Origin of the sequence: Rhodococcus sp. WAY2 (assembly GCF_009859915.1) — a bacterium.
Lineage (GTDB): Bacteria > Actinomycetota > Actinomycetes > Mycobacteriales > Mycobacteriaceae > Rhodococcus_F > Rhodococcus_F oxybenzonivorans.
Map to the genome: position 1 here is coordinate 915,657 of NZ_CP046572.1, position 922,746 is coordinate 1,838,402.

The window sequence follows — 922,746 nt, forward strand, 5'->3', positions numbered from 1 at the left end:
ACGGATGCGCGAAGTACTCGACACCGGGAATACCCATACGTACGACCGGATCGGAGAAGAACGCGTCTTCGGACGCCACGATCAAGTCACACACCCACGCCAGCATCAGACCGCCCGCGATGCAGGCCCCCTGCACCATCGCGATGGTGGGTTTCGGGATCTCGCGCCACCGGCGGCACATCCCGAGATAGACCTCCATCTCCCGGGCGAACCGCTGGTCGCCACCCGGCTTGTCGACGTGGTCCCACCACATCACGGCCTTGTTGTCGTAGTGGACGTGATGGTCGCGACCCGGTGTGCCGATGTCGTGTCCGGCGCTGAAGTGTTTTCCGTTGCCGGCGAGGACGATCACCTTCACCTCGTCGTCCTCGACTGCCCGCTCGAACGCGGCATCGAGTGCGTACGTCATCACCGAGTTCTGGGCGTTCCGATAGTCGGGACGGTTGAGCGTCACGAATGCCACACCGCCGCGCACGTCGTAGGTGACGACGTCACCCTCGTCGGGGACCGTCATGATGATTTCTCCTCACGCAAGATGTTCTTCATTACTTTCCCGGACGGGTTCCGGGGCAGAGAGTCGACGAATCGCACGGTGCGGGGGACCTTGAATCCCGCGAGGTGCTTCTTGCCGAAGGCGATCACGTCGTCCTCGGTCAGGGAGGTGCCCGGTTTCGCCACGACGTACGCCCGGCCGACCTCGCCCATGCGCTCGTCCGGTACACCGATGACGGCGGATTCGGCAACGCCGTCCAGGCGCGCAAGAACGTTCTCCACCTCGGCCGGGTACACGTTGAAGCCACCCGAGATGTACATGTCCTTCAGGCGGTCGGTGATGTCCAGGTACCCGCGGTCGTCGAGAACCCCGACGTCACCGGTGTGCAACCAGCCGTCCGGCTCGATGGTGCGGGCCGTTGCCTCCGGGTCGTCGAGATAGCCGAGCATGACGTTCTCCCCGCGCACCAGAATCTCGCCCCGCTCGCCGATCCGCACCTCCATACCGGGGATGGCCCGACCGGACGTGGTCGAGACGGTCACGGGATCGTCGTCGGTGCGGCACATGGTGATCACCACCGCCTCGGTCTGGCCGTACGCAGTGAGGACTGCTTCGAAGCTCAACTCGGACTGCATGCGTTCGACGAGCGCCACCGGGACCGCTGCCGCGCCCGTCACCGCGATGCGCAGACTCGACAGGTCGTAGCGGGAGCGGTCGGGGTGGTCGAGGATCGACTGGAAGATCGTGGGGGCACCGGGCAACACGGTGATGTGTTCGTCGTGCACGGTGGCCATCACCTTGGGCACGTCGAACACGGCCATCGGCACGACGGTCGCCCCGGTGAGGAGGCAGACGAGAATGCCCGCCTTGTATCCGAACGTGTGGAAGAACGGGTTGATGACGAGGTAGTTGTCGTCGGCAGTCACCTCGGCACAGTCGGCCCAGGCCCGCGCGATCCCCACCACCTGCCGGTGTGCGCTCAGCACACCTTTGCTCCGTCCCGTGGTCCCGGACGTGAACATCACATCCGCGATGTCCTCGGCGTCGACGGCCCGGGCCCGCCTGTCTGCCGCCGCCCGGGTGTCGTCCGTGGCGAGGGCGAGGAAGTCGTCGAAGTCGAGGACTCCGGGTCTTTCGACGTCGCCCCCGTCGACGGGGACGCGGACCACGGTCGGCAGGTCGAGGGTGCTCGACTCGTCTCGCAGGGTCGCATACCGGTCGGTGCCGAGGAACATGCCTGCGACCACCAGCGCGGCGGACTTCGTGCGCTCCACGATGTCGAGGGCCTCGGTCGCGGTGTAGCGGGTGTTGATCGGGACCAGCGTCGCCCCCGCGTAGTGCACCCCCAGTGCCGCGATCACCCAGTGAAACGTATTGGGAGACCAGATCGCGACGTGCTCACCTGGCTGTACGCCGCGGGCGCAGAGCGCTGCGGCGAAATCGCGGACACGGTCGTGGAGCTGTGTGAAGGTCAGACGGACGTCGCCGTCCGCCACGGCTTCGCGTTCGCCGAAGTCGTGTGCGGCCGCGATCACGGCGGCCGGAGTGGTTGTCGGTTGTGCGGTCACTTCGCTCCCTACCTACCTAGCAAGTGCTTGGTAGGTTATCTTACAGACGTGGACCAGAGCGAGAGCCCGGACGGGCTGATCACCGACGACGACTTTGCCCAGACCGTGAGAACCTGGCTGGCGGAGAACCTGACCGGCGACTTCGCACGCCTTGAAGGCAAGGGTGGACCCGGCAGCGAGCACGAGTTCTTCGAAGAACGACTCGCCTGGGACCGCCACCTCGCGGCCGCGGGGTGGACCTGCCTCGGCTGGCCTGCGGAGTACGGGGGCCGCGGCGCCACCCTTGCCCAGCAGGTGACGTTCCACCAGGAGTACGCGAAGTCGGGGGCACCGGCGAGGGTCAGTCATGTGGGCGAGGAACTGCTCGGGCCGACTCTGATCGCGTTCGGCACCGAGGAGCAGAAGCGTCGTTTCCTCCCCGGGATCAAGACTGTCACCGAACTGTGGGCGCAGGGATACTCCGAGCCGGGCGCCGGATCAGACCTCGCCAACGTCGCGACGACGGCCCGGCTCGAGGGCGACAGGTGGGTAATCAACGGGCAGAAGGTGTGGACCTCGCTCGCTCACGTGGCGCAGTGGGCGTTCGTGCTGTGCCGCACCGAGCCGGGGTCGAAGCGTCACCACGGACTCAGCTTCCTCCTCGTCCCCCTCGATCAGCCAGGCGTCACCGTGCGCCCGATTCAGCAACTCACCGGCACGTCCGAGTTCAACGAGGTGTTCTTCGACGACGCCGTGACCGACGCGGACCTCGTGGTGGGCGAACCGGGTGACGGCTGGCGGGTCGCGATGGGCCTGCTCACCTTCGAACGCGGGGTCTCCACCCTCGGCCAGCAGATCGGCTTTGCCCGCGAACTGCAGGGAATCGTCGACCTCGCGCATGCCAACGGCGCGGCCTCCGATCCGAGTATCCGGGAGAAGATTGCGCGGGCGTGGGTCGGGCTTCGAGTGATGCGGGCGCACGCGATGCGCACCCTCGACGCGGTGGACGCCGGCACGTCCGGTCCCGAAGCGTCGGTCGCAAAGTTGTTGTGGGCCAATTGGCATCGCGACCTCGGCCAGTTGGCGATGGACGTGCAGGGTGCGGCATCACTGCTGGCGCCCACGGGACCGTCGTCGGACATCACCGACCCCGAACATCTCGAACTGGACGAATGGCAGCGGCTGTTCCTGTTCACCCGCGCCGACACGATCTACGGAGGATCCAACGAGATCCAGCGCAACATCATCTCCGAGCGCGTGCTCGGACTTCCCCGAGAGGCACGACCGTGACTACTGCTCCACTCGCCACCGCGCCCGTCGAGACGCCGGGACACGACCTGCTGAAGGGCAAGAAGGTCGTCGTGACCGCCGCGGCCGGCACCGGCATCGGGTTCGCATCCGCCCGTCGCGCCCTCCTCGAGGGTGCCGACGTGCTGGTGTCCGACTGGCACGAACGCCGCCTGGGCGAGACGCAGGAGAAGCTTGCCGCCGAATTTCCCGAACGCACGGTGAAGGCGCTCGCCTGTGACGTGTCGAGCACGGAACAGGTGGACGCGCTGATCTCCGGGGCCGCCGACGCTCTGGGCCGGATCGATGTCCTCGTCAACAACGCCGGGCTCGGCGGTGAGACGCCTCTCGTCGACATGACGGACGAGGAGTGGGACCGCGTCCTCGACATCACCCTGAACGGAACATTTCGGGCCACCCGCGCGGCGCTGCGCTACTTCAAGGCGGTCGAGCACAACGGAGTGCTCGTCAACAATGCGTCCGTCCTCGGTTGGCGAGCGCAGCACTCGCAGGCGCACTATGCGGCCGCGAAGGCAGGGGTCATGGCCCTGACCCGGTGCAGCGCCATCGAGGCCGCCGAGTACGGAGTGCGGATCAACGCTGTCGCGCCGTCCATCGCTCGTCATGCCTTCCTCGCCAAGGTCACCAGCGAGGAACTTCTCGACCGGCTGGCGTCGGGGGAGGCGTTCGGACGCGCCGCCGAGGTGTGGGAGATCGCCGCGACCATCGCGATGCTCGCCAGCGACTACACCACATATCTCACCGGTGAGGTCGTGTCGGTGTCGTCGCAGCGGGCGTAGGCGGCTCCGCCGCCCGTGCGCCTTTTTGGTAGCTGGAGCAACCAGAAAGGCGCACAGGGCCGAAGGCCCTAGCAAGCGCTTGGTTGATAGGATGGAATGATGACTGCACCCCGAATCGACGAGACGTCCAAGACCGGACGCCGGGCCGAGCTGCTCGAGATCGCGGCCCAGCTGTTCGCGGAGCGTGGCCTGCGGGCCACCACCGTCCGTGACATCGCCGACGCAGCCGGCATCTTGTCGGGCAGCCTCTACCACCACTTCGACTCCAAGGAGTCGATGGTCGACGAAATACTACGAGACTTCCTGGACGACCTGTTCGGCAAGTACCGCGAGATCGTGGCGTCCGGGCGCAATAGCCGCGCGACCCTAGAAGCCTTGGTCACCACCTCGTACGAGGCGATCGACACGTCGCATTCCGCGGTGGCAATCTACCAGGACGAGGTCAAGCACCTCGTCGCCAACGAACGCTTCGCCTACCTGGCGGAACTGAACACCGAATTCCGCGAGCTGTGGGTCGGTGTGCTCGAGGCCGGTGTGCGGGACGGAAGCTTCCGCCCCGACATCGACGTCGAGCTCGCCTTCCGCTTCATGCGCGACACCGCCTGGGTTGCCGTGCGCTGGTACCGGCCCGGCGGCTCCCTGACCGTCGACACGGTCGCCAAGCAGTACCTCTCGATAGTCCTCGACGGACTCGCGAGCCCCAGAACCATCTGACTAGGAGTTCTCCATGACCGAGGCATACATCGTCGACGCCGTCCGGACCCCGATCGGCAAGAAGAATGGTGGCCTGTCCGGCGTGCACCCCGCAGACCTGGGTGCGCACGTCATCAAGTCGATCGTCAACCGCACCGGCATCGACCCTGCCGGCGTCGACGACGTCGTCTTCGGGTGCGTCGACGCGATCGGCGGCCAGGCGGGCAACATCGCACGGACGGCGTGGCTGGCGGCCGGATATCCGGAGGAGGTTCCGGGTGTGACCGTCGACCGTCAGTGCGGGTCGAGTCAGCAGGCCGTGCACTTCGGCGCGCAGGCGATCCTCAGCGGCACCGCCGACCTCATTCTCGCCGGCGGCGTGCAGAACATGAGCCAGATCCCGATCGCGTCGGCGATGATGGTGGGGCAGCAGTACGGATTCGACACCCCGTTCGGCGGGTCGACGGGGTGGGTGGAGCGCTACGGCGACCAGGAGGTGTCGCAGTTCCGCGGCGCGGAGTTGATCGCGGACAAGTGGGACATCAGCCGGGAGGAACTCGAGCGCTGGGCGTTGCAGAGCCACGAGCGCGCGCGGACGGCGATCGCGGAGGGCCGCTTCGACCGCGAGATCGTGCCGTTCGGGGAGGTGACGACGGACGAGGGTCCGCGTGAGACGAGCCTCGAGAAGATGGCGTCGTTGAAGACGCTCACGGAGGGTGGCAGATTGACGGCCGCAGTCGCGAGCCAGATCTCCGACGGCGCGAGCGCGGTGCTTCTCGCGTCCGCTGAGGCCGTCGAGCGATACGGATTGACCCCACGTGCCCGCATCCATCACCTCAGTGCCCGCGGCGCGGACCCGATCTTCATGTTGAGTGCACCGATTCCGGCTACGCGCTACGCGTTGGAGAAGACCGGCCTGAGCATCGACGACATCGATCTCGTCGAAATCAACGAGGCCTTCGCCCCGGTGGTGCTCGCGTGGATCAAGGAAATTGGTGCCGACCCGGCGAAGGTCAACGTGAACGGCGGCGCGATCGCCCTGGGACATCCGCTGGGCGCGACCGGCACCAAACTGATGGCCACGCTGCTCAACGAACTCGAGCGCACCGGCGGCCGTTACGGTCTGCAGACCATCTGCGAGGGAGGCGGCACCGCCAACGCCACCATCATCGAACGACTGTGAGTACTTACTAACCTTCCATGGTTAATAAGTACTCACGGGCGCGAAGCGCTACGCTCGAGGGAGAGGTGACGAGTCCGTAAGCGGGGTCGTGATGCACGAACTGGCAATCACCCAGAGCGTCGTCGATGCCGTCTGCGAGAAAGCCGCCGGACGGACCGTTCACAGTGTGCGGGTTCAGGTGGGCGCCCTGACCGCGGTGGTCGCTGATTCGATGCAGTTCTGTTTCGAGTTGGTCACGGAAGGGACTGTGGCGCATGGTGCCCGACTCGACATCGACCACTCCCCGGGCAGCGCGCAGTGCCGCGAGTGCGGCACCACGTTCTCGCTCACCGACCTGGTGTTGCTGTGTCCGTGTGGAAGCGCCGATGTCGAGGTCACCTCGGGCCGGGAATTACGAATCCTCTCGATGGAAGTGAGCTGAGGCGTATGTGTGCCACCTGCGGATGCGGCGACGACACCGGTACCAGGGTCAGCCGCCCCCAGACCCATCAGCACCCGCACGACCACGAGCACCCGCACGACCACGAGCACCCGCACGACCACGAGCATGAGCACCAGACGGTCACCCTCGAGCAGAAGGTGCTGGCCAAGAACGATCTGACGGCCGAGCGCAACCGGGCCTGGCTGGCCGAACGTGGCGTGCTCGCGCTGAACATGATGAGTTCCCCCGGGTCCGGGAAGACCACCTTGCTCGAGCGGACCATCGCCGACATCGGCGGACACCGTCCGGTCTCTGTGATCGAGGGAGATCAGGAGACGATGCTCGACGCCAACCGGATCGAGGCAACGGGTTGCGCTGTCGTGCAGGTGAACACGGGGGCGGGGTGTCACCTGGACGCGGAGATGATGCGCGATGCGCTGACGACGCTCGATCCCGGCCCGAACTCGTTGTTGTTCATCGAGAACGTGGGAAACCTGGTGTGCCCGGCGCTGTTCGACCTCGGGGAGCGGTCCCGGGTGGTGGTGATCTCCGTGACGGAGGGCACCGACAAGCCGCTGAAATATCCGCATATGTTCGCTGCGGCGAATCTGGTGGTGGTCAACAAGTCGGACCTGTTGCCGTACGTCGACTTCGACGTGGAGCTCTGCACGAAGTATGCCCGGTCGGTGAACCCCCATCTCGAGGCGATCACCTTGTCCGCGACCACGGGACAGGGCATGCAGCAGTGGTACGACTGGATCGCGGCGCAGTAACGGTCACGGCTGAACTGGCCCGATGTACCTGAGGGCCGTTGACACGCGAATGCCGTAAGGAGCTAAATAGGGAATAGCGTCACACAGGTGGGCCGACGGTCGACCCCGGTGGCGACAGGAGCCGTGTTCGGTTCCGGAAAGCGACCTGCTATGCCGACACAGGAAGCAATCAAAGCCGAGGAAACCCTGATCCACGTCCTGTGGATCAACGCGGGACTCAGCTGCGACGGGGATTCGGTGGCCTTGACCGCTGCCACTCAGCCCAGTGTCGAGGAAATCGCTCTCGGCGCTCTGCCGGGCCTGCCGAAGGTGGCCGTGCACTGGCCGCTGATCGACTTCGAATGTGGGCCCGAGGGTGGCGCCGACGACTTCATCGAGTGGTTCTGGAAGGCCGACCGCGGCGAGCTGGAACCTTTCGTACTGGTCGTCGAGGGGTCGATCCCCAATGAGCAACTTCACGACGAGGGGTACTGGTGCGGTTTCGGCAACAACCCGGAGACCGGTCAGCCCGTCACGACGAGTGAGTGGCTCGACAAGCTGGCTCCCAAAGCGACGGCGATCGTGGCTGCCGGTACGTGCGCGACGTACGGCGGTATCCACGCGATGGCCGGCAACCCGACGGGAGCGATGGGCGTCCCCGATTACCTCGGCTGGGATTGGAAATCGAAGGCGGGCATTCCGATCGTGTGTGTACCGGGTTGCCCGATCCAGCCGGACAATCTGTCCGAGACGTTGACCTATCTGCTGTACATGGCCACCGATCAGGCGCCGATGATTCCGCTCGACGACGCGCTGCGTCCGCAGTGGCTGTTCGGAAGCACGGTTCACGAGGGCTGTGATCGGGCCGGGTACTACGAGCAGGGTGACTTCGCCACCGAGTACGGCTCACCCAAGTGCATCGTCAAGCTCGGCTGCTGGGGCCCCGTCGTCAAATGCAACGTCCCCAAGCGTGGGTGGATCAACGGTGTGGGCGGTTGCCCGAACGTGGGCGGAATCTGCATCGGTTGCACGATGCCGGGATTCCCGGACAAGTTCATGCCTTTCATGGACGAGCCGCCCGGCGGAAGACTGTCCACGACCGCATCCGGTCTGTACGGCTCCGCGATCCGCAGTCTGCGCAGAATCACCAAGAACACCTTGGACAAAGAGCCGCAGTGGCGTAGCCGCGGCACGAAACTGACCACAGGCGCCACTCGCACCTGGTAGCCCAGCTCGGGCCTCTGAGAGGTACGTCGATGACAACGATCATTCCGGATCCTTCGCACAAGACGGAAACCGATGGCTTGGTGGAGATGGCGTGGGATCCGATCACACGCATCGTCGGCAGCCTGGGTATCTATACGAAGATCGACTTCAAGCAGAAGGAAGTCGTGGAGTGCCACAGCACGTCCTCGATTTTCCGCGGCTATTCGATCTTCATGAAAGGAAAGGATCCGCGCGACGCCCATTTCATCACCAGCCGCATCTGCGGTATCTGCGGTGACAACCACGCCACCTGTTCGTGTTATTGCCAGAACATGGCGTACGGCGTGCAGCCACCGCATATCGGCGAATGGATCGTCAATCTCGGTGAAGCCGCGGAATACATGTTCGACCACAACATCTTCCAGGAAAATCTGGTCGGTGTGGACTTCTGCGAGAAGATGGTCTCGGAGACGAACCCCGGGGTGCTCGCGCAGGCGGAGAACACTCCGGCGCCGCACGCCGGCGACCACGGCTACCGGACCATCGCCGACATCATGCGATCGCTCAACCCCTTCACCGGCGAGTTCTACCGCGAGGCGCTGCAGGTCAGCCGCTGGACGCGGGAAATGTTCTGCCTCATGGAAGGACGGCACGTCCACCCGTCGACGCTGTATCCGGGAGGTGTGGGCACCTCGGCGACCGTCCAGTTGATGACCGACTACATGTCCCGCCTGATGCGTTACGTCGAATTCATGAAGAAGGTCGTGCCCATGCACGACGACCTGTTCGACTTCTTCTACGAGGCCATTCCGGGATACGAGAACGTCGGACTCCGTCGCACTCTGCTCGGCTGCTGGGGCTCGTTCCAGGATCCGGCGGTGTGCAACTTCGAGTACAAGGACATGGAGAACTGGGGCCGGTCCATGTTCGTCACTCCGGGTATCGTCGTGGACGGCAAACTGGTGACGACCTCCCTCGTGGACATCAACCTCGGTATCCGCATCCTTCTGGGCAGCTCGTACTACGACGACTGGACCGACCAGGAAATGTTCGTCGAGAAGGACCCGCTGGGTAACACGGTCGATCGCCGGCATCCCTGGAACCAGCACACCAACCCGCATCCGCAGAAGCGGGACATGGACGAGAAGTACAGCTGGGTGATGTCGCCGCGGTGGTACGACGGCAAGGACTATCTCGCCCTCGACACCGGTGGTGGTCCGCTCGCCCGACTCTGGAGTACGGCTCTCGCGCAGTTGGTGGATATCGGTTACGTGCAGTCGACGGGCCACAGCGTGAAGATCAATCTGCCGAAGACGGCGCTGAAGGGTCCGGTCGAGCTGGAGTGGAACATTCCGCGGCACGGCAGTAACACCCTCGAACGCAATCGTGCGAGGACCTACTTCCAGGCGTACGCGGCGGCATGTGCCCTGCATTTCGCCGAGAAGGCACTAGCCGAAATTCGGGCCGGGCACACCAAGACGTGGGAGAAGTTCGACGTCCCCGACGAGGGAATCGGATGCGGCTTCACGGAGGCTGTGCGCGGAGTTCTGTCGCACCACATGGTAATTCGGGACGGTAAGATCGCGAACTACCATCCGTACCCCCCGACACCGTGGAACGCGAATCCTCGGGACAGTTACGGAACACCGGGCCCCTACGAGGATGCGGTGCAGAAGTCGCCCATCTTCGAGGAGAACGACCGGGACCACTTCAAAGGCATCGACATCATGCGGACCGTCCGCAGTTTCGATCCGTGCCTGCCCTGTGGTGTCCACATGTATCTGGGAGAGGGAAAGACACTGGAGAAGCTGCATTCGCCCACCCAGTCCGTGACCGGCGAGTGACGAGGCAGGCATGGAGGAGGCTGGAGTAGACGGCCCCGATCGTTGGCGGACCGCCGGCGAAAGGATCGACGCCCTCCTGGACGCCAGTTCGGCGGGCGGCGCGGTTGCCCGCGAACGCGCCGAGCAGCTTGTCCGGGAGGTCGTCGAACTGTACGGCGCGGGCCTGGAGCGGATGCTCGAGATCGTCGGTGAGCAGGACGGCGCATTGGTCGACCGGCTCGCCGCCGACGAACTCGTCGCCAGTTTGCTGTTGGTCAACGGTCTGCATCCCCACGACGTCGAGACGAGGGTGGCCGCCGCGCTGGACAGTGTGCGTCCGTATCTGGGTTCACATGGCGGTGACGTCGAATTGCTCGGTGTCACAGACGGAGTGGTGCAACTGCGCCTCACGGGCAGTTGTCAGAGCTGCCCGTCTTCGGCGGTGACCTTGGAATTCGCTGTCAAGGACGCCGTGTATTCCGCCGCACCCGAGACGGTCGACATCGAAGTGGTCGGCGCGAAACCGGAGGCCGGGTCCGGGTTGATCGCCACGGAGTCGTTGTTCTCGCACGTTCATGCTCACGAGTCGGGAACCGGAACGTGGGTATCGGCGCCCGACATCGCGGACCTCGCGTCGGGGGAGGTCGGCGGTTTCTCGCTCGCGGGGTTGCCGGTGCTGGTGTGCCGGATCGGGGAGCAGCTGTTCGCGTTCCGTGACCGCTGCGCGGCGTGCACCAATTCACTGGCCGGGGCCACCCTGCAGCGGCGAGCAGGCGGCAAGGTCGGCGACGCGGTGCTCCGGTGTCCCACGTGCCGCGCGCATTTCGATCCCCGGGGCGCAGGAAAGCGGCTCGACGGTGACCCCGAGGCCGAACCACTGGCTCCACTGCCGGTTCTGGTCCGTGACGGCGTGATCTCCGTGGCGGTACCGGCCGCGGAGGTGGCGTGATGGGCGCGTCCGGAAAAGGATTGAGGATTCTGCAGCGAATCGCCTCCCAACGTCCGCAAACCGTGGAAGGCGAACGGTGCGACATGTGTGCCGTCCCGATCGCCGACGCCCACCAGCACGTAGTGAACGTGTCGGAGAGACACCTGATGTGCGTGTGCCGCGGATGTTATCTGCTGTTCACCGACGACACGGCGGAGCTGCGTTTCCGCGCGGTACCCGACCGCTACCTGTCGTTCCCGAACTTTGCGCTGGCACCGGGGCGCTGGGACGAACTCGAGATTCCCGTAGGGCTCGCGTTCGTGTTCCGGAACTCCGCCCTGGGCAGGACGATCGCGTTCTATCCCGGGCCGGCCGGCGCCACCGAGTCGGAACTTCCACTCGCCGCCTGGGACGACGTGCTCGCCGCCAACCCGGCGCTCACCCAGCTGTCGGCCGATACCGAAGCGCTGCTGTTGCGAGTGCCCGAGCACGGCGGCGAGGCCGAGTGTTTTCTCGTCCCGATCGACGCCTGCTACCAATTGGTGGGTGAACTTCGCCGGTTGTGGCGAGGATTCGACGGCGGCCAGGATGCCCGCCGCGCCATCGATACTTTCTTCGACACGGTACGGTCCCGGAGCCGCGTCGCGAAGGAGCCGTCGTGACGGAGCTGTCGTTCGACGTCGTGGAGGTGTTTCCCGAACCGTATGCCGTCGTCCCCAATCTCACTGCCCGCCTTCGGGTGGCGGAGACGACGGGTGCCGTGGTGCATGCGATGGCCCTCCGGTGTCAAGTGCGGCTCGATCCGCAGCGCCGTCGGTACACCGACCGGGAGGCCGAAGGGCTGCTCGACCTGTTCGGCCCGCGTGCGCGGTGGACAGCAACGTTGAAGCCTTTCCAGTGGATGGAAACCAGCACTGTCGCCCAGGGGTTCACCGGGTCGACCGTGGTGGACCTTCCGCTTCCGTGTACCTACGACTTCGAGGTGACGGCGTCGAAGTACCTGCACGCACTCGAAGCCGCAGATTCACCGATCCCGTTGATGTTCCTGTTCAGCGGCACCGTCTTCACCCGGGGCGTTGCCGGGTTCGGTGTCGAGCGAATTCCCTGGGACCGGGAGGCCACCTACGAACTTCCGGTGACCGTCTGGCGGGACCTCGTACAGGCGCATTATCCGAACACGGGCTGGCTGCGCCTCGACCAGGACACGCTGGCGGCACTCGCGCGGTACAAATCGTCGCACGGCCTGATCGGGTTGGATGTTGCCGTCTCGGATCTGCTGCAGGGAGCCGGGGAGGTGATCGCATGATCTCCCCGGCGTCCCTGCAGCGCGTGCGCGCCGTTGCCGACGCGGTGCTCTACGAGGGTTACCTGCTCTATCCGTATCGTGCGAGTTCGTCGAAGAACCAGTCACGATGGCAGTTCGGTGTCGTGGGGCCACCGGGCGCAGCGGATGCAGGTGTCGGCGAGGAATCGACGATGTCCTGTTCGACGTTGTTGCGGGCGGACGACGACGCGGCGGTCGGCATCACCCTCCGATTCCTGCAGCTGCAGGTGCGGTGCGTCGAACGGGCAACCGATGAGGTGGGCACCGAATTCGCCCGCGTCGACGAATTGACCGTCGACGGGACCAGCTGGCTCAGCTGGGACGAGGCGGTGGAACGTGAGTTCGACTTAGGGGCAGTGAGTCTCGCCGAATGCGGTGGTGGCCGACGTCTCGACGTCCACATCGACGGGGGCTCCGAGGTGGAGGAGCTGCGGAGAGCGGATGGGTCTCTCGCCGGTCGAGTGGTGCGTACCCGGTGGCCTGCAGACGCCGTCGTGACGGTGGACTGCGAGAACAGTGACGGGTTCACCCGGCTTCGGCTCGAGGTAGAGAACGTCACTACCGGCGACATCGGCCTGGACCGGGACGGCGCCATCCGCCACTCGTTGATCGGCGCGCATATGATCCTCGCGGCAGAGGGCACGGACTTCGTGTCGCTACTCGAACCCCCGGCCGAGGCCGAACACCTGGCGTCCGCGTGTACACAGCACCGGTGCTATCCCGTCCTCGCCGGGTTGCCGGGGGAAACCGACCTCGTGCTGGCGTCACCGATCATCTTGTACGACCACCCGGAGATTGCGGAGCAGAGCGACGGCGCCCTGTTCGATGCCACCGAGATCGACGAAATCCTTACTCTCCGCGTCATGACTCTCACCGAGGACGAGAAGCGTCAGGCCCGGGCCACCGACCCGCTCGCGGCGCGGATCATCGACCGCTGCGACGAGATGTCGCCGTCGACGCTCGCGCAGATGCACGGCATCCTGCGGGATCCGCACCTTCCGGACATGGGACTCGTCCCGGAACTGACCGACGACGTGCCGTGGTGGGACCCGGAGGCGGATACCGCGGTCCGGCCCGACGTCGACGGGGTGCTCGTCGACGGCGTGCGGGTAGCCAACGGCAGCGTGGTGCGGCTTCACCCGTCGCGCCGCGCCGACGCCCAGGATTTGTTCTTCGCCGGGCAACTCGCCCGGGTCGTCACCGTCCACGCCGACGTGGACGGTGACACGCACATCGGCGTCGTGCTGCAGGACGACCCGGCGTCGGACATGCACGAGTGGTACGGACGGTATCTGTACTTCGCCCCCGATGAGGTGGAGCCCATATCGACGGACACCGGAAAGGATGAACAGTCATGAAGATTCTCGGAGAGGTCACCACGGCGGCGTTGGCGATCCTGGCGGTCGCCGGAGTGGTGGCAGCAGTCGTCTCGCTACCCGACATCAAGCGGTATATGCGTATCCGGCAGATGTGAGACCATGACGGTGGACAGGCGAGTTCTTGTTGCCGGGGTAGGCAATATCTTTTTCGGAGACGACGGGTTCGGCCCCGAAGTGCTGCGTGCAGTCGCGTCCAGGCCGTTGCCGGCGGGTGTCCGCGCTGTCGATTTCGGCATCCGGGGAACCCATCTGGCCTACGAACTGCTCGACGGGTGGGGCGCGCTCCTCCTTGTCGACGCGGTTCCGAACCGAGGTGCCCCCGGCGCGCTCAGTGCCGTCGAAGTGCAGCCCGACTCTATTCCGGACGCCCCTCTCGACGCACACAGCATGGACCCCGCTGCCGTCTTCGCCAGCCTGCAGGCGTTGGGCGGCACCCTGCCGCGGACCGTGGTGCTCGGGTGTCAGGTGGAAAACACGGAGGAGGGCATCGGACTGTCGGTACCTGTCCAGGCCGCCGTGGAGCCGGCCGTCGAGGCGGTGCTGGACGTGGTGCAGCAGCTGCTCGACGCCGGTGCCGCTCTGCAAGCGGAGGGAAAGGAGAGCTGACTCATGTGTCTCGGTATTCCCGGCCGCGTGGTGCGCATGCTCGAGGGTTACGGCAACCAGTTGGCCCTCGTCGATGTGGTCGGTGAGGAGCGGCGCGTCAACATCGGCATGCTCGACGACGACGTGCACCTGGAGCCCGGTGACTGGATCGTGATCCACATGGGGTTCGCCATGGAGAAGGTCGACGAAGCCGGTGCCGAGAGGGCGATGGCCGGACTGGAGATGATGGGGCGATCGCGGTCGGCAGACGACGACCAGGCATGAACAGGGTCCTCTGGTCCGGTCACGGGATCAGTGTCTCATCGCTGCGCGGGCCCTTCAGGATGACGGGGACGCCCTCGTACGCGTGCAGTGTGACCGGGAAGCTGTGGAGTTCGTCGACGGTCCCGACGAGTTCGTCGGTGAAGAGGTTGTACGCGGACGCACCGGCGGGGAGATGCTGCGATTGGACCGTTGCGGTGATCTCCTCGGAGGTGAAGTTCAAGACCGTCACCTGGGTGCTCATGTCAGCGAGTTGGTGCACCATGACCAGCAATCCCTTGTGAGAGACCGTCGGGACATCGATCTGCACGGCTGTCGCAATCCCGAAGCGATTTCGAACCTCGATGATCCGGGACAGCTTGCAGGCGAACGACTCCGGATTCCGTAACTGCTCGGGCAGGGTGCCGTAGAGGCTGGTGGCCCGCGGAATACCGGACTCCGATCGGGTGGCCTCCGGATTGACGCCCATGAGGTCGTGGGCGCCGCGGTTGATCCACCTCGTGTCGCCCTCGCGTACGAGGTCGGCTACGTCGTCGACGGGTACCGGCAGCAGCCCGCACAGATCCCAGCCGGACAACGCGAACACCCCGGGCTGAAGGGCGTTGTACATCGCGAGGAGGAGATGCGCGCGTTCGACCATCGCGACGTCGTCGGCCGTCATCCGGTCGAGGTCCCGGATTCCGAGCGTGGCCGTGATGACACTGGCTGTGGTGCAGGCAATTCCGTTGGTGGTGAAGGTGCGGTTGTACGGCGCCCATCGCCCGGTGAGACGTTCGCACAAGTCTTTACGGATGCGGTCACCGAGCTGGGACCCCTTGATCGGCTCGCCGCCGTAGACGAATTCGTCGTCCTTGTGGAGGGTGGCGAAGTGCACCAGCTCGAACGTCAACTCGTCGTGGTTCTGCAGAGCATGGACGAGGGATGCGGTATCGACGCCGTGATCGCGCGCCAGATTCATGGTCAAGCGAAGAAATTCGGTGTTGCCCATCACCAGGGCATGGTGATAGGCAGGGCGGTTGATGAAGTCGTACGACAGGTCCGCGCCGCTGGTGCCCATCTCCTTGATGTCGTCGATGGTGAGGTTCAACTCCTGGAAGGTGAAGCCGCCCATCTTGCGGACGATGCTCGCGATCAGATGGTTGGCAGCTTCCGACAATGGATGTCCTTCCGACCACCCCGGTCCTTCCGTTCGCCGTTCGACACCGAGGAAGCCGTTGGCGTCGAGTCGCAGGGCCCCCGCCCCGAGGTCGGCCAGTGAATGGCACGCATCTCCGATGACCAGGCGCATACCCGCGAAGGATGGATCGAGCCAGTTGATGGACGGTTGACCCGCCTTGAAATAGTGCAGATAGACCCAGCGCCGGTCGACGCCGTCTACTCCCGTGACGACGGGGGTGACGCTCCAGTTGGTTTCCTTGACACCGAGTTCGTAGAAGATCACGCGCTGGAGTTGGCCGATGATGTAGCCGGCACGCGCCAACTGGGCCTCGGTCTCGGCGTCGATGTTGATCGAGTCCCGGCCCTCCGGCACACGGGGGAGTAGGTGCCAGTCCGGGGGTTCGATCTCGACCATGTGGTAGATCCCCGGATAGTCCGCATACGCCATCTCCGCCAAACGGAAATCCGCGCCCTTGCCGGTGTGGCCTGGGACGATGTCGTCGATGACGGTGCCGTCATACGCTGCGGCGACGACGCAGAGGCGACGGAACTCTTCCTCGGTGCCGAAGGCGGCATCGATCTGCATACTGATTCTGTCGAAGTGACCGTCCACCGACGGGGTGGACTGCCAGCCGTTGATGCCGCCGGCCTGCTTGACGGGCCCGGTATGGACTGCGGTCACGCCGATCTGTGAGAAGGCCTGCCACAGGGCCTCGTCGCCGAGTGAGGCCAGGAAACTGGCGCCCGGAGCTGTGATGATCGATATGGGGTATGCGGTGAACCAGACGGGCGCACGCTCGACAGCCGCTCGCGGGTTCGGGTCCGCGTACGGGTTCTGCCACATGCTGCCCTTACCGGACAGTTGCTCGGCGATCTGAGTTGCGTCATGAAGGATGGACTGCTTGATGAGCCAATCCACGTAGGCGGGATTCGACGGGTGCGCGTCACCGGACTGGGTGTCCACCCGCGGGCTACGCCGGACGGACGGACGTAGAGGTCGTGGTCGTGCTGGGTAGAACTGCTCGTCGTAACTGACTTCACTGGGCTCGTGATGGACCTCAGGGTTCATGTTCCTCCGTCTGTTTCTCGGTAACCGGGTACCCGTCGATAGTGACGCACAATCGACGTTCTCGGTCCGAGTCGCATTCGAGGACGGAAGCCCTGACCCGGTATTGCCTCGATATCAGTGGGCGTGTCCGAAGGGATCAGTGGGCGTGTCCGGAGGGGAAGTGGACCGACCCGTCACTACCTACGCAACCTCCCTGGACCGGGCCGCTGCCGAAGAAGACACTGTTGGACTGGCCGATGCTGTTCGGGGGAGCCGTTCCCACTCCACCGCCGGTGACCCCGATGGTCCCGCAGGAGTAACTGTGCTGATCGTGCGAGCGGACATTCAGTTGCGTGCCGGGAGTGGCGGGGTCTCCGTGAAGGGTAGGTCCCGCCGATGCGACGCCGGTGCCGAGCGCGACCGTGATCGCAGCCGCCGCAATAACCGTGCGCAGTACAAAACCGTTCATCTCTAGCTTCACCTCTGGTCCGATTGTGGCCGGCTTCCCCTGACCGGTTCGACGATGCCGGGCTCCCCCGCTCTGTGTTCCGTTTCCGATAGAACAATCATCATCCGAAACGCGCCCGGAATCATCCGCCCACCAGCACGAAAGCTGAGGCTGGATTCGAACTCGTCTGTGCAAGCGGCACGGTCAGCGGTGGCACGATTCGGTTACTTGGTGCCGAAGATCCGGTCGCCCGCGTCTCCGATGCCGGGCAGGATGTAGCCGTGCTCGTCGAGCTGCCGGTCGACAGCGGCGGTGTAGATCGGGACGTCGGGATGAGCATTCTGCAGGACGGCAATGCCTTCGGGACAGGTGACCAGGCAGACGAACTTGATGGTCTTGGGGCTGCATTCCTTCAGCCGCTCCACCGCCGCCACGGCGGAGTTGCCGGTGGCCAGCAACGGGTCGACGATCACCACGTCGCGCTCGTGCAGATCGCCGGGCATTTTGAAGTAGTACTCCACTGCGACGAGTGTCTTGGGATCGCGGTACAGACCGATATGGCCGACGCGCGCGCCCGGCACAATCGTCAGCATCCCGTCGAGGATTCCGGTGCCTGCGCGCAGGATGGAGACGAACACCAGCTTCTTGCCGTCGATCACCTTGCCGGTGGTGACTTCCATCGGCGTCTCGATGTCGATGTCCTGCATCGGAATGTCGCGCAGGACCTCGTAGGTCATCAACGCGGAGATCTCGTTGGTTAGTCGTCGAAAACTGTTGGTGGAGGCATCCTTACGGCGCATCATCGTGAGCTTGTGCTGTACCAGAGGGTGATCGATCACGTGCACTGTTCCCATGTATCCGTCCCCGTTTCGCTCTAGAAGACCGTGCCGTCGCTGACGATGGACAGCGGTGGCAGCCCACCTCTCGCCCGCTGGGACAGGGCGCGGCCTGCGGCCCAGGTGCCGCCCTCCAGGACGCAGGCCAGCGGAAGCTGCGTGGCGTCCACGCCGAGCCGTCCGCGCACCAGCGGCGCCAGTTCGTCGAGGAGCGCGACCGTCAGCGCACGCCACTCGACCACCACTTCGTCGCCGGCCGTCCAGCGGCGTGCGGCCCAGGTCGGGTCGTGCAGGCGTAGTACCCCGGTGTCCAGCAGGAGACCGCCGTTGCGGTACTCGGGCAGGCCGGTCAAGGTGTCCAGCCCGACCACCGGCACGCCTGCCCACTCGAAGGGCTCCAGCAGCGAGTAGGTCAGCCACTGCGACAGCTTGTGGAACGGAATCCAGCCTCGGGTCAGGCCCGGCCCGACCACCGCCTCGTGGCGCCAGCAGTCGCCCAGGGGCTGACCGCCGATGACGTTGTCTGCAGGCCAGATGCCCGACAGCGACGTCAGAACGTGGGAAAGAATGTCGTGGGCCGCCACTGACGACGTGGCCGAGCCGTGCGGCTCTGTCAGCAGGTCGAACAGGCCACCCGGCCGCCCGTGCGGGCCGAACACCGCGGGTTGTGCGGCGAGTGCGTCGCCCAGCCGGCGCAGCAGGAGCACCCGGCCTTCGAGTCCTACCAACGGATTGGACGGGCCGACCTGAAAGAACTCGGCCAGCCGGTGGGTGTCCAGGCTCCGTAGCGCGGCCGCATCGACCTGCAGCGGGTGTTCCACGTCGCTCGAGAACAGGCCGCCGACGAACGCATGCCAGCTGGCGACACCCAGTCCCTCGGAACGGGCGAACCGCTGCCCGCCGGGCTCCTCGTCGTAATGCCAGTCGGGACCCGCCCCGGCATCGAGCAGCACGCTGACCACGGCCAGATCGATCATCGCGCGGGCGCGGGCCTGCACGTCCAACCCGGCCAGCCGGGCATCGAGGTCGGCCTTGCGGTCGACGCCGCCGGCCTCGAAATGCCGCCAGCGACTGTGGTAGGGAATCGCGAGGTCCGGATAGCGCGCACGGGTCACGTCGACCACCTCGGCCGCGGCAGTCTGCAAGGCGTCGTCGTGAACGCTGAACCAGTGCGAGCCGCCCTCGCGCGCGCGGCGCAGCAGTTGCCCTGAGCGTTCCCGCACAGCGGTCGTGGTGCGCAGCGCCGCGGCCGCGCCCTCGGCCCGCCCGGTGTCGACGTCGGGGCCGACGCCGAGCATGCTCATTCGTCCAGCTCCCGGCCCTTGACCTTCGTCAGTTCGTCGGCGCTCGGCACCACGCCCGGCGTGAAGTAACCGGCCGCCATCTTGGCGTCGATTTCTACCCGCGCGTCGGCCGGGATCAGCTCGTCGGGCAGGTCCACCCGTTCCCCGACCTCGATGCCCGAGCCCGTGATGGCGTCGTACTTCATGTTGCTCATCGAAACCAGGCGGTGAATCTTGCGCACCCCCAGCCAGTGCAGCACGTCGGGCATCATCTCCTGGAAGCGCATGTCCTGCACGCCGGCGACACATTCCGTGCGGGCGAAGTACTGGTCCGCGGTGTCGCCGCCCACCTGACGCTTGCGGGCGTTGTAAACCAGGAACTTGGTCACCTCACCCAGCGCGCGGCCCTCCTTGCGGGAGTAGGACACCAAGCCGACCCCGCCGTGTTGCGCACCTTGGATGCATTCCTCGATCGCATGCGTCAGGTACGGGCGGCAGGTACAGATGTCGGAGCCGAAGACGTCGGAGCCGTTGCATTCGTCGTGCACGCGCGCCGTCAGTTCCACGGCAGGATCGGCCAGATCGCGTGGGTCGCCGAAGATGTACACGGTCTGCCCACCGATGGGCGGCAGGAACACCTCGAGATCCGAGCGGGTCACGAGTTCGGGATACATGCCCCCGGTCTCCTCGAACAGCACGCGGCGCAGATCCGACTCGCTGCAGTGGAAGCGCTCCGCCACACCCGGCAGGTGCCAGACAGGTTCGATCGCCACCTTGCTGACCAGCGCAGCACCGTTGGAGAACAGGAAACGGCCGTCCGGGCGGAGGCGGCCTTTCTGTATGGCATCCATGATCTCCGGCAGCATGACGTGTGCCTTGGTCACGGCGATGCTGGGGCGGATGTCGTGGCCGGCGGCCAACTCGGCCGCGAATACCTCCGCCACCATGGCGCCCCACGGGTCGAGGCTCACGATTTTGCCGGGCTCGCTCCACTGCGGGTACGGGCCGATGATGTTGGTAGGCGCGGTGTTCGTGAGGTCGGCCTTGTGGTGGCGCGACAGCGCGCCGGCCGCGACCGCCAGCGCCCGGTAGATGCTGTAGGAGCCGCTGTGCGTGCCGACCACGTTGCGGTGGGCGCGATTGGTGGTGGTGCCGACCACCGGTCCGCGCTCGGCAGCCGTGGGAGCGCCCCATCGAATCGGCAGGGACCCGACGCCGCCGCTGTGCGACGTCAATCGGATGTGCCCGCTGGCGGTTTCGGGCGTGGCAGGCGACGGTGTGGTGGGGACGACTTCAGCGGACATGGCGTTCCTCCGTAACGACGGCCCGGCGACGAGGCACGCCTCCGGAACGTTTCTCCCGCGCCCGGACGCTGCCGGCCACCGGAGACGCAAGCATAGCTATTTGCAGCGACTATCGCGTGGCGTGCACGTCCGCCGGGTCTGCCGTTCCGGCTGGATTGGTGGGCACTGGGCAACTGCGGTGCGGCGTGGCACGATCGAGCAGGTGACCAGCAGACCCGCCTCAGCGCAGCACCTGCAGGACCTTGCACGTCTGCGCCGCGTTCGCGACCGGATCGACAGGGAGTACGCGCAGCCGCTGGACGTCGAGGCGCTCGCCCGCGGTGTGAACATGTCGGCGGGGCACCTCAGCCGCCAGTTCCGGCTGGCCTATGGCGAGTCGCCGTATTCCTATCTGATGACGCGGCGTATCGAACGCGCGATGGCGCTGCTGCGTCGTGGCGACCTCAGTGTCACCGAGGTGTGTTTCGCGGTCGGCTGTTCTTCGCTGGGTACCTTCAGCACCCGCTTCACCGAGCTGGTCGGTGTTCCGCCGAGCGTCTATCGCCGCGAGGCGGAGCACGCGACGGCGGGGATGCCGTCCTGCGTGGTGAAACAGGTGACCAGACCGATCAGGAATCGAGAAGCGTCGGCACCCGAGCCACAGCTAACGTGACTGCGGCATCGAGTAGATGCGCGCGCACGACGCTGACGGAGACCGCGAGGGGCGGCCCGCGGAACCGAGGGGAGACACGATGAGCACGGCGACGAGGACGGACAGGGCGGGGCGAGCGCAGCGAGGGGACAACTCGGAGTCGCCGGCGCAGCATCGTGCCGACAGCCACGATCTGATCCGCGTGCAGGGTGCGCGGGTGAACAACCTTCAGAACATCAGCGTCGAAATCCCGAAACGCAGGCTGACGGTGTTCACCGGTGTGTCCGGCTCCGGCAAGAGTTCCCTGGTGTTCAGTACGATCGCCGCGGAGTCGCAGCGGATGATCAACGAGACCTACAGCGCCTTCGTTCAGGGCTTCATGCCGACGCTTGCCCGGCCCGACGTCGACGTACTCGACGGGCTGACGACGGCGATCATCGTCGACCAGCAGCGGATGGGCGTCGACCCCCGCTCCACCGTCGGCACCGCCACCGACGCCAATGCGATGCTCCGAATCCTGTTCAGCCGGCTCGGAAAGCCGCACATCGGCTCGCCCCAGGCGTACTCGTTCAACGTCGCCTCGATCTCGGGTGCGGGCGCGGTCACCATCGAGCGCGGTGGCCAGCAGACGAAGGAACGGCGCAGTTTCAGCATCACCGGCGGCATGTGTCCGCGCTGCGAGGGCAGGGGCTCGGTCACCGACTTCGACCTGTCCGCTCTCTACGACGACAGCAAGTCGCTCAACGAGGGTGCGCTCACGATCCCCGGCTACAGCATGGAGGGCTGGTACGGCCGCATCTACCGCGGCTGCGGGTATTTCGACCCCGACAAGCCGATCCGTAAGTACACCAAGAAGGAACTGCACGACCTGCTCCACCGGGAGCCGACCAAAATCAAGGTCGAGGGCATCAACCTGACGTACACGGGGCTGATCCCGCAGATACAGAAGTCGTTCCTGTCCAAGGACGTCGACGCGATGCAGCCGCACATCCGCGCGTTCGTCGAGCGGGCGATCACGTTCACCACCTGCCCCGACTGCGACGGCACCCGCCTCAGTGCGGCCGCGCGATCGTCGAAGATCAAGGGCATCAACATCGCCGACGCGTGCGCGATGCAGATCAGCGACCTCGCGGTGTGGGTGCGCGGTGTGAAGGAACCGTCGATGGCGCCCCTGTTGGAGAAGTTGGGCGCAACCCTCGACTCGTTCGTCGAGATCGGGCTGGGCTACCTGAGCCTCGACCGGCCGTCCGGCACGTTGTCGGGCGGTGAAGCGCAGCGCACCAAGATGATTCGCCATCTCGGGTCCTCGCTGACCGACGTCACCTACGTCTTCGACGAGCCCACCACAGGCCTGCACCCGCACGACATCGACCGAATGAACGACCTGCTGCTGCGTCTGCGGGACAAGGGCAACACGGTGCTCGTCGTGGAGCACAAGCCGGAGACGATCGTGATCGCCGATCACATCGTCGACCTCGGCCCTGGCGCCGGTACCGCCGGTGGGCACGTCTGCTTCGAGGGCACCGTCGAGGGCCTGCGAGCCAGCGACACCATCACCGGCCGTCATTTCGATGACCGGGCCGTGCTGAAGCAATCGGTGCGCACCTCCACCGACTCGCTCGAAATTCGTGGTGCGAACGCCCACAATCTGAAGAACGTCGACGTCGACGTACCGCTCGGCGTGCTGGTCGTGGTGACCGGTGTCGCCGGGTCGGGGAAGAGCTCACTGATCCACGGCTCGTTGGCCAAGCGGGACGGCGTGGTGTCGGTGGACCAGGGCGCCATCCGCGGCTCGAGGCGCAGCAACCCGGCGACGTACACCGGATTGCTCGATCCGATCCGCAAGGCCTTCGCGAAGGCCAACGGAGTCAAGCCTGCATTGTTCAGCGCCAACTCCGAGGGCGCCTGCCCCACCTGCAACGGCGCCGGTGTCATCTTCACCGACCTGGCGATGATGGCCGGTGTCGCCACCACCTGCGAGGAGTGCGAGGGGAAGCGGTTCCAGGCTGCGGTGCTCGACTACCACCTCGGTGGCCGCGACATCAGTGAAGTGCTCGCAATGTCCGTGGCCGAGGCCGAGGAATTCTTCGGCGACGGGGAGGCGAAGAACCCGGCGGCGCACAAGATCCTCGTCCGGCTCGCCGACGTCGGGCTCGGTTACCTGGCGCTCGGCCAGCCGCTCACGACGCTGTCGGGCGGCGAGCGGCAACGACTCAAGTTGGCTACCCACCTGGCGGAGAAGGGTGGTGTGTACGTCCTCGACGAGCCGACTGCCGGCCTCCACCTCGCGGACGTCGAGCAGTTGCTCGGCCTGCTCGACCGGCTGGTCGACTCCGGCAAGTCGGTCATCGTCATCGAGCACCACCAAGCAGTGATGGCGCACGCCGACTGGATCATCGACCTCGGCCCCGGCGCCGGTCACGATGGCGGCACGATCGTTTTCGAAGGCACGCCGACCGATCTGGTCGCCGCCCGCTCCACACTGACCGGCGAGCACCTCGCGGCCTACGTCGGCGCCTGACCGAGTTACGCGGAACACCGACGGCGGGGATGTCTCGTTCCCGCCTGTCGGAGCCGTATCCGACGTCGATCCTGTGACCTAACTGTGAGGTCAGTCACCGCTTCTGCGTGACAGTTGGTATCGATTGGTGCCTACGGGACTGGTGTTCCAATAAAATTTCATGAATCGGCGTTGGCTAGGACAGGCTTGTCAAATCGACGCGCCGTAACCTGTCGAACGCGTAGTAGCCTGTGACGAAACCGTGATCAATTCGTTACCGGTTACCCCGCTCGACAGAGGAATCTGGTTTGTCTCGACACCGGAAAATCGACCCAGCACCGCGCGCCCTACGGCGCCGCCACCTGAAGACCGTTCGCGGCCGACTGATAGCAGTCCCGCTTGCCGCCAGTGCATTGCTCGTGGCCGGGAGCACGATCGCGTCCGCGACCACCGGCGATGTGGCCGTCGGCATCGCGCCTACCGCTGCGGAGGCGGGCGTGTCGCTCTCGATGGCACCCCAGGTCTTGCAGTTCCCGCGTACGGAACTCACCGACTTCACCGACGAGCTGCAGCAGGCAACCCAGCGTGAGGTCGAGCGGATCGAGCGGGCGAGGGCCGAGGCCGAGCGGCTTGCCCGCGAGGCCGCCGAACGAGCTGCCGCTGAGGAAGCCGCGCGTCGACCGGGTGTCGTCTTCCCGACCGACGGTACTTTCACGTCGGGCTTCGGCCCGCGGTGGGGCACGAACCACAACGGCATCGATATCGCCAACTCCATCGGCACCCCGATCAACGCCGTCACCAACGGCACGGTGATCGAGTCGGGTCCGGCGTCAGGATTCGGGCAGTGGGTCCGTCTGAAGCAGGACGACGGCACCATCGGCGTGTACGGCCACATCGACAGGTCCCTCGTATCGGTCGGGCAGCAGGTCCGCGCGGGCGATCACATCGCCACCATGGGCAACCGCGGTCAGTCGACGGGACCTCACCTGCACTACGAGGTGTGGACGGCCAACGGCGCCAAGATCGATCCCGTCGGCTGGTTCAGCTCGCGCGGAGTGTCCGTTCCCGGACACGGCGGCTGAGACACGCGTATACAGACGTAGTCGCGCATCCTACGATGCGCAGATGAGACTGCCGAAGAGCGCGCACACATCTCGGCCCTGGCGAATCCACGAATTCACCCGTGACTTCCGGCTCGAGGATGTGTGGGCTCTACCGACACCCGGTGGTCCGGACGACTTTCCCCGGCTGGTGCAGGTGATTACAGCCTTCGACCCGATGCGGCGCGGGCCGTGGCCGATGCGCCTGTTGTTCGCGATTCGGTTCGAGCTCGGCAAGGTGTTCGGGATTGACGATCAGGACGCCGGTTCACGTGTGCCCGCTCCCACACTCGCCGATCGGTTGCCGGACGACCTGCGTGCGAGCTCGGGCGGCCCCGGCCCCGGCCCCACCACTGACACGCTGCCGTTCACCTCGCTGTACCAACTCGACGACGAGTGGGCGCTCGAAGCTGTAAACCGGACCGTGCACGGAATTCTCCATGTCGGCTGGGTGCCCGACGAGGCGGGCGGTTACCGCGGCCAAATGGCCATACTCGTGAAACGGAACGGGAAGCTCGGGGCCGCCTACATGGCAGCGATCAAGCCTTTCCGGCATCTGATCATCTACCCACTCATGATGCGGGAGTTCGGGCGGGCATGGCGGGCAAGCGCTGAGCGCCGAAAAACGCGATGAGACCGGATCCGACGAACAACAGCACTCCGGCGGCGCGCTGAGCCCCGCGTCGAAGCTGTGGAACCCGCAGTCCCACAACAGGTAGTAGATGTTGGTCATCGGTTTCGAGCGCTGTGAATTCGCTGGGAATCGCCACGGTGCTGGTCTGGTCCCCACTCTGCGCGAACACTGCGAAGCAGGCGTGAACGTGGGTCATTTCGTGTCGCGCCCAGTAGCGGATGCCTGCCGTGCGAGCTTGACGACATCGGCTGTGTCGCCGTCGAGGAGGGCCTGCCTAGGAGTGCGGTCGTCGAGTTCTGGTTGTTGGCTCGACATCCACGATGCGATGGTCCAGGCCTGGACGTCGGCGGACGCCCAAGCCTTCAGGACGTCTTTGATCCCTCGGATCGGGACGTGGGGCGCGGTGTCGGTCAATCCGCCTGACCAGTAGCCGATCGTCCCGTCGGCGGCGGTCAGACGTAGTACGCGAGATTCCTTGACTGCTTGGCTGAGGGCCTGCTTCGTCCAGCCGGTGGCGTCGACTGCCTGCTTGTGGGTCAAGATCGCGCCGATGTGGTTCTCCCATGCGCGACGTGCCTTGAGGTTCGAGAGCACGTTCTTCACGCCGGCGGCGACGTAGCTGGCGTCGACCTCGTCGAGCTGCTCCGAGGCCATCCCGCTGGCGTTGAGCTGATCGTCGACGACCTTCTTGAGTGGTGTACTCATGTCACCATGCTCCTCGGTCAAGCAGGTCAAGTCAAGAGGTCAAGCAAAGCGCTTTCCCAGCAATCGTTCGGCCTTGTGTCGTTGAACGCGCGACCGGAATCGGCGGCGACCGACAGAACTCGTGAGTTCATGGTGAGAAAACGTGCTGCATGTCGCGGCGGTCATGTCCTCGAGGCCGAGCCCATCGGCGGTGATCCGTCGTTCGGTCGAGTACATCTGTGCCAGCGCAGCAAGAACCGATCGTGACCATTGCAGCCGGTCGTGCGGGGCGACCGACATGACTGCGATGGCAGCATGGGATAGAAGGGATATCTCCGCGGCATGGCGCGACGGCCACCCCGAAACCCTGTACCCAGTTCAGGGATGGTGCAGTGGACACCGTCGGCCATCTGCAACGATGTCCGGTCTGGATGATTCGCGGGCCGCGGCCACCGTTCGAGCTGAATCCCCCCGCGGCGCCGCAGTCAGCATACTCCCGGTGCACCGTCGAGAATGATGAAATCAGTGGGCGATTGGCGGGCGGCGCGCAACATTCGGAACGTAATCCTCTGCGGTCCAGAAGAACTAGCCAATCCGAAACATCGGCGGCACCCAATACCACTGGTGCGGAGTAAGTCTCCACGGAGAACGTGTGAGTGCGTCGAATTACCTCACCTCCGCGTCTTGGAATGTTGTCAGTTGCGAGATCCGCGCGGGAGTGGGGCAGTTCATCCGCCGAGGGGGAGCGATGTGGGATGACAACTGCTTGCAGTGGAACGAACGCTCAACGGGTGGGCCACCCCCGATGACCGCCATCCTTCGCCGAAACGCAAACCCTCACAGGTCCGTCATGTCGAAGAGCTGAGTGCGGACGCCCGACACCGCCTCAATGTGACGCCCGTCTCACACTGAGACGCTCGTGAGCTGGATTACGCGGTTGAATCAATCGCACAACGTCCCCACCGCCGGCACTCGGCCGGCACCCGATTCAGGAGGCGCACATTGAGTAGGCAAAGCCTGACAAAGGCCCACGCGAAGATCACCGAACTGTCATGGGATCCGACCTTCGCGACCCCGGCCACCCGGTTCGGCACCGACTACACCTTCGAGAAGGCTCCGAAGAAGGACCCTCTCAAGCAGATCATGCGGTCCTACTTCCCGATGGAGGAAGAGAAGGACAACCGCGTGTACGGTGCCATGGACGGCGCCATCCGCGGCAACATGTTCCGCCAGGTTCAGCAGCGCTGGCTCGAATGGCAGAAGCTGTTCCTGTCGATCATTCCGTTCCCGGAAATCTCGGCCGCCCGTGCGATGCCGATGGCCATCGACGCCGTGCCGAACCCGGAGATTCACAACGGGCTCGCGGTGCAGATGATCGACGAGGTTCGGCACTCGACGATCCAGATGAACCTCAAGAAGCTGTACATGAACAACTACATCGATCCCGCCGGGTTCGATATGACGGAGAAGGCGTTCGCGAACAACTACGCCGGCACCATCGGCCGTCAGTTCGGCGAAGGCTTCATTACCGGCGACGCGATCACCTCGGCGAACATCTACCTGACCGTGGTTGCCGAAACCGCGTTCACGAACACCCTGTTCGTGGCCATGCCCGACGAGGCCGCCGCCAATGGTGATTACCTGCTGCCCACCGTGTTTCACTCGGTGCAGTCCGACGAATCGCGGCACATCTCCAACGGTTACTCGATCCTGTTGATGGCCCTTGCCGACGAACGCAACCGTCCCCTGCTCGAACGCGACCTGCGGTACGCGTGGTGGAACAACCATTGCGTCGTCGACGCCGCGATCGGCACCTTCATCGAGTACGGCACCAAGGACCGTCGCAAGGACCGGGAGAGCTACGCCGAGATGTGGCGGCGGTGGATCTACGACGATTACTACCGCAGCTACCTCATCCCGCTCGAAAAGTACGGCCTGACGATCCCGCACGACCTGGTCGAAGAGGCGTGGAAGCGGATCACAGAGAAGGGTTACGTCCACGAGGTAGCGCGTTTCTTCGCCACCGGGTGGCCGGTCAACTACTGGCGGATCGATGCGATGACCGACAAGGACTTCGAGTGGTTCGAGCACAAGTACCCGGGCTGGTACTCGAAGTACGGCAAGTGGTGGGAGGAGTACAACCGCCTCGCCTACCCCGGACGCAACAAGCCGATCGCGTTCGAGGAGGTCGGGTACCAGTACCCGCACCGCTGCTGGACGTGCATGGTGCCCGCGCTCATCCGTGAGGACATGGTCGTGGAGAAGGTCGACGAGCAGTGGCGGACCTACTGCTCGGAGACCTGCTACTGGACCGACGCCGTCGCGTTCCGCAGCGAGTACCAGGGCAAGCCGACTCCGAACATGGGGCGGCTCACCGGCTTCCGTGAATGGGAGACCCTGCATCACGGTAAGGACCTCGCTGACATCGTGCAGGACCTGGGCTACGTCCGCGACGACGGCAAGACCCTCGTCGGTCAGCCGCACCTGCACCTGGACGATCCGAAGAAGTTGTGGACTCTCGACGACGTCCGTGGCAACACGTTCCAGAGCCCGAACGTGCTCTTGAACGAGATGTCCGACGCCGAACGCAACGCGCACATTGCCGCGTACCGCGCCGGCGGCGCAGTTCCGGCCTGATTCAGGCCCGGTGGGTGGCGCCGCGGCCACTTCCGGCGCCACCCGCCGCCTCACCATTCACTTCACAAGCACAGGAGAGACCCCGTGGCCGACAAGCACGTAATCAACTTCGAGCCCGTCGATATCGAGATGGAAGTCGGCGAGGACGAGTACATCCTCGATGCCGCATTCCGGCAGGGCATTCACCTGATGCACGGGTGCCGTGAGGGGCGGTGCTCGGCCTGCAAGTCGTTTGTTCTCGACGGCGATATCCAGATGGAGAATTACTCGACGTTTGCGTGCAACGACGCCGAGGTCGACGACGGACACGTCCTGCTGTGCCGTTCCACCGCATACAGCGACTGCACCATCGAACTGCTCAACTTCGACGAGGACGAACTCCTCGGCGGTGTCCCCATCCAGGATGTGCGCACCCAGGTGACCGCGATCGATTCGATGACCAAGGACATCGTGTCGCTGCGGCTGGCGCCCATCGAACCCGCGGCGTACGAATTCAGACCCGGCCAGTACTCCGACTTGCACATCCCGGGCACCGACGAGCATCGTTCCTTCTCCATGGCGACAACGCAATCGACGCCGGGGCACGTCGAGTTCCTGATCAAGAAGTATCCCGGCGGCAAGTTCGCCGGCCTGCTCGACGACGGGATCTCGGTGGGTGACGAGATCGCCCTGACCGGCCCGTACGGGTCGTTCACCATCAAGGACGGCCATGTCCTGCCGATGGTCTTCATCGGCGGTGGCGCAGGGATGGCTCCGCTGCTGTCGCTGCTGCGGCACATGAGCGAGACGGGCAACACCCGCCCCGTGCATTTCTACTACGGTGCCCGCACCCCGCAGGACCTGTTCTATCTCGACGAAATTATCGAACTCGGACAAGGGTTGACGGACTTCACGTTCGTGGCCTGCCTGTCGGAATCGATGGACCCTGCGCCGGTGGGTGCGATCGCCGTCGAGGACGGCAATGTCACCGATGTCGTCAGCCGCCGCGAACCTGAGCTCGGTCGGGCAGAGGTGTACCTGTGCGGGCCGCCGCCGATGGTCGACGCGGCCCTGGAACTGCTCGAGGCGGAGGGCACCCCGCACGACCAGATCTTCTACGACAAGTTCACCAGCCCCGCATTCGATTAGGCGCCCCGAGGAAACCACCATCCTTTTCACCGACAGAACTGAGAAACGAGATGACCGCAACTTCTGAGCCCAAGCAGCGGAGCTTTCCGAAGATCGAGTTCACCGACTCCGAAGCCGGTGCACTGGAATTCCCCAGCTCCCGCAGCCGCACCTTCACCTACTACACGCCCGCCAAGAAGCGGTCGACGATGTACGAGGACGTCACGGTCGACGTCCAGCCCGACCCCGATCGGCACCTCTCCCAGGGCTGGATTTACGGATTCGGTGACGGCCCCGGCGGCTACCCGCAGGAGTGGACGGCCGCGAAGTCGTCGAACTGGCACGCCTTCCTCGACCCGAACGAGGAGTGGGACCAGACGATCTTCCGTAACAACTCCAAGGTCGTCCACCAGGTCGAACTGTGCCTGTCCAACGCCAAACGCGCCCGGGTCTACGACGGCTGGAACACACCGTGGCTGACGTTCATCTCCCGCAACCTGGGGGCGTGGATGCACGCCGAGAACGGGCTGGCGCTGCACGTGTTCACCTCCATCCAGCGGTCCTGCCCGACCAACATGATCAACACCGCCGTCGCGGTGAACGCCGCCCACAAGATGCGTTTCGCCCAGGACCTGGCACTGTTCAACCTGGACCTGTCCGAGGCCACCGAGAACTTCGACGGCGCCGCGCACAAGGAGGTGTGGCAGTCCGCTCCCGAGTGGCAACCCACCCGGGAGGTCGTCGAACGGCTCACCGCGGTTCCGGACTGGTGTGAGCTGCTGTTCGCCTCGAACATCGTCTTCGAGCAGCTGGTGGGATCACTGTTCCGCACCGAACTGGTCATGCAGATCGCCGCCGGCAACGGCGACTACATCACCCCCACCATCGTCGGCACCGGCGAGCACGACTACGACCGCGACCTCAACTACAGCCGCAACCTGTTCCGGTTGCTCACCCGCGACCCCGAACACGGGGAGACGAACAAGGAGCTGTTCGGCACCTGGCTCGCCACCTGGGTGCCCCGGTGCCTTGCCGCCGCCCGGGCACTGCAGCCGATCTGGTCGCAGCCGGCCGACAAGGCGGTCACCTTCGCCACCAGTCTGGACGCAGCAACCGCGAAGTTCCGTTCTCTGCTCGAGGACCTCGGGCTCGACATCCCCAAGGAGTTGGACCAGTGACCATGCAATTCGGATCGACCACCGAGTTCTCCAACATGTGTGGCGTCACCTTGATGAACACCCCCATCGGCCGCGTCGTCGCGGAGGTGATGGGCGCCAAGGACGGTGTCGAGCTGACCGAGTACCCGTCGATGATCCGCGTCGACGGCCAGAAGCTGCTGAATTTCGACTACGAGGAACTCACCGACGCTCTCGGTGAGGAGTTCGACGGCTCCATCTTCGAGGAGATCAGCTCCACCCATTACGGGCGCATGGTTCACCTCGACGACAAGACCCTGCTGTTCGCCAGCCCCGAAGACGCCGCCGAGTACATCGGATTCGACCTCACCGAGCACTGACCGCAGCTGTCCGGGGCCACGCAGGGTGGCCCCGGACACCCCCAGCCCACCCGAAAACCAGGACCAAGCGAGGACGCGATGTATCAGAAGGACGGTCGGAAATACTTCATCGTGGACGGCCACGTACACATCTGGGACGGTCGCAAGTCGAACCAGAAGAACGTGCACGGCAAGCAGTTCATCGACTGCTTCTACGACTATCACAAGAACCTCAGCCCCGAAGAGGTCGTGTGGGACTACGACACCTACACGTACTACGGCAGCGACCGCTTCGAACGTGACATCTTTGTGGACGGATACGTCGACCACGCGATCTTTCAGGCCACCCTGCTCAGCGACTTCTACCACAACGGATTCGGGCAAACCGACGAAGCTCTCGCCCTGGTCGCCAAACACCCCGGCAAGCTCACCTACAACCACGCCTACGACCCACGGCACGAGGAGGCCGGGCTCGAACAACTCCGCAAGGACGCCGACCGGATGAACCTCCAGGGCGTCAAGCTCTACACCGCCGAATGGCACGGCGACTCCCGCGGCTACAAACTCGACGACCCGTGGTCGCGGCGCTACCTCGAAGAATGCATCAAGCTGGGGATCAAGAACATTCACGTCCACAAGGGCCCGACGATCCGTCCCCTCGACCGCGACGCCTTCGACGTCTCCGACGTCGACAAGGTCGCCACCGATTACCTGGACCTGCGCTTCGTCGTCGAACATGTGGGTCTGCCACGGCTCGAGGACTTCTGCTGGATCGCCACCCAGGAGTCGAACGTCTACGGCGGATTGGCAGTGGCTCTGCCGTTCATCCACACCCGGCCCCGCTACTTCGCCCAGATAATCGGCGAGTTGCTCTACTGGATCGGTGAGGACAAGATCCTGTTCGGCAGCGACTACGCACTGTGGACCCCGAAATGGCTGATCGAGAAGTTCGTCGACTTCCAGATCCCCGAGGACATGCAGGGCGAGTACGCCCCGATCACCGCCCGGCAGAAGCAGAAGATTCTCGGCCTCAACGCCGCAGCGCTGTACGACATCGACGTTCCCGCGGACCTGCAACTGGCCGAGCCGGCCGGGCAGGAAGGTGTGGAGGTCGCTGCCGGGGCGCGGGAAACCGTGCCGTCATGACCACTGCCGCCGCCGTCTTCACCGAAGAGGACGTTCTGATGGCCCTGTCGACGGTCACCGACCCGGAACTGGACGAGCCGATCACCGATCTCGGTTTCGTCCGATCGGTCACCCTCGACGACGACGGGGTCACCGTGCACCTGCGGCTGCCCACCGCGTTCTGCTCGCCGAACTTCGCCTACCTCATGGCATCCGACGCCCTCGACGCCCTGCGCCTGATCGAAGACATCGGCGAGGTGCGGGTGATGCTCGACGACCACCACGACAGCGACAAGATCAATACCGGCCTCGCAGCCGACGCCGGATACGTCGGAACGTTCGGCTCCGAGGCGGAAGAGAGTCTGCACGAACTGCGCCGAACGTTCCGGTCCAAGGCACATGCCGCGGCGATGGAACGCTGTGTGGAGGCGCACCTGAAGACCACCGACATGGGTGTGAACGAGATCTACCGACTCGTTCTCAGCGACCTCGCCGACGGAAAAGCGAAGGCCGCGTTGCTGCGACGCAGAATCGGCATCGGGTTGAGCATCTGCCCGGCCAGCCCGGTGTTCGTCGACGACGCCGGCAAACGCATCCCCGCGGAGTCGGTGCCGATGCGGCTGCGGTTCGCCAAATCGGTGCGCATTTCGATGGAAGGCAACGCCCACTTCTGCCGCGGCCTGCTCGCCACCCGCTACGCCGACAGCGAATCCGTCGGCAGCACTCCGCGAATCACCAATCTCAGAACCAGGAGCCCGCGATGAAGGCCGTGCAAGTGGTGGGATACCACACCAAGCTGCAGCTCACCGATATTCCCGAACCCATAATCGAGGGTCCCCTCGATGTCATCGTGCGGATCGGCGGCGCGGGTGTGTGCCGCACCGACCTGCATGTTCTCGAGGGGCAGTGGGAGGAGAAGTCCGGTGTCGCACTGCCGTACACGATTGGTCACGAGAACGCCGGTTGGGTCCACGCGGTGGGTGACGCCGTCACCAACGTGGTGGTCGGCGACAAGGTGATCCTGCACCCGCTGATCACGTGCGGGCTGTGCCGGGCGTGCCGTTTCGGTGACGACGTCCACTGCCAGAACAGCAAGTTCCCCGGCATCGACACCAACGGCGGATATGCCGAGTATCTGCGCACCACCGCCCGCAGCGTGGTCCGGATCGACGACTCGCTCGAACCCGCCGACGTCGCCGCCCTCGCCGACGCGGGCCTGACGGCGTACCACGCCGTCGCCAAGGTCGCCAGGACCACTCGCCCCGGAGACGTGTGCGTGGTGATCGGGGCCGGCGGACTCGGCCACATCGGCATCCAAGTCCTGAAGGCGATTTCCGGGGTCACCGTGGTCGTGCTCGACCGTAACCCCGCGGCCGTCGACCTCGCCGTGAAGATCGGCGCCGACCACGGCATCGTCGCCGACGGCACCCACATCCAGCAGGTGCTCGACCTGACCGGCGGGCACGGCGCCGAAGCCGTCGTCGACTTCGTCGGTGAAGGCGGTGCCACCGCCGAAGGGATCGCGATGCTGCGCCGCGCCGGGAACTACTACGTCGTCGGCTACGGCGAGAACCTCGACGTTCCGACCATCGATGTGATCTCCACCGAGATCAACTTCATCGGAAATCTCGTCGGCTCCTACAACGACCTGCAGGAGCTCATGACCCTCGCCGCCCAGGGCAAGGTCACACTGCACACCACCCGGTACCGGCTCGAGGATTTCCAGCAAGCCCTCGACGATCTCGATGCCGGTCGGGTCCGCGGCCGGGCGATCCTCGTCCCTTAACCGCATCTCTCCGCGAAAGAAAGCACGAAAGGAAACATCAGCCATGGCGAAAGAGCTGCGGTACAACACGGACGCCCGAGCCCGCCTCGAGCAGGGCGTCAACGCCCTCGCCGACGCGGTCAAGGTGACCCTCGGCCCCAAGGGGCGCAACGCGGTGCTCGAAAAGCTCACCGGGCCACCGACGATCACCAACGACGGCGTGACCATTGCCCGCGAGATCCAGCTCCGCGAACCCTTCGCCAACATGGGTGCCCAGTTGGTCAAGGAGGTGGCGATGAAGACCAATGGTGTGGTCGGCGACGGCACCACCACCGCCACCGTGCTCGCTCAGGCCATGGTCCGCGAGGGTCTGCGCTCGGTCGATGCCGGCGCCAACCCCATGCGGGTGCGGCGCGGCATCGAGCGGGCCGTGTCCGTGGTCGTCGATTCTCTCCGCGAGCAGGCCTCCCAGATCGGGGGGCAGAGTGAACTGCACCGGATCGCAACCCTCGCCGCCAGCGACGACGAAGTGATCGGGCACGCCATCTCGACGGCGGTTGATTACGTCGGCAAGTCCGGGGTCGTCACCACCGAGGAGAGCGACACCCTCGGGCTGTCGGTCAACATCGTCGACGGCATCGAGTTCGATCACGGCTACATCTCCGGCTACATGGTCACCGACCCGGAGCGGATGGAAGCGGTGCACACCAATCCGCTAATCCTGCTGACGAACAAGAAGATCACCCAGGTCCAGGACATCATGCCGAGCATCGAGGTGGCCAAACGCGCCGACCGACCGCTGGTGGTACTGGCCGAGGACGTCGACGGTCCGGCCCTGCAGCTGCTCGTCGGCGGAAACATGCACAAGACCATGCAGTCGGTGGTCGTGCGCGCCCCCGGTTTCGGCCACCGCCGCGTCGCCGAGCTCGAAGACCTCGCCGTGGCACTCGGTGGGCACGTGATCGCCAAGGACACCGGCATCGAACTGTCCGAAATCAGCGTCGAGCATCTCGGATCGTGTGACCGCATCACCGTGACCGAGAACGAGACCACGATCGTCGGCGGACACGGGGACCAGCGCCTCCTCGATGCCCGCATCGCCCAGCTCGAGGCCCAGCTCGAGCGCGCCAGGATCGAGGCGGATCAGGAAAGCCTCGAACTGCGTATCGCCCGGCTCACCGGGCGGGTTGCCGTCATCCGCGTCGGTGGCGCGACCAGTGTCGAGCTCAAGGAACGGATGCTGCGCGTCGACGACGCGCTGGCCGCCACCCGCGCCGCGGTCGAGGCCGGAATCGTCTCCGGAGGTGGCACCGCGCTGGCGCAGTCGCATCGGGCATTGGCCGATCTCGACCTAGCCGGTGACGAGGCCATCGGATGCGACGTCGTGCGTCGCGCTCTTCCGGAACCGCTGCGCTGGATCGCAATCAACGCCGGGTTCGACGGCGACGAGGTCGTCGAGGTGGTCGCCGGCCTGCCGCTCGGGCACGGATTCAACGCGCTCACTGGCGAATACGGGGACATGTTCGACGACGGAGTGATCGACCCGTTCAAGGTAACCCGCGCCGCACTCGAAAGCGCAGCCTCGATCGCGGCACTGCTGATCACCACCGAAACCGCTGTCGTGGAGGAGGTTATCGGCAATCCCGGTGCCATCATGGCACCCGGTTTCGGTGATCTCGCCGAAGGCATGGTCCGCCCGTCGAATATCTACTAGAAACCAGTGGGTCACCGCCTCGGGGTCCTGCGAGGCGGTGACCCACTCGCCCGAAAGAAAGTGAAGCATAGTGATTTTCATTGTGGTGAAGTTCAACGTCCTCGACGAACACCAGAACGACTGGTTGCTCATCACCAAGGAGTTCACCGACGCGACTCGATCAGAACCGGGCAATCTCTGGTTCGAATGGCACCGCAGCGCCGACAATCCCGCCGAGTTCGTGCTGATCGAGGCATTCGCCGACGGGCAGGCCGGTTCCGACCATGTCACTGCGGACCACTTCCGGAAGGGATTGGACGCGATGCGTCCGGCACTGAGCGAGACACCGCGCATCCTCCACACCGAGCTTCCCGGCGACGACTGGTCCCGCATGGGCGAGTTGGACATCGCTTCGTAATGCGCCACGCACCACACCGGCCCAGGCAAACCGCGGTGTGGTGCACCCGTGACGGACACACAACAGTGCGGAAGGACAAGGCATGACCGTGGTGACGACCGGCCCCGTAGCGGATCTGATTGCGGGTCTCGGCGATGCTGTGGTGACCGACGGAGACACCATGATCGCCTACACCCGCGATCAGGCGCTGCTCTCGCCATCCGGTCGACCGATAGCAGTGGTTCGTGCCCGGACGGTCGACGACGTCGTGACGACGCTGCAGACTGCCTACCGGTACACGATTCCGGTTGTCACGAGAGGAGCGGGGACCGGCCTGGCAGGCGGTGCCAATGCGCTCGAGGGGTGCATTGTCCTGAGTACCGAGAAGATGAACCGCATTCTCGAGATCGACGAGCAGTGCCGTACCGCGACGGTCGAACCCGGGGTCATCAACGGCGATCTCGCTACTGCAGTAGCAGAGCGAGGACTCTGGTACGTGCCCGACCCGGGCAGTCGCGCCATCTCCACGATCGGTGGGAACCTCGCGACAAACGCCGGTGGGCCCTGTTGCGCCAAGTACGGGGTGACCGGCGATCACGTTGCCCGGATCAAAGCCGTGCTCGCCGACGGCCGCATCATCCACACCGGTGCAGCCACCCGCAAGAACGTCGCCGGCCTGAACCTCACGCAACTGCTGGTCGGGTCCGAGGGCACCCTTGCCGTCATCGTCGAGGCGACCATGCGGTTGCGCAGAAAACCGGCGCACGCATCCACTGTGGTGGCGGCGTTCGCTGACCCCGTCAAGGCCGTCGACGCGGTGATGGCGATTCAGAACGTGGCCGAACCGAGCCTGGTCGAACTCATGGACCACAACACGATCACCGCGGTCAACGACATGACCCAGATGGGCCTCGACGAGAGCGCCGGTGCCCTGCTACTCATCCAGTGCGACGGCGAGGCCGCGGAGGCGGAAACCGATCGCATCGCCGAAGCATGCCGCAGTTGTGCGGCGACCGAACTCTTCGTGACCACCGACCCGGTCGAAAGCGACGGGCTCATGCAGGCTCGGCGTGTCGCGTTGACCGCCCTCGAACGCTGCGGCAGTACGCTGCTCGACGACCTGGCAGTGCCGGTGCCCCGGCTACCGCACATGCTCGACGCCATCAGCCGTATCGCCGACCGACACCACCTTTTCGTCGGCACCTTCGGGCACGCCGCGGACGGAAACCTCCACCCCACGATCGTGTTCGACGCGGCTGACCCCGACGCCACCGAACGGGCACATCAGGCCTTCGACGAGATGGTCACCCGGTGCTTGGCGCTGGGCGGATCGATCACGGGGGAGCACGGCGTCGGTAATCTCAAACGCAACTACCTCGAGACGATGGTAGGCACACACGAGCGAGTGCTGATGGGTCAGATCAAGGCGGTGTTCGACCCTCCCGGGATTCTCAATCCGGGACGCGCGATCTGACCGCGACCCCCGCAAATATCGATCCCGTAGTCCTCGCGGCGGCCCGGTCCGACGCCAACGACCTGAGTCTGCCAGTGCTCCCCACCACCGGGTAGCTCGGCGTGTGTCTCATACTGAGACCCGTATCACATTGAGACGCCGTACGCTCATGCATGTGACTGGCGGAAGAACGGGGCGTGTAGGAATCATGACCGCTAAAAACCTACGGGTAGCACGTGAGCGTTTTCTCTCCGAGCATCATCTCGACAGCTCCATTCGGCAGGACATCTACTCCTCCTGGCAGCGGTCGAAGTCACTGAAAGTGGTACCTGATCAGCTCGATCTCCCGTATGTCCGGGAGCCGAACCTGGACTGTCCCCTCGTCACGGCAGCCGGACCGGTCCTGAGGCAGCTCGCGGACGGGCTGGTGGACGAGCCGGTCAGTGTGATTCTGACATCCGCCGACGGAGTGATCCTGACCAGGATCGCCGCCAGCCAGCGGCTCAATCGCACGCTCGACGCTGTCAGCCTGGCCCCAGGTTTCAGCTACTCGGAAGAATTCGCAGGTACCAACGGTATCGGCACTGCTCTGGAGACCCGGCAACCAACCCTGGTCACCGGCGCCGAACACTACGTCGAATGTCTCGGGCAACTGGCCTGTGCCGGTGTCCCGATCACCCACCCGATTTCCGGAGCTCTCGTCGGCGCGCTCGACCTGACCGGCTGGGTGGAGGACGGGGGACCACTGCTGGCCACCCTGGCCAAATCCGCAACCGCCCAGATCGAAGGCCGGCTCCTTGCACAGGCCAGTGCCGAGCAGACAGCGCTCCTGAATGCCTATCTGAAGGCCGGTCGGCGGGCACCGCAAGCAGGGGTTCTCGCTCTGGGTGACGATCTGGTGCTGCTCAACCGTCGCCTGCGCCTGGCACTGGATGCCCAGGACCAAGCTGCGTTGCTCGAGCACGCTGTCGACCTGACAGGAATGCCTGCCACGCATCGACATATCGTCGCCCTACCCAGCGGACTGTCGGCGCGTCTGTCGTCCACCGAGGATTTCGGATTCGGATCGCGACGGCAGATGGCTTTGTTCTACGTACACCTCCTCGACACCCCCAACTCCGCGGTCCCGGCAGCAGAGAAACATGATTTCCTGCCCGGTATCACCGGCAGCAGCGCTTCCTGGCGCCGTAGTTGCCAGCAGATCGCCCGCTGCGCTCGCGACCAACAGTGGGTCACGGTTTCCGGAGAGCCGGGAAGCGGTCGCACTGCAGCGCTCAAAGCGGCTGCTATGGCCCATATTCCGGTTCGAACGCGGATTTTCTGTGGGCGGGAGCTGTCGGGGGACAGTGGTGCCATGCAGGCGCTTCGGCAAGAACTCGAACAGGACCGCTTCAGTATCATCCTTCGCGACATCGATCTGCTCGACGAGGAGCATCAGAGGTCTGTCGCCGACCTCATTTCCGGACGTGAGCACGCCGGCTGGATCGGTGTAACCATCGGCGCTGCAGCGCACAACACCGATCTGGACACGCTGATCCTGCCCTATTTCAGCCATACCGTGTCCGTGCCCGCGCTGCGCCACCGCATCGAGGATCTCCACGACCTGGTGCCGCTCTTACTCCGTCAGCTGGGCCACGGGGCAGAGCTATCGCTCGACCCTGCGGCAATGCGTCAACTGTGCAAATACAGCTGGCCCCGAAACGTGAGCGAGCTCCGGCAGGTCCTCCAGGAGGTGGTGCAGCGGCAACGCTCCGGCATCGCCGGAGTCGATCAGTTGCCACCGGTGTGCCGGGCACTGAGCCGACACACGCTCACGCAGATCGAGGCCCTGGAGCGAGACGCCATCGTCCGCAGCCTCGAAGAAAACCACGGGAACAAGAAGGCGGCAGCAACCGCGCTCGGCATCTCACGCGCGACGATCTACCGGAAAATCAAGGAGTTCGGAATCGGCTTGTAAGTCGTCTCCCAAGCATGGACTGGCCGCCCCGCGGTCACGCGGAGCTACTCGGCTATCGCTGATCGCGAACACCCCCGCGTCGTGGCTTCCTGCCTCGGGTTCGGATTGCTCAGTGCCCGAACCCGGTACGGACCGGGAAGCCACGCGAATCGCGGCCGATTGGGTACCGATGGTCCTCTGCGGTCGTCTCCAGTTCGCCGAGTGACCATCCTTTCCGTGTCCGGAAATGAGACTGCCATCACATCAGTTCCGCCGGATTATGGGGGATACCGAGATAGTGCACTCGGTACGAAACCCGAAGTCTTGCGCGGCAACCGAGAAGGCGATTCTGATGACGACAAACCCGCATACTCTGCACACAACGACTGGGCGAGAGCACTCCGGTAGTGGTCGGGTCTGGCTGGTGGCCCCACTGTGCACGACGGCCGCCCCCACCGACCGCCCTCCCGTGCGTGATGACCTGATGCGGACCTGGCTGCCGGACGGCGACGCTACCTACCGCAGCTCCGACGGCCGCCGCAAGACCACCTGGGCACAACTGCATGCGCAGTTCGATCTGGTGGAGGTGACGTCATGACGACCCTCCCGAAAATCGATCGTCATCTGGATTGCGTTACCTACGAGATGCATTCGACGAGCGGCTCGCGAGTGAGGACGCTGCCGAGGATGATCTGCGCTTGCCTCCCGACGACCGCGTCACGTGCCCGCTACACCGTCGGTGGATCTACCGCTGCGTCGCGTCGCCGGCCCAGTCTCGCCACCTCGAAACAGCGAGCACGCAAGCCGGCGTGAACCCGGCTGTGCAATGCGCTACCGGGTTCCGCAGCGTCTCAATATGACTCATTATCTTGATCAGTTACAGAAAGCCGGGGCATAGTCTGCCCGTGTCTTCGACAACGGATTTCGCACGACAGTTGCGGCTCGCCGATCTGCGTGTGACCCAGCCGCGGCTTGCGGTATTGGAGGCGGTGCAGGCGAACCCCCACGCCGACACTGAGGGGATCCTCGCGGCGGTGCGCGGTGTTCTACCCCGAGTGTCTCAGCAAGCGGTGTACGACGTGCTTCACGCAATGACCGCGGCAGGGTTGGTGCGGCGGATCCAACCGTCAGGCTCCCTGGCCCGCTACGAGTCTCGGGTCGGTGACAATCACCACCACGTGGTCTGCCGATCCTGTGGAGCCATCGCTGACGTCGACTGCGCCGTCGGTGACACGCCGTGCCTGAGCGCTCCGCACGACAACGGGTTTCGTGTCGACGAGGCGGAGGTCATCTTCTGGGGCACGTGCCCCGACTGTTCCCCATCACACCGTTGACAACCCGATCCACCCAACACAGCCCGGATTACTCCCTTTTTGGAAGGAAAGAAGTGACTGACACCCAGACCATCGCAGAAGGACACCCTCCGATCGCCGAGGCCCAAACGGAGCCCGCGCAGAGCGGCGGCTGCCCCGTTGCCCACGGTCGTCAGAAGCACCCCACTGAAGGCGGGGGAAACCGTGACTGGTGGCCGAACCAGCTCAACCTGAAAATCCTGCAGAAGAACCCCGCCGTGCGCAATCCCATGGACGAGGACTTCGACTACGCCAAGGAATTTGCGACCGTCGACCTCGTCGCTCTGAAGCGTGACATCGAGGAGGTCATGACCTCCTCACACGAGTTGTGGCCCGCCGACTTCGGGCACTACGGCCCCCTCTTCGTCCGCATGGCATGGCACGCGGCGGGCACCTACCGCATCACCGACGGTCGCGGCGGCGCCGGCGCCGGGATGCAGCGGTTCGCGCCCCTGAACAGCTGGCCCGACAACGCGAACCTCGACAAGGCGCGCCGGCTCCTGTGGCCGGTGAAGAAGAAGTACGGCAAGACGATGTCGTGGGCCGACCTCATGGTCTTCGCCGGCAACGTTGCACTGGAGTCGATGGGCTTCGCAACCTTCGGATTCGGCGGAGGCCGGGTGGACCGGTGGGAACCGGAAGAGGACGTGTATTGGGGCCCTGAGCTCACCTGGCTCGGCGACGACCGCTACACCGGTGAGCGGGACCTCGAAAAGCCCCTCGGGGCAGTCCAGATGGGTCTTATCTACGTCAACCCCGAAGGCCCGAACGGCAACCCGGACCCGCTCGCCGCGGCCACGGACATCCGGGAGACGTTTGCCCGGATGGCGATGAACGATGTAGAAACGGCCGCCCTGATCGTCGGTGGCCACACCTTCGGCAAGACCCACGGGGCCGGCCCCGCCGACCACGTCGGCCCGGAGCCCGAGGCCGCACCGCTCGGAGAGCAGGGCCTGGGCTGGAAAAGTTCCTTCGGCACAGGTAAGGGCAAGGACGCCATCACCAGTGGCCTCGAGGTGACCTGGACACCCACCCCGACCACGTGGGACAACAGTTTCCTGGAAACCCTGTACGGCTACGAATGGGAGCTAAGCACCAGCCCCGCCGGCGCCAACCAGTGGATCGCGAAAAACGGCGCCGGTACCGGCACCGTTCCCGACGCCTTCGACTCCTCGGTGCGGCACGCCCCCACCATGCTGACCACCGATCTCTCCCTGCGGATCGACCCTGCCTACGAGAAGATCACCCGTCGCTGGCTCGACCACCCCGAGGAGCTCGCGGACGAGTTCGCCAAGGCCTGGTACAAGCTGACCCACCGCGACATGGGCCCGGTCGCCCGCTACCTCGGACCGCTGGTCCCGCAGGAGACGCTGCTATGGCAGGACCCCATCCCCGCCGTGACCCACGACCTCATCGGCGCCGATGACATCGCCACCCTCGAGGGGCAGATCCTGTCGTCGGGCTTGACTGTTCCACAGTTGATTTCGACTGCGTGGGCGGCGGCGTCGTCGTTCCGCGGAAGCGACATGCGCGGCGGCGCCAACGGCGGCCGTATCCGTCTCGAGCCGCAGGCGAGCTGGGAAGTCAACAACCCCGACGAGCTCGCGCACGTGGTACGCACTCTCGAGGGCATCGCGGAGTCGTTCAACTCCGCCCAGACCGGGAACACCCGGGTGTCGTTCGCCGATCTGGTCGTATTGGGCGGAACTGTGGCTGTCGAGCAGGCCGCCAAGAACGCCGGACACGACATCGAGGTGCCCTTCACTCCGGGACGAGCCGACGCCACACAGGAACAGACCGACGTGGAATCCTTCTCGGCGCTCGAGCCGAGCGCGGACGGGTTCCGCAACTACCTCGGGACGGCACACCGGCTGCCCGCCGAGTATTTGCTGATCGACAAGGCGAATCTGCTGAACCTCAGCGCTCCCGAGTTGACGGTGCTGATCGGTGGCCTGCGGGTGCTGGGCGCGAACCACAACCAGTCGTCGCTAGGCGTGTTCACCGCACACCCCGGGTCGTTGAGCAACGACTTCTTCGTGAACCTGCTCGATCTGGAAACGGTGTGGGCGCCCACATCTGCGAACTCAGGTATCTACGAGGGCCGCGACCTCACCACCGGCGAGGTGAAGTGGACCGGCAGCCGTGTCGACCTGCTGTTCGGGTCGAACTCGGAGCTTCGCGCGCTGGCCGAGGTCTACGCCGCCGACGACGCCGAGGCGAAGTTTGTGCACGACTTCGTCTCCGCATGGGACAAGGTGATGAACCTCGATCGGGCCGACCTCCGCTGACCCGTGCACCCGGGTGTGCCACCCCGCGAGCTCACCGCTCCGGGGTGGCACACCAGGCACGCGGTTGTGCCACCGTCGAACTTCGTTGACTGACGCTTCTCGGTCAGAGCACAGATTCGAGCCAGGCGGCGGTCTCGAAGAGTCGTTGCTCGGCACCGGGACGCCCGATCAACTGCAATCCGAGGGGAAGACCCGCGCTGTCACGCTTCCCGGGGATGGTGACCACCGGCAGACCCATCGCCTGCCACGGTCGGCTCATGATGGGCGTCCCTGTCGCGTCGTGGCCGTGCGGCGCGGCGCCGAGAGCCGCGGGCCCGAGGATTGCCTCGTCCTCGTCCAAGGCCGAGAGCAGCAGCTGTCGGGCCTCGCGGATTCCGGCGAGGGCGGCACGGTAATCGGCTTCTGCGGTTGCGGCCCCCGCGGTGAACAGTTCGGCGAGGGGTGTGCTGATCTTGTCGGTCTGCGCGGCCTCGGCGGCGCGTTCGCGGGCTGCTTCGTACGCCATCACCGTGTGGTGGTGTTCCGCCAGTGCCACAACCATTGCAGCGGAGTCCAACTCACGGCAATGGATCCCCGTCGACGCGGCGGAATCAGCGGTCGTCCTGAGCGCCGCCGTCATCTCTCGGGACACCTCGCCGAGCTCGAACCCACTCCATAGCCGCAGCCGGTGCGGAGCGGAAGGCTCGAGAGCGGGCGCTCGCGTGCCGTCGCGCAGTGCTGTCCACGCGAAGTGGAGATCGGGCACGGTTCGTGCCAGCAGCCCCACCGTGTCGAGACTGGGACTCAGCCCGGTGATGCCCGCGGTCGGGATTTCGCCGTGAGCGGTGACGAAACCTGCGACTCCGCAGAACGACGCCGGCCTCGTCAGCGACCCGGCCGTCTGTGTACCAAATGCGAGCGGCACCATGCCCGCGGCCACCGCTGCCGCCGAGCCGCTCGACGACCCGCCGGGGGTGTGACCCAGGGCGCGGGGATTGCGGGTCGGGCCGGGCTGGAAGTACCCGAACTCGGTGGTCACCGTCTTACCGAACGGGAGTGCGCCGAGGGCACGCGCACGCGCCACACAGTCGGCGTCCGTCGTCGCGGAGTCCGCGCCCCGCAGCTCACTGCCGCAGCGCGTCGGCATACCCGCGACGTCGATGAGATCCTTGACGCCGACGGGCAGGCCCCAGAGCGCGCCGTCCGGGCCGCCGTCCTGGATTCGGGCGGCCGCGGACCGCACCGCATCGGCATCGAGGTGGGCCCAGGCGTGGATTTCCGGCTCGAGGTCCGCGATTCGTGCGAGTGCCGCCTCCGCCACATCGATGGGCGTTGTCGCGCCCGTCGCCAGCTGCTCAGCCAGCTCCCGGAGTGGGCTCGGTGACCGTAGTTCCGTCTTCATCGCATCGCCACCATCGTGTCGTCGCTCGTCGTCTCGGTCTGCCCGGTGAGCGCTCGGGTGCGCATCACCGAGAAGAGGCGATCGGCTCGTGCTTTCGTCTCCCCGGACGGCGCCGACAACAGCGCGACGATGATGGACACCGCCAGCGAGAGGGGTGCCACGGCGAGTGCCGGGTTCGAGAATCCGAGGATGGAGTCCGGTCCCTGCACGACCGGGCTGAGCAGGATGACGGTCACCGACAGGACGAGCCCGACCACGATGCCGGAGATGACGGCACGCGCCGTCATGCGCTTCCAGTACATGGTCAGCAGCAGTGCCGGCAGGTTCGCACATGCTGCGATCGACATCCCCAGTGAGGCGAGGAACGCGACGTTCTGCTTCTGCGCCGCGAAGGCGATGGCGACACCGATGACGCAGGTTGCCACCGTCGCGACCCGGGCCGCGCGATGCTGGGCCTTCGCCGACACCGATCCGTTCCTGATCACCTGCCCGTACAGGTCGTGTGCGATCGCACCGGAGGTGGCGATCACCAGGCCGGACAGTGCGGCCAGAATGGTCACGAACGCCACGGCCGCGACGAACGCCAGCAGGACGCCGCCGCCGACCGTCTCGGCGAGCTGCGCGACCGCAAGGTTGCCGCCCCGATTCTCGGACTTGATCACCTCGACACCGACCAGCTTGGCGGCGCCGTAGCCTAGCACGGGAACCAGCAGGTAGAAGGCGAAGAAGATCCAGATCGCCGTGTAGGCGGACGTTCTCGCCTGCTTCGCATCCGGAACGGTGAGGAAGCGGATCATCACGTGCGGCAGGCCGAGCACGCCGAGGACGAGCCCGACGGTCTGCGACAACTGGTCGAACGACGCGGCACCGGACGTACGCTGCGGCGCGACGAACGATTGCCCGAACTCGGCGAGCGCGGTGCTGAACGGGCCGAAGGGATTGAAATCGAACCGCACCAGCACGAGAACGAACAGCACGACGGCGCAGACCATGAGGAGACCGGTCTTGATGATCTGGATCCAGCTGGTGGCGAGCATGCCACCCACCAACGTGTACGCCGTGGTGAGTGTTCCGATGATCAACACGGCCACGGCGTAGTCGAGGTCGAACAGCAACGACACCAGAAGCGCGGCACCGACCAGCTGCGACACGAGATAGACCACGCTGATCACCACCGTACTGATCGCCATCATCGACCGCACGTCCTTACCGGGGAACCGGGTGGCGAGAACATCCGCCAACGTGAAGCGGCCGAGGTTGCGCAGGGGTTCCGCGATCAGCAGCATCGCGAGGACGAACGCGACGGGCACGAAGACCGCGAGGTAGAACCCGTTGAAACCGGTCAGCGCGATCGCGCCGGTGACTCCGAGAAACGAGGCGGCAGAGATGAAGTCGCCGGCGATGGCGACACCGTTCTGCCTGCCGGTCAGGCTGCCGCCTGCGACGTAGTGATCGGCGGCGGACTTGTTCCTCTTGGAAGCCCACGCGGTGATCATCAGGGTGACAACGACGAGGGCCGCGAAAAGTGCAGCGGAGACGAGGTTCATGGCGCGTTATCCTTTCGCCGGCGAGGCGGTCCGGGAGTCGAGTTCGGCTGCCCGTGCCATGTAGTACCGGGCCACGACGATGGCGACGACGAATTGCGCGACCGCATAGAGCCACGCCACGGTGACGCCGCTGAAGACGACGCCGTCCAGCAGCGAGGTGAACCCGCCGAGGATCGGCAGGGGCAGGAACAGTGCGAGGACCAAGGCGCTGAGACGAAACGTCAGGGCGGCACGCGTGTCGGCGAGCGCCTGCAAATCGGATTTGTGTGGGACTTGTTCGGGCGGTGACGAGGTGACCATGGCTATTTTCCTCCGGCTGCGGCGGGAACGAGGGCGGGTGTCACGGTGATCGGATCGGACCATTCGTCGTAGAACAGCCAGTCGGGGGACTCGACCGGAACCGACAAACGGTGGAATTTGCGTTGGAAGTAGACGAGGCTGTCGCCGTGTTCGCGCGTCTGCACGCGGTCCAGTTCGATGAACATCACCGAATGCGATCCCACGGTCTTGCTGTCCGCGATCCGGCCGGCGAGCACCACGTGGGCGGCGCGCAGGATCGGGACACCGTCGTCGGTGTCGTCTTCCCAGATGTCCCACTGGAACCGGTCGGCCATCGCGACTTGTGTTGCGCCCGCGAAATGCATGGCCAGTTCTTCGTCGTCGCCGGAGAGCACGTTGATACCGACTCTGCCGTTGTTCTGGAATACGTTGTGCATGGCGCTGTTCTGATTTACGCATACGAGTGCGGTGGGCGGGGAGTCGGTTACCGAGCAGACGGCGGTCACCGTCATTCCGCATCGCCCGGCAGGGCCGTCGGTCGTCACGATGTTGACCGCGGCCGGCAGATTCGCCATGGCGGTGCGGAAGATCGATTGCATGGTTGTGAGTTCGGGCATTTCGTCTCCATGAGTTGGAACAAGAAAGTCGTGTCACCACGTTGCGCCGGCGTTCCTGAAAGAAGGATATGACGCGCGTCATGCAGTGGAACATTGGCGGCGACGCTACTTTCTTGCAGTAAGTCGCCTACCCGGGTAGGGGATTCCTTCAGTTGCCTACCGCTTCCGTTACGGTCGGTGTTCACTGGACGAGGAAGCAAGCCATCTGTACGAGGCAGGATTCGATGGATCAGCAAGAAACACGGGTTTACATCGTCGACGACGATCAAGAGTTGTGCGCATCGCTTGCGTGGTTACTCGATTCGGTCAACATCACGTCGGAGTACTACTTCTCGGTGCAGTCGTTCCTGGACGAGTACCGCCGCGACATCCCGGCCTGCCTCGTCCTGGACGTCCGGATGCCGGAAGTCGGGGGATTCCAGCTCCAGGAGGCACTCCTCGCCGACGAATCCCCGATTCCGATCATCTTCGTGTCGGCACACGGTGACATCAAGATGTCGGTGCGGGCCCTCCAGCGGGGTGCGCTGACGTTCATCGAGAAGCCCTACGATCCGCAGCACATGCTCGACGTCATTCAGGACGCGCTCCGAGTCGCGCGTCAACGATTCGGCGAGCGACGCAACAGAACGGAACTGCAGGGCCGGATAGACACGCTGACGGTGCGCGAAAAAGAAATCCTCGCACTCGTCCTCGACGGATTGCCCAGCAAGAACATTGCGAAAGAATTGGGAATCAGCGTGAAGACGGTCGACGTGCATCGCACCCGTATCAAGGAAAAGACCGGAGCAGAAAGCATCGCAGTTCTCGTACGCGATATTCTGCAGGCCGGAATTGCCGTGACCTGAAATATTTCGGCACTTTTCAGGGGAGTTCGACAACGAGCCGCCCGGATTTCGCGCGCGACACACACGCGGCAATTCTGTCTCCCGCCTTTCTCTCACTCTTGGTGAGGCAATTGTCGCGGTGGTCGGGCTCGCCTTCCAGCACGTCCAGGACGCACGTGCCGCAGATGCCTTCCCTGCAGGACGTGTCGATCTCGATGTCGTTCTCTTCGAGTACGTCGGCGATGGACTTCCCGGCAGGCACTTCGAACACCTCGCCCGTGTCGAGTTCCAACTCGAACGCCGTGTCCGATTCGGTCGCTGTGGGCGTCACCGCCTCGAAGTGTTCGAAGTGGACCGCGTCCTCACCGACAGCGGGTTCCGCCAACCCGCGCACCCGATCCATGAAACCTTCGGGGCCACAGGTGTAGACGTGCGTTGCGGCGGACGCATCCGCCAGGATCTTCTCGAGGGCGGAGAGCTGGTCGTCCCTCGTCAGGCCGAAATGCAGGTGCACGTCCCGGCGGAAATCCGCACTCTCCAGCAGGTCGACGAACGCGGCCTGAGCCCTCGTCCGCGCGAAGTAGTGAAGGTCGAACTGTTGTCCCCGCCGGTGCAACGCGAACGCCAGACTCAACATCGGGGTCAGCCCGATCCCCGCCGCGACGAGGATGTGCCGATCGGCGCACTCGGCGAGCGTGAGCAGTGTGCGCGGCCGGCTGATCTGCAACTCACTGCCGATCGTCACGTGATCGTGCAGTGCGGCCGAGGCGCCGCGGGGACCGGTCTCGCGTTTGACGGCGACCACGTAGGATTCGGACTCGTGCGGCGGGCTGCACAGCGAGTACTGGGTGAGGACCTCGGTGGGGCCGAGGATGTCGATGTGGGCGCCGGCAGGGTACGGGTCGAACGGTGAACCGTCCGTCCGAACAAGCCGGAACGATTTGATGTCCGGCGTTTCGTCGACAATGTCCGCAACAGTGACAGTGAACATGCTCATGGTGATTCTTCCTCCGGTGCTGCGACCCGTCGCCCGCGGGCGGGGTCAGCGCATGTACAGGCCGCCGTTGACGTCCCAGCAGGCTCCCGTCACCGACGCGGCCGTCGGCGACGCGAGCAGAGCAACGGTCTCGGCAATGAAGTCGGGCGAGCCCAGGGTGCCCACTGGAATCGTGGTGAGGATGGCGGCCAGCTTGTCCGCGGGCACCGTCTCACGCACCACCGGCAGATCCAGCGGCCCCGGGGAGACCGCGTTCACCGTGACACCCGATGGGGCGAGTTCGCGGGCGAAGACCTTGGTCAGTGTGCCGACGCCGCCCTTGGCCGCGGCGTAGTGCGCGCCAGTCGCCGTGCCACCGTTCTGTCCCGCCAGCGACGTGATGTTGATGATTCTGCCGTATCGCTTCTCGGCGAAGTAGCTGCCGAACACCTGGCAGCCGAGAAAGGCCCCGTTCAAGTTGATCTCGACGATGTCGGAGAATTCTTCCGGCGCAATGTCCATCAGCGAGCCTGTCTGCGACCGGCCGGCGTTGTTGACGAGGACGTCGATGCCGCCCCACTCCTGGATCACCCGGTCACGGACGGCTTCGAAACTCTCCCGTTTCCGGACGTCCAACTCCACGCCGATGGCCGTGTCACCGCCCGGATCCAGCTCCGCCGCAGTCTCTTTCGCGGCATCGCTGTCGATGTCCGCGACCGCGACGCGGTATCCGCGGTCGTGCAATTGGTGTGCGATCGCGGCACCGAGGCCGCGTCCGCCGCCGGTGACTACTGCGACAGAATCCACGTCGAGCTCCTGTTCGATCGATGAGGTTCGGAAAATGCTGGTCAGAGCAGGTAGCCGGAGGCGTTGACCGCTGCCTGCGAGTTCACCAGCCGGATGACCTTGAGATCCAACCGCGGTCCGCTCTCGGTGTACCGGATGCGGTGCGTGACGTCGGCGGCGAGGGTCTGCTGATCGTCGCGCTTGAAACCCACGAGTATCTGCGCGGACCTCACGGTGACCGAGTCCTCTGTCCTTTCCTCGACCGTGAACCGCGAGACGGTGCGGACCGTCCGCGCGGCGGCGAGCGCGGACATCGAGTAACCGGAGGTCAGACGTTCGATACGCATGCGGCGCATGCGAGTGTCGTCGTTGACCATGTTCAGCGATCCGTCGAAGTCGTCGGTGTCCGGGTCGATGGGAATGACGTACCGGCCTTCGTCGGTCCAGAGGGCGTCCCATGCCTGGTAGTCCTTGGCGTCGAGGAGGGCCGCTTCGTGCCAGATGAGTTCGATCGCCTGTAGTACGCGGGTGTCGGCGAACTGGGTGGTCATCAGATCAGTGCTCATCGGTCATCATCCTCTTCCACATTGCGTAGGCCTCGCGCATTCCGGTTTCGTCGGTGACGTGCGAGGTGCGGTGTCCGTTGCTGTCGAGCGCTTCCCGATTGAGGCCGCGGTTCACCATGATCGGCATTCCGGGTGCGCCGCGGGATCCGCGTTGTACCCGATCCCAGGCCTCGGAATCGTCGGGACTGCCGAACCCGAACGGGCCCTGGAAATGTTCGTGGATGCGGAGGCGTTCGCGGTTGACGATCTCCGGGCCGCCGTCCATGCCGAGGGCGATGTGCCGGATCTCGGTCTCGTCGACCGAGATCGGGCGCAGGACCCGGAAGAACGACATCGACATCGCGACGTTGGGGAAGATGTTGAGGTTGAATCCGGCACCGTGCATCGAGCGGACGATGCGGCGGACCTTGTCGGCGGGCATCGTCTTCGACAGTTCCTCGACGATGTGGTCGAAACGGGACTGAATCTTCTCGGTGCCGTCGTCGTGGTCCAGGTCGACGTGCTCCGGGACCATGATCGCGACACTGTGGCCGTTTCCGAGTGCGTGGGTCACGGCGTTGTCGTCGGTCATGAAGGAAAGCATGTCGGCGGTCTCGGCGTCGACGGAGGACATCCAGGACCGGTGCACGATCGGGAAGTGGTATCCGTCGGTGGTGTTCTCCAACTGGATCTTCCAGTTTCCGCGGAAGCGGAAGCAATGTTCGCCCTGCGTCTTGATGGGGTATCCGGCGCCCTGCTTCATGAACAGGTCCATCCACACCTTGGCGTCGCCGAGGAAGTCGTCGAGAGGTTCGACGTCGGGGTTGAAGCTGGCGAAGATCATCCCGGCGTAGGACTCCACCCGCAGGCTCTGGAGGGGGAGGTCCTTCTTGTCGAGGTTCTCGTCGTATCCGTCGGGGTATGGAATTCCGCGCAGACGACCGTCGAGGGCGTACGACCAGCTGTGATAGGGGCAGGTAAATCCGTTCGCTTTGCCCTTGGGGACCTCACAGACGCTGGCCCCGCGGTGGCGACACCGGTTCAGCAGGACATTGAAGTTCCCCTTGCGGTCGCGGTTGACGATCACCGGCTGCCGGCCGATGGTCGCCATCTTGTAGCTTCCGGCCTCGGGGATCTCGCTCTCGTGGGCAACCCATACCCAGGTGCGGTAGAAGATCCTTTCGAGCTCCGCCTCGAACATGTCGGGGTCGGTGTACAGCGATCCGTCCACGCGGTCGCCCGTGGCGAGGTCCGCGAAGTTGGTGTCGGTGGTGGTGGGATCCAGGGAAGTGGTCATCAGTTTCTTTTTCCATTCGATTCGAGCAGTCGTGTCGCCTCGTCGAGGCGAGTGACGAACAGCTTCTCGGTCGTGAAGTGCGTGATCCGGGCGATACCGCCCTGCACTTCACACTCGGCGGTGATGCGTGCGACGAGCAGTTCGGCCGATTCGTCCTCGTATCGCGACAGTTGCTGCATGATCCACCGCCCCCGCGCCGCAGGGCCGTCCACCTCGATCTGCTCACTCCCGAGCAGGTGTACATTTCCGCGGAAATGGGAGTTCGGTGGAAGATACGCGGTGAGCATTCCGACGATCTCCGGCCGGCCCCGACGCGTGCCGAACTTGTGCGCGTACTCGGTGCCGATGCCTTCCCACACCGCGTCGGGCGTGAACAGCGAGGCGAGTTCTTCGATCGAAAACTCCACGGAGGGAACATCGCACAGTTCCAGGTAGCGGCACATCACGCGGTGCACGGCCTCACGACTTTCGATGCGCTCGGCCGCGGTCGCAGAGTGCATTCCGCTCACACGCCGAGGTCGACGTCTTCGCGGACGGTGAGCGCACGGCCGATGCGGGCCTCGATCTTCGCGTATCGCCACAACGTGTACTCGCCGACCGGGGTGGTGCGGAAGAGGTTGCAGACGGCCTTGACGGTCTCCTGGGTGTCGACGTCGGCGAGGATGTAGCAGGTCCAGGGCCAGCCGTCCGACGGTCCGACCAGATGGCTGTCGTCGTCGATGTCGCCGATCACCCGGACACCCGGTGTCTCGGCCACCGCGTCCATCATCCCGGAGAACGCCTTCCACACCAGCCCGCCCTGGCCGGTGGGGAGGTCGAAGAAGTTCTGATTGATGCCGATGCAGAACAGGACTCGCAGCGGTGCGGTCTTGGTGTCACTCACGATGATCTCCTCGATTCAAACGGGGTGGTCAGATGAAGCCGGGGAACGGCGGGATGTCCATGAGCACCGCACCGGCGCTGTCGTAGATGCCGTCGCCGAGGAAGGCGTGCTGCGGCGGGACCAGGGCCTCGCGCATGTACCGCTGCATCGCGTTGCCGTCGTAGATCGCGCCGGTGCCCGACAACTGGAAGGCGGTGTGCACGGCGGAAGCGCCCGCCTTCGCCACGTGCGTCGAGGACAGACGGAGAAGTGCCGCAAGCTTGTCCGGGACCGGATCGCCGGCGACTACGGTGGCGTACGCCTCGTCGGTGACCTCGTAGAAGAAGGCACGAGCGGACCTCAGGGTCGCCTCCGCCTTGGCCAGGTCGATGCGATAGTAGGCCCGATCGGCGAGCTTCGGCGCTCCGGTGATTCCCGTGCGTCCCGCACCGACTTTGATCGCGTAGTCGAGCGCGGCGCGGCCCACTCCGAGATTGACGACGGCCAGGACCTGGGCGGCGTACGCGATGGAGGGATAGCGGTAGAGGGGTTCGTCGACGGTCGGGGTTCCGCCCCGGATGAACGTCCAATCCTCGGGGACGACGACGCCGTCGACCTTCAGTTCGTGGCTTCCGGTACCCGACAGGCCTACCACGTCCCAGTTCTCGACGATCTCGACGTCCTTCGGCCACAGCAGTGCGGTGCGGGGTTTTCCGGCTGTGGAGTCGCCGCCGCGAATTCCGACACCGAGAATGTCGGCGCCCTTGCATCCGCTGGCGAACTTCCACTGCCCGGTGATCTTCAGACCACCCGGCACCTGCTGCGCGGGTTGGACCGGGAATAATCCGCCGGCGAAGACCAGGTCCGGGCTGTCCTTGTACAGCTCCGCCTGAGTCGTGAGCGGCAGTGCCGCCAGGTAGACGAGCGCGGAGCCGAAGCTCGCAACCCAGCCCGCCGACGCATCCACCGCGGAGATACGTTCGATCATCCGCAGAAACTCGCTCGGGGGCAGTGCGTCACCGCCGAATCGGCGGGGGGTCGCCGCGCGGTAGATGCCGATCTGCTTGAACTCGTCGATCATGTCGCGAGGCACGAACTTCTGGCGAGCGAACTCTTCCCGCCGCAGTGCGACGTGCTCGAGGACGTCCTCGAACGACAGCGTCCCGTTCGCGGCGGCGTCCGTCGTGTCGAGGGTCGGTGCGTTGGTCATCAAATACTCCGATCGACGCGAAGTAGAAGGGGTGTGGCGTGTTTCGTGTCGAATTCACGCTATTGCGGTGGTGGGCATCACTCAATCGGTGCTTCCTCCCGCCGACGTGCAGAGATGTCGCCTCGGAGTAAAGGATTTCCCTATCGTGTCCGCTGTCTGCCCGCTCAGTAGACTCGACGTGAGCCGAAGGAGGCCGCATTGTCCGATCTCGCGCCGTCCGACTACGAACAACTCGTCGAGTCCCTCCGCTACTGCGTCCTGGTCCATGATGCGGCCACCAAGGACATCCTCTGGGCGAACAGGGCTGCATCGGAACTGCTGGGATTCACGGTCGAGGAACTCAAACCGCTCAAGGCGCCCGATATGAGTTCCCGGGCGAAGCGTTACCGCCGGTCGGTGGGACGGCGGTGGCTGCAGGACGCGGTCGACAACGGGGCGGCGGTCATCGAATGGGCGTATCGCGCGAAGAGCGGGAGGGAAGTCCTCACGGAGGCGATAGCGGTCCGGGTCGAGTTGAGCGCCCGGACCGTGGTGATGGTGCAGTTCCGCGACATCGAGCAGGAGACGTCGATGCGTCGCGATCTGACCCGCACCGAGGCCGACCTCACCCGCACCGAGGCCCGCCTGGCCGCCTTCCTGCGGAACATGGCCGAGGGAATCCTCGTCCTGGACGACGACAGCCGTATCACGTACGCAAGTGAGGCGGCGTCGCAGCTCCTGAAGGTTCCGGTGGCATCGCTTGTCGGCGAACGTTTCACGGAGTTCTGCCGGGCGGGGCAGTCACGGGAGAGCGTGCGGCGCGCCCTGGAACTGACAACCGCCGACGGAGGCTCCCAGAGCCTGCGCTACGAGGTGGAACTGACAGCCGGAGAGCGCCGGTGGCATGCGGGGAGCTGCCAGAACATCGGTATCGAGAACGATCTGAGCGGCCACCTCCTGCTCTTCCACGACGTCACCGAACACGTCCGCACCGAGCAGGAGCACGAACGGGACTCGCAGTATCTCAATTACCTGGCCCGGTACAACGCGATGGGCGATATGGCCATGGCCATCGCTCACGAGCTGGCCCAGCCGCTGGCGGCCGCCACCAATTTCATCGCCGGAACGCAGAGCCGCCTCGACGACGGCCAGAGCAGTCACGACGAGGTGAGCTGGGGCCTGGGGGAGGCGCGCAAACAGATCGACCGGGCCAATCAGATCGTCCGGAGTCTTCGTGAGTACGTGACTCAACTCGAGGAGTCACAGCAGATCGTCGATCTCAACGACATCGTCGACGAATGCGCGTATTTCATCAACATCCGGGCGCGGCAGAAGGAAGTTCGGGTCGAGTACGTCCGTGCCCCCGACGCCGTTGCCGTCGTGTGCGAACGTGTGCTCACCGGGCAGGTCATCCTGAATCTGTGTTTCAACGCCATCGACGAGATGGCAGAATGGCCGGCGGCCGATCGCATCGTGACGGTACGCACCGACGTCACCGAGACGGAGGGCGTCGTGAGCGTCGAGGACCACGGCAAGGGGCTCTCGCACATCCCGGACGGCCGAATCTTCGACGGCGTGTTCACCTCGAAATCCACGGGTCACGGAATCGGGCTCGCACTGAGCCACCGCATCATCACCCGCCAGGGTGGGACACTCACCGCGCGCGAGAACGATCCGCACGGGGCCGTCTTCACGTTCACATTGCCCGCCGATCCGAACCACTGAGCGGCCGACCCCACGCGGGTAAAGGTTTCTTGGATTCCGTTGGGCGCGATCCGGTTCTAGCGTGGTGGAAAACACCACCGCGGCCCGGAGGTACCTCGTGGACTATTCGCATCATCACCGGACATTCCTGACCTGTTACGCCGACACCCACCGCTACGGCTGGCACCACGTCGACCTCTTCGTGCACGACGAGGACGGCAACGAAGTGAACTGGGTCCACTGGCAGACCCGGGAGGACGGACCGGACGGCGCCGACGCGGCCACGGCGCGCGTCGAACCGAGCCTGCGACGGACCACCGACTGGCAACACGGAATCAGCGCCGACGGCAGCGAGTACTGGATCGCCGAGGCGGCATGGGCTCAGTGAACCGGAGGATCGGGAGGCGGGCTCGACGTGGGCCTGGGCCGTCCCGTTCGGTGGAGTAAAAGGTTCCGGTTACGGACTCGAGCACGGGGTCGAGGGTCTGAAGGCCGTCACAGCGCCCCGCGTGGTCAACCATCCACCGAAAGGGCAGTGATTGGGACGGGCAGCCTCATCGGTCAGTCCGACTTCGCTGATTCGTCGATGAGACGCTCCAGATAGTCGAGATCTTGGCGGAGTAACGCAATGGCGCGGGCGGGACCTTCGGGTGTGACGGGATGTGGGTTCTCCTGAACCAGGGAACGTACTGCCATGTCGGCGAGTTGGCCGGCGATAGCCCGGTCGTTCTCGGCATTCCCGGGTTGGTGCCACCACGCGATCCAGTTGATCATGCCGATCACACCGAGTGCGGCAGTTCGGGGATCGACGGGACGCATCTCGCCGAGTCGGATTCCGTCTTCGATGACTCGAATAAACTCTTTGAGCACGTGCCGGCGGCTTTGCTGGTACGTGGATGCGATCTCCTCCGGAAGTTCGGCTTCGGATCGGATGATCAGCCGGAATCTGTCCGGACCTTCCGCCTGGTGCAGGGCGATGGCGGTGGCCATTTGCCGGAGCTTCTCGGTCGGACCGACTTCGGGACGCTCGTTGATCTCGTGCAAGAGAGCGGCGGGCGTCTCGGTGCTCTCACTGACCAGGCGCGAAAGGAGCTCGTCCTTGTTGGCCACGTAGTGGTAGAGAGCGGGCCGGGTGAGGCCGGTCGCATCAGCGATGTCCTGGAGCGTGGTGCTGGCGAAGCCTTTCTCGGCGAACAGCCGAGTAGCCTGCTCCATCATTTGCTTCTCCACGAGCTCACGACGAGGGTTGCTGCGGCTCGCTGCGCTCTCGACCGTGGCCTGATCTGCGGTGGTCGACTTACCCCGCCCACGGGGTCGGCGCCCGGGTGCAGCTTCCTCGCGTGTCATGCCCGAAGGATAACGGGAGCCCGACACGGGCCGGGTGCTCATCCCGAGGCCCCGAACCTGGCCAACACGGGATCGGCCGGTGTCGATGCGGGCTCGTCGAAGAATGCAAGGTCAATGCGTGCGCTGGCCAGACCGGCGGCGATATCTTCGCGGCATGAGGTGGGGGCTTCGACGACGACCAGGGCATCGGTGTGGTGGCGGAGTCGTTCGGCGAGATCGAGCCGGGTGAGCACGGCAGCCCGGGTAGGGGGGCCGGCGAGCCACAGAAGACGCGCGTTCCTTGTGGACTCGACGAGGTCGGTGGCTTCGGCGTCTCGAGCTGAGTCGAGATCGACATCGAGTACGACGGTGGTCGCCGACTCACGCAGCTCTGGCGGTGCGATCCGGTGCTCGAACCGGTCGTTGTCGTGGTCGAGCGGTTGCTCGAAAATCCAGTCCGCGATGGCCGTGCTGGGGACAGAGTCGACGGGTGCGTTCGCGTAGCTGGCCAGCCCCTTACGAACCAGGTCGGGTGCGGACTCGTGGAATCTGCTGACGCTGACCTTTCCGGCGCGGGTCATGTAGGCGATCATCAGCTGTTCGACGGGAAGGTTCATGCGTCGCGGGAAGGATTCCCACCAGAGTTCGCTGCGGTGCGCGATCTGCTGAAGGTATTCGACGGCGGGACGCCGTACCCGCTCGTACTCCGCAAGGGCGTCTTCGAGGGTCGGGGCCGTGGTGAGTGCGCGGTCGAGGGCGATGGCGTCCTCCATCGCCAGCTTGGTTCCCGAGCCGATGGAGTAATGCGCGGTGTGGGCGGCGTCGCCGAGAAGGGCAACGTTGCCGCTGTGCCAGCGCCCGCACGAGACGGTCCGAAAGCGCATCCAGCGGGTGCGGTTGCCGATGAGCGGGTGATGTTGCAGCGTGTCGACGAACGCATCCTGCAGGTACTGCAGCGCGAAGTCGTCACTGTCCTGCGGTGCGGTCTTGTCGGTGGAGACGTCGAACCCTGCCCGCCGCCACGTTTCCTCGTCGGTCTCGATGAGGAAGGTGCTGCGGTCGGGGGCGTAGGGATAGGCATGCGCGACGAAGGTTCCGTGTTCGGTGGTCACGGGGATGAAGATGGCGCTGGGAAGCGCGAAATTTGTTCCGCACCAGAGATACAGGCCGGCGCCGGTGTCGATGCGGGGCCGGAGTGTGTCGGCCATCTGGGTGCGAGTGGCGCTGTTGATCCCGTCGGCAGCGACGATCAGGTCCGCGTCGAGTTCTGTTGCGTCGCGTCGTTCGCCGAAATGCAGTCGCACGCCGGCGTTCTCCGCTTGCTGCTGGAGGACGTGGAGCAGGGTGGTGCGCGCGATGGCGAGAAGGTCTCCGTGTGCCAGCCGTGCGATCTGATCGCCGACCTGCATCGACATTTCGTGGGGGTGGGCCGCTGCCACGATCGCCTCGAGTGACGCCGGGTCGGCGGCCCGGAGGTTGCGCTGAGTGCGCGAGGCGAGACCGACGCCGAAGCCGAATGTCTGATCCGGGGGGCTCTGTTCGTAGACCGTCACCTCGGCGTCCGGGTGGCTGCGTTTGAGCAGTCTCGCGGTGTAGAGGCCACCAGGCCCGCCGCCGAGTACTGCGACTCGCTCGAGATTCATGACAACTCCAGTCTGTGACGTTTAGGTAGATTATTCTACGCAGCTGTCGAATGGTCAATTCGACATGTGGCGATCTCGGAGTAGCTCCGGTGTTGCGGTTTTGCGACGCCCCGGCCCCGGCATGGGTTTCGGGGCATGCCTCGCTGAGGCATGCCCCGAAAGGTGGTGAACCGTTGGTTCAGACGACCGTGTGACTCACTTCTGCCTCGGCGGCCACTTTCGCTGCGATCTCGGCACGCAATCGCTTCTTGTCGATCTTGTTCACGTTCGTGTGCGGCAACGACGAGGCCCATTCGAGCCGTTCGGGCCATTTGAACTTGGCCACACCGAGTTTCGCCAGATGTGCCTGAATATCGCTGAGTGGCAGCGGTTCTCCGTCGGTGGCCACCAGGTACGCGCAGGTTCTTTCCCCGAGTCGCGGGTCGGGCATGGCGACGACCGCCGCGTTTGCGACTCCGGGGTGTGCGAGCAAAAGCAGTTCGAGTTCTTCGGCGTTGATCTTCTCCCCGCCACGGTTGATGAGATCTTTGATGCGGCCTTCGATCGACAGGTACCGCTCACCGTCGATGATCGTGATCGCGGCGAGGTCCCCTGTGCGGTAGAAGCCGTCGGAGGTGAAGGCTTCCCGGTTGTGGTCCGGGGCGTCGAAGTAGCCGGGGATCGTGTACGGGCCTCGGCAACACAGTTCTCCCACCTCTCCGTCGCCGAGTTCGTTCTCGGTGCCGGGCTCGAGGATGCGGATTTCATCGTCCGCGGCGACCGGGGTGCCCACTGTCGTCAGTCGCGCCAGGGTGGGGGCACCGGGCGGAGTCACCGTGAACAGGCCTTCGGACATGCCGAACAGCTGCCCGGCCCAGTGGCCGGCACCGTCGTCGACACGCTCGAACAGTTCGAGTGGAACCTTGGCACCGGACAGTACGACGCGGGACAGTGATGCGCGGGCCTTGTCGAAGTCCGGGCTCAGCACGGCCTGGTAGTGACCGTGCCCGATCAGGACCTCGGTTGCCCGGGCCCGTGCCATCAGTTCGAACGCCGAGGAGGCGTCGGCAGTGGCCAGGATCAGGCAGGCACCGACCGAGTGCGCTGCGTGCAAACCACAGGTGATCCCGGCGTTGTGGATGATCGGAATCAGATGTGCGACACGACTGTGTTCGTCCCAACCGAGTCGCTTCGCGTAGAGCAGGGCGTTGTTCCAGTATTCGGCGTGAATGCGTGGAATGACCTTCGGGACCCCGGTGGTGCCGCCGGAAAGTTGGAAAGCCGCGACGTCGAGTGGGTCGGTCTGTGCCTCGGTCTGCTCGACGATCGCTCGCGCCGACGCGACCGGGATGTCCAGCCCCAGTTCCTCGAGTCTCGGTTCGGCGCCGTCGGCGCCGCCGGCGACGGTGAGGATATGGCGAATAGTGGGATGGTCGGCGGCATGTTCGCGGGCGAACCCGACGAGATCGAAAGTCGGCAGACTCGCCTCGACGATGTGCGCAACGGCGCCGACCTTGCGACTGATGTTCCCGATTTCGTGCATGCGGTGCGCGGCCAGCGTCGCCACCGGAATAAGCCCGGCTTTGACGCAGCCGTACCAGGCGAGGACGGTTTCCAGTCGGTTGGTCAGTTGGAAGATGACCGGGTCGAGTCGCCGGAGACCGAGCCGGATCAGCCCGGCCGCGATCTGGTCGGTGCGCCGGTCGAGTTCGATGAAGCTCATTTCCCGTTCCGCGGTGATCACGGCCGACCGGTCCGGGAAGCGGGTGGCGATCTCGTGCAGTCGCTGCCCGGTGGGATCACTACTCCACGCACCGCTTGCGCGGTAGTGATCGGCCCGATCCTCCGGGAACGGGACAAGGCGCCTACCCCAGTCCGAGAATGTCACGGTCGATCTCCTCTGCTGGTCCTGATTGTGCCGGCGGGAAACATCATCGCTCCGTGACGGCAGGCAGAAGCCGTGCCAGCTCGAGGGCGTGGTCCGGGTGATCGGCAGGCACGATGCCGGAGTAGATGGCGGTCCAGCAGCCCGGGCAGCACAGCTGCCGGAATACGACGGGGGTGTCGACGTACTCGGCCGGGTCGGACGTGACCTGTGGTCCGGCGGTCGACGACGGACCTTCGAACCGTGCCAGATCGAGCGACGTGTTGTTCTTGTCGTCTCCGAGAAGTCGTCCGCACTGGGCGCAGGCGATGGCGCGGGTGTCTCCGATGGTGACCTCGGCGAGGTTGTCGTCGAGTCGGCGAGCGCCGGTCAGATCGAGTGTGGGGGCGTCGATCGGTGTGGCACCGGAGCGCTCTCGCCTCTCGGTGCGCATCGCGTCTCGACGATCCGAGGTTCGATTCTCGTCGACGGCGCCGTCATCGAGGATGACGCCGTACACGGTCTCGGCACCGGATGCGGTGACCTTGCCCTCGCGGAAGTCGGCGGCCACCGCGGCCGGGTCGCGCAGCAAGGGGTCGCCGTATCCGCCGCCGCCCTGCCAGTGCATGTACAGCACCTCGCCGGGGGCGACATAGCTCTCGGCGTAGCAGGCTCCGAGTTCACGACCGCCGCCGAGGTCGTCGAGCGACCCCGGAATGCGGCCAGCCGCGAATTGCTCGACGATGTCGGTGCTGCGGGCAAGCACCTCGACCCCGGTATTCCCGGGGTATCCGCCGGCGAGTCCGTTGTTCTGGGCGACGGCCTTGCCTGCGGATGCCAAGACAAGGCCCATAGGCAGGCTGGTGCCGTAGGGGGTGATGGCGATGGAGGCGCTGACACCGCCGCGGTGACGTCCCGGTCCGCCGGAATCGGGTTCCTCGCGACGCCACAGGGTGAGTAGCGGATAGAGGAACTCGGTCATCTCGGTGTCCGGAATGCGGCCCATCGGGATGCAGAACAGGCCACCGGTGTCCATGCCGTCGGCGGTTGGGCGCGCACCGTATCCGCCCGCCATGGGTTCCATCATGATGTTGAGGAACGGTACCGATTGTTCGGGGCGCTCGTCGAGACCGGCGATCACCGCGGTGTCCCAGGTGCCGCAGCAGGCGGCCTGCACACTCGTGCCGAGATCGACGGAGCGGTCGAGCATCTGGGACAGGCATTCGGCGATCAGGGTGCCGGTGAGCCACGCCGGTCCGATCGGGCCGCGACTGACGGCGGCGGGGAAGGTGGCGTTGTTGATCGTCCCTTCCTCGGCGACGAGGTCGAAGCAGCGCATCAGCCCGCCCGCGGACCACGGAATGTCGCCGGCGAGGATCGGCAGCAGAGCCAGCATGACGCCGCCGCGCATGCCGGCGTAGGTGCAGTTGATGACGCCGGTCTGGGGGTCGGTGCCGGTGAAGTCGAAAGTGAGGTGATCGGCGGTCTTGGTCATCGCGACTGTGATCTTGTGGACGCCGCGGTCCCCGGTGTGTGACTGGTCCTGGTAGCCGGTGGCCTTCCAGGTTCCGTCGGGCAGTGAGGTGAGCTTGCCCCGCAGCCGACTCTCGGCGTCGGCCATCATGCGCTTCATCACGGCCTTGACGGTGTCGGCACCGTACTGCTCGATCACGGCGAGAAGCCGATTGCGGCCGACCGTGTTGGCGCCGATCTTCGCCCGCAAGTCGAGTCCGACGAGCATCGGGACCCGCGAGCGCCGTACCCAGGCATCGGCGACGTCGCGCTGCAGTTCGTAGTCGCGGACCACCTTGATCGGCGGGGTGGGCAGCGACTCGGAGAACACATCCTTGGCTGCGGGGTCGAAGGACCCGAGGCCGGATCCGCCGAGATCGGGCTCGTGGCAGATCGCACTGGTCCACCCGAACAGCTTGCCTTCGTGGAAGATCGGCTGATAGACGATCACGTCACTCTGGTGCAGGCCGCCCCCGACCCAGGGGTCGTTGCACAAGAACATGTCACCTTCGGTGATGCCCGGATTGGTGGCGCGGTGCTGCAGGGTCCAGTAGATCGCGAGGTCGACGGCACCGACGAGCATGGTGTTGTAGAGGCCGACCTGAACTTCCTGGCCGAGCTCGTCACTGATGGCGAAGTCGAAGTCGTTTGCATCGGTGACGATGGGGGAGCCGGACATTCGCTTGAGTGCCTCACCCATCTCGTCGGTGACCGACCACAGACGGTGCCGGATGACCTCATAGGTAAGCGGGTCGAGGTTGTCGATCTGTTCGTCGGTGACGGTGTGGACTTCCAGCGTCGGCGGAAGGGATCGGGAGAGCGCGTCGGGGTCGACGGGTCGGCTCGAGAAAACTTCGGCGCCGGGAATTTGCATGGTCATCTTCGGTGCTCCTAGTGGGCGACGATGTTGAGGTTGCCGAGACGGTCGACGGTGCCGGTGGTGCCGTGGGGGACGACGACGGTGGTCGTCGGGACCTCGACGATCGCCGGGCCGGACAGTACGTGTCCGCCGAGCAGCTTGCTGTAGTCGTAGACGTCGGTGTCCACGTATCCGATCCGGCCGTTCAGGCAGACCTTGCGGGTGCCGATCCTGGCGGCGGATGCATCGGCGGAGTCCGCGGACTTCAGTTCCGGCAGCGTGGGGGAGAAGGGCAGAATGCCGGTCGCGCGCACCCGGTAGGTAATCGCCTGGATGCCGGCTTCCCGGAATCCGCTGTCCTCTCCGTAGAGTTCGGCGTACCGCTGCTCGAACAGATCCGACGCCTGCGCGATCCCGACTGCGTCGAGGTCTCCGGCCGGGATCGGGGTGGCGACCTCGGCGAGCTGCATGGTGTAGCGCATGTCGATCTCACGCTCGATCTCGACGCTGGTGAACGTCAAGCCCTGTCGGTTGATCTGTTCGAGCACCTGGTTTTCCAGCTGCGTGAAGTTGCGCTCGGCGCGGGCGGGGTCGAGGGGCATGGCAGCCGGGTCGGACAGTTCGGCGGCGAGGACGATGTTGGACGACGCGAGACCGTACGCCGAGAAGGCCGACGCGACCTGGCCGAGCGGAACGATGACCTCCCGGACACCGACCTCGGCGGCGTAGGCAGCGCAGTGGGCTGGGCCGGACCCGCCGAAGGCGTAGAGGACGAAGTTCCGGGGATCGTGGCCGGCCTCGACCACGGTCTTGCGAAGCAGGTCGCCGGTCTGGGCGTTCTGGACCGCGTAGATGGCCGCGGCGGCGTCCTCGATCGACAGACCCAGCGGCTCGGCAATTCTGGTGCGGATCGCTTCGCGCGCAAGGTTTTTGTCGAGCGGTTTACGCCCGCCGAGGAGGCCGCGTTCGGGCAGGATTCCCAGCACCAGATTGGCGTCGGCGTTGGTCGGTTCGGTGCCGCCCTGGCCGTAACAGGCCGGGCCCGGGACGGCCTGCGCGCTGTGCGGGCCGATTTGCAGGTTGCCACCGGCGTCGATCCAGGCGATGGCGCCACCGCCGGAGCCGATGGCGTGGACCTCGAGGGTCGGCACGTTGATCGGATGGTGGTTGATGATCGTGCTGGAGGAGCGGACGGGCTCCCCGTCGACGACGAGTCCGACGAGGAAGGTGGTTCCGCCGACGTCGGTGGCGATGATGTTGCGGTGGTCGAGTTGCTTGCCGAGGGAGACGGCGCCCACCACACCGCCGGTCAGCACTGATCCGACTGTGCTGATCGCGTTCTTCGGTGCCTCCGCGGCGGCGACTGCGCCACCGTTGCTCTGCATCACCAGCAGAGGTCCCGCGAGTTGGAGCTTGCGCAGCTTGGACTCCAATTCGCCGAGGTAGTCCCGGAGCCCGGGCCCGATCTGGGTGCTCATGATGGTCGTCGCGTTGCGGGCGAACTCGCGGATGCGGGGACTCACCTCGCTCGACAGGGAAACGAACATCGTCGGGTCGATTTCGTGGACGAGTTCGCGAATGCGCTGTTCATGCACGGGGTTGCGGAACGACCACAACAGCGAGACCGCGATCCCCGACACCTTCTCGGCGAGGAGCTGGCGGATGGACTCGCGGGCGGAGTCCTCGTCGAGGGCGACGACGACATTGCCGTCCCGGTCGAGCCGCTCAGTCACCTCCAGGGCGTGCTTCTTCGGGACGAGACCGTGGGACTTGCTCTGTCCCATTACATTCTGGAGCTGCTCAGGCGAGCTGCCTAGATAACGTCCTTCGACGTTCATGATGTAGATCGAGTCGCGGTGGCCCTTGGTGGTGAGGAAGCCGACCGGGGGCACGTTGCCCATGACGAGGGCGTTCAGGGACGAGGTGGTGCCGTGAGCGATGTGGTGCGTGTTTGCCAGCATCTCCTCGATCGGGCATCCCAGCTGCTCGGCGAGCACCTCGAGAACGTCGATCACGCCGCGTGAGTAGTCGGGCGGGGTCGAGGGAGCCTTGGCGGCGAGAACAGTGCCGGCGTTGTCGTCCAACACCGCGTCGGTGAACGTGCCACCGACGTCCACTCCGATTACATATGCCATTGCCGCTGTGCTCCTTCGTGCCGGGGGTATGCGACGGGGTGTGAGGTCATCCTCGAACACCTCCTTACGTCAATGTCGATTATTCGACGTGACTGACGACCTGTCAAGTGCTGAATGTGAGGACGGACACGAACGTGACTCGAATCTGCATTGTTGCCCTGAGGCCCGCCAACCCTGAGGCTTGACGAATCGTCATTAGCGTCGAATAATCGTCGTGAACGTAAATATCCGGCAGGGCGGACCGAGCTCCCCGCTGCCATTCCAATCAGAAGGACTACGCCATGGGCATTCACCGCATCGGACTCGTCGTACCGAGCTCGAATGTGACCGTCGAAACGGAAATGCCGGCCCTGCTCGGCCGACATGCGAAGGCCCGGTTCTCATTCCACTCGAGCCGCATGCGGATGCAGGCGGTGTCTCCGGAACAACTGCGAGCGATGAACGCTCAGCGCGAGCGGTGCATCCTCGAACTCGGTGACGCAGGCGTCGACGCCATCCTCTACGCATGCCTGGTCGCCCTGATGTCGGTGGGACCCGGGGAGCACCAACGCGTGGAAAGCCTGGTCGCCGAGCAACTGGCGACCGGGGGTTCCGACGCAGTGGTCCGCTCCAGCGCGGGCGCCCTCGTCGAAGCGCTCCATGCCCTCGACGCGAAACGGATCATCCTCGTCACGCCCTACATGCTTCCGCTCGCCGAGCAGGTCGTCGCCTATATCGAGGCGGAAGGCATTGCGGTGTCCGACTGGCGCGCTCTCGAGGTCTCCGACAACGCCGAGGTCGGCTGCATACCCGGCGAACGGGTCATGGAAGCGGCACGATCGCTCGACCGCACCGGAGCCGATGCCATGGTGATCTCCGCCTGCGTGCAGATGCCCTCACTCGACCTCGTCGAAGGCGCGGAAGATGAGTTCGACCTGCCGGTGCTGTCGGCAGCTACCGCCGGTGCCTACAGCCTACTGCGCGCACTCGACCTCGACGTCGACATTCCCGGAGCCGGAAGTCTGCTGCGCGCCGACGCGCCGGCTGCCGCCCGTCATTGACCGAACCCTTTGGGAGAGTTCACATGTCCGAACTTCAGCACACCGTCAGAGGCGTTGACCACGTCGCCTATCCGACCTTCGATCCCGCCGCCACCGTGAAGTTCTATCGCGACGTTCTCGGGTTCCCGGTCGTACACTCCATCTGCGCCGCCGGCTGGGGACCGGAGAAACACCCCGACTTCATTCACTTCTTCTTCGACATCGGCAACGACGACCGGCTCGCCTTCTTCTACTACTTCGGCCTCGAACCCTTCGACGGCGGACCGCAGGGCGACTCGTACTCCCGCTTCGATGACGACGTGCCCATCTTCTTCATCCGCTCGCGTCATCTGGCCATTCATGTCGACAGCGAGGAAGACCTGACGGAATATCGGCGGCGACTGGACCACAGCGCATGGCCGGTGGAGATGCAGATCCAGCACGAGACGATCGAGTCGATCTACACCCATGACCCCAACGGGTACATGATCGAGATCACCCGGGCGCTGCGTCCGGTCACCCCGCAGGAAGATCTCGACGCGAACCTCACCATCGACGCCCTCGTCGACGTGGTGACCGGCCCCGATCCCAGCATGGCCGCCCTGCTGACTCGCAAGGCGGAACTGATCACCGAACGCGCGGCCGCCTGGCAGCAGGAACAAGAATCGAAGGAGGTGGTGACCCGATGACGACCTTGTTCGTCCTCGACGTCCCGGAGAACACCGCGGTCGCCGAAGTCGCCGGTCAGGATCCGGCGGTCACCGTCGACCACGTCGGTCCCTACTTCCGGATCGTCTCCGAGACGGCCATCGTCATCGACCGCCGCGCCACCGGCTGCCGCCACGCCGTCTGGTACAGCAGTGTCGCCGGGCTGGCGCAGTCTCGAATTACGCAGTGGGACAAGGACGTCATGCGGGTCGAGCCGCGATGAGTGAGGACTCACGGTTGGGCGCCGGCCGATATATCGACGCTGCTCGAGCTCCCGAGGCCACGGTGACGTCGACGCACGAGCTCGCCACCGCCGACGGTGCCACGGTCTCCGGCGTGCTGCGGGTCGTTCCTGGTGCGCGCACCGTCGTCACCTTGATGCACCCGCGTCAGGATCTGACTCATCATGTGCTCGTTCCCGAACTGCTCGCCCGTGGGTTCGCGGTGTGGACGCAGGGCACCCGGTCGGTCAACAACGACATCGCCCTGGTGCATGAGCAGGCGCTGCTGGATGCCGCGGCCGGACAGGTGTTCCTGCGGGAGAAAGGGTTCGAGTACGTCGTCAGTCTCGGGCACTCCGGAGGCGGGACCCTCTTCGCGTTCTATCACCAGCAGGCCGCACTACCGGCAGAGGAGCGATTGGCCCGTACCCCGGCGGGACGACCGATCGATCTCCCCGGCGCCGAGATGCCGCTGCCCGACGCGGCGATCTTCATGGCCCCGCACCCCGGACAGGGGGCACTGCTGTTGCGGTTGATCGACCCGTCGGTCACCGACGAGTCGGACCCCCTCGCCGCCGATCCCGACCTCAACCCCTTCGATCCTGCGAACGGTTTCGCCGAACCGCCGCACAGTTCCTCGTATCCACCCGATTTCGTCACCCGCTACCGGGTAGCGCAGCACGGCCGGATCGCCCGCCTCGACGCGATCGCCCGCGCACGAGTCGACGAAGCCGCCGATGCGCGTCGCCGATACAAGCGCACCGCGGACTCGGCGGATCGCCGCGCCGCGTTAGCGCCCCGCGTCCTGAGCGTGTACCGCACCGACGCGGACCTCAGGTTCACCGACCTGTCCCTGAGCCCGAACGAGCGTCCCTACGGGTCACTGTTCGGCCGGCGACCCGACCTGACCAACTACGGACTCGTGGGCTTCGGACGGTTCGCCACTCCGGACGCCTGGCTGTCTACCTGGTCGGGTCTCAGCAGCAATGCCGACTTCCTCCGCTGTGCTCCCGCCGTCACCGCCCCGACACTGTTTGTCGAACTCACCGGTGATCAGGCGTGCTTCCCCGAGGACGCCACAATGATGGTCGACGCCCTCGGATCGACCGACACAACGCACGTCCGCGTCGCCGGCACCCACTTCGGAGGGCCGATCCGCGACGGCGCCCCCACCGGCGCCAGCCTGGCCGCCGCCGAGATCGGCGCGTGGCTCGAAACCCGCTGCACGTAACGCGTCCCTAGCCACCGATGCATTCACTCTGACCTGCCTCCAGTGGGACAGCGTGGTCATGTCACTTCGAGCGGAGACACCGATGTCTGCCCGTATCGCCCCTGCCGCGCCCGTCGTCGGACTCTGCCTCATGGCACTGATCCTCGAGGGGTATGACCTCCTGATGTACGGAACAGTGGTCCCCTCACTGTTGAGCTACGACTCCTGGAACCTCGACGCCACCCAGGTGGGAATGCTCGGATCCCTCGCCGGAGTCGGCATGCTCGTCGGCGCCCTGCTCGCCGCGGCCGTCGCCGACCGTTGGGGCCGCCGCTGCACTCTCCTCACCGCCGTCCTCGTCTTCTCCACGGCGATGGGGGTGTGCGCGTTCGCACCCAGCCCCGAAGTGTTCGGGGTCGGGCGTGTTGCGGTGGGACTCGGGGCCGGTGTCCTGATGCCGACCGCAGCAGCAACTTTGATCGAGTTCGCCGAACCGGGTGCTCGGGCCCGGTCGGTGGCGCTCGGGTTCGTCGGCACCAGCATCGGCGGAATACTTGCCGGAGTGCTGTCGCTGTGGCTCGTGCCCGAGTACGGGTTCCGGGCGATGTTCCTGGCCGGGATGGTGCCGGCACTCGTCTTCCTTCCGGTGATGCTCCGATACCTGCCGGAGTCACCGGCCTATCTGAATGCTCGTGGCCGGCATGAGGCCGCGGCGGCGATCGCCGACCGCTATCACCTCCAGCACGCCGCGAGCTCCGCTCTGGCCGCGCCCAGCCCCCGACGCGGGCTGCGCGCACTGTTCGGCGCGGACCGCACTGTCGCGACGCTGCTGTTCTGGGGCATGACCCTGGTCTGCCTGCTCGTATTGTTCGGCGTCGCGACCTGGCTTCCCGCGCTCATGAAGTCGGCCGGCTACCCGCTGGGCGCCGCCTTGTCGTTCCTGCTCACCCTGAACGTCGGCGGCGCGGCGGGCGCACTCATCGGTGCCGTACTCGCCGACCGGTACGGCATAAAACCCGTCACCGCAACCTTCTTCGTCATTGCCGCAGTGTCTCTGCTGCTCGTCGCCACCGCCCCGCCGCTCGCGGTCATCTATCTACTGGTACTGCTCGCGGGTGTGGGCACCACGGGCACCCAAATCCTGCTCAACACCTTCGTCGGCACCTTCTACCCGGCATCCAGCCGGGCCACCGGGCTCGGCATGGCATTGGGAGTGGGCCGGATCGGTGCGATCATCGGCCCCACTTACGGGGGACTTTTCGTCGCACTCGGCGCCGGCACCACCTGGCAACTGCTCGCCTTCGCCGTCCCCGCCGTCGTCGGCGCCGTACTGACGCTGCTCGTACCGCGGCATACCGCGGCCGACGCGGCCATCCCTGTCGCTGAGAACGTTGAACAGAAAGCACTGTCATGACCATTGATTTCACGGGCCAGGTCGCCATCGTCACCGGGGCCGGCGGCGGACTCGGCCGCGCCCACGCCCGCGCCCTCGCAGCCCGCGGCGCTCACGTCGTTGTCAACGACATCGCTGGATCCGCTGACGAAAGCTCCGCCGACAACACTCCGAACACGCCCGCAGACCGGGTCGTCGCCGACATCACCACCCGCGGCGGCTCGGCAATCGCCGACTACGCCGACGTCACCGACTATCGGCAGGTCACCGCCATGGTCGACCGGGCCCTGTCCGCATGGGGCCGGGTCGACATCCTCATCAACAACGCCGGAATTCTGCGAGATGCCAGCTTCCGCAACGCGAGCATCGACGACTTCCGCACAGTCCTCGACGTCCATCTGATGGGTGGCGTGCACTGCAGTAAAGCCGTATGGCCGCACATGATCACCCAAAAGTATGGCCGAATTCTCATGACGACCTCCGCGTCCGGGATCTACGGCAACTTCGGGCAAGCGAACTACGCCGCAGCCAAATCGGCGCTCGTCGGCCTGATGAACGTGCTCGCGATCGAGGGGCAATCCAAGGGCATTCGAGTCAATGCGCTGGCGCCCCTCGCGACGACTTCCATGACCGAATCGATTTTCGACGTCACGGCCGCCGAACTTCTGACTCCGGAGTCGATTACGCCCGGTGCGCTGTTCTTGGTCTCCGAGGATGCACCGACCAAGACGATCCTCGGCGCCGGCGGTGGAACGTTCGCGGTCAGCCGCATGCTCGAAGCCCACGGCGTCTTCCTCCCCACGGATGCCAGAACCCCAGAAGACGTTGTCCGTCACTGGCCTCAGATCAACGACTCGACGGCGCAGTCGGGCACCGACAGCACTGCAGCCCAGATTCAGCACTTCGTCGAAACCGCAATCCGGGCCACACCCGACAGAGGAGACTGCTACCCGGAGTGACCAGCCGTATACAACCTCCGGTTGGTCTGCGCAAGTTGCCATTCCGTTTGCTGCGCGAGGCGGTCGAGCTGGGCGGCGTCGAGCCGGTCGCAGACGAAATTCCAGTGCACCGCGACACGATCGCCGACGGCGAGGTCGGGGACGAAGGCTCCCTCGGGCACTGTGTAGTCGGCGGGCACTTCCCGGTCGGGTCCGAGGAAGAGCTGTCCGTGCTCGAACATCAGCGGTCGTGAACGGACCACTGCCCGGTCGGCCGTGAACCCCACCACCTCGCCCCAGCTGATCCGGCACGAGTCGAGGACGTGCAGCGGTTGCGGCATCCCCGTGTCGAGTAGCCGCGACCACGGGTAGACGCCGAAGACATGGAAATTGTGTGTCGGAGCCGCTTCGACGAGGAGCTCCCCGGTCAGATGTTTCCAGTAATGTCCCGCTGTCGACGCCAGCCGCGCGAGGAGGGTTGCGCCGAACTGGGATCGGTCAATGCGGTCGATCAGGTCGTCGGCCGTCCAGTAGGCACGGACCACCCGCTCGTCCAGGGGGTCGGCGATGCCCGCGAGTTCCGCGATCACCTGTTGATACGGCCAGGCGCCGCTGAACTGCCGTGCCAGCGAGAGCACATCGACGTCGGTGGCCTGACCGCACGCGAGCGCCTGCAGTCGCTCGGAACCCGGAGGGCCACAATACCCGAGCGCATTCGGGGCGTGCGCGTATTGCGCGAACAGGCGGTGCCCCGGCAGCACCGAATGTTCGAGCGACACCATGGCAGTCAGGCTCGCTGCCCGAGCAGCTGCGCTGTCTCGCGGTGCAACCGGCCGAAGTTGTAGTAGGCGGCGCAGGCGCCCTCGGGAGAGACCATGCAGGTGCCGATGGGTGTCTCCGGTGTGCAGGCCGTCCCGAACACCTTGCACTCCCAGGGCTTGATGACACCCTTGAGTACCTCACCGCACTGGCATGCCTTCGGGTCGGCGACGCGGATGCCCGGCATCGAGAACTTCTCCTCGGCGTCGAATTCCGCGTAATTCCGGTGCACCTTCAGTGCGCTCTGCGAGATGAACCCGAGACCACGCCACTCGAAATGTGGTCGCAGCTCGAACGTTTCGGCCATCAACTTCAGGGCCTGCACGTTGCCCTCCGGGCGCACCACCCGCTTGTACTGATTCTCGATCTCGCAGCGTCCCTCCCGAATCTGCTGGAGCAGCATGTGCACCGAGGCAAGGATGTCGAGTGGCTCGAAGCCGGCGACGACCATCGGCTTGCCATACACCTCGGACACGAAGCGGTACGGACGCAGTCCGACCACCGTGGACACGTGCCCCGGGCCGAGGAACCCGGACAGCCGCAGGTCCGGCGACTCCAGGATCGCCTTGATGGGCGGAACGATCGTGACGTGGTTGCAGAACACGCTGAAGTTCGTCACCCCGAGCGCCCGCGCCCGCACCAGGGTCACGGCCGTGGACGGCGCCGTGGTTTCGAAGCCGACCGCGAAGAACACCACCTGCTTGTCCGGATTGTCGATGGCCACCTTCAGGGCGTCGAGCGGTGAGTACACGAACCGGACGTCCGCGCCCCGCGCCTTGGCCTCGATGAGATTGCCCTTCGAGCCGGGCACGCGCATCATGTCGCCGAAGGTCGTGAAGATGACACCGGGCTGTTCCGCGAGCCACATCGCGTCGTCGACGCGGCCCATGGGGATGACGCACACCGGGCATCCGGGCCCGTGCACCAACTCCACCGATTCGGGCAGCAGGTGCTCGATACCGTGACGATAGATCGTGTGGGTGTGGCCGCCACATACTTCCATGAACTTGAACTCGTCACCGCGGGCCAGCTCGGTGATGGACTTGACCAGGGCTCGCGCCGCTGCGGGGTCGCGGAATTCGTCGACGAACTTCATCACTTACCTCTGACTCTCAGGCGATCTCGGACGAGTTGAACGCGTCGATCTCGTTCACATAGTCGGCGCCCATCTTCTGCACCTGGTCCAGGGTGAGTTGCGCCTCGATTTCGTCGATCTTCGCCATCGCGAACCCGACGTGCACGAGCACCCAGTCACCGACCACCAGGTTGTCTTCGGCGAGCAGTCGAACACTGATCGTTCTCTGGACGCCGTTCACGTCCACCTTGGCCAGATGCTGTTGGGCGTCGACGATGTCGACCACCTGACCGGGTATTCCCAAGCACATCGGGTTTCTCCTCTCCGGGACGTTCTCAGCAGATCCGGGGGAGTGGGTCACCGACGAGCATGTCGACGATCCGGCTGCCGCCGAATGATGTTCTCAGCGCGACGATTCCTGGGGGTTCCCTCAGAATCTCGCCCACGATTGCGGCATTCGCTCCGCGGGGGTGCGCCCGCATCGCCGTCACGGCGGCCTCGGCTTCCTCCGCCGCGACGACGGCCACGAACTTGCCCTCATTCGCGACATACAGGGGGTCGATGCCGAGCATGTCGCAGGCACCGAGCACCTGCGGTTGGATCGGCAGGGTTTCCTCGTCGACGATGACGGCGACCTGGGAGGCCTTGGCGAGTTCGTTGCAGACGGTTCCGACACCGCCGCGCGTGGCGTCGCGCATCCACCGTGTCGACGGCGCCGCCGCGAGGAGCGCCTCCACCACTCCGTTCACCGGCGCGGTGTCCGAGGCGATGTCCGCTTCGATCGCGAGGTCACCCCGCGCCAGCATGACCGCCATTCCGTGTTCCCCGATGGTGCCGGACAGCACCACCTTGTCGCCGGGCCGGACGAGGTCCGGCGACAACCGCCGACCGTCGGGGATCACACCGACGCCCGCCGTGGAGATGTACACGCCGTCGGCGGCGCCCTTGCCCACCACCTTGGTGTCGCCGGTGACGATCTGCACTCCGGACAGAATCGCCGCCTCACTCATGTCGGCGACGATCTCCTTCAGCTCCGCGATGGGAAAGCCCTCCTCGATGACGAATGCCGCCGACAGCCACTGCGGCCGCGCACCCGACACCGCGAGGTCGTTGACCGTGCCATGGACGGCGAGGTGACCGATCGATCCACCCGGAAAGCGCCGCGGCTGCACCACGTAGGAGTCGGTGGAGAAGGCGAGCCGCTCACCGGAAGGCAGTGCCAGGGCCGCGGCGTCCCCGAGCTGTTCCAGTTCTTCGTTGCGGAACGCCTCCACGAAGACGGCATCGACGAGCGCGGCCGACGATTTGCCGCCTGCCCCGTGCGCGAGGGTCACCACCTCGTCCAGCAATCGCGGCCGACGCTGACGGAACTTGTCGATGCGTTCGAGGACGCGGTCTTCGCGCTGAGCCGAGGTGGCTGGTTCGGTGGTGCTCATGCATACGCTCCCGGTCTCGCGAGATGTTCCTGGGCGACGGACCACAACCGGTACCCGAGCATCGCGTGGCTCTCCTGAATGCGATGAATGCTCTGCGAGTGGATGGTGAAGCAATAGTCCAGGTAGTCGGCAACCGCCATCCGGCCGCCTTCGTGTCCCGCGAATCCGATGGTCAGAAGACCTCTGCTCTTCGCCTCGGTCAGCGCCGTCATCAGATCGTCGGAATTGCCGGAGGTCGACAACGCAATGGCCACGTCCCGATCCCGGGCGTGGGCGATGATCTGTCGCTTGAAGATCAGGTCGAACCCGACATCGTTGGCCAATGCGGTCACCACCGCCTGGTCGGCGGCGAGGGACCAGGCCGCGACGGGGCGTCCGCGCGCCGGACGACTGAACAGGGTCGCCAGGGTCGCGGCATCGGTGGAGCTGCCGCCGTTGCCGAACGTGTAGAGCCGGCCGCCGCGCCGAAACCTGTCGGCCATCTCGATGCCGGCCGCTGTCAGGCCTTCGCCGTACTCCTCGAGTGAGGACCGTTGCAGCCGTGCGCTTTCGGCTGCTTTACCACGCGCCGAGGCGGCCAAGTCGTCGAGGAGGCTCTTCGCGTCCGTCTCCTCGGAGTCGATGAAGGGGTAGAGAAAGTTGGTGCTCTCGGAGTCGTGCGTGGTCATCCTTCCCTCTCCTGCTCTGCTGGGCGGGGCTCTGTGCCGTCGAGTCGGGTGATCGCTGCGCCCGCATGGACGAGGACCAGATCGTTCGGCCGCACGTCGGGCAACACGCTGACGTCCACCCATTCCTCACCTGTGGCGGTGCGCACCAGGGCAGGGCCGAGGGCGTCGGCGGGCTCCAGCACCACTTCACCGAGACGGCCCTCGTCGCTGCAGGTGACGCAGCCGGTCTGGGTGCACTCTTCGGTGTCGGGCTTCAGCAGCCCCGAGTGCTCGAAGCAGACGTGCGTGAGCTCCCACAACAGGTGGTACATCAGGACGAATCGCCCGGTGGCCGGGACCATCGGGTCGTCGGAATCGACCCACAGGATGTGGTTCGCCGCTCCGGCGGGTGGGCGCGGTCCCGCCCCGATCCACAGGGTTTCGACGCCCCACGCGGGGGCGCGGCGCATCGCGTCCACGACGGCAGGTTCGTCGGCCGACGCGACCGCCAGCAGGACGTCCCCGGGCCGGCTCGCCACCCGGGATTGCGCCACGGGGTCGGGCTCGACGAGTGCGACCGACGGCAACGCGCGTTTTCCCATGATCACCGGGTGTACGAATTCGACCGCCACATGGTGGGCGTGCGGCTCCCATTGAGGTGAGATGACCCATAGCGTCGCGCCGTCGTGGAATCTGCGCGCAAGGGCAAGTGATGCGGCGGCAAGGTCTGCCGACAGGTCCGTGTCGACGAGGTGGCCGCCCGTTTCGATGATCGTCATTGACTTCGCTCCCGTCCCGGGCCGGTCGGTCGGGGCTACCGACGTCACGGTCCGCGCATGGTCGCCGCGGCACCGATCACCGCCTGGCCGAGGGAGAGTCCTCCGTCGTTGGGAGGCACCCGGTGGTGGGTGAGGACTCGATAACCGCTGCTCTTCCAGTGTGCTCTCAACAGACCGAGGAATAAACGGTTTTGAAAGACTCCACCGGTCAGTCCGATCGTGGTAATGCCGGTGGTGGTGACGGCGCGGTCGACGAGCGTGGCGGTGGCCTCGGCCAGGGCATGGTGGAAACCGAGGGCCAGTTCCGCGGGAGGCGTCCCCGCGTGGACACCCGCAATCAGGCCCGACAGGAGTGAATGGATCCCGATCTGGTCGCCGTCCACGTCCATGGTCAGCGGGGCGGGGTGAGTGGTGGTGCGAGCGAGTGCCTCGAGTTCGATGGCGGCCTGCCCCTCGTAGGTGACGCGGTGACGAACACCCAGTAGTGAGGAGACCCCGTCGAAAAGACGGCCCGCGCTGGTGGTCCTGACGCAGCCCCTGCCCGACACCAGTTGTGACGCGACCGCCGCGCGTTCCGCTGCCGGCAGCGCGTCCGTGCACCGGAGTCCGTCGAGGTTCCCGATCCCGGCCTCGTGCAGGAGGGCGAGTGCCACCCGGGCCGGGTTGCGGACGGCGGCATCACCGCCGGGAAGAGAAAAGGGCTGCAGGTGTCCCATACGCCGGGTGCTCAGCACGTCGGGGCCGACGAGGAGGAGTTCGCCGCCCCACACCGTGCCGTCGCAGCCGTATCCGGTGCCATCGAAGGCCACACCCAGCACCGTGGTGCCCAGCAATCCCTGTTCCGCCATCAGTGACGCGACGTGTGCGTGATGGTGCTGGACGGTGTGCAGAGGGGTGCCGGTCCGCTCGCTGTACCGCTGCGCCCAGTGATGGGTCGAGTATCCGGGATGCGCATCGGCGATCACTGCCTCGGGCGAGATGCCGTGGAGGTGCGTCAACTGCTGCACCGACGTCTCGAACGCCCGCAGACTTTCGAGACTGCCCATGTCGCCCAGATGCGCCGAACAGAAGGCGTAGTCCTGCCGGGTAATGCAGAAGGTGTTCTTGATCTCGGCACCGACCGCCAGCACCTCCGGACTGTGCTCCGGGAGTACGACCGGCAGTGGTGCGTAGCCGCGGGATCGCCGGATCGGCAGGACGGTGTCACCGTCGACCGACAGCACCGAGTCCTCGCACGGCACGGCGATGCGGCGGTCGTGCATCAGGAACACGTCCGCGATGCTCCGAAGCCGCGTGCGCGCATCGTCGTTGTCGAAGCACAGCGGTTCACCGCTGAGATTGCCGGAAGTCATCACCAACGTCCGCGGCGGTGTCACCCGGCCGCCCGGGGTGCGCGCGAATAGCAGATGGTGCAGCGGCGTGTAGGGGAGCATCACACCGAGGTCGTCGATGCCGGGAGCGATGCCCTCGGACACGGAAGTCGAGCCGTGCTTGCGCAGCAGGACGATCGGCCGGGCCGGATGCTGCAGCAGGGCAGTCTCGAACTCGGAGATCCGGCACAGTTCCCGCGCCACGGAGAGGTCGGCCGTCATCACCGCGAACGGCTTGTCCGGCCGATGCTTGCGCTTGCGGAGGGTCGCGACCGCCGCGCTGTCGGTGGCGTCGCAGACGAGATGGAACCCGCCGAGACCCTTGACCGCGACGATCCTCCCGTCCTGCAGCGCCCCCTGCACGGCGAGCAGTACGGTGTCATCGCCCGTGAGACGTTCAGCGTCCACTTCGGCGAACAGGTGCGGACCGCAGTCGGGGCAGCAGACCGGCTGCGCGTGGAACCGGCGATCATCGGGGTCGCGGTACTCGGCCGAGCACCGCTCACACAACGGGAACTCGGCCATCGTCGTGTTGGGCCGGTCGTAGGGCAGGTCGGTGATCACGGTGAAACGAGGTCCACAGTTCGTGCAGTTGATGAACGGGTGGCGGTACCGGCGGTCCTGCGGATCACCCAGCTCGCGGACGCAATCCGCGCACGTCGCCACGTCGGGTGAGACGAGCGTTCTCGCACCGGCGACGTGACGGCTGTCGATGATCCGGAACGAGTCGTCACCCCGCAGCGGTACAGCTTCGACGGCCACGTCCACGATGACCGCCATCGGCGGCGCGTCCGCGCGGAGCCTGCGGGTGAACTCCGACAACGACGCAGCGGGACCTTCCACCTCGATGAACACGCTGACGTCGTCGTTGCCGCAGTGGCCGCTGACACCGAGGTCGTCGGCGAGTCGGGCGACGAACGGGCGGAAGCCGACGCCCTGCACGACCCCGTGAACCGTGATGCGCGATCGTTCGACCGTCATCCTCGGATGATTCTCCGGTCGAGGTCCCGGGCGCAAGAGGCCTCCGTGGCGACGCCCGTGTGAAGCGGAAGGGCGCTGGTGATCAGCCCGGGCTACTTCTCTTCGGCGGCGCGGGTGCCGGTGACGGTGTCGATCAACCCGTAGTCCCGCGCCTCGTCCGCGGAGAGAATTCGGTGTGCGCGCATGTCGTCGATCACGGTGTCGACGGGACGTCCACAGGAGTCGGCGATACGACCCTGCAGTCTGCGTAGTTGCCGCGAATGATGTTCGGTGGCCGTGGCGATGTCCGATGCCGGACCGGCACACGTGGTCCGCGGTTCGCGGAGGTGGAAGGTGGCGTGGGGTGCTGCCGTCCGTTTCTCGGCGGGAGACAGGAGGGCGACCGCCACGCTCGCGACGACGCCCTGGCAGTGGACGTGCAGCGGCACGCTCATCAGATCCAAAGTGTCGAGCAGTGCGGCGGCCGCGTCGACATCGGCATCGACGCTGCGCAGCCACACCTGGACCGCCCCGTCGCCGGACGCGTCGAGCAGGGCGAGTGACACCGCCGCGCGGTTCGTGGCTTCGCTCTCGAGCCTGCCGGTCAACGTGACGATCCGTTGATCGAACAGGCGCTCGGCGAGCCAGTCGGAACTGGGAGCGGGGACCGACGTGACGTGCATCGGCGCGGGTGGCTGCCGCGGATCCGGTTGCCACGGTGTGTGGAACGGCGGGACGGGCGGCGGTGAGGGTGGTGGCCAAATCATGGTGATGACTCCTGTTGTGCAGAGATCGTCCAGTCGACAGTCCGGCCGACGGCCGCCGCATACCGTTCGAGCGTCGAGAGCCGAGGATCGATGTCACCGCGTTCGAGGCGTGCTATCGCGGACTGCGACGTGCCCATCTGTGCCGCGATATCGGTCTGGGTCAGTCCGTGCTCGAGCCGGGTTGCGACCAGTTCGTCCAGGAGCGCTCGACGCCGGCCGGACAGGTGTTCCAATCCGGGAAAGGCAGTGCGCCGAGGTTCGGTCGACATACCATCGATGATATCTCGAATTCGATATACGGAGGGGTGCTCATGGCGAAACTTCGTGCGGCCGTCGTCGGCGGCGGCATCATCGGTCTGGCGGTCGCCCGGGAACTCCTGCACCGGATCGACGGCCTCGAGTTGACGTTGTTCGAGAAGGAGACCCGTGTTGCGGCCCATCAGACCGGCCACAACAGCGGAGTCGTCCACGCCGGTCTCTACTACACCCCCGGCAGCCTCAAGGCCCGGCTGTGTCTGCGTGGTGTCACCCTGCTCCGGCAGTATGCACAGGACAAGGGTGTGCCCTACGAGGAATGCGGCAAAGTGGTGATCGCGCACGATTCCAGTGAAATAGCTCGTATGAACGCCATTTTCGAGCGTGCCGTTTCCAACGGGGTGCCGGACGTCCGGTTGCTCGACGGCGGCGCGATTCGGGACATCGAACCACACGCACGCGGCGTCGCCGCGATTCATTCCCCGAGAACTGCGATCATCGACTACGTCGCGGTGGCGGAGGCGCTCGCAGGAGACGTCGGCGCGGCCGGTGGACGGGTACGACTCGGGACCGAAGTGGTGGGGCTGGAAAGCCGGGCGCGGGAGGCTTTGGTTACCACCTCCCACGAGACCGAGTCGTTCGATCTGGTGGTCACCTGCGCCGGCTTACAGTCGGACCGCGTCGCAGTACTGTCCGGTGAGTCCCGATCACCGCGCGTGGTCCCGTTCTCCGGCGACTACTTCCTGTTGCAACCCGAACGTTCGTCGCTGGTGAAGGGACTGATCTATCCGGTGCCGGATCCTCGCTATCCGTTCCTCGGCGTCCATCTCACGAAACGGATCGACGGCCGGATCATGCTCGGCCCGAACGCTTTCCTCGCGCTCGGCCGCGAGGCATACACACGGCGGGACTGGTCGGTGCGCGATACCGCGTCGGCGATCGGATTTCCGGGGTTCTGGCGGTTCGCCCGCGGGAACGTAGCGGCAGCCGTGCGTGAAGCCCGCACCGTCCTGAGTACGGAGGCGTTCGTGCGGGAGGCACAGAAGTACGTGCCCGATGTGTGTCGCGCGGACGTCACCCGTGGTCCCCGGGGGATACGGGCCCAGGCCATGAACGCCGACGGAAGCCTCGAGGACGACTTCGTCATCACCGGGGCGCACCGCGTCATTCACGTCCGGAACGCGCCCTCCCCGGGTGCGACGTCCTCGCTTGCCATCGCCGAATACGTCGTCGACGAGACGCTCGCTCGCGCAACCGGGTGAGCTTGCCGTGACGTCCGACCACCGCAACGCTGCAGTCGGAGGGTCAGCGGCGTCGCAGCTGGAGCGTGAAGCCCTCGGGCATGAGGGTGAGCCGCTCGGCGATCTTCAACTGATAATCCGGATCACCCACGATGTCGTAGCGGCGCAGAATGGTACCCAGAACGAGCACGGCCTCGTGGACTGCGAATTGTCTTCCGATGCAGGCGCGTTCGCCGGTGCCGAAGGGCTTGTACACGTGCGCGGGACGCGACCGGATGCGTTCGGGCAAGAAGTTGTCGGGGTCGAAGGCCTCGGGATCGTCCCCCCAGACGGGGTCGCGGTGCAGCGCGGGGATGAGGACGAGGACCCAGTCGCCGACCTTCATCGGATACTTGCCGACGAGGGTGGTGTCGACGGTGGCCTCCCGGCCGTAGGCGGGCGCCGTGGGCCACAGCCGCAGCGACTCGTCGAGCACTCGTCGCACATACCGCAGTTTGGCGATCTGCTCGAACTCCGGTGTCTCCTCGCCCCACACCTCCTCGACCTCGGCGCGAGCCTTCGCAAGCACCTCGGGGTGACGAGAGAGGTAGTAGAGGGCGAAAGACAGCGCGCCGGAAGTCGTCTCGTGTCCCGCGACGAGGAAGGTGACCACCTGATGACGGATGTTCAACTCGTCGATCTTGTCGGGGTGATCTTCCCGGGCCGCCCGCAACATCAGTTCGAGCAGGTCCTCGGGGCCCGCGTTGCCGCTGCCTCGGCGGGCCCGGATCACCTCGTCGACCACTTCGGCCAGATACTCCAGATTTCTCGCATTGCGGCGATCCGCCCTGCGTGTCAGGAGTCGCCCGATCGCGGACGTCTTCACGAACGTCGTCCGCTGCGAATGGCTGAGTGCGCCCACCATTGCCTGCACGAATGGGTGCGGACGTGGACGCTCGAACGAGTCGAACGAATAGCTGAAGCCCGTGCGGCCGATCGTCTCGAGGGTCAGCTTGGTCATGTCCGAAGACACGTCCACGGGTGTGCCGTCGGTGCGGCGGTCCCAGTACTCGGTCAACTCGTCGGCGACGTCGAGCATCGTCCGGTGGTACGAGCGCATCGCCGGCTTCGTGAAGGCTGGCGCGAGCAGGTTGTGTGCCTTGCTCCAATTGGGCTCGTGGTTGTAGGCGGTGAACAGCCCGTCTCCGCCCAACTCCCGCAAGGAGGCGACGCCGGGAGCGAGGTGTTTGGCGAAACGGGACTCGTCCGACAGTTCCGCCACCATGTCGGCGCCCGAGGCGAACACGAAGCGGTTACCGAGGACATCGCGTTCGAAGATGGGCCCGAGCGTCTTCCCGATCTCCATCGAATTCTGCAATGGCGTGCGGATGTTGATGCCGAGCACGTCACCGAGTACCGGTAGTCGCCAGCGGGGATGAGGAATAGCCGCGGTGTCGCGCTCGCGAAGTGATTCGACGCTCATATTGCCCCCGGTGTGTCGCGCACTACTGAATTGATGTCTAGTACGCAAGGTACGCCTTACTGAATCGGTGTCAAGTAGTAGCGTGAGTCAGCATGACCAGTGCCCGCCGCCGCCTCGACCCCGAACAGCGGCGGACGCAGCTACTCGACATCGGCGCGCGTTTGTTCGCCGACCGGCCGTACGAGGACGTGTGGATCGAGGAGGTCGCCGAGCTCGCCGAGGTGTCGCGTGGGTTGATGTACCACTACTTCCCGACGAAACGAGACTTCTTCGCGGCCATCGTCGAGCGCGAGTCCGAACGGCTCCTCGCGGCCACTGCCCCCGACCCGTCGTTACCCGTCGAAGAGCAGGTGGCGGCGGGCCTCGACGCGTATCTCGAGCATGTCGCCAGCCATCGGCACGGCGTGCGGGCGGTCAACTTCGGTGCCCTGTCGGCGGATGCCGACATCCGGGCCATCGTCGAGCGCGAACTCGACGCGCAGCAACGCCGGATCGTCGACGCCCTCGACCCACCGGCGGACGACCGTGAGCTCATCGGTGTCGCGGTGCGCGGCTGGATCGCCTTTGTCCGAGCGGTGTGTATGGACTGGCTCGATCACCCGTCGATCCGCGAAAGCGAACTTCGGGACCTCTGTCTGCGGTCGCTGACCGGGATGCTCGGGGGGTGGCCGGATTGAACCCCGTGATCATCGAGCGAGAATCGACTGTCGATGCACCCATGGACTGGGTCTGGGACCGCGTCGTGAGCCCCGAGGGCATCAACGACGAGTTGCGGCCCTGGTTGACGATGAGTCTGCCCCGCGGCGCCGGGTCGATCACCATCGACACTGTTCCCGTGGGCGACCCCCTCGGCCGCGCCTGGCTCAAACTTTTCGGCATTCTGCCCTTCGACTACGACGCCCTGACCATCGCCGAGCTCGATCGGGGACGACGGTTCCACGAGAAGTCGACGATGCTCAGCATGCGTCGTTGGGAGCACGAACGCACTCTGACTCCGTGCGAGGACGGTCGTACTCGGATTTCTGACCGGATCACGTTCGAACTTCGTACTCCGATGGCGATAATGGCGCCCTTGATCGGTCGCGTGGTGCACGCCCTCTTCGGTCACCGGCACCGTCGCCTGCGGCGTCATTTCGACCGACCGATCACCAGTCGGTGAATCAACCGTGCCGCGGTGCGTGCGGTGCGCTGGTCGATGTCGTAGACAGGATTGAGTTCGGCCACATCGCAGACCGCGAGTTTTCCACTGGCGGAAACGGTGTCGCAGATGAACTGCACTGTCTCGACCGGAATGCCGAACGCGGCGGGCGCACTCACTCCCGGCGCGACTGCAGCGGGTAGAGCGTCGAGATCGATGGTCAGGTAGACGAGGTCCACGCCCGCCAGGAATTCGAGGACGAACGCGTGCACGGCAGCCCGGTCGAGCGAGTCGTCGTCCGACAGATAGCGCACACCGAGTCGCCGGGCGGTGTCGAACAGCGCTGTCGTGTTACTCGGCTGGGCGATGCCGATCACCGAGTACTGCACTCCGGTTCCGGCGGCACGTTCGCGCTCGAGAATTTGTCGGAACGGCGTTCCCGAAGACGCCACCGGATCGGGACGGAGATCGAAGTGCGCGTCCACGTTGAGGATTCCGATTCGCCGATCCGAGGTTCTCAGCGCGGACCGGGCCACACCGAGGTACGTCCCGTACGCCATTTCGTGCCCGCCGCCGAGGACGACCGGGAAGTGACCCGCGTCGACGACGGCGCCGACCGCGGCCGCGAGCGCCTCCTGCCCGGCCTCGACCCGATCATCGACGACTGCGATGGTGCCGGCGTCGTACGCCCGAATCGGGTGGGGCAGCGCCATGGAGGAAAGTGCGGACCGCAACGCGTCCGGTCCGCCCGCCGCCCCCCGCCGCCCCTTGTTTCGTGCCACCCCTTCGTCACTCGCGAAACCGAGAAGCACGGTCGCCCCCGGTTCGGCTGCGGGATCGAACGGTGTGACCACTTGATGCCAGCGCAGGTGCTCCGACGTGGAGCCGTCGACTCGCCCCGACCAGGTCGGCGGGGGAGTGGACACCGGAATCGGCACGTTCACGGCCGGCACCGGGCGGCCGAGTATGCAAGGACGCCGCGGCGCCACACGTCGGTGATCAGGGGGACGCCCGGGCGATAGGCGAGATGCAGATACGACGGTGCATCCAGCGCCAGGGCGTCGGCACGGGCGCCGGGACGCAACACCCCGACGTCGTCTCGTCGCAGTGCCCGCGCGCCCCCGGCTGTGGCAGCCCAGACGGCCTCGTCCGGTGTCATGTGCATGTCTCGCACGGCGAGGGCAATGCAGAACGGCAGGCTGGTGGTGTAGCTCGTCCCGGGATTGCAGTCCGCGCCAAGTGCCACCGTCACCCCGGCGTCGATCAGGGCGCGGGCGTCGGGGTACTTGTTCCGGGTCGAGAAGTCCGCTGCCGGAAGGAGAGTCGCCACTGTGGAACTTCCGGCCAGGGCGTCGCGGTCGGACTGCGTGGTGTAGCAGACATGGTCGACGGACGCGGCTCCCAGCTCCACTGCCAACTGGACGCCCGGTCCCTGGCCGAGCTGATTTCCGTGTACCCGCGGGGTCAGGCCTCTCGCCATCCCGGCAGTGAGGACCGCGCGTGCCTGGTCCCGGTCGAATGCCCCTCTCTCGCAGAAGACGTCGATCCACTTCGCCTCGCTTGCACACGCGTCGATCATCTCTGCGCACACCATGGTGACGTAGTCGTCGGTGCGCCCTTCGTATTCGGGCGGCGGCACGTGCGCGGCGAGCAACGTGACCTCGTCGGTGAGCGACGCCGCGATCCGGGTGCAGCGCAGTTCGTGTCCGACCGTCTGGCCGTACCCGGTTTTGCATTCGACGGTGGTGCTGCCCGACCGCAGCGCTTCGGCGAAAAGGCGACGCGAGTTCGCCTGTAGTTCTTCGTCTGTCGCGGATCGTGTCGCTTCGATCGTGGTGCGGATCCCGCCTGCGGCATAGGGGTGCCCGGCCATGCGCGCGGCGAACTCCTCGGCACGTTCGCCGCCGAAGACGAGGTGCGCGTGGCTCTCGACGAAACCCGGGAGGACGGCCCGGCCGCCGAGATCGTGTCCGGCATCGGCGCTCGGGGCGGTTCCCGAGGGCCCCACCCACGCCACCGTGCCACCGTCGAAGACGACGGCCGCGTCGCGGATCAGTCCGAGCGGACCGGCTCCGGCGACCGGGTCGTTGGTGACCAGCATGCCGATGTTGGTGAGCACCGTCGAGCGGGTGGGGTTCGTCGTCACGACGCACCCTCACCCTTCGGACATCGGTATGCGCACACCGCGCTCCCTGGCGATGTCGGCGGCGTGTTCGTACCCGGCGTCCACATGCCGGACGATTCCCGTTCCGGGGTCGTTGGTGAGCACCCTCGTCAGCTTCTGCGCCGCCAGTCCGGTGCCGTCCGCCACACACACCTGCCCGGCGTGGATGGACCGCCCCATCCCTACGCCGCCGCCCTGGTGGATCGACACCCACGACGCACCGGACGCGGTGTTGAGCAGTGCGTTGAGCAAAGGCCAGTCGGCGACGGCGTCGGAGCCGTCCGCCATCGCTTCGGTCTCGCGGTACGGCGAGGCGACCGACCCCGAATCGAGGTGGTCACGGCCGATCACGATGGGCGCCGACACCTCACCGGAGGCCACCATCTCGTTGAACCGCACACCCGCGAGGTGCCGCTCGCCGTACCCGAGCCAGCAGATGCGGGCGGGCAGGCCCTGAAAGGCCACTCGCTGCCCGGCCAGTGTGATCCACCGGCGCAGGTGCTCGTTGTCGGGGAAGAGATCGAGGATCGCGGAGTCGGTGGCGGCGATATCCGCGGGATCACCGGACAACGCGGCCCAGCGGAACGGTCCCCGCCCCTCCTCGAACAGCGGCCGGATATACGCGGGAACGAATCCGGGGAAGTCGAATGCGCGGTCGTAACCGGCCTTGCGCGCCTCGTCCCGGATCGAGTTGCCGTAGTCGAACACCACGGCGCCCCGATCGAGAAACCCCACCATCGCGGCCACATGTCGGGCCATCGACGCCCGGGCGTCCTCGGTGAACGTCACCGGGTCCTTCTCCGCCATCCTCTTCATGTCGCCGAAGTCCATTCCGAGCGGCAGGTACGACAGCGGGTCGTGCGCGGAGGTCTGGTCGGTGACGATGTCGATCGGTGCCTTTCTGGCCAGCAACTCGGGGAGCACCTCGGCAGCATTGCCCTCCAGGCCGATGGACAGCGGACGCCTCGCGTCGCGGGCTTCCGCCGCGAGAGCCAGCGCCTCCGAGATGTCTGCGGCTTTGACGTCGAGGTAATCGAGCGCGATCCGGCGATCGATGCGGGTGACGTCGCAATCGACGCAGATCGCCACGCCCTCGTTCATCGTGACCGCGAGCGGTTGCGCGCGGCCCATCCCGCCCAGGCCCGCAGTCAGGGTGATCGTTCCCGCGAGCGTGCCACCGAAGCGGGCGCGTGCCACCGCGCCGAAAGTCTCGTACGTGCCCTGCAGGATGCCCTGCGTGCCGATGTAGATCCAGGAACCCGCTGTCATCTGCCCGTACATCATCAGCCCGAGCGCCTCGAGCCGCCGGAACTCTTCCCAGTTGGCCCAGTCACCCACCAGGTTGGAGTTGGCCAGGAGCACACGAGGCGCCCACTCATGCGTGCGGAACACCCCGACCGGTTTCCCGGACTGCACCAGCATCGTCTCGTCCGACTTCAGGGTCCGGAGCGTCCTGACCATCGCCTCGAAGGCGTCCCAGCTGCGCGCGGCCTTGCCGGTCCCGCCGTAGACGACGAGGGAGTCGGGGTGCTCGGCAACCTCGGGATCGAGGTTGTTCATGAGCATCCGCAACGCGGCCTCCTGCGGCCAGCCGAGCGTGGTGAGTTCCGGCCCGCGGGGTGCCGACACCCGTCGTGGCCTGGCAGTCGAAGGCGTCGTCGTCACTGTCCACCCTCCAGCTTTCGATGGTCTCGAGTCAGTGTGGGTCTAGAAGCAGTGTGGGTCTAGAAGCAGTGTGCTCCCGCTGGGCCACGCAGGGGGCAGGTTTCTGCTGAGCGAGGCGGAACGCGCACGTGGCCGGAAGCGGGCATTTCGGGCGCCATCCCCCTGACTTTGTCACGATTGAGTCACGGACCGCTACGGTAGGACATTGACGACGACGCCGATCATGAGAGAACAGATCCTTGTTACGAAGTGACTCGAAGTTCAGGACATATGGCTTTCACGCCGTCGCGGTCCTTGCGGCCGTCTTCTCGCTCGCGTTGGTGGCCTACCGCGAGTACGAGGCGGCGACGGGCTACCTCATGGATCTCTCCGTGTTCCGGGACGCCGGCTACGCATTCCTCAACGGCCTTCCGCTCTACTCTGCTGATTTCCCGAGCAGCTCCGGATTCCGATTCATCTACGCGCCTTTCGCGGCCATCCTCTTCGCGCCGATGGCAGAACTCGACCCGGCGGTTCTGCAGGTGCTGTGGTGCGCCCTGAATATCGCGCTCGTGTGGTGGATGCTGCGGGTGGTGTTCGCCAAGCTCGACATGCGGCGTCCGGACCTTCTCGCACTGATGTCGCTGGGTCCGGTCCTGCTGCTCGAGCCGATGCGCTCGAACTTCGGCTTCGGGCAGGTCAACATCATCCTGATGGCGCTGGTGGTCGCCGACTGCACCGGCGTGATCCCACGCCGATTCCGTGGCATCGCGATCGGTCTGGCGGCGGCAGTCAAGATCACCCCTGCGGCGTTTCTCCTGGTGCTCCTGGTCCGCCGGGATTACCGCTCCATCGCGCGTGCATTCGCTGCAATCCTTGCGACCATCGGCCTAGGCTTCTGGCTCCTGCCCCAATCGTCGGTGTGGTTCTGGACCACCGAATTCTTCGCTACCGGCCGCGCCGGCCCGCCGGACTTCTTCCGCAACCAGGCCCTCACCGGTCTGATCGCCCGGCTGGGAGTCGAGGGCCGGCTCGCCAGTGCCGTGTGGATGGCGTGCGTCGTCGTGGTGGTCGCAGCTGTCGCGTGGTCGGCTCACCGGTTCACCCGGTCGGGGGAACATGTGATCGCGTTGTCCATCGTCGCGTTGGGGTCTCTGCTCGCGGCACCGTTCGCCGTCACGCATCACTGGGCGTACAGCATCCTTCTCATCCCGATTCTCGTCGCGCCTCGCTACCGCAGCTGGCGGCCGGTGGTCGGCGCGGCAACCCTCGTCTTCTTGATCGGCCCGAATTACGTACTCCAGTCCTCGTCGTCGGGCTGGGTGGAGTCGGCCGTGCGTGAGGTGGTCGGAAGCTCGCAATGTCTCGCCGGGGTGGTCCTCCTCTGCGCCGCAGTCGTGGCGGCGCGGTCGCGTACCGCGGTCAGCCCAGACGCCACGGTCGAGCCCGCGTCCGAGGACGCGTTGGAACCCGCTCGGCCCTGAAACGTCCTACCGACGGCGGGCGAATGTACCGTTCAGCGCCTCAGATGCGTCGAACGGTACATTCGCCCGGTGTCGAGGGGGCCGCGCTATCGTCGAAACATGTGCCGAAACATCACCGAACTGCGCGGACTCGAACCGGCAGCCACCGCGGAGGAGATAGAAGCGGCGGCGCGTCAATACGTACGCAAGGTCAGCGGGATTCAAAAAGTGTCGGACGCCAACCGCGAGCCCTTCGAGGAGGCGGTGGCGATCGTCACCGCGGCCACCACCACACTGCTGGCCGCGCTGCCACCTCGGAAGCAGCCGCCCCCCACCGTGCCGCCGCTGCGACGGCCGGAGGGCCGGGCGCGGATCGAGGCGAAGGCCGCGTCGGCCGGCTGATCCCTTCCCCTTCACCTGGACGAACGGGACGTACGTTGCGTTGGATCGAACGAACGTCCCGTTCGTACAGGAGCAGAGGCGGCCGCGTGCCGGCGTCAGTAGCGCAGTGCGCCCAGGGCGTCGATGCGTTTGACGGCGTCCGCGACGATGCCGTCGATGAGGTCCTTGCAGGTGGGCAGATCGTCCAGTAGCCCCACTACCTGACCCGACGCCAGGACACCGGCGGCGGTGTTGCCGTCGACGAGCCCGGCCTTGAGCAGCATCGGTGTGTTGGCGGCCATGATGATCTGCTGCCAGGTGCGGTCGCTGGACTTCTTCATGGCGAGGCCGTCCTTGACGAGCGTCGACCATTTCATGCCGGTCATCGCTTTGAATTTGGACGCGTTGCGGGCGGCGGCCACGAGTCCGCGCACATTCCCGGAGTGCTCGAGGCTGTTGACCAGTTCGGTGTTGAGGACCCGGTGCGGCATGCCGTCGACCTTCCGCGACACCGTGGTGTCCTGCAGTCCCTTGGCCAGGTACTCCTGCTTCACGGAGTCGGGCACGGTCGATTCCTGGGTGAGGAGGAAGCGGGTGCCCATCGCGACCCCGGCGGCGCCGTAGGCCAGCGCCGCAGCCAGCCCGCGGCCGTCGTAGAAGCCGCCCGCGGCGACGACGGGGATGTCGACGGCGTCGAGCACCGAGGGCAGCAGCAGGGTGGTGGCGACCGGTCCGGTGTGGCCGCCGCCTTCACCGCCCTGCACGATCACCGCGTCGGCGCCCCACGACGCCACCTTTTTCGCGTGCTTGGCCGCGCCGATCGACGGTATGACCACCACGCCGGCCGCTTTGAGCTTCGCGATCAGTTCCTGTTTGGGGGCGAGCGCGAACGACGCGACGCGCACCTTCTCCCGGATCAGCAGGTCGATGCGTTGCGGGGCGTCGGTGGCATCGGCACGGATGTTGACCCCGAAAGGCTTGTCCGTCAAGGTCTTGGTCTTGGCGATGGCCGCCTCGAGTTCCTCGTACGTCATGGTCGCCGACGCCAGAATCCCGAGTCCGCCGGCGTTCGCAGTACCGGCAACGAGCCGCGGTCCGGCCACCCAGCCCATCCCGGTCTGGACCACCGGATGTTCGACACCGACGAGTTCCGTCAACGCCGTTCGGAGCGCGCTCATGCCGACACCTCCCGGTCGCGAAGGCTGCGAGGATCGAGGACCTCGCGGATCAGGTGCAGTTCTTCTTCGGTCGGTTCGCGCGTCACCCCGGCCTCGTCCAACCCGGCCACCTCGAACGACGTGTTCTCCGCAACCTGGTCGGCGGTGACGCCCCGGTGGAGGCTCAGCGCGCGGAACGTGTGGCCGGGTCCGCCGAAATCGAACACGCCGAGATTGCTCACCACGCGGTGCAGGTGCAGGAAGCGGAACGCCGGGTTCTCGGGATCGACCTGGTCGTAGCCCACTCCGGACACGATGTCGACCTTGTCGCAGAACACCCGGGACGAATGCTTGCCCACCCAGTAGCTCGTGGGGTGGTTGATGGTGTTGCCGGGTGCACCGCGGACACCGAACATCTGGCGCGTGGGGTGTTGCAGCGGACCGAACGCCGACAGGTTCTGGTTGCCGTGCCGGTCGATCTGGTTGGCGCCCATGACGACGTGGCGTCGTCCGGATGCGACGACGTCGAACACCTTCCGGAACGGCATCCACCCCTCGATCGGGGCCTTGGCGCCGACAGCCGGGGTGTCGGCGAAGATCAGGGCTTCACCGTCGGTGATGAGCAGGTCGGGTTCGGTGGTGAGCCGGGCGAGCCGGGCCCCGATCAGTGGCAGCGTCGCCATGGGGCTGGCCATGATCTCTCCTGCACCGGAGAAGATTTCGGCGCAGGCGATGGCGCAGTATTCTGCGCGAGTCACCTCGGTGATCGTCTCGCTCATGCGTGTTCTCCAAACTTCTTCACGGCGGCCTGGTAGTCGTCTTCGCTGCCCGAGAGATAGGTGTCGACGAACTTCTGCCACGACTCCGGAGTTTTCGCCGATTCGGCGTAGTGCCGCTGGAACTTCTCGTCGCGCCCGTAGCTGTCGCCGGCGAGCGTGAAGTGTGCACCGTTGGGCGCCTCGACGACGCCGTCGACCATCATGCGGTTGAGGATGAGGTTCTGCAAGGGAACGGTTTTCACCAGTTCCTCGGTTTCCACCACTCGCTCGACGGAGACGAACCGCTTCTCCGCCGCGGCGCAGTACAGGTCGTCGAAGTAGGGATCGACACCGGTGTATGCGGCGTTGCCGTGCTTGTCGCCGAGATTCAGATGTACCAGCGCGGCATCGAGATTCAGTGCGGGCATCGCGATGAGTGTCTCGGACTTGCCCGAGGCGTCGGGGTAGGGGGAGGTGACGGTGCGTAATTCGTCGCCCCAGAAGGCGCGGACGTCGGAACCGAGACCCGCGCGGATCGGCAGAAACGGCAACCGCGCCGCCGCGGCTTCGAGGCCACACTTGACCATGCCCTCGTCCATTTCCCGGACCTCGATCTCGCCGCCCGTGCGGGCGTTCGCGAACCAGGGGTCGTAGAACGGTGCCGAGTCGAGTGAGACGAATCCGTAGTACGCCTTCTTCACCTTGCCCGCCGAGCACAGCAGGCCGAGGTCGGGGCCGCCGTAGGTGACGACCGTGAGGTCGGTGATATTCGAGCGAAGCAACGCGCGCACCAGAGCCATCGGCTTGCGCCGAGAACCCCAGCCACCGATGCCGATGGTCATTCCGCTGCGCAGTTCGCCGACGACGTCGTCCAGAGACATTCGCTTGTCACGCTTGGTGGCCATGTATCAGTCTTCCCTGTTGTTCGAGTTGGAGCGGGGCTTACCGGTCTCGACGAACTCGTCTCGATGTTCGTCGGAGACCCCCACCAGGTTGAGTTCGAAGGTGTAGCCCTGTTCGAGTCGGTAACTGGTCTTCACGTCGACGGGGTCGATCCCGTTGATCGCCTCCTTGGCGCACCGGATCACGCGGGTGTCCTTGGCGGCGATCTTGCCGGCGATGTCGCGGGCGGCGGCGTCGAGTTTCTCGCGCGGTACCACCTCGTAGACCGAGCCGAAGTGCTGCAGTTGTTGGGCCGTCACGTTCTGCGCCGTGTAGTAGAGGGTGCGCATCATGTGTTGCGGGACGAGACGCGCCAGGTGTGTCGCGGCGCCGAGTGCACCGCGGTCGACCTCCGGCAGTCCGAAGACGGCGTCGTCCGAGGCGACGATCACGTCGGCGTTGCCGACCAGGCCGACGCCCCCACCGACGCAGAACCCGTTGACGGCGACCACCACGGGGACGGCGCAGTCGTAGACGGCGGCGAACGCGGCAGCGCACCCGCGATTGGCGTCGACGAGGGCGTCGTAGCCGTCGGTGGCCTGCATCTCCTTGATGTCGACGCCGGCGTTGAATCCGCGGCCCTCGGCTCGCAGGATCACCACGTGTGTGTTCGGGTTGCGGCCCGCAGCCAGTACCGCGTCGGCCAGTTCGAACCAGCCTTGCGACGGGATGGCGTTTACGGGCGGGTAGTCGACCGTCACTGTCGTGATGCCCCCGGGCTCGTCGTCAGTCCGGATTCCCATGTGTTTCCTCCATTTGAGCGGCCTCGCTACTGCACCAAGCAATTGCTTGGTAGGGTAGCACGATGGAAACGCGTTTCACTATGGACAGAACGGTGGTGCTCGTGACCGGCGGCGTTCGCGGAGTAGGTGCAGGCATCAGCCGCACCTTCCTGCGCGCGGGCGCCACGGTCGTGACCTGTGCGCGGAGGCCGGCGGACGGCCCGGTCGAAGCGGACGGTCGCGTCGCGGAGTTCATCGCCTGCGACATCCGCGACCCGGAGCAGGTACAGGGCATGGTCGATCGGATCGTCGAACGGCACGGCCGCCTCGACGTTCTGGTCAACAATGCGGGAGGTGCGCCCTACGCACTCGCTGCGGAGGCCAGCCCGAAGTACCACTCCAAGATCGTCGAACTGAACCTGCTCGCGCCCTTGCTGGTGTCGCAGGTGGCCAACGCGGTGATGCAAAACCAGGATTCAGGCGGCGCGATCGTCAACATCTCGAGCGTCAGCGGTTCACGGCCCTCACCCGGTACGGCTGCCTATGGGGCGGCCAAGGCTGGTGTCGATCACCTCGGCCGCAGTCTGGCGGTGGAGTGGGCGCCGAAGGTGCGGGTCAATTCGATCGTCGTCGGGATGGTCCGCACCGAGCAGGCACATCTGCACTACGGCGGTGAGTCGGGGCTCGCGGCTGTCGCGGAGACGATCCCGCTCGGCCGCATGGCCTGCCCCGAGGATGTCGGCAACTGTGCGGTGTTCCTGGCCTCACCACTGGCTGCCTACGTCAGCGGATCGACCTTGACCGTGCACGGCGGCGGCGAGCGCCCGGCCTTCCTGTCAGCAGCAGACCCCGATCCAGCCGGAGTGGCGGCGAATATCAACCCCCCGCGAGCAGCGGCGAATATCAATGAGGAGAGAACATGAGTGGACTGGTCGACGGTCGCGTCGTCATCGTGACGGGCGCCGGCCGCGGTATCGGACGCGCGCACGCGCTGGCCTTCGCCGCGGAAGGTGCCAAGGTAGTGGTCAACGACATCGGCGCCGGACTCGACGGCTCGGCGACGGGAGAGAGTCCCGCCGAGCAGGTCGTCGCAGAGATTGTGGCCGCCGGCGGCGAGGCCGTCGTCAACGGTGACGATGTCGCGGACTGGGCCGGGGCGGAGAATCTGATCAAGGCTGCACTGGAGCACTTCGGCCGCCTCGACGTGCTGGTGAACAATGCCGGCTTCCTGCGCGACCGCATGCTCGTCGGGATGAGCGAGCAGGAATGGGACGCCGTGGTGCGGGTGCACCTCAAAGGTCATTTCGCCACCCTGCGGCACGCGGCCGCGTATTGGCGCGGTGAGGCGAAAGCGGGCCGTGCCGTGGACGCCCGGATCATCAACACCAGTTCCGGTGCCGGACTGCAGGGTTCGATCGGGCAGGGTAACTACGCGGCGGCGAAGGCGGGTATCGCGGAGTTGACCATTCAGGCGGCGGCGGAACTGAAGAACTACGGCGTCACCGTCAATGCCATCGCCCCGTCCGCCCGGACCCGGATGACCATCGGCGCCGGCGGGGCCATGGCCGAGGCGATGGCGGCGCCCGAGGACGGGTTCGATGCGATGGCCCCGGAGAATGTCTCCCCTCTGGTGGTGTGGCTGGGCAGCACCGAGTCCAAGGACGTCACCGGACGTGTCTTCGAGGTCGAGGGCGGCAAGATCACCGTCGCCGAGGGGTGGCGTCACGGTCCCACTCAGGACAAGGGCGCGCGGTGGGAGCCGAAGGAAATCGGCCCCGTCGTCGCGGACCTGCTCGCCAAGGCCGAAACCCCGGTCCCGGTCTACGGCGCCTGATCCGTGATGTGCGAACGGGACGCTCGTTGCGATAGACCCGACGAGCGTCCCGTTCGTTCCGATGCCGCTCGGATCGGAACACTGTTTGGACACCTTGCTAAACAGGTGTCCAAAAGTTACTCTCCAAGAAGGAAATGCCTCCCGGCTTAGGAGATTTCGTGAAGTTCGGTATTACGTTGTTCACCAGTGACCGCGGAATCGGACCGGCCTCAGCCGCGCGGGGGGCCGAGGCCAATGGATTCGACTCGTTCTACGTGCCCGAGCACACGCACATTCCGGTCAAACGTGATGCGGCACATCCGCAGACGGGCGACGCCTCGCTTCCGGACGATCGCTACATGCGCACGCTGGACCCCTGGGTCGCGCTCGCGTCGGCGGCCGCGGTGACCCAGCGTATCGAGCTCGGGACTTCGGTGGCTCTGCCTGTCGAGCACGACCCCATCACGCTTGCCAAGACGATCGCCTCGCTCGACCATCTGAGCGGCGGCCGCGTCGTCCTCGGTGTCGGATACGGCTGGAATCTGGATGAACTTTCCGATCATCATGTTCCGCCGGGCCGCCGTCGCACGATGCTGCGCGAGTACCTCGAGGCCATGCGCGCCCTGTGGACGCAGGAGGAAGCCTCCTACGACGGCGAGTTCGTCACCTTCGGGCCGAGCTGGGCGTGGCCCAAGCCGACGCGTGTGCCTCCGGTCGTCGTCGGTGCGGCCGGCAACGAGAAGAACTTCAAGTGGATCGTGCGTTCGGCCGACGGCTGGATGACCACACCGATCGAGCAGGACATCGACGATCGTGTCCGGTCGCTTCAGCGAATGTGGCGTGAGGCGGGCAGGGCGGGAGAACCGCGGATCGTGGTGCTCGACGGGAAGCCGGATGTCGACAAATTGCACCGGTGGCGAGACCTCGGCGTCAGTGAGGTCGTGTACGGAGTTCCGGATCGTAGCGAGGAGGAGGTGCTCGCGTACCTCGGGCGACTCGCCGGAAAGATCGAAGGTTTGCGCGAGTCGGCGGCGCTTCGCTGAGTAGTGCGGTTGGATAGGACGAGGACACTCAAGTGTGAGAACGTGTTCTAGTATTGCCGTCTGCTGCTCGAGGAGAGGTCGGAGTCCGTGCGCATCGCACTCCTGTCGTATCGAAGTAAGCCCCACTGCGGGGGGCAAGGTGTGTACGTCCGTCATCTCAGCCGTGAACTGGTCGAACTCGGGCACCAGGTAGAGGTGTTCTCGGGTCAGCCGTACCCGGATGTCGACCCCCGGGTCACCCTCACCAAGGTCCCGAGTCTGGATCTCTACCGCGAGCCCGATCCGTTCAGAACGCCGCACCCGCGGGAGTTCCGCGACAGCATCGATGTGCTGGAAGTGGCCACCATGTGGACGGCCGGCTTTCCCGAGCCGCTCACATTCAGCTTGCGTGCGGCGCGACTGCTGCGCGAGCGCGCCGACGAGTTCGACGTCGTGCACGACAATCAGTGCCTCGGCTACGGGTTGCTCCAGCTACAGAAGGCCGGCCTGCCCGTCGTCGCGACCATTCACCATCCGATCACCCGCGACCGCGCGCTCGACCTGGCGGCCGCTAAGTGGTGGCGCAAGGTCACAGTCCGGCGCTGGTACGGCTTCCTGAGCATGCAGAAGCGCGTGGCACGCCGGATTCCCGCGCTGGTGACGGTGTCGCAGTCTTCGGCCGACGACATCAGCGCGGAGTTCGACGTGCCCGCTGCTCATTTGCGGACCATTCCGCTCGGCGTGGACACCGAGGTGTTCCAGCCGCGCGTCGATGCACGGGTCGCGGGGCGGATCGTGTGTGTCGCGAGCGCCGACATGCCGCTCAAGGGTGTGTCGACCTTGCTCGAAGCCGTTGCGAAGGTGCACACCGAACGCACCGTCGAGCTGGTTCTCGTCGCCAAACTGGCGGCGGGCGGGGTCACCGAGAAACTGATCGACGAACTCGCCATCGGTGACGTGGTGCGCACGGTCTCGGGCATCGACGACTCCGAATTGGCGTCGCTGCTGGCCTCGGCAGACGTCGCCTGTGTCCCGTCCCTGTACGAGGGCTTTTCCCTACCCGCCGTCGAAGCGATGGCCTGCGGAACGCCGCTCGTCGCGAGCCGCGCCGGTGCCATCCCCGAGGTCGTGGGAACTCAGGAAGAAGCCGGTGTCCTGGTGACGCCCGGCGATCCGCAGGAACTGGCGGACGTGCTGGGCGCGCTGCTCGACGACCCGGAGCGGCGCGTCAGGCTGGGCGATGGCGGCCGCCGCCGCGCGCTCGAGCGCTACAGCTGGTCTGCGGTGGCGGCGAAGACCGCGGAGACTTATGCCGATGCCATCCAGCAGACCCGTGGAGGAGAACGACTGTGCTGACCGTGGACTTCGACCGGCTGGGCGTGAAGCCCGGCGACAAGGTGATCGACATCGGTGCGGGAGCCGGACGGCACTCGTTCGAACTGTATCGGCGCGGGGCCGACGTCATCGCGTTCGACCAGAACGCCGACGAGCTGGCCGACGTCGAGAAGATGTTCGTGGCCATGGCCGAAGTGGGGGAGGCGCCCGCGGGCGCCGACGCGCGTATTCAGGTGGGTGACGCGCTGAACCTGCCCTATGAGGACGGCACGTTCGACGCTGTCCTCATCTCCGAGGTTCTCGAGCACGTGCCCGAGGACGATCGGGCCATTGCCGAGTTGGTGCGCATCCTCAAGCCCGGTGGTGTTGCAGCAGTGACGGTTCCGCGGTGGTTGCCGGAGAAGGTCTGCTGGGCACTGTCCGACGCCTACCACGAAGTGGAAGGCGGGCACGTGCGGATCTATCGGGCCGACGAGTTGGCGGGCAAGCTCACTGCGGCCGGGTTGAAGGTGCAGGGCCGCGATCATGCCCACGCCCTGCATTCACCGTACTGGTGGCTCAAATGCGCGGTGGGGGTGGAGAACAACGACAATCCCCTCACCAAGGCCTACCACCAGGTACTGGTGTGGGACATGATGAAAGCGCCCTGGCTCACTCGCACCGCGGAGAAGGTACTCAACCCCGTGGTCGGCAAGAGCGTGGTGTTCTATCTGGAGAAGCCGAACCGGCCGAGCGCGGTGAGGGCGCCGCGGTGAGAGCGGCCGACGTTCCGTCGGTGCCGAACGTGTTGTCGGAGAGCCAGGTACTGCAGACGGCGAAGTCGATCGCCGCGGCCCAGGAATCGTCGGGCGCGTTGCCGTGGTTCACAGGTGGTCACACCGACCCGTGGGACCACGTCGAATCCGCCATGGCGCTGGGCGCTGCCGGGTTGCGCGAGGAGGCGGAGGCCGCGTACGAGTGGTCGCGCCGCACTCAGCGGCCCGACGGTTCGTGGCCGATGGAGTTCCGGGACGGTGTGGTCCATAATGCCGACTCCGACAGCAACTTCTGCGCGTATCTCGCGGTCGGAGTGTGGCATCACTACCTGATCACTGGTAACCGGGACTTCGCCGTGTCCATGTGGCCCTCGGTGCGGGCAGGACTCGACTTCGTCGTGGAGTTGCAGGAACCGAGTGGCGAAATTTGCTGGGCCCGAGGAATCGGCGGCGAAGCATGCCCCGAGGCGCTGCTGACCGGCAACTCCAGCATCCACCACAGCCTGCTGTGCGGGTTGTCGCTGGCGCGACTTGTCGACGACCCCCAACCGGAGTGGGAGTTCGCCAAATACACCCTCGGCCACGCGATCCGGCAGCATCCGGAGTCGTTTGCGCTCAAAGACGAATACTCGATGGACTGGTATTACCCCATCCTCGGGGGAGCCGTGCGGGGTGCGGCGGCGGCTGCGCGCATCGAGTCGCGGTGGGACGACTTCGTCGTCGAAGGTCTGGGCATCCGGTGTGTCGACCACCGGCCGTGGGTGACCGGAGCCGAGACGTGCGAGCTGGTGCTGGCCCTCGACGCGATGGGCGAGCGCACCCGCGCTCTCGAACAGTTCGCGGCCATGCAGCATCTGCGTGATCCCGACGGCTCGTACTGGACCGGGCTCGTCTACAGCGACGGCAAACGCTGGCCGGTCGAACAGACCACGTGGACGGGTGGAGCGATGATTCTCGCGGCGGACGCACTGTCCCGCACCACGCCCGGACACGGAATCTTCCGGGACGCGGCGGCGCCGGTGGGACTACCGATCGGTGCAGATCGGTGCGGCGACTACTGTCACGCCAGCGGTTCTCCGGTCTGACCGCCCACCCGTTCGAGAACGCGTAGTGAACCGGTGACGGACGTCTCCTTGAATTGACCTGTCGCCAGAGCACGTTCGTAGATCTCGAACGGTGGCCGTCCACCGTCCGCGGGGTCCGGGAACACGTCGTGGATGACGAGTGCGCCGCCGCCGACGACCCAGGGTGCCCACCCCTCGAGGTCGGCGTTCGCGGCCTCCGAGGTGTGTCCGCCGTCGATGAAGACGAAGTCGACGGGGGAGCGCCAGAATGTTGCCACCGTGGAGGAGCGGCCGAGCACCCCGACGACGTATTCCTCGAGCCCCGAGTCGGCCATGGTGTGGCGGAACCGGCCGACGGTGTCGAGCACACCGGTGTGGGGGTCGACGAAGGCCGGTTCGTGGTATTCCCAGCCCGGCTGGTGTTCCTCGGAGCCGTGATGGTGGTCGATGGTGACCACCCGAGCGCCTCGGGCCTTCGCGGCCGCCCCGAGGTAGATCGTGGAGCGACCGCAGTAGGTGCCGATCTCGACGCCGGTACCGCCCGGAGTCAGATAGTGCATCGCGGCCGCGTGGAGGGCGGTGCCCTCGTCCTCCGGCATGAACCCGGGCGTGGACTCGGCGAGTCGGAGAAGGTCTCGTGTCAGGTGTTCGGTGCTCATGTGGCCTCTGCATCCGGGGCGGCCGCTCTGGCTGCCTTCTTCCGCTTGTGTAGCACCCCACCGATCATGGAGTCGAGTTTCGTACCCAACGGCCACCCCACGTAGTGGCACAGGAACAGGGCGATCTCCCGCAACTGCTCCTCGTCGAGTTCTTCGTTGTGCAGGGCGGCGCCCACCTGGATCTCCGCGACATCGACCAGTCCTTGCGCAGTGAGCGCACCGAGGAGGAGGAGCCTGCGGTCGCGGATGCTGAGCCCGGGCCTCGCCCAGATGTCGGCGAAGAGGTGGTCGGCGGTAACGGCGAAGTGCGCGCCGGGACCGTCCTGCATCTCGAATCCATAGACCTTCTCCATCATGGCCAGGCCGCGGGTGCGGGTGTCGTCACGCATCGCTGCTCCTTCGTCGCAGTCGGCGGTCATCGCTGCTCCTTCGTCGCTGTGCTGTCCACGCCCAGCCCCGGCCCCAGTCCCGTCAGGGCGATCCGGGCGAGCGGCAGGGTGACGTCGAGGCGCTCGCCGAGGCCGATCGCCAGGAGAAGATCCTTCTCGCCGAGGTCCCGGACGTGGGACATGATCGGGTACCAGTTGTCGTTCTCGTCGAGGGCGGCGGTGGTGTCGCGGAGCATGATCGCGCCGGCGCCACCGGTGATCGCGTCGGTGTGCCGGACGACCTTCCCGAGTTCGGTGATGTCGAGACCGGCGGCCTCGGCGAGTCGCAGCGCCTCGGCCGCGGCCGTGAAGGACACGAAGTGCAGCAGGTTGCGGGCGAGCTTCAAGCGCGTACCCGCGCCCACGTCGCCCGCGTGCACGACGAGTTCCGCCCAGTGCCCGAACGGCTCCCGCACCTTCTCGAACGCCGTGTCACTCGCGCCGACCATCACGGCGAGCTTGCCCTTGTGTGCGCCCGGGGCGCCGCCGCTCACGGGGGCGTCCACCAGTTCGACGCCCTGCTCACCGCACAACTGCGCCAATTCGACGGCAGTGACGTCGCTGATCGTCGAATGCACCGCCACGACGGTGCCCGGCCGGGCCACCTCCAGCATCTGGACGACGACGTCCCGCACTTGTTCGTCGTTCAGCACGGTCACGGAGATAACGTCCGCGTTCTCGGCCACCTCCCGCGGACTCGACGTCACCTTCGCGCCCGCCTTGCCGAACGGTTCCAGCGCCTCGGGCCGGGTGTCGCACACGATGAGTCCGCCGGGGCGGTCCAGCAGCCGCTCTGCCATGGGCGCACCCATGTTGCCGAGGCCGATGTAGCCGACGGATACCTGCTCGGTCGTGGTCATGACCGAAAAATCTGTCCGCCGTCGACGTTGAAGATCTGCCCGGTGATCCAGCTCGCCTCGTCGGAGAGCAGGAACAAACACGCCCCGACGAGATCTTCAGGTGTTCCCATGCGCTTGAGGGGCAGGGTCTTGACCATGTCTGCCACCATATTTCCCGGGGTGACGGTGCGGGTGGCTTCGGTGTCGATCGGTCCGGGCGCGATGGCGTTGACCCGAATGTTCATGCCACCCACCTCATGGGCGAGCTGCTGGGTGAGGCCGTTGATCCCGACCTTCGCGAGCCCGTAGAAGCCGGAGTACAACCAAGCCGCCGTGGACGATTGGTTGACGATCGACCCGCCGCCGCCCTTGTTCATGTGCGGCCACACCGCGCGGGTCACGTTGAGGGCGCCGTCGAAGTTCACGCTCATGAACTTCTTGTAGTAGTCCCACGGCACGGTGATGAGGAGGTCGAGTTTCATGCCCCCGTAAATGGCGGCGTTGTTGACCAGATAGTCGATGCCGCCGAACTTCTCGACGGTGAACTCGGCGAGTTGTTTCGCCGACTCCTCGTCGGACACGTCGACATCCTTGAAAACTGCCGTCCCGCCGTCGGAGGTGATCTGTTTTGCCACGGTTTCGCCGAGTTCCGCGTTGAGATCCGCGACCACCACGTTGGCGCCCTCGGCTGCCAGCGCCCGGGCATAGCCTTCGCCGATGCCCTGAGCAGCGCCGGTGACGATGGATGTCTTTCCGTCGAACCGTCCCATATCGTCTTGTCTCCCTGAGTTGAGTGCGGTGAAAGTGTGGTGATGGACTACAGGGCCGGTTCCGCGACCAGCTTGGTCTCGAGGTACTCCTCGAAGCCCGCGACACCCATTTCCCGGCCGATCCCGGATTGCTTGTATCCGCCGAACGGCGCATCGGCCGCGTACCAGATTCCGCCGTTCACGCCGAGCGTGCCGGTGCGCACTGCCTCGACCACATGCTGCACGCGTGCGGGATCCGTACCCCAGATCGATCCGGACAGTCCATAGGGGGAGTCGTTGGCGATGCGAATGGCGTCGTCGTCACCGTCGTGGGGGATGATCACGAGCACGGGACCGAAGATCTCTTCCCGTGCCACCCGCGCGCTGTTGTCGAGTCCGGAGATGAGGGTGGGTTCGATGAAGAAGCCGCGTTCGTGGTTGCCGGGGCGTCTGCCGCCGACCACGATGGTCCCGCCTTCCTCGACCGCGAGACGCAGATACGCCTCGACTCGCTCGCGTTGGCGTGCGGAGATGATCGGACCGCAGATGGTGCCGGGTTCGTCGGGGTCACCGGCAGGAAGACCGCGGAGGGTGCGCGCGGTGGCCTCGACTGCCTCGTCGTACTTTTCGCGCGGAACGAGTAACCGGGTGGTGAGCGCGCAGCCCTGCCCGGCGTGGGTGCTCACGGTGAATGCCGCCATCGCGCAGGCGCCCGCCAAGTCGGCGTCGTCGAGCACGATGAAGGCCGACTTGCCGCCCAATTCGAGGAACACCTTTTTGAGTGTCTGGGCGGCGGCCGTCATGACGGCCTTACCCGTTTCGGTCGAGCCGGTGAAGGACACGAGGTCCACCCGGGGGTCGGTCGACAGCTGCGCACCGAGGGAGTGGTCGCTCGACGTCACGATGTTGACCACGCCGGGCGGGAAATCGGTTTCCTGCGCGATCAGTGTGCCGACGAGCGCCGCGCACCAGGGTGTGTCGGGAGCGGGCTTGAGCACCACGGTGTTTCCCGCGGCCAGTGCGGGGCCGAGTTTGGCGAAATTGATTTGATGAGGAAAGTTCCACGGCGTGATGGCGCCCACCACACCGACTGCCTCCTTCAGGACCCGCCTGTGCGACTTGATTCCCATCGTCGTCGACTCACCCAGGTCCTGTTCCCAGGAATAGCTGTCCGCCAGGCCCGCGAAGTATCCGAGATCGGCAACGGGCCCCTCGAGCTGCGGTCCGCTGGTGAAGAACCTCGGCGCGCCGACCTCGGCGATCGTGATCTCCCGGAATTCCTCGATGTGGGCGAGCAGGGCGTCGCGCAATTGCCGCAGGCACCGCGCCCGGAAGGCGTGGTCGCGGGACCAGGTCGTATCGTCGAATGCTCGGCGCGCAGCAGCGATCGCCACGTCCATGTCGGCGGGGGTGGCATCGGCCGCGGCACCCAGCACCTCTTCAGTGGCAGGGTTGATCACGTCGAAGGTGCCCCCGGAACCCGGGACGAGCTTGCCGTCGATCAGCAGGGGGGAACTGTCGGTGGGACGCAGAGTCATGGGGTCACTTCCCGATCGGATGGTGTGGGAGTTGTCGTCGTCACGAGTCGTAGGAGATTCGGACGGTGTGGGTAAGGGGCATCGCCTGACAGGCCGAAGAGTGGAGCCAGCAAAAAACTGGACATATGTCTGGACTATAGTTTGCACATCTGTTCGGCGCAATGACTGGATGCGCCCGATTCATGGCAATACACGCCTCGCGGGAAGTGGAAAACATGAACTCACACCGAGCAAAGCACCTGGCAGGACGCGGCGCGGTGGTGACCGGATCGAGTCGCGGAATCGGCCGATCGGTTGCCCATGCGCTGGCGGCCGAGGGTGCCGGCGTGGTGGTCAACGGTCGCGACCTGGAGGCCTCCGACGCGGTGGCACAGGAAATCGTCGATGCCGGCGGACGGGCAATCGCGGTTTCGGGCTCGGCCGCGGTGCCGGGTCTCGCGGAGGCGCTCGCGGATGCGGCGGTGAGCGCGTACGGGTCGGTCGACGTCTTGATCAACTGCGCGGGGATCGCGGAACCTCCGCAGTCGTCCATCCTGAACGTCACCGACGAGCAGTGGAGCGAACTGATCGACGCCCACCTGACCTCGACTTTTCGCACCTGCCGGGTGATCGCTCCGCTGATGGTTGCCCAGGGACGCGGCGCCATCGTGAACACGAGTTCGTTCGCGTTCCTCGGCGACTACGGCGGTACGGGGTATCCGGCGGCAAAAGGTGCGGTCAACAGTCTCACTCTGGCAATCGCAGCCGAACTCGCAGACTCGGGTGTGCGCGCAAACGTCGTCTGTCCGGGTGCGCGCACTCGACTGTCCGTCGGCGAAGAATACGAGCAACACATCGAAGAGCTGCATCGGCGCGGCATGCTCGACGACGCGGCGCGCTACGGTTCGCTTCATCCTGCGCCACCGGAGTACGTCGCCGCGCTCTATGCCTACCTGGCGAGCGATCGGGCCGCGGCGATCACTGGAGGCGTCTTCGTCGGATCAGGTTGTTTCGTAGGGCGATTCGAGCGGCAGACGCCGAAGTTCGTCGCCTACCGCGACCACGACACGGCGCCACCGTGGTCCCTGGACGAGCTGGCGGAACTGGTCTCCTCCACGCAGCCCACCCCGGACAGAGCCCCCCGCAGCACGGATTCGTAGATCGAGTCCAGGTCCAGCTCGTCGCCGAGGAAATCGGTATTCACCAGCATGACGAAGCCGTGCATGGCGGCGAAGATGCTGACAGCGGCATCGAGAGTGTCTTCGGGCGGCACGCCGCACGACGCCAGCATCGTACGCAGTGCCGTGTTGGCGTCAAGGGCCGCGGAGATGAAGGCGGCCCTGTCGACCGGGCTTGTAGTGAGTGTCCGGTATCGATGCGGGTGCTCGGTCGCCCAGGCGCGGTGCGCGTCGACGAGCGCCCGGAGGCCGTCCACACCGGTTCGACCCATCGCGGTCTCGCGTAGGTGCGCGCCGAGTTCCGCCATGGTGCGCACCTGAACAGCACCGCGGACGTCGTCGAGATTGCGGACGTGGTTGTAGAGCGACGCGGTGACGACCTCCAGTCGAGCGGAGAGACTCGTCATCGACAGGGGATCCCACCCGAGCTCGTCGATGATGTCGATCGCCGCATCCACGACCTTCTCGCGCGTCAGCGTGCGACGCCGGATCGGTTCTTTCTGCCCTCTCGCCATGGGTTCAGCATAAGGGCTTCCATAATAAATGAAAGTGTGTAGTTTGATGCACATCACATTCATTTAGTCGATCGAGGAGCAGTGATGACCGCGTCTCGGATTGATCTCAAATCCCCCGACCTCTACGCGGAGGGGGTGCCCTACGCATTCTTCGACCGCCTGCGTAACAGCGAGCCCGTCTACTGGCAGCCCGAGGAGGGTGGCACCGGTTATTGGGCCGTGACGAAACATGCTGATGTAGTTGCCGTCTCGCGGGACAGCGCCACGTTTTCCTCCGCGGTGGGCACTACGCAGATCGACGACTTCGACGAGGAGACCCGGGCGAAGCAAGCGGCCATGCTCGTCAATCTGGATCCACCGGACCACACTCGGTTGCGCCAGTTGGTCAGCCGAGGATTCACGCCGCGCATGGTCAAGTCGCTCGAGGCGCACATCCGGGACATCTGCTCGCAGATAGTCGACGACCTACTCGACGCGGGAGAGGTCGATTTCGTGCGCCGCGCCGCGGCCCCCTTGCCGCTCGAGGTGATCGCGGCTCTCCTCGGCGCGCCCTCGTCGGACGTCGACAGACTCTACGACTGGTCCAACCGGATGATCGGATTCGACGATCCCGAGTACGCCACCACTCAGGCGGACGGCGAGCTCGCGGCGATGGAGATCTTCCTGTATGCCAACGAATTAGCGGCCCAGCGCCGCATCGAACCGCGCGACGACATCGTCACCAAGCTGGTCCAGCCGGACGAGAATGGTGACACCCTCACCGAGATGGAATTCAACATGTTCTTCGTTCTCCTCGTGGTCGCGGGGAACGAGACGACACGCAACGCCACCGCGGGTGGCATGCAAGCTTTCATCGACCATCCCGAGCAGTGGCGCCGGTTGCAGGCCGAACCGGAACTTGCCGCGACCGCGGTCGAGGAGATCCTGCGGTGGGTCACGCCGGTGATGGACTTCCGGCGCACCGCCACCCGTGACGCGATGATCGGCGATCAACCGGTTGTCGCGGGCGACAAGGTGGTCATCTATTACCCGAGCGCCAATCGTGACGAGAACGTGTTCGACGCGCCGTACTGTTTCGACATTGCCCGGACGCCCAACCCGCACGTCGCCTTCGGAGGTAGCGGAATCCACTTCTGCCTCGGCGCGCACCTGGCACGGCTGGAATTGCGGATCCTGTTCGAGACGATGGCCGCCCGCATCGATCGCGTGGAGCCGACCGGTCCCATAACGCGGCTGCGGTCGAATTTCATCAGCGGCATCAAGAAGATGCCCGTGCGTATTCACCCGCGCGAGCAGTAAGTGCAGGGCTTTTCGTTGCCAGACCGACCAAACTGTAGTAGCGTCCAGACACGTGTCCAGTAAGATGAATTTCGAGTCCACCCGCCGCCGTTTGACCGAAAAGCAGGCAGACACTGTCGAGCGTCTGACCAAGGCTGCAGTCGAGGTATTGCGGGCAGAGGGATTCGCCGGTCTCACCGTTCGATCGGTGGCCGGACTCGCCGGCGTCGCCCCGGCAACGGCGTACACCTACTTCTCCTCCAAGGAGCACCTCGTCGCCGAGGTGTTCTGGCGCCGCCTCGCCGCTTCACCCGAGGAGGCGGACGCGGGTCTCGACCGGACCGGACGGGTGGTGGCCGTGCTGCGGCACATCGCACTGTTGGTTGCCGACGAACCCGAGTTGGCCGGCGCCGTCACCAGCGCATTGCTCGGCCGTGACCCCGATGTCGAGCACCTGCGCACGCGGATCGGCATCGAGATCCGGCAGCGACTCGCCGACGCGCTCGGCAGCAACCCGGATCCGGACGTACTCGAGGCGCTGGAGCTCCTGTACGCGGGTGGGTTGGTCCGCGCGGGCATGGGCTACGGGTCGTACACCGAATTCGCAGATCGACTGGAAACTTCCGCCAAGCTGATCCTGGAGTGAATGCACATGACCGCAGCGTCGATCCCCGGAGCGTCACTCGATCCGGTGACGTTCAATCCCTACGATTACGACTTTCACGAGGATCCCTACGTCACCTATCGCCGACTGAGGGAAGAGGCGCCGGTCTACTACAACCCGGAACTCGATTTCTGGGCTCTTTCGCGTCACGAGGACGTCGTTGCGGCGTTTCGGGACAACACGCGGCTGTCGAGTGCCAATGGCGTGTCGCTCGATCCGGCGGCCTACGGACCGAAGGCGTACAAGACGATGTCGTTCCTGGCGCTCGACGATCCGCGGCACATGCGGATGCGCCAGTTGGTCTCCCGGGGATTCACTCCGCGGCGAGTCAATGAATTACACGGGCGCATACAGGAATTGACAACGCAGTACCTCGACCCGGCCCTGGCATCGGGGGAATTCGACTGGATCTCGGAGTTCGCGGGCAGGCTTCCCATGGACGTCATCTCGGAACTGATGGGTGTCCCCGAAACGGACCGTTCCGAATTGCGGCGACTGGCCGACCTGGTGGTGCATCGGGAGGAAGGGGTCCTGGACGTTCCCCAGGCAGCCATGGAGGCGTCGCTGTATCTCGTGGGCTACTACGCGGACATGATCGCCGAGCGGCGCAAGAAGTCCGCGGACGACCTGACCTCGGCCTTGCTCGAGGCCGAGATCGATGGCGACCGGCTCACCGACGACGAGATCATCGCCTTCATGTTCCTCATGGTGGTTGCGGGCAACGAGACCACCACGAAACTGCTCGGCAATGCTCTGTACTGGGGCTCACGGTTTCCGGACGAGGCGCGCAAGGTCCTCGGCGACCCGAGCCGGGTGCCGGAATGGGTGGAGGAGACACTCCGCTACGACACCTCGAGTCAGATGGTGGCGCGCACGGCGGCCGTCGACGTCTCTTTCCGCGACACGACCATTGCCGCGGGTGACAAGGTGCTCATCCTCATCGGTTCCGCGAACCGCGACCCGGCGGTCTTCGAGGATGCCGACGAGTACCGAATCGGCCGGGACACCAGCAACAAACTTGCCAGCTTCGGCGGCGGCACACACTTCTGCCTGGGCGCGCACATGGCCCGCCTCGAAGCGAAGATCGCTCTGACACAACTGGTCGAGAAGGTCGAAGGCTTTGAGGTGGACGAAACCAATTGTGTGCGTGTTCATTCGACCAACGTTCGAGGTTTCGCCTCGCTTCCACTGAAAGTGCAGGTCCGTCATGCCTAGGTTCGAACCCCATCCGCCGCGGCGTCCTGCGATCATCAGCGGTGCCTCTTCGGGGATCGGTACCGCCACTGCCTATGCGCTTGCCGATCTCGGTCATCCCGTGGCACTCGGGGCGCGGCGAGTGGCGGAATGCGAGGCCATCGCCGACAAGATCCGAAGTAGCGGCGGTGAGGCTTTCGCGCACTTCCTCGACGTCACGGACACGGCGTCCGTGAACGACTTCGTGACAGCGGCCGAGAGCACCTTCGGTTCGACGGAGATCGTGCTGTCCGGCGCCGGGGACCTCGAGTTCTCCACAGCCCACGAGATGGATCCGGATCAGTTCCTGAAGCAGGTCGATGTACACCTCGTGGGTGCGCAGCGACTCGCGCATCGGATCCTCCCCGGGATGATCGAACGCAAGCGCGGTGATTTCGTGCTGATCGGATCGGATTGCGCAGACTCACCACGGCCGCGGATGGGCGCCTACAACGCCGCGAAAACTGGCGTCGAGGCGATGGGCAGGCAGATGCGGATGGAACTGGAGGGTACCGGTATCCGTGCGTCGATCGTGCGTCCCGGGCCCACCCAGACCGCCATGGGTATGAACACCACTGAGGAGGTCATCGGACCCGTCCTCGAAGACTGGGCGAGATGGGGTTTCGCCCGCCACTCCTACTTCTTGCGTGCGTCCGCGATCGCTGATGCCGTCGTCGCCACCGTGAGTGCGCCCCGTGGAGCGCATCTGGTGCTGATCGAGGTCCAGCCCGAGGCGCCACTGCGAAAGGATGCCTGATGAATCCGACTCAGCCGCCGAGGGTTTCCGGCGGAGAGCGCGAACACGGCCACCTCGAGGAACTGCGCACCGACCCCATCGCCCTGATGCGGCGGGTGCGCGAGGAGTGCGGCGACGTGGGCGCCTTCCAATTGGTGGACCGCAACGTCATCATGCTGTCCGGGGCGGAAGCAAACGAGTTCTTCTTCCGTTCGAGCGACGAGGACCTGGATCAGCAGGCGGCCTATCCGTTCATGAAGCCGATCTTCGGTGAAGGTGTCGTGTTCGACGCCAGCCCCGAACGACGCAAGGAGATGCTGCACAACCAGGCTCTGCGCGGCGAGCAGATGAAGGGGCACGCCGCCACCATCGCCCACGAGGTCGATCGCATGGTGTCGCGCTGGGACGACGAGGGCGAGATCGACCTCCTCGAGTTCTTCGCGGAGCTCACCATCTATACGTCCTCGGCCTGCCTCATCGGCAAGAAGTTCCGGGACCAACTCGACGGTCGCTTCGCGCAGCTCTACCACGAACTCGAGCAGGGAACGGACGCGATCGCGTTCGTCGACCCCTACGCAGATATCGACAGCTTCCGGCGACGGGACGAGGCCCGGGTGCAGCTGGTCGCCCTCGTCCAGGACATCATGACGGACCGGATCGCCCACCCTCCGCAGGGCAAGGAGGACCGGGACATGCTCGACGTCCTCGTCTCGATCAAGGACGAGAACGGCAACGAGCGGTTCAGTGCCGACGAGATCACGGGCATGTTCATCTCGATGATGTTTGCCGGCCACCACACGACCTCCGGCACAGCGGCGTGGACGCTGATCGAACTGCTTCGCCACCCCGACTACGCGAAGCAAGTTGTGGGCGAGCTCGACGATCTGTACGCCGACGGCTCCGATATCAGCTTCGGGGCGCTGCGGCAGATCCCGAAACTCGAGGCGGTGCTGAAGGAAACATTGCGACTGCATCCGCCGCTGATCATCCTGCTGCGGGTCGCGCAGGGCGACTTCGAGGTAGGCGGATACCAGATCGCGCAGGGCGACCTCGTGGCCGCGACACCAGCGATCTCCAACCGCTTGGCCGAGGATTTCCCGAACCCGGACGCGTTCGACCCCGAGCGCTACATCGATCCGAACCAGGAAGACATCGTCAACCGGTGGACGTGGATCCCGTTCGGTGCGGGCCGGCACCGCTGCGTCGGTGCGGCATTCGCGTTGATGCAGCTCAAAGCCATCTTCTCCATCCTCCTGCAGGACTGGGAATTCGAGATGGCCCAGGCGTCGGAGACGTATCGCAACGACCACAGCAAGATGGTGGTTCAGCTGCAGCAGCCTTGTGCGGTGAGGTACCGGAAGCGCAGCAAGTGATGAAAGTCGAAGCCGACCTCGATCTGTGCCAGGGCCACGCCATGTGTGAGCTCGAGGCACCTGAGGTGTTCACCGTGCCGAAGCACGGGCAGGTCGAGATTGTGGATACCGCCCCGCCCGAGGCGCTGCGCGCGAGTGTGGAGAGCGCCGTGCGCTTCTGTCCCACGCAGGCCTTGCGGATCGTCGAAGACAACGACACTTCTGAAGGAGATTCCTGATGTCACAGTTCGATCGAAGGATCGACCCGGCGGTACAGTTCGATCGAAGGATCGACCCCGCAGTGCAGTTCGATCGAAGGATCGACCCCGCAGTGCAGTTCGATCGCGCCGAGCTCGATGAGATGGTGCAGCGGTGGATAGACGAGAACAAGCGCTGCGAATCGCTCGGTGACTGGAAGCCGCTCGCCGAGATGTACACCGTGGACGCGACGTACGGATGGAACTACGGCCCCAAGGACGACTTCATGGCCGTCGGGCGCGACGAGATTCGAGACCTCGCACTCGGACAGGAGATGGAGGGTTTGGATGGCTGGGAGTACCCCTATCAGAAGGTCGTCATCGATGACCGCAGCGGCGACGTCATCGGGTTCTGGAAACAGGTCTCCGATCGCACCCGAGAGGACGGCACCCACTACCAGGTGTACGGGATCGGTGGCAGCTGGTTCCGCTACGGCGGCAACTTCCAATGGTCCTGGCAGCGTGACTTCTTCGACTTCGGCAACGTCTCCGCCCTGTTCCTCGAGATGATCACGAACAACGCGATGTCCGACGGTATGAACGCGCGGATCGCGCGCTCGACCTCCGGCCGGCTTCCGGGGTGGTATCCGGTGGGCCAGGCCCCGGTTCCGTTGTGGTGAGTGCCGTGCGGGTTCCCACCTCGTTCGCGGACCTGTCCCGTGAAGATCTCGCTGTGCTGGTGCCGGAACTGCTGCTGTGTGGTCATTTGATCGATCGCTCCGGCATGCCGCATCTGATCGGCGCGTTCGGACGTGGAGGGATGACGCAGGTCGCGATCGAGGAGTGGATGGCGGCGAGCCCGATCTACACCAAGCGGATGCAGCGCGCGCTGGCGTTCGAGGGTGACGGCGTCGTGACCATCTTCAAGGGTCTGCAACTGGACATCGGCGCGCCCCCACAGTTCATGGATTTCCGCTACCGCGTGATCGACCATGATCACGGCGAGTTCTGGCTGGACCATTGCGGGGCCCTCATGGACGTCGAACCGATGGGCGACGAGTACGTCACGTCCATGTGCCACGACATCGAGGACCCGACCTTCGACGCGACCGCGCTGGCCACCAACCCGCACGCGCAGGTGCGACCGGTCCACCGTCCGCCCCGGCGCCCGGCGGATCGCACTCCCCACTGCAAGTGGACCGTGACCATCGACGACGCACATACCCCACCGCCGGTGCCCGAGGGCCTGTTGACGCTGGGCAGGTCGAGGGCCGCGGCGGTCGAATTGTCGCCGATCGACACTCGTGGGCCAGGCCGCCACGACTACGCGGATGCGCTTCTGAGCGATCTGCGTTTCTCCGACTTCTCCCATTCGGCGCTCGTCCGGATGGCCGAGGAAGTGTGCCTGCAACAGCACCTGCTCACGCTCGGATTCCTGTTGGCAGTGCGGTCGCGTACCGACGAGGAGTCGGCGACGATCATTGCGCGCAGACAATTCACCGGTATCGCCGGGCTCACCTCCGAGCGAATCCGGAACGCGCTCGGTCTGCCTGGCGACCTCGAGGGACTCGCAGCGGTGCTCGCCGTCCATCCGGCGTTCAATCCTCGCCAGTACGTCGAGGTCACAACCACCCTCGTCGATCGCCTCTTCCTCACCATTCGGCGTGCAGGCGGTTCCGACGCGGACGGTGCCTGGCCCTCGATGATCGACGGCGCACATCTGGAACCGCTCGACGCACTGCTGCGCGGGGTATCGCCGCGCTTCTTCGCACGGGTGATCGAGGAGACGGACACGGCGCTCACCGTGGAAGTCGTCACCGGGGAGGCGCCCGCGAAGGAGGCGTCGGAGGTGGCGCTCACCCGGTTCAGCACGGGCGCCGACTTCGCCTTCACCGACCGCGGCATACCGCTACCCCTCACCGTCGTCTGAAAGAGGACAAGTCCATGGCGTACAACCTTGCAGACCTCTTCGAACACTCCGTCGACGCCATGCCGGACCGGGTTGCGCTGATTGCAGCTGGACGGCGAATCACCTACCGCGAACTCGAGGACCGGGCCAACCGCTTGGCGCACAACCTACTCGAAGCAGGCCTGACCGCCGGCTCCCATATTGGTGTGCACCTGCACAATTCGATCGAGACGGTGGAAACGCTGCTGGCCGCGTTCAAGATCCGGGCCGTTCCCATCAATATCAACTACCGATACACCAGCGACGAACTCGCCTACGTCTACGGCAACGCCGACTTGGAAGCCGTCGTCCATCATCGGATCTACTCGCCGCGGATCGCCGAAGTCCTGCCGTCGCTGCCGAAGATCCGGTACACCGTGGTCGTCGAGGACGACCTCGGCGGCGCCGGGGTGCACAGCGACTCGGTGCCGTACGAGGAAGCGCTGTCCGGCAGCAGCCGAAGGGACTTCGGCGAGCGCAGCAACGACGATGTGTTCACCATGTACACCGGCGGCACCACGGGACGTCCGAAAGGTGTCGTGTGGACGCACGCGTCCATCTGGCGAGTGCTCGCCGGCGGCCTCGACTTCTATACCGGTGAGGCCATCGAAGACGAATACCAGCAGTCCCGGGTGGGGTCCGAGGGCGAGCCGACGTTGTGGTTCGCGTTGCCGCCGCTCATTCACGCCGCGGCGATGATGCCCACCCTCACCGCGCTGTTCAGCGGCAACACCGTGCTTGTGGAGTCGAAATTCGATCCGCACCGGACCTGGGAACTGGTGGAGCGACACCGGGTGCAGATCCTCATCATCACCGGAGATGCGATGGGGCGTCCCCTGATCGAGGCTCGTCAGTCCTTGCGCACCGACACGTCGAGCCTTGCGGTGGTCGCGTCGGGTGCGGCGTTGTTCTCCCCGGTGATCAAGGATGCGTTTCTCGAGGAGTTCCCGAACCTCGTGGTGTCGGATTCCATCGGCGCCTCCGAAACCGGTTTCGGTGGAATCGGGTTCGCGACCAAGGGGCAGAAGCAAGTAGGCGGCCCGCGGGTACCCGCCGGACGGTATGCCATGGTGATCGGTGACGACGATCGCCCCATCGAGCCCGGATCCGGCAAGGATGGCTGGTTCGCCAAGGGCGGCTACGTCCCGCTCGGCTACTACAACGATCCCGAGAAGACGAGGGAGATATTCCGGGAGGTCGACGGCAAGCCCGTCGTGGTCACCGGTGACCGTGCGCGCATCGAGGAGGACGGTTCGATCACCCTCCTCGGGCGCGGCAACATGGTGATCAACACCGGCGGTGAGAAGGTGTTCGCCGAAGAGGTCGAGAGCGCGGTGAAGGCGTACCGAGACGTGTACGACGCCATCGTCGTCGGTGTGCCGGACGAACGCTGGGGGCATCGCGTCTCCGCAGTGGTGCAGCCGCGCGGTGGTGCCGGAATCGACTTCGACGGACTCGAGCAACACGTGCGGCAAAGTCTCGCCGGGTACAAGATTCCGCGGCTCCTGTGGGTGGAAGAGGCTGTGCAGCGAACGCCCAGCGGCAAGCCGGACTACCGCTGGGCGCAGGGCGTCACCAAGCAGCGGGAACCAGACCACCGCGTCATGTCCGGCTGACCAGGCGTTCGTACCGCTGCCGGGCTGCCTGAGTGCTGCCGAGTCCGAGACCGAATGCGATAGCCTGCCAGGTCATCCCGCGCTGACGAGCGACTCCGAGGAACAGGGCCTCGAGTTGGTCCATCTCCGCGCGGGCCTTGGGGATCAGGCTCAGCGCCGCGGTGATGTCGGCGTCGTCGACGTCGGGTTCACCGGGTTCTGGTGGCGTGGTACCGCCTGCAAGTGCGGCGACCACGCGGATGGCGCCGAGAGGTTCCAGCATCTCCGGATGAGATTGGCGGGCACGCTGTTCCGGAGTGGACCCGTGCCGTTCGGCGATGCGGAAAAGACCCGCATACTCGCGGTGCGCGCGATCACGACTGGGGTTGGGTGGGGTGAACGGGTCGGTGGGCATGCACTCGATGCTGCACCCTCGACCAGACGTCTGTCAACGATTTGTTGTAAACAAGATGTTCACGCCGAACGTGGTGGCGCAGCGCGCGGGTGCGCGCCGTGCCACCACGGTGCAGGGTCAGGCCGGTGCGCGAACGACCAGAACCGTGCCGGGGAACTCGGCGGCCAGTTCCTGCCTGCTGTGCTTCACGGCGGCGGTGCCGTACCCCTTCTTGCGGCACTCGGGTGCTACCCAGATGGCTACGTCGACTTCGCGTCCGGTGAGCTCACCGAAGACCAACCCGACGGAGGTGTTCTCGGCGGTGTCCTCGCAGACGAACCACGCTGCGGACTCGTCGTCGATTCGCTTCAAACCCTCCGCGCGTTCCTTCTCGATCCGCTCCTGCGACCACGGAGTGCCGTCTTCCTCCTGTTCGGCGCAGCGGCGGCGGAACAACTCGGCGTCCCCGTCGGTGGGCGTGAACGGGCGCAGACGGAAATTGCGCCCGGTGCTCGCCGGGCGGTCGGACGCCGTCCACTCCAACTTCGCGTCGAGGTCTTCGAGTTCCGACTGGATGCGGAGGCGTTCATCCTTGGTGAGGCGACGGAACGTCAGATTGAGGACGGCTTCCGCGTACGCCTCGGATGTGTCCAGGAGGCCGGCGACGGTGGTGAGCGCCTCGGCATGATCCTTGCTGTCGACGATGGCATCGAGGACTTCGTGTCGCCGTTCGAGCGCGCGCAGAAGTGCTGCCGTGAGCTCCCGACGGTCGTGTATCCGATCTTGAACCTGTGTCGTCATATCTGCTTTCCTCGCCTCGGCCGTCGTACATCTTCCGTACGGGGTCAATACTGCAAGAAGTCTCCGGACATGGCATCCGTTACCCGGCGGTACATACAGTTTTATCGTGGGGTGCAGATGACGACGGGGATCGTTCGCTCGGTCCAGGCCTGGTAGTTGTCGAAATCGGGATACATGTCGACGAGCCGCGGCCACAGCTGCGCGCGTTCCTCGGCGGTGGCCACGCGCGCCGTCATCGGCAGCACGCGGGACTTCACCTGAACGGTGACCGCCGGATCGCTCCGCAGATTCAAGTACCACATCGGGTGCTTCGGCAACCCGCCCTGCGAGGCGACGAGGACGATGTGCTCGCCGTCCTCGAGGAACAGCAGTGGGTTGACCCGGGGTTCGCCGCTCTTGCGGCCGGTGGTGGTGAGCAGGCAGACGGGCAGTCCGCGCGGGAAGGCACTGCCCACCCGCCACGTGCTGCCCAGCCGCCCGCCCGTCCGCTGATACAGGACGACATTGATCTTCGACATCCATTTGATGATGGAGACCGTCCACTTGGAGTCGAGGCCACGCGGTCGGGCGGGGGCGCGGGCAGGTGTGTTCACGGCTGATCCTAGATTCGCTCGATGATGGTGCCGGTGGCCAGCGCGCCGCCCGCGCACATCGTGATCAGTGCCGTCGACCCGTCGGTGCGCTCGAGTTCGTGCAGCGCGGTGGTGATGAGTCGGGAACCCGTGCTGCCCACGGGATGCCCGAGCGCGAGAGCGCCACCGTTGACGTTCACCTTGTCCATGTCGGGTCCGTGGACGGACGCCCACGACAGAAGCACGGAGGCGAATGCTTCGTTCACCTCGAACAAGTCGAGGTCGCCGATTTTCATTCCGCTGCGTTCGAGCACGCGTGCGGTGGCCTGGACCGGACCGTCGAGGTGGAACTCGGGTTCCGACCCGACAAGGGCCTGGGCGACGATACGGGCGCGTGATGTCAGTCCGAGCGCGCGCGCCCGGGACTCGTCCATCAACATCACCGCGGCCGCGCCGTCGGAAATTTGTGAGGACGTGCCGGCCGTGTGGATGCCGCCCTCGAGGACGGGCTTCAGCGTGGCCAGCGACTCCGCGGTCGTGTCCCGCAGGCCCTGGTCCCGGCTGACCACTCGGCTTTCGCCGGTGGCGTTGCCTTCCTTGTCGACGACGGGCGCCGTCATCGTCAGGACCTCGCGATCGAACCGGCCTTCGTCCCACGCCTGCTTGGCCCGTGCCTGCGAACGGACACCGAGTGCCTCGACGTCTGCGCGCGTGATCCCGCGGCGACGGGCGATGCGCTCGGCTGCTTCGAACTGATTGGGCATGTCGATGTCCCAGTCGGCGGGTCGGCGAGGTCCGGCGTTCTCGCCTACGTTCGCGCCGAGCGGGACCTGGCTCATCGCTTCTATCCCGCAGGCAATTCCGACGTCGATGGTGTCGGTCGCGATGAGTCCGGCAATCAGGTGATTGGCCTGCTGCGCCGATCCGCACTGGCAGTCGATCGTCGTTGCGCCGACCTGCCAGGGCAGCCCGGCATGCAGCCACGCCGTGCGGGTGATGTTGTTGGACTGCGCACCGGCCTGGGTGACGCAACCACCGATCACCTGCTCCACCAATTCCGGGTCGATGCCGGAGCGGTCGAGGATGCCCCGCTGGACGGCCCCGAGGATCTCGGCGGCATGCAAACCCGACAACCACCCACCACGTTTTCCGATGGGTGTACGCACTGCCTCGACGATTACTGGTGTGCCCACGGCGGGCTCCTTTCCTTGTTCTCAGAAAATAGAACAGGTTCTCCTATGGTGGCAAGGACCGGACCGGCTTTCCTTTGCTAGTCGCCTGGCTTGTGTTTCAATGTTAGTAGAACGTGTTCCACATCACGAAGTGGTGTATGGCCTAGGGCAGGAGACAGCAGTGGCGCAGCCCAATCTTCCAGAGGGTTTCGACTTCACCGACCCGGACATCTACGCAGAGCGCATCCCCTACCAGGAGTTCGCCGAGCTGCGTAAGACTGCGCCGATCTGGTGGAACCCGCAGCCGCCGGAGATCGGTGGCTTCCACGACGACGGCTACTGGGTGGTCAGCAAACTCGACGACGTCAAGGAGGTCTCGCGGCGCAGTGACGTGTTCTCCACGCACGAGAACACCGCGATCGTCCGCTTCGCCGACGACATCCCTCGCGAGAACATCGATATGCAGCGGTTCATCCTCATCAACAAGGACGCCCCCGAGCACACCAAGCTCCGCAAGCTGGTTGCCCGAGGATTCACGCCTCGCGCGATCAACAGCCTCCGCGACGAACTCACCGAGCGCGCCGAGAAGATCGTCAAGGAAGCCGCAGAAGCGGGAGCCGGTGACTTCGTCACTCAGATCGCCTGTGAACTTCCCCTGCAGGCCATTGCCGAGCTTCTCGGCGTGCCGCAGGAAGATCGGCTCAAGGTATTCGACTGGTCGAACCAGATGACCGGATACGACGATCCCGAACTGGACATCGATCCCCAGGCAGCGTCGATGGAAATCCTCGGCTACGCCTATCAGATGGCCGACGAGCGCAAGAAGTGCCCGGCCAATGACATCGTCACGACGCTGATCGAAGCGGACATCGACGGAAACGAACTCTCGCCCGAGGAATTCGGGTTCTTCGTCATTCTCCTGGCGGTGGCAGGCAACGAGACCACCCGCAACGCCATCACGCACGGCATGATCGCTTTCCTCGACCATCCCGATCAGTGGGAACTCTACAAGAAGGAACGCCCGAAGACGGCAGCCGACGAGATCGTTCGCTGGGCCACCCCGGTCAATTCCTTCCAGCGCACCGCGCTCGAAGACACCGAGCTGGGCGGCGTGCAGATCAAGAAAGGGCAGCGAGTCGTGATGCTCTACGGCTCAGCGAATTTCGACGAGGACGCCTTCGACCATCCCGAGAAGTTCGACATCCTGCGGGAGAACAATCCGCACGTCGGTTTCGGCGGAACGGGCGCACACTTCTGCCTGGGCGCGAACCTCGCCCGGCTCGAAATCGACCTGATCTTCAATGCCATCGCAGACCACTTGCCCGACATCAGTAGGCTTGGAGATCCGCGGCGACTGCGCTCGGGTTGGCTCAACGGAATCAAGGAGTTCCCAGTGGACTACAAGACGACGTCTGGCGGCTGCCCGGTCAAGCACTGACCCCCACGAATTCAGCGGCGTCGGAGGGCACCCTCATCCTCTCCGACGCCGCTGTTCTATGTCCTGCTGTTTCTTAATTCGAATCGACGCACGACGAAGGCCCCGGTCCGTAGGTGAACCGGGGCCTTACGCGCGGGAAGTTCGCGGCTTCAGAGTGTGCGCACAGTCTTCATCGCCCGCTCGACCTCCCAGAAGGCGCGGAGAGATGCGATCTTGCCTTCCTCGTTCACCCGGTAGATGATCACGCCCTCGGCGTCGATCTGTGCTCCTCCGACGACTGACCGTATCGTCCCGATGGTCACATTCTCGTTGCCGCACACGAGCGAGTCGGTGATGAGGAATTCGAGCGACTCGGTGGTCGCGATCGTCATGTCGTAGAACCGTGAGATCGCCTCGAGTCCACGATGCCCCTTGCCTTCGGGGTCGAAATGCGAGGGACCGACAGGGTCTTCCACACAGGCGTCGTCGGCGAACAAGGCGAGCCACTCGTCCTTGCGTCTCCCGCTGGCGGCCTCTCGTGACGCCTGCCCCGCAAGGCGTGCCGGGTGGTCGGTGGTGGTGGACATGTGCACCCCTAGTCGATGTACTGGTTGGCGAACTTACGCATGGAGTCCTGCTTGGCTTCGAGGGGTCCGTCGAACCCGATGCCGTCGAAGATCCACGGGACGACGATGGTGTCGGTCACTCCCGCCTCGGCCAGTTCCGCGTATCCCTCCTTGCCGAAGCGGTCGATGCAGACGGTCTGTATTTCGTACGGCAGCTCGGCCCTCCCGTACTCCTCGCGGAGTGCACGGAGGCGTGCAATCACCTGGACGAGATCGTCGAATTTGATCATTGCCGACGTCCAGCCATCGCCCACCCTGGCGGCCCGGCGAAGTGCCACGTCGGTGTGCCCGCCGACGTAGAACGGCACCGGTTTCGTCGGGGCCGGGCTCATCTGCAGGCGGTCGAAGTCGTAGAACGCACCGTGGTACTCGACCATTCCGCCACCGAGAATCAGTTTGATGACCTCGATCATCTCGTCGACGCGGGCGCCCCGTTTCGCGTACGGAACCCCGCACCATTCGAATTCCTCCGGAGCCCAGCCGATGCCGACCCCGAAGCCGAAGCGATTGCCGGTCAGATTCGCCACGGACCCAACTTGGCGGGCGAGGAGCACCGGGTTGCGCGATCCCAGTTTGAGTACCTGGGTGTAGAACTCGATCCTCGAGGTGACAGCGCCCATCGCCGCGGCGGCGATCAGTGGATCCACCCAGGGCGTTTCCTCGTTCCACATCCGCGAACCGTCCGGGGTGTACGGGTAGTCGGTGCTCTGCTTCTCCATGAAGAACAGCGAGTCGGGCAGCGCGATGGACGAGAAGCCGCACTCCTCGGCTGTTTTCGCGAGGGCAGGTAGTTGGTCGAGGGGATTCATGGCAATGCCGACGGTGAATTTCATGATGGTGACCCCGCTACTGGTTGTCCGGCCGGTCGGATCCGACCACCCACATCGAGAAGTATTGAGAGCCGCCACCGTAGGCGTGGCCCATGGCCTTGCGTGCGTCTTTCACCTGGTGATCACCGGCGCGGTGCATCACCTGCATGGCCGACTCGGCGAACCGGATCATTCCCGAGGCTCCGATCGGATTGGACGAGAGGACACCACCGGACGCGTTGAGCGGAAGGCGTCCACCGATGGCCGTCTCGCCCGCTTCGGTCAGCTTCCACCCCTCACCCTCGGACACGAATCCGAGGTTCTCGAGCCACATCGGTTCGAACCACGAGAAGGGGACATAGATTTCGGCGACGTCGATCTCGTCGAGGGGATCCTTGATTCCGGCGGCCTCCCACAGGGCGGCGGCAGCATCCCTGCCCGCCTGCGGGTTCACCTGATCCCGCCCGGAGAACGTGGTGGGTTCGGTACGCATGGCCGTGGCGTGAATCCAGGCGACCTCGCGACCTTCTGCCGTCACCCGCTCCGCCGCTTCCTCGTTGCCGATCACCATGGCGCAGGCGCCGTCCGAAGACGGGCAGGTCTCGTCGTATCGGATCGGATCCCACAACATCTGGGAAGCCTGTACGGACTCCAGGGTGATATCGGGTTGCTGCAGATGGGCGTACGGGTTGAGGCTTCCGTTGAGGCGGTCCTTCACCGCCACCATCGCGCCGATGTGCTCGGGCGCTCCCGACCGCCGAATGTAGGACCGGACGTGCGGCGCGAAATAGCCTCCCGCGCCGGCACCCACTGGCATGTTGAAAGGGATGGGGGTCGACAACGCCCACATGGCATTCGACTCGGACTGCTTCTCCCAGGCGACCGTCAGCACTCGCTTGTGTACGCCCGCCTTCACGAGGCTCGACGCCACGACAGCCGTGGATCCGCCGACCGACCCCGCGGTGTGCACGCGGAGAAGCGGCTTACCGTTGGCGCCCAATGCATCCGACATCGCAAGTTCAGGCATCATCGAACCCTCGAACAGGTCGGGTGCCTTGCCGATCACGACGGCGTCGATGTCGTCCCAACCCACGCGCGCGTCTTCCATGGCGCGGTCGATGGCCTCGCGGACCAGGCCGGCCATCGACACATCGTGCCGCTTCGCCACATAGTGGGTCTGGCCGGTGCCGAGTACAGCGGCTAGTTGATTCGCCATCAGTTGCGTCCCTCCAAGACTGCGACCAAATTCTGTTGCAGCACAGCACCACTCGTGGCGTGTGCCAGCGTGCGCCCGGCGTTGCCGTCCATGATGGCCCTGGCTGCGTAACCTATGCGCTCCAGGCCCGCCGCGAACATCGGGTTCCCGCTGAGCGGACCTCCCGAGGGGTTGATCGTCGTCGATTCGGGCAGTCCGATGGCCTCGCGCAGGATCAGCTCCTGGTGGGTGAAGGGACCGTGCAGTTCGGCCACGTCTATTCCGCCGACGTCACCGCCGGTGGCGGCCCGGGCCGCCGACGTTGTGGAAGGCGACACCGTCAGGTCGCGGGCACCGAAGTTCGGGGAGTCGATCCGGTGTTCGATCCCGGTGATCCACGCCGGACGTTCACACAGCTCACGGGCACGGTCGCCGGCTGCCAGTACCACCGCGGCAGCCCCGTCGGTGATCGGTGCGCAGTCGTGGGCGCGCAGAGGATCGGCGACGAACGGTGAGGCCAGCAACGTCTCGATGTCGACGTGGCCGGACAGCTGGGTGTTCGGGTTGCTCTCGGCTGCCGCTCGGCTGCGGGCCGCCACGGCTGCCATCTCCTCGGTCGTCCACTTTCCGGCATCGAGCCCGAGACGGGCCTGTAAGCCCGCGATCGACACCGAGTCGAGGGCGAGAGGCGTCACCAGATAGGGGTCGAGTTGCATCGACAGGACCTTGCGGAGATTGCCCGCCGACGACTTGCCGAAGCCGTACACGAGGGCGGTGTCGACCTCCCCGGTCATGATCTTGACCCAGGCTTCGTAGAAGGCCCACGCCGCATCCATCTCGACGTGGGATTCGTTGATCGGCGGAACGGCGCCGATCGAGTCGACCGCGGAGATGAACGAGAACGCCCGACCCGCCAGATAGTCGGACGAGCCGGAACACCAGAAGCCAATGTCCGACTTGGTGATCCCGAGTTGGTCGTACAGCTGCTGAAAGCAGGGGACCAGCATTTCGACGCCGTTGGTGGTGCCGGTGGTCTGACGCACGTGCGGTGCGTGCGCGAACCCGACGACTGCGATATCTGTCATTGTGCCGCGCCCTTACAGGTGGTGTTTGAAGGTGTCGTACTCGGCGTCGGGCTCACCCGTCGGCCTGAAGTACTCGATGTTCTCGAGGGTGTAACCCCACTCCTCGCGTGGTTTCCACTTGGCTTCCACGCGCATGCCCATCCGGACGTCGGCGGCGTCGCACTCGAGAATGAGGTGCAGGAATGCGATGTCGGCGCCGTCGAGCAGCACATACGCTGCGACGTACGGCGGCTTGATGCGCTGACCGAGGAACGGGACGTTGACGATGCAGAAGGTGGTGACGATGCCCCGGTCCGGCAGCTCCACCTGCTCCTTCGTCGGGATGCCGTCGGTGGGATTGGCGCTGCGAGGCGGGATGTAGACCTTGCCGTCCGCGCCGGTGCGGCCGCCGATGAGCTTGCCTTCCTTCAGCCCTCGAAGGTAGTAGCTCTCCTCGGCCGACGCCGAATGCATGTAGTCGAGGTCGACCGGCGTCGTCACCATCGTCACCGGCTCCGAGTTCTCGGGCGTCCCGGCGTCGCCGGCCGACTCACCCGGTTCGAAGCACACGATGTCCTGAATGCGTCCGACGCGCTGCTCCGCCCACCGCGCCCGCACACGCATTCCCGTGCTCATCGCGGCGACGGAAGGCACGTCCACCGCGTGCACCAAGGCGGTGTCGGCGCCGTCCAACTTGATCAACGCCCACGCGAACGGCTCGGTGAGCGGCTGTCCGGCAATAGGATCCGGCATCCATGTCCAACTCACTACGGTTCCGGCGTCGGATACGCCGACGAAGTCGGTGAGCGGTTCCGCCGTGTCGGGGTCGAATTCGGGCGGCGGAACGTAGACGCGTCCGTCCGATCCGCGCGCGCCGATGACCTTGCGGTCGCGCAGCGCAGTCACGAAGGCTCCGATGGTCGGGCCCACCGACCGGGTGTAGTCGAATTGAAGTTTCAGCGGGGCGCTCAATGGAGTGTTCGAGAACTTTTCGGCCACCGCGCTCTTTCCCATGGTCACAACTTCGAGTAGAACAGGTTCTAGTGTTTGTGGCAAGGGTCACTTCTGACGACGGTCGATGCGGAGGCACACGATGAAGCTCGGGTTGCAACTCGGATACTGGGGCGCGCAGCCGCCGGCGAATGTCCCGGAGCTGATCGCCGCCGCCGAAGCCGAAGGATTCGACGCCGTCTTCGCCGCCGAATCATGGGGATCCGACGCCTTCACCCCCCTCGCGTGGTGGGGGGCGAGCACCGAACGTGTCCGCCTCGGCACCTCGGTCGTGCAGATCTCGGCGCGCACCCCGACGAGCTGCGCGATGCACGCGCTCACCCTCGACCACCTCAGCGGTGGCCGGGCCATACTAGGGCTCGGGGTGTCGGGCCCGCAGGTGGTCGAGGGGTGGTACGGCCAGCCCTTCGAGAAACCCCTTGCGCGCACCCGTGAATACGTGTCGATCGTGCGCCAGGTGCTCGACCGTCGAGAGCCCGTCACCAGTGCCGGACCGCACTACCCGCTGCCGTACACCGGGCCGGGCAGCACCGGCCTGGGAAAGCCCCTCAAACCGATCACCCACCCCCTCCGGGCGGACATCCCGATCTGGCTTGGCGCCGAGGGTCCCAAGAACGTGGCGCTCACCGCCGAAATCGCCGACGGCTGGCTCGCGATCTACTACTCACCCCGCCTCGCCCCCATGTACAACGAATGGCTCGACGAGGGCTTCGCGCGGCAGGGTGCTCGTCGTACCCGGGAAGACTTCGAGGTCGCGGCCACCTGTCAGGTCATCATTACCGACGACCGTGCCGCAGCCATCGACGGGCTGAAACCGATGACAGCGCTCTACGTCGGCGGCATGGGTGCACCCGAACTGAACTTCCACGCCCAGGTGTACACCCGCATGGGATACGGCGAACAGGTCGAAGAAATCGGCCGCCTCTTTCGTGCAGGCCGCAAAGACGACGCCGCCGTCGTCGTCCCCGACGACATGGTCACCGAGACCATGATCATCGGCAACGTCGACGAAGTCCGAGCCGACGTCAAACGCTGGGCCGACGCCGGAGTCACCACACTCCTCGTCTCGTGCCGCGACGCCCCGCACGTGCGGCAGCTCGCCTCCGCTGTCCTGGGCTGACCTCCCCGTCCCCGCCCCTGCCTTCCCTCCGCCCCTGCCCCTGCCTCCCGCCGTCCCCCTCCGCCCTCCCTCCGTCCCCCCTTCCGCCGGGCGAATGTACCTTTCGGCGCCTCAGATGCGCCGAAAGGTACATTCATCCGGCGGCTGTGAGCATCCGGACCTCCGGTCGGGGGCGGGACGACGCCAACTGGTAGTGGCTGCGGAGGTCGTCGATCACGCGGTCGGGGTGGTCGCGGACGGCACTAGGGAGAGTCGGAAGCACGATGATGCCGTGGTTCTGCATCCGGGTTCGGCGCTCGACGGTCGATTTGTAGGCATTGGGCGCGAGATGCCAGTCGAGCGAGTCGATGTCCCAGGCGAACGCGACCTCGTCGATCCAACCGTCCGGCATAGCAATGAACTGTCCGTCGGCGTCGACGATCCTGCGGTTGAAGACCATTCGGGGTAGTCCGCTCCGCGTCCACAATCGGCGAGCTTCGGCTTCGGACACCGAGTGGACGTCGGCGCTCACCTCGCGCAGCACGGCACGGGGGAGCGCTGCGCCGCGGCCACTGCCCGCGTCCAACTCCGCGATGAGCTCGGGGACTCTTGCCCCGCCTCGCTGGATCACCTCGGCGATGAGGGATCGAGTGCTGTCCAGAGTGCGGCACCGTCGCGCCGCGTCGAGCAACGCGCGTGGAAGCGGGGCGCAGGGAAGCCCGTTGCGCATCACCGGCGCCGGCATTCGCGTCGTGCGTTCGACGAGGACGAAGCCCGTGGACTGGACACGCCGGTGCGTGGCGATCAGGACGTGGGCATCGCCGGAGTACGACGTTCCGTACCCGTATTCGTGTAACGCTGCGCGCCCGGTGAGGACCGCGTTGTCACCGCTGAGCACGATCGCGGCCACGGCACGCTGTCGTGCGGTCGGGTGGCCGTTGCCGAGCATCACGACGCCGGGAAGGATCCGTTGCCACGGCCCGCCCGGACGGCATCGAGCGTCGATCGCCGAGTTCGACACTCCCCAATGCCTCAGTTCGGCGGTGCGGATGATCCCTGACCGGCTCACTCCGTACAAGTCTTCGAGCCGATGCCCCCATTGTCCCCGTCGCATGGACTCGATGATGACGCACCCGCTACTGGCGGCAGGGTTGTTCACCAGGCGTTTTGGTGAGGCCTGTGGATAACTGGGGGTTGTGGATAAGCCTCACACCCTGGGCGAATGTACCTTTCGGCGCCTCAGATGCGCCGAAAGGTACATTCGCCCGGCTGGGGAGGGGGCGGGGGTGGCTGGGGGTGGGGGAGGTCAGCGGTGGGGCAGGGTCAGCGGCCCTGGAAGTTCGGCGCGCGCTTTTCGGCGAAGGCGCGGGGGCCCTCCTTCGCGTCGGCGCTGGTGAACACGGCGGTGCCGAGTGCGGCGTCGATCTGGAAGGCGTCTTCCTCGTGCATGCCTTCGGTGTCGCGGATGGTCTTCAGGATGGCCTGGACGGCGAGGGGGCCGTTGGCGGAGATGAGGTCGGCGAGTTCGAGGGCCTTGTCGAGGGCGCGGCCGTCGGGAACGACGTGTCCGATGAGGCCGATCTCCTTGGCTTCGGCGGCGGTGATGTGGCGTCCGGTCAGGAGAATGTCCGCAGCGATGGTGTACGGGATCTGCCGGACGAGGCGCACCGCCGAACCGCCGAGCGGGAAGAGTCCCCATTTCGCTTCGGACACACCGAATTTGGCGCTCTCGCCGGCGACGCGAATGTCGGTGCCCTGAAGGATCTCGGTTCCGCCTGCGATGGCCGGTCCCTCGACCGCTGCGATGAGGGGTTTGGTGAGGCGACGGCCCTTGAGGAGAGCCTCGATTTTCGACAGGTCCCACGCCGGCTGGTTTCCCTCACCCCCGCCCGAGAAGGAGTCGCCAGGGTGCTGCACCGTCATGGCCTTGAGGTCTGCTCCCGCGCAGAAGGCTCCGCCGGCACCGGTGAGGATGGCGACGCGGATGTCCGGGTCGGCGTCGACCTGATCCCACGCGTCGCGCATGATCGCCATCATTTCGCCGGACAGCGCGTTCTTCGCCTCGGGGCGGTTCATCGTGACGATCAGGACGTGCCCGCGCTTCTCGACGAGGCAGTGCGGCGACTGTGCTGAAACGTCGGTTTTCTCGGTGGTGGTAGAGGACACTGAAGTCTCCCGAAGGGTGTGTGAGCTGGCTCTCAAATTGGGTCTTGCCAGAAACGGTAACACGTTCTACTTTGTTGACGTGGCCCTTAATATCGCAGACCTCGTAGAGCACGCAATCGACCTCGTTCCGGACCGTGTCGCGTTGGTGTCCGACGACCGGGAAGTGACGTACGCGCAGATGGAGGAGAGGGCCAATCGACTAGGCCATTACCTGCGCGAACAGGGTGTCCGGCCGGGTGACAAGGTGGGCATCTACAGCCGCAACACCCTCGAGGCCATCGAGGCCATGGTGGCGGTGTTCAAGATCCGGGCCGTGATGGTCAACGTCAACTACCGGTACGTCGAGAACGAGTTGCAATACATCTTCGAAAATTCGGACATGGTCGCGCTCGTGCACGAGCGTCGGTACGCCGACAAGGTGGCCGCTGTGCTGCCCCGCACGCCTCTGGTGAAGACCGTCGTCGTCATCGAGGACGGGACCGATCTCGACTACTCGTCGTACGGCGGCGTCGAATACGAGACCGCGTTGGCGCAGGGTTCCCCGGAGCGCGACTTCGAGGAGCGCAGCAACGACGACATCTACATGCTCTACACCGGCGGCACGACCGGTAAGCCGAAGGGCGTCATGTGGCGTCAGGAGGATGTCTGGCGTGTGCTCGGTGGCGGTATCAATTTCATGACCGGTGAGTACGTCGAGGACGAGTGGGACCTTGCCAAGCAGGGTGCCGAGACCGGCGGCATGACCCGCTTCCCCATCCCGCCGATGATTCACGGCGGCAGCCAGTGGGCCACTTTCCAAAGCTTGTTCGGTGGCGGCAAGTGCGTGATGCACCCGGAGTTCGACGGCCACGACGTTTGGCGCATCGTCGACCAGCACAAGGTCAATCTCGTCTTCATCACGGGCGACGCGATGGCGCGACCCATGCTCGACGCCCTGATCGAGGGCAACCCGGCCACCGGTGAGCCGTACGACCTGTCGTCGCTGTTTCTGATGGCCAGTTCGGCGGCGCTGTTCTCGCCCAGTATCAAGGAGAAGTTCCTGGAACTGCTGCCCAATCGGATGATCACCGATTCGATCGGCTCGTCCGAAACCGGCTTCGGCGGACTGAGTGTGGTGGAGAAGGGCAAATCGCACGGCGGCGGGCCGACGGTGAAGATCGACGCCTCCACCTCGGTCATCGACGACGACGGGAACCCGGTGGAGCCCGGCTCGGGCAAGGTCGGCATTCTCGCGCGCAAAGGACATATCCCGATCGGCTATTACAAGGACGAAGAGAAGACCAAGGCGACGTTCCGGGAGTATCACGGTGTCCGCTACTCGATCCCCGGCGACTTCGCGCAGGTGGAGGCGGACGGCACCGTCACGATGCTCGGACGTGGTTCGGTCTGTATCAACAGCGGCGGCGAGAAGATTTTCCCCGAAGAGGTGGAGGGCGCGCTGAAGTCGCACCCCGACGTGTTCGACGCCCTGGTGGTCGGTGTGCCCGACGAGCGATTCGGGCAGCGCGTCGCTGCCGTCGTCCAGACGCGCGGCGGGGCGCGTCCCGGCCTACACGAGATCGCATCGGCCGCGCGTAAGGAAATCGCCGGATACAAGGTGCCGCGCAGCCTGTGGTTCGTGGACGAGATCAAACGTTCGCCTGCAGGTAAGCCCGACTACCGCTGGGCCAAAGAGCAAACGGAATCCCGACCCGCCGACGACCACAATGGCAACGGTTCGGCCCAGAGCGACACCGTGACGAGCAAAGGCGCGTAATGCACACAGCTTTGAGTGAGAAGTTCGGCATCGAGTACCCCATCTTCGGGTTCACGCCCTCCGAGCATGTGGCCGCGGCTATTTCGCGGGCCGGCGGCCTGGGCGTGCTCGGCTGTGTTCGGTTCAACGATCCGGAGGAACTCGAGGCCGTCCTGACGTGGATGGACGAGAACACCGACGGGAAACCGTACGGCGTCGACATCGTGATGCCGGCCAAGATCCCGACGGAGGGCACGTCGGTGGACCTGGAGTCGCTGATTCCGGCGGAACATCGTGCCTTCGTCAACCGCACCCTGGACGAGCTGGGTGTGCCGCCGTTGGAAACGGGCACCGAGCATGCGACGGGGGTGCTCGGCTGGCTTCACTCGGTTGCCCGCTCGCATGTCGATGTCGCGCTCAATCACCGTATCGCCCTGATCGCCAACGCACTGGGCTCGCCGCCCAAGGATGTCATCGATCAGGCCCACGCCAAGGGTGTTCCCGTGGCGGCGCTCGCCGGGGCGGTCGAGCATGCGCGCAGGCACGTTGCGAACGGCGTCGACATCGTCATCGCGCAGGGATATGAAGCGGGCGGGCACACCGGTGAGATCGCGTCGATGGTGCTGGTTCCGGAGATCGTCGACGCGGTAGGCGATTCCGCTGCAGTGCTGGCCGCCGGCGGCATCGGAAGCGGCCGTCAGGTGGCGGCCGCACTGTCGCTCGGGGCGTCCGGTGTCTGGATGGGGTCGTACTGGCTCACGACGTCGGAGTACAAGCTCGGCAGTGCGTCGGCCGACGGACCATCCGCCATCCAACGGGCCTTGCTCGGTGCGACCTCGGCCGACACGGTGCGGTCCCGCATCTACTCGGGTAAGCCCGCGCGCCTGCTGAAGACCAAGTGGACCGATGCGTGGTCGAAGCCGGAAGCGCCGGCGCCGCTGCCGATGCCGTTGCAGAATCTGTTGGTCAGCGACGCTCACCAGCGGATCGCCGCTTCGGAGAATCCGGACGTCGTCGCGATGCCGGTAGGACAGATTGTCGGCCGGATGAACGAAATCCGGCCGGTGTCCGAGGTGATGGACGAGCTCGTCTCCGGCTTCGAGGCGGCGGTGTCCCGGCTCGTTTCGTACAAGTAGCGGTACTGGGGTGGCGAAGTAGGCGGGAGCGTACTTCGCCGCCCGTCATTCACAGGATTCACAGGCGGGAGTAGCCGGTACCATCGCGGACCCACACAGGATCTGCGCAGTTCCATCGCTGCGCGCTGAGTGTGCGCGTGAGTACCTTGAACGTGGCCGTGCGGGGAAACTCGGAGCACACCCGCACCAAGGTCGGGCGCTGTTTCGGACCGAGATCGGTCTGGGCGTCGAGGAACTCCGCGAAGTCGACGGGGTCGAATTCGCGGGTGGGCACGACTGCGGCCATCACCCGGTCGCCGACCTCGGCGTCGGGTACCGCATACACCGACACCTCCGCGAACCCGTCGTAGCGCAGCAGGATTCGTTCGATGGGCGCGGAGCCGAGGTTTTCGCCGTCCACGCGCAACCATCCAGTGCTGCGGCCGGCGAAGTACACGAATCCGTCGGCATCGCGGTAGGCCAGGTCGCCACTCCAGTACTTTCCGTCCCGGATTCTCTCCGCGTCGGCCTCCGGATTGTTGTAGTAGCCGGCGAAGGCGCCGGGACCGTTGACGTTGACGAGTTCCCCGGTGGCGGCCTCGGCATTGACCAGGCGACCGGATGCATCGAATTCGGCAGGGGGACAGGGCAGACCCGACTCCGGGTCGAGGATCGCGATTCCGTCGGGGAGCCGCCCGAGTGCGCCCGGCGGTGAGCCGGGAGTAGCGGAAATGGCCACTCCGCCTTCGGTGGAACCGAATCCGTCGACGACCTGCGTGCCGAAACGCCGGGAGAATGCGGCAACCGCGGAAGCGGATCCCTCGTTGCCGTACATCACTCGCAGCGTGTTGTCGGCGTCGTCGGGCTCCTCCGGCGTTGCCAGCACGTACGACAGCGGCTTTCCCACATAGTTTGCGTAGGTGACCCCGTATCGCCGGACATCGGCGAGGAAGTGGGACGCGGAGAACCTGCGCCGCAACACGATCGAGCTACGGGCTGCGAGCGCCACAGACCAGGCGGCCATCATGGCGTTGGAGTGGAACATCGGCATAGACAGGTACACGACGTCGTCCGCGGACAGCGAGAACCGCTCGGCGAGCATCAGGCCGGGCCCGGTGATCTTCGCGTGCGTACAGCGCACGGCTTTGGGGTCGCCGCTCGTCCCGGAGGTGAAGATGAGCATGAAGAGATCGTCGGGCTCGGGCGTTACCTGCTCGAAAGATGGCCGCTGTACAGACAGCATGTCGGCCCACTCCGCGGAGTCCACGTTGATCACCGGGACCTCGAGCAGCAGTCCGTCGAGCAGATCCGAACGACTGTTCTCGGTAAAGATGACCTGGCAGTCGGCGAGCGCCGCATCGCGGGCCAGCGCGTCGCCGCGCCGGGTGGTGTTGAGGCCGACGAGGACTGCGCCGGAAAGCGCCGCCGCACCCGCGAGGAGCGAGAACTCGGGCACGTTGTCCATCAGCACACCGAAATGCCGCGGGCGTTCGAGATCGAGAAGATCATCGAGTACCGCGGCGCGCTGCAGGCTCGCCCGCAGGTGGTCTGACCAGGACAGGAAACGGTCCTCGAAGTACAGCCCCTCGGACTCGCTGTCGGCGACACCTCGAAGCAGGTCCGCCACCGTGCGTGCGAGTGTCGCCGTCATGCGGGGACGGTGGCCAGTTCGGCGCCGAGGGTCCGGAGCTGCCGGGTGGCGGAGCCGAGCCGGAACTCGAGGGCCTTTGCCGCGAGGAAGTACCGGTGCACGGGATGATCCTGGTCGAGCCCGACACCGCCGTGAATGTGAACCGCCGTGTGGGCCACCCGGTGACCGGCGTCGGACGCCCAGAACTTGGCGGTCTGCACGTCGCCCTCGCCGGGCAGTCCTTCGCTGAGCCGCCACGCTGCCTGCCACAGAGTGAGCCGGACGCCCTTGACGTCGATGTACGCGTCGGCGAGTCGCTGAGCCACGGCCTGGAAGCTGCCGATCGGCCTGCCGAACTGCACCCGTTCGCGGGCATAGGCGGCGGTCAGCGTCAGAGCCTGATCGAGCACGCCGTACTGGTACGCGCAGGCGCCGAGAGATCCTCGTTCGACGAGCCGATCGACGATCTCGCTGCCCTGCTCGACGGTGCCCAGGAGTCGATCGGAGCCGAGGACGACTCCGTGCAGCGCCACCTCGCCGGTGCTGGCGAAATCGACGGTCTGCTGCCTGGTGACGGTCACCCCTTCGTCGTCGGGGCGCACGAGGAACACCGCCACGCCGTCCGGGGTCGTCGCCGGCACCAGGAACAACTCTGCCGACGGCGCCGCGTCGACGACGATCTTCGTGCCGTCGAGGGTCCAGCCGCCCGGCGCGGGTTCGGCGTGGGTGACCGGAGCGCCCGGGTCGTCGTTGAGTTCTTCGTCGAGGGCGACGGTGAGGATTTTCGCACCGGCCGCTGCGGGAACTGCCCACTCCGCACGCTGTTGTTCGTTGCCGTATCGCGCGAGCGCATCCGCCGCCATGACGATGGATGAAAGGTAGGGGACCGGTGCGACGGCCCGGCCCAGTTCGACCAGGATGCTGCACTGCTCGAGAACGCCGAAACCATCGCCGCCCACCGACTCCGGTAGTGCGGCGCCCAGGACACCGGACGAGCCGAGTGTGGACCACAGTTCGCGATCGAGGCGGTCTTCGGCCACGTCGAGCTCCCGCAGGCGGTCGTTCGTGACGAGATCCGTGACGATGCTCCGGGTGAGACCGGCCAGATCCTGTTGCGCCTCGGTGAGGGTGAAATCCATGGTCGTGTCCTAACGCTTCGCAGGGGGCAGGCCGAGGGCGGTCATACCGATGATGTCGCGCTGCACCTCGTTGGTTCCGCCACCGAAAGTGAGGATGAGGGAAGAACGGTGCATCCGTTCGATGCGTCCGCGCAGCAGGACGCCGGGGGAGTTCTGCCGAAGCGTGGCCGACGGGCCGAGGACTTCCATGAGCAGTCGGTAGGCCTCGGTGGCGAACTCGGTTCCGTAGACCTTGTTGGCCGACGCCGCCTCTGGGCCCGGGGCATGCGCTGAATCATCCCCCGCTTCGCTTGCCCCGGTCGACGAGGCGATCTCCCAGTTCATCAACTTCAAATACTCGGCCTTGGCATGGACCCGGGCCAGATTGATCTGAACCCATTCCTGGTCGATGACGCGGCGGCCGTCCGGCAACTTGGTGTTCTGCGCCCACTCCCGCACTTCCCGCTGTGCGGTGAGGATCGGTCCGGCCGAGGTGAGCGCGACACGCTCATGGTTGAGCTGGTTGGTGATCAACGCCCAACCACCGTGTTCGGGACCGACGAGTGCGGAGGACGGTACGCGCACGTCCTGGTAATAGGTGGCGCTGGTGTCGGGACCGGCCATCGTGTGGACGGGTGTGTACGAGAATCCTTCGGCCGTGGTGGGCACGATCAGCATGCTGATGCCCTTGTGCTTCTTCGCCTCGGGGTCGGTCCGGCAGGCCAACCACACGTAGTCGGCGTATGCGATCAGGCTCGTCCACATCTTCTGGCCGTTGATCACATAGTCGTCACCGTCCTTGACGGCGGTGGTGCGCAGGCTTGCAAGGTCCGTCCCTGCCTCGGGCTCGGAGTATCCGATGGAGAAGTGCAGTTCGCCCGCGGATATCTTCGGCAAGAAGAACGACTTCTGCTCAGGTGTACCGAAGTGCATGATCGTGGGGGCCACGGAGTTGATCGTGAGGAATGGCACGGGGGCACCGGCGATGGCGGCCTCGTCGGTGAAGATCAGCTGCTCCATCGCCGAACGCTCCTGGCCGCCGTATTCCTTCGGCCAGCCGAGCGTCAACCAGCCGTCCTTGCCCATCTGCGCGACGACGTCGCGGTAGACGTTGCCCTCGCCGTACTCGCCGGTGGTGGCGGCGAGAGCCTCCCGCCGGTCCGGCGTCATCAACTGCGCGAAGTAGGCGCGCAGTTCTTCGCGCAGCGCCTGTTGCTGTGGCGTGTAGGTGATGTGCATCGAAATACCTCTCCAGTCCGAAGGCCCGGAACTCGTCGCATCTGGCACACGTTCCAGTCTCTACGGTGCGATGGCGGGGAGTCGGCCCAACCGGCTGGGGAGCGCGCTCGGTGGGCCTGCTCGCAGTCGTGAAACGAATCATTGCACACGACTGGAACAGGTTCTAGTGTTATCGCAGGAACGGTGTGCGCCGCAGCCCGGCGGCACCCGGGTCGACGAGCGACGTGACGAGGAGAAGTGAGGGTTGCCATGGAGGTCAGAGTCGATTTCGACCGGTGTGAGGCCAACGGTGTGTGCGTAGGGATTGCCCCCGACATCTTCGACCTCGACGACGACGACAATCTGCATATTTCGACCGCTCATCCACCCGCTGACCGGGAGGAAGACGTGCGGACTGCCATCGCGCAGTGTCCGAGGGCGGCGCTTACCGAACACCCCTGACCGTCGTTGCCCAAAACGAGAACACGTTCTACAGTGACGACGTCCACCGTGGCGCCGGGTGTGCAGCCCGGCGGCGATTGCAGACGACCAGGAGTGCCGCTTCATGAATGATGTTGCTGACCGCGATGTGAACTTGGACGGCAAGGTAGGCGTCGTCACCGGCGCCGGATCCGGGCTCGGGAAGTCCGAGGCGATCGGTCTGGCGCGAGCGGGTGCGTCCGTCGTGGTCAACGACCTGGTGGCCTCCGACGCCGTCGAAGAAACACTCGAAGAGATCCGAGGTTTGGGCGCCAAGGTCGAATTCGTCGCCGGCGACATCGGTGAACGGTCCACTGCCGACGCGATCATGGAAGCGGCGCAGGGCCAATTCGGCAGCCTCGACATTCTCGTCAACAATGCCGGGATCACGCGGGACCGCATGCTGTTCAACATGTCGGACGAAGACTGGGATCTGGTACTGAAGGTGCATCTGCGCGGGCACTTTCTGCTCTGCCGCTCCGCCGCCTCCTATTGGCGTGGAAAATCCAAGGAGGCGGGTGCGCCCGTGTACGGCCGCATCATCAACACGTCCTCGGAGGCAGGCCTGCTGGGGCCCGAGGGGCAGGCCAACTACGGTGCGGCCAAGGCAGGCATCACGGCTCTGACCCTCTCCGCCGCGCGCGGGCTGTCTCGCTACGGAGTACGGGCCAACGCGATCTGTCCCCGCGCGCGCACGTCGATGACGGAAAACGTCTTCGGTGAGGCGCCGGCCGAGGGGATCGACCCACTGTCGCCGGAGCATGTGGCGGCGTTGGTCACCTACCTCGCCTCGCCCGCGGCCGACACCGTCAACGGGCAGCTCTTCGTGGTCTATGGCCCGATGGTCGCGTTGATGGCGGCTCCGGTCGTCGAGCGCCGGTTCGACGCGACAGACTCTCGATGGACGCCGGCGAGTCTGGCCGAGAGCCTCGGCAGCTACTTCGGTGAACGCGATCCGGCCGCGACCTTCTCGGCGTCGGCTGCCCTGCGTGAGCTGGGCTGAACGAGCCGTCGCGGCGCGGTCGGCGACACATCCGGCGTTACCGCCCGTTTTCCCAGGTAATACCCGCGTGATGGGCGATACTGGGTAAAAATACACAGCGACCGGCTGGGGTCGAGACGGTGCGACGGGGGGAGGCAGCGATGTGCCTACACACGCTAGATCGTGTTCTAGTTTTACCGTCGATTCCGCGCGTCGACACCTCCATGGCGAGGGCTGAGTGACGTCCACGCAGCGGCGTGCAGGCGGCCCGGTCCGGGTTCGGTAGGCAGCCGACGTGTCCTAGTCAAACCTGCTGTGTGATAACGCTTTAGGCGTACCCGGTCGATGTTCGACGTGGACGCATCGCGGCTCTTCTTTTGGACGAAAACGCCCTCTTCGGAGTGCTCGATGTGGGACGATTCTTGCTGATGAATGACTCTTTTTGACAGGTGAACACGTTCTAGTTAATATGACCTGAGTCACAGGCCGTTGGGGGGCTGGGCTCAATCAACAGTCGGTGCTGGGTGCGATCAGGGACGAGGAGGACGAATGGTAGACCTCCTCGAGGTGCCATTGCGCGCTGTCGGCGGGTTTTTCACGATGTCGGCCGAGACGCTCAGGGCGGTGTTCTCGAGGCCCTTCCAGCGTCGCGAGTTCGTGGACCAGGCGTGGTTCGTTGCCCGGGTTTCGATGGTTCCCACGGTGCTGGTCGCCATCCCGTTCACCGTTCTGGTGAGCTTCACCATCAACATCCTCCTCCGGGAGATAGGTGCCGCGGATCTCAGTGGCGCGGGTGCGGCGCTGGGCACCGTGACCCAGGTCGGCCCTATCGTGACAGTGCTCATCGTGGCCGGGGCGGGCGCCACCGCGATCTGCGCAGACCTCTCGGCCCGCACGATCCGCGAAGAGATCGACGCGATGCGGGTGCTCGGTATCAACCCGATTCATCGGCTGGTCGTACCCCGCGTGCTCGCCTCGACCGTCGTGGCCCTGCTGTTGAACGGCCTGGTCTGCACTATCGGGATTCTCGGTGGGTTTGTCTTCTCGGTGTACATCCAGGATGTGAATCCGGGGGCCTTCGTCAACGGCATCACACTTCTCACGGGGTTCGGTGAGCTCGTGATCTCGGAGGTCAAAGCCGGTCTGTTCGGCATGATCGCGGGTCTTGTCGCGTCCTATCTCGGCCTCAACGTGAAAGGTGGCGCCAAGAGTGTCGGTGACGCCGTCAATCAGACCGTCGTCTTTTCGTTCATGGCGCTGTTCGTGGTCAATGTTCTCGTCACCGCCGTCGGCATCAAGCTGACGGCAGGGTGATCGACATGGTGGTGGAGTAGATGGCTCTCGCAGCGGCCGGGCGGTTTCCCCGCACACGCCGGCAATTCGCGTCGACGTCCCGTTCGATAGACCGGCTCGGCGAGCAGGCGCTGTTCTTTGCGCGCGCCATCGCCTGGGCCCCTCGTGCGGTGAGGCGGTACCCGAAGGAAACTCTGCGGCTCATCGCCGAGATCAGCATGGGCACGGGTGCGCTGGCGGTGATCGGTGGAACCGTGGTGATCGTCGGATTTCTGACGCTCTTCACCGGAGGCACCATCGCCGTGCAGGGATACAGCTCGCTCGGCAACATCGGTGTCGAGGCGCTCACCGGCTTCTTCGCCGCGTTCATCAACGTGCGCATCGCGGCCCCGGTCATCGCGGGTATCGGACTCGCGGCCACGATCGGGGCAGGCTCGACCGCCCAGCTCGGTGCCATGCGTGTGTCCGAGGAAATCGATGCCCTCGAGACGATGGCGATCCCCTCGATCCCGTACCTCGTCAGCACCCGGGTGATGGCCGGAATGATCGCGATCGTTCCGCTCTACGCCCTCGCGGTGATCGCATCCTTCATCGCCAGCCGATTCGCCACCGTGGTTCTCTACGACCAGTCCGCCGGCGTGTACGACCACTACTTCTCGACCTTCCTGATACCGACGGACATTCTGTGGTCGTTCGCGCAGGCCATCGTCATGGCGATCGCCATCATGCTCATCCACACCTACTACGGCTTCACCGCGTCGGGTGGTCCCGTCGGAGTCGGCGTGGCCGTGGGCAACGCGGTGCGGTCGTCGCTGATAGCGGTGGTCACGGTGACCCTCCTCATCTCCCTCGCCATATACGGCGGTTCCGGCAACTTCAACCTTTCGGGATAGGAGTGCCGGTAGATGACTGATTCGGGCGGAAAGAAGAAGCTCGCGGCTCTCGTCCTCGTCGCGGGTCTGCTGGCGATCATCGCCTTCTCGCTGGCCATGTTCAACGGCGCTTTCACGGAATCGACACCGGTCACGGTCACCTCCGACCGGGCGGGCCTGGTGATGGAACCGGACGCGAAGGTGAAGCTGCTCGGCGTCGAGGTCGGTCGCGTCGGCTCCGTCGAGCATGTCACCGACGGTGCCGAATTGAAGCTCGACATGTACCCCGACATGATGTCGCTGATCCCTTCCAACGCCGCGGTGGAGATCAAGTCGACTACCGTATTCGGCGCCAAATATGTCAACTTCGTCATGCCGGAAGATCCCGCCACCACGCATCTCGAACCGGGCGCCGTCATCGCCTCCGACAACGTCACCGTCGAGTTCAACTCGGTCTTCCAGCATCTGACGGATGTGCTCGATCAGATCGAACCCGAGAAGCTCAACGCGACGCTGGGGGCCATCGCCTCCGCGCTGCGCGGTCGCGGCGACGAACTCGGTGCCCTGCTCGAGCAGAGCGACCGCTATCTCGCCAAGGTGAACCCCAGTCTCCCTCAGTTGCAGGAGGATCTGGCGAAGGCCGCCGTGGTCACGAACGTCTACGCCGACACCGCCCCGGAACTGCTGCAAACCCTCGACAACGTGACCGCTACCAGCCGCATGGTGGTCGAGGAACAGGACAATCTCGACGCAGTGCTGTTGAACGCCACGGGATTGGCCGACACGGCGAATACGGTGCTGACCGACAACGAGCAGGGCCTGACGGACACCGTCGACCTCCTGCTCCCCACCACGGATCTACTGGCGGAATATTCGCCGGAGATCTCCTGCTTCCTCGTCGGCCTCAACAACGTCATTCCCCTTGCCGAACAACTCATCGGCGGCAATCAGCCGGGAATCGCGTTGAGTGCGAGCTTCATGTATGGCCAGGAGCCCTACAGTTACCCGGAGGATCTGCCGAAGGTGAACGCGTCCGGAGGACCCAACTGCGCCGGCCTCCCGAATCCTGATCCGAACGTGCACGCCAAGTTCCTCGTCGCTGACACGGGTACTGTGCCGTTCGTGCCGTCGACCGAAGTACAGGTACACATGCCGAAGGTCTTCCAGATTTTGTTCGCCGGTGTCTACCCGGAGCCGGGTGGGCAGTGACCGTGAGAAGCACAACCGTCAAGCTGGCGATCTTCGCGACCGTGATGACCCTGATCTTCGTGGGTCTCGCAGTGGTATTCAGCCAGTACCGTTTCAGCACGTCCAAGGACTACTCGGCGACGTTCGTCGATGTGTCCGGCCTCAAACCGGGTGACAAGGTACGCATTGCGGGTGTGCCGGTCGGCGCGGTCAAGAACGTGAAGATCGACGACGACAACCTTGCCGACGTGGAGTTCGACGTGGAGTCGAAGTACTCGTTGTTCGAGGGAACGAAAGCTACGGTCCGATACGAGAACCTCGTCGGTGACCGCTACATGGAACTCCTCGAGGGTGCGGGGTCGGTGGAGCCGCTTCCGGAGGGCGGGTCCATCCCGGTGGATCAGACATCGCCCGCACTCGACCTGGACCTCTTGCTCGGTGGGTTCAAGCCGCTCCTGCGTTCGCTGAATCCGCAGCAAGTCAACGATCTCTCGGCGGCGTTGGTGCAGGTCTTCCAGGGGCAGGGCGGCACACTCGTGTCACTGCTGGGCAGTACCAGTTCGTTCACCAACACACTCGCGGACCGCGACCAGTTGATCGGCGAGGTCATCACCAACCTCAACGAGGTTCTCGGAACCATCAACAACCGCGGTGATCAGTTCAGGTCCACTCTCGATCAACTGCAGCAATTGGTAAGCGGCCTCGCGCAGGACCGCGATCCGATCGGTGACGCCATCCCGAGGATCGCCGGCGGCACAGGAGACCTTGCGGAGTTGCTCGAAGGCGTCCGCCCGCCGCTGCAGAGCACCGTTGCGGAGGCGAATCGTACTGCGACACAGCTGCAGATGGGCGAAGAGACTCTCGATTGGGTGCTCCAGAACCTGCCGGACGCCTATCGCCGACTCATCCGAATCGGCACGTACGGCAGCTTCTTCCAGATGTACGTGTGCACGGTCAAGTTCAAGTTCACCGGACCGGAGGGCTCGGACCTGCTTCTCAACATGCCAGGCGGGCAGACAGCGGGGAGGTGTGCACCGTAACCATGAGACAAGAACGCAATCCCGTCCAGGTCGGGCTGATCGGTGTGGCAGTCTCCGCCATGATCGTGATCGCCACCCTCCAGTACGACCAGCTCCAGTTCCTCTCGGGCGGAACACATTACAATGCCATGTTCGAGGACGCCGGTGGCCTGATGGCAGGTGACACGGTCACCCTGGCGGGGGTCGACGTGGGCAAGGTCTCCGACGTCGAGCTGGACGGGCAGCACGTGCTCGTCACCTTCACTGTCGAGGACGGCATAGCACTCGGTGATGTGACCGAGGCGGATATCAAGACGAATACCATTCTCGGCCGCAAGTCGCTTGCGGTCACTCCGCGAGGAACGGAGACGCTGCCGGTGGGATCGACAATCCCGCTGGACCGCACCAATTCGCCCTACTCGCTCAACGATGCACTCGGTGACCTCACCACGACGGTCTCCGAGCTCGATACCGATCAGGTCAACGACGCGCTGAACGCGATGTCGGGTGCGCTCGAGAACACCCCTCCGGAGCTGCGCACCGCGCTCGACGGGCTGACCCGGTTGTCGGAAAGCATCAATTCACGCGACGAAACGCTGAAGCAGTTGCTCTCTCGCGCCGAGAACGTGACGGGCATACTCGCCGAGCGCAGCGGCCAGATCAACTCGCTGATCGTCGACGGCAACGAACTGCTGGGTGAACTCGACCGTCGCCGGGCCGCGATCAGCCAATTGATCGTGAACATCTCTGCGGTGTCGAGGCAACTGACGGGCCTGGTGCAGGACAACCAGGAGCAGATGAAGCCGACGCTCGACAAGCTGAACTCCGTGGTCGACATCCTCCAACGCAACAAGGACAACATTTCGCAGGCGCTCGACGGCCTCGCACCGTACGCGACGCAGCTGGGTGAATCTGTGGGGAGCGGACCCTTCTTCATGGCGTACGTCTACAACATCGGCATCGGCAACCTGCTGCAGGGGCTGAACGACGCGATCCTGTGGCCGGAGCATCTGCCGAACGACCTGCAGGCCTACCTGCAGACCGGGCCGTCCCTCGAGCTGAGGCCGCGATGACACACACAGAAGAAACCGGTGCGCGGAAGAAGTGGTGGATTCGCGGTGCGATCGCCGGCGTCGTGGTGGCCCTGATCGTCGGCGGCTTGGTCGTCATTCTGCCGCGACTGTTCGAGAACACCATCACCGCGTACTTTCCGACCACGACCGGCCTCTATTCCGGGGACGACGTGCGTGTGTTGGGCGTCAAGGTGGGCACTGTCGGCGAGATCGAGCCGGGTCCCGACTTCGCCAAGGTCACCATGAGCGTCGACAAGAGTGTGGACATCCCCGCCGACGCCAAGGCAATCATCGTTGCGCCGAGCCTGGTGTCCGGCCGGTTCGTCCAGCTGACGCCCGTCTATGCCGGGGGGCCGACCATGCAGGACGGTGCAGATATTCCGGTGGAGCGCACCGCGGTGCCGGTGGAGTGGGACGAGATCAAGTCGGAGCTGAACAAACTGTCCGAAGCGCTCGGACCGCAGGGCGCCGACCCGCAGGGATCGCTGGGAACGTTCATCGACACCGCAGCGAACAACCTCGACGGCAATGGTGAATCCCTGCGCAACACGCTGCGTGAACTGTCGGAGACCATGCGGACGCTGTCCGACGGACGGACCGATCTGTTCTCCACCATCCGGAACCTGCAAACATTCGTAGCAGCCCTGTCGTCGAGCAACGAGCAAATCGTGCAGTTCGAGGGACGGCTCGCCTCGGTGTCGAACTTGCTCGCCACCAATTCGGACGAACTCGGCACCGCCCTGGTCGACCTGGATCTCGCACTGGGCGACGTCAACCGGTTCGTCGTCGAGAACAGGGCCGCGCTCACCGAGCAGGTCGGCCGCCTGGCCGATGCCACCCAGGTGCTCGCCGACAAGCGACCGCAGCTGGAACAGACGCTGCACGTCGCCCCTACGGCATTGGCCAACTTCAGCAACATCTACAAGCCGGCGCAGGGGTCCTTGGTAGGAGCCGTGGCATTCGCGAACTTCGGCAACCCCGTCAACTTCATGTGTGGGGCGATCCAAAGTTTGCAAGCCAACGATTCCCAGCGCAGCGCCGATCTGTGCACGCAATACCTGTCGCCGGTGCTGAACTCGCTCACGATGAACTACCTGCCCATTCTCAGCAATCCCACGACGGGTGTGAACGCGTTCCCGGATCAGCTTCAGTACAGTCCGCCGAGCCTGGCCGGATCGGTACCCCCGCGGTCCGCACCGCCGGCGACGGGTGCGCTGGCCGGAATACCGACCGTCGCGGTGCCGAGGGACTTGAACGACCTGCTGCAGCCGGGAGGTGGACGATGACCGGGTTCGGGAGCAGACACGTGCGGGGTGGCGGGATCGCGGCCGGGGTGCTCGCCTTGTCGCTGACCATGACCGGCTGTGAGTGGGAGGGTCTCAATTCGCTTCCCCTTCCGGGAACGGAAGGCACCGGCGGTGACGCGTACACCGTCGAGATCGAGATGCCCAATGTCACCACTCTCTCGCAGAATTCACCGGTCCGCGTCAACGACGTCACCGTGGGTACCGTCACGGGAATCGACGTGAAGGACTGGCACGCGCAGGTGACCGTCTCGTTGAACAACGACGTCGAACTGCCCGCCAATGCGACCGCCAAGATCGGCCAGACCAGCCTCCTGGGCTCGCAGCATCTCGAGTTGGCGCCGCCCACCGACGCGGAGCCCGAGGGCCGGTTGGCGGAAGGGGACGTGATCCCGATCGAGCATGCAGGGGCATACCCGACGACGGAGCAGACGCTGTCGTCTTTGTCTGTGGTTCTGAACGGCGGAGGTATCGCCCAGATCAGGGACATCACCGAAGAATTGAACGCTGCACTCGGCGGGCGAGAGGCCGAGGTCCGTGACCTGCTTCCACAACTCGACCGGTTGGTCACGAGCCTGGACCGACAGCGCGGCGACATCATCGGTGCCATGGAGGGGCTCGATCGACTCTCCGTCACCGTCAACCAGCAGAAGCCCACACTCGAGGCAGCGCTCGACGACATCCCACCTGGCTTGGAAGTGCTTGTTGCGCAGCGTCAGGATCTGACGACGGCGTTGGTGGAGCTCGGCAAACTCAGCGACACCGCGACCCGTCTCGTCGAGAGCAGCGGGGAAGAGCTGGAACAGAACCTGCGTAACCTCACACCGGTGCTCGCGGAACTTGCCAATTCGGGCAGCGCACTCACCGACGTCCTGACCCTGATGCTCACCTACCCGTTCCCGATGAGGACGATGGACAAGGCCATTCGAGGCGACTACGCGAACCTGATGATGACCGTCGACCTGAGTGCGGCGAGGGTCGACAGCAACTTCCTGACCGGTACGGCCCTGGGTGGATCACTCGGTGGAGTGGAGGGAGCTGTCGGTTCGCTCGCGGGTGTGGCCGGACAGTCCGGCGACCCGCTGCAGATTCCGCTGCTGCCCGCCCCTCCGCCGGCACCGAAACCCCCGCAGGCACCCGCTCTCCCCGGCCTGCCGCAGATTCCCGGTCTCCCGCAGATTCCCGGCCTTCCGCCGCAACTGGGAGGGGCCCCGGCACCATGAGAAAATTCGTTCGTATCCAGTTGATCATCTTCTCGATCCTCACGGTGATCGGCCTCGTGGTGATGTCGATCCAGTATGTGAAGGTGCCGGTCATGTTCGGCATCGGGCGCTACGACGTCGTGGTGCAACTGCCGTCCACCGGAGGGCTGTACTCCCACGCCAACGTTGCTTACCGGGGAACCAATGTCGGTGTCGTCGATCGTGTCGTGCTCACCGACGACGGGGTCGAGGCCCAGCTGTCGCTCGACAGCAGCTACAAGATTCCCGCCGACGTCGACGCAGTGGTGAAGAGTGTGTCGGCCATCGGCGAGCAGTACGTCGACCTGATTCCGCGGACGTCGGAGGGCCCGGATCTTGCGGACGGTGACGTGATTCCACGGGATCGGTCCGCCGTACCGCAGGATGTCGGCGAGATGCTCGATCAGGCCGACGCGCTGTTGGCCAGTATCTCCGATACTCGGTTGCAAACGGTGATCGACGAGGCGTTCACCGCGTTCAACGGTTCCGGCCCCGACCTCCAGCGGCTCATCGACTCGGCTCGTCTCTTCGTCGAAGAGGCGGATGCCAACAGCGACGAGACGATAGACCTGATCGAACAGATCGGCCCACTGCTCGATACGCAGACCGTCAGCAGTGACGCCATCCGGTCCTGGACCCAGGACCTTGTCACCTTCACCGATCAGCTCCGGGCCAGCGACGCCGATATCAGGGGAGTGCTCGAGAAGGGTCCCGGGACGGCCGTCGAAGCCACCCAGCTTTTCCAGGAGTTGCAGCCCACCCTGCCGATCCTGCTGAGCAACCTGGTGAGCGTCGGGCAGGTCGGCGTCATCTACAACAAGAGCATCGAGCAAGTTCTCGTCATCTACCCACCGTTGACCGCCGCGCTCGTCACCGCCGCCAAGGGCGGACCGGTCGAGGACGGCGCGATCGTGGACTTCGCCCTGGAACTCCACGATCCGCCCGCGTGCACCACAGGTTTCCTGCCGGCGGATCAGCGGCGCACTGGCGATCAGACCGAACCTATCGCGACTCCGAACGATCTGTATTGCAAGGCGGCGCAGGATGATCCGTCGGTCGTCCGTGGTGCGCGCAACCTGCCCTGCATGGAATACCCCGGTCGCCGGGCGCCGACCGTGCAGGCGTGCCGGGACGGGTGGGAGGCCGCGGGTAACAACCCACCGTACGGGCCGATCATGCCGCCGGATGTACCCTCGTATACGGCCGTTCCTGTTATCCCCAGTTCCTACGAAGGATCACCGAGTGGGCCGGTCGCGGCCGTCCCGTACGACCCGGGAACGGGTAGCTTTGTCGGTTCGGATGGTAAGACGTACACCCAACCGGATCTGGCGTCAGGATCGCCGAGAAAGGACTCGACGTGGCAGACGATGATGACAGGTCAGCAGATTTGAGTTCATCGACACAAGAGCGTGCCGCTGACGCGGTGGGGGAGGACTCCCCGGCACGGAAGGAGCGCAGCAGGCGGCGAGCGGTACGTCACGCGGGTCCACCGGTCGGTGAGACCGGAACGCCGCAACCGGTCGTATTGGCGAAGTCCAGCGACGCGCACCCTGCTACAGCGCCCCAGCCCGAGCGTGAACCGGTGACAGAGACGATCTCGACGAAGAAGGCGGCCGCCGAGGGTGCCGTCAAGTCGAGCGGGGCATCGCCACCGCCCGAAGACGAGAAGAGAACGCGTCGTTCGCGGAAGTCGCTGATCGCCTACGGTGCGGTCGCGGTCGTCGTTCTCGCCTTGGTCGTGGCCGCCGTCGTCCTGCTGCTCGACCAACGGTCGGCGCGCGAACGAGACGACCGGCGCCAGGCCTTCATCGACACGGCGCGACAGACCGTACTGAACCTGACGACGATTCATCCGGAGACCGCGGAAGAAGATGTCGACCGAATCCTTGCGGGTGCGTCAGGAGCCTTCCTGGCCGAATTCCAAGGCAGGGAAGACCCGTTCGTCGGTGTGGTCCGCGACGCCAACGTCACCACCGAGGGCGAAGTCCTCGAAGCGGGAATCCAGAGCGAGACAGACATTTCGGCCGACGTGCTCGTCGCGGCCCGCACCATGGTCACCAGCACCGAACAGCCCGAGCCGTCGCCGCGTGACTTCCGGATGCGGGTGACCGTCAGTGACGACAACGGGAAGTTGACCGCATCGAAGGTGGAGTTCGTCCCATGACCGACAACGACGTCGACACGTCAACAGAACAACGGCGAAAGCTCCCGGCCGTCACCAAGGCGACAGCGTTGAAGATCGTGACGGCGCTGGTGATCGTCGCCCTCGCTGTCGCCGTGGGTTTCCTCTGGTACGGCCATCGCCAGGACCAATTGGCCGAACAGGCCCGCTCCGAGGCGGTCGACGCGGCGAGCAGGCAGGCCGTTGCGATGCTGGCGTACGACTTCGCCAATGTCGACAGCCAATTGGCTGCTGCGGCAGACGGAATCACCGGCTCGTTCCGCGACGAGTACACCGCCCTGGTGGAGGAAACCATCGCTCCCGGGGCCAAGGAGAAGCAACTGACGGTTCAGGTGACCGTGCAAGCCGCCGCACCGGTGTCGACCACTCCCACCGAGGCGGTGGTCCTGCTCTATCTGAACCAAACCACTACCAGTGCCGAAGCACCGGATGCTCGCACGTCGGGTAGCCGGGTGCGGGTCTCGCTGCAGAAGGTCGACGACCGCTGGCTCGTCGATCAACTCACCCCTGTGTAGCGATGTCGACTGTGTAGCGGTAATCCGCACCCGAGTCGCGCGGACCTTCACAAAGTGAAACATGTTCTAGTACTGTCGGGGCTTCCGGGCCGACTGCGACGCATCACGTTGTGTCGCAGGGCCACAACCGAACGGGGAGTCGTCGATGAAAGTTGCTGTAACCGGGGCCGCGGGATTCGTGGGCACCAATCTGCTCGATCTCCTGGTCCGATCGGGGCACGAGGTGACCGCCATCGACCGCATCCGTTCCGAGCACGCTCCCGAGGGAGTCACCTGGATGAACGGCGACGTGCTCGACGTGGAATCGATGAAGAGGGCCCTGGACGGTGTCGAGGTGGTCTATCACCTCGTCGCCATGATCACCCTCGCACAGAAGGACGATCTGGCGTGGACCGTCAACACCAAGGGTGTTCGCACCGTGGCCGAGGCTGCGCTTGCCGTGGGTGTGCGGCGGATGGTCCATTGCAGTTCCGTGCACTCGTTCGATCAGAGCAACTGCGGGGGAGTGCTCGACGAGCAGTCGCCGCGATCCGTGGACGCGTCGATCCCGGTGTACGACAGGTCGAAATGGGCCGGTGAGATCGAACTGCGTGCGGTGATCGAGACCGGTCTCGACGCGGTGATCTGCAACCCCACTGGGGTGTACGGCCCCGTGGACTATGGTCTCTCCCGCGTAAACAGTTTGCTACGCAACGCTGCTCGTGGCCGGGTGCCTGCCGCGGTGCACGGAGCGTTCGACTTCGTCGACGTTCGCGACGTGGCCGCCGGGTTGATCGCCGCGGGGGAGAAGGGGCGGACGGGGGAGAACTATCTGATCTCGGGGCACATGCTGGGCATGCACGACGCCGTGCGGAAGGCCGCCCGAGCGGCAGGTCGGCGTGGACCGATGTACTCGTTCCCCCTCAGCGTGATCGAACGAGTGCTGCCCCTCGCAGAACCCATCGGAGCCAGGTTCGGCTCCGACGTGCTGTCCCGGTCGGCGATGGCGGCGCTGCTCGCGGCACCGGTCATCGACGGTGCGAAGGCAGCGTCCGAACTGGGGTACGTCCCTCGTCCCGCCGACGAGACGATCCGCGACCTCGTCGCGTTCCTGGTCACGTCGGGTCAGCTGGGACGCCGCAGTCAGTTGTCCTCGGTCGTGTAACCGGCCTCGCCGGCCTCGGTGATGTGGTCCGCCTCGTCGGCCTCGGCGGCGTACTTGGCCTCATCGGCCTCGGCCGGCGCGATCAACGCCGGCCCGGCCGCACCGCTGTGCGACAGTGCGTCGAGGAATGCCTTCGCCCAGCGGTCGACGTCGTGCGCGAGCACCTGCCGACGCAGCGCACGCATGTGCCGGCGACCGCTTTCGTGCGGCTGGTTCAACGCCTGTTCCATCGCGTCTTTGACACCGTCGAGGTCGTGCGGATTGCAGAGGAAGGCCTGCCGGAGTTCGGCCGCCGCCCCGGTGAACTCGCTGAGCAGGAGGGCGCCGCCGAGATCGCTGCGGCAGGCCACATACTCCTTGGCGACGAGGTTCATGCCGTCGCGCAGTGGCGTCACGAGCATCACGTCGGCGGCCACGAAGAAGGCGATCAGTTCTTCGCGCGGGATCGGGCGATGGATGTAGTGCACCACCGGCCGGCCGACCTCGCTGTATTCGCCGTTGATGCGCGACACCTTCCGTTCGATGTCGTCGCGCATCTGGACGTAGCTGTCGACCCGCTCGCGGCTGGGCGTGGCCAGCTGGACCAGCACGGTGTTCGCCGGGTCGACCCGGTGTTCGTCGAGGAGTTCGTGCAGCGCAGCAAGGCGGACGTCGATGCCCTTGGTGTAGTCGAGTCGATCGACGCCCAGCATGATGTGCTTCGGGTTGCCCAGTTCCTTGCGGATCTGTCTCGCACGGTCGCGGATCGACTTGGAACGTGACTGTTCGTCCAGCTCGCCGGAGTCGATGGAGATGGGGAACGCCCCCACGCGGACCGTCCGCCAACCGACCTGCACGACACCGAGCTTGGAGCGGACACCGACAGTGCCGCGCGACGTCGGCTGGCCGGCGAGGCGTCGAGCGAGGAACAAGAAGTTCTGCGCACCACCCGGGAGGTGGAAGCCGATGAGATCTGCACCGAGAAGTCCCTCGACGATCTCGGTCCGCCACGGCATCTGCATGAACAGCTCGACCGGCGGGAACGGGATGTGCAGGAAGAAGCCGATCGTGAGGTCGGGGCGGAGCATGCGCAGCATTTTCGGCACGAGCTGCAGCTGGTAATCCTGGATCCAGACGGTGGCACCCTGCGCCGCCGCCTTGGACGTTGCCTCCGCGAACCGCCGGTTCACCTCGACGTAGGCGTTCCACCAGTCGCGGTTGTACTCCGGCTTCACGATCACATCGTGGTAGAGCGGCCACAGGGTGGCGTTGGAGAAGCCCTCGTAATAGTCGCGGATTTCGGCGCCGCTCAGCGGGACGGGATAGAGCTCGAGCCCGTCCTCGACGACCGGCTCCAGATCGGCGTCTGCGACACCCGCCCAGCCGACCCATGCACCCTTGTTGCGGCGAAGGATCGGCTCGAGCGCGGTGACGAGTCCGCCTGGGCTCCGCTTCCACTTGGTGGTGCCGTCCGGCAGCCGCTCGAGATCGACAGGGAGTCGATTCGCCACGACGACGAAGGTGGCTTGCCCGGAGACAGGGTCAGATGTCGAACTCGATGACGAAACTGACGATTCCGAGCTGAGTGCCACGGGCTTCCTTCGCGGTCGAAGTGGATGAAATTATCAGTCGAGCTTGGCGGTGGGCCCGATTCCGAGCATCGAGAGCAGCATCCTGCACTCGTCGGCGTCCTCGGCGTATGCAGCGACAACGCGCTGTGCCTGGCGGGCGGTCTCGTCGGCCAAGGGTTCGAGATCCTCGTCCGCGATGTCGGTCTCGGCGGTCGTGTTCGCGGCCATTCTTGTCCTCTCGGGGGCTTGCTGCTGCGTCAACGCAGTAGTTCGTATCGGCGACTCTATGAGAACCGGGCACGTCGACGCTAGTTGCCCTTCCGATAGTGTTCCTCTAGTTAGGGTCTGCTTACTTGCCGGGAACCGTCAGGGTGGGAGTTGTCTGCGTGAAGACTGGTGGCGCCGCAATTCTGCGTCGAGCTCTGGTGCGCAATCGTGTGCGCCTGGGTATCGGCACAGTTCTGGTCTGCCTGCATCAGGTGGCCGAAACGCTCGTGCCGATCGCAATCGGCGTCATCGTCGACCGCGCGGTCGCGACGGGCGATACGTCGGCGCTGGTGATCTGGCTGTGTGCTCTTGCCGTGCTGTTTGTCGTTCTCACCACAGCGTGGCGGTTCGGTGCCCGATTCCTCGTGCTGGTGATGCAGAACGAGGGACACCGGCTGAGGATGGAGGTGGCGCACCGAATACTCGACCCCCGCGGCGTGCGCACCGACCTGCGCGCCGGGGAGTTGCTCTCGGTGTCCTCGACCGACGCAGATCGGTCCGCCTTCATCGCGGACATCGTGCCGCGCGCGGCCTCGGCCCTCACGGCAGCCGTCGGCTCGGCGGTCGCCCTGCTACTCATCGACGTCCCCCTCGGACTTGCGGTCCTCGTCGGAACGCCCGTCATCCTCGGTCTCCTGCAACGTGCCGCCCCGCTCATCACCCGACGAGCCACCGACCAGCAAGCCGCCGTCGCGCGGGCCTCCGGCATGGCCACCGACCTGGTGAGTGGGCTTCGTCCCCTCCGCGGGATCGGCGCCGAGGACGCTGCGTCGCAGCGTTACCGCAGCGCGAGCCGGGACGCCCTCGACGCGACCCTCCACACCGCGCGAAGCTCGGCGGTGTTCACCGGGGTGTCGATGACCGTCAGCGCACTGCTCGCCGTCGGGATCGCGGGATTCGCGGGTTGGTTCGCCCTGGAAGGGCGGATCACGATCGGGGAACTGATCACCGTGGTCGGCCTCTCACAGTTCTTCATCGAACCGCTCGGCGTCCTGGCGGGTCTGCCGGGATCTCTCGCGCTCACCCGGGCATCGGCAGATCGGGTGGCGTTGGTCCTGGACGCCGAACCGCTGTTGCCTGCGGGTTCCGGACTCATCCCGGCCGGCAGCGAGCTGTCGTTGTCGGGCGTGAGCTACCGGTCTCTCACAGCGCTGGACCTTCGCGTCGGGTCCGGTGAGTTACTCGGCGTCGTCGCCTATCGGCCGCAGGACGCCGAGGCGTTGGCCGCGCTGCTGTCGGGGCAGGTTCCGCCCGAGCGCTACGAGGGCGAGGTGACCGTCGGCGGTGTTCGACTCTCGGATGCCGATTTGGGGCACGCGCGGCGGACTGTGCTGGTCGAACCCCACAACGGTGACCTGTTCTCCGGAACGGTGGCGTCGAACGTGACCGCAGGCCGGCCGGATGCGCCGGAATCCGAGGTCCAGGCGGCGCTGCGGGCGTCCGCAGCGGTCGATGTCATCGATGCACACCCGGACGGTCTCGACCACGAGGTGACCGATCGCGGGGCGTCGTTGTCCGGCGGGCAACGCCAGCGCGTTGCGCTCGCCCGGGCGCTGATGAGGAGGTCCCCGGTGCTGGTGCTGCACGACCCGACGACGGCGGTGGACGCGGTGACCGAACACATGATCGCCGGAGGAATCGCCGACTCGAGGCACCACGACTCCGCTGGCAGCGGCCAGACGACCATCCTCCTCACGAGCAGTCCTGCGTTGCTGTCGGTGACCGAACGCGTCGTCGTCCTCGACGAGGGAACGGTCGTCGCCGAGGGCACGCATGCACAGTTGGCCGCCGACGATGCGCACTACCGGCGGGCGGTGCTGCGATGAGTGAACTGCTCCCCATCGCGTCCGCACGCGACACCTGGGTATGGCTGAGAACCGAGCTGGGCCGGCGGCGCGGACGAAGCCTGCTCACCCTGCTCGTGGCGGCCTCTGCCGCCGGGATGGCACTGGTGCCCGTCTACGTGTTCGGTGTGCTCGTCGACCGAGTGCAGGACGGCGCCCCACCGTCGACGATCGGGTGGGTGGTCGCGGTGATCGCCTCGGCCGCTGTGATCGGCGGAGTCTGCGCCGGCTGTGCGTCGTTCCTCATCCGGAGTCTCGGCGAGGGCATCCTCGCGGACCTGCGGGAGCGGACCGTCGACCGGGCGCTACGGCTTCCGGTGCAGACGATCGAACGCGTCGGCAAGGGCGACTTGCTGTCCCGGGTGGGCGACGATGTGGCGGTGATCGGCAAGGCCGTGAGCGATGTGGTGCCCAACCTCGTGACGGCGATACTTCTGGTGCTGCTGAGCATCGTCACGATGCTGGGCATCGACTGGCGTCTCGGGCTCGCAGGCATGGTGGCCTTGCCGATGTATGCGCTCGCGATGCGCTGGTATCTCCCGCGGTCGGCTCCGGTCTACGCGAGCGAACGTGTGGCGATGGGCGAGCGCTCGCAAGCGCTGATCAGCAGCATGCAGGGTGCCCGCACGGTGCGGGCCTACGGTCTCGAAGACCTTCACCTCGGGCAGATCGACGACGCCTCGCGGAAAACCCGGAATCTGTCCGTCGGCGTGTTCGCGCTGTTCACCCGCTTCGCCGGTCGCGGCAACAGAGCCGAATTCGTCGGTCTGGCCACCATCCTCGCCGTGGGCTTCGCGCTGGTGCAACGCGACCTCGTGACAGTCGGGCAGACCACCACGGCCGCTCTGCTCTTCCACCGATTGTTCAATCCGATCGGCATGCTCATGTACACCTTCGACGAGGTGCAGTCGGCGGGCGCAAGCCTCGCGCGGCTCGTCGGGGTGGTGGCTCGGCGTGACGAGGCGGGTGGCGTCGCAGGCGTCCCGGCTGCTGCCGAATCGACCCTCGACCTGGTCGAAGTCCGGCACACCTACGACGGCGAGCACGAGGTGGTGCACGGCATCAGCCTGCGCGTCGAGCACGGCGAACGAGTCGCACTGGTCGGGTCGACAGGGGCCGGGAAGACCACTGTCGCAGCGATTGCCGCCGGGTCGATCGTCCCGACGTCGGGTTCGGTGCGCATCGGGGGCACCGCGCTGTCGGAGTTGTCGCCGCGCGAACTCCGCCGTCGGGTGGCCATCGTCAGCCAGGAGGTACACGTATTCGCTGGGCCTCTCATCGACGACCTGCGCCTGGCGGCCCCCGGCGCGTCCGAGGAGGACGCGGCGATGGCACTGAAGACGGTGGGTGCGGCCGACTGGGTGAACGCGCTCACCGATGGTGTCCGCACCGTCGTCGGCGAGGGTGGGCACGAACTGACTGCGGCGCAGGCACAGCAGTTGGCGCTGGCCCGCCTCGTCCTCGCCGATCCCGCGGTCGCCGTCCTCGACGAGGCAACTGCCGAGGCCGGCAGCGCCGGGGCGCGGGACCTCGAGGCATCCGCCGAGGCCGCGACCCGCGGTCGGACCACGCTGATCGTGGCGCACCGGCTCACCCAGGCCGCCACTGCCGACCGCGTCGTCGTGCTCGAACACGGCCGGATCGTGGAGGAAGGACCGCACTCTGCACTCGTCGACGCCGGCGGCCGCTACGCGCAGCTCTGGTCGGCGTGGGAGGGGCGGTAGGCGCTCCGCGCTCGTGCGCCTTTCTGGTTGTGGGAACTACCAGAAAGGCGCACGGGCGTCAGCCTAGGTAGCCGCCGCCGTGGGGGAAGAACTCGGTGCCGGCCAGCTCGGTGCCGTCGTCGAGGCGGACGCGCCGGATCTTGAGTCCCTTGTTCTTGCCGGTGCGGGCGTCGGGTCCGGCGACGATGACCATGCCGTCGCCTTCGTGGATGAAGACACGCCCGGGGGTTCCGCCGTAGTTACCCTCGGACACTGCGGCCTCGAGGATTCTGATGCGCTGGCCCTTGTAATGGGTGAACGCGTTGGGATATGGGTCGGACTGCGCGCGGACCAGCCGCTCGATGGCGTCGGCCGGCCAGGTCCAGTCGATGCGACTGTCCTCGGGCGCCCGCTTGTGGAAGAAGGTGGCCTGCGAGCGGTCCTGCGGTGTCCAGTCGGTGCGGCCGGACGCGATGAGGTCGAGGGCGTCGAGGGTGATCGGTCCGATCATGTCGACGGTGCGGTGGAACAGGTCGGTGACGGTGTCCGTGGGTCCGACCGGGGTGGACCGCTGCAGGACGATGTCGCCTGCGTCGAGTTCCTCGTCCATGAGGTGCGCGGTGAGCCCGACCTCGTCTTCACCGTTGATGAGCGCCCAGATGAGCGGTGAGAATCCCGTGTACTTGGGCAGGAGGGAGTCGTGAATGTTGAGGGTGCCGTAGCGGGGCGAGTCGAACACGTCCCGCGGCAGCCACGTGCGCCAGTTGTTGGCGACGATGATGTCGGGGTCCGCTTGTTTCAGGGCCGCCTTGAAGTCTTCGTCGGGCTTGTTCGCGATATGAACGGGGACGCCGTGCTCGGTGGCCAGATCTGCGACGGAGTCGGCCCACATCTGTTCGTAGACGTGCTCGCTCTTGGGATGCGTGATCGCAAGGACGACCTCGTGCTCCGACTCGAGCAGGGCCTTCAGGGTACGGTGACCCCAGGTTTGATATCCGAGTGTGGCGACTCTCAACGCGGTCCTCCTGGACGAGCTTGACGATCAGCGCCGCACAGAAGCGGCAGCAATGCGAGCTTAGGCTATCCAACCCAATTTGGTGAGACCGCCCTTGGAAGGAAGGCAGACATGACGATCGCCACGATCAACGGAATATCCTTGAACTACCAGGTCAAAGGGTCCGGCGATCTCGTGGTACTCATCATGGGCACCGGCAGTCCGGGACGTGTGTGGGATCTCCACCAGACCCCCGCGCTCGTTGATGCCGGCTATCGTGTCTGCACCTTCGACAACCGCGGCATCGCTCCTTCCGCCGAGAGCGTGGAGGGCATCACGATGGATGACCTCGTTGCGGACACCGCGGCACTGATCGAACACCTCGGCGGCGGGCCCGCACGAGTTGTCGGCACCTCGATGGGTGCCCGGGTCGCTCAGGAACTCGCGTTGTCGCGCCCGGACCTCGTCTACAAGGCCGCCTTCCTCGCCGGTCATGCCCGTATGGACTACTTCCAGCAGACGCTCACCGAGGGTGAGCGCGCGCTGCACGACAGCGGCGTCGAGCTTCCGGCCAAGTACCGGGCGGCGGTCACCGCGGTGATGAATCTGTCTCCGGCCTCGCTCGTCGACCCGCACACCGCAAGGGATTGGCTCGACCTCTTCGAGTTCAGTGGCGGCCGGACGTCCGCCGGTGTGCGCGCCCAGATGGAGATGGACCGCACGTTCGACCGCCGGCAGGCGTACCGGGCGATTACCACACCGTGTCTGTCGGTCGGGTTTGCCGACGACCGGATGATCCCGCCGTATCTCTCTCGTGAGGTCGCCGAGTCCATCCCGTCGGCTCGCTACTACGAGATCCCAGATGTCGGGCACTATGGTTACCTCGAGCAGCCCGAGGTCATCAACAAAGTTCTGCTGGAGTTCCTCGCGGACTGAGCGTTCCGGTCGACGTAGGGGTTGAGCCCCCGGCGTTACAGTGATATTTGGCACCTGTGGAGAAACCGGGAATCGGTTGTTGCTGGTGGGTAGCCTAACCTAAACTCCTTCGGGTGCTGGTCGTGCGACGAGCACTCTCGACGGACGATCGGATCACCATGTCACCGGACCACTCGGCGGCTGCCCAGGCTCAATTCCTCTCTGCAGAGAGCGCGCACACGTCTGCTTCTACGCCGACCGCGCTGCCCCTCACTGCCGCGCAGTCCGAGGTCTGGGTGGGGCAGGAGTTGCACCCGGGCAGCCCGGTGTACAACCTGTCGCTGGTCGTCGAGGTCGCTGGTCCGATCGATCTGAACCGCACGATCGCCGCTGTCCGGAAGACGGTCGAACGTGCCGAGGCGCTGCACGTGCGTTTCGAGCGGGGAGACGACGACGAACTCCTGCAGGTGCCCACGCCCCCCGACAACTGGTCCTTGGACGTCGTCGACCTGCGCGCCGACGAGGATCCGGAGTCCAGTGCGCATGCCTGGATGGACCGTGACATGCAGACCGTGGTCGCTGTCGGGGGCGAGGAGCCCTTGTTCCATCACGCCCTGCTGCGCACCGGCGACGAATCGTTGATCTGGTACCAGCGCTATCACCACAGCATCATCGACGGCTATGGCATCACCCTGCTGGTAGGTGACGTCGTCGAGCGTTACGACGACCCCGACCTCGAGACCGCCGCAGGCCCCTGGCCCCTCGACTCGCTGCTTGCCGCCGATCGCGAGTACCGCGGTTCTGCGCGCTTCGCAGCCGATCGCGAATTCTGGCTGCAGCAGGTGATCGACGCACCGGAACCCCCGCGGTTGCTCCCTCTTGTCGACGACCGGTCGGAAGCACCGATTTCGGCGGTAGTCGAGATCGACGGGGAGGACGCCGACGGCCTTTACGCCTTTGCAGCCGACGCCGGCATTCGCCGCACGCGACTGCCTCTCGCGATCGTGGTGGCCTATGTCCACCGGATCACCGGCAGGCGCGACCTCACGTTGTCGCTGCCGATGGCGGCGCGGGTCGGGCGCGACATGCGCCGGGTGCCCGGGATGGCCTCCACCATCCTGCCGTTGCGGATTCAGGTCGATTCCGGCATGACTGTGGGCGCGCTGGCCCGGCGGATCGACACGACACTCGTCTCGGTGCTGCGGCACGGCCGTTACCGCGGTGAAGATTTAGCCCGTGACCTGCGATCGCTCGACCCGGACCGGCAGATTTTCGGACCAGGTATCAATTCGATGATGTTCGAGCATTCGCTCACCTTCGGCGGGTTCCCGGCGTGGGTGCGGAGTTCGGCCACTGGACCGGTATCGGACCTCGACTTCTCCATTCGCGGAGGACAGGATTCGGAAGCCATCGAGATCGATCTACGGGCGCCCTACGGCCTGGATGCCGAACTCGAGGAACACCGTCGCCGGCTCGAACACTTCGTCGGCCAGTTCGTCGCCGAACCTTCCGCGACCATCGCCACTCTCGACCCGTTGACCGAGGCCGAACGTCACCAACTGCTGACGGACTTCAACGACTCTGGGCGCGCACAGGAGTCGGCGACGATCCCCGAACTGTTCCAGGAGCAGGTGCGACGCAGCCCGGACGCGGAGGCGCTGGTCGCCGGCGAGATCCGCCTCACCTACCGCGAGCTCGGTGAACGGGTGGCTCAGCTCGCCCAGCACCTGCGGCTTCGCGGCGTGGGATCCGAAGACGTTGTGGCCGTGGGTTTGCCGCGCTCGGCCGAGATGGTGGTCGGGCTCCTGGCCGTGGTGTGCGCGGGCGGCGCCTTCGTTCCCCTCGACCCGTCGTGGCCGCAGGAGCGTCGCGTTGCCGTACTCGAGGACGCGCGGGCGAGCCTCGTCCTCACCGGACCCGGCGGGGTGGCGGACGCCGGTGGCAGCGCTGTCCCGGTCGACCTGGCGGACTGGGCGTACGCGGGCTACTCCACCGACCTGCCCGCTCTCACCGTGCAGGGTGCCCGACTGGCGTACGTCATCTTCACCTCGGGATCGACAGGCAGGCCCAAAGGTGCGATGATTCGCCACGACGCGGTGTGCGCCCGCTTGCTGTGGCAGCGTGACGAAATTCTGCATTTCGGAACCGGGGACGCGTCGTTGTTCAAGGCCCCCTTGTCTTTCGACATCTCGGTCAACGAAATTCTGCTACCACTGGTGTCGGGTGGGCGGCTGGTGGTGGCCGAGCACGGCGGGGAGCGCGACCCCCAGTACCTGCTCGACCTCATCGCGTGGGAGTCGGTGACGTTCGTCTACCTCGTCTCCTCGATGCTCGACGTACTTCTCGACCTGTCGCGGGGCACGGACCGGTTGTCGGTACTGAAGCATGTGTGGTGTGGCGGTGAGGTTCTCACACCGGAACTGTTCGAACGTTTCCGCGCTCAGTTGTCGACGACGCTGTATCACGGTTACGGTCCGGCGGAAGCGACCATCGGTGTGTCACACGTCGTGTACCGGGAAGACGCCGCACGGATCGCGACGTCGATCGGCTGCCCCAACCCCGGCACCCAACTCTATGTCCTGGACGGCCACCTGAACCCGGTACCGCTCGGCGCGAGTGGTGAGCTCTACGCGGGCGGATTCCTGCTCGGACGCGGGTATGTCGGTGCGTCGGCGCTGACGGCGGCTCGTTTCGTCGCCAATCCCTTCGCCGCCGACGGTTCACGCGTCTATCGCACCGGTGACCTGGCCCGGTGGACCCCCGACGGTTCGCTCGACTTTCTCGGCCGCGCCGATAATCAGGTGAAGATCCGGGGGATGCGCCTCGAACTCGAGGATGTGGAGGCGGGACTCGTCGCGCATCCCGCGGTGCGGCACAGCGCCGTGGTGGTGCGGGAGACGCCGACCGGCGCCAAGTATCTCGCCGCCTACCTCGTGCCCGATTCCGGTTCGGCACTGGACGTTTCCGAACTGCGGACGTGGGCGTCGTCGAGACTGCCCGAGTACATGGTGCCGTCGGCTTTCGTGATTCTCGACCGGTTTCCGCTCACGGCCAACGGTAAACTGGATCGGCGGGCCCTGCCGGAACCCGATTTCGGCGCGGCGGGGAACAAGGTCGCCCCGCGTACCGCCGTCGAGGAAACGTTGTGCGCGTTGATGGCCGGAGTCCTCGGAGTGGAGTCGATCGGGGTCACCGATGACTTCTTCGCCCTCGGCGGCGACAGTATCGTCGCCATCTCGTTGGTGAACCATGCCCGCAGGGAAGGGTTGTCGATCAGTCCGCGCGAGGTGTTCCAGCTCCGCACCGCCGAAGCGCTCGCCCGGGCCGAGGTCGGGCGCGAGATGGCAGCGGTCGACACGGAGGACATCGCGTTCGGCGCTGTGGCCGGCACTCCGATTCTCGCCCGCATCAGTGAGGCGGGAGACCAGATCGCCCGGTTCCACCAGTCGGTGCTGGTGCAAACCCCGCCCGAATTCGGCGAACAGCGTGCGCGCGAAGCGCTCTCCGCCGTCCTCGAGCGGCACGACGCCCTGCGAGCACGGTTGGTTCGCGGGAAGCGGTGGACACTGTCGGTGCCGCACTGGGATCCCTCCTCGGCATCCGACGTGCTGCGCGTCGTCGAGGTCGAGGGCAGCATGGAAGAGCTCCTTTCCGAGCGGCTCGACGGCGAAACCGCGGCAGCGCTCGACCGGCTCGATCCTGACGGCGGCGCGATGCTGCAGGCCGTCCTCTTCCGGGTGGCCTCCGGTCCGGGCAGGCTGCTTCTGATCGGCCACCACCTGGTAGTGGACGGCGTCTCCTGGCGCATCATTCTCGAAGACTTGGCACAGGCGGGCGCTGCTCTCATCTCCGGTGCCGAGCCCGCCCTAGCGCCCGTCGGCACGTCGTTACGCAGGTGGTCTGCGCTGCTCGAAGAGCGCGCGCACACAGGATCTTTCGATGCCGAACTGCCGTTCTGGAAGGCAGTGACGTCGACTCCCGAACCGATGCTCGGATCCCGTGCACTCGACCCCGCGGTCGATCTGGCCGGTCAGGCCGAAACTCTCACGGTCACGCTGGCGCCCGAGTTCACGCGCCCACTGCTGTCGGCTGTTCCCGCAGCGTTCTCCGGATCCGTCAACGACGTGCTGCTCACCGCGTTCGCCGTGGCTGCCGCGAGGTGGCGGGCCGCTCGTCGAGCGGAGGCCGCGCCGGGTCCGGTCCTGCTCGATCTCGAAGGGCACGGACGCGAAGAAGACCTGGTGCGCGCGCCCGGCGGACCGGCGGTCGATCTGTCTCGGACCGTCGGCTGGTTCACCACGGTGTATCCCGTGGCGATCGACGCCGGAGCGGCAGACGGCGACGAGGCGCTGGCGTCGGCGCTGAAGGCCGTCAAGGAGCAGCTGCGCAGCATCCCGGGAGCCGGTTTCGGTTACGGCGCACTGCGTTACCTCGGTGACTCGGTGCCGGACGTCGAGCACGCGCCGACCCCTCAGGTGCTCTTCAACTACCTCGGCCGAGTCGCGGCCGGGGGAGACGTCGACTGGTTGCCTCAGGCGATGGGCGGCGCCGACGACCCACGCATGCCGCTCGGGCACGTCCTGACTTTGAACGTGATTGCCGAAGACGGCGGGGACGGGCCGGTGCTGAGCACCTCCTTCACCTGGGCGCCCGGAATTCTCGGGAGGGACGACGTCGAGGCGCTCGCCGAGGAGTGGACCACGGCGTTGTCGGCCGTAGCCGGCATCGAACGCCTGGGCGGGCCCACACCGTCGGACTTCCCGCTGGTCGGATTGACGCAGCAGGACGTCGACGCGTTGTCGGGGCCGTCCGATGTGCTCCCGCTGACGCCGTTGCAGGAGGGAATCTACTTCCAGTCTGCGTTCGAGGACACGAGTTCGGACCCCTACGTGGTGCAACAGGTCATCGAGCTGAGCGGCCCCGTCGACCCCGGCGCACTGCACCGGGCCTTGCAGACCGTGGTCGATCGGCACGCTGCACTGCGCACCGGAATCTCGTCCGTGTCGGACGGCCGGATCGTGCAGGTGATCCGCGACGGTGTCCGGGTACCGATGGACGTGCTGGACCTCACCGAAGTCGCGAACCCGTCCCAGCGGATCGAGGAGGTGCTGGCCGCGGATCGCACTCGCGGCTTCGCCTTCGACCGGCCGCCGCTGCTGCGCTACACCCTCGCCCGACTGGAGTCGGAGAAGTACCTTCTGCTGCAGTCGATCCACCACGTGATCGCCGACGGGTGGTCGGTGCCGGTGATGCTGCGGGAGATGCTGGCCCTCTACAGCACGTCGGGTACACCGCCGGTGCTGCCGGCACCCACCCCGTACCGCAGCTACCTCGAATGGCTGGATGCGCGGGACCGGAACGCGTCCCTCGAGGTGTGGCGAGAGGCGCTCAGGGACCTACCGGAGCCGGTGGAGTTGCCCCGCACCGCGTCTCCGATCGAGTCCGGCATTCGCAGCGTGCAGGTGGCGCTGCCGGCCGCGGATACCGACGCACTCGTGGCCGTCGGCCGGGCCCGCGGACTGACCCTGAGCACGCTCGTCCACGGCACCTGGGGACTTGTCGTTGGCCGGCTCACCGGCACGGACGACGTGGTGTTCGGATCCACGGTGTCCGGGCGCGGCGGCGACCTGCCCGGAATCGAATCCATGGTGGGGTTGTTCATCAACACCGTCCCGGCGCGACTACGGTATCGGCCCACCGAGACGGTGGCCGAGGCGCTCACGCGATGGCAGGACGAGCAATCGGCGTTGCTCGACCACCAGCATGTCGGACTGGCCGAACTGCGCCGCGATGCCGGCTTGCACACCATGTTCGAGACACTCGTCGTCTTCGAGAATTACCCGCTGGGTGACGGCGCTGCCACCGACCCGTCCGGCTCCGTACACCTGACGAACGTGCGTTTCGACGAGCACCCGCCGTACCCGATGACGCTGATCGTCGTGCCCGGTGACACGGTGGCCCTTGAGCTGAAATACGATGCCTCACGCATTGATTCGGCGACGGCTGAGCGTTTCGCCGAATCGATGGTGGCTTATCTTCGCGAGGTCACTCGCGACGCCGACCAAGCCGTGTCGAGTGTGGCTCTGGCTTCACGTCGACCGGTCCACTCGGCCGTGCCCGATGCGCGTCCGGCGTTCTCCGACACGACACTCACCGCTCTTCTCGCGGAGCAGGCGGCCCGAACACCCGACGCGGTGGCCGTCGTGTTCGAGGACGAACAACTTACCTATGCCGAATTGCATTTACGGGCCAACCGTCTCGCGCGGCTGCTGATCGAGCGTGGTGTCTACCCGGGGTCCAGGGTGGCCGTGGCGTTGCCACGTTCACTCGACCTGATGGTGTCGCTGCTGGCGATCGGCAAGGCGGGCGGAGCCTATCTGCCGCTCGACACCGGCTACCCCGCAGAGCGATTGGCGTACATGCTGGAGGACGCGTACCCGGTGTGCGTGGTCACCGACGGCGGATCCGCCGCTCTCGTCACCGACGCCGGCGTTCCCCAGGTGCGCGTCAGCGAAGCGGACGACTACTCGTCGGCACCGCTGCCCGAGACGGGCTCGCCGGGCCATCCCGCGTACGTGATCTACACGTCCGGTTCGACCGGTTGGCCCAAGGGCGTCGTCGTGCCGCACGCCGGCATCGTCAACCGACTGCTGTGGATGCAGTCGTTCCGGCCGATCACCCCGTCGGACAGGGTGCTTCAGAAGACTCCGGCCAGCTTCGACGTCTCGGTGCCCGAACTCTTCGGCCCTCTCCTCGCGGGCGCTACCGTCGTACTCGCGCGGCCGGACGGACACAAGGATCCGGGCTACCTCGCGGATGTCATCGTCGAAAAGTCGGTAACCAGAGCGCATTTCGTCCCCTCGATGCTCGAGGCGTTTCTCGCCGAGCCTGCCGCGGCCGGGTGCACCGGGCTGCGGATCATCGCCTGCAGCGGTGAGGCGTTGCCCGTGGCGTCGGCACGGCGGGTGGCCGAGGTGCTGCCGGGCGTGGAAGTCGACAACCTGTACGGGCCGACCGAGGCATCCGTGGAGGTGAGCTACGCGGCGTCGGTGCAGAACATCGACGCTGCAGCGCCGTCGGTGCCGATCGGCTTCCCGACGTCGAACACCGGCTTGTACGTCCTGGATCGGTACCTGCATACGGTGCCGCCGGGTGCCTCGGGAGAGCTTTATCTGTCGGGACCGCAGGTGGCCGACGGATACCTCGGCAGGGCAGCGCTGAGTGCGGAGCGGTTCGTCGCCGACCCGTTCTCACCCTCCGGTACTCGCATGTACCGCACCGGCGATATCGCACGGATCAATGCCGACGGAGCCGTCGAGTATGTCGGCCGAGTGGACGATCAGGTGAAGCTGCGGGGCTTCCGAATCGAGCTCGGCGAAATCGAGGCGCACCTGTCGGCCTGTCCCGGAGTGCGGCAGGCGGCCGCCGTCGTCCGTTCGGACCGGCCGGGCAGGCAGCAGTTGGTGGGCTACCTCGTGGGTGACATCGACCTCGACGACGTTCGTGCCCGGCTCAGTTCCGCTCTGCCCGAGTACATGGTTCCCGTCCTCTTCGTCATCCTCGACGCGTTCCCGCTCACCCCGAGCGGCAAACTGGATCGCACCTCTCTCCCCGCGCCCGCCCTCTCGGCTCCGGCCGCGTCGGCACACGCCGGCGGCAACGACACCGCAGAAATGCTCGCCGCCCGTTTCGCCGAAGTCCTCGGGCTCGACGTGGTCGGGGTGGACGACGACTTCTTCATGCTCGGTGGAGACAGCATCCTGGCCATCCGGCTCGTCAATCTCGCACGGCGGGAGGGGTTGACGATCACCCCACGCCAGATCTTCGAGCAGCGGACACCGGCTGCCCTCGCGAGGCTCGCCAGTGACACGCCGGCCGCCGTGGCCGAGGCCGCAGTGCCGATCGAGTCGGGGACGGGGGCACTGTTGCCGCTTCCCGTCGTTCACCGGCTGTCCGAGTGGAGCGGAGAGAAAGACCGCTTCAACCAGGCCGTTCTCCTGCTCACACCGGCCGGCACCAGCAGCGACGTGCTCACTTCCGCGCTGCGCTCGGTGATCGCCCATCACGACGGGCTTCGCCAGCACTTGACCCGGCATGCGCCCGGAGTCTGGTCACTCGAGATCGCGGAGACGGCGGAGGCGTCGATCCGCCGGGTCGACGCGACCGGACTCGACGACAAGGCACTGCGTCAGCTGGTGGCCGCGGAATCCGACGCCGCCACCGACCGGCTCGACCCGGACAGCGGGATCATGGTGTCGGCCGTCTGGTTCGACGCGGGACCGGACGAGCTCGGCAGGCTTCTGCTCGTCGCCCATCACCTGGTCGTCGACGGGGTGTCCTGGCGAATCCTCGTCGAAGACCTCGCCATGGCCTGGGTGGCCGCCGACAGCGGACAGGCCGCGGCACTCGATCCGGTGCCCACATCGCTGCGGACGTTCTCGCGCATCGTCACGGAACAGGCGCACGCGCCGACACGTCTCGCCGAACTCGACCACTGGCTCGAGGTCACCGAACCGGGCGCCGACCTCGTCCCCGGTGTCTCCGGTACCGCGGTCGTGAGCAGTGGCGCTCGTCGCACCGTGCGCCTGGACTCCGCGCTGACGAACGCGCTGCTGACCACCGTTCCCGCAGCGGTCGGCGCTGACGTCACGGACGTGCTGGTCGCCGCACTGCGGCTGGCCGTCGACCGGTGGCGCGCAGCGAGCGAACGCAGCCAGGACCTCTTGGTGGACCTCGAACGGCATGGCCGCGAGGAACTGGTTCCGGGACTCGACCTCTCGCGCACGGTCGGCTGGCTGACCAACGTCGCCCCGGTGCGGTTGCCCAGCGCGGTCGGCCCACTCGACACACTGAAGGCGGTCAAGGAACAGCTGCGTGCGGCGCCCGACGGCGGCATCGGATACGGCATGTTGCGGTATCTCAACGCACGGACCGCTCGACTCCTCGGGTCGCGGTCCGAGTCCCAGGTGTTGTTCAACTACCTGGGCCGGATGCCACACGCGGTGTCCGGGCCGTGGACCCCGGCGGCCGAATCCGATTCCCTCCGCACGGACCCCGATGCCGATTTCGGCGCGCCCTACCGATTGGTGATCAACTCGCTCTGCGAAGACGGCGAACAGGGTTCGCAGCTGCACGCCGTCTTCGCCTGGTCGGGAGAAGACCTGAGCGAGGACGACGCGATCGCGCTCAGCGAGGGCTGGGCGTCGGCTCTCGGCGAGTTAGCGGAGTCGGTATCCGAACATCGGGGGCCGGCGCTTCTGACCCCGTCGGATCTGCCGCTGGTGCGCCTGACCCAGGATGAGATCGACCGCATCGCGGCGACCTGCCCTACGGGCGTGGAGACGGTGCTCCCGTTGTCACCACTTCAGGAAGGGTTGTACTTCCAGGCAGGGTTCGCGGCAGGTTCGGACATCTACACGGCGCAGTTCTCGCTCGATTTCGCGCACCGACTGGACCCCGACCGCCTTGCCGCTGCGCTGCGCACCTTGCAACGACGCAATCCCACGCTCCGGGCGGGATTCGTCAGTGACGGGCTCTCGGCTCCGGTGCAATTCGTCAGCGCCGGGCTCGACGTGCCGATCACCGAATACGATCTTCGGGATCTGGGTGACGCCGAACGGGCCGACTACGCCGAGCAATTGGCCGCCCGCGACCGTCTGACGCCGTTCGATCTGACGGCTCCGCCGCTGTGGCGCGTGATGGTTCTCCATCTCACCGACGACCACGACCGATTGGTGGTCAACCGGCAGTTCCTGCTGTGGGACGGCTGGTCCAACGGCCTGGTGGTGAGTCAACTTCTCGCCCTCTACGATTCGGCGGGTGACGACTCGAGCTTCGGTTCCCCGGAGGGGACCTTCGAGGACTACCTGACCTGGCTGGCCGCACAGGACCCGGACGCAGCACAGGCGGCATGGACGGAAGCCCTCCGCGGACTCGAAGAACCCACCCTGGTGGCCGCGGCAGCCGTGGACGCCCCACAGCCGCCCCAACGCCGGGACGCCGTGCTCGATGCGGACCTCAGCGAGCGACTTCGTGCCGCCGCCCGCGGTGCCGGTGTCACCTTCAACGCCGTGCTCAATGCCGCTCTGGCCGTCGTACTCGGCATCGAAACGGGAAGAGCAGACCTGGTATTCGGCACCACGGTGGCCGGCCGGCCCCCCGAGGTGCCGGGCCTCGATGCCGTCGCCGGCATGTTCCTCAACACGGTCCCGGTCCGCATGACCTTGCGTCCCGGCGAGACCGCCACCGAGCTGCTGCGCCGGGCGCAGTCCGAGCGGCTGGCGCTGACCCCGTACGACTATCTCGGTCTTGCCTCCATTCAGCGGGTCTCGGACCACCGGCAGCTCTTCGACGTGCTGTATGTGCTGCAGAACTTCGTCGATGAGAAGCAGGTGTCGGCGCTCAACGCCGCCCACGACATCAGCGGCGGCGACAGCATCGACCACACCCACTACCCGCTGACCGTCGTCGTGACGCCGGGCGCCAGCGTGAAGGTGAAGTTCGAATTCCATCCCCATCGCGTGTCGCAGTCGCGGGTGGAAGCCATGCTGGCCCGCTTCGTGGACCTGCTCGCACAGTGGTCCACCGACATGTCCGGGATGGTGGGCGGTATTCCCGGTGCGGCCACGGTCACCCCGCCGGCGAGCAGAGCGTTGCCCGACGCGACCATCGCCGACCTGTTCGCGGACGCCGCCAGGCAGCGCCCGTACCACTCGGCTCTCGTCTTCGGGGACCGCACGGTGACGTATGCGGAACTCGACGCCGACATCAACCGCATGTCGCGGCTCCTGCTCGATCACGGCGCCGGCCCCGAGAAGATTGTCGCGCTGGCACTTCCGCGGTCGGTGGAGATGGTCGTGGCGTTGTTCGCCGTGCTGCGCACCGGATCCGCCTACCTGCCGCTCGAACTGGACCACCCCGCCGAACGCCTGGTGGGCATGCTCGACGATGCACGCCCGGTCACCCTGGTGACCACCGCCGAGGTCGCGGGCACGCTGGCCGGGGCCCACGTCGACGTCCTCTCGGTCGACACCGCACTTCTCGACACCGTGTCTTCGGAGCCGCTGTCCGATGACGAACTCGGAAGTTTCGTGCCGGGGACGCCAGGGCGGCTGGACCATCCGGCGTACGTCATCTACACGTCAGGGTCGACAGGCAAGCCGAAGGGTGTGGTCACCCCGTACCGCGGTCTGACCAACATGCAGTTCAACCACCGGGAGGCGATCTTCGAACCGGTGGTGAGCGCCGCGGGAGGCCGGCGTCTGCGCATCGCCCACACCGTGTCGTTCGCATTCGACATGTCGTGGGAGGAACTGCTGTGGCTCGTCGAAGGCCACGAGGTCCACATCTGCGACGAGAACCTCCGCCGCGATGCCGAAGCCCTGGTGTCCTACTGCGACACCCATCGGATCGACGTCGTCAACGTCACGCCCACGTACGCGCAACACCTGATCGAGGAGGGATTGCTCGACGACGGTGACGGACGCCATCGGCCACCTCTGGTGCTGCTCGGCGGCGAGGCCGTGTCGGATTCGGTCTGGAACCGTCTGCGGGACACCGAGGGAACGTGCGGTTACAACCTGTATGGCCCCACCGAGTACACGATCAACACCCTCGGGGCAGGCACCGGCGACAGCGTCACTCCGACAGTCGGAACTCCCATCTGGAACACCTCGGCGTATGTACTGGACGCCTGGCTGCGTCCCGTCCCGGACGGTGTTCCCGGTGAGCTGTACGTCTCCGGTGTCGGGCTGGCGCGCGGCTACCTCGACCGGTTCGCGTTGACGGCGGAGCGGTTCGTCGCCGATCCGTTCGGCACATCCGTACGTATGTATCGGACGGGTGATCTGGTCCGTCGCCGTGAGGACGGGAATCTCGACTTCCTCGGCCGCACGGACGATCAGGTGAAGATCCGCGGCCACCGGGTGGAACTCGGCGAAATCGCGTCGGCGCTCGAAGCGTTGGACGACGTGCGCCAGGCCGCCGTGGTCGTCGATACCGGCCCGGGTGGTTTCAAGCGGCTCGTGGGCTACACCGTCCCCGTGAGTACTTATCAACCGCGGGATGTTAATAAGTACTCACGGGCGCTGCGCGCAACCCTGCCGGACTACATGGTTCCGGCCGCGGTCATCGAGGTCGAGTCGTTGCCGATGACCGTCAACGGCAAACTCGACGTCAAGGCGCTCCCGTCTGCGGAGGAGGTGCTCGGCGTCCACGCCGGTGCACGCACCGAACCGCGGGACACCACCGAACGGGTGCTGTCCGACCTGTTCGGTGACATCCTCGGAGTTCCGGCTCCGGGTGTCGACGACAACTTCTTCGACCTCGGCGGGCACTCGCTGCTGGCCACTCGCCTGATCAGCCGGGCCCGGGCCGCCCTCGACACGGACCTCGTCATGCGTGACCTGTTCGAGGCGCCCACCGTCGCCGAACTGGCCGACCGCATCCGGGGCAACACGGGGTCGACGCGTCCCGTGCTGACCGTGAGACCGCGCCCCCGGAATCTCCCGCTTTCGGCTGCGCAACAACGTTTGTGGCTTCTGCAGCAGATGGACCCGGATTCGGCGGCCTACAACTTCCCGATCGTGCTGCGACTGCGGGACGGGCTCGAGCCCGAATTGCTGGCGCAGGCACTGGCCGACGTGGTGGCGAGGCACGAATCGCTCCGCACCGTGTTCGGGCAGCACGACGGCGAACCGGTGCAGGTGATCCTCGACGACGTGCGACCCGACGTCAGCGTGGTGGACGGCACGGATGCCGATCTCGTCCGACTGGTAGGTGACACGGTCGGTCGCCCGTTCGATCTGGCGACGGAGATCCCGATCCGAGCGGCCCTGATCCGGATCGGTGACGAGCAGGTGCTTGCGATCGTGTTGCACCACATCGCCACCGACGAATGGTCCGACCGGCCGTTCCTCCGGGACCTGATGACGGCCTATGCCTCCCGGGCGCAGAATTCGGCACCGGCATGGGAACCGCTCGACGTGCAATACGCCGATTACACCCTGTGGCAACGGGAAATGCTCGGCGATCCGCAGGACCCGTCGAGCCTGGTGAGCCGTCAACTCGACTACTGGGCGAAGACTCTCGACGGGGCACCCGAAGAATTGGTGCTCCCCGCCGACCGCACTCGCCCGGCGCGACCGAGCTTTTCGGGTGGTGCCGTCGAAACGGTGCTGGACGCCGCCACCACGCGCTCGCTCCGTACCTTGGCGCGCGCCACCGGCACGACCATGTTCATGGTGATGCACGCGGCATCCGCGGCGTTGCTGCACAGGCTCGGTGCGGGGGACGACCTGCCGATCGGGGCACCCGTCGCGGGAAGAAGCGAGCAGGGTCTCGACGACTTGATCGGGTTCTTCGTCAACACCGTCGTGTTGCGGACGGACGTGTCCGGCAATCCGACGTTCGACGAGTTGCTGAGTCGAGTCCGTGGCATCGACCTGGCTGCGTTCGCGCACTCGGACGTGCCGTTCGAGGCGGTCGTGGAGAAGGTCAATCCCGGCCGCACCCTCGCCCGGAATCCGCTGTTCCAGGTGATGGTCGGCTACCACAGCCGAACGGCGGATGCTGCTCTCGCACCCGGACTTTCGGTAACTCCGGTGCAGTTCGAGGAGCGCACCGCCAAGTTCGACCTGGTGTTCAACTACACCGAGTACCTCGACGAGGACCGGGTGGAACTGCGTCTCGAGTACGGCAGCGACCTGTTCGACCGCGACACCGCGGCGAAGATCGCACGTCGACTGATCTCCGTGTTCGATACAGTCGCAGTGCAGTCGGACCTTCCGGTCGGTGATCTCGACGTATTCCTCGACGACGAACGAGAACTGGTGGTGCGTGGGTTCAACGACACCGCGCTGCCCGTGCCGGAGGAAACGTTCTACGAGGCGTTCGCACGCCACGTGGATGCCGCTCCACACGCCGTCGCTGTAGTCGACGAGCACGGTCAGGCATCCTATGCGGAATTGAGTGCACGCGCCGACCGCATTGCAGCACTGCTGGATCGTCGCGGGGTGTCGGTCGAGGGCGTTGTCGGACTGGCTGTTCCGCGGTCGGTGGACATGGTGGCCGTGGTTCTCGCCGCACTGAAGCTGGGTGCCGCCTATCTGCCGCTGGACCTGAACCATCCGTCCGACCGCATCTCGTACATGCTTTCCGACTCCGGCGCGCAGGTACTCGTGACGACCATCTCGGAGAGCCCGCGCATCGCGGAGGTAGACGGACTGAGCCGCGTACTCCTCGACGACGCATCGATTCTTGCCGAACTCGTCACCGCGCACGGCGAAGAGCTGCCGGGTCCGCCGCGAGGTGTGGACCACGCCGCGTACGTCATCTACACGTCGGGTTCCACCGGAAAACCGAAGGGCGCGATCCTCACCCACGACGGCATCCCCAGCCTGGTGGCCACGGCGCAGGAGCGGATGCGACTGGTGCCCGGTTCGGTGGTCATGCAGTTCGCGTCGATCGGCTTCGACGTGGCGGTCTTCGAGCTGTCGATGGCCCTGTGCACGGGTTCACGTCTGGTCATCGTCCCGGACGACGCCAGGGTGGCAGGACCCGAACTCACCGACTTCATGGCCGAGCACGCGGTGACGCACGCGATCATCCCGCCGTCCCTGCTGGCGGCGCTTCCCGCAGGGTGCGTCGTCCCCGAGGGATGCACGGTGCTGGTGGGCACGGAGACGGTGCCGCCCGAGCTGATCGGCCGATGGGCGGAGAGGCTCAATCTCCTCGCCGCGTACGGGCTCACCGAGGCCACCGTCAACAACACTCTGTGGCAGGCCGAACCGGGCTGGACCTCGGCCGTGCCGATCGGCATCCCCGACCCCAATGAGCAGGCGTACGTGCTCGACGACCGCCTGCAGCCGGTCCCGCCCGGGGTGGCGGGGGAGTTGTACATCGCCGGGCGTGGGCTCGCACGTGGGTATCTGGGCCGGCCCGACCTCACCGCGGCACGCTTCGTGGTTTCGCCTTTCGGCGCCGCGGGTTCGCGGATGTACCGGACGGGTGACCGGGCTCGTTGGCGGGCAGACGGCAACATCGAGTTCCTCGGGCGTGTCGACGATCAGGTGAAGATTCGTGGATTCCGCATCGAACTCGGCGAGATCATCGCAGCGCTCGGGAGTCATCCGGGTGTCAAGCAGGCTGCTGTGGTGGCAGACAGGGAGGGCGACATCGTCCGGCTCGTCGGCTACGTGACCCCGTCGGAGGATCCCCTGTCCGACGCCGTGGACCCACGGGCCGTGCGCGAGCATGCGGCCACACGACTACCCGACTACATGGTGCCCACCCTCGTCGTGGTGCTCGACGGCGATCTGCCGTTGACGCCGAACGGAAAGCTCGACCGCAAGGCGCTTCCTCTGCCGGACTGGTCCGCGTTGACGGGGGACGGTACCCCCCAGACGCCGGAGCAGAAGGAGATCGCCGGGGCGTTCGCGGAGATACTGCACCTGCCGTCGGTGGGAATTCACGACAACTTCTTCGACCTCGGTGGAAACTCGATGGCGTCGATGCGGTTGGTGGGCAGGATTCGTCAGCGATTCGGCGTCGACATCGGCATCCGCGACATCTTCGACCGGTCCACCGTGGCCGAACTCTCGGCGATCGTGATCGCCGCCGGCGGAAGCGGGAGGCCGGTGCTCGCACCGGCGGACCCACGCCCGGACGTGGTGCCGTTGTCCGGTCCGCAACGCCGGTTCTGGAACCAGTTCCGCGCGGCCGGAAGCGACGCGACGGCCAGTCATGCACTGTCGCTGCAACTCCGCGGGACGGTCGATCCGGTGATCCTGGCGCAGGCGTTGGGCGATGTCGCGTCCCGTCACGAACCGTTGCGCACCGTGTATGTGGAGATCGACGGCACCGTGATTGCGCAGGAAGCGGTTCCGCCGACGCTCGACGTGGTCGACGTCGGCGACGGTGACGTGCATCGCACGGTCTTCGCCCTGGCCCAGAAGCCGATGGACCTCACCGAGGAGTCGCCGCTCCGTGCCCATCTCGTCGGCGGCGCGGACGGAACGCAGGCCCTGCTCCTCGCGATGCACTACATCGCGGTGGACGAGTGGTCGGTGGTGCCGCTGCTCGGGGATCTGCTGGGGGCGTACGCCTCGCGTTCGGACGGCAGTGCCCCGGAGTGGGAACCGCTGCCGGTGAGTTACCCCGACTACGTCGTGTGGTCGCGGTCGCTTCTGGGCGACCCGGCGGACCCGGGCAGCCGGCACGCCCGACAGCTCGCGTACTGGCGGGAGCGGCTGGCCGGACTACCGGCGCAGTTGGAGTTGCCTCGCCCGGTTTCGCAGTCCGCGCCGCGAGCGGAGGTCGTGCCCGTGGAGATCGATGCGGATCTGCACGCCGCGATCGATGCGCTGGCGAGCCGTACCGGAACCAGTCTCTTCATGGTGTTGCAGGCGGCGCTCGCGACCGTCCTGACGCGGCACGGTGCCGGTACGGACATTCCCATGGGTTCTCTGGTCGCGGGACGCCCGGAGGAGGCACTGGACCACCTGATCGGCTGCTTCTTCAACATCGTTGTGCTGCGGACGGACACGAGTGGAGAACCGGATTTCACGGAGCTGTTGCGGCGTATCCGTGCGAACAACCTCGATGCCCTGGACAATCAGGACATCGCCTTCGCCGAGGTCGTCGAGGCCCTCGGCGAAGGCGACGCGAGGGTGATGCGTCCGCAGATCATGCTGGTGCATCACGAGCAGGCACGCCTGTCGCATCTCGGTGCGTTGGACGGGTTGATGCCGGTGCCGGTCGGAGTGCCGGATGCGGACCTGACACTGAGCTTTTACGAGCCCGTCGGAGAGGGGGCGGTGCACGCCTACTTCTCCTTCTCCTCGGCAGTGCTGGAGTTCGACACCGTGGCGAGGTGGGCCGCGGAGTTGACCGCGCTCGTGGCGAACTGGAGCGGGGAGGTGGCATGACTTCACGTGATCCGGATCGCAGAGTCGGTGCCGAGATGGCTGTCCCGGAGGGGCTTTCTTCTTGGTACTGTGCTCGAAATAAGGATAGGCTTCACTACCTTCTAGGGCAGACGGCAGCTGGGTCGGGTGCGACGCGGCGTCGAGGACGGGACAGCGTGCTATGAACGAATCGCCGGAAATGGTCGATACGGATCTCCCAGTGCGAGATGTCGTGGGTGTCGGGTTCGGACCTGCGAATCTCGCACTGGCGATTGCCATCGAGGAACACAACGCGAACTGCGCGCCGGGGGAGCAGATCAGCGCGCAGTTCCTGGAGAAGCAGGACCGTTTCGGGTGGCATCCCGGAATGCTGCTCGACGGGGCGACGATGCAGATCGCTTTCCCCAAGGACCTCGTCACATTCCGCAACCCGCGCAGCGCGTACACCTTCTTCAACTACCTCTTCGAGCGCGGCCGTCTCGTCGATTTCGTCAACCACCAGACGTTCTTTCCCACCCGGCACGAATTTCATGACTACCTGCAGTGGGCTGCCGGGCGTGTCGGCGCGGACGTCCGGTACGGCACGGCGGTGGAATCGGTGCGAGGAATCCGCAACAGCGAGGGAATGATCGACCGTTTCGAGGTCCGGGCGTCGGACGGCACAGCGGTGATCGCCCGCAACGTCGTGATGGGTGCGGGTCTGCGCGAGCGTATTCCGGAGTGGGCCACGCCCTCCATGCGATGCTTCCACAATCATCAGTTCCTGTTCCGCATCGGTGAGTTGCCCACCCTCGCCCACCAGCGATTCGCCGTTCTGGGGGCCGGCCAGAGTGCTGCCGAAATTGTGCAGTACCTGCACGCCAACTACCCCGAAGCCGAAGTCCACAGCGTCTTCTCGCGGTACGGCTACAGCCCGGCGGACGACAGTCCTTACGCCAACCGAATCTTCGACCCGGAGGCCGTGGACGATTTGCACGGCGCACCCGAGGTCGAGCGCCTGCGGCTGCTCGATGTCCATCGCAGCACCAACTATTCGGTGGTGGACATCGAACTCATCAACGAGTTGTATGCCAAGGAGTACCAGGAGCGGGTTCGTGGTCGCCGCCGCCTCTTCATGCGCCGCGCCTCCGAGATCGTCTCCGTCGAGGAAGGTTCGGACGGCATCGATGTGGCGGTACGCAGCGCCGTCGACGGCCTCACGGACACACTCGCCTGTGATGCGTTGATTCTTGCCACCGGGTTCACTCCGGCGCCTCTCGAACCGCTCCTCGGCGAACTCGCACCGGCTGTGCACCCGCCGCGTGAGGTGGGGCGCGATTATCGGCTGGCGGTTTCGCCGGACGTCGCAGCGGGAATCTACCTTCAGGGCGGCACGGAGAAAACGCACGGAATCACGTCGTCGCTCCTGTCGAACGTTGCCGTGCGGGCGGGAGAGATCTTGACATCTGTCGTAACACGGCGTGGCCGGATCGGCACGCTTGCTAGTGTGAACGCACAGGACACGTATGCGACAAGCGAGGCGAGATGAGCACCAATCCATTCGATGACGAAGAAGGCCGCTTCTACGTGCTGGTGAACGACGAAGAGCAGCACTCTCTGTGGCCGACGTTCTCTGAGGTGCCGGCGGGCTGGCGTGTGGTTTTCGGCGAAGAGAGCCGCGCAGCATGCCTCGAGTACGTGGAGAAGAACTGGACGGACATGCGGCCGAAAAGCCTGCGTGAGGCCATGGAGGCCGACGAGAAGTCGGGTGGTCGTCACAGCGTCGACAAGAGCTGACCTGCTCGGAGCTGCACTGCGGTGACAGCTCACCGAGTCACAACCGTTCGATCCGCCCCGGTTGGGACGGATCGAACGGTTCCGTGTCTTTCAGGCCGCCCTGGGCGTTTCCACGGGCTTCCGCCGCCTCGTCTTGATGACGGGGCGGCGGATGTTCTCTGTGTACCGCAGGATGCGCGGCCGTCGGAGGGTCCTGGCCAGCCATTCGCCGAGTGTGACGCCCGCCGCGAGTGCGCAGCCGATACCGAAGGCGGCGAGCAGTGAGCTCAGTCCGATCACTACCTCGTTGTTGAGCAGTGCATACAGCCCTCGATACAGCGAGAGGCCCGGCAGCAGTGGGGTGATGCCGGCCACGGCGACCACCAGAGGCGGGGTGAGCGCTCGGCGAGCCATGAGACCACCGGCAAAACCGACCACTGTCGCCGCGAGTGCGGAGCCGATGATGGGCCCCACTCCGAACTGATGCGCCACCATGTAGACCAGCGACCCGGCCGCGCCGCCCATCCAGGCCGCCGTCAGCGCACGCTGCTCGGCGTAGCAGGCGAGTGCGTAGAACATCGATGCGAACGCGCCCGACATGACCAGCACGGGCAGCTGGGTGAGTTCGTCGATCTCCACGTTGACCGGCGGAAGCGTGGAACCGAACAACCCGGTGACCCGTAGGGAGATGGCCACACCGGCGATGATGCCGCCGGTCATCATGACTACTTCGAAGAATCGGGCCGCCGCGGTGATGGGTGCCCCCGTGATGGCGTCCTGGACGGAGCCGACCAGTGACAATCCGGACAACAGCACCACCACGCCGGCCGCAATGATCTGCGACGGTCGAACTTCGACCCCCAGCTGATCCTGGAACGTATAGAGCGTGGCGGCCGGGGTAGCGGCCACCAGACCGCCCGCCACCTGCTGGAAGAAGAACGGCAGCCCCACCCGGTTGAGGACGCGGTTGACCCGGTAGATCACCATCGTCGTGAGGAAGGCGACCGACGCCACCAGCACCCCACCACCCATCAACACGGAGATGGATGCTGCCATCGACGACCACGCCAACGTCGCGATCCACCGGTTGTAGGGGTGCGGCGCCGTGGTGACAGCGGTCAGTGCCTCGTGGGCCTCACTTGGAGTGACGGCCTCGCGGCGGATACGCCGAGTGAGGCGGTCGACCGCGGCGAGGCGGGTGAAGTCCATGGAGCGGTAGTGCACGATCCGCATCGTGCTCGCGGGGGGAAGTGTGGGCCCGCGGTAGGCGGAGAGGACGATCGAGTTGTAGGTGACGTCCACGTCACACTGCGCGAGGCCGTAGGTCGCCGCGATGAACTGCACCTGTTCGGCGGTGTCCATCGCGCCCGTCCCCGAAGCGAGCAGAACTTCACCGACCCGGACGGCGAGGTCGAGAACCTCGGCAACCACCGCGTCATCGGTGAGGTCGATCGGCTGGAGTGGTGTCGGCGCCGCCGTCACCGTGTCGACGGTGGCCCGGCGGTCGCCGGTCAAACGCTGGAGCGTGTCTGTGAGCTTTGCCATACCCTCTGTGAGCTTCGCCATACTACGTGTCTGAGACACGATCCTTCTCGGTCAAATCGGTTGCTTTCAACGCTGCATCGAGTGTCTCGTGGCGGAAAGTGGAGATGACCTGATCGTGGACTACTCGGAACGCGGACGCCACAATACTCGTCTCCTCGGGTGCGGTCGCCCACGTGGCCTGCTGTTCGACGACGATGACGCCGTCGTAGTAATACATTCGCTTCGGGATCAGCGTGATGTTCGCGGTCGACGCCCATTCCCGCAGCGGCGTCAGGCCCTGGGTCGCACCCTTCGGTCCACCCATCTCGATGTCGTCACTCGACAGCGACAGCAACGTGTCGATGTCGCCGGAGTTGAGGGCGTCGTGCCAAGCAAGGACAGTGGCGATCTCCGAGGTACTCATGGCATCAACGCTATCCAATATGGCCGGAGGACGACGGCGTTCTCCTTATGGATATGATGGGCGCGCGTGTCCGCCTCCTTAGCTCAGTGGTAGAGCACTCGCCTTGTAAGCGAGCGGTCGTCAGTTCAATCCTGACAGGAGGCTCAAATACCGATCCTCGTGCCGAGTGCGGCACGAGGATCGGGGCCTTTACGGAATGAACGTGTCCCTCAGCAGGGCGGCGGGGTCAGCGCTTTCCCCGGAGTCCGCCGTCGACCCACGGTCGGGGCGGCTCGCGGTGTCGGTGAGGTCCTCGCGCCGACCACGTGCCCGGGCCCGTCCCCTGACCTTGTCGAGAAAATTGACCATAGGCACTCCTTTCATGCTGACGACACTTGCATCATTCGAGCTTGGTTCGCAGATCCTTCAGTGTCTTGGCCAGCAGTCGCGAGATCTGCATCTGCGATACGCCCACCCGCGCGGCGATCTGTGACTGCGTCATGTTCCCGAAGAAGCGCAGCACGAGCACGGTGCGCTCGAGGTCGGGCAGCGCGTCCAGCAGCGGTTGGACGGTCACGTGATCTTCGACGCGGGACAACGCCGGATCGATATCACCGAGCGTCTCCGACAACGGCCTTTCGTCGTCGGTGAGCGGGTAGTCGACCGACAGGGTGCTGTAGGCGTTGGCTACGCGCAGTCCCTCCAAGACCTCGCTCTTGTCGATGTCGAGCGCCTTCGCCAGTTCGCTTGCGGTAGGCGCCCGACCGAGCGTGGTGGTCAGTTGTTTGGTGGCTCCCGTGAGGGCGAGGTGAAGCTCCTGCATGCTGCGCGGCACGCGCATGGCCCATCCGGTATCCCGGAAGTGGCGGCGCACCTCGCCGGTGATGGTCGGGACCGCGAAGGAAACGAAGTTCGCTCCGTAGCTTGCATCGAATCGGTCGACGGCCTTGACGAGACCGAGCCGCGCGACCTGGATCAGGTCGTCCAGCGGTTCTCCGCGTTCGTGGAATCGGCGGGCGATGTGTTCGGCCAGCGGGAGGCATCGTTCGATCAGCCTCTCGCGTAGCACTTCCCGGCGTGGATCAGAGGCGTCGAGCTGAGCGATGGCTTCGCATTGTGCGGGTACGTCACGGTACTGATCGCGGGCGCGGTGGGTGGTGTCCGGTGTACGCGCGGGGCGAGGATTCGGCGGGACATCGACGGAGAGCTGTGTCCGGGGCAACTTCCGGCACGTCGTAGAGGAGATCGGGGTGGTGCGGCGGAGCTCGCGGGGTGCTTCGGCGAGCGGGATGGACATGGTCATGTACTCAGCCCTTCTCTGACCGGCCGGTATCAGCGGGAGCGCTGATGGTGTCGGCAAAAAGTCTTCGTTGCGGTGGAGCGGCGGTGCGGCCCTAGTCGACGAGTGCCGGGGAGTGGTCGACGTCCCGGGCCGCAAACATGGCCTCGATGCGTGCCTTGATCTCCTCGGTGCTCATCGCGCTCGCGCTCCGCCCGGCGGCGAGTCGAGTGGGGGCGGAATACGACGAAGCAGTGGGCATGATCATGGCGTCCTGTCCTGTGGTCTGCATTGTTCTCATTCTCGAGCGGATTGGTGGGTAGCAGCGAAAAGGCCGGCGACCCCGAGGAGGGCTGTGCTGACCAACGCAGCAAGGGGAATCGAACCGGTCGCCGCGGCCGTGAACCCGGCAATGACCGACACTCCGATTACGCATTGGATGGCGACGGAGACGATCACGGACGGTCGCGTTATCACCCTGGTCTCTCTTTCGACGGGATGCGAGTTGCTTCGAGTCGGGTCAGGTCGGAAGCGAATCGAGGACGGCGAGGGTGCTGAGGGCGAGCGTCGCGAGGAGGCCACTGACGATCGCTCCTCCGCTGCCCGCTCGAAGGACCAGAACCTCTCCGTCGTCGGGGGTCGCGTTCGTATGTCGGCTGGCCATCGTTTTCTCCTTTCCTCGCGCCCGGCAGTCTGTCGTGCGATGCCCGCTCGATGTCTGACCGAGAACTAATCTGCGTTGGTGAAGATAGATTTTGTTGTACAGCGCTGAAACCAGAAGTTCAAGCGAGCCGATCAAGAATTTTGTTCGTCGAGCGCCTCGGTATCTGCCGGAGGAGGGCTCGTCGGAGCGAGGTGCGCACGGTCGAATAGCGCGCTTACCTGCGTTTTATCGGCGAGATTGGGCGGTGCGGAACGTGCGCCCAGTGCAGAGATGAGTCGAGCGAAAAGTGGGATTCGGAGTAGCGATTGCGGCGAGAGTGTGGGTCGTGAAGTTGTGTGGCATCGCGATCGTGACGAAGATTGTCGATGGGCTCCTCCACCGAGGGTCCATCTCGACCGAATTTGTACCCCCCGCGTCACATTGTGTCTGTCGATCCTTGATAGGATTGGTATTCCCTGAGAAGAAGGGAGATCCGGTGACGTCCTCTCAGATGCCACCTCGTTCGAAGCGAGGTGTCTACGGGATCTCGGTGACGTCGGAGCTGACGGGCATCGGGCCCCAGACTCTGCGGTTGTACGAACGGCGCGGATTGATCACGCCGACTCGGACCGGCGGCGGCACGCGGCGGTACAGCGAAGACGACATTGCGCGCCTCGACAAGATCACCGAACTCGTCGCCGACGGGGTCAATCTGATCGGTATCCGCCAGATCCTCGAACTGGAAGCGCAGAACGCGCTGTTGGCGGCGCGAAACGCCGAATTGGAACAGGCAGTCGAATCTCAGAACTCGCCCCACGCGGGGGTGTGAACACGCGTCACCCGCACGGCAGCTGCCGGCGGGTGACTTCTCGTCACGTCAGCTTGCGGTCTGATCGTCGTTCGTCGGGTTGAATTCGTCGAACGAGGCATCCGCAGCTTGCCATTTGCCGCTGGCACGAATGTCCGCGAACGCGATGTCGAAAGCGTCGACCAGCCATGAATGCTCCGCGACCGCCAGCACTTCGTCGGCGGTGCCGTCGGCCGTGCCCTGGTGGAGGCTCACCTTCCACAGAGCGGCGGCGTCGGTCTGGTCGACCAATCCGTCGGTGCCGTTCGATGCCAGCAGGTAGCGGTTGTACTCGAAATCGACGCGAATTGCGTAGCCTGCGCCGGTGTTGACGACGTTTGCCGGGCGCTGAGTTGCCGCAGCGAGCGCGGTGAGTGCGTCGCGGTAACGTTCGGCGTGTTCCTGAGTGCGGGGCACCGTTCTCTCGTCTCTGGCGCAGAGGCCGTGACACTCCCGGTCACGACACCTTCACGAACCTCTGCTTCCAGGCAAAGGTTCGTGTCGGTTCGCACCAAAGATTACGGCACTGGTTTCCCGGCCTGTCGCAGCCGGTCGGTCGATTGCCGACCCGTCGAGCGCGGCGAAGCTTCCTCGCAGGGTCCTGTCCCGTCAGTCGAGGAAGAGATCGAGCTGGGGAGCATCCCCGCCGCCGTAGCGGGACAGGTCCGAGACGCCCGACTCCGCGAGCACGTCCGCATCGATGTAGCAGTGTCCGCTGGTCTCCCTCGCAGGCCGGGACACAATCTCGACTGCTGCGTCGGCCATGATCTCCGGACTGCGCGACGAGGAGAGCATCGACGTGCCGTCTTCCATGTTCGCCACCGCGGAGGTGGCGATGTAGGTCTGTGGCCACAGGCAGTTCGCTGCGATCCCGGCGTCGGCATATTCGGCCGCCCAGCCGAGCGACAGCAAGCTCATCCCATACTTCGACAACGTGTACGACGGGTGGGCGCCGAGCCAGCGCGGGTTCAGGTTCACCGGAGGCGAGATGGTGAGCACATGCGGGTTGGGGGAGCTCCGAAGATAGGGAAGGCAGGCGCGGGTCAGCAGGAACGTCCCGCGGCAATTGATGTCCTGCATGAGGTCGTATTTCTTGGCTGACAGTTCCTCGGTTCCCTCGAGCGCGATGGCGCTGGCGTTGTTCACGCAGATGTCGATGCCACCGAACCGCTCCACCGCGGTGTCGGCGGCGCGCTGCACATCCTCCTCGCGGCGGACGTCACCGACCACGGCGACTGCTTTGCCGCCGACGGCCTCGATATCCGCGACGGCGGTGTGGACCGTCCCTTGAAGGCGCGGGTGCGGCTCCGCCGTCTTGGCCAGCACAACCACGTTTGCGCCCTGCTTGGCCGCGGCGATCGCGATCGCCAGGCCGATCCCGCGGCTACCGCCGGAAACGATCATGGTCCGGTCACTGAGTGCGTTCTGCTGGCTGGACATCGTTCTCCCTGTTCCGACACTGTCGATCATTGCGTTCTCGACGATGATATTGGCATTCTCATTTTCTGCAAGTACTGTATCCATCGTGAACGACTTCGCTGAAACCTCTTCGGGCATCCCGCTGGAGCCGGTCTACGGGCCGACCGACAGGCGCGCAGAGCCGCCCGCCCCGGGCACCTTTCCCTTCACCCGTGGCAACTTCGCCTCCGGCTACCGGGGCCGGTTGTGGACGTTCCGCCAGTACTCCGGATTCGGCACCGCGGAAGAGTCCAACCAGCGCTATCGGTACCTGCTCGAACAGGGCGGCACCGGATTGTCGGTGGCACTGGACCTGCCCACCCAATGCGGTTACGACTCCGACGACCCCGAGGTCACCGAGGAAGTCGGCCGGGTCGGGGTCGCGGTCGACACCCTCGCCGACGCCGAAGTCCTCTTCGCCGACATCCCGCTGGACAAGATCAGCACCAGCTTCACCATCAACGGGACGGCGGCGATACTGCTGGCGTTCTATGTGGCCGCGGCCGAGCGGGCCGGCGTGCCGCGGGCGAAGCTCACCGGGACGATCCAGAACGACATCCTCAAGGAGTACGCCTCCCGGGGCACGTGGATCTGGCCGCCGGAGCCGTCGCTACGGCTGATTGCCGACACCATCGAATTCTGCGCGGCCGAGGTGCCGAGGTTCAACGCTATTTCGGTCGCCGGCGCGCACTTTCGCGACGCCGGAGCCACCGCGGTGCAGGAAATGGCCTTCACGCTCGCAGACGGAGTCACCTACTGCGACACGGTGGTCGAACGTGGGCGAATGACGATCGACGAGTTCGCTCCTCAGATCTCGTTCTTCTTCTATACGCACGGGGACTTCTTCGAAGAGATCGCCAAGTACCGGGCAGGCCGTCGTCGATGGGCCACGATCGTGCGGGAGCGCTACGGTGCGGTGACGGACAAGGCGTCGATGTTCCGGTTCGGTTGTGTTGCCGGCGGCGCGTCCCTCTACGCACCCCAGGCACAGAACAATCTGGTGCGAGTGGCGTACGAATCGATGGCTTCGGTGCTCGGGGGAGTGCAGTCGATGTTCACCGCGGCGTGGGACGAACCGTTCGCCCTGCCCAGTGAGGAGTCGGCGACCCTGGCGCTGCGCACCCAGCAGGTTCTGGCCTACGAGACCGGAGTGACGCGTGTCGCGGATCCGCTCGGCGGCTCCTACTTCGTCGAAGCGCTGACCGATGCCACCGAGGCCCGCCTGATCGAGATCATGGACGATCTCGATCAGCACGGCGGCATGGTTCGCGCCATCGAGGACGGGTACCTGCAAGGCCTCATCGCCGACGAGGCGTACAAGCTGCACAAGGATGTCGAATCGGGGGAACGCCCGGTGGTCGGGGTCAACCGGTTCGTCTCGCCGGAGCCGCCCCCGGAGATCTCGACGTACGAGCTGAATGCCGAAGGGCGCGAGCTGCAGCTGAAACGGCTGGCGAAAGTGAAATCCGAACGTGATCCCGAGGCGGTCAATGCCTGCCTCACCGCTCTGTCCCGCGCCGCGGAAGGAACCGAGAACCTCATGCACCCGTTGATCGATTGCGCCAACGCCTACTGCACCGTCGGCGAGATGGTATCCGCGCTCAAAGCTGTCTGGGGCGAATTTCAGCAGCCGGTGGTGTTCTGATGAGCGCCCGCATACTCGTAGCGAAGCCCGGACTGGACGGCCACGATCGCGGCGCCAAGATCGTCGCCCGCGCACTCCGCGACGCCGGTTTCGAGGTGATCTACACCGGTATCCGCAAGCGGGTCGAGGACATCGTGTCGATCGCCCTCCAGGAGGATGTTGCCGTCGTCGGTCTGAGCATTCTCTCCGGCGCCCATGTGGCGCTGACCACGCGAACGGTCGATGCGCTGCGCGCTGCGGACGCCGGTGACATCGCTGTGGTGGTCGGCGGCACGATTCCCCAGGAGGACGTTCCGCGCCTGCTGTCCGCGGGAGCGGCTGCGGTCTTCCCCACCAGCACCCCTCTGGAGGATCTGGTCACCGGAGTGCGCGCACTCACCGGAACTCCCACTCCCTCTTGACCTTTCGTCATAGAAGGCGAAAGGCGATTACACCGCGTCGACCACCCGGTCACGCGTGCGAGAACAATTTTCGGACCTGGAGGAACAGTGCGTATCGGAGTGATGATCGGGCCCGAGCGAGGGGACTCCGCGCGGAAGGTCGCCAGAATGCTGGACGACGTGGAGTGGGCGGAGAGCGCAGGTTTGGACTCCGTCTGGGTTCCGCAGGTCCCCACGGACTTCGACGCGCTGATCGCCGTGGCGTTGATGGGAACGAGGACGTCCCGCATCGAAATCGGCACCGCGGTGGTCCCCCTGCAGGCGCAACACCCCGTCGCACTGGCGCGACAGGCGCTCTCGGCGCATGCCGCCACTGGAGGACGTTTGGCGCTGGGAGTCGGCCCCTCACACCACTGGATCGTTCAGGACATGCTCGGTCTCCCCTACGAGAAGCCGGCCGCGTTCACTCGCGATTACCTGGACGTACTGGACGCCGCGCTGCTCGCACCCGGCCCGGTCGACATCGAGAACAACACCTTCACCGTGCACAACCCGCTCGAGATCGGACCGGTGGCGCCGATGCCGGTCCTGGTAGCGGCCCTGGGCCCGGTGATGCTGACGATCGCAGGCGAGCGAACCGACGGGACCATCCTCTGGATGGCCGACGAGCGAGCGGTCGCCGACCATGTCGTCCCGCGAATTACCAAGGCTGCCGACAATGTGGGGCGTCCGGCTCCACGCATCATCGCGGGTGTCCCGGTCTGTCTCTGCCGGCCTTCGGAAGTCGACACTGCGCGTGAGCGCGCCAACCGGATCCTCGGGGAAGCGGAGATCTCCCCCAACTATCAGCGGCTGCTGGGATACGGCGACGCCCAGGACATCGGTGACCTGTGCGTCGCCGGAGACGAGGACGCCATCCTCGAGGGCTTCCGCCGATACGCCGACGCGGGGGTCACCGACCTGTCGATGCGGCTGCTGCCGATCGGCGACAACCGGGACGAGCTGATCGCCTCGAAGCGTCGTACCCGGGACGTCGTGGCGGAACTCGTCAAGGAGCTGCGGTGACTGCGGGGCCACTCGAGGGCATCCGGATCCTCGAGGTCGGCCATATCCTCGCGGGTCCGTACGCCACCATGATGCTCGCCGACCTCGGCGCAGAGGTCACCAAGATAGAACCACCGAGCGGTGACCTCTCGCGGCAGGTGAGCGACGCCTACTTCGCCAGCCTGAACCGGGGTAAGCGGAGTATCTGCGTAGACCTGACGACCACCGAGGGGCAGGCCCGTCTCGGAGAACTTGCGGCCGAATCCCATGCCCTGCTGGTCAACCTGAAGCCGTCCGCCATTCACCGGTACGGCCTGACCTACGACGCTCTGCGTCGATGGAACGACAAAATAGTCTGTGTCGCGCTCACCGGTTACGGCCTCGACGAGGGAGACGACCCAGCTTTCGACTACGTGATTCAGGCTGTCACGGGTGTCGCCGCACTCACCGGTGACCCGGCAGGGCCGCCGACGCTGCCCGGGTACTCCGCTGCCGACAACTCGACCGGACTGGCAGCCGCACTCGGATTGCTGGCCCAGATCATCTCCGGACGTGGCGGTCAAGTGGAGGTGTCGTTGCGCGACGTCATGCTGTCGCAACTCAACTACCGCGCGTCGGCGTATCTCAACGAAGGCACCGAGCCGCGGCGTATGCCGTTCGGTGCCCATCCGTATTACGTGCCGGCCCAACTGTTTCCGACTGCGGAGGGTCATCTCGCCCTGTTCATCACACATGACGGGTTCTGGCGGAAGTTCGCTGCGGAAGCGGGGATCGAAGGATTTCCGACGATGGCCGAGCGCGCGGAACGTCGTGACGAGGTCCTCGCGGTTGTGACCGCGGCTCTGGCGGCCGACTCCGCGACGGGCTGGGAGTTTCGGCTGCGACCATTGGGAGTGCCTGCGGCAGCGGTGCGTTCACTGCCCGACGCACTCGCAGCCACACCGGAGATGATCGCCAATGCCGGTGACTTCCGGTTGGTCGGAAGTCCCATCCGCGTGGCCGGCTTCGACCCGGATTACGGGCCGCCGCCGCGCCTCGGCGAGCACGGCGGCCTGCCGGTTCACTCGTAGCGGACCTTGATCGACCCGGTGTCGGGCACTGCTTGGCAGGTGAGGACGTAGCCTTCGGCCACCTCGTCGTCGCTCAGCGCATCGTTCACCCGCATGGTTGCGCTGCCCTCGGTGACGGTGGCGATGCAGGTGGCGCAGTTGCCCGATTCGCAGGAGAACGGTGGCGTGAGCCCGGCGCGCCGGGCGCTTTCCAGGAGGGTCTCGTTCGCTTTTCTGGGCACCGACACCTTTTTCCGTCCCAGAACGATCGAGACGGTTCCCTCGACCTCGGAATCGGGTGCGTCGGCCGATGGCGCCGTCGGGGCCGCGGCGCCGAACCGCTCACTGAAGATCCTGCCCGGCCCTGGCAATGCCGACTCCACCAGAGCCATGAAGGGCTCGGGCCCGCACAGGTAGGAGTCGGCATCTCCTTCGGCGCCGACGAAGTGGCGTACGGCTGCCGCGTCGAGGAATCCGCCCCGGTCGTCGAGGTGCCGTACGAACGAGAACCGGTCGGGATAGCGCTCGGTGAGTTCGTTCAGTACGGCGTCGAACATCACCGATGCGTGGTCTCGGTCGGCGCACAGCAGCCGGACATGCCGGTCCGTGGTCGCCAGCGCGCTCTTCGCCAGTGACAGGATCGGGGTGATCCCGCTGCCACCGCTGAACCCGAGCAACGGCGCCGAGGTCGGACGCAGGCAGAAGGTTCCCGCGGGCCGTGTCAGTTCGACGGCGTCACCCTCGGCGACGTTATCGTGCAGCCAGTTCGACACCTTGCCGCCAGGGACCCGTTTGACCGTCGTCATCAGCTCACCATCGGTCTCCGGTGCGCTCGACATGGAGTAGGAGCGGAACAGCTCGGTTCCGTCTACGTCGACCCGAAATGTGCAGAACTGCCCGGCCCGATAGGAGAACGGACCGTCGTGCGGTGCGAGCACGAACGTGCGTGCGTCCGAGCTCTCCTTGACGATTCGCGTCACGGTCGCGCGCTGGAACAAGGGTGGTCTCGACATGCCCGTCGCCTCCTGATATTGAGATTCTAACTGTGAGAGAATATCATTCTCTCTGACGAGATAGGACTTCTCAATGGTGAATTCCCACACGAGAGACGGGGCAGGCATCGGATACCGGGCCCCCGACGAGGAAGAAGAAACGACCGAGCCGACCGTGCTCGTGTTCGAGGAGCGCGAATACAGCCTCAGTGAACTCGACGCTCTGGCCGACGGGTTGGCTGCCGAGATGGCCGGTCGCGGCGTGAAGGCAGGTGACCGTGTCGCTCTGATGTCGTCGAACCGGCCGGAATTCGTCGTGGCCGTTCGAGCGATCTGGCGGCTCGGCGCTGCCGTCGTGCTGATCAGCCCGGCGTACAAGCATGACGAAGTCGCGCACGCGCTGGCGCTCACGAATCCGACGCTCGCGGTCGGGGACAGTCCGGTCCTGGCCGGACTTCTGCCGATGCTGAGCCTCGACGATCCGGTCGACCCCGCGCAATGCTCCTTTCCGCCACCCGATCCAGCCGCCGAGGCCGTACTCGTGTTCAGTTCGGGCACCACCGGGATGCCGAAAGCGGTGCGGCACACGCACGCGTCTTTCGGCGCCGCCGTGCGGCAGTGGTGTGACGCGCTGCAACTGTCGTCGGCGGACAGGATGCAGGTGCTTACTCCGCCCTCGCACATCCTGGGCGTCCTCAACATCATGACCGCCCTCGAGGTCGGCGCATGGGTGCGGCTGCACCGTCGGTTCGACGTGGACCGGATGCTGCGGCACATCGAGACCGATCGGATCACGGTGGAGATGGCCGTCGCGCCGATTGCGCTGGCCATCGCCCAGCATCCGGACCTCGAATCGTTCGACCTGTCGTCGCTGCGCTACATCATGTGGGGAGCCACTCCGGTCACGCCGAGCGTCGCCGAGACCGTCACCCGGCGCGCCGGGGTCGGGTGGGTACCCGCGTACGGCGCCAGCGAGTTGCCGGTGATCGCCTGCAACCCGATCGAAGGGGCCCGTCTGGACAGTGTCGGACGCCCCGTTGCGGGCGTCAGCATCCGGGTGGTGTCGCTCGAGACCGGTGAGCTGCTGGGCGTGGGAGAACCCGGCGAGATTCAGGCTCGAGCGAATTCGCTGATGGCAGGTTACCTGCCCGAGGAGACGAATGCCGAGGCGTTCGTGGACGGGTGGTACCGGACCGGGGACGTCGGTTACCTCGACGAGGACGGCTGGCTTCGGCTCACCGACCGGTCGAAAGAGATGATCAAGGTCAAGGGGTTTCAGGTTGCGCCCGCCGAGATCGAGGCGGTGCTGCACGGGCACCCCGGCGTGGTGGACTGTGCGGTGTTCGGGGTCCCCGACCCGGTCAGCGGGGAAGCAGTGATCGCCGCGGTCGCACGGACCGGCACGACCGAAGCCGAAGAACTCATCACCCTCGTGGGAGACCGGTTGGCGTCCTACAAGAGGCCCAGCCGGGTGGTCTTCGTATCCGACATCCCTCGCCTGCCTTCCGGCAAGGTGTTGCGCCGAGAACTCAAGGAGCGCTATGGACGTACGTCTGACAAGTGAACAGCAACAATTGCGCGATGCCGCAGCCAAATTGGCCGACGACCTGGGACCGGGGTCGGTCCAGGACCTGGCCGACGACACTCGGCTCGCGCGGTTGGAGAAGGCGGTGGCCACAACAGGGTGGCGATCGCTTCGATCCGACGGGGCGTCGGGTGTGGAAGTCGCCATCGTCGCCGAGGAATTCGGTCGGGGCCTGGTCGATATTCCCTTCCTCGGACCCGTCCTCGCCGATGATCTACACCGGCACGTCTCCGACGATCAGCAGACATGGGCGGTGGCCCTCGACGGGGAAGCGACCGACGCGCGAGGACTGGAGCGCGCGCTTGTTCTGAGCGGAAACCGGATCTCGGCCGGTCGAGTGGGAGCCGTCGTTCCGGGAGCGGACCTGACCAGAGGCTTCGCGGACATACTCGAGCCGTTCGAACCCCTCGGCGAACTGTCCACCGAGCACGTCGAGCGCTGGCATGCTCTCGCCGTCCTCGTCACCTCCGCCGACCTGGTCGGCACGTCCCGCGGAGCCCAGGCGCTCGCCGTCGATTACGCGAAGATGCGCGAACAGTACGGCAACACGATCGGGTCCTATCAAGCCGTGGCGCATCTGCTCGCGGAGAGCCAGGCGCTGATCGAGGGTTCGGTGAGCGTGCTCCGCCATGCAGCCTGGGCGCTCGACCAGCTGACTCCCGGCGAGGCGCAGCAGGCTGCGCGAGTCGCGAAGATCTACTGCGCGCGCGCTGCCCGAACCGTGTGCGAGACGGCGATTCAGGTACACGGCGGCATCGGCAACACCTGGGAATGCCTTGCACACGTCTACCTTCGGCGGGCACTGACGTCCACCGAATTGTTCCCCGTACGCCTGGAGGAGATGCACCGTGGACTTTCGTGACTCGCCGGAAGAAGCCGCCTTCCGGGACCGACTGCGGTCCTGGCTGGCGGACACGGCCAAGACGTTCCCGACTTCGGGTGACGAGTACTGGGAACGGCAGCCCGAATGGCACCGGGCGCTCTACGGCGCCGGGTTCTTCGGGTTGTCGTGGCCCGCAGAATATGGTGGTCAGGAGCTACCACCCGTCTACGACGTCATCCTGGACGAAGAACTGGCCATCGCGGGCGCACCCGCCCGGCCGAGCCTCGGGTACCTGGTGATCGGACTCGGCAGGCATGGCAGCGAGAAACTCCGCCGCACTTTCCTGCCCGGAATGATCGACGGAACCGAGCGATGGTGTCAGGGATTCAGTGAGCCGGGCGCCGGATCGGATCTCGCAGCACTCACTACCACTGCCACCCGCGACGGCGACAACTACGTCATTCACGGACACAAGATCTGGACGAGCTATTCGGACGTGGCCGACTGGTGTCTCCTGCTGGCCCGTACCGAACCCGACAAGCCCCGTCACCGCGGCTTGTCGGCGTTCATCGTCCCGATGAAGCAACCGGGAATCGAGCAGCGACCGCTGCAGATGATGAGCGGCGTCACCAAAGAGTTCGGTCAGGTTCTCTTCGACGGAGCTACGGTGCCTGCGGAGAACATGGTCGGTGCGCCGGGGGAAGGGTGGGCGCTGGCGATGACGGTGGTCGGGCACGAACGAGAACCCTCCACGCTCGGTTTCGCCGCCAGGTACGACAAGCTCGTACGCGATCTCGTCGCCCGGTCGGAAGGGAGCCCCTCTGCGGAACTGGCCTGGGCTGCAGTGCAGACGGAGATGCTGCGCCTGCATGTCCGTCGCAGGTTGTCCGAACAGCTCGACGGTGTGTCGCACGGTTCGGAGGGGTCGCTCGACAAGCTGCTCATGACCTGGGTCGAACAATCGGTCGGGCACGCTGCGTTGTCCGAGGCCGGCACTCGCGACACCGACATGCTGGGCGCCTACCTGTACAGCCGCGCACAGAGCGTCATGGGTGGAACGTCGCAGATTCAGAAGAACATCATCGCCTCGCGAATTCTTGGATTGGGAGTCTGACATGTACGACATGCCCGAGGAGATCGACGTCCGCGCGGACGGTGCCCTGCGCATCATCACGCTGAACCGGCCCGACGCGCTCAATGCCGTCAACGACGGCTTGCACACCGGACTGGCGCGGTTGTGGCCTCAGCTGAGCGAAGACCGGGATGCCCGCGCCGCGGTACTCACCGGAAGCGGCAAAGCCTTCTCTGCGGGTGGCGACTTCGCCTACCTCGCCGAGCTCGCGGCAGACCGCGAACTGCGCGCCCGGACTATCGCTCACGGCCGCGAACTCGTCCTCGGGATGGCACGCTGCCGTATTCCGGTGATTGCGGCGGTCAACGGACCGGCTGTGGGACTGGGCTGCAGCTTGGTTGCGCTCAGTGACATCGTCTACATGGCCGAGACGGCCTACCTCGCTGATCCTCATGTGCAGGTCGGGTTGGTCGCGGCCGACGGTGGACCGCTCACCTGGCCGCTGCAGATCAGTCTGCTGCAAGCCAAGGAGTACGCCCTCACCGGCGCACGCATACCCGCGGCGAAAGCATGCGAGCTCGGATTGGCCAACCACATGGTTGCCGATCCGCTGAGCGAGGCCCTCGCTTGTGCCAAACGCATTGCGGAACAGCCCCGGCAGGCTGTCGAGAGCACGAAGCGGTTGCTGAACATGCATATCGAGCGGGCCGTACTCGCCACGCTGGACTATGCGATGACCGCCGAGGAGCTGACGTTCCAATCCGACGACTTCCAAACCAACATCGCCAGGCTCACGGCGGGAAAGAGCTGAGAAGGTATGGGCGACGCCTTGGGGACGAGTGGTCTGCGGTTCGAGCGTGAGGGTTCGATCGGCTGGTGCGTCATCGATCGGCCGGCGGCGCGGAACGCGTTCACGCCCGCGATGTATTTCGGTCTGAAGCGGGCTGTCCGGCTGGTCAATTCCGATCCCGACCTTGCTGCGCTCATCATCACCGGTGTCGACGACGTGTTCGCGCCGGGCGGTGATCTCGGTGGCCGATCAGAGCCGGGCGACTCGCTCCCCGAGGGACTGGCGGGCAACGACGTGGTCCCGTTCCTCACGATCCGGGACAGTCGGGCACCGGTGATCGCGGCCGTCAACGGCATCTGTCAGGCGGGCGGTCTGCTGGTCGCGATGATGTCCGATATCGCGGTTGCCAGCGATCGGGCGACATTCCGGGTGCCCGAGCTGCTCCGCGGTATCCCCGATGCGACCTTTGCGGCGGCCCTTCCCGCGCACATCGGCATAGCCGCAGCGCGGGACCTCATGCTGTCCGCGCGCCGCTTCGATGCCGCCGAGGCGCAGCGCCTGGGGGTGATCTCCCGCGTGGTACCTCACGAGAATCTGCGGGCCGCCGCGCTGGAGGCTGCCCGCGAGGTGCTGCAGACGTCCCCCGAGGCCCGCGCCCAGGTGAAGCGAATGCTGAACGAGCGTTACGGATTCATCGACTACCAAACGATGTTCGGCGCACTCGAAAGTTCACCGGAGCCCCGCGAGGGTATGCGGGCATTCATGGAGAAGCGCAACCCGAACTGGATCCCGGCGGATCTTCCGACCTGACTCGAGAGGAGGTCGGGGACCAGGCCTCTGTCGTGTGAGGCGTAACCCGGGGATTACCCGTCGGTGGTCGCCAGTTCTCGAAGAAGGTCCTTGGTGCGACCGACCGACGCTTTCGCGTCGGCGCCGACGGGGAAGACCGCAGCCCAGATGTCGGTGGCACCCGCGTCGAGGAGACCTTGCAGCTGGGTGCGCACCGACGTCTCGTCGCCGACGATGGCAACGTCGGCGGGGCTCGATGCACCGCCGACCTCCAGAATGCGTTGGTAGTTCGGCATTCCCGCGTACATGGTGGCGGTTGCGGCAACGGCTTCGCGGGCTTCATCGGCGTCGTCGTGAACCGCCACGGGGAGCCCGGCGACTATCCGGGGAGTGGCACGGCCCACGCCTGTCGCGGCGGCATGAATCGCGGACGCGACGCGGGATTCGATCACCTTCGCGGAAGCCATCCACAGGATGGTGCCGTCGGCGTACTGCCCTGCCACCCGGAGCATGCGCGGTGACATGGCCGAAAGAAGGACAGGCACCTCGTGGGCCAGGGGCACCATGCGGCCGGCACTCCGTGTGGTCCACTCCTGACCGCGGATGTCGACCTCCTCACCGTGGAGCAGTGCGGCGACGATCCGTACGTATTCCTCGGTGTTCTGGCCGGGCCGGTCGTAGGAAAGTCCGTACACCTCACGGACCAGGGACTCGTGTGAAGGGCCCAGCCCCAGAGTGAATCCGCGACGGCCCATTGCTTCGGAAACGGCGGCGACCCGATTCGCCTGCAGCAAGGGGTGGCACGGATAGGTCTGCAGGACAGCGGTTCCGAGTTCGATCGATGTCGTGGCGCGACCGGCAACCGTCAGCGCCGCCAGTGGATCACCGGCGACGCTGCTGGCGTACCAGAGTGAGGTGAAGCCATCCGCCTCGGCCTGTACCGCTTGGTGCACGATCTTGTCGGTCGACGATGCGCCGCCGGTCAATCCGATACGCATGTGAATCTCCTTGCCGCACGGACATAGCCGTGCCTTATGCCTTGTCGATCAAGTACAGATCTCCGCATGAGAGAACTGTAGTGTCGAAATAAGAATGTTGATAGCTTGCTATGAGAATCATATTTCCAAGAAACTGGTGTCTGCCAATGTCACCCCGATCACCGACACCGTCGGTGTAGAAATCACGGGAATCGAGGGCAGCCGACTCGCCGACGCGCAGGCCGCCGCCCGGTGCCGAGCCCTGCTCGACATGCACGGTGTGGTGGTTTTTCGTGACGCCCACATCGCAGATGCCCACCTGGTAGCCGTGAGTCGCATGCTCGGCGACGTCGTCGTGGCGCCGGTAGGTGGTCAGGAGAAGCACCCGGAAATCTCGGCCATTAGTCTGGATCCAGCCACAACTGTCCTGGCTTCCTACAACAAGGGCACCCTCCGCTGGCACATCGACGGCGCCACTGACGCGGTCCCGCAGAAGTCGACGTTCCTCACCGCGCTCGAGGTGTCAGAAGAAGGCGGTGACACCGAGTTCGCCAACACCTACGCCAGTTACGACGCCCTTACCGAGGATGAAAAGGCGTCCCTCGCCGATCTGCGCGTGGTGCACAGCTTCGCAGCGGCGCAACTGCTGGCCAGCCCTGATCCGTCGGACAAGCAAAGGGCAGCGTGGGCGCGGGTGCCGACGCGCGAGCACCCCCTGATCTGGACGCGTCGCAACGGACGGAAGTCGCTTCTGCTCGGCGCGACCGCCGCGCACGTGGTCGGCTGGCCCGAGGAGCAGGGGCGGGCACTTCTCGACCGTCTGCTCGACTGGTCGACGCAACCTCGATTTTCTCTGCGACATCATTGGCGTCGCGGCGACCTGGTCTTATGGGACAACACCGGAATGCTGCACCGCGCCGTCCCCTATGCGCCCACCTCACCCCGGTTGCTGCACCGGACCACCCTGATCGGCGAGGAAGCCGTCGCTTGAGCGCATGCAGCCGGCATGCATCGGCCACCATCCACGCTCACAGGACCATCTTTGAAGGTGAGGCAGCTGACCACCGACGATGTCGCAAGGCTCCAGCGTGACGTGCGGTACTTGATGGACGCGGCGAAATCCTCGACTGCGTTGCCAGGCATTCTCGTGGCTGCGATCGCCACGATTCCGATCTCCTGTGTGGCACTTACCACGACGACGGAATCGACGAGCACGGCACCAGCACCAACAGAGGACCGGACTACGCGAACTGGGCGAATGCCGCACACGCGGCCACCTCGCTGGCGCATACACACAACATCACCACCCACACGTGCGAGATCGACGGCGATACCGCCCACTGCGAGAGCTACGTGTTGGTGGGAATACTCCTCAACGACGGGGTCACGGTGCAGCTACTCAACGGCCGCTATCTCGACCGATGCGAACGACGCGAACGACGCGACGGTGGGTGGCGGATCGTGGTGCGGCGCTCGACCGTCGAATGGCGCGCGAAGGCTGACGCGTCGATGTTGCAATCCCGCTTCTTTACCGAGAAGGCGTTCCTGAGAGGCACGCGAGCCAAAGACGACCTGTCCTACCAGCGCCCGCTGCGCATCGACACACCGGCACCAGCACGCTGGTGACCGACGTGCGGCCGGAATGAGTGCGGCGGAGGTCTCGGGAACGACGGTTCCCGAGACCTCCGCCGCACTCGCACTTATTTCGGCGGGAATCGCAGGCCACCGTCGAGCCGGATGACCTCGCCGTTGAGATAGTCGTTCTCGACGATCGATGCGGCGAGAGTCGCGTACTCGGATGGCCGGCCCATGCGCTTGGGATGGGGAACCTGGGGTCCCCAGTAGGCCTCGAGTTGATCTCCGGCCTTGCCATAGGCCGGAGTCAGGATGGTGCCCGGTGCAATCGTCACGACCCGGATACCGAGGGGGGAAAGGTCCCGGGCGGCCACGAGGGTCATGCCGACGATGCCGCCCTTCGCTGCGGAGTAGGGGAGTTGTCCGATCTGGCCTTCGTAGGCCGCGATGGACGCGGTATTGATGATCACGCCTCGGCCGCTGTCGTCGATCGGCTCCTGCTTGGCGATTGCGGCCGCGGCCAATCGCATGACGTTGAAGGACGAGATCAGGTAGGACTCGATGGTCGTCCGGAACGCAGCAAGATCCATGGGGCTTGCATCCTTACCGACGAGCCGCCCGCCCCCGGCTGGGCCGCCGTGTGTGTCCACCGAGATGCGCAGCGGCCCCAGCGACTCCGCCTCGGCGATCGCAGCCCCGACGGATTCCTCGTCCGAGGCGTCGGTTCGCACGTAGCGGACTCCCAGCTCCTCCTCCAGTTCCTTGCCCTTGTCGTCGGCGACGTCGGCGACGACCACCTTGGCTCCCGCCTCATGGAGACGGCGAACGGTGGCTTGACCCAACCCGCCCGTGCCTCCGACGACTATCGCGGAACAACCCATGATCTGCATCGCAATTTCCCTTCTTGCAAGTAACCCTCTTGTACTGAGAGAATCATGTTCTCATGAACATCAACATGATTCTAGAGATGGCCGCGACCGACAGCGACAAGGCGGTTGTGACCGTCGACGAGCGCTCGTTGACCGCCGCGCAGCTCCTCGACCTCGCCCACCGCGCCGCCGACCGGTTCCGGGATCACCCGGCCGTGCTCTATCTCGGTGCCAATCATCTCGGCTATCCGGTCGCCCTGTTCGGGGCCGCCCTGGCCGGCGTCCCGTTCGTGCCGCTCAACTACCGGCTCGGTGATCAGCAGTTGACTGCACTGCAGGAGCGCCATGCCGGCGCCGTGATCCTCCGCCCCGAAGATCTCGACGCCCTCGTCGATGTCGACGTGGTGCAGGACGAGCCCGCGGAGGTGCCCGCCCCGCAGTGGGACGGTGACAGCGTCGCCGTGATCATCTACACGAGCGGAACCACATCCGATCCCAAGCCTGCTGTGCTGCGGCATCGGCACCTGCTGGCCTACGTCCTGAACACGATGGAGTTCGCATCCGCCGCGGACACTGATGCCGCGTTGGTGGCAGTTCCGCCCTATCACATCGCCGGCCTGACGAACCTGCTCTCGAACCTCTACACCGGCCGTCGCGTGGTCTATCTGGCCGGGTTCGACCCGACCGTGTGGCTTGACACCGTCCGGCGCGAGGGCATCACGCACGCAATGCTCGTGCCCACGATGCTGGCCCGCGTCGTCGCCGAACTGGGCGACGCCGACGCGGAATCGCCTACGCTGCAGAGCCTTGCCTACGGCGGATCCCGTACTCCGAGGCCCGTTCTGGAGCACGCGCTGCGCGCATTTCCGGATACGGGTTTCGTCAACGCCTACGGTCTCACCGAAACGGCGTCGTCGGTGGCCGTTCTGTCCCCCGAAGATCACCGGGTGGCGTTTGCGTCGAGCGATTCGGCTGTACGGGACCGGCTCGGGTCGGTCGGGCGGCCGCTGCCCGGGATCGAGATCGAGGTCCGCACGGAAACCGGTGAGCCGGTCGCGGCAGGCGAGACCGGCCTGGTCTTCGTGCGGGGCGAGCAGATCTCCGGCGAATACGGCGGACGCAGTGTGCTCGACGCGGACGGCTGGTTCGCGACCCGGGACCTCGGTCACCTCGATGCGGACGGCTACCTGTTCGTCGAGGGCAGGGCTGACGACACGATCATCCGCGGCGGCGAGAACATCGCACCGGCAGAGATTGAAGACGTGCTGCTCCGCCACCCGGCGATTTCCGAGGCAGCAGTGATCGGAATACCCGACACCGAATGGGGACAGCGAATAGTCGCTGTTCTCGTCGGTGACGCAGACCCGGCCGAAATCAGGCAGTGGGTCAAAGGCAGGCTGCGTTCCTCGAAAACCCCGGACACCGTCGTGTTCCGAGATGAACTCCCGAAAACCGAGACCGGAAAACTACTGCGCCGCACCCTTGTGGCCGAACTGGAGAACTCCCATGCCTGAAGCCGTCATCGTCTCCGCGCTGCGCACTCCCATCGGCACTGCCGTGAAGGGAACGTTGCGCGACACCACCGCTCACGACCTTGCTCACCACGTCGTCGCCGCAGCAGCAGAAGATCTCGACCCGGGCCTGATCGACGATGTGATCCTCGGTGAAGGCCTGTACGGCGGCGGGGTGGTTGCCAGGCACGCCGCACTCACCGCAGGACTGACCGAGGTTCCCGGGCTGGCGCACAACCGGCATTGCGCCGCCGGCCAGGCCGCGGTGCAGAGCGCGGCCGCGAGCATCCGCGCGGGTATGGACGAGCTGGTCATAGCCGGCGGAGTCAACTCGGCGTCCACCTCGCCGAAATCACTGTTCAAGGTGGACGGCGAGTGGGTGCCGTGGTTCCCTCCCACACATCCCGAACAGGCCAATGCCCCCACCATGGATATGTCGATCACGGTCGGATGGAACGCGGCCGTCGAGGCGGGCGTGACCCGGCAGGAGATGGACGAGTGGGCATTTCGCTCACATCGCAACGCCGTGCAGGCCATCGATGAGGGCAGGTTCAAGGAGGAGATCGTTCCCATCGACACGCCCCACGGACTCTTCTCGGTCGACGAGCATCCGCGGCGCGAGACGAGCTTGGAGAAACTGGCGTCACTGAAGCCGCTGCATCCGGAGATCGAGGGGTTCAGCATCACAGCGGGAAACGCGTGCGGTGGCAACGACGGCGCTGCCGTCCTGACGATCGCGAGTGACCGTCTCGGATTACCCGCGCTGGCCACCGTTCGGTCGTGGGCGTCCGTCGGGATCGACCCCGCACTCACCGGTCTCGCGCCGGTCAGGGCCATCCCGAAAGCCCTTACCCGAGCCGGTATCTCTCTCGCCGATGTCGACCTGTTCGAAATCAACGAAGCTTTCGCCGCGATGTGCGTGGCCACCATCAAGCTGCTCGAGATCGACCCGGACAGGGTCAATGTGAGCGGAAGTGGTTGTTCGCTCGGACATCCGGTTGCAGCGACCGGTGCCCGGATGCTGGTGACGCTGGTGCACGAACTGCGCCGTCGCGGTGGCGGTATCGGTGTGGCGGCAATGTGTGCGGGCGGGGGAATGGGGTCGGCGACGGTGATCGAGGTTCCAGCGCCGTGACTGTGAGCCGACCCGTCAGTGATTCCCTTGTGTCATCCAGTGTTTCGGACCTCGTCGCGGCAGCGCGTGCAGGATCCGTGCGTGCGGCGGGACGGTTGCTCAGCCTGGTAGAGAGTAGCCGTCGTTCCGAAGTGCTCGACTCGCTGGCCTCGGTGGTCGACTCGCCGGCCGCGGCGCCCGCCCGGGTCGTCGGTGTGACGGGGCCGCCCGGTGCCGGAAAGTCGACGACCATCGGAGCCCTCGTCGCAGAGTATCGGCAGCGGGGCCTGCGGGTGGCGGTGCTGGCGGTCGACCCGTCCTCGCCGTACAGCGGCGGTGCGCTTCTCGGCGACCGAATCCGGATGGCCGCGCACATCAACGACCCTGGCGTCCTCATACGGTCGGTCGCAACGCGCGGCCACCTGGGCGGACTGGCCGCGGCGGTGCCCGCGGCCATCCGCCTGCTCGGGGCGCTGTCGTATGACCTCGTCCTGCTCGAAACGGTGGGGGTGGGGCAGTCCGAGATCGAGATCGCGGCCATCGCTGACCCCACGATCGTGATACTCAACCCCGGTGCGGGTGACGCTATTCAAGCCGCGAAGGCAGGTCTGTTGGAGGTCGCAGATATCCTCGTCGTCAACAAGGCCGATCGCGATGGCGCCGACCAGACCGTACGAGACCTACGAGCCGAGTTCCACGTGCCGATCCTCACCCTCGTCGCCGCACGAGCCGAGGGCGTGTCCACCTTGGTGGAGGTGATCGAGGCCCACCGTCGCGCCGACACACTCGCGCGCCGGACAGCACGGGCGCGGGCACAAGTCCTCTCCCTTGCGCACACTCGCCTGCGGACTCATCCCGGCCTGGCGCATCTCGCCGCCTCGGTCGCGGCCGGCCGCCACGACCCCTACACGGCGGCTGATCTGTTGCTCGCTCCCGCGTCCGACGCTGCCCACGACACACGGGTCTTCCGGTACGAGACGGAAGACCCGGCGTTCGGTGATGCGCGCGGATCAACCGAGTGAGGCAATGACCTGGGGAAGGTCGGTGGTCGAGCGAATTCCCGGGGCGGCAGCGCAGACGAAAGGGACCGCGTTCACAGCGCGGTTCGCCGTGTAACCGGGCGCCACCGCACCCATCCGTTCGAGCGGCACCGGCATTGTGATGTCGATGTCGAGGGGTGCGTCCCCATCGACAGTGACATGCCAGCCGGTGGCGCGGACGTCCCAGGCCGGATCGACGTCGGCTGTGCAGTACCAGGTAGCGCGGAAGCGCAACAGTGCCCGGCCGTCCCGCATCCCGGCGGCGGTAATTCGCTGGGCCGCCACCGTACCCGCCTCCAGGACCCCGGCAGCGATGTGGGTTCTGTGGCGGGCGGTGGCGATTTCACCACTGGCCTCCACGGAATCGAGCGGCTGCCCGAGGGCGTCGGCGACGAGTTGGAGCGAGGGCCCGAAACTCGTACGAGCATGCGACAACCGGGCTTCGCTGAAAGCGCCGGGAGCGCGTCCGAATCCCATGATCTCGAACAGGAGGTCTGGTGAATCCCTCTGCGACAGATCGGCATACTCGTCGATCGTCAGGTTGTCGAGCCGTCGTTGGATCGAGGTCAACACGAGCGGAATGGCTTCGGTAATGAACCCGGGACTGCTGCCGGTGCTGTGGATCGAGGTGTTGCCGAGCTCGCACGCGGCCTCGACCCGTGCGCGTACCTCGGGGTCCATGCCGGCCGGATAGTGGAACTCACCGCGGGTTGTCACGATATTGATCCCCGACGCCAGCAACCAGCACACTTCGTCGAAGTCGCACGCACGCGGCATGTACAGCACACAATCCGCTCCGGAGTCCACGACCTCCTCGATGCTCCGGGTGGCGGTGATGCCGGTAGCGGGCAGCCCGCACAGTTCGCCTGCATCGCGGCCGATCTTGTCGTCTGCGTGGACGTACACACCGGCCAAGGTCAGCGTCGGGTGTTCGATCACCGCCCGGAGTGCACGGGTGCCGATGTTTCCTGTCGCCCATTGCACGACCCGATACGGCCGGGTGGCAAGAGTCGATTCGACAGCGTTCTCGGACAAGGGATTTACACTCATGTCACACCTTTGATCGGTCGACGTGCCACCACGGAATGGGCGTCACGGGTGGATGCGGAGGAGGGCTTCTTGCGCATAGGACGCGACGAGGCTCCCGTCCTCGGTGAGAACATCGCCACGGCCGAAGCAGCGGCCGTGCGCCAGCAGTGGACTGTGCTGGCGAAGGAGGAGCCACCTGTCGGTGCGGAACGGCCGATGGAACCAGAGGCTGTGCGAGGTGACGGCAGAGGTGAATGCCGTGCCGTTACCGAGTTGACTGAGCCCGTGAAGTGGGCGCAGCGCCGTGCCGATAAGGTTCAGGTCGGTGGCGTACGCAGTGAGCGCCTGGGCCAACTCACCAGCGACTTCCGGTGTGCGCATCCAGAATTCGAAATCGGGGGTTGCGGCCGCCGTTGCGTTCAGGTCGGCGGCGGCGCGGGTTTCCCACGGGAGAAGGTCGAGGTGTACCCGGAATTGTTCCGGAAGGACGGCCGGAACCGCGGGAATGCTTTGATGTTCGGGTCCGTCCTCACCGCAATGCAGGGAGATCGCGGCAGTCGCAACCACCCGTTCCGACTGCCGGGCGACGACCGCCACGGCTGCGAACGATCGGCCTTCGTGTTGAGTCGTGACCTCGTACCGGACCGGCTCGTCGGCGCGTCCCTCCCGTGCAAACAGCGCATGCATCGATTTGACGCTCTTGCTCGGACAGGTGAGACGAGCCGCCTCCAGGAACTGGCCCAGGATTTGTCCACCGAACAGTCGGTGGTAGTCCAGTTTCTGGTTGCTTCCCTCGAACACCGCGACCGTGGGGTGATCGGGGTCGGGTGGGTAGGGGCGCAGATCGAGGCAGGCGAGAAGGTCGTTCCATAACTCGGGCACAGATCGACTGTAATCGATGTTTCTCTTGTTGAGAATACCGTTCTCGTCAGGAGTGCGCGAAACCCCGCGAGCAGAAAGCCCAGACCTCGTCGGCGGAAATGGGACGGACGGTTGTGTCGTCGTTGCCGCCGCTGGACTGAGCGATGAACATGACCGTCTGCATCGTCATGGCGGCCATTCGGCGCGGATTGATCTCGGCGCGCAATTCACCTGCGGCTTCGGCCTGCTCCATCAGCTCGGTAAACAGCGAGAGCAGCGCCGAGTGCGCGACCTTCACCTCGGCGGGATGGGAAATCAGCAACTGCGGGGCAAAGTCGGTGAACAGAGGACGATGCGCCACCGGGTCGGGGCGGCACGACTCGAACAGCAACTCGACGGCGACGCGGAGCTGGTCGAGTGGGTCGGTCTCGTTGGCCGCCGCGGCGCGGATCTGATCGGCAGACCGGGTCAGTGCTTCCTCGAACAGGGCGAGGAGAAGTTCGTGTTTGCCGTCGAACTGCAGGTAGAAGCTACGCAGCGACTGCTTGGACCGGTCGACGAGCTCCTGCACCGTGAAGTCGGTGCTGCCCTTTTCAGTAATGATCGCCTGCGCTGCATCGAGGAATTTCTGCACCCGCTGCTCGGCGCGAAGCTTGGCGGTTTTGATGGAGCGTTCGACCGCGCGCTGCTTCCAGGCCGGCTCTTCGCTGATTTCGGTCACCGCCGGACCCCCCCTCTGTGTGTAGCAAACATGTATCCACTGTACCGGAGAGGAGCATGGCGTTGGGTCGCCGGCCTGCCGGCTTCGGGCAAAAGTGGAACTCTTACTTTCGTCTAGCGAGAATGTTATTCTCGCTAGACCATTCGCAGCTCTGGCAAGGAGGCAAGCCGGGATGCTTTTCGAGTTCGACTCCGATCAGCGGTTGTGGCAGAAAACCGTCCGAGAAGTCACGGCCAAGGAGTGCCCGCCCACCCTGATCCGCGGGATCGTCGACGATGGTGGTGACCCCGGTCCTCTATGGAAGGTGTACGTCGACCTCGGGTGGACCGAGCTGGCGGAAGCCGACGTCGCCGTCGAATTGGCGATCGTCCTGGAAGAGCTGGGCCGAGCTACCGATCCCACGCCCTACCTCGCGACGATGACCCAGTTCGCTCCTCTGGCCGTAGGGTGTGCCAATCCTGCGCAGTCCGGCGCGGCGGTATTCGACGGTGTGAGCGCCCACCGCGACGGTCGTGGCTGGCTCCTGAACGGCACCGCCCACCGAGTCATGGACGGAGATCGCGCAGATCTGCTGGCTGTGGTGACGGGCGCTGGCGTCTTCGTGGTTCCCGCAGAACGGGTGACCGCAACGCGCAGTCTGATATTCGATCCCGTGCTGCACCTTGCCGAGGTGACCTTCAGTGGGGTTCGCGTGAGCGAAAGCGACCGCAGTGCCGCAGATCCGGAGCGCGCTCGTCAGCTGGCGCTGACCGGCATGGCGCTGACGATGGTCGGAGCCTGCCAGCGCATTCTCGACTCAGTGCTCGTTCATGTGAAGGGTCGCAATCAATTCGGTGCTCCGATCGGCTCCTTCCAGGCGGTCAAGCACAAAGCAGCGGACATGCACGTGGCCGTCGAACGTGCCCGCACACTCGCCTACTATGCCGCCCTCACGATCGCCGCCGACGATCCCCGCCGCCGTGTGGCTGCGGCAATGGCCAAGGCCGCGGCGGGGGAGTGCCAGTCGCTGGTCTTCCGCAACGGCCTGCAGCTGTTCGGAGCCATGGGATTCACCTGGGAAAACGACCTTCAGTTCGCGCTCAAGCGCGCCAAAGCCGGCGAGCTCCTGCTCGGCGGCGCGGCCGAACATCGGGCGCTCATCGCCGAGGAGTACCGTGCAACTCACCTTTGATGCCGACGTCGAAGAATTCCGGGCCGAGTTCCTGGCCTTCCTCGCCGAACATCTGCCCGACGAGGCCGAGGCGGGGGAACGACCCCGCTCCAGTGCGGATGTTCCGGAGTGGGCCCGCCGCTGGCAGCGGAAGCAGTTCGACAACGGCTGGCTGCTCCCTGGGAACCCTCCCGAGTTCGGCGGCCGCAATGCCAGTATCCTGCAGCAGTACGTTCATCTCGAGGAACTTTCCCGGCGCCGGATCTATCACAGCTTCAATCCCCAGGGCCTCGGCATCATCGCGGCCTCGTTGTTGTCGTTCGGTACGCCGGAACAGAAGGAACGTTGGGCTGCACCCATTCTGCGTGCCGAGATCACTGCTGCGCTCGGCATGAGTGAACCCGGTGCGGGCTCCGACCTCGCGTCGTTGCGTACACGCGCGGTGCGCGACGGTGACTCTTTCGTGGTGAACGGCCAGAAGGTGTGGACGTCCGGTGCCAACGAGGCCGACGTGTTGCTCACCTTCGTCCGCACCGATCCCGACGCTCCGAAGCACAAGGGAATCAGCGTGCTTCTGATTCCCACCGACACCCCGGGGGTCACGCGCCGTCCCTTCGCCTCCGTGTGTGCCGAGGACGACTTCGACTTCAACGAAGTGTTTTTCACGGACGTCAGGGTGCCCGTGGAGAACCTCGTCGGTGGGCTGAACCAGGGCTGGGGCGTTGCGAACGGTGCCCTTGGCCACGAACGCACCCTGTTATGGCTGGGTTTCGCCGATCGACTACAGGATCTCGTCGAGGATTTCCGGCCTGTCACGGCGCTCGACCGTGATCGCTATGCCACGCTCGCCATGGACAATCAGGCGCTGCGGCTGCTGGGCTCTGCGGCGCTGGCCCGTGCAGACCGGGGTGAGCAGGACGTAGCGGCCCTGTCGGTTCTGAAGATCCTGGGATCCGAGGCGGTGCAGACCGCTTCGGAGCACGCGCTGGACGGCGCCGGGTTCGACGGTCTGGTCCACCCCGCGCTGACGGCACCGTACACACCCTGGAACAACGACCATTTCGCGTCGAGTTGGTTCGAACGCTATGCGCGGAGCTTCGCCGGCACCATTGCCGGCGGCACGTCCGAGATTCAGCGCACGATCGTCGCCGAGCGCGTGCTCGGCCTACCCCGAAGCTGAGGAGCCCGACATGTATATCGACTACGAGGTCGCCGACAAGATCGCGACCATCACACTCAATCGCCCCGAGGCCGCCAATGCCCAGAACGGCGCCCTCCTCGACGAACTCGATGCAGCCTGGACCAAGGCGGCAGAGGACCCTGATGTGGCGGTGATCGTCTTGCGTGCCGAGGGGAAACACTTTTCGGCCGGTCACGACCTCAACGATCGGTGGCCGGCTCCCGCGGAGATCACCCTGGAATGGATTTACGGGGCGGAGACCCGTCGCTATCTGGAGTACTCGCTGCGTTGGCGCAATGTTCCGAAGCCGTCGATCGCGGCCGTCCAGGGGCGCTGCATCGCGGGCGGGCTGTTGTTGTGCTGGCCGTGCGACCTGATCGTCGCTGCCGAGGATGCCTCCTTCTCCGACCCGGTGGTGATGATGGGCATCGGAGGAGTCGAATATCATGGCCATACCTGGGAACTCGGCGCCCGCAAGGCGAAGGAAATTCTCTTCACCGGCCGTCCGGTGACGGCCGCGGAAGCCGAGCAGGTCGGCATGGTGAACAAGGTAGTGCCGCGCGATCAGCTCGACGCGGAGACTCGGGCCCTTGCCGAACATATCGCCACGATGCCCTCGTTCGGGCTGCGCCAGGCCAAGCGCGCGGTCAACCAGACGCTGGACGTGCAAGGTTTCTACGCTGCAATCCAGTCGGTGTTCGACATCCATCAGTCCGGACACGGCAACGCCTTGAGTGTCAGTGGCTACCCGATTCTGATGAAGCTGGACGAGATGAAGGCAAAAATCCAGTAATTGGATTCAGTAGAAGTGTCGACTCCGATGGTGGGTCCCGTAAGCGGGGCCCACCATCGGGGGTAAGTCGTCAGACCTTTTTGGTGACGCCGCCGTCGACCCGGATGATAGCGCCGGTAGTGAAACTCGATGCGTCACTGGCGAGATGGAGTGCGAGAGGTCCGAGTTCCTCGGGCTTCCCCATGCGACGCAGCGGCACGAACGACGCTTCCTCGCCTTCAGCCGGCGCCCACGACTTCGAGACATCCGTCAGGAAGGGGCCCGGCAGGATTGCGTTCACCCGGACCTTCGGCGCGAATGCATCGGCCAGGCCGACCGTGAGTGCATTCACCCCTGCTTTGGCACAGGCATAGGGCAACTGACGCGCGCTCGCCACCAGGGACCCCGCGGTACCGACATTGATGATGGAGCCACCGTCGTTTTCGGCCATGTGGGTGGCGGCTCGAACGGCAAGCCGAAACGGTCCCTTGAGGTTGACAGCGAACGTCTTGTCATACAGCTCTTCGGTGATGTCGTCGAGGTTCTCGTACAGCGGTGACATTCCGGCGTTGTTCACCAGTACGTCGAGCCTTCCGAAATGCGCCAGGGTCTGTTCGATCAACTGGTCGCACTCGTCCCAGCGTCCGACGTGACAGGCTACGGGAAACGCTCGACTGCCGGTGGACGTCTCTACCTCCTTGGCCGCGAGCTCGCATGCAGCGAGCTTGCGTGAGGCGATGACGACGTCGGCCCCCGCCTCGGCGAGAGCCTGCACGATGGCTCTTCCGATACCGCGGGATCCGCCGGTGACGACGGCAACCTTGCCGGTCAGGTCATGTAGGGAAGCACTAGTGGTCATCCATGAATTATGCCCGAGTCGAGTGCCCTTTGGAAAGGACATTCTGAAATTCGAGAATCACATTCTGCAGGCGGCGGAGTGCTTGTGTGGTGAGCTACCTGCGGGGGGTCGATTGTGCTTGTCGAGAGGTGAGGAACCACATGAATATCCGAGTGGTACAGGACAAGGCCGAGATCGCGGAGCTGATGTATCGGTACGCGCGAGCGGTCGACACCAAAGACTGGGCGCTGCTGACTTCAGTGTTCACGGAGGACGCTCACCTCGACTACAGCTCGGTCGGGTACCCGCCCGGGCCGCGAGACGAGGTGGTCGCCCTTCTCCGGGATGCGCTGACCCAGGTTCCGCTGACGCAGCATTTCGTCACGAATATCGAGATCGATCTCGATGGCGCCACCGCGAAGGTGCGGGCAATGTTCTTCAATCCCATGCAACTACCCGGCGTGAGCGGCATGACCTACTGCGGGGGCAACTACCACCACGAAGTGGTGCGTACTCCGGATGGCTGGAGAAGCGCCCGACTCCGGGAAGAGAGTCTTTGGTTCTCGAATCATCCCGGGCCGAGCGGCCTTGACGAGGCCGCTCGGTCATAGCCGGTGTCAGAGCTGGACGAGGCGCGGCGCCGATCCTTCGGCCCGGATCGTCGCGCCTGCTTCGCGGGTGAGCTCTCGCGCACTGCCGAGGAGGCCGTCCAGCACCAGCGCGCGCCGGATGTGCCGGTGTAGATCGTGTTCGGCGGTGAAACCTATCCCACCGAGCACCTGCTGGCAGTGACGAGCCGTAGTGAGCGCCGCCTGGCCGGCCGCAGCCTTGGCGAGCAGGGAGCCGAGGTCGTCGGTGGCGGCGGCCAGGGTTGCTTCGGCGCCCTCGATGGCGACGAGGGTCTCCGCGAGCCGATGCCGTACGGCCTGGAATGCGGCGACCGGCCTGCCGAACTGTGTACGACCCAGCGCGTGTGTTCGAGCAAGGGACAGCATGGCTCGGCTGGTACCGGTCAACCACCAACCGAGCGCTCGGCGGCCCGCAGCAAGCGGAACCGGACTTCCGGGGTCGACGATCGTCAGCGGTAGTTCACTGTCCAGTGTGCTGTACTGCGGTGTGGTCGCCCTGTCGATGCGGTCCCACAGAACCGAGGAGCCTCCGGTGTACGGCAGGGGGACGGCGCCACCGACGGGGAGTCCTGCCTCGTCCAGCACCACGTCATTGAGGAAGGGTCCGTGTGCGCCGGTCTCCCCGAGGAGCCGGAACACCATCGGCACTGCGAGGTCTGGCATTTCGGTGAGCATGTCGTGCCACCCGAGTTCGGTGAGGGCGGTATCGAGATCTGCGCCCGATCGGGTGGTCATCGTTTTGCGAAGTGTGTCCTCGAGGAGGGTGAGCTCCACGTCGTACACGGTCATTCCGCCCCCAGGTCGAGTAGCCGGCGCGCGATGATGTTGCGTTGTATTTCCGCGGTCCCGCCGTAGATGGTCGCGGCGCGGGAATACAGGAATTCCGTGCGCCACTCGTTCTCGCCGAGTTCGAGCACCCCGGGGAGCAGGTCTCGGGCGGTGTCGAACAGTCGCTGTTCGGCGGTGGCCAGCAATACCTTGTCGATGGAGGTCTCCGGGCCGAGCTGGGCTCCATCTGCCAGTCGCTGCTGGGTGGCGTGGGAGCGACACCGAGCGGTGTGGAGCGCGAGGTATGCCGCACCGAGATCGCCGTCGTCCGACGTCGCGGTATTCGATTCCGTCAGCAATCGATCGAGACGGGTGAACAGATAGGCGATTCGGTGCCAGAAGCAGGTGGACCGTTCGTGAGGGAGTAAGTCCATGGCCACCCGCCATCCGTCGCCCGGGCGGCCGAGCATGCGATCCTCGGGAACGACCACATCGTCGAAGTACACCTCGGCGAACTCGTCGACGCCGTGCATCGTGCGCAACGGCCTGACGGTGATGCCTGGTGTGTTCATGTCGACGAAGAAGGCGGTGATACCGCCATGACCCGGCGCGGTGCGGGTGAGTAGGACACAGCGGGTGGAGTATTGGGCGAGGCTCGTCCAGACCTTTTGCCCGTTGATCACCCATGTGCCGTCACCGCGGGGATCCGCGCGGGTGGTCAGCGACGCGAGGTCGCTTCCCGAACCGGGTTCGGAAAAGCCCTGGCACCACTGCTCGCGGCCGCTGAGCAGCAACGGCACCATCTCGGCCGCCAACTCCGGGCGGGCGTACGAGATCATGGTCGGAGCGAGCACTTCGATCATCGAATAGATTCCGGGCTCGGCCAGGTCGCGGGTCGCCACTTCCTCGCCGAGGACGGCGCGAAGCACCGCTGGCCCGCCTACACCGCCGACCTCGGTGGGCCAGCCGTAGCGCATCCAACCGGCGTCGTAGAGGGCGCCACGCACCCGGGCCAACTGCGCGACCTGTCCGTCGAGTGAATGATCGGGCCCGGCGGACAGGTCGTTGTCTTCGAGCCAGGCGCGCAGACCTGCCCGAAATTCCGTGACGTTCATGCGCCAGGACGTTCGAAGGCGTGCGGGCGCCCCGAATCATGCGCTCCGCTACGGCGAATGAACGTCATGGCTCGTGTCCGAAGCCGCCAGCCGTCGGTGGTCCGGGCATAGGTGTCGTTGTAGTACCCGATTCGCATGTCGTGCGTCGCCTCGTCGACGAAGCACAGTGGCTGGGTCCCGGTTGCCGTGTCGCCGGACAACTCGATGAGGGGCGTACCGGTCATGAACAGACCTTTGGGTGCGGCAGCGACCAGTTCGGGGAACTGATCGAGGGGAAATGCGTCACCGAAGGCGCTGTAGGTGCCGTCAGCAGTGAAGACACCGATCACCCCCTCGACGTCGCCCTTGGTCATGTTCACCGCATAGCGGGCGAGCAACTGCTGAATTTCCATCAGGTCGTCATTTGTTGACATAGACCTTGCCGCCTTTCATGACGAACCGCACGTTCTGGGTCACGGTGATGTCGCCCACCGGGTCACCGGGAACACCGATGATGTCGGCCAGCAGGCCCTCCGCGAGCCGTCCCCGGTCGGTCACGTCGATCAGATCGGCGGCCGTGGTGGTCGCTGCCTGCAGCACCGACAAGGGCGGCATACCTCGCTCCACGAGGGCGACGAGTTCGTCGGCGTTCTTGCCGTGGGGAATCGCGGGTGCATCGGTGCCAACGGCGATCTTCACGCCTGCCTTGTATGCCGCAAGCACCGAAGTGCGTGCGCGGGGGAACATCTCGGCGGCCTTGGCTTGCAGATCGGCAGGGGCATGCGAGACGTCCATGGCATCCGCGAGCCGGGTGGTGGGCACCAGGTAGGTACCGCGCTCGACCATGAGGTCGATGGCATCGTCGTCGATGAGAAAGCCGTGCTCGATGCAATCGATGCCTGCTTCCACCGCCGCACGTACCGCATCCGCGCCGTGTGTGTGCGACGCGACGCGCAACCCGCGCCGATGAGCCTCGTCGACGATGGCCCGTAGTTCCTCATCCGAATAGTGCTGCGCACCGGGAAGTCCGGTGTGCGACATGACCCCGCCCGAGACGCACACCTTGATCAGCTGTGCGCCGTGCTTGATCTGATAGCGGACGGCCTTGCGTACCTCGTCGATCCCGTTGGCGATCCCTTCCTCGATGGTGAGGTCCAGAACACCGGGGGCGAACGCCGCGAACATCGTGGGGTCGAGATGTCCACCGGTGGGGGTGATCGCGTGTCCGGCCGGCACGATCCGGGGACCGTCGACCCAGCCGGCGTCGATCGCCTTGCCGAGCGCGACGTCGAGTAGGTAGCCGCCCGTCTTGACGAAGAGTCCCAAATTGCGGACGGTGGTGAAACCGGCGTGCAGCGTGCGGCGGGCATTGCCCACCGCACGCAGCATGCGCAGCGGAGGATCGTCCTGCACGGTGGAGTACACGGGCTTCTCTCCCCGCCCACCCATCAGGAGGTTGACCTCCATGTCCATGAAGCCGGGAAGGAGGATCAGGTCACCGAGATCCAGCACCTCCCCTTCCGCGTGGTCGCCGGCATTGCCGGCGTCAGAGCCGACACCGACAATGCGATCGTCCTCGATGTGGAGGATGCCGGGTCGGATGATCTCGCCGGAATCGATGTCGAGTAGCCCGGCCGCCTTCAGTGTCAGCATGATGTCAGACCACCGGTTCCTTGATGAGATCGACCCACGCCGCGCCGCTGTCGGGCACCCGGGCCTGCTTCCACACCTCGATCGGGAACGACACCATGACGAGCGACTGCATCAGGTGCACGAGGGAGCGGGCGTCGTCGGGCAGGTCGTCGAAGTCGAACTTGTCGCAATACGTGATCGCGTCTTCGAGGCGGCCGAACGCGGCGTCGTAGAACTCCTGCATCTCGGGCATGGTGGAGGCGAGGCGTTTTGCGTAGCGCTCGGGTTCGGTCTGCAGGGCCCAGCCGGCGTACGGCTCGAGGTCGGCGAACTCAGTTGGCAGAGCCATCACGGTACTCCTTGACGTAATCTTTGACGGTCTTGTGAAGGTGGCGGAGAAGAACTTCCTGATCGCAGAGCGGGAAGTCGGTGACGGTGCCGGTGGCAAGCATCGACTGGGTTGCCTCGAGGGTGTTGGCATCCTGGAGTGCGTACTCCTTGAAAGTCACCGCAGCCAGCTCCTGCGCGAGGCGTTCGCGCGTGTTCTTCGGGGGAACGAAGTAGAGGTTCGCCTCGAAGGTGTGGCGACCGACCTCTGTCGGCCAGTACTGGTACGTGAGGTACCAGCCCGGTGCCCAGAACAGGAGCGAGAAGTTGGGGAAGATCTCGAATTCGTCGATGCCCCAGGGCTTTGCGCCGGCCGGGTTGATGCCGCGCGGCAACGGATCGAGGCCCTCGATGTCGGGACGATCCCACGGACCGAAGAGACCACTGCGCAGGACTCGCTCGATCGGCTTGACCATGTTGAGGTCCTTCGGCGGCGACATGCCACCCCAGGAGGAGATCATCGAGTGGGGAGTCTGCAGCTCGTAGTGCAGTGCCTCGAAGCCGTAGCCGATGAGTTTGTCGGCCTCGTCCTTGGTTGCCTGCTTCTGGTGGAGCACAGGCGCGTGGTAGAACTCGGCGAACGCGTCGATGAACAGCTTCCAGTTGCTCGCGATGTCGGAGCGGTAGCTGTAGACCTCGGTCATCTCGTGGAAGGGGTATCCCTTGAGGCTCTGGCCGTAGTCGCCGAGGTATTCCTCCAGCGATACTGCTTCGGGATCGAGGTTGACGAAGATGAAGCCTTCCCAGACCTCGCAGCGCACGTCCTTGAGGCCGTAGTTGCTCTTGTCCAGGTCGAAGAACTCGCCCTCTTGCTGCACGAACGTGAGCTCGCCTTCGAGGCTGTAGCGCCACGCGTGGTACTTGCAGGTGAACTGACGGCAGGTGCCGGAGGTTTCTTCCTGCGGGAAGTCGTTCCACACCAGCTTGTTACCGCGGTGGCGGCAGACGTTGTGGAAGGCGCGGATCGTACCGTCGGCCCCCTTGACGATGATCAGTGAGGTGTCGGCGGCCTTCAGTTCTCTGGTGAAGTAACCACCGGTCTTCGGCACCTGTTCGACGCGCCCGACCAGCAGCCAGGTGCGCTTGAAGATTGCGACCCGCTCGTCTTCGTAGAACTGGGGATCAGTGGAGTCGGTGTAATCGACCGGCTCGGTACCGAGTTGGGGGAAACTCTTTGTCCAGCTTCCCGCAGCTGGTTTCGCGAAGTGGGGCACGGGTCTACCTTTCCTGTTCGAGCTCTATGCCGAATGTGTTGAAAGCCATGGCCATCATGGTGTAGCCGCCGATCGTGAAGACCAGGTCCATTTGCTGCCGTTCATCGAGACGCTCACCGAGCGCGGCCCAGGTCCGGTCCGACAGGCGGGACGTCTCGTCGAGTTCGTCCACGGCCGCGAGCAACTTCTGCTCGAAGTCGTCGGCGGCTTCGCCACGCTGCGCGGAGGCGATCTCCTCCTCGGACAGTCCTACTTCTCTGCCGAGCTCTGTGTGGTGTGTCAGCTCGTACAAGCAGTCGCGGCGATACGCGACCCGCAGTATTGCCAGCTCGCGCAGGCGTGCGGGCAGGGTCGACCGGTACAGCAGGTGAACGCTGAGACCGAGAAATGCCTTTGTCAGGTCGGGATGGCGAGCGAGTGTCGCCAACGCTGTGCCCGCCCCTTCCGGATTCTGCCGTTCTCTCGGAAGCATCCCGGCGAAGGCGAATCGTGCTTTGTCGTCCCAGCGGTCTGCGGGCAGCGGGGGCAGTAAGGGCATTCGTAACCTCCTCTCGATGAGAATTGCATTCTCAAATATGAGCACTAGGTTTCCACGAGATGCTCCGATAGTCAATCTCTGCGGTAAATCCGCCCCCGGACCGCGGTCAACGGCATCCCTCGCCGAGCGTCGGGCGGGACCATCTCAACTGAGGTCACCGCCCGGTCGACAGTCTCCTCATCGCGTGTACACGACTCTGTACAGCTTGATTCTCTGTAAACGAGAGGATAGTTTCCAGGTAGTAAGAGAGCGACCATCGTGGGTGTCCGGGTCAGAAAGCGGAGACACCCGGTAATGCTTCTGCTCCACATCAGCGGTCCCCATGTCCTCGACCTGCCCGCTGACCGCTTCGTCGAAAGGGAGATTCATCGTGACCACATCAGCACCGCTGCGTCCCGGTGAGCAGCTCGCCAGTACCGTCTGCTCCACTCGAGTGATCGTCGTGCGTGCCCCGGCCGAGGGTGCGCCGCTCATCGCCTGCGGTGGCACACCGATGGTCCCCGCTACCGGCGGTCGGCCTTCCACAGCCGGAATGACCGATCCCCGCACACTCCTCGGCAAACGCTATGTCGATGCGAGCGAGACCCTGGAGGTGCTCTGCACGTCCCCCGGCGTGGGAGAGCTGAGCTGCGACGGCGTCCCCATGACCATCAAGGCCGCAAAAGCCCTTCCCGCCTCCGACTGAGCGGAAACGGTCTGGGCACGCAGAGACGTGTTCGACGGTTCCGTCGGCGGCAGGCTGAAATGAGAGAGAGCAGAGTAATGGCTGTGCCCGGTGGCATGAGTTTCGAGCTGACCGAGGATCAGAAATTGATCCGGAAATCGGTCGGCGAGTTGGTGAAACGGTTCGACGACCAGTACTGGATGGAGAAGGACCGCGCACACGAGTTCCCCACGGAGTTCTATGCCGCCATCGCGGACGGTGGATGGTTGGGAATGACGATGCCGCAGGAGTACGGCGGACACGGGCTCGGAATCACTGAGGCAACCTTGCTGCTCGAGGAAGTTGCCCGATCCGGCGGTGGTATGAACGCCGCGAGCTCCATTCATCTGTCGATCTTCGGAATGCACCCAGTTGTGGTGCACGGATCCGAAGAACTCAAGCAGCGGACGTTACCGCGCATCGCTTCGGGCGACCTCCACGTCTGTTTCGGGGTTACCGAGCCGGGTGCGGGGCTGGATACCTCGCGCATCTCGACCTTCGCGCGGCGGCAAGGCGACCACTACGTCGTGAACGGCCGCAAGGTGTGGATCTCGAAGGCGATGGAGTCGGAGAAAATTCTCCTGCTGACCCGCACCGAACGCTACGACGACGTATCCAAGAAGACCGATGGCATGACGCTGTTTCTCACCGATCTCGATCGCAGCCGCGTGGACATCCGTCCGATTGCAAAAATGGGGCGAAATGCGGTCACCTCCAACGAGTTGTTCATCGACGATCTCCGTATTCCCATCGAGGACCGCGTCGGTGAGGAAGGCATGGGCTTCAAGTATCTGCTCGACGGCCTGAACCCCGAGCGGATGCTCATCGCCTCCGAAGCGCTGGGGATCGGCCGGGTAGCGCTCGAGAAGGCAGTGAAGTACGGCAAGGAACGCGAAGTGTTCGGCAGGCCGATCGGAATGAACCAGGGCATCCAGTTTCCACTCGCCGATGCCTTGGCGCATCTGGATGCGGCCGAACTGGTTCTTCGAAAGGCCACCTGGCTCTACGACAACGGTCAGCCGTGCGGGCGTGAGGCGAACACCGCCAAGTATCTCTGCGCGGAGGCCGGGTTCGCGGCTGCGGACCGAGCGCTGCAAACCCATGGTGGAATGGGGTATTCGGAGGAATATCATGTCGCCCGCTACTTCCGCGAGGCCCGGCTGATGCGAATTGCACCGATCAGTCAGGAAATGATTTTGAACTATCTAGGATCACACACTTTGGGATTGCCGAGGAGCTACTGATGGCCGACAATATTGGGTTGTTCGATCTGACCGGACGGTCTGCGCTGGTAACCGGTGCCGCCGGGGGTATCGGTTCGGCAGTTGCGCAGGCACTCGCTGCCGCGGGCGCTGCCGTGCTCGTCACGGATGTCGATGCCACCGCCGCCGCGGCTGTGGCCGAGAAGATTTCGGCGCGCGGGGGTAAGGCCGACAGCATCGCCTTGGACGTCCGCGACAAGGACTCCGCCGACGCGGCGGTGGCCAGGGCGGCCGGTTTCACCGAGGGCGTCCTCCACGTACTCGTGAACAACGCCGGAGTGACTGCACCGGCCATGTTCGCCGATCTGCAGAAGGAGTCCTTCCAGCGGATGCTCGACATCCACCTGCTCGGAGCCTTCCACTGCGCCCAGGCAGCACTGCCCTTCCTTGCCACCGATGGGACCGGACGGATCATCAACGTGACGTCTTCGGCTGGCATCACCGGCACGCTCGGTCAGGTGAACTACTCCGCCGCCAAAGCCGGCATCATCGGCATGACAAAGTCGCTGGCGCGTGAACTGGCCCGCAAGAACATCCTCGTCAACGCGCTGGCACCACTCGCTGCCACCCCGATGACGGAAACCATACGTACGGACGAGAAGTTCGCCGCCCAGATGCTGAACCGCATCCCACTGCGACGCTGGGCCGAACCCGAAGAGATCGCCGGTGCCTTCGTCTTCCTCGCCTCCGATGCCGCCTCCTTCGTCACCGGGCAGGTGCTGCCGGTGGACGGCGGCATGGTGATGTGATGGCCGAACCTGCGGCGTCGGGCGGCCCACTCGAAGGCATCACGGTCGTCACGATCGAGCAGGCCGTCTCAGCCCCGATGTGCACCAAGACGCTCGCGGACTTCGGTGCCCGCGTGATCAAGGTGGAAAATCCGCGAGGTGGTGATTTCGCCCGCCACTACGACGACGTCGTCGACGGCATGGCAGCCCATTTCGTCTGGGCCAATCGCGGTAAGGAGTCCGTGACACTCGACCTGAAAACCGACGACGGGATCGAGATGCTGCACCGGTTACTCGGCAATGCCGACGTGCTGGTGTCCAACCTCGCGCCGGGGGCCACTTCCCGCCTCGGTATCGCGCCCGCAGATCTGGCAACGCGTTACCCGGAGCTCGTCGCGGTCGAGATCGACGGCTATGGGTCGGGCGGGCCACTGTCGCACAAGCGGGCGTACGACCTTCTCGTGCAGGCGGAGTCGGGCGCATGCGCGGTAACCGGATTTCCGGGTGAGCCGGCTAAACCGGGTCCCCCCGGTAGCCGATGTCAGTTCTGGACTGTATGCCGCGTTGTCGATCCTCGCTCTGCTGTGCGTGAAGGGGCGTCGTCCTGAACTGGGTGCTCGTTTCGGCGCGGTCACAGTCAGCATGTTCGACACCATGACGGAACTGATGGGCTACCCCCTCACCTACACACGGCATTCCGGGGTAGATCAGCAGCCGCTCGGAATGTCGTCGCCTGCGGTCGCGCCGTACGGCGCCTACCGGACCGCCGATGAACAAACCGTGGTACTCGGCACCACGAACGACGGGGAATGGCAGCGGTTGGCGCGGGACATACTGCAGCGCAGTGACCTTGCCGACGACGACCGATTCGGGACGAACTCCGGCCGGGTCATGCACCGTGCCGAGCTCGACGAGGCCATCGGTGCATGGTGTGCGCTCCACGACCTCGCCCACGTGCAGAAGACTGCCGACGCCGCGGGTATCGGCAACTCTCGGTACAACCTCCCGAGTGAGGTTCTGCGGCATCCGCAGCTCACGACGCGCGACCGCTGGCGGCAGATCGAGACACCGGCAGGGCCGATCCCCTCACTGCTGCCGCCGCCCATCATCGCCGGTTACGACCCTCCGATGGCGGCGGTGCCAGGTCTCGGGGAGCACACCGACTCCGTACTCACCGAGTTCGGGATCGCCGAAGCCGACCTCGCCCGGCTGCGGGAGCAGGGCGCCGTCGGGCCCATCTACCGCTGATGTGCCTGTGAAGGGGAAACACTGTGACTGACAGTTCCATCCTGTTGTGCCGGGACCGCGACGGCGTGCGAACTCTGACGCTCAACCGGCCGCAACGCAAGAACGCCATCAACGCGGAGTTGTGGACCGTATTGCGGGATGCGCTCGTCGCAGCCGGAACCGATCGTGCGGTACGTGCGGTGGTTGTCACCGGGGCCGGCGGGGCATTCAGCTCGGGCGCTGACATCGCTGCCCCGAGCGGCGACCACCCGACAGACAAGATGCGGCGCCTGACCGACGTAGCGATGCTGTTGCACGAGCTGCCGAAACCGACGATTGCCAAGGTGACCGGTGTGGCAGTCGGTGCCGGATGGAACCTGGCACTGGGATGCGATTTCGTGATTGCCACGCCGGAAGCGAAGTTCTCCCAGATCTTTACGCGGCGTGGGTTGTCCTTGGATCTGGGCGGCTCCTGGCTGCTGCCGAAACTGGTGGGACTACAGCAGGCGAAGCGACTTGCCTTGCTGGCCGAGATGATCGACGCCGAAGAAGCACACGCCCTCAATCTCGTGACCTGGGTGGTGCCGGCCGCGGACATCGATGGTTTCGTCACCCACCTCGCCGAGCGACTGGTGGCAGGCCCGCCGGTTGCACTCGCGCAAAGCAAGGCGCTGCTCAACGAGGGAGCCGACCGAACGATGCGCGATGCGCTGGCGAACGAGGCCCGCGCGCAGATGGTCAATTTCGCCACCGCGGATGCTCCGGAGGCATACGCCGCTTTCGCGGAGAAACGCGAACCACATTTCACGGGTCGTTGGGCGGTCGCCCGTGCGCGCGACGCCGCCGACCTTCGAACCATGGACAGACCGACAGTAGGAGAAGTCAATGCGTGAGGTAGTAATCGTCGAGGCGGTCCGTACCCCGGTGGGGAAGCGGAACGGCGGACTGTCCGGCGTGCACCCGGCAGACCTGTCGGCAATGGTTCTCACAGCGCTCGCCGAACGCACCCGGCTCGATCCCGGCATCGTCGACGATGTGATCTGGGGGTGCGTCTCCCAGGTCGGAGATCAGTCGAGCAACATCGGCCGCTACGCCGTACTCGCCGCGGGGTGGCCCGAAACCGTTCCCGGAACGACGATCAACCGAGCGTGCGGGTCGAGCCAGCAGGCGATCGATTTCGCGGTGCACGCGGTGATGTCGGGGCAGCAGGACGTCGTCGTAGCAGGCGGTGTCGAGGTCATGAGCAGGGTGCCGCTCGGAGCGGCGAAAGCTTCCGGCGCGCCGTACGGGCCCAAAGCGCTTGCCCGTTACGACAATTTCCAGTTCAACCAGGGTGTCGGCGCGGAAATGATCGCCCAGAAGTGGGGTCTGTCCCGGAGCCGGCTCGACGAGTTCGCCAGTCTTTCACACGACCGCGCGGCAACCGCTCTGGACAACGGTGCCTTCGACACCCAGATCGTTCCCGTATCCACTGAGGCGGGAGTGGTCGCCGTCGACGAGTGCGTGCGACGGGGCACCAACGTCGACAAGCTCGCTGCGCTGAAGCCGGTGTTCCAGGACGACGGTGTGATCCACGCAGGCAACTCCTCGCAGATCGCCGACGGGGCAGCCGCTCTGCTCGTCACGACACCGGACAGGGCGCGCGAACTGGGGTTGACGCCGATCGTGCGGTACTGCGCCGGTGCCGTCACAGGGGCAGATCCGGTCTTCATGCTGACCGGACCGATTCCGGCGACCGAGAAGGTGCTGAACAAGGCGGGCATCGACCTCCCGGAGGTCGGCGTTTTCGAGGTGAACGAAGCCTTCGCCTCGGTGCCGCTGGCCTGGCTCGCGGAGACCGGTGCCGATCCCGCTCTGGTCAACCCGTTGGGTGGCGCGATCGCGCTGGGGCACCCGCTCGGCGGATCGGGCGCCATTCTGATGACCCGCATGATCCATCACATGCGCTACAACGGGATCCGCTACGGCCTCCAGACGATGTGTGAGGGCGGCGGCACCGCCAATGCCACCCTGGTCGAGCTGTCGGCGTAAGGAAGGAATCGACATGCGCAGAGACGTTTTCACCGCAGACCACGAAGCTTTCCGAAAACTGGCCCGCGACTTCATCGAGAAGCGAGTGGTCCCCGACTATCCGATCTGGGAGAAGGCAGGGCGGATGCCACGTGCGGTCTTCGAGCAGCTCGGATCCCTGGGATTGCTTGGTACCGCCATCCCCGAGGAGTTCGGGGGAGCGGGGCTGCCCGACTACCGCTACAACGTCATCCTGCAGGAGGAGGCGGCCCGCGCACTGGTCACGTTGAGCACGGTCCGCACCCAACTCGACGTCATCCTTCCGTACTTTCTCGCCTATGCCGACGACGCGCAGAAGAGCCGCTGGTTTCCCGGTCTGGCGGCAGGCACGCTGCTGACGGCCATCGCGATGACCGAACCCGGTACGGGCTCCGACCTCGCGGGGGTTCGCACCACCGCAGTGCGGGACGGCGACGAGTATGTCGTCAACGGTGCCAAGACGTTCATCACGGGGGGATTGCTCGCAGACCTCGTGATCGTCGTCGCTCGGACGTCGACCGATCCGGACAATCGGCGCGCGGGACTGACCCTGCTGGTCGTGGAGGACGGCATGCCCGGGTTCACGCGCGGTCGAATTCTCGACAAGATGGGCTGCAAGGTGCAGGACACCGTCGAGCTGTCGTTCGATGACGTCCGCGTTCCGGTGGCCAACCGGCTGGGCGAGGAGGGTGCCGCCTTCGGTTACCTCGGCCGGAATCTGCCGCAGGAGCGAATGACAGTCGCGGTCGGGTCGGTCGCCCAGGCGCGGGCGGCAGTGATGACGACGATCGAGTACGTCAAGGAACGTAAGGCGTTCGGCACGCCCGTCGCGTCGTTCCAGAACACCAAGTTCGAGCTGGCAGCCATGTCCGCCGAGGTCGAGGCAGCACAGTCGATGATCGACCGGGCGGTGCTCGATCTCGTGGACGCGGAGTTGTCCGGTGCCGACGCTGCGAGGGTCAAGTTGTTCTGCACCGAGATGCAAGCGCGTGTCGTCGATCGGTGCCTGCAACTGTTCGGCGGCTACGGCTTCATGACCGAATACCCGATAGCCCGCCTCTACACGGATGCGCGCGTCGCCCGAATCTACGCGGGGACGAGCGAGGTGATGAAGGTAATCATCGCCAAGTCTCTAGGACTGTGACGACCGGATGTGACTGTAGCCGCGCGTAACAACAAAAGAGATCCTTGTCACACCGGACGAACTGACCTACTGTGTGTTCAGTAGGTTGGTCCAACGAAGGAGTCCGGTGTCGGAACCACGGCCGTATGACACGCTTCTGGCGAAGGGTGAGGATCGACGGCAATTGATCGTCACGGCCGCTCAGCGGCTGTTGGCGCGAAACGGCTGGCGCAACACGACGTTGGCTCAGATCGCGAAGGAGGTCGGGGTCAGCCCTGCTGGACTGCTGCATCACTTCGAGTCGAAGGAGCAGCTGTTGCACGCGGTGCTCGACGCCCGCGATGCCGACGACGACGCTCACGCAGACCGCTCGGGTGATCTCATCGAGCAGATCGAGCGGGTCGCTGAGCGATTCCAGCGCTCACCCGAGCTGCTCGGCATGTTCGCCGCCCTCCAGATCGAAAACCTCGATTCCAACGCGCCGCTGCACGACCGCCTCCTCGGCAGAGCCAGGGCCTCTGTCGAGGCCGTGGCAGAAGGCATCCGGCGTGGTCAACGCGCCGGCCGATACCGAACCGACGTAGACCCGGCACTCAAGGCCGTAGAGATTATGGCGTTTCTCAGAGGAATGGAGACCTCATGGCTACTCGACCCTTCGATCCCCGTGACCGACGTATTCAGGGAGTATGCACGATCGCTGACTCGACAGCTCGCGCCCGACAGCGAAGCCTGAGGTACCGGGTTGCCGTTGTCGCACCGAACGTGGTCGACGTAGTGCGACTCGCTGGAGGGTGGCTGTTCGACCAGACGATGGCAGGGTGGGACGTCTCGGTCATCGTCGCAGACCACTCGGACGCGCGGCCACTCCAGATTCTCGGAGCGATCACACTCGACCTGGAATCGGCGCTCGCGGGTCCTCACGGTCCCTGCCCACAGGTGATCGCAGTGTCGGCAGATCTGTACCAAACCGACTCCCGCGTGCGGCGGGGTGTGCTCGACAACTTGGACAAGGGCGAAACCGAGGTGATGCTGCTCGGCGATACGTTCCCAGACGATCTCGATGGGAGATTCGGCTCCGGCAGCCACCGGCTGAGTATGGCTGCCAGAGCTTTCAAGGCCCATGCCCTCGCGGCGGCTGCCGTTTCGGTCGATTCGATCGGTGCCACGGAGACCTTCCGCCACAACGAGCTACTCAACTGGCCGTCATGGTCGATATCCGACATAGCTTGACCGTCGGGGTTCGTGGTCATAAGTGTTACTCCTCCGGCTGCGTCGGAGGAGTAACACCGCACTACGATTCGCAGTCGATGAGTACCTTACCGATGGCGTTGCCGTCGGCGACGAGCCGGAGAGCGTCGGCCGTGTCCTCGAGCGGATACGACGCGCCGATGTGGGGGACTGCACGATTCTCGAGTAGCAGGTCGGTCAGTTCCTGTTCGTTACGATGAAATTCGTCGGCTGGGATGTCCTTGAACTGGAATCCGGAAATGTGAATGCCTTTGACCAGCACCAGATTGAGCGGGATGGACGGGATGACGCCGGAGGCGTAGCCGACCGTAACGAAGCGGCCGCCCGGGCGTAGCGCGCGGAGTGCAGGCTCGGAGAGGTCGCCTCCCACCGGGTCCACCACGACGTCTGCGCCCTGGGGAAGTGCCTCTTTCAGCCGGGTGCGCAGATCCCCGGATCGGTGATCGATGAGGTGGCCGGCTCCATATGAAGCGGCGACGACGAGCTTGTCGGTGTTCGACGCGACCGCGGTGACGGACGCACCGAGTGCGATACCGAGTTGAACAGCGGCGATGCCGACTCCGCCGCCCGCTCCGAGAACGATCAGCTCGTCCCCGGGCCGCACGCGGGCCACCGAGCGAAGTGTGTGATAGGCCGTGCGGTGTGCGACGCCGAAGGCAGCGGCGACGCGTGCATCGATGCCGTCCGGGATCCGCTTGAGGGTGAGTTTGTCGGAGGCCACGACGATCTCCTCGGCGAAGGCACCGACAAACCCGGTTCCGGTGACCCGGTCGCCCACTGAGACAGCGCTGACTCCTTCGGCCACTTCCTCGACGACGCCTGCGAACTCACTCCCGGGTGTGAACGGTGGTGGGACACTGACTTGGTACTTGCCGGCAATCAGTAGCACATCTGAGAAGTTGACGGCTGCGGCTCCGATCTTGATCCGCACCTGACCCGGTTCCAAGAGAGGTGAGGGAAGCGTTTCAACTGTGACAGCCTCGGGGGGCCCGTACGAGGAACAGACTGCGGCACGCACTGTCAGATCACCGTCCCTGCCAGATCGGTGCGCGCTTCTCGATGAACGCCGCGGCGCCCTCTTTGGCGTCTGCGCTGGTGAATACGATGGACTGCCAGTCGGTGAGTCGTTCCGCGGCCCTGTCCGCATCGGAGACCGAGAGGCGGACGAGTTCCTTGCAGGCAGCGAGTCCGAGGGGTGCATTAGCGGCGATTCGCTCGGCGAATCCCAGGGCGGTGTCCAACACAGCATCAGCTTCGACCACAGCATTGATCAAACCGAGCTGGTAGCCACGGTCTGCGGTGATGAAGTCGCCCGTGAGCGTCATCTCCAGCGCGGCGTGCAACGGGAGTCTCGTCCCGATGGTCGTTCCGCCGCCACCGGGGAACAAACCCCGTTTGACCTCCGGGAAGCCAAATTTAGCGGTCGACGAAGCGACGATGACATCGGCCCCGAGCAGCAGCTCGAGTCCGCCGCCGATGGCGGTGCCGTTTGCCGCACCGATAACCGGGAGGGTCAGTTGCCCCGAAGCCAATCGTGCGTAGCCCTCGGAGCTGAAGCCGCCCTCGCCTTCTTCCGCGAAGGAGCGCAGATCCATCCCTGAACAGAATGCGCGGTCGCCCGCACCGGTGAGGACGATGGCGCGAATGTCCGGATCCGCTTCGGCCTCCACGACGATGGTGCCGAGGTCACGCATCAGCGTGCCGGTGAGTGCGTTCCGTGCCTCCGGCCGGTTGAGGCGAAGTACCAAAATGGCGCCGTGGCGTTCCTGTACGAGTTCGGCGATGTCGGTCATAACTTGTACTCCGTCGTTTCGGCGAGCTCGGCGGCCGCAATCATGGACTGGACGACGATAGGCCCGAAGGCGAGGAGCTTCTCGTTGTCGCCCGCACGCTGGTATCCCTGTTCGAGGATGATCGCCAACTTCCATTTGGCAAGGATCCGGTAATAATCGAGATCGTCGACCTGGCGTCCCGAGATGTCGGAATAGTGTCCTGCCAGCTGATCCATTGACGGCATCCCCTGCAGGTTGACGTAGCTGCAGGTGGCAGCTTCCGTGGTGCTGGTATCCGCGGGCCAGCCCTCGAGCATCCAAGCCAGGTCGAGCTTGGGGTCTCCGACCGTGCCCATTTCCCAGTCGACGATCGCGGCCAGTTTCGCCGGTGCACCGTGATGGAACATGACGTTCGCGAACTGATAGTCGCCGTGCATGATGCCGGGGATGAAATCGAGCGGCTTGTGGTTGCGCAGCCAGTCGGTGGCCACTTCGAAACCGTCGAGCTCGCGCGCCTTGATCTTCGCGAAGAGGCCGGTCCAGCGGTCGACCTGACGTTCGTGGAAGCCTTCGGGCCTGCCCAGGTCTTGGAGACCCCTGGACTTCCAATCGACCGCCGACAGGAGGGCGATGCCTTCGGCCAATTGGTAGCCGAGTCCGGCGCGGGCCACGAGGTCGGTGTCGAAGGGGGTGGTCCAGTTCCTGTTCTCCATCGGTGACCAACCGTCGACGAATCCCATCAGGTAGAACGGCCGGCCGAGGACCGATGCGTCTTCGCATACCGCGATGGCCTCGGTGTGTGGCACGTCGGTGCCCTCGAGTGCCTGGATGATCTGCCACTCCCGCAAGATCCCCTTGTCGCGGTTCGCCGGCGCCTCGGGCGGTGGTATCCGGATCACGCAGCGGAGGTCTTCGCGGGTCAGTTCGTAGATGTCGTTCTGTGTTCCGCCGGAAAGGTATCGGTGTTCGAGCGGGGCCCCCTTGCCGAGTCCCTGACCGTCCATCCAGTCCGACAGGCGTTGAAAGTCGATCACAGATTCCCTACTTCCAGTTCGAGGTAGTCGGCGAACTTCGCCTTGGCGGCTTCTTGCTTCTTCGGGATCCATTCCGTGGGCCAGAGGTCGTCGTTGGGCTTGTAATCGCGAAGTACCTGTTTGGCCACTGTGGTCTTGTGCACCTCGGTGGGGCCGTCCGCGAGGCCCATGACAGCGGCGCCGTGAATCATCTGGAACAGCGGCAGCTCGTTGGTCACGCCCAGCGCACCGTGTACTTGCATTGCGCGCCAGGCAATGTCGTGCAGAACAGTCGGCATGATGACCTTGGCGGTGGCGATGTCTTTTCGAACCTTTTTGTAGTCGTTGTACTTGTCGATTTTCCAGGCCGTATGCAACACGAAGAGCCGGAACTGGGCCAGCTGGGCGTAGGAGTCGGCGATATAGCCCTGGACGAATTGCTTCTCGGCGAGGCGGCTACCTGAGGTCTCGCGGCTGAGGGCGCGCTCGCACATCATGTCGAGCGCCTTCTGTGCCAGACCGATCGTCCGCATGGCGTGGTGGATCCTGCCGCCACCGAGGCGGGCCTGAGCGACGGCGAAAGCCTGACCTTCTCCACCGAGCATTGCCTCTTCGGGAACGCGGACACCGTCGTAGTGAATGAGGGCGTGGGTACCGTCGTTCATGGCTTCCCCATACAGGCCGACGTTGCGGACGATGTCGATTCCGGGCGTATCCGCCGGGACCAGAAACATCGACATGCCCTTGTAGACGCTGACGTCGGGGTTCGTGACGGCCATGACGATCAGGAAGGATGCGGTTCTGGCGTTGGACGAAAAATACTTCCAGCCGTCGATGACCCAATGGTCACCATCCTTGACCGCTCGCGTGGTGAACTGGGCTGGGTCGGCGCCCGCCTGGGGCTCGGTCATCGAATACGTGGAGAACAACTCGCCGTTGAGTAGCGGCTGCAGGTAGCGCTCTTTCTGTGCTTCGGTGCCGTAATGGGCGATGATCTCGGCGTTGCCAGTGTCCGGCGCTTGGCACCCGAACACGATCGGTGCCCACGAAGATCGGCCGAGGATTTCGTTCAAGAGCGCCAACCGCAGCGCTCCGTATCCCTGGCCGCCGAGTTCGGGTCCGAGGTGGGTGGCCCAAAGGCCTTGTTTCCGAACCTGGTCTTTCAGCGGGTCGATCGCCTTGCGTCGGGCCCCGTCGAGGGGAACGAACTGTTGGTGTTCCCAGATGTGATCGAGTGGCTCGACCTCCTCGCGTACAAACGTATCCGCCCAGTCCAGTTTCGCTTGGTACTCAGCGTCCGTCTCGAAATCCCATGCCATTGCGCCTCCTTCGTCAGCATGAGAATATCGTTCTCGTGAACATAAATGCAATTCTTATTTTGCAGAGTTCTCTTCTTGAAGCCGTGCGGAGTTGGGCGAGGCGGGGCCGATGAAGGCTGAGGACCTCTTTCATCTCGGCATCGTCACCGACGACCCGGAAGCGACCCGGATGGAGCTCGGCGCCCTGTTCGGGTACGAGTGGGGCGACGAAGTAGGTGGTCCGATCGCGGTGACTGTGCCGGACGGTGACACCGTCGTCGATCTCAGCTGCGCATACTCCGTCACCACACCTCGCATCGAAGTGGTGCGAAGCGTCCCCGGAACTCTGTGGGAACAAGCGCCGGGCATTCACCACGCCGGCTACTGGTCCGACGACGTCGCGGCGGACGCTGGAAAACTTGTACGCTGCGGTTTCGTGACCGAGGCGACCCGGGTGGGTTCCGACGGGCAGCCGTTCTTCACTTTCCATCGCAGCGCGACGACGGGCCTTCGGATCGAATTGGTGAGTCGTGTGGCGCAGCCAGGGCTTCAGCGGTGCTGGGCCCGCCCCGAGCGGCTTTCGCGCGGTCCAGCCGAAGCGCACTGACGCGATGGAGGATCTTGCGAACCGTATTGCTCAGCGCGCGTTGGCCAAACGCGGCGCGATATATGCCATGGAAATCCGTGGGTTGCTCGACGCCGCGCTCGAGGTGATGCGGGCGTGCGGAACGACCTCCCGCCCGCGGGTCGCGGACATTGTCGCTGCGGCCGGCCTGTCGAACGAGGCGTTCTATCGTCATTTTCGGTCGAAGGATGCGCTGGTGGCAGCGCTGTTCGAGGACGGAACGGAGCGGTTGCGGAATTACGTTGCGCACCAGATGGGCAAGGAGTCCACGCCTGAGGTAAAGGTTCGCCGCTGGGTCGAGGGTGTGATCTCCCAGGCCGCCGGTGAGGTCGCGGAAACCACGCGCGCCGTCCTGTGGAACGCCGGCAGTCTCGGCGAGGACGCGGCGTCGGGCCTGCGGTCGGCCAGTGATCCGCTGGCCGGTTTGCTGCACGAACCGTTCAAGCAGTTGGGAAGCGAGGCGCCCGAATTCGATGCCTCCCTTGCAGCGCACGCGATGATCGGCACGTTGTCGGACTACCTCTGGCGGCGGGTTCAGCCGACCGCGACCGACATCGATCGCATCACCGTGTTCTGCCTGAGAGCCGGAGCAGCCGGGCGGTAATGCGCCGACCGGCCGTTGCTTTCCGGGTCACGTCCGTTCGTCGTCGACGCGCCGCAGGCTGCGAAGAAAGAGCTGCACCGCCGAACGGGTGTGGCGTGCCCGCTCCTCAGGGTCGTGCACGATGCCGAAGGACGCGAGGCGCGCCGGCGCGACCGAGGCCATCCCGAGGAAGTGTTCCGCGAGCAGGTCGGGGTCTTCGGCCACGATCGAGCCGTCTGCCGCGTGCCGGTTGAGTAGGTCCACCACGAGCTGCTTGCGCGGCCAGAATCCGGTCCCGAAAGTCCGGCGGGCGAGCTCTGGGTAGTGCGAAGCATGGGCAATAGCGATCTGTTCGAGCCTGATCATCGAGGGTTCGAGCGCCCGACTCAGCGCGGCGGACGCGATCGCGGTCAAGGCCTCCTCCAAGTCGTCGAGGCTCGGCGCGGGTGGTTCGGGAACCGGCCAGTCGGTGCGTTGTATCGCCCATTCGAGTACCGAGCGGAAGACTGCCTCCTTGGTGGGGAAGCGGGCGTACAGGGACGGTTTGGTGGTGCCGGCCGCCTCGGCGATCGCATTCATCGACGTGCCCTCGTAGCCGTACTGGAGGAAGAGCTCGAGCGCGCTTTCGCGGACGCTGCGATCGATCCGCATGGCTTGCTCCCGGGTGGGACGGCCGCCGCGGTGAGGCGTGGAGTCGTCTGTACGAGAGCGGGACTTCGGCGACGTCATGCCGGTAAGTCTGCCAGCCGAGTCCGGGACTGTTGTGGACAAAATAACTATACCGTGGGTAAAGTTAGCGAAACTTGACCGTGGGTAAAGTTATTTGCGCATACGAGGCCGGAGGCACAATGTCAGGAACGACGAAACAGCGGAATGTCATCGAGACACTGGATGCGCTTTTTCAGGAGCGGCGCCGGCAGGTGCCCTTTCTCGCGCAGCGGGCCGATGCGGAGGGAATCGAGAGAATCACGTCCCGTGAGGACATGATTCCCCTGCTCTTCCCGCATACCGCCTACAAGAGCTATCCCGAATCGTTGATCGCGAAGGGCAAGTGGAGACAGCTCACTCGCTGGCTCGATTCTCTCTCGACCCACCGGGTCACCGACGTCGACCTGTCCGGCGTCGCGGACGTCGACGGCCTGATCGACAGGTTGGAAGCTGCCGGACATCTGGTGTCGAGTTCGAGCGGCACCAGCGGGAAGAGTTCCTTCCTGAACAAGTCTCCGCGTGACCGGGAAGTGTCGCTGCAGAACATGCTCGACGGCCTGACCGATCTCGGTCTACCGCCGGAACGCACGTGGCATTTCATTCCTGTCGGTCCGGAGACCGGGCTCAGCGGACACAAAGCGATACGTGACCTGCTCGTCGGCTCCTACGGCCGGCCGGACGGCATCCCGCCCTTTCCGGCAGCGCCCCCCGCTGCCGGGCACCACGCCTACATGGCGCGCCTGTCCGCGGTGCGCAAGGCGATGGCCGACGGGACCGCCACACCGGACGAGCTCGCGGCGCACGAGGCAGAGGCCGCGAAGCGGCAGGCGGAGAACGAGCGGCGCCTGCACTACTGGGCAGAGCAGATACTCGAACATCGTTCGGAACGAATCTTCTTCAGCTCCCAGTTCGCAAGCCTGTTTCGGCTCACGGAGATACTGCGCGAACTCGGAGCGAAAGACGGAGACATCACCGGCGAGAATGCGCTGACGGTGGGCGGCGGATTGAAGGGCCACTCCTTGCCCGCCGACTATCAAGCGCAGATCTACCGGATGCTGAATATCGCACCGAGCAGGTTCTTCCACTACTACTCCATGCAGGAGCTGAATCTCCGTCTTCCCCGCTGTTCCGCCGAGCGCTACCACGTGCCCTCCGGGCTCGTACTCTTCGTACTCGACAAGAACGGCGAGGCGCCGGCACCGGAATCGGACGGACAGGTCGAGGGTCGTGCCGCATTCTTCGACACGACCGTCGACGGGCGCTGGGGCGGGACGATCACCGGCGACAAGATCAGCGTCGACCTCGGCGCGTGCGCCTGCGGCCGATCGGGGCCCTCGATCGCCCCCGACATCACTCGGTACACGGATCTCGTCGACGACGACAAGATCACCTGTGCCGGCACCACGGATGCTTACGTCCGTGGATTCATCGAGGACTGAGGACGAAACCATGACGACGACAACCACTCTCACCCCGAGTACGTCCAAGATCCGTGTACCCCACTTCGTGCGCGGCAAGCTGATCTGGGGTGACGACACCGAATATCTCTCCCGCGACTTCGGCGTGCCCTTTGCCACGCCGCGCCTGAAGCTCGACGAACTGTTCGTTCCGCGCACCCAGCAGGGCCCGGCATTCGACGTTCCAGTCTCGGAGATCATCGACTTTCTCGTCGAGACCGCGAAACATCTCACGCTCGAAACGAACGAATATCTGCAGGAGTCGCTCGAGATGACCCTGCAGGTCAGCGCGCTGCCGCGGCGAATCATCGAGAATACGTTCGCCAGGCCCGGGCAGTTCCTGACCAGGGAGGCGCTCGAGTACCGGCTCGACCGCACGTTCGGTGACCGGAATCTACTCGACGGATGGGTCGAGCGCACCGATCCGAACGGAAGGGTGAGCCGAATTCGCGCCTTCCCACCCCGGCTCGTCCACATGCTCGCAGGAAACTCGCCGAGCGCAGCCATGACCTCCATCGCCGACGCAGCACTTGTCAAGGCGGTGAACGTCTTCAAGATGCCCTCTGCTGATCCCTTCACCACGGTTGCCGTACTTCGAACCATGTCGGACATCGAGCCCGATCACCCGATACTCCGGTCGATGTCGGCCGTCTACTGGCGCGGCGGCGACGCGCAGGTCGAGAACGTCCTGTACCGATCCCAGTACTTCGACAAGCTGGTGGCCTGGGGTGGCGGCTCTGCGATCGAGAACGCCGCGAAGTACGCAGGGCCGGGATTCCAGTTGATCTCGTTCGACCCCAAGGTGTCGATGTCCATCGTCGGCAGGGAGGCGTTCGCATCGGAGGAGACCCTGCAGCAGGTGGCCGAACTCGCCGCAGCCGACGCCACGATCTTCAACCAGGACGCGTGCGTCGCCGCTCGGCACATCGCGGTCGAGGGTGACATCGGGCAGGTCGACCGGTTCTGTGCCGCGCTCACCGCACGACTCGGTGTCGACCGGGACTTCGCGGAGGCAACCGGGCCGAAGACTCCCAGCGACATTCGTGAGGAGGTGGAGGGAATGCGCTTCCTCGAACCCGACTATCGGGTCTGGGGAGGTTACGACGGTAGCGGCCTGGTTGTGCGCTCGCCCGAGCCGGTCGACTTCCACCCGACGAACAAGACGGTCAACGTCGTGCCGGTCGCGTCGATGGGCGACGCCGCCGCCTTCGCGACGGTGGCGACGCAGACGGTCGGCATCTACCCGACACACCGGAAGGCCGAGGTGCGCGATCATCTCGCCACGGCGGGCGTGCAGCGTGTCGTGAAACTGGGCAGCGCACTCACCGGCAGCATGGGCAGCCCTCACGACGGTATGTATCCCCTCCATCGATTTGTGAACTGGGTGGTGGACGACGATGCCTGACTCGGATCACAGGAGGGGAATGGGGATGCGTGTGCTGGGCTCGTCCGGCCTCCGTGTCAGCGAGCTCTGCCTGGGTGCAATGACATTCGGGACGGAGTGGGGGTTCGGCGCGGATGAGAAGACGTCGCGGCAAATCTACAGTGCCTTCCGCGACGCGGGCGGCAACGTGGTCGACACGGCCAACAACTACACCGAAGGCGCGAGCGAGTCGATTGTCGGGCGACTGGTAGCGGGCGAGCGCGATTCTGTCGTCCTGAGTACCAAATTCACGCTGCCGACCCACAAGGACGATCCGAACTCGGGCGGCAGCCACCGCAAGAGCCTGCGTCGCAGCGTCGAGACGAGCCTGCGACGGCTGGACACCGACTATGTGGACTTGTTGTGGGTACATGCGTGGGACCAGTGCACTCCCGTCGAAGAGACATTGCGTGCACTCGACGACCTGGTGCGATCCGGCAAGGTCCTCGCGATCGGCGTGAGCAACATGCCCGCCTGGGTCGTCTCCCGATCGGCCGCCATTGCCGAGTTGAGGGGCTGGTCCGCGTTTTGCGGCATGCAGGTCGAATACTCGCTCGCCGCAAGGACTCCGGACCGAGAGCTCCTGCCCATGGCAAGGGCACACGGCCTGGCTGTCTACGCGTGGAGTCCGCTCGCACGCGGGATACTGGCCGGGAAGCTTCCCGGTGGTATGGAACGGCTGTCTCCGTCTCACCAACGGGGTGTGAACGCTGCCGTCGAAATCGCCGAAGAACTCGGAACCACCTCCGCGCGCGTAGCGCTGGCCTGGGTGCTGCGCCAGGGGCTGATGCCGTCGATCGGCGCACGTACCGTGACCCAGATCCACGACAATCTCGGCGCACTGAGTGTCCATCTGGACGACTCACATATGGAGCGGCTCGACGCGGCCACACGTGTGCGGCTCGGCTATCCGCACGACTTCCTGCACGAGCGTCGGGCGATGTTCTCGTCGGATGCCGACGCCGCAACCTGATTGGGAAGGAACCACGATCATGGCGATCACACGGTCGTTCATCATTGGAGAATCTGTCGATTCCCCCGAGTGGTACGAGAACATCGACCCGTCCACGGGCCGTTCCCTGGGCACCGTCGCACGTGCCACGGCGCAGCAGGTCGATTCCGCGGTGTCCGCAGCCCACGCGGCGAACAGGTCGTGGCGGCGCACCAAGCCCGAGGATCGTGCAAACATCCTCACCCGTATCGCACACCTGATCCTGCGCGACAAGGAACACCTTGCACGGATGGAGAGCGAGGATTCGGGCAAACCTCTCAGCCAGGCGCGCAACGACGTCGACGTGTCGGCACGCTACTTCAGCTTCTACGGGCACGCGATCGACACCTACTACGGTCAGTCGATTCCGCTCTCGGCCGACCTGCATGTGTACACCCGGCGTGAGCCGTTCGGGGTCACCGCCCACATCGTGGCCTGGAACTACCCGATGCAGCTCCTCGCGCGCGCGGTGGCACCCGCCATTGCGACCGGCAACTGCTCGGTGGCCAAACCGGCGGACGAAACACCCCGCACCGCGGTGGCGTTCGCGCAGCTGGCTATCGAGGCGGGCTTACCGCCCGGTGTGTTCAACGTCGTCACCGGGATCGGCGCCGAAACCGGTGCGGCACTGTCCACGCATACCGGGGTAGACCACATCGGGTTCGTCGGGTCGACCCGGATCGGCGCGGTGATCGCGCGTGCGGCCGCCGACCGTGTCGTTCCCGTGGTACTCGAGCTCGGGGGTAAGTCCGCGCAGATCGTCTTCCCGGACGCCGACCTGGACGCAGCGTCCACGGCAGTGGCGAAGGCAATCCTGCAGAACGCCGGGCAAACCTGCTCCGCAGGTTCGCGTCTGCTCGTTCACGAGTCCGTCCATGCCGAAATGGTCGATCGGGTCGCCGAACACTTCTCCCACGTGACCATCGGAGCCGGTGTCGACGACAAAGAACTCGGTCCGCTGGTGTCGGCCAAGCAGCAGGGCCGGGTCAAATCCATGGTCGACGATCTCACCAAGGGTGAAATAGTGTGCGGGGGCATCGTCCCTGAGGACGAACCGCTCGCCGGCGGCGCCTACTTCGCGCCGACCCTCATCGACAACGTGGATCCGGCCTCACCGATCGCTCAGGAGGAAATCTTCGGGCCCGTTCTCGTGGTCAACTCTTTCGCCGGAGAAGAGGAGGCGGTCGCACTGGCGAACGGCACCGAGTATGCGCTGCTCGGCTCGGTGTGGACCGCCGACCTTTCTCGGGCGCACCGGATGGCCGCGGACATCGAGGCAGGTCAGGTGTACGTCAACACCTACGGCGCAGGTGGTGGTGTCGAACTTCCCTTCGGCGGCTTCAAGAAGTCCGGATACGGGCGTGAGAAAGGGTACGAGGCCCTCGATGCCTTCACCGCCACCAAGACGGTTGTCGTCAAACTCTGACGTGAAGCGGATCGACCCTCTACGCATGATGCCCGCCGACTCCGGTCGGCGGGCATCATGCGTGTAAAAAGCTCCTGTCCTACGAGTTCGCGAGTTCGTAGCGTCGGCGGTACTCCTCCTTGGACGTCTCACTCACGTCGACGTCCGTGGCGCGGGCACGCAGGGCTCCCACGGTGGCCTGCGTGCGAGGAGTGTGCTCGAACGGATCCCAATCGAAGAACCTGGCAACATTCTTCCAGGTGATTTTATCGATCTCCTCGTCGGTGCAGCGGGAGGCGGCGAGCTCCTCCATCAGCATCTCCGGCGAATTCGGCCAGGTGGAATCGGAGTGCGGGAAGTCGCACTCCCACGCGATGGTATCGATGCCCAGCCGCTCACGGTTGTTCAGACCGCTCGGCTCGGTGATGTAGCACGCCAGGAAGTTCTTTCGCCACACGTCCGTAGGGCCCATTCCCTTGGGGAGGAAGCTCATGCCCGTCCACGACTGGTTCTCGATATGCCGCTCCAGCCGGTCGAGCCACGGCGCCACCCAGCCCACACCGCCCTCGCTCATGGCGACCTTGAGGTCGGGGAACTTCTGGAAAGCGCCGCTGAGCATCATGTCGTTGGCGGCGATCGTCGAGATGAGCGGCGTCAAGACCATCATGTCGTCGATGTTGAAACCCTCGGGCCGCTTGACGAGGCTGAAGCCGCCGCCGATGTGCAGGCTGAGGACAATGTTGTGCTCCACGCACGCTTTGAAAACGGGGTCCCAGTGACCTGATTTGAAGTCGGGAAACCCGACACCGTAGGGGGTTTCGGGAATGCTGATGGATCGGCAGCCCATCGCCGCGAGCCGGTGGATCTCCTTGACCGACGCGTCCATGTCGAAGAACGGGATGATGCCGAGCGGGATGAAGCGGCCCGGGTAGGTGCTGGGGACCTCGCCGACGACCCAGTCGTTGAACGCCTGGCAGGCAGCGAGAGACAGCTTCTTGTCCGGCAGGCTGGCCAGATGGGTGCCGGCGAATCCCGGGAAGGTCGCGAAAAGCGTTGCGGCCAGGGTGCCGTTGGCATCCATGTCCCGCACCCGCATGCTCATGTCGTAAACACCGGGGCGCATCTCGGCGTAGCCCGTCGGATCCAATCCCCACTCGCTCTTGGGCCAGGAGACCACGGCGTTCAGTCCCGAGCTGCCGACCACGACGTCCTGGAACATCCAGGCCTGCACGTTGGGGTTGCGGGGGTGGGCTGTCAGCTTGGGAGCCTGGTCCATGAGACTCTTCGGGAAGTGCTTTTCGAAGATGTCGGCTGGTTCGACCACGTGGTCGTCGATGCTGACCATCACCATGTCGTCAATGTTCATTGGAAGTCCTCTCCTGCACTGCGCAGAAATATCCGGCAGTGGCGCCAGTCACTAATGAGAATAGTACTTTCATTTGTGAGAATCTAGATCCCGTGTTCGAATCGGCCATTTTGCGGTGGGCCGGTTCTGGGCGGGAACCGAGCGACACCGTTCAGCGCAGGACAGTGCCGCCATCGACGTTGACGACCTGGCCGTTGATCCACGACCCGTCGTCGGACATCAGGTAGGCGACCATTCCCGAGATGTCGCTCGGGCGGCCTGCCCGAGGGCTGCGGGATCGGCCGATCAAAGATTGCAGCAACTCCGGAGAGGCACCCTGCTCGATCTCAGGAGTGAGGATCAATCCGGGAGTAATGGCGTTGGCGCGGATGCCCTCCCGGCCCCAGCGAGAGGCGACGTGCCGCGCCATGGCATTGATACCCGCCTTGGTCGCGGAGTAGGCCGGGCGTTCGGGATCACCCGTGAAGGACGCAATGGACGAGGTGTACACGATGGTCCCACCGCCTCGGGCGAGAAGCTCCGGAATGCTGTGGCGGGTGACGAGCATGTGGCCGCGGAGATTGACGGCGATGGTGCGGTCCCATATCTCGAGGTCGATATCGACGATATTCGTGTCCTTGGACACCGCCGCCATGTCCCCGGCATTGATGTGGACTGCGTCCAGGTGTCCGTAGGTCCGGACGGAGAACGCGACCAGTTCCTTGACGGACTCGTCGTCGGAGATGTCGAACTGTGCGGCGACCGCCTGTCCGCCGGCCTCGCTGATGGCTGCAGCGGTCTTCTCGGCACCGGGAAAGTTCAGGTCGCCGACCACGACCCGTGCTCCGTACTGTGCCAACCGGTGCGCAGAGGCGGCGCCCAGGCCGGTGGCCGCACCGGCGACGAGAATTACCTTGTCAGTCAGACCCTCCATGAGGACCTCCTTGGTGACGTCGTTCCGTGGACCTCAGGGGAAATCCGCGGCGATGGGGGATGTGAGTTCGAGGCCTCGGCGTCGTTCATCGACAACGCCGCCTGCCCCGGCGACAGCACGGAAGTGCTCATCGGGGGTACCGCACCGGATGCCCAGCGCTGATGACTTTTTCGAGGATGCCCAGGTCACCGCCGAGTTCGGCGACGGTCGTCCGGGCTACGGCCACATCCTTGTCGAGGAACTCACCGACCGCGCTTCGGAAGGACCCCACCGAGCCTCTCGCCGCGACACTGCCCATGACCCGACTGGCGGAGCTTCCGTGGGGAAGGGCCTCGAGCAGCACGGACTCGTCTATTCCGAGCTGCCTGCCGAGGTCGGCGGCTTCGGCGAGGAGTCCGATCTGTGCCGCGAACAGTGCATTGTTCACCAGCTTCACGCGTTGACCGTTGCCGCTGGGGCCGACGTGGAGAATGGGATCGCCGTAGCTTTGCAGTATCGGGCGAGTGCGTGCCACAGCGCCCTCGGGTCCGCCGAGGAAAAGGGTCAAGCACCCGGCTGCGATGTCGGGTGGCCCGCCGCTGACCGCGGCGTCGATCACGTCGATGCCATGTGCCGCTGCACGTTCCGCGACGGTCTCGACCGTGCGGGGACTCACCGTGGTGTGGACCGCCAGGACGGCGCCGCTCGGCATGGCCGCCAGCAACGGGCTGTCGAGGCACACGTGCCGAACCTGGTCGTCGCTGAATACGCATACCGTCACGAGATCGGCTCCCTGGCCGATCTCGGAAAGATCGGAGAATGCCTCCGCCCCCGACGCGTAGATAGCGGCCCGGCTTTCGGACGAGCGGCCCAGCGCGCGCACTTCGTGACCGGCTTCGGCGAGCTTGCGCACCATGGGGAGTCCCATACGCCCGGCGCCGATGAATCCGACGCGACTCATCGCGGGTGGTCCATCAGGGTGAGCGTGGTGTCTGCGGCGGCCATCGCGATGCCCGTCGGGACCTCCGCCGCAGCCGCGAGTCCGGCCACCAGCCCGACATCCTTCTGGAGCAGCTCGCCGGCGTGCGCCGCGATGCGATCGAGAGTGCCGCCGGCAGAGACGATTCGGCTGAGTGCAAAGCTGTCGGCTGTCCCGTGTGTGATGACTTCACCGAGTCTGGCGGGATCGACACCCAGTGACTGCCCGAGGCTCAGGGTGCTGGCCGCCGTGGCGAGGTTGGCGGTGAAGAGTAGATTGTTGAGCAGTTTCGTGACCTGTCCGGCGCCCAGCGGACCTAGGTGGACGACGGGGTTCGCATACATCGAGAACACCGGCCGGCAGCGGTCGTAGTCGTCGACTGCTCCTCCCACCATCACCAGCAGACGCCCTTCGGTGGCCGCCGATCCGCCACCGCTCACCGGAGCGTCGACGACGGAGACCCCGCGCTCCCGCGCCTTGGCAGCCAGGTCGTGACATGTGTCCGGGTGCACCGTGCTGTGGATGGCGATCACGCCGCCGTCCTTCATCCCCTCGAGCACACCGTCCTCACCGGCGACCACTTCTTGGACGTCGTCGTCGTTGACCACGCAGATGCATACGAGATCGCTTGCTGCCCCGAGGTCGGCAGGGGAGTCGGCGAACGTCGCGGCGGTGTCGGCGAAGGGCACGAAAGCATCGGGACGGCGCGCCCATAGGGTGACGTCGTAGCCCGCGTGAATGATCCGGCGCGCCATGGGCGCGCCCTGGCTACCGAGTCCGATGAATCCGACGCGCATCAGTACTCCTCCGATTGGAGATTGGGCATCATGCGGCCACGACCTCTCGCGGTTGCGGTCGCCAGAACAGTGCGAGCAGTCCCGCCGTTGCTGCGACGCCCAGACCCAGTGCGGTGCCCCCACCGGCCCAGCCGGCGATGTCGATGCCTGCGACGGCGTCGATCGAGAACTCTCCCGGGCCGAGCATTGCCAACGCCAGAGCGGTCACCGACAGCACCAGGACGTACTCATAGCCTTCCTTGAAGACGAAGAACCCGTTGGGCCGGTGGGCGAGGATTCCCGCCACGAGCATCACCGAGATGACCGCCGCGCAGGCGAGCGGTGTAAGTAGGCCTATGACGAGAAGTACGCCCGCACCGATTTCGGTGACAACACTCAGCCACGCCTGCAGCTTGCCCTGCCGCAGACCCAGTCCGCTGAACCAGCGGGCAGTCCCTTCGATACGGCCACCGCCGCGCCAATGGTTCAGCCCGTGCGCGATCATGGTCACTCCGACAACCAGTCTGACAAGTAGCAGTGCAACATCGACGGCGTGCATCAGTCGTCCTTTCCCGTTGTGCTGTGTGTGCAGTCCTCGACGAAAGACAACACCTTCGCGTAGTAGTCCGGGGCTCCATGGCCGAGGCTGAGGTTGTGCCCGCTGCCGGCCTGTTCGTTGACAGTGACGCTGGGCGCAGCAGTGAACATGGCCGCGATGTCGTGCAGCGCGGCGGAGTCGATTCGCCACACCTTCTCGAACTCGGCGGCGGTGAAGTGGACGGGAACTCGTATCCGCGCCGCGAGCGCCGGAAAGTCGATTCGCGCCCAGGTCGCCAGGACACCTGACTCGTAACGGGGAGTCGATGAGGCGATAGGTGCGCCCCCGATCAGTTCGGTGGGGTACAGGTGGCTCGGTTGCCACAGCAACTCGCGCACTGCCTCCGGTGGTGCCGGCTGGTGAGGCGTGCCCAGGATTTCGGCCGCCACGGGCTGGTGTTCGCGACCGGTGCCGGCAAGCTCGATACCCAGTAAGTCGGTGCCTCGATCGTCGGCGGCCATGCGGACTGCGAGCTCCGAACCGGCCGAATGCGCCCACACGAAGACGCCGGCGCCGCGCGGGCGCGACCCGAGGTGGTGGTCGATGGCCGCATAGGTGAGGTCGACGCGTCGTTGGTGGGGGGCGATCTCGACCGCGAACGGTGCAGAAGTGCCATAGCCCGGCCGATCGAGCGCGAGCACGGTGTACCCGAGCGCAGACGCGAACCGCAACAATGACAGTTCAGGATGGCCCGGGCAGTCGTAGTAGGCCGAGTTCGTTGCTCCGCCGTGCAGCGCGACGATCACTGCGCGCGGATTCGGGGCCTCGGACAACAACGCCGACATCGGGATTCCGTCGATGTCGGCCACGCGCGCGCACGGCGTCGTGGTTTCAGGGCCGTCGAAGTCGGCGGGTAGCGACAGATCGGGATCTGTGGTGGTCATGCATCCGTCCTGAGGAGCAGGGCGCCGCCGGGGGAGAGGCCTCCGGTGGCGGTGACGGCGACGCGGGCGCCGGGAACCTGGCGTGCCCCGGCATCGCCGCGCAATTGGGTGACGGCTTCGTGGATCAGTCCCATGCCATGGGTACGGCCGTGTGAGAGCTGACCGCCGTGCGTGTTGAGGGGGAGCACGCCGTCCCGGGCAATGTTTTTGCCGCCGTCGAGGAAATCTTTCGCTTCACCGATGCCGCAGAAGCCCAGGGCTTCTATCCAGGACAGGCAGTTGAACGTGAACCCGTCGTAGAGCTCCGCCACGTCGACATCACTGGGGTTCATCGAAGTCCGCGACCACAGGTGGGCGGCGGGTCCGAGAACCTGAGGTTCGTGCGTCAGCGTGCTCTGATCCCATTCGATCCGCTCGACGATCTGGGTGCCGACGGCCTCGACGAGCACGGGCGGTTTCGCGAGATCGTGGGCGGCGTCCACCGCCGAGACGATGACGGCAACCGAGCCGTCGCAGGGAACATCGCAGTCGTAGAGACCGAACGGTGTGGTGATCGTTCGGGCAGACAGGTAATCGTCCATCGTCATCGGATCGCGGTACACAGCAGTGGGATTGAGCGCGGCGTTGGCCCGCTGGTTCAGTGCGATCCATCCGAGTGTTTCCCGGGTGGTTCCATATAGGTGGAAGTGCCGCTGTGCGTTCTGGGCCAGCGTATGTGCTGCCGAGGTGGCCCCGAACGGTACCATCCAACTGGGAGTGCGGCCGGTGGCCGGTGGGGGGATCTCGCCGCGACGCATCTGCTCGCTGTAGGTCGCTTCCCAGAGGGTCCGGTAACACAGCACATGACGTGCCAGGCCGCTAGCGACCGCGAGCATCGCGGCGATCACGGATCCGCCGGGACCGAAGGTTTCGATGCCCCCGTTGTGCCATGTCGGCCGGAGTCCGAGGGCTGCCTCGACTCCGGTCACACCGCCTTCGCCGAAACCGCCGACCTGGCCGGCGCCGGGATAGCTTGCGAGGCCGTCGATATCGTCCATCGTGAGGCCGGCATCGGCCACCGCACGCTCGCAGGCCTGCAGTGTCAGCGCCATCGGGGACACCATCAGCCGTCGACCGATTTCCGACATCCCGATGCCGGTCAGCGCCACCTTGTCCTCGAACTTTTCGCGCGTCACCATGGGGCGCACGGACTTCCTGATCTGGCTCGGATCCACTTCGTCCGTAGGCAGGGGAAGAGGCGCAGGCTGTTCGGCCGCAGGCCGGAACAGCGGGAGCCACACATCGCCGTCCTGCGTGAAGACGACCTCCATCCGCATACCGAGTTCGAGCTGTGCGGGGTCACATTCGACCACGTTGGTCGTCAAGCGAACCCGCTGATCCTCGTCGATCGCGACCTGGGCCACCACGTAGGGCGCCGGCAACCCCGGCAGGCTGAAGCGGTGGTTGACCGTGAATCCGATGAGAGTCGCGGAACCGGACACCATCCGGACACCCAACTGATGGCTGTGGCAGTACCGGCAAATCGGTTGTGGCGGGTGGATGAGAGCCGAGCACGACTCACACTCCTGCAGCCGCAGGCGGCCATCCGCGCCGGACGTCCAGAAGAAACGGTTCTGCGGGGTGATCTGGGGGAGGGGACGGCCGGACTCTTCGGCCGTCTTCCCCCCTACCACCGAATCGACTACCGTGGAATCAGCCACGTGCTTGCGCATCCTTACCTCGTGCCGTGATCGGTTCGGCGAGTCCCTGCTCGTCGCAGATCAGTTGGAGCTTGTCGAGCGTGTCATCCAGGCCGGCGCCCAAGCGGGGGCCGGGAGTGAATGTCGCTGGAAGATGACGCATGCCCTGAATGACACCGATGGAGTCGTAGTGCACGGTGCCTTCCGGGTCACAGCGGTAGTCGGGCATCCGGTCGAGCACGGCGACGAGCATCCGCTTGAACACGGTTCGGGCGACGTTGGATCCGATGCAACGGTGAATTCCCAGACCGAAACTGAAGTGGCGGTTTCCCTTGCGCTCGAGATCGATCTGGTTCGGCTCCGGAAACAGCGACGAGTCGCGGTTGGCCATCGCCCAGGACAGCCAGAGGCGGTCGCCCTCCTTCAACTGGATTCCGTCGTACTCGCAGTCGGCGGAGATCGTGCGCCCGTCACCCGGTGCAGGGGCGAAGTAGCGCAGGAATTCCTCGGTCGCGGAGTTCAGCAGGGTGTCGCGTTCGCGGCTGAGCGTGTCGCGCTCCTCGGGGTGCTGAGACAACCACTCGAGCGAGTGCGCCGTGAGTGCCGTCGTCGTGTCGAACCCGCCGCCGATGAGGAGACTGAGAATGCCGAGCAGTTCCATATCGTCCGGTGTCTCGCCGTCGACTGTGGCGCGTGCGAGCGCGTCCACCAGTCCTGGACGGGGATTCTCACGGATCTCCACGAGATTGGTGAGGAGGTCCAATCCCATGGCGCGGTGCAGTTCCCCGATTCGCGGGATGTCGGGGGAGTCCGGTGGTGTGTAGACCGCGGCGTGGACCGGCTCGTTGTAGATCGTCCATTTCTTGATGGGAATTCCGAGCATCGCCAGTGTGAGGACGGCGGGGACGATGTTCGCGAGCTCGTCGACGAAGTCGATTCTGCCCGTTTCGATCTTCTCGTCGATGGACGCGCGCACCACCTCATCGATCAACGGGATCCACCTATTGACTGCAGCCGGCGACAGGTACGGGTTGAGAAGGGAACGAAATTGGCGATGCTCGGGCTCGTCCATTTCGAGGATGCCGCCTCGGACGCCGCTCGCACGTTCCATGGTGGGGATCGCTATGCCCTTGTATCCACGCCGGGTGCCTTTCAGGTCGTGATCGTTCGACACGTCGGCGGACCGGGCGAAGGTGAACACCTCGCGGCTGCCCGCGGCGACCCAGTGGCCGCCATGGGTAGCGGACCAGGCCATCGGACACTTCGCGTGCATTTCCTCGGTGATCGGTAGGAAATTGTCACGGTACTCCGGTGCGTGCCGGTCGAAGTGGTAGATGGCCTTCTTCCGACTGTCGTCGTTTACGACGTCATCAACGCTCATCGCGTCGTCCTCTCGTGCGGTTCGAGGTGAATTGGCGAGTTCCGACCGGCAGCCGAGTCAGAAAAGGGAGATAGCCTGCTCTGGACAGGAATGGGCGGCTTCGCGCACCTGCTCTTCGTGCTCGGCGGACACCGATTCGCTGACGGCCGACGCGTGGCCGTCGATATCACTCAGTTCGAATACATCCGGCGCTGCCATCGCGCACAGTGTGTGCCCTTGGCAGCGTTCGGGGTCGACCTTCGCCTTCACGTTGTTCCTCCTGGTCGCAGGTGAATCCATCTCGAAGCGCATACTGTTTCGATCTCGTCGAGCCGTGGTCCGGCCGCAGGTCAGGTGTGGTAGTCGTACCACTTGAGGTAGCCGCCGCCGTCGACACGCATCTGCATGCCGGTGACATATCGGGCCTCGTCGGAGGCGAGGAACAGGACTGTGTTGCTGATGTCCTCGGGCTCGACGTAGGGAATCGGCATGGCCTGTTGAACCCCGAAAGCGGGCTCGGCGTCCGCCCGCGTCGGGTGTTCCAGATCTGGGCGGAACGATCGATACATCGGCTCGCTCTGCAGCATGTCGGTGTTGCAGTTCGTCGGGTGCACGACGTTGGCACGAATGCCGCGCGGAGCGAGATGTGTCGCGAGTTCGTGAATGTACTGGGAGAGTGCACGCTTCGAGAAGACGTAGGCGACTCCGCCGAGGTCCTTGCCGGGAACGTCCACCTTGCTCACGTCCATGAGTGCGGCGGTCGAACCGGTTGCGATGATCGACGCACCATCTCCCAAGTGGGGCAACGCAGCCTGAATGGCATTCATGGTCCCAATGAGGTTGGTGTCGACCACAGCGCACCAGGCATCGATCTGTGGTTCGCCCTTCATGCCCGCGACACCGGCTTGCGCGACCACGATGTCGAGAGAGCCGAGTTCGGCGATGCCACGCTCCACCGCGGCCCTCAACTGGTCGACCTGCCGAACGTCGGCCTGTATAGCGACGATGCGCCGGCCGTGCTTCTCGACCAGGCGGACGGTCTCCTCGAGATCCTCCAGGGTGGCCATCGGATAACCGATCGCCGCGATGTTGCTGCACAGATCGACAGCGATGATGTCGGCTCCCTCTTCGGCCAATCGCACAGCGTGGCTGCGACCCTGGCCTCGTGCCGCTCCGGTGACGAACGCGACCTTGCCTTCAACACGTCCCACTGAGAGTTCCTTTCCTTGATAGGCGGCAGATCGGCTCGCGCCGGAAGGGCAAGCGTCGTGCCTCAGGTGTTACGACCGCCGTTGACGCCGAGAATTTGGCCGGTGATGTATCCGGCTTCCTCGGAGATGAGGAAGGAGCAGGCGGCGGCGATGTCCTCCGGTTGGCCGACACGCCGGACCGGGGTCTTGTCTATGTGCTGGTCGATCGAGCCGCCGAGGAGGCCCTTCTCCTCGGACCGGCGCAGCATGGGTGTGTCGATGAAGCCGGGAGGCACCGCGTTGACAGTGATGCCGCTGGGCCCGTATTCCAGAGCCAGCGATTTGGTGAGTCCGTTGACCGCCGACTTTGCGGATACGTACGCCGACATGAACGGCTGGCCTGAGTGCGCACTGGACGAGGAGATGTTGACGATGCGACCCCAGCCCGCATCGACCATGTCCGGAAGCACCGCCTGGACGCAGTGGAAGACGCCGTTCAGATTGACGTCGATCACTCGCCGCCAGTTGTCGAATGTGATGTTGCCGAACCGCTTGTACAGCTCGAGTCCGGCCCCGTTGACCAGAATTGTGATCGGCCCCAGCTCGTTGCGAATCTCGGTCAGCGCGCCATCGATCTGTGCGCGGTCGGTCACGTCGACCTTGTACTCGAATGTGGAGTCGGTGGGTGCGAGATCGAGTACGGCGACCTGGTAGCCGTCCTTGCGCAGGCGTTCGACGATGGCCCGCCCGATGCCGGAGCTACCTCCGGTGACGACAGCTGTTCTCACGACCAGGCCTCATCGCCCGAGATCGTGGTGCGCCGCATCAGGCGTTCCGACGACGGGTCATACGGTAGTGCCCGGTGCAGCATCCCGGTGTTGTCCCAGATAACCACGTCACCGACCTTCCATTCATGGGTGTAGGAGAAACGTTCCTGCGTGGCCCAGCCCAGTAGTTCGTCCAGCAGTGCCCGGCTTTCCTCCGCCTGCATTCCGACGATGTGGTCGGCCGTGGCACCGATGACGAGTGACTTTCGGCCGTCGCGGCGCGTCCATACGAGCGAAGTCTCGTGTGTGGGAAGTTGTCGCCAGCGCGCCAGCATCTCGTCGGAAGGGTCGGGATTGGCCAGGCGCTGCGCTGCCTCGAAGCTGTGCACCACCCGAAGGCCCTCGTAGCGTTTGCGCTCGTTCTCGGGCAGATTCTCGTAGGCCGCGTAGGTACTGGCGAACTCGGTTCCGCCGCCGACCATGGCGACGTGCCGGGCGGTGAGCATGGTTGCCTTCGCCGGCACATCGCTGGTGGTGTCGTCGATGTGCCAGTAGAAGGTCCCCTTGAGGTACTCGGCGGACCGAGCCTTGGCCGGGTCGAGGGAGACCGTGAAGAGCTCCTCGCCTGGGGCCGCCATGCGCACCGTACCGAGCCTTCGGCTGAACGCCAACTGGGCATCGTCGTCGAGATGCAGGCCGCGAATGAGCAGCACACCCCGCCACTTCAGAGCCTCCAGGCATCGGGCGATAACACCCTCGTCCTCCAGGCTCTCGACGCCGGTGACTTCCACTCCGAGTGACGGACCGATTGCTGTAGTCTGGATCACAAGAATCTCCCTTCCGTTTTTGAGAACCATACTCTCAGCAAACACGGTGTGGCAACAGTCGATCATCCACCTGGTGAGGTGTGGCGCCGATCTCAATTGGGGGTATCCCCGCGGCTCACATGTTGTTACATTCTCTGCAGAGCCACTGCACAATTCTCAAATGCGAGAATTTGATTTTCACTTTGAGTGAGGAGAACGGATGTCATCTCAGGACACGGTGTCGGCCGCGAACGGCGGTCACGGAGGCCGTGAGGCCGCGACCGTGCTGGACGTCGACAAGCGCCTACTTATCGACGGGCAGCTTGTTGCGACCGAGCGGACGTTCGCATCGATCAATCCAGCTACGGGTGACATTGTCGGATATGCGCCTGATGCCGGGGTCGCGGAAGCGGAAGCGAGTATCGCTGCAGCGCGGAGGGCCTTCGACACGACGAGCTGGTCTACCGACGTGGAGTTCAGGATCAAGTGCCTCGACCAGTTTCACCAGGCGCTGCTCGACAATCTCGAGGAGCTCCGCGAACTGACGATCGCTGATGTGGGCGCCACCGTCCAGCTCACACGCGCCAACCAGCTGGAGGCACCTATCCGAATCGTGCGTTACTACGCAGACCTCCTGCGCGAGTACCCGCTGAGCGAAGACCTCGGCGAAATCGACATTTCCGGACAGCGCCACAAGCGGTGGGTGGAGAAGGAAGCGGCCGGCGTCGTCTCCGCGATCGTTGCGTACAACTACCCGACGCAGCTCGCGTTGGCCAAGATCATTCCCGCGCTTGCCGCGGGATGCACAGTGGTGCTCAAGGCTGCGCCCGACACGCCGCTCGTCACGCTGGCCCTCGGCGAGATAATCGCGCAACACACCGACATTCCAGCGGGCGTCGTGAACGTCATCAGTTCCTCCGAGATCGCCCCCGGTGAGCTGATGACGACGCACCCCGACGTCGACGTGGTCACCTTCACCGGGTCGACCCCGACCGGACGCCGCATCATGGCGGCGGCGGCAGACACGATGAAGAAAGTTTTCACGGAGCTCGGCGGAAAATCCGCGATGATCGTGCTGGAAGACGCCGATTTCGCGATGGCTGCGAAGTTCGCGGCCGGGACCGTCTGTGCGCACGCCGGTCAGGGGTGCGCTCTGACCACGCGGCTACTCGTGCCGAGAGCGCACCACGACGAGATCGCGAAGATGGTGGCGGCGATCATCCGCCGCATCCCGTTCGGCGATCCGACTGACCCACAGAACTATATGGGCCCTCTCGTGAGTGGTCGTCAGCGCGAAAAGGTCGACGCGATGGTGCAGCGCGCGATCGCTGACGGTGCCGAGTTGCTGGCGGGTGGCACGAAGGTCGATCCAGGTTTCTTCTATGAGCCCACGGTCTTGGCGGGCGTGGATCCCAAGAGCGAGATCGCACAAGATGAAGTGTTCGGACCGGTTCTCGCGATCATCCCGTTCGATGACGACGACGACGCTGTGCGGATCGCCAACGACTCGATCTATGGTCTGTCCGGCGCGGTGATGAGCGCGAGCGACGAACGTGCTATCGCGATAGCCCGGCGCATCCGTACCGGAACGATGGGTATCAACGGCGGGAATTACTTCGGTCCGGACGTCCCGTTCGGTGGTTACAAGCAGTCGGGTATCGGACGCGAATGCGGCCGAGAAGGACTGGAGGAGTTCCTCGAAACCAAGGCCTTCGCGGTCGTGGTGAAGCCGTGAAGCCGCTTGCGGGTATCCGCGTGCTCGAGGTCGCGATGTACGGCTTCGTGCCCTCAGCGGGTGCCGTACTCGCCGACTGGGGCGCGGAGGTCATCAAGGTCGAGCACGCCGTCACCGGGGACCCGCAGAGGGGGCTCCGCCAGATCGGGCCCCTCCGGGTCGAGGGTGATCCCAATCCCAATGTCGAACATGCCAATCGCGGCAAACGGAGTATCGGACTGGACATGGGCCGACCGGAGGGCAAGGCGGTCCTCGATGACCTGGTCCGTCGGTCGGACGTCTTCCTGACCAGTTTCCTTCCCCAGGCCCGCACCAAATTCGGGATCGACGTGGACGACGTCCGCGCAGTGAACCCGAACATCATCTATGCGCGAGGCAGTGCCCTCGGTCCGCGTGGTATCGAGGCCGACAAAGGCGGTTACGACATGACCGCTTTCTGGGCAAGGGGCGGCATCGCCGCCACTCTCACACCTCCGGGCGTGGAAGGCATGATCAGTCCGCCGGGACCTGCCTTCGGCGACACCATTTCCGGGACGAATCTTGCCGGGGGTGTCGCAGCGGCGCTCCTGGCCCGCGAGCGCACTGGCACACCGTCGATCGTCGACGTCTCGCTGCTGAGCAGTGGCGTGTGGGCCATGGGACACGGCATTGCGTTGTCAGCTCATCTCGGCAAGGCCATGGTGGCACCTGTCCCTGGCGCACACGGCGCGCCGACCAATCCGCTGTCGGGGATATACGCCACCGGCGACGGCCGTTACCTGGCATTCGTCATGCTGCAGCCCGCAAAGTATTGGGCAGATGTGTGTCGCCACATCGACCGCCCCGACCTCGCGGATGATCCACGCTTCGCCGATGCCGCCCAGATCGCCACCAACACCGACAAGGCCGTGGCGATTCTCGGGGAGGTGCTCGCCACCCGCACCCTCGCGGAGTGGACGGAGCGCTTCGCCACGCTGTCCGGTCCGTGGGGGCCGGTGCAGGATTCACTCCAGGTGTCCGTCGACGCACAGGTCCGCGCCAACGAATACCTGGTCGAGGCGGGCGAACTCGAACTTGCCGCCAACCCGGTGCAGTTCGACGTCGCTGCCCCCGAGCTTGGCCCGGGTCCCGAGTTCGCGGCCCACACCGACGAGATCCTGGCCGAGCTCGGCTTGGACTGGGATCGCATCATCGCGCTCAAAACGGCGGGCGCTGTTACCTAGATTGCTGGGAGTTCACATGTCATACATCACTTCGATAGGTACGTACCTGCCGTGCTGGGGGACACCCGGGCGCCGTGTGCCGGGTGACGACGAGGATGCGATCACCCTCGCTGTCGAAGCTGGTCGAGCCGCCCTCGACAGTGGTGGATCGGTCGAGTGTGTCGTGCTCGTCAGCCGTGACCTGCCGTTGATGGAAAGCAGCAACGCTGCTGTGCTGCTCGCCGGCCTCGGGCTCGACCCTGAGCTCGAGGTGACGGAGCGGCTCGGTGGTGCACCGGCGACGCTCGACGCCCTGGGCTCGGCCCGTCCGCGCACGCTGGTCATCGGTGTGGACATCGATGCAGCCGGAGCGGCAGCGGCGCTGACCGCGGAGCGTGGACTGCAGGTCCGCACCGCCGCGCGTATCGCCCGCAGCCTGCCGGTCCGCACCCGCACCGCAAACGGTCTGGTACACGACTACGGTGACCCGCGCCTACTGAAGGAGCGCGGCTTCCTGGCTTCACTGGCCGCGGCATGGGTGGACACTCCGGTCGCGGTGGCAGGTGTCGAGGAGAGGCAGGCCGCGGCTCTGTGCGCGGGCCCTCCACTGCCGTTACCGACAACCGGAGCGAGTTCCGGACTGTTCGCCCTCGCCGCGATGGTGGAGTCGGGGTCTACCGGCCCGCTCGTAGGGGTGGAGCAGGCCAGCCTCTCCGGCATCACGGTCGCCGACGGTGCGGCGCAGATCAACCGCAGGGAACCGCGAGCGCGTGCCAAGCCGGAGTGTGCGTACATTCCCAGTGCGGACATCCCGATCTCCCTCGCCGCCTACGAGAGGGCATTCGAGGCGAAAGTCCGCTGGGAGGCCGGAAAATACTCCGACAGCAACGAGCTGGACTTTCCGCCCCGATACCGCGTCGACCGTGATGGTACGCTCAGAACGGACTACTCTTTCGTGCCCCTGCCCCGCACCGGCACCGTCTATACCGAGGTGACCGTGCACGTACCGGTACCCGGCCTCCGGACCCCGTACTCGCTGGTGATCGTCGAACTCGACGACGTGGGCGTTCGCGCGTTGGCGAAGGTAACCGGTACCGAGCCCGGCACTGTCGACATCGGTGATCGCGGTCGCATGGTGCTGCGCCGAGTTGCAGTGCGGTCCGGCGTTCCGGACTACGGCTATGCATTCGAACCCGAAACCGAATCCGATCGCGCACTGGAGGCGGCAGCATGAGAAACGTTGCGATCGTCGGCGCCGGTATGACACCGTTCGCCGAACACTTCACTTTGGGAATCAAGGATCTGTTGCCGATGGCGTTCGCGGAATGCGCCGGCAGCATCGACAAAGGGCTGGACAAGTCCGATCTGCAGGCCGCGTGGTTCGGCTCGATGGGCACCACGGACGGATTCCCGTCCGGAATTCTCGCCGACACACTCGACATCTCCGACATTCCGGTGACACGGGTCGAGAACTCCTGTGCCACAGGTCATGACGCGATCCGGAACGCCTTGTTCGGGATCGCCTCTGGAGCGTTCGACGTGGCACTCGTCATGGGCGCAGACAAGCTCCGCGAAACCGCGTCGAAGGACATGCTCTGGGAGTGGGAGGCGATGACGCGAGACATGGCCTGGGATTACCCCCTGGGCCTCGTCGCACCGGCAGGCTTCGCGCTCCACGTTCGCCGGTATCTACACGAGTCACCGGCCACCCGTGAGCACATGGCGATGGTGGCCGTGAAGAACCACCACCATGCCATCAATAACCCCAAGGCCCGGCAGCGCTTCGAGATCACCGTCGAGGAGGCTCTGAACGCGCCGACGGTGGTGACACCTTTCGGGCTCTATGATTGCGCCCCGCAGAGCGATGGAGCTGCGGCGCTCGTACTCGTATCCGAAGACGTGGTCGACCGATTCACCGATCGCCCGGTATGGGTCCGCGGCGTCGGCTCCGGGCTCGATTCGGTGATGGCGCAACACAAACGGGACATGACGTCGTTTCCGTCGACGGTACGGGCCGCGAAGCAGGCTTTCGCGATGGCGGGACTGTCTCCATCAGACGTCGACGTCGCGGAGGTGCACGACTTCTTCACCGGCATCGAACTCATCAGCTACGAGGACCTCGGATTCGCGGACCGGTTCGAAGGCTTCAAACTCCTCGAGGCGGGCGTCACCAGCGTCGGCGGATCACTACCGGTGAACCCCAGTGGCGGACTGATCGCCAAGGGACATCCGCCGGGCGCAACCGGTGTCGCACAGTGTGTGGAGTTGTTCGAACAGCTGCGAGGCAGCTCGATCAACCAGGTCGACGGAGCACGGATCGGACTGGCACACACCGTCGGCGGTCCGACGGCGGTATCGGCCGTCACCATTCTCGAGGGTCCCGGAGGAACCAACCGATGACAGAAACGCTGTCAGATACCAGCTCGATAGAGGACGCCCACCGCGCCCTCTTCGACGCGGGCCTCGCCGTTCGCAGGGAGGTGCTCGGAGATGACTACGTCAACGCTGCGATCACCCGAAACGCGGGTTCCGACGGTGCACCACTACAGGAATATGTCAGCGAAACCGTGTGGGGCTCGGTGTGGACCCGTTCCGGTCTCGACCGTCGCAGCCGAAGTCTGATCACTCTCGGAATGCTGGTCGCCCTCAATCAACCGCGAGAGCTCGCCGTTCACGTGCGAGCCGGCATCCGTAACGGGTTGACACGCGAGGAGATCACGGAAGCCGTGATTCACGGAACCGCTTATGCCGGTGTACCTGCGGGAGTCGCAGCGATGCGCGTCGTCCAGGAAGCGTTGGACGCCCATCTCGGTCCCCTGAACGCCGAAGACCCCTTGAACGCCGAAGCCCAGGTGGACGCTCCGAAGATTCCGCTGCCACACAGCAAGGTGGGCTTCATCGGGCTCGGGGCCATGGGCAGTCCGATCGCACGCAATTTCGCCGGCGCCGGACAGCCGATCGTCGTGCACGATGCCGACCCGGAGGCCCGCCAACGATTCATCGACGACAATCCCACCGCTACCGGTGCAGAGGACACCGCCGAGCTGGCGGACTGCGACATAGTCGTCCTCGTCCTGCCCAACAGCGACATCGTCGATCAGGTCGTACTCGCTGACGGCGGCTTGCTTTCCTGCCTGAAGCCGGGGAGCATCCTCGTCGACATGGGATCGAGCGTTCCCGCTCGCACCCAGGCGATCGAGAAGGCCGCGGCAGTGCGAGGAATCGATGTCGTCGACGCCCCGGTCAGCGGTGGGGTAGCGCGCGCAAGAAACGCGGATCTCGCTGTGATGGTTGGAGGCGACCAGTCGGCGATCGACACCGTACTGCCGTTGCTCGAATCGACGGGTCGACAGATCATCCGTGTCGGGCCGGTCGGATCGGGGCACGCTGCGAAGGCGCTCAACAACCTCCTCGCCGCCAACGGTTTGGTGGCCGCCGGCGAGGCACTTCTCGTGGGACGGAAGTTCGGTATCGACCCCGCGACACTGCTGTCCGTGATCAACGCCGGCAGCGGTCGAAATCAGGCAACGGAGACCAAGTACGAGAACTTCGTCCTCTCCCGAACATTCGCGTCGGGGTTCAGCGCCCGGTTGATGCGCAAGGACATCGGAATTGCCCTCGATCTGGCGCGGCAGCTCGATGCCTCCACGGTCCTCGGTGACGCGCTGGGTCGCATGTGGGAGGAAGCGGTCGAGGATCTCGATCCGGCAGCCGACCAAACAGAAGTAGTGTGCTATCTCGAAAAGCTCAGCGCGGTAACGCTGGACGAGAACGCCGTCCCTTCCCTATCCGAAAGGTGAGTTCCATGGTTCTCACGGTTACGAAGCGGGTCGGCCGCAGCGTGTTGGTGGTGCTACTGGTAACCCTTGCGGTGGTGGCGCTGCTCGGTTTGGCGCCGGGGTCGGTGGCTCAGGTGATTCTGGGCGAGAATGCAACGCCGGACGCGGTGGCAGCGATGAATGCCGAGCTCGGTCTCGATGTCCCGCTGTGGTCACAGTATGTGTCGTGGCTTTCCGACGCGGTGCGGGGTGACCTGGGGACATCGCCGTTGACCGGACAGTCGGTCCGGGAGGCGATCGTGGAGCGGTTGCCGGTAACGTTGCAGCTCGCGGCGATGGGATTGACGATCGCGCTGGCGGTGGCTCTCATCATGGGGGTGGTGTCGGCCTCGCGGCCGGGCAGTGCGCTCGATCGGGGTACGAATGCAGTGTCGGCGGTGTTCTTGTCGGTGCCTGCATTTATCGCGGGCCCGGTGTTGATCTATTTTTTCGCGATTCAGTTCCAGTGGTTCCCGGTGATGGGGTGGTCGCAGATCAGTGAGGGGCTGGGGCCGAATCTGCGTAGTGCCATGTTGCCCGCAATCGCGATTGCGTTGACAGAGATCGCCTCCTTTCACCGGTTGCTCCGTACCGATCTAATCGGGACGTTACGGGAGGACTTCATCGCCTCGGCGCGGGCGAAGGGAATGCCGGCCGGATACGTGATGTTCCGGCATGCGCTGCGGCCCTCCTCCTTCTCTTTGATCACGGTGGCGGGGATCAATCTGGGACGGTTGATCGGAGGGACGGTCATCGTCGAGACATTGTTCGGGCTACCGGGTCTGGGGCAGTTGGTGGCGTCGTCGATCACCTCGCGTGACGTGATCATGGTGCAGGGCATCGTGGTGTTCATTGCGGTGGTCTATGTGGGGATCAACACGGTCGTCGATCTGAGTTACTCAGTGATCGACCCGCGGGTGCGAAAGGTAGCCGGAGCATGACCGATGTGGCGGTAGATAAGACAGTACATACGGATCCAGGTCCGGGGGTGGAGTTGCCGGCGGTTCCGGTAATTCGCAAGCGCCGGTCGTTGCTGGTGTATCTGTCGGTGCTGTGGCTGGTGGTGTTGATCGCGGCGGCGTTGCTGGCCGGCGTACTGCCGTTGGCTCCGTTCGCCACTCCGGTGGGGGCGCCGCGACTGAATCCGCAATTCGGCTCACTCGATCTGTTGCTGGGCACGGACACGTTGGGTCGGTCGATGTTGTCACGCATCATCTACGGCGCCCGGGTCTCGCTCGTGGTGGGTACGGTAGCCGGATTGGTGGGGTTTGGAATCGGGTCGTTGATCGGACTGTTCGCCGGCTACTTCGGTAAGCGTCTCGATGCCGGCGTGTCACTGGTGGCGGATGCGATGCTGGCGTTCCCACCCTTGATTCTCCTACTGGCGTTGGCGTCGATTCTCGAACCCAGCGTGCCGACGATATTGCTGGGGCTCACGTTGTTGGTGATCCCGGCGTTCATTCGGTTGTCGCGGGCCAACACGATGTCGTGGGCATCGCGCGAATTCGTTCGTGCTGCCCGCAATATCGGCGCGGGTAATTTTCGGATACTTTTTCGAGAGATCCTGCCGAACCTGTTGGCTCCGTTGGCGGCGTATCTGCCGATCGTGATGGCGGCGTTGATCGTGGCGGAGGGATCGTTGAGTTTTCTCGGGTTGGGAATTCCCCCGCCGCAACCGAGCTGGGGCGGCATGATCAACGACGGCAAGGACGCGATCGCCACGTCACCACACCTCGTGTTCGTGCCCGCACTGGTCATCTTCTTCACCGTTTTCGCCCTCAACCAGGTCGGCGATCATCTCCGCACCAAGTTCGACCGGACCATGCACGACTGAACCGGCGAGGTCCTTCGCCACCCATATCTGCATTACCAGCTTCCACCTTCCCGAGAGGTTCATGATGTTTCGATCCAGACGTATTCTGACCGCGGTGGCTGCGGCATGCGCCGCAGCACTGCTCTTCAGCGCCTGCGGTGGCACGGGTTCCGCGGGCGGCGGCCAGTCCGAGGGTGGTGAACCCGTCGCCGGTGGTGTGGCTCGCGTGCTGCAGACCGGTGAGCCGCGGAACCTCGATCCCGCCAGCCTGTCCAATACCTGGGCCCACCAGCCGGTGCTCGGCAACGCTCTATACGGAACGTTGATGATCAACAATCTCGAGACTTTCGATCTCGAATACAAGATGGCGACCGGATTCTCTACCACTGACGGCGGAGCCACGTTCACTCTTACGCTGCAGCCGGGCCTGAAGTTCACCGATGGCACCCCGCTCGACGCGGCCGCGGTCAAGTTCAACTGGGACCGGCTGCGCGACCCCGCCTTGGGATCGACGACCATTCGCCAGGCGGTCCAGGTGGCGTCGTCGGAGGTCATCGACCCCACCACACTGAAGGTGACTCTGGTGGCGCCGAATCCGCACTTCGGCCAGTCCGTGGTCGCCGGTGCGTTGAATTGGATTGCGTCGCCGACGGCGCTTCAGAAGGGGCAGGCGTCTTTCGACGAGAATCCGGTCGGCGCGGGACCGTTCACTCTGGTCGATTGGGTCCGGCAGGACAAGATCGAACTGCAGAAGAACCCCGGCTATTGGGATGCACCGAAGCCGTATCTCGACGGCCTGACAATCAAGACGGTGAGTGACAGCAATCAGCGGGTCAACACGATCATGACCGGTGGTGCGGATCTGGCGTCGGAGACGAGCTGGGCCAATTTAAACAAGGCGGAAGGTGCTGGACTCCAGACCGAGGTCGTACCCACCGGTGGCGGTCAGATCGTCGCCATGAACTTCCGTCGTGCTCCGTTCGATGACGAGCGGGCACGCCGGGCGGTCGCCCTCGCCGTGGACCTGGATGCACTGAACACGATCGTCTACAACGGCGAGGGCGTCGTTCCCAAGACGTTGTTCGAGGAATCCTCGCCGTACTACGCCGATATCCCACTGCCTACGCCGAACAGTGAGGAGGCGCAGAAATTGTTCGATGAACTGGCCGCCGAGGGCAAGCCGGTCTCGTTCACCTTCCTGTCCTACACGACGACGGAAAGCAAAGCCGTTGCCGAAGGTCTGCAAGCTCAGCTGAGTGCGTTCGATAACGTCGAGGCCAAGATTGAGGTCGTGGATTTCGCAGTGGCGACCGCACGCGCGGCCGCGCGGGACTTCGACATGATCATCTCCTCCGCAGTGGTACAGGATCCGGACTTCCCGTTATGGACTGCGTTCCACGGCGCCTCGCCTGGAAACTTCACGGGCATCAATGATCCTGAACTCAGCACAGCGCTCGACACCGGTCGCACTGCCGAGAGTGTCGAGGAGCGCAAGGTGGCATACGAGACGGTACAGAAGCGGCTTGTTCAGCTGAATCCGGGTCTCTGGTACGTCCGGGCGGTGCCCTCCGTCGTCGTAGGAAAAGACATGAACGGTGTCGACTTGTACACCTGGGGTTCGCCGTTGCCCGAAGAGCTGTGGACCACGAAGTAGTCGGCAGCTGAGGGACCCAGCCGCCAACGGAAGGATGGAGCCGGCTCACATGAATACTCGGTCATTGCTCGAAGTGAAAAATCTGCGTGCCTACATCGGCACTCCGCGTGGGACTGTGCGCGCCGTGGACGACGTGTCCTTCACGGTGGACGCGGGACAGGCACTGGGGATCGTCGGGGAGTCCGGCTCCGGCAAGTCCGTATTGGCCCGGGCGGTGATGGGGTTGATGCCGCCGCGCTCGGCCCGTTCCGGTGAGGTGACCTTCCAGGGCCGGGATCTGCTGTCTCTGAGCAAGAAGGAGAGTCTCGACATCTGGGGTAAGCAAATTGCCATGGTCTTCCAAGACCCCGGCCGATCTCTGAACCCGGTAGTGCGAGTGGAGCGGCAACTCACCGAAGGGATGCGCCGGCATCTGGGCATCACCCGATCCGAGGCACACGGCCGGGCCCTCGACCTCTTGCGGGAGGTCGGGGTGCCCGACCCGGAACGACGGCTCCGCAACTACCCGCACGAAATGTCCGGGGGCATGCGTCAGCGGGTGATGATCGCCATCGCCTTGGCGTGCGAACCGGACCTGCTGATTGCCGATGAGCCGACCACTGCGCTGGACGTTACGATCCAGCGGCAGATCCTCGATTTGCTCCGCCGGATTCAGCGCGAACGCGGTATGGCGATGATGCTCATCAGCCACGATCTCGCTGTGGTTGCGGGCCGCACCGACCGCGTCTCGGTCATGTATGCGGGTCGGCTCGCCGAGATCGGCTCTACCCGCGAGATATTCGAGGACCCGAGGCATCGCTACACGGAAGCGTTGCTGGCCGCCACCCCCACCATCGACCACGAACGCCATGCGCCGCTGCGCCTGATCGCGGGTTCACTTCCAGATCCCACCCAACCCCCGGAGGGGTGCCGATTCGCACCCCGTTGCCAATATGCCGATGAGGAATGTCGAAGCTCCGGTCCGGAGCGGCAGTCCGTGGGTGTGGACCATCACGTGTTCTGTGTGCACCCGGTTGCCACCGCGGCATCCGTACTTTCCGGAGGTGGAAATCATGGCTGGTAGCGGTAGCGCTCACCTCCGCGGCGAGCAGGCACTGCTCAGTGTGCAGGATCTCGTCGTGGAGTACCCGACAGGTGCGGGCACCGTGCAGGCAGTGTCGAAGATCAGTTTCGACGTGCTGCCCGGAGAAACCCTCGGCATCGTCGGAGAGTCGGGATGCGGCAAGTCCACTACGGGGCGGGCCGTGCTACGGCTCGACCGCCTCACTGCGGGACGCATCCGATTCGGTGACGATTGGATCGAAGAAGTGGACGAGAAACGCATGCGCGCGCTACGACGCGACATGCAGATGATCTTCCAAGATCCGGTGGGCTCGCTCAATCCGCGCCGATCCGTCAAGGACATCGTGGTCGAGGGATTGGCAGTGGCCGGTGCACCATCGTCCGAGCGTGCTACCACCTCCGCTGCCGTCCTCGAACAGGTCGGCCTGGCCGGGGACCGGTTCGCCGACATGCTGCCCCGTCAGCTGTCGGGTGGACAGGCACAGCGGGTTGCCATCGCCCGGGCGTTGGCGCTCGGCCCCCGGCTCCTGATCTGTGATGAACCGGTCTCCGCGCTCGACGTGTCGGTCCAAGCCCAGATTCTCAACCTGATCGAGGAACTGAAGGCCGAGTTCGATCTGACGGTCGTCTTCATCGCCCATGACCTGGGTGTCGTGCGGACCGTCAGCGACAATGTGATGGTCATGTACCTCGGGAAGGTCTGCGAGTTCGGTGACTCGATCGAAGTCTACGACGATCCCGCGCATCCCTACACCCGCGCTCTCCTCGACTCGGTGCCGCTGACCGACCCCGAGAAGGGGTTCGCCGGTCCGGCGTTGGAAGGTGACGTGCCCTCGCCCCTGGCGCCGCCGACGGGTTGCCGGTTCCGTACCCGTTGTCCACAAGCACAACAAAAGTGCGCCACAGACGAACCCGAGGTACGGGAAGTGCGACCCGGCCAATTCGTCGCCTGCCATTATCCGCTACCTCCGCAGGCACCGAAGAAGTAACTTCCGCATGACGTGCCGGCCCTCCGGCACCTGCCGTGATCACCGGGGCTGCGCGTGGCCAGCTGTAATGCGTGCAAGATCGACAATAGGACGCTGTCGGCCACCGTCGACGGCGTCCGATTGGGCCCACCCTGTGACAACACGAAGTCGTTGTTCCACCAGTCGACGCATGCTCCTCGGTTGTCGATGCTGGGCGACTCCGTGCGCGCATCCCAGGCCGGGTGGACCGACCGTATTCGGACCTGTGTGTCTCTTCGGATCACGTAGCGGTGGCGATATCATCGAAGGACCCCGGACGAGAGCTAGTGCGGTCTGCCCAGCGCCGGGGGTCGCGAACAGATGAGTTGGCCGAGCTATGAACGAAGACGATCCAGTCGACACGCAGCGGTGTGTTGTTCCCACGGTAGCCGCGGAGCTCGAAGCGGCGGGGTTCGTCGACGTCCAGGAAATCGGGCGCGGTGGCTTTGGTGTGGTGTATCGCTGTACCCAGCCGGAACTGGACCGCACCGTCGCGGTGAAGGTACTCACCACCGATCTCGACGAGGAAAATCGGGCCCGCTTCTTCCGGGAGCAGCGCGCGATGGGCCGGCTGAGCGGGCACCCGAACATCGTCAATGTCCTGCAGGTGGGCGCAACCGAGCGCAACAGTCCCTATCTCGTGATGCAGTACCACTCGCAGGGGTCGCTGGAGACGCGGATCCGGACGCACAGTCCTCTTTCGTTGTCGGATGTGCTGACCCTCGGGGTGAAGATGGCCGGGGCTGTGGCGGCGGTGCATCGGCTCGGCGTTCTGCATCGCGATGTCAAGCCCGCGAATATTCTTCTGACCGACTACGGTGAGCCAGCGCTTGCAGATTTCGGGATCGCGCACATCGCCGGCGGCTTCGAGACCCGCGCCGGCGTCGTGACCGGTTCACCGGCGTTCACTGCCCCGGAGGTACTGAAGGGTGAATCGCCCAGCCAAGCCTCGGACATCTACAGCCTCGGTGCCACTCTCTTCAGCGCTCTGACTGGTCACGCGGCGTTCGAGCGGCGAAGCGGTGAGCAGGTGGTCGCCCAGTTCGTGCGGATCACCAAGCAGCCGATGCCGGACCTGCGTGAGCGCGGCGTAGAGGACGACGTAGCCGCACTCATCGAACAAGCGATGTCACCGAATCCGCAGGCCCGGCCGTCAGCTACACGACTGGGTGGCGAACTTCGTGAGATGCAGCGCAAGCACGGCTTCGGGATTGACGAAATGGCGCTGTCCGCCACGCCGACCACACTGCTGCGAGAGGCCACCGTCCGCTCCGTCCTCGACTCCGTGGAGGAAGTTGACCTAGTGCACTACTCGTCCGCGAACGCCGTTCGGAGTATGAGGGGAAATCTTCCTCTCGAACTATCCAGTTTCGTCGGTCGCCGTACTGAAGCCGGCGACGTGAAGCACATGCTCTCGGTTTCACATCTCGTGACCTTGACCGGGATAGGCGGTGTCGGCAAGACCCGCTTGGCGCGGCGCGTGGGCGAGAGGGTCCAACGTGCGTACCGCGACGGTGTGTGGCTGGTGGAGTTAGGAGAACTTTCCGACGACTCACTGCTGACCGGGGTGGTGGCCGCCGCGCTGGGATTGAGCGATCACCCGGCACGGCCGTTGGGTGACGTGTTGGTCGAGTTCCTGGCGACGCGGGAGCTGCTGCTGATACTCGACAATTGTGAGCAAGTGCTGGACGCGACCGCGGAGCTGGCGGAGACGCTGTTGAAGACCTGTCCGGATTTACGAATTCTTGCGACAAGCCGCGAGCCTCTCGGGATCGGCGGGGAGGCCACATTGCGGGTACCGCCGCTGACGGTGCCGAAGCTGGATCAGGAGCCGTCGCTGCGGGGCCTGCCTCGCTACGACGCAGTCTCGCTATTCGCCGATCGCGCCACCACCGTGGTCCCCGGGTTCGAACTGACCGAGGAAAACAAGGCCGCTGTGGCGCAAATCTGCTACCGGCTGGATGGATTGCCATTGCCGATCGAGTTGGCGGCCGCCCGGTTGCGGGTGATGTCGCCGGAGCAGATCCTGCAGCGGCTCACCGACCGGTATGCGTTTTTGACCCGCGGCAGTCGAAGGGCGCCGCCACGCCAGCAGACGTTGCGGTTGTGTGTCGACTGGAGCTTCGAGCTGTGTACTCGGCAGGAACAACGGGTGTGGGGACGGGCGTCAGTGTTCGCGGGCAGCTTCTCGCTGGACGCCGCCGAGCAGGTGTGCGGCGTCGGCATGGCTTCGGAGGAGCTGCTCGAAGCCGTGACGTCGCTGGTAGACAAGTCAGTTTTGAATCGGGAGGAATCCGGGGCGGTGGTGCGCTTCCGCCTGCTCGAAACGTTGCGTGAGTACGGTCGGGAGAAGCTGCGGCAGAGTGGCGAGTATGTAGAACTGCGCCGACTGCATCGGGATTGGTGTGAGCGCCTGACGCTGGCTGCGAAGGCCGACTGGATCAGTTCACGGCAAACTGAATGGATTGCCAGGCTCACGCGGGAGCAGCCGAATCTGCGGGACGCACTGGATTTCTCTGTATCCGACAACTCCAGCACTGGTCTGCGGATCGCCGACGCCATGTTTCCGTTTTGGAACTCACGGGCGATGTTCAGTGAGGGTCGGCACTGGCTCGGTCGACTCCTTGCCGATCCGTCCGGCGAACCGACGGTTGAACGAGCAAGTGCGCTGTGCGCGGGCATTGTGCTGGCCGGGTTGCAGGGAGACCTCGAGGCGGGGAATGCCCTTATGGAAGAGGCGCGTGCCATAGCCGAACAGACGGCCGACCCGAGGATGCAGGCCATCATCGAACGCGCCGAAGGCAGCCTCGCGTTGTACAGCGGGAATTTGGCCCAGGCGTGTGCCCGTTTCGAGAGTGTCCTTGCGTCGTTCGGCAGTAAGGATGATGCCGCACGCATAGGCGTTCTGCAGTTACTCGGGAGGGCGTATGGACAGCTCGACGAGTTGCAGCGCGAGATCGAATGCTGTCAGCAAATACTCACGGTCACCGAAACCCGCGGCGAAGTGCTGTACCGGTCGTACGCTCTGAGGGCCATGGCTGTTGCCCTCTGGCGGAAGGGAAATTCCAGTCGGGCGGCAGAGCTACTCGAGAAGTCCTTACGGCTGACCCGGGAGGGAAGCGGATTTCTCACTGCCGCAGCCTGTCTCGAGGTACTGTCCTGGACCGCGGCAGCCGGACCGGACGTGAAGCGAGCCGCAGTACTGATGGGCGCGGCCGAGGAGTTGGCGCGGTCGATGGGCAGCTTCACGGCGTTGTTCCCCGAGTTGCAGATGCACCACGAGCAATGCAAGCGGACAGTTCGTCAGGAGCTCGGTGAACAGGCGTTCGAGCTGGCTCACAACGAAGGCCGGTGCCTCGATTTCGACGCCGCGATCGCGTACGCGCTCCGCGAACAAGCTGTGGATAACGATAAGGCGCAGCCTTCGGCCGCAAACTCATTTACACTGACGAAGCGAGAACGTGAGGTCGCTGCACTCGTCGCCGATGGGCTGACCAACAGGGCCATCGCTGCTCGCCTTGTGATTTCGCCACGCACCGCCCAGGGGCACGTCGAACACCTTCTGACCAAACTCGGGTTCACGTCCCGGACCCAAATTGCGGCGTGGGTCGCGGATCAGGCCACTCGTGACCGAGACTGACGTGGAATTGGCCGACCCCTTCTGGTACGTCAAGCCAGGTATCGCACAAGATTGTCGGCGACGCAGGCGGGGCGCTGCGCATCCTCGGTGGTGATCGTGACGGTTCGTTCGACCTGCACACCGCCGGGGACGTCGGTTACGGAGGTGAGCATAACGGTACCGCGAACTCGGCTACCGACGGGCACTGGAGTGATGAACCGTGTCTTACCGAGCCCGTAATTGAGGGCCATACGGGCGCCACTGACAGTCATGACCTGCTGGGTGATCGGTGCGAGTAGAGCGAGCGTCAGAAATCCGTGTGCGATCGTGCAGCCGTAAGGACCACTCGCGGCGCGCTCGGTGTCGACGTGGATCCATTGATCATCACCGGTGGCGGCCGCGAAGCGGTCGATACGTTCCTGGTCGACAGTGATCCAGTCACTGGTGCCGATCTCGGTCCCTGCGGCCGCGCGGAGCATGTCGAAGTTGGTGAAGTCTCTCATGTGTGTCCTTTTGCTTGCGTCGCCCACATCATCCCGCTCGGGTCTGCGGCACATGCAATCTGCTGTCACAGATATCAGTTAGTTGCGTGACGAGGTGGGGCGTCAGCTGATGCTGTCGGTGGGTGGACAGGAGCCGGCGCAGTCGGAAGAAGAACTGGTATGCGGGAATACCGAACTCGACGAAGATGTCCTCGTCGGGTCCGCCGTCCCAATGTCGCCATTTGATGGCGAATTCGATCATCGCGCTGTCGGTGTCCATTGCGGACCTCCTACGTCGAAGTGTGAGTTCTGTGCGTCTACGCCGGGTCCTGTCTTCGCGCGGCCGAGCGTGGTTCGGGAGGGTATTACCCCACCAGATCTTTCAAGTGCTCCTTCATGACCTTGCCGGTGGCGTTCAACGGGAGCGAGTCGACGAACCTTACGGTCCGCGGCACCTTGAACCCTGCCATTCGCTCACGGCTCCAGGCGATCAGCTCTTCAGCGGTGACTGGCTTTTTCGCTACCACGAACGCTTTCCCCACCTGTCCGAGCCGCTCGTCGGGAACGCCGATCACCGCTACTTGGTCGACTGCAGGGTGCTCGAGCAGGAATCCCTCTATCTCGGCCGGATAGGCATTGAAACCGCCGACGATGTACATGTCCTTCTTGCGGCCGATGATGCGCAACCGGCCCCCGTCGTCGAGGGTCCCCAGATCCCCGGTGTGCAACCAGCCGTCGGCATCGATGGCTTCCGCGGTCGCGGCCGGATCGTCGAGGTAACCCTGCATGACGGTGTAACCCCGGATCAACACTTCGTTGTCGGCTGCGATCCGCAATTCGACTCCCTCGCAGGGTGTGCCGACGGTCGTCGCAATTTCTTCGAAGGTGTCGCCGGGCCGCGAGGCGGTTGCCGTCCCACCCTCGCTGAGGCCGTACCCGGTCATGATGGTCTCGAACGGCAGTTCGTCGTGAATTCGCCGGATGAGTTCGACCGGGATATCCGCTGAACCGGTCACCGCTGCACGCAAGGACGACAGATCCCAGTTCCCCTGCGCTGCCAGAAGCGACTGATAGAGGGTCGGCGGACCGGGCAGCATGGTCACCCTCTCCTTCTCCACCAGTTCGAGTACCCGATCGACGTCGAGTACGGGCACCGGCAGGATGGTGGCGCCCCGAATGAGGGAGGCGATCACACCTGCCTTGTAACCGAACATGTGGAAGAACGGATTGACGATCAGATAGCGGTCACCTTCCCGCAGATCCGCCAGATCGCACCACTCCGAGAAGAGGCGGAGCGTCTGGCGGTGATTCATCATGACGCCCTTCGGGCGGCCGGTCGTACCGGACGTGTACATGATGTCGGCGATGTCTTCGCCGCTGACCTCACACTCGAAGGGCTGGCCGTCCGAGAGAAAGCCCGATTTGAGATCGATCACGGGCACACCATCGGGTCCCGAGTACCGGACACCGAGGAAACCCTGCTCGACCAGCAGAAGTTTCGCGCCGCTGCGCCGGATGATGTCTTCGGCCTCGTCCTGCTTGTACCGGGTGTTCACGGGAACGAGCACGCCGCCGGCGGTCAGCAGACCGAACGCGGCGACGATCCATTCGGCCGAGTTCGGTGCCCAGAGGGCCACCCGGTCACCCTTGTCGATGCCGGCCGAAGCGAATGCCCCTGCGGCTCGCCGAACTCGGCCGGCGAGTTCGGCGAAGGTGATCCGAAGCGGCCCGTCGACGACCGCTTCGGCAGTGCCGAAGCGGTCGCCCGCGCTCAGGACCATCTGGGGGATGGTCTCCCACGTCATAGATTCATCAACCTCGCGAGGTTGCCGCCCATGATCTTGGCCTGGTCCTTCTCTTCCAGGTGTCCGAGCATGTCGGCGAAGTGCCGCGGTTGTGCCAGACCTTCCGGGTGCGGGTAGTCGGACCCGAACAGCACCTGGTCGACACCGATCAAGTCGATCAGGTCGGTCACGCCCTCCTCATAGAAGGGGCTGACATGGATGCTGCGCTTGATCGCCTCCACCGGATCTTGCATACCGAAGCCCTCGGGGGCCTTCTTGTACGTGTCGGCCAGGACGTCGAGCAGGGGCTTCAGCCAACTCGAGCCGTTCTCAATGACAGCGAGCTTGATATCGGGGAAGCGGAACAGCGCGCCGTGGCAGACCCACGAGGCCACCGTGTCCTGCACGGGCCGCCATTCGTTGACCATCCGGAACGTGTTCGTCTGGAACGGCAGCATTTCGCCGTCACTGCCCTCCCACTCTGCATCGTGCCGGGCGTAACCGCTGTCCGAGGAATGCATCGCGACGAGGATGTCGAGCTCGACGACACGCTTCCAGAAGGGGTCGAACTCGGGGAGGGCGAACGAGCGGGAACCCTTGTAGCCGGGTACCGGTGCGGGGCGGATGAGAATTGCCCTGGCGCCTCGCTCGACCACCCACTCCAGCTCCTCGATCGCCTTGTCGACGTTCGGCAGCGTGATCACGGGTGTGGTGAAGATACGGTCCTGGTAGTTGAAATTCCATGTCTCGTAGAGCCACTCGTTGAGCGCGTGGACGACAACATGGATCAGGTCCGGATCGTCACGCATGCGCTCCTCGACGAGGCTGGCAAGGGTCGGGAACATCAGTGTCCGCTGCACGCCCAGCTCGTCGAGCAGCTCGAGACGAGCGGCAGGCTCACGAAAGGCCGGGATCGACTTCATCGATTTGCCGAAGATCTCACGCCGGCTCTTGCCCTCGGGGTTCCCGTTCTTGAAATAGTCCTCCATCGAGCCGGGCCGAGCGACCACGTCGAAGGTGGGGTTGGGGATGTAATCGCTGATCTGGCCGCGAATAGCGATCTTGGTGCGGCCGTCGACCTGCACATACTTGATCGCATCCCTGTACTTCTCGGGAAGGAACTTGGTAAGGGCCTCCTCGGTCTCGTACAGGTGGTTGTCCGCGTCGAACAGCGGATACGGCAAGTCGTTCACTGGCATGAGATCCTCCTTATCGGTTTACGAGAATACTATTCTCTTCTGGCGAGTGCCGCAATGTCCTGCCGCACGAGAAACTTCTGGATCTTGCCGCTGGCGGTCCGCGGAAAGTCGTCGACTCGGTGCAGTTCCTCCGGCCACTTCTGCCGCGCGATCTCGGCTCGCTCGAAGTGAGCGCGGACGGCGTCCATCGAGGGCATTGCGTGTCCGGGGCGCAGGCGCAGAACGGCGGCCGCTCGCTCCCCGAGGCGGGCGTCGGGCGCCGAAACTACAGCCGCCTCCGCGACCTCGGGCATGGCGAGGAGAACTTCCTCGACCTCGAGGGCGCTGATGTTCTCGCCGCCGCGAATGATGATGTCCGCCTTGCGATCGGTGATCGTCAGGTAACCGTCTTCGTCGATCGTGCCGATGTCCCCGGTGTGGTACCAGCCGTCCGAATCGAACGCTGCCTCCGTCAAGGTGAGATCGGTATAGCCGACGCAGAGATCGGGCCCACGACTGAGGATCTCACCGTCGGCCGCCAACCGGACCTCCACTCCGGGCAGGGCGTCCCCGTCCGTGAACAGCCGTTTGTCCTCGGGTGCCGTGTACCGCGAGCCCGTGATCGACGGATGTTCGGTGCTGCCGTACGAGCGGAACACGGTAATGCCCAGATCTGCCAGCCGAGTGGTCACCGCCGAGGGGACCGAAGACCCGCCGAGGCCCGCGTACCTCATGTGCGGCAGATGCCGGGGCGCAAAATCAGGATGGTCGAGGAGGCTGGTGACGAAGTAGGTGGCCCCGCCGCCGACGGTGAGCCCGTCGCTCTCCATCAGCGCCAGCGCCTGAGCTGGATCCCACGTGTCGGTCAGATTGATTGCCGTGCCGTCCAGAACGGGGATCAGGAAGGCATTCACCATGCCGATGAAGTGGCCGACGGGAGCGGCAGTGAGCTGTTTGCCCCGGTCCGGCGGGTAGAGGCCCGCGAGCTGTCGCGTCTCGTGGCCCAGTGTCTGATGACTGTGAATGACACCTTTGGGGGCCCTCGTGGTGCCGGAGGTGAAGGCAATCAGCGCCGGACCCGCCGGATCCGCTTCGACGGTACCCGGCATCGGGTCCTCATCGAGCAGGTCGTCGAAGTCGCGGCCCACGACACCCACGACGGGCACGTCCGCGCACAGATCGGCGTGGTACTCGGTCCGCCCGAATCGTTCGGCGGTCACGAAGACGTGCGGCTTGGTCTCGCTGAGGATGTATCCGAGTTCCTTGCGCCCGTAGAAGTGGACGATCGGGACCACGGTGGCGCCCAGGAAGGCAGACGCCCAGAAAACAGCGGCCGCTTCCATCCAGTTGGGCAACTGGAAGGCGACCACGTCTCCGGGACCGACTCCGCGAGAACGCAATCCGCCCGCCAGTCGACGGGCAACGCGCTCGACGTCACCGAAGGTTCCCGACCACGGACGAACGGTCGAGTGAATCCGGAATTCAGTGTCGGGGGCGGCCTCGAGACCGCGCCTGAGCAGGTCTCCGATGGTGTCGTGGGTCCACCATCCCTCCTCTTCGTAGCGTCTGATCAGTTCGGGGGGGACGTGCCGCATGTGAGAGCTCCAATACCCGTGGACGGAGCCGCGCCGAGGTCGGCACCGCGGCGTCGGGACTCGCTCCGGCCGGCGTCTGCCAGCTGTGAATATGATATTCTCACTAAACAAGAATGCCAATATCGGAATGGAGAACAGCGCATGGTCGACCTCGAGCTGGAGCAGGAGTTGGCGGTCATCACCATCGATCGACCGCATGCTCGCAACGCCATCGCGCCGGAGACCATGGATCAGTTGGAGAAGGCGCTCGATGCGGCGGCCGGGGCCAAGGCGCTGGTGATCAGGGGAGCCGGTGACCGGGCCTTCGTGTCGGGCGGAGATCTCAAAGAGCTGAGCAAACTCAGAACCGAGGAGCAGGCGGCAGACATGGCGCGCCGGATGCGTACGGTCTGCGACCAGATCGCGAACTTCCCGGCGCCGGTCGTCGCCGCGCTGAACGGCCACGCTCTCGGCGGTGGGGCAGAGGTGGCCGTGGCCGCCGACATCCGGGTAGCCGCCGACGACATCAAGATTGGCTTCAATCAGGTCGCACTGGCGATCATGCCCGCATGGGGTGGCGCCGAGCGGCTCGCCGCGCTCGTCGGCCCGGGCAAGGCCCTCATGCTGGCCGGCTCGGGTGCCGTACTCGACGCGGCAGAAGCCGAACGTCTCGGATTGGTGGACCTGGTCATGCCCAGGACGTCCTTCGAGGATGGTTGGCGTTCGCTGGCCCTGTCGCTGGCCAACAACTCGGCTGGTGAGATCAAGCGTGTCATGGCGGGCGCCTCCGCAGCCGAGGCGGTCACGGCGTTCGCGCGGCTCTGGGTTGCCGACGAACACTGGGAGGCTGCAGACCGAGTGATGAGCCGCAGCAGGTGAACTCATAACCTTCGGGATGCGGTGCCCAGTCGGTTCCGTTGTCTTCGCACTGGGGAAAGATGTTGCAATACCCGCTGGACACGGCTTTGCGCCCGTCTCCGCTGGCATGGCGAGCCCCCCGCCGACGTCGAGGACGCGTTGGTAGTTCGGCATCCCGGCGTACACCGTGACCGTCGGTGCCACGGCTGGGCGGGCCTTCGTCGGCGTCGTCGTGGAGAGCCACGAAACGCCCGGCGACAATCCTGGGCGCGGGTCGTCCTACCGCTGCGGCTTGGATCACCGGCGCGATGTGCGAGTCGCACTTCCGCCGACCCCACCCACAGGACCGTGCCGTCGGCCTGGCCTGCCACCCGCAACATGTGCGGTGACACGGCAGACAACAGAACCGGCACGTCGTGAACAAGCGGCAGCATGCGGTTTGGCCTGGTCGTCGCCCAATCGCCGCGAAACTCCACGCCCTCGCCGCGGAATAGCGCGGTCAGATTGTACGTATTCTTCGGTGTTCCTGCCTGGACGGTCGTAGGAGAGGCCATACACGTCACGGACTACGGACCTCGCGCAAGGGGCCGAGACCGAGCGTGAAACCGCCGCGGCCAATGGGCTCGGCGACGACGGCAGCTAACAAGGATAGGTCTGCAGCACAGCGGTTCCGAGCTCGATCGTCGAGGTGGCGCTGCCGGCCCCCCGAGGGCTGGCAGTGGATCACTCGCGACCGTGCTGGCGCACCAGACGGAGGTGAACCCGTCCGCCTCGGTCTGCTGGGCTTGCCGCACCATCTTGTCAGTCGACGAAGCGCCGCCGGTCAGTGCTATCAGCATGATGCATCCTCCGTTGCCGCCACTAGAAGAAAATGTTCCTTTCCTCAGTCGGTAACTACGCTAGCTATAACAGAGAGTGATATTCTCGTTCTATCCAGCTGCCTCAGGAGGAACCGTGTTCGCCAACGCCACCCCGATCACCGCCACCATCGGTGTCGAGATCACCGAACTGCCGGGAAGCCACCTCGTCGACGACCGCGGCGCAGCCCGCTGCCGGGCCGCGCTGGACCAGTACGGCGTCGTTGTATTTCGGGAAGCCCACATCGACGACGACGATTTGGTCGCACTGAGCCGCCTCCTCGGCGACGTGGTCGTGGCGCAGGTGGGTGGGCAGGACGAGCACCCGGAGATATCAGCCATCAGTCTGGATCCGGCCAAGACCGTGTTGGCGTCCCTAAACCAGGGCACATTCCACTGGCACATCGACGGCGCCACGGACGCAGTGCCACAGAAGGCGACCTTGCTCACCGCACTGGAGGTGTCCGACGAGGGCGGCGACACCGAGTTCGCCAACACCTACGCAAGCTACGAGGCGCTAGGTGACGACGAGAAGGCGGAGATCGCCGACCTTCGGGTCGTGCACAGCTTCGCGGCAGCGCAAACGTTGGCCAATCCCGAGCCCTCGGACAAGCAGCGGGCGGCCTGGGACCGGGTGCCGACACGGGAGCATCCACTGGTCTGGACCCGCAGCAACGGGCGTAAGTCGTTGCTTCTTGGCGCGACGGCGTCTCATGTCGTCGGCTGGCCGGAGGACAAGGGCCGGGCGCTTCTCGACCGCCTCCTCGACTGGTCGACGCAACCTCGATTCGCGTTGCGGCATCACTGGCGGCGCGGCGACCTGGTGCTGTGGGACAACACCGGAATGCTGCACCGCGCCGTCCCCTACGCGCCGACGTCTGCCCGCCTACTGCACCGGACGACCTTGATCGGCGAGGAAGCCGTCGCCTGACCATTTCCGGTTCGACCCGTAAGGAGACCTATGACCACCGACGAAGACGTAATTACTCGGTTGCAGCGTGATGTGCAGTATTTGATGGACCGATCGGAGATCCTCGACTGCGTGTCCAAGCACTCTCGCGGCTGCGATCGGCACGATTCCGACCTACTTGGCAGCACCTATCACGTCGACGGTGTCGACGAGCACGGCACGAGCACCAATTTGGGGCCGGACTATGCGCGTTGGGCGAACGCCGTGCACGCGGCCTCCTCTCGCGCCCACACCCACAACGTCACCACTCACACTTGCGAGATTGACGGCGATACCGCTCACTGCGAGAGCTACGTGCTGGTGGGACTGCTCTATCAGGACGGCACCACGGTGCAATTGCTGAACGGCCGCTATCTCGATCGACTCGAACGACGTGAAGGTACGTGGCGGATCGCGGTCCGGCGATCGACCGTCGAATGGACCGCGACCGCCGACGCCTCACTACTTCAATCACCGTTCTTCACAAAGCAGGCGTTCGTCAAGGGCACGCGGGACAAGGACGACCTCTCCTACCAACGCCCGTTGTTCGTCGACACTCCAGCGCCCGAGCGTTGGTGATTGGCAGCGCCGGGTGCGTGTCGAAATCATTCGAGTCGGTCCCGAACAACATTAGTCTGCCTGCTAATTGCGCAGACGGTGCGCGCAAGTGCTGAGTCGATTGATCACGCGCAACGGGTGTTTGCGATGCCCGGTACAGCGCGAAGCCGAAGACCGTGATCGCCCGCCTCAGGAGCCCGCCCCTTCTGTCGTGGATCTGATCGGGTAATTCCGGGATCGTATGCTAAGTAATTGGCTCGCAGTAGTTTTCGGGTGGAAAGATGGGAAGACGCCTTCTTTGCAAGTAACCGCGATCGTGTCACCGTGCCGTGCGAGGTAGCGAAAATGGCCAGGGATCATCGATGCCGAAGTAGGAGGACTTATGTCAGTTAATGGGGTGGTGGCAGTGGTCACCGGAGCAAGTCGCGGCGCTGGAGCCGGTATCGCACGGGCGCTGGGCAGTCACGGTGCCACGGTCTACGTCACCGGGCGATCCGAGAGCGCCGGCGATTCGGCACGGCCGGGCACCATTGGCGAAACCGCGGACCTCGTCACGGCCGCCGGTGGTCGAGGCATCGCTGTACGCGTTGACCACAGCGATGACGAGCAAGTGAAGGCGTTCTTCGATCAGGTCGGCCGCGACCACGGACGTATCGACATCCTAGTCAATAACGCCGCGATCATCCGCGATGAAATGATGGGCCGTACGAAGTTCTGGGAGGAGCCCCTCAATGTTGTCGACACATTCGACGTCGGACTACGAAGCAGCTATGTGGCTACGGTCTATGCCGCCCCGTTGATGCTCTCACATCAGGGTGGGCTGGTGGCCTTCACGTCGTCATCGGGCGCTGTCCACTATGCCTTTGGCCCTGCCTATGGTGTCCCAAAGGCGGGTACAGACAAGATGGCGGCCGACATGGCGTACGACTTCAAAGAGTTTGATATCGCGGCCGTTTCAATATGGATGGGTTCGCTACTCACCGACCGTGTAAAGCAGATCATCGCGAGCAACCCGGCGAAATTCGGCCACATTCTGGACAGTGCCGAGACGCCGGAGCTGACCGGCCATGTCATCTGGGCCCTTTTCAATGATCCTGAGCTCATGGCGATCAGCGGTCAAACTCTCATTGGTGCAGAACTTGCGGTCAAGTACGGCATAAAAGACGCTGGAAATCGCCAGCCCCCATCCTACCGGCAGCTTTTCAATGTTCATCCGAACAGGCAGTACAGCCACGTCATGAGATAAGTCGGGCAACTTGATTATTGCTGCAACGACAGTTGCGATGTCCAAATCCGTAGTGGCTGGCACGGGATTTGGTGAGACTGGCGCGGCGCCGGGTCTGTCACTACCTCCTCTGTCAAGCAGCGATGGTGACTGATAGCGATTGGTCGGTGAGTATGGCACGGAAGACGACGTGGGAGAGTCTGATGTTGTTGCTTCCGCACCACCGTCACCGTCGGCTTTTGTGGCGGGCCAAGAGTGCGCGTGCATCATCGGCTGCGTCACGGTGAGTTTGAGTCCAGCGGTTCACAGCCACCGCCCGCAGGGCAAGATGAGGCTGCATCCTTGGAGTGGACACCCCTGACAATGGTTCCAGTGGAGAGCCAGGAGGGATGTCGAGGTGGGACGCCAGTCTCTGTACACGGAGGAATTCCGGAAGGACGCGGTCGCGCTGTACCGCGCGGCCGATGGTAAACGCACGCACGCGGCGGTGGCCGCGGACCTGGGCATCAGTGGCGAGACGCTGCGGACGTGGGTTCGTAAGGACGCCGCCCGAGAGGGACGCCCGGACGCCCGCCGCATAGCCGGTGGGGAGACCGAGTCGGACGAGCTCGCGCGCCTGCGGGCAGAAAATGCTCGGCTGCGGGGTACGGAGAAGGAATGGCAGCTCGAACGGGAGATTCTGCGCCGGGCAGCCGCGTATTTCGCATCAAGGAGGTGAAGTGAAGACCCGCCGCTGGGACTTCATCTCCGACCTTTGCGCCGAGTTCTTCCGTGCTGCGGCTCTGCTGGGTGCTCGGGACCTCCCGCTCCGGCTACTACAAGCACCTGGCCACCGAAGATGCTCGTGCCGAGCATGCAGCGGAGGAAGCCGCGACCGTCGCCGAGATCCGCGCCATCCATGCCGAGCAGCGCAGCGCCTACGGCGCCCCGCGCGTGCATGCCGAACTCCGGTCCCGCGGGCACAGGATCAACCGCAAACGGGTGACCGAAGCTGATGCGGATCCACCACGTCGTCGGCCGGCACCTGCGCCGCAGCAAACGCACGACGATCGCGGACAGGTCGGCTCCACTCGTTCCGGATCTGGTGATGCGGGACTTCACCGCTACAGCGATGAATACGAAGTGGTGTGGGGACGTTCCCCCAAGCACTTCTTGCAGGGAGGTACCCCCACCTACATCCCGGTGGGATCCTCGTGGTTGTATCTGGCCACGGTGATCGACATCTGCTCACGCCGGGTGGTGGGCTGGTCCATCGCCGACCCTCCCCCAAGGACTCCGTCCAGGGGGTACCCCCATGCGCACCGAGCTCGTCACGGACGCGATCGAGATGGCGGTACGCACCCGCGGTGGCGACGTCGGTGGTGTCATCTTCCACAGCGACCGCGGATCATATTACACCGCAGCAGCTTTCGTTGATGAATGCCGCCGCCTTGGGATCCGGCCGAGTCGAGGTCGGGTCGGCTCGAGTGACGACGATGCTCTCGCCGAGTCGTTCTTCCAAGGACTCAAGAGGGAATGGCTGCACGGACGGAGCTGGACGTCGAAGTCGCAGGCACGGCTGGACCTGTTCGACTGGCTCTCGTACTTCAACCGACGTCGCCGTCACTCCGCCCTCGGATACCTCACCCCGGTCGAGTTCGAACAACGACTGATCGCGTCGTCTACGCTGTCAATCGCCGCAGAAATCGGGTGTCCACTCCCGAGGGGCAACCTCAGACCCTTGCCACACCCCCGCACCGGAGAATTGACCGATTTTCTGTTCGTCGCGCACGGTCGCCGCCTCGGCCAGACCCGGCTGCACACTGGACTGCTCCCGCCGTCGAGTCCTGCGGGCTGCGCGGGACCGGCGGCGCACCGTTTGGTGGTGACCCCACATCAGCTACGGCATACCTGAGCCACCGAGCTCGCCAACGCCGGGATGAGCCTGCAAGCATGGATGGCGCTGCTCGAGCACGTCTACTCCCCAGATGACCCTGCGTTACGCCACCCCGGCCTCGCCGACGCTGCGCGACGCCTAGGACCAGGCCATGGGCAAGATGCGCCGCCGGTTCACCCTCACCCCGGTCGGCAAATCCATCGTCCCCGACACCATCAGCTGGCTCGGCAGCGATATGCTCAAAACCCTTGTTGCCCAAGGCTACTGCTCCCGCCACGAAGCGGCCGGCGCCTGCCCCTACGCCAACATCTGCGAAACCTGCGCCAACTTCGTCACCGGACCCGAGTTCCGCGGCGCGCTCGAGGCGCGACGCACCGACATCCAGGCCCTCGAGGCCGACGCCCGCGACCGTGGTTGGCTCGACGAAGCCGCCCGCCACCACGGCGTCGCCGACGCCCTCACCGACCACCTGCACCGCCTCGACCGCGCCCCGCTACGGACGCCGCCTACCAACGGCCATATCTAGCACCGACGACTCCCACCGTCACAGGTGGAGAGCACTGCAGGGCACCGACGAAGAGGTTGAGGACCGCCCGCAGGTCGACAAGAACGCCTGCTCGGCCCCGACCACCTCGGCCATGAGCTGCTCGGCTCTCGAGAGATAACCGTTACTCGAATTCCGGTCGTTGAGTCCGCCGGACGCGAGCACATCCGAGCGGAACGAGTCGTTGCCGGCTATTCTGCTCCGTAGTTTCTTGAGTTCCTTCGCTGCCTCGGCGTCCATACCGGAGTACTGGCGACGCCAGTTGTACAGCGTCGCCGCCGACACCTCGAGTGCGGCGGCGATCTCCTCGTCGTTCTTGCCTTCCGCGGCCAACTCGTCGGCCCGGCGCAGCTTGCACACGATGTCCTCCGCCGAGTGACGTTTGCGCCGCGAAATGATCCCTATCGTCCTCGCCCTCACCAGGGCAATCAGGACTCTAGAACAACTCGGACCTACTCGCAGGGGGGCACGCCACCTGCAGCAGGCTACCGGCTGCCCATCAGTTCAGCCACAACTGTTCCGGCAGTAGTGATCCGACCGTGTACATCTCGATTCCGTGGACGTTCTTGCCTGAAACGTAGGTCGGTGAGGACCGGGTGTACCACAGCACCGGGTTCAGTTCGACCAGCCTGTCCTGCACCACCTGGTAGGCAGCGGTGCGTGCTTCCACTGTTGTGGCGATGCGGCCGGCGTCGAGTGCCTCATCGAGTTGGGGATCACTGATCCCGGTGTAGTTGCCACGCGAGGTCGAGTGGAAGACACTCCACAACGACGAGTCCGGATCCTGCACTGTAGAGGACAAGATGACCATGTCAAAGTCATGGGCCGCGATCCGCGGCACCCCGGCTGCGAAATCGATGATCTCCACGTTCGCCTCGACATTGTCGAGCACAGTCAGTTGCGTCTGAAAGGCTTCGGCCACCGCCCGGTTCTCCGGCGTCGAGTACGCCAGGAACGTGAACGACAGTGACTTGCCTTCTGCAGCGAGTTCATCGAGCAATTTCTGGGCATCGGCACGATTGGTGGTCGGTAGCGGGGTGTCGGTATAGAACGGCGATCCCTCGATGAAGAGGGTTTCGGGCACCTCACCCGCCCCGTTGTAAACAGCGGCATTGATCGCGTCCCGATCCAACGCGAGTGCCAGGGCGCGGCGCGCACGCTCGTCATCGAATGGCGCCGATCGCACGTTCAGCCCGATGAACTGCCCTCCACCGGTGGGCACGGTCTCGGACGAGAGCCCTGCCGCCTCGGCCTTGGCGATACTTGCCCCGCTCGCCTCCGAGGCAAGGTCGGCGCTACCCGTGGTCATCGCGTTGACCCGCTGATTGGTGTCGGTGGCCGAACGAATGGTGATGCCGTCCAGATATGGTCGAGGTGCGTCCCAGTAATCGGGGTTCTTCGTCAGTTCGATAACACTCTGCCGCTGCCAGTTCACCAACGTGAACGGCCCGGCCCCGACCGGCTCGGCATTGAAGGCCTCGGTCCCTTTCTGCAACGCAGTCGGCGACGCAATCCAGTTCATCCCGCTGGTCACCAGCGACTGCGCGAAGTTCGGATTCGGTGACACCATAGTCACCTTCAACGTCATCGGGTCGACCACTTCGGTCGATGCCACCTGTGCCGCGGGCGGCAACGACGGCGACGCCACCGAGGGATCACGCAACCGATCCCAATTGAACTTGACCGCTGCCGCATCAAGAGGCGTCCCGTCGGTGAACATCAATCCCGGTCGCAACATCAACGTGAATGTCCTGCCCCCATCCGAAGTGGTGAAGTCGGTCGCCATCTTGTATTCGATGTCCAACGTCTCTTCGTCGTTGATCATCAAGGTCCCGTACAACGCATTACCCAGCAGCCCGTTCGCAACCCACACGTTGATCAGAGCAGCCGGATCCATCATGCGGGGTTCACCCCCCTGAACCACCCGTATCGTCCCACCGGGCACGGGCTCACCTTCCAAAGACGGACCACCCCCACCTTCGGAATCCGCCCCCCCACAGGCGCTGAGTAAGAACAAGGCGGCAAACGCCGCCGCAAGAATGCGTTTGTGTCGGATCATGAAGACCTTTCGATCTGAAGGACTCGGACGGGGACTCGCTGTCATTGCGGCTGTCACGAACCCGGTACCAGGGGATGATTCTGGCGTCGCTCATTGACAGGAACTGTCTTGCGGCATTGCCGCGCAATGTAGGCGATCGTGAGAACGATACTCTCAATAGGCAGAATTCGGTTCTGAATTGTGCAAACATGGCATTTACCAAAGTGGACGCGGCGAATGCACGCGGCGGCCGGCCCGTCCTGCGAAAGGAATCACATGGAGATGACACCGAGTTATCACGCCCGACGCACACCGGATCATCCGGCCATCGTGATGGGAACAAGCGGCGAGATCGTGACATATCGGCAACTGGAAGACCGTTCTACTCGATTCGCCAGTGCACTGCGTACACGCGGGCTCACAGCGGGCGACCACATCGCAATCCTGATGGAAAACACTCGATCCTTTCTCGAGATCGCCTGGGCTGCACAACGGTCGGGCCTCTACTACACAGCCATCAATCGGCACCTGCGCCCAGACGAGGTCCAGTACATCCTCGATGACTGCGGTGCGGTCGCCCTCATTGCAAGCGAGTCGACCAGCGACGTGGTGACCGAACTCGACCTCGAGGGCGTTCGGGTCAAGATCGCCGGCACCGGCGAGATCGACGGCTTCGAGCGTTACGACGACGTCCTCGCAGCGTCGAGTGCTGGGCGTCTCGCCGATGAGAGCGAAGGTCGCGAGATGCTCTACTCATCGGGCACGACCGGACGGCCCAAGGGAGTCCGGAAGCCGCTGCCTCAGACCCCCTTCGGCGATCCGTCGTCGGCACCGGTGCAGATCGCCCAGGGAATGCTCGATCACAGTTCCTCCGGCGACGTCGTCTACTTGTCCCCCGCGCCCCTCTACCATGGTTCACCGCTGGTCTTTTCGATGTCGTGGCAGCGCGCCGGTGCAACGGTGGTATTGATGGAAGGTTTCGACCCACACAGGTGCCTGGAGCTGATCACAACCTATCGGGTCACCGACGCTCAATTCGTTCCGACCATGTTTGTGCGGATGCTCAGGCTTCCGGAGCAAGAACGAACACAGTACGACCTTTCGAGTCTGCGCAGTGTCATGCACTCCGCCGCGCCGTGCCCGATCGCCGTCAAACGGCAGATGCTCGGCTGGTGGGGACCGATTATCCACGAATACTATTCGGGCACAGAAGATGTCGGAGCATCTTCCATCACCGCTCAGGAGTGGCTGACGCATCCGGGATCGGTCGGACGGCCGCTGCAGAAATGTCACATCGTGGGCGAGGACGGACAAGAGCTGCCGACCGGCGCCTCCGGGGTCGTCTATTTCGAGGGCGGTCGTCCTTTCGAGTATCACAACGATCCGGAGAAGACCGCGTCGGTGACCGACATTCACGGCTGGCGCACCATCGGCGACATGGGATACCTCGACGAGGAGGGCTATCTGTATCTCACAGACCGCAAGGCCCACATGATCATCTCCGGCGGCGTCAACATCTATCCGCAGGAAACCGAGAACATCCTTGCCGGTCACCCGCTGATCGCCGATGTCGCAGTGATCGGCGTGCCCGACGAAGAGATGGGCGAAGCTGTGAAGGCTGTCGTCCAGCTCGTGAATCCGCCGGCCACCGCCGACACGGAGGCGACGCTGATCGAATATTGCCGTAAGGAACTGGCCTCGTACAAGTGCCCGCGCAGCATTGATTTCGTCGATGAACTGCCGCGTGACCCGAACGGCAAGCTGTACAAACGTCGTCTACGGGAGCACTACTGGGCCGGACGAGACAGCCTCATACTCTGACGCTCCCTACGGTCCGATCGGGCCGGGCGCACACAGACCCAGCACCCGGCCATTCCCGACCGGACCGCCCGACCACCACCATGGACAGTCGCCCGTCTGTAAACCAGACGCCGAGCCCCCGAGCCAGGAGTGAAGTGCATGGGACAGTTTTGCGTTGTCCGAACAACCGGGTCCGTCTTGCACGTGACCATCGATCGCCAAGATCGGTGCAATGCGCTCAGCAGTAGCGCCAGCCATGAACTCGGCGCCGTCTTCGACGAGTTCGAGCGCGACCCGGCCTGTCGCGTCGCGGTTCTGACCGGCGCCGGCGGCAGGGCATTCTGTGCCGGGGCCGACCTGAAGGAGCCCGGCCGTGCGGGCCCCGACGGCGCAGTCCCGAGTTCTGGTTTCGGCGGACTCACCAACCGGTTCAACCGGACCAAGCCGGTGATCGCCGCCGTCAACGGTGCTGCGATGGGCGGCGGGTTCGAACTCGCCTTGGCCTGCGACCTCGTTATAGCGGTTGATCACGCCACCTTCGGACTTCCGGAAGCACGAGTTGGGCTTGCCGCGCTCAGTGGTGGGATCCAGCGCCTCATCAACGAGATCGGCCCGACCCGCGCACGCGGGATGCTGCTCACTGGTCGCCACCTTTCTGCCCGTGACGGACTACGATTCGGCTTTGTCAACGAAGTCGTCGCAGCCATTGACCTGGCCGACACCGTCAACGCCTGGTGTGACGAGGTGATCGCATGCTCGCCGGCGTCGATCCAGACCACGCTGGCCATCGCCAATGCCTTCGACGGCAGGAGCGTCGAAGATTCCATGAACGACATGTGGTCGATGAACGCGGTCCAAGAGCTCTACTCCGGCCCGGACGCGCGCGAGGGCACTGCGGCTTTCGCCGAGCGCCGGACCCCGACCTGGAGCGAATCATGACCAGCGGAGATACCGAACCAAGTTCCGCCGCAGATGAATCGGTGATCACGATGCGCGTCGGCGCGGTCGCGGTGGTCACTCTCAACCGCGAGAGGCGGCGCAACGGCGTGACGATCGAGATGTGTGAGCAACTCCACCTGAGGCTCAGTGAGATCGCGTCGAGCGACGCCAAGGTTGTCGTGATTCGCGGGTCGGGGAACGACTTCTCGGTGGGTGCCGACCTTACCGAAGACTCCGCCGCACGGGGGCCATCCACCCTCGAACGATTGGGGCACACCTATCACGCCTCGACGCTGCTTCATTCCATGCCGCAGGTCACCATTGCCGCCATCGATGGTGCCTGCGCCGGTGCGGCAATGGGTTGGGCGTGCGCTTGCGACTTCCGATTCGCCTCCACGCGAGCACGGTTCAAGACCGCCTTCCTCGACGTCGGGGTGTCCGGCGACATGGGACTGGCGTGGTCGCTCATCCGAATCGTCGGCGGCGCCCGCGCGCGAGAGCTACTCCTCTTCCCAGAGAAGATCTCCGCTGAAGCTGCTCATGATCTGGACCTCGTCACCCGGCTGTTCGCACCCGAGAGCCTGCACGACCGAGTGATGGGCCTGGCCGAGGAACTGGCCGCGCGACATTCCTTCCCGCTGCGGATGATGAAGGCGAACCTGATCTCGGCCGAAACCGCTGACATGCCGAGCTATGTCGACATCGAATCGGCCCGGCACCTGCACACCGCCACCGGGCCATCTCTGGTGGCGGGTATCGAGAGTTTCCGCAGGCGCAGCACTCCCAGCCCCTAACCCGCGATGACAAGACCGTTCCAACCACAAGCCAGAGGGGCTCATGTCCACAGAACACATCAGCTACACCGAACTCGCCGACATGCCGGCTCGTCAGATGTCGATGGGCCTGGCGCTGAGCTGGCACGCCGCTCGCGATCCGCACCATCCGGCACTGACCATGAACGGGATCACCCTGAGTCGACTGGAACTGGATCGCGCCGCAAACCGGCTGGCGCGTGATCTGGCGCAGCGTGGGGTCGGGCGTGACGACAGGGTGGCCGTGGTGCTGCCTACCGGCCCGAAACATCAGATCACCTGCCACAGCCTGTGGAAGCTCGGTGCCACAGTTGTCCCGCTGCCCGCGAGAGTCGTCGAATCCGAGTTGGGTCAGCTCGTCAGCGCTGCCCATCCCGCGCTGATCATCGGAGCCGAGCTAGACGAGTATAACTGTCTCACAGCTGATTTCGAGCCAGATTCGGATCTACCGGACGGTCCACTCCCGGAAGTGGTTTCGACGCAGTGGAAGGCGAGCACCAGCGGCGGGAGCACCGGCAGCCCCAAGCTCATCGTCGAAGACCGCACCTCGCTCATCCATCCCGAGCAACCCATACCGATCCTGCACATGCGCGGCACCGACGTCCTCTTGCATCCCGCCGGCGCCTACCACAATGCGGCGTTCTCACAGACGAACTGGGCTCTTTGCTGGGGCATCCACGTAATGCTGATGGAACGATTCGACGCCCGGGAATGGCTACGGATCGTGCAAGACTACAAAGTCTGCTGGGCGTATCTGGTTCCGACGATGATGAGCAGAATCCTGTCGCTCCCTGCGGACGTTCGCGAGAACGCGGACGTCTCGACACTCCGGATCGTCATCCACATGGCGGCGCCGTGTCCTCCGTGGGTCAAGCAGGCATGGATCGACTGGATCGGACCCGAGGCGATCTGGGAGATCTACGCCGGCACCGAAGGGTACGGCGCGACGATGATCAGCGGTCCGGAATGGCTGGAGCACCGTGGTTCTGTCGGAAAGGCACCCCCAGGCACGGAGATTCGCAACGACGAGGGCCGAGTGTTGGGCGCCGGTGAAATCGGCACGGTCTGGTTCAGCCCACCCGTCGGTAACCCGTTCGGACATTCACTCGAATACCACACATACGGCGATGTGGGTTCGATCGATGAGAACGGCTACCTCTACCTCGCGGATCGCCGAACCGACCTCATTCTGACCGGTGGCGTGAATGTCTACCCCGCTGAAATCGAATCGGTGCTCGAGCAGGCACCCGGCGTGGTCACCGCCGCCGTGATCGGCCTGCCCGACCCCGATCTGGGCGCGGTGGCCCACGCCATTCTCGAACTGGAGCCAGGTCTACCCACCCCGACATCCTCTGACCTCACGACATTTGTCCGGACCCGTCTGTCCCCCGGAAAAGTGCCTTTCACCTACGAGGTGGTCAGTGAGTCACTGCGCGACGAGGCAGGAAAACTACGGCGCAGTCGGTTGCGCGACGAGCGACTCGCCACCGACAGGCACACCTATCTGAAGTTACTTCCTGGTACCTGCTGATCGCGTTGGCGTAACCGAGAACCGAGGACGGCCATCCCCAGCCGCCCGGGTCACCCCGCGGGCGAAGACCATGATGGCCGCCGCCGTCCTCGACGGCGACCGCTCGGTGGCCGCCGTCGCCGCCGAGTACCGGTGCGGGTGGCACACCGTCCACGGTCGGGTCGACACCGTCGCCGTCACCGCACTCGACACCCCACCGGCCCCGGTGCGGGTGCTCGGCATCGACGAGACCCCACCGCGGCAAGGCGAAATGGGAAACCGACCCGATCACCGGAACCCGTCGGTGGGTGGACCGGTGGGACATCGGCCTGGTCGACATCGCCGGCGACCAGGGCCTGCTCGCCCAGGTCAACGGACGCAACTCCACGACGGTGATCGGCTGGCTCCACCAGCGCAACGAGCAGTGGTGGCGGCAGATCACCCACGTCACCATCGACCTGTCCGGCGTCTATGCCAAGGCGGTGCGCGAGGCGCTCCCGAACGCCGAGATCATCGTCGACCGATTCTATTCCGACGTCCGGGTTATGCCGACCTGGTCGGTGTCCCACCGATCCACCCACGACCGTTGTCCGGTGTCGGGGCAGGTCTCTCACTTAGCCTTCCCGTGTCGGGTCTCGTCGATGCCGAGGACGACGACCCGCTCGGGTTCGATCTCGAGGATCGGATCGGCGGTCACGACCACCGCGGTGTGGCAGAAGGTCCTCGACCACATCGAGGCCTTCCCCGGTTCTCAGTACACCATCGGTGATCTCGCGGTCATCGCCGGCGTCGGCGCACGCCAACTGCAGAACCTCTTCAATGAGCAGTTCGGGATGTCCCCGACCACCTACATCCGGCAGATACGCCTCGACGGCGTGCGCGCGGACCTCCAACGAGGCGACGAGACCACGAAGATCAGCGACGTGGCCTTCAACTGGGGATTCAACCACCTGGGGCGCTTCGCCAACCACTACGAGCGCAAGTTCGGCGAAACACCCTCCCAAACGTTGAGAGCAGCGCGCAGGTAGTCCCACATCGAACATCTGAATAGGCACCGATCACGGCAAGCCACTGCACAGGGCCCAAAGGACAGCAGTCATGATCAGTACCCGCGCATCGTTCGCGTGGCAGAAGCGGTTCCGCGTTCTGGTCCGGGATTGCCGATCGTAAGTGGGAGACTTAACCTGGCAATGTCGAACCAACGCAGCCTTAACCGTTTTCGGTGAGCTGGCGCACCTGCTGTTGCCGTTTTATCCCGTGGACGCCGCGCACTGGGGGGCCGGTCCGGTGGTACCTCGCACCTGGAGACTGACCGGGAAGACTCGCTTGCTTGGCTGTTCCGGTGCGCTGTCATCAAGTCGGGCGAGGAGGAGTCGGACCGCTTCGGCGGCCATGTCCTCGATGGGCTGGTGAACGGTGGTGAGGTTGATCATTGCCCACCGTGCTTGTGGTGAATCGTCGAAGCCGACCACGGACAGTTCGGCGGGTACGGACACGCCGAGGCGTGCGGCCGCGTCCAATGCTGCAAACGCCAATTCGTCTGTGACACAGTAGATCGCAGTGGGTGGGTGGTCCATCGACAGCAGTGATGTCGCCATGTCCACACCGTGCTGGTGAGTCATGGTTGCTCGCCGGATGTAGTGGTCGGGTAGGGCGATACCACGGCGTTGGAGTGCTTGCCGGGCGCCGTCTTCGCGGGCGGCACCATTGGTGCGGTCGCGCGGTACCGACAGTATCGCGATGTCGCGGTGACCGAGTGCGGTCAGGTGGTCGATCACCAGCTCGCCAGCGCCCTCGTCGTCGGAGAGGACCACTTCGAGAGACAGGGTGGGATCGTCGCGGCTCAGGAGCACCACGGGGGTGTTTCGTTCCAGGACTCGGCGTACGGTGCGGGATTCTCGGCGAGCGGAAACGAAGATCATGCCGTCCACTGTCGCCGGATCGAGCACGTCCACGCTGTCGACGCCCTCAGGGACGTCCGGGTCGCGAATAAGGGCCATTCGATAACCGCGTTCGCTGAGACGGTGTTGAATGGCGTCGACGACCGTCGGGTAGAACGGCGACTTCAGATCGGCGACCACGACACCGATCGCCCGGGCACGTCTGGTGACCAGGCTGCGCGCTGCCGAGTTGGGGACGTAACCAAGTTCCCGTGCTGCGGCGAGAACCCGTTTGGTCGTCCGCTCGGCGACGGCGGGATCTCCTCGCATGACACGGGAGACTGTCGACTGGCTCAGTCCCAGGTAGGCGGCGAGATCGACACTGGTTACCACGTGCGGATCATACCCAATGGGGGGTCGGGTTCGGATGACGCCGTCGCGGGCTCCGAGGCCTGGGGGTGGTGCCGTGTGGTCGGCGTCGAAGTATGCGCTGGCAACGTCCGTACCTCCGGTTCGGCCCGGCCGAGAGCGGTGCCGGGCCGACCCGGATGCGGCTACCCATCTGTCAGGCGGTGTTCCGGCCACCGCTGAGGTCCAGTGTCTGTCCGGTGACGTAGCTGGCCTCGGTCGAGAGTAGCCAGGTCGCCAGGGCGGAAAATTCTGCTGTGCTGCCGACCCGGCCCATGGGAACCCGGGAGAGGAGTGCGGCGTTGCGTTCGGGACTGAGGTCGTCGAGCATGCGGGTGTGCATCATCGAGGGTGCGATCGCGTTGACGGTGACGTTGTGTGTGGCGACCTCCTTGGCGGCAGTTTTGATTAGGGACACCACGGCCGCTTTCGATGCGGAGTAGGCGGCCTGGAAGGGATTGCCCTCCCGAGCCGAGATCGAGGACAAGATGGCCACCCGGCCGTAGCCCTGCTCGGTCAGTGTGGGAAGTAGTGCGGCGAGGCCGTGGAAGCAGCCGTCGAGGTTGACACTCATGGTCTTCGACCAGCCCTCGAAGGGCATGGCCGTGATCGTGGTTTCCGGTCCCTGGATGCCGTGCGCGAAGAGTGCGCCATCGAGGCGGCCATGGGTGACCAACACTCGGGCGACCGTCTCGTCCCAGGCCGCACGGTCGGTCACATCGAGAGCCGCGATGTCGCGGTCCGTTCCGTCGCCGTCACCGACGACGTCGGTGCACACCACCGACGCGCCTTCGCGTATGAGCCGGTCCACGGCCGCCGATCCGAGGCCACCGGCGGCGCCGGTGACGAGGATGACGCGGCCGGCGAATCGGCCGGGATAGAACGTCGAGGGGTCGGCGGTGGTCACGTGCAGGAAGGGGGTGGTGTCAACTGCGGTCATCGAAGGGCGTCCGTTCGTTCGGTGTCGGTGGTCACAACCACCTGTTGTGTTGCGGTCATGAGTCTGTGCAAATGTTCTGTGATGCCGTGTGATTCGACGAAGGTGACGTCGGGAACTTCCACGCTGACCGGGACGCCGGGGAGCGCCGCGAGGATCTCGATCAGGGGAAACGCGCCCTTTCCGGGCACCTGACGGGAAGCGCGTGATTCGATCTGGCGGTCGGACCCATTGGTGTCCTGACCGAGGGGCATCCGCGTCGGCGCCTCGAGGTGCGGGACCGCGGCGGGACCGTCGCACAACTGGATTACCTGTATCGCTCCCTGTGGAGCGGTCGCGAGGTCGCCGACGGTGCCCCCGGCACGGACGAAATGCAGGACGTCGAGCATGATCCCGCACCCGGTCTGTTCCGCCACGGCAGCGGCGGCGCGGAAGGTGTCGACCTTTTGATACGAGATCGGCTCGATCGAGGCGGTGATATCGAACTCGTGGGCATCGCGCACCAGCGCGGCCAGGGAATCGGTCAGCCGATGCCGGTCGTCGTCACCGCCGATCACGTTGAGCACCCGTGCCCCGAGAACGGCTCCGGCCTCGAGCACCGGCATCCACTGGTCACGGCCGCGGACTCCGTCCAGGGTGAACACCTCGACATCGAACACGCTCACACCGGTGCTGTCGAGACGGGTCCGTGTCTGCGCTGACATCGGCGAGCCAGCGGCCATGGGGTACCGGGTCTCCGACGCGGTAGCGGGATGCACCCGCGCCCCGACGGAGGTGAATCCGCAGTCGGCCGCGGCCTCGACCAACTCGGGAGGGGGGAGATGCAGAGCCGACAGATGGGCCAGCCCGATGGGTCGTGTCATGAACGGTCCTTTGCGCGCTTTCGAAGGGGAGTTGACGGACAGCTGCGCCCTACTTATGCTGTGAATCACAAATTTACTACGTAGTCATTCAAGCACTGTGCCCCCTCAGTCGCAACCTGCCTTCGGCTCGCACTTCACTTCCAAGAAGGAACCCCACCCATGACTGTTTCGAATGTTCCAGCCTCGGAACCTTGTTCGGCCACCAGCCGCACCAGTCCGGTCGATGGCGAGGCCCCCGTATCGCCGCCGACCGGCTCGCGACGGGCAGCGATGGCCAGCACGGTCGGCGCGATCGTCGACTGGTACGACTTCTTCCTGTATGGGACGGCCGCCGCCCTGGTGTTCGGGCCGATGTTCTTCCCCTCCGAGGATCCGACCGTTGGTGTTCTCGCCTCGCTGGGCTCGTTCGCGGTCGGTTTCGTCTTCCGCCCGATCGGCGGAGCGATTTTCGGGCACTTCGGTGACCGGGTCGGCCGCCGGAAGATGCTGGTGATCACCATCTTGATCATGGGCCTGGCCAGTACCGCCATCGGTCTGCTGCCCAGCTACGCCGCCATCGGCATCGCGGCCCCGATCCTGCTGGTGAGCCTGCGCGCGGTGCAAGGCATCGCCGTGGGCGGCGAATGGGGTGGAGCTGCCCTGATGGCCGTGGAGAACGCGCCGACAAACAGGCGGAACTTCCTCGCCAGCGGGGTGCAGATCGGATCGTTCCTCGGCCTGCTTCTGGGCACCCTGGCGTTCTCGATCGTCGCCAACATGACCACCGAGGAGCAGTTCGATACATGGGGGTGGCGTCTGCCGTTCCTGGTCAGCATCCTTTTCGCCCTCGTCGGGCTCTGGATCCGCAGCGGCGTTCCCGAATCGAAGGTGTTCGCCGAACTCGAAGAGACGAAGAAGAAGCAGACCGCACCGCTGCTCGAGGCCCTGAGGACCAGCCCCAAGCAGATCCTCGCAATCATCGGGATGCGCCTGGTCGACCAGAGCACCTTCTACATCGGCTTCACGTTCTCCCTGGTCTACGTCAAGAACTACACCGACACTCCGCCGAGTAGCGTGCTGACCGCGTCGATGGTCGCACTCGTCCTCGCCGTACCGACCACCTCGCTGTGGGGACTACTCGCAGACCGGTTCGGTGCCCGCTGGTTCTACGTCGTCGGCCCGCTGTGCGCGGCCGCGGCCGGGATCCCGTTCTTCTCCGCTCTCGAAAGCGGATCGATGCCGATGATGATCGTCGGGTTCTTCATCCTGATCAACCTCGGGCACAACATCTCCGCGTCGGTGCAGCAAACCTGGTTCACCGACATGTTCGACGCCCGCATCCGCTACAGCGGGGCAGGCTTCGGCTACGCCGTCGCCGGAGCCGTGGGTGGCTTCGTGCCCCTGACCGCCACCGCACTACTCGGCGACAGCGGAGACTGGACTCCAGTAGCCATCTTGCTTACCGCCGCGTCCCTCATGGCACTCGCGGCTGGATTGTGGTCGTACAAGTGGACCGGGCAGGGCCGGCGATGACCGACACCCTCTCGTGCGATCTGCTCGTCATCGGTGCCGGAGCCGGTGGCCTCGCTGCAGCGGTCACCGCCGCCTACCACGGCGCGAAAGTCATCGTCGCGGAGAAAGCGGACGTCTGCGGCGGTGCCACCGCCTGGTCGGGCGGATGGATGTGGGCCCCGCGCAACCCCCTCGCGCGCGCCGACGGCATCGACGAGGACGTCGAGTTGCCGCGCACCTACCTGCAGCACCGGCTCGGTACGAACTTCGACGCCGCCAAGGTCGATGCGTTCCTGGCGCAAGCGCCGCGCATGGTCGGGTTCTTCCACGACAAGACCAGGCTGCAGTTCGTACCCGGCACCACCATCGCCGATATTCACGGCGGCACCCCCGGCGCCGGAACCGGACATCGATCGGTGGCACCCCGGCCGATCGACGCCTACCAGATTCCCGCCCCCGTCCGGGCGAAGCTGCGCTGGCAGCTCTACGAGACCTCGTTCCTCGGCATGGGAATCATGGCCGGGCCCGACCTCCAGGCGTTTCTGCACGCCACCCGCTCCCCGAAGGCCTTCGCGCACGCGGCCCGCCGCGTCACCCGGCACATCATCGACCTGGCCACCGCACGCAAGGGCATGCAACTGGTCAACGGCACCGCCCTGATCGGCCGGCTCCTGGCCTCGGCCGACGAACTCGGCGTCGACATCCGCGTTTCGTCGTCGGCGCGCACGCTGATCACCGACGACTCCGGGGCGGTGACCGGGGCGCAACTCGACTGCCCCGACGGCGTCGTTACCGTCCACGCCGCCCGGGGCGTGATCCTCGCGACAGGAGGTTTCCCGAGCAACATCGACATGCGCAAAAAGTACTTCCCGCGCACCCCGACCGGGCGTGAACACTGGACCCTGGTCCCCGACACCACCACCGGCGACGGGATTGCGCTCGCCGAATCTGCCGGTGGCCGACTCGACACCACCCTGGCCTCGCCGGTCGCCTACTGTCCGGTGTCGCTGGTGCCGTACCGTAACGGCGAAACTGGGGTGTTCCCGCACATCCTCGACCGCGGAAAGCCCGGGGTAATAGGGGTATTGGCGTCGGGTAAGCGGTTCGTCAACGAGGCCGACGGATATCACGATTACACCACCGCGATGGTCGACGCCGTTCCCGACGGGCAGGAAGTGTGCTCCTGGCTGGTTTGCGATCACCGCTTTCAGCGTCTGTATCCGTTGGGTATGTCGAAGCCGCGCCCCATCCCGATCTGGCCCTACCTGCGCTCGGGTTATCTGAAGAAGGGGCGCACTCTCACCGAGTTGGCTCAGCAATGCGGGATCGACCCCGACCAACTCCAGTCCACGGTCGCACTGTTCAACGATAATGCCCGACGCGGACAGGACCCCGAATTCCACCGCGGCGATACGATGTTCAACCGTGGCTCCGGGGATCCGGACAACCCGTTCCCGAATCCCTCACTCGCACCATTGGAGAAAGGTCCGTTTTATGCTGTCAAGGTCGTGCCGGGGAGCTTCGGTACCTTTGCCGGTGTTGTCACCGACGCTTCCGCGCGTGTGCTCGACGAATCCGACACACCGATAGCCGGCCTGTATGCTGTGGGCTCGGACCAGGCGAGCGTCATGGGCGGTCACTACCCCGCGGGCGGCATCAACATCGGCCCGGCGATGACCTTCGGCTACATCGCCGCACGACACGCAACAGGTGTCATGGACCTACAGGTGTTGTGGGGCAACCCAACCGACCGTCGCGCATAATCGGTTGGCGCCAGTTTTTGGTGGGAAGGCCTACCCTCCGACGCGGGAGAGGCAGCCCTGGCTGACCAGGGTCGAGACCGTCCGACGGGGTAGCGCACCACACTCGCACCGCTTGCCGCGGCACCATGGAAATTCATTGTCGTTGGGCGCCAAGCCTTTCCCTCGCTGATGCGAGGGGCCTCCTCAGTCCGGATCGGATTATTAACCTCATGAACTCTCGCCAGTATCGCTTGTGGCGCCAGAGGCGCCGCGCGGCTTGGATCGAAGCCAACCGCACACGCGGCCATCCCGATACCGAGGCGGAGCACCTCATAGAGTTCGCAAAGATGTGGGCGCCGTACGGGGGTGCTACGGAGGAGGAAATCCTGGTGCACTTCGGCATGACAAAGCGCCGATTCACAGAGCGTTTGTGGCAGGTGATCGCCGAATCGAACTGTGCCCAGGATGAGATACGCGAGCTGGCCAACTCGTACCCTCACCGGCGAACCGGCAACTCAGACGGATGACGGTCCTGCAGACCCGAGAAATTTACGTGGAGGTCAGCGCGGGTAGAAGGCCGGTATGCACCCTGGCAAGGTTGGTCGCGAGCTCGCGCTAAGTCAGTCTGCACGCGGCCAACGAGGCGGTGTCCCGACCACTGCGTCCGCGGTGGTGGTGCTCGAACGCCGGGACGACGAATGCGTCAATCACCTGGCCCGTCGGTGCAGCCGAAGTTGCATCTGTCTCGTCCACCGAGATGCGCTGGGATCGCTCATCGGGAGGAGAGCAGGTTCGGCGATCGGGCCCGGCAGATCGACCGGGCTTCAGTGTTGTGGCGGTGCTGGGTGGTGACCGCTGCGGCTTTGGGGTTTATGCTCGTTGACCAGCGCGAACCGAATTCTCGGTGTGGCGAGGTCGTGGCGAGGACGCGCGCTGGCTGACGAGTGTCGGGAGGCCGTCGATGGATGGTTGGGCTATTCGCGATTTCGTGCGTGAGGATCTGGAATCGGTTGTGCAGCTGGATGCGACCTCTCCGTCGACCCCGCAGCGTCCGGTGTCGCGATGTCGGACATGGTGACCGGTCTGCTGGGGCGGCATCCGGTGGCGGTGGCCGGTGATCGGGTGATCGGTGCCGCGGTGAGCCGGGTGGATGAGGATCGTGCCTGGATTCTCCGGATCTCCCTGGATCCGGAATGGCGGGGACTGGGGTTGGGGAGCGCACTGATCGCCGAACTCGAGCCCCGGTTGCTGGCGAAGGGGGTGCGGCGGGTGAGTGCTCTGCTCCCGGACGGGAGACCGGTGCGGGCGCCTTGACCAATTCCGGGTTCACTGCGCGGGCGGGCATCACCTATTACGAGAAGGTGGGAACGGTGTCCCCGCGGACGGCGGGGGTGCTGGCGCGGCTCGGTGGGGCGGTCCCACCTGCGGGGTTGCGGCGGCAGGTGGCCGGGATGAGCAAGGAGGAGACGTTGATCGAGCGGCGGATCGTGCTGCCGTTGTCGCGGTCGGTGCTCGCCGCCGAGCACGGGGTGGTGCCGCCGCGGGCGGTGGTGCTGTTCGGGCCGCCGGGGACGGGGAAGACCACGTTTGCGCGGGCGATCGCGAGCCGGTTGGGGTGGCCGTTCGTCGAGCTGTTTCCGTCGCGATTGGCCTCGAATGGGCGCGGTTTGGCTGCGGGGATCGGGGAGATGTTCGGGTCGATGGCCGAACTCGATCATGTGGTCGTCTTCATCGACGAGGTGGAGGAGGTGGCGGCCCGGCGCCGGCCGGAGTCGGATTCGGTGGGAGTGGTGAACGAGTTGTTGAAGTCGATTGTCGGTTTCCGGGAGCGGACGGGGCGGCTTCTGGTGTGCGCGACGAACTCGGTGCGTGACCTTGATGACGCATTCTTGCGGCACGGGCGGTTCGATTACGTGTTGCCTATCGGGGCACCGGATGAGCAGGCCCGGCATGCGTTGTGGGAGCGGTATCTGGTGGGGGAGGAGGTGAATGTTCCGGCGTGGGTGGCCGCGTCGGCGGGCTTTACTCCCGCGGATGTGGCGCATGCGGCACGGATGGTCGCGCAGACGACGTTCGAGTGCAGTATCGATACCGGGGAACGTTGTCACGCCGGTACGCAGGACTATCTGGGGGTGATCGGTGCGATGCGTCCGACCCTGACCCCGGAAATGCTCGACGCATTCACTGTGGATATCGCCCACTTCGCCCGAAGCTGATGCTTAGCTGAAGGTGTGCAGCGCGGTAGGTTGGGCATCCGCACGGTGTGATTCGTTGGCGGCACAGTCCGGTCAATCATCAAGTAGGGCAGGGTCGGTTGAACCCTATGTGGTGTCGTTGGCTGTCGGGGGTGTTCGTCCGCCGAGGCGTCGCTGTGCGGCTGGTTCGTGTGCGCCGGTGTGGTTCCGGACAGGAAGGGCCGTGGTTTGTGTTGAAAATGGAGTCGTCGCCGTCGAGTAGGTGCGTGGTGATCACGGTCTTCGGGGTCATGCCCCCCACTGCTGGAGATCGGCGAGCGCCTTACGTAAGTCCTCGAATGCTGGTCCCAGCGCGTCCTCGAGTTGTGTGCTGGCTCCGGTGGCGTAGTCACGGACCTGCCGCAGCGACCTCAATACCCACCCGATGGCCCCGGGAAGCCGTTCCGGTCCGAGGATCATCAGCGCGGCGACGAGCAGGATAGTCGGGCTGGCCGAGGCCGAAGGCTTCCTGCATGACCTTCGCGATATTGCCGAGTTTGTATCCGACCAGCCGGTCACCGCCTGCGATGGCGTGGTCGACGTTGATGCACCCTGGGCGATCCACTCGCCGATCTCGGCAGTCTGCTCACCTACTTTGGCGGACGACTGACGGGCGGCAACGCGCAAGCGAGCAAAAATCTATGCTCGCGGTCGCAGATTCATTTCATTCATCTGTTAACATCGTGGGGTTCCTTGAGAAGAAGGGAGCCACTTGTGGTGTTGGATGTCATGCCCCGGTCGCGTCGCGGGGTGTATGGAATAGCGGTCACATCGGAGTTGACCGGAATCGGGCCGCAAACACTGCGGCTGTACGAACGGCGCGGATTGCTGACGCCCGCGCGGACCAGCGGCGGAACCCGTCGTTACAGCGAGGAAGATCTGGTTCGCCTCGGACGCATCGCCGAACTTATCGAAGCCGGCATCAACCTGCCGGGCATACAGCGGATTCTCGACCTCGAAGCGGAGAACGCTGAACTTCTGGGTCGTCTGCACTCGGCTGAACATGGAGGCGACCGCCTGAAGGTCGAACGTGAAGAGGCAACCGCCTGAAACGGCGGTACGCGATCGATCGAACCGACAACCAGTAATCGTCACTGGACGGTTCTGCGGGCCGTTTTTTCGAGCGTCCAGCGGCTTTTCCGTTATGCGTGACACTGCAGATCACAAAAACATCTCGAATGCTGAGATGCGTGGGGTTGTCTATTCTGCCTGGTCATTCAGTGTTTTCGGAGTCGACTCCAGCCGGATGTCGCGCTGAGTTTGCGTCGCGGGGTTGAACTTCTGTCGTTAACCGATACGATAAAATCTATATCCGCCGGAGCAGATAAGTTACTGAGCAACATTGCGTCGGCGGTGAAACAGCGACACGCTGGCCGTGTAGAAGGCCGCGGCCGGCGTCGCACCGGAAACGCCAGTTCCGGTGTGTCAGCCCGAAGACCTCTGGCCCAGACTCGACGCAAGACGGGACCTGAACCATGACTCTCGCCGCACATGACGTTTTCCGCCCTCACACTTCCCGGCACGCAAAGACTGCCCACGGAACGCCCGACCGGCGCTTCTCGGTGGGAACCGCGTTGACCGCAGGCCTCATTGCAGCCGTACCCGCGGCGACTGTGACCGGTTCGGTGGTACTTGCCGCCGCTACTGCCACCTCTGTACTGATTGGAGTGATTCTGGCCGCATTTCTCATCTCGAGCGTGATCTGACCGATATTCGTCCGCCACATCAGCTATCGAAGGAGAAATATATGACCAGCACCACCACCGCAACGCTGATCACTCAGTTGCGTGCCGTTCTCGACCTCACCAACACCGAAATCCAGGTAGCAGAGACCCGCATCGCCCAGGCGCGCACCGAGGCTGTTCGCCGCGAACTCACGGAGAACGCCGCAAACGGACGTCAGCGCGCCGAGGCCATCGAACGGGCAATCCGCGACCTCGGCGGTGTGCCCGAGGTTATCGGGCCCTTCCTCGGACGGCTGGCTGCCGTGCTCAAGGCGATGGCCGAGCAGGCGCAGCCGTTCGACGAGGCACTCCTGGGCGACCTGGCCCTCGAACATCAACTCCTCGACCGTGCGCGTTACATCAAGGCGCTCGCCACCGTCGCGAAGGAGCCGGCAGTCGTCGGTCTCGCGGACCGACTGATCACAGCGCATTCCGCAACCGTGGACTGGCTTTCGACCGTTCTGGCCGAGGATGCGCTCGGCGGCCCGGCAGCGCTGCGGCGCACGCCGTTCCAGGCCGCTGCCGGAAGCACGATTCGGCTGCTCAACGTCCCGGTCACCTGGTCGGCGCGCGGAATCGATCGAGCATTGGACACGGCCCGCACCACACCGCCCCTGCTCAGTGCGTTGCTCAGCCGCGGCGCTCACGCCGGCGATGTCGCAGTCAAGACGTTGTCCGCCTCGCGTGATGCCGCCCTCGAAACTGCGGAGAGTGTGACCCGCCGGGAAGGCGCAAGCGGTGTCGCCGACGCCATCCATTCGGCTCGCGCCGCGGGTGGTGTCGTGGATCCGGGTGAGCTTCCGATCGACGACTACGACGACCTGAACGTGTCGCAGGCCGTCGCTGAGATCAGGGAACTCACCGATCCCGCCGATGTGCGCACGGTCGTCGCCTACGAGGAAGCGCACAAGAATCGGCACGGCATCGTCTCCGCCGCCCAAACCCATCTCGCGTCCATCGCGCAGGAAGTCGCCGGCATTCGCTGACGATTTTCAGAAGAATTCCGCCGGTCCCCACAGGGGGCCGGCGGAATTGTCGGTGAGGTCAGCAGGTGCCGGTTTTGGCAGCGTCGTAGGCCTTGACCATCTGATCCTTACGTTCTTGCGGGGCGTCTTTCCATTCCGGGGTGAGGGCCGACTGGTCGAAGAGGTCGCTCAGAGCCTTCGTGCGGTCGAACGGTTCGCCGCTCTGCTGCGCTCGGGCTTCGGCGCTGTTCGCGTACTGGAGCAGGCCGGCGCACAGGTCGGCGACGGCGGGAAGGTCGGCGGCCGCCGCCTCCGCCGCTTCGGTGGTTGCGCTCACCTCGGTGTCGGTGTCGGTCGATTCGGAACTGCACGCTCCCAGGAACAGGACGGCAGGGATCAGCAGCGCAACGATGGTTCGGGTCATGCGAAATACTTACCAGAGCCGCCGGCGACGCCGTATCGGCCGGTTCCCCTCGATTGGGGGAGTCGGCGTGGGTCTTCCGCGGAAGACCTCGTGCTCAGCTGATCTTGCGCCGGTAGATGGCGGTCGCGAAGGCGTAGGCGACAACGAGGATGCCGACCAGCCACCCGAGAGCGATCCAGATGTCAGTGCCGACGGGTTGCTGGGCGAACAGGGCTCGGATGGTGTTCACGACGTAAGTCACGGGCTGGTTCTCGGCGAACCATGCGACCGGTCCGGGCATCGAGTCGGTAGGCACGAACGCCGAACTGATGAACGGCAGGAAGATCAGCGGGTAGCTGAACGCGCTCGCGCCGTCGATCGTCTTCGCCGACAACCCGGCAATCACGGCGATCCAGGTTAATGCGAAGGTGAACAGGACCAGGATGCCCACGACCGCGAGCCAGGCAGCCACGGATGCTCCGGTGCGGAAACCCATGATCAGCGCGACGCCGGTGACGATCGTGACCGAGACCAGGTTCGCGGCCAAGGACGTGAGCACATGCGCCCACAGCACACTCGAGCGCGCGATCGGCATGGATTGAAAGCGCTCGAATATGCCGCCCTGCATGTCGAGGAACAGCCGGTACGCGGTGTACGCGACGCCGGACGCGATCGTGATGAGCAAGATGCCGGGGAGCATGTAGGTGCCGTACGACTGGTCGGATCCGGTGTCGATCGCGCCGCCGAATACGTAGGTGAACAGCAGCATCAGCGCGATCGGGGTGACCGCGGTAGTGACGATCGTGTCGGGGCTGCGGAGGATGTGCTGCAGCGAGCGGCCGGTGAGGACGCCGGTGTCGCCGAGGACATGGGTGGTCATCGGGCTTCCTTTCCTGCCGGGACGGTGGTGTCACCGACGAGGGCGAGGAAGACGTCCTCGAGGGAGGGCTGCTTCTCGATGTACTCGACCTTGGCGGGCGGAAGGAGTTGCTCGAGCTCGGTGAGGGTGCCGTTCTGAATGATGATGCCCTGGTGCAGAATTGCGATGCGGTCGGCGAGCTGCTCGGCCTCGTCGAGGTGCTGGGTGGTCAGCAGCACGGTCGTGCCGGTCCTGGCGAGTTCCTTGACCGTCTGCCACACCTCGATCCGGGCCTGCGGGTCCAGCCCGGTGGTGGGTTCGTCGAGGAAGACGATCGGCGGGTTCCCGATCAGGCTCATTGCGATGTCGAGCCGGCGTCGCATGCCACCCGAGTACGTCGTCGCCTTGCGGTTCCCCGCTTCGGTGAGCGAGAAGCGGGCGAGCATGTCGTCGGCTATCGCACCCGGATTCTTCAGGTGGCGCAGCTTGGCGACCAGCACGAGGTTCTCCCGGCCGGTGAGCACTTCATCGATCGCGGCGAATTGGCCTGTCAGGCTAATCGACTCGCGTACGTCGCCCGGTTTCGCCGCGACGTCGAAGCCGTGGATCGTGGCGGTGCCCGCGTCGGCCTTCAACAGCGTTGACAGGATTCGCACCAGCGTGGTCTTGCCTGCACCGTTCGAGCCGAGCAGCGCGAAGATGCTCCCCGCCGTCACATCGAAGTCGACTCCCCGCAGCACCTGCAAATCCTTGAACGATTTCACGATGCCCCGCACTCGGATCGCGGGTTCGAGCGCCTGATGGGTGGTCATGGCCGGTTCTCCGTTTCCGGCGCGTTCACGCCCTCGTCGGCGGCCTTGTCGAGGGCGTCCGTCAAACGCTTGCGCTCCTTGTTGATCCATTGGCCGTCCGAGTAGTTCTGGATGAATGTGTCTGCGAACTCGACTGGGTCGTCCCCGACGATGTCGCGGATCGGGGTGCCGTCGGCGGCGGCGCGCTCGATCAGGTCGGCGAGGTCCTCGAGCATCTGCATGAGCACATCGCCCTTGACGATCGATCCGGCGTACATGAAGTAGCGTTCGATCCCGTCGATCCCGGTTCGGTAGCTCGTGGGGAGCTGTTCCTTGCGGGCCTTGTACCGGCGCCAGCGCTTCTTGTCCTCGAACGAACCCGTGATGTGCTCGATCCATCGTGCGGCCATGATTACTCTCCTTCGCTTCGTGGGTGTTCGATGTGCTGGTGGAGCTGGTCGATCCGCTCTGCGAGGAAGGTCCACGTCTTCCAGAATTCTTGGAGGTACCCGCCACCATGTGGGTTGAGCGAGTACACCTTGCGCGGCGGACCCTTCTCGGACGGGACCTTCTCCACGTCGACGAGACCTCGCTGCTCGATCCTGACCAGCAGGGCGTAGATGGTGCCCTCGGCGATCTCGGAGAAACCCTGCTCGCGAAGTCGCGCGGTGATCTCGTAGCCGTACGCCGGCCGCGCGGCCAGGATCGCCAGGACGATGCCCTCGAGCGTGCCCTTGAGCATCTCGGTCATCTGCTTGCCCATCGGACCCTCCTTCCGACTACTCAGTGTTAATGACTACCGCTAGATAGTAACGCTGAATACCGTTCGCGCAAGAGGGTTGATGCAACGAATCCGGAAGGAGGTGTGGCGCGTTGAGGCTCCGGCGACTGCGGGCGTTGACGTTCGACGCGCAAGAGCAGCCCCGCCGTCAGCTACCTGTCGGATGGCAGGGCGAGATGTTTTTGCGAACGCGTCAGGCAGGACCCAGCGTGTAATCGATGCCCGGTCGATCGCCCTTGCCCTTGAGCCAGCGTCCAGGAAGGCGGCCGGCGAGTTCCCCCAGGGGGCCGACGGCTGCGCTCAAAACCGCGACCGTGTCCTGCAGCAGATCGATGCTCGCGCTCATCCGCTCGAGATTCGGCGCCAGTGCGGTCAAGGTCTCCGAGAGTGCGACGATCTGGTCGAGCGGTCCGCCCTCGGCGATCAGCCGTTCGAAGGCGCCACCCTCGGACAGCAGCGTGTCGAGGATCCCGTTCTCGGCCAGCGCGCGGTCCACGATGCCGCCCTGTGCGGTGAGTCGCTCGACGGCGCCGTCGGCGGCGGTGAGTCGTTCGAGGGGGCCTTGCTCGGCGGTGAGACGGTCGAGCAGTCCATCCTTGGCGAGTAGACGCTCGAGCGTGCCGTCTTCGGCGAGAACGCGGTCGAGTGGGCCGTCTTTCGCGAGCACTCGGTCGAGCGGTCCGCCGGGTTCGAGGAGTCGTTCGAGGGTGCCGCCTTCGGAGGTCAGCCGGTCGACCGGGCCGCCCGGAGCAAGCAGTCGATCGAGGGGTCCTCCGGGCTGGAGTGCTTGTCCGAGTGGCCTGTCGTTCGCCGCCAGTGAGGACAGCTGACTGATCATCTGCAGCGGGCTGCCGGAAGCGCCCATGCCGGTGACCACTCCGGTGCCTGCTACCGCTGTGCGCACCGTTGCCAAGGTGGCTTCGGCGATTCCGAGTCCGACATCGGCCGCCGCAAGTCCGGCGCGCACCGGGAGGGCCAGCAACGAGACCACGTTCATACGGTTACTGTAACCCGCGACACACAAGCATTTCGCGGCTCGGGCGCTCAGTGCAGGACTTTGAGTCCCACGACGCACGCCACGATGGCAGCGACCAGCAGAATCTTGACGAGCGATGTGTTTTCGGCGCCGGTCACCATCGCGAAGCCGACGGTAAGGGAAGCGCCGATTCCCACCCAGACTGCGTATGCCGTCCCGGTCGGCAGAGTACGCATCGCGAAGGCCAGTCCCGCCATGCTGAGGACCAGTGCAATGACGAATACGACACTGGGACTGATTTTGCTGAACCCCTCGGACCGACCGAGGGCGGTGGCCCAGACGGCCTCCAGCACGCCCGACAGCACCAGCACGATCCACGCCATGACAACTCTCCCGAGCACCGTCTTGTCGCTGGCCGGGTACGGTGCGCTCGTCCGGGTGTCGTATCGACGACCTTCACGGTACCGAAAGCTCATGCCGTGGTCTGAACGCAGTGGTCGGCGCGTGCAGGGAAACGCCGGGTAAGTCTCCCTCGTCTTGGCGGAGATTCCTTTTTGTGACACGGCGGGGAAACGCATTGTTATCGGTTCGGGGTCACGCCGTCGAATGCGCCGAATAACTCAGCGGATCGCGGCCTGCTTGTTTATTGTCGAGCACAATGCGTGAATTCCGTGCGCACTCCACCGACGATGACGAGGCATATCATGATGCTCGGACTGCTTGCCGCAATCAACAGCGCGTTCACACTCGGGATTGCCAACACTATCGGGACGTTCGGGGGAGTGGTTCTCAACCTGAACGTGGTCGGCTGAGAAACCGGTCGACGTCGACTGCTGTCGGACCGACAGCAGGACACCTACTTTCACCCCCATCTGCGATCGACGACCCCGCCGCGTCTCCTGCGGCGGGGTCGCCGTGTACCCGGGGCGCCCCAGCCCGCGGGAGACACAACTTTCCCATCCTTGCTCATTGCTCTCGAATCTCGGCTCTTTTCGCCGAAAAAGTCTCGGTGAGAAATTTTGGAAAAATCCAATGCGAGTGTTGCCACAGATTTGCGACGGTTCACCTATTGTTCTCGACAACGTGCAAGCAACGCGCGTAATCGGCTCGACACGGAAGTCCGCCCTGGCACAGGGGGAGATGATGGAGAACATGATGCTCGGATTACTCGGCGCACTCAACAGCGGTGTCACGCTCGGTCTGGCCAACACGATTCTGACGTTCGGTGGCGTAGTCCTCAACCTCAACATCGTCGTCAACTGACCAAGGGCTTCGTCGTCTGCTGACGACGGGGCCGCACCGCCCGCCCGCTCGGTTCCCTGGGACGCTCACAGGAACTTCCCAGGGAACCGACAGCGATGATCCAGCGTTCCGCGTGATGATGGGTTCCGTGAATGCGAAACCCGTCGAAGCCCGAGTTCTCGTCGTCGACGACGAACCGAACATCCTCGAACTGCTGTCGGTCAGCCTGCGCTTTCAGGGTTTCGAGGTGGCGACCGCGTCGAGCGGCACGGCGGGTCTCGATACGGCGCGCACCTTCCGGCCCGACGCCGTAATCCTCGACGTCATGATGCCGGGGATGGACGGGTTCGGGATGCTCCAGCGGCTACGCGCCGATGGTGTGCACGCGCCGGTTCTCTTCCTTACGGCGAAGGACGCGGTCGAAGACAATATCAGCGGCCTCACACTCGGCGCCGACGACTACGTCACCAAGCCGTTCAGTCTCGAAGAAGTGGTGACACGGCTGCGGGTAATACTCCGTCGATCCGGCAAGGTGTCGGTCGAGGAGCAATCGGCGCGCATCACGTTCGCCGACATCGAACTCGACGACGACACACGTGAGGTATGGAAAGCGGGCGAGCTGGTATCGCTGTCGCCCACCGAGTTCACCCTGCTGCGGTACTTCATGGTGAACGCAGGCACGGTTATCAGCAAGCCGCGCATCCTCGACCACGTGTGGAATTACGACTTCGGCGGTGAGGTCGGGGTGGTGGAGTCGTACGTCTCCTACCTGCGTCGCAAGGTGGACACCGGGGAGACGCCGCTGATCCACACCCTTCGGGGCGTCGGGTAGGTGATGCGCGAACCGCGGCGATGACCGCCCCACCCGCACTAGAGAATTCTGTCGCGCCGGCCGGTCACGCGGGTCGGCGGTGGGTGCGGGCGATGCCGTTGCGGGTCACCTTGGTGGGTGCGGTGCTGCTGCTCGCGGCACTCGGTCTGCTGGCGTCAGGAGTCGCGGTGACGTCGGCGCTCGAAAATTCCTTGACGAGCCGGATCGATCACCAACTCCGCGAGGCAGCGCAAGGGTGGGCCAAGCCGCGGGAATCACGCCCCCTCCCGCCCCCGGACGAGCCGAACCCGGGACGACCACCCAGCCCGTTCTATGTGCGCACCGCGTCCCCCGACGGAACGGTGCTCTTCCAGATCAACGACGAGGCCAGCGCGCCCGCAATTCCCGCCGATCCCCCTTCGGGTCCCATGACGGTCGGCTCCACCGACGGATCCGATGTCCGCTGGCGTGTGCTCACCACCACCACGGCGAGCGGCACCCAGACGACGGTGGCGGTGACCCTCACCGAGAACGACGACACGGTGAACCAATTGGTGGTCCTGCAACTCGGCATCGGCGCGGTGGTGCTTCTCGCGTTGGGCGTCGTCGCCTACTTCGTCGTCCGCCGCAGTCTGCGTCCGCTCGGCGAAGTCGAGGAGACCGCCGCCGCGATCGCCGCCGGCGACCTCCATCGGCGTGTCCCCGAGCGCGACGACCGCACCGAGATCGGACGGTTGTCGGTTGCCCTGAATGGGATGCTCGCCCAGATTCAGCATGCCTTCGCCGCAACCGAGGCGTCCGAGGAGTCGGCACGCCGCTCCGAGGAGAAGATGCGGCAATTCGTCGCCGACGCCAGCCACGAATTGCGTACCCCGCTGACCACGATTCGCGGTTTTGCCGAACTGTATCGGCAGGGCGCGATGACCGACACCGAAAGGTTGATGAGCCGTGTCGAGGGAGAGGCCTCCCGGATGGGTCTACTCGTGGAGGACCTGCTCATGCTCGCTCGGCTCGACGCCCAGCGGCCCCTCGAGAATCGGCCGGTCGACCTGCTGTCCGTGGCGTCCGACGCCGTGCACGCTGCCCGCGCGGTGGCACCCGAACGCTCCCTCGCCCTCGAAGTGGGTTCCGGACCGGGAACCCCTGAAATCCTCGGTGACGAGGCGCGGCTGCGGCAGGTACTCGGCAACCTCCTTTCCAACGCCGCCAAGCACACTCCCGCGACCGCGGACGTGACGGTTCGACTGCAGACCACTGAGAACCGGGTCGTGCTGGAGGTAGCCGACACCGGCCCGGGTCTCAGCGAAGAGGATGCTGCGCGGGTATTCGAACGGTTCTACCGAGCCGACGCGTCCCGCACCCGAGAGAGTGGGGGAAGCGGACTCGGCCTGTCGATCGTGGCGGCACTCGTGGCCGCGCACCAGGGCACCGTGACGGTCGACAGCCGGCCGGGCGAGGGCGCCACCTTCCGGGTGGAACTGCCCCGGGCGCTCTGGATCACATGTCTCAGTCGGGAACGTTGTTCGCGTATCCGAGATCGCGGAGGGCGCCGCGGAGCTTCGTCATAGCGTCGTCCTGCGACTCCTGAGACGGATCCGGGTTTGCATTGCTGATGTTGAAATCACCGAGGTCGTACGCCGGGAAGACGTGCACATGCAGGTGTGGGACCTCGAGTCCGGCGATCAACAGGCCGGCGCGGGGGGCGTCGAACGCCGGGCGCACGGCCTGCCCGACGATGCGGGCCACATCCATCACCTTGGTCCACAGCTCCCCGTCGACCTCCTGCCAGTGGTCCACCTCTTTCCGGGGCACGATGAGGGTGTGGCCCTGCGTGATGGGTGCGATGGTGAGGAACGCGACGACATCCTCGTCCTCCCACACGAACCTTCCGGGCAGATCTCCGTTGATGATGGCGCTGAATACAGATCCCATGGCCGCCATTATGCGGCTTCGCCACCCGTGAGTACTTATTAACCATCCCCGGTTAAGAAGTACTCACAGGGGGAACACGATCTCCGGCGTCCGGCAGATGAGCAATCTCCGCACGAGGCCCGAATCGTCGAGTTGTGCCGACGTGTTGAACGAGGCCTCGAAATCACCGTTCCGGGTGGTTCGTCCCAGAGCCAGCTCGAGTTCTCCCACACGAGCACCGGCGAGGATCTCGTGCACCAGCACGCTCTTCTCGCGTTGTTGCAGATATCCGACCAGGCCGGCGCGATCACCGACGAACTCGGCGGCATTGCCGCCCCCAGTGGAGAACTGAACCGACATCCGGAAATCGGGGGTGATCATGTCCAGGACGCGGTCGGGATCGTCCGAATCCATGATTGCGAACCACGCGACGAGCACGGGAGTCGGCGACGTCGTCTCGTTCAGGTCAGTCGTGTTTCTCATGGGTCAACTCCTTTGCGAGAAGGCTGAATTCCGTATCGAACGACACCTCGTACGCATCGATGGCGCCGTCGCTGTCGAGGTGCATCGCTGCCAGGAAGTAGCCGGTTGTCTTCACGCCGTTCTCGACGACGGAACCGTAAGCGAATTGGACGTCTCCGGCGTTGCTCGTGCGGAGCAGCACATGCTGTCGATCGACCGGAGGGCGTCCCCGCAGGTAGTCGAGCATGTCGGCCCGGCTGTAGCCGCGGCGGACGGTACCGGGCAGGACTATGGCGAACTCGATCGATGGGTCGAGCAGCGCCACCGCGTCGTCGATTCGGCCGCTGTCGAGGGTCGCATAATACTGCTCGATCACGAGTGCATCGGTCATGAAATGAACTTAGTTCAGGCATCGGCGGTTTGTCGAGCATCCTTGTCGCGACACCATCGGCCAAACTAAACTGAACTCACGTCAATCTGAGGAGACTTTCATGCCGACCCACCACTTCCATCCATGGCCCGAGGCTGAACCCCCGGCGATGACGCCCGTCGCCGAGCACGACGACATCCGGGCCGTAGTTCGACAACTGCTGGACCGGCATTCGACGCTCGAAAACAGCCGTCTCGCCGCTGAGTCCGACGCCGGATATTCTCCCGAGTTGTGGTCTCTCCTCGTCAAGGAGATGAGCGTCGCGGCCCTGGCGGTGCCGGAGCATCGCGGCGGTTTGGGTTATAGCGTCGTCGAACTCGGGATCGTCCTCGAGGAATGTGGGCGCGCGCTGGTCTGCGAACCTGTCCTTCCATCCGCGACACTGGGAGTGCGTGCACTGCTCACTGCCGACGGGTGTCCGCAGGTCGACGAACTGCTGGGCAGGGTCATGCAAGGCGAACTCGTCGCAACCGTGACGGCGCTGGGTGAGCACACCGATTTCGCCGATGTCGCGCGAGTCGACGACCGGTGGTCGGTGTCGGGCCGTGCAACGAATGTTGTGCAGGGCGGTGCGGCCGATATCGTGGTCCTGCTCGGGCATGGCGAAGACGGACCTGGCCTCTACGCCGTCGATCTGCGGACCACGTCGGTGCGACGAATGGAACTTCCGGTGATCGACCCCAGCCGGCGGCAAGCCAATCTGCTGTTCGATGCGGCGGACGCGGTACGTCTCGTCGGACCCGGCGACGCACGGCGCAAGGTCGAAGAATTGCGGAGTCTCGGGGTGATCGGGCTGGCCTGTGAACATGTGGGAATGATCGACCGATTACTCGACACTACAAGGGAATACACCATGCAGCGCCGTCAATTCGGACGAGCGATCGGATCGTTCCAGGCCGTCAAGCATCGACTCGCGAACATTTTGGTCGAGCTCGAGAAGGCCCGATCGGCGGCGCGGTATGCAGCGGCGGTGTTCGCGGAAGACCCCGGCGCCGCACCGCTTCCGGCCGCTGTCGCCGGTGCGGTCTGCACCGAGGCCGTGATTGCCACTGCTCTCGAGGCCGTGCAATTGCATGGGGGAGTGGGCTTCACCTGGGAACATGCGGCGCATTCCTACGTTCGCCGCGCGCTCGGAGACGAACCGCTTCTCGGTGATGCGCGGGCCCACCGCAGTCGTATCGCCGATCTCGTCGGGGTCTGACTCGACCCACCCGGACCGGCCGAGAAGAAACCACTTGCTCCGCCCCTATTGACGGACCAACTCCTACCCAGTACAACTGAAGTGAATCCAGTTCAGTTTCATTCTTCGAAAGGACACCGACATGGTGGACACCGACCACATCGTGCTCGAGAAGGACGGCGACGTCGCCCGCGTGTGGCTCAACCGCCCGCACAAGAAGAACGCGGTCACCGTCGAGCTGCTGCATCGCCTCGACGAGATCATCGTGGAGGTAGACAACGACCCCGACCTCAAGGTGCTGGTCCTGCGTGGACGTGACGGCACCTTCTGCTCGGGATTCGACCTCGACGAGCTGCGCGAGAAGTACGTCGGCTCCACCACCGCGATGGACGTCGCGGTGCTGTCGGCCCGGGTGTGCGACCGCCTGTACTCGATGAACACCCCGTCCGTCGCGGTCCTCGAAGGCTTCGTCACCGCAGGCGGTTTCGAGCTGATGATCTCCTGTGACTTCGCGATCGCCGCCGAGGACGCCCGAATCGGCGACTTCCACATCCGCCGTGCGCTGTTCGGTGGGGCGGGCCCGATCTACCGGCTGCCGCGGATGATCGGCGTTCGCAAGACGAAGGAGCTCATGCTCACCGGCAAGCTCCTCACCGGTAAGGAGGCCGAGGACTTCGACCTGATCAACGCCTCGGCGCCGGCCGAGGATCTGGACAAGCTTCTCGCCGAGTTCATCGCCCCGATCGTCGACAAGAGCCCGTTCATGATGAAGCTCACCAAGATGTGCATCGACCGCGGTCTCGACGCGGACATCCAGTCGCTCATGGTGATGGAGCACCTCGCCGTCGGCAACGCGCTGCAGTCGGAGGACGCACGGGAAGGCGTGAACGCTTTCCTCGAAAAGCGTGAGCCGAAGTGGGTCGGTCGCTGATCGAGCCCGACAACGAATTCCGAGGGAGAGGATGAGGATGGGCGAGACACACACCGCACCGGCGCTCGAAGCAAGCCGCTGCTCCCACTGCTCGACTGTCGCGTTCCCGGTCACCGGTGTGTGCTCGAGATGCGCCGGGACGGCAATGTCACCGTTCACCGTGAGTGCACGCGGAACGGTCTGGGCGTACACGGTTCAGCGTTTCGCCCCGAAATCTCCGCCGTATGTCCCGCCGCCGGAAGGGTTCTCGCCGTACGCGGTCGGATACGTCGAACTCCCCGACGGAATCAGGATTGAAGCCGTGCTCGACTGCCACGACTTCGACGAGTTGGACGACGGGGCACCGGTGACCTTGGTCGCCACGGTGCCGGTGCCCCGGTTCGCCACCGACGCCTATCTGAAGGAGACCCGCTGATGTCCACTGTGTCGATCATCGGGGCCGGACTCTCGAAATTCGGGCGTCAGCCGGACAAGACCGGGCGCGGCCTTGCCCTGGACGCGATCGCGTCCGCCTTGTCCGACGCCGGTATCGCGTGGACCGATATTCAGGTGGCATTCGGTGGCAGCGATGGTTCCGGGCTCGCCGACACCCTGGTGGCCGAGCTGGGGCTCACCGGAATCCCCTTCATCAACGTGAAGAACGGATGCGCGACCGGTGGTAGCGCCCTGGTGTCGGCGGTCAACGCGATCCGCGCGGGCGCCGCCGACATCGCACTTGCGGTCGGCTTCGACAAACACCCGCGCGGCGCCTTCGACCCGGCGCCGGAGGACTGGGGCCTGCCCGCCGGCTACGGCGAGGCAGGTCTCATGGTCACCACCCAGTTCTTCGGCATCAAGATCGCGCGGTACATGCGCGAGCACGGGATCAGCGCACCCACTCTGGCCGCCGTGGCGGAGAAGGCATATCGCAACGGCTCGCTGAACCCGAATGCCTGGCGGCGTGAACCCCTTTCCGCCGAGGCGATCGCCGCCGCCGACATGGTCAACGACCCCCTGACGCGGTACATGTTCTGCTCACCCGGCGAAGGCGGGGCGGCCGTGGTGGTGGCGAGTGAGGCTGCCGTCCGGCGCCTCGGCGGAAGGCCCGTACAACTGCGGGGCATTGCGGCCGGCACCCGCCGGTTCGGCTCCTTCGAGGTATTCGGTCCGGCAATACAGGGCGAGGGAACTCCACCCAGCGTGAGCACGTCCACCGCCACCGCCGCATTCGAGCAGGCCGGCCTCGGCCCGTCCGACGTGGATGTGGCGCAACTCCAGGACACGGAGAGTGGCGCCGAGATCATGCACATGGCCGAATGCGGGTTCTGCGAGCACGGCGAACAGGAAAAGCTAATCACCGCGGGCGAGACGGAGATCGGCGGACGGATCCCGGTCAACACCGACGGTGGCTGCATCGCGAACGGGGAACCGATCGGCGCGTCCGGCCTCCGGCAGATACACGAGATCGTCACGCAGTTGCGCGGGGAGGCCGGTGCCCGGCAGGTCCCCGGACGCCCGCGCATCGGATTCACCCATGTCTACGGTGCCCCCGGAATCAGCGCCTGCACCGTCCTGTCAGTCTGAGGAAGAGCCATGAATCAAGCAACGATGCCCGATGTGGACCAGTTCGTGGATGACGCGCGAGCGTGGTTGCGGACGGTTGCCGAGCCGCGTACCCAGATCAAATGGGGAGTGGGATCCGACTCGGTCGCCGTCTTCGAAAATTGGACGGCGGAGCAGGAGCGCGACGAGACCGACCACATCCGCGCGTACGAACAGGCGAAGTTCGACGCCGGGTGGGGGGCGATGAATTGGCCGGTCGAGTACGGCGGACGGGCTCTGCCGATGTCGTATGTGCTTGCATTCCGGCGGGAGGAGAACGCGTTCGACGTGCCGCGGAGAACCGAAATGTTCTCGGTGACACAGCAACTGGTCGCGCCGGCCATCGCCCAGTGGGGAACGCCCGAACAGTGCGAGCGGTACGTGCGGGCGATGCTGCGCACCGATATCATTGCCTGTCAGCTGTTTTCCGAAACCGAAGCGGGGTCCGACCTGGCGGCTGTCCGGACGAGAGCAGTCGAACGGGATGGCCGGTGGACGATCACCGGACACAAGGTCTGGACGTCGGGCGCACGGGTCGCCGACTTCGGGGTCGCGGTGTGCCGTACCGACCCCGAGGCGCCCAAACATGCGGGGCTCACCGTCTTCTTGGTCCCGATGGATGCTCCCGGAGTCACCGTCCGACCCATTCGCCAGATGACCGGGGGCAGCTCCTTCAACGAGGTCTACCTCGACGGCGTCGAACTGTCCGACGACTACCGGCTGGGGCCGGTGGGGCAGGGCTGGCCGGTCGCCTTGACCGTGCTGGCAGCGGAGCGCCTCGACGCCGGAAATCTCGGCCTGGCCAACGCGGATCAGGCTGTCGAACTCGCCCGTCACCTGGGTCGTGAACTGTCCGAAATCGAACGCGACACAGTCGCGGATCTGGTGACGCGCAGCTACGTCCAGCGGGTGACCGGAATGCGGGTAGCCGCCGCCGTGGTCGCGGACAAGGATCCCGGCCCGGAGGCCTCGGTGGGGAAGTTGCTCGCCACCGACACCATGGCGCGAACTTCGGAAGTGGTCCGGCTGTTGCTGGGCCGCGACCTGATCGCAGACTCGGGCGAGTGGGGCACGTTTGCGTGGACCGAGCACGTGCTCGGCGCGCCCGGATACCGCATCGCCGGCGGCACCGACGAGATCCAGCGCAACATCCTCGCCGAGCGCGTGCTCGGCCTGCCGAGGGAGCCCCGCCCATGAGTGCGACAATCACCCTCGACGACCGTGTGGCGCAACGGTTGCGCGAGCAGACCCCAGGCCTGGACGTAGGCCCACTCGAGCCGCTACTCGGAGGGCACTCCGGGCTGACCTACAAAGTCCGGACCGGTGACGGCGACCTCGTGGTCAAGGCTGTTCCCGAAGGCCAACGTCCCATCGGTCGACACGACATGGTGCGCCAGGCGAGAATCATGCAAACACTCGGGGCCACAGAGGTTCCCGTGCCCCGCATCGTCGCCGTCGACGAGACCGGACCGGCGTGGTTCGCGATGGAGTACGTTGCCGGGGAATCCCTCGAACCTGTACTCGATACGCCGGCGGTCGAACCGGCCGTTGCGGCCGCGCGGATGCGCCGCGCCGCGCAGGTACTGCCGCTGCTGCACGCGGTGCCCATCGACACGATCCCGGCAGCCGGAGATCCGTTGTCACCCGGCGCGGAGTTGGCGCGGTGGCAACGCACCCTGGACGCTGTTCCGCCCGAACTCGTCAGTGGGGGCGACGAGTTGCTCCGTCTGCTCGCCGACGATCTCCCTGAGGCGCTCGCACCGACGCTGGTGCACGGCGACTACCGGCTGGGCAACATCATCGCGCGTGACACGGAGCCGGCCGCATTGATCGACTGGGAGATCTGGAGCCTGGGTGATCCACGGGTCGAATTGGGCTGGTTCCTCGTCTTCGCCGACGGGGCGAACTTTCCCGGTGTGGGGCGCTCCGTGCCCGATCTGCCGTCCGAGGATGAACTGATCGACCTCTACACCAGGGACGACCCGGCACTGCCGGACATGAACTGGTTCAACGCACTCGGCCGTCTGAAAATGGCGGCGATCATGGGCCACAACCTGCGCCGGCACCGCGAGGGCCGCCACCACGACCCCGACCAGGAACGGCTGCCCGACACCATCTCACAGCTCATTCGCAGTGGCACTGCGCTACTCGCCTGATCAGAAAAGGACGACACGTGGACTTCGGATACTCCGCACGCACCGAGCGACTGCTCGAGCAGCTGCGGATTTTCATGGAAGAGCACGTCTATCCGGCCGAGGCCGTGTACGACGAGCAGATCAGGTCGAACGACAATCCCCACGAGCAGCCGAAGGTCATGCTGGACCTACAGGAGAAGGCCCGCGAGCTCGGGTTGTGGAATCTCTTCATGACGCACGGTGAGTGGGGTGCCGGGCTCACCAACCTCGAATACGCGCCCCTTGCCGAAATGGTCGGCCGGTCGGTGATCGGCAACGAAGCCATCAACTGCTCGGCGCCCGACACCGGCAACATGGAAATCCTCGCCATGTACGGCACCCCGCAGCAGCAGGCGCGCTGGCTCCAGCCGCTCCTCGACTGCACGATCAGGTCGGCATTCGCGATGACGGAGCCGGACGTGGCGAGTTCGGATGCCACGAACATCACCTCGACCATCCGCCGCGAGGGCGACGAGTACGTCCTGAACGGCCGGAAGTGGTACACCTCGGGCATTCTCGACCCCGACTGCAAACTTGTCATCTTCATGGGCAAGTCCGATCCCGACGCTCCGACGTACCGGCAGCAAAGCATGATTTTGGTGCCCGCCGATGCCCCCGGCATCGAAGTGCTCCGTGATCTGCCCATGTTCGGCTACCGCGACCGGCTCGGCCACGGTGAGGTCCAGTTCACGGACGTACGGGTGCCCGCCGACCACATGCTCGGCGCCGAAGGCGATGGGTTCGCGATCGCGCAGGGGCGGCTGGGGCCGGGACGGATGCACTACGCGATGCGGGCGATCGGCATGGCCGAACGGGCCCTCGAACTGATGTGTCGACGAGTGCTGCAGCGCACCGCATTCGGCGCACCGCTCGCTGACCGCGGTGTGGTGCGCGAGTGGATTGCCCGTAGCCGGATGGAGATCGATCAGATTCGGTTGCTGGTCCTCGAGTCGTCGTGGCTGATGGACACCCGCGGCAACGCCGCTGCCCGTTCGGAAGTCGCGGCGATCAAGGTTGCCGCCATGGAGATTGCCCATCGGGTGGTCGACCGCGCCGTGCAGGCGCACGGCGCCGCAGGGGTGAGTGACGACACCATCCTGGCCCGGCTGTATGCGATCACGAGGGCACTGCAGATCGCCGACGGCCCGAACGAAGTCCATCTGCGCACGATCGCGCGCCTCGAACTGAAGAAGTACGCATGAACACGACCGCAGAGTTGAAGGGGAAGGTCGCGCTCGTCACGGGTGCCACCCGGGGGCTCGGATACGCCATCGCCACGGGGTTGGCCGCCGCGGGCGCCACCGTGATCGTGTCGAGCCGCAAGGAGGAGGCGTGCATCTCCGCGGCCCGCGCGATCGCGAGGGAAACCGGTGGAATCGCCGAACCGCTCGCGCTGCACGTCGGAAAGTGGGATGCGATCGAACTTGCTGTCGATCACATTCTCGACCAGTTCGGAAGCCTCGACGTCGTCGTGAACAACGCCGGTATCGCGCCTCTGTCGCCGAACCTCGAGTCGGTCTCCGAGTCGCTCTTCGACAAGACGATCGAGGTCAACCTGAAGGGCCCGTTCCGGCTGATGGCGGTGGCCGGAGCCAGAATGAGTGCGGCAGGGGGCGGTTCGATCATCAATATCTCGAGTATCGGAGCGCTGCGGCCCAGCCCGCCGGAGGCGATGTATGCGGCGTCGAAGAACGGCCTCAACGCGCTGACGATGGCCTTCGCCCAGGAATACGCGCCCCAGGTGCGAGTGAACTGCATCATGCCGGGCGGATTCGCGACCGACATGGCGGCCGAATGGGACGACGAGTTCATCGGGAAGATCGTCGATCGGCTTCCGGCCGGACGGCTGGGGCGTCCGGATGAGATCGCCGGCCTCGTCGTGCATCTGGCCGGTGACCGTGCCGGGTACACCACGGGCGCGATCATCCCCGTAGACGGCGGACGCACCGCCGTCTACTGACGCGGGTGCCACGAACACGAGTAGGAGCCAACACATGCAGGTACCCGAGCTGTTCGAGCTGAGCGGTCGCGTCGCCGTCGTCACGGGTGCGTCGTCCGGATTGGGAATGGGATTCGCGCGGACACTGGCGTCGGCAGGCGCGACGGTCTTTGCCGCAGCCCGCCGAGTCGATCGGCTCGCCGCGCTGGCGGAGGAGGTCGACACCGTGGTCCCGGTCGAATGCGACATCACCGTCGACGCCGACCGGCGCCGGCTCGTCGACCGCGCCCGCGAACGAACTGGCCACGTCGACGTCCTTGTCAACAATGCCGGAAAGCCCGGACCGCCCAACGCGGAGGACGAAACCGCCGACGGGTTCTCGTCGATTCTCGATGTCAATCTCGCAGCGGGATTCCATCTCGCCACCTATGCCACGTCGGGGGTTCCGGACGACGCGGGGATCTCGATCATCAATATCTCCTCGGTCATCGGGTTGGTGTCCACAGCACCCATCGGCGGCGCGAGCTACGCAGCCTCGAAGGCGGGCATCCTCGGTCTGACCCGCGAGCTCGCGGGTCAGTGGGGCAGGCGGGGCGTCCGTGTCAACGCCGTCGTGCCCGGATGGTTCGATACCGAAATGACCGACGGATTGTTCAGCAACCAGCGTTCAGCCGACTGGGTGCGTCGCAACACGATGCTCGGCCGCGGTGGCCGCGCGGGCGAAGTGGACGGTGCCGTGCTGTTCCTCGCATCGGACGCGTCTTCGTATGTCACCGGACAGACCCTCGTCGTCGACGGCGGTTGGGCAGCCAGGTAGGTGAGGAAGGTGACCATCGAGACGATGAAAGCCGTGCGCTTGACCGGGTGGGGTGAACCCGCGCAGGTCCTGCCCGTCCGGGTCCCCGAACCCCAGGGAGCCGAACTGCTGCTCGAAGTCCGGGCGGCCGGGCTCTGCCGATCCGACCTGCACGTCATGGACGCACCCGCCGGTGTCTTCGACTACCCGCTGCCGCTCACACTCGGGCACGAGGTGGCCGGAACCGTTGTCGGTGTGGGCCCCACCGCCGACAGTTCGTGGGTCGGCGAGTCCGTAGTGGTCCATGGCGTGTGGTCCTGCGGCGACTGCCGCAACTGCAGACGAGGCAGAGAGAACTACTGTCACGAACTGCGTCGGCGGGCCGACGGCCGGCTTCCCGCGATCGGCAACGGTCTCGGCTACGACGGCGGCCTGGCCGAGGCCATGATCGTTCCCACGGAACGGTTCGTGGTACGCACCGGGGGGCTTGCTCCGGAGAGTGCCGCCCCGCTCGCCGATGCCGCCTTGACGGCGTACCACGCGATTCGTACGAACCAGGATCTCGTCGACGACCAATCGGTAGCCGTGGTGGTCGGCGTCGGGGGACTGGGCCACCTCGCCGTCCAAATTCTCCGCGCGCTCGGCGGCGGCACCGTGTTCGCCGTCGATCCGCGACCGGAATCCCGCGCGCTTGCGATGCGGCTGGGAGCCGACGCGGCATTCGCCGACATCGCGAGAATTCCTCAGTCGACCGGTGCCGACGTCGTCTTCGACTTCGTGGGCTCAGACGCCACCACGAACGCGGCAGCGCAGTTACTCGGACCCGGCGGCCGACTGGTGGTCGTGGGCAGCGGGGGAGGCCGGCTCACAGTCGGCAAGGACCTCGGACTACCCAACGGCTGGCAGGTCAGCGCCCCGTTCTGGGGAACGCGCGCGGATCTCGAGGCGGTAGTCGATCTTGCGCATCGAGGGCTGCTGAGCGTCGAGTCGACCGCATACCGCTTGGACGACGCCCTCGACATATACGACCGGCTGCGCCGCGGGGCGATCCGCGGGCGCGCCGTCCTCGTGCCGTGACCACCGACAATGTGTGTCATGACCGAAACAACTGTGATTCAGTAACCAAGAGGAGGCTGCGTGATGTGGGAGCTGGCGCGTGAATTCGTGGCTCGTGCAGAGAGTGAGCCGGACGAGGTCGCGGTCGTCGATGCGTCGGGTGGGTGGACTCGTGCCGCCATCGTTGCGGCGGCGACCGAGCTCGCCGCACTGTTGGACGCCGGCCCCGGGGGATCGCCCACCGTGCTCGTGCAGGCGGACAACAGCTGGCGGACACTGACCGCGGCGCTTGCGGTCGGGCTGCGGGGCGGTGTGGTCGCCGTGTTCAGCAGGCATGCCGGCCCGTCGGAGTTCGCCGTGGCCCTGCACGACATCGCACCCGATGTGGTGATCGGCGACCGGGAGTCCCTTGCGCACTGGGGTGTACCGGACGACCGCTTCGGTGACGAGGCGAGCGCGCTGGGCGGCTGGTCGGTGCGCTGGTCGCGATCGCCGGTCAGCGATGTCGAGCGATGGAACGGCGGGATCGCGATTGCGATGACGTCCGGGTCGACCGGACATCCCAAATGCGTGGTGCAGTCGGAATCAGCGATCCGCTACGCAGGCCGGTGCACCATCGACGCGGTCGGCCTCGAACCCGGGGATCCGGTTGCCGCGTTCGTCCCGCTCTCGTCGGTGGCCGCATTCTGCTTCGGTCTCTACCTCCCCGCGATGCTCAGCGCGCCGATGGTCTGTATGGATGGCTGGAAACCTGCTGCCGCGCTTACGGTCATCCGGAAACACCAGGTTGCGTGGACGATGCTTGTCCCCACCATGGCGCTCCAGCTGGCCGTCGCGCCGGACGCTACGGGTGCGCTTACCTCGCTGAAAGCGATGACCGTCGGCGGCGGGCCGATGGACGCCGGTGCGCTCGGTCGCGCCGAGCGAACTCTAGGCACGACGTTCCTGCGGGTGTTCGGTATGTCCGAGTGCCTCGGGCACACCACCCCGCTGCCCTCGGACGAGCCGGCCGTGCGCCTGGGGCGGGACGGTCGTCCCTTCCCCGGCACCGTCGTCCGAGCGGTGGACAATTCTGGCGCTCCCCTTCCGGCCGGGCGGGTGGGCGATGCACAGGTCAAGGGTCCTTCTCTGTTCGTCGGCTATGCGCGGGCAGGCATTCCGGCACCGCCCGAACTCACCGCGGACGGATTCCTGCCTACCGGCGACCTCGTCGAAGTCGCGGAGGACGGAAGCATCCGGGTGATGGGACGGCAGAAGCAGATCATCATCCGTGGTGGCCGCAATATCGATATCAACGAGGTCGAGGCTGCCGTCGCGCGCATTCCGACCGTGTCGCAGGTGTGCGTGGTGCCGGTTCCGGACGAGCTGCTCGGTGAGCGCGCCGCGGCCCTGGTGGTGAGTATGGGTGCGCCGATCACCCTCGCCGAGGTGACCGCGCACCTCGACGGCATCGGGTTTCCGAAATTCAAGTGGCCGGAGTTCGTCTTCGCGATCGACGACCTGCCGCAGAACAGGGTAGGGAAACTGTCTCGGCCGGATGCGGTGGACCTTGCAACACGTCTGCTCGCCGGTACCGCGAGCCCCTGAAATGCGACCCGACTTGACCTCAGTTCAGGTATTATTACCGGTACCGATCGACAACAGATGGATGGGGATCCCGTGTCCGTAGAAGCCATGACGCTCCGCGATGGTCCGCGTTCCAAGCGCGGGCTCATCCTCACGGCCGCGATCGAACGCTTCGGTGAAGTGGGCTTCGAGCACACCAAGTGGGCGTCGATCGCCGACGAGGTCGGTATCGGCCAGACGGCGCTCTACCACTATTTCGAGTCCAAGGGTCACTGCCTGTTGACCATCATGCGTCTCGAACTGGCGGAGTCCCTCGAGCGATTCGCTGCTGCAATCGAGGGCATCGATGATCCGGTGGAGGCGTTAGGCGCCGCCGTCACCAGTGCCCTGGAAGCGACCCCCCGAGACGCCCTGCAGCGACGTATCCTGCACAGCCACATGGATCTGCTCGCCACCCCCCGTCAATCCGAGAAGGAAGAAGCGGAGCGCCAGACTTCCCGTGCACTGGTGAACTCGATCGAAGAAGAGTGGTCTTTCCTCATCGCGAAAGGGATGGGTGCCGGGGTCTTCGCCGACGCGGATCCACGTTTGATGGCCCGACTGGTCCTCGGGCTCGTCGTCAGCGTGTGGCGTTGGTATCGGCCCGACGGCGACATGAGTCTCGACCAGCTCAACCGACAAGTTCGCGACGCCACTCTGCGCATCGTCCGCGCATAACGCACGCATGAGCGGAGGGGCTTTCGCATACCGACCGCAAGTGAACTTAATTCAGGTCAGTTATGGAGTGATGATGTACAACTTGATCGTCTTGGCCGCCCGTCCGCACGACTGGAGTCATGAACAGTTCATTCAGTGGTGGCGCGGCGAACACGCCGATGTGACCTACCCACTCCCGGGCCTGCGGCGCTGGCAGCACACCGAAGTGCTCGACGCGATGGACGACAGGTCGCGGGAATGGGACGGCGTCTCGATTCTGAGTTTCGACTCCCGTGAGGACCTCGATGCCGCGCTCGCCAGCCCGCAATGGCAAGCCGCCGTAGACAACGTCGGTCAGATGCGTGGCAAGCGCATCCTCGTCATGGGCGAGGAGAAGACGATGGTCGAAATGGGCAGCGGCACATCGTGAGGGCTCCCTGGATGGAGCCGGGCTGTTACGAGGTGGCGCCCGGTGTGCATCGAGTGCCCCTTCAGATGCCTGACGACGGTCTCGGTGCGGTGAACGTCTACGCCCTCGAGACCCCGGACGGCCTGGCGCTCGTCGACGGCGGATGGCGCGTCGACAACACCTTCGAGGAGATGGAGCACGCACTGCGCCGGATCGGCCACACCACCGCGCAGATTCACGACATCTACGTCACCCACGTGCACCGCGATCACTACACATTCGCCGTCGAACTCCGCCGCCGCCACGGCTCACGCGTCCACCTCGGTGCTGCCGAGGCGGACGGACTGGCGGCCGTCAGTGCTCTCGGCAGCAACGTTCCGACGGATTCGCTGCACGAGCTCCGCCGCGCCGGAGCCCCCGTCCTGGCAGACACTGTCGAGATTCTGACCGCGGCGGAACCGTTCTACCTGTCGGACTGGGAAGAGCCCGACTGTTGGCTCGACGCGGGTCCGCTTCGGATCGGGCAGCACGCGATCGACGTAGTACACACTCCGGGTCACACCAAGGGACACATCGTCTTTCACGATACCCAGCGCGGCCTGCTTTTCAGCGGAGACCACGTCCTACCCTCGATCACTCCGTCGATCGGATTCGAACTCGGCGAGTGGGACCTGCCCCTGGGGCGCTACCTCGACTCGCTGTCCCGAATGCTCGACCGCCCCGATGCGCACCTCCTGCCGGCGCACGGAGATCCGACACCGAGCGTGCATGTCCGAGTCGAAGAGCTACTCGCACATCATGACCGACGATTCATGGCTATGCAGAACGCGCTGGTGTCGCTGGGGCCTGCGACCGCGACGGCCGTCGCAGACGCGGTCACGTGGACCCGACGCGAGAAGCCGTTCTCCACGCTCGACCCGTTCAATAAAATGATCGCCACCTGTGAGACCCTCGCCCACCTCGATACCCTGGTCGATCGCGGCCGGCTCGCAGTTCGAAGACGAGACGACAGCGACGTCTTCTCCGTCGCCTGAGTGCGGAAGGATCCCATGCAGAGTCATGAGCTGAAACTGGCGCGCCATCCCCAGGGGAAGGTCCGCCCGTCGGACTTCCACCTCGACCTGGTGACGGTTCCCGAAGAACTGATGCCCGGCGACATTCTCGTGCGTAACTCGTGGTCGTCGATCGACCCGTCTGTCAGGATGCGTCTCGGCTCCACGGGCCCCGCGGGCTACCTCCCACCGTTCCGCATCGGGGAGACGCTGACCGGGTTGGCTGTCGGCGAGGTACTCGAGTCCCGTGACCCGGGCTTCGAGAAGGGCGACACGGTTCTGCACATAAAAGGTTTTCGCGAGTTCGCGGTGGTCCGGCAGGGCAGCGAAACCTTGGCCGGGGCCGGTGGCGTGACACGCCTCGACACGAGTGTGCACCCGCCGCAGTCCTATCTCGGAGCGCTGGGCAGTTCCGGGCTCACGGCGTACGTGGGATTGCAGTGCATCGGTGGACTCACGAGCGGAGACGTCGTATGGATCTCGTCGGCCGCGGGTGCGGTCGGCAGTCTCGCCGCGCAGATTGCGAAGCTCCGAGGTCACCACGTGGTCGGCAGCACTGGTTCCGGCGAGAAGGTCAGGTTCCTACTGGACGAACTGAAACTCGATGCCGCATTCGACTACCACAGCCCGGACCTGGCCGGAGCGCTCGCGAGCGCGGCACCCGACGGCATCGACCTATATTTCGACAACGTGGGTGGAACGCATCTCGAGGCCGCCCTGCATCACCTCCGGCCAGGCGGCCGGGTGGCCATGGCGGGCGCCGTCGCCTCCTATGACGCGGACACGGCGGCACCGAGTCCGGGCAATCTCTTTCAGATCGTTGCGAAAAACCTGACGGTGCAGGGTTTCCGGGCCGGAGCGTACGACCATCTGCTCGGCGACATGCGGGCCGAGGTCGGGAGCTACCTCCGCGACGGTCGCCTCGTTGTCGAGGAGACGGTGTTCGAAGGCCTCGGGTCGGCGCCGGACGCCATCGTCGCGATGCTGCAGGGCCGCACCGTCGGAAAGACGCTGTGCCGCCTACGCTGATGCTCCAGCGGCTACACAGAAGAACATGGCCCACGCATCACGCGGGGGCCATGTTCTTCTGCTTCGCTCAGGCCGCCGTCCACCCGCCGTCTGCGTAGATCTCCGAGCCGGTGACGAACGTGGAGTCATCGCCGGCCAGGAAGGCAACTGCGGCCGCGATTTCTTCACCGCGGCCGAGTCGACCCATCGGGGTGCCGGCCAGCATCTGGCGGTGACGCTCGCTGCCCTCCCAACGCTCGAGTAATGGGGCCGTACCGATGAACCCCGGGTGCAGCGAATTGACCCGTACTCCCGCTTTCGCCCAATGCAGGGCGGCGTTCTTGGTCATCGTGCGGACGGCGCCCTTGGCGGCTGCGTAGGCGACGCTGTTACCCACACCGCCCACGGTGCCGAGTATCGAGCACATGTTCACGATCGAACCGCCGCCGCTCCGCTCGATCAGCGGGCCGGCATGTTTCATGCCCAGCCACGTGCCGGTCTGGCCGATCCCGATCACCCGATCCCAGTGGGACCGCGTTTCGTCCTGCGCGGTGGCAACGCTGCCGATGGCCGCATTGTTGACCAGGGCGTGTAATGCGCCGAACGTCTCCTCGGTCGCCGCGACGACGGCCTCCCACTGTTCCTCGGAGGAGACGTCCAAGGCGTGCGCGGCATGACGTTCGGGCTGGGCGAGAGTGTGGAGTAAGTCCGTGCAGACCGATTTCTCGAGATCGGTGGCGACGACGTGGGCGCCTTCCTCGGCGAGCCTGCGGACGATCTCCGCGCCGATACCACCGGTCGCTCCCGTCACCAGGACGACCTTGTTGCGAAGCCGGTCAGGGCCGACGCTCATCGTGACTCCTTGTCACTCGTTCGAATCCGGAGGAATACGGTCGCCATCAGAGGTTGCTCAGAACGTTTCGTCCGCCGACGAGCATCGCGATCACGACACCGATGCTGGTCACGGCCGTCATGAGCAGGGCCATTGCGGCCACCAGCGGGTAGGACCCGTTCTCCCACAGGTCGAACAGAAGCGTACCCATCACCTGTGTCGTGGCGGCGCGGACGAGCAGAGAGGCGGCGAACTCGTGGGTCAGCAGGATGAACATCAAGGCGACGGAGCTGAGCACGGCCGGCCTCATCAGCGGCAGAATCACCCGCACATTCGTGACTAACGGGCTCGCACCGCTTGTCGCCGACGCCTCGGCGTAGGTCTCTCCGAGCGACAGCATGGCGGTCATCTGCATTCGGGTGGCGAAGGGCACCATCAGTACGACGTAGACGAGGATGATGACCGCTTTGGTCCCGTAGAGGATCAGCGGAGGCTGGGTGTAGGTGAGCAGAAATCCGACGCCGAAGATCACCGCGGGAATACCCAGGGGGAGAGCGGTGATGACGTCACCGATGGTTCCCAGCACCCTGTGTTTGCGGCCACGCACGAGCAGCGTGGCGGTGAGGTAGCCGATCGGCACGCAGATGGCGACCGCCACCACGGAGGTGAGGAGACTCGTGTACACGGAGTCGACTATGCTCGCCGTCTGGAAGAGTGCCCGGAAGTTATCGAGTGTGAACAGGCTCCAAGACAGTGTCTCCGACCAATAGGGCGACACCGCCACGATGACGAGTCCGATCAGCGGGACGACGAGTGCGAGCATCGCATAGACCGAAATGCACACGGCGGCCCAGGCCGAGCGGCCGGTGTCGGGAGCGAACGCTTTTCCGCCGTGCGTGACGAAGCGTGACTGATTGCCGAGGAGCATCTTCTGCGCCAGTACGACGACGACACCGAAGATGACGAGCGGCGAGCCAGCCGCGGCTGCGGCGGCGAAGTCCGCCGGCGACTCCGACACCCGCCGATACATCTCGGTGGTGAGCACCTTCACACCAGTGTTCTGTCCCAGTAGGAGAGGACCGGTGAACTGGCCGAGACCGAGCAGCAGTGCAATTCCGCCGCCGTACACCAGGGAGGGACGAAGTAGCGGGAGAACTACCCGGAAGAACACCCCGAGCGTCGACGATCCGCTGATCTGGGCCGCCTCGAGGTGCTCGGAACTGATGTTCTGCATTCCTGCGCTGACGAAAAGGTAGACGAAGGAAGTGAGTCCGAAACCCGTGAGAATGATGATCCACGGTGTGCTGTAAATGTCGACGGGCCCAGAGTTCACGTGGTTCCACCAGGGAAGCTTGCGCAGTAGTGCGTTCAGGTACCCGGGCCCGGGCGAAAGGAGAAATGCCCACCCGACCACGTTGGCTACCGCGGGCATCACGATGGGCAGGATGGGAACGATTCTGAGAAAGCTCAGCCGGCGTGGCAGCCTGCTCGCCGCGAACGCGAGTATCGTTCCCAAAACCATTGCGATGGCGAGTGACGAGACCGCGAGGGCGATGGTCGTCTTGATGGTCTGGCCGATGTCGTACCGGCCGTACTGCGCTTGAAACCCGCGAGCGCCGTCCTCGAACGCCAGCGTCTGCAACCGAAACAGTGGCAACACGACGAGGTACGCGAGAACTGCCAGCAAGGCACCGTACCCGAGTCGGGTGCGCCACACTGTACTGAAGACGAACGGACGTGCGCCGCTCCTCACGGCAACGGTAGCCATCACGCCTCCGATCCGGCGGCGGCCTGGGCGAGCACGGGAATGTTGGGGTCCACGTGACTGTCCGGGTGCGGAAACACACGTAGCTTGGTGGGGGAGAAGCTGACTGCCAGGGGCGACCCCGGGGTGGCGCCGCGCAACCAGGCCCCGTGCCGTACGGCATCTGCGCGAAGGTACAACCGTTCACCTCCGGCGTTCACCGTCACGTCGAAATAACGACCCCCGTACTCCGAGGTGACGAGCTCGCCGGTAAGGCCGACATCATCCGGGCGGACTTCGTCGAGTGAGCGGTGCAGCGTCAGGTCTTCGGGCCGAAGTCTTCCGAGAGCCGCATCGCCGCTGATGTATTCGCCCGAGATGCCGGCGGTGTCGAGTTCGATAGCCGTCCCGGCCCGCGTTGTCCACCCCTCGTGCCGCCGGAAGAGTTCGAGTCGGTTCGCCATCCCGATGAACGCGGCGACATAGTCGGAGGACGGGGTCTCGTACACCCGCTCCGGGGTGTCGTACTGTTCGATCTTGCCGGCCTTCATGATGGCGAGTCGGTCACCGAGTGCAAACGCCTCGGCCTGATCATGAGTGACGAAAACGGCTGTGAAGCCCAGACGTTGGTGGAGCTGGTGAATCTGAGACCGGACTTGGTCGCGCAGGCGTGCATCGAGATTGCTCAGCGGTTCGTCGAACAGCACCAGGTCGGGTTGGGCGACCAAGCCGCGGGCCACCGCCACTCGCTGTTGCTGTCCTCCGCTGAGTTGGGACGGGTACCGGTCGAGCAGGGCTCCGCAATCCACCATGCCCGCTGCGGTCTCGACCTGTCCGGCGGCGATAGCGCTCTTCATCCGCCGAACCTTCAACGGGTACCGGATATTCTCTCGCACCGTCATGTTGGGCCACAGCGCGTAGGACTGGAAGACCATGCCGATATTGCGTTTGTACGCTGGAACGTTGATCCGGGTCGACGCATCGAAGACGGTGTGGTCCTTGAAGGTGATCGACCCGTCCTCGGGTGTTTCGAGGCCGGCGATGCAGCGGAGCGTGGTCGTCTTTCCGCAACCGCTCGGTCCGAGGAGGACGAGAAACTCACCGTCCTCGATGTCGAGGTCTAGTTGATCGACGATGGTGTTCGACCCGAAGGTCTTGGTCAGGTTGGAAACCCTGAATTGCGATGTCACCTTGGCACCTGCTTGGTTGCGAGTGGTTTGTCGGGAATGGCGTCAGTTCGACGGCCTGCTTCCGAACTTGGTCCGGAAGTAAAGTGAATTCAATTCAATTCACGATAGCGCTGGTGTGACCCCGGTGCAAGACGCTGTGGGCAACTGGGCCTCACGGCGACGAACGCTTCGGGGTCCTTGCGCCCGCGGAGGTTCCGCCATCGATCATGAGATCGGAGCCGGTGATGTAACTACTGTCCTCGCACGCGAGGAATAGAATGGCCTTCGCCACCTCCAGTGGCAGTCCCCGTCGTTGCAACGGAATGGATTTCACGTAGGCCTCCATGTCATCGTCGGCGAAGTCGGAGCCGGCGGTGATTGCCGTGTCGATGCTGCCCGGGCAGACCGCGTTGACCCGGATATTCGATTCCGCGAACTCCAGCGCCGCAACGCGGGTCAGGGCGCGAACACCGAACTTCGATGCACCGTACGCACCGAGCTCGGCAGTCGCGAGAACACCACGCAGCGAAGAGAGGTTGACGACGGAGCCCCCGGTGGTCATCGCCGCGCCTGCGGCTTGCAGGCCGAGGAAGGTGCCCACGAGATTGAGGTCGATCATGCGCCGCAGGTCGGCGAGCGAAGTCTCCATGATGGAGGCTTTGGAAGCGGCGCCTGCGGAATTGACGAGGATCCGCATCGGATGCCCGCGATCTGCCATCTCGGTGGTCACGCGCTTCCACTGAGACTCCTCGGTGACGTCCAGGTGCCGGTAGTGCGCCCGCGCACCGAGTTTCGCCGCAACGCCGTTGCCGAGGTCGTCGTCGACATCGCACAGGTAGACCGTTGCCCCGTGGGCGTGGAAGAGTTTGGCGGTTGCGGCGCCTATCCCTCGTGCAGCACCGGTGACGAGAGCGCAGGTGTCGCGCAGTCGCGCGTCGTATGTAGTCACTGGATGAATCGCTGTTCCCAGTCGGATTGGTATTCGGTGAGTGATTCGGGCGTCAGATCGGAAGGATTGGGCAGAGTGATGTCCTGGGCTCGTGCGACGCTGCCTTCGATGTTGGGGAGGGCGCTCGCGTAGCCGAGTGACAATGCCTTCTGGCCGGCCGGAGTGACCATGAAATTCGCCAGCACCTGAGCCGCATTCGGGTGCGGTGCCGCGGAAAGAGCGTGCGTGAACCAAGGCGTTCCCCACGGGGGTGAGGGCAGGGCCCAGTCTACCGGTGCGCCCGATTCCTTCTCGCGCACCAAAGGTTGCACGACCGGGGTTGCGACAATCTCGCCGGAGGTCAGGGCCTGAGCAACCCCCAATGCACTCGGGTAGATCCGCGGTTCCAGCTCCGCAAGCTTCTGAAGGTAATCGGCACCGAAGTTCTTCTCGAAGAAGCGGTAGAAATCGACGTAGGAGGCGATCCCCGATGGGTTGACGATACCTATCTTGCCCTTCAACGCCGGGTCGAGGAGGTCTGCCGGCTTCCGGAGCCCGCCCGGAAGCGCCGTCGTGTTCCATCCGAGTGCGAAGACCGCCGCACTCGTCAGGAAGAACTTGTCCGAAATGATGCTCGACTGTGGTTCGTAGTCCGGCGCATCGAATGCCGGGCCGATGAGGTCGGTCGAGTAGGTGCCCGACGCGGCAGCTGTTTCGATCCACGCGGCGTCGGTCATCATGTGCACATCGGCGGTGCCGCGCTTCGTCTGATTCTCGACCTCGACCTTCGGGTTGATGTCGGCGTCAGTTCCCCGGACATACTCGAGGGAGATCTCGGGATACTCCTGTTCGAAGGCCACTTCGAGGGCTTCGAGGTTGGCGGGTAGTTGGCTCGAGTACAGCAGCACACTGCCTTCGCCTTTGGCTGCGGCAACGACGTCGTCCCAACTGCCGGACACTGGTCTATTGACACCGGAACCACCGGATCCGCAAGCGGCGGAGGCGAAAGCGGCGACCACCGCGACGGCTATCAGCTTTATCGGCACACTTCTCATGGCATGAAGGTCCTTCCGGAATCGGTTCGCGGAATGCGAACCTGTGTGTTCGGTGACGGATCGAGGGGAGGCGCGCCACCTCCGTCCGTGTCCGCGTCGTTGCGGAGCACTGGGGCGGCGTCCGCTGCTGCGCGGTCGACGAGAACGAACGGCATGATGCCTCCTGAAGTGAACTGATATCAGTTTGAATCTAAGGAAATCTTCTTGTGATGTCAATCACCTGCTAGCGTGAAGTGAATCCAGTTCACTTAGGAGGTTGGCATGACGACACTTCGTGCGGCGCAGTCGCTACAGCTCGGCTCACTCCGGTTGAAGAACCGGCTGGTCGGCACGGCGCACGCATCCGGGGCAGTCGCCGGCGGTATCCCGTCACCCGGAGACGCTGACTACTGGCGCCGCAGTGCGGCCGGCGGCGCCGGAATGCTCATCGTCGGCGGCACCGTGGTGGCACCCGGTTCGAGTAATCGCAACGGCAACATCACCGAGGCCTGGCGTCCCGAAGTCGTCGCCGGTCTCGAGGCGCGGGCGCGGGCGATCACCGACGAGGGAGCCGCAGCGGCCTGCCAGCTCGTGCACCTCGGGCGCGAAACGCTCGGCGCCGAACTGTGGAGCCATCCCGTCGCACCCACCGACGTCCGCTCGCCTCGTGAACCGACGCGACCACGCGTCCTCTCTCACGCCGATGTCGACGGGATCGTCGACGCCTTCCGTGTATCCGCTGTTCACGCGTGGACCGCCGGCTTTCAGGTCGTCGAACTGCACGCAGCGCACGGATATCTGCTGGCGCAATTCCTTTCACCGAACACCAACTTCGGCCCAGACGCTGCAACGGTTGCTCGGCGTGTCCTCATCCTCGACCGCATCGCGTCCGCTATTCGTGACGCCTGCCCCGGTGTCGTCCTGGGCGTTCGCGTGTCTGCCGAAGGCGAAGACGAGGCCGGCCTGAGTGTGGACGGGCTCTGCGAGGTGCTGCCGCACCTCTCCGAGTTCGACTACGTCAACGTCACCGTCGGCGTTCGCACCACCTACGTCCGCGACATGGCTGTCGCCGACCCACCGCTACTCGGTGAGGTCGGACGGTTGCGTGCCGCCACCCGGACGCCGCTGCTGGTGTCACAGTCCTTTCGCACCGGTGCATCCATCGAAGCAGCACTGCAGTCGGGAGCCGACCTCGTCGGTGTCGCCCGGCCGCTCATAGCGGACCCCAACTTCCCCAGAAAAATACTGACCGGCCAGGAAGCGTCGATCCGACCTTGTGTGTCGTGCAACGAGGACTGCAGGGCATTCGACCCGGTCCTTCTCTGCTCGGTCAATCCTGACCTTGCACCACCGGGCCAGTCCACGCGTCCCGCGCATCCGTTGACGCTGGGTCCCACGCGTCGATCGAGTACCCGGCGAAGAATCGCCGTTGTAGGCGCCGGTCCCGCCGGGCTCGAGTGTGCGATGCGGCTCGCATCCGACCACGACGTCACACTCTTCGAACAGCGAGAGCGGATAGGTGGCCAGCTTGCGATAGCCGCGGACGCGCCGAACCGCAGCGGTTGGCGTCGCCTCCTCGACTACTACTCGGTCGCCATGCCGCGGGTGTCGATCCGCCTGGGCCACGCGGTATGCGCCACGGAGTTGGAGGATTTCGATGAGGTGGTCCTGGCCGTCGGTGCCGTGGATACCTTTCCTGCGGAAGCGGTAGGGGCGCAGTCCCTGCTCTCCTCGCAGGCGCTGATCGGGGGAGGAGAGCTGCTGCGCGGCGCCGGCCACGTCGTGGTGGTCGACGACGGATTCGGGCTGTGGCCTGCGGCAAGTTCGGTCGAAGCGGCGCTCGCCGCGGGCGCCGACCGCGTGACGGTCCTGACGCCTGCCCCGGCCTTCGCCTCCGGTCTTCCTCCGGAGAGTCGCGTCCAGTATCTGCGTCGGCTGTCGGGCAAACCGGTCGACGTGCAGGTGCTGTCCTCGCTGGTAGGCGTCTCCGACAGCACGGTCGAGTTCGAGAACACCCTGTCGGGGGAGAAGGCGCGTCTCGACGTCGACCGGGTAGTCGTTGCCGGTGAGCGGCGCTCGCTCGACTGGTCGCTCCTCGCGCCGGAAGGCGCACGCGTCCATGTCATCGGCGACGCACTCGTTCCGCGCAAAGTCGCCCACGCCGTCGCGGAGGGTAGTGCCGTCGCCCGTGAGTACTTCTTAACCGCCCGCTGTTAAGAAGTACTCACAGGGGGTGTTCCCGGCCACCCTCACCGGTGGCATTCCGGGGCCCGTACGCTGACACCGTGCGCGTACTCGTTATCGGCTCCGGAGCCCGTGAACATGCCCTCCTCCTCGCCCTCGCTCGTGATCCAGGTGTCACTGCCCTGATGTGCGCTCCCGGGAACGCCGGGATAGCCAAGATCGCCGAGCAGCACTCCGTCGACATCGCCTCCGGGGAGGCAGTCGCCGATCTCGCGAAGAAGGTCGAAGCCGACCTGGTCGTGGTGGGCCCCGAGGTCCCGCTGGTGCTGGGTGTTGCGGACGCCGTCCGCGCGGCGGGAATCGCCTGCTTCGGCCCTTCGGCCGATGCCGCGCGCATCGAGGGTTCCAAGGCGTTCGCCAAGGACGTGATGGCCGCCGCCGGTGTGAAGACCGCGCACAGTGAGGTCGTCGATTCTCCCGCCAAGCTGGACGAAGCCCTCGACCGCTTCGGACCCAACTGGGTGGTCAAGGACGACGGCCTCGCGGCAGGCAAGGGCGTCGTGGTCACCACCGACCGGGACGCTGCCCGCGATCACGCCGCCGAATTGCTCGAAAACGGGCACCCGGTCCTCCTCGAATCGTTCCTCGACGGCCCCGAGGTGTCGCTGTTCTGCGTCGTCGACGGCGACACCGTGGTGCCGCTCCTCCCTGCCCAGGACCACAAGCGCGTCGGCGACGGTGACACCGGACCCAACACCGGCGGGATGGGCGCGTACACCCCGCTGCCGTGGCTGCCCGAGAAGATGGTCACGCAGATCGTCGACGACGTCGTCAAGCCCGTCGCGGCGGAGCTCGTCGCCCGGGGCAGCTCCTTCAGCGGCCTGCTGTACGCCGGTCTGGCAATCGGCAAAGATGGCCCCGCCGTGGTCGAGTTCAACTGCCGCTTCGGCGACCCCGAGACCCAGGCGGTACTCGCCCTGCTGAAGAGTCCGCTGGGTGAGCTGCTGAACGCGGCGGCCACCGGCACGCTCGATCAGGTTCCGCCGCTCGAATGGCAGGACGGTTCGGCGGTCACCGTGGTGGTGGCGGCCGAGCACTATCCGGCGACGCCCCGCACGGGTGACGTGATCAGCGGCGCCGACGGGGAGGGCGTTCTCCATGCCGGCACGAAGCTCGTCGACGGACAGGTGGTGTCGGCGGGCGGGCGTGTACTCAGTGTTGTCGGGGTCGGCGCGAACCTCAGCGAAGCACGCGAGGACGCCTACGCCAAGATCGCCGCAATCAAGCTGCCGGGCAGCCACTTCCGTAAGGACATCGGGCTGGCCGCAGTCGAGGGGCGTATAGCTATCCCCTAGGCCTGTTCCTGTTCGAGTACTGAAAGGCGTGCACCCCTGAACATTTCAGGGGTGCACGCCTTTTCCGGGCCGGTTGGTTATCGCGCCGTCCACCCGCCGTCGATGGTGTACGAGGCGCCGGTGACCATGCCGGCGTCCGCTGAGGCCAGCCATCCGACGAGGGAAGCGACCTCATCCGGTTCCACCAGCCGTTTGATCGCGCTCTCGGTGAGCATCACCTTCTCGACCACGTCGGCCTCACTGACGCCGTGCAGCTGTGCCTGATCGGCGATCTGCTTCTGCACCAACGGCGTCGACACGTAACCGGGATTGACGCAGTTGCTGGTCACACCGTGCGACCCACCCTCGAGGGCGGTCACCTTGGACATGCCCTCGAGCGCGTGTTTGGCCGTCACGTACGCCACCTTGAATGTCGAAGCCCGAAGTCCGTGCACGGAGGACACATTCACTATCCGGCCGAATCCCTGCGCGTACATGTGGGGGAGCGCGGCACGGATGAGCAGGAACGGTGCCTCCACCATCAGTGTCTGGATCCGGCGGAAGTCCTCGACGCGGAATTCCTCGATGGGGCTGACGCTCTGGATACCGGCGTTGTTGACGAGGATGTCTGTCTTCAGGCGCAGATCGGCGAGCTGATCGGTGTCGAGAAGGTCCACGTGCCAGGCGCTTCCGTCGATCTCCTCGGCGAGCGTCTTGGCCGCGACATCGTCGAGGTCTGCGACGGTGACCTGTGCTCCACGCGCGGCCAGGTGTCGCGCGCACGCTGCACCGATTCCGCTCGCGCCACCGGTGACGAGGGCTGTGCGGCCGGAGAGGTCGCGGGCGGTCATGCCGGCGCTCCGGCCTTTTCCGCGGCCAGGGTACGGGCGTCGGCCGCGTCGATCGATTCGAGGGAGATGCCCTTGGTCTCCTTGGCGACGACCACGGCGACGACGGTGACGAGCGAGGCGATCGCGAGGTAGATCGCGATGGGGACCGAGGAGTGGTACCTGTTCAACAGGCTCGCCGCGATGATGGGGGCCAGGGAGCCGGCCACGATCGACGTCACTTGGTAGCCGAGCGAGACGCCCGAGTAGCGCATCCGGGTGGGGAACATCTCCGCCATGATCGCGGGCTGGCCCGCGTACATGAAGGCGTGGAACACCAGGCCGATGACGATGGCGCCGAGGATGACGGCGTTGTGGCCGCTGTTCATCATCGGGAAGGCAAAGAAACCCCAGGTTCCCGCGGTCAGAGCACCGATCATGTAGACAGGGCGGCGGCCGATGCTGTCGGACAACCGTCCCACCAGCGGGATCACCGCGAAGTGCACCGCATGCGCGATCAGCATCCACCACAGGATCTGCGCGGTGTCGGTGTGGACCACCACCTTGAGGTAGGTGATCGAAAAGGTGACGACGAGGTAGTACATGACGTTCTCGCCGAACCGCAGTCCCATTGCCGTGAAGACGCCGCGCGGGTAGCGCTTGACCACCTCGAAGACGTTGAACGACGTCTCCTTGATCTTCTCGGCATCCTTCTGGGCCTGGAGGAAGATCGGCGCATCGGTCACCTTGGTGCGAATGTAGTAGCCGACCAGGACGATCACGGCGGAGAGCCAGAAGGCCACCCGCCAGCCCCAGCTCAGGAAGGCTGCGTCCGGGAGGGTCGTCGTCAGGATGAGCAGTACGACGGTGGCCACCAGGTTGCCGGCCGGAACGCCGGCCTGCGGCCAGGAAGCCCAGAACCCGCGCGACCGGCTGGGGCTGTGCTCGGCGACGAGGAGCACCGCGCCGCCCCATTCGCCACCGACCGCGAAGCCCTGGATGAAGCGAAGCGTGACGAGTAACGCCGGCGCCCAGTAACCGATTTGAGCGAAGGTGGGCAGGCAGCCCATGAGGAAGGTGGCGGTGCCCACGAGGACGAGGCTGAACTGCAGCAGCTGCTTGCGGCCGAACTTGTCACCGAAGTGGCCGAAGACGATGCCGCCGAGCGGTCGGGCGACGAAGCCGACCGCGTAGGTGACGAAGGCCGCGATGATGGCATCGAGTTCGTTGTCTCCGGCCGCGAAGAAGACCTTACTGAAGACCAGGGTCGCCGCCGTGCCGTAGAGGAAGAACTCGTACCACTCGACCACGGTGCCGGCCATCGACGCGCCGACCACCTTCTTCAGCCCCGACGGTGGGGTCTCTTCCGTGCGTAGTGTCTCGTCGACGCTCATCTGCCGCTCCTTGCTGCCCTGTGACTGGGGACACATCGGGTGTTGTCTGCCGAGTATTGATGCATATTTGTGTGCACACAATGGCGCATGATGCAACCCCCGTGTGCAAATATGCAGACATGACTTCCGAAACGTCCATGCCCAGCGCAGATGACCTGCTCGTGCTGTTGGCGGTGGGACGCACCGGCCGCTTCAACACCGCGGCCGACGACCTCGGTGTAAATCACACCACCATCTCCCGGCGCATCACGAACCTCGAGAGAACCCTCGGCGGTCGTGTGCTCGTGAAGGCCGCCGGCGGATGGGAACTCACCGAACTGGGGCAGCAGGCCCTGACCGCGGCCGAGCGGGTGGAAGCCGCTGTGCACGGCCTCGTCGCCGAGCCAGGCGGCGGTGATGGCCTCAAGGGCGTGGTGCGCGTCTCGGCTACGGACGGGTTCAGTGCGTACATCGCAGCACCCGCGGGCGCGTTGATTCGCCGCCGACATCCCGAGGTGTCCGTGGAGATCGTCGCGGTCACACGCCGGGCCTCACAGCACCGTTCGGGTCTCGACATCGAGGTGGTCGTGGGCAAACCGCAGGTGCACCGCGCCGAGGCCGTCTGGCTGGCCGATTACACCCTCGGTCTGTATGCGTCGCGGTCGTATCTCGAGCGGAAGGGCACTCCGCGGACCGTCGTCGAACTCGCCGACCATTCCCTGGTGTACTTCATCGACTCGATGCTGCAGGTCGACGAACTGGACCTGGCGCGCCGGCTCACCGTGTCGATGCGGGAGTCGGTGACCTCGACCAACGTGTTCGTCCATGTGGAGGCCACCCGCGCCGCCGCGGGGATCGGGCTGTTGCCGTGCTTCATGGCCGACCGGCACGACGACCTCGTTCGCGTGCTGCCCGGACAGGTGGAGGCGACGCTCGCGTACTGGCTCGTCGCGCGTCCCGAATCGCTCCGCAGGCCCGAGGTGGCTGCAGTCGTGGCTGCCGTCCGCGAGACGGTCGAGTCCCAACGGGATGCGTTGGCCGGGCGTTGACGGTGTCACGCTAGCGTCGAGGGGTGCGCTCCGAATCTCAGCGATCCGACATTCAGACCTTCCACGTGATGGACGTGTGGAAGGCCGCCGCCGAGCGCGAACGGACCCACGGGGACGTGCTGACTCTCGCAGCGGGGCAGCCTTCGACCCCGGCGCCTAAGCCCGTGCTGAGCGCCACCCGGCAGGTCCTCGACGGACACCTGCTCGGCTACACCGAGACGTTCGGAATCCTGGGACTCCGCGACGCGATCGCCGAGTACCACTCCACCAAGTCCGGTATCGACGTCGACGCCGAGGACGTGGTGGTGACCACGGGTTCCTCCGGAGCTTTCACGTTGCTGTTCCTCGCCGCTTTCGATGCGGGCGACACCGTGGTCGTCGCTCGCCCGGGTTACCCGGCGTACCGCAATACCCTCGCCGCCCTCGGTTGCCACGTCGTCGAACTCGATTGCGGTGCCGACACCCGATTCCAGCCGACGGTCGCGATGCTCGAGGCGCTCCCCGAAGCCCCGGCCGGTCTCATCGTCGCGAGTCCCGCCAACCCCACCGGAACCGTGATCGATCCCGAAGAATTGGCGGGTCTCGCTCGGTGGTGCGACGACCACGGCACCCTCCTGATATCCGACGAGATCTACCACGGCATCGGATACGGCGGGCAGACGATGACGAGCGCCTGGGAGACGTCGCGGGAATCCGTCGTCGTCGGGTCGGTGTCCAAGTACTTCTCGATGACTGGCTGGCGGCTGGGGTGGATGCTGGTACCCGCCGGGTTGAGGGGTGCCCTGCAGCGCCTGGCGTCGAACATGACGGTGTGCCCACCGGCGATTTCGCAGTACGCGGCGATCGCGGCGTTCACACCGGAGTCGCGGGCCGAACTCGATTCGCACGTCCAGCGTTACGCCGTGAACCGCGAACTGCTTCTCACGGGACTACCGGAACTGGGTATCACCGAGCTGGCGCCCGCGGACGGTGCGTTCTACGTGTACGCCGACATCGGTCATCTCCTCGGTGGGGCCCATGGTGACACGTCGACGCAGTGGTGCTCGCGACTGCTGCAGGACACGGGTCTGGCACTGGCACCCGGCATCGACTTCGACACCGTCCACGGGAACAGGACCATCCGTCTCTCGTTCGCCGGGTCCACCGCGGAAGTGCGGGAAGCGCTGATCCGGCTGCGGCGCTGGCTCTAGCGATCGACCGAAGTCGGCCTACACTATGACCAGGATTACAGTGTTGCGGCGCACGCGGGCAAAAGGCGAAACCATGAGCGAAATCAGCAACCCAGACCCTTCCACTCCTGGTGGACTCCGCATAGGAACCCTGGAGCGGGAGCAGGCCGCAACGGCACTCGCCGCACACTTTGCGGCCGGCCGCCTCGACATCGACGAGTTCGATGCTCGGGTCCGTCAGGCGTATCTCGCCAAGACCGCAGCCGACCTCGCACCTCTGTTCGCGGATCTTCCGGGCGAACAGCGCTTCGGGACCGAAGGCGAGTACGAGCCGGAGCCGAGCCGCCGGGATCCGGGACGCGAGGCCGCGGCCCTGCGCACGCTGCTGTTCGTGATCGCGGTGCTCGCCGCGGTCCTGTGGGTCCTCGTCGTCCGCGTGCCGCCTCTCGTCTTCCTTCCGATCATCTGGCTCGTCCTCGCACGGCATCACCTCGGTCGCCGTTCTTGCCGAGCCTGGTGACTTCGCCCGGCGCAAACTTCGCGGTCTGTAGTCCAATCCGGTCTGGTGCGGCACCCCCGGCTGGCAGGATGAATTGGTGTCGACAGCGGCAACTCCCAAGGGCGAACGGCGCCGACAGGCGCTTGTCGACGCTGCCGCCGACCTGCTTTTGGAGGGCGGCTTCGAAGCGGTGCGGCACCGGTCGGTGGCCGCGCGCGCGAACCTTCCGCTGGCATCGACCACCTACTATTTCGCGTCGCTCGAAGAGCTGATCGCGAAGGCCGTCGAGTGCAACGGTGAACGCGACCTCACCGTCATGCGGGCGCGGGTAGACGACGTCACCCACCGTCGTCGCGGTCGCGAATCCACCGTCGACCTTCTCGTGGAACTACTCGTCGGGCCGGTACTGATCAGCGACGACAGTCGCGAACGCTTGATCTGCCGGTACGAGCGGCTCACCGCGTGCGCGCGTCGACCCGAACTACGCGAGGTTCAGCTGCGGTTGCGAGCACAGCTCGACGACATCCTCACCGAGGCCCTGCGCCGTTCCGACCGCGACGTGCGGCAAGGACAACTGCGCCGCCTGGTCGCCACCGTGGACGGCGCCGTGGTGACTGCCCTCGGCGAGCACGACCCCGACCTTCGTGGGCTCGCCCGGGCCATGCTGCTCGACGTCGTCGACCTCGTCGCGCCGGCGCTGGACCGGCCGGACCACGTTCACCTCTAGCGCCGCCGTAAACTGAAGTCTCGTGACCCGCATCCCGAACGTCCTCGCCAACCGTTACGCCAGCCCCGAACTCGTCGAGTTGTGGTCGCCCGAGCACAAGATCGTGCTCGAACGCCAGCTGTGGCTCGCGGTGCTGCGTGCCCAGGCGGAACTCGGCATCGACGTGCCGGCCGAGGCGCTCGCCGACTACGAGCGGGTCATCGATCAGGTCGACCTCGACTCCATCGCCGCCCGCGAACGGGTCACCCGGCACGACGTGAAGGCCCGCATCGAGGAATTCAACGCACTCGCCGGTCACGAGCAGGTACACAAGGGTCTCACCAGCCGCGACCTCACCGAAAACGTCGAACAGCTGCAGATCCTGCGGTCGCTCGAGCACGTGTACGCACACGGTGTCGCGGTGGCCGCACGGCTGTCCGAGCGTGCCGCCGAGTACAGCGGCCTCGTCATGGCCGGTCGTTCGCACAACGTGGCGGCGCAGGCCACCACCCTCGGCAAGCGCTTCGCCTCCGCCGCAGACGAACTGCTCGTCGCCCTCACCCGGCTACGGGAACTGATCGACCGTTACCCCCTGCGCGGCATCAAGGGTCCGATGGGAACCGCGCAGGACATGCTCGACCTTCTCGACGGCGACGCCGCCAAACTCGATACCCTCGAGCGGAAGGTGGCGCAGCACCTCGGTTTCGCTCACGTCTTCACCAGTGTCGGGCAGGTCTACCCGCGTTCGCTCGACCACGACGTGCTGTCCGCGCTGGTCCAGGTCGCCGCCGGGCCGTCCTCCTTCGCCCACACCATCCGCCTGATGGCCGGACACGAATTGGTCACCGAGGGCTTCCAGCCCGGCCAGGTCGGGTCCTCCGCGATGCCGCACAAGATGAACACCCGCTCCTGCGAACGTGTCAACGGACTGCAGGTCGTCCTCCGCGGCTACGCGTCGATGGCCGCAGAACTCGCAGGCGCCCAATGGAACGAAGGCGACGTGTTCTGCTCCGTGGTGCGCCGGGTCGCCCTGCCGGACGCATTCTTCGCCATCGACGGACTGATCGAAACGTTCCTCACCGTGCTCGCCGAATTCGGCGCCTACCCGGCCGTCATCGAGAAGGAACTCACCCGGTACCTGCCGTTCCTCGCCACCACCAAGGTCCTCATGGCGCTCGTGCGGGCCGGTGTCGGCCGCGAAACCGCGCATGAGGTCATCAAGGAACACGCCGTCGCCGTCGCACTGGCCATGCGCGAGCAGGGCAAGGAACCCGACCTCCTCGACCGGCTCGCCGCCGACGACCGGCTCCCCCTCGACCGGGCAGCCCTCGACGAGGCGCTCGCCGACAAGAAGGCGTTCATCGGCGCGGCCGAAGCTCAGGTGGCCGCAGTGGTGACCGAGGTACAGAAGCTCGTCGACGCCAACCCCGAGGCGGCTGCCTACCAGCCGTCCCCGATCCTGTAGGCGGCTTCGCCGCCCGTGCGCCTTTCTGGTAGCGGGAACTACCAAAAAGGCGCACAAGCACCGGAGGTGCCTACCCCATGAACTGCACTTTCTGCGAAATTGTCGCTGGTCGCGCCGAAGCCAGCGTCGTGTACGACAACGACGAGGTGATGGCGTTCATGGACATCCGGCCGTGGACCCCCGGACACCTGCTGGTGGTTCCCAAGCGGCACGCCACCGGACTGTCCGACCTCGACCCCGCCGATGGTGCCGCAGTGTTCACCGCGGGACAGCGGATCGCGACCACGTTGCGGCACGGGTCATTACGCGCCCATGGCGTCAACCTCTTCCTGGCCGACGGAATCGCCGCCGGTCAGGAGGTGTTCCATGTTCACCTCCACGTCGTTCCCCGCACGAACGGTGACGGATTCGGGCTGCGCGGAATGCCGACGTCGCCCAGCCGGATGGCGCTGGAGCAGACTGCCGGCGTCATCCGATCGTCGCTTACCTGACCTGCGCCGAGTCGAACCGGACTTCGCCGGTGACCCCGTTCGGGTCGAAGCGGCGTTCGGTGATGTCGTAGGTGCCGTCCGAGCGGACACGGAGGACGGTCGACGCCCGAGTACCGTACTCGCCGTAGTGAATGAACCGCGAAGACAGTGCCCGTTCAAGGTCCCGTCCGACCCCGGTGTCGGGCAGCGACTCCCACGGTGCCGGCTCGCTGTGGGCGAGGACGGCGAAATACGCGTCGAGGTCGGCGTCCGGTTTACCGTCGTCGGCGGCGAGGGCGGCGCTGAACGCGCGTGTGCCCTCGGTGACCTTCGGCCATGGGGTGTCGAGTTCGGCGTTGGACAACCCGTGGATGCCGGGTTCCACACGGTGCCGCTTGCCGTGTGGCCGGTTGGTAGACCACCACAGTTCCTCCCGGTCGGCGACGAGCAGGTTGAAGCTGCCGTACGCACTGCCGTTTGCGGCGACGCTGTCGGCATGAAAGGCCGCCGAGTCCTCGGAGACGAGGAAATCGACGGGCAGCCGCCCGCGGGACAACGCACCGGCCGCAGGGGACCCATCGCGGACGTTGGTCACGGCCGCGAACCGTAATCCGTCACTGATTCCCATCCAGGTGCCGCCCGCGAGGAGGTCCCGGCCGGCGACGAAACCCTCGTCCCAGCGGTGCAGCGGCTCGGTGGGGCGGGCGTAGAACTCGTCGCGGTTGGCTGCCACCACCAAGGGAAGGTCGGGGTGGGAATGCCATGCGAACAGGACCAGACACATGCTCTCGACAGTAGTGCGCGCTGGACCCCGAGGTAGTTCCAGCACGTTTTGACAGCACCTGTCATCGCGAAGCGAGGCAAGACGACAGCGGAGACCTACGGTGTTACGAGGGTCTTCTCGAGGGCTCGGCGCAGTTCGGACTTGCTGATCTTGCCCACGCCTGTGACCGGGAAGTGTTCGACGAACATCACCTTGTCGGGGACCTTGTACTCGGCGAGGCCGCGGCCGCGCACGAATTTCTTGAGTTCTCCTTGCGTCGGTTGCTCGCCGAGGACGACGACGAAGGCGCAGGTGCGTTCGCCGAGGTAGGGGTCGGGCATCGACACCACTGCGACGTCGGCGACGCGGGGATGTGCCAGGAGGTGGTTCTCTACCTCTTCTGCGGCTACTTTCTCGCCACCGCGGTTGATTTGATCCTTGGCCCGGCCCTCGACGACGAGGTATCCGTCGTCGGTGAGGCGAACGATGTCACCGGTGCGGTAGAAACCGTCGTCGGTGAACGCCGTCGAATTGTGTTCGGGCGCTCGGTAATAACCGCGAATGGTGTACGGGCCGCGGGTGAGTAGGTGACCGGAGGCGCCGGCGGGAACGGGTACGTCGTGGTCGTCGACGACGAGCACCTCGTCGTCGGGGCTGATCGGCCTGCCCTGCGTGGAGACGAGGATGCTCTCCGGGTCGTCGAGTCTCGTGTAGTTGACGAGGCCCTCCGCCATGCCGAACACCTGCTGCACTGTGCATCCCAGTTCGGGCCGCACCCGCTTGGCCGCCTCGGCGCTGAATTTTGCGCCGCCGACCTGTATCACCTCGAGACTCGACAGGTCGCGTTCGGTGCGGGCGGCGGCGGCCAACCATGCCAGTGCCAGTGGTGGGACGAGCGACGCCATGGTGATGCCTTCACGCTCGATGAGGGCGAAGGCCGTGTCGGGACTGGGATCCGGTGCCAGCACTACGCGACCGCCTGCGTGCAGGACCCCGAGGATGCCGGGCGAGCTCATCGGAAAGTTATGTGCAGCAGGCAGAACTACGAGCATGCGGGTGTGCTCGTCGACGCCACAGATGCGAGCCGATTCACGCACCGAGTACAGGTAGTCGGCGTGCGTGCGAGGGATCAGTTTCGACACTCCGGTGGTGCCACCCGACAGTTGCAGGAAGGCGACCGACTCCGCGTCGACCGGCGACTCGATGGTGATCGGCGCCGAACCCCGCAGATCGTCGAGCGCAACGAATTCCTGCGCGTCTCCGGCGACGATCACCGTCGGCGGCTGTTCCGAAGACGACACCACCTGGCGGGCCAGTGCGCGGTAATCGAAACCGGCATGCCGGTCGGTGACGATGTATGCGGCCGCGTCGGTGAAACTGCAAAAGTAGGAGACCTCGCGCTCGCGGTGCGCGGGCAAGGCGAACACGGGCAACGCGCCGAGGCGAAAGAGCGCGAAGACCACTTCCACGTACTCGACGATGTTCGGCAACTGCACGACGACCCGATCACCGGGGTGGATGCCCGACCCGAAAAGTCCGGCCGCCAATCGACCGGCGCGTTCGGTGAGTTGGCGGTAGGTGAGGCTCGATTCGCCTCCGGTGGCGTCCGGCCCCACCACCGCAACGGCATCCTCGAACTCCACTGCGCGTGCGCCGAGGAACTGCTGGAACGTCTCGTCAGTCCAGTAACCGGCCTGCCGATACCGTTCGGCGAAGGAGGCGGGATATCCGGTGGTGTCGGCGAGGGGAGCGCGCAGGCTCGTGGTCATCGAAAGTCCTTTCGCAACTAGCTGTTCGGGCTCACGCACGGAGGGTGGCGCCGCCGTCGACGTACAGGGCCTGCATGGTGATGTGCCGCGCGCGATCGGAGAGCAGGAATTCGACGGAATCGGCGACGTCGGCGGCTTCCGCGATCCGGCCCAGGGGGATGCCGACCTTGAACGATGCGAGATCGCCGTCGATCGCGGCGCGGGCTCCCTCGTCGTCGGCGGGGTCGGACCACAGCGACCGCTGCATGGCGGTGTCGGTCGAACCCGGTGCCACGACGTTGGCGCGGATTCCGTACTCGGCCAATTCGAGTCCGAGGACCCGGACGATCATCGAGACTGCGGCCTTGGATGCGCCGTACGCGCCCATTCCTGTGCGCGGCACGCCGGCAGCATTGGAGCCCACCACGACAATCGAACCCTCTCTGCGCTGGCGCATTTCGATTCCGACGGCCCTCAACACGTTGACCAGTCCGGTGACGTTGACGTCGAAGACGCGTTGCCAGCTCGCGGGATCGGCGTCGAGTATCGAACCGGTTTCGAGTATTCCGGCCACGTGCGCGAGCGCGGTGACAGGGCCGTGCCGGTCCTCGATGCGTCGTACGGATTCTGTGACGGCGTCGGAGTCGCGGATGTCGACGACCTCGGTGTCGAGCGGCGACCGGTCCAGGAGGGCGGCAGTGCTGCGCAACCCGTCGCCGTCGCGGTCGAGCAACACCAGGCGATGACCTCGCCGGGACAGAGTGACGGCGGTGGCCTGTCCGATACCGTGGGCCGCGCCGACGACGAGGGTGATTCCGTCGCTCACAGCTCCACTCCCAAACCGGCCAGGATCGTCCCCAACTTCGTTGTCGTCTCGGCGAGTTCGTCGTGAGGGTCGGATGCGGCGACGATGCCACCGCCCGCGTGCGCGACGATCGTGGTGCCCCGGGCGTCGATCTCGGCGCACCGGATTCCAACCATCCATTCGCCGTCCCCGTCGGAGTCGGTCCAGCCCACCGCTCCGGCGTAGAAGCCGCGGTCGCCCTCGAGTTCGGCGATAAGCCGGCGTGCGGCGTCGGTGGGAGTGCCACAGACGGCGGGTGTCGGGTGCACCGCTACGGCGAGGTCGAGGGCCGTGACCGAGCGGTCTCGCAACCGACCCGAGACGGGTGTGCCCAGGTGCCAGAGGTGAGGCGTGCGGGTGAGGGACGGACTGTCGGGGATGTCGAGTTCAGTGCACAGCGGTGCGAGGCTCGCCCGGAGCGCGTCGACGACCAGCGCGTGTTCACGCAGATTCTTCTCGGACGCGGCGAGACCTTCACCTGTACGACGATCCGACTCGGGGTCGCTGCGGCGCGGTGCAGAACCGGCCAGGGGGTGACAGCTCACCGCGTCTCCTCGGCGCCGGATCAGCACCTCGGGACTCGAACCGACGAGGTGCTTTCCCGACCAGGCGCTTCCAGCCGCGCCCAGACCGACGCTGAAACCGTTGCCGCCCTGGTCGTGTGCGACCAGTCGGGCGAGCAATGCATGGGGGTGCAGACGTTCGTCCGCGTGCAGTGTAAGTGACCGGGCGAGGACCACCTTCTCCAGAGTGTTGTCCGCCGAACGCAATTCGCGTAGCGCGGCTTCCACCCGAGCGACGTGCTCGGCCTCCGTGGGAATCGGTGATCCGATCCGGATGCGCGGGATTCCGCGGTACTCGCCGTTCCAGCTCCCGGGTTCGTGGTTCAGCGACTGCGGAGTGACGAGTGCGGCGGGGTGTTCGGGGTCGAAGGGGAGCGCGCCGACTATCGCGGTGGCACGCCCGTCGCGCAGCGCCTCGGCCGCCGCGAGGGCGGAGTCGTACTGCGCACGGGCTCCCACGGCAACGACCGTGCCGTGGGGGCGGGAAAGGATGAACGGTGTGCTCGACGGTGAATCCGTTCCGATGGCGGCGGATTCGGCGACTGCCGTCGATTCCATGTGTGATCCCCTCTCGATAACCGGCGAACTCACGTCAGACTATATGGTTAGCCTAACCTTTGGTTCGGTGCCGATTTCGATGCTGGTCAACGTCACCCACACGCGGCGGGGAGGGCAGGCTTCTGCAACGACGGGCCCGACGCGACCGTCATTGGCCGGCCGGCGGCGCGGCACTCGGCGTAGGTGCAGCGGCGGACTTCTTCGGCATCGCCACGGCGGCGAGCACGAGAATCACCGCGGCGCCGAGGGCGGCTACGAAGACCAGGTGCAGGGCGTCGGCGAGATCGGCGCGGGCGGGGTCCTCGGTGCCGTCGAGGCGGGCGTTGACGAGGGCTCCGAAGAGGGCGACCCCGACGGCGCTGCCGATCGACCGGGCGAACATGTTGGTGGACGTGACGACACCGCGCTCCGACCAGTCGACGCTGGCCTGCGCGGCGATGAGGGTGGGGCTGGCGACGAGGCCCATCCCGCCGCCGATGACGAAGCAGCAGAGCGCCACCTGCCACACCGCCGACTCGATGGACAGGATGGTCGTGAGGGCGGTGCCCGCGACGACCAGCAGACTGCCCGCCGTCGCCGTGACCCGGAATCCGAAGCGCAGGTACACACGCCCGGACAGCGACGCGGCGATCGGCCAGCCGATGGTCAGCGTGGCCAGTGCGAACCCGGCCACCAACGCGCCCGTCCCGAGCACACCCTGGGCAAAGGTGGGCACATACGTGGTGAGGCCGAGGACGATGGCGCCGACCAGAAGCGAGACGACGCTACTCGCGGCGAGGACTCGTCGCGTCAACACCCAGAGCGGGAGGATGGGTTCCGCGGCTCGCCGTTCCACCAGGACGAAGACGAACAGGAACACGCCGCCGGCGGCGAAGATTCCCAGACTGACCGGCGAACTCCACGCCCATGCCTGGCCGCCCTCGAGGAGGCCCAGTATGAGGAGCGTTGCGCCCACGGCGAGCAGTCCGGCCCCCGGGTAGTCGATCGACCGGCGGATCCGCGCCCGCTTCTCGTCGAAGTTGCGGATCAGCATCACCGCGGCCAGGAGGCAGAGCGGAATGTTCACGAAGAAGATCCAGCGCCACGACAGATACTCGGAGAACACGCCGCCCAGCGTCGGTCCGACCACCGCCGACATTCCCCACACGCTCGCGAGGTAGCCCTGCGCTTTTGCACGTTCGGCGAGCGTGTAGATGTCGCCGGCGATGGTCATACTCATGGGCTGGACCGCGCCTGCCCCGAGGCCCTGCACGGCGCGGAAGGCGATGAGTGCCGGCATGCTCCAGGCGAGCCCGCAGAGGACCGACCCGAGCGCGAAGAGGCCGATCCCCAGAAGCATGACCGGTTTCCGGCCGAAGATGTCGGCGAGTTTGCCGTAGATCGGCACGGACACGGCCTGGGTGAGTAGATAGATAGAGAACAGCCAGGGGAACTGGGTGAATCCGCCGAGATCGCCGACGATGGTGAATACCGCGGTGGAGATGATGGTGGCGTCGAGGGCGACCAGGGATGTCGTGAGCATCAGCGCCACGAGTACCGGACCGCGCTCCGACCGGAACCCCACATCGACGGGCGCTGTGTCGGTTGTCATTGCTCACCTGATTCGTACCTGGGATCACACCATGTCGTAACCCACGGTAACGACATGGCTCAGGAGAGTATTCCGCGCGGTCGGCTCAGAGTCCTGACCTCACGGTAGAGAGCAACGATCGGCCCCGGAACGCGGTGAGCGCCGCAAGGTCAGCGCCCGGTCTGTCCGGCAGGACCGATAGGCTGGCTCACCGTGCGCCCCTCACTCGATTCCTACGCCCATCTGGCCGGTGGCAAGGTCCGCGACCTCTACACGATCGACGACGAGCACCTGCTGTTGGTCGCGAGCGATCGGATCTCCGCCTACGACCACGTTCTCGGCACCACGATTCCGGACAAGGGCCGGGTACTCACCGCGATGAGTGTCTTCTTCTTCGGCGTGCTCGGGGGCAGCAACCATCTGGCGGGTGAGCCCGACGACAGTCGCATCCCCGAGGAGGTCCTCGGCCGCGCACTCGTGGTGCGCAAGCTCGAGATGGTTCCGATCGAATGTGTCGCCCGCGGTTACCTCACCGGTTCCGGCCTGATCGACTACAACGAGACCGGTTCGGTGTGCGGGGTGGCCCTGCCCGAAGGGTTGGTGGAGGCCAGCCGGCTCCCTGATCCGATCTTCACCCCGGCCAGCAAGGCGGAACTGGGGGAGCACGACGAGAACATCACTTTCGACGTCGTGGTCGACAAGGTCGGTCAAGACCTGGCGATCAAGCTGCGGGACGACACCCTGGACATCTACGGCAGAGCAGCCAACTTCGCCGCCGACCGTGGGATCATTCTCGCCGACACCAAGCTCGAGTTCGGCCTCGACAAGAAGGGCAACCTCGTGCTCGCCGATGAGGTCCTCACACCCGACTCGTCCCGCTACTGGCCCGCCGACGGGTACGAGGCTGGGAAGGTGCAGCCGAGCTTCGACAAGCAGTTCGTCCGTAACTGGCTCACCGGCCCCGAGTCGGGCTGGGACCGCGCGTCCGACACACCGCCGCCGCCGCTTCCGGCGGAGATCGTGGCGGCGACGCGGCAACGCTACATCGACGCGTACGAGCGCATTTCGGGATTGTCGTTCGCGGAGTGGGTGGGCTGAGCGATGACCACCGAGAACAAGATTCTGACCCCGCCCGTTGCCAAGAAGGTTCCCACCGAGCGGGTCCATCACGGACACACCTTCGTCGACGAGTACGAATGGTTGCGCGACAAGGAAGACGCGGAGGTGATCGCCTACCTCGAAGCCGAGAATGCGTACACCGAGCAGGAGACTGCCCACCTGGCTCCCTTGCGCGACCAGATCTTTTCGGAGATCAAATCCCGGACACAGGAAACCGACATGTCGGTGCCCACCCGGATGGGGGAGTACTGGTACTACGCCCGGACCATCGAGGGTAAGCAGTACGGCGTGCAGTGCCGGACACCGATCACGGGTCCCGACGACTGGACTCCGCCGGAGCTCACCCCGGGTGTCGAACTCCCCGGCGAGCAGATCCTGCTCGACGGCAACGCGGAGGCCGAGGGTCACGACTTCTTCTCCGTCGGAGCCTTCTCCCTCAGTCACGACGGCACGCTGCTCGCGTACTCGGTGGACGTGGTCGGCGACGAGCGCTACACGCTCCGGTTCAAGAACCTCGTCACCGGCGAATTGCTGCCCGACGAGATCACCGGCACCGCACCGGGAGTTACCTGGGCGATTGACCACCGGCATGTCTTCTACCTCACGGTCGACGAGTCCTGGCGCCCCGACACCGTGTGGCGTCACCGGCTCGGCACCGCCCGCGAGGAGGACGTCGCCGTCTTCCGGGAGCCCGACGAGCGGTTCTGGGTTTCCGTCGGATCCACCCGCAGTGAGAAGTACCTGATGATCTGGGTGGGTTCCAAGATCACCAGCGAAGCCCGGGTCCTGGAATCGGCGAACCCCGAAGGGGAGTTCCGGGTAATTCTTCCGCGGCGCGAGGGCGTCGAATACGGCGTCGAACATGCAGTGGTCGCGGGCGAAGATCGTTTTCTGATCATGCACAACGACGTCGTCGACGGTGAGAAGGCCGAGAATTTCATGCTTGCCGAGGCGCCGGTGTCGGATCCGACGTCCTTGACCACGCTGATCGCGCATCGGTCGGATGTACGACTCGAGGAGGTCGACGCCTTCGCCGACCATCTGGTGCTCAGCTACCGGCGGGAAGCGTTGACCCGCTTGGCGATCTGGCCGCTCGGCCCGGAGGGGTACGGCGAGTTCACGGAGATCGCCTTCGACGAGGAACTGTTCAGCGTGGGCCTCGGCGCCAATCCGGAATGGCAGCAGCCGACTCTGCGGATGGCGTTCACCTCGTTCATCACGCCCGGGCAGGTGTACGACTACGTGTTGTCGACGGGCGAACTGGCGCTACGGAAGTCGCAACCCGTGCTCGGGGACTTCGATGCGCGCAACTATGTGCAGCAACGTGACTGGGCCATCGCCGCCGACGGTACCCGGATTCCGCTGTCGATCGTGAGGCGTGCCGACGGTGCCCCGGACGAACCGGCGCCGACACTCCTGTACGGCTACGGCTCGTACGAGGCCAGCATGGATCCCGCGTTCTCCGTCGCACGGCTCTCGCTCCTCGATCGGGGAGTCGTGTTCGTTGTCGCACACGTGCGTGGCGGCGGCGAGATGGGCCGGCATTGGTACGAGAACGGCAAGACACTGACGAAGAAGAACACCTTCACCGATTTCGTCGACTGTGCACGTCACCTCGTGGACACCGGCCGCACCACTCCGCACCAACTCGTCGCGGACGGCGGCAGTGCAGGCGGTCTCCTGATGGGCGCAGTGGCCAACCTGGCTCCGGAACTCTTCGCAGGCATCCTCGCCAACGTTCCCTTCGTGGACCCGCTCACCTCAATCCTCGATCCGTCGCTTCCGCTGACGGTGATCGAGTGGGACGAGTGGGGTAATCCGCTCGAGAACCCCGAGGTGTACGAGTACATGCGTTCGTACAGCCCGTACGAGAACGTGGAGGCCAAGGATTATCCGGCCATCCTCGCGATCACCAGCATCAACGACACCAGGGTCCTCTACGTCGAGCCGGCGAAGTGGGTGGCCAAGCTTCGGGCCACCAAGACGGGCGACTCGCCGCTGCTTCTCAAGACCGAGATGAGCGCGGGCCACGGTGGCGTGAGCGGGCGCTACGAGAAGTGGAAGGAAGTGGCGTTCGAGTTCGCCTGGGTGCTCCACATCGTCGGGAGGGCCTGACGCCAGGTCCGCCCGACATGAGCGTCCTCGGTCCGGAACCATGGGCGAACTCGGGCCTGCCATTCGAGCGACAGGTTTAGGCTGATCGTCATCCTGGTTCCGACGCGACGAGGAGGTGGCGCTCGTGACAGAGATGGCGATCGACACGACGCTAGCGGTCGAGCATTTCGCGGCGATGCTCCGTGTCCCCACGGTGTCCACCCGGGACGACGCGAACACGGACTGGACGTTCTTCGCGCGTTTCCGGAGTCTTGTCGACGAGTTGTACCCACTGGTGCGGGAGAATCTCGACAAGGAGATCATTGCCTCGCATTCGCTCATGTACCACTGGGATGTCGGGGTGCCCGACAAGCCGATCGTGCTGATGGCGCACCAGGACGTCGTGCCCGCGCACGACGAGGGATGGACTCATCCACCGTTCGGCGGGGTCGTGGCGGACGACGCCGTTTGGGGGCGCGGCGCCATCGACGACAAGGGCGTGCTGGTCAGCATTCTCGAGGCAGTCGAAGGGCTGCTGCGCAGTGGTGTCGTCCCGGCCCGTGACGTCTATCTGGTTTTCGGCCACAACGAGGAGGTCGGAGGAGACGGCATTCCGCAGGTGGTGCACACGTTCCGGGAGCGGGGGATCGTGCCGGGTGTGGTCATCGACGAGGGCGGTGGAGTTGCCGGCGACGCGTTCCCCGGAGTCGACGCGACGCTCGCGGTCCTCGGAACTGCCGAGAAAGGGATCCTCGACCTGCAGTTGACGGCGAAGGACCCTGGTGGTCACGCGTCGATGCCGGGGAGGAAGACCGCTACCGCCCGGCTTGCCCGCGCCATCACCCGCGTCGACCACCACAAGTTCCCGGCCCGGCTCACCGAACCCACCGTCGACCTGCTCACCAACGTAGGCGTCCATGCGAAAGGTCCGCTGGGCACGATGCTCTCCCGGACCGACACATTCGGACCACTGTTGGCGAGGGTGCTGCCGCGCGCCGGTGCCCTGATGAACGCCATGTGCCGCACCACGGCAGTCGCTACCGTCCTGGAAGGCAGTGCCGCCAACAACGTGATGGCGGAGACGGCGCGTGCAGTGCTCGATATCCGCATACTGCCGGGCGACACCGTGAACGGCACCGTGGAACGGATACGGAAGACGATCCGCGACAACGACATACAACTCGACGTCCTCGGCGCCACCGAACCGTCACCGGTGTCGAGGACGGACGACGAGGTGTTCGCCCGACTCCGGCAGGTGGTAGCCGATACCTTTCCCGGGTCGATCGTGTCACCGTTTCTCCTGGTCGGCGCCACCGACGCCCGACACATGGCCCAGATCAGTGAGTACGTCTATCGCTTCTATCCCTTCGAGCTCGACGCCCGGAGTCGGGCGCTCATTCATTCCACGGACGAACGCCTGTCGATTGCCGGGTTACGGAACGGGATCGAGTTCTTCAGCCGGCTGATCCGCGACTGGCGTTAACGTTCCGGTGCGTCGGCTCGCCGGCCGGTCGAGGTCGCGTGGGCGAGCACGTCCTCGGCCATCGCCACGAGTTCGGCGGCAACCCGGTCGAGCGCCTGCGTACTGCGTTGCGCTCTCGACAGCACGAGTGCGCCTTCGATCGCGGAGATCGACATGGTGGCGACAGATTGGGCACGGGACATCCGTACGCCGTGCTGCCAGAGTGAGGCAGCGATGGTGGCCTCCCAGGAACTGAAGGCTTCACCCGCCGCATCCTTGGCCGTGGGGCATTCGCCGCCCGACAATGCGCCGGCGGCGACCGGGCACCCGGACGAGAAGTCCGTCTCCACGAGTTCCCGGCGGAACAGATCGATGATCAGGACGAGTGTCTCGACGGGGCCCTTGTTCGACAGGCTCTCGCTGATGAGCGACCCCATCAGGCCACCGGCCCGATGCGTGGCCTCCTCGGCCAGCTGACTCTTACCACCGGGAAAGTGGTGGTAGATCGACCCGCGGGGCGCGTCTGCGTGCGCGACGACGTCGGCCAGCGACGTCGCGTCGACGCCCCGCTCGCGGAAGAGGGTGACGGCACTCAGCAGCATCCGGTCCCGTGCAGTCGTTCGCCTACTCATTATGTCGACCAGCATAGCTCGTCGACCCGCTGTCGGAAGGCGTTCTCGAACTCCCTGCCGGACTTCGTGCGGAAACACGGAAACTTCCCATTGACTGTAACTAGGCGTAACGCATACTCTCGCCGCAGGAGATATGCAGCCCCGCATAACAGCGACGAGGAGTCGATTCCAGTGCCACACACCACGGCGGTTCATCCAGCCGCGCCTCGAACTACCGACAGCGGCATGAGTCGTCGAGCGCGCTACCTCGCGCTCCTCGTCATCTGCCTGGCCGAACTGCTCGTCGTTCTCGACAACACCATCGTCAACGTCGCGCTGCCCTCACTCGGCGTCGAGTTGCATACCGACATCAGCGGCCTGCAGTGGGTGGTGGACGCCTACACCCTGACCTTCGCGGGCTTGCTGCTCGCGTTCGGCCACCTCGGCGATCGGTACGGGCGGCGGCGGGTGATGATGATCGGGCTGGCCGGTGTCGCCGTCATGTCCGTGGGCGGCGCCCTCGCGACCGATCTGGGGCAGGTGATCGCCGCCCGGGCCGCCATGGGTGTGTTCGCCGCCGCGGTGTTCCCGGCGACGCTCGCGCTGATCATCAACATCTTCACCGATGTGAAGGAACGGGCGGTTGCCATCGCCGCCTGGACCGCAATGGCGGGAATCGCGATCGCGATCGGCCCGACCGCGGGTGGCTGGCTCCTCGAGCACTTCTCGTGGCATTCGGTGTTCTGGATCAATGTGCCGGTGGCAGTGGTCGTGCTGGTTCTCGCTCGGTTCCTGATTCCCGAGTCGAAGACCACCCACGTCGGCAGGCTCGATCTGCTCGGCATCGCCTTCTCGCTGCTCAGTGTGACCACGTTGGTGTGGACCATCATCGAAGCGCCGCACCAAGGATGGGTTTCGGCGATCAGCCTGTCCGGCTACGCGATGTCGGTCGTGTTCTTCGCGGCGTTCGTGTGGTGGGAATTGCGCACCGACTCCCCGGTCCTCAACATGCAGCTCTTCCGCATCCGGCGTTTCTCGTTGCCGGCGCTGGCGATCGCGGTTGCCTACTTCAGCATGTTCGGATTCCTCTTCATGATCACCCAGTACTTCCAGGGCGTGATGGAACTGACGCCGCTGCAGTTCGGGATCCACTCGTTGCCCTTCGCCGCGGCGATCGCCGTCGGCGCGCCGCTGGCTACGCTGATCGCGCAACGGATCGGCACCACCGCAGTCATCGTGTTCGGTCTCGTCGTCATGAGTGTCGGTATGTTCATCGCCGGGCAGGTGAAGGTCGAAACCCCCTACCTGGGTGCGGTGGTCGTCTCGATGGTGTTGATGGGGCTGGGCCTGGCCATCGTGCAGGGGCCGGCCACCGAATCGATCATGTCCTCGGTGCCGCTCGAGGAGGCCGGAGCCGGTTCCGCTGTCAACGACACCACCCGTGAGGCGGGCGGCACCCTCGGTGTCGCAGTACTGGGGTCGATCGTCGCTTCGGTATATACCACCAAGGTCGGACCGCGCATCGATGCCATCCCCGAGTTCCTGATGACGCCCTACGAGAAGAGCTTTGCGCGCGAAACGGTGATCAGTGTGCTCGAAATCGTGAAGCGACCTACCGTTCCCGCGTTCGCGCAGCAGAAGGCCGACCTCGTCTACGCCATGAAGGCGGCGTCGCTGGAGGGCTTCCAACTGGCCTCCTACGTCACCGTGTCGGTCTCGCTGCTCGTCGCTGTCGCGGTGGCCGTCTTCCTGCCGTGGAAGCCGGCCGCCGAATCCGTCCTGCTGGCCTGGAAAGAACCGTCCGCGAAGTAGTCGGCCTCGAACAGAAGGAACCTCGTATGAACAACGACTCCACCGGAAAGAACATGAGCGCCGACCTGATCGACCCACTGAAGCTTCCCTGTGGTCAGCGCTTGCCCAACCGGCTGATGAAGGCGGCACTCAGTGAGGGACTCGCGAACAAGGACCACGGTCCCGACCCGCGCCTCGAACGCCTGTACACCCGCTGGGGCAGTGGCGGCTACGGACTGGTCGTCACCGGAAACGTCATGGTCGATCGCAGCCACCTGGGCGAACCGGGCAATGTGGTCCTCGACGACGACCGAGACCTCGACGGGCTCCAACGATGGGCCAAGGCAACCCAGGACGGCGGCGCACCCATCTGGATGCAGCTGAATCATCCCGGACGACAGGCAAATCCACTCGTCACTCGCACTCGCCCCGTCGCTCCCTCGGCGGTGGCGTCGAACATCCCGGGAATGACCACACCACGTGCACTGACCGAATCGGAGATCGAGAACATCATCGATCGTTTCGCCGCGGCTGCGGGCATAGCGGAGACGGCGGGATTCAACGGTGTCGAGATACACGGTGCGCATGGATACCTGGTCTCGCAGTTCCTCTCACCGCTCTCCAATCAGCGCACCGACCGCTGGGGCGGCGACTCCGAGCGGAGGATGCGGTTCGTTCTCGAAATAGTCCGCCGGATCCGCTCCGTCGTGGCACCGAGCTTCGCTGTCGGCATCAAACTGAACTCGGCAGATTTCCAGCGCGGCGGATTCACCGAAACGGAGTCACGCTCGGTGGTCGAGCAGCTGTCCTCGGAGAGCATCGACCTGATCGAAATCAGCGGCGGCAGCTACGAATCCCCGGCCATGATGGGCCGGAACGCGAGTGTATCCACCAGTACGAGGCAGCGGGAGGCCTATTTCCTCGACTACGCCGCGTCGGTGCGCGAGGCGGCGGGTGACGTACCGCTTGCGGTCACCGGCGGATTCCGGTCGCGCTCCGCCATGGCCCGGGCCGTCGATTCCGGAGTGTGTGACGTGATCGGTCTCGGCCGTCCGACGGTGACCACCCCCGACGCGGGATCGGCGCTTCTCGTGGCGGGCGGCGACCGAGTCGACGCGACCCCGGTCTCTTTCGGTTTGCGCGGCGGACTGTCCCGGATCGCGAACCTCCGGGCACTGGACGGCGCCCTGGATCTGCAATGGCACACCGACCAGCTGGAGCGGCTGGGCGCCGGCATGGACCCCGACCTCGATCGGCCGTGGTGGAAGACCGCGGCGTCGATGATCAACCGGAACGGCGTCGGCGCTCTCCGCAGCAAGCGGGGTGGCTGACGGAAGAGTCCCCATACGGGTTTCCTCAGCGCAACGCGTACCGGATCTGCGGTCGTCCCGCCCGGCCGTACTCCGTGTGCCGCGCGAGGACGCCGTCGTCGGCCAGTCGTTCGAGGTACCGCCACGCGGTCACCCGGGACACGCCTATCGCGGCGGCCACCTCGGCCGCAGTCAGGGGTCCTGCTGCGTCCCGGATGCACGCGGAGACGTGGTCGAGTGTCTGCGGAGCCACACCTTTCGGCGCACTCGCGCGTTCATCGGAGGTGCGCAGGGCAGACATTGCCCGGTCGATGTCCTGCTGGCTCAACGCGTTACTGCCGGCCGGAAGCGCGTCCCGGAACTCGCGGTAGCGTTCCAGTTTGTCGCGGAACGCGGCGAAGGTGAACGGCTTCAGCAGATACAACGCGATCCCGCGGGCCACCGCGGTGCGCACCAACTCGAGGTCGCGGGCCGAGGTGACAGCAATGACGTCGGGGCTGGGCCGGATCCCGCTCAGCGCGGCCGCAACATCGAGACCACTCGAATCCGGCAAACCGAAGTCCAGCAGGACGAGGTCGATCGGATCCTCGGTGCTGCCGGCTTCCGCCACGGCGCGCATCGCACTGCTGCCGTCATGGACGACGGTATGCACGGAGAACCCGGGCACCCGCTCGACATACGCACGATGAGCCTCGGCGATCAGCGGCTCGTCCTCGACGATCATCACTCGAATCACGAAGCCGCTCCGGCGATCGGTATCTCTACGACGATCATCGAGCCCAGTGACGGTTCCGTGCGGATCGTTCCTCCGTGGCGTGTCACGACCTGCACGACGAGGGCGAGTCCCAGCCCGCGCTGGCCGGATTTCGTGGAATAGCCACGGGTGACGGCCTTGTCGAACTCCTCCGCGGGAATGCCCGGACCACTATCCGCAACACGCACGACCATCGACGAATCCTCCTCGCATACAGTGACTTCCACCCAGGGTCCGTCGGCCGTCTGCTCCGCAGATCCGCGCGCGGCGTCGATGGCATTGTCCACGAGGTTACCCACCAGGGTGACCAGTTCCCGCGCAGTGAGCGACGTAACGGGACCCAATGCGGTGTCCTCGGTGACGATCAAGTCGACGCCCCGTTCCGCCGCAACACCCACCTTGCCGAGCAACAGCGCTGCCAGTGCCGGTTCGTGTACCGCCGTCATCAGCCGGTCGATCAGCTCCTGGGACAGACGCAGATCATCCGTGGCGAACGCGATCGCGTCGTCGTAGCGACCCAGTTCCACCATCGTGATGATGGTGTGTAGCCGGTTGGCCGACTCGTGGGCCTGTGAACGCAAGGACTCGGCGAACCCGCGCACCGAGTCGAGTTCACCCATCACGCTTTGCATTTCGGTGCGGTCGCGCAAGGTCAGTACCGTGCCGATGCGCTGTCCCTCCCATTCGACGGGTTCGCGGCTGACGAGGAGAACGCGGTCGGTTGTCAGATGTATCTCGTCGCGCGGCTCGCCGGTGTCCGACGGGGCGGGAGCGGTGGCCGTACGCAGCGATGGTGGCAGGGCGGAAACGGGCACCGGGCCGTCGGGTAGGTCGAGTAGTCGGCGGGCCTCGTCGTTCACCACCTCGGCGGTCGCGTCGTCGCCGTCGGTTCGACCGAGAACCACCAGGCCCTCGCCGATCGAATGCAGAACGGCAGCGTGGTGCTCGTACATGCGGCGCAGCTCGTCCGGCGCCATTCCGAGTGTCTGCCGTCGTAGACGCCTGCTGAGCAGGAACGAGCCGGCCGCGGACACGCCCAGCCCGATAGCGGCGACGGCGAAGATGGTGGGCAGGCTCTTCGCCACCTGGCCGCCGATCTTCTCGCGGGTGACACCCACCGAGACGAGACCGACGATGCGGCCGCCGTCGTAGATGGGGGCCACCGCCCGGATGGACGGACCGAGCGAACCGGCGTAGGTCTCGGTGAACGTTTCCCCGGCGAGGGCACGCTCGATGTTTCCGGAGAACGTGCCACCGATGAGCTCCGGGCTGGTGTGCGTGAAGCGCGTGCGGTTCGGGGCCATCACCACGATGAAGTCGGTTCCGGTGGCCGTGCGGATCCGTTCGGTCTGCGGTTGGAGAATCGCGCTGGGGTCGGGAGTGCGCAGGGCTGCGACGGTGCCGTCGGACAGGGCCAGAGCCGTGGCCACCGCCGTCACCGCACGCCGGGTGCTGTCGTCGCTGTCGCGTCGCTGATCGAGGACGGCAAGCAGAGTTCCCGCAGCAATCACCAGCGTCAAGACCACCAATTGCAGGAGGAAGAGCTGACGCGCCACGCTCATGGGCCGTCTCGGCAGTCGTCGTCGCACCGCAGCTCTCCTGAACGTAATGAACACAAACTTCTCCAACCGAGCGATCGCTTACAAGATTCTCTACAAGACGTGATCGCGGTCACTACCCGGCTTATCGATCAGCTTGCCATTCGAACTGGAGGACCACCCCATGAGTACTGCGACAGGGAAAACGAAGAAGCGCGACCGTACCCACTGGTTGTACATGGGGGTCATCGTCGCCGTGGTCGCGGGCGTACTCGTCGGATGGCTCGCGCCGGGGGCAGGCAAATCGCTCGGTGTCCTGGGCACGATGTTCGTCGACCTGATCAAGATGATGATCAGCCCGGTGATCTTCTGCACCATCGTGCTGGGAATCGGGTCGGTGAAAGCAGCGGCCAAGGTCGGGAAGGTCGGCGGGCTCGCTCTCACCTACTTCATCGGCATGTCGACCGTCGCCCTCGGCATCGGCTTGGTGGTGGGCAACCTCCTCGACCCGGGCAGCGGCCTGAACGTCAGCCCCGACACCGCCGGAACCGGTGCCCAGCTGGCCGAGAAGGCGCACGGCGCAGGCGGCACCGTCGAGTTCATCGGGTCGATCATTCCCACGTCGCTGCTGTCCGCGCTCACCGAGGGCAACGTCCTGCAGACCCTGTTCGTGGCCCTGCTCGTCGGCTTCGGTCTGCAGGCGCTGGGTAAGCAGGGTGAGCCGATCCTGCGCGGAGTCGGTTACGTGCAGAAGCTCGTGTTCAAGATCCTGTCGATGATCCTGTGGCTGGCCCCGATCGGTGCCTTCGGCGCCATCGCCAACGTCGTCGGACAGACCGGACTCGGCGCAGTCGTTCAGCTCGCGACCCTGATGCTGGGCTTCTACCTGACCTGCCTGATCTTCGTCTTCGGTGTTCTCGGATCGATCTTGCGCGTCGTCGCCGGAGTGTCCATCTTCAAGCTCGTCCGCTACCTGGCCCGCGAGTACCTGCTGATCTTCGCCACGTCCTCGTCCGAGTCGGCCCTGCCCCGCCTCATCGCGAAGATGGAGCACATCGGCGTCGAGCGCACCACCGTCGGCGTCGTGGTCCCGACCGGATACTCGTTCAACCTCGACGGCACCGCGATCTACCTGACCATGGCATCGATCTTCATCGCCGACGCGATGGGCCAGCCGCTGTCGCTTCCCGAGCAGCTGTCGCTGCTGCTGTTCATGATCATCGCGTCCAAGGGCGCCGCCGGGGTGAGCGGTGCAGGTCTCGCTACCCTCGCCGGTGGGCTGCAGAGCCACCGCCCCGAACTGCTCGACGGCGTCGGACTGATCGTCGGCATCGACCGCTTCATGTCCGAGGCGCGCGCCGTCACCAACTTCTCCGGCAACGCCGTCGCGACGCTGCTCGTCGGCTCGTGGACGGACACCGTCGACAACGACCGCGTCCGCAAGGTCCTCGACGGAAAGCTGCCCTTCGACGAGGAGACCATGGTCGACGACGGTCACGGTGAAGTCGTCGAGCAGGAGAAGGCAACCCCTGCCCGCGAAGACGACTCCCGCGTGCTGCTCACCCACTGACACCACGAACGAACACGGAAGCGCTGTGCGCCCGGGCGGATCTCCGCTTGGGCGCACAGCGCTTGTTGTCGCTACGTTGGGTGTCATGACGACTCCTGTGCAGAACATTGCCATCAACACCCTGGGCGGCGTGCCCACCTCGCTCGGCGAATACGACGGGCGCGCAGTTCTCGTGGTGAACGTGGCCTCCAAGTGTGGGCTCACCCCCCAGTACAAGACCCTCGAAAAGCTGGCGACCGATTACGCCGACCGCGGTCTCACCGTCATCGGGATTCCGTGTAACCAGTTCATGGGACAGGAGCCCGGGACTGCCGAGGAGATCGAGACGTTCTGCTCCACCACCTACGGCGTCACCTTCCCCCTGCTCGAGAAGATCGAGGTGAACGGCGACAATCGTCATCCGCTGTACGAGGAGCTGACCAAGGCTGCCGACGCCGACGGGGAGGCGGGGGACGTGCAATGGAACTTCGAGAAGTTCCTCGTCGCACCCGACGGCACCGTCGTGAACCGGTTCCGTCCGCGCACCGAACCCGACGCCCCCGAGGTCGTCGCCGCGATCGAGGCTGTCCTGCCGAAGTAGGCCCTTCGGGCTCGTGCGCCTTTCTGGTGGCCCAGGCGACCAGAAAGGCGCACGACCTTTGCCTGGCGTTCACCTTGGGCTGTCACCCTGGAAGCCATGACCGGACAGTTGCTCGTGTCGGTGTCAGGACTTCGACAGGAAACGCGCGACTTCGCCGCCGCGTTCGCCGAGGAGATGGACGCGCGGGGTGTGCCGCTGTCGCTGCTGGTCGCTCCGCGCCTGAAAGACAAATACCGCCTGGTCAACGACCCGGCGACGCAGGACTGGCTGCGTCTGCGCCGTTCCCGGGGCGACGCCGTTGTCCTGCACGGCTACGACCAAGCCGCCACCAAACGTCGTCGCGCAGAGTTCGCGGCACTCCCCGAACACGAAGCCCGGCTGCGGTTGATCGCCGCCGACCGCGTGATGGAGCAGACCGGCCTGCGCACCCGGGTGTTCGCACCGCCGCGCTGGCTGGCGTCGCAGGGTGCCGTCGCGGCCCTGCCTTCCGCGGGGTTCCGGCTCCTCGCGAACATGACCGCTATCCACGACCTCGAACGGGGGTCGTCCGTACGGTCGCGCGTACTGGGCATCGGCGAGGGGTTCCGGGCGGAACCGTGGTGGTGTCGGGCGCTCGTCCACGGCTCGGGGCGCGCGGCGAAGCGCGGGGGAGTGGTCCGCCTCGCGGTCACGGCCAAACAGTTGGGTACCCCCGGCCCGCGGCAGGCGATGCTCGACGCCGTCGACCTGGCCCTTCAGTACGGCGCAGAGCCGACGGTGTACCGGTGGCAGCCGCGACATCCCCGGGTGGGCGCCGCCTGACCCGTGAGTACTTCTTAACAGTGGGCGGTTTGTGCTGTCTACGTTGATATGAGACACGGGTGTCTACGTAGATGCGAGACAGATTTTAGGCGGGTTGGAGTTGTCCTTGGTAGCGCTTGGTGTGGTCGAGGTGTAGGTGTCCGATCACGTTGCCGTCGGCGGTGTAGGCGGTGACGTGGTCGTCGTCGTGGAGCAGGGTGATGGTCTGCCCGGCTCTGCGCCGGCCGACGCTCAGTCGGGTGTGGGAGTCGATGCACACGGTGCCGGCGGAGGAGACGATCAGGGCGTGCACGGTGGCGTCGTGTTGGATCGGAAGTGCTTGTGGCCCACCGAGGAGTGGCGCGTTCTGCCAGGCCTGCAGTGGCGGCATCTTGACCGCACTGTGCGGGCGGTCGGTGTTGTAGAACCGCTGGTAGGTGTCGCAGAGCTGCTGCAGTTCGATCAGAGTGGTCGGTTGGGTGGGGTGAGTGGCCAACCATTGCTTGAAGGTGCGGTGGTGGCGTTCGACCTTCCCGCAGGTCTGTGGGTGGTATGGGGTGGAGTGGATCAGCCGCGCCCCGGCCCGCTTCACGACCCGGGTGAAGCCCGAGGTGCCGCCCTTGGTGCGGCGGGAGGTGAACGCGCTGCCGTTGTCGGCGAGTACCAGTGCCGGAACCCCGAAGTCGGTGAACGCGGCGGTGATCGCCGCGATCGCCCCGGCGGCGGTCTCGGCGTCCGCGACCCGGGTGGCGACCAGGGTGCGGGTGCAGTCGTCGAGGACCTCGAAGACGGTGGCCTTGGCTCCGGTCGCCAACCGAACTTCGGTGGCGTCGATCTGATAGCAGTCGCGGGGTTTGCGGTAGCAGAACCGGCGGTAGGACGATTTCGGGCGTTTCTTCGGCTCGGGGACGACCAGGTGGTAGCGGGAGAGGATCTTGTTGATCGTGGCCCGGGACGGGATGGTCCAGCCCTGCTCGGACCAGTGTTGTTTCTCGGCGACCGCGTTCAGGTGGTAGGCGATGGTGTCGGCGCCGCGCTCGTGATGGGGCAGGTTGAGGCGAAGCCGCACGATCTCGGCCTCCACCTCCCACGCGGTGGCGTGTGGGCAGGAGGTGGGCCGGCGGGACCGGGCGGTCCACCGGCCGTCCTCCTCGATCCGTTTCTTGTGCCGGTAGGCGGTGGCGCGGGAGATCCCGTGGTCGGTGCACCAGCGGGCGAAGTTCCCGTCGAACATGTCGGCGCCGGTGGTCTGCGAGACCACCAGCAGGGCGTGTAGCAGTTCCATGACGGCTTCCGTTCCGGTCATGAACCAAGTCCACGACCAGTCAGGTGCCTCATACCTCAATCGACAGCAGCGTGTCTCACATCTGGGTGGACATCATCTGTCTCACATGTCCCCAGACTCAACAAACAGTGGGCGGTTGAGAAGTACTCACAGGGGCGTCAGGCCACCTCGACGCTCGACTCGCTGGGAAGGGTGCGGAATTCGGTTCCTGCCGGTGCCATGTCGGTGTAACGACCGTAGAAGATGCCGGTGGCCTGGTCGGCGATGATCGCCTGATGAATGGGTACGGCGACCCGCGGCGCAACGGCGCGTAGGTAGTCGATCGCCTCGGATATCTTCAACCACGGCGCCGCGGCGGGCAGAGCCAGCACGTCCACCTTCTGTTCCGGGACGAACAGCGAGTCGCCCGGATGCAGGAGCTGTGCCGGATCGCCGGAGTCGCCGAGCAGGTAAGCGGTGTTGTCGATCATCGGGATGTCGGGGTGGATCACGGCGTGCGTACCGCCGGTGCCGCTGACATGGACGTCGCCGATGTCGAACTCGTCGCCGGCATGCACCCCCGTCCATCTACCGCCGAGCTGCGCCGCCGTCTGCGGATCCGAGTACAGCGCTGCGTCGGGGTTCGCCTCGACGAGAGCCGGCAATCGCTGCTGGTCGACATGGTCGGGATGTTGATGGGTGACCAGGATCGCGTCGAGCCCGGTGAGGCCCTCGAATCCGTGCGAGAAGTTGCCCGGATCGAACAGGATGGTGGAACCGTTCAACTCGACGAGGACGCAGCTGTGGCCGAAGTGAGTCAGTCGCATGGATTCGAGTATGCGCGCCCTCCGTCCGATGCGGGCTGCACACCGGTGGCCCGGTAAACTCCCTAGTGCCCGGTGTTCCACTCTGGGCTCGCGCACTACTAACGAGGAGCAGCACGTGGCCCGTGTCGTCGTCGAAGTCATGCCCAAGGCCGAGATTCTCGACCCCCAGGGGCAGGCCATTGCCGGGGCCCTGCCGCGGCTCGGGTTCGCTGGAATCTCGGATGTCCGCCAGGGGAAGCGTTTCGAGCTCGAGGTCGACGGCAGCGTCGACGACGCGCAGCTCGAGAAGATCGCCGAGGCCCTGCTGGCCAACACGGTGATCGAGGACTGGACCGTGAGGCGCGTCGAAGCATGAGTGCACGCGTCGGAGTCATCACTTTCCCCGGCACCCTCGACGACGTCGACGCCGTCCGTGCGGTGAAACTCGCCGGCGGCGAGGCCGTGAACCTCTGGCACGGAGACGCCGACCTCAAGGGCGTCGACGCGGTTATCGTCCCGGGTGGCTTCTCGTACGGTGACTATTTGCGAGCAGGCGCGATCGCGCGCTTCGCCCCCGTCATGGGCAAGGTCGTTCAGGCAGCTCAGGGGGGCATGCCCGTCCTCGGTATCTGCAACGGTTTCCAGGTGCTGTGCGAGGCCGGTCTGCTGCCGGGCGCACTCACCCGCAACGAGGGCCTGCATTTCATCTGCCGTGACGAGTGGCTCAGGGTGGAATCCACATCGACGGCGTGGACGTCGCGTTACGAGTCGGGTGCCGAGATTCTCATTCCGCTGAAGTCGGGTGAGGGCCGTTACCAGGCTCCCAAGAAAGTACTGGACGAGCTCGAGGGTGAAGGCCGGGTCGTCTTCCGGTTCGCGGGCGACAACCCCAACGGGTCTCAGGGCGCAATCGCCGGCATCTCCTCAGCCAACGGACGTGTCGTCGGCCTGATGCCACACCCGGAGCACGCCACCGAAGCTCTCACCGGTCCCAGCGACGATGGGCTCGGCATGTTCTATTCCGTCCTCGACAGCGTCATTTCCGCCTGACCTGGACGTTTCGCCCTACGCCGATGCCTTGTCGCTCTCGATGAGCGACTCGGCGTCGGCTTCGGTGTGCAGGACCGTTAACGGCGTCAGTGCACCGATCTCATCGATGATGCGTTCGGGAGCGTCGTGCACGCTGATGCACGGAATGCCTTCTCTGCGGACTCGCTGCAACATGGTGGCCTCGGAAGGAAGACAGAGGCCATCGAGAACGTCTTCGGTGGCGACCGCACACACCACCGGCCCGCCGGCGAATGTCCTGGTGGTTTCCAGCCCGTGGCCGGTCGCCCACACCCGCATCGCGGCCCAATGAATCACCTCGATGAACTGGGTGGGGTTGCCGATGAACAACAACCGCCGCACAGGATGCTTCACTCTCGACGTCACACGCCCCTCCGTTGTCAGTTGCGGCCCTATGTCAGTTGCGGTTCTCGGGCGCTTCGTCGTGCGCGAACATCGCTTCTATACGCGATTTGATCTCTTCGGTACTCATCGACGACCTGCGTTTCTCCGGGGTCGCCGTTGCGGGCGCGGTGTGCGTCTTCGGTCCGGTCATTGTTGGTATCGGCTCTCTCAACTTGCGTGTCGGTTGGCGAGCATGGGTGCCCAGGTCTCGTCCAGGGCGGCCGTCTCGGCCCCGTGGAGCCGACTGGCCTCTGCTACTGCGCGAGAATCCTTCGCCGCCAGATCGATGAGACGTTCCGCGGCGCGGCGAACATCGACGTGGTGCCTGCGCGCCACATCCATCAGTTCGTCGAACGCTGCGTCGCCGCTGTATCCGCGGCACTCGATCAGGATGTGCTCCGCCGTGGCCAGTACGTCACGTTCGGTGCGCTGCTGTCGTAGGGGCTGTGATCGTAGATCGACTACGTTGTGGGACATCGGTTCTCTCTTCAAGATTGGTTGCAATCGAGCGCCGATCGAGGAATTGCCTCGACTCGATGCCGAATCATCGTGTGATAGCAGTATTCCCACTGAATGTCCGGTCGAATCCGGACGGAGACAAGTGCATCGAGCAGCGAATAGCGGTGTGAGGATCCGACCGGACATTCCGGCCGATTCGCTGCAGGCGTCGTCGAGGTTGTGAGGGCAACATCGTCCACCGCGACACCCATAGTGTGGTCCTACCTTGCCTCGGGAAGGAAGGCGCGAAAATCGCTGAAACCGAGTGGGGTTGAGTCTTGAAATTCCCGCGCGGCGACGAATCCCGGCGTCGGCTGCGTGCTCAACCTTCGCTCAGGATAGCGTGCCGCGCATGTTTCGGCAATGAAAACTGCCGAGTAACGAGTGGAAATGTGTTGTCACTCAGCAACCGGCATGCCGGTTGCTGCCGACTACTTCTGTCGCCGACTACTTCGCGGCTCGAAACACGACGATCTGCTCGCGGGACTGCCCGGGCTCTATGAGACCGCGCTCCTCGAGCATCTTCCGCCGTCCCTCGAGAACCGGCCCGAAGGGGATTTCTGCCGTGGCTGCTAACTCGACCCTCAAATTCTGCTCTTCGAGCATCGTCTGGGTCTTCTCGATCCCACTGAGCGCGGACTGGGCGAGGAGGAGTACCCCACCGGGAGCCAGCACGTCCGGTGATTGAGCGCAGATCCTGTCGAGCAGGGCGCGACCGTTCTTGCCCGCGTCCCACGCCCGGGCAACACCTCGCGCGGGAAGGGCGTCGTCGTGTGCGGGAACGTACGGCGGGTTGGACACGATGAGATCGAATCGCTCGGACCGAATCGACTCGGTGAGGTCACCGCGGAGAACGCGAATCGGGAGTCTCCTCGTCAGCGCGTTGAGCCGGATACTGAGCACTGCCCGGAGCGACACGTCCACCGCGGTGACCGATCCGGCACCGGCCTCAGCTGCCCGGACGCTCAGGGCGCCGGTGCCTGCACAGAGGTCGAGAACGCGTGAGGAAGGCCCTAGCTCCTCGGCTGCGATCACGTCAGCCAGCATCTCCGTATCGTCCTGTGGGCGATAGACTCCAGGAAGACGTAGCAGCATCTGGGCTCCTTGGTCGGTGAGAGTGCGAGGTGAGTCCGAACTCTGTCACCGGGCACTCTCGGCAATGTCGAGTCGAACGGCAGTGTCGATTGGGGTCCAATTACCCGGGACGCGCCCGGATCAATCAGTTCCGTGTCCACGGCGCGCGCACGCACCGTCGACCTGGCACGATCGACAAGGTGAGCTACAGCCAGCAGTTGCGGAATCTAGCGGCCCGGCACGGCGTGGCGACGTCGTACGAGGGATGGGACGAGCAACGTCACGAGGTCGGGGACGAGACACTGCGCACCGTCCTCGCGGCGATGGATGTCCCGGCCGACACCGACGTCGAGGTCGAGGATGCGCTCGCAGAGTGCGAACTGGCTCCTTGGCGACGGGCACTGCCACCGGTCGTCGTCGGAGTGCAGGGCACCGAGGCACGCTTCGTCGTCCACGTGCCGCACGGTGACCCCGTCACCGTCACGATCGTCACCGAATTCGGCGACGAGGTCGCGGCGCGGCAGCTCGACGTGTGGGTCGATCCGCGAGAGGTCGATGGCGCCCTGATCGGCCGCGCGACTTTCGCCGTCCCCGCCGACGTACCCTCGGGGTGGCACGAGATCCGCGCGTCGACGTGGAGAAACGGGACGGATCCGTCCGACGCTACGTCAGAGTCGTGCACGCTCGTCGTCACGCCGGCCAGGTTGTCGACATCGAATTCTCTCAGCGACCGGCAACGGTGGGGAGTCCTTGCCCAGCTGTACTCCGTGCGTTCCCGTCGTTCGTGGGGTCTCGGCGACTTCGGGGACCTGGGGGACTTGGCCACGATCTTCGGTTCCGTGCACGGCGCCGACTACGTTCTGGTGAATCCGCTGCATGCGGCGCAACCGAAACCCCCGGTCGAGGCGTCTCCCTATCTGCCGACCACGCGCAGGTTCGTCAATCCGCTGTACATCCGCGTTGAGAACATCCGGGAGGCCGCGTACCTGCCCCGTCCGCACTACGCCCGTATGCGTGAGGCGGCGGCCCGTTTCGAGCGGGCCAACGGCAAGGCCGATCGGATCGACAGGGACAGGTCCTACCGCGCCAAACTCCGGACACTCGAGCGGGTCTTCCGAGTCGAGCGCAGCGCAAGTCGTCAGCAGGCGTTCGACGAATTCCGCCGCACCGAAGGGGACGGGCTCCGCGACTTCGCGACCTGGTGCGCCCTCGCCGAGAAATTGTCTCCGCGGGACCCGCGATGGCAGACGAAGGCTGCCTCGCCCGACACCGAATGGGTGCGAGCACAACGCGACAAGCTCTCCGATCGCATCGAATTCCATTCTTGGTTGCAGTGGATCTGCGACGAACAACTCGCCGAGGCTCAGCACGCTGCCCGCGCGGCAGGCATGGACATCGGTGTCGTGCACGACCTGGCGGTCGGTGTCCAGCATGGCGGAGCGGACGCCTGGTCGCTCGGATCCGCTCTCGCGGAAGGTATTACGGTCGGCGCTCCACCTGACGACTTCAACCAGCAGGGCCAGTCCTGGGATCAGCCGCCATGGCGGCCCGATCGGCTCGCCGAATTGGGCTATGCCCCCTACCGCGACATGCTGCGCACCGTGCTCAAGCATGCAGGTGGACTGCGCGTCGACCATATCCTCGGCCTGTTCCGACTGTGGTGGATACCGAAGGGTGCGGCGTCACCGGCGGAAGGGACCTACGTCACCTACGACCACGAAGCCCTCATCGGGATTCTGGTTCTCGAGGCGGAACGCGCGGGGGCCGTCGTCATCGGCGAAGACCTGGGTGTCTTCGAGCCGATGGTGCAGGAGTATCTCGCCGAACGCGGCGTGTTGGGGACGTCGATTCTGTGGTTCGAACGCGACGACGACGGACCCATTCCGCCCGAGAAATACCGTTCCCTGTGTCTGACTTCCGTGACGACGCACGATCTTCCACCGACCGCCGGGTATCTCGCGGGCGAACACATCGAATTGCGTTCGCGGCTGGGCCTTCTCGAACGGGACCTCGAAAACGAGAAAGAACACGACACGCGTCAGCGCGAATCCGTTCTGCAGATGGCCCGGGACCGCGGGCTGTCGGAGGGCGGCGCGTCGATCGAGGACACCGTGAAGGCGTTGTACGCGTTGATCGGCCGGAGTCCCTCCATGTTGCTGGGAGTTGCACTCGTCGACCTCGTCGGCGAGCACCGCATCCAGAATCAACCGGGCACGGGCGATGCCCAGTACCCGAACTGGAAGATTCCCCTGGCCGACGCCTCAGGTAAGGCGGTTCCTCTCGAGGAACTGGCGCGGGCCGACTACAGCTACGTCGAATGCGAGGCGGTCACAGCGCAAGGGCACTCCTGACTCTGGCTTGCGTCGACACGTGCATTCCTTGACGGGGGCGGCGGTGATGCCTGAACGGGGGCCGCCTCGGCGGCTGTCGGGATGGTGAGAGCGACGGTCTGTGGTGACGCGTGTCCGGTGTGGACCGGTCATGAGGGCCCCGATCGGGGTTCGGTACGCATCCCTGGGCGCAGAACTCGTGAAAAGTTGGCGAACCTGCGATTGCGGCAGTGATTCGAATACCGGCGCCGGGGTATTCGGATTCTGTCACCGGTCGGTCAGGAAGTGCGCCGACGCCGAATGAGAGGCGTTGGGTGCGAGTGCCGCCCCACGCCTCACCGCGGAGGAAGGGGTGCGGCCGTGCTGATAGACGTCCCGCGGCTCGTCGTGGGGGTGCGACGATGAGCTTGCGACCACTCGACAGCGCACGATCGGATGTACCCGGTTCCAGCCGCGGTCCGTCGGTCGGAGTGGAGGAAGAGTTCTTCCTCGTCGACGCGTCGACGAACCGAATGCTCGAGTGCAATCGGGAGGTCGTCGACAGTGCCCGAAGCCTGGGCGGCACGCTCGATCTGGAGCTGAAGACGAGCCAGGTGGAGACCAACACCCCGGTGTGCCGCGGAATGCGCCAGTTGTACGAGCAGATCGCGGGGGCTCGCTCGGTTGCGGCGGCGGCAGCGACCCAGCACGGGGCGGCCCTGTTGTCCACGGGGGTGCCGCCGATGTGCGGTGAGTTCTCGACGATCACCGATGTACCCCGTTACCAGCGGATGGCCGAGCGGTACGGGTCTCTCGTGTCCGAGCACGAGGTGTGTGGTTGCCACGTGCACGTGGCGATCAGTGACCGCGAGACCGCGGTGCAGGTGTGCAATTATCTGCGGCTCTGGCTGCCGACTCTCCTCGCGCTGACCGCGAACTCTCCGATCCATCGAGGCCGCGACACCGGGTTCGCGAGCTGGCGGGCGGTGCTCGGAGGCCGGTGGGCGTGCTCGTGGGCACCTCCGTACTTCACATCGGCCGATCACTACGACTCGGTGGTCGGCGTGATGATCGAATCCGGCGGGATTCTCGACGAGGCGATGGTGTACTGGGACGTCCGCCCCTCCGCGCACCTTCCCACCGTCGAGGTCCGGGTCAGTGACGTGCCCGGCACCGTCGACGAAACGGTGGTCGTGGCCACGCTGATTCGTGCCCTGGTCGCAGCAGCGGAGCGTTCGGTACATGCCGGACGGCTAGCGCTTCCGGTGGCGCCCGAGGTGCTGCGGGCCGCATATCTGCGTGCCGCGCGCGAAGGCGTCAGCGGGCAATTGCTCGACGTCACCTCTTCGCGGTTGATCACACCTGCGCGCCAGCTGACCTCACTGATTCGTCACGTGCAGACGGAACTCGACGAGTTCGGTGAACGCAGCAGGGTGGAGAAGATGATGAAGAAGATCCTGGCCCAGGGCAACGGCGCTACGCGGCAGCGGGAGGCGTTCTCCCGGCGACAGGACGCGGCTGACGTGGTGTCGGTTGCGGCTCGCCACACGCTCGCGGGTTCGTGGCCCGCTGCGATCCGCGAGCGCGACACCGTTCATTGAAGGCCGACACCGCACGATGACATCGGGGAAGGAAATCGACGTGGCCGAACGTAAAGCTTCCGTCTTCGAGGTGGAGCACGAAATCGATGCCGACACGATCCGGAAGGCGCAGCGGGCGGTCGCGTCGCGTTCGCGCGATGCTCACGATTGCAAGGATCTGTTGTCGATCCTCGGGATCCTGCACATCACACCGGCTCCCGAGTGACACCGCGGCCCGCGCAGGAGCCGAAAACGTGTCGGTGAGCGGGGATAGGGTGCGCCCATGGCACTCGAACTCGGCATGATCACCTTCGACAGCACAGATCCCGGACCGCTGGCCACCTGGTGGGCGGAGCAGACTGCGGGCACGGTCGAGCAGGAGAACGACGGATGGTTCTATGTCGTCGCGCTTCCGAACTCGCCGTACAAGCTCGCCTTCCAAAAGGTGGACGACCCCACGCCGGGGAAGAACCGCATTCACCTCGACCTGACGTCCGAGAATCTCGACGGCGAGGTGGGCAGACTGACCGTCGGGGGCGCGACGGAGGTGGCGCAACACGAGATGGACGGATTCCGCTGGGTCACCCTCGCCGATCCCGACGGCAATCAGTTCTGCGTCTCGGGTCCACACAGCTAGCACCGCGTCCTGCATGATTGGCTCCATGCATTCCACTACGTGGGCCGACGCCCAGGGCCTGTGCACCTTCGTCGATGCGTCACCGTCGCCCTTCCATGTGTGCGCGACGGTGTCGATGTTGCTGTCCGGCAACGGATTTACCGAGCTGCACGAGACGGACTCGTGGCCCGGCGAACCTGGCCGCTACTTCCTGGTTCGCGGCGGATCACTCATCGCCTGGAGCACCGAGCGGGTCGGGCGGACGGCGCCGTTCCGCATCGTCGGCGGGCACACCGACAGCCCGAACCTGCGCGTCAAGCAGCATCCCGATCTGTGGTCGGCCGGGTGGCAGATGGTGGGTCTCGAGCCGTACGGGGGTGCGTGGCTCAATTCGTGGCTCGACCGCGACCTGGGTATCTCGGGACGCCTGAGCGTGCGGGTCGGCAACGTGGTGGAACAGAAACTCGTTCGCATCGACCAACCGATCCTGCGGGTCCCGCAGCTCGCAATTCACCTGTCGGAGGATCGCAAGGGAGTGCACCTCGACCCGCAACGACACCTCAACGCGGTCTGGGGTGTCGGTTCGGGACGTCGATCCTTCATCGACTTCGTCGCGGACCGGGCCGAGGTGCCCGCGGATTCGGTGCTCGGCTGGGAACTGATGACCCACGACCTCGCGCCCAGTGCGGTGGTCGGGACGGAGGAGGATCTCGTCAGCGCGCCGCGGCTCGACAACCAGGGCACCTGCTACGCCGGAACCCAGGCACTGCTCGCCGCCGCCGAGTACCCGGCAGGTGATCACGTGCCCGTGCTCGCGCTCTTCGATCACGAGGAGGTCGGGAGTATGTCGGATCGCGGGGCGTTCTCGGACCTGCTCAACACCGTTCTCGAGCGCATCGTGCTCGGCCGGGGTGGCGGGCGCGAAGAATTCCTGCAGGCCATGGCCGGCTCGTTGTGTGCGTCGGGCGACATGGCGCACGCCACGCACCCCAACTATCCGGACCGCCACGAACCCGCACACCAGATCGCCGTCAACGCCGGGCCGGTCCTCAAGGTCAATCAGAATCTGCGCTACGCCACCGACGCGGCGGGCGCGGGAGCGTTCGCGCTGGCGTGCGATCAGGCCGGCGTGCCGTTGCAGAGGTATGTGCACCGCGCCGATCTGCCGTGCGGGTCGACCATCGGCCCGATCACCGCCTCACGAACCGGTCTGAGCACCGTCGACGTCGGTGCCGCTCAACTGGGCATGCACTCTTCGCGGGAACTGATGGGTGCCCGCGACGTGCGGGCATACTCCGACGCCCTTGCGGCGTTCCTCACACCGACAGCCTGACGCCGGGCAGGCCGGTGAGCGCCAGGTCGATGGCGGAAGAAGGTGCCGGATAGACTGACGTACGGCTCGTCGCCACCCGGCTCACCGGCCGGCCCTGACTCCGGCTTGCCGCTCTTGACTCCCGTAGGGAAGGGACCACACCTCCAGTGTCAGCACACCCGGTCGATACCGTCACCGCCGCCGCCGCGAACCCCGAAGTCGCGCAGCCTTACAAAGAGCTTGGCCTCAAGGACGACGAGTACGCCCGTATCAAGGAGATCCTGGGCCGGCGCCCCACCGAGGCCGAGCTGGCGATGTACTCGGTGATGTGGAGTGAGCACTGCTCGTACAAGTCTTCCAAGGTGCACCTGAAGTACTTCGGTGAGACCACCACCGACGAGATGCGCTCCTCGATGCTCGCCGGTATCGGGGAGAACGCCGGAGTGGTCGACATCGGTGACGGCTGGGCCGTCACGTTCAAGGTCGAAAGCCACAACCATCCGTCCTACGTCGAGCCCTACCAGGGTGCGGCCACCGGTGTCGGCGGCATCGTCCGCGACATCATGGCCATGGGCGCGCGTCCCATCGCCGTCATGGACCAGCTGCGTTTCGGTGCGGCGGATGCCCCCGACACCCGGCGCGTGGTCGACGGTGTGGTGCGCGGTGTCGGTGGCTACGGCAACTCGCTCGGGCTGCCCAATGTGGGCGGCGAAACCGTGTTCGACGAGTCGTACGCCGGAAACCCTCTGGTCAACGCGCTGTGTGCTGGTGCCATGCGCGTCGAGGATCTGCATCTCGCCTTCGCCTCGGGCGCCGGTAACAAGATCATTCTGTTCGGTGCCCGCACCGGACTCGACGGCATCGGCGGCGTGTCCGTGCTTGCGTCGGAGACGTTCGACGGCGACGAATCGGGTACCGGCCGGAAGAAGCTCCCGGCTGTGCAGGTGGGCGATCCGTTCACCGAGAAGGTGCTCATCGAGTGCTGTCTCGAGCTGTATGCCGCCAAGCTCGTGGTCGGTATCCAGGACCTCGGCGGTGCCGGACTGTCCTGCGCCACGTCCGAGTTGGCCGCGGCCGGCGACGGCGGCATGCACATCGACCTCGAGCAGGTCCCGATGCGCGCGACGGGCATGACGGCGGCGGAGGTGCTGTCCAGCGAGTCGCAGGAACGTATGTGTGCCGTCGTGACGCCCGAGAACGTGGATGCGTTCATGGCCGTGTGCAAGAAGTGGGATGTTCTCGCCACGGTGATCGGTGAGGTCACCGACGGTGACCGTCTCACGATTTCCTGGCACGGCGAAACCGTCGTCGACGTGCCGCCGCGCACCGTCGCCCACGAGGGCCCTGTGTACGAGCGTCCGGTGCAGCGGCCCGCGAGCCAGGATGCGCTGGTCGCGAACACCACGGCGGGGCTGAAGCGGCCCGAGTCCGCCGAGGAGCTGAAGGCGACGCTGCTGAAGATGATCGCGTCGCCGGCTCTGTGCAGCCGGAAGTGGATCACCGAGCAGTACGACCGTTACGTCCGCGGCAACACGGTACTGGCCGAAAATGCCGATTCCGGTGTCATCCGCGTCGACGAGGAGACGGGCCGCGGCATCGCCCTGGCCACCGACGCGTCCGGCCGCTACACCGCACTCGACCCGTACACCGGAGCGCAGCTGGCACTCGCCGAGGCGTTCCGCAACGTTGCCGTCACCGGAGCCACCCCGAAGGCCGTCAGCAACTGCCTCAATTTCGGATCCCCGGAAGACCCGGGCGTGATGTGGCAGTTCCAGCAGGCCGTGCGCGGTCTGGCCGATGGTTGCGCCAAGCTGGGCATTCCCGTCACCGGTGGCAACGTGAGCTTCTACAACCAGACCGGTTCTACGCCGATCCTGCCCACCCCGGTGGTCGCAGTGCTCGGCGTCATCGACGACGTGCACCGGCGCATCCCCACGGGCCTCGGTCTCGAACCGGGTGAAACGCTGATTCTGCTCGGCGAGACGCGTGACGAATTCGACGGTTCGATCTGGTCGCAGGTCGAGCACGGACATCTCGGCGGCGTCCCCCCGCAGGTCGATCTCGAACGCGAGCAGCTTCTCGCCGACATCCTCCTGGCGTCGTCGCGTGACGGCCTGGTGTCTGCCGCACACGACCTGTCGGAGGGTGGCCTCGCGCAGGCTGTCGTCGAGGCCGCGCTCGCCGGTGAAACCGGTTGCCGCATCCTGCTTCCCGACGACGCCGATCCGTTCGTCACCTTGTTCTCCGAGTCGTCGGGTCGTGTGCTCGTCGCCGTCCCGCGTACGGAAGAAACTCGCTTTACCGGAATGTGCACGGCACGTAACCTCCCGTGGGTGCGCATCGGTGTGGTGGACGAAGGCTCCGACTCCGTGGAGATCCAGGGACAATTCTCGATCACCCTTGCCGAACTGCGCGCGACGTCAGAAGCGACCCTGCCGGCGTTGTTCGGGTGATGCGTGGTCGAATCGGGGGCGCTGGACAGGATTGACACCGAGCCGCGGGAACGCCCGCGGCTCGGTGGATCGATCCGTCTTCGCGACTCCCGGCTCGAAAGATTGTGGCGTCTCCTGCGTCTCGACGTCACCGGCATCGCCTGTGCGACGCTGTTCTTCTGCTGGTCGCTCACCCCGTCGTTGCTGCCTCGTGACTGGCTGTTCCAGGGTTTGATCGGGGGGATCAACGCCGCGATCGGCTATGCGTTCGGTACGGCGCTGGGTTGGGCCGTGCGCCGGTACTTCTTGCGACGCAAGGCGTGGTGGCCGCTGCCGGAATCACGATCCACCACGATCACGGTATTCGTCACGGTCACCTCCGTGGTGGTGAGCCTGGTGATGCTCGGGTACTCGGCGGCGTGGCAGCGGGAGATCGCCGGCCTCATGGGCGCCGAGGGCACCACGACCACGGGATACATCCGTACCGGTGGGCTCAGCTTGCTGGTCGGTGGGGCCATCGTCTCGGGGTGGCGGCTGCTGCGCGAGTTGGTGCGATGGATAGCGGGCCGTCTGATCCGGCGCTGGCACCTCGCCATTCCCACCGCCACGACAGCGGGCATCCTCATCGTCACGGTGTTGTTTCTCCTCCTCGTCGACGGGGTTCTGGTACGCGGCATCTATGCCGTCGCCAATCTAGGGTTCAGCCTGCAGAATTCGTCCACCCGGGACGGTGTCGTCCAGCCGGTCGACCCCGAAAAGTCGGGCAGCCCGGCGTCGTTCGCGCCGTGGGACACGCTCGGGTACGAGGGCCGCAACTTCGTCTCCCGGGGGCTGGACGCAGCCGGTCTCACTGCAGCGAACGGCACACCGGCCGTAAACCCGATCCGTGTCTATGCCGGCCTCGAGACGGCCGAGGACGCGGACGCCCGCATGGACATCGTCATCGACGAACTCGAGCGGACCGGGGCATTCCAGCGCGAGGTGCTGGTGGTCATCCCGACCACGGGAACAGGATGGGTGAATCCCACTGCAGCGCAGGCTATCGAGCTCGTCCACAACGGAAACACCGCGTTGGTGGCCAGTCAGTATTCCTTCCTGCCGAGTTGGGTGTCCTTCCTCGCCGACCGAGACAAGGCCGCCGAGGCGGGACGACAACTCATCGGCCGGGTGCACGAACGTTGGCTCCAGGAGCCCGAGGCAACCCGTCCCAAGTTGCTGGTCTACGGCGAGAGTCTCGGGACTCAGGCGGGGGAGGGTGCCTTCGACACGCTGACCGACATCCGGCAGACCGTCGACGGTGTGCTCTGGGTCGGCCCGCCCAATGCGAACCGTCTGTGGGGGCAGTTGATCGAGCGTCGTGACCCCGGCACCTCTGAGGTGGATCCGGAGTACGCCGCGGGTCTGGTGGTGCGATTCGCCGACGACGCCGCCGACATGGTCGACAACACCCGGGAGTGGCTCTCTCCCCGGATCCTGTACGTGCAACACGCATCCGATCCGGTGGTGTGGTGGTCGCCGGACCTCGCGTTCACCAGACCGGACTGGTTGAAGGAACCGCCGGGCGACGACCGCTCACCGTCGATGAAATGGTTTCCCTTCGTGACGTTCTGGCAGGTGTCGGCCGATCTCACCAATGCGGCCGGAGTACCGGACGGGCACGGTCACAATTACGGGACGCTCGTGCTCGACGGGTGGGTCACCGTTGCTCAGCCCGAGGGATGGACACCGCTCGACACCATGCGGGTCCGGACGGCTCTCGACATGCTTGCCGGTAGCGAGGGTCCAGAGAAGTGAGCAGATCGTCGTCTGTGTTGGTGGCAACGGCGGTCGTGGTGTGGAACAACGGGATACTTCCGCGGTGCGGGTGGGGGCCGTACGGGCGCGCGGTCGCCGGCGCCGCAACGGCGCTGACAGCGGTGGGAGTGGTGCGCGCCGCCGGGTACAGCCGGAACGAACTAGGGCTGTCCCCAGCCACAGTGCCTGCGGGACTGAGATCCGGCGCGGCGGCCGCGCTGATCCCGGTGGTCGCAGGTGCCACGGCCGTAGTGGCGCAGCCGTGGCGAAGTGGGGTACGGCGCGCAGCGCATTCCGCGGACTTCTACGGCTGGGTCGGTTTTCGGATCCCCGTGGGCACGGTGGTCGCCGAGGAACTGCTGTTCCGCAGCGTCCTGAGCGCCGTCCTGCAACGGGAGTGGTCACCGCGGACCGCGCGTGCGTTGCATGCGGTGACGTTCGGACTCTGGCACCTTCGGGCGGCCCGACTCGCGCACGACAGTGTCCTCGGCACGGTGATCGTCACCGCCGCATCGGGAGTGTTGTTCGAAGAGCTGAGGCGCCGGAGCGGCAGCGTCGTAGCGCCCGCACTGCTGCACCTTTCGGTCAACGTCGCCGGCGCGGTCGCCGCCCGGGCCGCGGAACCCGGACCAGTAGATTGAAGGCATGCCGCGTCGAGCCGTGAACCCAGCCGAGATGAGGGCGGCCGTCCTGGAAATCGGCCCGTGGTTACGCGGGGACACCGTCGAGAAGCCGTCCCGAACCGTCCTCGCTGCGGCGGTCCGGCTCAGCGCCCGAACTCTCGAGCAGGTGGCCCCCGGATCGAGCGTCGAGGTGAGGGTTCCCCCGTTCGTGGCGGTGCAGTGCATCGAGGGCCCGCGCCACACGAGGGGCACACCACCCAACGTGGTGGAAACCGACCCGCGGACCTGGTTGCTCCTCGTGACGGGCCTGATCGACTTCGATGAGGCGACTCAGGGCGGCGGGGTCACCGTGTCCGGGGCCCGCGCCGGCGAGATCGCCCACTGGTTGCCGCTGCTGCGGGTGTAGTCAACCCAGCCACAACGAACGGGTGCGCGGCAGCCCGCTCGACCCGTCGTCGGACGGACGAACGGCGAGCACCTGTGGTCGACGCGCCCGCGTGTTCCGACATACCGATGCCGGAGATGCGGCCTCGGAGCCGTCCCAGCATCGGACGCGCACGGGAAGTGGTATTCCGATGACGCCCTCGAAGGCGTCGAGGAGGCGTGTGGCCGCGGTCGGAGCCGTGGTGCGGACAGTCAACGGAAGACCCCCACTCTGTCGATCCGAGCTTTCGATCGGTATCGAAACTAACCGATGTCGGTCCGTTCATCCCGGATCTGCACACACGCATGGGGCACCGTGGCCGAGCCGACCGCCGACGGCACGTAGACTGTGGGTGCCCCTCACACGCCCATCCCCAGGGAGCACCCAGGTGACCAGAGCCGATCTGTCGGTCAACAGTCCTAATCTCCTCTCTTCGAACCCGTCCGACGAGGACGAGAACGAACCCCGCGAAGAATGCGGCGTCTTCGGCGTCTGGGCGCCGGGAGAGGATGTGGCGAAACTCACGTACTACGGGCTTTATGCTCTGCAGCACCGTGGACAGGAAGCGGCAGGCATTGCCGTCGCGGACGGCTCCCAGGTGCTGGTGTTCAAAGACCTCGGTCTGGTCAGTCAGGTGTTCGACGAGCAGACGCTGGCCGCCATGCCCGGGCACGTCGCCGTAGGGCACTGCCGGTACTCGACCACGGGATCGACCACGTGGGAGAACGCCCAGCCGATCTTCCGGACCACCGCCGCGGGCAGCGGTATCGCTCTCGGACACAACGGCAACCTGGTGAACACGGCGGAGTTGGCCGGACGGGCGCGGGAAGCCGGGCTGGTCAACGACAAGCGCCCGGGCGGCGCCACCTCCGATTCGGATGTCGTCGGTGCCCTCCTCGCGCATGCCGCCACGGACAGCACCATCGAGCAGGCGGCGATGAAACTGCTGCCGACGCTGCGCGGCGCGTTCTGTCTCACCTTCATGGACGAGCACACTCTCTACGCGGCCCGAGACCCGCACGGCATCCGCCCACTCTGTCTCGGCCGCCTGGACCGCGGCTGGGTGGTCGCCAGCGAGACCGCCGCCCTCGACATCGTCGGTGCATCCTTCGTCCGCGACATCGAGCCCGGTGAACTTCTCGCCATCGACGCCGACGGAGTCCGCTCCTCCCGCTTCGCGAACCCCGAACCCAAGGGCTGCGTGTTCGAGTACGTGTACCTGGCGCGCCCGGACAGCGTCATCGCCGGCCGTTCGGTGCACTCCACCCGCGTCGAGATCGGCCGTCGACTCGCCACCGAGCATCCGGCCGACGGCGACCTCGTCATTCCGGTTCCGGAGTCGGGCACCCCCGCCGCGGTCGGGTACGCGCAGGGGTCGGGAATTCCGTACGGCCAGGGGTTGATGAAGAACGCCTACGTGGGCCGTACCTTCATCCAGCCGTCCCAGACCATTCGTCAGCTCGGTATCCGGCTCAAGCTCAACCCGCTCAAGGAAGTCATCCGAGGTAAACGTCTCGTCGTGGTGGACGACTCCATCGTCCGCGGCAACACGCAGCGCGCACTCATCCGGATGCTGCGGGAGGCGGGTGCTCTCGAAATCCACGTCCGGATCGCCTCACCGCCGGTCAAATGGCCCTGCTTCTACGGCATCGACTTCGCCTCGCCTGCCGAGCTGATCGCCAACGGCGCCGGGGGCGGAGCCGAGCCCGGAAGCTTCGACGAGATGCTCGAAGGCGTCCGCCGATCCATCGGCGCCGACACCCTCGGCTACATCTCCACCGACGGGATGATCGCGGCCACCGAGCAGCCCGCCACGCGGCTGTGCACGGCGTGCTTCACCGGCACCTATCCCATCGCACTCCCGACGGAAACGTCGATCGGCAAGAACGTCCTCGAAGGAATGCTCGAGAGCGCGGCCGGCGGTCCCGCCACCCGGGACAACGACAACGCGCACGCGCTCAGCCGACCCTAGGCCAGTACATCGGGTCGGCCGTCGAATGTGCTCCGGTACCGTAAGGGCGCAATCACAGCACTCGATTGCCCGACCGACACCACATTGACGAGCAACAGAAGGCTGGAGTAACAACCACATGACCGAGGATCCGACAAGTCGCCCTGGAGCGTCCTACGCCGCCGCGGGAGTCGACATCGCCGCAGGCGATCGGGCGGTGGAACTCTTCGCGCCCCTGGCCAAGAAGGCCAGCCGTCCCGAGGTTCTCGGTGGTCTGGGTGGATTCGCGGGTCTCTTCGCGCTCAAGGGTGATTACAAGGAGCCGCTGCTCGCGGCCTCCACGGACGGTGTCGGCACCAAGCTCGCCGTCGCCCAGGCGCTCGACAAGCACGACACGGTCGGACTCGACCTGGTCGCGATGGTCGTCGACGATCTCGTGGTGTGCGGCGCCGAGCCGCTGTTCCTCCAGGACTACATCGCTGTCGGACGGGTCGTCCCCGAGCGGGTCGCCGAGCTGGTCAGCGGCATCGCCGAGGGTTGCATCCAGGCCGGCTGCGCGCTGCTGGGCGGTGAGACGGCAGAGCACCCGGGCGTGATGGCCGACGGCGACTACGACCTGTCGGCGACCGGCATCGGCGTGGTCGAGGCCGACCAGCTTCTCGGTCCGGACCGGGTCCGGCCCGGCGACGTCGTGATCGCCATGGGCTCCTCCGGGCTGCATTCCAATGGTTACTCGCTGGCCCGCAAGGTGCTGCTCGAGATCGACCACATGAGCTTGACGGCACACGTCGACGAGTTCGGACGCACGCTGGGCGAAGAAATGCTCGAGCCCACCAAGATCTACGCGAAGGACTGCCTGGCCCTCGCCGCCGAGACTGATGTGCGCACGTTCTGCCACGTCACCGGCGGGGGACTCGCCAACAACCTGGCCCGGGTCATGCCCAAGGGGCTCGTCGCGGAACTCGATCGCGGAACCTGGAGCCCCGCTCCCATCTTCGCGATGATCGCGCAGCGCGGTCGCGTCGAGCGCAGTGAGATGGAGCAGACGTTCAACATGGGTGTCGGCATGGTCGCCATCGTGGCTCCCGAGGACGTCGATCGTGCGCTGGCCGTCCTGACGGCACGGCACATCGACTGCTGGACGTTGGGCAGCATCAAGAAGTCGCACGACGCATCGGAGCTGCGGGCGCAGCTCGCCGGGGACCACCCGCGATTCTGAGGATCTGACAAAGCCGGACGGGGCGAGCTAGCGGCCCTGTCCGGCTGAAGATGTGGAAATGAGGGGGAGCCGGACTCGGCTCCCCCTCATTTCGTTGTCGCTACTATCAGCGCCGCCAGTCGTCATCGTCCTCCAAGGAGTACCCCTCCCTGTCGGCACGCTGGTCAGCAAAGACCTCGTCCCGATGCGAGTTGGACGACCCACCTGAGAGCTCTCGTTGCAGGCTGTCAAAATCCGTGGTCGGTACGCTGTACTTCAACTCGCGTGCAACCTTGGTCTGCTTTGCCTTAGCCCGGCCGCGGCCCATGGCTGACCCCCTCGCGCTTTCGCGGGGCGGCCTGGGGAATTTGGCGGCCCCGTTTGAGTGTGTAAGTTCCTGCCCACACTCTAGCGTGGAAAAGTCGCTCGCGCTTCCATCCACCGCCTGTCGTGGTGTCTGTTGTGTCTCACCCAGTGCGCGAGCAGCCAGAATGCCGAAATTTTTCGGCTCAGAACACTCCAGGAATCGCGCGGACCGTTCCCACCCGGACGCCACCACCGAGCACGGGCTGCGAGGCGAGGGCAGCGAGGTCCTCCGTCCACTCCGCGCCCATCCTGTGCAGCAGGGCTGCGGCCAGCGGCAGGCGGGCCCGTTCGTGGCCGTCCTCGATCTTGAGCGCGAACGCCGAACCGTCCGGCAGTGCTCCGGCGTAGACGGCTTCGGCGCCGGCCTTCGACACCAGGCCGGGCACCACCGGCATCAGCCGGGCGTCGTCCTTTCCGGTGCCCGAGATCAGATAGGGGTGCTCCCGAATGGCGTCGGCGACGGCGCGCTCCGGTGAATCGGGCTCGGCCGTGACGAGCCGCGCGAAGGCCCGCGCCAGATGCGTCAACGACAGCGGGACGATCGGGAGGCCGCAACCGTCGATACCCAATTCCGCGTCGACCTCACCGCTGATCGACCCGAGGGTCTCGACGACCGCGAGTTGCAACGGGTGCGTCGGCTCGAGGTAGCTGTCCAGCGGCCAGTCGTTGGCCAGGCAGGTGGCGAGCATCGCGGCATGCTTGCCCGAGCAGTTCATGTAGATCGGCCGGGGGAGTTCGCCGGCCGCCAGCAGTTCGGCGCGGGCGAGTTCGTTGGACGGGAGGTCCGCGGGACAGCGGAGCTGATCCTCGTCGAGTCCGTGGCGGAGAAGTAGTTCCTCGACCAGCTCGACGTGGTCCGATTCCCCTTCGTGCGAGGCGGTCGCAATCGCGAGTTCCTCCGCACTCGTCGGCGCGAAGCCGTTCCTGAGGAGCGTCACCGCTTGCCAGGGTTTGTTGGACGAACGCGGGTAGATCGGCGTGTGCACCTCGCCGACCGCGACGGCAATATCGCCGTCCGGACCCAGGATCACCGCGGATCCTCGATGGACGCACTCGCGGAACCCCGATCGAACCACCTCGACGAGTTCGATGCTCACGTCGTCACCTTGTCCTCCGGCTCGGCCATGCCCGCTCGCTCGACGACGCGCCGGGCCATTTGGGCGGCGGCCGGCGAGAGATCCTCCTGCTGCGCGAGCAGAGCGGCGCAGCGCTCGGCGTCGCGGCCGGTGAAGAGATCACGCACGGTGACACCGTGCGCGGGTATGTGGTGGCGGTGCACGGTGTCGCCGGCACTGATCGACCCTTCCGTCACCACCCGCAGGTAGGCCCCCGTGTCCCCGCGCTGAGTGAACCGCTTGACCCAGTGCTCCTCGCCTGCCCACACCGCAAAGGTGCGGCAGGGCGTCCGGGGGCTGTCGACTTCCAGCTCGGTGGTGCCGATCCGCCAACGCTCCCCGATCACCGCGTCGCTCGTCGGGACGCCGCGTACCCGCAGATTCTCGCCGAACCAGCCCGGTGGTAACTCGCGGCCGAGCTCCGCCTCCCACCGCCGCGCCTCGTCTTCCTGATACGCGTACACGGCTTTGAACGGGCCGCCGTGGTACTTGGTGTCGCAGACGTAGTCGCCTGCCAGCCCGGTGGCCGTCACCCGTATCGGACCGTCCACGGGACGCTTGTCGATAGCCGTGCGTTCCACACGTCGGACACCACTGTCCCGCTCGGTGTGCAGGACGCAGACAGCCAGCACCTCGCCGGCCGCCCTGGCCCCTGCGCTCACCGGCCGCGCAGCCGCTCGACGGCGGCTCGGCCGGCCTGCACGGTCTCCTCGGTGGGAACGGAGTCGGGATCGATGGAGGCGGCGCACGGTCCCGTGACCAACTCGGTGTCGACGGGAATGGAGCGTTTGATCAGGGCGAGGGCGATGGGACCGAATTCGTGATGGTCGATCACCGTGCCCACACGGCCCACTGTGCGGCCGCCTGCAGTGACAGGGTCACCGGTTTCCGGGCGACCTTCGGCGCTCCCGTCGAGGTGCAGCAGCACGAGGTGTCGGGGCGGCTTGCCGAGATTGTGAACACGGGCCACCGTCTCCTGCCCGCGGTAGCAGCCCTTCTCCAGGTGGACGGCCCCGTGTTCGGCAGGACCGCCGATCCACCGGACTTCGTGCGGGATGGTGCGTTCGTCGGTGTCGAGTCCGAGGCGGGGCCGCAGGGCCGCGACCCGGAGCGCCTCGAAGGCCCACGTTCCGGCTGGTGCGGCTCCCGCCGCGGTGAGCCGAGCCCACCAGTCGGTCAGCTGCTCGCGGGGCACCAGCAGGTCGAACGAGGAGTCGGTAGGCCATGGCATGCGGCGAACGAATCCGCCGCCCGCCAGTCCGACGGCGGCATACGGCTCGGTCGGTGCGGCGGCTCCGGCTCCCTCGAGTGCGGCGGGAGCGTCCGGTCCGATCACGGTGAGGACCGCCAGCTCGTTCCCGTCGCGGGGTTCGGCCTTGGCCCAGAACACCATCTTGGTGAGGAACGACAGGAGGTCGGGTCCGCGATCGGTCTCGGTGTCGATCCAGGTGACGCCGGCGAGGTCGGTCTGCACGAAGTGGTGTTCGACGCGGCCGTTGACGTCGAGGCTGAGGTTCTCCGCGCCCTCACCGTCGGCGAGGGCGGCGATGTGCTGGCTGGAAATGGTGTGCAACCAGGTCAGTCGTTCGGCACCCGCGACGGCGAGGACGAAACGGTGGGACCGGTCGATGACCACGGCGGAACGCTCGGCGCTGCGCTGTTCCCCGAGGGGGTCGCCGTGGTGCCATGCGACCCCGGCGTCCGGCGAGTCGTCGGGCGCGCGGACAGCGCCCGGGGTCGTGAGAAGTGGACTTGGTGAAACGGGCAGTTTGTCGACCACGAACCCAGTCTAGGGACCACGGAGGGGGTGGGGCGGCAGGCAGGGTGGATAGGCTGGCTCCATGTCTGATGCAGTGCTGGTGACGCTGGACCACGAGGTACGCGATGCGAACGCCCCGCTCCTGTACGCGGACGATCTGGCGGTGGTGCGCGGCGACGGTGTCTTCGAGACGCTGCTCGTGCGCGGCGGCCGGGCGCTCAAGGTGGAACCGCATCTGTCCCGCCTCGTGACGTCCGCCCGGGCCCTCGCCCTGCCGATGCTGGATCTCGACGAGTGGCGCCTCGCCATCGAACTTGCCGTGGAACAGTGGGGCTCCGAACGCGAGGGTGCGATGCGTCTGGTGCTCAGCCGGGGGAGGGAATCCGGGGGTGACCCGACGGCGTTCGTCACGATCGGTGCGGTGTCCGACCGCATTCTCGACGCTCGTCGCGACGGCGTGTCGGTTCTCACACTGGCACGTGGGTACTCCGTGGACCTGTCCGCGAGTGCGCCGTGGCAGCTACTCGGGGCCAAGACCTTGTCATATGCGACCAACATGGCGGCTCTGCGCTACGCGGCGACGTTGGGCGCCGACGATGTGATCTTCGTCAGTAGTGAAGGCAATGTGTTGGAAGGGCCACGTTCCACCGTCGTCATCGCCCGGGAGAAAACGCTCCTCACCCCGCCGCCGGAGCACGGCATCCTGCCGGGGACCACGCAGCAGGCGCTGTACGACGTGGCGTCCAAAAAGGGCTTCCGCTGCGAGTATGCCGCGCTGCGTCCCGCAGATCTCATTACCGCAGAGGGTGTTTGGCTAATTTCCAGCGTCACCATGGCAGCGCGGGTGCGCAAGATCGACGGACTGGTGCTTCCGGAGCCTCCTCTCGCTGACGAGATCGTGAAGCTGGTGGACCTTGCGGTCGAGACCGCGGGCTCGGAGTCCGCCGAGGCTTGACAGGCCTACTACATTCGGTAGTAGCTAGGTCCCGTCGGGGAAGTCGTGCGAGGGAAGAGTCTCGCAGAAAGGACTGCCTCGACGGGATCACGCGCACAGGGATCGAGCGGATGCCCACGCCTCGACCCCGAAGCCTGTCCTAGGGCCCAGTTTCGGAGTAGCCATGGATACCCTGGATGTCTCCCGGTGGCAGTTCGGCATCACCACCGTTTATCACTTCATTCTCGTCCCGCTGACGATCGGGCTCGCGCCTCTGATCGCTGCAATGCAGACGATGTGGGTGGTCACCGGTAAGGCCCACTGGTATCGGCTCACCAAATTCTTCGGCAAGCTCTTTCTGATCAACTTCGCGCTCGGGGTCGCGACCGGCATTGTGCAGGAATTCCAGTTCGGCATGAACTGGAGCGAGTACTCGCGCTTCGTGGGAGACGTGTTCGGCGCCCCGTTGGCGCTCGAGGGGCTCGTCGCATTCTTCCTCGAGTCGACCTTCCTCGGGCTGTGGATCTTCGGCTGGGGCCGGCTGCCGAAGCTCGTCCACCTGGCGACCATCTGGCTGGTCGCGGTCGGGGTGAATGCTTCCGCGTATTTCATCATCGCGGCCAACTCCTTCATGCAGCATCCGGTCGGCGCCACCTACAACCCCGACACCGGTCGCGCCGAACTCACCAGCATCTGGGCGCTGCTCACCAACAACACGGCGATGGCAGCCTTCCCGCATGCGGTGGCAGGGGCGTTCCTGACCGCCGGAACGTTCGTCGCGGGTATCTCGGGATGGTGGATGGTGCGCAACATGCGACGGGCGCGGACGGTCACCGCACCCGAGGCGGCGAAGCTCGAAGGTGACGCACGGACCATGTTCCGTCCGGCCGCGCGCCTGTCGCTCCTGGTGGTGATTGCCGCCGGTGTCGGACTCGTCTACACCGGCGACGTGCAGGGCAAGCTGATGTTCGAGCAGCAGCCCATGAAGATGGCGTCGGCAGAATCGTTGTGTCACACCGCGACCGACCCCGACTTCTCCATTCTCACGGTCGGCACCCACAACAACTGCGACGGTGTGAAGCACGTGCTCGAGGTGCCGTTCGTCCTGTCCTATCTCGCCGAGGGCGAGTTCACCGGGGTGACGTTGCAGGGCGTCGAGGATTTGCAGGCCCAGTACGAGGAGCAGTTCGGTCCGGGCAACTATCGCCCCAACCTGTTCGTCACCTACTGGTCGTTCCGCGCGATGATCGGTCTGGCCGCCGGGTCCACTCTGCTTGCGGTGGCCGGGTTGTGGCTCACCCGCGGCAACCGTGTCCCCGACCAGAAGTGGTTCTCGTGGCTCAGCATCGCTGCGATCCCGACACCCTTCCTCGCCAACAGCGCCGGCTGGATCTTCACCGAGATGGGCCGCCAGCCCTGGGTGGTCGCGCCCAATCCCACCGGGGTGGACATGATCCGGCTGACGGTCGACCAGGGCGTGTCGCATCACTCGGTGTGGACGGTGTGGTTCTCGCTGATCACCTTCACGCTCCTGTACGGCGCACTGGCTGTGGTGTGGTTCATGCTGATTCGTCGTTACGCCGTCGAGGGGCCACTCGAGCACGATGCCCATCCGCCGGGTGACGACGACGAGGAACCCGAAGAACCGGGCACGCCGAAGCAACTCTCGTTCGCCTACTAGGAGAGACGGTCATGGGACTGGTAGAAGTGTGGTTCATCCTGATCGCGGTGCTCTTCACCGGCTACTTCGTGCTGGAGGGGTTCGACTTCGGCGTCGGGATGCTGATGCCGGTGCTCGGCAGGCGCAAGGATGCCGACGGCGACACTCGCCGGCGAGTCGTCCTCAACACCATCGGTCCTGTGTGGGACGGCAACGAGGTGTGGCTCATCACGGCGGGCGGCGCCTTGTTCGCAGCGTTCCCCGAGTGGTACGCCACGTTGTTCTCCGGTTTCTACCTGCCGCTCCTGCTCATTCTGGTGGCCCTCATCGTGCGAATCTGTGCCATCGAGTACCGCGGCAAGATCGACGACGACAACTGGCGCCGCCGTTGCGACTGGGGCATCGTCTTCGGGTCGTGGGTCCCCGCGGTGCTGTGGGGTGTGGCCTTCGCGAACATCGTGCGGGGAGTGGACATCAATGCCGAGAAGGTGGTCACCTCCAGTCTTCTCGATCTGCTCAATCCCTACGCGCTGCTCGGTGGTCTGACCACGGCGCTCCTGTTCGCATTGCACGGTGCCGTCTTCCTGGCGCTGAAGACCGCCGACGAGGTCCGCGTCGACGCCGTCGAACTCGCAGCGAAGCTGGCACTGCCCACAGTTCCGGTGGCCGGGGCGTTCGTCTTGTGGACGCAGTTGGCGCACGGCAAGGGGTGGACCTGGATCCTGGTGGCCGCGGCAGCCGCTGCTCTCGCCGGGGTGGTCGCCCTCACCCGGGCCGGACGTGAGGGCTGGGCGTTCGCACTGACGTCGATCGCCGTCATCGCGAGCGTGGTGCTGCTGTTCGGTTCGCTGTTCCCCAACGTCATGCCGTCCACCCTCGACGCCGCGTACAGTCTGACTGTCGACAACGCGTCCTCGAGTCCGTACACGCTGACAGTGATGACCTGGGCGGCTGCCTTCCTCACTCCCGTGGTCCTCCTCTACCAGGGCTGGACGTACTGGGTGTTCCGACAACGTATTTCGACCAAGCAGATCCCGCCGTCGATCGGTCTCCCACTCGGGCGCAGATGAGCGTCGACTCAGGAAGTGAACTTCGTCTTCCCGGTGAGCGTCCCACCGGGAAGGCCGGTTCACGGCCGCCGATCGACCCCCGGCTGTGGCGCTACTCCGCCGCGGCTCGCGGCTATCTCGTCCTGACCGTCGGCCTGTCCGTCGTCAACGTCGCGATGGTCGTCATCTCGGCCCTGGCCCTCGGGCGGATACTCGCGGGAATCATCGTCGACGACGTCACCGACGTTCGCCGATGGACCACCGAACTGTCGGTTCTCCTGTTGGCGATGGGAGTTCGGGTCCTCGGCACCTGGCTGCAATCGAGGTTCGCCCATCGCGCGGCCAGTCGGGTGGTGGCCGAACTAAGGGGTGAAGTACTCGGAGTCGCCGCCCGGATTCGGCCCCGCGACCTCGACGTGCGTCGGGACGAGATCGCAACGGTACTGACGCGCGGGATCGACGGTCTGCTGTCCTATCTCACGGGGTATCTCCCCGCTTTGGTTCTGGCCGCCACGCTCACCCCGGCGACCCTGGCGGTCATCGCCTTTCAGGATCTGACGTCCGCGGCGATCATCTTCGTCACCTTGCCGTTGATCCCGATCTTCATGATCCTCATCGGGCTGCTGACCCGAGGCAAGGCTGCGAAGACGCTGACCGCGATGACGGCACTGTCGTCGCAGCTGCTCGACCTACTCGCCGGTCTGCCGACGCTCCGCGCGCTGGGGCGTGAGCACGGACCCGCCGCACGCGTGCGCGAACTCGGTGACGCACATCGCCGCACCGCGATGTCCGCCCTGCGGGTGGCGTTCCTCTCGTCCATGGTGCTCGAACTGCTTGCGACACTGTGCGTCGCGTTGGTCGCCGTCAGTATCGGTCTGCGTCTGGTATACGGCGAGATGAGCCTGGAGGCAGGAATTGTGGCGCTCATCCTCGCGCCCGAGGTGTATCTCCCACTGAGGATGGTCGGAACACGCTTTCATGCCGCGGAAGACGGAATGGCTGCCGCAGAAAGGGCATTCGCGGTGATCGATACCGAACTGCCCGGCGACGGCGGCGGCATCGGCCGTATCGACGCACGAGGAGCGAGCATCGAGTTCGACGGCGTCAGTGTGCAGTCGCGCCGCGGGATGGCGCCACATGCCTTGTCGGGAGTGCTCGAGCCCGCTCGCGTCACCGCGCTGACCGGACCGAACGGCTCCGGCAAGTCGACGGCCGTGCAGGTACTTCTGGCCCTCACGGACCCGGATGCAGGTGAGGTGCGGGTGGCCGGAACGCCTGTCCGGCAACTCGACCGGACCGCGTGGTGGGCGCAGGTGGCCTGGTTGCCGCAGCGTCCCGTCCTGGTACCCGGCACCCTCGAGGAGAACCTTCGGCTGATCGGCGACGTGGTGGATATCGAGTCAGCCTGCGCGGCAACCGGTTTCGATGCGGTTCTTGCCGAGCTTCCGGACGGGTGGGCCACCCGTGTCGGGGCAGGCGGAGCCGGCTTGTCGCTGGGCCAGCGTCAGCGGCTCGCGCTGACCCGTGTGCTCGCCACCCGCCGTCCCGTCCTCATCCTCGACGAACCGACAGCGCATCTCGACGACAGGTCGGAAGACACCGTGCTCCACTCGCTGCGCAGACTCGCGGCGGCGGGAAAGACCGTCGTCGTCATCGCGCACCGGGCCAGTGTGCTGGCCGCCGCCGATTCCGTGATCGAGGTGCGCGCCGATGTCGAATGACCCGCTCCTGCGAGCTCTCCCGCTCCTCGAACTCGAGCCGAAAAGAGTGCTGCGGGCCGTCGCCGCCGGCGTGGCCACCCTGGGAAGCGCGTTGGCACTCGCCGCGCTCTCGGCGTGGCTGATCACCAGAGCCTGGCAGATGCCGCCCGTCCTCGATCTGAGTGTCGCCGTGGTGGCGGTCCGTGCCCTGGGAATCTCCCGCGGCGTGTTCCGTTACCTCGAGCGGCTGGCCACCCACGACACCGCCCTGAGGGGAACGACGTCCGCCCGGAGTCGGCTGTACCAGCGGCTGGCCGCCGGCAATCCCGCAGCTGCGGCAGGATTGCGCCGCGGCGACCTCCTTGCTCGCACCGGGGCCGACGTGGACACTCTCGGCGATGTCGTCGTGCGTGCGCTGGTGCCGATCGCTGTCGCGGTCGTCCTCTCGGTGGCCGCCGTGGGCATCCTCGCTGTCATCTCGCCCGTCGCGGCGCTGATCCTGGCGGTCTCGCTCGCCGTGTCCGGGATCGCGGCGCCGGGGCTGTCCGCCCGCGCCGCGCTGATGTCCGAAAGGGACAGCGCCGCAGCGCGCGCACGCTTCAGCGAAGAGGCCGTCACGGCGCTCGATCACGCCGCTGAACTGACAGTGGCAGGTCGACTCGACCGCACTGTCGACGGTGCGATCGCTGCCGAGCGGGCCGCCGTCGCAGCGACCGACCGCGCCGCTGTGCCCGGCGCCTTCGCCGACGCCGCGACCCCGCTCGCGGTCGGGGCCAGCGTGATCGGGGCACTGCTGATCGGCATGAACATGTACTCGTCGGGGACCATGAGCCCGATGGCCCTCGGCATCCTCGTCCTCGTTCCGCTGTCGGCGTTCGAGGCGACCAGCGCCCTTCCCGCGGCCGCTGTCGCGCTGACCCGGGCCAGGATCGCGTCACGTCGGATCCTTGCGCTGTTCGATGCCGCCACCCCGGACCCACATCCCGGGAATCGGGAACTGGACGGCCCCGTGCACGTGCGCACGACCGGTCTCCGATGCGGATGGCCAGGCGGCAGGACAACAGCGCCGATCGACCTGGACCTCCCGCCCAGCGCCCGGGTCGCGATCGTGGGCGGCAGCGGCTCCGGTAAGACCACGGCGCTGATGACACTGGCCGGACTGCTTCCTCCGGTGTCGGGGGCGATCGACGTCAACGGTGCCGCGCCGGCCGACATCCGGCCCGACTCCCTGCGGCGTCGGATCGGATTCTTCGCCGAAGACGCGCACCTCTTCGACACATCCGTCCTCGAGAATCTGCGCGTCGCACGCGGCGATCTCCAGGAGGATGAGGCGCTCGACGTCCTGGAGTCCGTGGGGCTCGGTGACTGGGTTTCGCAGTTGCCGCAGGGCCTGGCCACCACGCTCGCCGGCGGCGCCCGGGCGGTGTCGGGCGGGCAGCGTCGCAGGCTGCTGCTCGCCCGCGCACTCCTCTCACCCGCCGACGTGCTGTTGCTCGACGAACCCACCGAACATCTCGACGCGGACAGCGGAGCGCAGCTGCTGCGGGATCTCCTCGCACGGGACGCAAAGCTGGTGTCGGGGGAGCGCACCGTCGTCGTGGTCACTCATCAGCTGCCGGAGGATACCAGCGTTGACGTGGTGATTCACGCCGAGAATGCCGAGAGCGAAAATACGTTGCCGACGCTGTGAGGGCGGCGTACTTTCTTGAGTACACGAGGAAGGAGGTGGTCTGAAGTTGAATGACAAACGGACACGTGAGGTGGCTGCCAGCTAGCCGCTACCGCTGACGGAATTCACTGACCGCGCGAGCGGCGAGCGAATCCCAGGCAGCTACCCGGCCCCCGAGCCCCCGGTCTGGTCCAGATCGGGACCGGTGCACCCGCACCGGAAGGCTCGGGGGCCGTTCTGCGCTCCGCGCCTGTGAGTACTTATTAACAATGGATTGTTAATAAGTACTCACAGGCGGTTATCCACAACCTCACATCCATCCACAGGCCAATTACGATCGTCGGCTTTCGCCCGTGGGTCTGTCGGTGACGCTGCGCACCGTTCGGTCCATGACCACCGCGACATCCGACTGCACACCCGAATTTCAGCGCGTTCTCGACTACCAGCACGGGATCATCACAGCCAAGCAATTGCACGACTTGGGTCTTTCGACCCGCCAGATCCAGCATCGCGTCGAGTCGGGTCAGTGGCCGGCCGTGCTCCACGGCGTGTACGCGGTGACCAACGGACCACTCGACCGCTCCATGACTCTGTGGGCGGCCCTGCTGTTCGGTGGTCCGAGGGCTGTCCTCAGCCATCGCACGGCGGCCGAGGAGTGGGCGCTCGAATCCGTCGACGCCTCTGCGCCCGTCCATGTGACCGTGCCCTATGGACTGTCGGCGGAGTCGCAGGCGCCCACATATCGGCAGGCCGGTAGCCGGTCCGAACGGCTCGTCCCGAGAGAGGGCGATCTACTCCATCCCGGTGTCGTCGTGCATCGCTCCCGAGCACACACCCACATCACCGTGCCGACAGTGCCCCCGCGGACGTCGCGAGCGGACACAATCCTGGACCTTGCCGTTTCCGAACCATCGGCAGCAACTGGTGCCCGGGTAGTCGTGGCAGCAGCGACGACTGGCGGTGTTCCGGTGCACGATCTGCTCCGACGGATCGAGGAGCGGCCACCGCGCAGATATCGTCGTGCTTTGACCGCAGCACTCGTGTCGGTGTCGGATGGCGGTGTTCAATCGCTCCTCGAGCACCGCTACGCCGCAGACGTGGAGAAGGCGCACGGGCTACCGGCAGCGCGTCGGCAGTCACCCATTCTCGTCGACGACCGCACCCTGTACGAAGACGTGGACTACTCGGACACCGGTATTCCGCTGATCGTGAGACTCGATGGATTGCGATACCACTCGTCACGCGTGGTTGCTTTGCGCGACCGGCGCCGCGGCAACGCAGCGGAAATCGCAGGAAAACCGACGCTGGTGTACGGCTGGGAAGAAGTGACTCGGCGCCCGTGTGTCGTCGCCGCGGAGGTTCGAACGGTGCTCGGACGCGGTGGCTGGAGTGCCTCCAACCCGTGCCCGCACTGTGCGCACTTATCAACCGCGGAGTGTTAACAAGTACTCACGGGTGGGGTCAGCCGATATAGCGGGTAAGGCGCGCCGAAAGGCGGGGAAGAAGTTCTCCGTCGGCGATGATGCGTTCCTCGACGTACGCCAGGTCGCCGCCTTCGACGATGCCGTACAGACGCTTGGCGCCGCCGACGAGGGCACCGGAAGTGCTGCGGATGACGACATCGGTGGCGAGTTCCCACGACGACTGCGTGAGGGCGCGACCGTAGAACAATTCGACGATGCCGGAGCTGTGGGTGAGAAGCAGCTCGACGACTTCTTCGTTGGTGCTGCCGGGTATGCCGTCGCCGCTGATGCGCCAGAAACCGGATTCGCGGAGATCGGGACGGACGTATTCACCTTCGCTGTCGAGCACCCAGGACTGGGACTCCCAGCTCAGGTAGTTGCCGCCGTTGTGAGAGACGATGATCTGCTGCCCGAATCGGTAGTCACCGGTCTCGGGGTCGTGGCCTTCGCCTTCACCGCGCCACACACCCACGAGGGGCAGTACCGCGAGGAGTTCGTTGTTGAGGTCCGGCCCGAGCCGCAGGTTCGCGGTGTCCTCGGGCAGCGGAAGGTCCGGAAGCAGGGGAATGTTGCGTGACGCCGTCGACTTGGAGCGCTCGATGGCGGCCGCGACTGCTGCGTCTCCACTTCCGCGACGAACGGTCGCGGAATCGCCGGCCTGCTCGTCGGAAGCCGGCCGGTCGGGAGACGGATCTGCGCCTGCGTCCGGGGAAGAACTCACGACTCGTCGGTGACCAGGCGGTAGATCGTGTACAGCGAGAACCACGTGATCAACACGGCGGCAAGGACAAGAAGTACCTCGAAGAAGATAACCACGCTGCCATCTTAAACCGACGCATTCGAACGGTCGAAACGGGAGCGGCGTTCGCGGACGGCTAGTACCGTTCTCGCGTCGCCGGCCTTCGGGGCCGGGATTCTCCTTTCTCTATCCGGCCAGGTCGTTCCGCGATATTCATGGAGGTTTCATGCTGCGCCCATGCCCTGATCTACTGATGAAAGGTGTGATCATCGCCACAGCAACTCTTCTCGCGTCGGCGATGCCGGTGGTCGCGGTGGCGGCGCCGGATACCGGAAGTGTCGGCTCGGGGAGTGCCGACACGGACCGGGTGGATCCGAACAACTACGCCACCGAGTGTCCGGACGTCCTGATCGTCGCCGTGTCGGGCGCCACCGATTCGACGGAGGACCGCAACCCGCTCACGGACGAGGAGCGACAGCTCTGGTCGAATTGGGTGGGCAACGTGACGGTTCCGACGGGGGCGCGCAACGCCGGCGAGCCGGGAAAGGTGGGATGGATGTACGTCCCCTATCCCTCCACCTACGGTGTCGGGCTCCTCGAACCCGTTCCCACGTACCAGGATTCGATGGCGGCGGGTGTTGCTTCGACCAATCGGATCCTCGACGAGAACAAGAAGAAGTGTGGTGATGCCACCAAGTACGTTCTCGTCGGGTACAGCGTCGGCGCCGAGGTGGTGGAAAGGGTGGCCCGCGAACTCGGTCACCGCGACTCCACCGCGCTGGTGACCGCGGACGACATCGCCGGCGTGGCCTTGATCGGCGACCCGTACCGGCCCGCGGGAACTCCGTCGCTCGGTGATACCGGCCCGGCGGGTGGGGGATTCATGGCGTCCGAGCCCGCCGACTACGGCGCGCTGGACGGCAAGATCACCTACGCCTGCAGGCCGTACGACATCGCGTGCGACGCGCCTCAGGACATCGCGGTTCTCGACCTCGCGTTGGGAGTGCTCGGTCAGATGCACTTCACGGTGCTGAACCCGGGCCAGACGTTCTCCGACTTCGCGACCGCGGTGTCGGGCATGGCTGCGCGCTCCATCGTGCACATCATCACCCATGAGGACTGGTTCGCTTCGGAGGAATCATTTCTCGATGTGCTGCGGAAGGTGGCCGACCTCAGCTATGACCCCGACGGGCCAGACCGCGACATTCAGCTGACCGACGAGCAGGTTGTCGAGGCGCTGAACTGGGCGACGGGGCCCGGCGCAGACGTGGTGCAGGCCAAGCTGGCCGACGAGGGCGCCGGATTCCTCGAGGACAACAAGGACATCGTCGACCTGGTGGTCAAGCCGTACATATTCCTGGCGTTCATCCAGCACTTGCTCTACTGGAACAACAATCCGAACGACCCCTGGTACTGGGAGAGCGAGAAACTGGTCGATTGGATCACCGACCTGGCCCACGCCGAAAAAGGCAGCGATACAGCGGCGCAGCCGGACGCTGCAACCCCGGGCAGCTAGACCCTCGCAGCCGAGAAAGGCCCCGCTCCGTATACGGAGCGGGGCCTTCGTGGTGCGGTGAAACTATTCGCCGACGGTGACGTCGACGTTGTGAACGCCTGCGCCGCTCGGGCTCACCGTGGCGGTGCCGTTGCCGGAGCTGGACAGTGCACGCACGGTCCAGTCGCCGGGAGCGGCGAAGAAGCGGAAGTCGCCGGTGCCCGAGGCAACGACCTCGGCGGTGAACTCGCCGCTGCCGTCGAGGAGGCGCACGAACGCTCCACCGATCGGCTGTCCGTCAGTGGCGAGGACACGGCCGGTGATGACCGTTTCCTTCTCCACGTCCACGCCTGCGGGCAGGGTCTGGGTCTGTACGGGTGCTCCACACATGATCAGTGAACCTCCAACTCGATCGGGGCGCCGACGAGTGAGCCGTATTCGACCCAGCTGCCGTCGTAGTTCTTGACATCGGACTTGCCGAGGATTTCCTTGAGCACGAACCAGGTGTGGCTGGAGCGCTCACCGATGCGGCAGTACGCGATGGTGGGCTTGGACTCGTCGTAGCCCTTCTCCGAGTACAGCTTCTCGAGGTCGTCGTCCGACTTGAAGGTGCCGTCCTCGTTAGCGGTGGTGCTCCACGGGATGTTGAGGGCGCCGGGGACGTGTCCACGCTGCTGCGCCTGCTCCTGCGGGAGGTGCGCCGGCGCGAGGATCTTGCCGGAGAACTCGTCGGGGGAACGGACGTCGATCAGGTTCTTGTTGCCGATCGAGTCGATGACCTCGTCACGGAACGCGCGGATCGACAGGTCGGGGGCCTCGGCCTTGTACTGGGTGGCCGGGCGGGTGACGGTCTCCTTGGACAGGGGGCGTCCGTCGAGTTCCCACTTCTTGCGTCCGCCGTCGATCAGCTTGACGTCCTGGTGGCCGTACAGCTTGAAGTACCAGTACGCGTAGGCGGCGAACCAGTTGTTGTTGCCGCCGTACAGGACGACGGTGTCGTCGTTGGCGACGCCCTTGGCGGACAGGAGGTCGGAGAACTGCTGCTGGTTCAGGAAGTCACGACGGACGCCGTCTTGCAGGTCCTTCCGCCAGTCGAGGCGGATGGCACCCTCGATGTGGCCGCCGTCGTATGCGCTGGTGTCCTCATCCACCTCGACGAAAACGGTCTTGGGGGCATTGAGGTTCTGCTCAGCCCAGTCGGCGGAGACTAGGACATCGGAGCGAGCCATGGTGTTCCTTTCGATGTGTACTTACTCGGTTCGGGTGGATGGTGCAGTGGTGTGTGGCGGTCAGGCGTTGGCGCGCACTCGTGCGACCAGCGGATAGATCTGGCAGCCCAGACAGAAGCCGAACGCCGCGTTGAGGAACGCGGCGAACAGGGCGAAACCGGTGGCCACGCCGCCGACGATGCCGGAACCGGCCAGGAAGCCGATGGTTCCGACTGCTGCGAAGACGAAACCGACGAGCTGGGCGAATCGAAGCGGTGCGACGGGTTCCTTCTCGGTCACCGGTGCGAGCCGGGGAGCAACGAGTGCGCCGAAGATGCGGCCGTAAGGGCTGCGGCGCGGCCCGGTGGCCGCACCGACTGCGAAGACGACGGCCTGCAGGGCGAGCAGGACGCCCGCGGCGAGCAGCGAGAACGCAGAGAGAACGAACACGGCGACCAGGACGGCGGTGGTGACCCAGGCGGCGAACCGGGGGCCACGAACGTCGACCTGCTCGACTTCGAGGGTTGTGGACATGAGAAGTGCTCCTGCGGTGAGTGCTGAATGCTTGCCTGGCTCCGACGGGCGACGAACATCGTCGTCATCGGTTTCGATCACGTGAGCGGAGTCCGCGGTGTCAGCAGAAAGTGACAGCCCTGGTGATCAGCAGCAGGTACAGCAACAAGCCCCGAGGCGGCACAGGTCAACCGTGCGGCGTCGGGTGAGCATGAGCTCGTGGCTGGATTGCACGTCGGTGAGTTTACCCGGTTCTTCAGGAATTTGAAGCGGGGGGCCGGGAGAGGGGCTCCAAGGCGGCGCGCAGGTCGGCTGCGGCAGGCACTCCGGACACCCGAAAGCGTTCGCGCAGGTCGTTGTCCAGAATGAACGTCGTCGGCAGGGACAGAACGCCCAGTTCCTTGGCGAGAGCGGGGTATTCGTCGATGTCGAGTTCCACTTCGGCCGGTGGGTGCGGCTCGTCGGCGAGGTCCTGGACGACCTGTCCCACCACCCTGCGCACGGCGGCGCACGGGCCGCACCAGTCTGCGGAGAAATGCAGCACGGTCGCCGAATGGTGAGACGCTGCCGCTTCGGAGCCCACGCCGGCGGCCTCGAGGAGCCGTCGCCGTTCATCGGTCACGAGAGAATCAGTCGACCCGCTCGTGGTGCGAACCCTGCCTTGCCTCCGTTGCCACCAAAGCCCGAACGCGATGGCGACGAGCAGTGTGACGATCAACAATGTGATTCCGGTCATCTGTTCTGCAGTTCGTCGAGGTCGATCGTCACGTCGTTGCCCACACCTTCGATGACTATCTGCGAACCCTCGGCGTATACCTCGGTGGGCTGGACCCCGAAGGGCAGTTCCCTGGGGTCGATCGTCCGGGTGAAGAGTCCGAGGATGGCGGGAGCCAGGGGATCGGGGATGCTGAAGTCGGCGTGACCCTCCGGTCCGAAGTAGAAGTCGCTGGCCACGATCTTCACCTGGCCGCCCTCGAGAACGAGGTCGGCCTGCACGCTGACCGTCGTCTCGATCGGCCCGACCGGAACCGTGCCCGTGAGGACGACGCCCCCCGCCGTGGGCATGCCCGAGCCACCCGATCCGCCGGTGCCGTCCGATTTGCTCGCCGGTGGTGCCGACACCTGCAGGTCAGGTATGCCGAGGAATCTGCCCAGGTCGGTGGCGTCGATCAGCATCCGGCCTGTCAGGTGATCGACGGGAAGCGCCTGGACCGAGCCGTCCACCAGATCGGACAGTGGGGCCGAGACGCCCTGGAGGGTGGACTCGATCGTCACCTCGCCCACCACATCACTCTGTACCCCCTGTGCCCGGATTTCGATGTTGTCGTATTCGCCCTCCCAGGCCTGGGTGAGGAACGGGAACCCGTGAACGGTGACCTCCGGATCCGCCGTGAGCGAGGCGCCCGCCCGCAGCTCCCTCGACACCCGGTACTCCGCGTAGGCCGCCGCCCCGAAGTCGACGACGAGACCGAGGGCGACGAGGAAGACGATTCCCATGATGAGTTTCCGCACGGCCCCATTGTGACCGACACGGTGACCGTGGGCGCCGGTGCAACCATCGGCGCCGGGCCTCGGGGGTTCGGTGCAACGAACAGCTCTGGTGGCGCGCTACTCTGTCACCGACAAAAGTGTCGATACCTTCAGGGTCGATCTACCTGCACCGGCTGTCTCACCAGTCGGCCGGTCGGGTACGACGGTGACGAGATGGGAGGCTGTGTGGAGCTACTGCTTCTTACCTCCGACCCCAACCCGGAGGCGGTCCTACCGGCCCTCTCCCTGTTGGCGCATTCGGTGCGGCCTGCTCCGACGGAGGTGTCTTCGCTTCTGGAAGCGAGCTCCGCTGATATCGCCCTGGTGGACGCACGGACTGATCTTGCGGCCGCCCGTGGCCTGTGCAGGCTGCTGGGAAGTACCGGTTCTGCCGTACCGGTGGTGGCCGTGCTGACCGAGGGTGGCCTGGTGGCCGTCAATTCCGACTGGGGATTGGACGACATCCTTCTGCCCGGCACCGGACCTGCCGAGGTCGACGCACGTTTGCGCCTTCTCGTCGGGCGCAGCGGTGGAGTTGCCAGCCCGGAGGCCTCGGGCAAGATCACGCTGGGCGAACTCGTCATCGACGAGGGCACCTACACGGCCCGGCTTCGCGGCCGTCCCCTCGACCTCACCTACAAGGAATTCGAGCTCCTCAAGTACCTGGCGCAGCACGCGGGACGCGTCTTCACCCGCGCGCAGTTGCTGCAGGAAGTGTGGGGTTACGACTTCTTCGGCGGTACCCGCACCGTCGACGTCCACGTGCGGCGCCTCCGGGCGAAGCTGGGCAGCGAGTACGAATCCTTGATCGGTACAGTCCGCAACGTGGGCTACAAGGCTGTTCGACCCGCCAGGACCAAGTCGGGTACACCGGTTGTGCCCGTCGACGACATGGATGCCGACGACATCGACTTCGAGTCGGCCGAGGGGCCGGCGATCTGATGAGTGCTTCGGTGCAGTCCTGGCAGGATCGACTCGACGCGGCTCAGGCCGTCGAAGTGTCCGCGGTGTTGGAGCGGGCAGCGGAGACGGATGGGACCGCCGCGGTGTCGGAGCAGGGTATCCACGCGCTGGCCGGCGTCGGCGAGGCGCGACATCTCGTGTGGACCGACGAACATCGCGTGGTCGGGTACGCGCAGTTGCAGCCGGGTCACGGCGAGCACCCTGCAATGGCGGAACTCGCGGTCGACCCGCAGGCCCGTGGCCGCGGAATCGGTGGCCGCCTGGTCGCCGAGGCGCTGGACGAGGGTGGCCCTGACTCGCGAGTCTGGGCGCACGGCAATCTGCCGGCCGCGCAGGCGGTAGCGCGGCGTCTCGAACTGACCGGTGCACGTGAATTGTTGCAGTTGAGGCGCCCGCTCGAGGGTGCCGATCTGCCAGAACTCGTTGCGCCGCAGGGGGTTACGCTGCGCGCCTACCGTGGAGTCGAGGACGACTCCGAGGTGTTGCGGGTCAACGCCGCCGCATTCGCCTGGCATCCCGAGCAGGGTTCGTGGACCGCCCGCGAGATCGCGGAGCGTCGCGCCGAGGACTGGTTCGATCCCGCGGGGCTGTTCATGGCCTTCGAGGCGTCGGACGAGCGCACCTTGCTCGGATTCCACTGGACGAAGGTGCATCCCGCGCAGGGTGAGAATCCGGCGATCGGTGAGGTCTACGTCGTGGCGATCGACCCGTCGGCGCAGGGGCGTGGACTCGGCCGATTCCTTACGCTCGCCGGACTGCATTATCTGCGCGACCGGGGAATCGGTGCAGTACTGCTCTATGTGGAAGGCGACAACGCTGCCGCGCTCCATACCTATGAGCGTCTGGGCTTCGCGCCGTTCCACGTCGACGTGGCCTACGCGCGCCGCTGACGGTCTCCACTACGTTCCGGTCGGCCGTACGTCCGGGAAATCTGGACGAATGCGTGGTCTGTTCACTTTCCGTTCACCGATCATGGTCCTACTGGACATTCACTACCCCTAGGTTTCTCCATGGGCAGCGCCGTGTTGCCTGGTGCAGGATTCAACCAGCGATCCGCGCCTCATGTCGCCGCCCGATCGTGGGCGAGACGATATTTCCGGAGGACTAGGTGAATTTCAAGCGCAATGGTGCCCTGCTCGGTGCAGTGGCCCTGGGTGCCATGACCTTGGCCGCGTGTGGCAGTGACAACAACGCCGCAACGAGCGGAGTCGACGTGTCGGCGTCCAACGCCACGTGCGAGGGCAAGGCCAACCTCTCTGCCGCTGGTTCCTCGGCGCAGAAGAACGCGATGGACCAGTTCGTGTCCACCTACATCTCCGTCTGCCAGGAAAAGGGCAAGACCGTCAACCTCGCGTACAACCCCAGCGGATCCGGTGACGGCCGTACGCAGTTCATCGCCGGCCAGATCGACTTCGCCGGTTCCGACTCGGCAATCAAGGCCGAGCAGGCCGAGCAGGCGAAGGCCCGCTGTGTCGGCGGCGAGGCCTGGAACCTTCCGCTCGTCTTCGGGCCCGTCGCCGTCGCGTACAACCTGGACGGCGTCGAGGACCTCGTGCTGAACGGCGAGGTGACGGCCAAGATCTTCAACGGCACCATCAAGAAGTGGAACGACCCGGCCATCGCCGCGCTCAACGAGGGCGCCACCCTGCCGGATCAGGACATCACCGCGATCATCCGCTCGGATTCGTCGGGCACCACCGACAACTTCCAGCAGTACCTCACCGCCGCCTCGAACGGCGCCTGGACCACCGGTGCCGGCTCCGACTTCACCGGTGGTATCGGTGAGGGTGCCAAGGGTTCGGCCGGTGTCGCGCAGGCAGTGGCCTCCGCCCCTGGTTCGATCACCTACGTCGAGAAGTCCTTCGCCGACCAGAACAAGCTGTCGGCCGCGCAGATCGACAACGGCTCCGGCCCCGTCACGCTGTCCGACGAGTCCGCGGCGAAGGCGATCGAGGGTGCGCAGTTCAAGGGTGAGGGCACGGGCGACCTGACCCTCGACCTCGCTTCGATCTTCGGTACCCAGGAGTCCGGCGCGTACCCGTTGGTGCTCGCCACCTACGAGATCGTGTGCTCCAAGGGATACGACGCCGACACCTCGGCTGCGATCAAGTCGTTCCTGACCAGTGCCGCGAACGAGGGTCAGGCCGACCTGGCCGAGCAGGGCTACGTGCCGCTGCCCGACACGTTCAAGGAGAAGCTGAACGCGTCGATCGCCGCCATCGGCTGATAGCACGCAGTTCGTTCGGACCGCTCATGTCTCTATATCCTGACGAGAAAGAATGCGAGCGCAGATGAGTGAAGCGCCCACCGAATCAGCACCTCGCACCTCCGGCTCCGCTTCAGGCGGGGCCGGGGTGGGCGGTCCGAACGGCACCCCGGAGGCCGAGTTGAGTTCTACCCAGGCCGAGACCCCGACCCCGACTTCGGCGGGAGGGACCCCCGGCAAGGCGGTCACCAGGCCCGGAGACCGGGTCTTCCGCTCGCTCGCGACCAGTTCGGCGATTTTTGTCTCCGTTCTCATCGGGGCGATCGGCATCTTCCTCGTGTGGCGCGCGGTTCCTGCTCTGAGCCGGAACGAGGTGAACTTCCTCACCAGCCGTGAGTGGGTCACCGTCGACATCAATGCGATGGCGTTCGGTGTGCTCGACCTCTTCCAGGTGACCCTGCTGGTGTCGGTGTTCGCGCTGGTGCTCGCAATGCCTGTGGCTCTAGGAATCGCGATCTTCCTCACGGCCTACTCACCGAGTTGGCTCAAGCGCCCGCTGGCATACGTCATCGACCTGCTCGCCGCAGTGCCGTCGATCGTGTACGGGTTGTGGGGTCTCCTCGTCTTCGCCCCGGCAATCAAGCCGTTCGCCATCTGGCTGAACGAAAATCTCGGCTGGTTTCCGCTGTTCGCGACCGGCAGCGGTTCCATCCTCGGCGGCGGCACCATCTTCACCGCGGGCATCGTTCTCGGTGTGATGATCCTGCCGGTGATCACCGCGGTCACCCGGGAAGTGTTCGTTCAGACGCCCACCGCGCACATCGAGGCGGCGCTCGCGCTCGGCGCCACCCGGTGGGAGGTCGTCCGGACCACGGTCATCCCGTTCGGCAAGTCCGGTTACATCAGTGGTTCCATGCTCGGCCTCGGCCGCGCTCTCGGTGAGACCATGGCGCTGTACCTGATTTTGCGGACCACCTCGCAGTCGTTCTCCTGGTCCTTGTTCGACGGCGGCGCCACCATCGCCTCCAAGATCGCTCTCGGCTACGCGGAGTTCAACAACGACATCCAGGCCGGCGCCTACATCGCCGCCGGTCTCGTGCTCTTCGTGCTCACCTTCGTCGTGAACGCCGCTGCCCGCGCCGTGATCGCAGGAAAGAAGGACTGATCCCATGACCGCGACCCTCGACAAGCCGGTCAAGGCGCCCACCTTCCGGGGTGTCGGTACCCGGCGCCGTATCACGGACGTCACCGCTACTGTGCTCGTCACGCTGGCCGTACTCATAGCGTTGATTCCGCTGGTGTGGGTGCTGTTCACCGCGATCGCCAAGGGAATTCCCGCCCTGACCTCGGCCACCTGGTTCACCCACTCGCTCAGTGGCCTGACGTCCTCGGCGGCCGGCGGTGGCGTTTACCACGCGCTGATCGGCACGATCCTGCAAGGACTCGTCTGCGCGCTGCTGTCCATCCCGCTCGGCCTCTTCGTGGCGATATACCTCGTCGAGTACGCCGACCGGCAGTCGCGGCTGGCCAAGCTCACCACCTTCATGGTCGACATCCTGAGCGGTGTCCCGTCGATCGTGGCGGCCCTGTTCATCTATGCGCTGTGGATCGCGACCTTCGGCTTCCCGAAGTCGGGATTCGCGGTGTCGCTCGCGCTGGTGTTGCTGATGGTTCCCGTCGTCATCCGCAGTACCGAGGAAATGCTCCGCATCGTCCCCCAGGACCTGCGGGAAGCGTCCTACGCACTCGGTGTTCCCAAGTGGAAGACGATCGCCAGGATCGTGCTTCCCACTGCGCTTCCCGGCATCATCACGGGTGTCATGCTGGCTCTCGCCCGCGTGATGGGAGAAACGGCTCCGCTGCTGATCCTCGTCGGCTACGCACCGTTCATCAACTTCGATCTTTTCGGTGGTGAGATGGGGACGCTGCCCGGCGTCATGGTGTCCGAGATGAACAACCCCACCGATGCGGGCACCAACCGCATCTGGGGCGCGGCGCTGACGCTGATCCTGCTCATCGCCATCCTCAACGTTCTGGCCAAGGTCATCGGCCACTTCTCACAGGTTCGTAGCAAGTGACACATACACATACATCAGTAGGGAGCCGGTAATGGCCAAGCGTCTGGATCTCAAGGACGTCAACATCTACTACGGCAAGTTTCATGCCGTCGCCGATGTCGGGCTGTCGGTTCCCCCGCGGAACGTGACTGCCTTCATCGGACCGTCCGGCTGCGGCAAGTCGACCGTCCTGCGCACCCTCAACCGTATGCACGAGGTGACTCCCGGTGCGCGCGTTGAGGGTTCGATCCTCCTCGACGGTGAGGACATCTACGGTTCGGGCACCGACCCGGTCGGTGTCCGCAAGACCATCGGCATGGTGTTCCAGCGTCCCAACCCGTTCCCGACGATGTCCATCAAGGACAACGTGGTGGCCGGTCTCAAACTGCAGGGCGAGCGCAACAAGAAGCGACTCGACGAGGTGGCGGAGCGCTCACTGCGCGGCGCAAACCTGTGGAACGAGGTGAAGGACCGTCTCGACAAGCCCGGCGGCGGCCTTTCGGGTGGCCAGCAACAGCGTCTGTGCATTGCCCGTGCCATCGCGGTATCGCCCGACGTGCTGTTGATGGACGAGCCTTGCTCCGCTCTCGACCCCATCTCGACGCTCGCGATCGAAGACCTCATCACCGAGTTGAAGAAGGACTTCACCATCGTCATCGTCACCCACAACATGCAGCAGGCAGCGCGGGTGAGCGACCAGACGGCGTTCTTCAACCTCGAGGCGACCGGCAAGCCGGGCCGTCTCGTGGAGATCGACGACACCGAGAAGATCTTCTCGAACCCGACGCAGAAGGCCACCGAGGACTACATCTCCGGCCGCTTCGGATAGAGCCCGACGACGAACGCCCCGACCGTAATTCGGTCGGGGCGTTCGCGTTGGAAAGGCTCTTACAGATCGGGGTAGGTGGTCAGGTTGTCGGCATCGGCCACAGGGCCGGTCTCGTCGGGCAGCTTGCCGGTGACCAGGAAGATGACGCGGCGGCCCACCTCGACGGCATGGTCGGCGAAACGCTCGTAGAAACGGCCCAGCAGCGTGACATCGACGGCCGCGGCGACGCCGTGCTTCCATTCACGATCCATCAGGACGGTGAACAGGTGGCGGTGCAGGTCGTCCATCGCCTCGTCCTCCTCGCGGAGGCGAGCGGCCCGCTCGGGGTCCCGGGTCTCGAGAACCTCACGGGCGGCTGCACCGATGGAGACGGCGATGCGCCCCATCTCGGCGAAGTATCCGTTGACCTCTTCGGGCAGAACGTGATTGGGATGTCGGCGGCGCGCGATCTTGGCGACATGGAGGGCGAGGGCTCCCATGCGGTCGATATCGGCGACGATCTGGATTCCGCTGACGACGGAGCGGAGGTCGCCGGCAACAGGTGCCTGAAGGGCGAGGAGGGCGAACGCACGCTCCTCGCAGATGGTGCTGAGATCGGTGATCTTGTCGTGCTCTCCGATCACCTGCTCGGCAAGGGAGAGGTCGGCCTGGAGCAGTGACTGGGTGGCCCGCTCCATGGCGGCCCCCGCAAGCCCCGCCATCTCACCGAGCAGGTCGGCAAGCTCGGTCATTTGTTCGTTGTAAGCCACGCGCATGAGGTCACAGCCTACGGTGCACGGGAGTCCAAGTCACGATCGCAGGGTGAACGCGGGGTGAACGACGTGCCTGATCAGCGCTCAATCACAGGACGCGTCGCCGGCATTGACCACCGCGAGATCGGCGGGGATCTCGACGTCCTCCGGCTGGCCGACACGCACCCCGGACATGTCCAGCGGAGTGTCGATCGCGCTCGGTGCCTGCACGGTCCCGGAGAAGTTCGACCCGACGGCAACCTCGGTTACCGTTCCCAACCCGGAGGTCGACTCGAGGATCGCGCCGGGGAAAGCCGACGCGAGGGTGGCGGCTTCGGCTTCGTGCCCGGGGGAGAATCGGACGACCGTCTCGGCACTGGTGGCGGTGTAGTTGCCGACGTTGTAGATCTGAAAACCCTGCGCGGCCAGCGCGTCCGCGGTGGTCGCGGCCAGCCCCGATTCGCCGGAAGCGTTAGACACCTGCACCGACACGCTGGTCGGGTCGACCGCGAAAACGGGAAGGGGTGTGCTCGGCGTCGGAGCGGGGGCCGAGGCTGCAGCCTCGATCGGTTCGGCCCGCTTCTCCCCGGGAAGCGGGGCGTCGTCGATGATGGCGCGGAAGATGGCCTTGATGTCATCGGTGCGGGGAATCTCGTTTCCCCAGTCGGTGGTTCCTGCGGTCGGGACCGTCAGGAAGGTGACCGCGCCGGCGTCGACGTTCTGCAGCGAACGGCCGAGTGTGACCAGGGACTTGGTGTCGATGTTCTCCACGAACGTGTCCCGGGTGAAGGCGTTGATGAACCCGTTGAGCTTGCCGGGATTGAGGAGAACCTGACTGGACAGTGCTCCCCTGAGAAGTGCAGACAGGAACCGCTGTTGACGGTTGATGCGGCCGTAGTCACCGTTGCCCTCCGCCTCCACGTGGCGGGCGCGGACGAAGTTCAGCGCTGTCTTTCCGTCGAGCACCTGGGTGCCGGCCTCGGGAAGCACGGTGCCGAGGACGAAATCCTCGAGCGGCTGTGTGGTGCAGATCTTGACGCCACCGATCTCGTTCACCATCGACTCGAAACCGGCGAAGTCCATGCCGACGAAGTGGCCGATCTTCAAGCCCGACATCTTCTGGATCACCTTCACCAGACACTTCGGCCCGCCCAAGGCGTAGGTGGCATTCAGCTTGTCGCCCTCGGCGGAGGGGAACGTTTCCTCGGTGTATGTCCCCGTGGCGTTGTCCCAGCCCTGGCAGACCGGGCGCTCGACGTCGAGGTCGCGGGGAAAGGAGACCGCCACGACGCGGCTGCGATCAGCAGGAATGTTGACGAGCATCACGGTGTCGGCGCGTGAACCCTCGGCGTCCTCGACCGTTCCGGCGCCGATTGCGCCGCTGGCACCGGCTCGGGTGTCGGTGCCGACGATGAGATAGGTCTCGTCACCGGTCTGCCCACCTGCGTCGACGATGTCCGTCGACTCGGTGTCGAGGGCGGCGATCTGATCGAACTTGCCTTCGGTGGAACGCAGGTAGCCCCACACGATTCCTGTTCCGGCGAGCGCGATCACCGCCACCAATGCGACGAACGCGCGTCCCACCGCCCGTAGGCGGCGGCGTCGACGGCTCTTGCTCAACGCCAGACGAGTCAATCCCGGATTACCGACCACCTGAGGAGTCGCGGTGGTTTCGGCGTCCGCATGCCAGCCGGTCTCTGCGTCGCCGGTGGAGACTTGTGAGGGCGGAGGTGTGAACGTCGGCTCCGGTGGGGCGACGGCACCAGGTGGGGGATGTCGCTCGTCGACTGGGGCGATCGTCTCGGTCTTGTCCGGATCATCCGGTCGCTGTGGTTCGTTTCCGGCGACCTTCTTGACGAGGTCTGCAACGGAGAGGCCTTCGGTGGGTCCGCCGGCCGCGCGCCGGCCGGTGCGCCCGCTGTCCTGGCGGATGGCGTCCGTGCGCTCGATCGGGGGACGACGGTCCGACGGAGCCGGACGTTCGGGAGGCCGCTGTTCCGGAGGTGGCTGGCGTGGAGGCAGCCGACGTTGTCGTCCCGACTGCGCTTCCCGATAGCGTTGATCGGCGAGAGGGCGTTCCCAGGGGGCGCGCGATTCGGGCGTCGGGGCGTCCGAACTGTGATCATCACCCACCGATACAACCTGCCCTTTCCGCCGACCCGGACCTCCGTCGGGGCCGACGGATTCCAGTCATAGTACTTATCGAACGTCGGCGCTCCACTCGGGAAGCGATGCGACTCGCCCCCTGCTCCTAACCGCCCGAGTGCATCATGTCCGCTCCAGCCGGAACCAGGCAGTCCTCGGGATCGTCGAGCCAGCCCTCGGGAAGGGCCACGGTTCCCGGCGAGCCCTGGCGCCCCCGGGGTCCCTCGGCGTCCTTGGGGAAGGGGATCGACGGATCGAGCTGGGCGAGGAGCCCGTCGAGTTCGGTGAGGGTGCTGACGAGGGCCATGGCCACGCGCAGATCGGAGCCGGCCGGGAATCCACGCAGATACCAGGAGACATGCTTGCGCAGTTCCCGGAGGCCTTTGTCTTCGCCGTGGTGAGCGGCGAGGAGTTCGGCGTGCCTACGGATGATGGTCGCGACCTCACCGAGGGTGGGCGGCGTCGGCAGTGGTAGTCCGTTCAATGCGGCGCTCAGCTCGGCGAACAACCACGGCCTGCCGAGGCATCCGCGGCCGACGACGACGCCGTCACACCCGGTCTGGTCCATCATGCGAGCCGCGTCCCCGGCGTCGAAGATGTCACCGTTTCCGAGCACCGGAACGTCCGTGACGTGTTCCTTGAGCCGCGCGATCTCGTTCCAGTCGGCCGTACCCGAGTACCGCTGGGACGCGGTGCGCGCGTGCAAGGCGACAGCGGCGGCGCCCTCGGCCGCGGCGATGCGGCCGGCGTCGAGATGCGTGTGGTGCTCTGCGTCGATGCCGACACGGAATTTGACCGTCACCGGAATGTCGGTGCCCTCGGTGGCCTTGACGGCGGCCGCGACGATCCGGCCGAACAGGTTGCGCTTGTAGGGCAAGGCCGCGCCGCCACCCTTGCGGGTCACCTTGGGCACCGGGCAGCCGAAGTTCATGTCGATGTGGTCGGCCATGTTCTCGTCCACGATCATCTTGGCCGCCGCGTATGTCGTGTCGGGATCGACCGTGTACAGCTGCAGCGACCTCGGCGTCTCCGTCGGCCCGAACGTGGTCATGTGGAGAGTTGCGGGTTGCCGTTCGACGAGTGCCCGGGCGGTCACCATCTCGCAGACGTAGAGGCCGGACGTGCTCCCCGCCCGCTCCGTCTCGAGTTCCCGGCACAGCGTGCGGAACGCGACGTTGGTGATGCCTGCCATGGGAGCGAGCACCACCGGGCTGCGCAGTTCGAGCGAACCGATACGAAGGGTAGACATTGACGACCTCTGGGAAAGTACTGACAAAAAGCGTGCCCGGCACCGAATCCGGTACCGGGCACAGGATAGCTGTTTCGGCTAGGAAGCCTTCTGCTCGCGCTTCTTGGCCTCGCGAGCAAGCATGCGGTCGCGCTGCTCCTCGAACTTGGTGGCCTGGCCCTCGAGGTTCTCGAGGAAGGCGCCGAGCGACTCGCGGATTTCTTCGCCGCGGGCCGTGAAGTCGGAGCGCTCGAAGATGTTCCACTTGCGCAGGACCGGCATGACGACCTCTTCGAGGTGCTGCCGGAGGTCGTAGATGCCGTGCTTGGCCATGAGCACGCCGTTGCGGCGGAAGTTCGGCATTCCCGCGCCCGGCATCTGGAAGTTCTGGACGATCATGTTGATGGCCTCGAGTGCCTGGTCGGGCGCGAGATCGAGGGCTGCACCGCACATGTTGCGGTAGAAGATCATGTGCAGGTTCTCGTCGGCCGCGATGCGCTGCAGCATCTTGTCGGCGACGGGGTCCTTGCAGGCTTTACCGGTGTTGCGGTGGCTCACCCGGGTGGCCAGCTCCTGGAAGGTGACATATGCCACCGAGTGAAGGAAGCCGGCATCGACGTCGGCGGGGGAGGCGAAGCCGTTGGTCATGTGCTCCATGCGGAAGCGCTCGAGCTGGACGGGGTCGACGGCGCGGGTCACGACGAGGTAGTCACGCATCACGATGCCGTGACGGTTCTCCTCGGCGGTCCAGCGGCCGACCCACGTTCCCCACGCGCCGTCCTGGGAGAAGTTCTCGGCGATCTCACGGTGATACGAGGGAAGGTTGTCCTCGGTGAGCAGGTTGGTGATCATGGCGGCCTTGGCGACCTCGTCGAGCTGTGACTGCTCCGGATCCCAGTCGATTCCGCCCATCGCAGCGAAGTTGCGGCCTTCGTCCCACGGAACGTAGTCGTGCGGATGCCATTCCTTGGCCATGGAGATGTGGCGGTTGACGTTCTCTTCTGCGACCGGCAGCAGCTCCTGCAGCAGCTCGAGTTGGGTCAGATCCCTCGCCATGTGTTTAGCCTCCATATAGCTCACTGTGACTGTCGTTCAGCCTACGGCACCGTAAGTACGTCGGTAAACGCCTTCGGTGCGCCGGAGACCGAGGAAGTTACCGATCCGTAATCAAATCTCCGGGGTCTGTCGCCGCGACACGGCCGACCGTTACACACAGTGTACTGGGAGACGCCGATGGGCAGTGACCTGCGCGGTTATGCGGGAAAGATCATCACGTCGGCTGGCCGGGCACTGTGGGCGGTCACAGATTGCGGCGTTTGCCGAGGTCGTCGTTACGTGCCCGAGTCGTAGGCCGTGCACTCGTTGACCGTTCCGTGTCCGATTTCTTCGGTGTGTCGTGCCGTGATGTGAGTCCCGACACGCCGTGACGCTCCTCCACGAAAACAGGCTTCTTTACGACGGCAGTGCACGTGGTTGCGCTGGGCCCCGGCACAGCCAACAATCGGGTCATGGCAACTGTGCCGACGCAGGGGGACGAACGATGACGGCAGACATCAGCGGTTCCACCACACCAGCGAAGCCGGGCTTGCCCGCCTGGGCGAAGAAGGCTATTGCTGTCGCTGCGGTCCTGGTAGTCCTGGTCATCGCCTATTTCATTCTGGCGGCCTACCTTCCGCGGGCGTGGGCGCAGAACGTCGGTGGGCTGGCCGACGGCAGCTTCGGTGCCGGGATTCTCTGGGGCTTGTTGTTCGGCTTCCTGTGCACTCTCATTCCACTCCTGCTGTTCCGCGGAGCGTGGCGATTGTTCCGCCGGCGCCGATTCAAGCCGATGCAGGTCATCATGCTGGTTGTCGCCGTGATCGTCGCGCTGCCCACTCTCCTGACTCTCAGCGTGGTGCTCGGCGGAAACAGTGCGGCACATGCGGGCGAACGGATCATGGATGTGGACGCGCCCGGGTTCCGGGGGGCGTCTCTGGCCGGCGCGATCATCGGCGTCGTCGTCTTCCTCGGCGTCATCGGCCTCACCTACACCTATCGCAAGCGCGGCGAGGATCTGGCCGAGCTCCGTGCCGATGCCGATTCGAAGGGCTCGGCGACTGGACCCGGCGAGGCGCCGTCCGCACCCTGAGGGTTGCCGATCACCACACCAGCACCGGTTTGACGACGCTGCCGGAGGTCTGATCGGCCACGGCACGATCGATGTCTGTGAACGGGTATCGGGTGACGAGCTGGTCGACCGGGAACTTTCCGTCCGCGTGCAGGGCGAGGAGCCGCGGAATGAAGGACCGCACCGACGAGTCGCCCTCAATGCAGCCTCGCAGCGTCTTGCCCTTGCGCATCAGGTCCTGGATGTTCACTGTGACGTCCGGTGCGCCGAGTCCCACCACGACGGCCGTGCCCCTTTCCCGCAGTACCGAGACGGCCTGGCCGATCACCGCCGGAATTCCCGTCGTATCGAGCGTATGGGTGGCGCCGCCGCCGGTCAGGTCCCGAATCTCTGCGACGACGTCCTGGGTGGCCGGATCGAGGGCCACAGCACCGAAATCCTCCGCGAGGGCGCGTCGCGCAGGAACGGTATCTACCGCGCACAGCGTCGCAACCCCGCTCGCGCGGGCAGCGAGAAGGGCTGCGAATCCGACGCTTCCGGCGCCGAAGATCACCACGGTCGAATCGGCATCCGGAGCAAGTACATTCAGAACTGCGCCCGCCCCCGTCTGGAAACCGCATCCGAAGGGCGCCGCAAGGGTGAGATCCACGGACTTGTCCACCACGACCACGTTGTCCGCCGTCGCCACCACATACTCGGCGAAGCTGGACTGGCCGAAGAAAGCGGCCCGCACCTCTCCACCGTTCTGCGTGATCGTCGTCGATCCGTCCGGTCGGCGTCCCGAACTGTTGAGCTGTTGGGCGCGTTCGCAATAGGCGGGATGCCCGCCGCGGCACTGCCGGCAGGCGCCGCAGTGCCGATAGCTGAGCACCACGTGGTCACCCGGTGAAATGTCCTCCACCAGCGCGCCCACCTCCTCGACCACTCCGGCGCCCTCGTGCCCGAAGACGGCCGGCCCCATCGCGGCGGGAAGCGTCGACTTGGCGAAGAGGTCGGTGTGGCACAGCCCGGTGGCAACGATGCGCACGACCACCTCGTCGGGACGCGGATGATCGAGCTCGACCGTTTCGAGCGAAAAGGACGACCGGGGGCCACGGGAAAGCGCGGCCTTCATCTGCATGGGGGTGTCCTCGGTGTCGAGGGGACGATTCGTCGATTCCTCACCGGATCAGTCTCTTTCGAGGACGAAGTAGTAATGCCGGCCACCATCGAGGACGAGTGCGGACTTGCCGTTCATGATGCCCATCAAGGTTGTGTCGTCGACCCGTTTGAAGTGATCGAAGATGGGCGCGCCGTCGTAGACCATGGTCGCGGTCACCTCACCCCGGAACTCGATGTTCCACAGGCTTGCCTCCCCGTTTCCGCTCGCGATGTCGGAGAAGAGGTTTCCGTCCGCGTCCCGGCAGATCAAAGGTTTCGCGTCTTCGAGCGAATTGAACGTCTTTCCGTGCCAACGGCTCGCGGCGAGTTTCTCGTGCAGGCGATGCCCGGTGGCGAAGTCGTCACCCTTCCACTGCCCGAGGATCCCTTCGGCGCGCACCGGGTCGAGCGCTGCCCACACTGCGTCGAGGTCGTCGGGGGATACGCCGCTCTCGAGCCGGCGGAGTGTGCTGAAGGTGCTGCGTGCCTCATCGATGTTCATGGAGATTCCTCCGGAGAGAGTGCGTGGAGTCTGCGCTCGGCGTGGTTGTTCGCGAACCATTTGGTTCGCCGAGACGGAACCCTACGCCGAACCAAATGGTTCGGCAACGGTCAACTTAGGATGATCCGTATGCGTTCAGCCGGTGAAGCCACGAGGGAACGGATTCTCGCTGCGGCGAAGGAGGAGTTCGCTCGCCACGGAGTGGCCGGGGCCCGGATCAATCGCATCGCGGCGGCAGCCCGGGCGAGCAAGGATCGGTTGTACGCCTACTTCGACAGCAAGGAAGCGCTCTTCGACGCGGTCTCGCACCAATGGATTCTCGAAACGACCGAAGAGACCGCGCTGCGCGGAGACGACCTGCCCGGATACGTCGGCCGACTGTTCGACAACTATCTGGCTCATCCCGAGAACGCGAGACTGCAGGAATGGGCCGATCTGGAGATGGGCGAGCTGGACGACGAGAACGACATGCGGATCCGCGCACTGCGGCCCAAGATCGCCGAGATTCGTCGCGGCCAGGAGGCGGGGTTCATCGACCCGTCGTGGAACCCCGCTGAGTTGCTACTGGTCATCACCGACATCGCGCGCACGCTCGCGGCGACACGTCTCGCGTTTCACGGCGGAAGATCGGGCCAGCGCGGCGCTGCCGAACGAAGACAGACGGCTGTCGAGGCCGTGCGGCGACTGATTGCGGTGCCGGGCGCCGAGCCCTGAACGGGCCGTTGACCCCTTACCCGGCGAAGGCGCCGAGTAAGGGGAGTGGTGGTGCCCCCAGTAGGGCTCGAACCTACGACCTGCGGATTAAAAGTCCGTAGCTCTACCAACTGAGCTATAGGGGCGCGGAGCCAGAGTCTAGTGCGCGGACGGCCGGGATGAGAACTGGACCCCCCGACACGCCGTCACCTGTCTCGAACCGACGGGTGGGCTCGGGTGCGCACCCCCTGCAGCGCACCCGAGCCGAACTCAAATATACCACTCGGTGTGTTTTTGGCAGGGGTCTGTTTACCGCCCCATAAAAATCCTGAAGTCTGATCGAGCGCCGTTTTTCATAGCGGACAGACTGTTGTGTCGGTTTTTTCGAAACGGGCATACTGTTATGTGAGACTTCGCGTCCTGGACGTCGGAGCCCGGAACAGCCGGAGAGGGACCAACCGCCATGCCACGTCAACAGGAGCGTGCGCGACGTACTCGCGCTGCACTGGTGGAGTCAGCCGCGATCGAATTCGCCAAGCGCGGTTACGCCGCTGCGTCGGTGAACACGATTCTCGAGGGCTCGAACGCCACCAAGGGGGCGATGTACTTCCACTTCCAATCCAAGGAAGAACTCGCCCGAGCTGTTCTGCAGGCTGGGGTCGAGCAGTTCACCGCCCTGACGGAACGCTGGACGCGTCGCAACGACCTGGACCCCTTCGAGGCGCTGCACTGCCTCGTCGTCGATCTGGCCGAGCTGTTCCGCACCAATGTGATCGTGCAGGCCGAATTCCGGCTCATCATCGAGCCCGAGTTCTATGCGGACGTGCAATCCGGTGGTTCGCAGGTGTGGGGCGCCACCGCTCGCCAGTTCGCCCTGAGCGCTCAGAAAGAAGGGCTGCTGCGGGAGGGTGTCGACACGGAGAAGTTCACCCGGGTGCTGGCGGCCTCGTTGGCCGGTCAGAGGTACATGGCGGATCTGACGGAGCTGAGGGGCGATCTGGCCGACCTCTTCGAGGAATCGCTCGAGGTGGTCCTCGCTGCGATGGCATCCGAGCAATGGCTCGAGAAGTTTGCCAGGCAGGGATGGCCCGAATGTCGGTCAGATCTGCCCGAATCATAGTTTGACCTGGCGATTTGGGATTTTCTCGATCTGTGTCCTAAGCTATCCAAGCTCCCAACGGAACGCCGTTGAGGTACTGGTTCGGAGAAATCCGGCGGGCCCCCTTCGTCTAGCGGCCTAGGACGCCGCCCTTTCAAGGCGGTAGCGCGGGTTCGAATCCCGTAGGGGGTACGTTTGACCGGTGTCGAGCATGCGGTATGGTTCGACAGCAGTAAAAGTGGGACAGCAGTAAAAAGTGACATGCAGTATCGCTTCACTTGTGAAGCACAGCAGGACAAGCAAGGCCCTGTGGCGCAGTTGGTTAGCGCGCCGCCCTGTCACGGCGGAGGTCGCGGGTTCGAGTCCCGTCAGGGTCGCAGATGCGTATCCGATACCCGGTATCGGATACGCAATGCGATAGGCATTCGGTTCGGGTGCCGTCCGGCCAGGTAGCTCAGTTGGTACGAGCGTCCGCCTGAAAAGCGGAAGGTCGCCGGTTCGATCCCGGCCCTGGCCACACACTGTTTCTGCCGGTCAGAAACGTTCTTGGTGAATCCAGCTCCTAATCGGGACGCATGGGTCAGCACTTACGGGACCACTGACGAATGTGCCGCCGCGGCGACCACTGCGCACCCGTAGATCGTGTACCTATATCCAGCGCACGCATCGGCGTAAGTCCCCATCGCCCGGCCGGACCAGCCGCCCGGTCGACGATGCAGGAAATCGCACCAGGAAATCGCACAAGATCCTCCGCTCGACCGAACCGACCGGTCGCGCATGGGCACCGTTGATGTGTTAGATAGCGATCGCTATACTTCGAGTATGTCAGCCAAAACCATATCCCCGCGTGATCGCCTTTTGGCTGCCGCGGACGATCTGTTCTTCAAGGAAGGCATTCGCGCCGTCGGGATCAATCGCATCCTCGAGCAGGCGAATACGCCGATTATGACCCTTTACCGCCACTTCGGCTCGAAGGACGGGCTGGCAGCGGCATATCTGGAGCGTCGCGGTGAGCGACTTCGCGACGAGGTCGGCGGTGAAGTGGAGCGGCGCGCGAAATCGCCGCGGGAGGCGATCCTTGCCACCTTCGACATTATTCGTGAGGGACTCGAGGTGGGAGATTTCCGGGGCTGCCCGTTCATCAACGCGACGGTGGAGATGGCGTCGCCGGATCACGAGGTCGCTCAAATAGCGCGTCGATACAAGGATGCCGGTCGACAGGGGTTCGCCGAACTCGCGGCGGAGCTCGGTGTGTCCGATCCGGCAGGACTGGCCATTCAGTTGACGCTGTTACTCGACGGCGCCAGCGCATCCGCCGTCCTGTTCCAGGATTTGAATGGCGCAATGCACGCCCGTTCGGCGGCTGAAATCCTGATCGACAGCGCCTTGGCTGCTCGCCCGCGCGACGCTGCCGAGACGCAGCAGGAAGCCGTGCAGCCACAGAATTTTTCTGACGCCAACTCGGTTGCCTGACGTCTTCGGCTATTCGGTCACTTAGGCCGCGCATGACCACGCGCTCGTTCGGCGCGGCGACCATGAGCAGCGGGGTGGGTTGGCGGGACGCAGCGGCAGGTAGCAGTGTCGACCGGCCGCGGCCAACCGTTCCGGATTTGGACCGATTGGCCGCAGGCTGTTGCTCGCGCAGCTCCCTGAGTGGAGATGCGGCTCGCGTGGGTCTCGCGATCCAAGACAGCTGAGATCGTTTGCCGGTGAACGAGTCGGGTTGTGAAGCGCTGCAGTGGAGGTGCTGGCAAGAGTCCGATGCCGCGGAGGATCGAAGAAGACTGCGTCCTCAACAACGTCCGGAGAGGTAAATTCTCCACCGAACCATCCTGCACGGATTTCTCATGTTCGGGGCTGTCGGCGAACTTACTTATGGTCCAGAGGCAGATCGCGAGAAGGGGAACGCCCACCAAGAACGGAACTCACCACCCTCAGGAAGTCATCTGTGACTCGGACAGGAGGCTCGACATCGCACCGACACAGATGGCCGCCAGTGCGAAACCGCCGGGTCGTGCCCACTATCCTGATCGCTGTATCCGGCTGCCGATTCGGTCCGCCGGGCGTGTGACGGTCGAGCCTGTGCCGCCAACCGAGCGATCCCGGTGCGAGACCGATCGAGGCGTCGAACCAGCCGGGAGTCCACCGTGGTGGGGGATCTCCGAGCTGGTTCGTCCTCAGGCGCAGGTCACAGCTCGACAGCGCGAAATTCGTTGTCGATGACCATGTTCGAAGTTTGGCATTGCCGGTTTAACGGGTCACGCCGACTTCGCTTCAGGCCTCCTATGTATCGGTTGCGCGCCCTGCGAATGGCCGCTGTCGATGGCGGCGAGGCGGCCGGCCGCGACATCGTCAATGGCTTGACCTATGGGGTGGTTCATCAACTCCGGTGAACACGCGAGGAGCTGTCGCAGGCGGGCGAAGAACACCGCTTCGGTGATTCCGAATTCCACCATGATGTCTTCGGGATTCCCGCCACCGAAGCGATACCACCGCTCCGCGAACGCCATCATCCGGCTTCGCTCGTCACTCACCGATCTGCGTGGCGCTGACCGTGTTACGAGCCTCGAAGGCGTTGAAGGCCGAGAAATACAGCGTCCAGAGGTTGCCGTGATAGGGGAACTTCTCCTGCATGGTCGCGATGAGTTCTTGCGCGTCCTTTGCGATTTCGTAGGCGGCGGCGAATTGTGTGATGTAGGCGCGGGTCAGCGCGATCATCGTCTCGACCGCGTAATCGTCGCCGTCGGGCCGGCGGTGGCCGGCGACGATGATCCGAGGGTTGAGCTTCTCCACGAGGTCCACGGTTTCGAGCCAGTCCTGCCACTCGTCGGGCGTCGCCAGGCCGAGCATGGGGTGGATCTCGTTGTAAATGGCGTCACCGGCCACGACGGCATCGATCGCCGGGATGTGCACGATTGTGGTCGGGCTGATGTCGGCCTGCTTGACCTCGATGATCTTCAGCGGTGAACCGTCAACGTAGAAGGTGTCGCCCTCGATCGGTTCGGGGAGCGCGTCGCCGGAAACGCTGGAGTCGCCGAACATCAGCTTCCACTGCTCAGCGTGCTCGTCCCTGGTCTCCTTGATGGCCTCGACGACATGGGGCAGCGCGACACACTTCGCCTCGGGGAACCGCTCCTTCAGGGGACCGATGCCGAGGTAGTGGTCAGGGTGCGCATGCGTGACGTAGATCGTGGTGAGGGTCTTGCCCGTGCGCTCGATGAGGTCGCCGAGGTCTCGGACGTCGTCCTCGAGGTACTGGGCGTCGATGAGTGCGACCTCGGTCGGGCCACTCACGATGGTGGAGGTGGTGGGTGAGAAGGTTCCGGTCTCCAGTCCGGGGAAAGGAGACGGGATCTCGGGCCAGCGACCGACGTAGACCGTCGCGCGGATCGGCGGTGTAGCCGGTGTCGATTGCGAACTGACGCCGACGGAGTGAGCATCGATGGTCACGTGGTACCTCCAGGTTTGCGGGGTAGAAGAGCGTTGGCGCGGCCCGGTGTGGCCGACAGAAGCGCTGTGGAGAGAGTACTTTCTATCACACTTGAGGGCAAGGGTCTGAAGTAGTTATCCGACCCTCCCGGATCTTGTTCTCCAGCTTCCTGGGGCGTCGTAGAAGTACTCGGATCAGGCTGATTACGACGACATCGGCGACTTCGAAGCGTGGCGACGCCGGTCGACGGATTACCCGCGGCGGGTCGGCGGAGCCAAGTGGGCTCGGGAGTTGGCCGCGTTCAAGTTGCTGTTCGACTGGGCAGTGGTCACCGGGTCGGTGCAGCGTTGCCCTGTGGCGACACACACGGTGCGTCGTCGCGACGGCGCAGGCACGAGCCGCCCGACGGTTCAGTCATGGCGGTGGCGGTGGTGAGTGTTTGGGGTCGGCGGACGGTCCGTTAAGGGAGGGCAGTCTCTATTACAGGCAAGGTAGGAGCATGGAGTGAGTACCCGATCCATCAGCCCGACCGCCCCGTGGCGGTCCGGCCGCACACGGCAACGGGCCCCGACACGTGCGCCTGAAGAATTCGGTGTGTGAATAGTGCACCGCTTTGATGTGTGAGATAGCGTTCGCTCGCTATTATCTTGGCATGACAGCAACGAAAATCTCCCCGCGCGAGCGCCTCCTGGCGGCCGCGGATGATCTCTTCTTCAAGGAGGGCATCCGCGCTGTGGGGATCAACCGCGTCCTGGAAGAGGCGCGGACGCCGATCATGTCGCTGTACCGCAACTTCGGCTCGAAGGATGGGCTGGCCGCGGCATATCTCGAGCGTCGTGGCGAGTGTTATGTCGAGGAGGTTGCCGGCGAGGTCGTGCGACGTGCGTCCTCGCCGCGGGAGAAGATACTGGCGACCTTCGACGTCATCGGTGAACGGCTCGAAAAGGGAGACTTCCGGGGCTGTCCATTCATCAACGCGACCGTCGAGATGGCGTCACCGGACCATGAGGTCGCGAAGATCGCGCGCCGCTACAAGGAGGCCGGGCGGCAATGGTTCGCCGAATTCGCGGCCGAGGCCGGGGTGCCTGATCCGGCAGGACTCGCTATCCAGCTGACGGTGCTGTTGGACGGCGCGGCCGCGGCCGCGGCCCTGTATCAGGATTCCTCGGGTGCCATGTACGCCCGCTCGGCTGCCGGGGCCCTGGTCGACGCCGCGCTGGCCGCCGGCTCGACCGGCTCGACCGGCGACGACGTGCGCGATCGTCGGTAGCAGGACTGATCCGGAGCAGGAGGTAGTCGCCGGGCGCTTCGGGCTGTTGCGTACCGGCGCGTCAGCAGCGGGGTGCGTTCGCCCTCGCGGCGTACGGACTCCGGTCGGGCAGGGAATGGTGCGTGCGCCGCGGACGGTTCGGGGGTGGCGTCGATCACGGACAGCGTCGCGGCGGCCTCTCCTCGTGCCCCGCGCTTTGCTGGGGGAACGAAGTGAGACCGCCGCGATGACAGACCCTTGATCTCAGGCTGGTGCCGGGACCACCTTCTGCGCCAGGTGTTCGAGGAACCAGTCGCGTGCCGCGCCCGAGGAGAGCTCGAAGGGGTGGCCGGTGTATGCGTCGAAGTGGCCGCCGGGGATCGAGACGAGGCGCTTGGGCTCGGCCGCGGTGTCGTAGGCCTCCTTGGCCCACTCGGCCGGCGTCACGATGTTGTCGTCCTCGGCAACCACCATGAGCAGCGGGGTCGGAGCGACGAACTCGAGGAACTCACCGGCCTCGTAGCCCAGCTCGGTCGAGCGTAGCGTCACCTCGTTGCGCCACGCGGTGCCCTCGTAGGCGGAGAAGAACTCGTAGGCGTCGGGCGTCGGCATGACGGCCGGCTGTGTCGGGTCCGCGGTGACGACCGGGATCATCGCGGGCGCCTCTCCTCGGGCTCGCGCGAGGCGATCGGCGGCCTGCCCGTCCCAGGCCGCCTGCCAGAACTCCTCGGGCACACCCGCCTCGAATGCGCGCCGCCCGGAGACCGCCGGCACCTGGCCGCACACGGCCTTCACGCGCCGGTCGATCGCCGCGACCACGAACGCGTTCCCGCCCGAGTAGCTCGAACCCCACACCCCGATCCGCGAGGCGTCGACGTCGGGCCGGGCCTGTGCGTAGGTGATCGCGTGCTGGTAGTCGCGGATCTGGTCCCACGGGTCGATCTCCTGCCGGGGCTTGCCCGGGGCGGTGTCCGAGGCGCCGAACCCGCGGTTGTCGTAGACCACGCAGGCAAGCCCCGCGGCGGTGAACGCCTCGGCGTAGGGTTCGAGACCCATTTCCTTGGTGCACGAGAATCCGTGCGTCATGATGACGCACGGCAGCTCGCCGGATACGCCTTCGGGCTTGTAGAACCAGCCGCGCAGCGTCACACCCTCAGCGTCGAACTCGATATCTTCGCGCATGGGTTTCTCTCTTTCGGTAGATAATTCTGTGCGTGTGTCCGCCGTCCGCCAAGTATTCGGCGGCGATCACCTCCGACATCGGAGCGAACTCCTCGCCGGCGGTCCGTCGTCGGGTAATCCCCCGCGCAATCGTCAGGGTGCATGCCGATGAACATCGGCATGCACCCGTGGGTCACGGCTCGAGTCGATGCACGACCCGACCGTGATCCTGGTTTTCGAATTACGGTCTGCGTGTCAGGCAGTGACGTACGGCGAGCTCTTGTTGTCCTCGAACCAGCGTCGCTCTTCCTCGGAATCCGGGGGCGGCGGCGTCAGACCGTCGATTCTCCAGGTTTCGAACGGCGCGGTTTCGACGTGGAACTCGCATTCGTATCCGCGGTCCGCGATGTACGGCTTCAGCGCCTCGTCGACCAACTCGAAATACGACGCCAGGAGCTGCTCTACCGATATCTCGAGCAGTTCGGCGACCTGCTCGGTCACACGGGCGATGTGGACGACCTCGATCTGGATGAACTGGTCGCGGGGCTCGCCGCCGACGTAGAAGGAGTCCGCGTCGAACTCGTGGAAGACCACTGAGGTGTAGAACCGGGGCAGCACGAAGCCGATCTTCTCCTGCGCCCGAGGGCCGGAGTAGATATCGGTGATCCGTCGGGCGAGATCGCCCTTTTCTTCGGATGTGAACGCATTCTTGGGGGTGAACAGCTGCCACAGCGGCATGGGGTGCTCCTTCTACTTGATGGGCGGGTGAAAGCAAAACGGCTTATCACCGGCGCACGCCGGAAACGCTCGGCCGGAATGACTTCGTCTTGCGGATTCCGCCATTGTGCGATTGTGCTGAGCTGTTGATCGGGCGTCGGTCAGCTCCCTACAGCACGCCCTTAACGGTAGAGTGAGCAATCTCTCTTGTCAACGATGTGCGTGGACTTCATCACAGAAGGCCCGGGTCACTGCCCGCAAGGCGCAGGGGCTCCGCTGCCGGCGAAAATCGTCACACCCCCGACCGTCGCGCCATCTGGGTGCGGACCGAAAGGGATTGCCGCAGTGATGTTCTAGTGAGTGGTGTCGGATGCGCGTGCCGGCAAACGGCCGCTCGGTTCCGCCCGAGCTGGTGGGGATCCTGCGCCGCCACGAACTCGCATCGACAACGACACCGCCGCGCTGAGGCACGTCGGCGGCCGCCAGCAACCGCCGTCTGGTCGCCGCATGCAGGAAACATCAGCGTGAGGGCGTGGGTGGCCGGGCCGAGCGCACTGCTGAAAAGCAATGTGCCGGTATCGAATCAGGTGACCGGGACGGCGCGGGACCGAGGTTGTTCGGGATCGACCGGTGTCCACGACGACGGCAACACCGCCGGGGATCGACCGGTGTCCACGACGACGGCACCACCGCCGGGGATCACCGGGACCATGGGCGCTGCGGTCGTTTCTGGCGAACTACTTTCGCCTACAGGAGAGGCTGATTTGTGAGCCCTGGGTCGGGGCGGCTCGACGGTCAGTGGTGGGACCCGGCGTGTGTTTCGCCGGTGGGGTTGTGGGAGCTGTTTCCGCGGTGGGGCGATGGTTACTTCGCGTAGAGTTCCTCGATTTGTGTGGCGTATTTGGTGACGACGTTTCTGCGTTTGATCTTCATGGTGGGGGTGAGTTCGTCGCTGCCGGGTAGCCATGGCTCGGCGACGATCGTGAATTTTTTGATTTGTTCGACGCGGGAGAGGTGGCTGTTGGCGAGCTCCACACCGGCCGCGACCTCGGCGATGGTGGCGGGATCGTCTGCCGCTTTCCCGGCGGCGCCGTCGGGGTCGAGCGTGATCAGGGCGACGTTGTAGGGGCGGCCGTCGCCGATGCACGCCGCCTGCCCGATCAGGGGGCTCGAGGATCTGAGCCAGGTCTCGATGTTCGCGGGCGACATGTTCTTGCCGGCGGCGTTGATGATGATGTCCTTCTTGCGGTCCACCAGCCGTACGTAGCCGTCGTCGTCGATCGTGCCGATGTCGCCGGTGTGCAGCCACCCCTCGGAATCGATGGCCTCGGCGGTCTGCTCGGGCTTGTTGCGGTAGCCCCGCATCACGGTCTGGCTGCGCACGAGGAGCTCTCCGTCGGGAGCGAGCTTGACCTCGAGCCCGGGGATCGGTACTCCGACCGTGCCCACCCGGTTGCGGTCCTTCGGGTTGACGGTCATCACGCAGGACGTCTCGCTCATCGCCCACAGCTCGCAGATCGGGATCCCGACGGCGGCGAAGAATTCGAACACATCGCGCGGGGTGGGCGCCGATCCGGTGAGGAACCATTCGGACTGGTCCAGCCCGAGCTTGCGGCGGATCTTCGAGCCGACGAGCGTGTCGGCGATTTTCGCCTGCAGGTCGAGTATCGGGCCGACGGACCGGCCGTCCTGCTCGGTACGGGCCTTCTTGATCCCGGTGTCGATGGCCCAACGCGTCAGCGTGCGGCGCGCGACGTTGGGGTCGGCGTCGATGTCCGCCTCCACGGCCGCCTTCGCCTTCTCCCACATCCGCGGCACCGGCAGGAACACCGTCGGGCGAAGCTGCTGCGCGATCTCCATCACCTTGCGTGCGTCCGCGCACGTGGTGACGGTGAAACCCCACACCGCCAGCGGCGAATAGTGTCCGCTCCACCGATCACCGATGTGCGCGGCGGGCAGGAACGAGATGGTGCGGCCCCCCGGCGTGACGGGCAAGATCTGCTGCAGGGCGCGGATCTTGGTCATCATGTTGTGGTGGGTGAGTTCGACTCCCTTGGGCGGTCCCGTGGTGCCGGAGGTGTAGATCAGGGTGAGGACGTCGTCGGGGCGGACCGCCGACCAGGTTGCCTCGAAGTCGAAGTGCGGGTCGCCGCCCGCCTCCACCTCCTCGAGGCTCAGGGTGCCGTCCGGTGCGCCGTCGACGACGATGAGGTGATCGATCGGGGTGCCGCCGTCGCGGACGGCGGTCAGCCGGTCGACGAACGCACGCTCGGTGATCACGATGCGGTTGCCGGCGTCGGCGAAGAGATACTCGATCTGATCGTGCGCCGAGGTGTTGTAGATCGAGAAGGCAAGGGCACCGAGGTGCATCGCAGCGAGGTCCACCAGATGGAACTCGGGCCGGTTGGTGAGCATGATGCCCACCGTGTCCCCGCGCTCGACGCCGAGGGCCGCGAGACCGGCCGCGACCCGCCGCACCCGCTCGGCGAGAGTGCCGAACGTCAGCGAGACACCGTCATCGGCGGTGCGCACGGCAACCTGGTCCGCGCGGGCGGCCGCGGTGATCTGGAACGCCTCGCACACAGTGTTCGCGTGCAGCGCGCGTTCGAACGCCTCACCGGTAGATGTGTCGGCGGTGCTGGTTGCCTGCATGTGTGATGTCTGCCTCTCGCGTAGTGCCACAGCCGCTACGATAGAGAGCGATCACTACCGCGTCAATACCGTGAGTGACATGGGGTGACGACACCGTGGGCGCTCTTCCGTCGCGGGTCGAGATCCTGCCACGCGTCCGCGTGCTCCTGAGGCGAGGTCGGCGAAGGTGGCGCCGGGTTGTGCGGAGCGGCGGGCGATTTCCTCCGAGATCGTGTTGCGGGCCACCCGGGCGGTGCTGTTGAACTCGCGGAATACCAGTTGGGTCGCGCGTTCGTCGTTGGCGACGATCTGGTCTTTCACGTTTTGGTGGACGGGGGCTTCGGTGGAGGCGACGAAGCGGGTGCCCATGTTGACTGCGGATGCGCCCAGGGCGAAGGCGGCGACCAGGCCGCTGCCGGTGGCGAAGCCGCCGCTGGCGATCAGGGGGATCTGAACCTTGCGGGCGGCTGCGGGGATGAGGACGAGGCCGGGTCGGGACCCGGGACCGTTCCGGCGGAACCTCGATGTTGAATCGGACCGTTGGTCCGTCAATGGACTTGTAGATTCCCGGTTCGCTGTGAACTGTGTAGTTGAATGCGTCGGTTGCGAGCGAATGGATGGCGAATGAACTCCTCATCGGCGCGCAGTTCCCGGTCGTCTGCGTCGGGGGCCCCGGACGGCGCGGTGTCCACCCGCGCCGCACCGTCCGGGTCGTCACTGCCGACCACGACAAGCGCACGGACAGGCTTCACGCTGCCGATCTCGCGGTCCCCTCGAAGGAGTTTCGAACCTTTGAGCGTCGACGAGGGGGCAGCTGGGCGGCTACTGGCCGGAGGGCGCGCCAGCCGTGGTTCGCATCTCTATCGCAGAGAGGGCCGAGAACGTCAGGGTCCATTCGTTGCCGTGGTGCGGGAACTTCGCGGACATGATGGCGATGAGGTCTTGAGCATCCTTCGCTACGTCGTACGCGGCCGCGAATTCTTTGATGTAGGAACGGGTTTGTTGAATCATCCTGTCGACTGCGTAGTCGTCGCCGTCGGGTCGACGGTGTCCGGCGACGATCTTCCGCGGCTTCAGGTTCTCTACGATGTCGACGGTTTCGAGCCAGTTCGGCCAATCGTCGGCTGTCGACAACCCGAGCATGGGATGGATCTCGTTGTAGATCGCGTCGCCGGTCACAACAGTGTCGATGGCCGGTATGTGCACGATCGTGGTGGGGCTGATGTCGGCTTGTTCGACCTCGATGATCTTCAGTGGCGAGCCGTCGACGAAGAACGTGTCGCCGTCGAACGGCTCGGGAAGAGCGTCACCTGTCACGACCGCATCGCCGAACATCTGTCCAAACTGTTCGGCAAACTCTTCGCCGTTCTTTCTCATCTCCTCCACGATGTGCGGCAGCGCAATGCATTTCGCTTCGGGGAACCGTTCCATCAGCGGGCCGATCCCGAGGTAGTGGTCGGGATGTGCATGGGTAACGTAAATCGTAGTGAGTGTTTTCCCGGTGCGCTCGATGAGGTCGCCGAGGTCCCGGACGTCCTCTTTAAGATATTGGGCATCGATGAGTACTGCTTCGGTAGGACCGCTCACGATGGTGGACGTGGCGGGCGGAAAGGTGCCGGTATCCGGCCCCGGGAACGGGCTGGAAATTTCGAGCCACCTGCCGACGTACACCGTCGCGCGAATTGGCGGTGCGACCGCAGTGGGGTGAGCGTCGATGGTCATGTGTCCTCCAGATGTTCGGGGTTGGTTGACTTTGGCGGCCGTGGTCTGCCGGCCAGCGCTATGGAGAGTGTAATATCTATCACACTCAGAAAGCAAGGGGCCCAGGCCTTTTCGCGTATCTCGGGGACCTGAGCACGCACCGCTTTCGTGATGTTGCGTCACAGTGCCCGTCGGACAGAATGGTGAAGAGTCACCGAAGGTGGAACGGCAGAACGAAACTGCCCTTCTCAGGTTGGAAGTCACCACCGGCACGACTCCTTCGTCGACGGGTGTTCGTGCGTTCAGCGTCGCCCCCTGTGCCGGGCACGTCTATGTCGAGTAGAGGTCGTCGATCTGAGTGGCGTACCTTGTCGTGACATTCCTGCGTTTGATCTTCATCGTGGGTGTGAGCACGTCACTTCCGGGCAGCCAGTAATCCTCGACCACCCTGAACTTCTTGATCTGCTCCACCCTGGAAAGTTGAGAGTTTGCAAGGTCGACCCCGGCTGCAACCTCGGCGATAACGGCGGGATCGCTTGCCGATCTCCCGGCAGCCGCGTCGGGGTCGAGGGTGATCAACGCGACGTTGTACAGCCGTCCGTCACCGATACAGGCGACCTGCCCGATCAACGGGCTGCTCGACCGCAACCGTGACTCGATATTCGCCGGGGACATGTTCTTACCGGCCGCATTGATGATGATCTCCTTCTTGCGATCGACGATCCGCACGTAGCCGTCCTCGTCGACCGTCCCGATGTCACCGGTATGGAGCCACCCGTCTTTATCGATCGCCTCGGCGGTCTGGTCGGGCTTGTTCCGGTAGCCACGCATGACGGTCGCCCCACGGACGAGCAGCTCCCCGTCCTCGGCGACTTTCACCTCGATTCCGGGCAGGGGTAGCCCCACCGTGCCCTCCCGGATGGCGTCGCGCGGATTGACGGTGATGGCGAGGGACGTTTCGCTCATGCCCCACACTTCGCAGATGGGAATACCGATTGCCGAGAAGAACGCGAACACGTCGCGGGGAGTCGGGGCCGATCCAGAGAGGACCCAGTCTATCTTCTCCAAGCCCAGCATCCGACGAAACCTGTCGCCGATGAGCGCGGCCGCGACCGATGCCTGAATGTCGAAGATGCTGCCGAGAGAACGGTTTTCGCGTGCGGCCTGTGCCTTCTTGATCCCGATGTCGATGGCCCAGCGCAGCAGTGCGCGCCGTGCCCAGTTGGGGTCGGCCTCGAGCTGAGCCTCCACTTTGGCCTTGGCCTTCTCCCAGATACGGGGCACCGGCTGGAACACCGTCGGACGCACCTGCTCCACGACGTCCAGTATCTCGCCGCCGACCGGATGTGGCGTGACTGTGAATCCCCAGATAATCAGAGCGCAATAGTGCGCACCCCACCGATCACCGATGTGCGCGGAGGGAAGGAAGGAGACGAAGCGACCGCCCGGTGTGGTGGGCATTGCCTGTTGGAGCGCACGAACTTGACTCATCAGGTTGTGATGAGTGAGTTCCACACCCTTGGGTGGGCCTGTGGTGCCCGAGGTGTAGATGAGAGTCAGGAGGTCATCAGGAGCGACCGCCGACCACGTTGCGTTGAAATCGAAGTCCGGGTCGCCCGCTGCTTCCACGTCCTCGAGGCTGAGCGTCCCCTCCGGTGCGCCGTCGACCACGACGATCAGGTCGAGCGGGGTGCCGCCATCGCGCACGGCCACGAGGCGGTCGACGAACGCTCGCTCGGTGATCACGATCCGGTTTCCGGCATCACCAAACAGATATTCGATCTGATTGTGTGCGGACGTGTTGTAGATCGAGAACGGCAGGGCACCGAGGTGCATGGCGGCCAGGTCGACGATGTGGAACTCCGGCCGATTCGTGAGCATGATGCCGACGGTGTCGCCGCGCCGAACACCCAGCGCCGCCAAGCCGGCCGTCAGGCGTCGGACTCTCGACGAGAGTGCGGCGAACGTCAGTGAGACGCCTCCGTCGACAGTGCGCAGAGCGACTTGGTCGGCCCGCGCTGCCGCGGTGATCTGGAACGCCTCGCACAGGGTCGCAGCGTGTAGTGCGCGAGTAAACGCCTCGCCGGGATCGTTGGCGACTTCGAGTGCGTGCATGTGTGATTTCTGCCTCTCCATGTGATCGCCCGCTACCGTAGAGAGCGATCCCTACCATTTTAAAAGCCAATAGTGTCATTCGTCTGCCACGTCGGCTATTGCCGAGAACACGCGGCCCTCACCAGATCCGCCGAGTTCCTCGACGGCCTTGCTGAGCGTGTCCGCATTTCGACCGAAGATGCCGACAGCCCGGCAAGCGCAATCATCCGGGCTACCGACCACTCGATGTCGGATGAGCCGCCCGTGACAAGTAGGCGCGGAGCCGGAAAATGTTGATCGGGTCCAACTTTCGCCTCACACTCGAACATCGGCCACGACCACGCAAGCGCACCCAGACTTACGGGCAGGTCGGCGTGCGTAAAGGCATGGTTCTCGCCTTTTGCTGTTGCTCGAACGGGCCGACGGCCCGGGTCTGTGGGGGCACAGAGACCCGGGCCGGGATTACGGAGCGTTGGTCAGACTGTGGGTCGCTCGGTATTCAGCCCCTGGGATCGACCAACCCCACGATCTGGCCATCCGCGTTAAGACCGACCGTTTCGGTCCAGTCGTACGGGGATGATTTGTTGTCCTTCATCCACCGCTGCTCCGCCGGTGAGCGGAACGGCGGCGGAGTGAACCCGTCGACCCTCCACAGCTCGGCCGGCATCTCCCCGATGCTTATTTCCCAATCGTGTCCCCGGCCGTCGAGCCAAGGCCTGATGGTCTCGGTCAGCATGTCCATGATGAACTCCTGCATCACCTTGCCATCTATCGCTCGTGCAATGTGTTCCACCTGGAGGCGAACAAAGTTGTCGACGGCCTCGCCACCCCTGAACGCGTTCCTTTTCTCGACCTCGTAGAAGAACACGTCGCAGTAGAAGGCCGGCATTTCTGCCGCGTAGCGAGCTGTGATGGCCTTCGCGAAGTCCTCCTTGTCCTGGTCGGTGTAGGCCCCAACGGGGTGGTGGATTCTCCAAAACGGCATGACTATTTCTCCTTTTGATTGTGAAACGAGTGCTCACACTTGTGGTGGCCACGCCCAGATCGGACGAAACCTTGTAGTTCGGGATGCCGACCCCGCTCGCCGCGAGATCGCAAAACGCTGGGCATCTTGTCGAGGGCCTCATGCACCGATGTAGTTGCCGTCGCGGCGCTCGGGTTGTTTTCCTACCGCCGCAGCACCTCCGCGACGAGCTGAACGGCGGCGGGGAGAACCCGTTGATCTTCCGGATCGGCCGGCAACTCGCTGATGATCATTTTCCAGCCGTAGTCCCGCTCCGTACCCGCTTATTGCCAGGACCGCAGCGGGGTAGGCCCTAGATGTCAGACCGATGCCGGGGTGACCTTCTGCGCCAGGTGTTCGAGGAACCAGTCGCGTGCCGCGCCCGAGGAGAGCTCGAAGGGGTGACCGGTGTATGCGTCGAAGTGGCCGCCGGGGATCGAGACGAGACGTTTGGGTTCGGCCGCGGTCTCGAACGCCTCCTTGGCCCACTCGGCCGGCGTCACAATGTTGTCGTCCTCGGCAACCACCATCAGCAGCGGGGTAGGAGCGACGAACTTGAGGAACTGGCCTGGCTCGTAGTTCAGCTCCAACGAGCGCATCGTCACCTCGTTGCGCCACGCGGTCCCCTCGTAAGCCGAGAAGAACGCGTAGGCATCGGGCGTCGGTAGGGCTGCCGGCTGCGTCGGGTCCGCGGTGACCACCGGAATCATCGCCGGTGCCTCTCCTCGGGCTCGCGCGAGGCGATCGGCGGCCTGCCCGTCCCATGCCGCCTGCCAGAACTCCTCGGGCACACCCGCCTCGAATGCGCGCCGCATCGAGACCCCGGGCACCTGACCGCACACGGCCTTCACGCGGCGATCGATCGCCGCGACCACGAACGCGTTCCCGCCCGAGTAGCTCGAACCCCACACCCCGATCCGCGAGGCGTCGACCTCGGGCCGGTCCTGCGCGTACGTGATCGCGTGCTGGCAGTCGTGGATCTGGTCCCACGGGTCGATCTCCTGCCGCGGCTTGCCCGGAGCCGTGCCCGATGCACCGAACCCCCGGTGGTCATAGACCACGCAAGCGAACCCCGCGGCGGTGAACACCTCGGCGAAGGGTTCGAGACCCATCTCCTTGGTACACGAGAACCCGTGCGTCAAGATGATGCACGGCAGCTCTCCGGACGCGTCGTCAGGTCTGTAGAACCAGCCCCGCAGCGTCACTCCCTCAGCGTCGAACTCGATATCTTCACGCATCGGCTTCTCCATTCCAGTAGGTGTCTTGTGCATTGCCTGTTCAGGCAGTCGCCACGATCAGTTCTTCGGCGCTGTATGACGAGCTCCGGTTCTCCTCGAACCAGCGCCGCTCGACGGCCGACTCCGGCGGCGGGCAAAAATAAAATGGTCTCTTCAACGGTGTAGGCGTTCTACGGGGTGAATAGCTGCCACAGCGCGTTGGTGTGCTCCTTCTATCAGACGGGCGGAAAAGTGTGCAAAACCACATTGCGCTTGGGCTCGAGCATGCCCGCTGGGCCTGCTGCGGCACACGCGGGTATATACCTAGGTAGGTACCTGTTCAGGGGCCCATCGTCGCCACGGCCGCGAGGCGGTGGTGGTGCTGCCGTGCTGGAGCAACGGGTCATGGTCCGCCGAGAACGACGACGGGACGGGTGCTGCGGCTCGGTATTTAGTACTGCAACGACAGTTTGTGACCGGGACCGTTGTGGTAATTGATCCAATGTGCAGTCAGAGGTGCTGGAGTGGTCAGCGGGGTTCACCGCGTTCTGGGCGACCGGACTCGACCACTACCAGGTGCGTGCGTACTCGGCCTGGTACCGGCACATCACTTTGTCGATGACCGCGGCTGCCTTCCTGACGATCCTGCGCCGCGGCGCTCAAAAGGGGGATCTCCAGTCGGTGCCCGAGATCTAATACCCCTGACAGTCAACGAGATCCGGCGATTGTTTGGGGCGCGCCGCCTGTACGGTCGAACACGCCCTCGTGCATGACTGGCACTGGTCGAACTGGCGCCGCGCCAGCCAGTCAGGAGCGCGCGCCAGCCACTCCAAACACCCCAGGTGCTCGGCCATCGGCTGCATCGACCTGCGGCGCCCGTCGAGCATCAATCCGTGCGTACACCGCTGCTGTCGTCCACTGATCCCTGCGCGTAAGCGACGAGAACACCTCATCGACAAACGAATCGAGACGTTCACCGACATCTGTCAGGGCTGCGGTATCCACCGCGGCATCATCTCGAGAATCATGTCGAAACTCGAGCCCTCACGCCGGTGTCGTTCGAACCGCGCCCCCGGCACGGTAGCGACCAGCCCGTCTTGTGGAACCTCCGGACCGCCTATTCGACGACTGTCGGACGATCGCCGATGTGACGGTCACCGGCCGGTACGCCATTCGATGTGCGATCGGGGTCGGCCGGTGGGTCGGCGAACGTGGTAGACCGGCGGTTCGACATCTCTGGCTACCGAGCGCCGCACGGATCTCACGGGAGGCAGAAAGCGCTTGTGCCGGTACAGCTTCCCGAATCGCCGACGCGATCGGTGAGCATGCTGATCGCCGAGTGGGCGAGTTCGCCGATCGGAAGAACGCCAGCAAGCCGGAACCGTCCTTCGGCGAGGTCACATCCACGCCCAGGATCTCGCGGTGGCCCTCGGCGTTCACCCCGACCGCGACGGCTACTATCTCGCCGGCCATTCGGTTCTACAGAAGGCCATCGACGCAGAGATCATCACCTGGGACAAAGCGGTGTGGGCACCTGATGCTCGGGATCGAACCCGAGAATAAAGACGACCTACGTTCCCGCGAACTCGTGATCAGTTACATGGTCTCGAAGGACGGGCCGACGATCACCTCGCGGTACTCGTCGTAGGGCGCGGGGGTGAGCGTCGGCTGTACGAGACGCGCCTGCCCCTTCCATTATCGCCATTCGCCGCTACGATAGAGAACGATAACTATCGCGCAGGTATTGCGACCTCTACACTTGAACTTGACGCCAGATTCGACTATACAAAAATGGGATGCGAGTCACAATGCACGGCGAAGGAGAGGAAGCCTCGTGAAGGTTGCACGGAAGGTCGCCATCGTGACCGGCGGTGGAAACGGGATCGGCGGGGCGATCGCCGAACGTCTCGCCGAACGCGGTGCGCGGGTACTTGTGGCCGATCTGGACCCGAAAGCAGCAACCGCGGTTGCGGACCGCATCAATGAACGGCACCCCGGATCGGCTCTCGCGGAAGGTGTGGATATCGCAGACTCCGAGCAGATTCGGCGCGTCATCGAGCGGGCAGAGAGCGAATTGGGTCCGGTCGACCTCTACTTCGCCAACGCCGGGATCGGGGGAGCGCCGGGCCTTGACGCCGACGACGCCGCCTGGGATCGAGCCTTCGACGTCAACGTCCGTGCCCACATCCGCGCCGCCCAGCAGTTGGTGCCCATGTGGATCGAGCGCGGTGAGGGTTACTTCGTCACGACGGCGTCTGCAGCGGGCTTACTCACCCAGATCGGCTCCGCCACCTATGCAGTCACCAAGCACGCGGCCGTCGCATTCGCCGAATGGCTGTCGGTCACCTACGGAGACCGAGGAATCCGGGTGAGCTGCCTCTGCCCGATGGGAGTGGAGACGAAGTTGATGCGCTCGGGTGAAGACTCGGGGGACCCGCTCGGTGTTGCGGCCACACGGGCCGTGATCTCTGCGGGGGACGTGCTCCAGCCCGCGGAGGTCGCCGACATTGTGCTGGACGCCGTCGACCGGGAAACATTCCTGATCTTGCCCCACGAAAGTGTCCTCACCATGTACCGGCAGAAGAGTTCCGACTACGACCGCTGGCTGCGCGGGATGCGCCGCTACCAGAGCTCGCTGCTGGAACACGCATGACGGGTGCGCAACAGGATTTCGTGCTCGCCGAGCGCCGCGGACCTGTGCTGGTTCTGACGTTCAACCGGCCGTCGAAACTCAACGCCTGGACGGACGAACTCGAAGACCGCTATTTCGATCTGCTCGACGCAGCCGAAGACGACCCGGACGTACGTGCTGTCGTCGTGACCGGTGCCGGCCGCGGGTTCTGTGCTGGTGCCGACCTGACGGACCTGCAGGCGGTGGGTGATGTCACCGAGCTGCCGGATCGTCGGCCGCGTGACGTCCCGCTGCAGTTGCGCAAGCCGCTCATCGGTGCGGTCAACGGCGTCGCGGCAGGGCTCGGCATGGTCGAGGCGCTCTATTGTGATGTCCGGTTTGCTTCGCCGGCTGCGCGTTTCACCACCGCCTTCGCTCAGCGTGGGCTGATCGCCGAATACGGAATCTCGTGGATGCTGCCACGGTTGGTCGGACGAAGCCGCGCCGCGGATCTGCTGCTGTCGAGTCGGATGGTCGACGCAGAGGAAGCGCTGCGAATCGGACTCGTCGATCACCTGATCGTCGATGGAAACGTGCTCGCCGCGGCGGTGTCGTACGCCCAGCAGCTGGCCACGCAGTGCTCACCGACCTCGATGGCCGTGATCAAACAACAACTACAGACCGACGCGGACGGCGCCTACGCCGACTCCGTGTCCCGCGCGGAAGGTCTGATGTTCGACTCCTTCCGAGGCGAAGACCTCGTCGAGGGTGTACAGAGCCACCTCGACAAGCGCACACCCACATTTCCCTCCCTACCTACAAGGAGTTCCCGTGTCCCTGTTCGACATCTCTGACCGCGCGAAGAAGTACCAGGCAGATCTACTGGAGTTCATGGACTCCCACGTGTATCCCGCGGAGGCGGTGTACGAAGAGGAGATGCGCGAATCGGGCGATCCGCACTTCCAGCCGCCGATCCTCGAGGAGTTGAAGGCGGAGGCGCGTAGCCGCGGGTTGTGGAACCTCTTCCACCCTCATCCCGACTCCGGGCCGGGGCTGACGAACCTCGAGTACGCCCCGTTGGCGGAGATCATGGGCCGCAGCCACATCGCCCCGGAGGCGTTCAACTGCAACGCCCCCGACACCGGGAACATGGAAGTGCTCGAACTCTTCGGCACCGAGGAGCACAAGGAGAAGTACCTCAAGCCGCTGCTCGACGGGACGATGGCCTCGGCGTTCGCGATGACCGAGCCGGCGGTGGCAAGTTCCGACGCCACCAACGTCGAACTCTCGATGGTCCGCGACGGCGACGAGTATGTGCTCAACGGCCGGAAGTGGTTCGCCTCCAACGCGTTGCATCGCAACTGTAAGGTGCTCATCGTGATGGGCAAGACCGATCCGTCGGCGGCCCCGCACCGGCAGCAGTCGATGATGGTGGTCCCGATCGATGCCCCCGGTGTCACGGTGATGCGGGGACTGCCGGTGTTCGGATACCAGGACCGAGAGGGCCACGCGGAGATCGACTTCGCCGACGTCCGGGTTCCGGCCAAGGATGTGCTCAAGGGTGAGGGCGAGGGATTCGCGATCTCCCAGGCGCGACTGGGGCCGGGCCGGATCCACCACTGCATGCGATCGATCGGGATGGCCGAGCGGGCGCTCGAGCTGATGTGCCGGCGTGCGTCGTCGCGGGTGACGTTCGGGAAACCGGTCAGCGAGAACGCCAATATTCAGGATTGGATTGCCGAGGCCCGGATCGAGATCGAGATGATCCGATTGCTCACGTTCAAGGCGGCTCACCTCATGGACACGGTCGGGAACAAGGAGGCGCGCACCGAGATCGCGGCGATCAAGGTGGTGGGGCCGAACGTTGCGCTGAAGATCATCGATCGGGCGATCCAGGTGCACGGCGGCGCCGGGGTCACCGACGACTTCCCGCTCGCCATGGCCTGGGCGCACCAGCGCACACTGCGACTGGCGGACGGCCCCGACGAGGTCCACAAGCGGTCCATCGCGCGCCAGGAACTCCGCCGGTACCGCGATGCGGCGCCGGCGCCGGCGTCCTCGACCAACGGCCACAAGGTTGCGGTGAGCTGAGATGACCGGACTCGACCTCACCGGACGCACCGCCATTGTTGCCGGCGCCTCGCGGGGCATCGGCCTCGCGGCCGCCCAGGCCATCGCCGCCGCCGGCGCGAACGTGGTGCTCACCTCTCGGTCGCAGGACTCGGCGGACGCCGCCGCAGCACAGGTCGGGGGCACCGCGATCGGCGTTGCCGCCCATGCCGTCGACGAGGACGCGGCCCGGCGGTGCATCGATCTGACCCTCGAGCGGTTCGGCAGTGTGGACATCCTCGTCAACAACGCGGGAACGAACCGTGCGTACGGTCCGATCATCGACCAGGACCACGAGCGCTTTACCAAGACCTTCGATATAAACGTGTGGGCGCCGGTGCTGTGGACGGGGCTCGCCACAAAGGCGTGGATGGGTGAGCACGGCGGCGCCGTCGTCAACACCGCCTCCATCGGTGGGATGGCGGCCGAGGCGAATATCGGCGTGTACAACGCGTCGAAGGCGGCGCTCATTCACCTCACGAAACAACTGGCACTGGAACTTTCCCCGAAGGTGCGGGTCAACGCCGTCGCCCCCGGCGTGGTGCGGACCAAGCTCGCCGAGGCACTGTGGAAGGAACATGAGTCGGCGGTGTCCGCCTCAACGGCCCTCGGGCGGATCGGTGAACCCGAGGACATCGGCTCGGCTGTCGCGTTCCTCGTCTCCGACGCAGCCAGCTGGATCACCGGCGAAACTCTGGTCATCGACGGCGGGCAGGTGCTCGGTGACGTTCTCCCGTTCCGGCAGGAGGTCCAGCTCGGTGTCTAGCGTGGGTATCGTCGGAATCGACACCGCCGCCGTGGCCCGATGGTTGCACACCACGGGCGTCGATTACACGGGCACACTGACTTTCGACCGGATCGGTCTCGGTCAGTCGAACCTCACCTACCTCGTTCGCGACAGCGTCGGTGGGCGGTGGGTGCTGCGGCGCCCACCGCTGGGGCACCTTCTCGCGTCGGCACACGACGTGGCCCGTGAGGCCCGAATACTCTCCGCACTGCAGGACACCGCGGTGCCGACCCCGCGGGTGTTCGGCTTCACCGAAGACCCGGCGGTCACCGACGTGCCGCTGCTGCTGATGGAGTTCGTCGAGGGGCAGGTGGTCGACCGGATGTCGGAGGCGCAGGCGCTGACACCCGAGCGACGGCGGGCGATCGGCCTGTCCCTACCCCGCACGCTCGCGAAGATTCATGCGGTCGACCTCGAGCAGACCGGGCTGATCGATCTGGCCAGCCACAAGCCGTATGCGCAGCGTCAACTCAAACGGTGGGCGGGGCAGTGGGAGCAATCGAAGACCCGCGAGTTGCCCGCCCTCGACGATCTGACGCGTCGGCTCGTCGAGTCTGTGCCCGAACAACACGAGCTGACATTGGTGCACGGGGACTTTCATCTCCGCAACGTCATCACGTCCACTGACACCGGCGACGTCACCGCGGCACTCGACTGGGAATTGTGCACCCTGGGCGATCCGCTCGCCGATCTCGGCAGTCTGCTCGCCTACTGGCCCGAGCCCGGCGAGACGTTCGGTGGTGATTTCCCGGCTTCGACGCTCGACGGCTTTCCCGACCGAGCCGAGATCGCCCAGGTGTATTTCGACGAGACCGGGCGCGATCCGAAAGACCTCGGGTTCTGGCATGCGCTCGGAATGTGGAAGGTCGCGGTCATCGCCGAGGGTGTCATGCGTCGGGCGCGAGATGAACCGCAGAACAAAGCAGCAGCAGGAACGCCGACGGTGGAGCGTATCGACGCGCTCGTGGAAAAGGCGTGCGACATAGCAACCCGAGCCGGAATCTGACTCGGGTTCTGGGCTGGCAAGTGATGACTACCAAGACCACGCCGTTGGTCAGCGGTGTTCTCGAAAAAGCACTGTTCACCTGCAGGAGAACAGGTTTCTCGTTCACCTCGACAGGTTTGAGGCATTACTCGGATGGTAGCCACCGAAGTTGAGTGGGAGACCGCCGAATGGAGTCGGTCCGCTGTTCAACACGGACCGACTCCATTCGTCAATCGATCAATTTCCACCGAACGACTACGACACGCGCTATCTTGAACAGCGCGCCCACCGCCGCCTCGATACTCGAGATGGCCTGAACGAAGTCTCCACTTGATCCAGGGCGGATCAATCCGCATATCGGACATTCAGGGCGATCACAGCTATGCACACATGTCTAGACGCCACCGCAGAGTGAGAGAGACCAATGACGAACCGGCACAACATACCTAAAACGGACGAAGTAGCGAGAAGACGAAAAATTCGCGGCCTGGCCGCCGCGTCCACGGGAACAATCGTCGAGTACTACGACTTCACCGTGTACGCCTATCTTGCAGTGGTAGTGGCTCCGTTGTTTTTCCCCGGAAGCGATCCGACTGCTGCATTGTTGGCCAGCCTGGCCGTTTTTGCGTCGGCTTACCTCATGCGTCCTCTAGGCGGCATCTTCTTCGGTCGAATAGGCGACCGCAGCGGGCGGAAGACGGTGCTGCTGCTGTCCGTGCTGCTTATGGGAGCATCAAGTCTCTTGATGGCCTTTCTTCCGACGTATGAGACCGCAGGCATTGTCGCGCCCATTCTGCTCGTGCTTGCCCGCCTCGCTCAGGGATTCTCGGCCGGCGGCGAATTCGGCGGCGCCATGACGTATGCCTACGAGATAACAGGACCGAAACGGAAAGGGTTGGCGGCATCCTTCGTCTTCCTGGGTGTAACTGGGGGTTTTGCGCTAGCTGCAATCTGCGTTGGTTCGGTGTCGAGCCTGCTGTCCGCGTCGCAGATGGCGTCGTGGGGTTGGCGCATCCCGTTCCTGTTGGGCGTTCCCCTTCTTGCGATCTGTCTATGGGCTAGAAGCAAAATCGACGATAGTTCCGAGCACGAAAAGTCTATTCAGGATGGCGCGGTGGAGAACTCTCCACTTCTGACATTACTCAAGACACAGACCGTGAGAGTCCTTCAATCTCTTGGTCTTTCGATCCCCGCCAGCGCCTGCCTGTATATGGTTTTCACCTACCTCGGTATACATCTCGCGAGGGAAAATGATCTGGGGACCAGCGAAGTTGCATGGATCTCAGCAGGCATCATCGCCTGCATTACTATCCTGATGCCAGTGTACGGGTTGATCACCGACCGTGTCGGGGCGCTCAAGGCCTATACAGGTGGGATTATCGCGTGCATCGTGTTGGTCTTCCCGGTTCTCCACCTGACAGCGACGGGAAGTCGAACTGTTGCGGTCGGTTCCTTCCTGGTGTTTGGACTGGCAATGGCGATAGTGGTCGTAGCCGCATCGGCTGTCTTGCCATCTCTATTCGACTCGCGCACACGAGTAACCGGTGTCGCTCTGGCCAATAACTTCGCGAATCTCGTGACCGGCGGAACGGCGGCCTACGTATCCACATGGCTGATCCGAGAAACCGGCAGCGCTGTATCCCCTGGATTCTTTATCACTGCTTCCTGCTTCTTCGGTTTCGTTGCTCTGCTCTCGATCAGGAGAGCAGCATCGACGATCAAGAACTCCCAAGTCATGCAGTCCGTGCCTGCATCTTCGGTCGACTTATGACTTCTACACCGTTCGTGCGTGGGGCGAAGGACGCATCTGTCTTCGACCGTCGAACGAGGAGAACCGCAAAGGCACTGACGAGCGTGGGACTGCCCCGGCCGTCGCCGACGAACTAAAGGGCGGTACGCGCACGAACTGCGAAATTCCGGTCTGACGTATCTCGGGTGTCGATATGCCGGAACAACGCCGACTCCGCCTCGCTCTGGTCGGGAATGTAGTTGCGGGTCAGTAGATTGATTCGATCGCGGTGCTGACCACAGATTTTCCGCGAGCGAGTTGTCGAAGCTGTCTCCGACGTTGCCGGTGGACGGGGCGATGCCGGCGTCCACGAGCCTCTGTGTGAACCGCAGCGCCCTGAGGCGGTCCCTCGAGGTGGCGTGCCACCTCGAGGGACGCACGACAGCGATACGTTTCGACATCCTGGCCTTCGCCTCTCAGTGCGACTAGGTCTTGATGAGCGGAAAGACAGATGCATGTGCTAACTAGTTGATGTGAAATGGTCGTGATTGATGTCCGCGAACGTACTAGCTCCGCCTGTCACCGGTAGTGCCCGTAGCCCTGCTCTCATCACCGCGACGCTCGCCGGATGCGGCGTGATCTGCTCGTTCATGCAGACGCTCATGATCCCGCTCGTACCCGAACTTCCGCGGTTGCTCTCGACGAGCCCTTCCAATGCGTCGTGGATCGTTACCACCACGCTCCTGGCGGGCGCCGTCTTCACTCCGATCTCGGGACGCCTCGGCGACATCTTCGGTAAGAAACGGGTGGCGCTCGTCCTGCTCAGCGCGATCCTGGTCGGCTCGCTCCTGGCGGCAGTGACTACCACCCTTATACCGATGATCGTGGGTCGAGCCTTCCAGGGTGCCGGCCTGGGCATGATCCCGCTGGGAATCGGCATGCTGCGCGATACCATCCCGCCCGAGCGGCTGGGCCGGTCCGTTGCGTTGATGAGCTCCACACTGGGAGTGGGTGCGGCCGTGGGAATGCCGCTGTCGGCGTTCGCTGCTCAGCATTACAACTGGCACATGTTGTTCTGGATGTCGGGGGCGCTCAGCGTCCTCGGTGCGGGTGCGCTGTGGGTGATCGTGCCGGCGGGTCCACGGCATCGGGACATGCGCTTCGACGTTGCGGGGGCACTCGGGTTGGCCGTCGGGCTCACGGGACTGCTGCTGGCGGTCTCCAAGGGCAGTGATTGGGGCTGGGCCGCCGCGCCGACCCTCGTCTGCGCCCTGGGAGGACCACTCGTGCTGGTGGTCTGGGGGCGATACCAATGGCGCTCACGTAGTCCGCTCGTCGATCTACGCGTCAGCATCCGTCGTCCGGTGCTGCTGACGAATCTCGCGTCGATCGCTGTCGGTTTCGGCCTGTTCGCGTCGTCGGTGGTGCTGCCGCAATTACTCGAGATGCCCGCCGTCACCGGGGTCGGGCTGGGGCAGTCGATGGTGGTGGCGAGCTTGTGCATGGTCCCGACCGGTCTGATCATGATGGCCGTCTCGCCGCTCGCCGCACGGGTCTCCGAGGCCCGCGGGCCCCGCACCAGTCTGATCATCGGCGCTGCAACGATCGCGGCCGGTTATGGTGTGGCACTGGTGTTGATGACGCAGGTGTGGCACATCGTGCTCGTCGGCTGCTTCATAGGTGTCGGGATCGGTTTCGCGTATGCGGCGCTGCCGACACTCATCATCCACTCGGTTCCAGAGCATGAGACTGGTGCCGCCAACGGCTTGAACACCTTGATGCGGTCGATCGGTACCTCCACCGCCAGTGCTGTCGCCGCCGTGCTCCTCGCGCAGAATGTGGTGGCGGTGGGCGGCCACGAGTACACCACCGCAACTGGTTTGCGGCTTGCTTTCGCGGCGGCTGGACTCGCGGCGTTGGGAGCACTCGCCATCGCCTGGTTCCTGCCGCGGCGCGAAAGGAGTATCCCGACGCAAGCGTCGCAGTCACCTGATATGTGCACAGAAACTTGCAGGTAAGCAGCGAAGTCGCCCGACTCTTGCTGGAATAAGCCTGCGATGGGCTGGTGCCGAACTGCGCCGGGTCAACGGCGTATTGCGCGCGGTGAGTGTGCCGGCTGTCAGCTCTTGTCGGTGGCTTCCCGCATGGAGGGGTGGTGCTCAATGCGCAACCCATTGCACCACAACCGCGTCGCGGTGTAGACGAGCTCCTCGAAGTCGACCCTTTCGTTGAGCACGAAGGTGGAGAACGCAATCCTGCTCGTCATACCGGAGAGCGCGCGCGAGGCCATCACGGAATCGAGGTCGGGATCGGCAAGACCTCGCGCCTGGAGATCCTTGATCCCAGAAGCGTTGCGTTCGATGAAGACCCGGCTGCGAGCCTGCCGCAACTCCCGGACATTGGGATCGATGTTCGCCACCTGCTCGAGCAGCTGCATGAGCTTCGCGTTGCGGCGGTAACTTTCGAAATAGGCTCGATTGCTCGCCTCGATGATCGCGGCCGGGTCATCGACCCCATCGACGTGCTCCATCCCGGGGTGGAGCATCTCGTTCTTCGTCGCTTCCATGACAGCGGCGAAGATTTCCTCCTTGTCGTTGAAGTACGTGTAGAAGGTCCCCGTGGAGCAGCCGGCTTCGGCGGTGATGTCGGTCAGCCGAGCGGCGAGATAGCCGTCGCGCTCGAAGATGACCCGCGCAGCGTCGACAAGGGCTTGGCGGGTGCGGATGCCCCGGCGTGTCACCGGTGGCCTGCGAGCAGTGTCTTCGTTCACGGACGTCCTTAGGGCGTTGGTAGTCGTCGTCGGGTGAACCATCCGCGAAATTCTGACCGGCTCCGGATAGATCGATGCGCACGTGTGGTGGATGCCGTTTTTCGTGCGGCGCCGTTGGATGCCGATGCCGATACTGATGCCGATGACGCCGGGCCGGCGCATTCGCGGCCGATCAGCATCGGTAGCGAGTCGTGCAGTGCAGGTCGATCTGTGGCGGTCCGCTGCACCCTTTCGCCGGCCACGCGCTCGACACCGCATCAGTGACAAGGATGGAACTGGGATCGTGTTCTTCAGGGCCGGTACACCGTAGGGTCTTCGGCGCACGCGCGCTCTTTGCGCCCCGTCGGGGTATCCGCACACCGGTGCACCTTCGAGTATCACCTCTTCTGCCTGATGGGCCCGGACCACTGCGACTAATTCGGCGTTCACGTCGTCTGTGTGGTCGGCAGGTATGTCCTAGCTGTGACGCGGCTGAGGGGCGGATCGCGCGGCCTGACCAACGCGATAGGGATGCCTGCGGCGCCGGTCCGCGCGTATTGACCGGGTGTCCCTGATACGTCCGGAGCTGGATGCTCAGTCGGAGAGACGGGGATAGTCGGTGTAGCCGCGCTCGTCGCCGCCGAAGAAGGTGGCGTGGTCCAGGGTGTTGAACGATCCACCGGTGGCGAGGCGGGGGGCCGGGGTTAGCCAGGAACAGTCCGCCGAAGGAGATCATGTCAGTGGTGCCGTCCTCGATTAGTGACAGCTCGCTCGTACCTGTGACCGCGTTCGAGGTGGAAAGGTTGAGGATGAACGTGCCGTTGAACCGCTTGCGCGGATCGAGAGTGAGGCCAACGATAGAGAGCGATCCCTTTCATGTCAACGATCCGCGGCGCCAGCACGTTCGTGGACGCCACCGCGGGGCTGCTCTCCGGGCGCAGCTGTCGCCAACTTCGGTGACAGCCGTTATCGAATCCTACAGTCCGGCAACATGTGTCAAGAAGGCTCGTCGACGGGTTGCCGGTCGGCGCAGCCGACCATTCGAAGGGCAAGTTCGACGTAGCGCGCCGCGATAATGCGTGGGTCGGAGTAGGTGTGGGAGGGGAACCACCTGCTGACGTCGATGCCGAGGGACGTGATTGCCAGCGCGGCGGCCTCGATGTCGAAGGGGTGGAAGTCGCCTGCCGTTGCGCCGGCTTCGATGATCCGCTTGAACACTTTCGTGGTGGACCGGCGGATGTCGGCAATGATTGCGAAGTGCACAGGCGAGAGCGAGCGTAGTTCGTACTGCCCAACCCGGGCGCTGGCGCGGTTGTCGGCGTGCCAGATCACGTAGGCCGTCACGGTGGACGTGAGCCGGTCGGGCGCCGCGACGTCGGGGCGATCAGCGGCGGTGATGGCCGCCAGTACCGCATGGTGGCCCTCGAGGCTGATGGCGTAGAGAAGGGATTCCTTGGTCTTGTAGTGCGGGTATACGGCTCCTGGGCTCATGTCGAGGCTGGCGGCGATCTCCCGGGTAGTGGCGGCGCCGTACCCCTTGGCGGCGAACACCTCGATGGCCGCGGCGCGTATCCGCGCAGCGGCTTTCGAGGTACCTAGTTCGCTGACCGCTCCGGTCAGTGGTGCGTCCGTCACACTGTTGCCTCTCGGTTGGCGGGGGTTGACAGGTCTCCTCCGACACCGTCAGTATATGCAGACGCATAGTAAATATGCGGTTGCATATTTTTGGCTAAATAGCTTCCCCATCACCGTCGCCAGACGACCCGTATCCAGGAGTTCCTCATGCCCGAGGCTGTCATCGTTTCCATCGCCCGTTCGCCGATCGGTCGCGCCATGAAGGGATCGCTCAAGAGCATGCGCCCGGACGACCTGGCCGCGCAGATGGTGCAGGCGGCGCTCGACAAGGTGCCCGCCCTCGATCCCACCGACATCAACGACCTGATCCTGGGTTGCGGGCTGCCCGGCGGTGAGCAGGGCTTCAACATGGGCCGCAACGTCGCCGTGCAGTTGGGCTACGACTTCATTCCGGGCACCACCATCACCCGCTACTGTTCCTCCTCTTTGCAGACCACCCGCATGGCGTTGCACGCGATCAAGGCCGGTGAGGGTGATGTGTTCATCTCCGCCGGTGTCGAGACGGTGTCCCGGTTCACCGCGGGCAGCTCCGACTCGCTGCCCGACACCCAGAACCCGCTCTACGCCGACGCCCAGGCCCGCACCGAGAAGCTCGCCCAGGGCGGCCAGCAGTGGGTCGACCCCCGCGAGGAGGGCCTGGTCCCGGACACCTACATCGCGATGGGCCAGACCGCGGAGAACGTCGCCCAGATCACCGGCATCACCCGCGAGGAACAGGACCGGTGGGCGGTGCGCTCGCAGAACCGGGCCGAGGCCGCCATCAACAGTGGTTTCTTCGAGCGCGAGATCACCCCGGTGACGCTGCCCGACGGCACCGTGGTGTCGAAGGACGACGGCCCCCGCGCCGGCACCACCTACGAGGCGGTCAGCCAGCTCAGGCCGGTGTTCCGGCCGGACGGCACCGTGACCGCCGGTAACGCGTGCCCGCTCAACGACGGCGCCGCCGCCCTGGTGATCATGTCCGACACCAAGGCCAAGGAGCTGGGGCTGACCCCGCTGGCCCGGATCGTGTCCACCGGGGTGTCCGGGCTTTCGCCGGAGATCATGGGGTTGGGCCCGATCGAGGCCACCAAGCGGGCCCTGGCCATCGCCGGGATGGGTATCTCCGACATCGACCTGTTCGAGATCAACGAGGCGTTCGCGGTGCAGGTCCTCGGGTCGGCGCGGAAACTCGGCATCGACGAGGACAAGCTGAACGTCTCCGGCGGTGCGATCGCTCTCGGTCACCCGTTCGGCATGACCGGTGCCCGGATCACCGCGACCCTGCTGAACAACCTGCAGTCCAGCGACAAGCAGTTCGGCGTCGAAACCATGTGCGTCGGCGGCGGCCAGGGCATGGCCATGGTCCTCGAACGCCTCAGCTGAGAAGAAGGACAGGAAACACGATGGGCAACATCACGTACGACTTCACCGGCAAATCGGTCATCGTCACCGGCGCCGCCCGCGGCATCGGCCAGGCCCTGGCCCGCCACTTCGCCGAGGCCAAGGCGACAGTGTTCATGGTGGACTTCGACAAGGACGAACTCGACAAGGCCGCCCGCGAGGTCGGCGCCATCGGCATCCCGGCCGACGTCAGCGACACCGGTGACGTCGAGAACGTTGTCTCTACCGTGATAGCCGAGACCGGGCGGGTGGACATTCTGATCAACAATGCCGGGATCCTGCGCGACAAGGTGCTGTGGAAGCTGACCGACGAGGACTGGGACCAGGTCCTGAATGTCCACGCGGGCGGCACGTTTCGATTCACCCGGGCCTGTGTTCCGCATTTCCGGAGCCAGGAATTCGGGCGGGTCGTCAACATCACCTCCTACACGGGGCTGCACGGCAACCGCGGGCAGGCCAACTACGCCACCGCCAAGGCTGGGATCATCGGGTTCACCAAGACCGCCGCGAAAGAGCTCGCTGCTTTCGGGGTCACCGTGAATGCGATCTCCCCGAACGCTGCGACCCGGATGACCGCCTCCATTCCGAAGGAGAAGATCGCCGAGGTCACCGGTCCGATCTCGCGGTTCGCCGACCCCGCCGAGATGGCCGACGCCATCTGCTTCCTCGCGTCCGAGGAAGCCGGCTACGTCACCGGCGTCGTCCTTCCGGTCGACGGCGGCATCTCCATCTGAGCGAGCCCACCTTTGAACGGATCTGATTCTCATGACTGATGTACTTTCTCGCCGCGATCTCGATTTCCTGCTGTACGAGTGGCTCGACGTGGTCGCGCTGACCTCGCGTAAACGCTTCGCCGAACATTCGAAGGACACCTTCGACGCGGTGCTCGACCTCAGTGCGGACCTTGCGCACAAGCATTTCGCCACGCACAACAAGAAGGCCGACGCGCACGAGCCGACCATGCGTCCGGACGGCACCGTCGAGATGATTCCGGAGGTCAAGACGGCGCTCGACGCTTACGCGGCGTCGGGTTTGATCGCCGGGGCATTCGACGAGAGCGTCGGCGGGATGCAGCTGCCCACCACGGTGGCGCGCGCGGCGATGGCCTGGTTTCAGGGGGCTAACGCCAGCACCTCGTCCTATCCGTTCCTGACGATCGCCAACGCAAATCTGCTTGCCACGTACGGTACCGAGCAGCAGATCGACGACTACGTCCGTCCGATGCTCGAGGGCCGCTGGTTCGGCACCATGTGCCTGTCCGAGCCGCAGGCCGGATCCTCGCTGGCGGACATCACCACCCGCGCGGTACCGCAGGAAGACGGCAGCTACCGGGTCACCGGAACCAAGATGTGGATCTCCGGAGGCGACCACGAACTCACCGAGAACATTGTGCACCTGGTGCTGGCGAAGACACCGGGTGGCGGCCCTGGTGTCAAGGGCATCTCGCTGTTCATCGTCCCGAAAAACCTTCCCGGCGCCGACGGTGCCGCCGGCGAACGCAACGACGTCACCTTGGTGGGCCTCAACCACAAGATGGGCAACCGCGGCACCACCAACACCCTGCTCGCTTTCGGCGACGGCACCCACACCCCCGGTGGGAAATCGGGTGCTGTCGGTTTCCTGGTCGGCGAGGAACACCGCGGCCTGTCCTACATGTTCCACATGATGAACGAGGCCCGGATCGGTGTCGGGTTCCTCGCGATCGCCCTCGGCTACGTGGGATACCGCAAGTCGCTCGAATACGCGACGGTGCGGACCCAGGGCCGCCCTCTCGGAGCCAAGGATCCCTCCTCGCCGCCGGTGCCGATCATCGAACACGCCGATGTCCGCCGCATGCTGCTGGCGCAAAAGTCCTACGTCGAGGGCGCGCTCGCGCTCGGCCTCTACTGCTCGCGGTTGGTGGACGAACACGACACGGCCGACGATGCGGCCACCGGCGACCAGGCGACGTTGCTCCTCGACGTGTTGACCCCGATCGCGAAGAGCTGGCCATCGCAGTGGTGCCTCGAGGCGAACAGCCTCGCGATCCAGGTGCACGGCGGTTACGGCTACACCCGCGACTACGACGTCGAACAGTACTACCGCGACAACCGATTGAATCCGATCCACGAGGGCACGCACGGGATCCAGGGGCTGGATCTGCTGGGCCGCAAGGTCATCATGCAAGACGGTGCCGGGTTGCGGTTACTCGGATCGAAAATCGCCGCCACCGTCGCGCGGGCTCGGTCTCTCGGTGGCGACGCCACCGGTTACGCCGACGCCCTCGACACCGTCTGGAACCGGGTCGTCGACATCACCACCGCCTTGTGGGCGGCCGGTGACGCGGCGGCCGCGCTGGCGAACTCGTCGGTCTATTTGGAAGCGTTCGGGCACACGATCATCGCGTGGATGTGGCTCGAACAGCTCATCGCCACCGAGGGTAAGAGTGGTGACTTCTATGAGGGAAAGCGCATGGCCGCCCGCTACTTCTACACCCACGAGCTACCCAAGGTCGGCCCGCAACTCGATCTGTTGGCCAGCGGAGACCGGACCACTCTCGACATGAACCCCAGCTGGTTCTGACCCAGGAGGCATCACATGAGTGTGCTCGACAAATTTCGCCTCGACGGCCGCACCGCCATCGTCACCGGCGCCTCGTCCGGCCTCGGTGTGGCCTTCGCTCAGGCCCTCGCCGAGGCCGGCGCGGACATCGTCCTCGCGGCGCGTCGCGTCGACAAACTAGACGACACAGCCGCACTTGTCCGTGCCACCGGCCAACGGGCACTGCCGGTGGCTACCGACATCGCTGATCCGGATCAGTGCGCCGCTCTGGTCGACGCGGCAATGACCGAGTTCGGCCGCGTCGACGTTCTCGTCAACAACGCCGGCGTCGCCACCGCCCACCCCGCCACCCGCGAAACCCCGGACCAGTTCCGCTCGGTGATCGACATCAACCTGGGCGGCTCCTACTGGACCGCCCAGGCGTGCGGGAAGGTCATGCAACCCGGCAGTTCCATCGTCAACATTTCCAGCGTCCTCGGGCTCACCACCGCCGGCCTGCCCCAGGCCGCCTACAGCGCCAGCAAAGCCGCAATCATCGGTCTGACCCGAGATCTCGCCCAACAATGGGGCAGCCGCAAGGGAATTCGCGTCAACGCGCTCGCCCCGGGCTTCTTCGCCTCCGAGATGACCGACCAATATCACGACGGCTACCTTGACAGCCTCGCGTCACGGATGGTGCTCGGGCGCACCGGCGATGCCGCCGAACTCGCCGCCACCCTTGTCTGGCTCGCCTCCGACGCCGCCGGGTACGTCACCGGACAAACACTTGCAGTCGATGGCGGTATGACCATCACCTGATCGCACCGTACCCACAAGCCCATCGCGTCGAACGTAACAACCATGCGCACCACCACCACCGTCGACGGGTTGAAGAGCGTCTACTTAAATCTCATACTATCTGCCACTGACGTGGCCGATGCCGGAGATGTAAGTACTTCACGGCTACCCGTAACACCGTGCGGTGTGGCGGGTTTGACCGTGTCCCACACCGACGCTTGTGGTGCAGGAACGATTCTTCTTTGATTCACCCCCGCCTGGGGTGTCGCGGTGGGAACACTGCGGCGGACCCGGCGATGCCGTGGCCTGCTCGGGGTGGGGCTGGTCTTGTCGCGGCACTGCCGGACCGGTGCATGTTCGGTGTTCCGGATCTGCGGGTTCCGTCCGCGCCTGTGGATTGCTGTGCTGCGCCCGAGTAGTGCACGTTTGGCGAGGTTCACAGCGGCTACGTGGTCGCGATTGCCGCCGACCTTGCACCGTGCGCACCATGCCCGGTGGTAGCCGCCCGGGCGGGAGAGGGTGTCGTTGCAGCCCGGGCACAGCGCCGACGTGCCGCGGGCCGGGACGGACACCACCGTCACGCCGACCCCTGCGGCGGTGTGTGCGAGAGCGTCGACGGCTTTGCGGCGGGCGGACTGCGCGGCCCGGTTGTTGTTCACCCGGCCATGACCCCGGGTTTCGAGGGTGGTGAGGTCTTCGATCGCGATGACTGCCGCGCCCGCCGCGGCGGCGTAGTCGGTCACTTCCCGGCCGAAGTGGAAGGCGAGTTCCCGGTTGATCTTGCCCCGTTTGACACCGACCGCGGTGCGGTGGGCGTCGAGGACCGCGATCTTCTGTTCCAGTTCGGCGCGCACCTCGGGTGGTGCGGTCGCGGCGAGCCGCGTCAGTCGTGCGGCCTTGCGGTGCAGGTGTTGGCCTTCCGCTTGCAGGCGGGCCAGCCTGATCCCCAGGCCCAGGTCGTCGTAGGTGAAGCCCCGGTAGTCCGAGACCAATCCACCCCCACCGCCGTCGATCCCGACGTCAGATCGGGCGCCCGAACAGATTCGGTGGCCGCGCAGCGCAGCAGCAGGCCACGGTGGTCGAGGACGAGAGTGGGCAGATGCCAGTCGGTGATTGCTCGGGTGTGCAGGTGTGGTGGGATCGCAGCGGTCAACCGGACCCGCCGCCACTGCGCCCGCCCGGCCGGGGCCTCATGCGTGGGAAGTTTGACCGTCAACACCATGACACCGTCTGCGACGGTGATCTGCGAGAGTTGTCGATCGGCGGCGGAGAGCATGGCCAGCATCGATGTCTGCGGTGGTTCCTGCACATCGGTGATGCGTAGGCGTTCGGTGGCCGCGCCGTCGTTGCGGCGGGCGCGCGCAGTGAGTTGCCGCGCCACGCCGCGCGCGAAGCCGGCCGGCACATAGTCGCCGGCCGCAGTCGGCGGCGTCAGCCGGCCCGTGGCCGGGTCGAACCTGGCCGACAGCGAACTGATGGCGTTGTCCCGGTACGCCAAGGTGCGTAGCGTGCCGATCGCCTGGGAGGTGACCACCCGGGTTACCCGCGACGGCACGTACACCCCGGTGGGGTAGGTCGGGTGCCACCCCAGACGCGCTGCAGCGACATGCCCGTGCACCGGGAGCTTCCGGCCTTGACCATCACGTCCGGCGGTAAGGGCATCGAAGGTGGCCGGTTGCCACAACCGTGACACCAACTCCGATTGCGCGGCGCCGATCAGGTCGAGCAGCCACCGGACACGAATATCGATCTCGTCGAGCCCGAGCGGGGCGTCGGTAGCGTCGTCGACCGCCGCGTACGGGCGGGTGGTGAACGAAAACTGACGCGGCACAGTGAACCCGGCAACAGTCATCGGCTATCCCTCCTCCAACCTCGCTGCCGCATCGCCCGAGAAGTCGGCGTTGACTCTGTTTCGACCGCAGCCGGTAGAACCGGCCCGAAAACGAGGCGAGCAACGCCATGAAGTCATCCATCAACTCCTCCACCAGCGATGTGTCGCCATGCTCCCGCAGGACCTCGACCGTAACCCCGACCACCGACAAGTACCTTTCGATCCAGGCGACTCCGAACCGGGCCAACCGATCCCGCCACACCACCGTGAAGTGGCCTTGGGCGGCGTCGTCGAGCATCCGATCCGAACCGGCCCGCGTTTCCCTCACACCAGAACCGCGATCCTTGTACACCCGGTACACGGCCCCGGAGGCGCTCTCGCGCAACATCGACTCCTGATTGGCGAGCGAGGACTCCTGCCCCGTCGAGCCGGACACTCGGCAGTACCACGCTTCCACCCGGTCGGTCGGAGCCTTGTCCGGGGCGGGAGGACGGCCGAGGTAGGCATCGAGGTCAGTGCGATCAAACACGCGCTGGCCGGAACCTGTACGCCGGGAGGGCAACCGGCCTTCCGACGCGGCCTTACGGACGCCCACGACTGACATGTTCAGATACGCCGCGGCCTCGCCAATGCGCATGAATCGAGAGGAGCAGAAAGAATCAGGGAGTATCATATGTCCCATCAACTGTTGAGAGCCTCGTCGGCACCACACTGGACCCCAGTGACTGGTTCGAGATCACTCAAGGTCGAATCGCCACTTTCGCGGACGCCACCGACGATCACCAATGGATCCATATCGACCCGGAACGGGCCCGCAAGGAAAGTCCGTTTCGCGGTACCATCGCCCACGGTTACCTCACCCTGTCGTTGCTGAGCGTCATGTTCGCGCAGGTTCTTGAAGTTCAGGGCACGTCCCTGGCGGTGAACTACGGCCTGAACAAGGTCCGGTTCCCGGCCCCCGTCCCCGCGGGATCGAAGGTCCGGCTCGCGGCCGAGATAATTTCGGCCGAGGACATCAGCGGCGGCGTTCAGATCGTGTCCGCAGTGACCGTGGAATGCAGCGCCACCGACAAACCCGTCTGCGTCGCCGAACCGCTGTTCCGATACTACCGTTAGACCCATGCTGCAATGAGTGCCGTTGCCGTTCATGCCGAGTGTTGTTCAGCGCACTCGGCATGAGCGTCCGCGGTTGCCCGGTCACTATCATCCCTCGGTGGTGTTCCCGGGACACGCTCGTGGTGGCGGGATATTCCCGATGGTCATGGCGGGCCTGGGTTTCGCGCGACATGCAGTCACACACGGCAAGCCCGCCGCCGCCGTCGTCATCCGCGGCCGAGCTCAGGCGACGACCTCGCCACCACAACCGTCGAAGTCGGGTGCGCGAGTGCTCTGACGACGCTGGCCGAATACCCCGGAGGCAACCGCGCCGGCTGTACGGTGAGCGCGACCGCGTAGGCCGTCTTCCTCACCGTCCTGACCCGTGGCCAGGTCAGTGCCGTTGTCGTCGACGATGCGAATTTCCTGGCCGTTGAGGGGGAGTCCTACGCTGCCGGCGCGGCGGTGGCCGTGGACGGGGTTGCGGGTGGAGACAGAGGTCCCTTCGGGGCGTCCATAGCCCTCGATGAGTGGGAATCCGTGGCGAGATCAGCTGTCCGCGTACAGGACAACATGGCCGTCTACAGGGCGCCATCTTGTCCCTTGACACGTTTCCTGGTCGACGCTCGCAGCAAGGTTCTCAAATTTCCGGGAAGTGCAGATCAGATGTCGATGCAGATCTTCCCCAAATGTCGACCGGACTCCTACATGATCGACCCCGCGACAGCGACGAACGCATGAAATTGCTGGATCCGTAGCACTTGTCACCGGTTTGAACCGTGGCATCGGGCATCGCCTCGTCACTCGGCTCGCCGCGGGCAGTGCGTCGAAGGTTTATTCGTTCGTCCTCGGTGGGGACGAGTTCCCTAATGGGGGCGGGTAGGGTGGCGTAGGTGTAGTCGGCGACGGCCACCGGTGCGGTGGTCCCGGCAAGGGAGTACGGACGACGTTGTCATTGCGGCCGGCACACAGCAGGATCCCGATGGTGGGTGCGTGCTGGGTGCGATCGGACAGGTTCTCGTCAATCCAGGACACATAGCAGCCGAGTTTGCCGACGTACTCGGGTTCGAACCCGGCCGACCCTTCAGTTCGACCACCACGAAACGGGCCTGGATCCAGTCGAAGACAATAGGTCGATGTAAAAATCTTCACCGTCGACCTCGAAGTGATACTGGCGGCCGACGAACGCGAGCCGTGCCCGAGCTCGAGCAGGAACCGCTCCAACCGGGCCATCAGCGCCGCCTCGAGCTCGTGTTCGGCGACCCGATCCCTCAGATCCAGAAGTCGAAGACATAGGGGTCACGGACCAGTTTCTGCGCCAGGTCGGAGTTACCGGTGGGCAGGTGGTGGGCGAAGTTGGACGGCGCCGCCCCGATCCTGCTGGACGAATGCGCTTCGCGGCCACGCCGAGGCGATCTTCCGCAGGTAATGCAGGTTACTCCGGGAAATCCGCACATTTCGGGAAACGCCGACCGCAGATCAGCGGCGAGGGGGTCGATGACCTTGCTGCCCCACCCCTCGGCATGCTGGCGGTCGAGGATCGGACGCCCGATGTCCCAGTACAGCAGCAACAACTCGGTGTTGACCCCCCGCGTGGCCCGGAACCCGAGCCCGCTGGACCTGCGTCTCGAGGTGCTCGAGGAAGTCGCGGTAGTCGTCGGGCAGCAATCCGAAATCTGACTCAGCGCCCTGACTTTGACGCTGACGTTCGGTACTTCAGGCCGTGCGGCTTCCGTGATGATCGGGATTACGACGCCGCCGTCGACCTTGCTGCACTCGCTGCGAGTGTTGACGGCGGCCCGTCTTCGGCGAGTTGCGGACGAGACGTGAAAGCGGCCCGACAAAAACCAACCATCAGACCCGCCACTCGGTGGGCGCGGTATTGCTCCGGGAACACCACCGAGTGTTGAACGTGGCCGGGATAATCCGGACACTTACGGTCGTGCTTCCTTTTAGAGGCCGAGATCGCGGCCGATGACTTCGCGCATGATTTCGTTGGAGCCCGCCCAGATCTTGGTGACGCGGGCGTCTTTCCAAGCACGCGCGACGCGATATTCGTTCATGTAGCCGTAGCCGCCGTGGATTTGTACGCAGTGGTCGAGGATCTCGTTTTGGACGGTGGAGCTCCACCACTTGGCCTTGGCGGCGTCGACGGCGGTTAATTCGCCGGCGATGTGGGCGGCCACGCAGGCGTCGACGTGAGCCTGGGCGACGTCGAGTTTGGTAACCAGTTCGGCGAGCAGAAATTTATTCCATTGCATGGAGCCGATGGTCTTACCGAACGCCTTGCGTTCCTGGGCGTAGGTAACGGTTTCTTCGAGGATGCGGCGAGTGTGGGCGAGGTAGGCGACTGCGCCGCTGATGCGTTCCTGGGGGAGCAGGTTCATCATGTGGATGAATCCGCGGTCGAGTTCGCCGATAATGGCCGTGTCGTCGACGCGGACGTCTTCGAAGAACAATTCGGCGGTGTCGGATTCGGGTTGGCCGACCTTGTCGAGTTTGCGGCCGCGGGTGAAGCCGGGAGTGTCGGCGTCCACGGCAAACAAGGTGATGCCCTTGGAGCCCTTTTCCCGTGTGGTGCGGGTAGCCACGATGATCAGATCAGCTTGGGTGCCGTTGGTGATGAAAGTCTTAGAGCCGTTGATAACCCAGGTTGCGCCGTCTTTGACGGCGGTGGTCTTCAACGCGGCCAGGTCCGAGCCGGCCGATGGTTCAGTCATGGCGATGGCGGTGATGAGTTCGCCGGTGCAGAATTTCGGTAGCCAGCGTTGTCGTTGTTCTTCGGTGGACAGGGTAACCAGATATGGTGCGACGACGTCGAATTGGATACCAAACGACGATGCGGCCGCGGCGCTGGAGCGGGCTAGCTCTTCGCCGAGTACGGCATTGAACCGGTAGTCGCCAGCGGCGCTGCCGCCGTACTGTTCGGGGACCTCCAAACCCAGGTAGCCGTTGGCGCCGGCCTCGAGCCAGATCTCGCGATCGATGTAGCGCTGCTCGATGAACTTCTCCTCGTTGGGCACCAGATGACGGTTGACGAACTCCCGTACCGAATCCCGGAACGCATCGTGATCGGAATCGAACAAACTGCGCCGCATATGGAAGTACCTTTCAGGCGTGGTTGACAGTCATGCGCCGGACCGTCGGTAAGTAAGCTGCGCACGGCGTTGCGCAGGTCGGCGGACATAAATAATTCGCGGGCGGGCCACGCCCGCCGGGCTCGACGAACCGCCCATGGACGGAGTCAGACCGACCACCGTCTCGACAGCCCGAATCCCGCCGTCGGGCTTGCCACGATGAGATCGCATGTCAGCGCGATCTCGAATGCCGTGGGCGTTGGTAAGAGAGAGTAGTCTCTATCAGCGGACAGGGCAAGAGCATGGAGCGACTGCCCCATCCATTAGCCGGACCGCCCGGGGCGGTCCGGCCCCGCACGACAACGGCCCCGACACGTGCGCCACGCGAATTCGGTGTGTATCACAGTGACGCGGAGCGAATCTCACCCTCGAGCGGTCGCGACCGCATCACTTCGGGTGCACAGGCGCTGAAGCAGAGGTCTGGTCCGCGATCCAGTCGTTGTAGAACTGCGGCATCTCGGAGGCGCGCCCGTGGAAGTCGGGTTTGCGTTTCTCGAGGAAGGCGGTGACACCTTCCTTGCCGTCGCCGATGCTGGTCCAGAACATGGCGAGCGAGTCGATCCGGTGGGCCTGGTCGGGGTGGGTCAGGGTGGCGTTGCGTCGTACCATTTGCCGGCTCAGCGCCACGGCGACGGGGGAGCGGTCCCGGGTCCAGGCGTCGGCGACCGCGACGGCCTGGGTGAGCAGGTCCTCGCCGGGGTGGATTTCGTCGACGAGTCCGACTCCCAGCGCGGCTTGGGCGTCGAGGATGTCGGCGCGCAGGACCAGGTCGAGCGCTGCGGAGGGGCCGACGAGTCGGGGTAGGTACCAGGTCGAGCAGGCCTCGGGCACGATGCCGATGCGGCCGAAGACGAGTCCGATGCGGGCGGAGGTGGACATCAGTCGGCGGTCCATCGCCAGTGTCATCGTGGCGCCGATGCCCACAGCTGGGCCGTTGAGGGCGGCGATGACGGGTTTGCGGCAGTCGTGGATGGCGAGTGTGCAGCGGCCGCCGGTGTCGCGGACCTTTGCGATGGCCGGGTCGTCGAGGTCGGCCATGTCACTCAGGCCCGGTGTGCGTTGCTCGTCGAGGCCGAACACGTTGCCCTCGCGACTGAGGTCCATGCCGGCGCAGAACGCCCGACCGGCGCCGGTGACGATGACGGCGCGGACGGAGTCGTCATCGTTGACGGTGCGGAAGGAGTGCTCGAGTTCCTCGGCCATCGTGACGGTGAAGGCGTTGAGGTGTTCGGGTCGGTTCAGGGTGATCGTCAGGATGCCGTCGGTGACGTCGTGCCGGATTGTCTGGAAGTCCATGCTCAGACCGCCTGGGATGCGGTACGGGCGGCTGCCGGAAAGGAGTGGCCGAGGCCGGTGATGATGCGGTCGGCCTCGTCGATGATGCCGTCGACGATGTCCTGGCAGCTCTGCACGGAGTCGATCAGGCCCTGGGCCTGGCCGGCCCACCACATGCCGTCGTGCATGTCGCCGTGGGTGAGGACGCGGTCGCGTCCACGTGCTCCGGAGGCGAGGTCGGCCACGTCGGCGAAGGTGGCGCCGGGCTGTGCGGAGCGGCGGGCGATTTCCTCCGAGATCGTGTTGCGGGCCACCCGGGCGGTGTTGTTGAACTCGCGGAATACCAGTTGGGTCGCGCGTTCGTCGTTGGCGACGATCTGGTCTTTCACGTTTTGGTGGACGGGGGCTTCGGTGGAGGCGACGAAGCGGGTGCCCATGTTGACTGCGGATGCGCCCAGGGCGAGGGCGGCGACCAGGCCGCTGCCGGTGGCGAAGCCGCCGCTGGCGATCAGGGGGATCCGAACCTTGCGGGCGGCTGCGGGGATGAGGACGAGGCCGGGGATGTCGTCGTTGCCCGGGTGGCCGGCGCACTCGAAGCCGTCGATGCTGATTGCGTCGACGCCGAGCGCTTCCGCTTTGAGGGCGTGCCGCACGGCCACCGCCTTGTGGATGACTTTGATGCCCGCTTTCTTGAACGCGGCGACATGCTCGGCGGGGTTGGCGCCGGCCGTCTCGACGATGGTGATGCCGCTGTCGATGATCGCTTCGCGGTACTCGTCGTAGGGCACGGGGGTGAGCGTCGGAAGGATCGTGAGGTTGACGCCGAACGGGCGGTCGGTCATGGTTCGGCAGCGTGCGATCTCCTTGGCCAGGGCTTCCGGAGTCGGTTGGGTGAGCGCCGTGAGGAACCCGAGGGCTCCGGCGTTGGCCACCGGCGCGATCAGGTCGGCGGTGCCGACGGCGGTCATTCCACCGCACACGATGGGGTGCTCGATCCCGAATTCCTCGGTGAACCGTGTCGAGAGCATGGCGTCCTTTCATTCGTGCCGAGCCCGGCCGGGCACGTGCGTTGTTCGCGTCAAAGAGCTGATCAGCCCACCCGGCGGAGCCACCCGAGCATTCGATGCACCGAGAGGTGCAGTGCGAGAAGGGTGTGCGAGACACGTTGGAACCGACCGGCGTCATGGGGAAGTCGCCATTTTCGCTCCCCATGCCTCCGCCGCTCTCATACGATAGAGAGTGAGTACTATCACGTCAAGGATGCGCCTTGCTGAGCGCGATGCCGGCCGATGGTCGCATAATTGACGTGAAAGCGAACGCTCTCTATCGTTGAATCGCCGACCGAATTGCGGGGTGCCCCGGTGCAACCTGCGTGACGAGCACTGGGTCGGCCCGCGAATCCAGCCTCGTCTGAAGGAGAGCACCACATGAATACGCTTGCAGGAGACCTGGCGCGCGCGCTGGGCAATGTCGAGGCGATGCAGGAACTGTACGCCGACGACATCAGCTGGACACTGCCTGTCACCCTGGGTCGGATCGGCGGTACCCACGAGGGCAAGGACGCCGTCCTGCAGTTCAACAAGATCTCCTTGGGGCCCTACAACAAGTCCGCGGGCTTCAAGGTCGACATTCATCACGAGTTCGGTGACGGCGAATACAGCGTGGCCCGCTTCACCTGCCGTTCGACCGTCGCGGCGACCGATGAGGAATACGTGAACGAGTACGTGCTCTTCGCGCGTGGGCGTGACGGCAAGATCACCGAGGTCGTCGAGCACCTCGACACGCTCAAGGTCATGCACTACGAGGGACTGCGAACCTTCCTTCCGCGTATCTCGGGGGTCGTCGTCTCATGAGTGTGTTGAACCGGACGTGGCGCGTCGCGGGCATGCCCAGCGAACATTTGGAGACTTCCCACTTCTCGTTCGAGACCGCGGACCGGCCTGAGGCGGGCGACGGGCAGGTGTTGTGTCGGGTGCTGTGGATCTCCATGGACGCGGCGCAACGCGCGTGGTTCCAGGCGGCCACCTATCGTGCTGCGATCCAGGTCGGCGATGCCATGCCCGGGTTTTCGCTCGCCCAGGTGGTGGAGAGTCGCTGCGATGATTTCGCGGTCGGCGATATCGTCGCCGGTGATCTTGCATGGCAGGACTACGTCGTCGCCGAGCCGAGTGGCCTGCGTCGGATCGTTCCGAACCGGCCACTGTCCAACTACCTCAGCGTCTTGGGAATCACCGGCCTGACCGCCTACTTCGGCCTGCTCGACATCGGCGAGGCCAAGCCGGGGGAGACCGTCGTGGTCTCCGGGGCGGCCGGCGCAACGGGCACCCTCGTCGGGCAGATCGCGAAGCTGCAGGGGTGTCGTGTGGTCGGCATCTGCGGGAGCCCTGAGAAGCAGGAGTGGCTCACGTCGGAACTCGGATTCGACGCGGCGGTGAGCTACCGTGACGAATCGTTCCGGAAATCACTGCGCGAAGCATGTCCCGACGGCATCGACGTCTTCTTCGACAACGTCGGTGGCACGACGCTCGACACCGTTCTCGGGTCCATGGCGTACCGCGGTCGCGTCGTCTGCTGCGGCGTCGTCTCGCAGTACGACACCACCACTCCCGTGCGCGGTGCGCGTGGTGTCCCCGGCGTGCTGATCATCAAGAGCATCACGATGCGCGGATTCCTGGTGATGACAGACTTCGCCGATCGGTGGGACGAGGGGCTGAAGGTGCTGGAGGGGTGGCTTGACGACGGTTCACTGAAGGTCCGCGAGGACACCCTCGAGGGACTCGAGAAGGCTCCGGAAGGCCTCATCGGGCTTCTCAACGGGAACAATGTCGGCAAGCGAATGATTCACGTGGCCGACCCGTCCTGACTTCGAGCAGGCGGCATCGGCGACACGATCGAGCGGTGGTTGACACCGCGAGCTTCGCGACGCCGAAACACCGCGGCGGACTGGCGTCGTGACCGAGCCAGTCCGCCGCGGTGTCTTGACCAGCCGATCGTCGGCGCCGGCCGTGTGCGTCGGCTCGAAATGGGTGGGGCCCTCGCCTTCACACCTTGCGGGGGGCGCGACCAAATAAATTGAATGGCCTCCCGCGGCCCGAGTAGATGGTTTCCATCCATGAATTCACACGAGCATCGCAGACGGCTTCAGAGGCGACATGCCGCATGGGTCGAGGTCGACCGTACGCGCAAGCACCGCGACACCGACGCGGAGTTCCTCATCGAGTTCGCCAGTAGGTGGGCTCCATACGGGGGCCCTAGCGACGAAGAGATCCTCGTTCACTTCGGCCTGACAAGGCCCAGCTTCATCGAGCGTTTGTGGCAAATCATTCCTGAATCCCACTGCGCTCACGAGGAGACGCTTAAGTTTGCGAACGTATACCCGCGTCGGCGTCACCTGCGAACAAACACTCGTCCACGCTGAGTGGTGTGCAGTCCACTCTGGAGCCGTGCTCGTCGCACACGAACGCGGCGTGCACAACGCGGTCATGCCGTAGACGCCGATGGTGACCGGATCGCGCTCGACGGCTTCCGCTTCCTTTGCGCCTGAACCACGAGAGCGTCGCCGCTAGGCAAGAAAGGACGAGGGCCGTCGCCATCCGACCGGGAGGGCGCCCAGGGCCGGCGTCCGTCGACTCACATCAGGATCGCCCATGCCCTGAGCCGGCAAATGGTGCGACGCAACGCTGACGCACCCCGACGAGGCCCACCGGATCGATTCGCTCGCCATGTTCTGGACCAGCATCGGCGACGGCAAGGAAGGCGTCGCCGCCTTCCTCTCGAGAAACGCAAACCCGACTTCCACGGGCGCGCCTCCGAGATGCCGCAGTTCTACAAACGACTGGATCGCGCACCAACCCTGACCCCCGACTGCCCGCAACACCGAACTGACACCCCCACCAAAACCGCACATGAGACCCGGGCGCTCGCCACCTGAGTCTCATAGCGCCAGGGCGCCACGACGCTCAGAATTCGGGCGACGACAACCCCGTGACTGCGGCGACGCCTTGATTGCGGGAAATCCGCTCCGCGTGGGTGGCGGGGTGATCGAGGATCGGCGCGGACAACGAGGTTTCGAGATCATCGAAACGGTCGGCACCAAGACACGGTGGCAGGATCTGGACCCGCGACGGAAGAGCGCCCACGGTGTCGTCACCCCATGTCACTCACGGTATTGACGCGGTAGTGATCGCTCTCTATCGTAGCGGCTGTGGCACTACGCGAGAGGCAGACATCACACATGCAGGCAACCAGCACCGCCGACACATCTACCGGTGAGGCGTTCGAACGCGCGCTGCACGCGAACACTGTGTGCGAGGCGTTCCAGATCACCGCGGCCGCCCGCGCGGACCAGGTTGCCGTGCGCACCGCCGATGACGGTGTCTCGCTGACGTTCGGCACTCTCGCCGAGCGGGTGCGGCGGGTCGCGGCCGGTCTCGCGGCCCTCGGCGTCGAGCGCGGGGACACGGTGGGCATCATGCTCACCAACCGGCCCGAGTTCCATCTGGTGGACCTCGCTGCGATGCACCTCGGTGCCCTTGCCTTCTCGATCTACAACACCTCGGCGCACGATCAGATCGAGTATCTCTTCGCCGACGCCGGCAACCGCATCGTGATCACCGAGCGTGCGTTCGTCGACCGGCTGACCGCCGTCCGCGACGGCGGCACCCCGATCGATCACCTCATCGTCGTCGACGGCGCACCGGACGGCACCCTGAGCCTCGAGGAGGTGGAGGCGGGCGGCGACCCGCACTTCGACTTCGAGGCAACCTGGTCGGCGGTCCGCCCCGACGACGTCCTCACCCTGATCTACACCTCCGGCACCACGGGACCGCCCAAGGGAGTCGAACTCACCCATCACAACATGATGACCAAGATCCGCGCCCTGCAGCAGATCTTGCCCGTCACGCCGGGGGGCCGCACCATCTCGTTCCTGCCCGCCGCGCACATCGGTGATCGGTGGAGCGGACACTATTCGCCGCTGGCGGTGTGGGGTTTCACCGTCACCACGTGCGCGGACGCACGCAAGGTGATGGAGATCGCGCAGCAGCTTCGCCCGACGGTGTTCCTGCCGGTGCCGCGGATGTGGGAGAAGGCGAAGGCGGCCGTGGAGGCGGACATCGACGCCGACCCCAATGTCGCGCGCCGCACGCTGACGCGTTGGGCCATCGACACCGGGATCAAGAAGGCCCGTACCGAGCAGGACGGGCGGTCCGTCGGCCCGATACTCGACCTGCAGGCGAAAATCGCCGACACGCTCGTCGGCTCGAAGATCCGCCGCAAGCTCGGGCTGGACCAGTCCGAATGGTTCCTGACCGGATCGGCGCCCACCCCGCGCGATGTGTTCGAATTCTTCGCCGCCGTCGGGATCCCGATCTGCGAGCTGTGGGCGATGAGCGAGACGTCCTGCGTGATGACCGTCAACCCGAAGGACCGCAACCGGGTGGGCACGGTCGGAGTACCGATCCCCGGGCTCGAGGTCAAGCTCGCTCCCGACGGAGAGCTCCTCGTGCGCAGCCAGACCGTGATGCGGGGCTACCGCAACAAGCCCGAGCAGACCGCCGAGGCCATCGATTCCGAGGGGTGGCTGCACACCGGCGACATCGGCACGATCGACGACGACGGCTACGTACGGCTGGTGGACCGCAAGAAGGACATCATCATCAACGCCGCCGGCAAGAACATGTCGCCCGCGAACATCGAGACCTGGCTCAGATCCTCGAGCCCCCTGATCGGGCAGGCGGCGTGCATCGGCGACGGCCGACCCTACAACGTCGCCCTGATCACGCTCGACCCCGACGGCGCCGCCGGGAAAGCGGCAGACGATCCCGCCACCATCGCCGAGGTCGCGGCCGGTGTGGAACTCGCCAACAGCCACCTCTCCCGCGTCGAACAAATCAAAAAATTCACGATCGTCGCCGAGCCATGGCTACCCGGCAGCGACGAACTCACCCCCACCATGAAGATCAAACGCAGAAACGTCGTCACCAAATACGCCACACAAATCGAGGAACTCTACGCGAAGTAACCATCGCACCACCGCGGAAACAGCTCCCACAACCCCACCGGCGAAACACACGCCGGGTCCCACTGCTGATCGTCGAGCCGCCCCGACCCAGGGCTTGGAGATCAGCCTCTCCTGTGGGTGAAAGTAGTTCGCCAGAAACGACCGCAGCGCCCATACCAGTTGAGCTCCAACAATTCTGCCTCGGTGTCGTAGCGGTGGTAGCCGATCACGATCCGCACGATCGCCCAGCTCTTCTGCTCCGCGTGGCGGCAGTCATACCCATTTTCTCGGCCTCGGTGCGCATGCTGTGTCCCCGCCCAGCCCGGCGATAATTGTCGATGACGATCGCCGTCCAGACGATCCCCGGCGGTGTTGCCGTCGTCGTGGACACCGGTCGATCCCGAACAACCTTGGTCCCGCGCCGTCCCGGTCACCTGATTCGATACCGGCACATTGCTTTTCAGCAGTGCGCTCGGCCCGGCCACCCACGCCCTCACGCTGATGTTTCCTGCATGCGGCGACCAGACGGCGGTTGCTGGCGGCCGCCGACGTGCCTCAGCGCGGCGGTGTCGTTGTCGATGCGAGTTCGTGGCGGCGCGGGAACCCCACCAGCTCGGGCGGAACCGAGCGGCCGCTTGCCGGCACACGCATCCGGCACCGCTCACTAGAACATCAGTGCCGCAATCCCTTTCGGTCCGCACCCAGATGGCGCGACGGTCGGGGGTGTGACAATTTTCGCCGGCAGCGGACCCCCTGCGCGCCTCGCGGGCAGTGACCCGGACCTTCTGTGATGAAGTCCACGCACATCATTGACAAGAGAGATAGCTCACTCTACCGTTAAGGGCGTGCCGTAGGGAGCTGACCGACGCCCGATCACCAGCTCAGCACAATCACACAATGGCGGAATCCGCAAGACGAAGTCATTCCGGCCGAGCGTTTCCGGCGTGCGCCGGTGATAAGCCGTTTTGCTTTCACCCGCCCATCAAGTAGAAGGAGCACCCCCATGCCACTGTGGCAGCTGTTTACCCCGGAGAATGCGTTCACATCCGAAGAGAAGGCTGATCTGGCCAGCAAGATCACCAACATCTACTCGTCTGACTGGGCGCGGGAGAATTTCGGCTTCGAGCTGCCGCGGTTCTACACCTCAGTGGTCTTCCACGAGATCAAGGCGGACTCGTTCTTCGTCGGCGGTGAGTCGCGCGACAAGTTCGTCCAGATCGAGGTCGTCCACATCGCCCGTACGAACGAGGGGGCCGCCGCCCTCGCGGGCATCACTGTCGAGGAGATCCTCCGGCGGTACTTCGAGAACGTCAACGGGTTGCTCGAGCCGTACATCGCCGACCGCGGATACGAATGCGAGTTCCACGTCGAAACCGCGCCGTTCGAAACCTGGAGAATCGACGGCATGACGCCGCCGCCCCCCCATTCCGCGGCAGAGCGACGCTGGTTCGAGGACAACCGGAGCTCGCCGTACAACGCCGAAGAACTGAACAACGACCCACGTGTGGCGACTGCCTGAAACCGGCACCGTCTCACCCACCAACCTGACCCAGAACCGGGGTGCGTGCCGCGGCACGCACCCCGGTTCTGACCCAGCAATCCACATGACAGTTACTGAGGGAAAAGCCAATGCGTGAAGATATCGAGTTCGACGCTGAGGGTGTGACGCTGCGCGGCTGGTTCTACAAGCCCGAAGGCGTGTCCGGTGAAGTGCCGTGCGTGATCATGACGCACGGATTTTCGTGCACCAAGGAGATGGGTCTCGAACCCTACGCCGAGGCGTTCAGCGCCGCGGGGCTTGCCTGCGTGGTCTACGACAACCGCGGGTTCGGGGCCTCGGACACGGCACCGGGCAAGCCCCGGCAGGAGATCGACCCGTGGGACCAGGTCCGCGACTACCAGCACGCGATCACCTACGCACAGGGCCGGCCCGATGTCGACTCCTCACGGATCGGGGTGTGGGGTTCGAGCTACGCGGGCGGCAACGCGTTCGTCGTCGCGGCGATCGACCGGCGCGTGAAGGCCGTGTGCGGTCAGGTGCCGGCGGTCGCAGGGCGGCGCACCTTCGAGGCGAACGTTCCGAAGGAATTCTGGCAGGCCGCCTGGGACGGGCAGGCCGCCGATCGCCTCGCGCGAGCCCGAGGAGAGGCGCCCGCGATGATCCCGGTCGTCACCGCGGACCCGACACAGCCGGCCGTCATGCCGACGCCCGATGCCTACGAGTTCTTCTCCGCCTACGAGGGCACCGCGTGGCGCAACGAGGTGACGCTGCGCTCGACCGAGCTGGGCTACGAGGCCGGTGAGTTCCTCGAGTTCGTCGCTCCGACCCCGCTGCTGATGGTGGTTGCCGAGGACGACACCATCGTGACGCCGGCCGAGTGGGCCAAGGAGGCCTACGAGACCGCGGCCGAGCCCAAGCGCCTCGTCTCGATCCCCGGCGGCCACTTCGACGCATACACCGGTCACCCCTTCGAGCTCTCCTCGGGCGCGGCGCGCGAGTGGTTCCTCGAACACCTGGCGCAGAAGGTGGTCCCGGCACCAGCCTGAGATCAAGGGTCTGTCATCGCGGCGGTCTCACTTCGTTCCCCCAGCAAGGCACGGGCACGAGGAGAGGCCGCCGCGACGCTGTCCGTGGTCGACGCCGAACGCCTCGAGCTGTCTCGAGGCACAGGCCCCCTCATCGGGCAGCCGGCGGACGCGCCGTCACCAGCCTGGCCTTCGTCGGTGGCCGATTTCGCGGTGATCGCGCGGCGTCGGAACGGTGCGCCGACCGCAATCTATGGCCTGCTCGTCGTCGCCGTCAGTGCCGGATCGCTTTGTCCAGCACGGACGCAACCCGTCGTGGCAGGCCTACCCGCACGACGTGCCGATCGCGGCGCTGCTCGCCTACGTAGCCGCTGAGGCCGCGTCCGACAGGTTCGGCCGCGGGCCGTCGCCTCGTTGGTGGCCGTCGTTCCACTCGTGATGGTGCCCACCGTGGCTGCGGGATCGACATTAGCCGGACGCCGAACGCCTGCACCCTCCGCCGCAGGCAACATCCCCGGCCCGACCGGAGCCCATACGCCGGCGAGGGCGAACGCACCCCGCTGCTGACGCGCCGGTACGCAACAGCCCGAAGCGCCCGGCGACTACCTCCTGCTCCGGATCAGTCCTGCTACCGACGATCGCGCACGTCGTCGCCGGTCGAGCCGGTCGAGCCGGCGGCCAGCGCGGCGTCGACCAGGGCCCCGGCAGCCGAGCGGGCGTACATGGCACCCGAGGAATCCTGATACAGGGCCGCGGCCGCGGCCGCGCCGTCCAACAGCACCGTCAGCTGGATAGCGAGTCCTGCCGGATCAGGCACCCCGGCCTCGGCCGCGAATTCGGCGAACCATTGCCGCCCGGCCTCCTTGTAGCGGCGCGCGATCTTCGCGACCTCATGGTCCGGTGACGCCATCTCGACGGTCGCGTTGATGAATGGACAGCCCCGGAAGTCTCCCTTTTCGAGCCGTTCACCGATGATGTCGAAGGTCGCCAGTATCTTCTCCCGCGGCGAGGACGCACGTCGCACGACCTCGCCGGCGACCTCCTCGGCATAACGCTCGCCGTGACGCTCGAGGTATGCCGCGGCCAGCCCATCCTTCGAGCCGAAGTGGCGGTACAGCGTCATGATCGGCGTCCGCGCCTCTTCCAGGACGCGGTTGATTCCCACAGCGCGGATGCCCTCCTTGAAGAAGAGATCATCCGCGGCCGCCAGGAGGCGCTCGCGCGGGGAGATTTTCGTTGCTGTCATACCAAGATAATAGCGAGCGAGCGCTATCTCACACATCAAGCGAGCACTAAATCACACGCCGGGGGTCTGGTTGATGGATTGGGTGGTCGCTCCTACTCTTGTCCAACCCTGTGATAGAGACTACTCTCTATTGATATACCGTCTCTCCCTTAGCAGGCCGCCGCCGACCCCACGCCCCGCGAAGACGCGCTGCCCAACCCCCAACCCTGGAGGTACTACGTGACCATCGACGCTCACTCACCTAGCGCAGGCTCGGAATCGTCACCGGCTGCACCGCCGATCCGCGCGACGACCTACGTCGGCCGCTGGCCCCGGGTCCCGCACAATTGGCCCGAAATGCCCACCGGGACTTTCTCGCCGACCACCGCCACCATCGTGAGCGGCCCGACCGAGGCAGTTCTGATCGACGCCCAGTACCTGAAGGACGACGTCCGGGATCTCGGAGACCTGATCGAACGCACCGGGAAGACACTCACCACGATCTACGTCACGCATGCGCATGCCGATCACTACCTCGGCATCGGTCCCCTGATGGAGCGGTTCCCGGAGGCGAAGTGTGTCGCGCTGCCCCATGTCGTCGAGGCCATGAAGGAAAATATGGAGGAACACCGTCAGCAGTGGGCGATGATGTTCGGCGACGCCTGCGTCGTCAGCGATGCGCTCCCGGACCCGATCGAGGGTGACACGCTGTACGTCGACGGCTCACCACTGAAGATCATCGAGGTCAAGCAGGCCGACATCCACCCGACCTCGATCGTGCACATCCCGGCGATCGATGCCGTGGTGGCCGGTGACGCCGTCTACAACGAGATCCACCCCATGCTCGGCCTGGCGACGCCCAAGGAGTGGCAGGACTGGCTCGAAACCGTGGACCTGGTAGAGAAGCTCAACCCTCGGATGATCGTGGCCGGCCACCGCCGGCCCGACGGCGACGATTACGCGGTCGAGTCGATGATCGCGCAGACCCGCGCCTACATTCAGGACTTCGCGGCCGCCTACGAGACCGCGAAGGGCGCTGAAGACCTCATCGACGAAATGTCGACCAAGTACCCACACCACGGCAATCTTTGGTCGCTGGAGTTCTCCGCCCTGAGTGTCATCGCGCTTCGCGACGCGGGGAGCTCAGCAGCCGACCTCGTCCCGTGACGAAATCCTGCTTTCCTGACATACCTGTAGGTGCCTGAGCGCGTCGCGGCGCCGCACGACGCGATCGGAGAGGTTCCCATCGCGTTCGTCGTCGCAGCAGCACATGACACCGGTATTGATGAGGGCGATCTACGGAGTCGCTGTGCGGCGGCGGTGTCCCACTTCAAAGTCCCCGCTGAATTTCATTGCCCTACTGGAGATTCCACGCACCGGATCAGGGAAGATCCAACGCCACCGGCTGCACCGTCCAAAATCTGTCGTCGCCGAATGGTCCCGTTCATGGCGGACACCCGCGTTGCCGTTAGAGCGGTCTGCAGCCAGTGCTGTGAGACGCCGTAGAAGGGAAACACACGCACTATGAAGATTCGCGGAGCCGTTCTCGAGGCGAGCGGCCGTCCACGGCCGTACGCGGACTCCACACCGATCTCGATCACCGAGCTCGAACTCGATTCGCCGGGACCCGGCGAGGTCCTCGTCCGGATTGAAGCGGCCGGAATTTGCCACTCCGACCTGTCCGTCGTCGACGGCAACCGTCCCCGGCCGATCCCCATGCTGCTCGGCCACGAGGCGGCAGGCCGGGTCGAACAGCTCGGCGCCGGTGTATCCGATTTGGTCGTCGGGCAGCGCGTCGTCATGGCTTTCCTGCCGCGCTGCAACAATTGCGCCGAATGCCGAACCGACGGCAAACTGCCCTGCTCCCCAGGCAGCGCAGCGAACAACGCGGGCACCCTCCTCGGCGGCGGTATCCGCCTGCACCGCGACGACACTGACATCAAACATCACCTCGGCGTCTCCGGTTTCGCCACGCACGCTGTCGTCGACCAGCGTTCGGTCATACCCGTCGGAGACGACGTCCCACCCGACATCGCCGCCGTACTCGGGTGCGCCGTCCTCACCGGTGGCGGGGCGGTCATCAACGCCGGCCGCCCGACCCCGGGCCAAGCGGTCATGGTCGTCGGGCTCGGTGGTGTCGGCATGGCGGCGCTGATCACTGCGCTATCCCTCGGGGAGGGCGAGGTGATCGGCGTCGACTCCAATCCCGACAAGCTCACTCAGGCAACAAAGTTGGGTGCGTCCGCGACCTACACTCCCCAAGAAGTCGCCGAGCTGAACATCCAGGCGCCGATCGTCATCGAGGCGGCAGGGCACCCCCGCGCCTTCGAGACCGCCCTCACCGCCACCGCCCCCGGCGGCACCACCGTCACCGTCGGCCTCCCGGCCCCGGACGCCCGGTCGTCGGTCTCGCCGCTCGCCCTGGTGGCCGGCGCGCGGACCATCATCGGCAGCTACCTCGGCTCCGCGGTACCGTCCCGTGACATTCCGGTCTTTGCGCAGCTGTGGCGCGACGGAAAACTCCCGGTCGAGAAGCTGATCTCGTCCCGGATCGCGCTCTCGGACATCAACTCCGCCATGGACCAACTCGCCGACGGCAACGCCATCCGGCAAGTCATCATCTTCGACGAGAAGTGAGGAAGCCTTGACCAGCACCCAGACCTCCCAGCAGGCGCTACTAGAGACCGTCCCGACCGGACTGTACATCGGAGGGCGGTGGCGCCCGTCCGAGTGCAACCAGAGCGTCCCTCTGCAAGTTCAGCGGTAGCGACGTCATCGTCCTCATCTGACGCATGTTTGGCCACTGCGACTCAGCCAGTGCGGGAATCGTCGGACAGTGGGGAGCGGGCCAGGAACGAGAACGGGGCTTCGGTGATTCGCTGCAGGCTTGTTCAGGTCCGGTCGCTCGGTGCGGCGAGGAGGGAGCGAAGGCCGTCGTCGTCTAGGTACTCGATCAGTGCTTTCGCGAGAATTGCAGGGTCGGCGTCGAGGCGCCGGAAGGTGCGGGTGACCTTCGCGGCGGTCACCGGCACTCGTTCCGCCGGCTTACGGCCGCTGTCAGTGGGAGACGAATCTAGTTCAACACCTTGATGTTACGCTCGCGCTCGGAGTTCCAGGCCTCAACTTGCTTCTCTGGTGGGATGGCGCGAGCGAGCGGGCGGTGCGAATGGCGAGTTCGCCGCTACGTAAGGGCGGTGTGGAGTTCGTGGGTAAGTTGTACAGGGCGCGTCCTTGGGAGATCCAGCCTTGGACTTCGCGAGTTTCACGGCGGCCTTCTCGGCGGTTCCGCACTCGCAGATCAGGAGTTCGACGGCTTTGCGTCATCGATGACGTCGAAGTCGCGGCGGCCGACGTTCTCGATGACCGCCGCGGCGAGTAGGGTCTCCCAGTCCTTGGCGACCTAGTCCCTGACCTGACACTTTTAATGAAACCTTGTTGACAAGGCGCTGTTCAATCATTTCATTAGGCAACACACTTTTATTCCCCACACCCGTCCGCAACTCTTGCGGACCGACATGACGGAGAAATCAAGATGAGCGCTGAGGCAGTCGATGTACGCGAAAGTCCTACCGTGAAAGATTTCACGGTGCGCCGTGCGGCTACCACACGGTGGTCCGACAACGACATGTACGGCCATCTGAACAATGCCGTGTATTACCAACTCTTCGATGCGGCGATCAACAACTGGATGATCGAGCACTCCGGTTTCGACCCGGTTGCGGCTCCGGCCATAGGCGTCGTCGCCGAGTCCGGATGCCGGTATTTCGAGCAGCTGCAGTTCCCGCAGGCTTTGGAGGTGGGAATCCGTGTCGCCAGGCTGGGCCGGACCAGCGTCACCTATGACCTCGGGCTTTTTTCTGCCGGGCTGCCCGAGACGGCGGCGATAGCCGCGCGGGGCCGGTGGGTGCACGTCTATGTCGACCGTGACACCAGGCGCCCGGTGCCGATCCCTGACGTGCTGCGGCGGCTGTTCGAATCGGCCACCGGATAGCCGCGGCAATCCCAGGGATGGTTTCGCGGCCACGGCATTGCACGCAGAGGAGCTGATCGCACATGGCGGGGACTGTGGAGGCCACGTCAGACTGGTCTGCCACTTCAGTGAGCCGCGTTGTCGACGCGATAACCCGCGGGTAACGTGTCCGGCACCTGGTCGTTGCTCAGGTGGTGCGAGTGGAGTGTGTCATGGCAGTACGGTCTGGGAATGGACCGTCCGGTGTTCCCGCGGAGCTGACCAGTTTCGTCGGCCGCCGGAAGGAGGCTGCTGAGGTACGGACACTCCTATCGACTGCGCGGCTGGTGACTCTCGCCGGCGTAGGCGGCGTCGGGAAGACGCGGCTAGCGCTGCGGGTGGCAAGCGACGTCCGCCGCGCCTTCCCCGACGGGGTCTGCCTGGTCGAACTGGCAGCCTTGAAGGATGCGGCCCTGTTGCCACACACCGTGGTGAACGCACTCGAGTTGCTGGAGCAGTCCACGAGGCCTCCCACAACCGTCCTGGCGGACCATCTACGCGGTCGGCAGATGCTCCTGATCATCGACAATTGTGAGCACTTGCTGCAGGCTGTCGCTGACCTCGCTGAGCTTCTGCTCAAGATGGCACCGGAACTGAAGATCCTCGCTACCAGTCGGCAAGCCCTCCGGATCACCGGTGAGCACATCTATCTTGTTCCACCTCTCCCCGTCCCAGACCCGAGAGCTCCGCACACACCTGGCATGGCTACCGGCTTTCCGGCAGTTTCTCTGTTCGCCGACCGAGCCTCGTCGGCAGTGCCCGGGTTCACCATCAGTCCTGCCAATGAAGCGGCAGTCATTCGCCTCTGTCACAGGCTGGAAGGCATCCCGCTCGCAATCGAGCTGGCCGCCGTCCGACTGCGCGTGCTGGATGTCTCGGACCTTGCAAATCGGCTCGACAGCAGGTTCGAGTTACTTCTTTCGGGGAGCAGGAGTGCACCGAAACGGCACCAGACCTTAAAGGCACTAATCGACTGGAGCTACGACCTCTGTGCCGTGCGCGAGCAGGAATTGTGGGCGCGTGCCGCAGTCTTCGCAAACGGCTTCGGACTCAGTGCCCTCGAAGCCGTCTGTGCGGACGAACAAATTCCCCCTGAGACCATTCTCGACACGGTTGCCGAGTTGACCGAAAAGTCAATCTTCGTGCGCGAGGAGCATGGGGGACGCGTCCGTTTCCGCATGCTCGAGACCATTCGAGAGTACGGGCAGGCTCGGTTACGTGAGAGCGGATCCGAACCGGTGTTTCGCCGCCGCCATAGGGACTGGTGCCTCCAGCTGGTGGAGCAAGCCGCCACCGAATGGTTCGGCCCACTACAGGAGGACTGGGCGAGTGTTCTTCAGGACGAGCACGCGAATCTGCGTGGCGCACTCGAATACTCCCTCACGGAGCCAGGCGAGATCGGCGTCGCCCTTCGCATGGCTGGTCTTCCTTGGTTCATGTGGCTCGCTCTCGGATTCATGACTGAGGGTCGCCACTGGATCGAACGGGCCCTTCAAGCAGACAAGACGCCCAGCCACGAGCGCGCCTGGGCCTTAGCGACCTGCGGTTACATCACAATCCTCCAAGGGGATAGGGAAGCCCAAGCAGCGCTTCTCGCGGAAGCCCATCGGCTTGCCGTCGAACTCGACGACGATGCCGCTCGCGCCTACGCGACGCACTTGCTCGGAATGCAGGGCAACTTCAGTGGCGAGCTCGCAGCCGGGATTCCGCTATTCGTCGAAGCCCTGGAACGCTACGCCGCCGTCAACGTACCCCAGGACTACCCCAATTCACTTCGCATTCCACTGGCCATCACGTACTTGCTGCTGGGCGAGTTGGACAAGGGCTCGGCCGTGGTCGACGAACTCGAGCGGCTGTGCGAGGTAGCCGGCGAACGCTGGCTCCTCTCGTATGCGAAATGTGTCCGCGCCTTCCTCCACTTACTGAGTGGCCGCCTAACGGAAGCAGAGACACTTCTGCTTGATGCACTGAGAGTCCGACGGCCCATCCACGACATCTTTTGGCGTGCGATGGCTTTGAACTTCCTTGGTTGGGTCACCGTCGCGAAGGGCGATTGCAAACGCGCAGCAGTGATTCTGGGCGGCGCCGACACGCTCTGGCAGACTATCGGTGCGCCGTTATTCGGATCGATCCAACTCCAGGCTCGGCGCCGACAATTCGAGGCTACCGCAAGAAAGGCCATCGGCGACGACGCGTTCGACAGTGCCTTCAAGCGCGGACACGGCCTAGACGGAAACGCTGCGGTGGCATTCGCCTTGGGCGAACCCCTCCGCGAGCGGCAACGGGCCGGCGCAGGTCGCTCCGAAGCGGAGCCAGACCCCAGCGAGCTTACCCCGCGCCAGCGTGAGGTTGCCGAACTGGTGACGGACGGATTGACAAACGGTGAGATCGCCTCACGGCTCTTCATTTCGCCGCGTACCGCCGAAGGACATGTGGAAAATATCCTGACCAAGTTGGGCTTCACGTCCCGTGCGCAGATCGTGAACTGGGTGGCAGCACAGCGATTCGCATCGATCAACGACTCCCGCTAGCTGCTCGCGTGACCGCCCGCTGAATTGGCACCGGCATCGGGGGCGCGACGAGCGCACGCACTTAATACTGCAACGACAGTTTGTGATGTCGATGTTTGGAGTGGCTGGCGCGCGCTCCGGCCTGGCTGGCGCGGCGTCAGTTCGATCGGTGCCAGACATGCGGGCGACAGCAGTTTGGGCACTGTTGATGGCGGCTACCTGCGCCTCCACGTGGCTTCTGTCGAAGAATGCTCTCAGCCCAACCATCGCTGTCGTCGGCATTTTCCTGATCCCTGCCGTAAAAGTCCGGTTCGTGATGCTGGACTTCATGGAGCTGCGACATGCGCCGCTGCCGGTACGGATCGCGTTCGAGGGATGGATCGTGCTGGTGACGTGTCTGATCCTCGAGTTCTGGTTCGCCACCCCCGGCGATCACCGGCTGACAACGCATCCACCGTCTGTCCCACGGCTCGCGGCCGAGAGCGACGCCTCCTCGCCAACCGACTCCTTCGCAGCTTCTTCAGGCGCCTGCGAAGGAGTCGGTTCGCGCCGGAGAAATGTTGCAGTGCTCCGGATTGCACGCCATCGGGCGCTGACGTGCCGATCCCGACGGGTTGAGCCCGCGGACCCCGGCCTCGTCGGGACCCGGTCGCGGCGGATGTGGGGACAACAAGCCCTTCCCGTGGTAGAGAGCGCTTGCTATAGTACGGTCATGACCACTTCCCCCCTGCCTCGAATCCGTCAAGCCGTACTTGTTGCACGTGACCGCGAATCTGCCGTCAAGGCGCTGCGGGCTCAGCTCCCACTCGGTGACCCGTTCAACGATCCCGAGGTCGAACAGTTCGGAGTCCGCAACGCAGTCATGCCGCTCGGTGACTCGTTCGTCGAGGTAATCGCGCCGTTCGAGGAGGGGACCGCGGCCGGCCGCCATCTCGATCGGCTCGGCGGTGACGGCGCCTACATGGTCATGTTCCAGGTCGACGACATCGCCGCCGCCCGCACACGAATCGACCAGCTCGGCTTGCGCACCGTCTACGACCTGGAACGCGACGGCGACACCGACATTCATCTCCATCCCGGCGACGTGCCGGGCGCGATCGTGGCGATCGACTCGATGAAGTTGCCGGAGTCGTGGCGCTGGGCCGGCCCGAAATGGATCGCAACGGCACCAGCCGAGCTCGGTCCGGGCCGCGTGACCGGAGCGACGGTGACCGCCCGCGAGCCCGCTGCGCTGGCGAAGACATGGGCAGCCGTCCTCGGCGTGGACGCCGATGGTGACCGGATCGCGCTCGACGGCGGCGAGCTCCGCTTCGTCCAGGGCGAGCGCGACGGGATCGCCGCCTTCCACATCGCCGGAGTAACTGCCGACACCTCGATCGGCGACTTCCGCTTCGTGTACGTGTGAACCCGGGCGCGGCCGGGCCGGCGGGACGGTAAATCGCGGCCGGCCCGGCCACGTCGGGTGCGTGGCACGAACGATCGGACTACCCGGCGGCAACGGGCCCGATGGCACAGCGGATCGGTCGGGAGCAGACCGGTCAGGAGCGGGCGGCCACGATGTGGAGTGCCATGTCGGCATACTCCTTGCCGATCTGATCGGGCGTCCAGCGGCCGCCCTCGCGATACCAGCGGGCGAGGTCGATGCCGAGGGAGAGCAGGGCGGTCGCGGCGAGCCGTGGGTCCCGAGGGTGAAACTCGCCGGCATCGACCCCGCGCGCGACAAGTGCGCGGATCTCGTCGTCGATCTCCCGCCGCAGTCGGCGGATCACCGCGAGGTGGTCTGGTGTCAACGCACCGATCTCGTAGTTGATGACCCGCGCTCCTACGTGGTCGCGGGCGTGGTGGGTGGCGAAGTCGTACACCACTCTGCGGAGTGCGTCGACAGGGTTGTCAGAGGCCGCGATGGCTCCCCGGATGAGCCGCAGGGTGTCGTCGTGTCCCTCCTTGGAGATCAGGTAGAGCAACTCCTCTTTCGACTTGTGGTGCACGTAGAGCGCCGCCGGGCTCATGCCGGCTGCCGAAGCGATGTCACGCGTCGTCGTTCCGTGAAAACCCTTCTCGGCGAACGCAGTGACCGCGGCCTCGAGCAGGCGGGCGCGCGACGTTTCGGCGCGGGAGAGGGCAGTCTGTTCGGTCATCGCGATTCCATTGTCTCTGTCGGCAGGGGCGTCGTCGAGGTGGGCATCGACGCGCAGGGGGCTTGGTGGCGCGGCTCACACAAATGCCGTCGGCTGCCTGGTTGACGGGCCGCCGTACCGTGCACCATAGTAGCGATTAAGCAAGCGCTTAGTCACTTACGCGCCAGTCGCTGAGAGAGGCCGCAACATCGATGCCCGAAGCCGTGATCGTCTCCGCCGTCCGCTCGCCGATCGGGCGGGCCGTCAAGGGCTCGTTGAAGGACGTGCGTCCCGACGACCTCGCCGTGCAGATGGTCCGGGCCGCGCTGGCCAAGGTGCCCGAACTCGACCCGGCAGAAGTGGTCGACCTCGCTCTCGGGGTGGGCCAGCCGGCAGGGGAGTCGGGAAACAACCTGGGCCGTGCGGTCGCGGTCCTGAGCGGGCTGGATCACCTGCCGGGCGTCACCGTCAACCGCTACTGCTCGAGCAGCCTGCAGACCACACGAATGGCCTTCCACGCCATCAAGGCGGGCGAGGGTAATGCCTACATCTCGGCCGGCGTCGAGACGGTGAGCCGGTATCCCCATGGGTTCGCGGACAACCCCGAGGCGCAGAACGCTGCCTTCACCGCCGCTCAGGCCCGCACCGCCGAGCGCGCGGCCGCCGATGCCGAGAGGTGGCAGGATCCGCGGCACACGGGGCACCTGCCCGACCTGTACATCGCGATGGGACAAACGGCGGAGAACGTCGCGCAGGTCCTCGGCATGTCGCGCCAGGAGCAGGACGAGTTCGCCGTGCGCAGTCAGAATCTGGCCTGCCAACGCATCGAGGAGGGCTTCTGGGCCCGCGAGATCGCGCCGGTCACCATGCCCGACGGAACCGTCATCTCCGCCGACGACGGTCCGCGGCCCGGCACGACCCTCGAGGGCGTCAGCGGGCTCGCGCCGGTCTTCCGCCCGGACGGCACGGTGACCGCGGGCAACGCATGTCCGCTCAACGACGGTGCCGCGGCGCTGATCGTCATGAGCGACACGAGAGCCGAGGAGCTGGGTCTCACGCCGCTGGCTCGGATCGTCTCGACGGCGGTCACCGGCCTCTCCCCGGAGATCATGGGCCTCGGGCCGGTGGGCGCAATCCCGGCTGCGCTGCGCAACGCGGGGCTGAGCCTGGCCGACATCGACCTGTTCGAAATCAACGAGGCGTTCGCGGTCCAGGCGCTCGGATCCGCGCAGCAGCTGGGTATTCCGCTGGAAAAGCTCAACGTCAACGGCGGCGCAATCGCCGTCGGCCACCCGTTCGGCATGACCGGAGCCCGCATCGCCACCACGCTCATCAACTCACTGCAGTGGCACGACAAGCGCTTCGGCGTCGAATCCATGTGTGTCGGTGGCGGTATGGGGATGGCCATGGTCATCGAACGTCTGAAGTAAGAGGAACTGACATGAACAAGCGTTTCGAGGGTAAGACCGCGATCGTCACCGGAGCGAGCCGCGGTATCGGGCTCGCCATCGCCGAGCGGCTGGTCGCCGACGGCGCCCGCGTCGTCATCACGGCGCGCAAGAAAGAGGCCCTGGACGAGGCCGTGACCCACCTCGGCGGTCCGGATGTCGCGCTCGCCGTCGCGGGCCGCGCCGACGACGCGGATCACCAGGGCGACGCGGTGCGGCAGGCGGTCGAGACCTTCGGGAGCATCGACTTCCTGGTCAACAACACCGGGATCAACCCCGTCTACGGTTCGCTCGTCGACCTAGACCTGGCGGCTGCTCGCAAGATCGTCGAGGTCAACTGCATCGCCGCGGTCTCCTGGGTCCAGCAGGCGCACAAGGCCTGGATGAAGGACAACGGCGGCGCGATCGTCAACGTGTCGTCGCTCTCCAGTATTCGCACGGCGCCCGGGATCGGGTTCTACGGCGCCAGCAAAGCCATGCTGAACTCGCTCACCGAATTGATGGCAGTCGAACTCGGGCCGGACATCCGGATCAACGGGGTCGCTCCGGCGGTGGTGAAGACGCGGTTCGCCACGAAGCTGTACGAGGGCCGCGAAGACGCGGTCACCGCGGCGTACCCCCTGAAGCGGCTCGGCGTACCAGAGGACATCGGCAGCGTCGTCTCCTTCCTGCTCTCCGACGATGCCGCATGGGTCACCGGACAAACCGTCGTCGTCGATGGCGGCGTCAGCCTCCAGAGCATGGGTGAGTGAGCCGGTGCGAGAAATTGATGCGGTCCTCTTCGACTACGGCGGCGTACTCACCGGTCCGGTGCGGGACTCGATCGCGGCGTGGCTAGCCGCGGATGGAATCGAGCCCGAGTCGTTCTCACGTACGTTGCGTGCCTGGATGTCCCGTAATGTCGAAGACGGTACGCCGGTCCATCGGCTGGAGACCGGTGCGCTCCCGGTCGCGGCTTTCGAGGCGTTGCTCGCGGCAGAGTTGCAGACCACCGACGGGCGCGTAGTCACGCCGGACGGGATGCTCAGCCGGCTCTTCGCCGGCATGCAGGCCGACTCGGCAATGTTCGAACTGGTCGAAGACCTGCGCGAAACCGGTCTCGAGGTCGGCCTTCTCTCCAACAGTTGGGGCAACACCTACCCACGCGCCCGAATCGACGAACTGTTCGATCCGGTCGTGATCTCCTGCGAGGTGGAACTCCGCAAACCCCACGCCGCCATCTACGAACTTGCCGTCGACAAACTCGGCGTACCCGCCGACCGGGTGCTCTTCATCGACGACGCCGAGCCCAACGTGATCGGTGCGCGGGCAGCCGGCCTCCAATCCATGCTGCACATCGACCACGCGTCGACGCGCGCCGCCCTGGCCGAACTGGTGCCAGGCCTCACACCCCACCCCACAGGAGTTCCCGCATGACCACACCCACCACGACCCGGACCGCCATCGTGACCGGAGCCGCCCGCGGCATCGGAGCCGGTGTCGCGAAGCGCCTCGCCGCAGACGGCCTCGCCGTTGCCGTCCTCGACCTCGACGAGACCGCCTGTAAATCCGTTGTGGCCGAGATCGAGACGGCGGGGGGCCGGGCACGTGCGGTCGGCGTCGACGTCGCCGACGAGGCGGCGGTGCAGGCCGCGGTCGAGCGGGTCGCCGCCGAGCTGGGCGAGCCGACCGTGCTGGTCAACAACGCCGGGATCCTCCGGGACAACCTGCTCTTCAAGATGACCACCACCGACTGGGACGCGGTGATGAACGTCCACCTGCGTGGCACTTTCCTCATGACCCGTGCCGTGCAGGGTTACATGACCAAGGCGAACTGGGGTCGCGTGGTCAACCTGTCGAGCACCTCCGCGCTCGGTAACCGGGGCCAGGCCAACTACGCCGCAGCGAAGGCCGGGATCCAGGGCTTCACCAAGACGGTGGCCCTCGAGCTCGGCAAGTTCGGCGTGACCGCGAACGCCATCGCGCCAGGATTCATCGAGACCGAGATGACCAAGGCCACCGCGGAGCGGATGGGCGTGCCGTTCGACGACTTCAGGGCCTTCTTGGTCAAGGAGATCCCGGTCGGGCGCGCCGGCCAGCCTGCCGACGTCGCGCACGCGGTCTCGTTCTTCGCCAGCGAGGGCGCTGGCTTCGTGTCCGGTCAGGTGCTCTACCTCGCGGGCGGGCCGAAGTCATGAGGGTCTTCGACGGCATCGCCGACCTCGAGAAGGCCGTGGGCACGCACCTCGGTCACTCCGAGTGGCACACGGTCAACCAGGACCAGATCGACGCCTTCGCGGCGGCGACGGGCGACCACCAATGGATCCACGTCGACCCGGCGAAGGCGGCCGAGGGGCCGTTCGGAACGACCGTCGCCCACGGCTTCCTGACACTCAGCCTGGTGCCGATGCTCACCTGGCAGGTGTACAAGGTCGAGGGCGTCAAGATGGGCGTCAACTACGGCGCCGACAAGCTCCGCTTCCCCTCGCCGGTGCCGGTCGGGTCGCGCGTCCGGGCGGGCGTGGAGCTGACCTCGGTCACGCCGAACAAGCTGGGCTACCAGGTCGCCACCCGGGTGACGATCGAACGGGACGGCGGCGACAAGCCGGCCTGCGTCGTCGACATGCTCGCGGTCGTGGTGCCGTGATGGCAACCGCACAAACGCCCCTCGGCCTCGATCTCGATGTCCTCGGCGCGTGGTTCGCGTCTGAAATCCCGGGCTCGGGCAGCGATCTGCGGGCGACCCTGATCGCCGGCGGAAGGTCCAATCTGACCTACATCGTGACCGACGGCCGGCAGGAATGGATCGTCCGTCGGCCACCGCTCGGTCACGTGCTCGCGACCGCCCACGACATGAACCGCGAGTACCGGGTCATGTCGGCGCTCCAGAACACCGGGGTGCCGGTCCCACGGACCTTCGCGTTGTGTACCGATCCTGCGGTGCTGGGCGCGGATTTCTATGTCATGGAGCGGTGCGCCGGTACGCCGTACCGGACCGCGTCCGAGCTCGAACTGCTCGGCACCGAGCGGACTCGTACGATTTCCGAACGCCTCGTGGATACGCTCGCCGCGCTGCACGCGGTCGAGCCGGCGTCGGTCGGGCTCGGTGACTTCGGGCGCCCCGAGGGGTTCCTCGGCCGCCAGGTCGTCCGCTGGAAGAAGCAGCTCGACGCGTCGCACACCCGTGACCTGCCCGCCGCCGACGAGCTGTATCGCAGACTCGCGGAGTCGGTGCCGACCGAGTCCGCTGCGGGCATCGTGCACGGCGACTTCCGGCTCGACAACGTCCTGGTCGACAACTCCGATCAGGTGGCCGCCGTCCTCGACTGGGAGATGGCCACGCTCGGTGACCCGCTGACAGATCTGGCGCTCATGCTCGTCTACTTCCGACTCGATGCAGACGCCGGCAGCGACTCGGCGGGAAATGTGTCGACTGCGCCCGGGTTCCTCGACGAGCGTGCGGTGATCGCGCGGTACTCACGCGGCAGTGACCGCGACCTCTCCGGGTTCGGCTTCTACCTCGGCCTCGCGGCCTTCAAGCTCGCCGCGATCATGGAGGGCATCAACTACCGCCACCTGCACGGCCAAACGGTCGGCGACGGCTTCGACCGCGTCGGCGAAGCGGTCCACCTGCTGCTCGACGCAGGCCTCAACGCACTGAAGGAGAACACCTGATGGGCTTCCAGGAGCTCGAGCACCGCTTGACGTGGGAACACCCGACGCACCTGTACCTGAAGGCGAAGGCCGACCAGGTCGCGTTCGGCACCGCAGGCGCACACCGCGCCGCGCTCGACGGCCTCGTCGACCTCACGGTGGGGGAGACGCGATGATTATCGGAGTGCTGAAGGAGGCGCGTGCCGGGGAGACTCGGGTCGCGGCAACGCCGACGACCGTCGCCGCGCTGCAGAAGCTCGGTTACCAGGTGGTGGTCGAGCCCGGCGCCGGCGAACCTGCCGGCTTCACCGACGGCGCGTACGCCGAGGCGGGCGCCGAGCTGAGGGATCCGCTCACGGCCGACGTGGTCATCGGGGTGAACCCACCGACGCTCGCGCAGCGGGACCGGTTGCAGCCGGGAGCCACGCTGATCGCGATGCTCAACCCGCGGCTCGACGACGGAATCGTCGCGGACCTGGCGCAGCGCCCGATCACGGCGCTGTCGATGGACGCCGTGCCGCGGATCTCACGCGCACAGTCGATGGACGTGCTGTCCTCGATGGCGAACGTCGCGGGTTACCGCGCCGTGGTGGAGGCCGCCCACGAGTTCGGCCGGATGTTCACCGGGCAGGTCACCGCGGCCGGCAAGATCCCGCCCGCGCGGGTCTTCGTTGTCGGAGCGGGCGTCGCCGGACTCGCCGCGATCGGTGCTGCGTCCGCCATGGGCGCGATCGTGCGTGCTTTCGACGTGCGCCCGGAGGTGGCCGAGCAGGTCGCGTCGATGGGCGCGGAGTTCGTCGAGATCGATTTCGAGGCCGAGGTCAGCGCCGACGGTTACGCCAAGGAGATGACCGCCGAGCAGGAGATCGCCACCGCGGCGATGTACGACGAGGAGGCGCGTGCGGCAGACATCGTCATCACCACCGCGCTGATCCCGGGTCGCCCCGCCCCGAAGCTGATCACCGAGGAGACCATCGCCGCCATGCGCAACGGCTCGGTGATCGTCGACATGGCTGCGGCCAACGGCGGCAACGCCGCGTTGACGAAGACCGATGAGCGCGTCGTCAGCGACAACGGCGTCCGAATCCTCGGCTACACCGATTTGGCAGGCCGGCTCGCCGCCCAGGCGTCACAGTTGTACGGCACCAACATCGTCAACCTGCTCAAGCTGCTCACGCCCGGTAAGGACGGGGAGCTCGTCCTCGACTTCGAGGACGTCGTGCAGCGTGGCATCACCGTCGTGCGGGACGGCGAGTCGACCTGGCCGCCACCGCCCGTGCAGGTCTCGGCCGCACCCCGCACGCCCGCCGCGGAAACTGTCCCCGCCGCCGCCGAACCGAAGGAGCCGATGAGCCCGGGCAAGCGGCTCGGCGTCGTCGCGGCGGTGGCTGCGGTCCTGTTCCTGCTGATCGGCGTCGCACCCGCGCAGCTCCAGCTGAACCTGACCGTATTCGCGCTGGCGATCGTGATCGGCTACTACGTGATCGGGCACGTGCACCACGCGTTGCACACCCCGCTCATGTCGGTGACCAATGCAATCTCCGGGATCATCGTCGTCGGCGCCCTGCTGCAGATCGGCAAGGGCGACACCGCGATCACGGTGATCTCATTCGTAGCAGTCCTGTTGGCCTGCATCAACATCTTCGGTGGGTTCGCGGTTACGCGTCGCATGCTCGCCATGTTCTCCAGGAGCTGACCGGCATGGACATACCTTCTGCATCCGTGGCGGCCTTCCTCGTTGCCGCCCTCCTCTTCGTGCTCACGCTCGCGGGGCTCGCTCGGCACGAGTCCGCCAAGCTCGGCAACTATTTCGGCATCCTCGGCATGGCGGTCGCTCTGGTCGCGACCACCGCGCTGGCCTTCGACGGCGGTGTCGACAGCCTCGGTGCCGTCCTGCTCGTGGTCGCGGTCATCCTCGGCGCCACCATCGGCCTCACGTTGGCCCGCAGGGTCGAGATGACGGGCATGCCGGAGCTGATCGCGCTGTTGCACAGTTTCGTCGGCCTGGCCGCCGTGCTCGTCGGCTGGAACGGCTACCTGCACGTCGAGAACCATCCTGGCGGCCACGAGTCGGCGGTGCTCGATGCCGCCGGACTGCTCGGCATCCACAGTGCCGAAGTGTTTATCGGCGTGTTTATCGGCGCGGTCACCTTCACGGGCTCGATCGTCGCCTACCTCAAGCTCTCGGCGAGGATCAAGTCGGCGCCGCTGGTACTGCCGGGAAAGAATGTGATCAACCTCGGCGCGCTCGTGGTCTTCGCGGCCCTGACCGTGTGGTTCGTCATCGACCCGCAACTGTGGCTGTTGATCGTGATCACGATCCTCGCGCTCGCCCTGGGCTGGCACCTGGTCGCGTCCATCGGCGGCGGCGACATGCCGGTCGTCGTTTCGATGCTCAATAGCTACTCCGGTTGGGCCGCAGCGGCTTCCGGGTTCCTGCTCAACAACAACCTGTTGATCATCGTCGGCGCACTGGTCGGCTCCTCCGGTGCCTACCTGTCCTACATCATGTGCAAGGCGATGAACCGCTCCTTCATTTCGGTGATCGCCGGCGGGTTCGGCGTGGTGGCCGGACCGGCGGACGACGTCGACTACGGCGAGCACCGTGAGATCCAGGCGGACGCCGTGGCGGAGCTGCTCGCCGGCGCGAAGTCGGTCGTGATCACCCCGGGCTACGGCATGGCGGTCGCGCAGGCGCAGTACCCGGTTGCCGATCTCACCGCGAAGTTGCGGGCGAAGGGGGTCGACGTGCGTTTCGGCATCCATCCGGTCGCGGGGCGCCTACCCGGCCATATGAACGTATTGCTGGCAGAGGCGAAGGTGCCCTACGACATCGTCCTGGAGATGGACGAGATCAACGACGATTTCTCCGACACCGACGTGGTTCTTGTCATCGGCGCGAACGACACCGTCAACCCGTCCGCGGCCGAGGACCCGGCGTCACCGATCGCCGGGATGCCGGTGCTCGAGGTGTGGAATGCCAAGGATGTCATCGTGTTCAAGCGTTCGATGGCCGCCGGCTACGCCGGGGTGCAGAACCCCTTGTTCTTCCGCGACAACAGCCAGATGCTGTTCGGTGATGCGAAGCAGCGGGTCGACGACATCCTCAGTGTGCTGTGACCTTCGGGGACGTGTAGACGCCCGGCGAACCGTGAATGCGGGCCCCGCAATGGGCGCGTCTTGTTCGTGTCGTAGAGCGCGGCGGACAGCCGGGCTCCGGGCAGCCGCCACCGCCGACGCCACGGCTGACTCGCTAGGCTGACCCCATGAGCACTGCTGAAGAGCCGTTGACCGCGGGCCGCGACGGGCTGTTGTCGTTGCTGCGTCACGGACAACTCCCCTCACGGGCAGCGAAGGCACCGCAGCGGGAGCGTTATCAGCGCATCGTCGCGGCGGCCATGGAACTCGCGTCCGAGGGTGGCTACGACGCCGTGCAGATGCGGGCGATCGCAGATAGGGCCGGGGTCGCCCTCGGCACCGTGTATCGGTATTTTCCCTCGAAGAACCACATGCTCGTCATGGGTCTCCTCATGGTGTTCGAGGGAATGCGCGCCCGCTTCGAGGACGTCGTGATTCCCGGGGACACGCCCTCCGAGCGGATTCTGTTCGTTCTCCGCAAGAACACGGAAGTGCTGGAGAAGGACCGACCGCGATACGAGGCGCTGGTTCGGGCGTTCATGTTCGCCGACGCGTCGGCGTCGGCCGAACTCGATGCCTTCGGCGCGCTGATGACCGAGATGTTCGCCAAAACCATCGGCGTCGAGAAGATCTCCGACGACCAGCTGAACGCAATACGCGTGATCGGTGACGTCTGGATGTCGAGCCTGGTGTCGTGGGTGGCCGGCCGCATTTCGGTCGACGAGGTCATGTCGCACCTCACTCTTGCTGTCCGCCTCGTGTTCCGGCGACTGGGCGGCTGAAGGTCGGGCTACTGCGGACAACGAAGTTCGCTGACGGATGTGCACGTCGGCGGCGGCCCCTTACGCCGTGTATCCACCGTCTACGTCGAGTTTCTGTCCGGTGATGAACCCCGCACGGTCACTCGCCAGGAAACACACGGCCTCGGCGATGTCGGTGGCCGTGCCGAAACGGCGCAGCGGGATGCGGCTCATGGCCACGTCGAGGGCGCGCTGGTCGAGATCGGCTGAAGAGATGAGGCGCTGCGCCATTCCGTCGGTGAGCATGCCCGGGCCGACGGAGTTGAAGCGGACCCCGAAGCGGCCCTCCTCGGCCGCGAACCCCTTGACCAGTTGCTCGACAGCACCTTTGGTGCCTGCCGAGAGGCCGTCGCGGACGGGGTAGCGGCTGGTGGCAGCGGTCGTGACCGCGACCACGGAACCTGCGGATTCCCGCAAGGCAGGGAGGGCGGCGCGGACGACGGTGAAGAACGCGACAGCTTCCTGTTCTAGATGGACGGCGTAATCCTTCGGCGTGATCTGCGACAGGTGGACCATCGGAATGTGCGGTCCCGCTGCGTGAATCAGGATGTCGAGCCCGCCGAAGTGCTCAACCGTCTGCCGAACGACCTCGGCGACGCGAAGTTCGTCGACGAGATCCGTGGAGAAGGCGGCGCAGGTGACACCGGTCTGCTCGAGTTCGGTCACCAGGTCGGCCGCGACATCGGCGTGGGATCGGTAGGTGATGGCCACGTGGTGCCCGTGGTTCGCGAGTTGCCGCGCCACGGCGGAACCGATGCCGCCTGTGCCGCCGGTGATCAGAGCGGACAGTCGCCGCGGGGGAACGCTGTTGCCGGGTGCCGCCATAGGGACTCCAATGATCGGGGACGAGCCACAACAACCTAGCAACTGCTTGGTCGCGCTGCGAACCGAGCGACCGCGCAGCGAACCGAGCGACAGCGCAGCCTTGCCTCGCTATCGGGCAACACCATGCGGGCCTAGCCTGAACCCATGTCCGCAGAACGCGCTGAGTCCTCGCATGCCGCCGGGGAACCGCACGGCCCCACCCTGGCCGGTCGCCTCAACTGGTTGCGTGCCGGGGTTCTCGGAGCGAACGACGGCATCGTGTCCACCGCCGGTCTGGTGGTCGGTGTCGCGGCGGCCACCACCGAGCGATCGGCGATCTTCACCGCAGGTTTTGCCGGTCTGGCGGCCGGAGCGGTGTCCATGGCTCTCGGCGAGTACGTGTCGGTGAGCACGCAGCGCGACACGGAACGGGCGTTGCTGTCGAAGGAACAACAGGAACTTTCCGAAACCCCGACTGCCGAATTCGAAGAGCTCGTGGCGATTTACGAGCGAAAAGGGTTGCGCGAGGACACTGCCCGCACGGTGGCCCGCGAACTCACCGAACACGATGCCTTTGCCGCGCACGTCGACGCCGAGTTGGGTCTCGATCCGGACGAACTGACCAATCCGTGGCAGGCGGCGGGGTCTTCGGCGCTGTCCTTCACTCTCGGTGCTGCCATTCCCTTACTGGCGATACTTCTCACGCCGGTGCACCTTCGCGTCCCTGTGACTTTTCTGGCCGTACTGTTCGCACTCGCCCTGACCGGGTCGGTGAGTGCCACTCTCGGCGGCGCTCGGCGGACCCGCGCCGTCCTGCGGGTGGCGCTCGGCGGCGCACTCGCCATGGGGGTGACCTATGGCATCGGTCAGTGGGTGGGGACCGGCATCACGTAGCGCCGGACGAGTCTCAGCTTCGACAGATCATGACCGGAGTGGTGGCGTGGTGGAGCAGGTTCTGGCTCGTCGAACCCATCAGCGCGCCGAGCAGCGGTCCACGGCCATGGCTGCCCACGACGATCAACTGGGCGTCGGTGGCGTGCTGGAGAATGACGTCCGCGGCGGCGCCCTGCTGAGCCACCTTCGTGACGGCGACGTCCGGGTACCGCTCCGACTCTCCGGCCAAGCCCTCCGACAGGACGGCGGCTTCCTCCTGTTTCACCGCCTCCCAGTCGACGAGCATGCCGGTGCCGCCCGCTCCGAATGTCGGCGAGCCCTGCCAGGTGTGGACCGCAACCAGGGGCGCGCCGAAAAAGGAGGCGAACTCGAATGCGTGCGACACCGCGTCGCGACTGAGTTCGCTTCCGTCGACTCCGACCACGACGGGACGACCGTCCGGCGCACTCGCCTCGCCGCGCAGCACGACGACCGGGCACTCCGCACGGTTGGCCACGTGCAGCGCGGTCGATCCGAGAAGGACCGACCGGAACGCCCCTGCTCCGGTCGAACCCAGCACGATGAGTCGCGCCCAGTCGGCGGCTTCGACCAGGGCCGTGCCCGCCGGTCCGGGACTGATCGTCGTCTCGATCGTGAGATCCGGGTATTGCTGTCCCAGTAGCTTCTTTGCGGTGTCGACGATGGCCTCGCCGTCCTCTCTCAATTGGCTGAGAAACTGCGATTCCAGCATGATCGACGCCGGGCTGTACAGCGGGCCGTCCTGCGGCAGCGCGTGGACGAGTGACAGTGTGGCGCGCCATTTCGCTGCTACTGCGGCGCCCCACGTGGCGGCGGCCGTGGACGCGTCGGATCCGTCGAGGCCGACGACGACGGAATGGCTTGAAGAGGTGCTCACGTCTGGTTCCCTTCGTCGGGCTGTACTCGTCCTGTGTCCACAGTGCCTTATGCGCGTACTTTGCGGACCCACCTCCGGCAAGTAACGGACTCGTCACGACACGGCGACGGATCGGCGTCGAAAATCCGGAATTCCGAAGATTCACCTGTCACAACACAATAGTCGTACACCTGTACTTTACTTCTGCCTCAGAGGTATCGGGAGGAGGTCACAAAGGGGAGAAGCCGACCATGTCCGCGAGCGCGGAGAGGAAGGACTCAGCATGACCACATGCCACATCGAGAGGCGCACCCTGGGGTGGATTGCCACGATCGGCGCAGCCGTGACGGTTCCACTGGGCCTGAGCACCGGCGTTGCGTCTGCCGCACCGCACAACTGGGACGCCGTCGCCGAATGCGAAAGCGGCGGCGACTGGACGATCGATACCGGAAACGGTTACTACGGGGGCCTGCAATTTCTGCCCGAGACCTGGAAATCCCATGGCGGAAAAGGCGACCCGTCGGAAGCGAGCCGAGCGGAACAAATCCGTATCGCCGAAAAGGTGCTCCAGAGCCAGGGGGTCGGCGCGTGGCCGGACTGCGGCCAATACCTGACAGACCCCGTCGAGGTGCCGCAAACGAACGAGCCGCCGGAAACGCCGGATGTGGGCGAGGTGCCGGAAGCGAGCGAGGTGCCCGAAGTGGCTCCGACGCCCCCTGTGCCCGAAGTGGCTCCGTCGTCGCCTGTGCCCGAAGTGGCTCCCTCGTCGCCTGTGCCCGAAGTGGCTCCCTCGTCGCCCGGGGATCTCACTCCGGCCGAAAAAGCGGCCGCGGTGAAGGCGGCTGCCCAGGAGGCTCTGGACAGTGCCCGCCGCCTCGCCGAGCAGAACGGCTCCGGTCAGGTTCTGGAGCAGAGGGTGGCGGCCTCGCAGGAGTAGTTCGACGTCCCTTCGCTGAGTGTCAGTGCGCCGGAGGTGTGGACGTCGGCCATGTCAGGGTCCGCTCACTGACGAACCCGCGGGGTGCACCCGACAAGGGATCGGTGAATTCCACCGAGCGTGCGAGTAGGCGCAACGGAGTCGAATAGTCGTCCCCGGCAACGTCATAGAAGTCGGGGTAGAAATTGTCACCGAAAATCGGGATGCCGAGTGAGCTCATGTGCAACCGCAGCTGGTGCGTCTTGCCGGTGTGCGGGAGCAGTCGATAGCGCGCGGAACCACCGCGGATTTCGAGCAGTTCGATGCGACTCTCGCTGTTCGCGGGCCCCTCCGTCTCGAAAGCCTTCAAGACGCCGCGTTGCTTGACGATGCGGCTGCGGACCGTTGCCGGCAGAGTCAACTCGGGGTCGTAGCGGGCAAGCGCCTCGTACTCCTTGCGCACTTCCCGTCGATCGAACAGCGATTGGTAGTCCCGCCGGACCTCGCGTCGCACGGTGAAGATCAGAACTCCTGCGGTGAGACGATCCAGCCGGTGCACGGGCGTCAGGTCGGGAAGTCCGAGACTCCTGCGCAACCGTACGAGTGCGGACTCGACGATGTACGCGCCCCGTGGTGTGCTGGCCAGGAAATGGGGCTTGTCGACGACGAGCAGATTCTCGTCGCGATGCAGGATCTCGATCTCGAACGGCACCCGCGATTCCACCGGAGGATCCCGGTAGAGATAGACGTCTCTCCGCGGGACGAACGCCGTCGACTCGGTGACGGGGTGCCCCCGCTCGTCGACCACCTCCCGCGCGGCCACCTTCTCGCGGAGCCGTGTTTCGTCGTGGGGAAAGCGGCCGACGAGGTACTCGAGGACGGTGGGCCACGGTCCGTCGTCGGGCGTCCTCAGCCGCGTCGGGTTGAGGCCGTCACGAACGGGAAGCGGGGCGTCGGGCACACCGTCGACGGTAATGCAGCTTGTCTGTAACTCGGCGTTGACCTGGCGCGAACCCATGGTTACTATCCGGTAAGTTTGTGACGCGGGCCACCCTGGCCGCTGAGGCGCGTCATCGGAAAGTTCACGGGGGTTCTTAGGTGATCGTGCGTCGCTGGGCGTTTCGACCAGGTGTATTGGCAGTCGCGGTAGCAATGTCCATAGGGCTCGCTGTAGCGCCCACGGCGTCCGCTGACCCGACCGGAGGACCCGCAGCCGCACAGTGGCTGGCTGCCGTCGATGCACCGCCGGCCTACCCGGTCATCGCCATCGACTGGGACGTGCCCATCACGATGAGCGACGGGACGGTGCTGAAGGCGAACGTCTACCGGCCTGCCGACGCGGCAGGCATTCCGGTCGACACGAAGATGCCCTCGGTGCTCAATGTCACGCCATATACCAAGTTGATCGGCAACGTCGTCGACTCCGTGCTCGCGGTCCCGGGGCTCGAAGACACCGTTGTCGACCTGGTGAATTCCTACAACCTCGCCGGGACGCCGTTCGACGGCATCACCGAGGCCGCGAAGGTTCTGTCAGGCGGCGGCATGCGCGTTTTCGGTGTCAACCGTGACCTCGTGCAGAACGGGTACACGCAGGTGGTCGTGGATGCGCGGGGCACCGGCTTCTCGCAGGGCGAATGGCAGGCACTCGGCCCGGTCGAGCAGCGCGATTCCGTCGAGGTGATCGATTGGATCAGCAAGCAGAGCTGGTCTGACGGCAGAGTCGGGATGGGCGGCGTGTCCTACTCGGGCATCAACTCCCTGCAGGCCGCGGGTCATCAGCCGCCTGCCCTGAAGGCGATCTTCCCCACCGAACCCGGAAACGATCTGCTCCGCGACATCGTCGGGACCGGCGCCGGACTGGGTGTCGGTTTCATGCCCCTCTGGCTCTCTCTGGTGAACGGTCTCAAGTTCGTTCCGGACGTGCAGGCGCTCGCGCAGGGCCGCTTCGACCAGACCTGGCTTCAGGCTCGGCTTCGTGATCCCCTGACGCTGTTCCCGGCTCTCCTCGAGGCCATGACAGCGCCCACCGTGAACGACCTGGATCCCGGCACGCTGCGGGTAGCGCAGGATGGGGAGTTCTACGAGGAGCGCAAGGCCCGGGTGGACAACATCGAGGTGCCGACGATGCTCTACGGCGCGTGGCACGACATCTTCGCCAACAGCGAGCCCCGGGTCTACAACGAGATCCCCCTGCCGGCGGGCGAGAAGCAGCTGATCATGAGCGACGCCTACCACATCAACTTCGGTGGTGGGTTCGGTGAGCCGGGGGCCCCGCCGCGCCTCGACGTTCTCGAACGCGCTTGGTACGACAAGTGGTTGAAAGGTGTCGACAACGGAATCGACGGCTACGGCCCGGTCACGCTGTATCAGCAGGGCAACGGATGGACCACTACCGATTCGTTCCCCCGGGCCGGCGTCGACTACCAGCGGATGTATCTGTCGAACGCGCCGAGCGGCACGGCGGGGCATGCTGCGCACGACGGCAGCCTCGTCGCGGCGCAGCCCGCCGATTCCGCGAATCTGACGGTGGCGCCGGGCCTACGGGCGCTGTGCTCGCGTGACGGCGCCCAGGGGACGGCCGGGGCGGCCGTGATCTTCGGATCTGCCTGCACCAAGGACTCCCGTTTCAACGAGGCTGAGGGACTCACGTTCACCAGTGCCCCCGTCACCCGGCCCACCGAGCTGTCGGGGCCTGTCAACCTGCATCTCGAGACGGTGCTCGACGCCACCGACGGTTTCTGGGCGGTCACACTCAACGACGTCGCCCCCGACGGTACGTCGACGACCTTGACCAATGGGGCGCTCACTGCGTCGATGCGTGCGGTGGACGATGCGCAGAGCACGAAGTCTCCCAACGGCGACTACACCGAACCGCATCACCACCTGACGGTGGCGGCGCGCCAGCCCCTCGTTCCCGGGGAGATCACACCCGTGGACATCAACTTCGTGCCCACTGACGCCGTCCTGGCGCCCGGACACCGGTTGCGTGTCGACGTGTACGCGAGCAGCTTTCCGCGTTATCTGCCGCTCGGACCGATGCTCGCGGACAGCCAGTTGAAGCCGCAGCATGTCCGGTTGTCGCCGGACAGGCCGAGTTTCGTCAACCTCCCGCTGGTCGGAGCAACGGCGTGGTGACGGGTGTTGGCCGCGTCCCGACTTCCGTAGGGTTGCTCTCATGACCAAGTGGACAGCAGCGGACATCGCGGATCAGCAGGGCCGGACGTTCGTCGTCACGGGCGCCAACAGTGGATTGGGGGAGGTGGCTGCGCGCGCACTCGCCAAGGCGGGCGCCCACGTCGTCCTCGCCTGCCGCGACACCACGAAAGGCGACGCGGTCGCGCGCACCATCGGTGACAACGCCGAGGTCCGCCGACTCGACCTCGCCGATCTGGCCTCGGTGCGGGACTTCGCCGCGGGCATCGATTCGGTCGACGTGCTGGTGAACAACGCCGGAGTGATGGCGGTTCCCCGGCGTAAGACCGTCGACGGCTTCGAAATGCAGATCGGCACAAACCATCTCGGCCACTTCGCGCTCACCGGCCTGCTCCTCGCCAAGATCACCGACCGAATTGTCACGATGTCGAGCACCGCGCACAAGATGGGATCCGTGGACCTCGACGATCTCAACTGGGAAAACCGCAAGTACAACCGGTGGAGCGCGTACGGACAGTCGAAACTCGCGAATCTTTTGTTCACCTACGAGCTACAGCGCAGACTCGCCGCGGCGGGGTCGTCGGTCAAGGCTGTGGCCGCGCATCCCGGTTACGCATCGACCAATCTGCAGGCCCACACCGAGTCGGTACAGGACAAGCTGATGGCCGTCGGTAACCGAATCTTCGCGCAGTCAGCGGAGATGGGTGCGCTGCCCATGCTGTACGCGGCCGCCGCTCCCGATGTGGCGGGCGGTAGTTACCTCGGGCCGGACGGGCTGTTCGAGCAGCGTGGCCACCCGAAGGTGGTCGGTTCCAATAACAAGTCGCGGGACGAGAAGACCGCGGGTGCCTTGTGGTCGCTGTCCGAAAACCTGACGGGCGTCGAATACACCTTCGCGTGACCGACGCCCGCCGGTAGGTTCAGTCCTCGGTGACGTCGAGGGTGACCTCGACGTTTCCCCGAGTTGCGTTGGAATACGGGCAGACCTGGTGCGCCTTCTCGGTCAATTCGAGGGCCTCGTCCCGCGAGAGGTGGGGCAGGGACACTTCGAGGGTCACGGCGAGACCGAAACCGCCGCCGTTTGCCGAGCCGATTCCGACGCGCGCACCGACCGCCGAGTCGGTGACATCTGCCTTGGCCTGGCGGGCCACCATCTGCAGTGCCGAGTGGAAGCATGCGGCGTAGCCGGCGGCGAACAACTGCTCCGGGTTCGTGCCGTTGCCCGAACCGCCCATCTCGACGGGAATGGCAAGGTCGAGATCGAGTCGGCCGTCCGAGGTGCGGGCGTGGCCGTTACGGCCTTCTCCGGTGGCGAGGGCTTCAGCGGTGTAGAGAATCTGCACGGGATTACTTCCTTTTCAGGGGATCGGTTGCGGTGTACTGGTGTAGCGATTCGGTGAGACGACTCAAGGTGTCCCGCAGGGCGACGAGCTCGTCGACGTCCATACCTGTCGAGCCGGCCAGTGCGGCCGGAATGCCCACGGCGGAATGCCGCAGCTGGGTCCCGGCCTCGGTGAGGTGGATACCGACCCGCCGCTCGTCGGCCGAGTCGCGACGACGCTCGACCAACCCGAGCGATTCGAGTCTCTTGAGTAGCGGTGACAGGGTGCCGGTATCGAGATCCAGGGCGTCGCAGATGTCGCGCACGCCGCGGCCGTCCCGCTCCCACAGCACCAGCAGAACCAGGTACTGCGGGTACGTCACGCCCAACTTCTCGAGCAGCGACCGGTAGGTGGCCGTCATGGCCCGCGATGCCGAGTAAAGGGCAAAGCACAACTGGCGGTCGAGGGTGAGAGGGTCGGTCACCCCCGAATGGTTGCACACAACTTAATTGTGCGCAACAAAGATGGGTGCGGCTTTTTCTCTGGGCGACTGCGCTTAGACTGTCGCCAGTGACACGGGGTGCTGCCCGGCGAAAGCTGGGCGGCTGAGAACACACCCGTCGAACCTGAACTAGGTAGTGCTAGCGAAGGGATGTCGCGCCGACCGCTGATGCGTGCGGTCGTCCGGCGTTCCTCGCGGCCGGACGAAAGGTGCGCAATGCAGATCGACAAGCAGATCGTTCTCGTGACCGGGGGTGGACGCGGCCTCGGTTCCGCCATCGTGCGCTCGTTCGCCGAGCAGGGCGCACGGGTGGTGGTGAACTACCGTCGTAGCCGAGACGCGGCCGAGGACCTCGCGGCGGAGGCGGGCGACGGGCAGGCCATCGCGCTTCAGGCCGATGTCACGGACCGCGAACAGGTCGACGCCCTGTTCGGCGCGGCGGCAGACCACTTCGGCTCACCGGTCACCACCGTGATCAACAACGCCCTCGCCGATTTCTCCTTCAACGGTGACGCCCGCGACAAGGCCGACGCCATCTCGTGGGACGCCTTCGACGCGCAGCTGCAAGGGAGTGTCAAGGCGACTCTGAACACCACGCAAGCCGCACTACCGGGCATGCGCTCAATCGGCTTCGGCCGCATCGTCACCATCGGAACCAACTTGTTCCAGAACCCCGTGGTTCCCTACCACGATTACACGGCGGCCAAGGCTGCAGCACTGTCACTGACCCGCACGCTCGCCGCCGATCTCGGTCCCGACGGCATCACGGTGAACATGGTGTCGGGCGGGCTGCTGCGCACCACGGACGCGAGCGCCGCCACTCCGGACGAGGTGTTCGACCTCATCGCGGCGAGTACGCCCCTGCAACGCGTCACCACTCCGGAAGAATTCGCCGACGCGGTGCTGTTCTTCGCCTCTCCGTGGTCGCGTTCGGTGACCGGCCAGAATCTCGTCGTCGACGGGGGATTGGTCAAAGACTGATGGCAGCACGTAAGCAACTGCACCTCAACGCATTTCTTTTCGCCTGCGGACACCACGGCGCCGCCTGGCGGCACCCGGCGTCGCAGGTGGAACGGCTCACCGACATCGCCTACTACGAAGAGTTGGCGCAGACCGCAGAACGTGGCTGCTTCGACGCCGTCTTCTTCGCCGACGGACACTCGGTGCGAGACCCCGCCGCCGGCGGACTGTGGTTTCTCGAACCGCTGACGGCGTTGTCGGCGATGGCCCGGGCGACGGAGCGAATCGGGCTGGTCACCACCGTGTCCAGCACCTTCTACACGCCCTTCCACGCCGCCCGGATGCTTGCATCGCTCGACCACATCAGTGGCGGCCGTGCCGGGTGGAACGTCGTGACCTCCATGTTCGACGCGGAGGCCCGTAACCATGGACTCGAGGAAATGCCGCCGCACGACGAGCGGTACTCGCGCGCCGCCGAGTTCGTCGACGTGGCACTCGCGCTCTGGGATTCGTGGGATGCCGACGCGTTGGCACCCGACCGGGGCGGGATGTTCGCCGACCCGGCGAAGGTCGCCCCGATTCATCACCGCGGCAAGCATTTTCTGGTGGACGGCCCGCTGAACGTGCCGCGGTCGCCGCAGGGGCGTCCCGTCCTCTTCCAGGCCGGTGCCTCCGAGCAGGGTCGGGACCTGGCGGCCCGCTGCGCCGAGGGGATCTATGCCGTGGCCTACGACCTCGAATCCGCGCAGAGTTACTATCGAGACGTCAAGCGGCGCATCCGTACTGCGGGCCGCGACGCCGACGCCGTGACCGTGATGCCGGGTCTCGTCACCTACGTCGGATCGACCACAGAAGAGGCACACAGGAAGAAGGCCGAACTCGACGCCCTGCTGCCGGTCGAACAGTCGATCGCGCAACTGTCCCTGTTCACGCATCAGGATTGCAGTGAGTGGGAACTGGACGCGCCCGTCCCCGACCTGCCGCCACTCTCCGAGTTCACCGGACCGCAGGGCCGCTACGACACCATCCTGCGCATCATCGAGAAGGATCGGCCCACGGTCCGCGCGTTGCTGGGAACACTGGCCGCCGGTGGTGGGCACTGCACGATGATCGGCACGCCGGAGTCGATCGCCGACGACATCGAACGGTGGTTCCACGGAGGTGGCGCCGACGGCTTCAACCTGATGCCGCCGATCTATCCGGACGCTCTCACCGACTTCGTCGACGAGGTCGTTCCCGTACTGCAGAAGCGCGGACTGTTCCGTACCGAGTACGAGACGGCGACGTTGAGGGAACATCTGTCTTCGCCACCACAATGAACACAACCTTCTCTACGTCCGTAACAGTGACTGTGAGCGCCCGCTCGATCAACACTTGCTGTTGTCGCGATCACAGTGCGACTTTTCAGGTGCGGACGAGGAGTGGCAATGCTGGTAGCACTCGGCTTTCTGATGGTGGCCGTGTTCATGTTCTTGATCATGTCCAAACGGGCCACCCCAGTGGTCGGGCTGATTGCCGTCCCGGTCGCATTCGGTATCGCGGCCGGGGCCGGTCTGGGTATCGGCGACATGATCACCGACGGGATCAAAGCGCTGGCGCCCACTGCGGCACTGCTGTTCTTCGCGATCATCTTCTTCGGGATCATGATCGACGTCGGGCTCTTCGACCCACTCGTGAAGGTGATTCTCAAGCTCGTCCGCAACGATCCCATGCGGCTCGTCGTCGGCACGGCAGTCCTGGCCATGGTGGTGTCGCTGGACGGTGACGGGTCGACGACCTTCATCATCGTCACCTCGGCACTGCTCCCGCTCTACCTGAAATTGAAGGTGAGCCCCGTCGTCCTCACCGTCGTCGCCGGGCTTTCGAACGGTGCGATGAACATCATCCCGTGGGGTGGGCCGACCGTCCGAGCTGCTGCGGCCCTCGGGATCTCCCCGTCCGACGTCTTCGTGCCGATGATTCCTTCGCTCGTCGCCGGACTGGTCATCGTGCTGCTCTTCGCCGTGCAGCTCGGCTACTCCGAACGGCGACGCATCGGCACCCTGGTTCTCACATCCGAGCGTCTACTCGTCGGCGCGGGATCCGGTCGGACTCGGCTTGGTTCCGGCGGCGCAGACGGTGGCAGCGGCAACGCAACCGGCGGTTCCGGAGATTCCGGGTCGGACGACGGGCTCGACGGCTTCGTCGACGGACTGGACCCCGAGCGGCCGACGCTGCGACCGAAGCTGTTGTGGTTCAACGCTGCTCTGAGCGTGGGTCTGCTGGCCGTGCTCGTGATGGACGTCCTGCCCATCCCGGTGCTCTTCATGGTGGCGGCATCGATCGCCTTGATGGCGAACTTCCCGCGCGTCAAGGAGCAGCAGGAAGCCATCACCCGGCACTCGTCGAGCATCGTCTCGGTGGTGGCGATGGTGTTCGCCGCAGCCGTGCTCACGGGAGTCTTCCAGGGCACGGGCATGGTCGAGGCAATGGCGCAGTGGTTGCTCGAGATCATCCCGGCATCGCTCGGACCGCACCTCGCCGTCATCACGGGTGTCCTGAGCCTGCCCTTCACGTTCTTCATGAGCAACGACGCCTTCTACTTCGGTGTGATGCCGGTGCTCGCCGAAACCGCGTCCACCTACGGCATCGAGCCCGTCGAGATGGCCCGCGCTTCGATCACCGGACAGACCTTCCACATGCAGAGCCCGTTGGTCCCGGCCATCCTGCTGCTCGTCACCCTGGCAGGTGTGTCCCTGGCCGACCACCACAAGAAGGTGCTGTGGCGGGCCGCGCTGGTGTCGCTGACCATGCTGGTGGTCGGTGTTCTCGCCGGTCAGATCCCGATGTAGTCCTCGCGGCGTCAGTCGTCCGTGTCGGTGGCGGGCCCCTCTGGGGTCGCGCCACCTTCGCCGCTCCAGTCCGCACCCGAACCCTTGTCGTCCTCCGCGGGATCGGACATCACGTCTTTGTGGGCACCCGATTTGCCACTCTCCGTACTCGTCGTCGCCGGGCCGGGTGTGTTCTCGTGCTGCTCGGTGTCCTTGTGCGTCATGTCCGACGGTTACCCACACGGCTGCACGTTCAAAAATCGGGAGCTCGTCTGCCTCCAATTTCCTCGGCGGCCAGGCATACTGATCGAAACTCGATCCCTCCTGGTGAGGCGGTGTCTTCGTGGTGGATCCCGAGGTATTGGTGGTCGGAGCGGGTCCGGTAGGACTGACTGCGGCGATCGAACTGCGCAGGCGCGGCATCTCCTGCCGCATCATCGATCCGCTCCACGAGCCGCCGCAGTATGCCAAGGCGGTGGGGATCCAACCCCGGACCCTCGAAGTGTTCGAAGGTATGGGCGTGCTCGGGCGAGTACTCGACGCGGGGGTTCCATTCCGTGGGCAGATCCTCTACGTCGACGGAGTCGAGGTCGGGCGAATGGAATTGGCCTTGCCCGCGGATGTGCCGTTCGGGTTCATCGGACTGCCCCAGTACGAGACCGAACGCGTACTCACCGAACACCTGGCTTCCCTGGGCACCAGGGTCGAGCGCGGAATCGGCCTGGTCTCGTTCGAACAGGACGAGGGCGGAGTGGTCGCCACGGTGAGCGGGGACGGCGGCGGGACCATCCGGTCGCAGTACCTCGCCGGATGCGACGGCGCGCACAGTGTGGTGCGCAAGGGTCTCGGTCTCACGTTCGAGGGCGGCGCCTTCGCCGAGCAGTACATGCTCGGTGACGTCGAAGTGGACTGGTCGTTGCCGCGTGGCTACAACATTCGTTCGGTCCGTCGCACGGAGGACGGACCCGACGATGTCCTCGTGTGCATTCCCTTGCCCGGTCGTCGTCGGTACCGGATGTCGATGCTGGTGCCCGCGGAACTGTCGAACACCGGCACGTCGGCCGGCGACAACATCCGGCACGGATTCGAGTCGGGCCCCACGCCGCAACTCGGGCACATTCAGGCCGTACTCGACAGGCTGGCTCCCGAACCGGCCCGGGCATCGAACCTTCGGTGGTCCTCCGTCTTCCGCATCAGCCACCGCATCGTCGACTCCTACGGACGTGGACGCGTGTTCGTTGCCGGCGACGCCGCCCATATCCACCCGCCCACCGGGGCGCAGGGCATGAACACCGGGATCCAGGACGCCCACAACCTGGCATGGAAGCTTGCGCTCGCCGTGTCCGGAGTCGCGGCACCCGACTTGATGGACAGCTACGACCTCGAGCGGCGGCCGGTCGGCGAGGAGGTCGTGGGTCGCACCATCCGCAGCGCGCGGGAAGGGATCGGCGCGGGTGCTTCGGACCCCGAACTGGTCATGCGCCGCGAAGCGCAGCTGCTCATCGACTACTCCGACAGCCCTATCGTGTCCCGGACCGAGGGCGCGACCACGCTGCGGCCCGGTGAGCGAGCGCCCGACGCGCGTGGGTTGACCCGCGCCGCCGTCGCGTTCCCGATCCGGCTGTTCAGGTTACTGGGACGCGACCGGCACACATTGCTGCTGTACGCCGACGACTCGGTCGACGCGCGGGGTCTGGCCGTGCTGGAGGCTGCTGCGGCGTCGGCCGGAACCGCGGCCCACGGCCTGCTCGACACCTATCTGATCGCGACTCCGGGTGCCGAGGTCGGTGAAACGATTCTTCCGCTCGTGCGGGACGAGGCCGGCGAATTCGCCGCGGCCTATGGCGCCGAGGGTTGCGCGGCGTACGTCGTCCGTCCGGACGGCTATCTGGGCTTCCGGATGGCGCCCGTCTCGATCGAGGGTCTCGCCGAACACCTGAAGTCGACTTTCCGCTGACACCGCCGGGAAGAGCGGGTCGCTGTCCGGTGTTGTAGGAAGTTCCGCGCGCCGGGCAGCCGTCCCTGCATATGACGGCCATCACAATGAAACGCCCCCCGCTGCGGGAATTGATCGGAGCACTGGCACGTTAGTTGAGTGAGTAACGCTCAACTTCTTAGGAGGCTTCGGAATGCCAGCATTCTTCGGGCCGGAGGGCCCTGGTCGCATCGACATCAGCCGTCTCATGAGCCGCTCCACCCAGGAACTCATGGCAGCGGCCGCGCGGTTCGCCGCCGGTCGCGGTGACTCCGACCTCGATGCACTGCACGTTCTGCGCGTCATGGCTGAACAAGATCCGGCCAAGACGCTGATGCAGCGAGCGGGCGCCGACGTGTCAGCCGTGTCGGACGCCGTGGAACTGCGTCTTCCGCAGGGCCGGAACTCGTCCGGATTCGCCGTGCCGTCGCTGAGCGGTGCGCTCAAGACCGCGCTGCTCGAGGCGCATCAGCTCGCCCGCGCTCTCGGGTCGACGTACATCGATCCCGAGCACCTGTTCCTCGCGCTCGCCGCAGATCAGGACCATGCCGCAGGCCGCCTGCTCGCCTCGGAGGGTGTCACCCCGGAACGTCTACAGACCGCCATCCAAGGCGGGTCGGCCGAGCAGGCGCCGGACTCCGACACTCCCACCCTCGACAAGTACGGTTTCGATCTCACCGAACGTGCCCGCAGCGGCGGCGTCGACCCGGTGATCGGCCGGGCCGACGAGATCGAACAGACCATCGAGATCCTGTCGCGGCGGACCAAGAACAACCCCGTCCTCGTCGGTGAGGCCGGCGTCGGCAAGACGGCGATCGTCGAGGGCCTGGCTCAGCGGATCGTCGACGGCGACGTACCCGACCGTCTGACCGGTAAGCGCATCGTGCAACTCGACCTGTCGAGCATGGTGTCGGGAACCCGATACCGCGGCGACTTCGAGGAACGCCTCACCAAGGTGATCGACGAGATCGTCGCCCACAAGGACGAGTTGATCGTCTTCATCGACGAGGTTCACACCATTGCCGGCGCCGGTGGCGGAGCCGAGGGTGCGATGGATGCCGGAAACATCCTCAAGCCGAAGCTCGCCCGTGGTGAACTGCACATCGTCGGTGCCACCACCCTCGACGAGTACCGCAAGCACATCGAGAAGGATCCGGCGCTCGAACGCCGATTCCAGCCGGTCACGGTGGCGGAGCCGAGCATCGAGGACGCAGTGGCCATTCTGTCGGGTCTCCGCGACCGATACGAAGAGCACCACGGCGTGCGCTACACCGACGACGCCATCACCGCCGCCGTCGAGCTCTCTGCCCGGTATATCGGTGACCGCTTCCTGCCCGACAAGGCGATCGACCTGATCGACCAGGCCGGGGCCCGGTTGCGGCTGCGCATGCCGAGCGTCGACGTGGAGGCTCTGCGGAAGCAGGTGGAGGAGTTGGAACAGGCCAAGAATCAGGCCGTCGCCGACGAGCAGTACGAGAAGGCGTCGGGACTGCGTGACCAGATCACGAAGCTGCAGGCCCGCATCGGTGGCAAGGCCGACGCGTCGGACATCACACCGGACGTGACCGCCGAGCAGATCGCCGAGGTCGTGTCGCGGTCGACGGGTATTCCCGCGAGCCAGATGACCCAGGAGGAGAAGGAACGCCTCCGCCGGCTCGAAGACGAACTGCACCGGCGGGTCATCGGGCAAGACGATGCCGTGCGGGCCATCGCCCGGGCGGTGCGTCGGAGCCGGACCGGTATGAACGATCCCGACCGCCCCGTCGGCAGCTTCCTGTTCCTCGGCCCGACCGGTGTCGGCAAGACCGAACTGGCGAAAGCATTAGCGGCCACCCTGTTCGGTGACGAGAACAAGATGCTGCGACTCGACATGAGCGAGTTCGGTGAACGGCACACAGTCAGTCGCCTGGTGGGTGCCCCTCCCGGCTACGTCGGCTACGGGGAGGCAGGACAGCTCACCGAGCAGGTTCGGCGCAACCCGTACTCGGTGATCCTCCTCGACGAGATCGAGAAGGCGCACCCCGACGTGTTCAACACGCTGCTGCAGGTGCTCGACGACGGGCGGTTGACCGACGGTCAGGGCCGGACGGTGGATTTCAAGAACACCGTTCTGATCATGACCAGCAACCTTGGGTCCGACATCATCTCCAGCAAGTCGGGCGGACTGGGCTTCACCACCGGTGACGCCGAGGCGTCGGAGAAGCCGCTGCGAGACCGGGTGATGGGCCGGCTGCGCGAGTCGATGCGGCCGGAATTCCTCAACCGGATCGACGAGATCGTGATCTTCCGCAAGCTGGACACCGAACAGCTGCACCGGATCACCGACCTACTGTTGGACGACAGCCGGAAGCGGCTCGAGGCCAAGGGCATCGAGATCTCGTTCAGCGACGCCGCGGTGGACTGGATTGCCGAACACGGACACCAGCCCGAGTTCGGGGCACGCCCCCTGCGCCGGTCGATCCAGCGTGCGGTCGACGACCGGATCGCGGACCTGCTGCTCGACGACATTCTGGTCGAGGGTGGCAGTGTGACGGTCGGTGTCAACGACGACGAGCTGGATCTGGTCGTCGGCTGAGCCCGTGTGAGTGGCACAGTATGCTTCGGCGTACTGTGCCACTCACGTGTGTGCTGGGAGCCCCTTACCCGCCCTCGCCGTCTTGGATCGGCACCTGGTGATGAGCTGTGCGTCGTGCGCAGTCACCTGTGCGATGTGCTGGGCTGCATTGTGATCCGGGTGTATGCCCGGGGTGCGCTGCCTACCACGCAGGAGAAGTGGCCGGATTGCCGCCGACCGCGGTGTGTGCCCGCCTCCGAAACGGTTACCTACTGCCCAGAAATATTCAGTCGAGCAGGTCGACCTCCCAGTTCGCTTGCTGCACTCGAAGATCGACTTCTCGGATCTGCCGCGCCAAATCGTCGGCAGTACGCCGCAGATCCCGGACCGGCAACGCCGCGACGAAGACGAGCTCCGAGCGTAATTGTCGGCCGTACCGGGTCCTGCTCACGACCGGAGGCGGCATCCGCGGCGGCGGACACCACCCGGTGCCGGATGCGCAGCATGTCCCGGCGGGCCAGGGCGTCCGTGATGCTCTCATCGCCAAGGGGCGCAGACGTATTGGTTCGATTGATTCTTCGGACGAGGATCTCCAGGCGGTCCAGGACCTCCTCGAGTTCGTCGAGTAGCGCCGCGGCGTCCTCCGCGGGCGACTCGCCCTCTTGGTGTCGCGCATTCGTGAGGATGCGCGATTTCAGGTGCTCCACCCGACGAGTCAGATCGCCGCGTTCCGCCAGTGCCGCTGCTAGTTTCATCTCTACCTCCCCACCCTGTTCGATTGAATGTTCCCCTCGTCTGCGCGAGTGTGCGCCAACGATTTCGAGCGTCGACGGACACGCAGGGTGGAGGGGTCACGACATCGGAGGGGCGCCGATCGAAGCGTGGGGAGCGGATCTCGGTGGGCGCTCATGCGCCTTTCGTCGAGTCGCGATTCAGCATTCTCAACAACCACCACATCTCTGCGCTCGGCGCGAGCATCAATGTCCTCGGTGGGCGATGGCGACTATCGTTGAGGCATGCGAGCGGAAGACGGCGAATTGACCTCCAAGCACCAACCGTTGCTGGTCTTGAGCAAGATCACGGAGATCCTCGATGCGTTCAGCCTGTCGCGTCCGTCGATGACGCTGGGCGAGATCCAGCAGGCGACGGGTCTGCCGACCTCGACAGTCCAGCGGCTCGTCAGCAACCTGGTGGCGCAGGAATTCCTCGACCGGTCCGGCGACCAGATCCGGATCGGCGTGAAGATGGCGTTCTGGGCTGCGACGGCCACCAAGGGACTCGACGTGCTTGCTGTCGTCACGCCGGTGCTGAAGGAGATCCGCGACGCCACCGGCGAGACCGCCAGCTTCTTCCGGGTCGAGCAGGGCTACCGCGTGTGCGTGGCCATCGCGGAGACCGAGCACGCGCTGCGCCGGAACATGTACGTCGGAAAGATCGTCCCCTTGCCCGCGGGATCGGCGGGCCGGGTGTTGCTCGCCTGGAACCCGGAACTCACCGAACATGTCCTCGCCGGCCCCATCGAGCCGATGACCGAGGGCACCGTCACCGACACCGCGGTGCTGCGTGAACTGATTCACCAGGCCCGGGCCGACGGGTACGCCATCACCGCCGGTGAGCGGGAAGACAGCGCATCCGGATTGGCTGCGCCCGTATTCGATTCGTCCGCCGACGTGATCGGTGCCCTCGCGATCAGCGGGCCGACCCTCCGGATGCCGCGCGAACAGTGCGAGAAGTGGGTGGATCTGCTCGTCGGCAGCGCCGAGAAGGTCACCCGGACGCTGGGCGGCCGCTACCCGTCCTGAGCTGGGCCGCAATCGCGCGGCCGGCTTCGTGCATGGCCACGGTGTCCGTGGCGACGAAAACGCCAGCGAACCGGGACCGGTAATCGGCGAGATCGTCGCCCACGGAGCCGACGACGGCGTACACCGGGGTGGTGCGCGCGCGGGCGAGGATCGCGGAGATGATCTTGCCCGCTTTCGTCTGTCCGTCGAGCCGGCCCTCACCGACGACGATCGCCGACGCGTCCGCGGCGAGGGCGTCGAAGCCGGTCACATCGAGGATGTACTCGGCGCCGGAGCGGAGTTCGGCGTCGTACCGTGCCCACATGCCGCCGGAGAACCCGCCTGCCGCGCCGGTGCCGTCGACTTCGGACGGGTCGCGGGGCAGAGCCCGAGCCTTCGCCTCGAGTCGCCGCGTGAGCAGTTGCACAGCTTCCGCGTCGGCACCCTTCTGCGGTCCGAACACCCTGGCGGCGTCGACGTACCGGGTGGTGACGTCGGTCAGCACGGTGACGGAAGCGCCCCGGAGCCCGCCGCCTGCCTCGATGGCGGCGATGGCGCCGGTGCCCCCGTCCGTCGTGGCGGAACCACCGGCCGCGACGACGATGTGCCGGGCACCGCGCCGGGCTGCGTCGGCGACGAGCATCCCGGTGCCGTAGGTGGTGGCGGTGATCGGGTCGCGGGGACCGTCGTGCGGCGTGGTGATCCCGGAGGCTGCGGCGATCTCGATGACCGCCGTCCCGTTTTCGGACAGTCCGTACGTCGGCCGGCACGGACTGCCCCAGGGGTTGCGGGCGCGGGCGACGACCGGGTGCAGTCCGAGGGGGACCGCGAGGACGTCGAGGGTGCCTTCGCCGCCGTCGGCGACCGGCAGCCGGATCGCGGTACTTCCGGACGACTCGACCCCGCCTGCGACGGCGTCGGCGACCTCGCCTGCGGTGTAGGTGCCCTTGAAACTGTCGGGGGCGATCAGAACCGTCATGGGTTCCACGCTTCCGGGTTGACCGGATGTGGGGGGATTCGGTTCTGCGCCATGGCCACAGCGTTCTCCGCGCACAGCCTCGCCATCTCGGCGCGCACCGACACCGTGGCACTGCCGAGGTGGGGGAGCAGCACCGTGTTCGACTGTTCCGCGAGTCCCGGGGCGAGCGCGGGTTCGTCCTCGTAGACGTCCAGCCCGGCGCCGGCGATCTCCCCGGATTTCAGGGCGGCGACGAGGGCGGCTTCGTCGACGACGGGACCGCGGGCCGTGTTGATCAGGATCGCGGAGGGTTTCATCGCCGTCAGCACGCCCGCATCGACCAGGTGGCGGGTCTGCGCGTTGAGGGGCACGTGCAGCGACAGGTAGTCGCTGGTGGCGACGAGGGTGTCCCAGTCGGTGTGGGTGACGAGTCCGGCGAACTCCCCAAGTTCGTCGTCCGTCACCGGCCGGTCGCCGGGAGGCCGGGGGCAGAACTGCACCTGCATCCCGAAGGCCAGTGCCCGTTTCGCGGTCGCCCGCGCGATCCGCCCGAACCCGGCGAGACCAAGCGTGCGCCCCGAAACGTCCTGGCCGAGCAGTAGGTTCGGCTCCCATCCGGTGAACTTTCCGGCGCGGACGAACGTGTCGGCCTCCACGGCACGGCGGGCGGTGGCCATGATCAGCAGCATCGCGACGTCGGCGGTGGCGTCGGTGAGCACCCCCGGTGTGTTGCCGACGAGGATCGAGTTCGCGGTGGCCGCCCCGATGTCGACGTTGTTGAACCCGACCGCGTAGTTGGAGATCCCGCGAATCTTCGCGGCGGCCAGGAGGTCGGCGTCGAAGGAGTCGCGCAGCTGGGACACCACCACGTCGTAGTCCCCCGACACGCACGCGTCCCGTAGTTGCGCGGCGTCGGGCAACGCGTCGGGGACGTGGACGCTGCCCGCGGCGCGCAGCAGCGTGAGACCGGGTTCGGGAATCGGGGTGGTGACATAGAACCGGGCGCCGCTCATCGGCCGCCGCCGATGACCCACTCGAACGCGTTGGCGTTGGAGCGTGCGCCCTGAGCGGCCTTGGACCGATTGGCCTCACCGAGTTCCGCGAGCGTCTTCTCGGACAGTTCCACCAGCGACCCGAAAACGCTGGGGTTCAGCCAGTCCGGGTGGGTGGCGAACAGCAGGTCCTCGCTGGCGGTGTTGCCGCTGGCCCCGGGCGCGAAGGGGCAGCCACCGAGTCCGCCGAGGGCGCCGTCGACGGTCATCGCGCCGGCCGCGACCGCGGCGAGGCTGTTCGCGACCCCCAGACCCCAGGTGTCGTGGCCGTGGAAGACGATGCCACGCTGCGGGGTGTCCAGCCGGACCCGGGAGACGAGCGAGTACACCTCGGCGGGGACGGCCTGGCCGAGGGTGTCGCAGACGACGACGTCGACGGCGCCATGGGCGCGCGGGTCATTGGCGATGTCGATCACCCGCTGCTCGGGCACCCGGCCCTCGAACGGGCAGGTGAACGACGTCGCAATGCACAGTTGGATGCTGCCGCCGACCTGCTGGGCGAGTTCGATCGCCGCCGGCATCGCGGCGAGGCTGTCCTCGGTCGAACGTCCGATGTTCGCCTGGTTGTGGGAATCGGAGGCGGAGAAGCAGTACTGGAAATGGCGTGCACCGGCCGCGGCGGCCTTCTCCACGTGCCGGGGCGTCGCCACCCACACCCAGCAGTGGTCCAGTTCCTCCGGGGTCAGTTCGGAGATCACCTCGACGGTATTCGCCATCGGCGGGACGAGGTCGGGACGGGCCATCGACCCGATCTCGAGCGCGGGCACGCCGAGCTCGAGGAGCCGGCGGGCGATCTCGAGCTTCCGGGCGGTGGGCAGCATCTTTCCCGTCAACTGCAACCCGTCGCGCAGGGTGACGTCGCGGAGCAGGGTGCGTGATTCGAAGGACTGCGTCATGAGAGGCCACCTACTGTGTCGTTGACGAGGGAGTCGATCTGTTCCGGGGTCTTGCCGAGCAATGTTTCCAGGACCTCCCGGGTGTGCTCGCCGAGGTCCGGTCCGACGTTGCGGATGGGCAGCGACGTGCCGCCGATCACCGGGACGATGCCGGGGAAACCGACCTGCTTCGGCTCGGCCTCACCGGTGTCGACAGTGAATTGCTGAATCATGTTGCGGGCGGCGTACTGCTCGTCGCTGCAGATATCGGCGGCGGTGTTGATCGGACCCGACGGCACCCCGGCGGTGTCGAGGATCTTCAGCGCCTCGTCGCGGGAATACTGCGCGGTCCATTCGCCGATCGCTGCGTCGAGTTCGTCGCGTCGCTCCCAGCGGCCCGCGTTGGTCTGCAGACCCGGGTCGGCGCCGAGGTCGGGGCGGCCGATCGTGTCCATGTAGCGCTGGAAGATGGCGTCACCATTGCCCGCGATGATGATGCTGTTGCCGTCGTTGCAGAGGTACGCGTTCGACGGGGCGATGCCTTCCATCCGTCCACCGACACGCTCGCGTTTGACGCCGTACGCGAGGTAGTCGGGGATCAGCGACTCCATCATCGACAGGATCGACTCGTTGAGCGCGACGTCGATGATCCGATGCGGCAGGGACGGGCCCGGCGTTCCGGCGACTTTCGCAGCCTCCCGCTGGAACAGGGCCATCACCGCCCCGAACGCCGCGTAGAGGCCGGCGATCGAGTCGCCGATCGACACCCCTACCCGCACCGGTGGCCGGTCCGGGTCGCCGACGAGTTCGCGGAATCCGCCCGCGGCCTCCGCGACCGCGGCGAACCCCGGCCGCTGCGACATCGGCCCGGTCTGCCCGAACGCCGAGATGCGGGTGATCACCAGGTCCGGGTTGGCCGCGTTCAACGCCTCCGGTCCGATGCCCCACTTCTCGAGGGTGCCGGGCCGGAAGTTCTCCAGCAGGATGTCGCACTTGGCGGCGAGGTCGAGGACGAGCTGCCTGCCTTCCTCGGTCCGCAGGTCCAGCACGATCGACTTCTTGTTGCGGTTGATCGTGCGGTACAGCATCGAGGTGTCACCGGAGTAGAGGCGCCAGTTGCGCAGTTCGTCACCGGTTTTCGGACGCTCCACTTTGATGACCTCGGCCCCGAAGTCGGCGAGCATGCGTCCCGCGGTCGGGGCGGCGATGTAGTTACCCAGCTCGAGTACTCGTACGCCGTCGAGGGGGCGGATCGTGTTTTCAGACATGATGTTCCTTCAGGGGTGCGAGGGGCGGTCAGAAGAACAGGCTCATCGGAAGGATGAGCAGGATGGCGACCACCGACGCCACCGATACTCCTACGGAGCACGTCTTCAGAGTGCCACGTGTGGTCTGCCCCATGAGGGATTGCAGAAGCCAGAAGGTGTTGCTTGTGACGTGCACGGCGAACAGTGAACCGGCACCGGCCGCCAGCGCGATCAGGACGGGATCGAGGCCGATGATCGGTGCGACGGGGGCGAGGACGCCGGCGGCGGTAATCGCGGAGATCGTCACCGAGCCGACCGCGATGTGCAGGGCAGCGGCCATCACCCACACCATGAGCAGCGGGGCGGCGTGGTTGGCGGCGAAGTACTGACCGAGAATGTCCCCGAGTCCGACGGCCGCGATAGTGGCGGCGAGCGAGCCACCGACTCCGGTGAGAATTAGGATCTGGCCGCTTTCGCTGAAGCCACTGGCGATTGCCTTCTGCACGCGATGCTGGCCGATGGTGAGCCGTCCGATGAAACTGGTGCCGATCAGACCGATCAACAAAGCGATGAGCGGTTCGGACACGAAGTCGATAACCGGATTGCTGACTTCGGCGATATCCAGAATGGCGCCGGTCGCGATGAGTAGAAGTGACACGAGCAGCGGAGCGAGCAGGACGATGAGCCGGCCCTCGTGCCGGGTCACGACATCTTTGTCCGTGGTCGGGCGCAGGCTGGTGCTGGTCCGCTCGGCCTGGGCGACGCTGCGACCGGGCACGGGCCGCGGGCTCGAGGCACCCACGCCGCCATCGGGAGTCGCGTCCTCTTCCTCGTCGTCCACCACCGTCTGATGGAAGTGCTCCTCGTCCTTCTCCGGGTTCCACCAACCGTGGGTGAACAGGAACGACATGATCGCCACCGAGATCGCCACCGTCGGGATCACCAGGATCAACCCGAAGATCAGCATCTTGCCGAGCGGCACACCGAGAAGTCCGGCGAGCGCCAGCGCGCCCACACCCGGGACCATGAACACGATCCCGCACTCGAGCCCGATCGCCAGCGCAGTGGCCATCCGCGCGGTGCCCATCCGGCCGATCTTCGGGGCGAGGTTACGTGCGAGCGGTGCGGAGATGACCAGCAGGACGTCGAGAAAGATGGACTGCAGCAGAGTCGCGATGGTCAGCGACAGCGCGTAGGGCATCCGCTTGGGACCGAAGACCCGCAGCAGCGTCCCCACCAGACGTTGGATCGCACCCATTTCCCGCAGCATGGCGCCCATCAGGACGCCGAAGGAGATAAGCAACCCCACTTCGGCCATGATGTCGCCGAAACCGGTGGCGATCGTCTCCACCGTCTTTACCGTTCCGAGCCCGGAAGTAAGGCCGAGATAGGCGGATCCCACGACCAGCGACACCACCGGGTTGAACTTGAAACGCACGATCATCAGCACCACGGCCGACACGGCGATCGCAGTGTTGATCAGGATTGCGAGGTCTGACATTGACGCGTCCTAACGAGGAGGCGGATAGTGACTACAGTCACAAGGTCACTCATATTATGAACACAGACTCACGATATAAGCAACGGGCCTCCGGCCCCCGTGCGCCTTTCTGGTCGTTCCGGCAACCAGAAAGACGCACGAGGCCGGAGGCCCTTAGGGGTGGGTGTGGCGCCGATCGGGGGCGGCCGCTACTGTGGGCGCCATGCAGCGCGTGTATTTCTGGTTTAGCAGGCCGGCCCCGGGTGGGTCGGTCGGCGTAACCACGCGCTGATCACTTCCACCCCAGAGCCGGATTACAGACCGGCTCGCGGGATTCTTCACAGTCTTCGAGGGTCGGCCTGAGAACAGGAACCCCACCCCATGACTGTCACTCTCGACACCGCGTCCCATGCTGATCGCCTCGACGACCAGCGCACAGTGAGCATCAGCCCCCTGGTGGCCCCCTCTGTCGTGCGCCGTGAATTCGCGCCCGACGATGTCGCGGCTGCGACTGTGCGTAGCGGCCGCGCCGACACGGTGAACGTGCTGAACGGCGACGACGACCGCCTACTCGTCGTGGTCGGCCCGTGCTCGGTGCACGATCCGGCGGCTGCAATGGACTACGCCCGCCGACTCGCCGCGAAGGCGGAGGAACTGCGGGACGATCTGCACATCGTCATGCGTGTCTACTTCGAGAAGCCGCGCACGACCCTGGGATGGAAGGGCCTGCTCAACGACCCGCATCTGGACGGCACCTTCGACATCGACACCGGTCTGCGGATGGGGCGGAAACTGCTGCTCGACGTGTCCTCGCTCGGGCTTCCCGTCGGATGCGAATTCCTCGACCCGATCATGCCCCAGTACATTGCCGACCTGGTCACCTACGGCGCAATCGGTGCGCGCACCGCCGCCAGCCAGGTGCATCGACAGCTCTGCAGCGCGCTGTCGATGCCGGTAGGTATCAAGAACTCCACGGAGGGTGACGTGCAGGTGGCGGTCGACGGGACAAGGGCCGCGGCGGCGAGTCATGTGTTCCCCGGCACGGATCTGGACGGTCAGGCCGCTCTGATCCGAACGATGGGCAACCCCGACTGCCATGTGATCTTGCGTGGCGGAACCGACGGACCCAACTATGACTCGGAGACGGTGTCCGACACACTCGCCCGGCTGCGGAAGTCGGGACTGTCCGAGCGGGTCGTGATCGATGCGAGCCACGGCAACAGCAGCAAGAATCACGAGAAGCAGGTGGAGGTGGTCGGCGACATCGCCGCGCGGCTCGAGGCGGGCGAACGCGGCGTCGTCGGCGTCATGATCGAGAGCTTCATCGAGGCCGGCCGTCAGGACCTCACCCTGGGCCGCGCCGAGGACCTCACCTACGGGCAGTCCATCACCGACGCCTGCATCGACTGGGACACCACCGCCGCGCAGCTCGACCGGTTGGCGCAGGCGGTCGCGGCCCGGCGGGGGTGAGCAATCATCGGACTCCTCGCATGCGGAACTGGACGCTGATGCGTGGACCCACCGGGCGGCTGCTCTTCGGTACGCAATGCTCCCAGGTGCGTTGGCAGGATCCACCCATCACCAGTAGGTCGCCGTGCCCGAGCGAGTACCGGATCGACTGCCCTCCACCGCGCGGCCGCAGCAACAACGGTCGCGCGGTGCCGAGGGAGAGGATGGCCACCAACGTGTCCTCGGTGCGGCTACGGCCGGTGTCGTCGCCGTGCCAGGCCACGCTGTCGGAGCCACCCCTGTAGAAGCAGAGACCCGAGGTCACGAACTTTTCTCCCAGTTCAGGCAGGTAATGCGTGCACAACGCCTCGCGCGCCGCGACCAGGAGTGGATCGGGAAGCGGTTCGTTCTCCCCGTAGAAGCGGACGAGGCGCGGAACGTCGACCACGCGGTCGTACATCTGCCTGCGCTCTGCCCGCCACGGAACGGTGTCGACGAGCTCGGTGAACAGCTCGTCGGAGCCCGTCATCCAGCCGGGGCGCACGTCGACCCAGGCGCCGGCAGTGAGGGTCCGGCGAGTGACCGTCGATCCGAGTTCGCCCAGTTCGACACCGCCCGACGCGTCGTCGAACAGCGAAGCTTGGAGCGCGTACCGCGCGTCCGCGGGGGTCATGCAGTCATACTACCTCGAGGTTCGAACGTATGTTCCCATTATTTTCGGGCGTAGTGATGACCGCGCAGACGCACCCGATTTCTGTAGCTGCACTACTTTTCGGGCCCTAAAAGGAGTGCGGCTGCGAAGAAGGGGTGCGTCTGTCTAAAAAGAGCGCGGCACCGGTCCACCGAGGCCGGACTGGACCGTGACGGCGAGGGGCGCTGGTGGGATCGTCACGACCATGATCGATTCGACGGCAATACTCGGGGTGGCGGCGATCGCGCTCGGATTGGTACTGACGCCGGGACCCAACATGCTGTACCTGGTCTCGCGCAGCATCACTCAGGGCCGAGGAGCAGGTTTGATATCGCTGGGCGGAGTCGCGATCGGATTTCTGGTGTATCTGGCAGCGACGACGCTGGGGATTTCGGCGGTATTCTCTGCGGTTCCGCAGGCATACACGGCAGTGAAACTGGCAGGTGCATGTTACCTCGGCTGGCTGGCGTGGCAGGCGCTCCGGCCGGGCTCGGGTACACCGTTCGCCCCGAGGCAGACACTGCCGCGCGATTCGCCGGCCAGCCTGTTCACGATGGGACTCACCACGAACTTGCTCAATCCCAAGATCGCGGTGATGTACCTGGCGTTGATTCCGCAGTTCGTCGACTCCGACTCCGGACCGGTGTGGTCGCAAAGTCTGCTGCTGGGAAGTGTCCAGATTGTCGTCGCGGTGGTCGTCAATGCCGCAATCGTCTGCCTTGCAGCGTCTGTCGCCGGCTTCCTGCAGGGACGGCCACGGTGGATCCGCGCTCAGAAACTGACGATGGGCAGTGTGCTGGGCGGGCTCGCGGTACATCTTGCGTTCGATCGGGGTCGCCCCACGGTGGTCTGACGTCCGTCGTACAACTCCCGCGGCGTCGTACTCGCTTCAACCTGTCGGTACCTCGCTATACCGTCGGAACATGGGATACGAATTTCAGGTCACCGTCGATTCGGAAAACCCGCACAGCCTCGCGAAGTGGTGGGCGCAGACGCTCGGTTGGGAGGTGGAGCCGAGCAACGAGGAATTCATCCGCGGACTGGTGCAGGCCGGTCACGCGAAAGAGTCCGACACCATGATCTTTGAAGGTGTTCTCGTCTGGCGGGAGGGTGCCGCCATTCGGGATCCGGCGCATTCGGAGCGGCCACGGGTGCTGTTCCAACTCGTTCCCGAGTCGAAGACGGTGAAGAACCGCCTGCATCTCGACCTGCGGGTGGGCGACGGGCGAGAAGACCTCGCCAGGAAACTGGAGGAATCCGGCGCGAAGGTGCTCCACCGGGGACGGCAGGGTCCGAACGAGTGGATCACCATGGCCGATCCGGAGGGCAACGAGTTCTGCCTCGCCTGACCGAGCAAGCCGAAAACGCAGTGGGCAGAAAACGCAGTAGCCGAGGTCAGCGGTACGCGCTGGGAGTGGTGCCGGTCCACCGCTTGAAGGCGCGCCGGAATGCGCTGGGCTCGGAGAATCCCAGGCGTGCGGACAGATCGTCGACCGTCTCACCGCGTCGCAGACCCGCGACTGCGGCGTCGCGCAGAACCTCCTCGCGGAGCTGATTGAGCGAGGTGCCGTCCTGCCGGAGTAGGCGCCGTAGGTGGGGCACGCTGATCGACAGCATCTCCGCGATTTCCTCGGCGGTGGACGTGCGGCCCTTCATGCCCAATTCCAGCACCCGCCGCACCTGGGATGACGCCGTGCTGTCGTAGTCGCGCTCGGACATCAGCAACGTCGGCGATTCGCGGAGGTACTCCTCGAGCGTGTCCTCGGTCTGGATGATCGGCAGCCGCAGCACTGCATTGTCGAATTCGATTGCGGGAATTGCGCAGTCGAACGTGACAGGGACACCGAAGATGTGGTCGTAGTTTTCGGCGAGGCGTGGAAGCGGTGCGGGGTACGGCATGTCGACGGCGAGCAACCGGACGCGCTTACCCACCAACCACGCTGCGAACCGGTGCAGGAGAATGAGGAGGAAGTCGGTGGTGACGCGCGCCGCCTCGAGAGACAACTGTGCATCCTCGGCCGACTGGACCTTCGCGCCGGGACGGATATCGAGCGTCATGCGCGTTCCGCCGTGGTTGCCGGGGACGATGTGGAGAGCGGGAAGTGAGGGCAACGCCCGGAGAATGTCTGCCATCCGCTCGAGCGCGGCAGAGAGGTCGGCGGTGTGGATCAACGCCAGACACACCAGCCGAAAGGTGCCGCGCGGCACCGGAGCCGGTCCGAGACCGAACAGTTCGTCGCCCGTGATCTGCCAGACCGCTTGCGTGAACGCGGTGACCTGGGTCGGTGTGAGCCTGGCCAATGGATCCTGCAGCGATGCCGCGGTGATCCCTGCGACGGATAAAGCGGGGGAGAGGTCGACGCCGCTGCGAGCCGACAGTTCCAGTGATCGCCGGACGAAGTCGGCGGGGATGGTGCGAGCAGTCACGAGCCAGGCTTTCCGAGAGTCCGCAATCGCCGTGCGGCCTCGGCGAGCACGTGGTCCTGTTTGCAGAAGGCGAAGCGAACCAAGGGCTTCCACTGCTCGGGGTGGTCGGTGAACACGCTGACCGGCACACCGGCGACACCGATCCGCGCCGGAAGATCGCGACAGAACTCGATACCGTCGTGCTCGCCGATCCCCGTGATGTCGGCGCAGAGGTAGTACGTGCCCCCGCCGGAACGGACTTCGAGGCCGGCCGCCACGAGAGCGTCGTAAAGAACGTCCCTCTTCGTTTGCAAGCTGTCGCGTAGTTGTGTCACCCACTGCTGTTCGTGCGTCAGCGCGTGAGCCACCGCCGGCTGGAACGGGCCGCCGCCCACGAACGACATGTACTGCTTCGCGGTGCGCACGGCGTCGATCAGTTCGGCGGGTCCGCATGCCCAGCCGATCTTCCAACCGGTGACGTTGAACGTCTTGGCGGCACTCGACACGCTGACCGTGCGTTCGTACATCCCGGGGAGGGTGGCGACGGCGGTATGGGTCCGGCCGTCGAAGACCAGGTGTTCGTAGACCTCGTCACTGAGGACCAGCAGGTCGTGCTCGCAGGCCAGGCGAGCGATGGCCTCGAGTTCTTCGCGGGTGAACACCGTGCCGGTGGGATTGTGCGGTGTGTTGAGCACCAGCATCCGGGTCTTACTCGTGACTGCATCCCGGAGTCCGTCGAGGTCGACGGCGAAGCTTTCGCCCGCGGGAACGAGGGGCACGGTGCGGCGCACCGCGCCCGCCAGCGCGACGGAGGCCGCATAGGAGTCGTAGTACGGCTCGATCAACACCACCTCCTCGCCGGGCTCCACGAGACCGAGAATTGCCGCGCTGATCGCCTCCGTGGCGCCAACGGTGATCAGCACCTCGGAGTCCGGGTCGTGGTCGAGGCCGTAGCGAGCCAGCCGGTCGGCGGCCACCGCACGCCGCAACACGGGCATTCCGGGCCCGGGCGGGTACTGGTTGAGGCCGTCGGCGATGGCCGCTCGCGCGGTGTCGAGCATCGACGACGGCCCATCAGTGTCGGGGAAACCCTGACCGAGGTTGATGGCGTCGTGTTCCACCGCGAGTGCGGTCATCTCGGCGAAGATGGTCGACGCGAACGGCTGCAGGCGCGAGACGGTTCGATTACGCGGCGTAGCCGACAGGCGATTGCGCGGCGTTTCGGGCATTACTGCAGCGTAGTCGGTGTGCCACAGAACCTCGCACACGGCCGTGTCACGTTCTGCGGGGCTGTCTCGTCTTCTCTGTAGACGGCGCGCGAAGGGCGCCCGGTGACGATGGAGGACACAATGCCCCGCATTCCCGCAGTGGCCCCGGCGGACGCGAGCCCGCTGGTCAAGGTTGCGTACAAATTCGCTGCCCGCAAGTTCGACGAGGTCCCGGAGCCGTTCGCCGTGCTCGCCCACCACCGCAAACTGTTCGTCGCCTCGGCCCGCCACGAGATGGCAGTGCAGAAGGCGTCGACAGTTCTTCCGGCCAGTGTCCGGGAGCTGGCGGTGTACCGCGTCGCCTGGACGATCGGCTGCTCATGGTGCGTGGACTTCGGGACGATGCTGCAACGCCTGGACGGGCTGGACACGGCGAGGCTCGAAGACATCGGCAACTACGCCGACTCCCCGGCGTACAGCGAGGACGAACGTGCGGCCATCGCCTATGCCGACGCGATGACTGCGACGCCCACGACGGTCACGGACGAACAGGTGGCCGACCTCGAACGCCGTTTCGGCAGGGACGGTGTCGTCGAACTGTCGTATCAGATCGGGATCGAAAACATGCGGGCTCGGATGTATTCGGCACTGGGCATCACCGAACAGGGTTTCAGCACCGATTCGTGTCGGGTGCCGTGGGCCTCGAACGACGGCCAGGTCACGAAGGGTGGTCCGGGAGTCTGATCCCGACGAGCTTCTCTGGATTCGCGATGTCGTAGGCGGCGTAGACGAGTCCGTTCCGGACGGTGAACCCACCCACTCGCGGAGGCGAGCTGCGGTGGGTCTCGCCGCCGGCGATCCCGGCGCTGAAGAAGCCGAGCTGACCGTTGACCAGGACCGGCTGCATGGTGGTGAAGGCGGCGGCGCCGTACTTTCGGATGAGGCCGAGATAGAAGCGAGCGAACTTGTCCGCTCCCCGGATGACGTTGACGGCGGTACTGGTCGTGCCGTTGGCGTCGCCGATGACGAGGGCGTCGGGGTGCAGTGCCGACACCACCGCATCGATGTCGCCGGAGGCGAGGGCTCCGAGAAGTCGCTGCACGGCGCGGGAATGCTCCTCGTCCGGGACCGCGGGAGTGGTTGCCGCCGCGGCCTTACGGGCGCGGGACGCGAGCTGCCGCGCCGCCGGAACCGCGATCCCCAACAGGTCTGCCACCTCGTCGAATGGCACCCCGAACCCGTCGTGGAGCACGAAGGCGACGCGTTGCTGCGGAGTGAGCGTGTCGAGCACGATCAACGCCGCCAGCCGGTTGTCTTCCTCCTGTACGACCGCTTCGAGCGGATCCGGCTCCGCAGACGGTCCCAGCCCGGTGACGATGGGTTCCGGAAGCCACTGCCCGACATACTGTTCCCGCCGCACTGCGGCCGATCGCAGCCGATCGAGGCAGATTCTGCCGACCACGGTGGTCAGCCAGCTCCGGAGGTCCCGTATGCCGGTGGCATTCTCTTCGTCGAGTCGCAGCCACGACTCCTGCACGGCATCCTCGGCGTCGCTGACACTGCCGGTCAGCCGATAGGCCACCGACAACAGATGCCGCCGGTGGCCCTCGAATTCGTCTACCAGCGTCGCTGACGGCATGCCGACATCGTACGTCCGATCCAGACATAAAATCCGTGGTGCGCGTAACCGTTGACCCTGGTGGGGGCACCGGACGTACTGTGGGACAACCACACGACGTCAGGGAGTTCTGCCATGTTCCAGTGTTGTAGCTGTCGCAGCTGACCTGGCTTTTCTGCACCCCTTCTCTTCGCAGGCACTGCTCGATCCCGCGGGACCGTCCCGGTCTCCGGTCGAACGGTGCGCATCACCCGACCCGCCACCCTTTCCGTGTGCGGGCATCACCCTGAGGAAGATCCCGATGATTCGTCCACGTCTGGCGCGGACTCTGGCCGCCGCGGCCGCCCTGCTCACCTTCGCCGGCCTCACCGTCGCCTGCTCGAGCGACAAGACCGTCACGACCGCCGACGGTAAGACCGTCCTGCGCTACGAGGGAACCACCGGCCAGGTCTCCTTCTCGGAATTGGCGGCCGACCTGGGCTACTACCAGAAGGTCGAGCTGAACTGGATCGGCGACACCACCAGTGGGCCCCAGAGCATCCAGAACGCCGCAACGGGACAGACCGATTTCGGTGGGGCGTTCAACGGGGCGGTACTGAAGCTGGCCGCCGCGGATTCACCCGTCACCTCGGTCATCGGCTACTACGGCTCCGACAAGGAAACGTTCAACGGGTACTACGTGCTCGAGGACAGCCCGATTCGCACCGCCCGAGATCTCATCGGCAAGAAAGTCGGGATGAATACCCTCGGCGCGCACCACGAGTTCCTGGTCCGTGAATGGCTGGCGCGAGAAGGGCTCACTCCGGACGAGATCAAGCAGGTGGAGCTCACCGTCGTACCTCCGGTGAACACCGAACAGGCACTGCGACAGGGACAGATCGATGTCGGCACACTCGGGAGCGTGTTCCGCGACAAGGCCGTGGAGAAGGGCGGCATCCGCGCGCTGTTCACCGACGAGTCCATCTTCGGTTCGTTCACGTACGGCTCGCTGCTGTTCCGCAACGACTTCATCGCAAAGAACCAGGAGGCAGTGGCCGACTTCGTGCAGGGCACGGCCCGGGCGATCCGCTGGACACAGACCACGCCCCGCGATCAGGTGATCGCGAAGTACAAGGAGATCATCACCGAGCGTGGACGCAACGAGAACACCGACCTCGTCGACTACTGGAGGTCGCCCGGTGTCGCCGGTCCCGGTGGAGTGATCACCGACAAGGAAATCCAGACCTGGATCGACTGGCTCGTGCGCAATGGAGAACTCGAGGACGGCAAGCTCACGCCGGCCGATGTGTACACGAACGAGTACAACCCCTACGCCAACGGCACGTATCCGGCGGACAGCGGTCCGGACGGGCAGGCCCTGGCCACGAAATGACAGTACCGAGCAGAACTGACGGAGAAGTATCGGAAGGACAGACATGAGCACGACCGCTTCGGACCGAGGTCAGGTCACACCCCCCAAACTCCGCCTCGAGCACGTCACCAAACAATTCGACGTGCGCGGGACGAAGGACAAGTTCACCGCGATCGAAGACATCGACATCGATCTCGCCGCCGGTGAGTTCCTCGTCCTCGTCGGACCCAGCGGTTGCGGAAAGTCGACGCTGCTGGACCTTCTCGGAGGTTTGAGCACACCGACCTCGGGCCGCATTCTCCTCGACGGAAAGCCGGTGACGGGGCCGGGACTCGACCGAGGCATCGTTTTCCAGCAGTACGCGCTTCTCCCATGGCGCACTGCGCGGCACAACATCGAGTTCGGGTTGGAAGCCAAGGGGCTGCCCAAGAAGGAGCGCCGAAGCCTCGCCGAGCACTACCTCGAGTTGGTGGGCTTGCACGGCTTCGGTGACCGGTATCCGCACGAACTGTCCGGTGGGATGAAGCAGCGTGTCGCAATTGCCCGCAGCCTGGCCTTCGATCCCGAAGTGCTGCTGATGGACGAGCCGTTCGCCGCGCTCGACGCGCAGACCCGCGAATCACTCCAGGACGAACTGCTGCGCATCTGGAAGGCAACGGGAAAAACCATCCTGTTCATCACCCACGGCATCGACGAGGCCATCTATCTCGGGCAGCGGGTTGCGGTGCTGACCTCGCGACCCGGGCGGGTGAAGACGTTCGTCGACATCGACATCGACCGCAGCGGTGAGGACGTCCGATCCAACGAGCAGTTCCGGCAGTACCGGCACAAGATCTGGACGTTGTTGCACGGTGAAGTGGAGCGAGCACAGGTAATCGAGAAGGAGGAGGCTCATGTCTAGCGCACTTGCCACACCGACAGACCTCGACGAGGCGCCTGTCGTCGCCGATCCACTGCAGACCCCGGCAACGTCACCCGCACCGGAGGTCGGGCCGGCGACACCAGGCGCCGCGAAGCGCGCCGGCGCGGTCGTGGGACCCGTCGCCTGGCGAATCCTCAAGCCTTCGATCGCGATCGTCGCGTTTCTCTCGCTGTGGGAGTTCGCGCCCCGAATCGGATTGGTGGACGAGGTGTTTCTGCCACCGTTCAGTACGGTGGTCGAAGCCTTTCTCGACCTGGCCGCCAGCGGTGAACTGGGGCAGCACGTGTCGGCGAGTCTTTCGCGGGCCCTGATCGGCTTCTTCGTGGCAGTCGCGATCGCGATCCCACTGGGTATCGCGATCGCCTGGTACCGCCCGGTGTCGGACTTCCTGAACCCCATTCTCGAGCTCTTCCGTAACACGGCCGCGCTGGCCCTGCTACCCGTCTTCATCCTGATCCTCGGCATCGGTGAGGAGTCGAAGATCGCGCTGGTGATCTACGCGTGCACGTTCCCCATTCTCCTCAACACGATTTCCGGTGTGCGTACCGTCGATCCGCTGTTGATCAAATCGGCTTCGTCGCTGGGATTGTCGTCGGTGCGCCTGTTCCAGAAGGTGGTGCTGCCCGCCGCTGTTCCCACCATCTTCACCGGTATCCGCATGGCGGCGGCGTCCTCCATTCTCGTCCTGATCGCCGCTGAAATGGTGGGCGCCAAGGCCGGGCTCGGCTATCTGATCACCGCCTCCCAGTTCAACTTCCAGATCCCCAACATGTACGCGGGCATCGTCGCGATCTCTGTTCTCGGGCTGTCCCTCAACGCGATTCTCGTGTTGATCGAACGCAGGTTGTCGCGCTGGCGGGTCTGAACGGCCTGCTGCTCATCTCGTAGAAAAGAAACTCGATGTCACAAGGTTCCCAGCACTTCCATCTCAATGCCTTTCTCATGGGCGTGGGTCACCACGAGGCGGCGTGGCGGCATCCACGCACGGAGGCCCACCGGGTTCTGGACGTGAAGCACTTCCAGGAACTCGGGAGGATCGCGGAACGCGGCAAACTCGACTCCGTGTTCTTCGCCGACACCCTGGCAATCGGTCCGCGGCTCGAGCACAACACGCAGGCGATCTTCGAACCCGTCACGCTGCTGTCGGCCATCGCCGTCGCCACCGAACACGTGGGACTGATCGCTACGGCGTCGACGAGTTACGGCGACCCCTACAGCTTGGCGCGGAAGTTCACCTCTCTCGACCACATCAGCGGTGGCCGGGCGGGGTGGAACATCGTGACGTCGGCGGGCGCGGACGAGGCGGCGAACTTCGGCGTCGACGGAATCCCGGCGCACAGCGGAAGGTACGAGCGTGCAGCGGAATTCGTCGACGTGGCACTTGCGCTGTGGGACAGCTGGGAAGACGATGCCGTGGTACTCGACCCGGACACCGGCCTGTTCGCCGACCCGGCAAAGGTCCACACGATCGACCACGATGGACCGCGCTTCCAGGTCAAGGGGCCGCTGAACTCCCCACGATCGGCGCAGGGGCGTCCACTGCTGGTACAAGCCGGTTCTTCGGAGAGCGGTAAAGAGTTCGCCGCCCGGCACGCAGAGGCGGTCTTCACTGCGCAACGCACCCTCGCGCAAGGGCAGGAGTTCTACCGGGACCTGAAGGCGCGGGTGGTGAAGTACGGCCGCAATGCCGGCGATCTGAAGGTGCTGCCCGGTATCGTCCCATTCATCGCAGACACCCAGGAGGAGGCGGAGGCGCTCGAACGGTCCTTCACCGACCTGATTTCTCCCGCGTACTCGCTGCGTCAGCTGTCCACGATGCTCGGCGTCGACCTCACCGAGCATTCGCTCGACGCCCCGCTCCCACCCTTGCCGCCGCTCAACGAGATTCAGGGGAACAAGAGTCGGTACCAGCTGGTGAAGGATCTTGCCGAAGACGGCTCGCTCACCGTGCGGCAACTGATCGGACTCCTCGGCGGCGGGCGTGGACACCGCACGTTCGCCGGAACCCCCGAGCAGGTGGCGGACGAGTTGCAGATCTGGTTCGAACAGGGTGCGGCGGACGGCTTCAACATCATGCCGCCGTACTTGCCGGGAGGTCTCGACGACTTCGTCGATCGGGTGGTTCCCATTCTCCAGGACCGGGGACTGTTTCGCACCGAGTACACCTCGACGACCTTGCGCGGTCACTATGGACTGGGCGAGGTCGGCAACCGGTTCGCACCCGGTGACGCGCTGGGCGGTGCCGTCGGCGAAGCGAGCGCATGAGCGGTCCGACCGGCCTCAAACCCTTTGTCACCACGGTCTTCGTCCCGGCCGCAATCTTCGGGATCGGCCAGGGCGCCGCGGCGCCGGTCATGGCCCTCACCGCACGCGATCTCGGTGCGTCGGTGGCGGTGTCGGGGCTGATCGTGGCGGTCGTCGGGCTCGGAGCCGTGCTCGGTGACCTGCCGGCCGGGCGGATCGTAGCCAGGTTCGGCGAGCGGCGGTCGATCATCGGGGGCAGCTCGGTCGGCGCCCTCGGCGTCCTGATCTGCTTGTTCGCGCCGACGCCGGGAGTGCTGGGTCTCGGCGCCCTGCTGACCGGGCTCGCCAACGCAGTATGGGGCCTGGCCCGGCAGAGCTACCTGGCCGAGGCCGTGCCGCTCGGGCTGAGGGCGCGTGCCATGTCGTCGTTTGCGGCGATGTGGCGGCTCGGCTTCTTCGTCGGCCCGCTTCTCGGTGCCGCCGTGATCCTCGTCGTCGGCACGCGCGGCGGATTCGTCGTCCAACTTGTCGGTGTCGTGTTGTCGGGGTGGCTGATGTCCCGCGTCCCCGATCCACCGAGCCGCACGGACGGCCCGGCGAAGTCGCATGCCACGCTGCCCTCCATTCTGCGGGGGCACCGAAAGCTGTTGTCCACCCTCGGCGCCGGCTCGCTGCTGATGGGTGCGGGGCGAGCGTCGCGGGAAGCGGTGCTGCCGCTGTGGGCCGCCCACCTCGGACTCGACGCCGCCCAGGTGAGCCTGGTGTTCGGTGCCGGAGCGGCCGTCGACCTATTGTGTTCGTATCCGGCCGGCCACTTCATGGACCGGTACGGCCGGCGATTCATCGCCGTACCCTCCCTGCTGGTGATCGGAGTGTCTTATTTGGCGTTGCCGTTCTCACACGATCTGGTGTCGATCGGTGCGGTCGCCGTCCTCATGGGCATCGGCAACGGGCTCGGCAATGGCGTCATCATGACACTGGGAGCCGACATCGCCCCACCCGCGATCCGCGCCGAATTCCTCGCCGCCTGGCGACTGACCCACGACACCGGTATTTTCGCCGGGCCGTTGGGGGTGGGTGCGCTGGCCGCGGTGGTCCCGCTCGGGTTCGCCGTCGGTGCGATCGGCGGGGCTGCGCTGCTCGGTGCGGGCCTGCTGTTCCGCTTCATTCCCGTCTATTCGCCGTGGCCGCCTCGACCGAGCCTCGATCCGGGTTCCGTCGTCCTCGAGAAACAAAGGACCTAGAACTCGGCCGGGCTCGGTGAGGCGGCCCAGGGGAGCTAACCGGCCATGGCCGATACCGGCGAGATCGCCCCTGCACGCCTGGCGGGAAGCAGTGCCGCAATCACCCCGCAGACCCCGCCGATCAACACGATGGCGAAGAGCTGCACCCACGGGATTCCGCTGAGCACCACATCGTCGTAACCGAAAACAGAGGCAATTCCGGCGCTTCCGAAGATGAGACCGAACACGACGCCCATTCCGGACGCCACACCGGCCACCAGGAGGGCTTCCCAGATCAACATTGCGCGTACTCCTTTTCTCGTCAGGCCGAGTGCTCGAAGCAGTCCGGATTCACGACGCCGTTCGAGGACGGACAGTGCCATCGTGTTACCGACGCCGATCAATGCGATCAGCACGGCTACCGACAGCAGGCCCGCGACCACCATGAGCATGGTGTCGAGCACCGAATCGATAGCCCCGCGCATCGCAATCATGCCTTGGACTTCACTTCCGGGCGCCAGCTCACGGGCAAGCTCCGTCACCTGGTCGGTCGCGGCCAGCGACTGCTCGTCGGAGTTGCCCTCCGACAGACGAATCCAGTACGCGTCGATCACCGGGGACAACGCCGACACCGCCATATCGGTGTGGTCGAGGAGAGCCGGCTGATCGTCCCGGCCCTCCACCACCGTGACTGTGACGTCGCCGCGATCACCTCGGACCGTCGCCGTGTCTCCAGGGCTCAGACCGTTGTCCCGCAGTCCGGCGGGAGAGAGCACCAGCCGTCCCGGTGAGGGAAGGGTGATCGGGGTGCGCAGCACGGACTGCGCGGCACTGCCCGACACCCCGAAGGCCTCCAGTTCGCCACGTCCATCGATGACCAGGTCGGCACGCTCGAGCGCCGAAACCCCCGACACGCCCGTTGTTGCCGTGATCCGCGGGCCCAACTCCGGTGGTAGTCCTCGGTTTCCTGTGCTGCTGACCATCACGTCCACCGGAAACTGCTCGTCCATCGCGGCGGGGGCCGACGATTTCACTGTCGCGATTCCCACCACCAAGGTGCTGGTCAGCGCCACACCGATCAACAGAGCAGTGACTGTAGAGGCGGTCCGGCGCGGATTCCGGCCTGCGTTGCCCGCGGCGAGTTCGCCGACCGGACCTGCCAGCCGTGCCAGAACGATGCCCGTCCGGCTGATCAGCGTCGGCACCATCGTAGTGCTCAGTGCCGCGATGCCGAGGAACGAGACCAATCCTCCCACAGTGGCTGCCGGAACTTGCTGTGCGAGGACGCCTACCACGGTCATCGCGATTCCGGCGGCGAGCATCACGACGCCGAGAACGCTGCGGCCGAGTGATATTCGCGCACTCTCCGGCCTGGCCTCCATCGGTTGCAGCGCTGCGAGTGGTGACAGTCTGGTCGCCGCCCGTCCGGGGGCAGACGCTGCCACCATGGTCATCACGATCCCCACTGCCACACCGAGCGCGATCGCCAGCGGATCGACATGCAACACAGACAACGGGATCGGTGCATCCGCGGCTGTGGCCACCCGTCCGACCACCCAGGCCAACGCGATCCCGACGCCGGCGCCGAGAACGGACGCGATGATCCCTACTGCCGCCGCCTCCGTCCGGATACTGCGGCGCACCTGTGATGCGGTTGCACCGACACAGCGCAGGAGCGCAAGCTCCTGGGTCCGCGCCGCGAGCAACACTGCGAAGGTATTGGCGATCACGAGCGCCGCGACAACGACCGCGATGGCGCCGAAGGACAGGAGGATGGTACTCAGCACCTCGGCCTGGCCGAGATACTGTCCTGCAGCGTCTTTCGTGGCCGCGGCTCCGGTGACCACGGTCGAGTCGGCGGGCAGGGCCTCGCGGATACGGGTGGCCAGCTCCTGCTGTGACAGGGACCCGTCACCGGCAATGCGTACCTCGTGGGTGGCGGCGTCACCGGCCCACTGAATCAACTGGGCAGGTGTCGCGAAGACCGTGGTGCCGCGCATTCGCTGCGCAGTTGCGGAGAGGTCGACCAGCCCGACGACGCGCACACTGGTGGTCACACCGTCGCTCGCGTCGAGTGCGGTCACCGTGATCTCCGAGCCGACAGGGATTCCGGCGTCCTTACTCACCAGCGCCTCGCCGAGTCCCCTGGGCAGTTCTCCGTCGGAGACCTGCTGCCACCGCAACACACTGTCGTCCGCGATCGACACGGCGTCACCGTAGGACTTTCCGTCGATCGCAGAATCGACCCGGACGGCGGCGCTCACGTCATCGGTCGTCGCGGCGACGCCGGGGATCCGGGCGAGGTCGGCCGCCCTGGCGCCCGGCCCGGAAGCGACCGCGTCGGTGCCCCGATATTGCACAGCGAGCGAGTTGTCGATTCCGGCGCCGACGGTGGAGTTCAAGGTCAGCGTCGCCACGATGTACCCGACGGCGATGACCACCGCGAGAATCGACGCCATGTACCGGCCCGCGTGCGCCCGGGCCTGCGCCAAAGCCAGCTCCCTCAACGCCGCACCGCCGCGAGGTCGTTCGCGCCGAGTGCGCGCATCGACGCGATCACGGAATCTACGGTCGGCCGGAGAATGTCACCGGCGATCAGACCGTCTGCAATGAGAACCACCCGGTCCGCATACGACGCGGCCACCGGGTCGTGCGTCACCATCACCACCGTCTGCGACGTCTCCCGCACGCACGTTCGCAGGAGCCCGAGAACCTCTGTACCGGAGTGTGAATCGAGGTTTCCGGTCGGCTCGTCGGCAAAGACGACGTCGGGCTGCGGAAGCAGAGCGCGCGCCACAGCCACCCGCTGTTGTTGCCCGCCCGACAACTCGTGGGGGAGATGATCGAGCCGGTGGGTGAGCCCGAGCTTGGCGACCACTTCCGCCATCCACTGTGGCGACGGGGTGCTGCCCGCCAGGCGCATCGGCAACATCATGTTGGCTCGTGCGCTCAGAACCGGTAGAAGGTTGAACGCTTGGAACACGAATCCGATCCGCTCGCGCCGCAGTTCGGTCAGCTCCCCGTCGCCCAACCCGGTCACCTCGGTGTCGCCGAGAAACACGCGGCCGGCCGACACCGTGTCCAGTCCGGCCAGGCAGTGCATCAGTGTCGACTTGCCGGAACCCGACGGACCCATGATGGCGGTGAATTCGCCTCGTGCGAAATCGACGTCCACTCCGCCCAGCGCCCGCACCGCTGTCTCACCCGTGCCGTATACCTTCGTTACTCCGCTCGCGCGGACCGCAGCCTGCATCGTCGTCCCCACCTCCGTGTTGGTCCTTGTCATCACGGAATCGACGTTATTGCAGGTGAAGCGGTGTGCGCGTCGGAGCGCGGAGCCATCTTCCAGCCGCGGCCGTCATCCTCCGGTAGGACGACGTGGGCCCACAGCGTCAGTCCTCGGTACCGAGAAGGTCCGAGCGGCGCACCAAACCGACCTGGAACGCGAACACCACCGCTTGCACCCTGTCTCGTGAGTGCGTTTTCGACAGGACACGCCCCACATGCGTCTTCACCGTGGTCTCCGATATGTGGAGCTGCGCCGCGATCTCCGTATTGGACAGCCCATACGCCATGGCCTCGAGGACTTCCATCTCACGGGGTGTGAGCTCCTCCGGAAGCTGTGCCCGATCCATCGAATCCTCGAGTAACGGCCCCACGTGCTGTAGTAAGCGGCGAGTGGCCCGCGCCTCGATCACGGCGTCGCCCCGGTGCACCGTCCGGATACCGTCGAGCAACTGTTCCGGTGGAACGTCCTTGAGGAGAAAGCCACTCGCACCCGCCCGGATCGCGGACAGGACATACTCGTCGTTGTCGAACGTGGTGAGTACCACCACTTTCGGCGCATCTTCTGCGGCCAGCAGCTGGCGGGTGGTTTCGATGCCGTCCATGCGCGGCATCTGCACATCCATCAAAACGACATCGACGCGACGTGCCGCGAGTTCGGTGAGCGCCTGCCGCCCGTCCGACGCCTCGACTACCACAGACAGGTCCGGCTGCGAATCGATGACCATCCGGAATCCGGCGCGGACCAGTTGCTGGTCGTCGATCAGCGCAACATCGATGCGGCCGCCGTGTTCGTCCATGCACTCACCCTAGGTGTTTCCGTGAGGGAGGACGGCGCGGACCCGATAGCCGCCACCAGGTTTGGGACCAGCCGTCACCCGGCCGCCGTGAAGTCGTGCGCGCTCCGTCATCCCGATCAAGCCCTGCCCACCTGCGGATGGTTCGATGAGCGCCGCCGAAACGCCCCGGCCGTCGTCCACGACAGTGACAACCAGATCGTGCTCGGTCCAGCGCATTTCGACGTCAGCGTGCGCCCCCGGCCCGGCGTGCTTGAGCACGTTGGTCAGCGACTCCTGCACGATCCGGTACGCGGTAAGACTCGTTCCCGGTGGCAGTTTCCGCGGGTTACCTTCGATCTGCAGGTGCACGTCCACCCCACTTCTGCGAAGGTCTGCGACGAGCGACTCGATATCCGACGCACCGGGGATCATGGCGAAGTCCCGGGGTCGGTCCTCCCGCAACACAGACAGCAGGGCCCGCATATCCGTCAGCGCTTGCCTGCCTGTGGCGGCGATCGTCTCCAGCGCAGCGAGTGCCGCTGCGGGATCCTGGGCGGCCCCGTACCGCCCACCGTCGGCCTGAGCGATGACCACGGTCAGCGAGTGGGCGACGATATCGTGCATCTCCCGGGCAATCCGCGTGCGCTCGGTGATGGTGGCGATCTCGGCTTCCTGTTCCCGTTCGAGTTCGAGGAGCCGAGCTCGCTCCGCCAGCCCGTCGAGTTCCTTCATCCGAACCCGGCGCAGGTCACCGAAGGCCCACACCGCGAGGACGAAGACGACGAAGGCGAGGGAGTTGTACACGAGTATCTCGGACGACTTGCTGTCGGAGAAGTACTTCACCGTCGCGCCCACAGCCCCGACCATGGCGAGACCGAGCGCAGTGAAACTACTCCACCGCGGACCGTAGGCGGCGAAAGCGTAGAGCGCGATGGGGACCGCGACTACGGACAGCAGGAGGGTGTGTGCGATCACGACAAGGTGCAGCACGGAGAACGCGGCGATGACGAAACCCGACACCACCGTGTGCGAACGACGCCAGGCCAGCGGCACCGTCATCCCCAAGGAAACGACCACCGCGGTCACGCTCGCCTCCGCCGCGGTGAGGAGACTGAGAACGGTGACGACGCCGGCAACGCACACGTCGATTCCGCGACTGTGTTTCGCGCTCCATCGGTACCACTGTTCGGTGGAAGGAAAGCGGGCCATGCTGTGACGGTAGCGCCTGTTCAAACGATCGGGCCGCGGGTGGCGCCGCACCCTGCAGGACTACCTGGACTGTGGGTACATTCTTCTCATGCGCTTCGGATTGTTCGTTCCTCAAGGCTGGCGCCTCGACCTCGTCGGTATCGATCCTTCCGAGCAGTGGGCGGTGATGCGCGACTTCTCGTTGCGTGCCGACCGCGGCTCCTGGGATTCGCTCTGGGTGTACGACCACTTCCACACCGTTCCGGCGCCCACCGAGGAGGCAACCCACGAGGCGTGGACCCTGATGTCCGCTCTCGCTGCCGTCACCTCGCGGGTGCGGCTCGGCCAGATGTGCACCGCGGTCAGCTACCGCAATCCCGCGTATCTGGCCAAGGTGGCCGCCACCACCGATCTCATCTCCGGTGGGCGAGTGGAGATGGGCATCGGAGGCGGCTGGTACGAGCACGAGTGGAGGGCCTACGGATACGGATTCCCCTCGCCCGGTGAGCGTCTCGGTCGCCTCGAAGAAGGCGTTCAGATTCTGCGCCAGGCCTGGATCAACGGCAGCGCGACCCTTGCAGGCACGCACTACCAGGTGGACGGGGCGATCGTGCGGCCACTTCCTCTCCAAGAGGGCGGCATTCCCCTGTGGATTGCCGGTGGCGGCGAAAAGGTGACCCTGAAGATCGCGGCGAAGTACGCGCAGTACACCAACTTCGACGGCACTCCCGAAGGATTCGCCCACAAGTCCGAGATCCTCCGCAGGCACTGTGAGGACGTCGGAACCGACTTCGATGCCATCGTCCGGTCGGCCAACTACAACGTCGCAATCGGAACCACCGAGGCCGAGGTCGAGCAGCGACTGGCCACGCTGGTCGAGCGCGTCACCCCCTATGTCGGCGCCGAGGCGGCGGAGGGAACTCTCGGCGCCTTCCGCGGAATGCCGGGCGTGGGTACCCCGGATCAGATCATCGAGAAGCTGTCCGCTCTCAAGGCGCAGGGCATGACCTACGGCATCTTCTACTTTCCCGAAGCCGCGTACGACACGTCCGGTATCGAGCTGTTCGAGAAGGAAGTACTCCCGGCGCTGCGCTGATCGCCGGCTCGCAGGCCTACAGTGGCGGCATGTTCGTCGTCACCCTGAACACCGGCACCGTGTGGCTGAGCCCGCCGGTCGTCAGCGACATCGACGCGATCTGTGCCGCCTGTAGCGACTCCGCGATCGCCGAGTGGACCACCATGCCCTCGCCCTATGCACGATCAGACGCCGAGCACTTCGTGTGGCGGACCGTCCCCTCCGGATGGGCGGATCGCAGCCCGGTCTGGGCAATTCGCGAGCGCGCCGACGGACCGGCGGTGGGGATGATCGGACTACTCGCGCGCGACAGCTCGTCGGCCGAAATCGGATACTGGCTCGCCGCCGGTGCCCGCTCTCGAGGTCTCATGGCATCCGCGGTGGAGGTGGTGTGCGACTTTGCGTTTCGGCCGGGTGGGATGGGTCTCGAACGCATCGAGTGGCGTGCCTTCGTCGGCAACCACGACTCCGCGGCGGTGGCCCGCAAACTGGGATTCCGGTTCGAGGGAGTGCAGCGCCGTGGGCTGCTCCAACGTGGAGTCCGGCGGGATTCGTGGATGGCAGCGCTGCTGGCGGACGACCCGCGCACGCCGGCAGACGGCTGGCCCGACTAGTTCAGCGGAGGCTCTCGGGAAGCTCGTGCTCGGACACGGCCACTCGCTGATCGGGACTCGTGCGCACGTGTTCCGACTCGGGGATCTTGCCCTCCAGAAATTCCCATTCCGCCTGATCGATGGCTTCGGCTGCGCGGGCGCGCACCGAGGAGTCGCGCGTCCCCCAGGCGATGGGCATCGGACTGACCATCTCCCAGGTGTCGGCGGCGCTGTGCGTGTTGCGGTCGCTCAGAAGCGCGACGGACGGCACCCTGTCGCCGACGTTCTGCTTCTGATGTGCACGGATCGGAACGTTCCGGGTGACCAGCACGTACGACGGCCGCCCTGCCGCAGGCTTCGCTGCGTCGATCAGCGACAGCAGCGTGAGCGCACGCGGGTGCACTTCCGAGATCACGGCCGGGACCAATGGACTCTTCGCATACAGGTCTTCGATGCTGCCCACCTTCTTGGGCACCCAGAACGCCACCCATACCGACGTGAGAGCGACGAGCGCCACCACGACGCCGAGGATGATCGACCACGGATGCCCGAGCAGGATCAGCCCCACGGCCGCGGCCGCGAACAGCAGGGCAACGATGACCGCGGACACCTGGAGGCGTCGCATATCGGCGAACGTCTGATTCACAGACTTCGCGTAGGCCCGATCGACGGTGAACTCGAAATGTCGCACGGCACCAGCTTAGAGTCCCAGGCTCCGCGGCGGCGGAGTCACCCGATGGCGGGCCCGAGGAGGTCGTCGGCGTCGGTGATCCGGTACGCATAGCCCTGCTCCGCCAGAAAGCGCTGCCGGTGTGCGGCGTACTCGGCGTCGAGGGTGTCGCGGGCGACGACGGAGTAGAAGTGCGCTTGGCCGCCGTCCTGCTTGGGGCGCAGCAGCCGTCCGAGCCGCTGGGCTTCCTCCTGCCGCGAACCGAACGTGCCCGAAACCTGTACCGCGACGGACGCTTCCGGAAGATCGATCGAGAAGTTGGCGACCTTGCTCACCACCAACGTCTGGATGTCACCTGCCCGGAAGCTGTCGAAGAGTTCCTCACGTTCCTTGTTCTTGGTGGAGCCCTTGATGACAGGTGCGTTCAACGCCTCGCCCAGCTCGTCGAGTTGGTCGAGGTAGGCGCCGATGATGAGCGTGGGTGCATCGGTATGCCGCTCGAGGATCGATTTGACCACTGCGATTTTCGTGTGTGCTGTGGAACACAGCTTGTACCGCTCGTCGGGTTCGGCGACTGCGTAGGCCATGCGCTCGGCATCGGTCAACGTGACCCGCACCTCGACGCAGTCGGCGGGAGCGATCCAGCCCTGGGCCTCGATGTCCTTCCACGGTGCGTCGTACCGCTTGGGGCCGATCAGCGAGAAGACGTCACCCTCGCGACCGTCCTCACGCACCAACGTGGCGGTGAGGCCGAGGCGGCGACGGGACTGCAGGTCGGCGGTCATCCGGAACACCGGGGCCGGAAGAAGGTGGACCTCGTCGTAGATCACGAGGCCCCAGTCGCGGGAGTCGAACAGTTCGAGGTGCTTGTACTCGCCCTTGGTCCGGCGGGTGATCACCTGGTACGTGGCGATGGTGACCGGCCGAATCTCCTTGCGCTCACCGGAATATTCGCCGATTTCCTCCTCGGTGAGGGAGGTGCGGGCGATGAGCTCCCGCTTCCACTGGCGTCCCGCGACGGTGTTCGTGACGAGGATCAACGTGGTGGCTTTCGCCTTGGCCATGGCGGCGGCACCGACCATGGTCTTGCCTGCGCCACAGGGAAGGACGACGACACCGGAACCGCCCGCCCAGAAGGAGTCGGCTGCCATTTCCTGATAGTCGCGCAAATGCCAATGGCCGTCCGCCGATCCGGGCGACGTGCCGTCGTAGTCGAGGTCGATCTGGTGGGCTTCACCGTCGACATATCCGGCGAGGTCTTCGGCCGGCCAGCCCACCTTGAGGAGGAGCTGCTTGAGTCGTCCGCGCTCACTCGGGTGGACTACCACGGTGTCGTCGTCGACACGGGCGCCGAGCATCGGGGCAATCTTCTTGTGCCGGGTCACCTCGGTGAGCACGGCGCGGTCCAGACTGACGAGGGTCAACCCGTGCGCAGGGTTCTTCACCAGCTGCAATCGGCCGTACCGTGCCATGGTGTCGACGATGTCGACCAGCAGAGGCTGCGGCACGGCATAGCGGGAGAAGTTGACGAGGGCGTCGACCACCTGTTCGGCGTCGTGCCCGGCCGCTCGCGCATTCCACAGGGCCAGGGGAGTGATGCGGTAGGTGTGGACGTGTTCCGGCGCACGCTCGAGTTCGGCGAACGGCGCGATCGCCTGCCGGGCGTCGTTCGCGCGTTCGTGATCAACCTCCAACAGCAACGTCTTGTCGGATTGGACGATCAACGGTCCGTCGGTCACGGAAGCCTCCTTGTCACGCCGGATTCTGGCCAGCCTGTCCATTGTCCTGGTATGGGCGTCGGCGCGCCACGTCGCCACCTCTCACCTGGCTCGATACCAGCACATTCTGGGCGGTGGCCGCCTAAATTGAGAGGTGAGCCGGTGGTTCCCCCAGAGACGAGGCCTGAGATGACCCAGCCCCCCGACCCCTCACGTCCCGATCCGAACACCCCCGGCCAGCCGCCGAACAACCCGCAGCAGCCGTACCAGCAGAATCAGCCCTACCAGCAGGGCCAGTACCCGCAGCAGCCTTACCAGCAGGGCCAGTACGGTCCGCCGCCGGGACAGCAGGGCCAGTACGGTCCGCCGCCGGGACAGTACGGGCAGTACCCGCCCGGCGGTCAGTATCCGCCTCCGAAGAAGTCGCGCAAGGGCCTGTTCATCACCCTCACTGTGGTCGCCGTGGTGCTCCTCGCCGCTGTCGCCGCAGTCGGCCTGTTCGCAGTGCGTAGTGCCGACCAGAACAGCCTCGACGTCGGAGATTGCGTCTTCTTCGAATCCGCCTCGACCACGGCCGCCGAGACCGAGCACGAAAAGCGAGACTGCTCCGACGACGACGCCACGTACGAGGTGGCCACCAAGCAGGACGGTGACGTCCAGTGCGGTGACGACTACTTCTCCTACACGCTGGTGGGGGAGGACGACACCGTCGAAAGCACGCTGTGCCTGATCCCGAACATGGTGAAGGATTCGTGCTACCTCCTCGAGGACGACGGCAGAATCGTTCCGGGTGTCTGTTCCCAACCCGACACCGTCACAGTGGTCGAACGCGTCGACGGCCAGGACGACGAATCCCTGTGCAACCAGTTCGACGCCGCATTTCCCATCGCCTTCTCGGAACCGCAACGCACCTACTGCATCGAGGTGAACTTGACCGGTTAGCGACTCATAATCAGCGCCGTGCCGATGCGCTGTGGCGGGGAAAGCGCGGGCGTACCGTCGATGTCATGACCGACGACCAGGTTGCGCCGTGGGATGACATCTACCGCGGGGATGCGGAGGATTTTTCGGGACCGGTGCCATGGAACATCGGTGAGCCGCAACCCGAAATCGCCGGACTGATCGCCGAGGGCAAGTTCCGCAGCGACGTATTGGACGCGGGCTGCGGACACGCCGAGACTTCCCTCCACTTGGCGGCGCAGGGGTACACGGTGGTCGGTCTGGACCTGTCGCCGACGGCCATTGGCGTGGCTCGGGCGGCCGCGGCGGACCGTGGACTGACAACGGCCACCTTTCAGGTGGCGGACATCAGTTCCTTCACAGGCTTCGACGGACGGTTCGCCACGATCGTCGACAGCACCCTGTTCCATTCGCTCCCCGTGGACCGTCGCCGCGATTACCTGCACGCCGTCGCCCGAGCGGCGGCACCCGGTGCGCAGTACTACATCCTGGTGTTCGCGAAGGGTGCCTTCCCCGAGGGGCAAGGACCGAATCCGGTGACCGAGGAAGAGTTACGCGAGGCCGTCGCGGAGTACTGGAACATCGACGACGTTCGCCCCGCCTTCATCCACGCGCTGCTCGGACCGGAGGAGGCCGCGAACTGGGAGCGCGACGACAAGGGCCGGGCCATGCTGCCTGCGTGGCTACTGTCGGCTCACCGTGACTGATGGGGTGGGGCGACACCGCGCGAGTCGTGCGGCGCAGCCAAGCGCAGCCCCTGCCAACGATCTATATCAGCTGGCAGGGGCGCTACACGGACAACCTGCTACGTGATGACGAGCGGCGCATGAGAAATTTTGGCGAGCACGGGCATGGAAGTCCAGAGATTGTGATCCACGCCATGGCACAAATTTCAACCACTTTGAATGCCGGGTCGCGACTAGCACTTTCAGCCCTGTGAGTACTTGTTAACCGCCCGCGGTTAACAAGTACTCACAGGGGGATCAGGCGCCGATCGACGCCTTCATCATCGGGAGCATGGCCCAGAGCTGATCCTGCCAGTAACCCCAGGTGTGGGTTCCGGAGGCGGGGAAGTCGTAGTGCGCGGGAATTCCCAGAGTGTCGAGCCGTACCTGGAAGGCGCGGTTCTGGGCGAGGGCGATCGCTTCGAGGCCCATCGCGGTGCTGGTGTTGAACACGCCGATGGCGGAGTCCGGCCGGTCGTACGCACCGGGCAGCCCGCTTCCCGCGGAGATCCACATCGGCAGCCCGCGGAGCAGGGGGGCGACGACGAAGGGGTCGTTGCGGAGCCAGGCCGGATCCCACGGCGGCCCCCACATGGAGTCGGAGTTGTAGCCGCCGGAGTCGAGCATCGACACCCGAATGGCTTCGCGCATGCCCGGTGCCGACAGGTTGAGATATCCGGACATCGAACCGGCGAACGTGAACTGGTCGCGGTGATATGCCGCCAGAATGAGGGCTGCATTGCCGCCCATCGACAGGCCGGCCACGGCGTTGCTCGTCCGACTGATGCCGTACACGTTCGCGAGGAAGTCGGGCAGGTTCTGGGTCAGGAACGACTCCCACTTGTAGGTGTAGGGCTGTCCGTTGGTATTGCTCGGGGCGTACCAGTCCGAGTAGAAGCTGGACATCCCGCCGACGGGCTCGACCACGTTGATTCCGTGATCCGACAGCCACGCGGCGTTGGTCTCGTGCTCCCAGCCGCTGACGTCGTTGGGTGCGCGGAGGCCGTCGAGCAAGTACAGGGCCTTGTTGCTGCCGTTGTTCGCCAGCCATATCCGTACCTTGATCTGCCCGACACCTCCCGGGGCGGCAACCCAGTGTTCACGCAGCCGGTCATACGGATTCGCCGCAGCAGTTCCGCCTCCGGCCAGCACGAATGCCAACGGCAGAATGACCACGGCGACCATCAGACGTACGACTGCGCGCAGCATCGTCCGCCGGCCCGTTCCGGTAACACTCATGTTCCAGCCTCCTGGTAGTCGTCCCCGGCCAGGTACATACCCGTAACACGTTATTGCCCGGAAACCCTGAGTCCAGGTGTTTGCGCACAATCGTTATCCGAGGCGCCGTTCAGTCGACTCGTGCGACGGAGGTGATTCGGTGCAGTGTGAAGCGACGGACACTGCCACTCGCCGGGTCGAACGCGTCGAGTTGACCCCCGCCGACGCTCACGGGGTCGACGATGCGGTGCGTCGCGACGCCCTGCGCGTCGACGTAGCCGATGGACACGCTGCTCTTCTCGCGGGCGGCAGTGCTGAGCAGTGCGACGGTGGCGGCACTGCTGGCTCGCGACCCGTCGGCGCGGATGCTGCCGCGGCCGTGAGCCGATGCGGCCAGATCACCCGCACGCAGGGTGCGGACCACTGCGTCGAGCTGCGCGTCGGTGGCGACGGCCGGTGCTCGAGACCCGGGGGCCTTGCGACGGGTCAGCACCCGCGCGCCCCGCGGACGGAGGTCGACCAGCGCTCCCGAAGAATCCTCACCCGCGGGCGCGAACCCGGCGGCGCGCAGTTCGTTCAGTACCTCCCGCAGCGGGGCCTGCGACACCGCCACCGTCGGCGCCAGCGCGCGGAGCGCCAATGACGCGGCCACGGGCGACGCCAGCACCTCGGCGAGCAGGGCGGGATCCTCACAGCGGACGAAGGACGAGGCGACTCCGGCCCGCAGCCGTCCGTGCCGCCGGGCAACGTCGTCGATCAGGTACGACAACGACTGCGGCACGGGGGTGCGCGACCGGGTCGTGAAGAGGCTGTGCAGCTCGGCGGCAGTCATTCCGGCGTCGAGTGCCCTGCGCACGCTGTCTTCGCTGATCCGGTACATGGACGCGGCACCGGCCGACTCGATGTCCGCGACCAGGGCGATCTGCTCGAGCAGGTCGGGCGTGAGCGGTCCCGGAGCGACGACGGTGAGGTCGGCCTGCACGAGAACGTGGTCGACGGGCTCGGGGAGTGAGGCATGCATCTCTGCCTCGGCGTCACCGCCGTGAATGAGCGCACGACCGGCAGAGCTGAGGGCGCCGCGCGCGACCAGACCGAGAGTCGCGGCCTCGTCGAGGGTCCGCTCCACCGCATGGACGCGCAGTCGGGCACCCCACCGCGGGCGACGCCACGCGAGCAGTCGGCTCAATTCCGCGGGCGCTGCGGACTGACCGCTCCCGAGTTCGGCGAGAAGCCCGAGGATCGTCTGCCGGTCGCGGGGTGCGGACGGCGCCCGCACCTCCTCCGACAAGGCGGCAACCGGTTTGTCGTTGGAATCGCGCATACCGATGAACCACGCCATGCGCGGCAGCTCGAGCCATCCGGCGGCCAATGCGTGCCATCGCCGGGCGATCGGCGCGTTCAGCCAGTTGTCGACGGCGGCCGTCGGCGCCCAGTAGCTGTCCCCACTGTCCGAGGGCGGAGCCGGATCAGGCGCGCCGCTCGCGATCAACCCGGCCGCCGCGAGAAGCTCGACCAGCAGACTCAGCCGGTTCTCGTCGATCCCGGACACCTTCGCGATGCGCCGTAGCTCCCGGACACCCAGACCGCCGGCCCGCAGGGCGGGCGCGGGCGCCTCTCCGAGCACCTTGACGACGTCCTCGCAGTGGCGGACCAATTCGAGGGCCTCACCCGCCGCTGCGGCATTGATGTCGGCTGGTTTGTACTTACGGCCGGTCACGGCGGGCGGCGTCAGGGAGGTGGGGTCGAAAGCGGCTTCACCGCGCAGGACCTGACGCACCTGGAACGGCAGCTCCACCGTCTCTTCGTCGACCCAGCGCAGGAGTCCGGCGGCGAGAAGGCGCTGCACGGGCCGATCGGCAGGCGTTCCCGGGGCCGCGTCCCGCGTCCGACCGACGGACGTTGAGCGGGCGAGCGTCTCGAGGATGTCGCGTTCGACCGTCACCAGCTGTGCCAGAGCAGCGGTGATGCCGGCCTCATCGAGCGTCTCCGTGGGCTCGGCGATACGTCCGACACGCCACGGAATGGTCGCGACGACGGCGGGAACGATGCGGAGATTGTCGGCATCGCCCCACACCAGTGCCAGCGACCGCAGGGTGTCGAGGGTGGCGTCGACCGTCTTCTTGGTCACCCTCGTCCCCACTGCGCCCAGGAGTGTGGCGCGGGAGACAGGCATCTCGTCCGCCTTGTCGAGGGCGAGTAGTTCGAGGATGCCGAACTCGAGTGAGGTGAGATTGTCGGCGGCACGGGCCACCGACGCCCGCTGTTCGGCGCGTCCGGCGAGAACGACGATCGTGGCAGGCGGGGGGACCGCCAAGTCGGGGCGCGCACGAAGCAGCGCGATCAGGTGGGCGTCGCTGCGCGCTGCCAGCCAGTCGGCGAGACTTGCGCCGCCGGCGGTGCTCGTAGCGGCGCCGGGGGTCGTGACGGTGTCGTCGGTGTCGGTCATCGACTATCAGATTAGAGACCTGGGCTGTACGTCGCCGACCGCTCCTGTCAAAATGTCCCCGTGGCTAACAATTCTAAGAAGCAGTATGTGGATCCAGGGTGGCCCGAAACCGCCGATGGAGATCACGCCGTGACCGAACTGTCGTCGAGCCGGGCGGGCGGTCTGTCCCCGTTCGGCGAGGACACCGAGTTCCCGCTGCCGGCGGAGTCGTTGCCGTACGCGCATCCGCACACGGTGATCAACCGCTAGTACAACGGCAGAAGAGGGGCCCTGCACCGGAATGGTGCAGGGCCCCTCGTCGCTGTGCCGAAGGACTTACTGCGGAAGCAGGGCCCGGTTGGCGTCGATGAGCTGCAGGATCTGGGGATCGATCTGGATACCCTGAGCCTTGACGGCCTCGATGGCCGAGTCGATGGCGTCCGCAGCCTCCGGAGCCGCATTGGTGCTCGGAACGCCGCTGGTGAGGTCGGGGAGCGCCGGGGCCTCCGGGACGTCGGGCACGGTGGCCGGCGCGTTGCGCTGGGTGGGGGCGCTGCTCAGGCCGAGGCTCGAGGAGCAGGACGGCCATGCGCCCCATCCCTGCGAGTCGAGAACGCGCTCGGCAACGACGATCTGCTCTTCGCGTGAAGCCTGGTTGGCGGTGGCGGCGTACTGGCTGCCGCCGTGTGCGTTCCACGTGCTGGGCGAGAACTGCAGGCCGCCCTGGTAGCCGTTTCCGGTGTTGATGCCCCAGTTTCCGCCGGACTCACACTGCGCGAGGCGGTCCCAGTCGGAATCGGGGGCTGCGTTGGCGGTGCCCGAGAAGGCTGCTCCGGCGACGCCCATGATGGCGCCGGTGACGGCGACCTTGGCGACGGTACGGCCGGTGGTGGTGGGCTTGCGATGACGTCCGCTCATAGTGGGTCGAGATCCTCTCCACACGCGCCTGCGAGGTCAGCTGTCGGGTTCGGGCTGAGAGGTCGCCCGGCCTCACCCCTCCTGGCTTGGAGAGGGTCTGGCTTCACCCCAAGGTCCGACTGTGCGTGGCACATTCGGACCGGTGTCCGCCTGGGAACTCGTGTTCCCTGGAGGACTTTGGGTCCCCCGTCCTCGTCCCTGGAATGCTTCGTCGGGACTCCGGTACCCGCGGGACGAGGCTTGGCGCGGCGGGCCGGATGTGGCCGATGTTTGCTCGACCGCTGACGACGGTAACGGTCCGAGGCCTCAGTGTCACCATTTGATAACGCCCCGTGTCCGTGCCTGATGCAGCCCACTATTCGGGGCCTCGCGGACTCTTCCCAGCTAGTAGCGGCGAGACGTGCCTATCGCCGACCCGTTGCTCTTCTGTTACCGGGCCGTTATGTGAGTAACGTCACATCAGCGTGGAGCGTCGACTATGTCCTTACCGAGAGGCATGAGCGAGATCGGAATCATCTTGATGTTCGCGACGGCGAGGGGGATGCCGATGATGGTGATCGCCATGGCAACCGCGGTGACGATGTGGGCGATCGCCAGCCACAGACCGGCGATGATGAACCAGATGACGTTGCCGATCAGCGACGCCACCCCGGCCGTCGGTTTGTCGACGACCGTCTTCCCGAACGGCCACAGCGCGTAGACGCCGACGCGGAAGGAGGCGATCCCGAACGGAATGGTGATGATCAGAATGCAGCAGAGAATTCCGGCGACGAAGTAGCCCAGGGCGAGCCAGAGCCCACCGAAGATCAGCCAGATGATGTTGAGCAGAAGTCTCATGATCGTCCCGTCGTAGTGAGGGTCTGGATGTCGTCGCCGAGCGTGTGCACGATCAGCGTGTTCGTCGGCCCTGTCTCAGCGCCGCCACGATCCCGAGGAGGAACCCGATCGGGCACGCGAGCGCGATGAGATACAGGACGAGGCCGGGATCGCTGTCCGAGACCGCCGGGGTGAGGAAGATCGCCACGATCGCGAGGAATCCGACCGCGAACAAGGCAAGCGCCACCCGCAGCAGACCATCGTGGGTGCGGGGGGTCCCGGGCGTGCTCGGGGGAGTCGATTCTAGGGGCACACCAGCAACGATAATGCCTGGAAACCCGAATGCCGGAGGCAGTGTGTGCAAGGTAGACTGTGGATACTGCGCGTCCCGCACCAAAGGTGGGGCGCGTTGTTTTGCATACCAATTGCACTTCAAGTGATGAGCGGGTGAACGCGGTGCCGACCGGCAAGGTGAAGTGGTACGACGTCGAAAAGGGCTTCGGCTTTCTGTCGCAGGAAGAGGGGGAGGACGTCTATGTGCGTTCGTCCGCCCTGCCCGAAGGCGTCGAGGGCCTCAAGGCCGGCCAGCGCGTCGAGTTCGGCATGGCCGCCGGGCGGCGCGGTCCTCAGGCGTTGAGCTTGAAAGTGCTCGACCCGGCGCCGTCGCTGCGCCAGAACGCCGGGCGCAAGGAACCTTCCGCGAAGAAGCACACCCCCGACGAATTGCACGGCATGGTCGAGGACATGATCACGCTTCTCGAGGCGAAGGTGCAGCCCGACCTGCGCCGGGGCAAATACCCCGACCGCAAGACGGCTCAGCGCATCTCCGAGGTGGTCCGCGCCGTCGCCCGGGAACTCGACAGCTGACAGAACGCTTTCTGCAAAAAGGAACCCCGCACCACGACACGGTGCGGGGTTCCTTTTTCGTTTGCTGTCGAATCAGGCCGTCTTGATCGACCAGGCGGCCCGCGCTTGCGTCAGCCCCTGCTCGTCGATGACGGCGGAGGGCAACTGAATTTCGACTCCGGCCAGCTGTAATTCTTCCGTCGATTGCACGGTCACTGCACGGGTCTCACCCGCGCGGTGCGCCCTCTCCTGCACGACGACCTGCCCCGACGGGTCCTGATAGACGACGACCATGCGCCACGGTGCGTCGACGATCTCCTGGGGCAGCGACAACTGCAGCGCGGATCCGGGGGGCACGTTCAGCTCGGCAAGCCGGCCCGTCTCGCAGTTCTCGAGATACAGATTGCAGAACGCCAGTGGGGCCACCTGCTCCGCGTGGCCGTGCGCGAAGGCGGTGATCTCGGGCAGGCGGGGATCGGAGTCCCGAATGAGCGCGTACAGAACCCCGACGAAGGCCACGGTCGCAACCACCAGTCCCACGGTGATCAGTGCCAGGGTCTTCTTGGTTCGCGCCTGCATACTCACTTACGTCACATTTCCCGTCGATCGGTCGGCCCTGTGGGTCGAGATTGGCTGAGTTACTTCCTGTTCGGCGAGGTCGGGCCGTTTTCCGCCGAGGCCTGGCAGCAGCGTGCTGCCCCGGTAGGTGAGGACCGTCTGCACGAGTCCGACGGTCATGACCGCCGACACCACGGTGAATCCGATCCAATACTCGGTGGGGAGCAGGACGCCCAGCGCACCGCCCACCACCCAGCTGAGCTGCAGCACCGTCTCCGAACGACCGAATCCCGAGGCGATCGATTCTTCCGGCAGATCGTGTTGCAACGATGCGTCCAGCGACACCTTGGCCAGGGCGCTCGCCGCCGACCCGACGAGGGTGGCAACGGCTGCGGTCAGGAGGTTGTCGGTGACGGCAGCGATCACGGCCACCACCCAGACGGCGCCCGTGCAGCGCAGAACGATCAGGGCCGGACGACCGAGTTTGAGGCGGGCGCCGGCGGCGTTGCCGGTGAAGTTCCCGATGCCGGCAGCTGCCCCGACCAAGCCCAGCATCGCGGCCTGGATCAGCGGTTCGTGGTCGGTCCGGGACTTCGCCACGAACGCGATGTACAGGGTGAGGAACCCGGTGAGCACGCGGATCGTGCTGTTGCCCCACAGTCCGGTGATGACCGCCCGTCCCAGCGGCTGCCTGCGCTTGCCCGACTTGGGCCCGGCGTCCGCCTCCGGCATCACGCGGGTGCGGTCGATGACCTCGGTGCGCCGGTCGTCACCGTGATAGGTGAGGGTGGCCGGGACCTCGCCTTCGGTCACCTCCACCCACGACGGGATACGCATGCTCAGGTAGGCACCGAGGACGGTGATCACCGCGGCCAGCCACAACGTCGCCATGGACGATCCGGTGGCCAGTGCGAGAGCGCCCGCGAGAGCGCCCGCGCCGATGGTTCCGCCGAGGAGACCGAACACGGTGAGCCGGGAGTTGACCCGGACGAGGTCGATCTCGGGCGGTAGTACTCGTGGTGTGACAGCGCTCTTGAGGACCGAGAACGACTTACTGAGCACCATCATCCCGAGTGCGGCGGGATAGAGCACCCAGCTGTCGAAGTTGAAGACCAGGATGATCGCTAGCGCGGTACGCAGTCCGAACGACGACGCGAGGGCGATGCGCCGACCGTGCTGAAGACGGTCGAGCATCGGGCCGATCAGTGGAGCGATGACCGCGAACGGGGCGATGGTGATCAGAAGGTACAGCGCGACCTTGGTCTTGTCCTCGCCCGTCGCCGCGGAAAAGAACAGGGTGTTCGCGAGCGCGACGGCGATGGCCGCATCGGTCGCGTTGTTGGTCATCACCGCATAGGTGAGCGCGGTGAGTCCCGATTTGTCCGCCCCGTCAGCTTTCGCTGCCCGGTGGAAAGTGGCGATCGTCCTGTTGGTCAGCTCGCGACTGCGCATGGCGGCTACCCGGGTGACCGTGAGCTTGCGCGGCATCGGCGGCGCCTTGGGTGCGTTCGCCCGGTCCTCCTCCGACCGGGATCGCTGCCCACCGCCCACCGGATGCAGGGGCGGCAACGGCGTACGTCGTCCTCCGGAGCGGGCAGCCGGAGGATAATTGTCGTAGCCGGGATGAGCGGTGGGCCCGGAATTGCCGTGGGGCGCCCGACTGCTGTCGGAGTCGAAGGGTTCGCGCGGTCCGGTCACTCCCCAATTCTGTCCTAGTCGGCGGACATCCGACCACAGCAACCCCGGGCAAGCTGGTGGGACCGGCCTGTCAGGGAACGAATCGGACCTCGAACATGCGCGGCCAGTATTTTCCGGTGAGGAGGAAACGGTCGGTTCCGGGAATCTGGGCGACGCCGTTGAGGACGTCGACGTCCCGCGGCCCGGGCGGCAAGGCGTCGCGTAGTGCGCTTGCGTCTATCGCCGCGATCACGCCGCCGTCGGCGGGGTCGATACGGACGAGGGTGTCGGTGGTCCACACATTGGCGTAGATGGTGCCGTCGTCCGCGCACTCGAGTTCGTTGAGGTGAGTGACGGCAACTCCGTCCCGGCGCGCCTGGACGGTGCGCTGCGCTTCGAACGTTCGGGGGTCGCGGAAGGTGAGGGTCGACGAGCCGTCACTGGTTACGAGGCTGTCGGCAAGCGCGCAGATGCCCCAGCCCTCGGCGTCCAGTGCGACCCGACGCTGCTCGCTCAGGGTCTCCTGGTCCCGAGCGATGGCCACACCGTCACGCCAGGTCAGCTGCCACACCGTGTCGTCGACGACGGTGATGCCCTCACCGAACAGTGGGGGAGGGAGCTCGGCCCGAGCGCGGACGGTCCCGCTGCCCATGTCTGTCGCACGAACCCACGACTCGCCGCTTCGACCTGTCCCCTCGAAGAGATCGTCGCCGGCGATCTCGAGCCCCTGAGTGAAGGCATTCGGGTCGTGATCGAGGGTGCGCAGTATCTCCACACGCAGCTCGGCGTCGGGGGCGTCGGCCGCTGTGGGGGCCTGCGCGGAGCAGGAGGTCACCATCATCGCGACCCCGAGGAGGGGCCCCGCGAGTGCGGGGACGAGGTGCCTTCCGCCGGTCATCGGACCAGCATGACAGCCCAGGTGGGCATCCACTTGCGGTGGTGCGGCAAACTGGTGGTGTGAGTGTTGCTTCTTCCGACGAGCGCGCAGTGTCGCGCCCCGTACTGACCGACGCCGTCGAGCTCGCCCGAACCGCGCTGGCCGAACTGCAGGACGGGGGAATCGGCGAGTACCTGGGTGTCACCACCGAGGACGAGTGCGCCGCGACTCACCGTTTCGTTGCCGACCTTCCGGGCTACCGGGGCTGGCAGTGGGCGGTGGTGGTGGCTGCTGATCCCGCGGCGGATCACGCCACCGTCAGCGAGATCGCCCTCCTGCCCGGACCCGATGCCCTCGTCGCCCCCGACTGGATTCCCTGGGATCAACGCATTCGGCCGGGTGATCTGTCGGCCGGCGACTTGCTGGCACCCCCGGCCGGCGACCCCCGGCTCGTTCCCGGCTACGTCGCCAACGGCGACCCCGAGGTCGACGACGCCGCCCTCGAGATCGGGCTCGGCCGCAAACAGGTGATGAGCCTCGAGGGCCGTCTCGACGCCGCACAGCGCTGGCACGACAGCGAGTACGGTCCGGATTCGGAGATGGCCAGGGCGGCTCCGTCGACGTGCTCCCTGTGCGGGTTCTATCTGCCGCTCGCCGGGTCGCTGCATCGCGCGTTCGGCGTGTGCGGCAATGAGTTGGCGGCGGACGGGCACGTCGTCGACGCCGAATACGGATGCGGGGCCCATTCGGACACCTCGCTGCCGTCGGGTGCCGGTTCGCCGCAGTTCGACGCCTACGACGACGGCGCAGTCGAGATGGTCGAGGGTCCGACCGGAACCGAGGCCGGGAACGCAGACACCGACACGGAGACAGTGACGGCCGAGGCGACCGCGGCCGGGGACTCCGACGTGGAGGATTCCGCATCGACCAGCTAGCCGATCCTTTCGGCACGGGTGCCCTTCGGGACTCGACGCTGCACGCGTGGCGCACCTCACCCACCCGGTTGAGGGAAGACGCCGCCGCGGAGTCCGATCTCGTCCATGCCGGCTACCGCGACCGCTTGCTGACCGAGCTGGCGCAGAACGCCGCCGACGCGGCAGCGCGCGCGGGCGTGCCCGGTGAGCTCTGGGTGCGTCTCGACGGGCGCGTGCTGAGCGTCGCCAATACGGGTGCGCCGCTGGACGAGTCCGGGGTGCAGGCTCTCGTCGCCCTCCGCGCGTCGAACAAGTCGGCGGGCACGGTCGGCCGTTACGGGGTCGGTTTCACCGCGGTGTTGTCGGTGAGCGACGAGGTGGAGTTGCGCTCGACGTCCGGTTCGGTCGCCTTCTCCTCGCGGCGCACGCGATCTGCGCTCGCGGAGTTCGACGGCGCCGATCCGGGTGCCGATGTTCCGGCGCTGCGCCTCGCGTGGCCTACCGACCACCGTCCCGTCGCGGGTGCGACGTCCGAGGTCGTCTTGACCCTGCGCGACACCGTCGACGCGACTGCGTTGCTGGCTCACATGGCCCGTGAGGCGCCGGACCTGCTGCTCGAGCTTCCCTCCCTGGCGTCGATCACCGTGGCGGGCAGGGAGTTTCGAAGACGAGAGCATCCACTGGCATCCGGGCTGACCGACATCGCCATCGGCGACGACCACTGGTGGCAATTCGAATCCGGGCGGGCCCGGTGGCTGGTCCGCGTGGTCGACGGCGTCGTGCGCCCCTCTGCCGACGACGTCCTGCGCGCCCCCACTCGCTCGGACGAGGAACTGTCGATCCCGGCAATGTTGATAGCGGACATTGCGATGCAGCCCGATCGGCGGCGGGTGCTGCCCGGCGTATCGCTTCCCGAGGTGACGGTCGGTTACGCCGACTTCGTGGCGGCGTTGCCCCCGAAACAACGACTGGCGCTGGTCCCCTTGCCGGGTTTCGCTCGCAGCGAGGTCGATTCGTCTCTGCGAGAACAGCTCCTGACCGAACTGCGGGAGAAACCGTGGCTTCCCACAGTCGGCGGTAAGGACAGGGCGCCCAACCGGGCATCGGTCGTACCCGGACTCAGTGACGAACTCGCCGAACTCCTCGCCGACATCGTGGACGGCCTGGTAGTGCCGGAACTGTCGGGCCCGCGCTGGGCGCCCGCTCTGGCCGCCGTCGACACCCACAGGATCGGACTCGCCCGCATCGCCGAACTGCTCAGCGGGATCGACCGCGAGCCGACGTGGTGGGCTCGCCTGTACGCGGCGCTCGAACCTCTGGCCGTCGACGCACTCGCGGCCGAGGAATTGGCCTCCATTCCCGTGCCGCTGTCGGACGGCCGCACGGTGACCGGGCCGCGAACGGTATTGCTGGGTCACGACATCGGAGACGTTCTCGGTGTCGACTGGACGCGGCTGGTCCACCCCGAGGCGGCGCACCCGCTGCTGTCGAGGCTCGGCGCCAAGACCGCGACCGCCGTCGACCTGCTGTCCGACCCGGCGCTGCGGGCCGAGATCGAGGACCTCGAAGACGACGACGTGGTGGCGGCAGAGGAATTGTCCACCGTGGTGCTCGCGCTCGCCGCACACGCCGAGCCCGGTGCCCTGCCGTCATGGGTGGGCGAACTCCTTCTGCCCGACATCGACGGCGAGTTGCGCGGCGCCGACGAATTGCTCCTACCCGGTGCACCTCTCGCGGCGGTTCTGGTGGACGACTCGCCGTTCGCGTCGGTGAACCCGGCTTTCGCCGAGCGGGTGGGCGAGACGGCATTACGTGCCGTCGGTGTGGGCTGGGGCTTCACCGTGCTGCGCGCAGAACTGCCCACCGGGCCCGATCACGACCTCGACGACGAGAACCGCTGGTGGGACACACTCGACGATGATCCCGAGACGATCGACGCCGTACGTGACCTCGACCTCGTGGACCAGGACCGCTGGGCGACGGCTCTGACCATGCTCGCGACGGATCCGTCGACCCGCCCACTGCTCGCGGACCGCGGCGGCTACACGGCGTGGTGGCTACGGCACAACGCCGAACTGGACGGCCAGGCCCTGGGATTGCTCCGCGAACCGGGCGACGACACGTTCACCGGGCTACTGGACGCCGTCGATCATCCGGAATCGGCCGTGTTCGCCGCGGCGCTCGCCTCACCCGCCGTCGATTCTCCCGAACTGGCGCAGCTACTCCTCGATCGTCTCGCCGACTCCCGGCGGCAGCCATCCCCGGCGGTGATCGTGCGCACGCACACCCTGCTGGGCGCGGCCGCTGCTGCGGGGGTCCTCGACCTCGACGAACTACACCTGCCGGACCAGGTGCGCGCCGTCACCGGCGCGGTAATCGACGCCGGCGCGGCGCTGGTGCTCGACAAGCCGTGGTTGTCCGCCGCAGTCCCGCACGACCGTCTGGTCGCCGGGGCCCTCGACACCGGTGAGGCACTGGCCGACCTGCTCGATGTCGCCACCGCCTCCGCGGCCGTGCGGAGCGTCGTGACCAGTACCGGCCGCCCGGTGTCGTGGGAACTCGAACCGACGGCAGTGCTCGCCCACGTCAGCATCGGCCGGCCCCTGCCCCACGGCAAGGTCGTGGTTCATCCGCAGCTCACCGTATCGCTCACCGGTGCCCTCGACGCCGAAGTGACCGCTCCGTGGTGGGTGGACGAAGACGGCACCACACACGTCTCCGAGTCCTGGGCGGCAGCCACCTGGGGTGTGCCCGATGCCCGTTGACAGCAGCGTCCTGAACGGGGTGATCGAGGACCGGCCGCTGTGGCTGGTCGACCTCGTCACGGCGATCACGAACAGCGGGGGAACCGTCGCCGCGTGGATCATCTCGGTCGTACTCACCGTCACCCTGCTGCGGCAGGACCGCCGACGGGACGCCCTCCTCGTCGGCGGCGCGATGCTGTCCGGCTGGGCGGTGATGAGCGGCCTGAAACAACTGTTCCGGCGCGACCGACCACCGCTCCCCGAACGGCTGGTGGACATCTCGACCTACTCGTTCCCGTCCGGCCACGCCATGATGACCGCCATCCTGGCCTGTGTCGTCGGCACCGTGGTCGTTCGCCTCGTCGTGCTTCCTCATGTCCGCGCGGCAGCGCTGACCCTGCTCGGGCTCTACACGCTGATGGTCGGGCTGTCGCGGGTCTACCTCGCGGCGCACTGGATCACCGACGTCCTCGCCGGCTGGGTCTTCGGGGCACTGTGGGCGGCCTTCTGGATCCTGCTGACCCGCTCACCCGCCCGCACCCGCACCTAGAGCAGGCCCTGCTGTGCCACTAGAGCAGACCCTGCTGTGCCCCCCGACTGCCGCGCCTCGCCGCCCGCCGCTGCAGCGCGAACAATCCGTAGCCGAGGAATCCGACGACGACGCCCGCGATACACGTCGGCAACGCATCCGCCCACCGGTCGCCCGTGACGATCACCACGACCATCGCCACAACCCACGCAAGCGTGCCCAGGATCAGTGCAGGTCGCGGGTCGGCGAGGCGCCGGGTGAGGGGCTGTCGGTCTGCGGACTCGTTCACCGAAAGAACGCTACCCTCGTCGCCGTGCCCTAATCTCCAGTAGCGACGCGCGACTTCTGGCGATGGGGATTGAGAACATGGGTGCAGCTCCGAAACTGCTCGACAACTACTTCAAGATCACCGAACGTGGTTCGACGGTGGGCACGGAAATTCGTGGCGGTGTGGTCAGCTTCGTCGCGATGGCGTACATCGTGGTCCTCAACCCGTTGATTCTCGGCAGTTTCTCCGCGGACGACGCCGTCGCCAAGACGGACGTCCTCGGCAACATCCTCCCCGTCAACCAAGTGGCCGCGGTCACCGCCCTCGTGGCCGGGCTGATGAGCATCGTCTTCGGCATCGTGGCCAACTATCCCTTCGCGATCGCGGCGGGCCTCGGTATCAACAGTCTCCTCGCCGTCACCATCGCGCCGCAGGTCACCTGGCCGGAGGCGATGGGCCTGGTGGTGATCGACGGAATCATCATCGTCGTCTTGGCGCTCACAGGTTTCCGGACCGCGGTGTTCAACGCCATTCCGCCCGAACTGAAATCCGCGATCGCCGCCGGCATCGGGATGTTCATCGCGTTCATCGGCCTCGTGGACGCCGGATTCGTGCGACGCATTCCCGACGCCGCCGGAACGACGGTCCCCGTGGGACTCGGCATCAACGGATCCATCTCTTCCTGGCCCACAGTGACCTTCGTGTTCGGTGTCCTGCTGATGGGCGTACTGGTAGTCCGCAAGGTGCGCGGTGGATTGCTGATCGGCATCGTCGTCACCACGGTGCTGGCGGCGATCATCGAGGCGGTCGCCGGAGTGGGCCCGTCGCTCGGAGTGAACCCGAACGGTTGGAACCTCAGTGTGCCCGCGGCTCCCGATGTCGTCGCGGAACTCCCGGACCTGAGCCTCGTCGGCGACGTCAGCCTCTTCGGCGCCTTCGTCCGCATCGGCGTGCTGGCCGCGAGCCTCCTCGTGTTCACTCTCGTGCTCGCCAACTTCTTCGACGCCATGGGCACCATGACCGGACTCGGCAAGGAAGCCGGTCTCACCGACCAGGAGGGCAACCTGCCCAACATCGGGCGGGCGCTCGTCGTGGAGGGAACCGGCGCCATCGTCGGAGGTGGCGCATCCGCTTCGTCCAACACGGTGTTCGTGGAGTCCGCATCCGGTATCGCCGAGGGCGCGCGCACCGGCCTGGCGAATGTCGTGACGGGACTGCTCTTCCTGGCCGCGATGTTCCTCACCCCGCTGTACTCGGTGGTGCCGATCGAGGCGGCCGCACCAGCCCTGGTTGTGGTGGGCGCCATGATGATCGGCCAGGTCCGCGACATCGACTTCTCGAAGTTCTCGATCGCGTTGCCCGCGTTCCTCACCATCGTCGTGATGCCGTTCACCTACTCGATCGCCAACGGCATCGGTGTCGGCTTCATATCCTGGGTGGTCCTGAACGCTGCGAGCGGCGGTGTCAAGAAGATTCACCCGCTGATGTGGGTGGTGGCACTGCTGTTCGTGGCGTACTTCGCGGTGGGCCCGATCACCGACGCAGTAACGTAAACGACGGCCCATCGGTCCCGTATTGTCATTCCCGTGACCACGGATACGCGCGCACTCGCCAGCGACCTCTCTTTGGCCGTCGTGCGCCTCACGCGTCATCTGCGTGGGCGGCGCGTCGACGCCCAGGTGTCGCTCACCCAGTTGTCCGCGCTGGCCACCCTTGCCCGCGACGGAGCCATGACGCCGGGCAATCTCGCCGCCCGTGAGAAGGTTCAGCCGCCGTCGATGACCCGGGTCATCGCCTCGCTCGTCGATCTCGGACTGGTCGAGCGTGCAGCGCATCCCACCGACGGCCGCCAGATCATCGTCACCCTCTCCGATGCCGGTCACGCGTTGATCGCCGACGAGACGCACGCCCGTGAAGCCTGGATGAACGAGCGGCTGTCCGGACTCGACGAGGACCAGTTGAAAACGCTCCGCGACGCGGTCGGCATCATCACGGCCATCGTCGCCGACTCCGAGTAGCCGCACCGGAGCGCAGGCGCTTCGGCCGTCGGGAGCAAGATGGAACGGTGCCACCCGAACCTGACGCCGCCTCACCCGCCCGGCAGAAGACCGGAATGTTCGCCGCCCTGCATACCCGCAACTACCGGTTGTGGGCCTCGGGGCAGATCGTTTCCCTCGTCGGGACGTGGATGCAACGGGTGGCGCAGGACTGGCTCGTCCTGACCCTGTCGGACGGCAACGCCCTCGCGGTGGGCATCGTGATGGCACTGCAGTTCGGGCCGACCCTGTTCCTGTCCGTGTGGGGTGGCGTGCTCGCCGACCGCTACGACAAGCGGCGAATCCTGATCACCACTCAGGTGGCGATGGCGTTGTGCGGCCTGGTGCTCGGCCTGCTCGACGTGGGTGGGGTGGTCGTGCTGTGGCACGTGTACCTCATCGCCTTCGTGCTGGGTTGCGCCTCCGCGATCGATGCACCGGTCCGTCAATCGTTCACCATCGAAATGGTCGGCAGGGATTTCCTTCCCAATGCCATCGCGCTGAACTCGATGACCTTCAACACCGCACGCATCATCGGCCCGGCGGTGTCCGGGGTGCTCATCACCCTCATCGGCACGGGCTGGGTGTTCCTCCTCAACGCAGCCACGTTCACCGGGGTGCTGGTCGCGCTGGTGATGATGAATACGCGGGAACTGTTCACCGCGCCGCCCGCGGAACGCGGTAAAGGGCAGGTGCGGGCGGGCTTTCGGTATGTGTGGGGCCGCGCCGATCTGCGCGTGCTCATGATTGCCGTGTTCCTGGTGTCGACGTTCGGGCTGAACTTTGCCCTCAGCCTGGCTGTGCTCGCCCGCAACACCTTCGGGCAAGGCGCGGACGCCTACGGGCTGCTGTCCACCACCCTGGCCGTCGGCACGCTCGCGGGCGCCACGATCGCCGCGAAGCGCCGGACACCGCCGCGATTGCGTACGTTCCTCGGTGCCGCGGCAGCGTTCGGCGCGTTCGAGATTCTCGTCGGGCTCATGCCCACCTACCTCCTCGTGGCCGTCATGCTGGTGCCCACGGGGGCGCTCACCCTCACGTTCACCACGGCGGCGATGAACATTCTGCAGATGTCGGTGCCGTCGGAGATGCGGGGCCGGGTGATGGGTATCTATATGCTCTGCTTCCTGGGCGGCACTCCGCTGGGCAGTCCGGTCCTCGGCTGGCTCGCCGACGTCCTCGACCCGCGTGCGCCCCTCGTGATCGGCGGTGTCATCTCATTGGTCAGCGGCCTCGGCGCTGCCCTGTATCTGATGCGGCACCAACGAGTGCGACTGAAAGTACGCAGACCGGATGCGGGCCGCTACCTTCCGGTGTTCGAGCTACACAACGTCGTCGACCCGCACCCGGTCGTGGTGTGCGACGCCACCGAGCAGGCGGTGGAAGCCGGCCGCGACTCGCGGCCCTGACGGCTGCCGCGCCCGTTCAGACGCCGACCGCCGTCGCCACGGCCCGCCGGGTCAGCACTCTCGCGAGGTGGCTGCGGTAGTCGGCGTCGGCGTTACCGTCGGTGACCGGGTCGGTGCCCTCGGCCGCGTGCTCGGCGGCCGCCCGGATCAACTCCGGATCGGCGGCCTTGCCGACGAGCGCGTCCTCGACGCCGCGAGCCCGCACTGGCACGGAGCCCATGTTGGTCAGCGCCACCCGGGCCTGGCGGATCGTGCCGCCGTCGACCTGAATCGTCGCGGCCACCGCCACGATCGACCACGCCTCCGCGACGGTGTTGAACTTCTCGTACCGCGCCTCCCAGCCGGTATGCTTCGGGATCCGCACATCCGCAAGTATTTCGTCCGGGTGCAGTGCCGTCGTGTAGTAGCCCTCGAAGAAGTCGGCGACCGGAATGCTCCGCCTGCCCGCGGTACCGACCGCGGTCAGGGTGGCGTCGAGTGCCAGTGCCGGTGCGCACAGGTCGCCCGCCGGATCGGCATGCGCCAGAGCGCCACCCAGCGTGCCGCGGTGCCGGATCTGCGGATCGGCAACAGTGCGGGTCGCTTCGGCGAGCAGCAGCGCGTGCTCCTGGACGAGCGTCTCGCGGATCATGTCGTAATACGTGGTCATCGCGCCGATCACGATGCTGTCGCCGTCCTCGCGCACACCGCGCAACTCGCCGATCCGGCCGAGATCGACGAGAGTGCTCGGCGAGGACAAGCGCAGCCGCAGCACCGGCAGCAGGCTCTGGCCGCCCGCGAGTATCTTGGCGTCGTCCCCTGCCTCGGCGAGCGCGGCCACCGCCTCTTCGACCGTGGTCGGGGCTACGTAGTCGAAGGTCGACGGAATCATCGGGCACCTCCCTGAGCGGACCGGATGGCGTTCCAGACCCGCATCGGTGTACAGGGCATCGCGATGTCACGCACCCCGAACTGGCGGACGGCGTCGAGGACGGCATTCACGACGGCCGGGGTGGATGCAATCGTTCCCGCCTCACCGACCCCCTTGACGCCGAGCGGATTACCGGTGGCGGGAGTCTCGGTGCGGCCCGTGGTGAACTTCGGCAGATCCGCCGCGGACGGTACGTGGTATTCGGCGAAGGAACCCGACAGCAGAGTGCCGGACTCGTCGTACACCGCCTCCTCGTACAGGGCCTGCGCGATGCCTTGGACAAGTCCGCCGTGCACCTGACCCTCGACGATCAGCGGGTTGACCACGTGCCCGATGTCGTCGACGCACACATAGGACCGGATGCCGACCTTCCCGGTCTCGGTGTCCACCTCCACCGCGCACAGATGCGTGCCGTGCGGGAACGAGAAGTTCTCCGGGTCGTACGTGGCCTCGGAGTCCAGGTTCGGCTCCACCCCGTCGGGCAGATCGTGCGCGGCGAAAACGGCGAGCGCGACGTCGGCGATGCCGACCGCCTTCTCGGTGCCCTTCACCCGGAATCGGCCCTCGGTGAATTCGAGATCGTCCTCGGCGCACTCCATCAGGTGCGCCGCGATGGGCCGGGCCTTCGCGATCACCTTCTCGGCGGCCTTCACCACCGCGATCGCCCCGACGGCCAGCGACCGTGAACCGTACGTGTCCATGCCACGCGGCGACGTCTGGGTGTCGCCGTGTAGCACCTCGACGTCCTCGAACGGAACCCCGAGCTGATCCGCGACCACCTGGCTCCACGCGGTCTCGTGTCCCTGGCCGTGCGCCGACGAACCAGTGACCACTTCGACCTTGCCGGTGGGCAGCATCCGGATCGCCGCGTGTTCCCACCCGCCGGCCCCGTAGGCCAGGGCGCCGAGGGTGCGCGACGGCGCCAGACCGCACATCTCGGTAAACGTGGACACCCCGATGCCGAGTTGCACCGGGTCCTTTCGCTCGCGTCGCTCCGCCTGTTCGCGCCGGAGACCGTCGTAGTCGAACAACTCCCGCGCGCGCTCGGTGGCGGCCTCGTAGTTGCCGGAGTCGTAGGTCAGGCCCGCGACGGTGTCGAACGGGAACTCCTCGTGGGTAATCCAGTTCTTCGCCCGCAGTTCCAGCGGATCCATCGACAACTCGGTCGCGAGCTCATCCATCATCCGCTCGATCGCGAACGTCGCCTCCGGCCGCCCCGCGCCGCGATAGGCGTCGGTGGGCACCTTGTTGGTGAACACGTTGGTGCACGTGAAGTGATACGCCGGGAACTTGTAGATGCCGTTGAACATGAACGCGCCCAGGATCGGCACCCCCGAGGTGACCAGGCGCAGATACGCGCCCATGTCGGCGAGCAGTTCCACCTTCATTCCGGTGACGGTGCCGTCGCGGCGGGCGGCCAGTGTCAATTTCTGGATCTGGTCGCGCCCGTGATGCGCCGCGACCATCGATTCGCTACGCGACTCGGTGTACTTGACGGGCTTGCCGAGTCGTCGCGCGACGAGCAGCGCGATGACCTCCTCCGGCGTCACCTGAAGTTTGCCGCCGAAACCGCCGCCGACATCCGGGGCGACGACGCGCAGTTTGTGCTCCGGTATGTCGAGCGTCATCGCCAGCATCAGCCGCAGGATGTGGGGGATCTGTGTGGCCGACCACATGGTGATCTGAGCGCCGGTCGGGTCGACCACCACCGAGCGGGGTTCCATGAACGCCGGGATCAGCCGCTGCTGCCGGAACGTGCGCTCGACGAGTACCTCGGCGTCGCGGATGGCCTGCTCGACGTCGCCGCCCGTGCCTGCCTCCGCAGAGTCGAAGGTCCAGGTGGCGCTGACGTTCGTCCCGAGATCCGGGTGCACGAGGTCGGTGCCGTCGGCGGCCGCGGCCGCGAGATCCAGCACGACCGGCAGTTCGTCGTACTCGACGTCGATCGCCTCGAGTGCGTCGTGCGCCTCGTACGCGCTGCGCGCCACGACGACAGCGACGGCCTCGCCGGCGAAGTTCACCCTGTCGACCGCGAGGGACGGGGCGGGCGGTGACTTCATGTCCGGTGTGATCGGCCAGGCACACGGCAGGCTGCCCTGCTCGGCGGCGAGATCGGCGCCGGTCAGGACCGCGACGACACCGGGCATCTCGCGGGCGGCGGTGGCGTCGACACCGGTGATGCGGGCGTGCGCGAACGGGCTGCGCAGAATCGCCAGGTGCTGCATACCCGGCAGCACGAGATTGTCGGTCCAGCGGGTGCGGCCCGTGACCAGATGCTCGTCTTCCTTGCGCTTGCGGGCCTTCCCGATTTCCGGTTCGGCGGTGGCGGTCATCGCACACCTCCCTGCGCGGTGTCGGTCTTCGGTGCATCCGCCGTCGTCGGTGTTTCGGTGGTGCTGCCGCCGCGCAACCGCTGCGCCGCATCCTGCACCGCGCTGACGATGTTCTGGTATCCGGTGCAGCGGCACAGGTTGCCTTCCAACCCCAGCCGCACGGTCCGCTCGTCCGGGTCGGGTTCCTCGGCGAGTAGGTCGAGGGTCTGCATGATCATGCCGGGCGTGCAGTAGCCGCACTGCAGGGCGTGGTTGTCGCGGAACGCCTGCTGCACCAGGTGCAGGGTCCCGTTCCGGGACAGTCCCTCGATGGTGAGGACGTCGGCGCCGTCGGCCTGCACGGCGAGCACCGAGCAGGACTTGACGCTGTGACCGTTCAGGTGAACGGTGCACGCCCCGCAGTTGCCGGTGTCGCAGCCGATGACGGTGCCGACCTTGCCGAGCCGGTCCCGTAGGTAGTGGACGAGGAGTAGTCGTGGTTCCACCTCGTCCGTGTATTTCGTTCCGTCGACGGTGACAGTGATGCGCATCGCGCCTCCAAAGCCGGGAGCCTCAGGTGATACGTCCTACTCTGCGCCGATGAAGCGCGAACAACACCCGAAATCGTGGAACCCGTTCCGGATCGGTCACGTTCGGCGCGCGACCTCGAGCAGTTCCTGCAGTGTCGCGAGACTGTGGCCGGCGAGCAGACGATCGACGTACGGCAGCGCGGCCGCGATCCCCGACTGCACCGGCTCGTAACCGTCCGCGCCTGCGTGCGGATTCACCCACAGCACGGTGCGGGCAAGCCGGCGCAACTGTGCCATCTGCTCTGCGAGCAGCGTGGGGTCCCCGCGCTCCCAGCCGTCGGAGAAAATCACTACGACGGCGCCGCGGGCCACGCCCCGCCTGCCCCAGCGGTCCAGGAACGCGCGCAGCGTCTCACCGAGACGGGTGCCGCCCGCCCAGTCGGGCACGGCCCGGCCTGCCGCGGCGAGCGCCACTTCCGGGTCGCGGACCCGGAGCGCCCGGGACAGCCGGGTCAGGCGGGTGCCCAGCGAGAACACCTCGGTGCCGCCCGGGTTGCCGCGGGCGACGACGTGCGCGAAACGCAGCAGTGCGTTGGCGTACGGGCTCATCGATCCGGACACGTCGATGAGCAGCACCATCCGGCGTGGCCGGGTGGCTTTGCGGTGGAGGCTCGGCCGCACCGGTTCGCCGCCCGCCGCGAGCATGCCCCGTACGGTGCGCCGCGGGTCCACCGTCCCCCGGCGGGCCGGGCGCATCCGGATGGCCGGGCGGGTCGGGGGCCGCGGGCGCAGGGCGGCGATCAACTCGGCGAGGTGCGCGCGTTCGGCCGCGGTGAGGTCGGCGATGTCGCGGTGGCGCAATACCTCGGTGTCATCCGCGGCGACCCGCAGTTGCGGTGCGTCGCCACCGGTGTCGCCGCCGTCCGTCGTGGTCAGGGCGGCGGTTCGGGCCCGGCGAGGCAGTTCCCCGGACCGGGGCACACGGGCAGGAACGGTACCGCCGAACCAGGCTGCGAACGCCGAGTCGTACCGGGGGATGTCGTCGGGACCGCGGCACAGTGTCGCGCGACCTGCCCAGTACACCTGTTCGGGATTGCCCACTTCCACCTCGCGGAGCGCCCGGGTGAACGCGGAGACGGCGTCCGACGCGACCGGCAGTCCCGCGGCTGCGAGGGCGTGGGCGAACCCGGCCAACCCCACCAGAGGATCGCCGGCGCCCCGTGCTGCGGGCATGCTTCTCACCCGGCCAGGAGCCGGTCCAGTCCGGCACGGGCGACCCGTTCGAGGTCCTCGCGGTACTTGAGGACGGCACCGAGCGTCGCGGCGGCTGTTTCCGCGTCCAGCACATCCCGGTCGAGTTCTCGCAACGCGCGCGCCCAGTCCAGTGCCTCGGCCACCCCCGGCGGCTTGAGGAGTTCCATCTCCCGCAAGGAGTGGACGGCGTGGGCGACCTGCGCGGCGAGGTCGGGGCCGATACCGGGGATACGGCGCCGCAGGATCGCGACCTCCCGGGCCAGGTCGGGGTGCTCGAGCCAGTGGTACAGGCAGCGGCGTTTGAGGGCGTCGTGCACTTCGCGGGTGCGGTTGGAGGTGAGCACCACCAGCGGCGGTGTCACCGCCCGTACCTCGCCGAGTTCTGGGATGGTGACCGCGTTCTCGTCCAATACCTGCAGCAGGAACGCCTCGAACTCGTCGTCGGCGCGGTCGATCTCGTCGACGAGCAGCACGCAGGGGGCTTCGGTGAGCGCCCGCAGCAAGGGGCGGGCCAGCAGGAACCGCTCGGTGTACAGCGAGCGTTCGACGGTGTCGGCCTCGAGCAGGCCGGTGCTCGCCGCCTCGAGCGTCCGCAGGTGCAACAGCTGCCGCGGGAAGTCCCAGTCGTAGAGCGCCTGCGCGGCGTCGATGCCCTCATGGCACTGCAGGCGGATCAGCGGCAGGTCGAACGCCTCCGACAATGCGGTCGCGAGCGACGTCTTGCCGGTGCCGGGTTCACCCTCGCAGAACAGCGGCCGTCCCATACGTATGGCGAGGAACGCGGCCATCGCGACGCCGTCGTCGGCGAGATAGCCCGTGGCGTCGAGCGCCCGCGCCAGTTCCGCAGGCGAACCGACCGTCGGTGTGGAATCCCTCACTTACGCGAGCCTAGGTGAGTGCCCGCCCCCGGACACGCGACTCGGAGGAGCTTGCCGCCGTCAAGCGTCCGGCTCCACCCTGCCGCGGTCCTCGCTCAACCGTCGGAACATCGCGGTGGCGCCGAACCGCGCGGCCACCCGTTCGACCAGTCCCGGCGCGATCTGCCCCAGAGCGAGCAGCGGGCGGATCGGGGCACCGCTCTCGACGATCTCGGGCCGGTCACGCTGGATTGCCCGGATCACGGCGGCGGCGACCTTGTCGGTGGTGGTCTCGCCCGTGATCCGGCCGGCCCTGATGCCGCGTTCCGTCATGCGTTGGTACATGCCGTCGCCGGCGATGAATCCGGGGCACACGACGGAAAAGCCGACGGGCGAGCCCGCGTACTCCGCCCGCAGCGACTGGGTGAGACCGATCAGGCCCGCCTTCGTCGTGGCGTACGGCGCGCAGTACGCCGGACCGATCTTCGCTGCCAGCGAAGAGATGAACACCACGTGTCCCCAACCGCGGTCGAGCATCCCGGGAACCACTCGGCGTGTGAGAAGCAGTGGTGCGGTGAGATTGACGTCGACCATTGCGGTGAGCTCGCCGGGGTCGAGTCGGGTGAAGGCCGAGACGTTCTCCACACCGGCGTTGTTCACCAGTAAGTCGAGGGGACCGACTGCCGCCTCGGTGCGTTCGATGAGCGAATCGAGCTGTTCCAGTCGGTTGAGGTCCCCGGGCACGGCCTCGGCGCGCACACCGAGAGCACGCAGTTCACCGACGACTTGCGCGAGTCGATCCTCGCGCCGGCCGGACACCGCGACGGTGACGCCTTCACACGCCAGCGCCCGTGCGATGACGCGGCCGAGGCCGCCGGAGGCACCCGTCACCAGAGCCGTGCGTCCGCGCAGTTGCTTCATCCCTTCGAGCTTTCGCGTTCGGTGGTGGGGAGTCAACGGGGTGACTCTGCACATACGGCACGATGGACCAGTGGTTTCCGTCATCGACATAGCAGATCCGGCCGATTCGCGGCTGGACAACTTCCGCGATCTCAACTCCTCGGATCGCCGCCCGGATCTTCCCGAAGGTAAGGGCCTGGTGATTGCGGAAGGCGTGCTGGTGGCTCAGCGCCTGCTTGCCTCTCGTTTCGACCCGATCGCGCTTCTGGGCGTCGATCGCCGGCTCGGGGAACTCGCGGACGACCTGGCTCAGGTGGACGTCCCGTTCTACCGAACGACGGCGGATGTCATGGCGGAGGTCGTGGGATTCCATCTCAACCGCGGCGTGCTGGCCGCGGCACGTCGGCCGGTGCCGCTCGACTTGCCGGAGGTGCTCGACAACGCGCGAACGGTCGCTGTCCTCGAGGGAGTGAACGATCACGAGAACCTCGGTTCCATGTTCCGCAACGCTGCCGGGCTGGGAGTGGACGCCGTCGTCTTCGGCAAGGGTTGTGCGGACCCGCTCTACCGCCGGGCGGTGCGAGTGTCCATGGGTCACGTTCTGCGCGTTCCGTTCGCACACGTGTCGGCCTGGCCCCGCGACCTCGACGCGTTGCGCGAGCGCGGGTTCCAATTGATCTCGCTGACGCCGAACCCCGAAGCGATCACCTTGGCCGAGGCCATGACGGGGGAGAAGGTCGCCGTCCTGCTCGGCGCGGAAGGCCCAGGCCTCACCGAACATGCCATGCGCGCCACCGACGTCCGTGCCCGCATCCCGATGGCCCCGGGGACGGATTCGCTGAACGTGGCCACCGCCGCCGCGATGGCGTTCTACGAACGCGTCCGGACGGGTCGGTGACGGTGCCGCCTGCACCACGGCCGGTGTCCGGCGCCGGGGCCCCGTGGTTCACGGGGTTACTCGTCACCGGATTCACGGCGGTCGTCGTGGCGACCGCGGTCATCGCCTTCGGCACCCAATTGGCCCGCATCAACGCGGTGCTCGCGGTCTTCCTGGAGCTGGTGGTGGTGGCGGGTGTCGCCCCGACTGCGTGGCGGTTCCGCCGGACGCCAGTGTGGCGCTGGGTGGTATACGGAATGGGCGTAGGAGTTTTCGTGGGATGGGTCGCGGCTCTCGCGGGCGCCGGCTGACCGTTCAGAAACCGAAATACCTGCGCAGGCGTCCTGGCTTGCGGGTGCTAAAGGGTGGTTCGACGGCGACGGGCGCCGGTGCCGGTGCCGGCTCCGACACCGGTGCTGACACCGGTTCAGGCTTCGGCGTTTCCGGCTCCTCCACGTCCGCGGCGGGCCCTTCGCCCGGGCGATGCACGGTGAAGGCGATTACCGGGAGGGACTTCGGGTCGAGCTCGGAGTCCTCTCGGGGTCCGGTGTAGCGGAATCCCAGCCAGTTCCGGTTGGCGCCTTCGGCGAACTGTTGTGGGTGGAACGGCAGCGACTGCGGATCGGGAAGAACCCCCGGCGGATACCGCAGCGGGAACTCGCCCGCCCAGTAAGGTCTTTCCCACACCAGGGGTAGGCCGAGGTCTTCATGGATGTGCACCGGTGTCGCACTGAAGGATCGGGCCATCTTGCCGTTCTCCCACATTGCGAACGAACCCCACGCGAGGCCGGGCTTGGACGCCACATAGTAGATTCGCTCGAATTCCGAGACCGGCAACCAGCTTTCAGGCAGTGTCGACGGGCGGGGAATCGTCAGATCAGCACTGCACACGACGGTGACACCGGGGTAGCAACCGATATACACGGTGCCGTCCTGGTCGACGGCGGACGCCTCGGACAGCGACGCCGAACCGGTCGGCGTGGCCACCAGATCGGGATAGAGCCGGCTGGCGAGTGCCTGGGCGGCATCAGGATCGGATTGTGGGTGTCCACGTAGGACGGTGACCGGATCGGGGGTGTCGACGTACCAGATCGTTGATACCTTCGCCCCCACGGTCATCCCTCTCTTTCGGTGCTTACCTGAAAGAGTACGACCACGACCGTGTTCCCGGCCTGTTCACCGCGCCGGTGATCAGCGTCCGCTGCTGCGAACGCCGAGCAAAACGTCGTCCCACGACGGAAGCGACGGCTTCCCGCGCTTGTCCCTGTTGGAGGTCTGGTGCGGAGCGACCTTCGGTGCGGTCTGCTCGGGCTCGGTGTCTTCGTCGATCGGCTCGGGCACGTCGGTTTCGGCTTCGACGATGCGCTCCGGCTCCGCCGCAGGCGATGGGGACTCCGCCGGGTAGTCGACGAACTCGAGTTGCTCGGGCTCGTCGGATGCCACGGGAGCCAATCCGCGCAGTGGACGGCCGAAGTCGGGATCGATCAGGTCGAACGCGGTGTCGTCGAGCGCGACGATGGTGCCGCCGTGGGCATCCGGCTGGTACCGCCAGTGCGCGGCGTTGGTGGTGCGGCCCGCCTGCCACTGCAGCTGGGCGACCCAGTGGTTGTCCTCGTCACGCCAGGCGTCCCACGTGGCGTCGTCGATGTTGTGTCCGCGCGCCCGGAAAGCCTGGGTGACGATCTCGGCCAGCGTCGGAACGGCAGGGCCGTTGTCGCGTACCGGATGTCCACCCTGCGCCATCTCGGCGGCACGGGAGCGTTCGAGTAGAACCGGGTAGGCGAAGCGTTCCACCTTCGACAGCGGAATACCGGCCTCGTCAGCCACCTGCTCTACGGAAGCGCCGGCGCGAATGCGGGCCTGGATCTCACGGGGTCTGAGCTGACTGTCCATTTCGATCTCAATCTGGCCGAGTCGAGCGATGTCCCCGCGGGATGCTGCGCGGAGCTTGTCATCGGCGGGAAGCCGGAATTTTTCGCCGGTAGCAGCATCAGCGCACACGACGTGCGAACCATCTGGCTCGAGACCGATCACTCGAAGCTCTCGCACGTTGACCTCCTTATCGCGCCGGCTCGCGACGATGTACCGCGCCAACTGTAATTCATTCGTGACAGCCGATGCGGGAGGACACGCGCGGCCGTGGTCGCGGCACAGAGGATCATGTCCGCGTTAGGCTTCGACGTTTCGGAGTCGCGATTCATCCCGGACACCGTCCATCACTCCGTCGGGATCGGCTCCCAGGACGTGGTCGTGGCGCGCATACTGATCGGCAGAGCCCGGGAACGGGAAGTCGGAACAGAAGTGGACACACCGACGATGAGCCATACCGATGTCGACGACACCGACCTCGCCCATCTGCGGCGCACAATCGAACTGGCCGACGAGACCGGAGACGCGGGCAACAGACCCTTCGGTGCGGTGGCCGTCGGCTCCGATGGACACGTCATCAGCGAGGGCGCCAATTCCGTCGCCACGTCCGGCGACGTCACCGAGCACGCCGAACTCGATGCGATCACCACGGCCTGCGCCGAGGGGCGGACAGAGCAGCTCGTCGGCGCCACCATGTACGCCAGCGGTGAGCCTTGCCCGATGTGCAGCGCCGCGATGGTCTTGGCAGGGATCAGACGGGTCGTCTTCGCCGCGTCGTCCGACGACTTCGGCCGAATCCTCCCGGACGGGCCGCGGTTCGGCCTGCGGTGCTCCGACGTGGTGGAGTCCACCGACGTCGAGATCGAGGTCAGCGGCCCTCACCTCGGGGACGAGGCTCTCGCTCCGTTCCACCGATTCCTCGCCACCGACTGAAACCGCCACCGACTGAAAACGACGTCAGCCCCCGGCAGCACATGCCGGGGGCTGACGTCGATTCAGTTCACTAGCCGAGCTGAGAGACGACCCAGTCGACGCACTTGGTGAGCTGCGTGACGTCCTCGGGGTCGACGGCCGGGAACATGCCGACGCGGAGCTGGTTACGGCCGAGCTTGCGGTACGGCTCGGTGTCGACCACACCGTTGGCGCGCAGGATCTTCGCCACCTGGGCGGCGTCGATCTTGTCGTCGAAGTCGATGGTGCCGACCACCTGCGAGCGGTGCGCGGGATCGCTGACGAACGGGGTGGTGTACTCGGTCGCCTCGGCCCACTGGTAGAGACGCGAGGACGAATCCGCGGTGCGCGAGGTGGCCCAGTCGAGGCCGCCCTGCTTGTTCAGCCACTCGATCTGGTTGGCCAGCAGCAGGAGTGTCGCCACGGCCGGCGTGTTGTACGTCTGATCCTTCGAGCTGTTGTCCACGGCGATGGGCAGCGAGAGAAATTCGGGGGTCCAGCGACCCGAGTCCTTGATCTCCGCCACCCGTTCGAGGGCCTTCGGGCTCATCAGCGCGATCCACAACCCACCGTCGGCCGCGAAGTTCTTCTGCGGCGCGAAGTAGTAGACGTCGGCATCGGAGACATCGACCGGCAGTCCGCCGGCACCGGAGGTGGCGTCGATGGCGATGAGGGCGTTCTCCGACCCGGCGGGACGGGACACGGGGATTGCGACACCGGTGGAGGTTTCGTTGTGTGCCCAGCCGATGAGGTCGACGGACGGGTCGGACACCGGCTCGGGGGCGCTGCCCGGCTCGGCCGACACGACGATCGGATCACCGATGAACGGGTTGTTCTTCGCGACCGACGCGAACTTGGAGCTGAACTCGCCGTTCGTCAGGTGCAGCGACTTCTCCCGGATGAGGCCGAACGCCGCGGCATCCCAGAACGCGGTGGTGCCGCCGTTGCCGAGAACCACCTCGTATCCCTCGGGCAGGGAGAACAGGTCGGCGAGCCCGGAACGCACGCTGGCGACGACGTCCTTGACGGGCTTCTGGCGGTGGCTGGTGCCGAACACCGAGGAGCCCACCTCCACCAGCGACTGAAGCTGTTCGGGGCGAACCTTGGAGGGTCCGCAGCCGAAACGTCCGTCGGCGGGCAGGAGGTCTGCGGGGATGATCGGTGTGGAGGTCATCGCTACTTTCTGTTCCTTACTGATATTTCCGGTGAGGGTGTTCAGCTGGTGTGGGCGATCTGGTCCCAGCCCTCGACGGACTCGGGGGTGCGGGGTGCGGGGCCGGTGTAGATGGCGGCGGGGCGGACGAGCTTGCCCAGACGTTTCTGTTCGAGGATGTGGGCGCACCAGCCGGCGGTGCGGCCGCAGGTGAACATCGCGGGCATCATGTGCGCGGGAACCTCGGCGAAGTCGAGGATGACCGCGGCCCAGAACTCGACGTTGGTTTCGATGGCCCGGTCGGGGCGGCGCTCGCGGAGTTCGGCGAGGGCGGCCTGCTCGAGGGCGGCGGCCGCTTCGTAGCGGGGGGCGTTCAGCCGCTTCGCGGTGGCGCGCAGCACGCGGGCGCGGGGGTCTTCGGCGCGGTAGACGCGGTGACCGAAGCCCATCAGCTTGTCCTTGCGGTCGAGGATGCCCTTGACCAGGGCGCGGGCGTCACCGGACTTCTCGGTGTCCTCGATCATCGGCAGGACGCGGGCGGGGGCGCCGCCGTGCAGCGGGCCGGACATCGCACCGATCGCCCCGGAGAGGGAGGCGGCGACGTCGGCGCCGGTGGAGGCGATGACGCGGGCGGTGAAGGTGGACGCATTCATGCCGTGTTCGGCGGCGGAGACCCAGTAGGCGTCGATCGCTTCGACGTGGGCGGGGTCGGGCTCGCCCTTCCAGCGGACCATGAATCGTTCGGTGACGGTCTTGGCCTCGTCGATCCGCTTCTGCGGGACGGCGGGCTGGTAGATGCCGCGGGCGGACTGGGCGACGTAGGACAGGGCCATCACGGAGGCGCGGGCGAGTTGTTCGCGGGCGGTGTCGTCGTCGATGTCGAGGAGGGGCTGGTATCCCCAGATCGGGGCGAGCATCGCGAGGCCGGCCTGGACGTCGACGCGGACGTCGCCGGTGTGCACGGGCAGGGGGAAGGGTTCGGCCGGGGGCAGGCCGGGGCCGAAGCGTCCGTCGACGAGCAGTGCCCAGACGTTGCCGAAGGTGACGTGCTTGCCGACGAGGTCTTCGATGTCGACGCCGCGGTAGCGCAGGGCGCCGCCGTCCTTGTCGGGTTCAGCGATATCGCTGGTGAAGGCGACCACGCCCTCCAGACCGCTGACGAAATCCTCCGGTATTGCCGCGCTCGCTGACATAGCTCGTGGACTCTCCTCGTTCGAGTGCCCCCGGTCAGAGCGGCACTGCCTCGGCGTTTCGACAACTGCGCTGATCGTGCATGCGGGATGGGCAGGCACTCGTTCGTCCGCGCAATCGGCCTCCCACCCTCCTGGTGTCGCGCGGTGGAGGCGACGGTTCAGCAAAGGCGGGTTCGGTCCCCAAAACTTTAGCCGGTGTCACCGGAAGGGCAGTCAGTGCATACCCGGGAGTAGCGTTCTCCGCTGTGTCATCAGATGCAGAACAGCCGGGTCCGGCGAACAACGACCTCGCGACGATGCGCGTCGGTTACGGACATCAGGGCATCGCCGGACGGTCCGAAGAGTCCGATCTGGACGCCGAGCAGCTGAAAGACGGCTGGCTGCCGTTGATGCGTCGCTGGCTCGAGGACGCCGTGGAGGCGGGAATTCCCGAGCCCAATGCGATGACGCTGGGCACCGTCGACGAACACGGCCACCCCTGCACGCGCACCGTTCTCTGCAAGGGCCTGAGCCCGGCCGGAGTGCTGTTCTTCACCAACTACGAGTCGGACAAGGGGAGGCAGCTCGCCGCCGTTCCGTACGCGTCGGTGACCTTCACCTGGGTGCCGATCGCCAAGCAGATCACCGTTCGCGGTCCCGCCGAACGGGTCAGCGCCGAGGTCACCGACGAGTACTGGCACAGCAGGCCGCGGGGGTCGCGGCTCGGTGCGTGGGCGTCGGAGCAGTCGCGGCCGATCGGCTCGCGGGCCGAACTCGATGCTGCGCTCTTGCACGTCGCCGAACGCTTCGGTGTCGACGTCGACATCCCGGTCCGGCCGAACTGGGGTGGGATCCTCATCCGCCCCGAGGTGGTCGAATTCTGGCAGGGCCGGGCCAACCGGATGCACAACCGAATCCGGACTTCGAGGCACGGAGACCGGTGGAGCGTCGAACGGCTGCAGCCATGACCGGACAGGTGACCCGGGATCGTCGGCCCCGAAGGTTCCTCGCAGATACGACCCCACTCGAGAACAAGGACTACCGGCGCCTGTGGACTGCCGGGATCGTCACCGTCATCGGGGGCCAGCTCAGCGTGGTCGCGGTTCCCCAGCAGGTCTACGAGATCACGCGCAGCTCCGCGTACGTGGGCCTCACGGGAGCGTTCGCCCTGGTACCGCTGATCGTCTTCGGCTTGTGGGGCGGCGCCCTCGCCGACGTGATGGATCGGCGCACCCTGCTGACGATCACCACGGTGGGACTCGGGGTGACCTCGGTTCTCTTCTGGGTACAGGCGGCGCTCGGCCTGAACAACGTGTGGCTGGTACTGGGACTCCTTGCTTTGCAACAGGCGTTCTTCGCCGTCAATCAGCCCACCCGCAGCGCGATCATCCCGCGGCTGATACCGATGGGGCAGCTGGCGGCGGCCAACTCGCTGAACATGACGGTGATGCAGTTCGGCGCGATTGCCGGACCCCTGCTCGCCGGGGTCATGATTCCTGCCGTCGGCCTGTCGACGCTGTATCTCGTCGATTCGATAGCACTGCTGGCCACCCTGTGGGCGGTACTCCGGCTGCCCGCCATCCCACCGGTGGGGGAGTCGCGGCGCGCGGGATTCCGGGAAGTGTTCGACGGCTTCGCCTACCTGGCCACCCAGAAGGTGCTGCTCGCGTCGTTCGTGGTCGACATCATTGCCATGGTCTTCGGGATGCCCCGGGCGCTGTTCCCGCAGATCGCCCACGACACCTTCGGTGACCCTGCAGGCGGCGGTGTCGCCCTCGGTCTACTGTTCGCGGCGATGTCCGTGGGGGCGGTCGCCGGTGGTGTGTTCTCCGGCTGGTTGCCGCGGGTGCGCCGACAGGGACTCGCCGTGATCGTGTGCATCGTGCTGTGGGGGCTGGCGATGCTGGGCTTCGGTCTCGTGGTGGGGATTGCGTCCCCGGGCTCGAGTCCGGTCCTGTTGTGGGCGGCTCTCGCCTTCCTCGCGTTCGGTGGTGCCGTCGACATGGTGTCCGCGGCGTTCCGCAGCACGATGCTCCAGCAGGTGGCCACCGACGAGATGCGCGGACGGTTGCAGGGTGTGTTCATCGTCGTCGTCGCCGGCGGGCCCCGCATCGGTGACGTCCTGCACGGCGCTGCCGCCGCTGCAGTCGGAACGAGCGTCGCCGCGGCCGGTGGTGGCGTCCTCGTCGTCGTCGGTGTGGTAATCGCCGCAGTGGCATTCCCGGCGCTGGTGCGATACAAGGTCGCCCGTTAGGTTCCTGTGCCCTGTCACAGATTTCGGGCACACTGTGGTGCATGGGTGAACCGCAGTCGTCGGAATCGAAGAGGTCCACAGCGGGCGGAGTGGAGATCCGAGGAGGCGGCTACCGGGCCGAGATCGCAGTCACGGGGGCTGGGCTGCGACGCCTCGAATGGCACGGCCCGGACGGTCCGCGGGCGCTGACCGAAACGTGGGAGCTCGGTTCCAGACCGCCGTTGTCCGCGGGGTTGATCCTCGCCCCGTGGCCCAACCGGATCCGTGACGGTCATTTTGTCTTCGACGGTATCGAACACCAGCTCGAGATCACGGATACGGAGTTCGGCAACGCCAGTCACGGCTTCGTCCGTCGCCGGGACTGGCGTGTCGTCAGCCGCGCCGAGAACCGTGTGGAGATGTCGATCGATGTGGGACTTCACAAGGGCTGGCCGTATCCGCTGCGGGTGACCGTCGAATATGCTCTCGACGCTTCGGGTCTGACGGTCACACACACCGCCACCAATACCGGGGCAATTCCGGCGCCGTTCGGCTTGGGAATGCACTCGTACGTCCGCGTCGGCGACGTTCCCCTCGACGAATGCACGCTCCGCCTGTCCGCAGGCACCCGGTTGCCGCTCGACGACCGCCGGTTGCCGAACGGTGGTTCGCAGGCTGTTGCCGGCAGCGACTACGACTTCACCAGTCCCCGCCCCCTCGCCGGGGTGTCGCTCGACACGCCGTTCAGCGCGTTGGACGTCGACCCGGACGGTAGGTCCCGGCACGAACTGCGTGCCCCGGACGGCACCGGAACCATGTTGTGGGCTAGCCGCGAGTTCGGCTGGCTGCAGGCTTTCATCGCCGATCCGGCGGACGGCAAGTCCTATCCGGGCCGCGGACGGGCGCTGGCCCTCGAACCGATGACCTGTCCACCGGATTCGTTTAACTCCGGCATCGACCAGTTGGTGCTCGCTCCCGGGCAGCATTGGTCCGGTAGGTGGGGCATGACCGCAGTGGGTTCCTGACGGTCCGGTCCGCGGCGACATATGTCCACAGAGTGAGACGGTGTAACACCGGCGGTGCATCGCTCGATAAGTTCCGCGGGGGTTCTTCTGTTGCCGTGTCCGGGTCCGGTCGAGGGCCGTATTGCTACGGCAGGTCTCCTCACCGCTTTCCTGGCGTGATGTGCGTTTGCGCATCGTCGACGCCATCGATGCAGGTAACGCCGCCTCTTCTCGCTCCGGCGGCCACCGGCCGTTCATCTCGGCAGCTCGCACCGCACGAAATGTCTCATCCTCGCGGCGGTACTCCGCTCGTCGCCACCATCGTCTCGCCGCATTCGGCGGCGGGGGCGGGTTGCGGCCTTTCCGTGGACCCTCCTGCAGCGTGCGGGCTGGAGTGGGACTAGTTTCTACCTGAATGAAGTTGTTACTCATTGGTTTGAGCTTGAGAGGGATGCTTCGTGCCTGACAATGACACAAAGCCCACGCTTACCTACCCTGGTGGTGAGCACACGATGTCCATTGCCAGGGCAACCGAGGGCAATGACGGTATCGAACTGGGCAAGCTGCTGGCCAGCACCGGGTACACCACCCTGGACCCGGGTTTCGTCAATACCGCCTCCACCAGCTCCGCGATCACCTATATCGACGGTGAGCACGGGATTCTCCGCTACCGCGGTTACCCGATCGAGCAGCTGGCCGGAAAGTCGACGTTCATCGAGGTCAGCTACCTGCTGATCTACGGCGAGCTGCCGACCGCAACGCAGCTCGAGTCGTTCACCGACCGGATTCGCCGGCACACGTTGCTGCACGAAGACCTCAAGAGGTTCTTCGACGGGTTCCCCCGCAACGCGCACCCGATGCCTGTTCTCTCCAGTGCTGTGAACGCGCTCTCGGCCTACTACCAGGACTCCCTGGATCCGGCCGACCCCGAGCAGGTCGAACTGTCGACCATCCGCCTTCTGGCGAAGCTGCCCACCATCGCGGCATATGCGTACAAGAAGTCCGTCGGACAGCCGTTCCTGTACCCGGACAACTCGCTGAACCTTGTCGAGAACTTCCTTCGGATGACGTTCGGCTTCCCCGCGGAGCCGTACGAGATCGACCCGGAGATCGCCAAGGCACTCGACATGCTGCTGATCCTGCACGCCGACCACGAGCAGAACTGCTCGACGTCGACGGTGCGCCTCGTCGGATCGTCGGACGCGAACCTCTTCACCTCCATCTCCGGCGGCATCAACGCACTCTGGGGCCCGCTGCACGGCGGCGCAAACCAGGCGGTCCTCGAGATGCTCGACGAGATCAAGGCCAGCGGCAGCAACGCAGGCGATTTCGTCCGCAAGGTCAAGAACAAGGAAGACGGCGTGAAGCTCATGGGCTTTGGGCACCGCGTCTACCGCAATTACGATCCGCGCGCGGCCATCGTGAAGCAGACCGCGCACACCATCCTCGACAAACTCGGTGGCGACGACGAACTGCTCGACATCGCGATGGCACTGGAAGAGGCGGCGCTCACCGACGACTACTTCGTCGAGCGCAAGCTCTACCCCAACGTCGACTTCTACACCGGCCTCATCTACCGCGCCATGGGCTTCCCCACGCGCATGTTCACCGTCTTGTTCGCCATGGGCCGGTTGCCCGGGTGGATTGCACACTGGCGGGAGATGCACGAGGATCCCGCTACGAAGATCGGCCGTCCGCGCCAGATCTACACCGGCTACACCGAGCGCGACTACAAGGACGTCACAAGCCGCTGATCTGCGACCTGTGCCGAACAGACAGCCCTCACCGAGGAGGACACATGACTAAGCCCGAGATCGAGTTCCAGGAGGGACCCGCCCCGACCGACCTGGTCATCAAGGATCTGGTGGTCGGCGAAGGCGCCGAGGCCGTTCCGGGGGGCACCGTCGACGTGCACTATGTCGGCGTCGAGTTCGAGTCCGGCGAGGAGTTCGACTCTTCGTGGAGTCGCGGGGAGTCCATCCAGTTCCCGCTGCGCGGTCTCATCAAAGGCTGGCAGGACGGCATCCCCGGCATGAAGGTCGGCGGACGTCGTCAGCTCACCATTCCGCCGGAGCTGGCCTACGGCCCGGCCGGCGCCGGACACCAGCTGTCCGGCAAGACCCTGGTGTTCGTGATCGATCTGCTGGACGCCAAGGAATAGTTTTCGGCTTCACGTCACAAGTCCCGCTTCACCTCGGTGAGGCGGGACTTGTCGCATTCTGCGCCGGAAGGTGCGGCATCGGATGTGCGTCGGCCGAGTGCAGCTCCACGACCAACCGGGCACCACCGAGCGGGCTGTCCTCGAAGTGCGCCCGCCCGCCATGCAGCGCTGCCTGTTGAGCAACGAGCGCGAGGCCGAGTCCCGATCCGCTGCTGGTGGCGTTGGTGCCGCGGTGGAACCGCTCGAACACCTGAGTCCGCTCGGCGTCCGGTACGCCGGAACCGTTGTCGTCGACGGTGATGACGGTGGCGTCCTCCACGGCTCTCAACGTGATCCGGACCGCTGTCGCACCCCCGTGCCGGACGGCGTTGGTGATCGCATTGTCCAGTGTCAGCCGCAGCCCGCCGGGCATCCCGCGGACCGTCAGCGGAACGGCGTCGACGGTGACCTGCAGTCCGGGATGGTGCCGCATCGCATCGTCGGCCGCCAGATCGCAGATGTCGACGAGGTCGCAGTCTACGAAGTCCTGGTCGGTGGACAATTCTCCGCGGGCCAGCCGCTCCAGATCCGACAGGGTCGACTCCACCCGGCCCTGTGCGCGAATCAAATCGCGAAAAATTTCGTTCTGCTGCGCGGACGTCAGCTGATGCGTGGTGAGCACCTCGAGGTCGGTGCGCATCGCGGTGAGCGGCGTGCGCAGTTCGTGGGCGGACACGGCGGCGAAGTCACGCGCGGTGGCCAGGGCGGCGGTGGTCGCGTCCTGCGCTTCGGCGACATCGCGCAACATCGACTCCGCCGCGGAGGCCAGTTCGTCTGCCTCGCGCACCCCTGAGGACGCGGGCGTCAACTCGGGGTCGCGGCGAACGATGCGGCCGGTGAGGTCAACCAGGGGACGAACCGCCCGGCCACCGAACAACCAGCCGAGGCCACTGGCTGCGGCCACGGCCAGGACACCGACGAGGGCCACCTGGCGCTGCTGTTCGGTGGTGACGTCCTGGGCCTCCGAGTACGGGACAGCGAGTGAGATCCGGGTCCCCAGGAAGGGCGTCGTCGCCGTGAACGCCCGATACTTCGTGCCGTTGACGTCGACGGACTGCCACCCCGGTTCGAGCGGTGGCAACCGGGTGGGAGTGCTCACCAGGACGGTGTCGCCGCCCGCGGACCGGATGGTGATCGCGAAGGCGCCCTTGTCGCCCAGCGCGCCGAGGAACAGTCCCGCTGTCGCCGCGTTGGGAACCAGCACGTCGGACGCCGTCTCGAGCCGACGATCGAGTTGGGACAAGTTGTTCCTGTTGATCGCGAGCGCCACCAGAATGCCCAACGCCACGACGATGATGGTCGCCCCGAGCGCGGTGGCCGCCGCGACACGGGTCCGGAGGGAGAACGAGCGCTTCACGACGGCTCCCGCAACACGAACCCCACGCCACGCACGGTGTGCAGGATGCGCGGTTGGCCCTCGGTCTCGAACTTGCGCCGTAGATACCCGACGAAGACGTCCACGACATTGGTGTCAGCCACGAAGTCGTATCCCCACACCAGTTCCAGTAGTCGTTCGCGGCTCAGGACGATGCCGACGTTGCGGGCGAGGACCTCGAGCAGTTCGAACTCCCGCTTGGTCAGGGTAATTTCGTGGCCTGCGAGGAAGACTCGGCGCGCCGAGACGAAGATCTCGAGGGCCCCGACGCGGATCGGCGGAGCCGCGGGGGTATCGGCTGCGGGGGGCGTGGTCGCACCGCGCCGCCGGAGCATCGCCCGGATCCGGGCGATCAACTCCGCCAGGACGAACGGTTTGACCAGGTAGTCGTCCGCTCCCGACTCCAGCCCGGAGATGCGGTCGTCGACGGTGTCGCGGGCACTGAGCACACAGATCGGGATGTCGTTGTTCATTGCGCGGAGCGCGGTCACGACACCGGTTCCGTCGATGACGGGCATGTTCATGTCGAGGACCATCGCGTCCGGGCGTCGCTCGCTGACCACACGGAGGGCGTCGGCTCCGTCGACTGCGGTGAGAACGGTGAATCCGGACAGGCGCAGACCACGTTCGAGCGAAGTCCGCACGTCCTCGTCGTCGTCGACGACGAGAACACTGGCTGAGTCGGTGGCGGTCACTCCTGCATTGTGCCGTGAGGAGGGGGTGGATGGCGGTGGTCCGGTCGTGTCCGTCCGTACACTCGGGTGCGATGTTTTCTTCGCTACTGGCATTCGAACTGACCGAAACCAACCGTGACTGGCTGATTCGCCGCCCTGCCGAGATCGCGATCTACGTCGTTCTCGCGCTAGCCCTGCGGTTCACCCTGCACCGGCTCATCGACCGGATGACCCGGCAGCGGACTGCCACCGACAAACCGGCGATGCTTCGCCCTCTGCGTGAGCGAGCGCCGAGAGGCATCAAGGAAGCCATGGCGAACGAACGCCGAGCGCAGCGTGCCACGACGATCGGGTCGGTACTCAAATCCGCTGTGTCGATCGTCGTCCTCATCTGGGGTGTGTTGCAGATCCTGGGGATTCTGGGGGTGAACGTCGCCCCGTTCATCGCGTCCGCCGGTGTGATCGGTCTCGCACTGGGATTCGGTGCGCAGAACCTCGTCCGCGACTTTCTGTCGGGCATGTTCATGCTGCTCGAGGATCAGTACGGCGTTGGCGACGTGGTCGATCTCGGTGAAGCCGTGGGAACCGTCGAGACGGTGGGCTTGCGGGTCACCACGATCCGCGACGTCAGCGGCACGCTGTGGTACTGCCGCAACGGTGAAATCGTCCGGGTCGGCAACATGAGTCAGGGGTACGCGGTGGCCGTGGTGGATCTGCCGATCGCGCATGCGGCCAACGTCCAGCGGGCATGTGAGGTGGCCCTCGACGCCATCCTGGAGGCGTCGCGAAGTGACGCGATCGAGGCCGACGTGCTCGAAACGCCCGAGATGCTGGGTGTCAATGCCGTGACCGCCGAATCGGTGACGTTGCGCATCACCGCCCGCACCAAGCCGGGACGGCAGTGGGCGGTGCAGCGCACGTTCGCGCGGGCGGCTCTCGCGGCGTTCGAGAAGTACGACATCGATGCGCCGTACCTGTCGATCGTGTCCGCGGCCCGCATGGACGCCTGACGGCGTTGCATTTCAGTACCGTGGCAGGCATGGACACGGCACTGGTCTGGTTCCGGCGCGACCTCAGGCTCGGCGATCTTCCGACTCTGCACACCGTCGCCGAGGCGGGGGCTCGCGCGCTCGGCCTGTTCGTGCTCGACGACAAGCTGCTCCACCCCGCCGGCGGCCCGCGCCGGGATTTTCTCTACCGCAGCCTGACTGCACTCGACGACCAACTCGAGGGGCGGCTGCTGGTAGTGCACGGCAATCCTGCCGACGTGGTCCCAGCGGTTGCCGAGGCGGTGTCGGCGGGTGAGGTTCACGTGAGCGCCGACTTCGGTCCCTACGGCCGCGAGCGGGATGCTGCGGTTGCCGAGCGGATCGAACTGGTGCCCACCGGATCGCCCTATGCCGTGGCGCCGGGGAGGGTCACCAAGGCGGACGGCGAACCGTATCGCGTGTTCACGCCGTACTTCAGGCAATGGCTCGACCACGGGTGGCGTGCGCCGATCGACACCGGTGCCGCGACGGTCGACTGGATCGAACCGGATGACGTCCCCGTCCGGCGGGCAGCAATTCCCCAGCCGGAGTCCGAGGGCGTGGCCGCGGGCGAGTCCGAGGCTTTGCGAAGGTGGGCGGAGTTCCTGGAGGACGAACTCGACTCCTACGACGACGCCCGCAACCGTCCCGACCTCGACGCGACGAGCCGCATGTCGGTGTACCTGAAGTACGGCAACATCCATCCCCGCACCATGCTCCGCGATCTTTCACGCCGCCGTGGTAAGGGGGTCGAAGCGTACCGGCGTCAGTTGGCCTGGCGAGATTTCTACGCCGACATCCTTTTTCAACGCCCAGACAGTGCGCGGGGCAATTACGACCGCAAGTTCGACCCGATCCGACTCGACTCCGGTCCCGACGCCGACGAGGCGTTCGCCGCGTGGTGCGAGGGAAGAACCGGGTTCCCGATCGTCGATGCGGGAATGCGTCAGCTCCGAGCCGAGGCGTGGATGCACAACCGCGTGCGCATGATCGTCGCGTCGTTCCTGGTGAAAGACCTGCACCTGCCGTGGTGGCGTGGAGCGCGCTACTTCATGGACCGCCTGGTCGACGGCGATCTCGCCAACAATCAGCACGGCTGGCAGTGGACGGCGGGAACGGGCACCGATCCCTCCCCGTACTTCCGGGTGTTCAACCCGATCACCCAGGGTGAGAAGTTCGACCCCGACGGCTCCTACGTGCGCAAGTGGGTGCCGGAGCTTCGCGGCATCCCGGGCCGCGCCGTCCATTCGCTGAAAGCCCTTCGGCCCGAGGGCTATCCGGAGCCCATCGTCGACCACGGCCTCGCGCGGCAGGAGTCCCTCGCCCGCTACGGCGAAATCAAGGCCCCGTGAGTACTTGTTAACAGTGGGCGGTTAAGAAGTACTCACAGGCGCTGGGCGCACAAGGAGCCCGAGGAAGGCGGCCCCGGCGAGCAGGATGACGAGTCCGCCGTAGAGGCGGGTGGTGTCGACCAATCCGATCTCGCCGACCAGGTAGCCGGCGAGGAGCGCCGGGACACTGTTGGCCAGGTAGGCGATCACGTAGATGGTCGAGAGCAGGCCCGCCCGCTCATGGGGCGCGGCCAGAGGCATCACGGTATGGATTGTGCCCTGGAAGCCGGCACCGAAGCCGACGCCCGCGATGGCTGTTCCTGCCAGGACGATTGCCGCCGAGGATGTTTCGGCGCCGACGAGTGTGACGGCCACACCGGCGATCAGTGCAGAGGTGCCGACGAGCAGCACTCGCCGCGCCGCCACGTTGCGTAGTACGAAGACGGCAATCGCCCCGGTTCCCGTCAGGGTCGCCACCATGATCGCGCCGATCAACGAGGTGTGGACGTCCAAGGCGCTGCGGGCGAGTGAGGGGCCGAGCGACAGGTAGAAACCGCCGAGTGCCCATACGGCGATCAGGCACGGCCCGGTGAGCATGAGCATGCCGAGAGCGGGGGACGGTACCGCGAGCGTCGGGCGCATCGAGGCCAGCGCGCCCTGCTGCCGCACGGCCGTTTCCGGTGCTGCCCAGATACCCAGGAGCTCGAGGACGAAGAGCGCGAGGAAGACGAGGAACACGGTGCTGGTCGGACGCGGAAGGTGCTCGCTGATCAGACTCGATCCGATGGCGCCGACCGCGAGACCCACCGTAGGCGCGATGCTGTTGACGGTGGAACCGCGGCCGGGTCTGCGCTCGAGGTCGATGAGGGTCGATCCGAGCGCGCTGATCGCGGCGCCGGTCGCGAAACCCTGCACGACCCGGGCTGCCAGGAGAAGCCCGAGGCTCTCGGCTGAGGCGAACATGGCCATCGCGACCGCCTCGAAGGCCAGCGCGGTGACGAGGACGGGGCGTCGGCCGATGTAGTCCGAGAGAGAACCGACGGTGAGCAGGGCCAAGAGCAGACTTACGGCATAGATCCCGAAGACGAGGGTGGATTGCAGGGACGAGAAGCCCCAGTGGCTCTGGTAGAGCTCGTAGAGGGGCGTCGGTGCCGCAGACGCTCCGAGCAGGGTGGCGATGACCACGGCGACGAGAGTGAACGCTGCACCGCGGCCGAGTGTGGGTCGCGACTTCGGTGGAGCATCGGGTGCGGCAAGGGTCGTCATGCGGTACTCCCAGCTTTAAAGCAAAGCGTTTGCTTTATGAACCTACGCCGCCGTTGTTCTTAATGCAAAGATTTCGCGTTAGTATGGGCTCATGAGCCCGGTCACAGGTCCACGCCCCGGTGGGCGCAGCGCCCGCATCCAGCAAGCGGTGCATGCGTCCACGCGCAAGCTGCTCGCCGAGCGCGAGCGAGCGGACATCACCGTCCCGATGATCGCGGCCGACGCCGGCGTCACCCCGTCCACCATCTACCGGCGCTGGGGCGACATCACCGAGGTGTTCGCCGACGTGGCGATCGAGAGGCTGCGGCCCGAGACACCCCCGCGGGAGACCGGCAGTGTGCGCGGTGACCTCGTGGCGTGGGCTCAGGAGTATCTGGAGGAGATGTCCTCGCCGGTGGGCCGGTCCGCGCTGCGCGACATCGTGATGAGTGGTGACATGGGCCGCCCCGACAACGGCACCAACCAGTACAAGTGCGCGGCATTCTGCCGGAGTCAAATCACCGCCATTCTGCAACGGGACGCACAGTTTTCAGGGGCGCCGGGTGCCGCCGAGGGCGTGATCGACCACGTCGTCGCGCCGATCGTCTATCGCATACTGTTCGATCAGGATCCGCTCGCGGAGGACCGCATCGAGGCACTCGTCGACTCGGCCCTCGATGCGGTCGTTCACGCCTGACGCGCGCGTTACCTGGAGACGTCAGTCCCGCAGCTGCTTCTCGAGCGCCTCGAGCACGGCGACATCCTCGATGGTGGAGGGCACGGTATAGGGCTCGTGGTCGGCGATCTGACGCATCGTCTTACGCAGTATCTTGCCCGAGCGCGTCTTCGGCAGGGCTCCCACGACGGTGACGTCGCGGAACGTTGCGACCGCGCCGATCTGCTCGCGCACCATTGCAACCAGTTCGGCGCGCAACGTTTCCGGGTCGATCTCGACACCGGCCTTGAGGACCACGTAGCCGCTGGGCCGCTGTCCCTTCAGCTCGTCGCGGATCCCGACCACCGCGCACTCGGCCACGGCCGGATGTCCCGCGACCACGGCTTCCATGCTGCCGGTCGACAGCCGATGGCCGGCCACGTTGATGACGTCGTCGCTGCGGCCGAGGACGAAGACGTACCCGTCCTCGTCGATGTATCCGGAGTCGCCGGTGAGGTAGTAGCCGTCGAAGGTGGCGAGGTAGGACTTCACGAAGCGGTCCGGGTCGCGCCACAGTCCGGTCAGGGTTCCGGGCGGGAGGGGAAGCCCGATCACGATATTGCCTTCGGTGCCTGCCGGAACGACGTGCCCCTCACTGTCGACCACCTCGACGCGATAACCCGGCACGGGCACGGTGGGGGAGCCGGCTTTGACGGGCATGGGTTCGAGCCCGCGCAGATTGGCGCAGATGGCCCAGCCCGTTTCCGTCTGCCACCAGTGGTCGACTACCGGGAGGTCGAGAACCCGGGTGGCCCACGCATAGGTGTCGGGGTCGAGGCGCTCGCCGGCGGCGAACAGCGTCTTCAACGACGAAATATCGTACTTGGCAATCTCTTTCGCTTCGGGGTCAGCCTTGCGGACTGCCCGGATCGCGGTCGGGGCGGTGAACAGTGCGGCTACCCCGTGGTCGGAGATTACCCGCCAGAACGCCCCGGCGTCGGGAGTGCCCACCGGTTTGCCCTCGTAGAGCACCGAGGTGGCACCGGCCAGCAAGGGGCCGTAGACGATGTACGAGTGACCGACCACCCACCCCACGTCGGAGGCAGTCCACCACACATCACCCGGGCCGATGTCGTAGACGTTGGTCATCGACCAGGTCAGGGCCACCGCATGCCCACCGTTGTCCCGCACCACGCCCTTCGGCTTACCTGTGGTTCCGGACGTGTAGAGGATGTACAGCGGATCCGTGGCAGCGACGGGAACCGGCTGAGCGGGCGAGGCATCGGCGGCGAGGGCATCCCAGTCGAACCAGGAGGCTCCGTCGTCGCGGTAGTCGGCGGCCGATCCCGGTACCTGCTCGCGACTCTTGACGATCACCGTATGCGGTGGAGTGCTCGACAATTCGAGCGCCTTCGCCACCATCGGCAGGTATTCGACGGTGCGCCCCGGCTCGAGACCGCCCGATGCCGTGACCAGGACCACCGGTCCGGCGTCGTCGATCCGTGTTGCCAGCTCCTTGGCGGCGAAACCTCCGAACACCACCGAGTGGACGGCGCCGATGCGTGCGCAGGCGAGCATCGCGACGGCGGCCTCGGGAATCATCGGCATGTAGACGATCACCCGGTCGCCGGCCACCACGCCCTGCCCGGCGAGGACGCCGGCGAACCGTGACACTTCGTCGAGCAGCTGTGCGTACGTGTATGTGCGGGAGGCCTCGGGTGCCATTGCCGAGTCGTAGATCAGGGCGTCCTGGTCACCTCGCCCATCCCGCACGTGCCGGTCGAGAGCGTTGAAGCAGGTGTTCAGCCGCGCGTCCGGGAACCAGCGATACATCGGGGCGGACGAATCGTCGAGGGCGCGCGTCGGTTCCTCGACCCACTCGACTGCCGTTGCGGCCGCCAGCCAGAACTCCTCGGGACGTTCGACGCTCTCGCGGTAGACGTCTGCGTACGTACGTCCGGCGCTCGCTGTCGGGGAGCTCATCGATGTTCGTCCTCTCGCCGTTCACCTTGTGACGTGAAACACCCTATGCGATGGCGGGTGGACGTCGATGGACGGCGCGGTGGGGTCAATCCATACCGCGCCAGCCCACGACATCGGGGTCGTCGTCGGCTGGAGGTTCGGGATCCCGCCATTCTTCCGCGCGCGTGGGCTTGTTGCCGCGGATCATTCCTTCTGTCTCGTGCTTCATTTCGTCGTCCTGCCGAGGTCCGTGCTTGGCGCTCGCGCGTTCCATGTGCTCGTCCTTCCTCTCGGTCCGCGCCGGGTACCCGACGGGGCGAGAGGCGAAACGGGAGACCCGCCGGATCCGGCGCTAGATGCCGAGCGAGGACGCGATCATCGGCCAGGAATTGTGCAGGTCGTCCTGCCAGTAGCCCCACGAGTGGGTGCCGGTGGGATGGAAGTCGAACGTGGCGGGGATTCCCAGTGAGTTCAGCCGGTCGGCCAGCCGGTAGGTGCACTGGTTGGTCCCCGCTTCGATGATTCCGCCGACGATCACCTGGTTGGCCAGGACTCCTACGTCCCCGTTGACGTCCGGACCGTTCAGTGTGTCGTGGTGGCCGGGCAGGCCGGTACCGTTGCTGATGTAGAGGTCGATGCCCCGCAGCTTTTCGGCGTTGACGACGGGATCGTTGGCCACCCAGTCCGGATCGCCCGGGGGTCCCCACATGTTCTCGACGTCTCCGCCGCGGGCGCTGACGACGAAGGTGACGTAATCTCGGCCGGGCTGGATGCTCGTCTCGGCGCACCCGCTGTAGGAGCCGACCGCCCGATACAGCGAGGGGGCGTGCTGGGCGAGACTCAGCACCGATGTGCCCGACATCGACAGTCCTGCAATGGCATTCTCACCGGTCGTTCCCAGTGTCGCATCGACGATCGGGGGAAGTTCCTCGGTGAGGAAGGTGGTCCATTTGTTGAGGCCGAGAGTGGGATCGGGCTTCTGCCAGTCGGTGTAGTAACTGAACGCGCCGCCGACAGGGGTGACGACATTGACGTTCTTGTCGGCGAAGAAGCTGACCACGTCAGTCTTGGCCTTCCAGGTTGCCGAGTCCTGCCCGCCACCGGCACCGTTGAGTAGGTACAAGGTAGGGCGGGGCACGCTGGTGTCTGCGGGACGAATCACCTCGAGGAGAATCACTTTCTCCATCGCCGCCGAGTAGACATACATGTTCAGTTGACGGCCGTCGATCTCCTCGATGCGGTCGAGAACAGATCCGTCCGCCGAGGCCGGCTTGTCGGTGGGAAGAGTTCGCCATTCGTCGGCCGACGCCACGGCCACCTGACCGAACAGACTCGACGCGGCGACGACGGCGACGATCAGGAGCGCCCGACAGTGTCCGATCATCGGGTGCGCCCGACGGTGTCCGATCATCGGGCGCGCCCGACAGTGTCCGATCGCGCTCATGGCCGCTCCTCGTGCTCGACTGCACTGCCCGACTACCGTTGGATCCTGATTCCCTCTCACGGTAACGGGGAAACATTCCTCTCGGCGGCCGAAACGGAAGACCCGATCTTCGGTGGCAACGGCAAGCTAACCGTTCGGCAGGCCGAGGTTCCGGTAGCGGGCCAGCCGCGCCGCGAATCGCTCGGCGTCGGGCGCAGCGGTGAGCGTGCGCAGTTCGCGGGAAATGGCCTCGCCGACCCGCTTCGAGAAGTCGACGGGTTCGTCGGCGGCGTCGGGTCGCTCGGGAATGATCGCGTCGATGACGCCGTCGCGCAGCAGGTCGAGGGAACGGATGCCCTGTGCGGCCGCCATCTCGGGGGCGTGCGTGGTGTCGCGGTGGACGATGGCACTGGCACCTTCCGGAGGCAGCGGCGCCAGCCAGCCGTTCTGTGCGGCGAGGACACGGTCCGCGGGAAGGAACGCCAGCGCCCCGCCGCCGGTGCCCTGCCCCAGCAGAACCGAGACGGTCGGAGTCTTCAGCGTCACCAGATCGGAGATGCAGCGCGCAATTTCCGGGGCCAGTCCGCGTTCCTCGGCCTCCTTCGACAGCGCCGCGCCGAGGGTGTCGATGACGAGGACCAGTGGTATCTGCAACTCCTCCGCGAGACGCATGCCCCGACGGGCCTCGCGCAGGGCGGCCGGTCCCATGGTGTTGAGCGCGGACTGTCCGGCGCGGTCCTGACCCAGGAGAACGCAGGGGGCGCCGCGGAACCGCGCCAGCGACAACAACACGGTGCCCTCGGTTTCCCCCTGCCCCGTTCCGCTGAGCGGGACCTGCTCCGTGGCCGCGTGCCGGAGGAGGTGACGGATACCGGGACGGTCGGCGCGCCGCGAGAGCATCACCGACTGCCAGGCAGGGACGTCGGGAATCTCGACGTCCGGGATCTCGGCGGTGACCGTCGGTGTGGCAGGAGGGTCGATCAGCACGCGCAGGGCGCGATGCACCAGGAGCCGTAGCCGACTGGCGGGGACCACGCCGTCGATGACACCGTTGCGGTACAGGTTTTCCGACGTCTGCACGCCGTCGGGGAACTTCTCGCCGTAGAGCGCCGCGTAGACGCGGGGACCGAGGAACCCGACCAGCGCACCGGGTTCGGCCACGGTGATGTGCCCGAGTGAACCCCAGGACGCGAAAACTCCGCCGGTGGTGGGATTGCGTAGATACACCAGATACGGCAGGTGCGCCGCCTTGTGGGTCGCCACGGCCGCGGCGATCTTGACCATCTGCACGAAGGCGACGGTGCCCTCCTGCATCCGCGTGCCCCCGGACGTGGGTGAGGCGAGCAGCGGCAGCCCCTCGCGGGTGGCCCGCTCGATGGCGCTGACGATGCGTTCGGCCGCCGCCACTCCGATCGAACCCGCGAGGAACGCGAACTCGCAGGCGATCACCGCTACCCGGCGACCACGAACCGTGCCGACTCCGGTGAGCACCGATTCGTCGACGCCCGACTTCTCGGTGGCCTTCATCAGGTCCGTTCCGTACTTGTCGTCGGGCCGCACGTCCACCGGGGTGGTGTCCCAGGAGACGTAACTGCCCTGATCCAACACCAATTCGAGGACGTCGTGGGCGGAGATCTTGGCGGCCATGGCCCTGAGAGTAGCGGTACGTCCGCAGGGAGCGATGCCTGCTACGGCGGGTGACGGCAGTCCATTCGGCGGGAACAGCGCAAACAGCGCCGACACACCGTGGCCTGTGTCTAGAGTCGAAGACGTCGATGCAGGTTGGGCATGAGAACGACAACTTCCCCCGAGGGGAGCAGTCCCATGGATCTCCACACTGTCACGGACGTCGTTCGACGACCATCCGACAGGCCGGGGGAGGCGTGGCGTGACGGCGACGCCTGGCTGGCCGGGGGCACGTGGTTGTTCTCCGTCCCGCAGCCCGACGTCCGCCGCCTCGTCGACATCACCACTCTCGGCTGGGACGCGCTGGTGGCCGGTGACGCCGGCCTGGAGATCGGTGCCACGTGCACGATCCGGGAGCTTTATGCGCTGGAGCCGTCGGGCGACTGGCTCGCCGGCCCGTTGCTGGCCACGAGTTGCGAGGCGTTTCTGGCGTCGTTCAAGGTATGGAATTCGGCGACAGTCGGCGGCAACATCTGCATGTCACTGCCTGCCGGCCCGATGATCACGCTGACCGTCGCGCTGGAGGCGACCTACACGCTCTGGAATGCCGACGGATCCGAACGCACCGTCGACGCCGCCGACTTCGTGACGGGAGATCACCGGAACATTCTCGCGCCGGGTGACATCCTGCGGCGCATCGACATTCCGGTGAGTGCCTTGCGTAAGCGTCACACCCACCGTCGTTTCACCCTCACGCAGTTGGGTCGTTCCACGATCTTCCTGATCGCCACGCAGTCACCCGGAACCGACGACATGCTTCTCACCCTGACTGCGGGCACCACCCGTCCGGTGCGCCTGTCGTTCGACTCCATGCCCGACGCCGACGCGCTGCGCCGCAGCATCGACGACCTACCCGCCGATGTGTGGTTCGACGATCCGAACGGCACTCCCGACCACCGCCGTCACCTGGCGAAACACTTCGCCGAAGAGATTCGCAGTGAACTGGCACCGGGAGAACTGTCATGACGTACACCGTGAACGGCAAGACGTTCGACGAACAACCTGAGCCGGGCCAGTGCCTGCGCACCTTCGTGCGCGCACTGGGCCATCACGGTGTGAAGAAGGGATGCGACGCGGGCGACTGCGGAGCGTGCACGGTATGGCTCGACGGCGTCCCTGTGCACAGCTGCATCACCCCTGCGTTCCGGGCCGACGGCCACGAGGTGACCACCATCGAGGGGCTGGGCTCACCCGAAAACCTGCACCCGGTGCAGCGCTACTTCCGCGATGCGCCGGGCTTCCAATGCGGTTTCTGCACTGCCGGCATGATCATGACCTCGGCGACGTTCACGGACGCGCAGAAGGCGGATCTGCCTCGCGCGCTGAAAGGTAACCTCTGCCGTTGCACCGGGTACCGGGCGATCGAAGACGCGATCAACGGTGTCACCGAGATCGAGGAAGCGCTGCCGGGCAAGGCCGTCGGCACCAGTGTGGGGGCGCCCGCAGCCACCGACGTGGTGACGGGCCGCGCCGAGTTCACCATGGACACCGAGATCGAGGGCATGCTGCAACTGAAGGTGCTGCACTCCCCGCACGCCCATGCGCGCATCGTCTCCGTCGACAAGACCGCGGCGCTCGCCGTTCCCGGGGTGCTGCGGGTCTACACGTGGCAGGACGTGCCCCGGAAGAGGTTCACCACGGCAATCCACACCGATCACCTCGTCGACCCCGACGACACCTACATCCTCGACGACACCGTGCGGTTCGCCGGGCAGCGGGTGGTCGCGGTACTCGCCGACACCGTCGCCGCCGCCGAGGAGGGATGCCGGAAGGTGGTGGTCGAATACGACGTGCTGCCTGCGGTGTTCGATCCCGAGGAAGCGATGGCAGACGGGGCGCCTCGGCTGCACGGCTCGGACGACCCCTTCGTACGGGATCCCGACCACAACATCCTCCTCGAACTCCACGGGAACATCGGTGACCTCGAGGCGGGGCTGGCCGAGGCCGACGTGATCCACGAGGGCACCTACTTCTCCCCGCGCGTACAGCACGCGCATCTCGAGACGCACGGGTCGATCGCGTGGATGGCGGACGGCCGGCTGCACGTGCGCACCAGCTCGCAGTCGCCGTCCATCGCCAAGGTCAAGCTGGCCCATCTCTTCGACCTGCGTCCCGATCAGCTGCGTGTGTTCTGCAAGCGTGTCGGTGGCGGTTTCGGTGGCAAGCAGGAGGTGATCACCGAGGACCTGGTGGCGCTCGCCGCCCTCGACACCGGGCGTCCGGTCTGCTTCGAGTACACCCGGGAGGAGGAGTTCACGACGGCATCGCCGCGGCACCCGATGACGTTGACGATAACCTTGGGAGCGCGGGCCGACGGCACGCTCACCGCGTTCGGGGTGCGCAACGTGTCGAACACGGGCGCCTACGGCAATCACGGGGGCGAGACCCTGTTCGCGGCCGGAGCCGCCATCTCGATGTACCGGTGCCGCAACAAGAAGTTCGACGCGTACTCCGTCTACACGAACACGGTGCCGAGTGGTGCGCTGCGCGGGTACGGCATGACTCAGCCGGCGTTCGCGGTGGAGTCCGCGATGCACGAACTCGCGGTCGCCCTCGACATCGATCCGCTGGAACTGCGCAGACGCAACATCGTGCGTCCCGGGGATTCTCTCGTGGCTATCGACGACCGGCCGGACGACGTCGCCTTCACCGAGGACGGCCTCGGCCAGTGCATCGACCTCGTCGACGCTGCCCTCTCACGCGGTGCGGACGGAAAGGCACTCGGTGACCACTGGCTGATCGGCACGGGTACCGCCAGTTCGGTGCACGAGACCGCCCCGCCCACGGAGCACATCTCGGAGGCGTGGCTGACCCTCGGCGACGACTGTGTCTACGAATTGGCAATCGGCACGGTCGAATTCGGGGAGGGAACGTCCACCGCGCACGTGCAGATCGCCGCCAACCAGCTCGGCACCACACTTGCGCGGGTGCGGCTCGTGCAGTCCGACACCGACCGGACGGGTTTCGACACAGGAGCGTTCGCGAGTGCGGGCCTGTTCGTCGCCGGCAACGCCGTGCTGCGGGCATCCGACGCCCTGCGCGACCGCATCCTGGCCTTCGCGGCCGCACATACCCGGGCCGATCTGTCCGAGTGCTCGATGGACGACGACGGCGTCGTCTGTGGTGGCGTCCGGGTTTCGCTCGGCGAACTCCTCGATGCGGCACACCGACGCGGCATCCGCTTCACCGCGGCGCGTAAGGCGTACGGCTCGCCGCGCAGCGTGGTGTCGAATACCCACGGCTTCCGTATCGCCGTTCACCGGATCACGGGCGAGGTCCGCATCCTCTACAGCGTTCATGCCACCGACGCCGGCGTCGTCATCAACCCGGCCCAGGTGCGCGGCCAGATCGAGGGCGGCGTGGCCCAGGGCATCGGGTTCGCGCTGACCGAGAACTACCACGTCGATCACACCGGCACGATGATCAACCCGAGCCTGCGGAATTACCGCATCCCCACGTACGCCGACGTCCCGCGCACGGAGGTGTTGCTGGTCGACTCGACGGATTCTGTCGGCCCGATGCGGTCCAAAGGCATGGCGGAGTGCTGTATCAACCCGGTGGCGCCGGCGTTGGCAAATGCCCTGCACAACGCGACCGGTGTGCGCTACCGGGAGTTGCCACTGACACCCGAGCGCATCTACCGACGGCTCGGGGAGTCGACGAGCGTTGTGACGGCGCAGGCGTAGGGCGGCGGCGATGCGCGCGGAACGGATCGACAGCGGCGCCGCGACGGTGATCATCGGTCAGAAGGTCCGCGCCGGTTGCGAGCAGGCCTACGAGACGTGGCAGGAAGACATGAATGCCGCCGCCTCGGATTACGCCGGGTTCCTGGGCGCCGAGATCACCGCACCGACCGACGTGCAACCCGACTGGGTGGTGGTTTACCGCTTCGATTCCATCGCTCACGTGCAGGCCTGGATCAACAGCGCCACGCGGCAGGAGCACCTCGACGCGGGGCAGCGGTACGTCGACGGTCCCGCCACCCAGCAGGTCCTCGGCGGGGACACCCGACCCCACGACCCGCTCGTGACCGTCGTGGTGTCACATCGCGTCGCGCCCGGCAAAGTCACCGCCTTCCTCGAATGGCAGGAGCGACTGTGCCTGGAAGAGAGCAGGTTCGAGGGCTTCCGGGGAAGCGAACTCTTCCGTCCCGTGGAGGGCGTGCAGGACGAGTGGACCGCGCTGTACCGCTACGACACCGCGGCGCACCTCGACACCTGGCTCACCTCGAAGAAGCGGCGGGAGCTGCTGGCAGAGGGCGAAGAGTTCTCCGACTTCGAGTTACGCACCGTCGACAACTCCTTCGGCAGTTGGTTCGCGTTCGACGAGAACGGCACGGAGGCACCGCCGCCGTCGGAGACCAAAACCTCCATCGCTGTCTGGGTCGGCCTGTATCCCACCGTCGTGCTGCTCACGCTTGCGCTCTCGCCGTTGCGGATGCCGCTGTGGCTCGGAATGCTCGTCGGCAATCTGCTGTCCAGCTTCACCATGAGTTTCTTGACGATGCCCCACTACGTGAACCCGCTCCTGGGGCGGTGGCTGCGGCCCCCGGCGGGTGCGTCGAGGGTGAAGACCAACGTCAGAGGGATCGCGCTCGTCGCAGCCGCCAATGTGTTCTGGGTGCTCGTCTTCTTTCTGGTGACCACCCAGTTCTGGACGCTGCCCTGACAGCAGCGCCCCCGACACCGTCAACGGAAGGATCGATGATGACCGCGAAAACCGTTCGAGGTACGAGCCTGACCGCCCTTGCCATGGCATCGGCACTGCTCCTGGGAGGTTGTGGCTCGGACAGCGCTGACGACTCCGGTTCGCAGGCAAGTGCCACGGCAGCCGCCACCACGACGGATTCGGCAACCACGACTGGCGCCGGCACCTCGCCCAGCGGGACGGCGGCCTCGACGGCGGTGGACAAGCAACAGGCTGAACAGATCGCTCTGGCGACGGTGCCCGGAGGCACGGTCGTCTCGTCCGAAGAGGTGAAGCGGGACGGTAAGACGGTGTGGCACGTGCATATTCGCGATGGCAGAGGCTGGGACTACGACGTGAACGTCGACGCTGCCAACGGCACAGTCGTATCCGAGGACCAGGACCGGGACAACGACGACACTGCGACGACACCCACCGTGCCGGCCGCGCCGCAGCCGGTCACCCAGCAGCAGGCGGAGCAGACGGCTCTGGCTACGGTGCCCGGGGGCACGGTGGCCTCGTCCGAGGAACAGCAGCGGGACGGTAAAACGGTGTGGCACGTGCATATTCGAGACGGCAGGGGCTGGGACTACGACGTGAACGTCGATGCCGCCACCGGCGTGGTGGTACCCGACAACTGACGGACGATCTACCGCCCACCGAGCGGCACCGGTCCGCTCGGCGCGGGCAGGGGAGGCAGAACGCCCAGTGGGGACGGCACGAGGGTGCCGGCCTGCGGGTCGGCCCTGCCGAGCCCGAACTTGCGGACCTCGGCGCCGCCCGGTCCGGCGCCACTGACGAGGAGATCTGCGCCCGTGGTGGTGCTCGTGGTGGCCACCTGCACGCCGCTGCCCGGGAACGGCACGAAGGCGGCGATCTGCGTGAAGGTGACGGGCCCCGAATGATGGTTGGGACTTTCGAGATACATCGCCGGTTCGCCGTCGAGTCGTGAACCGCTCGACCAGACGCGAACCGTGCCGTCGCCGCCGAGCATGCCGGTGACGATGCTCTGAGCGCCGCCCTCGGCGCCCGCGACCCACCCGGTCGACAGGGAGACGCCACCGGTATAGCCCTCGTCGAAGGCCAGGAAGTCCGAGGTGGTCACAGGTCCGGCAGCGTGGCCGCCATGCTCGTCCGCCGATCCGCTCGCCTCGGCCGCGGCGGTCGGGGTGTACAGGTCGTAGCGAAAGGTCTTGACGCGGGGTGCTTCACCCGGACCGGGCGCGGTGACGATGGTGTCGCGGCCCGAAACGGCGTCGACCATGCCGGTGGCAACTGTGACACCCGCTGTCGATCCTGGGTACGGCGTGAAGCGTCCGAACAGTCCGGGTGCCGTGCCCTTCTCGCCGGGAAGGCCGAAGATCTTCACTTCCGACTCGATTCCGGGACCGGAGCCGGCGATGATGTTGTCGGCCAGGGCGTTGCCGTCGATGTCCGCGCCTGCGACGGTGACACCACCGCGGAATTCCGAGTCGAAGGGCGCGAAACGGGTGAGCTCGGAGAGGAACTCGTCTGCTCCGTCGTAAGCCACCACCTCGGGTGCCACACCCGCACCCGTGCCGGCCACGAGGTCGAGCACCATGTCGCCGTCGACGTCGGCCATGGCGACGGTCGGCGTTCCCTCGAACGAGGGAAAGGGCGTGGCGGTCGAGACGAGCCTGTCACCGTTGCCGTCGTAGACCTGCACGGTCGCCGCCCTGCCCGGTGATCCAGGTACCGCGACCGCGTACGTTGACACCTCGGGGATCACGTTGACGGTGGCCATCAGCCCGTTGTCCTCGTGGTTGAGGCGATGGCAGTGGATGACGAAGGTGCCGATGTACTCGGTGAACTTCGTGCGCAGCGTCACCGAGGCCGGTACGAGCGGATTCTCGTTCGCGTCGGTCACCGGCGCCGGCACGTTGACGTTGTCCTCACCCCACATCTGCACCCCTGTCCTCGTGCCTGCGACCGGGTCCACGATCTCGGTGACCTGAAAGTCGTTGACGTGGATGTGCATCGGGTGTTCGTCGTTGTTGAGATTGGTGATCAGCCACTCCTCGACGGAGTTCAGCCGGGGCTGAATCAAGGGAATGTTGGGGAAGGTGTTGTCGTCGAACTCGTAGGTGAATGCCTTGGGGTCGCTGTTGCTGGCTTTCTCGTTGCCGAAACCGCCCGAGACGGTGAGGGTGCGTTTCACGTCGGGCGTCATCGCCGACGTGTCGACGAAAGACGTGTAGGCGTCGAGTTTCTGCCCGGGTTCGAACGGTGTGGTCCGTCCCTGGCCGTCGTCCGGTGTGGCCTGGATGAGCTTCTGCGTGGGAAAGGTGAAGAACCCGTCGGCGTAGCTGATGACCGACGGATCGACGGTGACGGTGCCCAGAACGGCGGGCGGGTTCTCGGTGCCGTCGTTCGTGTACAGGACACCGGGATTGCTGACCGGCTGCGCGTTGTCCAAGGGCGGCATGTCCAGCACCAGGTCGCCGGTCTGCGGCATCGTCACCGCAATCGCGTACCGCGACGCCGGCGGGATGACGAGCCGGGTCCCGTCACCGCCGACGGGCCTCTCGACCTGCGGGAAGGGATTACCGTCCTGGCCGACCACCGCAAATTTCGGGTGGTTGCCCGTCGCCGTCTCGGTGAGGCGCAGCGGCATGTAGGCGAAGTCGCTGATGTTCGCGAGCACCCAGATTTCGGTCTGTCCCGGTTTCAGCTTCAGTTCCGGCTGGAACTGGCCGTTCACCGTGTACTGCACATCGCGCTGATTGTCCGGCAGGGACGGATCTGCGGGGATGTTCGTCGTGTCGCTGCTGAAACTCTGCAGGTTGCCGGGCACGAACTGGTTCTGTCCCCGGTGGTTGGCGGGTGACAGCGGTCCGCTGTACCAGTTGGTGATGTACTGGGCGCCCTCCGACGTCTCCGAGAAGTTCACCGGGGCCAGGCTCGGCGAGTAGGTGCCGTCGGCAAGCTGATCGCCTTCGGGAGGCGTCAGCGTGCTCACGTACTGCGGCCAGTTCGGGTCGTTCAGCTGATGCCCGCCGCCCTTGCGGTCGAACACGAAGTTGTACTGCAACGCCATGTCCCGGATCGGGATGTCGTTCTCGGTCACCAGCGGCAGGTTGCCGTCCGGACGCCCGATCTCGAGGAGTCCCGCGAGCCCGAGATATGTCTGCTGCGCCGTGACCGTGTGGCGGTGGCTGTGATACCAGTACAGGCCGTTCGGCATGTCCTTCGGCACCGCGTAGTCGTAGACGTTGCCTTTGCCCGCCGGGATGTCGAGTAGGACGTTGTCGGCGTTGCCGTCCGGACTGACATGAAGTCCGTGGGTGTGGAGATTGAGCGGTGACGACGTCAGAGCCGGTGGGTAGATCGGTACGTCCCCACCTGCGGGTGTGAAGGCGGGATCGTAGAAATCTTCGATCGTCAGGTTCTGCAGGTCGTTGTCGTAATGGATGATCAGACGCTCACCCGCATCGACCCGCAGTGTCGGGGCCGGGTAGACGCCGTCGGCCTCCGTCGAACCGTCGGAGGCCTTGCCTCGGAGAACCTCGTACCCGAAGAGCAGAAAATTCGATACCGGCGCCGAGGCGGTGTCGAGGTCGACGGTGCCCTGGCGGGCCGAGAGCCGCACTTCGAGGACCCCGCCGTCGCTCGTCAGCTTCACCGGCTCCTGGTACGCGACGGGCGTGCCGTCCGGCCCGGAATTGCCACGACCCACGGTGGCCGTCTCGGATGCGCAGCCGGCGAACATCAGAGTGAGCGACGTGACCATCGTGACAGCGACCAGGACGACCGGCCTTCTACGACGGACGACCATGACGTTCCCCGTTCCACGACCGCACGTGAGCAGCGCCGATCGACATATCGAACGCTACACGGCACGAACAGCCCCTATCGGGGGATCCCGCTCACGACACGGCACGGCCTCAGCCCCTCTCGTAGTCGCGTAGGTACTCCGCCAGCGGAGCGTGCCGTTGTATCCGCGACACGGCGATCCGGCGCGTCACCACCCACATCAACGCGGAGATGACGACGGCGAGGACGACGCACGGCGCGAAAGTGGCGGTGTCGATCCGGGTAGGCGCATCCGCGGGTCGCACGAAGCGCCACAGCGCGACTGGGGCGACGGCAACCGCCACCGACAACGCCGGGAACACGCCGTAGGGAAGCACCAGCAGGATCAACCACCGGACGACGACGGTGCGCCACCGGGCGCGTTGCTCCCACCGCCACCGCAGGGACCGCTGATGATAGGGGAAGAACACCCCCACCAGACTCGACCCGGCCAGCGGACCGAACGGACACAACGCCACAGCGACGACCACCACGGCAGTGAACATCCAGTCCCGCTCCACGAAACCGACGACGATCGCGATGGTCGCGCACAGCGGCGCGATCAGCATCCACAACGCCACCGCCTTGGCGCCGAGAATCCTGCGCAGCGCGGCCCGGTCGTCGAGCGAAGCGAGAACTTTCTCCCGGTCCGGTGCCAGCACGTTGGTCGCGGTGACATCGGCGTACATCCAGCCGGCCAAGGCCAGGGCGAAACCCGACGGTCCGGTCCACTCGAACAACCAGTTCCGCGGCAGCAGGAACCAGGCCCCGATCATCAGGACGGCGTTGAACGCGACGGTCGCAAGGGTGTCCGCGGGGTTGCGCCAGATTCTGATCCACTCCGCGTGAAGAGCGGCCACGACGTTCAGGGTAGAGCGCACGCCATCGGACGTAGGTCTGTTTCCGGTGCGTCGAGCGGTGGACGAAACCAACCGCAGTGAAGCGGAGTTCGGAGTACCGGGTACCGGCGCTCGAATATGGTTCTATTGATCTCGCACGTAGCCTGGTTTTCGTCGCGATGCCACGAGCACCTTTCGAAAACGGACCGAACTGACGCGGGAGAACAAGCATGAGCGCCGATAAACAGTCGACCATCATCTACACGCTGACCGACGAGGCGCCGTTGCTTGCGACCTACGCCTTCCTGCCGATCGTGCGGACCTTTGCCGAGGCCGCGGGCATCGAGGTCGAGTCCAGCGACATCTCGGTTCCGGCGCGCATCCTGGCCGAGTTTCCCGAGTGTCTGACCGAAGAGCAGCGTGTCCCGGACAACCTCGCCGAGCTGGGTCGTCTGACACAACTGCCCGAGACCAACATCATCAAGCTGCCCAACATCAGCGCGTCTGTGCCGCAGCTCCTGGCCGCCATCAAGGAGCTCCAGGGCAAGGGCTACCAGATTCCGGACTTCCCGGACCCCCCGAAAACCGACGAGGAACGTGAGATCCGGCAGCGCTACGGCAAGATCCTCGGCAGCGCGGTCAACCCTGTCCTGCGTGAGGGCAACTCCGATCGCCGCGCACCCAAGGCGGTGAAGGAGTACGTCCGCAAGCACCCGCACAGCATGGGTGAGTGGTCGATGGCCTCGCGGAGCCACGTGGCGCACATGCGGCACGGCGACTTTTATCACGGCGAGAAGTCGATGACGCTCGACCGGCCGCGCACGGTCAAGATGGAGCTGGTGACCAAGGGCGGCGAGACGATCGTTCTCAAGCCCGGGGTGGAACTGGGTGAGGGCGACATCATGGACAGCATGTTCATGAGCAAGAAGGCCTTGCTCGATTTCTACGAGGAGCAGATGGAGGATGCGCGCAAGACGGGCGTGATGTTCTCCCTCCACGTCAAGGCGACGATGATGAAGGTCTCGCACCCCATCGTCTTCGGTCATGCGGTGAAGACGTTCTACAAGGACGCCTTCGCCAAGCATCAGAAGCTGTTCGACGAACTGGGCGTCAACGTCAACAACGGCCTCGCCGACCTCTACGACAAGATCGAGAAGCTGCCCAGCACGCAGCGGGAGGAAATCAGTCGGGATCTGCACGATTGTCATGAGCACCGTCCCGAGTTGGCCATGGTCGACTCCGCCCGCGGCATCTCGAACTTCCATTCGCCCAGCGACGTGATCGTGGACGCCTCGATGCCCGCGATGATCCGCTCGGGCGGCAAGATGTACGGTGCCGACGGACGGCCCAAGGACGTCAAGGCAGTGATGCCGGAGTCCACGTTCGCGCGCATCTACCAGGAGATCATCAACTTCTGTAAGACCAACGGCGCGTTCGACCCGACGACGATGGGTACCGTCCCCAACGTCGGGCTCATGGCGCAGAAGGCCGAGGAGTACGGCTCGCACGACAAGACCTTCGAGATTCCGGAGGAGGGCGACGCCAATTTCGTCGATGTCGACACCGGTGAGGTGCTGCTCACCCAGCACGTCGAGGCGGGCGACATCTGGCGCATGTGCACCGTCAAGGACGCGCCTATCCGCGACTGGGTCAAGCTTGCGGTCACCCGGGCACGCAACTCCGGCATGCCGGTCCTGTTCTGGCTCGACCCGTACCGTCCGCACGAGAACGAGCTGATCAAGAAGGTCGAGCTGTACCTGCAGGATCATGACACCGAGGGCCTCGACATCCACATCATGTCGCAGGTGCGCTCGATGCGGTACACGCTGGAGCGGCTCATCCGCGGGATGGACACCATCGCCGCGACCGGCAACATCCTGCGCGACTATCTCACCGACCTCTTCCCGATCCTGGAACTCGGCACGAGCGCCAAGATGCTGTCGATCGTGCCGCTGATGGCCGGCGGCGGCTTGTACGAGACGGGCGCCGGCGGGTCGGCGCCCAAGCACGTCAAGCAGTTGGTGGAGGAGAACCACCTGCGCTGGGATTCGCTCGGGGAGTTCCTTGCCTTGGCCGTCAGCCTGGAGGACCTCGGGATCAAGACCGGCAACGATCGGGCCAAGATCCTGGCCACGACGCTCGACGCAGCCACCGGCCGGCTCCTGGACACGAACAAGAGCCCGTCGCGCAAGACGGGCGAGCTCGACAACCGGGGCAGCCAGTTCTACCTCGCGATGTATTGGGCGCAGGAACTCGCCGCGCAGACCGAGGACGAGGAACTGGCACAGCACTTCGCCCCGCTTGCGGAGGGGCTGGCCGAAAACGAGGACACCATCGTGCGGGAACTCATCGAGGTTCAGGGCGAAGCGGTCGACATCGGCGGCTACTACAAGCCGGACAGCGACAAGACGGTCGCCGTGATGCGGCCGAGCAAGACCCTGAACACCACGCTGGCGGGCGCCTAACGCTGAGCCCGAACGGCCCGGGCGATCTTTCGGTTCAGGTCCGCTCTGCCACCGGTGGTGTGACCGCCAGGTCGTCGAGCAGCCCCAAGAATGCCCGGGCTCGGGGGAGGTCAGCGGTGACCGCCGCGACAGTGGTCCAGTCGACTTGTTCGCGTAGTGCGCGGGCGACCGGCAGCATCGGCACGAAGTTCCACCGATGAGCATCGAGCTGACGAAGTTCGTCGATCATCAGATCGGTTGCGCTGAGGACCGGTGCCCAGATCTGCCCGATTCGCATCGTCTCGGCCCGTTCGAGGAGTCCGTGTCCGGTCCCGGTGGTGCGGGACGGATACAGCAGGGTGATCCGGTGATCGCCGTCGACCAGCAGGCGTGACCCGAGCCGGGGGGAAACGAGTGGCCGCATCCCGCCCGTCGCCAGCGCAGCCCTTGCCCCGGCCAGGTGAGTGTCCGAGGCGATGATGGTCACCGGGTGCTCGGCCGGCGGTCCGCCGCGGGCGTACACCGCGCAGTCCCCGCCCACCGCGAATGGCACTTCGGCGGCCGAGAGCAGGGACACCACCCGCCCCAGCGTTCCTATCAGTTGGGCTTCGCGGTTCGCGACCTTCCGAACGGTGGGGTGTTCCTTCGCCCGCGGCACACGATGGCGCGACAGGTGTTCTGTGGTCATGACCCTGGATACCCGGCGCTCCGGACCTCAACCGTGCGACGGGTGTTCCCGGGAGATGCGCGACACTAGCGTCCCAGTGCCTCTTTCCACGACACGACCTTGCCGATACGCAGGATCGAGCGCTGGTAGATCTTGGCGGCCAGCACACTCAGCGCGGCAGTCACGGCGAGCATCAGTGCCACGGTTGCCACGACCTGCGTGGGTGATGCCACGCCGGCCGCGATCCGCAACGGCATCAGGATCGCGGAGAACGGCGGGATCCAGCTGAGTACGTTGCTCACTGTGCCGTCGGGGTCGCTCACCGAGGAGAACGCGCTGAAGAACATGATGACGATCAAGACCATCAGCGGTGACGCCGTGGCGTTGACGTCTTCCTGCCGGGACACCATCGACCCTGCAGCGGCGTAGAGCACGGCGAAGAACGCGAAACCGAGGACGAACCAGCCGAGTGTGCCCACCAGGACCCCCAGTGCGGTACCGGTCACGGTGAGGGTGCCGGTGGCGAGGCCTGCGCCCACGCCGGCCACCCCGTACGCGGCCAGTTGCAGGAGACCGACGACGCCGATACCGATGACCTTGCCCCACAACAACTGCAGTGGCCGCAGGGTCGACAGCAACAGTTCCACGACGCGGCTCGACTTCTCCTCGACGACGCCCATCGCGACGTACATCCCGAACATCATGATCTGCATGTAGAGCAGCACCACCACGGCAACCGACAATGCCACCCGCTGACCCTTCTCCGGGTCGGGCGGGTCCAGGGCGTCGACCGTCACCACCGCCTTGCCGGCTTCCTCTGCCAGTTGAGCGGGATCGACACCCTGCGCCGTCAGTGCTTCGGCCTGTGCTCGTTGCATCACGGCGCCGTCGATCACGGCACGTAGGCCGGAGCCGATCTCCGATTCGGTGACCGCAGTGGCAGAGCCGTCGGCGCCCGGGATGAGGACCACGTCAAGATCACCGTTCTCGACGCGTTCGCGGCCGGCCTGTTCGCTGTCGATCGCCGTCACCTCCACGGGGGTGCCTACGGCGTCCCCGGTCGCGACGAGAACCGGTGCGAGGGCCTGGTCGCCGACGACGCCGATCTTCGCCCGATCGTCGCCGCCGCCCGAAAAGAGCGAGTAGGCGACGATACCGCCGATGATCGCGAGGAGAATGATCACGTTGCTGATGACGAAGCTCTTCTTGCCGACCTGTGTCAGAAACTCGCGGCGGGCTACCAAGCCGATGGCGCGGACAGGACTCAGTGGGGCGCTCATGCCGTCACGACCTCTCGGAACATTTCGGTGAGGGACGGCCTATGCAACGAGAATTCGTGCACCGGGCCGGTTTTCAACGCTGTGTGGAGTATCAGCTGATCGTCCACGTGTGGTTCGAGCGACAGCAGGGTCCGGCCGTCGACGTGGCTGATCGTGGTCACGCCATCGAGGTGGTGCGCCCACCCGACGGGAGCTTCCGGTGCATGCACGTCGAGTTGGACGTTGCCGGCGCCGCGTAATTCCTCGACAGTCCCGACCGCACGCATCTTCCCGGACGCGATGATGCCCACCCGGTTACACAGGCGCTGCACCAGTTCGAGCTGATGGCTCGAAAAGATCACCGGGACACCGGTTCGCGCCTTCTCCAGCAACACCTCGCTCATGACGTCCACGGCGACGGGATCGAGCCCGGAGAACGGTTCGTCGAGCACCAGGACCGCCGGATCGTGGACCAGCGCTGCCGCGAGCTGGACTCGTTGCTGATTACCCAGCGAGAGTGCATCCACGGTGTCACCGGTGCGGTCCGAGATGCCGAGGCGTTCGGTCCACCGGCCTACCGACTCGCGGGCAGCCGCGCGCGTGAGACCGTGCAGCTCCGCGAGATACGCGAGTTGCGCACCCACTTTCATCTTCGGGTACAGCCCGCGCTCCTCGGGCATGTAACCGATGGTCCGTCGCACCTCGAGGTCCACGGGCTTGTTCCCGAGCCGCACCTCACCCGAGTCGGCGGACAGAACGCCGAGGGCGATACGCATCGTGGTGGTCTTTCCGGCGCCGTTGCTGCCGACGAATCCGAAGATCTCGCCGGGCCGCACGTCGAACGAGAGGTCGTCGAGTGCGACGACGTCGCCGTACCGTTTGGAGATGCCGTCGATCGTGAGGGTGTGAGACATGGGTCCTTCCCATTTCGGAGGGCGAGAAGTTGTCATGGCGTCAGGTCTTCCGGTTCCGCATCGGGTTGTGTCCAGCCCAGAATCATGGCGGGGGTGCATCCGCCGACCATCAGCGCGGTGACCACGAAAAGACCGGCTGCGTACGGCACGTTGCTGTGATCGCCGTCCTGCGCGCCGACGAAGATCAGGTACAACCCGGGAACGAGCGTCAGCAGCTGGGTCACCGTGAGTCCGATCGACCGGGCGCTGTTCCGCTGCTGGATCTCCCACTCGTCGAGTGCATCACGGGGTGCGTCACCCTGCCGTCCGGAGACTATCTGCAACGTCGTCCACAGTGGGAAGAAGAAGAGGCAGGCGGGAAGCCACAGTAGTGGTCCCACGACCATGTCGAAGTGGCACACGATCCCCACGGCGACCATGAACACGAATGTGAGCGCAAGGAGCACGACGAGTAGCCGCCGGCGGCGCTGTGTCCGCCACCCCGGCAGCCACGTCCGATAACGGGCTTCGTTCTGCAAAAATCTTCGGGTACGGAAACCCTGGTACCGCTCCAACAGAGTCGTGTCAGGCAGAGTCGTATCAGGCAGAGTCGTGTCAGGCATCGGAACTCCTCTCGCTTCCTGTTTCGCGCGCCGGACGGGTGTTGCGGTAGAGCTCGGTGGACAGTGGACCGAATTCGGTCCGGGAGAAGATCGCCTCCACGGGTAGCTCGAACACCCACGCGATGCGGAAGGCGAGGTCCAGGCTGGGGTAGTGGTCGCCCCGTTCCAGCGCGCCGACGGTTTGCGGATTGACGTCGATGAGGCCCGCCAGCTGTGCCCGGCTCATCCCTCGCTCGGCGCGAAGCACCCCGATGCGGTTGTAGATGGGAAGAGACTCCCCCCGGCGAACTGGACTCACACAAATAAGTGTTGTGAAAACCCAACGATTTGTCAATTGGGGGCAACGATTGGCGCGCCGAAGTCGACTTCGGTTGACCACGGGCAATTGAGTGGCAGAGTGGAGGCGATTCGCGCCGGACGGCAGGAAAGGCCAGGATTACTGACGTGACGTATACCATCGCCGAGCCCTGTGTCGACGTTCTGGACAAGGCATGCATCGAAGAGTGCCCGGTCGACTGCATCTACGAGGGTGGTCGGATGCTCTACATCCACCCCGACGAATGCGTCGACTGCGGAGCCTGTGAGCCCGTGTGCCCCGTCGAAGCCATCTTCTACGAGGACGATGTCCCCGATCAGTGGGTGGAATACACGAAGGCGAACGCCGACTTCTTCGACGACCTGGGGTCGCCGGGAGGTGCGGCGAAGCTGGGCAAGGTCGACTACGACCCGCCGTTCGTCAAAGCCCTGCCTCCCATGGCCGAGGGCGACTGACCTACTCCTCGAACAGCCGGCCCGCATCCATCCGCCACCGGCGGGTGCTGCGGGTCGTCTCCAGCATCCGGCGGTCGTGGGTGACGAGCAGCAGGGTGCCGTCGAAATTTTCCATCGCCTGCTCGAGTTGCTCGATCGCCGGAAGGTCGAGATGGTTTGTCGGCTCGTCGAGCACCAGGAGATTGACTCCGCGGGCCTGCAACAACGCGAGTGCCGCCCGGGTGCGCTCGCCGGGGGACAGCGACGACGCGGGACGCAATACGTGGTGGCCCTTCAATCCGAATTTCGCGAGCAGTGTTCGCACGTCGGCGTCTGCCCAGTCCGGCACCTGGGCGGCGAACGCGTCGGACACCTTTTCCGCGCCTTCGAACAGGCCGCGCGCCTGGTCGATCTCGCCGATCGCCACACCCGAGCCGAGCGACGCGCTACCCGCATCCGGAACGAGCTTGCCCAGCAGTACCTTCAGCAGCGTCGTCTTGCCGGAACCGTTGGCGCCGGTGATGAGGATGCGATCACCCCAGTCGACCTGGGTGGTCACGGGCCCGAACGCGAAGTCGCCGACGCCCTGGGTGATCGTGGCACCATTCGCCGTAGCGACCACGGACCCGCTGCGCGGGGCAGCAGCGATCTCCATGCGCAGTTCCCACTCCTTGCGGGGTTCCTCGACCACGTCGAGTCGCTCGATTCGGCGCTGGGTCTGACGGGCCTTCGCGGCCTGCTTCTCGGTCGACTCGGTACGCAGGCCCTTTCCGATCTTGTCGTTGTCCTTCGCTTTCCGCCGCGCGTTGCGGACGCCGTGCTCCATCCAGTTGCGCTGCATCAGCGCGCGGTCTTCCAGCTCCGAACGGGTGCCCGCGTACTCGTCGTAGGCCTCGCGGGCATGCCGTCTGGCGATCTCGCGCTCCGCGAGATACGACTCGTAGCCGCCGTCGTACACGGCGATCTGCTGCTGAACCAGGTCGAGCTCGACGATGCCGGTCACCGTGCGTGCAAGGAATTCGCGATCGTGGCTTACCACCACCATCGCTGCCCTGCTGTCCGCGACGAAACGCTCGAGCTGTTCGAGCCCGAGGAGATCGAGGTCGTTGGTCGGCTCGTCCAGGAGAAGGACGTCGTAGCGGGACAGCAGCAGCGACGCCAGCCCTGCCCGCGCGGCCTGCCCACCCGACAGGGCCGTCATCGGGGCGGTCAGCGGCACCCCGAGCCCCAGCTCGGCGACCACCTTCTCGGCACGTTCGGCGAGATCGGCTCCGCCCAGCGCCAGCCACCGTTCGAGAGCGGGGGAGTAGAGATCCTCCTCCGACTCGCCCAGGGTTTCGGCTGCGGCGTTCATCGCGTCCTCGGCCACGGTGACGCCGGTGCGCCGTCCCAGGAAATCGAGAACTGTCTCACCTGGCACACGCTCGGGCTCCTGAGCGAGGTAGCCGACCGCGGCGTCGGGTGGGCTGAGGATGATGCTGCCCTCGACGTCGGCCGATCCGACGCCGGCCAGAGCGGTGAGGAGGGTGGATTTGCCTGCGCCGTTGGCGCCGACCAGGCCGGTGACGTCGCCGGGGGCGACAGTCAGGTCGAGGCCGGAGAACAGTGTCCGCTCACCCCGCGAAGCCGACAGTCCGCTGATGCGCAGTGTTGCAGTCACCTGGGCATTATCCCCTGTGCGCACTTGTGCACCGCGGGCGGTGGACAAGTGCGCACAGGGGTCAGCGCTTGACGAGGCGGAACCAGCGGGGGTCGGCCTTCTTCAGCGGCCCGGGCATGCCCGTGGTGTCGGCGTCCACGTCGGAAGTCAGCTTCCACGCCTCGAAGGTGCGCTCGACGTTGGAACGGGAGGCACCGCGGGGGAGGGGTCCGCGGTGACCCGGGCCGAATGCGAACATCAGGAGAGTGGCTCCCGGTTCGGTGACGGTGGTGACGTTTTCTGCGTACGCGATGCGGTGGGCGTCGCTCATGCCGTGGTAGCACCCGACGTCGAGGACGAGGTGGTAGCCGCGGCCGACGGTGTGCTCGAGATCGGTGGCGTCCGCACGGAGAAATCGCGCGTCGACGCCCGCCTTCCGCGCCTTGGAGCGTGCCTTGTCCAGCGCGAGCTGGACGGTGTCGATTCCGGTCACGTCCCAGCCTCGCCTGGCCATTTCGATGGCATGGTCGCCCGTCCCGCAGCCGACGTCGAGGACTTTGCCCGGTGGGGTGTCGCACGGGTCGAGCAGACCTTCGATCTGATCGCCGAAGATTCGGCCCGCTTTTACCCAGGGTGTGATCTTGAACCGATAGGCCAGTTCGTACCCGAGGCCCATGCTCGCCCCTTCCGATGGGTGCGTCCCCACCTGAACACACCACTGCCGACCGATTACCCGCTCCCCACCGGACGACACGCGACGTCCACATCCTGAGACTGAGGAACATCCTCGTCGGGTGTTCGGTTGGATTCACCTATGGGTTTCAACACTGCACAGAGTCCTGTACCTGTACCTACGGTCACGCTGAGCGACGGGAACAGCATTCCTGCGCTGGGCTTCGGTGTCTGGCAGGTACCCGACGACGAGAGCTACGGCGCGGTCACCGAGGCGCTGAAGGCGGGGTACCGCAGCATCGACACGGCGCGCATCTACGAGAACGAGGCCGGGGTGGGCCGTGCGCTGGCCGACTCGGGCATCGCTCGGGACGAATTGTTCGTCACGACCAAGCTGTGGAACGACGATCAGGGCTACGACTCCACGCTCCGCGCTTTCGACGCGAGCCTCGGCCGGCTGGGCCTCGAGTATGTGGACCTCTACCTCATCCACTGGCCGGTGCCGTCGGCGGATCGATACGTCGAGACCTTCAAGGCTTTCCAGAAGATCAAGGCCGAAGGGCGCGCCCGTTCGATCGGCGTTTCCAACTTCACGCCGGCCACCCTCGAGCGCCTGATCGCCGAGACCGGTGAGGTGCCGGTTCTCAACCAGGTGGAACTTCATCCTCGATTCAACCAAGCCGAGTTGCGGGCTTTCCACACCGGGAAGGGAATCGCGACCGAAGCGTGGAGCCCCCTCGGACAGGGCACCATCCTCGAGGACGAGTCGATCACCGCAATCGCGGCGGCACACGGTAAGTCGACAGCGCAGGTGATTCTCCGCTGGCATATTCAGATCGGGAACGTGGTGATCCCGAAGTCGGTGACCCCTGAGCGCATCGCCGCCAACATCGACGTTTTCGACTTCGAATTGTCCCCCGACGAGATCAACACGATCGGCTCCCTCAGCCGCCCGGACGGCCGTCTCGGCGGCGACCCGGACACGTTCGCCGGCTAGACCAGCCGAAAATCCTCGAAGTCGAAACCCGGGGCGACGACGCAACTGACGAGAGTCGGTTCGTCGCCCGCCGGAGTGGCGCGCTGCCAGTGTCGGGGCGGGACCAGTAGCTGTGGCTGCTGGCCCGCCGCGACGTCGGGTCCGAGAATGTGCGCTGCCGGGGCGTCGGGTTCGCCGCCGTCACCACCGAGGTCGAGGCGCAGTGGGCTGCCCCGGTGGTAGAACCAGATTTCGGCACTGCGCACCGTGTGCCACGCCGACTGCTGATCGGGCAGCAGGAGGAACAGGATCGCGGTGCCTGCCGACCGCGGTCCCGGATAGTCGGCGGGCAGACTTTCGGCGGGGACGGTGATGTCGCTGCGCCACGTCTCGCGATACCACCCGCCCTCCGGATGAGGAGTGAGATCGAGGGTGCGCGCCCAGTCCGGAAGATCTGTCATGAACCCATTGTGTTCTGCCGATGGCGCACCCGTCACTCGGTCGGCCGATGGCGTTCCGGCTCATACGGCTCGAAAAACGACTCGCCGACCACGAACATGCCGCGCTGTGGCAACCAGAAGTCTCCCAGTCTCGCTTGATGATCGAGCGGTCCAGGCGGACCGATGTCGACGCCGTCGACCATGGCCCGGCTGTCGTCGACGGTCCACAGCATCCGTGGATTGGCGCGGAACCATTGGCCGTTCGACACCGTCCCGGTGAGGCCGACCTTTCCGGCGCGCAGCACTGGTCCCGCCACCTTCGACATCGCGGACAGCACCTTGTCGCTCCGCCACCAGGCCGCAGGCATGAGGCGTCCGATCCCGGTCATCGCCGCGGTGGCAACCGAGCGACCGAGCTCGAGTTCCCACACGATCTTGTGCCGTATCTCCACGGTGAAAGCGCGCGGACCGGTCCACTGGACTGAAATGTCATCCACCCGTGCATCTTCGAGTTCCGAGCCGAAGTAGCGCGCGCAACTCGAGCTGGGTGGGACGCTGCTGTAGATCACCCAGTTCCCGGCCGGGTCGCGATGCCACACCGAGTCGTACCCTTCCCCGACCGAGCTCGCCGGGAAATGCCGGAACGCGAGGTAGTGCCCGCTGGCGAACGGCAGGCCCATCACCCCGTACCCCGCGAAACGCTCCTCGTTCAGACCGGCGGGAAGCGGCGTGTCGCGTTGGGCGATCGATCGCGGGCTGTCCGTCATCACGGCCTCCTCGGCTGAGCCCTGTCCGTTCATCATACTTTCCGGGAGCTCGAATTCCGGTACTCAGCAACCACATCAGGCGACGCGTCACTCGCTTGCGGGGCGCAGCCTGTAGCTCACGCGTGTTGCGATCCGGCCGCTTTCCTGCGTCGGACCAGTCTGCGCCGGAACCGGGTCCAGTTGGTCCTCTCCCAGATGCTCGGCGGTGTCCGTTCCGGGTCCATCAATTCACTCTCGGCCAGCGGGCTGTCCTCGCCCTCGACGGTGTCCGGTTCGAACGGCATCAGCGTCCGGCCGTCGCCGCGCAGCGCCTCGACGGTGGCCAACAACGAACCCTTCTCGGTGAGGAGGTCGTCGAAGGTGTCCGACGCGACGTCGAGGTGCTCGCACAACAGCTGACGCCGTATTCCGACGATGGTGTCGCGGAGTCGGTCGCCGTCCGCGGTGTCTGCCGTCACCTCGACCGCCAGGTCGCACTCCGAGTCGAAACCCATCGACCGGTTGTTGAGATTCGACGAGCCGACCCGCAGAAGACGGTCGTCCATCACCAGAATTTTGGCGTGTACGTAAATAGGGTTTCCGCCTGCGGTGACCGGGTAGTACACGCCGAGCTTGCTGCCGGCGTCGGCGTCCCACAACAGGTGCAGCAGTCGTCGGCGGGCCCCGTCCATGGCCAGCCGCTCGAGCCACCCGTCGGCGTTGCGGGGCAGCACCAGGATGATCTCCGGGCCGTCCGGTTCACGCAGTCGCGTGGCGATCGCCTCCGCGATGGTGCGGGACGCCAGGTACTGACTCTCGATGTACAGCGATCGTGCCGCGCCCGCGATCGCCGCCAGATAGAGAGCCTCGATCTCGCGAACCTCCCCCCGATCGGCGAGTTCGGGCAGAGTACGGGCGATGCCGACGTCGACGGAATGCATCGTCGGCTCCAGCCCGTCCGGCCAGGGTGTCGTGTGCGCGGTGTCGTCGAGCGCCGGAAGTTCCTTGCCGGTGGCGGTCTTCCATCGGGCGCGGGCCTGTTCGCTGACAGCTTTGGCGGCGTCACCGTCCACCGCGGTGGTCGCGTCGTGCCACGGCCCGTAGCGGTTGCCGTTCGGCTGGGTGCGGTAGTGGTTGTCGTCCCGGTGATCGGAGGTGTCCCAGCGGTCGACGGTCATGTCGATACCGCCGCAGAACGCGAGCGTGTCGTCGATCACGACAATCTTCTGGTGATGAGCGGACCCGACCGGGTGAGCTCCGTCGATCTCGAAATGCAACCGGCGATCCGTCACCCAGTTCACCATGAACACCGGGGTCATACCGCGCCCGATCGCCGCGAAGGCCCCGATGTTCCACTTCAGCAGATAAATCTCCAGATCGGGACGCTTCCGGGTCAGCCAGACGAGGAATCGTCCCAGCCGATTCGGGCCCTCGAGCGTCTTCTCGTCCGGCTCGAACTTGATCCGGGTGTCGAAGTCCCAGCCGATCAGGATGATGCGGTGCCGGGCCTGGAGCATTGCAGATTTGGCGTGGCGGAAGTAGTCGGCGGCGTCGACGATGCACGCCAGCCGATCGGCGTGCGTGACCTGCCAGCACGTCTCGCCCGGTGCGAGTATCGGGCTCTCGTAACTCATGTTTCCGCTCTCCCCGTCCGGTGGGACCGCCCTACCCCCGAAGGCGGACGATTCACACTACTGCCATCCCTGCGCGGACTACCGTGGAGAGGTGCGGCGTTGGTGGCGCATCGTGGCGTTACTCGCACTGGTCAGCGTGCTAGGGGCACCCACTGTCGGTGCGGTGCCGGTGCGCCCCGATGACCGTCCCGGAACGGTCATCGCATCCTCCGAACTCCCGGCGGAGCTCCGACTCCCGGGTGCAGGCGCCGCGTACCGGATGACCTACCGCACCACCGACCGGCACGGCGTCACGCCCTGTACCGGAATGCTGTTCGTGCCGGCAGGCCCACCGCCCGACGGGGGCTGGCCGGTGATCGCCTGGGCGCACGGCACGGTGGGGAACTCCGATTACGACGCTCCGTCGGTGACCGGCGTCGACACGGAGTCGCGAGACTATGTCAGCAGCTGGCTGCAGAGGGGCTACGCCGTCGCGGCGACGGACTACGTGGGGCTGGGCACTCCGGGGGTACCGCCCTACCTCGACGGCAAGGTCGCCGGACGCAGTGTCGTCGATTCGGTCCGCGCTTCGAGGGAGGTCGACGACACCCTGTCCTCGTCCTGGGTCACGGTCGGACTGTCACAGGGTGGGCAGGCCTCCGTGTTCGCCGCCCACGCTGCCACCACCTACGCGCCGGAGCTCGACTACCGCGGCGCCGTCGCGGGCGGTGTGCCCTCGAACATCGAGCTGGTGGCGCCGTGGAGTGGTCCCTGGTTTCCGCCGCAGGGGCTCGCAGGCCTGACGGTGTACATGTCCTATCTGATCGCCGGGTTTCGCGACGCGTATCCGGAACTCGACCTCGACAGTTACCTCACCGAGGCGGGGAGGCGATTGGTCGATGCGGCGCCGGAGTTGCCGTTCCGCGAGTTCGCGAGGCTGACGCGCAACGTCTCGGTGGCGCAGATGCTGTCGCGCGGGCTGGACGCGCCCGACCTGCAGTCGGCGCTGCGCGAGTATCTGGAAGTACCCGTCACCGACTACGACCGCCCGCTACTGATCGTTCAAGGTGTCACGGACCCGTCGGTGCCGTTCCCCCTGACGGACAAACTGGCCGCCGACATGCGCCGAGCGGGAACCCCGCTCGACTACCGCATGTACTCGGGCGGCCACTTCGGCAGCATGTACCAGTCCGCGCCGGAGCAGGCCGTGTTCGTGGCGGCACTGTTCAGGGAGTCGACTCGAGGTACCGGGTGAGTTCGCGTGCGGCGGCTTGTCCCGCACGGTTGGCGCCGATGGTCGACGACGACGGCCCGTAACCGACCAGATGGATCCGCGGATCGGCACCTACTTGGGTGGCCAGCCGCCCCGTCATCTCGATGCCGCCGCCCGGACCGCGGAGTCGCAGCGGCGCCAGATGGTCGAGCGAACTGCGAAAGCCCGTGCACCACAGGATCACATCGACGTTCTGCTCACGCCCGTCGGCCCATCGGACACCGGTCGCCGTGATCTCGCTGAACATGGGCAACCGGTCCAGCACCCCGCGCTCGCGGGCGGCGCGAATAGCGGGAGTGACAGGGAGGCCGGTCACCGACACCACCGAACCGGGCGGGAGACCACGCCGGACCCGATCCTCGACGAGGGCGACCGCGGCTCGGCCGATCTCGGGAGTGAAAGGCTCGTCCCGGAACTCGGGCGGACGCCGGGTAACCCACGTGGTGGTGGTGACCCGGGAGATCTCGTCGAGCAGTTGCACCGCCGAGATCCCGCCGCCGACCACCAGCACGTGGCGTCCCGCGAACTGATCCGCCGACGAATAATCCTTGGTGTGGAGCTGCTGTCCGGCGAACAACTCCGCGCCCGGATATCGGGGGATGAACGGGCGCTCCCAGGTGCCGGTGGCATTGATCAGCCCGCGAGCGGTGAAGGTGCCCGCGTCGGTCTCGATCCGCAGCCGCTGCTCGCGGGCACACACCACGCGCGTGTGCACGGGCCGGTGCACGGGAAGTTCGAACTGCTTCTCGTACGTCGCGAAATACTGAGGGACGGCGGTCGACGCCTGCACCTGGGCCGCCGCCACGTCATCGACATCGACGCCGACCGCATCGGCGAAGGACAGGCCGGGAAGGTCGTGCACCCCGTTGACGGTGCTCAGGGTCAGTGACGGCCAGCGGAACTGCCAGGCGCCCCCGGGCCCGGCCGCATGGTCGAGAACCACGAACTCCGTCTCCGGCTCCACCCCCAACCTGCGCAGGAAGTAGGCGGCGGACAACCCCGCCTGACCGGCCCCGATCACCACCACGTTCACATTCCGACTCATGTTCGTCCTTACCTCCCCTTAGACAACTATCCGACCGGCTCCCGTGTTCCGGCCGTTCCGGCGTGTGGTTGGCTGGCAGCGGTCCAGTCGGGTGGGCACGTCAGCAACGCAACGGACAGCAAACACGGAGAAAGCGAGTGGACATGATCGGGACGAGTCGTGACGGCGACGTCATCACCCTCGAATTACAACGCCCCGACCGCCGGAACGCCCTGAACACCGAACTCTGCGAGCGCCTGCGCGAGGAGATGGAGACGTCCGTCACCGACGGCGGACGAGTGATCGTGCTCACCGGACAGGGCACCGCGTTCTGCGCGGGAGCCGATCTCTCGGGCGACGTGTACGCCGACGGGTTCACCGACACCCTGCTCGAGATGCTGCACACCCTCGACTCGGTTCCCGTCCCGGTGATCGCCGCGATCAACGGTCCCGCCATCGGCGCAGGAAGCCAGCTGGCCCTCGCAGCGGACCTGCGGGTGGTGGCCCCCGAGGCGCGTTTCGCCATCCCTGCTGCCAAGCTCGGTATCTCCGTCGACAGGTGGACCGTGCACCGGCTGGCGTCGCTGATCGGCGGCGGACCGGCCCGCACCATCCTTCTCGGGGCCGAGGAGGTCGGTGCCGACGAGGCCCTCGCCCACGGTCTCGCCAACAAGCGTGGCGACCTCGCTGTCGCACAGCGCTGGGCGCACTCCATCGCCCGGCTCGCCCCGCTGTCGTTGCAGCACCTCAAGATGGTTCTCAATGACGACGGAACCCAGAGCCCGCCGCCGCCCGAGCAGCTCGCCGCACTCCATGCCGCGTGGAAGAGTTACGACGCCCACGAAGCGCGGGTGGCACGCGCGGAGAAGCGGCCCCCGGTGTTCCGGGGCCGATAGCCGGCCGGGCCACGTACGGCGCACTCGTGGTTACAGTTGTCGGGATGAACGCGAAACGCGCTGTGACCACAGTCCTGGCAACTGCCACACTCGGGTGGCTGACGAGGGCTGCGTGGGGACTGCCCGCGCAGATCGGTGCGTCCCGCGCGCAGGTGCGTCCCTACGCCGCGGTGTCGCCGAGATACCGCAACCAGCAGTTCCACAACTCCGACCCCGGCAGCACGATGTTGCCGGGATCGGAAACCGGAATCCTGAAGGCGCTCGTCACCCGGGGTACCGCAGGACGACCGCGCAGGCCGATTCCGCTTGCCACGCCCCTCGCACCGGTCGAGGCAGCCGACGTCGCGGTCACCTGGTACGGCCATTCGAGTGTGCTCGTCGAGGTCGACGGGTACCGGGTCCTGGCCGATCCGGTGTGGAGTCGCCGGGTGTCTCCGTCGACGTTCCTCGGTCCGTCCCGCATGCATCCCACACCGGTGCCACTCTCGGACCTGCCTGCGGTCGACGCCATCGTCATCTCCCACGATCACTACGACCACCTCGACATGGCGACGGTGCGGCAACTCGTCTCCAGCCAGAAGGCGCCGTTCGTCGTCCCGGTCGGACTCGGCGCGCACCTGCGGCGGTGGCGGGTGCCGGAGGAGCGGATCGTGGAACTCGACTGGGACGAGTCGACCACCGTGGGTGCGCTCACGCTGACCTGCACGGAGGCGCGGCACTTCTCCGGTCGCGGGCTCGTCCGCAACACCACGCAGTGGGCGTCGTGGGTTCTCGCCGGCCCCGAACGCACCGTGTTCTTCGGTGGTGACAGCGGATACACCCCGAGGTTCGCAGATCTCGGCCGCCGCTACGGGCCGTTCGATCTCACCCTGCTGCCGGTCGGTGCCTACGACCCCCGGTGGGCCGATATTCACATGAACCCCGAAGAGGCGGTGCAGACACACACCGACCTCCAACAGGGCGACGCCGCCCGCGGACTCCTGGTTCCCGTGCACTGGGCAACCTTCAATCTCGCCTTCCATGCGTGGTCCGAACCGATCGTGCGGCTCGTCGAGGCCGCGGAAGACAGCGGCACGACGGTGGCCGTGCCGATGCCGGGCCAGCGCGTCGACGTGACGAAGCCGACGGCGCAGACGCCGTGGTGGACGGCCCTCGGCTGATCTGTGGAACGCGGTGCCGGGTGCTAACTTCCGGTCCATGAACACACGAACCCAGCGGCTGGACGAGCTTCCCTTCACCCGGAAGCACGGAAAGCTGCTGCTCGGCTCCGGCGTGGGGTGGGCGCTCGACGCGATGGACGTGGGGCTCATCTCGTTCGTGATGGCGGCGCTGGCCGTGCAGTGGAAACTGAGTTCGACGGAGCTGTCGTGGATCGGGTCGATCGGCTTCGTCGGCATGGCGGTGGGTGCTGTCCTCGGCGGGCTACTCGCCGACCGGATCGGACGACGTCAGGTATTCGCGGTCACGCTGCTGGTCTACGGCATCGCGACCGGTGCTACCGCGCTCGTCGGTTCGGTCGCTCTTCTGCTCGTTCTGCGATTCGTCGTCGGCCTCGGCCTGGGCGCGGAACTTCCGGTGGCGTCGACGCTGGTCAGCGAGTATGCGCCGCGCAAGGTACGGGGGCGCGTCGTGGTGGCGCTCGAGGCGTTCTGGGCGCTCGGCTGGATTCTGGCCGCGCTGATCGGCTACTTCGTCATCCCTCTCGGTGACGACGGATGGCGATGGGCCCTGGCCGTGGGACTCGTCCCCACCCTGTACGCGGTGGCGGTGCGGATCGGACTGCCCGAGTCGGTGCGGTTCCTCGAACGACAGGGCCGATACGAGGAAGCGGAAGCCGCGGTCCGCTCATTCGAGGAATCGGCGGGCGTGACGGCCGCGGTCGATGGTGGCAACGCGGACAACGCCGCCGGCCCCGACAGCGCCACCCCGCAGCCCCCGGCAGAGTCGATCTGGTCGCCGCGGCTGCGGTCCCGGACGGCCGCGCTGTGGACGGTGTGGTTCTGTATCAACCTCTCCTATTACGGCGCCTTCATCTGGCTGCCGAGCCTGCTCGTCAACCAGGGATTCGACCTTGTGAAGTCGTTTCAGTACACGTTGTTCATCACGCTCGCCCAACTGCCCGGTTATGCGGTCGCCGCCTGGCTGATCGAGGTGTGGGGCCGCCGCAGCACGCTCGCCACGTTCCTCCTCGGCTCCGCGGTGGCGGCAGGGCTGTTCGGACTCGCGGATACGCCCACCACCATCGTGGCCGCCGGAATGATGTTGTCGTTCTTCAACCTCGGCGCGTGGGGTGCGCTGTATGCGATCGGTCCGGAGCTGTATCCGACGTCGGTGCGGGCGGCAGGGACGGGTGCGGCGGCGGCCTTCGGCCGGATAGCGTCGATCCTTGCGCCGTTGATGGTTCCCTGGCTGCTGATCGGCGGGGGAAACGCACTGGTGTTCGCCGTGTTCGCGGCAGCATTCCTCGTGGCCGCCGGTGCGGCGTTCACGCTGCCGGAGCGGGCCGGGATGGTTCTCGAGGCGGGATGACCGCCTGTCGCCGCCCCGTTGCGTAGCCTGTGGACCATGGCGTACGACGAGACCGGTACGGACGGCGTTGCCGTCCTCGCTGCGCACGGCTTGACCGCCGACCAGGTCGCCGAGCGGGTGGCCGCAGGCAAGACCAACGACGTGCCGGACCGCGCCAGCCGGTCGATCCGCGACATCGTGCGCGCCAACGTCTTCACCCGGATCAACGCGATCCTCGGCATACTGTTCGCCATCGTTCTGGCGACGGGTTCGATCATCGACGGGATGTTCGGGCTGCTCATCATCGCGAACAGTGGCATCGGCATCATCCAGGAGATCCGCGCCAAGCGGACTCTGGACGAACTTGCCATCGTCAGCCAGACCAAACCGGTGGTGCGCCGCAACGGATCGGCCGTCGCGATGGCGCCTCGGGAAGTGGTGCTCGACGACCTCATCGAGCTGGGATCGGGCGACCAGATCGTCGTCGACGGTGTCGTGGTGGAGGCGAGCGTGCTCGACATCGACGAATCGCTGCTCACTGGCGAGGCCGACCCGGTGCACAAGGCGGTGGGTGATCCGGTTCTGTCGGGGAGTTTCGTTGCCGCCGGTAGCGGCTGCTATCGGGCGACGAAGGTCGGCAGTGACGCATATGCCGCGAAACTGGCGGAGGAGGCCAGTAAGTTCACACTCGTACATTCGGAGTTACGCAGCGGCATCGACACGATTCTGAAGTTCATCACGTACCTAATGATTCCGGCGGGGCTGCTCATCATCTACAACCAGCTGTTCTCGAGCGGTCAGGCGTTGCGACCGGCGTTGAACGGCATGGTGGCCGCACTGGTGCCGATGGTGCCCGAGGGGCTGGTGCTGATGACGTCGATCGCGTTCGCCGTCGGCGTGGTCCGGCTCGGCCGGCGTCAGTGTCTGGTGCAGGAGTTGCCCGCCATCGAAGGGCTCGCCCGGGTCGACGTGGTGTGCGCCGACAAGACGGGCACGCTTACCGAGAACGGGATGCGCCTGTCCGAATTGCGTTGCGCTGTAGCCGAAGATGTCGGTCCGGCCGGCGCCGCACTCGCTGCCCTGGCCGCCGACGATCCACGCCCCAACGCCAGTGTCCTGGCGATCAAGGAGGCGTTCCCGGACGATCCCGGCTGGGGCGACGCCACGGCGGAGGCGCCGTTCTCCTCGGCGAAGAAATGGAGCGGACAGTCGTACGGTTCCCACGGGAACTGGGTGCTCGGCGCACCGGACGTTCTCCTGGACCCGGGCAGCGTCATGGCACGGGAGGCGGAGCGTGCGGGTGCGTCGGGACTGCGGGTGCTGCTCCTCGGCAGCGGAGACGTTCCGGTCGATCATCCGGCGGCGCCGGGAGTTGTCACGCCTCGCGCGCTCGTGATCCTCGAGCAGCGGGTGCGACCCGATGCGCGCGGCACCCTCGAGTACTTCGCGGGTCAGAACGTCACGGTCAAGGTGATTTCCGGGGACAACGCCGTGTCGGTCGGTGCCGTGGCCGGATCCCTCGGCCTTCCGGGTGGGAACCGACCCGTGGACGCCCGCACCCTGCCGTCGGAACCCGAGGCCCTCGCCGATGCTCTCGAAGAATCCACCACGTTCGGCCGGGTGCGGCCGGATCAGAAGCGGGAAATGGTGGCAGCGTTGCAATCTCGCGGCCACACGGTGGCGATGACGGGTGACGGTGTCAACGATGTTCTCGCGCTCAAGGACGCCGACATCGGCGTGTCGATGGGATCGGGAAGCCCCGCGACGCGGGCGGTGGCACAGATCGTGTTGCTGGACAACAAGTTCGCCACCTTGCCGTACGTGGTCGGTGAGGGTCGCCGGGTGATCGGCAACATCGAACGCGTCTCCAACCTCTTCCTCACCAAGACCGTCTACTCGGTGTTGCTGGCGTTCCTGATCGGCCTGACGGGTGCGCTGTCGCAGATCTTCGATTTCGAACCGGTCCCATACCCCTTCCTGCCGAGGCATGTGACCATCGCGGCCTGGTTCACCATCGGTATCCCCGCATTCATCCTCTCGCTGGCTCCCAACAACGAACGTGCCCGCTCCGGCTTCGTCCCACGGGTGATGCGGCTGGCGGTGCCGTCCGGCGTCATCATCGGTGTCACCACATTCATTTCGTACCTCCTGGTCTACGCCGGGCCCGAGCAGACCCAGGCACAGAAAGTGCAGGCGGGTACGTCGGCACTGATCACACTCATCATGATCGCGCTGTGGGTGCTCGCCGTCGTCGCACGCCCGTACGTGTGGTGGAAACTGGTCCTGATCTTCGGGTCCGTCGCGGCCTACCTCGTCCTGTTCGCTCTCCCGTTCACGCGGACGTTCTTCGAGCTCGACCCGACCAACGTGGCTGCCACCACGTCGGCGCTCACCTGCGGTCTCGTCGGGGTGGTTCTGGTGGAGCTGGCGTGGTGGGTGACGGGCCGCCTCCACGGAGAGCACCGACGGCTCTTCGCGCCACCGGCGGATCTGCCGGGCCGCCGCTGAGGGCGGTGGCTCGCGTCCTGATAACGGGAGCGTTGGCGTCCCCGGCTCGATGCTGTGAGACTGGGTGCGCTGCGAGTGTTCGATCTCGCGCAGACGCTATGTGCGCAAGCACAGAGGAGGAAGAACGATGAGTTTTGGCGACACACTGAAGGGTTTACTGGGCAAGGGGAAGGCTGCGGCCTCGCAGAACGCGGACAAGGTTCACGGCGCCATCGACAAGGCTGCCGACATCGCGAACAGCAAGACCGGTCGCAAGTACAGCGACAAGATCGACAAGGCTGCCGACGCGGCGAAGAAGGCAGTTCCTCCGAAGGAGTGACCACCCTTCCCTCCAGAGCTGTCCGGGCCCCGGTTCTCGAACCGGGGCCCGGACGCGTCCGCGGTGATGAGCCGCGATCTCGGGGCGGGCACGGCACAATCGAACTGTGAACGGCGTCCTCGTGCTTCTCGTCATCATCGCGGCCATCGCCGTGACGAGTCTCGCGAAGCGCCGCGATCTGCAGCCGCCCCTCGTTCTGGTCACGATCGGCGCGATCGCCTCCTTCATTCCCGGCCTTCCGCGCCTCGAACTCGACCCCGAGGCCATCCTCGGAGTCGTGCTGCCGCCACTGTTGTACTCGGCGGCCCTCAAATTTTCGGTGGCCACCTTCCGTCGCCACCTCGGGCCGATTCTGCGGCTCGGCATCTTCACCGTGCTGGCCACGGCATTCGCCGTCGCGTTCTTCGCCTCGTGGTTGTCGCCCGAGCTGACGTTGGGGGCTGCACTGGTACTCGGGGCGGTGGTCGCGCCGACGGACGCGGTCAGCGCTGTCGCCGTCGGCCGCCGGCTGGGGCTGCCGAATCGGGTGATCGCCATTCTCACCGGTGAGGGCCTGGTGAACGATGCCACAGCCCTGACACTGTTCGCCGTGGCCGTCTCGGCCGTGGTCGGGACGGACGTACCGGTTCACCCGGTGTTGTACTTCGTCTACGAGGTGATCGGTGGAGTGCTCGTCGGGCTGGTCCTCGCCAAGATCGTCGAGTGGGTGCGGCGCCGCATGTACGACTCGCCACTGGAAACGGTCCTAGGGCTGATGCTTCCCTTCGCGGCGTACCTCGCCGCCGGGCAGCTGCACGCCTCCGGCGTCCTCGCGGTGGTCACGGCCGGCTTCCTGATGGGCCACAAGGCAACCGACGCCTCGGTGTCCACCCGTATCCAGGAGCGGTCCCTCTGGGAGAGCGTGGATCTCGTGCTCGAGATGTTCGTGTTCGCCTACATGGGTTTGCAACTCAAGTTCGTCATCGTCGACGTCCGCGACAACGGATTGCCGGTGCACCACATCTTCTTCTACGGGTTCGCGGTCCTCGTCGTGGTGATGGCGGTGCGACCGGCGTGGATACTGCTGCACCGGTTTCGCCGCCACATCGGTCTGGTGGTGCGTACACCGGGCGACACGGTGGAACTCGGCTGGCGCGAAAGCCTTGTCGTGTCGTGGGCCGGCATGCGCGGAGTCGTCACGATCGCGGCAGCGGCGGGAATTCCGATGACGGTCGCGAGCGGAGCGCCTTTCCCGGGACGGGAAGTCATCCAGGCCATCGCCTTCGTCGTCGCGGTGGGAACCCTGCTCATCCAGGGCGCCACCATGCCGTTGCTGATTCGAATGCTAGATCTGGCAGATCCCCTCGAACGTCAACGGGAAGAGGAACAGGTGAAGCACGCGCGCACCATTTCGCGCGAGGCCGGCGAACGGTTTCTCGACGACTGCGCCGAGCATCCGCCCTCGGGAATCGACTCCGCAGAGATGACCGACATTCTGTCGCGGGTACGCCGGTCGATGCGGGCACGCCTGCAGGCCGAAGAAGCGGAAGAGCCCGGCGAGAAGGCGCGGGCCGGCGTGGTGTTCGACGACATCCGCCGGGCAGCGCTGCGTGCGCAGCGGCAGGCGTTGATCGATGCCCGTGACGCGGGCAGTCTCGACGACGAGGTGATGCGTACCGTATTGGAAAGCCTCGACGTGGAAGAGGCTGCAGCGGAAGAGCGGGTCCGACGGCGTCGAGAATGGGGTGCGCGATGACAGGTCTGTCGAGGCGGCGTGCGGGATGGCCCGTGATCTTCGCCCTCACCGGTGTCGTGGTGCTCGCAGGGTGCGGCGCAGACGGGGCGACCGTCCCGCCGCCCTCCGCTCCCGCAGCGACCTCCACCGCCCCGTTGCCGCCGGCCCCCACTGGGGACGACCGCGGCGCGCTCACCGCGCAGACCCCCGTGGCCGACATCGACCCGGCGATCACGAATCTGGGAGCAACGGCAACCCGCGTCGTCTATCGGTCGACGTCGGGGGTCGACGGGGCCGGTACCGAAGTGGTGGGCACCGTGTTCACACCGGCAGGGCCCGCTCCCGAGGGCGGTTGGCCGGTGGTCACGGTGGGGCACGGCACCACCGGGGTCACCGACGACTGCGCGCCGTCGGCGTCACCGACGCTGTCGGGCACCACCGGACTCGTCATGCAGCTCCTGCAGAGGGGGTATGTGGTGACCGTCAGCGATTACCAAGGTCTCGGCACCGACGGCCCGCACCCCTACCTCGAACCCGTCACCGCGGCATACAACCTCATCGACGCCGTCCGCGCGGCCCGCAACGTGGTGCCCGAGGCCTCGATTCGCTGGGCGGCCCTCGGGGTTTCCCAGGGCGGTCAGGCGTCGTGGGCGGCGGCCGAACACGCGGACGACTACGGGGGCGGGCTCGAATTCGTGGGTTCGGCCAACCTGTCGCCCGCGGCTGATCTGTCGGGCATCATGGCGGAGGGAACCGCAGCCCCGTTGTCGTTGCCGCAGAAGATGTTCCTGCCGTATCTGCTCGAGGGGCTCTCTGTGCTCCATCCGGACCTCGATCCGGCCGACTACATGCGCGGCGCGCTCGCCGACAATCAGGAGATCACGCTGTCGTGCGTCACGGCGAGACTCTCCGAGAAGTGGACTGTGGCAACCCAGCTCACTCCGGAGGACACCGGACCGCGCACGGAGGCCGCCGCCGAACGGATGAACGGTTGGCTCGAGGAGATCGCGCTGCCACGCGAGCGTGCCGAAGGCCCGATGCTCGTCGTGGTCGGTGAGCGAGACAATCTCATTCTGCCGCAATGGACTTTGGAGGCCGTCTACAACGCGTGTGTGCAGGGCGACGTCATCGAGTTCGAATCCCGACCCGGGGAGGGTCACGCCGACGGACGGGCCGTGCCCGGTGCGGTGCAATGGATTGCCGACCGCTTCGCCGGTGAGCAGGCGCCGAACACCTGTGACGGCGGCGCACGGTGAGCGAATCGGTGATCGACCGACTGCGGGCGTTGTGCCTGGCGTTGCCCGAGGCGACCGAACGCGTCAGTCACGGAGAACCCGCGTGGTTCGTCCGCCGGTCACCCCAATTCGCGACTCTCGCAGACCATCACCACGACGACCGCTTGTCGTTCTGGGCCGCCGCTCCCGCAGGCGCGCAGCAGGACTGGGTTCGGCGCGACGAGGAGCGCTTCTTCGTGCCACCGTACGTCGGCGGGCGCGGGTGGGTAGGTGTGTACCTCGACGTGCCGCAGGATTGGCGCGACCTTGCCGACATCGCGGAGGAGGCTTACCGCACCGTGGCCCCGAAAACGCTGGTCGCTCGACTGGACGCCGGAGAATGAGCCGTCGCGGGCTGCTGCAGTGGTTGCGGGCGAGGCAGGAGCTGACCACACCCACCGAACGAGCGGTCCACACCACCTTGCACACGGCGTCGCTGGCGGCCGGATCGTTGCGGCGGGGACTCGACGAGACCTCGGCGCAGGAGGCGGCGCCACATCTACGCCTGCTTACGGGCGCCCAGGCCCTCGCGATTTTCGATGCCGCCGGACACCTCCTCGCCTGGAACGGCCCCCACGAGGCGTTGGCGGAACAACTCCACGATGCGGCGAGCCGGGCCGTCGACGGTGAGCGCCGGGTGCTCGTCGCCTACGGCGGACTGGTTCGCAGTGCCGGTGACCACGGGGTGCGGGCGCTGATCGCCCAGCCCCTGCTCATCGAGGCCACCGGCGTGGTGGGAGTGCTCGGGGTGGTCACCACGGAGGACCCGGGGCCCGGCATGCTGGGCGCCGTCACGGAGGTGGCCCGGTATGCGTGCAGTCAGATCGAACTGGCCGACCTGGATGCGTCTCGCGCGCGACTCGACCGCGCCGAGGTGCGGGCGCTGCGCGCACAGATCAGCCCACACTTCATCTACAACGCGTTGAACACGGTGGCGTCGTTCGTGCGCACCGATCCCGACCGGGCCAGGGAACTGATCCTCGAGTTCGCCGATTTCACCCGGTATTCGTTCCGGTCGGCGGGGGAGTACACCCTGCTGGCGGACGAACTCCGCAACATCGACCGATACCTCACCCTCGAACGCGCCCGATTCGGTGACACGCTGGCCGTCACCCTGCAAGTGGCCCCCGAGGTGCTCAATGTGGTGCTGCCGTTCCTTGCGCTGCAACCGCTGGTGGAGAACGCGGTGCGGCACGGCATCTCCGGCAAACCCGAGGGCGGCACCGTCACCATCGTCGCCGCCGACGAGGGTACGGACTGCGTGATCAGCGTGGAGGACGACGGAATCGGGATGGACCCGGAACTGCTGCGGTCGGGGTCGCTCGACGCGGTCGCCGAGTCGTCCGGCATGAAGGAGGCGGCGCACGTCGGGCTCGCCAACGTCGACGACCGGCTGCGCGCCGCCTTCGGCAACGACTACGGGCTGGTCGTGGAGACCGCGCCCGGGGCGGGCACCAAGGTGAGCATGCGTGTTCCCAAGTTCCGGCAGGGGATCCGCCCGTGACCCGGTGGGGTCCGTGCGAAAATCGGTTCCGTTGTGAATGACACTGACGACATGGCCCCCCGAGCGTCCGGAAGCGACGCCCCGCTCACCGTGCTGGCCGTCGACGACGAGAAACCCGCCCTCGACGAGTTGGCGTTCCTGCTGCGCGCGCAGGACGCCGTCGGGGAGATCCGCACCGCAGGGGAGGCCACGACGGCGCTGCGCATCCTCCGGGACGGGAACATCGACGCCGTGTTCCTCGACATCAACATGCCGGGACTCGACGGCCTCGAGCTCGCCGGGATCCTGTCGAACTTCGCGTCGCCCCCACCGGTCGTGTTCGTCACCGCACACGACGACCGGGCTGTGGACGCGTTCGACCTCGGTGCCGTCGACTATCTGCTCAAACCGTTGCGCGAGGAACGTCTCGCCGAGTCCGTGCGGCGGATCGTCGAAGGCCGGCGGCGCCGACAGGAACCCGCCGCACCCGGGGCGGTGTCCGACGAGGTGATCCCCGTCGAGCTCGGCGGCGTCACCACTCTGGTACACCGCTCGTCGGTGGAGTGGGTAGAAGCCGATGGTGACTACGCGCGACTGCACACCGCCGACCGTTCACATCTCGTGCGCATCCCGATCTCCGCGCTGGAGGCACGCTGGGCCGATGCCGGTTTCCTCCGCGTGCACCGTTCCTACCTGGTCTCGCTGCCGTTGGTCACGGGAATTCGCACCGTCGGCAACGGCCTCGTCGTCTGTCTACGCCCGCACGGTGATCTGCCGCCCGTCGAATTGCCGGTCAGTCGACGGCACACGCGAATTCTCAAGGATCGCCTGGTCCGGGCACCGAAACAGTCGTGGACCGCGCGATGAGCTCGCCCGAACGGGTTCGAGTGGTGCTGGCGCAGCGGCGTGGGGCCCGCATCGTGCGTACCCGTGTCGAGGTCCAGGAACAGACCGAGGTCGGGGACGCCATGATCCGCGGACTCGTCCGGGCCCAGCTGTGGCTCGCTGTCCGGCTCGCCGTCCTCGCGGCAGGAGTGCTGTGCGCGGTACCGGTTGTCCTGCTGTCGTTCCCCGCGGTGTCGGAGGCGACCGTGCTGGGGATTCGCCTGCCGTGGGTGGTGCTCGGCGCCCTGGTGTATCCGGTGCTCCTGACGACCGGGTGGGTCTACATTCGGCAGGCCGAGCGCAACGAGCAGGAATTCACCGAACTCGTGGACGACTGAGCACGCCGTGACCACCGACCAGCCGATTCCCTGGCTCACGTTGGCCGGTCTGGCCGCGGCGGCCGTCGCCACCGTGGCCATCGGAATCTACGGCGTGCGGTTGGCCCGCACCACCTCCGACTTCCTGGTCGCCTCGCGTAGCGTCGGCCCGCGCTGGAATGCCGCCGCGATCTCCGGTGAATACCTCTCGGCCGCATCCTTTCTCGGAGTCGCCGGGCTCATCGCCAAGTACGGTGCCGACGCCCTGTGGTACCCGATCGGATTCACGGCCGGATACCTGGGGCTGCTGCTGTTCGTCGCGGCGCCGCTGAGGAGGTCGGGGGCCTACACGGTGCCCGACTTCGCCGAGTTCCGGCTCGGCTCGGCTCGGCTTCGTACCCTCGCCATGATCGTCGTCGCCGTCGTCTGCGCGCTGTACCTCGTCCCGCAGTTCCAGGGGGCCGGTCTCACGCTGAACATCCTCCTCGGCGTCCCGAGCTGGGTCGGAGCGGCGGTGGTCGGGGTCATCGTCATCGCGAACGTGGTGGGCGGCGGCATGCGGTCCGTCACCTTCGTGCAGGCGTTCCAGTACTGGCTCAAACTGACCGCGGTCGCGATACCCGCGCTGGTGTTGTCCGTGTACTTCTTCGCCGACTCCCACGAGTTGGGTGCACCCGCACCGCCCACCGTCGACGAGCAGACCACCGTCGACATCACCACCGACGTCGTCGTGCAGGTTTCGGCTCCCGTGACGGTCGGGGGGTCGGGAACGATCGACGGAGTGAAGAACGCGGAAGACGTCACACTGGCACCCGGTGAACACCATCTCGGCGAGGGGACGTCGATGACCCTCGAAGCGGGGTCGCCCGTACCCGTCGTCGCGGGCGCACCGGCCGACAACTCCGACTGGCTCACGCCCGGATGGGGTTTCGGGGGCGGGCATCCGACATATCAGGTGTATTCGCTGATCATCGCCACATTCCTCGGCACGCTAGGGCTTCCGCATGTCCTGGTCCGGTTCTACACCAATCCCGACGGACGGGCGGCGCGGTTGACGTCCCTCGCTGTCGTCGGACTGCTCGGGGTGTTCTACCTGTTCCCGACGCTGCTCGGCGTGTTCGCGCGGCTGTACGTGCCACAACTGCTGATCACCGGTACCTCCGACGCCGCGGTGCTCCTGCTGCCCGGCTCGGTGTTCTCCGGTTGGGGCGGTCAGCTGCTGGCCGCGCTCGTCGCCGCCGGTGCGATCGCCGCCTTCCTGTCCACGTCGTCCGGACTGCTCGTCAGCATCGCGGGGGTCCTCAGCACCGATGTGCTGCGCGGACGGGTCCGCGACTTCCGGATTGCCGCGACCCTCGCCGGGGTCGTGCCACTGGCGCTGTCGTTGGCGGTGACGTCGCTCGACCTGTCCCGAACTGTCGGCCTGGTCTTCGCGGTCGCAGCGTCGACTCTGTGCCCCTTACTCGTCCTCGGCATCTGGTGGCGCGGACTCACCGCGGCCGGGGCGGGCGCCGGGATGACGGCCGGGGGACTCGTTGCCGGTACTGCCGCAGCTGCCGTCGTGGTGGGCGGCGTCCCCGACGACATCGCCGACGGCTGGCCCGCCGCGATGGTCGCCTACCCTGCTGCGGTCAGCGTGCCGCTGGCCTTCGCCACGATGGTGCTGGTCAGCAAGATGACGAAGCGGCAGATCCCCGCCGACCTCAGCCGAATCTTCACCCGCATGCACGCCCCCGAGCGCCTCGGTGTCGGCTCCGACCGCGAGAGGGAGCTCCGCTCCCCGTGAGCCTTTTTGGTAGCTCCAGCTACCAGAAAGGCGCACGAGGGGTGAAGCCGCTCGTCGCGGTCGGGTAACCGTTCGGCGCACACTCCGACAGTTCGGCGTGTGACTGCCGCCACACTATGTTGTTGTGACTCACCTCTCAGTACCGTCGATTTTCAGTTCACTTCACGCGTGCGACCAAGGAGTCAGCAGTGACCACAGCCGATATCAGCGAGGGAGCGTCGCAAGAGCGGCGCACCCCTGATGCGCAAGCCTTCCTCGACATGCAGGCGAGTCCCGAATTTCAGGAGTTGCGGCGCCGCCTCCGTAGGTTCGTCTTCCCCATGACGGCGTTCTTCCTCGCCTGGTATGCGGCGTATGTGCTCCTGGCTACCTACGCCTCCGACTTCATGGCTACCAAGGTGCTCGGCAACATCAACCTCGGCATCATCCTCGGCCTCGGGCAGTTCGTGACCACCTTCGCGATCACCGCCCTGTACGTGCGGTTCGCCAACCGGGAACTCGATCCCCGATCCGCCGCCATCCGTGAAGAGCTGGAAGGACCCGTCAAGTGATTACCACCCTCGCGGCCGGTACCGACGTCGGCAACCCGCTCCTCAACATCGCGATCTTCGCGGCCTTCGTCGTGATCACGATGACCATCGTGATCCGTGCGAGCCGCACCACCAAGAAGGCCTCGGACTTCTACACCGGTGGCGGTCAGTTCTCCGGACCGCAGAACGGTTTCGCCATCGCCGGCGACTACCTGTCGGCGGCGTCGTTCCTCGGTATCGCCGGAGCCATCGCGGTGTACGGGTACGACGGATTCCTGTACTCGGTGGGCTTCCTCGTCGCCTGGCTGGTGGCTCTACTGCTGGTCGCCGAACTTCTCCGCAACACCGGCCGATTCACGATGGCAGATGTGCTGAGCTTCCGGCTGAAGCAGCGCCCGGTGCGCATGGCCGCGGCGCTCTCCACGCTCGTCGTGTCGCTGTTCTACCTGCTCGCGCAGATGGCGGGCGCCGGCGGACTCGTCGCGCTACTGCTCAACATCGACGGCAAGGTAGGCCAGGCCGTCGTTGTCGCCGTTGTCGGTGCGTTGATGATCGTCTACGTACTCGTCGGTGGCATGAAGGGCACCACCTACGTGCAGATGGTCAAGGCGGTGCTGCTCGTCCTCGGTGCCGGTGTCATGTTCTTCCTCGTCCTGTTCGCGGTGCGCGGCAATTTCTCGCAGCTGCTCGCCGACGCGCAGGCCACGGCCGCCGGTTCCACGAACGAGGCAATCGCGGGCCGTGACATGCTCAGTCCCGGTGCAAAGTACGGCATCAGCTCGATGAGCAAGCTCGACTTCATCTCGCTCGGTATCGCGCTGGTTCTGGGAACCGCCGGCCTTCCGCACGTATTGATGCGGTTCTACACGGTCCCCACCGCCAAGGAAGCTCGCCGCTCGGTCACCTGGGCAATCGGACTGATCGGCGCGTTCTACCTGTTCACGCTGGTCCTTGGTTACGGCGCCGCCAAGATGGTCGGACCGGACGCCATCCTCGCCGCGCCCGGCGGTGAGAACGCGGCCGCGCCGCTGCTCGCATTCGAACTGGGCGGCACCATCTTCCTTGCAGTCATCTCCGCGGTCGCGTTCGCGACCATCCTCGCAGTGGTCGCGGGCCTGGCGATCACGGCCTCGGCATCGTTCGCCCACGACATCTACGCCAGTGTCATCAAGCGCGGTAATGCCTCCGAGGAGTCGCAGGTACGGGTGTCGCGCATCACCGTCGTCGTGATCGGCGTCGTGTCGATCATCCTGGGCATACTCGCGATGGGGCAGAACATCGCGTTCCTGGTGGCGCTCGCATTCGCCGTCGCCGCTTCGGCCAACCTGCCGACGCTGCTGTACTCCCTGTTCTGGAAGAAGTTCAACACCACCGGTGCGCTGTTCAGCATCTACGGCGGCCTCATCAGCTGCCTCGTGTTGATCGTCTTCTCCCCGGCGGTGTCCGGCAAGAAGTCGTCGATGTTCCCGTCCGCCGACTTCGACTTCTTCCCGCTGGCCAACCCCGGCATCGTGTCCATTCCGCTCGCGTTCCTGCTGGGCGCTGTCGGCACCTACATCGGTCGCAGCAAGGCGGAGGATCCCGCCAAGCAGGCGGAGATGGAGGTCCGTTCACTCACCGGTGTCGGCGTGGAGAAGGCGGTCTCGCACTGATCCCCCTGTGAGTACTTATTAACCGCCCGCGGTTAATAAGTACTCACAGGCGGCTAGGCTGCAGCGATGGCGAAACTTACGGTCGAGACGGACGTCCCGCTGACTCCCCAGGACACCTGGGACAAGGCATCGAATCTGCAGGAGTTCGACAAGTGGTTCGTGGTGCACGACGGCTGGCGCAGCGAGCTTCCCGAAACGCTCACCGCTGGTACGGTTCTGAGCTCCGTCGTCACTGTCAAAGGGCTGCGGAACCGGGTGAAGTGGACCATCAAGGAGTACGACGCTCCGCGGCGACTTGTACTGAAGGGTGACGGCAAGGGCGGCGTGAAGCTCGGCCTCACGCTGGAAGTGAAGGCGAAGGGTGGCGGCTCCGAGGTGGTGTTCACCATCGAGCTGGGCGGCGCGCCGCTGTTCGGACCCATCGGCTCGGGTGTCGCGAAGGCATTGAAGGGCGACATCGAGAAGTCGCTGCAGACGTTCGTGGAGCTGTACGGCTGATCGACACACCTGCCGGACCCGGAATCGGAGCGAGGAAAATCCTTCCGCAGCGCACAATATGTATGTATTGGCGGCGGAAGGGTGTCGATGGCGAACACGGGAACCCGGCAGGTGACGGTCGACGGACATCGGCTGTCGCTGACCAACCTGGACAAGGTCCTCTACCCCGAGTCGGGCACCACCAAGCGTGAGGTGATCGAGTACTACACGCGCATCGCGCACGCGATGATTCCTCACATTCTCGATCGGGCTGCCACCCGTAAACGTTGGCCGAACGGCGTGGAGAGCGACCCGTTCTTCGAGAAGAACCTGGCCGCTTCGGCCCCTGCCTGGCTGGAACGACGAGCCCTGGAACACTCCGACCGTTCCGTGCACTATCCGATTCTCAACTCTGTGGCGGCGCTCGCCTGGGCGGGTCAGCAGGCCGCGCTCGAAATCCACGTGCCGCAGTGGCGATTCGACGGGTCGCGGCGCGGACCGGCCACCCGGATCGTGTTCGACCTCGACCCGGGACCGGGCGTGGGTCTGCCGGAATGCGCCGAGGTTGCCCGCGCCGTCCGGGACCTCGTAGCCGAGCTCGGCTGGACCGCCTTCCCGGTGACGAGCGGCAGCAAGGGCATTCACCTGTATGTGCCCCTCGACCGGAAGTTGGAGGGGTCGGGGGCGTCGACCGTCGCGAAGCAGGTGGCGACGGGCCTGGAGAAGCTGATGCCCGACCTGGTCACCGCCACGATGGCCAAAGCGGTTCGCGCCGGGAAGGTGTTCGTCGACTGGAGTCAGAACAATCCGTCGAAAACGACGATCGCGCCGTACTCGTTGCGGGGACGACCGCAGCCGTTGGTCGCAGCGCCCCGCAGCTGGGACGAACTCGACGATCCGGAGTTACGGCAGTTGAGCTTCACGGAAGTGCTCGAGCGGTGGGAGACCGACGGTGACCTGCTGGCCGATCTCGACCCGCCGTGGGAGAACGAGGCGACGCTGGCAGACTATCGCCGCAAACGCGACCCGAGCCGAACCCCGGAACCGATGCCGGACAAGGTCAACCCCGGTGCGGGCAACAGTTTCGTCATTCAGGAACATCATGCCCGGCGCCTGCACTACGACCTCCGGCTGGAGCGCGACGGAGTGCTGGTGTCGTGGGCGGTGCCGAAGAATGTGCCCACCTCGACTGGTGAGAACCGGTTGGCCGTCCACACCGAGGATCACCCGCTCGAATACCTGACCTTCTCGGGCACCATCCCGAAGGGGGAGTACGGCGGCGGAACAATGACGATCTGGGACACCGGCACATACGACGTCGAGAAGTGGCGCGACGACGAAGTGATCGTGCAGTTGCACGGCGAGCAGGTGGAGGGTCGTTTCGCGCTGATCCGCACGAAAGGTGACCAGTGGTTGATGCATTTGATGAAGGACCAGTCGACGGGTGAGTCGACATCCGCCGAACTGCCACGGGATCTTTCACCGATGCTGGCCACGCCGGGCACCCTCGACGGGCTCGATCCAGCGGAATGGGCTTTCGAGGGTAAATGGGACGGCATCAGAGTGATCGCCGAGATCGGTGGGGGAGAAGTGCGTCTGCGCAGCCGGGCAGGTAACGACAAGACCCGCGACTACCCTGGATTGGGTTGGCTTGCAGACGCTCTCGCCGACCACGACGTCGTTCTCGACGGTGAGGTGGTCGCCTTCGATCGGCACGGAATCACCAGTTTCAGCCTGCTCCAACAAGGAAATGAACCCCACTTCCTGGCGTTCGACGTGCTGTACCTGGACGGTGTGTCGTTGCTGCGGAAGAAGTACACGGACCGCCGTCGGGTGCTCGAAGCCCTCGCCGCGAAAGTCGACGACCTCGTGGTGCCGCCGCAGCTGCACGGTACGGCGGAGGAGGCGCTGGAGGAGAGTGGCCGCCGCGGTTGGGAAGGTGTGGTGGCCAAACGTCGTGAGTCCGTGTACTTGCCGGGCAAGCGTGGGTCGAGCTGGATCAAGGTGAAGAACTGGCGGACCCAGGAAGCGGTGATAGGAGGTTGGCGGCGCGGGCAGGGCGGCCGTTCCCGGGGGATCGGTTCCATCCTTCTCGGAATCCCCCAGGACGGCGGACTGCGCTACGTGGGCCGGGTGGGTACCGGATTCACCCAGCGCGACCTGGACGAACTCGCATCCACCCTCGGTCCGCTCGAGACCGCAACCAGCCCCTTCGTCGACGTCCTCCCGACCGCGGACCGTAAAGGTGCGGTGTGGGTGAAACCCACCCTGGTGGGGGAGGTGCGATTCATGGAATGGACCGGCGCCGGACGACTACGGCACCCGAGCTGGCGTGGGTTGCGGGAAGACAAGCGTCCGGCGGATGTGGTGGACGAATCGTAGCGCTCCGATCCACTTACTCGCCGACAGTCGTTCCGCCGACGGACCCGCCCATTCCACCGGGGGCCTGCGGAACGCTCGGCGGCCGGGGCTTCGGTCCGCCACCGGCCGGGAAGGGATCGGTCGCGGGCGAGAGGACTTCGTCGTCGATCTTCCCGGGGAAGGGGAACGGGCGCTTCGGCGGCTTGACCGGATCCACCACGACCGGCGGTTCGACGACGGGCGGTTCGACGACGGGCGGTTCGACGACGGGCGGTTCGACGACGGGCGGTTTGGCGACGGGCGGCTGTGCGATCGGCGGAATCACGACCGGGGGCGCTGCGACCTGGGGTACCCCGACCGGCGGCGCTGCGACCTGAGGTGCCGGCGCGAAGACGATCGGTGGGACGACCTCCGGTCCGGGCGCCGCGACCTCGATATCGGCCGCCGCAGTACCCGGATCCACCGCGACGGCACCGGGCACAGCAGCGATGCCGGGAAGGACTCGCTGCTGCGAGTTGCTCCTGTCGGACGTCGGTGAGGGTGCGCCGTCGATGTGCCCGCCGGCGAGGAGGACGACTGCCGTCCCCACGAAAGAGAAGGCAATGGCGGCGGTGGTGCCGAGTGCGATGCGGGTTGCGGTGGTGGTCACGGTGTAGGTCCTCCGGTGGGTTGGGGGGTGTGCCGGGCTGATGACTCAAGCGTGCGCTGCAGACGAACGCCGCGACAGCGACCCCAGGGTGACGATCCACCACCCCGTGCGCGGGCAAACCTGCACAGAATCTTCACAGGCTCTGACGGGGATCCGCACGCGCGGGCAATACAGTCGGGGCATGAGCCAGCGAAGAGTGCTCGTCGTCGACGACGAGGCGACGATCTGCGAGTCGGTCGCCGCCAGGTTGCGTGCCGAGGGCTTTGACGTCGTCACGGCGTCCGACGGTCCGGGTGCCGTGGCGGAATGCGAGGCTTCCGAACCGGACCTGCTCGTCCTGGATGTGATGCTGCCCGGATTCGACGGGCTCGAGGTCTGCAGGAGGGTGCAGGCCGCACGGCCGGTACCGGTGTTGATGCTCACCGCCCGAGCGGACGAAACGGACATGCTCATCGGACTCGGGGTGGGTGCCGACGACTACCTGAGCAAGCCATTCAGCATGCGGGTGCTCGTGGCCAGGGTGCACGCGCTCGTGCGCCGCGCCGAACGGGCCACCGAGGCCGCCTCCAGCGGACAGGCGGGGATGTCGGTGGGTGATCTCGAGGTGGATCTCGTCGAGCGACGGGTCCGGCGCGGTGATGACGAAATACACCTCACGAGGACGGAGTTCGACCTTCTCGCGCATTTCGCCTCTCGCCCACGGGCCGCCATCTCCCGGGAGTCGCTGCTCGCGGAGGTCTGGGGATGGGGTGACGTGGCCGGCAGCAGGACCGTCGACAGCCACGTCAAGGCCCTGCGCCGCAAACTCGGCGGCGACCTCATCCGCACGGTCCATGGTGTCGGTTACGCGCTGGACGTGCAGAAATGAGCGCTGGTGACCGGGTCGGTGGCGGACGGATCGTCGACAGGTTGCCCCGACCGCTCGATCCCTTTCGGTCGTTCAAGGTCAAGACCGGGTTACTCGTGGTCGCGGCACTGTTCCTCGCCTCCCTGATGTTCTGGGTGACGGCGCGCTGGCCCTTCCGATACGCGCTCGCCCTGGCGATGCTGGTGTCGTTAGCAGTGACCCAGATCCTCGCGCACGGGATGACCTCGCCCCTGCGAGAGATGACGGCTGCGGCCCGCGCGATGGCGACGGGCGACTACTCCCGCCGGGTCCGGTCGACGTCGAGAGACGAAATCGGTGAACTGGCCCGCGCATTCAACTCCATGGCCGAGGATCTCGAGGCAGCCGACCGCTATCGCCGTGAATTGATCGGCAACGTCTCGCACGAGCTGCGCACACCGATTTCCGCACTGTCGGCACTGCTCGAGAACGTGGTCGACGGTGTAGAAGAACCCGATCCGGCTCGGATGCAGGTGGCACTCGATCAGACCGAGCGGCTTGGCCGGTTGGTCGCCGAACTTCTCGACCTGTCGCGCCTGGAAGAGGGTGCGGTGCAACTCGACCGCGAGCGATTCCCGGTCCGGGACTTCCTCGAGGATGTGGTTCGTCAGGCGGTGGGACCGGCAGGACCACGGCGGGTGCAAGTGGACGTGCAGCCGTCCGGCCTCTGCGTCGATGCCGATGTCGCGCGACTCCACCAGGCGGTGACGAACCTCGTCGACAACGCTCTTCGGCACGGCTCCGCCCACACCCAGGTCGTAGTGCGCGGCCGCCCCGCTCCGGGTGGCGTGATGATCGAGGTGGAGGACGACGGCCCCGGGATCAGCCCCGGTGAGCGCTCCCGGGTATTCGAGCGTTTCACACGCGGGGGTTCCACGGATGGCGGGACCGGGCTCGGACTCGCGATCGCGCGCTGGGCGGTCGAATTGCACGACGGCCGCATCGAGGTCGTCGACACGGTGCGCGGCTGCTGCATCCGGGTGACCCTGCCCGCCGGTTGACACGAACACACCAGATACGGGACCCGCCGGTCCCGCGATGACGCCTGCCCGAATCCGGGTGATGCAACCAGGGAGGACACATGACAATCGCACCTGCCCAACCAGTTCGGCCACGGCGGACACGATCGTGGCCGGGGGGAGTGTGGCGACGCGACCGCACGTCGATCGCTCCCCGCGCGATCGTCCTCGCCGCCGTCGGAGCCGGCGTGGTCGCTGCTCTCACGCTCCACATCACGGTGGTCGGTCTGGGTTACCTGCTGACCGGTACCGCGATCGCACTGGCGGTCTTCGCGACGCGCAGGGTGAGACCCACAGCTGCGCAGGCAGTTGCAGTAGTCACTGCACTCGCCCTGCTCGCTGTGCTCAGTGTTCGTGGCGCCGGCTGGCTGGCCGCCGTGTGTGTAGCCCTCAGCTGGGTGGTCGGGTCCTTCGCCGTGGTCGGAGGCAGAACCTGGACGGGTCTGGCCGCCGGTTCGTTCGCGCTGTGGTTCACCCCGCTGCGGGTGATTCGCTGGACACGACGCGGAGCCTCCCGCTGGAGTTCCGCCGAAAGAGTCTCGCTGCTTCGTGTTTTCGGCGTGGCGGCCGTCAGCGCGGTCCTCCTGCTGGTGTTCGGATCGCTGTTCGCCAGCGCTGATGCGAAGTTCGCCGAACTCCTCGAACAGGCGACACCCTCAGTGGAGGTGTCCAATCCGGTCGGCAGGCTCGTGCTCGGCACGCTCGTGTGCGGTGGGACGCTGGGTGTCGCCTATCTACTGAGACGCACCCCGCGGGTGGACGCACTCGCCCCCGGTCCTGGTCGACCCGTTGCCCGCTGGGAGTGGGCCTTTCCGCTCGCGCTGCTGAACTTGCTGTTCCTCGGTTTCGTCGCCGTGCAGTTGAGAGTGCTGTTCGGTGGGGACCGGCACGTGTTGACGACGGACGATCTCACGTACGCCGAGTACGCCCGGCAGGGCTTCTGGCAGTTGCTGGCCGTGACGGGGTTGACGCTGCTGGTGATCGCTGTTGCTCTCCGCAAGGCGGCGCGGAGGGAGGCGGTCGACCGCACGCTGGTGCGAGTGCTGCTCGGCCTGCTCTGTGTTCTGACGCTCGTCATCGTGGCATCGGCGGTCGCCCGGATGTCGCTGTACGAGAGCCACTACGGGTACACGCAGCTGCGCCTGCTCGTTCTGGTGACCGAACTGTGGCTGGGATTGGTGTTCGTACTCTTGATCGTTGCGGGGCTGCGGTTGTCGGGGCGGTGGTTGCCGTGTGCGGTTCTGGGTTCGGCAGTGTGCGGGGTGCTCCTCCTCGCTGTGGTCGATCCGGACGCCTATATCGCGCAGAAGAATGTGGAACGCTTCGAGGAGACCGGACGCATCGATGTGAGCTACCTGAGACAGTTGTCGGTCGATGCGGTTCCCGCTCTGAATCGACTGCCGGAGCCGGAACGCTCGTGTGCCCTGTATCGGCTCCAACACGAGGTCGATGAAGGAGCCGAGTGGTACGAGTACAACGCAGCGCGGAACAGGGCCCGCGATCTGTTGGCCGCTCACCCTGTCGGGCGCTGTGATCGGGTCGCGTCGTAGATCGCTAGAACGGCGGATCGTCGCGTGCCGGACCTGACACGGGAATATGGGTGATGTCGGGGACGGCTGGTGCGGATCGTCGTGTTCGGTGAAGTTCTATGAGGTAGTCGAGGTCATGCTCGGCGTGGGAGCGTCGGGTCATCAACGCCAGCGTCCGGTCGTGCCGCGATGTGCGAGCGGTACGGGCGAGATGGACTGCGGCACCTTCGGGTTCGGTGTACATGGTTTCACAGTGTGGGGTGGTCCATTCGAGATGTCCGGCGCCGCTCTGTTTCACGGTCCACAGTCCTCGGGTTTTGAGGCGGTGGTGTCGTCGGCAAAGGCAGGCGAGATTCGAGTCGACGGTGAGACCACCATTTTCGGGATCGTCGTGGTCGAACGGAGTCGTATGGTCGAGGTCGCAGTGTCGGGCGGGCACCTGGCAGTTCGGGAAGCGGCACTGTCCGTCGCGGGTACGGATGCGGCGGGACTGCGCGGTGCCGGGTGTGTAGGTGGTGGCGCAGGTGTCGTTACGGATCAGGTCCTTCGGTACGCCCGGGTGTTTCACGATGGCACTGATGCCGAGGATGTGGCTGCCGTCGCCGGGTACGTCGTTTTCGGTGAGGACGTGGACGCGTTGGAAGACCCCGTCTGCGGCGAGAAGGCGGGCGGTGTCGGCGTCGATGGGCCCGTACCCGTCGAGGTGGGCCGGGGTTTCGTCCAACCCGAGCAGTGTTTCGGCGTTGATTACCACCTGGATCAGAGCTGCCCGACGGGTAGGAGAGGGCCTGGTCCGGGTGTGGCAGCCGACGTCCAGGCAGCGGCAGAGGAGTCTGCCGCTACCGTCTGCGAGTGCGGTCAGGGCGTCGGCACGGCGTTGGGCGAGGGTTCGGGGGTCGCCGGTGCAAACGTCGTGAATGGCCATCTCACGTAGCCGCATCCCAATGGTGTGGGCGTCGGCCGCGGGGAGATGTCCGTCGACGAAGGACATGCCGTTCTCGGCGGGCCGCACCCGGACATCGCGGTCGGCGGCGGCAAGCTTCGCCCGGTGACGGAGACTGCCGGGATCGTGCTTGGCGATCAGGCGGCGGCAGCGGCCTCGGAGCGTGGTGGGTGGCACGTTACGGCCCTCCAGCACTGCGGATTCGAGGATGTCGAGGGCGCTGTCGTTCACTCCCGTCAGCATGGCGGAGATGACGCGGGCCTGGGCGAGGTCGATCCGGCCGGTCGCAAACGCCTCGCGCGTTCGGTGGAGACGGTGTCGTAATTCCAGTCCCAACTCGATCGACGCGGTGACCGTACCTTCATTCATGCCCAGTGCAGCGGACAGTTCGACTGCGGCGTGCATGCCGGAATGCGCGGGATTGATCCCACGTCGCTCGTCTTCGTTCGAGCACAGGTAGTAGTAGTCGGTGATGGCGTGGACCTGTGTGTACTGCGCCTGCGCGAGTTCGGCCTTCTGCTCTCGTAAGGCGTCGAGCGCCACGATGCCTGGTGGCGTCGCATCTAACTCGTTCTGTACCAACATCACTCACCCCCCGGTTGAATGTTCGTCGATACTACCTCCACCCTCCGACAAGTCCTGTAAGCCCGGGGCGAAGGACGCCAGCACTGTTTTGGTGATGTAGGACGCGGCGTCGCCCGGATCGACCCGTCCGGCACCGACTTCGGTTGCGGCGCAGTGCACGACACTGTGGAGAACGGCGGCCAACCACGACGTGGGGAGGTCGGTGCGGAACACGCCTTCGCTCCGACCGCGCTCGAGGAGCTCCCCGACGGGAACCAGCATCCCGTCGTGGGCGGCACGTATCTGTGCGGCGGGCAGGCTGCGTTCGGCGGCGGCCACCAGTGCACCGGCATCGGCAGTGAGTGACCAGGAACCGGCGACGAGCCGGTGTATGGCCTCCCGTGGATCACCGGTGAGGTCGATGACAGCAAGGGCGTGTTCGGCGGCGGTGAGTGCGCGCGTGACGACTGCGTCGACGAGGTCGGCGCGAGTCGGGAAGTGTCCGTAGAGCGTGACCCGCCCGACGCCGGCGGCTTTCGCGATGTCGCCGATGCTGACGTCCGGGTCGGAGCTCAGACATGCGTGAGCTGCGTCGAGGATCGCTTCGATGTTGCGTTCCGCGTCCGCGCGGCGTCGGCCGGACTTCCTGGGTACCTCGCTGGTGCTCGTGGCTTCTCTTCCTCTTGTCGAACAGTTGTGTACAGGTTACGCTTCAAATAAGTTGAACATGCATGTTCAACTTGAGGACTTGATCGCTGACACGCGAGGGGAAGTCGATATGAGCACCACAGTCACACGGCACGCTCACCACCCGGACCGTTCCGTCCTGCAACGCTGGCCGATCCTGGCTGCCGTCGTATTCGCGATGTTCGTCATGTTCGATGGCAGCACCGATCTCGCGCCGGTCCTCGCCGCCGCCGCTCTCGTCTATCTAGGTGCCGCACTGCTGGGGCGCAGAAGCTCCGCGTGGCCGCTGTTCTTCGGGACGGTCGTAGTGATCACCGCGGGAAAACTGGCGGAGCGTGCCACGGACGTCGGCGTCGACGTCACGTGGGTGCTGTTGGGGTTCGGCGTCATCGGAATCGGCTACGCCGTGGGCCGAGCGGTCGTGGGGCACACGTTCCGGGTGCAGCCTGCGGTCCTGGCGATGGCCGCCTACGGTGCAGTGGCGGCCACGGCCGTCGTTGTCGCGCCCACGGTGGGGGCCTTCCTCGTCGGCTCCGGTCTGCTCGCTCATGCGGCGTGGGACCTTTACCACTACCGAGCGAATACGGTGGTCGACCGCTCCCTCGCGGAGTTCTGCGGTGTCCTCGACGCGCTGCTCGGGCTGGCGGTCATCGGCATCGCGTGCGCGGCACTCTGATATGTGAGTAACTGTGCGTCACAACTAGTTTCACTCACCGCTCGTTGGGGTCAAATTTCGCGCTCCGGTCCCCGGTGACCGCCGTCGCACTACACTCAGCGGATGAGAAATGCGATCGACGTTGCCCACGACTTGTCGCAGATCGCCGAGCCCTTCCTCGACGCCGGTGCCCGAAATCGGGTCGATGATTTCCTGGACATGGGTGAAGGACGCATCGCTGTCGAGACCATCCTGCGTGCTGCAGTTGCCGGCATGTTCACCATTCCGCGCCCGCTGCTGCACGAAGTGACGTCCTGCTTTCTGGTCGGCACCAGCTCCGAGCAGGGCGGGGAGGATCTTCGCTCGCTGGTCGACGCCGCACTGCGACACAACCGAGGAGTCGCAACAGATCGAATCGCAACCGAGGCGTCATCGCGCGTCCATTGCAAGCTGAGGCTGGGCTGACAGTGCCCTCGGCAGGATTCGAACCTGCGACCTACCCTTTAGGAGAGGGTTGCTCTATCCCCTGAGCTACGAGGGCGCGTGTACACCCGTGGCGTACGCCGTGGTGAGTGTAGCGGGAATTGTGGTGAGCTCGCGATCCGGAGTGCAGAGTCGGCAACAGATGTCCTGATGGAGCCATGCCCGGCAGTCAGGAGACGGCGTGCCGAGCGCGGGAGGTGGCGTTCCGGTAGTCGAGGCCGCAGACCTGCATGACCTGACCGAGCGTGAGGTACCCGTCCATGGTCGTGGCCTTCGCGAACTTGCCGTCGGCGCGCACGGCGACGGTCACGGTGGAGCGGTCGCAGTCGATGCGGGCGAGTTCGTACTCGTCCACACCGTTGCTCGCACGGGCGGCGGTCCGCACGGCGCCCTGTGCGTACGCGATCTCGATGAGGTCGTCGATCATGAACTCAGCTCCTGCCTCGGGAAGTTCTAGGAAGGTTAGCCTTAGCTGGGTGTGGCCTGTCAACCCCTGCGTCCGAAGACACTGCCCTCGAACGCTGGCCTCGAGGAAATCGCGCGTAACGTGACCCACGCTTTTGTGGGGTGCGTTTCTCGGGCGCCAGACTCCGAGGGCGCGGCACGTACGACGAAAGGGTTGCGGGTTTCCATGGCTGACCGAACTTCCTCGGCGGGCGCGATCGGATCGGAATCGGGCGAAACTCCGTCCACCGGATCAGCGGAAGCACCGCATCTGTCGCGGCAGCTGGCAAACCGTCACATCCAGCTGATTGCGATCGGTGGAGCCATCGGCACGGGCCTCTTCATGGGCTCCGGCAAGACGATCTCGCTGGCAGGGCCGTCGGTGATCTTCGTGTACATGATCATCGGCTTCATGCTGTTCTTCGTCATGCGGGCGATGGGTGAACTTCTGCTCTCGAATCTGCAGTACAGGTCCTTCTCCGACTTCGCAGCAGACCTTCTCGGCCCGTGGGCCGGATTCTTCACCGGCTGGACGTACTGGTTCTGCTGGATCGTCACCGGAATCGCCGACATCATCGCCATCTCGGGCTACGTGCAGTACTGGTGGCCAGACCTGCAATTGTGGATTCCAGCGGTCGTTGCCATTGCAGCGTTGCTTCTGCTCAACCTCCCCACGGTGCGGGCGTTCGGCGAGACCGAGTTCTGGTTCGCTCTGATCAAGATCATCGCGATCGTCAGTCTCATCGTGGTGGGTCTCGTCATGGTGTTCGCCCACTTCACGGCTCCGAACGGTGCTCAGGCCGGCTTCGACAATCTGTGGAACGACGGTGGCATGTTCCCCACTGGCGCAATGGGTTTCGTCGCCGGATTCCAGATCGCGGTGTTCGCGTTCGTGGGCATAGAACTGGTCGGCACCACCGCGGCCGAAGCGAAAGATCCGGAGAAGAACCTTCCGAAGGCGATCAACTCCATCCCCATCCGCATTCTGTTGTTCTACGTGGTGTCGCTGATAGTGATCATCTCGGTCACGCCGTGGCGTGAGGTGGTTCCCGGTGAGAGTCCCTTCACGGCGATGTTCTCGCTCGCAGGTCTCGCGATCGCGGCGGGAGTGATCCAGTTCGTGGTGTTGACCTCGGCCGCGTCGTCGGCCAATTCGGGTATCTACTCGACGTCACGGATGGTTTACGGTCTCGCCCGCGAGGGTGACGCACCTGCCCGATTGGGCACGCTCAGCTCGCGCCGCGTGCCGGCCAACGCCTTGATGTTCTCGTGCACGTTCCTGCTGTCGGCCATCGCGCTTCTCTTCTCCGGCGATTCCGTGATCGAAGCCTTCACGACGGTGACGACCATCTCGTCCGTGCTCTTCATGTTCGTGTGGACAATGATTCTGGCCAGTTATCTGGTCTACCGGAAACGTCGGCCGGAACTGCACGAGGCGTCGGCGTTCAAGATGCCCGGCGGTGTGGTGATGTGCTGGGTGGTGCTGGGCTTCTTCGTGTTCCTGCTCTGGGCTCTGACGCAGGAAGAGGACACGCTCGAGGCCCTGCTCGTCACGCCCATCTGGTTCGTCGTGCTGGGTATCGCCTGGGCGGTGGTGCGGACGCGCGCCCCGCACAAGGCCCGCTATGCCGAATTCCGCGCCGAACTCGAACGGCGCAAAGCATAAAGATTCGGTCACGGTGGCGCTGACCTATATCGTTTTGTTACATTCGTCGCCAGACAGAGGAGCCCACCCCACACGGGGCGTGCTGCAATCCGACGACTGACGAGGTATCAACTGTGGGTTCCCACCACCGCTCGAACGGCAATTCGCTCCGATTCGAGATCGATCCGGACGCGGCGCGCGGGCGCCATCGCACTGCGCAGACCGGAGCGGGAGTGGGCGTGAAGGCAGCCACGGTTGCGGCGGCCACCGGCGCCCTCGTCGTCGGCGCAGCCCAGCTCGGAGCGGGCAGCGCGGCCGCTGCCCCGGCCGACTCGCACGCTGTCGAGCCGGCAGCCCCGCACACCGCTCCCGGCCTGCCCTTCGAGATTCCGGCGGGCGTCCTCCCTGCCGGCTTCGAATTGCCCACAGATTTGGGGGCCGCCGTCCAGAACTTCGGCGGACCCGACCTGGGGGCCCAGGCGCAGCAGTGGTTGAGCTCGGTCAACCCCGTCAAGCCGCATGCGGTGCAGCCGGTCTCGGGCACGCTGACCTCCAACTTCGGCTCGCGCTGGGGGGCGCACCACGGCGGCATCGACATCGCCGCTCCCATCGGTACACCCGTCCTTGCGGCCGCCGACGGTCAGGTCATCGACGCCGGCGCTGCGTCCGGTTTCGGCCTGTGGGTGCGGTTGCTTCATGACGACGGCACCGTGACGGTGTACGGGCACGTCAACGACTACACCGTCGCCGTCGGGCAGCGTGTCTCCGCCGGACAGCAGATCGCTCACGTGGGCAACCGTGGTCAGTCCACCGGCCCGCACCTGCATTTCGAGGTCCATGACGCCGCCGGCAACAAGGTCGACCCCGCCCACTGGTTGAAGGAAAACGGCGTGGCTGTCACGTGGGGCGACGCCGGCGCCAACGCCTGAGTCTCATTCCGGCTCGAGATCCGGGTCGTTACGGAAGACGAGGGGCCCACCGTCGAGGGCTATCGCCCATCGGCGCGACACGGCCCAGTTGCGGCCGTAGGACTCGTCGGTGATGTCCTGGACACCGCCGAACTCGTCGACGATGACGCCCGTCTCGAGTGGCCACTCCTTCTCGGGTAGCTCGGGATCGACCGAATGGCGGGTCTTCACCCGCGTTCCCACGCTGAACTCTGGTTTCTTCCTCGAGTCGGTGTGAGGTGTCATCTCGGATCCTTCCGCTCACCAGCGTCTGGTTCGAGGTTATCCCGCCACCCCGGTCTCGTGCCGACCGAACGGATATGCTCGCGGAACCGAAGTCGCAGAGCAGAGGAGTGGCATGGGCCGCGAGGTCACCTCTCGGACATTCAGCCGAGCAGATCGACGTTTGTTCCGCCAGAAGGTACTGATGTGCGCCGACGCGCTCGAACGCATGCTGAAGGAAGGCGCTTTCCGGGACGACATCGATCCACCACGACCGATGCTGGGCATGGAGATCGAGTTCAATCTCGTGCACGCAGACATGACGCCGGCGATGTCCAACAATGCCGTGCTCGAGTCGATCGGCGACGACGCGGTGTTCCAGACCGAGCTGGGTCAGTTCAACGTGGAGATGAACGTCAAACCGGGGCCGCTTGTCGGTGACGGGACGTTCGAACTCGAGCGCACGCTGCGGGCATCGCTGTCCGTCGTCGATGCCCGGATCCACCGCCACGACGCACAGCTGGTCACGATCGGGATGCTGCCGACCCTCGAGCTCGAGCACCTGGATCGCGAGTGGATCTCGGCCAACCCTCGCTACGAACTGCTCAACGAGCAGATCTTCGCGGCACGTGGGGAGGACATCGAACTCGACCTCGAGGGTGTCGCTCTCGAAGGCCGTCCGCAGGAGCAACTACGTGCCGACAGCAATTCTGTGGTCCCCGAGGCAGCGTGCACGTCACTGCAGCTGCATCTGCGAGTGGCACCCGAAGAGTTCGCTGCACACTGGAATGCTGCGCAGTGCCTCGCAGGTGCACAGGTCGCGCTGGCAGCCAACTCGCCGTTTCTGGCGGGGAAGGCGTTGTGGCACGAATCGCGCATACCGATCTTCGAGCAGGCCACTGATACCCGACCCCTCGAGCTCAAGAATCAGGGCGTCCGGCCACGGGTGTGGTTCGGGGAACGGTGGATCTCGTCGGTCTTCGACCTGTTCGAGGAGAACTCCCGGTACTTTCCGGCGCTTCTTCCGGAGGTGACGGATGTCGACCCCGCGGCCGAACTGGACGCCGGCCGCATTCCCGACCTGAGTGAACTGCAAATGCACAACGGCACCATCTATCGCTGGAATCGTCCCGTCTACGACTGTGCCGACGGCAAACCGCACCTGCGGATCGAGAACCGGGTGTTGCCTGCCGGCCCCACCGTGCTCGACATCATGGCCAACGCGGCCTTCTACTACGGCGCATTGCGAGGATTGGTCGAAGCCGATCAGCCCGTATGGACGCGGATGTCGTTCAACGCGGCGGAGGAAAACCTACGCGCCGGTGCCCAGCACGGCATGGATGCCCAGATGTACTGGCCGGGTGTCGGCACGCTGGGAGCGGACGAGTTGGTACTGCGGAGGCTGCTGCCGATCGCCGACCAGGGACTGGCGGCCTTCGGCCTGTCACAGAAAGCGCGGGACCGATACCTCAGCGTCATCGAGGGCCGATGCCTCACCCGGCAGACAGGGGCGGCGTGGCAGCGCGCGCAGGTAGTTCGTCACGAGGACGCCGGGATGAACCGGCGGGACGCCCTCGCCGCCATGATGCGTCAGTACGTCGAGAACATGCGTGACGGGAGCCCTGTCCACACGTGGCGGGTGTGAACCGCGGACGGTGACGGATCTGTCCGTCGACGGCCGTCGCTCGGTGCTTCGGTGCGCTAACCATGGGTGACACCGGCGTGGCGCGGGAGGACGATGAAAACGGACCGGTCTTATTTCATCGGGTCCATTCATCTGCCATCCGTACAAGGAATGATTGCCATGCCGGTTACCGAGCAGTCCGTCGTTATCGCCCGCCCTCCCTCGGAAGTCTGGAACTATCTGACCGTCGCGGAGAATTGGCCCTCGTGGGAAGCGTCGATCGTCGAATGCGAGCAGCTCACCGATGGGGACCCCGGGGTAGGCACCCGGTGGCGCGGAGCAACGCGGATCCTGGGTAAGCGATTCGACTGGGTCAGCGAGTTCGTCGAATATCAGCCGGCGAGAGCCGGTGTGACCAAGTCGGTGGAGGGCCAGATCGGGTTCACAGCATCAACGAGACTCGAAGAGGTCGACGGCGGCACCCTGTTCACCTATCGCGTCGACAGCGAAAGTGGTCTCGGAGGCATCTTCGGCAAGTTGGCAGACCCCATCGTCAACAAGGCGTACTCCCGCACGGTGCGGGCGAGTCTGGACAACCTCGCCGACCTGCTCACCACCGAAAGCTGAACTCGGAAAAGGTGCATCACCCCGACGTCGAACAGAGATGTGATGTCGGTGACAGCGGTGTCGATCAACGGTCCGTCGGTGGCGGGTCGCGCAGTCGCGATGTGCTCGACCGAACATGTTTGCCACCAATCCCTTTGGAAAACGCTCACGCGACTACCCGCATTTTCGCACGAGTACCCGACCCGCGGAGGGGCTGGATTCCCTGGTGCGTGGTGATGTTGGTTCGTCGCCGAAAGATGAAGGGCGGCAGACCTGAATTGGCGACCGGGGATAGTGTGGAGGCATGAGCGCACGGGACCGCAACAGTGTCGTCGTCGGGGTCGACGGGTCGGACAGCTCCAAGGCTGCGGTGCGAATGGCGGCTGAACTGGCCACCGAACGCGGATTGAATCTGAAGATCATCCACGCGCTCGATTTCGCCCCGTACGGTTTCGGTGGGCCCTACATGGACTCGGGGGGCGTGTACGAGTGGGTCGAGGCGAGCGGGAAAACGATCCTCGCCGAAGCGCAGGAACAGGCGTACGTGGTCAACCCCATCATCGACGTCTGCACCGAGCTGTCCATCGGCAGCAGCGCGCAGTGGCTCGTCGACCTATCCGAGACCGCGCGGATGGTGGTGGTCGGCGCGTCGGGGTCGGGGGCTGCGGCCACGGCCCTGCTCGGCAATACCGCGATCAACGTCACCAGTCACGCGCATTGCCCGGTCGTGGTGGTACGCGGTGACGCGCACTCCGGCGGCCCGGTCGTGGTCGGGGTCGACGGGAGTCGCACCAGCGAACGCGCCATCGCCGTGGGCTTTCACGAGGCCTCGTTGCGGAACGCGGCGCTGGTGGCCGTCCACGTCTGGAGCGACCTCGGCCCGATGACCTTCGACGACCCCCGCAACGCCGCGCTGGTACCCGCGGGCCTCGAGGAGGACGAGCGGGCAGTGCTCGCCGAGCGACTCGCCGGCTGGCAGGAAAAGTACCCTGACGTGCAGGTCTTCCGGAAGGTTTACGTCGACAACCCGCGAGCCCGGCTGCTCGGATGGTCGAAGAAGGCGCAGCTCGTGGTGGTCGGCAGCCGCGGCCGGGGCGGGTTCACCGGGATGCTGCTCGGCTCCACCAGTAACAGCCTGGTGTGCGGCGCCCATTGTCCCGTCGTCGTCGTGAGGCCTGAACGCCCCTGACGCCATCGGCGGCAGTAGTGTGCTGAGTTAGAGAAGAACGCCAGGATTGGGGAGCGACGTGCGCATCGGTATGGGCTTGAACTACAGCGGCGGATTCGCCGAAACGGTCGAAGAGGTCGCAGACCTGGAGAGGGCGGGCCTCGACATCGCGTTCGTGCCCGAGGCCTACTCGTTCGACGCGGTGAGCCAGCTCGGCTACCTGGCCGCCAAGACGTCCACGCTCGAACTGGCCTCGGGGATCTTCCAGATCTACACCCGTACGCCGAGCCTGACCGCCATGACGGCCGCCGGTCTCGACTTTGTATCCAACGGACGCTTCGTGATGGGTCTGGGCGCGTCGGGCCCACAGGTGATCGAGGGTTTCCACGGCGTCAAGTACGACGCACCGCTCGGCCGCACTCGTGAGGTCGTCGAAATCTGTCGTCAGGTGTGGCGTCGTGAGAAGGTTCAGTTCCAGGGCAAGTACTACCAGGTGCCGCTTCCTGCGGATAAGGGCACAGGCCTCGGCAAGCCGCTCAAGATCATCAATCATCCTGTGCGTGAGCGCATTCCGATCATCATCGCCTCGCTCGGCCCCAAGAACGTCGAGCTGACGGCCGAGATCGCGGAGGGCTGGGAGCCGATCTTCTACTACCCGGAGAAGGCGGCGAGTGTATGGGGCGAGCCACTGGCCAAGGGTAAGGCGAAGCGCGACCCCAGCCTGGGTGAACTGCAGGTTTATGCGTCGCCGGCGCTCGCTATCGGTGAAGACGTGGAGCACATGCTCGACTGGGTTCGCCCGAGTCTCGCGCTGTACATCGGCGGCATGGGTGCCAAGGGCAAGAACTTCTACAACGACCTCGCGGTCCGGTACGGCTACGAGAAAGAAGCCGAGACGATCCAGGATCTCTATCTTGCAGGCAAGAAGGACGAGGCCACCGCGGCGGTGCCCGACGAACTCGTCCGGGCCGTCTCGCTGATCGGACCGGAGAGTTACGTGGCGGAGCGCGTCGCGGCGTTCGCCGAGTCCGGCGTCACCACTCTCACCGTGTCGCCGCTGGCCGCCGACCGAGCCGGCCGCGTCGAGTTGGTCGAGAAGCTGCGCAAGATCTGCGGGTAACCGAACCACCGAATTGCCGTGCCTGGAAGCAGGTGTGAAGGAGGGGAAGGCGATCATGACCGGACATAAGCCGATCATTGTGGGTGTCGACGGATCCGAGTCGGCGTCCGCTGCCGTCGTGTGGGCGGCCAGGACTGCAGCTGCGCTGTCCTTGCCACTGCACATCGTGACGGTGGTGCACATCCCCGCCTTCTACTACACCGAGCCCTATCTGGCCGAGAGCTTCAAGGAAGAGCTGGCCGATACTGCCAAGGCCCGCCTCGGCAGTGCCCGCGTACTGGCCAAGCAGACCGTGGACGGCAGCCTCGACATCACCACCGAGCAGCACGAGGGCAAGGTGAGTCAGACGCTGATCGCTCTGTCTGCCGACGCGCACATGGTGGTGCTCGGCTCGCGCGGGCACGGTGAGTTCACCGGGTTGCTGGTCGGTTCCACCACATCCTCGGTGGCGGCCCACGCGCAGTGCCCGCTGGTGGTGGTGCGTGGCCGCACACTCGACGGGCGACCGCCCACCGAAGGTCCGATCGTGGTCGGCGTCGACGGTTCGGAAAGTAGCAAGGCGGCAGTGGACGTCGCCTTCGCGCAGGCGTCGGCGATGTCGTCGACGTTGGTCGCGGTCAACGTGTGGAGTGACGTCAGCGTTCAGCCTTCGCTCGGTGCAAGCCCGGACGACCCCTTGTGGGGGGGTATTCAAACCGGGGAAGAGGTAGTACTTTCCGAGCGGCTCGCCGGCTTCCAGGAGCGGTATCCCGACGTCACGGTCGAACGCGTCGTCGCGAGGGATCGTCCAGTGCGTGTCCTCAGTGAATTCGCCGAGAAGGCGCAGCTCGTCGTGGTCGGAAGCCGTGGGCGCGGCGGCTTCACAGGCATGCTGCTCGGTTCCACCAGCAATGCCCTGATGCATACCGCCGACTGTCCGGTGATGATCGTGCGGGAACAGTAGCAAGCATGACCACGCGAGTGTTTCTCGTCGACGACCACGAGATCGTTCGCCGGGGCCTTCTCGACCTATTCGGCAGCGTGCCGGATCTGGAAGTGGTCGGGGAGGCGGGTTCGGTGGCGGAGGCGTTGTCCCGGTTGCCCACCAGCGGTGCGGATGTCGCCGTCCTGGACGTCCGGCTGCCGGACGGCAATGGTGTGGAGCTGTGCCGGGACCTTCGAGCCGCCCTGCCCGCGCTCCGCTGCCTCATGCTCACGTCGTACTCGGACGACGAGGCGCTATTCGACGCGATCATGGCGGGTGCGTCCGGTTTCGTCCTGAAGCAGATTCTCGGCACCGACCTGGTCTCCGCGGTCCGGACGGTGGGACAGGGGGGTTCGCTGCTCGACAGCCGTGCCACGTCGGCGCTGATGCAGCGCATTCGTTCCGAGCGGAGAGAGGATCCGCTCGCGCAACTGTCGGAACAGGAACGGGCGGTATTCGAGCTGATCGGGGAGGGTCTCACCAACCGGGAGATCGCCGAGCGGCTGTTCCTCGCCGAGAAGACGATCAAGAACTACGTCTCGCGGCTGTTGGCCAAGCTCGGAATGCAAAGGCGCACTCAGGCAGCGGTATTGGCGACCGAGCTGCGGCGCCGGACCTAGGAGATGGGTACTCGCCATGTGACGAGTGTCCCCGAGGGGCCCGTCTCGACGATGCAGGTGCCGCCGCACAACTCGGCCCGGTGATCGAGATTGGCCAGGCCGCTACGGTCTCCTGGCGTGATGCCGATCCCGTCGTCCTCCACGGTGATGGTGAGTTCGTCTTCGGCCGCGATGCAGATGTCGATCGTGGTCGCGCGAGCATGCCGCAGCGCATTACTCAGGGATTCACGCAGGACTGCCTCGGCGTGTTGATGGATCCGGTTCGGTACGAGTGTGTCGATGGCACCGGCGAATTGAACGTTGGGAGCGATCGGTGACTGCGCCGTGAGATCACTGACAACGTCGAGGAGACGTCTGCGCAGGCTCGTCGCGGACGCGGCATCGGTGGCCTGAAGATCGAAGATGGTGGTACGGATTTCGCGCACCGTCCGATCGAGTTGCTCGACTGCAGTGGCCACGATGGAACGCACCGCCTCCGGCACATTTCGGTCGGCGTCGGTGCTCTGCAGGCTCATACCCGTGGCGAAGAGACGCTGAATCACGTTGTCGTGCAAGTCCCGGGCTATCCGGTCGCGATCGGCGAGTACCGACAACAGTCGCTGTTTGCGCTGTTGGTCCGCGAACTCGACGGCCACAGCGGCGAGGTCGGCCACCGACTCGAGCCGAGCAACCTCGTCGGGGTCCCACGGCACGTTCCCGCGGGCGGTGACCACCAGGACGCCGCCGACCCCAGATGCCGTCGACAACGGAAGAACGGCGGCGCGACCGGCATCCGGCGAGAACGGTGCCATACCGGCCAATCCCGTCAGCAGAGCGGGAGTCCGGGAATGCTGGACCTCGGCCAGCGGCTCGGCTTGCGCAGCGATCCGATAGGCGTCGGGGAGGGGACGTGCGGCGGTATCCGCTCCCACCACGGCGCCGTCGCCCTGCGTGACGACGATGAACACCTCGTCGCCGCTCGACAACTCGCGTACCTGCCCGGCGAGGGTGCGTAGGGTCTCGTCGAGTGAGCCACCGACCATCAAGCGCGACGTGATGGAGGCGACCGCCGTCAGCCACCGCTCGCGCGTCCGCGACTTCTCGAACAACCGGGCGTTGTCCACAGCTACCCCGGCCGACGTGGCGAGAGCGAGCAGGATCACCTCGTCCTCTTCCGTGAACTCGGGACCGCTGCGTTTCTCGGTGAGGTAAATGCTGCCGAACACGGTCCCGCGCATCATGATGGGCGCGCCGAGGAAGCTGCTCATCGGTGGGTGGCCGGGCGGAAGGCCGACAGCTTCGGGATGGCGGGAGAGGTTCGACAGACGGACCGGGCGCGGGTCGTTGATCAGTAGGCCGAGCAGCCCGCGACCTTCCGGGAAATGGCCCATCCCGGCGCGCTCGTCCGGGGTGATGCCCTGAAACACGAACTCGGCCAGACCGCCGTCGGGGGCACGCACACCCAATGCGCCGTAGCGGGCGTCGAGCAGCGAGGTGGCCGAATCGACGATGCGCTGCAGGGTGGAATCGAGTTCGAGCCCCGACCCCACCACCAGGACCGCCTCGAACAGACGCTGCAGACTCTGACGGGTGGGTACGACCTCGCTGAGGCCTCCGCGAGGCAGTCTGATCCTCATCCCGTGCTGGTCCCGTCCCATGTCAGCAGCATAGGTGTGAGAGGGGGGTAACGCCGGGAACTGGGGTATCGATAGAGGCGCGAGAGTGTTTACTCATTCGAAGTAACGCTTATCCATGAAGGACGAGGAGAAGAAGAATGAATCGACGGCACTTCGGACGACGGATCGCGGCAGGCCTGACCGCTGCAGTGGCAGCGACGATGATGTTTACCGGGGCGGCTTCGGCGCAGCCCACAGATTCAGTTCCGGCTGTCGACCCCACCACGGCGATCGCCAAGCTGCGGACCGCTGCAGCGGGTAATCCGGGCGCCGAGGCCGCCATCGAACGGCTGGCACTCTCACCGACCGATGCGGCCGCGATGGACGTCGCCCTGCCGGGCCAGATCTTCCAGGTTCCCGCGTACTCCGACACCGGTCAGGGCGGACCCGTCCTCGGCCAGCTGTACGGCGCCGGAGTGGCAACCAACATGAGCAACCAGTTCCGCTTCGGGTTCTTCGGGGGACCGGGAACCATCGCTGCCGACCAGGCGGGTGCTCAGCTCGAGGTCGTGTATTACAGCTTCGCCACCGGTGCCAGTGGCGTCGTCAAGCTGGACCAGAACAACGTGGCGGTTCCCACCGTCATCTCCACCCCGCCGGTCGCGGGTCTCGGTGGTGGCCTGGTCGTGGCGGCCGTGTACGGGTCGCTGAATCATCAGGTCGGTCCGAACATCGTCAAGAGCACAATCTGGTGGCCCAGTCTGGGGACCGTGCTCGCCTGACAGTCGAGCAACTAGGTGGCGGGTCCGGCCGGCGGCCGGGCCTGCCACCACTCCGTCCAGCGCTCCTCCAACTCGCGGAACTCTTCCTCGTCCAGGCCGTACACGGCCAGCAGTATCTGAGCACCACCGTGCGGGCGCGCAGAGTTGACCGGCTGCTCGCCGAACTGCAGCAGTCCAGGGCCGAGATCGTCGACACTGACCGCGGTCTGGTGCTCGCCGACGAAGCACACCACGCCGGACAGCAGATCGCCCGCCGCAGAGACGGCGCTGAAGTGATCGCCCGGCCTCGAGCCGGTGATCTTGTCGAGGCCCAGCAGATGCTGCGCCGAATCTCCGTGCGCGACCGGGCCTTCGAGGAACAGCGTGCGCCGCTCCGCCAATCCGTGCCGCTCGATGCCGAATTTCAGGAACTGCAGAAACGTGGTCCAGCCCTCGGTGACGTCGTCATACCAGTCGGCCGCGTCCGGGCTGCTGTCGCGGGGCGGCCGGGTGATCCGCACGAGGGTAGTGCCCTCGTGTTCGTGGAGTGTGAAGCGGTCACCCCCGGCCAAGGCCAAGCTGTACTCGGCAGGGTCCTCGATCACGTCGCGGAAATAGATCTCCTGGATCTCGGCGTCGAGGCCGTCATAATCCCAGCCATGCCAGCGCCGGATCAGCTCCGGATCCCGCAGCGCGGGCCACACCACGGGCGGCGCCGCAGCCACGGACACCTCGATCACCGGTTGCGTGTCGGTCATGTCACATGGCGACGGTGAGCAGGAAAGCCACGTCCTCCAGCGCTTCGACGCTGTGCCGATCACTCGGGAGAACCAGGAAATCGCCCGAGGAGCCTTTCCACGAATCCTCGCCCGACACCAGGGTCAGCTTGCCGCTGAGAATGAACAAAGTGCCTTCGCCCGGGCTCTCGTGCTCCGCCATCTTCTGACCTGCGGTGAGCGCGACAACGGTCTGACGGAGACTGCGCCGGTGGCCGCCGTACACGGTCTGCGAACTGCGACCGCTGGACGTCCCGCCTGCCAACTTCAGTTGCTGACGGGCAAGGGCGGTCAGTGACTTCTTGTCCATGAGTCGAGTATGACCCAACGCGCGCACCGTCACCCGGTGAATGGGGTAACGGTGCGGTCGTGGTGCTGTGGTCAGCGACGGGCGAGTGTCCACCCCTGCAGCGCCGCGAAGGCCCCGACCACAGCGGCCTGCAGTACAGCCCAGGCAGCTCCGGCAGTGGTGAGATGCTGCCATCCCGCGAGTACGAGTGCCAGGCTGGCGACCACCCACACGGCATTGGCGACGATGACGGCCTCGACGGCCGCGGTTCGCGGGCGGTCGGGCGCACTCACCGACCACACGCCCACGGCGAAGGCGAGGAGGAACACCCCGATGACCCGCAGAAAACCCGTCGTCGGACCGAGAAGGCCGTCGAGTAGGCCGGCGGCAACGAGATAGGCAAGCCCGTTGACGCCCGTGACGACGGCGTCGAGGCGCAATACGAGGCGCAGCGGGGAGAGGGCGGTTCGGGCTTCGAGTGCGGCGATCATGTCGGCGATCCTCACGTGAGACGAGTGAACGGGTATGTCACTCAGACTCGCGCCGAAACCGAATGCTCTCAATTACCTCGCAGGTAATGCCCGGGTGTAGGTAATCCACCGGTACCGGGTGCCGTTCTTCGCCGACGTGAGCCACTCACCGGTGTCCTCGGCGTACCAGGAGTCGTCGATCGGCGGCGCCCAGGCATCGCCGTCGACCGTGACGTCGACTTCGGTGACGAACAACTGTGTGGCGAAAGGCATTGCCGCATTGTAAATTTCGCCGCCGCCGATGATGCAGACGTCCTCGCTCGTCAGTGCCAGGGCCGATGCGAGCCCGGACGCGGTCTCCGCGCCCTCCGCCATCCAGTCCGGCTGCCTGGTGACCACGATGTTGCGCCGCCCCGGTAGTGGCCGAAATTTTGCCGGCAACGAGTCCCAGGTCTTACGGCCCATCACCACGGGGTGTCCCTGCGTGACCTTCTTGAAGTACGCCATGTCCTCGGGCACGTGCCACGGAATGGTGTTGTCGCGGCCGATGACGCCACCGTTCGCCTGCGCCCAGACCAGGCTGACCTGCCGTGCGCCCACTAGACGGCCACCGGGGCCTTGATGGCCGGGTGATGCCGGTAGTCGACGATCTCCACGTCCTCGAAGGTGTAGTCGAAGATCGAATCCCGCTTGTTCAGCTTCAACGTCGGATACGGGAACGCTTCCCGGCTCAGCTGCTCCGTGACCTGGTCAACGTGATTGTCGTAGATGTGGCAGTCGCCGCCCGTCCAGATGAAGTCACCCGGTTGGAGTCCGGCCTGCTGCGCCACCATATGGGTGAGCAGCGCGTAGCTGGCGATGTTGAACGGAACACCCAGGAACATGTCCGCGCTGCGCTGATACAGCTGGCACGACAACCGGCCGTCCGCCACGTAGAACTGGAAGAACGCATGGCACGGCGCCAACGCCATCTGCGGGATGTCGCCCACGTTCCACGCCGACACGATGATGCGCCGGGAATCCGGATTGGACTTCAGCGTCTCGATGGTCTGGGTGATCTGATCGATGTTCTCACCCGAGGGGGTGGGCCAGCTGCGCCACTGCACGCCGTAGACCGGGCCGAGTTCACCGTCCGCGTCGGCCCACTCGTCCCAGATGGTCACGCCGTTGTCCTGAAGCCATTTCACGTTCGAGTCGCCGCGCAGAAACCACAGCAGCTCGTAGACGATCGACTTGAGGTGCACCTTTTTGGTCGTGACCAGCGGAAACCCGTCCGTCAGATTCCACCGCATCTGATGACCGAAGACACTCCTCGTGCCGGTTCCGGTGCGGTCGGCCTTCGGCGTGCCGGTGTCCAGCACGAGTCGGAGGAGGTCTTCGTACGGGGTCGGCACAGTCACGGCGTTCAGTTTAGGCGCTCCGCGCCCGTGCGCCTTTCTGGTAGCTGGAGCAACCAGAAAGGCGCACGGGCGATAGCCTTCGCCCATGCGTGAACTTCTCGTGATCGGCATCGGCGCCGGCGACCCCGACCAGGTGACCGTCCAGGCGATCAAGGCGATGAACAAGGCTGATGTGTTCTTCGTCATCGGCAAGGGCGACGAGAAGCAGGACCTCGTCGATCTCCGCACCACCATTCTCGAGGAACACGTCACTGGTCCGTATCGGGTGGTCGACATCGTCGACCCACCGCGGAACCGCACGCCCGACGACTACGAGGGCGTGGTCGACGACTGGCACGAGCGCCGGGCGGCACTGTTCGAGGAGAAGTTTGCGGCCGAACCGGGAGTCGGGGCGATCCTCGTGTGGGGTGACCCGTCGCTCTACGACAGCACGTTGCGGATCGTCGAGCGAGTACTCGCCCGCGGGAATGTGTCGTTCGACTACTCGGTGATCCCCGGTGTGACCAGTGTGCAGTCGCTGGCGGCGGGACACCGGATGGTGCTCAACCGCATCGGTGAACCCATTCACATCACCACCGGTCGCCGGCTTGCCGAGGGACTCCCCGAGGGCGTCGACAACGCGGTGGTGATGCTCGACGCGAACACGACGTTCACCCATGTACCCGGCGAGGACGTGCAGATCTGGTGGGGCGCCTACCTGGGCACCCCCGACGAGGTCCTCATCTCCGGTCGCCTCCGCGACGTCGAAAGCGAGATCCAGCGGGTGCGGGCCGAACTTCGCGAGCGCAAGGGCTGGATCATGGACACGTACCTGCTGCGGCGGTAGGTCGGTTAGCCTGGTGCCATGCCCGAGCTGCCGGAGGTGGAGGCGTTAGCCGAGTTCCTGCGGAAACACGCCGTGGGGGCGGTGGTCGGACGGGTGGACGTGGCCGCGCTGAGTGTCCTGAAGACGTTCGACCCACCGATCACGGCGTTGCAGGGCCGGGATGTGACGGGTGCTGCGCGTTTCGGTAAGCACCTGGCCCTCGACTGCGACGGGGTGTGGTTGGTCACGCATCTTTCCCGCGGAGGATGGTTGCGCTGGACCGACAACCCGTCGGCCGCCCCGCCGAAGCCGGGGAAGGGTCCGCTCGCGTTGCGGCTCCACTTCTTCACTCCGGAGGGGGCGACACCGGCGTTCGACCTCACCGAGGCGGGAACGAAGAAGCGGCTCGCGGTGTGGGTGGTGCACGACCCGCAGGAAGTGGAGGGGATCGCGCGTCTCGGCCCCGACGCCTTGGAGGTCACCGAACCGGAGTTCGCCGCGTTGCTCGAGACCTCCTCGGCGCGGATCAAGAACGCCCTGGTCGATCAGTCTCTGCTGGCCGGCGTGGGCAATGCGTACTCGGACGAAATACTGCACACGGCGAAGATTTCACCGTTCGCGACGGCGAAGACACTGCCGGAGGATTCCGTCCACATTCTGTACGACGCGATGCGCACGGTGCTGATCGATGCTGTCGAACGGTCGCTCGGCCAGGATGCCGCGCGGCTCAAGGGGGAGAAGAGATCCGGTATGCGGGTGCACGCGCGCACAGGTCTACCCTGCCCGGTGTGCGGCGACACGGTGCGGGAAGTATCGTTCGCGGAGAAGTCTTTTCAGTACTGTGCCACCTGTCAGACCGGCGGCAAGGTGCTCGCGGATCGGCGGATGTCCAGGCTGCTGAAGTAGCTCTACGCACGCATATAGTTGTCGCCATGCGGAAACAGGCACCCGAGCGGTTCGGTACACCTCTGACGGCGGGCGCGATACGCGTGATGCTGCTCGGGTCGGGTGAGCTCGGCAAAGAAGTCATCATCGCCCTGCAGAGACTCGGCGTCGAGGTGATCGCGGTCGACCGGTACGACAATGCGCCCGGGCATCAGGTGGCGCATCGCGCGCACACCGTCGACATGAGCGACCCGGATGCGCTGTTGCGGCTCATCGACGCCGAGAAGCCGCACTTCGTTGTTCCCGAGATCGAGGCCATTGCCACCGACGCGCTGGCCACCGTAGAGGAGTCCGGTGCCGCCGTGGTGATCCCGACGGCGCGCGCGACCGCGCTCACCATGAATCGGGAGGGGATACGCCGTCTCGCGGCCGAGGAACTGGGACTCCCGACGTCGCCGTACGAATTCGCCGACTCGCTGGACGCAGTGCGTTCCGCTGTCGAACGCATCGGTGTGCCGTGTGTGATCAAGCCGGTGATGTCCTCGTCAGGGAAGGGGCAGTCGACCGTCCGCGATCTCGAGGACGTTGACAAGGCCTGGGAATACGCACTTTCCGGGGGCCGGATCAATCACGGACGCGTCATCGTCGAGGGGTTCGTCGACTTCGACTACGAGATCACGCAACTCACCGTCCGGGCCGTCGGAATGGACGGTGAAGTGCACACCGCCTACTGCGAGCCCATCGGTCACCTGCAGGACGCCGGTGACTACGTGGAGTCGTGGCAGCCGCAGGCGATGAGCCCGGTAGCGCTCGCCCGTGCGCGGGAGATAGCGGGGACGGTGACCGCGGCGCTGGGCGGCAGGGGAGTGTTCGGTGTCGAGCTGTTCGTCAAGGGTGACGACGTCTATTTCTCGGAGGTGAGTCCCCGTCCACACGACACCGGCTTGGTAACTCTACGCACTCAACGCTTCTCGGAGTTCGAGCTCCACGCGCGCGCCGTACTCGGGCTTCCCGTCGACACCACGCTCACCGCGCCCGGCGCGTCCGCGGTGATCTACGGCGGCAGGGACGCAGTCGGCATCGGTTTCGAGGGCGTTGCCGAAGCGATGGCCGTACCGGAAACCGACCTACGGCTGTTCGGGAAACCCGAAAGTTACGTCCGACGGCGCATGGGAGTGGCCGTGTCCACGGGACCCGACGTCGAGACGGCGCGCAGCAGGGCGCGCGAGGCCGCGTCCCGCGTTCGTCCGGTCGCATGAGCACGGGAGCAGAGGCGCTCGTCGGCCTCGTTATCGTGATCGGGTTGATCGGTGTGGTCATTCCGGTACTACCCGGAACGATACTGATCTTCGCCGCAATTCTGGTGTGGGCCATCATGTCCGGCACCGCTACCGCGTGGGCCGTGTTCGCCGCTGCCACGCTGTTTCTCGTGGTGAGTGGCGTCGTGAAATACACTTGGCCAGGTAAGCGGATGCGCAGTGCCGGCGTGCCCAACATGTCACTGGTCGCCGGTGGACTGACGGGGATCGTCGGATTCTTCGTCATCCCGGTAGTGGGTTTGTTTCTCGGCTTCATCGCGGGAACGTATGTGGCCGAGCTCTACCGGCTGCGGGCGCACAACCGTGCGTGGGCGTCGACGTGGCACGCGTGCAAGGCGGTCGGGCTGTCGATGCTGATCGAACTGCTCGGCGCCCTGATCGCCTCCGGTGTCTGGCTGGCCGCCGTGGTCGCGACTTAGGGGTATCCAGACGCCGTCGACACCTGCAAGTATGGAATGCGGAACGAGATCTCCCACCTAGCGGAGGAACGCCCGTGCATACCAAGACGACCTGGATACTCGGTCCCCTCACTGTCATCGTCCTGGCCATGAGCGGCTGTGGGGACGACTCGTCAGGCTCGTCGGCGGCGAGCGACACCAGCGCCGCAGCCTCGGCGACCACCACCGCGGCAGCGGCCGCCCTGATGGAGCAGATTCCCTCCCCGTTCGAAGAAGAACCCCAGCTCGAGAGAACCTTCCTCGGCGCGGTGAACGATTCGGACGCCTATGTTGCTGTCGTTACGTCGGGTAGCGACGCCGTCGCATTCCTGTGCGATGGCGACGACATGTGGATGTGGATGTCCGGAACGATGGACGGTGACCGGCTGGCACTGACCGCGCCGGACGGGTCGACGCTCACCGGCACGATGAGCGACGGAAAGGTGTCGGGGACGATCACCGGTGCGGGCATGACCGACAAGGCGTTCGAGGCCGCACCCGCGGCGGTCGATGAAGGGCTCTACCGCGCCACCACCAACCGCGACGGTGCCGACTACACCCTCGGTTGGATCATGCGCACTGACGGGGTTCGGGGGCTCGAACGGCAGGCCAACGGATCGACCATGGGTGGTATCGCCGTCGACCGGAACGACGACGACATGGACGAACGCAACCGGGAGCGGCGGCAGGAGCGCAGGGACAACGATCAGGCCGCATGCGAGCAGATGGGCGGATACAACGACTGGCTCGCCTCACAACCGCAGACGCCGCCGGTCAGCGAGATGATGTCGATGAACAGCATGCAGATGGAAGGCTGCTAGCAGGGGCCGTGTTCTAGCAGGGGCCCCGTTCGGAGCTGCAGCGGTACCACTCGCGTGCGTTGTCGCCCATGACGGCATCGAAATCGTCTCCCACTGCCTCCGCGACTATGTCGATGTCGCTGTCCTGGAACACTCTTCGTGAACGGCTGCCGGGGAGATCGGTGCCGAACATCAGTGCCCGGGGATTGACGGCATGAATTTGGCGGAGCACTTCGCACACGTCGTCGATGGTCGTTCTACCGAACCCCGTTGCTTTCACGCGTGCGCCGCGGTCGACGAGATCCAGTAGGTAGGGCAGCCCGCGGGTCGACATGCCGAGGTGATCGATACTGACGGCAGGCAGCTTGGCGAACACCGGCTCCAGCGACAACAGGAGTGTGGCGTCGACGTAGAACTCGGCGTGCCAGCCGGCGAGTTCGTACGCGCGCAGTGCCTGCTTGGTGAGGAGCTTCAGGTCGGTCGCGCTGCGGCGGAGGTTGAACCGGACTGCCCGCACGCCGGAAGAATCGAGTCGCAGAATGTCTTCGTCGGTGGCGTCGGGCTCGAGGTGTGTGACGCCGACCCAGCTGGGGCCGAGTTCTTCCAGCGCGGCAATCAGATAGCTCTGGTCGGTGCCCTGGTACGACGCCGTGACCACGGCGCCACCGTCCACGCCGAAACCTTCGGTCCGTGCACGGTAATCGGCAATGGTGAAGGGGTCAGGCAGGTAGCCGTGATTCTCGAACACCGGGAACCGGGGATCGATGATGTGCACGTGGGCATCAAACACGGTTCACATTTTGCCTTGTCGTCGGCGTACCACGCGGGGAGGGACTGCGAAGGGAGCCTCCCGTGGGAGGCTCCCTTCGCTGATGCTCGACGATCAGGCCTTGTCGGGCTCGCTGGCCTTGAGCATGTCTTCGCGTTCGACGACCTTGATGCGCTCGCGGCCCTCGGGCTCACCGAGGCTGCGCTCGTGCGCGTCGAGGCGGTACCAGCCCTGCCAGGTGGTGTACGGAATCTGCTTGCCCTCGAGGTACTCGATGATCGCGTCCTCGGACGGGTTGGCCGGTTCGGCGAAGGTGGGCCGGTCCTCGAGCAGGTTTGCCACGGTCTCGTTGGCGTCGCCCTTGGTGTGCCCGATCAGGCCGACGGGGCCGCGCTTGATCCAGCCGGTGACGTAGGTGGCCGGCATGAACCGGGCGGCACCCTCCGCCGAGTCGTCTGCGATGACGCGTCCGGCCTCGTTGGGGACGGTGCCGGCCTGCTCGTCGAACGGCAGCTTCGCAATGTTCTGCGACAGGTAGCCCACCGCGCGGTACACGGCTTGGACGTCCCAGTCGTTGAACTTGCCGGTGCCCTTGACGTTGCCGGTGCCGTCGAGCTGGGTGCGCTCGGTGCGCAGACCGACGACCTTGCCGTCCTCGCCGAGGACCTCGGTGGGTGATTCGAAGAAGTGCAGGTACAGCCGGTGCGGCCGGTTGCCGACGTCGCGGATGGCCCAGTCCTGCAGGGTGTTGGCCACCATGTCGACCTGCTTGGAGTTGCGGCGTGCCTGCTCCGAGCCCTCGTCGTAGTCGATGTCCTCGGGGTCGACGATGACCTCGATGGTCGGGGAGTGATCGAGTTCGCGCAGCTCGAGGGGCGTGAACTTGGCCTGCGCCGGTCCGCGGCGGCCGAAGACGTGGACCTCGACGGCCTTGTTGGCCTTGAGTCCCTCGTAGACGTTGGCGGGGATTTCGGTCGGCAGCAGCTCGTCGCCGGTCTTCGCGAGGACGCGGGCGATGTCGAGGGCGACGTTGCCGACACCGAGGACGGCGACCTTCTCCGCGTCGAGCGGCCAGGTGCGCGGCACATCGGGGTGACCGTCGTACCAGGAGACGAAGTCGGCGGCGCCGTAGCTGCCGTCGAGGTCGATGCCCGGGATGTTCAGGTCGCGGTCGGCGTTGGCGCCGGTGGAGAAGATCACCGCATCGTAGAAGTTGTGCAGGTCTTCGAGGGTGATGTCGGTGCCGTAGTCGATGTTGCCGAGCAGGCGCACCGACGGCTTGTCGAGCACCTTGTGCAGGGCGGTGATGATGCCCTTGATGCGCGGGTGGTCGGGGGCGACGCCGTAGCGGATCAGACCGAACGGTGCCGGCATCCGCTCGAACAGGTCGATGCTGATCCCGCCGTCCGAGGCGGCATCAGATTTCATGAGTGCATCGGCAGCGTAGATACCGGCGGGGCCGGCACCGACGATCGCTACGCGCAACGGACGTGTCTGATCAGTCATCTGGAGCGAACTACCTTCTGATGGGCGGACAACGAATTTTCAGCTTAAGTTAAGCCCAGCCTAATCGGGTGGCCGAGGTGTGGCGTCACGCCCCTGCCCGGCCGGGCCCGCACTCGGTGGCGCCGGTGAGAGCTGGGCGGCTCCCATTGTCTGGGCTTGCGAATGTCGAGGGTAGTCGTCTCTCGGTTGGGGGGTCACAAATCAGATTTGTACCAGCTGCTCTATACACTGCTGACCACGCCGAAAATGAAGGGAAGTCATGTCCGATCCGAGCGAATCGCCGCACAACGCCGCGGGGGACGACCCGGAGGATCCCCGGCGTACCACTGCCACACCGTTCATCGCCGCCGTCGCCCTCGTCGTGATCATCCTGGTCGCGATCGTCGTCGGCAGTATTCTCTCGCCCGCCGACGAGAACGTCACCGAGGCGGACCGCATCAACCGCTCGGTGGCCGATTACATCCAGGCCCGCAATCATGACGACGCCGACCTGCAGAAGTCGTTGGTGTGTTCTACCTGGTCGGACGACCGTTCACCGCTCGCGGGGCGCGAAGGGGAGGTCACCCTGCAGGGTGTCGACTCCTCCGAGGTGAACGGCGACCGCGCCCGGGCAGAGGTGCGGATCACGGCCGAGGACGGTCGTGGTGAGACGACGGACACCTGGCAGCTGGCCCGCTCCGGCGACAAGTGGGTCGTGTGCAATTGATGCGTGCCCAGAAGAGGCCGCTTGCCCGGGAGGGCATCGAAAAGAGGGTTGTGAAAAGCTGACATGGTGAGTTACGCAGGCGACATAACGCCGGAGCATGCCTGGGAGCTGCTTCGCGACAATCCCGACGCTGTGCTGGTCGACGTACGAACAGATGCCGAATGGAAATATGTCGGTGTTCCCGATACGTCCTCACTGGGCAAGCAGCCGGTGCTGATCGAGTGGGTGAGCTATCCCCACGGTGCGCGCAACGACAATTTCGTGGATCAGTTGAAGGAAGCCGGGATCACCGGGGGCGAGGACGCACCCGTCATCTTCCTGTGTCGATCCGGTCAGCGTTCCATCGGTGCGGCGGAGGCCGCGACAGCGGCGGGCATCGGCCCGTCGTACAACGTGCTCGACGGTTTCGAAGGCGCCCTGGACGCCGACGGTCATCGTGGGGCGGTCGGCTGGCGGGCGCTGGGCCTGCCGTGGAGGCAGTGGTGAGTGCAATTCCTCAGGGCGGCGCGTTTCAGAAGGCGCTGCCGGACGGCATCGGTCAGGGCACGATCAGTGTGCGCGGCGGAACCCTTCGATCAGGCTTCGAGGAAACGTCCGAAGCGATCTTCCTGAATTCGGGCTTCGTGTTCGAGAGCGCGGGAGCGGCCGAGGCGTCGTTCACCGGCGATATCGACCACTTCGTCTATTCGCGTTACGGCAACCCGACTGTGAAGATGTTCGAGGAGCGGCTCCGTCTCATCGAGGGTGCGGAAGCGTGCTTCGCCACCGCGAGCGGGATGTCGGCGGTATTTACCGCCCTGGGCGCCCTGCTGAAGGCCGGCGACCGCCTGGTGGCGGCGCGCAGTCTGTTCGGGTCCTGCTTCGTGGTGTGCAACGAGATCCTGCCGCGCTGGGGTGTCGAGACGGTGTTCGTCGACGGCGAAGACCTCGACCAGTGGGAGGAGGCCCTCTCGACGCCCACCACGGCAGTGTTCTTCGAGACGCCTTCCAATCCGATGCAAACGCTCGTGGACGTGCCGCGCGTGGTGGAGCTGGCGCATGCGGCAGGTGCCAAGGTCGTGCTGGACAACGTGTTTGCTACACCGCTGCTGCAACGCAGCCTCGATCTGGGAGCTGACGTCGTCGTCTACTCCGGGACGAAGCACATCGACGGTCAGGGGCGCGTGCTCGGCGGTGCGATCCTCGGCTCACAGGAGTACATCGACGGTCCGGTCCAGAACTTGATGCGTCACACAGGTCCGGCACTCAGTCCGTTCAACGCCTGGACGCTACTCAAGGGCCTGGAGACGATGCCGATTCGCGTGCGGCACTCGGTCGGTTCCGCTTTGCAGATCGCGCGGTTCCTCGAATCGAATGCCTCGGTCGAATGGGTCAAGTACCCGTACCTCGAGTCCCATCCCCAGCACGAGCTCGCCAAGCGCCAGATGAGCGGCGGCGGCACGGTGGTCACCTTCGCGCTCGCTGCCGCCGAGAACGAGGCCAAGAAGCGTGCGTTCGAAGTACTCGACGCGCTGCGGCTGGTCAACATTTCGAACAATCTCGGTGACTCCAAGTCGCTCATCACCCACCCCGCCACCACGACCCACCGGGCAATGGGACCCGAAGGGCGTGCGGCAGTGGGAATTACGGACGGCGTCGTCCGGCTCTCCGTCGGGCTCGAAGACACCGAGGACCTACTGTCCGATCTGGAGCACGCGCTGAGCTGACTACACCTCGGACCGTCCGAAGTCAGACCGAGGTTTCGGCCCGATCGAACGGATCCGAGGTGCGCCCGACGAGATCGGCCACGGACTTGAGGACTGCTGTGGGGCGGTACGGGAAGAGCTCGACCGAATCGCGCGTCGAGATACCGGTCAGCACCAGAATCGTCTGCAGCCCGGCTTCGAGCCCGCACACGATGTCGGTGTCCATGCGATCGCCGATCATCAGGGTGTTCGCGGAGTGCGCCCCGATGGCCCGGAGTGCCGAGCGCATCATCAGGGCGTTCGGCTTGCCCACGTAGTAGGGGTCGCGGCCGGTGGCCTTGCTGATCAACGCGGCAACGGATCCGGTGGCGGGTAACGATCCCTCCCGGGACGGCCCGGTGGGATCGGGGTTGGTGGCGATGAAGCGAGCGCCTCTCTCCACCAAGCGGATTGCGGTGGTGATCGCCTCGAAGGAGTACGTGCGGGTCTCGCCGAGCACCACATAGTCGGGATCGTTCTCGGTGAGGACGTAACCGATGTCGTGCAGTGCGGTGGTGAGACCGGACTCGCCCACCACATAGGCGCTGCCGTTCGGCCGCTGGCTCGCCAGGAACGTTGCGGTCGCCAACGCGGACGTCCAGATGGATTCCTCGGGAATGTCGAGTCCCGTGCGGAGAAGCCGGGCGCGGAGGTCGCGGGGTGTCCTGATGGAGTTGTTGGTGAGCACGATGAACGGGATTTCGGCTTCGCGGAGCTCGGCCAGGAAGAGGTCTGCCCCCGGGACCAGGTGTTCTTCGTGAACGAGAACTCCGTCCATGTCCATCAGGTACGTCCAGCCGGGGTTCTCTACATCTGTTGTGCTCACCGACCCAGTATGAGGCAGCACCAGGCGGCATGCGCGACTACGCCAGGAGCCGGCCCAGCCCGATCAGGCCGACCACCACGATGGTCACCCGGAGTGCGGCGGGGGACAGGCGACGGCCGTAGCGGGCCCCGAGCACTCCGCCGAGGAGCGAACCGACCGCGATGAGGCCCGCGGCGGCCCAGCTGATCCGGTCGAAGGCGACGAGCGTGTACGCGAGCGCGGCGACGATGTTGACGAGCAGGGAGAGCAGGTTCTTCGCGCCGTTCATCCGCTGCAGGCTCTCGGGGAGGATCGCCCCCATCACACCCATCAGAAGGATGCCCTGCGCTGCGGTGAAGTACCCGCCGTACACCCCGACCGCGAACGTGCCGGCCGTCAGCAACAGCAGACGCGGCCGGCTGAGGCCGGCTTCGTGGCTACCGCGCTCCTTCGCCCACGCCTGGATCCGCGGCTGCAACACCACGAGCACGAGCGCCAGGACCAACAACACAGGGACGATGAACTCGAACACCGATTCGGGCAGGTGCAGCAACAACCACGCGCCGAGAATCGCACCGCACAGTGACGCCGGGATCTGCCAGCGCAGCCGGGACCCCTGCCCGGCCAACTCTCGCCGGTAACCCCAGGTGCCGGAGACGCCGCCGGCGACCAACCCCACCGCATTCGACATCGTGGCGGTCACGGGTGGAAACCCGAACGCCACCAGGGTCGGGAAGGTGATGAGCGTGCCGCTGCCGACGACCGCGTTGATCGCACCTGCGCCGATGCCGGCAACGAGGATCGCAATGGCTTCGAGTGGAGTCACCGGGGCGACGTTACAAGGGACGTCTGGCACCCTGCGCCCGGGTTCCGGAGACGCGGCCCCGTAGAGAGGTGCCCACCCCATCCAACCTCATGGCGCGGCCGGTGTCAGCAATTGCACGCAGCCTGATCCGATTGCGTGAGTTCTTCGGGTTTCCCCTGTGTGGCAGGGGAATTCACGTGTTGACGAGGTGGCGTGATGCGGATAGTGTTCGCGTCAACCATCCAGAGCGACCGAGAGACCTGGCTCGTCGACGTCGCAGCAACCCTTCCGACATTGTTTCGGGTGTGGGTGCTACCGCCAGGATCGATGGAAGGCATCACATGACTCACCCCGCACGCAGCACCTGGCGCAGACGGCACATCGATCTGTGCCGCACCAAGTCTTGCGGTTGTTGACGTAGGCCCCCTCTCAGCTCACCGGGCGCAGCGCTCGGTGAGTCTCTCGCGCGTGTCCACGGGGAGCGTGGAAGTGCGCTTCCCTCTCGATCCTCGCCTCGATGAAAGGCCGTGTAGTGATGTCTGTCATAAGTGCGCCCCGACCCGTGGAGGACAGCCTCGACGACGGTGCACTCGGGGTGCACGCCTTCGAGAAGGCTGTGCCCGCTCCCTCGTCGGCGTCGAGGAAGTTCCAGTCGGCATGAAGTTTCTCCTGATGACTCTCGTCACGCATCAGCCCGACCCGGTAACCGGCGAGAAAGTCGACACTGCGACGCGATTGCGGAAAGTAGTCGATTCGGCGGTCCTCGCCGAACAACTCGGGTACGACGGGTTCGCTGTCGGTGAGCGGCACGAACATCCGTTCCTGTCTTCGGCACCGCCCGTCGTGCTCAGCGCGATCGCGGCGCGTACCACCACATTGCAGTTGTGGACAGCCGTGACCACGCTCAGCCTGCTCGACCCGGTCCGGGCCTTCGAGGACTATTCGACGCTGGACAACCTGTCGGGCGGCCGCCTGCAGCTGATCATCGGCAAGGGAAACGGCACGGCCCAGGCCGAACTGTTCTCCGTGACCCCCGACGACCAGTGGGATCGCAATCGCGAGGGGTACGAACTGTTCCGGCAACTGTGGGAGAGCGAGGACGTGACGTGGGAAGGCAGCTTCCGTCCGCGTCTCGAACACGCTGTCGCACTTCCGCGACCACTCCAGCCCCGGATCCGGATCTGGCACGGCAGTGCCACGAGTGAGGAGTCGGTCGACTTGGCCGCTCGCTACGGTGATCCACTCTTTTCCGCCAACGTCACCAACCCTGTCGAGCCGTATGCCGAACTCATTCGCCACTATCGCGAGCGGTGGATCGACTACGGCCGCGACCCCGCTGACGCTCTGGTCGGCGCCGGGACTGCGGGCTTCTATGTGACGCCGAAGTCGCAGGACGCCGTCGACACCTGGCGGCCGATCCATGCCGCAAGGATCGAGTTCGCGCGCAGGACCGGACTGCCCGTGGTGTTCGACACGGTCGAAGACTTCGTGGAGCGAAGCTCGGCGCTCATCGGCAGTCCGGAGCAGGTGATCGACAAGGTCGCGCGGTACCACGAGCAGTTCGGCCACGAAGTGATCCACCTCGGGGCCGATCGAGTGGGGACAAGCGACAAGCAGCACCGCGAAAGTCTCGAGCTCTTCCAGGCAGAAGTGGCGCCCGCGTTGCGCGCGACCATTCCGAGCCGATCCCTCGCAACCCTTCCGTGCACGTGAGCGTCCCCGAATCCCGGGTGTCATTCGTGCCTGTCGTCGAAATTACGGAGCTATCGGTGTCCTCAGTGCTTGTGTCCTTGTCCCCGACCTTCCGCGGAAAAGCCCGCATCGCAGCAGGTATCGGCGTCGCCGCCGTGCTGGCCACGGCGCTCACCGCCTGCGGTGGCGGTTCCAGCAGTTCCTCCGCGGATGCGGGTCCCGGGCAACCGGGCGGCACACTCCGCTACGGCCTGTCCCAGGCGCCCACATGCGCCGACCCCGCACAGTCCGGCACGAACCAGACGATCTACGTGACTCGCCAGGTGGTCGATTCGCTCACCGATCAGGACCCCCGAACAGGTGAATTGACGCCGTGGCTCGCGGAGAGCTGGGAACTGAACGCCGACGCCTCGGCCTTCACCTTTCGCCTGAAGGAGGGCGTCACCTTCAGCGACGGAACGCCCCTCACCGCAGAGTCGGTGAAGAAGAATTTCGACGCGCTCGTCAACACCCTCACCGGGGCCAAGGCGCCACTGGCCGCCAGCTACCTGACCGGATACATCGGGACCACCGTGATCGATGCGCGCACCGCGCAGGTCAGCTTCTCGGCACCCAACGCCCAGTTCCTGCAGGCATCGTCCACCCCGCAGCTGGGCATTCTGTCGGATGCGTCCGTCGCCAAGCCGGCGGAGGAGCGCTGCACCGGCAACATCTCGGGAACCGGGCCGTTCACGTACGCCGACTACCAGCAGGACAAGTCGGTGACCCTCGCCAAGCGGGCCGGATACAGCTGGGGATCAGACGTGTTCGGTCACGACGGCGAGGCCTACCTCGACACCATCGAGTTCAGCGTGGTGCCCGAATCCGGTGTCCGTACGGGCAGCCTGTCCTCGGGACAGCTGGACGCAATCAGCGATGCGCTGCCGCAGGATGCCCCGCAGATCGAAGGCGCCGGTGGGCAGGTGCTCACCACATCGAACCCGGGTACGCCATTCGGCTTCCAGCCCAACGTGACTCGCGGACCGCTCGTGGATCCCGTCGTGCGCAGTGCGCTGGTCTCGGCGATCAACCGGCAGGAACTGGTCGACACCGTGCTCGGCCCCAACTTCACGCCCGCCACCAGCACGCTGGCCAGCCGCACCCCCGGCTACGTGGCGCTGCCGGACGTGACGTACGACCCGGAGAAGGCCAAGTCCATCCTGGATCAGGCCGGTTGGGTTCCCGGTGCCGACGGCATCCGGGAGAAGAGCGGTCAGAGGCTGAGCTTCCCCGTTCTGTTCAGCTCCGTGTTTGCCGGCAACCAGGCCATCCTCGAACTGGTGCAGCAGCAGCTCACAGCGGTGGGAGTAGATCTGCAGCTGAATCTCGTGGCCACTCCGGAGGCCACCGCTCGCCAGAATGCCAAGGACTTCGACGCCACCTACTACAACAGCACCCGCGCTGACGGTGACATCCTGCGTACCCAGTTCGGACTCGACGGCCGCAACCTTAACAGCCGTGGCCCGATTCCCGCGCTCGACGACGTGCTTGCAAAGCAACTCGCCACCACCGACACCACCGAGCGGAACGCACTTCTCGCCGACGCCCAGCAGCAGGTGCTCGACAACGGCCTGTGGATTCCCACCGTGGAGCTGTCGCAGGCGATCGGCGCAGGACCGGACGTGCAAGATCTGAAGTTCGAGGCCTCGGCCAGGCTCCAGTTCTTCGATACCTGGATCAGTGGACGCTAGAAGATGACTCGATACCTCGGATCCCGTGTCCTGCAGGCGTTGGGCGTGCTGTGGGCAACATTCACCGTGTCGTTCGCAGTCCTGTTCCTACTGCCTTCGGACCCCGTGAGCATCGCGGTCGATTCCGCAACAGCGGGGACGACGGTCGATGCGGCGGCCGTTGCGGAGTTGCAGGCGCGGTACGGCCTGGACCAGCCGGTATGGGTGCAGTACTGGAACTCCCTGAGCCACTCCGTTCGCGGTGACTTCGGATACTCGATCGCCACCGGGCAGTCGGTGACCGAGGCCATCGGGAACGCGGTGCCCAGCACCCTCGCGCTCGCGTCCGTGGCGCTCGTTCTCGCCGTGGTGTTCGGGACCGCGGTAGCGTTCGTCGCCACGTACACCAGGGTGCGCGGGGTACGGAATCTGTTGTTCTCGCTGCCCCCGCTCGGTGTCGCGGTGCCGACGTTCTGGGTAGGTCTTATTCTGCTGCAGCTGTTCTCGTTTCGATTGAAAGCCTTTCCGGCGTTCGGCGACCAGGGAATCGCGACCCTGGTGCTTCCCGCGGTCACTCTCGCGCTGCCGACCGGCGCCGTGATCGCCCAGGTGCTCGCCGCGAGTCTGCAGACCACGTGGCGGCAGCCGTTCATCGACACCGCCCGGGCGAAAGGAGCCTCCCGGTGGAGGATCCAGACCCGGCACGCGCTGCGGTTGTCGAGCATCCCCGCCTTCACCATCGCCGGAGTATTGGTGGGCACGCTGCTGGCCGGGTCCGTGGTCGTCGAAACGGTGTTTTCACGAGCCGGAGTCGGGCGGCTCACGCAGACTTCCGTGATGGCGCAGGATATTCCGGTGGTCCAGGGAATCGTGGTACTGAGCTCGCTTGCCTACGTCCTCGTCAACCTCGCCGTGGATCTGCTCTACCCGCTGATCGATCCGCGAATCGTCGAGGGCAGGAAGCGGGCGAGCATGGAGCACACGAAAAAGGAGGAGATCGTTCATGTCTGACATCCTCACGAGGGAGGTGACGGGCGAGGTCGTCGATGTCGGCGCGTCTCCGCGCATACTCACACCCGTGGCCGGGTTCTTCCCTGTTACCCGCCGGCGCAGTGTCACGGCCTGGTTGCGTCGCAATCTCGTGCTCGTGACTTCCGCCGTCGTGCTCCTGCTTGCTGTCGGGTGTGCGGTGGCGCCCTCCGTATTCGCGGGCGGCAACCCACTCACCGGCGTGCCCGCGCAGAAGCTGCAGGCCCCGAGCGCCGCGCACTGGTTCGGGACCGACAACATCGGCCGGGACGTGTACACCCGAGTCGTTCACGGTGCCGGACTCTCGCTCACCGCAACCCTGCTGGCGGTGGGGATCGCCCTGGTTGTCGGTTCGCTGATCGGTCTGCTGTCCGGTGCGGCCGGGGGAGCGGTCGATGCGGTGTTGATGAGACTCGTCGATGTGTTGCTGTCCATTCCGGCATTGCTGCTCTCCCTCGCACTGGTCACGGCCTTGGGATTCGGCACCGTCAACGTCGCTGTGGCCGTGGGTGTTTCCCTGATCGCGAACTTCGCCCGTGTGATGCGGTCAGAGGTGCTGCGAGTGCGCCGGTCACTCTACGTCGAGGCCGCGTTCGCGTCGGGAGTCCGGTGGCACACGGTGCTCCACCGGCACATCCTGCGGAACTCCTACGCACCCGTCGTCGCCCTCGCCGCCGTGGAGTTCGGCATGGCGGTCCTCGCGGTGTCGTCGTTGAGCTTCCTCGGATTCGGGGCGGTACCACCGACACCCGAGTGGGGTTCGCTGATCTCCGAGGGCCGCAACTACCTCGCGACGGCGTGGTGGATGACCACCTTGCCCGGCCTGGTGATCGTGGCCGTCGTGCTGTCGGCACACCGCCTCGGGCATGCACTCGAACAGAGAGAGTCGCGATGAGCACGAACGACACCCCGCTGCTGCAGGTCTCCGGACTGCGGGTGGCGTACGGGAGCGTGAGCGATCCAGTTCTGGCCGTGACGGGCGTAGACCTTACGGTCTCGCGCGGGGAAGTGGTGGCTGTGGTGGGCGAGTCCGGCTCCGGTAAGTCGACCGCCGCGCACGCGATTCTCGGGCTACTGGCGGGGAGCGGACGCGCGATCGGCGGCACCGTCACCTTCGACGGCGAGCGCCTCGACACCCTGTCCGAGCGCGCACTGGGGCGCATCCGCGGCGCCAGGATCGGGTTGGTGCCACAGGACCCGACGACCTCGCTCAACCCGGTGATCAGGGTGGGGGTTCAGGTCGCCGAGGTGCTGCGGGTGCACGGTCTCGCCGACCGGCGGACGGCCGGAATCGAGGCGGTGCGCATTCTCGCCGAGGCCGGGATCGACAAGCCCGACGTGCGTGCCCGGCAGTATCCGCAGGACCTGTCGGGCGGCCAGCGGCAGCGCGTCCTGATTGGAATCGCGCTGGCCTGCAACCCCGAACTGGTGATCGCGGACGAGCCCACCAGTGCACTCGACGTCACGGTTCAACGCCGGATCCTCGATCACCTGGCTGCGCGTACCGCCGAGTCGGGGACCGCAGTCCTGTTGATCACGCACGACCTGGGCGTCGCGGCCGACCGCGCCGACCGGATCATCGTGATGAACCGCGGCGAGGTGGTGGAGTCGGGGCCCACCCGGGAGATCCTGACGCAGCCGCAGCACGCGTACACGCGCGCACTGCTGGCAGCCGCGCCCAGCCTGTCCGCGGCACCCCGGCGCAGAGACCACTCCACCGTGGCCGATCCGCTCCTGCGCGTCTCGGGCGTGTCGAAAACATTCCGGATCGACCGGAAGACAGCGATCGAGGCCGTCGAGGACGTGTCCTTCGAGGTTCCGCGCGGTCGCACGCTGTCCCTGGTCGGCGAGTCGGGATCCGGCAAGTCGACGGTGGCTCGCATCGCGATCCGTTTGGAGACGCCGTCTCGTGGCAGCATCGAGTTCGACGGAGAGGACATCACGACGCTGCGGGGTGGCGCCCTGCGCGCCCTCCGCCGGCGAGTTCAACTCGTCTACCAGAATCCGTACGCCTCGCTCGATCCCAAACTTGCCGTCGCCGACATCGTGGCCGAACCGCTCGGCGCCTTCGGGATCGGGAGCAAGGCCGAACGAGCGGAGCGGGTCGCCGAACTCCTCGAGCAGGTGGCGCTGCCGCGCAGCTACCTCGAACGGAAACCCGCAGAACTGTCCGGCGGCCAGCGTCAACGCGTCGCGATTGCCCGGGCGCTGTCACTGCACCCGGAACTTCTCGTGCTCGACGAGCCGGTGTCCGCTCTGGACGTTTCGGTGCAGGCGCAGATACTCGATCTACTGGAGACCCTCCAGCGCGAACTCGGCCTCGGCTACCTGTTCATCTCGCACGATCTCGCGGTGGTCCGGCAGATCAGTGACACGGTCGCCGTGATGCGGTCCGGTCGCATCCTCGAATTCGGCACCACCGCCGAGATATTCGAAACACCACGTCACGACTACACCCGGGAGCTGCTCGACGCGATCCCCGGGCGGTCCATCGCTCGCCCACCGTCAGCACAGCTGGAGGAAGCCATTCATGCCTGAACTTCGTCACCACCCCCTCATCGCCGTCGACCTGCACGGCGCCGGTCTGCACCCGCAGGCGTGGCGTCGCCCCGACTCGCGCGCAGAAGATCTCTTCACGGCCGGTTACTGGACCGGGCTCCTGGGAGTTGCCGACAGGGCCGGCATCGACCTCGCCTTCCTCGGCGACTCCTTCGCCCTCGCCTCGACGGGTCACGCCGAACAGCGGGGGCAACTCGACGCTGTCGCGATCGCGTCACGGGCTGTGACGAGCACCCGGACCATAGGTCTGGTCCCGACGGTGACCGTGACCCACACCGAGCCGTTCCACGTCTCGAAAGCCATCGCGAGTCTCGACCATGCCTCACTGGGTCGCGCGGGGTGGCAGGTCGACGTGTCGGCCGGTCGAGCCCAGGCCCAGCTGTTCGGCCGTAAGGAACCCCAGGACGACGAAGATTTGTGGTCGGAGGCGAGCGAGGCCATCGAAGCCGTGCGTCTGTTGTGGGACAGCTGGGAGGACGACGCCGAGATCCGCGACGTCGCCACCGGCCGATTCGTCGACCGGGACAAACTGCACTACATCGACTTCGAGGGAACCCACTTCTCCGTGAAGGGGCCGTCGATTACACCGCGCTCACCACAAGGCCAGTCGCTGGTCGTGCTCGGTGTGCACGACGAACATTCCCGCCGGGTGGCCGTATCGCACGCCGACGTGATCCGCATCAGCGGCCTCACCGTCGACGCGGCCGGGCGGGCTGCGGCGGACATTTCCCGCGACGTGGTCGAGGCGGGCCGCGACAGGAGCGCGGTCCGCATACTTCTCGACGTGGAGGTGCTGCTCGCCGCCGACCACAGTGGCGCCGCCCGGGACCTCGCCCAGCTCGAGAACTGGGCCGGGACCGGGTACGAACCACGATCGCTCCTCTACCGGGGGGATGCGGCGGGACTGGCTGATCTCGTCGCGAACGTGGCGCGGGCGGGCGAGGTGGACGGCGTGACTTTCCGCCCGCTCGCGCTTCCCTCCGGACTGGACACCCTCGCCGAGGCAGTACGGCCGCTACTGCGACCTGACGGAGGCGACGTGCGTTTACTGCGGGAACGCCTCGGCTTCGACCGTCCCACCAATCACTTCACCCGAACAGGACTTTCGGCATGACGACATCGCGAGCGTTGCCCCGCAAGCAGATACACCTCGCAGCGCACTTCCCGGGGGTGAACAACACCACGGTGTGGAGCGACCCCGAGTCGAAGAGCCAGATAGATTTCGACTCGTTCGTGCACCTGGCGAAAACAGCGGAACGCGGGTTGTTCGACTTCTTCTTCCTCGCCGAGGGCCTGCGGTTGCGTGAGCACCGCGGACGGATCCACGACCTGGACGTCGTCGGCCGGCCAGACACCCTGACCGTGCTCGGTGCGCTGGCCGGGGCGACGACCCACCTCGGCCTGGCCGGAACGATCAACACCACCTTCAACGAACCGTACGAATTGGCGCGGCAATTCGCGTCACTCGATCATTTGTCGGACGGCCGGGCTGCGTGGAACATGGTCACCTCCTCGGACGCTTTCACCGGCGAAAACTTCCGGCGCGGGGGATATCTCGACCGCAGAGACCGCTACGTCCGCGCAAGTGAAGTGATCGAGGGCGCGCGGAAGTTCTGGGACAGCTGGGATCAGGACGCTCTCGTGATCGACCGGGAGCACGGGGTTTTCGCGCACGAGTCGTCGATTCGTGAGGTCGCCTTTTCGGGTTCGCAGTTCGACGTGCGGGGACGGTTCACGGTACCCCGCAGCCCCCAGGGTCATCCGGTACTGCTGCAGGCGGGGGATTCGGAGGAGGGCCGCGAGTTCGGGGCGGCTCAGGCCGACGCCATCTTCACCGTGCACGGCACACTCGAGGACGGCCGCACGTTCTACTCCGACGTCAAGGGCAGGCTGGCGAAGTACGGGCGCAGAGCCGAGGACCTCAAGGTGCTCCCCGCGGCCACCTTCGTTCTGGGTGATACGGCGCCGGATGCCGCCGAACGGGCCGATCACATCCGGCACCAGCAGGTAGGTCCCCAGACAGCCATCGCATTCCTCGAGCAGGTGTGGGGACGTGACCTTTCCGGATACGACCCGGACGGCCCCCTTCCGGACGTCGAACCCGCCGACAATCCGGACATCACCCGCGGCCGTGTCCGGCACGTGAAAGATCCGCGGGAGATCGCCTCGGCATGGCGGGCGAAGGCCGAGGCGGAGAAGCTCAGCATCCGTGAGCTGATCATCGCGGTCACCGCCCGGCAGCAGTTCGTGGGCACCCCGGCCCAAGTGGCCGAGGACATCGACCACTACGTGCAGTCGGACGCCTGCGACGGTTTCATCCTCGTGCCGCACCTCACACCGACCGGGCTTGACGAGTTCGTCGAGAAAGTGGTGCCGCACTTGCAGGACCGTGGCAGTTTCCGCACCGAGTATTCGGGCACCACCCTGCGCAGCCATCTCGGGCTGAGCCATCCGCACCATCAGAACGAAGGAGTACGAGCATCATGACCGCAGCGTCGGAAGCCACGGAATACGAACAGGATCGGCAGTAGATGGTCACCCCGTTGTCCGTCCTCGACCTGTCGCCCGTCAGCGAGGGATCCACCGCCCGAGCCGCGCTGCGCAACACCGTGGACCTCGCCCAGCACGCAGAGCTGTGGGGCTACAAGCGGTACTGGGTTGCCGAGCATCACTTCGTCGGCGTCGCAAGTTCGTCACCCGCCGTGCTGGTCGGCATTCTCGCTGCGGCGACGAGCACATTGCGTGTCGGCGCCGCTGCCGTCCAGCTGGGGCACACCACGGCAGCAGCAGTGGTGGAAGCGTTCGGAACTGTTGATGCCCTGTACCCGGGGCGCGTGGACCTCGGCCTGGGGCGGTCGGGTCAACGCAGGGCGCAGGCACTGCAGGCGGTCGGCGAACGCCGACACCAGTCTTCGTTGCCGCGGCGTCCGACCGAGATTCGGGACGGCGTCGTGATTCCGGCGCCGTTCGACCCGTCCGAACTGCTGTTGTCACCGCGGCTCACGGCGTCGATGTCGGTGCTACAGCAGCCGGGGGCACGGTCACCCGAGTTCGAAGACCAGGTGGACGACATCCTCGCGTTACTCGAGGGCACGTACCGCACCGAGGACGGCATCGACCTCCACGCGAGTCCGGGGGAGGGCGCCGACGTCGAGCTGTGGGTGTTCGGAAGCAGCGCGGGCCCGAGCGCAGAACTCGCCGGGCGGCTCGGGCTGCCCTTCGGGGCCAACTACCACGTGAGTCCGGCGACGACGATCGACGCCGTCGAGGCATACAGGGCCGCCTTCCGGCCGTCACGGGTACTGCGGGAACCGTACGTCGTCGTCTCCGCGGACGCCGTGGTGGCGGAGGGCGACGCGGCAGCCCGGGAGTTGGCATCGACCTTCGGACATTGGACCCACAGCATCCGAAGCGGGCACGGTGCGATCCCGTATCCGGATCCCCGCCGTACCCCGCCGCTGGGTGAGACCGAACGCGCAGCGGTGGAGGACCGGCTGATCACGCAGTTCGTCGGGGCACCCGCCACCGTTGCCGACCGGCTCGACAGCCTGCGGAAAGTCACCGCCGCCGACGAACTGGTGGTCACCAGCGTCACCCACGACCACGCGGACCGATTGCGTTCCTACGAGCTGCTTGCGCGGGAATGGGGGCTGCCCCGACTACTCGCTGCCTGACACCGCGATGGTTGAACGCTGGTCCAAGTGGGCATCCCCCGCTCATGGACACAGCACACGCCCCTGTGCCCGAGCCTTCTGACGGGTTGGTCGAGCAGCTACGGCAGTACCTCAGTTCGATCACGTCGACGGATCTCGGACCCGACGACGACTACTTCACGCTGGGCCTGGTGAGTTCTCTGCGGGCCCTGGAGATCGTCACCTACATCGAGGGCTCCCACGACGTCGTGGTAGAGGTTGAGGACCTCGACCTCGACAACTTTCGCACCGCTGCCCGTGTCGCCGAGTTCATCCGGAGGAAGCGGGGCGAGCAGGTGCGGGCCACGGACGGGGCGTCGCCGTGATCGGGATCGACACTCTCGTCGCGGCAGCGGAGACGGATGCGGTTTCATGGGACGAGTCGGGGCTTCCTACCGAGGTGATCGACGCCGCCGCCCGGGCAGGTGTCCTGGGTCTGGACCGGACCCCCGCCTGCAAAGGCCTCGGCCTGAGCGCAGCCGAACTGGGCTCGGTGGCAGAACGACTCGGAGCTGTCTGCACGTCGCTGCGGTCGCTCCTCACGGTGCAGGGAATGGTGAATGCCGCCCTCGACCGGTGGGGAAGTGCCGAACAACGGGAGCAGTGGCTGCCGGTGCTGACCACCGGGGAGCTCCTCGCCGGGTTCGCGGCGACCGAGGCCGGTGCCGGAACCGAACTCTCCTGCGTGGCCACCACCTTCGACCCCGCCGGTTCCGATTACCGGGTGTCGGGCAGGAAGCTGTGGGTCACCTACGGCCAGGTCGCGGACGTACTTTTGGTCCTCGGACAGACGTCCGGCGGCCTCACGACCGCACTCGTCGAAACGAGTTCGCCGGGGGTCACCGTGGAACCGGTACAGGGGCAGCTCGGCATGCGAGGTACACGGGTGGCGCACATCGAACTCGACAACGTGTCCATACCCGCGACCCACGTCATAGCGCCGCCCGGTTTCGGTCTGTCCCACGTCACCGGCACAGCCCTCGACCACGGCCGGTACACCATCGCGTGGGGGTGCGCGGGGATGGCCCGGGCCTGCCTCGCCGATGCGGTGGCTCATGCCTCGACCCGGGTGCAGGGCACGGCCGTGTTGTCCGAGCAGGACGCGGTGCGGTCGATGATCGGCCGCGGTTGGGTCGAGGTCTCCGGTGCGCGGGCCCTCTGTGAACGCGCCGCACAGGAACGCGACGCACGCGAGCACACCGCCCTCTTCACCACCGTTGCCGCCAAGTACGCCGCTGCGCGCGCAGCCGTGACGCTGAGCCAGCAGGGAGTCCAGATCCTCGGCGCCACCGGATGCGCCGGAGACAGCAGGGTCGGCCGATTCTTCCGGGACGCGAAGGTCATGCGGATCATCGAGGGCGCCACCGAGGTCGCCGAATTGCAGATCGGTGAGTACGTGCTGGCCGGCGGTGTTCGATGACCGCCCCCGTCGCCTTGCACTCGATCGCGCTGTGGTTCCCGGACGACGAGGTCACCGTGGCGGGTCTGCCGGAACTCGATCAGCTTCCTGTGGCGCAGCGCGAGCACGCCCTGTCCCTCGGCATCGACACCGTTCGGATCGGCATCGGTCAGTCCGAGTCGGACATGGCTCACGCCGCCGCCACCGCGTTGCTGCGCGCTGCGGACATCGACCCGACCCAGCTCGATGCCCTCCTGCTCGTGCAGGGGAGGGTTCCGCAGTATCTGCTCGCCTCCGAGGCCACCCGGCTGCAACACCGGCTCGGCGCGACTCAGGCCTTCACTACCGGCGTCGGTGACCTGGGCTGCGTTTCCATCTCCGCGGGATTCGCACTGGCGTCCGCCCTACTTCGGGGAGACCCGCACTGCCACAATGTTCTGGTCGTCGCTGCGGCGAAGACGCCCACGCGAGCCCGCTACCGCTCACCGATGACACTGCTCGGGGACGGTGCGGCCGCGGTGCTGCTGACGACGTCGGGGAGCGGGCGATACGAACTCGTCGACCAGATCGTCCGCAGCGACGGAAAGTACTCCGACCTGTTCCGCATCGACTACCGGAACGTGCGCGAGGCCGACTGGACCGAGGAATGCACGGACGAGCCGACGTACTCGTTCCGGCTGGCCGTCGAGAGCCGGAAACGCTTCACCGACATCAATGGTGCGCTTCTCGGACGCAACGGTGTGGAACACGACAGGGTAGGGACTTATCTGATGCAGAACCTTTCGGCCGGTGCGTTCGCGTTCTGGCAGGAAGCCCTCGATGTGCCCATCGACCCGGTGTGCCGCGCGAACCTGGCCCGGTTCGGCCACCTCGGATCCGTCGACGTCGCACTCAACCTGGAAACCGCGGCTACGTCGCAGCGGCCGGGGGACTATGCCGTACTCATGAACAGCAGTCCTGTCGCGGCGTGGAGTAGCGCACTCCTGCGGCGACTGCCGGATCCGACCGGGAACGGGAAGTAAGCGCAATGGAGCAGACCGTCAAATGCGTGGTCTGGGACCTCGACGACACCATCTGGGACGGGGTGGTGCTCGAGCAGGATGTCCCGGTGCCGAAGGCCGAAGTGCTGCGCACGATCGACGTGCTCGACCGCCGCGGCATTCTGCACGCCATCGCGAGCCGCGGAGAGTTCGAACCCGCTGTCGCTCATCTGCGCGCCCATGGCCTCGAGGAACTGTTCTGCGCAGTCGACGTCAGTTGGGGGCCGAAATCCGGTGCAGTCCGGCGGATAGCGGACACGCTGAATATCGGCCTCGACACGGTGGCCTTCGTCGACAACGATCCGGTCGAGCGCGCCGAAGTCGCCGGGGCGTTGCCGTCGGTGCGGTGTTATCCGGCCGAGAGTATCGCTTCCTTCCCCGATCTGCCCGAGCTGACTCCGGAGTCGATCACGGCCGAGGCAGCGGGGCGCCGCGCGCTGTACCGCGCCGAGCGGATCCGGCAGAGCAGTGAGGAGGTTTTCGCGGGGTCGAGCGCCGAGTTCCTCGCCTCGCTGGGTTTGGTGATGACCGTGCGCAGGGCAGAGGACGAGGACCTGGCACGGGCACACGAACTGACCGTGCGTTCACATCAACTCAACACCACCGGTCGCACGTTCGGCATCGACGAACTCCGCCGACTGTGCCGTTCGGATCGCCACGAGGTGCTCGTGGCTGCCCTGGAGGACCGTTTCGGTGAATACGGAACCATCGGACTCGCGGTGTCGGAGTTTCGTGGAGACGACTCGGTGCTCCAGTTGCTGTTGATGTCGTGCCGCGTGATGTCCCGCGGAGTGGGCGCGGCCCTGATTCAGCATGTCGTCGACCGGGCGCGGGCGCGCGGACAGCAGCCCTGTGCGGAATTCGTGGCCACCGAGGTCAACCGCGTGATGCTTGTGACCCTGCGTTTCGGTGGGTTCGAGGTCGCCGCGACGGACCACGATCGGTTGCTGTTGCGGCACAACGGCATTGCTCACGGTGGACCGAACACCGATCACGTCCGCATCGTGAGCGCGGTGCCATGAGCGCTTGGTGTCCGGGTGACGAGGTGATCGCGGGGATCCTCGAGCAATGCTCACGGGTTCCCGGGCGGATCGCGATAGCGGTGGGGGAGCGAGCCCTGACCTATGCCGAGCTCGATTCGGCGAGTGCGGAACTCGCCGCCGAGCTGGTGTCGACCGGCGTGCGGCCGGGCCGGGTGGTTCTGATCTACCGGAAGCAGAGCACCGACACGATGGTGGCGATGATCGCCGCTCTGCGGGCGGGCGCCGCCTGGTGCGTCATAGAACCTGGCCACCCGGCGATGCAACTGCGCGCCCTGCTGTCGGACGTCGACTGCGGGGCCATCGTGTTCGACTCCTCGGACCCGGCCACCTCCACGGAGGGTGTCGGTGCCCTCGCCTGTGAAGCCGGTGCCGGCGTGCCTGCATTGATCGACCGGCACGGGGAATTACCGCCGCGGTCACGTGCGATCGGCCTTCCCGAACGTGTCCCCGCAGGCGCACCTGCCTATGTGATCACTACCTCGGGAACGACCGGTGTTCCCAAAGCCGTCGTGGTCACCCGTGCCAATCTGGCGAGCATGGTCGCGGGGCGGAACTACGACTACGACGAGTCCGATCTGGTCACGTTCTCCGCGTTTCGTCTGACGTGGGACGGCGCCCTGCTGAAGACCATCTGGGCGCTCTGCACCGGCGGCACCAGCGTGCTCCCCGACGCGGGCGGTATGCGCAATGCCGAGGCCGTCGCAGCGCTCGCAGGGAAGTGGCGGGCCACAGATCTGGCCGCGACACCGTCGTTCTACCGCCTGCTGCTGCCGCACCTCGCTCCGCTGCGCTCGCAACTGCAGTGGGTGACCCTGGCCGGCGAGGCGCTTCCCAGGACACTCGTCGAACGGCACCGTGCCGTGCTGCCTGGCGTGCCGCTGGGCAACGAGTACGGGCCCACCGAGACCACCGTCAGCTGCATCGCGCACCGGGTGCGTGAGCTGCCCGCGTCGATCGCCCCGATCGGCAGGCCGCTGGGGGCGACAACGGCGCACATCCTCGACGCGAAGCTCGTTCCTGTGCCGCCGGGAACGGTGGGGGATCTCTACCTCGGTGGTCCCCAGATCGCGGCGGGATACGCGCATCGCCCGGCGGGCACCGCAGCCAGATTCGTGGCCGACCCGTTCGCCACAAATCCAGGTTCCCGGATGTACCACGCGGGTGACCTCGCACGCGTCGATGTCCACGGCGACATCGAATTCTGCGGACGGGTCGACGGTCAGGTGAAGGTGCGGGGAGCGAGGGTCGAGCGGCACGCGGTGGAGTCGGTGCTCGAGAGTCACCCGGCGATCCGTCAGGCGGTGGTGCTCGCGACCGTGGACGAGTACGGCGACACCGCCCTCACCGCCTTCTGGGTTCCTGCCCCGGCGGCGACGATCCTGCCCACCACCCGCGACCTGATCGCGCATTGCACCGAGCGTCTCGTCGCGCAGGCGGTGCCCGCCCATTTCGTGGCGCTCGGCGCCCTTCCCCTCGCGGCGAGCAGCAAGGTCGACGAAGCGGCGCTGCGGACATTGCTGGAAAGCCCGAGATGAACGGCGGTGGCGGCGGTTGACAGTGTGCTGGATTGGAGGCAGTCTCGATCTTCTCGGGGATTTCGTTGCGTGGTCAGGGTGAGGGCAGGTAGTCCGTCACCGTGGTTGGTTGCTCCCGGATGCGAAGGCGATGGGGGCCTTGGCTGGGATGCGATTGCGATGGAGCGACGAGCAGCGAGGGTGTCGGCCGGCGAACCCGCTTGTGTCGCCGACACTCCCGCCCGTTTCCCCGCTTCACCGGCCTCACCGTTTCCACTGTCCGCCGCGCAGTACGAGGCCTGGCTGGCGCAGCAGCTCGCACCGGACGTGCCGTTGTGCATCGCGCAGTATGTGGAGTTGCACGGAACGCTGGACGTCGATCTCCTCATGTCTGCCACGGTGGCCGCCGCCGACGAGTTCGGGTCGCCGTTCCTGCGTCTGATCGAAGTCGAGGGCCGCCCGTTCCAGCTGGTCGACCCTTCGACGGACCGATCCATCGGGCTGGTCGACTTCCGCGGAGAGGTCGACCCGGAAGACGCGGCTCGCCGGTGGATGCGGGCGGACTGCGCCACGCCGATCGACCTGACCCACGACCGCCTCGTCGAATCCTCGATTCTGCGGGTCGGCGACGAGCACTACCTGTGGTACAGCAAGATTCATCACGTGGCGCTGGACGGCTACGGCGCAATGACGATGCTCAACCGGATCGCGGTCCGATACAGTGCAGCGACTGCGAACCGGGAGCCGCCACCGAATGAGGCTGTCGATCCCCGGTACCTCCTCGACGTGGACGAGCAGTACCGATCATCGAGCCGCTTCGCCGCGGACCGCCAGTTCTGGGCCGAGCGGATCGCCGGGCTCGGTCCTGCGCCGAGCCTGGCTCGCAGGGCCGCACCCGCGGTGGTCGACAGCACCGACATCGCGGGACCGCTGCCCGAGGCGGCCGAGCGTGCGCTGCGCGAGACCGGGCAGTACGGCACGGCGAAAATCATCGCCGGGTTCGCCTGCTACCTCGCACGCATGACAGGACGCCGGAACGTGCTGGTCACTATCCCGGTGTCGGCGCGAACGACAGCGGTTCTGCGACGTTCGGGCGGCATGGTGGCCGGTATCGTGCCGCTGCCGGTGGAGATCCGGCCCGAAGACACGGTGGGTGAGCTGGTCGAACGAGTCCGGCTCGACTTGCTCGGTGCCCTGCGACACCAGCGTTTCGGGCTCGGGGACATTCGCCGCGACGCCGGGGCGGGCGCCGCCGACACGCTGTCCGGGCCGATGGTCAACGTGATGCTCTTCCACCAGGAGCTGAGGCTCGGCTCCCTCGTGGGCGAATACCACATCGTCACGTCCGGGCCGGTGGATGATCTGCTCGTCGACGTGTACCAGAGCGGTGCGCCGGTGAAGACCTTCGTCCACTTCCTGGCGAACCCGAACCGGTACGACGCCGAGGAGGTCGGTGCCCACCACCGCCGGTTCGTGGAACTGCTCGACGAGTTCCTCCGGGCGGACGCGGACGCCGCGATCAGCACCGTCCACGAAGACACAGCCAGATTGGATTTCTGGACGCGGACGCTGGCGGATGCGCCGCCGCTGATCGAGCTGCCTGCCGACCGGCCCCGGCCACCCCGGCCGTCCGGGCGCAGCGCCGCCGTGGAGGTGGCGATCGGCGCAGCTCTGCAGCATCGGCTGACGACGTTCGCGGCCGAGTACCGCACCGACGTGTTCACGGTGGTCCACGCTGCGCTCGCACTGCTGCTGTCGCGGGTAGCGCGGACCGCGGACGTGGTCGTCGGAACGGCGGTGGACGCGGAGGTACTGGTGTCGCGGACCCGGCTGCGCGGCAGCGAACCGTTCACGGAGGTGGTCGAGAGGGTGCGGGACGCGGCACGAGAGGCGGCCGCTCACCGCGGCGTGTCGTGGGAGCAGATCGTGGACGCGCTCGACCCGCCGCGGTCCCGAGCGCATGCGCCACTGTTCCAAGTGCTGCTCGACTACGGAGACCGAGGCCGGGACCTCGGCGATCTCGACCTGGTGGTGACCGTGGACCACGAACAGGTTCGGTTCACCTATGCCGCAGATCTTTTCGACGACGGCACAGTCTCGGGCTTCGGTCATCGGCTGCTCCGAGTCGCGGAGGCCGCCCTCGACGACCCGTCCGTCCCGGTCGGCGACATCGATCTGCTCGCGCCGGCCGAGCACACGCTTCTCCTCGAGTGGTCGACGCGCCCCACGTCGCCCCTACGTCGGACGCTGACGGAGCTGTTCGCAGTGCGGGCCGCAGGCACACCTGATGCCACCGCGGTCGTGGCGGGCGGCGAACGGCTCACGTACGGCCGGTTGGACGCCCGGTCCAATCGTCTTGCGCGGCAGCTTCTGTCGCGGGGGGTGGGTCCGCAATCCCTGGTCGCGGTCGCGGCACCGCGGTCGGCCGCGCTGGTGGTCGCGCTGGTCGCCGTCGTCAAGGCCGGTGCGGCGTATCTCCCGATCGACGTCGATCACCCGGGTGAGCGGTCGGCGCTCGTGCTCGACGACGCCCGACCGGTGTGCCTTCTCGTCACCCAGGACACCGCAGCGGCACTGGCGCCGTCGAATATCCCTGTCTTCCTGCTCGATTCGGAGGAAGGCGAGCTCGACGCCGTTTCAGAGCTGCCGGTGACGGACGCCGAGCGGGCGCCGATCAACCCGGATTCGCTGGCGTACGTGGTCTACACGTCGGGATCGACGGGGAGGCCGAAGGGCGTGGCAGTGACGCACGGAAACGTGGTGGCCCTCTTCGCGAGCGCCGAGCAGCTGTTTCGGTTCGACGACACCGACGTCTGGACGATGTTCCACTCACCGGCGTTCGACTTCTCCGTCTGGGAGCTGTGGGGCGCTCTGCTCCACGGGGCGACGCTCGTGGTCGCCGACTTCGATACCACCCGTTCGCCGGCACAGTTCCTGGAAGTGCTGCGCCGAGAACGGGTGACGGTGCTGAGCCAGACGCCCACAGCGTTCGCCCAGCTGATCGAGGCGGAAGCCACGAACGAAGACGCCGAACCACTCCCGCTGCGATACGTCGTGCTCGGCGGTGAAGCTCTCGACCTCGGGCAGCTCGCGCGCTGGTACTCGCGGCACGACGACAACGCGCCCGTACTCGTCAACATGTACGGCATCACCGAGACGACGGTGCATGTCAGTCACCTTGCCCTCGACCCGGAGTTCGCAGCCGCCGCATGGACGAGTGTGATCGGGCGGGCCATTCCGGGTTTCCGCGTATCGGTGCTCGACCCACGACTCCATCCTGTGCCGGTGGGCGTAGCCGGCGAACTGTACGTTTCGGGACCGCAAGTGGCGCGCGGCTATCTGGGCCGCGCCGGGCTCACGGCATCCCGATTCGTCGCGGACACGTCCGGGTCGCGCATGTACCGGACCGGTGACGTGGTGCGGTGGCGCCGGGACGGACATCTCGAGTACCTCGGGCGTGACGATCAGCAGGTCGAGATCCGCGGATTCCGCGTGGAGCTCGGCGAGGTGGAGTCGGTGCTGGGCCGCTGCGACGGGGTGGCGCAGGCGGTGGTGACGCTGCTCCGGAACGAGGTGACCGGCCCGACCCTTGCCGCGTACGTGGTACCCGGACCAGGGGCGCTCATCGACCCGGGGGCCGTCCGCGAGGCAGCGGGATCCGCTCTTCCCTCGTACATGGTTCCCGGGTCGGTGACCGTTCTCACCCAACTGCCGCTCACCGTCAACGGCAAGGTCGACCGGGCGGCCCTCCCGTCTCCAGTAGCGCAGGCCCGTGCCGACTTCGTCGCACCGGGCTCTGCCGTCGAGGAGGCGCTGGCGGCTGTCTTCGCGGAGTTGCTGAACGTGCCGTCCGTCGGTGTCGACGACGACTTCTTCGGACTGGGCGGCAACTCGCTGATCGCCGCCAGGGCCGCGGCCCGAATCCAGACCGAGCTCGGTGCGGGTGTGGGCGTGCGCGACCTCTTCGAGGCCCCGACGATCCGGTTGCTGGCCACTTGCATGGGTAGGGCCGCGACGACGACGCGGCCACCGCTGGCCCCGACGGATCGCTCCTCGCCGGTGCCCGTGTCCCTCGCGCAAACGCGGATGTGGTTTCTCGACCAGTTCGACACGACGTCGCCCGCCTACAACATTGCGGCGGCCTTCCGATTGCGCGGGCCTCTCGACGCCGCCGCGCTGGAGGCAGCATTGATCGATGTGGTGGACCGTCACGAAATTCTCCGGACCGTGTTCCCGCTGGCCGGAGACACCCCCGTGCAGTCGGTGCTCCCGGTGAGGGACGCCCTGCCGGGCCTCCGCGCGGTGGCGGTGACAGGAGAAAGCGAACTGCGCCAACGAATCTCGTCGGCTTTGGCGACAGGCTTCGATCTCACGACGCAGGTGCCCTTGCGGGCGGAACTGTTCGAAGTCGGGCCGAGCGAGCACGTCTTCGCTCTCGTGGTGCACCACATCGCGGCGGACGCGCTGTCCCTGGGCCCACTCGCCCGGGATGTGACGGCGGCCTACGCGGCTCGGGTGGCCGGCCACGCGCCGCGGTGGGAACCGCTGCCCGTGCATTACGGCGACTACAGCAGGTGGCAGCGGGCGCTGCTCGGATCGGCGGACGACCCCGACTCCCTGATGTCCCGGCAACTCGCATACTGGCGTTCCATGCTCGCCGATGCGCCGATCGTGGCGGACCTACCGCTCGATCGTCCTCGTCCGGAAGTGCGGTCACTCGCCGGGGCGGGCGTGTCGTTCACCGTCGACGCACGCCTGCACGAGCGGCTGCGGGACCTCGCTCGAGAACACGAGGTGACGGTGTTCATGGTGTCGCACGCGGTGTTCGCGGTACTACTCGGGAACCTGACCGGCACGAGTGACGTGGTGATCGGGTCGCCGGTCGCCGGTCGCAGCGAAACAGTCCTCGACGACCTGGTCGGGATGTTCGTCAACACTCTCGCGCTGCGGACCCCGGTTCCCGGCTCCGGCTCCTTCGCGGACCTGCTCCACACCGTCCGGGACCGTGACCTCGAGGCGTTCGCGCACGCCGACCTGCCCTTCGAGCGGGTAGTCGAGGCGCTCGACCTACCGCGCACCACGTCACACGCGCCGTTGTTCCAGGTGTTGTTCGAGTTCCAGGACGTCGAACGGCCGACGCCGGCCCTACCGGGTCTCACGGTGGAAGAGATCGATCTCGGCGTGTCCGTGTCGACCTTCGACCTGCAACTGACGTTGATCGAACAGTTCGCCGAAGACGGCTCCCCGGCGGGAATGAGTGGTGGCTTCACCTACGCCACGGATATCTTCGACGCTGCGACCGTGCACGCGTTCGCCGAACGGTTCGTGCGTCTGCTCGACACGATCGTGGCATCGCCCGACGTTCTCCTGGCGCGCATCGATGTGCTCACACCCGACGAGCGGGGGGCGCTGGTTCCGGTCGGCGGACACCCTGCCGAAGCGCCCCGGTTGCTGCCGGACATTCTCTCTGCTGCGGCGCAACGCGATCCGCATGCCGTCGCGTTGTCCTACGGCAACGCGGTGATGTCGTATCGCGAACTCGACGACTGGTCGAACCGGCTGGCCTGGGTGCTGATCGATCGCGGAATCGGCCCGGAAGACCAGGTCGCGATCGGCCTCGTCCGGTCGGTGGAGTTGGTGGTGTCGGTGTGGGCGGTGGCGAAGTCGGGGGCATCCTTCGTACCGGTCGATCCGACTCTGCCGCAGGCGAGGATCGCCGACATCCTCGCCGATTCCGGCGCGGTCGTCGGCTTGACGGTCGCCGAACAGCGCGACCGGATGCCCGACGGTGTGGAGTGGCTACACCTCGACTACCCCGGTCCGTCGCGGCGGTGGCGGTCCCATCCCATCACCGACGGCGACCGGGTCGCCGCGCTGCGCCCGGAACATCCCGCCTATCTGATGTACACGTCCGGGTCGACCGGAACGCCCAAGGGTGTGGTGATCACCCACACCGGGCTGCAGAATCTCACCGTCGAGCAGCACATCCGGTATGCCACGACCGCCGCGTCCCGGGTGCTCAATCTTGCGGCGCCCGGATTCGACGCGTCGATGCTGGAGTACCTCATGGCCTTCGGTGCGGGCGCCCGACTGGTGATCGCGGCACCCCAGGTGTACGGCGGCGACGCGCTGACGGATCTGCTGGCCTCCGAGCGCATCACGCATGCCTTCGTGACCCCCGCCGTGCTCGCCACGGTCGATCCGCGCGGCCTGCACCTCCTCCGCACCCTTGTCGTCGGCGGGGAACGCTGTCCACCGGAGTTGCTCGACCGCTGGGCATCCGGGCGCACCCTGCTCGTCGCCTACGGGCCCACGGAGACGACGGTGGTGTCCAACATCGGGGCCCCGATGGCGCCCGGCGACCCCGTGCGGATCGGGCGTCCGATCCGCGGCATCCGCGAACTCCTCCTCGACGAGTGGCTGCGCCCGGTTCCCGTCGGAGTGGTCGGTGAGCTGTACATGCTGGGGGATGGGTTGGCGCGCGGTTATCACCGGAAGCCCGGTTCGACCGCCGCCTCGTTCGTGGCCAACCCGTTCGACCGCGCGGGCTCGCGGATGTACCGTACCGGCGACGTCATGCGGTGGACACCCGACGGTCTACTGAAGTATGTGGGCCGCAATGATTTTCAGCTGAAGTTGCGTGGACAGCGGGTGGAGCCGGGAGAAGTCGAGGCGGTGCTCACCCGCTGCCCCGGGGTCGCGCAGGCGGTGGTCACGGTTCGCCGCACCCCGGCCGGGCAGGCGGTGCTCGCCGGCTACGTCACGGCGGACGAGCATGTGGATCTCGACAGCACTGAAGTCCTGCTCTTCGCCGGATCCGTCCTTGCGCCGTTCATGGTGCCGGCCACGGTGACCGTCCTGGATCGAATGCCGCTCGGCCCGAACGGAAAGGTCGACAGGCGGGCACTCCCGGATCCCGAGCTCGCCCCGCGTGTCTTCCGGGCACCCACCACGCCGTTCGAGTCGATGATTGCCGGCATCTTCGCGGAATTGCTCCGAAGCGGTGCCGTAGGCGCCGACGACGACTTCTTCGCGTCGGGTGGCAACTCCCTGACAGCGACACAGGTCGTCGCGCGGATCAACGCCGCACTGGGCGCGAGCATCGGGGTGCGCGACGTGTTCGAGGCCCCCACAGTGCGGGCCCTGGCTGGACGGATCGAGGGCAGAGGCGCTGCCGACCGGCCCAGGTTGACGGCGGTGCAACGGCCGGACCCGCTCCCGCTGTCGTGGGCGCAACACCGGATGTGGTTACTCAACCAAATCGACACCTCCTCGCCCGCCTACAACATCGCGATGATGGTGCGGCTCTCGGGAACACTCGACGTGGACGCGCTCGCCGCCGCACTCACGGATGTGGTGATCCGGCACGAGACGCTGCGCACGCGGTATCCCCACGGGGTCGCGGGGCCCACCCAGGTGATCATCGACGCTCACGACGTCGCGGGGCTCACGGTGGTGACCACGGGAGAGGCACCCCTGTCAGAGTTGGTGTCGACAGGGTTCGACGTGGCCGCCGAAGTCCCGATGCGGGCGCGACTGTTCGAATACGGCGAACGGGACCACCTGCTCGTCGTCGTGGTGCACCACATTGCCGCGGACGGGTTCTCGATGGTCCCGCTGGCGCGGGATGTTCTCACGGCGTACACCGCCCGAGCCGCGGGCCGCGCGCCGGGGTGGGACCCGCTGCCGGTCCAGTACGCCGACTACACCGTGTGGCAGCGGCAACTTCTGGGTTCGGAGGACGACGCCGACTCCCTGATGTCCCGGCAACTGGACTATTGGCGAGCCGTCCTCGCCGATGCGCCGGTGGTAACCGAGATACCCGCGGATCGGGAACGGCCGCCGCATCGATCCGGTGCCGGCGACCGTTGGACGTTCACCATCGACGAGGACATGCACAGGGATGTCGTAGCGCTCGCACGGTCGCGGCACTGCACCGTTTTCATGGTGGTGCACGCGGCGTTCGCGCTACTGCTGTCCAGGTCGGGGGGCACCCGCGACATCGTGATCGGATCACCCGTCGCCGGACGCGGAGAGGCGGACCTCGACGACGTCGTCGGAATGTTCGTCAACACCCTCGTCCTCCGGACCGAGGTCTCGGGAACGTTCGCCGATCTCCTGGGGCGGGTCCGCGACACCGACCTCGCTGCATACACCCACGCCGACGTGCCGTTCGAGAGAGTGGTGGAGGCATTGAATCCGCCGCGCTCGCAGTCGCATTCGCCGCTGTTCCAGGTGCTGCTCGAATTCCGGAACACCCAGTACCCCGCGCTTGCGCTCCCACACCTCGATGTCGAGGTGCTCGAACCCGAAGTCACGGTGTCCCTGTTCGACCTGCAACTGACCCTTCGTGAACGCCACGACGAGTCCGGGTCGCCGACCGGGATGACCTCTGCCTTCACCTACGCCACCGACCTGTTCGACGAGCAGACCATCCACACCCTCGCCGACCGATTCACCAGAATCCTCTCGGTCGCAGTCGCGGAGCCGGGTATCGCCGTCGACGAGATCGATCTCCTCGGTCCCGCCGACCGGCGGCAGCTCCGCGAACACAGCTTGGCGGCAGGCACTTTCGTTCTCGATTCCTACCTGCATCTGGTACCCGAGGGGGCGACGGGCGCGGTGTACCTGGCCGAGTCCGCGGCGGACGACCTGTCACCGCGGGAGGCGGCCACCACTCTCGTCGCCAATCCGTTCGGCGCCCCCGGATCCCGCATGGTCCGCACCGGCCGGCTCGCTCGGTGGACACGGTCGGGACGCCTCGTCGGCGTCGACGGCTCCCCGCTTCACTCGATTCCGGACATCATGAAGACTCACCCCGCAATCCGCGAGGCGGTCGCGCTGACGACGGCGGCGGGAATCACGCTGTTCTGGGTTCCGGCGGCAACTGCGGCGGTTCTGCCGACGCCCGAGGATCTGCGCGCATTCGGTGCCCAGCGCCTCGAATCCCGACTCGTGCCCGCGCAGTTCTTCGCGCTCGGTGCGGTGCCGCGCACCCCCGACGGCGAGGTCGACGAGGATGCGCTGCGCGCACTGATTCCGGAAGCGCAGGCACCCGACCGCACGTCACGACAACGGTGGACCGAGGTGCAACGCGCCGTCGCCGAGGAGTGGGCGGCAGTGCTGGGGCATGAAGATTTCTCGCGCGAGGACGGGTTCTTCGACGTCGGCGGCAACTCTGTCCGTGTCGTGGAACTTGCGCGGCGGTTCGAGGACCGGTGGCCGGGCGCCCTCCGGGTGGGCCGGCTGTTCGACATCGTCACGGTCGCCGCGCAGGCCGACGTGATCTCGCACTCTGCCGACGCAACGCAGGTCCGCGCGCCCGCTACCTACGAATTCTGACCGAACTTCTGACCAACTCCGGGAGGCAACAGTGACCCAGCGACAACCGGGCGACGACGACGCCGTCGTCGTGGTGGGCATCGCCGCGCGCTACCCCGAGGCCGACGACCTGGCGGAGTTCCGCGCGAACCTCGCGGCCGGCCGGGATTCGGTGCGCCCGCTGTCCCGGTCGCGGGCCGAGGCCACCGGACTCGGTCCGCCCTCGGACTACCAGCCGATGGGGTTCGTCGAGGACATCGCCACTTTCGACTACTCGTTCTTCACGCTGTCGAAGCGGGAGGCGTCGCTGATCGACCCGCAGCAACGTCTGGCGCTGGTCCTGGCGTATCGAGCGATCGAGGAGGCCGGCTATTCGGCGACCGACTTCCGGGACAGTGCGACAGCGGTAATCTTCAGCGCCGCGACGTCCACGTACCCGGCGATGTGGGCGGAACCGGGCGTCCTGAGCACCCTGGGCAACGTTCCGTTCGCGGTGCCCGCCCGCATCGCGTACCAACTCGGGCTCACCGGTCCCTGTTATGCCGTCGACTCGGGTTGCAATGGTTCGCTGATCGCGGTGCACCACGCCTGCCGGGAGCTGCGCTCGGGAGACGCCGATTTCGTGCTCGCGGGCGGTGTCAGTCTGCGGGTGAACGGTATTCGCGCCGATCTGGCCGAGGGCTCGGCCGAGCTGATGTCACCCGGCGGACGATGCCGGGCATTCGATGCGAGCGCGGACGGTACTGCCGTCGGCGAGGGTGGCGCGGCGCTGCTCCTCACCACGATGGGCCGCGCGCGTGCCGACCGTGTGCCGGTGCACGCGGTGATCCGCGGCACCGCAACGGTGTCGAGCGGTCATTCGTCGGCGACCATCAGTTCACCGAGCGCTCGGGCGCAAGTGGCCGTGATCGAGCGGGCCTGGCGCAACGCGGGGCTCGCACCGAGCGATGCCGGGTATCTCGAAGCGCACGGTTCGGGAACACCGCTGGGCGATGCCGTGGAACTGGAGGGAATCGCCAGCGCATTCGAGGGCAGGTCGGGTGTTCTGCCCATCGGTTCGGTGAAGACCAACATCGGCCATCTCGACCACGCAGCGGGAGTGTCGGGCCTGGTGAAGGCGATCCTTGCCGTCGAGCACGGTGAGCTCTACCCGTCGCTGCATTTCGACAAGCCCACCGGCGGAGTAGATTTCGCAGGCAGCGGGATCGAGGTGGTCACCGAGGCCAGGACCTGGAGCGAGGAGGGCAGTCCTCGACGGGCCGGAGTCAGCTCATTCAGTCTGGGCGGTATCAACGCGCACTGCGTGGTGGAGCAGCCACCCCGGCAGGACACCGCGCCCCGCGCCGAGGACACCGCGCCGCGCGCCGAGGACACTGCGCCGCGCGCCGAGGACGCTGTGCCGCGCGCCGAGGACACTGTTCGGCTCGTGGGTGTGTCGGCGAAAAGCGTAGCGGCGCTGGCCACTCTGTGTGACGATCTGGCGTCGGCGGTGCGCGGGTATCACCTCGCCGACATTGTTTTCACCCTCAACCAGGGGCGGCCGCATCACGAGTATCGGGTGGCGGTGCAGGCGCGCACTGTCGACGAACTGGCGAAGGCACTCGCCGCGCAGGCCGCGGACCCCGAGGGTCGGAACGAGAGTGCGCCGACCCGGCGGGCACCGTCCGTGGCACTGCTGCTGTCACCGGACCCGATGCCCGCCGCACTCCGTGGCCGTTCCCTTCCGCCGGGACTGCCGGCCACGGGTGACGAGGCGGACCTTCTCGCCGGCCAGATCGCCGTTCACCGGGAATTGCGGAACGCTGGGGTATCCGTGGACGCCGTCCTCAGCGGTGGTGTGTCGCGCTATGCCGCGAGGTATCTGCTCGGCACGTTGTCGGAGGTCACCGCCTCCGAGATCGCGGCGGCCGCCGCCGACCCTGCGATCGACACGGGACGGTTCGTCGCCGTCGCGAAAGGAATGCTCGCCGACGGACCCGTCGTGTTCGTGGAGCCGAGCCCGGACGGGCAGCTCGGACGGTTGCTCGCCGACGCGCTCGGTGACCGAGCCGATGCAGAGATCCTGCGCGTACCGGACACCTCCGGGGCCGTCACCCATGTGCTCGCGGGGTTGTACGAGCGCGGAGTCGACCTCGACTGGGCTGCCGTCGGTGCGGCTGACGAGACCGCTCGGCGGGTGCGGTTGCCCGGACACCCCATGCTGGGCTCGCGGTGCTGGTACGACCTGCCCGGCCGGCCGGAGTGGGGTCGAACCCCCGAAGTCGTCGCGCCGGAACCGAATCCGGAACCGGCGCCCCTCCCCCCGGTGGACAGCCTCGACTGGCTGCAGACGACACTGCGCGGCCTTCTGCACAGCGAGACGGCGGTTGCCGCAGACGACGACTACTTCGAACTCGGCGGCAACTCGCTGATCGCGATGCAACTCGTCGACAAGGTGGCCGAGCAGTACGGGGTCAGACCCAAGTTGATCGACCTCTACGAGCGGCCGAAGGTCGCAGATTTCGCGGAGCTGCTCGCGGCGGGCACGTCCGCAGCCGGTGGGCTGCCCCCGATCACACCGCGCGGCCGGCATGTGATGTCATTCGGCCAGGTGCGCATGTGGTTCCACCACCAACTCGACGCCACCACGACGATCTACAACCTGCCGATGGTCAGCGACCTGCACGGACCGATCGATGAATCGGCCGTCCGCGGAATGTGGGACGACCTCGCCGCACGGCACCAGGTACTGCTGTCCAATTACGTCAACGTCGACGGAGAGCCGCAACTGCGCATTCGCCCATCGCTGGGCGACTTCTTCCGGACCGCCGACGTGTCGAACGAGCCGGACCCTGTGGCTGCGGCCCGGGCACTCGTGCACGAAGCGGCGATCGCACCGTTCGACCTGGCCAACGACCCGTTGGTGCGTGCTCTCCTCGTCCGGATCGGCCCGGACGAACACGTCCTGCAGGTGACCACCCACCACTCCGTCAACGACGGTGGATCACCGCGAATATTCGAACGCGAACTCCCCGCCCTGTACGCCGCACGCCGGACCGGTCGCCCCGCGGATCTCCCGCCACTGTCCATCCAGTACTGGGACTACGCGCTGTGGCAGCGGGAACTGATTGCCAGCGCCGCACTCGAGCCGGAACTCGACTACTGGCGACAGGTACTCGCCGATGTCCCGCTGCTGCGGCTTCCCACCGACTTTCCTCGACCGGAACGGAAGAACTTCACCGGCGCTTTCCACACCTTCACCATTTCTGCCGAACAGACAGCACGCCTACGAGCCGTGGCCCGGCGTGAGTCGGTGTCACTGTTCGTGGTACTCCTCTCCGCGTTCTTCCTACTCATCGCAAGCCGGAGTCGCCAGCGGGACATCGTCGTCGGGACTCCGACGACGGGGCGCAACCGGCCGGAACTCGCCGGCATGATCGGGTACTTCAACAGCACTGTGGCGTTGCGCGCCGACCTGTCCGGCGAACCGAGCCTGACGGAACTGTTCGGCCGGGTGCGCGACATCGTGCTGGGCGCCCTCGAACATCAGGAGATTCCGTTCGACCGGGTCGTGACGGCACTCACCGGTGACCGAGACACGAGCCGAACCCCGCTCTTCGACGTCTGCCATGTCCACCAGGAACTGCCCGCGTTGCAGGCGCAACAGGGGCTCACCGAGACGCTGTTCGATCAGGAGGATCCCTCGGCCATCGCTTTCGGCGGGGTGCCCTCCGGTACAGCGAAGTTCGACCTCACCCTCGTCACCACGGAGCGCGGCGGCGAAGACGACATGGCCGCCGGGCTCGAGTTCAGCACGGAACTCTTCACCGAGCAGACCGCCGCCGCGCTGTGCGGGGAATACGTCACCATCCTGGCGGGAATCGTCGATTCTGCGGCGGTGCAGCCGATCTCAGCGTTGCTTCCCGACTCGTCCGACGAGTTCCCGTCGCGCGATTTGCCGATCGCACCCCCGGTGGTACCGGCCGACCGGCCGCGGCCGACATCGAACGGCGCGGAACCACTTCGCTACTCGATCGCTCGGGTGACCGCGACGCTCGACGACGCCCCGGGTTTCGCCGAGCTGCTCGCCGCGTGGATCGCCCTCCTCGCGTGGTACACCGCTCAGGACGAGGTGGTCGTCGGCACCGCCGCGGCCCCCGGGGGTCCGCCGCGGCTCGTCGGTGTGGACCTGTCGGGTGAACCCTCGTTCCTCGAACTGGTGTCGACGGTCCGCCGGGAGCTGTCCTCCGAGAGCAGCATGCGCGATTCCGCAGCAGTACACTTCCCGGTCCGCTGCGACGGAGAACGCGCCCCGAGTAACGACCGTGCCGAGGCATCGTCCGCCGAACTGGCGCTGGCGTGGTCCCGCGGGCAGGGCCCGAATCTCACCCTCGAACTCGACTACGCGGTGGAACTGTTCGACCGAAGCACGGCCACCGCGATGCTCGCCGACCTCCGTCAGCTCATCCGGGGGCTGGTGACGCATCCCGACCTGCCGGCCCAGGAGGTGGCGATGGAGTACGTGCATCAAGACGACACCGGTCTCTCCTCGGAGGCGGCGCGATGAGCATCGGTGTGGTGGGCGCGGGCACCATGGGCGTCGGAGTCGCCGAGTGCTGTGCGCACTCCGGCCACGACGTGATCGTCGTCGAGTCGGATCCGCACGCCGTCGAAGTCGCGCGCAAGCGCATGAGCGACTCGCTGCGGCTCGCGATACTCCTCGGCCGCAGCGCGGGCCCGAAACCCGCCGAGGTGGCGGCGCGTGTGCGATGGACCGATCAGATGTCCGAGCTGCACGACGCCACCGTCGTCGTCGAGTGTGTTCCCGAACGGATCGACCTCAAAGAGAAGATCTTCGCCGAACTGGACCGCTGCTGCGCCGCCGATGCCGTACTCGCGTCGTGCACCTCGGGGATTCCGGTCGATCTCGTCGCCGCGTGCACCTCGAGACCGGAACAGGTTGTCGGGCTGCACTTCATGAACCCGGCGCCGCTCAAGGACACCGTAGAGGTAGTGGCCGGACCGCGAACGTCCCAGCGCACCCTGGACCGCGCGCAGGAGTTCCTCACCTCCCTGAACAAAACCGGCATCGTCGTGGGTGACGGACCCGGCTTCGTGTTGAATCGCGTGCTCATGCTGTGCATCGCGGAGGCGGCCGCCTCCGTCGACGCCGGTATCGCCGACCCGGAAACCGTCGACGCACTGTTCGAGGGCTGCCTCGGCCATCCCATGGGGCCGCTGCGGACCGCGGACCTGATCGGCCTCGACAACGTTCACGACACGATGACCACCCTCCGCGCGCTGACAGGCGACGACCACTACTGCCCGCCCGAGTCGCTCACCGCATTGGTCGATGCCGGCCACCTGGGGCGTAAGACCGGGCGGGGCTTCCATGACTACCGATGAACGACCGCCTACCGATGAAGAGCTCACTGGCAGTGTGAAACTGCCCCTGACGTACGACCAACTCACACTGCTCGAGACCGGACACGACGAGCCCACTTTCGCGTTGTATCTCGAACTCGACGGCCCGCTCGTCGAGGACGCATTTTCTACCGCGCTGCGGCAGACGCTGTCCGAATGTGGTTGTCTACGAGTCGCCTTCGGCGGTAGCGGTCTAGAGCTCCGCCAGAGCACCGGAACCGGCCATGTGTCCGGACCGGAGGTGATCGACGCGAGCGCCTCGTCCGACGCCGACACCCTCGTCGCGGCGTGGATCGGCCGCGAACTGGACCGGACCATGGACGTCAACACCGGCCCGCTGTACGTCCACACCCTTTTCCGGTTGCCGCACGGACGGTTCGGCTGGTTCCAGCGCTACCACCGCCTGGTCAACGACGAACCGGGCATGGCGGCGATCGTCCGGGCCACCGCCGAAACCTACGAGGCCGCCCGCACCGCGCCGCCTCGGAGAGCGAACTGGCCGTTCACGTCCCCGTCGGCGCTGCTCGCCTCCGATGCCCGCTACCGGGAGAGCGCCGCGTGGCTCGATGACCGCCGCTACTGGGAGGAACTCCTCGCCGGGGTCCCGGAAGCGGAAGAACTGTTCGATCAGGTTCCCGAACAGAAGGATTCACGCTACGAAAATGTATCGGTCGGCGGTGTAGCGGCGCGACTCGCACGCCGCAGCGGCGGCGGTACGGCAGCCGTTCTACTCGCGGCTCTCGCCCTGTACCGGCAGAGCCTTACGGGCGTCGACGACGTACTGCTCGGGTTCCGGGAACATGGGACGACGATGCCGGTCAGGGTGACCCTCGCCCCCCATTTCACGTTCGATGCGGTGACGCGGCAGGTGGGCCTGCAACTGCGGAGATCCCGTCGACGGCGCTTCCTCTCCACAACCGATGCTGCCGCAATCGGGCAGGACTGGTGCCCGCTGGCGGGTGAAGTGCGGGAACCGCTCGGCGTCGAGCGGATCGGGAACTACGCCGTCACAGTGGTGAAACGTTGGGGCGCAACGGGCGAGCGCGCATCTTTCGCCGTGGACGACCGGGATGGGACGTGGTCCGTCGAAGCACACGGTCCGGCCGATCTGCAGCGCTTCGTCCGAATACTCACGGCCGCACTGGAGTCGCCGCATGGGTTGTTGGCGGGGGTGGAGGTGTTGAGTGCGGAGGAGTGTGGGGTGTTGGTTCCGGTGCGGGGTGGGCGGGGTGTGGGTGTTCGGGTGTTGCCGGAGATTTTGGCGGGTGGGGTGGGGGTGGATCGGGGGGCGGTGGCGGTTTCGTGTGGTGGGGTGGAGGTGTCGTATGGGGAGTTGGATGAGTTGTCGTCGCGGTGGGCGCGGGTGTTGATCGGTCGGGGTGTGGGGCCGGAGTCGGTGGTGGCGGTGGTGGTGGGGCGTTCGGTGGAGTTGGTGGTGGGGGTGTGGGCGGTGGCGAAGGCGGGTGGGGCGTTTTTGCCGGTGGATCCGGTGTTGCCGTTGGTGCGGGTGCGGGAGATGTTGGTGGATTCGGGTGTGGTGGTGGGGTTGTCGGTGTCTGGGTGTGTGGTGCCGGATGGGGTGGAGTGGTTGTGGCTCGATGATTCGGGTGTGGTGGAGGGGGTGTCGGGGGGTGTGGTGTCGGATGGGGATCGGGTGCGGCCGTTGTGGGCGGGGTGTGCGGCGTATGTGATGTATACGTCGGGGTCGACGGGGCGGCCGAAGGGTGTGGTGGTGACGCATGAGGGTTTGGCGAATTTGGCTGTGGAGGAGCGGGTTCGGTTCGGGGTGTCGTCGGGTTCGCGGGTGTCGCAGGTGTCGTCGCCGAGTTTTGATGCGGTGGTGTACGAGTGGTTGATGGCGTTTTCGGTGGGGGCGCGGTTGGTGGTGGCGCCGCCGGGGGTGTTCGGGGGTGTGGGGTTGGTGGAGTTGTGGGAGGCGGAGGGGGTGTCGCATTGTTTTGTGACGCCGTCGGTGTTGGCGACGTTGGGGTCGGGTGTGGGGTTGGGGTCGGTGCGGGTGTTGGTGGTGGCGGGGGAGGTGTGTGCGCCGGAGTTGGTGGCGCGGTGGGCGCCGGGTCGGGAGTTTTTCAATGCGTATGGGCCGACGGAGGTGACGGTGCAGGCGACGGTGGGTGGGCCGTTGGTGGCGGGGGGTGTGGTGTCGGTGGGTGGTCCGGGGTTGGGGGTGGAGGTGGTGGTGTTGGACGGGTGGTTGCGTCCGGTGCCGGTGGGGGTGGTCGGTGAGTTGTATGTGGCGGGGTCGGGTGTGGCGCGGGGGTATCGGGGTCGGGCGGGGTTGACGGCGGTGTCGTTTGTGGCGAATCCGTTTTCGGGTGTGGGGTCTCGGGTGTATCGGACGGGGGATGTGGTGCGGTGGGTTGAGGTGGGGGTGTTGGAGTTTGTGGGGCGGGTTGATGGGCAGGTGAAGGTGCGGGGTCAGCGGGTGGAGTTGGGGGAGGTGGAGGCGGTGTTGGCGCGGTGTCCGGGGGTGGCTGCGGCGGCGGCGGTGGTGCGGGAGGGGGGTCGGTTGGTGGGGTATGTGGTGCCGGAGGTGGGGGTGCGGGTGGATCCGGATGTGGTAGTGGAGTGGGTGGCGGGGGTGGTGCCGGGGTGGGTGGTGCCGTCGGTGGTGGTGGTTGTGGGGGAGTTGCCGGTGACGGTGAGTGGGAAGCTTGACCGCACAGCACTACCCGAACCGGAACTTGTGCACCGACCCCAGCGGCCCGCGCGCACCGCAGCCGAAGAGACGTTGGCATCGGTTTTCGCGGAAGTACTCGGAATCGAACGGGTGGGGTACGACGACTCGTTCTTCGCGTTGGGCGGCGACAGCATCCTGTCGATCCGGCTGGTGTCGCGGGCCAAGTCCCGAGGACTGGTGTTCACCCCGCAACAGGTGTTCGAGCACCGAACGGTGGCTGCGCTGGCAGCACAATCGGACATCGCGGACCGCACGACGCCCGGCCCTCTCACCGAACTCGCCGGCGGCGGTATCGGCACTTTCCCGCCCACACCGGTTGTGCGGTATCTGTTGGAGCGCGGCGGCCACTTCGAGCGGTTCAGTCAGAGCCTGCTGCTCACGCTCCCCGCCGGGATCGACGAAGACGGACTCGTCGCTGTCGTCGCCGCGGTGATCGCACGGCACGACATGCTGCGGTCCCGGCTGTTCCGGGATGCGAGCGGGCAGTGGCAGATGGAGACCCGCCCGGATACCGACGTGGATGCGGCGTCGCTGATCCGTCGCGTCAGGTTCGACCTCACCATCGAGGCCGACCCGCCGGCGACACTCGTCGCGGCCGAGCACCAGGCGGCTGTCGAGAGACTGCGTCCCTCCGATGGGGTCGTCGTCCAGTTCGTGTGGCTCGATCCGGGACCGTCGAGAGTACCCGCAACCTCGGGCCGATTGATCGTCGTGGCTCATCATCTTGCCGTCGACGGGGTGTCCTGGCGGATTCTGTTGCCCGACTTCGCGACCGCCTGGTCGCAGATCTCCGCCGGACACGCGGCGGAGCTGCCGGAGCCGGGAACGTCCATGCGCCGGTGGGCGCATGCCCTGGCGGAGGAGGCGCAGCGCGGTGAGCGGGTCGCCGAGCTGGCGTGGTGGCGGAGCGCCGTGGACGGGCCGGACCCCCCGATCACCGACCGCCCTCTGGATCCCGCGGTGGACGTGGCGACGGCAATTCGTGACGTCGGCGTCGAGATGTCGACCGAAGACACCTCCGTGCTGTTGACAACCCTCCCGGGGCTGTACCACGGTGGTGCCCACGACGTGCTTGTCACCGCCCTGGCAGTGGCATCGTCGAGGTGGCGACGCGATCGGGGAATCTCGTTGTCGTCGATGCTGATCCGCATGGAGGGGCACGGGCGCGAGCAGTATGTGGTGCCGGGCGCCGACCTGTCCCGCACCGTCGGCTGGTTCACCACAATCTTTCCCGTCCGCCTCGACCTCGCCGGCGTCGACCTGGACGACGCGCTCGCCGGCGGCCCCGCGATGGGCCGGGCGGTCAAGGTGGTGAAGGAGCAGCTGCGTGCTGTACCCGACATGGGCATCGGCTACGGTCTCCTCCGCTATCTGAACCCCGACACGGCCGACACTCTGCCGAAGACCGAACCGGGGCACATCAGTTACAACTATCTCGGCCAGGTCCCCGACGCACCCGCCGGCAGTGCGGTGGCATGGGCACCCGCCGACGGATTCGGCGACCTGCAGTACGTTCCGGACCCCGACATGCCTGCCTCGGCCGCGCTCGAGGTCAACGCCATCGTGGTCGGCGGAAAACTCCGGGTGAGCGTGGGCTACCCGGACACCCTGGTGGCGCGCGACGATGCCGAGCGGTTCGCGACTCGGCTGCGGGAGGCGTTGTCCGCATTGACAACTCATTCTCACCGACCTGAGGCCGGGGGGCTCACCCCTTCGGATGTTCCGCTCGTCACCGTGACTCAGCGCGACCTCGACGCGTGGGAGGAGCGCTTCGGGCCGCTCACCGATGTGTGGCCACTCGCACCTCTGCAGGCGGGGTTGCTGTTTCACGCCCTCATGGCGAAACCCGCGATCGACGCCTACACGGTGCAGGTGTCGCTGCACTTGAAGGGCGCCGTCGATCCGGTGCGGATGCGCCGCGCGGCTCAGGCACTGCTGGATCGGCACGCAAATCTGCGGGTGGCCTTCGTGCCGTCCGCCGACGGCACGTTCGTACAGGTGGTGCCGGCGACCGTCCACGTGCCGTTCCGCCGGGTCGACCTGACGGGTATTCCCGAGGAGGCGCGCGGCGCCGAACTGGACCGGATTCTGGCCGCCGATCGCTCTGCGGCATTCGACACCTCCCACGCACCGCTGATGCGATTCCTTCTCCTGTCCATCGGACACGACGAATTCCGGCTGGTGTGGACCAACCACCACACCCTCCTCGACGGGTGGTCGATGCCACTCGCGATCCGGGATCTCCTCGCCCTGTACGTGGCAGACGAGGCAGGCGCGCTGCCGAGTCCCCGGCCCTACCGGGACTTTCTGACCTGGCTGCAACACCGAGATCCGGAGGAGTCGCGGGGAGTGTGGGCGAACGCGCTCGCCGGTATCGAGGGACCGACGCTGCTCCTGCCGGATGCGTGGGAAAAACAGTCGTCGGTCCCACCCGCCCAGGTCCAGGTTTCGCTCTCCGAGAGCCTTACCGCGGAACTCGCGACTCTGGCACGCGAGCGCAACGTCACTGTGAATACGGTGACCCAGGTGGCGTGGGCACTCCTGTTGAACGGGGCCACGTCCTCGTCCGATGTCACGTTCGGCGGCACGGTGTCCGGGCGATCACCGCAACTCGCCGGCGCCGAGTCGATGATCGGACTGTTCGTCAACACCGTACCCGTCCGGATCGCGCTCGATCCCCGGGAAACGGTGGGCGAGTTGCTCGAACGAACGCAATCGGAGCAGGCGGCGTTGTTCGACCACCACCACCTGGGTCTCGCCGACATTGCGCGCGCGGTCGGCCCACAGCTCGGATTCGACACGGCAACCGTCTTCGAGTCGTACCCGATCGATCGAGGTGGTCTGACCGAGGACACCGACCTGGCCGGAATCCGGGTGCTGGATGTCAGCGGTGTCGATGCCACACATTACCCACTCAGCGTGGCCTTCTCGATGGACACGCAGCTGCGCATGACCTTTCACTACCTACCCGACCTGATCGATGCGGCCACGGTCGAGACCATCGCGGCACGGGTCACCCGGATATTCGAGGCGATGGCCACCGAACCGGATGGGTTGTTGGCGGGGGTGGAGGTGTTGAGTGCGGAGGAGTGTGGGGTGTTGGTTCCGGTGCGGGGTGGGCGGGGTGTGGGTGTTCGGGTGTTGCCGGAGATTTTGGCGGGTGGGGTGGGGGTGGATCGGGGGGCGGTGGCGGTTTCGTGTGGTGGGGTGGAGGTGTCGTATGGGGAGTTGGATGAGTTGTCGTCGCGGTGGGCGCGGGTGTTGATCGGTCGGGGTGTGGGGCCGGAGTCGGTGGTGGCGGTGGTGGTGGGGCGTTCGGTGGAGTTGGTGGTGGGGGTGTGGGCGGCGGCGAAGGCGGGTGGGGCGTTTTTGCCGGTGGATCCGGTGTTGCCGTTGGTGCGGGTGCGGGAGATGTTGGTGGATTCGGGTGTGGTGGTGGGGTTGTCGGTGTCTGGGTGTGTGGTGCCGGATGGGGTGGAGTGGTTGTGGCTCGATGATTCGGGTGTGGTGGAGGGGGTGTCGGGGGGTGTGGTGTCGGATGGGGATCGGGTGCGGCCGTTGTGGGCGGGGTGTGCGGCGTATGTGATGTATACGTCGGGGTCGACGGGGCGGCCGAAGGGTGTGGTGGTGACGCATGAGGGTTTGGCGAATTTGGCTGTGGAGGAGCGGGTTCGGTTCGGGGTGTCGTCGGGTTCGCGGGTGTCGCAGGTGTCGTCGCCGAGTTTTGATGCGGTGGTGTACGAGTGGTTGATGGCGTTTTCGGTGGGGGCGCGGTTGGTGGTGGCGCCGCCGGGGGTGTTCGGGGGTGTGGGGTTGGTGGAGTTGTGGGAGGCGGAGGGGGTGTCGCATTGTTTTGTGACGCCGTCGGTGTTGGCGACGTTGGGGTCGGGTGTGGGGTTGGGGTCGGTGCGGGTGTTGGTGGTGGCGGGGGAGGTGTGTGCGCCGGAGTTGGTGGCGCGGTGGGCGCCGGGTCGGGAGTTTTTCAATGCGTATGGGCCGACGGAGGTGACGGTGCAGGCGACGGTGGGTGGGCCGTTGGTGGCGGGGGGTGTGGTGTCGGTGGGTGGTCCGGGGTTGGGGGTGGAGGTGGTGGTGTTGGACGGGTGGTTGCGTCCGGTGCCGGTGGGGGTGGTCGGTGAGTTGTATGTGGCGGGGTCGGGTGTGGCGCGGGGGTATCGGGGTCGGGCGGGGTTGACGGCGGTGTCGTTTGTGGCGAATCCGTTTTCGGGTGTGGGGTCTCGGGTGTATCGGACGGGGGATGTGGTGCGGTGGGTTGAGGTGGGGGTGTTGGAGTTTGTGGGGCGGGTTGATGGGCAGGTGAAGGTGCGGGGTCAGCGGGTGGAGTTGGGGGAGGTGGAGGCGGTGTTGGCGCGGTGTCCGGGGGTGGCTGCGGCGGCGGCGGTGGTGCGGGAGGGGGGTCGGTTGGTGGGGTATGTGGTGCCGGAGGTGGGGGTGCGGGTGGATCCGGATGTGGTAGTGGAGTGGGTGGCGGGGGTGGTGCCGGGGTGGGTGGTGCCGTCGGTGGTGGTGGTTGTGGGGGAGTTGCCGGTGACGGTGAGTGGGAAGCTTGACCGCACAGCACTACCCGAACCCGGCGCCGGGACGCGTCGCTTCCGGGCTCCCGCCACCCCCCTCGAAGCCGTCGTGGCCGGTGTGTTCGGCGACGTCCTCGGAATCGAACAGGTCGGCGCCGACGACGACTTCTTCCGCTTGGGCGGCGACTCACTGTCCGCTACCCGCGTGGTTGCCCGGGTCGACGCGGCACTCGACGTCGAAGTCGGACTGCACGCCCTCTTCGAGGCGCCGACCGTCACAGCGTTTGCGGCCCGTGCCGCGAAAGCCACCGTGCGTACCGACCGACCGGTGTTGCAGGCCGGACCGCGTCCGGAACGAATCCCGTTGTCGCTGGCGCAGACTCGCATGTGGTTCCTCAACCAGTTCGACACCTCGTCGCCCGCGTACAACATCGCCATGGCGTTCCGGCTCACCGGCACACTCGATGTCGACGCGTTGCGCGCTGCGGTGGCCGATGTGGTGGCGCGGCACGAATCGCTCCGGACCCGCTTTCCGATGTGCGACGGTGAGCCGGTGCAGGTGATCCTCCCCGACGCGGCACCGGACCTGCCCGAGGTGACAGTGACCAGCGAAACCGAGTTGCGCGAGCGGCTCTCGGCGTCGGTGTCGGAAGGCTTCGACGTCACCAAGCAGGTGCCGGTGCGAGCCGCATTGTTCGAGACCTCCGATGCCGAGCGAGTGCTCCTGGTGGTGGTGCACCACATCGTCGCGGACGGAGCATCGATGGTCCCGCTCGCCCGGGACGTGCTGGTGGCCTACACGGCCCGCACCCACGGGGGTGCCCCGGAATGGGAACCCCTGGCGGTGCAGTACGCCGACTTCGCACTCTGGCAGCGGCAACTCCTCGGTTCCGACGAGGATCCGCAGTCGCTGGTGTCGGCGCAGCTGGACTACTGGCGGAACGCGCTGGCCGGTCTTCCTGCCGCACTGGATCTACCGGCGGACCGTCCGCGTCCGATGCAGCGGTCACCGGGTGGAAGCCGAGTGGGATTCGAAATCGACGCCGACCTGCATCGTCGGCTGACGGCGCTGGCGTCCGCGCACCAGTCGACGCTGTTCATGGTCGCGCATGCCGCCCTGGCCGCCTTCCTGGCCCGGATGTCCGGTTCTGAGGACATCGCCATCGGAACCCCCGTCGCCGGACGGGGTGAGGCCGCACTCGACGACATGGTCGGAATGTTCGTCAATACCGTGGTGTTACGCACCGTCATCCGGTCCGCGAGCACATTCGCCGAACTGCTCGAGCAGGTACGCGTCGTCGACCTCGGGGCATACGCCCACGCCGAGGTGCCGTTCGAGAAGGTCGTCGAAGCGCTCGACCCACCTCGCTCGACGGCGCATTCACCGCTGTTCCAGGTACTTCTCGAATTCCAGAATGTGGAGCAATCCGACCTGTCACTGCCGGGCGTCGAGGTGACCGGCATCGACCTCGGTGCGACGATCGCACGATTCGACTTGCAGCTCACCGTGTCCGAAGAGTACGACGACGAGGGGTCACCGTCGGGTATCAGGGCCGCATTCAGTTACGCCACCGACCTTTTCGATGCCGACACCGTCGCCGAGCTGGCCGACCGTTTCGTTCGCATGCTCGACGCCGTGGTGGACCACCCCTCGGTGCGGCTGGGAAACCTCGACATACTGGACGCCTTCGAACGGGACGAACTCGCGCCGGTCCGGGGTGCACCCGCGGTTCCGGAACGGACGCTGTCGGACGTGCTCGTCGCCGGCGCCGCCGTGGACCCGGAGGCAATCGCACTGTCGAGCAACGGCATCGACGTCTCGTACCGGACGCTCGACGAGCGGTCCAACCGGTTGGCCAGAGCGCTCGTCGACCGGGGTGCCGGTCCCGACTCCTTCGTCGCCGTCGGGGTGCCGCGGTCGATCGAATCGGTGCTATCGGTGTGGGCGGTCACGAAGTCGGGTGCGGCGTACGTGCCGATCGATCCCGCACTCCCGACCGCCCGCATCACGGCGATGCTCGAGGATTCCGGTGCAATCCTCGGACTGACCGTATCGGCGCACCGCGAGCATCTGCCCGGCGCGGTGCAGTGGCTGCTGCTCGACGACCCGGAGGTCGACAGCGCGTACCCCGGGGACCGGGTCACCGACGACGACCGCGTGCGACCGTTGTATACCGAGCACGCCGCCTTCCTGCTCTACACCTCCGGCTCGACCGGCACACCGAAGGGTGTCGTCGTCTCGCACAGCGGTCTGGCAAACCTGGTAGTCGAGGAGCGGGAACGCTTCGCAGCGACGCACGGGGCACGGGTGTCACACCTGGCGTCGCCGAGTTTCGACGCGTCCGTCTTCGAGCTGCTGATGGCCTTCACCGTCGCGGCGACGCTGGTGATCGTGCCCCCCACCGTGCTCGGTGGCCGTGAACTGGCCGAACTCCTCGAGGCCGAACACGTCACACATGCGTTCTTCACCCCCACCATCCTGGAAACGGTGAGCCCCGAAGAGCTTCCATCCGTCCGAGTTCTGGCAGTGGCAGGTGAACGATTCGCGCCCGAGCTTGCGAACCGCTGGACACCGGGCCGGTTCGTCTTCAACGGATACGGTCCCACTGAGGCGACCATACAGACCACGGCCAGCGAGGCGCTGTCGCCGGACGAGCCGGTCACCGTCGGGGGTCCCGGCCGCGGCGTCGACGTGGTAGTCCTGGATCCGTGGTTGCAGCCGGTCCCGGTGGGTGTGGTGGGCGAATTATATGCGGCGGGACCGGGACTGGCCCGTGGATACCATCGGCGCCCGGGTATGACAGCAGCGTCGTTCGTGGCGCACCCCTGCGGAGTTCCGGGCTCCCGCATGTACCGTACCGGTGACCTCGTGCGCTGGACCGAGATAGGCCGGCTGGAATACATAGGCCGCAACGACTTCCAGGTGAAGATTCGAGGACAGCGGGTGGAGCTCGGCGAGATCGAGTCGGTACTGGCCCGCTGCGACGGGGTGGGCCGGGCGGCGGTGACCACACAGGCCGGAGCGATCGATCGACTGGTGGGTTACGTTGTCCCGGAGGGTAATGCGAGCATCGATCCCGCGGAAGTGCTGCGCTACGCCGCTTCTCATCTCGCGCCCTACATGGTGCCCGCTCAGTTGGTGGTACTCGACGAGCTGCCGGTCGGGCGCACAGGCAAACTGGACCGGCGGGTACTTCCCGCGCCGACGGTCTCGCCCAGGCCGTTCAAGGCACCAGCCACTCCGCTCGAGCACGCGGTCGCGGAGGTGTTCGCCGACGTACTCGGGGTAGAACGCGTCGGAGCCGACGACGACTTCTTCGCACTCGGTGGGAACTCCCTGGTCGCGACCAGGGTGGCGTCCGCACTGCGGGACCGGCTCGGCACGGACGTCGCACTGCAGTGGATCTTCCGCAACCCCACTCCCGAAGCGCTGGCGCGCCGCATCGTCGACCCGTCCACGCCCGGCGCCGCGGTGACCGACGACGTGTTGAGTGTCGTGGTCCCGCTCCGGTCCGGTGGAACACGTCCCGCTGTGTTCTGCGTGCACCCCGCGGGCGGACTCGCCCTCGGATACGCCGGACTGATTCAGCACCTCGCGCCGGACAGGCCGGTGTACGGGCTGCAGTTACCCATCCTGAGCGGAGGCGCGACGTTCGACTCGATGGAAGAACTGGCACACCGCTACGTCGTCGAGATGCGGGCGGTGCAGCCCCGAGGCCCGTACCACCTGCTGGGATGGTCACTCGGTGGCGTGATCGCACACGCGATCGCCGTCGAGTTGCGGGAGTCCGGGGCGGACGTCGGCACGCTCGCGATGATGGACAGCTACCTGGCAGAGGAGGGCGACTTCGGTGACCTCGAGGTCGACGCCGAGCAATGGCTGCACGGACTGGGCGTCGACTTCGAGGGCAGCGGCGACGACGACAGGTCGTACCGAGAGCAGTTGGTCGAGATGCTCGGCCGATCGTTCGGCCGGGACCCGGCGTTCGCGTCGACCCTCCTGGGCCGCATCAGCGCGGGCCTCGAGAACTCGAAGCGGATCTCGGCCGAACATCGGCCCCGCGTGTTCGACGGCGACGTGCTGTTCTTCGCCGCCGCGCAGAGCACCGACGACGAGGGCGAACGACCCTCGCCGAGCGTGTGGCAGCCCGTGGTGACCGGCGTGATCACCGTGAACGAGGTGGAGTGCGATCACGTGCGGATGACCACACCGGAGGCTTTCGCGGTGATCGGGCCGATCCTGGAACGCGCACTGGGGCGCACGCTCTGATGGTCGCCGCTCATGCTTCGATCGTTGCTTATGCCCCGATCGCCGCTATCCCCCGATCGCCGCTATGCCCCGAGTGCACTGCCGATGACGGGCCAGGAGTCGCGTAGCTCAGTTTCGAACAGGCCCCAGGAGTGGGTGCCCTGCGGTAGGTAGGCGAACGTGGCCGGTATTCCGAGCTGCCGAAGCCTTGATTCGAACGCGCCGGCGCACACATGGGTGACCATCTCGACGACACTGCCGCCGATCGTCTGCGGCACGGCCAGTAGTGGGTCGTGGTTGTCGACGGGCCCCGGCATCCCGTTGCCGGTCGACACGAACAGCGTTGTGCCGCGCAGGCGCTCGGCGCTCAGCATCGGATCGTGCCGCGCCCACGCGGGATCCCCGGGGCCGCCCCACATGTTGGCGGCGTTACCGCCGCCCCGCAGTTCGACCATCGACCGCACCATCGCCTGCCCGAGCACGCCACTGGTCTGTGCGCACCCGCTGTACGAGCCCACCGCACGGTAGAACCCCGGTACCTGCGCCGCCAGGTCGAGTACCGCGCTGCCCGCCATCGAGACTCCGCCGATGGCTTTCGAGCCCGTCGTCGAAAACCGGCTGTCGATTGCGGCGGGAAGCTCGTGAGTGAGGTACGTCTGCCACTTGTTACGCCCGAGCACCGGATCGTCCGCGACCCAGTCGGTGTACATGCTGTACTGGCCGCCGATCGGCATCACGACGGTCACATGCTTGTCGGCGAAGAAGTCCCGGACCCCCGTGTTGTTGAACCACGAGATGCCGTCCGACCCGCCGCCGATCCCGGTGAGCAGGTAGAAGGTGGGTGCGGGCGCACCGGAAGCGGGCGAAATGACGTCGTTCGAAACCCAGCGGCCCATCGCCTCCGAGTAGACGTCCACCCGGGTGATCCGCGGCTCCGCCGAGGCGGGCGGCGGTCCGAGCGCCAGCCACGCCGACAGCAGCAGGACCGTCACCAACAGTCCACGCAGAGGGGCCGAGCGTCGCAGAACGTCGAACGGTCGCATGATGCCCCCTGCCTGTGGCCTGCTCGTCCAATCTAAGACGCCGGGCTACCTGCTTGTCGCGGTTCCACGGAACCGGTGTATAGATGGATCGATGACGGACAACGACCGGCCCGATGAGCGATTCACACTCGCCAGTGAGCGGACGTTTCTGGCATGGATGCGGAGTTCGCTGGCCTTGCTCGCGGGTGGTCTCGCGATGATCCACCTGGTCCCCGAATTCAGCACCGGATGGGTGCGGACGACCCTCGGCCTGATTCTGATCGGTCTCGCCGCGGCAGCGGCCCTCGTCGGACTGCGACGGTGGTCTCAGGTCGAGAAGGCCCTACGCGACGGCGCGCCGATGCCACCGCCCCACGAGTTGAGGCTGTTCGCCGTGGCTGTGACGGTGGTGGCGCTGGGAGCGGGGCTCGCCAGCGTCGTCGCCGTTCTCTAACCTGCAGAAGAGGTTTGCATAACGCGAACCGGACGTGACGACTAAGGAGTACACGGTGGCCCACGAGCTCAAGCTGGGATACAAGGCGTCGGCGGAGCAGTTCGGTCCGCGGGAGTTGGTGGAGCTGGGTGTGCTGGCGGAGGCGCACGGAATGGATTCGGCGACGGTGTCGGATCATTTCCAGCCGTGGCGGCACGAGGGTGGGCATGCGCCGTTCTCGATTGCGTGGATGACGGCGGTGGGGGAGCGGACGGAGCGGTTGCAGTTGGGGACGTCGGTGATGACGCCGACGTTCCGGTACAACCCGGCGGTGGTGGCGCAGGCGTTCGCGACGATGGGGTGTCTGTATCCGGGTCGGGTGATGCTCGGGGTGGGTACCGGTGAGGCGCTCAACGAGATCGCGACGGGTTTTGCGGGGCAGTGGCCGGAGTTCAAGGAGCGGTTCGCGCGGTTGCGGGAGTCGGTGCGGTTGATGCGGGAGTTGTGGCTCGGGGATCGGGTCGATTTCGAGGGCGAGTTCTTTTCCACGAAGGGGGCGTCGATTTATGACGTGCCCGAGGACGGGATTCCGGTGTATATCGCGGCGGGTGGTCCGGTGGTGGCCCGGTATGCCGGGCGCAGTGGGGACGGGTTCATTTGTACGTCGGGTAAGGGGATGGAGTTGTATACGGAGAAGTTGCTGCCGGCGGTGGCGGAGGGGGCGGCGAAGGCGGAGCGCGATGTCGCGGAGATCGACAAGATGATCGAGATCAAGATTTCGTATGACACGGATCCGGAGTTGGCGCTGGAGAACACTCGGTTCTGGGCGCCGTTGTCGTTGACGGCGGAGCAGAAGCATTCGATCGATGATCCGATCGAGATGGAGAAGGCGGCGGATGCGTTGCCGATCGAGCAGGTTGCGAAGCGGTGGATCGTGGCGTCGGATCCGGATGAGGCGGTGGCGCAGATCAAGCCGTATCTCGACGCCGGATTGAATCATCTGGTGTTCCACGCGCCCGGACACGACCAGAAGCGGTTCCTGGAGCTCTTCGAACGCGACCTCGCCCCCCGGCTCCGCGGCTAGGCGGCTTCGCCGCCCGTGCGCCTTTTTGGGCTCTACTGCTGTGATCGTGGGTGGAGTTCGGTGCGGGTGAGGGCGCACGCCGTTGTCCCAGTAGCGTTCTGGCTTGTCTAGGGTCAGTCGGCTACATATGTGGGGAACGGCGTGCGCGAAGCCAGGATATGGCGTCAGGTGTTGGGTGTCGAAAAGACGGTGATCGAGGGCGTCGATTTCGACGACACGGCCGGGGCGGTGATCGTCGCGGTCCGGCCGCAGGCCCGGGCCCGGTCCCGGTGCGGGGTGTGTGGTCGTCGGAGCCCCGGTTACGACGGTGGCACCGGTCGGCGGCGGTGGCGCGGCCCGGACTGCGGCCTGGTCCGCACCTTCGTCGAGGCCGACGCACCGCGGGTGTGCTGCCGCGAACACGGAGTCACGGTGGCCGCGGTGCCCTGGGCCCGGCACCGGGCCGGGCACACCTACGCGTTCGACCAGACGGTGGCGTGGCTCGCCACCCATACCTCGAAGGCCGCGACGTGTGAGTTGATGCGCACCGCGTGGCGCACGGTCGGGACGATCGTGGACCGGGTGTGGGCCGACACCACACCCGCCCGGGACCCGCTGGCGGGGCTGCGGCGGATCGGGATCGACGAGATCTCGTACAAGAAGGGCCACAAGTATCTGACGGTCGTCGTCGACCACGACTCCGGCCGGCTGGTGTGGGCGGCCCCGGGCCGTGACGCGGCGACCCTGTCCGGGTTCTTCGACCTGCTCGGGCCCGAACGGTGCGCGAAGATCACCCACGTCACCTCGGACGCGGCCGGATGGATCGGGTCGGTGGTGACCCGGTTCTGCCCGGATGCGGTGCGCTGCGCGGATCCGTTCCATGTGGTCGCCTGGGCCACCGAGGCCCTCGACACGGTGCGGCGGGCGGCGTGGAACCGGGCACGGTCCACCGAGAACGCCTCCCGCGGCGGTGGGTGGAAACCGCGGCGTCGCCCGAAGGCCGGCCCGGCTCGGTCGGTCAAACGCAGCCGGTGGGCGTTGCTGAAGAACCCGGACGCCCTCACCGCGCAGCAGCAGGCGGTGCTGCGGTGGATCGAACTCCACGATCCGGTCCTGCACCGCGGCTACCGGCTCAAGGAGAGTTTGCGGTTGATCTTCCAGCTCCCGGTCGAGCAGGCCGCTGCCGAACTCGACCGCTGGATCGACTGGGCCCGGCGGTGCCGGATCCCGGCGTTCGTCGCGTTGCAGAAAAGCATCCTCGTCCACAGACCCGCGATCCTCGCCGCCATCGAGCACGGGCTCTCGAACGGTCGGATCGAATCGGTCAATACCAAGATTCGCCTCATCACCCGCCGCGGATTCGGGTTCCACACCCCCGAGGCCGTCATCGCACTCGCGATGCTCAGCCTCGGGGGCGCCCGCCCACAATTACCCGGCCGAATCCACCCACGAATGAGTCAGTAGAGCCCCTTTTTGGTAGCTGGAGCAACCAGAAAGGCGCACGGGCGCGGAGCGCCTCAGAGCATGTGCACCCGCTTGTACAGGCGCTTGGACGGTCCGCCCAGCAGGTCCGCGTCGGCAAGGAAGCGCATCAGTGGCTGCGAGCTTTCGCGTACCTTCGCGGCGCGGAACGAGTTGTTCTTCGCCTCGCGCAGCGCTCGCTCGGTGTCGAGTCCGGCGGCGGCGTAGACAGCGGGGTTGATCATGCTCGACACGATGAGGTTCGCCGCGATCGCGATGGCGCCGCGGCTGGCCGCCCGGCGGGCCTTGCTGGTGCCGGCCGCACGGCGCAGTGTCTCCTCACGAGCGAAACGCATGTGCCGGGCTTCCTCGACAACGTGGATCTTGCTGGTCACCCGAACGATCGGCTGAACACGGGTGTCCTTCATCCAGTCGCGCTGCATGACGTCGAGGATTTCTTCGGCGACCAGGATGCCGGCGTAGGCGACCTCTCCCGACGCGAGAGCTTTGAATCCGCGACCCAGGTTGACGACGGCCCGGCGCGGCACGTACGACGGGCAGCCGAACTTCTCGGCGGTACGAGCGAACATCACGGAGTGCCGGCATTCGTCGGCGACTTCGGTGAGCGCGAACTGGAAGTGCGCCTGCGAGGCATCCTTGGCATACATGTCCCGGATGACCATCTGCTGCAGGATCATTTCGAACCAGATGCCGGTGCCCATGATCGAGGACACTTCGTGCTTGGTCAGGGTGATCTGCTGCTCGAACGTCATTTCGTTCCACAGCGGGGTTCCGAACAGTGTGGACCATTCCGGTGTCAGGCCGTACAGGTCGTCGGGGACCGGTGCATCCCAGTCGACCTCGACCATGGGGTCGTACGACATCCTCGCGGAGGATTCGAGGAGCCGTGTACCCGTGTCCTGGCGATCGGTGATCCTCGGGTTGCGAAGCTCGAGCGTAGAACGGGTCATGAGCGTCCTCCATATCAGTGTGACGAGACGTAACATGTAATATGGACCTCAGAATGGTTTACGTCAAGGCGCCTCGTGTACAAATGCTGGACTCTCTAACGGATACGCTGCCCTTCGAACCGGTGGGTGATGATTCCCACACACGTCCGGAGTTAGCTTGCTGAATGTTTGCTGATGGTCTGTAGTGGGTGTGCCTGCAGTCGGCATTAAGCTCCCGAACCGCAACGCGCAGGGTTCGGGATCGGCCGGCGGTCCCTCCCCCGACTCGGGGTCGTCGGCTGTTCCCACACCCGCTCACCCCAGCGGGTGTGGGAACAACCAGGCCGCCCGCGGCCCTTCTTCGAAGAAAGTTGGATGAGCAATGCCCGAGCAGAACCCTGTGAAACCCGACATCGTCGTCGGAGCCCGTGTCCGGGTTCGGCGCGAGACGGAAACGACGGCGCAGGGTGTGGTGATCGAGGATTTCGCGGAACTGACCACGTCGGGGCAGTCGCTCGGCCGCGACTGGGCTCCGGTGCACCGGTGGGCGGTCGCTCTCGACGACGGACGTCTCGTGTTCGCCCACGACGGCGAACTCGACGTCGACACCGCGTCGAGCGGACAGTGACCGACGTCAGTCGACGCCGTGGAGGCGGTTCATCGCTCGGTGCAGTTGGTCTTCGCTGAGCGCGGGTACGCCCAAGGTGCTGTGGCCGTCCCGGTTTGCGCGGAGACCATCGAGCGCGAAGCCGAGGACGCGCTTCCACAACTCGGGTGATTCTGCGCTGGCAAAGTCGGCTGCAGCCTGAACGGACTGCGTCAGCAACGGTAGATCCGTGCTCTCGAAGTCGTCACGCAACGCCCCGGCGGCCTTGGCACGTTCGACCAGGGCAGCTGTTCGTCGGTGAATTTCCCCTTGGGCCGCCTCAACCGCCCCGGCGAGCTTCCCGTGGGTCTCCGGATCGGCCAGGCCCTGCGGCAGCGCCCTGCCCGCCACAACCAGGTCGCGGAGGCCGCGGTCCTGAGCCAGCATTCGGGTGCTCTCGGTGAAGAAATAGACGAGACCTTCCCATGGATCCGGCATCGCTTCGGCTGTGGTCGAGACCTCGACGACGTCCTGGAGACGCGAAGCGAACAGGTGCTCGATCAGTTGATCCTTGCTCGCAAATCGGCGGTAGACGGTCCCGACGCCGACACCGGCATGCTCCGCGACCTCGGCGAGTGTGGCCTCGAGGCCCCGGGATGTGAACACCTCGCGCGCCGACTGCAGGATGCGTTCGAGGTTTGCCCGGGCGTCGCTGCGGAGAGCACGGTCTGTCTGAGGGCCCATCTCCTCAGTCTAGCTCATCCGGAATTGCCCGTTCCGCTTATGGTACCGTCTATCCGGAATTAGGCATTCCGCTTCACTGAGAGGGTGACAGCTATGGCAGTGGTACGCGAGCGACCGGCGGTGACGGGGCAGGGCATCGATCGGCGATGGTTGATCCTCGGCGTATTGGCCATCGCCCAGTTGATGGTGGTCCTCGACGCGACGATCGTGAACATCGCGCTGCCCGAGGCGCAGCATGCGCTGGGATTCACCGACGGTCAGCGTCAATGGGTCGTCACGGCGTATTCGCTGGCGTTCGGGAGCCTGCTCCTTCTGGGTGGCCGGATCAACGACCTCTTCGGCCGCAAGAACTCGTTCATCATCGGTCTGATCGGTTTCGCGGCCGCGTCCGCTCTGGGTGGGTGGAGTCCCAACTTCGACGTTCTCGTGACCGCGCGTGCATTGCAGGGCGTATTCGGAGCGCTGTTGGCCCCGGCCGCCTTGTCGCTGTTGACCGTAACGTTTGCGGGGTCGGCGGATCGGACCCGGGCCTTCGGTGTGTTCGGGGCGATCTCGGGTGCGGGCGGCGCGATCGGCCTGCTGATGGGCGGCGTTCTCACCGATTACCTGTCATGGCATTGGTGCCTGTACGTCAACGTCGCCTTCGCCGTCGTGGCGCTGGTCGGTGCACTCGTATTTCTGCCTGCGCACCAGAAGGGCTCGACGTCGAAAAGCCTGGATTGGTGGGGGGCGGTATCGGTGACGGCCGGCTTGTTCTTCCTCGTGTACGGATTCGCCAACTCGGAAAGCCACGGCTGGTCCGACGCGTCGACGCTGACGTTCCTCGGGGTGGGGATCGTTCTGCTGGCCCTGTTCGTGTGGATCGAGACCAAGGTTCGCCATCCGCTGTTGCCGATGCGGGTGCTGACCGATCGGCTGCGCGGTGCCTCGTATCTGGTGATGTTGATTTCTGCGGTAGGCATGTTCGGGATCTTTCTGTTCCTCACCTATTACCTCCAGCAGCTGCTCGGATACAGCCCGATCGCGACCGGTATCGCCTTTCTGCCGATGGTCGCGTCGATCGCCCTGAGCGCTTCGTTCTCGGGAGCGGTGCTGGCCACTCGATGCAGCCCGCGGATACTTGTCACGTCCGGTCTGCTCGTCTCTGCACTCGGTATGGCGTTTCTGACCACGATCGATGTCGACAGCGCCTACCTCACCGGCATCCTGCCGGGTCTTGTCGCGGTCGGGCTCGGTCTCGGATTCGTCTTCTCGAGCGCGATGGCCTCCTCCACGGCGGGAGTGCGGGCCGACGACGCCGGCGTCGCCTCGGCCACGGTGAACACCGCGCAGCAAGTCGGCGGTTCGATCGGGATTGCCCTCCTCAGCAGTGTCGCAGCTTCAGCAGCAGACAGCTACAGCGCCGAGCACGCCGTGTCTGGGGATCCGGCCGTCGTGGCGCAGCAGCTCGCCGAGGGTGCGGCGCTGGTCAGCTATCACTCCGCGTTCTGGGTGGCCGCAGCATTCTTCGCTGTCGGCGCGTTGGTGTCGATAACACTGTATCGCAACGAGATTCCGCAGCAGGACGCCGATGCGGGGCCAGTTCTGGTCCACTGATGGAGTGTGCTGATCGGGGCCCTATCGAGGCGGTTCGCGCCGAACGGTGCGGGGGGTCGGCCTGGCATCTGGAGACCGCGCGATGGTGCGGATGCCGGTCAATCCCTCGATGGCTGCGGCCAGATCGTCGGCGGACAGCGTGCCTGATTCGGGGTCCGTATCTGCCGGCTCGTGGCCTGGTCGGGACTTCTGGTTCATCTGTCTGCCTGTCCTCGAGTCGACGCGGGGGTGGAACTCACTGATCAGGGTCGGGCGGGTTCGGCTTCAGCGGTACAGGCGCCACCGCATACGGGCGTAATCGTCTGGCTGCAAGCATGTTTCCCCCTTTCCCGGCGGCTGTCCGCCTCATCTCCTGGTTCCACCACACACCACGAGCAAACGTCTGGCAACTTGCGGCGCTGTGATTATCCCCACGTAGATGATACGGGCGGGAACAGATATCCCCGGGTAGCGCCGGGTCAGCAGATCGCGCTGATGACGCAATGACGTTGGTCAGGTGGCAGTCAGCGCGAACACCCGCATGTTGCGATCGGTGCGGGTCTCGTAGACGCCGTAGACCCTGACCATGGCATCGAATTCGCGATAGATGCGGGTTCGTTCCGGTTCGGTGAGGAGAGTGGCGGTCACCGGGATCGCCTTTCCCCCGATGGTCACCGTCGCGTGCGGCTCCGCGAGGAGATTCGCGGACCAGGCGGGGTGTTTCTCTTGCCCGAAGTTACTGCCCACCACGTAGATTCGGTCGCCCTCGCGGTAGTACAGCAGCGGGCTGGTCCTCGGCTTCCTGGACTTGCGGCCCGTCGTGGTGAGAAGCACCACCGGTGCGGCGATCGGGCCGAGAACGGTGAAACGTCCACCGCTCTTCTCGAGTAGGCGCCGGTCTACTCCGGCGAGCTTCCGAATTACCCACGACCCCGGCCGGGTAGCGGCGAAGGCCGCGGCGGGCTCACGGAGGAAGCTGTTTTCGCTGCCCCACCGCACGTCGGGGAAGGGTGATTCGGCCATAGGTCATCTGACCGCTTCACAGGACCCCTGTCAATCGTGGTGGCCGGAGGTGCCGACGGCGACGGCGCCGGCGCGGACCGCCGGATACGCTATGGCCATGGCTGCACCTGGAACCTCCGCACCAGTGAGTCCGCCGGGCCCGTCGGCGCCGTCGAGCATCTACATCGCATCGCCGGAAGGAGACACCGGTAAGTCCACCATCGCGCTGGGTGTCTTGCAGATGCTGTGTGCCTCGGCGGCACGGGTGGGTGTTTTCCGGCCGATCGCGCGATCGACGGAGGAGACCGACTACATCCTGGAGTTGCTGCTCGAGCACACCACCGCCGACGTCGGTTACGAGCAGTCCCTGGGTGTCACCTATGAGCACGTCCACGCCGACCCCGACGGCGCGCTCAGTGAGATCGTCGCGCGGTATCACACGATGGCCGAGCAGTGCGATGCCGTCGTGGTCATCGGTAGCGACTACACCGACGTAGCCAGCCCGAGCGAACTCGGGTACAACGCGAGGATCGCCGTCAACCTGGGTGCGCCGGTGCTCCTCGCATTACGGGGAGCGCGCCGCAGTCCTGACGAGGTGGCCCAACTCGCTGCGCTGTGCATAGGCGAACTGAAGGCACATCACGCTCATCTGATCGCGGTGATCGCCAATCGGTGCAACCCGGACGAACTCGGCGCCGTCACGTCCGCGCTGTCCTCCGCCGGCGTGCCTGCGTGGAGCTTGCCGGAGATTCCGCTGTTGACGGCGCCGACCATGGCAGAACTGCTCGACGCCGTCGACGGCACCTTGTTCAGTGGTGATCCCGAGCTTCTGCACCGTGAAGCGCTGCGGGTGATGGTCGGCGGCATGACGGCCGAGCACATCCTCGAGCGTCTGAGTGACGGGGTGGTGGTGATCGCGCCCGCCGACCGTTCCGACGTACTGCTGGCGATGGTCAACGCGCACGACGCGGAAGGGTTTCCGTCGCTCGCCGGGATCATCATGAATGGTGGTCTGCTCCCCCATCCCGCGATCGCCGACCTGATGGCAGGTTTGAAACCGCGTCTCCCGATCCTCACCACGTCGCTGGGTACGTTCGACACGGCAAGTGTTGCCGCGCAGACGCGGGGCCGGGTGGCCGTCGGCTCGCAACGCAAGGTCGACACCGCGTTGAGCGTCATGGAGCAGCACGTCGATCCCGCTGTTCTCGTCGAACGGCTGAAACTTCCGATCCCCTCGGTGGTCACACCGCAGATGTTCGAGTACCAGCTGATCGACCGGGCCCGGCGCGGTCGCAGGCACATCGTCCTTCCGGAGGGTGACGACGACCGTATCCTCCGGGCCGCGGGCCGATTGCTCCAACGCCAGGTGGCGGAGCTGACACTCCTCGGAGACGAGGGACAGGTGCGCAGGCGTGCCGCCGAACTCGGTGTGGACCTGTCCGAGGCGCAGGTTCTCGATCCGCGAACCTCGGAGTACACCACCTCGTTCGCCGAGGAGTACGCCCGGCTGCGCGCGCACAAGGGCATGACCCTCGAGCGTGCACGGGAGGTGATGGGCGACATCTCGTACTTCGGAACCATGATGGTGCACAGGGGAATAGCGGACGGAATGGTGTCCGGCGCCGCGCACACCACCGCGCACACGATTCGGCCGTCGTTCGAGATCATCAAGACTCGGCCGGGTGTGAACACGGTGTCGAGCGTGTTCCTGATGTGTCTGTCCGACCGCGTCCTCGCCTACGGCGACTGCGCGGTAGTGCCCGACCCCACCGCCGAGCAACTGGCCGACATCGCGATCTCGTCCGCTGAGACGGCAGCGCAGTTCGGCATCGACCCGCGCATCGCGATGCTGTCGTACTCCACCGGCGATTCAGGGACCGGCGCAGATGTCGACAAGGTGCGCTCCGCCACCGCCGTCGTCCGCGAGCGACGACCGGATCTGTTGGTGGAAGGACCGATTCAGTACGACGCCGCCATCGAGCAGAGTGTGGCCGACAAGAAGATGCCCGACTCGCAGGTAGCGGGTAAGGCGACGGTGTTCATCTTCCCCGATCTCAACACCGGCAACAACACCTATAAGGCGGTGCAGCGCAGTGCCGGTGCCATCGCCGTCGGCCCGGTGTTGCAGGGTCTGAACAAGCCGGTCAACGACCTCTCCCGGGGCGCGCTGGTCGAGGATATCGTCAATACGGTGGCCATCACGGCCATTCAGGCCGCGGCGCTCGAACCTCGGGGGGCAGACACGTGAGCGACGACACCGCAGGATCGGTACTGGTACTCAACTCCGGTTCTTCGTCGATCAAGTTCCAGCTCATACAGCCGGACACCGGCGAGTCGATCGCCTCCGGGCTCATCGAGCGGATCGGCGAACCGGACGGTCACATCGTGTATCGGCACCGCACGGGCGTGGAGGAACGACACGGTGTCATCGCCGACCATCGCGCGGGTTTGAAGACGGTCCTCGAGGTGGTCGCCGAGGTAGGCCGGCCGCTCGGTGAGGCCGGGATCGTCGCCGTGGGGCACCGCCTCGTTCACGGCGGCAAGGTGTTCTACGAGCCCACGATCATCGACGACGACGTAGTGCGGGCCATCTCCGATCTGTCGAGCCTGGCGCCGCTGCACAATCCGGCGAACGTGATCGGCATCGAGGTGGCCCGGGAAGTGCTTCCCGACGTCCCGCACGTCGGAGTGTTCGACACCGCGTTCTTCCACACCCTGCCCGCGGCGGCGTCCACCTATGCCATCGATCGGAGCCTCGCGGAGCAGTACGACATTCGGCGTTACGGCTTCCACGGGACGTCGCACCAGTATGTGTCGTCCTGTGCCGCCCAGTTCCTCGGCAGGGATACCTCCGAGCTCGACCAGATAGTTCTGCATCTGGGCAACGGCGCCTCGGCGTCTGCCATACACGGCGGCCGCGCCGTCGACACCAGCATGGGATTCACGCCACTCGAGGGCCTCGTCATGGGTACGCGCAGTGGTGACATCGACCCGGGAGTCCTCCTTCATCTGTATCGGCAAGGACTGACGGTCGACCGGATCGACGACCTGCTCAACCGGCAGTCGGGTCTGCGAGGGCTGTCCGGCGTCAACGACTTCCGCTCGCTCCGGACCCTCGTCGGTGAGGGAAACGCGGACGCCGCGCTCGCCTACGACGTGTATGTGCACCGGCTCCGCAAGTACATCGGCGCCTACCTCGTGGAGCTGGGCGGTGCCGACGTCATCACGTTTACCGGGGGAGTGGGCGAGAACAACGTCGATGTCCGGCGCGACAGCCTGGCGGGGCTCGAACGTCTCGGCATCATCGTCGACGACACCCGCAACAGCTCGGAATCCCGGGCGGCCCGGCGCATCTCCTCGGACGACTCCGAGGTGGAAATTCTCGTCGTCCCCACCAACGAGGAGTTGGCGATTGCCCGGGCGGCAGTCGACTTGGTGGGTAGCTGAGCCGGTGACCGACTGCTAGAAAAGGCTTTTCGGGCGAATGGTGTTGGCCCGGTCGACCAGCGCATAGCGGTGGGTGCGTTCGGGTGCTTTTCGGGCCAGTGCGCGCAGCGCCGCCTCGGCGCCGGTGCGTAACCCGTGTTCGGTGAACGGCACACCGAGGAAAGGTCTGTGTTCGGTGGTGGACGTGTGGCCGCTGCGTATCCAGTCGAGTGCGGTACCCAGCACGAGGGTGCGCATCTGGAGTGCCCGGCTCTCTTCGTGCGGCAGCGCGGCCACACGAAGCGCCGCCTCACGCAGCTGGGACTCCTCGATCTTGTCGATCGGCCGCCCGGACAGCAGTACAAGCACACCGGTCATCCGGGCCACGGTGAAGTGCCGGGAGGTGGGGGGAACCTCGTCGAGCGCCGCGAGGGCACCGGAAAGATCTCCGCGCTCGGTGAGTTGCCGTGCCAGCCCGAATGCCGCACTCACCGCGTTGTGGTCGGTGCGCCACACCGACCGGTAGTACTTCTCCGCGAACGACCGCCACGGGGCCGGGTCCGAGGTATCCCAGTGCTGCAGGATCAACTCGGCGGTCGCGGCCAGGGCGAGCTTGGGTGCCGTCTCACCGGGCATCGCTTGCAGCACGCCTTCGAAGTGGGAGAAGGCTGCCTCGTAGTCGCCGGAGAGCAGTGCGGCGATTCCTGCATACCAGTCGATCCGCCAGTTGTCGCCGACGTCTCCCTCCACTTCCCCGAGCAGGGTGAGTGCCGTGGCCGCGTCACCGAGATCGAGGTGGGCCTTGATCTCGGCGAGCGTGAGTTCGCGGGAAAACGACACATCGGGACTTCCGACGAGGCGTTCGATGCCGTTGTCTCGGGCATGTCGCAGGGAGTCGAGCGTCTGCTGAGGTTCGCTGTGAACGGCGGCGGCCAGCAGGGGAGCGTTGGGGTCGGTGGGATCGATCAGCGGCACCGCCAGCGCCTGCGCCACCGAGCGCGCATCGAGTTTCTGGTCTCGTTGCACACCGTCGACGTAGACGTCGGTCTGTTCGATGGCCTCGTCGGTGCCGAAAGTTGTTCGCTGCCTGCTGAACACCGTGGAGAGTCCGGGGTGTTCCTCGCCGGTCTGCTGCGCGAGTACCTCACGGAGCACGCCGGTGAGCTGACCGGCCATCTCCTGCGCCGAGCGGAAACGCTTCGCGGGGTCGGGATCGGTGGCACGCAGCAGGAGGCGATGGAAGAATTCGTATTCGGCCAGCAGCGGCGCGTTGTCGGGCGTCGGTATCCCGTCGAGGTACCGGCCCTTGTCGGAGGGCATGTCGAGCGTCAGCACCGCCAGCGTGCGGCCCACCGTGTAGATGTCGGAGGCGACGGTCGGGCCCGTCTTCACGATCTCCGGTGCCTGGAAACCTGGTGTGCCGTACAGATAGCCGTAGTCCTCGATGCCCGCGACCGCGCCGAGGTCGATCAGCTTGAGCGAATCCTCGGTCACCATCACGTTGTCGGGCTTGAGGTCGTTGTAGACCAGGCCCGTCGAGTGCAGATAGTCGAGTGCCGGAAGTATTTCCAGCACATAGGCGATGGCTTGCTCGATGGGCATCCGTTCGGGGCGGTGGTGCGTCGAGAGAACGTCCCTCAGCGAGTGCCCGCCCACGTACTCCATGACGATGTACCCCATCGGAGTCCCGTCGGATCGGGGGTGCTCGACGAAGTTGTAGATCTTCACGATGCTCGGGTGCGCCACCTCGGCGAGGAACTGGCGTTCGGCCACGGCGACCGCCTGCGCCTCGGCATCACCGAAATGCAACAGACCCTTGAGAACCACCCATCGATCGCTCACGTTGCGGTCGATTGCGAGATAGATCCACCCGAGACCGCCGTGCGCGATGCATCCCTGCACCTCGTACTGGCCGCTCACCAGCTCGCCAGGCCGCAGAAGCGGCCGGAAGTCGAAAGTGGCGGCGCACGAAGGGCATGTGCCGAACTCGCACTCTTCCGCAGTGGCGCACTTCCGGCCGACCGGATTGCCGCACTTCCAGCAGAACCGCTTGTTCTCGGGAACCGTCGGGTCCGACATCACGGCCGAAGCCGGGTCGACCGTCTTCACCACCGGCACTTCGACGAGCCCACCACCCAGGCGCAGGCGGCCACCGGAGCGACTGCGCGGTGACCTCGTCGAGCGACCTGTCGTCGAGGCTCCCGATGGACGCGAAGCCTGCGTGGCCTGTTCCGGTTCGCGGGGTGCAGCCTGCGTGGCCTGTTCCGGTTCGCGGGGCGCAGCCTGGGTGGCGACCTCCGGATCCGGCGACCCTGTATTCTCCTGGGACATCGGCCTCAGTCCTGGTACACGGCGGCCGGAGGGACGGGCGACGGTCCCAGCATCGACAACCAGCGGTTGTAGGAGTCGGTCCAGGTTCCGTCGCGGCGGATCCGCTCGAGGGTGCCGTTGACGAACCGCACGAGGTCCTCGTTCGATTTGGTGATGCCGATTCCGTACGGTTCGGCGCCCATGCTGTCCCCGACGATCTCGAGGTACGGGTCCTGAGATGCCAGTCCGGCCAGAATCGTGTCGTCGGACGTCACCGCGTCGACCTGCCGTTGCTGCAACACCACCAGGCAGTCGGACCACATCGGCACGGTGAGGATCTCGGCCGTCGGCGCCACCTGCTGCAGCCGCGCCAACGACGTGGTGCCGCGCACCACACATACCCGTTGTCCGGCCAGATCCGCCGGACCGCGGATGGGCGAGCCCTTGACGACGAGGACCCGTTGTCGCGCCTCGAAGTACTGGCTCGAGAACGCCACCCGCTCTCGCCGGTCGCAGGTGATCGTCATCGTCTTGGCGACGACATCGACCAGCGACTCCTGCAGCGCCCGTTCACGATTGGCGGACGTGAGAATTCGGTACTCCAGGCGCTCCGGGTCACCGAAGAGATCCCGTGCGATCTCACGGGCGATGTCTACATCGAACCCCTCGATCGTGCCGGTGGCCGGGTCGCGGAAACTCATGAGGTTACTGCCGGTATCCAACCCGACGATCAGCCTGCCCCGCGCGCGGATGGCGTCGACTGTCGGGCTCGGTGGTGGTGGGCCTGCGTCGGAAACGGGGCGCAGACTGGCTGTGGGATCGCCGCAGTCGCCGCCCGGCGCGGGAGAAGGCGTCGAACGGTCCGTCGGTGCCGGGGCGACGCCGGCGGGCAACGGCGGTTCGGTGTACGAGATGCTCGGCGAACCGACGTGCCCCGACGTCGACTGGGCGCAACCGCAGAGGAGCATCGCCAGCGCCAGCACGATGGGTGCGATCCGGTGCCGCCTCACTGATACTCCCTCAACCGCGGCCACAGTCCGATGATAATTCCGATCACGGCGATCAGCGTCAGGGCGAAGGCACCCGGGCCCAACGCCGTCAGCACCCCGGATGCGGACGCCACATGGGAGCGCAGATGATCGCGGGCAGAGTCGATGCCTTCGGTGAGCGCATCGTCGAGAGCGGTGAACTGGGCGGCCGAATTCTCGCCTCCGGGACCGATGGCGATGGCCGCGCCGGCGAGGAAATCGCCCTCGGCGAGAACGGTGTTCATCCGTTCGTGCGCCGTCGACCATCGGTTCCATGCTTCCTCGGCCCGGGTCACCTCGGCGTCACCGACCGGGTTGTCGTCCTCGCGCGGATAGTTCGACAGCACCGCACCGAGCTGAGCGGACTTGTCGTCGAACACCGCGTCGTAGTCGCCGTTCGAATCGCGCCGCACCAACCGGAGTGTCTCCTCGGTGCGCGCCTGCTGGGCGAGGATGCGACCGGTGGTCAATTCGTGCAGCGGCCGGGCACCCTCGGTGAGTGCGCGATGGGTGTCGAGAGCCGAAATCAGCCCTGCTATCAGCATCCATGCCAGCAGAATGGCGGTAGCCGACGATGCCAGGATCAAACCGAGATTGAACGTGCGCCGAGTGAGCCGGGCCAGCACTACCTGGGTGAGGACCAATCCCACCGCGGCCGTCAACAGGAGCGCGAGCGCGAACCACGGAGGCCGTGAATAGTTACTCTGCGTCGACGCCACACGGGCCTCGTGCCCGGCGTGCAACTGCTGTGCCATCGGAAGCAGGCTCGTCTGCATCAGCGTCGAGGCCTCCCCGAGGTAGGCCGCCCCGACGGGGTTGCCCACCCGGTTGTTCGCCCGCGCGGTCTCGACGAGCCCGGTGTACACCGTGAGGTCGGTGGAGATGGAGGCGAGGAGTCGGCGGCTGTCTGCCTCGCTCGCTGCCAGCCCGCCGGAGGCATGGACGAGATCCGCCGACGCCGTACCGATCGCCTGCGCATACCTGTCCCGAAGGTCGCCTGGCTCGAGACCCCCCGAGATGAACGCCGTCGTGGCTGCGGCGTCGGCCACCGACAACCCGATATACAGATTCTGCGCCGAGTACGACAGCGGTTCGGCATCCACGAGGACGGCGTCGAGCGTGGCCGCCCTGCCGTTCACCGTGGAGGTGGCCACCAGACCGGCGGCCACGCACAGGAGCATGAGCAGAATGCCGAGACCTGTCAGTCTGGCCGGGGTCGAATGGAGGAAGGCGCGCAACTCCCTGCGGCGAGCCACCGCCGGATCGACCTCGTCGTCCCCGAGGGCCGACAAAGCTCGGCTACCGTGGGGTTCGATCGACGGTGCCTCACGCAGAACCACGTCGCACCCCTTCTGAAACCGGCCGCACTGTGTGGGGAGCATATAAGCTGCCGCGCCGGGAGGCGGTCAACCGGACGGAGTGCGGGATCGTGCCCCCGCCGAACGAAGCCCGAACGGGGCCGTGAGCTGGCGAGGCAGGGAGAAACCGTTAGTGTGAGGGAACTGCAGGTGACCCATCAGGTCGGACAGGGGTAGTCGATGCGTGGTGACGGGGACGGCTGGGCAACCGGTCCGGACGGCAGTCGTCATTGGGGCAAGCACGGTGCGGCCGGATTGTTGTTGCGTGCTCCGCTCGCGGACGAGACGCCCGCGGTGCTGCTCCAGCATCGTGCGGTCTGGAGCCATCAAGGCGGGACGTGGGCGTTGCCAGGCGGCGCCCGGGACAGCCACGAGACGACGACCCATGCTGCGGTCCGGGAAGCCCACGAGGAGACCGGCATCGAGAGCGCGGCCATCCGGGTGCGCACCGAGGTCGTGACGATGGAAGCCGCCAGCGGGTGGAGCTACACCACGGTGATCGCCGACGCCGAACGCCCGCTCCCCACCGTTGCCAACGGTGAGAGCACGGAGCTGCGCTGGGTTCGTGAGTCCGACGTCGCAGGGCTGCCACTCCATCCGGGGTTCCAAGCGGGCTGGCAGATGCTGCGCACCACGGAGGTACGGCTGGTCCTCGCCGGGCACGACGTTCTGGGGGAGCACGCCTCGCTGACACACTTGTCGAAGGCGTTGCCCCGCACGATCCACCTGCCCGACGGAACCTACGGCTGGCTCCCGCGCGTGGAGGTGCTCGACTCGCTCGAGGTGATCGGTGGCACCGCGGAGCCGGCAGGCCATGGCACCACCGTCGGAACGGTGACCGCCGTGGTGACCGCGGACCCCGAACTCGTCGACCAACTCGCGGGCACCGTCCTCACCCTGGAGCCGTCGACCGTCCTGGGCTGGCTGGATCAGCCGTAACTCAGCTGTTGCCGCGAAGCATTCCGGCGAGTGAGCGCGCCGCCGCCTGAGGGTCCCGGGCCTCCGTGATCGCCCGCACCACGACGATTCGGGTGGCCCCCGCAGCCAGAATCTCCGGTACTCGCGACTCGTCGATGCCACCGATCGCAAACCAGGGTCGGGTGGGCTGCGAATCGGCGGTGGACCGCACCAGCTCGATACCCGCTGCCGTGCGTCCCGGCTTGGTAGGGGTGGCCCACACGGGCCCGGTGCAGAAGTAGTCGACATCGTCCTCGATCGCCGCGAGACTGGCCTGCGCCCGGCTGTGGGTGGACCGGCCGATCAGGACATCCGGCCCTACGACGTTCCGGGCGTACGGCACCGGAAGGTCGCCCTGGCCGAGGTGCAGGACATCGGCACCGGCTGCGAGCGCCATGTCGGCGCGGTCGTTGACGGCGAGCAGGGCGCCGTGCCTCCGTGCGACGGCGGCGAGCACGGACAGTGCCGCAAGTTCGTCGCGTGCGTCCATCGGACCCAGCTCGCGCTCGCCGGCCGAGCCCTTGTCGCGGAGCTGGATGATGTCGACACCACCGGACAGCGCGGCTTCCGCGAACTGTGCCAGGTCACCTTTCTCGCGTCGAGCGTCGGTACACAGGTACAAACGCGCAGCTCCGAGGCGACGCCGACGTTCTGCATGGCTGGTGTGATGCGAGGTGGTCACGGCATGACGGTAGCCTCTACGGTGAAAGTGCAACACGGGAGTCCCGGGATCGTGGGGCTGAGAGGGGCTCACGCCGAGCCCGACCGTCATACCTGACCCGGATCATGCCGGCGCAGGAAGTGAGGTGGTGTTCGATGTCAACGGTTCTGAGACCACGGTCGGTGTCCGTCGTCGGCGGCGGGGTGATCGGGCTGTCGATTGCGTGGCGCGCCGCCCACGCCGGGTGGTCGGTCCGCCTGTACGACCCGGCGATCGGCTCGGGTGCGTCGTGGGTGGCAGGGGGAATGCTGGCACCGCTGTCCGAGGGCTGGCCCGGCGAGGAGAGTGTGCTCGAGCTGGGCAGTGCGTCACTGGACCGGTGGCGCGAGTTCGGCAAGGAGCTCGAGGCCGCCGCCGGTGTCGAGCTGTTCACGTCGGCCAGTTCACTCACCGTCGCGCTCGACGCCGCCGATGCCGAAGATCTGCGGACCATCGCCGAATGGGTCGGTGCGCAGGGACGCGACCTGCAGATCCTGAGCCGAAGCGAGGTACGCGAACTCGAGCCGATGCTCGGGCGTGGGGTTCGGCTCGGACTGCTCGCGGTCGCGGAACTTGCCGTCGACAACCGGTTGCTGCTGGCGGCACTGCGGACGTGCGCAGTCGACGCCGGAGTGGAGTTGATCGAGGAGAGTGTGTCCGACCTCGGCCTGCTCGACACCGACCAGATCGTCCTCACCGCAGGCGTCGCGTCGCCGTCGCTGTGGCCGGGGCTTCCGGTTCGCCCGGTGAAGGGGGAGATCCTGCGGCTGCGTGCCCGTCCCGGGGTGACGCCGGCGCCGGGTCGCACCATCCGCGGCAGTGTGCACGGCCGTCCCGCGTACCTCGTGCCGCGGGCCGACGGAATCGTCGTGGGCGCCACCCAGCACGAATCCGGCCACGACACCCAGGTCACCGTCGCCGGGGTGCGGGACCTCATCGCCGACGCCGAAGCACTGATGCCTGCGATCGGTGAGTACGAACTGCGCGAGGCCTCGGCCGGTCTGCGGCCGATGACTCCCGACAATCTGCCCCTGATCGGGCGAGTGTCGGATCGGGTCGTGGTGGCGACGGGACACGGACGCAACGGCGTCCTGCTCACCCCCGTCACCGCCGACGCGACGGTGGCACTGTTGGAGGGATCGGCTCTCGCCGAGGCGAAGGCTGCCGACCCCGGACGTTTCGAGAAAGTAGCGAGGTAGAGATGAGTGAGCAGCAAGTCGTGGTGCCCGTCGGCATCACCGTCAACGGCGAGGACCACGAGTTCGCGGTAGCGCCCACCGTCGCCCAGCTGCTGGAGACGCTGAACCTGCCCACGAAGGGCATCGCGGTAGCTGTCAACGGTGCCGTGTTCCCGAAGGCCCGCTGGGACGAAGTCGTGGACCGCGGCTGGGACATCGAGATCCTCACGGCGGTGCAGGGTGGCTGACGTGACACCGGTGGCGCAGAAGGGCCTGACCATCGCCGGCCGCACCTTCGACTCGCGGCTGATCATGGGCACCGGCGGGGCCGCCAACCTCACCGTGCTGGAAGAGGCGCTGGTGGCATCCGGCACCGAGTTGACGACCGTCGCGATGCGCCGGGTCGACGCGGCCGGCGGCACCGGCGTGCTCGACCTGCTGCGGCGGCTCGACATCGCTCCGCTGCCGAACACCGCGGGTTGCCGGGGCGCGGCCGAGGCGGTGCTCACCGCGCAGCTCGCCCGGGAGGCGCTGGAAACCGACTGGGTGAAGCTCGAGGTGATCGCCGACGAACGCACCCTGATGCCCGACGCGATCGAGCTCGTCAGTGCTGCAGAGCAATTGGTCGACGACGGCTTCGTCGTCCTGCCTTACACCACGGACGACCCGGTGCTGGCCCGCCGGCTGGAGGACATCGGGTGTGTTGCCGTGATGCCCCTGGGGTCACCGATCGGAACCGGATTGGGCATCGCCAACCCGCACAACATCGAAATGATCGTCGACGGGGCCGGGGTGCCGGTGATCCTCGACGCCGGCATCGGAACCGCGAGCGACGCCACCCTGGCGATGGAATTGGGCTGTGACGCCGTCCTCCTGGCCACCGCCGTCACCCGGGCCAAGGACCCGGCGCTGATGGCGTCGGCGATGCGCGGCGCTGTCGTGGCGGGATACGAGGCACGTCACGCGGGCCGGATACCCAAGCGATTCTGGGCACAGGCGTCGTCCTGACCACTTCCGTGCGGGTGGCGTTCTCAGGGTTCTGTCGGGGTGGGTCCGGGGACGGGTGGTACCACGGGACGAGTCGACAGTAGACCCACGGCGGATGCGCCTCACCCCATGGTTCGGGCATCCTCGTCACCATGATTGAAGTGAGGGGACTGACAAAGACCTTCGGTGCGACGAAGGCGGTGGACAACCTGACGTTCACCGTCCAGCCGGGTATGGTCACCGGCTTCCTCGGGCCGAACGGTGCAGGCAAATCGACGACGATGCGGATGATCCTCGGGCTGGACCGTCCCACCGCGGGCACGGCGCTGATCGACGGCAAACCGTACCGCGAGCTGGTGCAGCCGCTCCGGACCGTGGGCGCACTCCTGGACGCCAAGTGGGTGCACCCCAACCGCTCCGCCCGCGCCCACCTGCAGTGGATGGCGGCCTCGAACTCGCTGCCGAAGAGCCGGGTGGACGAGGTGCTGCACCTCGTAGGCCTCACGGAGGTGGCAGGCAAGAAGGCCGGTGGGTTCTCGCTCGGCATGTCCCAGCGACTCGGCCTGGCCGCCACCCTTCTCGGTGACCCGAAGGTGCTGCTGTTCGACGAGCCGGTCAACGGTCTCGACCCCGAGGGCATCGTGTGGATCCGCAAATTCATGCAGCGCCTCGCGGCCGAGGGACGCACCGTGCTGGTGTCGAGCCATCTGCTCTCCGAGATGGCACTCACCGCAGAGCATCTGGTGGTCATCGGCCGTGGGCGCCTGATCGCAGACACGACGGTGTCGGAATTCGTGAGCAAGTCCTCGGAATCGACGGTGCGGGTGCGCAGTCCCCAACTGGATGCGCTGCGGAGCGCGCTGACGTCGAATGGGCTCACGGTGCGCGAGGACGGATCCGACGGGCAGCAGGCGCTCGTCGTGGTCGATTCGTCCACCGACGTGATCGGCGCGATCGCCGGATCGCAGGGAATCACCCTCCACGAGTTGGCGTCTCAGCGCGGTTCGCTCGAGGACGCCTTCATGAAACTGACAGGAGACGACGTGCAGTACCACGCAGAAAGCGTCGACGACGTGATGAGGGGTGCACTGTAATGGCTGTTCTCAATGCGGAACGCATCAAGATCACCTCCACCCGGTCGCCGTGGTGGTGCACCGTCATCATCGTCGTGCTGGGTCTCGGCCTGGCCGCGGTCATCGGACTGAGCGCGAAGGCCAGCATCAACTCCTTCAACGACCAGATGGCGGACGGGAAGGAACCCGATTTCGAACCCTTCCTGCCGCAGATGGCCGACGCCGTCGGCGGCGTCTCCGGATTCGGTGTTCTGGTCCTGATGATCCTCGCGACCCTGGCAGTGACCAGTGAATACCGCTTCGGGGTCATTCGCACCACGTTCCAGGCGATTCCGAACCGCGCTTCCGTCCTCGTCGCCAAGGCCGGCCTGATCGGCGCGTTCGGTGCCGTGCTGACGTTCGTCCTCACCTTCGGGGCGTACGCCATCGCGAAGGCGACCGCGGGCAACGAGGCAGGTGCTGCCCTCACACTCTCCGGTGGGGATGCGTGGCGGTCGATCTACGGGGTGCCGATCTACGCGTTCCTGTGTGTCGTGCTCGCCGTCGGGATCGGTGCGTTGCTGCGCCAGTCGGCGGGAGCGATCGCGCTACTGCTGCTGTGGCCGCTACTGATCGAAAGCCTGTTCAACCTGTTCGGATCATTCGGTGAGAAAATCATGCCGTTTCTGCCGTTCCTCAATGCCAACCACTTCCTCGGGGCACCGCAAGGCGTGGACTTCCACTGGGGCCCGTGGGGCAGTCTCGTGTACTTCGCGGTGTTCGTCCTGGTGATCTTCGGGGCCAGCCTGGTGGTGGTGAACAAGCGCGACGCGTGAGACCGATAGAGTACTTTCGCCCTGCCCCTCCGCCAGGTGAACGTCGGGAGACCTGGCTGGGATCGTAGGCAGGGCGGGGAGCCTGTGGGCCGGTGCGACATCCATTCGCACCGGCCCACAGGTGGTTCTGCGTTAGGCTCCCGACATGCGACTACGGGGACTTTTCACCGTCGGAGTGACCGGTGCGCTGGTGCTGGCCGGGTGCTCGTCCACGAGCGAACCGGAGTCGCCACCGGTCGACGCGAGCGCTCTCGCCGGATCGGTCACCGAGGACGCGCTGGTGGCGCATCTCGAGGAACTGCAGACCATCGCCGACGACAACGACGGCAACCGCGCCGCAGGCACACCCGGATACGAGGCCAGCGTCGACTACGTGGCACAAGTTCTGACGGACAACGGCTTCGACGTCCAGACCCCGGAATTCGAGTTCCACAATTTCGATGTCGCCGCCGAGAAACTGAGGTCGCACGATCGTGACCTCGAGGTGCGAGCACTGTCCTACAGCCCGTCCACCGGCCCCGACGGACTGACGGCGCGATTGGTGCCGGCTCGCCAGGACGAGACGCCGGGGTGTGAGGCAACGGATTACGACGGTCTCGACGTCAACGGAGCGATCGTGCTGGTCGACCGGGGTATCTGCCCGTTCTCGGCCAAACAGCAGATAGCGGCCGAGCGCGGCGCTTCGGCCGTGATCGTGGTCAACAACGAAGACGGGCCGATGAGCGGTGGCACTCTCGGCGATCCGTCGGCGGGCAAAATTCCCACCGGCGGGGTGAGCAGGGCCGACGGCGACGCGCTCCGGCAGGGCGGCGGAGACGTCACGCTGACGCTCGACACCAGCACCGAGACCAGCACGTCCCGTAACGTCATCGCCCAGACCACGACGGGCTCCACCGACGATGTCGTCATGGTCGGCGCTCATCTCGACAGCGTTCCCGAGGGTCCCGGCATCAACGACAACGGCACAGGCGTGGCCGCGATCCTCGAAACGGCGGTCCAGCTCGGCGGTTCCCCGGACGCCGACAACACGGTGCGGTTCGCCTTCTGGGGCGCCGAAGAACTGGGCCTGCTCGGCTCCGAGGCCTACGTCACCGGCCTGAGCGAGGAGGAACGCAACGACATTGCGCTCTACCTGAACTTCGACATGCTCGGCTCGGAGAACGCCGGCTACCTGACCTACGACGGCGACAACTCCGACAACGTCGGCGAAGGGCCCGGCCCCGAAGGTTCGGCGGGAATCGAGCGCACTTTCGTCGATTACCTCGGTAAGAACGGTATCGCCGCGAACGGCACCGATTTCGACGGCCGCTCCGACTACGGTCCGTTCATCGAGCAGAAAATTCCGTCGGGCGGGGTGTTCAGTGGTGCCGACGACAAGAAGACCGCCGAGGAGGCCCAGAAATGGGGTGGCACACCCGACGCCGTGTTCGACAAGCATTACCACAGCCCGACCGACACCCTCGCAAACATCGACCGGGCAGCTCTTGCGAAGAACGCGTCCGCGGTGGCCTACGCAGTCGGGGTCTACGCGGAGTCACTGGCCGGCCCCAACGGTGTCCCCACCGGCGCCGATCGGGAGAAGGCTCGGGCAGCGCAGTGATGTCCGATTCGTCACGGGCTTCTGCCTGTGACGCTGGGTTACTCTTGCGCTCGTGAGCGAAGACCCGGCCGACGACAGCGCTGCCGAACTCGACGCTGCGTCGGAGGAGAGCAGACAGGACAAGGTTCTGGGCTGGGTGGGAGCACTGAACCGTCGGCCCCAACTGATCGAGGGACTGCGCAGGGTCCGCCGTGCCTTGCCGGGAGATCCGGCATTCGGCGACCCGCTGTCCACCGCAGGCCCCGGCACCGCACGCGCCGTGGCCCGCGTGGCGGACCGCTTCCTCGACCATCAGCCGGGAGCGTCCCGGGAGATGAGCCTCGGCGCCCTGCAGGTGTGGCAAGCGCTGCTCGAGCGCACCGGCCGCGGCCGGGGAACCCGGGAAGTAACCATCGTGTTCACCGACCTCGTCGGCTTCTCGAGCTGGTCCCTCCCCGCCGGCGATACCGCCACACTCGCGCTGCTACGAGACGTCGCCAAAGCAATCGAGACACCCATGGTCGACCGCGGCGGACACGTCGTGAAGCGGATGGGCGACGGCGTGATGGCCGTCTTCCCCTGCCCTGATCGCGCCGTCGACGCCGTCTTCGCCGCGCAGGACGCGCTCCGGAATGTCGAGGTCGACGGCTACCGTCCGCGGATGCGGGTCGGAATCCACACGGGAGTTCCCCGGCAGATCGGCAGCGATTGGCTCGGCGTCGACGTCACCATCGCGGCCCGCATGATGGAGCTCGGCGGGGACGGCAACGTCATGGCTTCGTCCGCCACCCTCTCGGCGCTTCAGCCGGGGACACTCGAGGAACTCGGTATCAGCGTCAAACCGTGGCGCCGCGCCTTCTTCGCCCCCGCCCCCAGCGGGGTGCCGTCCGACCTCGGCATCTGGCGGCTGCGGCTCCGCCGCCCGTGAGTACTTCTTAACCGCCGCAGGTTAATAAGTACTCACGGGCGGCGAAGTCGCCAGAGGGGGGAGACTGGGCCATGACCCGCCCCCAGGTCGTACGACGCCTCGAGGCACTTGGTGACCCATTCCTTGCCGAACGCGACGGCGTCGGGCACAGACCACCCGTGGGCGAGTGCGCTGGCGATGGCCGCCGCGAGGGTGTCGCCGCCTCCGTGGTCGTTGCCGGTGTCGATCCGGGGGCTGCTGAACTCCCGGAAGGTGTCCCCGTCGAAGAGCAGGTCGGTACTGACCTCCGACGTACGCAGATGGCCACCCTTGACGATCGACCACTGGGCCCCGAGCGCGTGCAGAGCCTCGGCTGCGCGGCGCGCGGTGGCGTCGTCCACCACCTCGATCCCGGTGATGAGCCGGACCTCGTCGAGGTTCGGCGTCACCACCGTCGCGATCGGTATCAACGTGTTCCGTACGGCGTCGAGCGCTTCGGCGTGGAGCAGCGGATCCCCGTGCATCGACGCGCAGACCGGGTCGACGACGAGCGGGACCGGATGGCCGCGCCCGATCCCCACTTCTGTGCAGACACCCGCGACGGCCTCGATGATGGCGGTGGACGCCAGCATGCCCGTTTTCGCCGCTCCCACGCCGATGTCACCGACGACGGAGCGGACCTGCGCCGCCACCGTCTCGGGCGGAATTTCGTGGAACCCGCTCACACCGACGGAGTTCTGCACGGTCACGGCGGCCACCGCGACGCATGCGTGGACACCGCACAGAGCCATCGTCCGTGAATCGGCCTGAATTCCGGCGCCACCGCCAGAATCGGTGCCGGCGATGGTGAGGACTCGGACGGGGGTCTGGCCGTCGGGGGCCAGGGGCAGCAGCTTCACGGAGGGGACCTTACCGATTCTCTGAGGTGACGGATTCGACGGGCAGATATACGCGGCCACCTGCGCCGACGAACTCGTCCGACTTCTCGGCCATGCCCGCCTCGATGGCCTCCACCGAATCGAGGCCGTTCTTCTCGGCGTACTCCCGGACATCGGCGGAGATCCGCATCGAGCAGAACTTCGGGCCACACATCGAGCAGAAGTGGGCTGTTTTCGCGGGCTCCGCAGGCAGGGTCTCGTCGTGGAATTCGCGGGCGGTGTCCGGGTCGAGGGACAGCGCGAACTGGTCGTGCCAGCGGAATTCGAAGCGCGCCTTCGACAAAGCATCGTCTCGTTCCTGCGCCCGAGGGTGCTGCTTGGCGAGGTCGGCGGCGTGCGCGGCGATCTTGTACGTGATCACGCCGGTTTTGACGTCGTCGCGGTTCGGCAGCCCGAGGTGCTCCTTCGGCGTCACGTAGCAGAGCATGGCGGTGCCCGCCTGCGCGATCATCGCCGCACCGATGGCCGAAGTGATGTGGTCGTAGGCCGGGGCGATATCGGTGGCCAATGGGCCCAGGGTATAGAACGGCGCCTCTTCGCACAGTTCCTCCTCCAGGCGTACGTTCTCGACGATCTTGTGCATCGGCACGTGTCCGGGTCCTTCGATCATCACCTGCACGCCATAAGATTTCGCGATCTTCGTGAGCTCGCCCAGGGTGCGAAGCTCCGCGAACTGCGCCTCGTCGTTGGCATCCGCGATCGAACCCGGCCGGAGTCCGTCGCCGAGCGAGAATGTGACGTCGTAGCGGTGCAGGATCTCGCACAACTCCTCGAAGTGCGTGTACAGGAACGACTCCCGGTGATGTGCCAGGCACCAGGCCGCCATGATGGAGCCGCCGCGCGAGACGATGCCGGTGACGCGACGCGCGGTCAGCGGAATGTACCGGAGCAGCACCCCGGCATGGACCGTCATGTAGTCGACGCCCTGCTCGCATTGTTCGAGCACGGTGTCTCGGTAGTTCTCCCAGGTGAGGGCGGTCGGATCGCCGTTCACCTTCTCGAGTGCCTGATAGATCGGCACGGTGCCCACCGGGACCGGTGAATTGCGCAGGATCCACTCGCGTGTCTCGTGAATGTTCTTGCCGGTCGAGAGGTCCATGATGGTGTCGGCGCCCCAACGGGTGGCCCACACCATCTTCTCCACTTCTTCGGCGATCGAGGACGTGACCGCACTGTTGCCGATGTTCGCATTGATCTTCACCGCAAACGCCTTGCCGATGATCATCGGCTCGAGTTCTGCATGCTTGCGGTTGGCCGGGATCACGGCCCGTCCCGCAGCGACCTCGGCGAGCACGGTGTCCGGTGAGACACCCTCGCGCGCAGCGCAGTAACGCATTTCCGGAGTGAGGACGCCCGCCCGGGCGGCGTCCAGCTGGGTCTGCCCGCGATCCCCGGACCACTGCTCGCGGATGCGGGGCAGTCCGGCCGCAACGTCGATCTGGGCGTTCGAATCGGTGTACGGGCCGGACGTGTCGTACAGGTCGAGATGCTCACCGTTGGTCAGGTGGACGCGCCGGACCGGTACGCGGATGTCGTCGCTCCACTGCACGTATTCCTTGGTGCTGCCCGCGATCGGCCCCGTCGTGACGGACGTGGCCGTAGATACAGTTCTGCTCATCGAGATGCTCCCTACGCCGGCATTACCCGGACAGGTTCGACGGTCGACGGCCCTAGCCGTCCTCTCAGCCCGCTGGTGCGAGCCCCCGTGGATGTGTAGTTGTCGCACAGACTGTAACCGACATGTCTGTGAGAAATCATTCGGGGGAACCTTGGACAGCAGCCCGGAGAGTCGGTATAAATGGTGACGTACATCACGTTTTGATCACGAAGCAAACCCCAGGAGGTCGCAGTGCTGACGGACTCGCAGGTTGTGGACGTGATCGACAATGCCGATCAGAACCGCTTCGAGTTGCGGCTGAGTGGGGATCTGGTCGGAATCCTCGGATACTACGACCTCTCGGGGCCGCCGACCGGCGCCGGCGCCGGGGTGGGGGTGACGGCCGGTCGGCGCCCGCCCAGCGTCCCGGCTCCGATCGTCTCGTTCATGCACACGGTGATCGTCGAGGACTTCGGGCATCGCGGACTCGCGTCGATGATGGTGGGGCGCTCCCTCGACCTGGCCAGGGAATACGGCTGGAAGGTGCGACCGGTGTGTACCTACGTCCAGCGCTTCCTGTCGGCACATCCGGAGTATCGCGATCTCGTGGTACCGATCGAACGCTGACTGCTGGACGCGGAAAACCCGGCAACGAATCGATCCCGGTTACGGCGTTTGTGCTCCCCCAGTCTGCGACTTACTGGTTCCATGGTGGCATGGATCACATTTCGAAGTCTTCCCCGTCGGGCAGCGTCTCGGCCGCCGATGTTCGTGTACTCGACGATCCGGCTCACGAACGCTTCGACTTGTGGCTCGGTGACGAACTCGTCGGGATTCTCGGCTATCGCGACGAGGACGACATCCCCGGTTTCACGGCGAAACCGGGCGAGGTGGTGGCGTTCATGCACACGGTGGTGAAAGAGGAATTCGGCGGCCGGGGATTGGCGGAAACACTCGTCCGCGCAGCCTTCGACGAGGCACGCACTCGCGGGTGGAAAGTACGCCCGATCTGCACCTACGTCCAGCGCTATCTCTCGCGGCACCCGGAGTCCCTCGACATCCTTGTCGAGGACTGAACGTCTCTACGCCTCCGCGCTCGTGCAGGTGCGTCAGTCTCCGAGGTCGACGATGACCGGCGCGTGATCGCTCGCGCCCTTTCCCTTACGTTCGTTGCGGTCGATCTCCGCCTTGTCGACCCGGCGGGCGAAAGCGGGCGAGCCGAGGATGAAGTCGATCCGCATTCCCTGTTTCTTCGGGAATCGCAGCTGCGTGTAGTCCCAGTAGGTGTACACGCCCGGACCCGGTGTGTGCGGCCGCACCACATCGGTGAAACCTGATTCGAGGAACGACTGGAAGGCCTCCCGCTCGGGTGCGGATGTGTGCGTCTTGCCTTCGAAGAGGGCAGGATCCCACACGTCGTCGTCGGTGGGCGCGATGTTCCAGTCGCCGACCAAGGCGATCTGCTCCTCGGGATTCTTCTCCAGCCACCGGACCGCATCCGAACGCAGTTTCGACAGCCACTCGAGCTTGTAGGTGTAGTGCGGATCTGCCAGCTCGCGTCCGTTCGGAACGTACAGGCTCCACACGCGGACACCGTTGCATGTGGCACCGATCGCGCGGGCTTCCTCGACAGGGGCAACCTCTGGATCCTTGTGGAACCCGGGCTGGTCGTCGAAACCGATCCGAACGTCCGTCAGCCCCACGCGGGACGCGATGGCCACCCCGTTCCACTGACTGATACCGACGTGCGCCACCTCGTAACCGAGTTCGCGGAAACGCTCGTACGGAAACTGCTCGTCCTTGCACTTGGTCTCCTGCATGGCCAACACGTCGGTGTCGGTCCGCTGAAGCCAGTCGAGGATCCGGTCGGTACGGGCACGAACAGAATTCACGTTCCAGGTAGCGATGCGCACGCCGTCAGCCTAGTGCCCGCCGCCGACAGGTTCCGTCGCGTACCGGTATCGATGGTGCGCAACGAAGCCGAGGCCGCGATACATCGCCTGAGCACCCTCGTTCTCCGCGGCCACCTGCAGGCAGGCATGGGTGGCTCCCTGCTCGCGACCCCACGCGATCATCTCGCCGCAGATCAGGCTGCCGATACCGCGCCTGCGGTGGGCCTGCGCCACCTCGACCGCGGTGAGTCCCACCCATAGGCGGCCGTCCGGGGCCGAGGTCACCGAACCGCGTGCGACTGCGAGGAGGGTGGAGTCGGCGGCGCCGATCCGGCCGAAGCCGAGCGTGCCGCCGCGGACGGCGTCGAGCACGTCGACCGCGAAGTCGGGGAGCGCGGATCCGCGGTACCGGTAGAGCGCGAGCCAATCGGAGTCGGGACGATCGGTGATCGTGGTCGTGCGAGGGCCACGGGGAAGAGTGAGATTCGCGATATCGGCGGCCATCACGACCACCTCGTCGCTGAGATTCCATCCTGGTGGCACCGCGCCCAGCCGATCGGGAAGCAGAAGCCGCAACGGGCGGTCGCGCTCGGCGTACCAATCGCGGAGACGATCGAGCGTGCTGCCGGGGGAGCTGTCTGCCAGGTCGCCGACCGTGCCCGGGTCACCGAGTGGGGCCGCCGAGTTCGCGCGCCCGGTGAATCCGTGACCGTACCGGGCCAGCCACCCGTCGATCCAGGCGTGTTCGACTCCCGGCCAACCGTCGGCGGAAGCGAGTTCGAGCGCCCGGATCTCGCTGGTGCGGACCGGCCGCGCGGGGACGGCCTTGAGTGCGATCACCCGGTCCGGTTCCACCTCGACGACCGAACCGTCCGACGCACGCACGGTGACGAACGGCGCGACGCCCTCCAGAATCCCGACGACGTCGGTCATCGGGTGGCTGTGGCCGGGAGGCAACGCGTAACGCAGCACCACCCGGCTACCGACAGGAATGTCAGTCGTCATGCCCGAAGGGGTCTTCGACCGTTCCCGGCACCCAGCTCAGGCCCGGGACGCCCCAGCCGGCGCGTTTGATCGTCTTCTTCGCGGCCCGCGCGTTGCGGCCGATCAGCATGTCGACGTAGAGGAAGCCGTCGAGGTGCCCCACCTCGTGCTGCAACATCCGGGCGAAGAATCCGCGCCCCTCGATGTCGACGGGACTGCCGTCGGCGTCCGTGCCGGTGACTCTGGCCCAGTCGGCGCGGCCGGTGGGGAACTGCTCGCCCGGGACGGAGAGGCAGCCTTCGACGTCGTCGTCCGGGTCGGGCATGGTCTCGGGGACCTCGGACGTTTCGAGCACCGGATTGACGACGCAACCGCGACGGCGGAAGGCTTTGCCGCTGTCGTCGACGTCGGGGCAGTCGTAGACGAACACGCGCAGCGACTCGCCGACCTGGTTGGCGGCGAGCCCGACACCGTTGGCGGCGTCCATCGTGTCGTACATGTCCGCTATGAGTTCGGCGAGCTCTGCGGGTGACTGGGACACCGGCTCGGTCGGCTTGTGCAGTACCGGGTCGCCCACGATCCGGATGGGGAGGATGGCCATGGTTGTCAAGGATAGTGCGGCGCGCCCGCGTCGCCGGCACTGCCTGCGGCCTTCCTCATGGTTGAATAGTCGCTGAAGTACAGCTGTGTAATTCGTTGCTCGGTCGGCCCACGCGATCGAGGAGCCGGGGGAACGTGGTTTCGCTGAATTCGAGCGAGAGCTAGTAGTCGAGGAGTGACATGGACGGCGCAACAGCGCGTAGTCGGAACCAGTCCGAGCGCACCGACAACGACAACTCCGCAGGTGTCGACGAGGTCGCGACCGACGGACTGAGCCGTCGGGAACACGAGATCCTGTCCTTCGAGCGCCAGTGGTGGAAGTATGCCGGGGCCAAGGAAGAGGCAATCAAGGAGCTCTTCGACATGTCGGCCACCCGGTACTACCAGGTCCTCAACGCCCTGGTCGACCGCCAGGAGGCGCTCGAGGCAGATCCGATGCTCGTGAAGCGGCTGCGGCGTCTGCGCGCCAGCAGGCAGAAGGCTCGCGCCGCTCGTCGCCTCGGGTTCGACGTCACCTAGTATCCCGGTCGCTAAGGTCGACACCGTGAGCAATCAGAATCCGCAATCGTCCGGCCCGCCGTTACGTGCCCTCGCCATGGTGCTGATTTCTCTCGCGATACTCTTCGCCGGTCTCGGGTTCGCCTCACTCGGTGATTCGGACTCGGAGAACACTGCGGCCACCGTCACGACCGCCTCCGCGGCCCCGCCGGCTTCTGCCGCGGCGCGCACGACGACTGCGACCGCGCCGGCGTCCGGTGCCACCTCGACGTCCGCGTCGGCGAGCACCACGTCCGGTCCCTCGGGTACATCCGTGTCCGCCGACGCGTCGTCGGTGCCCGTGCGGGTGTTCAACAACAGCAACGTCACCGGACTCGCCGGACAGACGGCCACCGAGCTCACCGAGGCCGGCTGGACGGTGGCCGAAACGGGAAACTATAGCGACGGAACGATCTCCGAAACCACCGTCTACTACGGAAATTCGCCTGCCGAGAAGGAAGCGGCGACGCAGATCGCCGCCGAACTGGGGGCTACGGCCAAACCCCGATTCGCCGGTATCGCGAACTCTTCCGCAGGCGTCATCGTCATCGTCACCGCCGCCGGGTAGCGCGAGCGCCGGTGCAGGCTGGACCGGAAGGCCGGTCCAGGGGCGTCGTGGTTATGATCAGTTGCACTTCTTCGCCACCTCAAAGGAGCGGTTTTGATGGCCTCGAGTACTACCCGTCGGATGTCCTGGCGCATTGTCACCCCCGTGGTGGCCATCGCTGCCTTGGGGCTGACCGCCTGCAGTAACAACGAGGAGCCGTCCGACGTCTCGGGCACCACGCCCCCCGTGTGGACCGGAGCCGCCGATCCCAGTGCCGCAGACGTTCCCGGCGACGCAGGCCACGGTTCGGCCGGCGGGCACAGCGAGAGCGGAAGCGGAAGCGAAACCCTCACTGCGACGTTCAAGAATGCCGAAGGTAACGACGTCGGCACCGCCACCTTCACACAGTCCGGCGAGCACGTCGAGGTCACCGTGTCGGTCAAGGATCAGACTCCCGGATTCCACGGGTTCCACGTGCATTCGGTCGGCAAGTGTGAGACGAATTCCGTCGCCCCCACCGGCGGTGCACCCGGCAACTTCCTCTCCGCCGGTGGACACTTCCAGGTCGAGGGACACTCCGGCCACCCGTCCAGCGGCGACCTCACCTCGCTGCAGATTCTCGAAGACGGTACCGGCGAATTGGTCACCACCACTGATGCGTTCACGGTGGAGGACTTGAAGAACAGCGAAGCCGGGACCGCGGTCATGATCCACTCCGGCGCCGACAACTTCGCAAACATCCCCACCCGATACGCACCCGCTCCCGATCAGGAAACCCTGAGCACCGGGGACGCAGGCTCACGTGTGGCCTGCGGTGTCCTGGGCGAAAGCTGAGATGCCCGACATCCCGGTTGACGCCGGGATGTCGGTGTACTGCCGCACCGTGCGGCCTGTGGTTGGATCGGAATCGTGGTAGTTCCCTTTCCCGGTTCGCCGCGGCCGACACTGGGTGTCGAGTGGGAGATCGCGCTGGTCGACAGGGTCACGCGCGATCTCTCCAACACCGCCGCCGAGGTGTTCGATGCGGTGGCGAATCTGGCGGGCCCCGAGGATCCGCGCATCACCAAGGAGTTGCTGCGCAACACCGTCGAACTCGTGACCGGCATCCACTCCACCGTCGGCGAGGCGATGAGTGATCTCGACGAGTCGCTCGATCTGCTGCGGCGGGCCGCCAACCCTTTGGGTGTCGACCTGATCTGCGCCGGCACCCACCCGTTCGCGCAGTGGTCCACCCAGTTGGTCACCCGCACACCCGACTACGACGAGCTGATCGAACGCACGCAGTGGTGGGGGCGGCAGATGCTGATCTGGGGTGTGCACGTTCACGTCGGTGTGTCGTCACCGCAGAAGGTGTTCCCGATTCTCAATGCTCTGCTGCAGCGTTATCCGCATCTACTGGCGTTGTCGGCGTCGTCACCGATGTGGGCGGGCGTCAACACCGGGTACGCCAGTAACCGTGCGCTGATGTTTCAGCAGCTGCCCACGGCGGGGTTGCCCTACCAGTTCGCGAATTGGGCGCAGTACGAGGACTTCATCAGTGATCAGATGAAAACCGGGGTGATCACCAAGATCGGCGGCATGCACTGGGACATCCGCCCGGCTCCGCGCTGGGGCACCATCGAGGTGCGGGTTTTCGATGGAATTTCGACCCGGGCCGAACTCGGTGCGCTCGTGGCGCTCGTGCATTGCCTGATCGTCGATCTGGACCGGCGTTTCGAGGCCGGCGAGAACCTGCCGAACCTGCAGCCGTGGCATGTCAAGGAAAACAAGTGGCGGGCGGCGCGGTACGGGCTCGACGCCGAGATCATCCTCGACTCGGACAGCAACGAGAGGCTCGTCACCGACGACCTGAACGATCTGCTCGAGAAGCTCGCACCCACCGCTGCGCGCATCGGGTGTGCGGACGAACTGGCGGCTGTGGCCGATATCCCGCGCCGCGGGGCCTCCTATCAGCGCCAACGCCAGGTCGCGGAGGCGACTGGGGGCGATCTGGTGGCCGTCGTCGATGCTCTCGTGAAGGAGCTGGGCACCTGACACCGCGGTACCGGGGTCGGACGCTTGTCCACCTTCCGTTCATGTGTTGTTTACACTTGCCGGGTGTCGATCGACGAAGTAGCCGTTGCACGGCCGGGGAGGTCCGTCGACCGGTCCCCCACGCTCGTTGCCGGTGGCGTGCTGGGGGTCGTGGCTGCGCTGGTGACGGTGCAGTTGCTCGCGTCGGCGCAGGGATTCCAGGGGCCACTCGAAAGCCTGGTCCGTGACTATGTTCTGACCCCGAAGTCGGCGTCCGTCCCTTGGGCGGGGCTCGCGCTCGCGATGGTCGGGCTCACGTCACGGCAGCGGATCGTGGCCCTATCGGCCGCGGCCGGCATCGATGTGTCCGTTGCCGCTGTGCGGTACGCGGCGGGAGGCCCTCTCACCGTCGGAAACGGTGCGACGTGGGTCCTCACCGCGGTGGGTGTCTACGCCGCGGTCCGGTGGACCGGCGAGCAGCGGCACAGCGCGCTGAAGGGGGTGGCGCTCGGTGCCCTGCTCATTCTCGCGACCAAGTTCGGCGATGCGTGGTTGCAGATCACGATCATGGCCGGCCCGATGGTTCTCGACGAATACGCGCAGCTCGCCGACCATGCGCTGGGAAACCCGTCGTGGCACATGGGACAGCTGGTCGATGCGCTCGGTTCGGTCGGCTACGGGGTTCTGCACTGGGTCTACATCGAACTCCCGGTCGCCGCGATCGCGGTGGCGATCTATCAGCTGCGAAACGGATGGCCCCCGCACTATCTCGTCCGCACGTTCCTGCTGATCGGCCTCGTCGGGCCCATCTTCTACCTTCTCTTCCCCGTGGTCGGGCCGATCTTCGCATTCGGCACCGACGGGCAGGGCTTCCAGGCCGGCAACTACTGGCCGAATTTCGTTCCGACTCCCGACTTCACCCCCGCGCCGATGGCGTTCGATGCGGTGACACCCCGCAACTGCATGCCCAGTCTGCACACTGCCTGGGCGCTCGCGCTGTTCATCCACTCGCGCGGCGGCACCTGGTGGCTTCGGCTCGGCGGCACGTTCTGGCTGGTATGCACTCTCACCGCGACGCTCGGCTTCGGCTATCACTACGGAGTCGACCTGGTGGCGGGAGCCGTGCTCTGCCTGACCATCGAGTCGGCCCTGCGGGACCCCGAACGGGGGTGGGGCTGGTTCCGGATTCGGCTCGTCGGGGGCGGGACGATCACACTCGTCGTACTGCTGCTCAGCTACCGCTATCTGGCTGTGCCGATGGGCCGCTTCCCCGAGGTCTCGGGACCGATCGTGATCGGTGTCCTCGCCGCTGTGATTCTCGGGTTCTACGCGACCTTCTTCGCCCGCGAGGACAGCGCGCTGCACCGCTGGGGCACCGTCGGCTCCCGGCCTGTGGTCACGGCCGCTCTGGAGGCTCCAGCTCGTTGATCATCATCAGCCCGTCCTGATCGCGTTGCTCCCGGTACGCGACGCGGCCGACGCTGTGCGCGATGACGGGCGCGGTGAAGAGAGTGAAGACGCCGACGAGGATCAACATCCAGATGTCGACGTTGCCCCGCAGTTCGATTACGGCGCCCACCAGCACCATGTTCAGTCCGACCACCTGCGGTTTGGTGGCGGCGTGCATCCGCCGCAGAGTGTCGGGGAAACGCACGATGGCGATGGCCGCGGTGAGCGCGAGAAGAGAGCCCGCCAGCATGAGACCGGCGCCGATGTAGTTCAGGAGACTGGTCATTTGTCACTCACTCGGAAGCGGGCCACCGACACGGAGCCGATGAAGCCGACCAGCGACAGGGCGACGATGGCAGGGACGATCGTGGTGTCGCCCGTGTAGGCGGCCCACACCGCGAGACCACACATGGCGAGCGCGATCAGGGTGTCGAGGGCGACGAGGCGGTCCAGCGAGTTGGGCCCGTCGAGAAGCCGAAAGGTGGTCAGCACGCCGGCGATCACCAGAACGATCCCGGATATGACGGAGACGACTGTCATGTGGTGCCCTTCGGAGTGGGGTCCTCGTACTGCTCGTCACCGAAGTGCCAGGCACTCGGCTTCCATTCGGAGTCGCGCTCGAAGGCGGCGATGAACAAGCGTTCCAGTTGCGCGACCGTGCGGTAGAACTGGCCGACCGCCTTCGCCGAACCCATGTCGAGTACATGGACGTACACGATTCGTCGAACCTGATCGATCTCGAGCACCATCGTTCCCGGGATGAGATTCACGACGTCGATGAACAGGGTTAGGACCAGATCCGATTTGATTCCGAGTTGGTACCGCAGAACGCCGGTGACCGGTGGTGGACCGGGGCGTACCGCCAGCCAGGCGATCTGCAGGCTCGATTCGAGCGAGTAGTAGACGAATTTCCAGGCCAGCCGGAGAAGCGACAGGACGTGCACGCGTCCCTGGACCGGCACCCCCGGCAGGGGCATGAGCACCATGATCAGCACACCGACCGCCGCTCCACCGACCACGTTGGCGATGCTGAGGTTTCCCCACAGGAGAATCCATACGGCCGTCAACCAGACCAGTGCGCTGAGTTGGAGAAATCTCTCGCGTTTCATCGCGGCGCCTCCTGCGCTTCGGCCCCGCTGCGATCGCCCAGGACGGCGGTGATGTAGATCGAGCGGTCCTGCAGGTCGGTGGCGGCACGGTCGCTGATCGAGATGATCTGCCCGGCGAAGACCGTCATGGCCAGGCCGACCCCGACGAGCGCGACCGTGGGAAGCAACATCATTGCGGGGATGCGCCCCACGTCGGCGCGGTCGTCGAACGGGATGTCGGCCTCGGACTCGTCGATCAGTGCCGACGGGCTGACATCGGCGAGGTCACCTTCCGGGGCGTCGGCGCGGGCCCGCCAGAACGCCTTGGTCCAGATGCGGGCCACCACGTACAGGGTGAGCAGGCTGGTGAGGGTGCCGCCGCCGACGAGGATCCAGGCCAGTACCCCGGCGTCCGCGGAACCTGCTTGCAGGAGGGCCACTTTGCCGATGAACCCGGAGAACGGCGGGATGCCCCCGAGGTTCAGCGCAGGGACGAGGAAGACGATGGCGAGGACGGGGCTGGCGGCGGCGAGCCCGCCGAGCCGGCGCAGCGACGACGACCCGGCCTGTCGTTCGATGAGACCGACGACGAGGAACAGCGTGGTCTGCACGAGAATGTGGTGCGCCACGTAATAGATGGCACCCGAAAGTCCCGACTGCGTGGACAGCGCGATACCGAACACCATGTAGCCGATGTGACTGACCAGGGTGAAGGACAGCAGGCGTTTGATGTCGCTCTGCGCGATCGCACCGAAGATGCCGACGAGCATCGTCAGCAGGCCGCACACCATCAGAACGTTGTCGAGTTCGCCCTCCGGGAACAGCAGCGTGTGTGCGCGGATGATCGCGTACACACCCACCTTGGTGAGCAGACCCGCGAAGACGGCCGTGACCGGTGCCGGCGCGGTCGGGTAGGAGTCGGGGAGCCACGTCGAAAGGGGGAAGACCGCGGCCTTGATCCCGAACGCCACGAGCAGGACACAGAAGATGGCGGTGCGCGTGCCCGACGGGATGCCGTCGAGCCGGGTGGCCATGTCGGCGAGGTTGAGGGTGCCGGTGGCCGCGTAGGCGAAGGAAATGCCGGCCAGGAAGATCAGCGACGACACCATCGACACCATCACGTAGGACACGCCCGCGCGGACCCGCTCGGCGCTCGCTCCCAAAGTCAGCAGGACGAAGCTGGCCGCGAGCAACACCTCGAAACCGACATACAGGTTGAACAGGTCACCGGCGAGGAAGGCGTTGGATATTCCTGCCGTGAGGGCCAGGTACGTGGGCAGGAAGATCGAGACGGGCTGGTCTTCACTTCCGTCGCGGATGCCCTGACCGACCGCGTATGCCATGACGGCCAGCAGCACGATCGACGAGACGACGAGCATCATCGCGGACAAACGGTCGACGACGAGGGTGATGCCGATGGGGGAGTCCCAGCCGCCCACTTGAATCGCCGTCGTACCGTCGCGGTCCGCGAGGTACAGGAGCAGCGCGGACACGACCAGCACGGCGATCAGTGCGGTGAGGGTGATCACCCGCTGGGCCCGGGGACGCCGGCCGAGTACCAGGGTCGCGGCGGCGGCGAGCATGGGCACGAGAACGGGCAGCGGCGCGAGTGTGGTGACGAGGTGCGGGGACAGGGTCACGGCTTCTTTCCGATCGTGGCCTTGTCGTCTTCGTCGTCGTCGAAATCGCCGGTGTGCAGCTCCTCGTAACCCTCGAGGTCTTCGAGGTTCCGTAGTGCTTCCAAGGGGATGGGATTACCGTTCCGGTCGAAGGCGTCACCGGTGAAACTGGGCTCGCCGGTGACGGGGTCGTCGGAGCGGTCGCGGTCGGGGGCTTCCGAGGGCGAACGCCGCAGCAGGACCCGGGTGTCTTCGGGGTCGTTCTCGACGAGGTCGGCGGTGGTGATCTTGAACGACCGGTACGCGAGAGCCAGGACGAAGGCCGCAATGCCCATGGTGATGACGATTGCGGTGAGGACCATGGCCTGCGCGAGGGGATCGGCCATCGACTCGTGGATGGAGTCGCGGCCCACGATCGGGGGATTGCCGTCCGAGCCACCCGACGTGAGGATCAGAAGATTGATCCCGTTGCCGAACAGCAGCAGTCCCAGGAGCATGCGCGTGATGCTGCGCTCGATGAGCAGGTAGACGCCTGCAGACACCAGGACGCCGATGATGACGAGGAATCCGATGTTTGCACTCATTTCTGGTTCACCTCGATCTGTGCATCGAGACGTGCGCCGAGACTGCGGAGCACGTCGAGGACGAGACCGACCACGATGAGGTACACACCCAGGTCGAAGAACAGTGCGGTGACCAGCTTGATGTGTCCCAGCAGCGGGACCGTCACCTCGAACACTGCGGACGACAGCACGGGTGCGCCGAGGAACAACGACACCAGGGCCGTTCCCGCGGCGAGTGTGAGGCCCAGCCCGAGAATTTTGCCGGCGTCGATCGGGACCGTTTCTCCCAGCTCGTACCGACCGCCCGCGAGATAGCGCAACACAAGGGCGAGCCCCGCGGTGAGACCGCCGGCGAATCCGCCACCGGGTGCGTTGTGCCCGGAGAAGAAGAAGTACACCGACAGCACCATGATCGTCGGGAAGATCAGCCGGGTGGTCACCTCGAGAACCAGCGAACGGTGTCGGGGATCGATGAGATCTCCACCGAGCAGCCAGGTCGTCTCCGACTGCGCGGACGCCTGTTCGACGGTGACCGCAGGGGCGTCCGACAAGCGGGGCGCACTGCCGAAGCGGCGATTGCGGAACACCAGACTCGCGACACCCGTCGCGGCGACGAGCAGAACCGAGATTTCACCGAGCGTGTCCCAGGCTCGGATGTCGACGAGTAGGACGTTCACGACATTCTTGCCGTTTCCGATGTAGTACGCGGCGTCGGGAAGCAACCCATGAATGGGCACCGTGTTGCGGGCGTTGATCGCGTAGGCACCGATCGTGGTGATGGTGGCGCCGACCGCGACGGCGAGCAGTGCCCGGGGCAGCTTGAAACCGATCGCCCTGCTCTCGTCGACCTCGGCGGGAAGCTTGCGGAACACCAGCACGAAGATCACCAGAGTCAGCGTTTCGACGAGGAACTGGGTCAGTGCCAGGTCCGGGGCGCCGTGCAGCGCGAACAGGACACCGCAGCCGTATCCACTGAGGCCGACGAGGATGACGCTGGCCAGCCGGTTGCGCATCACCGTCGCCGCGAGCGCGGCCGCCACCATCATCAGCCCGATCACGAACTGCACCGGCGAGTCCCACAGTCGGAGGTCGGCGTCGGTGCGGCTGCCGGTGAACAGCAGAACGAGCGGCAGCACGACGAGCGTGGCGAGAATGATCGCCTGGGTCCGGGGGAGCGAACCGCGCTGGGTGGCGCCGGTCAGCCGCATCGACAGGGCGTCCATGAAGCGGAGTGTCGCGTCGTAGATGCGGTCGGCGTTGCCGAGCGGTGGATGCTCGAACCGCAACCGGATGACCCACCGTTGCGCAACGAACAGGGCGGTGCCGACGGCGAATACGACCACCGTCAACAGTAGGGCGGTGTTCACGCCGTGCCACAGCGCGAGGTGGTAGTCGGAAGCGCCCTCGGCAGGCAGAGTCTGCGAGTACGGAACCAGCAGCTTCTCGAGTTGGGGTGACGCCACACCCGCGGCCAGACCGAGCACCGAGAGCACCGCGGGCGCGGCCAGGAACATCGGGCCGGGGGCGTGCATTTTCTGCACGGCAACGGTGGGATTCTCGAGCCGCTTGCGCCCGAATGCCCCCCACATGAACCGCACGCTGTAGGCGAAGGTCAGAATCGATCCGACCACCACCACGGCCACGGCCACGAGGCGAGCGGGGTCCGCGAGCGCCGTGGTGCTCAGCAACGAGTCGAAGGCTGCTTCCTTGCCGACGAAACCCAGGAACGGCGGCAGTCCGGCCATGCTGGCCGCGGCAAGGGCCGCGAACACCGTCAGCGCCGGTGCGCGGGCGCCCAGGTGGCCCAGTTTCCGGATGTCCCGGGTGCCGGTGGAGTGGTCGATGATCCCGACCACCATGAACAGCGCCGCCTTGAACATCGCGTGGGCGACCACCATGGTCAGCCCCGCCAGCATGGCGTCCCGCGTACCCAGACCCACGAGCACCATGAGAAATCCGAGCTGACTGACGGTGCCGAACGCGAGGACGAGTTTGAGGTCGAAGGCCCGCAGCGCACGCCACCCCGCCAGCACCATCGTCAGCAGCCCGAGCGTGACGATGGTGAATCGCCACGGGGCGGCGTCGGCGAAGCCGGGGGTCAGCCGGGCTACCAGATAGATGCCGGCCTTCACCATGGCGGCGGCGTGCAGATAGCCGCTGACCGGAGTGGGGGCGGCCATCGCTCCGGGCAGCCAGAAATGCAACGGGACGATCGCGGATTTCGACAGCGCACCGATGAGGACCAACACAACGCCGACACCGGCGAGCCAGCCCCGGGGTGCGACCTCGATCAATTCCGACAGGTTGTACGTGCCACCGACCTGGCCGAGGATGATGATGCCGACGAGCATGGCCAGCCCACCCGCGGTGGTGACGAGCAGCGCCTGCGTCGCGGCCCGGCGACTCGAGGCGCGCTCGGCATAATGGCCGACCAGCAGGAACGACAGGACCGTCGTCAGCTCCCAGAAGGTGTACAGCAACAACATGTTGTCGCTGGCGACGAGCCCGAACATTGCGCCGGCGAACGCCACCATCTGCGCGGCGAAAATACCCAGCCGCGGCTCGTCGTCGGTGAAATACCGCGCGCAGTACATCAAGATCAGGGCGCCGATCCCGAGGACGAGCACCGACATGATGGCGGCCAGGGGATCGAACCAGAAGTCGATGTTCATCGACAGGCCGGGGATCCACTCGAGTGCGACGGTCTGCACCGTCCCCCAGTGCGCGATCACCCAACCGAGAGATACCAGCGGGACGAGCGCGAGCGGATAGAAAGCGTTGCGGCCGAACATGCGCACCACAAGCGGAGCCAGAACGGCGGCGACAGCATGGGCGAGCAGAACAGCGAGCAAAAGGCACTCCGTCGTTGGTCAGCGGGCGGCGGGGTGTCGGAACGCAGCGAACCGAGTCGGTGTAGACCGTTCGCGAAGCTAGCGAGTTGGTCTACGACGTACATCTTACTGGTTCCAGGTTTCGGCCTCGAGTCCCGGCAAACCGGACGAAACGGGCGGGCCTGTCACGCTGCGTCATTTCAACGCCGCGGCGGGCTGTTCTATCTTGTGAGGCGTGCCCGCCGAGATCCGAACCGCAGCCCTCGCTCACATCCGCCGGAGGCGGCTTCTGCAGACGAGATCGGTCGGAAAGTCGGCGTTCTACATGGCCGGCGGCAAGATTGATCCCGGCGAGAACGCCGAAGAGGCGCTGCACCGGGAAATTCGGGAAGAACTCGACGCCGCAATCGTGGACGGCACCCTCGAGCAACTGGGAGTCTTCGAAGCGCCGGCGTACGGGCATCCCGAAGGCACCGCCCTGCACATGACGTGCTTTCTTGCAGAACTGAGCGCTGAGCCGCGGCCCACGAGCGAGATCGCGGAACTGCGGTACTTCACGGTCGACGAGTACGCGGCGATGCCCGACGTCGCGCCCGGTTCGATGCTGGTGTTTCGCCGGCTGCAGTCGCTGGGTCTGCTCGACTAGGTGAGCGGTGCGGTCGTTTCCAGCGGTAGGCGACGCGACCGTATCGAGTAGGCGCAGTACGCCACGACGGCCAGCATCGCGATCCCGGCGAGATGGTCCGATGCCGTCGAGGCGGGCGAGGGACCGTCGGGGGTGAACGCCGCCACAGCGCCGAGCGGTTCATGGGCGCCGGCATACACGACCCGGCTGCCCGGGATGGTGGTTGCCGCCACGAAGACGAGCGAGGCGAACGGCAACGCCAGACCCAGAACCGCGACCGGCGCCGACGCGGGGAGCGCGGCTGCCAGCGCAAAACCCATCCCGGTGCACAGGACGAAGAGCCGGGCGAGAAGGAGGACGGCGTCACTGCCGAACTCGGGTTGTATGGCGGTGGTCAGGGGAACGAGGGCGGCGAGCCCGAGCCCCCAGTACGGTCGTCGCAACGTCGGAGGAACCCGGACCGCGACCGCGATGCCCAGTGCCAACGCTGTGACACCGACGATCAGGACGGCGGAGGCGGGGGTTGTCACGCGCGGGGTCCGGAGGTCGTCGAGGACGGGCATGGCCGCGGCGGTGACTGCCGTGGCGGCCAGCAGGAAATGCCCGTCGGCACCGGGGAGCAAGCGTGCGGACACCTCCGTGCACACCAGCACCACCACGAGGCAGAAGGCAATGATCAGCCACACCGTCAGCGGTTCACCGAATTCGTGGTCGTCGATCCACGCGCCGAGTAGCCGGTTGAGGAGAGCGAGAGCCAGTGCCGCGGCCAATGCCGTCTGGAGGGTTCGACGTTCGGGACGCTGCACCCGGAACTGCTTCTGGGCGAGGGCGGTCGACACGAGGGCCAGTACCAGCGTCCCGATCAGCAACCACATCGGTGGTTCCCCGATCGCGGACGTACTCCGGCTTGCCGGCTCGAGATACTCGGTGTCACCGCGTGGTAGTCGCGCGACGCTCGCGAGAACGAACGCTCCCGCCGCGCCGAGCGTCAGCGTCAGCTGCGGACCCCACCGTCCCCACACTGCGGCGACCGCGGCTCCGAGAAGAATCCCCGCGGTCGCGGTCTTCGCGAAGTGCAACGCGATCAGCGTGTCGACACCACTTGCCCCGGCCACCGCCGAGCGGGTTGCGATCAGGACGAGTGCACACGCCGCGGCGACGATCCACGAGGCGCGGCGTGAGCCCGACCGCTGCAGTCCGGCCACAGCGATCACGGCGAGGACGAGGGCAACCACGACACCGGTCGGCTGGCTGCTGAGCCACCGGTCGATCTCACGATCCGACGCATAAATGGCCCACGCGCGATTGCGGGGATTGGTGAGAACGAACCCGGCCAGTGCGCCGGAGGCGAGGGCCGCCGCCGCCGACAGGGGTTCGCGGAAGTCCATCCACTCACGGTACTCGAGCAGCGAGGAATGGACGGCACCCACCTCGCGTTGCCAACGAAGGCGTACCGAGAACGACTCCGTCCAACACTTTCCGAGGCGAGGAGCCCACCCATGACGTCGATCCACGAGAAGGCCACAACGCTGCTGCAGCTGCATCAGCCCGGTAACCCGGTCATCCTGCCGACGGTATGGGATGCGTGGTCCGCGAATCTGGCTGTCGCCGCGGGTTTCCGAGCACTCACGGTCGGTAGCCATCCGGTGTCGGACTCGATCGGCAAGCCCGACAACGAGGGAATCACCTTCGACGAGCTGCTGCATCGGATCGCCCAGATCACCTCCGCCGTCGACCTGCCCATCTCGGTGGACATCGAATCCGGCTACGGGGAGGAACCAGCTCGCCTCATCGACGGCTTGATCGGCGCCGGCGCCGTGGGGCTGAACATCGAGGACACCGTCCACAGTGAAGGCGGTCGGCTGCGTGAGCCGCAGGAGCACGCCGACTTCGTGGGGAAACTACGCCAGGCCGCCGACGCCGCAGGCGTGCACGTCGTGGTCAATGCGCGGACCGACCTGTTCGTCAAGAAGGTCGGTGACGATGCCGATCGCGTCGACCGTGCCATCTCCCGGCTGAAGCTCGCAGCCGACGCCGGCGCCGACGTCCTGTACCCGGTAGGCCGCCACGATGACGCCACCCAGAAACGTCTCACTTCGGAGCTTCCGCTGCCCGTCAACGCGATCGGCCTGCCCGACCAGGACGACCCGGCATCCTTCGGGCCGCTCGGCGTCGCACGCGTGAGCTTCGGTCCGTTCTTCCAAGCTGCCCTCGCCGCGCACGCCGCGACGTTGCTCGGCCGCTGGTCCTGACCCGTGAGTACTTGTTAACCGCGGGCGGTTAACAAGTACTCACGGGCGCGACAGCGCATAGGCCTTGAGGTGCGCCACTTGCTCGGGGTCGAGCGAGGGGCGCACCTTCTCGCGTGCTGCGGCCACGTCGCCGGCGGTGACGTCGGCGGCATCGATGCTCCGGCGCATCGCGGCGAGCGCGGCTTCGCGGAGGAGCGCCGAGCAGTCGGCGGCCGAGTAGCCGTCGAGGTTGTCGGCCAGGTCGTCGAGGTCGACGTCGTCGGCGAGCGGGACCGAACTGCCCGCGGTCCGCAGGATCGCCTTGCGCGCCTCCGCGTCGGGCGGCGGCACGAACACCAGTCGTTCGAGGCGTCCGGGCCGCAGTAAGGCGGGGTCGATCAGGTCGGGTCGGTTGGTGGCGCCGAGCACCACGACATCGCGCAGAGGCTCGACGCCGTCGAGTTCGGTCAGCAGCGAGGCCACCACGCGGTCGGAGACACCGGAGTCGGAACTCTGACCGCGGCGCGGGGCCAGCGCGTCGATCTCGTCGAGGAAGATGAGGGACGGCGCCGAGTCGCGGGCCCGCTGGAACAACTCGCGCACCGCCTTCTCGGACGCGCCCACCCACTTGTCCAGCAGCTCTGCGCCCTTGACGGCATGCACGCTGAGGTGTCCCGTACTGGCAAGGGCCCGAACAAGGTAGGTCTTGCCGCAGCCGGGAGGTCCGTACAGCAGGACTCCGCGCGGAGGGTCGACACCGAGGCGTGCAAACGAATCCGGATGCTGCAACGGCCACAGCACCGCCTCGGTGAGGGACTGCTTGGTTTCGACCATGTCGCCGACGTCGTCGAGAGTGAGGCTGCCGATGGCCAGCTCCTCGCTTCCCGACCTCGACAAGGGGCGGATCACGTCGAGGGCGCCGAGCAGATCCTCCTGGGTCAGAGCCGGGTCGGCCGGTGATTTGGTGGCGCGAGAGGCAGCCCGCAACGCTGCTTCCCGGCACAGTGCTGCGAGATCGGCCACCACGAATCCCGGCGACCTGGCCGCGATGGCATCGAGGGCGATCCCGTCGGTGGGCACCTTGCGCAGCAGCAGTTCGAGCAGGGCTCTTCGGGTGGCGCCGTCGGGCAATGTCAGGGCGAGTTCGCGGTCGCACAGTTCCTGGCCGCGCAGCCGGGTGTCGGTCGATTCCGGATGAGCGGTGGTCGCGACGAATGCGACACCGGCAGTGTCGACGGCACGGCGGAGTTGGTCGAGGATCAGGGCGGAGACGGGTTCCGGAGTCGCGGGCAGCAGGGTGTCGATGTCGGTGATGAGTAGCACCCCGCCGCCGCTGATCGCGTCGACTGCTGCTGTGGCCCGTTGCAGTCGTGCACCGGCTTCGAGGGCGCCGACGCTGGGGCCGTCGAGTTCGACGACGCGCCGCGACGCCAGCACGGAGCGGGCCAAGGTGGCTTTACCGACGCCACCCGGCCCGGTCACGAGGACACCCAGGTGAGGCGACGCCCCGAGCTTGCGGAGCAGTTCGGGTTCGTCGAGCGCGAGTCCCAGCCACTCGGTCAGTTTGGCGGCCTGGGTCTGCGCCCCGACGAGGTCCTCGACGGGCAGGGGTGGGACGGACTGGGATTCGGTCACCGTCGCCGACAGGCGCGCCGGTGCGGACGAGACCGCGGTGCGCGTTCCCGCACCCCACCCGACCGCGGTGTTGGGTTGCACACTCACCGGGCCGCCCGCCGGGTCCACCCCGGTGACGGTGAGCAGTTCCGACGTCCATGCGACGCCGAAGGTCCGGGACAGGGCCTGGGTTGCGGGCGCTGTGCTGGTCCCGGGGCCGAGGTCGCGGGGGAGCAGGGACACCGCGTCACCCACGCTGAGGACCTTCCCCAGGAGGGCTTGCCGCAGGGTGACATCCGAGATCGAGGTGACCGCCAGATTTGAGCCGCTGACCGTGACCGCTCTTCCGCCGTACACGGTCACCGGCGTCACGACGACGGTCGCGTTCTCGGTGAGGCCGGCATTCGACATCGTCACGTCGTCGAGCAGCGCGGTGCCCGTGGGCGTTCCGGCCGGCGCGATACCCGCCACCGCTGCCGTCCGGCGCGCCCCGACCAACGCGATCGCGTCCCACTCGCGGAGACCGAGCGCGGCGAGCGCTTCCGGATGCAGCCGTATGACGCCGCGTCGCGTGTCCGCGGCCGAAGTGTTCAGTCGGACTGTGAGCGCGAGTTCCGGTGAGGTCACGCGTCGAGCCTACGTGCGCGAGTGCACTATCGGGCTCGTGGACGGCGCAACCCGAGCCGCGCCGCGGAGCGCCGTCCGCGGGTGTCGGGCTGTCGCCGGATGGCTCGCCGTTCGGCCGGTTTGATCTCCCAGGTCTCCGGCCGCGCCGCCACCCACCGCTGCGAGCGGACGGCGAACGGAATGTGCGCCAGGTACACGGCGACGAGGGCCATCAACAGAATGAACGGATACGTGACCAACGCTGCCGCTGCGAGCGCCACCAGCACCAGCAGACCTGCTGCCATGCGAGGCGGCACGGACACGGTCTTGAGCGCCAGAGTCGGAATGCGGCTGACGATCAGGGCCGCGGAGAACACCGTCCACGCCACGACGACCGGATACGACGACCACCAGCCATCGCCCCACTGCGCTGCCGCCGCCAAGGGCGTGAGCGCTACCAAGGCTCCCGCGGGTGCCGGGACGCCGACGAAGTACTCGCTGGCGTAACCGGGCATATCGTCGTCGTCGAGCAGAGTGTTGAAGCGGGCGAGCCGCAGCACGATGCTCACTGCATAGATGAGCGCGATGATCCAGCCGAAACTCTGCCCGTCCAGCAGGGTGACGTACAGCACGAGGGCCGGGGCGACACCGAACGAGATGGAGTCGGCCAGCGAATCGAGCTCGGCACCCATTTTGCTGGTGGCGTCGAGGAGCCGGGCGATCCGCCCGTCGAGGGAGTCGAGCACCGCGGCGGCACCGATCATTGCCAGCGCGGTCCCGAGATCGCCGTCGAGCGCGAACTTCACCGCGGACAGCCCACCACACAACGCGAGAATCGTGACGACACTCGGCAGCAAGCGCACCGCTTGCCGTGGTCTCCCTCTCCGCTGCTTCGTACTGGCGATCACGGCAGTTGAGCGATGACGGTTTCGGCACCGATCGTCCGCTGGCCACGCTCCACCAGCAAGGTGGTGCCCGCAGGGAAGTAGGTGTCGACGCGGGAGCCGAACCGGATCAGACCGTAGGTGTCACCGATGGGGAGGGTGTCGCCGACCGCGGCGTCACACACGATTCGCCGGGCCAGCAGGCCGGCGATCTGCACCACTGCGACGTCGTGGCCGTCCGAGGTGTGCAGCAGCATGCTGTTGCGTTCGTTCACCTCGCTGGCATCGGCAAGGTCGGCGGACAGGAATTGACCCGACCGGTGCACGACTTTCTGCACCACTCCGCCGACGGGACTGCGCTGGACGTGGACGTCGAGCACGGACAGGAAGATGCTGACCCGGGGCAGGGGCTCGGAACCCATGTCGAGTTCGGCCGGCGGCACGGCGGTGTCGACGAGTGCGACTTCACCGTCGGCAGGCGCGACCGCTACGCCCACCCGGTTGGGCGGAACACGGTGCGGATGCCGGAAGAACGCGGCGCACGCCGCGGCAGAGGTCAGCGCACCACGCCGGACCCACTTGCGGTTGCGGCCGAGTAGGGCCACACCGAGCGGTGCGAGAACGAAGGGCAGTCCGGCCGGATGAAGCGGTGGGACGGCTCCCCGGGCGAGATCGACGAAGTGGCCGATCCCTGAGGTCTGCGCGGTTCCGGGTGGTCTGGGCTTACGGGCCACGGGCTCCTCTAACTGTGTCGGGCGGGACGGCTACCTGCCGTTGCGGCGCCCTCACAGGTTACGTGAGCGCGGCCGGCTGTAACGGCATCAGGAGAGAGTACGCACTCACCGAGGCGGAGGAGGAAACGGACCGCGGACGGATGGCGAGCGGTGCGATGGGGCCGCCGAAGCGGAACGTCAGCTGATCGCCGGGGAGGGCGGCGACCGCGTCGAGGAGAAAACCCGCGTTCACCTGTACGTGGAAGAGCACCGGCCGGTCTCGGCAGGGATCGGCAAAACCACGTTGCTGCGCGCCGACCACGATGGAACCAGAGTCGAGGACGCCGAGGTCCACCCGCTCGCCCCTCCCGGCAAGGACTGCCCGCAGTTCGGTCGCCGAGATCGTCGCTTCGGTTCCGGGAACCGCACTCGACAGACTGCGATGATCGGGGAACACTCCATCCAGTGCCTCGCTCACGAACTCTTCCTCCCCACAGCGCAGCGTGACGGTGCGTGCGTCCACGGTGACGGCAACCTGCCCATGTCGGCGCAGTCGGGGTGCAGCGTCCGTCAGGAACGTCGAAGGAACTGTGACCGCGATGGATTTCTGCGGCGAGTGCACTGCGGCGATCTCGGCGACCGCCAGCCGGTAGCGGTCGGTGGCGACGAGCCGCAGCACGTCACCGTCGGTCTCGAGATGGATTCCGCGCAACGCCGGAAACTCGGACTTCGGGTCGACGGCGAACCGGACCGATGCAACAGCATCGGCGAGGTCATCGGCATCGACTACGACGGTGCCTCCTCGCTCCACGCGCCCGTCCACGAGACGGTGTATCCGGGTCAGCTCGCGTCGTGCATCGGCAAGGCCCTGCTCGAGTCTGCACAGGTGCTGGTCGAGCAGAGCGTGCGGATCGGTACCGGACAGCACCGCCGTCATCTCCTTCACCGGCATCCCGACACGCCGCATCGCAGCGAGGAGAACGGCCGCGTCGACCTGCTGGTCGGTGTACCGACGGTAGCTGCTGTGCGGGTCGACAGTGTGCGGTGCCAACACGCCTGCCTTGTCGTAGAACCGCAGCGCACTGACCGACAGGCCGGACGCCCGCGACAGCTCACCGATGCTCAGCACGGCGTTCACTTTTGCCGAGGGGTATGACAGGTGCGGTCTCGTCGATGCGGCGACGCAACCGCGCGATGGCACCGCGAACGGTGCGGCCGTAGCCGTCTTCGGCGAGGTGGTGGGATTCCTCGGCGGCCCGGTCGAGGTGAAAGCGGGCTTCCGGGACATGCCCCAGCGCGAGATGGGCCGCCGCGACGTTGAGGTGCAGCGAAGGGTAGAACGCCGCCACCTGCAGTGAGGCGTCGTGCCGTTGCGCGCGATCATCCGTCAGCGTGTCCGCGGCCTCGAGCGCACGCAGATCCCAGCGCAGTTCCTCTGCGGGGTCGATCTGAACGTCGGCCATGTAGTGGGCGAGGGTCACGATGTGAAGGGGATCGCGAGTGCCCTCGGGAGACGCCTCGAGGGCGCCCCACACCTCGGCGAAGAGATGTCGGGCGCCCTCGGCGTCGCCTGCTGTCGCGAGTTCCTGGCCTCGACCGATCTGCGCCATCACGTCATCCGAGTTCTCCATGCGGTTCACGGTGAAGGCTCGACCAGGTCGAGAGTCAAGCGGGCTACTTCGCTTCGGCGGCTGCCTTGATACGGGCCAGGGTGGTGTTCATACCCTCGATCAGTTCGACCTCGAAGTCGTCGTTGCCACCCAGCACGGTCTTGATCAGGAATTGCGACACCTTGGTCGTTCCGGTCGGCGCCTCCCGGCGTTCGATGACCTTGGTTCCGCCGGCGGTGGGCTGGAGTTCGTACGACCAGATGGTGCGGTTCTCGACGACGCGGAAGGCGATCGACTTGTTCGGCTGGAAATTGACGACCTTCGAGGTGGTCGGCCACACGAGCATGCCCTTGCGGTTGATGTTGATCGTCTTCGTGCCTTCTTCGACCACACCGCCCAGGACGCGCATCGTGCGGCACTGCGGGCTCCACTCGCCCATCCGCTTCAGGTCAGACACCACCGCCCACACATCCTGCGGGGTCGCGTCGATTTCGATGCTTGCTTCGAGGGTGTTTGCCATCGGCTGTCTCCAGTCAGGGAAGGTGGTACGGGTAGTTACAACTACTTTGCCGTCATCGTAGGCGCTCGGAGAACGAGGATGTGCGGCAGGTCACTTCTTTGTACCCCGATGGGCTCGCCGCTTCGCTCCGGACAGGTTGTCGCTTCGCTCCGGACAGGTTGTCGCTTCGCTCCGGACAGGTTGTCGCTTCGCTCCGGACAGGTTGTCGCTTCGCTCCGCGCGCCTCACCGAAACTGTGTAACTCACGAGGCACGATGAGCGATAGAAAAATCAGTGCAATGGTTCGGTGCCAGCGCATTGGCACGTCGTCGAGTCGGTGTTCGGAAGTGATCGTCGTGAATGTTCATTCGATCCTGCGGCGGGACCGCAGCCCTCTCCCTCTACTCGAATCTGCCCGATTGCAAGGACGTCCGTCCTCGTGGCCGAGTGAAAAACTCGAACGTCTCATGACGCCACGCGAAATCGAAGAAGTTCTGCGCGGCGACGTGTAATCGCCGTTGGCACCCCGCATTTCCCGACCTACACCCCGCGCCGGGGTGGACACTGGGACTGTGGGTACCGAAGAGCCTGTCGTCGTCGGTGTCGGCCCGGTGTCCGCCGAAGAAGTGGTCCGGGTGGCCAGGCTCGGCGCCCCGGTGCGGATCTCCGAAGAGGCTCTGTCCACCATGGCGAAAAGTCGTCGGTGGATCGAGGCTCTCGCCGAGGATCCGAAACCGGTGTACGGCGTCTCGACGGGGTTCGGTGCCCTCGCGATCCGTCATATTCCGGTCGACAAGCGCGCGCAGCTGCAGCGCAGCCTGATCCGTTCCCACGCCGCCGGCAACGGGCCGGAGGTGGAACGCGAGGTGGTGCGTGCGCTGATGTTGTTGCGGCTCTCGACTCTCGCCACAGGCCACACCGGCGTTCGGCCGGAGGTCGCGCAGGTGTACGCGAACCTGCTATCGGCGGGTCTGACTCCGGTGGTGTACGAGTACGGGAGCCTGGGTTGTTCGGGCGATCTGGCGCCGCTGGCACATGTAGCCCTCGCCGTGATCGGTGAGGGCACCATACGGAACGCCGAGGGCTGTCCTACCCCCGCCGCCGACGCGCTGCGGGTCGCCGGAATCGCACCGGTGTCGCTGGAGGAGAAGGAGGGCCTTGCCCTCGTCAACGGCACCGACGGCATGCTGGGCATGCTGCTGCTGGCCTGCGAAGACCTGCGTCACCTGCTGCGTCTGGCCGACATCACGGCAGCGATGAGCGTCGAGGGTCTGCTCGGCACGGACAGGGTCTTCGCCGCCGACCTGCAGTCGCTGCGGCCGCATCCCGGGCAGGCCGCGGCGGCCGAGAACATGACTCGGCTGCTGGCCGGCTCCGAGATCGTGCGCAGCCACGCGGGGCCCGGGTGCACGGTGGTCCAGGACGCCTACTCGTTGCGCTGCGCCCCCCAGGTCGCCGGCGCCGCGCGCGACACCCTCGCCCACGCCCAGCAGGTCGCGGCGCGGGAACTCGCGAGCGCCGTCGACAACCCTGTGGTGACCGCGGACGGCCGCGTCGAGTCGAACGGCAACTTCCACGGAGCCCCACTCGGCTACGTCCTGGATTTCCTGGCGATCGTGGTCGCGGACGTGGCGAGCATGAGCGAGCGCCGCACCGACCGATTTCTCGACGTCGCCCGCAACCACGGGCTGCCCCCGTTCCTCGCCGACGACCCCGGCGTCGACAGCGGCCACATGATCGCCCAGTACACGCAGGCCGCGATCGTGTCCGAACTCAAGCGCCTGGCCGCGCCTGCGAGTGTCGACTCGATTCCGTCGTCGGCGATGCAGGAGGATCACGTGTCGATGGGGTGGTCGGCGGCCCGCAAACTTCGCCGCGCCCTCGACGGGCTCACCAGGGTCCTCGCGGTCGAGGCACTGACTGCCGCACGGGGACTCGACCTCCGTGCGCCGCTCGAGCCTTCGCCTGCAACGGGTGCCGTACGCGACGCGATCCGGGAGCACGTCGCCGGACCCGGAACCGACCGGTACCTGGCCCCCGAGATCGACGCGGTGGTGGCGCTCGCGTCGTCGGGCACCCTCCTGGCCCGCGCCGAGGCGGTGGTCGGCGCATTGGCCTGAGACGAAGGACGGGCTCAGCGTAGAGGGTCGAAATGCCGCAACACCGCGGACGGCTCGCCCCCCGTCATCGACTGGGCCACCAGGCGGCCCGTGAGTGGGCCGAGCGCGATTCCCCACATTCCGTGGCCGCCGGCAACGTGTACGCGAGGCGAGCGGGTGGCCCCGACGAGGGGCAGCCCATCGGTGGTGCACGGCCGTGAACCCACCCATTCCTCCTGGCGGGCATTCCAGTCGATACCGGTGAACAGGGGTGTCGCGGCATCGATGATGGCCTGGACCCGTCGGGGATCGAGCGGTGCGTCGGGACTCCGGAATTCCATCATTCCGGCGACACGGAAGCGGTCGTGCAACGGGGTGCACGCCACCCGCTGAGTGGGGAAGTACACGGGATTCTTGGGCATCTGCTGTGGCTGGACGCTGAAACTGTAGCCACGGCCGGCCTGGACCAGTGCCCGGACGCCGAAGGGACGTGCCAGTGTGCCCAGCCGGGCGCCGTTCGCGATCACGACCGCATCGGCCGACACCGAATCTCCGCGGGCAGAGGCGAGCCGAACGCCGGACGCGCCACGGTCCTGGACCGCGGTGACGTCGAATCCGGAGACGATGTCGCCACCCCGCGCGCGGACGGCGTCGGCGAGAGAATGCACGAACCGCGGCGGATCGATGAAGCGCTGGTTCCGCAGGCGGAGACCGCAGTGCACGCCCTCCCCGAGACTCGGTTCCAGGGAGTGAATCTCGTCGGTATCGAGCCGGTCGAACTCGACCTCGCCACCGATCGCCTCCACGTGGCGGAACTCGTCGACGAGCACTTCCCGGTCCGCGTCCGACGTGAACGCAGTGAGGAAGGGGTCGGCGAGGTGGGTGTGTTCGGCGACGCCGCCCTCGGCGAGTTGGTCGTAGGCGCCCAGGGAAATCCGGTTCACTTCGGCGAAGACCTTCATCGCCTCCGCCCATCGTGCGGGAGTGCAGTGCCGGGCGAAACCGACGAGGAAACGGAGGAGGCGGAGGTCGGTGGTGAACGGAACATACACGGGGGAGGAGGGATTCAGCATCGCGCGTAGGCCGTACTTCAGGACGGCGGGCTCCGGGAGCGGGAGGGTGAGGGCAGGAGCGAGCCACCCTGCATTTCCCCACGAGGCGTCGGCCGCAACACCTTCCCGGTCGACGACGGTGACGCGGACCCCACGCTCCTGTAGGAACCAGGCAGTGGACAGGCCGATGACACCGGCTCCGACGATCGCGACATGCTCCGGGCGCGCAGTTGTGCTCATGTGTCCATCATCGATCGACGATCACGCGGGGGGAGTAGCCGTTCGGCCAGTGCCGGACCGTCCACGTTGTGCAATCGGCCAGGGTGGGTCCACGGCTCAGTGCCCGCGCAGTCCGCGCAGTTTCAAATGCAGCATCAGGACGAGTCGGGTGTCCGCGTCGGAGAGGTCCACGCCGCACGACTCGACGCAGCGCCGGAGCCGGTTGCGCAGGGTGTTGGGGTGGACGTGCAGGGCTGCGGCGGCGTCGGCCACGTCGCCGCCATGGTCCAGGAACGCGCGTGCCGTGGCCACGAGGTCGGTGCCGTGCTGCTCGTCGTGCGCAAGGAGGGCGGCCAGCGGGGTGAGCGTGCCCAACCCGTCGAAGATGTCGGCCACGCGCAGCGCGAGGACCGACGCCAGCGTGTCGCGCATGGTTCCGACGACACCGCCGTGGGAGGCGTGTTGCAGCGCCGCGAGTATCCGGTCGGCGTCACCGCGCGACAGATGCGCCTGTCCTGCCGTGTCGACCCCGCGCCCGACCGCGACGACGAAGGCATGTCCACTGCGCGCACGTCCGAGGAAATTCTCGGCGAGACGGCGAACCTCCTTCTCCCCGGCGGCGATCACCACATAAATGGTGTCGTCGAGTTGGGCTGCGACGGATTCGACGGCCAGCGTGTCCAGGTAGAGACCGAGGGAAGCCAGCAGACCGGACGGCAGCGACGAGCCGAGCGTGACCGGGGCCGCCGCGGCAACCGTCATCGGACCGCTCCACCGCAGGTCGTCGGCGGCCCGGAAAGCGGGCTCGCCGCCGGTCAGGAGGGCACGGACCCGGTCGACCTGCAATCGTCGTGTGACATCGACCCGTTCGCGTTGCGCGGCGATATGTTCGGCCACGACCGGTACGGCGGACCGGAGGATCGCTTCCTGTTCCGGCGTCGGAAAGGCGGTGACGGCTGCCCAGATGGACCCCACCGGGCGACCGCCGTCACGCACCGCGATCGCCGCCCGCGGTCGCATGTCGGGAACGTGCAGATCGACATAGATGACGTCGGTGTCGTGGTGAAGGCGTTCGAACACACCGGCCTCGGTGAGCAACTGCCGGTACCGTCCCGGCACCTGCCGGCCCAGGATGGTGCCGATTCGCGCTTCGTCCACCGCCTGCTCACCACTCGAATACGCGAGCACCGTCGAGTTCTCGTCCTCGATCGTGATCGGGGCGCCGATCAGCTCGGCCAGAGACCCCGCAACCGTGAACAGGTCTTCACCGCGCAGGTCCATTCTCGGAGCCTAGTTGGCCGGGACCGACTCGATTGGTTCCGACGAGAGGTGTTTCATCCGGCGCGGCCGAAGGGTCGTCCGTCGTGGAGGAAGTTTGGGCTCGGGCGCTGAGGGCATAGCTGTGTAGCAGGACATTCCGACGGTGATTCGTACACGTTTGTCGCACAACAGTCAGGAGAGGTCATGGAGAGAGCGTTAATTTTTGCAGCGGGGGCGGCCGTGGGTTTCGTCCTGGGCACCCGGTCCGGCAGGCAGACTTACGAGAAGATGAGGGATCAATCCCTCGAAGTCTGGCACAACCCCAGTGTGCAGGAGAAGGTGAGCGGCGCGACCGAGGCGGTGAAGGAGAAGGCCCCGCACGTGCAGCACAAGGTAGGTGAGCTGGCGAAGAAGGCCACCCACCGCGACACCGACACCAGCACGGCCACCGCGCCCACCACCGGTGCGCCGCCCGTCGAAGCCACAGCACCCACGCCGGCTCCCACTCCCACGCCGGCGCCCACGGACTCGCCCGTTTCTCCGCCGGCGGGGGGCAAGCATACGCAGAGCCCGGGCTGACCGGGGCCGATGCGGCTGTAGGCAACCATCCCGGCGCGGCGTGCGGTCGCGACACTGCGGATTTCGTGGTGTCGGCGCCGCGCCGCGGGCATCCTGTGGGTATGGCGGCGACGCGACGCGGAATCCGGACGATGGGTGCGTGGCGCGCCGTCAGCCCCGGACCGATCGCGGGCACTCCGCTGCAGTGGGACATCGAAGCGCTCCCCGAGCCCGAGCCGGGTGAATTGCTGGTCAAGGTACTGGCCTGTGGGGTGTGCCGAACCGACCTACATATCGCCGAGGGTGATCTTCCCGCGCACCGACCGCAGGTCGTTCCCGGTCACGAAGTGGTGGGAGAGGTTGTCGCAGTGGGCGACTCCGTCTCCGGGGCCTATGCCGCCGGAGATCGCGTCGGTGTCGCCTGGCTGCGCCACACCTGTGGTCGGTGCCCGGCGTGCGGTCGCGGCCTCGAGAATCTCTGCCGGCAGTCGCGCTACACGGGGTGGGACGCGGACGGTGGATACGCGGAATTCACGACGGTGCCCGCCGACTACGCGCTGCAACTCCCGGACGGCTATCCGGACGCCGAGCTCGCACCACTCCCGTGCGCCGGGATCATCGGTTACCGGGCCCTGATACGGGCCGAGGTGCCGGACGGCGGCGCCTTGGGCATCTACGGCTTCGGGGGCAGCGCTCACCTCACCGCCCAGGTTGCGCTCGCCCGTGGCGTCCGCGTGCACGTCATGACGCGAGGCGCGCAGGCACGGGCACTTGCCGAGGAACTCGGCGCGGCGTCGGTGCAAGGGGTGCGCGACACCCCACCGGAACCGCTCGACTCGGCGATCCTGTTCGCACCCGCCGGAGACTTGGTGCCCACGGCGTTGGAGGCGCTCGCCGACGGTGGCACGCTCGCCGTCGCGGGCATCCATCTGACAGACATTCCGCGGCTCGACTACCAGAAGCATCTGTTCCGGGAGCGGCAGGTCCGCAGCGTCACCGCCAACACCCGGGCAGATTCCGTCGCGTTCCTCCGATTCGCGGCGGACCATCGATTGAGGGTCGACACCCATCCCTATCCGCTCGACCACGCAGATCGGGCGCTGCGCGATCTCGCGGACGGAAAGTTCAGCGGTGCAGCAGTTCTCGAACCATAGAGGGAGAGATACATGAGTGAATACGCGGGCCCACCGGTGGTGGTCGGTGTCGACGGATCACGGCCTGCTCTCGACGCGGCGCGCTGGGCCGCGGCGACCGCAGTCCGGCTCGGTGCCCCGCTCCTGCTCGCGCATACCTACCCGGACGGGGCGACGTTCTACAACGGCACCGCAATGATGATCGACGCGCAGTTCATCCAGGAACTTCGGGAAGACGGAAACGCGATGCTGGACACCACCCGCACGGCCGTGCTGGAAGAGCACCCCGGACTTCCCGTCGAGACAGACCTGCGGACCGGGACCGCAGCCGCCCACCTGATCGAGTTGTCACGCGCCGCCCGGATGGTGGTTGTCGGCGCGCAGGGTGCGGGTGCCATCACGGATTACCTGCTCGGTTCGACGGTACTGCGCACGATCAACTCCGCGCAGTGCCCGGTGGCCGTGTTCCGGGGTGCACGCGAAGCCCCCTCACCGGACCTGCGCCCGATCGTCGTCGGTGTGGACGGCAGTGGCGTCAGCGAACTCGCCGTCCGCCAGGCGTTCGCCCTCGCCTCGGCGTTCGGCGTCGGACTCGAGGTCGTGCACGCCTGGAGCAGCGAGAGGCGGCACGGGCTCGCACACGCGTCGAAATACGTGGATTGGGCGGCGTACGAAGAAGCGGAGCGGGCCGTCGTCTCCGACTGCCTCGCCACCTGGGCCGGGGACTACCCCGACGTGCAGGTGACCGGGACAACCACCGAGGGCGCACCTGCCGATGTCCTGATCCGGCACGCCTCTGCCGCGCAATTGCTCGTGGTGGGCAGCCACGGCCGGGGCAAGGTGCTCGGTGCCCTGCTCGGATCGGTCAGCCAGAACCTCGTGCACCACGCTCCCTGCCCCGTTGTGGTCTGTCACGCCCAGCGGTCGCCCGGATAGGCTCGACCCCATGACTGCGGTCGAGGGAATCCTGTTCGATATAGACGGAGTTCTGGTTACTTCTTGGCATCCGATCGACGGCGCGGCCGACGCCGTGCGCGAGGTGCGGGATCGGGGACTTGCGTGTGCGTATCTCACGAATACAACGTCGCGGACGTGTGACGAGATAGCGGGCGCGCTGCGGAACGCGGGTATCGACACAGAGCCCGGCGAGATCGTCACTGCCGCTCGCCTGACCGCCGAGTACCTCCGCACCACCTACCCGGGCGCGCGGGCCTGGGTGCTCAACAATGGTGACATCACGCCCGACCTCGCCGGCATCGAACTCGACGAGGACGATCCGCAGGTCGTCGTGCTCGGTGGCGCAGGCCCCGAATTCACCCATCGTGCGCTCAGCCGGGTGGTCGAGTTGATGCTCGACGAGGTTCCGGTGGTGGCCATGCATCGGGGGACGACGTGGGCAACCAGGGACGGACTGTGCATCGACACCGGCGCGTACCTTCCGGGCCTGGAAGAAATTGCCGGAACGAACGTCGTTTCGGTCGGCAAGCCCTCGCTGGCCGCCTTCCTCACCGCAACCGAGCTCATGGGCACCGACCCCGAAGCGGCCGTCATGGTCGGTGACGATCTGACGGGGGACGTCCTCGCCGCACAACGGGTAGGCCTGACCGGTGCGCTGGTACGTACCGGCAAGTTCCGGCAGTCGATTCTGGACCTCGCTGTGCAGCGCCCAGACCACGTCATCGACTCGGTCGCTCAGCTCCCCGAGCTGCTCGACGGACTCGCCTGAAACACGGTCCGGGACTAACCGGCCGGGAGCGGGTAGTCTCGCGGCGAATCCTCCAATTAGACGTTCCCAGAAGGAGCTTCCATGCTCGCTGTCTCCACGCCCGCCACCTCCACCGCCTCGGCCACTCGTACCCGCATCTCTTCTTTGTTCGGCCGCCGGCTGGCGCGTGCGGGAGCGGCGATGGTCGTCGGTCTGGGTGTCGCGGCGGGACTCTCGGTGGCCGGTGCCGGTGTCGCCGGTGCCGCCCCTGTCACCTGTGTCTCCCCGCCGTCCGTCAACGACATCCAGGTGTCGGACACGGCGAGCTGTGGTGCCAAGGCGACCGAGGCCGGTGTCGCGCGGGCGACGGCCATGGAGAGCGGGACCGCGGTGAGCGTCGCCAACGGGCACGGCTCCACCACCACCTACGCCAACGGGTTCGGAACATCTCTGGGCGCGTCGACGGGTTCGGGTCAGGCGTACGCCGTGTCGCTGGGCGGCGGCATCGCGCGGTCCGGGGCGGCTGACGGCACCACCACCGTGGCGATCGCCGGCTGGGGGTCGGGCGCGACCTCCGACGCGAACGGCGTCGACTGCGTCGGTGCCCTGTCGCTCGCGTTCAACCTCCACACGGGCCAGGTCTGCGCCATGCGCTGATCCTCTGACCCGGCCGTCTCGTCCCGACCTTGCACTCACCCTGGTCGAGTGCTAGAAATGCACTTGGCACTCGCGACACGTGAGTGCCAGGTCGGGATGGTGAGACCGGGAACCTAGACACCCCTGGTCGTCCGTCGCGGGCACTGACCCCGGCCCAAGGCGTAAATGGGGCGACCCGGCAAGCGGCCGTCCTGTGTGTCACCCCCCAATCCGGAGGATCACTTCGCAATGGCCAAGATCATCGCGTTCGACGAAGAGGCCCGTCGCGGCCTCGAGCGAGGACTCAACGCCCTCGCCGACGCAGTCAAGGTGACGTTGGGCCCCAAGGGTCGCAACGTCGTGCTCGAGAAGAAGTGGGGAGCTCCCACGATCACCAACGACGGCGTTTCCATCGCCAAGGAGATCGAGCTCGAGGACCCCTACGAGAAGATCGGTGCCGAGCTGGTCAAGGAGGTCGCCAAGAAGACGGACGACGTCGCCGGCGACGGAACCACCACCGCAACCGTGCTCGCTCAGGCTCTCGTGCGTGAGGGCCTCCGCAACGTTGCTGCCGGCGCCAACCCGCTCGGCCTCAAGCGCGGCATCGAGAAGGCCGTCGAGGCCGTCACCGCGCGTCTGCTCGAGACCGCCAAGGAGATCGACACCAAGGAGCAGATCGCTGCTACCGCTGGTATCTCCGCCGGCGACCCGTCCATCGGTGAGCTCATCGCCGAGGCCATGGACAAGGTCGGCAAGGAAGGCGTCATCACGGTCGAGGAGTCCAACACCTTCGGCCTGCAGCTCGAGCTCACCGAGGGCATGCGCTTCGACAAGGGCTACATCTCGGCGTACTTCGCCACCGATGCAGAGCGTCAGGAAGCCGTCCTCGAGGACGCGTACATCCTGCTCGTGAGCTCCAAGATCTCCACCGTCAAGGACCTGCTGCCGCTGCTGGAGAAGGTCATCCAGTCGGGCAAGCCGCTGGTCATCATCGCGGAGGACGTCGAGGGCGAAGCCCTGTCCACCCTGGTGGTCAACAAGATTCGTGGCACCTTCAAGTCCGTGGCCGTCAAGGCCCCCGGCTTCGGGGACCGCCGCAAGGCGCAGCTCGCCGACATCGCCATCCTCACCGGTGGCGAGGTCATCAGCGAAGAGGTCGGCCTCTCCCTGGAGACCGCCGGACTCGAGCTCCTCGGCCAGGCCCGCAAGGTCGTCATCACCAAGGACGAGACCACCATCGTCGAGGGTGCCGGCGATTCCGACGCTATCGCCGGTCGCGTGAGCCAGATCCGCGCCGAGATCGAAAACAGCGACAGCGACTACGACCGCGAGAAGCTGCAGGAGCGCCTGGCCAAGCTGGCCGGTGGCGTTGCAGTCATCAAGGCCGGTGCCGCCACCGAGGTCGAGCTCAAGGAGCGCAAGCACCGCATCGAAGATGCCGTGCGTAACGCCAAGGCTGCCGTCGAAGAGGGCATCGTTGCCGGTGGTGGCGTGGCGCTGCTGCAGTCGGCCCCCGCGCTCGACGACCTCAAGCTCGAAGGTGACGAGGCCACCGGTGCGAACATCGTTCGCGTCGCCCTCGAAGCTCCGCTGAAGCAGATCGCCTTCAACGCCGGCCTCGAGCCCGGCGTCGTCGCCGAGAAGGTCCGCAACCTGCCCGCAGGTCACGGCCTCAACGCTGCGAACAACGAGTACGGCGACCTGCTCGAAGCAGGCATCAACGACCCGGTCAAGGTCACCCGCTCCGCGCTGCAGAACGCAGCGTCGATCGCGGCTCTGTTCCTCACCACCGAGGCCGTCGTCGCCGACAAGCCGGAGAAGGCCGGAGCGCCCGCGGGCGACCCGACCGGCGGCATGGGCGGCATGGACTTCTGAGTCCGTACCACCCCGCTCCACCCGAACACCCCGAAGGCCCGGGACTCCCGCAAGAGAGTTCCGGGCCTTCGGCCTTCGGCCCCGTGCGCCTTTGTGGTCGTCGGGGCGACCACAAAGGCGCACGGGCGCGGAGCGCCTCTGGTGCACGGGCGCGGAGCGCCTACTTGGCGGGCATCAGCATCCACGCTGCGAGGTAGACGAGAGCCGCGGTGCCGCCGGTGACGAGTGTGGCGACGACGGCCAGGAGTCGGACGAGGTTGACGTCGGCACCGAAGTATTCGGCGATGCCGCCGCAGACGCCGGCGAGCATTTTCTGGTTGTCGGAGCGGGTGAACTGGCGAGGAGTATTGCTGTCGAATGTCATGCGTCCAGTCTGCTCAGCCCGCTGGTAGTGCACATCGGGATGTACCCCGATCTCCACCCTGGTCTTTCACCCCGACATCGTGCTGAGAGCGCGTTTCCCGTTCACGCCCGGGTCACTTCGAGGACGCCTCGCGCCGCTAGATTCCGCCCCATGACCGACATCGACGAACGCCCCGGCTTCCTCAGCGCGTACGCGGATCTGGCTACTGCCGTCGACCTCCGCGACACCTCCGCGTTCAGGGTCGACGACGAGGACGACGATGATCCCGTGCTCGTCACGCTCACCGACGGTCTGGTCGTCGATACCTGGCGGGAGGGCTATCCGTACGAGGAGCGGATGCCCCGCGAAGAATACGAAGTTGCCAAACGGTTGCTCCAGATCGAACTGCTGAAGTTCCAGAACTGGGTGAAGGACACCGGACGCCGTCACGTCATCGTGTTCGAGGGACGCGACGCCGCCGGCAAGGGTGGCACTATCAAACGGTTCATGGAACACCTCAATCCGCGCGGTGCGCGTGTCGTGGCACTCGAGAAGCCGTCGGTGCGCGAGTCGACCCAGTGGTACTTCCAGCGTTACGTGCAGCATCTCCCTGCGGCAGGTGAGATCGTATTGTTCGACCGGTCGTGGTACAACCGCGCCGGCGTCGAGCGGGTCATGGGCTTCTGCAGCGCAAACGAATACGACAGGTTCCTGCATCAGACGCCGCTCTTCGAACGCATGCTCGTCGACGACGGTGTCAGCCTCACCAAGCTGTGGTTCTCTGTCTCACCACTCGAGCAGCGGACCCGGTTTGCCATCCGTCAGGTCGATCCGGTTCGTCAGTGGAAATTGTCCTCGATGGACATTGCCTCACTGGATAAATGGGGCGCCTATACCGCGGCCAAGGAAGATATGTTTCGCTTCACGGACACCGATATTGCTCCGTGGACGGTAGTCAAGAGCAATGACAAGAAAAGAGCGCGCATCAATGCAATGAAGTATGTTCTGTCGCTGTTCGATTACGGGAACAAGGACTTCGATGTGGTCGGGATGGTAGATCCGCTGGTCGTGGGCCGTGCAAGCCAGGTAATTGGCGAATAACCGGATGGCCTTTCTTCCGAACGCCAGGTAACTATTCGAGATATGTCCGAGAAATTTCTTTGGTCTTCGCCTTCGGTCGGGTACAAAGAGTGAAGCGCCGACCCATGGCGCAGATCGAAAACCAACACAGTCGATCGGGAGAGAAAAATATGTCCACTCAAATCCTTGGCCTGCTCGATATACTCACCGGACTTCTCGACTTGCTGACGGGGTCATCAGAGGCGTAGAAAGCGCGTCTCCACCAACATCCAGTTGAGAACTGGAGCCCACATGACACACTGTGGGCTCCAGTTCTCGTCTCTTCGGAGTCGGGCAGGCGGCTTCGCAGCAAAGGAGAATAATGGGCAACCGCACGGCAGCGGGTAGGTACGGGGTTCGGCTGGCACTCGCGCTCGCTCTCGCAGCGGCTCTTCCGTGGGCGGGGGCGCAGGCCGTGTCCGCAGACCCGGTGGATGACGCGACCGTCGCCGACGGCAGCTCGCGACTCCTGCGTACCGAGAAGATCGACGACCGGCAGTTGACGATGCACGTCTACTCGGCGTCGATGGACCGCGACATTCCGCTCCGGGTGATCACGCCCGCGGACACCAGTGCTCCGAGGCCCACGCTGTACCTGCTCAACGGCGCGGGTGGCGGCGAGGACTCCGCCACCTGGCAGGCGAAGACCGACGTGGTCGATTTCTTCGCCGACAAGAATGTCAACGTCGTCACGCCGATGCAGGGCGCCTTCAGTTACTACACGGACTGGCGGCAGGAAGATCCCGAACTGGGTAACAACAAGTGGACGACGTTCCTCACCCAGGAACTCCCGCCCATCGTCGACGCCGAGCTGGGCACCAACGGTGTCAACTCGATCGCCGGAATCTCCATGGCCGGCAGTTCCGTCCTGAGCCTCGCGCAGTCGGCACCCGAGCTGTACGAGAGTGTCGGCGCCTACAGTGGTTGCGCGATGACCAGCACCGACCCCGGTCGCACGTATGTCCGGATGGTCGTCGAATCCCGCGGCGGCGGCGACACCAGCAACATGTGGGGTCCCGTGGACGACCCGGCCTGGACGGCCAACGATCCGTACCTCAATGCGGAGAAGCTGCGCGGCCTCGACATCTACGTCAGCAACGGTTCCGGCCTTCCGGGCCCGAACGATCGCCTCGACGGTCCGGGGATCAACGGAAACGTCGAGACGTTCGCCAACCAGATCATCCTCGGCGGTGCCATCGAGGCGGCGACCAACCAGTGCACCCGCGCCCTGGCGGACAAGCTGAACGAGTTGCAGATTCCCGCCACCTTCGACTTCCGTCCCGTCGGCACCCACTCGTGGACGTACTGGCAGGAGGACCTCCACAAGTCGTGGCCGCTCCTGGCGTCGTCGATCGGCCTGTAGCCACCGGCCCGGACACCACCGTCCTCGTGCACTGACTTGTGTCTCGACCCCTGCGGATCGCGAATCCGCGGGGGTCGAGCCGTCTAGTCTGGCGGAGTGGAGACAGTACCGATCCAGATGCCCGACGGAACGACCACTCCGGTTCGCCTGTTCGCCGGGCGGGACGAGGCACCCGTAGTCGTGGTGTTTCCCGGCCTGGGAATTCCTGCCGGCTACTACGAGCCGTTCGCCGAGGAGCTGATGTCCCGCGGCTTCAATGCGGCCATCGGCGAACTACGCGGACAGGGTGACAGCCGCCCCCGTCCGAGCAGTGCCAGCAGGTACGGCTACCACGAGCTGGTGTCGGTCGACTTTCCCGCCATCTTCGAGGTGGTGCGCGAACATTTCCCGGCTGCGACGCCGTTCCTGTTGGGGCACAGTATGGGTGGTCAGCTGGGCGTGATGTACGCGGCGCGGATACGCGGCCGGCTCGGCGGAATCGTGCTCGTCGCGTCGGGGTCGCCGTATCACCGGGGATTTCCCGGAATGCACTCCCCGCGAATGCTCGTCGGTGCGGCCGCGATGTCGATGACGGCCAATCTCGCCGGTTTCTGGCCGGGCGGCAGGCTCGACATCGGCGGGTTCGGCAGGCAGTCGAAGGTACTGATTTCCGACTGGTCCCGTTTCGCGCGCACCGGGAAAATCGAACCCGACGGCGCCGACATCGACTACGAGGAACGGATCGGCAGATTGAAGCTGCCCGTCCTGTCGGTGACTATCGAGGGCGATGACCTCGCGCCGGGCCCTTCGGCGAAGAATCTCGTCGCCAAACTCCCACATGCGGACGTCACCATCTGGCACAACCCGCGACCGCAGGGTCACAACGGGTGGATCCGGGAGCCAGTCGACACGGTCGATCGGGTCGTCGACTGGATCCATGACCACACCTAGCCGTGAGTACTTATTAACATGGGGTGGTTAAGAAGTACTCACGGGCGGGTGAGTGTGCGCCACAGGAACATGAACGTCAGCGCCGACTTGAACGCGGCCTGAGCGTTGTCCGCGGCCCCGCCGTGTCCACCTTCGATGTTCTCGTAGTACCAGACTTCGTGGCCCTGCTCCTCGAGGAGGGCGGTCATCTTGCGGGCATGACCCGGATGGACCCGGTCGTCCCGCGTGGAGGTGGTCACCAGAATCGGTGGGTACTCGGCGGTGGCACTGGTGTTCTGGTACGGCGAGTACTCGCTGATGAACTTCCAGTCCTCGGGATCGTCGGGGTCGCCGTACTCGGCCATCCACGACGCCCCGGCCAACAGCAGGTGGTACCGCTTCATGTCGAGGAGCGGCACCTGACATACGATCGCCCCGAAGAGTTCGGGGTAGCGGGTCAGCATGACGCCCATCAGGAGACCGCCGTTGCTTCCACCTTGAGCCGCAAGTTGCTTCGTCGTGGTGATGCCGCGCGCGACCAGGTCGCGCGCGACTGCGGCAAAGTCCTCGAACACTTTGTGACGGCCTTCGCGGACGGCCTGGGTGTGCCACGACGGGCCGTATTCACCGCCACCGCGAATGTTGGCGACGACGTACGCACCCCCGCGTTCGAGCCAGGCGAAGCCGACCGACCCGCTGTATCCCGGCACCATCGAGTTCTCGAACCCGCCGTATCCGTACAAGAGTGTGGGGCAGGGACCGTCGGCGTCGTCGCGGCGTACGACGAAGTACGGGATCTCCGTTCCGTCGTCCGAGGCGACGAAGTACTGGGACACCGAGATACCGTCGGCGTCGAAGAACGAGGGCGCCTGCTTGACAGGTTCCAGCGGTCCGCCGACGGTGCCGTAGAAAAGAGTTGCGGGAGTAGTGAATCCGCTGCTGTTGACGAAGAAATTGTCCCCGCTGCGCGCATCCGTGCTGATGACACCGCTGGCCGTGAGTTCGGGCACGCCGTCGAGCGGCTTCTCGTCCCAGCCGGTTTCGGTGGGCGTGAGCACCGACAATCTGGTCTGCACGTCCGAGAGGGTGACCAGAAGCAGGTGGTTGCGAGTCCACGTGCCCTGTTCCAGGGATGTGTGCTCGTCGGGTGTGAACAGCGGCGTCAATTCCCGCGAGCCGGCGAGATAGTCGGCGTAGTCGGTGACGAGCAGCGAACCCGCGGGATAGATGGTGCCGTCCACCTCCCAGTCGGTGCGCGGGCGGACGGTCAGCCAGTCGCGGTAGACGGACGTTCCGGCGTCGTCGGGCGTGTCGATGCGCAACAGCGAACCGTCCGGCAACAACTCGTACCGTTCGGAGTTGTAGAAGTCGATCGATCGGCCGACGAAGTGCCGCTCGTATCCGGGAGTGTCGTCGTAGGAGGCGCCCACCGACACGTCGGTGCTCTCGCCCTCGAACACGGTGACCGCCTCGGACAACGGGGTACCGCGATGCCAGCGCTTCGCGATCCTCGGATAGCCGGAATCGGTCATCGAGCCGTCACCGAAGTCGGTGCCCACGTAGACGCTGTCCTCGTCGATCCAGCTGATGCTGGTCTTGGCTTCCGGGACGTCGAAAGGATTGTCTGTGACGAATTGCCGTGCGTCCAGATCGAACTCGCGAACCACAGACGCGTCGGCGCCGCCCCGCGAGAACGACAGCAACGCGCGGGTCTGTGCTGGGCGCAGGACACTCGCCCCTGCCCACACCCAATTCTCACCCTCGCGCTCGGCGAGTTCGTCGACGTCGAGCAACACGTCCCACTGCGGATCCTCGGAGCGGTATTCCGCCAGGGATGTGCGCCGCCAGATTCCGCGCTTGTGCTCACCGTCGCGCCAGAAGTTGTACAGATAGTCACCGCGCAGGGCGACGTAGGGAATGCGCGCATCGGTATCCAGCAATTCCAGGATCCGGCCCTCGAGCGCGGAGAACTCCGAGTTCTCGGTGTACTCGCCGACGGTCCGCGCGTTGCGTTCCCGCACCCAGTCGAGAGACCGGTCAGCGGTGACATCTTCGAGCCAGAGATAGGGATCCGTCATGACGGCCATTGTTGCAGGAAGACCTCGGATAGCCTCGGCGGCGTGAGTGCACCCGGGCAGTACCCGTTGTGGGAGCAGCACTGCTGCCTGCCGCTGACACCATCGGCAACTATCGACGAGCTCCGCCGTTACCGTCGTCCGGCCGGCAGCTACGTGTCGGTGAACATCGGGTACTCCCCGCAGGACAGGGCGGCGTCGACGGCGATCGCCGAGAACTTTCGTGCCCAGGCCGGCGGTGACATCGAGTTGGTGACGCGGCTCGACGACGTCGACGCGATACGCGGTGCCGGTGGTATCGCGCTCGCCTTCGACCTGGAAGATTCCGCCCCGCTCGACGGCGACCTCGCCAACGTGGCCCATTTTCACCGTCTGGGCACACGATCGCTGCTGCCCACGTACAACCATGCGAATGCCGCCGGGTGCGGTTGCCTCGACGCCCACGACACCGGGCTGACCGGCTACGGCCGCGACCTCGTGCGGGAGATGAATCGGGTGGGGATGACCGTGGACGGCTCCCACTGTTCGATACGTACCGGACTCGACCTTGCCGCAGTTACCGAGCGCCCCATGATCTACAGCCACTCCAACCTGCGGCGATTGTGGGATCACCCTCGCAACATCACCGACGATCAGGCCCGCTCCTGCGCGGAGACGGGTGGCGTGATCGGGATCAACGGGGTCGGCATCTTTCTGGGTGTCAATGGGCCGGACGACCATGCCCGACGGTTGTCGGCGATGGCTGACCACATCGAGGAGGCGGTCGATCTGGTGGGTCCCGCGCACGTCGGCATCGGCTCGGACTACTCGTTCGACGCCGCGGACTTCGTCGCCGAGATCACGAACAATGCGGGCTCGTTCTCGGACGCGTATACGGCGTGGGGTCCGCTGCAGTGGGTACCGCCGGAGAATGTGCTGACTCTCGATCGCGTTCTGCGGAATCGGGGGTTCGACGAGCCCTCCATCGAGGCCGTATACGGGGGAAATTTCGCCCGTGTCGCGGCGGCAGTCTGGGCTACTGGCGGGTAACACGACCGAGGTGAGACACCGAATCCGGACGGGACTACCCTGAACAACCGTGACCTCACACTATGACGTCGTTGTCCTCGGAGCCGGTCCCGGTGGGTACGTCGCTGCTATCCGCGCGGCACAGCTGGGATTGAGTACCGCCATCATCGAGCAGAAGTATTGGGGTGGTGTGTGCCTGAACGTGGGCTGCATCCCCTCGAAGGCTCTTCTCCGTAACGCCGAGCTTGCGCATCTCTTCACGAAAGAGGCCAAGCTGTTCGGCATCACCGGTGAAGCGTCCTTCGACTTCGGCGCCGCCTACGACCGCAGCCGCAAGGTCGCGGAGGGGCGCGTCAAGGGCATCCACTTCTTGATGAAGAAGAACAAGATTCCCGAGTACGACGGCAAGGGCACCTTCACCGACGCCAACACCATCGAGGTCGCACTGACCAAGGGTGGCACCGAGACGGTGACGTTCGACAACGCCATCATCGCGACCGGTTCGACCACCAAGTTGCTGCCGGGTACCTCGCTGAGCGAGAACGTCGTCACCTACGAAGAGCAGATCATGACCCGGGATCTGCCGGGATCGATCCTCATCGTCGGGGCCGGGGCGATCGGCATGGAGTTCGGTTACGTCCTGAAGAACTACGGCGTGGACGTCACCATCGTCGAGTTCCTCGACCGGGCGCTGCCCAACGAAGACGCGGACATCTCCAAGGAAATCGAGAAGCAGTACAAAAAGCTCGGCGTCAAGGTCAGAACCGGCGCCGCGGTGCAGAGCATCGACGACGACGGCAGCAAGGTCACCGTCTCGATCAAGGACAACAAGAGCGGCGAGATCGAGACCGTCGTGGTCGACAAGGTGATGCAGTCGGTCGGCTTCGCTCCCCGCGTGGAGGGCTTCGGCCTCGAGAAGACCGGTGTCCAGCTCACCGATCGCGGTGCCATCGGGATCACCGACACGATGCAGACGTCGGTGCCGCACATCTACGCGATCGGTGACGTGACGATGAAGCTGCAGCTCGCCCACGTGGCCGAGGCGCAGGGTGTGGTGGCGGCCGAGACGATCGCCGGCGCCGAGACGCTGCCGATCGAGGACTACCGGATGATGCCGCGCGCCACGTTCTGCCAGCCGCAGGTGGCCAGCTTCGGTCTCACCGAGCAGCAGGCGAAGGACGAGGGCTACGACATCAAGGTGGCGAACTTCCCGTTCGCCGCCAACGGCAAGGCGCACGGCCTCGGTGACTCCACCGGCTTCGTCAAGCTGATCTCCGACACCAAGTACGGCGAGCTGCTCGGCGGCCACCTCATCGGCCCCGACGTCTCCGAGTTGCTGCCCGAGCTGACCCTCGCGCAGAAGTGGGACCTCACCGTCAACGAGCTGGCCCGCAACGTGCACACCCACCCCACCCTCAGCGAAGCCCTGCAGGAGGCCATCCACGGCCTCGCCGGGCACATGATCAACTTCTGATCCACGACACGACACGAGGCCCGCACAGATCCTGTGCGGGCCTCGTTTCGTGTATGTGGGCCTAGTTCTGGTCGGTCCGGCGTTCGGCGTACTTCTGCTGCGCCGCCCACACTTCGGGCATCCGCGACTCGACCAGTTCGATCAGGCCGACGAGACGTCCGGCGATCTCGGCACCGAGCGGTGTCAGGCTGTATTCCACCTTCGGGGGTATCGCCTCGAGTACGTCGCGGACCACGAGTCCGTCTCGTTCGAGCGCTTGGAGGGTCTGCGACAGCATGCGTTCACTGACTCCGTCGACACGTCGGCGTAGTGCGCTGAAGCGGTAGTTGCCCTCGGCCAACGCCGCGAGCGCGAGCACACCCCATCGGCCGGTGACGGTCTGCAGGGTTTCGCGAGAGGTGCACCCACGGGCGAAGACGTCGGCTTCCAGGTTGTCTGCGGCCTCACGCGGTGTCTGTTCGAGCTCGGACATGCTCACCACTCTACCCCTCATCGGAGAAGTGCTTACCGCCGAGCTTGCACTTACAAATAGTTAGTGCATAATGGGACGTGCGCGCTTGAAACAACAACCCTCACGCTAGGAGTTCCCATGACCATCGCCGTCACCGGTGCAACAGGACATTTCGGCCGCCTGGCCGTCGAGGCTCTTCTCGACAAGGGCACCCCCGCCGGGGAGATCGTGGCGCTCGTTCGCACACCGGCCAAGGCCGCCGACCTGATCGGCAAGGGCGTCGACGTCCGGCAAGCCGACTACAGCGACCGCGCCTCGCTCGACAAGGCGCTCGGTGGTGTCGACAAGCTGCTCCTCGTGTCGGGTTCCGACGTCGGGCAACGAGTGATTCAGCACGGCAACGTCATCGATGCGGCGAAGGCAGCCGGTGTCGGGTTCATTGCCTACACCAGCGTCCTCGATGCGCAGAAGAGCCCACTCGGACTGGCTGCCGAGCACCGCGCCACCGAGGATCTGCTCGACGAATCCGGAATTGACTTCGCCTTGCTGCGCAACGGCTGGTACTGGGAGAACTACCTGGGCGCTGTGGCAACGGCCCGGGAGACGGGTTCCTTGTTCGGCAGCGCAGGGAACGGCATCATCGCCGGGGCCGCGCGGAAGGATTACGCCGAGGCGGCCGCCGCCGTCCTGGTCGCCGACGGGCAGGCTGGAGCGGTGTACGAGCTCGGTGGTGACGAGCGGCTGACATACGAACAGCTGGCCGAGGCCCTCTCCACGGTGGTCGGTAGCCCGGTGTCGTACAAGGACCTTCCGCAGGACGAGTACGCCGCCCTCCTCGAAGGCGCCGGCTTGCCGGCACCGGTGGCGCAGATGCTCGCCGATTCCGATGCAGGAGTAGCCACCGGCGCCCTCGACACGCAGAGCGGCGATCTGCAGAAGCTGATCGGTCGCCCGTCGACCCCGGTGGCCACCGTCCTCGCTGTGAGTACTTCTTAACCGCCCGCTGTTAAGAAGTACTCACGGGACGCGAAGCGGCAAGGTAGGCAACCCAACTACCGAATTCGGTGATGTCCGTGGCCCCGTCGACCGCGTCGTGGGTGCAGCTGAAGCCCACCACGGCGCGGCCGTCGGACAGTTCCACACTGGTCAGTGCCATCGGCGCCGGAAGTGCCGCCAGGAATCGTCCCAATCCGGCGGGGGAGACTCGGAACAACTCTCCGACGATGGGTGCGCCCGTGCCGGGGCCCCGGCGCACCAGCCCGGGTTTGGGGGGTGTGGTGGCAAGTGCGGTGAGCCGGTACGCGTCGGTGGTGGTGACGGTGTCCACGAAACGGGCACCGAGGTCCTCGAGTTGGAAATGGAGAGGCTGCCCGCGCAGGTGGGCGCCGAATACGGCGAGCTCGACACCGTCCTCGACCAACGCCGGCGCGGGAACACCGGTGAGCCGGGCAGCGAGGTCGACGGCCACCTGATCGGCGAACCCGGGCACCACGATCATCACCCCGAATGGTGCACCCGCCGCCGTGGGCATGCCGGGTACCGCGACGGCCGCCATGTCGAGCAGGTTGCAGAAGTTCGTGTAAGTGCCCATTCGCCGGTTGATGTCGATCGGCTCGGCCTGGACCGCTGCGATGGTCGGGTGCTCGGTGGTGGTCGGCAGGAGCAGCCCGTCGAAGCCGGCGAGGAGGTCCCGGGTCTGCGCCTTGACGCGAACCAGTGTGTCGAGGTCGGCCACCAACTCGTGCCCCGCCGGCCGCCTCGCGGACCCGACGATGGCGGTCACCACCGGATCCGCCCCGGCAGGCGCCGTGTCGAGGAACCGTCCGACGGCGGTGTACCGTTCCGCGACGACCGCACCGTCGTAGAGTAGCCGGGCAGCGTCGAGCAGTGCGGAGATGTCTACCGTGTCGACGCGAAAGCCTTTGTCGGTCAACGCTTGTACCGTGTCGTCGAATGCCTGCCGGTAGTCGGCGCCGAGCGCGGTGAGGTCCTCGTCGCGCGGGATGGCGACCTGTGGCTGCGCGGGTGCCGCCAACCTCACGTCGGCCGGCCAAGCCCGGCTGCGCGGGTCCCTCGACGCCGGCCCGGCCATGATCCGTGCCGCGGCGGCGGCGGTGTCGAGTTCGGTGGCGAACACCGTGACACAGTCGTAGTCGACACAGGCGGGGACGACGCCGTCCGCGGGGATCACACCCAGTGTGGCCTTGATACCGACGAGACCGTTGAAGGCCGCCGGCACCCGACCCGAACCGGCGGTGTCCGTGCCGATCCCGATGTCGGCGATGCCGAGGGCCACGGCGACGGCCGAGCCGGAGCTCGAGCCACCGGACACCCGCTCGGGGTCCCACGAGCAGCGCACCGCCCCATAGGGACTGCGCGTGCCCACCAGGCCGGTGGCGAACTGGTCGAGGTTCGTCTTCCCGAGGACGATGGCACCCTGATCGACCAGTCGGCGGACGGCGGTCGCGGTGTGGTCGGGCACGTAGGCGAACTCGGGGCACCCCGCGGTGGTGGTCAGTCCCGCGACATCGATGTTGTCCTTGACTGCCAGGATCTGCCCGGCCAGCGGGAGGTCTTCGCCTGCAGCGAGTCTCGATTCGATGGCGGCCGCGTCGGCATAGACGTCCTCGGCGGGCCGAAGTGTGATCCAGATTTCCGGACGGTCCACCGCGGCGATCCGCCGGAAGGCGTCGTCGACGCGTTCGGTGGGCGAGAGGGTAATTCTAGTGGGCCCCAGCTTGTTGGCATCGACACTCACACTCATCAGTTCTCTGCTCCGATCACGAAGAGGGGGGCGCCGGACTCGACGATCGATCCCGGTGAAACAAGCACTTGCAGAACCGTTCCGGAGGCGGTGGCAGGCACCGGCATCTCCAGTTTCATGGCCTCGAGCACCACGGCGTTGTCGCCGAGCCGGACCCGCTGCCCGACCTCGACCTCGACTCGCCACACGCTGCCCACCAGCGGAGCTTCGACGACGACCGCACCGGGTGGCAGGTCGAGGGGCGGCTGTTCGGGGAGGGGTGGCGGTTCGACGCGGTCGTATTCACCGGACGCACGCCACGCAGACTTCTCGGCGTCGAAAGCCGCCGACTGCCTGCTGTTGAACGCTGCGATCGACTCGGCGTTGTCGGTCAGGAACTTCAGGTGATCGGCGAGTGCGAAGGTGCCCTCGGAGATCTCGGTATCGAACCGGCCCGCCACGGCCTGCTCGCGGTACTTCCGCAGTTCCTCCGGGGTCACCGGTTCCCAGACGATGCGGTCGAAGAACCGGAACATCCAGGGTGTGCCCTCGTCGAAGGGGCGGTGCTGCCGGTAACCGGACCAGATGGGTACCGTGCGCCCGATCAACTGGTAACCGCCCGGCGACTCCATGCCGTAGACGCACAGGTACTTTCCGCCGATGCCGACGGCGTCGGACGGCGTCCAGGTGCGTGCCGGGTTGTACTTGGTGGTGACCAGGCGGTGCCGGGGATCGAGTGGCACGGCCAGCGGGGCACCGAGATAGACGTCACCGAGCCCGAGGACCAGGTATTCGGCATCGAACACGGTGTCGCGCACGTCGTCGACACTGCCCAACCCATTGATGCGACGGATGAATTCGGTGTTGGAGGGCAGCCAGGGAGCCTCGTCCCGGACGCCGCTGCGGTAGCGGTCGATCGCCTCCGCGATGGAGGGGTCGTCGAAGGACAACGGCAACCGGACAGTTCGGCTCGGGACGACCAGGTCGTGCGTGGCGGGCAGCAGTTCCTCGATGTCCTGCAGGATGTCGAGTAGGCGGCCACCGGGGAGGACGTCGGGGTCGAAATGCAGGTGCAGCGACCGCACCCCGGGCGTGATGTCGATGATGCCGCGCACCCCGCGTCGCATCAACTCTTCCGACAGCGCGTGCACCCGCATCCGGAGTCCCAGGTCGAGTTGTTGTTCACCGTATTCGACGAGGATGTTGTCGTCCCCGCCGCGAAGGTATGCCACCGCGGGGCGGTCCAGGACGGGCCCGGTTCGCCCCAGAACGCCTCCGTCGGCCTTGGCAGGAGTCCGGACTCCTCGCGGAACATCGAGGGCGCGAGAGGAATCGGATCGCCGAAGTTCGTGCGCATCGGACTCGGACACCGCCACGAAGCGCACCCGGTCACCCGGTCGGATCTGCCCCAGCTTCCACCGGTGGGCGCTGACGACCGTGAGCGGGCAGGCGAAGCCACCGAGACTCGGGCCGTCGGGACCGAGGAGGATCGGTGTGTCACCGGAGACGTTGAGAGCACCCACGCTGTACGGGTTGTCGTGCAGGTTCGACGGGTGGAGTCCCGCCTCGCCGCCATCGGTCCGCGACCAGGTGGGTTTGGGTCCGTCGAGGCGGAGACCCGTGCGATTGGCGTGCGTCTGCACCTTCCACGTGGTGTCGTAGAACTGCGCCATGTCCGATTCGGTGAAGTACGACGGCGCAGCCTGCGGACCCTCGGTGACCGCCAGATGCCACAGGTGAGTGCAGTGGGGACGCGACTCCTTCGGAACGGGGTGTGGAGTGCCCAGGCCGCCGGTGTCGTCGAGGAGTCCGAGTACGTCCCCGGTGGCAACTGCCTTACTGGTGATGCCGCCGAAACCACCGAGCGGGAAAGTGGAAGCGCTGCCGTGAAAGAGCGGTGCGTCGATGCCGCCGCGGACGGCGAGGTACGTGCGCAGACCGGTGTCGGTGGGACTGCCGATGTCGAGAACGGAACCGGCGGGCACCTCGACCGGCTCCCACAACGGGACGGCGTCGCCATCGATCGTGACCGGTGCATCCGCGCCGCCGACACAGATCAGGGTGGCATCGGAGAACTCGAGTCGCGGACCCTGGAGGGTGCACTCGAGGCCCGGCGCCCCGGCAGGGTTGCCGACGGCGGAGTTCACGAGCTGGAACGAAAGGTCGTCCATCGGTCCGGACGGCGGAATGCCGACGCTCCACAGCCCGGTGCGGCCTGGATAGTCCTGCACGGTGGTCATGGTCCCTGCCCGGAGGACGTCGATACGACGGCCCGTCGAACGGAAGTCGGTGAGAAAGCCGGTGGTATGGACGGCGTCGAGAACGTCCGCGGCAGAACAGATTCGCCGCAGCTGCGGCAGGTTCGTCTGAATTCCGTAGATGTGCGTGTCGGACAGGGCCTCGGCCAACGCGGCGAACGCACCCGTGCGCCGATGCCCGCGAGTGATCACCTTGGCGAGCATCGGGTCGTAGTAGGGGCTCACCTCGGTGCCGGTGTCGACCCACGTCTCCACCCGCGTGTGGGCAGGAAACTCGACTCCGGTGAGCCGCCCCGCGCTGGGGCGGTAGTCGTGGCCCGGGTCCTCGGCGTAGATCCGGGCTTCCACCGCTGTACCGACGATGTCCGGTCCGGTGTCGGGGAGGCCCTCGAGCATCGACGAATCTCCTCGTGCGAGCCGCAGCATCCACTCGACCAGATCGATACCGGTGACTTCCTCGGTGACCGGATGTTCCACCTGCAAGCGGGTATTCATTTCGAGGAACGACGCCTCGCCGCGATCCACGTCGTAGACGAACTCGACCGTCCCTGCGGATCGGTAGTCGACGGACGACGCCAGCATGCGGGACGAACTCAGCAATCGCTCGACGACGTCATCGGGCAGTCCGGGTGCGGGAGCCTCCTCCACCACCTTCTGATGGCGCCGCTGAAGCGAGCAGTCGCGTGTGCCGAGGCTGAGGGTACGTCCGAGGCCGTCACCGAAAACCTGCACTTCGATGTGCCGCGCCCGGGCGACGAAGCGTTCGAGGAACACACCGGAAGACGAGAAGTTCGCCTCGGCCAATCGCTGGACGCGGTCGTACGCTTCCGTGAGGTCGCCGGCGTCGAAGCAGGCCTGCATACCGATTCCGCCGCCACCACCGACTGCCTTGATGATCACCGGGTATCCGATATCCGAGGCTGCGGACAGCGCCGCATCCACCGAATCGAGGAGGCCGCTGCCCGGAACGAGCGGAACCCCTACGGCTAGAGCCTTTTCCCGGGCGGTGTGCTTGTTCCCGAAGATTCGGAGCTGTTCCGGTGTGGGACCCACGAAGGCAATGCCCGCCGACTCGGCTGCGGTGGCGAAGGCGTCGTTCTCGGAGAGGAACCCGTACCCGGGATGGATTGCGCCCGCACCGGTGGCCAGCGCAGCCTCGACGACGGCATCGGCGCGTAGATACGACTCGGCTGCGGGAGCGGGTCCGAGTCGCACCGCCATGTCGGCCATCTCGACGTGCGCAGCCGCCACATCGGCGTCGGAATACACCGCCACCGTCTTGAGTCCCAGAATGTGCGCCGAACGCATGATACGACAAGCGATCTCGCCCCGATTCGCTACGAGGAGCGTGTCGAACGAGTACTCGACCGGCGGCGTATTCATCCCTGTGGACACGCTTGTATACGCTAAGGACGTCGTGTTGCGCGGAGATTTCAAGCGGTAAAGCGTGGGTTAGTAGAACCTCTCGCGCGCCGTCATGGCGTGGGTATTACCGGCGGCACGTAGTCGAAAGTCATCCCGAGTAGCCACACCAGGAGCAGAACCACCGGCAGGTGGAACATGAACTGCAGGAATGTGAATCCGACGAGGTCGCGGGCGCGCAGCTTCAGCACCGCCAGGAGTGGCAGCATGAAGAACGGATTGACGAGGTTGGGCAGTGCCTCGGCCACGTTGTAGATCTGAACCGTCCAGCCCAGATTCATCTGGACGTCGGTGGCCGCCTGCATGACATACGGAGCCTCGACCAGCCATTTTCCGCCGCCGGAGGGGACGAAGACCCCCAGCACCACGGTGTAGAGGGCGATGACGACCGCGAAACTCCCGCCGCCCCCGATGTTGGTGAAGAACTCCGCAAGGTGTTCCGAGATGGTGAGACCCCCGTTGCCCTCGGCCTCGGTGAGGATCGCGGCCATTGCGGCATAGAGCGGAAACTGGACGAGAATACCGGCCGTGGCCGGTACAGCGAGATTGACAGCTTGCAGGAACTTGCGGGGTGTCCCGTGCAGGACCAGGCCCAGCATGAGGAATACGAGCAGATATCCATTCAAACTGCTGACAACGGTGAGCACCGGCTTCGTGACGAGCTGAGAGACCAACCATCCCAGCGTCATCAGGGCGGCGAGGACCGGCAGGATACGGCTGTACTCGAGCCACTCTCCCGGCCGTGAGCGCGGCGCCACCTCGGCGGGCTGGTCGTCTACATCGACATCCAGTTCTTCGGCAGTCTTGATGGCGGCACCCCTCGGCGCGGAGAAATGCGCAATCGCCACGGTCAGCGCGGTGATAATGGCACACATGAGCAGTGACTGCCACGTGAAAATCGTGTCACCGAAGTCGAGGACGCCGGTGATCTGCAGCAGTGCCGGAGGCAGCGAGGTGGCAGTGGCCTGCAGTTGCGCGGCCGAAGAGGACATGCCGAGCGCCCACACGGCGCCCAGTCCCATGAAGGCCGCTGCGCCGAGAGCGCGATAGTCCACACGTAGATCGGTCCGGCGGGCGATCGCACGGGCCAGCAGACCACCGAAGACGAGACTGAGTCCCCAGTTCAGGAAGGACACCGACATCGACAGGAATGCAACGACACTCACCGCACTGCTGGCGGTGCGCGGCACGGTGGCCAACCGGTCGATCAGCCTGGCGACCGGTGGCGAGGTGGCCACGACGTATCCGGTGAGTACCACCATGGCCATCTGCAGGGTGAAGGCAGTGAGATCCCAGAAGCCGTCACCGAAAGCATCGACGACCGCGTGCGGGGAGGAACCGTTGGCCAGAGCGGCGACGGCCACGAGGACCACACCGGCCAGCGCGAAAACGTAGGCGTCCGGAAACCACTTCTCGGTCCAGGTGGCGAGTGACTGGGCGACCCGTGCCAGTCCTCTTTCGGAGCTGGTTCTCTGGGCGGTATCCGTCATTCGTTGATCCCCATCTCTGTGCGATGTCCACTCGTTCGAGCTGTGGCGCGGTGCGTCACAGCTCAGTCGGTGAAGTATCGATGCAGACTTCAACGCAGACAAGGCAGACATACGCAGACACCGACTGCAGAAATGCAGAAACAGGAAAGGCGTCACCGTGGACAAGTACGACTGCAAGAAGGAGCGCAAGCATCTCTACGCGCCGAGCGCCGGAGGGTTCGCTCTGGTCGACGTCCCGGAGCTGACCTATATCGCAGTGGACGGACATGGTGACCCGAACACCTCACCCGAGTACGCCGCGGCCGTCGAGGCGCTGTATGCCACCGCCTACACGATCAAATTCGCCAGCAAGAATATTCGCGGTCGCGATTTCGTCGTCGGTCCGCTCGAAGGTTTGTGGCGTGCCGGCGACCCACGCAGCTTCACCAACCGCGACAAGGACAGCTGGGACTGGACCATGATGATCGTGCAACCCGACTGGATCACCATGGCCGACATCGAGGATGCGCGGTCGGCGGTCGCCGCCAAGAAGGAGCTTCCCGCTCTCGATTTGCTGCGCCCGCTCACGTTCATCGAAGGCGTAAGCGTGCAGATCCTGCACCTCGGCTCCTACGACGACGAGGCGCCTACCCTCGCCCGACTACACGACGAGTTCATGCCCGAGCACGGACTGGTCTTCAACGGCGATCATCACGAGATCTACCTCAGCGACCCCCGGCGGACGGCACCGGCGAAACTCCGGACGGTTCTCCGGCAGCCCGTCCGCCCGGCGTAGCGAAGGGGATTGGACCGGACCGCGGCGTCTACGTGTAGTCCCGCTCGATCCGCAATGTGCCGATGGTCGTGGCCAGCGCGTCGTATTGCGTGACCAGGAAACAGAACTCGATCAGCTGGCGGTCGTCGAAGTGGGCGCTGAGCGCCGACCACGCTGCATCGTCGAGATTGTCGGTGGTGACGAGTTGGTCGACGGCCGTGAGGATGGCGCGGCGGCGCACATCCCAGCCCTCGGCGTCCGGACCGTCGAGCACCTGCTGGAGAAGGGCCGGGGTGACGCCGGCGCGGCGTCCGAGACGGACGTGGTGATCCATCTCGTACCCGCACTTCCGCAGATGAGCGACGCGGAGAATGATCAGTTCGGTCTCGTGCCGGGAGATCTTTCCACCGGGCATCAACTTGCTGGAGTAGCGCAGCCACGCCCGGAACAGGCCCCTCGCGCGGCCGACCGTGCTGAAGAGATGCGCGTCGGGAACACCGGCGACGGTCGAAATGATCCGCCACAACACCCAGTTGACCGGTCCGAGCTCCTTCAGCCGTCCTGGTGGAATGCGTGCGCTCATGCCGCTCCCTTCCGTCGAGACTGTGTTACCGAGCGGTAGCAAGACGCTAGCACTCGCTCGGCTTCCCGGTCGAGAAAGGGAGCCCGCGCGAGGGGAACGCGGTCTCAATCCCGGACGGCCCACGCCATCCGCGCCAGCGAAAGCGCCTGTTCGGCGCGTTCGATCACCACTTCTCGCGACTCGCTGATGTGCGCCAGCAGGGTGTCGTAGGCGGCATCGAGTTTGCGATCCAGGGTCAGTTCTGCCACCGCGATGTGCTCGTCGATGGTCGCAGTCATGCGGTCGGGGGTGAGGTAGTCGAACATCCGCACCGGTCGTACCTTCGCATTCACGTTGACGAGGGCGTCCGACAACGCTGTGTTGCCCGCGGCCCGCAACAGAACGGTGTGGAACTGCTCGTCGAGTGCCACGAACCCGGCGTCGGGCTCCGGAGTGTCCTTGCGCAGGGCGTACCACTTGTCGAGTTCGGGTCCCAGGACGTCGGGGTCGTGCTGCCTCGACTCGTCGTCCCTGACCCGTGCGATGCCCTGCAGTTCGAGTGTGATGCGGAGCTCGTAGAGCCCGGCGAGTTCGTCGATGCGCGGACGGTACGGAAAGAGCCCACCCACATCGCGTTGCACGAGCCCGTCCGCCAGCAGACGAGCCAGGGCCTCCCGTACCGGCGTCCGGGACACGCCGTACGTCTCGGCGAGGCGTTCCTCGCCGAGACGCTGTCCGGGCGGAATTCGTCCGCTCATCAGGTCGGTCCGCAGCGCGAGGTACACCTGGTCGCTGAGTGGACCGGCTGATTCTCGGCGAGCCATCAGATGGCCATTGCCGCGCGGACGTCGGACACCGCGGTACGGACGTCGGTCTCGGGTGCGGCGCCACCGGCACCCGACGACGTGACCCGCCCCGACTCGAGCACGTAGTAGCGCTCCGCCGATTCGAGCGCGAAGCCGATGTGCTGCTCGACGAGCAGGACGCCGAGCCCGCCCCGACGCGTGAGCTCCATGATCGTGCGTTCGATCTCCGCGACCACGGACGGCTGAATGCCCTCGGTCGGTTCGTCGAGAATCAACATCTTCGGCTCGGTGATGAGCGCCCGGGCAATGGCCAGCTGCTGACGCTGACCACCCGAGAGGAGACCGGCACGTCGTTCGAGAAGGCCACGCAACGCGGGAAAGAGATCGAGTGCCTCCCCGATGAGTTCCTTTCCGCGCTTGCGGCCGTCGGCAACCACTTGGAGATTTTCGGCGGTGGTCAGCTGCCCGAACGACTGCTGGCCCTGCGGGACGTACGCGAGGCCGCGCGCCACGCGGGCGCTCGGTCGCAGCGCCGTGACGTCCTCGCCGTCGAACAGCACACGCCCGGAATCGACCTTGATCAGTCCGACCGCAGCCCGCAGAAGCGTCGTCTTGCCCGCGCCGTTGTGACCCATCACCGCTGCCACGCCGTCCGACGGCACCGTCAGCGAGACCCCGTGGATCACTTCGGTCCGGCCGTACCCGGCCCGGATGTCGTCAAGCTCGAGCATCGCTGTCCTCCTTCGAAACCTCGGGCTGCAACTCGGGAGCGGCGCCGGCGGCGGCCGTCCCGAGGTACACCTCCTGCACGCGCGGGTCTGCCTGCACCTGTTCGACGGTGCCCTCGCTCAGCACCTTCCCGGCGTGCAGCACGGTCACCGACGTGGCGAACGCGCGCATGAAATCCATGTCGTGCTCGACCACGACGACGGTCCGCTCACCGCCGATGCGGCGCAACAGGTTTCCCGTCTCTTCCCGCTCCTCGGAACTCATCCCGGCAACCGGCTCGTCGAGCAGGAGAACCGAACAGTTCTGCACCAGCAGCATCCCGATCTCGAGCCACTGCTTCTGCCCGTGCGCGAGAATCCCGGCCGGGGTGTCGCGGAGGCTGCCGAGACCCGTGACCTCGAAAGCCTCCTCGATGGCGGGGAGCACCGTCTTGCGGCGGCGCAGCAGGGTGAGTGCCGAGCGGCCCGCACCCGCGGCGATGTCCAGATTCTGGAGAACCGTCAACTCCTCGAACACACTCGCAGTCTGGAACGTGCGTCCCACCCCGAGCCGGGCAATGCGGTGCACCTTCTTGCCGATCAGCTCGACACCGGACTTGGTGACCGATCCCGTCGCAGGGACGAGCCCGGTGATGGCGTCGACGAGCGTGGTCTTGCCCGCACCGTTGGGTCCTATGAGGAACCGCAGATCACCCTGCAACAGAGTGAGATCGACGCCGTCGACAGCCTTGAACCCGTCGAAGCTGACGCGTAGATCGCGCACCTCGAGGTACTCGCTGGACATCCCGGCGTTGCCGCCGAGCACAGGTTCCTTGGACGTGGTGGACGTGGTCATCGCGCCATCTCCATTCGTTCCGTCGACTCCGTGTCGTCCTCCGGTCCGGGCGAGGAAGGTTCGTCGGGGGACGCCTTCTGCCTGCGTTTCAGCAGTGCGAACAGGCCGGCGACACCGGCCGGGAAGAATCCGACCACCACGATGAACAGCAGGCCCTGGGCGTAAATCCATCCGGAGGGGAAGGACTCGGAGAAGGCACTCTGTGCCCACGCGACACCGATCGCACCCAGAACCGGACCGAGCAGGGTGGCGCGGCCACCGATGGCGACCCCGATCAGGAAGGCGATCGAGGGAACGATTCCGACGTCGGCGGGGGAGATGATGCCGACGATCGGCACGAACAGCGCACCCGCGATCCCGGCGAAGAAGGCGGCGGTCACGTAGGCGACGAGCTTGATGTTCGCCGGGTCGTACCCGAGGAAGCGAACACGCTCTTCCTGGTCACGGACGGCGACGAGCAGTTCACCGTAGCGGCTGTTCATCAGTTGCCGCACGATCGCCACCACCGCGAGGAGAACACCGGCGGTGATGAAGAAGAGCATCTGCTTGTTGGCGGGATCGTTCAGGTTGAAACCGAAGAAGGTGCGGAACCGGTTGAGGCCGTTGCTGCCGCCGGTGGTCTGTTGCCCGACGAGCAGGATCGCGAACGCGGCAGCGAGTGCTTGACTGAGGATCGCGAAATACGCTCCCTTCACCCGGCGTTTGAACACGCCGAGACCCAGCGCGAAAGCGACGAGTCCGGGGATCAGCAGAATGCCCAGCACCGTCACGACCGGCGACGTGAACGGCACCCAGTAACCGGGCAGGGCGCGGATACCGGCAATCTGCATGAAGTCCGGCACGGTGTCGCCGCGGAGTTGGGCGTCGGAAATCTTCAGATGCATGGCCATCATGTAGGCGCCGAGCCCGAAGAACACGCCCTGCCCGAGGGTGAGCATCCCGCCTTGGCCCCACGCGAGGCCGATACCGACCGCGACGATCGCGAAGCACAGGAACTTCCCGAGCAGGCTCAACCGGAAATCACTGAGAACGGCAGGGGCGGCGACGAACAGGAGAAGGGCGGCGAGCGCGAAGCCCGCCCACGCACGGTAACGGCCACTCGTCAGGATGCTCATACGAGACTCCTCGTCTTGACGGCGAACAGGCCCTGTGGCCGAACCTGGAGGAACACCACGATGACCACGAACACGATGACCTTGGCGATCGACGCCGTGGTCGAGTACTCGATGAACGAGTTCAGCAGGCCGAGCGCGAACGCGGCGATCACCGCACCCTTCATCTGCCCCAGACCGCCGACCACGACCACCAGGAAGGCGTCGATGAGGTAGCTCTGACCGATGGTCGGGCTGGTCGAACCGATCAGGGTGAGCGCCACACCCGCGACACCGGCGAGACCGGATCCGATGAAGAACGTCGTCACATCGGTACGGCGACTGGAGATTCCACTCGTTTCGGCCAGATCGCGGTTCTGCACGACCGCCCGAATACGACGGCCCATCGACGATCTCTTCAGTGCCAGCGACAGCGCCACCACCGACGCAACGGCGAGCACGAGGATGAACAGACGTGTCTTGGGGACCACCGCTCCTAAGATCTCCACACCGCCCGAGAGCCACCCCGGTGCGACGACGTTGACCGCCGGCGCACCGAAGATGTCCCGCGCGAGCTGCTGCAGGATCAAGCCCACACCGAACGTCACCAGCAGGGTGTCGAGCGGCCGGTGGTACATGCGTTTGACCAGAGTGACCTCGAGGAGGACGCCCATGGCACCACCCACCACGAAGCCGACGAGTAGAGAGACGAACAGGGATCCGGTGGCGCTCGAGATCACCTGCTGCACCACGTAAGCCGTGTACGAGCCCGCCATGATGAACTCGCCGTGGGCCATGTTGATGACGCCCATCTGACCGAACGTCAATGACAGTCCCAGCGCTGCGAGCAACAGGATGGATCCGATACTCAGCCCGGTGAACAACTGCCCGATCACTACATCCATGGATGCATGTCCTCTCTCCCTCTACTCGTCGGACGTGGTACTAGCTACCGAGCGACTCGGCCCAGGGGTAGGACGTCAGGTACGGGTCCGGCTCGATCGGGGTGCCGGAATCCCACACCGTGTAGATCAGGCCGTCTCCCCGGATCTCACCGATTCGGGCCGTCTTGCTGATGTGGTGGTTGGAACCGTCGATCGTGACCTTTCCCTCGGGGGCGTCGAACGTCACTCCGTCCGCGTTGGCCTGAATGTCAGCCGTAGCAAACGAATTCGCCTTCTCGACGGTGTTCTTCCACAGATAGACGGAGGTGTAGGCGGCTTCCATCGGGTCCGACGTCGGCTTGGCGGCGCCGTACCGCGCCTTGTACGCGTCGACGAACGTCTTGTTCTCCGGCGAATCGATGGTCTGGTAGTAATCCCAGGCCGTGAGCTGGCCTTCGATGTTCTGGACCCCGATACCGCCGACTTCCTCCTCGGCGATCGACACCGACACGACGGGCATGTCCTGGGCGGTCAGCCCCACGTTCTTGTACTCCCGGAAGAACGCGACGTTCGAGTCTCCGTTGAGCGTGTTGAACACGGCATCTGCGTCGGCGGAGCGAACCTTGTTGATGATGGTGGAGAAGTCGGTGGAACCGAGCGGCGTGTAGTCCTCGCCCTTGATCTCGATGCCGTTGGCCTCGGCGTAGGCCTTGATGATGCGGTTCGCGGTCTGTGGGAACACGTAGTCGCTACCCACCAGGTACAGCGACGTGACGCCCTTCTCCTTCAAGTAGTCGAGGGCAGGAACGATCTGCTGATTGGTGGTGGCACCCGTGTAGAAGATGTTCTTCGAATCTTCGAGACCCTCGTACTGGACGGGGTAATAGAGCAGGGAATTGTTGTCCTCGAACACCGGAAGCATCGCCTTGCGGCTCGACGAGGTCCAGCCGCCGAAAACCGCTGCGACACAGTCGCTGCTGATCAGCTTCTCGGCCTTCTCGGCGAACACGGTGGGTTCCGAAGCGCCGTCCTCGGCCACGATCTGAATCTTCTTGCCGAGCACGCCGCCCGCGCTGTTGATCTCGTCGACCGCGAGCGCGATCGAATCCCGGACGGTCACCTCACTGATGGCCATGGTGCCGGACAGCGAGTTCAACGACCCGACCTTGATCGTGTCCCCGGAGGTGTCCACGCAGGATGCCGCGGTGGACTCCGTGGCCGTGTCGGATGCCTTGCTGCCGCAACCGGTCAGCACGAGCCCGATCGCGGCGAGCGCGGTCGGTGCAGCGAGGGCGCGCTTGGAGAAGGTGCGCATGTACGGGCCTTTCCGTCGGAGGAGGTGGGGAACCCCGTATTCCGGAACGGATGTATCCGCCCCACGTATACAGAGGTGTATTCGTGGGGCGAACATTAAGCCGCGGTTGTTGCGCCTGAATGTCTGTCGGTGACGTGTTCGTGTCGCGAATTACAGACGTGTGAACAAGCGCTCACAGCGGCAGCGGTGCGCGGCGGAAAGTGCAGTCTGTCACCGAATGAGGTAGGGGGACACCGAACTGCGGTGTTCGCTGATGTCGAGTTGCTTGCCCAGGGGCGGAAAAGCCCGTTGTGGGCAGTTGACCCGCTCGCACACCCGGCAGCCGGCTCCGATCGGCGTCCCGGGATTCGACTCGTCGAGGTCCAGTCCGTCGCCGTAGACCAGGCGGTGCGCGTGTCTGATCTCGCAGCCGAGCCCGATCGCGAAGATCTTGGCAGGCTGCCCGTAGCGGGCGGCGCGACGCTCGACGGTGCGAGCGACCCAGAGGTACCGGCGGCCGTCGGGCATCTGCGCGATCTGGTTCATGATCTTGCCCGGGTACGCGAACGTCTCGTAGACGTTCCACAGCGGGCAGGTGCCACCGCTCGTGGAGAAGTGGAATCCTGTAGCGGATTGGCGCTTCGACATGTTCCCGGCGCGGTCGACGCGCACGAACATGAACGGGACCCCGCGCAGCTTCGGCCGCTGCAGGGTGGAGAGGCGGTGGCAGACCGTCTCGTAACTGACCGAGTAGAACGCCGACAGGCGCTCGATGTCGTAACGGAAATCCTCGGCGACGTCGTGGAACTGCCCATAGGGCAGCACGGTCGCGGCGGCGAAGTAGTTGGCGAGTCCGAGCCGGGCCAGCGCCACCGACTCGTCGCTGGTGAAGCCGCCCTCCGCCACCATCTTGTCGAGGAGGTCGCCGTACTCCAGGTAGGCCAGTTCGGTGGCGAACTTGAACACCTGCTGCCCGCCCGAAAGGTGCGGCGAGATCTCCAGCACCCGCGACTCGGGGTCGTACCGGTGCAGCACGTTTTCGCCCAGGTCGATGCGGCGAACGATCTGCACGTCGTGCACCGTTTCCAGCCTGCGGGCGATCTCACCACCTACGTCGCCGCGGTGGAAACGCAGGCGGGCGGTGAGCTCTTCCGCAGCAGTATCGAGCTCGTGCAGGTAGTTCTGACGCTGGTAGAAGTAGTCCCGGACCTCTTCGTGCGGCATCGTGATGGAACCGCTGCCGCTGCCGTCGCTGAACCGGTCCTCCGTGGCCGCCGCCAGCTGCGCGGTGGTGTTGCGGAACCGGCGATGCATGTTGACCATGGCCTTCGCCAGGCCTGGATGCGACGCCACCATGTCCGCGATCTCCTGAGCGTCGGCGTCGATACCCATCTCCTGATCGAGGGCAACCTCCCGCATCTCGGCGATCAGGCGGGTGTCGTCCTGGGAGGCGAAGAAGGTGGTGTCGACGCCGAACACCTCGCTGATGCGCAGCAGAACCGGCACGGTGAGCGGCCGGACGTCGTGCTCGATCTGGTTGAGGTAACTGGCGGAGATTTCCAGCGTCTTGGCCAGTGCTGCCTGGCTCATGCCTCGTTCGGTGCGGAGCTGACGCAACCGGGTACCGACGAAGGTCTTCGACATTTCCCCAGCCTACGAACGGTTCGCGGGGTTCGCAAGAGGGGCTTCGCAGCCTTCGCGGGTGCTGTGGTCCGGGGCGAACGTACCTTCCGGCGCTGTGGACGCGCCGAAAGGTACATTCGCCCCCGACGCCGGTCCGGCCATCGGACGCGAGCGCGGTAACGGACGCGAGTGCGGTATCCGCCCCGATCGGTGATTGCCATCACAACCGGTTCGTCGAGGGGTGTGCCGCCGCGGGAAAGTGCGGGCCGCAGGGGCGCAATTACCTGTGTACGAGGGGTTGCGTGCATTGTGTTCGCGACCTGCATGTTCTTACTACTGGCGGGTATCTTTCCTCGCAGACAGGGTAGGTCGTCACCCATTCCTTCTTCGCAAAGTTTGCAAGGCTGGATGAAAAGCTAGCGAAGATTGGCAGTAGCAACAGGTAGACGGCACTTTTTGTGTGTGTCATTCTCGATGAGTAACTAGGAAGGGCCTGGCAAGGATGTGAAGCAGTACATCCGTACCGGACCAGCAGATCGAAGAGATGGAGTCTTGATGTCGACCACCGGCACCCCGAAGACCGCAGCTGAGATTCAGCAGGATTGGGACACCAACCCGCGCTGGAAGGGAGTAACCCGCAACTACACGGCGGAGCAGGTCACCAAGCTCCAGGGCACCGTTGTCGAAGAGCAGACCCTCGCACGCCGTGGTTCCGAGATCCTCTGGGACCTCGTGAACAACGAGGACTACATCAACTCGCTGGGCGCGCTGACTGGCAACCAGGCCGTTCAGCAGGTTCGTGCAGGCCTCAAGGCCATCTACCTCTCCGGCTGGCAGGTCGCCGGTGACGCGAACCTGTCCGGACACACCTACCCGGACCAGAGCCTCTACCCGGCCAACTCGGTTCCGCAGGTCGTGCGTCGCATCAACAACGCGCTGCTGCGCGCCGACGAGATCGCCAAGGTCGAGGGCGACACGTCCGTCGACAACTGGCTCGCCCCCATCGTCGCCGACGGTGAAGCCGGCTTCGGTGGTGCACTCAACGTCTACGAGCTGCAGAAGGCCATGATCGCGGCCGGTGTCGCCGGTTCGCACTGGGAGGACCAGCTCGCGTCGGAGAAGAAGTGCGGCCACCTCGGTGGCAAGGTGCTCATCCCCACGCAGCAGCACATCCGCACCCTGACCTCGGCTCGCCTCGCGGCCGACGTCGCGGACGTTCCCACCGTGGTCATCGCACGCACCGACGCCGAGGCCGCAACCCTCATCACGTCGGACGTCGACGAGCGCGACCAGCCGTTCCTGGACGGCACCCGCACCGCCGAGGGCTTCTTCGGTGTCAAGAACGGCATCGAGCCCTGCATCGCTCGCGCCAAGGCTTACGCGCCGTACGCCGACCTCATCTGGATGGAGACCGGCGTGCCGGACCTCGAGGTCGCCAAGCGGTTCGCCGAGTCCGTGCGCAGCGAGTTCCCGGACCAGCTCCTCGCCTACAACTGCTCGCCGTCCTTCAACTGGAAGGCGCACCTGGACGACTCGACCATCGCGAAGTTCCAGAAGGAGCTCGGCGCGATGGGCTTCAAGTTCCAGTTCATCACCCTCGCCGGCTTCCACTCGCTCAACTACGGCATGTTCGACCTGGCCCACGGCTACGCCCGCGAGGGCATGACCGCCTTCGTCGACCTGCAGGAGCGCGAGTTCAAGGCCGCCGAGGAGCGTGGCTTCACCGCCATCAAGCACCAGCGTGAGGTGGGTGCCGGCTACTTCGACAGCATCGCCACCACGGTTGACCCCAACACGTCGACGGCTGCTCTGAAGGGTTCCACCGAAGAGGGTCAGTTCCACTGATCCTTGTCCACAACAAGGATTCGACCGATCACGGTGTGACCTGATCAATCCCGACCCCCGGGAGGGGCCTGTTCCAGGGCCCCTCCCGGGGCGACGACTCCACTAGACGAAAAAGGAGCTGACGACGTGACCAGCGACAAAATTCAGCGCGTCGGCGTTATCGGCGCCGGGATCATGGGCGCCGGAATCGCAGAGGTGTGCGCTCGCGCGCACGTCGATGTTCTGGTGTTCGAGCAGACCCGTGAGCTTGCGGCTGCAGGGCGATCACGCATCCTGCGTTCGCTCGACCGCGGCGTGAGCAGCGGCAAGATCACCGAACGTGAACGTGAACAGGCGGCCTGGCGGCTGCGGTTCACCTCCGATCTCGGTGATTTCGCGGATCGCCAGCTCGTCGTGGAGGCCGTCGTCGAGGACGAGAAGGTGAAGAGTGACATCTTCGCCGAGCTCGACTCGGTCGTGACGGATCCGAATGCCGTGCTGGCATCCAACACGTCGTCGATCCCGATCATGAAGCTGGGCATTGCCACGAAGTCCCCGGAACGGGTCATCGGGATGCACTTCTTCAACCCCGTTCCTGTGCTTCCCCTCGTCGAGCTCGTGACCACGCTCAAGACGAGCAAGGCGGTGGCCGAGCGGGCCGAGGCCTTCGCGAGCGATGTGCTGGGCAAGCAGGTCGTCCGCTCCGCGGACCGTTCCGGCTTCGTCGTCAACGCCCTGCTGGTGCCGTATCTGCTCTCCGCCATTCGCATGGTGGAGTCGGGGTTCGCCACCAAGGAAGACATCGACAAGGCAACGGTGCTCGGCCTCGCACACCCGATGGGTCCGCTCGCGCTGACCGACCTGGTGGGTCTGGACACGGTCAAGTCCATTGCCGACTCCATGTACGAGGAGTTCAAGGAGCCCCTGTACTCGGCACCGCCGCTGCTGCTGCGCATGGTCGAGGCGGGACTCGTCGGCAAGAAAGCGGGCGCCGGCTTCTACGAGTACGCCGAGAACGGCCGGGCCAGCAAGAAAGCAAGCTAGTAGGTAGGTAGGCGACTACCCTGTGCGCCTTTCACGACCCCGGTTGTGAGAGGCGCACAGGTGCATCGAGTCCGAGACGCTTTCCGCCCCCGGACTGAGCCCAGAAAGGTCGACCGCATGTCCAGCACCGCAACATACGGATCCAGCATCCTGGGGTATCCCCGCATTGGGCCGCACCGCGAACTCAAGCGCGCACTCGAGTCCTACTGGCATGGCACCAGCACGAAGGCAGAACTCGTCGCCGTCGGGCGGGACCTGCAGGAAGAGACGTGGAGTGAGCTCGCCGCGACCGGTTTGACCCAAGTCCCGGGCAACACGTTCTCGTACTACGACCACGTACTCGACAACGCGCTGCTGTTCGGTGCGGTGCCCGAGCGGTTCGCCGCGCTCGAAAGCGACCTGGATCCGCTGGACTTCTACTTCACGATGTGTCGCGGCCGGCCCGACTTCCCGCCTCTCGAGCTGGTGCGCTTCTTCGGCACCAACTACCACTACCGCCAGCCCGAACTGGACGAGAACACCACCTTCTCCCTGCGTTCGGACACGCTGATGGACGAGTTCGCACGGGCGAAGGCGCGCGGAATCGAACTGCGTCCCGTCGTGCTCGGCCCGGTGTCGCTGCTGCTCCTGTCGAAGGTGGGGCCGGCGTCCCGGCGGCACGGCTTCTCGACGCTCGACCTGCTGGACGAGATCCTGCCGGAGTACGAGCTGTTGTTCGAGCAGCTCGCGAAGGCCGGCGCCACGTGCGTCCAGCTCGACGAACCGTCGTTCACCGAAGACCGCACCCCCGAGGAGCTGGCCGCGCTCGCGCGTGCCTACGAGAAGCTGTCGCACGCACCGCTGCGTCCCCGCATCCTCGTCACCGGGCCGTACGGACACCTGGGTGAAGCACTCGCCCTCCTCGCCGCGACCAAGGTCGAGGCTCTCGGTCTCGACCTGGTCAGCCACCGGATGAGCGCCGATGACCTGGCGAAGATCCCCGGCATTCGGCGCAAGCGCATCTACGCCGGTGTGGTCGACGGCCGCAACGTGTGGCGGGTCGACCGGTACAACACCCTGACGTACCTGAACACGATCAAGGACGTCGTGCCGGATCTCGTGGTCTCGACGTCCACGTCGTTGCTGCATGTTCCCTACGACGTGTTGTCCGAGTACGACATCCAGGGTGACGTGGCAGACCGGCTGGCGTTCGCCAAGCAGAAGGTCGGCGAGGTCGTGTCGCTCGCGAAGGCTCTCACCGAGGGGCCGTCGGAGAAGTGGCGCAAGCGCCCCACTTCGGTGCACTTCAAGCTCAAGCACGCCGTGCGTGCCCGGGTCAATGCGATCACGCCGTCCGACCGTGTGCGGGTCTCGTACGAGGAGAGGCGCGTCGCGCAGCAGGAGCGGCTGAATCTGCCCCTGGTTCCCGCGACGACGCTCGGCTCGTTCCCTCAGACGACCGAGATCCGTCAGGCTCGCTACGAGCTGGGGGAGGGACGCCTCGAGTGGGACGAGTACTACAAGCGGATCCAGGCCGAAATCGAGAACACCATCCGGTTGCAGGAAGACATCGGCCTGGACGTTCTTGTGCACGGCGAGCACGAGCGCAACGACATGATCCAGTATTTCGCGGAGCTGCTCGAGGGCTACGCGTACACCCACAACGGCTGGGTGCAGGCCTATGGTTCGCGGTGCACGCGTCCGCCGATCCTCTACGGGGACGTGTCGCGGCCGAAGCCGATGACGGTCGAGTGGATCTCGTACGCACAGTCCTTGACGGACAAGCCGGTCAAAGGCATGCTCACCGGTCCGGTCACGATGATCGCGCGGTCGTTCGTCCGCCAGGATCAGCCGTTGTACGAAACCGCGGACCAGCTGGCGTTGGTGATCCGCGACGAAATCGCCGATCTGGAGGCCGCGGGTATCGCGATCATCCAGGTGGACGAGCCGGCCATCCGTGAGCTGCTGCCTCTGCGCGAGGACGGGCGTGAGGCGTATCTCGAGTGGGCTGTCGATGCGTTCCGCCTCGCCACCGGTGGTGCGAAAGCGGAGACGCAGATCCACACCCACCTCACCTACACGAGCCGCGCGTCGGTCGTCGATGCCATCGAACGCCTCGACGCGGACGTCACTGCCATCGTGGCCACCCGGTCCATTACCTGGGTGCTCGATGCGCTCAAGGAACGGGCGCTGACTCACGGGGTCGGTCCCGGTGTGTACGAGAGCAGGTCGGCGCGGATCCCCGATATCGACGAGCTCGACGAACTGCTCACCGAGGCCAGCGAATCCGTCTCTCTCGAGCGACTGTGGGCCAACCCCGACGGGGGTCTCAAGACCCGTCACTACTGGCAGTTGGAACCCTCGCTGCGCAATCTGGTGGCGGCCGCGCGGCGGCTCCGCCGCCGGGCCGAGAAGGAAGAACTCGAGGACTGAGTCGATTCGTCTCGGCGGGCCGTTGTCCTCGGACACGGCCCGCCTGGACGCCGAGCGACGCGAACAGGTAGGCATGTGTGCATGGTTACCGCCGCCGCATATGCAGTCACGTCCGCTGAGGGTGCCTTCGAAAAGACCACCATCGAACGTCGGGAGCTCGGACCGCTCGACATTCTCATCGAGATCAAGTTCGCGGGCATCTGCCACTCGGACATCCACACCGCCCGCAACGAGTGGGGCGGGACCCACTATCCCGTCGTCCCCGGCCACGAGATCGCCGGTGTGGTGACCGCCGTCGGTTCCGAGGTGACTCGCCATCACGTGGGTGACCGCGTCGGAGTCGGGTGCTTCGTCGACTCCTGCGGTGAATGCGACGCCTGCCGCGCCGGTGAGGAGCAGTACTGCGCGAATCGCGTCACCGGCACGTACAACGCTCGCGGCCGCGACGGTGAGTGGACGCAGGGCGGATATTCGACGCACATCGTGGTGACGGAACGTTTCGTCGTCTCCATTCCGGACGGGCTGGAACTGGACGTCGCGGCGCCGCTGCTGTGCGCCGGAATCACGTTGTACTCACCACTCGCGCACTGGGGCGCGGGCCCGGGCAAGAAGGTCGCCGTCATCGGCCTGGGTGGGCTGGGACACGTCGGGGTGAAGATCGCTCATGCGATGGGCGCGGAGGTCACGGTTCTGAGCCAGTCCCTCGGCAAGAAGGAGGACGGGCTGAAGTTCGGAGCCGATCACTACTACGCCACCTCTGATCCGGAAACGTTCAGATCGTTGCGGAGCCGGTTCGATCTGATCGTCAACACGGTGTCGGTGAACCTGGACATCGACGCGTACCTGTCGATGCTCGCGATCAACGGCACCCTCGTCGAACTCGGCCTGCCGGAAAAGCCGATCGAGGTACGCGCCTTCAGTCTCGCCGCCAATCGGCGCAGTCTCGCCGGTTCGATGGTGGGCGGTATCGCCCAGACTCAGGAGATGTTGGACTTCTGTGCGGAGCACGGCATCGGCGCGGAGATCGAGGTGATTCCGGCGAGCGACATCGATGCCGCCTACGACCGCGTCGTCGCCAGCGATGTGCGGTACCGGTTCGTCATCGACCGCGGCAACGATCTGACTCACGCCTCGCCGAGCTGATCCCGCAGCGACGCCAATGTTTTCGCCAGCAGCCGCGAGACGTGCATCTGCGAGATGCCGACGCGGTCGGCGATCTGGGTCTGCGTCATGTTGCCGAAGAACCGGAGCATCAGGACGGTCCGCTCCCGTTCGGGCAGCGACTCGAGCAGCGGGCGCAGGGTCTCGTGATTCTCGACTTCGTCCATCGCGGCGTCGTAGTCACCGATCGTCTCGACCATGGACAGTTCGCCGGACCGCTCGGACGACGTGTTGTCCACGGACACCGTCTGGTAGGCGTTGCCGGCCAGGAGGCCCTGCGCCACGTCCTCCTGGTCGATGTGGAGATGTTCGGCCAGCTCGCTGACGGTGGGGGCGTGGCCGAGAGTCTGCGACAGTTCGCCCACCGCGAGGCTCAGCGCGAGATGCAGTTCCTTCATGCGGCGCGGTACGCGCACGGCCCAGCCGGTATCTCGAAAATGCCGGCGTACCTCGCCCATGATCGTGGGCACCGCAAACGACACGAAGTCGGAACCACGGGTCACGTCGAACCGATCCACCGAATTGACGAGGCCGAGGCGCGCCACCTGTACCAGGTCGTCGTGCGCCTCGCCTCGGCCGTCGAAACGACGGGCAATGTGCTCTGCGAGGGGGAGGCAACGCGTCACCAGCGCGTCGCGGAGAATTCGTCTTTCGGGATCGTTCTCGTCGAGCGCGGCCTTCCGCTCGAACAGTGCTGCCACATCCTGATACTCGTCCGGCCAGCGTGCCGTCTGCCCCCCACCGCGAGTACCGGACGTCACAGAATCGAGCCGTTCTTCACCCTGGTGAATTCCATGGTGGTGACAAATCCCGACGAGGGCGGGTCCGGCTCGTGGCGCATGTCGACCGAATCGGTCAGGGCATGGAGTACGTGCCAGCCGAACGAGCGCGGCCCGAGCGAATCAATGGTCGTGGTGGTGCTCGACACGGCCACTCGCAGTGTGCCGTCGAGGTACTGGAGCCGGCACACCAGGACAGCATCGGGCGTCGCGCGGACGATCAATTGGGTGCAGATCTCGTCCATGGCCAGTTTGATGTCGGCGATGGAGTCGAGGTCGAAGTCTTCGTGGATGGCAACGGTGGCTGCCAGGGCACGTAGTACGGACAGCTGATCGGGCGTTGCTCGCACGCGCAGTTCGACGACGGGATGAGTGTGATCCTGGTCGGGTTCGATTGTCTTGGCGATGGCCATGAGACCTCCGGGTCGGGCGTTACCGGGTTGACGGCGGGAGTGTTGCCGGCTCGCGGGTGGTGACAAGTCAGGGTAGCGATCCGGGGACACCGCAGGTGGGATACCGCAGAACAACCCCGATCAAACCAGTCCGTGCGGTACGTATGCGCAGGTAGGGTTAGCGCAAGCGATGAGCGTTCCGCAGGCTCTCGATGGGGCATGTGGTCAGAGGAGACGGGTGGGATGCGGAAGGATCTCCGACGGCAGACTGCGACGAGCGTCGACGCCCCCACGGACGTCGATCCCGTCACCGTGTCGCTCGAGGCGGTGCTCCGGCTCCTCGAGACCGAAGACAGTGTCATTGCCCTCTTGAACAACTTGTGCAGGCAGGCGGTTCGGGCATTTCCCGGAGCGGAAATGGCCGGAATCATGCTACTGGGCGCAGCCGGACCGGCATTCGTGGCCGCAACCTCGGACGAGGTCCTCCGCTTACGCGAGGCCCCGGTGTTCGGTACCGGCGGTAGCTCCCTGTCGGTGCCGTTGACCGACGCGACAACACGGGCAGACTCCCGGTCGGGGGATATGGAGACGCTGGGTGCCCTGAACCTGTACGGCAGCCGCCCGCACGCCTTCGACGACCTCGATCAGTCGGTGCTCGGGTTGCACGTCGACGCGGCGACGGCCGCACTGCGTCAGGTACGACGATGCGAGGAAGCGAGAAGCCTGATCGAACAAGTGCGGATAGCAAATGATTCGCGGGCTGTCATCGATCAGGCCAAGGGCATCGTCATGGCGTTGCGGGGAGTAGATGCCGGGGCCGCGTTCGGCGTCCTCGTCGCGCGCTCGCAACAGGAGAACGTGAAGCTGCGTGTGGTCGCCGAGCAAGTAGTGCGCGCCGTCGCGAGACGTGCGCCCGTAGGTAACGCTTTGTAATAGCTCACCTGCGCAGATGTCGGCAAGGGGATCTGTTATTTCCTTGTGACACATCACTGCCGGGAGTAGTCTCGAACCGAGGTTGAACACACAGCCGATGTCGGGAAGCGCTGCCGTAGCAGACGGTGAGAGGTGTCCGAGGTCGGGTTTGTCTGCAGGTGCTCCGCTTCCCCTCTCAATAGTTCGAGATGGGGTGAGCCATGTCTGTTGTTCCAGGGGTCCCAGAACCTGAACTGGCCTGTTCGGGAGCGGGTACCGGCGTCGACTACACACCGAAAGTAGTCCTCGCAGCGGTCGATACCGTTCCGACACGCTGTGCGAGTGCGAAATTCTCTTCCGAGCGAATAGGTTCAGGAGTGATGGTTCTCGGAGTGCGCGGTGACATCGATCTGTTCAGTGCGCCCGTGTTCCACGAATACGTCTGCACCCAGATCTCGCCTGAGGGACAATTCATCCTCGACATGTCCAAGGTCGACTTCATCGGGACGGCAGGACTGTCGGTCCTCGACAGCGTCCACGCATCGAACCTTCGGGACGGCCGGCACTGGGCAATGATCTGCGGGCGCCCGCTCTGTCGGTTGCTACGGGCGGCGGGTCAGGAATCGAGTTACCCGTGTTTCCCGTCGGTCGACAGCGCGCTCGGGGCGTGGCACGGAAGAACCGCCTGACGGCAGATCCTCGGACGGAACCGGTGCGGAGATCAGTGCGCACCGGTTCGACTCGTGCGCGGGGGAGCGGAAACGCAACGTCCGTACGCACGAAGTGTGTCGGTGGCGACTCGATCCCAGGAATACCGTGCGCGGGCACGGTCGCAGCCCGCCATGCCGAAACCCGCACGCAGCGCATCATCGTCGAAGATTTGCCGTAGTGCCTCGGCCAGTCGCACCGGATTTCGGGGTGAGATCAGCCGCCCGGTGATTCCGTCGACCACCGTGTCCCGCATGCCGCCGACCGCAGAAGCGACCACCGGTGTGCCGCAGGCCATCGCCTCCAGGGGAACCATGCCGAATGGCTCGTACCACGGGGTACACACCACAGCGTCCGCGGAGCGCAGCAGGGAGGGCATGACGTCGTGCCGAACGTGGCCGACGATCCGTACCCTGTTGCTCACCTTGCTCTCACGCGCGAGAGCCAGCAGTCGCATCGCCTCCGGATCGTCGGCGACCCGCTCGGCGGCCGGTCCGCCCGCAATGACCAGTTCGGTATCGGGAAGATGGGTGAGCGCCGCGATGGCGGTGTCGTAGCCCTTGCTCGGCGCCAGCCTGCCGACCATCACGATGCGATGACGCATCCCCTTGTCGTCGGCGCGACCGTCCGGAGTGAATTCAGCGACGTCGACACCGGAAGGAACCACCGACGTCCGGGACCGCGGCAGACCGAGGTGGGCCAGTTCGAAAACCTCGTCGGTACACGTTGCCACCACCCGGGTGGCTCCGCGGGCGATCAATTGCTCGAGGTGAACACGGTTGGACTGGCTCGTCATCGGACGCTGGAACCGCTCCTCGACGACGCCGAGGGCGTGGAAGGTCTGCACGGTGGGGATGCCGAGGAGGCGCGCCGCGAGCTGCGTCGCAATACCCGACATCCAATAGTGGGCGTGAACGATGTCGGGCCTTTCGGCCTCCCATTCGTTCTTCAGGAAATTGCCGAAACCACCCATCAGGGGCAGTATTTCGGCTTCCGGCATCGGCCGGGGCGGGCCGAGGGGCACCTGCACGACCGTGTATCCGCCCGGCATGGTGAAGCGGTCCGGGAGGGTTTCGTCGGCGCGGCGCGTGTACACGGTGACGTCGTGGCCCTCGCGGGTGAGGGCAGCGGACAGTTCCGCCAGATGGATGCTCTGACCGCCTCCGTCGCCGTCCGAATCGGTCAGCGGACCCGCGTTGCCGGAGACCATCGATATTCGTAACCGCCGGGCGGTGACGAGAGGCGCGGTTCTGATCGGCTGACCGACGCAGGAGTCGGGTCTCGGCTGGCGATGAGTGGCGGTCATGCCAGGGGATTCCCGAACTGTGGGTTTGTAAACCGACCGGCTCGCACTCTGTCACAGGACAGGGTTCACGGGACCGGTCGGTGTCGCGATCTAGTACCAGTGGCGTCTGCCGCCGACAGCGCGTCCCGTGGAACCGAGAATCCACAGCACCGCGCCGATCACCAGGAGAATGATGCCGAGAACCCAGAGCCAATTGAGATTGGCCAGCCATCCGATCAGGAGCAAGATCAACCCGAGCACGATCATGACGTTCCTCGTTTCTTCCTCATCCTCTCGACGCGGGAAGCGTGTCCGCTGACGGACTGCGCTCCACGTCGCCGACTCCTGCGCCCATTGCGTAGGTCAGATGTCCGCCCAGCGTTCCGCCGACGCCGACCGCGAGAAACCCGGCGACGCTCAGCGCGACAGCTTGCGCGTCGGTACCGCGGCGGCGGCGCAGGAACGACGCGGTGAAGGCGGCGATCCCCAGTGCGTTCGCACCCGCGTGAATGAGGCCGACACGGCGTTGCGTCGCATCGCGTTCGGCCCAGTCCACCCAGCCGGTCGTGAGGGTGGGCACTGCCGAGAGGAGACCGAATCCGATCAGCCGTCTGGCGGCGACGTGGTCGCGCAGCACGGTGTCCAGGACCAGTGACCCGGACCAGGCGCCGATCGGGACGGTGACGAGCACGGGATGCAGCGGGTGACCCAACCAGGAACCCCGCAGAATTTCACGGGCTCCGGTGCCGCTGAGCGTGCCGGCGATCCTCCGCTGCAACAGTGCGCTGACGTTGTCGAGGAAGTCGGCGGACTCCGTCTTGCGTAACAGACCGGGTACGTTCATTCGGCTCGATTACCCCGGCCGGACGGCGCGAAACCCCCGTTGACGCCACCGAGACATCTTGTCGCCGATTGCAGTGCGGCGTAGCGTCGGGAACAGATTCCACCAGGTGAGGTGAGTACTGATGAAACTCAATCTCTTCGCCGCGTGGACAAGCTTCGCGCTCGTCCTGTTCGCGGTGGTCTGCATCGCCGGGTTCCTCGTCGCTGCCGGATCCGGTGAGGGCGGCTGGGCGGTGATCGCCGGTTCGTTGTGCGTCGTCGCCCTCGCAGCAGCAATGGCGCTGTACGGCGGCACAGTGCACCACGATCACCGGGTGCATCACGACACGCCACACCTTTTCTGAGCGACCGCGTTCGCCCTACGACTCCGCGAGTCGGCGCTTCTCCGTGTCGACGTCGAAATCAGGTTCCGGCCATTCGAGGCGGAGGCGTTCGAATGCGTCGATCAGCAGCTCGGTGACCGCAATTCTGCTGTACCACCTCCGGTCACACGGAACCACATACCAGGGCGCGTCCTCGGTGGACGTCTTGTCGAGCATCGCCTGGTAGGCGTCTTGATACGCCGGCCACAACTTGCGTTCGGTCACATCGCCCGGGTTGTACTTCCAGTACTTGTCCGGGCGCTCCAGTCTCTTCTGCAGCCGCGACTTCTGTTCGTCGAGGGAGACGAACATGGCCACCTTCACCAGGGTGGTGCCGGTGCCGAGGAGTTCCTTCTCGAACTGATTGATCTCGTCGTAGCGGCCACGCCACACGGTCGCGGGAACGAAGCCGTGTACGCGCACCACCAGGACGTCCTCGTAATGGGAGCGGTCGAAGACGCCCAGTTGCCCACCCCGGGGCAGCGCCTTCGTGACCCGCCACAGGTAGTGGTGCCGCTTCTCCTCGTCGGTGGGCACCCCGAATGCCACGTGATCGACACCCTGCGGATCGACGTGCCCGATGACGTGACGAACCATTCCGCCCTTGCCCGCGGTGTCCATGCCCTGAAGGACGAGCAGCACCGAGCGGTTGTCGCCGGATCGGCCGTTGGCGTAGAGCTTCTCCTGCAACGAGGAGAGGACCGTTCCCCGTTCGTGAAGGGCGCGCTTCCCGTCGGTCTTGCCGCTGACGAATCCGGGTGTGCTGCGACTGTCGAGATCAGCGATTTGCATGCCGGTCCGGAAGCGCAGCACTTCGGCGGCCGGTGTCTCCCACAACCCTGCTGCGTTGTCTGCCATCTACGAACAGTGCCACAGTCGGGGGCTTCGGACAGGCGAACTCGGCTTCACACTCGGCTGAAGGGTGGCGGGGTGACCCCGTCGACGAGGTGGCTGCCCCACAAATCCACGCCCGTGATCCTGGCGGTGGCGGTACCTTGCGGTCCCGTAATCCGTAACTCCGTGCCGGGGGAGAGGTCGGCGTCCTCGCCCAGGGCGTCCGTCAGCGTGCGTACCCGCCCGTGCCAGACGTAGCGACCGCTGATGGGTTCGAAGTTCCCTGCTAGCTGGACCTGGACCGTCACGGCGGGTAGTGCACCCACCACGACCTCGGCCGGCCCGCGGTAACCCTCTTCTTCCTCGGAGTCGTTCATGATCCCGAGTTTACCTGTTACTTCTGGTTACACAATATTGAGTGAGCGTCTACTCGTCGGTTGTGGGAAGCAGCGGGTGCGGTGCCGCGTTGAATCGCGCGGGGGAACCGTTGAAGGCAGCGATGCCGGTGATGCCTCCCCAGGTCATCATCGTCAGGTAGTTGATCAGATCCTCCACCGACATCGATCGGTTCGAGATCCACCAGTGGGTAGCCAACTGGACACCGCCGACGATGCCGTACGCCCACGGCACCGCGCCTCCGGAATCCATCTCCATCTGACGCAGTCGCTCGCCGAGCACCGTCGAGAGGACCTCGGCGATCATCCGTTCGGAATCGGCCACCGTGTCCCGGCCCGGCCCTGAACCGTTCGACATGATGTACAGGTACACGTCGGGATCGGATGCGACCGTCTCCACGTAGGCGGTGATCGTGGCGCGGGTGAGTTCGAAGTCGTCGAGATCTTCGCCGATGGCCTCGTAGATCCGGGGTGCCAGCGTGGTCTCCACGTAGCGGGCCATGGTGGCATTGGTGAGATCGCTCTTGTCGGCGAAGTACCGGTACAGCACGGTCTTGGAGACGCCGATTTCCGAGGCGATCTCATCCATGCCGATGTCGCGCCCACGCAGGCGGATGGCGGCGATCGTTCCGTCGACGAGCTCCTCCCGGCGCGCGATCTTGTGCTCGCGCCAGCGGCGCTTACGCCCGTCAGGCTTGGTCGCCTTCTCCAGCTTCGTCATCGACTCCGTCACCTGCTCGGCATCCTTCAGGTCGTCATTCGCCACTGAGCTTGTTCACATCCGTTTCGTATCGCAATTCTTCTCTCAGCTTAGTGCTCGTGTGTTGTCGGCTCGCACAATGCCGTCTGTGCAGCTCGCTCGTCACTCCTTTGGGAAGCGCCGCGTCGTCGACCTTCGGCACAATGGCAACTGTGCATCAATTGAGTCTTTCTGCTTTCGACGACGGGGAGAAGCGGCGCGATCTCCGCAAGATGAAGACCGTGGCGACGGGTTTCCTCGTGTTCGCCACCGTGGTCTACCTCGTGTGCCGGTGGCAGGAATCGCGTGGCGCGGGGGAGTGGGTCGGCTACGTGCGCGCCGCGTCGGAAGCCGGAATGGTGGGCGCGCTCGCCGACTGGTTCGCCGTCACGGCTCTGTTCCGTCATCCCCTCGGCCTGCCCATTCCGCACACGGCGATCATCAAACGGAAGAAGGATCAGCTCGGTGCCAGCCTGAGCAGTTTCGTGGGTCAGAACTTTCTGGCGCCCGAAGTGGTGTCTGCCAAGGTCGAGGCCGCCCAGATCCCGCTACGGCTCGGCACCTGGATGGCGCAGCCGAAACATGCCGCGCGAATCGCCGCCGAGACAGCGACCGTCCTGCGTGGACTCGTCGAGGTGCTGCGCGACGAGGACGTGCAGCAGATCATCGACAGCACCATCGTGCGCAGGCTGGCCGAGCCGGAATGGGGGCCGCCGATCGGGCGGGTGCTCGGTGAACTACTCCGTGAGAACCGTCAGCTGCCGATCCTGGACCTGCTTGCCGAGCGCGCCCACCAGTGGGCCCTGGGAAGCCAGGAAACCATCGACCGCATCGTCACTCGCGACTCGCCGTCCTGGTCGCCCAAGTTCGTCGACCTGATGCTCGGCGAGAAGATCCATCGTGAGCTGGTCGAATTCACGTGGAAGGTGCGCTCGAACCCCGAGCACGAGGTCCGTCAGGCGGCCAACCGCTTCCTCGTCGACTTCGCCGACGACCTGCAGAACGACCCCGTCACGATGGAGAAGGCCGAAAAGATCAAGGCCGAGATCATGGGTCGCGAGGAGGTGACCGGGCTCGCCGCCGCCACTTGGAAGGTCGCCAAGCGCCTCATCATGGAGTCCGTCGACGATCCGGGCAGCACGCTGCGGACCAAGGTCGCCGAGAACGTCGTCCGGATCGGCGAACGACTGCGCGACGACGACGAGCTGAGACTCAAGGTCGACGGGTGGGTCATGGCGGGCACGCGATACGTCGTCGACAACTACACCGGCGAGATCACCGGGATCATCTCCGACACCGTCGAACGCTGGGATGCCGAGGAAGCGAGCAAGAAGATCGAACTGCAGGTGGGACGGGACCTTCAGTTCATCCGGATCAACGGCACAGTGGTCGGTTCGATCGCCGGGTTACTGATCTACACGGTCTCCTCTTTGATGTTCGGCTGACCGTCGGGTTGATGTTTCGCTGACCGCCCGGCACCCTGTGGCGACGGCCACGCGCCGACTGCTAGCAGAGCGCTTGCAATTGTTAGCACCCTCTCTTACACTCGAAATTGCCCAGCAATTCGGGAGGACTGATGGCCAGCGACGACCGCGAGGCAGCCGGTGCAGGAGATGTGGCCGCTCGCGTAGTCAGTAACGCCGCACACGACATCGGTGGCTTCATTCGTGCACAACGTGAAGCCGCGCAGGTCTCGATGCGACAACTGGCGCAACTCGCAGGCGTCAGTAATCCGTACCTGAGTCAGATCGAGCGCGGGTTGCGCAAGCCTTCGGCCGAAGTGCTGGCGCAGATAGCGAAGGGTCTCCGGGTGTCCTCGGAGGTCCTGTACGTCCAGGCGGGGTACCTCGAGCAACGACCCCACGGTCCTGTTCGCGACGCCCTGCTTGCGGATACGGCCATCACCGAGCGGCAGAAGCAAGTGCTGCTCGAGATCTACGAGTCCTTCTGTCGTGAGAACGACTCGGCAGAGTCCGCCGAATCCAGGATGTCCGAGGTTCGGACCCACGAACCACATCGGTCCGGACCCGAGACGCCGGAACCCGACCCCCCCAACGTTGAACAGGAGATAGCCGATGACTGACCAGAAAACCATCGACAGCGTCAAGACCTCGCTGTACGCAGCCGTAGGTGCCGGTGACGTCGTGGTGCAGGCCGTGGCCGACGTCGTCGCCCAGGTCCGCTCGCGCGCCGAGAACACCCAGGATGATGTCGAGGAGCGCGTCGGTGGCGCCCGCGAACGCATCGCCGGTCTGCAGGAAGAGGTCACCGAGGGTGTCGAGCACCTCCGCGAGCGCCTCGCGGGCCTGCCGTCCGAGCTGCCCGAGGAACTCGCCGAGCTCCGCGAGAAGTTCACCGCCGACGAACTGCGCAAGGTCGCCGAGGCGTACCTGAAGGTTGCGTCCGACCTCTACACCTCCCTCGCGGAGCGTGGCGAGGATGCAGTCGAGCGCATCCGCAAGCAGCCGGTCGTCGAGGAGGGTCTCGGCCGCGCCGAGTCGGCCTTCGGTGACGCCGTCGAGCTGACCGAGGAAGCTCTCGGCACCGTGGCACGCCAGACCCGCGCTGTGGGCGAGCAGGCCGCGAAGCTCGCCGGCCGCGCGTCCGTCCGGATCTCCGACACTGCCGAGGGTGTCGGCGAAGCGATTGCCGACGCCGGCGACGAGGCCGCGATTCGCGTTCTCGACCTGGGTGACCAGGCGGAAGAGGTCTCGAAGGAGGCTGCCGATCGGGTGAACGCTACGGCTGCCGACGTCCAGGCCCGCGCAGAGAAGGCAGCGCCGGCCAAGCACGCTGCCCCGGCGAAGAAGGCGACCCCGGCCCCGGCCCCGGCTCCGGCCAAGGCTGCTCCGGCCAAGGCTGCTGCAACTCCGCCCGCGCCCGCCAAGAAGACGGCTCCGGCCAAGAAGACGGTTCCGGCCAAGAAGGTCTGACCTTTTCGCGCTCTCGGCCCCCGCACTTTACGGTGCGGGGGCCGTTTGCGTCTTCAGCTCGTAGTATGAGCGTGTGATTCATGTTGACGGCATCGTCTCGGTGATCTTGTTGGTGATTCGCATCGTCGCCCTCGGCGGCGCGGCGTTCGCCCTGTTTCACGCTGCTCGCCAGCGCAAAGACGCCTTCACGGCCGTCGACAAGCTGAGCAAACCCATCTGGCTGAGCATTCTCGCCGTGGCATTCCTCGTGCTGCTGCTGTTCCCCGCCGTGCAGCTGTTCGGCATCGTCGCGGTGGTGGCAGTCTGTGTCTATCTCGTGGATGTCCGGCCGCGGGTGGACGACGTCCAACGCGGACCCCGCTGGTAGTTTGGCAACTGCTCGCCTACGTTAGGCTCGCGTGATGGCCACGCCTACCACAGTCGACCAGTCGCGGGCTATCCCGATCACATGCGCGCAAGCATTCGACGGGACCCTGTCGATCCCGCTGGATGCGATCTTCTCCCGCCGCTACGCCCTGCTGCCGCCCATCAAGCAGGTTCGCGGACAGGACGGAATCTGGGGCCGGGTCGGACAGTCGCGCACAGTGGTCACCACGGACGGCGGAACGATGCGCGAGGTGCTGACAAATGTCGATGCCCCACTCTCGTTCAGTTACCGGCTCAGCGACATCACCGGCCCACTGCGGCCGCTGGTTGACAGCATCGACGGCACCTGGGAGTTCGTCCCATGCGGGACCGGGACCAGAGTCACGTGGCGATGGGTCCTGCACCCGAGGGGACCTGGGACACTCGTCATGCCGCTGATCGCCTCGATGTGGCGTGGCTACGCACGACAGGCACTGGAGGTGCTGTCCGAGCAACTGCTCATGCCCGAGTCCACCGATCACACGCCGGACTGACGCTTCGTTGCGTTATCACTGGGCGGGCAGTGCCCGCCTGAACTTCAGCCGGCCCCGGCCGGACACAACCTCGGTTGCAGAGGTTCGATTGGTGGATTCGCATGTGGAACTGATGGTTACGACTACCTCAGTGGGCCGCAGCGAACATCGAATCGCTCACGCACAGTGTCCAGGGTGTGGCGGAGGTGATCGCGTCCGCGGCGGTGGGTGAGCAGGAACCGCGTTGTTCCGATCATGCGGCGTGGCCGCGGGTACCAGCGATCAAGATCGAGTCCGCAATCGAGGAATACCTTGTTCGGCACGCTGTCGACGATGAGACTGAGGTTGTGCATGGTGAGCGATCCGAGCGTATAGGGAAATGCCGCCTTCGACTTCTTCCGTAGATCCGGCGCGTCGAGTTCATACAGCGGGAGGTCCTGGATCTTGTCCAAGAACAGTAGGTGGGTCAGGAAGTATCCCACGTACGAAGTCAGATGTAATGTGGCAGAACGCGGTTGAATCGACAGGACCGCACCGCTGTCGGAAACGTAGGGCTCGTAGGGGTTCTCGCCTCGCAGCATGTATCCGGTGCAGTTCACTATCCAGCTGCCCGGTTGAATTGTCTTCGCTGAGCCGCTGCGGAATACCAAGTCGGTGTCGCCGTTGCGGTCGACGGCATCCACGACGTGATCCATGATCACCTCGTTCAGACCGGCGGCAATCGTCCTGTTCTCCGATTCGGACAGCAAGCCCAGCAGGTAGTTGTTTGCGGTGGGGGTCAGCCAGGTGCCATAGGTAGTGCGGAACCAGGTCGCGACATCGGTCTCGTTGGTCCCGTCGAAGCGCCGACCCAGTTCCGTGAAGATGCGGGTCACGGGCGTGCCGCCCCACCATCGTCGGCCGCCGGTAGGGAACAACCGGTCGCGGTTCGAAAAGAAGGTGCCCGAACCTGCCACAAGATTCACTTCCCGGCCGGGGTATTCCGTGATCAGCGTGTGAGCGGTGTCCATCGCCGTTTTTCCGCCGCCCACGACCCACACAGGGGCGTTACTCGCCCGCATGTCGTCCCCTCGCATGTCGCAGAAATCGGGTGATACCGACAGGACGCGCGCGCTGGAGATCTCGAGCGGGTCGTTGGGCACGACTCCGAAACCGCTGGCTTTGATCAGTCGCTTCGCCTCGACGACCATGACGTGGCCGTCCGACGATGTGCAGGTGACGCGCACCATCCCACCTGACTCGTCATGCGACTCGAGCGTCCAGCCGAAGTACTCGTCCACGTGTACTCGTTGCTTGACAACGTCGAGGCAGTGTTCGAAGTGCGTGAGCACCTCGTCCTTTGTTGCCAGGTAGGACCGATCCCGGCCGAGCGTCCACTTGATGTTTCCGGCGGTGAACAGGCCATGCGGTTGGTGCAGTCGCACATACGAATAGGTATCCACCCACATGCCGCCGGGACGATCGCGGCGGTCGACCAGGATGATCTTTTGCGAGCGGGACAAGTATCGACTGGCGACGAACAGGGCATTGACTCCGGCGATGCCCGCACCGACGACGCAGACGTCGCAGCGCTCTACCCGCACGGACGTCTCAGCCGACGCAGCACTGTATGTCACCGCAACCTCCTGGGGACTCTTCAATGCTAGCGAGCCCGGGCGGTGGTGACGTCACGCTCCGCCTCGTCTTGAGGCCAGTTTGTTCTGTGTAGATCCTCCGCGCAGAGGCACGCCGGTGCCGGTACCGGTTGTGCTTGCGGGCGGTCGTGGAAGCGGCGGACAGGCGCTGGAACGCGGAGCTGGTGTACGAGGGTGTGAAGCCTCTTGATCACCGGTCCAGGGGTATACCTCAACTGCCACCAGCAGGTGCGTACGGCAGACGCATGCGGTCACATGGAACGTCCAAGGAATGTTCAAGAAATATCGAGTCCGGTGTCGGTGGAGATGAGATATTTTGCTGAACACATCTAGGTGCTTGTGGACGCGGCAGCGCAATCGGGGGCGGACGCTGCGGGTGTTCAGGAAAATGCCTCATTCCACTGTCGGTGGAGATAGCATAATTGCTGAACGCAGGGAGGGACGCTATGAAGTTAAGTGCAGGGCCGCAGACGGAGAGGGAGATTCTGCGTGATGGAATCACGGCACTCCTGGATAGACTGCCAAAGAGGTGGGCCGCCGTGGAGCTGCCGATTCAATCGGATGTGCGCGTCGATGCGGTCCTAAGGGTTACCGCGCCTGACGAGCATTTCGTCGATCTCGTTTTAGCGGTTCGACGGATAGTCGAGCGCCGCGACATCGCATCTGTTCGCGAGCGTCTTGAGCGTCAGATTAGGGGCAATCACTCTGCTCGAGGAGTGGTAGTTGCCCAGTATCTGTCCCCGCCGGTACGGGACCGACTCGCCGACGCGGGCATTTCGTACATCGATACAACAGGGAACATTCGCGTCGACGTTGACCTACCTGGGTTGTTCATCTCGTGTGCAGGCGCCAATCGTGCGCCGCAGAGTGGTCCAGGACGACCGCGAGGCACATTAAAAGGGGCTCCGGCGGCGAAGGTCGTTAGGGCGCTCGTCGACTTCGATAGAGAATGGACCATCCGCGGACTGATCGAGGCGGCAGGCACGTCGACAGGGTCGACCTACCGCGTAATTGAGTTCCTCGAAGGTGAGGAACTCGTTGCTCGAACGGATTTAGGAGCCGTAACCGTGCCGGACTGGCGTGAATTGTTGCGGCGGTGGAGCGCGGACTACGAGTTTGTTCGCAACAGCCGGGTCACGCGTTGGATTGCACCACGTGGCCTTCCTGCACTAATGAAGAATGCCGCAGGCAGCACCGAACGCTACGCGGTGACCGGGACGATCGCGGCGGCCGACTTGGCCGAGTATGCCCCGGCGCGCAACGCGATGATGTATGTCGCAGACAGCACCGGTTGCGCGGAGCAGTGGGGCCTGCGCGCAACCGAGGCAGGCGCGAATGTGCTTCTTGCAGAACCGGACACCGACGTGGTGTTTGTCAGAACCCGTCAGAACCCTGGCGGTGTGACATGCGCTGCCCCGGGGCAAGTAGTGGTCGATCTGTTAACCGGACCGGGCCGCAGCCCGTCCGAAGCTGAAGAGCTTATGGATTGGATGGTGCGAAATGAGTCACGATGGCGCCGAAACTAGCGACGATCTCCTCGTCCGGACTCGGGCGGCTCTGCTGGATGCGGTCGAAGCGCTCGGCGAGCACCGGGACTCGGTCGTGGTGATTGGCGCACAGGCAATCTACATTCGCACGGGAGGCGCACCCGTTGCCCTTGCTGAATCGACCAAGGACGCCGATCTCGCGCTGGATCCTCGAGGCCTGTTAGAAGATCCGAGGCTCGAGGAAGCCATGATGGCGGCAGGGTTTCTTCTCGATCGTGTCAGTGGACAGCCGGGCTCGTGGCGGAACGCCGATGGAATCCCTGTCGACCTCATGGTGCCGGAGGCGTTGGCGGGTCCGAGTTCGAAAAGCAGGCGGGGAGGGCGGATTCCTCCCCACGACAATCGGGCAACACGTCGGGCGCGTGGGTTGGAGGCAGCAGTTGTCGACAATGCGCCGACGTGGATAGACCCTCTTGACCCAGCTGACGGGCGACGTCAGAAAGTTCGAGTCGCAGGCCCAGCGGCGCTCCTGGTCGCGAAGCTGCACAAGATTGGTGAGCGAGTCGAGAAGCCGAGTCGTCTGAAGGACAAGGACGCGCACGACATCTACCGGATTCTCCGGGCGGTCGAGACCGAGGAGTTGCGCAGTTCGTTTGCGCGCCTGCTGGCTGACGAGCTGAGTGGTCCGGTGACGGCGGAGGCTCTAGCACACCTTCGCACGTTGTTCGCGTCCGGCTCGGATGCGATTTGGATCGGACATGGCAGGGCGTGCCGAGCAGGGTATTGGTGAACCTGAGGAGGTTGCCGTCGCGGTGGCGTTCCTCGCCAGCGATTTGGTGGACGCACTGGCGGGCAAGTAGCAGTTCACCAACGATATTGCTGTGGTTGAAGGTTCTGCCGTCTCGCGCCCCCGGAGGTTGGCAAGGACCCACGGACGGATGTCACAGGTGCTTGGACCATCGATCGGCGCGCCACCTTGTTCGACCTGTTCTGGTAGAGATAGCTTTCTTGCATCTCTTCATCGGATTGAACGGACATGACGGACTAGCGGAGCGTTAGCTGACCGGTTTGGCGCGATAGGAAAGTCCATCAGGATTCGCTGGGCTTCGAATTTAAGCCGTATTCCACGGCGGATTGGGGATCTTTGACACGGGTGGCAAGAGTTGGGTAACGCCGCGGCGGGCCGTCAACGAGGTTCGAATTCTGTTTGAAAAGCATGCGCAGATCGTTCAAGAAATCGACGGAGGGAGCGATTTCGGCGAGGATCTCATTGTGTCGCTGACTGAAGGTGGAATCAGGACCGGCGATCGGATTCTAGTTCAGGTTAAAGGTGGGGTGTCGTTCCGTAGAAGTTCTGGCGGATATGCGATCTCGGTAAGAAAGCACCGGCAGGATTGGATTTATTCCTTGATACCTGTGATATGTATTGTATATGACCCCGAATTGCGGAAGCTGTTCTGGATAAACGCGACGCAGAAGCTACGTGAATCCGCGGAATCGCGACTCACGTCTACGTCGATAGTCCTAGAAGAGCATTCGGTTCTCGACGATCGGTCGATCGATGCTGTTCTGAAAACTTTGAGAACTTACATCATGGAGACTGGTTGCACTCCTGAAGTAGGCTCGCGTATGCGGTCGGGTCGCCGGCATCGCGGCGGCGCCGTTGTCGCAGATGGGCCAATTGGGGGAGTTCCTAACCCAGTCTTTTCGCCGATTTCTGAATGGGTGGAGCGAAGCCGTCTCCTTTTGATGCGAATCGCTATCGTAATGTGCTTTATTGTTATAGTCGGCGCATTTGTTCTGATGTGGCCGACCTTGTGGTGGTTCGCTGAGCCCTCGATGGGATCGAAGACCTGGATGTGGGCGCTCATGGTCGTAGGCTTCACCCCGCTTTGTATTGCGATTGCGCGCTCTGAAATCGCTGCTGGCCGGAGTGGCAGGCTACCTGTGGTGTTCTCGTATTTCTACGCAATCCCAACCTATATCGCTGCAATCAGCTTGAAGTTGGGAATTATCGACCTTTCTGATGGCCTCCGCGCGGCTTTTGTTGCCACGATCCCGAGTCTTATCAAGTACACGCTCTTTGGATTTATTGGTGTATATGTGGCAAGGGAGTTGGCGAGGCGAAGGAGAGTTCGTGCCGCGTACGGCTCACAAGATCCGGATCATTGATCAATGGTTGGGCAGTGCGCAAAGGAGCTTCCGCTCCGCCGGGCGGACTGCCCCCGGTGTTGAGGCCGGAAAGTTCGAGGTGTTCGGTGTCTAACTGTGCGTGTATGTGCGCGTTGGTGTCTCGTCGTCGGTGGTCCGCATCGAGGACTGGGTCCGGTAGGACATATGCGTGATTTGTGTTGGCTTCTTGCGTCGCGCGGTGGTCGCAGAGTTCGCGGCGGACACAGTGGTTGATTCGGTCTGGGTCGTCCTCTGCCGGAGCATGTGAGTGAAGGCGACGAAAACCTCGAGTATTTCGGCGGATGTCCGTCGGCGGTTGTTCGTGAGGGCTTCGTGCGGGACATCGGAATCCATGCCGACGGGAGTGAGGCCGCCGATCTTGTTAAAGCCCGGTGGAGTGCCGCTTCCGGGTGGGCTGAGTTCAACTTCCGCGGTCGGGATCGGCAGGTAGACATGGTTGACGTACCGGTATGCCGCACCTGCGCGTGGCTCACCGTCGTTGCCGAGGAATTCTGCAAGTTCGGATGCCGATACGAGCTGGACGGAGAGAAGGGTGTCGTGCTGGATTTTCCACAGGAGGACGAGTCCGCCTTCAGGTCGGGAGAGGTACGCCACTCCGGAAGGTGAGGGCAGGTTCTCGGGCGTGACGCTCACTTCGGCAGACGTCTCGCTGCGCGTGAGGATGTGGGCTGTCATTTCCTCGGAGGCGTAGTACGCGTACCGGTCGGCAGTAGCTCCGCTGGTGCACCGATATGCGCCGTACATTCCCAGCATCGCGTGCTCTTCCATGGCGCCGATGGCGGACCCTTCGGGCCCGAAGCAGAAGTAGCGCTCGCTGTGGACCAGCAGTGATTCAGCTGATTGACCGTAAAATTCGGACCACCACGCGAGAGTGGGGCCGATCGTTCGGGTGGCGCGGAACTCTTCGAACTCGGGCACCACCCAGGCGAATGGCTCGAGGTGTTCGACGACGGGTGTGGCGGTGTCGTCGAGTGCATCCAGTAGCAGCGGCATCTGTGCCGGTTTGAAGACGGCCAAAGCCTGTTGTGCCTGTCGACGGATCGGGAGGCCGTGTCGGAAATGCTCACCCGCCGCGAACGGCCCAGTGGAGTCCTGTTCGGTCTTGTTCCGGTGTAGTGCGTTACTCATCGTTCGACCCTCGAATCTGTGTTGGCTCAGCTGTCGTAATCGACTGCGACTGTGGGGGTGGTGGGATGGGATTGACAGGTCAGGATGAAGCCGGCCTCGGTCTCGGCCGCCTGCAGTGCGAAGTTCTGCTCCATGGATACTTTTCCTGTGATGACTCGGGCTTTGCAGGTGCCGCATGCGCCGCCGAGGCAGGCATAGGGGGCGTCGATATTGTTTTTCAGCGCGGATTCGAGGACGGTCTCACCGGGGGCGAGTTCCACGGTGTGCTGTGCGCCGGACAGGGTGATGGTCACTTGGGAGGCGGGAAAATTGTCGAGGTGTGCGGGTCGGTTCGTGCCGCGGAACAGTTCGAGGTGTATCCGCTCGGTCGGCACCTTGTCGGTTGCGAGGTCATCGCGGATTGTGGTGGTGAGTTCGCTCGGGCCGCACAGGTACCACGGGTCGATCGTGGTGAGGTCGGTGGCGAGCAGGCGTTGAATTGTCGCCAGGTCGATACGGCCGCGCAGGGCTGCGGGGTGGTGTGCCTCGGCGGAGCGGATGTGGAAGATGCGTAGCCGGTCTGCGTACCGGGATTCGAGTTCGTCGAGTTCGGCGGCGAACATGGTCGACTCTGCGGTTCGGTTGCCGTAGAAGAGGGTGAAGCGGCTCTCGGTCTCGATCTCCATGGTGGTGCGCAGAATCGACAGGATGGGGGTGATGCCGCTGCCTGCTGCTACCGCGACATGGTGGTGCCGGGCGAGTGGATCGAGGGGTGCGCCGAAGCTGCCGGTGGGGGTCATCAGTTCCAGGACGTCGCCGGCTCGCAGGGTGTCGACCGCGTAGCTCGAGAACGTCCCGCCGGGGATGCGGCGGATGCCGATCGCCAGTTCTCCCGAAGTGGCGCAGGTGCAGATCGAGTAGTTTCGTCGCACCTTCTTTCCGCCTATGCGGTGGTGCACGGTCAGATGTTGGCCGGCCTGGAAGGCGAACTGGTCCTGAAGGTGGTCGGGAACGTCGAAGGTGACTTTGACGCTGTCGGGTGTGAGGGGCTCGACGCTTGCGACAGGGATCGGGTAGGTGCTGGCATGGCGTGCCGCGGAGGAACGCGGCATACGGACCGGGAGTAGGGCGGCGAGTGTGCCGTTGAGGCGTTTCCACTCCTGGTACTGCGTGGCGTCGAGGTGTTGCCCGAAGACGGTACTGATTTCCGAGTCGCGCTCGAGGTAGGCGGCCTCGTTGCGTCGCCAGGCCGCGACGTAGCGGTAGAAGGGGATGGAGGGGTGTAAGTGGTGAACCAGGTGATAGTTCTGCGACAGGAGCAGGGGAGTGAGGATCCATTCCGAGCCGACGCGGTTACGGGTCGCGCGGTAGCGGTTCTCGCGTTGGGTGTCTTCGAGGTCGTGATGGGGTAGCCAGTCGAACCACCACGCGAGCACGAACATCGCCACCCGTTCGGGAATCAGGTAGATCAAAGCGAGCGTCCACAGATGCCCGGCGAAGGCGGCGGAGACGATGACCGTCACCGACAGGGTCATCAGGGCCGCCGTTTCGGCAATTTCGGCGCGTGGGCGGCGACGCAGGTTGCGCACCAGGAAACTGATGTAGGGCAGGTCCATGGCCGGGAAGCGGATGGGCAGCTGCCACCAGGGTGATGCGCTCACGAAGTGATCGGGATCGGACTCACCGTCGTTGGTGTTGCGGTGGTGCTCGATATGGATGAACGCGAACGATCTGAAGGAGATCAGCGGGGAGACGAAGAACATTGCCACCCGACCGAAGGCGACGTTGACCCAGCGATGTGAGCTGATCGAGTAATGCGAGGCGTCGTGCAACACGGTGAACAGGACGAAAATTGCTGCCGAGCTCGCGGCGATGGTAGCGATCGCAGGCAACGTGTCGGTGAGGGCAGCCCAGGTCGATGCGCCGAAGAGCGCGAGCGCGAATGTGCCGATGCCGACGATCGGCCAGGACAGCGTGGGAACCTGCTCGCCGGGATCGGGCAGGGCGTGCTGCGAGGCCGCTGCCGGGGGTTGGGGGTGTCGAGTCGTGGTCGACATCGGACTCCTCTGCGCGCTTTGGGATGAGATTGCTCACAACGTACAAACGGCGGGCAGTGGTCGACAAGGCCATCCCAGCCCTCTGAGGTGTGCTGTCAGCACATCCGGCGCGCTCGGGCCCCGGTCAGCGCGGCTTCGGCTCGGGCAACACCGCGGCCCCCAGCACATTGCAGACGATCAGCGCCGCGTGCAGTTCGGCGATGTTGCTCGTCGCGGGCCTGCCTCTGCGCTCTTCGGCACGACGCATCCTCTGCAGGACCGTGTTCCGATGGATTCCCAAGGTGCTCGCGGCGGTCGCCAGACTCCCTTGCGCGTCGAGAACAGCCAGGAGCGCGGCGCGCTCGCCGCGCTCTTTCGCGTCGTCCCGTGCGAGCTCGCCGAGCTGAGCGGAAACGAAGGCCCTCGCCGCATCCAGGTCACGCGAGATGGCGTCTACCAAGGCAACATCGCTGAACTCTGTGATCGATGGCGCCGCACGCCCGGACAGTTCGATGATTCGGCGTGTGCGTAGAGCTTCGAGATGGGACGTCCGGAAGCCTGCTGCCCCCGGATGGGGTGAGCCCACCGCGATGTGAACGTTCTCGCGTTCGCCGGGAAACTCCGTCGCCATGCCGTTGGGTGACGTCCGCACGTCCCCCGTTAGCGATGCCCATCCCCACACCGCAAGTGGGCCGTCCGCCACAACGAGTGAGTGACCAGCCCCGAGGAACCTACCGACCCGCCTGGCGAATCCCTCGAGGTCGACACCGCGTTCGTCGACCCAGCACACGAAACCGATCTGCCGACCCGTGAGCCGGTGGCTGAGCACACGTTCGGCGCGCGCGACGTCGACACGTTCTCCAGCGAGCAGTGCCCGCACGACATCGGCGCGCTCGGCGCGTGCCTGGTTCTGGCGTCGGTCGAGCTCGGCGACGTACTCGGCAGCCACCAGACTGGAAATGCGATCGATGTATCGAAATCCGAAGCGCTCCAGATCGATAAACGTCCTCAGTGCAACCGCAGGGTCCTCGATCCAGTCAGTGAGTGAGTCGGAAAGCTTCTCAGTGAAGTACTCATGACCCAACCGATAGAACCGCAGCATCACATCGACGCTGTGCCCTCGTGACGCCATTGCGCGCGCGTGTTCGAGCGCCGTCACCGGCGCCTCCGCAGCCGCTACGTCGATCCCGTGACGAACCATCGACAGTGCCGCTTCGAGATTCGACGAGCACGACCCCAGGGTCAGGCCGCGAAGCTCGTCATCCCCGCCGACCTCCGGAATTCGCTCGACCAAATACTTGAGCATGTCGTCAGCCAGGCTGGACACATTCGCCAGTAGAGACGCGGCGATGCCGCGTAAGGCGACCGCGCCGTTGTCAGGCTCCAGCGCGTCCATATCTGCACACTAGTGGCCGGCGGTCGCGAATGCGCCAAGCCTGGCGCGTCAGCCGAGCTGCTCGAACAGGGACACGATGATCCCTTCGGGCCCACGCACGTAGGCCATCCGCACGCTGTTCTCGTACTCGCCGATGCCGCCGATGAGCCCGTACCCGTCCGCAGCCACCGCGTCGACGGCCGCCTGGAGGTCGCCGACCTCGAAGGACACGTTGCGCAGTCCGAGCTCGTTGGCCATCGCTTTGGGCGATCCGGGCACGTGTTCGGGCGTGACGAAGGTCGCGAGTTCCAGCCGGGAGCCGCCGCCGGGCGGCCGCAGCATCGCAATCTCACAGCGCGCGCCGGGGATGCCGCAGACGATCTCCACGAACTCACCCTCCACGGATCCGGTGCCCTCTACCTCGAGACCCAGTCCGACGAAGAACGCCGTTACCGAGTCGAGGTCCGCGACGGTGATGCCGACGTGGTTGAAACGTTGTACGTGTGCCATGGGATCCATCCTCCAGTGTTGTCTCGCCGATTCGACCGTCTTGCCGATTCGACGCTGGGACGGAGCCGGGGCTGGATTTTCGACATCATGCGTTTCCGCACGCAATTCTCGCCCAACGATGACAATGGACATTGTGACAATGCTATTGTGGTGAAGAAAGTCGACCGAGGAGTGGTGATGTCCGTCGAGAGTGCACGGGACGTCCTCCGTGATGCCCATCCAACATCCCGGAGAATGCACGTCAGTGACCGTCAGGACACGGCTGAGCGGCTCCTCGCCTCCGCGGCACGCAAGTCCTACGACCCGCTGATCGAGGTCGACTGGGATGCGCCGATCCCCGCGGACCGGTACGGCATGACCCCCGAGTGGTGCAGCCTCTACGGCACCGAACTCTGGGACACCATGACGGAGGAACAACGCGTCACTCTCACCAAGCACGAGGCGGCGAGTATCGCCGGTACCGGAATCTGGTTCGAGCTGATCCTCATGCAGATGCTCGTCCGGGACATCTACTTCCACGATCCGGCCACCCCGCACGTTCAGTTCGCGCTCACCGAGATTGCCGACGAGTGCCGTCACTCCACGATGTTCGCGAGGTCGGCGCAGCGCTTCGGAATTCCGTCGTACCGGCCCAAGTGGTGGATCCGTCAGGCGGCTCGCGCCTTCAAGGCGACTGCCACCGGATCCCTGGCATACGGCGGGACGTTGTTCGCCGAGGAGATCCTCGACATGATGCAGCGCGACTTCATGCGGGACGAGCGAGTTCAGCCGGTGACACGCACGGTCAGCAGAATTCACGTCCTCGAGGAGTCGCGGCACATCAAGTACGCACGCGAGGAAACAATCCGGCGAATCCGATCGGCGTCCTGGTTCGCGAGGGCCCGGGTGCGGTTGGCGCTCGGTGTCATCGCCTATTTCATCGTCACCAGCCTGGTGAACCCGCAGGTCTACGCGGCGGCGGGTCTCGACGTGGACGCGGCGAAGAGGGCAGCCAGATCGAATCGCCACTATCACGACAAGATCCGCGAGGGCTGCGCCAAGACCGTCGAATTCCTCGACGAGGTGGGACTCATCGGTGGCCCGTCGAGGCTTCTGCTCGAACGGGCGCACATCGTCTGATGAAGGAATATCGGATCGACGACCTCGCACGCGAGGCGCGGGTGAGCGTGCGCAACGTGCGCGTCTACCAGGACCGCGGACTTCTCCCGCCACCACGGAAACAGGGGCGGACCGGGTGGTACAACGAGTCGCATCTGGCCCGGCTGCACCTCATCGGCCGGATGCTCGACCGCGGATACACCTTCGCCACCATCAGCGAGCTGCTCACGGCCGCCCAGTACGGACTGCACGTCACCGATGTGCTCGAGACCGATGATCCCGGCAGCCGGTGGAGGAAACGCAAGCGCGCCGCGCGACTCACCCTGGCGGAACTCCGGCGGATGTTCGGTGCGCAGACCACCGACGAGAATATTGCGCGGGGAACCGAGCTCGGCGTGCTCGTCCCCTCCGGTGACGACTACGCGGTGAACAGTCCTCGACTCGTGGAGGCGGCCCAGGTTCTCGTCGACGCGGGTATCCCACTCGAGGACGTGCTCGAACAGACCGCAGCCGTGCGCAAAGACCTTTCCGACGTCGCCGCTCGATTCGTCGCGGTCGTCGCCGACCGGTACCTCGCACCCGAGGGCGAGCAACTCGAGCTCGACGAGGCGAAGATCTCGGACATCGTGCGGCTCGTCGAGCAGATGCGGCCACTCGCACACGACGCCGTCCAGACACTTTTCACGCAGGCGATGGAAGAGCAGATCTCCCGCGCCCTCGAGAAAGCCGCACAGCAACTCGGGGATCCGCCGAGTTCCGCGCGGACGTCCGACAACGACCGCGCAAGTTGACAACTCACGGACGTCGCCGCACGGCGGTGTCACCCAGATGACAGGGGTAAGAATGACCAGCAGTTCGCGCACCACCGCCCTACGGGCACTCGCCGGCGTCGCCGGAGTGGGCGCTGCCTTCGTTGCAGCAGCGGCGATTCGGCACAAGCGCATCACTCGCGGTCTGACGCTGACGACCGAGGTCGCACCGAACGAACTGCTGCGTACCCCGAGCTTGCGACCCGACGTCAGCGAGATCGTCACCGACGACGGCGCCACCCTGTATGTGCGCGCCTATGGTCCGGTGGACGGCGACCCCATCGTGTTCAGCCACGGCTGGACCTGCTCGACCGAGTACTGGTACCCGCAAGTGAACGCCCTCTCAGGCGAATACCGCGTGATCACCTACGACCAGCGCGGGCACGGTCGGAGCACCGTCGGCTCCCTCGCTCTCGGCCCCGACGTCCTCGCCGACGACCTGTCCGAGGTGCTGAGGGCGACTGTCCGCGAGGACAAGAAGGCCGTCCTGGTCGGCCACAGCATGGGCGGCATGAGCATCATGGCCTGGGCCGGCCGTCATCCCGACGAGGTACAGAAGTATGCGTCCGCGGTCCTGCTCGCCAGCACCGCCTGCGACCGGCTCATCGCCGAGACCACGGTGATTCCCCTCCCGAATCGCTTCCCGCGAGTGCCGGTCCCGGTCGGCCGTGCGGTGCTGAGTGCACCGATGCCGCTGGTGTCTTCGCCGGTGATGACCCGGGCGATCCAGTACGTGTCGATGTCGCCGAACGCCAGTCCCGCCGAGGTCAGCTTCTGCGAGAACATCGTGCGCGAGTGCAAGCCCCGCATTCGCGGGGGCTGGGGTGCCGCGCTGAGCGGGCTCGACATCCACGAAGCACTCGACCACCTCACCGTGCCGACCACCGTGCTCGTCGGGTCCATGGACCGGCTCACACCACCGGTCCACGCGCGCAAGCTCGCTCGCGTGCTGGACGAAGCGGGACATCTCGACCGGCTCATCGTGCTCCCCGGTGTCGGGCACATGAGTTCCGTCGAGAACATCGACGAGTTCGACAAGGAGATCGTCCGGCTGCGCAACCTGTAGCCGCAGCGGTTTTTCAGCTGAAGACCACGGTCTTGCGGCCGTGTACGAGGACGCGGTCCTCGAGGTGCCAGCGCAGGCCGCGGGACAGCACGAGCTTCTCGATGTCGCGGCCCTGCCGCACCATGTCCGCGACCTCGTCGGCGTGATCGACGCGAATCACGTCCTGTTCGATGATGGGGCCTGCGTCCAGCTCTGCCGTCACGTAGTGGCAGGTGGCGCCTATCAGTTTCACTCCTCGTGCGAAGGCCTGGTGATACGGGCGGGCGCCGACGAACGAGGGCAAGAAGCTGTGGTGGATGTTGAGGGCGCGTCCCGCCCAGTGCTCACACAGTTCCGAGGGCAGCACCTGCATGAACCGGGCGAGGACCACAGCGTGCGGATCGTGCGCGTCGACGAGTTCCCGGACCTGCTCGAAGGCCGGACCACGTTCGGCCGGATCCTTGGGGAAGGGCACATGGTGGAAGTCGATGCCGTGGCGTCGGGTGACGCTCTCGAGGTCGCGGTGATTGCCGATCACCGCGCAAATATCTGCCGGCAGCTCCCCGCCCGCCGCCCGACCCAACAGGTCGTGCAGACAGTGCGCTTCCTTGCTCACGAGCAGCACCACACGCTTGCGTTCACCCGTGTCGGACACCGTCCATTCCGTATCCGGGCCCAGCTCGGCCGCGACGGCAGCGAATCGTTCGCGCAGCTCGTCGATCGACATGTTCACCGACGACGCCCGCACGGCCTGCCGGGTGAAGAACCAGCCGGTGTCGGCGTCGGCGTGATACGCGGCCTCGACGATCCACCCGCCCACCTCGGCGAGAAACGTCGAGATCCGGGCGACGATGCCGGTGCGGTCGGGGCAGCCGAGGGACAGAACGTACCGGTGATCGTCGGAAGAAGCAGTGCTCATGGGCAACAGTCTTTCAGGTGGCCCGCCGGCCGGTCACGACTGCGGTACCCACCAGAGTTCCGGCGTCGACGTCATGGATTGCCCGCTCGGTGAGGAGCTGCAGGAAGTCCCGGCGAATCACTTCGACGGTGTTGTCGTCGAAGGGCGAGAGGGCACCACGCAGTGCCCCACCCAGCACGAGATCCCAGGCGAACTCCGGTGTCGCGGGGATCAGATTGGACAACTCACGGACCTCCGTGGACTCCGCACCGAGGTCGGCCAGCCACTGATGGAGACCGTCCGGGGTGTCGATGCGATCGAGAACGTCGAACCGAGACGCGCTCTGCTCCGGTGCGGGTTCCTGCTGCCGGGCGACTGCGGCCAGGAACGCGTCGGCGAATTCGCGCAGCGCTCCGCGTCGCCACACGGTGATCCCCACCTTCCCACCGGGTCTGACCAAACCGGCGAGCCGGGTGAACGCCGCATCCATGTGTGGCAGGAAGAAGACGCCGTACGAGCATGCGAGCGCGTCGTAGCCGGCCGAGGGCACCGTGCTCGGCGGCTCCCAGGTGGTGGCGTCCGCACACACGAACTCGATGTTCTTCAAGCCGCGTTCCGCGCTCTTCACCCGGCCCTGTTCGAGCAGTTCGTCTGCGAGGTCGACGGCATGGACCAGCCCGGCGGGCCCCACGGCGGTAGCGGCGGGGATCGCCGAAGCTCCTGCACCGCAACACACGTCGAGCACGGCATCACCGGGATGCAGTCCGAGCTGGAAGACGAGGGACTGCCCGGCCGGTGACCACACTGCCGTGGTGAGTCGATCGAACTCCTGGCGGGCCTCGTCGAAGATCGCTCCGGGATTGGTCATACCGCGATGCTAGGCCGTGGACGCGGGTCGCCGGCGGCGTTGTGCGAAGCTCGGAGCATGCCGGACGTTGCACTGACCCGTTCCCAGGTGGCCGCCCTCGTCGACCACACACTCCTCAAACCCGAAGCGACCACCGCCGACGTCGACGCGCTCATCACCGAGGCCCGCTCGCTCGGCGTTCTCGCGATCTGCGTGTCACCGTCGATGCTGCCCGTCCGGGCCGCGGGTCTGGTCACGGCGGCAGTGGTCGGGTTCCCGTCGGGAAAACACCACTCACTCGTCAAGGGTGCCGAAGCCCGGCTCGCGGTCGATCAGGGCGCGCAGGAAATCGACATGGTGATCGACATCGGCGCCGCGGTGGCGGGTGATTTCAACGCCGTCCTCGCCGACGTGCTCACCGTGCGCGAGGCCATCGGCGACGGCCCGGTGCTGAAGGTGATCCTCGAAACAGCGGTCCTGACCGACCATGCCATCGTGGAGTCGTGCCGCGCCGCCGAACGCGCAGGTGCCAACTTCGTCAAGACCTCCACCGGATTTCATCCTGCAGGCGGAGCGTCGGTCGACGCCGTACGGCTGATGGCCCAGACCGTCGGGGGACGGATCGGCGTGAAGGCGAGCGGGGGCATCCGCACCGCCCAGGCAGCGATCGACATGATCGACGCCGGAGCGACGCGACTAGGCCTGTCGGGAACCCGCGCCGTCCTCGACGGGCTGCCCGACTGACCCGTCCGCTCGATTAGACGAGCAGTCCGCAGCTGCTCTGCTGCTGTTCCTGCTGCTGCTGGGTACCGGCTGCCGGCATCGTGTACGCGCCGCCCTCGAGGGTGATCTCGATGGCGTCGTCGGTGACCTCCAGCGAGGTCGGCTGCATTCCGAGCGGGTACGTCTGCAGGCTCGAGGTGAGGGTCTGCACGATTCCGTCGACCAGGTCGGTGGGAAGACCGAACCCGAGGATCTCGGCGTTCACCGTCTTCACCTGAACCGTTCCGCCGCCGGCCTCGGGCCGGACGGTCAGCTCGGCGAGTCCGGCAGGACCGACCGAGAAGGTCAGGGTCCCGGCGTCCGCATCCGCCTTGACGGCGCTGACGAGGGAGCCGAACGCCTGCTGCTGCAGCGTCGCCAGAATTCCCTCGGTCGACCAGTGAATGTGGGCGTCCGAGCTGCCGATGGTGCCGCTGCTCTCGGGGGTGTCCTCGATGCGGATGTCGTTGATCTGGGCGTTGACCTGCATTCCCACTGCGGGACCGAACTTCGTGTCGTCACTGTCGATGGTGATGTAAGGGACGTTCTTGTCCAGCGATTGCAGCAACACGGGTTTCCAGCTCAGGCCCACGTCCACCTTGGACCCGAGCTGGCTCTCGAACTGATCTGCCATGCAGCTCTTCACGCTGTGGCGGACATAGAGTTCACCGCCGACCAGCACGGCGACGAGCGCGGCGATGACGATCAGCGAGATGACGAGCACACGGTTACTTCGGGATGCGGAGTTCGTTCGGGCTGCCATTGCACGGATTCTTCCCGACAACTCTGAACAATTTCTGTGAATACCGCCGCGGGGCGCACGCGAAGTTCGCGAGAAAGTGTGATTCACGACACAAGAGACCGTAATGTGAGGGAATGTCCGGATGGTTGGCTCCACGTCCCGGCGGCCCCGGGCGTGACGGTGTCGGTGAAGAACTGACACGTCTCGCTACGGCGCAAGCCGGATATTTCACCACGGCGCAAGTACTGCGCCTCGGCTTCACGGCCGATGAGATCGGTGAGCACGTCAGCGCAGGATCTTGGGACAAGATCGAGCGAGACCTGTTCCGACTGAACGACAGTCCCCACTCCGACCTCGACGAGTTCGCGAAGTGGTGCACGTGGTTCGGTGCCGCCGCGGCCGTCTCGCACCAGAGCGCGGCCGAACTGCACGGTCTCGGGCACCTGTACCCGCGGTTCATCCACCTCTCCACCGTGCTGTCGCCACCCTCGCCCACGCAGCAACTGGCGCTGCACCGCCGTTCGCTTCGCGCGGAGGACTGCGAGCAGGTGGGACCACTGCGGATCACCACACCGACGTGTACCGCGCTCGACCTCGCCGCCAGCGGCATCTCACAGGAACTGCTCGACGAGGTGGTCTCCGACGGGGTCGCGATCGGTCGCCTGGATGTGCGGACCCTGCACGGCGAGTGTGGGTCGCTGCCCGCGCAGGTCGCTCAGCGCGTCGAGCATGCGCTGGCCACCTGCACCTGACGAAGGCTCCGCCGAACAACCCCGACGTGCAACGTCTTTCGGCGAGGAACGTGACGGGACGGCTCTGTGGGGGAGTGCGGGATTACCTCGGCGACTGCGCCGGCGCCACCAGGTCCCACGGAACGGTGAGCACGTTGTCGCGAATACGCCTGCGCTGCGGTTGCACCGGTACACCCTGCGCACGTAGCAGCTGAAGGGACGCTCGCCACCGCACCCGGGGGCCGAACGAGCCGTGCGGTGCGGCGATGGCCCAGGCCCGGTCGACGGCGGCGAGCAACGCGTGGATCGGTTCGCCGGGAACGTTGCGGTGGATCAGCGCCTTCGGCAGGCGTTCGGCGATGTCCGATGGAGTCTCGACGTCGAAAGGATCCCAGGCCAGCGTCAGTGACAGGGGGCGGATGGCGTCGAGCAACACCCAGGCGCAGCGTCGGCCGAGTTCGTCACACGTGCCCTCGAGAATCAGCCCGCCCGGCGCAAGGCCGGACTGCATGAGCGCCCAGGCCGGCCCGACCGACTCCTCCGGATACTGCCGCAGCACATTGAATGCGCGGACGAAGACCGGACGCAGGCCGGACAATTCGAAACCGCCCCGCGCGAAACTCACTCCGTTGCCGCCCTCGACCACCCGTTCGGGATCGATCTCGAGACCCACCACCCGTCGATCACGCCGTACCGAGAGGAGTCGGTCGGCGAGTTCGAAGGTGGTGTGCGGGCGATTGCCGTAGCCGAGGTCGACGACGAGTGGGTCGGCGCTGTCCCCGAGCGTGCGGCGCACCAACGCGTCGTTCACAAGCCAGCGATCGCTGCGCCGCAGACGGTTGATGCCGGTAGTGCCCCGAGTGATGACACCTCGGGGGGTGAGGCCGGCCTGGGCACCACGGGGCCGCCTCAGCGTCGCTGAAGTCATGGGAGCTGTGTGCTGTGGAAGCTACTGCTGGGATAACCAGTTCTCGGTGATCTCGGCCTCGGCGCGGAAGAGGTCGATGAGGTTGACGAGCATCAGCTGCTCGAGCTTCCCGCCGATGAACGGCAGGTACACCTTTGCCTCGGACGACGTGCGGAACGTGCATCCGGTGTCGGTGGCGAACAGTTTCATGGTGCCCGTCAGGCTGCCGGGTCCGGCGGGGATCGATGCCTCGTACGTTCCGGTGGTCGGGTCACCGAACGGGGTGTACGACTCCTTACGAGTGATGACCATGTCTTTCTTCATCACGGTCTGCGCGATCTCCGGGAGTTCGGAGCGCGGCAGGATGTGGTGAAGGACGATGTCGATTCCGTCGTCGCTGACCTCGAAGTGCTCGATGTGGTTCTCGGAGTACTTCCGCATCTCCTCGATGCGCGCGTCCCAGTAGTCGCGGTTGGTGAACGCGCCGTACACCTCTTTCGGGGTGTACTTGTAACGGGCTGAGTAGTCGATGCGGCGAGCCATGATCGTCAAGGTTACCGGACTGTGACCGAACACAATCGACGCCCGCCCCAGGTCGGGGACCGTCGAGACGCCGCTCGGCGGGTATCAGGCGCCGAGCCACCGCTGCGTGAACTCCTGCTCCTTGTCGATCAGGCGCAGCACCTCGTCTCCGATGGCGCCTTCGATCTTGCCGCCGATCAACGGGATTTTGACCTCGGCCTTGCCGGTGACCTGGACTTTCGTGCCGGAGCCCTCGCTGGTGAGGGTTTGCGAACCCGAGATCTCAGCCGGTGCGCCGGTGACCCGAGCAGTGAAGGTGCCGGACGCGCGACCGCCGTCGAGCGCGTTCCACGTTTCGGTGCGCGTGATCACGAGGTCCCCCGATCGGACCTTCGCGACGATGCTCGGCAGATGGTCGGCGGGAATCGACTGCGTCATGGACACCGAGATGGTCCCGGGCCCGGTCGTGACCTCGTCGAGCGTGGCTCCCGGCCCGCCGACCTCGGCGATCCGGTCGCGCCAGTACTGCTCGGTGGTCAGGCCGGCGTGGACCTGTTCGACGGGGAAGGAGTAGGTCGAGGAATGCTCGATGCGGCGGCTCACGGTGCGCAGGCTACCGTTTGCGGATGTGTGGGATGTGAGCATTGTCAGTCAACTCGTCGATTCCGGCGCCTTCGTGTCCGAGAATCTCGACTTCTCGGAAATGACCACCCTGCGGGTGGGCGGGCCGGCGCGCATTGTGGCCGAGTGCCCGACCACCGAGGTGCTGGTCGATGTGGTCCGCCTGCTCGACGCCAGTGGCATACCGACGCTGATTCTCGCGGGCGGCTCCAATCTGGTGATCGGTGACGACGGTTTCGACGGTGTGGTGGTCCGTGTGTCGAACACCACCGTGGAATTCGACGAGGGATTCGTCACTGCCGAGGCCGGTGCCGAGTGGGATCAGGTCGTGGCGCAGACCGTCGCCGCCGAACTCGGCGGGCTCGAATGTCTGTCTGGGATCCCCGGCTCGACGGGTGCCACTCCGGTGCAGAACGTCGGGGCGTACGGCGTCGAGATCGGCAGCATGTTGCGGCGCGTGCGGCTCCTCGACCGCCGCACCGGCGAGGTCCGATGGGTGCAGCCCGACGCACTGGGACTCGGGTACCGCACGAGCGTCCTGAAACACACCGACGCCGCCCTCGTGCTCGCGGTGGAACTGACAGTGCACCGGGACGGTTTGAGCGAGCCGTTGCGCTACCGGGAACTGTTCTCTGCCCTGGAGGCGGAGGAAGGGGACCGGCGACCGTCGATCGAGGTCCGCAACGCCGTCCTCGACCTGCGCAGAAGCAAAGGCATGGTGCTCGACCCCGACGATTACGACACCTGGAGTGCCGGGTCCTTCTTCACCAATCCCGTCGTACCCGACAGCGAACTGGCCGCCGTTCTCGCTGCCGTCGAAGCTCGACTCGGTGACGTCTCGGTGCCGCAGTATCCGGCCGCCACGGGCACCAAGCTCTCCGCCGGATGGCTGATCGAGCGGGCCGGGTTCTCGAAGGGGTATCCCGCCGAAGGCGCCGCAGCCCGCTTGTCCACCAAGCACACCCTGGCACTCACCAATCGCGGCGCGGCGAAGACCGAGGATCTCCTGGCCCTTGCGCGGGACGTGCGGGACGGTGTCCAGTCGGCGTTCGGTGTCCGCCTCGAACCGGAACCCGTCACGGTGGGCTGCGCGATCTGAAAGGTTGGTCCGTAGCGCAGGTAACGTGTCAGTCGTGCATGAACTGGGTTCTCGGACAAGCAGGAAGCGGGTCGCGTATGTCGCGGCGGCGCTGATCGCTCTCGTCGCCTTGCTCGCCGGTTGCACGGTGGGCTCGCAGTCCGGGACGCCCGTCGCCCCGCCCGAACCGGTGGTTCAGGTCACCCAGAATCCGGAGTCCGGTTCGCAGGACGTGAACCCGGTGTCGCTGGTCTCGGCCACCGCCGCCGAGGGCACTTTCACCGATATCGCTCTCGTCAATGCGGAGGGCCGTGTCGTACAGGGGGTCCTGTCGCCCGACCGAACCACGTTCACTGTCGGTGAGGCTCTCGGCTACGGATCCACTTACACGTGGCAGGGCACTGCAGTCGGTACCGACGGCAAGACGGTCACCGTCGACGGCAGCTTCACCACCGTGCAACCCGAGCAGACGATCTCGGCCAACCTGAACATCGGTGACGGTCAAGAGGTCGGTATCGCCGCGCCCATCATCGTGCAGTTTCACGACACCGTCGAAGACAAGGCCGCGGTGGAGAAGGCGATGACGGTGACGACGACGCCGCCCACTCCGGGGTCGTGGGCCTGGCTGCCGGACGACAACGGGTCGCGCGCGCACTGGCGACCGCAGAACTACTGGGCACCGGGCACCACCGTGAATCTGGACGCCAGGCTGTACGGGCTCGACTTCGGTGACGGAGCCTACGGAGCAGAGGATCTGTCGCTCGACTTCACCATCGGCCGCAGCCAGATCGTGATCGCCAACGCGCCCAGCCACCGTATGCAGGTGGTGCGGGACGGCCAGACCATCATGGACATCCCGGTCAGCTACGGCGAGGGCAACGAACCGCGCAACGTCACGCGAAGCGGCATCCATATGGTGACGGAGAAGCACGAGGACTTCCTCATGTCCAACCCGCCGTTCTACGAGAACGTCCGCGAGCGGTGGGCGGTGCGCATCTCGAACAACGGCGAATTCATCCACGCGAATCCCGAGACGCTCGGTGTGCAGGGGTCGTCGAACGTCACCAACGGCTGCATCAATCTGTCGCTGGGCGACGCCCAACAGTATTTCGGCACGGCCATGTACGGCGATCCTGTGGAGGTCACCGGCACCTCCATCGCATTGTCGGCAGCCGACGGCGACATCTACGACTGGGCCGTCGATTGGCCGACCTGGCAAACGATGTCCGCGCTCGCGTAGGGGAACCGAACCGGCCCCCGCTGCGTCTACCTGAACGAGTCCCGATTTTCGGGACAGGTCGAACGGTAGGGGGCTGCGGTGGCGGGATGGATGCTGTTGGGATCGGTGGCGTTGATCGTTGCCGCGGTGTGGGCCGTGGTCCTACTGCTCGAATATCAGGATCGCCGCGCCGACGGACGGGACCGGTGACGAGCCGCAGTGAGGCTCGTCGGTTCCTGACGTCTCGGGTCACGTCGTGCGGTGGAAACGTCCCGAGGAGGCCTGATCTCGGGGCTTGACGACGATCTGGTCGATGTTGACGTGCGAGGGGCGCGATGCCACGAACCCGATGATGTCGGCGACGTCGGCGGCTACCAGCGGAGTGATCCCCTCGTACACCTTGTCGGCGCGCTCCTTGTCGCCCTCGAACCGCACCAGCGAGAACTCCGTCTCCACAGCGCCCGGCGCAACCTCGGTGAGGCGAACGGGCTTGCCCAGCAACTCTCCACGCAGCGTCCGATGCAGCACGGCCTGTGCGTGTTTGGCCGAGGTGTAACCGGCGCCGTTGTCGTAGGCCTCGAGCGCCGCCACCGATGTGATGGTGACGATCAGCCCGTTGCCCGAGTCGACGAGTTTGGGCAGGAGCGCCCTGGTCACCCGCAGGGTTCCCAGGACGTTCGTCTCCCACATCCAGCGCCAGTCGTCGAGGTCGGCGTCGAGGACCGGCGCCAGCCCCTTGGCCCCACCCGCGTTGTTCACCAGCACATCCACCCGGGGCAGGACTGCCGTGAAGGCGTCCACCGAGTCGTCGTCGGTGACGTCGAGCTCGAGCGCCGTACCCCCGATGTCCCCGGCGATCTTTTCCAGTCGATCCACCCGCCTCGCTCCGATGACCACATGAAACCCCCGGTCAGCGAGTGTGCGGGCGGTGGCTTCGCCGATTCCGGAGCTCGCTCCGGTGACAACGGCGACGCGGGTGTCGGGTGAGATGATCATGCGGCCATGGTAGGGCGGGGGCCTTACCCGCGAACGGGCGCGGGCTCGTCGATGACCGAGTAGCTGCTCGCGTCGCCTGCGATGCTGCGGCTGCGTTCGCCGTGGATGTCGACGGGCACGTCCCCGGCCAGGGTGATGCGATTGAGCCGGCGGTACTGATCCCCGTAGTCGGCGACGGCGTAGTGCTGCGTTGCGCGGTTGTCCCAGATGGCGACGTCGCCCGGCTGCCAGTTCCACCGGGTCGTGTACTCGAGGGAGATGGCGTGATCCTGCAGAATCCGGAACAGCGCCTGCGATTGCGCAGAGCTCAGGCCGACGAGATTCTTCACGAAATGTCCGAGCAGCAGGGTGCGTTCGCCGGTCTCCGGGTGCACCCGTACCACCGGGTGCACCGTCTCGAAGTAGGTGGACTGGAACTCGGAGCGGTACTCCTGCGTCTTCTCGTTCTGCGCCCGCTCCGCGCTCGTCGCGGCGTAGTCGTAGACGTTGGTGTGGGTGGCCCACAGGTTCTCGGCGAGAATCTTGAGAGGCTCCGGTAGCGCGTTGTATGCCGCGACCCCGGACGCCCAGGTGGTGGAGCCGCCGTAGGTCGGAAGTTGCACGGCACGCAGAATCGACGCTTTCGGGATGCGGTCGACGAAGGTCACGTCCGTGTGCCAGCTGTTGGCCTTGCCGTAGTCGGAGTCGATGGGCAGCACCGTGGTTCCCCGGGAGGTGACGGTGGGGTGCGCGGTGGTGGGGGAGCCGAGCAGCTGCGCGAACTCGTACTGGGAATCGTCCGTCAGGTGCTGCTGTCCGCGGAAGAAGATCACTTTGTGGGTGAGCAGCGCCCGGTGGATCAGCGACACCGTGGCGGGGTCGAGGTCGCCGCCGAGCCGAACACCGTCGATCCGGGCCCCGATGTGTTCGCCCAGTTGCACGACGCCGGCAGCACCCGGAACGGCAGGGGAGTCGGCAACCTGATCGGGCGCGAAATCGATAGACATGATGGGCCTTTCGGGTATCGGAAGCGATGTGCAGTCCTGCAACCGAACCATCGGCGCGGCACCGCCGGAAGGTTTGGCGTCACTCTGATCGCAAGAGTCGCGGGGACCGCCGAATCGGCAGAGATTGGTGAAAGCGACCGAAGGTGCTATTTTTCTTGGCATGTCCTCAGGCCAGCCGACCGCTCCGCGGGTCACCTATGTGACTTCCGCGCTGGGATCGCGGCTGCCGTTGGCGCGGGAACTGTGTTGTCGCTGTTTCAGCGTCTCCAGCTGACCCGCGCAGTCTTCTCCTGATCAGCCGTCCGCGTCCCCGCAGGGACGACGCCGTGTTCGGACGAAGGTGCGCACCGCCTCCGTACGCAAGGACTACTCCGTGTCTACCCCCACTCTTTCCAGTTCGAACCTGAGCGCCTCTCCCCGGTTCCAGCGTCCCCTGTCTCGTCCGCGCCTGACCATCGTTCCTCCCGAATTGCGGATCAGCGACGGTCCCGCCGCCGGTGTCCTGCGTGTGGCCCGTGCTCGCGGCCCCCTGTCTCGGGATGTGGCCGCCAAGGCGACCGGCCTCAGTATTGCGACCGTCAATCGTCAGGTATCGACGCTTCTCGATCTCGGGTTGCTCCGCGAGCGCGGCGATCTCACGCCCTCCGGTGCGATCGGTCGTCCCCGCGTCCCGTTCGAGGTGAACCACGAGCCGTACCTCACCGTGGGAATCCACATCGGCGCCGTGGTGACCAGCATCCTTGCGAGCGATCTGCGCGGGAAGGTGCTCGGGGCTGTGGAAGTTCCGACGCCGCGCGGTCCGTCCGCCGAGGCCCTGACCGGTATCGCCCGCAGCGCACGGGCTTTCGCGTCCCGCTGGCACCGGCGCCGTCCGCTGTGGGCGGGCGTCGCTCTCGGTGGACGCGTCGATGCACAGACGGGTGTGGTCGATCATCCCCGGTTGGGGTGGAAGTCGGCGCAGGTCGGGGCCATCATCGCCGCCGGGCTCGGATTGCCGGTGTCCGTCGCCGCCCACGTCGAAGCGATGGCCGCGTCGGAACTGTTACTGAGCCCGGACAGTGAGGATTTCGTGGCGCAGGGTGAAACGGGGCTGTACTTCTACGCGCGCGAAACCGCGGGAATTGCCATCACCATCGACGGCCGGGTGCACACGCCGTCGAGTGGGCCGGGTTCCATCGCGCACCTCCCCACCGGTTCCTCGGCGCAGTGCTCCTGCGGCTCGAGCGGATGCCTCGAAGCGACGATCAGCGATCGTGCAATTCTCGGCGCCGCAGTGTCGGCGGGCATCCTGCCGGAGTCGGCACGGCTGCCGTCGATGAGTGCGCTGTACAAGGTGGCGGCGACCGGGTCGGTTGCGGCGCACGATCTTCTGGTCGAGCGCGCCCAGGTGCTGGGCAAGACGGTGGCCATGCTGCGGGACCTGTTCAATCCGGATCGGGTGATACTCGGTGGTCAGGCCTTTACCGAGTATCCGGCTGGAATTCCGCACGTGGCCGAGGCGTTCGCTCGAGCGTCCTCGTTGGAGCGCAAGGATATTCGCATCACGGGCTTCGGAAACCGGGTGCAGGAGTATGCATCGACGGTGGTGTCATTGAGCGCGCTGTACTCGGACCCGGTCGGTGCGATGCGGCGTGTGTCTCTCCAGTAGGTGCGGATGGATTGGTCAGCCGCGCGCGTACTGGGCTGCGCAGCTGACTTTTCCGTCGGCAACGGGCGGTCGGACACCGGTCAGCTGAGGGGCGGCGCTGAAGTGGCGTCCGGCGCGGCTCCGCGTCGCCGCAGTTCCTCGCGGGCCCGCTCGATGCCCCCGCGTTCGAGCGCTGCCAGAGGAGATTCGTCTGCCCACACGAGACGACCACGGCGACGGACCGTGACGCTCATCGACCCGGCGAGATGTTCGAGGGCGCCCGCGATGTTGCGACGTTCCTCGGGCAGTGGGACCGGCAGCACGTGTGCGGAGCCCAGCGGGGAAGTGCCCTCGATCTCGACGCTCCAGGTGCGGTTTCGCCCCCGCAGCGACCAGCGATCCTCGGTCACGTGCGCTCGTACCGGGGAGGTGACGGGGTTGCCGAGGCGAAACACGGTCCCGTCGGGCAGGGCGACGACCACGGCGGTCACCTCGGTCCGCAGCGGACCTGCGGAGATCTCGCCGCCCGCGAACGCCACGCACGCCTGGCGGTCGGCGAATCCCTGAGCCTGCCCCCACCACCAGGAGTCGGGGAAACCGCCCTTGCCCCAGTTTTTCTCGGCGTACACCTGTGCGCCGCCCAGATCGATTTCGGTGTCGCCGAGCACCGCAGTGCCCTCGGCTCTGCCGCCGAGCAACCACGGATGCCAGTACTGGTTGAGCGCCGGAACGCTCTGGAACACGCTGGATCCGCCGAAGCGGCGATGCGGCCACCCGACCCGATCGGTCACCCGGACGTCGAGTCGCGCATCCGGTCCGAGATCTACCTGCACGCGGTCGGCGGTGCCGCGGAACGCCTTGCCGGCGAACGCTCCCAGACCAGCGGACTCCGCGTGTCCCTCCGGGTAGGCGTCGGTGCGCAGGAACCGGCTGGGATGGGCGGCCAGGCCGAGCGTCGACCACTGGCCGTCCGTAGCGTGGTTGATGCCGGCCAGCGCGACGACCACCTGGCCAGTGGCCGGCTGGGTGAACCGCCAGAAGTAACCCTCCATTGCGACGCCGTGCGCCGCGAGGAGGTTGCCGAACGGCAGGTCGGCTCCCGTGGCGCGGTAGGCGCGCAGCAACGAAGACATCGGATCAGCGCGCCGGTCGCAGGCCCGCCTGACGTTGGTGAGGAGATCAGCGGGTCCCATACCCGTGGATGCTAGGCGCGGAGTCCGGTCCCCGCAGGCAGTTCACAGGCGCTCGGGTTCCTCAGAGCGGGAGCGACGACTCCGCGAGACCGTCCGGCGCCCCGCGGCGGCGGAACCACTCCTGGCCGAACACCGCACGGAGCTGCTCGTCCGGCATGGCGAGGAAGGGCCCGAAATCGCCGATCTGGGTGGCGTGCGCATGCATCGCCGCCCGCTTGACCTCGAGAACTCCACTGACATCGACGACCGTGGTGATCTCCGACTCGGGTAGGCCGAAGCTGTCGAGATCCGGCGGCTGCGCGTCCTCGGACCATTGAGGGTTGGCGGCCAGCAGACCCCGGATGTGGTCGCGGCTGACGGCAGCCTCGTACACGTGCGGCACACCGGCCATCTCCGCGGCGCGGACTCCCACGTGGTGCACCTGGACGTGGTCGGGGTGCCCGTACCCGCCGTTGGGGTCGTAGATGGTGACGACGTCGGCGGCTTCCTCGACGAGTACGGCGGCCAGCCGGGCGGCCGCCTGCTCGACGTCGGCGTTGCAGAACGCAGCCGGGTTGTCGTTCTCCGGCGTCCCGGCCATCCCCGAGTCCGCGTAGTGGAGCATCACGACCCGCGCGGCGCCGAGGAGGGCGGTCGAGTGCTCGAGCTCGCGCCTGCGCCGTTCGGCGAGCGATTCGCCTTCGCTCAGGATCCCGTCGGGAACTTCGCCGAGCGCCCCGTCCGTGGCCGTGACGACGACCACGCGATGACCGGCATCCGCGGCCTGCCGCATCACACCGCCCGTCGTGAACACTTCGTCGTCGGGATGGGCGTGGAAACACACCAGGACACTCATGAGGGCAATACTTGCACGCGCCCGGCAGGGCGGCGGCCCCCTAGGGTGGCCGCATGGCTATTCGTGAAACCTTCGGCGTCGACGGAACGCCGCTCGTCTACTCGGTCACCGGCGCCGAGGACGCGCGCCCCCTCGTCCTGCTGCACGGCTGGGCGCAGTCCTCGAAGTGCTGGGGCACCGAGGTGCTGGACGAACTGGCGGCCCGGTACCGGGTGATCGCGCCCGATCTGCGCGGGCACGGGTATTCGGGCGTGCCCACCACCGGCTACGACGACTCCGCGGTCTGGGCCGGAGACGTGCGCGCGGTCCTCGCCGCCGAAGACGTCACATCCGGGGCCGTCCTCCTCGGATGGTCGTACGGCGGGCTCGTCATCTGCGATTATCTCGCCACGCACGGGAGCGCCGCGGTCGACGGGGTGGTGCTCGTCGGTGCGATCACCAGCATCGGCCGGGGTGAGAAGGGCGGCAAAGTCGGCCCCGCGATGCGGGAAGCGGTTCCCGGTGCGATGTCGGAAGAGCCGCGCGTCGCCATTCGCGCGCTCGGCGCGTTCGGGAGCGCCCTCACCGGCCCGCCCGAAGGAAAGGGTGCGCAGTCTCAGGCGTTGTTCGGTGCGAGCCTCAGCACCCCGCCGCGGGTACGTGCGGCCCTCTTCGACCGCGCTGCTAGTCATGACGACCTGCTGCGGCGGCTCGACGTCCCTGTTCTGGTGATCCACGGCACCGAGGACTCCGTCGTGGACGTCGCGGCAGGCAGGCACGCCGCCGACCTCGTGCCGAACGCGCAGGCGTCGTTCTGGGACGGCTGCGACCACGGACCGTTCGTCGAGGATCCGGCCCGGTTCGTCAAAGAGATCGGCGAGTTCGTCGGCAACCTCGATTAGAAGCCCCGCCGAGCGAGGGGGCAGTATGGAGCCCGTGACGCCCATGTACAACGACCTCGGCGGGCTCGGCCGGGGTGCGCGCCCCCGCAGGGTGGCCGTGCTTTCGGTCCACACCTCACCGTTGGCGCAGCCGGGTACCGGCGATGCGGGCGGAATGAACGTGTACGTCCTGCAGACCGCCATGCAGATGGCCCGGCGCGGGGTCGAGGTGGAGATTTTCACCAGGGCCACGTCGTCCGCTGATCAGGCGGTGCAGGAGGCGGCACCCGGCGTGCTGGTCCGCAACGTGGTGGCCGGCCCGTTCGAGGGACTGGACAAGCAGGACCTGCCCACGCAGCTCTGCGCGTTCGTTGCGGGTGTGCTCCGCGAGGAGGCGCGCCACGAACCGGGCTACTACGACGTCGTGCACTCGCATTACTGGCTGTCCGGTCAGGTCGGCTGGCTCGCCCGCGACCGGTGGGGCGTGCCGCTCGTGCACACCGCGCACACCCTGGCCGCGGTGAAGAACGCGTCGCTCGCCGAGGGCGACACCCCCGAGCCTGCCGCTCGCCAGATCGGCGAACAGCAGGTCGTTGCCGAGTCGGACCGTCTCGTCGCCAATACCGCCGAAGAGTCCGAGCAACTGGTCCGGCATTACGGCGCCGACCCGAGCCGGATCGATGTCGTGGCCCCTGGTGCCGACCTCACGCGGTACCGGCCCGGCGACAAGGGTGCGGCCCGGCGCGCGCTCGGCATCGACCCCCGCGAGACCGTGGTGACCTTCGTCGGCCGCATCCAGCCACTCAAGGCCCCCGATGTGCTGCTGAGTGCCGCCGCGGAACTCATCGCCCGCGATCCCGAGTCGAGCCTGCGGGTCCTCGTCGTCGGTGGTCCGTCCGGTACCGGGCTGGCCCGACCCCACGCACTGATCGAACTCGCCTCCTCGCTCGGTATCGCGGCCCACGTCACCTTCCTCCCCCCGCAGGCACCCGACAGACTCGCCGACGTCTACCGCGCATCCGATCTCGTTGCGGTACCCAGTTATTCGGAATCATTCGGTCTGGTCGCCATCGAGGCGCAGGCCTGCGGCACCCCGGTGATCGCCGCGAACGTGGGCGGCCTCGGTGTCGCGGTACGCAACGGCGAGACCGGACTTCTGGTGGACGGACACCGTACGGGGGACTGGGCGACGGCGTTGCACTCGCTGGTGTCCGATCCCGGGCGGCTGGCTGCCCTGGCCGCCGAGGCACCGCGGCATGCCGAGAATTTTTCGTGGGAGCACACCGCGGACGGGCTTCTCGAGAGTTACCGGAAAGCGACAGTCAACTACAACTACGGAATCGGGCCGAGCGAGTTCTCCCCGCGCCGCGGACGCGGATTGTGGAAACTGCGCCGGGTCGGGGGAGTGCGCGCATGAGCGATCTTGCCGAAGTCATCGAGTCTGCCCTTACCGAGCGTGAGATGGAGTTCACCAGGAAGGACTCGACGCATTTCATCGTCGAGTTGCCGGGTGAGCGCAAGTTGAAGACCACCACCCTGCTGACCGTCGGCACGCATGGTGTTCGGGTGGAGGCGTTCGTGTGCCGCAAACCCGACGAGAACTTCGAGGGCGTGTACAAGTTTCTGTTGCGCCGCAATCGGCGGCTGTACTCGGTGGCGTACACGCTGGACAAGATCGGCGACATCTATCTGGTCGGGCAGCTTGCCGGCCACGCCGTGAACGAGGACGAACTGGACCGCGTGCTCGGGCAGGTCCTCGAGGCAGCGGACGGCGATTTCAACACCCTCCTGGAGTTGGGATTCGCCAGCTCGATCAAGCGGGAATGGGACTGGAGGGTCTCCCGTGGGGAGTCGCTCGCCAACCTCAAGCCGTTCGAGCATCTGATCGACGACACGGAGGAATGAGGTCTCGACAACCGCCCGCGGCACCGAATTACGCGCGGGTAGAGTTGCTGCAGCCTGTGACTGTCATCACAGGATAGGTACATGTTTCTGACTTTCACAGAAACTTGTGTCGACAACTGCTGCTGCAACATTTCGAGGGAGAGGCCCCAGTGAGCTTCAAGAGCCCGTTTCCGGACGTCGAGATTCCGAACCTCAGCGTCTACGACTTCCTCTTCGGCCAGGTCGATGCGGCCGATGGGGATCGGCCGGCGCTGATCGACGGCGCTTCCGGTGCGGTCACCACCTATCGGGCGTTGATCGCCCAGATCGACGGGGTCGCGGGGGCGCTCGCTGCGCGCGGGTTGGCCGTCGGTGAGGTGGCGGCGTTGCATTCGCCGAACGTGCCGGCGTTCGCGTCGGTGTTCCACGGGATCCTGCGGGCCGGTGGGGTCGCGACCACGATCAACGCGTTGTACACCGCCGAGGACATCGCCAAGCAGCTCACCGACTCGAAGGCGAAGTTCCTGTTCACCGTCTCCCCGCTGCTGCCGCAGGCGAAGGCCGCGGCCGCGCAGGTCGGGATCCCGGCCGCGCACGTGATCGTGTTGGACGGCGCGGACGGGCACCCGTCGCTGCAGGATCTGCTGGCCGAGGGGGCGCCGGCGCCGGAGGTGTCGTTCGACCCGGGCACCCAGTTGGCGGTGTTGCCGTATTCGTCGGGCACCACCGGTCGGCCGAAGGGGGTGATGCTCACCCACCGCAACCTGGTGGCGAACGTGTGCCAGATCGACCGGCCGATCGGGATCGGTGCCGAGGACAAGCTCCTGGCGGTGTTGCCGTTCTTCCACATCTACGGGATGACGGTGCTGCTCAACGCCGCCCTGCGTAAGCGGGCGGCGCTGGTGACGATGCCGAAGTTCGACCTGGTCGAGTTCTTGACGATCGTCGCGGAGCAGAGGTGCACGTATGTGTTCATCGCCCCGCCGGTGGCGGTGGCGTTGGCCAAGCATCCGCTGATCGATCAGTACGACCTGTCGAGTGTGCATTCGATCTTCTCCGGGGCCGCCCCGCTGGATCAGGAACTGGGTAAGGCGGTGGCGAACCGGCTCGGGTGCCGGGTGCGGCAGGGGTACGGGATGTCGGAGATGAGCCCGGTCTCGCATGCGATTCCGTTCGACCGGGACGATATTGCGCTGGACTCGGTGGGTCCGACCATCGCGAACATGGAATGCAAGCTGGTCGATCCCGGGACCGGTGCGGAGATCGAGCAGCCGGCCGAGGGGGTCAGTGCGGCGGGGGAGTTGTGGTGCAAGGGCCCGAACATCATGGCCGGGTATCTCGGTAACGAGGAGGCGACCGCGGAAACCCTGGATGCGGATGGGTATCTGCATACCGGGGACATCGCGACGGTGGATTCGGAGGGGGTGGTGACGATCGTGGACCGGATGAAGGAGTTGATCAAGTACAAGGGCTATCAGGTGCCGCCCGCGGAGTTGGAGGCGTTGTTGTTGACGCATCCGCAGATCGCCGACGCCGCCGTGATCGGCGTCCTCGACGAGGAGGGTGAGGAGGTGCCCAAGGCGTTCGTGGTCCGGCAGCCCGGCGCCGACCTGGACGAGGACGCGGTGATCGCGTTCGTCGCCGAGAAGGTCTCCCCGCACAAGAAGGTCCGCAAGGTCGAGTTCATCGACCTGGTGCCGAAATCGGCCGCCGGCAAGATCCTCCGCAAGGACCTACGCGCCGCCGAGGCCGCGAAGTAGACACTCCCGGCCGGCCTGTGGGCGGGCGGTAGAGGGGTTCAGGACGCAAGGGTTCCGGGACGCATGCCAGGATGAACGGCATGAGTACCGGAACCCTTGTGCTGCTCCGTCACGGCGAGAGCGAATGGAATGCACTCAACTTGTTCACCGGCTGGGTGGACGTTCACCTGACCGATAAGGGCATCGCCGAGGGCAAGCGCGCCGGCGAACTGCTCCGCGAGCACGACCTGCTTCCCGACGTGTCGTACACGTCGCTGCTGCGCCGGGCGATCAGCACGGCCAACATCGCGCTCGACGCAGCCGATCGGCACTGGATTCCGGTGGTGCGCGACTGGCGTCTCAACGAACGCCACTACGGCGCCCTTCAAGGGCGCAACAAGGCTCAGGTGAAGGAAAAGTACGGCGACGAGCAGTTCATGCTGTGGCGCCGCAGCTACGACACCCCGCCGCCGCCGATCGACGCGGGTAGCGAATACAGCCAGGACACCGACGCCCGGTACGCGGGGCTCGACGAGGTACCCCTCACCGAGTGCCTCCTCGACGTCGTCAAGCGCCTCATCCCGTACTGGGAAGACACGATCTCCGCCGACCTGCTGGCGGGCAAGACCGTCCTCGTCACCGCCCACGGCAACTCGCTCCGAGCCCTGGTCAAGCACCTCGACGGCATCTCCGACGACGCCATCGCCGGGCTCAACATTCCGACAGGGATCCCGCTGCGTTACGACCTGGACGAGAACCTGACACCCCTCAACCCGGGTGGTACCTACCTCGATCCCGAAGCGGCGGCCGCGGGCGCTGCCGCGGTCGCGAATCAGGGCGGTAAGTAGTCCGTGTGGGCCGGCCGGGTGCCCCGTGCGCGGGGCACTCGGCCAACAACGGGTGAACGACGGGCGAAGAGTGCGGTTCCGACGTGTGACGTGCACGGAAATGGCTGAACCCTGCATCACCAGCGGTTCCCGCGAACGTACGATTCAGGCGTGAGCGTTGTTCAAGGCGTACTGCTTGCCGTCATGGGCGGCTTCGTCGGTTACCTGATCGGTGGTGTGCTGATTCCCATGCTGTCGACACGGCACTCGCAGCGGATGGCGGAGCAATCCGGTCTGACCATGTCGCAAGTGCTCGACCTGATCGTGCTGGCGTCGGAAAGCGGCATCGCCGTGGTCGACCAGTTCCATGACGTGGTTCTGTTCAACCCCCGCGCCGAGGAACTCGGCCTGGTCCGCAACCGGCTCGTCGACGACCGCGCCTGGGTGGCGGCTCTGCGCGTCCTCGAGACCGGTGAGCCCGTAGAAGTCGATCTCAGCACGAAGACCCCCCAGCGCGGACGTGACCGGATCGCTGTCCGGGGTACCGCACGGCTGCTCAGCAAGGAAGACCACAAATTCGTGGTCCTGTTCGCCGACGACGATTCCGAACAGGTGCGGATGGAGGCGACCCGCCGCGATTTCGTCGCGAACGTCAGCCACGAACTGAAAACCCCGGTCGGGGCCATGGGACTGCTCGCCGAGGCACTTCTCGAGTCGGCGGACGACCCGGAGTCGGTGCGACATTTCGGGGAGCGGGTGCTCCACGAATCGGTCCGCCTCGGCAAAATGGTCACCGAACTGATCGCACTGTCCCGGCTGCAGGGCGCCGAGAAGCTCCCCGACCTCGAGGCAGTGTCGGTCGACGAGGTGGTGGACGAGGCCCTGCAACGGTGCAAGATCTCTGCGGAGGCGGCCGGCATCGAGGTCACCACCGATCATCCCAGCGGCTTCGAAGTGCTCGGTGACCGTGCACTGCTGGTCACCGCCCTCACCAACCTGGTGCAGAACGCCATTGCCTACTCACCGAAGCGGACACCGGTGTCGGTGAGCCGCTCGATGCGGGGCGCCAACGTTGCGATCTCGGTCACCGACCGCGGCGAAGGGATCGCCAAAGCCGACCAGGAGCGGGTGTTCGAGCGCTTCTTCCGGGTCGACAAGGCCCGGGCACGGGCGACCGGCGGCACGGGACTCGGACTCGCCATCGTCAAGCACGTCGCCGCCAACCACAACGGATCCATCGAACTGTGGAGCAAGCCCGGAACGGGTTCGACGTTTACCCTGCAAATACCTGCACACATCGAGACAGTAGATCCGAACGGCGGGGACGCCGACGGCGGAAACGTCGGAAAGAGAGAAATCGGTATGGAGGCCAAGCGATGACAAGTGTGCTGATCGTGGAAGACGAGGAATCCCTGGCCGACCCGTTGGCATTCCTGTTACGCAAGGAAGGGTTCGAGACGACCGTCGTCGGCGACGGACCCTCGGCCCTTGCCGAGTTCGATCGTTCCGGCGCGGACATCGTCCTCCTCGACCTCATGCTCCCGGGTATGAGCGGCACGGACGTGTGCAAGCAGTTACGCAGCCGATCCGGTGTTCCCGTCATCATGGTGACGGCGCGCGACAGCGAAATCGACAAGGTGGTCGGACTCGAACTCGGAGCCGACGACTACGTGACCAAGCCGTACTCCGCGCGGGAACTGATCGCCCGGATCCGCGCGGTGCTGCGCCGCGGCGTCGACAACGACCTCGACGTGGCGCAGGACTCGGCGGTCCTCGAGGCCGGCCCGGTCCGCATGGACGTCGAACGTCACGTGGTGCAGGTCAACGGCGAGGCGGTCACCCTGCCGCTCAAGGAATTCGACCTGCTCGAATACCTGTTGCGGAACTCGGGCCGGGTCCTCACGCGGGGTCAGCTGATCGACCGCGTGTGGGGTGCCGACTACGTCGGCGACACCAAAACCCTGGACGTCCACGTCAAGCGTCTCCGCTCGAAGATCGAAACTGACCCGGCCAAGCCCGAGCACCTGGTGACCGTCCGCGGCCTCGGCTACAAGCTCGAGGCCTGAGCCGACCTCAGAACGGGTTGTAGACGTAGACGGGCCGGAACGGGGCGAACATCACCTGCGTGATGGCGTGCTCGCGTGCCTGGTCGTCGAACTGACGGCACGACACGGCGACATAGTGTCCGTCGCCCTTGCACTCGATGACGCGGGACGTGCCGAAGGGGCTCAACACGATGGCCTTGTCGCCCCTGTCGCCGAATGCGCCGGGGTCGAGCGGCGCGACGAAGTTCGCGGTCTTGTCGTGATAGGTGTTCCAGCCGTACGGGTCGTCGGCAGGGTTCGCGGCGGCGACCGGGGCGAGGGTCAGTGCGGCGGCGGCGGTCAACAGGGCAGCGGACAGAATTCGAGCAAGCATGTTCTCTCCCATCGTGGCTGTGCCCGCGAACGGGCCGTGCCGTGGCTGTGCCCGCAAGCGGGCCGTGCCTGGGAAATCGACCGCTGGGTCCGATCCGTTACCGGGCCGGGTTCCGTTGCGCGATAGAGGTGGCGGGATGGACGGCGATGAGACCGAGTCCTGCACGGCGAGCACACAACTTCGCCAACTCGGCGTAGGCGGCCTTACCGAGCAGTTCCGCCAGTTCGGGCGCATACGACTGCCACACCGCCTTGGCGCCGACATGGGCGTCGGGTGAGCCGGAGCAGTACCAGGCGAGGTCCTCGCCACCCTCGCCCCAGCCGCGCCGGTCGTACTCGGTGATCGTCGTCTTGAGGATCTGCTCGCCGTCCGGGCGTTCGACCCATTCCTGGGTGCGGCGGATCGGCAGCTGCCAGCACACGTCCGGCTTCACTTCGAGGGGCTCGATCCCTCGCTTCAACGCCATGGAGTGCAACGCACACCCGACGCCGCCCGCGAATCCGGGGCGGTTGAGGAAGATGCACGCGCCTTTGTATCGGCGGGTGCGCAGGGCGGGCTCGTCCTCGAGGTCGTCTTCTTCGACGTAGCCCTTCTTGCCGAGACCCTTGTCCATGAACTGCCAATCCTCGGGTGTGAGCAGCTTCACCGACTCGTTCAGCTTCTCGAGATCCTCATCGTCGGAGAGGAAGGCCCCGTGCGAACAGCAACCGTCATCGGGCCGATCCTCGAGGATTCCCTGACACGCCGGCGTGCCGAACACGCAGGTCCAGTGGGAGAGCAGCCACGTCATGTCGGCAGCGATGATGTGCTCGGCGTTGTCCGGATCGGGGAATTCGACCCACTCGCGAGCGAAATCGAGGGGAACTTCGGGGCTAGGCGTCATCTTGTGGGAACGCCCTGCTTTACCTGCTGTCACAAAGCCCGACGGTAGACCCAGTACCGTGTCAATGTGCGACTAGGGGTACTCGACGTCGGAAGCAACACCGTCCATCTGCTCGTAGTGGACGCCCACAGGGGCGGCCACCCCACACCGATGAGCTCCACCAAGTCGACATTGCGGCTGGCGGAGAACACGGACGAACTCGGTGACATCACAGCCGCGGGCGCAGACCGCCTGGTGGCGACGGTCGCCGACTTCGCAGCGATCGCGAAGACCTCGGGCTGCGGCGAGCTGATGGCCTTCGCAACCTCGGCCGTGCGTGACGCGAAAAACTCGGATGCCGTTCTCGGCCGTGTACATGTCGAGACCGGGGTAAGACTCGAAGTGCTGTCCGGCGTCGACGAAGCGCGGCTGACTTTTCTCGCCGTGCGCCGCTGGTACGGATGGAGCGCGGGGCGCATCCTCAACATCGACATCGGTGGCGGATCCCTCGAACTGACGAGCGGGGGCGACGAGGACCCGGACGTCGCGCTGTCGTTACAGCTCGGGGCGGGCCGCCTCACTCGTGACTGGCTCGAGGCCGACCCGCCGGGGAAGCGCAGAGTCGCGGTGCTGCGCGACTGGCTCGACGCCGAACTCACGGTCCCGTCGAAGGAGCTGCGGGCGGCAGGGGAGTGGGATCGTGCCGTCGGCACGTCGAAAACCTTCCGTTCCCTGGCCCGGCTCACGGGTGCCGCGCCGTCCGGTGCCGGTCCCCGTGTGAAGCGCACGCTGACCTCGAGCGGTCTCAGGCAACTCATAGCTTTCATTTCGAGGATGACGGCGGCGGACCGTGCAGAATTAGAGGGAGTGAGCTCCGACCGGTCGCAGCAGATCGTCGCCGGAGCACTCGTCGCGGAGGCCAGCATGAGAGCTCTCGGGGTAGAAGAATTGGAGATTTGCCCCTGGGCTCTGCGGGAGGGTCTGATCCTCCGAAAGCTCGACACGGAAATGGGCGGTGAATTGATGGTGGGTGCTCGATGACCGAGGACAGTCAGCAGATCTCTGTTTCAGAACTGCTCAAACGCAATGGGCAGCAAGTGGAGTCCCGTGGGGGAAGACGTCGTCGCGGCGTCAAGGGCGGAATCTCCGTTGCCGAGCTGACCGGTGAGATCCCGGTCGTCCGGGATTCATCCGAGTCGCGGGCACTCGATTCCGAGCCGGAGCCCGAACGTAAGTCCGAGCCCGAACGTAAGTCCGAGCCCGAACGTAAGTCCGAGCCCGAACGTAAGCCCGCGCCCGAACCTGCGGCGACGCCCACGCGGGCCGCCCCGCGGTCGGTGACGGCAGATGAGCGCACTGCCGCATTCAAGGCACCGTTCGACGATGACGACGATGACGAGCCCATCGCCAGTCGCCCTGCCGCCCGTCGCCCCGCCGCCGGTCGCAATGGCGCCTCCGCCACGGGAACATCACGTGATCATCAGGGCGCCTGGGTGAGTCGGTCCGTCACGCAGGAGCGCCCGAAGCCGGCCGCCGCACCTGTCGCGCCGGCGGCCGCCGAACCCGCTTCGGTGTCGAAAACGCCGGAACCGGCGCCCACCGTCGCCGCACCCCCCGTGCAGCCGACTCCCGCCAAGCCTGGCCCCGCCGGCAAACCTGGCCCCGCCGGCAAGTCTGGTCCCGCCGCGAATCAGGCTGCTACCGCCAAGCCGGCTCCGGCGGCGAAGCCGGAGGCGGAGACCAAGGCCGTCCCGAACGGCACGCCGGCGCCAGCCGCCGCCGGCATGCTCGTCAAGACACCGAAGAAACCCGAGACCGCACCCCAGAACAAGGCGGCCGAGCAGTCGGGAGTCAAGCAGTCGGGGGTCAAGCAGTCGGGAACACAGCAGGAGCCTGGGCTGCTGTCCGGCTCGACGCTTGCCGGCGACCTGATGCGGCAGTCGCGCGACGCGGACGCCGCGAAGGCCGGTGGGGACACCGAATTGATCGCCGCCGCCGCCGCCACCGACGAGGCGCCGGAGGCGGAAGCCGAACAGGCCGACACTCCCCGTCGCTCGCGTAAAGAGGCGAAAGCGGAAGCCGCCAGAGCTGCCAAGGCCGCGAAGGACGTCGACGGCGCCGAGCAGGAAAGTAGTGCCGCCCGCGAGTGGGCGGTTCTGGCGGGTCAGGGTGTGATCGCGGTGATCGCCGGCGCCCTGTTGTTCAAGGGCTTCGAGAAGCTGTGGGACGTGTTCCCGTGGGTCGCGCTGATCCTCGCCTTGCTCGTCATCGTCGGGTTGGTGGCTATGGTGCGCATCCTGCGCCGCACCGACGACATCACCAGCTTCGTGATCGCCGTCGTGGTCGGAATGATCGTCACTCTGGGGCCGCTCGCCTTCATGCTTGCGTCGGGCTGAGTTGCTCATGGTCGGGGACAGTGGGTACGTGCAGGCGCGGCAGACACCGCGCGGGCGCAAGGTTCTGGTCGGGCTGTCGACGGCGTCGGTGTATCCGGAGAACACTGAGGCCGCCTTCCGATACGCGGCGGAGCTGGGGTACGACGGCGTCGAGTTGATGGTGTGGGCCGAGTCGGTGAGTCAGGACATCGGTGCCGTGGCCGCGCTGGTTCGCAAGTATGCGATGCCGGTTCAGGCGATTCACACCCCGTGTCTGCTGATCTCGCAGCGAGTGTGGGGCGCCGACCCGGTCGCGAAGCTCGACCGTTCGGTGCGCACCGCGGAGGCGTTGGGCGCGACGAGCGTCGTGGTGCATCCACCGTTCCGCTGGCAACGCCGGTATGCGGAGGGGTTCAGCGACCAGGTCGCCGCACTGGAGGAGCGCAGCGACGTGATCGTCGCAGTCGAGAACATGTTCCCGATGCGGGCGGACGGCTTCTTCGGAAGCAAGGAGCGTTCGGCCGAGCGGCTTCGTCGTCGCGGCGGTCCCGGGGCCGCATTGTCGGCGTTCAGTCCCTCCTACGACCCCACCGATTCCGGTCATGCCCACTACACGCTCGATCTCTCGCACACCGCCACTGCGGGTATGGACGCGATGAAGCTGGCGGAGCGGATGGGGTCGGGGCTGGCGCACCTGCACCTCGCCGACGGCCGGGGAGCCTCGATGGACGAACACCTCATTCCCGGGCACGGTGGACAGCCGTGCGCAGAGGTATGCCGTCACCTCGTCGACTCCGGCTTCGAGGGACAGGCTGTGATCGAGATCAACACTCAGAACGCGCGGACCCGGCGCGAGCGGGCGTCGATGCTCGGTCAGGCGCTGGCCTTCGCCAGGGAACACCTCGGGACGGGCCGTGCCACGTCCGGTTCGGCACGTAGCCGCCCCGGCGGCGATCACGACGACACCTGACCTGAACCCGCGGGCGATGAGGCCATTCCTGCTGCGGTAAGCTGACACCACCATTGGATAGCTGGAGTATCCAAGGATGGAGTCCCTGATCGAGTCGCGGTAGGAGGCACCGTGCGCGTGTCGGAACTGGTTGCCTGCACCGGCGTTCCTCTGGCAACCGTGAAGTACTACCTGCGCGAGGGTCTGCTGATGCCGGGCGAGGCGACGAGCGCGACTCAGGCCAGGTACGGCGAAGAACACGTTCGGCGCCTCGGGCTGGTGAAGGCACTCGCCGGGGCCGGACTCCCGATCCCGCGCATCCGGAAGGTCCTCCAGCTCATCGACCACCCCGACGGCTCGCTGTTCGAAGTGCTCGGCCAGGCGATCGGTCAACTACCGCCCTACCTCGACATTCCGGCCGATCCCATTGACTATCCGCGGGCGCGCGTCGTGCTCGAGAAACTCGGGCAGATCTACGACCCCCGGTACGTGGCGGTCGCGCAACTCGAACGCGCGCTCGAGGCCTTGGAAGATGCGGGTATCCCGATGACCGAGGAGCGCCTCGACGCCTACGGGCGGCACATTCGCGGTATCGCCGAAGTGGACATCGGGCTCATGCCCACCGGCTCGGCAGAGGATGCTGTGCGCTGCGCGGTGCTCGGGACTGCGATCTACGAACCGGTGATCGCCGCGATGCGCCGACTCGCCCATCAGGACATTGCCCAGAATTTCTTTCAGAACACCGATGAACAGGACGTTTCGTGAGCTCTGCACCCTTCCGCGACCTCAACGCCCTCACCCCCGGCGGTGACGGCACGTTCCAGGCGCACATCGACCCCATCTGGACCATCGGGCCGAAGGTGCACGGCGGCTCCATGATGTCGCTGTGCGCGGCGGCCGCACGCGCCCGCCTGGCCGACGACGGCGGTGCAGGCGATCTCGCCCGGATTCAGCCACTCGCCGTGGGGGCCAACTACCTGGCCGCTCCCGACCCCGGCGAGGTTACCCTCTCGACCACGGTGCGCAAGCTAGGCAAGCAGGTGTCGTTCGTCGACGTCGAGCTCCGGCAGGGCGACCGGGTCGCGGTCCATGCCTCGGTCACGCTGGGTGTCCCCGACGCGGGGGAACCCCACTACAGCGTCGATCATGCGCTGGCCCAGCTTCCGGTGGAGCCGCCCGCCGACGCGGTGACACTCACCCCCGACCACCCGATGGGCCAAATCGTGCACGTGGCTCAGGGATGCGACATGCGCGTCGACGGCACGTCCGCCCACTTCCTCGCCGGCAATCAGGGCGAGCCGGAGGTGCGCATGTGGGTCCGACCGCGTGCCGACGACGAGAACGACCCCGACACCGCCGCACTGTTCGCCATCATGACGGGCGACATCAGTGCACCCGTGACGATGAACCGCGGAATGTTCGGGTGGGCACCCACCGTGCAGCTCACCACCTATCTGCGCAGGCAGCCCGCACCGGGGTGGCTCCGCGTGATGGCCAGCAGCACGGTGCTCGGCAGTGCGTGGTTCGAGGAGGACCACACGGTCCTCGACTCGACCGGTGCGATCGTCGTGCAAAGCCGTCAGCTGGCCATGATCCCCCGCTAGAAACACGCCGCCACGGGTCGTGGCAGGCTGTCCGGCATGACGAGAATTGCGGTTATCGGAGGCGGCCGGATCGGCGAGGCGCTCATCTCGGGCCTCCTGCAATCAGGACACGCGGTGAAGGATCTCGTGGTGGCCGAGCAGCATCCACCGCGGGCCGCCGAACTGGCAGCCGAGTACTCCGTGTGTGTGAGCAGCCCCCAGGACGCCGCCGAGGGAGCCGACGTCATCGTGGTGGCCGTCAAGCCCGGTGACGTCGAGTCCGCGCTCACGGCGGTGTCGAAGGCCGACCTCGACGGTGAGCGTGAACAGATTCTCGTGTCCCTGGCGGCGGGCATTCCCACCTCGTACTACGAGAAGCGCCTGCCTGCCGGGTTCCCCGTCGTCCGGGTCATGCCGAACACGCCGATGCTGGTAGGGGAGGGCGTCAGCGTGCTCGCTCCCGGCCGCCATGTGAAGAAGGACCACCTCGACCTGGTGCGTGGGGTGTTGTCTGCCGTGGGCAAGGTCGTGACGGTGCCGGAGTCGCAGATCGACGCGGTCACTGCCGTCTCCGGGTCCGGGCCCGCCTACTTCTTCCTCGTCGCTGAGGCGATGATCGACGCCGGTGTGGGTCTCGGGCTGACCCGCGCGACGGCGTCCGAGCTGGTCGTGCAGACGATGGTCGGTGCCGCAGCCATGCTCGACCAGTCGGGGGAAAGCACGACGGAACTCCGCGCGGCGGTCACCTCGCCCGGTGGAACCACTGCTGCCGCGATCCGTCAGCTGGAAAAGAACGGTCTCCGATCGGCGTTCTACGACGCGCTGGAGGCGGCGAAATCGAGATCGGCCGAGCTCGGCACTTCTACCGAATGATATTCGATTGCCCACACCCGTCGCAGTAACCCCATCCGTCCCGCTAAGCTCGAAGTAGCACGTGCGTGTCTGTTCCGCCGGAGGGGAAGCCGGCGGCGCGAGACGTGCCGGAGGTAAGTGTTTGATGACGTCTGGAAAAAAGCCGTCGAAGGGCTCAGCCCAAGACGGACAACCGGCTCTGGCCGGAACGCAATTTCTCACCGTCGCCGAGGTAGCGACGCTGATGAGAGTGTCCAAGATGACTGTGTATCGGTTGGTGCACAGCGGCGAACTGCCTGCCGTCCGGGTGGGCCGTTCGTTCAGAGTGCATGCGAAAGCGGTGCACGACTACCTCGAAACCTCGTACTTCGATGCCGGTTGACCGATCGGCACGAAGAGGGTGACCTCGGTTTCTCCCGGGCGAACCTCACCGGTACGATTAGCGACTGTCGTACCAGCCAGCTGGTGTCGTAAGGCGCTGAGCTAGTTAAAACGAGGCCCAGGCGCCAGAGAGGCGCAGGCGTACGTGACCGGCGTGCGCAGGAACGCTAGAGAAGAACGTGAGGGACACCCGCTATGGGTTCAGTGATCAAGAAGCGACGTAAGCGTATGTCGAAGAAGAAGCACCGTAAGCTGCTTCGCCGCACCCGAGTGCAGCGCAGGAAACTCGGTAAGTAAAGAGACACGACGCGATGCCCGCCACCTCGAGTGGCGGGCATTTCGTCGTTTCGGACGGGTCGACTTCTGGGCGACCGACCAAATGTCGTTGTGCGAAGCGCTATCCTCCCGCTGCACGTATCGTTGACCTCACTCGCTACGTGATCGGGGGTTCTAGTGGTTGTGAGTGACGATGGCAGCTCTGAGCGTACGGCGCCACCGCGCGTCGCGCTGGTCACCGGCGCGAGCCGGTTCCTCGGGGGATACCTCGTCACCAGGCTGGCACAGAACCCGGATATCGAGCGGGTCATCGCGGTAGACGCGGTGTCGCCGAGCAAAGACATGCTGCGGCGAATGGGCCGCGCCGAGTTCGTGCGCGCCGACATCCGCAATCCGCTGATCGGCAAAGTGATCCGCAACGCCGGGGTCGACACGGTAGTGCATGCCTCCACTCTGGCTCGACCGCCGAAAGCGGGCAGCCGGGCGGCGATGAAAGACATGAACGTCATCGGCGCCATGCAATTGTTCGCGGTCTGCCAGAAGGCGCCCACGGTGCGGAAGGTGGTACTGCGCTCGGCGTCCGTCGTCTACGGCAGCACGGCGCAGGACCCGGCGAAGTTCACCGAGGAGATGAGCGCGCGCCGCCGTCCCGGCGGCGCCTACGCACGGGACTGCATCGAAATCGAGGGCTACCTGCGCGGCATGGGACGCCGGCGTCCCGACATCGCGGTGTCCATCCTGCGGCTCGCCCCGCTGGTCGGTCCCCGCCTCAACGCGACGGTCGCGCGGTACCTGACGTCGCCGTTGGTACCGACCATCCTGGGCCGCGACGCACGCCTGCAGGTACTGCACGAAGAGGACGCCCTCGCGGCTCTGGAACGCGCAACCGTGTCGGGTCCTGCCGGAACGTTCAATGTGGCAGGCGACGGTGTCGTGATGTTGTCGCAGGCGATCCGCCGGGCCGGACGTGTCGAGGTGCCGATGCCGTTCAGTCTGTTCCGCAACGTCGGCCGTGCGCTGATGGGGCCGGTCATGCGGTCGTATTCCAACGAGCAGCTCGAGTACTTCCACTTCGGTTGCGGACTGGACACCACGCGCATGCGAACCGAACTATCCTTCGAGCCACGGTGGACCACGATGCAGGCGCTCGACGACTTCGCGCGCGCCGCGGGGGTCACCGCCATCATCAAGAACGAATGGATCGACGCAGCAGAGAACGCACTACTCGCTCTGACCGGTACGGCGAAAGGGGAGAGGTGAACGAAGTGGCGAAGGTCATTCCGTTGCACGGTGCATCAACCGCGCGCGGGGCTGCACTGGGACGTTCGAGGCGCGAGCAGAGCGAGAGCCGACATCCGTCCGCAATGCCCCCACCGGCCGTGATCAGCCCGCCGGAGCCCCAGCCCGACACCGGATCGTCGGCGGTCGACGCCGTCCGGCGGGTCCTTGCCGATCAGATCGTCAATACCGCGGAGTTCGTGCGCCGACGCCTGTCGGGTGACTATCACGTCGACGACTTCGGTTACGACCCGCACTTCGCCGAGAACGTGTGGTTGCCGATACTGCGGCCCCTGTTCGACAAGTGGTTCCGCGTCGAGGTCAGTGGTCTGGAGAACATTCCGTCGACCGGTGGCGCCCTGGTGGTGGCCAATCATGCCGGTGTCCTTCCCCTCGACGGCCTGATGACCTCGGTCGCCGTGCACGACCACCACCCCGCTCATCGGCCGCTGCGCATGCTGGCGGCCGATATTGCGTTCGAGATGCCGGTGGTCGGTGACCTCGCCCGTAAGGCCGGGCACACCCTGGCGTGCAACCCCGACGCTGTTCGCCTGCTACAAACCGGTCAGGTCGCGGCCGTGTTCCCCGAAGGTTTCAAAGGGATCGGCAAACCGTTCAGTGAGCGCTACAAGCTGCAGAGATTCGGTCGTGGTGGTTTCGTGTCCGCCGCCATGCGGACCGGGGCACCGATCATTCCGTGCTCGATCGTCGGTTCCGAGGAGATCTATCCGAAGATCGGTGACCTCGGAACGCTCGCCCGCCTACTCGGCATGCCCTACTTCCCGGTGACACCACTGTTTCCGCATTTCGGGCCGCTCGGGCTGGTTCCGCTGCCGTCCAAGTGGTACATCGAGTTCGGCAAGCCCATCGTCACTGATACCTACGACGCGTCGGCCGCCGACGACCCCATGGAGCTGTTCGAGGTCACCGACCACGTTCGTGAGACCATCCAGCAGACGCTCTACCGGCTCCTCGCGAAGAGGCGCAACGTCTTCCTGGGCTGACACCGACACGTCGTAGCCAGGGTCGAAACCGGCGCAGTGACCGGGTCAGATCGCGTGCTCGCGGCGGCGGGCGACCACGGCCGCCAGCGCGCCGCCGGCCGCGCCGAGCAGCAACGCGGTGGGGACGCCGATCTTGGCGGCCTTGCGGCCGGTGCGGAAGTCCCGGATCTCCCACCCCCGGTTCTTGGCCAGCTCGCGCAGGTCGGTGTCCGGGTTGATGGCGACGGCGGTGCCGACGAGCGAGAGCATGGGCACGTCGTTATGGCTGTCCGAGTAGGCGGTGCAGCGTTTGAGGTTGAGGCCCTCGCGGACGGCCAGCGCACGCACCGCGTGGGCCTTGCCGAGGCCGTGCAGGATGTCGCCGACCAGACGTCCGGTGAACACGCCGTCCTCGCTTTCGGCGACGGTGCCGAGGGCCCCGGTCAGGCCCAGCCGCTTCGCGATCACCTGGGCCAGTTCCACGGGAGTGGCCGTCACCAGCCACACCTGTTGTCCGGCGTCGAGATGCATCTGCGCGAGTGCCCGGGTACCGGCCCAGATCTTGTCGGCGATCACCTCGTCGTAGATCTCCTCGCCGAGCCGGGCGAGTTCGGCGGTGGACCGACCGGCCACGAACGAGAGGGCCTTCTCCCGGCCGGAGGCGACGTCGACGCTGCTCTCCTTGCCGGTCACGCGGAACTTGATCTGCTTCCACGCGAAGTCCAGGAGGTCGGCGGACTTCAGGTACTTTCTGGCGGCGAGTCCGCGGGCGAAGTGGATGATCGACGCACCCTGGACCATCGTATTGTCGACGTCGAAGAAGGCCGCGGCGGTCAGGTCCAGGGGAACCTGGGGCTCTTCGGTCTCTGGTCCGGCTTCGTGGAGGGCCAGCGCGGCGTCGGCACTGGCCTCGCCCGCAACGTTTGCACGTACCTCGGCCTCACTCGGGCCCAGCGGATTCCTGAACTGCCGACGGCCCGGAAGGATCATCCCCGCCAGTCCTGAACCGAAACCCGAGCCGTTCGGTAGTGATCGCGCAGGCACTCGCACCTCCCCTATCGCTGAAGCCTCTGGACGCAGCCTATCCCTCGGTTCCGACCCTGGGCGGGCGGATGGCTGCGTGCACCGAATCGTGTGACGTTCATCTCCGAGCCGGGTGGCGTTACCGGCCCCGGAAACGGCACAGTGAGTCCCGCAGAGGTGGCGAAAGGAAAGTATCCGACATGAGTACCAGCGAGCACGAGGTGACGCTCCTCACGCGGGCGGGCTGCGGGGCGTGCACGCCGGCACGCGAGCAGTTGCTGATTCTGTGCGAGGAGTTCGGGCTGGAACTGACGTGCATAGACGTCGACGAGGCGGCTTCCACGGACCCGGAACTGCGGGCGGAATTCGGTGACCGATTGCCGGTCGTCCTGCTCGACGGACGTGAGCACAGTTACTGGGAGGTCGATGAAGAGCGCCTCCGATCGGATTTACGCAAGTAAGGCGACCCTAAAACTGCGAACTTCGGATGCTGTGCAGGTAGGAGTGCATGTCGCGCAGTCGCAGCGACTTTGTGCATGGGTTCACAAGCAGTTACCGTGGTGTGAACAATTCCCCGGAGCATCGTGGAGAACGGCAGCGAATGCCGGTCGGACGAGGAGCCAACGACGTGACCGAAACGCACCAGACGCATGGGTCTGTGGCCCATGGCGTCACGGGCGCAGTCGGTCCGTCCGCCGTGGAGTCACAAGCCCCCGGATCGCCGCTCCCCGAATCGCGGGACATCCCCCAGGCTACGGTCACGCGGCTGGCGACGTACCTGCGGGTCCTCGGAATGCTGGCGGACCGCGGCACGATCATCGTCTCGAGTGAGGAACTCGCGGCCGCTTCCGGTGTGGGTTCGGCCAAGCTCCGCAAGGACCTGTCTTTCCTCGGCCCCAACGGAGTGCGGGGGGTCGGCTACGACGTCACGCGGCTGCGGGCACGCATCGAACGAGCACTCGGTCTGGACCGCGGGCACAAGGTCGTCCTCGTCGGTGTCGGAAACCTCGGCCAGGCCCTCGCCGGTTACGGCGGTTTCGGACGCCGCGGATTTTCGATGGTGGGTCTCTTCGACAGCGACCCGGACCGTGTCGGCACCCCGGTAGGCGACCTGGTGGTCCGCCACGTCGACGAACTCGAACAGGCCTGCGCCGAACTCGAAGCCACCATCGGCGTCATCTCGACTCCGGACGAGGCCGCGCAGGACGTATGCGACCGCCTCGTCGGCGCCGGCCTGCGGTGCATCCTCAGCTTCTCGCCGACCGCACTCGACGTCCCGGACCACGTCGAGATGCGCCGCGTCGACCTTGCGGTCGAGATGCAGGTCCTCTCGTTCAACAGCGCACGCAACACCGAGTCGGCTCCTGGCGCTCGGGCCGCGGAGGTCGTACCCACGGCCCCGCGCGTGCGCATCGGACATTCGGCTGTCCCGTCCACCGCACCAAGAAACGGATCAGTGATCGCGCCGTGAGTGTTCTGCTTGTCGGGGTCTCGCACCGGACGGCTCCCGTGCCGGTTCTCGAGCGGGTTGCTGTCACCGAGACCGATCGCCCGAAGCTGACGGACAAGCTTCTGGCGTCGACGCACATCTCGGAAGCGATGATCGTCTCGACCTGCAACCGGGTGGAGATTTACGCCGTCGTCGACGCGTTCCACGGTGCGCTCACCGAGGTCGGTGAACTTCTGGCGGATCATTCCGGGCTCGACCTCACCGACCTGCACCGTCACGCCTATGTGCGGTACAGCGAGGCGGCCGCGGAGCACCTGTTCGCGGTGGCCAGCGGACTCGATTCGATGGTGATCGGCGAACAGCAGATTCTCGGTCAGATCCGGACCGCCTACGCATCTTCGGACGCCCAGCAGGCCGCCGGACGCACGTTGCACGAGCTCGCCCAGCAGGCGTTACGCGTCGGCAAGCGGGTTCACGCGGAGACGGGAATCGACTCGGCGGGCGCGTCGGTCGTCTCGGTGGCCCTCGACCGCGCCGCCGGCGTCATCGGCGCCGGTGGGCTCAGCGGCCGGACCGCGGTGGTCGTCGGCGCCGGCTCGATGGGCGGGCTCTCGGTCGCATACCTCACCCGTGCCGGCATCGGCCGGATCCTCGTCGTCAACCGCACCGCGGAGCGGGCCGAGCACCTAGCCGACACGGCTCGCTCGGGCGGGGTCGAAGCGGAGGCGTTCGAGCTCGGTCACCTGCCCACGGCGATGGCGCAGGCGGATGTGCTCGTGACCTGTACCGGCGCGGTCGGTGCCGTCGTCACACTCGCGGATGCGCACCGTGCGTTGGCTCAGCCCGACCGCGACCCCGAACGTCCACTCGTCATCTGCGACCTCGGTCTGCCCCGCGACGTCGAGCACGCGGTCTCGGGACTGCCCGGGGTCACCGTGCTGGACATGGAGTCGCTGCAGCGCGATCCCGCCGCAGGGGCCGCCGCGTCGGACGCCGACGCCGCCCGGGCCATCGTGGCGAGTGAGCTCGCCCAGTATCTTGCCGGCCAACGGCTGGCGGAGGTGACGCCGACCGTCACCGCCCTGCGTCAGCGCGCCGCGGACGTCGTCGAAGCCGAGTTGCTGAGACTCGATTCCCGGCTCCCCGGGCTAGACGACCCCGAGCGCGACGAGGTGGCACGCACCGTCCGCCGAGTGGTCGACAAGCTGCTGCACGCTCCTACCGTGCGGGTGAAACAGCTCGCGTCGGCGCCGGGTGGCGACTCGTACGCCGCCGCGCTACGCGAACTGTTCGAGCTGAGCCCCGGATCCGTGGAGGCGGTGGCAAAACCGACCGACCTCGGTGCCATCGACATCACCGACGGATTCATCGCGGGTCAGGACCCCCGTCTGCGCCGTTTCGTCGCGGGCGACAACCAAGGGAAGGAACCGCAGGCATGAGCGCCGTCGGCACCCGCACCCTGCGGATCGGTACCCGCGGAAGCGAACTCGCCACCACCCAGGCCGGCACCGTGCGTGACGCACTGATCTCCGCCGGACACGAAGCCGAACTCGTCATCATCAAGACCAAGGGCGATCAGTCCATGGAGTCGGTGGAGAAGATCGGGGTCGGTGTCTTCACCGCGGAACTTCGGGAAGCGCTGGTCGACGGCCGCGTCGACGTGGCCGTTCACTCGTACAAAGATCTGCCGACCGCCCGGGACGAACGCTTCACCATTGCCGCGATTCCGCCGCGCGAGGACCCGCGTGATGCGCTGGTCGCCCGCGACGGACTCGTTCTCGGTGAACTTCCGGTCGGGTCGAAGGTCGGTACGTCGGCGCCGCGCCGCACCTCGCAACTGCGGGCACTCGGCCTCGGTCTCGACATCCGCCCCCTGCGCGGCAACCTGCAGCGTCGGCTCGGCAAGGTGGAGTCGGGCGAGCTCGATGCCGTCATCCTGGCGCGGGCGGGGTTGGCGCGTATCGGCCGACTGGACCTGATCACCGAGTCCCTCGAACCCGTCCAGATGCTGCCTGCACCTGCCCAGGGTGCGTTGGCCGTGGAATGCCTGTCCGGCAACACCGCGCTCGTGTCGATCCTGGCCGAGCTCGACGACCCGAACAGCCGCGCCGCCGTCACCGCGGAACGTGCTCTCCTCGCCGAACTCGAGGCCGGGTGCACCGCACCTGTCGGGGCAATCGCGGAAGTCGTCGAATCACTCGACGACGACGGCCGCAGCTTCGACGAACTCTCCGTCCGGGGTTGCGCAGCAGCCATCGACGGTTCCGACGTCATACGCACGGGGGCAGTGGGCTCCCCGGACAACGCCGAAGAACTCGGCCGCTCGGTCGCACGGGAACTCCTCGAACTCGGGGCGCGCGAGCTGATGAACGTCACCGAGGCCGGTGATGCCGATGTTTGATGTGCGAAGGCCGACCGATCGGCCGGCCCGCCCCCTGTACCCATCTCGACACATGATCGCACTGGAGAATTACCGATGAGCCGAGTCCGAAAGAACACCCCCGGACGGATCCTGTTCGTGGGATCCGGACCGGGCGATCCGGCCCTGCTCACTGTGCACGCACGGGACGTCCTTGCCGCAGCGACGCTGGCCTTCACCGACCCTGACGTCGACAAGGGCGTCACCGTCCTGGTCGGCACCGACCTGGGCGTCGACGCGGAAACCGGTGAGCCGCTCGCCGAGGTCCGCCCGGCTCTCGGTGAACCGGCCGAGGTCGCGAAGACCCTCGTGCACGAGGCCCGCAACGGCCACGACGTCGTCCGCCTCGTGTCCGGTGACCCGCTGACCACCGATTCGGTGATCGCCGAGGTCGCGGCAGTGGCGCGCACTCAGGTGCAGTTCGAGGTCCTGCCCGGACTCCCTGCCGCGTCTGCTGTGCCGTCGTACGCCGGCATGGCGCTGGGCTCGGGACACACCGAGGCCGACGTCCGCGGTGAGGTCGACTGGGCGGCGCTGGCCGCGGCGCCCGGACCGCTGGTGCTGCACGCCACGTCGGGGCACCTCGCCGAGACGGCGAGCGCGCTCGTCGAACACGGTCTTGCTCCGCAGACCCCGGCCGCGATCACCGTTCGCGGCACCACCCGGCAGCAGCGCACGGTCGAGGCCACCCTCGCCACCCTCAACGAGGCCGGTTCCGAACTGGTCGGGTCCCTCGTGGTGACGGTCGGCAAGGTGGTGGCCCAGCGCAGCAAGATGTCGTGGTGGGAATCGCGTGCCCTGTACGGCTGGAAGGTCCTCGTGCCCCGCACGAAGGATCAGGCGGGGGAGATGAGCGACCGCCTGGTCACCCACGGCGCCATCCCGATCGAGGTGCCGACCATCGCCGTGGAGCCGCCCCGCAGTCCCGCTCAGATGGAACGTTCCGTCAAGGGCCTGGTCGACGGCCGCTACCAGTGGGTAGTGTTCACCTCCACCAACGCGGTGCGTGCGGTGTGGGAGAAGTTCGAGGAGTTCGGGCTCGACGCCCGCGCATTCTCCGGCGTCAAGATCGCCTGCATCGGCGAGGCCACGGCCGCCAAGGTCCGGTCGTTCGGGATCAACCCCGAACTCGTGCCGTCCGGTGAGCAGTCGAGCGAGGGTCTGCTGGCCGAGTTCGCTCCGTACGACGACGTGTTCGATCCCGTCAACCGGGTTCTGTTGCCCCGCGCTGACATTGCCACCGAGACACTCGCCGAGGGTTTGCGTGAACGCGGCTGGGAAATCGACGATGTCACCGCCTACCGCACCGTCCGGGCTGCGCCGCCGCCGGCCGAGACCCGCGAGATGATCAAGACCGGTGGGTTCGACGCGGTCTGCTTCACCTCGTCGTCGACGGTCCGCAATCTCGTCGGTATCGCAGGAAAGCCGCATGCACGGACCCTCGTGGCCTGCATCGGTCCCAAGACCGCGGAAACCGCAGTGGAGTTCGGACTTCGCGTGGACGTACAGCCGGAGACCGCTCAGGTCGGCCCGTTGGTGGAGGCTCTCGCCGAGCACGCCGCGCGACTGCGCGCCGAGGGCGCACTGCCCCCGCCGCGCAAGAAGTCCCGCGCCCGGCGATAGGCGCTACGCGCCTGTGCGCCTTTTTGGTTGTTCCCACTACCAAAAAGGCGCACAGGCCCGACGAAGGAGGGCCCTCCGTGTTCCCGACCCACCGGCCGCGGCGATTGCGCCGCACTCCGGCGTTGCGCAGACTCGTCGCCGAGACTTCGCTCGAGCCACGACATCTGGTTCTGCCGATGTTCGTGGCGGACGGCATCGACGAGCCGCGCGAGATTTCGTCGATGCCCGGCGTCTTCCAGCACACGCTGGCATCGCTGAGGTCGGCGGCCATCGAGGCTGTGGAGGCGGGTGTCGGTGGGCTGATGTTGTTTGGTGTGCCGCGTCCCGACGACAAGGACGCCGAGGGTTCCGGCGCCAGCGATCCGGACGGCATCTTGAACCGTGGGTTGCGCTCCCTTGCAGAGGAACTCGGTGACGCGACCGTCATCATGGCGGACACGTGCCTGGACGAGTTCACGGAGCACGGTCACTGTGGGGTGCTCGACGACAGCGGCGCGGTCGACAACGATCGGACGCTGCTCAGGTATGTGGACATGGCCGTTTCACAGGCCGATGCCGGTGCCCACCTGCTCGGTCCGAGCGGGATGATGGACGGTCAGGTTGCCGCCATCCGGAAGGCGCTGGACGCCGCGGGTCACACCGAAGTCGGTCAGCTGGCGTACTCCGCGAAATACGCCTCCGCTTTCTATGGGCCGTTCCGTGAGGCTGTGGGCTCGTCCCTGCAGGGTGACCGGAGAACGTATCAGCAGGACTCGGCCAATCGGCGGGAGTCGCTGCGCGAAGTGGATCTCGATATCGAGGAAGGTGCCGACCTCGTCATGGTCAAGCCGGCGATGTCGTATCTGGACATTCTGCGCGACGTGGCGGACAGGTCACCGGTTCCCGTTGCGGCATACCAGATTTCGGGTGAGTACTCGATGATCACGGCGGCTGCGCAGAACGGCTGGATCGATCGGGACGCCGCCGTCCTCGAATCGTTGACGAGCATCCGGCGGGCGGGCGCCGACATCGTTCTCACCTACTGGGCCACCGAAGCGGCGGGCTGGCTGAGATGAATGCGGCGCGGCGTCCGGTGGCGGATACGGTGGTGCCATGACTTCGCAGTGGCCGCACACCCCGCCACACCAGACACCGCAACACCAGATTCCGCCGCAACAGGCACCGCCGCAGGGCCCGGATCAGTACGGGGCCTATCCGCCGCCCGTGCCGCAGTCGAAGCCTGAGCGCCCCGCCCCGGTCGATGTGGGCACGGCGGCGCAATTGCTGTGGGTGGTGGCCGTGCTCGGTGTGATCCAGGCGGTGGCGGCGATGGTCCTGGTGGTTCGTGAGAAGTCGACCTTCGTCGACGAACTGATGACCAATCCCAGCGTGAAATCCGGCGAGGTCGCGATGACGCGGGAGAACGTGGAGATGCTCTTCTACGTAGGCATTGCCGTCACTGGTGTCGTCATTTTGCTCCTGACGGGCCTGTTCGTCCTTTTCGTCCATTTCATGAGGAAGGGCAGGAACTGGGCGAGAACCTTGCTGACGGTCGTGAGCGTCACGATGGTGGTCTGGACGGTGCCAGTGCTGTTCGGAATCGGATCGGACGGCAGTAGTATCGCTCTCGCCGTCGGAGGTGTGCAGATCCTGCAGGCTGTGGTGGCGGTGGGTGCCGTCGTGCTGATGCACCGGAAAGACTCGAACAGTTATTTCTCGAAGCTGCCCGCGTCGTAGCTCGAGTTTGATCGTGAAACATAAAGATGTACCGTGAAGTACGTCACAACAGCACACGGCAGACTTCTTCTACCGAAGGGCTTTTCTACATGCGCGCTGAAGATCGGGCACACGGGTCACGCAGGGAAGCACTGATGTTCGCCATTATCGTGGCCTTCGTACTGCTGACCCTGCTGCTCGTCGTCATTCCCGGTGCCGTTTCCTGAGGTGATCCCGCCGGGCGTGGACCACCGCGCGACCGCAAGAATCCGGGCGGTCCGTGGCTGAGGAGATTTTGTTCAGTGAGCCCGGCGCGCGCTGGCGGTTGGTGGCATTCGGCCCGGTGTTCTGCACTGTCGCGTTGGTAATCGAACTTTTGACGGGCCCGGTGGTGCACTGGTTCGCCCTGCCGTTGTTCGCCGCCCTCCTCAGCGGGTTCCTCCACGTGCAGGTAGTTGCCGCCCGCCGGCACGCGAGCGTGGAACTCACACCTACCATGCTGCGGCAGGGCACCGAGGAGCTACCGATCACCGAGATCGTGAAGATCCTGCCTCCGCCGGACACCGAGTCGTACGCACCCCAGCCCTGGGAGACGGCCCGGACGCTCGGTGAGCTGTCCGCGGTGCCCCGGCGACGATCGGGTATCGGGCTTCGACTGCGGGGCGGCGCACTGGTGCAGGCTTGGGCGAAGGACGACGAGGGGTTGCGGGCACAGCTCGAGTCGCTGCTCGCAAAGGCCGACGGAGGGGCGGAACAGTGAATCGACGCGCCATGGGGTCGGCGGGGGAGATCGCCTCTGCCGTCGTCCTATCAATTCTGGCGGTGTGGTGCTGGACGTCGGCACGAGTTACCTCCGATTTCGGCCCGGTCGCACCGGGCGCGCCGTCCTACCAGGGAACCGAGTATTCGGGTTCGTGGATCGCCGGCGCCGCCGCCCTCGTCACCGTTGCGGGCCTGTTGGTGATCGACGCGATCCGCAGGTGGGTTGCCGGCCCGGCGGGTCACCCCGCCGAGCCGTCGACGTCACCGGAAGATCTGAGTCTTGCGGATCGTGTCGGTTCCCGGCCCGTCGATCATCGCGGAGCCGAGTAGCGCCTCCGGCACTCCCAGTCCCTCGACGAGCGTCGCCGCGTGGGGGCGCAGCTTGCGGCAACGGTCGTTGATTCCCCGCTGCACCGCTTTGGACCGCTCGACCGACAGGTGGCGGTGTTCCATGAACCACGCCTTGTCTTCCTCGATGATGCTGAGCGCGTAAAGGTCGCAGACGTCGCTCAGAAGGTTGCGTGCTTCCTCGTCCTGACATTCGTCGATACCGGCGATGAATGCTTCGAGCACCACCCGGTCGATGTGCGCCTGCGCGGCGTGCATCACGTGATCCTGGACGAAGTTGAACGCGTCGAACGGGTTTTCCTCGCGCTTCTGCGCACCCTGGAGCCGGCGAGCCGCGGTCGAGAGCAGGTACTGCTCGCGGTCCTCGAACATGGTGAGCTGTGTCCCGCGGTTGAAGAGGCTGCCGTCCTCTTCGTTGTCCTGACGCGTGTCGAGGATGGTCTGAATGATCTGCTGCGCCGCTGTGCGGGTCTTGACAACGTCCGACACGGTCGTGGCAGCGAAACGCATCCACTCGACGGGACTCATCCCGCGGACCTCGTCGGCGTAGGACGTGAGCAGTTCCTTGGCAACCAGTTGGGTGAGCACGTGGTTGTCGCCCTCGAAAGTGGTGAACACGTCGGTGTCCGCCTTGAGAGCCGTCAGCCGGTTCTCCGCCATGTACCCGGCGCCGCCGCACGCCTCCCGGGCTTCCTGGATGGCGCGGGTCGCGTGCCAGGTGTTCGCTGCCTTGAGGCCGGCCGCCCGACCCTCGAGTTCGCGCTGCTCCTGCGGATCGGCATCCTCGATGCTCTGGATGTCATGCATCTTCGATACCAGCTCGTTCTGCGCGAACTGCAGCGCGTAGGACCGTGCGATCAACGGGAAGAGCCGTCGTTGGTGCACGAGGTAGTCCATGAGCAGAACTTCGTCTTCGCTCTGCGGCGCACTGAACTGGCGGCGCTGCAACGCGTATCGGGTGGCGATCGACAGTGCGACGCGGGCGGCGGCGCCGGCTGATCCGCCGACGGTGACGCGTCCCCGCACGAGGGTTCCCACCATCGTGAAGAAGCGGCGGTTGGCGTTGTCGATCGGCGAGGAATACGTGCCGTCCTCCGCGACATCGGCGTACCTGTTGAGCAGGTTCACCCGCGGAATGCGCACCTGATCAAAGGTGATGCGGCCGTTGTCGACTCCGGGGAGCCCACCTTTGTAGCCGCAGTCGGAGGTATGAACGCCCGGAAGGTCGTTGCCGTTCTCGTCGCGAATGGGGACGAGGAAACAGTGCACGCCGTGGTGTTCACCCTGCGTCACCAATTGCGCGAAGACGGCCGCCATGGTCGCGTGTTGTGCGGCCCCGCCGATGTAGTCCTTGCGGGACGACGGGGTGGGGGAGTGGACGACGAATTCACCGGTGGCCGCGTCGTAGGTGGCGGTGGTCTCGAGTGCCTGGACGTCACTGCCGTGGCCGGTCTCCGTCATCGCGAAGCAACCGAGCAGGTCCAGGTCGATGAGAGGCTTGACGTATGCCTCGTGGTGGCGAGCGGTGCCCAAATTTTCGATGGCTCCGCCGAAAAGTCCCCACTGCACGCCCGCCTTGACCATCAGCGACAGGTCGGACATCGCCAGCATCTCGATGCTCGTCACCGCGGCCCCTGCGTCCCCGGTGCCGCCGTGGTCCTTCTTGAACCCGTCGGCTGCATAGCCGTTGCCCGCAAGTAGACGCATCTGCTCTAGCGTCTTGGCTCGCGCTTCTTCCAGATCGGGGGTGTAGTGCGGAGCGAAATCGGGCGTGGCGGACAGTTCCGCCCGCACGCGCTCGCGTACTTCCCTCCAGCGCCCGTCGAGTGTGCTTCTCAGGTGGTCAGCTGTGGTGGCCATGAGTCGACCCTAGCGGGAGCCCTACAGTTGCGGGTGTGAGTACCGGCAACGACGGCACGGGCGGACGACGGGTTTTCGACGCACATCTGCACGTCGTGGATCCCCGCTTCCCACTCGTCCCGAACGACGGCTATCTGCCGCCGGAGTTCACCGTGTCCGACTACACGAGACGGGTGGCCGGACTCGGTGTCGTCGGGGGCGCCGTAGTGTCCGGATCGTTCCAGGCATTCGATCAGACGTATTTGCTGGACGCGCTGGGAGCGCTCGGTGACGGCTTCGTCGGGGTGACGCAGCTGCCCGCCTCGGTGGCGGACGAGGAGATTCTGAGTTTGGACGCGTGCGGAGTACGAGCCCTGCGGTTCAACGTCCGCCGGGGTGGGTCCGAGTCGTTGTCGCACCTCGACACTCTCGCCCGGCGAGTGCACGAACTCGCCGGATGGCACGCGGAGCTGTACATCGATGCCCGCGATCTCGACGACCTCGGTGATCTCGTGGGGGCACTTCCGGCGGCGAGCATTGATCACCTCGGTCTGTCCGCAGAGGGTCTGCCGCACCTCCTGTCCGTGGTCGAGAAGGGGATCCGGGTCAAAGCGACAGGCCTAGGCCGGGGAACTCTAGATGTCGCCGCCGCGCTGACGGCGCTGGTGGCAGTGAACCCGCGCGCCGTGATGTTCGGGACCGACCTCCCGTCCACCCGGGCGCCGCGACCGTTCGCCGACTCCGACCTCGAGATCGTCGCCGACGCCGTGGGGAGTGAGCACGTCGAGGCGGTGTTCTACGGGAACGCGGCCGAGTTCTACCGCATGGCGGAACCGTTGGCCGCCGCCCGGACGAGTTGCTGATGGCGTAGTGCGATCTGGGTCTGCGTGGCGATCACGGTGGACGAGCGTAAGACGTTGCGGCCGTCGACGATCGAGTTGATCACACGTTGCAGATCGGCATTCGTGCGCGCCACTACCCGCACCAGGACGTCACCGGCGCCCGTGATCGTATGCGCTTCCAACACTTCGGGGATGGCGGTCAGATGCTCGACCACGGCGGCGTGTCCGGTGCCCTGGGCGATCTCGAGGGTGGCGAATGCGATGACCGGAAAACCCAGGGCCTCGGGATCGAGGGTCGGCGCCGAGCCGGTGATTACCCCGGAGCGTTCGAGGCGGTCGAGCCGCGCCTGGACTGTGCCACGCGCCACCCCGAGTCGGCGTGAGGCCTCGAGGACCCCGACCTTTGGTTCGTCATGGAGAAGATCGAGGAGTGCGGCGTCGAGCCGGTCGAGAGCCATCGTCATCCCCTGGTCATCTTGTACGATGGAATGCGGATACTGTCCAGCATTGTGTACACATTGACCATCCTAAAATCGCACAGTTGCGCATGGCAGTGATCTGAATCACAGTTTTTGCATGACTACTGCCGACATTCGACTGACTCCGCGTGAAGTGGCCGCCCGGCTCGACACCGCCGGCCTCCGGCAACTGGTCGGCCTCGTCGAACACGACGACGCCTCGGATCCCTTTCCCGTAGTCGCCTTGGACGCCGTGGTGTTCGTGTGCGGCAATGCGACGCAAAGCATGCAGTACTACGTGTCTACCTGGGGGATGACACTCGTCGCGTACGCCGGACCCGAGACCGGTCAGCGCACGCACAAGTCGTTCGTGCTCGAGTCGGGTTCGGCGCGATTCGTGCTCCACGGTGCGGTGGACCCGAAAAGCCCTCTCGCTGATCATCAGCGGACGCACGGCGACGGCGTCACGGATCTCGCGATGGAGGTGCTCGACGTCGACCGGTGCATCGCCCACGCGCGCTCGCAGGGCGCCACGATCCTGGAAGAGCCGCACGACGTCACCGACGAGTTCGGTACCGTCCGGCTGGCGGCGATCGCCACCTACGGCGACACTCGACACACCATCGTCGACCGCAGCCGGTACGACGGCCCGTACCTACCGGGATACGTCTCGCGCAGTGGCACTTTCGTACCGAGGCCGGGAAGGCCGAGGCGGTTGTTCGAGGCGCTCGATCATGCGGTGGGCAACGTCGAGATGGGCCGGATGGACCATTGGGTCCGCTTCTACAACCGGGTCATGGGATTCACGAACATGGCCGAATTCGTCGGTGACGACATCGCCACGGAGTACTCGGCGCTCATGTCGAAAGTGGTCACCAATGGGAATCATCGCGTGAAATTCCCGCTCAACGAGCCCGCCGTCGGCAAGAAGAAGTCGCAGATCGACGAGTATCTCGAGTTCTACGGTGGACCGGGATGCCAGCACCTCGCACTGGCGACCGGCGACATCCTCGCGGCCGTCGACGCGCTGCGAGCGGAGGGCGTCGAATTTCTGAGCACCCCCGATGCGTACTACGAGGATCCAGAGCTTCGCTCCCGGATCGGCAAGGTCCGAGTGCCGGTGGAGGAATTGCACAAACGCGGAATCCTCGTCGACCGGGACGAGGACGGCTATCTGCTCCAGATTTTCACCAGGCCGCTGGGCGACCGGCCCACCATGTTCTTCGAACTGATCGAGCGGCACGGATCCCTCGGTTTCGGCGCGGGAAACTTCCGGGCGCTGTTCGAGTCCATCGAGCGGGAGCAGGCGGGGCGCGGCAATCTGTGAGTCCCCGAATGGCGAACAGGGCATCATCCAGGAATGAACAGGAAAGCCGAATCTCCGCGCGGCCTGACGGAGCCCGGGGCATGAGCCTCGTCACCGGACCGATATTTCAGATCTGCTGGGTGGTCGAGGACCTCGACGCGGCGGAGCGCCATTTCACCGACCAGTTCGGAGTCGCGAAATGGTTGCGACTGCCGAATGTGCATTTCGGTCCCGATCACTGCACGTACCGCGGGGAGCCCGCCGACTACGTCGTCCACGTGTCGCTCGGGTACGCCGGAGGGCAGCAGCTCGAACTCATCGAACCGGTGTCGGGCCGCAACCTCTATGTCGAGCAGTTGGAGAGGAGCGGTCCCGGAGTGCACCACGTGGCGTGGGTTCCCGACGACTTCGAGGCCACGCTGGCGGAGGCGGCGAGCCGCGGGCTGCCCATCGTCCAGCATGGGCGGTTCGAGGGAGTCGGGATGGAATTCGCCTACCTCGACGGCGGCCCCCTCGGCGGCTACGTCGAGCTGATGAAGCTGTCCGAGGTGATGCGGGCGATGTTCGACTCCCTCGTCCCCGAGTGACCGCACGGAAGTGATACTGGCCACCCACTACACCCTGTCGTTGGCAAATTCGACAGAACTGGGACACTGGAGGCCGTGACTGTTTCCTCCGGTGGCCCCGACGTGCACGCTTCCCGTTCCGCTCAGCTCTTCGACCGGGCCGACGTGGTCATTCCCGGCGGCGTCAACTCGCCGGTGCGGGCCTTCGGCTCGGTCGGCGGAACCCCGCGTTTCATCGAGAAGGCTGCCGGTTACACGCTCACCGACGTCGACGGCAACGACTACGTCGACCTCATCTGTTCCTGGGGTCCGATGATTCTGGGCCACGCCCATCCCGCTGTCGTCGAGGCAGTCCAGAAGGCGGCCGCCACGGGGCTGTCCTTCGGAGCACCCACCGAGGGTGAGATCGAACTGGCCGAGGAGATCGTCGCCCGCGTCGCGCCGGTGGACAAGGTGCGGCTGGTGAATTCCGGCACCGAGGCCACCATGAGCGCGGTCCGACTTGCCAGGGGATTCACCGGCCGGACCAAGATCGTGAAGTTTTCGGGTTGCTACCACGGCCACGTCGACGCCCTGCTCGCCGACGCCGGTTCCGGCCTGGCCACGTTCGGCCTGCCGACGTCGCCCGGCGTGACCGGCGCCCAGGCGGAGGACACCATCGTCGTGCCCTACAACGATCTCGAGGCCGTCGCGCAGGCGTTCGCCGCCAACGAGGGCCAGATCGCATGCGTCATCACCGAGGCTGCCGCAGGAAACATGGGTGCCATCGCACCCCAGCCCGGATTCAACGAGGGACTGCGCACGCTCACCCGCGAGCACGGCGCGTTGCTGATCATGGACGAGGTGATGACGGGATTCCGCGTCAGCTCGGCCGGCTGGTACGGACTGGAGGGTGTCGCAGGCGACCTCTACACGTTCGGCAAGGTGATGAGCGGCGGCCTGCCCGCTGCCGCCTTCGGTGGCCGCGCCGACGTCATGGCTCACCTGGCGCCCGCCGGTCCCGTCTACCAGGCGGGCACGCTGTCGGGAAACCCCGTCGCCGTCGCCGCCGGTCTCGCGAGTCTGCGCGCAGCCGATGCGAGTGTCTACGAAGCCCTCGAGCGCAACAGCGTCACCCTGCAGAACCTGCTGTCCGAATCGCTGACCGCGGCAGGTGTGCCCCATCGAGTGCAGACCGCCGGAACGATGCTCAGCGTCTTCTTCACCGAAGAACCGGTCACCAACTACGCCGAGGCGAAAGCGGCGCAGACGTGGCGGTTCCCGGCCTTCTTCCATGGACTGCTCTCGCGCGGGGTGTACCCACCGCCCAGCGCGTTCGAGGCCTGGTTCGTCTCGGCGGCCATGGACGACAATGCCTTTTCCATCATCGCCGACGCCCTGCCGCATGCAGCGAAGGCCGCCGCGGCGGCCACCCAGCCCTGACCGTCTGTCCAGTCCTGACGCGCCGCGTCGATTCAGCCACCCGACTCCCCGCCCCGACCCGAGGAACCGCACCGTGACCGATGCCGCTCACCCCGACCACACCCAGACCCGCACGATCGTGCACGTGCTCCGGCACGGCGAAGTGCACAACCCGCGAGGAATTCTCTACGGCAGGCTTCCCGGTTTCCGCCTGTCGGTGACGGGCGAGGCACAGGCCCGCGCCGTAGCGTCGGTCCTGGCGACCCACGACATCACCCACGTGGTCGCATCGCCGCTGCAACGGGCGCAGGAAACGGCGGCGCCGATCGCCGAGAAGCACGGACTCGAGATCGCAACCGACGAGAACCTCATCGAGGCAGGTAACGAGTTCGAGGGACTCAAGGTGTCGGTGGGCGACGGCGCGCTCGCACGCCCCCGACACTGGTGGAAGCTGCGAGATCCGTTCACTCCGTCCTGGGGTGAGCCGTACCTGCAGATCGCGCACAGAATGCTTGCCGCCGTCAACAGCGCGCGCGTGGCCGCAGTCGGTCACGAGGCCGTGGTCGTCAGTCACCAACTTCCCGTCTGGACGCTGCGCCGATTCCTGCAGGGGGAGCGGTTGTGGCACGACCCGCGCCACCGCCAGTGCTCTCTGGCGTCGCTGACGTCGCTCGTCTACGAGGGCGACACACTCATCGACATCGTGTACTCGGAGCCCGCGGGCGCATCGGATCCGAGGGTGAGCGGGGCATGATTCGGGGGCGCTTCGCCGGGCTTCTCGCGGTGATCTGCATGGCCGCGGTGTCGCTGTCGGCCTGTGCGTCCGGCGACGACGCCGTGGCCCAGGGAGGCACGTTCGACTTCGTGTCCCCGGGCGGTCAGACGGAAATCTTCTACGATCCACCGGCCGATCGCGGCACCATCGGCACCGTGTCCGGACCCGACCTCATGACGGAGGGCAAGACCATCTCCCTCGACGACTACGAGGGCCAGGTAGTGGTCCTCAACGTCTGGGGGCAGTGGTGCGGGCCGTGCCGCGGCGAAGCGAACGACCTCGAGCAGGTCTACGAGGCGACCAAAGACCAAGGTGTCGCGTTTCTCGGGATCAATGTCCGGGACAATCAGCAAGACAAGGCGCAGGACTTCGTGATCAACAACAACGTGTCGTATCCGTCGATCTACGACCCCGCCATGCGGACGATGATCGCCCTGGGGGCGAACTACCCGACGAGCGTCATTCCCACCACGGTCGTGCTCGATCGTGAACACCGTGTCGCCGCGGTGTTCCTGAAGGAATTGCTGGCGGACGACCTGCAGCCGGTAGTCGAACGGGTGGCGCAGGAATCGTGACTACCGGTACCACCCTTCTCGCCGCCGGCGTCGGCGACGCCTTCCAGTCCACCGCCTCGTCGGGACCTCTGTTCCTTGCGCTCGGAGCCTGCGTTCTCGCCGGTCTGGTCTCGTTCGCCTCGCCGTGCGTAGTTCCGCTCGTCCCCGGTTACCTGTCCTACCTGGCCGGTGTCGTGGGCGCCGACGCTCCGGCCGTCACCGCCGAAGAAGCCGCGACGCGCACGAAGACGGTGACAGACGGACGCCTGCGCGTCGCCGGGGCCGCAACTCTGTTCGTGGCCGGTTTCACGGTCGTGTTCGTCCTGGCCACGGCGTCGGTCTTCGGCGCCATCTCGGTCCTCTCCGTCAACCGCGAAGTATTGATGCGGGTCGGAGGTGTCGTGACGATCGCCATGGGATTGGTGTTCATCGGCCTGATCCCGGCGTTGCAGCGTGACACCCGGCTCGAGCCGCGGCGCATCTCCAGCCTGGCGGGAGCCCCGCTGCTGGGTGCGGTATTCGCACTGGGGTGGACGCCCTGCCTCGGTCCGACACTGGCCGGTGTCATCTCCCTTGCTGCCGGCACCGACGGCGCCACCGCGGCCCGCGGCGTAGCCCTGATCGTCGCCTACTGCCTCGGCCTGGGCCTGCCCTTCGTGATCCTGGCCCTCGGCTCCTCCCGCGCGCTGCGGGGTGTGGGCTGGCTACGCCGCAACGCGCGAACCATTCAAATCTTCGGCGGCATCATGCTCGTGGCGGTGGGCATCGCCCTCGTCACCGGCGCGTGGGATCAATTCGTCGGCTGGATTCGCGACGCCTTCATCTCGGAAGTGACCCTCCCCATTTAACGGCTCCCATCGACGAATCGACGGGATTCTCAACTCAGACCGCACCGACAATCAACCCGGAGGAGGCTGCAGGTGTCTTACGTCGTCAACGCTGGTGTGGCCCCGCTCTGCCACAGCCAGGATTACCCTGGCAGCATTCCTGTCCCTATGGTCGGTATTCCCGCAGGTGTGACACCGGAAGATGCGTTCCGAGAGCCCCAGCCGCTGCTTGGCTCTCGCGAAGCAACTGGAGCACGTCATTGTGGTGTAGGCGGGCGCGACGATGACCACCTGACGTCCCGCCCGCTCCGCACGGTAAATCAATTCTCGTTTGACCGTGCCGATCGTCGCATCTGCAGACTTTCGGGCCATCGTCGATCTAGCAAGGAACTTCGGCTTGAAATCCTCCACCGCTATAAGTTGATGGCTTTCAACGACATCGCGTGCCCACATTCGGGAGTCGTGCTGGGTCTGTCTGGCCGCCTTCTTCTGCAGCCGGGCGGCCTCCCGCCGGGCTTCCTTATATCCGTTCGACGGAGCGATACCCTTCTTTCGACGTCGCCTTGCCATCTTCCTTTGTGCCTTTGCGAGTTCGGCGGAACAGCGCTTCCGATGCCCGAGGTAGACCAGGTCATACCGTTCGTCCGTCGTGGTCGCGGTGGTCGACACGCCCCAATCGATACCGATGCCACCCGTCGCCTCCGTAGCGGAAGTAGCCGAGCGGCGGACCACAAAAGACGCGTACCAATGTCCCAAGGAGTCTCGGTAGACGCGCACAGAAGTCGGCTTCGACGGCAACTTCCGGGACCACACCACAGGAATTCTTACCCCTTTTGGCAGCACAAGCCGACCTTCGAGGAACGAGAAGCCGCGGGTGGTGTACTCGAGGGACGGGAGGCTTCTGTTTCGTGCCTTATACCTCGGTCGTCCACGGTTTCTCACCCCAAACGAGGCACTCAGCGCCTGCCCGTATGTGCGCAACATCTGCTGCTGCGCTACCTGCGAACCCTCGCGCAGCCACACGCAGCGCGCGCGTGCCTGGGTGAGCAATTTCGAAAGCGCGCCGAAAGTCGGCCTACGCCCCGATCTCTGCTGGTGGACGGCCTCGTTCCACAGGAACCGACAACGATGCCACTCTGCAATAAGCGCACGCTCCGCCGTCGCGCCCGGGCGCAACCGGTAGGAGTAGCGCACTACTTCCCCCATTTCCAGATCGTAACGAGAGGCACCGACATGTATCGGCAGCCATGCCGCCGCAACGTCCGGCCGGACGTTGCCGGTGATTTCTCGGGTGTTGCCCGATGAGCGACACCCAGACCCCCGAGGCCCCGGAAACCGCACCGGTACCCCGCCAATCGCTGCCGGGCCGCGCTTTCGCGCTGGTCCGCAACACCTGGCGTGGGCTCACGTCGATGCGGACGGCGCTTGTGTTGCTGTTCCTGCTGGCACTCGCGGCGATACCCGGGGCCTTGCTGCCCCAGCGCAGCCTCAATGCAGGCAAGGTCGACGAGTACATCGCGAATCGGCCGACCCTCGGTCCCTGGATGGACCGGCTCGAACTCTTCGACGTATTCGGCAGTTTCTGGTTCACCGCGGTCTACGTCCTGCTCTTCATCTCGCTGGTCGGCTGCATCCTTCCGCGTTGCGTCGATCACGCGAAAGCACTGCGCACGCGTCCGGTGGCGGCGCCCCGCAACCTCGCGCGTCTGCCCCACCACGTCGAGCGCCGGGTCGACGAGACGCCCGAGGAACTCGCCGCCCGCATCCGTACTTCGCTGAAAGGGTGGCGGGTGGAGACCCGCACCGGCGGCGCACGCCCGGTCCGCGACGGTGAGATCACCCTCTCCGCGGAGAAGGGTTACACGCGCGAACTCGGCAACCTCGTCTTCCACCTCTCGCTCGTCGGTCTGCTGGTGGCCATCGCCGTCGGCAAACTGTTCGGGTACGAGGGCAACGTGATCGTGGTCGCCAACAACGGTCCCGGCTTCTGCACCACGTCCCCCGCCGTGTTCGATTCGTTCAAGGCAGGGAACACGCAGGACGGCACGGGAATGACCCCGCTGTGTCTCAAGGTCAAGGATTTCACCGCCGACTACCTCGACAACGGTCAGGCCGAGATGTTCACGTCGAACATTTCGTACCAGGCCGGTGACGACCTCGAAACCGGTACCTGGCGCGACGATCAGTTGCAGGTCAATCATCCTCTCCGCGTCGAGGGAGACCGTGTCTACCTGCAGGGACACGGATACGCGCCGACATTCACCGTCACGTTCCCTGGCGGCGAGACGCGGACCGAAACGCTGCAATGGCGACCCGACGATGCGACGACGTTCCTCAGCAGCGGGGCCATGCGATTCGATCCGCCCGGCGGCATGTACCCCGACACGGACGAGCGCCGTAAGAATCAGATCGCGATCGAAGGCTTGTTCGCCCCCACCGCGCTGTTCCACGGCAACCTGCTCGCGTCGAGTCATCCGGCGATGAAGGACCCGGCGGTGGCCATCGACATCTACAAGGGCGACACCGGCCTCGACACCGGCAACCCGCAGTCGCTGTTCTCCCTCAATACCGAACTGATCAACCAGGGCCGGCTGGTGAAGCAGGACCGCGTCAACCTCATGCCGGGGGAGAGCGCCACGCTCGCCGACGGCACTCAGGTGCGGTTCGACGGCGCCGTGGACTTCGTCAATGTGCAGGTGTCGCACGATCCGGCGCAACAGTGGGTGCTGGTGTCGGCTCTGACGATGATGGCAGGACTGCTGGTGTCGCTGCTGATCAAGCGGCGCCGCATCTGGGCCCGCATCTATCCCGCGGACCCCGCCGACCTTGACCCACGACGTACTGTAGTAGAGCTTGGCGGACTCGCCCGGACCGATCAGGCCGGCTGGGGTGACGAGTTCGACCGGCTCTGCGCCCGTCTGCTGACGGACGACACGAAGCCTGACGCGCAGGAGAAGCGACGATGACGACCAACGAGACACTGGCGCAGTACAGCGACTGGGCCTTCCGATCAGCGTTCACGGTGCTCGCGCTCGCGCTCGTGCTGCTGATCGTGCAGTACGCGTCGACGAGGGCGCGCGCCGTGCAGGACAAGGAGCTCGTTGCGGCGGGTGCCAGGCCCGCCGGCTCCGCGGCGGTTCCCGGACGCGTGGTCGAGCAGCCGAAGAAGCCGATGGCCGAGCGCTTCGGCGGCATGGGGTCTGCGGTGCTCGTGGTAGGCACTGTTCTCATCTTCGCGTCGATCGTGCTCCGCGGATTCGCCACCGACCGTTTCCCGCTCGGCAATATGTACGAGTTCGTCACCATGGCCTGCGGGGCGGCGCTCGTCGTGGGGCTGGCGCTCCTGTCGAAGCCGGCATACCGGCCGATGTGGGTTTTCCTGCTCGTCCCCATTCTCATCCTGATGTTCCTCGCCGCCACGGTGCTCTACGCGGATGCGGCACCGGTGGTGCCGGCGCTGCGGTCGTACTGGCTTCCCATCCACGTCACCATCGTCAGCGTGGGTTCGGGCGTCTTCCTGGTGTCGGGCATCGCCAGCCTGTTGTTCCTGCTGCGGATGCGTTACCCGCGCGGCGAGGAAGGAACGGGCGTCTTCGCGCGGGTGGCGGAGCGCCTGCCCGACGCGCAGACCTTGGACCGATTGGCGTACAAGACCACGATCATCGGGTTCCCGCTGTTCGGCGCCGGTGTCATCCTGGGGGCGATCTGGGCCGAAGCCGCCTGGGGGCGGTTCTGGGGATGGGATCCCAAGGAGACGATGTCGTTCATCGCCTGGGTGATCTATGCGGCATATCTCCACGCCCGAGCGACCTCCGGATGGCGCGATACCAAAGCCGCGTGGATCAACATCGCCGGCTTCGTCGCGATGCTGTTCAATCTGTTCATCATCAACATGGTGGTGTCGGGACTGCATTCGTATGCGGGCCTGACCTGACGGTCACCACCGACTGATATTCTTCCGCCGCGACGTCTCCCAGCGGTGTGAAGCGGTGGGGACTACGGAGACTTCATCTAGGGGGGATGTTCGGCCATGTCCGAAAACAACGCTGGCGGGTGGGAGCCGGTGCGGCCGGCATCGAACCCGCCCGCCGACACCACCGTGGGATCCACACCGCACAACGCCGCGCGGCAGGCGCCGTACGTTCAGCCGCAGGGTCCCAACCCCTTCGCGCAGCCGGGGCACCAGGCCCCCGCCGCGACGCCGGCGCGTCCTCAGACGCAGCCCCCGGCCGCGGCTCCTACTCAGGCACCGGCGCCCACACTGGCTCCCGCATCTCCGCAGCCCGCCCCGGCTCCGACGTTCACGGCCCCCGCGCAGCAGCTGCCGTCGCACACGCAGCAACCTGCTCCCGCCGCGTACACGTCGGCTCCCCAGCAGCATCCGGCGAGCCGTCCGCAGACCGTGCGTCCCGAGCAGCAGCAGTACGCGGTGTCCGCGCGAGACCTGTCCACGTCACTTCTGCTCAAGCAGGTCAAGCCAGCGCCCACCACGGGGTGGCGCAGAATGCTGTACCAGGTGTCCGGTCGCTACATCAACCTGGGGAACAGCGCCAAGGAACAGCGCCGCATCGAGCTCACCAAGCAGGTCAACCAGCCGTTGCAGGGCTGCTACAAGATCGCTTTGCTGAGCCTCAAGGGTGGAGTCGGCAAGACCACCACCACGGCCACACTGGGATCGACGTTCGCATCGCTGCGCGGTGATCGAGTGATCGCGGTCGACGCCAACCCGGACCGCGGCACGCTCAGCCAGAAGATCCCCCTGGAAACCCCCGCCACCGTGCGGAACCTGCTCCGCGACGAACACAGCATCGAAAAGTACAGTGACGTCCGCAGTTACACGTCACAGAGTCGGCATCGGCTCGAGGTACTCGCATCGGACAGCGACCCGGCAGTGTCGGAGGCGTTCAGCGCGGACGACTACGCGCGCACGGTCGCAATGCTCGAGAAGTTCTACAGCATCGTCCTCACCGACTGCGGCACCGGGCTGATGCACTCTGCGATGCAGACGATTCTCGAAGAGGCCGACGCACTCGTGGTGGTCAGCTCGGGGTCGGTCGACGGTGCCCGCAGCGCCTCGGCGACGCTCGACTGGCTCGATGCGCACGGCTACCGCGAACTCGTCGCGAAGTCCGTGGCCGTCGTCAACGCCGTCCGCCCGCGCTCCGGCAAAGTTGATCTGCCGAAAGTGGTCGAACACTTCGAACAGCGGTGCCGACTGGTCCGGCTCATCCCGTTCGATCCACACCTCGAAGAAGGCGCCGAGATCGAACTCGATCGCCTGCGGCCCAAGACCCGCAATGCCCTTCTCGAACTCGCTGCAGCGGTGGCGTCCGACTTTCCAGCCTCCACCTTCGCGCTCCAGGATCATCGCTGACGCAGTAACCGAACCGCGGGGGAAATCACCCAGTGGTATCCGGCGAACCCGTGTCGGGCTCGTCCGACTTCCTCCGTCGGGCGTCCCGACTCATGCGCCACAGAAAATCCGGATCGTCGTCGGGTCCGAGAACCCTGTCGTCGAGAACTGGCTTCGTATTCGGGCCGAACGCTTTCCAAAGTAGAAACGCCACGACCACGAGCCCGATGAGCGCCAACAAATACAGCACCGCGCACCTCCTTACACCGCTCGGGTAGCCGGTATCCCTCGAGCGTAGCCGTGTAAGAAGCCGACGGCACCTACCCCCTCAGGGGCGAGCCCGTCCACCTGTTCAGGGTCGCGCAGCCTCCGTGTTCAGGGTCGGGAGCCTCCGTGTTCAGGGTCGGGTAGCCAAGGTGTTCAGGGTCGGGCAGCCTCCGTGGTGAGCGAGCGGAGCAGTTGCATCACTTCGGCCTCACGGAACCGGCGGTGGCCGCCGGGTGTCCGGAGCGAGCCGAGCCTGCCCGCGTGCGCCCACCGGGTGACGGTTTTCGGGTCGACGTGGAACAGAGCGGCCACCTGGCCCGGGGTCATGAGGGCTTCGTTCGGTCCGCTGAAACCGGATCCGTTGTAGGTGGGTGCGCTCATCGACGGTCCTCCGCTGTTTTCGTTCTGTCAGTGCTGCAGCTGGTCGCAATCGCGACCGAATACGGTCATCGTGGCATCACAACCCCCAGGTACTCGAACGATCTAATGTTGGTAAAGGGGAGGTAATAGACAAATCGGATAAGTCGGACGTTCGAGCGCGCCCCGGTGGGTGGGTAATCTGGGGGTCGTGAGCGAGCCCAGTGAGAAGCCGAAGAACCCGAAGCCAGCCGATCAGGCCAAGCCCCCCGTGACCGCAGGGTCGGCGGCCCCGCAGCCGGCCGAACGGGTCACCAAGGGTCGTCTGGCTCGCGACGTCGCGCTCTACTCCTTCGCTCGACTGCTCCTCGTCGTCGTCATCGCGGGCATCATCCTCGGAGTCGCCGCGCTGGTCGGGGTGACGATTCCGCTGCTCGTCGCCGCCATTTTCGCGGTCCTGATCGCCCTTCCGCTGTCTCTGCTGCTGTTCGCGACACTTCGGCGCAGGGTGAACGAGGGGATCGCTGCGTTCGACGCGCAGCGCCGCGCGGACCAGGCTGACCTGCGCGCGAAACTCCGCGGCGAGGACCGGTGACGGACGCCGACTGCGTCGTCATCGATCGAAGCCGGTCCCGAGACTGGGTGGACAATGCGGTTCGTCTGATCGAGGCCGACGCGCAGCGCAGCGCCGACACGCATCTCCTCCGTTACCCGCTTCCCCCGGCGTGGGGCGTGCAGCTGTACCTGAAGGACGAGTCGACGCACATCACGGGAAGCCTGAAGCACCGGTTGGCCCGTTCACTTTTTCTGTACGCGATCTGCAACGGGTGGATCACCGAGGGAACCACGGTCATCGAGGCGTCGTCCGGTTCGACAGCGGTCAGTGAGGCCTACTTCGCCAAGATGCTGGGCCTCGACTTCGTGGCGGTGATGCCGCGCAGCACGAGCGGCGCCAAGGTCGCGCTGATCGAGGCGCAAGGTGGGCGCTGTCACTTCATCGACCGCCCGCCCGAGATCTACAGCGAGGCCCGCAGGCTCGCGGCGGAGTCGAACGGCCACTTCATGGATCAGTTCACCCACGCCGAGCGGGCCACCGACTGGCGGGGCAACAACAACATCGCCGAGTCGATCTACCAGCAGATGGCGCGTGAGGAACACCCGGTGCCGGAGTGGATCGTGATGAGTGCCGGTACCGGAGGCACCAGCGCGACGCTGGGGCGTTATATCCGGTACCGCAGGCACGCCACCCGACTCCTCGTGGTCGATCCCGAGAACTCGGCGTTCTTCGGCGGGTACGACACCAATTCCTGTGACTACGCGACCGGGCTGCCGTCCCGTATCGAGGGCATCGGCAGGCCTCGCGTGGAACCTTCGTTCGTCGGACAGGTCATCGATCGGATGATGCGCGTACCTGACGCCGCTTCCATTGCCACCATGCGCCATGCCAGTTCGGCACTGGGCCGGCGTGTGGGTGGTTCCACCGGCACGAACCTGTGGGGCGCGTTCTCGGTGGTGGCAGAGATGATCGCGGCCGGCCGCTCCGGCAGCGTCGTGACCGTCCTCTGCGACGGCGGTGAGCGCTACGCGGACACCTATTACGACGACCGGTGGGTCAGCGCTGAGGGCATCGACCTCACCGGGCCGACTGCATTGCTGGACGACTTCGCGCATACCGGAGTCTTGCCAGGTCACACCGCCTGAGAGTGGCTGAGTCGGACCGGGAGTGCCTGAGTCAGGCCGGCTGACTCGTCGGCTGCGCCCGGCGTGCGGGCGTGGCCACCGGTCGCGTCATGGTGACGCGCGGCCACGCTGCCAGTCCGTTGCGTGCCTCGTCCGCGCGGATCTGTGACAGCCCGGGGGTGAGTTCGCAATCCTGCAGGGGCCGAAAGCCCAGCCGCTCGTAGTACGGCGCATTCCAGGGAACGTCGACGAAGGTGGTCAGTGTGAGGGCCGGAAAGCCGCGTTCCGCCGCCCAGGACGAGATCTCGTCGAGAAGGAGCGCCCCGAGTCCCTGCCGGGCGGCGCTGGGATGGACCGAGACCTGTTCGATGTGCGCGGCGCCGTCCACGAGCGCAACCAGGGCATATGCGACCGGGTCGCCGTCTGCGTCCGCGGCGACCCAAATCCTCCCCGCATCCAGAAATTCCCTCAACTCGTCGAGTGAGGGCGGCGGATCCTCCGCGATCGCGTCCATTCCGATGTCGCGGAACGGAGCTCCTGCGGCAACTTCGATCTGTTGGAGAGTGGGCAGGTCGGTGACGATGGCCGAGCGGATCACAGGTCTGTTTTACCCGAAACCAGTCAATTCACACACCTTTGCAGCATGATCCCAGTACCTACGCCTCCGTAGGCTACGCAACCGTAGGTTGGTAGCCTGAGGTCAGGACGATGCGATCGGGGACTAGGTATGGACAGGCCCGAGGTAACCCTCGAGAACTACCGTGCGGTGTACGGCTATTACCGCGATCATCAGCAGAACCGGGTGCTGGCCAAGCTGGCGTACGCGATGTTGAGCATGAAGTACCGGCCGCGGGTCCGGTATGCCGACGGCGCCGAGGAGCAGCTGACCGAGCTCGTCAAGTCCGGAGCGGTACTGCTCGTGGCCGCCAATCATGTGACGCACAGCGATCAGTACACGCTTGCCGCGACCGCGTGGAAGACGCCTCTGCGCCGAGTGATCGGCAGGACCCGTGTACTGGCCAAGGACGAGTTGTTCACCGACCCCGATCTCCGCAAGAAGGTCGACATGATGGGCGGCATCCCGGTGTTCCGCAGTAAGAACTACGGCTTGCGCGCCGTGGCGGATGCGGGGCGTCTGATGATGGACGTGGCGGCCGAAAGGTTATGCCGGGGAGACAACCTCGCGATCTTCCCGGAGGGCACCTGCAATGAGGGCGACCCGACCCGGCTCCAGCACATCAACAGTGGCATCGGTCATATCGCCAAACGCGCTGTCGATCGAGGTGTCACTCCGACGCTGCTCTCGATCGGCATCAGCTACGGCCCGGACGCGCACGGCGCCGATACCGAGCTGGTGAAGGGTGCGAGTGTGTATGTCGCTCAACCGCTCACTGCTCTCCCCGTCAAGCCGATGGACATTGCCCACATCGCGCAGTGCGAGCTGCAGAAGGCGGTCGACGGGGCGGTCGCCGCGTACTGAGCCGTCGACAAGGCGTCAAGAAAGGTTGACGCCCGACCCGGTGTCAATCTAGATTGACATGTATGACGGAGGCAACGACACTCGCAGCTGCAGCGGGAAGCCCGGACCCCGCCGAGGGGTTACGGGCCGTGCGTGCCCTGCGACGTCTTCTGGAGCGGCTCGAAGCTATTCAGGTCGACAACGCTCGCGCTCAGGGCTGGTCCTGGCAGGCGATTGCCGACTCGCTCGAGGTGAGCAGGCAAGCGGTCCATCAGAAGCACAATCGGAAAGGGAGGTAGCTCCCCATGTTCGAACGATTTTCGACGGATGCCCGTGCCGTGGTGATCGATGCCCAGAAGGAGGCTCGCGCTCTGAAGTCGCCGCGGATCGGTCCCGAACACCTCGTTCTCGGGCTTCTGTCCGTGCCGACCGAACCCGTCCAGGGCATCCTCGCCGATTCCGGCATCGTCCTCGCGGCCGCGAGACGCACTGTCGCGGAACGGGGTATAGCGCTCAGCGATGCGGACGCGGATGCACTCGGATCGATCGGCATCGATCTCGACGCCGTCCGCCGCAGTCTCGAACAGACCTTCGGGAAGGGCGTCCTCGATCCCGAGCCGCCCAAGGGGCCGCGCGGCTGGTTCGGGCGCAAGTCGGGCCACATCCCGTTCACGAAGGACGCCAAGAAAGCGCTCGAACTGTCCCTACGGGAAGCCCTGGCCCGCAAGGACAATCACATCGGACCCGAGCACGTGCTGCTGGGAGTGCTCCGAGCCGCGGACGGCACGGCCCGCGAGATACTCGAGGTTTCGGTGACTGTGGACGAACTTCGGCGTCGGGTGCACGCCGCGCTCGACCGGGCAGCCTGAACCGGGCTCTCCGCGAATGGGGGCGATGCCCGTGTGTCGCAGTGATGTGCCAGCATGCACAGATGACCTTCTTGGTACGTCTCGTCGTCAACGCGTTCGCGATCTGGCTCGCGGCCGCCTGGGTGTCGGGCATAGACATCTCGAGTTCGGGCAACGGCACTGCGTGGGACATCGTGGTGCTGCTCGGTATCGCGCTGGTATTCACGGTGGTCAACATCTTCGTCAAACCGCTGGTGAAGCTGTTGTCGTTGCCGCTGCTGATTCTCACGCTCGGACTTTTCACCCTGGTGATCAACGCGCTGATGGTGATGCTCACCGCTTGGCTGAGTTCACAGACCGACTACGGCATGACGGTCGACGGCTTCTGGACGGCTCTCTGGGGCGGCCTGATCATCTCGGTGGTCAATTTCCTGGTCAACATCGTCGTTCCGGACCGCGACTGAGCTCGGTCAGGCCAGCGACAACGCCACGGCCGTGGCTGCGCCCCAGATGAGCATGGCCAGGCCCGAATCCCGCAACGCCGGTATCAAGGCCAGGCCTGTGGCGCCGGAACGAACCGGCGAGTTCGCCCGGATGGCAAGGGGCACGGCCAATAGTCCGAGAAGCGCCCAGGGGGTGCGCGCAAGGAGGACGAGAGTCGCGATGAACGGGACTGTCAATGTGACGAGGTGCAGGATGCGGGTGCGGGAATCGCCGAGACGGACAGCGAGTGTGCGTTTGCCCGATTCGGTGTCCGTGGGGATGTCCCGGAGGTTGTTCGCCACGAGCACCGCGCTGGAGAACGATCCGACGGCAACGGCCGTCACGAGTCCCGCCCAGTCCACCGTCTCCGCCTGCACGTATTGGGTGCCGAGGACGGCGACGAGACCGAAGAATACGAAGACGGCAACCTCGCCGAAACCGCTGTACCCGTAGGGTTTTTTGCCGCCTGTGTAGAACCAGGCGCCTACGATGCACAGCGCGCCGATCAGAACCAACCACCATGCGGTGGTGACGGCGAGTACGAGTCCGGCGGCAGCGGCGACGGCGAAGCAGGCGATGGCAGCAGCTTTCACCGCCGACGGCTTCGCCAACTTGGAACCGACGAGCCGCAGCGGTCCGACCCGTTCGTCGTCGGTGCCGCGAATGCCGTCGGAGTAGTCGTTGGCGAAGTTGACCCCGACGATCAACGCGAGAGAGACGACGAGCGCCAGTAACGCCTTCCACCACACTGCGCCGCCGAGCGACGCCGCTGCGCCTGTGCCCGCCAGCACTGGGGCGATCGCGTTCGGGAGGGTGCGCGGACGAGCGCCTTCGATCCATTGAGCAGCCGTTGCCATGTGTCGATCTTTGCACTCCGCACCACCGCCGAATGCGGTGGACCAGTACCTGAGTGTTACCGGGCGGGGCGAACCGGTAACGGCTGCGATCTGTTCAGGCCGACACACCGGCGCCGAGGCGTTGGGCGCAGGCGTGTAGGAGGTCGGTCAACTCCGGATCGCCGACGGCCAGCCGTCCAGTCTTCCCGATCGCGGCGAGGCAGCCGACCACGCCGTGTCGGGAGTCGAGCACGGGGACGGCGACGGAACTGCGGCCGATACGAATCTCGTCCACTTCCCGGGCCGAACCGGTGTGCCGAATGGTCTCCAGCTCGGCGTTCAGCATCGAGATGTCGGTGATCGTGCGGGACGTGACCCGGCGTAGTTGCTGCTGTACGAGTTCGGGGTGCGCCGCGAGGAGGATCTTCCCGATGGCGGACGCATGCGGATGCGCCGTGATGGTGCCTTCACCGCTGAGTTCGTGGTCGGGGTCCTTGTCGACGAGCCGGACCGCGCCCCCCGTGAACGATGCGAGATAGACACCGAACCGCACCTGAGACCGCAGTCCCTCGACGATCGTGTGCTGATCGACTGGGTCCGGCGTGTCGGCGCCCGCGAGTTGCCGGGTGCGGCGACCGAGTGCGAATCCGGAGAGGTCGGAGATTCGCACCAGATAGCCGTCGGCGGTGAGCAGATTCAGAAGCCGATAGGCCGTCGCCTGGGGGATACCCGCATGGGCGGCGACGTCCTTGGCGGTTGCTCCCGAGCCCAGTTGGGCGACGGCCTCGAGTAGTGCGAGTGCTTTCTGCACGGCGCGGGGTTCGTGGCCCGCGAGCTCCCCGGTCCTCCTCGCCATCAGCGCATCTCATGGGTTCGCGCACTCGCGGTCAATGCCAGGTTGCCCGTCGCGTCGGTGGCGAACACGCCCGCACCCGGCAGTACGTCCTCCGTTTCCGCGCTGTCGAACACGCCGATCGACATCAGACTCGCGGGATGGTGCCACTGGAGGAAAAGGTGCCAGGCAGAACCGGACAGCAGCAGCGTGAGCATCACCGCGGGCACCATGACGAGGCCGTGTGAGGCAGTGGTGAACAACAGGTAGGTGAGGACGGTTCCACCGGCTGCGCTGCCCGCGACCCCGGCGCACAAGGTCAATGCGGTGTACTCCTGAATTCGGCGGAGGAATTGCACCGACGCGACCGCGACCAGAACATAGGCGGCGATCACCGCCGTGCGTGCTGCCAGTTGAACGTGACCGAAGGCGGTCGACTTGCCGACGATTCCGAAGGTCGCTGCGCCCACGCATACGGTGCAGACAATCAGGGCCAGTGCGGCATACGGAGTGCGGTAGCCGCGCTGCACGCGCGCGAACAGCCGCGGAACCACTGATTCGACGCCCATCGAATACACGAGGCGTGAGGCGGCGTTGGACGACGCCATCGCCGAGGCAAGCCACGACGTCCCGAGCCCGATATTCAGCGCGATGACGACCGCTGGGGCGACACCGGTCGACGTGCCGTGGAGGTAGGCGTTGACGAGGGTGTCGGCGCGGCCGGACCACGCGGCCCAGCCGGCGAAGATGAACAACGCACCGCAGATCATCGGGGTGAGGAGGACGGTCCGGGTCACCGTCGCGAGGGGCCGCTTGGCCTCGGGTCCGAAAAAAGTGGCGCTCTCGAAACCGGCGAGAGCGAACACGGCAACGAGCGCCATGGTCAGGAGACCGTGCGACGACGAGCCTTCGGGCGGCACCACGGCGTGTTGCCCGCCCGCGCCTGTCACCACCATCAGGCCGACGATGAAGAGCAGCGAACATGTTTCGATGGCGAGAATGGCGAGGGCTGCGAACCGCACGCCCCGCACCAGACATCCGAGAATGACGAGTGCGATGCCGGCGTAAATCAGTACCCGGTCGGCGGGACCACGCATCTCCAGTCCGAGGAAACTGAGTGTCGTGATCACGGCCTGACCACCGTGGTACAGCGTCATCACCGCACTGCCCACGTACTTGGTCAGCATGGCGACCCCGGCGGTCAGCGCGGCACGCGTGCCGAGGCCTTGGAACACGAAACTGTAGAGGCCGCCCGCGGCCGCCATGCGTCGCGTGAACTGCGAGACACACACCGCGATCAGGGACACCACCACCGTGGCGACGACGATCGTGATCAGACCGCTCAGCAGCATCTGGTGGGTGAACATGGTGACGGGCAGGACCACCATCGACACCGCCGGAGCCGTCGTGGCCACCGACTGGGCGAGAACCTCGAAGCCCGACAACTGCCGCCGGCCCAGCGCACGCAGCGGCGACACGGCCTGACGTTCGGGCTCGCCGGTGGCGAACGAACGCGCGATGGCGTCGGAAAGGGCTGACATGCGCGTGAAACTAGCCGGGTCGTGTTGCCGAAAAGTTTCGGTTTCGGGTCGAACTCCGCTTCGGGAGTGAGAACGGCCCGCGACCGTTCTCGCTCGCCGGCCTCAGACTGTTTCGCCGCCGACAACTTCCCGACTCGCGTTCCTCCCAGGATGAATCCGGACAAGTTACCCGGGTCGCCGGGCGCAAGAATGGGAGCGCGAATTGGCATTCACACGTAGATCTTTCATGAAGGGCCTCGGGGCCACCGGGGGCGCGGGACTCGCGTACGGTGCGATGTCGACGCTCGGGCTCGCACCGTCGACCGCCGCTCCCGCCCGCGCGTTCCAGCCGCTCGCGGCCGGCGACCTGATCGGGAAGGTGAAGGGCAGCCACTCCGTGGTCGTGCTCGGCGGCGGCCCCGCCGGCCTGTGTTCGGCGTTCGAACTGCAGAAGGCCGGATACACGGTGACGGTCCTCGAAGCCCGCACTCGGCCCGGTGGCCGCGTCTGGACCGCCCGGGGCGGTACCGAGGAGACCGACCTGAACGGCGAGACGCAGAAATGCACGTTCTCGGAGGGGCACTTCTACAACGTCGGCGCCACCCGCATCCCGCAGAGCCACATCACGCTCGACTACTGCCGCGAACTCGGCGTCGAGATCCAGGGCTTCGGGAACCAAAACGCGAATACGTATGTGAACTACCAGAGCGACACGTCGTTGTCGGGCCAGTCCGTCACGTACCGGGCCGCGAAGGCCGACACGTTCGGTTACATGTCGGAACTGTTGAAGAAGGCAACCGATCAGGGCGCGTTGGACCAGGTGCTGACCCACGAGGACAAAGACGCGTTGTCGGAGTTCCTCAGTGACTTCGGTGACCTGTCCGACGACGGCCGATACCTCGGATCCTCGCGTCGCGGTTACGATTCCGAGCCCGGCGCCGGGTTGAACTTCGGCAGCGAGAAGAAGCCGTTCGCGATGCAGGAAGTGATCCGCAGCGGCATCGGCCGAAACTTCAGCTTCGACTTCGGCTACGACCAGGCGATGATGATGTTCACCCCGGTCGGCGGCATGGACCGCATCTATTACGCCTTTCAGGACAGGATCGGCACCGACAACATCGTCTTCGGCGCCGAGGTGACGTCGATGAAGAACGTGTCCGAGGGCGTCACCGTCGAATACACCGCAGGCGGCTCGAAGAAGTCGATCACCGCCGACTACGCGATCTGCACGATCCCGCCACACCTGATCGGACGTCTGCAGAACAACCTGCCCGCCGACGTGCTCACCGCGCTGAAGGCGGCCAAGCCGTCGTCGTCCGGCAAGCTCGGCATCGAGTACTCGCGCCGGTGGTGGGAGACGGAGGACCGCATCTACGGCGGCGCGTCCAACACCGACAAGGACATCTCGCAGATCATGTTCCCGTACGACCACTACAACTCCGATCGAGGCGTGGTCGTCGCCTACTACAGCAGCGGCAAGAGGCAGGAGGCGTTCGAGTCGCTCACCCACCGGCAGCGGCTCGCCAAGGCGATCGCCGAGGGCTCCGAAATCCACGGTGAGAAGTACACCCGCGACATCTTCTCGTCGTTCTCCGGCAGCTGGCGTCGCACCAAGTACTCCGAGAGCGCGTGGGTCAATTGGGCGGGAAGCGGTGGCTCCCACGGCGGGGCGGCCACCCCCGAGTACGAGAAGTTGCTCGAACCGGTCGAGAAGATCTACTTCGCAGGCGACCACCTGTCCAATGCGATCGCCTGGCAGCACGGCGCTCTGACGTCCGCCCGCGACGTCGTCACCCACATCCACGAGCGCGTGGCCCAAGAAGCCTGACCTTCCCCTCGAACAAGGAGTTCTTCATGAAGTCGTTCCGTATCAAGGCAATTACCACTGCCCTCGCGGCGTCCGCTGTTCTCGCAGGGGCCACCTCCTGCTCCTCCGACGAGGCGGCAGCAGAGGCGCCAGGCAGCACCTTCGTCTCGAAATCCATTCTCGAAGCGGGCGAGGCGAATCCGATGATCGCGCAGGGGGTGGCGATCGGCGGTGGCACCGCCGTCTACAAGTCGAGCGGAATCGGACCGGGTGCGTCCAACAAAGCTGCGCCCGAGGGAACCCCGGAGTCGTACATCGACACCGACGTGTTCGCAGGCGGCATGCTTCCGGCCGGGGTCACGATCACCGAAGCGCAGGGCATCAATGCCCTGAAGCGGATTCGCGACAATCTCGAGGCGCAGGGACTGACGCTGGAGGACGTCGTGACCATGCGGGTGTTCCTCGACAACGCTCCCGGAACGGACCGCGCCGACTACGCCGGCTGGAATCGCGCCTACCGGCAGTTCTTCGCGAACACCAACCTCGACACCGGCGACACCGAACTGGTTCCTCTCGGCACCGCGGAACCGGCCGCGCCGATGGAACGGAACTCCGCGCGTCCCAGCCGATTCGCCCTCGAGGCGGCGAGCCTGCCGGCAGCGGGATGGCTCGTCGAGGTCGAGGTGGACGCCGTGTACCCCGACGGTGAGGAGCCGCAGTAATGGGAGCGATGAGCCCGTCACACTGGGCGATCGTCGCGGTGGTTCTGGTGGTGCTCTTCGGATCGAAGAAATTGCCCGACGCTGCGCGCGGTCTCGGCCGATCCATGCGAATCCTCAAAACCGAGGTGGGGGAGTTGCAAGCGGACGCCCCCGAACTGGAGAAGTAGGCGCCCGAGCGGGAGGTGAACCTGCACTTGCAGGGACATTGGTCGGACGCGCAGGCAATTGCGTCGGAAGGTAGCCAATGTCTTTGCAAGTGTCCTTCACTTCGAACCCGGCGTCACGAATTGCGTCTTCGCGCAGTTTCTCCCGGTGCACGGCCACGGCCGCCTGCCCACTGTCGACGCCGTATTTCCCCAGGCCATCGAATTCTCCGACCACGCCGTCAGCTTCCCAGAAGAAGTCGACGCGGCCGAGGAACGCGCCACTGCTGTCGTGGAGAACTCGTTGCAGTTGAGGTGAGGGTAGTCCGTGCCGGCGTATCCGACTGCGGCTCAGCGATTCTCCCGGGCTTTCGCTGCGACGGTCGAGGAATCCCGCTGCGCGTCGCGCCGTCGCGATACCTTTTCGTGGTCCGGACCGATCGATCACGTCCCCGATGTGGTCGAGTGTGACAAGCCGGCGGTGCAGCGCCGAGTCACCGACCACGACGGCCTGGTCGAACGTCGAGATGCGCGCTGTGGCCACCACTGTTCGCGCGGCGGAGGTGACCGGCAGCCCGCCCACGACGACGACGTCGGACGCGTCGAATGGTGCGGCGTGGACGTGTACTCCAGCAGTTCGGCCGCCGCCGGACGTGTGATTGCGAGTCAGATGTACCCGCTGGAGCGGAATGTCACCGACATCCATATCGTGCAGCAGCGCCGCGGAGGCGTGGCTCACCACGACACCGGGTGGCCGCGACTGCAGGGCCGCAGCGATGCGTATTCGGTGCAGTGCACACGCGTCGAGTCCGGCGAAGTGCGCGTCGGAGACGTACGCGCCCGCGGCGATCCGCACAAGTTGTCCGGACCTTCGCGCGCGTCGGATCTCGGAGTCGGTGATGCCGTCAGCCAAGGCTCGGCGTCGAAAGATCAGATCGTCGGTCATGGCGGACATCGTGCAGCACGCGGCAGACAGGGCTGGTGTGCTCACCAGGACTTCAGAGCGACCCTGTGGATAGAGCGCAGCCTGTGGACAACTCCATCCGCGGAGACATTGGCCAGACGCGCGACCATTGCGACCGCGGCTGGCCAAAATCATCGCAAACAGGCGCGCCCTACCCGAACCTGGACTCCAGGGCGCGGCGGTCGACCTTGCCGGGACCGCGGAGGGGGAGGGCGTCGACGAGGTGCAGTTCGCGGGGCGCAGCGGTGGGGTCGAGGGTGCGTTCGACGAACTGCCGCAGTTCGTCGAGCGTGGGGAGGGTTCCGGATTCGGCGACGACGGCGGCGGTGACACGCCGGCCGAGTCGTTCGTCGGGGAGGCCGAAGACGGCGCATTCACGCACGGCCGGGTGCTCGTTGAGTGCGCGCTCGACGACTTGCGGTACGACGGTGAGGCCGCCGGTGGAGATGGCCTCGTCCAGTCGGCCGGTGATGCTGAGGATTCCGTCGGTGAGCGACCCGGAGTCGTCGGTGCGGAACCAGCCGGGTTCGGCGAACGCGGGGTGGTCGGGAATGCCGCGGTAACCGGTCGCCAGCATGGGTCCGCCGAGCAGGACGCGGCCGTCGTCGTCGATCCGGACCCGTGCGCCGTCGAGAGGGATCCCGTCGTACACGCATCCCCCGCACGTTTCGCTCATGCCATAGGTGCGCACGACGGTGATCCCAGCCTCCTGGGCACGTTGCAGCACCGGGGCCGGTGTCGCTGCGCCGCCGAGCAGGACGGCGTCGAGGGAGGCCAGTGCCGCCACCGCGCCGGGGTGGTCGAGGGCCTTGACGAGCTGCGTCGGAACCAGAGACGTGTAGCGGCGACGTGAGGACATGGTCTCGACCGCGGCGGGCAGCGCTGCGGGATCGAAACCTCCCGTCACATCGACCACGACCGGTTCGGTGCCCGCCAGCACACTGCGCAGGAGCACCTGCATCCCCGCGATGTGGTGGGCGGGCAGCGCCAGGAGCCAGGAGCCGGGCCCGCGGAGTCTCGCGTGTGTCGCCTCACCGCTCGCGCGCAGCGCAGCCGCTGTGAGCATCGCACCTTTGGGCACGCCCGTCGTACCCGAAGTCGCCACGACGAGTGCGACGCCGTCGTCGATCGGCTCCCCAGGACGCAAGGCGTCGGTCAGTCGCCGGGTCTCCCGCTCGTCCGCGGCCGGGACGGGCAGCGCGGCGGGGGCGGTTCCGTCGAGCATCTCCGACAGCTGCGGCAGGATGCCGACAACCCTGACGCCCGACGGGACGGGAAGGATTTGGAGTTCGCTCACTGGGCGGGCCCGGCCAACGGCCATCCGCCCGCGGCGAGATTGCTGCGAACCCGGTCGACATCCGATTCGAGTGGCAACTCGTCGGTGACCTTGGTGATCAGGACCTGGATGTCCGTCTTCTCGATGGGGAGGTCACCTTCCTCGACGAGTGCGTCGGCGACGGCATCCACCTCGTCCTCGGACAGGCGGCGAGTGAGCAAGGCGAACAACGGGATGTAGTCCTGCTCGGGCACACCATTGGGATAGCCGGCTCGCAGCCACCCGACGATGGAAGTGAGGAACGGTGGAAGGCTCATCGGCTATCCCGCGTCGCGTGTTTCTTTCGGATCGCCCGCACCCTCGTCGGTGTCGCCGGCGACCGGCCACCCGCCCGCAGTGTCACCAGCGACCGGCCACCCGCCCGCAGTGTCACCAGCGACCGGCCACCCTCCCGCGGTGAGGTTCGCGGTGACCCGCGCAACGTCCTCCTCCGACGGCTCTTCGTGGGTGATCTCACTGATGAGGCGCCGGATGCTGTCGTAATCGACGTGGCGATTCGGGTGTTCGTGGGCCGTTTCGATCGACAGCGCCACCACTTGCTCGATTTCCTCATCGGTGAGTCGACGACGCAACACGGCCAGCAACGCGAAATGGTCCTTCGCCGGAATCCCTTCGGGGTATCCGGCGCGGAGCCAATCGAGTACGGAACGAAGTGAGTATTTGGGCACGCGTTCGGCCTCTTTCGTCGATGGAGTGGGAACCTCGCGGTCGCCGCTCAGAAGATGTGGATACCGAACGTGCTGGCCAGGAAGTCGCTCATCAACAGCAGTATCCCAGTGATGATCGCGATCAGCACGACGGCGAAGCAGGCCACGGCACCGATCCGGCCTGCGGCGGACGGCTGCGGCGCCGAGGTCTCACCTCCGGCTCCTGCGCTGAGCGACTTCAGTCCGAGAGCGAAGATGGCGGGCAGTCCCGCACCGAACAGCAGTCCGACGAGGATCACTTGCCAGAGCGAGTTGACGGTGGTGGTCAAGAGGGTCATGAGCAGCTCCCGTCAGTGGTTGGTGATGGTGGGTCTGGGCGACTCGGAGATCTCCGAGCCGGCCGGGGGTGGTACAGCCGTGGTCGCGGGATGCTCGGCACCCGGCTCCCACTCGGCGTTGACATTGCCGGAGTGCACCGGCTGCTTGCGGGACCGTAGGTACATGAACCCGGCGAGGAGGATGAGTGCCGCGAACACCACCAGCACGCCGGCGAGGCCGCCGATGATGTGCGCGAGGAACCAGCACACGGCGCCCACGAACGCGGCCGAGGGGAGAGTGATGAGCCACGCGACCGCCATACGTCCGGCGATGCCCCAGCGAACCTCGGCGCCCTTGCGGCCGAGCCCCGTGCCGAGGATGGAACCGGTGGCGACGTGTGTGGTGGACAACGGAAGCCCGAGGTGGCTCGACGTCAGGATGATCGCGGCCGACGAGGATTCGGCGGCCATGCCTTGCGGGGCGGCGATCTCGACGAGGCCCTTGCCGAGGGTGCGGATGATCCGCCAGCCGCCGAGATAGGTGCCGAGGGCAATGGCGACGGCGCAGCTGAGCTTGACCCAGAACGGCATCTCGTCGTCGGCGGTGATGCTGCCGTGCGCGACCAGTGCGAGGAAGATCACACCCATCGTCTTCTGGGCGTCGTTGGTTCCGTGCGCCAGCGACACCAGCGAGGCGGAACCGATCTGACCGACGCGGAACCCGTGCTCCTTCGTTCCCTCCGGCACGGTGGAGGTGATGCGGTACACGAGTTTAGTACCTGCCGTGGCGACCAGTGCTGCGACGACAGGGGCGAGAAGAGCGGGAATGACGACCTTGCCGAGGACCCCGCCCCACTCGACACCACTCATGCCGATGGACGCGATGGCCGCACCGATCAAGCCACCGAACAGCGCGTGCGAGGAGCTCGACGGCAGACCGAGCAGCCAAGTCGCGAGGTTCCAGATGATGCCGCCGACAAGTCCCGCGAACACGATGAGCAGGAGATCTTCACCGCCCACCGTTCCCAGGTTCACGACACCTTTGGCCACTGTCGCGGCGACCTCGACCGACAGGAATGCGCCGACCAGATTCAGCGACGCGGAGAGCACGACCGCGGTCTTGGGTCGCAGAGCTCCCGTTGCGATCGAGGTGGCCATTGCGTTTCCGGTGTCGTGGAAGCCGTTGGTGAAGTCGAAAGCGAGGGCGGTGACGACCACCACCAGAAGAACTACGAGCTCTGCGGTCACACCCAGATTGTGCGGATCGAAGTTCGAAAAGTACAGCTGAGGTCGGACACCTCGAGGTGGCCTGGAGTTTGGCCCCGTGTCACCCGTCGTTCACCGGCCGGGTGTCGCGCCGGAGGGGGTGATCCTCCGGAATCTGCACCAGCACGATCGGTATTCCGTCGGGGTCCGCGATCCACATTTCGTGCAGTCCCCACGGTTCCTGCCGGGCTTCGCGGTTGATCTTGACCCCGGCGAGTACCAGTTCGGTCTGCGCTGCGGTGAGGTCACGGACCTGCAGCCACAGGGCACCGTCGAACGTCGACGGAGTGTCCGCGGCGCCGTGGGCGGCCACCTCGATGAGTCCCTGCCCCGCGAAGAACACCGTGCCTCCAGGATATTCGCGGGCGGTGGCGAGTCCGAGGATGTCGCGGTAAAAACTCAGCGTCGTCGCGTAGTCCCGTGGCCGCAGGATCGTCCTGCTGCTGAGGATTTCCACCCGTCACTCTCCTTTGCTCGGGCGGGCTTCGTGACCTGCCCGGCCGTGTGTGCGTCGCGCTTCCTTCATCTCCGCCTCGAACAGGTGGCGACGACCGTCCAGCAGTTCGTCACGGGCGGCGCGCTCGAGTTCACGGAAGGTGGACCAGTACCCGTCGTCGAACTCTTCCACGACCTGGAAGGTCCACCGTCCGTCGAGCACGTTGAGGCCGACCAACTCGGTCTCCAGGCGGTCCGCCGTCGCGTCGTGACCGGCCGACCGCAACGCGTCGACGGCGTCACCGAGCTGAAGGTCGGCGTGCCCGATCAGCTGGTGGAACGAGTACAGCAGTCCGCGGGCCCGCTCGACGGTTTCGAGGGATTCGGACAACTTCCCGAGCGCGGCGACGGTGTCGTCACCGGTTCCGGGCGGACGGCGGTGTTCCGGGGCCGGGAGCTCGCGGTCGGTGCTCATGTGGTCAGTGTGCCGGAATCGGTGAATCCGCGCTGGCACGTGGCCAATTCCACGATGCCCGGGAAGGGGAGCGGCTCAGAAGTACCAGGGATACGGCTTCCAGTCGGGTTCGCGCTTTTCGAGGAAGGAGTCGCGACCTTCGACGGCCTCATCCGTCATGTACGCCATGCGGGTTGCCTCTCCCGCGAACAACTGCTGTCCGACGAGCCCGTCGTCCTGCAGGTTGAACGCGTACTTCAGCATGCGCTGCGCCTGCGGGGACTTTCCGTTGATCCTGGCGCCCCACTCGATTCCGACGTCCTCGAGTTCGGCATGGTCGACGACCTTGTTGACGGCGCCCATCCGGTGCATCTCCTCGGCGGTGTACGTCTCGCCGAGGAAGAAGATCTCGCGGGCGAACTTCTGCCCGACCATCTTGGCGAGGTAGGCGCTGCCGTAGCCGCCGTCGAAGCTGCCGACGTCGGCGTCGGTCTGCTTGAAGCGGGCGTGCTCGCGGCTGGCGAGTGTCAGATCGCACACCACGTGCAGGCTGTGCCCGCCGCCTGCGGCCCAGCCGTTGACGAGACAGATGACGACCTTCGGCATGAACCGGATCAATCGCTGAACCTCGAGGATATGCAGGCGCCCGGCGCGGGCCCGATCGACGGTGTCCGCGGTTTCCCCTTCCGCATACTGGTATCCGCTGCGGCCGCGGATGCGCTGATCTCCGCCCGAGCAGAACGCCCAGCCCTGATCCTTCGGGCTCGGCCCGTTGCCGGTGAGGAGGACGGCGCCCACGTCGGAGGTCATCCGGGCATGGTCGAGTGCCTGGTAGAGCTCGTCGACGGTGTGTGGACGGAAGGCATTGCGCACCTCGGGACGATCGAACGCCACCCGGACGATGCCCTCGCTGACATGCCGGTGATAGGTGATGTCCGTGAGGTTCTCGAAGCCGGGTACGGGTCGCCAGTGCTGCGGGTTGAAGGTCACGGCTCCGAGATTATCGGGTGCCGCCGGTGGGTGTCCGCGCGCGGGAGTTCGGCCCGGGTTTACCGTGCAGGTATGAGCGAACAGGCTGCGGACGTCACCGGTGTCGACGGGAAGCGCGACGACGACTACGAGCACCACGGCGGGTTCCCCAAGTACGAGGCGATCACCCCCGGCCCGGATTGGGCGCGGTTCGTGGAAGGAATGCGCACCCTGCAGGATCTGGCGGTGTCGGTGGACGCCCCCGACGACGTTGTCGCGCAGGCGGCTGACCAGGTGGAGAAGCTGGCCGCAGTGCTCACACCGTACGTGGTTCCCGAGGGACGGTCGCCCGCCGGGCGGACGATCGAGCTGCCGGGCCGGGGGAGCCTGCTGATGCCACCGTGGCACATCGAGAAGTTCGGACCCGACGGGGTGCGCAGCGCGGGCGAGTTCCGTCGCTACCACCTCGGTGGCAACGGCGCCGCGCACGGCGGCACGCTGCCGCTGCTGTTCGACGACCTGATGGGAATGATCGTCCACGCGTACGGACGGCCCATCAGTCGCACGGCGTACCTGCATGTGAACTATCGGGCGATCACACCGCTCAACACACCGCTCACCGTCGAGGGCAGCGTCGACCGGGTAGAGGGGCGCAAGACGTTCATCACTGCGCAGCTGAAGAAGGGCGACACGTTGCTCGCCGACTGCGAGGCCCTCATGCTCGAGCTTCTGCCCGGACAGCCCTGACCTCGTGTCCTCTCTGCCGACCCTCGACGAGGTCCTGGCCGACGCGGTCGTGGTGAGTCTGCCTATGCGGGTGCGCTTCCGCGGCATCACCACCCGAGAAGCCATGCTCGTGCGTGGTCCCGCGGGGTGGGGCGAGTTCGCTCCCTTCCCCGAATACGCGGACGACGAAGCCTCGCACTGGCTGCAGTCGGCGATCGAGGCCGCCTGGCTCGGTCCGCCGCCCGCGCTCCGCGACCGGGTGGCTGTCAACGCGACCGTTCCCGCGGTGGACGCCGCACAGGTGACCGCGCTCCTCGAGCGATACCCGGGGGCCCGAACCGCGAAAGTGAAAGTAGCCGAGCGCGGTCAGACTCTCGCCGACGACGTCGCACGGGTGAACGCCGTCCGCGCACACATTCCCTGCGTGCGCGTCGACGCGAACGGTGGATGGTCGGTCGACGAGGCGGTGACGGCGCTGCACGCACTCACGGCAGACGGGCCGCTCGAGTACGCGGAACAACCGTGCGCGAGTGTGTCGGAGCTGGTGGAGGTGCGTCGACGTGTGCCCGCTGTGCGCGTGGCCGCCGACGAGAGCATTCGACGTGCGGACGACCCGCTGAAGGTGGTTCGCGCAGGCGGCGCCGACGTCGCCGTCGTGAAGGTCTCCCCCCTCGGTGGAATGCGCCGCCTCCTCGCGCTCGCGGACGAGTTGTCCGAGTACGGGGTCCCGGTGGTCGTGTCGAGTGCGTTGGACACCGCCGTGGGAATCGCCGCCGGTGTCGCCGCCGCGGCCGCACTGCCCGACCTGCATTTCGCGTGTGGACTGGGAACCGGTGGACTCTTCGAGTCGGATGTGGCCGAGCCCAGAGAGCCCGTGGACGGTGCACTGGGAGTCGCATCCGTGACTCCCGACCCCGCCCGGGTCGCCGACCTCGCGGCAACGCCCGAGCGTGCCCGCTGGTGGATCGAGCGGGTGCGCCGGTGTCATGGCCTGCTCGAACAACGCGACCCGCAGCTTTTCGTATAGTGTCTGGCCGGACCTGATCGCTCAGTCAATACGGAGGCATTGAAAGTGGTTGCAGCTCTGAACGAAACCCTGCTCGACGAGGCACGCGTGCCGGCGGTCATCGCCGATGTGCAGGCTCTGATCGACGCGGAGGTTTCGGACAAGTCGGGGGCCTCGGGACTGGCATTGAAGGGTGGTTACGCCGCGGTCAAGAAGGTGGGACCGTCCATCGTGCCGGATGCTATCGAGGGCTTGCTGCCCGAGTTCGTCACCAAGCTCGAGCCGTACTGGCAGGATTTCACCGCCAGCGGCCAGGATTCGTTCGCCGATTACCTCGTCGCCCGCGGTGACGACGTGTCGGACTCGCTCCTCGGTGTCACGGACGAGCGCATCGAGAACAGTGACCGTGGCGCGGTCAAGAAGGTGTACAACTCGCTGCGCCCGTCCGCGAAGAAGAATGTGATCGAAGCACTTCCGCGTCTGGGCGCACTCGTCCAGAAGCACGCCAACTGAACGAACCTCTGGAAGTGGCGAAGTGCGCGTCCGCGTACTTCGCCGCTTCCCTGTGGTCAGTAGGCGGCGTGGCCGTGGCGCCAGTAGCCGGTGAACGAAATGTGTGTCTTGGGAACGTGCCGGTCGTTCACGAGGTGGCGTCGAAGAGCCGTCGGTAAGTCACTTTCTCCGGCGACGAAGGTGTACGACGGCCCGGTCGGAAGAACTGCCTGACGCACCGTCTCCAACGCAAGCAGCCCCGGACGGGCATCTGCGTTTGCGCGGACCAGCCAGTGCACGTTCACTCCGTCGCCCACCGAAACGTCCTGTGCGTCGGCGGCTTCCGCGATCTCTATGAACACCTCGGCTCGAAGATCCCGCGGCGCCGATCGTAGAATCCCGACGATCGCCGGCAACGCGCTCTCGTCACCGACCAGGAGTTGCCACTCGGCGCCGGGCGCCGGGTTGTAGATCCGGCCCTCGTCGAGGATGGCAACCTCGTCGCCCGCCGACGCGGACGCGGCCCAGGCCGAAGCCGGACCCAGATCGCCGTGCGAGGCGAAGTCGATGTCGATCTCCGTCTCGTCGCCGAACAGTCCGGTGCCGGCGGCGCGGTAGTCGCGGATCGTGTAGTTGCGCACGACGGGCCGGGTGTCCTTCGACATCAGCTTGTACTGCGCGTACCAGAGGTTGCTCGCGCTGGTCGGCAACCGCAGCGTGGTCTGTCCGGGCTGGGGGATGAACATCCGGAACCACTGGTCGAAGCCCATCGGCGTCACGGAGTCCAGTTCCGGTCCCGCCACGGTGACGCGGATGAAGTTGGGGCTGATCTGCTTGCCGGCGACCACCCGGGCGGACGCAATTCGGCGAGTCTCGGGTTTGACGAACTTGCTGCGTTGGGCCATGGATGGTTACTTTCCGGCTAGGGAATCGATTTGTCAGGTAAGCCTAACCAATCGATCGTCTATTCGGTCGTTGCGGTCGGTCCAGCAGCACGACCTCGGGCGGCAACCCCCACTCGTTGCGGCCCAGGCGGCTGAGCGGGGCGAGGGACGCGAAGTCCGGCAGACCGTCCTCCGCGACCGCCTCGTCCCGCACCGCAACCGCCAGCACGTCGCCCATCACCACGAACGAATCACCGACCGGAACGATTTGCGCGAGGCGGCATTCGATTGCCACCGGCGAGGCGGCCACCCGCACGGGACGCACGTGCTCGCTCGGCTCGGTCTCGATCCCCAGCGCCGCGAACTCGTCGACGTCGTGGTCGTAGGTGGCCGAACTGGCGTTCACCACCTTCATGAGAGCTTCGGTCGCCACGTTGATGACGAATTCCCCGGTGGCTTCGATGTTGCGCAGGCTGTCCTTGCGGGTGACGGACGTGAACTGCACCACCGGTGGATTGGTGCTCGACACCGAGAAGAAGCTGTACGGGGCCAGATTGGCTACCCCGTCCTCCGAGAGGGTGGACACCCAGGCGATCGGTCGCGGCACCACGGACGCGTTGAGCACCTGGTACATGCGGCGGGGCGGAAGTTCGGCGGGGTCGAAGACTGTGCGCATCTGTTCATCGTTTCAGCGGAGGGGGTGTGGCCGCGAACTCACCTGACGAGGTCGCCGACAGAACCGGCCGGTGGATCTGACACTCTGGATGGTGTGAATCCGTCCACTGCACAAGCCACCGCGGTCGTCGACGAACTGGTCCGCGGGGGAGTACGCGAGGTTGTGCTCTGCCCGGGTTCGCGCAACGCACCGTTGGCCTTCGCGCTGCAGAAGGCCGACCTCGAGGGTCGACTGCGCCTGCACATGCGCATCGACGAGCGGACCGCGGGATTCCTCGCGCTGGGATTGGCCGTCGCCGGTCGTCGGCCGGTGCCCATCGTGATGACCTCGGGTACCGCCGTGGCCAACCTCGGCCCGGCCGTTCTCGAGGCCAACTACGCCCGGGTCCCGCTCGTGGTGCTCAGTGCCAACCGCCCCTACGAAATGCTCGGTACCGGCGCCAACCAGACCATCGAGCAACTCGGCCTGTTCGGGAGCCAGGTCCGCGCCACCATCAGCCTGGGGCTGGCCGAGGACGACGCCGGTCAGAACAGCCAGTGGCGTTCGGCCGTGTGCCGGGTCCTCGCCGCCGCGCGCGGCACGAGGTCGGGCAATGCCGGTCCCGTGCACTTCGACATTCCGCTCCGGGAACCGCTCGTTCCCGACGTCCACGCGCAGGGGCCGATCCCGCAGGGACGGCCTGGTGGGGCGGCGTGGACCACCACTCAGCACGCGACGCTCGACGTGCCGGTCGAGCTCGACCTCACCCCCGATACCATCGTCATCTCCGGTCACGGGTCGGCTCTACGGCCCGAACTCGCCGGACTACCGACGGTCGCCGAGCCGACGGCGCCGCTCCACGGCATACCGGTGCACCCGATGGCGCTGCCCCAGCTCAAACCGCGGCAGGCAATCATCACCGGCCGCCCCACCCTGCACCGGCCGGTGTCGAAACTTCTCGCCGATCCAGTGGTGGCCGTGTACGCGCTCACCACCGGCCCGCGCTGGCCCGACGTCTCCGGCAACGTTCTCGCCACGGGCACCCGCGCCGTGGTCTCGGGTGCACCGGACCCGGCCTGGATCGCCCGCTGCCGGACGCTCACCGAGCACACGGACAAAGCGGTGCGCGCCCAGCTGGCGTCCCATCCGAAGGCAACCGGCCTGCACGTCGCCGCCACCGTGATGGACGCGTTGTCCGACGGTGACCAACTGCTCCTCGGGGCGTCCAATCCGGTGCGAGATGCCGCGCTCGTCAGTTACCCGTCGCCGCGGATCCGGGTTCTGTCCAATCGGGGAGTCGCCGGGATCGACGGCACCGTGTCGGCCGCGGTGGGCGCTGCCCTCGCCTACGAGGAGGGCCGCACGGTGGCTCTGCTCGGCGATCTGACCTTCTTGCACGACGCCGCCGGGCTGCTCATCGGACCGGGAGAACCGCGTCCGCGCGATCTCACCATAGTGGTGGCCAACGACGACGGCGGCGGCATCTTCGAACTGCTCGAACAGGGCGACCCCCAGTACGCGGGCGTGTTCGAACGGGTCTTCGGCACACCACACGGCATGGACCTCGCCGCCTTGTGCGCCGCCTACCGCGTGGAGCACCACCTCGTCGGGCTCGAAGAATTGTCCGCCGAGCTGCACAACCCCGGGACACCCGGTGAACGCGGAATCCGGGTGCTCGAGGTGACCACCGAGCGTTCCGGCCTGCGCGAACTCCATGCAGCGGTCCGGGCGCAGCTGTGAACCCACGGGTGACGGGCCGGGTGCGGCGCGGCATCGTCGTCACGGCCGCCGGCATCTCGATCCTCGCGGTGCTGTTGGTGGTGGCAGCGTGGCGAAACGACCGCACGATCCAGTCGGACATGGGTGTCGCGACGGCCGAGGTGCTGTCGGCCGGCTCACTGCGGTCGGCGATCAGCTTCGTGACGCCCGACGGTGTGACGCACAATCCGGAATTGGGTGTGCTGTACCCGACGCGGTTGACGGCCGGACAACGGATCGACGTCGAGTACGCACGTGCCGACCCGGACCTCGTCCGAGTGTCGGGCCGGGATGCGAGTGTCGCCGTGATCCCTGCCGGGTCGCTCATCGTCGTCACCTGGCTCATCGCGGGACCGCTGATCTGGTATCTACGCAGACAAGAGGACGCGGCGGTTTCTCCGGCAATGTCATCGTGAGTTCGCCGGAACTTCGCGCGTCGGTCATATCGTCCTCGCCGCCGTGACCACGGGCACTGCCACGCTGTGCGTCGTGAGAGTAGCGATCGTCGCGGAGTCGTTCCTGCCCAACATGAATGGTGTGACCAATTCGGTGCTCCGAGTTCTCGAGCATTTGCAGCGGGACGGACACCAGGCGATGGTCGTCGCCCCGGACACCGTCGGTTCACAGCCTCCTGCTTCGACGGAACACGACGGTGTGCCCGTCTATCGGGTGCCCGCGGTCATGGTTCCGAAAGTCAGCTCCCTCCCCGTCGGACTGCCGCAACCGGGACTCACGGCGGAACTGCGTGCGTTCGAGCCCGAGGTGATTCACCTGGCGTCGCCGTTCCTGCTCGGCGCGGGCGGGCTCGGCGCGGCGCACCGGCTGGACGTGCCGACGGTGGCCATCTATCAGACCGACGTCGCGGGTTTCGCCGAAAGCTACGGCCTGGGAATTACCAGCCGCGCGGCGTGGGCCTGGACCCGCCGCATCCACAAGGGATGCACGCGAACCCTCGCGCCGTCGACGTCTGCGGTCGAGGCCCTTGCCGAGCAGCGCATTCCCCGCGTGCACCGCTGGGCCCGCGGAGTCGAGACCAGCCGATTCGCGCCGTCTCGCCGCAGTACGGACCTGCGCGACTCCTGGTCGGCGGAGCCGGACCGTCTGATCGTGGGGTTTGTGGGCAGGCTCGCTCCGGAAAAGCATGTGGAGCGACTCGCCGCGCTGGCCGGACACCCCGGAATCCAGCTCGTGGTGATCGGCGACGGGCCGGAGCGGGGCCGTTTGCAGAAGCTGATGCCCGATGCCGTCTTCACCGGCCAACTCGGCGGCACCGAACTCGCGGAGGCCTACGCCAGCCTGGACGTGTTCGTGCATCCGGGTGAGCACGAGACGTTTTGCCAAGCCGTTCAGGAAGCGCTGGCCAGTGGCATTCCGGTAATCGGCCCGGACGCCGGAGGGCCACGCGACCTCGTCACGCACTGCCGCAACGGGTACCTGCTGCCGGTCGAGCGATTCGCCGAGCTGCTACCCAGTGCCGTCGAGGCGCTGAGTGACCGGCGGATGCGGGCGCGCTTCGGTGAGGCGGCCCGGCGATCGGTGCTGCACCGCACGTGGCCTGCCATCTGCAGCGAGCTGCTCGACCACTACGCCGAGGTCACCGGGTCTGCGGGCTTCCGCGCGTCCCGGGCTGCCTGACGACGGCACGGGGATCGTTACCCGAGCATGCGCGGCCAACCCAGACATCGGCCGGGCAGGCGTCGACTAGCGCCGATCCCGGCACCCGACGAGGTTGGTAGCGTTCCGGGTGTGGCAACTACACACGGTTCGCGGGCATCGCTCGAAAAAGATCCGCACGAAGTCGCGTCGATGTTCGACGGCGTCGCGAAGCGTTACGACCTCACCAACACCATCCTGTCCTTCGGGCAGGACCGCAGTTGGCGCAAGGCGACTCGGTCGGCCCTCGACTTGAAGCCGGGGGAGCGGGTTCTCGACCTCGCCGCGGGCACCGGTGTGTCGACCGTCGAACTCGGGCGGTCGGGGGCGTGGTGCGTGGCCACCGACTTTTCCAAGGGAATGCTGCAGGCGGGCATCGGCCGGCAGGTTCCCATGGTGGCGGGGGACGCGATGCACCTGCCGTACGCCGACGCGGTGTTCGACGCGGCCACCATCTCGTTCGGCCTCCGCAACGTCTCGGACTTCGATGCCGGGCTGCGGGAGATCGCCCGCGTCACCAAGCCGGGCGGCCGCCTTGTTGTCAGCGAGTTCTCCACGCCGGTGTTCGGGCCGTTCCGGACGATCTACATGGAGTACCTGATGAAGGCGCTGCCGCGGGTCGCCCGCGCGGTCAGCAGCAACCCTGATGCGTACGTGTATCTCGCGGAGTCCATTCGCGCCTGGCCGACACAGTCCGAACTCGCCCAGCGCATCGAGGCGGCAGGGTGGCGACACGTCCAGTGGCGCAACCTCACCGGCGGGGTAGTCGCCCTGCACCGCGCCACCCGCTGACCGGCCTCAACCGAACAGCGGCCGGGTGTCCGCCTTCTGCGACGCCAGGCCGGACGCACGCCATGCCCGGGCGGTGAGGTCGTTGTCCTCCTCGGTGACGAGGTTGCCCATCACGCGCACGGCGATGGTCATGAGCGCGCGCGAGCGCATCGCCACCGGACCCGACGCCGGGAGAACCCGGGGCACGGTCAGCAGTCCGGCGAGCCGACGTGCCACCGAGAACGCCCGCCCGTAGCGCTCGCGGAGGATGGTGGGCCACAGCTCCGTCAGATCGTCCGCATCGAGGACTTCGGCCACGAGACGTCCACCCTCGAGCCCGTAGTCGATCCCCTCGCCGTTGAGCGGGTTCACACACGCCGCGGCGTCGCCGATGACGGCCCAGTTGCGCCCGGCGACGTGGGACACCGCGCCGCCCATCGGCAGCAACGCGGACGCCACCGCCCGCAGTTCGCCGCCCCAGGCCCACTCCGCGCGCCGCTGTGCCGTGTACAGGTCGAGCAGGGGCCGGAGCGCGCCCGGCGCCGGCCGTTTGGCGGTGGCGAGTGTGCCGACCCCGATGTTCACCTCGCCGGTGCCGAGGGGAAACACCCACCCGTACCCCGACTGCAGAGTGCCGGCGCTATCACGCAACTCCAAGTGGGAGGTGATCCACGGATCGTCACTGCGCGCCGTAGCGATGTAGGCGCGCGCGGCGACGCCGTACGCGGTGTCGCGGTGCCATTCCCGGCCCAGCTTCTTGCCCAACGTCGACCGGACCCCGTCGGCCACGATCAGTGTGCGGCACTGGATGGTGTGCGTCCCGTCGCCGGTCTGCACCGTCACCGCGCTCACCCGGTCGCCGTTCCGCTCGACGCCGACCGCCTTGGCCCCCTGCACCATCACGGCGCCCGCCTCGACCGCAGTCGTCCTGAGCTTGTCGTCGAATTCGGTCCTGGCCACCGCGCTCCCCACGGCGGGGAACGACCGTCCGGGCCATTCGAGTTCGAGTTCCTGCCCGAATCCACTTAGCCGGAGCCCGCGGTTGGTGCCCTTCGACCGCACCCACTCACCGAGGCCGAGGTGATCGAGTTCGGCGACGGCACGCGGGGTGAGGCCGTCACCACACGTCTTGTCCCGGGGAAACACGGCGGCGTCGACGAGTGCCACGTCGCGGCCGGCACGCGCGGCCCAGGTGGCGGCGGAGGAACCGGCGGGACCAGCGCCGATGACCAGGACATCGGCGGCGACGGGAAGCGGGGACCCCGCGGGCGACTGTTCTGCTACGACCACACCTACATCCTGTCAGGCCACGCCCGGGGACCGCGGCGAGGCCGATGGCCGCCGCAACCGCTAGGTTCTCTACCGTGGGTACCAGCCGTCACCGACGGCGCGGGAACCGAGCCGTCACTGACGACAGGAATGGGTACTGAGAACGTGAGCACCGAGGGCGCAGCACACACCGCTGCCGACGCTGTAGAGGGCACTACGGTCGCCGGGATCGATCTCGGCGACACTCAGCTCGCTGCCACGGTCCGCGACAGGCTGAAACAGGTCGAGGAACTGCTGGTCAGCGAGCTCTCCGACGGCGAGGACTTTCTCACCGAGGCCGCGCTGCACCTCGCGAAGGCCGGCGGCAAGCGCTTCCGCCCGCTGTTCACGGTGCTCACCGCTCAGCTGGGTCCGAAAGCGTCCGATCCGTCGGTGGTCACCGCCGCCACCGTCGTCGAACTGGTCCATCTGGCCACGCTCTACCACGACGACGTGATGGACGAGGCGTCGATGCGCCGAGGCGCGCCCAGTGCCAACTCGCGGTGGGGCAACAGTGTCGCGATCCTGGCGGGCGACTACCTGTTCGCGCACGCCTCCCGCCTCGTGTCCACGTTGGGTCCCTCTGCTGTCCAGATCATCGCCGAGACGTTTGCCGAACTGGTGACCGGGCAGATGCGCGAGACGATCGGCCTCCGCGGCGAGCAGGACCCGATCCAGCACTATCTCAAGGTGGTGTGGGAGAAGACGGGTTCACTGATCGCTGCGTGCGGACGTTTCGGCGGCACCTTCTCCGGCGCGGACGCCGCCGACGTGGAGCGGCTCGAACGACTCGGCGACGCGGTCGGCACGGCCTTCCAGATCTCCGACGACATCATCGACATCTCCTCGGTGTCGGCTCAGTCCGGCAAGACACCAGGGACGGACCTGCGTGAGGGCGTGCACACCCTTCCGGTGTTGTATGCGCTGCGCGACGAGGGACCCGAGGCCGACCGGCTGCGTGTGCTTCTCGACGGCCCCGTCACCGACGACGACGACGTCGCCGAGGCGCTCGAGCTCCTCGCGCGGTCGCCTGGGATGGCGCAGGCCAAGGCGAAGCTGGAGGAGTTCGCCGTGGAGGCGCGTGCGCAGCTCGCCCAGCTACCCCAAGGTCCCGCCAACGACGCACTCGTCAAGCTGGTCGATTACACGGTCGAACGCGTCGGCTGAGCCGTATCGTCGAACCTGATTGCTCGCGCGATTTCCACGCTGTACACACCGGGAACCGTCTCACCACCCTCCTTCGTTGAATGATCAAGATCCGGTATTCGGGCGATCGTGATCGGGTGACAACGACAAGGAAGGCGAGCCGTGCGCGGGTACGCAAACGGGGCCAAGACCCTGGTTCTGCTGGTCGGCATGTCGGCGCTGATCGTGTTCATCGGCGCGTTGTTCCGCAACACGACCATCCTTCTGCTGGCCATCGTGTTCGCGGTCGGCATGAATGCGTACGCCTACTTCAACAGCGACAAGCTGGCACTCAAAGCCATGCATGCGCAGCCGATCACCGAGGTGGAAGCGCCCGCCATCTACCGCATCGTGCGGGAGCTGGCCACCACGGCTCATCAGCCGATGCCCCGGCTCTACATCAGCCCCACCAGTGCCCCCAACGCGTTCGCCACGGGCCGCAGCCCTCGGCATGCCGCGGTCTGCTGCACCAGCGGCATCCTGCAGATTCTCAACGAACGAGAGCTGCGGGCGGTCCTGGGACACGAGCTGTCGCACGTCTACAACCGCGACATCCTGATCTCGTCGGTGGCCGGGACGATGGCCGCTGTCGTGTCCGGGCTGGCGAACTTCGCGATGTTCGCGAACATGTTCGGCGGGCGGGGTGGGGGACAGGGCGCCAACCCGCTCGCGCTGCTGCTGGTGTCGTTGCTCGGCCCCATCGCGGCCACCATCGTCAAGCTGGCGGTGTCGAGGTCCCGGGAATACCAAGCGGACCAGTCGGGCGCCGAACTGACCGGTGACCCTCTCGCCCTGGCGTCCGCGCTACGCAAGCTCGAGCGGGGCACCCAGGCGGCCCCGCTCCCCCCGGAACCTCAGCTCGCGGCACAGTCGCACCTGATGATCGCCAACCCGTTCCGCACCGGCGAGAAGATGAGCCGCATGTTCTCCACCCACCCGCCGATGGCCGAGCGCATCGAGCGTCTCGAGCGGATGGCCGGCCGGTAGGCGGCTTCGCCGCCCGTGCGCCTTTCTGGTTGCTCCAGCTACCAGAAAGGCGCACGAGCGCGGAGCGCCTACCGGTAGTTCACGAACTGCAGCGCGATGCCGAAGTCCTCCCCCTTGAGCAGGGAGATGACCGCCTGTAGGTCGTCGCGCTTCTTACTGCTCACGCGCAGCTCGTCGCCCTGAATCTGCGCCTTGACGCCCTTGGGTCCCTCGTCGCGGATCTTCTTCGTGATCTTCTTGGCGTTCTCGGTGGTGATGCCCTGGACGAGCGTGCCGGTGAGTTTGTAGATCTTCCCCGACTGCGCGGGCTCGCCGGCGTCGAAGGCCTTCAGCGAGATGTCCCGGCGGATCAACTTCTCCTTGAAAACTTCGAGGGCGGCGAGCAGTCGTTCCTCGGTGTCGGCCGTCAGCGTGATGGATTCCTCACCGGACCACTCGATGGACGCGCCCGTGTTGCGGAAGTCGAAACGGGTCGACAGCTCCTTGCCGGCTTGATGCAGGGCGTTGTCCACCTCTTGACGCTCCACCTTGCTCACCACATCGAAGGACGAATCAGCCACTGCACACTCCCGGTTTCCGTCTGTTTCCCCCGCCGCGATCCGGACGGGCGCTCACCTGAATGCTAGTGAGCAGATTCGACGCTATCGGTTTGCAACCGCCCGTATCCACCCGGTTTGCAAAACGGGGGGCCGTTCGTTGTATTCTTCTTTCCGCAGTGGAGAGCGATCTCGCAGAGATTTCGCGCTCCTCGTGCAACCCGGCAGATTGCCCGAGCGGCCAATGGGAGCGGACTGTAAATCCGTCGGCTTATGCCTACGTAGGTTCGAATCCTACATCTGCCACACACAGAACCCCGGTGAGCACCAGCTCACCGGGGTTCTGTCGTTGGGTACCTGTGGTTCGGGCGTTCCGCGTTCGTTCCCGGAGTGCGTAACGTCCGGTGGGTGGGGTTTCGGAGAACCGTGACCAGGCAATTTGGTTCTCGGCGCGAACTCTGTGTAATCTCGTCAAGGCTTCAGCGCACAGCGATGTGCGAGTGAAGCACGCCCCCTTAGCTCAGTCGGCAGAGCGTTTCCATGGTAAGGAAAAGGTCAACGGTTCGATTCCGTTAGGGGGCTCGCTGGATTGTGGTGAAGCGCTTCGTGCGCGACACTCGACACCGAGGCGGTGTAGCTCAGTTGGTAGAGCAAACGACTCATAATCGTTGCGTCGCCGGTTCAAGTCCGGTCACCGCTACACAATATGCATGATCCACCCTGATTGCTCGTAATCAGATACACCCGAAAGAAGGCATCCCGTGGCCTCCTCGACTGACGTTCGGCCCAAGATCACTTTGGCCTGCGAGGTATGCAAGCACCGTAACTACATCACCAAGAAGAACCGGCGTAACGACCCCGATCGCCTGGAGATCAAGAAGTTCTGCCCCAACTGCGGAACCCACCAGTCGCATCGCGAGTCGAAGTAGCACGGTTCCGGCCGGGAGTTGAGTTCGCGAGGGAAGCTTCGAGGCTGCCCTCGCGTTCCCACGCCCAGGGTAGAAGAGGTTCTTTCGCGTGACTGACACTGTGACAGAGATCGAGACGAGCGTGTCTCCGGACGTTCCCGAGGATCCGGCTGCGCACGCGCTGGCGATGGTGGGGCACCACTACCGCGTCGACGACTTCTACGAGGTCGGTCGCGAGAAGGTGCGCGAGTACGCGCGGGCCGTGCAGGACTGGCACCCCGCTCACCACGATGAGGACGCCGCCCGCGGCCTCGGCTACGACGGCCTGCTCGCTCCGCTCACGTTCATCTCGCTTGTCGGCATCATCGCTCAGAGCCGCCTCTTCAAGGAGATCGTCACCGGTTACGACCCGAGCCAGATCCTCCAGACCGATCAGCGTCTCGTGTTCCACAAGCCGATCAAGGTCGGGGACCGCTTGTTCTGCGACGTCTATCTGGACGGCTTCCGTCAGATGGGTGGCAGCGACATCATCACCACCAAGAACATCGTCACCGACCAGAACGACGAACTCGTGCAGACCACCTGGACCACACTTGTCGCGCGGACCGGCGGCGAGGTCGACGAGAACATCGCTCACGCAGTCAAGGACGTGATCATGCATGGCGCTTCGTAAGTTCGAGGACGTCTCGGTGGGTGACGAACTCCCCGAGCGCATTGTGCGCCTCACGCGTGGCGATCTGGTCAACTACGCGGGCGTCTCGGGTGACCCCAATCCGATCCACTGGAGCGACGAGGTCGTCAAGCTTGCCGGTCTGGACAACGTGATTGCCCACGGGATGCTCACCATGGGTCTCGGTGGTGGATTCGTGACCTCATGGCTCGGTGACCCCGGCGCGGTCACCGAATACAATGTACGCTTCACGAGCTCGGTGTACGTCCGCGAGGACGAGGCCGCCGAGGTCGAATACACCGGCAAGGTCAAGTCGGTGGACGAAGAAAGCAAGACTGCAGTAGTCGCTATCGTGGCGCGCTCCGAAGGAAAGAAGATCTTCGGTCGTGCCACGGCAACGGTCCGTCTGGCCTGACCGCCGGGTGGATTGGGTTTGTTCCGGGGCTTTGAAGTACACTGAGATTTCTGGGATTACTTAGCGCTGCGCGCTGCCCTACGGTGCTGTTCGCCGACACAGGGTGGCGCGCGTGTCATGTAATCACAGAGAGGTCGGGCAAGAATTGGTCCAGAGGTAACTCGGGACCAGGTCACCCGACCAAAGGGGCGTAGCTCAACTGGCAGAGCAGCGGTCTCCAAAACCGCAGGTTGCAGGTTCAAGTCCTGTCGCCCCTGCCCCCGGATTGCCAGCGACTGAGAGGAACGACGTGAGCGAGGAGCGCGCCAAGCGCGACGGCGACACTTCAGGGTCGACGCGCCCGGACGGTGTCGACGACACCGCGGCCGACGCCACCACGCGTTCCGAGAGTCCCTCGGCAAGGCCGAGCGGCAAACGTCAGAGCCGTCGGTCGCAGGCCGGCACCGGCGTCGCTGCCAGTTCCGTGAAGACGCCGGAACGCGCGAGAGCCGAGACGATCACCAAGGCCCGTCCCGCGACGAAGGACCGTGCCGACAAGCCGCAGAAGGAGAACATCTTCAAGCGGCTGCGCCGGTTCCTACGCGAGGTCATCGCGGAGCTGCGCAAGGTCATCTGGCCCAACCGCAAGCAGATGATCACCTACACCAGCGTTGTGCTCGTATTCGTGGTGTTCATGGTGGCGTTCATCGGTGTACTCGATCTTGCGGTCATCAAAGGCGTCACCTGGTTGTTCGGTTGACGGAGTCCGCCCCGGTGGATCCGAAGTATGTGAGTGACGAGAGGAAGCGAGTGCCCCAGTGAGCACCCCCGAGAACGACACGAATGAGGCCTTGGCCGAAGAGCGTGTTTCTGCCGAGGCGGCAGCCGAAGTGGATGTCGAGGCTGCCGACGAGGGCATCGATGCTCCGGACACTGCCGGTGACGAGGTAGCCGAGCCGTCGAACGACGACACTGCCGTCGCCGAAGAGGCGCCCGCTGACGACGCAGTCGTCGCCGAGGAGCCCGAGGATCCGGTCGCCGAGCTGAAGGCCGCCCTGCGCCGTGCGCCTGGTGACTGGTACGTCATCCACTCCTACGCGGGCTACGAGAACAAGGTGAAGGCCAACCTCGAAACTCGTGTCCAGAACCTCGATGTCGGTGACTACATCTTCCAGGTGGAAGTTCCTACCGAAGAGGTCACCGAGATCAAGAACGGCCAGCGCAAGCAGGTCAACCGGAAGGTTCTGCCCGGTTACATCCTCGTCCGGATGGAGCTCAACGACGAGTCCTGGGGAGCCGTGCGCAATACGCCCGGTGTCACCGGATTCGTCGGTGCCACCTCCAGGCCGTCGCCGCTGACGCTGAACGAGGTCGTCAAGTTCCTGCTGCCGCAGCAGGAGCAGAAGAAGCAGGCTGCCGCCGCGGCAGTGTCCGCCGGTGACACCGGGGGAGAGAGCTTCGCGAAGCCGCTCATCGAGGTCGATTTCGAGGTCGGCGAGTCGGTCACCGTCATGGACGGCCCGTTTGCGACGCTTCCCGCCAGTATCAGCGAGGTCAACGCGGAGCAGCAGAAGCTCAAGGTTCTCGTCTCGATCTTCGGTCGCGAGACGCCCGTCGAGCTGTCCTTCACGCAGGTCGCGAAGATCTAGCGCCACACACACTTGCACTGCAGTAGCAAGAAACACACCCAGCAACAAATAGGAAATCGAGATGCCCCCCAAGAAGAAGAAGCTCGCAGGGCTCATCAAGCTTCAGATCCAGGCCGGTCAGGCTAACCCTGCACCGCCCGTGGGTCCCGCGCTTGGTCAGCACGGCGTGAACATCATGGAATTCTGCAAGGCCTACAACGCGGCGACTGAGTCTCAGCGCGGCAATGTTGTGCCGGTCGAAATCTCGGTCTACGAAGACCGCAGCTTCGATTTCAAGCTGAAGACCCCTCCGGCTGCCAAGCTGCTGCTCAAGGCTGCAGGCGTCCAGAAGGGCTCCGGCGAGCCGCACAAGACCAAGGTTGCCTCGGTGACCATGGACCAGGTGCGCGAGATCGCGAAGACCAAGCAGGAAGACCTCAACGCCAACGACATCGAGCAGGCCGCGAAGATCATCGCCGGCACCGCCCGGTCGATGGGCATCACGGTCGACGGCTGAGCCGTTTCCGTATGACGGCCACGGCCGTCGTGAGAACGCGTGGGAGGGCCGGCCAGGCCCCGACCACTACTGAACCATTCACCACTGCAGTTGGTCACACACTGTGGTGAGAAGTTAGGACAGAAAACATGGCAAAGCGCAGCAAGGCGTACCTCGCCGCCGCTGAGAAGATCGACTTCGACAAGCTGTACAGCCCGCTGCAGGCTGCGAAGCTGGCGAAGGAAACGTCGTCGAGCAAGATGGACGCGACCGTCGAGGTTGCCGTTCGTCTGGGCGTCGACCCCCGCAAGGCGGACCAGATGGTCCGCGGAACGGTCAACCTGCCGCACGGCACCGGTAAGACCGCCCGCGTCATCGTGTTCGCAGTCGGAGAAAAGGCCGCTGAGGCGGAGGCAGCTGGAGCCGACGCCGTCGGTGCCGAGGACCTCATCGAGCGGATTCAGGGTGGCTGGCTCGACTTCGACGCCGCGATCGCAACCCCCGACCAGATGGCCAAGGTCGGCCGCATCGCCCGCGTCCTGGGACCGCGTGGTTTGATGCCGAACCCCAAGACGGGCACCGTGACCGCCGATGTCACGAAGGCTGTCGCGGACATCAAGGGCGGAAAGATCAACTTCCGCGTCGACAAGCAGGCCAACCTGCACTTCGTGATCGGCAAGGCGTCGTTCGACGACGCCAAGCTGGTGGAGAACTACGGCGCCGCGCTGGACGAGATCCTGCGTGCGAAGCCGTCCTCCGCGAAGGGCCGTTACGTCAAGAAGGTCACCGTTTCGACCACCACCGGACCGGGCATCCCGGTGGACCCGAACCGCACCCGCAACCTTCTCGAGGATGCCGACGCGTAAAGTTCGTCACCTGTGCACAGCTCGGCCGGTACGGAGATCTCCGTACCGGCCGAGCTGTTTTTGCGCGGCGTCGACCCTGGTCGTGAAGACGCCGATTTGGTGGCGCGGCCGGTGATGCCGTAGTCTGTGCTGCGGAGTTCATGCAGGATTCGAACTCCACCCCAAATCATGTTCTACCCAAGACCGTTGGTGATCGTCCCCGCGAGGGTGCGATTGAAAGTCCGGGAATGTCCGGCGGCCCACGCAGGAGGACGAGGTAGGGGGATGCGTCTCGGTCGCGGTTTCGTACCCGGCTGAATGCCTCCTTTTCCGCCCCGTGTGCCCTGCACCGGGGCGTTTTGCATGTCGTGGACTGTGCACCGTCCGGATTCTCGGACGTGCGCAGCGGCTCCGAAGTGGGATAACGACTGTCATGAGAGGAGGCGAAGTATGGCAAAGCCTGAGAAGGTTTCCGCAGTTGCGGAGATCACCGAGCAGTTCAAGGGTTCGACCGCTGCTGTGATCACGGAATACCGTGGTCTGACGGTGGGCAACATCACGACACTGCGACGCGCTCTCGGAGAGGGTGCCACCTACTCCGTCGCCAAGAACACCCTGGTCAAGCGTGCCGCTGCTGAAGCGGGCGTCGAAGGCCTTGACGACCTTTTCGTCGGTCCGACCGCCATTGCATTCATCAAGGGCGAGCCGGTCGATGCAGCGAAGGCTATTAAGAACTTCGCGAAGGACAACAAGGCTCTCGTCATCAAGGGCGGCTACATGGACGGCGCTGCGCTGTCCGTGGATCAGGTCAACCGGATTGCGGACCTCGAGTCCCGCGAGGTCCTGTTGGCCAAGCTTGCCGGCGCGATGAAGGGCAACTTGGCAAAGGCCGCAGGCCTGTTCAATGCTCCTGCCTCGCAGGTGGCCCGTCTGGCTGCCGCACTGCAGGAGAAGAGGGCCGCCGAGGGTGGAGCAGAAGCTCCGGCCGAGGCTCCCGCCGAAAGCTGATCCGCACCCGCGCATCACAGCTATAACCCCGCCCGGTCGCGGATCAGCGACATGGGACTTACAGGAAGGACCGCCATCATGGCGAAGCTCAGCACCGAAGAGTTGTTGGACCAGTTCAAGGAGCTCACCCTTCTCGAGCTGTCGGAGTTCGTGAAGGCATTCGAGGAGACCTTCGAGGTCACCGCGGCTGCTCCGGTCGCCGTTGCCGCTGCGGGCGCCCCGGCTGCTGCCGGCGCCGACGCTGCCGAGGAGCAGGACGAATTCGACGTCGTCCTCGAGTCGGCTGGCGACAAGAAGATCCAGGTCATCAAGGTCGTTCGTGAGGTCGTCTCCGGCCTCGGCCTGAAGGAAGCCAAGGACCTCGTCGAGGGTGCTCCGAAGGCCATCCTGGAGAAGGTTGCCAAGGACGCGGCCGACGCCGCCAAGGAGAAGCTCGAGGCTGCAGGCGCGAAGATCACCGTCAAGTAAGACGGTTTCGCGCTGCTCTACCCGAGCGGACGAACGAGGGCCACTTCCCACTTGTGGGGAGTGGCCCTTTTTCATGTCCGGACGGAGTCCGGAGTGTCGAAATTCAGAGCGAGAAACTGAACGTGCGACCAGCTCAAAACGCCCTCGTCACCGCAGCTCAGCGGGTATGTTTTGCATTGTGGTACCCCGTGTTGGCATGCTTTCTTACCGGTGAGTAGCATACTCTGTCACAGGTAACACTTCGATGCGATAGAGTGACCCAACCCACACGGGGTGTATGCATCGAACGGTCGCGGAGGTAATGGTGGGTGTCGAGGTAGCCGTCGAGGGACTGACCAAGTCGTTCGGTTCGCAGAGGATCTGGCAGGACGTCACGTTGACCCTTCCGGCAGGTGAGGTCAGTGCGCTGCTGGGCCCGTCGGGTACGGGTAAGTCGGTGTTTCTCAAGTCGTTGATCGGTCTGCTCCGCCCGGAGCAGGGCTCGATCGTGATCGACGGCACCAACATTCTCGAGTGCTCGTCCAAGGAGCTCTACGAGATCCGGAAGTTGTTCGGTGTGCTGTTCCAGGACGGCGCTCTGTTCGGGTCGATGAACCTCTTCGACAATGTGGCGTTCCCGTTGCGGGAGCACACGAAGAAGTCCGAATCCGACATCCGCAAGATCGTGATGGAGAAGATGGAACTCGTCGGCCTGCTCGGGGCCGAGGAGAAGCTGCCCGGTGAGATTTCCGGTGGTATGCGCAAGCGTGCGGGCCTGGCCCGCGCCCTGGTGCTCGATCCGCAGATCATTCTGGTGGACGAGCCGGACTCGGGTCTGGATCCGGTGCGTACCACCTATATTTCGCAGACGTTGATCGACATCAACGCCGAGATCGACGCGACGATTCTGATCGTCTCGCACAACATCAACCTCGCTCGGACGGTGCCGGACAACATCGGCATGTTGTTCCGTCGGCATTTGGTGATGTTCGGTCCGCGGGAGGTGCTGCTCACCAGTGAGGAGCCGGTGGTCAAGCAGTTCCTCAACGGCACGATGATCGGTCCGATCGGGATGTCGGAGGAGAAGGACGAGGCGCAGATGGCGCAGGAGCAGGCGATGGTCGACGCCGGTCACCATGCCGGTGGTGTCGACGACGTCGAGGGCATCGTCCCGCAGATGAAGGCGACGCCGGGGATGCCGTTCCGGCAGGCCGTGGCCCGCCGGCAGGAACGCGTCCGGCACATCATGCACACCCTGCCGCCGAGCGCGCAGGCCGCAATTCAGGAAAGCCTCGACGAAACATCCGGCAACGGCGGCGACTACGACTACGCCTACAGCCAGGAAGATACGCAGGTCCTCCCGGCATACCGGGGCGAAGGATACGAGAACACCACTCACGGGCAAGGGTAGGCATAACGGATGGGGGTTACCCGCAGCTCCGTCTTGCGGCCGGTCAACGGTGCGCTGACGCAGGCCGGAAACATCGTCGAGCTTTTCGTCGACGTCGCACGAAACACGTTCAAACGACCGTTCCAGTTCCGCGAGTTCATCGAACAAGCCTGGTTCATCGCGAGCGTGACGATCCTGCCCACCGCTATGGTGGCGATTCCGTTCGGCGCAGTGGTGTCACTGCAGACGGGGTCGCTGATCAAGCAGCTCGGCGCCGAGTCGTTCACGGGAGCGGCCAGCGTGCTCGCCGTCATTCAGCAGGGTTCCCCGCTGGTGACAGCACTCCTGGTGGCCGGGGCTGCGGGCTCGGCTGTCACGGCGGATCTCGGTGCGCGAACGATTCGCGAAGAGATCGATGCCATGGAGGTTCTGGGTATCAACCCCGTGCAGCGCCTCGTGGTGCCCAGGGTCCTCGCGATGGTTCTCGTCGCAATTCTCCTCAACGGATTGGTGTCCGTGGTCGGTATCGCCGGCGGCTACTTCTTCAATGTGATTCTCCAAGGGGGCAATCCCGGTGCGTACCTGGCATCGTTCTCGGCCTTCGCGCAGCTCCCCGACATCTGGGTGGGTGAACTCAAGGCGGCCGTCTTCGGCGTCATCGCCGGTGTCATTGCGGCGTACAAGGGTTTGCATCCGAAGGGCGGTCCCAAGGGTGTCGGTGACGCCGTGAACCAGTCGGTGGTCATCACGTTCCTGCTGCTGTTCTTTGCCAACCTGATCTTGACCATGGTGTACCTCCAGATCGTTCCGGCGAAGGGATCGTGACCCGATGACAATCGCAAAGGGACGCGGTGACCGGACGCTCATGGCTGCGCGCCGTGTCGGGCGTGCGCCACTCAACGTGCTCGACCGGGCCGGCGAGCAGATGTCGTTCTACGCCAGGGCGATCGCGTGGTCGCCGCACACGCTCGTGCACTACCGCAAGGAAGTTCTGCGGTTGCTCGCCGAAGTGACCTTCGGCAGTGGGGCGCTCGCAGTCATCGGCGGAACCATCGGCGTCATCGCGATGATGTCCGGGTTCACCGGCGTAGTCGTCGGATTGCAAGGTTTCGCAGCCTTGGAGCAGCTGGGCAGCTCCGTGCTCACCGGCTTCCTGTCCGCCTACGTCAACACCCGTGAGATCGCACCCATCGTCGCGGCTCTCGCGCTGTCGGCAACAGTCGGTTGTGGTTTCACGGCGCAGCTGGGTGCGATGCGTATCTCCGAGGAAATCGACGCACTGGAAGTCATGGCGGTGCCGAGTGTTCCGTTCCTCGTCACCACGCGCATGGTCGCCGGTTTCGTTGCAGTCATTCCGCTCTATATCGTGGGTCTTCTTGCGGCATACCTTGCGTCCCGGCTCATCAGCACTTTGTTCAATGGTCAATCGACCGGTTCGTACGATCATTACTTCAATTTGTTCCTGCCACCGCAAGATGTCCTCTACTCCTTCGCGAAGGTACTCATCTTCGCGTTCGTCTTGATCCTGATCCACTGCTACTACGGCTATCACGCCTCGGGCGGCCCCGCCGGCGTGGGCGTGGCCGTGGGCAGGGCAGTCCGCACCGCGATCGTGACGATCGCCGTACTCGACTTCTTCCTGAGCCTCGCCATCTGGGGCACGACGACCACAGTGAGGGTGGCCGGATGAGCAACACATCATCTGTTGTGGGTCGACGGGTGCTGGGGCTGGTGTTCTTCCTTGTCCTGGCTCTGTTCCTGGCCGTCACGATCGGCATGTTCAACAAGACGTTCACCAAGGTGGTCAAGATCGGGCTGGTCACCGACACCGTCGGAAATGCGCTCCCGCCCAATGCGGACGTCAAGGTGCGTGGCCTGATCGTCGGAGAGGTGCGGTCGGCCTCCACCAAGGAGGGTGAGGTCACCTTGGATCTGGCCATTCAGCCGGACAAGGCCGAGCTCATTCCGTCCAACGCGACGGCGCGATTGCTGCCCAAGACCCTGTTCGGCGAACGGTACGTATCGCTGATCGTGCCGGAGGGGGACACGGCTCCGCCGATCCAGGCCGGTGACGTCCTCGAGCAGGACAAGAGCGGGAACGCCGTCGAGATCGGCGAGGTCCTCGACGGCTTGCTGCCGCTGCTGCAGGCGATCCCGCCGCAGGACCTGGCGAACACGCTCGGCGCACTGTCGCAGGGACTCAGTGGGCGCGGTGCCGAACTCGGTCTGACGCTCGACCGGCTCGAGGAGATCTTCGCCGGACTCAACACGGAACTTCCTGCGATTCAGGAAGACCTGCGGGGTATCGCGGACTTCTCGCAGACGTATTCGGAGGCGGCGCCGGACCTGGTCAACGCGCTCGACAACCTCAGGACCACAGGGAACACCGTGGTGGAGAAGCAGAACGAGCTCTCCACACTGCTGGTGTCCCTGACCGCGACGGGTGCGAGCACGGCAGACCTCCTGCAGACCAACGCGGAGTCGATCGTGAACATCGCGGCCGATTCCCGTGAGGCGCTGCAGATTCTCGGCCGGTATTCGCCGAGCTTCGGCTGCACGTTCGCCGGGTTCGCGAAGACGGCTCCCATCGCACGTGCACTGCTTGCGCCGGACGACCCGAACCCGGGTGTGCGTGCCAGCGTGCAGTTCGTCAATCCGAAGGGCCGATACTTGCCTAACCAGGACGAGCCGCGCCTGCTCGACAACCGCGGACCCGCCTGCTACGACAACGTCACCGCACCCGGCGGCAAGTTCCCGCAGTATCCGGGTGGGTCGTCGTACAACGACGGTGCCTACCAGGTGCCTTCGCGTAACCCGGGACCGTCCACCATCGACTTCTTCCCCGCGCCGGCCGGCGTACCGGACCAGGTTCCGGGATGGGGAGCCGAGGTCACACCCGCCAGCTATGCGGGTTCGAAGATGGAACAGGACACGCTCGACGTCGTGTACGGCGAGGCAGGAGGCATGGCGCCCGAGGACGTGCCGAGCTGGACGACACTCGTCGGTGCACCGACCATGAGGGGGACTGAGGTGAGTTTCAAGTGAGGGGCCTCCTTGCGCCGCTGATCAAGCTGATCATCTTTGCTGTGGTCACGATTCTGGCCACAGGTCTGCTCGCGGCCACCATCGCCAACCTCGGTGGTGGCGGCGGCACCAAGTTCAACGCGATCTTCTCGGATGTCACCTCGCTCAACGAGGGTGACGAAGTGCGTATCGCAGGAGTGCGAGTCGGCCAGGTCGAGAAGATCGCGATCGTCGACGACCGCGAAGCCGAGGTGCAGTTCACCGTGGCTGATCGAGATTGGTTGCCCGCGAGCACCACTGCGACGATTCGGTTCCGAAACCTTGTGGGGCAGCGGTACATCTCGCTCCAGCAGGGCGAGGGCCAGCAGGGGAAGAAGATCACCGCCGGTGACACCATTCCCCTCGAGCGAACCAAACCCGCAGTCAACCTCACGACGCTGTTCAACGGATTCCGTCCGCTCTTCCAGACGCTCAGCGCCGAGGACGTCAACAAGTTGTCCTATCAGATCATCCAGGTGTTCCAGGGCGAGTCGGGAACCATCACCGAACTCGTGCGGAACACAGCGAGTCTCACCAACACGGTGGCAGACAAGGACCGGGTGATCGGTGCGGTGATCAACAACCTCAACGATGTGCTCGCCACGGTCAACCAGCGCGACGACCAGCTCGATGCCCTGATCGTGAACACACAGCAGCTCGTCACCGGGTTGTCCGAGGAGCGCGGTACCGTCGGGTCGGCGGTCACGTCCCTCGCCGGCCTCACCGACGCGACCGCAGATCTCCTCGAACCCACGAGGCCGTCCATTCAGGAGTCCATCACTTCGCTCAATACGCTGGCGACGACGTTGAACCGCAACTCCGATACGGTCAACGGCGTTCTGGAAACCCTTCCCGTCAAGCTCGAGAAGCTCGGGCGGGCGGCCAGTTACGGCTCGTGGTTCCAGTTCTACCTGTGTGGAATCGACATCGTTGCAGGCCCGGGAACGGCACCTCAACTGAACTTGCCCACCGGCCTGCCGACCGTGAACCAACCGCTGTACACCAACTCGGCGAAACGGTGCTCGCTGGACGGCCTACGGGAGTTGCAAACACGATGAGAAAACGTCGCAGCCCGGCAGTGGCTGGTGCCCTCGGCATCCTCGTGGTGCTCTTGGCGACCCTGTCGGCATTCTTCCTCGACTCGCTGCCCTTGATCGGCGCCGGATCGACCTACACCGCGCAATTCTCCGAGGCTGCAGGCCTGAAGCCGTCCAACGAGGTGCGCATCGCCGGTGTGAAGGTCGGCAAGGTCACCGCTGTCGAACTCGACGGAGACCACGTCAACGTCGACTTCAAGGTCACCGATGCGTGGGTTGGCAACGAAACCTCGGCATCGATTCAGATCAAAACGATTCTGGGCCAGAAGTATTTGGCGCTCGACCCCCGGGGTTCCGACTCGTTGAATCCCAATGACCCGATTCCGCTGGAGCGCACCACCTCTCCCTATGACGTGGTCGAAGCGTTCTCGGCGGCAGCGGAAACGGTGGGCGACATCGACTCCGATCAACTGGCGGAAAGCATGGTGACGTTGTCGCAGGCCTTCGAGGGCACGCCGTCGGAGATCCGCGCGTCGCTCGACGGCGTCAGCAGGCTGTCGGAGACCATCGCGAGCCGCGACCAGGAACTGCGGAAGTTGTTCGACGCGACCGGTACGACGACGAAAGTACTCGCCGACCGCAACGCCGAATTCAACCGGCTGATCACTGATGCGGGCCTTCTGCTCGCCGAACTCAACAGTCGCCAGCAGTCGATCTCACAGCTGCTGACCGGAACCCAGAGGCTGTCGCAGCAGTTGACAGGTCTCGTACGCGAGAACGAAGCCACGATCGGTCCCGCACTCGAACAACTCAACGGGGTCGTCGAAATTCTGAAGGCCAACAACGAGAACCTGGACAGGGCGATGAAACTGTACGAACCGTTCGTCCGCCTGTACACGAACGTGGTCGGCAACGGGCGCTGGTTCGACCAGGTCGTGGTCAACCTTCTTCCGCCGGGTCTCCCGGACATTCCCAGACCCCGTGATCCCGTCCGTACGTTGGGGGGTAACTGATGGCTGACACCGACAACGGAGAAACCCGGGGAACCAACCGCGGTCAGATCGCAGTAGTCGCGGCGATCGTCATTGTCGCGCTGGTGGTTGCGGGGGCGCTGTGGTGGGTGTTCACCCGCGCAGGCACCACCAAGATCACCGCCTATTTCGACAAGTCCGTAGGCATCTACGAGGGTTCCGACGTCCGTGTCCTCGGAGTGAAGGTCGGGTCGATCAACTCGGTGGAGCCACAGGGTGATCAAGTGAAGGTCGAGATGCGGGTCGACCGCGGCATCGACATTCCCGCCGACGCGAAGGCCGCACAGGTCACACCGTCCGTGGTCGCCGACCGCTACGTTCAGCTCACGCCCGTCTATACCGGCGGAGAGACGATGGAGAGCGGTGCCGTGATCCCGCGGGATCGCACGGCTACGCCCGTCGAGGTGGACGAGCTGTACGCAAGTATCGAGAAGCTGTCGGCCGCCCTGGGTCCGGAAGGCGCGAACAAGGAAGGTGCACTGACCGAATTCGTCGAAACCGGCGCCGCGAACCTCGATGGCAACGGTGAGGCGTTGGGGCAGAGCATCAATCAGCTCTCGGACGCCGCACGTACGCTCAACGAGAGCCGTGGCGACCTGTTCGACACCGTCAAGAACCTCCAGGTGTTCGTCAGTGCTCTGGCTGCCAACGATCAGCAGGTCCGGGAGTTCAACACGCAGTTGGCCGACCTGTCCGGATTCCTCGCCGGCGAGCGCGAAAACCTCGGTGCGGCGCTGAACCAGCTGGCCATCGCTCTCGGTGACGTCTCGAAGTTCGTCGCCGACAACAGGGAGCTGCTCGCCGAGAATCTCGACGATCTCGTCCCGGTCACCCAGACGCTGGCCGACAACCGCGACTCGTTGGTGAACTCGCTGACATTGCTCCCGTTGGCCGTCAGCAACCTGGCCAACTCGTACGACGCGGAGTCCGGGAACCTGGCGTCGCGCCTGGCGTTCCCCGAACTCCAGGATCCTGCCGGTGTGATCTGCAAGTTGATCGACCTCGGCAGGCTCGTGCCCGGTGATCCGCGTTTCGAAGCGCTGGGGCGTCAGATGCAGCCGTTGATCGACAACTGCAAGAACATCACCTCGCAGATCACGGCATCGGTGGCCTCGCCGACGCTCGTGCTCCCGTTCGGAATCCTGAGCGGCGAGAACATCCAGCGAACGGTCACTCCCGGCACGGTGCCGGGTGTCGTGTCGCCACGGTTCGACGACGCAGTAGGCGGTGAGGGCGAATGAGGCGTTCGGTCATTGTCGGTGCCGGGGTGTGCGCTGTCGCCCTCGCAGTGAGTTCCTGTTCGTCGGAAGGTATCTACGGTGTTCCGCTGCCCGGTGGGCCGGACGTCGGGAGCGACCCCATGCACCTGACGATCCAGTTCGACGACGTGCTCGACCTGGTACCCCAGTCGGCCGTCAAGGTGGACGGTGTGCCGGTGGGTCGGGTGGAGTCGATCAAGGTGGCTCCGGACGGCTGGTCGGCCGATGTCGAGGTCATCCTCGATTCGTCGGTGGACCTGGCTGCGAATGCAGTCGCGGCAATCGAACAAACCAACCTCCTCGGTGAAAAGTTCGTGCAGTTGTCCGAACCTCCGGAAGACAAGGATCCGGACCGGTTGCAGAGCGGCGACACGATCAGCCTCGATCGCACCCGGCACGCCACCGAAATCGAGCAGGTCCTCGGCGCGCTGTCGCTGTTGCTCAACGGCGGTGGTGTCGGGCAGCTCCAGCCGATCGTGCACGAACTGAGCACTGCACTCGACGGTCGTGAAGGCCGGGTGCGCAGTTTGCTGGAGCAGGCCAACACGCTCATCGACGGTCTCAATCAGCAACGGGACGACATCACGCGGGCGCTCGACGGCCTCGACGCCTTGACGACGCGCGTGAACGAGCAGAACGAGAAGATCGGGCTCATCCTGGATGACCTGCCGATCGCTGCCCAGGTGCTCAACGAGCAACGCCCGCAGCTGACGCAGATGCTGGTGCAGCTCGATCGGCTCGGTGCGGTCGGCACGGATGTCATCACCCGATCGAAGAACGATCTGATCGCCGACCTCCTGGCGCTTCGTCCGACACTCAAGGCGCTGGCCGATGCCGGCGACGACCTACCCAACTCCCTGGCGTTCATCCCGACGGTTCCGTTCCCGGACGGAGTCGAGCAGATCGCTCTCGGTGGCTCGGTCAACCTTTTCCTGTCGGTCGATCTCCAGATCGGCGACGCGCTGAGCGCGCTCGGTGTCGGGCAGGGCAATCCGGTGTACGTGTCACCGAAATTCGGCGAGCCGAAGCCGATCGTCGACCCGACCAACCCGTACTACAACGGCAACGGTCCGCGACCGGGCTGGCCGACGATCTCACTGCTGCCGGTGCCTCCGATCGTTCCAGTCCCGACTTCGGGCCTGCGGCTCCCGGCGCTGCCCGGCACCGCGCCCGCCGGCGCAACCCCGGGCGCGGAGACACCGTCCCCGCAGAACCCGATGGGGGGACTGCTCGAGCAGTTCGGAATTGGGGGTGGACAGTGAGATCGCGACTGGTCAAGATTCAGCTCGTCGCTTTTGCCGTGGTCGCGCTGTTGGGCCTCGTCTACGTGGGCGCCAAGTACGTCCGTCTCGACAATCTGCTCGGGTTCGGCGAGTACGACGTGAACGCACAGTTCAGGGATTCCGGCGGCATCTTCACCAATGCCGAGGTGACATACCGGGGAGTGCCGGTCGGCCGGGTCGGCGAGCTGTCACTCACGTCGGACGGACTGAACGTCGAACTCAAGCTCAAGAAGGGCGGCCCCGAGATCCCCGCTTCGGCGAAGGCGGTCGTCGCAAACCGTTCCGCGATCGGTGAGCAGTACGTCGACCTCCAGCCGGACAGCGACGAGGGCCCGTACCTCGCCGAGGGCTCGATGATCACCGAGGCCAACACCTCGACCCCCGTGCCGGTGGAGCAGGTGTTGATGAGTGTCAACGGGCTCGTCCGGTCGGTTCCGACGGACGCGCTGCGTACGGTCACCACTGAACTGGGAACGGCATTGAACGGCAAGGGCGAAGATCTCCAGACGCTGGCGGATGCTCTGTCCACGCTGACCGATGACGGGCTCGACGTTCTACCGGAAACCCTGACCTTGATCCGCGACAGCCAGACGGTATTGGCAACGCAGTCGGATCAGTCGTCGGCGATCATGCAGTTCAGCTCGGATCTCGACGCCGTCGCCGCGCAGCTGCGCACCAGTGACCCCGACGTGCGGGCGGTCATCGACAACGGCATTCCTGCCAGTGACGAACTCGGCCTGCTGGTCGATCGGACGGGGCCCAGTCTCACGACCGATCTGACCAATCTGTCGGCGCTGGGTCAGAAGCTGGCGCCTCAGGCGATCGCATTGCGGCCGATCCTGATGTTCCTTCCGGCGATCGCCGCTTCCGCGTCGACCGTCGCGCCGAACGACGGAACGGTGCACCAGGGCATCGTGCTCGAGACGAACAACCCGCCGTCGTGCACGATCGGTTACGAGGGGACGCATGAAATCCTCGCCGAAATGCAGCGGCGGGATCCGAACTTCGACGACACCCAGCAGGACTTCCCGTACAACACGGAGGCCAATTGTGACGTGCCTCAGGGGAGCGTGACCGGTGTGCGAAGTGCAGACCGAATCGTGTTCGCCGATCCGGACACGATTCAGCCCTGGGATTTCAAGCCGAAGGTCATGCCGGACACCCTCAACTTGAATCCCATTGCAACGCAGCTCGCTCCGCTTCTCGGGGTTACTCCCAAGTAGCATCTCGGGTTCCATTCGAGCGAGCCGAAGAAAACAATCAGTAGGGTATTGGTGTGACGCGAACTACCACGCCCCCGGAGTCGAACTCATCGGCGCCGGGGAAGGACAGAACTCTGAAGGCCTCGTTTGCTGCGGTGACCGCACTGGTGGTGGTCGCGGTGATTGCAGCCGGATGGTTTGGCTTCGGGTGGGCGCGAGCGCTCTTCGTGGACAAGCCGATCGCCGACGCACGGGATTCCGCGTTGAACGGTGCGCAGCAGGCCGCGATCAACCTCAATTCGGTCGACTCCGCAAACCTCGAAGGTTCCTTCGAGAACATGAAGTCGTCCATCACGGGCGACAAAATGAACCAGGATCTTCAGGCGACCATGGACGGGTTCACCGACCAGATGCGCCAGTCGGGTGCGACGAGCAAGGCCGAACTGATGCAGGGCACTCTGACGGAGCTGAACACGGATGACGGCCTCGCGAAGGCACTGGTCGTCGTAGCGGTCACCACGACGTGGCCTGACCGTTTCGACAAGTCCAAGGTCACCATGAGGTTGGACGTGCAGGACGTCGACGGTGTCTGGAAGGCGTCTTCCGTCGAGCCGGTGGGTGCGCGTATCCCCCTCGAAAACGGCCCGCTGCCCGCCGACGGCGCCGCACCGGCACCGGCAGAGCAGGCACCGGTACCGGCACCGGCAGAGCAGGCACCGGTACCGGCACCGGGGGAGCAGGCCCCGGTACCGACCGATGGTCCGGCCGCCCCCGCGCCCGAGTTGGTTCCGGCGCCCGGTGACACCGGCGGTCAGTAGTTGTGATGAGCCGCGCCGGATTCGTCGCCGCGGTGCCCACGTCGACGAGAGTTCGTCGTGCAATGAGAAAGTGGTGAACTATGCCCCCCAAGCGCCGTAACAACGTGCCGGACAGCGCTGCAAAGGGCAGGCGTCCCCGGGTAGCGGGAACCCGCAACCGTGTCAACGACCCGGCATCGCGAGTAACTCCGCCGCCTTCGCCCACGACGAAACTTCCGAAGAAGTCGTCGACTGATCCTGAGCAGGACCCGACCGCGAAAAGCCCTGTCGGGCAGGAGAATGTGGCGGCAGCGGCTGCCGTCGACACGGCCGCGACGCCGGACACGAAGACCGCTGACACGAAGACCGCTGACACGAAGCCCGCGGATACGGGCGAGCCGGTGTCGATGGCGAAGTCGACGCCGGTGAAGAAGGCAGCGCCGGGCGCCAAGACTGTGTCCACGGCCAAGGCAAGTGCGGCAGGGAAGGCGAAGGTTCCCAACCTGCAGCCGCGTATCAGTACCCAATCGGCTCCGAAGGTGACCCCCGAGAGCGGCAGTAGCCGTATCACGTGGAAGCTCGTGGGGATACTGGGTGCCGTCGCAGCGGTGCTGGGCATCTTCGCGGTCGTGGCGGCATTTCAGCCGGGCGGAAACATCACCAACACCGCGTGGGTGGACGAGAGTGGCACCGCGGAGGTGACCAAGGCCGGAACCGAGGCGATCGAGTCGCTGTACACCTACAACTACGAGACGATCGACCAGGACTTCGACAAGGCCCGTGGTTACTTGAACGAGGCCAAGCGTGCCGAGTTCGATCAGACTGCGGCGACGACGAAGGACGCGGCCATCCAGACCAAGACTGCCACCGAGGCGTCGGTCACCGACATCGGTGTCACCTTCCTCGAAGGAGACAGGGCGGAACTCTTGGCGCACATGAACGTAAGTGCCACGGGAGACGCTGTGGCGCAGGGCAGTGCGGCAACTCCGTTGTCGGTCAAGCTGGAGAAGGTCGACGGCAAGTGGGTGCTGTCCGACATCTCGGACAGCGAAGGCTGAGCTGATTAACGCTCCCGGACGAGCGGCCTCGGGAACTGTGTAGTCAGCTGAACCGTGTAGTCAGCTGAACAACGAATTCGGCAGTGCGACTGGGGTAGTGCGGTTCGGTGTGCCTATCGGGGTGACGTGTCGACCGGAAAAGTCTGTGCCGCAACGGTTTTCGAGTTCCCATTCGCGTCGGACGGTACCCGTCGCGGCGTGAGGAATCCGGGCGCCCACCAGTTCGCCTCACCCATCAGTGCGACGAGGGCGGGGACGAGCATCATCCGGATCACGGTGGCGTCGATGATCAAGGCCACGATCATGCCCAGGCCGATGAACCGCATCATCGTCAGGTCCGAGAAGGTGAAGGCTCCCGTGACAACGATGAGAAGTGCGGCCGCGGCCGTGACGATGCGGCCGGTGTGCGCGGTGCCGATCCGCACGGCATCTTCCGTTGACGCGCCCTGCTCGTGGGCCTCGACCATCCGCGACATCAGGAAGATCTCGTAGTCGGTGGAGAGTCCGAACACGACGGCGATGATGAGGACGACCATCGTCGCGGGCAGTGGGCCCGGCGTCACACCGAGTAGTTCGGCTCCGTGACCGTCCTCGAAAATCCACGTGAGGATGCCGAACGAGGCGGCGAGGCTGAGGGTGGCCATCGCGATCGCCTTCAGCGGCAGGACGACGGAGCCGAAAGCCGGGACCATCAGGGCGAAGGTGACGGCCACCATGATCCCGATCATCCACGGCAGTGTGGCGCCCATCGAGTCCAGCCCGTCGGCGGTGAGGGCGTTGAGTCCGCCGATGTGTTTCTCGGTGCCTGCCGGCGCCGGGAGCTCGCGGAGAGTGGCTGCCGTCGTCATCGCCCCTTCCGTTCTGTCGGCGTCGTCGAAGATGGCCCGGATTGCGGTGAAGCTTTCCGTGGTGCCGACCGGAACCACGCGGCGAACGCCCGCCACCTCCGCCGTCGCCTGAAAGAACTCCGCGGTCGCCGAAGCCGGCGGAGCCTTGCCGTCGGTGCCGAACAGGACGAGAGTCGCACCGTTGTTGGCGAGCGGGAAGTCGGTGGCCAGATCGTCGACGGCGAGACGGGCCGGATGACCCGCCGGCAGCCCGGTGTGATCCAGGTCGCCGAGCGAGGCGCCGACGAGCGGGGCGGAGAGGACCAGCAGTCCGGCGACGATACCGACGGCAACAGCGACGGGCCGCCGCATCACCCGGGCGGCGACACCGCCCCAGAATCGGTGTGCCCGGTCCTCGCTACGTTCGACCACCCCCGGGCGCCAGGTGAGCGAGTTGATTCGGGGGCCGAGGACGGTGAGTGCGGCGGGTAGCGCCGACAGCGACAGGACTGCGGCGATACCGATGGCTGCCATGCCCCCGTAGGCGAACGACCGGACCAGCGCCTGCGGGAAGACGAGCATGCCCACGAACCCGCAGACGAGGAGGAGTGCGGAGAACCCCACGGTCCGTCCAGCGGTGGCCATCGTGCGCTGAACAGCGTCCGAGGTCTCGGCCCCGGACCGCAGTTCCTCACGGAAGCGGGTTACGACGAACAGCCCGTAGTCGACGGACATCCCCAGCCCGACGAGGCTGGCGATATTGATCGAGAACGCGCTGACCTCGGTGAAGTAGGAGATTCCTCGCAGTGCACCGAGTGCGCCCAGGATCGCGAGGCCGCCGATGCACAGCGGGACGGCGGCCCCCACGAGTCCGCCGAAAATGACAAGGAGCAAGACCAGGAGGATCGGGAAGGAAATGGCTTCGGCCGTGATCAGGTCGCTCTCCGACTCCTCGTTGTACGCATTGGCGATCACGCTGAATCCGCTGAACTCGGTATTCACACCGTCGATGAGGAGAAGGGGTGCGAGATCGTGGTACGCGGCGATCCTGGTGTTCTCGCTGCCGCGTAGAGACAGGACGACGAGTCCCTCGGTGCCGTCGGTGGAGCGCAGAAACTCCCGGGCCTGCGCCGGCGCCGTCCAGTACGAGAGGGGAGTGTTGGCGAGCGCAGCCGGATCGATCTGCGCCAGCCGCGCGGACACCTCGGGACCCAGGGCGTCGATCGACTCTCCGGGACGTGCCGTGTAGGTCACCGCGAGGTCGGGCGTCTGGCGGCCGAACTCCTCCTCGATCAGGTTCTCGACGCCCGCCGATTCGCTCCCTGGGTCGGTGTACCCACCCAGGCTCAGCCGGTCGAACACCCCCGAACCCCAGGCGCCGCTCGCCAGCACGAGAAAAATCACCGCCGTCAGGACCAGCTTCGGGCGGGCAACGACGAGAGCACTCCAGCGCGTCACGGCCCTCCTTCCCCCGAGGTCTCGGCGATCGCGTGGGCATATTGTTCACCGCCCCCGGGCTGCGGGGAAGGGGTGGTGAACAGGCGCGGCGGGCGGTTCTCGACGACGCGGAGACGACGCGACACGCACGCTGACTCTTGACGCCGGGGTGATCACGCGTCACTCTGATGCGTGAACATGCGCTTCCGGCGCATGGCCGAGCGCCCGGCTGGGTGCTCCTTCGGCTGCCCGACTCGACATCTGCTGAGTTTGGGTGTACTTTTGGACGTTGCGCTGGCTGCCTCCTGTCCACCTCTCGTCTCAACTGCTGTGAAGTGTTTCCACTTCTCGCCTCTGTGACGGGTTTCGTTCGGGTTGTAACCAGCGAAATTCAAAGCAGATACAGCGGCGGTCGCAACAGCACAGAGCGGCCCGCGTGAGGTGCTGGAAGGACGCATCTTGGCAGTCTCTAGCCAGACCAAGGCAGTTTCCGGAATCCCCGGAGCCCCGAAGAGGGTTTCGTTCGCGAAAATTCGCGAACCCCTCGAAGTTCCCGGGCTTCTTGATGTACAAACCGATTCGTTCGAGTGGTTGATCGGTGCGCAGAGCTGGCGCGAGCGCGCCGCCGCTCGTGGCGACAGCGCAATCTCCGGCGGTCTCGAGGACATTCTCGCGGAGCTTTCTCCGATCGAGGACTTCTCGGGCTCGATGTCTCTGTCCTTCTCGGACCCACGCTTCGACGAGGTCAAGGCCTCGACGGACGAGTGCAAAGACAAAGACATGACCTACGCGGCGCCGTTGTTCGTCACCGCGGAGTTCATCAACAACAACACCGGTGAGATCAAGAGCCAGACGGTCTTCATGGGTGACTTCCCGATGATGACCGACAAGGGCACGTTCATCATCAACGGCACCGAGCGCGTCGTCGTCTCGCAGCTGGTGCGTTCCCCTGGCGTGTACTTCGACCATTCGGTCGACAAGGGCACCGAGAAGGACCTGCACAGCGTCAAGGTCATCCCCGGCCGTGGTGCATGGCTCGAGTTCGACGTCGACAAGCGCGACACCGTTGGTGTCCGCATCGACCGCAAGCGTCGTCAGCCCGTCACCGTGCTGCTGAAGGCCCTCGGCTGGACCACCGAGCAGATCACCGAGCGTTTCGGCTTCTCGGAGATCCTCATGGCCACGCTGGAGAAGGACAACACCGCGGGCACCGACGAGGCGCTGCTCGACATCTACCGCAAGCTGCGCCCGGGCGAGCCGCCCACCAAGGAGAGCGCGCAGACGCTGCTGGAGAACCTGTTCTTCAAGGACAAGCGGTACGACCTGGCACGCGTGGGTCGCTACAAGATCAACAAGAAGCTGGGCCTGAACACCGGGCAGCCGATCGTGGCGTCGACCCTCACCGAGGAAGACATTGTCGCCACCATCGAGTACCTGGTGCGCCTGCACGCCGGTGACACCGAGATGACCGCCCCCGGCGGCGTCACGGTCCCCGTCGAGGTCGACGACATCGACCACTTCGGTAACCGTCGCCTGCGCACGGTCGGTGAGCTCATCCAGAACCAGATCCGCGTGGGCCTGTCCCGCATGGAGCGTGTGGTTCGTGAGCGCATGACCACCCAGGACGTCGAGGCGATCACGCCGCAGACACTGATCAACATCCGGCCCGTCGTCGCTGCGATCAAGGAGTTCTTCGGAACCTCCCAGCTGTCGCAGTTCATGGACCAGAACAACCCGCTGTCGGGGCTGACGCACAAGCGTCGTCTGTCCGCCCTCGGCCCGGGCGGTCTGTCGCGCGAAAGGGCTGGTCTGGAGGTGCGAGACGTTCACCCGTCGCACTACGGCCGCATGTGCCCGATCGAGACCCCTGAGGGTCCGAACATCGGTCTGATCGGTTCGTTGTCGGTGTACGCACGGGTCAACCCGTTCGGCTTCATCGAGACGCCGTACCGCAAGGTCGTCGACGGCCAGGTCACGGACCAGGTCGACTACCTGACCGCGGACGAAGAGGACCGCCACGTCGTCGCCCAGGCCAACTCGGCCATCGACGCCAACGGTCACTTCACCGACGACCGCATTCTGGTTCGTCGTAAGGGCGGCGAGGTCGAGTTCGTGTCGTCCGCCGACATCGACTACATGGACGTCTCGCCGCGACAGATGGTGTCCGTCGCAACCGCGATGATCCCGTTCCTCGAGCACGACGACGCCAACCGTGCCCTCATGGGCGCGAACATGCAGCGTCAGGCGGTGCCGCTCGTTCGCAGTGAGGCTCCGCTGGTCGGCACCGGCATGGAGCTGCGGGCTGCAGTCGACGCCGGCGACGTCATCATCACCGAGAAGACCGGTGTCGTGGAAGAGGTCTCCGCGGACTACGTCACGGTCATGGCCGACGACGGAACCCGCAAGACCTACCGGATGCGCAAGTTCGCGCGTTCGAATCAGGGCACCTGTGCCAACCAGCGTCCGATCGTGGACGAGGGACAGCGTGTCGAGACCGGACAGGTCCTCGCCGACGGCCCCTGCACCGAAAACGGTGAGATGGCCCTCGGAAAGAACCTCCTCGTCGCGATCATGCCGTGGGAAGGCCACAACTACGAGGACGCGATCATCCTGTCGCAGCGCCTCGTGGAGGAGGACGTTCTCACCTCGATCCACATCGAGGAGCACGAGATCGATGCCCGCGACACCAAGCTCGGTGCCGAGGAGATCACTCGGGACATCCCGAACGTCTCCGACGAGGTCCTCGCCGACCTCGACGAGCGCGGCATCATCCGTATCGGTGCCGAGGTTCGTGACGGTGACGTGCTGGTCGGAAAGGTCACGCCCAAGGGCGAGACCGAGCTGACCCCCGAGGAGCGCCTGCTGCGCGCCATCTTCGGTGAGAAGGCTCGTGAGGTCCGCGACACGTCGCTCAAGGTTCCGCACGGTGAGACCGGCAAGGTCATCGGAATCCGCGTGTTCTCGCGCGACGACGACGACGATCTGCCCCCCGGTGTCAACGAGCTGGTCCGCGTCTACGTGGCACAGAAGCGCAAGATCCAGGACGGCGACAAGCTCGCCGGCCGCCACGGCAACAAGGGCGTCATCGGCAAGATCCTCCCCCAGGAGGACATGCCGTTCCTGCCCGACGGCACCCCGGTGGACATCATCCTGAACACCCACGGTGTTCCGCGTCGTATGAACATCGGTCAGATCTTGGAGACCCACCTCGGGTGGATCGGCAAGACGGGCTGGAACGTGCAGGTCGCCGGCGACGGCTCGCGTCCCGATTGGGCCGAGCAGCTGCCGGAGGAGATGCTGTCCGCTCCCGCCGACTCCAACATCGCCACCCCCGTGTTCGACGGTGCCAAGGAAGACGAGCTCACCGGTCTTCTCGGTTCGACACTGCCGAACCGTGACGGCGAAGTGATGGTCGCGTCCGACGGAAAGGCCACCTTGTTCGACGGCCGTTCCGGCGAGCCGTTCCCGTACCCGGTGTCGGTCGGCTACATGTACATCATCAAGCTGCACCACCTGGTCGACGACAAGATCCACGCTCGTTCGACCGGTCCGTACTCGATGATCACCCAGCAGCCGCTCGGCGGTAAGGCCCAGTTCGGTGGCCAGCGCTTCGGTGAGATGGAGTGCTGGGCGATGCAGGCCTACGGCGCGGCTTACACGCTGCAGGAACTGCTCACCATCAAGTCGGACGACGTGGTGGGTCGAGTCAAGGTGTACGAGGCCATCGTCAAGGGCGAGAACATCCCCGAGCCGGGTATCCCGGAGTCGTTCAAGGTGCTCCTCAAGGAGCTTCAGTCGCTCTGCCTGAACGTGGAGGTGCTGTCCTCGGACGGTGCGGCCATCGCGATGGCGGACGGCGACGACGAGGACCTCGAGCGCGCCGCGGCGAACCTGGGCATCAACTTGTCCCGGAACGAAGCGGCCACGGTCGACGACCTCGCGAACTAGGTTTCGGTCTCCGGGCCCGTGAGAAATCAGGGGCCCGGGGGCGTAGTTCACATTTGAATTGGCAGTCAGGTATCAGCGGCCACCGCTGATCCACAATCCCTCTGGGGAAAGGAAGTTACGTGCTCGACGTCAACTTCTTCGATGAACTCCGCATTGGCCTCGCCAGTGCAGAGGACATCCGCAATTGGTCCTACGGCGAGGTCAAGAAGCCGGAGACCATCAACTACCGCACGCTCAAGCCCGAGAAGGACGGCCTCTTCTGCGAGAAGATCTTCGGCCCCACCCGGGACTGGGAGTGCTACTGCGGTAAGTACAAGCGTGTCCGTTTCAAGGGCATCATCTGTGAGCGTTGCGGCGTCGAGGTCACTCGCGCCAAGGTTCGCCGTGAGCGGATGGGCCACATCGAACTGGCTGCCCCGGTCACCCACATCTGGTACTTCAAGGGCGTGCCCAGCCGGCTCGGCTACCTGCTCGATCTTGCGCCGAAGGATCTCGAAAAGATCATCTACTTCGCCGCATACGTAATCGTCGGTGTCGACGAGGAACTGCGTCACAATGAGCTCTCCACGCTCGAAGCCGAGATGCAGGTCGAGAAGAAGGCTGTCGCGGATCAGCGTGACGCCGACCTCGAGGCTCGCGCGCAGAAGCTCGAGGCCGACATTGCCGAACTCGAGGCCGAGGGCGCAAAGTCCGACGTCCGCCGCAAGGTCAAGGACGGCGGCGAGCGCGAGATGCGTCAGCTCCGCGATCGCGCCCAGCGCGAGCTGGATCGTCTCGACGAGATCTGGACCACGTTCACCAAGCTGAGCGTCAAGCAGCTCATCGTCGACGAGCTGCTGTACCGCGAGCTGGTCGACCGCTACGGCGAGTACTTCACCGGTGCCATGGGCGCCGAGTCGATCCAGAAGTTGATGGAGAACTTCGACATCGACGCCGAAGCGGAGAACCTGCGTGAGACCATCCGCAGCGGCAAGGGGCAGAAGAAGCTCCGCGCACTGAAGCGTCTCAAGGTCGTCGCAGCTTTCCAGACGAACCAGAACTCGCCGATGGGCATGGTTCTCAACGCCGTTCCGGTGATCCCGCCGGAGCTGCGGCCGATGGTGCAGCTCGACGGTGGACGTTTCGCCACGTCCGACCTGAACGACCTGTACCGCCGCGTCATCAACCGCAACAACCGCCTCAAGCGACTGATCGACCTCGGGGCTCCCGAGATCATCGTCAACAACGAGAAGCGGATGCTGCAGGAGTCGGTGGACGCACTCTTCGACAACGGCCGTCGCGGCCGTCCGGTCACCGGTCCCGGTAACCGCCCGCTGAAGTCCCTGAGCGACCTGCTCAAAGGCAAGCAGGGTCGATTCCGTCAGAACCTGCTCGGTAAGCGCGTCGACTACTCGGGTCGTTCCGTCATCGTCGTCGGTCCTCAGCTGAAGCTGCACCAGTGTGGTCTGCCCAAGCTGATGGCTCTCGAGCTGTTCAAGCCGTTCGTGATGAAGCGTCTGGTCGACCTGAACCACGCGCAGAACATCAAGTCCGCCAAGCGCATGGTGGAACGTCAGCGCGCACAGGTGTGGGACGTCCTCGAAGAGGTCATCGCCGAGCACCCCGTGCTGCTGAACCGTGCACCGACGCTGCACCGCCTGGGCATCCAGGCCTTCGAGCCGCAGCTGGTCGAGGGCAAGGCCATCCAGCTCCACCCGCTGGTGTGTGAGGCGTTCAACGCCGACTTCGACGGTGACCAGATGGCCGTGCACCTTCCGCTGTCCGCGGAGGCGCAGGCCGAGGCGCGCATCCTGATGCTGTCGTCGAACAACATCCTCTCGCCCGCGTCGGGTCGACCGCTCGCCATGCCGCGTCTGGACATGGTCACCGGTCTGTACCACCTGACCCGGTTGGACGAGGGCGCCACCGGCGAGCTGAAGGCTTCCGACGGAGAGGGCGCCGAACAGGGCGTGTACTCCTCGCCTGCCGAGGCTCAGATGGCCGTCGATCGTGGTGCGCTGGTCGTCCAGGCGAAGATCAAGGTGCGGCTCACGCAGCAGCGCCCGCCTCGTGACCTCGAGTCGGAGCTGTTCCCCGAGGGCTGGAACTACGGTGACGGCTGGACCGCGGAGACGACCCTGGGTCGGGTGCTCTTCAACGAGCTGCTCCCGGCGGACTACCCGTTCGTCAACGAGCAGATGCCGAAGAAGCGTCAGGCGACGATCATCAACGACCTCGCCGAGCGTTACCCCATGATCGTGGTCGCGCAGACCGTCGACAAGCTGAAGGACGCCGGCTTCTACTGGGCCACGCGTTCCGGTGTCACGGTCTCCATCTCCGACGTCCTCGTGCCGCCGGAGAAGGCTCAGATCATGGAGTCCTTCGAGGCTCAGGCCGATCAGATCGAGAAGAAGTACCAGCGTGGTGCCCTGAACAAGACCGAGCGCAACAGTGCCCTGGTCAAGATCTGGTCCGAGGCCACCGACGAGGTCGGTAAGGCCATGGAGGCCCACTTCCCCGACGACAACCCGATCCCGATGATCGTGAAGTCCGGCGCCGCCGGCAACATGACTCAGGTTCGTTCGCTCGCCGGTATGAAGGGTCTGGTGACCAACCCGAAGGGTGAGTTCATCCCGCGTCCGATCAAGTCTTCCTTCAAGGAAGGCCTGACCGTTCTCGAATACTTCATCAACACGCACGGTGCCCGTAAGGGTCTGGCCGACACCGCGCTGCGTACCGCCGACTCGGGTTACCTGACCCGTCGTCTGGTGGACGTGTCGCAGGACGTCATCGTTCGTGAGGTCGACTGTGGAACCGAGCGTGGCATCGTCACCACCATCGCGGAGAAGCAGCCCGATGGCACGATGATCCGCGATGCTCACGTCGAGACCAGCACGTACGCCCGTACGCTGGCCGCCGACGCGGTCGACGCGAACGGCAACGTCATCGTCGAGCGTGGTCACGACCTGGGCGACCCGGCTATCGATGCGCTGCTCGAAGCGGGTATCACGCAGGTCAAGGTCCGTTCGGTGCTCACCTGCACCACCGGCACCGGCGTCTGCGCCACCTGCTACGGCCGCAGCATGGCCACCGGCAAGCTGGTCGACATCGGTGAGGCCGTCGGTATCGTCGCCGCACAGTCCATCGGTGAGCCCGGCACCCAGCTGACCATGCGTACGTTCCACCAGGGTGGTGTCGCAGGAGACGACATCACCGGTGGTCTGCCGCGTGTTCAGGAACTGTTCGAGGCCCGCGTCCCCAAGGGCAAGGCCCCGATCGCCGACGTCACCGGACGTGTCCAGCTCGAGGACGGCGACCGCTTCTACAAGATCACCATCGTCCCGGACGACGGTGGCGAAGAGGTTGTCTACGACAAGCTCTCGAAGCGTCAGCGTCTGCGTGTCTTCAAGCACGAGGACGGCACCGAACGCCTTCTGGCCGACGGTGACCACGTCGAGGTCGGTCAGCAGCTCATGGAAGGTGCTGCCGATCCCCACGAGGTGCTGCGTGTCATGGGCCCCCGCCAGGTGCAGATCCACCTCGTCAACGAGGTCCAGGAGGTGTACCGGAGCCAGGGTGTGTCGATCCACGACAAGCACATCGAGGTCATCGTGCGCCAGATGCTGCGTCGCGTGACGATCATCGACTCGGGTGCCACGGAGTTCCTGCCCGGTTCGTTGACCGAGCGGGCCGACTTCGAGGCGGCCAACCGTCGGGTCGTGTCCGAAGGTGGCGAGCCTGCGGCCGGTCGTCCGGTGCTCATGGGTATCACCAAGGCATCGCTGGCCACCGACTCGTGGCTGTCTGCGGCGTCGTTCCAGGAGACCACTCGCGTGCTGACCGATGCGGCAATCAACTGCCGCTCGGACAAGCTGATCGGTCTGAAGGAAAACGTGATCATCGGAAAGCTGATCCCCGCCGGTACCGGTATCAACCGTTACCGCAACATCCAGGTTCAGCCCACCGAAGAGGCACGTGCGGCGGCGTACGCGGTTCCGTCCTACGACGACCAGTACTACAGCCCGGACGGCTTCGGCCAGAACACCGGTGCTGCAGTGCCGCTGGACGATTACGGGTTCAGCAACGATTACCGGTAGGGGCGCAGCCCCTGTGAGTGGTTGACGAGTCTCAGGACTCGTCGGCCGTTCACCCAGACCAGGCCCCACCCCTTTCTCTTCGGGGGTGGGGCCTTTCTGTGTCGGGCCTGTGCTACCGCGGAACGTGGAACGTGGTCAGCGACGCCGAGCTCGAGGTGAGTTCGGTCCAGCTGCACGGGACGGTGAGCACGGCGAGTGCGGATGTCGGGAACTTCTCGCGTATCGCCACCGCATCCCCGGTGTCGGGGTTGCCCGCCAGATCGAGTGCGGTTGTGGGCATTCCGGGGTCGTGTCCGACCACCAGCAGAGTGCGCACCGATGCGTCGGTCTCTGCGATCTCGGCGAGCACCTGCGCGGGGTACGCACCATAGAGCGCCTCGCTGAAGGTAGTTGGTGCAGTGACCCCTGCGGCGGCGAGGGTGTCGCGGGTGCGCACCGAGGTCGAGCACAACACCGCATCGACGGGTGGCTGCATCGCCCTGAGCCAGTCTCCGGCCATCGCGGCCTGGCGTCGGCCCCGAGGGGCGAGCGGGCGGTCGTGGTCGGCGACTCCTGCCGGGTATGCCGACTTCCCGTGCCGCATGAGGATCAGCGTGCGGCTGTGCGGGGTCTTGTGCGTGGCCATGGCTAGACGCTAAGGCATGGTTTCGGATTGTCGAGACGGGCCCCGCAGGGGCCGGTAGCGTCGCAGCCGTGGCCTCCCTCCAGCTAGCCGACGGTCGGACACTCGCGTACGAAGAGTGGGGCGACGTCGACGGCATGCCCGTGTTCTTCGCCCACGGCACCGGGGACTCCCGTCTCGCCCGGTACCCCGACGACACCCTCACCCGGTCGCTCGGCTTGCGGCTGATCACCGCTGACCGCCCCGGCGTGGGGGGCTCCACCCAGCTGCGGGGCCGGAGTCTGCTGGACTGGCCGCAGGATCTCGCCGCTCTCGCGGACGAGCTGGAGATCGAGCGATTCGCCATCGCCGGCTGGTCCGGCGGTGGACCGCACGCGTTGGCCGCCGCGCACCTGCTCGGTGACAGGGTCACCCGGTTGGTGCTGGCCTCCCCGCTCGGCCCGTTCGACGAGGGAGGCTCCCGGGACCTCGTGCTCAATCGCGACCTGCGCATGATCTGGCGACTCAACCATGCTCGTTTCGTCGCCACCGCTGCAGCGCGACACGAGTCGAAAGCGTCCCGCCGCGATCTGCAGAAGTTCGTCACACACCTCGCCGAGGAGGCCCCCGCGGACCGGGACGTGCTGCTCGACCCGGTGCTGGAGCAGATGTTCGAGGAGGAGATGGGAGAGGCTCTGGTGCAGGGTGGCGTCGGAGTTCTCGACGACATGTGGGCGTTCCTGGAGTGGGGGTTCGTGCCCGAGGACATCTCCCAGCCGGTCGACGTGTTCTACGGCGACGCCGACGACATCCTCGCCCCGGAGATGTATCGGCGCCTCGCCCAGCGACTCGGCGCCGCCGACACCCATGTCTGGGTGGGCGGCGGCCACTACCAGGTGTTCGCCCGCTGGGCCGAGTTCCTGCAGCCGTTGGTCGCCGGCCGCCGCGGCGCTGTGAACTAGCTTTGCCCGACCGTGGTCCGTTCACTGTCGAGCTGGGCCATCTGCGCGGGTGCGTAGCGGTCGCCGGCGACCGCGGAATCGGGAACCGCTGCGGCAATGCCGGCCAGGTCCGCGGCGCTCAGGTGCACGTCGAGCGCGCCGAGCGTTTCGGTGAGGCGGGTGACCTTGCGGGCGCCGACGACCGGGACGATGTCGCCTCCCTGCGCGAGCACCCAGGCGATCGCGAGTTGTGCGACGGTCACCCCGTGTTGCGCGGCGAGTTCGGCCATCGTGTCGACGAGCCGCAGATTCTGTCGGAGGTTCTCACCCTGGAAGCGCGGGCTGTAGGCGCGGAAATCGTCGGGCGCCAGCGCGGAATTCGATCGCAGTGAGTCGCTGAGCAGACCGCGGGACAGCACCCCGTACGCGGTGACGCCGATGCCGAGTTCGCGGCACAGGGGGAGGATCTCGTTCTCGATGCCGCGCGAGATCAGCGAGTACTCGATCTGGAGGTCGGCGATGGGATGCACGGCGGCTGCTCGGCGGATCGTCTCGGGGCCCACCTCCGACAGGCCGATATGCCGCACGTAGCCGGCCTCGACCAGTTCGCCGATCGCGCCGACAGTGTCCTCGATCGGCACGCTGGGGTCGAGGCGGGCGGGACGGTAGATGTCGATGTAGTCGACGCCGAGTCGCTGCAGCGAGTAGGCGAGGAAGTTGCGGATCGAGTCGGGCCGGTTGTCGACTCCGCCCCACCTGCCTCCCGGTCCGCGCATTGCGCCGAACTTCACGCTCAACGTGACGTCCTCGCGCCTGCGTCCGGACAGCGCTGCCCCGATCAGGGTCTCGTTGTGACCGGACCCGTAGAAGTCGCCGGTGTCGATGAGGTCGATTCCCTCATCGAGGGCGGCGTGGATCGTTGCGGTCGACTCCGCGTCTTCCGACCGGCCGTACATCCCGGACATGCCCATGGCACCGAGTCCGATCCGGCTGACGGTGGGACCTGTGGTTCCGAGTGAGGTTGTGGGGACCATGATGTGCTCCTGACGGTCGTCGTGGTGTGGGACCGACACCAGCGTGATCCGCTCGGGACACGACAACCAGAGACCCTTCATCGGGGGACCGGCGATCCCTGGCAGAGCATTCAGGTGTGGGGCACAGTTGGTCCATGGACCGCACCGAGCTGGCCGACTTCCTCCGCCGTCGCAGAGAGCAGTTGGTCCCGGCGGATGTGGGCTTACCGCCGGGTGTCCGGCGCCGGACACCCGGACTGCGACGCGATGAGGTCGCGCTGCTCGCAGGTATGTCCACCGACTACTACACCCGGCTCGAGCAGGCTCGCGGGCCGCACCCGTCGACCTCGGTACTGGCCTCCCTTGCGCGGGCACTGAGGCTGAACGATGACCAGCGTGACCATCTCTACTTGTTGTCGGGACAGGTGCCACCGCTGCGAGCGGCAGGGGACAAGCACGTCGGACCGGGACTTCTGCACCTGCTGGACAAGCTCGACGACACCCCGGCCTGCGTCATCTCCGACCTCGGTGAGGTGCTGATGCAGAACCGCATGCACGTCGCCCTGTTCGGGGACGCGTCCGCGTTCTCCGGTCTCGACCGCTACCTTCCGTGGCGGTATTTCGTGCACCCGGAGGAACGCTCCATGTTCCCCGACGATGAACACGAGCGGCTCGCCGCAAACCAGATCGCGGATCTGCGGGCTACCGCGGCGCGTCGGGCGGGCGACGCCGACGTGACGGAATTGGTGACTCGACTCCGCGAGCGCAGCCCCGAGTTCGCCGCACTGTGGGACCGTCATGACGTGGCGGTCCGCCGCTCCGACACCAAGAGCGTGCTCCACGCGGAGGTCGGACGGATCGACCTCGTGTGCGAGACGCTTCTGACGCCGAGCGCCTACCAGCACCTGCTGGTGTACCTGCCGCAACCGGGTTCGGACGCCCGGGCGAAGCTCGATGTGCTGCGGGTGATCGGTATCCAGCAGATGGTCTGATCACACGGAGAGGGGACCAACCTTGGCGACTGCCCGCACGGTGTCGTCGACCAGGAACCACACCGTCAACGACGTGTCGTCGCGGCGCGAGCGAAGAACGATCTTGTCCGTCGACACGATCGGCGACAGGTACTCGAGCACGGCGCGATGCGGGTTGTCGACGAGGCGGCCGCCACCCGGGTGCTCGTGATCGGCCAACAACTCTTCCACCGCTTGCCAGTAGACGGCGTTGTTGACGTGGTCGAACGGGTCGATGTCGGTGCGGCGCAGCCCGAATGGCGTCTCCTCGACGCCTTCCTCGTCGGTCGACGGAGCGTCCTCGACCAACCAGCGCTTCCACTTCAAGCGCGTTTCGTTGGCGGACTCACCGAGTGCATCGATGAACCCGTCCTCGATACGCGTCGGCATCCCGGTTTCGGCGCTGATATGAATCCAGAAACCTTCGGTCTCGATCAGCGCGCCCTTTTCGCCTTCGATCTGCACCCGCATGTTCGTCCATCGGGTGGACAACCCCGAACACCAGCGGCGAAGGTGCACGCGTTCAGGCCACACCGCCGGACGGATGATGTCGATGACCGTCCGGCGGACTATCCACAGGGGGTGGCTCTCGGCGGCGTCGACGGCCTCGAGGTTGTCCAGCCCGGCGTCCTGCAGGTAGCGGGCGATCCCGTCGAGGCGCAGTCGCTTGGCCGCGTCGATGTCCCCGGTGCGTACGGGCCACGAAGTCTCGAAAACTCGGCCGCGATCGGGGAGCACGGCCAGTGGCTGATCGAGTGACAAGGTGCGTTTCCTTCGCTCGTGGACAGTCTCCTGATTCTCGCATTCGGCGGCGAGGGTTGTTCGGAGACGCGTTTCTCAGTACAGTTTCCATAACTGTTACTTCGTGTAACACACACGAACACATGGTCCGAACAGGTGTGAGGAATCCGCAAATGGCATATGTCATCACGCAGGCGTGCTGCAACGACGCGAGCTGTGTCTCCGCTTGCCCCGTGAACTGCATCCATCCGACGCCGGAGGAGCGGGAGTTCGCTCAGACCGAGATGCTCCACATCGACCCCGAGACCTGCATCGACTGCGGGGCGTGCGTCGACGCCTGTCCCGTGGACGCGATCTTCCCGGAAGACAAGCTCCTGGGATCGCTCACCCGCTACAAGGACATCAACGCCGACTATTACACGACCAACCCCATGCCGACGGGGTGGCTTCCGCTCACTCCCGCCACCCCGCCGCGACGGGATCTGGGGAAGCTGCGGGTCGCCGTCGTCGGTGCCGGGCCTGCTGCCTGCTACGCCGCCGGTGAGCTGCTCGAGCGCTCCGACGTCGAGGTCGACATGTTCGAGAAGCTGCCGACGCCGTGGGGCCTCGTCCGCGCCGGGGTCGCGCCGGACCATCCCGGTACCAAGGAGGTGACGCGGATGTTCGAGTGGAGCCTGGACCGCCCGAACTTCGAATTTCACCTCAACGTCGAGGTCGGCAAGCACATCACCCACGACGAGCTCCTCCGGAACCATCACGCGGTCGTCTACGCCGTGGGCGCGTCGAGCGACCGACGGTTGAACATCCCCGGTGAGGACCTGCCCGGAGTGCATGCTGCCACCGAGTTCGTTGCCTGGTACAACGGCCACCCGGACTATGCCGATCGCGCGTTCGACCTCTCCGGGAAGCGGGCCGTGATCGTCGGAAACGGCAACGTCGCGCTGGACGTCGCCCGCATCCTCACGATGAACGTGGCGGAGCTGGAACGGACGGACATCGCCGATCACGCACTTGCTGCATTGCGCAACAGCAACATCGAGGAGGTTGTTCTCCTGGGTCGTCGAGGTCCCGCTCAGGCGGCATACAGCAACCCCGAGTTCCTTGCGCTCGGCGATCTCGAGAACGTGGACGTCGTTATCGACGAGGCCGATCTCGATCTCGATGACGGCAGCCGCGCATTGCTCGACGACCCGGCCACTGCGATGAAGGTCCGGCTGGCGCAGGAGTTCGCCGCACGCACTCCGCGGCCCGGACACAAGCGGATCGTGTTCCGGTACCTGACGTCCCCGCTCGACATCACGGGATCCGGTAGGGCCGAGGCGCTGCGCTTCGGTCGCAACGAACTCGTCGTCGACGAGTCCGGCGCCGTCGTCGCCCGGCCCGTCGACGACACCGGCTCGCTCGACACCTCTCTCGTGCTCCGCTCCATCGGCTACCGCGGCAATCCCGTGGGTGGCGTCGCGTTCGACGAGAAACGTGGCGTCATCCCCAACGAACGCGGCCGCGTATCCGACCGCGTGTACGTCACCGGGTGGATCAAGCGCGGTCCCAGCGGTGTCATCGGAACCAACAAGGCGTGCGCCAAGGAGACGGTCGCCGCCCTGCTCGAGGACTTCGAGGCGGGCAAACTTCGCGGCGACGTCGGAACCCGCAAGGACGTCAAGAAGCTCGTCGAGCGCCGGCAGCCGGAGCAGATCGGTTTCACCGGCTGGCGGGCGATCGACAAGGCCGAGACTGCGCGCGCGGAAGGGTCCGGCCGACCCCGGGTGAAGATGACGGACAAGGTCGAAATGGTGGCTGTCGCCCGCAAGCGGAGACGTCTCTTCGCTCGTTGATCACTTCCGGTCCCGGTACGCGTCTAGCATTCGGGAATGCGCGCAGTGGTGGTGACGGAACTGTCCGGGCCGGATGGCATGACGGTGCAGGAGGTGCCCGAACCGCAGGCTGATGGTGCGGTGCTGATCGATGTCCGGGCGAGTGGGGTGTGTTTCCCCGACCTGCTCATCAGCTACGGCAAGTATCAGATTCGGCCCGAGCCGCCGTTCGTTCCCGGGGCGGAAGTGGCCGGGGTTGTCGTGTCGGCGCCGCCGGACTGCGGGCTCGAACCCGGGCGGCGGGTGCTGGCCGTCTCGCACGTCGGCGGATACGCCGAGCGGGTCGCCGTGCCGCCCGCACAGGTGCTGCCGATCCCCGACTCGCTGAGCTTCGAGGCCGCTGCGTCCCTGATCGTCAACTATCAGACGATGGAGTTCGCGCTGCAACGGCGGGCGCAATTACGTTCCGGAGAGACGGTCGTCGTGCTGGGCGCGGCAGGTGGTGTCGGCACGTCGACGATCCAGCTGGCGAAGGCCCACGGCGCGCGGGTGATCGCCGTCGTGCGGCGGGACGGTGCCGGGGACTTCCTGCGGGAATTGGGCGCCGACGAGGTCGTGCAGCTCAGGGAAGGCTGGGGCGAGCATGTTCGCGCCCTGACCGGTGGTGTCGGCGCACAGGTGGTCGTCGATCCGGTCGGTGGTGACGCATTCGACGAAGCGGTGCGCGTGCTGGCCCCGGAAGGGCGGCTGCTGGTCATCGGGTTCGCCGGCGGAGCGATTCCCGAGGTCAAATTGAATCGTGTGCTCTTTCGCAACATCAGCATCGTCGGGGCGGCGTGGGGTGAATTCCTCCGTACCGAACCGGAGGCGCTGGCCGAGGTGCACGCTGCACTCCTCGGGCACATCGAGCGAGGTCTGACGCCGTTGGTGAAGAGCCGATACCGGCTGGCCGACGCCGCCGAGGCGCTGCGCGACCTCGAGGCGGGGCGCGTAATGGGCAAAGCCGTACTCGTGCAGGATCGCGAGCAGTGACGCTGTGATACCCGACACCGATAATTCGGTTGCGTCATAGTTGCTCTTCGGCAATAGTTGCATGTGCGCTAGCATTTCGGGGTGGCCGACAACTCTCCTGCTCTTCTCTTCGATGCACTCAACGATTTCTTCTCGCAAGTGTTGTGTGTGGGGGAGTCGGAGTCGATGGACGCCCTGATCGAGCTGGACCTCACGTTCTCTCAGGTACGCATGCTTTTCGCGCTTGCGCAGCACGGTGAGCCACTGCCGATCCACGAGGTTGCGGAACGGTTGCGGCTCTCGGTGGCGGCAGCCGGTCGGAACGTCGACCAGCTCGTGAAGCTCGGTCTCGTCGTTCGTCGGGAGGACGACCGTGACCGCCGGGTCAAGCGAGTGTCCTTGTCGGAGGCGGGGCACGAGCTGGCCAACCACCACATCGACTGCAAGCGTGATCAGTTGCGACAGTTCGCATGGCGGATTCCGGAGGCCGAGCGGGCTCGACTGATCGAGGCCCTACAACCGATCCTCGCAGGTAACTTCCTGTGGGAAGACAACCAGGAGACATTCGGATGACATCGCCGAACGCCGCGCCCGCGGTGCCCGACAAGCTCGACGGCACGGTCCTCAAGATCGCGTCGGTGGTGGTGCTCGGCGCCATCATGTCGATCCTCGATGTGACCGTGGTCAGCGTCGCGCTGCCGACATTCGCCACCGAGTTCGACAGCACCTACGCCACCGTTGCGTGGACGATGACCGGGTACACCCTCGCGCTCGCTACCGTCATCCCTCTCACCGGGTGGGCGGCCGACAGGTTCGGCACCAAGCGCCTGTACATGACCGCACTGATCCTGTTCGTGCTCGGCTCGGTGCTGTGTAGTTTCGCCTGGGACATCACGACGCTGATCGGATTCCGCGTGCTTCAAGGTCTCGGCGGCGGCATGTTGATGCCGCTCGGCATGACCATCATGACAAGGGCGGCCGGCCCGGATCGAGTCGGCCGGGTCATGGCGGTGCTCGGTATCCCGATGCTGCTCGGGCCCATCGGCGGTCCGATCCTCGGTGGCTGGCTGATCGAGGCGGCCAGCTGGCACTGGATCTTCCTGATCAACCTGCCCATCGGTATCGTCGCGCTCGCGGCGGCGTTCATCATCCTGCCGTCGGACAAGCCTTCGCCGTCGGAGTCCTTCGATTTCCTCGGAATGCTGCTGCTCTCGCCCGGCCTGGCGTTGTTCCTGTTCGGTGTGTCGTCCATTCCAGAGGTCGGCACCGTGGCCTCGGCCCGAGTGCTGGTGTCCGGAGCCATCGGATTGGTGCTCATCATCGCGTTCGTCTTCCATGCGCTTCGCAAGGATCACCCGCTGATCGACCTCCGCCTGTTCAAGAACCGGCAGTTGTCGGTCGCGGTCATCACGACCTCGCTGTTCATTGTCGCGTTCATGGGTGCAGGTCTGCTCTTCCCGAGTTACTTCATCCAGGTCGGGGGACACACCACTCTGGCTGCCGGTCTGCTGATGGCTCCGCAGGGAATCGGCGCGATGCTGACCATGCCGGTCGCCGGTCGGCTCGTCGACAAGATCGGTCCGGGCAAGATCGTGCTCACGGGTCTGCCGCTGATTCTAGTCGGCCTGGGAGTGTTCACCCAGGTCGCAGGGGATTCACCGGCGTGGCTGCTGATGGGTGCGCTGTTCGTGATGGGCCTGGGAATGGGTTGCACCATGATGCCGCTGATGACCGCAGCCATCGTCACCCTGTCCAACGAGCAGGTCGCGCGCGGTTCTTCGCTGATGAACATCGTCCAGCAGACCGCGGGTTCGATCGGTACCGCCGTCATGTCGGTCGTTCTGACGAACCAGCTACTCGATCGGGGTCTCGACAACCAGACCGTGGCGATGCAGCACGTTCCCGAGGTGGCCGCGCAGCAGCCTCCCGGCGCCGTCGACAGCATTCTGAACGCCGCGGCCGACGCCTTCGGTAACACCTTCATGGTGGCGACCGTGCTCATCGCACTGACTCTGATTCCGGCGTTCCTGTTGCCGCGGAAGAAGACGGTGAATCCGGCGCTCGAAGCAGAGGATGTTCCGCAGATCATGATGCACTGACCGGCTGCGCGGAGGATCCGGCGTATCGCGGCGAGGGGCGGCAAGCACTTCTGTGTTTGCCGCCCTTCGCGTTCCCGGCTACCCGGAATACTCCCATGTGGTTGAATGTTGTATCAGATTGATGCACGCGTGACTGTGCGGTTCGGGAGGAACATCTCATGCAGTTCGGAATATTCACCGTCGGCGACGTGACGACCGATCCGACCACCGGCCGCACTCCGTCCGAGCACGAGCGCATCAAGGCGATGACCACCATTGCCACACACGCCGAAGAGGTCGGGCTCGACGTCTTTGCGACCGGCGAGCATCACAATCCGCCTTTCGTCCCGTCGTCCCCGACGACCATGCTGGGGTATCTCGCCGCCAAGACGAAGAAGATCATCCTCTCGACGTCGACAACGCTGATCACGACCAACGACCCGGTGAAGATCGCCGAGGACTACGCCATGCTGTCGCATCTCGCCGACGGACGCGTCGACCTGATGATGGGCCGCGGCAATACGGCTCCGGTCTATCCGTGGTTCGGTCAGGACATCCGCCAGGGAATTCCGCTGGCGCTCGAGCATTACCGGTTGCTGCGTCGACTCTGGGACGAAGAGGTCGTGGACTGGCAGGGACAGTTCCGTACCCCCTTGCAGGGCTTCACCTCGACGCCGCGGCCGCTCGACGGTATTGCGCCGTTCGTGTGGCACGGCTCCATCCGCAGCCCGGAAATCGCGGAGATCGCGGCCTTTCACGGCGACGGATTCTTCGCGAACAACATCTTCTGGCCCAAAGAGCACTACATCGCGCTGATCAATCTGTACCGGGAGCGCTACGAGCATTACGGTCACGGGCGTGCCGATCAGGCGATCGTCGGATTGGGTGGGCAGGTGTTCATGCGAAAGAACGCTCGGGACGCCGTCGACGAGTTCCGACCCTACTTCGACAACGCCCCGGTGTACGGGCACGGCCCCAGCCTCGAAGACTTTACCGAGCAGACGCCGTTGACGGTCGGGACGCCCGAGCAGGTGATCGAGAAGACCCTCACGTTCGCCGACTTCTTCGGCGACTATCAGCGTCAGCTGTTCCTCGTCGATCATGCAGGCCTTCCCCTGAAGACGGTGCTCGAACAGCTGGACCTGCTCGGTGGCGAGGTGGTTCCTGTGCTGCGCAAAGAGTTTGCCGCGCGTCGTCCGGCGCACGTGCCGGAGAATCCACCGACGCACGCGTCGATGAAGGCCGATCGGACGTTGACCGAGGCCACCCCTCTGTAGAACTGATGTGGCGTCTGTCGACGAGACGAGACCCCGAACGTCGTACACGTGGTACCGCGCAGAGCCGACGAAAGGCACGATGGAATCGTGAGCAATGTGGAAGCGAATTCGGTGGAGAAGCGGTGTGAGTCCCGTCCCGGTGGCGAGGGTATCGAGGTGCTGAGCCCGCGCGAGGTTCCGCTGGGCGGCCCTCGCGCCATGCCGGTCCGGCGCACTCTGCCGCAGCGCGAGCGTTCACTGATCGGGGCGTGGTGTTTCGCCGATCACTACGGCCCGGACGATGTCGGACTCACCGGGGGGATGAACGTCCCGCCGCATCCACACACCGGGCTGCAGACAGTGAGCTGGTTGTTCACCGGCGAAATCGAGCACCGCGACAGTATCGGCTCACACGCCATGGTCCGGCCCGGCGAACTGAACCTGATGACGGCCGGGCGGGGCATCGCACATTCGGAGGTGTCGACGCCGGAGACGCGCATTCTGCACGGCGCCCAGCTGTGGGTGGCGTTGCCCGCCTCGGCTCAGGACGCGCCGCCCGCCTTCGACACCTATGCGCCGGAACCGGTGGAGTTGGACGGCGCAACGGTCCGGGTTTTTCTCGGTACCACGGCGGGGTCGACCTCGCCGGTCCACACATTCTCGCCGCTGTTGGGGGCGGAGGTCCTGCTCGATCCGGGTGCCGACGTCACCTTCGACATCGAACCCGGTTTCGAAGTCGGGGTTCTGGTCGACGAAGGTGACGTCCGTCTACGCGGAACCCCGTTGAAGTGGGCGGAACTCGGCTATCAGCCGCCGGGGTCCTCGGTAGTGGCGTTGCGAAATACCGGTGAGACCCGCGCCCGGCTGCTGCTGCTCGGCGGCGAGCCACTCGGCGAGCAGGTGATCATGTGGTGGAACTTCCTCGGTCGCAGCCACGACGACATCGTCGGCTACCGCCGGGACTGGCAGTCGGAAATCCGTGGCGCAGAGTCCACCGACTACCGGTTCGGAACCGTCGAGGGATACGACGGTTCGGCTTTGCCTGCGCCTGAGCTGCCGAACAGCCGGCTGAAACCCCGCGGCTGATCCCTCGCCCTTCAGTAGCTGGTCAGTGCGGTGTTGGCCCCGCACAGGACGACACACAGCGGTCGATCCGACGGCGGTACGAGTTCGCCGGTGAGGATCGCGGCGAGCGCCGCCGCCGTGCCGTGTTCGACGACGATCCGGAACTCCTCCCACAGGAGCGTTCGCGCGTCGAGCAGTGCGCTGTCGTCCACGACGAGGCTGTCGACGGGCCGCCCAGACACGGTGGCCCACGCGATCGAGCCGATCTGGGTGGCCCCGAGAGAGTCGCCGGCAATGCTGTCGATGTCGATGTCCACGGGACGGCGTGCCGCGACGGCCGTGTGCAGGGTGGCCGCGCCGCGCGGTTCCACACCGATGATGGCGTCGTCGTCGCGGCTACCCGCGACGATGCCCGACAGCAGTCCGCCGCCGCCTACGGCGACCACGTAGGTGACAGGTTCGGGGACGTCGTCCTGGATCTCGAGGGCGATGGTGCCCGCTCCCGCGACGATGTCCGGAAGGTCGTAGGCGTGCAGCGCCAGTGCGTTCGACGACTCGGCGAGCTCTGCGGCGTACGCGGCGGCCTCCGCATAGCGGTCGCCCACCGTGCGGACATCCGCCCCCAGCGCCCGCAGCTTCTCGATCTTGATGTCGGGCGCGGTGTTCGGCACCACCACGGTGCATCTCACACCGCGCAGGCGTGACGCCCAGGCTGCGCCGATCGCGGCGTTTCCACCGGAGGCGATGACGACCCCCGCGTCGGCGAGCTGCCCCTCCTCCTCTGCGTGAAGCATGGCGTTGAGACTGCCGCGGACCTTGAACGATCCGCCGTACTGGAGGAATTCGAGCTTGAAGATCACCGGAACGTCACCGTGGGCCGTCGGAACGGTGGCCCGGAAGGTGGGAGTTCGCCGAATCAGCCCGTCGATGCGCTCGCGCGCGTGAACGACGGAAGCATGGTCCACTGTGTCTGCCATGACATCCATCGTGTCATCTCGTGGCGGCGGTGCTACCGCGTCTGCTTGACCGTCGCGGTTCCCTGCGCGGCGGCACAGAGCACCTCTGAGCCGTCTTGCTGCACTGCGTAGATGTCGCAGCGGCACAGGGCCTGCCGCCGGGTCGCGGCGTCGGCCCGAGCGTCGGCGCGAACGATCACTCCCAGCGCCGGACGCAAGTAGGTGATCGTGAATCCGGCGGTCATGATGTTCGCTCCGAGCACGGTGCCGGCCGCGAAGGTGAGCGCATTGTCGGCGGCGTAGGACAGGACGCCGCCGTGCACGAAACCACTCTGCTGCCGTAGATCGTCACGGACGGGAATCTCGAGGGTGGTACGGCCGTCGCCGAACTGCGTCATGCGGGCGCCCACGAGCATGCTGAACGGCTGGGCTTCCAGCACGGCCCGGGCAGAGTCCGGAGTCAAGGCGACATCCACGGTCATGGTTCACTCCTGAGTTCGTAGCGACATCCACGCGGCGCGCGCCAATTCCGGGGCCACGGCGGCGGGTTCGGTGGTCATCGAGCCGGCGAGCCAGTGCCGGGAATACTCCTGCGCAGGTCCGAGCCACAGTGCGTACAGAACATCGAAGCCGAGGCGACGGACCGTGCCGTAATGCTCGTGGACACGCCACCAGTGCGTCACCTGGCGGAAGAATGCGGCGTTCTTGTCGTGCACACGCTGGTCGACGGCAGGGGGACGAGGCGCAGACAGGATCGCAGCCCTGTCCCTGTGTGTGGACACCCACGCGAGGTGGTGTACGACCGCTCCTTCGATTCCGGTCCGGGCGTCCGCGCACTCGGACAGTGCAGTCCAGAACTGATCCTGATAGTCGGTGAGTGCGCGGAGCCAGACCTGTGCGTACAGCTCGGCCTTGTTGGGGAAGTGGTGGTACACCGCACCCACGCTCGCCCCAACCTCCTGCCGGATGTCGGACAGTCGGGTCTCGAGAACTCCGCGGCGTGCGAAGTGTGCTTCCGCCGCATCCAACAACAGACTTTGAATCGGCATGCACCGAATATAGTTCGGTCTCGCCGTCCGTGGGAAGCACTTCCCGTAATCTCCGCGATCAAGGCCGTGATGCCTGCGACGATGAGGACGTGCTCAATTCCGGGGCGAAACGGCGGCTTCCGCGGCGAGTCGGCGTGCGGCTCGTGCCGCGGCCGGGAGGGTTGGTGTCCCCGGCGCCTCGATTACTGCGCCGTCCGGTTCCGCATCGTGTTCAGATCGAGAACTTCGAACGTGCCGGTCTCCTGGAGGGGCTCTCGGGTTCGGACCGTGCTGCCCGGATCGGCGTGCTCGACACGCTGGTCGCGGAGAACGTGACCATCGACGAACTACGGGCTGCGACTCAGGGCAACCGGCTCGCTCACCTGTTGCTCGAGCATGCCTTGTCGCCGAAAGGCACGTACAGCATCGAGGAAATCTCGCAGCTGGCCGGTCTCACCGTCGAGGATGCCCGCCGTTGGTTTCGTGCCATCGGCAGGGGAGCGTCCGAGGACGGGGCGTACTACAACGACGGTGATGTGAGCCTTGCGCGAGGATTGAAGCAGTACCGAGATCTGGGACTCGACGAAGGTGGAATGTTCGCGGCCGCACGCGTCATGGGCCGCAATATCTGGACGTTGGCCGATGCCGCGGAGGCCCTCCTCCAGGACCGTCTCGCGGCAGCGGGTGATCACCCGGAAGTTGCCCTGCAGTATGCGGTGGAGGTGCGCCGCATCGCAGATTTCCAGGCACAGATACTCGCGCACATTCTTGCGACGAGCCTGCGTGAACAACTGCGTTCGGACGCGGTCGGCATCGCCGGTGACTCGAACCTGCACATCCGGGGTTCACAGCAGATCGGGGTGTGTTTCGCCGATCTCGTCGGGTTCACGCTGCTCGGCGAACAGGGCGCGGCGGACGATCTGAGCCGGGTCGCGGAACGGCTCGACCGCCTGGCCACTGACCTGGTGGTCTCGCCTGTGCGATTGGTGAAGACGATCGGGGACGCGGTCATGCTGGTGTCGTGGGATGCCTCCGCGCTCGCGGGCGCCGCACTCGACCTCGTCGATGCCGCCCGTCTGGAAGGATTGCCACCACTTCGGGCCGGCATCGACTGGGGAACCGCAGTGCCGAGCGCGGGCGACTGGTTCGGTCGACCGGTCAACATGGCGTCCCGCGTGGTGGCCGTCGCACCCGCCCACGAGGTGGTGGTCACCGGTGAGTTTTACGACGAACTGGACACCGACGACTTCTGGTGCGAACCGGCCGGCAGCCACAGGCTGAAGGGCATCGATTCGCCTCGGGAACTTTTCGCGATCGGCCGACGATCCGTCGCCTGAGTAACAGTTCTGCTAGAGCTTGTAGGACCCCGCGAAAATCGAGATTCCCGGCTTTCGGCTCTCGACCTTGGTGTCCACGTGCAGGTCGGCGTAACCATCCTTGCCCTCGCGGAGCATTCGGGGACCGACGATCTCCTGCAGGACGTGTTCCTCCGCCGACTCGAACGACGTGTCCGACGGGAGTTCGACCTCGAAACTGTGCTGGTCCACGAGTGTCCTTTCCTGGTACTTCCGCGGGCGAATGCCGGTCCCGTCTCGATGATATGGGCTCCTCGCCCGCGCGTCAGGGTTCGTCCGAGGGCGTGCGCGTCCCGAATCCGGAGTTGAACTCCTGCGCCCGGAGATCGCGCGCGAGATGGTCGCGTTGCTCGACGATCAGTCTTCGCAGAGCGCCCGGTGCGTCGGCGTTCGCTGCGAGCCAGGCGTCGGCCGCGGCGAGGTTCGTGTCCCGGGGGAACAAGCCGGTCACCACCCGGCGTGCCATCTCGATGCTCCGGTCCCGCCAGGTCGGACGCACTGCGGCGAAATAGTCCTCCGCGAACGGTGCGGCGAGGTCACGGCGTGCTCCCGCGAGAAATCCGCTGATGGTGGCGTCGAGGTGATCGTTCGACAGCGAGTGGTCGTGGAAGATGGACGCCCAGGCCTCCGACTTGACGGCGACTTCCGGACGGGCCGACATCGCACGCAGGTACGCGGTGCGACCGGACCCGGTGTCGTCCCGCTGCCATTCGGCGTGCAGGTCGGTGTCATCGGCATGATCGGTGGCGGCGAGAGCGAGCCACAACGCCCACCGCAGGTCGGGGTCGAGAGACAGTCCGGACGGCGGCGGTGCACTGCCATCGAGAATCGATCGAATATCCGCCGCCCGGCCTCCGTCGGTTGTCGCAACGGCGGCGACAGCGCGCGCCCAGGTGAGCTGGGCACCGGAATCACTGACGAACATTTCGTTCCAGGTGTGCTCGAGCCATCGCCTGCGGGCGTCCGCTCGGGCGGATTCGGGTAGGTAGTGCTCGATCGCGAAGGGCGCATTCGACAGCACCGAGGTCAGGAGAGCCGGGTTGGACTCCGTAGGCGAGAACCGCTGCGCCATGGCAAGATAGCGGGCTGCCTCCAGTTCACTGTCCCGCGTCGCATTCCAGAGGGACGACCAGATCAGCCCGCGTGCCAACGGGTCGCGAACCCGGTCGAGGGAGTTCTCCACCGTGGTCAGCGAGCGAGTGTCGAGGCGCACCTTCGCATACGTCAGATCGGCGTCGTTCGGTAGCACCAGCGGGGCATCTGAGAGGTCGACAGGAGTGTGCGAGGTGGTGATGTCAATTTCGGATCGCTCGGTGCACACCAGGTCGCCGGCTTCATCGAAGTCGTACATGCCGATCGCCAGCCGGTGCGGTCGGGGATCGGTCTGCGAAAGAGTCGCGCCGCCCCCGTCGTTGCGCTC

The 922,746-nt window shown here is 65.8% G+C and carries 850 protein-coding genes, 10 tRNA genes, 18 pseudogenes and 5 riboswitches (2 of these 883 running past the window's edge); of the genes and pseudogenes, 512 read left to right on the top strand and 366 right to left on the bottom strand.

The features are described 5' to 3' along the window. Together GFS60_RS04315 and fadD3 are read right to left on the bottom strand one after the other, a co-directional pair. Positions 1-514, bottom strand: partial view of an enoyl-CoA hydratase gene (locus GFS60_RS04315; RefSeq protein WP_159919123.1) — the 5' portion only. It extends 359 nt beyond the left edge of the window; the window shows 514 of its 873 coding nt (coding positions 1-514); the start codon lies at positions 512-514; the stop codon falls past the left edge of the window. After that, positions 511-2,061 (bottom strand): 3-[(3aS,4S,7aS)-7a-methyl-1,5-dioxo-octahydro-1H-inden-4-yl]propanoyl:CoA ligase, encoded by a 1,551-nt coding sequence (gene fadD3 / locus GFS60_RS04320; RefSeq protein ID WP_159919124.1) that lies wholly within the window; start codon positions 2,059-2,061, stop codon positions 511-513. The genes GFS60_RS04315 and fadD3 overlap by 4 nt, the downstream gene beginning before the upstream one ends. A gap of 48 nt (positions 2,062-2,109) precedes the next feature. On the opposite strand from fadD3, the gene GFS60_RS04325 reads away from it, so the two are divergent. The 15 genes from GFS60_RS04325 to GFS60_RS04390 all read left to right on the top strand — a co-directional run bounded on the left by GFS60_RS04325 (position 2,110) and on the right by GFS60_RS04390 (position 14,706). Further along, a complete protein-coding gene (locus tag GFS60_RS04325) occupies positions 2,110-3,330 on the top strand; it encodes an acyl-CoA dehydrogenase family protein (RefSeq protein ID WP_159919125.1) in 1,221 nt (406 codons plus the stop codon). Further along, the gene (locus tag GFS60_RS04330) at positions 3,327-4,127 is read left to right on the top strand and encodes an SDR family oxidoreductase (protein WP_109326699.1); all 801 of its coding nucleotides are present in this window, start codon (positions 3,327-3,329) and stop codon (positions 4,125-4,127) included. Before GFS60_RS04325 ends, GFS60_RS04330 begins: the two co-directional genes overlap by 4 nt. A gap of 99 nt (positions 4,128-4,226) precedes the next feature. Continuing rightward, positions 4,227-4,841 carry a TetR/AcrR family transcriptional regulator gene (locus GFS60_RS04335; RefSeq protein WP_109326700.1) on the top strand — a complete coding sequence of 205 codons (615 nt, stop codon included), beginning with the start codon at positions 4,227-4,229 and terminating at the stop codon, positions 4,839-4,841. Positions 4,842-4,854: 13 nt separating this feature from the next. Then, positions 4,855-6,003 carry an acetyl-CoA C-acetyltransferase gene (locus GFS60_RS04340; protein ID WP_159919126.1) on the top strand — a complete coding sequence of 383 codons (1,149 nt, stop codon included), beginning with the start codon at positions 4,855-4,857 and terminating at the stop codon, positions 6,001-6,003. Between the two features lie 91 nt (positions 6,004-6,094). Continuing rightward, the gene (gene hypA / locus GFS60_RS04345; RefSeq protein ID WP_109326702.1) at positions 6,095-6,424 is read left to right on the top strand and encodes a hydrogenase maturation nickel metallochaperone HypA; all 330 of its coding nucleotides are present in this window, start codon (positions 6,095-6,097) and stop codon (positions 6,422-6,424) included. Between the two features lie 5 nt (positions 6,425-6,429). Then, on the top strand, positions 6,430-7,197 hold the full coding sequence (gene hypB, locus GFS60_RS04350; RefSeq protein ID WP_159919127.1) for a hydrogenase nickel incorporation protein HypB: 768 nt from the start codon (positions 6,430-6,432) through the stop codon (positions 7,195-7,197). Between the two features lie 150 nt (positions 7,198-7,347). After that, entirely contained in the window at positions 7,348-8,403 is a 1,056-nt protein-coding gene (locus tag GFS60_RS04355; RefSeq protein WP_159919128.1) for a hydrogenase expression protein HypE, read from the top strand. A 29-nt stretch (positions 8,404-8,432) separates the two neighbouring features. Continuing rightward, positions 8,433-10,226: a nickel-dependent hydrogenase large subunit gene (locus tag GFS60_RS04360; protein ID WP_159919129.1), complete on the top strand. Its 1,794-nt coding sequence runs from the start codon at positions 8,433-8,435 to the stop codon at positions 10,224-10,226. A gap of 10 nt (positions 10,227-10,236) precedes the next feature. Beyond that, a complete protein-coding gene (locus GFS60_RS04365) occupies positions 10,237-11,154 on the top strand; it encodes a NifU family protein (protein ID WP_159919130.1) in 918 nt (305 codons plus the stop codon). After that, positions 11,154-11,795 (top strand): DUF5947 family protein, encoded by a 642-nt coding sequence (locus tag GFS60_RS04370; RefSeq protein WP_159919131.1) that lies wholly within the window; start codon positions 11,154-11,156, stop codon positions 11,793-11,795. The genes GFS60_RS04365 and GFS60_RS04370 overlap by 1 nt, the downstream gene beginning before the upstream one ends. Beyond that, positions 11,792-12,439 (top strand): DUF6084 family protein, encoded by a 648-nt coding sequence (locus GFS60_RS04375; protein WP_159919132.1) that lies wholly within the window; start codon positions 11,792-11,794, stop codon positions 12,437-12,439. Before GFS60_RS04370 ends, GFS60_RS04375 begins: the two co-directional genes overlap by 4 nt. Then, positions 12,436-13,815 (top strand): hypothetical protein, encoded by a 1,380-nt coding sequence (locus GFS60_RS04380; RefSeq protein WP_159919133.1) that lies wholly within the window; start codon positions 12,436-12,438, stop codon positions 13,813-13,815. Before GFS60_RS04375 ends, GFS60_RS04380 begins: the two co-directional genes overlap by 4 nt. Continuing rightward, the gene (locus tag GFS60_RS40290) at positions 13,812-13,931 is read left to right on the top strand and encodes a DUF6893 family small protein (protein ID WP_374434400.1); all 120 of its coding nucleotides are present in this window, start codon (positions 13,812-13,814) and stop codon (positions 13,929-13,931) included. Before GFS60_RS04380 ends, GFS60_RS40290 begins: the two co-directional genes overlap by 4 nt. A 4-nt stretch (positions 13,932-13,935) precedes the next feature. Then, positions 13,936-14,442 (top strand): hydrogenase maturation protease, encoded by a 507-nt coding sequence (locus tag GFS60_RS04385; protein WP_159919134.1) that lies wholly within the window; start codon positions 13,936-13,938, stop codon positions 14,440-14,442. A 3-nt stretch (positions 14,443-14,445) separates the two neighbouring features. Continuing rightward, positions 14,446-14,706, top strand: coding sequence for a HypC/HybG/HupF family hydrogenase formation chaperone (locus GFS60_RS04390; RefSeq protein ID WP_159919135.1), 261 nt, complete (start codon positions 14,446-14,448; stop codon positions 14,704-14,706). 19 nt (positions 14,707-14,725) lie between these two features. Here the strand turns inward: GFS60_RS04390 and treS are convergent, their stop codons facing one another. The 5 genes from treS to GFS60_RS04415 all read right to left on the bottom strand — a co-directional run bounded on the left by treS (position 14,726) and on the right by GFS60_RS04415 (position 20,780). Further along, positions 14,726-16,930: a maltose alpha-D-glucosyltransferase gene (treS, locus tag GFS60_RS04395; RefSeq protein WP_159919136.1), complete on the bottom strand. Its 2,205-nt coding sequence runs from the start codon at positions 16,928-16,930 to the stop codon at positions 14,726-14,728. 136 nt (positions 16,931-17,066) lie between these two features. Beyond that, the gene (locus GFS60_RS04400) at positions 17,067-17,378 is read right to left on the bottom strand and encodes a hypothetical protein (protein WP_159919137.1); all 312 of its coding nucleotides are present in this window, start codon (positions 17,376-17,378) and stop codon (positions 17,067-17,069) included. 203 nt (positions 17,379-17,581) lie between these two features. After that, positions 17,582-18,211, bottom strand: a complete 630-nt coding sequence (gene upp, locus GFS60_RS04405) for a uracil phosphoribosyltransferase (RefSeq protein ID WP_159919138.1) — start codon at positions 18,209-18,211, stop codon at positions 17,582-17,584. A 20-nt stretch (positions 18,212-18,231) separates the two neighbouring features. After that, the gene (locus tag GFS60_RS04410; protein ID WP_159919139.1) at positions 18,232-19,497 is read right to left on the bottom strand and encodes a URC4/urg3 family protein; all 1,266 of its coding nucleotides are present in this window, start codon (positions 19,495-19,497) and stop codon (positions 18,232-18,234) included. Beyond that, a complete protein-coding gene (locus tag GFS60_RS04415; RefSeq protein ID WP_159919140.1) occupies positions 19,494-20,780 on the bottom strand; it encodes a GTP cyclohydrolase II in 1,287 nt (428 codons plus the stop codon). The genes GFS60_RS04410 and GFS60_RS04415 overlap by 4 nt, the downstream gene beginning before the upstream one ends. 202 nt (positions 20,781-20,982) lie before the next feature. Here GFS60_RS04415 and GFS60_RS04420 point away from each other — a divergent pair, with 202 nt between their 5' ends. The 4 genes from GFS60_RS04420 (at position 20,983) to GFS60_RS04435 (ending at position 25,645) form a co-directional block, all read left to right on the top strand. Further along, positions 20,983-21,432 (top strand): helix-turn-helix transcriptional regulator, encoded by a 450-nt coding sequence (locus GFS60_RS04420; RefSeq protein WP_159919141.1) that lies wholly within the window; start codon positions 20,983-20,985, stop codon positions 21,430-21,432. Positions 21,433-21,511: 79 nt separating this feature from the next. Continuing rightward, positions 21,512-23,932: an ATP-binding cassette domain-containing protein gene (locus GFS60_RS04425; protein WP_159919142.1), complete on the top strand. Its 2,421-nt coding sequence runs from the start codon at positions 21,512-21,514 to the stop codon at positions 23,930-23,932. Between the two features lie 362 nt (positions 23,933-24,294). Then, positions 24,295-24,993, top strand: a complete 699-nt coding sequence (locus tag GFS60_RS04430; RefSeq protein ID WP_159926859.1) for a M23 family metallopeptidase — start codon at positions 24,295-24,297, stop codon at positions 24,991-24,993. A gap of 43 nt (positions 24,994-25,036) precedes the next feature. Continuing rightward, positions 25,037-25,645 (top strand): DUF2867 domain-containing protein, encoded by a 609-nt coding sequence (locus GFS60_RS04435; RefSeq protein ID WP_159919143.1) that lies wholly within the window; start codon positions 25,037-25,039, stop codon positions 25,643-25,645. A gap of 192 nt (positions 25,646-25,837) precedes the next feature. Here GFS60_RS04435 and GFS60_RS04440 read toward each other — a convergent pair whose 3' ends face one another. Further along, a complete protein-coding gene (locus GFS60_RS04440) occupies positions 25,838-26,350 on the bottom strand; it encodes a hypothetical protein (protein ID WP_159919144.1) in 513 nt (170 codons plus the stop codon). 981 nt (positions 26,351-27,331) lie between these two features. Here GFS60_RS04440 and GFS60_RS04445 point away from each other — a divergent pair. The 14 genes from GFS60_RS04445 to katG all read left to right on the top strand — a co-directional run bounded on the left by GFS60_RS04445 (position 27,332) and on the right by katG (position 43,577). Further along, positions 27,332-28,966, top strand: a complete 1,635-nt coding sequence (locus GFS60_RS04445) for a methane monooxygenase (protein ID WP_159919145.1) — start codon at positions 27,332-27,334, stop codon at positions 28,964-28,966. Positions 28,967-29,050: 84 nt separating this feature from the next. Continuing rightward, positions 29,051-30,094 (top strand): FAD-binding oxidoreductase, encoded by a 1,044-nt coding sequence (locus GFS60_RS04450; RefSeq protein WP_159919146.1) that lies wholly within the window; start codon positions 29,051-29,053, stop codon positions 30,092-30,094. Between the two features lie 50 nt (positions 30,095-30,144). Continuing rightward, positions 30,145-31,251 carry an aromatic/alkene monooxygenase hydroxylase subunit beta gene (locus tag GFS60_RS04455; RefSeq protein WP_159919147.1) on the top strand — a complete coding sequence of 369 codons (1,107 nt, stop codon included), beginning with the start codon at positions 30,145-30,147 and terminating at the stop codon, positions 31,249-31,251. Further along, positions 31,248-31,589: a propane 2-monooxygenase effector subunit MimD gene (mimD, locus tag GFS60_RS04460; RefSeq protein WP_201453501.1), complete on the top strand. Its 342-nt coding sequence runs from the start codon at positions 31,248-31,250 to the stop codon at positions 31,587-31,589. Before GFS60_RS04455 ends, mimD begins: the two co-directional genes overlap by 4 nt. Before the next feature lie 78 nt (positions 31,590-31,667). Then, the gene (locus tag GFS60_RS04465) at positions 31,668-32,714 is read left to right on the top strand and encodes an amidohydrolase family protein (protein WP_159919148.1); all 1,047 of its coding nucleotides are present in this window, start codon (positions 31,668-31,670) and stop codon (positions 32,712-32,714) included. Next, positions 32,711-33,457, top strand: coding sequence for an iron-sulfur cluster assembly protein (locus GFS60_RS04470; RefSeq protein WP_159919149.1), 747 nt, complete (start codon positions 32,711-32,713; stop codon positions 33,455-33,457). The genes GFS60_RS04465 and GFS60_RS04470 overlap by 4 nt, the downstream gene beginning before the upstream one ends. Then, positions 33,454-34,479, top strand: a complete 1,026-nt coding sequence (locus tag GFS60_RS04475; RefSeq protein WP_159919151.1) for an NAD(P)-dependent alcohol dehydrogenase — start codon at positions 33,454-33,456, stop codon at positions 34,477-34,479. The genes GFS60_RS04470 and GFS60_RS04475 overlap by 4 nt, the downstream gene beginning before the upstream one ends. A 43-nt stretch (positions 34,480-34,522) precedes the next feature. Beyond that, entirely contained in the window at positions 34,523-36,172 is a 1,650-nt protein-coding gene (groL, locus tag GFS60_RS04480) for a chaperonin GroEL (protein WP_159919153.1), read from the top strand. A gap of 70 nt (positions 36,173-36,242) precedes the next feature. Beyond that, positions 36,243-36,569, top strand: coding sequence for a putative quinol monooxygenase (locus tag GFS60_RS04485; protein WP_159919155.1), 327 nt, complete (start codon positions 36,243-36,245; stop codon positions 36,567-36,569). A gap of 82 nt (positions 36,570-36,651) precedes the next feature. Beyond that, on the top strand, positions 36,652-38,022 hold the full coding sequence (locus GFS60_RS04490) for an FAD-binding oxidoreductase (protein WP_159919157.1): 1,371 nt from the start codon (positions 36,652-36,654) through the stop codon (positions 38,020-38,022). Between the two features lie 187 nt (positions 38,023-38,209). Continuing rightward, complete coding sequence (locus GFS60_RS04495) at positions 38,210-39,958, top strand: sigma-54-dependent Fis family transcriptional regulator (protein ID WP_159919159.1); 1,749 nt, start codon at positions 38,210-38,212, stop codon at positions 39,956-39,958. Positions 39,959-40,289: 331 nt separating this feature from the next. After that, on the top strand, positions 40,290-40,535 hold the full coding sequence (locus tag GFS60_RS04500) for a hypothetical protein (protein WP_159919161.1): 246 nt from the start codon (positions 40,290-40,292) through the stop codon (positions 40,533-40,535). 307 nt (positions 40,536-40,842) lie between these two features. After that, positions 40,843-41,271, top strand: a complete 429-nt coding sequence (locus tag GFS60_RS04505; protein ID WP_159919163.1) for a Fur family transcriptional regulator — start codon at positions 40,843-40,845, stop codon at positions 41,269-41,271. 71 nt (positions 41,272-41,342) lie between these two features. Next, complete coding sequence (katG, locus tag GFS60_RS04510; RefSeq protein WP_159926863.1) at positions 41,343-43,577, top strand: catalase/peroxidase HPI; 2,235 nt, start codon at positions 41,343-41,345, stop codon at positions 43,575-43,577. Positions 43,578-43,680: 103 nt separating this feature from the next. Here katG and GFS60_RS04515 read toward each other — a convergent pair whose 3' ends face one another. The 4 genes from GFS60_RS04515 to hpaC are packed head-to-tail and all read right to left on the bottom strand — an operon-like array spanning position 43,681 to position 47,401. Next, on the bottom strand, positions 43,681-44,958 hold the full coding sequence (locus GFS60_RS04515; protein ID WP_159919165.1) for an amidase: 1,278 nt from the start codon (positions 44,956-44,958) through the stop codon (positions 43,681-43,683). Beyond that, the gene (locus GFS60_RS04520; RefSeq protein WP_159919167.1) at positions 44,955-46,505 is read right to left on the bottom strand and encodes a solute symporter family protein; all 1,551 of its coding nucleotides are present in this window, start codon (positions 46,503-46,505) and stop codon (positions 44,955-44,957) included. The genes GFS60_RS04515 and GFS60_RS04520 overlap by 4 nt, the downstream gene beginning before the upstream one ends. Positions 46,506-46,511: 6 nt before the next feature. Next, positions 46,512-46,805 (bottom strand): DUF485 domain-containing protein, encoded by a 294-nt coding sequence (locus tag GFS60_RS04525; RefSeq protein WP_159919169.1) that lies wholly within the window; start codon positions 46,803-46,805, stop codon positions 46,512-46,514. 2 nt (positions 46,806-46,807) lie between these two features. Beyond that, on the bottom strand, positions 46,808-47,401 hold the full coding sequence (gene hpaC, locus GFS60_RS04530; RefSeq protein WP_159919171.1) for a 4-hydroxyphenylacetate 3-monooxygenase, reductase component: 594 nt from the start codon (positions 47,399-47,401) through the stop codon (positions 46,808-46,810). Between the two features lie 224 nt (positions 47,402-47,625). Here hpaC and GFS60_RS04535 point away from each other — a divergent pair, with 224 nt between their 5' ends. After that, the gene (locus GFS60_RS04535) at positions 47,626-48,246 is read left to right on the top strand and encodes a response regulator transcription factor (RefSeq protein WP_007301658.1); all 621 of its coding nucleotides are present in this window, start codon (positions 47,626-47,628) and stop codon (positions 48,244-48,246) included. 16 nt (positions 48,247-48,262) lie between these two features. Here the strand turns inward: GFS60_RS04535 and GFS60_RS04540 are convergent, their stop codons facing one another. Genes GFS60_RS04540 through GFS60_RS04570 form a run of 7 tightly spaced genes read right to left on the bottom strand, consistent with a single transcriptional unit; the run spans position 48,263 to position 53,901 of the window. After that, positions 48,263-49,222: a PDR/VanB family oxidoreductase gene (locus GFS60_RS04540; RefSeq protein WP_159919173.1), complete on the bottom strand. Its 960-nt coding sequence runs from the start codon at positions 49,220-49,222 to the stop codon at positions 48,263-48,265. A gap of 45 nt (positions 49,223-49,267) precedes the next feature. Beyond that, the gene (locus tag GFS60_RS04545; RefSeq protein ID WP_159919175.1) at positions 49,268-50,008 is read right to left on the bottom strand and encodes an SDR family NAD(P)-dependent oxidoreductase; all 741 of its coding nucleotides are present in this window, start codon (positions 50,006-50,008) and stop codon (positions 49,268-49,270) included. A 41-nt stretch (positions 50,009-50,049) separates the two neighbouring features. Beyond that, positions 50,050-50,553, bottom strand: a complete 504-nt coding sequence (locus GFS60_RS04550; RefSeq protein WP_159919177.1) for an aromatic-ring-hydroxylating dioxygenase subunit beta — start codon at positions 50,551-50,553, stop codon at positions 50,050-50,052. After that, positions 50,543-51,829 carry an aromatic ring-hydroxylating oxygenase subunit alpha gene (locus GFS60_RS04555; protein ID WP_159919179.1) on the bottom strand — a complete coding sequence of 429 codons (1,287 nt, stop codon included), beginning with the start codon at positions 51,827-51,829 and terminating at the stop codon, positions 50,543-50,545. The genes GFS60_RS04550 and GFS60_RS04555 overlap by 11 nt, the downstream gene beginning before the upstream one ends. Next, on the bottom strand, positions 51,829-52,329 hold the full coding sequence (locus tag GFS60_RS04560; protein WP_159919181.1) for a nuclear transport factor 2 family protein: 501 nt from the start codon (positions 52,327-52,329) through the stop codon (positions 51,829-51,831). The genes GFS60_RS04555 and GFS60_RS04560 overlap by 1 nt, the downstream gene beginning before the upstream one ends. Positions 52,330-52,334: 5 nt before the next feature. Beyond that, positions 52,335-52,712 (bottom strand): hypothetical protein, encoded by a 378-nt coding sequence (locus tag GFS60_RS04565; RefSeq protein WP_005255968.1) that lies wholly within the window; start codon positions 52,710-52,712, stop codon positions 52,335-52,337. A 28-nt stretch (positions 52,713-52,740) separates the two neighbouring features. Next, positions 52,741-53,901: an acyl-CoA dehydrogenase family protein gene (locus GFS60_RS04570; RefSeq protein ID WP_159919183.1), complete on the bottom strand. Its 1,161-nt coding sequence runs from the start codon at positions 53,899-53,901 to the stop codon at positions 52,741-52,743. 198 nt (positions 53,902-54,099) lie between these two features. On the opposite strand from GFS60_RS04570, the gene GFS60_RS04575 reads away from it, so the two are divergent. Then, complete coding sequence (locus tag GFS60_RS04575; RefSeq protein WP_159919185.1) at positions 54,100-55,605, top strand: PAS domain S-box protein; 1,506 nt, start codon at positions 54,100-54,102, stop codon at positions 55,603-55,605. Positions 55,606-55,702: 97 nt separating this feature from the next. Further along, the gene (locus tag GFS60_RS04580; protein WP_159926865.1) at positions 55,703-55,972 is read left to right on the top strand and encodes a hypothetical protein; all 270 of its coding nucleotides are present in this window, start codon (positions 55,703-55,705) and stop codon (positions 55,970-55,972) included. Positions 55,973-56,145: 173 nt separating this feature from the next. Here GFS60_RS04580 and GFS60_RS04585 read toward each other — a convergent pair whose 3' ends face one another. From GFS60_RS04585 to GFS60_RS04605, 5 genes are all read right to left on the bottom strand, one after another. Then, positions 56,146-56,931, bottom strand: a complete 786-nt coding sequence (locus GFS60_RS04585) for a TetR/AcrR family transcriptional regulator (protein WP_201453502.1) — start codon at positions 56,929-56,931, stop codon at positions 56,146-56,148. 38 nt (positions 56,932-56,969) lie between these two features. Then, positions 56,970-58,553, bottom strand: coding sequence for an FAD-dependent monooxygenase (locus GFS60_RS04590; RefSeq protein WP_159919189.1), 1,584 nt, complete (start codon positions 58,551-58,553; stop codon positions 56,970-56,972). A 178-nt stretch (positions 58,554-58,731) separates the two neighbouring features. Next, complete coding sequence (locus GFS60_RS04595) at positions 58,732-60,420, bottom strand: (2,3-dihydroxybenzoyl)adenylate synthase (protein WP_159919191.1); 1,689 nt, start codon at positions 60,418-60,420, stop codon at positions 58,732-58,734. 43 nt (positions 60,421-60,463) lie between these two features. Further along, a complete protein-coding gene (locus GFS60_RS04600; protein WP_159919193.1) occupies positions 60,464-62,788 on the bottom strand; it encodes a hydantoinase B/oxoprolinase family protein in 2,325 nt (774 codons plus the stop codon). Between the two features lie 11 nt (positions 62,789-62,799). After that, positions 62,800-64,902 (bottom strand): hydantoinase/oxoprolinase family protein, encoded by a 2,103-nt coding sequence (locus GFS60_RS04605; RefSeq protein WP_159919195.1) that lies wholly within the window; start codon positions 64,900-64,902, stop codon positions 62,800-62,802. A 281-nt stretch (positions 64,903-65,183) separates the two neighbouring features. Here GFS60_RS04605 and GFS60_RS04610 point away from each other — a divergent pair, with 281 nt between their 5' ends. The 6 genes from GFS60_RS04610 (at position 65,184) to GFS60_RS04635 (ending at position 70,412) form a co-directional block, all read left to right on the top strand. Further along, positions 65,184-65,942 carry a maleate cis-trans isomerase family protein gene (locus tag GFS60_RS04610; protein ID WP_159919197.1) on the top strand — a complete coding sequence of 253 codons (759 nt, stop codon included), beginning with the start codon at positions 65,184-65,186 and terminating at the stop codon, positions 65,940-65,942. A gap of 23 nt (positions 65,943-65,965) precedes the next feature. Beyond that, positions 65,966-66,610, top strand: a complete 645-nt coding sequence (locus GFS60_RS04615; protein WP_159919199.1) for a VOC family protein — start codon at positions 65,966-65,968, stop codon at positions 66,608-66,610. Then, a complete protein-coding gene (locus GFS60_RS04620; RefSeq protein WP_159919201.1) occupies positions 66,607-66,852 on the top strand; it encodes a hypothetical protein in 246 nt (81 codons plus the stop codon). The genes GFS60_RS04615 and GFS60_RS04620 overlap by 4 nt, the downstream gene beginning before the upstream one ends. Continuing rightward, positions 66,849-68,081 (top strand): alpha/beta hydrolase, encoded by a 1,233-nt coding sequence (locus GFS60_RS04625; protein ID WP_159919203.1) that lies wholly within the window; start codon positions 66,849-66,851, stop codon positions 68,079-68,081. Before GFS60_RS04620 ends, GFS60_RS04625 begins: the two co-directional genes overlap by 4 nt. An 82-nt stretch (positions 68,082-68,163) precedes the next feature. Next, positions 68,164-69,474, top strand: coding sequence for an MFS transporter (locus GFS60_RS04630; protein ID WP_236603373.1), 1,311 nt, complete (start codon positions 68,164-68,166; stop codon positions 69,472-69,474). Continuing rightward, the gene (locus GFS60_RS04635) at positions 69,471-70,412 is read left to right on the top strand and encodes an SDR family NAD(P)-dependent oxidoreductase (RefSeq protein ID WP_159919205.1); all 942 of its coding nucleotides are present in this window, start codon (positions 69,471-69,473) and stop codon (positions 70,410-70,412) included. Before GFS60_RS04630 ends, GFS60_RS04635 begins: the two co-directional genes overlap by 4 nt. On the opposite strand, the gene GFS60_RS04640 is transcribed toward GFS60_RS04635, so the two are convergent. From GFS60_RS04640 to GFS60_RS04680, 9 genes are all read right to left on the bottom strand, one after another. Continuing rightward, positions 70,400-71,173: a DUF6390 family protein gene (locus GFS60_RS04640; protein WP_159919207.1), complete on the bottom strand. Its 774-nt coding sequence runs from the start codon at positions 71,171-71,173 to the stop codon at positions 70,400-70,402. The two genes, GFS60_RS04635 and GFS60_RS04640, sit on opposite strands and share 13 nt — an antisense overlap. Before the next feature lie 5 nt (positions 71,174-71,178). Continuing rightward, on the bottom strand, positions 71,179-72,306 hold the full coding sequence (gene hypD, locus GFS60_RS04645; RefSeq protein WP_109326808.1) for a hydrogenase formation protein HypD: 1,128 nt from the start codon (positions 72,304-72,306) through the stop codon (positions 71,179-71,181). 16 nt (positions 72,307-72,322) lie between these two features. Continuing rightward, a complete protein-coding gene (locus GFS60_RS04650; RefSeq protein WP_109326811.1) occupies positions 72,323-72,595 on the bottom strand; it encodes a HypC/HybG/HupF family hydrogenase formation chaperone in 273 nt (90 codons plus the stop codon). A gap of 25 nt (positions 72,596-72,620) precedes the next feature. After that, the gene (gene hypE, locus GFS60_RS04655; protein WP_159919209.1) at positions 72,621-73,721 is read right to left on the bottom strand and encodes a hydrogenase expression/formation protein HypE; all 1,101 of its coding nucleotides are present in this window, start codon (positions 73,719-73,721) and stop codon (positions 72,621-72,623) included. Continuing rightward, positions 73,718-74,389 carry a D-sedoheptulose-7-phosphate isomerase gene (locus tag GFS60_RS04660; RefSeq protein ID WP_159919211.1) on the bottom strand — a complete coding sequence of 224 codons (672 nt, stop codon included), beginning with the start codon at positions 74,387-74,389 and terminating at the stop codon, positions 73,718-73,720. The genes hypE and GFS60_RS04660 overlap by 4 nt, the downstream gene beginning before the upstream one ends. Continuing rightward, on the bottom strand, positions 74,386-75,147 hold the full coding sequence (locus GFS60_RS04665) for a HypC/HybG/HupF family hydrogenase formation chaperone (RefSeq protein ID WP_159919213.1): 762 nt from the start codon (positions 75,145-75,147) through the stop codon (positions 74,386-74,388). The genes GFS60_RS04660 and GFS60_RS04665 overlap by 4 nt, the downstream gene beginning before the upstream one ends. Positions 75,148-75,191: 44 nt before the next feature. Beyond that, positions 75,192-77,498 carry a carbamoyltransferase HypF gene (hypF, locus tag GFS60_RS04670; protein ID WP_159919215.1) on the bottom strand — a complete coding sequence of 769 codons (2,307 nt, stop codon included), beginning with the start codon at positions 77,496-77,498 and terminating at the stop codon, positions 75,192-75,194. 92 nt (positions 77,499-77,590) lie between these two features. Next, positions 77,591-78,160, bottom strand: coding sequence for an ATP-dependent Clp protease proteolytic subunit (locus GFS60_RS04675; protein WP_159926869.1), 570 nt, complete (start codon positions 78,158-78,160; stop codon positions 77,591-77,593). 80 nt (positions 78,161-78,240) lie between these two features. Next, entirely contained in the window at positions 78,241-78,513 is a 273-nt protein-coding gene (locus GFS60_RS04680) for a helix-turn-helix domain-containing protein (RefSeq protein WP_159919217.1), read from the bottom strand. Between the two features lie 42 nt (positions 78,514-78,555). On the opposite strand from GFS60_RS04680, the gene lhgO reads away from it, so the two are divergent. Further along, complete coding sequence (lhgO, locus tag GFS60_RS04685; RefSeq protein ID WP_159919219.1) at positions 78,556-79,761, top strand: L-2-hydroxyglutarate oxidase; 1,206 nt, start codon at positions 78,556-78,558, stop codon at positions 79,759-79,761. A gap of 43 nt (positions 79,762-79,804) precedes the next feature. Here lhgO and GFS60_RS04690 read toward each other — a convergent pair whose 3' ends face one another. After that, positions 79,805-81,202 (bottom strand): cytochrome P450, encoded by a 1,398-nt coding sequence (locus tag GFS60_RS04690; RefSeq protein WP_159919221.1) that lies wholly within the window; start codon positions 81,200-81,202, stop codon positions 79,805-79,807. A 92-nt stretch (positions 81,203-81,294) separates the two neighbouring features. On the opposite strand from GFS60_RS04690, the gene GFS60_RS04695 reads away from it, so the two are divergent. Next, positions 81,295-81,879 carry a TetR/AcrR family transcriptional regulator gene (locus tag GFS60_RS04695; RefSeq protein ID WP_159919223.1) on the top strand — a complete coding sequence of 195 codons (585 nt, stop codon included), beginning with the start codon at positions 81,295-81,297 and terminating at the stop codon, positions 81,877-81,879. Between the two features lie 5 nt (positions 81,880-81,884). After that, entirely contained in the window at positions 81,885-82,361 is a 477-nt protein-coding gene (locus tag GFS60_RS04700; RefSeq protein ID WP_159926873.1) for a hypothetical protein, read from the top strand. Here GFS60_RS04700 and hutG read toward each other — a convergent pair. From hutG to hutU, 3 genes are read right to left on the bottom strand one after another with little or no spacing between them, the layout of a single operon-like run. Then, complete coding sequence (gene hutG, locus GFS60_RS04705) at positions 82,331-83,278, bottom strand: formimidoylglutamase (RefSeq protein WP_159926871.1); 948 nt, start codon at positions 83,276-83,278, stop codon at positions 82,331-82,333. The genes GFS60_RS04700 and hutG overlap by 31 nt on opposite strands. Before the next feature lie 2 nt (positions 83,279-83,280). Continuing rightward, on the bottom strand, positions 83,281-84,486 hold the full coding sequence (gene hutI, locus GFS60_RS04710; RefSeq protein WP_159919225.1) for an imidazolonepropionase: 1,206 nt from the start codon (positions 84,484-84,486) through the stop codon (positions 83,281-83,283). A 9-nt stretch (positions 84,487-84,495) separates the two neighbouring features. Beyond that, the gene (hutU, locus tag GFS60_RS04715) at positions 84,496-86,169 is read right to left on the bottom strand and encodes a urocanate hydratase (protein WP_159919227.1); all 1,674 of its coding nucleotides are present in this window, start codon (positions 86,167-86,169) and stop codon (positions 84,496-84,498) included. 239 nt (positions 86,170-86,408) lie between these two features. Here hutU and GFS60_RS04720 point away from each other — a divergent pair, with 239 nt between their 5' ends. Then, positions 86,409-87,632, top strand: a complete 1,224-nt coding sequence (locus GFS60_RS04720; RefSeq protein ID WP_159919229.1) for a glycosyltransferase family 87 protein — start codon at positions 86,409-86,411, stop codon at positions 87,630-87,632. Between the two features lie 99 nt (positions 87,633-87,731). Next, positions 87,732-88,013, top strand: coding sequence for a DUF2277 family protein (locus GFS60_RS04725; RefSeq protein ID WP_159919231.1), 282 nt, complete (start codon positions 87,732-87,734; stop codon positions 88,011-88,013). 95 nt (positions 88,014-88,108) lie between these two features. On the opposite strand, the gene ipdC is transcribed toward GFS60_RS04725, so the two are convergent. Genes ipdC through echA20 form a run of 4 tightly spaced genes read right to left on the bottom strand, consistent with a single transcriptional unit; the run spans position 88,109 to position 91,592 of the window. Continuing rightward, entirely contained in the window at positions 88,109-89,170 is a 1,062-nt protein-coding gene (gene ipdC / locus GFS60_RS04730; RefSeq protein WP_159919233.1) for a (3aS,4S,5R,7aS)-5-hydroxy-7a-methyl-1-oxo-octahydro-1H-indene-4-carboxyl-CoA dehydrogenase, read from the bottom strand. Beyond that, entirely contained in the window at positions 89,167-89,928 is a 762-nt protein-coding gene (gene ipdB / locus GFS60_RS04735; RefSeq protein WP_159919235.1) for a cholesterol ring-cleaving hydrolase subunit IpdB, read from the bottom strand. The genes ipdC and ipdB overlap by 4 nt, the downstream gene beginning before the upstream one ends. Continuing rightward, entirely contained in the window at positions 89,925-90,812 is an 888-nt protein-coding gene (gene ipdA, locus GFS60_RS04740) for a cholesterol ring-cleaving hydrolase subunit IpdA (RefSeq protein WP_159919237.1), read from the bottom strand. Before ipdA ends, ipdB begins: the two co-directional genes overlap by 4 nt. A gap of 3 nt (positions 90,813-90,815) precedes the next feature. Further along, the gene (echA20, locus tag GFS60_RS04745; RefSeq protein ID WP_159919239.1) at positions 90,816-91,592 is read right to left on the bottom strand and encodes a (7aS)-7a-methyl-1,5-dioxo-2,3,5,6,7,7a-hexahydro-1H-indene-carboxyl-CoA hydrolase; all 777 of its coding nucleotides are present in this window, start codon (positions 91,590-91,592) and stop codon (positions 90,816-90,818) included. A 62-nt stretch (positions 91,593-91,654) separates the two neighbouring features. Here echA20 and GFS60_RS04750 point away from each other — a divergent pair, with 62 nt between their 5' ends. From GFS60_RS04750 to GFS60_RS04775, 6 genes are all read left to right on the top strand, one after another. Further along, positions 91,655-92,494 carry an SDR family oxidoreductase gene (locus GFS60_RS04750; RefSeq protein WP_159919241.1) on the top strand — a complete coding sequence of 280 codons (840 nt, stop codon included), beginning with the start codon at positions 91,655-91,657 and terminating at the stop codon, positions 92,492-92,494. Further along, positions 92,491-93,405, top strand: coding sequence for an SDR family oxidoreductase (locus GFS60_RS04755; RefSeq protein WP_159919243.1), 915 nt, complete (start codon positions 92,491-92,493; stop codon positions 93,403-93,405). The genes GFS60_RS04750 and GFS60_RS04755 overlap by 4 nt, the downstream gene beginning before the upstream one ends. 134 nt (positions 93,406-93,539) lie before the next feature. After that, the gene (locus tag GFS60_RS04760) at positions 93,540-94,427 is read left to right on the top strand and encodes an LLM class F420-dependent oxidoreductase (protein ID WP_397509768.1); all 888 of its coding nucleotides are present in this window, start codon (positions 93,540-93,542) and stop codon (positions 94,425-94,427) included. Positions 94,428-94,514: 87 nt separating this feature from the next. Continuing rightward, on the top strand, positions 94,515-95,762 hold the full coding sequence (locus GFS60_RS04765) for a glycosyltransferase family 4 protein (RefSeq protein WP_159919247.1): 1,248 nt from the start codon (positions 94,515-94,517) through the stop codon (positions 95,760-95,762). Beyond that, on the top strand, positions 95,756-96,496 hold the full coding sequence (locus tag GFS60_RS04770) for a class I SAM-dependent methyltransferase (protein WP_159919249.1): 741 nt from the start codon (positions 95,756-95,758) through the stop codon (positions 96,494-96,496). Before GFS60_RS04765 ends, GFS60_RS04770 begins: the two co-directional genes overlap by 7 nt. After that, positions 96,493-97,581 carry a prenyltransferase gene (locus tag GFS60_RS04775; RefSeq protein ID WP_159919251.1) on the top strand — a complete coding sequence of 363 codons (1,089 nt, stop codon included), beginning with the start codon at positions 96,493-96,495 and terminating at the stop codon, positions 97,579-97,581. Before GFS60_RS04770 ends, GFS60_RS04775 begins: the two co-directional genes overlap by 4 nt. Here GFS60_RS04775 and GFS60_RS04780 read toward each other — a convergent pair. The 5 genes from GFS60_RS04780 to GFS60_RS04800 are packed head-to-tail and all read right to left on the bottom strand — an operon-like array spanning position 97,557 to position 101,773. Further along, positions 97,557-98,219, bottom strand: a complete 663-nt coding sequence (locus tag GFS60_RS04780) for a class I SAM-dependent methyltransferase (protein ID WP_159919253.1) — start codon at positions 98,217-98,219, stop codon at positions 97,557-97,559. The genes GFS60_RS04775 and GFS60_RS04780 overlap by 25 nt on opposite strands. Continuing rightward, positions 98,216-98,608, bottom strand: coding sequence for a carboxymuconolactone decarboxylase family protein (locus GFS60_RS04785; protein WP_159926875.1), 393 nt, complete (start codon positions 98,606-98,608; stop codon positions 98,216-98,218). Before GFS60_RS04785 ends, GFS60_RS04780 begins: the two co-directional genes overlap by 4 nt. Before the next feature lie 26 nt (positions 98,609-98,634). Continuing rightward, on the bottom strand, positions 98,635-99,507 hold the full coding sequence (locus GFS60_RS04790; protein WP_159919254.1) for an NAD(P)-dependent oxidoreductase: 873 nt from the start codon (positions 99,505-99,507) through the stop codon (positions 98,635-98,637). Continuing rightward, complete coding sequence (locus GFS60_RS04795) at positions 99,504-100,256, bottom strand: SDR family oxidoreductase (RefSeq protein WP_159919255.1); 753 nt, start codon at positions 100,254-100,256, stop codon at positions 99,504-99,506. The genes GFS60_RS04790 and GFS60_RS04795 overlap by 4 nt, the downstream gene beginning before the upstream one ends. Positions 100,257-100,303: 47 nt before the next feature. Continuing rightward, positions 100,304-101,773 carry an aldehyde dehydrogenase gene (locus GFS60_RS04800; protein ID WP_159919256.1) on the bottom strand — a complete coding sequence of 490 codons (1,470 nt, stop codon included), beginning with the start codon at positions 101,771-101,773 and terminating at the stop codon, positions 100,304-100,306. A gap of 215 nt (positions 101,774-101,988) precedes the next feature. Here GFS60_RS04800 and GFS60_RS04805 point away from each other — a divergent pair, with 215 nt between their 5' ends. Further along, the gene (locus tag GFS60_RS04805) at positions 101,989-102,912 is read left to right on the top strand and encodes an SDR family NAD(P)-dependent oxidoreductase (RefSeq protein WP_159919257.1); all 924 of its coding nucleotides are present in this window, start codon (positions 101,989-101,991) and stop codon (positions 102,910-102,912) included. Here GFS60_RS04805 and GFS60_RS04810 read toward each other — a convergent pair. Continuing rightward, entirely contained in the window at positions 102,804-103,445 is a 642-nt protein-coding gene (locus tag GFS60_RS04810; protein ID WP_236603374.1) for a TetR/AcrR family transcriptional regulator, read from the bottom strand. The genes GFS60_RS04805 and GFS60_RS04810 overlap by 109 nt on opposite strands. An 84-nt stretch (positions 103,446-103,529) precedes the next feature. Here GFS60_RS04810 and GFS60_RS04815 point away from each other — a divergent pair, with 84 nt between their 5' ends. The 9 genes from GFS60_RS04815 to GFS60_RS04855 all read left to right on the top strand — a co-directional run bounded on the left by GFS60_RS04815 (position 103,530) and on the right by GFS60_RS04855 (position 112,469). Further along, complete coding sequence (locus tag GFS60_RS04815) at positions 103,530-104,744, top strand: cytochrome P450 (protein WP_159919258.1); 1,215 nt, start codon at positions 103,530-103,532, stop codon at positions 104,742-104,744. Positions 104,745-104,808: 64 nt separating this feature from the next. Further along, positions 104,809-105,369 (top strand): TetR/AcrR family transcriptional regulator, encoded by a 561-nt coding sequence (locus tag GFS60_RS04820; protein WP_159926877.1) that lies wholly within the window; start codon positions 104,809-104,811, stop codon positions 105,367-105,369. A gap of 6 nt (positions 105,370-105,375) precedes the next feature. After that, positions 105,376-106,602 (top strand): cytochrome P450, encoded by a 1,227-nt coding sequence (locus tag GFS60_RS04825; protein ID WP_159919259.1) that lies wholly within the window; start codon positions 105,376-105,378, stop codon positions 106,600-106,602. After that, a complete protein-coding gene (locus tag GFS60_RS04830; RefSeq protein ID WP_159919260.1) occupies positions 106,595-107,377 on the top strand; it encodes an SDR family oxidoreductase in 783 nt (260 codons plus the stop codon). The genes GFS60_RS04825 and GFS60_RS04830 overlap by 8 nt, the downstream gene beginning before the upstream one ends. After that, a complete protein-coding gene (locus GFS60_RS04835) occupies positions 107,377-108,729 on the top strand; it encodes a cytochrome P450 (protein WP_159919262.1) in 1,353 nt (450 codons plus the stop codon). The genes GFS60_RS04830 and GFS60_RS04835 overlap by 1 nt, the downstream gene beginning before the upstream one ends. Further along, positions 108,729-108,947 (top strand): ferredoxin, encoded by a 219-nt coding sequence (locus GFS60_RS04840; protein ID WP_159919264.1) that lies wholly within the window; start codon positions 108,729-108,731, stop codon positions 108,945-108,947. Before GFS60_RS04835 ends, GFS60_RS04840 begins: the two co-directional genes overlap by 1 nt. A 122-nt stretch (positions 108,948-109,069) precedes the next feature. Then, positions 109,070-109,585, top strand: coding sequence for a nuclear transport factor 2 family protein (locus GFS60_RS04845; RefSeq protein WP_159926879.1), 516 nt, complete (start codon positions 109,070-109,072; stop codon positions 109,583-109,585). Continuing rightward, the gene (locus GFS60_RS04850) at positions 109,579-110,835 is read left to right on the top strand and encodes a hypothetical protein (RefSeq protein ID WP_159919266.1); all 1,257 of its coding nucleotides are present in this window, start codon (positions 109,579-109,581) and stop codon (positions 110,833-110,835) included. Before GFS60_RS04845 ends, GFS60_RS04850 begins: the two co-directional genes overlap by 7 nt. A gap of 14 nt (positions 110,836-110,849) precedes the next feature. After that, positions 110,850-112,469, top strand: coding sequence for an acyl-CoA synthetase (locus GFS60_RS04855; protein WP_159919268.1), 1,620 nt, complete (start codon positions 110,850-110,852; stop codon positions 112,467-112,469). On the opposite strand, the gene GFS60_RS04860 is transcribed toward GFS60_RS04855, so the two are convergent. The 4 genes from GFS60_RS04860 to GFS60_RS04875 form a co-directional block, all read right to left on the bottom strand. Continuing rightward, positions 112,456-112,863, bottom strand: coding sequence for a DNA-binding protein (locus GFS60_RS04860; protein WP_159919270.1), 408 nt, complete (start codon positions 112,861-112,863; stop codon positions 112,456-112,458). The two genes, GFS60_RS04855 and GFS60_RS04860, sit on opposite strands and share 14 nt — an antisense overlap. A gap of 117 nt (positions 112,864-112,980) precedes the next feature. After that, entirely contained in the window at positions 112,981-113,643 is a 663-nt protein-coding gene (locus GFS60_RS04865) for a GNAT family N-acetyltransferase (protein WP_159919272.1), read from the bottom strand. 101 nt (positions 113,644-113,744) lie between these two features. Beyond that, positions 113,745-114,236, bottom strand: coding sequence for a nitroreductase family deazaflavin-dependent oxidoreductase (locus tag GFS60_RS04870; RefSeq protein WP_159919274.1), 492 nt, complete (start codon positions 114,234-114,236; stop codon positions 113,745-113,747). Between the two features lie 8 nt (positions 114,237-114,244). After that, entirely contained in the window at positions 114,245-115,408 is a 1,164-nt protein-coding gene (locus GFS60_RS04875) for a steroid 3-ketoacyl-CoA thiolase (protein WP_159919276.1), read from the bottom strand. Positions 115,409-115,568: 160 nt separating this feature from the next. Here GFS60_RS04875 and GFS60_RS04880 point away from each other — a divergent pair, with 160 nt between their 5' ends. Beyond that, on the top strand, positions 115,569-116,825 hold the full coding sequence (locus GFS60_RS04880) for a cytochrome P450 (protein WP_159919278.1): 1,257 nt from the start codon (positions 115,569-115,571) through the stop codon (positions 116,823-116,825). 149 nt (positions 116,826-116,974) lie between these two features. On the opposite strand, the gene GFS60_RS04885 is transcribed toward GFS60_RS04880, so the two are convergent. Genes GFS60_RS04885 through GFS60_RS04905 form a run of 5 tightly spaced genes read right to left on the bottom strand, consistent with a single transcriptional unit; the run spans position 116,975 to position 121,512 of the window. Further along, positions 116,975-117,391 carry a nuclear transport factor 2 family protein gene (locus GFS60_RS04885; RefSeq protein ID WP_159919280.1) on the bottom strand — a complete coding sequence of 139 codons (417 nt, stop codon included), beginning with the start codon at positions 117,389-117,391 and terminating at the stop codon, positions 116,975-116,977. Positions 117,392-117,399: 8 nt separating this feature from the next. Further along, positions 117,400-118,263 carry a TIGR03619 family F420-dependent LLM class oxidoreductase gene (locus GFS60_RS04890; RefSeq protein WP_159919282.1) on the bottom strand — a complete coding sequence of 288 codons (864 nt, stop codon included), beginning with the start codon at positions 118,261-118,263 and terminating at the stop codon, positions 117,400-117,402. A 13-nt stretch (positions 118,264-118,276) separates the two neighbouring features. Then, entirely contained in the window at positions 118,277-119,455 is a 1,179-nt protein-coding gene (locus GFS60_RS04895) for a thiolase domain-containing protein (protein WP_109326894.1), read from the bottom strand. Further along, positions 119,455-120,519: a thiolase domain-containing protein gene (locus tag GFS60_RS04900; protein ID WP_159919284.1), complete on the bottom strand. Its 1,065-nt coding sequence runs from the start codon at positions 120,517-120,519 to the stop codon at positions 119,455-119,457. Before GFS60_RS04900 ends, GFS60_RS04895 begins: the two co-directional genes overlap by 1 nt. Positions 120,520-120,531: 12 nt before the next feature. After that, complete coding sequence (locus tag GFS60_RS04905; RefSeq protein WP_159926881.1) at positions 120,532-121,512, bottom strand: Zn-ribbon domain-containing OB-fold protein; 981 nt, start codon at positions 121,510-121,512, stop codon at positions 120,532-120,534. 79 nt (positions 121,513-121,591) lie between these two features. Between GFS60_RS04905 and GFS60_RS04910 the strand changes: the two genes are divergently transcribed. Beyond that, positions 121,592-122,629, top strand: coding sequence for an LLM class F420-dependent oxidoreductase (locus tag GFS60_RS04910; protein WP_159919286.1), 1,038 nt, complete (start codon positions 121,592-121,594; stop codon positions 122,627-122,629). 133 nt (positions 122,630-122,762) lie between these two features. On the opposite strand, the gene GFS60_RS04915 is transcribed toward GFS60_RS04910, so the two are convergent. Next, a complete protein-coding gene (locus GFS60_RS04915; RefSeq protein WP_201453503.1) occupies positions 122,763-123,722 on the bottom strand; it encodes a hypothetical protein in 960 nt (319 codons plus the stop codon). Between the two features lie 209 nt (positions 123,723-123,931). Continuing rightward, positions 123,932-124,774, bottom strand: coding sequence for a crotonase/enoyl-CoA hydratase family protein (locus tag GFS60_RS04920; protein ID WP_159919291.1), 843 nt, complete (start codon positions 124,772-124,774; stop codon positions 123,932-123,934). Between the two features lie 79 nt (positions 124,775-124,853). On the opposite strand from GFS60_RS04920, the gene GFS60_RS04925 reads away from it, so the two are divergent. Together GFS60_RS04925 and GFS60_RS04930 are read left to right on the top strand one after the other, a co-directional pair. Then, positions 124,854-126,530 (top strand): acyl-CoA synthetase, encoded by a 1,677-nt coding sequence (locus GFS60_RS04925; RefSeq protein ID WP_159919293.1) that lies wholly within the window; start codon positions 124,854-124,856, stop codon positions 126,528-126,530. After that, positions 126,530-127,645 (top strand): NAD(P)H-dependent flavin oxidoreductase, encoded by a 1,116-nt coding sequence (locus GFS60_RS04930; protein WP_109326908.1) that lies wholly within the window; start codon positions 126,530-126,532, stop codon positions 127,643-127,645. The genes GFS60_RS04925 and GFS60_RS04930 overlap by 1 nt, the downstream gene beginning before the upstream one ends. A gap of 58 nt (positions 127,646-127,703) precedes the next feature. Here the strand turns inward: GFS60_RS04930 and GFS60_RS04935 are convergent, their stop codons facing one another. The 3 genes from GFS60_RS04935 to GFS60_RS04945 are packed head-to-tail and all read right to left on the bottom strand — an operon-like array spanning position 127,704 to position 131,611. Continuing rightward, complete coding sequence (locus GFS60_RS04935) at positions 127,704-129,275, bottom strand: long-chain-fatty-acid--CoA ligase (RefSeq protein WP_159919295.1); 1,572 nt, start codon at positions 129,273-129,275, stop codon at positions 127,704-127,706. Further along, positions 129,272-130,393, bottom strand: a complete 1,122-nt coding sequence (locus GFS60_RS04940) for an acyl-CoA dehydrogenase family protein (RefSeq protein ID WP_159919297.1) — start codon at positions 130,391-130,393, stop codon at positions 129,272-129,274. Before GFS60_RS04940 ends, GFS60_RS04935 begins: the two co-directional genes overlap by 4 nt. 9 nt (positions 130,394-130,402) lie before the next feature. Next, positions 130,403-131,611, bottom strand: a complete 1,209-nt coding sequence (locus GFS60_RS04945) for an acyl-CoA dehydrogenase family protein (protein ID WP_159919299.1) — start codon at positions 131,609-131,611, stop codon at positions 130,403-130,405. A 249-nt stretch (positions 131,612-131,860) separates the two neighbouring features. On the opposite strand from GFS60_RS04945, the gene GFS60_RS04950 reads away from it, so the two are divergent. From GFS60_RS04950 to GFS60_RS05010, 13 genes are all read left to right on the top strand, one after another. Further along, the gene (locus GFS60_RS04950) at positions 131,861-132,052 is read left to right on the top strand and encodes a ferredoxin (protein WP_109326911.1); all 192 of its coding nucleotides are present in this window, start codon (positions 131,861-131,863) and stop codon (positions 132,050-132,052) included. 103 nt (positions 132,053-132,155) lie between these two features. Next, entirely contained in the window at positions 132,156-133,073 is a 918-nt protein-coding gene (locus GFS60_RS04955) for a 3-oxoacyl-ACP reductase (RefSeq protein ID WP_159919301.1), read from the top strand. A 528-nt stretch (positions 133,074-133,601) separates the two neighbouring features. Continuing rightward, positions 133,602-134,366 (top strand): MlaE family ABC transporter permease, encoded by a 765-nt coding sequence (locus GFS60_RS04960; protein ID WP_109326912.1) that lies wholly within the window; start codon positions 133,602-133,604, stop codon positions 134,364-134,366. 20 nt (positions 134,367-134,386) lie between these two features. Continuing rightward, the gene (locus GFS60_RS04965) at positions 134,387-135,238 is read left to right on the top strand and encodes an MlaE family ABC transporter permease (RefSeq protein ID WP_109326914.1); all 852 of its coding nucleotides are present in this window, start codon (positions 134,387-134,389) and stop codon (positions 135,236-135,238) included. Between the two features lie 12 nt (positions 135,239-135,250). Further along, the gene (locus GFS60_RS04970) at positions 135,251-136,426 is read left to right on the top strand and encodes an MCE family protein (RefSeq protein WP_159919303.1); all 1,176 of its coding nucleotides are present in this window, start codon (positions 135,251-135,253) and stop codon (positions 136,424-136,426) included. Further along, positions 136,423-137,445: an MCE family protein gene (locus tag GFS60_RS04975; protein WP_159919305.1), complete on the top strand. Its 1,023-nt coding sequence runs from the start codon at positions 136,423-136,425 to the stop codon at positions 137,443-137,445. Before GFS60_RS04970 ends, GFS60_RS04975 begins: the two co-directional genes overlap by 4 nt. Before the next feature lie 2 nt (positions 137,446-137,447). Then, on the top strand, positions 137,448-138,497 hold the full coding sequence (locus tag GFS60_RS04980) for an MCE family protein (RefSeq protein WP_109326918.1): 1,050 nt from the start codon (positions 137,448-137,450) through the stop codon (positions 138,495-138,497). Continuing rightward, entirely contained in the window at positions 138,494-139,783 is a 1,290-nt protein-coding gene (locus tag GFS60_RS04985) for an MCE family protein (protein WP_159919307.1), read from the top strand. Before GFS60_RS04980 ends, GFS60_RS04985 begins: the two co-directional genes overlap by 4 nt. Beyond that, positions 139,780-141,024 (top strand): MCE family protein, encoded by a 1,245-nt coding sequence (locus GFS60_RS04990; RefSeq protein ID WP_159919309.1) that lies wholly within the window; start codon positions 139,780-139,782, stop codon positions 141,022-141,024. The genes GFS60_RS04985 and GFS60_RS04990 overlap by 4 nt, the downstream gene beginning before the upstream one ends. Further along, positions 141,021-142,433 carry an MCE family protein gene (locus GFS60_RS04995; RefSeq protein WP_159919311.1) on the top strand — a complete coding sequence of 471 codons (1,413 nt, stop codon included), beginning with the start codon at positions 141,021-141,023 and terminating at the stop codon, positions 142,431-142,433. The genes GFS60_RS04990 and GFS60_RS04995 overlap by 4 nt, the downstream gene beginning before the upstream one ends. Before the next feature lie 191 nt (positions 142,434-142,624). After that, complete coding sequence (locus GFS60_RS05000; RefSeq protein WP_236603376.1) at positions 142,625-143,206, top strand: hypothetical protein; 582 nt, start codon at positions 142,625-142,627, stop codon at positions 143,204-143,206. Next, positions 143,203-143,739, top strand: a complete 537-nt coding sequence (locus GFS60_RS05005) for a h domain protein (RefSeq protein WP_159919315.1) — start codon at positions 143,203-143,205, stop codon at positions 143,737-143,739. The genes GFS60_RS05000 and GFS60_RS05005 overlap by 4 nt, the downstream gene beginning before the upstream one ends. Before the next feature lie 145 nt (positions 143,740-143,884). Then, a complete protein-coding gene (locus tag GFS60_RS05010; RefSeq protein WP_159919317.1) occupies positions 143,885-144,883 on the top strand; it encodes an NAD-dependent epimerase/dehydratase family protein in 999 nt (332 codons plus the stop codon). Here GFS60_RS05010 and GFS60_RS05015 read toward each other — a convergent pair. Next, entirely contained in the window at positions 144,862-146,454 is a 1,593-nt protein-coding gene (locus GFS60_RS05015; RefSeq protein WP_159919319.1) for an alpha,alpha-trehalose-phosphate synthase (UDP-forming), read from the bottom strand. The genes GFS60_RS05010 and GFS60_RS05015 overlap by 22 nt on opposite strands. A gap of 33 nt (positions 146,455-146,487) precedes the next feature. Beyond that, positions 146,488-146,661 carry a hypothetical protein gene (locus GFS60_RS38540; RefSeq protein WP_201453505.1) on the bottom strand — a complete coding sequence of 58 codons (174 nt, stop codon included), beginning with the start codon at positions 146,659-146,661 and terminating at the stop codon, positions 146,488-146,490. Between the two features lie 158 nt (positions 146,662-146,819). Between GFS60_RS38540 and GFS60_RS05020 the strand changes: the two genes are divergently transcribed. Both GFS60_RS05020 and GFS60_RS05025 read left to right on the top strand, forming a co-directional pair. After that, positions 146,820-148,526: an ABC transporter ATP-binding protein gene (locus GFS60_RS05020; protein WP_159919321.1), complete on the top strand. Its 1,707-nt coding sequence runs from the start codon at positions 146,820-146,822 to the stop codon at positions 148,524-148,526. After that, positions 148,523-150,268, top strand: coding sequence for an ABC transporter ATP-binding protein (locus GFS60_RS05025; RefSeq protein ID WP_159919323.1), 1,746 nt, complete (start codon positions 148,523-148,525; stop codon positions 150,266-150,268). The genes GFS60_RS05020 and GFS60_RS05025 overlap by 4 nt, the downstream gene beginning before the upstream one ends. 58 nt (positions 150,269-150,326) lie before the next feature. Here the strand turns inward: GFS60_RS05025 and GFS60_RS05030 are convergent, their stop codons facing one another. Then, complete coding sequence (locus tag GFS60_RS05030; RefSeq protein ID WP_159919325.1) at positions 150,327-151,262, bottom strand: methionyl-tRNA formyltransferase; 936 nt, start codon at positions 151,260-151,262, stop codon at positions 150,327-150,329. A 111-nt stretch (positions 151,263-151,373) separates the two neighbouring features. Between GFS60_RS05030 and GFS60_RS05035 the strand changes: the two genes are divergently transcribed. The 4 genes from GFS60_RS05035 (at position 151,374) to GFS60_RS05050 (ending at position 170,836) form a co-directional block, all read left to right on the top strand. Beyond that, positions 151,374-152,177 carry an alpha/beta fold hydrolase gene (locus GFS60_RS05035; RefSeq protein WP_109326929.1) on the top strand — a complete coding sequence of 268 codons (804 nt, stop codon included), beginning with the start codon at positions 151,374-151,376 and terminating at the stop codon, positions 152,175-152,177. Positions 152,178-152,335: 158 nt separating this feature from the next. After that, positions 152,336-169,081, top strand: a complete 16,746-nt coding sequence (locus GFS60_RS05040; RefSeq protein ID WP_159926883.1) for a non-ribosomal peptide synthetase — start codon at positions 152,336-152,338, stop codon at positions 169,079-169,081. A 160-nt stretch (positions 169,082-169,241) separates the two neighbouring features. Next, positions 169,242-170,588, top strand: a complete 1,347-nt coding sequence (locus GFS60_RS05045; RefSeq protein WP_159919327.1) for a lysine N(6)-hydroxylase/L-ornithine N(5)-oxygenase family protein — start codon at positions 169,242-169,244, stop codon at positions 170,586-170,588. Further along, positions 170,585-170,836 (top strand): MbtH family protein, encoded by a 252-nt coding sequence (locus tag GFS60_RS05050; protein ID WP_109326935.1) that lies wholly within the window; start codon positions 170,585-170,587, stop codon positions 170,834-170,836. The genes GFS60_RS05045 and GFS60_RS05050 overlap by 4 nt, the downstream gene beginning before the upstream one ends. Positions 170,837-170,926: 90 nt before the next feature. Here GFS60_RS05050 and GFS60_RS05055 read toward each other — a convergent pair whose 3' ends face one another. Further along, entirely contained in the window at positions 170,927-172,360 is a 1,434-nt protein-coding gene (locus GFS60_RS05055) for a threonine/serine ThrE exporter family protein (RefSeq protein ID WP_159926885.1), read from the bottom strand. Between the two features lie 22 nt (positions 172,361-172,382). Beyond that, the gene (locus tag GFS60_RS05060) at positions 172,383-172,763 is read right to left on the bottom strand and encodes a nuclear transport factor 2 family protein (RefSeq protein WP_109326936.1); all 381 of its coding nucleotides are present in this window, start codon (positions 172,761-172,763) and stop codon (positions 172,383-172,385) included. A gap of 72 nt (positions 172,764-172,835) precedes the next feature. On the opposite strand from GFS60_RS05060, the gene GFS60_RS05065 reads away from it, so the two are divergent. Beyond that, positions 172,836-172,907: transfer RNA gene (locus tag GFS60_RS05065), tRNA-Thr, on the top strand. 45 nt (positions 172,908-172,952) lie between these two features. On the opposite strand, the gene GFS60_RS05070 is transcribed toward GFS60_RS05065, so the two are convergent. The 4 genes from GFS60_RS05070 to GFS60_RS38545 all read right to left on the bottom strand — a co-directional run bounded on the left by GFS60_RS05070 (position 172,953) and on the right by GFS60_RS38545 (position 174,685). After that, positions 172,953-173,111 carry a hypothetical protein gene (locus GFS60_RS05070; RefSeq protein ID WP_159919329.1) on the bottom strand — a complete coding sequence of 53 codons (159 nt, stop codon included), beginning with the start codon at positions 173,109-173,111 and terminating at the stop codon, positions 172,953-172,955. 31 nt (positions 173,112-173,142) lie between these two features. Further along, on the bottom strand, positions 173,143-174,045 hold the full coding sequence (locus GFS60_RS05075; RefSeq protein ID WP_236603378.1) for a SigB/SigF/SigG family RNA polymerase sigma factor: 903 nt from the start codon (positions 174,043-174,045) through the stop codon (positions 173,143-173,145). A gap of 91 nt (positions 174,046-174,136) precedes the next feature. Continuing rightward, a complete protein-coding gene (locus GFS60_RS05080; protein ID WP_159919331.1) occupies positions 174,137-174,313 on the bottom strand; it encodes a hypothetical protein in 177 nt (58 codons plus the stop codon). 228 nt (positions 174,314-174,541) lie between these two features. Further along, positions 174,542-174,685: a hypothetical protein gene (locus GFS60_RS38545; protein WP_201453506.1), complete on the bottom strand. Its 144-nt coding sequence runs from the start codon at positions 174,683-174,685 to the stop codon at positions 174,542-174,544. A 490-nt stretch (positions 174,686-175,175) separates the two neighbouring features. On the opposite strand from GFS60_RS38545, the gene GFS60_RS05085 reads away from it, so the two are divergent. After that, the gene (locus tag GFS60_RS05085) at positions 175,176-175,493 is read left to right on the top strand and encodes a MerR family transcriptional regulator (protein WP_159926889.1); all 318 of its coding nucleotides are present in this window, start codon (positions 175,176-175,178) and stop codon (positions 175,491-175,493) included. A gap of 48 nt (positions 175,494-175,541) precedes the next feature. Here the strand turns inward: GFS60_RS05085 and GFS60_RS05090 are convergent, their stop codons facing one another. Further along, positions 175,542-175,928, bottom strand: coding sequence for a hypothetical protein (locus tag GFS60_RS05090; protein WP_159919333.1), 387 nt, complete (start codon positions 175,926-175,928; stop codon positions 175,542-175,544). Positions 175,929-176,120: 192 nt separating this feature from the next. After that, on the bottom strand, positions 176,121-176,951 hold the full coding sequence (locus tag GFS60_RS05095) for an SDR family oxidoreductase (RefSeq protein WP_159919335.1): 831 nt from the start codon (positions 176,949-176,951) through the stop codon (positions 176,121-176,123). Positions 176,952-176,994: 43 nt separating this feature from the next. Between GFS60_RS05095 and GFS60_RS05100 the strand changes: the two genes are divergently transcribed. From GFS60_RS05100 to GFS60_RS05115, 4 genes are all read left to right on the top strand, one after another. After that, positions 176,995-178,614, top strand: coding sequence for a methylmalonyl-CoA mutase family protein (locus GFS60_RS05100; protein WP_159926891.1), 1,620 nt, complete (start codon positions 176,995-176,997; stop codon positions 178,612-178,614). Further along, positions 178,614-179,015: a cobalamin B12-binding domain-containing protein gene (locus tag GFS60_RS05105; protein WP_109326953.1), complete on the top strand. Its 402-nt coding sequence runs from the start codon at positions 178,614-178,616 to the stop codon at positions 179,013-179,015. The genes GFS60_RS05100 and GFS60_RS05105 overlap by 1 nt, the downstream gene beginning before the upstream one ends. Positions 179,016-179,102: 87 nt before the next feature. Then, positions 179,103-180,059, top strand: coding sequence for an LLM class F420-dependent oxidoreductase (locus GFS60_RS05110; protein ID WP_159919336.1), 957 nt, complete (start codon positions 179,103-179,105; stop codon positions 180,057-180,059). After that, positions 180,056-181,108 carry a CaiB/BaiF CoA transferase family protein gene (locus tag GFS60_RS05115; protein WP_159919338.1) on the top strand — a complete coding sequence of 351 codons (1,053 nt, stop codon included), beginning with the start codon at positions 180,056-180,058 and terminating at the stop codon, positions 181,106-181,108. Before GFS60_RS05110 ends, GFS60_RS05115 begins: the two co-directional genes overlap by 4 nt. Here the strand turns inward: GFS60_RS05115 and GFS60_RS05120 are convergent. Beyond that, entirely contained in the window at positions 181,099-182,100 is a 1,002-nt protein-coding gene (locus GFS60_RS05120; protein WP_159919340.1) for a ferredoxin--NADP reductase, read from the bottom strand. The two genes, GFS60_RS05115 and GFS60_RS05120, sit on opposite strands and share 10 nt — an antisense overlap. A 73-nt stretch (positions 182,101-182,173) precedes the next feature. On the opposite strand from GFS60_RS05120, the gene GFS60_RS05125 reads away from it, so the two are divergent. From GFS60_RS05125 to GFS60_RS05145, 5 genes are read left to right on the top strand one after another with little or no spacing between them, the layout of a single operon-like run. Further along, on the top strand, positions 182,174-183,643 hold the full coding sequence (locus GFS60_RS05125) for a class I adenylate-forming enzyme family protein (protein WP_159919342.1): 1,470 nt from the start codon (positions 182,174-182,176) through the stop codon (positions 183,641-183,643). Continuing rightward, entirely contained in the window at positions 183,621-184,526 is a 906-nt protein-coding gene (locus GFS60_RS05130; RefSeq protein WP_159919344.1) for an acyl-CoA dehydrogenase family protein, read from the top strand. The genes GFS60_RS05125 and GFS60_RS05130 overlap by 23 nt, the downstream gene beginning before the upstream one ends. Beyond that, positions 184,513-185,601: an acyl-CoA dehydrogenase family protein gene (locus tag GFS60_RS05135; RefSeq protein WP_159919346.1), complete on the top strand. Its 1,089-nt coding sequence runs from the start codon at positions 184,513-184,515 to the stop codon at positions 185,599-185,601. The genes GFS60_RS05130 and GFS60_RS05135 overlap by 14 nt, the downstream gene beginning before the upstream one ends. Before the next feature lies 1 nt (position 185,602). Beyond that, entirely contained in the window at positions 185,603-186,370 is a 768-nt protein-coding gene (locus tag GFS60_RS05140; protein WP_159919348.1) for an enoyl-CoA hydratase/isomerase family protein, read from the top strand. Positions 186,371-186,376: 6 nt separating this feature from the next. Continuing rightward, on the top strand, positions 186,377-187,159 hold the full coding sequence (locus tag GFS60_RS05145; RefSeq protein WP_109326963.1) for an enoyl-CoA hydratase/isomerase family protein: 783 nt from the start codon (positions 186,377-186,379) through the stop codon (positions 187,157-187,159). Between the two features lie 53 nt (positions 187,160-187,212). On the opposite strand, the gene GFS60_RS05150 is transcribed toward GFS60_RS05145, so the two are convergent. Continuing rightward, the gene (locus tag GFS60_RS05150) at positions 187,213-188,136 is read right to left on the bottom strand and encodes a TIGR03564 family F420-dependent LLM class oxidoreductase (protein ID WP_159919350.1); all 924 of its coding nucleotides are present in this window, start codon (positions 188,134-188,136) and stop codon (positions 187,213-187,215) included. A 136-nt stretch (positions 188,137-188,272) separates the two neighbouring features. Here GFS60_RS05150 and GFS60_RS05155 point away from each other — a divergent pair, with 136 nt between their 5' ends. Both GFS60_RS05155 and GFS60_RS05160 read left to right on the top strand, forming a co-directional pair. Next, a complete protein-coding gene (locus GFS60_RS05155) occupies positions 188,273-189,106 on the top strand; it encodes a TauD/TfdA dioxygenase family protein (RefSeq protein ID WP_159919352.1) in 834 nt (277 codons plus the stop codon). Positions 189,107-189,234: 128 nt separating this feature from the next. Beyond that, positions 189,235-189,741: a nuclear transport factor 2 family protein gene (locus GFS60_RS05160; protein ID WP_328799833.1), complete on the top strand. Its 507-nt coding sequence runs from the start codon at positions 189,235-189,237 to the stop codon at positions 189,739-189,741. Between the two features lie 74 nt (positions 189,742-189,815). Here GFS60_RS05160 and GFS60_RS05165 read toward each other — a convergent pair whose 3' ends face one another. Beyond that, complete coding sequence (locus tag GFS60_RS05165; RefSeq protein WP_159919354.1) at positions 189,816-190,580, bottom strand: SDR family oxidoreductase; 765 nt, start codon at positions 190,578-190,580, stop codon at positions 189,816-189,818. 53 nt (positions 190,581-190,633) lie between these two features. Here GFS60_RS05165 and GFS60_RS05170 point away from each other — a divergent pair, with 53 nt between their 5' ends. The 3 genes from GFS60_RS05170 to meaB are packed head-to-tail and all read left to right on the top strand — an operon-like array spanning position 190,634 to position 194,206. Further along, positions 190,634-192,073, top strand: coding sequence for a class I adenylate-forming enzyme family protein (locus GFS60_RS05170; protein ID WP_159919357.1), 1,440 nt, complete (start codon positions 190,634-190,636; stop codon positions 192,071-192,073). Next, positions 192,066-193,205, top strand: coding sequence for a thiolase family protein (locus tag GFS60_RS05175; protein ID WP_159919359.1), 1,140 nt, complete (start codon positions 192,066-192,068; stop codon positions 193,203-193,205). The genes GFS60_RS05170 and GFS60_RS05175 overlap by 8 nt, the downstream gene beginning before the upstream one ends. 29 nt (positions 193,206-193,234) lie before the next feature. After that, complete coding sequence (gene meaB, locus GFS60_RS05180) at positions 193,235-194,206, top strand: methylmalonyl Co-A mutase-associated GTPase MeaB (RefSeq protein ID WP_159919361.1); 972 nt, start codon at positions 193,235-193,237, stop codon at positions 194,204-194,206. Here meaB and GFS60_RS05185 read toward each other — a convergent pair. The 3 genes from GFS60_RS05185 to GFS60_RS05195 are packed head-to-tail and all read right to left on the bottom strand — an operon-like array spanning position 194,195 to position 196,835. Beyond that, positions 194,195-195,274, bottom strand: coding sequence for an NAD(P)H-dependent amine dehydrogenase family protein (locus tag GFS60_RS05185; protein WP_159919363.1), 1,080 nt, complete (start codon positions 195,272-195,274; stop codon positions 194,195-194,197). The genes meaB and GFS60_RS05185 overlap by 12 nt on opposite strands. A gap of 42 nt (positions 195,275-195,316) precedes the next feature. Continuing rightward, positions 195,317-196,135 carry an acyl-CoA thioesterase gene (locus tag GFS60_RS05190; RefSeq protein WP_159919365.1) on the bottom strand — a complete coding sequence of 273 codons (819 nt, stop codon included), beginning with the start codon at positions 196,133-196,135 and terminating at the stop codon, positions 195,317-195,319. 46 nt (positions 196,136-196,181) lie between these two features. Further along, positions 196,182-196,835 (bottom strand): TetR/AcrR family transcriptional regulator, encoded by a 654-nt coding sequence (locus GFS60_RS05195; RefSeq protein WP_159919367.1) that lies wholly within the window; start codon positions 196,833-196,835, stop codon positions 196,182-196,184. Positions 196,836-197,007: 172 nt separating this feature from the next. On the opposite strand from GFS60_RS05195, the gene GFS60_RS05200 reads away from it, so the two are divergent. Genes GFS60_RS05200 through GFS60_RS05210 form a run of 3 tightly spaced genes read left to right on the top strand, consistent with a single transcriptional unit; the run spans position 197,008 to position 199,958 of the window. Beyond that, positions 197,008-198,006 (top strand): acyl-CoA dehydrogenase family protein, encoded by a 999-nt coding sequence (locus GFS60_RS05200; RefSeq protein WP_159919369.1) that lies wholly within the window; start codon positions 197,008-197,010, stop codon positions 198,004-198,006. Next, positions 197,990-199,165: an acyl-CoA dehydrogenase family protein gene (locus tag GFS60_RS05205; protein ID WP_159919371.1), complete on the top strand. Its 1,176-nt coding sequence runs from the start codon at positions 197,990-197,992 to the stop codon at positions 199,163-199,165. The genes GFS60_RS05200 and GFS60_RS05205 overlap by 17 nt, the downstream gene beginning before the upstream one ends. Before the next feature lie 10 nt (positions 199,166-199,175). Further along, entirely contained in the window at positions 199,176-199,958 is a 783-nt protein-coding gene (locus GFS60_RS05210) for an enoyl-CoA hydratase (RefSeq protein ID WP_159919373.1), read from the top strand. Between the two features lie 70 nt (positions 199,959-200,028). On the opposite strand, the gene GFS60_RS05215 is transcribed toward GFS60_RS05210, so the two are convergent. After that, the gene (locus GFS60_RS05215) at positions 200,029-200,796 is read right to left on the bottom strand and encodes an SDR family NAD(P)-dependent oxidoreductase (protein WP_159919375.1); all 768 of its coding nucleotides are present in this window, start codon (positions 200,794-200,796) and stop codon (positions 200,029-200,031) included. A gap of 140 nt (positions 200,797-200,936) precedes the next feature. On the opposite strand from GFS60_RS05215, the gene GFS60_RS05220 reads away from it, so the two are divergent. Beyond that, the gene (locus tag GFS60_RS05220) at positions 200,937-201,386 is read left to right on the top strand and encodes a nuclear transport factor 2 family protein (RefSeq protein WP_159919377.1); all 450 of its coding nucleotides are present in this window, start codon (positions 200,937-200,939) and stop codon (positions 201,384-201,386) included. Between the two features lie 6 nt (positions 201,387-201,392). Here GFS60_RS05220 and GFS60_RS05225 read toward each other — a convergent pair whose 3' ends face one another. Genes GFS60_RS05225 through GFS60_RS05255 form a run of 7 tightly spaced genes read right to left on the bottom strand, consistent with a single transcriptional unit; the run spans position 201,393 to position 207,037 of the window. Then, the gene (locus GFS60_RS05225; protein WP_159919379.1) at positions 201,393-202,193 is read right to left on the bottom strand and encodes an acyl-CoA dehydrogenase family protein; all 801 of its coding nucleotides are present in this window, start codon (positions 202,191-202,193) and stop codon (positions 201,393-201,395) included. Further along, positions 202,190-203,287 carry an acyl-CoA dehydrogenase family protein gene (locus tag GFS60_RS05230; RefSeq protein WP_159919381.1) on the bottom strand — a complete coding sequence of 366 codons (1,098 nt, stop codon included), beginning with the start codon at positions 203,285-203,287 and terminating at the stop codon, positions 202,190-202,192. The genes GFS60_RS05225 and GFS60_RS05230 overlap by 4 nt, the downstream gene beginning before the upstream one ends. Further along, the gene (locus GFS60_RS05235; RefSeq protein ID WP_109326987.1) at positions 203,284-203,700 is read right to left on the bottom strand and encodes a nuclear transport factor 2 family protein; all 417 of its coding nucleotides are present in this window, start codon (positions 203,698-203,700) and stop codon (positions 203,284-203,286) included. The genes GFS60_RS05230 and GFS60_RS05235 overlap by 4 nt, the downstream gene beginning before the upstream one ends. Further along, positions 203,687-204,919: a metal-dependent hydrolase family protein gene (locus GFS60_RS05240; RefSeq protein WP_159919383.1), complete on the bottom strand. Its 1,233-nt coding sequence runs from the start codon at positions 204,917-204,919 to the stop codon at positions 203,687-203,689. Before GFS60_RS05240 ends, GFS60_RS05235 begins: the two co-directional genes overlap by 14 nt. 4 nt (positions 204,920-204,923) lie before the next feature. Beyond that, positions 204,924-205,247 carry a hypothetical protein gene (locus GFS60_RS05245; protein ID WP_159919385.1) on the bottom strand — a complete coding sequence of 108 codons (324 nt, stop codon included), beginning with the start codon at positions 205,245-205,247 and terminating at the stop codon, positions 204,924-204,926. After that, on the bottom strand, positions 205,231-206,499 hold the full coding sequence (locus tag GFS60_RS05250; RefSeq protein WP_159919387.1) for an aromatic ring-hydroxylating oxygenase subunit alpha: 1,269 nt from the start codon (positions 206,497-206,499) through the stop codon (positions 205,231-205,233). Before GFS60_RS05250 ends, GFS60_RS05245 begins: the two co-directional genes overlap by 17 nt. 4 nt (positions 206,500-206,503) lie before the next feature. Next, positions 206,504-207,037 (bottom strand): carboxymuconolactone decarboxylase family protein, encoded by a 534-nt coding sequence (locus tag GFS60_RS05255; RefSeq protein WP_159919389.1) that lies wholly within the window; start codon positions 207,035-207,037, stop codon positions 206,504-206,506. 370 nt (positions 207,038-207,407) lie between these two features. Here GFS60_RS05255 and GFS60_RS05260 point away from each other — a divergent pair, with 370 nt between their 5' ends. From GFS60_RS05260 to GFS60_RS05300, 9 genes and pseudogenes are all read left to right on the top strand, one after another. Continuing rightward, entirely contained in the window at positions 207,408-207,722 is a 315-nt protein-coding gene (locus tag GFS60_RS05260) for a hypothetical protein (protein ID WP_159919391.1), read from the top strand. Between the two features lie 95 nt (positions 207,723-207,817). Next, entirely contained in the window at positions 207,818-208,984 is a 1,167-nt protein-coding gene (locus tag GFS60_RS05265; RefSeq protein ID WP_159926893.1) for an acyl-CoA dehydrogenase family protein, read from the top strand. Next, entirely contained in the window at positions 208,984-209,751 is a 768-nt protein-coding gene (locus GFS60_RS05270; protein WP_201453509.1) for an SDR family NAD(P)-dependent oxidoreductase, read from the top strand. The genes GFS60_RS05265 and GFS60_RS05270 overlap by 1 nt, the downstream gene beginning before the upstream one ends. After that, positions 209,751-210,978 (top strand): annotated as a pseudogene (locus GFS60_RS05275) (CaiB/BaiF CoA transferase family protein). Before GFS60_RS05270 ends, GFS60_RS05275 begins: the two are co-directional and overlap by 1 nt. 23 nt (positions 210,979-211,001) lie before the next feature. After that, complete coding sequence (locus GFS60_RS05280) at positions 211,002-211,850, top strand: enoyl-CoA hydratase/isomerase family protein (RefSeq protein WP_159919393.1); 849 nt, start codon at positions 211,002-211,004, stop codon at positions 211,848-211,850. After that, positions 211,843-212,988 carry a thiolase family protein gene (locus GFS60_RS05285; RefSeq protein ID WP_159919395.1) on the top strand — a complete coding sequence of 382 codons (1,146 nt, stop codon included), beginning with the start codon at positions 211,843-211,845 and terminating at the stop codon, positions 212,986-212,988. The genes GFS60_RS05280 and GFS60_RS05285 overlap by 8 nt, the downstream gene beginning before the upstream one ends. A gap of 13 nt (positions 212,989-213,001) precedes the next feature. Next, positions 213,002-214,150: an acyl-CoA dehydrogenase family protein gene (locus GFS60_RS05290; RefSeq protein ID WP_109327006.1), complete on the top strand. Its 1,149-nt coding sequence runs from the start codon at positions 213,002-213,004 to the stop codon at positions 214,148-214,150. A gap of 106 nt (positions 214,151-214,256) precedes the next feature. Beyond that, on the top strand, positions 214,257-214,862 hold the full coding sequence (locus tag GFS60_RS05295) for a TetR/AcrR family transcriptional regulator (protein WP_159919397.1): 606 nt from the start codon (positions 214,257-214,259) through the stop codon (positions 214,860-214,862). Next, positions 214,859-215,359 carry a hypothetical protein gene (locus GFS60_RS05300; protein ID WP_159926897.1) on the top strand — a complete coding sequence of 167 codons (501 nt, stop codon included), beginning with the start codon at positions 214,859-214,861 and terminating at the stop codon, positions 215,357-215,359. The genes GFS60_RS05295 and GFS60_RS05300 overlap by 4 nt, the downstream gene beginning before the upstream one ends. A gap of 61 nt (positions 215,360-215,420) precedes the next feature. Here GFS60_RS05300 and GFS60_RS05305 read toward each other — a convergent pair whose 3' ends face one another. Genes GFS60_RS05305 through GFS60_RS05320 form a run of 4 tightly spaced genes read right to left on the bottom strand, consistent with a single transcriptional unit; the run spans position 215,421 to position 219,481 of the window. Next, positions 215,421-216,395, bottom strand: coding sequence for an NADPH:quinone oxidoreductase family protein (locus GFS60_RS05305; protein ID WP_159919399.1), 975 nt, complete (start codon positions 216,393-216,395; stop codon positions 215,421-215,423). A 7-nt stretch (positions 216,396-216,402) separates the two neighbouring features. Further along, entirely contained in the window at positions 216,403-217,170 is a 768-nt protein-coding gene (locus tag GFS60_RS05310) for an enoyl-CoA hydratase-related protein (protein ID WP_109327009.1), read from the bottom strand. After that, positions 217,167-218,183: a phosphotransferase family protein gene (locus GFS60_RS05315; protein WP_236603379.1), complete on the bottom strand. Its 1,017-nt coding sequence runs from the start codon at positions 218,181-218,183 to the stop codon at positions 217,167-217,169. Before GFS60_RS05315 ends, GFS60_RS05310 begins: the two co-directional genes overlap by 4 nt. Continuing rightward, entirely contained in the window at positions 218,180-219,481 is a 1,302-nt protein-coding gene (locus GFS60_RS05320; RefSeq protein ID WP_159919403.1) for an acyl-CoA dehydrogenase family protein, read from the bottom strand. The genes GFS60_RS05315 and GFS60_RS05320 overlap by 4 nt, the downstream gene beginning before the upstream one ends. Before the next feature lie 109 nt (positions 219,482-219,590). On the opposite strand from GFS60_RS05320, the gene GFS60_RS05325 reads away from it, so the two are divergent. Together GFS60_RS05325 and GFS60_RS05330 are read left to right on the top strand one after the other, a co-directional pair. Continuing rightward, positions 219,591-220,067 (top strand): VOC family protein, encoded by a 477-nt coding sequence (locus tag GFS60_RS05325; protein WP_159919405.1) that lies wholly within the window; start codon positions 219,591-219,593, stop codon positions 220,065-220,067. 4 nt (positions 220,068-220,071) lie between these two features. Further along, entirely contained in the window at positions 220,072-220,689 is a 618-nt protein-coding gene (locus GFS60_RS05330) for a TetR/AcrR family transcriptional regulator (RefSeq protein WP_159919407.1), read from the top strand. A gap of 27 nt (positions 220,690-220,716) precedes the next feature. Here the strand turns inward: GFS60_RS05330 and GFS60_RS05335 are convergent, their stop codons facing one another. Further along, positions 220,717-221,397 carry a TetR/AcrR family transcriptional regulator gene (locus tag GFS60_RS05335; protein ID WP_159919409.1) on the bottom strand — a complete coding sequence of 227 codons (681 nt, stop codon included), beginning with the start codon at positions 221,395-221,397 and terminating at the stop codon, positions 220,717-220,719. Between the two features lie 119 nt (positions 221,398-221,516). Here GFS60_RS05335 and GFS60_RS05340 point away from each other — a divergent pair, with 119 nt between their 5' ends. From GFS60_RS05340 to GFS60_RS05355, 4 genes are read left to right on the top strand one after another with little or no spacing between them, the layout of a single operon-like run. Then, positions 221,517-222,815: a hypothetical protein gene (locus GFS60_RS05340; protein ID WP_159919411.1), complete on the top strand. Its 1,299-nt coding sequence runs from the start codon at positions 221,517-221,519 to the stop codon at positions 222,813-222,815. A gap of 10 nt (positions 222,816-222,825) precedes the next feature. Beyond that, positions 222,826-224,238, top strand: a complete 1,413-nt coding sequence (locus GFS60_RS05345) for an acyl-CoA reductase (protein WP_159919413.1) — start codon at positions 222,826-222,828, stop codon at positions 224,236-224,238. Between the two features lie 19 nt (positions 224,239-224,257). Further along, complete coding sequence (locus GFS60_RS05350; protein WP_159919415.1) at positions 224,258-225,229, top strand: aldo/keto reductase; 972 nt, start codon at positions 224,258-224,260, stop codon at positions 225,227-225,229. Between the two features lie 19 nt (positions 225,230-225,248). Beyond that, positions 225,249-226,673: an aldehyde dehydrogenase family protein gene (locus tag GFS60_RS05355; protein ID WP_159919417.1), complete on the top strand. Its 1,425-nt coding sequence runs from the start codon at positions 225,249-225,251 to the stop codon at positions 226,671-226,673. A 79-nt stretch (positions 226,674-226,752) separates the two neighbouring features. On the opposite strand, the gene GFS60_RS05360 is transcribed toward GFS60_RS05355, so the two are convergent. From GFS60_RS05360 to GFS60_RS05415, 12 genes are all read right to left on the bottom strand, one after another. Beyond that, on the bottom strand, positions 226,753-228,018 hold the full coding sequence (locus GFS60_RS05360) for an amidohydrolase family protein (RefSeq protein WP_159919419.1): 1,266 nt from the start codon (positions 228,016-228,018) through the stop codon (positions 226,753-226,755). A 151-nt stretch (positions 228,019-228,169) separates the two neighbouring features. Then, entirely contained in the window at positions 228,170-228,931 is a 762-nt protein-coding gene (locus GFS60_RS05365; RefSeq protein WP_159919421.1) for an SDR family NAD(P)-dependent oxidoreductase, read from the bottom strand. 127 nt (positions 228,932-229,058) lie between these two features. After that, a complete protein-coding gene (locus tag GFS60_RS05370; RefSeq protein ID WP_159919423.1) occupies positions 229,059-229,871 on the bottom strand; it encodes an NAD(P)-dependent oxidoreductase in 813 nt (270 codons plus the stop codon). Continuing rightward, complete coding sequence (locus GFS60_RS05375) at positions 229,868-230,686, bottom strand: NAD(P)-dependent oxidoreductase (RefSeq protein WP_159919425.1); 819 nt, start codon at positions 230,684-230,686, stop codon at positions 229,868-229,870. The genes GFS60_RS05370 and GFS60_RS05375 overlap by 4 nt, the downstream gene beginning before the upstream one ends. A gap of 28 nt (positions 230,687-230,714) precedes the next feature. Next, positions 230,715-231,224, bottom strand: coding sequence for a DoxX family protein (locus tag GFS60_RS05380; protein ID WP_159919427.1), 510 nt, complete (start codon positions 231,222-231,224; stop codon positions 230,715-230,717). Further along, positions 231,224-232,147, bottom strand: a complete 924-nt coding sequence (locus GFS60_RS05385) for an alpha/beta hydrolase (RefSeq protein WP_159919429.1) — start codon at positions 232,145-232,147, stop codon at positions 231,224-231,226. The genes GFS60_RS05380 and GFS60_RS05385 overlap by 1 nt, the downstream gene beginning before the upstream one ends. Next, complete coding sequence (locus tag GFS60_RS05390; protein ID WP_236603380.1) at positions 232,144-233,847, bottom strand: thiolase C-terminal domain-containing protein; 1,704 nt, start codon at positions 233,845-233,847, stop codon at positions 232,144-232,146. Before GFS60_RS05390 ends, GFS60_RS05385 begins: the two co-directional genes overlap by 4 nt. Next, entirely contained in the window at positions 233,840-235,207 is a 1,368-nt protein-coding gene (locus tag GFS60_RS05395; RefSeq protein WP_159919433.1) for a cytochrome P450, read from the bottom strand. The genes GFS60_RS05390 and GFS60_RS05395 overlap by 8 nt, the downstream gene beginning before the upstream one ends. A 57-nt stretch (positions 235,208-235,264) precedes the next feature. Continuing rightward, positions 235,265-235,456: a ferredoxin gene (locus tag GFS60_RS05400; RefSeq protein ID WP_159919435.1), complete on the bottom strand. Its 192-nt coding sequence runs from the start codon at positions 235,454-235,456 to the stop codon at positions 235,265-235,267. A gap of 80 nt (positions 235,457-235,536) precedes the next feature. Beyond that, positions 235,537-236,397: a mycofactocin-coupled SDR family oxidoreductase gene (locus GFS60_RS05405; RefSeq protein ID WP_159919437.1), complete on the bottom strand. Its 861-nt coding sequence runs from the start codon at positions 236,395-236,397 to the stop codon at positions 235,537-235,539. 62 nt (positions 236,398-236,459) lie between these two features. After that, a complete protein-coding gene (locus GFS60_RS05410) occupies positions 236,460-237,164 on the bottom strand; it encodes an SDR family NAD(P)-dependent oxidoreductase (RefSeq protein ID WP_159919439.1) in 705 nt (234 codons plus the stop codon). Then, positions 237,161-237,970, bottom strand: a complete 810-nt coding sequence (locus GFS60_RS05415) for a TauD/TfdA dioxygenase family protein (protein ID WP_159919441.1) — start codon at positions 237,968-237,970, stop codon at positions 237,161-237,163. Before GFS60_RS05415 ends, GFS60_RS05410 begins: the two co-directional genes overlap by 4 nt. A 199-nt stretch (positions 237,971-238,169) precedes the next feature. Between GFS60_RS05415 and GFS60_RS05420 the strand changes: the two genes are divergently transcribed. From GFS60_RS05420 to GFS60_RS05470, 12 genes and pseudogenes are all read left to right on the top strand, one after another. Further along, positions 238,170-239,684, top strand: a complete 1,515-nt coding sequence (locus GFS60_RS05420; RefSeq protein ID WP_159919443.1) for an aldehyde dehydrogenase family protein — start codon at positions 238,170-238,172, stop codon at positions 239,682-239,684. Further along, positions 239,681-240,886 carry a CaiB/BaiF CoA transferase family protein gene (locus GFS60_RS05425; RefSeq protein WP_159919445.1) on the top strand — a complete coding sequence of 402 codons (1,206 nt, stop codon included), beginning with the start codon at positions 239,681-239,683 and terminating at the stop codon, positions 240,884-240,886. Before GFS60_RS05420 ends, GFS60_RS05425 begins: the two co-directional genes overlap by 4 nt. A gap of 16 nt (positions 240,887-240,902) precedes the next feature. Next, positions 240,903-242,099, top strand: a complete 1,197-nt coding sequence (locus tag GFS60_RS05430) for an OB-fold domain-containing protein (RefSeq protein ID WP_159919447.1) — start codon at positions 240,903-240,905, stop codon at positions 242,097-242,099. Beyond that, positions 242,096-243,265: a thiolase C-terminal domain-containing protein gene (locus GFS60_RS05435; RefSeq protein WP_159919450.1), complete on the top strand. Its 1,170-nt coding sequence runs from the start codon at positions 242,096-242,098 to the stop codon at positions 243,263-243,265. The genes GFS60_RS05430 and GFS60_RS05435 overlap by 4 nt, the downstream gene beginning before the upstream one ends. Next, positions 243,262-243,693 (top strand): annotated as a pseudogene (locus GFS60_RS38935) (carboxymuconolactone decarboxylase family protein); the annotation flags it as partial. The gene GFS60_RS05435 and the pseudogene GFS60_RS38935, both read left to right, overlap by 4 nt. A gap of 24 nt (positions 243,694-243,717) precedes the next feature. Next, entirely contained in the window at positions 243,718-244,665 is a 948-nt protein-coding gene (locus tag GFS60_RS38940; RefSeq protein WP_268962613.1) for an NAD(P)-dependent oxidoreductase, read from the top strand. A gap of 5 nt (positions 244,666-244,670) precedes the next feature. After that, complete coding sequence (locus GFS60_RS05445) at positions 244,671-245,624, top strand: ABC transporter permease (protein ID WP_159919455.1); 954 nt, start codon at positions 244,671-244,673, stop codon at positions 245,622-245,624. Further along, entirely contained in the window at positions 245,621-246,517 is an 897-nt protein-coding gene (locus GFS60_RS05450) for an ABC transporter permease (RefSeq protein WP_159919457.1), read from the top strand. The genes GFS60_RS05445 and GFS60_RS05450 overlap by 4 nt, the downstream gene beginning before the upstream one ends. A 64-nt stretch (positions 246,518-246,581) precedes the next feature. Continuing rightward, positions 246,582-248,150 (top strand): ABC transporter substrate-binding protein, encoded by a 1,569-nt coding sequence (locus GFS60_RS05455; RefSeq protein ID WP_159919459.1) that lies wholly within the window; start codon positions 246,582-246,584, stop codon positions 248,148-248,150. A gap of 49 nt (positions 248,151-248,199) precedes the next feature. Next, positions 248,200-249,213 carry an ABC transporter ATP-binding protein gene (locus tag GFS60_RS05460; protein WP_159919461.1) on the top strand — a complete coding sequence of 338 codons (1,014 nt, stop codon included), beginning with the start codon at positions 248,200-248,202 and terminating at the stop codon, positions 249,211-249,213. Continuing rightward, a complete protein-coding gene (locus tag GFS60_RS05465) occupies positions 249,203-250,201 on the top strand; it encodes an ABC transporter ATP-binding protein (protein WP_159919463.1) in 999 nt (332 codons plus the stop codon). Before GFS60_RS05460 ends, GFS60_RS05465 begins: the two co-directional genes overlap by 11 nt. Positions 250,202-250,556: 355 nt before the next feature. Next, positions 250,557-253,859, top strand: coding sequence for a protein kinase domain-containing protein (locus GFS60_RS05470; protein ID WP_159919465.1), 3,303 nt, complete (start codon positions 250,557-250,559; stop codon positions 253,857-253,859). A 29-nt stretch (positions 253,860-253,888) separates the two neighbouring features. Here the strand turns inward: GFS60_RS05470 and GFS60_RS05475 are convergent, their stop codons facing one another. The 5 genes from GFS60_RS05475 to GFS60_RS05495 all read right to left on the bottom strand — a co-directional run bounded on the left by GFS60_RS05475 (position 253,889) and on the right by GFS60_RS05495 (position 258,877). After that, positions 253,889-254,341: a MaoC family dehydratase gene (locus tag GFS60_RS05475; RefSeq protein ID WP_159919467.1), complete on the bottom strand. Its 453-nt coding sequence runs from the start codon at positions 254,339-254,341 to the stop codon at positions 253,889-253,891. A 28-nt stretch (positions 254,342-254,369) separates the two neighbouring features. Then, positions 254,370-254,600 carry a DUF3263 domain-containing protein gene (locus tag GFS60_RS05480; protein WP_159919469.1) on the bottom strand — a complete coding sequence of 77 codons (231 nt, stop codon included), beginning with the start codon at positions 254,598-254,600 and terminating at the stop codon, positions 254,370-254,372. Positions 254,601-254,685: 85 nt separating this feature from the next. Next, positions 254,686-256,125 (bottom strand): FadD3 family acyl-CoA ligase, encoded by a 1,440-nt coding sequence (locus tag GFS60_RS05485; protein WP_159919471.1) that lies wholly within the window; start codon positions 256,123-256,125, stop codon positions 254,686-254,688. Continuing rightward, positions 256,122-257,303, bottom strand: coding sequence for an amidohydrolase family protein (locus GFS60_RS05490; protein ID WP_159919473.1), 1,182 nt, complete (start codon positions 257,301-257,303; stop codon positions 256,122-256,124). Before GFS60_RS05490 ends, GFS60_RS05485 begins: the two co-directional genes overlap by 4 nt. Positions 257,304-257,332: 29 nt before the next feature. Then, the gene (locus GFS60_RS05495) at positions 257,333-258,877 is read right to left on the bottom strand and encodes an AMP-binding protein (protein WP_159919475.1); all 1,545 of its coding nucleotides are present in this window, start codon (positions 258,875-258,877) and stop codon (positions 257,333-257,335) included. Positions 258,878-259,018: 141 nt separating this feature from the next. On the opposite strand from GFS60_RS05495, the gene GFS60_RS05500 reads away from it, so the two are divergent. The 6 genes and pseudogenes from GFS60_RS05500 to GFS60_RS05525 all read left to right on the top strand — a co-directional run bounded on the left by GFS60_RS05500 (position 259,019) and on the right by GFS60_RS05525 (position 265,705). After that, positions 259,019-259,735 (top strand): enoyl-CoA hydratase/isomerase family protein, encoded by a 717-nt coding sequence (locus tag GFS60_RS05500; RefSeq protein ID WP_159919477.1) that lies wholly within the window; start codon positions 259,019-259,021, stop codon positions 259,733-259,735. 933 nt (positions 259,736-260,668) lie between these two features. Beyond that, on the top strand, positions 260,669-261,502 hold the full coding sequence (locus GFS60_RS05505; protein ID WP_159919479.1) for a TauD/TfdA dioxygenase family protein: 834 nt from the start codon (positions 260,669-260,671) through the stop codon (positions 261,500-261,502). Between the two features lie 30 nt (positions 261,503-261,532). Beyond that, entirely contained in the window at positions 261,533-262,099 is a 567-nt protein-coding gene (locus GFS60_RS05510) for a nuclear transport factor 2 family protein (RefSeq protein ID WP_159919481.1), read from the top strand. Between the two features lie 361 nt (positions 262,100-262,460). Continuing rightward, a complete protein-coding gene (locus GFS60_RS05515) occupies positions 262,461-263,324 on the top strand; it encodes an SDR family NAD(P)-dependent oxidoreductase (RefSeq protein ID WP_159919483.1) in 864 nt (287 codons plus the stop codon). Positions 263,325-263,700: 376 nt separating this feature from the next. Continuing rightward, positions 263,701-264,984 (top strand): annotated as a pseudogene (locus tag GFS60_RS05520) (IS3 family transposase); the annotation flags it as partial. A 346-nt stretch (positions 264,985-265,330) separates the two neighbouring features. Next, positions 265,331-265,705, top strand: coding sequence for a transposase (locus tag GFS60_RS05525; protein ID WP_236603381.1), 375 nt, complete (start codon positions 265,331-265,333; stop codon positions 265,703-265,705). A 60-nt stretch (positions 265,706-265,765) separates the two neighbouring features. Here the strand turns inward: GFS60_RS05525 and GFS60_RS40295 are convergent. Both GFS60_RS40295 and GFS60_RS05535 read right to left on the bottom strand, forming a co-directional pair. Next, a pseudogene (locus tag GFS60_RS40295) lies at positions 265,766-266,143 on the bottom strand (transposase); the annotation flags it as partial. Positions 266,144-266,222: 79 nt separating this feature from the next. Beyond that, positions 266,223-267,623, bottom strand: coding sequence for an ABC transporter substrate-binding protein (locus GFS60_RS05535; protein WP_236603382.1), 1,401 nt, complete (start codon positions 267,621-267,623; stop codon positions 266,223-266,225). Positions 267,624-268,043: 420 nt separating this feature from the next. Between GFS60_RS05535 and GFS60_RS05540 the strand changes: the two genes are divergently transcribed. From GFS60_RS05540 to GFS60_RS05565, 6 genes and pseudogenes are all read left to right on the top strand, one after another. Next, on the top strand, positions 268,044-269,582 hold the full coding sequence (locus GFS60_RS05540) for an acyl-CoA synthetase (RefSeq protein WP_397518016.1): 1,539 nt from the start codon (positions 268,044-268,046) through the stop codon (positions 269,580-269,582). A 138-nt stretch (positions 269,583-269,720) separates the two neighbouring features. After that, positions 269,721-270,500: an enoyl-CoA hydratase-related protein gene (locus GFS60_RS05545; protein ID WP_159919489.1), complete on the top strand. Its 780-nt coding sequence runs from the start codon at positions 269,721-269,723 to the stop codon at positions 270,498-270,500. Continuing rightward, entirely contained in the window at positions 270,497-271,294 is a 798-nt protein-coding gene (locus GFS60_RS05550) for an enoyl-CoA hydratase/isomerase family protein (protein WP_159919491.1), read from the top strand. The genes GFS60_RS05545 and GFS60_RS05550 overlap by 4 nt, the downstream gene beginning before the upstream one ends. 43 nt (positions 271,295-271,337) lie before the next feature. Further along, a complete protein-coding gene (locus GFS60_RS05555) occupies positions 271,338-272,843 on the top strand; it encodes an AMP-binding protein (RefSeq protein WP_159919493.1) in 1,506 nt (501 codons plus the stop codon). 43 nt (positions 272,844-272,886) lie between these two features. Continuing rightward, positions 272,887-273,352 (top strand): annotated as a pseudogene (locus tag GFS60_RS05560) (ISL3 family transposase); the annotation flags it as partial. A 15-nt stretch (positions 273,353-273,367) separates the two neighbouring features. Then, complete coding sequence (locus tag GFS60_RS05565; protein WP_397518017.1) at positions 273,368-273,850, top strand: helix-turn-helix transcriptional regulator; 483 nt, start codon at positions 273,368-273,370, stop codon at positions 273,848-273,850. Positions 273,851-274,072: 222 nt separating this feature from the next. On the opposite strand, the gene GFS60_RS05570 is transcribed toward GFS60_RS05565, so the two are convergent. From GFS60_RS05570 to GFS60_RS05580, 3 genes are all read right to left on the bottom strand, one after another. Next, complete coding sequence (locus GFS60_RS05570) at positions 274,073-275,095, bottom strand: LacI family DNA-binding transcriptional regulator (RefSeq protein ID WP_159919495.1); 1,023 nt, start codon at positions 275,093-275,095, stop codon at positions 274,073-274,075. Between the two features lie 172 nt (positions 275,096-275,267). Further along, on the bottom strand, positions 275,268-276,050 hold the full coding sequence (locus GFS60_RS05575) for an SDR family NAD(P)-dependent oxidoreductase (RefSeq protein ID WP_159919497.1): 783 nt from the start codon (positions 276,048-276,050) through the stop codon (positions 275,268-275,270). Then, a complete protein-coding gene (locus GFS60_RS05580) occupies positions 276,047-276,910 on the bottom strand; it encodes a sugar phosphate isomerase/epimerase family protein (RefSeq protein ID WP_159919499.1) in 864 nt (287 codons plus the stop codon). Before GFS60_RS05580 ends, GFS60_RS05575 begins: the two co-directional genes overlap by 4 nt. Before the next feature lie 159 nt (positions 276,911-277,069). On the opposite strand from GFS60_RS05580, the gene GFS60_RS05585 reads away from it, so the two are divergent. The 3 genes and pseudogenes from GFS60_RS05585 (at position 277,070) to GFS60_RS05600 (ending at position 282,359) form a co-directional block, all read left to right on the top strand. Then, the gene (locus tag GFS60_RS05585; RefSeq protein WP_159919501.1) at positions 277,070-278,422 is read left to right on the top strand and encodes an MFS transporter; all 1,353 of its coding nucleotides are present in this window, start codon (positions 277,070-277,072) and stop codon (positions 278,420-278,422) included. After that, a complete protein-coding gene (locus tag GFS60_RS05590; RefSeq protein WP_159919503.1) occupies positions 278,419-280,164 on the top strand; it encodes an FAD-dependent oxidoreductase in 1,746 nt (581 codons plus the stop codon). The genes GFS60_RS05585 and GFS60_RS05590 overlap by 4 nt, the downstream gene beginning before the upstream one ends. Positions 280,165-281,104: 940 nt before the next feature. Further along, positions 281,105-282,359: pseudogene (locus tag GFS60_RS05600) on the top strand (ATP-binding protein). A 79-nt stretch (positions 282,360-282,438) separates the two neighbouring features. On the opposite strand, the pseudogene GFS60_RS40300 reads toward GFS60_RS05600, so the two are convergent. Further along, positions 282,439-282,797: pseudogene (locus GFS60_RS40300) on the bottom strand (Sec-independent protein translocase protein TatB). 309 nt (positions 282,798-283,106) lie between these two features. Here GFS60_RS40300 and GFS60_RS05610 point away from each other — a divergent pair. Further along, positions 283,107-283,427 (top strand): MerR family transcriptional regulator, encoded by a 321-nt coding sequence (locus GFS60_RS05610; RefSeq protein ID WP_109334879.1) that lies wholly within the window; start codon positions 283,107-283,109, stop codon positions 283,425-283,427. Between the two features lie 697 nt (positions 283,428-284,124). Next, positions 284,125-285,087, top strand: a complete 963-nt coding sequence (locus tag GFS60_RS05615; protein WP_159919507.1) for a ferritin-like domain-containing protein — start codon at positions 284,125-284,127, stop codon at positions 285,085-285,087. A 58-nt stretch (positions 285,088-285,145) separates the two neighbouring features. Here the strand turns inward: GFS60_RS05615 and GFS60_RS05620 are convergent, their stop codons facing one another. The 7 genes from GFS60_RS05620 to GFS60_RS05650 form a co-directional block, all read right to left on the bottom strand. Further along, a complete protein-coding gene (locus GFS60_RS05620; protein ID WP_159919509.1) occupies positions 285,146-285,490 on the bottom strand; it encodes a hypothetical protein in 345 nt (114 codons plus the stop codon). A gap of 94 nt (positions 285,491-285,584) precedes the next feature. Then, on the bottom strand, positions 285,585-286,349 hold the full coding sequence (locus GFS60_RS05625; RefSeq protein WP_159919511.1) for an ABC transporter permease: 765 nt from the start codon (positions 286,347-286,349) through the stop codon (positions 285,585-285,587). Then, positions 286,346-287,140, bottom strand: a complete 795-nt coding sequence (locus tag GFS60_RS05630; RefSeq protein ID WP_159919513.1) for an ABC transporter ATP-binding protein — start codon at positions 287,138-287,140, stop codon at positions 286,346-286,348. The genes GFS60_RS05625 and GFS60_RS05630 overlap by 4 nt, the downstream gene beginning before the upstream one ends. Further along, entirely contained in the window at positions 287,137-287,529 is a 393-nt protein-coding gene (locus GFS60_RS05635; RefSeq protein ID WP_159919515.1) for a DUF1048 domain-containing protein, read from the bottom strand. Before GFS60_RS05635 ends, GFS60_RS05630 begins: the two co-directional genes overlap by 4 nt. Before the next feature lie 2 nt (positions 287,530-287,531). Further along, positions 287,532-287,882, bottom strand: coding sequence for a PadR family transcriptional regulator (locus tag GFS60_RS05640; RefSeq protein ID WP_109327107.1), 351 nt, complete (start codon positions 287,880-287,882; stop codon positions 287,532-287,534). Between the two features lie 211 nt (positions 287,883-288,093). Further along, positions 288,094-288,897, bottom strand: coding sequence for an ABC transporter (locus GFS60_RS05645; RefSeq protein ID WP_109327111.1), 804 nt, complete (start codon positions 288,895-288,897; stop codon positions 288,094-288,096). 47 nt (positions 288,898-288,944) lie between these two features. Then, positions 288,945-289,259: a DMT family transporter gene (locus GFS60_RS05650; RefSeq protein WP_159926901.1), complete on the bottom strand. Its 315-nt coding sequence runs from the start codon at positions 289,257-289,259 to the stop codon at positions 288,945-288,947. An 11-nt stretch (positions 289,260-289,270) separates the two neighbouring features. Further along, positions 289,271-289,335, bottom strand: a riboswitch (guanidine-III (ykkC-III) riboswitch). Between the two features lie 230 nt (positions 289,336-289,565). Here GFS60_RS05650 and GFS60_RS39895 point away from each other — a divergent pair. From GFS60_RS39895 to GFS60_RS05665, 4 genes are all read left to right on the top strand, one after another. Further along, complete coding sequence (locus GFS60_RS39895) at positions 289,566-289,688, top strand: hypothetical protein (protein ID WP_268962540.1); 123 nt, start codon at positions 289,566-289,568, stop codon at positions 289,686-289,688. A gap of 271 nt (positions 289,689-289,959) precedes the next feature. After that, positions 289,960-290,139, top strand: a complete 180-nt coding sequence (locus GFS60_RS05655; protein ID WP_159919517.1) for a hypothetical protein — start codon at positions 289,960-289,962, stop codon at positions 290,137-290,139. 118 nt (positions 290,140-290,257) lie between these two features. Then, the gene (locus GFS60_RS05660; RefSeq protein WP_201453592.1) at positions 290,258-290,950 is read left to right on the top strand and encodes a response regulator transcription factor; all 693 of its coding nucleotides are present in this window, start codon (positions 290,258-290,260) and stop codon (positions 290,948-290,950) included. A gap of 92 nt (positions 290,951-291,042) precedes the next feature. After that, positions 291,043-292,497: a sensor histidine kinase gene (locus GFS60_RS05665; RefSeq protein WP_159919521.1), complete on the top strand. Its 1,455-nt coding sequence runs from the start codon at positions 291,043-291,045 to the stop codon at positions 292,495-292,497. Here GFS60_RS05665 and GFS60_RS05670 read toward each other — a convergent pair. From GFS60_RS05670 to GFS60_RS05680, 3 genes are all read right to left on the bottom strand, one after another. Further along, positions 292,436-292,861 (bottom strand): HIT family protein, encoded by a 426-nt coding sequence (locus GFS60_RS05670; RefSeq protein ID WP_159919523.1) that lies wholly within the window; start codon positions 292,859-292,861, stop codon positions 292,436-292,438. The genes GFS60_RS05665 and GFS60_RS05670 overlap by 62 nt on opposite strands. Positions 292,862-292,924: 63 nt before the next feature. After that, positions 292,925-293,323, bottom strand: a complete 399-nt coding sequence (locus tag GFS60_RS05675; RefSeq protein WP_159919525.1) for a hypothetical protein — start codon at positions 293,321-293,323, stop codon at positions 292,925-292,927. After that, a complete protein-coding gene (locus GFS60_RS05680; protein WP_159919527.1) occupies positions 293,307-293,693 on the bottom strand; it encodes a hypothetical protein in 387 nt (128 codons plus the stop codon). Before GFS60_RS05680 ends, GFS60_RS05675 begins: the two co-directional genes overlap by 17 nt. Positions 293,694-293,793: 100 nt before the next feature. Here GFS60_RS05680 and GFS60_RS05685 point away from each other — a divergent pair, with 100 nt between their 5' ends. From GFS60_RS05685 to GFS60_RS05755, 15 genes are all read left to right on the top strand, one after another. Next, positions 293,794-294,933 carry an acyl-CoA dehydrogenase family protein gene (locus GFS60_RS05685; protein WP_159919529.1) on the top strand — a complete coding sequence of 380 codons (1,140 nt, stop codon included), beginning with the start codon at positions 293,794-293,796 and terminating at the stop codon, positions 294,931-294,933. A 121-nt stretch (positions 294,934-295,054) separates the two neighbouring features. Next, positions 295,055-295,843: an enoyl-CoA hydratase/isomerase family protein gene (locus GFS60_RS05690; protein ID WP_159919531.1), complete on the top strand. Its 789-nt coding sequence runs from the start codon at positions 295,055-295,057 to the stop codon at positions 295,841-295,843. Positions 295,844-295,880: 37 nt separating this feature from the next. Continuing rightward, positions 295,881-296,258, top strand: a complete 378-nt coding sequence (locus tag GFS60_RS05695) for a Zn-ribbon domain-containing OB-fold protein (protein WP_159919533.1) — start codon at positions 295,881-295,883, stop codon at positions 296,256-296,258. Then, on the top strand, positions 296,258-297,406 hold the full coding sequence (locus tag GFS60_RS05700; protein WP_159919535.1) for a thiolase family protein: 1,149 nt from the start codon (positions 296,258-296,260) through the stop codon (positions 297,404-297,406). The genes GFS60_RS05695 and GFS60_RS05700 overlap by 1 nt, the downstream gene beginning before the upstream one ends. Before the next feature lie 9 nt (positions 297,407-297,415). Further along, positions 297,416-298,621: an acyl-CoA dehydrogenase family protein gene (locus GFS60_RS05705; RefSeq protein ID WP_236603386.1), complete on the top strand. Its 1,206-nt coding sequence runs from the start codon at positions 297,416-297,418 to the stop codon at positions 298,619-298,621. After that, positions 298,618-299,580, top strand: coding sequence for a phosphotransferase family protein (locus tag GFS60_RS05710; RefSeq protein WP_159919537.1), 963 nt, complete (start codon positions 298,618-298,620; stop codon positions 299,578-299,580). The genes GFS60_RS05705 and GFS60_RS05710 overlap by 4 nt, the downstream gene beginning before the upstream one ends. Positions 299,581-299,597: 17 nt before the next feature. Beyond that, a complete protein-coding gene (locus GFS60_RS05715) occupies positions 299,598-300,800 on the top strand; it encodes an acyl-CoA dehydrogenase family protein (protein WP_159919539.1) in 1,203 nt (400 codons plus the stop codon). After that, positions 300,797-301,558: an SDR family NAD(P)-dependent oxidoreductase gene (locus GFS60_RS05720; protein ID WP_159919541.1), complete on the top strand. Its 762-nt coding sequence runs from the start codon at positions 300,797-300,799 to the stop codon at positions 301,556-301,558. Before GFS60_RS05715 ends, GFS60_RS05720 begins: the two co-directional genes overlap by 4 nt. 34 nt (positions 301,559-301,592) lie before the next feature. Beyond that, positions 301,593-302,354, top strand: a complete 762-nt coding sequence (locus GFS60_RS05725; RefSeq protein ID WP_159919543.1) for an SDR family NAD(P)-dependent oxidoreductase — start codon at positions 301,593-301,595, stop codon at positions 302,352-302,354. A gap of 24 nt (positions 302,355-302,378) precedes the next feature. Continuing rightward, positions 302,379-303,410, top strand: a complete 1,032-nt coding sequence (locus tag GFS60_RS05730; RefSeq protein ID WP_159926905.1) for an NAD(P)-dependent alcohol dehydrogenase — start codon at positions 302,379-302,381, stop codon at positions 303,408-303,410. A gap of 63 nt (positions 303,411-303,473) precedes the next feature. After that, complete coding sequence (locus tag GFS60_RS05735) at positions 303,474-304,976, top strand: class I adenylate-forming enzyme family protein (protein ID WP_159926907.1); 1,503 nt, start codon at positions 303,474-303,476, stop codon at positions 304,974-304,976. Positions 304,977-305,063: 87 nt separating this feature from the next. Beyond that, positions 305,064-305,672 (top strand): TetR/AcrR family transcriptional regulator, encoded by a 609-nt coding sequence (locus GFS60_RS05740; protein WP_159926909.1) that lies wholly within the window; start codon positions 305,064-305,066, stop codon positions 305,670-305,672. A 73-nt stretch (positions 305,673-305,745) separates the two neighbouring features. Beyond that, the gene (locus tag GFS60_RS05745) at positions 305,746-306,081 is read left to right on the top strand and encodes an EthD family reductase (protein WP_201453593.1); all 336 of its coding nucleotides are present in this window, start codon (positions 305,746-305,748) and stop codon (positions 306,079-306,081) included. Between the two features lie 11 nt (positions 306,082-306,092). Further along, positions 306,093-307,094: an MBL fold metallo-hydrolase gene (locus tag GFS60_RS05750; protein WP_159926913.1), complete on the top strand. Its 1,002-nt coding sequence runs from the start codon at positions 306,093-306,095 to the stop codon at positions 307,092-307,094. 15 nt (positions 307,095-307,109) lie between these two features. Next, entirely contained in the window at positions 307,110-308,141 is a 1,032-nt protein-coding gene (locus tag GFS60_RS05755; RefSeq protein ID WP_159919545.1) for an NADP-dependent oxidoreductase, read from the top strand. Positions 308,142-308,208: 67 nt separating this feature from the next. Here GFS60_RS05755 and GFS60_RS05760 read toward each other — a convergent pair whose 3' ends face one another. The 6 genes from GFS60_RS05760 to GFS60_RS05785 all read right to left on the bottom strand — a co-directional run bounded on the left by GFS60_RS05760 (position 308,209) and on the right by GFS60_RS05785 (position 314,003). After that, the gene (locus GFS60_RS05760) at positions 308,209-308,973 is read right to left on the bottom strand and encodes an SDR family NAD(P)-dependent oxidoreductase (RefSeq protein WP_159919547.1); all 765 of its coding nucleotides are present in this window, start codon (positions 308,971-308,973) and stop codon (positions 308,209-308,211) included. 46 nt (positions 308,974-309,019) lie between these two features. Next, positions 309,020-310,720, bottom strand: a complete 1,701-nt coding sequence (locus GFS60_RS05765) for an ABC transporter permease (protein ID WP_159919549.1) — start codon at positions 310,718-310,720, stop codon at positions 309,020-309,022. Beyond that, positions 310,720-311,886 (bottom strand): ABC transporter ATP-binding protein, encoded by a 1,167-nt coding sequence (locus GFS60_RS05770; protein ID WP_159919551.1) that lies wholly within the window; start codon positions 311,884-311,886, stop codon positions 310,720-310,722. The genes GFS60_RS05765 and GFS60_RS05770 overlap by 1 nt, the downstream gene beginning before the upstream one ends. A 151-nt stretch (positions 311,887-312,037) precedes the next feature. Continuing rightward, complete coding sequence (locus tag GFS60_RS05775; RefSeq protein ID WP_159919553.1) at positions 312,038-312,814, bottom strand: SDR family NAD(P)-dependent oxidoreductase; 777 nt, start codon at positions 312,812-312,814, stop codon at positions 312,038-312,040. Further along, positions 312,811-313,848: an ABC transporter substrate-binding protein gene (locus tag GFS60_RS05780; protein ID WP_159919555.1), complete on the bottom strand. Its 1,038-nt coding sequence runs from the start codon at positions 313,846-313,848 to the stop codon at positions 312,811-312,813. Before GFS60_RS05780 ends, GFS60_RS05775 begins: the two co-directional genes overlap by 4 nt. After that, positions 313,845-314,003 (bottom strand): hypothetical protein, encoded by a 159-nt coding sequence (locus GFS60_RS05785; protein WP_159919557.1) that lies wholly within the window; start codon positions 314,001-314,003, stop codon positions 313,845-313,847. The genes GFS60_RS05780 and GFS60_RS05785 overlap by 4 nt, the downstream gene beginning before the upstream one ends. Before the next feature lie 106 nt (positions 314,004-314,109). On the opposite strand from GFS60_RS05785, the gene GFS60_RS05790 reads away from it, so the two are divergent. Both GFS60_RS05790 and purD read left to right on the top strand, forming a co-directional pair. Beyond that, positions 314,110-316,044: an oxidoreductase gene (locus tag GFS60_RS05790; RefSeq protein WP_159919559.1), complete on the top strand. Its 1,935-nt coding sequence runs from the start codon at positions 314,110-314,112 to the stop codon at positions 316,042-316,044. A 68-nt stretch (positions 316,045-316,112) separates the two neighbouring features. Then, positions 316,113-317,366 (top strand): phosphoribosylamine--glycine ligase, encoded by a 1,254-nt coding sequence (gene purD, locus GFS60_RS05795; protein WP_159919561.1) that lies wholly within the window; start codon positions 316,113-316,115, stop codon positions 317,364-317,366. A 77-nt stretch (positions 317,367-317,443) separates the two neighbouring features. Here purD and GFS60_RS05800 read toward each other — a convergent pair whose 3' ends face one another. Both GFS60_RS05800 and GFS60_RS05805 read right to left on the bottom strand, forming a co-directional pair. Further along, on the bottom strand, positions 317,444-318,196 hold the full coding sequence (locus GFS60_RS05800; RefSeq protein WP_159919563.1) for a 3-hydroxybutyrate dehydrogenase: 753 nt from the start codon (positions 318,194-318,196) through the stop codon (positions 317,444-317,446). Continuing rightward, the gene (locus GFS60_RS05805; protein WP_159919565.1) at positions 318,193-319,566 is read right to left on the bottom strand and encodes an MFS transporter; all 1,374 of its coding nucleotides are present in this window, start codon (positions 319,564-319,566) and stop codon (positions 318,193-318,195) included. The genes GFS60_RS05800 and GFS60_RS05805 overlap by 4 nt, the downstream gene beginning before the upstream one ends. A gap of 119 nt (positions 319,567-319,685) precedes the next feature. On the opposite strand from GFS60_RS05805, the gene GFS60_RS05810 reads away from it, so the two are divergent. The 6 genes from GFS60_RS05810 to GFS60_RS05835 all read left to right on the top strand — a co-directional run bounded on the left by GFS60_RS05810 (position 319,686) and on the right by GFS60_RS05835 (position 324,924). Then, positions 319,686-320,594 (top strand): LysR family transcriptional regulator, encoded by a 909-nt coding sequence (locus GFS60_RS05810; protein ID WP_159919567.1) that lies wholly within the window; start codon positions 319,686-319,688, stop codon positions 320,592-320,594. 23 nt (positions 320,595-320,617) lie between these two features. Further along, entirely contained in the window at positions 320,618-321,784 is a 1,167-nt protein-coding gene (locus GFS60_RS05815; RefSeq protein ID WP_159919569.1) for a pyridoxal phosphate-dependent aminotransferase, read from the top strand. A gap of 73 nt (positions 321,785-321,857) precedes the next feature. Then, positions 321,858-322,283: a DUF1707 SHOCT-like domain-containing protein gene (locus tag GFS60_RS05820; protein WP_159919571.1), complete on the top strand. Its 426-nt coding sequence runs from the start codon at positions 321,858-321,860 to the stop codon at positions 322,281-322,283. 76 nt (positions 322,284-322,359) lie between these two features. After that, positions 322,360-322,989, top strand: a complete 630-nt coding sequence (locus GFS60_RS05825; protein WP_159919573.1) for a TetR/AcrR family transcriptional regulator — start codon at positions 322,360-322,362, stop codon at positions 322,987-322,989. A 22-nt stretch (positions 322,990-323,011) separates the two neighbouring features. Beyond that, complete coding sequence (gene purB / locus GFS60_RS05830; RefSeq protein WP_159919575.1) at positions 323,012-324,433, top strand: adenylosuccinate lyase; 1,422 nt, start codon at positions 323,012-323,014, stop codon at positions 324,431-324,433. 77 nt (positions 324,434-324,510) lie between these two features. Then, positions 324,511-324,924, top strand: coding sequence for an HIT family protein (locus tag GFS60_RS05835; protein ID WP_109327128.1), 414 nt, complete (start codon positions 324,511-324,513; stop codon positions 324,922-324,924). Here GFS60_RS05835 and GFS60_RS05840 read toward each other — a convergent pair. The 5 genes from GFS60_RS05840 to GFS60_RS05860 all read right to left on the bottom strand — a co-directional run bounded on the left by GFS60_RS05840 (position 324,917) and on the right by GFS60_RS05860 (position 330,970). Beyond that, positions 324,917-325,687 carry an NRDE family protein gene (locus GFS60_RS05840; RefSeq protein WP_159919577.1) on the bottom strand — a complete coding sequence of 257 codons (771 nt, stop codon included), beginning with the start codon at positions 325,685-325,687 and terminating at the stop codon, positions 324,917-324,919. The genes GFS60_RS05835 and GFS60_RS05840 overlap by 8 nt on opposite strands. A gap of 95 nt (positions 325,688-325,782) precedes the next feature. Then, positions 325,783-327,435: a (2,3-dihydroxybenzoyl)adenylate synthase gene (locus GFS60_RS05845; protein ID WP_159919579.1), complete on the bottom strand. Its 1,653-nt coding sequence runs from the start codon at positions 327,433-327,435 to the stop codon at positions 325,783-325,785. Positions 327,436-327,466: 31 nt separating this feature from the next. Beyond that, positions 327,467-328,240 (bottom strand): 2,3-dihydro-2,3-dihydroxybenzoate dehydrogenase, encoded by a 774-nt coding sequence (locus GFS60_RS05850; protein ID WP_159919581.1) that lies wholly within the window; start codon positions 328,238-328,240, stop codon positions 327,467-327,469. After that, positions 328,237-329,379 carry an isochorismate synthase gene (locus tag GFS60_RS05855; RefSeq protein ID WP_159919583.1) on the bottom strand — a complete coding sequence of 381 codons (1,143 nt, stop codon included), beginning with the start codon at positions 329,377-329,379 and terminating at the stop codon, positions 328,237-328,239. The genes GFS60_RS05850 and GFS60_RS05855 overlap by 4 nt, the downstream gene beginning before the upstream one ends. Before the next feature lie 148 nt (positions 329,380-329,527). Continuing rightward, entirely contained in the window at positions 329,528-330,970 is a 1,443-nt protein-coding gene (locus tag GFS60_RS05860; protein WP_159919585.1) for an MDR family MFS transporter, read from the bottom strand. A 192-nt stretch (positions 330,971-331,162) separates the two neighbouring features. Here GFS60_RS05860 and GFS60_RS05865 point away from each other — a divergent pair, with 192 nt between their 5' ends. From GFS60_RS05865 to GFS60_RS05875, 3 genes are all read left to right on the top strand, one after another. Then, positions 331,163-332,047, top strand: coding sequence for a phosphoribosylaminoimidazolesuccinocarboxamide synthase (locus tag GFS60_RS05865; RefSeq protein ID WP_159919587.1), 885 nt, complete (start codon positions 331,163-331,165; stop codon positions 332,045-332,047). A 3-nt stretch (positions 332,048-332,050) separates the two neighbouring features. Beyond that, positions 332,051-334,183, top strand: a complete 2,133-nt coding sequence (locus GFS60_RS05870; RefSeq protein WP_159919589.1) for a S9 family peptidase — start codon at positions 332,051-332,053, stop codon at positions 334,181-334,183. Positions 334,184-334,316: 133 nt separating this feature from the next. Then, positions 334,317-335,645 carry a M20/M25/M40 family metallo-hydrolase gene (locus GFS60_RS05875; protein ID WP_236603477.1) on the top strand — a complete coding sequence of 443 codons (1,329 nt, stop codon included), beginning with the start codon at positions 334,317-334,319 and terminating at the stop codon, positions 335,643-335,645. Here GFS60_RS05875 and GFS60_RS05880 read toward each other — a convergent pair. Then, on the bottom strand, positions 335,642-336,256 hold the full coding sequence (locus GFS60_RS05880) for a TetR/AcrR family transcriptional regulator (RefSeq protein ID WP_236603387.1): 615 nt from the start codon (positions 336,254-336,256) through the stop codon (positions 335,642-335,644). The genes GFS60_RS05875 and GFS60_RS05880 overlap by 4 nt on opposite strands. A gap of 225 nt (positions 336,257-336,481) precedes the next feature. On the opposite strand from GFS60_RS05880, the gene GFS60_RS05885 reads away from it, so the two are divergent. Beyond that, positions 336,482-338,047 (top strand): MFS transporter, encoded by a 1,566-nt coding sequence (locus GFS60_RS05885; RefSeq protein ID WP_159919593.1) that lies wholly within the window; start codon positions 336,482-336,484, stop codon positions 338,045-338,047. 26 nt (positions 338,048-338,073) lie between these two features. After that, complete coding sequence (locus GFS60_RS05890) at positions 338,074-339,357, top strand: NADH:flavin oxidoreductase/NADH oxidase family protein (RefSeq protein WP_236603388.1); 1,284 nt, start codon at positions 338,074-338,076, stop codon at positions 339,355-339,357. A 25-nt stretch (positions 339,358-339,382) separates the two neighbouring features. Here GFS60_RS05890 and GFS60_RS05895 read toward each other — a convergent pair whose 3' ends face one another. Together GFS60_RS05895 and GFS60_RS05900 are read right to left on the bottom strand one after the other, a co-directional pair. Beyond that, positions 339,383-340,072: a response regulator gene (locus GFS60_RS05895; RefSeq protein ID WP_159919595.1), complete on the bottom strand. Its 690-nt coding sequence runs from the start codon at positions 340,070-340,072 to the stop codon at positions 339,383-339,385. Further along, the gene (locus GFS60_RS05900) at positions 340,069-341,652 is read right to left on the bottom strand and encodes a sensor histidine kinase (protein ID WP_159919597.1); all 1,584 of its coding nucleotides are present in this window, start codon (positions 341,650-341,652) and stop codon (positions 340,069-340,071) included. The genes GFS60_RS05895 and GFS60_RS05900 overlap by 4 nt, the downstream gene beginning before the upstream one ends. Positions 341,653-341,812: 160 nt before the next feature. Here GFS60_RS05900 and GFS60_RS05905 point away from each other — a divergent pair, with 160 nt between their 5' ends. The 3 genes from GFS60_RS05905 (at position 341,813) to GFS60_RS05915 (ending at position 344,579) form a co-directional block, all read left to right on the top strand. Continuing rightward, positions 341,813-343,198, top strand: coding sequence for a cation:dicarboxylate symporter family transporter (locus tag GFS60_RS05905; RefSeq protein WP_159919599.1), 1,386 nt, complete (start codon positions 341,813-341,815; stop codon positions 343,196-343,198). Positions 343,199-343,283: 85 nt separating this feature from the next. Further along, positions 343,284-343,778 carry a glutathione peroxidase gene (locus tag GFS60_RS05910; protein ID WP_159919601.1) on the top strand — a complete coding sequence of 165 codons (495 nt, stop codon included), beginning with the start codon at positions 343,284-343,286 and terminating at the stop codon, positions 343,776-343,778. A 96-nt stretch (positions 343,779-343,874) separates the two neighbouring features. Then, positions 343,875-344,579, top strand: a complete 705-nt coding sequence (locus tag GFS60_RS05915; protein ID WP_159919603.1) for a DUF2334 domain-containing protein — start codon at positions 343,875-343,877, stop codon at positions 344,577-344,579. 85 nt (positions 344,580-344,664) lie between these two features. On the opposite strand, the gene GFS60_RS05920 is transcribed toward GFS60_RS05915, so the two are convergent. Both GFS60_RS05920 and GFS60_RS05925 read right to left on the bottom strand, forming a co-directional pair. Continuing rightward, positions 344,665-345,864 (bottom strand): DDE-type integrase/transposase/recombinase, encoded by a 1,200-nt coding sequence (locus GFS60_RS05920; RefSeq protein ID WP_236603167.1) that lies wholly within the window; start codon positions 345,862-345,864, stop codon positions 344,665-344,667. 137 nt (positions 345,865-346,001) lie between these two features. After that, the gene (locus GFS60_RS05925) at positions 346,002-346,649 is read right to left on the bottom strand and encodes an MBL fold metallo-hydrolase (protein ID WP_159919605.1); all 648 of its coding nucleotides are present in this window, start codon (positions 346,647-346,649) and stop codon (positions 346,002-346,004) included. Positions 346,650-346,764: 115 nt separating this feature from the next. Between GFS60_RS05925 and purS the strand changes: the two genes are divergently transcribed. Both purS and purQ read left to right on the top strand, forming a co-directional pair. Continuing rightward, positions 346,765-347,004, top strand: a complete 240-nt coding sequence (gene purS / locus GFS60_RS05930; RefSeq protein WP_109327158.1) for a phosphoribosylformylglycinamidine synthase subunit PurS — start codon at positions 346,765-346,767, stop codon at positions 347,002-347,004. Beyond that, positions 347,001-347,678, top strand: a complete 678-nt coding sequence (gene purQ, locus GFS60_RS05935; protein ID WP_159919607.1) for a phosphoribosylformylglycinamidine synthase subunit PurQ — start codon at positions 347,001-347,003, stop codon at positions 347,676-347,678. Before purS ends, purQ begins: the two co-directional genes overlap by 4 nt. A 15-nt stretch (positions 347,679-347,693) precedes the next feature. Here purQ and GFS60_RS05940 read toward each other — a convergent pair whose 3' ends face one another. The 3 genes from GFS60_RS05940 to GFS60_RS05950 all read right to left on the bottom strand — a co-directional run bounded on the left by GFS60_RS05940 (position 347,694) and on the right by GFS60_RS05950 (position 349,673). Next, entirely contained in the window at positions 347,694-348,062 is a 369-nt protein-coding gene (locus GFS60_RS05940) for a hypothetical protein (protein ID WP_159919609.1), read from the bottom strand. Positions 348,063-348,248: 186 nt separating this feature from the next. After that, complete coding sequence (locus GFS60_RS05945; RefSeq protein WP_159919611.1) at positions 348,249-348,557, bottom strand: ANTAR domain-containing protein; 309 nt, start codon at positions 348,555-348,557, stop codon at positions 348,249-348,251. A gap of 468 nt (positions 348,558-349,025) precedes the next feature. Next, positions 349,026-349,673: a HemK2/MTQ2 family protein methyltransferase gene (locus tag GFS60_RS05950; protein WP_159919613.1), complete on the bottom strand. Its 648-nt coding sequence runs from the start codon at positions 349,671-349,673 to the stop codon at positions 349,026-349,028. 179 nt (positions 349,674-349,852) lie between these two features. On the opposite strand from GFS60_RS05950, the gene malQ reads away from it, so the two are divergent. From malQ to purM, 11 genes are all read left to right on the top strand, one after another. Then, positions 349,853-352,003: a 4-alpha-glucanotransferase gene (gene malQ, locus GFS60_RS05955; RefSeq protein ID WP_159919615.1), complete on the top strand. Its 2,151-nt coding sequence runs from the start codon at positions 349,853-349,855 to the stop codon at positions 352,001-352,003. Between the two features lie 380 nt (positions 352,004-352,383). Then, the gene (locus tag GFS60_RS05960; protein ID WP_159919617.1) at positions 352,384-353,562 is read left to right on the top strand and encodes a carboxylate-amine ligase; all 1,179 of its coding nucleotides are present in this window, start codon (positions 352,384-352,386) and stop codon (positions 353,560-353,562) included. A gap of 40 nt (positions 353,563-353,602) precedes the next feature. After that, positions 353,603-353,767 carry a hypothetical protein gene (locus GFS60_RS38550; protein WP_201453512.1) on the top strand — a complete coding sequence of 55 codons (165 nt, stop codon included), beginning with the start codon at positions 353,603-353,605 and terminating at the stop codon, positions 353,765-353,767. A 57-nt stretch (positions 353,768-353,824) separates the two neighbouring features. Next, the gene (locus tag GFS60_RS05965; RefSeq protein WP_159919619.1) at positions 353,825-354,178 is read left to right on the top strand and encodes a VOC family protein; all 354 of its coding nucleotides are present in this window, start codon (positions 353,825-353,827) and stop codon (positions 354,176-354,178) included. Positions 354,179-354,203: 25 nt separating this feature from the next. Next, positions 354,204-355,490, top strand: coding sequence for a M18 family aminopeptidase (locus GFS60_RS05970; RefSeq protein WP_159919621.1), 1,287 nt, complete (start codon positions 354,204-354,206; stop codon positions 355,488-355,490). A 146-nt stretch (positions 355,491-355,636) separates the two neighbouring features. Then, on the top strand, positions 355,637-357,922 hold the full coding sequence (gene purL, locus GFS60_RS05975; protein ID WP_159919623.1) for a phosphoribosylformylglycinamidine synthase subunit PurL: 2,286 nt from the start codon (positions 355,637-355,639) through the stop codon (positions 357,920-357,922). Positions 357,923-357,925: 3 nt separating this feature from the next. Then, the gene (locus tag GFS60_RS05980; protein ID WP_159919625.1) at positions 357,926-359,695 is read left to right on the top strand and encodes an alpha/beta hydrolase; all 1,770 of its coding nucleotides are present in this window, start codon (positions 357,926-357,928) and stop codon (positions 359,693-359,695) included. A gap of 20 nt (positions 359,696-359,715) precedes the next feature. Beyond that, positions 359,716-360,336, top strand: coding sequence for a CPBP family intramembrane glutamic endopeptidase (locus GFS60_RS05985; protein WP_442972179.1), 621 nt, complete (start codon positions 359,716-359,718; stop codon positions 360,334-360,336). 4 nt (positions 360,337-360,340) lie between these two features. Then, positions 360,341-360,724: a sterol carrier family protein gene (locus GFS60_RS05990; protein ID WP_109327215.1), complete on the top strand. Its 384-nt coding sequence runs from the start codon at positions 360,341-360,343 to the stop codon at positions 360,722-360,724. 406 nt (positions 360,725-361,130) lie between these two features. Next, positions 361,131-362,714, top strand: a complete 1,584-nt coding sequence (gene purF, locus GFS60_RS05995; RefSeq protein WP_109327225.1) for an amidophosphoribosyltransferase — start codon at positions 361,131-361,133, stop codon at positions 362,712-362,714. A 118-nt stretch (positions 362,715-362,832) separates the two neighbouring features. Next, positions 362,833-363,912 carry a phosphoribosylformylglycinamidine cyclo-ligase gene (purM, locus tag GFS60_RS06000; RefSeq protein ID WP_159919629.1) on the top strand — a complete coding sequence of 360 codons (1,080 nt, stop codon included), beginning with the start codon at positions 362,833-362,835 and terminating at the stop codon, positions 363,910-363,912. A gap of 106 nt (positions 363,913-364,018) precedes the next feature. Here the strand turns inward: purM and GFS60_RS06005 are convergent, their stop codons facing one another. The 4 genes from GFS60_RS06005 to ygfZ all read right to left on the bottom strand — a co-directional run bounded on the left by GFS60_RS06005 (position 364,019) and on the right by ygfZ (position 367,152). Further along, on the bottom strand, positions 364,019-364,219 hold the full coding sequence (locus tag GFS60_RS06005; protein ID WP_109327228.1) for a DUF3073 domain-containing protein: 201 nt from the start codon (positions 364,217-364,219) through the stop codon (positions 364,019-364,021). Between the two features lie 181 nt (positions 364,220-364,400). Further along, entirely contained in the window at positions 364,401-365,354 is a 954-nt protein-coding gene (locus GFS60_RS06010) for an asparaginase (protein WP_159919630.1), read from the bottom strand. Then, the gene (locus tag GFS60_RS06015) at positions 365,351-366,034 is read right to left on the bottom strand and encodes an MOSC domain-containing protein (protein ID WP_159919632.1); all 684 of its coding nucleotides are present in this window, start codon (positions 366,032-366,034) and stop codon (positions 365,351-365,353) included. The genes GFS60_RS06010 and GFS60_RS06015 overlap by 4 nt, the downstream gene beginning before the upstream one ends. After that, positions 366,031-367,152: a CAF17-like 4Fe-4S cluster assembly/insertion protein YgfZ gene (ygfZ, locus tag GFS60_RS06020; RefSeq protein ID WP_159919634.1), complete on the bottom strand. Its 1,122-nt coding sequence runs from the start codon at positions 367,150-367,152 to the stop codon at positions 366,031-366,033. Before ygfZ ends, GFS60_RS06015 begins: the two co-directional genes overlap by 4 nt. Before the next feature lie 61 nt (positions 367,153-367,213). On the opposite strand from ygfZ, the gene GFS60_RS06025 reads away from it, so the two are divergent. The 6 genes from GFS60_RS06025 to GFS60_RS06050 all read left to right on the top strand — a co-directional run bounded on the left by GFS60_RS06025 (position 367,214) and on the right by GFS60_RS06050 (position 375,585). Then, positions 367,214-368,086 carry an aminodeoxychorismate lyase gene (locus GFS60_RS06025; protein WP_159919636.1) on the top strand — a complete coding sequence of 291 codons (873 nt, stop codon included), beginning with the start codon at positions 367,214-367,216 and terminating at the stop codon, positions 368,084-368,086. A 163-nt stretch (positions 368,087-368,249) separates the two neighbouring features. Continuing rightward, on the top strand, positions 368,250-369,746 hold the full coding sequence (locus GFS60_RS06030; protein ID WP_159919638.1) for a cytochrome ubiquinol oxidase subunit I: 1,497 nt from the start codon (positions 368,250-368,252) through the stop codon (positions 369,744-369,746). An 11-nt stretch (positions 369,747-369,757) separates the two neighbouring features. Further along, positions 369,758-370,795, top strand: a complete 1,038-nt coding sequence (gene cydB / locus GFS60_RS06035; protein ID WP_159919640.1) for a cytochrome d ubiquinol oxidase subunit II — start codon at positions 369,758-369,760, stop codon at positions 370,793-370,795. Further along, positions 370,792-372,495 carry a thiol reductant ABC exporter subunit CydD gene (cydD, locus tag GFS60_RS06040; RefSeq protein WP_159919642.1) on the top strand — a complete coding sequence of 568 codons (1,704 nt, stop codon included), beginning with the start codon at positions 370,792-370,794 and terminating at the stop codon, positions 372,493-372,495. The genes cydB and cydD overlap by 4 nt, the downstream gene beginning before the upstream one ends. After that, positions 372,485-374,164, top strand: coding sequence for a thiol reductant ABC exporter subunit CydC (cydC, locus tag GFS60_RS06045; protein ID WP_159919644.1), 1,680 nt, complete (start codon positions 372,485-372,487; stop codon positions 374,162-374,164). The genes cydD and cydC overlap by 11 nt, the downstream gene beginning before the upstream one ends. A 368-nt stretch (positions 374,165-374,532) precedes the next feature. Further along, positions 374,533-375,585, top strand: coding sequence for a type IV toxin-antitoxin system AbiEi family antitoxin domain-containing protein (locus GFS60_RS06050; RefSeq protein ID WP_159919646.1), 1,053 nt, complete (start codon positions 374,533-374,535; stop codon positions 375,583-375,585). A 19-nt stretch (positions 375,586-375,604) separates the two neighbouring features. On the opposite strand, the gene GFS60_RS06055 is transcribed toward GFS60_RS06050, so the two are convergent. Further along, on the bottom strand, positions 375,605-376,207 hold the full coding sequence (locus GFS60_RS06055; protein ID WP_374433773.1) for an FABP family protein: 603 nt from the start codon (positions 376,205-376,207) through the stop codon (positions 375,605-375,607). 364 nt (positions 376,208-376,571) lie between these two features. On the opposite strand from GFS60_RS06055, the gene GFS60_RS06060 reads away from it, so the two are divergent. Further along, positions 376,572-377,861: a cutinase family protein gene (locus GFS60_RS06060; protein ID WP_397518014.1), complete on the top strand. Its 1,290-nt coding sequence runs from the start codon at positions 376,572-376,574 to the stop codon at positions 377,859-377,861. Between the two features lie 63 nt (positions 377,862-377,924). On the opposite strand, the gene GFS60_RS06065 is transcribed toward GFS60_RS06060, so the two are convergent. From GFS60_RS06065 to GFS60_RS06085, 5 genes are all read right to left on the bottom strand, one after another. Then, positions 377,925-378,230, bottom strand: a complete 306-nt coding sequence (locus GFS60_RS06065; RefSeq protein WP_159919651.1) for a DUF1416 domain-containing protein — start codon at positions 378,228-378,230, stop codon at positions 377,925-377,927. Positions 378,231-378,232: 2 nt separating this feature from the next. Next, positions 378,233-379,069, bottom strand: a complete 837-nt coding sequence (locus GFS60_RS06070) for a sulfurtransferase (RefSeq protein WP_109327243.1) — start codon at positions 379,067-379,069, stop codon at positions 378,233-378,235. 60 nt (positions 379,070-379,129) lie between these two features. Continuing rightward, entirely contained in the window at positions 379,130-379,582 is a 453-nt protein-coding gene (locus tag GFS60_RS06075; RefSeq protein WP_159919653.1) for a DUF4395 domain-containing protein, read from the bottom strand. Positions 379,583-379,817: 235 nt separating this feature from the next. After that, positions 379,818-380,297 carry a thioredoxin family protein gene (locus tag GFS60_RS06080; RefSeq protein ID WP_159919655.1) on the bottom strand — a complete coding sequence of 160 codons (480 nt, stop codon included), beginning with the start codon at positions 380,295-380,297 and terminating at the stop codon, positions 379,818-379,820. Further along, on the bottom strand, positions 380,294-381,073 hold the full coding sequence (locus GFS60_RS06085) for an LmeA family phospholipid-binding protein (RefSeq protein ID WP_109327246.1): 780 nt from the start codon (positions 381,071-381,073) through the stop codon (positions 380,294-380,296). Before GFS60_RS06085 ends, GFS60_RS06080 begins: the two co-directional genes overlap by 4 nt. 204 nt (positions 381,074-381,277) lie before the next feature. Here GFS60_RS06085 and GFS60_RS06090 point away from each other — a divergent pair, with 204 nt between their 5' ends. The 6 genes from GFS60_RS06090 to pstB all read left to right on the top strand — a co-directional run bounded on the left by GFS60_RS06090 (position 381,278) and on the right by pstB (position 387,146). Then, the gene (locus GFS60_RS06090; protein WP_109327247.1) at positions 381,278-382,033 is read left to right on the top strand and encodes a winged helix-turn-helix transcriptional regulator; all 756 of its coding nucleotides are present in this window, start codon (positions 381,278-381,280) and stop codon (positions 382,031-382,033) included. Next, positions 382,033-382,944 carry a mycothiol synthase gene (gene mshD, locus GFS60_RS06095; RefSeq protein ID WP_159919657.1) on the top strand — a complete coding sequence of 304 codons (912 nt, stop codon included), beginning with the start codon at positions 382,033-382,035 and terminating at the stop codon, positions 382,942-382,944. The genes GFS60_RS06090 and mshD overlap by 1 nt, the downstream gene beginning before the upstream one ends. 218 nt (positions 382,945-383,162) lie before the next feature. Next, positions 383,163-384,281, top strand: a complete 1,119-nt coding sequence (gene pstS / locus GFS60_RS06100) for a phosphate ABC transporter substrate-binding protein PstS (RefSeq protein WP_159919659.1) — start codon at positions 383,163-383,165, stop codon at positions 384,279-384,281. A 64-nt stretch (positions 384,282-384,345) separates the two neighbouring features. Then, the gene (gene pstC / locus GFS60_RS06105; RefSeq protein WP_159919661.1) at positions 384,346-385,425 is read left to right on the top strand and encodes a phosphate ABC transporter permease subunit PstC; all 1,080 of its coding nucleotides are present in this window, start codon (positions 384,346-384,348) and stop codon (positions 385,423-385,425) included. A 4-nt stretch (positions 385,426-385,429) separates the two neighbouring features. Next, entirely contained in the window at positions 385,430-386,338 is a 909-nt protein-coding gene (gene pstA, locus GFS60_RS06110) for a phosphate ABC transporter permease PstA (RefSeq protein WP_109327250.1), read from the top strand. A 31-nt stretch (positions 386,339-386,369) separates the two neighbouring features. After that, on the top strand, positions 386,370-387,146 hold the full coding sequence (gene pstB, locus GFS60_RS06115) for a phosphate ABC transporter ATP-binding protein PstB (RefSeq protein ID WP_109327254.1): 777 nt from the start codon (positions 386,370-386,372) through the stop codon (positions 387,144-387,146). Between the two features lie 59 nt (positions 387,147-387,205). On the opposite strand, the gene phoU is transcribed toward pstB, so the two are convergent. The 4 genes from phoU to GFS60_RS06135 all read right to left on the bottom strand — a co-directional run bounded on the left by phoU (position 387,206) and on the right by GFS60_RS06135 (position 392,306). Beyond that, positions 387,206-387,901 (bottom strand): phosphate signaling complex protein PhoU, encoded by a 696-nt coding sequence (gene phoU / locus GFS60_RS06120; RefSeq protein WP_109327259.1) that lies wholly within the window; start codon positions 387,899-387,901, stop codon positions 387,206-387,208. 81 nt (positions 387,902-387,982) lie between these two features. Then, positions 387,983-390,010 carry an LCP family protein gene (locus GFS60_RS06125; protein ID WP_159919663.1) on the bottom strand — a complete coding sequence of 676 codons (2,028 nt, stop codon included), beginning with the start codon at positions 390,008-390,010 and terminating at the stop codon, positions 387,983-387,985. Positions 390,011-390,128: 118 nt separating this feature from the next. Next, positions 390,129-391,271 carry a tRNA dihydrouridine synthase DusB gene (dusB, locus tag GFS60_RS06130; protein ID WP_109327263.1) on the bottom strand — a complete coding sequence of 381 codons (1,143 nt, stop codon included), beginning with the start codon at positions 391,269-391,271 and terminating at the stop codon, positions 390,129-390,131. Between the two features lie 78 nt (positions 391,272-391,349). After that, positions 391,350-392,306, bottom strand: a complete 957-nt coding sequence (locus GFS60_RS06135; RefSeq protein ID WP_109327265.1) for an acyl-ACP desaturase — start codon at positions 392,304-392,306, stop codon at positions 391,350-391,352. Positions 392,307-392,790: 484 nt separating this feature from the next. Between GFS60_RS06135 and GFS60_RS06140 the strand changes: the two genes are divergently transcribed. Continuing rightward, positions 392,791-393,378 (top strand): hypothetical protein, encoded by a 588-nt coding sequence (locus tag GFS60_RS06140; RefSeq protein WP_159919665.1) that lies wholly within the window; start codon positions 392,791-392,793, stop codon positions 393,376-393,378. A gap of 10 nt (positions 393,379-393,388) precedes the next feature. Here GFS60_RS06140 and GFS60_RS06145 read toward each other — a convergent pair whose 3' ends face one another. Together GFS60_RS06145 and GFS60_RS06150 are read right to left on the bottom strand one after the other, a co-directional pair. After that, entirely contained in the window at positions 393,389-394,477 is a 1,089-nt protein-coding gene (locus tag GFS60_RS06145) for an NAD(P)-dependent alcohol dehydrogenase (RefSeq protein WP_159919667.1), read from the bottom strand. 48 nt (positions 394,478-394,525) lie between these two features. After that, a complete protein-coding gene (locus GFS60_RS06150) occupies positions 394,526-394,999 on the bottom strand; it encodes a DUF4334 domain-containing protein (RefSeq protein ID WP_159919669.1) in 474 nt (157 codons plus the stop codon). Between the two features lie 129 nt (positions 395,000-395,128). Between GFS60_RS06150 and GFS60_RS06155 the strand changes: the two genes are divergently transcribed. After that, complete coding sequence (locus GFS60_RS06155; RefSeq protein ID WP_159919671.1) at positions 395,129-395,713, top strand: TetR family transcriptional regulator; 585 nt, start codon at positions 395,129-395,131, stop codon at positions 395,711-395,713. Positions 395,714-395,762: 49 nt separating this feature from the next. Here GFS60_RS06155 and GFS60_RS06160 read toward each other — a convergent pair. Further along, positions 395,763-395,838 (bottom strand) — tRNA-Lys (locus GFS60_RS06160). Between the two features lie 317 nt (positions 395,839-396,155). On the opposite strand from GFS60_RS06160, the gene GFS60_RS06165 reads away from it, so the two are divergent. The 5 genes from GFS60_RS06165 (at position 396,156) to GFS60_RS06185 (ending at position 398,264) form a co-directional block, all read left to right on the top strand. Beyond that, positions 396,156-396,812 (top strand): TetR/AcrR family transcriptional regulator, encoded by a 657-nt coding sequence (locus GFS60_RS06165; protein ID WP_159919673.1) that lies wholly within the window; start codon positions 396,156-396,158, stop codon positions 396,810-396,812. Positions 396,813-396,910: 98 nt separating this feature from the next. Continuing rightward, positions 396,911-396,983: transfer RNA gene (locus GFS60_RS06170), tRNA-Glu, on the top strand. Between the two features lie 111 nt (positions 396,984-397,094). Next, positions 397,095-397,168, top strand: a tRNA-Asp gene (locus tag GFS60_RS06175). Positions 397,169-397,234: 66 nt separating this feature from the next. Further along, positions 397,235-397,308: transfer RNA gene (locus tag GFS60_RS06180), tRNA-Phe, on the top strand. A gap of 305 nt (positions 397,309-397,613) precedes the next feature. Continuing rightward, entirely contained in the window at positions 397,614-398,264 is a 651-nt protein-coding gene (locus GFS60_RS06185) for a TetR/AcrR family transcriptional regulator (RefSeq protein WP_159919675.1), read from the top strand. 785 nt (positions 398,265-399,049) lie between these two features. Here GFS60_RS06185 and GFS60_RS06190 read toward each other — a convergent pair. Together GFS60_RS06190 and GFS60_RS06195 are read right to left on the bottom strand one after the other, a co-directional pair. Beyond that, a complete protein-coding gene (locus GFS60_RS06190; RefSeq protein ID WP_159919677.1) occupies positions 399,050-399,325 on the bottom strand; it encodes a hypothetical protein in 276 nt (91 codons plus the stop codon). Next, positions 399,318-400,241: an MBL fold metallo-hydrolase gene (locus GFS60_RS06195; protein WP_159919679.1), complete on the bottom strand. Its 924-nt coding sequence runs from the start codon at positions 400,239-400,241 to the stop codon at positions 399,318-399,320. The genes GFS60_RS06190 and GFS60_RS06195 overlap by 8 nt, the downstream gene beginning before the upstream one ends. A 632-nt stretch (positions 400,242-400,873) precedes the next feature. On the opposite strand from GFS60_RS06195, the gene GFS60_RS06200 reads away from it, so the two are divergent. Next, a complete protein-coding gene (locus GFS60_RS06200; RefSeq protein WP_159919681.1) occupies positions 400,874-401,491 on the top strand; it encodes a TetR/AcrR family transcriptional regulator in 618 nt (205 codons plus the stop codon). A gap of 243 nt (positions 401,492-401,734) precedes the next feature. Here GFS60_RS06200 and GFS60_RS06205 read toward each other — a convergent pair whose 3' ends face one another. From GFS60_RS06205 to GFS60_RS06240, 9 genes and pseudogenes are all read right to left on the bottom strand, one after another. Then, positions 401,735-402,652 (bottom strand): alpha/beta hydrolase, encoded by a 918-nt coding sequence (locus GFS60_RS06205; RefSeq protein ID WP_159919683.1) that lies wholly within the window; start codon positions 402,650-402,652, stop codon positions 401,735-401,737. A 234-nt stretch (positions 402,653-402,886) separates the two neighbouring features. Next, a complete protein-coding gene (locus GFS60_RS06210; RefSeq protein ID WP_159919685.1) occupies positions 402,887-403,369 on the bottom strand; it encodes a tautomerase family protein in 483 nt (160 codons plus the stop codon). A gap of 562 nt (positions 403,370-403,931) precedes the next feature. After that, the gene (locus GFS60_RS39900; RefSeq protein WP_268962542.1) at positions 403,932-404,060 is read right to left on the bottom strand and encodes a hypothetical protein; all 129 of its coding nucleotides are present in this window, start codon (positions 404,058-404,060) and stop codon (positions 403,932-403,934) included. A 152-nt stretch (positions 404,061-404,212) separates the two neighbouring features. Continuing rightward, positions 404,213-406,000, bottom strand: coding sequence for an AMP-dependent synthetase/ligase (locus GFS60_RS06215; RefSeq protein WP_159919687.1), 1,788 nt, complete (start codon positions 405,998-406,000; stop codon positions 404,213-404,215). A gap of 132 nt (positions 406,001-406,132) precedes the next feature. Next, positions 406,133-406,471: pseudogene (locus GFS60_RS06220) on the bottom strand (NAD(P)H-dependent flavin oxidoreductase); the annotation flags it as partial. Between the two features lie 330 nt (positions 406,472-406,801). Beyond that, positions 406,802-407,701, bottom strand: a complete 900-nt coding sequence (locus GFS60_RS06225; RefSeq protein ID WP_159926921.1) for an MBL fold metallo-hydrolase — start codon at positions 407,699-407,701, stop codon at positions 406,802-406,804. A 309-nt stretch (positions 407,702-408,010) separates the two neighbouring features. Continuing rightward, the gene (locus tag GFS60_RS06230; RefSeq protein WP_159919689.1) at positions 408,011-409,795 is read right to left on the bottom strand and encodes an AMP-dependent synthetase/ligase; all 1,785 of its coding nucleotides are present in this window, start codon (positions 409,793-409,795) and stop codon (positions 408,011-408,013) included. Between the two features lie 478 nt (positions 409,796-410,273). Beyond that, positions 410,274-410,759 (bottom strand): tautomerase family protein, encoded by a 486-nt coding sequence (locus tag GFS60_RS06235; RefSeq protein ID WP_159919691.1) that lies wholly within the window; start codon positions 410,757-410,759, stop codon positions 410,274-410,276. A 338-nt stretch (positions 410,760-411,097) separates the two neighbouring features. Then, the gene (locus tag GFS60_RS06240) at positions 411,098-412,015 is read right to left on the bottom strand and encodes an alpha/beta hydrolase (RefSeq protein WP_159919693.1); all 918 of its coding nucleotides are present in this window, start codon (positions 412,013-412,015) and stop codon (positions 411,098-411,100) included. Positions 412,016-412,549: 534 nt separating this feature from the next. Between GFS60_RS06240 and GFS60_RS06245 the strand changes: the two are divergent. After that, positions 412,550-412,690: pseudogene (locus GFS60_RS06245) on the top strand (IS701 family transposase); the annotation flags it as partial. A gap of 140 nt (positions 412,691-412,830) precedes the next feature. Here GFS60_RS06245 and GFS60_RS40305 read toward each other — a convergent pair. Both GFS60_RS40305 and GFS60_RS06250 read right to left on the bottom strand, forming a co-directional pair. Next, positions 412,831-412,999: pseudogene (locus GFS60_RS40305) on the bottom strand (transposase); the annotation flags it as partial. A 347-nt stretch (positions 413,000-413,346) separates the two neighbouring features. Beyond that, positions 413,347-413,443, bottom strand: a pseudogene (locus GFS60_RS06250) (hypothetical protein); the annotation flags it as partial. Between GFS60_RS06250 and GFS60_RS38555 the strand changes: the two are divergent. The 9 genes and pseudogenes from GFS60_RS38555 (at position 413,417) to GFS60_RS06290 (ending at position 422,233) form a co-directional block, all read left to right on the top strand. After that, positions 413,417-413,557 carry a hypothetical protein gene (locus GFS60_RS38555; protein WP_201453671.1) on the top strand — a complete coding sequence of 47 codons (141 nt, stop codon included), beginning with the start codon at positions 413,417-413,419 and terminating at the stop codon, positions 413,555-413,557. The pseudogene GFS60_RS06250 and the gene GFS60_RS38555 overlap by 27 nt on opposite strands. Before the next feature lie 271 nt (positions 413,558-413,828). Further along, the gene (locus tag GFS60_RS06255) at positions 413,829-414,647 is read left to right on the top strand and encodes an SDR family oxidoreductase (protein ID WP_159919695.1); all 819 of its coding nucleotides are present in this window, start codon (positions 413,829-413,831) and stop codon (positions 414,645-414,647) included. After that, positions 414,644-415,459 carry an enoyl-CoA hydratase-related protein gene (locus GFS60_RS06260; protein ID WP_159919697.1) on the top strand — a complete coding sequence of 272 codons (816 nt, stop codon included), beginning with the start codon at positions 414,644-414,646 and terminating at the stop codon, positions 415,457-415,459. Before GFS60_RS06255 ends, GFS60_RS06260 begins: the two co-directional genes overlap by 4 nt. Next, positions 415,437-416,696, top strand: a complete 1,260-nt coding sequence (locus tag GFS60_RS06265) for an acyl-CoA dehydrogenase family protein (protein ID WP_159919699.1) — start codon at positions 415,437-415,439, stop codon at positions 416,694-416,696. Before GFS60_RS06260 ends, GFS60_RS06265 begins: the two co-directional genes overlap by 23 nt. A gap of 1 nt (position 416,697) precedes the next feature. Continuing rightward, positions 416,698-417,480: an SDR family oxidoreductase gene (locus GFS60_RS06270; RefSeq protein WP_105423796.1), complete on the top strand. Its 783-nt coding sequence runs from the start codon at positions 416,698-416,700 to the stop codon at positions 417,478-417,480. Then, on the top strand, positions 417,473-418,507 hold the full coding sequence (locus tag GFS60_RS06275) for a phosphotransferase family protein (protein ID WP_159919701.1): 1,035 nt from the start codon (positions 417,473-417,475) through the stop codon (positions 418,505-418,507). Before GFS60_RS06270 ends, GFS60_RS06275 begins: the two co-directional genes overlap by 8 nt. Before the next feature lie 2 nt (positions 418,508-418,509). Continuing rightward, positions 418,510-418,820: pseudogene (locus GFS60_RS40310) on the top strand (hypothetical protein); the annotation flags it as partial. A gap of 90 nt (positions 418,821-418,910) precedes the next feature. Beyond that, entirely contained in the window at positions 418,911-420,257 is a 1,347-nt protein-coding gene (locus GFS60_RS06285; RefSeq protein WP_159919703.1) for an MFS transporter, read from the top strand. Between the two features lie 509 nt (positions 420,258-420,766). Beyond that, a complete protein-coding gene (locus GFS60_RS06290) occupies positions 420,767-422,233 on the top strand; it encodes an MFS transporter (RefSeq protein ID WP_159919705.1) in 1,467 nt (488 codons plus the stop codon). 101 nt (positions 422,234-422,334) lie between these two features. On the opposite strand, the gene GFS60_RS06295 is transcribed toward GFS60_RS06290, so the two are convergent. Both GFS60_RS06295 and GFS60_RS06300 read right to left on the bottom strand, forming a co-directional pair. Then, entirely contained in the window at positions 422,335-422,985 is a 651-nt protein-coding gene (locus GFS60_RS06295; protein ID WP_159919707.1) for a TetR/AcrR family transcriptional regulator, read from the bottom strand. 975 nt (positions 422,986-423,960) lie between these two features. Then, entirely contained in the window at positions 423,961-424,599 is a 639-nt protein-coding gene (locus GFS60_RS06300) for a TetR/AcrR family transcriptional regulator (protein WP_159919709.1), read from the bottom strand. A gap of 147 nt (positions 424,600-424,746) precedes the next feature. Between GFS60_RS06300 and GFS60_RS06305 the strand changes: the two genes are divergently transcribed. The 4 genes from GFS60_RS06305 to GFS60_RS06320 are packed head-to-tail and all read left to right on the top strand — an operon-like array spanning position 424,747 to position 429,321. Further along, the gene (locus GFS60_RS06305) at positions 424,747-425,964 is read left to right on the top strand and encodes an acetyl-CoA C-acetyltransferase (RefSeq protein ID WP_159919711.1); all 1,218 of its coding nucleotides are present in this window, start codon (positions 424,747-424,749) and stop codon (positions 425,962-425,964) included. 20 nt (positions 425,965-425,984) lie between these two features. Next, positions 425,985-426,716: an SDR family NAD(P)-dependent oxidoreductase gene (locus GFS60_RS06310; protein WP_016882377.1), complete on the top strand. Its 732-nt coding sequence runs from the start codon at positions 425,985-425,987 to the stop codon at positions 426,714-426,716. A 31-nt stretch (positions 426,717-426,747) separates the two neighbouring features. Then, positions 426,748-428,544 carry an acyl-CoA dehydrogenase gene (locus tag GFS60_RS06315; protein ID WP_159919713.1) on the top strand — a complete coding sequence of 599 codons (1,797 nt, stop codon included), beginning with the start codon at positions 426,748-426,750 and terminating at the stop codon, positions 428,542-428,544. Positions 428,545-428,559: 15 nt separating this feature from the next. After that, on the top strand, positions 428,560-429,321 hold the full coding sequence (locus tag GFS60_RS06320) for an SDR family NAD(P)-dependent oxidoreductase (protein ID WP_159919715.1): 762 nt from the start codon (positions 428,560-428,562) through the stop codon (positions 429,319-429,321). An 80-nt stretch (positions 429,322-429,401) separates the two neighbouring features. Here the strand turns inward: GFS60_RS06320 and GFS60_RS06325 are convergent. Next, positions 429,402-431,152 (bottom strand): annotated as a pseudogene (locus tag GFS60_RS06325) (zinc ribbon domain-containing protein). A gap of 109 nt (positions 431,153-431,261) precedes the next feature. Next, positions 431,262-431,813: pseudogene (locus GFS60_RS06330) on the bottom strand (IS607 family transposase); the annotation flags it as partial. Between GFS60_RS06330 and GFS60_RS06335 the strand changes: the two are divergent. Next, entirely contained in the window at positions 431,771-432,247 is a 477-nt protein-coding gene (locus tag GFS60_RS06335; RefSeq protein WP_159926923.1) for a MaoC family dehydratase, read from the top strand. The pseudogene GFS60_RS06330 and the gene GFS60_RS06335 sit on opposite strands and share 43 nt — an antisense overlap. Before the next feature lie 222 nt (positions 432,248-432,469). Here the strand turns inward: GFS60_RS06335 and GFS60_RS38960 are convergent, their stop codons facing one another. Together GFS60_RS38960 and GFS60_RS40315 are read right to left on the bottom strand one after the other, a co-directional pair. Next, positions 432,470-432,754 (bottom strand): hypothetical protein, encoded by a 285-nt coding sequence (locus GFS60_RS38960; protein ID WP_236603479.1) that lies wholly within the window; start codon positions 432,752-432,754, stop codon positions 432,470-432,472. Between the two features lie 743 nt (positions 432,755-433,497). Beyond that, positions 433,498-433,797, bottom strand: coding sequence for a DUF1016 N-terminal domain-containing protein (locus GFS60_RS40315; protein WP_236603389.1), 300 nt, complete (start codon positions 433,795-433,797; stop codon positions 433,498-433,500). Between GFS60_RS40315 and GFS60_RS40320 the strand changes: the two genes are divergently transcribed. Further along, the gene (locus tag GFS60_RS40320; protein ID WP_268962543.1) at positions 433,778-433,906 is read left to right on the top strand and encodes a hypothetical protein; all 129 of its coding nucleotides are present in this window, start codon (positions 433,778-433,780) and stop codon (positions 433,904-433,906) included. The two genes, GFS60_RS40315 and GFS60_RS40320, sit on opposite strands and share 20 nt — an antisense overlap. A gap of 272 nt (positions 433,907-434,178) precedes the next feature. Here GFS60_RS40320 and GFS60_RS06350 read toward each other — a convergent pair whose 3' ends face one another. From GFS60_RS06350 to GFS60_RS06360, 3 genes are all read right to left on the bottom strand, one after another. After that, positions 434,179-435,324 carry an acyl-CoA dehydrogenase family protein gene (locus GFS60_RS06350; protein ID WP_159919717.1) on the bottom strand — a complete coding sequence of 382 codons (1,146 nt, stop codon included), beginning with the start codon at positions 435,322-435,324 and terminating at the stop codon, positions 434,179-434,181. Between the two features lie 426 nt (positions 435,325-435,750). After that, positions 435,751-436,659, bottom strand: a complete 909-nt coding sequence (locus tag GFS60_RS06355; RefSeq protein ID WP_159919719.1) for a crotonase/enoyl-CoA hydratase family protein — start codon at positions 436,657-436,659, stop codon at positions 435,751-435,753. A gap of 2 nt (positions 436,660-436,661) precedes the next feature. Next, positions 436,662-437,666 carry an NAD(P)H-dependent flavin oxidoreductase gene (locus GFS60_RS06360; protein WP_159919721.1) on the bottom strand — a complete coding sequence of 335 codons (1,005 nt, stop codon included), beginning with the start codon at positions 437,664-437,666 and terminating at the stop codon, positions 436,662-436,664. A 399-nt stretch (positions 437,667-438,065) separates the two neighbouring features. On the opposite strand from GFS60_RS06360, the gene GFS60_RS06365 reads away from it, so the two are divergent. The 3 genes and pseudogenes from GFS60_RS06365 to GFS60_RS38970 form a co-directional block, all read left to right on the top strand. Continuing rightward, positions 438,066-438,491, top strand: coding sequence for a nuclear transport factor 2 family protein (locus tag GFS60_RS06365; protein WP_159919723.1), 426 nt, complete (start codon positions 438,066-438,068; stop codon positions 438,489-438,491). Next, positions 438,488-439,501, top strand: a complete 1,014-nt coding sequence (locus GFS60_RS06370; RefSeq protein ID WP_159919725.1) for an NADP-dependent oxidoreductase — start codon at positions 438,488-438,490, stop codon at positions 439,499-439,501. Before GFS60_RS06365 ends, GFS60_RS06370 begins: the two co-directional genes overlap by 4 nt. 774 nt (positions 439,502-440,275) lie before the next feature. Further along, positions 440,276-440,495 (top strand): annotated as a pseudogene (locus GFS60_RS38970) (enoyl-CoA hydratase); the annotation flags it as partial. Positions 440,496-440,597: 102 nt separating this feature from the next. On the opposite strand, the gene GFS60_RS06375 reads toward GFS60_RS38970, so the two are convergent. Continuing rightward, positions 440,598-440,798, bottom strand: coding sequence for a hypothetical protein (locus GFS60_RS06375; protein WP_159919727.1), 201 nt, complete (start codon positions 440,796-440,798; stop codon positions 440,598-440,600). A 74-nt stretch (positions 440,799-440,872) separates the two neighbouring features. Between GFS60_RS06375 and GFS60_RS06380 the strand changes: the two genes are divergently transcribed. Next, positions 440,873-442,660 (top strand): AMP-dependent synthetase/ligase, encoded by a 1,788-nt coding sequence (locus GFS60_RS06380; protein WP_159919687.1) that lies wholly within the window; start codon positions 440,873-440,875, stop codon positions 442,658-442,660. Between the two features lie 101 nt (positions 442,661-442,761). On the opposite strand, the gene GFS60_RS40100 is transcribed toward GFS60_RS06380, so the two are convergent. Further along, positions 442,762-443,124 carry a hypothetical protein gene (locus tag GFS60_RS40100; protein WP_159919729.1) on the bottom strand — a complete coding sequence of 121 codons (363 nt, stop codon included), beginning with the start codon at positions 443,122-443,124 and terminating at the stop codon, positions 442,762-442,764. A 518-nt stretch (positions 443,125-443,642) separates the two neighbouring features. Between GFS60_RS40100 and GFS60_RS06390 the strand changes: the two genes are divergently transcribed. Beyond that, entirely contained in the window at positions 443,643-444,158 is a 516-nt protein-coding gene (locus GFS60_RS06390; RefSeq protein WP_159919731.1) for a tautomerase family protein, read from the top strand. Between the two features lie 110 nt (positions 444,159-444,268). After that, complete coding sequence (locus GFS60_RS06395; protein WP_159919733.1) at positions 444,269-445,186, top strand: alpha/beta hydrolase; 918 nt, start codon at positions 444,269-444,271, stop codon at positions 445,184-445,186. A gap of 607 nt (positions 445,187-445,793) precedes the next feature. Here GFS60_RS06395 and GFS60_RS06400 read toward each other — a convergent pair. Then, on the bottom strand, positions 445,794-446,411 hold the full coding sequence (locus GFS60_RS06400; RefSeq protein ID WP_159919735.1) for a TetR/AcrR family transcriptional regulator: 618 nt from the start codon (positions 446,409-446,411) through the stop codon (positions 445,794-445,796). 219 nt (positions 446,412-446,630) lie between these two features. Between GFS60_RS06400 and GFS60_RS06405 the strand changes: the two genes are divergently transcribed. Both GFS60_RS06405 and GFS60_RS06410 read left to right on the top strand, forming a co-directional pair. Then, entirely contained in the window at positions 446,631-447,557 is a 927-nt protein-coding gene (locus tag GFS60_RS06405) for an MBL fold metallo-hydrolase (RefSeq protein ID WP_159919737.1), read from the top strand. A gap of 357 nt (positions 447,558-447,914) precedes the next feature. Then, positions 447,915-449,027, top strand: coding sequence for an alcohol dehydrogenase catalytic domain-containing protein (locus tag GFS60_RS06410; RefSeq protein ID WP_159919739.1), 1,113 nt, complete (start codon positions 447,915-447,917; stop codon positions 449,025-449,027). Between the two features lie 254 nt (positions 449,028-449,281). On the opposite strand, the gene GFS60_RS39910 is transcribed toward GFS60_RS06410, so the two are convergent. After that, complete coding sequence (locus GFS60_RS39910; protein ID WP_268962544.1) at positions 449,282-449,416, bottom strand: hypothetical protein; 135 nt, start codon at positions 449,414-449,416, stop codon at positions 449,282-449,284. A 506-nt stretch (positions 449,417-449,922) separates the two neighbouring features. Between GFS60_RS39910 and GFS60_RS06420 the strand changes: the two genes are divergently transcribed. The 4 genes and pseudogenes from GFS60_RS06420 (at position 449,923) to GFS60_RS38990 (ending at position 454,314) form a co-directional block, all read left to right on the top strand. Continuing rightward, the gene (locus GFS60_RS06420) at positions 449,923-450,381 is read left to right on the top strand and encodes an acyl-CoA thioesterase (RefSeq protein ID WP_159919741.1); all 459 of its coding nucleotides are present in this window, start codon (positions 449,923-449,925) and stop codon (positions 450,379-450,381) included. 191 nt (positions 450,382-450,572) lie between these two features. After that, complete coding sequence (locus tag GFS60_RS06425) at positions 450,573-452,930, top strand: LuxR C-terminal-related transcriptional regulator (protein ID WP_159919743.1); 2,358 nt, start codon at positions 450,573-450,575, stop codon at positions 452,928-452,930. A gap of 187 nt (positions 452,931-453,117) precedes the next feature. Then, positions 453,118-453,252 (top strand): annotated as a pseudogene (locus GFS60_RS38985) (cytochrome C oxidase subunit IV family protein); the annotation flags it as partial. 369 nt (positions 453,253-453,621) lie between these two features. Then, a complete protein-coding gene (locus GFS60_RS38990; RefSeq protein ID WP_236603481.1) occupies positions 453,622-454,314 on the top strand; it encodes a VOC family protein in 693 nt (230 codons plus the stop codon). 133 nt (positions 454,315-454,447) lie between these two features. Here the strand turns inward: GFS60_RS38990 and GFS60_RS06435 are convergent, their stop codons facing one another. After that, entirely contained in the window at positions 454,448-455,047 is a 600-nt protein-coding gene (locus tag GFS60_RS06435) for a TetR/AcrR family transcriptional regulator (RefSeq protein ID WP_159919747.1), read from the bottom strand. 191 nt (positions 455,048-455,238) lie between these two features. On the opposite strand from GFS60_RS06435, the gene GFS60_RS06440 reads away from it, so the two are divergent. The 10 genes from GFS60_RS06440 to GFS60_RS06485 all read left to right on the top strand — a co-directional run bounded on the left by GFS60_RS06440 (position 455,239) and on the right by GFS60_RS06485 (position 464,027). Further along, positions 455,239-456,456, top strand: coding sequence for an acetyl-CoA C-acetyltransferase (locus GFS60_RS06440; RefSeq protein WP_159919749.1), 1,218 nt, complete (start codon positions 455,239-455,241; stop codon positions 456,454-456,456). An 11-nt stretch (positions 456,457-456,467) separates the two neighbouring features. Then, the gene (locus GFS60_RS06445; RefSeq protein WP_159919751.1) at positions 456,468-457,226 is read left to right on the top strand and encodes an SDR family oxidoreductase; all 759 of its coding nucleotides are present in this window, start codon (positions 456,468-456,470) and stop codon (positions 457,224-457,226) included. Between the two features lie 4 nt (positions 457,227-457,230). Continuing rightward, entirely contained in the window at positions 457,231-457,890 is a 660-nt protein-coding gene (locus tag GFS60_RS06450) for an HAD family hydrolase (protein ID WP_236603390.1), read from the top strand. Then, positions 457,887-458,651: a 3-oxoacyl-ACP reductase FabG gene (fabG, locus tag GFS60_RS06455; protein ID WP_159919755.1), complete on the top strand. Its 765-nt coding sequence runs from the start codon at positions 457,887-457,889 to the stop codon at positions 458,649-458,651. Before GFS60_RS06450 ends, fabG begins: the two co-directional genes overlap by 4 nt. Beyond that, entirely contained in the window at positions 458,648-459,100 is a 453-nt protein-coding gene (locus GFS60_RS06460) for a MaoC family dehydratase (RefSeq protein WP_159919757.1), read from the top strand. Before fabG ends, GFS60_RS06460 begins: the two co-directional genes overlap by 4 nt. Further along, positions 459,100-460,128 (top strand): phosphotransferase family protein, encoded by a 1,029-nt coding sequence (locus tag GFS60_RS06465; RefSeq protein WP_159919759.1) that lies wholly within the window; start codon positions 459,100-459,102, stop codon positions 460,126-460,128. Before GFS60_RS06460 ends, GFS60_RS06465 begins: the two co-directional genes overlap by 1 nt. Next, positions 460,128-460,283: an acyl-CoA dehydrogenase gene (locus GFS60_RS06470; protein ID WP_159919761.1), complete on the top strand. Its 156-nt coding sequence runs from the start codon at positions 460,128-460,130 to the stop codon at positions 460,281-460,283. Before GFS60_RS06465 ends, GFS60_RS06470 begins: the two co-directional genes overlap by 1 nt. After that, entirely contained in the window at positions 460,280-461,803 is a 1,524-nt protein-coding gene (locus GFS60_RS06475) for a Re/Si-specific NAD(P)(+) transhydrogenase subunit alpha (protein ID WP_159919763.1), read from the top strand. The genes GFS60_RS06470 and GFS60_RS06475 overlap by 4 nt, the downstream gene beginning before the upstream one ends. 5 nt (positions 461,804-461,808) lie before the next feature. Next, on the top strand, positions 461,809-463,227 hold the full coding sequence (gene pntB, locus GFS60_RS06480; RefSeq protein WP_159919765.1) for a Re/Si-specific NAD(P)(+) transhydrogenase subunit beta: 1,419 nt from the start codon (positions 461,809-461,811) through the stop codon (positions 463,225-463,227). Between the two features lie 146 nt (positions 463,228-463,373). After that, positions 463,374-464,027, top strand: a complete 654-nt coding sequence (locus GFS60_RS06485) for a TetR family transcriptional regulator (RefSeq protein ID WP_159919768.1) — start codon at positions 463,374-463,376, stop codon at positions 464,025-464,027. Positions 464,028-464,087: 60 nt separating this feature from the next. On the opposite strand, the gene GFS60_RS06490 is transcribed toward GFS60_RS06485, so the two are convergent. Further along, entirely contained in the window at positions 464,088-464,870 is a 783-nt protein-coding gene (locus GFS60_RS06490) for an SDR family NAD(P)-dependent oxidoreductase (protein WP_159919770.1), read from the bottom strand. A 144-nt stretch (positions 464,871-465,014) separates the two neighbouring features. Between GFS60_RS06490 and GFS60_RS06495 the strand changes: the two genes are divergently transcribed. Then, positions 465,015-465,743: a VIT1/CCC1 transporter family protein gene (locus GFS60_RS06495; protein ID WP_159919772.1), complete on the top strand. Its 729-nt coding sequence runs from the start codon at positions 465,015-465,017 to the stop codon at positions 465,741-465,743. Positions 465,744-465,756: 13 nt separating this feature from the next. On the opposite strand, the gene GFS60_RS06500 is transcribed toward GFS60_RS06495, so the two are convergent. Next, on the bottom strand, positions 465,757-466,638 hold the full coding sequence (locus GFS60_RS06500; protein ID WP_159919774.1) for a universal stress protein: 882 nt from the start codon (positions 466,636-466,638) through the stop codon (positions 465,757-465,759). A 262-nt stretch (positions 466,639-466,900) separates the two neighbouring features. Here GFS60_RS06500 and GFS60_RS06505 point away from each other — a divergent pair, with 262 nt between their 5' ends. Further along, a complete protein-coding gene (locus tag GFS60_RS06505; RefSeq protein WP_159919776.1) occupies positions 466,901-467,554 on the top strand; it encodes a transglycosylase family protein in 654 nt (217 codons plus the stop codon). A gap of 22 nt (positions 467,555-467,576) precedes the next feature. On the opposite strand, the gene GFS60_RS06510 is transcribed toward GFS60_RS06505, so the two are convergent. Beyond that, positions 467,577-468,551: a pseudouridine synthase gene (locus GFS60_RS06510; protein ID WP_442972180.1), complete on the bottom strand. Its 975-nt coding sequence runs from the start codon at positions 468,549-468,551 to the stop codon at positions 467,577-467,579. A gap of 134 nt (positions 468,552-468,685) precedes the next feature. Between GFS60_RS06510 and GFS60_RS06515 the strand changes: the two genes are divergently transcribed. Together GFS60_RS06515 and GFS60_RS06520 are read left to right on the top strand one after the other, a co-directional pair. Then, entirely contained in the window at positions 468,686-470,668 is a 1,983-nt protein-coding gene (locus GFS60_RS06515; protein WP_159919778.1) for a CocE/NonD family hydrolase, read from the top strand. 40 nt (positions 470,669-470,708) lie between these two features. After that, complete coding sequence (locus tag GFS60_RS06520; RefSeq protein ID WP_159919780.1) at positions 470,709-471,587, top strand: oxidoreductase; 879 nt, start codon at positions 470,709-470,711, stop codon at positions 471,585-471,587. A gap of 19 nt (positions 471,588-471,606) precedes the next feature. On the opposite strand, the gene GFS60_RS06525 is transcribed toward GFS60_RS06520, so the two are convergent. Both GFS60_RS06525 and GFS60_RS06530 read right to left on the bottom strand, forming a co-directional pair. Next, positions 471,607-472,029, bottom strand: a complete 423-nt coding sequence (locus GFS60_RS06525) for an organic hydroperoxide resistance protein (RefSeq protein ID WP_159919782.1) — start codon at positions 472,027-472,029, stop codon at positions 471,607-471,609. Between the two features lie 4 nt (positions 472,030-472,033). After that, the gene (locus GFS60_RS06530) at positions 472,034-472,492 is read right to left on the bottom strand and encodes a MarR family winged helix-turn-helix transcriptional regulator (protein ID WP_159919784.1); all 459 of its coding nucleotides are present in this window, start codon (positions 472,490-472,492) and stop codon (positions 472,034-472,036) included. A gap of 82 nt (positions 472,493-472,574) precedes the next feature. Continuing rightward, a riboswitch (TPP riboswitch) is annotated at positions 472,575-472,678 on the top strand. A gap of 48 nt (positions 472,679-472,726) precedes the next feature. Between GFS60_RS06530 and GFS60_RS06535 the strand changes: the two genes are divergently transcribed. From GFS60_RS06535 to GFS60_RS06545, 3 genes are all read left to right on the top strand, one after another. Further along, positions 472,727-473,491 (top strand): 3-oxoacyl-ACP reductase, encoded by a 765-nt coding sequence (locus tag GFS60_RS06535; protein WP_201453513.1) that lies wholly within the window; start codon positions 472,727-472,729, stop codon positions 473,489-473,491. After that, on the top strand, positions 473,491-474,789 hold the full coding sequence (locus tag GFS60_RS06540; protein ID WP_159919788.1) for an LLM class flavin-dependent oxidoreductase: 1,299 nt from the start codon (positions 473,491-473,493) through the stop codon (positions 474,787-474,789). The genes GFS60_RS06535 and GFS60_RS06540 overlap by 1 nt, the downstream gene beginning before the upstream one ends. A gap of 108 nt (positions 474,790-474,897) precedes the next feature. Then, positions 474,898-476,301, top strand: a complete 1,404-nt coding sequence (locus tag GFS60_RS06545) for a CitMHS family transporter (protein ID WP_159919789.1) — start codon at positions 474,898-474,900, stop codon at positions 476,299-476,301. A gap of 11 nt (positions 476,302-476,312) precedes the next feature. Here the strand turns inward: GFS60_RS06545 and GFS60_RS06550 are convergent, their stop codons facing one another. Further along, positions 476,313-476,504, bottom strand: a complete 192-nt coding sequence (locus GFS60_RS06550; RefSeq protein WP_159919791.1) for a hypothetical protein — start codon at positions 476,502-476,504, stop codon at positions 476,313-476,315. Between the two features lie 119 nt (positions 476,505-476,623). Here GFS60_RS06550 and GFS60_RS06555 point away from each other — a divergent pair, with 119 nt between their 5' ends. Beyond that, on the top strand, positions 476,624-478,237 hold the full coding sequence (locus tag GFS60_RS06555; RefSeq protein WP_159919793.1) for an FAD-dependent monooxygenase: 1,614 nt from the start codon (positions 476,624-476,626) through the stop codon (positions 478,235-478,237). 172 nt (positions 478,238-478,409) lie between these two features. After that, positions 478,410-480,830, top strand: coding sequence for an ATP-dependent Clp protease ATP-binding subunit (locus GFS60_RS06560; RefSeq protein ID WP_159919795.1), 2,421 nt, complete (start codon positions 478,410-478,412; stop codon positions 480,828-480,830). A 265-nt stretch (positions 480,831-481,095) separates the two neighbouring features. Here the strand turns inward: GFS60_RS06560 and GFS60_RS06565 are convergent. Beyond that, positions 481,096-481,564 (bottom strand): annotated as a pseudogene (locus GFS60_RS06565) (DIP1984 family protein). A gap of 261 nt (positions 481,565-481,825) precedes the next feature. Between GFS60_RS06565 and GFS60_RS06570 the strand changes: the two are divergent. Beyond that, positions 481,826-482,611 (top strand): IclR family transcriptional regulator, encoded by a 786-nt coding sequence (locus GFS60_RS06570; protein ID WP_159919797.1) that lies wholly within the window; start codon positions 481,826-481,828, stop codon positions 482,609-482,611. Here GFS60_RS06570 and GFS60_RS06575 read toward each other — a convergent pair. Genes GFS60_RS06575 through GFS60_RS06595 form a run of 5 tightly spaced genes read right to left on the bottom strand, consistent with a single transcriptional unit; the run spans position 482,577 to position 488,223 of the window. Further along, the gene (locus GFS60_RS06575) at positions 482,577-483,569 is read right to left on the bottom strand and encodes a glycerate kinase (protein ID WP_159919799.1); all 993 of its coding nucleotides are present in this window, start codon (positions 483,567-483,569) and stop codon (positions 482,577-482,579) included. The genes GFS60_RS06570 and GFS60_RS06575 overlap by 35 nt on opposite strands. Further along, positions 483,566-484,561, bottom strand: a complete 996-nt coding sequence (locus GFS60_RS06580; RefSeq protein WP_159919801.1) for a 2-hydroxyacid dehydrogenase — start codon at positions 484,559-484,561, stop codon at positions 483,566-483,568. The genes GFS60_RS06575 and GFS60_RS06580 overlap by 4 nt, the downstream gene beginning before the upstream one ends. After that, positions 484,558-485,496, bottom strand: a complete 939-nt coding sequence (locus GFS60_RS06585) for a hydroxymethylglutaryl-CoA lyase (RefSeq protein ID WP_159919803.1) — start codon at positions 485,494-485,496, stop codon at positions 484,558-484,560. Before GFS60_RS06585 ends, GFS60_RS06580 begins: the two co-directional genes overlap by 4 nt. Continuing rightward, positions 485,493-486,746 (bottom strand): CaiB/BaiF CoA transferase family protein, encoded by a 1,254-nt coding sequence (locus GFS60_RS06590; RefSeq protein WP_201453594.1) that lies wholly within the window; start codon positions 486,744-486,746, stop codon positions 485,493-485,495. Before GFS60_RS06590 ends, GFS60_RS06585 begins: the two co-directional genes overlap by 4 nt. Before the next feature lie 25 nt (positions 486,747-486,771). Further along, positions 486,772-488,223: a GntP family permease gene (locus GFS60_RS06595; RefSeq protein ID WP_159919807.1), complete on the bottom strand. Its 1,452-nt coding sequence runs from the start codon at positions 488,221-488,223 to the stop codon at positions 486,772-486,774. Positions 488,224-488,583: 360 nt separating this feature from the next. Here GFS60_RS06595 and GFS60_RS06600 point away from each other — a divergent pair, with 360 nt between their 5' ends. Continuing rightward, the gene (locus GFS60_RS06600; RefSeq protein WP_159919809.1) at positions 488,584-489,672 is read left to right on the top strand and encodes a 3-deoxy-7-phosphoheptulonate synthase; all 1,089 of its coding nucleotides are present in this window, start codon (positions 488,584-488,586) and stop codon (positions 489,670-489,672) included. A 4-nt stretch (positions 489,673-489,676) separates the two neighbouring features. Here GFS60_RS06600 and GFS60_RS06605 read toward each other — a convergent pair whose 3' ends face one another. Continuing rightward, entirely contained in the window at positions 489,677-490,324 is a 648-nt protein-coding gene (locus GFS60_RS06605) for an alpha-ketoglutarate-dependent dioxygenase AlkB (RefSeq protein ID WP_159919811.1), read from the bottom strand. Between the two features lie 223 nt (positions 490,325-490,547). Between GFS60_RS06605 and GFS60_RS06610 the strand changes: the two genes are divergently transcribed. Continuing rightward, entirely contained in the window at positions 490,548-491,195 is a 648-nt protein-coding gene (locus tag GFS60_RS06610; RefSeq protein ID WP_159919813.1) for a LysE family translocator, read from the top strand. A gap of 70 nt (positions 491,196-491,265) precedes the next feature. Continuing rightward, a complete protein-coding gene (locus GFS60_RS06615; protein ID WP_159919815.1) occupies positions 491,266-491,691 on the top strand; it encodes a VOC family protein in 426 nt (141 codons plus the stop codon). Between the two features lie 46 nt (positions 491,692-491,737). Here the strand turns inward: GFS60_RS06615 and GFS60_RS06620 are convergent, their stop codons facing one another. Both GFS60_RS06620 and GFS60_RS06625 read right to left on the bottom strand, forming a co-directional pair. Continuing rightward, positions 491,738-492,769 (bottom strand): AraC family transcriptional regulator, encoded by a 1,032-nt coding sequence (locus GFS60_RS06620; protein ID WP_159919817.1) that lies wholly within the window; start codon positions 492,767-492,769, stop codon positions 491,738-491,740. Next, positions 492,766-493,953, bottom strand: a complete 1,188-nt coding sequence (locus tag GFS60_RS06625) for a pyridoxal phosphate-dependent aminotransferase (protein WP_159926927.1) — start codon at positions 493,951-493,953, stop codon at positions 492,766-492,768. Before GFS60_RS06625 ends, GFS60_RS06620 begins: the two co-directional genes overlap by 4 nt. 144 nt (positions 493,954-494,097) lie before the next feature. On the opposite strand from GFS60_RS06625, the gene GFS60_RS06630 reads away from it, so the two are divergent. Beyond that, positions 494,098-494,700, top strand: coding sequence for a carboxymuconolactone decarboxylase family protein (locus tag GFS60_RS06630; protein ID WP_159919819.1), 603 nt, complete (start codon positions 494,098-494,100; stop codon positions 494,698-494,700). On the opposite strand, the gene GFS60_RS06635 is transcribed toward GFS60_RS06630, so the two are convergent. Then, on the bottom strand, positions 494,675-495,595 hold the full coding sequence (locus GFS60_RS06635; RefSeq protein WP_159919821.1) for a sigma-70 family RNA polymerase sigma factor: 921 nt from the start codon (positions 495,593-495,595) through the stop codon (positions 494,675-494,677). The genes GFS60_RS06630 and GFS60_RS06635 overlap by 26 nt on opposite strands. A gap of 280 nt (positions 495,596-495,875) precedes the next feature. Here GFS60_RS06635 and GFS60_RS06640 point away from each other — a divergent pair, with 280 nt between their 5' ends. Genes GFS60_RS06640 through GFS60_RS06660 form a run of 5 tightly spaced genes read left to right on the top strand, consistent with a single transcriptional unit; the run spans position 495,876 to position 501,335 of the window. Beyond that, positions 495,876-496,946: an ABC transporter substrate-binding protein gene (locus tag GFS60_RS06640; protein ID WP_159919823.1), complete on the top strand. Its 1,071-nt coding sequence runs from the start codon at positions 495,876-495,878 to the stop codon at positions 496,944-496,946. A 43-nt stretch (positions 496,947-496,989) separates the two neighbouring features. Then, a complete protein-coding gene (locus GFS60_RS06645; RefSeq protein ID WP_159919825.1) occupies positions 496,990-497,826 on the top strand; it encodes an ABC transporter ATP-binding protein in 837 nt (278 codons plus the stop codon). After that, positions 497,819-498,712 carry an ABC transporter permease gene (locus GFS60_RS06650; RefSeq protein ID WP_159919827.1) on the top strand — a complete coding sequence of 298 codons (894 nt, stop codon included), beginning with the start codon at positions 497,819-497,821 and terminating at the stop codon, positions 498,710-498,712. The genes GFS60_RS06645 and GFS60_RS06650 overlap by 8 nt, the downstream gene beginning before the upstream one ends. A gap of 35 nt (positions 498,713-498,747) precedes the next feature. Then, positions 498,748-500,112 (top strand): LLM class flavin-dependent oxidoreductase, encoded by a 1,365-nt coding sequence (locus tag GFS60_RS06655; protein ID WP_159919829.1) that lies wholly within the window; start codon positions 498,748-498,750, stop codon positions 500,110-500,112. Continuing rightward, positions 500,109-501,335, top strand: a complete 1,227-nt coding sequence (locus tag GFS60_RS06660; protein WP_159919831.1) for an MFS transporter — start codon at positions 500,109-500,111, stop codon at positions 501,333-501,335. Before GFS60_RS06655 ends, GFS60_RS06660 begins: the two co-directional genes overlap by 4 nt. A 35-nt stretch (positions 501,336-501,370) precedes the next feature. Here GFS60_RS06660 and GFS60_RS06665 read toward each other — a convergent pair whose 3' ends face one another. From GFS60_RS06665 to GFS60_RS06680, 4 genes are all read right to left on the bottom strand, one after another. After that, on the bottom strand, positions 501,371-503,821 hold the full coding sequence (locus tag GFS60_RS06665) for an ABC transporter permease (RefSeq protein WP_159919833.1): 2,451 nt from the start codon (positions 503,819-503,821) through the stop codon (positions 501,371-501,373). Continuing rightward, positions 503,818-504,600: an ABC transporter ATP-binding protein gene (locus GFS60_RS06670; RefSeq protein WP_236603482.1), complete on the bottom strand. Its 783-nt coding sequence runs from the start codon at positions 504,598-504,600 to the stop codon at positions 503,818-503,820. Before GFS60_RS06670 ends, GFS60_RS06665 begins: the two co-directional genes overlap by 4 nt. 106 nt (positions 504,601-504,706) lie before the next feature. After that, complete coding sequence (locus GFS60_RS06675) at positions 504,707-505,399, bottom strand: response regulator (RefSeq protein ID WP_159919835.1); 693 nt, start codon at positions 505,397-505,399, stop codon at positions 504,707-504,709. A gap of 9 nt (positions 505,400-505,408) precedes the next feature. Then, positions 505,409-506,587, bottom strand: a complete 1,179-nt coding sequence (locus tag GFS60_RS06680; protein ID WP_159919837.1) for a sensor histidine kinase — start codon at positions 506,585-506,587, stop codon at positions 505,409-505,411. 88 nt (positions 506,588-506,675) lie between these two features. Between GFS60_RS06680 and GFS60_RS06685 the strand changes: the two genes are divergently transcribed. Continuing rightward, positions 506,676-507,662 (top strand): LLM class F420-dependent oxidoreductase, encoded by a 987-nt coding sequence (locus GFS60_RS06685; RefSeq protein WP_109327367.1) that lies wholly within the window; start codon positions 506,676-506,678, stop codon positions 507,660-507,662. A 29-nt stretch (positions 507,663-507,691) separates the two neighbouring features. After that, the gene (locus GFS60_RS06690; RefSeq protein WP_159919839.1) at positions 507,692-508,255 is read left to right on the top strand and encodes a GNAT family N-acetyltransferase; all 564 of its coding nucleotides are present in this window, start codon (positions 507,692-507,694) and stop codon (positions 508,253-508,255) included. A 1-nt stretch (position 508,256) separates the two neighbouring features. Here GFS60_RS06690 and GFS60_RS06695 read toward each other — a convergent pair whose 3' ends face one another. Together GFS60_RS06695 and GFS60_RS06700 are read right to left on the bottom strand one after the other, a co-directional pair. Next, positions 508,257-508,925, bottom strand: a complete 669-nt coding sequence (locus tag GFS60_RS06695) for a DUF3239 domain-containing protein (RefSeq protein ID WP_159919841.1) — start codon at positions 508,923-508,925, stop codon at positions 508,257-508,259. A 38-nt stretch (positions 508,926-508,963) separates the two neighbouring features. Then, positions 508,964-510,643 carry a DNA repair helicase XPB gene (locus tag GFS60_RS06700; protein WP_109327371.1) on the bottom strand — a complete coding sequence of 560 codons (1,680 nt, stop codon included), beginning with the start codon at positions 510,641-510,643 and terminating at the stop codon, positions 508,964-508,966. A 168-nt stretch (positions 510,644-510,811) separates the two neighbouring features. On the opposite strand from GFS60_RS06700, the gene GFS60_RS06705 reads away from it, so the two are divergent. Together GFS60_RS06705 and GFS60_RS06710 are read left to right on the top strand one after the other, a co-directional pair. Beyond that, complete coding sequence (locus GFS60_RS06705) at positions 510,812-511,564, top strand: LppU/SCO3897 family protein (RefSeq protein WP_159919843.1); 753 nt, start codon at positions 510,812-510,814, stop codon at positions 511,562-511,564. Between the two features lie 65 nt (positions 511,565-511,629). Next, a complete protein-coding gene (locus GFS60_RS06710) occupies positions 511,630-512,289 on the top strand; it encodes a class I SAM-dependent methyltransferase (protein WP_159919845.1) in 660 nt (219 codons plus the stop codon). A 276-nt stretch (positions 512,290-512,565) separates the two neighbouring features. Here GFS60_RS06710 and GFS60_RS06715 read toward each other — a convergent pair whose 3' ends face one another. Beyond that, positions 512,566-513,546 carry an alpha/beta hydrolase gene (locus tag GFS60_RS06715; protein ID WP_250777854.1) on the bottom strand — a complete coding sequence of 327 codons (981 nt, stop codon included), beginning with the start codon at positions 513,544-513,546 and terminating at the stop codon, positions 512,566-512,568. 109 nt (positions 513,547-513,655) lie between these two features. Further along, positions 513,656-515,971, bottom strand: coding sequence for a helicase-associated domain-containing protein (locus tag GFS60_RS06720; RefSeq protein ID WP_159919847.1), 2,316 nt, complete (start codon positions 515,969-515,971; stop codon positions 513,656-513,658). 60 nt (positions 515,972-516,031) lie between these two features. On the opposite strand from GFS60_RS06720, the gene GFS60_RS06725 reads away from it, so the two are divergent. Continuing rightward, complete coding sequence (locus GFS60_RS06725; protein WP_109327376.1) at positions 516,032-516,220, top strand: hypothetical protein; 189 nt, start codon at positions 516,032-516,034, stop codon at positions 516,218-516,220. Positions 516,221-516,286: 66 nt separating this feature from the next. Here the strand turns inward: GFS60_RS06725 and GFS60_RS06730 are convergent, their stop codons facing one another. The 3 genes from GFS60_RS06730 to GFS60_RS06740 all read right to left on the bottom strand — a co-directional run bounded on the left by GFS60_RS06730 (position 516,287) and on the right by GFS60_RS06740 (position 517,997). Further along, complete coding sequence (locus tag GFS60_RS06730; RefSeq protein ID WP_159919849.1) at positions 516,287-516,868, bottom strand: resuscitation-promoting factor Rpf1 domain-containing protein; 582 nt, start codon at positions 516,866-516,868, stop codon at positions 516,287-516,289. 9 nt (positions 516,869-516,877) lie between these two features. Next, a riboswitch (cyclic di-AMP (ydaO/yuaA leader) is annotated at positions 516,878-517,092 on the bottom strand. A 235-nt stretch (positions 517,093-517,327) separates the two neighbouring features. Next, on the bottom strand, positions 517,328-517,705 hold the full coding sequence (locus tag GFS60_RS06735; protein WP_159919851.1) for a YccF domain-containing protein: 378 nt from the start codon (positions 517,703-517,705) through the stop codon (positions 517,328-517,330). 52 nt (positions 517,706-517,757) lie between these two features. Next, positions 517,758-517,997, bottom strand: coding sequence for a hypothetical protein (locus tag GFS60_RS06740; RefSeq protein ID WP_159919853.1), 240 nt, complete (start codon positions 517,995-517,997; stop codon positions 517,758-517,760). Positions 517,998-518,140: 143 nt separating this feature from the next. On the opposite strand from GFS60_RS06740, the gene GFS60_RS06745 reads away from it, so the two are divergent. After that, positions 518,141-518,551 carry a cold-shock protein gene (locus GFS60_RS06745; protein WP_159926933.1) on the top strand — a complete coding sequence of 137 codons (411 nt, stop codon included), beginning with the start codon at positions 518,141-518,143 and terminating at the stop codon, positions 518,549-518,551. A gap of 72 nt (positions 518,552-518,623) precedes the next feature. Here the strand turns inward: GFS60_RS06745 and GFS60_RS06750 are convergent, their stop codons facing one another. The 3 genes from GFS60_RS06750 to GFS60_RS06760 form a co-directional block, all read right to left on the bottom strand. Then, positions 518,624-519,109 (bottom strand): DUF2771 domain-containing protein, encoded by a 486-nt coding sequence (locus GFS60_RS06750; RefSeq protein ID WP_159926935.1) that lies wholly within the window; start codon positions 519,107-519,109, stop codon positions 518,624-518,626. A 6-nt stretch (positions 519,110-519,115) separates the two neighbouring features. After that, a complete protein-coding gene (locus GFS60_RS06755; RefSeq protein WP_159919855.1) occupies positions 519,116-520,786 on the bottom strand; it encodes an MFS transporter in 1,671 nt (556 codons plus the stop codon). Between the two features lie 70 nt (positions 520,787-520,856). Next, positions 520,857-521,663 carry a glutaminyl-peptide cyclotransferase gene (locus GFS60_RS06760; protein ID WP_159919857.1) on the bottom strand — a complete coding sequence of 269 codons (807 nt, stop codon included), beginning with the start codon at positions 521,661-521,663 and terminating at the stop codon, positions 520,857-520,859. A gap of 38 nt (positions 521,664-521,701) precedes the next feature. Here GFS60_RS06760 and GFS60_RS06765 point away from each other — a divergent pair, with 38 nt between their 5' ends. From GFS60_RS06765 to GFS60_RS06775, 3 genes are all read left to right on the top strand, one after another. Next, on the top strand, positions 521,702-522,577 hold the full coding sequence (locus GFS60_RS06765; RefSeq protein ID WP_159919859.1) for a DUF3027 domain-containing protein: 876 nt from the start codon (positions 521,702-521,704) through the stop codon (positions 522,575-522,577). Between the two features lie 176 nt (positions 522,578-522,753). Then, positions 522,754-525,321 (top strand): ATP-binding protein, encoded by a 2,568-nt coding sequence (locus GFS60_RS06770; protein WP_159926937.1) that lies wholly within the window; start codon positions 522,754-522,756, stop codon positions 525,319-525,321. Next, positions 525,311-525,850: a phosphatase PAP2 family protein gene (locus tag GFS60_RS06775; RefSeq protein WP_159919861.1), complete on the top strand. Its 540-nt coding sequence runs from the start codon at positions 525,311-525,313 to the stop codon at positions 525,848-525,850. Before GFS60_RS06770 ends, GFS60_RS06775 begins: the two co-directional genes overlap by 11 nt. 19 nt (positions 525,851-525,869) lie before the next feature. On the opposite strand, the gene GFS60_RS06780 is transcribed toward GFS60_RS06775, so the two are convergent. Beyond that, positions 525,870-526,118: a DUF2530 domain-containing protein gene (locus GFS60_RS06780; protein WP_159919863.1), complete on the bottom strand. Its 249-nt coding sequence runs from the start codon at positions 526,116-526,118 to the stop codon at positions 525,870-525,872. 77 nt (positions 526,119-526,195) lie between these two features. Between GFS60_RS06780 and GFS60_RS06785 the strand changes: the two genes are divergently transcribed. The 3 genes from GFS60_RS06785 to GFS60_RS06795 all read left to right on the top strand — a co-directional run bounded on the left by GFS60_RS06785 (position 526,196) and on the right by GFS60_RS06795 (position 529,542). After that, positions 526,196-527,650: an NCS2 family permease gene (locus GFS60_RS06785; RefSeq protein WP_159919865.1), complete on the top strand. Its 1,455-nt coding sequence runs from the start codon at positions 526,196-526,198 to the stop codon at positions 527,648-527,650. Between the two features lie 33 nt (positions 527,651-527,683). After that, positions 527,684-528,115: a MarR family winged helix-turn-helix transcriptional regulator gene (locus tag GFS60_RS06790; RefSeq protein WP_109327398.1), complete on the top strand. Its 432-nt coding sequence runs from the start codon at positions 527,684-527,686 to the stop codon at positions 528,113-528,115. 95 nt (positions 528,116-528,210) lie between these two features. Further along, entirely contained in the window at positions 528,211-529,542 is a 1,332-nt protein-coding gene (locus tag GFS60_RS06795; protein ID WP_159926939.1) for an MFS transporter, read from the top strand. Between the two features lie 16 nt (positions 529,543-529,558). Here GFS60_RS06795 and GFS60_RS06800 read toward each other — a convergent pair whose 3' ends face one another. The 6 genes from GFS60_RS06800 to GFS60_RS06825 all read right to left on the bottom strand — a co-directional run bounded on the left by GFS60_RS06800 (position 529,559) and on the right by GFS60_RS06825 (position 536,326). After that, a complete protein-coding gene (locus GFS60_RS06800) occupies positions 529,559-530,413 on the bottom strand; it encodes an FAD binding domain-containing protein (protein WP_159919867.1) in 855 nt (284 codons plus the stop codon). Further along, entirely contained in the window at positions 530,410-532,785 is a 2,376-nt protein-coding gene (locus GFS60_RS06805; protein ID WP_159919869.1) for a xanthine dehydrogenase family protein molybdopterin-binding subunit, read from the bottom strand. The genes GFS60_RS06800 and GFS60_RS06805 overlap by 4 nt, the downstream gene beginning before the upstream one ends. Then, positions 532,782-533,315 carry a (2Fe-2S)-binding protein gene (locus GFS60_RS06810; protein ID WP_159919871.1) on the bottom strand — a complete coding sequence of 178 codons (534 nt, stop codon included), beginning with the start codon at positions 533,313-533,315 and terminating at the stop codon, positions 532,782-532,784. Before GFS60_RS06810 ends, GFS60_RS06805 begins: the two co-directional genes overlap by 4 nt. Positions 533,316-533,411: 96 nt before the next feature. Further along, positions 533,412-534,527, bottom strand: a complete 1,116-nt coding sequence (locus GFS60_RS06815; RefSeq protein WP_159919873.1) for a vWA domain-containing protein — start codon at positions 534,525-534,527, stop codon at positions 533,412-533,414. Positions 534,528-534,532: 5 nt separating this feature from the next. Further along, a complete protein-coding gene (locus GFS60_RS06820; RefSeq protein ID WP_159919875.1) occupies positions 534,533-535,426 on the bottom strand; it encodes an AAA family ATPase in 894 nt (297 codons plus the stop codon). Between the two features lie 60 nt (positions 535,427-535,486). Then, on the bottom strand, positions 535,487-536,326 hold the full coding sequence (locus GFS60_RS06825; RefSeq protein WP_159919877.1) for an SDR family NAD(P)-dependent oxidoreductase: 840 nt from the start codon (positions 536,324-536,326) through the stop codon (positions 535,487-535,489). Positions 536,327-536,396: 70 nt separating this feature from the next. Between GFS60_RS06825 and GFS60_RS06830 the strand changes: the two genes are divergently transcribed. Next, positions 536,397-537,203, top strand: a complete 807-nt coding sequence (locus GFS60_RS06830) for a TrmH family RNA methyltransferase (protein ID WP_159919879.1) — start codon at positions 536,397-536,399, stop codon at positions 537,201-537,203. Next, positions 537,200-537,493, top strand: a complete 294-nt coding sequence (locus tag GFS60_RS06835; protein ID WP_374436249.1) for a DUF2537 domain-containing protein — start codon at positions 537,200-537,202, stop codon at positions 537,491-537,493. Before GFS60_RS06830 ends, GFS60_RS06835 begins: the two co-directional genes overlap by 4 nt. Positions 537,494-537,497: 4 nt before the next feature. Here GFS60_RS06835 and GFS60_RS06840 read toward each other — a convergent pair whose 3' ends face one another. Continuing rightward, a complete protein-coding gene (locus GFS60_RS06840; protein WP_159919881.1) occupies positions 537,498-538,301 on the bottom strand; it encodes a DUF6928 family protein in 804 nt (267 codons plus the stop codon). A gap of 72 nt (positions 538,302-538,373) precedes the next feature. Then, on the bottom strand, positions 538,374-539,231 hold the full coding sequence (gene sepH, locus GFS60_RS06845) for a septation protein SepH (protein ID WP_159919883.1): 858 nt from the start codon (positions 539,229-539,231) through the stop codon (positions 538,374-538,376). A gap of 267 nt (positions 539,232-539,498) precedes the next feature. On the opposite strand from sepH, the gene GFS60_RS06850 reads away from it, so the two are divergent. After that, the gene (locus tag GFS60_RS06850; RefSeq protein ID WP_159926943.1) at positions 539,499-539,984 is read left to right on the top strand and encodes a nucleoside deaminase; all 486 of its coding nucleotides are present in this window, start codon (positions 539,499-539,501) and stop codon (positions 539,982-539,984) included. 70 nt (positions 539,985-540,054) lie between these two features. Here the strand turns inward: GFS60_RS06850 and serC are convergent, their stop codons facing one another. Then, complete coding sequence (gene serC / locus GFS60_RS06855) at positions 540,055-541,176, bottom strand: phosphoserine transaminase (protein WP_159919885.1); 1,122 nt, start codon at positions 541,174-541,176, stop codon at positions 540,055-540,057. 41 nt (positions 541,177-541,217) lie between these two features. Further along, complete coding sequence (locus tag GFS60_RS06860) at positions 541,218-542,348, bottom strand: citrate synthase 2 (RefSeq protein WP_109327424.1); 1,131 nt, start codon at positions 542,346-542,348, stop codon at positions 541,218-541,220. Between the two features lie 296 nt (positions 542,349-542,644). On the opposite strand from GFS60_RS06860, the gene pdxH reads away from it, so the two are divergent. The 5 genes from pdxH to GFS60_RS06885 all read left to right on the top strand — a co-directional run bounded on the left by pdxH (position 542,645) and on the right by GFS60_RS06885 (position 547,725). Next, on the top strand, positions 542,645-543,295 hold the full coding sequence (gene pdxH, locus GFS60_RS06865) for a pyridoxamine 5'-phosphate oxidase (RefSeq protein ID WP_159926945.1): 651 nt from the start codon (positions 542,645-542,647) through the stop codon (positions 543,293-543,295). Further along, positions 543,292-544,581 carry an MFS transporter gene (locus tag GFS60_RS06870; RefSeq protein ID WP_159926947.1) on the top strand — a complete coding sequence of 430 codons (1,290 nt, stop codon included), beginning with the start codon at positions 543,292-543,294 and terminating at the stop codon, positions 544,579-544,581. Before pdxH ends, GFS60_RS06870 begins: the two co-directional genes overlap by 4 nt. 41 nt (positions 544,582-544,622) lie before the next feature. Next, a complete protein-coding gene (locus GFS60_RS06875) occupies positions 544,623-545,585 on the top strand; it encodes an aldose 1-epimerase family protein (RefSeq protein ID WP_159919887.1) in 963 nt (320 codons plus the stop codon). A gap of 437 nt (positions 545,586-546,022) precedes the next feature. Further along, positions 546,023-547,318, top strand: a complete 1,296-nt coding sequence (locus tag GFS60_RS06880) for a citrate synthase (RefSeq protein WP_109327430.1) — start codon at positions 546,023-546,025, stop codon at positions 547,316-547,318. 44 nt (positions 547,319-547,362) lie between these two features. Beyond that, positions 547,363-547,725 carry an FKBP-type peptidyl-prolyl cis-trans isomerase gene (locus GFS60_RS06885; protein WP_109327431.1) on the top strand — a complete coding sequence of 121 codons (363 nt, stop codon included), beginning with the start codon at positions 547,363-547,365 and terminating at the stop codon, positions 547,723-547,725. 28 nt (positions 547,726-547,753) lie between these two features. Here GFS60_RS06885 and GFS60_RS06890 read toward each other — a convergent pair whose 3' ends face one another. Further along, a complete protein-coding gene (locus tag GFS60_RS06890; RefSeq protein WP_159919889.1) occupies positions 547,754-549,121 on the bottom strand; it encodes a sensor histidine kinase in 1,368 nt (455 codons plus the stop codon). Then, complete coding sequence (locus GFS60_RS06895) at positions 549,118-549,834, bottom strand: response regulator transcription factor (RefSeq protein WP_109327435.1); 717 nt, start codon at positions 549,832-549,834, stop codon at positions 549,118-549,120. The genes GFS60_RS06890 and GFS60_RS06895 overlap by 4 nt, the downstream gene beginning before the upstream one ends. 71 nt (positions 549,835-549,905) lie before the next feature. Here GFS60_RS06895 and GFS60_RS06900 point away from each other — a divergent pair, with 71 nt between their 5' ends. Next, on the top strand, positions 549,906-550,823 hold the full coding sequence (locus GFS60_RS06900) for a mechanosensitive ion channel family protein (protein ID WP_159919891.1): 918 nt from the start codon (positions 549,906-549,908) through the stop codon (positions 550,821-550,823). A gap of 29 nt (positions 550,824-550,852) precedes the next feature. Next, the gene (locus GFS60_RS06905) at positions 550,853-552,193 is read left to right on the top strand and encodes a cryptochrome/photolyase family protein (RefSeq protein WP_159919893.1); all 1,341 of its coding nucleotides are present in this window, start codon (positions 550,853-550,855) and stop codon (positions 552,191-552,193) included. 21 nt (positions 552,194-552,214) lie between these two features. Here GFS60_RS06905 and GFS60_RS06910 read toward each other — a convergent pair whose 3' ends face one another. Next, on the bottom strand, positions 552,215-553,438 hold the full coding sequence (locus GFS60_RS06910; protein WP_159919895.1) for an MFS transporter: 1,224 nt from the start codon (positions 553,436-553,438) through the stop codon (positions 552,215-552,217). 91 nt (positions 553,439-553,529) lie between these two features. On the opposite strand from GFS60_RS06910, the gene GFS60_RS06915 reads away from it, so the two are divergent. Beyond that, positions 553,530-554,114: a TetR/AcrR family transcriptional regulator gene (locus GFS60_RS06915; protein ID WP_159919897.1), complete on the top strand. Its 585-nt coding sequence runs from the start codon at positions 553,530-553,532 to the stop codon at positions 554,112-554,114. Positions 554,115-554,135: 21 nt separating this feature from the next. Here GFS60_RS06915 and GFS60_RS06920 read toward each other — a convergent pair whose 3' ends face one another. From GFS60_RS06920 to GFS60_RS06930, 4 genes are all read right to left on the bottom strand, one after another. Beyond that, complete coding sequence (locus GFS60_RS06920) at positions 554,136-556,055, bottom strand: propionyl-CoA synthetase (RefSeq protein ID WP_159919899.1); 1,920 nt, start codon at positions 556,053-556,055, stop codon at positions 554,136-554,138. Between the two features lie 85 nt (positions 556,056-556,140). After that, entirely contained in the window at positions 556,141-556,308 is a 168-nt protein-coding gene (locus GFS60_RS38560; RefSeq protein WP_201453514.1) for a hypothetical protein, read from the bottom strand. Positions 556,309-556,386: 78 nt separating this feature from the next. Then, positions 556,387-557,418 carry an alpha/beta hydrolase gene (locus GFS60_RS06925; RefSeq protein ID WP_159926949.1) on the bottom strand — a complete coding sequence of 344 codons (1,032 nt, stop codon included), beginning with the start codon at positions 557,416-557,418 and terminating at the stop codon, positions 556,387-556,389. Positions 557,419-557,604: 186 nt separating this feature from the next. Continuing rightward, positions 557,605-559,104, bottom strand: a complete 1,500-nt coding sequence (locus tag GFS60_RS06930) for an acetyl-coenzyme A carboxylase carboxyl transferase subunits beta/alpha (protein ID WP_159919901.1) — start codon at positions 559,102-559,104, stop codon at positions 557,605-557,607. Positions 559,105-559,281: 177 nt separating this feature from the next. Between GFS60_RS06930 and GFS60_RS06935 the strand changes: the two genes are divergently transcribed. From GFS60_RS06935 to GFS60_RS06950, 4 genes are read left to right on the top strand one after another with little or no spacing between them, the layout of a single operon-like run. Next, a complete protein-coding gene (locus tag GFS60_RS06935) occupies positions 559,282-560,109 on the top strand; it encodes an FAD binding domain-containing protein (RefSeq protein ID WP_159919903.1) in 828 nt (275 codons plus the stop codon). Further along, complete coding sequence (locus GFS60_RS06940; protein WP_159919905.1) at positions 560,106-562,829, top strand: molybdopterin-dependent oxidoreductase; 2,724 nt, start codon at positions 560,106-560,108, stop codon at positions 562,827-562,829. The genes GFS60_RS06935 and GFS60_RS06940 overlap by 4 nt, the downstream gene beginning before the upstream one ends. A 10-nt stretch (positions 562,830-562,839) precedes the next feature. Continuing rightward, positions 562,840-563,811 carry an antibiotic biosynthesis monooxygenase gene (locus GFS60_RS06945; RefSeq protein ID WP_159919907.1) on the top strand — a complete coding sequence of 324 codons (972 nt, stop codon included), beginning with the start codon at positions 562,840-562,842 and terminating at the stop codon, positions 563,809-563,811. Positions 563,812-563,849: 38 nt separating this feature from the next. Then, a complete protein-coding gene (locus GFS60_RS06950; RefSeq protein ID WP_159919909.1) occupies positions 563,850-564,470 on the top strand; it encodes a PepSY domain-containing protein in 621 nt (206 codons plus the stop codon). Between the two features lie 8 nt (positions 564,471-564,478). Here the strand turns inward: GFS60_RS06950 and GFS60_RS06955 are convergent, their stop codons facing one another. Together GFS60_RS06955 and GFS60_RS06960 are read right to left on the bottom strand one after the other, a co-directional pair. Then, the gene (locus tag GFS60_RS06955; protein ID WP_159919911.1) at positions 564,479-567,625 is read right to left on the bottom strand and encodes a multicopper oxidase family protein; all 3,147 of its coding nucleotides are present in this window, start codon (positions 567,623-567,625) and stop codon (positions 564,479-564,481) included. Positions 567,626-567,734: 109 nt separating this feature from the next. Beyond that, on the bottom strand, positions 567,735-568,502 hold the full coding sequence (locus tag GFS60_RS06960; RefSeq protein WP_159919913.1) for a hypothetical protein: 768 nt from the start codon (positions 568,500-568,502) through the stop codon (positions 567,735-567,737). A gap of 209 nt (positions 568,503-568,711) precedes the next feature. Between GFS60_RS06960 and GFS60_RS06965 the strand changes: the two genes are divergently transcribed. After that, positions 568,712-570,946, top strand: a complete 2,235-nt coding sequence (locus tag GFS60_RS06965) for an NADP-dependent isocitrate dehydrogenase (protein ID WP_159919915.1) — start codon at positions 568,712-568,714, stop codon at positions 570,944-570,946. 34 nt (positions 570,947-570,980) lie between these two features. Here GFS60_RS06965 and GFS60_RS06970 read toward each other — a convergent pair whose 3' ends face one another. The 5 genes from GFS60_RS06970 to GFS60_RS06990 form a co-directional block, all read right to left on the bottom strand. Continuing rightward, positions 570,981-571,613 carry a hypothetical protein gene (locus GFS60_RS06970; protein ID WP_159919917.1) on the bottom strand — a complete coding sequence of 211 codons (633 nt, stop codon included), beginning with the start codon at positions 571,611-571,613 and terminating at the stop codon, positions 570,981-570,983. 65 nt (positions 571,614-571,678) lie between these two features. Beyond that, complete coding sequence (locus tag GFS60_RS06975; RefSeq protein ID WP_159919919.1) at positions 571,679-572,872, bottom strand: ABC transporter permease; 1,194 nt, start codon at positions 572,870-572,872, stop codon at positions 571,679-571,681. Beyond that, a complete protein-coding gene (locus GFS60_RS06980; RefSeq protein ID WP_159919921.1) occupies positions 572,869-573,765 on the bottom strand; it encodes an ABC transporter ATP-binding protein in 897 nt (298 codons plus the stop codon). The genes GFS60_RS06975 and GFS60_RS06980 overlap by 4 nt, the downstream gene beginning before the upstream one ends. Before the next feature lie 32 nt (positions 573,766-573,797). After that, positions 573,798-574,337 carry a hypothetical protein gene (locus GFS60_RS06985; RefSeq protein ID WP_159926951.1) on the bottom strand — a complete coding sequence of 180 codons (540 nt, stop codon included), beginning with the start codon at positions 574,335-574,337 and terminating at the stop codon, positions 573,798-573,800. Positions 574,338-574,359: 22 nt separating this feature from the next. Then, the gene (locus tag GFS60_RS06990; protein ID WP_109327481.1) at positions 574,360-574,665 is read right to left on the bottom strand and encodes a helix-turn-helix transcriptional regulator; all 306 of its coding nucleotides are present in this window, start codon (positions 574,663-574,665) and stop codon (positions 574,360-574,362) included. 146 nt (positions 574,666-574,811) lie between these two features. On the opposite strand from GFS60_RS06990, the gene fdxA reads away from it, so the two are divergent. Continuing rightward, positions 574,812-575,138 carry a ferredoxin gene (gene fdxA / locus GFS60_RS06995; RefSeq protein ID WP_005244047.1) on the top strand — a complete coding sequence of 109 codons (327 nt, stop codon included), beginning with the start codon at positions 574,812-574,814 and terminating at the stop codon, positions 575,136-575,138. 1 nt (position 575,139) lies between these two features. On the opposite strand, the gene GFS60_RS07000 is transcribed toward fdxA, so the two are convergent. Both GFS60_RS07000 and GFS60_RS07005 read right to left on the bottom strand, forming a co-directional pair. Further along, the gene (locus GFS60_RS07000) at positions 575,140-576,777 is read right to left on the bottom strand and encodes an ABC-F family ATP-binding cassette domain-containing protein (protein WP_159919923.1); all 1,638 of its coding nucleotides are present in this window, start codon (positions 576,775-576,777) and stop codon (positions 575,140-575,142) included. 61 nt (positions 576,778-576,838) lie between these two features. Beyond that, positions 576,839-577,432, bottom strand: coding sequence for a class I SAM-dependent methyltransferase (locus GFS60_RS07005; protein ID WP_159919925.1), 594 nt, complete (start codon positions 577,430-577,432; stop codon positions 576,839-576,841). Between the two features lie 138 nt (positions 577,433-577,570). Here GFS60_RS07005 and GFS60_RS07010 point away from each other — a divergent pair, with 138 nt between their 5' ends. Continuing rightward, on the top strand, positions 577,571-578,425 hold the full coding sequence (locus GFS60_RS07010) for an aldo/keto reductase (protein ID WP_159919927.1): 855 nt from the start codon (positions 577,571-577,573) through the stop codon (positions 578,423-578,425). Here the strand turns inward: GFS60_RS07010 and GFS60_RS07015 are convergent. The 3 genes from GFS60_RS07015 to GFS60_RS07025 all read right to left on the bottom strand — a co-directional run bounded on the left by GFS60_RS07015 (position 578,422) and on the right by GFS60_RS07025 (position 581,224). Continuing rightward, positions 578,422-578,865: a cupin domain-containing protein gene (locus tag GFS60_RS07015; protein ID WP_159919929.1), complete on the bottom strand. Its 444-nt coding sequence runs from the start codon at positions 578,863-578,865 to the stop codon at positions 578,422-578,424. The genes GFS60_RS07010 and GFS60_RS07015 overlap by 4 nt on opposite strands. 32 nt (positions 578,866-578,897) lie before the next feature. Next, positions 578,898-579,611 carry a hypothetical protein gene (locus GFS60_RS07020; protein ID WP_159919931.1) on the bottom strand — a complete coding sequence of 238 codons (714 nt, stop codon included), beginning with the start codon at positions 579,609-579,611 and terminating at the stop codon, positions 578,898-578,900. Positions 579,612-579,727: 116 nt separating this feature from the next. Then, positions 579,728-581,224 carry a phospholipase D-like domain-containing protein gene (locus GFS60_RS07025; protein WP_159919933.1) on the bottom strand — a complete coding sequence of 499 codons (1,497 nt, stop codon included), beginning with the start codon at positions 581,222-581,224 and terminating at the stop codon, positions 579,728-579,730. Positions 581,225-581,315: 91 nt separating this feature from the next. On the opposite strand from GFS60_RS07025, the gene GFS60_RS07030 reads away from it, so the two are divergent. After that, positions 581,316-582,458: a lipase family protein gene (locus tag GFS60_RS07030; protein WP_236603393.1), complete on the top strand. Its 1,143-nt coding sequence runs from the start codon at positions 581,316-581,318 to the stop codon at positions 582,456-582,458. Here the strand turns inward: GFS60_RS07030 and GFS60_RS07035 are convergent. Further along, positions 582,430-583,521 (bottom strand): NAD(P)-binding domain-containing protein, encoded by a 1,092-nt coding sequence (locus GFS60_RS07035; protein ID WP_159919935.1) that lies wholly within the window; start codon positions 583,519-583,521, stop codon positions 582,430-582,432. The genes GFS60_RS07030 and GFS60_RS07035 overlap by 29 nt on opposite strands. A gap of 143 nt (positions 583,522-583,664) precedes the next feature. Here GFS60_RS07035 and GFS60_RS07040 point away from each other — a divergent pair, with 143 nt between their 5' ends. The 16 genes from GFS60_RS07040 to GFS60_RS07115 all read left to right on the top strand — a co-directional run bounded on the left by GFS60_RS07040 (position 583,665) and on the right by GFS60_RS07115 (position 602,231). Further along, complete coding sequence (locus GFS60_RS07040) at positions 583,665-584,396, top strand: enoyl-CoA hydratase (protein WP_201453515.1); 732 nt, start codon at positions 583,665-583,667, stop codon at positions 584,394-584,396. Positions 584,397-584,440: 44 nt separating this feature from the next. Further along, positions 584,441-585,556: an MBL fold metallo-hydrolase gene (locus GFS60_RS07045; RefSeq protein WP_159919939.1), complete on the top strand. Its 1,116-nt coding sequence runs from the start codon at positions 584,441-584,443 to the stop codon at positions 585,554-585,556. Positions 585,557-585,593: 37 nt separating this feature from the next. Further along, entirely contained in the window at positions 585,594-586,925 is a 1,332-nt protein-coding gene (locus GFS60_RS07050; protein WP_159919941.1) for an MFS transporter, read from the top strand. Between the two features lie 36 nt (positions 586,926-586,961). Continuing rightward, a complete protein-coding gene (locus GFS60_RS07055; RefSeq protein WP_159919943.1) occupies positions 586,962-589,412 on the top strand; it encodes an HAD-IC family P-type ATPase in 2,451 nt (816 codons plus the stop codon). A 127-nt stretch (positions 589,413-589,539) separates the two neighbouring features. Continuing rightward, positions 589,540-589,731 carry an antitoxin gene (locus tag GFS60_RS07060; protein WP_159919945.1) on the top strand — a complete coding sequence of 64 codons (192 nt, stop codon included), beginning with the start codon at positions 589,540-589,542 and terminating at the stop codon, positions 589,729-589,731. Between the two features lie 106 nt (positions 589,732-589,837). Beyond that, entirely contained in the window at positions 589,838-591,466 is a 1,629-nt protein-coding gene (locus GFS60_RS07065; protein WP_159919947.1) for a Na+/H+ antiporter, read from the top strand. Then, positions 591,463-592,701: a lipase family protein gene (locus GFS60_RS07070; RefSeq protein WP_159919949.1), complete on the top strand. Its 1,239-nt coding sequence runs from the start codon at positions 591,463-591,465 to the stop codon at positions 592,699-592,701. The genes GFS60_RS07065 and GFS60_RS07070 overlap by 4 nt, the downstream gene beginning before the upstream one ends. Further along, positions 592,698-593,063: an MmcQ/YjbR family DNA-binding protein gene (locus GFS60_RS07075; RefSeq protein WP_159919951.1), complete on the top strand. Its 366-nt coding sequence runs from the start codon at positions 592,698-592,700 to the stop codon at positions 593,061-593,063. Before GFS60_RS07070 ends, GFS60_RS07075 begins: the two co-directional genes overlap by 4 nt. Continuing rightward, positions 593,060-594,223, top strand: a complete 1,164-nt coding sequence (locus GFS60_RS07080) for a sensor histidine kinase (RefSeq protein ID WP_109327510.1) — start codon at positions 593,060-593,062, stop codon at positions 594,221-594,223. The genes GFS60_RS07075 and GFS60_RS07080 overlap by 4 nt, the downstream gene beginning before the upstream one ends. A gap of 33 nt (positions 594,224-594,256) precedes the next feature. Further along, positions 594,257-595,069 (top strand): LytR/AlgR family response regulator transcription factor, encoded by an 813-nt coding sequence (locus GFS60_RS07085; protein ID WP_109327512.1) that lies wholly within the window; start codon positions 594,257-594,259, stop codon positions 595,067-595,069. Beyond that, positions 595,066-595,425 (top strand): hypothetical protein, encoded by a 360-nt coding sequence (locus tag GFS60_RS07090; protein WP_159919953.1) that lies wholly within the window; start codon positions 595,066-595,068, stop codon positions 595,423-595,425. Before GFS60_RS07085 ends, GFS60_RS07090 begins: the two co-directional genes overlap by 4 nt. Positions 595,426-595,432: 7 nt before the next feature. Beyond that, positions 595,433-597,190, top strand: a complete 1,758-nt coding sequence (locus GFS60_RS07095; RefSeq protein WP_159919955.1) for a sodium/solute symporter — start codon at positions 595,433-595,435, stop codon at positions 597,188-597,190. A 188-nt stretch (positions 597,191-597,378) separates the two neighbouring features. Then, positions 597,379-597,741: a DUF485 domain-containing protein gene (locus tag GFS60_RS07100; RefSeq protein ID WP_159919957.1), complete on the top strand. Its 363-nt coding sequence runs from the start codon at positions 597,379-597,381 to the stop codon at positions 597,739-597,741. Continuing rightward, a complete protein-coding gene (locus GFS60_RS07105) occupies positions 597,738-599,372 on the top strand; it encodes a solute symporter family protein (RefSeq protein ID WP_159919959.1) in 1,635 nt (544 codons plus the stop codon). Before GFS60_RS07100 ends, GFS60_RS07105 begins: the two co-directional genes overlap by 4 nt. 66 nt (positions 599,373-599,438) lie before the next feature. After that, complete coding sequence (locus tag GFS60_RS07110; protein WP_159919961.1) at positions 599,439-599,870, top strand: type II toxin-antitoxin system Rv0910 family toxin; 432 nt, start codon at positions 599,439-599,441, stop codon at positions 599,868-599,870. A gap of 87 nt (positions 599,871-599,957) precedes the next feature. Continuing rightward, a complete protein-coding gene (locus GFS60_RS07115) occupies positions 599,958-602,231 on the top strand; it encodes an ATP-dependent DNA ligase (protein ID WP_159919963.1) in 2,274 nt (757 codons plus the stop codon). A 13-nt stretch (positions 602,232-602,244) separates the two neighbouring features. Here the strand turns inward: GFS60_RS07115 and GFS60_RS07120 are convergent, their stop codons facing one another. After that, entirely contained in the window at positions 602,245-602,859 is a 615-nt protein-coding gene (locus GFS60_RS07120; RefSeq protein ID WP_159919965.1) for a hypothetical protein, read from the bottom strand. 181 nt (positions 602,860-603,040) lie between these two features. Here GFS60_RS07120 and GFS60_RS07125 point away from each other — a divergent pair, with 181 nt between their 5' ends. From GFS60_RS07125 to GFS60_RS07135, 3 genes are all read left to right on the top strand, one after another. Then, the gene (locus GFS60_RS07125) at positions 603,041-603,727 is read left to right on the top strand and encodes a response regulator transcription factor (protein ID WP_109327526.1); all 687 of its coding nucleotides are present in this window, start codon (positions 603,041-603,043) and stop codon (positions 603,725-603,727) included. Beyond that, positions 603,724-604,746, top strand: coding sequence for a HAMP domain-containing sensor histidine kinase (locus GFS60_RS07130; protein WP_159919967.1), 1,023 nt, complete (start codon positions 603,724-603,726; stop codon positions 604,744-604,746). The genes GFS60_RS07125 and GFS60_RS07130 overlap by 4 nt, the downstream gene beginning before the upstream one ends. 80 nt (positions 604,747-604,826) lie before the next feature. After that, positions 604,827-606,314 carry a DUF4153 domain-containing protein gene (locus GFS60_RS07135; RefSeq protein WP_159919969.1) on the top strand — a complete coding sequence of 496 codons (1,488 nt, stop codon included), beginning with the start codon at positions 604,827-604,829 and terminating at the stop codon, positions 606,312-606,314. A gap of 4 nt (positions 606,315-606,318) precedes the next feature. Here GFS60_RS07135 and GFS60_RS07140 read toward each other — a convergent pair whose 3' ends face one another. From GFS60_RS07140 to GFS60_RS39915, 3 genes and pseudogenes are all read right to left on the bottom strand, one after another. Further along, positions 606,319-607,821, bottom strand: a complete 1,503-nt coding sequence (locus tag GFS60_RS07140) for an HNH endonuclease signature motif containing protein (protein WP_159919971.1) — start codon at positions 607,819-607,821, stop codon at positions 606,319-606,321. 3 nt (positions 607,822-607,824) lie between these two features. Further along, complete coding sequence (locus GFS60_RS38995; protein ID WP_236603394.1) at positions 607,825-608,139, bottom strand: hypothetical protein; 315 nt, start codon at positions 608,137-608,139, stop codon at positions 607,825-607,827. A 138-nt stretch (positions 608,140-608,277) separates the two neighbouring features. Further along, positions 608,278-608,409, bottom strand: a pseudogene (locus tag GFS60_RS39915) (TetR/AcrR family transcriptional regulator); the annotation flags it as partial. 169 nt (positions 608,410-608,578) lie between these two features. Between GFS60_RS39915 and GFS60_RS07150 the strand changes: the two are divergent. Both GFS60_RS07150 and GFS60_RS07155 read left to right on the top strand, forming a co-directional pair. Further along, positions 608,579-609,163, top strand: coding sequence for a hypothetical protein (locus GFS60_RS07150; protein WP_159919973.1), 585 nt, complete (start codon positions 608,579-608,581; stop codon positions 609,161-609,163). 102 nt (positions 609,164-609,265) lie between these two features. Continuing rightward, positions 609,266-609,607 carry a hypothetical protein gene (locus tag GFS60_RS07155; protein ID WP_159919975.1) on the top strand — a complete coding sequence of 114 codons (342 nt, stop codon included), beginning with the start codon at positions 609,266-609,268 and terminating at the stop codon, positions 609,605-609,607. A 3-nt stretch (positions 609,608-609,610) separates the two neighbouring features. Here the strand turns inward: GFS60_RS07155 and GFS60_RS07160 are convergent. Together GFS60_RS07160 and GFS60_RS07165 are read right to left on the bottom strand one after the other, a co-directional pair. Further along, positions 609,611-609,683: transfer RNA gene (locus GFS60_RS07160), tRNA-Arg, on the bottom strand. Positions 609,684-609,794: 111 nt separating this feature from the next. Next, positions 609,795-610,052 (bottom strand): hypothetical protein, encoded by a 258-nt coding sequence (locus GFS60_RS07165; protein ID WP_159919977.1) that lies wholly within the window; start codon positions 610,050-610,052, stop codon positions 609,795-609,797. Between the two features lie 204 nt (positions 610,053-610,256). On the opposite strand from GFS60_RS07165, the gene cycA reads away from it, so the two are divergent. Next, positions 610,257-611,735: a D-serine/D-alanine/glycine transporter gene (cycA, locus tag GFS60_RS07170; RefSeq protein WP_201453516.1), complete on the top strand. Its 1,479-nt coding sequence runs from the start codon at positions 610,257-610,259 to the stop codon at positions 611,733-611,735. 113 nt (positions 611,736-611,848) lie between these two features. After that, the gene (locus tag GFS60_RS07175) at positions 611,849-612,643 is read left to right on the top strand and encodes a M23 family metallopeptidase (protein WP_159919979.1); all 795 of its coding nucleotides are present in this window, start codon (positions 611,849-611,851) and stop codon (positions 612,641-612,643) included. Positions 612,644-612,646: 3 nt separating this feature from the next. On the opposite strand, the gene GFS60_RS07180 is transcribed toward GFS60_RS07175, so the two are convergent. Further along, positions 612,647-612,907 (bottom strand): hypothetical protein, encoded by a 261-nt coding sequence (locus tag GFS60_RS07180; RefSeq protein WP_159919981.1) that lies wholly within the window; start codon positions 612,905-612,907, stop codon positions 612,647-612,649. A 112-nt stretch (positions 612,908-613,019) separates the two neighbouring features. Between GFS60_RS07180 and GFS60_RS07185 the strand changes: the two genes are divergently transcribed. The 6 genes from GFS60_RS07185 to GFS60_RS07210 all read left to right on the top strand — a co-directional run bounded on the left by GFS60_RS07185 (position 613,020) and on the right by GFS60_RS07210 (position 618,985). Next, a complete protein-coding gene (locus GFS60_RS07185) occupies positions 613,020-614,528 on the top strand; it encodes a glutamate-cysteine ligase family protein (RefSeq protein WP_159919983.1) in 1,509 nt (502 codons plus the stop codon). Positions 614,529-614,687: 159 nt separating this feature from the next. After that, positions 614,688-615,134, top strand: coding sequence for an SRPBCC family protein (locus GFS60_RS07190; RefSeq protein ID WP_201453517.1), 447 nt, complete (start codon positions 614,688-614,690; stop codon positions 615,132-615,134). A 283-nt stretch (positions 615,135-615,417) separates the two neighbouring features. Next, positions 615,418-616,302: a universal stress protein gene (locus GFS60_RS07195; protein WP_159919987.1), complete on the top strand. Its 885-nt coding sequence runs from the start codon at positions 615,418-615,420 to the stop codon at positions 616,300-616,302. Positions 616,303-616,360: 58 nt separating this feature from the next. Further along, complete coding sequence (locus GFS60_RS07200) at positions 616,361-617,401, top strand: LLM class F420-dependent oxidoreductase (protein WP_109327549.1); 1,041 nt, start codon at positions 616,361-616,363, stop codon at positions 617,399-617,401. A gap of 55 nt (positions 617,402-617,456) precedes the next feature. Beyond that, a complete protein-coding gene (locus tag GFS60_RS07205) occupies positions 617,457-618,344 on the top strand; it encodes a universal stress protein (protein ID WP_159919989.1) in 888 nt (295 codons plus the stop codon). A gap of 5 nt (positions 618,345-618,349) precedes the next feature. Next, positions 618,350-618,985, top strand: a complete 636-nt coding sequence (locus GFS60_RS07210) for a response regulator (protein ID WP_159919991.1) — start codon at positions 618,350-618,352, stop codon at positions 618,983-618,985. On the opposite strand, the gene GFS60_RS07215 is transcribed toward GFS60_RS07210, so the two are convergent. After that, positions 618,982-620,622 (bottom strand): sensor histidine kinase, encoded by a 1,641-nt coding sequence (locus tag GFS60_RS07215; protein ID WP_159919993.1) that lies wholly within the window; start codon positions 620,620-620,622, stop codon positions 618,982-618,984. The two genes, GFS60_RS07210 and GFS60_RS07215, sit on opposite strands and share 4 nt — an antisense overlap. A 116-nt stretch (positions 620,623-620,738) precedes the next feature. Here GFS60_RS07215 and GFS60_RS07220 point away from each other — a divergent pair, with 116 nt between their 5' ends. Next, complete coding sequence (locus GFS60_RS07220; RefSeq protein ID WP_159919995.1) at positions 620,739-621,362, top strand: Tat pathway signal protein; 624 nt, start codon at positions 620,739-620,741, stop codon at positions 621,360-621,362. An 11-nt stretch (positions 621,363-621,373) separates the two neighbouring features. Here GFS60_RS07220 and GFS60_RS07225 read toward each other — a convergent pair whose 3' ends face one another. The 5 genes from GFS60_RS07225 to GFS60_RS07245 all read right to left on the bottom strand — a co-directional run bounded on the left by GFS60_RS07225 (position 621,374) and on the right by GFS60_RS07245 (position 624,276). Next, positions 621,374-622,099, bottom strand: a complete 726-nt coding sequence (locus GFS60_RS07225) for an SRPBCC family protein (RefSeq protein ID WP_159919997.1) — start codon at positions 622,097-622,099, stop codon at positions 621,374-621,376. Between the two features lies 1 nt (position 622,100). Further along, entirely contained in the window at positions 622,101-622,427 is a 327-nt protein-coding gene (locus GFS60_RS07230) for a cupin domain-containing protein (RefSeq protein ID WP_159919999.1), read from the bottom strand. A 71-nt stretch (positions 622,428-622,498) separates the two neighbouring features. Continuing rightward, a complete protein-coding gene (locus tag GFS60_RS07235; RefSeq protein ID WP_159920001.1) occupies positions 622,499-622,897 on the bottom strand; it encodes a hypothetical protein in 399 nt (132 codons plus the stop codon). A 72-nt stretch (positions 622,898-622,969) separates the two neighbouring features. Continuing rightward, the gene (locus GFS60_RS07240; protein WP_159920003.1) at positions 622,970-623,476 is read right to left on the bottom strand and encodes a dihydrofolate reductase; all 507 of its coding nucleotides are present in this window, start codon (positions 623,474-623,476) and stop codon (positions 622,970-622,972) included. Continuing rightward, positions 623,476-624,276 (bottom strand): thymidylate synthase, encoded by an 801-nt coding sequence (locus GFS60_RS07245; RefSeq protein WP_159920005.1) that lies wholly within the window; start codon positions 624,274-624,276, stop codon positions 623,476-623,478. Before GFS60_RS07245 ends, GFS60_RS07240 begins: the two co-directional genes overlap by 1 nt. A gap of 85 nt (positions 624,277-624,361) precedes the next feature. Between GFS60_RS07245 and cobF the strand changes: the two genes are divergently transcribed. The 5 genes from cobF (at position 624,362) to GFS60_RS07270 (ending at position 628,543) form a co-directional block, all read left to right on the top strand. Next, positions 624,362-625,102, top strand: a complete 741-nt coding sequence (gene cobF / locus GFS60_RS07250) for a precorrin-6A synthase (deacetylating) (protein WP_159920007.1) — start codon at positions 624,362-624,364, stop codon at positions 625,100-625,102. A gap of 18 nt (positions 625,103-625,120) precedes the next feature. Then, positions 625,121-625,987: an Fpg/Nei family DNA glycosylase gene (locus GFS60_RS07255; protein ID WP_159920009.1), complete on the top strand. Its 867-nt coding sequence runs from the start codon at positions 625,121-625,123 to the stop codon at positions 625,985-625,987. A 26-nt stretch (positions 625,988-626,013) separates the two neighbouring features. Further along, positions 626,014-627,225: a formate-dependent phosphoribosylglycinamide formyltransferase gene (gene purT / locus GFS60_RS07260; protein WP_159920011.1), complete on the top strand. Its 1,212-nt coding sequence runs from the start codon at positions 626,014-626,016 to the stop codon at positions 627,223-627,225. Beyond that, positions 627,222-627,704, top strand: coding sequence for a DUF456 domain-containing protein (locus tag GFS60_RS07265; RefSeq protein WP_159920013.1), 483 nt, complete (start codon positions 627,222-627,224; stop codon positions 627,702-627,704). The genes purT and GFS60_RS07265 overlap by 4 nt, the downstream gene beginning before the upstream one ends. Before the next feature lie 74 nt (positions 627,705-627,778). Further along, positions 627,779-628,543, top strand: a complete 765-nt coding sequence (locus GFS60_RS07270) for a hypothetical protein (protein WP_159920015.1) — start codon at positions 627,779-627,781, stop codon at positions 628,541-628,543. 13 nt (positions 628,544-628,556) lie between these two features. Here GFS60_RS07270 and GFS60_RS07275 read toward each other — a convergent pair whose 3' ends face one another. Further along, complete coding sequence (locus GFS60_RS07275) at positions 628,557-629,312, bottom strand: amidohydrolase family protein (RefSeq protein ID WP_159920017.1); 756 nt, start codon at positions 629,310-629,312, stop codon at positions 628,557-628,559. Positions 629,313-629,405: 93 nt separating this feature from the next. Then, the gene (locus GFS60_RS07280) at positions 629,406-630,797 is read right to left on the bottom strand and encodes an FAD-dependent oxidoreductase (protein ID WP_109327579.1); all 1,392 of its coding nucleotides are present in this window, start codon (positions 630,795-630,797) and stop codon (positions 629,406-629,408) included. A 259-nt stretch (positions 630,798-631,056) separates the two neighbouring features. On the opposite strand from GFS60_RS07280, the gene GFS60_RS07285 reads away from it, so the two are divergent. The 3 genes from GFS60_RS07285 (at position 631,057) to GFS60_RS07295 (ending at position 633,209) form a co-directional block, all read left to right on the top strand. Beyond that, complete coding sequence (locus GFS60_RS07285; protein WP_159920019.1) at positions 631,057-631,503, top strand: Rv0361 family membrane protein; 447 nt, start codon at positions 631,057-631,059, stop codon at positions 631,501-631,503. 66 nt (positions 631,504-631,569) lie between these two features. Beyond that, entirely contained in the window at positions 631,570-631,989 is a 420-nt protein-coding gene (locus GFS60_RS07290; RefSeq protein WP_109334910.1) for a rhodanese-like domain-containing protein, read from the top strand. Continuing rightward, complete coding sequence (locus GFS60_RS07295; RefSeq protein WP_159920021.1) at positions 631,986-633,209, top strand: O-succinylhomoserine sulfhydrylase; 1,224 nt, start codon at positions 631,986-631,988, stop codon at positions 633,207-633,209. Before GFS60_RS07290 ends, GFS60_RS07295 begins: the two co-directional genes overlap by 4 nt. 22 nt (positions 633,210-633,231) lie before the next feature. Here GFS60_RS07295 and GFS60_RS07300 read toward each other — a convergent pair whose 3' ends face one another. Then, a complete protein-coding gene (locus tag GFS60_RS07300; RefSeq protein ID WP_109327585.1) occupies positions 633,232-634,011 on the bottom strand; it encodes an HAD-IIA family hydrolase in 780 nt (259 codons plus the stop codon). A 79-nt stretch (positions 634,012-634,090) separates the two neighbouring features. Beyond that, on the bottom strand, positions 634,091-634,858 hold the full coding sequence (locus GFS60_RS07305) for a sulfite exporter TauE/SafE family protein (protein ID WP_159920023.1): 768 nt from the start codon (positions 634,856-634,858) through the stop codon (positions 634,091-634,093). Between the two features lie 214 nt (positions 634,859-635,072). Further along, positions 635,073-635,171: riboswitch (SAM riboswitch) on the top strand. Between the two features lie 323 nt (positions 635,172-635,494). Between GFS60_RS07305 and GFS60_RS07310 the strand changes: the two genes are divergently transcribed. From GFS60_RS07310 to GFS60_RS07390, 17 genes are all read left to right on the top strand, one after another. Further along, entirely contained in the window at positions 635,495-636,550 is a 1,056-nt protein-coding gene (locus GFS60_RS07310) for an LLM class flavin-dependent oxidoreductase (RefSeq protein WP_159920026.1), read from the top strand. 77 nt (positions 636,551-636,627) lie between these two features. Beyond that, on the top strand, positions 636,628-638,259 hold the full coding sequence (locus tag GFS60_RS07315) for an ABC transporter substrate-binding protein (protein WP_159926959.1): 1,632 nt from the start codon (positions 636,628-636,630) through the stop codon (positions 638,257-638,259). A 3-nt stretch (positions 638,260-638,262) separates the two neighbouring features. Then, the gene (locus GFS60_RS07320; protein WP_159920028.1) at positions 638,263-639,249 is read left to right on the top strand and encodes an ABC transporter permease; all 987 of its coding nucleotides are present in this window, start codon (positions 638,263-638,265) and stop codon (positions 639,247-639,249) included. Continuing rightward, complete coding sequence (locus GFS60_RS07325) at positions 639,242-640,162, top strand: ABC transporter permease (protein ID WP_236603395.1); 921 nt, start codon at positions 639,242-639,244, stop codon at positions 640,160-640,162. Before GFS60_RS07320 ends, GFS60_RS07325 begins: the two co-directional genes overlap by 8 nt. Then, on the top strand, positions 640,159-641,805 hold the full coding sequence (locus tag GFS60_RS07330) for a dipeptide ABC transporter ATP-binding protein (protein ID WP_159920030.1): 1,647 nt from the start codon (positions 640,159-640,161) through the stop codon (positions 641,803-641,805). Before GFS60_RS07325 ends, GFS60_RS07330 begins: the two co-directional genes overlap by 4 nt. Further along, on the top strand, positions 641,798-642,940 hold the full coding sequence (locus GFS60_RS07335; RefSeq protein WP_159920032.1) for an LLM class flavin-dependent oxidoreductase: 1,143 nt from the start codon (positions 641,798-641,800) through the stop codon (positions 642,938-642,940). Before GFS60_RS07330 ends, GFS60_RS07335 begins: the two co-directional genes overlap by 8 nt. Continuing rightward, the gene (locus GFS60_RS07340; RefSeq protein WP_159920034.1) at positions 642,937-644,313 is read left to right on the top strand and encodes an NtaA/DmoA family FMN-dependent monooxygenase; all 1,377 of its coding nucleotides are present in this window, start codon (positions 642,937-642,939) and stop codon (positions 644,311-644,313) included. The genes GFS60_RS07335 and GFS60_RS07340 overlap by 4 nt, the downstream gene beginning before the upstream one ends. A gap of 44 nt (positions 644,314-644,357) precedes the next feature. Further along, entirely contained in the window at positions 644,358-645,500 is a 1,143-nt protein-coding gene (locus GFS60_RS07345) for an LLM class flavin-dependent oxidoreductase (RefSeq protein WP_159920036.1), read from the top strand. Positions 645,501-645,544: 44 nt separating this feature from the next. Next, positions 645,545-645,844, top strand: coding sequence for an acyl carrier protein (locus GFS60_RS07350; protein ID WP_159920038.1), 300 nt, complete (start codon positions 645,545-645,547; stop codon positions 645,842-645,844). Further along, a complete protein-coding gene (locus GFS60_RS07355; protein ID WP_159920040.1) occupies positions 645,841-646,938 on the top strand; it encodes an acyl-CoA dehydrogenase family protein in 1,098 nt (365 codons plus the stop codon). Before GFS60_RS07350 ends, GFS60_RS07355 begins: the two co-directional genes overlap by 4 nt. Continuing rightward, complete coding sequence (locus tag GFS60_RS07360; protein WP_159920042.1) at positions 646,935-647,939, top strand: 3-oxoacyl-ACP synthase; 1,005 nt, start codon at positions 646,935-646,937, stop codon at positions 647,937-647,939. Before GFS60_RS07355 ends, GFS60_RS07360 begins: the two co-directional genes overlap by 4 nt. 5 nt (positions 647,940-647,944) lie before the next feature. Further along, the gene (locus GFS60_RS07365; protein WP_159920044.1) at positions 647,945-648,979 is read left to right on the top strand and encodes an HAD-IIIC family phosphatase; all 1,035 of its coding nucleotides are present in this window, start codon (positions 647,945-647,947) and stop codon (positions 648,977-648,979) included. Next, positions 648,976-650,535: an amino acid adenylation domain-containing protein gene (locus GFS60_RS07370; protein WP_159920046.1), complete on the top strand. Its 1,560-nt coding sequence runs from the start codon at positions 648,976-648,978 to the stop codon at positions 650,533-650,535. The genes GFS60_RS07365 and GFS60_RS07370 overlap by 4 nt, the downstream gene beginning before the upstream one ends. Positions 650,536-650,694: 159 nt before the next feature. Then, the gene (locus tag GFS60_RS07375; RefSeq protein WP_159920048.1) at positions 650,695-659,856 is read left to right on the top strand and encodes a non-ribosomal peptide synthetase; all 9,162 of its coding nucleotides are present in this window, start codon (positions 650,695-650,697) and stop codon (positions 659,854-659,856) included. Between the two features lie 31 nt (positions 659,857-659,887). After that, positions 659,888-664,381: a condensation domain-containing protein gene (locus GFS60_RS07380; protein ID WP_159920050.1), complete on the top strand. Its 4,494-nt coding sequence runs from the start codon at positions 659,888-659,890 to the stop codon at positions 664,379-664,381. Then, positions 664,378-665,220: a 3-hydroxyacyl-CoA dehydrogenase family protein gene (locus GFS60_RS07385; protein WP_159920052.1), complete on the top strand. Its 843-nt coding sequence runs from the start codon at positions 664,378-664,380 to the stop codon at positions 665,218-665,220. The genes GFS60_RS07380 and GFS60_RS07385 overlap by 4 nt, the downstream gene beginning before the upstream one ends. A gap of 34 nt (positions 665,221-665,254) precedes the next feature. Beyond that, on the top strand, positions 665,255-676,741 hold the full coding sequence (locus GFS60_RS07390) for a non-ribosomal peptide synthetase (RefSeq protein ID WP_236603396.1): 11,487 nt from the start codon (positions 665,255-665,257) through the stop codon (positions 676,739-676,741). A 62-nt stretch (positions 676,742-676,803) separates the two neighbouring features. On the opposite strand, the gene GFS60_RS07395 is transcribed toward GFS60_RS07390, so the two are convergent. Further along, entirely contained in the window at positions 676,804-677,763 is a 960-nt protein-coding gene (locus tag GFS60_RS07395) for an alpha/beta hydrolase (protein ID WP_159920056.1), read from the bottom strand. A gap of 91 nt (positions 677,764-677,854) precedes the next feature. Here GFS60_RS07395 and GFS60_RS07400 point away from each other — a divergent pair, with 91 nt between their 5' ends. The 3 genes from GFS60_RS07400 (at position 677,855) to GFS60_RS07410 (ending at position 680,702) form a co-directional block, all read left to right on the top strand. Then, a complete protein-coding gene (locus tag GFS60_RS07400) occupies positions 677,855-678,196 on the top strand; it encodes a YidH family protein (protein ID WP_159920058.1) in 342 nt (113 codons plus the stop codon). A gap of 55 nt (positions 678,197-678,251) precedes the next feature. Continuing rightward, positions 678,252-679,259 (top strand): glucose-6-phosphate dehydrogenase (coenzyme-F420), encoded by a 1,008-nt coding sequence (gene fgd / locus GFS60_RS07405; RefSeq protein WP_159920060.1) that lies wholly within the window; start codon positions 678,252-678,254, stop codon positions 679,257-679,259. A 141-nt stretch (positions 679,260-679,400) separates the two neighbouring features. Further along, on the top strand, positions 679,401-680,702 hold the full coding sequence (locus tag GFS60_RS07410; RefSeq protein WP_159918917.1) for an ISL3 family transposase: 1,302 nt from the start codon (positions 679,401-679,403) through the stop codon (positions 680,700-680,702). A gap of 53 nt (positions 680,703-680,755) precedes the next feature. Here the strand turns inward: GFS60_RS07410 and GFS60_RS07415 are convergent, their stop codons facing one another. Next, complete coding sequence (locus GFS60_RS07415) at positions 680,756-681,670, bottom strand: AurF N-oxygenase family protein (RefSeq protein WP_159920062.1); 915 nt, start codon at positions 681,668-681,670, stop codon at positions 680,756-680,758. Between the two features lie 361 nt (positions 681,671-682,031). Between GFS60_RS07415 and GFS60_RS07420 the strand changes: the two genes are divergently transcribed. Continuing rightward, positions 682,032-682,277, top strand: coding sequence for a hypothetical protein (locus GFS60_RS07420; RefSeq protein ID WP_109327618.1), 246 nt, complete (start codon positions 682,032-682,034; stop codon positions 682,275-682,277). A 6-nt stretch (positions 682,278-682,283) separates the two neighbouring features. Here GFS60_RS07420 and GFS60_RS07425 read toward each other — a convergent pair whose 3' ends face one another. Further along, entirely contained in the window at positions 682,284-682,979 is a 696-nt protein-coding gene (locus GFS60_RS07425) for a TetR/AcrR family transcriptional regulator (RefSeq protein ID WP_159920064.1), read from the bottom strand. A gap of 93 nt (positions 682,980-683,072) precedes the next feature. Here GFS60_RS07425 and GFS60_RS07430 point away from each other — a divergent pair, with 93 nt between their 5' ends. After that, positions 683,073-684,575 carry an MFS transporter gene (locus tag GFS60_RS07430; protein WP_159920066.1) on the top strand — a complete coding sequence of 501 codons (1,503 nt, stop codon included), beginning with the start codon at positions 683,073-683,075 and terminating at the stop codon, positions 684,573-684,575. A 492-nt stretch (positions 684,576-685,067) separates the two neighbouring features. Here GFS60_RS07430 and GFS60_RS07435 read toward each other — a convergent pair whose 3' ends face one another. Then, on the bottom strand, positions 685,068-685,577 hold the full coding sequence (locus GFS60_RS07435; protein WP_159920068.1) for a nitroreductase/quinone reductase family protein: 510 nt from the start codon (positions 685,575-685,577) through the stop codon (positions 685,068-685,070). Positions 685,578-685,668: 91 nt separating this feature from the next. Here GFS60_RS07435 and pta point away from each other — a divergent pair, with 91 nt between their 5' ends. Further along, positions 685,669-687,804, top strand: a complete 2,136-nt coding sequence (gene pta, locus GFS60_RS07440) for a phosphate acetyltransferase (protein WP_159920070.1) — start codon at positions 685,669-685,671, stop codon at positions 687,802-687,804. Then, on the top strand, positions 687,801-689,003 hold the full coding sequence (locus GFS60_RS07445; protein ID WP_159920072.1) for an acetate kinase: 1,203 nt from the start codon (positions 687,801-687,803) through the stop codon (positions 689,001-689,003). The genes pta and GFS60_RS07445 overlap by 4 nt, the downstream gene beginning before the upstream one ends. Positions 689,004-689,018: 15 nt before the next feature. On the opposite strand, the gene GFS60_RS07450 is transcribed toward GFS60_RS07445, so the two are convergent. Genes GFS60_RS07450 through GFS60_RS07460 form a run of 3 tightly spaced genes read right to left on the bottom strand, consistent with a single transcriptional unit; the run spans position 689,019 to position 693,660 of the window. Beyond that, the gene (locus tag GFS60_RS07450) at positions 689,019-691,313 is read right to left on the bottom strand and encodes a serine/threonine-protein kinase (RefSeq protein ID WP_159920074.1); all 2,295 of its coding nucleotides are present in this window, start codon (positions 691,311-691,313) and stop codon (positions 689,019-689,021) included. Between the two features lie 5 nt (positions 691,314-691,318). Further along, positions 691,319-692,302 (bottom strand): glutamate ABC transporter substrate-binding protein, encoded by a 984-nt coding sequence (locus GFS60_RS07455; RefSeq protein ID WP_201453518.1) that lies wholly within the window; start codon positions 692,300-692,302, stop codon positions 691,319-691,321. Beyond that, on the bottom strand, positions 692,299-693,660 hold the full coding sequence (locus GFS60_RS07460; protein WP_236603397.1) for a hypothetical protein: 1,362 nt from the start codon (positions 693,658-693,660) through the stop codon (positions 692,299-692,301). Before GFS60_RS07460 ends, GFS60_RS07455 begins: the two co-directional genes overlap by 4 nt. Before the next feature lie 198 nt (positions 693,661-693,858). Between GFS60_RS07460 and GFS60_RS07465 the strand changes: the two genes are divergently transcribed. After that, on the top strand, positions 693,859-694,617 hold the full coding sequence (locus GFS60_RS07465; protein ID WP_159920078.1) for an NUDIX hydrolase: 759 nt from the start codon (positions 693,859-693,861) through the stop codon (positions 694,615-694,617). A gap of 1 nt (position 694,618) precedes the next feature. Here GFS60_RS07465 and thiE read toward each other — a convergent pair whose 3' ends face one another. Further along, on the bottom strand, positions 694,619-695,317 hold the full coding sequence (gene thiE, locus GFS60_RS07470; protein WP_159920080.1) for a thiamine phosphate synthase: 699 nt from the start codon (positions 695,315-695,317) through the stop codon (positions 694,619-694,621). A gap of 134 nt (positions 695,318-695,451) precedes the next feature. Here thiE and thiO point away from each other — a divergent pair, with 134 nt between their 5' ends. The 7 genes from thiO (at position 695,452) to GFS60_RS07505 (ending at position 701,895) form a co-directional block, all read left to right on the top strand. Then, positions 695,452-696,534: a glycine oxidase ThiO gene (thiO, locus tag GFS60_RS07475; protein WP_159920082.1), complete on the top strand. Its 1,083-nt coding sequence runs from the start codon at positions 695,452-695,454 to the stop codon at positions 696,532-696,534. A gap of 2 nt (positions 696,535-696,536) precedes the next feature. Further along, positions 696,537-696,761, top strand: coding sequence for a sulfur carrier protein ThiS (gene thiS, locus GFS60_RS07480; RefSeq protein WP_159920084.1), 225 nt, complete (start codon positions 696,537-696,539; stop codon positions 696,759-696,761). Then, the gene (locus GFS60_RS07485) at positions 696,754-697,521 is read left to right on the top strand and encodes a thiazole synthase (protein ID WP_109327637.1); all 768 of its coding nucleotides are present in this window, start codon (positions 696,754-696,756) and stop codon (positions 697,519-697,521) included. The genes thiS and GFS60_RS07485 overlap by 8 nt, the downstream gene beginning before the upstream one ends. 131 nt (positions 697,522-697,652) lie before the next feature. Beyond that, on the top strand, positions 697,653-698,594 hold the full coding sequence (locus tag GFS60_RS07490) for an ABC transporter ATP-binding protein (RefSeq protein ID WP_159920086.1): 942 nt from the start codon (positions 697,653-697,655) through the stop codon (positions 698,592-698,594). Beyond that, a complete protein-coding gene (locus GFS60_RS07495) occupies positions 698,594-699,388 on the top strand; it encodes an ABC transporter permease (RefSeq protein WP_159920088.1) in 795 nt (264 codons plus the stop codon). The genes GFS60_RS07490 and GFS60_RS07495 overlap by 1 nt, the downstream gene beginning before the upstream one ends. Positions 699,389-699,533: 145 nt before the next feature. Then, a complete protein-coding gene (locus GFS60_RS07500; protein WP_201453519.1) occupies positions 699,534-700,988 on the top strand; it encodes a M20/M25/M40 family metallo-hydrolase in 1,455 nt (484 codons plus the stop codon). A 52-nt stretch (positions 700,989-701,040) separates the two neighbouring features. Beyond that, complete coding sequence (locus GFS60_RS07505; protein ID WP_159920090.1) at positions 701,041-701,895, top strand: adenylate/guanylate cyclase domain-containing protein; 855 nt, start codon at positions 701,041-701,043, stop codon at positions 701,893-701,895. A gap of 32 nt (positions 701,896-701,927) precedes the next feature. Here the strand turns inward: GFS60_RS07505 and thiD are convergent, their stop codons facing one another. Both thiD and thiC read right to left on the bottom strand, forming a co-directional pair. Continuing rightward, complete coding sequence (gene thiD / locus GFS60_RS07510) at positions 701,928-702,773, bottom strand: bifunctional hydroxymethylpyrimidine kinase/phosphomethylpyrimidine kinase (protein ID WP_159920092.1); 846 nt, start codon at positions 702,771-702,773, stop codon at positions 701,928-701,930. 10 nt (positions 702,774-702,783) lie between these two features. After that, positions 702,784-704,430, bottom strand: a complete 1,647-nt coding sequence (gene thiC / locus GFS60_RS07515) for a phosphomethylpyrimidine synthase ThiC (RefSeq protein WP_159920094.1) — start codon at positions 704,428-704,430, stop codon at positions 702,784-702,786. Further along, positions 704,422-704,529, bottom strand: a riboswitch (TPP riboswitch). Its footprint overlaps the gene before it by 9 nt. 132 nt (positions 704,530-704,661) lie before the next feature. Here thiC and GFS60_RS07520 point away from each other — a divergent pair. Both GFS60_RS07520 and GFS60_RS07525 read left to right on the top strand, forming a co-directional pair. Beyond that, entirely contained in the window at positions 704,662-705,036 is a 375-nt protein-coding gene (locus GFS60_RS07520) for a GNAT family N-acetyltransferase (RefSeq protein WP_159920096.1), read from the top strand. An 89-nt stretch (positions 705,037-705,125) separates the two neighbouring features. Further along, complete coding sequence (locus GFS60_RS07525; protein WP_159920098.1) at positions 705,126-705,485, top strand: GNAT family N-acetyltransferase; 360 nt, start codon at positions 705,126-705,128, stop codon at positions 705,483-705,485. Positions 705,486-705,518: 33 nt separating this feature from the next. On the opposite strand, the gene GFS60_RS07530 is transcribed toward GFS60_RS07525, so the two are convergent. From GFS60_RS07530 to GFS60_RS07540, 3 genes are read right to left on the bottom strand one after another with little or no spacing between them, the layout of a single operon-like run. Continuing rightward, complete coding sequence (locus GFS60_RS07530; RefSeq protein WP_159920100.1) at positions 705,519-706,322, bottom strand: exodeoxyribonuclease III; 804 nt, start codon at positions 706,320-706,322, stop codon at positions 705,519-705,521. A gap of 9 nt (positions 706,323-706,331) precedes the next feature. Next, the gene (locus GFS60_RS07535; protein WP_159920102.1) at positions 706,332-707,306 is read right to left on the bottom strand and encodes an N-acetylglutamate synthase, CG3035 family; all 975 of its coding nucleotides are present in this window, start codon (positions 707,304-707,306) and stop codon (positions 706,332-706,334) included. After that, entirely contained in the window at positions 707,296-707,886 is a 591-nt protein-coding gene (locus GFS60_RS07540) for a peptide deformylase (RefSeq protein WP_159920104.1), read from the bottom strand. Before GFS60_RS07540 ends, GFS60_RS07535 begins: the two co-directional genes overlap by 11 nt. 179 nt (positions 707,887-708,065) lie before the next feature. Here GFS60_RS07540 and GFS60_RS07545 point away from each other — a divergent pair, with 179 nt between their 5' ends. The 5 genes from GFS60_RS07545 (at position 708,066) to GFS60_RS07565 (ending at position 712,410) form a co-directional block, all read left to right on the top strand. Next, entirely contained in the window at positions 708,066-708,404 is a 339-nt protein-coding gene (locus GFS60_RS07545) for a DUF3263 domain-containing protein (RefSeq protein WP_159920106.1), read from the top strand. A gap of 76 nt (positions 708,405-708,480) precedes the next feature. Further along, positions 708,481-708,990 carry a LytR C-terminal domain-containing protein gene (locus GFS60_RS07550; RefSeq protein WP_284708606.1) on the top strand — a complete coding sequence of 170 codons (510 nt, stop codon included), beginning with the start codon at positions 708,481-708,483 and terminating at the stop codon, positions 708,988-708,990. Positions 708,991-709,086: 96 nt separating this feature from the next. Next, positions 709,087-709,803 carry a superoxide dismutase[Cu-Zn] gene (sodC, locus tag GFS60_RS07555; protein ID WP_159920110.1) on the top strand — a complete coding sequence of 239 codons (717 nt, stop codon included), beginning with the start codon at positions 709,087-709,089 and terminating at the stop codon, positions 709,801-709,803. A gap of 75 nt (positions 709,804-709,878) precedes the next feature. Then, positions 709,879-711,003, top strand: coding sequence for a glutamate--cysteine ligase (locus GFS60_RS07560; protein WP_159920112.1), 1,125 nt, complete (start codon positions 709,879-709,881; stop codon positions 711,001-711,003). Positions 711,004-711,072: 69 nt separating this feature from the next. After that, entirely contained in the window at positions 711,073-712,410 is a 1,338-nt protein-coding gene (locus GFS60_RS07565; RefSeq protein ID WP_236603483.1) for a phosphatase PAP2 family protein, read from the top strand. On the opposite strand, the gene mnhG is transcribed toward GFS60_RS07565, so the two are convergent. Genes mnhG through GFS60_RS07595 form a run of 6 tightly spaced genes read right to left on the bottom strand, consistent with a single transcriptional unit; the run spans position 712,379 to position 718,553 of the window. Continuing rightward, positions 712,379-712,717, bottom strand: a complete 339-nt coding sequence (gene mnhG, locus GFS60_RS07570; protein ID WP_159920116.1) for a monovalent cation/H(+) antiporter subunit G — start codon at positions 712,715-712,717, stop codon at positions 712,379-712,381. The genes GFS60_RS07565 and mnhG overlap by 32 nt on opposite strands. Beyond that, positions 712,714-712,971: a monovalent cation/H+ antiporter complex subunit F gene (locus GFS60_RS07575; RefSeq protein ID WP_109327667.1), complete on the bottom strand. Its 258-nt coding sequence runs from the start codon at positions 712,969-712,971 to the stop codon at positions 712,714-712,716. Before GFS60_RS07575 ends, mnhG begins: the two co-directional genes overlap by 4 nt. Beyond that, complete coding sequence (locus GFS60_RS07580) at positions 712,968-713,540, bottom strand: Na+/H+ antiporter subunit E (protein ID WP_159920118.1); 573 nt, start codon at positions 713,538-713,540, stop codon at positions 712,968-712,970. The genes GFS60_RS07575 and GFS60_RS07580 overlap by 4 nt, the downstream gene beginning before the upstream one ends. Beyond that, positions 713,537-715,159, bottom strand: coding sequence for a Na+/H+ antiporter subunit D (locus GFS60_RS07585; protein WP_159920120.1), 1,623 nt, complete (start codon positions 715,157-715,159; stop codon positions 713,537-713,539). The genes GFS60_RS07580 and GFS60_RS07585 overlap by 4 nt, the downstream gene beginning before the upstream one ends. Further along, entirely contained in the window at positions 715,156-715,722 is a 567-nt protein-coding gene (locus GFS60_RS07590) for a Na(+)/H(+) antiporter subunit C (protein WP_159920122.1), read from the bottom strand. Before GFS60_RS07590 ends, GFS60_RS07585 begins: the two co-directional genes overlap by 4 nt. Next, on the bottom strand, positions 715,719-718,553 hold the full coding sequence (locus tag GFS60_RS07595; protein WP_159920124.1) for a Na+/H+ antiporter subunit A: 2,835 nt from the start codon (positions 718,551-718,553) through the stop codon (positions 715,719-715,721). The genes GFS60_RS07590 and GFS60_RS07595 overlap by 4 nt, the downstream gene beginning before the upstream one ends. A gap of 214 nt (positions 718,554-718,767) precedes the next feature. Here GFS60_RS07595 and GFS60_RS07600 point away from each other — a divergent pair, with 214 nt between their 5' ends. After that, on the top strand, positions 718,768-719,178 hold the full coding sequence (locus GFS60_RS07600; RefSeq protein WP_159920126.1) for an NUDIX hydrolase: 411 nt from the start codon (positions 718,768-718,770) through the stop codon (positions 719,176-719,178). Here the strand turns inward: GFS60_RS07600 and GFS60_RS07605 are convergent. Continuing rightward, entirely contained in the window at positions 719,175-720,545 is a 1,371-nt protein-coding gene (locus GFS60_RS07605; RefSeq protein WP_159920128.1) for a hypothetical protein, read from the bottom strand. The two genes, GFS60_RS07600 and GFS60_RS07605, sit on opposite strands and share 4 nt — an antisense overlap. A gap of 111 nt (positions 720,546-720,656) precedes the next feature. Here GFS60_RS07605 and GFS60_RS07610 point away from each other — a divergent pair, with 111 nt between their 5' ends. Next, on the top strand, positions 720,657-721,409 hold the full coding sequence (locus GFS60_RS07610) for an isocitrate lyase/PEP mutase family protein (RefSeq protein ID WP_159920130.1): 753 nt from the start codon (positions 720,657-720,659) through the stop codon (positions 721,407-721,409). A gap of 39 nt (positions 721,410-721,448) precedes the next feature. Here the strand turns inward: GFS60_RS07610 and GFS60_RS07615 are convergent, their stop codons facing one another. The 6 genes from GFS60_RS07615 to GFS60_RS07640 are packed head-to-tail and all read right to left on the bottom strand — an operon-like array spanning position 721,449 to position 727,335. Then, the gene (locus GFS60_RS07615; RefSeq protein WP_159920132.1) at positions 721,449-723,629 is read right to left on the bottom strand and encodes an AAA family ATPase; all 2,181 of its coding nucleotides are present in this window, start codon (positions 723,627-723,629) and stop codon (positions 721,449-721,451) included. Between the two features lie 26 nt (positions 723,630-723,655). Continuing rightward, positions 723,656-724,516 (bottom strand): CDP-diacylglycerol--serine O-phosphatidyltransferase, encoded by an 861-nt coding sequence (pssA, locus tag GFS60_RS07620; RefSeq protein ID WP_109327683.1) that lies wholly within the window; start codon positions 724,514-724,516, stop codon positions 723,656-723,658. Beyond that, positions 724,513-725,226 (bottom strand): phosphatidylserine decarboxylase, encoded by a 714-nt coding sequence (locus GFS60_RS07625; RefSeq protein WP_159920134.1) that lies wholly within the window; start codon positions 725,224-725,226, stop codon positions 724,513-724,515. The genes pssA and GFS60_RS07625 overlap by 4 nt, the downstream gene beginning before the upstream one ends. 58 nt (positions 725,227-725,284) lie before the next feature. Then, on the bottom strand, positions 725,285-726,343 hold the full coding sequence (locus GFS60_RS07630) for a DNA polymerase III subunit beta family protein (RefSeq protein ID WP_201453520.1): 1,059 nt from the start codon (positions 726,341-726,343) through the stop codon (positions 725,285-725,287). Next, the gene (locus tag GFS60_RS07635; protein WP_284708582.1) at positions 726,318-726,836 is read right to left on the bottom strand and encodes a hypothetical protein; all 519 of its coding nucleotides are present in this window, start codon (positions 726,834-726,836) and stop codon (positions 726,318-726,320) included. Before GFS60_RS07635 ends, GFS60_RS07630 begins: the two co-directional genes overlap by 26 nt. 43 nt (positions 726,837-726,879) lie before the next feature. Further along, complete coding sequence (locus tag GFS60_RS07640; RefSeq protein ID WP_159920138.1) at positions 726,880-727,335, bottom strand: SRPBCC family protein; 456 nt, start codon at positions 727,333-727,335, stop codon at positions 726,880-726,882. A 551-nt stretch (positions 727,336-727,886) separates the two neighbouring features. Here GFS60_RS07640 and hutH point away from each other — a divergent pair. Then, the gene (hutH, locus tag GFS60_RS07645) at positions 727,887-729,434 is read left to right on the top strand and encodes a histidine ammonia-lyase (protein WP_159920140.1); all 1,548 of its coding nucleotides are present in this window, start codon (positions 727,887-727,889) and stop codon (positions 729,432-729,434) included. 14 nt (positions 729,435-729,448) lie between these two features. Here hutH and GFS60_RS07650 read toward each other — a convergent pair whose 3' ends face one another. Together GFS60_RS07650 and GFS60_RS07655 are read right to left on the bottom strand one after the other, a co-directional pair. Continuing rightward, positions 729,449-730,705 carry an NAD(P)/FAD-dependent oxidoreductase gene (locus tag GFS60_RS07650; protein ID WP_159920142.1) on the bottom strand — a complete coding sequence of 419 codons (1,257 nt, stop codon included), beginning with the start codon at positions 730,703-730,705 and terminating at the stop codon, positions 729,449-729,451. A gap of 96 nt (positions 730,706-730,801) precedes the next feature. Further along, entirely contained in the window at positions 730,802-731,965 is a 1,164-nt protein-coding gene (locus GFS60_RS07655; RefSeq protein ID WP_159920144.1) for a PucR family transcriptional regulator, read from the bottom strand. 183 nt (positions 731,966-732,148) lie between these two features. On the opposite strand from GFS60_RS07655, the gene GFS60_RS07660 reads away from it, so the two are divergent. The 6 genes from GFS60_RS07660 (at position 732,149) to groL (GFS60_RS07685) (ending at position 737,851) form a co-directional block, all read left to right on the top strand. Continuing rightward, entirely contained in the window at positions 732,149-732,523 is a 375-nt protein-coding gene (locus GFS60_RS07660) for a YtxH domain-containing protein (RefSeq protein ID WP_159920146.1), read from the top strand. 131 nt (positions 732,524-732,654) lie between these two features. After that, positions 732,655-733,656, top strand: a complete 1,002-nt coding sequence (locus GFS60_RS07665; protein ID WP_201453597.1) for a zinc-binding alcohol dehydrogenase family protein — start codon at positions 732,655-732,657, stop codon at positions 733,654-733,656. 12 nt (positions 733,657-733,668) lie between these two features. Then, positions 733,669-734,571, top strand: coding sequence for a universal stress protein (locus GFS60_RS07670; protein WP_159920150.1), 903 nt, complete (start codon positions 733,669-733,671; stop codon positions 734,569-734,571). A gap of 10 nt (positions 734,572-734,581) precedes the next feature. Further along, complete coding sequence (locus tag GFS60_RS07675; protein ID WP_159920152.1) at positions 734,582-735,361, top strand: HAD-IIA family hydrolase; 780 nt, start codon at positions 734,582-734,584, stop codon at positions 735,359-735,361. A gap of 81 nt (positions 735,362-735,442) precedes the next feature. Then, entirely contained in the window at positions 735,443-735,997 is a 555-nt protein-coding gene (locus GFS60_RS07680; RefSeq protein ID WP_159920154.1) for a DUF6764 family protein, read from the top strand. A 228-nt stretch (positions 735,998-736,225) separates the two neighbouring features. Next, positions 736,226-737,851: a chaperonin GroEL gene (groL, locus tag GFS60_RS07685; RefSeq protein ID WP_109327707.1), complete on the top strand. Its 1,626-nt coding sequence runs from the start codon at positions 736,226-736,228 to the stop codon at positions 737,849-737,851. Positions 737,852-738,011: 160 nt separating this feature from the next. Here groL (GFS60_RS07685) and GFS60_RS07690 read toward each other — a convergent pair whose 3' ends face one another. Further along, positions 738,012-738,215, bottom strand: a complete 204-nt coding sequence (locus GFS60_RS07690; protein ID WP_109334920.1) for a PspC domain-containing protein — start codon at positions 738,213-738,215, stop codon at positions 738,012-738,014. A 150-nt stretch (positions 738,216-738,365) separates the two neighbouring features. Here GFS60_RS07690 and ppk2 point away from each other — a divergent pair, with 150 nt between their 5' ends. The 3 genes from ppk2 to GFS60_RS07705 all read left to right on the top strand — a co-directional run bounded on the left by ppk2 (position 738,366) and on the right by GFS60_RS07705 (position 741,606). Next, complete coding sequence (gene ppk2 / locus GFS60_RS07695; protein WP_159920156.1) at positions 738,366-739,295, top strand: polyphosphate kinase 2; 930 nt, start codon at positions 738,366-738,368, stop codon at positions 739,293-739,295. A 340-nt stretch (positions 739,296-739,635) separates the two neighbouring features. After that, positions 739,636-740,676 carry an alpha/beta hydrolase gene (locus tag GFS60_RS07700; RefSeq protein WP_159920158.1) on the top strand — a complete coding sequence of 347 codons (1,041 nt, stop codon included), beginning with the start codon at positions 739,636-739,638 and terminating at the stop codon, positions 740,674-740,676. 96 nt (positions 740,677-740,772) lie between these two features. Next, positions 740,773-741,606, top strand: coding sequence for an alpha/beta hydrolase family protein (locus GFS60_RS07705; RefSeq protein ID WP_230990105.1), 834 nt, complete (start codon positions 740,773-740,775; stop codon positions 741,604-741,606). A gap of 38 nt (positions 741,607-741,644) precedes the next feature. On the opposite strand, the gene GFS60_RS07710 is transcribed toward GFS60_RS07705, so the two are convergent. Then, the gene (locus GFS60_RS07710) at positions 741,645-743,663 is read right to left on the bottom strand and encodes a prolyl oligopeptidase family serine peptidase (RefSeq protein ID WP_159920160.1); all 2,019 of its coding nucleotides are present in this window, start codon (positions 743,661-743,663) and stop codon (positions 741,645-741,647) included. 42 nt (positions 743,664-743,705) lie between these two features. On the opposite strand from GFS60_RS07710, the gene GFS60_RS07715 reads away from it, so the two are divergent. Then, entirely contained in the window at positions 743,706-744,689 is a 984-nt protein-coding gene (locus GFS60_RS07715) for a dipeptidase (protein WP_201453522.1), read from the top strand. Between the two features lie 49 nt (positions 744,690-744,738). Continuing rightward, positions 744,739-746,142, top strand: a complete 1,404-nt coding sequence (gene lpdA / locus GFS60_RS07720) for a dihydrolipoyl dehydrogenase (RefSeq protein WP_159920162.1) — start codon at positions 744,739-744,741, stop codon at positions 746,140-746,142. 61 nt (positions 746,143-746,203) lie between these two features. Here the strand turns inward: lpdA and GFS60_RS07725 are convergent, their stop codons facing one another. Continuing rightward, the gene (locus tag GFS60_RS07725) at positions 746,204-746,614 is read right to left on the bottom strand and encodes a winged helix-turn-helix transcriptional regulator (protein WP_159920164.1); all 411 of its coding nucleotides are present in this window, start codon (positions 746,612-746,614) and stop codon (positions 746,204-746,206) included. 117 nt (positions 746,615-746,731) lie between these two features. Here GFS60_RS07725 and GFS60_RS07730 point away from each other — a divergent pair, with 117 nt between their 5' ends. Next, entirely contained in the window at positions 746,732-747,589 is an 858-nt protein-coding gene (locus GFS60_RS07730; RefSeq protein WP_159920166.1) for an SDR family oxidoreductase, read from the top strand. 10 nt (positions 747,590-747,599) lie between these two features. Here GFS60_RS07730 and atzF read toward each other — a convergent pair whose 3' ends face one another. The 3 genes from atzF to GFS60_RS07745 form a co-directional block, all read right to left on the bottom strand. Next, positions 747,600-749,351, bottom strand: a complete 1,752-nt coding sequence (atzF, locus tag GFS60_RS07735; protein ID WP_159926969.1) for an allophanate hydrolase — start codon at positions 749,349-749,351, stop codon at positions 747,600-747,602. Positions 749,352-749,356: 5 nt separating this feature from the next. Continuing rightward, a complete protein-coding gene (gene uca / locus GFS60_RS07740; protein ID WP_159926971.1) occupies positions 749,357-752,977 on the bottom strand; it encodes an urea carboxylase in 3,621 nt (1,206 codons plus the stop codon). Positions 752,978-753,069: 92 nt separating this feature from the next. Further along, a complete protein-coding gene (locus GFS60_RS07745; RefSeq protein ID WP_159920168.1) occupies positions 753,070-754,506 on the bottom strand; it encodes a short-chain fatty acid transporter in 1,437 nt (478 codons plus the stop codon). A gap of 157 nt (positions 754,507-754,663) precedes the next feature. Between GFS60_RS07745 and GFS60_RS07750 the strand changes: the two genes are divergently transcribed. Beyond that, positions 754,664-755,281 (top strand): GyrI-like domain-containing protein, encoded by a 618-nt coding sequence (locus tag GFS60_RS07750; RefSeq protein ID WP_159920170.1) that lies wholly within the window; start codon positions 754,664-754,666, stop codon positions 755,279-755,281. Positions 755,282-755,309: 28 nt separating this feature from the next. Here the strand turns inward: GFS60_RS07750 and GFS60_RS07755 are convergent, their stop codons facing one another. From GFS60_RS07755 to ramB, 8 genes are all read right to left on the bottom strand, one after another. Beyond that, entirely contained in the window at positions 755,310-755,843 is a 534-nt protein-coding gene (locus tag GFS60_RS07755; RefSeq protein WP_159920172.1) for a carboxymuconolactone decarboxylase family protein, read from the bottom strand. 104 nt (positions 755,844-755,947) lie between these two features. Then, entirely contained in the window at positions 755,948-756,646 is a 699-nt protein-coding gene (locus GFS60_RS07760) for a GntR family transcriptional regulator (protein ID WP_159920174.1), read from the bottom strand. Beyond that, a complete protein-coding gene (gene urtE, locus GFS60_RS07765) occupies positions 756,646-757,359 on the bottom strand; it encodes an urea ABC transporter ATP-binding subunit UrtE (RefSeq protein ID WP_159920176.1) in 714 nt (237 codons plus the stop codon). The genes GFS60_RS07760 and urtE overlap by 1 nt, the downstream gene beginning before the upstream one ends. After that, positions 757,346-758,191 carry an urea ABC transporter ATP-binding protein UrtD gene (gene urtD, locus GFS60_RS07770; protein WP_109327725.1) on the bottom strand — a complete coding sequence of 282 codons (846 nt, stop codon included), beginning with the start codon at positions 758,189-758,191 and terminating at the stop codon, positions 757,346-757,348. The genes urtE and urtD overlap by 14 nt, the downstream gene beginning before the upstream one ends. Further along, a complete protein-coding gene (urtC, locus tag GFS60_RS07775; RefSeq protein ID WP_159920178.1) occupies positions 758,188-759,306 on the bottom strand; it encodes an urea ABC transporter permease subunit UrtC in 1,119 nt (372 codons plus the stop codon). The genes urtD and urtC overlap by 4 nt, the downstream gene beginning before the upstream one ends. Continuing rightward, positions 759,303-760,187 carry an urea ABC transporter permease subunit UrtB gene (gene urtB, locus GFS60_RS07780; RefSeq protein WP_109327729.1) on the bottom strand — a complete coding sequence of 295 codons (885 nt, stop codon included), beginning with the start codon at positions 760,185-760,187 and terminating at the stop codon, positions 759,303-759,305. Before urtB ends, urtC begins: the two co-directional genes overlap by 4 nt. Positions 760,188-760,227: 40 nt before the next feature. Then, positions 760,228-761,481 carry an urea ABC transporter substrate-binding protein gene (gene urtA, locus GFS60_RS07785; protein ID WP_159920180.1) on the bottom strand — a complete coding sequence of 418 codons (1,254 nt, stop codon included), beginning with the start codon at positions 761,479-761,481 and terminating at the stop codon, positions 760,228-760,230. Positions 761,482-761,691: 210 nt separating this feature from the next. After that, the gene (gene ramB / locus GFS60_RS07790) at positions 761,692-763,104 is read right to left on the bottom strand and encodes an acetate metabolism transcriptional regulator RamB (protein ID WP_109327734.1); all 1,413 of its coding nucleotides are present in this window, start codon (positions 763,102-763,104) and stop codon (positions 761,692-761,694) included. 534 nt (positions 763,105-763,638) lie between these two features. On the opposite strand from ramB, the gene aceA reads away from it, so the two are divergent. The 4 genes from aceA to GFS60_RS07810 all read left to right on the top strand — a co-directional run bounded on the left by aceA (position 763,639) and on the right by GFS60_RS07810 (position 769,506). Beyond that, positions 763,639-764,928 carry an isocitrate lyase gene (gene aceA, locus GFS60_RS07795; protein WP_109327738.1) on the top strand — a complete coding sequence of 430 codons (1,290 nt, stop codon included), beginning with the start codon at positions 763,639-763,641 and terminating at the stop codon, positions 764,926-764,928. Positions 764,929-765,054: 126 nt separating this feature from the next. Then, complete coding sequence (locus GFS60_RS07800) at positions 765,055-765,951, top strand: 3-hydroxybutyryl-CoA dehydrogenase (protein ID WP_109327740.1); 897 nt, start codon at positions 765,055-765,057, stop codon at positions 765,949-765,951. A 117-nt stretch (positions 765,952-766,068) separates the two neighbouring features. After that, positions 766,069-768,363, top strand: a complete 2,295-nt coding sequence (gene metE / locus GFS60_RS07805; protein ID WP_159920182.1) for a 5-methyltetrahydropteroyltriglutamate--homocysteine S-methyltransferase — start codon at positions 766,069-766,071, stop codon at positions 768,361-768,363. An 81-nt stretch (positions 768,364-768,444) separates the two neighbouring features. Next, positions 768,445-769,506, top strand: coding sequence for an NAD(P)-dependent alcohol dehydrogenase (locus tag GFS60_RS07810; RefSeq protein WP_159920184.1), 1,062 nt, complete (start codon positions 768,445-768,447; stop codon positions 769,504-769,506). Here the strand turns inward: GFS60_RS07810 and GFS60_RS07815 are convergent. Together GFS60_RS07815 and GFS60_RS07820 are read right to left on the bottom strand one after the other, a co-directional pair. Then, entirely contained in the window at positions 769,488-770,285 is a 798-nt protein-coding gene (locus GFS60_RS07815) for a SigB/SigF/SigG family RNA polymerase sigma factor (RefSeq protein WP_159920186.1), read from the bottom strand. The two genes, GFS60_RS07810 and GFS60_RS07815, sit on opposite strands and share 19 nt — an antisense overlap. Further along, complete coding sequence (locus GFS60_RS07820) at positions 770,282-770,716, bottom strand: ATP-binding protein (RefSeq protein WP_159920188.1); 435 nt, start codon at positions 770,714-770,716, stop codon at positions 770,282-770,284. The genes GFS60_RS07815 and GFS60_RS07820 overlap by 4 nt, the downstream gene beginning before the upstream one ends. Positions 770,717-770,938: 222 nt before the next feature. On the opposite strand from GFS60_RS07820, the gene GFS60_RS07825 reads away from it, so the two are divergent. Continuing rightward, entirely contained in the window at positions 770,939-771,628 is a 690-nt protein-coding gene (locus tag GFS60_RS07825) for an ANTAR domain-containing protein (RefSeq protein WP_159920190.1), read from the top strand. 359 nt (positions 771,629-771,987) lie between these two features. Then, on the top strand, positions 771,988-772,296 hold the full coding sequence (locus GFS60_RS07830) for an STAS domain-containing protein (protein WP_159920192.1): 309 nt from the start codon (positions 771,988-771,990) through the stop codon (positions 772,294-772,296). Between the two features lie 32 nt (positions 772,297-772,328). Here the strand turns inward: GFS60_RS07830 and GFS60_RS07835 are convergent, their stop codons facing one another. From GFS60_RS07835 to GFS60_RS07840, 3 genes are all read right to left on the bottom strand, one after another. Next, entirely contained in the window at positions 772,329-773,525 is a 1,197-nt protein-coding gene (locus GFS60_RS07835) for a glycosyltransferase (RefSeq protein ID WP_159926973.1), read from the bottom strand. Between the two features lie 186 nt (positions 773,526-773,711). Further along, entirely contained in the window at positions 773,712-773,867 is a 156-nt protein-coding gene (locus tag GFS60_RS38565; RefSeq protein WP_201453523.1) for a DUF6131 family protein, read from the bottom strand. A gap of 19 nt (positions 773,868-773,886) precedes the next feature. After that, positions 773,887-774,444, bottom strand: coding sequence for a DUF2231 domain-containing protein (locus GFS60_RS07840; protein WP_159920194.1), 558 nt, complete (start codon positions 774,442-774,444; stop codon positions 773,887-773,889). 121 nt (positions 774,445-774,565) lie between these two features. On the opposite strand from GFS60_RS07840, the gene GFS60_RS07845 reads away from it, so the two are divergent. Further along, on the top strand, positions 774,566-774,787 hold the full coding sequence (locus GFS60_RS07845) for a hypothetical protein (RefSeq protein ID WP_159920196.1): 222 nt from the start codon (positions 774,566-774,568) through the stop codon (positions 774,785-774,787). Between the two features lie 15 nt (positions 774,788-774,802). Here GFS60_RS07845 and GFS60_RS07850 read toward each other — a convergent pair whose 3' ends face one another. The 3 genes from GFS60_RS07850 to GFS60_RS07860 are packed head-to-tail and all read right to left on the bottom strand — an operon-like array spanning position 774,803 to position 776,800. Then, a complete protein-coding gene (locus tag GFS60_RS07850; RefSeq protein ID WP_159920198.1) occupies positions 774,803-775,663 on the bottom strand; it encodes a polyphosphate kinase 2 family protein in 861 nt (286 codons plus the stop codon). Positions 775,664-775,710: 47 nt separating this feature from the next. After that, entirely contained in the window at positions 775,711-776,016 is a 306-nt protein-coding gene (locus GFS60_RS07855) for a DUF4873 domain-containing protein (RefSeq protein ID WP_159920200.1), read from the bottom strand. Between the two features lie 49 nt (positions 776,017-776,065). Continuing rightward, positions 776,066-776,800 carry a TetR/AcrR family transcriptional regulator gene (locus GFS60_RS07860; protein ID WP_159920202.1) on the bottom strand — a complete coding sequence of 245 codons (735 nt, stop codon included), beginning with the start codon at positions 776,798-776,800 and terminating at the stop codon, positions 776,066-776,068. Between the two features lie 146 nt (positions 776,801-776,946). Here GFS60_RS07860 and GFS60_RS07865 point away from each other — a divergent pair, with 146 nt between their 5' ends. The 5 genes from GFS60_RS07865 (at position 776,947) to GFS60_RS07885 (ending at position 780,605) form a co-directional block, all read left to right on the top strand. Then, on the top strand, positions 776,947-778,218 hold the full coding sequence (locus GFS60_RS07865) for a DUF445 domain-containing protein (protein WP_159926975.1): 1,272 nt from the start codon (positions 776,947-776,949) through the stop codon (positions 778,216-778,218). 131 nt (positions 778,219-778,349) lie between these two features. Continuing rightward, complete coding sequence (locus tag GFS60_RS07870; protein ID WP_109327766.1) at positions 778,350-778,856, top strand: helix-turn-helix domain-containing protein; 507 nt, start codon at positions 778,350-778,352, stop codon at positions 778,854-778,856. Beyond that, complete coding sequence (gene tadA, locus GFS60_RS07875; RefSeq protein WP_159920204.1) at positions 778,849-779,706, top strand: major lipid droplet protein TadA; 858 nt, start codon at positions 778,849-778,851, stop codon at positions 779,704-779,706. Before GFS60_RS07870 ends, tadA begins: the two co-directional genes overlap by 8 nt. 73 nt (positions 779,707-779,779) lie before the next feature. Continuing rightward, positions 779,780-780,073 carry a DUF2516 family protein gene (locus GFS60_RS07880; RefSeq protein WP_159920206.1) on the top strand — a complete coding sequence of 98 codons (294 nt, stop codon included), beginning with the start codon at positions 779,780-779,782 and terminating at the stop codon, positions 780,071-780,073. Between the two features lie 34 nt (positions 780,074-780,107). Beyond that, complete coding sequence (locus GFS60_RS07885; RefSeq protein WP_159920208.1) at positions 780,108-780,605, top strand: SRPBCC family protein; 498 nt, start codon at positions 780,108-780,110, stop codon at positions 780,603-780,605. A gap of 122 nt (positions 780,606-780,727) precedes the next feature. Here the strand turns inward: GFS60_RS07885 and GFS60_RS07890 are convergent, their stop codons facing one another. Next, complete coding sequence (locus tag GFS60_RS07890; protein WP_159920210.1) at positions 780,728-782,200, bottom strand: FAD-dependent oxidoreductase; 1,473 nt, start codon at positions 782,198-782,200, stop codon at positions 780,728-780,730. Between the two features lie 557 nt (positions 782,201-782,757). Between GFS60_RS07890 and GFS60_RS07895 the strand changes: the two genes are divergently transcribed. The 3 genes from GFS60_RS07895 (at position 782,758) to GFS60_RS07905 (ending at position 785,877) form a co-directional block, all read left to right on the top strand. After that, entirely contained in the window at positions 782,758-783,744 is a 987-nt protein-coding gene (locus tag GFS60_RS07895; protein WP_201453524.1) for a type IV toxin-antitoxin system AbiEi family antitoxin, read from the top strand. Then, a complete protein-coding gene (locus GFS60_RS07900) occupies positions 783,719-784,495 on the top strand; it encodes a GSU2403 family nucleotidyltransferase fold protein (protein WP_236603398.1) in 777 nt (258 codons plus the stop codon). The genes GFS60_RS07895 and GFS60_RS07900 overlap by 26 nt, the downstream gene beginning before the upstream one ends. Positions 784,496-784,839: 344 nt before the next feature. Continuing rightward, positions 784,840-785,877 (top strand): DUF4365 domain-containing protein, encoded by a 1,038-nt coding sequence (locus GFS60_RS07905; protein WP_159920214.1) that lies wholly within the window; start codon positions 784,840-784,842, stop codon positions 785,875-785,877. Positions 785,878-785,967: 90 nt separating this feature from the next. Here the strand turns inward: GFS60_RS07905 and GFS60_RS07910 are convergent, their stop codons facing one another. From GFS60_RS07910 to GFS60_RS07925, 4 genes are all read right to left on the bottom strand, one after another. Then, complete coding sequence (locus GFS60_RS07910; RefSeq protein ID WP_159920216.1) at positions 785,968-787,026, bottom strand: hypothetical protein; 1,059 nt, start codon at positions 787,024-787,026, stop codon at positions 785,968-785,970. 26 nt (positions 787,027-787,052) lie between these two features. Then, positions 787,053-789,062, bottom strand: a complete 2,010-nt coding sequence (locus GFS60_RS07915; protein ID WP_159920218.1) for a fatty acid desaturase — start codon at positions 789,060-789,062, stop codon at positions 787,053-787,055. 124 nt (positions 789,063-789,186) lie between these two features. Beyond that, positions 789,187-790,437, bottom strand: a complete 1,251-nt coding sequence (locus GFS60_RS07920; RefSeq protein WP_159920220.1) for a PucR family transcriptional regulator — start codon at positions 790,435-790,437, stop codon at positions 789,187-789,189. 48 nt (positions 790,438-790,485) lie between these two features. Continuing rightward, the gene (locus GFS60_RS07925) at positions 790,486-790,926 is read right to left on the bottom strand and encodes a VOC family protein (protein WP_159920222.1); all 441 of its coding nucleotides are present in this window, start codon (positions 790,924-790,926) and stop codon (positions 790,486-790,488) included. A 234-nt stretch (positions 790,927-791,160) separates the two neighbouring features. Between GFS60_RS07925 and GFS60_RS07930 the strand changes: the two genes are divergently transcribed. The 3 genes from GFS60_RS07930 to GFS60_RS07940 are packed head-to-tail and all read left to right on the top strand — an operon-like array spanning position 791,161 to position 793,899. Next, positions 791,161-792,045 (top strand): AurF N-oxygenase family protein, encoded by an 885-nt coding sequence (locus tag GFS60_RS07930; RefSeq protein WP_236603486.1) that lies wholly within the window; start codon positions 791,161-791,163, stop codon positions 792,043-792,045. Beyond that, positions 792,045-792,815: a MerR family transcriptional regulator gene (locus GFS60_RS07935; protein ID WP_159920226.1), complete on the top strand. Its 771-nt coding sequence runs from the start codon at positions 792,045-792,047 to the stop codon at positions 792,813-792,815. Before GFS60_RS07930 ends, GFS60_RS07935 begins: the two co-directional genes overlap by 1 nt. Before the next feature lie 52 nt (positions 792,816-792,867). Next, on the top strand, positions 792,868-793,899 hold the full coding sequence (locus GFS60_RS07940; protein WP_159920228.1) for an alpha/beta fold hydrolase: 1,032 nt from the start codon (positions 792,868-792,870) through the stop codon (positions 793,897-793,899). Positions 793,900-793,912: 13 nt separating this feature from the next. Here GFS60_RS07940 and purU read toward each other — a convergent pair whose 3' ends face one another. Continuing rightward, a complete protein-coding gene (gene purU, locus GFS60_RS07945) occupies positions 793,913-794,797 on the bottom strand; it encodes a formyltetrahydrofolate deformylase (RefSeq protein WP_159920230.1) in 885 nt (294 codons plus the stop codon). A gap of 13 nt (positions 794,798-794,810) precedes the next feature. Then, positions 794,811-795,644, bottom strand: a complete 834-nt coding sequence (locus GFS60_RS07950; RefSeq protein ID WP_159920232.1) for a class I SAM-dependent methyltransferase — start codon at positions 795,642-795,644, stop codon at positions 794,811-794,813. Between the two features lie 57 nt (positions 795,645-795,701). Between GFS60_RS07950 and deoC the strand changes: the two genes are divergently transcribed. After that, positions 795,702-796,367 carry a deoxyribose-phosphate aldolase gene (deoC, locus tag GFS60_RS07955; protein WP_159920234.1) on the top strand — a complete coding sequence of 222 codons (666 nt, stop codon included), beginning with the start codon at positions 795,702-795,704 and terminating at the stop codon, positions 796,365-796,367. A gap of 13 nt (positions 796,368-796,380) precedes the next feature. Here the strand turns inward: deoC and GFS60_RS07960 are convergent, their stop codons facing one another. After that, positions 796,381-797,148, bottom strand: a complete 768-nt coding sequence (locus GFS60_RS07960) for an LmeA family phospholipid-binding protein (protein ID WP_109327789.1) — start codon at positions 797,146-797,148, stop codon at positions 796,381-796,383. 113 nt (positions 797,149-797,261) lie between these two features. Here GFS60_RS07960 and GFS60_RS07965 point away from each other — a divergent pair, with 113 nt between their 5' ends. Then, positions 797,262-797,879, top strand: a complete 618-nt coding sequence (locus tag GFS60_RS07965; RefSeq protein ID WP_159920236.1) for a type IV toxin-antitoxin system AbiEi family antitoxin domain-containing protein — start codon at positions 797,262-797,264, stop codon at positions 797,877-797,879. Positions 797,880-797,961: 82 nt separating this feature from the next. Here GFS60_RS07965 and GFS60_RS07970 read toward each other — a convergent pair whose 3' ends face one another. The 3 genes from GFS60_RS07970 to GFS60_RS07980 form a co-directional block, all read right to left on the bottom strand. Continuing rightward, the gene (locus tag GFS60_RS07970) at positions 797,962-798,786 is read right to left on the bottom strand and encodes a class I SAM-dependent methyltransferase (protein ID WP_159920238.1); all 825 of its coding nucleotides are present in this window, start codon (positions 798,784-798,786) and stop codon (positions 797,962-797,964) included. Between the two features lie 21 nt (positions 798,787-798,807). Next, positions 798,808-799,308: a DUF2505 domain-containing protein gene (locus tag GFS60_RS07975; protein ID WP_109327795.1), complete on the bottom strand. Its 501-nt coding sequence runs from the start codon at positions 799,306-799,308 to the stop codon at positions 798,808-798,810. Between the two features lie 84 nt (positions 799,309-799,392). Beyond that, positions 799,393-799,890: a DUF2505 domain-containing protein gene (locus GFS60_RS07980; protein WP_201453525.1), complete on the bottom strand. Its 498-nt coding sequence runs from the start codon at positions 799,888-799,890 to the stop codon at positions 799,393-799,395. 25 nt (positions 799,891-799,915) lie between these two features. Here GFS60_RS07980 and GFS60_RS07985 point away from each other — a divergent pair, with 25 nt between their 5' ends. Together GFS60_RS07985 and GFS60_RS07990 are read left to right on the top strand one after the other, a co-directional pair. Further along, positions 799,916-801,007, top strand: a complete 1,092-nt coding sequence (locus GFS60_RS07985) for a UDP-N-acetylmuramate dehydrogenase (protein WP_374434348.1) — start codon at positions 799,916-799,918, stop codon at positions 801,005-801,007. Positions 801,008-801,041: 34 nt separating this feature from the next. After that, positions 801,042-802,226 carry a L,D-transpeptidase gene (locus GFS60_RS07990; protein ID WP_159920244.1) on the top strand — a complete coding sequence of 395 codons (1,185 nt, stop codon included), beginning with the start codon at positions 801,042-801,044 and terminating at the stop codon, positions 802,224-802,226. 228 nt (positions 802,227-802,454) lie between these two features. Here the strand turns inward: GFS60_RS07990 and GFS60_RS07995 are convergent, their stop codons facing one another. Together GFS60_RS07995 and GFS60_RS08000 are read right to left on the bottom strand one after the other, a co-directional pair. Then, the gene (locus GFS60_RS07995; protein ID WP_159920246.1) at positions 802,455-803,201 is read right to left on the bottom strand and encodes an SDR family NAD(P)-dependent oxidoreductase; all 747 of its coding nucleotides are present in this window, start codon (positions 803,199-803,201) and stop codon (positions 802,455-802,457) included. A 23-nt stretch (positions 803,202-803,224) separates the two neighbouring features. Further along, positions 803,225-804,187, bottom strand: coding sequence for a TauD/TfdA dioxygenase family protein (locus GFS60_RS08000; RefSeq protein WP_159920248.1), 963 nt, complete (start codon positions 804,185-804,187; stop codon positions 803,225-803,227). Positions 804,188-804,560: 373 nt separating this feature from the next. Between GFS60_RS08000 and GFS60_RS08005 the strand changes: the two genes are divergently transcribed. After that, positions 804,561-805,835: an ROK family transcriptional regulator gene (locus GFS60_RS08005; RefSeq protein WP_159920250.1), complete on the top strand. Its 1,275-nt coding sequence runs from the start codon at positions 804,561-804,563 to the stop codon at positions 805,833-805,835. Positions 805,836-805,915: 80 nt separating this feature from the next. Here the strand turns inward: GFS60_RS08005 and GFS60_RS08010 are convergent, their stop codons facing one another. Further along, complete coding sequence (locus GFS60_RS08010; protein ID WP_159926977.1) at positions 805,916-806,947, bottom strand: tocopherol cyclase family protein; 1,032 nt, start codon at positions 806,945-806,947, stop codon at positions 805,916-805,918. Positions 806,948-807,068: 121 nt separating this feature from the next. Beyond that, a complete protein-coding gene (locus GFS60_RS08015; protein WP_159920252.1) occupies positions 807,069-807,842 on the bottom strand; it encodes a PIG-L family deacetylase in 774 nt (257 codons plus the stop codon). Positions 807,843-807,895: 53 nt separating this feature from the next. On the opposite strand from GFS60_RS08015, the gene GFS60_RS08020 reads away from it, so the two are divergent. The 7 genes from GFS60_RS08020 (at position 807,896) to GFS60_RS08050 (ending at position 815,218) form a co-directional block, all read left to right on the top strand. Next, positions 807,896-808,723, top strand: coding sequence for an alpha/beta fold hydrolase (locus GFS60_RS08020; protein WP_159920254.1), 828 nt, complete (start codon positions 807,896-807,898; stop codon positions 808,721-808,723). A gap of 25 nt (positions 808,724-808,748) precedes the next feature. Then, positions 808,749-810,119, top strand: coding sequence for a D-inositol-3-phosphate glycosyltransferase (gene mshA / locus GFS60_RS08025; protein WP_397517988.1), 1,371 nt, complete (start codon positions 808,749-808,751; stop codon positions 810,117-810,119). Then, positions 810,116-810,607: a YbjN domain-containing protein gene (locus tag GFS60_RS08030; RefSeq protein ID WP_109327811.1), complete on the top strand. Its 492-nt coding sequence runs from the start codon at positions 810,116-810,118 to the stop codon at positions 810,605-810,607. The genes mshA and GFS60_RS08030 overlap by 4 nt, the downstream gene beginning before the upstream one ends. Before the next feature lie 149 nt (positions 810,608-810,756). Then, entirely contained in the window at positions 810,757-812,346 is a 1,590-nt protein-coding gene (locus GFS60_RS08035; RefSeq protein ID WP_159920256.1) for an AMP-binding protein, read from the top strand. Between the two features lie 71 nt (positions 812,347-812,417). Then, a complete protein-coding gene (locus GFS60_RS08040) occupies positions 812,418-813,173 on the top strand; it encodes a phosphoglyceromutase (protein WP_201453526.1) in 756 nt (251 codons plus the stop codon). Positions 813,174-813,323: 150 nt separating this feature from the next. Next, on the top strand, positions 813,324-814,532 hold the full coding sequence (locus tag GFS60_RS08045) for a sensor histidine kinase (RefSeq protein WP_159920269.1): 1,209 nt from the start codon (positions 813,324-813,326) through the stop codon (positions 814,530-814,532). Next, on the top strand, positions 814,529-815,218 hold the full coding sequence (locus tag GFS60_RS08050; RefSeq protein WP_109327819.1) for a response regulator transcription factor: 690 nt from the start codon (positions 814,529-814,531) through the stop codon (positions 815,216-815,218). Before GFS60_RS08045 ends, GFS60_RS08050 begins: the two co-directional genes overlap by 4 nt. 7 nt (positions 815,219-815,225) lie before the next feature. Here GFS60_RS08050 and GFS60_RS08055 read toward each other — a convergent pair whose 3' ends face one another. Together GFS60_RS08055 and GFS60_RS08060 are read right to left on the bottom strand one after the other, a co-directional pair. Then, positions 815,226-815,570, bottom strand: coding sequence for a hypothetical protein (locus GFS60_RS08055; RefSeq protein ID WP_109327821.1), 345 nt, complete (start codon positions 815,568-815,570; stop codon positions 815,226-815,228). Between the two features lie 97 nt (positions 815,571-815,667). Then, positions 815,668-816,453, bottom strand: a complete 786-nt coding sequence (locus GFS60_RS08060) for a hypothetical protein (protein ID WP_109327823.1) — start codon at positions 816,451-816,453, stop codon at positions 815,668-815,670. Positions 816,454-816,519: 66 nt separating this feature from the next. Here GFS60_RS08060 and GFS60_RS08065 point away from each other — a divergent pair, with 66 nt between their 5' ends. The 10 genes from GFS60_RS08065 (at position 816,520) to GFS60_RS08110 (ending at position 825,130) form a co-directional block, all read left to right on the top strand. Further along, positions 816,520-817,473, top strand: coding sequence for a Ppx/GppA phosphatase family protein (locus GFS60_RS08065; protein ID WP_159920271.1), 954 nt, complete (start codon positions 816,520-816,522; stop codon positions 817,471-817,473). Further along, complete coding sequence (locus tag GFS60_RS08070) at positions 817,470-818,828, top strand: hypothetical protein (protein ID WP_159920273.1); 1,359 nt, start codon at positions 817,470-817,472, stop codon at positions 818,826-818,828. Before GFS60_RS08065 ends, GFS60_RS08070 begins: the two co-directional genes overlap by 4 nt. Positions 818,829-818,835: 7 nt before the next feature. Next, a complete protein-coding gene (locus GFS60_RS08075) occupies positions 818,836-819,777 on the top strand; it encodes a sugar phosphate isomerase/epimerase family protein (RefSeq protein ID WP_159920275.1) in 942 nt (313 codons plus the stop codon). A 111-nt stretch (positions 819,778-819,888) separates the two neighbouring features. Then, positions 819,889-820,521 carry a MerR family transcriptional regulator gene (locus tag GFS60_RS08080; protein ID WP_159920277.1) on the top strand — a complete coding sequence of 211 codons (633 nt, stop codon included), beginning with the start codon at positions 819,889-819,891 and terminating at the stop codon, positions 820,519-820,521. Next, entirely contained in the window at positions 820,518-821,360 is an 843-nt protein-coding gene (locus GFS60_RS08085; protein WP_159920279.1) for a thioesterase family protein, read from the top strand. Before GFS60_RS08080 ends, GFS60_RS08085 begins: the two co-directional genes overlap by 4 nt. Positions 821,361-821,396: 36 nt before the next feature. Further along, entirely contained in the window at positions 821,397-822,212 is an 816-nt protein-coding gene (proC, locus tag GFS60_RS08090) for a pyrroline-5-carboxylate reductase (protein WP_159920281.1), read from the top strand. A gap of 124 nt (positions 822,213-822,336) precedes the next feature. Further along, complete coding sequence (locus GFS60_RS08095; RefSeq protein WP_109327837.1) at positions 822,337-822,573, top strand: helix-turn-helix domain-containing protein; 237 nt, start codon at positions 822,337-822,339, stop codon at positions 822,571-822,573. Positions 822,574-822,767: 194 nt separating this feature from the next. Continuing rightward, complete coding sequence (locus GFS60_RS08100; RefSeq protein WP_003402602.1) at positions 822,768-822,869, top strand: 30S ribosomal protein bS22; 102 nt, start codon at positions 822,768-822,770, stop codon at positions 822,867-822,869. 162 nt (positions 822,870-823,031) lie between these two features. Beyond that, positions 823,032-824,108, top strand: coding sequence for an NAD-dependent epimerase/dehydratase family protein (locus tag GFS60_RS08105; RefSeq protein ID WP_201453527.1), 1,077 nt, complete (start codon positions 823,032-823,034; stop codon positions 824,106-824,108). Further along, positions 824,105-825,130: a lysophospholipid acyltransferase family protein gene (locus GFS60_RS08110; RefSeq protein WP_159920283.1), complete on the top strand. Its 1,026-nt coding sequence runs from the start codon at positions 824,105-824,107 to the stop codon at positions 825,128-825,130. Before GFS60_RS08105 ends, GFS60_RS08110 begins: the two co-directional genes overlap by 4 nt. Before the next feature lie 45 nt (positions 825,131-825,175). On the opposite strand, the gene GFS60_RS08115 is transcribed toward GFS60_RS08110, so the two are convergent. After that, positions 825,176-826,153: an HAD family hydrolase gene (locus tag GFS60_RS08115; protein WP_159920285.1), complete on the bottom strand. Its 978-nt coding sequence runs from the start codon at positions 826,151-826,153 to the stop codon at positions 825,176-825,178. A gap of 179 nt (positions 826,154-826,332) precedes the next feature. On the opposite strand from GFS60_RS08115, the gene GFS60_RS08120 reads away from it, so the two are divergent. From GFS60_RS08120 to GFS60_RS08160, 9 genes are all read left to right on the top strand, one after another. Further along, complete coding sequence (locus GFS60_RS08120) at positions 826,333-826,593, top strand: glutaredoxin family protein (RefSeq protein ID WP_159920287.1); 261 nt, start codon at positions 826,333-826,335, stop codon at positions 826,591-826,593. 140 nt (positions 826,594-826,733) lie between these two features. Continuing rightward, positions 826,734-827,603 carry a redox-sensing transcriptional repressor Rex gene (locus tag GFS60_RS08125; protein WP_201453600.1) on the top strand — a complete coding sequence of 290 codons (870 nt, stop codon included), beginning with the start codon at positions 826,734-826,736 and terminating at the stop codon, positions 827,601-827,603. After that, positions 827,600-829,021, top strand: a complete 1,422-nt coding sequence (locus GFS60_RS08130) for a glutamyl-tRNA reductase (protein ID WP_159920291.1) — start codon at positions 827,600-827,602, stop codon at positions 829,019-829,021. Before GFS60_RS08125 ends, GFS60_RS08130 begins: the two co-directional genes overlap by 4 nt. Next, positions 829,018-829,983 (top strand): hydroxymethylbilane synthase, encoded by a 966-nt coding sequence (gene hemC / locus GFS60_RS08135; protein WP_109327851.1) that lies wholly within the window; start codon positions 829,018-829,020, stop codon positions 829,981-829,983. The genes GFS60_RS08130 and hemC overlap by 4 nt, the downstream gene beginning before the upstream one ends. Before the next feature lie 75 nt (positions 829,984-830,058). Then, a complete protein-coding gene (locus GFS60_RS08140; RefSeq protein WP_109327853.1) occupies positions 830,059-831,624 on the top strand; it encodes a uroporphyrinogen-III synthase in 1,566 nt (521 codons plus the stop codon). 77 nt (positions 831,625-831,701) lie between these two features. Continuing rightward, positions 831,702-832,679 (top strand): porphobilinogen synthase, encoded by a 978-nt coding sequence (gene hemB / locus GFS60_RS08145; protein ID WP_159920293.1) that lies wholly within the window; start codon positions 831,702-831,704, stop codon positions 832,677-832,679. A gap of 37 nt (positions 832,680-832,716) precedes the next feature. Then, a complete protein-coding gene (locus GFS60_RS08150; protein WP_159920295.1) occupies positions 832,717-833,340 on the top strand; it encodes a hypothetical protein in 624 nt (207 codons plus the stop codon). Positions 833,341-833,599: 259 nt separating this feature from the next. Next, positions 833,600-834,079 (top strand): hypothetical protein, encoded by a 480-nt coding sequence (locus GFS60_RS08155; protein ID WP_159920297.1) that lies wholly within the window; start codon positions 833,600-833,602, stop codon positions 834,077-834,079. Continuing rightward, entirely contained in the window at positions 834,076-834,411 is a 336-nt protein-coding gene (locus GFS60_RS08160) for a hypothetical protein (protein ID WP_236603399.1), read from the top strand. The genes GFS60_RS08155 and GFS60_RS08160 overlap by 4 nt, the downstream gene beginning before the upstream one ends. Here the strand turns inward: GFS60_RS08160 and GFS60_RS08165 are convergent. Next, entirely contained in the window at positions 834,343-836,289 is a 1,947-nt protein-coding gene (locus tag GFS60_RS08165; RefSeq protein WP_159920299.1) for an acyl-CoA dehydrogenase family protein, read from the bottom strand. The genes GFS60_RS08160 and GFS60_RS08165 overlap by 69 nt on opposite strands. A gap of 35 nt (positions 836,290-836,324) precedes the next feature. Here GFS60_RS08165 and GFS60_RS08170 point away from each other — a divergent pair, with 35 nt between their 5' ends. Then, on the top strand, positions 836,325-837,131 hold the full coding sequence (locus tag GFS60_RS08170) for an amidohydrolase family protein (RefSeq protein WP_159920301.1): 807 nt from the start codon (positions 836,325-836,327) through the stop codon (positions 837,129-837,131). Here GFS60_RS08170 and GFS60_RS08175 read toward each other — a convergent pair. Beyond that, positions 837,086-837,568 (bottom strand): Lrp/AsnC family transcriptional regulator, encoded by a 483-nt coding sequence (locus GFS60_RS08175; protein ID WP_159926982.1) that lies wholly within the window; start codon positions 837,566-837,568, stop codon positions 837,086-837,088. The two genes, GFS60_RS08170 and GFS60_RS08175, sit on opposite strands and share 46 nt — an antisense overlap. Before the next feature lie 118 nt (positions 837,569-837,686). On the opposite strand from GFS60_RS08175, the gene hppD reads away from it, so the two are divergent. The 6 genes from hppD (at position 837,687) to GFS60_RS08205 (ending at position 843,018) form a co-directional block, all read left to right on the top strand. Beyond that, positions 837,687-838,895, top strand: coding sequence for a 4-hydroxyphenylpyruvate dioxygenase (gene hppD / locus GFS60_RS08180; protein ID WP_159920303.1), 1,209 nt, complete (start codon positions 837,687-837,689; stop codon positions 838,893-838,895). A gap of 80 nt (positions 838,896-838,975) precedes the next feature. Further along, positions 838,976-839,461: a VOC family protein gene (locus GFS60_RS08185; protein WP_159920305.1), complete on the top strand. Its 486-nt coding sequence runs from the start codon at positions 838,976-838,978 to the stop codon at positions 839,459-839,461. Positions 839,462-839,536: 75 nt separating this feature from the next. After that, the gene (gene hemL, locus GFS60_RS08190) at positions 839,537-840,862 is read left to right on the top strand and encodes a glutamate-1-semialdehyde 2,1-aminomutase (protein ID WP_159920307.1); all 1,326 of its coding nucleotides are present in this window, start codon (positions 839,537-839,539) and stop codon (positions 840,860-840,862) included. Positions 840,863-840,935: 73 nt separating this feature from the next. Next, positions 840,936-841,595: a histidine phosphatase family protein gene (locus tag GFS60_RS08195; protein WP_109327872.1), complete on the top strand. Its 660-nt coding sequence runs from the start codon at positions 840,936-840,938 to the stop codon at positions 841,593-841,595. Next, on the top strand, positions 841,592-842,191 hold the full coding sequence (locus GFS60_RS08200; protein WP_159920309.1) for a TlpA disulfide reductase family protein: 600 nt from the start codon (positions 841,592-841,594) through the stop codon (positions 842,189-842,191). Before GFS60_RS08195 ends, GFS60_RS08200 begins: the two co-directional genes overlap by 4 nt. Further along, positions 842,188-843,018, top strand: coding sequence for a cytochrome c biogenesis CcdA family protein (locus tag GFS60_RS08205; protein ID WP_159920311.1), 831 nt, complete (start codon positions 842,188-842,190; stop codon positions 843,016-843,018). Before GFS60_RS08200 ends, GFS60_RS08205 begins: the two co-directional genes overlap by 4 nt. A 51-nt stretch (positions 843,019-843,069) precedes the next feature. Here GFS60_RS08205 and GFS60_RS08210 read toward each other — a convergent pair whose 3' ends face one another. Continuing rightward, positions 843,070-844,203, bottom strand: a complete 1,134-nt coding sequence (locus GFS60_RS08210) for an RNA-guided endonuclease InsQ/TnpB family protein (protein WP_159920313.1) — start codon at positions 844,201-844,203, stop codon at positions 843,070-843,072. Positions 844,204-844,298: 95 nt separating this feature from the next. Between GFS60_RS08210 and resB the strand changes: the two genes are divergently transcribed. The 3 genes from resB to GFS60_RS08225 all read left to right on the top strand — a co-directional run bounded on the left by resB (position 844,299) and on the right by GFS60_RS08225 (position 848,371). Continuing rightward, positions 844,299-845,963: a cytochrome c biogenesis protein ResB gene (gene resB, locus GFS60_RS08215; RefSeq protein ID WP_159920315.1), complete on the top strand. Its 1,665-nt coding sequence runs from the start codon at positions 844,299-844,301 to the stop codon at positions 845,961-845,963. Next, positions 845,960-846,931 (top strand): c-type cytochrome biogenesis protein CcsB, encoded by a 972-nt coding sequence (gene ccsB, locus GFS60_RS08220; RefSeq protein ID WP_109327882.1) that lies wholly within the window; start codon positions 845,960-845,962, stop codon positions 846,929-846,931. The genes resB and ccsB overlap by 4 nt, the downstream gene beginning before the upstream one ends. A gap of 96 nt (positions 846,932-847,027) precedes the next feature. After that, on the top strand, positions 847,028-848,371 hold the full coding sequence (locus GFS60_RS08225; RefSeq protein WP_159920317.1) for a nucleotide-binding protein: 1,344 nt from the start codon (positions 847,028-847,030) through the stop codon (positions 848,369-848,371). A 25-nt stretch (positions 848,372-848,396) separates the two neighbouring features. Here the strand turns inward: GFS60_RS08225 and GFS60_RS39005 are convergent, their stop codons facing one another. Both GFS60_RS39005 and GFS60_RS08235 read right to left on the bottom strand, forming a co-directional pair. Then, positions 848,397-848,600, bottom strand: coding sequence for a hypothetical protein (locus GFS60_RS39005; RefSeq protein WP_159920319.1), 204 nt, complete (start codon positions 848,598-848,600; stop codon positions 848,397-848,399). Positions 848,601-848,770: 170 nt separating this feature from the next. After that, positions 848,771-848,998, bottom strand: a complete 228-nt coding sequence (locus GFS60_RS08235; protein ID WP_109327888.1) for a BldC family transcriptional regulator — start codon at positions 848,996-848,998, stop codon at positions 848,771-848,773. A 187-nt stretch (positions 848,999-849,185) separates the two neighbouring features. Here GFS60_RS08235 and GFS60_RS08240 point away from each other — a divergent pair, with 187 nt between their 5' ends. Continuing rightward, positions 849,186-849,569 carry a DUF4229 domain-containing protein gene (locus tag GFS60_RS08240; protein WP_159920321.1) on the top strand — a complete coding sequence of 128 codons (384 nt, stop codon included), beginning with the start codon at positions 849,186-849,188 and terminating at the stop codon, positions 849,567-849,569. Further along, positions 849,566-850,675, top strand: coding sequence for a PLP-dependent cysteine synthase family protein (locus GFS60_RS08245; protein WP_159920323.1), 1,110 nt, complete (start codon positions 849,566-849,568; stop codon positions 850,673-850,675). Before GFS60_RS08240 ends, GFS60_RS08245 begins: the two co-directional genes overlap by 4 nt. A gap of 31 nt (positions 850,676-850,706) precedes the next feature. Here the strand turns inward: GFS60_RS08245 and GFS60_RS08250 are convergent, their stop codons facing one another. Next, complete coding sequence (locus GFS60_RS08250) at positions 850,707-851,252, bottom strand: GNAT family N-acetyltransferase (RefSeq protein WP_159920325.1); 546 nt, start codon at positions 851,250-851,252, stop codon at positions 850,707-850,709. A gap of 129 nt (positions 851,253-851,381) precedes the next feature. On the opposite strand from GFS60_RS08250, the gene GFS60_RS08255 reads away from it, so the two are divergent. The 4 genes from GFS60_RS08255 (at position 851,382) to GFS60_RS08270 (ending at position 853,425) form a co-directional block, all read left to right on the top strand. After that, positions 851,382-852,134 carry a lysophospholipid acyltransferase family protein gene (locus GFS60_RS08255; RefSeq protein WP_159920327.1) on the top strand — a complete coding sequence of 251 codons (753 nt, stop codon included), beginning with the start codon at positions 851,382-851,384 and terminating at the stop codon, positions 852,132-852,134. A gap of 62 nt (positions 852,135-852,196) precedes the next feature. Continuing rightward, positions 852,197-852,412: a helix-turn-helix domain-containing protein gene (locus tag GFS60_RS08260; RefSeq protein ID WP_109327895.1), complete on the top strand. Its 216-nt coding sequence runs from the start codon at positions 852,197-852,199 to the stop codon at positions 852,410-852,412. Positions 852,413-852,418: 6 nt separating this feature from the next. Further along, a complete protein-coding gene (locus tag GFS60_RS08265) occupies positions 852,419-852,982 on the top strand; it encodes a Clp protease N-terminal domain-containing protein (protein ID WP_159920329.1) in 564 nt (187 codons plus the stop codon). A gap of 62 nt (positions 852,983-853,044) precedes the next feature. Beyond that, positions 853,045-853,425, top strand: a complete 381-nt coding sequence (locus GFS60_RS08270; RefSeq protein WP_159920331.1) for a phage holin family protein — start codon at positions 853,045-853,047, stop codon at positions 853,423-853,425. Positions 853,426-853,431: 6 nt separating this feature from the next. Here the strand turns inward: GFS60_RS08270 and GFS60_RS08275 are convergent, their stop codons facing one another. From GFS60_RS08275 to GFS60_RS08285, 3 genes are all read right to left on the bottom strand, one after another. Continuing rightward, positions 853,432-854,301: a 1,4-dihydroxy-2-naphthoate polyprenyltransferase gene (locus tag GFS60_RS08275; RefSeq protein WP_159920333.1), complete on the bottom strand. Its 870-nt coding sequence runs from the start codon at positions 854,299-854,301 to the stop codon at positions 853,432-853,434. A gap of 94 nt (positions 854,302-854,395) precedes the next feature. Next, positions 854,396-855,136, bottom strand: a complete 741-nt coding sequence (locus GFS60_RS08280; protein WP_159920335.1) for an IclR family transcriptional regulator — start codon at positions 855,134-855,136, stop codon at positions 854,396-854,398. After that, positions 855,136-856,653, bottom strand: coding sequence for an APC family permease (locus GFS60_RS08285; protein WP_159920337.1), 1,518 nt, complete (start codon positions 856,651-856,653; stop codon positions 855,136-855,138). Before GFS60_RS08285 ends, GFS60_RS08280 begins: the two co-directional genes overlap by 1 nt. A gap of 226 nt (positions 856,654-856,879) precedes the next feature. Here GFS60_RS08285 and GFS60_RS08290 point away from each other — a divergent pair, with 226 nt between their 5' ends. Genes GFS60_RS08290 through tatA form a run of 3 tightly spaced genes read left to right on the top strand, consistent with a single transcriptional unit; the run spans position 856,880 to position 859,328 of the window. Continuing rightward, entirely contained in the window at positions 856,880-858,460 is a 1,581-nt protein-coding gene (locus tag GFS60_RS08290; protein ID WP_159920339.1) for a flavin monoamine oxidase family protein, read from the top strand. 26 nt (positions 858,461-858,486) lie between these two features. Further along, positions 858,487-859,161 (top strand): Rid family hydrolase, encoded by a 675-nt coding sequence (locus GFS60_RS08295; protein WP_159920341.1) that lies wholly within the window; start codon positions 858,487-858,489, stop codon positions 859,159-859,161. Beyond that, on the top strand, positions 859,161-859,328 hold the full coding sequence (tatA, locus tag GFS60_RS08300; RefSeq protein WP_109327910.1) for a Sec-independent protein translocase subunit TatA: 168 nt from the start codon (positions 859,161-859,163) through the stop codon (positions 859,326-859,328). Before GFS60_RS08295 ends, tatA begins: the two co-directional genes overlap by 1 nt. Here the strand turns inward: tatA and GFS60_RS08305 are convergent. The 9 genes from GFS60_RS08305 to GFS60_RS08340 form a co-directional block, all read right to left on the bottom strand. Further along, complete coding sequence (locus GFS60_RS08305; RefSeq protein ID WP_236603400.1) at positions 859,276-860,250, bottom strand: type IV toxin-antitoxin system AbiEi family antitoxin domain-containing protein; 975 nt, start codon at positions 860,248-860,250, stop codon at positions 859,276-859,278. The two genes, tatA and GFS60_RS08305, sit on opposite strands and share 53 nt — an antisense overlap. A gap of 169 nt (positions 860,251-860,419) precedes the next feature. Continuing rightward, positions 860,420-861,589 carry an o-succinylbenzoate--CoA ligase gene (menE, locus tag GFS60_RS08310; RefSeq protein WP_442972181.1) on the bottom strand — a complete coding sequence of 390 codons (1,170 nt, stop codon included), beginning with the start codon at positions 861,587-861,589 and terminating at the stop codon, positions 860,420-860,422. Further along, positions 861,562-861,861 carry a DUF3349 domain-containing protein gene (locus GFS60_RS39010; protein ID WP_208962346.1) on the bottom strand — a complete coding sequence of 100 codons (300 nt, stop codon included), beginning with the start codon at positions 861,859-861,861 and terminating at the stop codon, positions 861,562-861,564. The genes menE and GFS60_RS39010 overlap by 28 nt, the downstream gene beginning before the upstream one ends. A gap of 3 nt (positions 861,862-861,864) precedes the next feature. Next, positions 861,865-862,272 (bottom strand): DUF3349 domain-containing protein, encoded by a 408-nt coding sequence (locus tag GFS60_RS39015; RefSeq protein ID WP_236603401.1) that lies wholly within the window; start codon positions 862,270-862,272, stop codon positions 861,865-861,867. A gap of 47 nt (positions 862,273-862,319) precedes the next feature. Then, entirely contained in the window at positions 862,320-862,589 is a 270-nt protein-coding gene (locus GFS60_RS08320; RefSeq protein ID WP_159920345.1) for a hypothetical protein, read from the bottom strand. A gap of 12 nt (positions 862,590-862,601) precedes the next feature. Then, the gene (locus GFS60_RS08325) at positions 862,602-863,816 is read right to left on the bottom strand and encodes an inorganic phosphate transporter (RefSeq protein ID WP_159920347.1); all 1,215 of its coding nucleotides are present in this window, start codon (positions 863,814-863,816) and stop codon (positions 862,602-862,604) included. A 79-nt stretch (positions 863,817-863,895) separates the two neighbouring features. Further along, positions 863,896-864,291, bottom strand: coding sequence for a VOC family protein (locus GFS60_RS08330; protein WP_159920349.1), 396 nt, complete (start codon positions 864,289-864,291; stop codon positions 863,896-863,898). A gap of 3 nt (positions 864,292-864,294) precedes the next feature. Then, positions 864,295-864,744, bottom strand: a complete 450-nt coding sequence (locus GFS60_RS08335) for a hypothetical protein (RefSeq protein ID WP_159920351.1) — start codon at positions 864,742-864,744, stop codon at positions 864,295-864,297. A 75-nt stretch (positions 864,745-864,819) separates the two neighbouring features. Next, positions 864,820-865,713 carry a 1,4-dihydroxy-2-naphthoyl-CoA synthase gene (locus GFS60_RS08340; RefSeq protein WP_159920353.1) on the bottom strand — a complete coding sequence of 298 codons (894 nt, stop codon included), beginning with the start codon at positions 865,711-865,713 and terminating at the stop codon, positions 864,820-864,822. Positions 865,714-865,785: 72 nt separating this feature from the next. On the opposite strand from GFS60_RS08340, the gene GFS60_RS08345 reads away from it, so the two are divergent. The 3 genes from GFS60_RS08345 to GFS60_RS08355 are packed head-to-tail and all read left to right on the top strand — an operon-like array spanning position 865,786 to position 867,937. Next, entirely contained in the window at positions 865,786-866,439 is a 654-nt protein-coding gene (locus GFS60_RS08345; protein ID WP_159920355.1) for a PaaI family thioesterase, read from the top strand. A 4-nt stretch (positions 866,440-866,443) separates the two neighbouring features. Then, positions 866,444-867,445: an o-succinylbenzoate synthase gene (locus tag GFS60_RS08350; protein WP_159920357.1), complete on the top strand. Its 1,002-nt coding sequence runs from the start codon at positions 866,444-866,446 to the stop codon at positions 867,443-867,445. Positions 867,446-867,490: 45 nt separating this feature from the next. After that, positions 867,491-867,937 (top strand): DUF6918 family protein, encoded by a 447-nt coding sequence (locus GFS60_RS08355; RefSeq protein WP_109327928.1) that lies wholly within the window; start codon positions 867,491-867,493, stop codon positions 867,935-867,937. 56 nt (positions 867,938-867,993) lie between these two features. Here GFS60_RS08355 and GFS60_RS08360 read toward each other — a convergent pair whose 3' ends face one another. Then, on the bottom strand, positions 867,994-868,821 hold the full coding sequence (locus tag GFS60_RS08360; protein ID WP_159920359.1) for a siderophore-interacting protein: 828 nt from the start codon (positions 868,819-868,821) through the stop codon (positions 867,994-867,996). A 43-nt stretch (positions 868,822-868,864) separates the two neighbouring features. After that, the gene (locus tag GFS60_RS08365; RefSeq protein WP_159920361.1) at positions 868,865-869,476 is read right to left on the bottom strand and encodes a flavin reductase family protein; all 612 of its coding nucleotides are present in this window, start codon (positions 869,474-869,476) and stop codon (positions 868,865-868,867) included. A gap of 93 nt (positions 869,477-869,569) precedes the next feature. On the opposite strand from GFS60_RS08365, the gene menD reads away from it, so the two are divergent. The 4 genes from menD to GFS60_RS08385 all read left to right on the top strand — a co-directional run bounded on the left by menD (position 869,570) and on the right by GFS60_RS08385 (position 873,658). Then, a complete protein-coding gene (gene menD / locus GFS60_RS08370; protein WP_159920363.1) occupies positions 869,570-871,195 on the top strand; it encodes a 2-succinyl-5-enolpyruvyl-6-hydroxy-3-cyclohexene-1-carboxylic-acid synthase in 1,626 nt (541 codons plus the stop codon). Then, positions 871,192-871,629, top strand: coding sequence for a DUF3592 domain-containing protein (locus GFS60_RS08375; protein ID WP_159920365.1), 438 nt, complete (start codon positions 871,192-871,194; stop codon positions 871,627-871,629). The genes menD and GFS60_RS08375 overlap by 4 nt, the downstream gene beginning before the upstream one ends. Positions 871,630-871,702: 73 nt before the next feature. Further along, complete coding sequence (locus GFS60_RS08380) at positions 871,703-872,848, top strand: glycosyltransferase family 4 protein (RefSeq protein WP_201453528.1); 1,146 nt, start codon at positions 871,703-871,705, stop codon at positions 872,846-872,848. Positions 872,849-872,959: 111 nt separating this feature from the next. Then, on the top strand, positions 872,960-873,658 hold the full coding sequence (locus GFS60_RS08385) for a demethylmenaquinone methyltransferase (protein ID WP_159920367.1): 699 nt from the start codon (positions 872,960-872,962) through the stop codon (positions 873,656-873,658). 6 nt (positions 873,659-873,664) lie between these two features. On the opposite strand, the gene GFS60_RS08390 is transcribed toward GFS60_RS08385, so the two are convergent. After that, entirely contained in the window at positions 873,665-874,927 is a 1,263-nt protein-coding gene (locus GFS60_RS08390; protein WP_159920369.1) for a geranylgeranyl reductase family protein, read from the bottom strand. Between the two features lie 129 nt (positions 874,928-875,056). Between GFS60_RS08390 and GFS60_RS08395 the strand changes: the two genes are divergently transcribed. Beyond that, on the top strand, positions 875,057-876,112 hold the full coding sequence (locus GFS60_RS08395) for a polyprenyl synthetase family protein (RefSeq protein ID WP_159920371.1): 1,056 nt from the start codon (positions 875,057-875,059) through the stop codon (positions 876,110-876,112). Between the two features lie 141 nt (positions 876,113-876,253). Then, positions 876,254-877,117 carry a zinc metalloprotease HtpX gene (htpX, locus tag GFS60_RS08400; protein ID WP_159920373.1) on the top strand — a complete coding sequence of 288 codons (864 nt, stop codon included), beginning with the start codon at positions 876,254-876,256 and terminating at the stop codon, positions 877,115-877,117. A 68-nt stretch (positions 877,118-877,185) separates the two neighbouring features. Here htpX and GFS60_RS08405 read toward each other — a convergent pair whose 3' ends face one another. Beyond that, entirely contained in the window at positions 877,186-877,677 is a 492-nt protein-coding gene (locus tag GFS60_RS08405; RefSeq protein WP_109327953.1) for a YajQ family cyclic di-GMP-binding protein, read from the bottom strand. 199 nt (positions 877,678-877,876) lie between these two features. On the opposite strand from GFS60_RS08405, the gene GFS60_RS08410 reads away from it, so the two are divergent. The 24 genes from GFS60_RS08410 (at position 877,877) to GFS60_RS08525 (ending at position 896,169) form a co-directional block, all read left to right on the top strand. Further along, positions 877,877-877,959 (top strand) — tRNA-Tyr (locus GFS60_RS08410). A gap of 203 nt (positions 877,960-878,162) precedes the next feature. Continuing rightward, a tRNA-Thr gene (locus GFS60_RS08415) sits at positions 878,163-878,235 on the top strand. A 45-nt stretch (positions 878,236-878,280) separates the two neighbouring features. Further along, positions 878,281-878,353: transfer RNA gene (locus GFS60_RS08420), tRNA-Met, on the top strand. Between the two features lie 61 nt (positions 878,354-878,414). Continuing rightward, a complete protein-coding gene (gene rpmG / locus GFS60_RS08425) occupies positions 878,415-878,582 on the top strand; it encodes a 50S ribosomal protein L33 (RefSeq protein WP_005252089.1) in 168 nt (55 codons plus the stop codon). 88 nt (positions 878,583-878,670) lie between these two features. Then, the gene (gene hadA, locus GFS60_RS08430; protein WP_109327955.1) at positions 878,671-879,234 is read left to right on the top strand and encodes a (3R)-hydroxyacyl-ACP dehydratase subunit HadA; all 564 of its coding nucleotides are present in this window, start codon (positions 878,671-878,673) and stop codon (positions 879,232-879,234) included. After that, on the top strand, positions 879,221-879,646 hold the full coding sequence (hadB, locus tag GFS60_RS08435) for a (3R)-hydroxyacyl-ACP dehydratase subunit HadB (protein ID WP_109327957.1): 426 nt from the start codon (positions 879,221-879,223) through the stop codon (positions 879,644-879,646). Before hadA ends, hadB begins: the two co-directional genes overlap by 14 nt. Positions 879,647-879,830: 184 nt before the next feature. Then, positions 879,831-879,903, top strand: a tRNA-Trp gene (locus GFS60_RS08440). Between the two features lie 32 nt (positions 879,904-879,935). Beyond that, positions 879,936-880,385 (top strand): preprotein translocase subunit SecE, encoded by a 450-nt coding sequence (gene secE, locus GFS60_RS08445; protein WP_159920374.1) that lies wholly within the window; start codon positions 879,936-879,938, stop codon positions 880,383-880,385. A gap of 58 nt (positions 880,386-880,443) precedes the next feature. Then, positions 880,444-881,274: a transcription termination/antitermination protein NusG gene (gene nusG / locus GFS60_RS08450; RefSeq protein WP_159920375.1), complete on the top strand. Its 831-nt coding sequence runs from the start codon at positions 880,444-880,446 to the stop codon at positions 881,272-881,274. A gap of 61 nt (positions 881,275-881,335) precedes the next feature. Further along, entirely contained in the window at positions 881,336-881,770 is a 435-nt protein-coding gene (gene rplK / locus GFS60_RS08455; protein WP_109327963.1) for a 50S ribosomal protein L11, read from the top strand. A gap of 128 nt (positions 881,771-881,898) precedes the next feature. Continuing rightward, entirely contained in the window at positions 881,899-882,615 is a 717-nt protein-coding gene (gene rplA, locus GFS60_RS08460) for a 50S ribosomal protein L1 (protein ID WP_005252097.1), read from the top strand. A gap of 429 nt (positions 882,616-883,044) precedes the next feature. Beyond that, complete coding sequence (gene rplJ / locus GFS60_RS08465) at positions 883,045-883,602, top strand: 50S ribosomal protein L10 (protein ID WP_109327965.1); 558 nt, start codon at positions 883,045-883,047, stop codon at positions 883,600-883,602. 78 nt (positions 883,603-883,680) lie between these two features. Further along, complete coding sequence (rplL, locus tag GFS60_RS08470) at positions 883,681-884,070, top strand: 50S ribosomal protein L7/L12 (RefSeq protein ID WP_012688867.1); 390 nt, start codon at positions 883,681-883,683, stop codon at positions 884,068-884,070. Positions 884,071-884,371: 301 nt separating this feature from the next. Next, the gene (locus GFS60_RS08475; protein WP_109327967.1) at positions 884,372-885,460 is read left to right on the top strand and encodes an ABC transporter ATP-binding protein; all 1,089 of its coding nucleotides are present in this window, start codon (positions 884,372-884,374) and stop codon (positions 885,458-885,460) included. Positions 885,461-885,469: 9 nt separating this feature from the next. Then, a complete protein-coding gene (locus GFS60_RS08480; protein WP_109327969.1) occupies positions 885,470-886,264 on the top strand; it encodes an MlaE family ABC transporter permease in 795 nt (264 codons plus the stop codon). Positions 886,265-886,268: 4 nt separating this feature from the next. Next, positions 886,269-887,129, top strand: coding sequence for an MlaE family ABC transporter permease (locus GFS60_RS08485; RefSeq protein WP_159920377.1), 861 nt, complete (start codon positions 886,269-886,271; stop codon positions 887,127-887,129). Beyond that, positions 887,126-888,484, top strand: a complete 1,359-nt coding sequence (locus GFS60_RS08490) for an MCE family protein (RefSeq protein ID WP_159920379.1) — start codon at positions 887,126-887,128, stop codon at positions 888,482-888,484. Before GFS60_RS08485 ends, GFS60_RS08490 begins: the two co-directional genes overlap by 4 nt. After that, positions 888,481-889,560 carry an MCE family protein gene (locus GFS60_RS08495; RefSeq protein ID WP_109327975.1) on the top strand — a complete coding sequence of 360 codons (1,080 nt, stop codon included), beginning with the start codon at positions 888,481-888,483 and terminating at the stop codon, positions 889,558-889,560. The genes GFS60_RS08490 and GFS60_RS08495 overlap by 4 nt, the downstream gene beginning before the upstream one ends. Further along, on the top strand, positions 889,557-890,552 hold the full coding sequence (locus tag GFS60_RS08500) for an MCE family protein (RefSeq protein ID WP_109327977.1): 996 nt from the start codon (positions 889,557-889,559) through the stop codon (positions 890,550-890,552). Before GFS60_RS08495 ends, GFS60_RS08500 begins: the two co-directional genes overlap by 4 nt. Next, the gene (locus tag GFS60_RS08505) at positions 890,552-891,811 is read left to right on the top strand and encodes an MCE family protein (protein ID WP_159920381.1); all 1,260 of its coding nucleotides are present in this window, start codon (positions 890,552-890,554) and stop codon (positions 891,809-891,811) included. Before GFS60_RS08500 ends, GFS60_RS08505 begins: the two co-directional genes overlap by 1 nt. Continuing rightward, positions 891,808-893,091 (top strand): MCE family protein, encoded by a 1,284-nt coding sequence (locus GFS60_RS08510; RefSeq protein ID WP_159920383.1) that lies wholly within the window; start codon positions 891,808-891,810, stop codon positions 893,089-893,091. Before GFS60_RS08505 ends, GFS60_RS08510 begins: the two co-directional genes overlap by 4 nt. Then, positions 893,088-894,335 carry an MCE family protein gene (locus GFS60_RS08515; RefSeq protein ID WP_159920385.1) on the top strand — a complete coding sequence of 416 codons (1,248 nt, stop codon included), beginning with the start codon at positions 893,088-893,090 and terminating at the stop codon, positions 894,333-894,335. The genes GFS60_RS08510 and GFS60_RS08515 overlap by 4 nt, the downstream gene beginning before the upstream one ends. A 134-nt stretch (positions 894,336-894,469) precedes the next feature. After that, positions 894,470-895,132 carry a hypothetical protein gene (locus tag GFS60_RS08520; RefSeq protein ID WP_159926984.1) on the top strand — a complete coding sequence of 221 codons (663 nt, stop codon included), beginning with the start codon at positions 894,470-894,472 and terminating at the stop codon, positions 895,130-895,132. Between the two features lie 80 nt (positions 895,133-895,212). Next, positions 895,213-896,169 (top strand): hypothetical protein, encoded by a 957-nt coding sequence (locus GFS60_RS08525; protein WP_159920387.1) that lies wholly within the window; start codon positions 895,213-895,215, stop codon positions 896,167-896,169. 113 nt (positions 896,170-896,282) lie between these two features. Here GFS60_RS08525 and GFS60_RS08530 read toward each other — a convergent pair whose 3' ends face one another. After that, positions 896,283-898,454: an MMPL family transporter gene (locus GFS60_RS08530; RefSeq protein WP_159920389.1), complete on the bottom strand. Its 2,172-nt coding sequence runs from the start codon at positions 898,452-898,454 to the stop codon at positions 896,283-896,285. A 420-nt stretch (positions 898,455-898,874) separates the two neighbouring features. Here GFS60_RS08530 and rpoB point away from each other — a divergent pair, with 420 nt between their 5' ends. Together rpoB and GFS60_RS08540 are read left to right on the top strand one after the other, a co-directional pair. Continuing rightward, positions 898,875-902,381: a DNA-directed RNA polymerase subunit beta gene (rpoB, locus tag GFS60_RS08535; protein ID WP_109327991.1), complete on the top strand. Its 3,507-nt coding sequence runs from the start codon at positions 898,875-898,877 to the stop codon at positions 902,379-902,381. A 119-nt stretch (positions 902,382-902,500) separates the two neighbouring features. Next, the gene (locus GFS60_RS08540) at positions 902,501-906,457 is read left to right on the top strand and encodes a DNA-directed RNA polymerase subunit beta' (RefSeq protein WP_109327993.1); all 3,957 of its coding nucleotides are present in this window, start codon (positions 902,501-902,503) and stop codon (positions 906,455-906,457) included. Between the two features lie 112 nt (positions 906,458-906,569). On the opposite strand, the gene GFS60_RS08545 is transcribed toward GFS60_RS08540, so the two are convergent. Further along, positions 906,570-907,082 carry a SixA phosphatase family protein gene (locus tag GFS60_RS08545; protein WP_159920391.1) on the bottom strand — a complete coding sequence of 171 codons (513 nt, stop codon included), beginning with the start codon at positions 907,080-907,082 and terminating at the stop codon, positions 906,570-906,572. A gap of 68 nt (positions 907,083-907,150) precedes the next feature. On the opposite strand from GFS60_RS08545, the gene GFS60_RS08550 reads away from it, so the two are divergent. Further along, a complete protein-coding gene (locus tag GFS60_RS08550) occupies positions 907,151-908,020 on the top strand; it encodes an alpha/beta fold hydrolase (protein WP_159920393.1) in 870 nt (289 codons plus the stop codon). Here the strand turns inward: GFS60_RS08550 and GFS60_RS08555 are convergent. Further along, positions 908,017-909,033 carry an aldo/keto reductase gene (locus tag GFS60_RS08555; RefSeq protein ID WP_159920395.1) on the bottom strand — a complete coding sequence of 339 codons (1,017 nt, stop codon included), beginning with the start codon at positions 909,031-909,033 and terminating at the stop codon, positions 908,017-908,019. The two genes, GFS60_RS08550 and GFS60_RS08555, sit on opposite strands and share 4 nt — an antisense overlap. A gap of 134 nt (positions 909,034-909,167) precedes the next feature. On the opposite strand from GFS60_RS08555, the gene GFS60_RS08560 reads away from it, so the two are divergent. Continuing rightward, on the top strand, positions 909,168-910,004 hold the full coding sequence (locus tag GFS60_RS08560; RefSeq protein WP_159920397.1) for a helix-turn-helix transcriptional regulator: 837 nt from the start codon (positions 909,168-909,170) through the stop codon (positions 910,002-910,004). On the opposite strand, the gene GFS60_RS08565 is transcribed toward GFS60_RS08560, so the two are convergent. Beyond that, positions 910,005-910,784, bottom strand: a complete 780-nt coding sequence (locus GFS60_RS08565; protein WP_159920399.1) for an acyl-[acyl-carrier-protein] thioesterase — start codon at positions 910,782-910,784, stop codon at positions 910,005-910,007. It lies immediately after the preceding gene. Positions 910,785-910,936: 152 nt separating this feature from the next. Here GFS60_RS08565 and GFS60_RS08570 point away from each other — a divergent pair, with 152 nt between their 5' ends. The 6 genes from GFS60_RS08570 (at position 910,937) to GFS60_RS08595 (ending at position 918,008) form a co-directional block, all read left to right on the top strand. After that, a complete protein-coding gene (locus tag GFS60_RS08570) occupies positions 910,937-912,598 on the top strand; it encodes an FAD-dependent oxidoreductase (RefSeq protein WP_159920401.1) in 1,662 nt (553 codons plus the stop codon). 36 nt (positions 912,599-912,634) lie between these two features. Continuing rightward, the gene (locus tag GFS60_RS08575; RefSeq protein WP_159920403.1) at positions 912,635-913,609 is read left to right on the top strand and encodes an NADPH:quinone oxidoreductase family protein; all 975 of its coding nucleotides are present in this window, start codon (positions 912,635-912,637) and stop codon (positions 913,607-913,609) included. A gap of 81 nt (positions 913,610-913,690) precedes the next feature. Next, positions 913,691-914,161 (top strand): MarR family winged helix-turn-helix transcriptional regulator, encoded by a 471-nt coding sequence (locus tag GFS60_RS08580; RefSeq protein ID WP_159920405.1) that lies wholly within the window; start codon positions 913,691-913,693, stop codon positions 914,159-914,161. Further along, positions 914,158-915,687: a DHA2 family efflux MFS transporter permease subunit gene (locus GFS60_RS08585; RefSeq protein ID WP_159920407.1), complete on the top strand. Its 1,530-nt coding sequence runs from the start codon at positions 914,158-914,160 to the stop codon at positions 915,685-915,687. Before GFS60_RS08580 ends, GFS60_RS08585 begins: the two co-directional genes overlap by 4 nt. 158 nt (positions 915,688-915,845) lie before the next feature. After that, entirely contained in the window at positions 915,846-916,943 is a 1,098-nt protein-coding gene (locus GFS60_RS08590) for an LLM class flavin-dependent oxidoreductase (protein WP_159920409.1), read from the top strand. A gap of 87 nt (positions 916,944-917,030) precedes the next feature. Next, positions 917,031-918,008: a pirin family protein gene (locus GFS60_RS08595; protein ID WP_159920411.1), complete on the top strand. Its 978-nt coding sequence runs from the start codon at positions 917,031-917,033 to the stop codon at positions 918,006-918,008. Positions 918,009-918,019: 11 nt separating this feature from the next. On the opposite strand, the gene GFS60_RS08600 is transcribed toward GFS60_RS08595, so the two are convergent. From GFS60_RS08600 to GFS60_RS08610, 3 genes are read right to left on the bottom strand one after another with little or no spacing between them, the layout of a single operon-like run. Next, positions 918,020-918,964 carry a serine/threonine dehydratase gene (locus GFS60_RS08600; RefSeq protein WP_159920413.1) on the bottom strand — a complete coding sequence of 315 codons (945 nt, stop codon included), beginning with the start codon at positions 918,962-918,964 and terminating at the stop codon, positions 918,020-918,022. A gap of 32 nt (positions 918,965-918,996) precedes the next feature. Beyond that, entirely contained in the window at positions 918,997-919,425 is a 429-nt protein-coding gene (locus tag GFS60_RS08605; RefSeq protein WP_159920415.1) for a PaaI family thioesterase, read from the bottom strand. 3 nt (positions 919,426-919,428) lie between these two features. Further along, positions 919,429-919,992, bottom strand: coding sequence for a TetR/AcrR family transcriptional regulator (locus GFS60_RS08610; RefSeq protein ID WP_159920417.1), 564 nt, complete (start codon positions 919,990-919,992; stop codon positions 919,429-919,431). A 164-nt stretch (positions 919,993-920,156) separates the two neighbouring features. On the opposite strand from GFS60_RS08610, the gene GFS60_RS08615 reads away from it, so the two are divergent. Then, the gene (locus GFS60_RS08615; protein WP_159926985.1) at positions 920,157-921,308 is read left to right on the top strand and encodes an adenylate/guanylate cyclase domain-containing protein; all 1,152 of its coding nucleotides are present in this window, start codon (positions 920,157-920,159) and stop codon (positions 921,306-921,308) included. A gap of 12 nt (positions 921,309-921,320) precedes the next feature. Here the strand turns inward: GFS60_RS08615 and GFS60_RS08620 are convergent, their stop codons facing one another. Further along, positions 921,321-921,518 carry a hypothetical protein gene (locus GFS60_RS08620; protein WP_159920419.1) on the bottom strand — a complete coding sequence of 66 codons (198 nt, stop codon included), beginning with the start codon at positions 921,516-921,518 and terminating at the stop codon, positions 921,321-921,323. 73 nt (positions 921,519-921,591) lie between these two features. Further along, positions 921,592-922,746 carry the 3' portion of an aminopeptidase N gene (pepN, locus tag GFS60_RS08625; RefSeq protein WP_159920421.1) on the bottom strand. The gene runs 1,365 nt beyond the window's last position, so only the last 1,155 of its 2,520 coding nucleotides appear in the window; the start codon falls outside the window, past its right edge; its stop codon occupies positions 921,592-921,594.

Coding starts and splice junctions, on each gene's coding strand:
- GFS60_RS04335 (WP_109326700.1), top strand. CDS start 4,227: ATGACTGCACCCCGAATCGACGAGACGTCCAAGACCGGACGCCGGGCC.
- GFS60_RS04340 (WP_159919126.1), top strand. CDS start 4,855: ATGACCGAGGCATACATCGTCGACGCCGTCCGGACCCCGATCGGCAAG.
- hypA (WP_109326702.1), top strand. CDS start 6,095: ATGCACGAACTGGCAATCACCCAGAGCGTCGTCGATGCCGTCTGCGAG.
- hypB (WP_159919127.1), top strand. CDS start 6,430: ATGTGTGCCACCTGCGGATGCGGCGACGACACCGGTACCAGGGTCAGC.
- GFS60_RS04355 (WP_159919128.1), top strand. CDS start 7,348: ATGCCGACACAGGAAGCAATCAAAGCCGAGGAAACCCTGATCCACGTC.
- GFS60_RS04360 (WP_159919129.1), top strand. CDS start 8,433: ATGACAACGATCATTCCGGATCCTTCGCACAAGACGGAAACCGATGGC.
- GFS60_RS04365 (WP_159919130.1), top strand. CDS start 10,237: ATGGAGGAGGCTGGAGTAGACGGCCCCGATCGTTGGCGGACCGCCGGC.
- GFS60_RS04370 (WP_159919131.1), top strand. CDS start 11,154: ATGGGCGCGTCCGGAAAAGGATTGAGGATTCTGCAGCGAATCGCCTCC.
- GFS60_RS04380 (WP_159919133.1), top strand. CDS start 12,436: ATGATCTCCCCGGCGTCCCTGCAGCGCGTGCGCGCCGTTGCCGACGCG.
- GFS60_RS40290 (WP_374434400.1), top strand. CDS start 13,812: ATGAAGATTCTCGGAGAGGTCACCACGGCGGCGTTGGCGATCCTGGCG.
- GFS60_RS04385 (WP_159919134.1), top strand. CDS start 13,936: ATGACGGTGGACAGGCGAGTTCTTGTTGCCGGGGTAGGCAATATCTTT.
- GFS60_RS04390 (WP_159919135.1), top strand. CDS start 14,446: ATGTGTCTCGGTATTCCCGGCCGCGTGGTGCGCATGCTCGAGGGTTAC.
- treS (WP_159919136.1), bottom strand. CDS start 16,930: ATGAACCCTGAGGTCCATCACGAGCCCAGTGAAGTCAGTTACGACGAG.
- GFS60_RS04400 (WP_159919137.1), bottom strand. CDS start 17,378: ATGAACGGTTTTGTACTGCGCACGGTTATTGCGGCGGCTGCGATCACG.
- upp (WP_159919138.1), bottom strand. CDS start 18,211: ATGGGAACAGTGCACGTGATCGATCACCCTCTGGTACAGCACAAGCTC.
- GFS60_RS04410 (WP_159919139.1), bottom strand. CDS start 19,497: ATGAGCATGCTCGGCGTCGGCCCCGACGTCGACACCGGGCGGGCCGAG.
- GFS60_RS04415 (WP_159919140.1), bottom strand. CDS start 20,780: ATGTCCGCTGAAGTCGTCCCCACCACACCGTCGCCTGCCACGCCCGAA.
- GFS60_RS04425 (WP_159919142.1), top strand. CDS start 21,512: ATGAGCACGGCGACGAGGACGGACAGGGCGGGGCGAGCGCAGCGAGGG.
- GFS60_RS04435 (WP_159919143.1), top strand. CDS start 25,037: ATGAGACTGCCGAAGAGCGCGCACACATCTCGGCCCTGGCGAATCCAC.
- GFS60_RS04440 (WP_159919144.1), bottom strand. CDS start 26,350: ATGAGTACACCACTCAAGAAGGTCGTCGACGATCAGCTCAACGCCAGC.
- GFS60_RS04455 (WP_159919147.1), top strand. CDS start 30,145: ATGACCGCAACTTCTGAGCCCAAGCAGCGGAGCTTTCCGAAGATCGAG.
- GFS60_RS04465 (WP_159919148.1), top strand. CDS start 31,668: ATGTATCAGAAGGACGGTCGGAAATACTTCATCGTGGACGGCCACGTA.
- GFS60_RS04470 (WP_159919149.1), top strand. CDS start 32,711: ATGACCACTGCCGCCGCCGTCTTCACCGAAGAGGACGTTCTGATGGCC.
- GFS60_RS04475 (WP_159919151.1), top strand. CDS start 33,454: ATGAAGGCCGTGCAAGTGGTGGGATACCACACCAAGCTGCAGCTCACC.
- groL (WP_159919153.1), top strand. CDS start 34,523: ATGGCGAAAGAGCTGCGGTACAACACGGACGCCCGAGCCCGCCTCGAG.
- GFS60_RS04490 (WP_159919157.1), top strand. CDS start 36,652: ATGACCGTGGTGACGACCGGCCCCGTAGCGGATCTGATTGCGGGTCTC.
- GFS60_RS04495 (WP_159919159.1), top strand. CDS start 38,210: ATGACCGCTAAAAACCTACGGGTAGCACGTGAGCGTTTTCTCTCCGAG.
- GFS60_RS04500 (WP_159919161.1), top strand. CDS start 40,290: ATGACGACAAACCCGCATACTCTGCACACAACGACTGGGCGAGAGCAC.
- GFS60_RS04515 (WP_159919165.1), bottom strand. CDS start 44,958: ATGAAGACGGAACTACGGTCACCGAGCCCACTCCGGGAGCTGGCTGAG.
- GFS60_RS04520 (WP_159919167.1), bottom strand. CDS start 46,505: ATGAACCTCGTCTCCGCTGCACTTTTCGCGGCCCTCGTCGTTGTCACC.
- GFS60_RS04525 (WP_159919169.1), bottom strand. CDS start 46,805: ATGGTCACCTCGTCACCGCCCGAACAAGTCCCACACAAATCCGATTTG.
- hpaC (WP_159919171.1), bottom strand. CDS start 47,401: ATGCCCGAACTCACAACCATGCAATCGATCTTCCGCACCGCCATGGCG.
- GFS60_RS04535 (WP_007301658.1), top strand. CDS start 47,626: ATGGATCAGCAAGAAACACGGGTTTACATCGTCGACGACGATCAAGAG.
- GFS60_RS04540 (WP_159919173.1), bottom strand. CDS start 49,222: ATGAGCATGTTCACTGTCACTGTTGCGGACATTGTCGACGAAACGCCG.
- GFS60_RS04550 (WP_159919177.1), bottom strand. CDS start 50,553: ATGAGCACTGATCTGATGACCACCCAGTTCGCCGACACCCGCGTACTA.
- GFS60_RS04555 (WP_159919179.1), bottom strand. CDS start 51,829: ATGACCACTTCCCTGGATCCCACCACCACCGACACCAACTTCGCGGAC.
- GFS60_RS04560 (WP_159919181.1), bottom strand. CDS start 52,329: ATGCACTCTGCGACCGCGGCCGAGCGCATCGAAAGTCGTGAGGCCGTG.
- GFS60_RS04570 (WP_159919183.1), bottom strand. CDS start 53,901: ATGACCAACGCACCGACCCTCGACACGACGGACGCCGCCGCGAACGGG.
- GFS60_RS04585 (WP_201453502.1), bottom strand. CDS start 56,931: ATGACACGCGAGGAAGCTGCACCCGGGCGCCGACCCCGTGGGCGGGGT.
- GFS60_RS04590 (WP_159919189.1), bottom strand. CDS start 58,553: ATGAATCTCGAGCGAGTCGCAGTACTCGGCGGCGGGCCTGGTGGCCTC.
- GFS60_RS04600 (WP_159919193.1), bottom strand. CDS start 62,788: ATGACCATGCAAATTCCCGGCGCCGAAGTTTTCTCGAGCCGACCCGTC.
- GFS60_RS04605 (WP_159919195.1), bottom strand. CDS start 64,902: ATGGCATATGTAATCGGAGTGGACGTCGGTGGCACGTTCACCGACGCG.
- GFS60_RS04610 (WP_159919197.1), top strand. CDS start 65,184: ATGGGCATTCACCGCATCGGACTCGTCGTACCGAGCTCGAATGTGACC.
- GFS60_RS04615 (WP_159919199.1), top strand. CDS start 65,966: ATGTCCGAACTTCAGCACACCGTCAGAGGCGTTGACCACGTCGCCTAT.
- GFS60_RS04620 (WP_159919201.1), top strand. CDS start 66,607: ATGACGACCTTGTTCGTCCTCGACGTCCCGGAGAACACCGCGGTCGCC.
- GFS60_RS04625 (WP_159919203.1), top strand. CDS start 66,849: ATGAGTGAGGACTCACGGTTGGGCGCCGGCCGATATATCGACGCTGCT.
- GFS60_RS04630 (WP_236603373.1), top strand. CDS start 68,164: ATGTCTGCCCGTATCGCCCCTGCCGCGCCCGTCGTCGGACTCTGCCTC.
- GFS60_RS04635 (WP_159919205.1), top strand. CDS start 69,471: ATGACCATTGATTTCACGGGCCAGGTCGCCATCGTCACCGGGGCCGGC.
- GFS60_RS04640 (WP_159919207.1), bottom strand. CDS start 71,173: ATGGTGTCGCTCGAACATTCGGTGCTGCCGGGGCACCGCCTGTTCGCG.
- hypD (WP_109326808.1), bottom strand. CDS start 72,306: ATGAAGTTCGTCGACGAATTCCGCGACCCCGCAGCGGCGCGAGCCCTG.
- GFS60_RS04650 (WP_109326811.1), bottom strand. CDS start 72,595: ATGTGCTTGGGAATACCCGGTCAGGTGGTCGACATCGTCGACGCCCAA.
- hypE (WP_159919209.1), bottom strand. CDS start 73,721: ATGAGCACCACCGAACCAGCCACCTCGGCTCAGCGCGAAGACCGCGTC.
- GFS60_RS04660 (WP_159919211.1), bottom strand. CDS start 74,389: ATGACCACGCACGACTCCGAGAGCACCAACTTTCTCTACCCCTTCATC.
- GFS60_RS04665 (WP_159919213.1), bottom strand. CDS start 75,147: ATGACGATCATCGAAACGGGCGGCCACCTCGTCGACACGGACCTGTCG.
- hypF (WP_159919215.1), bottom strand. CDS start 77,498: ATGACGGTCGAACGATCGCGCATCACGGTTCACGGGGTCGTGCAGGGC.
- GFS60_RS04675 (WP_159926869.1), bottom strand. CDS start 78,160: ATGCACGTCACGTCGGTCCCCGCTCCCAGTTCCGACTGGCTCGCCGAG.
- GFS60_RS04680 (WP_159919217.1), bottom strand. CDS start 78,513: ATGTCGACCGAACCTCGGCGCACTGCCTTTCCCGGATTGGAACACCTG.
- lhgO (WP_159919219.1), top strand. CDS start 78,556: ATGGCGAAACTTCGTGCGGCCGTCGTCGGCGGCGGCATCATCGGTCTG.
- GFS60_RS04690 (WP_159919221.1), bottom strand. CDS start 81,202: ATGAGCGTCGAATCACTTCGCGAGCGCGACACCGCGGCTATTCCTCAT.
- GFS60_RS04695 (WP_159919223.1), top strand. CDS start 81,295: ATGACCAGTGCCCGCCGCCGCCTCGACCCCGAACAGCGGCGGACGCAG.
- GFS60_RS04725 (WP_159919231.1), top strand. CDS start 87,732: ATGTGCCGAAACATCACCGAACTGCGCGGACTCGAACCGGCAGCCACC.
- ipdC (WP_159919233.1), bottom strand. CDS start 89,170: ATGAGCGCGCTCCGAACGGCGTTGACGGAACTCGTCGGTGTCGAACAT.
- ipdB (WP_159919235.1), bottom strand. CDS start 89,928: ATGAGCGAGACGATCACCGAGGTGACTCGCGCAGAATACTGCGCCATC.
- ipdA (WP_159919237.1), bottom strand. CDS start 90,812: ATGGCCACCAAGCGTGACAAGCGAATGTCTCTGGACGACGTCGTCGGC.
- echA20 (WP_159919239.1), bottom strand. CDS start 91,592: ATGGGAATCCGGACTGACGACGAGCCCGGGGGCATCACGACAGTGACG.
- GFS60_RS04750 (WP_159919241.1), top strand. CDS start 91,655: ATGGAAACGCGTTTCACTATGGACAGAACGGTGGTGCTCGTGACCGGC.
- GFS60_RS04755 (WP_159919243.1), top strand. CDS start 92,491: ATGAGTGGACTGGTCGACGGTCGCGTCGTCATCGTGACGGGCGCCGGC.
- GFS60_RS04760 (WP_397509768.1), top strand. CDS start 93,540: ATGCCTCCCGGCTTAGGAGATTTCGTGAAGTTCGGTATTACGTTGTTC.
- GFS60_RS04780 (WP_159919253.1), bottom strand. CDS start 98,219: ATGAGCACCGAACACCTGACACGAGACCTTCTCCGACTCGCCGAGTCC.
- GFS60_RS04785 (WP_159926875.1), bottom strand. CDS start 98,608: ATGCGTGACGACACCCGCACCCGCGGCCTGGCCATGATGGAGAAGGTC.
- GFS60_RS04790 (WP_159919254.1), bottom strand. CDS start 99,507: ATGACCACGACCGAGCAGGTATCCGTCGGCTACATCGGCCTCGGCAAC.
- GFS60_RS04795 (WP_159919255.1), bottom strand. CDS start 100,256: ATGGGACGGTTCGACGGAAAGACATCCATCGTCACCGGCGCTGCTCAG.
- GFS60_RS04800 (WP_159919256.1), bottom strand. CDS start 101,773: ATGACTCTGCGTCCCACCGACAGTTCCCCCCTGCTGATCGACGGCAAG.
- GFS60_RS04805 (WP_159919257.1), top strand. CDS start 101,989: ATGAACTCACACCGAGCAAAGCACCTGGCAGGACGCGGCGCGGTGGTG.
- GFS60_RS04810 (WP_236603374.1), bottom strand. CDS start 103,445: ATGGCGAGAGGGCAGAAAGAACCGATCCGGCGTCGCACGCTGACGCGC.
- GFS60_RS04815 (WP_159919258.1), top strand. CDS start 103,530: ATGACCGCGTCTCGGATTGATCTCAAATCCCCCGACCTCTACGCGGAG.
- GFS60_RS04820 (WP_159926877.1), top strand. CDS start 104,809: ATGAATTTCGAGTCCACCCGCCGCCGTTTGACCGAAAAGCAGGCAGAC.
- GFS60_RS04825 (WP_159919259.1), top strand. CDS start 105,376: ATGACCGCAGCGTCGATCCCCGGAGCGTCACTCGATCCGGTGACGTTC.
- GFS60_RS04830 (WP_159919260.1), top strand. CDS start 106,595: ATGCCTAGGTTCGAACCCCATCCGCCGCGGCGTCCTGCGATCATCAGC.
- GFS60_RS04835 (WP_159919262.1), top strand. CDS start 107,377: ATGAATCCGACTCAGCCGCCGAGGGTTTCCGGCGGAGAGCGCGAACAC.
- GFS60_RS04840 (WP_159919264.1), top strand. CDS start 108,729: ATGAAAGTCGAAGCCGACCTCGATCTGTGCCAGGGCCACGCCATGTGT.
- GFS60_RS04845 (WP_159926879.1), top strand. CDS start 109,070: ATGGTGCAGCGGTGGATAGACGAGAACAAGCGCTGCGAATCGCTCGGT.
- GFS60_RS04855 (WP_159919268.1), top strand. CDS start 110,850: ATGGCGTACAACCTTGCAGACCTCTTCGAACACTCCGTCGACGCCATG.
- GFS60_RS04860 (WP_159919270.1), bottom strand. CDS start 112,863: ATGCCCACCGACCCGTTCACCCCACCCAACCCCAGTCGTGATCGCGCG.
- GFS60_RS04865 (WP_159919272.1), bottom strand. CDS start 113,643: ATGACGACACAGGTTCAAGATCGGATACACGACCGTCGGGAGCTCACG.
- GFS60_RS04885 (WP_159919280.1), bottom strand. CDS start 117,391: ATGTCCACCACCACCGACCACCCGGCACGCCTTGCGGGGCAGGCGTCA.
- GFS60_RS04890 (WP_159919282.1), bottom strand. CDS start 118,263: ATGAAATTCACCGTCGGCATTGCCATGAATCCCCTCGACCAACTACCT.
- GFS60_RS04895 (WP_109326894.1), bottom strand. CDS start 119,455: ATGGCGAATCAACTAGCCGCTGTACTCGGCACCGGCCAGACCCACTAT.
- GFS60_RS04900 (WP_159919284.1), bottom strand. CDS start 120,519: ATGACAGATATCGCAGTCGTCGGGTTCGCGCACGCACCGCACGTGCGT.
- GFS60_RS04905 (WP_159926881.1), bottom strand. CDS start 121,512: ATGGGAAAGAGCGCGGTGGCCGAAAAGTTCTCGAACACTCCATTGAGC.
- GFS60_RS04910 (WP_159919286.1), top strand. CDS start 121,592: ATGAAGCTCGGGTTGCAACTCGGATACTGGGGCGCGCAGCCGCCGGCG.
- GFS60_RS04915 (WP_201453503.1), bottom strand. CDS start 123,722: ATGCGACGGGGACAATGGGGGCATCGGCTCGAAGACTTGTACGGAGTG.
- GFS60_RS04930 (WP_109326908.1), top strand. CDS start 126,530: ATGCACACAGCTTTGAGTGAGAAGTTCGGCATCGAGTACCCCATCTTC.
- GFS60_RS04935 (WP_159919295.1), bottom strand. CDS start 129,275: ATGACGGCGACACTCGCACGCACGGTGGCGGACCTGCTTCGAGGTGTC.
- GFS60_RS04940 (WP_159919297.1), bottom strand. CDS start 130,393: ATGGATTTCACCCTCACCGAGGCGCAACAGGATCTGGCCGGTCTCACC.
- GFS60_RS04945 (WP_159919299.1), bottom strand. CDS start 131,611: ATGCACATCACCTACACGCCACAGCAACAGGCGCTGCGCGAAGAACTG.
- GFS60_RS04950 (WP_109326911.1), top strand. CDS start 131,861: ATGGAGGTCAGAGTCGATTTCGACCGGTGTGAGGCCAACGGTGTGTGC.
- GFS60_RS04955 (WP_159919301.1), top strand. CDS start 132,156: ATGAATGATGTTGCTGACCGCGATGTGAACTTGGACGGCAAGGTAGGC.
- GFS60_RS04960 (WP_109326912.1), top strand. CDS start 133,602: ATGGTAGACCTCCTCGAGGTGCCATTGCGCGCTGTCGGCGGGTTTTTC.
- GFS60_RS04965 (WP_109326914.1), top strand. CDS start 134,387: ATGGCTCTCGCAGCGGCCGGGCGGTTTCCCCGCACACGCCGGCAATTC.
- GFS60_RS04970 (WP_159919303.1), top strand. CDS start 135,251: ATGACTGATTCGGGCGGAAAGAAGAAGCTCGCGGCTCTCGTCCTCGTC.
- GFS60_RS04980 (WP_109326918.1), top strand. CDS start 137,448: ATGAGACAAGAACGCAATCCCGTCCAGGTCGGGCTGATCGGTGTGGCA.
- GFS60_RS04985 (WP_159919307.1), top strand. CDS start 138,494: ATGACACACACAGAAGAAACCGGTGCGCGGAAGAAGTGGTGGATTCGC.
- GFS60_RS04990 (WP_159919309.1), top strand. CDS start 139,780: ATGACCGGGTTCGGGAGCAGACACGTGCGGGGTGGCGGGATCGCGGCC.
- GFS60_RS04995 (WP_159919311.1), top strand. CDS start 141,021: ATGAGAAAATTCGTTCGTATCCAGTTGATCATCTTCTCGATCCTCACG.
- GFS60_RS05005 (WP_159919315.1), top strand. CDS start 143,203: ATGACCGACAACGACGTCGACACGTCAACAGAACAACGGCGAAAGCTC.
- GFS60_RS05010 (WP_159919317.1), top strand. CDS start 143,885: ATGAAAGTTGCTGTAACCGGGGCCGCGGGATTCGTGGGCACCAATCTG.
- GFS60_RS38540 (WP_201453505.1), bottom strand. CDS start 146,661: ATGGCCGCGAACACGACCGCCGAGACCGACATCGCGGACGAGGATCTC.
- GFS60_RS05025 (WP_159919323.1), top strand. CDS start 148,523: ATGAGTGAACTGCTCCCCATCGCGTCCGCACGCGACACCTGGGTATGG.
- GFS60_RS05035 (WP_109326929.1), top strand. CDS start 151,374: ATGACGATCGCCACGATCAACGGAATATCCTTGAACTACCAGGTCAAA.
- GFS60_RS05040 (WP_159926883.1), top strand. CDS start 152,336: ATGTCACCGGACCACTCGGCGGCTGCCCAGGCTCAATTCCTCTCTGCA.
- GFS60_RS05045 (WP_159919327.1), top strand. CDS start 169,242: ATGAACGAATCGCCGGAAATGGTCGATACGGATCTCCCAGTGCGAGAT.
- GFS60_RS05050 (WP_109326935.1), top strand. CDS start 170,585: ATGAGCACCAATCCATTCGATGACGAAGAAGGCCGCTTCTACGTGCTG.
- GFS60_RS05055 (WP_159926885.1), bottom strand. CDS start 172,360: ATGGCAAAGCTCACAGACACGCTCCAGCGTTTGACCGGCGACCGCCGG.
- GFS60_RS05060 (WP_109326936.1), bottom strand. CDS start 172,763: ATGAGTACCTCGGAGATCGCCACTGTCCTTGCTTGGCACGACGCCCTC.
- GFS60_RS05070 (WP_159919329.1), bottom strand. CDS start 173,111: ATGGTCAATTTTCTCGACAAGGTCAGGGGACGGGCCCGGGCACGTGGT.
- GFS60_RS05075 (WP_236603378.1), bottom strand. CDS start 174,045: ATGACCATGTCCATCCCGCTCGCCGAAGCACCCCGCGAGCTCCGCCGC.
- GFS60_RS05080 (WP_159919331.1), bottom strand. CDS start 174,313: ATGCAGACCACAGGACAGGACGCCATGATCATGCCCACTGCTTCGTCG.
- GFS60_RS38545 (WP_201453506.1), bottom strand. CDS start 174,685: ATGGCCAGCCGACATACGAACGCGACCCCCGACGACGGAGAGGTTCTG.
- GFS60_RS05085 (WP_159926889.1), top strand. CDS start 175,176: ATGCCACCTCGTTCGAAGCGAGGTGTCTACGGGATCTCGGTGACGTCG.
- GFS60_RS05095 (WP_159919335.1), bottom strand. CDS start 176,951: ATGTCCAGCCAGCAGAACGCACTCAGTGACCGGACCATGATCGTTTCC.
- GFS60_RS05100 (WP_159926891.1), top strand. CDS start 176,995: ATGATATTGGCATTCTCATTTTCTGCAAGTACTGTATCCATCGTGAAC.
- GFS60_RS05105 (WP_109326953.1), top strand. CDS start 178,614: ATGAGCGCCCGCATACTCGTAGCGAAGCCCGGACTGGACGGCCACGAT.
- GFS60_RS05120 (WP_159919340.1), bottom strand. CDS start 182,100: ATGTCGAGACCACCCTTGTTCCAGCGCGCGACCGTGACGCGAATCGTC.
- GFS60_RS05125 (WP_159919342.1), top strand. CDS start 182,174: ATGGTGAATTCCCACACGAGAGACGGGGCAGGCATCGGATACCGGGCC.
- GFS60_RS05130 (WP_159919344.1), top strand. CDS start 183,621: ATGGACGTACGTCTGACAAGTGAACAGCAACAATTGCGCGATGCCGCA.
- GFS60_RS05140 (WP_159919348.1), top strand. CDS start 185,603: ATGTACGACATGCCCGAGGAGATCGACGTCCGCGCGGACGGTGCCCTG.
- GFS60_RS05145 (WP_109326963.1), top strand. CDS start 186,377: ATGGGCGACGCCTTGGGGACGAGTGGTCTGCGGTTCGAGCGTGAGGGT.
- GFS60_RS05150 (WP_159919350.1), bottom strand. CDS start 188,136: ATGCGTATCGGATTGACCGGCGGCGCATCGTCGACCGACAAGATCGTG.
- GFS60_RS05165 (WP_159919354.1), bottom strand. CDS start 190,580: ATGCAGATCATGGGTTGTTCCGCGATAGTCGTCGGAGGCACGGGCGGG.
- GFS60_RS05170 (WP_159919357.1), top strand. CDS start 190,634: ATGAACATCAACATGATTCTAGAGATGGCCGCGACCGACAGCGACAAG.
- GFS60_RS05175 (WP_159919359.1), top strand. CDS start 192,066: ATGCCTGAAGCCGTCATCGTCTCCGCGCTGCGCACTCCCATCGGCACT.
- GFS60_RS05185 (WP_159919363.1), bottom strand. CDS start 195,274: ATGAGTGTAAATCCCTTGTCCGAGAACGCTGTCGAATCGACTCTTGCC.
- GFS60_RS05200 (WP_159919369.1), top strand. CDS start 197,008: ATGCTTTTCGAGTTCGACTCCGATCAGCGGTTGTGGCAGAAAACCGTC.
- GFS60_RS05210 (WP_159919373.1), top strand. CDS start 199,176: ATGTATATCGACTACGAGGTCGCCGACAAGATCGCGACCATCACACTC.
- GFS60_RS05215 (WP_159919375.1), bottom strand. CDS start 200,796: ATGACCACTAGTGCTTCCCTACATGACCTGACCGGCAAGGTTGCCGTC.
- GFS60_RS05220 (WP_159919377.1), top strand. CDS start 200,937: ATGAATATCCGAGTGGTACAGGACAAGGCCGAGATCGCGGAGCTGATG.
- GFS60_RS05225 (WP_159919379.1), bottom strand. CDS start 202,193: ATGACCGTGTACGACGTGGAGCTCACCCTCCTCGAGGACACACTTCGC.
- GFS60_RS05230 (WP_159919381.1), bottom strand. CDS start 203,287: ATGAACGTCACGGAATTTCGGGCAGGTCTGCGCGCCTGGCTCGAAGAC.
- GFS60_RS05235 (WP_109326987.1), bottom strand. CDS start 203,700: ATGTCAACAAATGACGACCTGATGGAAATTCAGCAGTTGCTCGCCCGC.
- GFS60_RS05240 (WP_159919383.1), bottom strand. CDS start 204,919: ATGCTGACACTGAAGGCGGCCGGGCTACTCGACATCGATTCCGGCGAG.
- GFS60_RS05245 (WP_159919385.1), bottom strand. CDS start 205,247: ATGGCTCTGCCAACTGAGTTCGCCGACCTCGAGCCGTACGCCGGCTGG.
- GFS60_RS05255 (WP_159919389.1), bottom strand. CDS start 207,037: ATGCCCTTACTGCCCCCGCTGCCCGCAGACCGCTGGGACGACAAAGCA.
- GFS60_RS05265 (WP_159926893.1), top strand. CDS start 207,818: ATGAGTTTCGAGCTGACCGAGGATCAGAAATTGATCCGGAAATCGGTC.
- GFS60_RS05270 (WP_201453509.1), top strand. CDS start 208,984: ATGGCCGACAATATTGGGTTGTTCGATCTGACCGGACGGTCTGCGCTG.
- GFS60_RS05285 (WP_159919395.1), top strand. CDS start 211,843: ATGCGTGAGGTAGTAATCGTCGAGGCGGTCCGTACCCCGGTGGGGAAG.
- GFS60_RS05290 (WP_109327006.1), top strand. CDS start 213,002: ATGCGCAGAGACGTTTTCACCGCAGACCACGAAGCTTTCCGAAAACTG.
- GFS60_RS05310 (WP_109327009.1), bottom strand. CDS start 217,170: ATGACCGACATCGCCGAACTCGTACAGGAACGCCACGGCGCCATTTTG.
- GFS60_RS05320 (WP_159919403.1), bottom strand. CDS start 219,481: ATGGCATGGGATTTCGAGACGGACGCTGAGTACCAAGCGAAACTGGAC.
- GFS60_RS05325 (WP_159919405.1), top strand. CDS start 219,591: ATGAAGGCTGAGGACCTCTTTCATCTCGGCATCGTCACCGACGACCCG.
- GFS60_RS05330 (WP_159919407.1), top strand. CDS start 220,072: ATGGAGGATCTTGCGAACCGTATTGCTCAGCGCGCGTTGGCCAAACGC.
- GFS60_RS05335 (WP_159919409.1), bottom strand. CDS start 221,397: ATGACGTCGCCGAAGTCCCGCTCTCGTACAGACGACTCCACGCCTCAC.
- GFS60_RS05340 (WP_159919411.1), top strand. CDS start 221,517: ATGTCAGGAACGACGAAACAGCGGAATGTCATCGAGACACTGGATGCG.
- GFS60_RS05345 (WP_159919413.1), top strand. CDS start 222,826: ATGACGACGACAACCACTCTCACCCCGAGTACGTCCAAGATCCGTGTA.
- GFS60_RS05350 (WP_159919415.1), top strand. CDS start 224,258: ATGGGGATGCGTGTGCTGGGCTCGTCCGGCCTCCGTGTCAGCGAGCTC.
- GFS60_RS05355 (WP_159919417.1), top strand. CDS start 225,249: ATGGCGATCACACGGTCGTTCATCATTGGAGAATCTGTCGATTCCCCC.
- GFS60_RS05360 (WP_159919419.1), bottom strand. CDS start 228,018: ATGAACATTGACGACATGGTGATGGTCAGCATCGACGACCACGTGGTC.
- GFS60_RS05365 (WP_159919421.1), bottom strand. CDS start 228,931: ATGGAGGGTCTGACTGACAAGGTAATTCTCGTCGCCGGTGCGGCCACC.
- GFS60_RS05370 (WP_159919423.1), bottom strand. CDS start 229,871: ATGAGTCGCGTCGGATTCATCGGCGCCGGGCGTATGGGACTCCCCATG.
- GFS60_RS05375 (WP_159919425.1), bottom strand. CDS start 230,686: ATGCGCGTCGGATTCATCGGACTCGGTAGCCAGGGCGCGCCCATGGCG.
- GFS60_RS05380 (WP_159919427.1), bottom strand. CDS start 231,224: ATGCACGCCGTCGATGTTGCACTGCTACTTGTCAGACTGGTTGTCGGA.
- GFS60_RS05385 (WP_159919429.1), bottom strand. CDS start 232,147: ATGACCACCACAGATCCCGATCTGTCGCTACCCGCCGACTTCGACGGC.
- GFS60_RS05395 (WP_159919433.1), bottom strand. CDS start 235,207: ATGAGCGTTGATGACGTCGTAAACGACGACAGTCGGAAGAAGGCCATC.
- GFS60_RS05420 (WP_159919443.1), top strand. CDS start 238,170: ATGTCATCTCAGGACACGGTGTCGGCCGCGAACGGCGGTCACGGAGGC.
- GFS60_RS05430 (WP_159919447.1), top strand. CDS start 240,903: ATGTCATACATCACTTCGATAGGTACGTACCTGCCGTGCTGGGGGACA.
- GFS60_RS05435 (WP_159919450.1), top strand. CDS start 242,096: ATGAGAAACGTTGCGATCGTCGGCGCCGGTATGACACCGTTCGCCGAA.
- GFS60_RS05445 (WP_159919455.1), top strand. CDS start 244,671: ATGGTTCTCACGGTTACGAAGCGGGTCGGCCGCAGCGTGTTGGTGGTG.
- GFS60_RS05450 (WP_159919457.1), top strand. CDS start 245,621: ATGACCGATGTGGCGGTAGATAAGACAGTACATACGGATCCAGGTCCG.
- GFS60_RS05455 (WP_159919459.1), top strand. CDS start 246,582: ATGTTTCGATCCAGACGTATTCTGACCGCGGTGGCTGCGGCATGCGCC.
- GFS60_RS05460 (WP_159919461.1), top strand. CDS start 248,200: ATGAATACTCGGTCATTGCTCGAAGTGAAAAATCTGCGTGCCTACATC.
- GFS60_RS05465 (WP_159919463.1), top strand. CDS start 249,203: ATGGCTGGTAGCGGTAGCGCTCACCTCCGCGGCGAGCAGGCACTGCTC.
- GFS60_RS05470 (WP_159919465.1), top strand. CDS start 250,557: ATGAACGAAGACGATCCAGTCGACACGCAGCGGTGTGTTGTTCCCACG.
- GFS60_RS05475 (WP_159919467.1), bottom strand. CDS start 254,341: ATGAGAGACTTCACCAACTTCGACATGCTCCGCGCGGCCGCAGGGACC.
- GFS60_RS05480 (WP_159919469.1), bottom strand. CDS start 254,600: ATGGACACCGACAGCGCGATGATCGAATTCGCCATCAAATGGCGACAT.
- GFS60_RS05485 (WP_159919471.1), bottom strand. CDS start 256,125: ATGACGTGGGAGACCATCCCCCAGATGGTCCTGAGCGCGGGCGACCGC.
- GFS60_RS05490 (WP_159919473.1), bottom strand. CDS start 257,303: ATGCCAGTGAACGACTTGCCGTATCCGCTGTTCGACGCGGACAACCAC.
- GFS60_RS05495 (WP_159919475.1), bottom strand. CDS start 258,877: ATGCGGCACGTCCCCCCCGAACTGATCAGACGCTACGAAGAGGAGGGA.
- GFS60_RS05500 (WP_159919477.1), top strand. CDS start 259,019: ATGGTCGACCTCGAGCTGGAGCAGGAGTTGGCGGTCATCACCATCGAT.
- GFS60_RS05510 (WP_159919481.1), top strand. CDS start 261,533: ATGACCACCGACGAAGACGTAATTACTCGGTTGCAGCGTGATGTGCAG.
- GFS60_RS05515 (WP_159919483.1), top strand. CDS start 262,461: ATGTCAGTTAATGGGGTGGTGGCAGTGGTCACCGGAGCAAGTCGCGGC.
- GFS60_RS05525 (WP_236603381.1), top strand. CDS start 265,331: ATGGGCAAGATGCGCCGCCGGTTCACCCTCACCCCGGTCGGCAAATCC.
- GFS60_RS05535 (WP_236603382.1), bottom strand. CDS start 267,623: ATGATGGATCCGGCTGCTCTGATCAACGTGTGGGTTGCGAACGGGCTG.
- GFS60_RS05540 (WP_397518016.1), top strand. CDS start 268,044: ATGACACCGAGTTATCACGCCCGACGCACACCGGATCATCCGGCCATC.
- GFS60_RS05545 (WP_159919489.1), top strand. CDS start 269,721: ATGGGACAGTTTTGCGTTGTCCGAACAACCGGGTCCGTCTTGCACGTG.
- GFS60_RS05550 (WP_159919491.1), top strand. CDS start 270,497: ATGACCAGCGGAGATACCGAACCAAGTTCCGCCGCAGATGAATCGGTG.
- GFS60_RS05555 (WP_159919493.1), top strand. CDS start 271,338: ATGTCCACAGAACACATCAGCTACACCGAACTCGCCGACATGCCGGCT.
- GFS60_RS05565 (WP_397518017.1), top strand. CDS start 273,368: ATGCCGACCTGGTCGGTGTCCCACCGATCCACCCACGACCGTTGTCCG.
- GFS60_RS05575 (WP_159919497.1), bottom strand. CDS start 276,050: ATGACCGCAGTTGACACCACCCCCTTCCTGCACGTGACCACCGCCGAC.
- GFS60_RS05580 (WP_159919499.1), bottom strand. CDS start 276,910: ATGACACGACCCATCGGGCTGGCCCATCTGTCGGCTCTGCATCTCCCC.
- GFS60_RS05585 (WP_159919501.1), top strand. CDS start 277,070: ATGACTGTTTCGAATGTTCCAGCCTCGGAACCTTGTTCGGCCACCAGC.
- GFS60_RS05590 (WP_159919503.1), top strand. CDS start 278,419: ATGACCGACACCCTCTCGTGCGATCTGCTCGTCATCGGTGCCGGAGCC.
- GFS60_RS05610 (WP_109334879.1), top strand. CDS start 283,107: ATGCCCCGGTCGCGTCGCGGGGTGTATGGAATAGCGGTCACATCGGAG.
- GFS60_RS05615 (WP_159919507.1), top strand. CDS start 284,125: ATGACCAGCACCACCACCGCAACGCTGATCACTCAGTTGCGTGCCGTT.
- GFS60_RS05620 (WP_159919509.1), bottom strand. CDS start 285,490: ATGACCCGAACCATCGTTGCGCTGCTGATCCCTGCCGTCCTGTTCCTG.
- GFS60_RS05625 (WP_159919511.1), bottom strand. CDS start 286,349: ATGACCACCCATGTCCTCGGCGACACCGGCGTCCTCACCGGCCGCTCG.
- GFS60_RS05630 (WP_159919513.1), bottom strand. CDS start 287,140: ATGACCACCCATCAGGCGCTCGAACCCGCGATCCGAGTGCGGGGCATC.
- GFS60_RS05635 (WP_159919515.1), bottom strand. CDS start 287,529: ATGGCCGCACGATGGATCGAGCACATCACGGGTTCGTTCGAGGACAAG.
- GFS60_RS05640 (WP_109327107.1), bottom strand. CDS start 287,882: ATGGGCAAGCAGATGACCGAGATGCTCAAGGGCACGCTCGAGGGCATC.
- GFS60_RS05645 (WP_109327111.1), bottom strand. CDS start 288,897: ATGAACGTGGTCTCGTTGCTGGCCCTCCCGGTGCGCGCCGGACTTGCG.
- GFS60_RS05650 (WP_159926901.1), bottom strand. CDS start 289,259: ATGGCGTGGATCGTGCTGGTGCTGTCGGGCGTGCTGGAGGCCGTCTGG.
- GFS60_RS39895 (WP_268962540.1), top strand. CDS start 289,566: ATGACGAGGCATATCATGATGCTCGGACTGCTTGCCGCAATCAACAGC.
- GFS60_RS05660 (WP_201453592.1), top strand. CDS start 290,258: ATGGGTTCCGTGAATGCGAAACCCGTCGAAGCCCGAGTTCTCGTCGTC.
- GFS60_RS05665 (WP_159919521.1), top strand. CDS start 291,043: ATGCCGTTGCGGGTCACCTTGGTGGGTGCGGTGCTGCTGCTCGCGGCA.
- GFS60_RS05670 (WP_159919523.1), bottom strand. CDS start 292,861: ATGGGATCTGTATTCAGCGCCATCATCAACGGAGATCTGCCCGGAAGG.
- GFS60_RS05675 (WP_159919525.1), bottom strand. CDS start 293,323: ATGAGAAACACGACTGACCTGAACGAGACGACGTCGCCGACTCCCGTG.
- GFS60_RS05680 (WP_159919527.1), bottom strand. CDS start 293,693: ATGACCGATGCACTCGTGATCGAGCAGTATTATGCGACCCTCGACAGC.
- GFS60_RS05685 (WP_159919529.1), top strand. CDS start 293,794: ATGCCGACCCACCACTTCCATCCATGGCCCGAGGCTGAACCCCCGGCG.
- GFS60_RS05690 (WP_159919531.1), top strand. CDS start 295,055: ATGGTGGACACCGACCACATCGTGCTCGAGAAGGACGGCGACGTCGCC.
- GFS60_RS05695 (WP_159919533.1), top strand. CDS start 295,881: ATGGGCGAGACACACACCGCACCGGCGCTCGAAGCAAGCCGCTGCTCC.
- GFS60_RS05700 (WP_159919535.1), top strand. CDS start 296,258: ATGTCCACTGTGTCGATCATCGGGGCCGGACTCTCGAAATTCGGGCGT.
- GFS60_RS05705 (WP_236603386.1), top strand. CDS start 297,416: ATGAATCAAGCAACGATGCCCGATGTGGACCAGTTCGTGGATGACGCG.
- GFS60_RS05710 (WP_159919537.1), top strand. CDS start 298,618: ATGAGTGCGACAATCACCCTCGACGACCGTGTGGCGCAACGGTTGCGC.
- GFS60_RS05720 (WP_159919541.1), top strand. CDS start 300,797: ATGAACACGACCGCAGAGTTGAAGGGGAAGGTCGCGCTCGTCACGGGT.
- GFS60_RS05725 (WP_159919543.1), top strand. CDS start 301,593: ATGCAGGTACCCGAGCTGTTCGAGCTGAGCGGTCGCGTCGCCGTCGTC.
- GFS60_RS05730 (WP_159926905.1), top strand. CDS start 302,379: ATGAAAGCCGTGCGCTTGACCGGGTGGGGTGAACCCGCGCAGGTCCTG.
- GFS60_RS05735 (WP_159926907.1), top strand. CDS start 303,474: ATGTGGGAGCTGGCGCGTGAATTCGTGGCTCGTGCAGAGAGTGAGCCG.
- GFS60_RS05740 (WP_159926909.1), top strand. CDS start 305,064: ATGACGCTCCGCGATGGTCCGCGTTCCAAGCGCGGGCTCATCCTCACG.
- GFS60_RS05745 (WP_201453593.1), top strand. CDS start 305,746: ATGTACAACTTGATCGTCTTGGCCGCCCGTCCGCACGACTGGAGTCAT.
- GFS60_RS05750 (WP_159926913.1), top strand. CDS start 306,093: ATGGAGCCGGGCTGTTACGAGGTGGCGCCCGGTGTGCATCGAGTGCCC.
- GFS60_RS05755 (WP_159919545.1), top strand. CDS start 307,110: ATGCAGAGTCATGAGCTGAAACTGGCGCGCCATCCCCAGGGGAAGGTC.
- GFS60_RS05760 (WP_159919547.1), bottom strand. CDS start 308,973: ATGAGCGTCGGCCCTGACCGGCTTCGCAACAAGGTCGTCCTGGTGACG.
- GFS60_RS05765 (WP_159919549.1), bottom strand. CDS start 310,720: ATGGCTACCGTTGCCGTGAGGAGCGGCGCACGTCCGTTCGTCTTCAGT.
- GFS60_RS05780 (WP_159919555.1), bottom strand. CDS start 313,848: ATGAGAAGTGTGCCGATAAAGCTGATAGCCGTCGCGGTGGTCGCCGCT.
- GFS60_RS05785 (WP_159919557.1), bottom strand. CDS start 314,003: ATGCCGTTCGTTCTCGTCGACCGCGCAGCAGCGGACGCCGCCCCAGTG.
- GFS60_RS05790 (WP_159919559.1), top strand. CDS start 314,110: ATGACGACACTTCGTGCGGCGCAGTCGCTACAGCTCGGCTCACTCCGG.
- GFS60_RS05800 (WP_159919563.1), bottom strand. CDS start 318,196: ATGACCGCCCGCGACCTCTCCGGCCGCACAGCCCTCGTCACCGGTGGC.
- GFS60_RS05805 (WP_159919565.1), bottom strand. CDS start 319,566: ATGAGCGTCGACGAGACACTACGCACGGAAGAGACCCCACCGTCGGGG.
- GFS60_RS05810 (WP_159919567.1), top strand. CDS start 319,686: ATGACTTCCGAAACGTCCATGCCCAGCGCAGATGACCTGCTCGTGCTG.
- GFS60_RS05820 (WP_159919571.1), top strand. CDS start 321,858: ATGAGCGAAATCAGCAACCCAGACCCTTCCACTCCTGGTGGACTCCGC.
- GFS60_RS05835 (WP_109327128.1), top strand. CDS start 324,511: ATGAACTGCACTTTCTGCGAAATTGTCGCTGGTCGCGCCGAAGCCAGC.
- GFS60_RS05840 (WP_159919577.1), bottom strand. CDS start 325,687: ATGTGTCTGGTCCTGTTCGCATGGCATTCCCACCCCGACCTTCCCTTG.
- GFS60_RS05845 (WP_159919579.1), bottom strand. CDS start 327,435: ATGACCACGAGCCTGCGCGCTCCCCTCGCCGACACCACCGGATATCCC.
- GFS60_RS05855 (WP_159919583.1), bottom strand. CDS start 329,379: ATGGAATCGACGGCAGTCGCCGAATCCGCCGCCATCGGAACGGATTCA.
- GFS60_RS05860 (WP_159919585.1), bottom strand. CDS start 330,970: ATGACAACCGACACAGCGCCCGTCGATGTGGGGTTCCGGTCGGAGCGC.
- GFS60_RS05870 (WP_159919589.1), top strand. CDS start 332,051: ATGACCACCGAGAACAAGATTCTGACCCCGCCCGTTGCCAAGAAGGTT.
- GFS60_RS05875 (WP_236603477.1), top strand. CDS start 334,317: ATGGCGATCGACACGACGCTAGCGGTCGAGCATTTCGCGGCGATGCTC.
- GFS60_RS05880 (WP_236603387.1), bottom strand. CDS start 336,256: ATGAGTAGGCGAACGACTGCACGGGACCGGATGCTGCTGAGTGCCGTC.
- GFS60_RS05885 (WP_159919593.1), top strand. CDS start 336,482: ATGAGTCGTCGAGCGCGCTACCTCGCGCTCCTCGTCATCTGCCTGGCC.
- GFS60_RS05890 (WP_236603388.1), top strand. CDS start 338,074: ATGAACAACGACTCCACCGGAAAGAACATGAGCGCCGACCTGATCGAC.
- GFS60_RS05900 (WP_159919597.1), bottom strand. CDS start 341,652: ATGAGCGTGGCGCGTCAGCTCTTCCTCCTGCAATTGGTGGTCTTGACG.
- GFS60_RS05905 (WP_159919599.1), top strand. CDS start 341,813: ATGAGTACTGCGACAGGGAAAACGAAGAAGCGCGACCGTACCCACTGG.
- GFS60_RS05910 (WP_159919601.1), top strand. CDS start 343,284: ATGACGACTCCTGTGCAGAACATTGCCATCAACACCCTGGGCGGCGTG.
- GFS60_RS05915 (WP_159919603.1), top strand. CDS start 343,875: ATGACCGGACAGTTGCTCGTGTCGGTGTCAGGACTTCGACAGGAAACG.
- GFS60_RS05920 (WP_236603167.1), bottom strand. CDS start 345,864: ATGACCGGAACGGAAGCCGTCATGGAACTGCTACACGCCCTGCTGGTG.
- GFS60_RS05925 (WP_159919605.1), bottom strand. CDS start 346,649: ATGCGACTGACTCACTTCGGCCACAGCTGCGTCCTCGTCGAGTTGAAC.
- purQ (WP_159919607.1), top strand. CDS start 347,001: ATGAGTGCACGCGTCGGAGTCATCACTTTCCCCGGCACCCTCGACGAC.
- GFS60_RS05945 (WP_159919611.1), bottom strand. CDS start 348,557: ATGTCCCACAACGTAGTCGATCTACGATCACAGCCCCTACGACAGCAG.
- GFS60_RS05950 (WP_159919613.1), bottom strand. CDS start 349,673: ATGCTGCTACGTCTTCCTGGAGTCTATCGCCCACAGGACGATACGGAG.
- GFS60_RS05960 (WP_159919617.1), top strand. CDS start 352,384: ATGAGCTTGCGACCACTCGACAGCGCACGATCGGATGTACCCGGTTCC.
- GFS60_RS05965 (WP_159919619.1), top strand. CDS start 353,825: ATGGCACTCGAACTCGGCATGATCACCTTCGACAGCACAGATCCCGGA.
- GFS60_RS05970 (WP_159919621.1), top strand. CDS start 354,204: ATGCATTCCACTACGTGGGCCGACGCCCAGGGCCTGTGCACCTTCGTC.
- GFS60_RS05990 (WP_109327215.1), top strand. CDS start 360,341: ATGCCGCGTCGAGCCGTGAACCCAGCCGAGATGAGGGCGGCCGTCCTG.
- purM (WP_159919629.1), top strand. CDS start 362,833: ATGACCGAGGATCCGACAAGTCGCCCTGGAGCGTCCTACGCCGCCGCG.
- GFS60_RS06005 (WP_109327228.1), bottom strand. CDS start 364,219: ATGGGCCGCGGCCGGGCTAAGGCAAAGCAGACCAAGGTTGCACGCGAG.
- GFS60_RS06025 (WP_159919636.1), top strand. CDS start 367,214: ATGTCTGATGCAGTGCTGGTGACGCTGGACCACGAGGTACGCGATGCG.
- GFS60_RS06030 (WP_159919638.1), top strand. CDS start 368,250: ATGGATACCCTGGATGTCTCCCGGTGGCAGTTCGGCATCACCACCGTT.
- cydB (WP_159919640.1), top strand. CDS start 369,758: ATGGGACTGGTAGAAGTGTGGTTCATCCTGATCGCGGTGCTCTTCACC.
- cydD (WP_159919642.1), top strand. CDS start 370,792: ATGAGCGTCGACTCAGGAAGTGAACTTCGTCTTCCCGGTGAGCGTCCC.
- cydC (WP_159919644.1), top strand. CDS start 372,485: ATGTCGAATGACCCGCTCCTGCGAGCTCTCCCGCTCCTCGAACTCGAG.
- GFS60_RS06050 (WP_159919646.1), top strand. CDS start 374,533: ATGACCACCGCGACATCCGACTGCACACCCGAATTTCAGCGCGTTCTC.
- GFS60_RS06060 (WP_397518014.1), top strand. CDS start 376,572: ATGCTGCGCCCATGCCCTGATCTACTGATGAAAGGTGTGATCATCGCC.
- GFS60_RS06065 (WP_159919651.1), bottom strand. CDS start 378,230: ATGTGTGGAGCACCCGTACAGACCCAGACCCTGCCCGCAGGCGTGGAC.
- GFS60_RS06070 (WP_109327243.1), bottom strand. CDS start 379,069: ATGGCTCGCTCCGATGTCCTAGTCTCCGCCGACTGGGCTGAGCAGAAC.
- GFS60_RS06075 (WP_159919653.1), bottom strand. CDS start 379,582: ATGTCCACAACCCTCGAAGTCGAGCAGGTCGACGTTCGTGGCCCCCGG.
- GFS60_RS06080 (WP_159919655.1), bottom strand. CDS start 380,297: ATGACCGGAATCACATTGTTGATCGTCACACTGCTCGTCGCCATCGCG.
- mshD (WP_159919657.1), top strand. CDS start 382,033: ATGAGTGCTTCGGTGCAGTCCTGGCAGGATCGACTCGACGCGGCTCAG.
- pstC (WP_159919661.1), top strand. CDS start 384,346: ATGAGTGAAGCGCCCACCGAATCAGCACCTCGCACCTCCGGCTCCGCT.
- pstA (WP_109327250.1), top strand. CDS start 385,430: ATGACCGCGACCCTCGACAAGCCGGTCAAGGCGCCCACCTTCCGGGGT.
- pstB (WP_109327254.1), top strand. CDS start 386,370: ATGGCCAAGCGTCTGGATCTCAAGGACGTCAACATCTACTACGGCAAG.
- phoU (WP_109327259.1), bottom strand. CDS start 387,901: ATGCGCGTGGCTTACAACGAACAAATGACCGAGCTTGCCGACCTGCTC.
- dusB (WP_109327263.1), bottom strand. CDS start 391,271: ATGTCTACCCTTCGTATCGGTTCGCTCGAACTGCGCAGCCCGGTGGTG.
- GFS60_RS06135 (WP_109327265.1), bottom strand. CDS start 392,306: ATGGCGAGGGATCTGACCCAACTCGAGCTGCTGCAGGAGCTGCTGCCG.
- GFS60_RS06140 (WP_159919665.1), top strand. CDS start 392,791: ATGACGGCAGACATCAGCGGTTCCACCACACCAGCGAAGCCGGGCTTG.
- GFS60_RS06145 (WP_159919667.1), bottom strand. CDS start 394,477: ATGCAGATGAAGGCCGCGCTTTCCCGTGGCCCCCGGTCGTCCTTTTCG.
- GFS60_RS06150 (WP_159919669.1), bottom strand. CDS start 394,999: ATGAACATCGATGAGGCACGCAGCACCTTCAGCACACTCCGCCGGCTC.
- GFS60_RS06155 (WP_159919671.1), top strand. CDS start 395,129: ATGCGTTCAGCCGGTGAAGCCACGAGGGAACGGATTCTCGCTGCGGCG.
- GFS60_RS06165 (WP_159919673.1), top strand. CDS start 396,156: ATGCCACGTCAACAGGAGCGTGCGCGACGTACTCGCGCTGCACTGGTG.
- GFS60_RS06185 (WP_159919675.1), top strand. CDS start 397,614: ATGTCAGCCAAAACCATATCCCCGCGTGATCGCCTTTTGGCTGCCGCG.
- GFS60_RS06200 (WP_159919681.1), top strand. CDS start 400,874: ATGACAGCAACGAAAATCTCCCCGCGCGAGCGCCTCCTGGCGGCCGCG.
- GFS60_RS06205 (WP_159919683.1), bottom strand. CDS start 402,652: ATGCGCGAAGATATCGAGTTCGACGCTGAGGGTGTGACGCTGCGCGGC.
- GFS60_RS06210 (WP_159919685.1), bottom strand. CDS start 403,369: ATGCCGCTGTGGCAGCTGTTCACCCCCAAGAATGCGTTCACATCCGAA.
- GFS60_RS39900 (WP_268962542.1), bottom strand. CDS start 404,060: ATGGTCCCGGTGATCCCCGGCGGTGGTGCCGTCGTCGTGGACACCGGT.
- GFS60_RS06215 (WP_159919687.1), bottom strand. CDS start 406,000: ATGCAGGCAACCAGCACCGCCGACACATCTACCGGTGAGGCGTTCGAA.
- GFS60_RS06225 (WP_159926921.1), bottom strand. CDS start 407,701: ATGACCATCGACGCTCACCCCACTGCGGTCGCACCGCCAATTCGCGCG.
- GFS60_RS06230 (WP_159919689.1), bottom strand. CDS start 409,795: ATGCACGCACTCGAAGTCGCCAACGATCCCGGCGAGGCGTTTACTCGC.
- GFS60_RS06235 (WP_159919691.1), bottom strand. CDS start 410,759: ATGCCGTTTTGGAGAATCCACCACCCCGTTGGGGCCTACACCGACCAG.
- GFS60_RS06240 (WP_159919693.1), bottom strand. CDS start 412,015: ATGCGTGAAGATATCGAGTTCGACGCTGAGGGAGTGACGCTGCGGGGC.
- GFS60_RS06260 (WP_159919697.1), top strand. CDS start 414,644: ATGACGGGTGCGCAACAGGATTTCGTGCTCGCCGAGCGCCGCGGACCT.
- GFS60_RS06270 (WP_105423796.1), top strand. CDS start 416,698: ATGACCGGACTCGACCTCACCGGACGCACCGCCATTGTTGCCGGCGCC.
- GFS60_RS06285 (WP_159919703.1), top strand. CDS start 418,911: ATGACGAACCGGCACAACATACCTAAAACGGACGAAGTAGCGAGAAGA.
- GFS60_RS06290 (WP_159919705.1), top strand. CDS start 420,767: ATGTCCGCGAACGTACTAGCTCCGCCTGTCACCGGTAGTGCCCGTAGC.
- GFS60_RS06305 (WP_159919711.1), top strand. CDS start 424,747: ATGCCCGAGGCTGTCATCGTTTCCATCGCCCGTTCGCCGATCGGTCGC.
- GFS60_RS06310 (WP_016882377.1), top strand. CDS start 425,985: ATGGGCAACATCACGTACGACTTCACCGGCAAATCGGTCATCGTCACC.
- GFS60_RS06315 (WP_159919713.1), top strand. CDS start 426,748: ATGACTGATGTACTTTCTCGCCGCGATCTCGATTTCCTGCTGTACGAG.
- GFS60_RS06320 (WP_159919715.1), top strand. CDS start 428,560: ATGAGTGTGCTCGACAAATTTCGCCTCGACGGCCGCACCGCCATCGTC.
- GFS60_RS40320 (WP_268962543.1), top strand. CDS start 433,778: ATGTCCCAGTACAGCAGCAACAACTCGGTGTTGACCCCCCGCGTGGCC.
- GFS60_RS06350 (WP_159919717.1), bottom strand. CDS start 435,324: ATGCGGCGCAGTTTGTTCGATTCCGATCACGATGCGTTCCGGGATTCG.
- GFS60_RS06355 (WP_159919719.1), bottom strand. CDS start 436,659: ATGGACTTCCAGACAATCCGGCACGACGTCACCGACGGCATCCTGACG.
- GFS60_RS06360 (WP_159919721.1), bottom strand. CDS start 437,666: ATGCTCTCGACACGGTTCACCGAGGAATTCGGGATCGAGCACCCCATC.
- GFS60_RS06365 (WP_159919723.1), top strand. CDS start 438,066: ATGAATACGCTTGCAGGAGACCTGGCGCGCGCGCTGGGCAATGTCGAG.
- GFS60_RS06370 (WP_159919725.1), top strand. CDS start 438,488: ATGAGTGTGTTGAACCGGACGTGGCGCGTCGCGGGCATGCCCAGCGAA.
- GFS60_RS06380 (WP_159919687.1), top strand. CDS start 440,873: ATGCAGGCAACCAGCACCGCCGACACATCTACCGGTGAGGCGTTCGAA.
- GFS60_RS06390 (WP_159919731.1), top strand. CDS start 443,643: ATGCCACTGTGGCAGCTGTTTACCCCGGAGAATGCGTTCACATCCGAA.
- GFS60_RS06395 (WP_159919733.1), top strand. CDS start 444,269: ATGCGTGAAGATATCGAGTTCGACGCTGAGGGTGTGACGCTGCGCGGC.
- GFS60_RS06400 (WP_159919735.1), bottom strand. CDS start 446,411: ATGACAGCAACGAAAATCTCCCCGCGCGAGCGCCTCCTGGCGGCCGCG.
- GFS60_RS06410 (WP_159919739.1), top strand. CDS start 447,915: ATGAAGATTCGCGGAGCCGTTCTCGAGGCGAGCGGCCGTCCACGGCCG.
- GFS60_RS06420 (WP_159919741.1), top strand. CDS start 449,923: ATGAGCGCTGAGGCAGTCGATGTACGCGAAAGTCCTACCGTGAAAGAT.
- GFS60_RS06425 (WP_159919743.1), top strand. CDS start 450,573: ATGGCAGTACGGTCTGGGAATGGACCGTCCGGTGTTCCCGCGGAGCTG.
- GFS60_RS38990 (WP_236603481.1), top strand. CDS start 453,622: ATGACCACTTCCCCCCTGCCTCGAATCCGTCAAGCCGTACTTGTTGCA.
- GFS60_RS06435 (WP_159919747.1), bottom strand. CDS start 455,047: ATGACCGAACAGACTGCCCTCTCCCGCGCCGAAACGTCGCGCGCCCGC.
- GFS60_RS06440 (WP_159919749.1), top strand. CDS start 455,239: ATGCCCGAAGCCGTGATCGTCTCCGCCGTCCGCTCGCCGATCGGGCGG.
- GFS60_RS06445 (WP_159919751.1), top strand. CDS start 456,468: ATGAACAAGCGTTTCGAGGGTAAGACCGCGATCGTCACCGGAGCGAGC.
- fabG (WP_159919755.1), top strand. CDS start 457,887: ATGACCACACCCACCACGACCCGGACCGCCATCGTGACCGGAGCCGCC.
- GFS60_RS06460 (WP_159919757.1), top strand. CDS start 458,648: ATGAGGGTCTTCGACGGCATCGCCGACCTCGAGAAGGCCGTGGGCACG.
- GFS60_RS06465 (WP_159919759.1), top strand. CDS start 459,100: ATGGCAACCGCACAAACGCCCCTCGGCCTCGATCTCGATGTCCTCGGC.
- GFS60_RS06470 (WP_159919761.1), top strand. CDS start 460,128: ATGGGCTTCCAGGAGCTCGAGCACCGCTTGACGTGGGAACACCCGACG.
- GFS60_RS06475 (WP_159919763.1), top strand. CDS start 460,280: ATGATTATCGGAGTGCTGAAGGAGGCGCGTGCCGGGGAGACTCGGGTC.
- pntB (WP_159919765.1), top strand. CDS start 461,809: ATGGACATACCTTCTGCATCCGTGGCGGCCTTCCTCGTTGCCGCCCTC.
- GFS60_RS06485 (WP_159919768.1), top strand. CDS start 463,374: ATGAGCACTGCTGAAGAGCCGTTGACCGCGGGCCGCGACGGGCTGTTG.
- GFS60_RS06490 (WP_159919770.1), bottom strand. CDS start 464,870: ATGGCGGCACCCGGCAACAGCGTTCCCCCGCGGCGACTGTCCGCTCTG.
- GFS60_RS06495 (WP_159919772.1), top strand. CDS start 465,015: ATGTCCGCAGAACGCGCTGAGTCCTCGCATGCCGCCGGGGAACCGCAC.
- GFS60_RS06505 (WP_159919776.1), top strand. CDS start 466,901: ATGACCACATGCCACATCGAGAGGCGCACCCTGGGGTGGATTGCCACG.
- GFS60_RS06510 (WP_442972180.1), bottom strand. CDS start 468,551: ATGGGTTCGCGCCAGGTCAACGCCGAGTTACAGACAAGCTGCATTACC.
- GFS60_RS06515 (WP_159919778.1), top strand. CDS start 468,686: ATGTCCATAGGGCTCGCTGTAGCGCCCACGGCGTCCGCTGACCCGACC.
- GFS60_RS06520 (WP_159919780.1), top strand. CDS start 470,709: ATGACCAAGTGGACAGCAGCGGACATCGCGGATCAGCAGGGCCGGACG.
- GFS60_RS06535 (WP_201453513.1), top strand. CDS start 472,727: ATGCAGATCGACAAGCAGATCGTTCTCGTGACCGGGGGTGGACGCGGC.
- GFS60_RS06540 (WP_159919788.1), top strand. CDS start 473,491: ATGGCAGCACGTAAGCAACTGCACCTCAACGCATTTCTTTTCGCCTGC.
- GFS60_RS06545 (WP_159919789.1), top strand. CDS start 474,898: ATGCTGGTAGCACTCGGCTTTCTGATGGTGGCCGTGTTCATGTTCTTG.
- GFS60_RS06550 (WP_159919791.1), bottom strand. CDS start 476,504: ATGACGCACAAGGACACCGAGCAGCACGAGAACACACCCGGCCCGGCG.
- GFS60_RS06560 (WP_159919795.1), top strand. CDS start 478,410: ATGCCAGCATTCTTCGGGCCGGAGGGCCCTGGTCGCATCGACATCAGC.
- GFS60_RS06570 (WP_159919797.1), top strand. CDS start 481,826: ATGCGAGCGGAAGACGGCGAATTGACCTCCAAGCACCAACCGTTGCTG.
- GFS60_RS06575 (WP_159919799.1), bottom strand. CDS start 483,569: ATGACGGTTCTGATCGCCCCCGACAGTTTCAAGGGCACCTACACCGCA.
- GFS60_RS06580 (WP_159919801.1), bottom strand. CDS start 484,561: ATGAGCGGCGCCCGGTTCTATGTCACCACCCCGATTCCCGAACCCGGT.
- GFS60_RS06585 (WP_159919803.1), bottom strand. CDS start 485,496: ATGACGCAGTCCTTCGAATCACGCACCCTGCTCCGCGACGTCACCCTG.
- GFS60_RS06595 (WP_159919807.1), bottom strand. CDS start 488,223: ATGTCAGACCTCGCAATCCTGATCAACACTGCGATCGCCGTGTCGGCC.
- GFS60_RS06600 (WP_159919809.1), top strand. CDS start 488,584: ATGACTGTCACTCTCGACACCGCGTCCCATGCTGATCGCCTCGACGAC.
- GFS60_RS06605 (WP_159919811.1), bottom strand. CDS start 490,324: ATGACCCCCGCGGACGCGCGGTACGCGCTCCAAGCTTCGCTGTTCGAC.
- GFS60_RS06610 (WP_159919813.1), top strand. CDS start 490,548: ATGATCGATTCGACGGCAATACTCGGGGTGGCGGCGATCGCGCTCGGA.
- GFS60_RS06615 (WP_159919815.1), top strand. CDS start 491,266: ATGGGATACGAATTTCAGGTCACCGTCGATTCGGAAAACCCGCACAGC.
- GFS60_RS06630 (WP_159919819.1), top strand. CDS start 494,098: ATGCCCCGCATTCCCGCAGTGGCCCCGGCGGACGCGAGCCCGCTGGTC.
- GFS60_RS06635 (WP_159919821.1), bottom strand. CDS start 495,595: ATGCCGTCAGCGACGCTGGTAGACGAATTCGAGGGCCACCGGCGGCAT.
- GFS60_RS06640 (WP_159919823.1), top strand. CDS start 495,876: ATGATTCGTCCACGTCTGGCGCGGACTCTGGCCGCCGCGGCCGCCCTG.
- GFS60_RS06645 (WP_159919825.1), top strand. CDS start 496,990: ATGAGCACGACCGCTTCGGACCGAGGTCAGGTCACACCCCCCAAACTC.
- GFS60_RS06650 (WP_159919827.1), top strand. CDS start 497,819: ATGTCTAGCGCACTTGCCACACCGACAGACCTCGACGAGGCGCCTGTC.
- GFS60_RS06655 (WP_159919829.1), top strand. CDS start 498,748: ATGTCACAAGGTTCCCAGCACTTCCATCTCAATGCCTTTCTCATGGGC.
- GFS60_RS06660 (WP_159919831.1), top strand. CDS start 500,109: ATGAGCGGTCCGACCGGCCTCAAACCCTTTGTCACCACGGTCTTCGTC.
- GFS60_RS06670 (WP_236603482.1), bottom strand. CDS start 504,600: ATGACAAGGACCAACACGGAGGTGGGGACGACGATGCAGGCTGCGGTC.
- GFS60_RS06675 (WP_159919835.1), bottom strand. CDS start 505,399: ATGGACGAACACGGCGGCCGCATCGATGTTGCGCTGATCGACGACCAG.
- GFS60_RS06680 (WP_159919837.1), bottom strand. CDS start 506,587: ATGGCCCGCTTTCCTTCCACCGAACAGTGGTACCGATGGAGCGCGAAA.
- GFS60_RS06685 (WP_109327367.1), top strand. CDS start 506,676: ATGCGCTTCGGATTGTTCGTTCCTCAAGGCTGGCGCCTCGACCTCGTC.
- GFS60_RS06690 (WP_159919839.1), top strand. CDS start 507,692: ATGTTCGTCGTCACCCTGAACACCGGCACCGTGTGGCTGAGCCCGCCG.
- GFS60_RS06705 (WP_159919843.1), top strand. CDS start 510,812: ATGACCCAGCCCCCCGACCCCTCACGTCCCGATCCGAACACCCCCGGC.
- GFS60_RS06710 (WP_159919845.1), top strand. CDS start 511,630: ATGACCGACGACCAGGTTGCGCCGTGGGATGACATCTACCGCGGGGAT.
- GFS60_RS06715 (WP_250777854.1), bottom strand. CDS start 513,546: ATGAGTGTTACCGGAACGGGCCGGCGGACGATGCTGCGCGCAGTCGTA.
- GFS60_RS06720 (WP_159919847.1), bottom strand. CDS start 515,971: ATGACCGACACCGACGACACCGTCACGACCCCCGGCGCCGCTACGAGC.
- GFS60_RS06730 (WP_159919849.1), bottom strand. CDS start 516,868: ATGAGCGGACGTCATCGCAAGCCCACCACCACCGGCCGTACCGTCGCC.
- GFS60_RS06735 (WP_159919851.1), bottom strand. CDS start 517,705: ATGAGACTTCTGCTCAACATCATCTGGCTGATCTTCGGTGGGCTCTGG.
- GFS60_RS06750 (WP_159926935.1), bottom strand. CDS start 519,109: ATGCAGGCGCGAACCAAGAAGACCCTGGCACTGATCACCGTGGGACTG.
- GFS60_RS06760 (WP_159919857.1), bottom strand. CDS start 521,663: ATGACCGGCGGAAGGCACCTCGTCCCCGCACTCGCGGGGCCCCTCCTC.
- GFS60_RS06775 (WP_159919861.1), top strand. CDS start 525,311: ATGCCCGTTGACAGCAGCGTCCTGAACGGGGTGATCGAGGACCGGCCG.
- GFS60_RS06785 (WP_159919865.1), top strand. CDS start 526,196: ATGGGTGCAGCTCCGAAACTGCTCGACAACTACTTCAAGATCACCGAA.
- GFS60_RS06795 (WP_159926939.1), top strand. CDS start 528,211: ATGTTCGCCGCCCTGCATACCCGCAACTACCGGTTGTGGGCCTCGGGG.
- GFS60_RS06800 (WP_159919867.1), bottom strand. CDS start 530,413: ATGATTCCGTCGACCTTCGACTACGTAGCCCCGACCACGGTCGAAGAG.
- GFS60_RS06805 (WP_159919869.1), bottom strand. CDS start 532,785: ATGACCGCCACCGCCGAACCGGAAATCGGGAAGGCCCGCAAGCGCAAG.
- GFS60_RS06810 (WP_159919871.1), bottom strand. CDS start 533,315: ATGCGCATCACTGTCACCGTCGACGGAACGAAATACACGGACGAGGTG.
- GFS60_RS06815 (WP_159919873.1), bottom strand. CDS start 534,527: ATGCCCGCAGCACGGGGCGCCGGCGATCCTCTGGTGGGGTTGGCCGGG.
- GFS60_RS06825 (WP_159919877.1), bottom strand. CDS start 536,326: ATGAAGCAACTGCGCGGACGCACGGCTCTGGTGACGGGTGCCTCCGGC.
- GFS60_RS06840 (WP_159919881.1), bottom strand. CDS start 538,301: ATGACCGTGGGGGCGAAGGTATCAACGATCTGGTACGTCGACACCCCC.
- GFS60_RS06850 (WP_159926943.1), top strand. CDS start 539,499: ATGAGCCATACCGATGTCGACGACACCGACCTCGCCCATCTGCGGCGC.
- serC (WP_159919885.1), bottom strand. CDS start 541,176: ATGACCTCCACACCGATCATCCCCGCAGACCTCCTGCCCGCCGACGGA.
- GFS60_RS06860 (WP_109327424.1), bottom strand. CDS start 542,348: ATGTCAGCGAGCGCGGCAATACCGGAGGATTTCGTCAGCGGTCTGGAG.
- pdxH (WP_159926945.1), top strand. CDS start 542,645: ATGCGCGTCGGTTACGGACATCAGGGCATCGCCGGACGGTCCGAAGAG.
- GFS60_RS06870 (WP_159926947.1), top strand. CDS start 543,292: ATGACCGGACAGGTGACCCGGGATCGTCGGCCCCGAAGGTTCCTCGCA.
- GFS60_RS06875 (WP_159919887.1), top strand. CDS start 544,623: ATGGGTGAACCGCAGTCGTCGGAATCGAAGAGGTCCACAGCGGGCGGA.
- GFS60_RS06885 (WP_109327431.1), top strand. CDS start 547,363: ATGACTAAGCCCGAGATCGAGTTCCAGGAGGGACCCGCCCCGACCGAC.
- GFS60_RS06900 (WP_159919891.1), top strand. CDS start 549,906: ATGTTTTCTTCGCTACTGGCATTCGAACTGACCGAAACCAACCGTGAC.
- GFS60_RS06905 (WP_159919893.1), top strand. CDS start 550,853: ATGGACACGGCACTGGTCTGGTTCCGGCGCGACCTCAGGCTCGGCGAT.
- GFS60_RS06910 (WP_159919895.1), bottom strand. CDS start 553,438: ATGACGACCCTTGCCGCACCCGATGCTCCACCGAAGTCGCGACCCACA.
- GFS60_RS06915 (WP_159919897.1), top strand. CDS start 553,530: ATGAGCCCGGTCACAGGTCCACGCCCCGGTGGGCGCAGCGCCCGCATC.
- GFS60_RS06920 (WP_159919899.1), bottom strand. CDS start 556,055: ATGAGCTCCCCGACAGCGAGCGCCGGACGTACGTACGCAGACGTCTAC.
- GFS60_RS38560 (WP_201453514.1), bottom strand. CDS start 556,308: ATGGAACGCGCGAGCGCCAAGCACGGACCTCGGCAGGACGACGAAATG.
- GFS60_RS06925 (WP_159926949.1), bottom strand. CDS start 557,418: ATGATCGGACACTGTCGGGCGCTCCTGATCGTCGCCGTCGTCGCCGCG.
- GFS60_RS06930 (WP_159919901.1), bottom strand. CDS start 559,104: ATGGCCGCCAAGATCTCCGCCCACGACGTCCTCGAATTGGTGTTGGAT.
- GFS60_RS06935 (WP_159919903.1), top strand. CDS start 559,282: ATGGATCTCCACACTGTCACGGACGTCGTTCGACGACCATCCGACAGG.
- GFS60_RS06940 (WP_159919905.1), top strand. CDS start 560,106: ATGACGTACACCGTGAACGGCAAGACGTTCGACGAACAACCTGAGCCG.
- GFS60_RS06945 (WP_159919907.1), top strand. CDS start 562,840: ATGCGCGCGGAACGGATCGACAGCGGCGCCGCGACGGTGATCATCGGT.
- GFS60_RS06950 (WP_159919909.1), top strand. CDS start 563,850: ATGACCGCGAAAACCGTTCGAGGTACGAGCCTGACCGCCCTTGCCATG.
- GFS60_RS06955 (WP_159919911.1), bottom strand. CDS start 567,625: ATGGTCGTCCGTCGTAGAAGGCCGGTCGTCCTGGTCGCTGTCACGATG.
- GFS60_RS06965 (WP_159919915.1), top strand. CDS start 568,712: ATGAGCGCCGATAAACAGTCGACCATCATCTACACGCTGACCGACGAG.
- GFS60_RS06970 (WP_159919917.1), bottom strand. CDS start 571,613: ATGACCACAGAACACCTGTCGCGCCATCGTGTGCCGCGGGCGAAGGAA.
- GFS60_RS06975 (WP_159919919.1), bottom strand. CDS start 572,872: ATGAGCGCCCCACTGAGTCCTGTCCGCGCCATCGGCTTGGTAGCCCGC.
- GFS60_RS06980 (WP_159919921.1), bottom strand. CDS start 573,765: ATGTCTCACACCCTCACGATCGACGGCATCTCCAAACGGTACGGCGAC.
- GFS60_RS07005 (WP_159919925.1), bottom strand. CDS start 577,432: ATGGGCCTCGGGTACGAACTGGCCTATCGGTTCAAGATCACACCCTGG.
- GFS60_RS07010 (WP_159919927.1), top strand. CDS start 577,571: ATGGGTTTCAACACTGCACAGAGTCCTGTACCTGTACCTACGGTCACG.
- GFS60_RS07015 (WP_159919929.1), bottom strand. CDS start 578,865: ATGACAGATCTTCCGGACTGGGCGCGCACCCTCGATCTCACTCCTCAT.
- GFS60_RS07020 (WP_159919931.1), bottom strand. CDS start 579,611: ATGACGGACAGCCCGCGATCGATCGCCCAACGCGACACGCCGCTTCCC.
- GFS60_RS07025 (WP_159919933.1), bottom strand. CDS start 581,224: ATGAGTTACGAGAGCCCGATACTCGCACCGGGCGAGACGTGCTGGCAG.
- GFS60_RS07035 (WP_159919935.1), bottom strand. CDS start 583,521: ATGAGTCGGAATGTGAACGTGGTGGTGATCGGGGCCGGTCAGGCGGGG.
- GFS60_RS07040 (WP_201453515.1), top strand. CDS start 583,665: ATGATCGGGACGAGTCGTGACGGCGACGTCATCACCCTCGAATTACAA.
- GFS60_RS07045 (WP_159919939.1), top strand. CDS start 584,441: ATGAACGCGAAACGCGCTGTGACCACAGTCCTGGCAACTGCCACACTC.
- GFS60_RS07050 (WP_159919941.1), top strand. CDS start 585,594: ATGAACACACGAACCCAGCGGCTGGACGAGCTTCCCTTCACCCGGAAG.
- GFS60_RS07055 (WP_159919943.1), top strand. CDS start 586,962: ATGGCGTACGACGAGACCGGTACGGACGGCGTTGCCGTCCTCGCTGCG.
- GFS60_RS07060 (WP_159919945.1), top strand. CDS start 589,540: ATGAGTTTTGGCGACACACTGAAGGGTTTACTGGGCAAGGGGAAGGCT.
- GFS60_RS07070 (WP_159919949.1), top strand. CDS start 591,463: ATGACAGGTCTGTCGAGGCGGCGTGCGGGATGGCCCGTGATCTTCGCC.
- GFS60_RS07080 (WP_109327510.1), top strand. CDS start 593,060: ATGAGCCGTCGCGGGCTGCTGCAGTGGTTGCGGGCGAGGCAGGAGCTG.
- GFS60_RS07090 (WP_159919953.1), top strand. CDS start 595,066: ATGAGCTCGCCCGAACGGGTTCGAGTGGTGCTGGCGCAGCGGCGTGGG.
- GFS60_RS07110 (WP_159919961.1), top strand. CDS start 599,439: ATGGCGAAACTTACGGTCGAGACGGACGTCCCGCTGACTCCCCAGGAC.
- GFS60_RS07115 (WP_159919963.1), top strand. CDS start 599,958: ATGGCGAACACGGGAACCCGGCAGGTGACGGTCGACGGACATCGGCTG.
- GFS60_RS07125 (WP_109327526.1), top strand. CDS start 603,041: ATGAGCCAGCGAAGAGTGCTCGTCGTCGACGACGAGGCGACGATCTGC.
- GFS60_RS07130 (WP_159919967.1), top strand. CDS start 603,724: ATGAGCGCTGGTGACCGGGTCGGTGGCGGACGGATCGTCGACAGGTTG.
- GFS60_RS07135 (WP_159919969.1), top strand. CDS start 604,827: ATGACAATCGCACCTGCCCAACCAGTTCGGCCACGGCGGACACGATCG.
- GFS60_RS07140 (WP_159919971.1), bottom strand. CDS start 607,821: ATGTTGGTACAGAACGAGTTAGATGCGACGCCACCAGGCATCGTGGCG.
- GFS60_RS07150 (WP_159919973.1), top strand. CDS start 608,579: ATGAGCACCACAGTCACACGGCACGCTCACCACCCGGACCGTTCCGTC.
- GFS60_RS07155 (WP_159919975.1), top strand. CDS start 609,266: ATGAGAAATGCGATCGACGTTGCCCACGACTTGTCGCAGATCGCCGAG.
- GFS60_RS07165 (WP_159919977.1), bottom strand. CDS start 610,052: ATGATCGACGACCTCATCGAGATCGCGTACGCACAGGGCGCCGTGCGG.
- cycA (WP_201453516.1), top strand. CDS start 610,257: ATGGCTGACCGAACTTCCTCGGCGGGCGCGATCGGATCGGAATCGGGC.
- GFS60_RS07180 (WP_159919981.1), bottom strand. CDS start 612,907: ATGACACCTCACACCGACTCGAGGAAGAAACCAGAGTTCAGCGTGGGA.
- GFS60_RS07185 (WP_159919983.1), top strand. CDS start 613,020: ATGGGCCGCGAGGTCACCTCTCGGACATTCAGCCGAGCAGATCGACGT.
- GFS60_RS07190 (WP_201453517.1), top strand. CDS start 614,688: ATGCCGGTTACCGAGCAGTCCGTCGTTATCGCCCGCCCTCCCTCGGAA.
- GFS60_RS07195 (WP_159919987.1), top strand. CDS start 615,418: ATGAGCGCACGGGACCGCAACAGTGTCGTCGTCGGGGTCGACGGGTCG.
- GFS60_RS07205 (WP_159919989.1), top strand. CDS start 617,457: ATGACCGGACATAAGCCGATCATTGTGGGTGTCGACGGATCCGAGTCG.
- GFS60_RS07210 (WP_159919991.1), top strand. CDS start 618,350: ATGACCACGCGAGTGTTTCTCGTCGACGACCACGAGATCGTTCGCCGG.
- GFS60_RS07215 (WP_159919993.1), bottom strand. CDS start 620,622: ATGGGACGGGACCAGCACGGGATGAGGATCAGACTGCCTCGCGGAGGC.
- GFS60_RS07220 (WP_159919995.1), top strand. CDS start 620,739: ATGAATCGACGGCACTTCGGACGACGGATCGCGGCAGGCCTGACCGCT.
- GFS60_RS07225 (WP_159919997.1), bottom strand. CDS start 622,099: ATGACCGACACGCAACCGGTGATCGAGGTGTCCGTGGCTGCGGCGCCG.
- GFS60_RS07230 (WP_159919999.1), bottom strand. CDS start 622,427: ATGGACAAGAAGTCACTGACCGCCCTTGCCCGTCAGCAACTGAAGTTG.
- GFS60_RS07235 (WP_159920001.1), bottom strand. CDS start 622,897: ATGATCGCCGCACTCGAAGCCCGAACCGCCCTCTCCCCGCTGCGCCTC.
- cobF (WP_159920007.1), top strand. CDS start 624,362: ATGCGTGAACTTCTCGTGATCGGCATCGGCGCCGGCGACCCCGACCAG.
- GFS60_RS07255 (WP_159920009.1), top strand. CDS start 625,121: ATGCCCGAGCTGCCGGAGGTGGAGGCGTTAGCCGAGTTCCTGCGGAAA.
- purT (WP_159920011.1), top strand. CDS start 626,014: ATGCGGAAACAGGCACCCGAGCGGTTCGGTACACCTCTGACGGCGGGC.
- GFS60_RS07265 (WP_159920013.1), top strand. CDS start 627,222: ATGAGCACGGGAGCAGAGGCGCTCGTCGGCCTCGTTATCGTGATCGGG.
- GFS60_RS07280 (WP_109327579.1), bottom strand. CDS start 630,797: ATGACTGATCAGACACGTCCGTTGCGCGTAGCGATCGTCGGTGCCGGC.
- GFS60_RS07285 (WP_159920019.1), top strand. CDS start 631,057: ATGTCCGATCCGAGCGAATCGCCGCACAACGCCGCGGGGGACGACCCG.
- GFS60_RS07300 (WP_109327585.1), bottom strand. CDS start 634,011: ATGGACATGGACGGAGTTCTCGTTCACGAAGAACACCTGGTCCCGGGG.
- GFS60_RS07310 (WP_159920026.1), top strand. CDS start 635,495: ATGAAGTTTCTCCTGATGACTCTCGTCACGCATCAGCCCGACCCGGTA.
- GFS60_RS07320 (WP_159920028.1), top strand. CDS start 638,263: ATGACTCGATACCTCGGATCCCGTGTCCTGCAGGCGTTGGGCGTGCTG.
- GFS60_RS07325 (WP_236603395.1), top strand. CDS start 639,242: ATGTCTGACATCCTCACGAGGGAGGTGACGGGCGAGGTCGTCGATGTC.
- GFS60_RS07330 (WP_159920030.1), top strand. CDS start 640,159: ATGAGCACGAACGACACCCCGCTGCTGCAGGTCTCCGGACTGCGGGTG.
- GFS60_RS07335 (WP_159920032.1), top strand. CDS start 641,798: ATGCCTGAACTTCGTCACCACCCCCTCATCGCCGTCGACCTGCACGGC.
- GFS60_RS07340 (WP_159920034.1), top strand. CDS start 642,937: ATGACGACATCGCGAGCGTTGCCCCGCAAGCAGATACACCTCGCAGCG.
- GFS60_RS07345 (WP_159920036.1), top strand. CDS start 644,358: ATGGTCACCCCGTTGTCCGTCCTCGACCTGTCGCCCGTCAGCGAGGGA.
- GFS60_RS07350 (WP_159920038.1), top strand. CDS start 645,545: ATGGACACAGCACACGCCCCTGTGCCCGAGCCTTCTGACGGGTTGGTC.
- GFS60_RS07360 (WP_159920042.1), top strand. CDS start 646,935: ATGACCGCCCCCGTCGCCTTGCACTCGATCGCGCTGTGGTTCCCGGAC.
- GFS60_RS07365 (WP_159920044.1), top strand. CDS start 647,945: ATGGAGCAGACCGTCAAATGCGTGGTCTGGGACCTCGACGACACCATC.
- GFS60_RS07370 (WP_159920046.1), top strand. CDS start 648,976: ATGAGCGCTTGGTGTCCGGGTGACGAGGTGATCGCGGGGATCCTCGAG.
- GFS60_RS07375 (WP_159920048.1), top strand. CDS start 650,695: ATGGAGCGACGAGCAGCGAGGGTGTCGGCCGGCGAACCCGCTTGTGTC.
- GFS60_RS07385 (WP_159920052.1), top strand. CDS start 664,378: ATGAGCATCGGTGTGGTGGGCGCGGGCACCATGGGCGTCGGAGTCGCC.
- GFS60_RS07395 (WP_159920056.1), bottom strand. CDS start 677,763: ATGCGACCGTTCGACGTTCTGCGACGCTCGGCCCCTCTGCGTGGACTG.
- GFS60_RS07400 (WP_159920058.1), top strand. CDS start 677,855: ATGACGGACAACGACCGGCCCGATGAGCGATTCACACTCGCCAGTGAG.
- GFS60_RS07415 (WP_159920062.1), bottom strand. CDS start 681,670: ATGACCCGTTCTACGCTCGAGCTTCGCAACCCGAGGATCACCGATCGC.
- GFS60_RS07420 (WP_109327618.1), top strand. CDS start 682,032: ATGCCCGAGCAGAACCCTGTGAAACCCGACATCGTCGTCGGAGCCCGT.
- GFS60_RS07425 (WP_159920064.1), bottom strand. CDS start 682,979: ATGGGCCCTCAGACAGACCGTGCTCTCCGCAGCGACGCCCGGGCAAAC.
- GFS60_RS07430 (WP_159920066.1), top strand. CDS start 683,073: ATGGCAGTGGTACGCGAGCGACCGGCGGTGACGGGGCAGGGCATCGAT.
- GFS60_RS07435 (WP_159920068.1), bottom strand. CDS start 685,577: ATGGCCGAATCACCCTTCCCCGACGTGCGGTGGGGCAGCGAAAACAGC.
- pta (WP_159920070.1), top strand. CDS start 685,669: ATGGCCATGGCTGCACCTGGAACCTCCGCACCAGTGAGTCCGCCGGGC.
- GFS60_RS07450 (WP_159920074.1), bottom strand. CDS start 691,313: ATGTCCCAGGAGAATACAGGGTCGCCGGATCCGGAGGTCGCCACCCAG.
- GFS60_RS07465 (WP_159920078.1), top strand. CDS start 693,859: ATGCGTGGTGACGGGGACGGCTGGGCAACCGGTCCGGACGGCAGTCGT.
- thiO (WP_159920082.1), top strand. CDS start 695,452: ATGTCAACGGTTCTGAGACCACGGTCGGTGTCCGTCGTCGGCGGCGGG.
- thiS (WP_159920084.1), top strand. CDS start 696,537: ATGAGTGAGCAGCAAGTCGTGGTGCCCGTCGGCATCACCGTCAACGGC.
- GFS60_RS07490 (WP_159920086.1), top strand. CDS start 697,653: ATGATTGAAGTGAGGGGACTGACAAAGACCTTCGGTGCGACGAAGGCG.
- GFS60_RS07495 (WP_159920088.1), top strand. CDS start 698,594: ATGGCTGTTCTCAATGCGGAACGCATCAAGATCACCTCCACCCGGTCG.
- GFS60_RS07500 (WP_201453519.1), top strand. CDS start 699,534: ATGCGACTACGGGGACTTTTCACCGTCGGAGTGACCGGTGCGCTGGTG.
- thiC (WP_159920094.1), bottom strand. CDS start 704,430: ATGAGCAGAACTGTATCTACGGCCACGTCCGTCACGACGGGGCCGATC.
- GFS60_RS07525 (WP_159920098.1), top strand. CDS start 705,126: ATGGATCACATTTCGAAGTCTTCCCCGTCGGGCAGCGTCTCGGCCGCC.
- GFS60_RS07535 (WP_159920102.1), bottom strand. CDS start 707,306: ATGACGACTGACATTCCTGTCGGTAGCCGGGTGGTGCTGCGTTACGCG.
- GFS60_RS07540 (WP_159920104.1), bottom strand. CDS start 707,886: ATGGCCATCCTCCCCATCCGGATCGTGGGCGACCCGGTACTGCACAAG.
- GFS60_RS07545 (WP_159920106.1), top strand. CDS start 708,066: ATGGACGGCGCAACAGCGCGTAGTCGGAACCAGTCCGAGCGCACCGAC.
- GFS60_RS07550 (WP_284708606.1), top strand. CDS start 708,481: ATGGTGCTGATTTCTCTCGCGATACTCTTCGCCGGTCTCGGGTTCGCC.
- sodC (WP_159920110.1), top strand. CDS start 709,087: ATGGCCTCGAGTACTACCCGTCGGATGTCCTGGCGCATTGTCACCCCC.
- mnhG (WP_159920116.1), bottom strand. CDS start 712,717: ATGACCAGTCTCCTGAACTACATCGGCGCCGGTCTCATGCTGGCGGGC.
- GFS60_RS07575 (WP_109327667.1), bottom strand. CDS start 712,971: ATGACAGTCGTCTCCGTCATATCCGGGATCGTTCTGGTGATCGCCGGC.
- GFS60_RS07580 (WP_159920118.1), bottom strand. CDS start 713,540: ATGAAACGCGAGAGATTTCTCCAACTCAGCGCACTGGTCTGGTTGACG.
- GFS60_RS07590 (WP_159920122.1), bottom strand. CDS start 715,722: ATGAGTGCAAACATCGGATTCCTCGTCATCATCGGCGTCCTGGTGTCT.
- GFS60_RS07605 (WP_159920128.1), bottom strand. CDS start 720,545: ATGGACTTCCGCGAACCCCTGTCGGCGGCGGCGGCCCTCGCCTCCGGC.
- GFS60_RS07610 (WP_159920130.1), top strand. CDS start 720,657: ATGACGTCGATCCACGAGAAGGCCACAACGCTGCTGCAGCTGCATCAG.
- GFS60_RS07635 (WP_284708582.1), bottom strand. CDS start 726,836: ATGGAGAACTCGGATGACGTGATGGCGCAGATCGGTCGAGGCCAGGAA.
- GFS60_RS07640 (WP_159920138.1), bottom strand. CDS start 727,335: ATGGCAAACACCCTCGAAGCAAGCATCGAAATCGACGCGACCCCGCAG.
- GFS60_RS07650 (WP_159920142.1), bottom strand. CDS start 730,705: ATGAGCACAACTGCGCGCCCGGAGCATGTCGCGATCGTCGGAGCCGGT.
- GFS60_RS07655 (WP_159920144.1), bottom strand. CDS start 731,965: ATGGACCTGCGCGGTGAAGACCTGTTCACGGTTGCGGGGTCTCTGGCC.
- GFS60_RS07660 (WP_159920146.1), top strand. CDS start 732,149: ATGGAGAGAGCGTTAATTTTTGCAGCGGGGGCGGCCGTGGGTTTCGTC.
- GFS60_RS07665 (WP_201453597.1), top strand. CDS start 732,655: ATGGGTGCGTGGCGCGCCGTCAGCCCCGGACCGATCGCGGGCACTCCG.
- GFS60_RS07670 (WP_159920150.1), top strand. CDS start 733,669: ATGAGTGAATACGCGGGCCCACCGGTGGTGGTCGGTGTCGACGGATCA.
- GFS60_RS07675 (WP_159920152.1), top strand. CDS start 734,582: ATGACTGCGGTCGAGGGAATCCTGTTCGATATAGACGGAGTTCTGGTT.
- GFS60_RS07680 (WP_159920154.1), top strand. CDS start 735,443: ATGCTCGCTGTCTCCACGCCCGCCACCTCCACCGCCTCGGCCACTCGT.
- groL (WP_109327707.1), top strand. CDS start 736,226: ATGGCCAAGATCATCGCGTTCGACGAAGAGGCCCGTCGCGGCCTCGAG.
- GFS60_RS07690 (WP_109334920.1), bottom strand. CDS start 738,215: ATGACATTCGACAGCAATACTCCTCGCCAGTTCACCCGCTCCGACAAC.
- ppk2 (WP_159920156.1), top strand. CDS start 738,366: ATGACCGACATCGACGAACGCCCCGGCTTCCTCAGCGCGTACGCGGAT.
- GFS60_RS07700 (WP_159920158.1), top strand. CDS start 739,636: ATGGGCAACCGCACGGCAGCGGGTAGGTACGGGGTTCGGCTGGCACTC.
- GFS60_RS07710 (WP_159920160.1), bottom strand. CDS start 743,663: ATGACGGATCCCTATCTCTGGCTCGAAGATGTCACCGCTGACCGGTCT.
- GFS60_RS07725 (WP_159920164.1), bottom strand. CDS start 746,614: ATGTCCGAGCTCGAACAGACACCGCGTGAGGCCGCAGACAACCTGGAA.
- GFS60_RS07730 (WP_159920166.1), top strand. CDS start 746,732: ATGACCATCGCCGTCACCGGTGCAACAGGACATTTCGGCCGCCTGGCC.
- uca (WP_159926971.1), bottom strand. CDS start 752,977: ATGAATACGCCGCCGGTCGAGTACTCGTTCGACACGCTCCTCGTAGCG.
- GFS60_RS07745 (WP_159920168.1), bottom strand. CDS start 754,506: ATGACGGATACCGCCCAGAGAACCAGCTCCGAAAGAGGACTGGCACGG.
- GFS60_RS07755 (WP_159920172.1), bottom strand. CDS start 755,843: ATGAGCGCACGCATTCCACCAGGACGGCTGAAGGAGCTCGGACCGGTC.
- GFS60_RS07760 (WP_159920174.1), bottom strand. CDS start 756,646: ATGGCTCGCCGAGAATCAGCCGGTCCACTCAGCGACCAGGTGTACCTC.
- urtE (WP_159920176.1), bottom strand. CDS start 757,359: ATGCTCGAGCTTGACGACATCCGGGCCGGGTACGGCCGGACCGAAGTG.
- urtD (WP_109327725.1), bottom strand. CDS start 758,191: ATGACCACGTCCACCACGTCCAAGGAACCTGTGCTCGGCGGCAACGCC.
- urtC (WP_159920178.1), bottom strand. CDS start 759,306: ATGAGCATCCTGACGAGTGGCCGTTACCGTGCGTGGGCGGGCTTCGCG.
- urtB (WP_109327729.1), bottom strand. CDS start 760,187: ATGGATGTAGTGATCGGGCAGTTGTTCACCGGGCTGAGTATCGGATCC.
- urtA (WP_159920180.1), bottom strand. CDS start 761,481: ATGCGCACCTTCTCCAAGCGCGCCCTCGCTGCACCGACCGCGCTCGCC.
- ramB (WP_109327734.1), bottom strand. CDS start 763,104: ATGTCGAAGACCTTCGTCGGTACCCGGTTGCGTCAGCTCCGCACCGAA.
- aceA (WP_109327738.1), top strand. CDS start 763,639: ATGTCGACCACCGGCACCCCGAAGACCGCAGCTGAGATTCAGCAGGAT.
- metE (WP_159920182.1), top strand. CDS start 766,069: ATGTCCAGCACCGCAACATACGGATCCAGCATCCTGGGGTATCCCCGC.
- GFS60_RS07810 (WP_159920184.1), top strand. CDS start 768,445: ATGGTTACCGCCGCCGCATATGCAGTCACGTCCGCTGAGGGTGCCTTC.
- GFS60_RS07820 (WP_159920188.1), bottom strand. CDS start 770,716: ATGGCCATCGCCAAGACAATCGAACCCGACCAGGATCACACTCATCCC.
- GFS60_RS07825 (WP_159920190.1), top strand. CDS start 770,939: ATGCGGAAGGATCTCCGACGGCAGACTGCGACGAGCGTCGACGCCCCC.
- GFS60_RS07830 (WP_159920192.1), top strand. CDS start 771,988: ATGGTTCTCGGAGTGCGCGGTGACATCGATCTGTTCAGTGCGCCCGTG.
- GFS60_RS07835 (WP_159926973.1), bottom strand. CDS start 773,525: ATGGTCTCCGGCAACGCGGGTCCGCTGACCGATTCGGACGGCGACGGA.
- GFS60_RS38565 (WP_201453523.1), bottom strand. CDS start 773,867: ATGATCGTGCTCGGGTTGATCTTGCTCCTGATCGGATGGCTGGCCAAT.
- GFS60_RS07840 (WP_159920194.1), bottom strand. CDS start 774,444: ATGAACGTACCCGGTCTGTTACGCAAGACGGAGTCCGCCGACTTCCTC.
- GFS60_RS07845 (WP_159920196.1), top strand. CDS start 774,566: ATGAAACTCAATCTCTTCGCCGCGTGGACAAGCTTCGCGCTCGTCCTG.
- GFS60_RS07850 (WP_159920198.1), bottom strand. CDS start 775,663: ATGGCAGACAACGCAGCAGGGTTGTGGGAGACACCGGCCGCCGAAGTG.
- GFS60_RS07855 (WP_159920200.1), bottom strand. CDS start 776,016: ATGAACGACTCCGAGGAAGAAGAGGGTTACCGCGGGCCGGCCGAGGTC.
- GFS60_RS07870 (WP_109327766.1), top strand. CDS start 778,350: ATGGCCAGCGACGACCGCGAGGCAGCCGGTGCAGGAGATGTGGCCGCT.
- tadA (WP_159920204.1), top strand. CDS start 778,849: ATGACTGACCAGAAAACCATCGACAGCGTCAAGACCTCGCTGTACGCA.
- GFS60_RS07885 (WP_159920208.1), top strand. CDS start 780,108: ATGGCCACGCCTACCACAGTCGACCAGTCGCGGGCTATCCCGATCACA.
- GFS60_RS07900 (WP_236603398.1), top strand. CDS start 783,719: ATGAGTCACGATGGCGCCGAAACTAGCGACGATCTCCTCGTCCGGACT.
- GFS60_RS07910 (WP_159920216.1), bottom strand. CDS start 787,026: ATGAGTAACGCACTACACCGGAACAAGACCGAACAGGACTCCACTGGG.
- GFS60_RS07915 (WP_159920218.1), bottom strand. CDS start 789,062: ATGTCGACCACGACTCGACACCCCCAACCCCCGGCAGCGGCCTCGCAG.
- GFS60_RS07920 (WP_159920220.1), bottom strand. CDS start 790,437: ATGGACGCGCTGGAGCCTGACAACGGCGCGGTCGCCTTACGCGGCATC.
- GFS60_RS07925 (WP_159920222.1), bottom strand. CDS start 790,926: ATGGCACACGTACAACGTTTCAACCACGTCGGCATCACCGTCGCGGAC.
- GFS60_RS07930 (WP_236603486.1), top strand. CDS start 791,161: ATGCACGTCAGTGACCGTCAGGACACGGCTGAGCGGCTCCTCGCCTCC.
- GFS60_RS07935 (WP_159920226.1), top strand. CDS start 792,045: ATGAAGGAATATCGGATCGACGACCTCGCACGCGAGGCGCGGGTGAGC.
- GFS60_RS07940 (WP_159920228.1), top strand. CDS start 792,868: ATGACCAGCAGTTCGCGCACCACCGCCCTACGGGCACTCGCCGGCGTC.
- purU (WP_159920230.1), bottom strand. CDS start 794,797: ATGAGCACTGCTTCTTCCGACGATCACCGGTACGTTCTGTCCCTCGGC.
- GFS60_RS07950 (WP_159920232.1), bottom strand. CDS start 795,644: ATGACCAATCCCGGAGCGATCTTCGACGAGGCCCGCCAGGAGTTCGAT.
- deoC (WP_159920234.1), top strand. CDS start 795,702: ATGCCGGACGTTGCACTGACCCGTTCCCAGGTGGCCGCCCTCGTCGAC.
- GFS60_RS07960 (WP_109327789.1), bottom strand. CDS start 797,148: ATGGCAGCCCGAACGAACTCCGCATCCCGAAGTAACCGTGTGCTCGTC.
- GFS60_RS07965 (WP_159920236.1), top strand. CDS start 797,262: ATGTCCGGATGGTTGGCTCCACGTCCCGGCGGCCCCGGGCGTGACGGT.
- GFS60_RS07970 (WP_159920238.1), bottom strand. CDS start 798,786: ATGACTTCAGCGACGCTGAGGCGGCCCCGTGGTGCCCAGGCCGGCCTC.
- GFS60_RS07975 (WP_109327795.1), bottom strand. CDS start 799,308: ATGGCTCGCCGCATCGACTACTCAGCCCGTTACAAGTACACCCCGAAA.
- GFS60_RS07995 (WP_159920246.1), bottom strand. CDS start 803,201: ATGATCATCTCACCCGACACCCGCGTCGCCGTTGTCACCGGAGCGAGC.
- GFS60_RS08000 (WP_159920248.1), bottom strand. CDS start 804,187: ATGTCTATCGATTTCGCGCCCGATCAGGTTGCCGACTCCCCTGCCGTT.
- GFS60_RS08010 (WP_159926977.1), bottom strand. CDS start 806,947: ATGTCTTCGTTGCTGCGCGCCTACCGCGCCACGGGAGCCGACCTGCCG.
- GFS60_RS08015 (WP_159920252.1), bottom strand. CDS start 807,842: ATGAGTGTCCTGGTGTGTTTCCACGCCCATCCCGACGACGAAGTGTTC.
- GFS60_RS08020 (WP_159920254.1), top strand. CDS start 807,896: ATGGCTATTCGTGAAACCTTCGGCGTCGACGGAACGCCGCTCGTCTAC.
- mshA (WP_397517988.1), top strand. CDS start 808,749: ATGGAGCCCGTGACGCCCATGTACAACGACCTCGGCGGGCTCGGCCGG.
- GFS60_RS08030 (WP_109327811.1), top strand. CDS start 810,116: ATGAGCGATCTTGCCGAAGTCATCGAGTCTGCCCTTACCGAGCGTGAG.
- GFS60_RS08040 (WP_201453526.1), top strand. CDS start 812,418: ATGAACGGCATGAGTACCGGAACCCTTGTGCTGCTCCGTCACGGCGAG.
- GFS60_RS08050 (WP_109327819.1), top strand. CDS start 814,529: ATGACAAGTGTGCTGATCGTGGAAGACGAGGAATCCCTGGCCGACCCG.
- GFS60_RS08055 (WP_109327821.1), bottom strand. CDS start 815,570: ATGCTTGCTCGAATTCTGTCCGCTGCCCTGTTGACCGCCGCCGCCGCA.
- GFS60_RS08060 (WP_109327823.1), bottom strand. CDS start 816,453: ATGACGCCTAGCCCCGAAGTTCCCCTCGATTTCGCTCGCGAGTGGGTC.
- GFS60_RS08070 (WP_159920273.1), top strand. CDS start 817,470: ATGACCGAGGACAGTCAGCAGATCTCTGTTTCAGAACTGCTCAAACGC.
- GFS60_RS08075 (WP_159920275.1), top strand. CDS start 818,836: ATGGTCGGGGACAGTGGGTACGTGCAGGCGCGGCAGACACCGCGCGGG.
- proC (WP_159920281.1), top strand. CDS start 821,397: ATGACGAGAATTGCGGTTATCGGAGGCGGCCGGATCGGCGAGGCGCTC.
- GFS60_RS08095 (WP_109327837.1), top strand. CDS start 822,337: ATGACGTCTGGAAAAAAGCCGTCGAAGGGCTCAGCCCAAGACGGACAA.
- GFS60_RS08100 (WP_003402602.1), top strand. CDS start 822,768: ATGGGTTCAGTGATCAAGAAGCGACGTAAGCGTATGTCGAAGAAGAAG.
- GFS60_RS08120 (WP_159920287.1), top strand. CDS start 826,333: ATGAGTACCAGCGAGCACGAGGTGACGCTCCTCACGCGGGCGGGCTGC.
- GFS60_RS08125 (WP_201453600.1), top strand. CDS start 826,734: ATGCCGGTCGGACGAGGAGCCAACGACGTGACCGAAACGCACCAGACG.
- hemC (WP_109327851.1), top strand. CDS start 829,018: ATGAGCGCCGTCGGCACCCGCACCCTGCGGATCGGTACCCGCGGAAGC.
- GFS60_RS08140 (WP_109327853.1), top strand. CDS start 830,059: ATGAGCCGAGTCCGAAAGAACACCCCCGGACGGATCCTGTTCGTGGGA.
- GFS60_RS08150 (WP_159920295.1), top strand. CDS start 832,717: ATGACTTCGCAGTGGCCGCACACCCCGCCACACCAGACACCGCAACAC.
- GFS60_RS08165 (WP_159920299.1), bottom strand. CDS start 836,289: ATGGCCACCACAGCTGACCACCTGAGAAGCACACTCGACGGGCGCTGG.
- GFS60_RS08175 (WP_159926982.1), bottom strand. CDS start 837,568: ATGGCTCTCGACCGGCTCGACGCCGCACTCCTCGATCTTCTCCATGAC.
- hppD (WP_159920303.1), top strand. CDS start 837,687: ATGACTACTGCCGACATTCGACTGACTCCGCGTGAAGTGGCCGCCCGG.
- GFS60_RS08185 (WP_159920305.1), top strand. CDS start 838,976: ATGAGCCTCGTCACCGGACCGATATTTCAGATCTGCTGGGTGGTCGAG.
- GFS60_RS08200 (WP_159920309.1), top strand. CDS start 841,592: ATGATTCGGGGGCGCTTCGCCGGGCTTCTCGCGGTGATCTGCATGGCC.
- GFS60_RS08210 (WP_159920313.1), bottom strand. CDS start 844,203: ATGGGGGAAGTAGTGCGCTACTCCTACCGGTTGCGCCCGGGCGCGACG.
- resB (WP_159920315.1), top strand. CDS start 844,299: ATGAGCGACACCCAGACCCCCGAGGCCCCGGAAACCGCACCGGTACCC.
- ccsB (WP_109327882.1), top strand. CDS start 845,960: ATGACGACCAACGAGACACTGGCGCAGTACAGCGACTGGGCCTTCCGA.
- GFS60_RS08225 (WP_159920317.1), top strand. CDS start 847,028: ATGTCCGAAAACAACGCTGGCGGGTGGGAGCCGGTGCGGCCGGCATCG.
- GFS60_RS08235 (WP_109327888.1), bottom strand. CDS start 848,998: ATGAGCGCACCCACCTACAACGGATCCGGTTTCAGCGGACCGAACGAA.
- GFS60_RS08255 (WP_159920327.1), top strand. CDS start 851,382: ATGGACAGGCCCGAGGTAACCCTCGAGAACTACCGTGCGGTGTACGGC.
- GFS60_RS08260 (WP_109327895.1), top strand. CDS start 852,197: ATGACGGAGGCAACGACACTCGCAGCTGCAGCGGGAAGCCCGGACCCC.
- GFS60_RS08265 (WP_159920329.1), top strand. CDS start 852,419: ATGTTCGAACGATTTTCGACGGATGCCCGTGCCGTGGTGATCGATGCC.
- GFS60_RS08270 (WP_159920331.1), top strand. CDS start 853,045: ATGACCTTCTTGGTACGTCTCGTCGTCAACGCGTTCGCGATCTGGCTC.
- GFS60_RS08275 (WP_159920333.1), bottom strand. CDS start 854,301: ATGGCAACGGCTGCTCAATGGATCGAAGGCGCTCGTCCGCGCACCCTC.
- GFS60_RS08280 (WP_159920335.1), bottom strand. CDS start 855,136: ATGGCGAGGAGGACCGGGGAGCTCGCGGGCCACGAACCCCGCGCCGTG.
- GFS60_RS08285 (WP_159920337.1), bottom strand. CDS start 856,653: ATGTCAGCCCTTTCCGACGCCATCGCGCGTTCGTTCGCCACCGGCGAG.
- GFS60_RS08290 (WP_159920339.1), top strand. CDS start 856,880: ATGAAGGGCCTCGGGGCCACCGGGGGCGCGGGACTCGCGTACGGTGCG.
- GFS60_RS08295 (WP_159920341.1), top strand. CDS start 858,487: ATGAAGTCGTTCCGTATCAAGGCAATTACCACTGCCCTCGCGGCGTCC.
- tatA (WP_109327910.1), top strand. CDS start 859,161: ATGGGAGCGATGAGCCCGTCACACTGGGCGATCGTCGCGGTGGTTCTG.
- GFS60_RS08305 (WP_236603400.1), bottom strand. CDS start 860,250: ATGACCGACGATCTGATCTTTCGACGCCGAGCCTTGGCTGACGGCATC.
- menE (WP_442972181.1), bottom strand. CDS start 861,589: ATGGCCGTTGGCCGGGCCCGCCCAGTGAGCGAACTCCAAATCCTTCCC.
- GFS60_RS39010 (WP_208962346.1), bottom strand. CDS start 861,861: ATGAGCCTTCCACCGTTCCTCACTTCCATCGTCGGGTGGCTGCGAGCC.
- GFS60_RS08320 (WP_159920345.1), bottom strand. CDS start 862,589: ATGACCCTCTTGACCACCACCGTCAACTCGCTCTGGCAAGTGATCCTC.
- GFS60_RS08335 (WP_159920351.1), bottom strand. CDS start 864,744: ATGAGCACCGACCGCGAGCTCCCGGCCCCGGAACACCGCCGTCCGCCC.
- GFS60_RS08345 (WP_159920355.1), top strand. CDS start 865,786: ATGAGCGAACAGGCTGCGGACGTCACCGGTGTCGACGGGAAGCGCGAC.
- GFS60_RS08360 (WP_159920359.1), bottom strand. CDS start 868,821: ATGGCCCAACGCAGCAAGTTCGTCAAACCCGAGACTCGCCGAATTGCG.
- GFS60_RS08365 (WP_159920361.1), bottom strand. CDS start 869,476: ATGCGCACAGTCTTCGACCCCGCCGAACTTCCGCCCCGCCGCATGTAC.
- GFS60_RS08395 (WP_159920371.1), top strand. CDS start 875,057: ATGGGTACTGAGAACGTGAGCACCGAGGGCGCAGCACACACCGCTGCC.
- hadB (WP_109327957.1), top strand. CDS start 879,221: ATGGCGCTTCGTAAGTTCGAGGACGTCTCGGTGGGTGACGAACTCCCC.
- rplK (WP_109327963.1), top strand. CDS start 881,336: ATGCCCCCCAAGAAGAAGAAGCTCGCAGGGCTCATCAAGCTTCAGATC.
- rplA (WP_005252097.1), top strand. CDS start 881,899: ATGGCAAAGCGCAGCAAGGCGTACCTCGCCGCCGCTGAGAAGATCGAC.
- rplJ (WP_109327965.1), top strand. CDS start 883,045: ATGGCAAAGCCTGAGAAGGTTTCCGCAGTTGCGGAGATCACCGAGCAG.
- rplL (WP_012688867.1), top strand. CDS start 883,681: ATGGCGAAGCTCAGCACCGAAGAGTTGTTGGACCAGTTCAAGGAGCTC.
- GFS60_RS08475 (WP_109327967.1), top strand. CDS start 884,372: ATGGTGGGTGTCGAGGTAGCCGTCGAGGGACTGACCAAGTCGTTCGGT.
- GFS60_RS08480 (WP_109327969.1), top strand. CDS start 885,470: ATGGGGGTTACCCGCAGCTCCGTCTTGCGGCCGGTCAACGGTGCGCTG.
- GFS60_RS08485 (WP_159920377.1), top strand. CDS start 886,269: ATGACAATCGCAAAGGGACGCGGTGACCGGACGCTCATGGCTGCGCGC.
- GFS60_RS08490 (WP_159920379.1), top strand. CDS start 887,126: ATGAGCAACACATCATCTGTTGTGGGTCGACGGGTGCTGGGGCTGGTG.
- GFS60_RS08500 (WP_109327977.1), top strand. CDS start 889,557: ATGAGAAAACGTCGCAGCCCGGCAGTGGCTGGTGCCCTCGGCATCCTC.
- GFS60_RS08505 (WP_159920381.1), top strand. CDS start 890,552: ATGGCTGACACCGACAACGGAGAAACCCGGGGAACCAACCGCGGTCAG.
- GFS60_RS08510 (WP_159920383.1), top strand. CDS start 891,808: ATGAGGCGTTCGGTCATTGTCGGTGCCGGGGTGTGCGCTGTCGCCCTC.
- GFS60_RS08525 (WP_159920387.1), top strand. CDS start 895,213: ATGCCCCCCAAGCGCCGTAACAACGTGCCGGACAGCGCTGCAAAGGGC.
- GFS60_RS08545 (WP_159920391.1), bottom strand. CDS start 907,082: ATGGCCACGCACAAGACCCCGCACAGCCGCACGCTGATCCTCATGCGG.
- GFS60_RS08555 (WP_159920395.1), bottom strand. CDS start 909,033: ATGGTCCCCACAACCTCACTCGGAACCACAGGTCCCACCGTCAGCCGG.
- GFS60_RS08560 (WP_159920397.1), top strand. CDS start 909,168: ATGGACCGCACCGAGCTGGCCGACTTCCTCCGCCGTCGCAGAGAGCAG.
- GFS60_RS08570 (WP_159920401.1), top strand. CDS start 910,937: ATGGCATATGTCATCACGCAGGCGTGCTGCAACGACGCGAGCTGTGTC.
- GFS60_RS08575 (WP_159920403.1), top strand. CDS start 912,635: ATGCGCGCAGTGGTGGTGACGGAACTGTCCGGGCCGGATGGCATGACG.
- GFS60_RS08585 (WP_159920407.1), top strand. CDS start 914,158: ATGACATCGCCGAACGCCGCGCCCGCGGTGCCCGACAAGCTCGACGGC.
- GFS60_RS08590 (WP_159920409.1), top strand. CDS start 915,846: ATGCAGTTCGGAATATTCACCGTCGGCGACGTGACGACCGATCCGACC.
- GFS60_RS08600 (WP_159920413.1), bottom strand. CDS start 918,964: ATGGCAGACACAGTGGACCATGCTTCCGTCGTTCACGCGCGCGAGCGC.
- GFS60_RS08605 (WP_159920415.1), bottom strand. CDS start 919,425: ATGACCGTGGATGTCGCCTTGACTCCGGACTCTGCCCGGGCCGTGCTG.
- GFS60_RS08610 (WP_159920417.1), bottom strand. CDS start 919,992: ATGCCGATTCAAAGTCTGTTGTTGGATGCGGCGGAAGCACACTTCGCA.